At 60.0% G+C, this 685,748-nt stretch carries 633 protein-coding genes, 4 tRNA genes, 5 pseudogenes and 1 riboswitch (1 of these 643 only partly in view); of the genes and pseudogenes, 392 read left to right on the top strand and 250 right to left on the bottom strand.

The window, feature by feature from the left end:
* Nucleotides 1-347: 347 nt before the first annotated feature.
* Nucleotides 348-1,122, top strand: a pseudogene (locus V6F91_RS05170) (ABC transporter substrate-binding protein).
* Nucleotides 1,123-1,232: 110 nt separating this feature from the next.
* Here V6F91_RS05170 and V6F91_RS05165 read toward each other — a convergent pair.
* The 5 genes from V6F91_RS05165 to V6F91_RS05145 form a co-directional block, all read right to left on the bottom strand.
* Nucleotides 1,233-1,859 carry a helix-turn-helix transcriptional regulator gene (locus V6F91_RS05165; protein ID WP_332762826.1) on the bottom strand — a complete coding sequence of 209 codons (627 nt, stop codon included), beginning with the start codon at nt 1,857-1,859 and terminating at the stop codon, nt 1,233-1,235.
* A gap of 90 nt (nt 1,860-1,949) precedes the next feature.
* Nucleotides 1,950-3,077: an FAD-binding oxidoreductase gene (locus V6F91_RS05160; RefSeq protein WP_332762824.1), complete on the bottom strand. Its 1,128-nt coding sequence runs from the start codon at nt 3,075-3,077 to the stop codon at nt 1,950-1,952.
* A gap of 137 nt (nt 3,078-3,214) precedes the next feature.
* Nucleotides 3,215-4,171: an ornithine cyclodeaminase family protein gene (locus tag V6F91_RS05155; RefSeq protein ID WP_332762822.1), complete on the bottom strand. Its 957-nt coding sequence runs from the start codon at nt 4,169-4,171 to the stop codon at nt 3,215-3,217.
* Between the two features lie 117 nt (nt 4,172-4,288).
* Entirely contained in the window at nt 4,289-5,779 is a 1,491-nt protein-coding gene (gene rhlB, locus V6F91_RS05150) for an ATP-dependent RNA helicase RhlB (protein WP_332762820.1), read from the bottom strand.
* Nucleotides 5,780-5,875: 96 nt separating this feature from the next.
* Nucleotides 5,876-6,532 carry an alpha/beta hydrolase gene (locus V6F91_RS05145; RefSeq protein ID WP_332762819.1) on the bottom strand — a complete coding sequence of 219 codons (657 nt, stop codon included), beginning with the start codon at nt 6,530-6,532 and terminating at the stop codon, nt 5,876-5,878.
* Between the two features lie 468 nt (nt 6,533-7,000).
* On the opposite strand from V6F91_RS05145, the gene V6F91_RS05140 reads away from it, so the two are divergent.
* The 4 genes from V6F91_RS05140 to V6F91_RS05125 all read left to right on the top strand — a co-directional run bounded on the left by V6F91_RS05140 (nt 7,001) and on the right by V6F91_RS05125 (nt 11,163).
* The gene (locus V6F91_RS05140; protein ID WP_090281876.1) at nt 7,001-8,032 is read left to right on the top strand and encodes an amino acid ABC transporter substrate-binding protein; all 1,032 of its coding nucleotides are present in this window, start codon (nt 7,001-7,003) and stop codon (nt 8,030-8,032) included.
* 66 nt (nt 8,033-8,098) lie between these two features.
* Nucleotides 8,099-9,280 carry an amino acid ABC transporter permease gene (locus V6F91_RS05135; protein ID WP_332762816.1) on the top strand — a complete coding sequence of 394 codons (1,182 nt, stop codon included), beginning with the start codon at nt 8,099-8,101 and terminating at the stop codon, nt 9,278-9,280.
* Nucleotides 9,281-9,290: 10 nt separating this feature from the next.
* Entirely contained in the window at nt 9,291-10,385 is a 1,095-nt protein-coding gene (locus tag V6F91_RS05130; protein ID WP_332762814.1) for an amino acid ABC transporter permease, read from the top strand.
* A gap of 13 nt (nt 10,386-10,398) precedes the next feature.
* Nucleotides 10,399-11,163 carry an amino acid ABC transporter ATP-binding protein gene (locus V6F91_RS05125; RefSeq protein ID WP_016771581.1) on the top strand — a complete coding sequence of 255 codons (765 nt, stop codon included), beginning with the start codon at nt 10,399-10,401 and terminating at the stop codon, nt 11,161-11,163.
* A gap of 54 nt (nt 11,164-11,217) precedes the next feature.
* Here the strand turns inward: V6F91_RS05125 and V6F91_RS05120 are convergent, their stop codons facing one another.
* Together V6F91_RS05120 and V6F91_RS05115 are read right to left on the bottom strand one after the other, a co-directional pair.
* Nucleotides 11,218-11,706, bottom strand: a complete 489-nt coding sequence (locus V6F91_RS05120) for a type II toxin-antitoxin system MqsA family antitoxin (protein WP_332762811.1) — start codon at nt 11,704-11,706, stop codon at nt 11,218-11,220.
* Entirely contained in the window at nt 11,703-12,014 is a 312-nt protein-coding gene (locus V6F91_RS05115; RefSeq protein ID WP_332762810.1) for a type II toxin-antitoxin system MqsR family toxin, read from the bottom strand. The genes V6F91_RS05120 and V6F91_RS05115 overlap by 4 nt, the downstream gene beginning before the upstream one ends.
* A 166-nt stretch (nt 12,015-12,180) precedes the next feature.
* On the opposite strand from V6F91_RS05115, the gene V6F91_RS05110 reads away from it, so the two are divergent.
* From V6F91_RS05110 to V6F91_RS05090, 5 genes are all read left to right on the top strand, one after another.
* Complete coding sequence (locus tag V6F91_RS05110) at nt 12,181-12,840, top strand: FadR/GntR family transcriptional regulator (protein ID WP_332762809.1); 660 nt, start codon at nt 12,181-12,183, stop codon at nt 12,838-12,840.
* Nucleotides 12,830-14,134, top strand: a complete 1,305-nt coding sequence (locus V6F91_RS05105) for a CynX/NimT family MFS transporter (protein WP_332762808.1) — start codon at nt 12,830-12,832, stop codon at nt 14,132-14,134. The genes V6F91_RS05110 and V6F91_RS05105 overlap by 11 nt, the downstream gene beginning before the upstream one ends.
* A 240-nt stretch (nt 14,135-14,374) precedes the next feature.
* The gene (locus V6F91_RS05100) at nt 14,375-14,845 is read left to right on the top strand and encodes a nuclear transport factor 2 family protein (RefSeq protein WP_206415454.1); all 471 of its coding nucleotides are present in this window, start codon (nt 14,375-14,377) and stop codon (nt 14,843-14,845) included.
* 40 nt (nt 14,846-14,885) lie between these two features.
* Nucleotides 14,886-15,188, top strand: coding sequence for a GIY-YIG nuclease family protein (locus V6F91_RS05095; protein ID WP_332762807.1), 303 nt, complete (start codon nt 14,886-14,888; stop codon nt 15,186-15,188).
* An 84-nt stretch (nt 15,189-15,272) separates the two neighbouring features.
* The gene (locus V6F91_RS05090) at nt 15,273-16,208 is read left to right on the top strand and encodes a glutathione S-transferase family protein (RefSeq protein WP_332762805.1); all 936 of its coding nucleotides are present in this window, start codon (nt 15,273-15,275) and stop codon (nt 16,206-16,208) included.
* Nucleotides 16,209-16,324: 116 nt separating this feature from the next.
* On the opposite strand, the gene V6F91_RS05085 is transcribed toward V6F91_RS05090, so the two are convergent.
* Nucleotides 16,325-16,675, bottom strand: a complete 351-nt coding sequence (locus V6F91_RS05085; RefSeq protein ID WP_332762803.1) for a glutaredoxin family protein — start codon at nt 16,673-16,675, stop codon at nt 16,325-16,327.
* Entirely contained in the window at nt 16,675-17,679 is a 1,005-nt protein-coding gene (yejK, locus tag V6F91_RS05080; RefSeq protein ID WP_093104504.1) for a nucleoid-associated protein YejK, read from the bottom strand. Before yejK ends, V6F91_RS05085 begins: the two co-directional genes overlap by 1 nt.
* A 395-nt stretch (nt 17,680-18,074) precedes the next feature.
* Between yejK and V6F91_RS05075 the strand changes: the two genes are divergently transcribed.
* Nucleotides 18,075-18,356, top strand: a complete 282-nt coding sequence (locus V6F91_RS05075) for an HU family DNA-binding protein (RefSeq protein ID WP_003221909.1) — start codon at nt 18,075-18,077, stop codon at nt 18,354-18,356.
* A 216-nt stretch (nt 18,357-18,572) separates the two neighbouring features.
* On the opposite strand, the gene rlmF is transcribed toward V6F91_RS05075, so the two are convergent.
* The 5 genes from rlmF to V6F91_RS05050 form a co-directional block, all read right to left on the bottom strand.
* Nucleotides 18,573-19,592, bottom strand: coding sequence for a 23S rRNA (adenine(1618)-N(6))-methyltransferase RlmF (gene rlmF / locus V6F91_RS05070; RefSeq protein WP_332762800.1), 1,020 nt, complete (start codon nt 19,590-19,592; stop codon nt 18,573-18,575).
* Nucleotides 19,593-19,860: 268 nt separating this feature from the next.
* Nucleotides 19,861-22,707, bottom strand: coding sequence for a valine--tRNA ligase (locus tag V6F91_RS05065; RefSeq protein WP_332762799.1), 2,847 nt, complete (start codon nt 22,705-22,707; stop codon nt 19,861-19,863).
* A gap of 128 nt (nt 22,708-22,835) precedes the next feature.
* Complete coding sequence (locus tag V6F91_RS05060; RefSeq protein WP_332762798.1) at nt 22,836-23,243, bottom strand: DNA polymerase III subunit chi; 408 nt, start codon at nt 23,241-23,243, stop codon at nt 22,836-22,838.
* An 8-nt stretch (nt 23,244-23,251) separates the two neighbouring features.
* The gene (locus tag V6F91_RS05055; protein ID WP_332762797.1) at nt 23,252-23,680 is read right to left on the bottom strand and encodes a DNA polymerase III subunit chi; all 429 of its coding nucleotides are present in this window, start codon (nt 23,678-23,680) and stop codon (nt 23,252-23,254) included.
* Nucleotides 23,681-23,737: 57 nt separating this feature from the next.
* A complete protein-coding gene (locus V6F91_RS05050; RefSeq protein ID WP_332762796.1) occupies nt 23,738-25,228 on the bottom strand; it encodes a leucyl aminopeptidase in 1,491 nt (496 codons plus the stop codon).
* A 296-nt stretch (nt 25,229-25,524) separates the two neighbouring features.
* Here V6F91_RS05050 and lptF point away from each other — a divergent pair, with 296 nt between their 5' ends.
* The 8 genes from lptF to pdxJ all read left to right on the top strand — a co-directional run bounded on the left by lptF (nt 25,525) and on the right by pdxJ (nt 33,928).
* Entirely contained in the window at nt 25,525-26,646 is a 1,122-nt protein-coding gene (gene lptF / locus V6F91_RS05045; RefSeq protein WP_332762795.1) for an LPS export ABC transporter permease LptF, read from the top strand.
* Nucleotides 26,639-27,700 carry an LPS export ABC transporter permease LptG gene (lptG, locus tag V6F91_RS05040; RefSeq protein ID WP_332762794.1) on the top strand — a complete coding sequence of 354 codons (1,062 nt, stop codon included), beginning with the start codon at nt 26,639-26,641 and terminating at the stop codon, nt 27,698-27,700. The genes lptF and lptG overlap by 8 nt, the downstream gene beginning before the upstream one ends.
* 173 nt (nt 27,701-27,873) lie before the next feature.
* The gene (gene lepA, locus V6F91_RS05035; RefSeq protein ID WP_332762793.1) at nt 27,874-29,670 is read left to right on the top strand and encodes a translation elongation factor 4; all 1,797 of its coding nucleotides are present in this window, start codon (nt 27,874-27,876) and stop codon (nt 29,668-29,670) included.
* Between the two features lie 9 nt (nt 29,671-29,679).
* Nucleotides 29,680-30,534, top strand: coding sequence for a signal peptidase I (gene lepB / locus V6F91_RS05030; protein ID WP_208938628.1), 855 nt, complete (start codon nt 29,680-29,682; stop codon nt 30,532-30,534).
* A 169-nt stretch (nt 30,535-30,703) separates the two neighbouring features.
* Entirely contained in the window at nt 30,704-31,393 is a 690-nt protein-coding gene (gene rnc / locus V6F91_RS05025; protein ID WP_024011703.1) for a ribonuclease III, read from the top strand.
* On the top strand, nt 31,386-32,288 hold the full coding sequence (era, locus tag V6F91_RS05020; RefSeq protein ID WP_064586098.1) for a GTPase Era: 903 nt from the start codon (nt 31,386-31,388) through the stop codon (nt 32,286-32,288). Before rnc ends, era begins: the two co-directional genes overlap by 8 nt.
* A gap of 167 nt (nt 32,289-32,455) precedes the next feature.
* Nucleotides 32,456-33,145 carry a DNA repair protein RecO gene (gene recO / locus V6F91_RS05015; protein WP_332762790.1) on the top strand — a complete coding sequence of 230 codons (690 nt, stop codon included), beginning with the start codon at nt 32,456-32,458 and terminating at the stop codon, nt 33,143-33,145.
* A 39-nt stretch (nt 33,146-33,184) separates the two neighbouring features.
* The gene (pdxJ, locus tag V6F91_RS05010) at nt 33,185-33,928 is read left to right on the top strand and encodes a pyridoxine 5'-phosphate synthase (RefSeq protein WP_332762789.1); all 744 of its coding nucleotides are present in this window, start codon (nt 33,185-33,187) and stop codon (nt 33,926-33,928) included.
* Between the two features lie 125 nt (nt 33,929-34,053).
* Here the strand turns inward: pdxJ and mltF are convergent, their stop codons facing one another.
* On the bottom strand, nt 34,054-35,514 hold the full coding sequence (gene mltF, locus V6F91_RS05005; protein WP_332762788.1) for a membrane-bound lytic murein transglycosylase MltF: 1,461 nt from the start codon (nt 35,512-35,514) through the stop codon (nt 34,054-34,056).
* Nucleotides 35,515-35,799: 285 nt separating this feature from the next.
* Between mltF and purL the strand changes: the two genes are divergently transcribed.
* Both purL and V6F91_RS04995 read left to right on the top strand, forming a co-directional pair.
* Entirely contained in the window at nt 35,800-39,696 is a 3,897-nt protein-coding gene (purL, locus tag V6F91_RS05000; protein WP_332762786.1) for a phosphoribosylformylglycinamidine synthase, read from the top strand.
* 19 nt (nt 39,697-39,715) lie between these two features.
* On the top strand, nt 39,716-40,027 hold the full coding sequence (locus tag V6F91_RS04995; RefSeq protein ID WP_095050948.1) for a YqfO family protein: 312 nt from the start codon (nt 39,716-39,718) through the stop codon (nt 40,025-40,027).
* A gap of 646 nt (nt 40,028-40,673) precedes the next feature.
* On the opposite strand, the gene V6F91_RS04990 is transcribed toward V6F91_RS04995, so the two are convergent.
* The 8 genes from V6F91_RS04990 to V6F91_RS04955 form a co-directional block, all read right to left on the bottom strand.
* Entirely contained in the window at nt 40,674-46,409 is a 5,736-nt protein-coding gene (locus V6F91_RS04990; RefSeq protein WP_332762785.1) for a membrane-targeted effector domain-containing toxin, read from the bottom strand.
* 146 nt (nt 46,410-46,555) lie between these two features.
* Nucleotides 46,556-48,271, bottom strand: coding sequence for an N-acetylglucosamine-specific PTS transporter subunit IIBC (gene nagE / locus V6F91_RS04985; RefSeq protein WP_332762784.1), 1,716 nt, complete (start codon nt 48,269-48,271; stop codon nt 46,556-46,558).
* A 34-nt stretch (nt 48,272-48,305) separates the two neighbouring features.
* Nucleotides 48,306-50,819, bottom strand: coding sequence for a phosphoenolpyruvate--protein phosphotransferase (gene ptsP, locus V6F91_RS04980; RefSeq protein WP_332762783.1), 2,514 nt, complete (start codon nt 50,817-50,819; stop codon nt 48,306-48,308).
* Nucleotides 50,820-50,854: 35 nt separating this feature from the next.
* Nucleotides 50,855-51,877 (bottom strand): SIS domain-containing protein, encoded by a 1,023-nt coding sequence (locus tag V6F91_RS04975; RefSeq protein WP_332762781.1) that lies wholly within the window; start codon nt 51,875-51,877, stop codon nt 50,855-50,857.
* Entirely contained in the window at nt 51,858-52,964 is a 1,107-nt protein-coding gene (nagA, locus tag V6F91_RS04970; protein WP_332762779.1) for an N-acetylglucosamine-6-phosphate deacetylase, read from the bottom strand. Before nagA ends, V6F91_RS04975 begins: the two co-directional genes overlap by 20 nt.
* Nucleotides 52,965-52,991: 27 nt before the next feature.
* Nucleotides 52,992-53,723 carry a GntR family transcriptional regulator gene (locus V6F91_RS04965; RefSeq protein WP_423815311.1) on the bottom strand — a complete coding sequence of 244 codons (732 nt, stop codon included), beginning with the start codon at nt 53,721-53,723 and terminating at the stop codon, nt 52,992-52,994.
* A gap of 285 nt (nt 53,724-54,008) precedes the next feature.
* Nucleotides 54,009-54,524: a L,D-transpeptidase family protein gene (locus V6F91_RS04960; protein ID WP_090281908.1), complete on the bottom strand. Its 516-nt coding sequence runs from the start codon at nt 54,522-54,524 to the stop codon at nt 54,009-54,011.
* Nucleotides 54,525-54,601: 77 nt separating this feature from the next.
* Nucleotides 54,602-55,153 (bottom strand): NUDIX hydrolase, encoded by a 552-nt coding sequence (locus tag V6F91_RS04955; protein ID WP_332762776.1) that lies wholly within the window; start codon nt 55,151-55,153, stop codon nt 54,602-54,604.
* 147 nt (nt 55,154-55,300) lie between these two features.
* On the opposite strand from V6F91_RS04955, the gene V6F91_RS04950 reads away from it, so the two are divergent.
* From V6F91_RS04950 to purT, 5 genes are all read left to right on the top strand, one after another.
* Nucleotides 55,301-55,900: a CoA pyrophosphatase gene (locus V6F91_RS04950; protein ID WP_332762774.1), complete on the top strand. Its 600-nt coding sequence runs from the start codon at nt 55,301-55,303 to the stop codon at nt 55,898-55,900.
* A gap of 46 nt (nt 55,901-55,946) precedes the next feature.
* Entirely contained in the window at nt 55,947-56,471 is a 525-nt protein-coding gene (locus tag V6F91_RS04945) for a gamma carbonic anhydrase family protein (RefSeq protein ID WP_332762772.1), read from the top strand.
* Nucleotides 56,468-56,677: a DUF1289 domain-containing protein gene (locus tag V6F91_RS04940; protein WP_332762771.1), complete on the top strand. Its 210-nt coding sequence runs from the start codon at nt 56,468-56,470 to the stop codon at nt 56,675-56,677. The genes V6F91_RS04945 and V6F91_RS04940 overlap by 4 nt, the downstream gene beginning before the upstream one ends.
* Before the next feature lie 247 nt (nt 56,678-56,924).
* Entirely contained in the window at nt 56,925-57,392 is a 468-nt protein-coding gene (locus tag V6F91_RS04935) for a VUT family protein (protein ID WP_090281913.1), read from the top strand.
* 100 nt (nt 57,393-57,492) lie between these two features.
* Nucleotides 57,493-58,674 carry a formate-dependent phosphoribosylglycinamide formyltransferase gene (gene purT, locus V6F91_RS04930; protein ID WP_332762768.1) on the top strand — a complete coding sequence of 394 codons (1,182 nt, stop codon included), beginning with the start codon at nt 57,493-57,495 and terminating at the stop codon, nt 58,672-58,674.
* A 93-nt stretch (nt 58,675-58,767) separates the two neighbouring features.
* Here the strand turns inward: purT and V6F91_RS04925 are convergent, their stop codons facing one another.
* From V6F91_RS04925 to V6F91_RS04915, 3 genes are all read right to left on the bottom strand, one after another.
* On the bottom strand, nt 58,768-60,084 hold the full coding sequence (locus V6F91_RS04925; RefSeq protein ID WP_332762766.1) for an MFS transporter: 1,317 nt from the start codon (nt 60,082-60,084) through the stop codon (nt 58,768-58,770).
* 222 nt (nt 60,085-60,306) lie between these two features.
* Nucleotides 60,307-61,548: a transporter associated domain-containing protein gene (locus V6F91_RS04920; RefSeq protein WP_332762765.1), complete on the bottom strand. Its 1,242-nt coding sequence runs from the start codon at nt 61,546-61,548 to the stop codon at nt 60,307-60,309.
* An 11-nt stretch (nt 61,549-61,559) separates the two neighbouring features.
* On the bottom strand, nt 61,560-62,372 hold the full coding sequence (locus V6F91_RS04915) for a cytochrome C assembly family protein (RefSeq protein ID WP_090281917.1): 813 nt from the start codon (nt 62,370-62,372) through the stop codon (nt 61,560-61,562).
* A gap of 210 nt (nt 62,373-62,582) precedes the next feature.
* On the opposite strand from V6F91_RS04915, the gene ffh reads away from it, so the two are divergent.
* From ffh to rplS, 5 genes are all read left to right on the top strand, one after another.
* Nucleotides 62,583-63,959 carry a signal recognition particle protein gene (gene ffh / locus V6F91_RS04910; RefSeq protein ID WP_090281918.1) on the top strand — a complete coding sequence of 459 codons (1,377 nt, stop codon included), beginning with the start codon at nt 62,583-62,585 and terminating at the stop codon, nt 63,957-63,959.
* A 260-nt stretch (nt 63,960-64,219) separates the two neighbouring features.
* Nucleotides 64,220-64,471, top strand: a complete 252-nt coding sequence (gene rpsP, locus V6F91_RS04905; RefSeq protein ID WP_003198088.1) for a 30S ribosomal protein S16 — start codon at nt 64,220-64,222, stop codon at nt 64,469-64,471.
* A 5-nt stretch (nt 64,472-64,476) separates the two neighbouring features.
* Nucleotides 64,477-65,013: a ribosome maturation factor RimM gene (gene rimM / locus V6F91_RS04900; RefSeq protein WP_090281919.1), complete on the top strand. Its 537-nt coding sequence runs from the start codon at nt 64,477-64,479 to the stop codon at nt 65,011-65,013.
* Nucleotides 65,014-65,056: 43 nt separating this feature from the next.
* On the top strand, nt 65,057-65,767 hold the full coding sequence (trmD, locus tag V6F91_RS04895) for a tRNA (guanosine(37)-N1)-methyltransferase TrmD (RefSeq protein ID WP_332762878.1): 711 nt from the start codon (nt 65,057-65,059) through the stop codon (nt 65,765-65,767).
* Nucleotides 65,768-65,812: 45 nt separating this feature from the next.
* Nucleotides 65,813-66,163 (top strand): 50S ribosomal protein L19, encoded by a 351-nt coding sequence (gene rplS, locus V6F91_RS04890; protein WP_003175895.1) that lies wholly within the window; start codon nt 65,813-65,815, stop codon nt 66,161-66,163.
* A gap of 215 nt (nt 66,164-66,378) precedes the next feature.
* Here rplS and V6F91_RS04885 read toward each other — a convergent pair whose 3' ends face one another.
* Nucleotides 66,379-68,187 carry a sodium:proton antiporter gene (locus V6F91_RS04885; protein WP_332762759.1) on the bottom strand — a complete coding sequence of 603 codons (1,809 nt, stop codon included), beginning with the start codon at nt 68,185-68,187 and terminating at the stop codon, nt 66,379-66,381.
* A gap of 108 nt (nt 68,188-68,295) precedes the next feature.
* On the opposite strand from V6F91_RS04885, the gene xerD reads away from it, so the two are divergent.
* The 7 genes from xerD to V6F91_RS04850 all read left to right on the top strand — a co-directional run bounded on the left by xerD (nt 68,296) and on the right by V6F91_RS04850 (nt 75,595).
* The gene (gene xerD / locus V6F91_RS04880; protein ID WP_258450404.1) at nt 68,296-69,192 is read left to right on the top strand and encodes a site-specific tyrosine recombinase XerD; all 897 of its coding nucleotides are present in this window, start codon (nt 68,296-68,298) and stop codon (nt 69,190-69,192) included.
* Nucleotides 69,193-69,446: 254 nt separating this feature from the next.
* On the top strand, nt 69,447-70,178 hold the full coding sequence (gene dsbC, locus V6F91_RS04875; RefSeq protein WP_203420873.1) for a bifunctional protein-disulfide isomerase/oxidoreductase DsbC: 732 nt from the start codon (nt 69,447-69,449) through the stop codon (nt 70,176-70,178).
* A gap of 131 nt (nt 70,179-70,309) precedes the next feature.
* Nucleotides 70,310-71,614 (top strand): homoserine dehydrogenase, encoded by a 1,305-nt coding sequence (locus tag V6F91_RS04870; protein ID WP_208938605.1) that lies wholly within the window; start codon nt 70,310-70,312, stop codon nt 71,612-71,614.
* Between the two features lie 105 nt (nt 71,615-71,719).
* Entirely contained in the window at nt 71,720-73,129 is a 1,410-nt protein-coding gene (thrC, locus tag V6F91_RS04865; protein ID WP_332762755.1) for a threonine synthase, read from the top strand.
* Between the two features lie 120 nt (nt 73,130-73,249).
* Nucleotides 73,250-74,623, top strand: coding sequence for a transporter substrate-binding domain-containing protein (locus V6F91_RS04860; RefSeq protein ID WP_332762753.1), 1,374 nt, complete (start codon nt 73,250-73,252; stop codon nt 74,621-74,623).
* Nucleotides 74,624-74,739: 116 nt separating this feature from the next.
* Nucleotides 74,740-75,147: a response regulator gene (locus V6F91_RS04855; RefSeq protein WP_332762752.1), complete on the top strand. Its 408-nt coding sequence runs from the start codon at nt 74,740-74,742 to the stop codon at nt 75,145-75,147.
* 166 nt (nt 75,148-75,313) lie between these two features.
* Nucleotides 75,314-75,595 carry a DUF3509 domain-containing protein gene (locus V6F91_RS04850; RefSeq protein ID WP_332762751.1) on the top strand — a complete coding sequence of 94 codons (282 nt, stop codon included), beginning with the start codon at nt 75,314-75,316 and terminating at the stop codon, nt 75,593-75,595.
* 178 nt (nt 75,596-75,773) lie between these two features.
* Here the strand turns inward: V6F91_RS04850 and V6F91_RS04845 are convergent, their stop codons facing one another.
* Both V6F91_RS04845 and V6F91_RS04840 read right to left on the bottom strand, forming a co-directional pair.
* Nucleotides 75,774-76,754 (bottom strand): TIGR02285 family protein, encoded by a 981-nt coding sequence (locus tag V6F91_RS04845; protein ID WP_332762750.1) that lies wholly within the window; start codon nt 76,752-76,754, stop codon nt 75,774-75,776.
* Nucleotides 76,681-77,880, bottom strand: a complete 1,200-nt coding sequence (locus tag V6F91_RS04840) for a CaiB/BaiF CoA-transferase family protein (protein WP_332762749.1) — start codon at nt 77,878-77,880, stop codon at nt 76,681-76,683. Before V6F91_RS04840 ends, V6F91_RS04845 begins: the two co-directional genes overlap by 74 nt.
* Before the next feature lie 146 nt (nt 77,881-78,026).
* On the opposite strand from V6F91_RS04840, the gene V6F91_RS04835 reads away from it, so the two are divergent.
* From V6F91_RS04835 to V6F91_RS04825, 3 genes are all read left to right on the top strand, one after another.
* Entirely contained in the window at nt 78,027-78,569 is a 543-nt protein-coding gene (locus tag V6F91_RS04835; RefSeq protein WP_093104404.1) for a YaeQ family protein, read from the top strand.
* A 54-nt stretch (nt 78,570-78,623) separates the two neighbouring features.
* A complete protein-coding gene (gene recJ / locus V6F91_RS04830; protein WP_332762747.1) occupies nt 78,624-80,333 on the top strand; it encodes a single-stranded-DNA-specific exonuclease RecJ in 1,710 nt (569 codons plus the stop codon).
* A gap of 265 nt (nt 80,334-80,598) precedes the next feature.
* Nucleotides 80,599-81,705, top strand: coding sequence for an NADH:flavin oxidoreductase/NADH oxidase (locus V6F91_RS04825; RefSeq protein ID WP_332762746.1), 1,107 nt, complete (start codon nt 80,599-80,601; stop codon nt 81,703-81,705).
* Between the two features lie 177 nt (nt 81,706-81,882).
* On the opposite strand, the gene V6F91_RS04820 is transcribed toward V6F91_RS04825, so the two are convergent.
* On the bottom strand, nt 81,883-83,511 hold the full coding sequence (locus V6F91_RS04820; protein WP_332762744.1) for a glucan biosynthesis protein D: 1,629 nt from the start codon (nt 83,509-83,511) through the stop codon (nt 81,883-81,885).
* A gap of 405 nt (nt 83,512-83,916) precedes the next feature.
* Between V6F91_RS04820 and V6F91_RS04815 the strand changes: the two genes are divergently transcribed.
* From V6F91_RS04815 to V6F91_RS04805, 3 genes are all read left to right on the top strand, one after another.
* Nucleotides 83,917-84,102 carry a hypothetical protein gene (locus V6F91_RS04815; RefSeq protein WP_206415439.1) on the top strand — a complete coding sequence of 62 codons (186 nt, stop codon included), beginning with the start codon at nt 83,917-83,919 and terminating at the stop codon, nt 84,100-84,102.
* A gap of 215 nt (nt 84,103-84,317) precedes the next feature.
* Nucleotides 84,318-84,563: an AbrB/MazE/SpoVT family DNA-binding domain-containing protein gene (locus V6F91_RS04810; protein ID WP_093106915.1), complete on the top strand. Its 246-nt coding sequence runs from the start codon at nt 84,318-84,320 to the stop codon at nt 84,561-84,563.
* Complete coding sequence (locus tag V6F91_RS04805; protein WP_332762742.1) at nt 84,563-84,964, top strand: type II toxin-antitoxin system VapC family toxin; 402 nt, start codon at nt 84,563-84,565, stop codon at nt 84,962-84,964. The genes V6F91_RS04810 and V6F91_RS04805 overlap by 1 nt, the downstream gene beginning before the upstream one ends.
* A gap of 94 nt (nt 84,965-85,058) precedes the next feature.
* On the opposite strand, the gene V6F91_RS04800 is transcribed toward V6F91_RS04805, so the two are convergent.
* The 5 genes from V6F91_RS04800 to ydcS all read right to left on the bottom strand — a co-directional run bounded on the left by V6F91_RS04800 (nt 85,059) and on the right by ydcS (nt 90,817).
* Nucleotides 85,059-86,483: a gamma-aminobutyraldehyde dehydrogenase gene (locus tag V6F91_RS04800; RefSeq protein ID WP_332762740.1), complete on the bottom strand. Its 1,425-nt coding sequence runs from the start codon at nt 86,481-86,483 to the stop codon at nt 85,059-85,061.
* A 157-nt stretch (nt 86,484-86,640) separates the two neighbouring features.
* A complete protein-coding gene (locus V6F91_RS04795) occupies nt 86,641-87,465 on the bottom strand; it encodes an ABC transporter permease (RefSeq protein ID WP_208938594.1) in 825 nt (274 codons plus the stop codon).
* On the bottom strand, nt 87,455-88,375 hold the full coding sequence (locus V6F91_RS04790; RefSeq protein WP_423815314.1) for an ABC transporter permease: 921 nt from the start codon (nt 88,373-88,375) through the stop codon (nt 87,455-87,457). Before V6F91_RS04790 ends, V6F91_RS04795 begins: the two co-directional genes overlap by 11 nt.
* Before the next feature lie 16 nt (nt 88,376-88,391).
* Nucleotides 88,392-89,429 carry an ABC transporter ATP-binding protein gene (locus V6F91_RS04785; protein ID WP_332762737.1) on the bottom strand — a complete coding sequence of 346 codons (1,038 nt, stop codon included), beginning with the start codon at nt 89,427-89,429 and terminating at the stop codon, nt 88,392-88,394.
* 236 nt (nt 89,430-89,665) lie between these two features.
* A complete protein-coding gene (gene ydcS, locus V6F91_RS04780; protein ID WP_332762735.1) occupies nt 89,666-90,817 on the bottom strand; it encodes a putative ABC transporter substrate-binding protein YdcS in 1,152 nt (383 codons plus the stop codon).
* 298 nt (nt 90,818-91,115) lie between these two features.
* Between ydcS and V6F91_RS04775 the strand changes: the two genes are divergently transcribed.
* Nucleotides 91,116-91,847, top strand: a complete 732-nt coding sequence (locus tag V6F91_RS04775; protein ID WP_332762734.1) for a tellurite resistance TerB family protein — start codon at nt 91,116-91,118, stop codon at nt 91,845-91,847.
* Nucleotides 91,848-92,460: 613 nt separating this feature from the next.
* On the opposite strand, the pseudogene V6F91_RS04770 reads toward V6F91_RS04775, so the two are convergent.
* From V6F91_RS04770 to tssI (V6F91_RS04750), 5 genes and pseudogenes are all read right to left on the bottom strand, one after another.
* Nucleotides 92,461-93,570, bottom strand: a pseudogene (locus V6F91_RS04770) (type IV secretion protein Rhs); the annotation flags it as partial.
* Between the two features lie 232 nt (nt 93,571-93,802).
* Nucleotides 93,803-94,192, bottom strand: a complete 390-nt coding sequence (locus tag V6F91_RS04765; protein WP_332762733.1) for a hypothetical protein — start codon at nt 94,190-94,192, stop codon at nt 93,803-93,805.
* 5 nt (nt 94,193-94,197) lie between these two features.
* On the bottom strand, nt 94,198-98,979 hold the full coding sequence (locus V6F91_RS04760) for an RHS repeat-associated core domain-containing protein (protein WP_332762732.1): 4,782 nt from the start codon (nt 98,977-98,979) through the stop codon (nt 94,198-94,200).
* Nucleotides 98,976-99,719: a DUF4123 domain-containing protein gene (locus V6F91_RS04755; RefSeq protein WP_332762730.1), complete on the bottom strand. Its 744-nt coding sequence runs from the start codon at nt 99,717-99,719 to the stop codon at nt 98,976-98,978. The genes V6F91_RS04760 and V6F91_RS04755 overlap by 4 nt, the downstream gene beginning before the upstream one ends.
* Nucleotides 99,709-100,884, bottom strand: a pseudogene (gene tssI / locus V6F91_RS04750) (type VI secretion system tip protein TssI/VgrG); the annotation flags it as partial. The pseudogene tssI (V6F91_RS04750) and the gene V6F91_RS04755, both read right to left, overlap by 11 nt.
* A 109-nt stretch (nt 100,885-100,993) precedes the next feature.
* Between tssI (V6F91_RS04750) and V6F91_RS04745 the strand changes: the two are divergent.
* Nucleotides 100,994-101,989: a formylglycine-generating enzyme family protein gene (locus V6F91_RS04745; RefSeq protein ID WP_332762728.1), complete on the top strand. Its 996-nt coding sequence runs from the start codon at nt 100,994-100,996 to the stop codon at nt 101,987-101,989.
* 34 nt (nt 101,990-102,023) lie between these two features.
* Here the strand turns inward: V6F91_RS04745 and V6F91_RS04740 are convergent, their stop codons facing one another.
* The 4 genes from V6F91_RS04740 to V6F91_RS04725 all read right to left on the bottom strand — a co-directional run bounded on the left by V6F91_RS04740 (nt 102,024) and on the right by V6F91_RS04725 (nt 108,103).
* Nucleotides 102,024-104,528 (bottom strand): LysM domain-containing protein, encoded by a 2,505-nt coding sequence (locus tag V6F91_RS04740; protein WP_332762727.1) that lies wholly within the window; start codon nt 104,526-104,528, stop codon nt 102,024-102,026.
* Between the two features lie 19 nt (nt 104,529-104,547).
* Entirely contained in the window at nt 104,548-105,381 is an 834-nt protein-coding gene (locus tag V6F91_RS04735; RefSeq protein WP_332762726.1) for a DUF4123 domain-containing protein, read from the bottom strand.
* On the bottom strand, nt 105,378-107,453 hold the full coding sequence (tssI, locus tag V6F91_RS04730; protein WP_332762724.1) for a type VI secretion system tip protein TssI/VgrG: 2,076 nt from the start codon (nt 107,451-107,453) through the stop codon (nt 105,378-105,380). Before tssI (V6F91_RS04730) ends, V6F91_RS04735 begins: the two co-directional genes overlap by 4 nt.
* A gap of 134 nt (nt 107,454-107,587) precedes the next feature.
* Nucleotides 107,588-108,103 (bottom strand): Hcp family type VI secretion system effector, encoded by a 516-nt coding sequence (locus tag V6F91_RS04725; protein WP_007949952.1) that lies wholly within the window; start codon nt 108,101-108,103, stop codon nt 107,588-107,590.
* A gap of 1,011 nt (nt 108,104-109,114) precedes the next feature.
* On the opposite strand from V6F91_RS04725, the gene V6F91_RS04720 reads away from it, so the two are divergent.
* From V6F91_RS04720 to V6F91_RS04655, 14 genes are all read left to right on the top strand, one after another.
* Nucleotides 109,115-110,737, top strand: a complete 1,623-nt coding sequence (locus tag V6F91_RS04720; RefSeq protein ID WP_332762718.1) for a methyl-accepting chemotaxis protein — start codon at nt 109,115-109,117, stop codon at nt 110,735-110,737.
* Nucleotides 110,737-111,273 (top strand): chemotaxis protein CheW, encoded by a 537-nt coding sequence (locus tag V6F91_RS04715; RefSeq protein WP_332762717.1) that lies wholly within the window; start codon nt 110,737-110,739, stop codon nt 111,271-111,273. Before V6F91_RS04720 ends, V6F91_RS04715 begins: the two co-directional genes overlap by 1 nt.
* The gene (locus tag V6F91_RS04710; RefSeq protein WP_332762716.1) at nt 111,270-112,544 is read left to right on the top strand and encodes a CheR family methyltransferase; all 1,275 of its coding nucleotides are present in this window, start codon (nt 111,270-111,272) and stop codon (nt 112,542-112,544) included. Before V6F91_RS04715 ends, V6F91_RS04710 begins: the two co-directional genes overlap by 4 nt.
* Nucleotides 112,541-113,224 carry a chemotaxis protein CheW gene (locus V6F91_RS04705; protein ID WP_332762714.1) on the top strand — a complete coding sequence of 228 codons (684 nt, stop codon included), beginning with the start codon at nt 112,541-112,543 and terminating at the stop codon, nt 113,222-113,224. Before V6F91_RS04710 ends, V6F91_RS04705 begins: the two co-directional genes overlap by 4 nt.
* Nucleotides 113,221-115,506 carry a hybrid sensor histidine kinase/response regulator gene (locus V6F91_RS04700; protein ID WP_332762712.1) on the top strand — a complete coding sequence of 762 codons (2,286 nt, stop codon included), beginning with the start codon at nt 113,221-113,223 and terminating at the stop codon, nt 115,504-115,506. The genes V6F91_RS04705 and V6F91_RS04700 overlap by 4 nt, the downstream gene beginning before the upstream one ends.
* A complete protein-coding gene (locus V6F91_RS04695) occupies nt 115,503-116,513 on the top strand; it encodes a chemotaxis response regulator protein-glutamate methylesterase (protein WP_332762711.1) in 1,011 nt (336 codons plus the stop codon). The genes V6F91_RS04700 and V6F91_RS04695 overlap by 4 nt, the downstream gene beginning before the upstream one ends.
* A 48-nt stretch (nt 116,514-116,561) precedes the next feature.
* Nucleotides 116,562-117,563 carry a PleD family two-component system response regulator gene (locus tag V6F91_RS04690; RefSeq protein ID WP_332762710.1) on the top strand — a complete coding sequence of 334 codons (1,002 nt, stop codon included), beginning with the start codon at nt 116,562-116,564 and terminating at the stop codon, nt 117,561-117,563.
* Nucleotides 117,564-117,898: 335 nt separating this feature from the next.
* Nucleotides 117,899-118,994 (top strand): peptide chain release factor 2 gene (gene prfB, locus V6F91_RS04685; RefSeq protein WP_157720676.1). Its coding sequence is split into 2 segments (ribosomal slippage): nt 117,899-117,970 and nt 117,972-118,994, totalling 1,095 coding nucleotides; the frame shifts between segments, so codons are not numbered across the junction.
* A 114-nt stretch (nt 118,995-119,108) separates the two neighbouring features.
* Nucleotides 119,109-120,611, top strand: a complete 1,503-nt coding sequence (gene lysS / locus V6F91_RS04680) for a lysine--tRNA ligase (protein WP_090281964.1) — start codon at nt 119,109-119,111, stop codon at nt 120,609-120,611.
* A gap of 105 nt (nt 120,612-120,716) precedes the next feature.
* Nucleotides 120,717-121,430, top strand: a complete 714-nt coding sequence (locus V6F91_RS04675; RefSeq protein WP_093104335.1) for a TetR/AcrR family transcriptional regulator — start codon at nt 120,717-120,719, stop codon at nt 121,428-121,430.
* A gap of 158 nt (nt 121,431-121,588) precedes the next feature.
* On the top strand, nt 121,589-122,143 hold the full coding sequence (locus V6F91_RS04670; protein WP_208938573.1) for a hypothetical protein: 555 nt from the start codon (nt 121,589-121,591) through the stop codon (nt 122,141-122,143).
* 60 nt (nt 122,144-122,203) lie between these two features.
* Nucleotides 122,204-123,454 (top strand): flavohemoglobin expression-modulating QEGLA motif protein, encoded by a 1,251-nt coding sequence (locus V6F91_RS04665; protein ID WP_203422042.1) that lies wholly within the window; start codon nt 122,204-122,206, stop codon nt 123,452-123,454.
* Between the two features lie 153 nt (nt 123,455-123,607).
* Nucleotides 123,608-124,513, top strand: a complete 906-nt coding sequence (locus V6F91_RS04660; RefSeq protein ID WP_332762704.1) for an alpha/beta hydrolase — start codon at nt 123,608-123,610, stop codon at nt 124,511-124,513.
* On the top strand, nt 124,510-124,839 hold the full coding sequence (locus V6F91_RS04655) for a hypothetical protein (protein WP_203420904.1): 330 nt from the start codon (nt 124,510-124,512) through the stop codon (nt 124,837-124,839). The genes V6F91_RS04660 and V6F91_RS04655 overlap by 4 nt, the downstream gene beginning before the upstream one ends.
* A gap of 263 nt (nt 124,840-125,102) precedes the next feature.
* On the opposite strand, the gene V6F91_RS04650 is transcribed toward V6F91_RS04655, so the two are convergent.
* The 3 genes from V6F91_RS04650 to V6F91_RS04640 all read right to left on the bottom strand — a co-directional run bounded on the left by V6F91_RS04650 (nt 125,103) and on the right by V6F91_RS04640 (nt 127,064).
* A complete protein-coding gene (locus V6F91_RS04650) occupies nt 125,103-125,891 on the bottom strand; it encodes an OmpA family protein (protein ID WP_024011746.1) in 789 nt (262 codons plus the stop codon).
* Between the two features lie 56 nt (nt 125,892-125,947).
* Nucleotides 125,948-126,352, bottom strand: coding sequence for a DUF4398 domain-containing protein (locus tag V6F91_RS04645; RefSeq protein ID WP_090281970.1), 405 nt, complete (start codon nt 126,350-126,352; stop codon nt 125,948-125,950).
* Nucleotides 126,353-126,719: 367 nt separating this feature from the next.
* Nucleotides 126,720-127,064 carry a pilin assembly protein gene (locus V6F91_RS04640; protein ID WP_332762700.1) on the bottom strand — a complete coding sequence of 115 codons (345 nt, stop codon included), beginning with the start codon at nt 127,062-127,064 and terminating at the stop codon, nt 126,720-126,722.
* Between the two features lie 214 nt (nt 127,065-127,278).
* On the opposite strand from V6F91_RS04640, the gene ppc reads away from it, so the two are divergent.
* The 7 genes from ppc (at nt 127,279) to V6F91_RS04605 (ending at nt 134,619) form a co-directional block, all read left to right on the top strand.
* Nucleotides 127,279-129,909 (top strand): phosphoenolpyruvate carboxylase, encoded by a 2,631-nt coding sequence (gene ppc / locus V6F91_RS04635; RefSeq protein ID WP_332762698.1) that lies wholly within the window; start codon nt 127,279-127,281, stop codon nt 129,907-129,909.
* Between the two features lie 302 nt (nt 129,910-130,211).
* Entirely contained in the window at nt 130,212-130,862 is a 651-nt protein-coding gene (gene adk / locus V6F91_RS04630) for an adenylate kinase (protein WP_039762420.1), read from the top strand.
* Nucleotides 130,863-130,956: 94 nt separating this feature from the next.
* A complete protein-coding gene (gene tsaB / locus V6F91_RS04625) occupies nt 130,957-131,631 on the top strand; it encodes a tRNA (adenosine(37)-N6)-threonylcarbamoyltransferase complex dimerization subunit type 1 TsaB (protein WP_332762694.1) in 675 nt (224 codons plus the stop codon).
* A 252-nt stretch (nt 131,632-131,883) separates the two neighbouring features.
* Entirely contained in the window at nt 131,884-132,195 is a 312-nt protein-coding gene (locus V6F91_RS04620) for a hypothetical protein (protein ID WP_090281974.1), read from the top strand.
* Nucleotides 132,195-133,055: a DUF72 domain-containing protein gene (locus V6F91_RS04615; RefSeq protein ID WP_332762691.1), complete on the top strand. Its 861-nt coding sequence runs from the start codon at nt 132,195-132,197 to the stop codon at nt 133,053-133,055. The genes V6F91_RS04620 and V6F91_RS04615 overlap by 1 nt, the downstream gene beginning before the upstream one ends.
* A 32-nt stretch (nt 133,056-133,087) precedes the next feature.
* Entirely contained in the window at nt 133,088-133,924 is an 837-nt protein-coding gene (locus tag V6F91_RS04610) for an isocitrate lyase/phosphoenolpyruvate mutase family protein (RefSeq protein WP_332762689.1), read from the top strand.
* Between the two features lie 2 nt (nt 133,925-133,926).
* Nucleotides 133,927-134,619, top strand: coding sequence for an extensin family protein (locus V6F91_RS04605; protein ID WP_332762687.1), 693 nt, complete (start codon nt 133,927-133,929; stop codon nt 134,617-134,619).
* Nucleotides 134,620-134,622: 3 nt separating this feature from the next.
* Here the strand turns inward: V6F91_RS04605 and V6F91_RS04600 are convergent, their stop codons facing one another.
* Nucleotides 134,623-135,243 (bottom strand): energy transducer TonB, encoded by a 621-nt coding sequence (locus V6F91_RS04600; protein WP_332762685.1) that lies wholly within the window; start codon nt 135,241-135,243, stop codon nt 134,623-134,625.
* A gap of 92 nt (nt 135,244-135,335) precedes the next feature.
* Here V6F91_RS04600 and V6F91_RS04595 point away from each other — a divergent pair, with 92 nt between their 5' ends.
* A complete protein-coding gene (locus V6F91_RS04595) occupies nt 135,336-136,118 on the top strand; it encodes a class I SAM-dependent methyltransferase (RefSeq protein WP_423815310.1) in 783 nt (260 codons plus the stop codon).
* A gap of 104 nt (nt 136,119-136,222) precedes the next feature.
* Here V6F91_RS04595 and V6F91_RS04590 read toward each other — a convergent pair whose 3' ends face one another.
* Nucleotides 136,223-136,858, bottom strand: coding sequence for a TetR/AcrR family transcriptional regulator (locus tag V6F91_RS04590; RefSeq protein WP_332762683.1), 636 nt, complete (start codon nt 136,856-136,858; stop codon nt 136,223-136,225).
* Nucleotides 136,859-136,951: 93 nt separating this feature from the next.
* On the opposite strand from V6F91_RS04590, the gene V6F91_RS04585 reads away from it, so the two are divergent.
* The 3 genes from V6F91_RS04585 to V6F91_RS04575 all read left to right on the top strand — a co-directional run bounded on the left by V6F91_RS04585 (nt 136,952) and on the right by V6F91_RS04575 (nt 143,228).
* Nucleotides 136,952-138,052, top strand: a complete 1,101-nt coding sequence (locus tag V6F91_RS04585) for an efflux RND transporter periplasmic adaptor subunit (RefSeq protein WP_332762680.1) — start codon at nt 136,952-136,954, stop codon at nt 138,050-138,052.
* 6 nt (nt 138,053-138,058) lie between these two features.
* A complete protein-coding gene (locus tag V6F91_RS04580) occupies nt 138,059-141,127 on the top strand; it encodes an efflux RND transporter permease subunit (protein WP_332762678.1) in 3,069 nt (1,022 codons plus the stop codon).
* A gap of 709 nt (nt 141,128-141,836) precedes the next feature.
* Nucleotides 141,837-143,228 (top strand): Fic family protein, encoded by a 1,392-nt coding sequence (locus tag V6F91_RS04575; protein ID WP_332762677.1) that lies wholly within the window; start codon nt 141,837-141,839, stop codon nt 143,226-143,228.
* Here the strand turns inward: V6F91_RS04575 and V6F91_RS04570 are convergent.
* From V6F91_RS04570 to plsB, 3 genes are all read right to left on the bottom strand, one after another.
* Nucleotides 143,225-143,914, bottom strand: a complete 690-nt coding sequence (locus tag V6F91_RS04570; RefSeq protein WP_093104297.1) for a DUF4197 domain-containing protein — start codon at nt 143,912-143,914, stop codon at nt 143,225-143,227. The two genes, V6F91_RS04575 and V6F91_RS04570, sit on opposite strands and share 4 nt — an antisense overlap.
* Nucleotides 143,915-143,941: 27 nt before the next feature.
* Nucleotides 143,942-144,340 carry a YbaY family lipoprotein gene (locus V6F91_RS04565; protein WP_332762674.1) on the bottom strand — a complete coding sequence of 133 codons (399 nt, stop codon included), beginning with the start codon at nt 144,338-144,340 and terminating at the stop codon, nt 143,942-143,944.
* A gap of 120 nt (nt 144,341-144,460) precedes the next feature.
* Nucleotides 144,461-146,962: a glycerol-3-phosphate 1-O-acyltransferase PlsB gene (gene plsB, locus V6F91_RS04560; RefSeq protein WP_332762672.1), complete on the bottom strand. Its 2,502-nt coding sequence runs from the start codon at nt 146,960-146,962 to the stop codon at nt 144,461-144,463.
* Between the two features lie 238 nt (nt 146,963-147,200).
* Between plsB and V6F91_RS04555 the strand changes: the two genes are divergently transcribed.
* Entirely contained in the window at nt 147,201-147,410 is a 210-nt protein-coding gene (locus V6F91_RS04555; protein WP_090281986.1) for a cold shock domain-containing protein, read from the top strand.
* A 232-nt stretch (nt 147,411-147,642) separates the two neighbouring features.
* On the opposite strand, the gene V6F91_RS04550 is transcribed toward V6F91_RS04555, so the two are convergent.
* The 4 genes from V6F91_RS04550 to V6F91_RS04535 all read right to left on the bottom strand — a co-directional run bounded on the left by V6F91_RS04550 (nt 147,643) and on the right by V6F91_RS04535 (nt 152,886).
* Nucleotides 147,643-148,020, bottom strand: coding sequence for a hypothetical protein (locus tag V6F91_RS04550; protein ID WP_332762665.1), 378 nt, complete (start codon nt 148,018-148,020; stop codon nt 147,643-147,645).
* Nucleotides 148,021-148,095: 75 nt separating this feature from the next.
* Entirely contained in the window at nt 148,096-148,905 is an 810-nt protein-coding gene (locus tag V6F91_RS04545) for a putative RNA methyltransferase (protein WP_332762664.1), read from the bottom strand.
* On the bottom strand, nt 148,905-150,056 hold the full coding sequence (gene dapE, locus V6F91_RS04540) for a succinyl-diaminopimelate desuccinylase (protein WP_332762662.1): 1,152 nt from the start codon (nt 150,054-150,056) through the stop codon (nt 148,905-148,907). The genes V6F91_RS04545 and dapE overlap by 1 nt, the downstream gene beginning before the upstream one ends.
* Before the next feature lie 238 nt (nt 150,057-150,294).
* Nucleotides 150,295-152,886 (bottom strand): glycosyltransferase, encoded by a 2,592-nt coding sequence (locus V6F91_RS04535; RefSeq protein WP_332762660.1) that lies wholly within the window; start codon nt 152,884-152,886, stop codon nt 150,295-150,297.
* A 213-nt stretch (nt 152,887-153,099) separates the two neighbouring features.
* Here V6F91_RS04535 and tcdA point away from each other — a divergent pair, with 213 nt between their 5' ends.
* The gene (gene tcdA, locus V6F91_RS04530; RefSeq protein WP_332762658.1) at nt 153,100-153,915 is read left to right on the top strand and encodes a tRNA cyclic N6-threonylcarbamoyladenosine(37) synthase TcdA; all 816 of its coding nucleotides are present in this window, start codon (nt 153,100-153,102) and stop codon (nt 153,913-153,915) included.
* Between the two features lie 40 nt (nt 153,916-153,955).
* Here tcdA and V6F91_RS04525 read toward each other — a convergent pair whose 3' ends face one another.
* The 4 genes from V6F91_RS04525 to V6F91_RS04505 form a co-directional block, all read right to left on the bottom strand.
* Nucleotides 153,956-154,360, bottom strand: coding sequence for a SufE family protein (locus V6F91_RS04525; RefSeq protein WP_332762656.1), 405 nt, complete (start codon nt 154,358-154,360; stop codon nt 153,956-153,958).
* Nucleotides 154,357-155,562, bottom strand: a complete 1,206-nt coding sequence (locus V6F91_RS04520; protein ID WP_332762654.1) for a cysteine desulfurase — start codon at nt 155,560-155,562, stop codon at nt 154,357-154,359. The genes V6F91_RS04525 and V6F91_RS04520 overlap by 4 nt, the downstream gene beginning before the upstream one ends.
* 139 nt (nt 155,563-155,701) lie before the next feature.
* Nucleotides 155,702-156,736, bottom strand: coding sequence for a 2,3,4,5-tetrahydropyridine-2,6-dicarboxylate N-succinyltransferase (gene dapD / locus V6F91_RS04510; protein ID WP_332762653.1), 1,035 nt, complete (start codon nt 156,734-156,736; stop codon nt 155,702-155,704).
* A gap of 31 nt (nt 156,737-156,767) precedes the next feature.
* Complete coding sequence (locus tag V6F91_RS04505) at nt 156,768-157,130, bottom strand: ArsC family reductase (RefSeq protein WP_093104271.1); 363 nt, start codon at nt 157,128-157,130, stop codon at nt 156,768-156,770.
* Nucleotides 157,131-157,419: 289 nt separating this feature from the next.
* On the opposite strand from V6F91_RS04505, the gene V6F91_RS04500 reads away from it, so the two are divergent.
* Complete coding sequence (locus V6F91_RS04500; RefSeq protein ID WP_332762650.1) at nt 157,420-159,051, top strand: Na+/H+ antiporter; 1,632 nt, start codon at nt 157,420-157,422, stop codon at nt 159,049-159,051.
* 46 nt (nt 159,052-159,097) lie between these two features.
* Here V6F91_RS04500 and dapC read toward each other — a convergent pair whose 3' ends face one another.
* The 3 genes from dapC to map form a co-directional block, all read right to left on the bottom strand.
* A complete protein-coding gene (gene dapC / locus V6F91_RS04495) occupies nt 159,098-160,297 on the bottom strand; it encodes a succinyldiaminopimelate transaminase (protein WP_332762648.1) in 1,200 nt (399 codons plus the stop codon).
* Between the two features lie 207 nt (nt 160,298-160,504).
* Nucleotides 160,505-163,207, bottom strand: coding sequence for a [protein-PII] uridylyltransferase (locus V6F91_RS04490; protein ID WP_332762646.1), 2,703 nt, complete (start codon nt 163,205-163,207; stop codon nt 160,505-160,507).
* Between the two features lie 42 nt (nt 163,208-163,249).
* Nucleotides 163,250-164,032 (bottom strand): type I methionyl aminopeptidase, encoded by a 783-nt coding sequence (map, locus tag V6F91_RS04485; protein WP_208938542.1) that lies wholly within the window; start codon nt 164,030-164,032, stop codon nt 163,250-163,252.
* A gap of 371 nt (nt 164,033-164,403) precedes the next feature.
* Between map and rpsB the strand changes: the two genes are divergently transcribed.
* The 23 genes from rpsB to ispD all read left to right on the top strand — a co-directional run bounded on the left by rpsB (nt 164,404) and on the right by ispD (nt 190,540).
* Nucleotides 164,404-165,141 (top strand): 30S ribosomal protein S2, encoded by a 738-nt coding sequence (gene rpsB, locus V6F91_RS04480; RefSeq protein WP_008052780.1) that lies wholly within the window; start codon nt 164,404-164,406, stop codon nt 165,139-165,141.
* A 190-nt stretch (nt 165,142-165,331) separates the two neighbouring features.
* Nucleotides 165,332-166,195 (top strand): translation elongation factor Ts, encoded by an 864-nt coding sequence (gene tsf, locus V6F91_RS04475; RefSeq protein WP_016771476.1) that lies wholly within the window; start codon nt 165,332-165,334, stop codon nt 166,193-166,195.
* Between the two features lie 209 nt (nt 166,196-166,404).
* Nucleotides 166,405-167,148 (top strand): UMP kinase, encoded by a 744-nt coding sequence (gene pyrH, locus V6F91_RS04470; RefSeq protein WP_003222124.1) that lies wholly within the window; start codon nt 166,405-166,407, stop codon nt 167,146-167,148.
* Nucleotides 167,145-167,702 carry a ribosome recycling factor gene (frr, locus tag V6F91_RS04465; protein WP_007954771.1) on the top strand — a complete coding sequence of 186 codons (558 nt, stop codon included), beginning with the start codon at nt 167,145-167,147 and terminating at the stop codon, nt 167,700-167,702. The genes pyrH and frr overlap by 4 nt, the downstream gene beginning before the upstream one ends.
* A 14-nt stretch (nt 167,703-167,716) precedes the next feature.
* Nucleotides 167,717-168,472 carry a polyprenyl diphosphate synthase gene (gene uppS, locus V6F91_RS04460; RefSeq protein WP_007908854.1) on the top strand — a complete coding sequence of 252 codons (756 nt, stop codon included), beginning with the start codon at nt 167,717-167,719 and terminating at the stop codon, nt 168,470-168,472.
* Complete coding sequence (locus tag V6F91_RS04455) at nt 168,472-169,278, top strand: phosphatidate cytidylyltransferase (protein WP_332762643.1); 807 nt, start codon at nt 168,472-168,474, stop codon at nt 169,276-169,278. Before uppS ends, V6F91_RS04455 begins: the two co-directional genes overlap by 1 nt.
* On the top strand, nt 169,275-170,465 hold the full coding sequence (gene ispC, locus V6F91_RS04450) for a 1-deoxy-D-xylulose-5-phosphate reductoisomerase (protein ID WP_332762641.1): 1,191 nt from the start codon (nt 169,275-169,277) through the stop codon (nt 170,463-170,465). Before V6F91_RS04455 ends, ispC begins: the two co-directional genes overlap by 4 nt.
* 54 nt (nt 170,466-170,519) lie before the next feature.
* The gene (gene rseP / locus V6F91_RS04445) at nt 170,520-171,872 is read left to right on the top strand and encodes a sigma E protease regulator RseP (protein ID WP_332762640.1); all 1,353 of its coding nucleotides are present in this window, start codon (nt 170,520-170,522) and stop codon (nt 171,870-171,872) included.
* Nucleotides 171,873-171,946: 74 nt separating this feature from the next.
* The gene (gene bamA / locus V6F91_RS04440) at nt 171,947-174,322 is read left to right on the top strand and encodes an outer membrane protein assembly factor BamA (RefSeq protein ID WP_332762638.1); all 2,376 of its coding nucleotides are present in this window, start codon (nt 171,947-171,949) and stop codon (nt 174,320-174,322) included.
* Nucleotides 174,323-174,367: 45 nt separating this feature from the next.
* Nucleotides 174,368-174,871: an OmpH family outer membrane protein gene (locus V6F91_RS04435; protein WP_003222140.1), complete on the top strand. Its 504-nt coding sequence runs from the start codon at nt 174,368-174,370 to the stop codon at nt 174,869-174,871.
* A 3-nt stretch (nt 174,872-174,874) separates the two neighbouring features.
* Nucleotides 174,875-175,930, top strand: a complete 1,056-nt coding sequence (lpxD, locus tag V6F91_RS04430) for a UDP-3-O-(3-hydroxymyristoyl)glucosamine N-acyltransferase (protein WP_332762636.1) — start codon at nt 174,875-174,877, stop codon at nt 175,928-175,930.
* 106 nt (nt 175,931-176,036) lie between these two features.
* The gene (fabZ, locus tag V6F91_RS04425) at nt 176,037-176,477 is read left to right on the top strand and encodes a 3-hydroxyacyl-ACP dehydratase FabZ (protein WP_016771469.1); all 441 of its coding nucleotides are present in this window, start codon (nt 176,037-176,039) and stop codon (nt 176,475-176,477) included.
* On the top strand, nt 176,474-177,250 hold the full coding sequence (gene lpxA / locus V6F91_RS04420) for an acyl-ACP--UDP-N-acetylglucosamine O-acyltransferase (RefSeq protein WP_332762634.1): 777 nt from the start codon (nt 176,474-176,476) through the stop codon (nt 177,248-177,250). The genes fabZ and lpxA overlap by 4 nt, the downstream gene beginning before the upstream one ends.
* A gap of 2 nt (nt 177,251-177,252) precedes the next feature.
* Nucleotides 177,253-178,383, top strand: coding sequence for a lipid-A-disaccharide synthase (gene lpxB, locus V6F91_RS04415; RefSeq protein ID WP_423815309.1), 1,131 nt, complete (start codon nt 177,253-177,255; stop codon nt 178,381-178,383).
* A gap of 11 nt (nt 178,384-178,394) precedes the next feature.
* A complete protein-coding gene (gene rnhB, locus V6F91_RS04410; RefSeq protein ID WP_332762872.1) occupies nt 178,395-179,021 on the top strand; it encodes a ribonuclease HII in 627 nt (208 codons plus the stop codon).
* A gap of 76 nt (nt 179,022-179,097) precedes the next feature.
* Complete coding sequence (dnaE, locus tag V6F91_RS04405) at nt 179,098-182,619, top strand: DNA polymerase III subunit alpha (protein WP_332762633.1); 3,522 nt, start codon at nt 179,098-179,100, stop codon at nt 182,617-182,619.
* 139 nt (nt 182,620-182,758) lie between these two features.
* Nucleotides 182,759-183,706, top strand: coding sequence for an acetyl-CoA carboxylase carboxyltransferase subunit alpha (locus V6F91_RS04400; protein WP_038357918.1), 948 nt, complete (start codon nt 182,759-182,761; stop codon nt 183,704-183,706).
* A 148-nt stretch (nt 183,707-183,854) separates the two neighbouring features.
* On the top strand, nt 183,855-185,183 hold the full coding sequence (tilS, locus tag V6F91_RS04395; RefSeq protein ID WP_332762629.1) for a tRNA lysidine(34) synthetase TilS: 1,329 nt from the start codon (nt 183,855-183,857) through the stop codon (nt 185,181-185,183).
* A gap of 274 nt (nt 185,184-185,457) precedes the next feature.
* Entirely contained in the window at nt 185,458-187,089 is a 1,632-nt protein-coding gene (locus V6F91_RS04390) for a CTP synthase (RefSeq protein WP_208938532.1), read from the top strand.
* A gap of 5 nt (nt 187,090-187,094) precedes the next feature.
* Entirely contained in the window at nt 187,095-187,940 is an 846-nt protein-coding gene (gene kdsA, locus V6F91_RS04385; protein ID WP_007954807.1) for a 3-deoxy-8-phosphooctulonate synthase, read from the top strand.
* Between the two features lie 156 nt (nt 187,941-188,096).
* Nucleotides 188,097-189,386 (top strand): phosphopyruvate hydratase, encoded by a 1,290-nt coding sequence (eno, locus tag V6F91_RS04380; RefSeq protein ID WP_093436567.1) that lies wholly within the window; start codon nt 188,097-188,099, stop codon nt 189,384-189,386.
* Between the two features lie 171 nt (nt 189,387-189,557).
* Nucleotides 189,558-189,836, top strand: coding sequence for a cell division protein FtsB (ftsB, locus tag V6F91_RS04375; RefSeq protein WP_007964293.1), 279 nt, complete (start codon nt 189,558-189,560; stop codon nt 189,834-189,836).
* Nucleotides 189,833-190,540, top strand: a complete 708-nt coding sequence (gene ispD / locus V6F91_RS04370) for a 2-C-methyl-D-erythritol 4-phosphate cytidylyltransferase (protein ID WP_332762621.1) — start codon at nt 189,833-189,835, stop codon at nt 190,538-190,540. Before ftsB ends, ispD begins: the two co-directional genes overlap by 4 nt.
* A gap of 114 nt (nt 190,541-190,654) precedes the next feature.
* On the opposite strand, the gene V6F91_RS04365 is transcribed toward ispD, so the two are convergent.
* Nucleotides 190,655-191,551 carry a LysR substrate-binding domain-containing protein gene (locus V6F91_RS04365; protein WP_332762619.1) on the bottom strand — a complete coding sequence of 299 codons (897 nt, stop codon included), beginning with the start codon at nt 191,549-191,551 and terminating at the stop codon, nt 190,655-190,657.
* 116 nt (nt 191,552-191,667) lie between these two features.
* Here V6F91_RS04365 and V6F91_RS04360 point away from each other — a divergent pair, with 116 nt between their 5' ends.
* From V6F91_RS04360 to rpoS, 8 genes are all read left to right on the top strand, one after another.
* Nucleotides 191,668-192,780: an S-(hydroxymethyl)glutathione dehydrogenase/class III alcohol dehydrogenase gene (locus tag V6F91_RS04360; protein ID WP_203420942.1), complete on the top strand. Its 1,113-nt coding sequence runs from the start codon at nt 191,668-191,670 to the stop codon at nt 192,778-192,780.
* 95 nt (nt 192,781-192,875) lie between these two features.
* A complete protein-coding gene (gene fghA / locus V6F91_RS04355; RefSeq protein ID WP_332762617.1) occupies nt 192,876-193,721 on the top strand; it encodes an S-formylglutathione hydrolase in 846 nt (281 codons plus the stop codon).
* 54 nt (nt 193,722-193,775) lie between these two features.
* Nucleotides 193,776-194,249 (top strand): 2-C-methyl-D-erythritol 2,4-cyclodiphosphate synthase, encoded by a 474-nt coding sequence (gene ispF, locus V6F91_RS04350; RefSeq protein WP_332762615.1) that lies wholly within the window; start codon nt 193,776-193,778, stop codon nt 194,247-194,249.
* Entirely contained in the window at nt 194,246-195,304 is a 1,059-nt protein-coding gene (gene truD, locus V6F91_RS04345; RefSeq protein ID WP_332762613.1) for a tRNA pseudouridine(13) synthase TruD, read from the top strand. Before ispF ends, truD begins: the two co-directional genes overlap by 4 nt.
* Nucleotides 195,292-196,041, top strand: a complete 750-nt coding sequence (gene surE / locus V6F91_RS04340) for a 5'/3'-nucleotidase SurE (protein ID WP_090282021.1) — start codon at nt 195,292-195,294, stop codon at nt 196,039-196,041. Before truD ends, surE begins: the two co-directional genes overlap by 13 nt.
* Nucleotides 196,042-196,082: 41 nt before the next feature.
* Nucleotides 196,083-196,718, top strand: a complete 636-nt coding sequence (locus V6F91_RS04335; protein ID WP_172828219.1) for a protein-L-isoaspartate(D-aspartate) O-methyltransferase — start codon at nt 196,083-196,085, stop codon at nt 196,716-196,718.
* A 211-nt stretch (nt 196,719-196,929) separates the two neighbouring features.
* Complete coding sequence (locus V6F91_RS04330) at nt 196,930-197,799, top strand: peptidoglycan DD-metalloendopeptidase family protein (RefSeq protein ID WP_332762612.1); 870 nt, start codon at nt 196,930-196,932, stop codon at nt 197,797-197,799.
* Nucleotides 197,800-197,905: 106 nt separating this feature from the next.
* Nucleotides 197,906-198,913: an RNA polymerase sigma factor RpoS gene (gene rpoS / locus V6F91_RS04325; RefSeq protein WP_090282024.1), complete on the top strand. Its 1,008-nt coding sequence runs from the start codon at nt 197,906-197,908 to the stop codon at nt 198,911-198,913.
* A gap of 511 nt (nt 198,914-199,424) precedes the next feature.
* Here the strand turns inward: rpoS and fdxA are convergent.
* Nucleotides 199,425-199,748, bottom strand: coding sequence for a ferredoxin FdxA (gene fdxA, locus V6F91_RS04320; protein WP_332762608.1), 324 nt, complete (start codon nt 199,746-199,748; stop codon nt 199,425-199,427).
* Between the two features lie 163 nt (nt 199,749-199,911).
* Nucleotides 199,912-202,482: a DNA mismatch repair protein MutS gene (gene mutS / locus V6F91_RS04315; protein ID WP_332762870.1), complete on the bottom strand. Its 2,571-nt coding sequence runs from the start codon at nt 202,480-202,482 to the stop codon at nt 199,912-199,914.
* Nucleotides 202,483-202,729: 247 nt separating this feature from the next.
* Between mutS and V6F91_RS04310 the strand changes: the two genes are divergently transcribed.
* Genes V6F91_RS04310 through V6F91_RS04300 form a run of 3 tightly spaced genes read left to right on the top strand, consistent with a single transcriptional unit; the run spans nt 202,730 to nt 204,475 of the window.
* A complete protein-coding gene (locus tag V6F91_RS04310) occupies nt 202,730-203,689 on the top strand; it encodes a hypothetical protein (RefSeq protein ID WP_332762606.1) in 960 nt (319 codons plus the stop codon).
* Complete coding sequence (locus V6F91_RS04305; RefSeq protein WP_332762604.1) at nt 203,686-204,015, top strand: STAS-like domain-containing protein; 330 nt, start codon at nt 203,686-203,688, stop codon at nt 204,013-204,015. The genes V6F91_RS04310 and V6F91_RS04305 overlap by 4 nt, the downstream gene beginning before the upstream one ends.
* A 1-nt stretch (nt 204,016) precedes the next feature.
* On the top strand, nt 204,017-204,475 hold the full coding sequence (locus V6F91_RS04300) for a hypothetical protein (protein WP_332762602.1): 459 nt from the start codon (nt 204,017-204,019) through the stop codon (nt 204,473-204,475).
* On the opposite strand, the gene V6F91_RS04295 is transcribed toward V6F91_RS04300, so the two are convergent.
* From V6F91_RS04295 to V6F91_RS04255, 9 genes are all read right to left on the bottom strand, one after another.
* Nucleotides 204,461-205,708, bottom strand: a complete 1,248-nt coding sequence (locus tag V6F91_RS04295; protein ID WP_332762600.1) for a site-specific integrase — start codon at nt 205,706-205,708, stop codon at nt 204,461-204,463. The two genes, V6F91_RS04300 and V6F91_RS04295, sit on opposite strands and share 15 nt — an antisense overlap.
* A gap of 160 nt (nt 205,709-205,868) precedes the next feature.
* On the bottom strand, nt 205,869-206,156 hold the full coding sequence (locus tag V6F91_RS04290; protein WP_332762598.1) for a hypothetical protein: 288 nt from the start codon (nt 206,154-206,156) through the stop codon (nt 205,869-205,871).
* Entirely contained in the window at nt 206,153-206,410 is a 258-nt protein-coding gene (locus V6F91_RS04285; protein ID WP_332762596.1) for a hypothetical protein, read from the bottom strand. Before V6F91_RS04285 ends, V6F91_RS04290 begins: the two co-directional genes overlap by 4 nt.
* Nucleotides 206,407-206,949, bottom strand: a complete 543-nt coding sequence (locus V6F91_RS04280) for a phosphohydrolase (RefSeq protein WP_332762594.1) — start codon at nt 206,947-206,949, stop codon at nt 206,407-206,409. The genes V6F91_RS04285 and V6F91_RS04280 overlap by 4 nt, the downstream gene beginning before the upstream one ends.
* A complete protein-coding gene (locus tag V6F91_RS04275; protein WP_332762592.1) occupies nt 206,946-207,485 on the bottom strand; it encodes a hypothetical protein in 540 nt (179 codons plus the stop codon). The genes V6F91_RS04280 and V6F91_RS04275 overlap by 4 nt, the downstream gene beginning before the upstream one ends.
* A gap of 71 nt (nt 207,486-207,556) precedes the next feature.
* Complete coding sequence (locus V6F91_RS04270; protein WP_332762590.1) at nt 207,557-207,877, bottom strand: pyocin activator PrtN family protein; 321 nt, start codon at nt 207,875-207,877, stop codon at nt 207,557-207,559.
* Nucleotides 207,878-208,035: 158 nt separating this feature from the next.
* Complete coding sequence (locus V6F91_RS04265) at nt 208,036-208,317, bottom strand: phage antirepressor KilAC domain-containing protein (protein ID WP_332762588.1); 282 nt, start codon at nt 208,315-208,317, stop codon at nt 208,036-208,038.
* A 10-nt stretch (nt 208,318-208,327) separates the two neighbouring features.
* On the bottom strand, nt 208,328-208,918 hold the full coding sequence (locus V6F91_RS04260; RefSeq protein WP_332762586.1) for a hypothetical protein: 591 nt from the start codon (nt 208,916-208,918) through the stop codon (nt 208,328-208,330).
* A gap of 249 nt (nt 208,919-209,167) precedes the next feature.
* The gene (locus tag V6F91_RS04255) at nt 209,168-209,956 is read right to left on the bottom strand and encodes an XRE family transcriptional regulator (RefSeq protein ID WP_332762584.1); all 789 of its coding nucleotides are present in this window, start codon (nt 209,954-209,956) and stop codon (nt 209,168-209,170) included.
* Nucleotides 209,957-210,070: 114 nt separating this feature from the next.
* On the opposite strand from V6F91_RS04255, the gene V6F91_RS04250 reads away from it, so the two are divergent.
* From V6F91_RS04250 to V6F91_RS04095, 32 genes are all read left to right on the top strand, one after another.
* Nucleotides 210,071-210,337 carry a transcriptional regulator gene (locus V6F91_RS04250; protein ID WP_332762582.1) on the top strand — a complete coding sequence of 89 codons (267 nt, stop codon included), beginning with the start codon at nt 210,071-210,073 and terminating at the stop codon, nt 210,335-210,337.
* 332 nt (nt 210,338-210,669) lie between these two features.
* Complete coding sequence (locus V6F91_RS04245) at nt 210,670-211,188, top strand: phage regulatory CII family protein (protein ID WP_332762581.1); 519 nt, start codon at nt 210,670-210,672, stop codon at nt 211,186-211,188.
* On the top strand, nt 211,181-211,411 hold the full coding sequence (locus tag V6F91_RS04240) for a TraR/DksA family transcriptional regulator (RefSeq protein WP_100847393.1): 231 nt from the start codon (nt 211,181-211,183) through the stop codon (nt 211,409-211,411). The genes V6F91_RS04245 and V6F91_RS04240 overlap by 8 nt, the downstream gene beginning before the upstream one ends.
* Nucleotides 211,401-213,620 (top strand): VapE domain-containing protein, encoded by a 2,220-nt coding sequence (locus tag V6F91_RS04235; RefSeq protein WP_332762577.1) that lies wholly within the window; start codon nt 211,401-211,403, stop codon nt 213,618-213,620. The genes V6F91_RS04240 and V6F91_RS04235 overlap by 11 nt, the downstream gene beginning before the upstream one ends.
* On the top strand, nt 213,613-213,972 hold the full coding sequence (locus V6F91_RS04230; protein WP_332762575.1) for a hypothetical protein: 360 nt from the start codon (nt 213,613-213,615) through the stop codon (nt 213,970-213,972). Before V6F91_RS04235 ends, V6F91_RS04230 begins: the two co-directional genes overlap by 8 nt.
* A 525-nt stretch (nt 213,973-214,497) precedes the next feature.
* A complete protein-coding gene (locus V6F91_RS04225; RefSeq protein ID WP_038362364.1) occupies nt 214,498-214,842 on the top strand; it encodes a phage holin family protein in 345 nt (114 codons plus the stop codon).
* A 146-nt stretch (nt 214,843-214,988) separates the two neighbouring features.
* Nucleotides 214,989-215,591, top strand: coding sequence for a terminase small subunit (locus tag V6F91_RS04220; RefSeq protein WP_332762573.1), 603 nt, complete (start codon nt 214,989-214,991; stop codon nt 215,589-215,591).
* A 4-nt stretch (nt 215,592-215,595) separates the two neighbouring features.
* Nucleotides 215,596-217,620 (top strand): phage terminase large subunit family protein, encoded by a 2,025-nt coding sequence (locus V6F91_RS04215; RefSeq protein WP_332762572.1) that lies wholly within the window; start codon nt 215,596-215,598, stop codon nt 217,618-217,620.
* Between the two features lies 1 nt (nt 217,621).
* Nucleotides 217,622-217,828: a phage head-tail joining protein gene (locus V6F91_RS04210; protein WP_008087653.1), complete on the top strand. Its 207-nt coding sequence runs from the start codon at nt 217,622-217,624 to the stop codon at nt 217,826-217,828.
* Nucleotides 217,828-219,309 carry a phage portal protein gene (locus tag V6F91_RS04205; protein WP_264364679.1) on the top strand — a complete coding sequence of 494 codons (1,482 nt, stop codon included), beginning with the start codon at nt 217,828-217,830 and terminating at the stop codon, nt 219,307-219,309. The genes V6F91_RS04210 and V6F91_RS04205 overlap by 1 nt, the downstream gene beginning before the upstream one ends.
* Complete coding sequence (locus V6F91_RS04200) at nt 219,306-220,460, top strand: head maturation protease, ClpP-related (RefSeq protein ID WP_332762570.1); 1,155 nt, start codon at nt 219,306-219,308, stop codon at nt 220,458-220,460. The genes V6F91_RS04205 and V6F91_RS04200 overlap by 4 nt, the downstream gene beginning before the upstream one ends.
* Nucleotides 220,457-220,801, top strand: coding sequence for a head decoration protein (locus tag V6F91_RS04195; protein ID WP_102902291.1), 345 nt, complete (start codon nt 220,457-220,459; stop codon nt 220,799-220,801). The genes V6F91_RS04200 and V6F91_RS04195 overlap by 4 nt, the downstream gene beginning before the upstream one ends.
* Before the next feature lie 63 nt (nt 220,802-220,864).
* Nucleotides 220,865-221,860, top strand: a complete 996-nt coding sequence (locus V6F91_RS04190) for a major capsid protein (protein WP_264364681.1) — start codon at nt 220,865-220,867, stop codon at nt 221,858-221,860.
* Nucleotides 221,861-221,862: 2 nt separating this feature from the next.
* Nucleotides 221,863-222,183 (top strand): head-tail joining protein, encoded by a 321-nt coding sequence (locus V6F91_RS04185; protein ID WP_332762562.1) that lies wholly within the window; start codon nt 221,863-221,865, stop codon nt 222,181-222,183.
* Complete coding sequence (locus tag V6F91_RS04180; RefSeq protein ID WP_332762560.1) at nt 222,180-222,845, top strand: hypothetical protein; 666 nt, start codon at nt 222,180-222,182, stop codon at nt 222,843-222,845. The genes V6F91_RS04185 and V6F91_RS04180 overlap by 4 nt, the downstream gene beginning before the upstream one ends.
* Nucleotides 222,838-223,350, top strand: a complete 513-nt coding sequence (locus V6F91_RS04175) for a hypothetical protein (RefSeq protein ID WP_332762558.1) — start codon at nt 222,838-222,840, stop codon at nt 223,348-223,350. The genes V6F91_RS04180 and V6F91_RS04175 overlap by 8 nt, the downstream gene beginning before the upstream one ends.
* Nucleotides 223,347-223,913 (top strand): phage baseplate assembly protein V, encoded by a 567-nt coding sequence (locus V6F91_RS04170; protein ID WP_127926433.1) that lies wholly within the window; start codon nt 223,347-223,349, stop codon nt 223,911-223,913. Before V6F91_RS04175 ends, V6F91_RS04170 begins: the two co-directional genes overlap by 4 nt.
* Before the next feature lie 52 nt (nt 223,914-223,965).
* Nucleotides 223,966-224,214 (top strand): hypothetical protein, encoded by a 249-nt coding sequence (locus tag V6F91_RS04165; RefSeq protein ID WP_332762554.1) that lies wholly within the window; start codon nt 223,966-223,968, stop codon nt 224,212-224,214.
* A gap of 5 nt (nt 224,215-224,219) precedes the next feature.
* Nucleotides 224,220-224,546: a GPW/gp25 family protein gene (locus V6F91_RS04160; RefSeq protein ID WP_083352359.1), complete on the top strand. Its 327-nt coding sequence runs from the start codon at nt 224,220-224,222 to the stop codon at nt 224,544-224,546.
* Nucleotides 224,543-225,424, top strand: a complete 882-nt coding sequence (locus V6F91_RS04155; protein WP_332762550.1) for a baseplate assembly protein — start codon at nt 224,543-224,545, stop codon at nt 225,422-225,424. Before V6F91_RS04160 ends, V6F91_RS04155 begins: the two co-directional genes overlap by 4 nt.
* A gap of 1 nt (nt 225,425) precedes the next feature.
* Nucleotides 225,426-226,034 carry a phage tail protein I gene (locus V6F91_RS04150; RefSeq protein ID WP_332762548.1) on the top strand — a complete coding sequence of 203 codons (609 nt, stop codon included), beginning with the start codon at nt 225,426-225,428 and terminating at the stop codon, nt 226,032-226,034.
* Complete coding sequence (locus V6F91_RS04145) at nt 226,027-227,889, top strand: phage tail protein (RefSeq protein WP_332762547.1); 1,863 nt, start codon at nt 226,027-226,029, stop codon at nt 227,887-227,889. The genes V6F91_RS04150 and V6F91_RS04145 overlap by 8 nt, the downstream gene beginning before the upstream one ends.
* Complete coding sequence (locus V6F91_RS04140) at nt 227,886-228,470, top strand: DUF4376 domain-containing protein (RefSeq protein ID WP_332762546.1); 585 nt, start codon at nt 227,886-227,888, stop codon at nt 228,468-228,470. The genes V6F91_RS04145 and V6F91_RS04140 overlap by 4 nt, the downstream gene beginning before the upstream one ends.
* 103 nt (nt 228,471-228,573) lie before the next feature.
* The gene (locus V6F91_RS04135) at nt 228,574-229,740 is read left to right on the top strand and encodes a phage tail sheath family protein (protein ID WP_332762544.1); all 1,167 of its coding nucleotides are present in this window, start codon (nt 228,574-228,576) and stop codon (nt 229,738-229,740) included.
* A gap of 13 nt (nt 229,741-229,753) precedes the next feature.
* Nucleotides 229,754-230,257 carry a phage major tail tube protein gene (locus tag V6F91_RS04130; RefSeq protein ID WP_064364595.1) on the top strand — a complete coding sequence of 168 codons (504 nt, stop codon included), beginning with the start codon at nt 229,754-229,756 and terminating at the stop codon, nt 230,255-230,257.
* Between the two features lie 13 nt (nt 230,258-230,270).
* On the top strand, nt 230,271-230,870 hold the full coding sequence (locus V6F91_RS04125) for a phage tail assembly protein (protein WP_332762539.1): 600 nt from the start codon (nt 230,271-230,273) through the stop codon (nt 230,868-230,870).
* A gap of 150 nt (nt 230,871-231,020) precedes the next feature.
* The gene (locus V6F91_RS04120) at nt 231,021-233,639 is read left to right on the top strand and encodes a phage tail tape measure protein (protein WP_332762538.1); all 2,619 of its coding nucleotides are present in this window, start codon (nt 231,021-231,023) and stop codon (nt 233,637-233,639) included.
* 9 nt (nt 233,640-233,648) lie between these two features.
* Nucleotides 233,649-234,494 carry a phage tail protein gene (locus V6F91_RS04115; protein ID WP_123377011.1) on the top strand — a complete coding sequence of 282 codons (846 nt, stop codon included), beginning with the start codon at nt 233,649-233,651 and terminating at the stop codon, nt 234,492-234,494.
* Nucleotides 234,469-234,675, top strand: coding sequence for a tail protein X (locus V6F91_RS04110; protein WP_332762533.1), 207 nt, complete (start codon nt 234,469-234,471; stop codon nt 234,673-234,675). Before V6F91_RS04115 ends, V6F91_RS04110 begins: the two co-directional genes overlap by 26 nt.
* Nucleotides 234,676-234,773: 98 nt before the next feature.
* Entirely contained in the window at nt 234,774-235,823 is a 1,050-nt protein-coding gene (locus tag V6F91_RS04105) for a phage late control D family protein (RefSeq protein WP_332762531.1), read from the top strand.
* Nucleotides 235,824-235,872: 49 nt separating this feature from the next.
* Nucleotides 235,873-236,436 carry a glycoside hydrolase family 19 protein gene (locus V6F91_RS04100; protein ID WP_332762529.1) on the top strand — a complete coding sequence of 188 codons (564 nt, stop codon included), beginning with the start codon at nt 235,873-235,875 and terminating at the stop codon, nt 236,434-236,436.
* On the top strand, nt 236,418-236,960 hold the full coding sequence (locus V6F91_RS04095; RefSeq protein ID WP_332762528.1) for a lysis protein: 543 nt from the start codon (nt 236,418-236,420) through the stop codon (nt 236,958-236,960). Before V6F91_RS04100 ends, V6F91_RS04095 begins: the two co-directional genes overlap by 19 nt.
* A gap of 4 nt (nt 236,961-236,964) precedes the next feature.
* On the opposite strand, the gene V6F91_RS04090 is transcribed toward V6F91_RS04095, so the two are convergent.
* Nucleotides 236,965-237,219, bottom strand: coding sequence for a hypothetical protein (locus tag V6F91_RS04090; protein WP_332762526.1), 255 nt, complete (start codon nt 237,217-237,219; stop codon nt 236,965-236,967).
* A gap of 341 nt (nt 237,220-237,560) precedes the next feature.
* Between V6F91_RS04090 and V6F91_RS04085 the strand changes: the two genes are divergently transcribed.
* On the top strand, nt 237,561-238,355 hold the full coding sequence (locus V6F91_RS04085; protein WP_332762525.1) for a DNA adenine methylase: 795 nt from the start codon (nt 237,561-237,563) through the stop codon (nt 238,353-238,355).
* A gap of 548 nt (nt 238,356-238,903) precedes the next feature.
* Here the strand turns inward: V6F91_RS04085 and V6F91_RS04080 are convergent.
* Nucleotides 238,904-239,599 (bottom strand): SOS response-associated peptidase family protein, encoded by a 696-nt coding sequence (locus tag V6F91_RS04080; protein WP_332762523.1) that lies wholly within the window; start codon nt 239,597-239,599, stop codon nt 238,904-238,906.
* Nucleotides 239,600-239,692: 93 nt separating this feature from the next.
* Between V6F91_RS04080 and V6F91_RS04075 the strand changes: the two genes are divergently transcribed.
* Nucleotides 239,693-240,118 (top strand): S24 family peptidase, encoded by a 426-nt coding sequence (locus V6F91_RS04075; protein WP_332762521.1) that lies wholly within the window; start codon nt 239,693-239,695, stop codon nt 240,116-240,118.
* Complete coding sequence (gene umuC / locus V6F91_RS04070) at nt 240,111-241,388, top strand: translesion error-prone DNA polymerase V subunit UmuC (RefSeq protein ID WP_332762520.1); 1,278 nt, start codon at nt 240,111-240,113, stop codon at nt 241,386-241,388. Before V6F91_RS04075 ends, umuC begins: the two co-directional genes overlap by 8 nt.
* Nucleotides 241,389-241,487: 99 nt before the next feature.
* Here umuC and V6F91_RS04065 read toward each other — a convergent pair whose 3' ends face one another.
* The 3 genes from V6F91_RS04065 to V6F91_RS04055 form a co-directional block, all read right to left on the bottom strand.
* A complete protein-coding gene (locus V6F91_RS04065) occupies nt 241,488-243,353 on the bottom strand; it encodes a DUF7380 domain-containing protein (protein WP_332762519.1) in 1,866 nt (621 codons plus the stop codon).
* A gap of 194 nt (nt 243,354-243,547) precedes the next feature.
* On the bottom strand, nt 243,548-244,417 hold the full coding sequence (locus V6F91_RS04060; RefSeq protein ID WP_332762517.1) for a nucleotide-binding protein: 870 nt from the start codon (nt 244,415-244,417) through the stop codon (nt 243,548-243,550).
* A 478-nt stretch (nt 244,418-244,895) separates the two neighbouring features.
* Nucleotides 244,896-246,056, bottom strand: a complete 1,161-nt coding sequence (locus V6F91_RS04055) for an acyltransferase (protein WP_332762515.1) — start codon at nt 246,054-246,056, stop codon at nt 244,896-244,898.
* Between the two features lie 285 nt (nt 246,057-246,341).
* Here V6F91_RS04055 and V6F91_RS04050 point away from each other — a divergent pair, with 285 nt between their 5' ends.
* The 27 genes and pseudogenes from V6F91_RS04050 to recX all read left to right on the top strand — a co-directional run bounded on the left by V6F91_RS04050 (nt 246,342) and on the right by recX (nt 267,265).
* Nucleotides 246,342-247,076, top strand: coding sequence for a LexA family transcriptional regulator (locus tag V6F91_RS04050; protein WP_332762868.1), 735 nt, complete (start codon nt 246,342-246,344; stop codon nt 247,074-247,076).
* A gap of 548 nt (nt 247,077-247,624) precedes the next feature.
* Nucleotides 247,625-248,047, top strand: a complete 423-nt coding sequence (locus V6F91_RS04045; RefSeq protein WP_332762513.1) for a tail fiber assembly protein — start codon at nt 247,625-247,627, stop codon at nt 248,045-248,047.
* Between the two features lie 158 nt (nt 248,048-248,205).
* Entirely contained in the window at nt 248,206-248,544 is a 339-nt protein-coding gene (locus V6F91_RS04040; protein WP_186550225.1) for a phage holin family protein, read from the top strand.
* 76 nt (nt 248,545-248,620) lie between these two features.
* Nucleotides 248,621-249,205 carry a phage tail terminator protein gene (locus V6F91_RS04035; RefSeq protein ID WP_332762510.1) on the top strand — a complete coding sequence of 195 codons (585 nt, stop codon included), beginning with the start codon at nt 248,621-248,623 and terminating at the stop codon, nt 249,203-249,205.
* The gene (locus V6F91_RS04030) at nt 249,202-249,381 is read left to right on the top strand and encodes a DUF2635 domain-containing protein (protein WP_208938508.1); all 180 of its coding nucleotides are present in this window, start codon (nt 249,202-249,204) and stop codon (nt 249,379-249,381) included. Before V6F91_RS04035 ends, V6F91_RS04030 begins: the two co-directional genes overlap by 4 nt.
* A complete protein-coding gene (locus V6F91_RS04025) occupies nt 249,381-250,877 on the top strand; it encodes a phage tail sheath subtilisin-like domain-containing protein (protein WP_332762507.1) in 1,497 nt (498 codons plus the stop codon). Before V6F91_RS04030 ends, V6F91_RS04025 begins: the two co-directional genes overlap by 1 nt.
* A gap of 67 nt (nt 250,878-250,944) precedes the next feature.
* Complete coding sequence (locus V6F91_RS04020; RefSeq protein WP_007908779.1) at nt 250,945-251,292, top strand: phage tail tube protein; 348 nt, start codon at nt 250,945-250,947, stop codon at nt 251,290-251,292.
* Nucleotides 251,289-251,585 (top strand): phage tail assembly protein, encoded by a 297-nt coding sequence (locus V6F91_RS04015; protein ID WP_007908778.1) that lies wholly within the window; start codon nt 251,289-251,291, stop codon nt 251,583-251,585. The genes V6F91_RS04020 and V6F91_RS04015 overlap by 4 nt, the downstream gene beginning before the upstream one ends.
* 130 nt (nt 251,586-251,715) lie before the next feature.
* A pseudogene (locus tag V6F91_RS04010) lies at nt 251,716-253,492 on the top strand (phage tail protein).
* Nucleotides 253,479-254,714 (top strand): DNA circularization N-terminal domain-containing protein, encoded by a 1,236-nt coding sequence (locus tag V6F91_RS04005; RefSeq protein WP_332762502.1) that lies wholly within the window; start codon nt 253,479-253,481, stop codon nt 254,712-254,714. The pseudogene V6F91_RS04010 and the gene V6F91_RS04005 overlap by 14 nt, the downstream one beginning before the upstream one ends.
* Nucleotides 254,715-254,717: 3 nt before the next feature.
* The gene (locus V6F91_RS04000; RefSeq protein ID WP_332762500.1) at nt 254,718-255,761 is read left to right on the top strand and encodes a phage baseplate assembly protein; all 1,044 of its coding nucleotides are present in this window, start codon (nt 254,718-254,720) and stop codon (nt 255,759-255,761) included.
* A 160-nt stretch (nt 255,762-255,921) separates the two neighbouring features.
* Nucleotides 255,922-256,431, top strand: coding sequence for a phage baseplate assembly protein V (locus V6F91_RS03995; protein WP_332762498.1), 510 nt, complete (start codon nt 255,922-255,924; stop codon nt 256,429-256,431).
* Nucleotides 256,431-256,829 carry a phage GP46 family protein gene (locus V6F91_RS03990; RefSeq protein WP_332762496.1) on the top strand — a complete coding sequence of 133 codons (399 nt, stop codon included), beginning with the start codon at nt 256,431-256,433 and terminating at the stop codon, nt 256,827-256,829. The genes V6F91_RS03995 and V6F91_RS03990 overlap by 1 nt, the downstream gene beginning before the upstream one ends.
* A complete protein-coding gene (locus tag V6F91_RS03985; protein ID WP_332762495.1) occupies nt 256,819-257,862 on the top strand; it encodes a baseplate J/gp47 family protein in 1,044 nt (347 codons plus the stop codon). Before V6F91_RS03990 ends, V6F91_RS03985 begins: the two co-directional genes overlap by 11 nt.
* On the top strand, nt 257,850-258,449 hold the full coding sequence (locus tag V6F91_RS03980) for a YmfQ family protein (RefSeq protein WP_332762493.1): 600 nt from the start codon (nt 257,850-257,852) through the stop codon (nt 258,447-258,449). Before V6F91_RS03985 ends, V6F91_RS03980 begins: the two co-directional genes overlap by 13 nt.
* A gap of 13 nt (nt 258,450-258,462) precedes the next feature.
* Nucleotides 258,463-259,620: a phage tail protein gene (locus V6F91_RS03975; RefSeq protein WP_332762492.1), complete on the top strand. Its 1,158-nt coding sequence runs from the start codon at nt 258,463-258,465 to the stop codon at nt 259,618-259,620.
* Nucleotides 259,617-260,132, top strand: coding sequence for a phage tail protein (locus V6F91_RS03970; RefSeq protein WP_332762491.1), 516 nt, complete (start codon nt 259,617-259,619; stop codon nt 260,130-260,132). Before V6F91_RS03975 ends, V6F91_RS03970 begins: the two co-directional genes overlap by 4 nt.
* 127 nt (nt 260,133-260,259) lie before the next feature.
* A complete protein-coding gene (locus tag V6F91_RS03965) occupies nt 260,260-261,357 on the top strand; it encodes a phage tail protein (RefSeq protein ID WP_332762489.1) in 1,098 nt (365 codons plus the stop codon).
* Between the two features lie 7 nt (nt 261,358-261,364).
* The gene (locus tag V6F91_RS03960; protein WP_332762488.1) at nt 261,365-261,931 is read left to right on the top strand and encodes a tail fiber assembly protein; all 567 of its coding nucleotides are present in this window, start codon (nt 261,365-261,367) and stop codon (nt 261,929-261,931) included.
* Between the two features lie 22 nt (nt 261,932-261,953).
* The gene (locus V6F91_RS03955; protein ID WP_332762486.1) at nt 261,954-262,847 is read left to right on the top strand and encodes a gp53-like domain-containing protein; all 894 of its coding nucleotides are present in this window, start codon (nt 261,954-261,956) and stop codon (nt 262,845-262,847) included.
* Nucleotides 262,848-263,294, top strand: a complete 447-nt coding sequence (locus tag V6F91_RS03950; RefSeq protein ID WP_332762484.1) for a phage tail assembly chaperone — start codon at nt 262,848-262,850, stop codon at nt 263,292-263,294.
* Between the two features lie 17 nt (nt 263,295-263,311).
* Nucleotides 263,312-263,518 (top strand): annotated as a pseudogene (locus V6F91_RS03945) (carbohydrate-binding protein CenC); the annotation flags it as partial.
* Nucleotides 263,519-264,011: 493 nt separating this feature from the next.
* Nucleotides 264,012-264,578 (top strand): glycoside hydrolase family 19 protein, encoded by a 567-nt coding sequence (locus V6F91_RS03940; protein ID WP_332762482.1) that lies wholly within the window; start codon nt 264,012-264,014, stop codon nt 264,576-264,578.
* On the top strand, nt 264,557-265,075 hold the full coding sequence (locus V6F91_RS03935) for a lysis system i-spanin subunit Rz (RefSeq protein WP_332762480.1): 519 nt from the start codon (nt 264,557-264,559) through the stop codon (nt 265,073-265,075). Before V6F91_RS03940 ends, V6F91_RS03935 begins: the two co-directional genes overlap by 22 nt.
* A 68-nt stretch (nt 265,076-265,143) precedes the next feature.
* Complete coding sequence (locus V6F91_RS03930) at nt 265,144-265,644, top strand: CinA family protein (RefSeq protein WP_332762478.1); 501 nt, start codon at nt 265,144-265,146, stop codon at nt 265,642-265,644.
* Between the two features lie 83 nt (nt 265,645-265,727).
* Nucleotides 265,728-266,786 (top strand): recombinase RecA, encoded by a 1,059-nt coding sequence (gene recA / locus V6F91_RS03925; protein WP_090282065.1) that lies wholly within the window; start codon nt 265,728-265,730, stop codon nt 266,784-266,786.
* 8 nt (nt 266,787-266,794) lie between these two features.
* Nucleotides 266,795-267,265 (top strand): recombination regulator RecX, encoded by a 471-nt coding sequence (gene recX / locus V6F91_RS03920; RefSeq protein WP_332762476.1) that lies wholly within the window; start codon nt 266,795-266,797, stop codon nt 267,263-267,265.
* 55 nt (nt 267,266-267,320) lie between these two features.
* Here recX and V6F91_RS03915 read toward each other — a convergent pair whose 3' ends face one another.
* Nucleotides 267,321-268,439 (bottom strand): TIGR00730 family Rossman fold protein, encoded by a 1,119-nt coding sequence (locus V6F91_RS03915; RefSeq protein ID WP_332762474.1) that lies wholly within the window; start codon nt 268,437-268,439, stop codon nt 267,321-267,323.
* Between the two features lie 321 nt (nt 268,440-268,760).
* Here V6F91_RS03915 and V6F91_RS03910 point away from each other — a divergent pair, with 321 nt between their 5' ends.
* Entirely contained in the window at nt 268,761-268,955 is a 195-nt protein-coding gene (locus V6F91_RS03910; RefSeq protein ID WP_332762472.1) for a hypothetical protein, read from the top strand.
* Here the strand turns inward: V6F91_RS03910 and V6F91_RS03905 are convergent, their stop codons facing one another.
* The gene (locus tag V6F91_RS03905; protein ID WP_007908738.1) at nt 268,956-269,381 is read right to left on the bottom strand and encodes a PA3611 family quorum-sensing-regulated virulence factor; all 426 of its coding nucleotides are present in this window, start codon (nt 269,379-269,381) and stop codon (nt 268,956-268,958) included.
* A 189-nt stretch (nt 269,382-269,570) separates the two neighbouring features.
* Between V6F91_RS03905 and V6F91_RS03900 the strand changes: the two genes are divergently transcribed.
* From V6F91_RS03900 to V6F91_RS03890, 3 genes are all read left to right on the top strand, one after another.
* Nucleotides 269,571-270,317 carry a tRNA-uridine aminocarboxypropyltransferase gene (locus tag V6F91_RS03900; RefSeq protein ID WP_332762469.1) on the top strand — a complete coding sequence of 249 codons (747 nt, stop codon included), beginning with the start codon at nt 269,571-269,573 and terminating at the stop codon, nt 270,315-270,317.
* A gap of 221 nt (nt 270,318-270,538) precedes the next feature.
* Nucleotides 270,539-271,189: a response regulator transcription factor ErdR gene (gene erdR / locus V6F91_RS03895; protein ID WP_332762467.1), complete on the top strand. Its 651-nt coding sequence runs from the start codon at nt 270,539-270,541 to the stop codon at nt 271,187-271,189.
* A gap of 74 nt (nt 271,190-271,263) precedes the next feature.
* Nucleotides 271,264-271,626, top strand: a complete 363-nt coding sequence (locus tag V6F91_RS03890) for a diacylglycerol kinase (RefSeq protein ID WP_042607041.1) — start codon at nt 271,264-271,266, stop codon at nt 271,624-271,626.
* Here V6F91_RS03890 and V6F91_RS03885 read toward each other — a convergent pair.
* Nucleotides 271,623-272,549: a LysR family transcriptional regulator gene (locus tag V6F91_RS03885; RefSeq protein WP_332762464.1), complete on the bottom strand. Its 927-nt coding sequence runs from the start codon at nt 272,547-272,549 to the stop codon at nt 271,623-271,625. The genes V6F91_RS03890 and V6F91_RS03885 overlap by 4 nt on opposite strands.
* A gap of 133 nt (nt 272,550-272,682) precedes the next feature.
* Here V6F91_RS03885 and fpr point away from each other — a divergent pair, with 133 nt between their 5' ends.
* On the top strand, nt 272,683-273,462 hold the full coding sequence (gene fpr / locus V6F91_RS03880; RefSeq protein ID WP_007908723.1) for a ferredoxin-NADP reductase: 780 nt from the start codon (nt 272,683-272,685) through the stop codon (nt 273,460-273,462).
* Between the two features lie 167 nt (nt 273,463-273,629).
* Here the strand turns inward: fpr and tsaA are convergent, their stop codons facing one another.
* The 6 genes from tsaA to rimO form a co-directional block, all read right to left on the bottom strand.
* The gene (gene tsaA / locus V6F91_RS03875) at nt 273,630-274,328 is read right to left on the bottom strand and encodes a tRNA (N6-threonylcarbamoyladenosine(37)-N6)-methyltransferase TrmO (RefSeq protein WP_332762463.1); all 699 of its coding nucleotides are present in this window, start codon (nt 274,326-274,328) and stop codon (nt 273,630-273,632) included.
* A gap of 183 nt (nt 274,329-274,511) precedes the next feature.
* Complete coding sequence (locus tag V6F91_RS03870) at nt 274,512-275,282, bottom strand: SDR family oxidoreductase (RefSeq protein ID WP_332762461.1); 771 nt, start codon at nt 275,280-275,282, stop codon at nt 274,512-274,514.
* A 182-nt stretch (nt 275,283-275,464) separates the two neighbouring features.
* On the bottom strand, nt 275,465-275,932 hold the full coding sequence (locus tag V6F91_RS03865) for a DUF1456 family protein (RefSeq protein WP_332762460.1): 468 nt from the start codon (nt 275,930-275,932) through the stop codon (nt 275,465-275,467).
* A gap of 70 nt (nt 275,933-276,002) precedes the next feature.
* Entirely contained in the window at nt 276,003-276,713 is a 711-nt protein-coding gene (locus V6F91_RS03860) for an rRNA pseudouridine synthase (RefSeq protein WP_332762459.1), read from the bottom strand.
* A 189-nt stretch (nt 276,714-276,902) separates the two neighbouring features.
* On the bottom strand, nt 276,903-277,376 hold the full coding sequence (locus V6F91_RS03855; protein WP_332762457.1) for a GNAT family N-acetyltransferase: 474 nt from the start codon (nt 277,374-277,376) through the stop codon (nt 276,903-276,905).
* A 320-nt stretch (nt 277,377-277,696) separates the two neighbouring features.
* Nucleotides 277,697-279,034, bottom strand: coding sequence for a 30S ribosomal protein S12 methylthiotransferase RimO (gene rimO / locus V6F91_RS03850; protein ID WP_024011887.1), 1,338 nt, complete (start codon nt 279,032-279,034; stop codon nt 277,697-277,699).
* A gap of 349 nt (nt 279,035-279,383) precedes the next feature.
* Here rimO and V6F91_RS03845 point away from each other — a divergent pair, with 349 nt between their 5' ends.
* Nucleotides 279,384-281,225, top strand: coding sequence for a potassium transporter Kup (locus V6F91_RS03845; protein WP_423815313.1), 1,842 nt, complete (start codon nt 279,384-279,386; stop codon nt 281,223-281,225).
* A 195-nt stretch (nt 281,226-281,420) separates the two neighbouring features.
* On the opposite strand, the gene V6F91_RS03840 is transcribed toward V6F91_RS03845, so the two are convergent.
* On the bottom strand, nt 281,421-281,747 hold the full coding sequence (locus V6F91_RS03840; RefSeq protein WP_332762453.1) for a DUF3077 domain-containing protein: 327 nt from the start codon (nt 281,745-281,747) through the stop codon (nt 281,421-281,423).
* 474 nt (nt 281,748-282,221) lie between these two features.
* Here V6F91_RS03840 and V6F91_RS03835 point away from each other — a divergent pair, with 474 nt between their 5' ends.
* Genes V6F91_RS03835 through V6F91_RS03825 form a run of 3 tightly spaced genes read left to right on the top strand, consistent with a single transcriptional unit; the run spans nt 282,222 to nt 284,369 of the window.
* Nucleotides 282,222-282,989, top strand: a complete 768-nt coding sequence (locus V6F91_RS03835) for a MarR family transcriptional regulator (protein WP_122603260.1) — start codon at nt 282,222-282,224, stop codon at nt 282,987-282,989.
* A gap of 1 nt (nt 282,990) precedes the next feature.
* Nucleotides 282,991-283,689 (top strand): hypothetical protein, encoded by a 699-nt coding sequence (locus V6F91_RS03830; protein ID WP_123442998.1) that lies wholly within the window; start codon nt 282,991-282,993, stop codon nt 283,687-283,689.
* The gene (locus V6F91_RS03825) at nt 283,686-284,369 is read left to right on the top strand and encodes a serine/threonine protein phosphatase (RefSeq protein ID WP_332762447.1); all 684 of its coding nucleotides are present in this window, start codon (nt 283,686-283,688) and stop codon (nt 284,367-284,369) included. Before V6F91_RS03830 ends, V6F91_RS03825 begins: the two co-directional genes overlap by 4 nt.
* Nucleotides 284,370-284,555: 186 nt before the next feature.
* On the opposite strand, the gene V6F91_RS03820 is transcribed toward V6F91_RS03825, so the two are convergent.
* The 4 genes from V6F91_RS03820 to V6F91_RS03805 form a co-directional block, all read right to left on the bottom strand.
* Nucleotides 284,556-285,851: a virulence factor family protein gene (locus V6F91_RS03820; RefSeq protein WP_332762446.1), complete on the bottom strand. Its 1,296-nt coding sequence runs from the start codon at nt 285,849-285,851 to the stop codon at nt 284,556-284,558.
* On the bottom strand, nt 285,851-288,490 hold the full coding sequence (gene mprF / locus V6F91_RS03815; protein WP_332762445.1) for a bifunctional lysylphosphatidylglycerol flippase/synthetase MprF: 2,640 nt from the start codon (nt 288,488-288,490) through the stop codon (nt 285,851-285,853). The genes V6F91_RS03820 and mprF overlap by 1 nt, the downstream gene beginning before the upstream one ends.
* 278 nt (nt 288,491-288,768) lie before the next feature.
* A tRNA-Met gene (locus V6F91_RS03810) sits at nt 288,769-288,845 on the bottom strand.
* Between the two features lie 218 nt (nt 288,846-289,063).
* A tRNA-Met gene (locus V6F91_RS03805) sits at nt 289,064-289,140 on the bottom strand.
* Between the two features lie 280 nt (nt 289,141-289,420).
* On the opposite strand from V6F91_RS03805, the gene dinB reads away from it, so the two are divergent.
* The gene (gene dinB, locus V6F91_RS03800; protein WP_332762444.1) at nt 289,421-290,482 is read left to right on the top strand and encodes a DNA polymerase IV; all 1,062 of its coding nucleotides are present in this window, start codon (nt 289,421-289,423) and stop codon (nt 290,480-290,482) included.
* Nucleotides 290,483-290,577: 95 nt separating this feature from the next.
* Here dinB and V6F91_RS03795 read toward each other — a convergent pair whose 3' ends face one another.
* The 4 genes from V6F91_RS03795 to V6F91_RS03780 form a co-directional block, all read right to left on the bottom strand.
* Entirely contained in the window at nt 290,578-291,531 is a 954-nt protein-coding gene (locus V6F91_RS03795) for a hypothetical protein (protein ID WP_203420996.1), read from the bottom strand.
* A gap of 17 nt (nt 291,532-291,548) precedes the next feature.
* Nucleotides 291,549-293,264, bottom strand: coding sequence for a proline--tRNA ligase (locus V6F91_RS03790; protein WP_332762443.1), 1,716 nt, complete (start codon nt 293,262-293,264; stop codon nt 291,549-291,551).
* Between the two features lie 129 nt (nt 293,265-293,393).
* The gene (locus V6F91_RS03785) at nt 293,394-294,953 is read right to left on the bottom strand and encodes an AmpG family muropeptide MFS transporter (RefSeq protein WP_332762441.1); all 1,560 of its coding nucleotides are present in this window, start codon (nt 294,951-294,953) and stop codon (nt 293,394-293,396) included.
* A gap of 43 nt (nt 294,954-294,996) precedes the next feature.
* Nucleotides 294,997-295,350: an MGMT family protein gene (locus tag V6F91_RS03780; RefSeq protein ID WP_332762439.1), complete on the bottom strand. Its 354-nt coding sequence runs from the start codon at nt 295,348-295,350 to the stop codon at nt 294,997-294,999.
* A 165-nt stretch (nt 295,351-295,515) separates the two neighbouring features.
* Between V6F91_RS03780 and V6F91_RS03775 the strand changes: the two genes are divergently transcribed.
* The gene (locus V6F91_RS03775; RefSeq protein WP_332762437.1) at nt 295,516-296,523 is read left to right on the top strand and encodes a DUF481 domain-containing protein; all 1,008 of its coding nucleotides are present in this window, start codon (nt 295,516-295,518) and stop codon (nt 296,521-296,523) included.
* A 50-nt stretch (nt 296,524-296,573) separates the two neighbouring features.
* On the opposite strand, the gene V6F91_RS03770 is transcribed toward V6F91_RS03775, so the two are convergent.
* Both V6F91_RS03770 and V6F91_RS03765 read right to left on the bottom strand, forming a co-directional pair.
* A complete protein-coding gene (locus V6F91_RS03770) occupies nt 296,574-298,028 on the bottom strand; it encodes a toxin-antitoxin system YwqK family antitoxin (protein WP_332762435.1) in 1,455 nt (484 codons plus the stop codon).
* Between the two features lie 130 nt (nt 298,029-298,158).
* Entirely contained in the window at nt 298,159-298,368 is a 210-nt protein-coding gene (locus V6F91_RS03765; protein WP_002554837.1) for a cold-shock protein, read from the bottom strand.
* 355 nt (nt 298,369-298,723) lie between these two features.
* Between V6F91_RS03765 and dcd the strand changes: the two genes are divergently transcribed.
* Both dcd and V6F91_RS03755 read left to right on the top strand, forming a co-directional pair.
* Nucleotides 298,724-299,290: a dCTP deaminase gene (gene dcd / locus V6F91_RS03760; protein WP_007940589.1), complete on the top strand. Its 567-nt coding sequence runs from the start codon at nt 298,724-298,726 to the stop codon at nt 299,288-299,290.
* 106 nt (nt 299,291-299,396) lie between these two features.
* Nucleotides 299,397-299,606 (top strand): hypothetical protein, encoded by a 210-nt coding sequence (locus V6F91_RS03755; protein ID WP_332762432.1) that lies wholly within the window; start codon nt 299,397-299,399, stop codon nt 299,604-299,606.
* 28 nt (nt 299,607-299,634) lie between these two features.
* Here V6F91_RS03755 and pdeM read toward each other — a convergent pair whose 3' ends face one another.
* From pdeM to V6F91_RS03705, 10 genes are all read right to left on the bottom strand, one after another.
* Nucleotides 299,635-300,291: a ligase-associated DNA damage response endonuclease PdeM gene (gene pdeM / locus V6F91_RS03750; RefSeq protein WP_332762430.1), complete on the bottom strand. Its 657-nt coding sequence runs from the start codon at nt 300,289-300,291 to the stop codon at nt 299,635-299,637.
* Complete coding sequence (locus tag V6F91_RS03745; RefSeq protein ID WP_332762428.1) at nt 300,288-302,777, bottom strand: ligase-associated DNA damage response DEXH box helicase; 2,490 nt, start codon at nt 302,775-302,777, stop codon at nt 300,288-300,290. Before V6F91_RS03745 ends, pdeM begins: the two co-directional genes overlap by 4 nt.
* 194 nt (nt 302,778-302,971) lie before the next feature.
* Nucleotides 302,972-303,736 carry an ABC transporter ATP-binding protein gene (locus tag V6F91_RS03740; protein WP_332762426.1) on the bottom strand — a complete coding sequence of 255 codons (765 nt, stop codon included), beginning with the start codon at nt 303,734-303,736 and terminating at the stop codon, nt 302,972-302,974.
* 13 nt (nt 303,737-303,749) lie between these two features.
* On the bottom strand, nt 303,750-304,868 hold the full coding sequence (locus V6F91_RS03735; RefSeq protein WP_332762425.1) for a succinylglutamate desuccinylase/aspartoacylase family protein: 1,119 nt from the start codon (nt 304,866-304,868) through the stop codon (nt 303,750-303,752).
* 29 nt (nt 304,869-304,897) lie between these two features.
* Nucleotides 304,898-305,608, bottom strand: coding sequence for an ABC transporter permease (locus tag V6F91_RS03730; RefSeq protein ID WP_332762424.1), 711 nt, complete (start codon nt 305,606-305,608; stop codon nt 304,898-304,900).
* On the bottom strand, nt 305,605-306,333 hold the full coding sequence (locus tag V6F91_RS03725; RefSeq protein ID WP_332762423.1) for an ABC transporter permease: 729 nt from the start codon (nt 306,331-306,333) through the stop codon (nt 305,605-305,607). The genes V6F91_RS03730 and V6F91_RS03725 overlap by 4 nt, the downstream gene beginning before the upstream one ends.
* Before the next feature lie 56 nt (nt 306,334-306,389).
* On the bottom strand, nt 306,390-307,172 hold the full coding sequence (locus V6F91_RS03720; RefSeq protein WP_208938463.1) for a transporter substrate-binding domain-containing protein: 783 nt from the start codon (nt 307,170-307,172) through the stop codon (nt 306,390-306,392).
* Between the two features lie 286 nt (nt 307,173-307,458).
* Nucleotides 307,459-309,147, bottom strand: a complete 1,689-nt coding sequence (locus V6F91_RS03715; RefSeq protein WP_332762421.1) for an ATP-dependent DNA ligase — start codon at nt 309,145-309,147, stop codon at nt 307,459-307,461.
* Nucleotides 309,144-310,178, bottom strand: coding sequence for a ligase-associated DNA damage response exonuclease (locus tag V6F91_RS03710; RefSeq protein ID WP_332762419.1), 1,035 nt, complete (start codon nt 310,176-310,178; stop codon nt 309,144-309,146). Before V6F91_RS03710 ends, V6F91_RS03715 begins: the two co-directional genes overlap by 4 nt.
* Before the next feature lie 270 nt (nt 310,179-310,448).
* The gene (locus V6F91_RS03705) at nt 310,449-312,899 is read right to left on the bottom strand and encodes a penicillin acylase family protein (protein ID WP_332762417.1); all 2,451 of its coding nucleotides are present in this window, start codon (nt 312,897-312,899) and stop codon (nt 310,449-310,451) included.
* 197 nt (nt 312,900-313,096) lie between these two features.
* On the opposite strand from V6F91_RS03705, the gene V6F91_RS03700 reads away from it, so the two are divergent.
* Nucleotides 313,097-313,654, top strand: coding sequence for a cysteine hydrolase family protein (locus V6F91_RS03700; protein ID WP_332762866.1), 558 nt, complete (start codon nt 313,097-313,099; stop codon nt 313,652-313,654).
* An 825-nt stretch (nt 313,655-314,479) separates the two neighbouring features.
* Here V6F91_RS03700 and V6F91_RS03695 read toward each other — a convergent pair.
* Genes V6F91_RS03695 through V6F91_RS03680 form a run of 4 tightly spaced genes read right to left on the bottom strand, consistent with a single transcriptional unit; the run spans nt 314,480 to nt 316,196 of the window.
* Entirely contained in the window at nt 314,480-314,683 is a 204-nt protein-coding gene (locus V6F91_RS03695; protein WP_034154967.1) for an SEC-C metal-binding domain-containing protein, read from the bottom strand.
* The gene (locus V6F91_RS03690; protein ID WP_332762415.1) at nt 314,680-315,174 is read right to left on the bottom strand and encodes an LEA type 2 family protein; all 495 of its coding nucleotides are present in this window, start codon (nt 315,172-315,174) and stop codon (nt 314,680-314,682) included. The genes V6F91_RS03695 and V6F91_RS03690 overlap by 4 nt, the downstream gene beginning before the upstream one ends.
* Before the next feature lie 43 nt (nt 315,175-315,217).
* Nucleotides 315,218-315,694 carry a YchJ family protein gene (locus tag V6F91_RS03685; RefSeq protein ID WP_332762414.1) on the bottom strand — a complete coding sequence of 159 codons (477 nt, stop codon included), beginning with the start codon at nt 315,692-315,694 and terminating at the stop codon, nt 315,218-315,220.
* Nucleotides 315,695-315,698: 4 nt separating this feature from the next.
* The gene (locus tag V6F91_RS03680; protein WP_332762413.1) at nt 315,699-316,196 is read right to left on the bottom strand and encodes a DUF6231 family protein; all 498 of its coding nucleotides are present in this window, start codon (nt 316,194-316,196) and stop codon (nt 315,699-315,701) included.
* A gap of 199 nt (nt 316,197-316,395) precedes the next feature.
* Between V6F91_RS03680 and V6F91_RS03675 the strand changes: the two genes are divergently transcribed.
* The 4 genes from V6F91_RS03675 to V6F91_RS03660 all read left to right on the top strand — a co-directional run bounded on the left by V6F91_RS03675 (nt 316,396) and on the right by V6F91_RS03660 (nt 319,097).
* Nucleotides 316,396-317,091, top strand: coding sequence for an OmpA family protein (locus V6F91_RS03675; RefSeq protein WP_090282103.1), 696 nt, complete (start codon nt 316,396-316,398; stop codon nt 317,089-317,091).
* A 90-nt stretch (nt 317,092-317,181) separates the two neighbouring features.
* Complete coding sequence (locus V6F91_RS03670; protein ID WP_332762411.1) at nt 317,182-317,904, top strand: OmpA family protein; 723 nt, start codon at nt 317,182-317,184, stop codon at nt 317,902-317,904.
* Between the two features lie 160 nt (nt 317,905-318,064).
* Nucleotides 318,065-318,346: a DUF1145 domain-containing protein gene (locus V6F91_RS03665; RefSeq protein ID WP_332762410.1), complete on the top strand. Its 282-nt coding sequence runs from the start codon at nt 318,065-318,067 to the stop codon at nt 318,344-318,346.
* Nucleotides 318,339-319,097, top strand: coding sequence for a collagen-like protein (locus V6F91_RS03660; protein WP_332762408.1), 759 nt, complete (start codon nt 318,339-318,341; stop codon nt 319,095-319,097). The genes V6F91_RS03665 and V6F91_RS03660 overlap by 8 nt, the downstream gene beginning before the upstream one ends.
* Nucleotides 319,098-319,306: 209 nt before the next feature.
* Here the strand turns inward: V6F91_RS03660 and V6F91_RS03655 are convergent, their stop codons facing one another.
* Nucleotides 319,307-319,771 carry a CopD family protein gene (locus V6F91_RS03655; RefSeq protein WP_332762406.1) on the bottom strand — a complete coding sequence of 155 codons (465 nt, stop codon included), beginning with the start codon at nt 319,769-319,771 and terminating at the stop codon, nt 319,307-319,309.
* Nucleotides 319,772-319,870: 99 nt separating this feature from the next.
* On the opposite strand from V6F91_RS03655, the gene dinG reads away from it, so the two are divergent.
* The 6 genes from dinG (at nt 319,871) to V6F91_RS03625 (ending at nt 328,485) form a co-directional block, all read left to right on the top strand.
* Entirely contained in the window at nt 319,871-322,015 is a 2,145-nt protein-coding gene (gene dinG, locus V6F91_RS03650; protein WP_090282108.1) for an ATP-dependent DNA helicase DinG, read from the top strand.
* Between the two features lie 95 nt (nt 322,016-322,110).
* Complete coding sequence (locus V6F91_RS03645) at nt 322,111-324,582, top strand: beta-galactosidase (protein ID WP_332762403.1); 2,472 nt, start codon at nt 322,111-322,113, stop codon at nt 324,580-324,582.
* A 221-nt stretch (nt 324,583-324,803) separates the two neighbouring features.
* Nucleotides 324,804-325,949, top strand: coding sequence for a serine hydrolase domain-containing protein (locus tag V6F91_RS03640; protein ID WP_332762400.1), 1,146 nt, complete (start codon nt 324,804-324,806; stop codon nt 325,947-325,949).
* Between the two features lie 113 nt (nt 325,950-326,062).
* On the top strand, nt 326,063-327,169 hold the full coding sequence (locus tag V6F91_RS03635; RefSeq protein ID WP_332762398.1) for an OmpA family protein: 1,107 nt from the start codon (nt 326,063-326,065) through the stop codon (nt 327,167-327,169).
* A gap of 24 nt (nt 327,170-327,193) precedes the next feature.
* Nucleotides 327,194-327,841, top strand: a complete 648-nt coding sequence (pdxH, locus tag V6F91_RS03630; protein WP_332762396.1) for a pyridoxamine 5'-phosphate oxidase — start codon at nt 327,194-327,196, stop codon at nt 327,839-327,841.
* Nucleotides 327,842-328,020: 179 nt separating this feature from the next.
* On the top strand, nt 328,021-328,485 hold the full coding sequence (locus V6F91_RS03625; RefSeq protein ID WP_016771369.1) for a glycine zipper 2TM domain-containing protein: 465 nt from the start codon (nt 328,021-328,023) through the stop codon (nt 328,483-328,485).
* Between the two features lie 59 nt (nt 328,486-328,544).
* On the opposite strand, the gene V6F91_RS27345 is transcribed toward V6F91_RS03625, so the two are convergent.
* The 4 genes from V6F91_RS27345 to nhaA form a co-directional block, all read right to left on the bottom strand.
* Nucleotides 328,545-328,802, bottom strand: a complete 258-nt coding sequence (locus V6F91_RS27345) for a DUF7683 domain-containing protein (protein WP_423815308.1) — start codon at nt 328,800-328,802, stop codon at nt 328,545-328,547.
* Entirely contained in the window at nt 328,799-329,029 is a 231-nt protein-coding gene (locus V6F91_RS03620) for a DUF7683 domain-containing protein (RefSeq protein WP_332762395.1), read from the bottom strand. The genes V6F91_RS27345 and V6F91_RS03620 overlap by 4 nt, the downstream gene beginning before the upstream one ends.
* Nucleotides 329,026-330,213, bottom strand: a complete 1,188-nt coding sequence (locus V6F91_RS03615; protein ID WP_332762393.1) for a colicin E3/pyocin S6 family cytotoxin — start codon at nt 330,211-330,213, stop codon at nt 329,026-329,028. The genes V6F91_RS03620 and V6F91_RS03615 overlap by 4 nt, the downstream gene beginning before the upstream one ends.
* A 165-nt stretch (nt 330,214-330,378) precedes the next feature.
* Nucleotides 330,379-331,569, bottom strand: coding sequence for a Na+/H+ antiporter NhaA (gene nhaA / locus V6F91_RS03610; RefSeq protein WP_332762391.1), 1,191 nt, complete (start codon nt 331,567-331,569; stop codon nt 330,379-330,381).
* A 251-nt stretch (nt 331,570-331,820) separates the two neighbouring features.
* Between nhaA and V6F91_RS03605 the strand changes: the two genes are divergently transcribed.
* Complete coding sequence (locus V6F91_RS03605) at nt 331,821-332,915, top strand: PLP-dependent cysteine synthase family protein (RefSeq protein WP_423815307.1); 1,095 nt, start codon at nt 331,821-331,823, stop codon at nt 332,913-332,915.
* A gap of 124 nt (nt 332,916-333,039) precedes the next feature.
* Here V6F91_RS03605 and V6F91_RS03600 read toward each other — a convergent pair whose 3' ends face one another.
* The 3 genes from V6F91_RS03600 to V6F91_RS03590 all read right to left on the bottom strand — a co-directional run bounded on the left by V6F91_RS03600 (nt 333,040) and on the right by V6F91_RS03590 (nt 336,062).
* Nucleotides 333,040-334,653, bottom strand: coding sequence for an NAD(P)/FAD-dependent oxidoreductase (locus V6F91_RS03600; protein ID WP_332762390.1), 1,614 nt, complete (start codon nt 334,651-334,653; stop codon nt 333,040-333,042).
* A gap of 96 nt (nt 334,654-334,749) precedes the next feature.
* The gene (locus V6F91_RS03595) at nt 334,750-335,403 is read right to left on the bottom strand and encodes a hypothetical protein (RefSeq protein ID WP_332762389.1); all 654 of its coding nucleotides are present in this window, start codon (nt 335,401-335,403) and stop codon (nt 334,750-334,752) included.
* A gap of 59 nt (nt 335,404-335,462) precedes the next feature.
* The gene (locus V6F91_RS03590; RefSeq protein ID WP_332762388.1) at nt 335,463-336,062 is read right to left on the bottom strand and encodes a short chain dehydrogenase; all 600 of its coding nucleotides are present in this window, start codon (nt 336,060-336,062) and stop codon (nt 335,463-335,465) included.
* 104 nt (nt 336,063-336,166) lie between these two features.
* On the opposite strand from V6F91_RS03590, the gene V6F91_RS03585 reads away from it, so the two are divergent.
* Entirely contained in the window at nt 336,167-337,081 is a 915-nt protein-coding gene (locus V6F91_RS03585) for a LysR family transcriptional regulator (protein ID WP_332762387.1), read from the top strand.
* Between the two features lie 49 nt (nt 337,082-337,130).
* Here V6F91_RS03585 and V6F91_RS03580 read toward each other — a convergent pair whose 3' ends face one another.
* From V6F91_RS03580 to V6F91_RS03540, 9 genes are all read right to left on the bottom strand, one after another.
* Nucleotides 337,131-337,607, bottom strand: coding sequence for a DoxX family protein (locus V6F91_RS03580; protein ID WP_332762386.1), 477 nt, complete (start codon nt 337,605-337,607; stop codon nt 337,131-337,133).
* A complete protein-coding gene (locus V6F91_RS03575) occupies nt 337,604-338,362 on the bottom strand; it encodes a DNA-binding domain-containing protein (RefSeq protein ID WP_332762385.1) in 759 nt (252 codons plus the stop codon). Before V6F91_RS03575 ends, V6F91_RS03580 begins: the two co-directional genes overlap by 4 nt.
* Nucleotides 338,359-339,246, bottom strand: coding sequence for a DUF692 domain-containing protein (locus V6F91_RS03570; RefSeq protein WP_332762384.1), 888 nt, complete (start codon nt 339,244-339,246; stop codon nt 338,359-338,361). Before V6F91_RS03570 ends, V6F91_RS03575 begins: the two co-directional genes overlap by 4 nt.
* 25 nt (nt 339,247-339,271) lie before the next feature.
* Nucleotides 339,272-339,577 (bottom strand): DUF2282 domain-containing protein, encoded by a 306-nt coding sequence (locus tag V6F91_RS03565; protein ID WP_332762383.1) that lies wholly within the window; start codon nt 339,575-339,577, stop codon nt 339,272-339,274.
* Between the two features lie 303 nt (nt 339,578-339,880).
* On the bottom strand, nt 339,881-340,582 hold the full coding sequence (locus V6F91_RS03560) for an ABC transporter ATP-binding protein (RefSeq protein ID WP_003222380.1): 702 nt from the start codon (nt 340,580-340,582) through the stop codon (nt 339,881-339,883).
* The gene (gene livG / locus V6F91_RS03555; protein ID WP_016771357.1) at nt 340,583-341,350 is read right to left on the bottom strand and encodes a high-affinity branched-chain amino acid ABC transporter ATP-binding protein LivG; all 768 of its coding nucleotides are present in this window, start codon (nt 341,348-341,350) and stop codon (nt 340,583-340,585) included.
* Nucleotides 341,347-342,603, bottom strand: coding sequence for a high-affinity branched-chain amino acid ABC transporter permease LivM (locus tag V6F91_RS03550; protein ID WP_332762382.1), 1,257 nt, complete (start codon nt 342,601-342,603; stop codon nt 341,347-341,349). The genes livG and V6F91_RS03550 overlap by 4 nt, the downstream gene beginning before the upstream one ends.
* Entirely contained in the window at nt 342,600-343,523 is a 924-nt protein-coding gene (gene livH / locus V6F91_RS03545) for a high-affinity branched-chain amino acid ABC transporter permease LivH (RefSeq protein ID WP_090282129.1), read from the bottom strand. Before livH ends, V6F91_RS03550 begins: the two co-directional genes overlap by 4 nt.
* A 230-nt stretch (nt 343,524-343,753) precedes the next feature.
* Nucleotides 343,754-344,881 (bottom strand): branched-chain amino acid ABC transporter substrate-binding protein, encoded by a 1,128-nt coding sequence (locus tag V6F91_RS03540; protein WP_332762381.1) that lies wholly within the window; start codon nt 344,879-344,881, stop codon nt 343,754-343,756.
* A 352-nt stretch (nt 344,882-345,233) separates the two neighbouring features.
* Here V6F91_RS03540 and V6F91_RS03535 point away from each other — a divergent pair, with 352 nt between their 5' ends.
* On the top strand, nt 345,234-345,554 hold the full coding sequence (locus V6F91_RS03535; RefSeq protein ID WP_332762380.1) for a DUF2288 domain-containing protein: 321 nt from the start codon (nt 345,234-345,236) through the stop codon (nt 345,552-345,554).
* 278 nt (nt 345,555-345,832) lie between these two features.
* Here the strand turns inward: V6F91_RS03535 and V6F91_RS03530 are convergent, their stop codons facing one another.
* Nucleotides 345,833-348,025 carry a hypothetical protein gene (locus V6F91_RS03530; protein WP_332762379.1) on the bottom strand — a complete coding sequence of 731 codons (2,193 nt, stop codon included), beginning with the start codon at nt 348,023-348,025 and terminating at the stop codon, nt 345,833-345,835.
* 196 nt (nt 348,026-348,221) lie between these two features.
* Between V6F91_RS03530 and V6F91_RS03525 the strand changes: the two genes are divergently transcribed.
* Nucleotides 348,222-349,118: an NAD(P)-dependent oxidoreductase gene (locus V6F91_RS03525; RefSeq protein WP_332762378.1), complete on the top strand. Its 897-nt coding sequence runs from the start codon at nt 348,222-348,224 to the stop codon at nt 349,116-349,118.
* Here the strand turns inward: V6F91_RS03525 and V6F91_RS03520 are convergent.
* Together V6F91_RS03520 and V6F91_RS03515 are read right to left on the bottom strand one after the other, a co-directional pair.
* Nucleotides 349,009-351,291, bottom strand: a complete 2,283-nt coding sequence (locus V6F91_RS03520; RefSeq protein WP_332762377.1) for a putative bifunctional diguanylate cyclase/phosphodiesterase — start codon at nt 351,289-351,291, stop codon at nt 349,009-349,011. The two genes, V6F91_RS03525 and V6F91_RS03520, sit on opposite strands and share 110 nt — an antisense overlap.
* 149 nt (nt 351,292-351,440) lie before the next feature.
* Nucleotides 351,441-351,809, bottom strand: coding sequence for a YkgJ family cysteine cluster protein (locus V6F91_RS03515; RefSeq protein WP_332762376.1), 369 nt, complete (start codon nt 351,807-351,809; stop codon nt 351,441-351,443).
* A 301-nt stretch (nt 351,810-352,110) separates the two neighbouring features.
* Here V6F91_RS03515 and V6F91_RS03510 point away from each other — a divergent pair, with 301 nt between their 5' ends.
* Entirely contained in the window at nt 352,111-353,460 is a 1,350-nt protein-coding gene (locus tag V6F91_RS03510) for a spinster family MFS transporter (protein WP_208938429.1), read from the top strand.
* Between the two features lie 163 nt (nt 353,461-353,623).
* On the opposite strand, the gene rapA is transcribed toward V6F91_RS03510, so the two are convergent.
* Nucleotides 353,624-356,470 carry an RNA polymerase-associated protein RapA gene (rapA, locus tag V6F91_RS03505; protein WP_332762375.1) on the bottom strand — a complete coding sequence of 949 codons (2,847 nt, stop codon included), beginning with the start codon at nt 356,468-356,470 and terminating at the stop codon, nt 353,624-353,626.
* Nucleotides 356,471-356,709: 239 nt separating this feature from the next.
* On the opposite strand from rapA, the gene V6F91_RS03500 reads away from it, so the two are divergent.
* The 3 genes from V6F91_RS03500 (at nt 356,710) to ccoM (ending at nt 357,577) form a co-directional block, all read left to right on the top strand.
* Nucleotides 356,710-357,051, top strand: a complete 342-nt coding sequence (locus V6F91_RS03500) for an aspartate-semialdehyde dehydrogenase (protein ID WP_332762374.1) — start codon at nt 356,710-356,712, stop codon at nt 357,049-357,051.
* 106 nt (nt 357,052-357,157) lie between these two features.
* Nucleotides 357,158-357,319, top strand: a complete 162-nt coding sequence (locus V6F91_RS03495) for a hypothetical protein (protein WP_332762373.1) — start codon at nt 357,158-357,160, stop codon at nt 357,317-357,319.
* 144 nt (nt 357,320-357,463) lie between these two features.
* A complete protein-coding gene (gene ccoM, locus V6F91_RS03490; RefSeq protein WP_016771346.1) occupies nt 357,464-357,577 on the top strand; it encodes a cytochrome c oxidase subunit CcoM in 114 nt (37 codons plus the stop codon).
* Nucleotides 357,578-358,587: 1,010 nt separating this feature from the next.
* Here ccoM and V6F91_RS03485 read toward each other — a convergent pair.
* Together V6F91_RS03485 and V6F91_RS03480 are read right to left on the bottom strand one after the other, a co-directional pair.
* Nucleotides 358,588-360,063 carry an inorganic phosphate transporter gene (locus V6F91_RS03485; protein WP_093103960.1) on the bottom strand — a complete coding sequence of 492 codons (1,476 nt, stop codon included), beginning with the start codon at nt 360,061-360,063 and terminating at the stop codon, nt 358,588-358,590.
* 372 nt (nt 360,064-360,435) lie between these two features.
* Entirely contained in the window at nt 360,436-360,636 is a 201-nt protein-coding gene (locus tag V6F91_RS03480) for a hypothetical protein (protein WP_008080067.1), read from the bottom strand.
* 628 nt (nt 360,637-361,264) lie between these two features.
* Between V6F91_RS03480 and pcaR the strand changes: the two genes are divergently transcribed.
* From pcaR to pcaC, 11 genes are all read left to right on the top strand, one after another.
* Nucleotides 361,265-362,107 carry a pca regulon transcriptional regulator PcaR gene (pcaR, locus tag V6F91_RS03475; protein ID WP_090282140.1) on the top strand — a complete coding sequence of 281 codons (843 nt, stop codon included), beginning with the start codon at nt 361,265-361,267 and terminating at the stop codon, nt 362,105-362,107.
* A gap of 294 nt (nt 362,108-362,401) precedes the next feature.
* Nucleotides 362,402-363,748 (top strand): MFS transporter, encoded by a 1,347-nt coding sequence (locus tag V6F91_RS03470; RefSeq protein ID WP_332762372.1) that lies wholly within the window; start codon nt 362,402-362,404, stop codon nt 363,746-363,748.
* Nucleotides 363,749-363,917: 169 nt separating this feature from the next.
* Nucleotides 363,918-364,775 (top strand): CoA transferase subunit A, encoded by an 858-nt coding sequence (locus tag V6F91_RS03465; RefSeq protein WP_332762371.1) that lies wholly within the window; start codon nt 363,918-363,920, stop codon nt 364,773-364,775.
* Entirely contained in the window at nt 364,775-365,554 is a 780-nt protein-coding gene (locus V6F91_RS03460) for a CoA-transferase subunit beta (protein ID WP_332762370.1), read from the top strand. The genes V6F91_RS03465 and V6F91_RS03460 overlap by 1 nt, the downstream gene beginning before the upstream one ends.
* The gene (gene pcaF / locus V6F91_RS03455; RefSeq protein WP_332762369.1) at nt 365,551-366,756 is read left to right on the top strand and encodes a 3-oxoadipyl-CoA thiolase; all 1,206 of its coding nucleotides are present in this window, start codon (nt 365,551-365,553) and stop codon (nt 366,754-366,756) included. The genes V6F91_RS03460 and pcaF overlap by 4 nt, the downstream gene beginning before the upstream one ends.
* Before the next feature lie 36 nt (nt 366,757-366,792).
* Complete coding sequence (gene pcaH / locus V6F91_RS03450) at nt 366,793-367,497, top strand: protocatechuate 3,4-dioxygenase subunit beta (protein WP_101158415.1); 705 nt, start codon at nt 366,793-366,795, stop codon at nt 367,495-367,497.
* 1 nt (nt 367,498) lies between these two features.
* The gene (pcaG, locus tag V6F91_RS03445; protein WP_332762366.1) at nt 367,499-368,065 is read left to right on the top strand and encodes a protocatechuate 3,4-dioxygenase subunit alpha; all 567 of its coding nucleotides are present in this window, start codon (nt 367,499-367,501) and stop codon (nt 368,063-368,065) included.
* A 311-nt stretch (nt 368,066-368,376) separates the two neighbouring features.
* Nucleotides 368,377-369,672: an MFS family transporter gene (locus V6F91_RS03440; RefSeq protein ID WP_206416057.1), complete on the top strand. Its 1,296-nt coding sequence runs from the start codon at nt 368,377-368,379 to the stop codon at nt 369,670-369,672.
* Between the two features lie 45 nt (nt 369,673-369,717).
* The gene (locus tag V6F91_RS03435) at nt 369,718-371,082 is read left to right on the top strand and encodes a 3-carboxy-cis,cis-muconate cycloisomerase (RefSeq protein ID WP_332762362.1); all 1,365 of its coding nucleotides are present in this window, start codon (nt 369,718-369,720) and stop codon (nt 371,080-371,082) included.
* Nucleotides 371,083-371,093: 11 nt separating this feature from the next.
* Nucleotides 371,094-371,885 carry a 3-oxoadipate enol-lactonase gene (gene pcaD, locus V6F91_RS03430; RefSeq protein ID WP_332762360.1) on the top strand — a complete coding sequence of 264 codons (792 nt, stop codon included), beginning with the start codon at nt 371,094-371,096 and terminating at the stop codon, nt 371,883-371,885.
* An 11-nt stretch (nt 371,886-371,896) separates the two neighbouring features.
* Complete coding sequence (gene pcaC / locus V6F91_RS03425; RefSeq protein ID WP_093103932.1) at nt 371,897-372,289, top strand: 4-carboxymuconolactone decarboxylase; 393 nt, start codon at nt 371,897-371,899, stop codon at nt 372,287-372,289.
* A 250-nt stretch (nt 372,290-372,539) separates the two neighbouring features.
* Here the strand turns inward: pcaC and V6F91_RS03420 are convergent, their stop codons facing one another.
* From V6F91_RS03420 to emhA, 4 genes are all read right to left on the bottom strand, one after another.
* Nucleotides 372,540-373,799 (bottom strand): OprD family porin, encoded by a 1,260-nt coding sequence (locus V6F91_RS03420; protein ID WP_332762357.1) that lies wholly within the window; start codon nt 373,797-373,799, stop codon nt 372,540-372,542.
* 407 nt (nt 373,800-374,206) lie between these two features.
* Nucleotides 374,207-375,667, bottom strand: coding sequence for an efflux RND transporter outer membrane subunit EmhC (gene emhC / locus V6F91_RS03415; protein ID WP_203421047.1), 1,461 nt, complete (start codon nt 375,665-375,667; stop codon nt 374,207-374,209).
* A complete protein-coding gene (gene emhB, locus V6F91_RS03410; RefSeq protein WP_332762353.1) occupies nt 375,664-378,813 on the bottom strand; it encodes an efflux RND transporter permease subunit EmhB in 3,150 nt (1,049 codons plus the stop codon). The genes emhC and emhB overlap by 4 nt, the downstream gene beginning before the upstream one ends.
* A 3-nt stretch (nt 378,814-378,816) precedes the next feature.
* A complete protein-coding gene (emhA, locus tag V6F91_RS03405; RefSeq protein ID WP_258450213.1) occupies nt 378,817-379,974 on the bottom strand; it encodes an efflux RND transporter periplasmic adaptor subunit EmhA in 1,158 nt (385 codons plus the stop codon).
* A gap of 266 nt (nt 379,975-380,240) precedes the next feature.
* Between emhA and emhR the strand changes: the two genes are divergently transcribed.
* A complete protein-coding gene (gene emhR / locus V6F91_RS03400; protein WP_090282156.1) occupies nt 380,241-380,873 on the top strand; it encodes an efflux system transcriptional repressor EmhR in 633 nt (210 codons plus the stop codon).
* 378 nt (nt 380,874-381,251) lie between these two features.
* Here the strand turns inward: emhR and V6F91_RS03395 are convergent, their stop codons facing one another.
* The 3 genes from V6F91_RS03395 to V6F91_RS03385 are packed head-to-tail and all read right to left on the bottom strand — an operon-like array spanning nt 381,252 to nt 383,832.
* The gene (locus tag V6F91_RS03395) at nt 381,252-382,301 is read right to left on the bottom strand and encodes an alkene reductase (protein WP_258450212.1); all 1,050 of its coding nucleotides are present in this window, start codon (nt 382,299-382,301) and stop codon (nt 381,252-381,254) included.
* A gap of 28 nt (nt 382,302-382,329) precedes the next feature.
* Nucleotides 382,330-383,496, bottom strand: coding sequence for an MFS transporter (locus V6F91_RS03390; RefSeq protein ID WP_332762349.1), 1,167 nt, complete (start codon nt 383,494-383,496; stop codon nt 382,330-382,332).
* A 33-nt stretch (nt 383,497-383,529) separates the two neighbouring features.
* The gene (locus tag V6F91_RS03385; RefSeq protein WP_007917068.1) at nt 383,530-383,832 is read right to left on the bottom strand and encodes an ArsR/SmtB family transcription factor; all 303 of its coding nucleotides are present in this window, start codon (nt 383,830-383,832) and stop codon (nt 383,530-383,532) included.
* A gap of 167 nt (nt 383,833-383,999) precedes the next feature.
* On the opposite strand from V6F91_RS03385, the gene V6F91_RS03380 reads away from it, so the two are divergent.
* On the top strand, nt 384,000-384,584 hold the full coding sequence (locus tag V6F91_RS03380) for an ACP phosphodiesterase (RefSeq protein ID WP_332762347.1): 585 nt from the start codon (nt 384,000-384,002) through the stop codon (nt 384,582-384,584).
* 105 nt (nt 384,585-384,689) lie between these two features.
* Here the strand turns inward: V6F91_RS03380 and V6F91_RS03375 are convergent, their stop codons facing one another.
* On the bottom strand, nt 384,690-385,484 hold the full coding sequence (locus tag V6F91_RS03375; RefSeq protein ID WP_332762345.1) for a lysophospholipid acyltransferase family protein: 795 nt from the start codon (nt 385,482-385,484) through the stop codon (nt 384,690-384,692).
* A complete protein-coding gene (gene olsB / locus V6F91_RS03370; RefSeq protein WP_332762344.1) occupies nt 385,484-386,239 on the bottom strand; it encodes an L-ornithine N(alpha)-acyltransferase in 756 nt (251 codons plus the stop codon). Before olsB ends, V6F91_RS03375 begins: the two co-directional genes overlap by 1 nt.
* Before the next feature lie 153 nt (nt 386,240-386,392).
* On the opposite strand from olsB, the gene V6F91_RS03365 reads away from it, so the two are divergent.
* The 5 genes from V6F91_RS03365 (at nt 386,393) to V6F91_RS03345 (ending at nt 390,719) form a co-directional block, all read left to right on the top strand.
* Nucleotides 386,393-387,265 (top strand): acyl-CoA dehydrogenase family protein, encoded by an 873-nt coding sequence (locus V6F91_RS03365; RefSeq protein ID WP_332762342.1) that lies wholly within the window; start codon nt 386,393-386,395, stop codon nt 387,263-387,265.
* A 167-nt stretch (nt 387,266-387,432) separates the two neighbouring features.
* A complete protein-coding gene (locus V6F91_RS03360) occupies nt 387,433-388,506 on the top strand; it encodes a serine hydrolase (RefSeq protein WP_332762341.1) in 1,074 nt (357 codons plus the stop codon).
* Nucleotides 388,503-388,799: an amidase gene (locus V6F91_RS03355; RefSeq protein ID WP_332762339.1), complete on the top strand. Its 297-nt coding sequence runs from the start codon at nt 388,503-388,505 to the stop codon at nt 388,797-388,799. The genes V6F91_RS03360 and V6F91_RS03355 overlap by 4 nt, the downstream gene beginning before the upstream one ends.
* A gap of 170 nt (nt 388,800-388,969) precedes the next feature.
* On the top strand, nt 388,970-389,560 hold the full coding sequence (locus V6F91_RS03350; protein WP_332762337.1) for a YceI family protein: 591 nt from the start codon (nt 388,970-388,972) through the stop codon (nt 389,558-389,560).
* Nucleotide 389,561: 1 nt separating this feature from the next.
* The gene (locus tag V6F91_RS03345; RefSeq protein ID WP_332762335.1) at nt 389,562-390,719 is read left to right on the top strand and encodes a phosphatidylserine/phosphatidylglycerophosphate/cardiolipin synthase family protein; all 1,158 of its coding nucleotides are present in this window, start codon (nt 389,562-389,564) and stop codon (nt 390,717-390,719) included.
* A 131-nt stretch (nt 390,720-390,850) separates the two neighbouring features.
* On the opposite strand, the gene bglX is transcribed toward V6F91_RS03345, so the two are convergent.
* The gene (gene bglX, locus V6F91_RS03340) at nt 390,851-393,142 is read right to left on the bottom strand and encodes a beta-glucosidase BglX (protein ID WP_332762333.1); all 2,292 of its coding nucleotides are present in this window, start codon (nt 393,140-393,142) and stop codon (nt 390,851-390,853) included.
* Nucleotides 393,143-393,394: 252 nt separating this feature from the next.
* Between bglX and V6F91_RS03335 the strand changes: the two genes are divergently transcribed.
* The 4 genes from V6F91_RS03335 to V6F91_RS03320 all read left to right on the top strand — a co-directional run bounded on the left by V6F91_RS03335 (nt 393,395) and on the right by V6F91_RS03320 (nt 396,825).
* Entirely contained in the window at nt 393,395-394,003 is a 609-nt protein-coding gene (locus V6F91_RS03335; RefSeq protein WP_332762332.1) for a LemA family protein, read from the top strand.
* Between the two features lie 25 nt (nt 394,004-394,028).
* The gene (locus tag V6F91_RS03330; protein ID WP_332762331.1) at nt 394,029-394,784 is read left to right on the top strand and encodes a TPM domain-containing protein; all 756 of its coding nucleotides are present in this window, start codon (nt 394,029-394,031) and stop codon (nt 394,782-394,784) included.
* A 33-nt stretch (nt 394,785-394,817) separates the two neighbouring features.
* Nucleotides 394,818-395,435 (top strand): TPM domain-containing protein, encoded by a 618-nt coding sequence (locus V6F91_RS03325; RefSeq protein WP_332762329.1) that lies wholly within the window; start codon nt 394,818-394,820, stop codon nt 395,433-395,435.
* 163 nt (nt 395,436-395,598) lie between these two features.
* Nucleotides 395,599-396,825 carry an SAM-dependent methyltransferase gene (locus tag V6F91_RS03320; RefSeq protein ID WP_332762327.1) on the top strand — a complete coding sequence of 409 codons (1,227 nt, stop codon included), beginning with the start codon at nt 395,599-395,601 and terminating at the stop codon, nt 396,823-396,825.
* A gap of 65 nt (nt 396,826-396,890) precedes the next feature.
* Here the strand turns inward: V6F91_RS03320 and V6F91_RS03315 are convergent, their stop codons facing one another.
* The gene (locus tag V6F91_RS03315; RefSeq protein ID WP_332762325.1) at nt 396,891-397,796 is read right to left on the bottom strand and encodes a DMT family transporter; all 906 of its coding nucleotides are present in this window, start codon (nt 397,794-397,796) and stop codon (nt 396,891-396,893) included.
* Nucleotides 397,797-398,055: 259 nt separating this feature from the next.
* Between V6F91_RS03315 and V6F91_RS03310 the strand changes: the two genes are divergently transcribed.
* A complete protein-coding gene (locus V6F91_RS03310) occupies nt 398,056-398,637 on the top strand; it encodes a DJ-1/PfpI family protein (RefSeq protein ID WP_332762324.1) in 582 nt (193 codons plus the stop codon).
* A 162-nt stretch (nt 398,638-398,799) separates the two neighbouring features.
* Nucleotides 398,800-399,144, top strand: coding sequence for a YegP family protein (locus tag V6F91_RS03305; protein WP_093103876.1), 345 nt, complete (start codon nt 398,800-398,802; stop codon nt 399,142-399,144).
* Nucleotides 399,145-399,309: 165 nt separating this feature from the next.
* On the opposite strand, the gene V6F91_RS03300 is transcribed toward V6F91_RS03305, so the two are convergent.
* Nucleotides 399,310-400,329 carry a DUF4917 family protein gene (locus tag V6F91_RS03300; protein WP_332762321.1) on the bottom strand — a complete coding sequence of 340 codons (1,020 nt, stop codon included), beginning with the start codon at nt 400,327-400,329 and terminating at the stop codon, nt 399,310-399,312.
* Nucleotides 400,330-400,482: 153 nt separating this feature from the next.
* Between V6F91_RS03300 and yiaY the strand changes: the two genes are divergently transcribed.
* From yiaY to V6F91_RS03275, 5 genes are all read left to right on the top strand, one after another.
* Nucleotides 400,483-401,631 (top strand): L-threonine dehydrogenase, encoded by a 1,149-nt coding sequence (gene yiaY / locus V6F91_RS03295; protein ID WP_332762319.1) that lies wholly within the window; start codon nt 400,483-400,485, stop codon nt 401,629-401,631.
* Between the two features lie 117 nt (nt 401,632-401,748).
* On the top strand, nt 401,749-402,474 hold the full coding sequence (locus V6F91_RS03290) for a hypothetical protein (RefSeq protein WP_332762317.1): 726 nt from the start codon (nt 401,749-401,751) through the stop codon (nt 402,472-402,474).
* Between the two features lie 38 nt (nt 402,475-402,512).
* Nucleotides 402,513-403,226, top strand: a complete 714-nt coding sequence (locus V6F91_RS03285; protein ID WP_332762315.1) for a hypothetical protein — start codon at nt 402,513-402,515, stop codon at nt 403,224-403,226.
* Between the two features lie 84 nt (nt 403,227-403,310).
* On the top strand, nt 403,311-403,949 hold the full coding sequence (locus tag V6F91_RS03280) for a LysE family translocator (protein ID WP_332762314.1): 639 nt from the start codon (nt 403,311-403,313) through the stop codon (nt 403,947-403,949).
* A 163-nt stretch (nt 403,950-404,112) separates the two neighbouring features.
* Nucleotides 404,113-404,616, top strand: coding sequence for a DUF4142 domain-containing protein (locus V6F91_RS03275; RefSeq protein WP_332762313.1), 504 nt, complete (start codon nt 404,113-404,115; stop codon nt 404,614-404,616).
* Nucleotides 404,617-404,955: 339 nt separating this feature from the next.
* On the opposite strand, the gene V6F91_RS03270 is transcribed toward V6F91_RS03275, so the two are convergent.
* Complete coding sequence (locus V6F91_RS03270; RefSeq protein WP_332762312.1) at nt 404,956-405,366, bottom strand: low affinity iron permease family protein; 411 nt, start codon at nt 405,364-405,366, stop codon at nt 404,956-404,958.
* Between the two features lie 162 nt (nt 405,367-405,528).
* Here V6F91_RS03270 and tam point away from each other — a divergent pair, with 162 nt between their 5' ends.
* Entirely contained in the window at nt 405,529-406,299 is a 771-nt protein-coding gene (gene tam, locus V6F91_RS03265; RefSeq protein ID WP_332762310.1) for a trans-aconitate 2-methyltransferase, read from the top strand.
* 179 nt (nt 406,300-406,478) lie between these two features.
* On the opposite strand, the gene V6F91_RS03260 is transcribed toward tam, so the two are convergent.
* From V6F91_RS03260 to V6F91_RS03195, 14 genes are all read right to left on the bottom strand, one after another.
* A complete protein-coding gene (locus V6F91_RS03260) occupies nt 406,479-406,835 on the bottom strand; it encodes a transcriptional regulator (protein WP_332762309.1) in 357 nt (118 codons plus the stop codon).
* Entirely contained in the window at nt 406,835-407,137 is a 303-nt protein-coding gene (locus V6F91_RS03255; protein WP_332762307.1) for a type II toxin-antitoxin system HigB family toxin, read from the bottom strand. The genes V6F91_RS03260 and V6F91_RS03255 overlap by 1 nt, the downstream gene beginning before the upstream one ends.
* Before the next feature lie 321 nt (nt 407,138-407,458).
* A tRNA-Gly gene (locus V6F91_RS03250) sits at nt 407,459-407,532 on the bottom strand.
* Nucleotides 407,533-407,681: 149 nt separating this feature from the next.
* Nucleotides 407,682-408,566, bottom strand: coding sequence for an alpha/beta hydrolase (locus V6F91_RS03245; RefSeq protein WP_332762305.1), 885 nt, complete (start codon nt 408,564-408,566; stop codon nt 407,682-407,684).
* 315 nt (nt 408,567-408,881) lie between these two features.
* Nucleotides 408,882-409,574 carry a pseudouridine synthase gene (locus V6F91_RS03240; protein ID WP_332762304.1) on the bottom strand — a complete coding sequence of 231 codons (693 nt, stop codon included), beginning with the start codon at nt 409,572-409,574 and terminating at the stop codon, nt 408,882-408,884.
* Nucleotides 409,575-409,607: 33 nt separating this feature from the next.
* Entirely contained in the window at nt 409,608-409,838 is a 231-nt protein-coding gene (locus tag V6F91_RS03235) for a cysteine-rich CWC family protein (protein WP_423815306.1), read from the bottom strand.
* Complete coding sequence (locus V6F91_RS03230; RefSeq protein ID WP_332762302.1) at nt 409,831-411,318, bottom strand: sensor domain-containing diguanylate cyclase; 1,488 nt, start codon at nt 411,316-411,318, stop codon at nt 409,831-409,833. Before V6F91_RS03230 ends, V6F91_RS03235 begins: the two co-directional genes overlap by 8 nt.
* A 280-nt stretch (nt 411,319-411,598) precedes the next feature.
* Nucleotides 411,599-413,371, bottom strand: coding sequence for an allophanate hydrolase (gene atzF, locus V6F91_RS03225; protein ID WP_332762301.1), 1,773 nt, complete (start codon nt 413,369-413,371; stop codon nt 411,599-411,601).
* A 14-nt stretch (nt 413,372-413,385) separates the two neighbouring features.
* Nucleotides 413,386-417,033, bottom strand: a complete 3,648-nt coding sequence (gene uca / locus V6F91_RS03220) for an urea carboxylase (RefSeq protein WP_332762299.1) — start codon at nt 417,031-417,033, stop codon at nt 413,386-413,388.
* Between the two features lie 191 nt (nt 417,034-417,224).
* On the bottom strand, nt 417,225-417,866 hold the full coding sequence (locus V6F91_RS03215) for an urea amidolyase associated protein UAAP2 (protein WP_332762297.1): 642 nt from the start codon (nt 417,864-417,866) through the stop codon (nt 417,225-417,227).
* Between the two features lie 11 nt (nt 417,867-417,877).
* Complete coding sequence (locus tag V6F91_RS03210) at nt 417,878-418,603, bottom strand: urea amidolyase associated protein UAAP1 (RefSeq protein ID WP_332762295.1); 726 nt, start codon at nt 418,601-418,603, stop codon at nt 417,878-417,880.
* A 25-nt stretch (nt 418,604-418,628) separates the two neighbouring features.
* Complete coding sequence (locus tag V6F91_RS03205) at nt 418,629-419,417, bottom strand: ABC transporter ATP-binding protein (protein WP_332762293.1); 789 nt, start codon at nt 419,415-419,417, stop codon at nt 418,629-418,631.
* On the bottom strand, nt 419,414-420,229 hold the full coding sequence (locus tag V6F91_RS03200) for an ABC transporter permease (RefSeq protein WP_332762292.1): 816 nt from the start codon (nt 420,227-420,229) through the stop codon (nt 419,414-419,416). Before V6F91_RS03200 ends, V6F91_RS03205 begins: the two co-directional genes overlap by 4 nt.
* Nucleotides 420,230-420,247: 18 nt before the next feature.
* Nucleotides 420,248-421,315 carry a putative urea ABC transporter substrate-binding protein gene (locus V6F91_RS03195; RefSeq protein WP_332762291.1) on the bottom strand — a complete coding sequence of 356 codons (1,068 nt, stop codon included), beginning with the start codon at nt 421,313-421,315 and terminating at the stop codon, nt 420,248-420,250.
* Between the two features lie 62 nt (nt 421,316-421,377).
* A riboswitch (guanidine-I (ykkC/yxkD leader) is annotated at nt 421,378-421,478 on the bottom strand.
* 397 nt (nt 421,479-421,875) lie between these two features.
* On the opposite strand from V6F91_RS03195, the gene V6F91_RS03190 reads away from it, so the two are divergent.
* The 4 genes from V6F91_RS03190 (at nt 421,876) to V6F91_RS03175 (ending at nt 430,116) form a co-directional block, all read left to right on the top strand.
* Nucleotides 421,876-422,274 (top strand): hypothetical protein, encoded by a 399-nt coding sequence (locus tag V6F91_RS03190; protein WP_332762290.1) that lies wholly within the window; start codon nt 421,876-421,878, stop codon nt 422,272-422,274.
* Between the two features lie 195 nt (nt 422,275-422,469).
* Nucleotides 422,470-423,714, top strand: coding sequence for a glycosyltransferase family 4 protein (locus V6F91_RS03185; RefSeq protein WP_332762289.1), 1,245 nt, complete (start codon nt 422,470-422,472; stop codon nt 423,712-423,714).
* Nucleotide 423,715: 1 nt separating this feature from the next.
* Nucleotides 423,716-424,570: a hypothetical protein gene (locus V6F91_RS03180; protein ID WP_332762287.1), complete on the top strand. Its 855-nt coding sequence runs from the start codon at nt 423,716-423,718 to the stop codon at nt 424,568-424,570.
* 2 nt (nt 424,571-424,572) lie between these two features.
* Nucleotides 424,573-430,116: a calcium-binding protein gene (locus tag V6F91_RS03175; protein ID WP_332762285.1), complete on the top strand. Its 5,544-nt coding sequence runs from the start codon at nt 424,573-424,575 to the stop codon at nt 430,114-430,116.
* 67 nt (nt 430,117-430,183) lie between these two features.
* Here V6F91_RS03175 and V6F91_RS03170 read toward each other — a convergent pair whose 3' ends face one another.
* Nucleotides 430,184-431,296: an enoyl-CoA hydratase/isomerase family protein gene (locus V6F91_RS03170; protein WP_332762284.1), complete on the bottom strand. Its 1,113-nt coding sequence runs from the start codon at nt 431,294-431,296 to the stop codon at nt 430,184-430,186.
* Nucleotides 431,297-431,428: 132 nt separating this feature from the next.
* On the opposite strand from V6F91_RS03170, the gene ung reads away from it, so the two are divergent.
* Nucleotides 431,429-432,121, top strand: a complete 693-nt coding sequence (gene ung / locus V6F91_RS03165; RefSeq protein WP_332762282.1) for a uracil-DNA glycosylase — start codon at nt 431,429-431,431, stop codon at nt 432,119-432,121.
* 90 nt (nt 432,122-432,211) lie between these two features.
* On the opposite strand, the gene V6F91_RS03160 is transcribed toward ung, so the two are convergent.
* The 4 genes from V6F91_RS03160 to V6F91_RS03145 are packed head-to-tail and all read right to left on the bottom strand — an operon-like array spanning nt 432,212 to nt 436,246.
* The gene (locus V6F91_RS03160; protein WP_332762280.1) at nt 432,212-433,246 is read right to left on the bottom strand and encodes an AbrB family transcriptional regulator; all 1,035 of its coding nucleotides are present in this window, start codon (nt 433,244-433,246) and stop codon (nt 432,212-432,214) included.
* Nucleotides 433,239-434,753, bottom strand: a complete 1,515-nt coding sequence (locus tag V6F91_RS03155; protein ID WP_332762279.1) for a tripartite tricarboxylate transporter permease — start codon at nt 434,751-434,753, stop codon at nt 433,239-433,241. The genes V6F91_RS03160 and V6F91_RS03155 overlap by 8 nt, the downstream gene beginning before the upstream one ends.
* A gap of 1 nt (nt 434,754) precedes the next feature.
* Nucleotides 434,755-435,213 carry a tripartite tricarboxylate transporter TctB family protein gene (locus V6F91_RS03150; RefSeq protein WP_332762277.1) on the bottom strand — a complete coding sequence of 153 codons (459 nt, stop codon included), beginning with the start codon at nt 435,211-435,213 and terminating at the stop codon, nt 434,755-434,757.
* A gap of 55 nt (nt 435,214-435,268) precedes the next feature.
* A complete protein-coding gene (locus V6F91_RS03145; protein WP_332762275.1) occupies nt 435,269-436,246 on the bottom strand; it encodes a tripartite tricarboxylate transporter substrate binding protein in 978 nt (325 codons plus the stop codon).
* A gap of 435 nt (nt 436,247-436,681) precedes the next feature.
* Here V6F91_RS03145 and V6F91_RS03140 point away from each other — a divergent pair, with 435 nt between their 5' ends.
* On the top strand, nt 436,682-437,353 hold the full coding sequence (locus V6F91_RS03140) for a response regulator (protein ID WP_090282195.1): 672 nt from the start codon (nt 436,682-436,684) through the stop codon (nt 437,351-437,353).
* The gene (locus tag V6F91_RS03135) at nt 437,346-438,731 is read left to right on the top strand and encodes a sensor histidine kinase (protein WP_332762271.1); all 1,386 of its coding nucleotides are present in this window, start codon (nt 437,346-437,348) and stop codon (nt 438,729-438,731) included. The genes V6F91_RS03140 and V6F91_RS03135 overlap by 8 nt, the downstream gene beginning before the upstream one ends.
* 104 nt (nt 438,732-438,835) lie before the next feature.
* Here the strand turns inward: V6F91_RS03135 and V6F91_RS03130 are convergent, their stop codons facing one another.
* Both V6F91_RS03130 and V6F91_RS03125 read right to left on the bottom strand, forming a co-directional pair.
* On the bottom strand, nt 438,836-439,657 hold the full coding sequence (locus tag V6F91_RS03130) for an HDOD domain-containing protein (protein WP_332762269.1): 822 nt from the start codon (nt 439,655-439,657) through the stop codon (nt 438,836-438,838).
* A gap of 34 nt (nt 439,658-439,691) precedes the next feature.
* Nucleotides 439,692-440,636 carry a folate-binding protein YgfZ gene (locus V6F91_RS03125; protein ID WP_332762267.1) on the bottom strand — a complete coding sequence of 315 codons (945 nt, stop codon included), beginning with the start codon at nt 440,634-440,636 and terminating at the stop codon, nt 439,692-439,694.
* Nucleotides 440,637-440,786: 150 nt separating this feature from the next.
* Between V6F91_RS03125 and V6F91_RS03120 the strand changes: the two genes are divergently transcribed.
* Together V6F91_RS03120 and V6F91_RS03115 are read left to right on the top strand one after the other, a co-directional pair.
* On the top strand, nt 440,787-441,041 hold the full coding sequence (locus tag V6F91_RS03120) for a succinate dehydrogenase assembly factor 2 (protein WP_332762265.1): 255 nt from the start codon (nt 440,787-440,789) through the stop codon (nt 441,039-441,041).
* Complete coding sequence (locus V6F91_RS03115) at nt 441,025-441,477, top strand: protein YgfX (protein ID WP_332762263.1); 453 nt, start codon at nt 441,025-441,027, stop codon at nt 441,475-441,477. The genes V6F91_RS03120 and V6F91_RS03115 overlap by 17 nt, the downstream gene beginning before the upstream one ends.
* Here the strand turns inward: V6F91_RS03115 and nadB are convergent.
* Nucleotides 441,446-443,062, bottom strand: a complete 1,617-nt coding sequence (gene nadB, locus V6F91_RS03110; protein ID WP_332762261.1) for an L-aspartate oxidase — start codon at nt 443,060-443,062, stop codon at nt 441,446-441,448. The two genes, V6F91_RS03115 and nadB, sit on opposite strands and share 32 nt — an antisense overlap.
* Before the next feature lie 558 nt (nt 443,063-443,620).
* On the opposite strand from nadB, the gene rpoE reads away from it, so the two are divergent.
* The 4 genes from rpoE (at nt 443,621) to V6F91_RS03090 (ending at nt 447,432) form a co-directional block, all read left to right on the top strand.
* Complete coding sequence (gene rpoE / locus V6F91_RS03105) at nt 443,621-444,202, top strand: RNA polymerase sigma factor RpoE (RefSeq protein ID WP_003172477.1); 582 nt, start codon at nt 443,621-443,623, stop codon at nt 444,200-444,202.
* A gap of 30 nt (nt 444,203-444,232) precedes the next feature.
* Complete coding sequence (locus V6F91_RS03100) at nt 444,233-444,820, top strand: sigma-E factor negative regulatory protein (protein WP_090282201.1); 588 nt, start codon at nt 444,233-444,235, stop codon at nt 444,818-444,820.
* A gap of 8 nt (nt 444,821-444,828) precedes the next feature.
* Nucleotides 444,829-445,794, top strand: a complete 966-nt coding sequence (locus V6F91_RS03095; RefSeq protein WP_332762257.1) for a MucB/RseB C-terminal domain-containing protein — start codon at nt 444,829-444,831, stop codon at nt 445,792-445,794.
* 207 nt (nt 445,795-446,001) lie between these two features.
* Complete coding sequence (locus tag V6F91_RS03090; protein WP_332762255.1) at nt 446,002-447,432, top strand: DegQ family serine endoprotease; 1,431 nt, start codon at nt 446,002-446,004, stop codon at nt 447,430-447,432.
* A gap of 81 nt (nt 447,433-447,513) precedes the next feature.
* On the opposite strand, the gene V6F91_RS03085 is transcribed toward V6F91_RS03090, so the two are convergent.
* Entirely contained in the window at nt 447,514-448,947 is a 1,434-nt protein-coding gene (locus tag V6F91_RS03085) for a M48 family metalloprotease (protein WP_093103796.1), read from the bottom strand.
* A gap of 97 nt (nt 448,948-449,044) precedes the next feature.
* Between V6F91_RS03085 and V6F91_RS03080 the strand changes: the two genes are divergently transcribed.
* Together V6F91_RS03080 and V6F91_RS03075 are read left to right on the top strand one after the other, a co-directional pair.
* Nucleotides 449,045-449,284, top strand: a complete 240-nt coding sequence (locus V6F91_RS03080) for a sulfurtransferase TusA family protein (protein ID WP_203421100.1) — start codon at nt 449,045-449,047, stop codon at nt 449,282-449,284.
* A gap of 31 nt (nt 449,285-449,315) precedes the next feature.
* Nucleotides 449,316-450,386 carry an AI-2E family transporter gene (locus V6F91_RS03075; protein ID WP_090282206.1) on the top strand — a complete coding sequence of 357 codons (1,071 nt, stop codon included), beginning with the start codon at nt 449,316-449,318 and terminating at the stop codon, nt 450,384-450,386.
* Between the two features lie 140 nt (nt 450,387-450,526).
* On the opposite strand, the gene V6F91_RS03070 is transcribed toward V6F91_RS03075, so the two are convergent.
* Together V6F91_RS03070 and V6F91_RS03065 are read right to left on the bottom strand one after the other, a co-directional pair.
* A complete protein-coding gene (locus V6F91_RS03070; RefSeq protein WP_332762251.1) occupies nt 450,527-451,000 on the bottom strand; it encodes a peroxiredoxin in 474 nt (157 codons plus the stop codon).
* Between the two features lie 10 nt (nt 451,001-451,010).
* The gene (locus V6F91_RS03065; RefSeq protein ID WP_090282208.1) at nt 451,011-451,571 is read right to left on the bottom strand and encodes a glycine cleavage system protein R; all 561 of its coding nucleotides are present in this window, start codon (nt 451,569-451,571) and stop codon (nt 451,011-451,013) included.
* A 328-nt stretch (nt 451,572-451,899) separates the two neighbouring features.
* Here V6F91_RS03065 and dapA point away from each other — a divergent pair, with 328 nt between their 5' ends.
* The 5 genes from dapA to V6F91_RS03040 all read left to right on the top strand — a co-directional run bounded on the left by dapA (nt 451,900) and on the right by V6F91_RS03040 (nt 455,594).
* The gene (gene dapA, locus V6F91_RS03060) at nt 451,900-452,778 is read left to right on the top strand and encodes a 4-hydroxy-tetrahydrodipicolinate synthase (protein ID WP_332762249.1); all 879 of its coding nucleotides are present in this window, start codon (nt 451,900-451,902) and stop codon (nt 452,776-452,778) included.
* A 17-nt stretch (nt 452,779-452,795) separates the two neighbouring features.
* Nucleotides 452,796-453,911, top strand: coding sequence for an outer membrane protein assembly factor BamC (gene bamC / locus V6F91_RS03055; protein ID WP_090282211.1), 1,116 nt, complete (start codon nt 452,796-452,798; stop codon nt 453,909-453,911).
* Between the two features lie 6 nt (nt 453,912-453,917).
* A complete protein-coding gene (locus V6F91_RS03050) occupies nt 453,918-454,679 on the top strand; it encodes an MBL fold metallo-hydrolase (RefSeq protein WP_332762247.1) in 762 nt (253 codons plus the stop codon).
* A 28-nt stretch (nt 454,680-454,707) separates the two neighbouring features.
* Nucleotides 454,708-455,421 carry a phosphoribosylaminoimidazolesuccinocarboxamide synthase gene (gene purC / locus V6F91_RS03045; protein WP_332762245.1) on the top strand — a complete coding sequence of 238 codons (714 nt, stop codon included), beginning with the start codon at nt 454,708-454,710 and terminating at the stop codon, nt 455,419-455,421.
* Nucleotides 455,422-455,504: 83 nt separating this feature from the next.
* Nucleotides 455,505-455,594, top strand: a tRNA-Ser gene (locus tag V6F91_RS03040).
* Between the two features lie 229 nt (nt 455,595-455,823).
* Here the strand turns inward: V6F91_RS03040 and V6F91_RS03035 are convergent.
* Nucleotides 455,824-456,015 carry a YegP family protein gene (locus V6F91_RS03035; RefSeq protein WP_332762243.1) on the bottom strand — a complete coding sequence of 64 codons (192 nt, stop codon included), beginning with the start codon at nt 456,013-456,015 and terminating at the stop codon, nt 455,824-455,826.
* 279 nt (nt 456,016-456,294) lie between these two features.
* Between V6F91_RS03035 and V6F91_RS03030 the strand changes: the two genes are divergently transcribed.
* The 6 genes from V6F91_RS03030 (at nt 456,295) to V6F91_RS03005 (ending at nt 461,983) form a co-directional block, all read left to right on the top strand.
* The gene (locus V6F91_RS03030) at nt 456,295-457,260 is read left to right on the top strand and encodes a glycosyltransferase family 2 protein (RefSeq protein ID WP_332762241.1); all 966 of its coding nucleotides are present in this window, start codon (nt 456,295-456,297) and stop codon (nt 457,258-457,260) included.
* A 2-nt stretch (nt 457,261-457,262) separates the two neighbouring features.
* Nucleotides 457,263-457,973 (top strand): class I SAM-dependent methyltransferase, encoded by a 711-nt coding sequence (locus V6F91_RS03025; RefSeq protein WP_332762239.1) that lies wholly within the window; start codon nt 457,263-457,265, stop codon nt 457,971-457,973.
* Entirely contained in the window at nt 457,970-458,365 is a 396-nt protein-coding gene (locus V6F91_RS03020) for a GtrA family protein (protein ID WP_332762237.1), read from the top strand. The genes V6F91_RS03025 and V6F91_RS03020 overlap by 4 nt, the downstream gene beginning before the upstream one ends.
* The gene (locus V6F91_RS03015; RefSeq protein WP_332762235.1) at nt 458,353-460,449 is read left to right on the top strand and encodes a DUF6311 domain-containing protein; all 2,097 of its coding nucleotides are present in this window, start codon (nt 458,353-458,355) and stop codon (nt 460,447-460,449) included. Before V6F91_RS03020 ends, V6F91_RS03015 begins: the two co-directional genes overlap by 13 nt.
* Before the next feature lie 86 nt (nt 460,450-460,535).
* Nucleotides 460,536-461,459: a LysR substrate-binding domain-containing protein gene (locus tag V6F91_RS03010; protein WP_332762233.1), complete on the top strand. Its 924-nt coding sequence runs from the start codon at nt 460,536-460,538 to the stop codon at nt 461,457-461,459.
* Between the two features lie 161 nt (nt 461,460-461,620).
* Nucleotides 461,621-461,983 carry a 5-carboxymethyl-2-hydroxymuconate Delta-isomerase gene (locus V6F91_RS03005; protein WP_332762231.1) on the top strand — a complete coding sequence of 121 codons (363 nt, stop codon included), beginning with the start codon at nt 461,621-461,623 and terminating at the stop codon, nt 461,981-461,983.
* Between the two features lie 3 nt (nt 461,984-461,986).
* Here V6F91_RS03005 and V6F91_RS03000 read toward each other — a convergent pair whose 3' ends face one another.
* Entirely contained in the window at nt 461,987-462,922 is a 936-nt protein-coding gene (locus V6F91_RS03000; RefSeq protein WP_332762229.1) for a LysR family transcriptional regulator, read from the bottom strand.
* Nucleotides 462,923-463,098: 176 nt separating this feature from the next.
* Entirely contained in the window at nt 463,099-464,304 is a 1,206-nt protein-coding gene (locus tag V6F91_RS02995) for a cyanate transporter (protein ID WP_332762227.1), read from the bottom strand.
* A 413-nt stretch (nt 464,305-464,717) separates the two neighbouring features.
* Here V6F91_RS02995 and V6F91_RS02990 point away from each other — a divergent pair, with 413 nt between their 5' ends.
* From V6F91_RS02990 to V6F91_RS02970, 5 genes are all read left to right on the top strand, one after another.
* Nucleotides 464,718-466,367, top strand: a complete 1,650-nt coding sequence (locus V6F91_RS02990; RefSeq protein ID WP_332762224.1) for a phosphoethanolamine--lipid A transferase — start codon at nt 464,718-464,720, stop codon at nt 466,365-466,367.
* A 163-nt stretch (nt 466,368-466,530) separates the two neighbouring features.
* A complete protein-coding gene (gene rnd / locus V6F91_RS02985; RefSeq protein ID WP_332762222.1) occupies nt 466,531-467,664 on the top strand; it encodes a ribonuclease D in 1,134 nt (377 codons plus the stop codon).
* Entirely contained in the window at nt 467,661-467,954 is a 294-nt protein-coding gene (locus V6F91_RS02980; protein ID WP_208938342.1) for a YcgL domain-containing protein, read from the top strand. Before rnd ends, V6F91_RS02980 begins: the two co-directional genes overlap by 4 nt.
* Nucleotides 467,955-468,058: 104 nt before the next feature.
* On the top strand, nt 468,059-468,991 hold the full coding sequence (locus V6F91_RS02975) for a D-2-hydroxyacid dehydrogenase (RefSeq protein WP_332762219.1): 933 nt from the start codon (nt 468,059-468,061) through the stop codon (nt 468,989-468,991).
* Between the two features lie 238 nt (nt 468,992-469,229).
* Nucleotides 469,230-469,679, top strand: a complete 450-nt coding sequence (locus V6F91_RS02970; protein WP_332762217.1) for a YcgN family cysteine cluster protein — start codon at nt 469,230-469,232, stop codon at nt 469,677-469,679.
* A gap of 169 nt (nt 469,680-469,848) precedes the next feature.
* Here the strand turns inward: V6F91_RS02970 and V6F91_RS02965 are convergent, their stop codons facing one another.
* From V6F91_RS02965 to V6F91_RS02950, 4 genes are all read right to left on the bottom strand, one after another.
* Nucleotides 469,849-470,217 (bottom strand): DUF2892 domain-containing protein, encoded by a 369-nt coding sequence (locus V6F91_RS02965; RefSeq protein WP_332762215.1) that lies wholly within the window; start codon nt 470,215-470,217, stop codon nt 469,849-469,851.
* Nucleotides 470,218-470,298: 81 nt separating this feature from the next.
* Nucleotides 470,299-470,769, bottom strand: a complete 471-nt coding sequence (locus tag V6F91_RS02960) for an RNA methyltransferase (protein ID WP_007911337.1) — start codon at nt 470,767-470,769, stop codon at nt 470,299-470,301.
* Nucleotides 470,770-470,951: 182 nt separating this feature from the next.
* Complete coding sequence (locus V6F91_RS02955; protein ID WP_007944009.1) at nt 470,952-471,323, bottom strand: YajD family HNH nuclease; 372 nt, start codon at nt 471,321-471,323, stop codon at nt 470,952-470,954.
* A gap of 49 nt (nt 471,324-471,372) precedes the next feature.
* A complete protein-coding gene (locus V6F91_RS02950) occupies nt 471,373-472,059 on the bottom strand; it encodes a hypothetical protein (RefSeq protein WP_332762212.1) in 687 nt (228 codons plus the stop codon).
* Nucleotides 472,060-472,137: 78 nt separating this feature from the next.
* Between V6F91_RS02950 and V6F91_RS02945 the strand changes: the two genes are divergently transcribed.
* The gene (locus tag V6F91_RS02945; RefSeq protein WP_332762210.1) at nt 472,138-472,422 is read left to right on the top strand and encodes a hypothetical protein; all 285 of its coding nucleotides are present in this window, start codon (nt 472,138-472,140) and stop codon (nt 472,420-472,422) included.
* On the opposite strand, the gene V6F91_RS02940 is transcribed toward V6F91_RS02945, so the two are convergent.
* Complete coding sequence (locus tag V6F91_RS02940; protein ID WP_090282232.1) at nt 472,419-472,892, bottom strand: cyclic nucleotide-binding domain-containing protein; 474 nt, start codon at nt 472,890-472,892, stop codon at nt 472,419-472,421. The genes V6F91_RS02945 and V6F91_RS02940 overlap by 4 nt on opposite strands.
* Before the next feature lie 203 nt (nt 472,893-473,095).
* On the bottom strand, nt 473,096-475,150 hold the full coding sequence (locus tag V6F91_RS02935) for a S9 family peptidase (protein ID WP_332762207.1): 2,055 nt from the start codon (nt 475,148-475,150) through the stop codon (nt 473,096-473,098).
* Between the two features lie 224 nt (nt 475,151-475,374).
* On the opposite strand from V6F91_RS02935, the gene V6F91_RS02930 reads away from it, so the two are divergent.
* The 3 genes from V6F91_RS02930 to V6F91_RS02920 are packed head-to-tail and all read left to right on the top strand — an operon-like array spanning nt 475,375 to nt 477,219.
* On the top strand, nt 475,375-475,872 hold the full coding sequence (locus V6F91_RS02930; RefSeq protein WP_332762205.1) for an MFS transporter: 498 nt from the start codon (nt 475,375-475,377) through the stop codon (nt 475,870-475,872).
* A 15-nt stretch (nt 475,873-475,887) separates the two neighbouring features.
* Nucleotides 475,888-476,664 (top strand): class II glutamine amidotransferase, encoded by a 777-nt coding sequence (locus tag V6F91_RS02925; protein WP_186532168.1) that lies wholly within the window; start codon nt 475,888-475,890, stop codon nt 476,662-476,664.
* A 12-nt stretch (nt 476,665-476,676) separates the two neighbouring features.
* Nucleotides 476,677-477,219 carry a DUF2937 family protein gene (locus tag V6F91_RS02920; RefSeq protein WP_090282236.1) on the top strand — a complete coding sequence of 181 codons (543 nt, stop codon included), beginning with the start codon at nt 476,677-476,679 and terminating at the stop codon, nt 477,217-477,219.
* 41 nt (nt 477,220-477,260) lie between these two features.
* Here the strand turns inward: V6F91_RS02920 and V6F91_RS02915 are convergent, their stop codons facing one another.
* On the bottom strand, nt 477,261-478,175 hold the full coding sequence (locus tag V6F91_RS02915) for a LysR family transcriptional regulator (protein ID WP_332762195.1): 915 nt from the start codon (nt 478,173-478,175) through the stop codon (nt 477,261-477,263).
* A 158-nt stretch (nt 478,176-478,333) separates the two neighbouring features.
* Between V6F91_RS02915 and V6F91_RS02910 the strand changes: the two genes are divergently transcribed.
* From V6F91_RS02910 to V6F91_RS02895, 4 genes are all read left to right on the top strand, one after another.
* A complete protein-coding gene (locus tag V6F91_RS02910; RefSeq protein WP_332762193.1) occupies nt 478,334-479,620 on the top strand; it encodes an MFS transporter in 1,287 nt (428 codons plus the stop codon).
* Between the two features lie 62 nt (nt 479,621-479,682).
* A complete protein-coding gene (locus V6F91_RS02905; protein ID WP_332762191.1) occupies nt 479,683-480,435 on the top strand; it encodes a 5-oxoprolinase subunit PxpA in 753 nt (250 codons plus the stop codon).
* Nucleotides 480,432-481,136, top strand: a complete 705-nt coding sequence (locus tag V6F91_RS02900; RefSeq protein ID WP_332762189.1) for an allophanate hydrolase subunit 1 — start codon at nt 480,432-480,434, stop codon at nt 481,134-481,136. Before V6F91_RS02905 ends, V6F91_RS02900 begins: the two co-directional genes overlap by 4 nt.
* A complete protein-coding gene (locus V6F91_RS02895; protein ID WP_332762187.1) occupies nt 481,133-482,056 on the top strand; it encodes a biotin-dependent carboxyltransferase family protein in 924 nt (307 codons plus the stop codon). The genes V6F91_RS02900 and V6F91_RS02895 overlap by 4 nt, the downstream gene beginning before the upstream one ends.
* A gap of 94 nt (nt 482,057-482,150) precedes the next feature.
* On the opposite strand, the gene V6F91_RS02890 is transcribed toward V6F91_RS02895, so the two are convergent.
* The 3 genes from V6F91_RS02890 to V6F91_RS02880 form a co-directional block, all read right to left on the bottom strand.
* On the bottom strand, nt 482,151-483,329 hold the full coding sequence (locus V6F91_RS02890; protein WP_007956512.1) for a vWA domain-containing protein: 1,179 nt from the start codon (nt 483,327-483,329) through the stop codon (nt 482,151-482,153).
* Nucleotides 483,330-483,341: 12 nt separating this feature from the next.
* On the bottom strand, nt 483,342-484,187 hold the full coding sequence (locus tag V6F91_RS02885; RefSeq protein WP_007911294.1) for an AAA family ATPase: 846 nt from the start codon (nt 484,185-484,187) through the stop codon (nt 483,342-483,344).
* Nucleotides 484,188-484,362: 175 nt separating this feature from the next.
* Complete coding sequence (locus V6F91_RS02880; RefSeq protein ID WP_332762183.1) at nt 484,363-485,439, bottom strand: DUF748 domain-containing protein; 1,077 nt, start codon at nt 485,437-485,439, stop codon at nt 484,363-484,365.
* Between the two features lie 141 nt (nt 485,440-485,580).
* Between V6F91_RS02880 and cysK the strand changes: the two genes are divergently transcribed.
* Nucleotides 485,581-486,555, top strand: coding sequence for a cysteine synthase A (cysK, locus tag V6F91_RS02875; protein WP_332762181.1), 975 nt, complete (start codon nt 485,581-485,583; stop codon nt 486,553-486,555).
* A 181-nt stretch (nt 486,556-486,736) separates the two neighbouring features.
* On the top strand, nt 486,737-487,675 hold the full coding sequence (locus V6F91_RS02870; protein ID WP_332762178.1) for an aspartyl/asparaginyl beta-hydroxylase domain-containing protein: 939 nt from the start codon (nt 486,737-486,739) through the stop codon (nt 487,673-487,675).
* Between the two features lie 49 nt (nt 487,676-487,724).
* On the opposite strand, the gene V6F91_RS02865 is transcribed toward V6F91_RS02870, so the two are convergent.
* Both V6F91_RS02865 and V6F91_RS02860 read right to left on the bottom strand, forming a co-directional pair.
* Nucleotides 487,725-487,886 carry a hypothetical protein gene (locus tag V6F91_RS02865; protein WP_332762177.1) on the bottom strand — a complete coding sequence of 54 codons (162 nt, stop codon included), beginning with the start codon at nt 487,884-487,886 and terminating at the stop codon, nt 487,725-487,727.
* Between the two features lie 35 nt (nt 487,887-487,921).
* Complete coding sequence (locus V6F91_RS02860; protein ID WP_332762175.1) at nt 487,922-488,344, bottom strand: hypothetical protein; 423 nt, start codon at nt 488,342-488,344, stop codon at nt 487,922-487,924.
* A gap of 287 nt (nt 488,345-488,631) precedes the next feature.
* Here V6F91_RS02860 and V6F91_RS02855 point away from each other — a divergent pair, with 287 nt between their 5' ends.
* Together V6F91_RS02855 and V6F91_RS02850 are read left to right on the top strand one after the other, a co-directional pair.
* Nucleotides 488,632-488,796 carry a hypothetical protein gene (locus tag V6F91_RS02855; RefSeq protein ID WP_332762173.1) on the top strand — a complete coding sequence of 55 codons (165 nt, stop codon included), beginning with the start codon at nt 488,632-488,634 and terminating at the stop codon, nt 488,794-488,796.
* A 95-nt stretch (nt 488,797-488,891) separates the two neighbouring features.
* On the top strand, nt 488,892-489,755 hold the full coding sequence (locus V6F91_RS02850) for a DMT family transporter (RefSeq protein WP_332762171.1): 864 nt from the start codon (nt 488,892-488,894) through the stop codon (nt 489,753-489,755).
* Nucleotides 489,756-489,877: 122 nt separating this feature from the next.
* Here V6F91_RS02850 and V6F91_RS02845 read toward each other — a convergent pair whose 3' ends face one another.
* Nucleotides 489,878-490,786, bottom strand: coding sequence for a DMT family transporter (locus V6F91_RS02845; protein ID WP_332762169.1), 909 nt, complete (start codon nt 490,784-490,786; stop codon nt 489,878-489,880).
* Nucleotides 490,787-490,992: 206 nt separating this feature from the next.
* Between V6F91_RS02845 and aceK the strand changes: the two genes are divergently transcribed.
* The 5 genes from aceK to V6F91_RS02820 all read left to right on the top strand — a co-directional run bounded on the left by aceK (nt 490,993) and on the right by V6F91_RS02820 (nt 499,221).
* Nucleotides 490,993-492,714 (top strand): bifunctional isocitrate dehydrogenase kinase/phosphatase, encoded by a 1,722-nt coding sequence (aceK, locus tag V6F91_RS02840; protein WP_332762166.1) that lies wholly within the window; start codon nt 490,993-490,995, stop codon nt 492,712-492,714.
* Between the two features lie 166 nt (nt 492,715-492,880).
* On the top strand, nt 492,881-496,792 hold the full coding sequence (hrpA, locus tag V6F91_RS02835; RefSeq protein WP_332762164.1) for an ATP-dependent RNA helicase HrpA: 3,912 nt from the start codon (nt 492,881-492,883) through the stop codon (nt 496,790-496,792).
* A 327-nt stretch (nt 496,793-497,119) separates the two neighbouring features.
* Nucleotides 497,120-498,241 (top strand): beta-ketoacyl-ACP synthase III, encoded by a 1,122-nt coding sequence (locus V6F91_RS02830; protein ID WP_208938319.1) that lies wholly within the window; start codon nt 497,120-497,122, stop codon nt 498,239-498,241.
* 138 nt (nt 498,242-498,379) lie between these two features.
* Entirely contained in the window at nt 498,380-498,991 is a 612-nt protein-coding gene (locus V6F91_RS02825) for an RNA polymerase sigma factor (RefSeq protein ID WP_332762161.1), read from the top strand.
* Complete coding sequence (locus tag V6F91_RS02820; protein WP_332762159.1) at nt 498,985-499,221, top strand: anti-sigma factor family protein; 237 nt, start codon at nt 498,985-498,987, stop codon at nt 499,219-499,221. Before V6F91_RS02825 ends, V6F91_RS02820 begins: the two co-directional genes overlap by 7 nt.
* A 144-nt stretch (nt 499,222-499,365) precedes the next feature.
* On the opposite strand, the gene V6F91_RS02815 is transcribed toward V6F91_RS02820, so the two are convergent.
* A complete protein-coding gene (locus tag V6F91_RS02815; protein WP_332762157.1) occupies nt 499,366-500,688 on the bottom strand; it encodes a putative porin in 1,323 nt (440 codons plus the stop codon).
* Between the two features lie 280 nt (nt 500,689-500,968).
* Between V6F91_RS02815 and V6F91_RS02810 the strand changes: the two genes are divergently transcribed.
* Nucleotides 500,969-502,093, top strand: a complete 1,125-nt coding sequence (locus V6F91_RS02810; protein ID WP_332762155.1) for a GNAT family N-acetyltransferase — start codon at nt 500,969-500,971, stop codon at nt 502,091-502,093.
* A gap of 125 nt (nt 502,094-502,218) precedes the next feature.
* Here the strand turns inward: V6F91_RS02810 and V6F91_RS02805 are convergent, their stop codons facing one another.
* The 4 genes from V6F91_RS02805 to V6F91_RS02790 all read right to left on the bottom strand — a co-directional run bounded on the left by V6F91_RS02805 (nt 502,219) and on the right by V6F91_RS02790 (nt 506,448).
* Complete coding sequence (locus tag V6F91_RS02805) at nt 502,219-504,051, bottom strand: ABC transporter ATP-binding protein (protein WP_332762154.1); 1,833 nt, start codon at nt 504,049-504,051, stop codon at nt 502,219-502,221.
* An 88-nt stretch (nt 504,052-504,139) separates the two neighbouring features.
* A complete protein-coding gene (locus V6F91_RS02800; RefSeq protein ID WP_332762153.1) occupies nt 504,140-504,703 on the bottom strand; it encodes a peptidylprolyl isomerase in 564 nt (187 codons plus the stop codon).
* Nucleotides 504,704-504,706: 3 nt separating this feature from the next.
* Nucleotides 504,707-505,510, bottom strand: a complete 804-nt coding sequence (locus V6F91_RS02795; RefSeq protein ID WP_332762151.1) for an alpha/beta hydrolase — start codon at nt 505,508-505,510, stop codon at nt 504,707-504,709.
* Between the two features lie 14 nt (nt 505,511-505,524).
* Entirely contained in the window at nt 505,525-506,448 is a 924-nt protein-coding gene (locus V6F91_RS02790) for a LysR family transcriptional regulator (RefSeq protein WP_090282261.1), read from the bottom strand.
* A gap of 49 nt (nt 506,449-506,497) precedes the next feature.
* Here V6F91_RS02790 and V6F91_RS02785 point away from each other — a divergent pair, with 49 nt between their 5' ends.
* The 3 genes from V6F91_RS02785 to V6F91_RS02775 all read left to right on the top strand — a co-directional run bounded on the left by V6F91_RS02785 (nt 506,498) and on the right by V6F91_RS02775 (nt 508,760).
* On the top strand, nt 506,498-506,812 hold the full coding sequence (locus V6F91_RS02785; protein ID WP_236430809.1) for a 3-phosphoglycerate kinase: 315 nt from the start codon (nt 506,498-506,500) through the stop codon (nt 506,810-506,812).
* A gap of 233 nt (nt 506,813-507,045) precedes the next feature.
* On the top strand, nt 507,046-507,645 hold the full coding sequence (locus V6F91_RS02780) for an FMN-dependent NADH-azoreductase (RefSeq protein WP_332762147.1): 600 nt from the start codon (nt 507,046-507,048) through the stop codon (nt 507,643-507,645).
* Nucleotides 507,646-507,893: 248 nt separating this feature from the next.
* Entirely contained in the window at nt 507,894-508,760 is an 867-nt protein-coding gene (locus tag V6F91_RS02775; protein ID WP_332762146.1) for a carboxylate/amino acid/amine transporter, read from the top strand.
* A gap of 105 nt (nt 508,761-508,865) precedes the next feature.
* Here V6F91_RS02775 and V6F91_RS02770 read toward each other — a convergent pair whose 3' ends face one another.
* Entirely contained in the window at nt 508,866-510,164 is a 1,299-nt protein-coding gene (locus tag V6F91_RS02770; protein WP_332762145.1) for a mechanosensitive ion channel family protein, read from the bottom strand.
* Nucleotides 510,165-510,355: 191 nt separating this feature from the next.
* Between V6F91_RS02770 and V6F91_RS02765 the strand changes: the two genes are divergently transcribed.
* Complete coding sequence (locus V6F91_RS02765) at nt 510,356-511,696, top strand: DEAD/DEAH box helicase (protein WP_041070247.1); 1,341 nt, start codon at nt 510,356-510,358, stop codon at nt 511,694-511,696.
* A 52-nt stretch (nt 511,697-511,748) separates the two neighbouring features.
* On the opposite strand, the gene V6F91_RS02760 is transcribed toward V6F91_RS02765, so the two are convergent.
* Nucleotides 511,749-512,024 (bottom strand): hypothetical protein, encoded by a 276-nt coding sequence (locus V6F91_RS02760; protein ID WP_090282268.1) that lies wholly within the window; start codon nt 512,022-512,024, stop codon nt 511,749-511,751.
* 80 nt (nt 512,025-512,104) lie between these two features.
* The gene (locus V6F91_RS02755) at nt 512,105-512,839 is read right to left on the bottom strand and encodes a thioredoxin family protein (RefSeq protein WP_332762142.1); all 735 of its coding nucleotides are present in this window, start codon (nt 512,837-512,839) and stop codon (nt 512,105-512,107) included.
* A gap of 174 nt (nt 512,840-513,013) precedes the next feature.
* Between V6F91_RS02755 and V6F91_RS02750 the strand changes: the two genes are divergently transcribed.
* Nucleotides 513,014-513,406, top strand: a complete 393-nt coding sequence (locus V6F91_RS02750; RefSeq protein WP_090282272.1) for a transcriptional regulator — start codon at nt 513,014-513,016, stop codon at nt 513,404-513,406.
* A 123-nt stretch (nt 513,407-513,529) separates the two neighbouring features.
* On the opposite strand, the gene V6F91_RS02745 is transcribed toward V6F91_RS02750, so the two are convergent.
* The 3 genes from V6F91_RS02745 to V6F91_RS02735 form a co-directional block, all read right to left on the bottom strand.
* Nucleotides 513,530-514,399 carry a DUF6279 family lipoprotein gene (locus V6F91_RS02745; RefSeq protein WP_332762141.1) on the bottom strand — a complete coding sequence of 290 codons (870 nt, stop codon included), beginning with the start codon at nt 514,397-514,399 and terminating at the stop codon, nt 513,530-513,532.
* Between the two features lie 77 nt (nt 514,400-514,476).
* Nucleotides 514,477-515,193, bottom strand: a complete 717-nt coding sequence (locus tag V6F91_RS02740) for a TorF family putative porin (RefSeq protein WP_332762139.1) — start codon at nt 515,191-515,193, stop codon at nt 514,477-514,479.
* A gap of 203 nt (nt 515,194-515,396) precedes the next feature.
* Nucleotides 515,397-515,585 (bottom strand): hypothetical protein, encoded by a 189-nt coding sequence (locus tag V6F91_RS02735; RefSeq protein ID WP_016985943.1) that lies wholly within the window; start codon nt 515,583-515,585, stop codon nt 515,397-515,399.
* A 340-nt stretch (nt 515,586-515,925) separates the two neighbouring features.
* Between V6F91_RS02735 and V6F91_RS02730 the strand changes: the two genes are divergently transcribed.
* From V6F91_RS02730 to V6F91_RS02720, 3 genes are all read left to right on the top strand, one after another.
* Nucleotides 515,926-516,762, top strand: coding sequence for a CvfB family protein (locus tag V6F91_RS02730; protein WP_090282275.1), 837 nt, complete (start codon nt 515,926-515,928; stop codon nt 516,760-516,762).
* A gap of 45 nt (nt 516,763-516,807) precedes the next feature.
* Entirely contained in the window at nt 516,808-517,212 is a 405-nt protein-coding gene (locus tag V6F91_RS02725) for a DUF2177 family protein (protein WP_332762136.1), read from the top strand.
* Nucleotides 517,213-517,454: 242 nt separating this feature from the next.
* Nucleotides 517,455-518,387, top strand: a complete 933-nt coding sequence (locus tag V6F91_RS02720; protein ID WP_332762134.1) for a DMT family transporter — start codon at nt 517,455-517,457, stop codon at nt 518,385-518,387.
* Here V6F91_RS02720 and V6F91_RS02715 read toward each other — a convergent pair.
* Nucleotides 518,332-519,513: an MFS transporter gene (locus V6F91_RS02715; protein WP_332762132.1), complete on the bottom strand. Its 1,182-nt coding sequence runs from the start codon at nt 519,511-519,513 to the stop codon at nt 518,332-518,334. The two genes, V6F91_RS02720 and V6F91_RS02715, sit on opposite strands and share 56 nt — an antisense overlap.
* A 104-nt stretch (nt 519,514-519,617) precedes the next feature.
* On the opposite strand from V6F91_RS02715, the gene ptrR reads away from it, so the two are divergent.
* Nucleotides 519,618-520,511 carry a putrescine utilization regulator PtrR gene (gene ptrR / locus V6F91_RS02710; RefSeq protein ID WP_332762130.1) on the top strand — a complete coding sequence of 298 codons (894 nt, stop codon included), beginning with the start codon at nt 519,618-519,620 and terminating at the stop codon, nt 520,509-520,511.
* 142 nt (nt 520,512-520,653) lie between these two features.
* Nucleotides 520,654-520,782, top strand: a complete 129-nt coding sequence (locus V6F91_RS02705; protein WP_003198971.1) for a PA1414 family protein — start codon at nt 520,654-520,656, stop codon at nt 520,780-520,782.
* Between the two features lie 169 nt (nt 520,783-520,951).
* On the opposite strand, the gene V6F91_RS02700 is transcribed toward V6F91_RS02705, so the two are convergent.
* From V6F91_RS02700 to speB, 4 genes are all read right to left on the bottom strand, one after another.
* Nucleotides 520,952-522,331 carry a sodium:solute symporter gene (locus V6F91_RS02700; protein WP_332762122.1) on the bottom strand — a complete coding sequence of 460 codons (1,380 nt, stop codon included), beginning with the start codon at nt 522,329-522,331 and terminating at the stop codon, nt 520,952-520,954.
* 156 nt (nt 522,332-522,487) lie between these two features.
* Nucleotides 522,488-523,999: a cytosine permease gene (locus V6F91_RS02695; RefSeq protein ID WP_332762120.1), complete on the bottom strand. Its 1,512-nt coding sequence runs from the start codon at nt 523,997-523,999 to the stop codon at nt 522,488-522,490.
* Between the two features lie 51 nt (nt 524,000-524,050).
* Nucleotides 524,051-524,473: a YybH family protein gene (locus V6F91_RS02690; protein ID WP_332762119.1), complete on the bottom strand. Its 423-nt coding sequence runs from the start codon at nt 524,471-524,473 to the stop codon at nt 524,051-524,053.
* Nucleotides 524,474-524,483: 10 nt separating this feature from the next.
* Nucleotides 524,484-525,434: an agmatinase gene (gene speB / locus V6F91_RS02685; protein ID WP_003222717.1), complete on the bottom strand. Its 951-nt coding sequence runs from the start codon at nt 525,432-525,434 to the stop codon at nt 524,484-524,486.
* Between the two features lie 395 nt (nt 525,435-525,829).
* Here speB and V6F91_RS02680 point away from each other — a divergent pair, with 395 nt between their 5' ends.
* Together V6F91_RS02680 and V6F91_RS02675 are read left to right on the top strand one after the other, a co-directional pair.
* The gene (locus V6F91_RS02680; RefSeq protein WP_090282283.1) at nt 525,830-526,723 is read left to right on the top strand and encodes a LysR family transcriptional regulator; all 894 of its coding nucleotides are present in this window, start codon (nt 525,830-525,832) and stop codon (nt 526,721-526,723) included.
* Between the two features lie 6 nt (nt 526,724-526,729).
* Entirely contained in the window at nt 526,730-527,326 is a 597-nt protein-coding gene (locus tag V6F91_RS02675) for a tRNA-uridine aminocarboxypropyltransferase (protein WP_332762117.1), read from the top strand.
* A 119-nt stretch (nt 527,327-527,445) separates the two neighbouring features.
* On the opposite strand, the gene V6F91_RS02670 is transcribed toward V6F91_RS02675, so the two are convergent.
* From V6F91_RS02670 to V6F91_RS02660, 3 genes are all read right to left on the bottom strand, one after another.
* Nucleotides 527,446-528,807: an HlyD family type I secretion periplasmic adaptor subunit gene (locus tag V6F91_RS02670; protein ID WP_332762115.1), complete on the bottom strand. Its 1,362-nt coding sequence runs from the start codon at nt 528,805-528,807 to the stop codon at nt 527,446-527,448.
* A 9-nt stretch (nt 528,808-528,816) separates the two neighbouring features.
* On the bottom strand, nt 528,817-530,976 hold the full coding sequence (locus tag V6F91_RS02665; protein WP_332762113.1) for a type I secretion system permease/ATPase: 2,160 nt from the start codon (nt 530,974-530,976) through the stop codon (nt 528,817-528,819).
* 183 nt (nt 530,977-531,159) lie between these two features.
* Nucleotides 531,160-532,518 (bottom strand): TolC family outer membrane protein, encoded by a 1,359-nt coding sequence (locus V6F91_RS02660; RefSeq protein WP_332762112.1) that lies wholly within the window; start codon nt 532,516-532,518, stop codon nt 531,160-531,162.
* Between the two features lie 532 nt (nt 532,519-533,050).
* Here V6F91_RS02660 and V6F91_RS02655 point away from each other — a divergent pair.
* Nucleotides 533,051-540,931: a retention module-containing protein gene (locus V6F91_RS02655; RefSeq protein ID WP_332762111.1), complete on the top strand. Its 7,881-nt coding sequence runs from the start codon at nt 533,051-533,053 to the stop codon at nt 540,929-540,931.
* 257 nt (nt 540,932-541,188) lie between these two features.
* Here the strand turns inward: V6F91_RS02655 and V6F91_RS02650 are convergent, their stop codons facing one another.
* The 4 genes from V6F91_RS02650 to V6F91_RS02635 form a co-directional block, all read right to left on the bottom strand.
* Entirely contained in the window at nt 541,189-541,548 is a 360-nt protein-coding gene (locus tag V6F91_RS02650; RefSeq protein WP_332762109.1) for a DUF6124 family protein, read from the bottom strand.
* Nucleotides 541,549-542,014: 466 nt separating this feature from the next.
* Nucleotides 542,015-545,029, bottom strand: coding sequence for an Ig-like domain-containing protein (locus tag V6F91_RS02645; protein ID WP_332762108.1), 3,015 nt, complete (start codon nt 545,027-545,029; stop codon nt 542,015-542,017).
* A gap of 139 nt (nt 545,030-545,168) precedes the next feature.
* A complete protein-coding gene (locus tag V6F91_RS02640; protein ID WP_332762107.1) occupies nt 545,169-545,564 on the bottom strand; it encodes a YbaN family protein in 396 nt (131 codons plus the stop codon).
* 10 nt (nt 545,565-545,574) lie between these two features.
* Nucleotides 545,575-546,162, bottom strand: a complete 588-nt coding sequence (locus tag V6F91_RS02635) for a YecA family protein (RefSeq protein ID WP_332762106.1) — start codon at nt 546,160-546,162, stop codon at nt 545,575-545,577.
* A gap of 412 nt (nt 546,163-546,574) precedes the next feature.
* Here V6F91_RS02635 and recQ point away from each other — a divergent pair, with 412 nt between their 5' ends.
* The 3 genes from recQ to V6F91_RS02620 all read left to right on the top strand — a co-directional run bounded on the left by recQ (nt 546,575) and on the right by V6F91_RS02620 (nt 551,325).
* Nucleotides 546,575-548,704: a DNA helicase RecQ gene (gene recQ / locus V6F91_RS02630; RefSeq protein WP_332762105.1), complete on the top strand. Its 2,130-nt coding sequence runs from the start codon at nt 546,575-546,577 to the stop codon at nt 548,702-548,704.
* Nucleotides 548,705-549,017: 313 nt separating this feature from the next.
* Nucleotides 549,018-549,452, top strand: a complete 435-nt coding sequence (locus tag V6F91_RS02625) for a MarR family transcriptional regulator (RefSeq protein ID WP_090282294.1) — start codon at nt 549,018-549,020, stop codon at nt 549,450-549,452.
* A gap of 127 nt (nt 549,453-549,579) precedes the next feature.
* Complete coding sequence (locus V6F91_RS02620) at nt 549,580-551,325, top strand: FimV/HubP family polar landmark protein (protein WP_332762103.1); 1,746 nt, start codon at nt 549,580-549,582, stop codon at nt 551,323-551,325.
* Nucleotides 551,326-551,446: 121 nt separating this feature from the next.
* Here V6F91_RS02620 and V6F91_RS02615 read toward each other — a convergent pair whose 3' ends face one another.
* On the bottom strand, nt 551,447-553,636 hold the full coding sequence (locus V6F91_RS02615) for a patatin-like phospholipase family protein (protein WP_332762102.1): 2,190 nt from the start codon (nt 553,634-553,636) through the stop codon (nt 551,447-551,449).
* A gap of 71 nt (nt 553,637-553,707) precedes the next feature.
* Here V6F91_RS02615 and V6F91_RS02610 point away from each other — a divergent pair, with 71 nt between their 5' ends.
* Nucleotides 553,708-553,995, top strand: coding sequence for a SelT/SelW/SelH family protein (locus V6F91_RS02610; RefSeq protein ID WP_332762100.1), 288 nt, complete (start codon nt 553,708-553,710; stop codon nt 553,993-553,995).
* Here V6F91_RS02610 and V6F91_RS02605 read toward each other — a convergent pair.
* Nucleotides 553,989-554,882, bottom strand: a complete 894-nt coding sequence (locus V6F91_RS02605) for a DMT family transporter (protein WP_332762099.1) — start codon at nt 554,880-554,882, stop codon at nt 553,989-553,991. The two genes, V6F91_RS02610 and V6F91_RS02605, sit on opposite strands and share 7 nt — an antisense overlap.
* 124 nt (nt 554,883-555,006) lie before the next feature.
* The gene (locus tag V6F91_RS02600) at nt 555,007-555,771 is read right to left on the bottom strand and encodes an AraC family transcriptional regulator (protein ID WP_332762098.1); all 765 of its coding nucleotides are present in this window, start codon (nt 555,769-555,771) and stop codon (nt 555,007-555,009) included.
* A 135-nt stretch (nt 555,772-555,906) separates the two neighbouring features.
* Between V6F91_RS02600 and V6F91_RS02595 the strand changes: the two genes are divergently transcribed.
* On the top strand, nt 555,907-556,722 hold the full coding sequence (locus V6F91_RS02595; RefSeq protein WP_332762097.1) for a UDP-2,3-diacylglucosamine diphosphatase: 816 nt from the start codon (nt 555,907-555,909) through the stop codon (nt 556,720-556,722).
* Between the two features lie 121 nt (nt 556,723-556,843).
* Here V6F91_RS02595 and V6F91_RS02590 read toward each other — a convergent pair whose 3' ends face one another.
* Both V6F91_RS02590 and V6F91_RS02585 read right to left on the bottom strand, forming a co-directional pair.
* The gene (locus V6F91_RS02590) at nt 556,844-557,434 is read right to left on the bottom strand and encodes an HD domain-containing protein (RefSeq protein WP_332762096.1); all 591 of its coding nucleotides are present in this window, start codon (nt 557,432-557,434) and stop codon (nt 556,844-556,846) included.
* A gap of 13 nt (nt 557,435-557,447) precedes the next feature.
* Nucleotides 557,448-557,759 carry a DUF962 domain-containing protein gene (locus V6F91_RS02585; protein WP_332762095.1) on the bottom strand — a complete coding sequence of 104 codons (312 nt, stop codon included), beginning with the start codon at nt 557,757-557,759 and terminating at the stop codon, nt 557,448-557,450.
* 164 nt (nt 557,760-557,923) lie between these two features.
* On the opposite strand from V6F91_RS02585, the gene V6F91_RS02580 reads away from it, so the two are divergent.
* On the top strand, nt 557,924-558,985 hold the full coding sequence (locus tag V6F91_RS02580; RefSeq protein WP_332762094.1) for an AraC family transcriptional regulator: 1,062 nt from the start codon (nt 557,924-557,926) through the stop codon (nt 558,983-558,985).
* Here the strand turns inward: V6F91_RS02580 and V6F91_RS02575 are convergent.
* On the bottom strand, nt 558,942-560,396 hold the full coding sequence (locus V6F91_RS02575) for a TrkH family potassium uptake protein (protein WP_332762092.1): 1,455 nt from the start codon (nt 560,394-560,396) through the stop codon (nt 558,942-558,944). The genes V6F91_RS02580 and V6F91_RS02575 overlap by 44 nt on opposite strands.
* 121 nt (nt 560,397-560,517) lie before the next feature.
* Between V6F91_RS02575 and V6F91_RS02570 the strand changes: the two genes are divergently transcribed.
* Nucleotides 560,518-561,084, top strand: coding sequence for a nitroreductase family protein (locus V6F91_RS02570; protein WP_332762091.1), 567 nt, complete (start codon nt 560,518-560,520; stop codon nt 561,082-561,084).
* A 277-nt stretch (nt 561,085-561,361) separates the two neighbouring features.
* Here V6F91_RS02570 and V6F91_RS02565 read toward each other — a convergent pair whose 3' ends face one another.
* The 6 genes from V6F91_RS02565 to V6F91_RS02540 all read right to left on the bottom strand — a co-directional run bounded on the left by V6F91_RS02565 (nt 561,362) and on the right by V6F91_RS02540 (nt 566,103).
* The gene (locus V6F91_RS02565; RefSeq protein ID WP_332762090.1) at nt 561,362-562,702 is read right to left on the bottom strand and encodes a HAMP domain-containing sensor histidine kinase; all 1,341 of its coding nucleotides are present in this window, start codon (nt 562,700-562,702) and stop codon (nt 561,362-561,364) included.
* Nucleotides 562,703-562,834: 132 nt separating this feature from the next.
* Entirely contained in the window at nt 562,835-563,287 is a 453-nt protein-coding gene (locus V6F91_RS02560; protein ID WP_332762089.1) for a Spy/CpxP family protein refolding chaperone, read from the bottom strand.
* A 713-nt stretch (nt 563,288-564,000) separates the two neighbouring features.
* On the bottom strand, nt 564,001-564,678 hold the full coding sequence (locus V6F91_RS02555) for a response regulator transcription factor (protein ID WP_332762087.1): 678 nt from the start codon (nt 564,676-564,678) through the stop codon (nt 564,001-564,003).
* A gap of 7 nt (nt 564,679-564,685) precedes the next feature.
* On the bottom strand, nt 564,686-565,096 hold the full coding sequence (locus tag V6F91_RS02550) for a translation initiation factor 2 (protein ID WP_332762085.1): 411 nt from the start codon (nt 565,094-565,096) through the stop codon (nt 564,686-564,688).
* 109 nt (nt 565,097-565,205) lie between these two features.
* A complete protein-coding gene (locus V6F91_RS02545; RefSeq protein ID WP_007919677.1) occupies nt 565,206-565,505 on the bottom strand; it encodes a YciI family protein in 300 nt (99 codons plus the stop codon).
* Between the two features lies 1 nt (nt 565,506).
* The gene (locus V6F91_RS02540) at nt 565,507-566,103 is read right to left on the bottom strand and encodes a septation protein A (protein ID WP_093103567.1); all 597 of its coding nucleotides are present in this window, start codon (nt 566,101-566,103) and stop codon (nt 565,507-565,509) included.
* 87 nt (nt 566,104-566,190) lie between these two features.
* Between V6F91_RS02540 and V6F91_RS02535 the strand changes: the two genes are divergently transcribed.
* From V6F91_RS02535 to rluB, 6 genes are all read left to right on the top strand, one after another.
* On the top strand, nt 566,191-567,054 hold the full coding sequence (locus V6F91_RS02535) for a PHP domain-containing protein (RefSeq protein ID WP_332762082.1): 864 nt from the start codon (nt 566,191-566,193) through the stop codon (nt 567,052-567,054).
* Nucleotides 567,055-567,067: 13 nt separating this feature from the next.
* Nucleotides 567,068-567,697 (top strand): L-threonylcarbamoyladenylate synthase, encoded by a 630-nt coding sequence (locus tag V6F91_RS02530; protein WP_016771124.1) that lies wholly within the window; start codon nt 567,068-567,070, stop codon nt 567,695-567,697.
* Nucleotides 567,698-567,820: 123 nt separating this feature from the next.
* Nucleotides 567,821-568,519 (top strand): segregation and condensation protein A, encoded by a 699-nt coding sequence (locus tag V6F91_RS02525; protein WP_172828192.1) that lies wholly within the window; start codon nt 567,821-567,823, stop codon nt 568,517-568,519.
* An 11-nt stretch (nt 568,520-568,530) separates the two neighbouring features.
* Nucleotides 568,531-569,496, top strand: a complete 966-nt coding sequence (gene scpB / locus V6F91_RS02520) for an SMC-Scp complex subunit ScpB (protein ID WP_332762081.1) — start codon at nt 568,531-568,533, stop codon at nt 569,494-569,496.
* Nucleotides 569,497-569,640: 144 nt separating this feature from the next.
* Nucleotides 569,641-569,832, top strand: a complete 192-nt coding sequence (locus V6F91_RS02515; RefSeq protein WP_332762079.1) for a DUF1289 domain-containing protein — start codon at nt 569,641-569,643, stop codon at nt 569,830-569,832.
* Between the two features lie 143 nt (nt 569,833-569,975).
* Nucleotides 569,976-571,196, top strand: a complete 1,221-nt coding sequence (gene rluB, locus V6F91_RS02510; RefSeq protein WP_332762077.1) for a 23S rRNA pseudouridine(2605) synthase RluB — start codon at nt 569,976-569,978, stop codon at nt 571,194-571,196.
* A gap of 123 nt (nt 571,197-571,319) precedes the next feature.
* Here rluB and V6F91_RS02505 read toward each other — a convergent pair whose 3' ends face one another.
* Nucleotides 571,320-572,285 (bottom strand): leucyl aminopeptidase, encoded by a 966-nt coding sequence (locus V6F91_RS02505; protein WP_332762075.1) that lies wholly within the window; start codon nt 572,283-572,285, stop codon nt 571,320-571,322.
* 72 nt (nt 572,286-572,357) lie between these two features.
* The gene (locus V6F91_RS02500; RefSeq protein WP_003222780.1) at nt 572,358-572,495 is read right to left on the bottom strand and encodes a hypothetical protein; all 138 of its coding nucleotides are present in this window, start codon (nt 572,493-572,495) and stop codon (nt 572,358-572,360) included.
* An 893-nt stretch (nt 572,496-573,388) separates the two neighbouring features.
* Between V6F91_RS02500 and V6F91_RS02495 the strand changes: the two genes are divergently transcribed.
* Both V6F91_RS02495 and arfB read left to right on the top strand, forming a co-directional pair.
* Nucleotides 573,389-574,801, top strand: coding sequence for an amino acid permease (locus V6F91_RS02495; RefSeq protein ID WP_090282316.1), 1,413 nt, complete (start codon nt 573,389-573,391; stop codon nt 574,799-574,801).
* Nucleotides 574,802-575,048: 247 nt separating this feature from the next.
* The gene (arfB, locus tag V6F91_RS02490) at nt 575,049-575,462 is read left to right on the top strand and encodes an alternative ribosome rescue aminoacyl-tRNA hydrolase ArfB (RefSeq protein WP_093103556.1); all 414 of its coding nucleotides are present in this window, start codon (nt 575,049-575,051) and stop codon (nt 575,460-575,462) included.
* Here arfB and V6F91_RS02485 read toward each other — a convergent pair.
* From V6F91_RS02485 to phhA, 6 genes are all read right to left on the bottom strand, one after another.
* Entirely contained in the window at nt 575,459-576,658 is a 1,200-nt protein-coding gene (locus V6F91_RS02485; RefSeq protein WP_332762071.1) for an MFS transporter, read from the bottom strand. The two genes, arfB and V6F91_RS02485, sit on opposite strands and share 4 nt — an antisense overlap.
* Before the next feature lie 102 nt (nt 576,659-576,760).
* On the bottom strand, nt 576,761-576,943 hold the full coding sequence (locus V6F91_RS02480) for a hypothetical protein (RefSeq protein ID WP_332762856.1): 183 nt from the start codon (nt 576,941-576,943) through the stop codon (nt 576,761-576,763).
* Between the two features lie 70 nt (nt 576,944-577,013).
* Entirely contained in the window at nt 577,014-577,145 is a 132-nt protein-coding gene (locus tag V6F91_RS02475; RefSeq protein ID WP_258450101.1) for a hypothetical protein, read from the bottom strand.
* A 271-nt stretch (nt 577,146-577,416) separates the two neighbouring features.
* On the bottom strand, nt 577,417-578,610 hold the full coding sequence (locus V6F91_RS02470; protein ID WP_332762069.1) for an amino acid aminotransferase: 1,194 nt from the start codon (nt 578,608-578,610) through the stop codon (nt 577,417-577,419).
* On the bottom strand, nt 578,610-578,966 hold the full coding sequence (locus tag V6F91_RS02465; RefSeq protein ID WP_016771115.1) for a 4a-hydroxytetrahydrobiopterin dehydratase: 357 nt from the start codon (nt 578,964-578,966) through the stop codon (nt 578,610-578,612). The genes V6F91_RS02470 and V6F91_RS02465 overlap by 1 nt, the downstream gene beginning before the upstream one ends.
* A 117-nt stretch (nt 578,967-579,083) precedes the next feature.
* Nucleotides 579,084-579,875: a phenylalanine 4-monooxygenase gene (phhA, locus tag V6F91_RS02460; RefSeq protein ID WP_332762068.1), complete on the bottom strand. Its 792-nt coding sequence runs from the start codon at nt 579,873-579,875 to the stop codon at nt 579,084-579,086.
* A 392-nt stretch (nt 579,876-580,267) separates the two neighbouring features.
* Between phhA and V6F91_RS02455 the strand changes: the two genes are divergently transcribed.
* The 52 genes from V6F91_RS02455 to flhB all read left to right on the top strand — a co-directional run bounded on the left by V6F91_RS02455 (nt 580,268) and on the right by flhB (nt 637,826).
* On the top strand, nt 580,268-581,827 hold the full coding sequence (locus tag V6F91_RS02455) for a sigma-54-dependent transcriptional regulator (RefSeq protein ID WP_332762066.1): 1,560 nt from the start codon (nt 580,268-580,270) through the stop codon (nt 581,825-581,827).
* 238 nt (nt 581,828-582,065) lie between these two features.
* Nucleotides 582,066-582,806, top strand: coding sequence for a flagellar basal body rod protein FlgF (locus V6F91_RS02450; RefSeq protein WP_203421190.1), 741 nt, complete (start codon nt 582,066-582,068; stop codon nt 582,804-582,806).
* A gap of 45 nt (nt 582,807-582,851) precedes the next feature.
* On the top strand, nt 582,852-583,637 hold the full coding sequence (gene flgG, locus V6F91_RS02445; protein WP_090282324.1) for a flagellar basal-body rod protein FlgG: 786 nt from the start codon (nt 582,852-582,854) through the stop codon (nt 583,635-583,637).
* 51 nt (nt 583,638-583,688) lie between these two features.
* Complete coding sequence (flgH, locus tag V6F91_RS02440) at nt 583,689-584,384, top strand: flagellar basal body L-ring protein FlgH (protein WP_016771110.1); 696 nt, start codon at nt 583,689-583,691, stop codon at nt 584,382-584,384.
* 27 nt (nt 584,385-584,411) lie between these two features.
* Nucleotides 584,412-585,500: a flagellar basal body P-ring protein FlgI gene (locus V6F91_RS02435; protein WP_332762854.1), complete on the top strand. Its 1,089-nt coding sequence runs from the start codon at nt 584,412-584,414 to the stop codon at nt 585,498-585,500.
* An 11-nt stretch (nt 585,501-585,511) separates the two neighbouring features.
* Nucleotides 585,512-586,831: a flagellar assembly peptidoglycan hydrolase FlgJ gene (flgJ, locus tag V6F91_RS02430; RefSeq protein WP_332762063.1), complete on the top strand. Its 1,320-nt coding sequence runs from the start codon at nt 585,512-585,514 to the stop codon at nt 586,829-586,831.
* Between the two features lie 25 nt (nt 586,832-586,856).
* Nucleotides 586,857-588,902 carry a flagellar hook-associated protein FlgK gene (gene flgK, locus V6F91_RS02425; protein WP_332762061.1) on the top strand — a complete coding sequence of 682 codons (2,046 nt, stop codon included), beginning with the start codon at nt 586,857-586,859 and terminating at the stop codon, nt 588,900-588,902.
* A 13-nt stretch (nt 588,903-588,915) separates the two neighbouring features.
* Nucleotides 588,916-590,484: a flagellar hook-associated protein 3 gene (locus V6F91_RS02420; protein WP_332762059.1), complete on the top strand. Its 1,569-nt coding sequence runs from the start codon at nt 588,916-588,918 to the stop codon at nt 590,482-590,484.
* 109 nt (nt 590,485-590,593) lie between these two features.
* Nucleotides 590,594-594,181: a glycosyltransferase gene (locus tag V6F91_RS02415; protein ID WP_332762058.1), complete on the top strand. Its 3,588-nt coding sequence runs from the start codon at nt 590,594-590,596 to the stop codon at nt 594,179-594,181.
* Nucleotides 594,182-594,335: 154 nt separating this feature from the next.
* Nucleotides 594,336-596,270 carry a calcium-binding protein gene (locus V6F91_RS02410; protein WP_332762056.1) on the top strand — a complete coding sequence of 645 codons (1,935 nt, stop codon included), beginning with the start codon at nt 594,336-594,338 and terminating at the stop codon, nt 596,268-596,270.
* An 806-nt stretch (nt 596,271-597,076) separates the two neighbouring features.
* Entirely contained in the window at nt 597,077-597,850 is a 774-nt protein-coding gene (gene rfbF / locus V6F91_RS02405) for a glucose-1-phosphate cytidylyltransferase (RefSeq protein ID WP_039761130.1), read from the top strand.
* Nucleotides 597,832-598,914 carry a CDP-glucose 4,6-dehydratase gene (rfbG, locus tag V6F91_RS02400; protein ID WP_332762052.1) on the top strand — a complete coding sequence of 361 codons (1,083 nt, stop codon included), beginning with the start codon at nt 597,832-597,834 and terminating at the stop codon, nt 598,912-598,914. Before rfbF ends, rfbG begins: the two co-directional genes overlap by 19 nt.
* Nucleotides 598,911-599,471, top strand: coding sequence for a dTDP-4-dehydrorhamnose 3,5-epimerase (gene rfbC, locus V6F91_RS02395; RefSeq protein ID WP_332762050.1), 561 nt, complete (start codon nt 598,911-598,913; stop codon nt 599,469-599,471). Before rfbG ends, rfbC begins: the two co-directional genes overlap by 4 nt.
* Nucleotides 599,468-600,340: an NAD(P)-dependent oxidoreductase gene (locus V6F91_RS02390; RefSeq protein WP_332762048.1), complete on the top strand. Its 873-nt coding sequence runs from the start codon at nt 599,468-599,470 to the stop codon at nt 600,338-600,340. The genes rfbC and V6F91_RS02390 overlap by 4 nt, the downstream gene beginning before the upstream one ends.
* Nucleotides 600,330-601,400, top strand: coding sequence for a class I SAM-dependent methyltransferase (locus tag V6F91_RS02385; RefSeq protein WP_332762046.1), 1,071 nt, complete (start codon nt 600,330-600,332; stop codon nt 601,398-601,400). The genes V6F91_RS02390 and V6F91_RS02385 overlap by 11 nt, the downstream gene beginning before the upstream one ends.
* Nucleotides 601,401-601,417: 17 nt before the next feature.
* Nucleotides 601,418-602,155 carry a cephalosporin hydroxylase family protein gene (locus V6F91_RS02380; protein ID WP_332762044.1) on the top strand — a complete coding sequence of 246 codons (738 nt, stop codon included), beginning with the start codon at nt 601,418-601,420 and terminating at the stop codon, nt 602,153-602,155.
* A 54-nt stretch (nt 602,156-602,209) separates the two neighbouring features.
* Nucleotides 602,210-605,122: a TIGR00180 family glycosyltransferase gene (locus V6F91_RS02375; protein ID WP_332762043.1), complete on the top strand. Its 2,913-nt coding sequence runs from the start codon at nt 602,210-602,212 to the stop codon at nt 605,120-605,122.
* Between the two features lie 23 nt (nt 605,123-605,145).
* Nucleotides 605,146-606,147, top strand: a complete 1,002-nt coding sequence (pseB, locus tag V6F91_RS02370; protein WP_090282339.1) for a UDP-N-acetylglucosamine 4,6-dehydratase (inverting) — start codon at nt 605,146-605,148, stop codon at nt 606,145-606,147.
* On the top strand, nt 606,144-607,304 hold the full coding sequence (gene pseC / locus V6F91_RS02365; RefSeq protein WP_332762041.1) for a UDP-4-amino-4,6-dideoxy-N-acetyl-beta-L-altrosamine transaminase: 1,161 nt from the start codon (nt 606,144-606,146) through the stop codon (nt 607,302-607,304). The genes pseB and pseC overlap by 4 nt, the downstream gene beginning before the upstream one ends.
* Nucleotides 607,305-607,332: 28 nt before the next feature.
* Nucleotides 607,333-607,953: a pseudaminic acid biosynthesis-associated methylase gene (locus tag V6F91_RS02360; protein WP_332762039.1), complete on the top strand. Its 621-nt coding sequence runs from the start codon at nt 607,333-607,335 to the stop codon at nt 607,951-607,953.
* A complete protein-coding gene (gene pseF / locus V6F91_RS02355) occupies nt 607,950-608,645 on the top strand; it encodes a pseudaminic acid cytidylyltransferase (protein ID WP_332762037.1) in 696 nt (231 codons plus the stop codon). Before V6F91_RS02360 ends, pseF begins: the two co-directional genes overlap by 4 nt.
* Nucleotides 608,642-610,147, top strand: a complete 1,506-nt coding sequence (pseG, locus tag V6F91_RS02350) for a UDP-2,4-diacetamido-2,4,6-trideoxy-beta-L-altropyranose hydrolase (RefSeq protein WP_332762036.1) — start codon at nt 608,642-608,644, stop codon at nt 610,145-610,147. Before pseF ends, pseG begins: the two co-directional genes overlap by 4 nt.
* Nucleotides 610,140-611,192: a pseudaminic acid synthase gene (gene pseI, locus V6F91_RS02345; protein WP_332762035.1), complete on the top strand. Its 1,053-nt coding sequence runs from the start codon at nt 610,140-610,142 to the stop codon at nt 611,190-611,192. The genes pseG and pseI overlap by 8 nt, the downstream gene beginning before the upstream one ends.
* Before the next feature lie 227 nt (nt 611,193-611,419).
* Complete coding sequence (locus V6F91_RS02340; RefSeq protein ID WP_206414928.1) at nt 611,420-612,346, top strand: ketoacyl-ACP synthase III; 927 nt, start codon at nt 611,420-611,422, stop codon at nt 612,344-612,346.
* A gap of 86 nt (nt 612,347-612,432) precedes the next feature.
* Nucleotides 612,433-613,722, top strand: a complete 1,290-nt coding sequence (locus V6F91_RS02335) for a motility associated factor glycosyltransferase family protein (RefSeq protein WP_332762033.1) — start codon at nt 612,433-612,435, stop codon at nt 613,720-613,722.
* A complete protein-coding gene (locus tag V6F91_RS02330) occupies nt 613,719-613,985 on the top strand; it encodes a hypothetical protein (RefSeq protein ID WP_332762031.1) in 267 nt (88 codons plus the stop codon). Before V6F91_RS02335 ends, V6F91_RS02330 begins: the two co-directional genes overlap by 4 nt.
* Nucleotides 613,986-614,227: 242 nt before the next feature.
* Nucleotides 614,228-615,079: a flagellin domain-containing protein gene (locus tag V6F91_RS02325; RefSeq protein WP_073472782.1), complete on the top strand. Its 852-nt coding sequence runs from the start codon at nt 614,228-614,230 to the stop codon at nt 615,077-615,079.
* 72 nt (nt 615,080-615,151) lie between these two features.
* Entirely contained in the window at nt 615,152-615,508 is a 357-nt protein-coding gene (locus V6F91_RS02320) for a flagellar protein FlaG (protein ID WP_208938244.1), read from the top strand.
* A gap of 82 nt (nt 615,509-615,590) precedes the next feature.
* The gene (fliD, locus tag V6F91_RS02315; protein WP_332762028.1) at nt 615,591-617,039 is read left to right on the top strand and encodes a flagellar filament capping protein FliD; all 1,449 of its coding nucleotides are present in this window, start codon (nt 615,591-615,593) and stop codon (nt 617,037-617,039) included.
* 130 nt (nt 617,040-617,169) lie between these two features.
* The gene (gene fliS, locus V6F91_RS02310) at nt 617,170-617,568 is read left to right on the top strand and encodes a flagellar export chaperone FliS (RefSeq protein ID WP_090282350.1); all 399 of its coding nucleotides are present in this window, start codon (nt 617,170-617,172) and stop codon (nt 617,566-617,568) included.
* A gap of 11 nt (nt 617,569-617,579) precedes the next feature.
* Nucleotides 617,580-617,876: a flagellar protein FliT gene (locus V6F91_RS02305; RefSeq protein WP_332762027.1), complete on the top strand. Its 297-nt coding sequence runs from the start codon at nt 617,580-617,582 to the stop codon at nt 617,874-617,876.
* 172 nt (nt 617,877-618,048) lie between these two features.
* Nucleotides 618,049-619,524, top strand: a complete 1,476-nt coding sequence (locus tag V6F91_RS02300) for a sigma-54 dependent transcriptional regulator (RefSeq protein ID WP_203421214.1) — start codon at nt 618,049-618,051, stop codon at nt 619,522-619,524.
* A gap of 110 nt (nt 619,525-619,634) precedes the next feature.
* Nucleotides 619,635-620,846, top strand: a complete 1,212-nt coding sequence (locus V6F91_RS02295) for a sensor histidine kinase (protein WP_332762025.1) — start codon at nt 619,635-619,637, stop codon at nt 620,844-620,846.
* Nucleotides 620,847-620,851: 5 nt separating this feature from the next.
* Nucleotides 620,852-622,234 carry a sigma-54 dependent transcriptional regulator gene (locus tag V6F91_RS02290; protein ID WP_332762853.1) on the top strand — a complete coding sequence of 461 codons (1,383 nt, stop codon included), beginning with the start codon at nt 620,852-620,854 and terminating at the stop codon, nt 622,232-622,234.
* A 128-nt stretch (nt 622,235-622,362) separates the two neighbouring features.
* Nucleotides 622,363-622,692 (top strand): flagellar hook-basal body complex protein FliE, encoded by a 330-nt coding sequence (gene fliE / locus V6F91_RS02285; protein WP_090282354.1) that lies wholly within the window; start codon nt 622,363-622,365, stop codon nt 622,690-622,692.
* A gap of 15 nt (nt 622,693-622,707) precedes the next feature.
* Nucleotides 622,708-624,495, top strand: a complete 1,788-nt coding sequence (gene fliF / locus V6F91_RS02280) for a flagellar basal-body MS-ring/collar protein FliF (RefSeq protein WP_090282355.1) — start codon at nt 622,708-622,710, stop codon at nt 624,493-624,495.
* Nucleotides 624,488-625,507 carry a flagellar motor switch protein FliG gene (fliG, locus tag V6F91_RS02275; RefSeq protein ID WP_016984305.1) on the top strand — a complete coding sequence of 340 codons (1,020 nt, stop codon included), beginning with the start codon at nt 624,488-624,490 and terminating at the stop codon, nt 625,505-625,507. The genes fliF and fliG overlap by 8 nt, the downstream gene beginning before the upstream one ends.
* 4 nt (nt 625,508-625,511) lie before the next feature.
* On the top strand, nt 625,512-626,318 hold the full coding sequence (fliH, locus tag V6F91_RS02270; RefSeq protein WP_332762023.1) for a flagellar assembly protein FliH: 807 nt from the start codon (nt 625,512-625,514) through the stop codon (nt 626,316-626,318).
* Entirely contained in the window at nt 626,308-627,666 is a 1,359-nt protein-coding gene (fliI, locus tag V6F91_RS02265; RefSeq protein ID WP_093103468.1) for a flagellar protein export ATPase FliI, read from the top strand. Before fliH ends, fliI begins: the two co-directional genes overlap by 11 nt.
* A 6-nt stretch (nt 627,667-627,672) precedes the next feature.
* Complete coding sequence (fliJ, locus tag V6F91_RS02260) at nt 627,673-628,122, top strand: flagellar export protein FliJ (protein ID WP_332762022.1); 450 nt, start codon at nt 627,673-627,675, stop codon at nt 628,120-628,122.
* 125 nt (nt 628,123-628,247) lie between these two features.
* Nucleotides 628,248-628,553, top strand: a complete 306-nt coding sequence (locus tag V6F91_RS02255; RefSeq protein WP_332762021.1) for an STAS domain-containing protein — start codon at nt 628,248-628,250, stop codon at nt 628,551-628,553.
* Between the two features lie 5 nt (nt 628,554-628,558).
* A complete protein-coding gene (locus V6F91_RS02250) occupies nt 628,559-630,262 on the top strand; it encodes a fused response regulator/phosphatase (protein ID WP_332762019.1) in 1,704 nt (567 codons plus the stop codon).
* A 30-nt stretch (nt 630,263-630,292) separates the two neighbouring features.
* Nucleotides 630,293-630,640, top strand: coding sequence for an Hpt domain-containing protein (locus V6F91_RS02245; RefSeq protein ID WP_332762017.1), 348 nt, complete (start codon nt 630,293-630,295; stop codon nt 630,638-630,640).
* Between the two features lie 105 nt (nt 630,641-630,745).
* Nucleotides 630,746-632,116 (top strand): flagellar hook-length control protein FliK, encoded by a 1,371-nt coding sequence (locus V6F91_RS02240; RefSeq protein ID WP_332762016.1) that lies wholly within the window; start codon nt 630,746-630,748, stop codon nt 632,114-632,116.
* Between the two features lie 305 nt (nt 632,117-632,421).
* Complete coding sequence (fliL, locus tag V6F91_RS02235; protein WP_090282363.1) at nt 632,422-632,925, top strand: flagellar basal body-associated protein FliL; 504 nt, start codon at nt 632,422-632,424, stop codon at nt 632,923-632,925.
* Between the two features lie 9 nt (nt 632,926-632,934).
* Nucleotides 632,935-633,903: a flagellar motor switch protein FliM gene (gene fliM / locus V6F91_RS02230; RefSeq protein ID WP_003222890.1), complete on the top strand. Its 969-nt coding sequence runs from the start codon at nt 632,935-632,937 to the stop codon at nt 633,901-633,903.
* A 55-nt stretch (nt 633,904-633,958) separates the two neighbouring features.
* Nucleotides 633,959-634,417 carry a flagellar motor switch protein FliN gene (gene fliN / locus V6F91_RS02225; RefSeq protein ID WP_090282364.1) on the top strand — a complete coding sequence of 153 codons (459 nt, stop codon included), beginning with the start codon at nt 633,959-633,961 and terminating at the stop codon, nt 634,415-634,417.
* Entirely contained in the window at nt 634,418-634,870 is a 453-nt protein-coding gene (gene fliO / locus V6F91_RS02220) for a flagellar biosynthetic protein FliO (protein ID WP_332762013.1), read from the top strand.
* Nucleotides 634,870-635,628 (top strand): flagellar type III secretion system pore protein FliP, encoded by a 759-nt coding sequence (fliP, locus tag V6F91_RS02215; protein ID WP_090282366.1) that lies wholly within the window; start codon nt 634,870-634,872, stop codon nt 635,626-635,628. The genes fliO and fliP overlap by 1 nt, the downstream gene beginning before the upstream one ends.
* A complete protein-coding gene (gene fliQ, locus V6F91_RS02210) occupies nt 635,625-635,894 on the top strand; it encodes a flagellar biosynthesis protein FliQ (protein WP_016771067.1) in 270 nt (89 codons plus the stop codon). The genes fliP and fliQ overlap by 4 nt, the downstream gene beginning before the upstream one ends.
* A gap of 3 nt (nt 635,895-635,897) precedes the next feature.
* Nucleotides 635,898-636,683, top strand: coding sequence for a flagellar biosynthetic protein FliR (fliR, locus tag V6F91_RS02205; RefSeq protein ID WP_332762009.1), 786 nt, complete (start codon nt 635,898-635,900; stop codon nt 636,681-636,683).
* Between the two features lie 3 nt (nt 636,684-636,686).
* A complete protein-coding gene (gene flhB, locus V6F91_RS02200) occupies nt 636,687-637,826 on the top strand; it encodes a flagellar biosynthesis protein FlhB (RefSeq protein ID WP_332762007.1) in 1,140 nt (379 codons plus the stop codon).
* Nucleotides 637,827-638,350: 524 nt separating this feature from the next.
* Here the strand turns inward: flhB and V6F91_RS02195 are convergent.
* Nucleotides 638,351-638,710, bottom strand: coding sequence for a DUF6124 family protein (locus V6F91_RS02195; protein WP_332762006.1), 360 nt, complete (start codon nt 638,708-638,710; stop codon nt 638,351-638,353).
* A gap of 624 nt (nt 638,711-639,334) precedes the next feature.
* Between V6F91_RS02195 and flhA the strand changes: the two genes are divergently transcribed.
* The 14 genes from flhA (at nt 639,335) to V6F91_RS02125 (ending at nt 653,751) form a co-directional block, all read left to right on the top strand.
* The gene (flhA, locus tag V6F91_RS02190) at nt 639,335-641,464 is read left to right on the top strand and encodes a flagellar biosynthesis protein FlhA (protein WP_332762005.1); all 2,130 of its coding nucleotides are present in this window, start codon (nt 639,335-639,337) and stop codon (nt 641,462-641,464) included.
* Between the two features lie 11 nt (nt 641,465-641,475).
* Nucleotides 641,476-642,816 (top strand): flagellar biosynthesis protein FlhF, encoded by a 1,341-nt coding sequence (flhF, locus tag V6F91_RS02185; RefSeq protein ID WP_332762004.1) that lies wholly within the window; start codon nt 641,476-641,478, stop codon nt 642,814-642,816.
* 116 nt (nt 642,817-642,932) lie between these two features.
* Nucleotides 642,933-643,763, top strand: a complete 831-nt coding sequence (fleN, locus tag V6F91_RS02180; protein WP_016771060.1) for a flagellar synthesis regulator FleN — start codon at nt 642,933-642,935, stop codon at nt 643,761-643,763.
* Nucleotides 643,760-644,500 (top strand): RNA polymerase sigma factor FliA, encoded by a 741-nt coding sequence (gene fliA / locus V6F91_RS02175; protein ID WP_016771059.1) that lies wholly within the window; start codon nt 643,760-643,762, stop codon nt 644,498-644,500. The genes fleN and fliA overlap by 4 nt, the downstream gene beginning before the upstream one ends.
* Nucleotides 644,501-644,667: 167 nt before the next feature.
* Nucleotides 644,668-645,039, top strand: coding sequence for a chemotaxis response regulator CheY (locus V6F91_RS02170; protein WP_008072643.1), 372 nt, complete (start codon nt 644,668-644,670; stop codon nt 645,037-645,039).
* Between the two features lie 18 nt (nt 645,040-645,057).
* Complete coding sequence (locus tag V6F91_RS02165) at nt 645,058-645,846, top strand: protein phosphatase CheZ (RefSeq protein ID WP_042607546.1); 789 nt, start codon at nt 645,058-645,060, stop codon at nt 645,844-645,846.
* 53 nt (nt 645,847-645,899) lie between these two features.
* On the top strand, nt 645,900-648,170 hold the full coding sequence (locus V6F91_RS02160; RefSeq protein WP_332762002.1) for a chemotaxis protein CheA: 2,271 nt from the start codon (nt 645,900-645,902) through the stop codon (nt 648,168-648,170).
* A 49-nt stretch (nt 648,171-648,219) separates the two neighbouring features.
* Nucleotides 648,220-649,356, top strand: a complete 1,137-nt coding sequence (locus V6F91_RS02155) for a chemotaxis response regulator protein-glutamate methylesterase (RefSeq protein ID WP_332762000.1) — start codon at nt 648,220-648,222, stop codon at nt 649,354-649,356.
* Nucleotides 649,356-650,096, top strand: a complete 741-nt coding sequence (locus V6F91_RS02150) for a flagellar motor protein (protein WP_090282377.1) — start codon at nt 649,356-649,358, stop codon at nt 650,094-650,096. Before V6F91_RS02155 ends, V6F91_RS02150 begins: the two co-directional genes overlap by 1 nt.
* Nucleotides 650,097-650,111: 15 nt before the next feature.
* Nucleotides 650,112-651,002: a flagellar motor protein MotD gene (gene motD, locus V6F91_RS02145; RefSeq protein WP_042607549.1), complete on the top strand. Its 891-nt coding sequence runs from the start codon at nt 650,112-650,114 to the stop codon at nt 651,000-651,002.
* Between the two features lie 43 nt (nt 651,003-651,045).
* Entirely contained in the window at nt 651,046-651,834 is a 789-nt protein-coding gene (locus tag V6F91_RS02140) for a ParA family protein (protein WP_208938224.1), read from the top strand.
* A 2-nt stretch (nt 651,835-651,836) separates the two neighbouring features.
* Nucleotides 651,837-652,778: a CheW domain-containing protein gene (locus tag V6F91_RS02135; RefSeq protein ID WP_332761994.1), complete on the top strand. Its 942-nt coding sequence runs from the start codon at nt 651,837-651,839 to the stop codon at nt 652,776-652,778.
* 90 nt (nt 652,779-652,868) lie between these two features.
* Nucleotides 652,869-653,354, top strand: a complete 486-nt coding sequence (locus V6F91_RS02130) for a chemotaxis protein CheW (RefSeq protein WP_090282380.1) — start codon at nt 652,869-652,871, stop codon at nt 653,352-653,354.
* A gap of 1 nt (nt 653,355) precedes the next feature.
* Entirely contained in the window at nt 653,356-653,751 is a 396-nt protein-coding gene (locus V6F91_RS02125; RefSeq protein ID WP_332761992.1) for a DUF2802 domain-containing protein, read from the top strand.
* A 128-nt stretch (nt 653,752-653,879) separates the two neighbouring features.
* Here the strand turns inward: V6F91_RS02125 and V6F91_RS02120 are convergent, their stop codons facing one another.
* Nucleotides 653,880-654,209: an EscU/YscU/HrcU family type III secretion system export apparatus switch protein gene (locus V6F91_RS02120; RefSeq protein ID WP_186620262.1), complete on the bottom strand. Its 330-nt coding sequence runs from the start codon at nt 654,207-654,209 to the stop codon at nt 653,880-653,882.
* Nucleotides 654,206-655,780: a flagellar hook-length control protein FliK gene (locus V6F91_RS02115; protein ID WP_332761988.1), complete on the bottom strand. Its 1,575-nt coding sequence runs from the start codon at nt 655,778-655,780 to the stop codon at nt 654,206-654,208. The genes V6F91_RS02120 and V6F91_RS02115 overlap by 4 nt, the downstream gene beginning before the upstream one ends.
* 197 nt (nt 655,781-655,977) lie before the next feature.
* On the opposite strand from V6F91_RS02115, the gene ccmA reads away from it, so the two are divergent.
* From ccmA to V6F91_RS02055, 12 genes are all read left to right on the top strand, one after another.
* Nucleotides 655,978-656,613, top strand: coding sequence for a cytochrome c biogenesis heme-transporting ATPase CcmA (ccmA, locus tag V6F91_RS02110; protein ID WP_332761987.1), 636 nt, complete (start codon nt 655,978-655,980; stop codon nt 656,611-656,613).
* A complete protein-coding gene (gene ccmB, locus V6F91_RS02105; protein ID WP_093103412.1) occupies nt 656,610-657,278 on the top strand; it encodes a heme exporter protein CcmB in 669 nt (222 codons plus the stop codon). Before ccmA ends, ccmB begins: the two co-directional genes overlap by 4 nt.
* A 91-nt stretch (nt 657,279-657,369) precedes the next feature.
* Nucleotides 657,370-658,125: a heme ABC transporter permease gene (locus tag V6F91_RS02100; protein WP_332761985.1), complete on the top strand. Its 756-nt coding sequence runs from the start codon at nt 657,370-657,372 to the stop codon at nt 658,123-658,125.
* Entirely contained in the window at nt 658,122-658,298 is a 177-nt protein-coding gene (gene ccmD, locus V6F91_RS02095) for a heme exporter protein CcmD (RefSeq protein WP_007939192.1), read from the top strand. The genes V6F91_RS02100 and ccmD overlap by 4 nt, the downstream gene beginning before the upstream one ends.
* A complete protein-coding gene (ccmE, locus tag V6F91_RS02090) occupies nt 658,295-658,750 on the top strand; it encodes a cytochrome c maturation protein CcmE (protein ID WP_332761979.1) in 456 nt (151 codons plus the stop codon). Before ccmD ends, ccmE begins: the two co-directional genes overlap by 4 nt.
* Nucleotide 658,751: 1 nt before the next feature.
* Nucleotides 658,752-660,740, top strand: a complete 1,989-nt coding sequence (locus V6F91_RS02085) for a heme lyase CcmF/NrfE family subunit (protein ID WP_332761977.1) — start codon at nt 658,752-658,754, stop codon at nt 660,738-660,740.
* Nucleotides 660,737-661,273 (top strand): DsbE family thiol:disulfide interchange protein, encoded by a 537-nt coding sequence (locus V6F91_RS02080; protein WP_332761976.1) that lies wholly within the window; start codon nt 660,737-660,739, stop codon nt 661,271-661,273. The genes V6F91_RS02085 and V6F91_RS02080 overlap by 4 nt, the downstream gene beginning before the upstream one ends.
* Nucleotides 661,270-661,740: a cytochrome c-type biogenesis protein gene (locus V6F91_RS02075; RefSeq protein WP_332761974.1), complete on the top strand. Its 471-nt coding sequence runs from the start codon at nt 661,270-661,272 to the stop codon at nt 661,738-661,740. The genes V6F91_RS02080 and V6F91_RS02075 overlap by 4 nt, the downstream gene beginning before the upstream one ends.
* Nucleotides 661,737-662,939, top strand: coding sequence for a c-type cytochrome biogenesis protein CcmI (gene ccmI / locus V6F91_RS02070; RefSeq protein WP_332761972.1), 1,203 nt, complete (start codon nt 661,737-661,739; stop codon nt 662,937-662,939). The genes V6F91_RS02075 and ccmI overlap by 4 nt, the downstream gene beginning before the upstream one ends.
* A gap of 24 nt (nt 662,940-662,963) precedes the next feature.
* Nucleotides 662,964-663,368, top strand: a complete 405-nt coding sequence (locus V6F91_RS02065) for a hypothetical protein (protein WP_206414939.1) — start codon at nt 662,964-662,966, stop codon at nt 663,366-663,368.
* 147 nt (nt 663,369-663,515) lie between these two features.
* A complete protein-coding gene (locus V6F91_RS02060) occupies nt 663,516-663,728 on the top strand; it encodes a type II toxin-antitoxin system HicA family toxin (RefSeq protein WP_332761969.1) in 213 nt (70 codons plus the stop codon).
* Nucleotides 663,728-664,132, top strand: coding sequence for a type II toxin-antitoxin system HicB family antitoxin (locus V6F91_RS02055; protein WP_208938207.1), 405 nt, complete (start codon nt 663,728-663,730; stop codon nt 664,130-664,132). The genes V6F91_RS02060 and V6F91_RS02055 overlap by 1 nt, the downstream gene beginning before the upstream one ends.
* A 69-nt stretch (nt 664,133-664,201) precedes the next feature.
* On the opposite strand, the gene V6F91_RS02050 is transcribed toward V6F91_RS02055, so the two are convergent.
* From V6F91_RS02050 to gcl, 9 genes are all read right to left on the bottom strand, one after another.
* Nucleotides 664,202-665,386, bottom strand: a complete 1,185-nt coding sequence (locus V6F91_RS02050; RefSeq protein WP_332761966.1) for an MFS transporter — start codon at nt 665,384-665,386, stop codon at nt 664,202-664,204.
* Between the two features lie 437 nt (nt 665,387-665,823).
* Entirely contained in the window at nt 665,824-666,822 is a 999-nt protein-coding gene (locus tag V6F91_RS02045; RefSeq protein ID WP_203421245.1) for a sulfate ABC transporter substrate-binding protein, read from the bottom strand.
* A 104-nt stretch (nt 666,823-666,926) separates the two neighbouring features.
* The gene (locus V6F91_RS02040) at nt 666,927-667,751 is read right to left on the bottom strand and encodes an ion transporter (RefSeq protein ID WP_332761962.1); all 825 of its coding nucleotides are present in this window, start codon (nt 667,749-667,751) and stop codon (nt 666,927-666,929) included.
* Between the two features lie 21 nt (nt 667,752-667,772).
* Complete coding sequence (locus V6F91_RS02035; RefSeq protein ID WP_332761960.1) at nt 667,773-668,687, bottom strand: urea transporter; 915 nt, start codon at nt 668,685-668,687, stop codon at nt 667,773-667,775.
* A 145-nt stretch (nt 668,688-668,832) separates the two neighbouring features.
* A complete protein-coding gene (pyk, locus tag V6F91_RS02030; protein ID WP_208938204.1) occupies nt 668,833-670,248 on the bottom strand; it encodes a pyruvate kinase in 1,416 nt (471 codons plus the stop codon).
* Nucleotides 670,245-671,519 (bottom strand): glycerate kinase, encoded by a 1,275-nt coding sequence (locus V6F91_RS02025; RefSeq protein ID WP_332761959.1) that lies wholly within the window; start codon nt 671,517-671,519, stop codon nt 670,245-670,247. The genes pyk and V6F91_RS02025 overlap by 4 nt, the downstream gene beginning before the upstream one ends.
* Before the next feature lie 160 nt (nt 671,520-671,679).
* Complete coding sequence (locus V6F91_RS02015) at nt 671,680-672,573, bottom strand: 2-hydroxy-3-oxopropionate reductase (RefSeq protein WP_123533761.1); 894 nt, start codon at nt 672,571-672,573, stop codon at nt 671,680-671,682.
* A gap of 98 nt (nt 672,574-672,671) precedes the next feature.
* The gene (hyi, locus tag V6F91_RS02010) at nt 672,672-673,454 is read right to left on the bottom strand and encodes a hydroxypyruvate isomerase (protein WP_332761957.1); all 783 of its coding nucleotides are present in this window, start codon (nt 673,452-673,454) and stop codon (nt 672,672-672,674) included.
* Between the two features lie 142 nt (nt 673,455-673,596).
* On the bottom strand, nt 673,597-675,372 hold the full coding sequence (gene gcl, locus V6F91_RS02005; RefSeq protein ID WP_096796234.1) for a glyoxylate carboligase: 1,776 nt from the start codon (nt 675,370-675,372) through the stop codon (nt 673,597-673,599).
* A 269-nt stretch (nt 675,373-675,641) separates the two neighbouring features.
* Between gcl and V6F91_RS02000 the strand changes: the two genes are divergently transcribed.
* Nucleotides 675,642-676,082 (top strand): heme-binding protein, encoded by a 441-nt coding sequence (locus V6F91_RS02000; protein ID WP_332761953.1) that lies wholly within the window; start codon nt 675,642-675,644, stop codon nt 676,080-676,082.
* Between the two features lie 211 nt (nt 676,083-676,293).
* Nucleotides 676,294-676,752 (top strand): REP-associated tyrosine transposase, encoded by a 459-nt coding sequence (locus V6F91_RS01995; protein WP_332762851.1) that lies wholly within the window; start codon nt 676,294-676,296, stop codon nt 676,750-676,752.
* A gap of 103 nt (nt 676,753-676,855) precedes the next feature.
* Here V6F91_RS01995 and V6F91_RS01990 read toward each other — a convergent pair whose 3' ends face one another.
* Nucleotides 676,856-677,461, bottom strand: a complete 606-nt coding sequence (locus V6F91_RS01990) for a TetR/AcrR family transcriptional regulator (RefSeq protein ID WP_090282405.1) — start codon at nt 677,459-677,461, stop codon at nt 676,856-676,858.
* 135 nt (nt 677,462-677,596) lie between these two features.
* On the opposite strand from V6F91_RS01990, the gene V6F91_RS01985 reads away from it, so the two are divergent.
* Nucleotides 677,597-678,511 carry a DUF808 domain-containing protein gene (locus V6F91_RS01985; RefSeq protein ID WP_332761952.1) on the top strand — a complete coding sequence of 305 codons (915 nt, stop codon included), beginning with the start codon at nt 677,597-677,599 and terminating at the stop codon, nt 678,509-678,511.
* 128 nt (nt 678,512-678,639) lie between these two features.
* Here V6F91_RS01985 and V6F91_RS01980 read toward each other — a convergent pair whose 3' ends face one another.
* Together V6F91_RS01980 and V6F91_RS01975 are read right to left on the bottom strand one after the other, a co-directional pair.
* Complete coding sequence (locus V6F91_RS01980; protein WP_208938197.1) at nt 678,640-679,428, bottom strand: MlaA family lipoprotein; 789 nt, start codon at nt 679,426-679,428, stop codon at nt 678,640-678,642.
* The gene (locus tag V6F91_RS01975; RefSeq protein WP_206414945.1) at nt 679,421-680,719 is read right to left on the bottom strand and encodes a serine/threonine protein kinase; all 1,299 of its coding nucleotides are present in this window, start codon (nt 680,717-680,719) and stop codon (nt 679,421-679,423) included. The genes V6F91_RS01980 and V6F91_RS01975 overlap by 8 nt, the downstream gene beginning before the upstream one ends.
* Before the next feature lie 224 nt (nt 680,720-680,943).
* Here V6F91_RS01975 and V6F91_RS01970 point away from each other — a divergent pair, with 224 nt between their 5' ends.
* Entirely contained in the window at nt 680,944-681,303 is a 360-nt protein-coding gene (locus tag V6F91_RS01970; protein WP_332761945.1) for a hypothetical protein, read from the top strand.
* Nucleotides 681,304-681,415: 112 nt separating this feature from the next.
* Entirely contained in the window at nt 681,416-684,109 is a 2,694-nt protein-coding gene (locus V6F91_RS01965) for an RHS repeat-associated core domain-containing protein (protein WP_332761943.1), read from the top strand.
* A gap of 88 nt (nt 684,110-684,197) precedes the next feature.
* Here the strand turns inward: V6F91_RS01965 and V6F91_RS01960 are convergent, their stop codons facing one another.
* Nucleotides 684,198-685,748, bottom strand: partial view of a glycosyl hydrolase family 17 protein gene (locus tag V6F91_RS01960; RefSeq protein WP_332761942.1) — the 3' portion only. Its footprint extends 45 nt past the window's final position; only the last 1,551 of its 1,596 coding nucleotides appear in the window; its start codon lies off the right edge, out of view; the stop codon is at nt 684,198-684,200.

Below are 685,748 nucleotides of genomic sequence, written 5' to 3'. Positions count from 1 at the left end.
ACTACCCAAGCACTGGTCGCACTAGCCCGCAAGCTTGCACGGGTGGTATTTGCTCTGTTGAAAAACCAGAGCGAATACTCACCCAAAGGCGTTTAGGGGCTAGGCATGAACCATAGAATCTCCCACATGGGACCTGTGTCATGCACAAATCCAATGTGGGAGCGAGCTTGCTCGCGAAGGGGCCATCTGCAACACCAAAAACTTCGCAGACACTCTCGCCTCCCTAATTGACGGATTGTACCTATAAGTCCAGTATGGATTTCCAAGTACAAAAAAGCTTCTGTCTTGCCGCTGATAGCTTGCCGCTTGAAGCTGCTTTCTTGCCAACCACCCGCGAGAGAACGAACATGAAGAAACTCCCCCTCATCACCGGTCTGGCCTTTGGTCTGTTGGCCTGTGCCAGCACCTTCGCCGCCGAGAAAACCCTGCGCATCGGCATCGAAGCCGCTTACCCACCGTTTGCCTCGAAAACCGACAAGGGTGAAATCGTCGGTTTCGACTACGACATTGGCAATGCGCTGTGCGCGCAGATGAAGGTCAAGTGCGTGTGGGTCGAGGGTGAGTTCGACGGGCTGATTCCTTCGCTGAAAGTGAAGAAGATCGACATGGCCCTGTCGTCGATGACTATCAATGAGGATCGCAAGAAGTCGGTGGATTTCACCCACAAGTATTACTTCACTTCTTCGCGTCTGGTGATGAGGGAAGGCGCCAGTTGATGATCAGTACGCCAGCCTCAAGGGCAAGAATGTCGGTGTACAGCGCGCCACCACGACTGATCGGTTCGCCACCGAGGTGTTCGAGCCCAAGGGCGTCAACGTCAAGCGTTACAGCAACAACGAAGAGATCTACATGGATCTCGCGGCAGGCCGGCTTGACGCGATTTTTGCCGATACCATTCCGCTGAATGACTTTTTGTCGATGCCGCGCGGCAAGGGCTATGCGTTTGTCGGGCCTGAGCTGAAGGATCCGAAGTATGTCGGTGAAGGCGCAGGGATTGCGGTGCGCAAGGGCGATTCGGAGCTGGTCAGCCAATTGAACGGGGCCATTGATGGCATTCGTGCGAGTGGCGAGTACCAGAAAATCTCCGAGAAGTATTTCAAAGCTGATATCTACGGCGATTGATCAACCGCTTTCGCGAGCAGGCTCGCTCCCACATTGGATCTGTGGCGTTCATAGATCCCCTGTGGGAGCGAGCCTGCTCGCGAAGAGGCCAGCGCTCTCGAAGCAAATTTTCAGCCCTTCATTTCCTTCAAATGCTTGTACACCGTCGCCCGCCCCATGTTCAGCACATTGGCCACATAATTCGAGGCACTCTTGCCCTTGAACGCGCCCTCGGCGTGCAGCGCCAGCACCAGTTCACGTTTGTGATCGCGGGTCAGCACATTCAGGCTCAACTGGCGTTCGCGCAGCCAGGCATGCAGGAAGGTGTTGATGCGTTCCTGCCAGTCATCGCGAAACAGTGCGTCCGGTTGCGGGATCAGTTTGCTCGGCGAGAGGAACAGGTCGAGCGCTGCCTTGGCATTTTCGAACAATGAAATATTCAGGTTGATGCACAGCACCGCCAGCGGCGCGCCTTCGCTGTCGCGCAGAACGCTGCTCAGGCTGCGGATCTTCTGACCGTCCCAGTTGAGCTTTTCGTAGGGGCCGATGTTGCGGTCACTAACGTCCTCGCTGAGCATGTCTTCCAGCGACGAGTCGTCGCCGATCTCGCGTTTGGACAGGTTGTTGGCGATGTAGTCGACCTTCTGCGTACGCAGGTCATGCAGCACCACTTCGGCGTGCGGGAAGAACAGCGTGGCGATGGCATCGGCAATGGCGCGGAAATTATCCAGCGCCGGGTCGAATTCGGGGGCGGTCATGACAGTGGAGCTCCAGGCAGCGTCAACGCCTCCGTGATCAGGAGGCGCAGGGAGTGTGCCGCAATCCGTGGCGCGCGTCACCGCACGGATTCAGCGCAGGCGAGCAGGGGAGAGCATGGCGCTGTTCAGCCCGAATTGCTGCAGGTGCTCGGGCAGTGGCTGGCCACGCACCAGTGCCGCACTGGCCTGGCCCATCGCCGGCGACGTCTGAATGCCGTAGCCGCCCTGCGCCGCCACCCAGAACAACCCCGGCACCTGCGGATCGAAACCGCTGAGCAAATCGCCGTCGGCGACAAAGCTGCGCAACCCGGCCCAAGTGCGGGTCGGACGGCGAATGGTCAGGGTGGTGGCTTCTTCGATCTGATAGATGCCCATGGCGATGTCCAGCTCTTCGGGCTGGACATCATGGGGTTCGACCGGATCGGCATTGGCCGGCGAGCCGAGAAACATTCCGGCATCGGGCTTCATGTAGAAGGATTCGTCGAGGCTGACCAGCATCGGCCAGTGATGAATATCGACGCCTTCGGGCCCGGCGAAGATGAACGCGGCGCGGCGTTTCGGTTGCAGGCCCAGCGCAGTTGCACCGGCCATAGTGCCGATCTCGTCGGCCCAGGCCCCGGCGGCGTTGATGATCACCGGGGCGCTGAACGTCTGGCCGTTGGTTTGAACGTGCCACAAACCCTCGGCGTCGCGGTTCAGGCCGAGCACTTCGCAATCAGTGTGTACTTCGCCGTTGTGGCGGCGGATGCCGCGCAGGTATCCCTGATGCAGGGCGTCGGTGTCGATATCGCTGGCGCTCGGATCGTAGATCGCGCCGTGGACTTTTTCCCGGCGCAGAATCGGCAGGCGTGCGCAGGCTTCGTCGGCGCTGAGCAGTTGCATCTCTGGCACCGTGGCTTTGGCGCTGAGGTATTGGTTGTTCAATTCGGCGGCGTCACCGGTGAAATCCACAGTCATTTCGCCGCGTGGCGTCAGTAGCGGGTGTTCACAGAAACCGGCCGGCGGATGGTCGAAAAACGCGCGGCTGGCCTGGGTCAGCGCGCGCACCTGCGGTGTGCCGTAAGCCGCGGTGAACAGCGCGGCGGAACGGCCGGTGGAGTGATAAGCCGGGTGGGATTCGCGTTCGAGCACAATCACTTTGGCGTGTGGCGACAGCCAGAAACCAGTGGAAGCGCCAGCAATTCCGCCGCCGATGATGATGAAATCTGCCTGACTCATGAAAAACTCCTGACGGTCAATTGAAATACGCGCAACCCCTGTGGGAGCGAGCGTGCTCGCGAAAGCGATCCTTCAGTCAATGCATTGGGCGACTGTCAGACCGTATTCGCGAGCAAGCTCGCTCCCACGGGATTGCATCAGGCTTGATTGAGGTGATGAAGGTGATAAATGGCATTGGCGAGGGCAATGTCTTCCAGGCCCAAACCGATCGAACGGAAAAACACATGACGCCGGTAATCGGGACGCTGCACCTTCTCGCTGAGCAGATCCGCCAGGTCACCCACAATTGAATCCTTGCTCCAGCCGTGCTGCTCTGCCGCAATCACCATTTCACCCGCCGAGTCCGGCGTGGTCAGACGATAGTCGCAGAAGACCTGCATGTCGTTGAGGCTGACCGGCGGCACTTCGTGGGCGCGTGGGGCGTTGGTGCTGATCGAGGTGATCAGTGCCGGTTTGCTCAGCGTAGCCGGGTCGATCACCGGCCCGGCGGACGAGGTACAAAGCATGATGACGTCAGCATCGGCGAGAGCAGTTTCGCGACTGGCGGCGATGTTCAGCTCGGGCGCGATGGCTTTCAACGCGGCTTGAGTTTCAGCGTCGGTGTGCAGCGAAGGTGAGTAAACGCTGATGCTCTGCCAGTCACGCAACGATTTCATATAGTGCAGATGCGCCTGAGCAACCTTGCCGCTGCCGATGATTGCCAGCCGTGTAGCGTTAACGGGGGCAAGGGCATCGATCGCCACAGCGGTGGTCGCTGCAGTCCGCGCGGTGGTCAATTCGCCGGCATCGCACAGCAGCAGCGGCTGGCCGGTTTTCATCGACATCAGCAGTGTCCACGCCGTCACCAGCGCGCCTTGCTTGCGGACGATGTACGGCGAAGTCTTCACGCCGTACACGCCGTCTTCCGCCAGCACGCCCAGATAATTGATGAAATCGCCGGCGCCCTTCGGGAATTCCACCAGTTGCTGCGCCGGCTGTACCGCGTTGCCAGCCGCGAGATCGCGGAACAGCTTGCGCAAAATATGCGGCACATCGATTTGCGCCAGCAGTTGGCGGGCCTGGGCCTGATCGATCACATAGGGCGTGCTGGACATGATGCGCTCCGAAATTGAACTTATCTTTCCATTATGGACTTTTAGATCTATCGAGCAATACGCGGGCGAAAAAAAAGCGCAGTCCGTTGCCGGCTGCGCTTTTTTGTCGAACGTCGCTTACTGCGGACGCTTGCGCTCAACCGGGCGCAGCAGATGCGTCGGCGGCGTTTCACAGCTGATCTTGCGTCCCAGCTTCTCTTCGATGGACGGCAACTGGTAAGAGTCGTCCTCGCCGGCAAAGCTGATCGACACACCGTCAGCGCCTGCGCGACCGGTACGGCCGATGCGGTGCACGTAGTCGTCCGGCACTTCCGGCAGGGTGAAGTTGATCACGTGGCTGATGCCGTCGATGTGGATGCCGCGACCGGCGACATCGGTGGCCACCAGCACGCGAATCTTGCCTTCGCGGAAACCTTCCAGAGTCTTGATGCGCTTGTGCTGCGGCACATCGCCAGACAGTTGCGCGGCGTTGATGCCGTCGCGCACCAGACGTTCTTCGATACGGCGCACTTCGTCCTTGCGGTTGGCAAACACGATGACCCGTTCCCAGCCGTTATCGTTGACCAGGTTGTAGAGCAGTTTGTATTTGTCGGCGGCGGCCACGGCGTAGATGTGCTGCTCGACGTTCTCGTTGGCGACGTTGGTGACTTCGATTTCGACGATGGCCGGGTCGGTGGTCCATTGCTTGGCGAGGTTCATCACGTCTTCGGTAAAGGTCGCGGAGAACAGCAGGGTCTGGCGCTCGGATTTCGGCGGCGTCTGGCGGATGATCTGCCGGACCTGCGGGATGAAACCCATGTCGAGCATGCGGTCGGCTTCGTCCAGCACCATCACTTCGACCATGTCCAGGTGCACGTCGCCACGCTGGTTGAAATCGAGCAAGCGGCCCGGGGTCGCCACGAGAATGTCGCAGTGCCGTGCTTCGAGGTGCTTGAGCTGTTTGTCGAAATCCATGCCACCGACAAAGGTCATCACGTTGAGTCCGGTGTACTTGGTCAGGTCAGCGGCGTCTTTGGCGATCTGCACCACCAGCTCACGGGTCGGCGCGATGATCAGCGCACGGGGTTCGCCCATGTAGCGTTCTTTCGGCGGTGGCGTCTGCAACAGCTGGGTGATGATCGAGATCAGAAACGCGGCAGTCTTGCCGGTGCCGGTCTGCGCGCGGCCGATGGCGTCTTTGCCGGCCAGGGTGTAACCAAGCACCTGCGCCTGGATCGGCGTGCAATACGGAAAGCCCAGATCCTGGATGGCGTGCATCAGTTCTGGCGAGAGCTTGAAATCATGGAAGCGGGTTTTGCCTTCCTGGGGCTCGACGACGAAGTCTTCGAGTTTCCACGGAATCACCGGGGCCTTGGGCTTGGGTTCGCGGCGCGGTCTGGCCGGTTTCGGCGTTTCGCTGCAGGCTGGTTCGGCGGCGAGGGGCACGGCCGATGCCGATTGCGGCTGGTGTTTTGTTTCTGGCTTCGGTGCAGCTACGGGAGCGGGGAAGTCGGCCTGCGGGGCATCGCTGCGATGACCGGCGGCGTGCGACGGCGCACTGGGAACTGGCGCGAGCTGCTCAGCCTCGCTTTTACCGAACATCTTCTTGAGTGCTTTGAGCACGGTCATCTCATCAATTGGTTAAGGAATGTACGCCGGCCAGTGTAATGCAAGAAACGGGCGCGGCGTAGGGGGAGGCGCAAAGGCTGCCAATAAAGCCGACGCTTAGCGCAGGCGTTCGCTCAACCAGACACCGATGTCGCGAATTTCTTCGGGTAACACTTCGTGCTCCATTGGGTATTCCTGCCATGTCACGGTGACACCATGCTTCAGCAAATGCTCGTAGGCGCTGCGGCCCATCGAGTTCTGCACCACGCCATCGAACTGGCCGTGCAGGCACAGCGCCGGAATCCGCTGCTGGCTGGCGGATAATTCCATTTCATCGCTGAAAGTCGGCGCATAGGTCGACAACGCCAAAACCCCACCCAATGGCCCCTGCCATTTCACAAAAGCGGTGTGCAGCACCACGGCGCCGCCCTGGGAAAAACCGGCGAGAAAAATCCGCGAGGCGTCTATTCCGCTGGCGCGCTCGGTTTCGATCAATTCAATGATGCGATCCGCCGACGCTTCCAGCTGGTCACGGTCAATCGCCCGGGCCGGGCTCATGGCTTTGATGTCGTACCAGCTGGGCATGGCATATCCGCCATTTATCGTCACCGGAAGGGTTGGCGCCTGTGGCAGCACAAAGCGTGTGCTCAGCAGACTTTCCTGCAGTGCCTCGGCCACCGGCAGAAAGTCATAGCGGTCGGCGCCGAGGCCGTGCAGCCAGATCACGCAGGCGTCTGCGGGCTTAACAGGCTGAAGAATCAAGGGCTCGGTCATGTTTGCTCCAAAAATGTGCGGGCGCTCCCATTGAGTGCGTGATTGAAGTGCGCGCCCGGTTGATCCGTTAAGAAGATGTCGCAAGGTTACAAGTTTTGCTATTGACGTGTCGCGCAATCACTTTGGCGAGCGGTGTGGTACGGCGTTTGCTATGGAGGTTTCTGTACGAAGCGTCCTACGCGTGGCGGTAACACTATCAGTCTACGTCGCGCGAAGGGACAGCAACGAATCCGGTGATGGATGTTCGCCAATGGCCGCTACGGGCTTAGCGAACGTGAAAGGGCTACAGCCCGTTCGGCCGATTGGTGAGAAGTGAGTGATCCATGATGTGGATTTTCTCCTACTAGACTCATAGCGAAGGTCTTACGTCGGTTGACCCCAAAAAAAGCCAACACGGGTCAACAACGCCTCAAAAGGGTGCGACTGGACTCAAGCTCCGACACAACAAGAGCAAAACTGGAGGTTTGAATGAAGATGTTGAAATCCACTCTGGCGGTCGTGACTGCTGCAGCAGTACTCGGCGTCAGCGGGTTCGCTCAGGCGGGTGCAACCCTGGATGCGGTACAAAAGAAAGGTTTCGTGCAGTGTGGCGTGAGCGACGGTCTGCCAGGCTTCTCGGTACCGGACGCAACCGGCAAGATCCTCGGCATCGATGCCGACGTCTGCCGCGCTGTGGCCGCCGCCGTTTTCGGCGACGCGAGCAAGGTCAAGTTCAGTCAGTTGAACGCCAAGGAGCGCTTCACCGCGCTGCAATCGGGCGAGATCGACATCCTGTCGCGCAACACCACCATGACCAGCTCTCGCGATGCGGGCATGGGCCTGAAATTCCCGGGCTTCATTACCTACTACGACGGTATCGGCTTCCTGGTTAACAACAAGCTGGGCGTGAAAAGTGCCAAAGAGCTGGACGGTGCAACCATCTGCATCCAGGCCGGTACCACCACCGAGCTGAACGTTTCCGACTACTTCCGCGGCAACGGTCTGAAATACACCCCGATCACTTTCGACACCTCCGATGAAAGCGCCAAGTCGCTGGAATCAGGTCGTTGCGATGTGCTGACCTCCGACAAGTCGCAGCTGTTTGCCCAGCGCAGCAAGCTGGCCTCGCCGAAGGACTACGTGGTTCTGCCGGAAACCATTTCCAAAGAACCACTGGGCCCGGTCGTGCGTAACGGCGACGACGAATGGCTGGCCATCGTACGTTGGGTCGGCTACGCGCTGCTCAACGCAGAAGAAGCCGGCATCACGTCGAAGAACGTCGAAGCAGAAGCCAAGTCGACCAAGAACCCGGACGTGGCCCGTATGCTCGGCGCTGACGGCGAGTACGGCAAAGACTTGAAACTGCCGAAGGACTGGGTAGTTCAGATCGTCAAACAAGTCGGCAACTACGGCGAAATCTTCGAGAAAAACCTCGGCAAGAGCACTCCGCTGGAAATCGACCGCGGCTTGAACGCCCTGTGGAACAACGGCGGCATTCAGTACGCACCACCAGTGCGCTAATGGTTCTATCGCCCGGCGGGCCAACCGCCGGGTGATGTTCTTGTTCCATTTCTTGCGGGGCACTTCATGCAAAATTCTATCGGCGCACCAAAGCAGAGGTTCAGCCTCAGCGATCCACGAGTGCGTGCGTGGCTATTCCAGATCATCACCGTTGTGGCGGTGGTCTCGCTTGGCTGGTACCTGTTCGACAACACCCAAACCAACCTTCAGCACCGGGGCATTACGTCCGGTTTCGGCTTTCTGGAGCGCAGTGCCGGGTTCGGCATCGCTCAACACCTGATCGACTACACCGAAGCGGACAGCTATGCCCGCGTCTTTGTCATCGGTCTTCTCAACACCTTGCTGGTGACCGTGATCGGTGTGGTTCTGGCGACGATTCTCGGATTCATCATCGGCGTGGCACGACTGTCGCAGAACTGGATCATTGCCAAACTGGCGACGGTGTATGTGGAAGTGTTCCGCAACATTCCGCCGCTGCTGCAGATTCTGTTCTGGTACTTTGCAGTGTTCCTGACCATGCCGGGGCCGCGCAACAGCCACAACTTCGGCGACACCTTCTTCGTCAGCAGCCGTGGCCTGAACATGCCGGCCGCACTGGCCGCCGATGGCTTCTGGGCCTTCATGATCAGCATCGTGGTGGCGATCGTCGGCATCTTGCTGATGACCCGCTGGGCCAACAAACGCTTCGAAGACACCGGCGTGCCGTTCCACAAGTTCTGGGCCGGCCTGGCGATTCTGCTGGTGATCCCGACCTTGTGCGCACTGATTTTTGGCGCTCCGCTGCATTGGGAAATGCCTGAGCTCAAGGGCTTCAACTTTGTCGGTGGCTGGGTGTTGATTCCGGAACTGCTGGCGTTGACCCTGGCCCTGACCGTGTATACCGCGGCGTTTATCGCCGAAATCGTGCGTTCCGGGATCAAGTCGGTCAGCCATGGCCAGACCGAAGCGGCGCGTTCGCTCGGCCTGCGCAACGGCCCGACCCTGCGCAAGGTGATCATCCCGCAAGCCCTTCGCGTGATCATTCCGCCGCTGACCAGCCAATACCTGAACCTGGCGAAGAACTCCTCGCTGGCGGCCGGTATCGGTTACCCGGAAATGGTTTCGCTGTTCGCCGGCACCGTACTTAACCAGACCGGTCAGGCGATCGAAGTGATTGCCATCACCATGAGCGTGTACCTGGCGATCAGTATCAGCATTTCCCTGCTGATGAACTGGTACAACAAGCGCATTGCGCTGATCGAGCGGTAAGGAAAAGCGCATGAGTACTCATACTTTCAAACCCGACATGCCTCCACCGAACGCCAGCATCGGCGTGGTGACGTGGATGCGTGCGAACATGTTCTCCAGTTGGCTCAATACCCTGCTGACCCTGTTTGCGTTCTATCTGATTTATCTGGTTGTGCCGCCGATCCTCAGCTGGGCGATTGTCGATGCCAACTGGGTCGGCACCACGCGCGCCGACTGCACCAAGGAAGGCGCCTGCTGGGTGTTCATTCAGCAGCGTTTCGGCCAGTTCATGTACGGCTATTACCCGACCGAACTGCGCTGGCGCGTGGACCTGACCGTGTGGCTGGCGGTCATCGGCGCAGCACCGCTGTTCATCTCGCGGGTGCCGCGCAAAGCGGTCTACGGGCTGTGCTTCCTGGTGCTGTACCCGATCATTGCCTTTACCTTGCTGCATGGCGGTTTTGGCATGACCACCGTGCCGACCAGCCAGTGGGGCGGCCTGATGCTGACCCTGGTGATTGCCACGGTTGGTATCGCCGGAGCTTTGCCGTTGGGCATCGTGCTGGCGCTGGGCCGGCGCTCGAACATGCCGGCAATTCGTGTCGTCTGCGTGACGTTCATCGAGTTCTGGCGCGGCGTGCCGCTGATCACCGTGCTGTTCATGTCCTCGGTGATGCTGCCGCTGTTTCTGCCCGAAGGCATGAACTTCGACAAGCTGCTGCGTGCACTGATCGGCGTGATCCTGTTCCAGTCCGCCTATGTTGCCGAAGTGGTGCGCGGTGGTCTGCAAGCAATCCCTAAAGGCCAATACGAAGCAGCGGCGGCGATGGGCCTCGGTTACTGGCGTTCGATGGGCCTGGTGATTCTGCCGCAAGCGCTGAAGCTGGTGATTCCTGGCATCGTCAACACGTTCATTGCGTTGTTCAAGGACACCAGCCTTGTGATCATCATCGGCCTCTTTGACCTGCTCAACAGCGTCAAGCAAGCCGCTGCCGATCCGAAATGGTTGGGCATGGCCACCGAAGGCTACGTATTTGCCGCCCTGGTGTTCTGGATTTTCTGTTTTGGTATGTCGCGCTATTCCATGCATCTGGAACGCAAGCTCGACACTGGCCACAAGCGTTAGGAGTTCTCTGTAAATGAGCGAAGCAATCAAAAAGCCTGTGGGCCCTGAAGGCATCATCCAGATGCAGGGCGTCAACAAGTGGTACGGCCAGTTCCACGTACTGAAAGACATCAACCTCAACGTCAAACAGGGCGAACGTATCGTTCTATGCGGGCCGTCGGGCTCGGGCAAGTCGACGACGATTCGTTGTCTCAATCGCCTCGAAGAGCACCAGCAGGGTCGCATCGTGGTCGATGGCGTGGAGTTGACCAACGACCTCAAGCAGATCGAAGCGATCCGCCGTGAAGTCGGCATGGTATTCCAGCACTTCAACCTGTTCCCGCACCTGACCATTCTGCAGAACTGCACCCTGGCGCCGATGTGGGTGCGCAAGATGCCCAAGCGCAAGGCCGAGGAAATCGCGATGCATTACCTGGAGCGCGTACGCATTCCGGAGCAGGCGCATAAATACCCGGGGCAGTTGTCCGGTGGTCAGCAACAGCGTGTGGCGATTGCCCGCGCGCTGTGCATGAAGCCGAAGATCATGCTGTTCGACGAGCCGACCTCGGCGCTCGACCCTGAGATGGTGAAGGAAGTGCTCGACACCATGATCGGCCTGGCGGAAGACGGCATGACCATGCTTTGTGTGACCCACGAAATGGGCTTTGCCCGCACCGTGGCGAACCGCGTTATTTTCATGGACAAGGGCGAGATCGTTGAGCAGGCCGCGCCGAACGACTTCTTTGATAATCCGCAGAATGACCGGACCAAGTTGTTCCTGAGTCAGATTCTGCATTGATGGTTGATGAGTGAAACCAACCCGGCCATGTGCCGGGTTTGTTTTTTGGGGGGGTCAGGAGACGGAAAGGAATTCCTGTTCTTTATGGACGATGTGCTCGAAACCTCTCAAATCTGCACCTTCGCCGAGAGTCTTTACATCGGTTAGCAAGTACGGGTAGCGATCCAATAAACGCATCAACAAAATGAGCGCCTTGGGCGGCAATACATCGCCGCGCTCATAGCGAGAGAATGCGTTATGCCCACCCCCCGACAGCAGTTGCACCGTCTCCTTCTGCGTCAGATGCAATTTGCGACGGATCCGCTTCATTTCGTTACCAATCATTTGCCTGGAGGCGATGACCAGTTCATCACCTGCGTCGCAATACCGTTGCGCACTATCGGTGTCGGGGTCCCATTCGATCTCGCCGCACTTCTGGCATTCCCAGCCAGAAAGATCATCGACACGACGCTCCATGCCTTTGACTCTCAGGGTTTCGCCGCGCCCCTGAAAATGCCTCATTCCCTCACGTGCACCGCAGCTCACACATTGCTGGGTTGTCATGGGTTCTTCTCCTTGAAGGAGATTACCGGTGGGCTGCCGCCAGGGCGGTATGTCACCTTTATGTAAATCTCCTGATCTCGTGAATTGATGTGATACACGTCTTGCCAGATTCGATGATCGTCATAGGTAGTCATCGATTTGTACAACATCCTGGTTTGTAGCTCGAAAACAGTCTCCTGCATTTCGCTGATATTGAAGCCGAGCTTCTCAGCAGCCCTTACTGACGATTTGGTGAAAGCATTTTGACCCAGTCGCCTCACTTCAGACTTGATCACCGCCAAGTCGTAATGGGGTGTGTTCTTTTCCATAAGAAGCCAAAAACCCTGTCCCTGAAATTACCCTTAAAGGGTAATTTTGACCAATCGAAAATGCCGCTCCATGTGTCTCGATTGACCCTAGGTGGTTGCCGTCCTACATGGGTCTGACTAACATGTCGGAAAATTCATCCTATGATTGGATGAAAAGGCGAGGTTCATGTCAGACATTTCTCCACTCATCAAACGGTCGCTGGTCGATCAGGCGCTGGATCAGTTACGCCAGCGCATCAACAGCGGCGCATGGCAGGTCGGCGAGCGCTTGCCGACCGAGCCTGAGCTGTGCGCCGAGCTGGGCATCAGCCGCAACACCGTGCGCGAAGCCATGCGCGTGCTGGCGTTTTCCGGGCTGATCGAAATCCGTCAGGGCGACGGCAGTTATCTGCGCGCAGTGGTCGATCCGCTCGACACGCTGAAGGCGTTGTCGCGGTGTTCGCTGGATCAGGCGCGGGAAACCCGGCACATCCTCGAAGTCGAGGCGATCGGCCTGGCGGCGCTACGTCGCACCGACGAGGATCTCGTTGCACTGCGCGAAGCGCTCGGCACCAGCGGCAGTCACTACCATGGCGATCTCGACACTTACATCGCCTGCGATCTGGTGTTCCATCGGCGTCTGGTCGACGCCGCGCACAATCCGACCCTCAGCGAGCTGTATCGCTACTTCTCCAGCATTGTCGGCGCGCAATTGCGCCAGACGCTGAACATCGTCCCGCGCCGTCAGGAAGTGTTCGACCTGCACATCGCGCTGCTCGATGCGGTCGAACTACGCGACCCGGAGCGGGCCAAAGCCTTGTCGAGGCAACTGATCAATGAACCTTGAGACCGAGAAAACCATGTCCCGCAGCGAGATAGCCACCGCGAACAACCGCACGACAGAACTGCAAGAGTTGCTGATTGATGCCGAGGCGGATGATGAGCAAGTGCAGCAAAGTCATCCGCTGGTGAAGCGTCCGTGGCTGTTGCTGCTTGGGTTGATTCTGGTAGCGCTCAACTTGCGCCCGGCACTGTCGAGCATGGCGCCGCTGCTCAGCGAGGTCTCCAGAAGCCTTGGACTGTCGGCGGCGCAGGCGGGGCTGCTGACGACGTTGCCGGTGCTGTGCCTGGGCTTGTTCGCGCCGCTGGCGCCGATTCTGGCCCGGCGTTTTGGTGCTGAGCGGGTGGTGCTGGGGATTCTGCTGACGCTGGCTGGCGGGATTATCCTGCGCAGCAATTTTGGTGAGATCGGCCTGTTCGCCGGCAGCGTCCTCGGCGGCGCCAGCATCGGCATTGTCGGTGTTCTGCTGCCCGGCATCGTCAAGCGTGACTTTGCCAAACATGCCGGAACCATGACCGGCGTCTACACCATGGCCCTGTGTCTGGGCGCGGCGATGGCGGCGGGCTCGACCGTGCCGCTGAGCGAACACTTCGGCAACAGCTGGGCCATGGGGCTGGGTTTCTGGGTAATTCCGGCGCTGCTGGCCGCGGTATTCTGGCTGCCGCAAGTCGGCTCCAGACACGGCGCGCACAATGTCGCTTATCGGGTGCGCGGGCTGTTGCGTGATCCGCTGGCCTGGCAGGTGACGTTGTACATGGGTTTGCAATCGTCGCTGGCCTACATCGTGTTCGGCTGGTTGCCGTCGATCCTTATCGGTCGCGGGCTGACGCCTACGCAGGCCGGTCTGGTGCTGTCCGGCTCGGTAATCATTCAACTGGCCAGCTCGCTGGCCGCGCCATGGCTGGCGACGCGCGGCAAGGATCAGCGTCTGGCGATTGTCGTCGTGATGGCGTTGACCCTTGGTGGTCTGTTCGGTTGTCTGTATGCGCCAATCGAAGGCCTGTGGGGCTGGGCGATCCTGCTCGGCCTGGGGCAGGGCGGCACGTTCAGCCTGGCGCTGACGCTGATTGTGCTGCGCTCGCGCGATTCCCATGTCGCGGCGAACCTGTCGAGCATGTCCCAGGGGTTCGGTTATACGCTGGCCTCGATGGGGCCGTTCGCGGTCGGCGTGGTGCATGACTGGACGGGTGGCTGGAGTGCCGTTGGCTGGATTTTCGGCATCATTGGTACCGGCGCGATCATTGCCGGCCTCGGCGCCGGGCGTGCGCTGTATGTGCAGGTGCAAAGCGAAAGAATCTGACGCGCAACCCCTTTTTTGGGGCCAGAGATATCCCCTGTGGGAGCGAGCTTGCTCGCGAAGACGGTGGTTCAGTCATAGATCATGTTGAATGTGCCGGCCTCTTCGCGAGCAAGCTCGCTCCCACAGGGTTTTGTGCAAGTTTCAAATGCTCCAGGTATTCGGTAGATAAATGCCGATAGTGTTTATGGGCATTGCGGATTATCGTGCTGGCAATCTGTACCTCTTTCTTTGGAGATTGCCTTGAGCGAAGCCCACAGCGCCCTGATCACCCGCTTCTACGAAGCCTTCCAGCGCCTCGACGCCGAAGCCATGGCCGCCTGCTACACCGATGATGTGGTTTTCAGCGACCCGGCCTTCGGCGAATTGCGCGGTCGTGATGCCGGTGACATGTGGCGCATGCTCACCACCCGCGCCAAGGATTTCTCGCTGACCTTCGACAACGTACGCGCCGACGAGCGTACGGGGGGCGCGCATTGGGTCGCTACGTATCTGTTCAGCCAGACCGGCAACATTGTGATCAACGACATTCAGGCTCGTTTCGTCTTTCGCGACGGCAAGATTTGCGAACACCACGACCACTTCGATCTGTGGCGCTGGTCGCGGCAGGCGTTGGGCTTCAAAGGCCTGCTGCTGGGCTGGACGCCGCTGGTGCGCAATGCCGTCCGCGCGCAGGCGCGCAAGGGATTGAAGGCATTTCAGGCCGGTCGCTGATAAAATCGCCGCCTGTTTTCCTACACGTCCCGATCCCGAAGTGACCAGCCTCAGCGAAAATTCTGTCGATGTTGTCGAGCCGGTGAGCAAATCCTGGTTCGTCTATCTCGTTCGCGCCGCCAACGGCTCGTTGTATTGCGGGATCAGCGACGATCCCGTGCGCCGTTTTGCCAAGCACCAAAGTGGCAAAGGCGCGCGGTTCTTCCTTTCCAGCCCGGCGATGGCGCTGGTCTATACCGAGCGGTGCCTGGACAAAAGCGATGCGTTGCGCCAGGAACGGTTGATCAAAAAGCTGCGCAAGAGCGCCAAGGAATGTCTGGTCGCGTCTTATCAATCTGACTGATAGGTTCCCATCAGGCGGATCTGTAGGCTGCTAATCAAATGCGCGCTAAGCTGCGGGCTCATTATCTGAGCGGCGGAGCCGAGCATGTCCGAGTTGATTCTCCATCATTACCCGACTTCCCCTTTTGCCGAGAAGGCCCGCTTGCTGCTGGGCTTCAAAGGTCTGTCGTGGCGGTCGGTGCATATCTCGCCGGTGATGCCGAAACCGGATCTGACCGCCCTCACTGGTGGCTATCGCAAAACGCCGGTGTTGCAGATTGGCGCGGACATTTATTGCGACACCGCACTGATCGCTCGTCGCCTGGAACAAGAGAAAGCCCTGCCCGCGTTCTTTCCTGAAGGCCAGGAGATGGTCAGCGCCAGTTTTGCCGCGTGGGCCGACTCGGTGGTGTTCCAACATGCCGTGAGCCTGGTGTTCCAGCCGGAGTCGGTGGCGGTGCGTTTCGGCAAGTTGCCGCCGGAAGCGATCAAGGCGTTTATCGCCGATCGCGCCGGGCTGTTCAGCGGTGGTAGTGCGACGCGCCTGAGCGCCGAGCAGGCCAAGCATCAATGGCCGACGATCATGGCGCGGCTGGAGCAACAGCTGCAGCGCGAGCAGGGCGACTTCCTGTTCGGTGAGCCATCGATTGCCGACTTCGCGCTGGCGCATCCGCTGTGGTTCCTCAAGGCTACACACGTGACCGCACCTCTAGTCGATGAGTATCCGGCTGTCGTCGCGTGGCTGGGGCGGGTGCTGGGCTTTGGTCATGGCGCGGCGAGCGAGATGTCCTCCGCCGAGGCGCTGGAAGTTGCGCGGAACAGCACGCCGGCGGCATTGCCGGATGAGCAGTTCGTTGATCCGAATGGCTTTACGGCCGGGCAGCAGGTGGCGATCGCGGCCATCGACTATGGCGTCGATCCGGTGGTCGGCGAGTTGCTGTTTGCCGGTCGCGAGGAATTGATCATCCGCCGCGAAGACGAGCGCGGCGGCGTGGTGCATGTGCACTTTCCGCGTTTTGGATTCCGCATCGAAGCACGCTGATCTCTCAAGTCCGATGCAAAACCCTGTAGGAGTGAGCCTGCTCGCGATAACGGTGTGTCAGTTGATGAATCCGCCGACTGACACACCGCTATCGCGAGCAGGCTCACTCCTACAGGTTATTTCAGGGCGGCGAGGATTTCGTCCGGGTCAAACCCGCGAATCAGCGTACCGTTGACATCGATCAGCGGAATCCCGCGCCCGCCCAATGCCTCGTACGCTTTGCGCGCCTCGGCATCCTTCTCGATATCGAACTCCTTGAACGAGATGCCCTTGCTGTCGAGAAAACGCTTGGTCTGCTTGCAGTAGCCGCACCAGTCGGTGGCATAGAGCACGACATTGGCCTGCACGCGTGTCTGCTCAGAAACCATTTGCGACGGGTTGAAAACTCGCTCGATCTTGCCCCAGTTCTGATAGACCACAACGACCAGCAGAACCAGGACAACCTTCTTCAGCACATTGCCGAGCATCAGTTGCGCCGCTTCAACTGATCAGTCAGCGAGGTTGGCAGGCCTTTGATGATCAGCGTGCCGTTCTCTTCGTCGTACTCGATCTTCGAGCCCAGCAGGTGTGCTTCGAAGCTGATCGACAGGCCTTCGGCACGGCCAGTGAAACGGCGGAATTGATTGAGGGTGCGCTTGTCCGCCGGGATCTCCGGCGACAGGCCGTAGTCCTTGTTGCGGATGTGATCGTAGAAAGCTTTCGGGCGTTCTTCATCGATCAACTCCGAGAGCTCTTCCAGACCCATTGGTTCGCCGAGCTTGGCCTGGCTGCTGGCGTAATCGACCAATGTCTTGGTTTTTTCGCGGGCGGAGTCTTCCGGCAGGTCTTCGCTCTCGACGAAATCACTGAAGGCCTTCAGTAGCGTACGGGTTTCGCCTGGACCGTCGACGCCTTCCTGGCAGCCAATGAAGTCGCGGAAGTATTCCGAGACCTTTTTGCCGTTCTTGCCCTTGATGAATGAAATGTACTGTTTGGACTGCTTGTTGTTCTGCCACTCGGAGACGTTGATCCGCGCCGCCAGGTGCAACTGGCCGAGGTCGAGGTGGCGCGACGGGGTCACGTCCAGCTCGTCGGTCACCGCCACGCCTTCGCTGTGGTGCAGCAGGGCGATCGCCAGGTAGTCGGTCATGCCTTGCTGATAGTGGGCGAACAGCACATGGCCGCCGACCGACAGGTTGGATTCTTCCATCAGCTTTTGCAGATGCTCGACCGCGACTTTGCTGAAGGCGGTGAAGTCCTTGCCGCCGTCCATGTATTCCTTCAGCCAGCCGCTGAACGGGAACGCGCCGGACTCCGGATGGAACAGACCCCAGGCTTTGCCCTGTTTGGCGTTATAGCTCTCGTTGAGGTCGGCGAGCATGTTTTCGATGGCTGCGGACTCGGCCAGTTCGGTGTCACGGGCGTGCAGAACTGCGGGCGTGCCGTCGGGTTTTTTGTCGATCAGGTGGACGATGCAATGACGGATCGGCATGGGCTTCTCGGCTGTTTGAAGGAAGGAGGGCAGGCTCCCCCGAAAAAGCGCCCAGTGTACCGCAACCACTGGTTTTGGCGCGGGTTGCAGGGCAAAACCGAGGGGTGCGCCCGGCCTTATGCAGTTTTTTACCGATTTAGAGCAATAAAGCTGACCAAATGGGTAGCTAGAGGCGGATATTTCCTTGTCGCTGTGCTAGTTTTGCCCGGTCTTACGCGAAGTCACTGCGTTAAGCGTGCATTCAGCATTTGTCAGGTCGAACCAAACCCTGATTTCGGCATCTATAACCCGACTCGTCGTGGTTATCGCCGAGGGTGCCAGATCCAGAAGATCGGGCTCGATGGCTGACACTGCACTCTGCAATCCATATGAATTTGATAGGGAAGGAACACTACATGGCTCTTACTAAAGACCAACTGATCGCCGACATTGCTGAAGCTATCGACGCGCCGAAAACCACCGCGCGTAACGCTCTGGACCAACTGGGCCAAATCGTTGCCGATCAGCTGGAAAATGGCGGCGAAATCACCTTGCCAGGTATCGGCAAGCTGAAAGTGACCGAGCGTCCTGCCCGCACCGGCCGTAACCCATCGACTGGCGCTGCCATCGAAATCCCTGCAAAGAAAGTGATCAAGCTGGTTGTGGCCAAAGGCCTGACCGACGCTGTGAACAAGTAAGACGCAGCGATAAAAAAAACCGTGCCCCGGAGCGATCCGGGCACGGTTTTTTTGTGTCTGTGATTTGATGACTGACTGATGAATGCCATAAACCATTGTGGGAGCGAGCTTGCTCGCGATAGCAGTGTGTCAGTCAGCTTCAATATCGACTGATACATCGCCTTCGCGAGCAAGCTCGCTCCCACAGTGGAACTTTGCCAAGTCAGTGGCTCAGTGTTAGCGAACCCAGCGCTCACGCCGCCAGATTTGCTGTTCGGACCTGGTCTGAAACGTCCAGGCCACAAAGCGGCTCTGCTTCTGCCCCTGGGACATCTCCACGACCTGGCTTTCCAGTACACCCGCTTTCTTCAGCGCGATTTCGATGGCCGGCAGGTTCGATGCCTTTGAGACCAGCGTGCTGAACCACAGCACCTTGTGCTGGAAGTTGGCGCTCTCGGCAATCAGTTGCGTCACAAAGCGCGCTTCACCGCCTTCACACCACAGTTCCGCCGACTGGCCGCCGAAGTTCAGCACCGGCAGTTTGCGTTTCGGATCAGCCTTGCCCAATGCGCGCCATTTGCGCTCGCTGCCCTTGGTCGCTTCGTCCATCGAGGCGTGGAACGGCGGGTTGCACATGGTCAGGTCGAAACGTTCGCCCGGTTCCAGCAAGCCGATGAGAATATGCTTGCGGTTTTCCTGCTGGCGCAGCTTGATGACCTTGCTCAGGTCGTTGGACTGCACGATGGCGCGGGCCGCAGCCACAGCAGTGGGGTCGATCTCCGAGCCGAGGAAGTGCCAGCGGTACTCACTGTTGCCGATCAGTGGGTACACGCAGTTGGCGCCCATGCCGATGTCCAGCACATTGACAATCGCGCCGCGCGGCACTTTGCCGTCGTTCATGCTCGCCAGCAGGTCGGCGAGAAAATGCACGTAATCGGCGCGGCCCGGCACCGGTGGGCAGAGGTAGTCAGCCGGGATGTCCCAATGCTGGATGCCGTAAAACGATTTAAGCAGTGCCCGGTTGAACACGCGCACCGCGTCCGGGCTGGCGAAGTCGATGCTTTCCTTGCCGTACGGGTTGGCGATTACAAACTTCGCCAGTTCCGGCGTGGTCTTGATCAGCGCCGGGAAGTCGTAACGTCCCTGATGGCGATTGCGCGGATGCAGGCTCGCCTTCTCACGCGGCTCGACGGCTTTGCTCGGGGTCGCAGCATCGGGCTTCTTGCGCGCAGGTTTGGGTGTGCGGGGGGCGGTCATGGGCGTGGTCGATTCGGGTATGGCTGAAAGTGGCGGGTATTGTCCCACATCCAGCCGCCGCGAACTCACTATCAGAAATACCACCGATCCTTGTGGAAGCGAGCTTGCTCGCGAAGGCGTCCTGCCGGTCAACATCTCTTTTGACTGACACGGCCTCTTCGTGAGCAAGCTCGCTCCCACAGGGATTGGCAGTGGATGAAAAAAATGTAGGCAATAAAAAAGGCGCGTCACCCATTCGGGTGGCGCGCCTTTTCAGTGCGATCTGCCGTTACAGACTGGCAATCCGCGCATGCTGCTCGGCCAGCTTGCCCAGCGCCTGTTCGGCCTCGGCCAGTTTGGCGCGTTCCTTGTCGATGACTTCGGCCGGGGCCTTGTCGACGAAACCGGCGTTGGCCAGCTTGCCGCCGACGCGCTGGACTTCGCCCTGCAGACGCAGGATTTCCTTGTCCAGCCGCGCCAGTTCCGCAGCCTTGTCGATCAGACCGGCCATCGGCACCAGCACTTCCATCTCGCCGACCAGTGCGGTGGCGGACAACGGTGCTTCTTCGCCGGCAGACAGAACGGTGATTGATTCCAGACGCGCCAGCTTCTTCAGCAGCGCTTCGTTCTCGCTCAGACGACGCTGGTCTTCAGCGCTGACGTTCTTCAGAAAAATCGGCAGCGGCTTGCCTGGGCCGATGTTCATCTCGCCACGAATGTTGCGCGTGCCGAGCATCAGTTCCTTGAGCCATTCGATGTCGTCTTCGGCGGCCGGATCGATGCGCTCTTCATTGGCCACTGGCCAAGGCTGCAGCATGATCGTCTTGCCCTGAATACCGGCCAGCGGTGCGATGCGCTGCCAGATTTCTTCAGTGATGAACGGCATGAACGGATGCGCCAGGCGCAGCGCCACTTCCAGCACGCGCACCAGCGTACGGCGAGTACCGCGCTGACGCTCGACCGGCGCGTTCTCGTCCCACAGCACTGGCTTGGACAGTTCCAGATACCAGTCGCAGTACTGGTTCCAGATGAACTCGTACAGCGCTTGCGCGGCCAGGTCGAAACGGAACTGATCGAGCTGACGGGTCACTTCGGCTTCGGTGCGTTGCAGCTGCGAAATGATCCAGCGATCGGCCAGCGACAATTCGTAGGCTTCGCCGTTCTGGCCGCAGTCTTCGCCCTTGTCCAGCACATAACGTGCGGCGTTCCAGATCTTGTTGCAGAAGTTGCGATAGCCTTCGACGCGGCCCATGTCGAACTTGATGTCGCGGCCGGTCGAGGCCAGCGAGCAGAACGTAAAGCGCAGGGCGTCGGTGCCGTAGCTGGCGATGCCATCGGCGAATTCTTCGCGAGTGGCTTTCTCGATCTTCTTCGCCAGCTTCGGCTGCATCAGGCCCGAAGTGCGTTTCTGCACCAGAGTTTCCAGGTCGATGCCGTCGATGATGTCCAGCGGGTCCAGAACGTTGCCCTTGGACTTGGACATCTTCTGGCCCTGGCCATCGCGCACCAGACCGTGTACGTAAACGGTCTTGAACGGAACCTGCGGCGTGCCGTCTTCGTTCTTCATCAGGTGCATGGTCATCATGATCATCCGGGCAACCCAGAAGAAGATGATGTCGAAACCCGTCACCAGCACGTCGGTGGAGTGGAATTTCTTCAGGAACTCGGTCTGCTCAGGCCAGCCCAGCGTGGAGAAGGTCCACAGGCCGGAACTGAACCAGGTGTCGAGGACGTCGTTGTCCTGTTGCAGCGCCACGTCGGGGCCGAGGTTGTGTTTGGCGCGCACTTCGGCTTCGTCGCGACCGACGTAGACTTTACCCGACTCGTCATACCAGGCCGGAATCCGGTGGCCCCACCACAGCTGACGGCTGATGCACCAATCCTGGATGTCGCGCATCCACGAGAAGTACATGTTTTCGTACTGCTTGGGCACGAACTGAATGCGGCCGTCTTCGACGGCAGCAATCGCCGGCTCCGCCAACGGCTTGGTCGACACGTACCACTGGTCGGTCAGCCACGGCTCGATGACGGTGCCGGAGCGATCGCCTTTCGGGGTTTTCAGGTTGTGATCGTTGATGCTCACCAGCAGGCCGGCAGCGTCGAAGGCGGCGACGATCTGCTTGCGCGCTTCGAAACGTTCCAAGCCAGCGAACTCGGCGGGAATCTTGCCGTCGATGCTCTCGTTCAGCGTGCCATCAAGGTTGAACACCTGTGCGGCCGGCAGCACGTTGGCGTTCTTGTCGAAGATGTTCAGCAACGGCAGGTTGTGGCGTTTGCCGACTTCGTAGTCGTTGAAATCGTGGGCCGGGGTGATTTTCACGCAACCGGTGCCGAATTCAGGATCGCAATAATCGTCGGCGATGATCGGAATACGGCGGCCAACCAATGGCAGCTCGACAAATTTGCCGATCAGGGCTTTGTAGCGCTCATCGTTCGGGTTGACCGCGACGGCAGAGTCGCCGAGCATGGTTTCCGGACGCGTGGTCGCGACGATCAGGAAGTCATTGCCCTCGGCGGTTTTTACGCCGTCGGCCAATGGGTATTTCAGATTCCACAGGAAACCCTTCTCTTCGTGGTTTTCCACTTCGAGATCGGAAATTGCCGTGTGCAGTTTGGTGTCCCAGTTGACCAGGCGCTTGCCGCGGTAGATCAGGCCGTCTTCGTGCAGGCGCACAAAGGCTTCCTTGACCGCTTCCGAAAGGCCGTCGTCCATGGTGAAGCGCTCGCGGCTCCAGTCAACGGACGAGCCGAGACGACGGATCTGCCGGCTGATGTTGCCGCCGGACTGCTCCTTCCACTCCCAGACTTTCTCGAGGAATTTCTCGCGACCCAGATCGTGACGATTCTGGCCCTGGGCTTCCAGTTGGCGTTCCACCAGCATCTGCGTGGCGATACCGGCGTGGTCGGTGCCCGGCTGCCAGAGGGTGTCGCGACCCTGCATGCGACGGAAACGGATCAGTGCGTCCATGATCGCGTTGTTGAAACCGTGGCCCATGTGCAGGCTGCCGGTGACGTTCGGCGGCGGGATCATGATGGTGTAGGACTCGCCCGCGCCTTGCGGGGCGAAGTAGTTCTCGGACTCCCAGGTCTTGTACCAGGAAGTTTCAATGGCGTGCGGCTGGTAGGTCTTATCCATGCGCGGCGGGACCCTATTGGCATTTATTCAGGAAAAGCCGGCAAGTATAGCGGGGGGGGCAGCCACAAGCCACAAGCTGCAAGCTTCAAGAGGAGCGCGGCGGATTTGCTTTGGCTTTGGCTTGCAGCTTAAATCTTGCCGCTTGCAGCTGCGGCGAGCAGCCGCTCCATTCGCGCATCGAGGCGGCGTTTGATTTCGGTTTCGATGTGCGGGGCGAAGTCGTCGATCACGTCTTGCATGATCAATTGCGCGGCGGCGCGCAGTTCGCTGTCCAGATGCAGCAGAGCGTCCGGGCCTTTGTCGACCGGTGCAGGCGGTTGTGCAGTGGCTGTCGGCGCTGGCGCGGCAGGCGGTTCGACGGCGGGCGGTTCGTTGCTGACCGGGTCGAACAGCATCGGAATCTGTTCCTGTTCGCCTTCATCGACCGTGTCGGTCAGCAAGGGCGGTTGCAGGTTGTCATCGCCGAGCAACTGGCGGATCGATTCGAGATCGTCCAGCAGGTGTGCGGACTTCTGTTGCGGTTTCGGAGTGTCCATTGGAGTGCTCAGAGTCGCTGTAAACGGTGGTCTTGCAGAGAATAGCCCTGTTCGCGGTAGAAGCGGAAACTCTCCCGCGCGGCCGCTCGAATCGTCGGGTCTTCGACCACCACTTCCGCCACACGGGCGAACTTGTTGGCGAAGCCCGGGACTTTCAGGTCGAGATTGATCAGCAGATCCTGATGTTGACCGCAGTCGTCACCCAGTCCCAGCACGATCAGCCCTTCTGCTTCGCTGTCGGCGGGACCGTGCGGCACAAAGCTTTCGCCCTTGAACGCCCACAGGCGCGCATCGAGATCGTCACGCTGGGCGGCATCGCTGCAATGCAGGTAGATGCGGTGGCCCATGCGCCAGGCTTTCTCGGTGAGCTTGCAGGCAAAGTCCAGTCGAGCCGAGGGATCGGCGCTGGGCAGGATATAGAAGTCGACTTTGGTCATTGCGGGTCCAGGGCAGCAAGCAGCGTCACCCTAGAGTGACGCCGCTTGTCAGCGGGTTCAGGCTTTGGCGCGATCCAGCAGGTACTGGGTCAGCAGTGGAACCGGACGGCCAGTGGCGCCTTTGTCCTTGCCGCCGCTGGTCCATGCCGTGCCGGCGATGTCCAGGTGCGCCCAGTTGAGGTCCTTGGTGAAGCGCGACAGGAAGCAGGCGGCAGTGATGGTGCCGGCCTTCGGCCCGCCAATGTTGGCGATGTCGGCGAACGGGCTGTCCAGCTGCTCTTGATACTCATCGAACAGCGGCAGTTGCCAGGCGCGGTCATCGGCAGCCTTGCCGGCGCTGAGCAACTGCTCGATCAGTTCGTCGTTGTTGCCCAGCAGGCCAGACGTGTGCGCGCCCAAGGCCACAACGCAAGCGCCGGTCAGGGTGGCGATGTCGATCACGGCTTGTGGCTTGAAACGCTCGGCGTAGGTCAGCGCGTCACACAGCACCAGACGGCCTTCGGCGTCGGTGTTGAGGATTTCTACGGTCTGGCCGCTCATGGTGGTGACGATGTCGCCCGGACGCGAAGCGTTGCCGCTCGGCATGTTTTCCGCACAGGCGAGTATGCACACCAGATTGATCGGCAGTTTCAGCTCGAGCACGGCGCGCAGGGTGCCGAACACGCTGGCGGCGCCGCCCATGTCGTATTTCATTTCGTCCATGCCGGCGCCCGGTTTCAGGCTGATGCCGCCGGTGTCGAAAGTGATGCCTTTACCGACCAGCGCGTACGGCTTCTCGGATTTCTTGGCGCCGTTGTATTGCATGACGATCAGGCGCGGCGGCTGGGCGCTGCCCTGGCCGACGGCATAGAACGAACCCATGCCGAGGGCTTTGATCTTCTTCTCGTCGAGTACTTCGACTTTCAGATCCTTGAACTCTTTGCCGAGGTTCTTGGCCTGTTCACCCATGAAGGTCGGGTGGCAGATGTTCGGCGGCAGGTTGCCCAGATCGCGGGTGAAGGCCATGCCGTTGGCGATCGCGGTGGCGTGGTTCACGGCGCGTTGCACTTCGGCCTGCGCAGCCTTTATGGTCAGCAGGGTGATTTTCTTCAGAGCGCGCGGTTCGGCTTTCTGGCTTTTGAACTGGTCAAAAATGTAGCCGCCGTCGACCAGAGTTTCCGCGAGCAGACGGGTCTTGCCGTAGCTGTCACGGTTTTTAACGATAACTTCATCCAGCGCCAGCACGGCGTCGCTGCCGCCCAGGCCTTTGAGGGTGTTGAGGATGCCGGCAACGATTTTGCGGAATGGGCGGTCGCCCAGTTCTTCGTCCTTGCCCACGCCGACCAGCAACACGCGCTCGGCTTTCAGGTTCGGCAGGCTGTGCAGCAGCAGGCTCTGACCGACCTTGCCGGCCAGATCGCCACGCTTGAGGACTGCGCTGATCGCGCCGCCGCTCAGTTCGTCGACCTGGGTGGCGGCCACGCCGAGTTTGCGGCCTTCGCCGACGGCAACCACCAGGGTGGCGGTTTTCAACGTTTCTGGGCTAACGCTTTTTACAACCAGTTCCATGTCCGGATCCCTGAATGAATGGTCAACACGCAGGCGTTCGACGTTGTCCGCAGTCGCCTGCTTATAGATAGAAGAGGCGCAGGCCAAAGCCTGCGACAAGGGCCGCAGTTTGAACCTCGCTCCCCGCGCCTGACAACCCTCAGCAAAGGATTACAGCGAAGGATGAGTGTGCGCAGTGACAGGCGCACCCAATCACAGGATAATGCCGCATCTTTTTTCGACCGCTCTGCGTTGCGGGCCGGTCGATGTGCTTGCTTGTTTGGCCGCCTTAGCCTGACAACCCTGGAGTGTCTGGTTTGATCGTCTTCCGTTATCTGTCCCGCGAAGTCTTGTTGACCCTCAGCGCCGTAAGTGCCGTGCTGCTGGTCATCATCATGAGCGGTCGCTTCATCAAATATCTGGCCCAGGCCGCTGCCGGCCAGCTCGATCCGGGCTCGCTGTTCCTGATCATGGGCTTTCGCCTGCCGGGTTTCCTGCAACTGATTCTGCCGCTGGGCCTGTTCCTGGGGATCCTGCTGGCCTACGGTCGCCTGTACCTGGAAAGCGAAATGACCGTGCTCTCGGCCACCGGCATGAGCCAGCAGAAGCTGTTTCGCATGACTCTGTTTCCGGCGACCCTGGTTGCGCTGGTGGTGGCGTGGCTCAGTCTGGGGCTGGCCCCGCAAGGTGCCAACCAGTTCCAGTTGCTGCTGAACAAGCAGGATGCGCTGACCGAGTTCGACACCCTTGAACCTGGTCGTTTCCAGGCACTGCGCGACGGTACGCGGGTGACCTACACTGAAACGCTGAGCGACGATCGGGTCAATCTGGGCAGCGTGTTCATTTCGCAGAAAAACCTCGGCGCCGATCAAAAGGATCGCGGCATTTCCGTGCTGGTCGCCGAATCGGGCCGTCAGGAAATCCGCCCTGACGGTAATCGCTATCTGATCCTCGACAACGGTTATCGCTACGACGGCAGCCCGGGTCAGGCCGATTACCGCGCCATTCACTACGAAACCTACGGCGTGCTGCTGCCCAAGCCGGACGTCAGCGAGGAAGTCACCGACCGTGACGCCATGCCGACTTCGTCGCTGCTGGGCAGCGATGACATCCGTTCCAGAACTGAACTGCAATGGCGTTTGTCGCTGCCGCTGCTGGTGTTCATCGTGACTCTGATGGCGGTGCCGCTGTCGCGCGTCAACCCGCGTCAGGGGCGTTTCCTCAAGCTGCTGCCGGCGATTCTTCTTTATATGGCTTACCTGACCATCCTGATTGCCGCCCGCGGTGCGCTGGAGAAGGGCAAGATCCCGCCGGCGCTCGGTTTGTGGTGGGTGCACGCGATCTTCCTGCTGATTGGCCTCGGCCTGCTGTACTGGGAGCCGCTGCGCCTGAAAATGGCCAGCCGTCGCTCCGCTGCGCTGGAGGTGGCCCGTGGTTAAACTCGACCGCTACATCGGCAGCAGCGTGTTCATGGCGATCATCGCTGTGCTGGCGATCATTCTCGGTCTGGCGACGCTGTTCGCCTTCATCGATGAAATGGGTGACGTCAGCGATACCTACACACTGGTCGACGTGCTGAGCTTCGTGCTGCTGACCGCGCCGCGCCGTCTCTATGAAATGCTGCCGATGGCCGCGCTGATCGGTTGCCTGATCGGCCTCGGCAGTCTGGCCAGCAGCAGTGAGCTGACGGTGATGCGCGCCGCGGGCGTGTCGATTGGCCGCATCGTCTGGGCGGTGATGAAACCGATGCTGGTGCTGATGCTGGCCGGCGTGCTGATCGGCGAATACGTCGCTCCAGCCACCGAAAGCATGGCACAAGCCAACCGTTCGCTTGCACAAGGCAGCGGCGATGCACAAAGCGCCAAGCACGGCATGTGGCACCGTCAGGGTGAGGAATTCATCCATATCAACGCCGTGCAACCGAACGGCCTGCTGTATGGCGTGACCCGCTACCACTTCGACAAAGAGCGCCACCTGCTCAGCTCCAGCTTCGCCAGGAAGGCCGAATTCGATGGCAATAAGTGGCAGCTCACCGACGTTGCTACCACGCTGTTCCATGAACGCAGTACTGAAGTCGTCAATACCCCGACCGAGGAATGGGACGTGGCGTTGAGCCCGCAGTTGCTGAGCACCGTGGTCATGGCCCCGGAATCGTTGTCGATCAGCGGTCTGTGGGGTTATATCCACTATCTGGCCGAACAAGGCTTGAGCAACGGCCGTTACTGGCTGGCATTCTGGGTCAAGGTGTTGCAGCCGCTGGTCACTGCCGCGCTGGTGCTGATGGCGATCTCTTTTATTTTCGGTCCGCTGCGATCGGTGACCCTCGGTCAACGAGTTTTCACGGGCGTACTGGTGGGCTTCACCTTCCGGATCGTCCAGGATTTGTTGGGGCCGTCGAGTCTGGTGTTCGGTTTTTCGCCGCTGTTTGCAGTGCTGGTGCCGGCCGGCGTGTGCGCATTGGCGGGTGTCTGGCTGCTCAGACGAGCGGGCTGATGAACAAGCTTTCATTCAGCGCTTGAACCCTGAAAACGCCCCGCTCGCAAGAGTGGGGCGTTTTTGCATGCAAACCGGATGACAGGCGAACGTGACGCTTGCGCGGACTATCAGGTACAATTCCCGGCTATTTTTCGGCGGGCCATGCCTGCAGCCTTTTTGAGTGTTGATCCGTGAGTGATTTGAGTCATATCCGCAATTTCTCCATCATCGCCCACATTGACCATGGCAAGTCGACGCTGGCCGATCGCTTCATCCAGATGTGCGGCGGCCTGGCCGAGCGCGAAATGGAAGCCCAGGTCCTCGATTCCATGGAGCTTGAGCGTGAACGCGGGATCACCATCAAGGCCCACAGCGTCACCCTTTATTACACCGCCAAAGACGGCATCAAGTACCAGCTGAACTTCATTGACACCCCGGGTCACGTCGACTTCACCTACGAAGTCAGCCGTTCCCTGGCCGCGTGCGAAGGTGCGTTGCTGGTGGTCGATGCCGGTCAAGGCGTTGAAGCCCAGTCCGTGGCCAACTGCTACACGGCGATCGAGCAGGGCCTGGAAGTCATGCCGGTGCTGAACAAGATCGACCTGCCACAGGCCGATCCGGATCGCGTCAAGGACGAGATCGAGAAGATCATCGGCATCGACGCCACCGACGCCGTGACCTGCAGTGCCAAGACCGGCCTGGGTGTCGACGAAGTCCTCGAGCGTCTGGTCCACACCATTCCGGCGCCGACCGGCAACATCGAAGATCCGCTGCAAGCGTTGATCATCGACTCGTGGTTCGACAACTACCTGGGCGTTGTGTCCCTGGTACGTGTACGCCATGGCCGGGTGAAGAAGGGCGACAAGATCCTCGTCAAGTCCACCGGCAAGATCCACCTGGTCGACAGCGTCGGCGTGTTCAACCCGAAACATACCGCCACCACCGATCTGAAAGCCGGCGAAGTGGGCTTCATCATTGCCAGCATCAAGGACATTCACGGTGCACCGGTCGGTGACACCCTGACCCTGTCCTCGACCCCGGACGTTGAAGTGCTGCCTGGCTTCAAGCGCATCCAGCCACAGGTTTACGCCGGTCTGTTCCCGGTCAGCTCCGACGACTTCGAGGATTTCCGCGAAGCGCTGCAAAAGCTGACCCTCAACGACTCGTCGCTGCAGTACACTCCGGAAAGCTCCGACGCCCTGGGCTTCGGCTTCCGTTGCGGCTTCCTCGGCATGCTGCACATGGAAATCATCCAGGAGCGCCTCGAGCGCGAATACGACCTGGACCTGATCACCACCGCGCCGACGGTAATCTTCGAGCTGGTGCTGAAAACCGGTGAAACGATTTACGTCGACAACCCCTCCAAGCTTCCGGATGTGTCGTCGATCGAAGACATGCGCGAGCCGATCGTGCGGGCCAACATTCTGGTGCCGCAGGAACACCTGGGTAACGTCATTACCCTGTGCATCGAGAAACGTGGCGTGCAGGTCGACATGCTGTTCCTCGGCAATCAGGTGCAAGTGACCTACGACCTGCCGATGAACGAAGTGGTCCTGGACTTCTTCGACCGTCTCAAGTCCACCAGCCGTGGCTATGCTTCGCTGGACTACCATTTCGATCGTTACCAATCGGCTAATCTGGTGAAACTGGACGTGCTGATCAACGGCGACAAGGTCGATGCTCTGGCATTGATCGTGCACCGTGACAACTCGCACTACAAAGGTCGCCAGTTGACCGAGAAGATGAAAGAGCTGATCCCGCGGCAGATGTTCGACGTAGCCATTCAGGCCGCCATTGGTGGCCAGATCGTTGCGCGGACAACCGTCAAGGCACTCAGAAAGAACGTATTGGCCAAATGCTACGGTGGTGACGTCAGCCGTAAGAAGAAACTGCTGGAGAAGCAAAAGGCCGGTAAGAAACGCATGAAGCAGGTTGGCAACGTGGAAATTCCACAGGAAGCCTTCCTTGCCGTGCTCAGGTTGGAATAGTCAGGTCCTATGTCACTAAATTTCCCGCTGTTGCTGGTCATCGCCGTGTTCGTCTGCGGCCTGTTGGCGTTGCTTGATCTGTTGATTCTGGCGCCGCGTCGCCGTTCGGCTATCGCTTCCTATCAGGGCAGCGTCAGCCAGCCAGATGTCGTGGTGGTCGAAAAGCTCAACAAGGAACCGCTGCTGGTCGAATACGGCAAGTCGTTCTTCCCGGTGTTGTTCATCGTGCTGGTGCTGCGTTCGTTCCTGGTTGAGCCGTTCCAGATTCCTTCCGGCTCGATGAAACCGACCCTGGACGTCGGCGACTTCATTCTGGTGAACAAGTTTTCCTACGGGATCCGTCTGCCGGTGATCGACAAGAAGATCATCGAAGTTGGTGACCCGCAGCGCGGCGATGTGATGGTGTTCCGTTACCCGAGCGACCCGAACGTCAACTACATCAAGCGTGTAGTCGGCCTGCCGGGCGACACGGTGCGCTACACCGCTGACAAGCGTCTTTTCGTCAATGGCGAATCGATTGCCGAGCAGATGGTCGGCTCCGAGCCGGGCACGCTGGGCAGCGCTGAACTCTACAAAGAGAAACTGGGCGCCGCCGAGCACCTTATCCGCAAGGAGATGAGCCGCTATCGCGCCACGCCGGACCGCTCGTGGACCGTGCCTGCCGGGCATTACTTCATGATGGGCGACAACCGCGACAACTCCAATGACAGCCGTTACTGGGATGATCCGAACATTCCCAAGAACCTGCTGGGCATGGTTCCCGACCAGAATATCGTCGGTAAGGCCTTTGCGGTCTGGATGAGCTGGCCGGAGCCGAAACTCAGCCACCTGCCGAATTTCTCGCGGGTTGGCCTGATCAAGTAATCACACACGGCGCTGTTGACCACAGCGCCGAATGCATTTCTGGAGCCGGCACAATCGGCTTCACAATCGCCAGGATTTAATTTTTGAACACAGCGTTAATTGTCCCAGGCCTGCGCCGCACCCCGGCGATGGCAGTGGAATCCAGCCACGAACTCAGCGTGGGTAAACCGTGAGCGTTTCTCTAAGCCGTCTCGAGCGCCAGCTCGGTTACACCTTCAAGGATCAGGAGCTGATGCTGCTGGCCCTCACGCACCGCAGTTTTGCCGGGCGCAACAACGAACGCCTGGAATTCCTCGGTGATGCGATCCTCAATTTCGTCGCCGGCGAGGCCTTGTTCGATCGCTTTCCGCTGGCCCGCGAAGGCCAGTTGTCGCGTTTGCGCGCACGCCTGGTAAAAGGTGAGACGCTGGCCGTACTGGCGCGCGGTTTTGACCTTGGCGATTACCTGCGACTGGGTTCCGGTGAGTTGAAAAGCGGCGGCTTCCGTCGCGAGTCGATTCTGGCCGATGCCCTCGAAGCGTTGATCGGCGCGATCTACCTCGATGCCGGCATGGACGTCGCTCGCGAACGTGTACTGGCCTGGCTGGCCGGCGAGTTCGAAGGCCTGACGCTGGTCGACACCAACAAGGATCCGAAAACCCGTCTGCAGGAACACTTGCAGTCGCGCGGTTGCGAACTGCCGCGCTACGAAGTGGTGGATATCCAGGGCGAGCCGCACTGCCGAACCTTCTTCGTCGAGTGCGAAGTGGTCTTATTGAATGAAAAAAGCCGAGGTCAGGGTGTGAGCCGTCGTATTGCCGAACAGGTAGCGGCCGCCGCAGCACTGATTGCCCTGGGCGTGGAGAATGGCAATGACTGATACAAACGCAACTCGCTGTGGCTACGTTGCCATCGTCGGCCGTCCCAACGTCGGCAAGTCGACGCTGCTCAACCACATCCTCGGCCAGAAGCTCGCGATCACCTCGCGCAAGCCGCAGACCACGCGCCACAACATGCTCGGGATCAAGACCGAGGGCGACGTGCAGGCGATCTACGTCGATACGCCCGGCATGCACAAGGGTGGCGAAAAGGCCCTGAACCGTTACATGAACAAAACCGCTTCGGCGGCGTTGAAAGATGTCGACGTAGTGATCTTCGTGGTCGACCGCACCAAGTGGACCGAAGAAGACCAGATGGTCCTCGAACGCGTGCAATACGTCACTGGTCCGCTGATTGTCGCGCTGAACAAGACCGATCGCATCGAAGACAAGGCCGAGTTGATGCCGCACCTGAGCTGGTTGCAGGAGCAGTTGCCGAACGCGCAGATCATCCCTATTTCCGCGCAGCACGGGCATAACCTCGAAGCGCTGGAAAAAGTCATCGCCGATCACCTGCCGGAGAACGATCACTTCTTCCCGGAAGATCAGATCACCGACCGCAGCAGCCGCTTCCTCGCCGCCGAACTGGTGCGCGAGAAAATCATGCGCCAGATGGGCGCCGAGCTGCCGTACCAGATCACCGTCGAGATCGAAGAATTCAAGCAGCAGGGCAAGACCCTGCACATCCATGCCCTGATTCTCGTCGAGCGTGACGGCCAGAAGAAAATCATCATTGGCGACAAGGGCGAGCGCATCAAGCGTATCGGCACCGAAGCGCGCAAGGACATGGAGCTGCTGTTCGACTCCAAGATCATGCTCAACCTGTGGGTCAAGGTGAAGGGCGGCTGGTCCGACGACGAGCGTGCGCTGCGTTCGCTGGGTTATGGCGATCTGTAAATACGCGGTTGCCGCAACACCGAGGAAACCTGTGGGAGCGAGCTTGCTCGCGAATGGGATGTAACTTTCAGCATTGATGTTGACTGTCACACCGAATTCGCGAGCAGGCTCGCTCCCACAGTGGTTTTGGGGTGAATATAAAACCGCGTTTTATCCGTGAGAGTTCCATGTCCTCAAACCCGCCTCCCGCCCAACCCGCCTACGTCCTGCATTCGCGCGCCTACCGCGAAACCAGCGCGCTGGTCGACTTCCTCACGCCGCAAGGTCGGCTGCGGGCGGTATTGCGCAGTGCGCGCGGCAAGGCCGGCACGCTGGCGCGGCCGTTCGTGGCGCTGGACGTCGAGTTTCGCGGCAAGGGCGAGTTGAAGAATGTCGGGCGCATGGAAAGCTCCGGTACGTCGGCGTGGCTCAATGGTGAGGCGCTGTTCAGCGGCCTCTACCTCAATGAGCTGTTGATTCGTCTGCTGCCGGCTGAAGATCCGCATCCCGCCGTGTTCGATCACTACGCCGCGACCTTGCTCGCATTGGCTGAGGGGCGGCCGCTGGAGCCGTTGCTGCGTTCTTTCGAATGGCGCCTGCTCGACGACCTCGGCTATGGCTTCTCGCTCAATACAGACGTACACGGCGAACCCATCGCCGAAGACGGCCTCTATCGTCTGCAAGTGGATGCGGGGCTTGAGCGGGTGTTCCTGTTGCAACCGGGCTTGTTCAACGGCGTTGAACTGCTGGCCATGGCCGAAGCCGACTGGTCGGCCGCCGGCGCGCTGTCCGCGGCCAAGCGCCTGATGCGGCAGGCATTGGCCGTGCATCTGGGTGGGCGACCGCTGGTAAGCCGCGAGCTGTTTCGCAAGCCCTGATATGCTGTGCGCCGAATTCTTCCCTTCAGGAGCGCACTCGTGACCAGCAGCAATCGCATTCTTCTCGGCGTGAACATCGACCACGTTGCCACCCTGCGTCAGGCTCGCGGCACCCGTTACCCGGACCCGGTCAAGGCAGCGCTGGACGCGGAAGAGGCGGGCGCCGATGGCATCACCGTGCACCTGCGCGAAGACCGCCGTCACATCCAGGAGCGCGACGTCTTGCTGCTCAAGGACGTGCTGCAGACGCGCATGAACTTCGAAATGGGCGTCACCGAAGAAATGATGGCGTTCGCCGAGCGCATTCGCCCGGCGCACATCTGTCTGGTGCCGGAGACACGCCAGGAACTGACCACAGAAGGTGGCCTGGATGTAGCGGGGCAGGAAGAGCGCATCAGGGCAGCGGTTGAGCGGTTGTCGAAGATCGGCTGCGAAGTGTCGCTATTCATCGATGCCGATGAGCGACAGATTGCCGCCTCCCAACGCGTCGGCGCCCCCGCGATCGAATTGCACACCGGGCGTTACGCCGACGCCGAAACCCCGACTGACGTTGCAGAGGAGCTCAAGCGTGTTGCCGATGGCGTAGCGTTTGGTCTGGCTCAGGGTCTGGTCGTCAATGCCGGGCACGGCCTGCACTACCACAACGTTGAAGCCGTGGCGGCGATCAAGGGCATCAACGAATTGAACATCGGCCATGCGCTGGTGGCGCATGCGTTGTTTGTTGGCTTCAAGTCTGCTGTAGCCGAGATGAAAGCGCTGATTCTGGCCGCTGCCAAGCACTAAGCAACAACTCCGATCCAAATGTGGGAGCGAGCCTGCTCGCGAAGGCGGTTTATCAGTGAAAGTTATTTTTACTGACACACCGCCTTCGCGAGCAGGCTCGCTCCCACAGTGGTTTTATGGTGTTTTTAGAGCGGGGCAGGTTCCTGCGCCGGTTTCGACTTGTCGATCGCCGGCACATGCAGATTACCCTCGGCCACTTGATCGCCTTCAAGCTGCGGCTGGGTCACCCAGGTAAGGATGTCGTAATAGCGACGGATGTTCGCCACGAAATGCACCGGCTCGCCACCGCGGGCATAGCCATACCGGGTCTTGCTGTACCACTGCTTCTGCGACAGGCGCGGCAGGATCTTCTTCACGTCCAGCCACTTGTCCGGGTTCAACCCTTCCTTGGCCGTCAGTTTGCGTGCGTCATCAAGGTGACCGCTGCCGACGTTATACGCCGCCAGTGCGAACCAGGTGCGGTCCGGCTCCTTGATCGAATCGTCGAGCTGATCCTTCATGTACGCCAGGTATTTCGCTCCGCCCATGATGCTTTGCTTGGGGTCGAGGCGGTTGGACACGCCCATCGCCTGCGCAGTGTTCTGTGTCAGCATCATCAAACCGCGCACGCCGGTTTTAGAAGTGACGGTCGGCTGCCACAGCGATTCCTGATAACCGATCGCTGCCAGCAGGCGCCAGTCGACTTTCTCTTTCTTTGCGTAATTCTTGAAGTGCTGTTCATATTTCGGCAGGCGCTGCTGCAAGTGCTGGGCGAAGGTTGTGGCGCCCATGTAGCCGAGCACGTCGACGTGGCCGTAATAACGATCCTTCAGCCGTTGCAGTGTGCCGTTCTTCTGCACCTTGTCGAGGTAGGCGTTGATCTCGTTGAGCAGGCTGTTGTCTTCGCCCGGCCCCACGGCCCAGCTCTGGCTGCGTGCATCGCCAAGGTCGAAGGCCACGCGAATGTTGGTGAAGTACACCTGGTTCATCGCCACTTCGTTGGAATCAACCAAAGTCAGGTCAATCTGGCCTTCATCGACCATGCGCAACAGGTCGACCACCTCTACCGCGTCGGATTCTTCGTACTCGATAGCGGGAAATTTCTGTTTCAGCTCGGCCAGTTGTTCAGCGTGGGTGCTGCCCTTGAGCACCATGATCTTCTTGCCGACCAGATCGCCGGGATCGGTCGGCCGCGACTGGCCGTTGCGGTAGATGATCTGCGGGGTAACTTCAAGATAGGAGTGGGAAAAGCGTACCTGCTTCTTGCGTTCATCGCTGCTGACCAGGCCGGCCGCAGCGAGCACCGGGCCATTGGGCTTGCCGATCTGGTTGAACAGGTCATCAAGGTTGTCGGCAGTCTCGATCTTCAGCTCGACGCCCAAATCATCGGCGAAACGCTTCACCAGCTCGTATTCGAAGCCGGTTTCACCGCTGCGATCCTGAAAGTAGGTGGCGGGGCTGTTACGGGTGATCACCCGCAGCACACCGTCCTCCTTTACGCGCTCAAGCGTGTTGGGTTTATCAACACAGCCACCGAGCATCAGGAAGAGTCCGGTTGCGATCAGCCATTTGGCGTACCGCGGACGCAAAGCCGTTGGAAAAAACATCTGCGCAGTATACGCAAACGGCCACGGGCGCCATATCTCGACAGTGCGCAAGGAGTCTGCTAAAGGTCACAAAATCGAGCAAAACCCCCTGAAAGCGGGCGCAACAGGCTTTTTGTTACAGTAAAAATAAGCCGCTGTTACACGGGTGATTTACCTGACCCCGGAGGCAGAAACACACAACGGTATGCCAATGCAACCGTGCGTAGCGTTTCGGGTGATGTTGAGGGCGGTTTAGGCTAGAATGCACGGCCTCAAAGCACACCCCTTCCCGAGGCTGTCCCGAAGATGTTGATCCTGCGCGGCGCTCCTGCCCTTTCTGCCTTTCGCCACAGCAAACTCCTTGAGCAACTGAGCCAGAAGGTTCCAGCTGTCAGTGGCCTGTATGCTGAATTCGCTCACTTCGCCGAAGTCACCGGCGTCCTGACCGGCGACGAACAGCAGGTGCTTGCGCGCCTTCTGAAGTACGGTCCAAGCGTTCCGGTTCAAGAGCCGACCGGCCGTCTGTTTCTGGTGCTGCCGCGTTTCGGCACCATCTCGCCGTGGTCGAGCAAGGCCAGCGATATCGCCCGCAACTGCGGCCTGAGCAAGATCCAGCGTCTGGAGCGCGGTATCGCCTTCTACGTTGCCGGTCAGTTCAGCGAAGCCGAAGCCCAGCAGATTGCCGACGTGCTGCATGACCGCATGACCCAGATCGTACTGGCCAACCTCGAACAGGCTGCCGGCCTGTTCAGCCACGCCGAGCCGAAGCCGCTGACCGCGATCGACATCCTCGGTGGCGGCCGCGCTGCGCTGGAAAAGGCCAATACGGAACTGGGCCTGGCCCTGGCCGAAGACGAGATCGACTATCTGGTCAACGCCTTCAACGGTTTGAAGCGCAACCCGCACGACATCGAACTGATGATGTTCGCTCAGGCCAACTCCGAGCACTGCCGCCACAAGATCTTCAACGCCAGTTGGGACATCGACGGCCAGAGCCAGGAAAAAAGCCTGTTCGGCATGATCAAGAACACCTATCAGATGCACAGCGAAGGCGTGCTGTCCGCTTATAAAGACAACGCCTCGGTGATCGTCGGCAACGTCGCCGGCCGCTTCTTCCCGAACCCTGAAACCCGCCAGTACGGCGCGGTGCAGGAGCCGGTGCACATTCTGATGAAGGTTGAAACCCACAACCACCCGACTGCGATCGCTCCGTTCCCGGGTGCATCGACCGGCTCCGGCGGCGAGATCCGTGACGAAGGCGCTACCGGGCGCGGTGCCAAGCCCAAGGCCGGCCTGACCGGTTTCACCGTATCGAACCTGCAGATCCCGGGCTTCGAACAGCCATGGGAAGTGCCGTACGGCAAGCCTGAGCGCATCGTTACCGCGCTGGACATCATGATCGAAGGCCCGCTCGGCGGCGCCGCGTTCAACAATGAATTCGGTCGTCCGGCCCTGACTGGCTACTTCCGTACCTTCGAACAATCAATCACCACCCCGCACGGTGACGAAGTGCGCGGTTACCACAAGCCGATCATGTTGGCTGGCGGCATGGGCAACATCCGTGAAGAACACGTCAAGAAAGGCGAGATCGTGGTCGGCTCCAAGCTGATCGTGCTCGGCGGCCCGGCGATGTTGATCGGTCTGGGCGGCGGCGCGGCATCCTCGATGGCCACCGGCACCAGCTCGGCTGATCTCGACTTCGCTTCCGTACAGCGTGAAAACCCTGAGATGGAGCGTCGCTGCCAGGAAGTCATCGATCGTTGCTGGCAACTCGGTGACAAGAACCCGATCAGCTTCATCCACGACGTCGGTGCGGGCGGTCTGTCCAACGCCTTCCCGGAACTGGTCAACGACGGCGACCGCGGTGGCCGTTTCGAACTGCGCAACATTCCCAACGACGAGCCGGGTATGGCCCCGCACGAAATCTGGTCGAACGAATCTCAGGAACGTTACGTTCTCGCGGTCGGTCCGGCTGACTTCGAGCGCTTCAAGGCGATCTGCGAACGCGAACGTTGCCCGTTTGCTGTAGTCGGTGAAGCCACTGCCGAGCCGCAACTGACCGTGACCGACAGCCACTTCGGCAACAACCCGGTGGACATGCCCCTCGAAGTGTTGCTGGGCAAGGCGCCGCGCATGCACCGTTCGGTGGTTCGCGAAGCTGAAATGGGCGACGACTTCGATCCGTCGAACCTTGATATCACCGAGTCCATCGAACGCGTTCTGCATCACCCGGCCGTGGCGAGCAAAAGCTTCCTGATCACCATCGGCGACCGCACCATCACCGGCCTCGTCGCCCGTGATCAGATGGTCGGCCCATGGCAGGTGCCGGTGGCCGACGTTGCCGTCACCGCGACCAGTTTTGACGTCTACACCGGTGAAGCCATGGCGATGGGCGAGCGTACTCCGCTGGCTCTGCTGGACGCGCCGGCATCGGGCCGCATGGCCATCGGCGAAACCATCACCAACATTGCCGCCTCGCGCATCAACAAGCTTTCCGACATCAAACTGTCGGCGAACTGGATGTCCGCCGCCGGCCACCCGGGCGAAGACGCGCGTCTTTACGACACCGTGAAAGCAGTCGGCATGGAACTGTGCCCTGAGCTGGGCATCACCATTCCGGTGGGCAAGGACTCGATGTCCATGGCTACACGCTGGAATGACAACGGCGAAGAAAAAACCGTGACCTCGCCGATGTCGCTGATCGTGACCGGTTTCGCGCCAGTGGCTGACATCCGTCAGACCCTGACCCCGGAATTGCGCATGGACAAGGGCACCACCGACCTGATCCTGATCGACCTCGGTCGCGGGCAGAACCGTATGGGGGCGTCGATCCTTGCGCAAGTCCACGGCAAACTCGGCAAGCACGCGCCGGACGTCGATGACGCCGAAGACCTGAAAGCCTTCTTCGCGGTGATCCAGGGCTTGAACGCCGACGGTCACCTGCTGGCGTACCACGACCGTTCCGACGGCGGTCTGCTGACCTCCGTGGTGGAAATGGCCTTCGCTGGCCACTGCGGTCTGAGCCTGAACCTGGACAGCGTTGCCGAATCCGCCGCGGAAATCGCCGGCATTCTGTTCAACGAAGAACTGGGTGCGGTGATCCAGGTTCGTCAGGACGCCACCCCGGACATCCTCGCGCAATTCAGCGCTGCGGGCCTGGGCGACTGCGTGTCGGTGATCGGTCAGCCGATCAACAACGGTCAGATCAACATCACCTTCAACGGTGACACCGTATTCGAAGGCCAGCGCCGTCTGCTGCAGCGTCAGTGGGCAGAGACCAGCTATCAGATCCAGCGTCTGCGCGATAACGCCGAGTGCGCCGAGCAGGAGTTCGACGTGCTGCTGGAAGAAGACAATCCGGGCCTGAGCGTCAAGCTCAGCTACGACGTCAATCAGGACATCGCCGCGCCGTACATCAAAAAAGGCATTCGCCCTCAGGTGGCGGTGCTGCGTGAGCAGGGCGTCAACGGTCAGGTGGAAATGGCCGCCGCGTTCGACCGCGCCGGTTTCAGCGCGATCGACGTGCACATGAGCGACATTCTCGCCGGCCGTGTCGACCTCAACGAGTTCAAAGGCCTGGTGGCCTGCGGTGGTTTCTCCTACGGCGACGTGCTCGGCGCTGGTGAGGGCTGGGCCAAGTCAGCGCTGTTCAACAGCCGCGCCCGCGATGCGTTTCAGGGCTTCTTCGAGCGTAACGATAGCTTTACCCTCGGCGTGTGCAACGGTTGCCAGATGATGTCCAACCTGCACGAGCTTATTCCGGGCAGCGAGTTCTGGCCGCACTTCGTGCGCAACCGCTCCGAGCAGTTCGAAGCGCGCGTGGCGATGGTGCAGATCCAGGAGTCGAATTCGATCTTCCTGCAGGGCATGGCCGGTTCGCGCATGCCGATCGCCATCGCCCACGGTGAAGGTCATGCCGAGTTTGCCAGCGAAGAAGCACTGCTCGAGGCCGATCTGTCCGGTTGCGTGGCGATGCGTTTCGTCGACAACCATGGCAAGGTCACCGAGCGTTATCCGGCCAACCCGAACGGCTCGCCGCGCGGGATTACCGGCCTCACCAGCCGTGACGGCCGCGTGACGATCATGATGCCGCACCCGGAGCGGGTATTCCGCGCGGTGCAGAACTCGTGGCGCTCGGAAGACTGGAACGAGGACGCGCCGTGGATGCGCATGTTCCGTAATGCGCGGGTCTGGGTAAACTAAAAGCGGTGGACTGAGGCCTGTGTACAAGCTCGCGTTTTTCGTTCCCGACAGTCATGTCGAGGTGGTCAAGGGCGCTGTGTTCGCTGCCGGTGGTGGGCGGATCGGTGACTATGACCACTGTGCGTGGCAGGTGCTCGGCTCTGGTCAGTTTCGGCCGTTGGATGGCAGTCAGCCGTTCATTGGCGAGGCGGGGCAGGTTGAGCGGGTCGAGGAGTGGAAGGTTGAGCTTGTTGTCGCGGATGAGTTGATTGTTGCTGTTGTGGCAGCGTTGAAATTGAGTCATCCGTATGAGACGCCGGCTTATGAGGTGTGGCGGCTGGAAGATTTCTGATCGTTTTGGCTGCTGAAACAGGAAACCCGCAGATGAGTGATCGTCTGCGGGTTTTTTGTTGCTCTCGATTTTATGAGCGAGAGCCTTACAGCCGACTGGTATCTGCTTGATGTACTCGGTTGAAACTGTGGGAGCGGTCCGGGCGCAGCGGCTACGGTTTGCTTCGCTGCACCTACTTGCGCTGTGTCTGGCTGCGCCAGACGGTCGCTGCGCTCCCACACCCGGATCAATCCCTCTACTCAGCCTTCCGATGTCGCCGGTGACGCAAGATCAACGGCACTCGAGCTAACGCTCATTGTTGAGTGGTTAGAAGCGGTTGTTCGGCTTGGGATTTGTGGTGTCGCGGCCCCTCACCCCAGCCCTCTCCCCCTGGAGAGGGAGCCGATTTGTGGAGGCTTCAGAATTTGAGTACGACACGGTAATTGACGTCGGCGTAGCTCTCGCATTCACCACGGCCAGTCCCCTCTCCCTTTGGCAGAGGGCTAGGGTGAGGGTGGCGATCTAAAGTCTGTTAAAGCAGATTATGAATCGGCAGTACCTTCGCGCGTGCCGCCCAAGCGCTGCGGACATTCACAGCTTTTGGGCATGAAAAAACCACTGGGCTTGCAAAACCCAGTGGTTTTTCGTAACCCGCAAGCGGCCTGGGTTATTTCACCTGCGTCAACTTCACATCTGTTTCAAGCATGTCGATCAGCGTCCGCAGATATTTGAAGCCCTGATCTTTCTTCTCCCAACGATCTATGAACAACAGGCCTTTGTCGTTGACCTGGATCGGCGTGACAACGATGTCGCCTGTTTTGGATTTATGCACCAGGCGGGTACCGTTCGAGCCTTCGTTTTCGATGAGGAACATACCGGAATGCGTCAATTTGCTGCGGCTGACAGAGGGCGTCGGGGCAGGCTTTTTCTTTCCGGCAACGGCCACTTCCATGACGAAGTCGTTGCGTAGGCCGATGATATTGGTTCCACTTTTTGCAGTCATATCGGTCACGACTTCGGCTGTTCCGCGATGGATAGCTCTAGCCAGCTCGGGTGCGGTGTCGCGCACGTGAAGACTGACGGCTGACAAGGTGTCCGCCAGACCCGGCACACCAAGATTGTAATTGGTGTGTGAATTGCCAATGAGCGCCACCCATTTATGCGGCCCGTTCGCCAGCTGGTCAGCCTCGATCACTTGGGTTGCGAAAAAGCTGAACATCTCGTTTCGCGAAATATCCTGCTGAGAAATACCCTTGAGGTGGTAGGAGGCCGTGCAATCGAGCGCTTTGATCCGGACATTGTATTTGGCCGCTGCCTGATAGACCTCGGTAAACGTATCGGTACCATCATAGGTGGGCATGTGCCCCTGGTCCTGACGATGCAGATAAGTTTTGAGGCTGTCCGGCATGCGTTGGGTCTGAAGAAAAATATTCAGATCGGCCTGGTGCAAATCGGTCAATACATGCTCCATGTACAGCGTGTCGTAACCGGCTTGCTTGAGCGCCTTCATGTGCTCTTTCAACAGCGCTTTGCTCGATACATCCCCGTGGGCTTCGCCGATCACCAGGTTCAGGCGTCGGTCCGACAATTGCTGTAAGAAAGCTTCGAACGTAGTGTCGGACGTAAGCAGTGGCAGGATCGGCGCTTCGGGAGGGCTGTAATCAGTAAACGTGTCTCGGGCCTTTTTCTCCAGGCGCTTGCGACTGGCAATGAAGGCGTCGTAGGCCACTTGTTCACTCGGTACCACCGGGCGGTAGGTTGAATCCATGGAGTAGGGTTTATGCAGCATTTGGGCGATGTCGTCACGCAGTGGCGGAGCAATGTCGAATTCGCTGAAATGATCAACGACGGCAGCCCTTGCGGCTGGCTTCGAGACAGGTTGAGGCGCTTTGTACGCGGTGGGTATTTGTACGAGGTAGTCGCCCCTCGCTGCCGCATCCCCGGCGATTGCGCCTGGCGCATCCACGCCGACGCGCGCGGGCCGGGACAGCTCGATGTCTTCAATCCGCACGGCGATGGCGTCATGCAAATCGGCCAGGCCGGGCGTTTTATCGAAGGTGCTCATGCGTGTCTGTTCTGTGAGCACTATCCAGCGTTCATCGGTTGCATCGGCGATATCGGCCGACAAAGTCTTGTGCGAGTAAAAATTCCTGATGCTGTTGCTTCGAGCGGTCAATGGCGAGACGTCGGCCAGCACCATGGCGTGCTCCAGTTGATAGCTGGTCGAGGCGTCCAGTGCGTGGATTTTCAAGCCCTTCTCTTGAGCTTTACGCACCAGCGCCAGATACGAGTACGACGCGTCCTTCTCGTGGCCCAGCGCACGGTCAACCGCTTTGAGATGGGTTTTGATGTGTTTCCATGTCCCACCCTTGTTCATCTTTTCCAGCTTGGGGTAAAACACATCCGCCGCCAGATACTCGACATAAAGGCGCTTGAAACCGCTTGCAACGAGTTCGTCGACATGATCGATCAACATTTGTTTGCTGGCGATAGAACCGGGCTGCGCGCCGATCACCAGGTTTTTTCCTTTGAATGCATCGCTGGCGATCAACTGTGCAATCGAAGTATCGGCGTCCACTGCCGGGACTTCGGCGCGAGCGGGCAGGGGGGCGAGTTCGGCGAAGTGACGAGTGGCATCGGTGCTGAGTTTTTCGACCTGTTTGAGGTAGGCGATGCGTGTCGAGGCGAGTTCATCGGCTGCACTGACCATTGTCGCGAGGGGGCTGGTGCCCATGTAATCCTGACCGCGCTGGATAATGTTCTCCCGGGTTTGCGGATTCATCACCGTTTCGACGCGCTGGCGGTACTTGTCCGCCACGCCATAATCCCTGTACGGGCCTGGAGTCTCTGGCACGGCATCGTACTTTGGCGCGCCACCGGCCATTCCGCTGCGCACCATCATGCCGTTTGCATCGGGCACCACCAGAATGCCGGTCGAAACGAGGTCAGGGGAGTTCGGCTGTGGTTTGTAGAGCAAATGACGTCCGAGTGCGTCGGGATTTTTCCCGGTGTAGTACAACTGGCTTCTGAAGACCACTACACGCATGTCGTCCCACTCGGGTTGGGGCGCGACCTGATTGATCAACTTCGTGACATTCTGTTGTTCATTGCCGGCACTGGCGATTGCCTGGCGCAACGGGCGGCGCACAGGTTTGAGTGAGCCCAAGGCGGGACGCAGATCGGTCAGCACCGCGCCCGCACTGTTGAACAAATAACCGAGCAAGTGCTGGAAGGCTTCGCCGTGGTCGCCCTGGCGATAAGCGTGGAGGGCGAGCATGGCGTCCTTGAACGCCAGCAGCAGACCGGTGCTCAGGCTTAGCAGCGGGAATGGCGCGGTGGCGATGGCGGTGATCCATTCGACACTGGTCCAGATCAGCCCGGCGATCATTTCGGTACGGCTGGTCGTTGTGGCGTGGACGTTGTCGATCCGGCGTTGCAGCTTCATGTTGTACAGCGCCGTGCGCAAATCGCTGACCGCGGCGGTGGCCGGTGTCGAGTCATAGCGGGCAGGGCTGGGCGTGGTTTTGTTGAGGTCTTTGGGCAGCTTTTTTTTCGCGTTTTCGAGGAATGTTCGCACGCGTGTTTGTGCACTCACGCCAACCCGGGATGTGAGGTATTCGATCATCCCGGCCTGCTGCTGGAGCAGGTAGTTGAACAGCCGCGCTTCACGAAAACTGACGCCGTCGGGCGCATCCGGGGTGTAGAGCAGCACCGGGTTATCGGCATGACTGAACAGCCACGTATCGATCACCCATTCGCCGTCGATCATCAGGCGATGGATGGGAAACTTCGTGCGAGTGGGGCCGGAGCTTTCGTCCATGCTGCTGATGCTTTGCTCCAGCCACAGCAGATCGTGGCTGACGATATGGCCTTGCAGCTGGCATTCCAGCGCGGCGCTTTTCATCTGACGTTGAGTGATTGCCAAGGTCGCGTTGCGTCTGAAATCGTAGCCCTCGCTTGTCGCGCTTTGCAGTTCATCCTTGACCTTGTTGGTGTAGCGCTGGCCGATCCATACACCCGTCACCGAACGCGCGACGTTTTGCGCAGTGAGATTGCCCAGATCGATACCCGACGGGCCTTTGAAACGTGCTGAACTGGAAAATTTTGCATCAAGGAAACCGACACCGTCTGCGTAGCCGTCGCGATACAGCTGCGTGTACGTCAACGGTTTTGGCGTCCATGAGCGCACCAGGGCGGTCGGCGAGTAGGCCCAGACAGTGTCTGGGTCGACGTCGTTGGCCGGACGCTTGAGCAGGCGGTTCAGACTGATTCTGGCTTGCTGGTGCACGTAATCATTGAAGTCCGGAAAGCGCGCGCCCGACAAGGAATGTTTGTTGAACGCGCGCAAGGCTCCTTCAGCGTCCTCGCTCAGGGTCGTCAGCTTTCTGCGGACGGTGGCGGTCGTCGAGCGATACCACAGTGGCGTGCTGAAGTCATAGTCATCGATGCGCGTTGCCAACAGATGTTCGGCCATGGCGCGGAGACTGTCGAGATGATTGCCAATGTTATCGAACCTGACCTTCTGATGTTCCAAAGCCTCAGGTTTTAAGCTCAGTCCGGCCAGCACTTTGCGTAGCGTCGTGCGAAAGCGCATCGGTGCGCGACTGATCAGGTAACCGGCCATGCTGTCGGCGAGATCGCTGTGCCTGGCCCAGCCCAGCAGATGGGTCTGGCATTCACGCTCACTGTCGAAGGCCTGGAACTGTTGCTCGCGAGGGGCTTCTGGTGTGCACAGCAAGACACGCTTGATGGCGCCGCTGGCGTCGCTCTGGCGCAGTACCCACAGATCCTGCAGTTGTGCTCCGTGCAGCGACAGGGTGGCGGCTCGCAAGTGCGGATCGCTGCCGCTGCGCAAGCGCTGAATCAGCGGCAAATCACTGTCGAGCAAGTGCCCCTGCATGACTGCCTTATGAGCGAGGGCGACGATACGGTGCTCAAGCATCCGCTCAATGGCGGGTTTGATGGCGGCTCCTGCCTGCATCTGTTTCTGCAGTCGATTGAAGTCAACCCGAGGTTCCAGGCTCATCGCCTGCTTGACCAGCCATGCCGGCGTCAGGTCGGCGTAGGTTTGCGACAGGGGGGAGCCGTCATAAGTAAGGGTGGTGTAGCTCAGGAATTCCGAACCCGGCAATTCATCGCCAGTGTGTGGGCCGCGCAAGGACCAATCGAGGAGATTGATCCGATGCACATATACGCCATAGCCAGGCACCCGTCGGTCCGTCGAGATTTGCAGCTTTTCCGGCTCCAGATCGTCGATTTCCAGGTCATCGTCAAGGTGTTCCAGCCATTGCTGACGAGCCAGCGCGGGGAGACTGACCGTTGGCCCCATCAGATCCAGCAGGTGTTGCCGGGACTGTTGGTAGTTGCGCAAGTGCTCGGCCAGTTCATTTTGCCGTGCGGTGCTGGCGCTGCGATACCAACCCGGAGCGCTGTAGCGCAGGTGGCGTTCAAACAGGGTTTGTGCGCGTAACTCAAGGCGTGGAGTGAGATCCGGCAGGGCGGCGGCGATCGCTTTTTCAAGCGCTGCGAGCAATAGAGTGACGTTTTCTTGCGGATTATCGGCGAAGCTCAGGGCGCGTTCGATATCCTGCGTGCGTTTTTCGATCAGCGCGTCGTAGGTGTGTTCGAAGAGAGGTTTGCTGTCGATGGGCGCGAGCGACAGCGGCCAGATTCCTGCGGCACCGACGTCGTGGTAGCGCGTCGGCAGCAATAGCAGGAACTCATTGCGGCTGCTGCGCTGCTTCAGCGACGCACGCAGGTGAGCGTCGAGATCGGCCAGGGAGTTGAAGAACTCTATGCCTCGTGCGGGGGTGAACAGCATGGCGTAGCCGGCGCTCTGGTCTGTCAGCAAGTCTGTGACCCGCGGGCTGTTCTTCTCCGTGACGACAAACGCGCCGGCCAGCTCGACGGTGGTGTTCTGATAACTGAACTGCAGGGCATAAGTGGCGGGGCGCAGCATCGGCCCCAAGCCGAGTTTTTCCAGCAGCTCGCCGGCTTGTGGATGTATCAGGCGGTCCGTGACGGCCTGTCGTGCCTCGTGTTCGATAGCGGTGAAGCCGGCGTCGTATTTGAGGAAGCTTTTTGCCGGTCTGCCGTCGATTCTGTCGCTCTGATCCATGTTGATCAGTTGAGTGTTGAGTCTGACCTTCAGCGTCGTGATGAGCTGTTTGCCCGCGGTGCTTTGCAGGTCGCTGGGTTCCAGCGTCTGATAGAGCGCACGGCTGCGTTGCAGGTAGCCAGTGCGGTAGGTTTTCAGCTGCTCGTTGAGGTTTTTCAGGTAGGTCTGTTCGGTGCTCGGTGGGTGTTCGGGCAGTAAGGGGTCGGGTGTCTGGAACAGGTAGTTGCCGATCTGGTTGAGATCACTTTTGATTTCTTCGGCGGTGGGGGCTGTGGGCGTGCTCATGGGCACTTTCTCCAGGCTGGGGATGAGAGCCCAGCATGGCGATGAGGGTGTTTTGCGGGGTGGTATATATGTCGCGCTTTTTGGCGAAGACCTCGTTGCGAGGGGAGCGAGCCCCTTGGCGAAGAGGCCCGCCGTGACACTGAAAATCAAGCTTGCGTGCTGATCTCCCGACGGCTCGCCAAGCGCTCGATTGCTTCACTCAGACTCGCTGCCTTGTCTGCGACCAGCAAATGCCAGACCCCGCCCTGCAGTTGGCTGACGCCCAGACAACCCAGCGCTTTGAGCTGCGTCTCGGACAACGCCTCGCCATCGGCCAGTTGCAGACGAATCCGGGTCATGGCGATGCAACTGACGTGTTGCACATTGTCGCTGCCACCCAACGCTTTCAGCCATTGCTGCGCCTCAGCACCGGCGACTGCCAATGGTTTCGGCTCATCGATAACCGCCGTCGGCGAGGTGATCGAAGCGCGACCCAACGTCGGCAGGGCCAGGCGAATTTCATCGGCAATGCTGTCGGCCAGCGGCCCGACCACCACCTGCAAACTGCCGCCCTTGCCGGGGCGAACCACCGCCATCGCGCCGAGTGCTTTCAGCTCGGTGTCCAGCGCCTTGTTGCGATCGACCATCTCCAGCCGCAACCGTGTCGTGCAAGCGCCCACCGTCAGCAGATTTTCGGCGCCCCCCAAGGCCTTGATATAAGCACTGGCGCGCTCGTTCTCGGTGAGTACGGTTTTCTCTTCGACCGCTACATCCTCGCGCCCCGGTGTTTTCAGATTGAAACGCCGGATGCAGAAATCGAAAACGCAGTAATAGATGACCGCATAAGCCAATCCGACCGGAATCACCAGCCAGCCATTGGTCGAGCGACCCCAGCCGAGAATCATGTCGATGAAGCCGCCGGAGAAGGTGAAGCCGAGGTGGATGTTCAGGCCATTGGTGATCGCCATCGACAAACCGGTGAGCAACGCGTGAAGCAGATACAACAGCGGCGCGAGGAACATGAAGGCGAATTCGATCGGCTCGGTTACCCCGGTCAAAAACGAGGTGAGGGCCATCGACAGGAAAATCCCGCCCATGACCTTGCGCCGCTCCGGCAGGGCGTTGCGGTACATCGCCAGGCACGCCGCCGGCAGGCCGAAGATCATCATCGGGAACATCCCGGTCATGAACTGGCCGCCCTTCGGGTCGCCGGCGAAGTAGCGCGACAGATCGCCCGTCACCAGTGCGCCCGTGGTCGGGTCAGTGAAATTGCCGAACACGAACCACGCCATGTTGTTGAGGATGTGGTGCAGACCGGTGACGATCAGCAGGCGGTTGAACACGCCGAACACGAACGCGCCGATACTGCCGCTTTCCATCATCAGCGCGCCGAACGCGTTGATGCCGTGCTGGATCGGCGGCCAGATGTAGCCGAACAACACGCCCAGACCGACCGCTGCGAAACCGGTGACGATTGGCACGAACCGCCGCCCGCCGAAGAACGCCAGATACTCCGGCAGCTTGATGTCCTTGAAACGGTTGTACAGCGCGCCGGCCATCAGGCCGCTGACGATCCCGGCGAGCATGCCCATGTTGATGGTCGAGTCGAGCACCTTCAGGGTCGAGATCATCACCAGATAACCGATCACTCCGGCCAGGCCCGCCGTACCGTTGTTATCCCTGGCGAAACCGACGGCGATGCCGATGGCGAAGATCATTGCCAGGTTGGCGAAGATCACCTGCCCGGCGTCATGAATGATGGCGATGTTCAACAGGTCGGTATCGCCCAGGCGCAGCAACAAGCCGGCAATCGGCAGGATCGCGATCGGCAGCATCAGCGCGCGGCCGAGGCGTTGCAGGCCTTCGATGAAGAGTTGGTACATGGTGGTTCTCCTGCTCTTTGGACAGAGCTTGTTGTTAGGGCAACGGCCAGTGCTGGTGGCAGGCGTGACGCACGGCGGCGGCGCTGGAGAGCTTGAGCAGGTCATGGCTCAAACGCTGGCATTCGCCCTCATGCAACTGGCGCACACGGTCCTTGATTTCACCGATCTGCACCGGGCTGACCGACAGTTCGGTCACGCCCAGACCGATCAGCACTGGCGTCGCCAGCGGATCGGAGGCGAGGGCGCCGCAGACGCCGACCCAGCGTTTGTGCACCGCCGCGCCGGCGCAGGTCATGGCGATCAGGCGCAGCAATGCCGGGTGCAAGGCATCGACACGCGCCGCCAGGCCGGCATGGTCGCGGTCCATGGCCAAGGTGTATTGCGACAGGTCGTTGGTGCCGATCGAGAGAAAGTCGGCGTGCTCGGCCAGTTGTTCGGCTTGCAGCGCGGCCGCGGGCACTTCGATCATCACGCCGATTTCCGGACGCTCAGTGATGTTCAGTTCCATGCACAAGCCATCGACCTGCTGGCGAATCTGCAACAACTCGTCCACTTCGGTAACCATCGGCAACAGGATCCGGCAGTGATGCAACGGCCGGACTTGCAGCAGCGCACGCAATTGATGGTCAAGGATTTCCGGGCGCGCCTGCGCCAGACGAATACCGCGCAGACCGAGCACCGGGTTGGCTTCGGCGGGCAGCGGCAGGTAGTCCAGTTGCTTGTCACCGCCGACATCAATGGTGCGGATGATCACCGACTTGTTGCCCATCGCATCGAGCACCGCTTGATAAGCGGCGCGCTGCTCCTCGACATCGGGCGCAGTCTGGCGATCGACAAACAGAAATTCGGTGCGCAGCAGACCGACACCATCGGCGCCGTTGGCAAACGCGTCTGCCGCTTCACTGCTGGAAGCGACATTGGCGACCACTTCGATGGCCACGCCATTGCGCGTTTCGGCGGGCAAATGAGCCTTGGCCTGTTGCGCGTCGCGACGCTGCTGACGCTCGATTTGCGCGTGTTGAACATCGGCCAGGCGCTCGCTGTTCGGCGCCAGTTCGAGGCGACCGCCGTCGGCATCCAGTACCACCGCCCGGTCTTGCGCCTGATCGAGCAATGCCGAACCCAGCGCCACCAGGCACGGCAAGCCTTTGCCGCGAGCGAGAATCGCCACATGCGAGGTCGCGCCGCCCTCGGCCATGCACAAGCCAGCGACACCTTGCGCGCTGAGTTGCAGCAGATCCGACGGTGTCAGTTCATGCGCCGCGACAATCGCGCCGGCGGGCACATCGTAGTGCCAGGTCTCGCCGAGCAAGGCGCGCAGCACGCGCTGTTTGAGGTCGCGTAGATCGTTGGCGCGCTCGGCCAACAATGGGCTGCCGGTGCCTTGGAGCATGTCGCATTGCGCGTCGATCGACTGACTCCAGGCGTGAGTCGCCGCGCTGCCTTGCTTGATCAATTGCTGCGCGGCTTCAAGCAGGGCCGGGTCTTCGAGCAGAGCCATGTGCGCGGCGAAGATGGCTTCTTCGTCGGCGTTGTTGTGCTTCGTCGCTCGGGCGAGGGTGGCGGCGATGTCGCTGCGCACCGCGTTCAGTGCCGCATCGAGAGCCGCTTGTTGCTGTGCCGGATCGTGGTTTCCCGCATCCGCCGGCAAGCTGATCGCGTTCAAGCGATACAACGGCCCGGCGACCAGCCCCGGTGCCGCGCAGACACCGTGCAACACACCCGCCTCCGCCGGGCGTTTCAGCGGTGCGGTACTGACGGGCGCTTTAGCGTGATGATCATCCGGCAGCGCGGTAGCCAATGCGCTGAGCAAGGCTTGCAGCGCCGCGTCGGCATCCGCGCCCTGACAACTGACTTGCACTTCATCCTGCTCGCCAATCGCCAGACCCATCAGACCGATCAGGCTGTTGCACGGTGCCGACTTACCGGCGAAGTGCAGCTGTGACTGACTGTTGAAACCCTGCGCAGTCTGGCGGATCAGCGCCGCCGGACGGGCATGCAAGCCACCGCGATGGGCCACGCGTACCTGCCCACGAACTACGGGGCCAGCGCAGGCTTCAACACCTGCCGCTGAGTCGTTGCGTGCGACGATGTGCAGCAACGGCTCGCCGACTTTCACCGCTTTGAGCGTGATCGGGCGCACCTGAAAGTCGTGGCTGTTGGTCAGGATCAACAGGCTGACCAGACTTTTGCAGCGTTGGCCGACCTGGTCCTGGTCATAGCGCAACAACGGCTGGCCGAGGCTGACCCGTTGATTTTCACTGACCAGCATCGAAAAACCGGCGCCGTTCAACTCAACGGTATCGAGGCCCAGATGCAGGAGGATTTCTGCGCCATTGTCAGCGCGTACGGTGACGGCGTGAGCGGTGCGCGCGACGTGGATGATGGCCCCGGCGCATGGTGAGTACAGCGTGTCGTTGAGCGGGTCGATCGCGATGCCGTCGCCCATCGCGCCGCTGGCGAACACCGCGTCCGGGACTTTGGCGAGCGTCAGCACCGGGCCGCTGAGCGGGGCGCTGAGGGTCAGCTCTTTATTGTTGTTGGGCATGGCTCGGTCTCATCAGGGTGTGCAATCAGGGGCACTCAGTGGGTGCGGGTCACTTTGCTCAGGTGGCGCGGCTGATCCGGGTCCATGCCCCGGGCCACGGCGAGGCCTGCGGCCATGACGTAAAAGCTCTGGATCGCCAGAATCGGGTCGAGGGCCGGGTGTTCGGCGCGGCTCAAGGTCAGATCACGTTCGGCCACGTCATCAGGCGCGGCCAGCAATACGCGGGCGCCGCGTTGGCGCATTTCTGCCGCGAGGCTCAACAACCCGGCCTGTTCCGCACCACGCGGGGCGAACACCAGCAGCGGATAGTGCTCGTCGATCAGCGCCATCGGGCCGTGACGGACTTCGGCGCTGCTGAAGGCTTCGGCCTGAATCGCCGAGGTTTCCTTGAATTTCAGCGCCGCTTCCTGGGCGATGGCGAAACCGGCGCCACGGCCAATGACCATCAGCCGCTGACAATCGCGCAGCGCGTCGATGGCGACACTCCAGTCCTGGGTCGCCGCTTCGCGCAGACCCTCTGGCAGCGTGTTGTGTGCCTGCAACAATTCGTCGTCTTCTTTCCAGTGCGCGACCAGACGGGCGCTGGCGCTGAGGGTGGCGATGAAGCTTTTGGTCGCGGCGACGCTGCTTTCCGTTCCGGCGAGCAGCGGCACGCTGAATTCACACGCCGCTTCCAGTGGCGAGTCGGTGGCGTTGACCATCGATACGCTCAGCGCGCCACGCTTTCGCAACAGGCGCAGGCTGTTGACCAGGTCCGGGCTTTGTCCCGACTGGGAAAAGGCGAACGCGACCTGACCGCTGACCTTCAACGGCGCCTGCTGCATGGTCACCACCGACATCGGCAACGACGCCACCGGCACGCCCAGTTGCTGCATGGTCAGGTAGGCGAAATAGCTCGCCGCGTGGTCGGAGCTGCCCCGGGCCACGGTCATCGCTACTTGCGGCGGCTGACGGCGCAGGCGCCCGGCGATCTCGATCAGCTGCGGGTCGAGCTGTTGCAATTGGGCGTGCACGGCCTCGAACGAGGACAGCGCCTCCTCAAGCATTTTTGAAGTCAATGTCTTCTCCTTCGACCATGACAGCGGTCAGTGTGAGTGAGCGATCGAGCCGCACGCAGTCGGCCCAGGCGCCGGGGGCGAGGCGCCCGCGTTCGTTGAGGCCGAGGTAATCGGCGGGGAATTGCGACAGGCGCTGCGAGGCTTCGCTGATCGGCAGACCGATCTTCACCAGATTGCGCAGGGCCTGATCCATGGTCAGCGTGCTCCCGGCCAGGGTGCCGTCGGGCAGGCGCACGCCGCCCAGGCATTTGGTCACGGTGTGGCTGCCGAGCTTGTATTCGCCGTCGGGCATGCCGGCGGCGGCGGTCGAATCGGTCACGCAGTACAGGCACGGGATCGAGCGCAACGCCACGCGGATCGCACCGGGATGCACATGCAGCAAATCCGGAATCAGCTCGGCGTATTGCGCGTGGGCCAGGGCCGCGCCGACGATGCCCGGTTCGCGGTGATGCAGCGGGCTCATGGCGTTGTACAGATGGGTGAAACTGGTGGCGCCGGCGTTCAACGCGGCAACCCCTTCTTCGTAGCTGCCGAGGGTGTGGCCGATCTGCATGCGGATGCCGCGGCTGCTCAGCTCGCGGATCAAGCCGTTGTGACCGGCGATTTCCGGCGCGATGGTGATCACGCGGATCGGCGCCAGGGCCAGATATTCTTCAACCTCCGCCATCAACGCGGTGTGGGCGAAGTTCGGTTGCGCGCCGAGTTTGCCGGGATTGATATACGGGCCTTCGAGGTGGACGCCGAGGACCCGCGCAGCGCCTTGCGCACGCTGTTTGCAGAATTCTCCTACCTCTTCCAGAACGCTGGAAATCTCGGCACTCGGCGCGGTCATGGTTGTGGCCAGCAGCGATGTAGTGCCGAAACGCACGTGGGTTTTGCTGATGGTCTCGAAAGCGCTGGCGCCTTCCATGATGTCTTTGCCACCGCCGCCGTGGACGTGCAGGTCGATGAAACCTGGCAGCAGGTACGGCAGGTCGTTATCGGCCGGGTCGCAGGGCTCGCCTTCGACCGCCACGACTTTGCCGTGGGCGTGGATCAGCCGGCCGCGAATCCAGCCGTCAGCGGTGAGGATGTTGTCTTCGGACATAGTGTTTTCTCGGTTCCGGCGCCGCTCTCAGCGGCGCAGCTCTGCGACAAAGTCGTAGTAGTCGTTGCGGCAATAGGTGTCGGTGACTTCGATCGGCGTGTTGTCTTCCAGATAACCGACCCGGGTCATCAGCAGCATGGCGGTGCCGGGGGCGATGCCGACCAGTGCGGCGAATTCGTCCGAGGCATTGATCGCCTGGATGTGCTGCAAGGCGCGGACGATCGGTTTGCCGATGCCGTCGAGGTATTCGTAAAGCGAATCGCCCACCGCTTGCGGCTTTGGCATGATCGAGGCGGGCAGGGTGCTCATCTCGATGGCCATCACGGTGTCGTCGGCTTTGCGCAGACGCTTCATGCGCGCCACCTTGTCGTTCGGCGACAGGCCGAGGCGGATCAGTTCTTCGTGGGTCGGCAGGGTGATTTCGCGCTCCAGCCAGTGCGAGCTGGGGACGAAACCCTTGAGGCGAAGCATTTCGCTGAAACCGGAAAGGCGCGACAGCGGTTGTTCCAGGCGCGGCGTGATGAACGTGCCAGAGCCCTGCAAGCGACGGATCAGGCCTTGCTCCAGCAGGACTTCCAACGCCTTGCGTGCGGTCACTCGGGAAATCCCCAGCAATTCGCTGAGATTGCGCTCCGAAGGCATCGCCTGTTCGGCTTTCCATTGCCCGGCATGAATTGCCGCTTCCAGATTGCGCGCCAGTTGCAGGTACAGCGGCGTCGGCTGGGCGTCATCGGGGCGTAGGGCGTGGAGATCGTTCATGTAGGGCATTTCCGGCGCTGATATAGGATTGTTGTCGCTCGGTAGTCGGGCGAAAACTAATACCACTTGCATACCATGTCAACGCAGGGAAAAGCCGGCTTCAGCGCTAGCTGGGTCCTTGGCTGGAGGGTGGGTTTCAAGTGGTATTAGTGGTGAGCGGGGAGCACAAAAAAAATCGCAGCCTGGATCAGCCCTGCCGGTGAGAGTGGTATCACCGGGCAGACGCTGAAGCAGGCTGCGATTTGTTTGATTTATTTTTCGGGCCGACCGGCGGTCGCGCTGAAATTACGGACGAATTTCGATCATCGTGCCGTCCGGCACCAGATTCCAGACTTCTCGCATGTCGACGTTACGCATGGCGATGCAGCCGTCGGTCCAGTCGAGGGTGTGGAACAACTGCTCCGGGTTGTCTTCGGAATCCGGTGTGCCGTGGATCATGATCATGCCGCCGGGCTCGACGCCTTCGCGGCGAGCGCGGGCCGAGTCGCTGATGTTCGGGTAGGAAATGTGCATCGACAGGTTGAATTTGTCGCTGGTCTTGCGCCAGTCGATCCAATAGAAGCCTTCCGGCGTGCGCTTGTCGCCTTCGATCAGTTTCGGACCTTTCTTCGCGCCCTTGCCCAACGAAATGCGATAGGTCTTCAAGGGTTTACCGTCGGTAATCAGTTGCAGTTGATGCGCCGATTTGAGCACCAGGACTTTTTCGATCAATGGGGTATTCGACGGTGTCACGGTGGTCACGAATGACGCTTGCGAGACTGTGACGAATGACAGGCAAAACAGGGCAAGCAACCAGCGCATTGAAACGATTCCCCAAAAGTGACGCAGATACAGGTTGGACAGCGGTGTGTGGTGTTATCGGCCGGTGCGCGACGAAATCAAGTGATGGCTGGTTGCGCCAGCGGTGGAATCGATTCCGAACGCACCGGGTAACATTCGGTGCGCCGATCCGCGAAGAAGCATTCCAGCGTGCGTCCCACTGTGCGGAAAGCCAGATCGTCCCAAGGGATATCGGCTTCGTCGAACAGTTGCACTTCGAGGCTTTCGGGGCCAGCGGCAAAATCCAGATCGACCAGTTCGGCGCGGAAGAATACGTGAACCTGACTGATATGCGGCACGTCGATCAGCGTATAGATGCTCAGATTGCGCACGCGGGCGCAGGCCTCTTCGGCGGTTTCACGCACGGCGGCCTGCTCGATGGTCTCGCCGTTTTCCATGAAGCCGGCGGGCAGGGTCCAGTAACCGAGGCGTGGCTCGATGGCGCGGCGACAGAGCAGCACCTGACGGCCCCAGGTCGGCACGCACCCGGCGACGATATTGGGATTCTGATAGTGAATGGTCTGACAGCTTTCGCAGACATATCGCAGCCGCGAATCGCCTTCGGGAATGCGCTGGGTGACCGGGTTACCGCAGTGGCTGCAAAATTTCATGCTGAGGTTCCTGAATGCTGCGCCTATCTTGGCGTGCGGCGGTGCCGGTCGGCAAGTTGTCGTTTCGCGACACGTCGGGTTTCGGGGGCTTGGGCGCTCGCATCGATTGGTGCATGATGCCGGGTAAGGTACCGATCGAGAACACTCATGCTGGATGAGCTACTGCACAGGGTCAGCAACCACACACCGCGCACGCTGGAGACCGACTCACGCTTTCCCGAGGCCGCCGTACTGGTGCCGATCACTCGCAGCGACGAGCCGGAACTGGTCCTGACCCTGCGTGCCAGCGGGCTCTCGACCCACGGCGGCGAAGTCGCCTTCCCGGGCGGTCGGCGCGACCCGGAAGACCCGGACCTGATCTTCACCGCACTGCGTGAAGCCGAAGAGGAAATCGGTCTGCCGCCGGGGCTGGTCGAAGTCATCGGCCCGCTCAGTCCACTGATTTCACTGCATGGCATCAAAGTCACGCCGTACGTCGGGGTGATTCCCGATTTCGTCGAATACCAGCCCAACGACGCCGAAATCGCTGCGGTGTTCAGCGTGCCGCTGGAGTTCTTTCGCAAAGACCCGCGCGAACACACCCATCGCATCGACTATCAGGGCCGCAGCTGGTACGTACCGAGCTACCGCTTCGGCGAGTACAAGATCTGGGGGCTGACGGCGATGATGATCGTCGAACTGGTCAATCTGCTCTATGACGCCAGGATCAACCTGCACGAGCCGCCGAAAAGCTTCATCAATACCTAGCCATCGTTCGAATGGCCCATCACCGCAAGCCCTGAGGACCACCACCATGAAATACCGCCTGGGCGACGCCCGTGTCGAAACCCATCCACAGAGCTGGGTCGCCCCCAATGCCGTGCTGGTCGGCAAGGTCAGACTGGAAGAGGGCGCCAACGTCTGGTTCAACGCCGTGCTGCGCGGTGACAACGAACTGATCCTTATCGGCAAGAACAGCAATGTGCAGGACGGCACGGTGATGCACACCGACATGGGCTTTCCGCTGACCATTGGCACCGGCGTAACCATCGGCCATAACGCCATGCTGCACGGCTGTACGGTCGGCGATTACAGCCTGATCGGCATCAACGCGGTGATTCTCAACGGCGCGAAGATCGGCAAGAACTGCATCATCGGCGCCAATTCGCTGATCGGCGAGGGCAAGGAGATTCCCGATGGTTCGCTGGTGATGGGCTCGCCGGGCAAGGTTGTACGCGAACTCACCGAGGCGCAAAAGAAGATGCTCGAAGCCAGCGCCGCGCACTATGTGCATAACTCCCAGCGTTATGCCCGCGATCTGGCCGAGCAAGAACAATGACGACCGCTGAACGACCTGTTGCCTCGCCCTGCGTGAATATTTGCGCGCTGGATGAGGCTGATGTCTGTACCGGGTGCCAGCGTACTGTGGAAGAGATTACTCGCTGGAGTCGCATGAACAATGACGAGCGCCGGGTGGTGCTGGGGTTGTGTCATGAGCGGGCGAAGGCGAGTGGATTAGTCTGGATGATCCCTTCGAAATCGTGACCGACCTCAAAATGCCCTCACCCTAACCCTCTCCCAGGGGGAGAGGGGACTGACCGTGTTGTTTGGACGAGTCACGCCGACCTGAAAATACCGCGTCGAACTCAGGACTTGAAAAGCCCCCTGTCTGCTCCCTTTCCCCCTCGCCCCCCTTGGGGGCGGTCCGACGTTTCGGGAGGGCTGGGGTGAGGGGGTGGCTCTTGACCTTGCGGTCCAGTAACCTGTGCGCCAAACCACCAGGTCACCCTCCATGATTTTCCTCATCGCCTACATCAGCAGCGTCGTGCTGATCAACTTCGCCTTCTCCACCGCACCGCACCTGGACATCATCTGGTCGGCCTGGGGCGGGCTGGTGTTTGTGCTGCGTGACATGGTGCAAACGCGCTTCGGTCACGGTGCAATCGTGGCGATGCTGGCGGCGCTGGTGCTGTCCTACGTCACCTCCGATCCGTCCATCGCGCTGGCCAGTGCCACGGCGTTCGCGGTCTCCGAGTGCATCGACTGGCTGGTGTTCAGCATCACCAAACGACCGTTGCGCGACCGCCTGTGGATCAGTTCGGCGCTGAGCATTCCTCTCGATACCTTTATCTTTTTCGGCATGATCGACCTGCTGACCCCGCCAGTGATCATCACCGCCCTGGCCTCGAAATTCGCCGGCGTTACCGCCGTGTGGCTGATCATGGCCTGGCGCGAGCGCAAACAGGCTGTCGCCAGCTGAAGCCAAACCCTCGGGTTCATGTAAAATGCCGCGCTTTCTCCCCATGGAAAGCGCGGCTGGCGTTGCTTTCCTCGATGATCCGCTGCTTTGAGGACCTGAGATGACCCGTATCGGAACTCCACTGTCGCCAACCGCGACCCGCGTATTGCTGTGTGGCTGTGGTGAGTTGGGCAAGGAAGTGGTGATCGAGCTGCAGCGCCTGGGCGTTGAAGTGATTGCCGTCGACCGTTACGCCAACGCGCCGGCCATGCAGGTTGCGCATCGCAGCCATGTGATCAACATGCTCGACGGCGCCGCCCTGCGCGCCGTGATCGAAGCCGAGAAGCCGCACTTCATCGTGCCGGAAATCGAAGCCATCGCCACCGCCACCCTGGTCGAGCTGGAAGCCGAAGGCTTCACCGTAATCCCGACCGCCCGTGCGGCGCAATTAACCATGAACCGCGAAGGCATTCGTCGTCTGGCCGCAGAAGAACTCGACCTGCCGACCTCGCCGTATCACTTTGCCGATACCTTCGAGGATTACAGCAAAGCCGTGGAAGACCTCGGCTTCCCGTGCGTCGTCAAACCGGTCATGAGTTCGTCGGGCAAAGGCCAGAGCCTGCTGCGCAGCGTCGATGACGTCAAGAAAGCCTGGGACTACGCGCAAGAGGGCGGTCGCGCCGGCAAAGGTCGGGTGATCATCGAAGGTTTCATCGACTTCGACTACGAAATTACCCTGCTGACCGTGCGTCACGTCGGCGGCACCACGTTCTGCGCGCCGGTCGGTCACCGTCAGGAAAAGGGCGATTATCAGGAATCCTGGCAGCCGCAGGCCATGAGCCCGGTAGCCTTGGCTGAATCCGAGCGTGTGGCCAAAGCGGTCACCGAAGCGCTGGGCGGCCGAGGCATTTTCGGCGTCGAGCTGTTCATCAAAGGTGATCAGGTGTGGTTCAGCGAAGTGTCGCCACGCCCGCATGACACCGGTCTGGTGACGCTGATTTCCCAGGATCTGTCGCAGTTCGCTTTGCACGCGCGGGCGATTCTGGGCCTGCCGGTACCGCTGATCCGTCAGTTCGGGCCATCGGCTTCGGCGGTGATTCTGGTGGAGGGTCAATCGACTCAGACTGCATTTGCCAACCTCGGCGCAGCGCTGAGCGAGCCGGACACGGCGTTGCGTCTGTTCGGCAAACCTGAAGTGAACGGCCAGCGCCGCATGGGCGTGGCGCTGGCGCGGGATGAGTCGATCGAGGCTGCGCGTGCCAAGGCGACCCGTGCTTCTCACGCTGTCGTAGTCGAGCTCTAAACGCGTCGCGGCATTCGCGAGCAGGCTCGCTCCCACAGTGGAATGCATTCCAATTGTGGGAGCGAGCCTGCTCGCGAAGCTTTTGATCTGCTGTCAGGCAACCTGATTCAGGTCGTTATTCCTTGTTTCCTTCAGGCACAGCACCGCAATCAAACTCAGCACCGCTGCCGCCGACACATACCCGCCGACATAACTCAAACCGCCCATCGCCACCAGTTTCTGCGCGAAGAACGGTGCCGCCGAGGCCCCGACAATCCCGCCCAGGTTATACGCCGCCGACGCGCCGGTATAACGCACATGGGTTGGAAACAGCTCCGGCAACAGCGCGCCCATCGGCGCGAACGTTACGCCCATCAAGAACAGTTCGATGCACAGGAACAACGCCACGCCCCAGGTCGAGCCCTGAGTCAGCAACGGCTCCATCAGAAACCCGGAAAGCACCGCCAGCACGCCGCCGATGATCAGCACCGGTTTACGCCCGTAGCGGTCGCTGGCCCAAGCCGACAACGGTGTGGCAGCGGCCATGAACAGCACGGCAAAACACAGCAGGCCGAGGAAGGTCTCGCGGCTGTAACCCAGCGTGGACACGCCGTAGCTCAGGGAGAACACCGTCGAGATATAGAACAGCGCATAGCACACCACCATCGCCGCTGCGCCAAGCAGCGTTGGCGCCCAGTACTGGCTGAACAGTTCGACCAGTGGAACCTTCACCCGCTCCTGACGAGCAATCGCGTTGGCGAACACTGGCGTTTCATGAAGTTTGAGGCGTACATACAGGCCGACCATCACCAGCGCGGCGCTGAGCAGAAACGGAATGCGCCAGCCCCAGCTGCGGAACTGCTCGTCATCGAGGGTCATGGCCAGGGTCAGGAACAGACCGTTGGCGGCGAGAAAACCGATCGAAGGCCCCAGTTGCGGGAACATGCCGAACCACGCGCGCTTGCCTTTCGGCGCGTTTTCCGTGGCCAGCAAGGCGGCCCCGCCCCATTCGCCGCCCAGCCCCAGGCCTTGGCCGAAGCGCAGCACGCACAACAGAATGGGCGCCCATGCACCGATGCTGTCATAACCCGGCAGGACGCCGATCAATGTGGTGCAGACGCCCATCAGCAGCAGCGAGGCGACCAGCGTCGATTTGCGCCCGATGCGGTCACCGAAGTGGCCGAACAGCGCCGAGCCGAGCGGGCGGGCGAGGAAGGCGATGCCGAATGTGAGAAACGCCGAGAGCATCTGTGCGGTGCCCGACGTCTGCGGGAAGAACACCGGCCCGATCACCAGCGCGGCGGCGGTGGCGTAAACGTAGAAATCGTAGAACTCGATGGCGGTGCCGATAAAGCTTGCCGTCGCCACGCGGGTGGCGGAATTGGTCGGCTGGGCAGGCGCGTTGTCGCGCAAAGCGGTCGTGGTGGTCATGCGGTGATCCCTGACAGTCATGAGCTCCGTTGGAGCGAATTATTATGGTCGAACACCCAGGGATGTGGGGTAGGGCGCGAGCGCTGTTTCGAGTAGGAACAGTCGTCGGTTTGCAGCGGAAACAGTCGGATCAGTGGCGTGCCGGGTAAGCACAGGGATCGACGGCGCTTGGGTAAGCTCGGCGATTATAGGAAGCGGGCTAACGATTGAACAAGAGGCGATCTAGCGTGCCGGTACCAAGGCTGGCACAGAGGAGGTCAGCCAGATCAGTACTTTGCTCACGCGGTTGTCTTCGGTCTCGAGGATTTCCAGCCGGTAACGGCCGATCTTCAGGCAAACCGCGCTTTCCGGAATGGTTTCCAACGCCTCGGTCACCAGCCCGTTAAGGGTTTTCGGCCCGTCGCTGGGCAGGTGCCAGCCCAGGCATTTGTTCAGTTCGCGGATCGATGCGGCACCATCGATCACCATGCGCCCGTCGGCTTGGGGGTGGATGTGCGGGTTATCGAGGCTGTGCTCGCTTTCGAATTCGCCAACGATCTCTTCGAGAATATCTTCCAGCGTGACAATACCGAGCACCTCGCCGTATTCGTCGACCACCATGCCCAGGCGCCGCTGTTGCTTGTGAAAGTTCAGCAGCTGCAGTTGTAGCGGGGTGCTTTCCGGAACGAAGTAGGGTTCGTAGCTGGCTGCCAGCAGGGCTTCTCGCGTAAGTTCGCCGTTGCTCAGCAAGTGGCCGACCTGACGGGTGTTGAGTACCGCTTCGACCTGGTTGATGTCGCTGTGAAACACCGGCAGGCGCGTGCGTTCGTTATGGCGCAGTTGCTCGATGATCGCTTCGATCGGATCGTCGAGGTTGATACCGTCGACGTCACTGCGCGGCACCAGAATATCGTTGACGGTGATGTTGTCCAGCGCGTGGATCCCGGAGACCGGGTGCGCACGAACCGGATGTTCGGCATCGTCATGACGGTCGGCGGGCGCTTCGTCTTCGCTGTGTTGCACGACTTGGGCCTTGCGCACGAACGGGCTCAGCAGCAAGCCGCTGAGACGGCTGAACACCCACGCAAACGGGTAGACAATCTTCAGTGGCACCGCGAGCAGGGTATTGCCGAGCCCCAGCACTGCATCGGGATAACGCTGGGCCACGCTGCGCGGGAAGTAATCGGCGAATACCAACAGGATGGCGCCGACGCCCAGGCATGCTGCCCAAGGTCCGTTTTCCGCGCAAAGGAAGATCGCCAGCAAGGTGGCAATCACCACGGCTAGCGCTCGGCACAGGGTGTTGCACAGGATCAGGCTGTCGAGCGGGAAGCTGAGCTTCGCCAGCGGCTTATCGTTGGCGCGCGAGGCGGTGCGCTGCGCGAGCAACTGCTGTTGCGCGATTTCGACGGCGGTAAACAGCCCTGACCAAACAATCAGCAGAGCGAATACCGCGAGCATCGGCCCTATGGGCAAACCGTCCATTTATACGCCCGTCAGATGTGCAGAATGTATTCGCGAACCAGTTTGCTGCCGAAATACGCCAACATCAGCAGGCAAAAACCGGCGAGCGTCCAGCGAATCGCCTTGTGCCCGCGCCAGCCCAGACGGTTGCGACCCCACAGCAGCACGCTGAACACGATCCATGCCAGGCACGCCAGCAGGGTCTTGTGCACCAGGTGCTGGGCGAACAGGTTCTCGACGAACAGCCAGCCGGAGATCAGCGACAACGACAGCAGGGTCCAGCCGGCCCAGAGGAAGCCGAACAGCAGACTTTCCATGGTTTGCAGTGGCGGGAAATTCTTGATCAGCCCGGACGGGTGCTTGTGTTTGAGCTGGTGGTCTTGCACCAGCAGCAGCAATGCCTGGAACACCGCGATGGTGAACATGCCGTAGGCAAGGATCGACAGCAGGATGTGGGCGAGAATGCCCGGCTCTTCATCGATGATCTGCACCGTACCGGTCGGCGCGAATTGCGCCAGCAGCACGGTGATCGCACCGAGTGGGAACAGCAGCACCAGCAGGTTCTCCACCGGAATTCTCGAACAGGCCAGCAGGGTCAGCGCGATCACCGCTGCGGCAATCAGGCTGGAGGCGCTGAAGAAATCCAGGCCCAGGCCAATCGGCGTCAACAGATGAGTCAGCAGGCTGGCGCCATGGGCGACGACGGCGAGCACGCCGAGGCTGACCAGCAGGCGCTTGTTCGCCTTGGCGCCAGTGGCCAGACGGGTGCTTTGATACAGGGTCGCAGCGGCATACAGGAGGGCGGCGGCGAGGGTGGTCAGTAAACTGGGTGACAAGGGGAGCATAAATCCTGATGGGCGGGCCCGAAAGACGCTGAGTTTGGCATAGAACCGCCGCGACACGAAAGACTCGGCAAGCTGACAGCGAGGTGTGCGCCGGACGCAGTCTTCGCTATAATCCGCGACCTGCCCACGCCGCAGGCTCGCCGAGCACATGTTGATTCCGGTCTGGGCCGCCATTATCCCGGTCTGTACAGGGCCTGAAAGGATCGCGCAATGTTTGAAAACTTAACCGACCGTCTCTCGCAGACGCTGCGCCATGTCACCGGCAAGGCGAAGCTGACCGAGGACAACATCAAAGACACCCTGCGTGAAGTGCGCATGGCGTTGCTCGAAGCCGACGTCGCGCTGCCGGTGGTCAAGGACTTCGTCAATTCGGTCAAGGAACGCGCCGTCGGCACCGAGGTGTCGCGCAGCCTGACGCCGGGTCAGGCGTTCGTGAAGATCGTCCAGGCCGAACTCGAAAGCCTGATGGGCGCCGCCAACGAAGACCTGAACCTGAGCGCCGTGCCGCCAGCGGTCATTCTGATGGCCGGTCTGCAGGGGGCCGGTAAAACCACCACCGCCGGCAAACTCGCGCGCTTCCTTAAAGAGCGCAAGAAGAAGTCGGTCATGGTCGTGTCGGCGGACGTTTACCGTCCTGCGGCGATCAAGCAGCTGGAAACCCTGGCCAACGACATCGGCGTGACGTTCTTTCCGTCCGACCTTAGCCAGAAGCCGGTCGACATCGCCAGCGCCGCTATTAAAGAAGCCAAGCTGAAATTCATCGACGTGGTCATCGTCGATACCGCCGGTCGTCTGCACATCGACGAAGAGATGATGGGCGAGATCAAGGCGCTGCACGCGGCGATCAACCCGGTCGAAACACTGTTCGTGGTCGATGCGATGACCGGCCAGGACGCGGCCAACACGGCCAAGGCCTTCGGCGATGCGCTGCCGCTGACCGGCGTGATCCTGACCAAGGTCGACGGCGACGCTCGTGGCGGTGCTGCGCTGTCGGTGCGCGCCATTACCGGCAAGCCGATCAAGTTCATCGGTATGGGCGAGAAGAGCGAAGCGCTCGATCCGTTCCATCCCGAGCGTATCGCCTCGCGCATTCTCGGCATGGGCGACGTGCTCAGCCTGATCGAACAGGCCGAAGCGACCCTCGACAAGGACAAGGCCGACAAACTGGCCAAGAAGCTGAAGAAGGGCAAGGGCTTCGACCTCGAGGACTTCCGCGATCAGTTGCAACAGATGAAGAATATGGGCGGCCTCGGCGGGCTCATGGACAAACTGCCGAGCATCGGTGGCGTCAACCTGTCGCAAATGGGCAATGCCCAGAACGCCGCTGAAAAGCAGTTCAAACAGATGGAAGCCATCATCAACTCGATGACCCCGGCCGAGCGCCGCGACCCTGAGCTGATCAGCGGTTCGCGCAAGCGCCGGATCGCCATGGGTTCCGGCACTCAGGTACAGGACATCGGCCGCTTGATCAAGCAGCACAAGCAGATGCAGAAGATGATGAAGAAATTCTCCGCCAAGGGCGGAATGGCGAAAATGATGCGCGGCATGGGCGGAATGTTGCCCGGCGGCGGCATGCCGAAAATGTAAGACAGGACACCAAGACTTCGCCGGTCGTCGCACCGGCGCAGACCCTGCAAGGACGCAGGATCAACAGCAAACCCGCACTCGGCGGGAGCTGACTGGCCGTTTTCATCGACGGCTCTCATGCAAATCTGCACGGCATGCCACAGGCGCCGGAAAAAGTCATTTGCAAAAGTCCGGATATTCCTTAGAATATGCGGCCTTTCGGGCACCCATGCCCGCTGTGCATTTAGATTTGCAGCACCGACTACAGGAACGATGTTCACATGCTAACAATCCGTCTTGCCCTTGGCGGCTCCAAAAAGCGCCCGTTTTACCACCTGACCGTAACCGACTCGCGTAACCCGCGTGACGGCTCCCACAAAGAACAGGTTGGCTTCTTCAACCCTGTTGCCCGTGGTCAGGAAGTTCGTCTGTCCGTGAACCAAGAGCGCGTAGCCTACTGGCTGAGCGTTGGTGCACAGCCTTCTGAGCGCGTTGCTCAGTTGTTGAAGGAATCTGCCAAGGCTGCGGCCTGAGCAATATGAACGCGACGCCTGCTGTTGCCGATGATTTGATCGTTATTGGCAAAATTTATTCTGTTCATGGCGTTCGCGGCGAAGTGAAGGTGTATTCCTTTACTGATCCGACTGAAAACCTGTTGCAGTACAAAACCTGGACGCTCAAGCGCGAAGGCAATGTCAAACAGGTCGAGCTGGTCAGTGGACGCGGGAGCGACAAGTTCCTGGTCGCCAAGCTCAAGGGTCTTGATGATCGTGAAGAAGCTCGTCTTCTGGCCGGTTACGAGATCTGCGTGCCGCGCAACCTGTTCGCTGAATTGACCGAAGGCGAGTACTACTGGTACCAGCTGGAAGGTTTGAAGGTCATCGACACCCTTGGGCAATTGCTCGGGAAAATCGATCATCTTCTGGAAACCGGCGCCAATGATGTAATGGTCGTCAAGCCTTGCGCTGGCAGCCTGGATGATCGCGAACGCCTGTTGCCGTATACCGGGCAATGCGTGTTGGCAGTCGACCTGGCCGCGGGCGAGATGAAGGTGGATTGGGACGCGGACTTCTGACGTGGCTAATTTGCGCGTTGAAGTGATCAGTTTGTTTCCCGAGATGTTTTCCGCCATTGGCGATTACGGCATCACCAGTCGTGCGGTCAAACAGGGGCTTTTACAGCTGACCTGTTGGAATCCGCGAGATTACACGACGGATCGGCATCGCACTGTGGACGATCGCCCGTTTGGCGGTGGTCCGGGCATGGTGATGAAGATCAAGCCCCTGGAAGATGCTCTGGTTCAGGCCAAGGCAGCAGCCGGGGAGGCGGCGAAGGTGATTTACCTGTCCCCCCAAGGCCGTCAACTGACTCAGTCGGCGGTACGCGAGCTGGCACAATCGGATGCATTGATCCTCATTGCCGGCCGCTATGAAGGCATTGACGAGCGCTTTATTGAGGCTCATGTCGATGAAGAGTGGTCGATTGGCGACTATGTACTGTCTGGCGGCGAGCTGCCGGCCATGGTCCTGATCGATGCGGTTACACGACTGCTGCCTGGAGCTTTAGGGCATGCGGATTCCGCTGAGGAAGATTCCTTTACGGATGGTCTGCTGGATTGCCCGCACTACACCCGACCGGAGGTGTATGCGGATCAGCGTGTTCCCGACGTGTTGCTGAGTGGCAATCACGCGCATATCCGGCGTTGGCGTTTACAGCAGTCCCTTGGTAGGACCTTTGAACGACGCGCCGATCTTCTGGAAAGCCGCTCGCTTTCTGGAGAAGAGAAGAAGCTGCTCGAGGAATACATCCGCGAGCGGGACGATAGTTAACAACGTATCGATGGTAGATCGAACGATTTACCTTAGGAGCACAGCATGACCAACAAAATCATCCTTGCACTCGAAGCAGAGCAGATGACCAAAGAAATCCCTACCTTTGCCCCGGGCGACACCATTGTCGTTCAGGTGAAAGTGAAGGAAGGCGATCGTTCCCGTCTGCAAGCGTTCGAAGGCGTTGTAATCGCCAAGCGTAACCGCGGCGTGAACAGTGCGTTCACCGTTCGTAAAATCTCCAACGGTGTTGGCGTAGAACGTACTTTCCAGACCTACTCCCCGCAAATCGACAGCATGGCTGTCAAGCGTCGCGGTGACGTACGTAAAGCCAAGCTGTACTACCTGCGCGACCTGTCGGGTAAAGCAGCTCGCATCAAGGAAAAACTGGCTTAAGTCCAGCTTCCGATGCAGAAAAAAGCAGCCTTCGGGCTGCTTTTTTGTTGCCTGGGATTTGTACCGCACAGGCCTTCAGTCTATCCGTGACCGAGTCGCGGCTTTCGCGAGCAGGCTCGCTCCCACAAGGGGAACGCATTCCAAATGTGGCAGGTTTGCTCACACAGAGGAACGCATACCAAATGTGGGAGCGAGCCTGCTCGCGAATCGATCTGTCAGGCGCTGGAAACTTCCGGTTGAATCAGCGCCAGCAACGTCCATCCGGCCCCCGGCTTCAACGTCGTTTCCGGTGTCACCACATGCACCCAGCCACTGTCATCGCGCATGAACAGCAAGGTGGCACGATTGCCATGCAGCGCTCGGTAATCCTCCCAGCCAAAGCCGTCCGTCAACGTTGTGCTGTACAGCTCGGCACCCTGGCCCATTTGCCCGGCCAGTTTCGAATAGGTCAGCGCCTCACTGCCCAATTGGTTGCCGCGATGTTCCAGACTCGCCCGATGCTTGTCGCTGCGCCGGCTCTCATGCCCGCTGGCCAGACCAAACAGGCGTTGATGGCCGAAGTCATGACGAAAGCGCATCGCTGCCAATGTATTGAGTTCACCCGACGGCGACAGTGCGAGCAAATGCCCCAGCCCGACCAGATCGAGATGCGCATCGGCATGCTGCGAGGCCGGGTTGCCGAAGTACGTTGGCAAACCTTCCATGCGCGCCGCACGAATGTTTTCCCAGCTCGAATCGGTCAGCAACACGCGGCTGCCCAGCTGTTGCAGTGATTTGCCCAGCGCTCGCGCCGGGCCGTTGGCACCGACGATCAGGTAACCACTCGGCGCCGGCTCCGCGACCTTGAGCAGGCGTGCAAGCGGGCGCGCCGTCGCACTTTGCAGGACCACCGTGCCGATGATCACGGCAAACGTCAGTGGCACCAGCAGCAGCGCGCCGTCGTGGCCGGCTTCATCCAGGCGAATGGCGAAAATCGCCGACACTGCGGCCGCGACAATCCCGCGTGGGGCGATCCAGCACAACAGTGCCCGTTCACGCCAGCTCAGGCTGGAGCCCGCCGTACTGAGCAGCACGTTGAGTGGGCGAGCGACTAGCTGGATCACCAGCAGCAGAATCAACACCAGCGGCCCAAGCCCGATCAGCGCATTCAGGTCAAGCCGCGCCGCCAACAGGATGAACAATCCGGAAATCAGCAACACGCTGAGGTTTTCCTTGAAATGCAGGATGTGCCGTACGTCCACGCCTTTCATGTTCGCCAGCAACATGCCCATCAGCGTGACCGCCAGCAGACCGGATTCATGCATCACGGCATTGGCAGCAATGAATATTCCCAGCACGGCTGCCAGCGAGGCGAGGTTGTGCAGATACTCCGGCAGCCATTGCCGGCGGATCACCGTGCCGAGCACCCAGCCGCCAACAATGCCGAACGCTGAACCGCAGACAATCACCCCACCGAAGGTGAACAGGCTCTGCTTGAGACCCTGGCCTTCGGCGCTGGCGATAATGAAGCTGTACACCACCACAGCGAGCAGGGCGCCGATCGGATCGATGACGATGCCTTCCCAGCGCAGGATATTGGCGATCGAGGCTTTCGGTCGCACTACCCGCAGCATCGGCACGATCACTGTCGGGCCGGTGACCAGCGTCAGGCTGCCGAACAGGATCGCGAGCATCCAGTCGAAACCGAGCAGGAAATGCGTGGCGACTGCGATGACGATCCAGGTCGAAATCGCCCCGACAGTGACCAGTCGGTGGACGACGCTGCCGATCTCTTTCCATTCCGACAGGTGCAGGGTCAGACTGCCCTCGAACAGAATCAGCGCGACCGCCAGCGACACCAGTGGCATCAGCAGCGGCCCGAACATTTCCTGCGGATCGAGCCAGCCAAGCACCGGCCCGGCCAGAATGCCGGTCAACAGCAAAAAAAGTATCGCCGGCAACTTCAGGCGCCAGGCCAACCATTGGCAGCCGAGCGCTGCCGCGCCAATCCCGCCAAATGCCAAGAGAATTTGCTGCTCGTTCATTGATGCTCCCTGTTCCTTGATCTGGCTGGCTATGAAAGACTAGCGGCCATTCCCGACGTTCACTGTCTATTTGCGCGCAGTGTGAAAAACTGCCTGCCATGAGCACCCATGCCTGCCATCGACCATCCGCTGATTGATCAATTCCTCGACGCTTTATGGCTGGAAAAAGGCCTGTCCGATAACACCCGCGGCGCCTACCGCAGCGATCTGGCGCTGTTCAATGGCTGGCTGCAGGAGAAAAACCTCGAGCTGATCAACGCCGGCCGCGAGCTGATCCTCGATCATTTGGCCTGGCGTCTGGAGCAGAATTACAAGCCGCGCTCCACGGCCAGATTTCTCTCCGGCGTGCGTGGCTTTTATCGCTATCTGCTGCGGGAAAAGCTGATCAGTGTCGATCCGACCTTACGCATCGACATGCCGCAACTGGGGCGGCCATTGCCCAAGTCGCTGTCGGAAGCCGACGTCGAGGCGCTGCTCAAGGCGCCGGACCTGAGCGAAGCCATCGGCCAGCGTGATCGCGCCATGCTCGAAGTCCTGTATGCCTGCGGTTTGCGCGTGACCGAACTGGTCAGCCTGACGCTGGAGCAGGTCAACCTGCGCCAGGGTGTGCTGCGGGTGATGGGCAAGGGCAGCAAGGAACGGCTGGTACCGATGGGCGAGGAGGCGATTGTCTGGGTTGAGCGCTATATGCGCGACGGGCGTGGCGAACTGCTCGGTGGGCGGCCCAGCGATGTGCTGTTCCCCAGCCAGCGTGGCGAACAGATGACCCGCCAGACCTTCTGGCACCGGATCAAGCATCAGGCCAAGGTTGCCGGTATCAATAAATCACTGTCGCCGCACACATTGCGTCACGCATTCGCCACGCATTTGCTCAACCATGGCGCGGATTTGCGAGTGGTGCAGATGTTGCTGGGGCACAGCGACTTGTCGACTACGCAGATTTATACCCACGTCGCCCGCGCCCGCCTGCAGGACCTGCACGCCAAACACCACCCGCGCGGCTGAAAACAGTCCCTGTGGGAGCGAGCTTGCTCGCGAAAGCGGTGTGTCAGGCAGCACATGTTTGGATGTGCTGGCCTCTTCGCGAGCAAGCTCGCTCCCACCAGGGGATATGTCGTCGTGAAAGTGCGGCGACCGGCGCATTCGGCCACCGTGACCTTATGTGTTAGGCTTTGCCGGTTTGCACGATGGGCGGTTATGACCCGGTGTTCCGGCACGGGCGTTCTGATCGTTCCATTTGTCCGCCTTCAGGAGTTCTCATGCGTCTGACCCAGATTTTCGCCGCCGCAGCCCTTGCGTTGGTCAGCACCTTTGCCGCCGCCGATGACGCGGCCGATAAAGCCATTCGTCAAAGCCTGGAAAAGCTCGAACTCGAGGTTCCGGTCGAAAGCATCAGCGCCAGCCCATTGCCGGGCATGTACGAAGTCAAGCTCAAGGGCAGCCGCGTGCTGTACGCCAGTGCCGACGGCCAGTACATCGTTCAGGGCAACCTGTACCAACTGGCGAACGGCAAACCGGTCAACCTGACCGAGAAGACCGAACGCCTAGGCATCTCCAAGCTGATCAACGCCATTCCGGTGGCTGAAACCGTGGTCTACCCGGCGGTCGGCGAAACCAAGTCGCACATCACCGTGTTCACCGACACCACCTGCCCGTACTGCCACAAACTGCACGCCGAAGTGCCGGAGCTGAACAAGCGCGGCATCGAAGTGCGTTACGTTGCGTTCCCGCGTCAGGGCCTGAATTCGCCGGGTGACGAGCAACTGCAAGCGGTGTGGTGCTCGAAAGACAAGAAAGCGGCCATGGACAAAATGGTCGACGGCAAGGAAATCAAGGCCGCCAAGTGCGATAACCCGGTTTCCAGGCAGTTCGCCCTCGGTCAGTCGATCGGCGTGAATGGCACACCGGCCATCGTTTTGGCCGACGGGCAAGTCATTCCGGGCTACCAGCCTGCGCCACAAGTCGCCAAACTGGCGCTGGGCGCGAAGTAATTCGCATCGTCACGGTCCGCCGCTGACGATCATGGTCCGGCAGCCACATCGCCGGGCCATCAATAGAGAGCCGCGAGCACGCGGTTGTTTTCCGGCCGACCCTGCGTCGGCCGTTTCATGGGGAGTTCACAGTGAATCCGGTCAAAGTAGGCATCTGTGGGTTAGGGACCGTCGGTGGCGGTACCTTCAACGTACTTCAGCGCAACGCCGAGGAAATTGCTCGTCGTGCCGGGCGTGGGATCGAAGTGGCACAAATTGCCATGCGCACGCCAAAGCCTCAGTTCCAGACGACCGGTATTGCGATTACCAACGATGTCTTCGAAGTGGCCACGAACCCTGAGATCGACATCGTCATAGAGCTGATGGGCGGCTACACCGTTGCCCGCGAGCTGGTACTCAAGGCCATCGAGAATGGCAAGCATGTGGTCACCGCGAACAAGGCGCTGATAGCCGTTCACGGTAATGAGATCTTCGCCAAGGCACGCGAGAAAGGCGTGATCGTGGCATTCGAAGCAGCGGTAGCCGGTGGCATTCCGGTGATCAAGGCGATTCGTGAAGGCCTGTCGGCCAACCGCATCAACTGGGTCGCGGGGATCATCAACGGCACCGGTAACTTCATCCTCACCGAAATGCGCGAGAAGGGCCGTACCTTCGAAGACGTGCTGGCCGAAGCGCAGGCGCTGGGTTATGCCGAAGCCGATCCGACCTTCGACGTCGAAGGCATCGATGCGGCGCACAAGCTGACCATCCTGGCCTCGATCGCGTTCGGTATTCCGCTGCAGTTCGACAAGGCGTACACCGAAGGCATCACCAGGCTGACCACCGCTGACGTGAATTACGCCGAAGCGCTGGGCTACCGCATCAAGCACCTGGGCGTGGCGCGCAGCACCGCTGCAGGTATCGAGTTGCGCGTGCACCCGACGCTGATCCCGGCCGATCGCCTGATCGCCAACGTCAACGGCGTGATGAATGCGGTGATGGTCAACGGTGACGCGGCCGGTTCGACGCTGTTCTACGGCGCCGGCGCTGGCATGGAGCCGACCGCTTCGTCGGTGATCGCGGACCTGGTCGACGTGGTCCGCGCGATGACCTCCGACCCGGAAAACCGCGTACCGCACCTGGCCTTCCAGCCGGACTCGCTGTCGGCGCATCCGATCCTGCCGATCGAAGCCTGCGAAAGCGCCTACTACCTGCGCATCCAGGCCAAGGACCATCCGGGCGTTCTCGCTCAGGTGGCGAGCATTCTGTCGGAGCGCGGCATCAATATCGAATCGATCATGCAGAAGGAAGTCGAAGAGCATGACGGCCTGGTGCCGATGATCCTGCTGACCCACCGCGTGGTCGAGCAGCGTATCAACGATGCGATCGCCGCACTTGAAGCTCTCGCAGGCGTTGACGGCCCGGTCGTACGGATCCGCGTCGAACATTTGAATTAACAGCAGCGGCAAGCGGCAAGCTGCAAGCGGCAAGACAAAGCAGATCGGCTTTTACTTGAAGCTTGTAGCTCGTAGCTTGCAGCTCAAACCGAAGGTTTGCCCCCCATGCGATATATCAGTACTCGCGGCCAGGCACCGGCCCTGAATTTCGAAGAGGTCCTGCTGGCCGGTCTGGCCACGGACGGCGGTTTGTACGTCCCGGAAAACCTGCCACGTTTCACCCAGGAAGAAATCGCTTCCTGGGCCGGCCTGCCGTATCACGAACTGGCCTTCCGGGTGATGCGTCCGTTCGTGACCGGCAGCATTCCCGACGCCGATTTCAAGAAGATTCTTGAAGAAACCTACGCGGTCTTCGCTCACAGCGCAGTGGCGCCGTTGCGTCAGCTCAACGGCAACGAATGGGTGATGGAGCTGTTCCACGGCCCGACCCTGGCGTTCAAGGACTTCGCCCTGCAACTGCTTGGTCGTCTGCTCGACTACGTGCTGGAAAAGCGCGGCGAGCGCGTGGTGATCGTCGGTGCCACCTCCGGCGATACCGGTTCGGCGGCCATCGAAGGCTGCAAGCACTGCGAAAACGTCGACATCTTCATCCTGCACCCGCACAACCGTGTGTCCGAAGTGCAGCGCCGACAGATGACCACGATCGTTGGCGAGAACATTCATAACATCGCCATCGAAGGCAACTTCGACGACTGCCAGGAAATGGTCAAGAACAGCTTCGCCGACCAGAGCTTCCTCAAAGGCACGCGTCTGGTGGCGGTGAACTCGATCAACTGGGCGCGGATCATGGCCCAGATCGTTTACTACTTCCACGCCTCGCTGCAGTTGGGCGGGCCGGCGCGTTCGGTGTCTTTCTCGGTACCGACCGGCAACTTCGGCGACATTTTCGCCGGTTACCTGGCGCGCAACATGGGCCTGCCGATCAACCAGTTGATCGTCGCCACCAACCGCAACGACATCCTGCACCGCTTCATGAGCGGCAACCAGTACGTCAAGGAAACCCTGCACGCCACGCTGTCGCCGTCCATGGACATCATGGTCTCGTCGAACTTCGAACGCTTGCTGTTCGACCTGCACGGTCGCAACGGTGCAGCGATCGCCGGGTTGATGGACTCGTTCAAACAGGGTGGTGGTTTCAGCGTCGAACAGGAACGCTGGACCGAAGCGCGCAAACTGTTCGACTCGCTGGCGGTGGACGATGCGCAAACCTGCGAGACCATCGCCGAAGTCTATGCACGGACCGGTGAGGTGCTGGATCCGCACACCGCGATCGGCGTCAAGGCCGCGCGCGAGTGCCGTCGCAGCCTGGACATCCCGATGGTGATCCTCGGCACTGCGCATCCGGTGAAATTCCCGGACGCAGTGGAGAAAGCCGGTGTAGGAAAAGCGCTCGAACTGCCTGCACATCTTTCTGATTTGTTTGAGCGAAACGAGCGCTGCACCGTTTTGCCGAACGAGCTGAAAGCCGTACAGGCCTTTGTCAGTCAGCATGGCAACCGCGGCAAGCCGCTGTAAGCCAGCCAATGCTGTCACATTTTGAAGCCCGTCTCCTGACGGGCTTTTTTGTTTTCGCTGCCACACTGCTCGGGTTTTCACCCACGCAGGACGGGTGAGTCGATCACGAAGGAAGTGGCAATGCGGTTTGATATAGGTTTGAAACCGGCACTGGTCGGGGTGTTGTTGTGCGGATTGCTGGGGCTGATGCGCTGCAGTGTGGCGGCGCAACTGGTGCTGCACGGCGATGCCGCGGCGCACAACGTACAGCCCATCGAACTGGCTGCACACGAGCGCGAGTGGATTCGCGATAACCCGACGGTGACGGTGGCGTCGTTGCAATACCCGCTGTATCTGTTTCAGGACGAACACGGCCAGTGGAGCGGTTTGAACAACGATGTGCTCAAGCGAGTGACGGCGATGACCGGGCTGCAGTTCGTGCACCAGGAATCGTTCTCCACCGATCACATGCTCGAGCGCCTGAAGAGCGGTGCGGCGGACATCAGTACGACGTTGGCGATCAGCGAGGAGCGCAAGGCATTCCTCGATTACAGCCACGCCTTTGGTGGGGCGGGGTGGGTGTTTGTCGGGCGTGCCGACGCGCCGCGGCTGGAATCTTTCGAGCAACTGGCCGGACGCAGGCTGGTGCTGCCGGCTCGGCATGCCCTGGAGGACACGATCAGACGCGACTTTCCGACCATCGTGATGCATTCGGTCAAGACCTACGCCGAGGCACGGGCGCTGGTGGAAAGCGGCGAAGCCTATGCCACCATCGAAAATGAAATCGGCGCGCAGCTTTATCCGTTGGGTCTGCTCAAGGTCGGTGGGCTGGTCGAGGGCAAGTGGGAGGCGGACAACCTCGCGGTGCGCAAAGGCATGCCGCAGCTTCTGGGGATTCTCAACAAGGCTCTGGAGGCCTTTCCGCCCGCCGAGCTACGCGCGATCCGCCTGAAATGGCTGGAAGGCATAGCGCCGGTGCCCGTGCCTACCGTCGGCGAGCAACTGTTCCAGTGGGCTTGCTGGGCCATGGGCGGGCTAGGCATGTTTGGCTTGCTGTCATTGGTCTGGAATCGGCGACTGACGGCGGTGATCAAGCTGCGTCGGGCGGCAGAAAAGGATCTGGGCGATCAACTGGCGTTCCAGCACGCATTGATCGACGCCTTGCCTGACCCGGTGTTCGTTCGCGATTTGCACGGGCGACTGATCACCTGCAACCGCAGCTATGAGGAGGCGTTATCGGTGCGTCTGGATCAGGCCATCGGGCGCATGCTGATCGAGCTCGACACGCTGCCCGAAGCCACCGCGTTGATGCTGCACGAGGAATTCATGCTGCAGTTGCGCACGCGCAAGTCGCGCTTCAGCAAACGCCGCTTGCAGTTCAATAACGGCCCGCGCGAGGTCTATCAATGGACCGTGCCGTTCTACAGCGCCGACGGTAAATTGCGCGGGTTGTTGGGCGGCTGGACGGACATCTCTCAGCGCCGGGCGGAAAGCGGGTGCCAGTGTCCGCAATGAAGATGGGAAATGTCCTATAAGACGCGGCTACTTTTCCGATGGGAGGCTTAGGACGGCTGGCCTAGAGTGACAACCACTGCGGTGAGAGTCCGCGATTGTCGCTCCAGAGGTCGCCTATGCGCTCGCTTAAAGTCCTGATACTTGAACCCAATCCGTTTCAGCTTATGGCATTGCACCAAATGCTCAATGCCGTCGGCATTTATGACGTTCTCACCGCATCGTCGCTGGCAGCGGCCTTGGCGTCGCTGGAGTACCGCGGTGCGGTCGACATCGCTATCTGTGATCCGCAACTCAAGGGCGGTGATGGCCTTGCGCTGATGCAGCATCTGGCGGCCCGCCAGCAAGCGCGTTCGGTAATACTGCTGGGTACGGTTGCAGCGAGTCTGCTGAACGATCTCGAGCCGCTGTTGGACGAGCACGGCGTGCGTTTGTTGGGGCGCCTGCAGACGCCGGTGTCGGCGGTGCTGATGCGAGGTTTGCTCGACAGCTATCTGAGTGCCGCTTCGTCGCCACTCGGTGTGTAAGGCGTAAGGAAGTTTTTCTGTCATCTTCGCCGTGCATGCTCTCTCAGGCCGGTGACGCTGCGACAGGGAGGCAATCGATACGCAGAACTTTCTTCTCGGGCCGGTGGTCATTTATGGTGTACACGCCCCAGGCGCACAGTTTTCGGACTATTGAGTGGAGATCGAGATGGAAAGTATCAGTCTATTGCTCGGTGAGGCTCTGAGCCCGTATCAGGTTTCGTTGACCCCCAGCGGCCGCCATGGCCAATGCCTGGTGACGCTGAAGAACAGTCACGGCGCCATCGTGGTGGAGCGCGAATTCAATCAGGCGCAATTGACCGACAAGCGTCTGCTCACCGATGTCGTCGATGGTCTGCACCGCGACGTGCTGATCGCCGAAGGCCGGCTCGAACCCTGCGTGATCGCGGCCTTGCGCAACGCCGCGCTGGACAAGCAGGCAGCGTTGTAAAGATGAAATATTTTTTGTGGGAACCTTCCTGCGTTCCTGTCAGTCAGACCCCATAACAGCAGGATCAAGCATTGTGCTCCGGTGCTTGTCGCTTGCTGCTACGGGTCTTTATGTAGGCCACGTTTAACCCCGAGTTGTCTCCCCACTTCTCGGGGTTTCTTTTTGCCCGCGATTTTTTTCATTGCGCGGTCTGGTGTTCGAAAAATACGCGGGCCTGTTGCAGATAGTCCGCCCGCCGCTCCGGGTCGAGCCAATCGGCGTACAGCTGATTGAGCGGTTCGTGGGGCAAGGTGCGCAGCAGACTGTTGATCTCAGCAATGGCCTGACGTCCCTCGGCGGAATTGGAGCACGCCACATGCCCCGAGAGATATTGCTGCGTACCGCGAATCGGGTAGAACGCCAGTTCATTCTCGGCGATCTGCGCCTGAGTGGCCTGATAACGGATCTCCGGCCAGTAACCCAATACCACTTGCAAGCGGCCCAGACGCTGCATCGATAGCAGATTGCTCAACGCGTCGTTGCCGTAGTGTGGCGTCAATGCGCCACGCGGCGCCTGCTGCAACAGGTTGTCGATGAATTCGCCATAGCTGCGTTCGGCGACGATGCCGACCTTGCGTTCAGGCGCCGCGAGCAAAGCCGCCAGATCAACCTCTCCTTCCACCAGATAAGGCGCAAGCACTGCGCGATCCTTTTGGCGCACCACCAGACCGTTGCTTACGGCGCGGATCGCCGGTATCGAATACACAATCCACCGCGCACGCTCCTTGCTCCACAGCAGTGCCGGATCGCAGGCAAACGAGTGTTCCTGGAGCATTTGCAAACCGCGGGCGCGATTGACACGCAGCAGTGTGTGTTCGTACTGCGGCATACCGGCGATCAGCAGCGGCAGCAAATGATCGATGACGCCCTGACCCTTTTTCGGACCCTCGAAAATGGTCATTGGCGGCAGGTCGCGCAACAACCAGATCAGCGTCGGTTTTGCCTGCGCTGCGCCTGACAAAATAAGCAGACACAGCAGGCCCAACAGCCGCCACGTCCACCCGGACTGTGCGCGGTCGGCAGGCGAGGGCAGTCGGCGCTTCAGCTTAAATGGCTCCGTCTTCGCGTAACCTGGCGATCTGCTTTTCGTCGTAGCCAAGGTCGTGGAGTACCTGCGCATTGTGCTCACCCAGTTGCGGTCCGACCCATTCGGAACTGCCGGGTGTCTCTGACAATTTCGGCACGATGCCGGGCATCTTGAAATCCTTGCCGTCGGGCAGTTTCGCATGCAGGAACATTTCTCGCGCCAGGTACTGCGGATCGCTGAACATGTCCTCGGCGCTGAAGATCCGGCTGGCCGGCACTTCGGCCTGATTAAGCAGGTCGAGCACGGTTTCCAGCGGCAGCGAATTGACCCAGCGATCAATGACTCCGTACAGCTCGTCGCGGCGGCTGTCGCGTCCGTCATTGCTGACCAGCGCCGGGTCGTTGGCCAGGTCTTCACGACCGATGATCAGCATGAAGCGTTTGAAGATCGCATCGCCGTTGGCGCCAATCTGCACATGCTTGCCGTCGGCACTGGTGTGAATGGAGGAGGGTGTAATGCCCGGCATGATATTGCCGCTGCGCTCGCGGATGAAGCCGAACACATCGAACTCCGGCACCATGCTTTCCATCATCGCGAAAATCGCCTCATACAGCGCGACATCGACGACCTGGCCAAGGCCGCCGTTGACTTCGCGGTGCCGCAGCGCCATCAGCGCGCCGATCACGCCCCACAGCGCAGCAATCGAATCGCCGATGGAAATCCCGGTGCGCACGGGCGGACGATCTTCAAAACCGGTGATGTAACGCAAACCACCCATGGACTCGCCGACCGCGCCGAAACCGGGCTGGTCTTTCATCGGCCCGGTCTGGCCGAAACCGGACAGGCGCACCATCACCAGTTTCGGGTTCAGCGCGTGCAGGGTTTCCCAGCTCAGGCCGAGCTTTTCCAGCACGCCGGGGCGGAAGTTTTCGATGAGAATGTCGGCTTCGCTGAGCAGTTGTTTCAGGATCGCCAGACCGTCCGGGTGCTTCAGGTTCAGCGTCAGCGATTTCTTGTTGCGCGCCTGGACAAACCACCACAGCGAGGTGCCTTCATAGAGCTTCCGCCATTTGCGCAGGGGATCGCCGCCGTCCGGCGATTCGATCTTGACCACTTCGGCGCCGAACTCGCCGCAAATACGCGAGGCAAAAGGCCCGGCAATCAATGTTCCCAATTCGATGACTTTCAGACCCGAGAGCGGTTTGCTGGTGAACGGCATGCGAAATCCTGTAGGCCAAGGCTGAGCGGATACAGCGTTTTAACATAGCCGGCCGTCAGACGCCGCAGCTTGATCGCCATCAACTCGATGATTGCCCACGGCATCGGTTAGACTTGCCGACTTTCCTCGTATCAAGAAGCCCGTTCATGGCCCAGCCGTCCACTACCTATAAATTCGAACTGAACCTCACCGACCTCGACCGCAGCGTCTACGAGAGCGTCAAGCAGACCATCGCCCGTCACCCTTCGGAAACCGAAGAGCGCATGACCGTGCGCCTGCTGGCCTACGCCCTCTGGTACAACGAGCAGTTGTCGTTTGGCCGTGGTCTGTCGGACGTGGATGAACCGGCCTTGTGGGAAAAGAGCCTGGACGACCGCGTTCTGCACTGGATCGAAGTCGGTCAGCCGGACGTCGATCGCCTGACCTGGTGCTCGCGTCGTACCGAGCGCACCAGCCTGCTGGCCTACGGCAGCCTGCGCGTTTGGGAGACCAAGGTGATCCCGGCGATCAAGAACCTCAAGAACGTCAACATCGCCGCAGTCCCGCAAGAAGTGCTGGAAACCCTCGCCAAGGACATGCCGCGCGTCATCAAGTGGGACGTGATGATCAGCGAAGGCACGGTCTTCGTCACCGACGACCGTGGCCAGCACGAAGTCCAGTTGCAATGGCTGCAAGGTGAGCGCGGCTGATCCCGCGCCAGCACCGCAATAACCCACGTAACCAAGAGAAGTCTCTGTCACCCCATGCGTATCGAACCTCGTCAACTGCCCGCCACGCTGCCCTTTCTGGGTGATCTGCCACCGCTGCTGACCCGCCTGTACGCGGCGCGGGGCGTGCAGTCCGAGGCCGAGCTGGACAAGAGCCTGGCGCGGTTGATCCCGTACCAGCAACTCAAGGGCATCGATGCCGCCGTCGACCTGCTGGTGACCGCGCTGGAGCAACGCCAGCGCATCCTCATCGTCGGCGACTTCGATGCGGACGGCGCCACGGCCAGCACCGTTGGCGTGCTGGGTTTGCGTCTGCTGGGTGCGGCCCATGTCGATTATCTGGTGCCGAACCGTTTCGAATATGGCTACGGCCTGACCCCGGAAATCGTCGACGTCGCGCTGACCCGCGAGCCGCAATTGCTCATCACGGTCGACAACGGCATCTCCAGCGTCGAAGGCGTCGCCGCGGCGAAACGCGCCGGCCTGAAAGTGCTGATCACCGACCACCACTTGCCCGGCGATGAGTTGCCGCAGGCCGATGCGCTGGTCAACCCGAACCAGCCGGGCTGCGAATTTCCGAGCAAGGCGCTGGCGGGTGTCGGCGTGATCTTCTACGTGCTGATGGCGTTGCGCGCCCGCCTGCGCAGCCTCGGCTGGTACGAGAGCAAGCCGCAACCGAACATCGGTGAATTGCTTGATCTGGTAGCGCTGGGCAGCGTCGCCGACGTGGTGCCGCTGGACGCCAACAACCGCATCCTGGTGCACCAGGGGCTCGAGCGGATTCGCGCCGGCCGGGCGCGGCCGGGGATCAAAGCGATTCTGGAAGTGGCCAAGCGTGACGCCGCGCGTATCACTTCCACGGATCTGGGCTTTATTGTCGGCCCGCGTCTTAACGCCGCCGGGCGTCTGGACGACATGAGCCTGGGCATCGAATGCCTGCTCACCAGCGATGCCAATCTGGCCCGGGAAATGGCCGCGAAACTGGACGGCATGAACCAGGACCGTAAATCCATCGAGCAAGGCATGCAGCGTGAAGCGCTGGCGCAGCTCAAGGACCTGCCGGTGGAGTCGATGCCGTTTGGTCTGTGCCTGTTCGACCCGGATTGGCACCAAGGCGTGATCGGCATCCTCGCCTCGCGGATGAAAGAGCGTTATTTCCGCCCGACCATCGCTTTTGCCGATGCCGGCGATGGCCTGCTCAAGGGCTCGGGACGTTCGGTGCAGGGCTTTCACATTCGCGACGCGCTGAGCGTGGTCGCCGCGCAGCATCCGAACCTGATCGCCAAGTACGGTGGCCACGCGATGGCGGCCGGTCTGACCCTGGCGCAGGAAAATTTTCCGTTATTCGCCGAGGCCTTCGACGCCGAAGTGCGCCGGCAACTTCGCGAGGAAGACCTGACCGGGCGCATGCTCACCGATGGCACCCTGGCGGTCGAGGAATTCCACCTCGAACTGGCCCGCGCGTTGCGCCATGCCGGGCCTTGGGGACAGCATTTTCCGGAACCGGTGTTTCATGGCGTGTTTCAGTTGGTCGAACAGCGCGTGGTTGGCGAGCGGCATTTGAAAGTGGTGCTGAAAAGCGAATGTGGCTCGGTGAAGCTCGATGGCATTGCGTTTGGTATTGATCGGGATGTCTGGCCGAATCCGACCATTCAGTGGGTGGAACTGGCTTATAAGCTCGACGTTAACGAGTTTCGCGGCAATGAGACGGTGCAGTTGATGATTGCTCATATTGAACCGCGTTAGGGCCTTCGCGAGCAGGCTCACTCTTACAGGTCCGGTGTTGTCCATGGGGGAGCGAGCCTGCTCGCGAAAGCTGTTTTCACACACTGAATCACTCTGAACCCTGCTTCTTCCCGCGTTGTCGACTAGGCTCTAAGCACTGCTTGATTGGCCTTGTGACGTCTTGTCGAATTTTTGCCCGCGGGGGCGGGTGCTGCACCTTTTTCTGTCACTCGTCGACTTTTCAAACAGAACCCTGGAGCCTGCCCACTGATTCGAGAGGTGCCCCATGAGTCTGCTGCTTGAACCTTTTACCCTGCGCCAACTGACCCTGCCCAACCGCATCGCCGTCTCGCCGATGTGCCAATACTCCAGCGTCGACGGCCTAGCCAATGACTGGCATCTGGTGCACCTGGGCAGTCGCGCGGTGGGCGGCGCCGGGCTGGTGTTTACCGAAGCCACGGCGGTTACGGCCGACGGGAGGATTACCGCCGAAGACCTTGGCCTGTGGAACGACGAGCAGATTGCCCCGTTGCAACGCATCACTCGCTTCATCAATGCACAGGGCGCAGTTGCCGGCATCCAGCTGGCCCACGCCGGGCGCAAGGCCAGCACCCATCGGCCGTGGATCGGCAAGCACGGCAGCGTCAAACCCGAGGAGGGTGGCTGGACGCCGGTCGGTCCGTCACCGATCGCTTTCGACCCGCAGCACACACAACCGAAACAGCTGGATGAAGGGCAGATCGCCGCCGTCATTGAAGCCTTCGTCGATGCCGCCAAACGCGCATTGACGGCGGGTTTCAGCGTGGTCGAGGTGCATGCTGCGCACGGTTATCTGCTACATCAGTTTCTCTCGCCGCTGAGTAATCAGCGTCAGGATCAGTACGGCGGCTCGTTCGAAAATCGTATCCGGCTGGTGCTGCAAGTCACCGAAGCGGTGCGGGCGGTGTGGCCGGAAGAACTGCCGGTGTTTGTTCGGGTGTCCGCCACCGACTGGGTGGAAGACGGCTGGAACCCGGATGAAACCGTGGAGCTCGCGCGGCGCCTGCACACGCTGGGGGCCGATCTGATTGATGTGTCCTCTGGCGGTACGGCGGCCAATGCGGAAATTCCGGTCGGGCCGGGTTATCAAACGCGCTTCGCCGAGCGGGTGCGCAAAGAGTCAGGCATTGCCACTGGCACCGTAGGCATGATTACCGAGCCGGCGCAGGCCGAGCACATTTTGCGCACCTGTCAGGCCGATATCATTTTCCTTGCCCGGGAGCTGCTGCGCGATCCGTACTGGCCGCTGCATGCCGATGATGATCTGGGTGGGCGCAAAGCAGTGTGGCCGGCGCAGTATCAGCGCGCGACCCATCGGGATCAGCCGATTCATGAATCTGATTTGCGGGATTGATCGAGGCTGAAAAGCAAAAGCCCCGAGCCGGTGAGGGTCGGGGCTTTTTTGTGTCCTGAACATTTATATTGCCTGAGTTGGCCTCTTCGCGAGCAGGCTCGCTCCCACAGTTGGAATCTGTACTCCTGTTGGAGCGAGCCTGCTCGCGAATGGCGCCAGAACTGGCGCCTCAAATCCTCAAGGGTATTTGCGCTTGTCCGGCGCCGGCGGGAAATACTGGTACAGCCAGGTCTCGCTCAGCGTGCGGTCATTGGTGCGGATAAACAGGCGCAGTTCCACCGGCTCGACGCTGTCATTGGTCGGGTACCAGTCGAACAGGATCCGGTAACCCTTAATGTCATCCAGCACCAGCACGCTGAAATCCTGCACCTTGCCGTTCGAGCAGGTCACCACCGGTTCGATCCCGGTGCCCAGCGGCAAGCGCTCCAGACCGCCACCGGTGAAGTCCACGGCAAAGCGTCGCGCCCACACCTTCGGATAATGCTCGCCCGGTGCCCAGCCTTCGGTGAAACCACCCATGCCGGAACGGGTCGCGTGCACCCGCGCCAACGGCGTGCCCACGGGCGGCAACGCGCTCCAGTAGAGCTTGTAGCCGTAATTCAGCGAATCGCCGGCAGCCACCGGCTTCTTCGGCGTCCAGAACGCCACGATGTTGTCCAGGGTCTCGCCGGTTGTAGGGATTTCCAGCAGATCGATGGAGCCTTCGCCCCACGCGGTTGTAGGCTCGACCCACAGGCTCGGACGCTTGCTGTACCAGTCGACCGTGTCCTGATAGTTGGCGAATTCGTGATCGGTCTGCAGCAGACCGAAGCCCTTCGGATCCTTGTCGGCAAAGGCGTTGAATTGCAGAGTAGCCGGGTTGTTCAGCGGTCGGCAGATCCACTCGCCGTTGCCACGCCACATGGCCAGGCGATCCGAGTCGTGGATTTGCGGGTGAATGGTGTCGCACATACGCCGTTCGTGGGTGCCACAGCTGAACATACTGGTCATCGGCGAAATGCCCAGCTGTTCGATGGCGGTACGCGCATTGATATGGGCGTCGATTTCCATCACCACGCGTTCGGCCTGGCAATCGATATCAAAGCGATAGGCACCGGTGGCGCTCGGCGAGTCGAGCAAGGCGTAGACCACAAAACGCGTGGCGTTCTTGTCGGGCGTCTCGAACCAGAATTTGGTGAAGTCCGGGAATTCTTCGCGCTTCTTGGCGTAGGTGTCGATCGCCAGCCCCCGCGCCGAGAGGCCATATTGGCCAGTCGCATCGACTGCACGGAAATAACTGGCGCCGAGAAACGACACCACATCATGCCGATCCAGTTCCGGTGCCTTGAACAGTTTGAACCCGGCGAAACCCAGATCGCCTTTCAACTGCTGGGTGTCGACCGAAGTGTTCTCGTAGTTGAACAGTGCCGGACGGAAATGCACCTCGCGCGCCATGCGTGTCTTTGGATCGACGCTGTACATGCGCACCGGCTGACGGAAACCCATGCCGACGTGGAAGAATTGCACGTCCAGCTGGCCTTTGTTTTCCTTCCACAACGAATGCTCGCCGTCGTAGCGGATCGCGTTGAAATTCTGCGGCGTCATCGTCGCCAGCGTCGGCGGCAATACCTGTTTCGTATCCTGATAGGCGCTGCCGGCCAGTTGCTTGGCTTGGCGCTTGAGCGCCTCGAAATCGAACGCCTGCGCCTCGCCATCGGCGGCGCCGCCATTGGCTGCCCATGCACGGGTGGCCAGCAGGCCAGTGGCCGAAAGACCGGTGTAGGCCGCAATGGCCATGGACGCTTTGAGCAAATTCCTGCGATGCATATATACAACCTGTCGTGTGCAATCCCGTGCCGTTCCTGGCACGTAGCGGATCGGAAATTACGGTTCGGTCATGCCTTCGGCCAAACGCAACGGACTATAAACAGATGCCCGCTAGCTTAATCGGTTCGATTGTCGAGCAAAAAGCCTTGTTTGCGTGGCGTCAACTGGCAATGAAACAAGACATGTCTGTAATTTTTCTGACAGGGTCATCTGATTTAAAGGGCATAACTGCTTTTTTCGATTAATTACTCTAAAAACTGCTTTTCAGCGCCGATTTAATTCCTATTCTATGGAGCAAGACCGGCTACAAGCCTTCGTGTCGACGGGGCACACGACACTGCTCAAAAGAGGCAGGGCGATGTGAGGTTCAGCAGTTTCTTGACTCATCAGAGAAGGACATCGTCCATGGCGAAAATACACGGCATCACCGAAATGTTAGGGATCTTTCCATGCTTGGGCAGCGGGCGCAGAAGACGCCGGCTCAGTTCGGAAGAATTGAAACTGGTTGAGCGTTATCGAGAGCTTTCCGAGAATGACCGGATTGCGATGAGGTATCTGGTGGATGCGATGCGGAGTGTTTCGCGGTTTTAACGTGAAAACTGAAAGGGGGCGGGCTGCAAAGCCCGCCCCCTTTTTCGAAGCGAACACATCGCGCGTTAGCCACAGTTCAATGGGGGGCATGCAGGCAGGTTTTGAAGTAGGCGTTTCCTTCGAGTTGAGGGGAGAATTCCTACAATATGTGGCGGTTGCAGATCCCGGTAACAGGTATTACGTTGTTCATACGAGTAATACTCTTGGAGCACCACATGACGACAACCATGACGAGCAAGGGCCAGGTCACTATTCCGAAACCAATACGTGACGCCCTTCAACTGACGCCGGGCTCGGCCGTTGAGTTCAGTGTCAATGAACAGGGCGAAGTGGTTTTGCACAGTGCCAGACACGCTGGAGAGCAGACAACGGCACCGGATCGATTTGATGCGGTTCGTGGCAAGGCGGACATCAAGTGGCGAACCGATGATTTGATGGCGTTACTTCGGGGTGATGATTGATGGTTCTGGTCGACACCAACGTATTGATCGACGTTCTGGAGGACGATCCTGTTTGGGCTGAATGGTCTATTCAGCAACTCCGGTCGCAGTCATTGATCCATGATCTGGTGATTAACCCAATCGTTTACGCAGAACTGTCGCAGACGTTCTCAACTTTCGAGACCCTGGATGAGGTGGTTAATCAGCTAGGGCTGGTCGTGCAGGAAATTCCGCGGCCTGCACTTTTTCTGGCCGGCAAGGCGTTTGTACGCTACCGGAAAGTGGGTGGTGGCAAGCAAAACGTGCTGGCGGATTTCTTTATCGGAGCACATGCAGCGGTGAAGAAGCTGCCGTTGTTAACCAGGGATTCCAAGCGGTATCGTAATTACTTCCCCTCGGTCCAGTTGATTACGCCCTCCTGATTATTTAATGGGGGCTGCCGCAATCGCCAGCAGGCTGGCTCCGGCATTTAGAATGCGTTTCCTCTGTGGAAGCAGCCTGCTGGCGATGCTTGTTTCAGTGCTTGAACATCACATGCCGAACCGTGGTGTAGTCCTCCAGCCCATACATCGACATGTCCTTGCCATATCCGGACATTTTCTGACCGCCGTGGGGCATTTCGCTGACGAGCATGAAGTGCGTGTTGACCCAAGTGCAGCCGTACTGCAAACGGGCTGACAGGCGATGCGCGCGTCCCACATCGGACGTCCAGATGGAGGAGGCGAGGCCGTAGTCGGAATCGTTGGCCCACTCCAGCGCTTGTGCTTCATCGGTGAATTTCGTTACCGAAACCACTGGGCCGAATACTTCACGGCGGACGATCTCGTCATCCTGCTGCGCATCGGCCAGTACCGTCGGTTCGAAGAAGAACCCATTGCCTTCAACAGCCTTGCCACCAGTGATCAACCGGATGTGCGGCTGCGCCACGGCGCGTTCGACGAAAGCGGCGACGCGGTCGCGGTGTTGTGCGGTGATCAGCGGGCCCAACTCGGTGGAGGGGGCATCCTGCACGCCGTATTTGATCGTGCTGACCGCCGCGCCGAGTTTCTCGACGAATTTGTCGTAAATACCTTGCTGCGCGTAGATCCGGCACGCGGCGGTGCAGTCCTGCCCGGCGTTGTAGAAACCGAAGGTACGAATGCCGTCTACCGCAGCGTCGATATCGGCATCGTCGAAGATGATCACCGGCGCCTTGCCGCCCAATTCCATGTGCAGGCGTTTAACGCTGTCGGCGGTGCTGGAAATGATGTTCGACCCGGTGGCAATAGAACCGGTCAGCGACACCATGCGCACTTTCGGATGGCTGACCAGCGGACTGCCAACGGTAGCACCGCGACCGAACACCAGATTGAGTACACCAGCGGGGAGGATCTCCGACGCCAGTTCGGCCAGACGCAACGCCGTCAGCGGGGTCTGTTCCGACGGCTTGAGTACTACGGTATTACCGGCGGCCAGCGCCGGGGCGATTTTCCAGGCGACCATCATCAGCGGGTAATTCCACGGCGCGATGGAGGCGATCACTCCGACCGGATCGCGACGGATCATCGAAGTGTGACCGGGCAAATATTCGCCAGCGGCCGAACCGCTCATACAGCGGCTGGCGCCAGCGAAGAAGCGGAACACATCGGCAATCGCCGGAATCTCGTCGTTGAGCGCGGCATTGTAGGGTTTGCCGCAATTGTCGGATTCGAGTTTGGCCAGTTCTTCGCCATGGGCTTCGATGGCGTCAGCGAGTTTGAGCAGCAACAGTGAGCGGTCTTTCGGCGCGGTTTGCGACCACTCGGTGAAGGCGTTGTCGGCGGCGCGCACGGCGGCATCGACCTGGGCTTCGCTGGCTTCATTGATTTCCACCAGCACTTCGCCCCGCGCCGGGTTAAGCACCGGTTGGGCAGGGCCTTCGCCGTTGACCAGTTGGCCGTTGATCAAGAGTCGGGTTTGCATAGCTGTGTCCTCTATTGTTCTGCCGAAACCGGTTTGAAAACTGTGGGAGCGAGCCTGGTCGCGAAGGCGGTGTGTCAGGTGACATCAATGCTGGATGTGACGGCCTCTTCGCGAGCAGGCTCACTCCCACAGGGGTTGTGTGTGGTCTGTCAGGTATTCATTTTCCGCCGCTACCGGCAACGCTCTCGCCGCCGCGCGTCAGGTAATACGCTCCGAGAATCGGCAGCATGGTGACCATCATCACCAGCATCGCCACGACATTGGTCACTGGCACATCCCGTGGCCGGCTCAACTGGTTGAGCAGCCACAACGGCAGCGTGCGCTCATGCCCGGCGGTGAACGTGGTGACGATGATTTCATCGAACGACAGCGCAAACGCCAACATGCCACCCGCCAGCATCGCCGAGCCAAGGTTGGGCAGGATGATGTAGCGGAAGGTCTGCCAGCCGTCGGCACCGAGATCCATCGAGGCCTCGATCAGACTGTGCGAAGTACGGCGCAGGCGAGCGATGACGTTGTTGTAGACGATCACCACGCAGAAGGTCGCGTGGCCGACGATGATGGTGAACATGCCCGGTTCGATCCCCAGCGTCTTGAACGTTGCCAGCAAGGCGATCCCGGTGATGATCCCCGGCAGCGCAATCGGCAGGATCAGCATCAGCGAAATGCCCTGTTTGCCGAAAAAATCCCGCCGGTACAACGCCGCCGACGCCAACGTGCCAAGCACCATCGCGATCAGCGTAGCGATGGCGGCGATCTGCAGCGACAGCTTGATTGCCTCCAAAACATCCGGCCGGGAAAACGCCACGCTGAACCAGCGCAGGGTGAAGCCCTTCGGCGGAAAACTGAACGCGGCTTCTTCGGTGTTGAAGGCATAGAGAAAGATGATCAGGATCGGGAAGTGCAGAAACACCAGCCCACCCCAGGCTGCGATTTTCAAACCCAAAGACGCACGCCCTTGTGCTGAAGCGTCAGAGTGCATCGAAAGCCCCCAGTCGTTTGACGATGGACAGGTAAACCGCGATCAGCACGATCGGCACCAGGGTGAACGCCGCGGCCATCGGCATGTTGCCGATTGCACCCTGCTGCGCGTATACCATGCTGCCGACGAAGTAGCCCGGCGGCCCGACCAGTTGCGGCACGATGAAATCGCCCAGCGTCAGCGAAAAAGTGAAGATCGAACCTGCGGCAATCCCCGGAATCGACAGCGGCAGGATCACTTGCATAAAGGTCTGACGCGGCTTTGCGCCAAGGTCGGCCGAGGCCTGCAGCAGCGATGGTGGCAGACGTTCCAGCGATGCCTGGATCGGCAGAATCATGAACGGCAGCCAGATGTAGACGAATACCATGAACCGCCCCAGATGAGAGGTCGACAAGGTGCTGCCACCAACTCCGGGAATCCCCAGAATGAACAGCAATACGGGCTCCAGCCCCAGGTGCTGGACGAACCACTGCGCCACGCCGCCCTTAGCCAGCAGCAACGTCCACGCATAGGCCTTGACGATATAACTGGCCCACATCGGCAGCATCACCGCGATGTAGAAAAATGCCTTGGTCTTGCCGCTGGTGTAGCGCGCCATGTAATAGGCAATCGGGAACGCGATGACGGCGCTGGCGATCGACACGACAATCGCCATGCTCAGTGTGCGCAGGATGATGTCGAAATTCGAGGGCTGAAACAGCGCAGCAAAATTGGCCAGCGTCAGGTCCGGGGTCACCGCCATGGTGAAGTCGTCGAAGGTGTAGAAACCTTGCCACAACAGCACCAGCAACGAGCCCAGATAGATCGCGCCGAACCACAGCAGCGGCGGCACCAGCAACATCGACAGATACAGATTCGGCTTGCGGTAGAGCAGGTCGGAAAACCTGCGCAACGGTGGCGACGAAGTCATCGCGAGCGAGCTCATTTCATACCCCGCTAGCCACGGTGTCGTGCAGCGCGATCATCGCTTCCCGTGCCCAGCGTGCGCTCAAACGCTGGCCGGTCTGTAGCTGTACGCCGCTGTCGAGCCATTGATTGTTGGCCTGGCTGATGCTCAGGGTCTGGCCGTTTTCCAGCTGCAATTCATAGCGCGTGGCGCTGCCCTGATACTGGATATCCTGCAGCAGGCCGCTGACTTCGATTTCGTGGCTGGCCAGTGGGCCTTCGGCGAAATGCACGTGTTCCGGGCGGATCGAAAACGGCTGTGGATGGCCGCTGATTTCCCGCGCCAGATCGCCGCGTATCACGTTCGAGGTACCGACGAATTCGGCGACAAACGTGGTGCTCGGCTTCATGTACAGATTGCGCGGGCTATCGACCTGCTCGATGCGGCCCTTGTTGAACACCGCGACGCGATCGGACATAGACAGCGCTTCGGTCTGATCGTGGGTGACGAAGATGAAAGTGATGCGGAGCTGACGTTGCAGCTTCTTCAGCTCGCTTTGCATTTGCTCGCGCAATTTCAGATCGAGCGCCCCCAACGGCTCATCGAGCAACAGCACGCGCGGGCGATTGACCAAAGCGCGGGCGAGGGCGACACGCTGACGCTGACCGCCAGACAACTGCACCGGTTTGCGTGAGCCATAACCGCCGAGCGCGACCATGTCCAAAGCTTCTTCGGCACGCTGGTGGCGCTCGGCTTTGCCCACGCCTCTGACCTTCAAACCGTAAGCGACGTTGTCGAGCACGTTCATGTGCGGGAACAATGCGTAATCCTGGAAAACCGTGTTGACGTCACGTTGATACGGCGGCAAACCGGCGGCTTCGGCGCCGTGAATGCGGATCGAGCCGGCGCTGGGTTGCTCGAAACCGGCGATCAGGCGCAGGCAGGTGGTCTTGCCCGAGCCGGAAGGACCGAGCATGGAAAAGAACTCACCGTCCTCGATATCGATGGACACCCGATCAACGGCCTTCACTTCACCGAACTGCCGGGAAACGTTGGTGAACTGGACTGCAAGCGTCATGGTGCGGTGCTCCGGAAAGGCGAGGTCTGCCGTGGCGGCCGTCCTGCAACCCTGAAATATCGCTGCGAACGCGCTCTGCTTTTAGCTCCCTCTCCCTCCGGGAGAGGGCGGGGGGTGAGTGCAGCCATTTCTGCCATTGCTCTGAAATCAAAGGCGTCAAAAGCCACCCCCTCACCCCAGCCCTCTCCCCCAAGGGGGCGAGGGGAAGAGGGAGCCGATCGCGTCGCTGTTTAAATCTAGCGTCCGCCCATAATCGCAATGTAGTCCTGCGTCCAGCGGCTATACGGCACAAACTTGCCGCCCTCAGCCTGCGGGGTTTTCCAGAAAGCGATCTTGTCGAACTGGTCGAAACCATTGGTCTTGCAGCCCTCGGCGCCGAGCAATTCGCTCTCTTTGCACGCCGCCGGCACTGCCGGCAACGAACCGAACCATGCCGCCACATCGCCCTGGACTTTCGGCTTCAGCGACCAGTCCATCCATTTGTAAGCACAGTTCGGGTGCTTGGCCTCGGTGTGCAGCATGGTGGTATCGGCCCAGCCCGTGGCGCCTTCTTTGGGGATAGTCGACGCGATCGGCTGCTTCTCGTTGATCAGGCCGTTGACCTGATACGGCCAGGCGCCGGAAGCGACCACGCCTTCGTTTTTGAAATCGCTCATCTGCACCGTGGTGTCATGCCAGTAGCGATGAATCAACGGCTGCTGCGCGCGCAACAGATCGAGCACGGCTTTGTACTGATCCTCGGTGAGTTGATACGGATCCTTGATGCCCAATTCGGGCTTGGTCGATTTCAGGTACAGCGCCGCGTCGGCGATATAGATCGGGCCGTCATACGCCTGCACGCGTCCCTTGTTGGCCTTGCCATCGGGCAGATCCTGCGCGGCGAACACCACGCTCCAACTGGTCGGCGCCGTCTTGAACACGTTGGTGTTGTACATCAACACGTTCGGTCCCCACTGATACGGAGTGCCGTAAGTCTGGTGGTTGACCACGTACCACGGCGCATCTTTCAGGCGCGGGTCGAGGGACTTCCAGTTCGGGATCAACGCCGTGTTGATCGGCTGTACACGCTTGCCAGCGATCAACCGCAGTGACGCATCGCCGGACGCAGTGACCAGATCGTAACCACCCTTGGCCATCAGGCTGACCATCTCGTCGGAAGTCGCGGCGGTCTTGACGTTGACCTTGCAGCCGGTTTCCTGCTCGAAACCGCTCACCCAGTCATACGCCTTGTCGCTCTCGCCACGCTCGATGTAACCCGGCCACGCCACAATATCCAGCTGACCTTCGCCAGCCCCGACAGCCTTCAGCGGCTCGGCAGCCTGCAGGCTGGCACTGGCCAGCACGGCCGTGGTGATTGCACTGAACAGTGCGGTCTTGTGCACGAACATGGTTGATCCCTCTTCTTCATATTATGGTCGGGGCAGTGGTGAACGCGGTGCAGCATGCCGTGGGCGGCTTGTTATTAGCGTAGTCAGAGATGGCCGTGGCGGGGCGGGCGCCTCTCGACCTCGGCGATGGAGATTTCGCGCTGGGCTGAAGTGTAGATCGGTTTTTTCAAGGTCAGCCGCAGACTTCAATTCTGAATGCGAGCAACATCTCGAAGCACACTCGCCCGGCCGCTTCGGGCACTTTCGCACTAGGCTGAGGGCCTTACAGATCCGGATAACCCCTGTTTGGAGGCGGAACATGAACACCCGTGGATTGCTCGATCAACTGCTCAAATCCGGCCAGGACCTGCTGCAGAACAAGGCTGGCGGCGCATCGAACAAGTCGGCTGCCGGCGGGCTGGGCGGCTTGCTCGGCGGCTCGTCAGGCGCCAGCGGCCTCGGCGGCCTGCTTTCCGGCGCAGGCGGTGGCGCACTGGCGGCCGGCGCCATGGGCCTGCTGCTCGGCAACAAAAAAGTGCGCAAGGTCGGCGGCAAAGTCGCGATCTACGGCGGCCTCGCCGCACTCGGTGTGCTGGCCTACAAGGCCTACGGCAACTACAACGCGCAAAAAGGCAGCGCCCCCCAAAACGAACCGCAAACCCTCGACCGCCTGCCACCGGCGCAAGTCGAACAACACAGCCAGGCCATCCTCAAAGCCCTGGTCGCCGCCGCCAAAGCCGACGGCCACATCGACGAGCGCGAGCGCGAACTGATCGAAGGCGAATTCAGCAAACTCGACAACGACCAGGAACTGCAACACTGGCTCCACGCCGAACTCAACAAACCCCTCGACCCCACCGACGTCGCCCGCGCCGCGAGCACGCCGGAAATGGCGGCGGAGATGTACATCGCCAGTGTGATGCTGGTGGATGAGGAGAGCTTTATGGAGAAAAGCTACCTGGATGAGCTGGCGCGGCAGTTGAAGCTGGAGCCGGGGTTGAAGGTGGAGTTGGAGAGGCAGGTGCGGTTGGCGGGGGGTGATAGCGTGTAATCGTAGTGGCGATCGCCGGGCATCAGCAGGCGGTTGCCCTTTTACGTTAGCTAGACTTCATGCGTTTCAGTCGTTCTCGTAACGGCGTTGAACCGATCTTTGTCCCGATGGTGGACATTGCTCTTGCGGCTGGCTCTGTACATACATTTGGTACTATCCGCGTAATAGAGCTGGCAAATAGATCACTAGCAATCGGTGATTAGCGCACTGACTTCGTCGCCAGATCGGTGTTATTCAACAGTCGACCGTTGAGGTCCGAGTCGGCGGGCCTGCCGTCGAGCAAGTTTCCTTCTGCTAGAAGTATTTGAATGGGTATGTGTCTCCCGTGATTATTATTGAATCTTTTTCTGTATATACCCTGTTGATGTTATTGATAACCAATTGTGGGTTGGTTGGGTTTTGAAAAAGATGATAGAAGAGTTAGAAGTAAAGATAATCTTCGATCAAACTTGCTGCTAGATTTGGATGGGTGTTGAGAAGTTTGTTAAAAGTCGGGTAATCAACTGTCGCAAGCTCTGGGATGTCCACATAGCCTTGCACGGTATCGTCAATCCTGCATTCCGAAATAAACGTGTCTGCAATGATTTTAAACTCTCTTGGAAAGTCGCCGAGTTTGATTTGTGTGGCCGTCGACGGTTTTCTCGATGCGGCGGCCAAAAGCGTCGTATTTGTAGCTTGCGGTGCTGCCACCCGGCAGGCTGACGCCTATCAGGCGGTGCTGGCAGTCGTAGCGGTATTCGGTGACGAGCTTTTGGCCGGTTCCGCGACGTTCGCGAATCAGGTTGCCGTACGCGTCGTAGTCGTAGTGGCGGTCGCCCTGCATGAGCAGGCGATTGCCTTTGACGTTGGCGAGGTTGGCCGCGGGCAGGTCATTTTGTCCGAGGAGGTTGCCTGCCGGGTCGTGAGCGAAGCTCTCTGGCATGGCGCCGCGTACGCTGATCAGTCGGTCGAGTGGATCGTAGTGATAGCTGCGGTTGCCTTTGCGGCTGTCGTCGATTCCGGCGAGGTTGCCGTTGGCGTCGTAGTTGTAGCGACGCTGGAACAGGTGTTTGTCCCGTTGGCTGACGCTGTGGGCCTGTAGTCGGCCCTGTTCATCGTATTGGTATTGGCTAAGCAGCAAGCCTTGTTGGCGCTGTTGCTCGCGGCCTGCATTGAATTGGTGGCTGGTCAGGCGTGAACCGTTCAGGTCGATGCTGCTCAGGCGTCCACCGGACAAATGACGGTAATCGAGCGTGCAGCCATCCGGCAGACGGCAGTGGCTGAGTTGGCCGACATTGTCGTATGCGTAACGCGTGGTGCCCCAGCCCTGATGCTCGGTGATCAAGCGATCTTGCACGTCGTATTCATAAGCGAGCGGCCAATGGCCGTCGTCGACGTTGACCAGGCGACCAAGCGCGTCGTAGCTGTAGTGAATCTCTGCGCCATCGGGCAGCGTCTTGACCAGCAAACGGCCTGCGGCATCGCGCTGGTATTCGGTACCCAGTTCGCTACCGTCGTCGCCGAACTCGGTTTTCTTCAGCAGTTGGCCGTTGAGGTCGTATTCGTACGCGGTGCGGCGGCCGTCGAAGCCGGTTTCCTGCTGAATCAGGCCGTTGGCGTAGTAATCAAGGTGATAGTGCTCGCCGCGCTCGTTTTCAATTTCAGTGAGCAACAGACGCGAGTTGTCGTAGCGGTAGCGCAGTTGGCTGCCGTCGGGATTGATTCGGCGGCTGACGAGGTGAAGAAAAAAGGGGACAGATTTATTTTCTGATTTCGATCAGAAAATAAATCTGTCCCCTTTTCTTAATTTAATTGTTTGTTTGTTTGTTTGTTTGTTTGTTTGGCGCGCTTTGGCTTTATTTTGATTTGGTTGTCGTTAATGTTTTAATGGTTTGGCGAGATTAAGATAAGTGTTGGAAGTTTCGCTTTGTCTATGGTTCTATATTTATAGAAAGTGGTGGTTTCGGATTTCGAAACTAAACTGCTCCGTCATTGTGGTACGCTTTTATATTTGTTATAAATATCGCGCTAGCACTGCAGGTGAAATTGCATAGCATGTTAATCGTTGCATTTATCTCATATTTATTGTCATTATTTTTAATTTTTAGATCTAGAGGTCCGTAGAAGCTGAAATTTATAATCTCCACCGTTGTTACATTGTTGATGATTAAGTCAAATGCGCATTCGTTATATCCGTTTTTTATCCATTTTGCTGGGTAGCTGTCGCCTGTGAGATTGCTGAACAGCTTTAAGGTTATTGCATTGTCGCTAAATATGGCGTGAGAGATGCTGAGATTTGGCGGTGTATAGCCATCTCCGAAGATGGCTAGCCATTGTTTTTTATCTGTAATGTAATCTGTCCACATTTTAGTTACTCGAAAACATAATGGTTGGAGATGCTTTTTAAGTGGAAGGTTCTGGTGCGGTCTGCATTGCCGGTTTCGGGGTCGTACTCTCTTACATTGAAATGCGGTTTATGCGAAGCATGGTCGCTTGGGAAGTCTTCATGCCCATACGAGTGCTCTTGAATTACCACGCGCTCATTATCAATATTTTTGTAGTGATATTCTCTTGTGTAAACCATGTTGCCATCTCTATCGAGAACATTTTGCTTTCCTACTCCATGTTCACCAATTTTTGTAAGTGCAACATGGTTGACTTCCATTGGCTCAGCTGACATAGGTATTCTCGCATCACGTTTTGCATCTTGAAATGCAGCTCTGCGCGAACCGTAAAATTTGTCATTTCTCGTAAATTTTGTTTGTCCTGGACACCCGCTCAACCCCAACGGATCCACCCACCCCGTAGGGTTAGGCACGTACTGGTAGCTATTCAACCCACCCGCAAGCTTGATCGGATCCGGCGTCAAGAACCGTCCAGTCCCCGGATTGTAGTAGCGGTGGCGGTTGTAATGTAGCCCTGTCTCGGCGTCGAAATACTGACCCTGGAAGCGCAGCGGGTTATCGATTTCGCTGATGTCCAGTGCCGCGAGGTTGCCGTAGGCGCGGTACTTCGCCGACCACATGATTTCGCCGCTGTAATCGGTCAGTTCCTGCGGCGTGCCGAGGTGGTCGAGTTGGTAGTAGTACGGGGCCGCTTTTAGCGGGCCTTCGCCGTCGAGCATCGCCAACGGGCGGAAGCTGCCCGGCTCGTAGATGTAGCTGCGATAGCGATTTTCTGCGCTTTCGGCGATCAATCGCTCGCCTTGCCAGAGAAATTCAGTGGTGTGGCCGTCGACGGTTTTCTCGATGCGGCGGCCAAAAGCGTCGTATTTGTAGCTTGCGGTGCTGCCACCCGGCAGGCTGACGCCTATCAGGCGGTGCTGGCAGTCGTAGCGGTATTCGGTGACGAGCTTTTGGCCGGTTCCGCGACGTTCGCGAATCAGGTTGCCGTACGCGTCGTAGTCGTAGTGGCGATCGCCTTGCATCAGCAGGCGATTGCCTTTGACGTTGGCGAGGTTGGCGACGGGCAGGTCATTTTGTCCTAGCAGGTTACCTGCGGGATCATGGGCGAAGCTCTCTGGCATGGCGCCGCGCACGCTGATCAGGCGATCCAGCGGGTCGTATTGATAGCTACGGTTGCCTTTGCGGCTGTCATCGATGCCGGCGAGGTTGCCGTTGGCGTCGTAGTTGTAGCGACGCTGGAACAGGTGCTTGTCCCGTTGGCTAACGCTGTGCGCTTGCAGGCGTCCCTGCTCATCGTATTGGTATTGGCTGAGCAACAGACCTTGCTGACGTTGTTGTTCGCGACCGGCGCTGAACTGATGGCTGGTCAGGCGAGAGCCGTTGAGGTCAATGCTGCTCAGGCGACCACCAGACAGGTGGCGGTAATCGAGCGTGCTGCCATCGGGGAAACGGCAGTGGCTTAGTTGCCCAACGCTGTCGTACTCATAACGCGTAGTACCCCAGCCCTGATGTTCGGTGATCAAACGATCCTGCACGTCGTATTCGTAGGCGAGCGGCCAATGGCCGTCCTCGACGTTTACCAGGCGACCCAAAGCGTCGTAGCTGTAATGAATCTGCTCGCCGTCGGGCAAGGTCTTGACCACTAGACGACCCGCGGCGTCGCGCTGGTATTCGGTGACCAGTTCGCTACCGTCATCGCCGAACTCGGTTTTCTTCAGCAGTTGGCCGTTCAGGTCGTACTCGTAAGCCGTAAGGCGGCCATCGAAGCCGGTTTCCTGTTGAATCAGGCCGTTCGGGTAGTAATCGAGTTGATAGCGTTCGCCGCGCTCGTTTTCAATCTCCGTGAGGTTGAGTTGCGAATTGTCGTAGCGATAGCGCAGTTGGCTGCCATCCGGATTGATCCGGCGGCTGACGAGATGCAGATTCTCGGCGTATTCGTAACGGGTGATACGGCCGAGTTCGTCGCGTTCGGCGGTGACGCGGCCATACGGATTGTAGGTAAACGCGCGTGTGGCACCGCCGGGCAGGGTGACCTGGGTCAGGCGGTCGACGGCATCCCACTGGTAATGAGTGATCGCACCGAATTCATCCTGGCGGGTTATTTGCCGGCCGAGCGCATCGTAGCGGTACTTGCGTTGACCGCCGTCCGGCAGACGCTCTTCCAACAACTGGCCGAGGTTATTCCAGCCCAATTGATGACGACTACCGTCGGGGTGGCGGATTTCCAGCAAGCGCCCTTGGCGATCATAGCGGTAGAAGGTCTCGTTGCCGTCAGGATCGGTTTGTTGGGTGATGTCGCCCTGTCGGTTGCGCTCGTATTTCCAGCGCGCCTTGCCGCGCTGGACATCAATAAGTTGGCCGTTGAAGTAGTTATAACGCGTCGGAACACCTTCCGGGGGAATCACCGCAATCAAGCGCCCGGCATCGCTGTACTGATACTCGGTGATCGCTCCCATGGGATCTTTAACGGCGATCAGTCGACCTTGATCGTCATAAGCGTTCTGCGTCTCGCCACCGTCAGGCGCGGTCTCGCTGACCAAGCGTGCATTTTCGTCATGCACATAGACCAGTTCGCTGCCGTCAGCGTTATGGACAATGACCGAGCCTTTATCGTCCCACTCGTAACGCGCTTCCATCTGCGCGTAATTGGCCCAATGGCGCACGCACCGGGACAGCTTGCCCTCACGCTCCCACTCCCAGAAAAAGCTGGCCCCTCCGGCCATTTGCCGCTCGAGAATGACATGCTGATTGTTGTAGCGGTAATGCTCGGTCTCGCCGATCGCGTTGGTGGAAGAAACCAGTTGATTGAGTGCGTTGTATCGGTAGGTGACGAGGGTCTGAATCGTCAACCATGGATCTTGGCGTTCGCCGCGTTCATTGTATTCGGGCCGTTGTTGCTGTTGATCAACAGCAATGATGTGTCTGTCTTCGTAACGCAGCAAAAGGGCACGCCCTGCGCCGTTATCTATGCGTTGGATACGACCAACGAAGTCATAACTGATGTGCAGACGATTTTCGTAAGCATCGCTGATCGCAGTCAGTCGACCGGCACGGAAATGGTAGAAGCGTGTTTTTGCCCCGGCTTGGGTCAAAATGAGCTCGCCGGGTTCATTGCCTAGATAAATCGCTGCCTGAGCCAGACTGTTGGTGATGGCCGGGCGCTGTTCCGTGGGCATCGGGAAACGGGTTTGCCGGTTCTCGTTGTCCGTCCACAGCACACCCTCATCGTCGATCTGCAAGCGATGAGACAGTGAATGACTCCAGCCATAGCCGAGGCGGCTATCAATTTCGACTGCACTGCTTCGGTATAGGCGTGTCCACTCAAAAGGCAGCAGGCCACCCAGCTCCCCATCAGTGAGCGTCAGTAGCTCTTCACCGGTCACCATCGATACTGGTTCGCCGTCTGAGCATGTGTCGTCGACGCATTGTGCAGGTTTTTTCGCTGGGTTCTTCGGCTGTTCAGGGACGTTGTCGACGGCCTCTACCTGCTCGATCCGCGAGGCTGGCTCCTCTTTTTTCCGTGCCTGAATCTGCGCATCGGATTCCACTTTTCCGCCAGTGATCGGCGGCTTGCTTTTTGGAGCAGTGGCCGTTTCGGCAGGTTTGGGAGGTGCAATCTGAACATCCGCCTTGCGTGCCGGATTGAATTTCGAATCACCATTGAGCAACAACGGTTTTGATGCTTCGGTGTGCGGCGTCGCCTTGGACTTGCTGACTTTCATCAGCATTCCGGTGAAGTCTTCAATCAGCTTTATGACTTTGCCGCTGCTTTGCACCCCTTTGACGGCTTTTGTACCCACTCGTACGGCCAAGCCAAGACCACCGGTCAATACAACGCCGATCAGAATGTTGAGCAGGAACTCTGTCGACATTTGCGCCAGCACTTCGGTACAGGTCTGCGGCGGCAGCATCTTCACCCAGGCCACGATCGCAGCGACATATATCCACATGAGCGGTTCATCGCTAGCGATCAACAGAGCAGTGTGAATCGCGTCGGCAGAGGCGTCGTAGATCTTCTTGATCTGTTCTTCCGTAAAAAAGTTTTTCAGCTTCTCGTAGTTTTCGCGAGGATGGGCAATGAGGTCGTAGAGACTTTTGATATCGCCCCATAAGCCCATGATCGCTTTCATGAAGCCTTCCCAGGCCGCTTCGAGTTCCTGCAACGCGCGACCACCGAGGGATGCATCGGTATGCGTCTGCCAGAGCGGCAGGAAGCTGGTGCTCCATTCGGTTTGTAGCCAGCCGCCCAGCTCGCCGATCACACCTTGATACGAGTTGAACAGGCTATTGATCTGCGCCGGCGTGGGATTGGGGAAGAAAGTAATTTTGTATTGCTGATTGGGCGTGAGCCCGGAGACTTCAAGAATCCCTGATGCATCAATCGTTTTGTTGATGGTCGGGCCGACGTCGTTTTTGCCGATGAAGCGGCCATTGACGACAGGCGTCAGTTGAACTGGCGTATTGCCGATCGGCACGAAGCGCGCGGACTCGAAGCTATGAACCAGGACGAGTTTGCCGTTCGCCGGGCAATTGGCATAAAGGGTATTTTCCTTTTTGCTGTCCTTGTCCGCCGTGCCGACTTCGTCGCCGACTTTGAATTGCTGCTCCGCATCCAGAATGCCGCCGTACCAGGCTTCCGCATGCTCGCGATAATCCCTCAGGCATTTCTTGAAGTCGTTGATGATGGCCTGAGCATCAGGTTGTTTTGCTGTGAGGCCGCCAACGATCCCACCCATCAAAATGCTCATACCACTACCTCTTTTTCCAGATAGGCTTTCAAGAGCCCGCTAAAGTTTTCTTCCGTGAGCGGCGTGCGCTTAACAAAGCGCGCCACTTTTTGTTTCAGGTTCGATTCGGGGAAGGAGAAATACAGATCGGCGTGTTCTTCCTGCAACCACTGGAGCATGTTGCCGATAACGGTCGATGGATTTTTTTCCATTAAGCCATCCAGCAAAGCCTTCGGCACCTCCCACCACGGCCAGTCCCGCACCTTCGGCACCACCCTAGACCCCACTTCCAGCGCCTGACCATTAATCAGATACCGCTCAAACACCGGCAGCACCTCCCCGGCCTTTTCCCCCAGGCCATGCAGAATCGGGTAGATATGCCGGCCATCCCAAAAGCGGAAAAACACCTCGGTCCCGTCCGGCATCTTCACCTGCGTCAGGCTGCGCAGATGTTCGAACACTTCGTTCGGCTCTGAACGCGACACCGCCAGCCAGCCCCAGTCCACCGCGTCGGTTTCGGCGATCCAGGGCAGGAAGGCGGAGTTGGCTTTGAGTTCGGTGACGTAGGGCATCACCGGTTGCCAGGTGGAGTAGGGCGTGCCGCCCCAGATCGGCAGGAGCTGGGCAGTGGGTTCGGTCAGGTACAGGGTTTTCAGGGCGTCGGTATCGCTCGCCGCACTGATCACCAGATACAAACGCTCGCCATTCTGCAACGGCTGTTGCACCAGCCAGTCCTTGGGGGTGATTCGATCAGATGGCACAGGCACCTGCCTTGCATTTCTCGCATTCTTCGCAGAACGGCGCGTTGCGTTTTAAGGTATTGATTTGCGCCGGAGTCAGGACCTGGCCAGCCTTGTCGGCATCCGCCTGTTTCAGCACGCCCGGCATCAACGGCGCGGCGCCCGTACCAACGCCGGGGCTGCCGCCGGAGTTCATGTTGATCACCGGGCCGCTCAGGGTCACGCCGCCGGCGTCGATCTTGATGAAGCTGCCGCCGCCGACAAGAGTCAGTTCTGCGCCGGCTTCCATCACCACTTTCATGCCGCTGCTCAGGTGAATTTCCTGGCCGGCGTCGATGAACTGGCCGGTGCCGATCTTGATGTGCTGGTTGACGCCGACGGTGAGGTGGTCGTTGGCGCGGGTTTCGACTTTGCGGTCGGCGTAGACGGTGTGGTGTTCTTCGGCTTTGAATTCGCTGTAGCTGTTTTGCTCGACGGTGTCGTGGCGTTCGTTGCCGACGCGGATTTTCTGGTCGTGCTCGATGTTTTCGTCCCAGTCGCGCTGGGCGTGCAGGTAGATCTGTTCCTGACCTTTCTTGTCTTCGATGCGCAGTTCGTTATAGCCGCCACCGCCCATCGAACTCAGGGTCTTGAAAGTACTGCGGGTCTTGTTCGCCGGCAGTGGATAGGGGACGGTGTTTTCCTTGTGGTACAGGCAGCCGCTGATCAGTGGCTGGTCGGGGTCGCCTTCAAGGAAGGTCACCAGCACTTCCATGCCGATGCGCGGGATGGCGATGCCGCCGTACTGGGCGCCGGCCCAGGCGCTGGAGACGCGCAGCCAGCAACTGGTCTTGTCGTCGGCCTGGCCTTCGCGGTCCCAGTGGAATTGCACTTTGACCCGGCCGTACTGGTCGCAATGGATCTCTTCGCCTTTCGGGCCGGTGACCACGGCGCTCTGGCTGCCGAGGATGCGCGGTTTCGGGTGGCGTAGCGGCGGGCGGTTGGGCACGTCCCATGGCGTGGCCTGGAAGCGGTTGCGGTAGCCCTGGTGGAAATCGTCTTTCAATGCCGTGGTGTCGCTGGTCACCGACTCCTCGAGCACTTGCGGCTGCTTGCCTTCATGCAGGACTTCGGTGAGCAGCCAGAGGTCATTCCACTTGGCCTTCGGGTGTTCGGTCAGGGCGAGGAAGTGGCCGCTGACTAAAAGGTCACTGGCAGCTGTCGTCGGATGTAGGTATGACGGATTCGTAATTTTGTAGTCTTGTCTCGCGATGGTATGTTTGAGGCTTTGACGAACCTTTATAAGGATATTGCCCGTGTTACGTCAGTTTGTGATTGCCCTTCCTGCTTTGATGCTCTTGGTCGGCTGTGAGGCTGAATCGGGTTCGCTGCCGGCTAGCAAAACCTTGTCGCCCGAAAAAATTGCCTCCATCGCAGCGACCGTGAATTCGAAATATCCTGATATCTCGACTGAGCTTCGTGACAAGATTCTCAATACCGTGGTTCAGTCGATTGACAACATGGTCTTTGTCGAAGGTGGCCAGTTTGATATGGGCGACTTTGGCTGGATTTGTGAATACGACGAAAAAGATGTTTGTACTTGGCCTTGCGAGCAGGATCCGGAGCAGCTTTGTAATATCAGCCGTGACGGTAATGATGACTTTGTGCATCCGGTTAAATTGAGTTCGTATTATATTTCTAAGTATCAAACGACTATTGGCGAATTTGATGTATTTTTTTCTACGCAAGGCAGGGAACTGTTCGACGCCGAATATCGCGAGAGAGCGGATTTAAAGAGCATGTACACTCCCAACCTGCCAGCACCGACGAAGCACTGGCAAGAAGCGAAGGATTTTTGTAAGTGGGTGGGCGATTTGAGTGGTTACCCAGTAGATCTTCCGACTGAAGCCCAGTGGGAGTTCTCCGCACGCAATCGCGGATTGCATATACTTTTTCCGACGAGCAACGGAAGTCTGAATTTTGGTAAAAACTTTCCCTTAGAAGGGGAAGGTGGGACATTTGCGGTAGATCGATTTCCACCAACCCCTCTGGGTATTTTTAACTTGTCCGGAAATGCGACGGACTGGGTAAATGATTGGTATGACAGAGATTATTATAAAAAATCTCCCGTTGATGATCCGCAAGGGCCAAATACCGGAACACAAAAAGTAAGACGGGGTTCCAATTATCCTGAGGCGCCTTTATCAGCTGCACCGATTGTACGGCGCTGGCCCGATAATCCAGACCAGGACGCCTACTATCCTGGAACTGGATTTCGTTGTGCAGTCCAAACGGGCGAACCGCTTAGATGATAATAAAGGACAAAGGCGCTATAGGCGTCTTTGTTCAAGCCAGACCGTCGAAATGGTTACTACGCCTAGCTGCCATAAGAGTTCGCTCTTTGCGCCAAGCTAAACCGGGCATCCATGCAATTGTTCCATAAGCTTGCGTCGCTGAATCAATATTAACCGCCAATGTTCCGATGAAACGGTTAAATTGTTGTTGCTCTGCGCCATCTAGTAAAGAGTTTAAGCGGTTCAGGCTCTCCATGGCGTTAACTTTGCTGCCATCCTTAGAGCAGTGTTCCAATACTTCAGTGAAATGCTTCCAGCTGCGCAAATGCGAAAGAAGAAGGACGATTGCTTTTTCTTGATCCTCAGCCCATGACTCTACAAAACTTTCAGTTAATAAGTGAAGCATGGGGCCAATTGTTTCGGGTGGTAGCATCTGCAAGGGTATTATTTTTTTGTTGATGTTAATCGATTGATTGGTCAGTAAATATTTGGCAAGGCGTTGGGCCTCTTGTTTTGTGGCTTCGCGCCTTTTCCACCACAACGACATCTTGATGAATCCACCTTCAAATGCCTCACTCACAGACTGTCCTGGGTTCGTTGCGATTTTAAACAGGCCTGCCGCCATGTATTGAAAAGCTTCTTTAGTTACTGCTAGCTGGTAATGAAAATCTGCCTTTGATAGAGCATTGCAGAAGACGTAGATCAGGTCACCGATCTTCTCGAGGTCGACTGCTGTACCGAAACCACCTCCTGCGCCAGGTCCGAAAACCAGACTCGCTTTGCAATTTATTGCTAAACGGTTATTGGTGATCTCAATCCCAAAATCAAAGCTAGCCCCAATACCCAACGCCGCGTTCCCTTCAGCCTTGATCTCCACCAGGCTCGACCAGTCTGTGCTGCCGCTGTCATTCGCCTGTCCTGCGACGATCTTGCCGACCCCTTGTTTGGTCGAATCAAGCCACTTCAACGTGCCGGTGACGGTGCCGCCGCCCTGCACGCCGGCGAAGGCGTTGCCTTTCAGTCCCAGGCTGCCACCGCGTTTTTTGTCGACAGCCATGTCGGGCGGGCTTAGCAGTGCTGTTGCTCCGGAGGCTTCGACTTCCTTGGGTTTGTATTGGGCCTTGACGCCGGCCTGGCCTTGGGCCGTGGCGCCAGCGAAACACGATAGCTCGACCTTGCCGTCGAGGCGGAAGATGCCGATGTCGCTGACAACTTCCTTGCCTTCGGCGTTGCGGTACGGCATGCGCACGACGTAACCGCCCTGATCGGGAAAGTAACTCTTAAGCGCAATCGAGCCTTCAGCCAGCGAGATGGCGGCGCTGGCTTTGACGCCGACTTCGACGTTGCCCTTGCCGGGTTCCCAGCTGTTGATCCCGGCGCTGGCCGTGGCGGCGAAGCGGAAGGCGTGGGCTTCGGCGGATACGGCGTATTTGGCCGAGTCGGCCTCGTTGGACGTCCAAGAGCATTCTTTGTGCAAGGCGTTGAGCAGGTTGTCGTCCTTGCTTGTCCATGAAGTGAACTTGGCCTCGAGGCTGCCCAGCGGGCTGGTCTTGCGGCCATCGCTGACGGCGGTGCGAATGTCCTTGATCAAGTCCTTGGCCAGATTTTTATCCAGCGGTTTGCCACGCATCACCGTGGTTGGCACTTTGACCCGCCAAGTGAATTCTTCTCGGGTGCGCACTGGAATGTAGTGGCGTCGGGTCGGATCGCTGAAGGAGATGTACTCGACGACGGTGATGCCGGTTTTGACCTGCTTGCCTTTTTGCGTCTCGGTGCCTTTGCCTTTGCCGTGCTTGAGATCCGGTGCCGCACCGTTGGCACTCGTGGAGCTGTCGCCAGCTTCGGCTTTGCCTTGCGCGGCGATGCGGGTGCGCAGCGATTGAATTTCTGCGTTCAGTTCAGCGACTTTTTTGGCGCGCAAGCCTTCCCAGTTGGTTTCCAGATAGCTGCCTTCAAAAGCCGGCTGGGGCGTGTAACGCTGGTACCAATCGCGGGCCTTCTGTACGGTCGCCAATTGACCTTGCAGGTCTTCTTTGCGCTCGATGACAGCTTTAGGTTTTGCCACCACTGGAGGCGAGCGCTGCAGCAGGCCGGCTTCTTCAGCCTTGGCGTTCCAGGCATCCTTGACGCAGCGTGTGCAGGTGCAACTGGCTTGCGGATCTTTGGTCTTGGCGCACAGCCTGGCTTCGGTCGCCTTGGCGAGATTCTGGTGCAGCTCGTCCATGAGTTTTTTGACGAGGTCGGATTGCTTCTGCAGCTCTTTCGACTCTTTTTCCGTCAGCACGTAAAAGTGCTCGTCGCCGGTGATGTGGATGACGTCGACCAGTTCATCCTTGCATTCGACTGCGCCTTTGACGGCTGTGGTGCTCTTGTTCTCGGCGTGTTTCGGCGGCGGCAAAACCTTGGCTGCCGGCAATTGCAGCGCCCATCCAGGCTTGATGTGGTTGGGGTCGGTGATGATCGGATTCAGCGCTCGTAGATCGGCCACGGAGCATTTGTTGGCGGCGGCAATGCTGCCAAGAGTGTCGCCGCTCTTAACGGTGTAGGTGGTGCTCATTGCTCATCGTCCTTGTGATTCACAGGCTTTCCAGTTGAGTCAGCTTGTCGCCGAGCGCTATGTCGTCACGCGCGAGCAGCTCGGTGGCGGGCGGCTGCTTCCAGAATCGGTCGCCACGCTGGATCGCTACGCGAAGCCAGCGCTCCTGATCGGCCATTTGCTCGTAGCCCGTATCTTTTGCGGCCAGTAACTGGCGATGAACGAACTCGACGCGGTCATCCGTCGGCAGAACCTCGCGGTAATCGTCCGCGAAGCGCGTGGCGATGACTCTGAGCCGGCTCTGTTCGATCAATGACTGACGTTCTTCGCCCACGTATAGCCATGCCGGTGGCTGCTTGGCCGTCGGCGGGGTATGAGGAGGTTTTGCGTAGAAGCGCCAGCCAATCTCGTTACGCCATGCCAGCGCGCTGAACGGCCCCATGAACTGCGCTCTTTCGGTCTCGTCGAGTGCAAGCAGCAATGGTTCGAGCCAGCGCGGATCGAAGAAACGCATCATCTGTTGCGGTTCTTCATCGGTGCGCACGGTCAGCAAGCTGCGCCAGTGTTCCACGCCCTGGTTCAGCAAAGCGGAGTCGCTTAACCAGGCGACGCAACCTGCATCAGACTGCTCCAGCAAAGTGCTGACGTTGGGAGCAACGGTTTGCCTCTCCGGATACAGGACGACGTATGGGCCTGCTGGTTGCAAGTCTGCGTAGGGGGTATTGGTGAACAGTGGAAGGCAGCTGGGGCGGTACTGTTCGTCACTCTGGAACAAGTGACTGAGCAGATCCGCATCAAAGCTTCTGTCCAGAATCAGACACATCGCGCCTGTCGTCGTGGACTGTTTGAACGGCGATTCGATGGACTTAATCATGCCGATGCACCGGGTTGGTGGATCGGGCAATGACCGCTCGCATCCAGATGACATGATGGAGTGGGCAGCAAGACGCCCGCCTTCGATTGAGTCTTGAACGAACCGACCGAAGGTTTCACTACCTGCCCAGCCTTATCTGCATCTGCCTGTTTCAAAAGTCCCGGCATCAACGGCGCGGCGCCCGTACCAACGCCGGGGCTGCCGCCGGAGTTCATGTTGATCACCGGGCCGCTCAGGGTCACGCCGCCGGCGTCGATCTTGATGAAGCTGCCGCCGCCGACAAGAGTCAGTTCTGCGCCGGCTTCCATCACCACTTTCATGCCGCTGCTCAGGTGAATTTCCTGGCCGGCGTCGATGAACTGGCCGGTGCCGATCTTGATGTGCTGGTTGACGCCGACGGTGAGGTGGTCGTTGGCGCGGGTTTCGACTTTGCGGTCGGCGTAGACGGTGTGGTGTTCTTCGGCTTTGAATTCGCTGTAGCTGTTTTGCTCGACGGTGTCGTGGCGTTCGTTGCCGACGCGGATTTTCTGGTCGTGCTCGATGTTTTCGTCCCAGTCGCGCTGGGCGTGCAGGTAGATCTGTTCCTGACCTTTCTTGTCTTCGATGCGCAGTTCGTTATAGCCGCCACCGCCCATCGAACTCAGGGTCTTGAAAGTACTGCGGGTCTTGTTCGCCGGCAGTGGATAGGGGACGGTGTTTTCCTTGTGGTACAGGCAGCCGCTGATCAGTGGCTGGTCGGGGTCGCCTTCAAGGAAGGTCACCAGCACTTCCATGCCGATGCGCGGGATGGCGATGCCGCCGTACTGGGCGCCGGCCCAGGCGCTGGAGACGCGCAGCCAGCAACTGGTCTTGTCGTCGGCCTGGCCTTCGCGGTCCCAGTGGAATTGCACTTTGACCCGGCCGTACTGGTCGCAATGGATCTCTTCGCCTTTCGGGCCGGTGACCACGGCGCTCTGGCTGCCGAGGATGCGCGGTTTCGGGTGGCGTAGCGGCGGGCGGTTGGGCACGTCCCATGGCGTGGCCTGGAAGCGGTTGCGGTAGCCCTGGTGGAAATCGTCTTTCAATGCCGTGGTGTCGCTGGTCACCGACTCCTCGAGCACTTGCGGCTGCTTGCCTTCATGCAGGACTTCGGTGAGCAGCCAGAGGTCGTTCCATTTGGCCTTCGGGTGTTCGGTCAGGGCGAGGAAGTGGCCGCTGACCAGCAGTGGCTGATCGCTCTTGCCTTCGGCGAGCTGAAAATCGCTGCGATGGCGTTCGAGGGCGCGTTTGGCCAGATGTTTGCCGCGCTCGCGGTCGATGAAACGACCCGGGTAGTCATAGTCTTCGAGGTCGGGCAGGGCGTCGCCACGGTTTTCGCTTTCCAGGGTCAGGCGCGGTTTTTCGAAATCATAATCGCGGCGGGTGGTGCGGCTGGTGCGGGTTTCCAGACGCAGGTCGAAGCGCTTGATCACCGGGTTGCTGGCGACCATGCCAGAGTCTTGCTGGTAGGGCACCGGTGCCAGTTTCGGGAACACCGTCTGGTCATCGCCGAACACCAGCTTGTGCGCCGTCGCCGTATGCTCGAAGTGGTAGTGAATACCTTCTTCCTCGCACAGGCGCTGGATGAAATGCAGGTCCGACTCGTCGTATTGCACGCAGTAGATGCGCTCGGGATAGATCGAGCCGGTCTTGAATTCGTAGGCGTTGCCTTGGATGCCGTGCTCTTCCAGCACTTGGCCGATGATTTTCGGCACGCTGAGGTTCTGGAAGATGCGCTGGTTGATGCGGTGCGCCAGATACGCCAGTTGTGGGCGCAGCGTCACCGAATAACGGGTCAGGCGCTTGCCGGAATCGCCTTGCGCGGCGCGGTAGATCTGGCCATGAATGCCGCTGCCGTCAGGCGACAGCTGCAGAAAGGCCGGTTTGTGCAGCAGGGTTTCGAGGTCCAGCGACGGCTGCTCACTGACCAGCTCCACCTCAAAGACAAAAGGCTGGCTGATGGCTTCCCGGCCGGTCAGGGTGAATACCTGAAAATCGGCGGAAAGCCCTTCGATGGTCAGGGCAAAGTGGGTTTCATTGGCCGGCGCGAACATCCCTTGTTCCTCGTGCTGTACAGCGGCGCCCGTCGACGACCGCAAAAAAGCGGCTCAACGTACGCGAAATTCTGGAGGGGCGTAAACAACATCGACCAGCAGAGCTGGCCGATGCGTGTAACGGTCAGCCGTAATTAAACGACTGGAGCACGCCAGTCATCGGAACCCGAAGTACCGGATACTTCGTGGGTCCAGGTGATTTTGCGGTAGGTGAACTGCACTTCTTCCAGGTGGGTGAAGTGCGCGTTGCCTGGATCCTGGCAGTTGTGCATTTTGTTGTTGATGGCGACGATGATCGCGTCTTCCAGTTTGGTGGTGTAGTAGTGCTCTTGGGTGCCTTGCGCCGAAGTGCGGTACCACTGGATAACGATTTCGCTCATGCGCTCGCCGGAAGTCAGTGCTGCTTGCAGCAGTGGCGAAGCCTTGTCGTAGACCTTGGTGATCACAACTGGCTTGTGCACGCGCTGACCGGTTGGCTGACCGGATTGCGGGTCACGCGGGATGATCACGTCGTGGGTGAAAGCCTGAACCATGACCTGGTCTTCGTGGCCTTCCTGGTAGGTGTTGCCTACGGAGTCAGCGGTGAATGCGCCTGCAGTGATCAGGCCTTGTTTTTCGCCGGTAACCGACATGTACGCTGGTGTTGCCATGGGGTGCTCTCCTTGCGGATAAATTTAAGGTGCCCGGGAGGCGAAATCGCCCGGTGGGTGCCTGACTGTTATCAAGGAGCGTGCCAGGTTTGCTGAAATGCCCGGGCGGCGGGAGCGGAGCGGTGGTTGGGGGGCGCTTGGGGCGGTTTTCAGCGTGGAAATCAGAAGAAAGTGCGCAAGAAGTTGCGCAGTACTGCGCAACTTCTTGCGCACTTGGCTGCAGGCCTTGCGCCGCGTGATCTGCAGAGGATTTACCCGGTGAAATATTACGACCAACTGCGCAACTTCTTGCGCAGTTGGGTATTTTTTGGGACCGCGGTGTCTGCTTCGCGAGCAGGCTCACTCCTACATTGGATTTATGGTTTGCCCTGGAACCTGAGTTCACCACAAAACCTGTGGGAGCGAGCTTGCTCGCGAAGGCGTCAGTTCAGGTAAAACATCGGTGACTGACCCACCGCTATCGCGAGCAAGCTCACTCCTACATTGGATTTATGGTTTGCCCTGGAACCTGAGTTCACCACAAAACCTGTGGGAGCGAGCTTGCTCGCGAAGGCGTCAGTTCAGGCAAAACATTGGTGGCTGACCCACCGCTATCGCGAGCAAGCTCGCTCCCACATTGGATTTGTGTGTGGCCCCGGCGCTGGCGTTCACCACAAAACCTGTGGGAGCGAGCTTGCTCGCGAAGGCGTCAGTTCAGGTAAAACATCGGTGACTGATGTACCGCTATCGCGAGCAAGCTGGCTCCCACATTAGATTTATGGTTTGCCCTGGAACCTGAGTTCACCACAAAACTTGTGGGAGCGAGCTTGCTCGCGAAGGCGTCAGTTCAGGCAAAACATTGGTGACTGACCCACCGCTATCGCGAGCAGGCTCACTCCTTGGGTTGGTGGTTGGCCTTGAGTTTGAGCCAGCCACAGGGGCGCGGCAGGTGAGGGTTAAAAAGCGTCTTATAAATGAAACAGCGCGCTCGGCTATACTCCCCGCATTTCGATCAGGCACCGAGGAATCACTGTGAAGAACTGGACGTTGCGCCAACGCATTTTGGCGAGCTTTGCGGTGATTATCGCCATCATGCTGATGATGGTGGTGCTCTCTTATTCTCGGCTGCTGAAGATCGAGACAAGTGAGGAGAGCGTGCGGGACGACGCTATTCCCGGTGTTTACTACAGCTCGATGATTCGCGGCGCGTGGGTCGACAGTTATTTGCAGACCCAGGAATTGCTGGGCCTGAAGGAAGGGCAGGGCATTTCCAGCGAAGACGCCGCCGACTACAAGGCCTTCGAAACTCGCCTGCAAGAGCAGATGGCCAACTATCGCAAGACCATGGCGACCGAAGAAGACCGTACAGAGTTTGCCGCTTTCGAGAAGCTTCACGACACCTACATCCAGACTCAGGATGCTGTGCTGGATCTGCACAAGCGCAATCTTGAGGCTGAAGCCGTGAAGATGTTTCACGAAAAACTGACGCCTGCCTGGTATGCCGGCCGCATGAAAGTCAACGACATCATCAGTGAAAACAAGCGGGTCGCGGATGAAGCCATGGTCAACATCGACGATGCCGTGGCCGCGGCCAAAATCAGCATGATCATTTCCTTGCTAGTGGCGGTGCTGGCTGCGGGCCTGTGTGGTCTGTTGCTGATGCGCGCGATCATGGCACCGATGAACCGCATCGTGGCGATCCTTGAAATCATGCGCACCGGTGACCTCAGTTCGCGCCTGAACCTTGATCGCAAAGACGAGTTCGGCGCGGTCGAAACCGGCTTCAACGACATGATGACCGAGCTGACCTCGCTGGTTTCCCAGGCGCAGCGTTCGTCGGTGCAGGTGACCACCTCGGTGACCGAAATCGCGGCCACCTCCAAGCAACAGCAAGCCACCGCCACCGAAACCGCCGCGACCACCACCGAGATCGGCGCGACCTCGCGCGAGATTGCCGCGACCTCGCGAGATCTGGTGCGCACCATGACCGAAGTGTCGACTGCTGCCGATCAGGCCTCGGTGCTCGCCGGCTCCGGCCAGCAAGGCCTGGCGCGCATGGAAGACACCATGCACTCGGTGATGGGCGCCGCCGATCTGGTCAATGCCAAACTGGCGATCCTCAACGAGAAGGCCGGCAACATCAATCAAGTGGTGGTGACCATCGTCAAGGTCGCCGACCAGACCAACCTGCTATCGCTCAACGCTGCCATCGAAGCGGAGAAGGCGGGTGAATACGGGCGCGGGTTTGCCGTGGTCGCCACCGAAGTAAGGCGTCTGGCCGACCAGACCGCCGTCGCCACTTACGACATCGAACAGATGGTCCGCGAGATCCAGTCGGCGGTGTCGGCCGGGGTGATGGGCATGGACAAATTCTCTGAAGAAGTGCGTCGCGGCATGTCCGAAGTGCAGCAGGTCGGCGAGCAGTTGTCACAGATCATCCATCAAGTGCAGGCGCTGGCGCCGCGGGTGTTGATGGTCAATGAAGGCATGCAGGCCCAGGCCACCGGTGCCGAGCAGATCAACCATGCGCTGGTGCAGTTGGGCGACGCCAGCAGCCAGACCGTCGAGTCGCTGCGCCAGGCCAGTTTCGCTATCGACGAACTGAGCCAGGTGGCCGTCGGGCTGCGCAGCGGCGTTTCGCGATTCAAAGTCTGATGAACGAAGTCATCGCCAAGCGCGGTGTTGCGCCAGTGACGAAACCGGCATTGTTTCTGCTGTTTCGCATCGGCAGCGAACGTTATGCGCTGCGCGCCACCGAAGTGGCGGAAGTGTTGCCGCGCGTGGCGTTGAAGCCGATTGCCCGGGCACCGCAGTGGGTCGCCGGGGTGTTTGCCTATCGCGGTGCGGTGGTGCCGGTCATCGACCTCAGCGCCTTGACCTTCGGCCAGCCTGCCGAGGCGCGCACCAGCACGCGGTTGGTGCTGGTCAACTATCGCCCGGATGACGCCGAGTCCACGCAGTGGCTCGGGCTGATTCTTGAGCAGGCGACCGATACCCTGCGCTGCCATCCTGAAGATTTTCAACCCTACGGCCTCGATAACCGCGAGGCGCCGTACCTCGGCCCGGTGCGCGAAGACGCCCACGGGCTGGTGCAGTGGGTACGGGTCAATGACTTGCTCGACAAGTCGGTGCGCGCCTTGCTGTTTCCCGATACGCCGCGTGACCCGGCGCAGCTTGAGGCGCAGGCATGAGCGCTGATCAGCGGTTTTTCGATTTTCTCAAAGAACGCATCGGCCTCGATGTAACGTCGGTCGGCCCGGCGATCATTGAGCGTGCCGTACGTCAGCGCAGCATGCTTTCGCAGGCGGCTGATAGCGATGATTACTGGCGATTGCTGCAAGGCTCGCGGGATGAGCAGCAGGCACTGATCGAAGCGGTGATCGTGCCGGAGACGTGGTTTTTCCGTTATCCGGAATCCTTCGCCACGCTGGGCAAACTGGCGCGGGCACGGCTTAAGGAACTGAACAATATGCGCGCGCTGCGCATCCTCAGCCTGCCGTGCTCCACCGGCGAGGAACCCTATTCGATCGCCATGGCCCTGCTCGATGCCGGATTGCAGCCGCATCAGTTCAAGGTCGACGGCATGGACGTCAGCCCGCTCTCGGTAGAGAAGGCGCGGCGTGCGTTGTATGGCAAGAACTCGTTTCGCGGCCAGGATCTGGATTTCCGTGAACGGCATTTCATCGCCGAGCCGGACGGTCATCGGGTCAATGAAAACGTGCGTGAGCAAGTGCGGTTGCAGGTCGGCAATGTGCTCGATCCAACGTTATTGGCCAGCGAGCCTGCGTTCGATTTCGTGTTTTGCCGCAACCTGCTGATCTACTTCGACCAGCCGACCCAGAAGCAGGTGTTCGAAGTGCTCAAGCGCCTGACGCATTTTGACGGCGTGCTGTTTATCGGCCCGGCCGAGGGCAGCCTGCTCGGGCGTCTGGGCATGCGTTCGATCGGCATTCCCCAGTCGTTCGCGTTCAGCCGTCACAGCGAGCCGCACCCCGAGCCGTTGCCGACACCGAAACCGATCGCCGTGCCGATCAGCCAAGCGCTGCGCAATCCGCCGCCAGCGCCGGTCGCGCGCAGTCGCCCGTTCGCCGCCGTGACGCTATTGCCAACCGCAGCAAAAGCCGCGAATCCGGACGCCGCCAGCTTGCTGGCGCACATCGCCGCGCTGGCCAACGAAGGCAAAAGTGCCGAAGCGCGCGCCGCTTGCGAACAATATCTGCGCAGCCACGAGCCAGTAGCGCAGGTGTTCTACTGGCTCGGCCTGCTTAGCGATGTCGCCGGCCTGACCCTCGAAGCCCAGGGCTTCTACCGCAAGGCGTTGTACCTCGAACCGCAACACCCCGAAGCGTTGATGCACCTGGCGGCGTTGCTGCAGGCCCAGGGCGACACGGCGGGTGCCCGACGATTGCAGGAGCGTGCCGCCCGCAGCGGCCGCACCGCCGACAGTGAGCGCAAACGATGATCGCGTCTGATCCTTTCAACGTCACCCATGAAGACGCCCGCGCCATCGACGATTGCTGGAATCGCATCGGCATTCACGGCGACAAGTCTTGCCCGCTGCTCGCAGAACACATTCATTGCCGTAACTGCTCGGTGTATTCCGCCGCCGCCACGCGTCTGCTCGACCGTTACGCGTTGCAGCAAGACGAGCGCGACCCGGTGGCCAGCGCCGTGGAAACGGACGTAAAGACACGCTCGCTGCTGATGTTCCGCCTCGGCGAAGAATGGCTGGGGCTGGCCACGCGCAGTCTGGTGGAAGTCGCGCCGATGCAGGCCATTCACTCGCTGCCGCACCAGCGCTCGCGGGCTCTGCTGGGTGTGGCCAACGTGCGCGGTGCGCTGGTGGCGTGCCTGTCGCTGGTCGAATTGCTTGATCTGGATGCCAATGCCGCGCCGGCCACCGGTGCGCGGATCATGCCGCGCATGCTGATCATCGCCGCCCATGGCGGGCCGGTGGTGGTGCCGGTGGATGAGGTCGACGGCATTCATGCCATTGACGAGCGCATCCTCGCTGCCGCCTCGCAATCCGCTGCGCAGGCCAGCGCCAAATACACCCGCGGTGTCCTGCAATATCGCGGTCGCAGCCTGCGCTGGCTCGACGAAGAACAGTTGCTGTCCGCCGTGACCCGGAGCCTGACATGACCCCCGAGCAAATGCGCGACGCCTCGCTGCTCGAGTTGTTCAGCCTTGAAGCTGAAGCCCAGACTCAGGTTCTCAGCGCCGGGCTGCTGGCGCTGGAGCGCAATCCGACCCAGGCCGACCACCTCGAATCGTGCATGCGCGCGGCGCATTCACTCAAAGGCGCGGCGCGGATCGTCGGCATCGACAGCGGCGTCAGCGTCGCGCATGTCATGGAAGATTGCCTGGTCAGCGCGCAGGAAGGGCGCCTGCTGCTGCGCCCCGAGCATATCGACGCGTTGTTGCAGGGCACCGATTTGCTCATGCGCATCGCCACGCCCGCGAACGCGCCGCAACCGCCCGATATCGAAGCTTATGTAGCGTTGATGGCGCGGTTGCTCGATCCGTCCGCAGCCCCTGCAGTATCAACACCGGTCGCCGCGCCGCCGATGGCCGAGCTGCAGCTTGAGCCAGCGCCAATAGCTGCGCCCTCCGTGGAAACGCCTGTCGAAGCTGCCGAGCCGGCACCGCGCAAAAGCAAACGCACCACAGAAGGTGGCGAGCGCGTCTTGCGGGTGACCGCCGAACGCCTGAACAGCCTGCTCGATCTGTCGAGCAAATCGCTGGTGGAAACCCAGCGGCTCAAGCCGCATCTGGCAACCATGCAGCGCCTCAAACGCATGCAGAACAACGGCCTGCGCGCGCTGGAAAACCTCAACGTGCACCTCAAGGAACACGCCTTGAGCCTTGAGGCGCTGGAAGCCCTCGAGGACGCACGTCGTTTGCTCGCCGAATCGCAACAACTGCTCAGCGAGAAAAACGCTGAACTGGATGAATTCGCCTGGCAAGCCAGTCAACGCGCACAAGTGCTCTACGATACCGCGCTGGCCTGTCGCATGCGCCCGTTCGCCGACGTCCTCAGCGGCCAGGTGCGCATGGTCCGCGATCTGGGGCGCAGTCTCGGCAAGCAGGTGCGCCTGGAGATCGAGGGCGAGAAAACCCAGGTTGACCGCGACGTGCTGGAAAAACTCGAAGCGCCGCTGACGCACTTGTTGCGCAATGCGGTCGATCACGGCATCGAAACGCCTGAACAACGCCTGCTCCAAGGCAAGCCGGAAGAAGGCCTGATTCGCCTGCGCGCCTCGCATCAGGCGGGTTTGCTGGTGCTGGAACTGAGTGACGACGGCAACGGTGTCGACCTGGAAAAGGTCCGCCGCAGCATTGTCGAACGGCAGTTATCCCCAGCCGAAACCGCTGCGCAGCTGAGCGAGGAAGAACTGCTGACCTTCCTGTTCCTGCCCGGCTTCAGTCTGCGCGACAAGGTCACCGAAGTGTCCGGTCGCGGCGTCGGCCTCGATGCGGTGCAGCACATGGTCCGCCAGTTGCGCGGAGCCGTGGTGCTGGAACAGACGGCGGGCGAGGGCAGCCGCTTTCATCTGGAAGTGCCGTTGACGCTGTCGGTGGTGCGCAGTCTGGTGGTGGCCGTCGGTGAAGAAGCTTATGCCTTCCCGCTGGCGCACATCGAACGCATGTGCGATCTGGCCCCCGATGACATCGTTCAGGTCGAAGGCCGCCAGCATTTCTGGCACGAAGGTCGGCATGTCGGGCTGGTCGCTGCCAGTCAGTTGCTCAATCGCCCGGCCAGCCAGAACAGCGGCGAAACCCTCAAGGTCGTGGTGATCCGCGAGCGCGATGCGATTTACGGCGTGGCGGTCGAGCGCTTTATCGGCGAGCGCACTCTGGTGGTGTTGCCGCTGGATGAGCGGCTGGGCAAGATTCAGGACATTTCCGCCGGCGCCTTGCTCGATGACGGTTCGGTGGTGCTGATCGTCGACGTCGAAGACATGCTGCGTTCGGTCGACAAACTGCTCAACACCGGGCGCCTCGAGCGTATTGCCCGTCACGGTAACCAAGCGGCGGAAGCGGCGCGCAAGCGGGTGTTGGTGGTGGACGATTCGCTGACCGTGCGCGAGTTGCAACGCAAGCTTCTGCTCAACCGTGGCTACGACGTCGCGGTGGCAGTCGACGGCATGGATGGCTGGAACGCTTTGCGTTCGGAGAACTTCGATCTACTGATCACCGACATCGACATGCCGCGCATGGACGGCATCGAACTGGTCAGCCTGCTGCGCCGCGACAACCGTTTGCAATCGCTGCCGGTGATGGTCGTCTCGTACAAGGACCGCGAAGAAGACCGGCGCCGTGGACTGGACGCCGGCGCCGACTATTATCTAGCCAAAGCCAGTTTTCATGACGACGCCCTGCTCGATGCAGTGGTCGAGCTCATCGGGGGAGCACGGGCATGAGGATCGCAATCGTCAACGACATGCCGCTGGCGGTGGAGGCGCTGCGCCGGGCGCTCGCCTTCGAGCCGGCGCATCAGGTGGTCTGGGTTGCCTGCAACGGCGCCGAGGCGGTGCAACTGTGCGCCGAAGACACCCCGGACCTGATCCTGATGGACCTGATCATGCCGATCATGGACGGCGTCGAAGCCACGCGCCGGATCATGGCTGAAACCCCTTGCGCCATCGTCATCGTCACCGTCGACCGCCAGCAGAATGTGCACCGGGTGTTCGAGGCCATGGGCCACGGCGCGCTGGATGTAGTCGATACTCCGGCCGTTGGCGGCGGCAACCCGCAGGAAGCGGCGGCGCCGTTGCTGCGCAAGATCCTCAATATCGGCTGGCTGATCGGTGACAAGGCGCCACGCGCGCGGCCGGCACCGACGGCTCAGCGCAGTTCGGCTTCACGTCAGCGGCTGGTGGCGATTGGTTCGTCTGCCGGCGGCCCGGCAGCGCTGGAGGTTCTGCTCAAAGGCTTGCCCAGGGATTTTTCCGCGGCAATCGTGCTGGTCCAGCATGTCGATCAGGTGTTCGCCGCCGGCATGGCCGAATGGCTGGCCGGCGCGAGCGGCCTGAACGTGCGTCTGGCCCGCGAAGGCGAGCCGCCACAAAGCGGCGCGGTGCTGCTGGCCGGGACCAATCACCATATTCGCTTGCTCAAGAACGGCACTCTGGCCTACACCGCCGAACCGGTCAACGAGATCTACCGGCCCTCGATCGACGTGTTTTTCGAGAGCGTCGCCAATTACTGGAATGGTGACGCCGTCGGGGTTTTATTGACGGGGATGGGGCGCGACGGCGCGCAAGGGCTTAAGCTCATGCGCCAACAGGGTTATTTGACCATCGCCCAGGATCAAAACAGCAGTGCGGTGTACGGCATGCCCAAAGCCGCCGCGGCCATCGATGCCGCTGTGGAAATCCGTCCACTGGAAAGAATAGCGCCACGATTGCTGGAGATTTTCCCCAAATGAACAGGCATATCCGCAATCCTGGCCCCCGCAGCACTCAGGTGACCGCCCATGAATGATTTACAGATCGACGACATCAAAACCGACGAAAACGCCGCCATGGTGTTGTTGGTGGACGATCAGGCGATGATCGGCGAAGCGGTGCGCCGTGGGCTGTCGAGCGAAGAAAACATCGACTTCCATTTCTGCTCCGATCCACAGCAAGCCATTGCCCAGGCCGTACGCATCAAGCCGACAGTGATTTTGCAGGATCTGGTGATGCCCGGCCTCGATGGCCTGAGTCTGGTGCGCGAATACCGCAACCATCCGGCGACCAAGGACATTCCGATCATCGTCCTGTCGACCAAGGAAGACCCGCTGATCAAAAGCGCGGCGTTCTCCGCCGGGGCCAATGATTATCTGGTGAAACTGCCCGACACCATCGAACTGGTGGCGCGCATCCGCTATCACTCGCGCTCCTACATGACCCTGTTGCAGCGCGACGCCGCCTACCGGGCGCTGCGAGTCAGCCAGCAGCAGTTGCTCGACACCAATCTGGTATTGCAACGGCTGATGAACTCCGATGGCCTGACCGGGTTGTCCAATCGCCGGCATTTCGACGAATACCTGGAACTGGAGTGGCGCCGCTCGTTGCGCGATCAGAGCCAGCTGTCGTTGTTGATGATCGATGTGGATTACTTCAAGTCGTACAACGACAGCTTCGGTCACGTCGAGGGCGACGAAGCCTTGCGCAAGGTCGCGGCGGCCATCCGCGACGCCAGCGCGCGACCATCGGATCTGCCGGCGCGTTACGGTGGCGAGGAGTTTGTACTGGTGCTGCCGAACACGTCGCCGGGCGGCGCACGGCTGGTTGCCGAGAAACTGCGCCAGACCGTGGCGGCACTGAAAATCCCGCACAACACCCCGGCCGAAGGCTCCAGTCTGACCATCAGCATTGGCCTGGCGACCATGGTGCCGCAGGCGGGGACTGATTGCCGCCTGCTGATTTCCGCGGCGGACCGCGGGTTGTATCTGGCCAAGAACAATGGGCGTAACCAGGTCGGGATCGAGTAAACGCTGTCCCTCACCCCAGCCCTCTCCCAGGGGGAGAGGGGGCAGACCGAGATGTCTTTTGGTCATACGTCGACCTAAAAGACTTCGGTGATTATGGACCTGTAAGTGTGGCGATTATGGATTCGGTAACGCCATTTCACGTCGGCGTACCTCCCCAATTTCCCCCGATCGGTCCCCTCTCCCACCGGGAGAGGGCTAGGGTGAGGGCAAGCAATCTCGATGCAGACAGAAACCTCAGATGATTCACCCCCACAGCCGCCAGACGGGCTGCCGCGCCAGCCTGATTACGTTATACTCGCCGGCTTTCAAAAGTTCGCCAACGAGTGTTGCCCGTCATGGAAATCAACCCGATCCTGAACACCATCAAGGACCTGTCCGAGCGCTCCGAAACTATTCGGGGGTATCTTTGACTACGATCAAAAGCATGAGCGTCTGACCGAGGTCAATCGCGAGCTTGAAGATCCGAGTGTCTGGAACAAACCTGAATACGCCCAGGAACTGGGTCGCGAGCGCGCTGCGCTGGCACAGATCGTCGATACCCTCGACGAGCTGAACGCCGGTCTGGCCGATTGCCGCGACCTGCTGGACATGGCTGTCGAAGAAAACGACGAAGGCGCAGTCGGTGATGTCGTCGCCGAACTGGCCCGTCTCGAGGAAAGTCTGGCCAAGCTGGAATTCCGCCGCATGTTCAGCCATGAAATGGACCCGAACAACGCCTACCTGGACATCCAGGCCGGTTCCGGCGGTACCGAAGCGCAGGACTGGGCCAACATCCTGCTGCGCATGTACCTGCGCTGGGCTGACAAACGCGGTTTCGACGCGACCATCATGGAACTGTCCGCCGGTGAAGTCGCCGGTATCAAAGGCGCGACCGTGCACATCAAGGGCGAATACGCCTTTGGCTGGCTGCGTACCGAGATCGGCGTGCACCGTCTGGTGCGCAAGAGCCCGTTCGACTCCGGCAACCGTCGCCATACATCGTTCTCGGCGGTTTTCGTTTCGCCAGAGATCGACGACAAGGTCGAAATCGAAATCAACCCGGCAGACCTGCGCATTGACACCTATCGTTCCTCCGGTGCCGGTGGTCAGCACGTAAACACCACCGACTCGGCCGTACGTATCACTCACGTACCGACCAACACCGTGGTCAGCTGCCAGAACGAACGTTCCCAGCACGCCAACAAGGACACCGCCATGAAAATGCTGCGGGCCAAGTTGTACGAGCAGGAAATGCAGAAACGCAACGCCGCTTCGCAAGCGCTGGAAGACACCAAGTCCGATATCGGCTGGGGTCACCAGATTCGCTCTTACGTGCTCGATGCGTCGCGGATCAAGGATCTGCGCACCAATATCGAACGCAGCGACTGCGACAAGGTACTCGACGGCGACATCGACGAATACCTGGAAGCCAGCCTGAAATCGGGCCTGTAACAGACGCCACACAGGATCGACCGTTTCCGCTCGATCCCTGTAGGAGCCAGCCCTGCTGGCGATCCCCGGACCGCAGGGTCCGGGGGCAACGAACCTGATGGAATATCTAAAGACATGAGCGACCAACAACTCGACCCGCAAGCCCTGCAACAGGAAGAAAACTCCCTGATCGCCTTGCGCAAGGAAAAGCTTGCTGCCGAGCGCGCCAAGGGCAATGCCTTCCCGAACGACTTCCGCCGCGACAACTACTGCGATGCCTTGCAGAAACAGTACGCGGACAAGACCAAGGAAGAGCTGGCAGAGGCTGCAATCCCGGTCAAGGTTGCCGGTCGCATCATGCTCAACCGTGGCTCGTTCATGGTGATCCAGGACATGACCGGGCGCATCCAGGTCTACGTCAACCGCAAGACCTTGTCGGAAGAGACCCTGGCCGCGGTGAAAACCTGGGACATGGGCGACATCATTGCCGCCGAAGGCACCCTGGCGCGCTCCGGCAAGGGCGACCTGTACGTTGAAATGACCAACGTGCGCCTGCTGACCAAGTCGCTGCGTCCGCTGCCGGACAAGCATCACGGCCTGACCGACACCGAACAGCGCTACCGTCAGCGTTACGTTGACCTGATCGTCAACGAAGACGTGCGCCAGACCTTCCGCGTACGTTCGCAAGTGATCGCGCACATCCGCAGCTTCCTGATGAAGCGCGACTTCCTCGAAGTCGAAACGCCGATGCTGCAGACCATTCCTGGCGGCGCTGCGGCCAAGCCGTTCGAAACCCACCACAATGCGCTGGACATGGAAATGTTCCTGCGTATCGCGCCTGAGCTTTATCTGAAGCGTCTGGTAGTCGGTGGCTTTGAGAAAGTGTTCGAGATCAACCGCAACTTCCGTAACGAGGGCGTTTCGACTCGTCACAACCCTGAATTCACCATGTTGGAGTTCTATCAGGCCTACGCCGATTACGAAGACAACATGGACCTGACCGAAGAGCTGTTCCGCGAGCTGGCGCAGCTGGTATTGGGCAGCACCGACGTGCCGTACGGCGACAAGGTGTTCCACTTCGGCGAGCCGTTCGTGCGTCTGTCGGTGTTCGACTCGATCCTCAAGTACAACCCTGAGCTGACCGCCGATGACCTGAACGACATCGACAAGGCCCGCGCCATCGCCAAGAAGGCCGGCGCCAAGGTGCTGGGCTTCGAAGGTCTGGGCAAGCTGCAGGTGATGATTTTCGAAGAGCTGGTCGAGCACAAGCTGGAACAGCCGCACTTCATCACTCAGTACCCGTTCGAAGTGTCGCCACTGGCCCGTCGCAACGACGACAACCCGAATGTTACCGACCGCTTCGAGCTGTTCATTGGCGGCCGTGAAATCGCCAACGCCTACTCCGAGTTGAACGACGCCGAAGACCAGGCCGAGCGTTTCATGGCGCAGGTGGCCGACAAGGACGCCGGCGACGACGAAGCCATGCACTACGACGCCGACTTCGTGCGTGCGCTGGAGTACGGCATGCCGCCAACCGCCGGTGAAGGTATCGGCATCGACCGTCTGGTGATGTTGCTGACCAACTCGCCGTCGATTCGCGATGTGATCCTGTTCCCGCACATGCGACCGCAAGCGTAAACGTTTCAGTTAAAAAGCCGCCTAAAACAGGCGGCTTTTTATTGCCTGTCTGGTACAAATGTATCAATTGGTTAATTTGGAATTAGTAGAGGAAGTGCTGTCGTGATGGGTGCAATAGCTCAAGAAGGTGCAGCGGGTATCGCCACTGCGGTCGCTGAAAGTGTTCAGTACCAGGGCCGCAAGGCCAGCCGACAGGGCAGTGAGCAGCGTCGCCAGGACATTCTCGACGCAGCAATGCGCATTGTCGTGCGCGACGGCGTGCGTGCCGTGCGCCACCGCGCGGTGGCGGCCGAGGCCGGTGTGCCGCTGTCGGCGACCACGTATTACTTCAAGGACATCGACGACCTGCTCACCGATACCTTCGCCCAATATGTTGAACGCAGTGCGGCGTACATGGCCAAGCTGTGGATCAACAACGAAGGCCTGTTGCGCGAAATGGTTGTCAGTGGCGACGGCAGCCCCGAGTCACGTTCGCAACTGGCCGACGACATCGCGCGGCTCATGGCCGACTACGTGCACCGGCAACTGATCAATCGTCGCGAACATCTGATGGCCGAACAGGCGTTCCGCCAGGAAGCGCTGCTCAACCCCCGGCTGGCGATTCTGGTGCGCTCGCATCAGCAGATCCTGTTGCAGGGCACCTGCCAGTTGTTTCAGGTATTGGGCTCGCGCGAACCGCAGCAGGATGCCAAAGTGTTGACGGCGATTATCGGACGGATGGAATATCAGGGCCTGCTCAACGACGCCGAGCCTTTGGCCGAAGAGGACATGCTCGGCATCCTGACGCGGTATATGCACCTGGTGCTCGCCTCGGTTTGATCCGCGACGGCTTTTGATCGTTCCTCACGCTCCGCGTGGGAATGCCGCCCGGGACGCTCTGCGTCCCTTGCCGAGATGACGCAGAGCGTCAGTGGATGCATTCCCACGCAGAGCGTGGGAACGATCAATAAAAAGCGGCTGTTCATAAGGAGTCTCGAATGAAGTCCTGGCGTGGCGTGCTGATGGCCCTGTCGTTGCTGCTGCTCAGTGGCTGTCTGGTGACGTTCAAGGAACCGCTGGCGGCCAGTGACCCGGCGCCCAAGGGCTTGCTCGGCAAGTGGTCGAGCACCAATGCCTGGGGCGAGCCAATGAATCTTGAGCTGACTCGCGTCGGCAATGACCGCTACCAGGCCGTCACGTACTTCAAGGCCAAACCGCGCGAACGCGAAGCCTATCCGTTTACCGTGTCACGGCATGGCAATCGCTGGTATCTGTCGGCGAAAGTGCCGGCGCGTTTCGGCGGCCACTTCACCATTGCCGGGTTCGAAATCACCGACAAGCGCGAATTGGTGATCTACAACCTCGATCTCGAGCAGATCAATCAAGCGATCAAACAGCACGCCCTCGACGGTCAGGCCTTCCAGACCGACGATGGCGACGGCGTGCACGTCGACAGCAACCTCGACAAGGTCTTCGCTTACCTTGATGATCCGGCCAATTCCGATGTCTTCGTTGAAGCTGCGCGCTATCAGCGCCAGGCCAGCGCCCAATAATTTCACACGTCAGGTTTTTTACAGGAGTTTCGGGTGGACGATTACCAGCAGACGATACGCATGTTGTCCGATCGCATTGTGCTGGCGCAGACGCCGATCCGCGTGCTTGACGCGGTCAAGTGGGACGAGAACGTGCGCAAGGGCTTTCTCAAGGCCAAGGGCAAGGAGATGCCCGCCATCGATCGCGACTACTACCTCAATCGGCCGCTGACGTTCGATTCGAGCAAGGTCAAACTGGAATTCCAGAACATCGAACGCGACATCACCCGTCAGCTCGGCCAGTTCAACCCGGTCGGGCAGATCATGCGACGCATGTGCAAGGAATACCGCATGGTGGTGCGCATGCTCGAAGCGCGCGGCACCGAGGATTTCGGCCTGATCTCGCAGGAGCTGTACGGCGCCGCGTCCGATGCCTTCCATGCCGGTGACCCGACCCTGGCCGACCTTGGCCTGATGATGTCCGACTACCTGAACAACATCGATGGCCGCGGCGATCTGAAAGACGAACCGAAAATCCTCACCGCCAAGGACGCCGTGCACTTGCTGCAAACCCGTTTGAATAAAGTGTTTGGCGAGGCCGAGGAAACCATTCGGGTGTTCGAGTCCGACGGCATTGTCGCCGACGCGGCGGCGGGTGCCGACTACATCAAGATCCGCACCGACGCGATGTTCAACAACCGTGACGTGCGCGCACTGGAAGTTCACGAAGGGCTGGTGCATGTCGGCACTACGCTCAATGGTTTGAACCAGCCGATCTGCACGTTTCTGTCGAAAGGTCCGCCGTCGTCGACAGTGACCCAGGAAGGTCTGGCGATCCTGATGGAAATCATCACGTTCGCTTCCTACCCGAGTCGCCTGCGCAAACTGACCAATCGCACCCGCGCGATTCACATGGTCGAGGAGGGCGCGGACTTTTTGCAGGTGTTCGAGTTCTTCCGCGAGCAAGGCTTCGAAATGGCGGAAAGCTACGGCAATGCCAGTCGGGTATTCCGCGGTTCGACGCCGACCGGTCTGCCATTCACCAAAGACTTGTCCTACCTCAAGGGCTTCATCATGGTTTACAACTACATTCAGTTGGCCGTGCGCAAAGGCAAGCTCGAGCAGATTCCGCTGTTGTTCTGCGGCAAGACCACGCTGGAAGACATGCGTACCCTGCGCCAGTTGGTGGATGAGGGGCTGGTGGTGCCGCCGAAGTATCTGCCGGATCAGTTCCGCGATCTGAACGCGTTGTCGGCGTGGATGTGCTTCTCCAACTTCCTCAACCATTTGAGCCTGGACCGGATCGAAGCGGATTACTCCAATATCCTCTGACCCCCCGGCACCGAACCCCTGTGGGAGCGAGCCTGCTCGCGAATGCGATTTCACATTCAACATTAATGTTGACTGACACACCGCTTTCGCGAGCAGGCTCGCTCCCACAGTTTTGATTTGTGTTAAGCCCCTATCTTTGCGAGGTTTCACCGGATGAGAATCCTCGGCATTCTTTGCCTGCTTCTGACCCTCGGCGGCTGCAGTTCGCTGCTGTTCTATCCCGAACCGGGCCAGATCTTCACCCCGGAAAAAGCCAAACTTGACTACCGCACGGTCACGCTGGTCACTGCCGACGGCCTGAAACTCAACGCCTGGTGGCTGCCGGCCAAACCCGGCGTGGAAGTCAAAGGCACGGTGCTGCATCTGCACGGCAACGGCGGCAACCTGCCAATGCATCTGGGTGGCAGCTGGTGGCTGCCGAAAAACGGCTATCAAGTGCTGCTGGTGGACTATCGCGGGTACGGCTTGTCCGAAGGCAAGCCGAGCTTGCCGGCGATCTATCAGGACATCGACGCCGCGTTCGCCTGGCTGGACCAGGCCCCGGAAGTCAAAGGCAAACCGCTGGTATTGCTAGGGCAGAGTCTCGGTGGGGCGATGGCGGTGCATTGGCTGGTGCAGCATCCCGAGCGGCAGAAGCAGCTCAAAGCCTTGGTGCTCGACGGCGTGCCCGCCAGTTACCGTAGCGTCGGCCAGTATGCGCTGAGCACGTCGTGGCTGACCTGGCCGTTGCAGGTGCCGCTGTCGTGGCTGGTGCCGGACGGCGACAGCGCGATCAAATCAATGGCGCAACTCAACGGCGTGCCGAAACTGATTTTCCACAGCATCGACGATCCGTTGGTGCCGATGGTCAATGGCATTCGACTGTATCAAGCGGCGCCGCCACCGCGCGTGCTGCAACTGACCCGCGGCGGCCACGTGCAGACCTTCGGCGATCCGGTGTGGCAGCAGGTGATGCTGCGTTACCTCGACGACCCCGCGCATTTCAACGGCCTGCGCCGCCTCGGCGAAATCCCCAATTACCCGCCGCCCCCGAATTCTGATAACGAGAGTCCGCAATGACTGAAGAACGCAACGCCATCCCGCTGATCATCACCGGTATCTGCAGCATCCTCGGCACCGTCGGGGCGCTGTGGTACTACGGCTACCTGCACTTCGCCAAGCCCGAGGATGCGCTGCTGCTCAACGAGTTCACCATGCTCAAGACCGTGCCCGGTGAGGACTATAAACTGTCGCTGACTCCCGCGCCGCAAGTGGCGCAGTGCATCGACGGCGTGCTGGTGTTGTTTGATACCGAGCAGAAAGGCCTGACCGGGGTGCTCGTCAATGGGCAGAAAAAGGCTGTGCGGTGCATGGGCGAAGAGACGCCGCAGAAGCTGCAGGAGTAATTCTGCAGGCCCAGCCCTCACCCTAACCCTCTCCCGGAGGGAGAGGGGACTGACCGAGGTGTTCTTTCGCTATCGACCGACCTGAAAGACCGGGTCGATTATGGATTCACCACAAATTTTCCCGCCGGCCGATATCCACAGCATCCCCCAATCGGCTCCCTCTCCCTCCGGGAGAGGGCTGGGGTGAGGGGCCGCGATTTCAGCCCGCACAAAAAAGCCCCGCCTGATCACTCAGGCGGGGCTTCTGCGTTACAGCGTAAAACTTAGTTCGAACTCACCGAAGAACGCGGTGCAACCGGCTGGTTGTCGTTGGAAATGGTCACTTCCACCCTACGGTTCATCGCACGGCCCGAGACGCTGCCGTTATCCGCGACCGGGTATTCCTTGCCATAACCCTGAGCGACGATACGCGATGGATCGACACCCATTTTGATCAGGGCCATTTGCACCGAAGTCGCGCGGCGCTCCGACAGCGACTGGTTGTAGCTGGCGGTGCCGGTGCTGTCGGTGTAACCCTCGACGATCACTTTGCGGTCCGGGTTTTCCTGAAGGAATTGCGCCAGTTTGTTGATGTTCACCAGGCCGCTGGATTTCAGGTCAGCCTTGTTGGTGGCGAACAACACGTCACCGAACGTCACCAGCGTGCCGCGATCGGTCTGCTTGGCGTTGAGGCTGTCCTGCAGCTGTTTGATCTGCTGGTCACGGGCATCCAGACGCGCCTGGGCACGTTGGGCGGCAGCGTTCTTCAGGTTGTTTTCAGCGGTGCGCAGAGCGATGGTCTGCTTGGCCACTTCCACACGCTGGTTGGTCAGGTAGGCCAGTTGGTCGACCTTGGCCGCGTCTTCTTTGTCCAGATAAGCCTTGTCGGCCTTATCCAGATAATCGCTGGCATCTTTGGTTTCCAGCGCGGCGACTTTGCTCGCCTGTGGGTTGGCCTGCAGGCCGGCGTAGTTGGTGCGCGCCTGTTCCAGGTTCGGGTTAGGCGGGGTGGAGCAGGCAGCCAGGGCAACGCTTGCGGCCAGAAGAGCGGGGATCATCAGTTGCTTACGCATAATTTGTCGTCCTTTCTAATCGATAAGAGATTCAGCTTTGCAATCGGGATGCGCGCTTACTGCACGGTGCGCTGACTTTCCTGACGCAGTTCCTGAACACCTTTCTGGGAATCCTTCACAGCCTGTTCAGCCTTGGCCGCCTGAGCCTTGCGTTCAGCGACGCGAGCGTCCCACTCAGCCTGTTCGGACAGGCGACGAGCCTCGTCATACTTCTTGTCGTGCATGGCGATTTCAGCTTGTTTCAGTTTGTCCTGAGCCTGCTTCATTTCCACCGCAGCAAACTCGGTACCGCCAGCGCTGACGGCGCTGTTGACGGCCGATTGGGTCACGGCGTACTGCTCGGTCGGTGGATTACCGGCGCAACCGGCCAGTACGAAGCTGGTGCCGATGGCCAGAGCGGCCAGTTTCAGACCGCGCAGGTGGGAAAACGTGGATTGGGTTTTCATGGTCTTCAACTCCATTAGGCATCTCCTGAAAATACAACTGAATCCATCCTGGCAGAGGAGCCGAAAGCATCGCTTGTTGACGCGAATTGAAACGCTCGTTCCAGGCGTGGTTACCTGTTCCGACCGACGGCATTTTTGAAAAGTTCAGAAAAGATGGCCTATCGCCAAAAAATAAACTGACCGTTTGGACAAGGCTCTGGGACGGGAACTTTGGCGGTTTTAAGCGGTACGCGCGGGATGTAATTGACGCGGAATTGAAGGGTTTTCACGGTCCATTGTTGGAGTGAGCCTGCTCGCGATAGCGGTGTAGCAGCCGCTGGATGTGTCGACTTATACACCGCTATCGCGAGCAGGCTCACTCCTACATTTTGATTTGTGCTGGTCAGTGCTTCTGTTTGTTTTCGGCTGAGGCCAGATCTTGCAAATGCCGCCGCGACAACGCCAGGAAACGCGGCGTCGGCCCGACGTCTTCATACAGCGGATCACCTTCCTCATCGGTCGCGACCACCGTCGAGCCCTTCACATAGGGAAGGCTCGCTTCGAACTCCTCAAGCGCGGCACCGATCAGTTCGCCGAGCAGTTCTTCGGGATGCCGTTTGGGGTACATCTCGGCAATCGCCGCCAGACGCGCGGCGGATTCCACATCCAGATGAATCGTGTAGCCAGTGTCGGTCAGGCGACCTTTGGCAGTTTCTTCCCAATGCTGGGCGAGTTCACGAATTTTCATGATGACCTCATTTCGCACCTGCTCATGGCAGGTCTGGGTGAGTGTCCGCCAGGGCCGGCGGCAAGCCGTCGTGCGGCTTACTGTTGAGACTAGCTTTGCGGCGCAAGGTTTAAAGTCCCTTCGTCGGCTGCTTGTAAGAAGCGCCGCAGAGCGGCACTCTCTCGAGCAAAGCATTCGTTTCTGCGCCGTCCCGATTACCGTTGGAGAACTGCTGATGACCGATATTGATGCACGCTTGCGCGAAGATGTTCACCTGCTCGGAGAGCTGTTGGGCAACACCATTCGAGATCAGTACGGCGAGCAGTTTCTTGCCAAGATCGAGCAGATCCGCAAGGGCGCCAAGGCTGACCGGCGCGGCTCGATGGATGCCGAACTGAGCGCCAGCCTCAATCAGTTGAGCGAAGACGAATTGCTCCCGGTGGCGCGTGCGTTCAACCAGTTTCTCAACCTGGCGAACATCGCCGAGCAATATCAATTGATCCATCGGCGTGAAGAGTCGCAGCCGGCGCCGTTCGAGTCCCGCGTACTGCCTGAACTGCTCGCGCGTTTGCGCCGCGAAGGCCACAGCGCCGAATCCCTGGCCCGGCAACTTGCGCGGCTGGACATCGAGCTGGTGCTGACCGCGCACCCGACCGAGGTGGCCCGGCGCACGCTGATCCAGAAGTACGATGCAATTGCCGCGCAACTCGCCGCGCAGGACCATCGCGACCTGACCAGTGCCGAACGCGAACAAATCCACACCACCCTCCAGCGCCTTATCGCCGAAGCCTGGCACACCGAAGAAATCCGCCGCACGCGACCGACGCCGGTTGACGAAGCCAAGTGGGGTTTCGCGGTGATCGAGCATTCGCTGTGGCAGGCCGTTCCCAACCATATGCGCAAGGCGGAAAAGGCGTTGCATGACGCCACGGGCTTGCGTCTGCCACTGGAGGCCGCGCCGATTCGCTTTGCCTCGTGGATGGGCGGCGACCGTGACGGCAACCCGAACGTGACGGCGGCGGTCACGCGCGAAGTGTTATTGCTGGCGCGCTGGATGGCTGCCGACCTGTACTTGCGCGACGTCGATCACCTCGCCGCCGAACTGTCGATGCAACAGGCCAGTGACGCGCTCAAGGCTCAGGCCGGCGACAGTGCCGAACCGTATCGTGCGGTGCTCAAGCAATTGCGCGAACGCCTGCGCGCGACGCGTAATTGGGCTCACGCCGCGCTCACCGCGCCGACGCCCGCACCTGCAGAGGTGCTGCATAACAATCGCGACCTGCTCGGGCCGCTGGAGCTGTGTTTCAACTCGCTGCATGAATGCGGGATGGGCGTGATCGCCGATGGTCCGTTGCTCGACTGCCTGCGCCGCGCCGTGACTTTTGGTCTGTTTCTGGTGCGTCTGGATGTGCGTCAGGACTCTTCTCGACACAGCTCGGCGATGACCGAAATCACCGATTACCTCGGCCTCGGCCGTTATGAGGATTGGGATGAAGAACAGCGAATCAAATTCCTCACTCAGGAACTGAGCAATCGACGCCCGTTGTTGCCGGCGCATTTCAAACCGTCGGCTGACACCGCCGAAGTGCTCAACACTTGCAAGGAAATCGCCGCCGCCCCGGCGGCTTCGCTTGGCTCGTACGTGATCTCCATGGCCGGCGCGGCTTCCGATGTGCTCGCCGTGCAGCTGCTGCTCAAGGAATCCGGCGTGCTGCGGCCGATGCGCGTGGTGCCGCTGTTCGAAACCCTCGCCGACCTCGACAACGCCGGGCCGGTGATGGAGCGGCTGTTGCTGCTGCCGGGTTATCGCGCGCGCCTGCAAGGCCCGCAGGAAGTGATGATCGGTTACTCCGACTCGGCCAAGGATGCCGGCACCACGGCCGCGGCCTGGGCGCAATACCGCGCGCAGGAGCGTCTGGTGGAAATCTGCCGTGAGCAGCAAGTCGAACTGCTGTTGTTCCATGGTCGCGGCGGCACCGTCGGCCGTGGCGGCGGCCCGGCGCACGCGGCGATTCTGTCGCAGCCACCGGGTTCGGTGGCGGGGCGGTTCCGCACCACCGAGCAGGGCGAAATGATCCGTTTCAAATTCGGCCTGCCGGACATCGCCGAGCAGAACCTCAATCTGTATCTGGCGGCGGTGCTTGAAGCGACGTTGCTGCCACCGCCGCCACCGACGCCCGAATGGCGGCACCTGATGGACGAACTGGCGGCGGACGGTGTCAGCGCTTACCGTCAGGTGGTGCGCGACAATCCGCAATTCGTCGAATATTTCCGCCAGTCCACGCCGGAGCAGGAACTGGGGCGCCTGCCGCTCGGCAGTCGTCCGGCCAAGCGCCGCGCCGGCGGTATCGAGAGCCTGCGCGCGATTCCATGGATTTTCGGCTGGACGCAAACGCGGCTGATGCTGCCGGCGTGGCTCGGCTGGGAGTCGGCGCTGAGCAAGGCGCTGGAGCGCGGCGAAGGCCAGTTGCTCGGACAGATGCGCGAGCAGTGGCCGTTCTTCCGCACGCGCATCGACATGCTGGAGATGGTCCTGGCCAAGGCAGACGCCGATATCGCGCTGTCCTACGATGAGCGTCTGGTCGAGCCGGAACTGCTGCCGCTGGGCGCGCAGTTACGCGACCTATTGTCGCAGGCGTGCGCCGTGGTGCTTGGCCTGACCGGCCAGTCGCAGCTGCTCGCGCACAGCCCTGACACTCTGGAATTCATCCGTCTGCGCAACACCTATCTCGACCCGCTGCATCTATTGCAGGCCGAACTGTTGGCGCGTTCGCGGCAGCAGGAAGTCGAGCAGGGCAGCCCGGTGGAGCAGGCGCTGCTGGTGTCTGTGGCGGGGATTGCCGCCGGTTTGCGAAATACCGGCTAACGTTTGCAACGGGGCATGCGGCATCGAGCAATCGCTGCCGGGTGCCGCTGTGCGTGAGCGGGGAAAGTGCCGCCAGGCGACAGTTCATGTTGGGGTTGCGACTTGGGTTACCGCGTCGCAAGGTCGCGGCGGGCGTCGGTTTCTCCTACTTTTGGCGTCTTGTGTGGGCGCAGCCTGCTGTGTATCTTGATCAGCCTTTGGCCGTTTGTGCGGCCACGACCCGTATTTTTCAGGATTCGTCCCAAGCGGCGAATCCTTTGTTTTGTAAAAGCTTTTTATAAAAAAATTGAGGAGCACATCTAATGCGCGTCATTCTGCTGGGAGCTCCCGGGGCCGGTAAAGGTACTCAGGCTAAGTTCATCACCGAGAAATTCGGCATTCCACAAATTTCCACCGGCGACATGCTGCGCGCAGCGGTCAAGGCCGGTACACCACTGGGCGTTCAAGCCAAGAGCATCATGGATGCCGGCGGCCTGGTGTCGGATGACCTGATCATCGCCCTGGTCAAGGACCGCATTGCCCAGCCTGACTGCGCCAACGGTTTCCTGTTCGACGGCTTCCCGCGCACCATTCCGCAGGCTGAAGCGCTGGTGACTGCCGGTGTCGAGCTGGACGCCGTGGTCGAAATCGCCGTTGAAGACGAAGAGATCGTCCAGCGCATCGCCGGCCGTCGTGTTCACGAGGCCAGCGGCCGCGTCTACCACATCGTCTACAACCCGCCGAAACTGGCCGGCAAAGACGACATCACCGGTGAAGAGCTGGTGCAGCGCAAGGACGACACCGAAGAAACCGTGCGTCATCGTCTGTCGGTCTACCATTCGCAGACCAAGCCGCTGGTGGAGTTCTACCAGAACCTCTCCGCGAAGAATGGCGGCAAGCCGAAGTACAGCCACATTCCGGGCGTTGGTTCGGTCGATGCGATCACCGCCAAGGTCCTCGCGGCGCTGAGCTGAAAAGTCTGAACCGCTGCATCATCCACGGCCCGCTTGCGGGCCGTAGTTGTTTATACTGGCGCACCTTTTTCCCACTCCTGTTCTGGAAACATCGATGAGTACCTTGCTGGCCCTGGACACCGCGACTGAAGCTTGCTCCGTTGCCTTGCTGCACGATGGCAAGGTGACGAGCCATTACGAGGTGATCCCGCGCCTGCACGCGCAAAAATTGCTGCCGATGATCCAGCAGTTGCTCGCTGATGCAGGCACTACGCTGCAAGCGGTCGACGCCATTGCGTTCGGTCGCGGGCCAGGTGCATTTACCGGTGTGCGGATTGCCATCGGCGTGGTGCAGGGGCTGGCGTTCGCGCTGGATCGTCCGGTGTTGCCGGTGTCCAATCTGGCGGTGCTGGCCCAGCGTGCGTTGCGCGAACACGGCGTGAGTCAGGTCGCGGCGGCCATCGACGCACGCATGGACGAAGTCTATTGGGGCTGCTATCGCGAGACGGCAGGTGAGATGTGTCTGGTCGGCGCCGAAGCGGTGTTGCCACCGGAAGTCGCAGCGCTGCCGGCCGACGCCACTGGCGAGTGGTTCGGTGCGGGCACCGGTTGGGGCTACAGCGAGCGCATTGCGGTCAACCTGACCGGCGCCGATGCCGGCATGCTGCCCCACGCCGAAGACCTGCTGACTCTGGCGCGGTTTGCCTGGGCGCGCGGCGAGTCGATCCCGGCGGACGACGCGCAACCGGTCTACCTGCGCGATAAAGTCGCTACCCCCAAAGCCCGCTGATTCACCAAAAACCTGTGGGAGCGAGCTTGCTCGCGAAGCGGTGTTTCAAATAAGGAAATTAGTCTGACACGGCGCATTCGTGAGCAAGCTCGCTTCTACAGGGAAATAAGTCACATCGAAATATCGCCAATCGTCAGTTTTTTCCCCTCGTTTAAAACCTTTTGCGCTTTATGTGTTCTAGTTATCACTCGGCAGTTTGCTAAGTCGGTCAGGTGCCGCTAAATTGCCATCATTGATACCGAGCATGAAATTATGCGTATAGACGGCGTTTCCTCTCAGTCCTATCCCATCAAGCGCAAGCCTCGCAAAGGCCCTGTGACGGTGGACGAATCCCTCGACGATATCGACGGCGAGCTGGAGTTTCCGACTGAAGAACAACTGGCGGCCCGTGCTGCTGCCAAAGCTACCGCGCAACGCCTGAGCAACCTGCCCGCCCGTCAGCAAGACATGATCTACCACCGCGCGATGAGCAAAAGCGTAGCGATGGCCCTGGCCAGTTACCTGAGCACTGCGGGTTTTGTCGATTGGGATGCCGACGTGCTGGGTCTCGATCTGTATATCTGATGGCGCTGCCTTACTACCTCGGCTGCCCGTCCTGGAGCGAAAACGCCTGGCGCGAGTATCTGTATCCGGTAGACGCAAAAACCTCCGACTTTCTCGGTCTGTATTCCCAAGTGTTCAACGCCGTCGAAGGCAACACGACCTTCTACGCCAGCCCGTCGGTCGCCACCGTGCAGCGTTGGGGCGAGATCATGCCCGAGCACTTTCGCTTCACCGCCAAATTCCCCGGCGACATCAGCCACAGCGGTGACTTGCGCGATCAATTGACCGCCGCCGAAACCTTCCTGCAATTACTCAAGCCGCTCGGCGAACGGGTGTCGCCGTTGTGGCTGCAGTTGTCGAAAAGTTTTACCCCGCAGCGGTTGCCGGAACTGGCGGCGTTCATCGATGCGCTGGATTGTCCGTTGGCGGTCGAAGTGCGCAACGAGCAGTTTTTCGCCAAGGGCGAGAGTGAGCGCTTGCTCAATCGCCTGCTGCTGGATCGTGGCGTCGAGCGTATCTGCCTTGATCCGCGTGCGCTGTTCAGTTGCCTGTCGACCGAGTCTTCGGTCATCCACGCGCAATCGAAAAAGCCGCGAGTGCCGACGCGTCCGGCGGCGTTTACCCAGTTCCCGCAGGTGCGCTTCATCGGCCACCCCGAGCTTGAAGCCAACGACCCGTTTCTGCTGCCGTGGGTGAGCAAGATCGCCGAGTGGATCGAGGAAGGGCGCACGCCGTATATCTTCCTGCACACCGCCGACAATCTGCTCGCGGCGAAGCTGGCGCAACGTTTTCACACGCAATTGATGCACCGTTTGCCTGGCTTGCCAGCGCTGCCTGAGCTATACAGAGAACCCGCCGCCGAGCAACTTGGCCTGCTCTGAGGCGCGTGTGTTTTCCTGCCCGGAGCCTGCCGATGGACGCTTCAGCCCGCAACGAACAAGCCCGTAAAGCGCTCGCCTTCAAAGCCCTGCATGAACAGCCAGGGATTTTTGTAATTCCCAATCCGTGGGACGCCGGCTCAGCGAAAATGCTCGCCAGCCTCGGCTATCAGGCCCTGGCGACCACCAGTGCCGGTTATGCGTTTTCGCAAGGCAAGGCCGATGGTGCGTTGAGCCTGGACGAGACCCTGGCCAATGTTCGCGCGATTGTCGCGGCAACCGATTTGCCGGTGGCAGTGGATCTCGAAAACGGTTTTGCCGATGACCCCGCCGAGTGTGCCCAGAGCCTGCTGCGCGCCGCTGAAGCCGGCGCCGTGGGCGGTTCGATCGAAGATGCCACTGGCCGCCCTGATGCGCCGATCTACTGTTTCGAACACGCCGTGGCGCGTATTGAGGCCGCAGTCGCGGCGGTGCGCACGCTAGCGTTTCCCTTCCTTCTGACCGCCCGCGCGGAAAACTACCTGCACGGCAATCCTGATATCAACGACACCCTCCGCCGCTTGCAGGCGTTCGCCGAGGCGGGCGCCGACGTGTTGTATGCGCCGGGTTTGCGCAATGCCGAAGAAGTGCTGGCGGTGGTCCGGGCGGTGGCGCCGAAACCGGTGAATGTGCTGATGTCCGGCGGTTTGCAACTGACGGTGCAGCAATTGCAGGACATGGGCGTGCGGCGGGTCAGCACCGGTTCGGCCTTGGCGCTGGCGGCGTTTGGCGAGTTTTTCCGCGCCGCTGAGGAAATCCAGCAGTCGGGCACCTTTGGCTTCACGTCGCAGTCGATGCCGTACGCCAAGGCCAATCAACTATTCAAAGGCTGAGCATGGGGCGCTGGATCTTCTGGTTGATCCTGCTGGCGCTGGGCGGCGCTGTGGTCAACGTCTGGCGCGGTTGGCTGGACGTGCCGGTGCAGTGGAATCCGTGGGCGCCGCTGGATATCAAAGCCACGCCCAATTGGCTCACCGGTTACAAACTGATGCGTCTGCGCAGCGACCCGGCACTTTGCGCCCTGGCCTTGAGCAGTTCGGATCTGCGCGTTTCACCGCAATCCGACAGCCCCGGCGCCAAGTGCCCGTTGATTGGCACATTACGCGTACAGGGTGGTGAGACCGCGCTGAGTAGCAGTTTCCTCGCCAGTTGCCCGTTGGCGGTGGCTTACGCGATGTTCGAACATCATTCCCTGCAACCGGCCGCGCAAGCCGTTTACGGTCAGAAAGTTGCGCGCCTCGATCACCTTGGCAGCTTCGCCTGTCGCAACGTCTATAACCGCGAGAGTGGGGCGCTAAGCCGTCACGCCAGCGCCGATGCGCTGGACATCGCCGGCTTTCGCCTGGCTGACGGGCGCAGCATCAGCGTGCTCAAGGACTGGCCCAAGGACAACCAGGACGCACGGTTCCTGCGTCAAGTGCGAGACGGCGCCTGCGAGGCGTTCAGTGTGGTGTTGAGTCCGGATTACAACGCCGCCCATCGCAATCACTTTCACGTTGATGTCGGGCGCTGGAGCGTGTGTCGCTGAGGTTTACGCGGCGAGGCGCAGGTTCTGCAGAACGATCGGGCGTGCCCAGCCGTTATCGAAGTCGAGGGCTTTTTGCTGCTCGACAATTTCTTCCGGCGGGAACGGCGGATAAGGTTTTTGCAGCAGATCGAGGTCGAACTCGGCAATCGGCAGGTACAGCGGCTTCTTCTGTGGTGCCGGGCCTGGTTCTGGCATTGGCTGACCGTTGTTGATCACGATCGGGCGGACCCAGCTACGGTCGAAATCCTGCTGTGCCTGCTGGGCTTTGAGTTCTTCCGGCGGGAACGGTGGGAACGGCTTGTCGAGCAATTCCATCTCGAACTCGGCGATCGGCAGGAACAATGGCTCCGGCGGACGCACTTGGGTTTCCACCACATCGCACTCGCGCTGACTGACGATGTGCGCGTGCAGTTCGCTGCCAATGGTTGGCTCTTGCGGGCTGTTCAGGTCAACCGGTGGGAATGTGCCGCAGGCTGGCACCACTTCACTCGACTGTTCAGCCAGCGCCTGGGCAAAGAAATCCTGCCACAGGTGAGTGACGCCGCTCAGTGCTTGAGTGTTATGACGGCTGAAATCGCCATGGGGCGAAATGTAGCCAATCGATGTGGGAAGAATGCCTGACATTTTTTTCGGTTGACGCTCAGCTCTGGCAAAATGCGCGTTGAATGGTTTATCGGCGGTTTTTGTCGATCCTTAACTTTTTTGAGCGTTTTTTCATGATCGAGTCACCCGCGGCCTGCCGCATCCATGTCCAGGCCCTCGCCGCGACGTTTCAAGCGCAAGCCGAGCAATGGGCCGAACGCCTCGGCCTGCCGCTGGCTGAGGCTGACGGCGAGTTCGCTTTGCAGGTCGGCGAGCAGGGTTTGCAGCTGCAACAGCTCGGCCCGGACGCACCGGGGCCGGTGCGGGTCGACTTCGTCGAGGGCGGCGCGGCGCATCGGCGTTTGTACGGGGGCGGCAGCGGGCAGATGATCGCCAAAGCGGTCGGTATCGCCCAAGGCGTGCGCCCGCGCGTGCTGGATGCCACGGCGGGGCTGGGCAAGGATGCGTTCGTGCTGGCCAGCCTCGGCTGTGAAATGAGCCTGATCGAGCGCCAGCCGCTGATTGGCGCGCTACTGGAAGACGGTCTGGCGCGGGCGGCGGAAGATTTCGATGTGGCGCCCATTGTGGCGCGGATGAAGCTGCTCAAGGGCAACTCCATCGAGGTCATGCGCCATTGGGAGGGGGAGCCGCCGCAGGTGATCTATCTCGACCCGATGTTTCCGCATCGGGAGAAAACCGCGTTGGTGAAAAAAGAAATGCGCCTGTTCCGGCCGCTGGTGGGCGACGATCCGGATGCGCCGGCGCTGTTGCAGGCGGCTTTGGCATTAGCGACGCACCGGGTGGTGGTCAAGCGCCCGCGCAAGGCGCCGTGCATTGAAGGGCCGAAGCCGAGTCATGCGCTGGATGGCAAATCCAGCCGCTATGACATTTATCCGAAGAAAGCGCTCAAGCCTTAAACCGAGTCGCCTCATTCGCGAGCAAGCTCGCTCCCACATTTGGAATGCATTCCAATGTGGGAGCGAGCTTGCTCGCGAAGGCGTCCGCTCAGACACCTTAAAAGTCAGGGCCTGTAAGCGCGCATAAACAAAGCCACAACTTCCTGAATATGGCTCTCCGCAGCCTCTTCGCTCAACGGCTCGCCACAGCCATACAACAGCCGAAAATTCCCCGCACCCTTGATCAGGCAAAAGAAATGCTCAGCGGCATTGCGCGGCAGATCGATGTTCAGCGCGCCGGTCTCGTGGATACGCGTCAACAGTCGCTCCATGCCCTGCACCATGCGCTCGGGGCCGGCCTGGAAAAAGATCAGCGACAGATTCGGGTCCTGACTGCCCAGCGCCATGATCAACCGGTGCAGATTCACCGATTCCTCACTGTTGATCAGTTGATGAAACCCCCGGGCAATGTTCAGCAACACATTTTCCACCGAAATGCCGTCCGGCAATTCGAAGAACAATGGCGGCAGTTGTTCTTCGCATTTGGCCACCACCGCGGCAGAGAACAAGGTCTCCTTGTCGTTGAAATGGCTGTAGACCGTCAGTTTTGACACACCGGCCTCGCTGGCCACCGCGTCCATGCTGGTGTTGGCGTAGCCATGAGTGAGAAAGAGGATTTTCGCCGCGTCGAGGATAGCCTGGCGTTTGGCCAGATCCTTGGGGCGGCCCGGGCCGTTTGGAGCTGAAAGATTGTTCGACATTCTTCGCTTTAATACTGGACTGGTGAGTTTGCTATTAATACCATACCGGCCAGTATAAATATTCCAAGCACCATTAGCGAAAGGTCCGTCACCATGTTCCGCCATGCGTTGTCCTTTGCACTGCCAGCGAGTCTGGCGTTTCTGTTGTCGGCGTGCGGTCAGGAAGAGGTGACGCAAGTCACCGTGCGACCGGCCATGGTGGTGCAGCCAGAGCCTTCGGCGCAGGCGATGGAAAGTTATCCCGGCGAAGTCCGCGCGCGTTACGAGCCCGATCTGGCGTTTCGTATCGGCGGCAAGGTCAGCCGACGACTGGTCGATGAAGGCCAGCGAGTGAAAGCTGACCAGCCCTTGGCCGAACTCGACCCGCAGGATGTACGCCTGCAACTGGAAGCCACGCGCGCCCAGGTCGCTGCCGCCGAAGCCAATCTCAATCTGGTGCGCGCCGAGCGTGATCGCTACAAGACCCTGATGGAGCGGCAGATGGTCAGCCGCTCGGCCTACGACAACGCCGAAAATCTATACCGCTCCGGCGAAGCCCGCCTTAAACAAATCAAAGCCGAATTCAACGTCTCGACCAATCAGGCCAGTTACGCGGTACTGCGCGCGCCGCAGGATGGTGTGGTGGCCAAGCGTTCGGTGGAAGTCGGTCAGGTGGTCGCCGCCGGGCAGACGGTGTTCACCCTCGCTACCGATGGCGAGCGGGAAGTGTTGATCAGCCTGCCTGAGCAAAGCTTCGGCCGCTTTAAGGTCGGGCAGCCGGTCACCGTCGAATTGTGGACCCAGCAGAACCAGCGCTTTACCGGGCAGATCCGCGAATTGTCGCCAGCGGCTGATCCGCGCTCGCGCACCTTCGCCGCACGGATTTCCTTTGCCAGCGGCAAAGTCCCGGCGGAACTGGGTCAGAGTGCGCGGGTTTTCGTGCAATCCGCCGACAGCGTGTCCTTGTCGGTGCCACTCTCGGCCCTCACCGCCGAAAACGGCGCGACCTACGTCTGGGTCGTCAGCGCCAACAACACCTTGAAGAAAACCCCGGTGCGCGTCGGCCCGTTCGGTGAAAAAACCGTACCGGTGCTCGAAGGCTTGAGCGCCAGCGACTGGGTGGTGGCCGCTGGGGTCCATGTGCTGCTCGAAGGTCAGCAGGTGCGGCCGGTGGATCGCTCCAACCGCGTGGTCAATCTGGCGAACAAGGAGTAAGCCCCGATGCGCTTCAACCTTTCCGAATGGGCGCTGCGTAATCGCCAGATCGTACTGTTCCTGATGCTTTTGCTCGCCGTTGTGGGCGCTTTGTCCTACACCAAACTAGGCCAGAGCGAAGACCCGCCGTTCACCTTCAAGGCCATGGTCATCCAGACCCGCTGGCCCGGCGCGACGGCGCAGGAAGTCTCGCGCCAGGTCACCGAACGCATCGAAAAGAAGCTGATGGAAACCGGCGAATACGAACGCATCATGTCGTTCTCCCGCCCCGGCGAATCGCAAGTCACCTTCATCGCCCGCGATTCGATGCACTCCAAGGAAATTCCCGATCTCTGGTATCAGTTGCGCAAGAAAGTCGGCGATATCCGCCAGACCCTGCCGCCGGGCATTCAAGGGCCGTTTTTCAACGACGAGTTCGGTACCACCTTCGGCAATATCTATGCGTTGACCGGCGACGGTTTCGATTATGCCGTGCTCAAGGATTACGCCGATCGCATCCAGATCCAGCTGCAACGGGTCAAGGATGTCGGCAAGGTCGAGCTGCTCGGGCTGCAGGACGAGAAGATCTGGGTCGAGCTGTCCAACGTCAAGCTGGCAACCCTCGGCTTGCCGCTGGCTGCGGTGCAGCAAGCGTTGGAAGAGCAGAACGCGGTCTCCACGGCGGGGTTCTTCGAAACCGGCAGCGAGCGTTTACAGCTACGGGTCTCGGGAAATTTTCAGACAGTCGATGAGATAAAGAACTTTCCGATTCGTGTCGCTGATCGTACGTTCCGCATCGCCGATATCGCTGACGTGCGTCGCGGTTTCAGCGATCCGCCGGCGCCGCGCATGCGTTTCATGGGCGACGACGCGATCGGTCTGGCTGTCGCGATGAAGGACGGCGGCGATATTCTGGTGCTCGGCAAAGCGCTGGAAACCGAGTTCTCGCGATTGCAGAAAAACCTCCCGGCCGGCATGCAGTTGCGCAAGGTATCCGACCAACCGGCAGCGGTGAAAACCGGCGTCGGCGAGTTCGTCCAGGTGTTGGTCGAAGCGCTGGCGATCGTGTTGCTGGTGAGCTTCTTTTCTCTCGGTGTGCGCACAGGCATGGTCGTCGCGTTGACCATTCCGCTGGTGTTGGCGATGACCTTCGCCTGCATGTACTACCTGGGCATCGGCCTGCACAAGATTTCCCTCGGTGCGCTGGTGCTGGCGTTGGGGTTGCTGGTCGACGATGCAATCATCGCCGTGGAAATGATGGCGATCAAAATGGAGCAGGGCTTCGATCGCATCCGCGCGGCCAGTTACGCCTGGACCAGCACCGCGTTCCCGATGCTCACCGGCACCTTGATCACCGCTGCCGGGTTTCTGCCGATTGCCACGGCGCAGTCCGGCACTGGCGAATACACCCGTTCGATCTTCCAGGTGGTGACCATTGCACTGCTCGCATCGTGGGTCGCGGCGGTGATGTTTGTGCCGTACCTGGGGGAAAGACTCCTGCCGGATCTGGCGAAAATTCACGCAGCCAAGCATGGCACGGGCGACGGTCATCCAGACCCGTACGGCACGCCGTTCTATCAACGTGTCCGGCGTTTGGTGGAGTGGTGTGTGGCACATCGCAAAACCGTGATCGTGCTGACCGTCGGGCTGTTCATTGCCTCGGTGGTGCTGTTCCGCTTCGTCCCGCAACAGTTCTTCCCGGCCTCCAATCGACTGGAGCTGATGGTTGATCTGAAACTGGCCGAGGGTGTGTCGTTGGCTAACACCACCAGTGAGGTCAAACGTCTCGAAGCGCTGCTCAGGGAACACGCCGGTATCGACAATTATGTGGCCTATGTCGGCACCGGTTCGCCGCGCTTCTATCTGCCGCTCGATCAGCAACTGCCGGCAGCGAGCTTCGCGCAGTTTGTGGTGTTGGCGAAAACCATCGAGGAGCGCGAGACACTGCGTACATGGTTGATCGACACCCTCAACGAGCAATTTCCGACGCTGCGCTCGCGGGTCACGCGTCTGGAAAACGGTCCACCGGTTGGCTATCCGGTGCAGTTCCGTGTGACCGGCGAGCACATCGAAGAAGTCCGCGCGCTGGCCCGCAAGGTGGCGGCCAAGGTTCGGGAAAATCCGCATGTGGTCAATGTGCATCTGGATTGGGAAGAGCCGAGCAAGGTCGTTTACCTGAATATCGATCAGGAGCGCGCGCGGGCGCTGGGCGTGAGCACGGCGAATCTGGCGAAATTCCTCCAGAGTTCGTTGACCGGGTCGAGCGTCAGTCAGTACCGCGAAGACAATGAATTGATCGAAATCCTCCTGCGCGGCACGGTGCATGAGCGCACCGAGTTGTCGCTGCTGCCAAGTCTGGCGGTGCCGACCGATAACGGCCGCAGTGTCGCGCTGTCGCAGATTGCCACGCTGGAATATGGCTTCGAGGAAGGGATCATCTGGCACCGCAACCGTCTGCCGAACGTGACCGTGCGGGCGGATATCTACGGCAAGGAGCAGCCTGCAACGCTGGTCAAGCAGATCATGCCGACGCTGGATTCGATCCGCGCCGAATTGCCAGATGGCTATCTGCTGGATGTCGGCGGCACGGTGGAGGATTCCCAGCGCGGGCAGGCTTCGGTGAATGCCGGGGTGCCGATGTTCATTGTGGTGGTGCTGACGCTGTTGATGGTGCAGTTGCGCAGCTTTTCGCGCACGGCAATGGTGTTTCTCACGGCGCCACTGGGGTTGATCGGGGTGACGTTGTTCCTGATGGTGTTCCGCCAGCCATTCGGCTTTGTGGCGATGCTGGGGACGATTGCGCTGTCGGGGATGATCATGCGCAACTCGGTGATTCTGGTGGATCAGATCGAACAGGATATCGCCTCGGGGCTCAAGCCATGGCAGGCGATTATCGAGGCGACGGTGCGGCGGTTCCGGCCGATTGTGTTGACGGCGCTGGCGGCGGTGCTGGCGATGATACCGTTGTCGCGCAGTGTGTTTTTCGGGCCGATGGCGGTGGCGATCATGGGCGGGTTGATTGTGGCTACGGCGTTGACGCTGCTGTTTTTGCCGGCGTTGTATGCGGCGTGGTTCAGGGTTCGTCGGGAGGTTTGAGCCTTGGCGGCCTTCGGGCCGACCAAGCTCGGGTCCCTTCGCTCCGGGATCGATCCGGGCGCAGCGGCTACGGTTTGCTGCGCTGCACCTACGTCCGCTGTGTCTGGCTGCGCCAGACGGTCGCTGCGCTCCCACGCCCGGATCAATCCCTGCGCTCAGCCTTCCGATGTCGCTGGTTAGGCAAGATCAAGGGCACTCGAGCTGGCGCTCATTGTAATGAGTGGTTAGAAGCGTGGCGGTTGGCTTTGGTTTTGTGGTGTGGCTGCCCCTCACCCCAGCCCTCTCCCCCTGGAGAGGGAGCCGATTTGCGAGCCGTTCAAAAGCTGCGTTCAACTCGGTATCGCATTTCGGTGTAAGTTTCGCATTCACCACGGTCAGTCCCCTCTCCCTCCGGGCGGTCCGACGCTTCGGGAGGGCTAGGGTGAGGGGCTTTTGATTTTCAGACTGATTTCAAGCCTCAACCTTCAATGGCGCCGGCGACCAAGATCAACAGCGAGCTCAAAAGCAGGCGAGCTGGCACTCGGCCTAGCGATGGGCGCGGTTTTTGTGGGAGCTTGCCTGCAAGCGATGGCGGCCGGGCAGCCGACAATTACCACTCTGACATGCTCCCACCGTCCTACATCTTTTTCAGAAACCTCCGATCTTGAGCCGCTGCGCGTCGAATGTTGTACTCCGGCTTCTGTTTTCCGCAATCCTTGAGTCTGCCCCGATGAAGAAGCCACCGAAATCAAGCGGCAGGACCGACCCTGTTTTCGAACTGTTGGCTCGTTCTCCCCATAAGGAACGCTTGGCAGATTATCTTGCGTTGCTAAAGCCATTGGATGATCAGGGCCGTTACCTGCCATTCGAGGCGCTGCGCTATCGCTGGGCTGCGGGGTTGGAAGCGAATCTTTGTTGGGCATTGGTAAAGAAGGCGCGGGCGGCGCAGTACATCAATCTGTTGCCGTTGGGCGAGCCGTTGCAATGGGGCAAATATGTGCAGACGCCGCTGGCGCAGAAAACCCTGTCTGTCGTTGATCGTCACACCAGTACGGCTGCGCTGGACTACATGAGCAGTCAGATCTGTGAGCGGATGCACTTTTCTTATCTGCTCAATGATCTGATCGAAGATGAAGCCATCGCCAGTAGCCAGTTGGAGGGCGCTGCAACCACCACCCGAGTTGCGAAAGACATGCTCAAACGTCAGCGCCAGCCGCGCACCCCCGACGAGCGCATGGTGCTGGGTAATGACCGGATGATGAATTTTGCCTGGGAACAACGTCACGAACCCTTGAGCGTGGCGTTGATCGCCGCGATCCATCAGGTCGGTGTCGAAGGGATCGATGACGAGCAATATTCCCCCGGAGTTTTCCGGGCCAATGATGAAGTCGTCGTGCAGGATGGCGCGGGTGACACTGTGCATCGGCCGCCGCCTGCTGAGGGTTTGGTTGCGCGGCTGGAGAAACTCTCGGATTGGGTCAACCTGTCTCACGGCTCAACGCTCGAGAAGAACTACCTGCATCCCCTGATCAAGGCAATCACGCTGCACTTTGCATTGGGCTATGAACATCCCTTCCGCGATGGAAACGGGCGGGTCGCCAGAGCTTTGTTTTACTGGTTCATGTTCAAAAACGAGTTCGCAGCTTTTCGCTATATCGCGATCAGTTTGCTATTGCGCAACGCGCCGGTGAAATATGGACGTTCGTATTTACACAGCGAGGCGGATGAGCTGGACCTGACCTATTTCATCGAATTTCAATGCTCGATCATCCAGCGTGCGGTGCTTGGATTCACCGACGTTTACCGCAGAACTGTTGCCTATACCGAAGACTTCGAGCGCTGGCTCGTCAGTTCAGGCTTTTTCGAGCAGTTGACAGAGAAACAGCGTGCGGTTTATCAAGTGGCAAAAAGCGGAGTTGCAAAAGAGTTCACTGCCAACAATGTGGCGGGAAACTTTGTCTGTTCGTATGCGGAAGCTGCGTCGGTATTAAAGGGACTGATTGAATTGCAGGTTTTCGAGCGAAGGAAGATGGGGCGGGAATGGGTATATTTTTTACGTAGCCCTATACGCAAATGTAAGCACGGAGGCGAGTTGCTTCGCCCCCATGCCGTGACCGCTTAAAGCGTCCCAAACACCTTCTTCGCCAGACTCGTCGCCGCCGCTGCAGGATTCTGGCGCAACGTTTCTTCCTGCTTGCCAATCATCTCGAACAGGCCATTGAGTGCCTGTTCGGTGACGTAGTTTTCAACATTGGCGCTCTTCGCGTCGACCACGCCGAATGCGGCGGCCTGGCCGGCGAAGGAGTTGTACTTCTGCGCGACGCCGACCTTGTCGGTGGCTTGTTTGACGATCGGCAGGAACTTGGCGCGGATCTGTTCGCGGCTGGATTTATCCAGGTATTGAGTGGCCGAGTCGTTGCCGCCGCTGAGGATGCCTTTGGCGTCGGCCACGCTCATTTTCTTCACGGCGTCGACGAGGATTGGCTGGGCCTGGGTCACGGCGGATTCCGCGGCTTTGTTCATCGCGGTTTCCAGTTCTTCGACCTGGGCGCCCATGCCAAAGGCTTTCATCTTGCTCGCGGCTTTGCCGAGTTTGCCTGGCAGTTCGATCTTCACTTCGGGGTTGTTACTGAAACCGCCGGGCGTGCCCAGCTGTTTGACGGCGATTTGTGCGCCTTGGGTCAGGGCATCCTTGAGGCCGCCGGCGGCGTCTTGTTGCGACAGGTCGCTGAGCGACAGGGCCAGGGCGTTGGCAGAGATCATCAGGCCGGTGCAAATAGCGGCGAAGCGAAGGGTAGGGCGGCGCATGGCGGCTTCCTTGTGGCGGAACATGAATTAGCGGACGGCGTCGACGCGGATTTTCAGCGGCTGCGGGTCGCTGCCGTCGAGTTGCACGGCATGGTTTTCGGTGGTGATGAACATCAGCTCACCGTTGACCTCGATGCGCGCGCTGACCGAATAGCGATGGCCGGGTTTGACCTGCGCCGGATCGTAGCTCAAGTGGAACGGCAGCGGCACCTGGCCTTTGACTGGGCCTTCCTGTTGGTCGAGGACGACGGCTGGCGCATCGGCCAGGGACACGTCTTGCAAGCTGACGCTTAAGGTTGCGCTCGGTGGCAGGGCGATGCGTTGCAGGTAGAAGACTTCGCCGTCGAGGCCGATTTTGCCGTCCGGGGTGGTGGATTGGCAGGCGCTGAGCAGCGTGGCGGCGGTAATAGTCAGCAATTTTTTCATGGGTAGATTTCCTTTCAATGTGGGAGCGAGCCTGCTCGCGAAAGCGGTGGTTCAGTCAATATTTCCAGTGACTGATCAACCGTCTTCGCGAGCAGGCTCGCTCCCACAGGGGGATTTGCATCAGGCCTCAGGTTGAGGTGGGAGCTGGTCCGCCGCATCTTCACTGCGATGCAGCGCCACCTGGCGGATCGACAAGCGAATCTCCGCCGGCAACACGCGTTTCGCCGCGCCTTCGGCCAGCTCGCCGAGCAGTTCGTGGTAGCTGAGCTTGCCGGCTTCGTCGCGGCGCAGCACGTCGAGGTCGAGCATCGTCTGGATGAAGTGACGGAACAGGCTCTTGTCGAAAAATTCTGGAGCGTTCAGACCGTGGAGGATCGACAGGCGCTGGGCCATGACCGTGCACAGGTCTTCCAGTTCTTCGGCGCTGATGCTGTTCTGGCCGCTGTTGAGCAGCAGGGACACGGTCATGTAGAAACGCTGCAAGGTCTGCGCGATGCTTTTTGACAGCAGCGTCAGCAGCACGAAATGTCGTGAACTCGGTGCCGGGCGCAGGTACAAGTCCTTCTCGAAACGCAGCAGGCCTTGCTCGACAAACGCTTCCAGCCATTGATCAACTACACCGTCGAGTTCATCCAGTGTCCAGCGAATGAACAGCTCCGATTGCAGGTACGGATACAGCGCGCGGGTGTAGCGCAGGATCTGCTCGCGGCTCATGCGCGAGGTGCTCTGGAAAAAGCTCGCCAGCAGCGACGGCAGGGCGAAGATGTGCAACACGTTGTTGCGGTAGTAGGTCATCAGAACGGCGTTCTGTTCGTCCAGATAGAGGATCTTGCCCAGCGCATCGTTCTGTTCGGCGAGCAGGTCCATGTCCTTCACATGCTCGATCAACGCGCGGCCATCGCCTTCGGGCAGGGTGGTGTGCGGCGAGTACGGGACTTTGCGCAGCAGCGCCAGATACAGATCCAGCACCCGCGCCATGGCGCGATCGTCCAGCGCCAGACGCGTGGTCGACAGCAATGCCAGTGCCACCAGATTCACCGGGTTGATCGCTGCGGCTTCATTGAGATGCCGCGCGACTTTTTCGCCGAGGCGGTTAGTGGTTTCGTTAAGCCACGCCGGTTTGAACTGCGGACCGAGTTCCTGCTGGCGCCAGTCGGGTTGCTCGGCGTCGAGGAATTCGGCGAGTTTGATCGGCTCACCGAAATTCACCGCCACCTGACCGAAGCGTTGTTTCAACGCTCCGATGACTTTGAAAATGTCGAAAATCGATTCTTTCTTTTTGCTCGCCCCGCGCAGTTCGCCCAGGTAGGTGCGACCTTCCAGCACGCGCTCGTAGCCGATGTACACCGGCACAAACACGATAGGCATGCGCGACGAACGCAAGAAGCTGCGCAGGGTAATCGCGAGCATGCCGGTTTTCGGCTGCAGCATGCGTCCGGTGCGCGAGCGGCCGCCCTCGACGAAGTATTCGACCGGGAAGCCTTTGGTAAACAGCGTGTGCAGGTATTCGTTGAACACCGAGGTGTACAGCGGGTTGCCCTTGAACGTACGGCGCATGAAAAACGCGCCGCCGCGGCGCAGCAGGCTGCCGATCACCGGCATGTTGAGGTTGATCCCGGCGGCGATGTGCGGCGGGGTCAGGCCGTTACGGAACAGCAGATATGAGAGCAGCAGATAGTCGATGTGGCTGCGGTGGCACGGCACGTAGATCACTTCGTGACCCTGAGCGACCTCTTGCACGCCTTCGATGTGGTTGACCTTGATGCCGTCGTAGATCTTGTTCCAGAACCAGCTCAGCACCACTTCGAGGAAGCGGATCGCGGTGTAGGTGTAGTCCGAGGCGATCTCGTTGCCGTAGCGCAGGGCCTGGGCCTTGGCTTTTTCCGGGGAGATGTTTTCGCGCTCGGCTTCGTCGAGGATCGCCTGCTTGACCAGCGGCTGATTGAGCAAGCCTTTGACCAGATTGCGCCGGTGAGAAATGTCCGGGCCGATCACCGCCGCTTTCAGGTTGCGGAAGTGCACACGCAAAATTCGCTGGGCCATGCGAACGGTGCGTTCGTGGCCCTTGTTGTGATCGATCAGTTCGCGCAAATGGATTGGCGCGGAGAACTGCACGCGGGTTTTGCGGCCCAGGACAATGATGCTCAGCAATCGCCGCAAACGGCCGGTGACCGCCCAGCTGTCGGCGAACAGCAACTTCCACGGGCTGTTTTCGCTGTCCGGCGATTGGCCCCAGAACACGCTGACCGGAATGATCTGCGCATCTTCGGCGGCGTTTTGCGACAGCGCGCTGACCAGCCGGGTCAAGGTCGGCGGCGCGCCGCGTTTGTCCTGGCGGCCGAGCCAGTCCGGGTCCGGGGTCAGGTAGAAAAACGCTGCCGGCTCGATCAGCGCACCCACCGACACGGCCAGCACCGGACGCGGCAGGCCGGCCTTGGTGCACTCGGTGTCGACCACCGCCAGATCGGTCAGCGATGGGTTTTGCAGGACGTAGAACACCGGACGACTGCGGTCGAGGTTGAGGGTGAACGACGACTGATTGATCGTCTCCGAGCGAACCCAGAGGTACAACAGGCGGCGCAGGGTGCCAAACACAAGACGGCGGAACGGGGAACGGGTCATACGGCTTCTGCATGAGTGAATAAAACCGAGCAGGTGCTCGGGCGGTCGATAGTGTGCCGGATTCACGGAAAATCGGCAAAAAAGCGCCGAAGTAATCTCCTGTTGAGACTTTTTCCACCTGTCATATACTCGGCGCTCTGTTGCCGGTGCCCTGTTATGGACGTCGGACGCAGGCTGACGTTCCTCTGAGGCTTTCCTGCGAAAAGCCCGTTCAATAATAAAAAAGGAGTATGAACAGATGGCAACACGCGAAACCGGCAATGTGAAGTGGTTCAACGACGCCAAGGGTTATGGCTTCATTCAGCGCGAAGACGGGGCGGATGTGTTTGTACACTACCGCGCGATTCGCGGCGAAGGGCATCGATCGCTGACTGAAGGCCAGCAGGTTGAGTACGCCGTGATCAGCGGCGAGAAGGGCTTGCAGGCTGAAGACGTCATAGGTCTTTAAAAGCAGCTTCGAGCGGTAAGCTACAAGCTGCAACTCAAAACAGTTCGGCTTGAACTTGCAGCTTGCAGCTTGCAGCTAATAACTTGCAGCCGCTGTCAGGCCGTTTGATGATCGTTCCCCACGCGGAGCGTGGGAACGATCGAAAAGCAGCTTCGAGCGGTAAGCTACAAGCTACAAGCTGCAAGTCAAAGCAGTTCGGCTTGAACTTGCAGCTCAAAGCTTGCAGCTGCTTTTAAGCCGTTTTCCAGGTAATTTCTTCTTCACCATCAGCGCTGATGCGAATCCAGCGATCGGCCGTCTCTTCACCTTCTTCTTCAACCCACGTCCCCGGCGCGCAACGCACTTCCACGTTCAGCGCAGCGAATGCGGCGCGGGCGCAGGCGATGTCGTCGTCCCATGGGGTCTGGTCGCTTTCCAGGTACAGGCTGTTCCACTTGCCCACGGCTTTCGGCAGCCAGGTCACCGGGATAGTGCCGGCCTTGCACTTGTACGTCTGACCTTTCTGCACCCAGTCGCTGCACGGGCCCAGCGCGGCGCCAAGCCAGGCGGCAATGGCCTTGTGGTCGACGTCGGCGTCTTTCAGGTAAATCTCGATATCCGGTTGGCGCATGGATGTCCTCACTGCGGGTCTGAAAAATCCATTCGCGGATTTAGCCGGCCCCGGGCACTCGCCCGGAACCAAAAGTTATTCAAGAACGAAATAATCGTAGCGCATCGACACGGTGGTCTCGAACGGCTCGGCCTGTTCGATCACCGCCGCGCGACGCTCGGCACTGGCACGCCAGCCGTGGGGTGTCATCGCCAACAGGTTGGCGCGATCCTCGGGCTTGTCCAGCGTCAGTTTGAATTCCAACGTCTCACTGTGCGCCAGCGCCATGCCTTCAGGCACCAGGGCCAGATGCTTGTCGTCGGTGTATTCGCGCACTTCGTCGTACAGGCGTTCGCGCAGTTCCATCAAATGGCCGCGGGTCGGGCCGACTTTCATCAGACCGCCGCCCACACTGAGCAGACGCTTGGCCTCATCCCAGTCCAGCGGACTGAAGACGCTGGCGAGAAACTGGCAACTGCCCGACGCCAACGGCACGCGCGCCATGCTGGCGATCAACCAGTTGATCGCCGGGTTACGCTTGCAGGCGCGTTTGACCGCCTCGCGGGAGATATCCAGCGCGTAGCCGTCGGCGTTGGGCAAGGCCTCGGCGATCTGCGCGGTGTAGTAACCCTCGCCACAACCGATATCGACCCAGCGATCCGGCGCATAACCGGCGGCCAATTCGGCCAGACGCCTGGCCACCGGTGCGTAATGCCCAGCGTTCAAAAAGTCGCGGCGCGCTTCGACCATCGCCTGATTGTCGCCCGGATCACGGCTGTTCTTGTGCTGCACCGGCAACAGGTTCAGGTAACCCTGACGCGCACGGTCGAAGCGGTGCCCGGCGGGGCAGACCACGCCGTTGTCGACCGCGGTCAGCGGTTCACTGCAGAGGGGGCAGGCGAGCATCAGGCGAGCAACTTGATCAGGGTCTGGTAGTAGATCTCGGTCAGCACATCGAGGTCCGCCGCCAGTACGCGCTCGTTGACCTGGTGAATGGTCGCGTTGACCGGGCCCAGCTCAACCACCTGCGTGCCCATGGTCGCGATGAAACGACCATCGGAAGTACCGCCGCTGGTGGACGCCTTGGTCTCGCGACCGGTGATGGTCTTGATGCTCGCCGACACCGCGTCGAGCAGTGCGCCCGGTTCGGTGAGGAACGGCAGACCGGACAGCGCCCAGTCGATGTGCCAGTCCAGATCATGCTTGTCGAGGATATCGGCCACGCGTTTCTGCAAGCCCTCAACGGTCGATTCGGTAGAGAAGCGGAAGTTGAACACCGCCACCAGATCGCCCGGAATCACGTTGGTCGCGCCAGTGCCGGAATTGACGTTGGATATCTGGAAACTGGTCGGCGGGAAGAAATCGTTGCCGTGATCCCAATGCTCGGCAGCCAGTTCGGCCAGTGCCGGGGCGGCGAGGTGGATCGGGTTTTTCGCCAGATGCGGGTAGGCCACGTGCCCCTGGATACCCTTGACCGTGAGCTTGGCGCCGAGCGAGCCGCGACGGCCATTCTTGACCACATCGCCGACCAGGGTGGTGCTCGACGGTTCGCCGACGATGCACCAGTCCAGACGTTCATTGCGTGCAGCGAGACGCTCCACCACCGCTTTGGTGCCGTGATGCGCCGGGCCTTCTTCGTCGCTGGTGATCAGGAACGCGACCTTGCCCTTGTGGTTCGGGTAGTCGGCGACGAAGCGCTCGGCGGCAACGGTCATCGACGCCAGGCTGCCTTTCATGTCCGCCGCGCCACGGCCGCAGAGCATGCCGTGTTCGTCGATCACGGCGTTGAACGGGTCGATCTGCCACGCGCTGACCGGGCCGGTCGGCACCACGTCGGTGTGGCCGGCGAAGCACAGCACCGGGCCTTCACCGTTGCCGTGGGTAGCCCAGAAGTTATCCACATCTTCGATGCGCATCGGCTCGAGAGTGAAACCGGCATCGCCCAGGCGCTGCATCATCTGCTTCTGGCAATCGGCGTCGACCGGCGTCACGGACGGACGGCGGATCAGGTCGATGGCGAGCTGGAGGGTAGGCGAAAGGTCGGCGTGGGCCGTCATGGAAAACTCCGGGATCATGAATTTGAGCTGGGGCCGATGTGGGAGCGAGCTTGCTCGCGAAAACCGTGTATCAGGCAACATAAGGGTTGAATGTTACAAAGCCTTCGCGAGCAAGCTCGCTCCCACAGGGATTGGGTTCGGTCGGTTACACCGCGTATCACGCCAAGCCCCGCAAAATGGCGGTTATCTTAAAGCAAAACGGCGACCATTGGCCGCCGTTTAGTGCATCGGTGCCGATTTAGACGACCGGCGCCGGTTCCTGCGCAACGGCAGGTTTGGGCAGCGACGACAGGAACGCCATGATCAGCGCCGCCAGATACGGCAGCGACTGCACCAGCAGCATCACCACCCAGAAGCGCATGTCATTGCTCGGCATGCCGTTGACCAGAAATATCCCCAGCGCCGCGCCCCACAGCAGCAGCATGATGAACACTTCTTCGCGCGCCTCGGAAATCGCCACCCAGAAGCCATGGTTGTCGGCGTTTTTCGGTGTGCGGAAGAACGGAATGCTGCTGGTGAAGAAGCCGTACAGCACCGCTTTGGCGATGGTGTGCGACAACGCCAGCCCGGCCAGCGCCGCGCAGAATGCATCCTTGAGATTGACGCCAACCGCGCGACGATAAAGGAAGATGATCTTGCCGACCTTGAACACGAACAGCGCCAGCGGCGGGATCGCGAAGATCAGCAGCGGCGGATCGACCCGTTGCGGCACGATGATCATCGCCGCCGACCACAGCAGTGCGCCGACGGTGAAGAAGATGTTCATGCCATCGGCGACCCACGGCAGCCAGCCGGCGAGGAAGTGGTAGCGCTGGCCGCGGGTCAGCTCGGTGTCCTTGCCGCGCAGCAGGCTGGCGGTGTGGCGCTTGATGATCTGGATCGCGCCATAGGCCCAGCGGAAACGCTGTTTCTTGAAGTCGATGAACGTATCCGGCATCAGGCCTTTGCCATAACTGTCGTGGTAATACGCCGCCGACAGGCCTTTTTCGAACACGCGCAGACCCAGTTCGGCGTCTTCACAAATGCACCAGTCGGCCCAGCCCAGTTCTTCCAGGACCGAACGGCGAGTCATGGTCATGGTGCCGTGCTGAATGATCGCGTCGCGGTCGTTGCGGGTGACCATGCCGATGTGGAAGAAGCCTTTGTACTCGGCGTAGCAGAGCTTCTTGAAAGTGCTTTCGTTCTGGTCGCGATAATCCTGCGGCGACTGCACCACAGCGATTTTCGGGTCAGCAAAGTGCGGCACCATGTGCTTGAGCCAGTTCGGGTGCACGCAGTAATCGGAGTCGATCACCGCGATCACTTCGGCGTCCTTGGCGGTGTGCGGAATCAGGTAGTTCAGCGCGCCACCCTTGAACCCGGCCAGCGGTGCAACGTGGAAAAACTTGAAGCGCGGGCCGAGGGTCGCGCAGTAATCGCGCACCGGCTCCCACACTGCCGGGTCCTTGGTGTTGTTGTCGATGATCAGCACTTCATAGTCTGGATAATCGAGCGCGGCGAGGGCGTCGAGGGTCTGTTTGACCATCTCCGGCGGCTCGTTGTAGCACGGCACATGGATCGAGACTTTCGGGCGATAGCTGGAGTCGCCAACCACCGGCAGGAATTCACGCCGACGCTTGTGAATCCATACCGCTTCGGCCAGTTCATGGGCCTCGGTCAGCAGCACGATGAACACGCCGAGCGCACCGAGCGCCAGGAGGAAACCCACTGTCAGGCTGAACCACGTGCTGTATTGCTGGCTGTAGTCGTAACCGATGTACACCAGCACCGAACCGCACAAAAACGCGATAAAGGTCAGGAACGTGCGGCCGCGCTGGCGCAGGGCCGAGCCGTCGATCATCAGCAGGGTCAGCGACAACAGCGCGAGCACCACCGAGCCGATAGCCAGTACGCGCCACTGCGGAATCGCGACGACCGGGCCTTCGAAATTGAATTTCTGCTGGCGCGCGGCGTTGAACACGCCCCAGTAGGCGCCGACCGAACCTTCGTCACTGGCCTTCCATGGCTGATCGAACGCTTCGATCACGAAGTAGTTGAAGCCTTGGCGGTTAAGCTTGTTGACCAGCGTGCGCAGGTAAATCGCCTGATCAGCCGGCGACGCATCGGCGCCACCGCGCATGCGACCGTTGCTCGGCCAGCCGACTTCGGAGAGCAGCAGCGGCTTTTTCGGGAACAGCTTTTTCAGATCGCGCGCGCGGTCGAAGACGAACTGGCCGGCCTTGTCGACCGGAATGAATTCCCAGTACGGCAGAACGTGGGCGGCGATCAGGTCAACGTGCTTGGCCAGTTGCGGGTATTTCTCCCAGATGTGCCATTGCTCGGACGTCGTCACCGGTACTTTGACCGCAGCACGCACGCGGTCCAGCAGAACGATCAGCGCTTCAGGAGTGATTTCTTCACGGAACAGCGCCTCGTTGCCGACCACCACGCGCACCACGCTGCGCGAAGTGTTGGCCAGTTCGATGGCTTTGGCGATTTCCCGCTCGTTACGCTCCTGATCGGGGCTGATCCAGATACCGAGGGTCACACGCAAGCCGAACTCTTCGGCCAGTTTAGGAATGTCGCCCAACGAGCCGTCGACCGAGTAGATGCGGATGTTGTCCGTCAGCTTGCTCATGATCTCCAGATCGCGGCGCATTTCGTCGTCAGTCGGGTATTGGTCTTTCTGTGGGAATTGTCCCTGTTGGAATGGCGAATAAGAGAAACCGGAGATCTGCTCCGGCCAGTTCGGCGCTGACACCGGACGGTTGATCAACGCCCAGAAACCGCTGAAAAGGGCAGCGATGGCCAGCACGACCACCAGGTTGAGTCCAAATTTACGCGATGACATAGCTATTTCGGGTTCCAAAGGCTGTGGAACGAAGGATCGGTCGGCAAAGCGCCAAAGGGCGCGCATCCTACACCGGCCGTTCGCCGGTCGTACATCAGACAGGGAAATGGCTCACATTGGGCAAGCCTCTTTGACTTAAGTTCTTACACTTGTCGCTTGCAGCTTAAAACTTGTCGCTGCGTAGCCCTATAATGCGCGCCGGTTTTTGGGGTAATGGTCATGAGTACAGAAGATCCGCGGTTTGCAGGCATCGCCCGTTTGTATGGCATCGAAGGCCTGGAACGCTTGCGCGCCGCCCATGTGGCAATCGTCGGTGTCGGCGGCGTCGGTTCCTGGGCGGCGGAAGCCATGGCCCGTTGCGGTGTCGGCGAGATTTCGCTGTTCGACCTCGACGACGTCTGCGTCAGTAACGCCAACCGGCAGTTGCATGCGCTGGACAGCACCGTCGGCAAGCCCAAGGTCGACGTGATGGCCGAGCGCCTGCGCGGGATCAACCCGAACTGCACGGTGCATGCGGTCGCCGATTTCGTCACCCGCGATACCATGGCCGAATACATCACGCCGGACATCGACTGCGTGATCGACTGCATTGACGCAGTCAACGCCAAAGCGGCACTGATCGCCTGGTGCAAGCGCCGCAAGATCCAGATCATCACCACCGGCGGCGCCGGCGGGCAGATCGATCCGACGCTGATTCAGGTCTGCGATCTGAACCGCACCTTCAACGATCCGCTGGCTTCGAAAGTGCGCTCGACGTTGCGCCGCGATTATGGTTTCTCGCGCACCGTGACCCGGCATTACAGCGTGCCGTGCGTGTTTTCCACGGAGCAACTGCGCTATCCGAAGCCGGACGGCAGCATCTGTTTGCAGAAGAGTTTTGTCGGCGACGGGGTGAAGCTCGACTGCGCCGGCGGGTTTGGCGCGGTGATGATGGTCACGGCAACGTTCGGCATGGTCGCGGCGACCAAGGCTGTGGACAAGATAGTGGCGGGGGTGCGGCGGCCTTCGGACCGTATCAAGCCGCAGTGATCGTTCCCGCGCTCTGCGTGGGAACGATTGGTCAAGGCGATTAGCCTGCCAGCTCGTTCATGCGCTGGAGCACGGCATTGAGGCCATTGCTGCGCGAGGGCGATAGCTGGCGCGACAGGCCGAGCTGATTGAACCAATCAGGCAAATCAATTCGCTGCAACTCAGCCGCCGACAAACCGTTAACCCGCAGCAACAACAACGCCACCAGCCCGCGAATCATCCGCGCATCGCTGCTCGCCTTGAACTGCCAGTGACCGTCGCGCAATTCCCCCACCAGCCACACCTGACTTTCACAGCCATGCACGCGGTTTGCCTCGCATTTGTCTGCGTCATCCATCGGCGACAGGCGATCACCGAACTGCATCAGCAACCGCGCCCGCTGCTCCCAGCCCGCCGCATTCTGAAACGTCTGCAGCGCTTCGGCTGCTTCCATCGGCAGGCTCATCGCAACATCTCCAGCGCCTGATCCAGCGCGTCAAAAAAGCGCTCGAGATCTTCGGAGTCGTTGTACAGCGCCAGTGACACGCGAATCGCCCCTGCCAGTTCGAAGCTTTTCATCAGCGGCATGGCGCAGTGATGTCCGGCGCGCACGGCGATGCCTTGCTCGGTGAGCAGATGCGCCAGATCGGCGTTATGCACATCCTCGACCACAAAACTGGCCAGCGCCAGTTGCGGCTTGCCGAGCAGGCGGATGCCGTTGCGCGCGGCGAGACCACGGAGCAAATAGTCATGCAGTGCCGCCTCATGGGCAGACACCGCGTTCTGATCCAGACCGGCGAGGTAATCGAGGGTCGCGCCGAGGCCGATGACGCTGGCTATCGGCGGCGTCCCCGCCTCGAAACCCAGCGGCGCCGGGCGAAAGCGCGAATCGTGATAGTTGGCCTCTAGCACCATCTCGCCGCCGAACTGCCACGGCTTGAGCTGTGCAAGCGCAGCGTTGCGTCCGAACAACACGCCGAGGCCATCGGGGCCATACAGCTTGTGGCTGGAAAATACATAGAAGTCGCAACCCAGCGCTTGCACGTCGTGCCGGCCGTGGACCACGCCTTGCGCGCCATCGACCACGGTCAGCGCATTTTGCGCCTTGGCCATGCCCAGCAAAGCGGTCAGTGGCTGCCAGGCGCCGAGCACGTTGGACAACTGACTCACCGCCAGCAGACGCGTACGCGGGCCGATCAGGTGCACCGCGGCGCCAAGGTCGATCAAGCCGTCAGCGTCCAGCGGCAGGATCACCAGTTTCAACTGACGCCGCAGGGCCAGTTGCTGCCACGGCAGCAGATTGGCGTGATGCTCCAGGGCGCTGATGACAATCTCATCGCCCGGTTGGAATAAGTGTTCCAGCCCGTGAGCCAGAAGGTTCAGCGCGCTGGTGGCGCCGTGGGTGAAAATGACTTGCCCGCTGTCACCGGCATTCAGCCACTGCGCAGCCTTGTGCCGACTGTCTTCGAACGCTTGCGTGGCATGCGCGCCGGGCAAGTGCTGCGCGCGATGCACATTGGCTGCGCCGTTGGCGTAGTAATGCGTCAGCGCATCGAGCAGGGCTTGCGGTTTTTGCGTGGTGGCGGCGTTGTCCAGATAGGTCTGGTCCTGCCGTTGCAGAGCGGCGATGGCCGGAAAATCGGCGCGCCAGGGGGAGGGAATCATCATGTTCGCGGCCCGAGAGGGTGTGCGCCTGACCCTGTGGGAGCGAGCCTGCTCGCGAAGGGGACTTGTCAGTCAACATGTTTGCCGAATGACACACCGCTTTCGCGAGCAGGCTCGCTCCCACAGGTATTTGTAGTGCTGCTTAGTTGTGAGCGTGCAGCGCTTCGTTCAGTTCGATCGCCGATTTGTGGGTTTTGCACTCCACGGCACCGGTTTCCGAATTGCGACGGAACAGCAGGTCCGACTGACCGGCCAGCTCACGCGCTTTGACAACCTTGACCAGATTGTTGTGCTCGTCGAGCAGCGCAACCTTGGTGCCGGCGGTCACGTACAGACCCGACTCAACGGTGTTGCGGTCGCCCAGCGGGAAGCCGATACCGGCGTTGGCGCCGATCAGGCAGCCTTCGCCGACCTTGATCACGATGTTGCCGCCGCCCGACAGAGTGCCCATGGTCGAGCAACCGCCGCCCAGGTCCGAGCCCTTGCCGACGAAGACGCCAGCGGAAACGCGGCCTTCGATCATGCCCGGGCCTTCGGTGCCGGCGTTGAAGTTGATGAAACCTTCGTGCATTACGGTAGTGCCTTCACCGACGTAGGCGCCCAGACGCAGACGCGCGGCGTCAGCGATACGCACGCCGGCCGGGACCACGTAGTCGGTCATTTTTGGGAACTTGTCCACCGAGAACACTTCCAGCAGTTCGCCGCGCAGACGCGCTTCCAGTTGCATCTCCGCCAGTTCGCTCAGGTCGATGGCGCCCTGGCTGGTCCACGCTACGTTCGGCAGCAGCGGGAAAATGCCGGCCAGGCTGACGCCGTGTGGCTTGACCAGACGGTGCGAGAGCAGGTGCAGCTTGAGGTAGGCCTCAGGCGTCGAGGTCAGCTGTGTGTCTTCAGCCAGCAGGGTTGCAACCAGCGGCTTGTGGCTCTCGGCCAGACGGGTCAGCAGCTTGCCTTGGACGGCGTCGATGCCTTTTACCGCTTCGGCCAGTTGCGCAGCCTGGGCGGTGGTGAAGGTGATGGCCTGGTTGCCTTCGGTGTAACCGAGAATTGGCGCGACGGCAGCGACCAGCTCGGCCGAAGGATTGAGCAATGGCTGTGCATAGAAAACTTCCAGCCAAGCGCCTTGACGGTTCTGGGTGCCGATACCGAAAGCGATGCTGAACAGAGAATTGGACATGGGAATACCTCTACAAAGAGTGACGGGCTGCTTACTTCAGAGCGGCCGCGTAGATATCTGGCTTGAAGCCAATCAGGGTTCGGTCACCGAGATCGAGCACCGGGCGCTTGATCATCGACGGTTGCGCGAGCATCAGCTCGATGGCTTTCGACTGGTCGAGATCGGCTTTGCGTTCGTCGTCGAGTTTGCGAAAGGTCGTGCCTGCGCGGTTCAGCACAGTCTGCCAGCCGTGTTCGTCACACCATTGGGTCAGGTGTTCACGGTCGATACCGGCGGTCTTGTAATCGTGAAAATCGTAGCTGACAGCGTGTTCATCGAGCCAGGTGCGCGCCTTTTTCATGGTGTCGCAGGCTTTGATGCCGAAAAGGTGCAACGTTTTGCTTGAAACGGCCAAGGAATCGCCCCCTTTGCAGGTGCTGGAAAAAAATGGTGTCGGATTATGCCATGACCAAACGGTTTCGCGGCGCCCGGCTTCACCTGGCAATGCAAAACCCTGTGGGAGAGCGCTTGCTCGCGAAGGGGCCGTGTCAGTCATCATCTCTGTTAATGAAACACCGCATTCGCGAGCAAGCTCCCACATTGGAATCGCGATGCATCCGTGCGACATAGGTGCAACGGTCAGACCCATCCTGAGCGGTTAATATGGCAATTGAACGCTGTCGATGGTCTGGAATCTACGCTCTATGCAAACTGCTTACACCGTCCTGATCCTGCTCATGCTGGTCGGCGTCTCGCGTCTGATCGGGCGGGTCATTCCACTGCCACTGCCGCTGGTGCAAATCGCTGCCGGCGCCTTGCTTGCCTGGCCGACCCTCGGCCTGCATGTGGCGCTCGATCCCGAGTTGTTCCTGTTTCTGTTCCTGCCACCGTTACTGTTTTCCGATGGCTGGCGCATGCCCAAGCGCGCGTTCTGGCAACTGCGCGGGCCGATCCTGACGCTGGCGGTGGGGCTGGTGCTGTTTACGGTCGTCGGCGCCGGGTATTTCATTCACTGGTTATTACCGACGATTGCGCTGCCGGTAGCGTTTGCGCTGGCTGCGGTGTTGTCGCCGACCGACGCCGTGGCGGTCTCGGCCATCGCGCAGAATCGTTTGCCGACCCCGCTGATGCACATATTGCAGGGCGAGGCGTTGATGAACGATGCCTCGGGCCTGGTGACGTTCAAGTTCGCCCTTGCGGCTGCCATCACCGGGGTGTTCTCGCTGACCAGCGCCGGTTTGAGTTTCGTCGTGGTAGCCCTCGGCGGTTTGGCTGTCGGCGTGGCCTTGAGCTGGCTGGTCGGGCGCTTGCGTGCATGGATGATTGCCCGAGGCTGGGACGATCCAGCCACCCATGTGGTGTTCATGTTGCTGCTGCCGTTCGCCGCCTATGTGCTGGCCGAACGTCTCGGCGTGTCGGGCATCCTTTCGGCGGTCGCGGCGGGGATGATGCAGAGCTGGCTCGATCTGCTGCCACGGCAGACCAGCACGCGGCTGCTCAATCGCAGTGTCTGGTCGCTGCTCGAATTCGCCTTCAACGGCTTGATCTTCCTGCTGCTAGGCCTGCAATTGCCGGACATCATCAAAGCCGTGGTCAGCCACGAACCGACCTTGTGGCCAACGCTTTTTTATCGTTGCCTCGACGTGGTGGCGATCTTCCTCGCGTTGGTGTTGCTGCGCTTTGTCTGGGTGCAGAGCATCTGGCGCTTGTCGGTGTTGTTGCGCCGCTTGCGCGGCAAGGGCGAGTTGACGCAAGTGCCGACCGCGCGCTCCTGCTGGTTGCTGACGGTCGGCGGCGTGCGCGGCGCGGTGACGCTGGCGGGTGTGATGTCGGTGCCGATGCTGATCGGCGCGCAGGCGTTTCCGGAGCGTGATCTGCTGATTTTCATCGCCGCCGGGGTGATCCTGCTGTCGCTGGTTTCGGCGTGCATCGCCTTGCCGTTGCTGTTGCGCGGTATCGAAAAGAGTCCCGACGACAAACGTCGTCAGGAGGTACGCGACGCCTGGCGCAAAACCGCCGAGGCGGCGATTCATGCACTCGAGACTGAGGAGGCTGTCCCTCAGGACGCCGCCCAAGCAGCACTGGCGGCCGAACTCAAGGCGCGGATCATGTCCGAATATCGCCATCAACTCGACGTGTTCAACGATTCGGCGGAAGCCCAGGCATTGGCCTTCCAGATGGATCTGCTCGAGCGGCGTTTGCGTTTGAAAGCGCTGCGGGCGCAGCGTCTGGAGTTGTACAGCCTGAGCCGTCATCACCAGATCGGTGATGACGTCCTGAGAGAAGTGCTTGGCGATCTTGACTTGAGTGAGGCCAATCTGGGGCAGGTGAAATAGCAGGTGCATTGCCCGCACCAGAAGCTCCGGTGCGGGCACTGGCCGGTTATTGCTGGCGGGTGACGAACGCGCGAATACGCTCCGCCGCTTCGACACATTCGGCCAGCGGCGCAACCAGCGCCATGCGCACCCGGCCGGCGCCCGGATTGACGCCGTCGACCTCGCGGGACAGGTACGAACCCGGCACCACGGTCACGTGCTCCTGCTCAAACAGGTCGCGGCAGAATGCTGCGTCGTCGCCTTGCACGTTCGGCCACAGGTAGAAGCTGCCATCCGGGCGCTGCACGTCCATCACCGGGCTGAGGATGGCCAGCACGGCATCGAACTTTTCGCGGTACAGCGCTCGGTTGGCACGTACGTGAGCTTCGTCGTTCCACGCGGCCACGCTGGCCAGTTGGGTTTGCACCGGCATCGCGCAGCCGTGGTAGGTGCGATACAGCAGGAAGCCTTTGAGAATATCGGCGTCGCCGGCCACAAAGCCGGAACGCAGGCCCGGCAGGTTGGAGCGCTTGGACAGGCTGTGGAACACCACGCAACGCTTGAAGTCCTGGCGGCCCAGTTCAACGCAGGCAGTGAGCAAGCCTGGCGGCGGGGTTTGTTCGTCGAAATACAGTTCGCTGTAGCACTCGTCGGCGGCGATCACGAAGTCGTACTGGTCGGCCAGCGCAATCAGCTTTTTCAGGGTTTCAACCGGGATCAAGGCGCCGGTCGGGTTGCCCGGCGAGCACAGAAAGAGGATCTGGCAGCGCTTCCAGATGTCCGCGGAAACGGCATCGAAATCCGGGTTGAAACCATTCTCGTCGAGGCACGGCAGGTAATGTGGCTTGGCCCCGGCAAGAAACGCCGCACCTTCGTAGATCTGATAGAACGGGTTCGGGCTGACCACCAGCGCATCGTCACCACGATTGACCACGGTCTGGGTGAAGGCGAACAGCGCTTCGCGGGTGCCGTTGACCGGCAGCACGTTGCGCGCCGGATCGATCCAGCCGTTCGGCACGCCGAAACGCCGCTCGCACCAACCGGCAATGGCTTCACGCAGGGCCGGGATACCGAGGGTGGTCGGGTACACCGCCATCTGGTCGAGACTGTTGGCCAGTGCTTCGGCCACAAAGCTTGGCGAGCGGTGTTTCGGCTCGCCAATCGATAGAGCGATCGGGCGCTTGTCCGGGGTCGGCGTGACAGTGCCGAGCAGGGCGCGCAGCTTTTCGAACGGGTACGGCTGGAGCTGGTTCAGAGCGTTGTTCATGGGGGCCTCGGTCAATGTGGGGTTGGCATTGCCGCGCTACCCAGCCTGGAACAAACCCTGTGGGAGCGAGCCTGCTCGGAAGAGGCCGGCCTATCCAGCATCAATGAGTGCTGAATGATCGCCTTCGCGAGCAGGCTCGCTCCCACAGGGATTTCATTGCCATGCCTGGATCGGAGCGCGCCGTTTCCCACAGGGGAAATTCCTGGTTCAGATACTGATTCGGGACAGCTTGATATCCGGTTCTTGATTGACGCTGAGCTGCTCGACGATCGCATCCTGCAGGCGGCTGCACAGCAGGGGGTCGGACAGCGGTTGATTGTGCGCGTCGGTGATGAAGAACACGTCTTCCACGCGCTCGCCCAGGGTCGCAATCTTGGCGTTCTGCAGCGACAGGTCGAATTCGAGGAATATCCCGCCAATTCTCGCCAGCAGGCCGGGGCGATCGGGCGCGGTCAGTTCAAGTACCGTCACCGGGCGCTGCGCATCGTTGTGAATCGTCACTTGCGGCGCAAAGGCGAAATGCTTGAGCTGGCGCGGCACGCGACGCTGGATGATCGTCGGGTAGTCGTCGGGGTCACGCAGGGCTTCGGTCAGGCCTTCGCGGATCTGCTTGATCCGCGTCGGGTTGTCGCCGATGGATTCGCCTTCGTTGTCGAGCACGATGTAGGTGTCGAGGGTGAACTGGCTGCTGGAGGTGATGACGCGGGCGTCGTGAATGTTCAGGTTCAACTGGTCCATGGCCGCCACGGTCACCGCGAAGAAGTCATGTTGGTCGGGCGCATAAATGAAGATCTGCGTACCACCTTCGAACTCGCGCTGGGTGGTCTCCTTGATCAGCACCAGCGGCCCGCCGTCCACCGGCTGCTGCAGGATCGCATCGCTGTGCCAGGCCACATCACCCGCCGTGTGGCGCAGGAAATAATCATCGCCCAACTGCGCCCACAACTGCTCGACATCGTCCGGGTCGGTGCCGCCGCGTACCAGAATATCCAGCGCGGCGCTTTGCGTCTGGCGGATCTGCTCTTCACGATCCACCGGATTTTCCAGACCACGGCGCAGGGCACGTTTGGTTTCGGTGTAGAGCTGGCGCAGCAGGCTGGCGCGCCATGAATTCCATAGTGTTGGATTGGTCGCGTTGATATCTGCCACGGTCAGCACATAGAGATAGTCGAGACGGGTTTCATCGCCCACCGCCAAGGCAAAATCGTGAATCACCTGCGGATCGGACAAATCCTTGCGCTGGGCGGTCGTCGACATCACCAGATGGTTCTGCACCAGCCAGACAATCAGGCGGCTGTCCCACACCGGCAACTGGTGGCGCTGGCAGAACGCCTCGGCATCGACCGCGCCGATTTCCGAGTGGTCGCCATGCCGGCCCTTGCCGATGTCGTGGTACAGGCCCGCCATGTAGATCAGCTCGGGCTTGGGCAGCTTGGCCATCAGCTTGGCGGCCAGCGGGAATTTCTCCGACACCTGGGTGTACTGCAATTTACGCAGGTGCTTGATCAGATTCAGCGTGTGCGCATCGACCGTATAGATGTGAAACAGGTCGTGCTGCATCTGCCCGACGATAAAGCCGAACTCTGGCAGATAGCGGCCAAGGATGCCGTAACGGTTCATCCGGCGCAGGTTGCGGTGGATTCCGATCTTGCACTTGAACAATTCGATGAACAGGCTGGTGTTGCGAATATCGTTGCGGAAGTTGTCGTCGATCAGGTGGCGGTTTTCGCGCAGCAGACGAATGGTGTCAGCGCGTACGCCTTTGATTTCTGGCTGCTGGGCCATCAGCACGAAGATTTCCAGCATGGCGAACGGCGTGCGGCGGAACACGTTGTCGTTGCGCGCCTCGATATAACCGTCGTGCAACTGGAAACGTGAGTTGATCGGCTGTGGCGGCGCTTCGTCTTCCGGGGCGAGGATGACCTCTTCGAAGTGCTGGATGATCAAATCGCTGAGCTGCGCGATGCTCATGACCGTGCGGAAGTACTGCTGCATGAAGTTCTCGACCGCCTGCTTGGCGTCGTCGCCTTCAAAGCCCAGCAGGCCGGCGATGGTCCGCTGGTGATCGAACAGCAAGCGGTCTTCGGAACGACCGGCGAGCATGTGCAGGGCGTAGCGCACTTTCCAGAGAAACTCCTGGGAAGAGGCGAGCAGGGCGTTTTCGCTTTCGACCAGAAATCCTTCGCCGGCCAAGGCGCGCAGGTTCAGGGTGCCGTACTGACGGCGGGCCACCCAGAGAATCGTCTGGATGTCGCGCAGGCCGCCGGGCGAGCCTTTGACGTTGGGTTCCAGGTTGTATTCGGTGTCGTTGTACTTGTGGTGACGGGCCTTTTGTTCGGCGCGCTTGGCCAGGAAAAACTCCTTGGCCGGCCACATGTGGGCGGTGCTGGTGACATCGAGCATGCGCTGGCGCAGACGCTCGGGGCCGCAGATCGTGCGGCTCTCCATCAGATTGGTGACCACGGTCAGATCGGCGCGGGCCTCTTCGGCGCATTCGTCGACCGAACGCACGCTCTGCCCGACTTCCAGGCCGATATCCCACAGCAAGGTGAGAAAACGCTCGATGGAATCACGGAAAACTTCGTGGTCGGCGCTGTCCAGCAGGATCAGCAAATCGATGTCGGAGTAGGGATGCAACTCGCCACGGCCGTAGCCGCCGACCGCGACCAGTGCGATGTCGGCGTCTTCGCTCCAGTCAAATTGCTCCCAGGCCTTTTGCAGGATGTTATCGACGAACCAGGCACGGTCCTCGATCAGGCGACGGATGTAGCGACCGTTACGAAAACGCGTGTCGAGGACCTCGCGGGCCTGGCGGATCGCCTTCTTGAACGCCGCGACAGGACTCGCTTTGAGGGCCAGTTCAGCCTGGAACTGGCCGCGGTCGAAGAGTTCGGGATCCACCTGCGGCATCGATTGGCTTTCCTTTATAAGAGGCTGGGCGCGTAGCCTGAATCAGGCCGAAACGCGCGGGATGGTGTCATCGCTGCGCAACGTGAAGATCTCGTAGCCAGTGTCAGTCACCAACAGCGTGTGTTCCCACTGTGCCGAGAGCTTGCGGTCTTTGGTGATCGCGGTCCAGCCGTCGCCCAATACTTTGGTGTCAGCCTTGCCCTGGTTGATCATCGGCTCGATGGTGAAGGTCATGCCGGCCTTCAGTTCCATGCCGGTGCCAGCGCGACCGTAGTGCAGGATCTGTGGTTCTTCGTGAAAGACTTTGCCGATACCGTGACCGCAGAATTCGCGAACCACCGAGAAGCCGTTCTTTTCGGCGTGCTTCTGGATCACTTCGCCGATGTCGCCGAGGCGGCAGCCGGGTTTGACGATCTCGATCGCTTTGTACATGCATTCCTGGGTGATCTGCGACAAACGTTCAGCCCACACCGGCACTTCACCGACGTGGAACATGCGGCTGGTGTCGCCGTGGTAACCGTCCTTGATCACGGTGACGTCGATGTTCAGCGTATCGCCGTTTTTCAGCGGCTTGTCGTTCGGGATGCCGTGACACACCACGTGATTGATCGAGGTGCAGATCGACTTCGGGTAGCCCTTGTAATTGAGCGGGGCGGGAATCGCTTGCTGCACGTTGACGATGTAGTCGTGGCAGATCTGGTTCAACTGATCGGTGGTCACGCCCGGTTTGACATGTTCGGCAATCATTTCCAGCACATCGGCGGCCAGTTTGCCGGCGACTCGCATGCCAGCGATGTCCTCGGGGGTTTTGAGGTTGACGGTCATACAGGCTCTCTCTGCGCTCGGCGGCGCTTGCGGATACAAACAGGGTGGCGGTGTTGAAGGCGCCACCTGAAAAACGCGATTCTAACAGACGTATGGCGCAATTCAGCGCCGGCGTGCATCGCTTCTCTCTATACAATGGTGCGCCTTGAGCCTATTCCAAGAGGGCGGCGCCCATGTCCCTGGTGCGAATACAGATTTCGGGTTCCGTTTCTGCGCGCCCTGTGGTATAAAATGCGCCGCTTTCCGGGGATGCCCCGAAAGGCTTAAATCCACACACGTGTCGACACGATGACCTGGGTGCCCTTGGCTTGAAGCCATTGGTTGGTCATTGGGATACGTGGAGGCCAAACCCGACTTATCAAGGAACTATCATGTCCCAAGTCAACATGCGCGATATGCTGAAGGCCGGTGTGCACTTCGGTCACCAAACCCGTTACTGGAATCCGAAAATGGGTAAGTACATTTTCGGCGCGCGTAACAAGATTCACATCATCAACCTTGAAAAAACCCTGCCAATGTTCAACGAAGCTCTGACTTTCGTAGAGCGTCTGGCCCAGGGCAAAAACAAGATTCTGTTCGTCGGCACCAAGCGTTCCGCTGGCAAGATCGTTGCTGAAGAAGCAGCACGTTGCGGTTCGCCGTACGTCGATCACCGCTGGTTGGGCGGCATGCTGACCAACTTCAAGACCATCCGTGCTTCCATCAAGCGTCTGCGTGACCTTGAAGTTCAAGCCGAAGACGGTACTTTCGCCAAGCTGACCAAGAAAGAAGCGCTGATGCGCACTCGTGATCTTGAGAAGCTGGATCGTTCGCTGGGCGGCATCAAGGACATGGGCGGTCTGCCAGACGCACTGTTCGTGATCGACGTTGACCACGAGCGCATCGCGATCACCGAAGCCAACAAGCTGGGTATCCCGGTCATCGGCGTTGTCGATACCAACAGCAGCCCGGAAGGCGTTGACTACATCATCCCGGGCAACGATGACGCCATCCGCGCCATCCAGCTGTACATGGGTTCGATGGCTGACGCAGTGATCCGCGGTCGCAACAACGTTGCTGGCGGTACTGTAGAATTCGCAGCTGAAGAAACTCAGGCTGCAGCTGAGTAATTGACGCCCTGGCGTTGACTCAGTAAGCAAAAAGGGGGCTTGGCCCCCTTTTTGCCACCTCGAAAACCATTTGTCGGCGCCCACGTCTCTGTTTGTAACGTGCGGCAGCTAACAAGGGTGGTTCGGGACGAATTGAACGCCCGTTCGATCGGGTGGAATGGTTGAAAACCTATCCAAGAGGAATTTGAAAATGGCAGCAATTACTGCAGCGTTGGTCAAAGAACTGCGCGAGCGTACCGGCGAAGGCATGATGGATTGCAAGAAAGCCCTGGAAAAGGCTGACGGCGACATCGAAAAAGCCATTGATGACATGCGTGCTTCGGGCGCGATCAAGGCTGCGAAAAAAGCCGGCAACGTTGCCGCTGAAGGCGCAATCGCCATCAAATCGAATGACAAGGCAGCCGTGCTGCTGGAAGTCAACTCGCAGACCGACTTCCTGGCCCTGCAAGACGACTTCAAAAACTTCGTTGCTGCCAGCGTAGAAAAAGCTTTCGACGAAAAACTGACCGACGCAGCTCCGCTGATCGCCGCTCAGGAATCGGCTCGTGAGGCTCTGGTTGCCAAAGTCGGCGAGAACGTCAACATCCGTCGTCTGGTTCGCGTAGAGGGTGACGTTGTCGGCACTTACCTGCACGGCAACAAGATCGGTGTTGCTGTTGTCCTGAAAGGCGGTGACGTCGAGCTGGCCAAAGACATCGCAATGCACGTTGCTGCAAGCAACCCAGAGTTCCTGCTGCCTTCGCAAGTCTCCGACGAAGCGATCGAGCGTGAGAAAGCTGTGTTCCTGCAACTGAACGAAGAAAAGATCAAAGGCAAGCCAGAAAACATTGTTGAGAACATGGTCAAGGGCCGTATCAGCAAGTTCCTGGCAGAAGCAAGCCTGGTCGAGCAGGCATTCGTGAAGAATCCTGAAGTCAAGGTTGGCGAACTGGCCAAGAAAGCCGGTGCTGAAATCGTTTCCTTCACTTACTTCAAAGTAGGCGAAGGCATCGAGAAGCCGGTCGACAACTTCGCTGAAGAAGTTGCTGCCCAGCTGGCTGCCGCCAAGCAATAAGACGGTTTTCAACTGTCGCCCGAAAGAGGCTGCCCGCTTACGCGCGCAGCCTCTTTTCAGATGGGGTTACCAATTTTTTATTTGGTTTCCATCCGGAACTGACTTACAAAGCCATGTTCCGATGGCGCTGAAGCAGCGCCAAGCTAGAGTGAACGGCAGCTGTAAACAGCTGGCACAGAATTTTAAATACGCCGCAGGAGAGATTCGCAATGGCTCAGCAGGGCAGTGGTTATCAGGCTCGCTATAAACGCATTCTACTCAAGCTTAGCGGCGAGGCCCTGATGGGCTCGGAAGAGTTCGGGATCGATCCAAAAGTGCTGGATCGAATGGCGCTGGAAGTCGGCCAGTTGGTCGGCATCGGCGTTCAGGTCGGTCTGGTGATCGGCGGTGGCAACCTGTTCCGCGGTGAAGCCTTGAGCAAAGCCGGCATGGATCGGGTCACGGGCGACCACATGGGCATGCTGGCCACTGTGATGAACGCTCTGGCCATGCGTGATGCGCTGGAACGTGCCAATATCTCGGCCATCGTGATGTCGGCCATTTCCATGGTCGGCGTGACCGATCACTACGATCGCCGCAAAGCCATGCGTCACCTGAACTCCAAGGACGTGGTGATCTTCGCTGCCGGTACCGGCAACCCGTTCTTCACTACGGATTCGGCAGCCTGCCTGCGCGCAATCGAAATCGACGCTGATGTCGTGCTCAAGGCGACCAAGGTTGATGGCGTTTACACCGCAGATCCATTCAAAGACCCGCATGCCGAGAAGTTCGATCATCTGACTTATGATGAAGTACTGGATCGCAAGCTGGGTGTCATGGACCTGACCGCTATCTGCCTGTGCCGCGATCACAAGATGCCGTTGCGCGTCTTCAACATGAACAAACCGGGCGCTCTGCTGAACATCGTTCATGGCGGCGCTGAAGGTACTCTGATCGAGGAAGGTCAACAATGATCAACGAAATCAAGAAAGACGCTCAAGCGCGTATGCAAAAATCCCTGGAGTCTCTGAACCATGCGTTCGGCCAGATTCGTACCGGCAAGGCGCACCCGAGCATTCTCGGTAGTGTCATGGTGCCGTACTACGGCACGGATACTCCGCTGAGCGGCGTGGCCAACGTGACCGTGAAAGACTCGCGCACCCTGCAAGTCGTGGCTTTCGAGCGCAACATGCTCGCAGCCGTCGACAAGGCAATCCAGAGCGCCGGCCTGAACCTCAACCCGACCAACCTGGGCGAGTTGCTGCTGATCCCGATGCCTGCTCTCACCGAGGAGACCCGCAAAGGCTTCACCAAGCAGGCGCGTAGCGCAGCGGAAGATGCGCGTGTTGCCGTGCGCAATATCCGTCGTGACGCCTTGGGTGAGCTGAAGAAGCTGGTCAAGGACAAGGAAATCAGCGAAGACGAAGAGCGTCGTGCCATCGCTGATATCGATAAGCTGACCAAAGAGTCCGAGGCCCAGATCACCAAGGCCACGGATGAGAAAGAAAAAGACCTGATGGCCGTATAAGGGTCGAGCTTTAAATGGACAAGACCAAGCAGACTGCGCCGTCCGCGGTGCCGCGCCATGTCGCGATCATCATGGATGGCAACAATCGCTGGGCGAAAAAACGCTTTATGCCGGGTGTCGCCGGGCATAAAGCGGGCGTAGATGCTGTGCGTGCCGTGATCGAAGTGTGCGCCGAGGCCAAGGTCGAGGTGCTCACCCTGTTCGCGTTTTCCAGTGAGAACTGGCAGCGCCCGGCCGACGAAGTCAGTGCCTTGATGGATCTGTTTTTCAAGGCATTGCGTCGCGAGGCCAAGCGCCTCAACGACAACAACATCAGCCTGCGCATCATCGGTGATCGCTCGCGCTTTCATCCGGAGCTTCAAGCAGCCATGCGTGAAGCTGAGGCGATGACGGCGGGCGCCAACCGTTTCATCCTGCAGATCGCCGCCAACTACGGCGGTCAATGGGATATTGCGCAAGCGGCGCAGCGTCTGGCCCGTGAAGTCCAGGCCGGGCACCTGCGCCCGGAGGACATCACTCCCGACCTGCTGCAAACCTGCCTGGCAACCGGCGATCTGCCTTTGCCGGACCTGTGTATCCGCACGGGCGGGGAGCACCGCATCAGCAATTTCCTGCTGTGGCAGCTGGCCTACGCCGAGTTGTATTTCTCCGACCTGTTCTGGCCGGACTTCAAACACGATGCCATGCGCAATGCGCTGGCTGATTTCGCATCGCGCCAGCGTCGCTTCGGTAAAACGAGCGAACAGGTCGAAGCTGGAGCCCGGGTTTAATGCTTAAACAACGAATCATCACTGCGCTGATCCTGCTGCCGATCGCCTTGTGCGGTTTTTTCCTGCTTCAAGGTGCCGGTTTTGCCCTGTTCATCGGGCTGGTCGTCAGTCTTGGTGCCTGGGAATGGGCGCGTCTGGCGGGTTTCACCGCACAATCGTTCCGCGTCGGCTTCGCCGCTGTGGTCGCCTTGATGTTGTTCGTCATGTACGTTTTGCCTGGCCTGGCCCCTTGGGTGCTGGGTGCATCGGTGATCTGGTGGGCCGTGGCCACGTGGCTGGTGCTGACTTATCCGCGTTCGAGCGCGCATTGGTCAACCGCTGCGACCAAGCTGGTAATCGGCCTGCTGGTGTTGTTGCCGGCCTGGCAAGGGTTGGTGCTGATCAAGCAGTACCCGCTGGGTAACTGGCTGATCATGGCGGTGATGGTGCTGGTCTGGGGTGCCGATATTGGTGCTTATTTCTCGGGTCGCAAATTCGGCAAGCGCAAGCTGGCGCCGCAGGTCAGCCCGGGCAAAAGCTGGGAAGGCGTGTATGGCGGTCTGGCGCTGAGCCTGGTGATTACCGCGATTGTCGGGCTGGTGCGTGACTGGACCGTGGCTGAACTGCTCAAAGGCTTGATTGGCGCGGCGGTGATCGTTTTCATCTCGGTGGTCGGCGACCTGACCGAAAGCATGTTCAAGCGTCAGTCCGGCATCAAGGACAGCAGCAACCTGCTGCCCGGTCATGGTGGTGTACTTGATCGTATCGACAGCCTCACGGCAGCGATTCCGGTATTTGCCGTGCTGCTGTGGATGGCCGCGCCGTGAGTCGCCCTCAGCAGATTACCGTTCTGGGTGCGACAGGCTCGATCGGGCTGAGCACGCTCGATGTCATTGCTCGGCATCCAGAGCGCTATCAGGTTTTCGCGCTGAGCGGTTTCAGTCGTCTAAGTGAGCTGCTGGCCTTGTGCGTGCGTCACGCGCCGCAATTTGCCGTGGTGCCGCAAGCGGCCGCCGCGCGCAGCTTGCAGGACGATTTGCGTGCGGCTGGTTTATCGACCCAAGTGCTGGTGGGGGAGGAGGGTCTGTGTCAGATCGCCTCCGCGCCGGGAGTCGATGCGGTGATGGCGGCAATCGTCGGTGCGGCGGGATTGCGCCCGACCCTGGCGGCCGTTGAGGCGGGCAAGAAAATCCTGCTGGCCAACAAGGAAGCGCTGGTGATGTCCGGTGCCTTGTTCATGCAGGCCGTGCGCAAGAGCGGTTCGGTGTTGCTGCCGATCGACAGCGAACACAACGCGATTTTCCAGTGCATGCCACAGGATTTTGCCCGTGGGTTGGGCGCGGTCGGTGTTCGGCGGATTTTGCTCACAGCCTCTGGCGGTCCGTTCCGACAGACACCGATGAGCGAACTGGCGCATGTTTCGCCTGATCAGGCCTGTGCGCATCCGAACTGGTCGATGGGGCGCAAGATCTCTGTCGATTCGGCGAGCATGATGAACAAAGGCCTTGAGCTGATCGAAGCCTGCTGGTTGTTCGACGCAAAGCCTGCGCAGGTCGAGGTGGTGATCCACCCGCAGAGCGTGATCCACTCGCTGGTCGATTACGTCGACGGCTCGGTGCTGGCGCAGCTGGGCAATCCCGACATGCGTACGCCGATCGCCAGTGCGCTGGCATGGCCGGAGCGTATCGATTCCGGGGTAGCGCCGCTGGATCTGTTCGCCATTGCGCGGCTGGACTTCGAAGCACCGGATGAAGGGCGCTTCCCTTGTTTGCGTCTGGCGCGGCAAGCTGCCGAGGCGGGCGATAGCGCTCCGGCAATGCTCAATGCGGCCAACGAAGTGGCGGTACAGGCGTTTCTCGACGGACGGGTCCGGTACCTGGAAATCGCGAGTATCATCGAGGAGGTCTTGAGCCTCGAACCGGTGGTGGCCCTGGCTGATCTCGAGGCGGTGTTTACTGCCGATGCCAAGGCGCGTGATCTGGCGCGGCAGTGGCTCAAGCGTCACGCTCGATAGAATTTGCAATACATTGGCTACACGCGGCACTGAACAGGATTGCGGAGAAAGTAGATGAGCGCGCTCTATATGATTGCCGGCACCCTGATTGCTCTGGGTGTGCTGGTCACCTTTCACGAATTCGGCCATTTCTGGGTCGCGCGGCGCTGTGGCGTCAAGGTTCTGCGCTTTTCCGTAGGCTTTGGCATGCCGCTGCTGCGCTGGCATGACAAGCAGGGCACCGAATTCGTGATCGCCGCGATTCCGCTGGGCGGCTACGTCAAAATGCTCGACGAGCGTGAAGGCGAAGTCCCGGTCGATCAGCTCGATCAGTCGTTCAACCGTAAAACCGTTCGTCAGCGTATTGCGATTGTTGCAGCCGGCCCGGTGGCCAACTTCCTTTTGGCGCTGGTGTTCTTCTGGGTGCTGGCCATGCTCGGCAGCGAGCAGGTGCGTCCGGTCATCGGTGCGATCGAGTCCGGCAGCATTGCCGCCAGGGCGGGTTTGAATGCAGGCGAGGAAATCGTCGCCATCGATGGCGAGCCGACTTCAGGCTGGGCAGCCGTCAATCTGCAACTGGTACGGCGTCTCGGCGAAAGCGGCTCTCTGCAATTGCTGGTGCGCGAACACGGTTCCACCGCTGATTCGCCGCGTGAACTGAAACTGGACAACTGGCTCAAGGGCGCCGATGAGCCGGATCCGATCCGTTCTCTGGGCATTCGCCCGTGGCGCCCGGCGTTACCGCCGGTCCTTGCTGAACTCGACCCGAAAGGCCCGGCGCAGGCTGCTGGCCTGAAAACCGGCGATCGCTTGCTGGCGCTGGATGGCCAGCCGTTGAACGACTGGCAGCAAGTGGTCGATACCGTTCGTACGCGTCCTGATACCAAAATCATGCTGCGCGTCGAGCGCGACAGTGCTCAAATCGACGTCCCGGTGACCTTGGCGGCGCGCGGTGAAAGCAAGGCGCCGAGCGGTTATCTGGGCGCGGGGGTCAAAGCGATCGACTGGCCGCCGGAGATGATTCGCGAGGTCAGTTACGGGCCGTTGGCGGCAATTGGCGAGGGCGCCCGTCGCACTTGGACCATGAGCATTCTGACCCTCGATTCACTGAAGAAAATGCTGTTCGGCGAGCTCTCGGTAAAAAACTTGAGTGGACCGATAACCATTGCTAAAGTGGCGGGCGCTTCTGCCCAGTCGGGCGTCGCTGATTTCCTGAATTTCCTTGCTTATCTGAGTATTAGCCTGGGGGTTCTGAATTTGCTGCCCATTCCTGTACTGGATGGGGGGCATTTGTTGTTTTATCTGATCGAGTGGGTGCGTGGTCGCCCCTTGTCGGATCGGGTGCAAGGTTGGGGGATACAGATCGGTATCAGTTTGGTGGTCGGGGTGATGTTGCTTGCTCTGGTCAACGATCTGGGTCGACTGTAACGCTTCGCTGAATTGCGAATCTGCCGCATTTTGCGGCAGTTTGTTTATTGCCAGTTGGAATAAGAAAGGACTTCATGAAACGTCTGCTGCTAACTGCGGTTCTCACCGTATTGATGATCGCCGAAGTTCACGCCGAGTCCTTCACTATCTCTGATATTCGCGTCAATGGCCTCCAGCGGGTCTCCGCGGGTAGTGTCTTTGGTGCCTTGCCGTTGAACGTCGGCGAGCAGGCGGATGATCGTCGCCTGGTGGAATCCACTCGTGCGTTGTTCAAAACCGGTTTCTTTCAAGATATCCAGCTGGGCCGCGAAGGCAACGTTCTGGTGATCACGGTCGTCGAACGTCCGTCGGTTGCCAGTATCGAGATCGAAGGCAACAAGGCGATCTCGACCGAAGACCTGATGAAAGGCCTCAAGCAATCCGGTCTGGCCGAAGGCGAGATCTTCCAGCGCGCCACCCTTGAAGGTGTGCGTAACGAACTGCAGCGTCAGTACGTCGCGCAGGGTCGCTACTCGGCTACCGTCGATACCGAAGTGGTCTCGCAACCGCGCAACCGTGTTGGTCTGAAAGTGAAGATCAACGAAGGTACCGTTGCCGCGATTCAGCACATCAACGTGGTCGGCAACACCGTGTTCCCCGAGGAAGACCTGACCGACCTGTTTGAACTGAAAACCACCAACTGGCTGTCGTTCTTCAAGAACGATGACAAATATGCCCGTGAAAAACTGTCCGGTGACCTGGAGCGTCTGCGTTCCTACTACCTGGACCGTGGCTATATCAACATGGATATCGCTTCGACCCAGGTGTCGATCACCCCGGACAAGAAACACGTCTATATCACCGTCAACGTTACCGAAGGCGAGAAGTACACCGTTCGTGACGTCAAGCTCAGCGGTGATCTGAAAGTCCCTGAAGACCAGATCAAATCCCTGCTGCTGGTGCAGAAGGGCCAGGTGTTCTCGCGCAAGCTGATGACCACCACCTCTGAACTGATCACCCGCCGTCTGGGTAACGAGGGTTACACCTTCGCCAACGTCAACGGCGTGCCTCAGCCGCATGATGACGACCACACCGTCGACATCCTGTTCGCGGTCGATCCGGGCAAGCGTGCCTACGTCAACCGCATCAACTTCCGTGGCAACACCAAGTCCGAAGACGAAGTGCTGCGTCGCGAAATGCGTCAGATGGAAGGTGGCTGGGCTTCGACTTACCTGATCGACCAGTCCAAGACCCGTCTTGAGCGTCTGGGCTTCTTCAAGGAAGTCAACGTCGAGACTCCGGCTGTTCCGGGGGTCGACGACCAGGTTGATGTGAACTACGCCGTTGAAGAGCAGGCGTCCGGTTCGATTACCGCCAGCGTCGGTTTCGCCCAGAGTGCCGGTCTGATCCTCGGTGGTTCGATCACCCAGAACAACTTCCTCGGTACCGGTAACCGCGTCAGCATCGGTCTGACCCGTAGCGAATATCAGAGCCGCTACAACTTCGGCTACGTTGATCCCTACTGGACCGCCGATGGCGTGAGCCTGGGTTACAACGCGTTCTATCGCACCACCGACTACGATGAGCTCGATGCCGATATCTCGAGCTACGCCGTAGACAGCCTGGGTGCCGGCGTCAACGTTGGCTATCCGATCAGCGAGACTTCGCGTCTGACCTTCGGTCTGTCCGCGCAGCAGGACAAGATCAACACCGGTCGTTACACCGTTGACGAGATTTTCGACTTCGTCGAGAAGGAAGGCGACAGCTACCTGAACTTCAAGGCATCTGCCGGTTGGTCCGAGTCGACCCTGAACAAAGGCGTACTGCCGACCCGTGGTCGTTCCCAGAGCCTGACCCTGGAAACCACCATTCCAGGCAGCGATCTGTCGTTCTTCAAGCTTGATTACCGTGGTCAGTTGTTCCAGCCGATCACTGAAAACTACACCATGCGTCTGCATACCGAACTGGGTTATGGCGACGGTTACGGTTCGACCGACGGCTTGCCGTTCTATGAAAACTACTATGCGGGTGGTTTCAACTCGGTGCGCGGCTTCAAGGACAGCACCCTTGGTCCGCGCAGTACGCCTAGCCGTGGTACCAACCCGGGCACCATCGCCGACCCGGATCAGGATCCACTGCCGTTCGGTGGTAACGTCCTGATCCAGGGTGGCGTGGAAGTCCTGTTCCCGCTGCCGTTCGTGAAAGATCAGCGCTCCCTGCGTACCTCGGTATTCTGGGATGTCGGTAACGTATTTGACTCGCAGTGCAAGGACACTACGAACGCTAACGGTTCGTCGTCCAACACCAAGTGCAACGACATCAGTCTGAGCAACATGGCCAGTTCCGTGGGTGTGGGTGTGACCTGGGTCACCGCACTGGGTCCTCTGAGCTTTGCTTTGGCCATGCCGATCAAGAAACCGGATGACGCTGAAACTCAAGTGTTCCAATTCTCCCTCGGCCAGACGTTCTAAGCGTCTGACCCAAGATAACGACAATGGATTTTGTAGGAGTGCATCGTGCGTAAGTTGACTCAATTGGTTCTCCTGGCCTCCGTACTGGTGGCAGGCCCGGCATTTGCCGACATGAAAATTGCCGTTCTGAACTATCAAATGGCCCTGCTGGAATCCGACGCGGCGAAGAAATACGCCGTGGATGCCGAGAAGAAGTTCGGTCCACAACTGACCAAGCTGAAGACTCTGGAAAGCAGCGCCAAGGGTATCCAGGATCGTCTGATGGCCGGTGGCGACAAGATGCAGCAAGGCGAGCGTGAGCGTCTGGAACTGGAATTCAAGCAAAAGGCCCGTGACTTCCAGTTCCAGTCCAAGGAGCTGAACGAAGCCAAAGCCGTTGCCGACCGCGAAATGCTCAAGCAACTGAAGCCGAAACTGGACAGCGCTGTGGAAGAAGTCATCAAGAAAGGTGGTTTTGACCTGGTGTTCGAGCGTGGCGCAGTGATCGATGTCAAACCGCAGTACGACATCACGCGCCAGGTTATCGAGCGCATGAATCAGCTGAAGTAACCCATGACCGTGACCATCAAGCTCGGCCAGTTGGCCGAGTTCCTCGGCGCCACCCTGCGTGGCGACCCCGAGAAGCAAATTACTGGGCTAGCCACTTTGCAGGAGGCTGGCCCAGCTCAGTTGAGCTTTCTGGCAAACCCTCAATATCGCAAATACCTGGCGGGCTCGCAGGCGGCAGCGTTGCTGCTCAAGGAAGCCGATGCCGAAGGTTTTGCCGGTAATGCGCTGGTGGTGCCGGATCCTTATCTGGCCTATGCGCGCCTCTCGCATTTGTTCGATCCCAAGCCGAAAGCCCCCGCGGGTATCCACCCTTCAGCGGTGATTGCTGCGGATGCGGTGGTTGATCCGACCGCCAGCATCGGGCCGTTTGTGGTGATCGAGGCTGGCGCGCGAATTGGTGCGCAAGTGACCTTGGGTGCGCATTGCGTCATCGGTGCGCGCAGCGAAATCGGCGAGGGCGGCTGGCTCGCTCCGCGCGTGACGCTGTATCACGACGTACGCATCGGCAAGCGTGTGGTCATTCAGTCCGGTGCCGTGCTCGGTGGCGAGGGCTTCGGCTTCGCCAACGAGAAGGGCGTCTGGCAGAAGATCGCGCAGATCGGTGGCGTGACCATCGGCGACGATGTCGAGATTGGCGTGAATACCGCCATCGACCGCGGCGCCCTGGCCGATACCGTGATCGGCAATGGTGTGAAGCTCGACAACCAGATCCAGATCGCGCACAACGTTCAGGTCGGTGATCACACCGCCATGGCCGCGTGCGTGGGGATCTCCGGCAGCACCAAAATCGGCAAGCACTGCATGCTCGCCGGCGGTGTCGGCCTGGTTGGCCACATTGATATTTGCGACAACGTTTTCCTGACCGGGATGACCATGGTGACCCACTCGATTACCGAGCCGGGCGCCTATTCTTCCGGCACAGCCATGCAACCGGCGGCCGAATGGCGCAAAAGCGCGGCCCGTATCCGTCAGCTCGATGACATCGCGCGACGGCTCAAACAGCTGGAAAAGCGCGTCGGGGAAGTGACCCCTGATGGCAATGCTTCTTCTGATGGCTGATACCATTTCCATATCAAGTGTGCACAGCCTCTGGACTGCGTCCTTGATTTGCTAGAGGAGTGCGCTTCAGTCGCGCTCCCAATCTTTACATAGGCTTCCCCCTGAAATGATGGACATCAACGAGATTCGCGAATACCTGCCTCACCGTTACCCGTTCCTGCTGGTGGACCGGGTGGTGGAACTGGACACTGAAGGCAAGCGAATTCGCGCCTACAAGAATGTCAGCATCAACGAACCGTTCTTCAATGGTCACTTCCCAGCGCATCCGATCATGCCGGGCGTGCTGATCATCGAAGCGATGGCGCAGGCTGCCGGGATCCTCGGGTTCAAGATGCTCGACGTCAAACCGGCCGACGGCACCCTGTATTACTTCGTCGGTTCCGACAAACTGCGCTTCCGCCAGCCAGTCAAGCCGGGCGACCAGTTGATCCTTGAAGCGACTTTCATCAGCTGCAAGCGCAAGATCTGGAAATTCGAATGCCAGGCGTCGGTTGACGGCAAACCGGTGTGCTCGGCAGAAATCATCTGCGCGGAACAAAAAGTATGAGTTTGATTGACCCTCGCGCAATCATCGATCCGTCCGCCATCCTGGCTGACGGCGTCGAGGTCGGCCCGTGGTCGATCATCGGCGCAGGTGTGGAAATCGGCGAGGGTACCGTGATCGGGCCGCATGTGGTCCTCAAGGGCCCGACCCGCATTGGCAAGCACAATCGCATCTATCAGTTTTCCTCGGTAGGCGAAGACACGCCCGATCTGAAATACAAGGGTGAAGAAACCCGCCTGGTGATCGGTGACCACAACGTCATCCGTGAAGGCGTGACCATTCACCGCGGCACCGTGCAGGATCGCTCGGAAACCACGCTGGGTGATCACAACCTGATCATGGCCTATGCGCACATCGGACACGATAGCGTCATCGGCAACCACTGCATCCTGGTCAACAACACCGCGCTGGCTGGCCATGTGCACGTGGATGACTGGGCGATCCTTTCCGGATTTACCCTGGTGCACCAGTATTGCCACATCGGCGCCCACAGCTTTTCCGGCATGGGCACCGCTATCGGCAAGGATGTTCCGGCGTTCGTCACTGTGTTCGGCAACCCGGCCGAAGCGCGCAGCATGAACTTCGAAGGCATGCGCCGTCGTGGTTTCAGCGAGGACGCGATACATACATTGCGTCGCGCCTACAAAACCGTTTATCGCCAGGGGCTGACCGTCGAGCAGGCACTGGCCGAACTCGCCGAGCCGGCTGCGCAGTACCCGGAAGTCGCGGTGTTCCGTGATTCCATTGTGTCGTCGACTCGCGGCATCACCCGCTGATCATGGCCAGTTTGCGTATTGCGCTGGTGGCCGGTGAAGCTTCCGGTGACATTCTCGGTGCGGGCCTCATGCGTGCGCTCAAGGCGCAGCACCCGGCCGTCGAGTTCATTGGCGTCGGTGGCCCGTTGATGCAAGCCGAAGGCCTGACGTCCTACTTCCCCATGGAGCGCTTATCAGTCATGGGGCTGGTGGAAGTTCTCGGCCGGCTGCGCGAATTGCTCAAGCGCCGCAAGCAGCTGATCGCCACGCTGATCGCCGAAAAGCCGGACGTGTTCATCGGCATCGACGCGCCGGACTTCAACCTCAATATCGAACTCAAGCTGCGTCAGGCCGGGATCAAGACCGTGCATTACGTCAGCCCGTCGGTGTGGGCATGGCGGCAGAAGCGCGTGCTGAAGATCCGCGAAGGCTGCGACCTGATGTTGACGCTGCTGCCATTCGAAGCAAAATTTTACGAAGAGAAGGGTGTGCCGGTGCGGTTCGTCGGCCACACCCTGGCCGACACCATCCCGCTTGAAGCCGACCGTGCCGCGGCGCGTGCCGAACTGGGTTTGCCCGACGGTCCGCTGGTCGCGTTGATGCCGGGCAGTCGGGGGGGCGAAGTGTCGCGTCTCGGCGGGCTGTTTCTCGACACGGCTGAACGCTTGCGCGCCATGCGTCCGGGTTTGCGCTTCGTTATTCCGTGCGCCAACCCTGAGCGTCGCGCGCAGCTCGAAGAATTGCTCGCTGGCCGCGATTTGCCGGTGACCTTGCTGGACGGAAAATCGCATCTGGCGCTGGCGGCGTGCAACGCAGTGCTGATCGCCTCGGGCACCGCCACCCTCGAAGCATTGTTGTACAAACGACCGATGGTGGTGGCGTACCGTTTGGCACCGCTGACGTTCTGGATTCTCAAGCGTATGGTCAAAAGCCCGTACGTGTCGTTGCCGAATCTGCTGGCTCAGCGCTTGCTGGTGCCCGAGCTGTTGCAGGATGATGCGACAGTCGAGGCGCTGGCGTTGACGCTCTCGCCGTTGATCGATGGTGGCGAAGAGCAGACTCGCGGTTTCGACGAGATCCATCGCACGTTGCGCCTGGATGCCTCCAATCAGGCGGCGGATGCCGTCCTCAACCTGATCGGTCAAACACGATGAGCAAGACAAGCATGCAGATGGGCCTGGATTTCACCCTCGTCGCCGAAGTCGAAGAACTGGTGGCCGGGGTCGATGAAGTCGGTCGCGGCCCGTTGTGCGGTGCGGTGGTGACGGCGGCGGTGATCCTCGATCCGAACCGGCCGATTCTCGGTCTTGATGACTCGAAGAAGCTCACCGAAGCCAAGCGTGAGAAGCTCTACGACGAAATCTGCGAGAAAGCCCTGAGCTGGTGCATCGCCCGCGCCGAAGTCGAAGAAATCGATGAGCTGAACATTCTCCACGCGACCATGCTGGCCATGCAGCGCGCGGTGGCCGGCCTGCACATCCAGCCGAAACTGGCGATGATCGACGGCAACCGCTGCCCGCACTTGCCAATGCGTTCCGAAGCGGTGGTGCAGGGCGACGGCAAGGTTCCGGCGATTGCTGCCGCGTCGATTCTGGCCAAGGTCAGCCGCGACCGCGAAATGGCTGCTTTCGAGTTGATCTATCCGGGTTACGGCATCGGCGGCCATAAAGGCTACCCGACGCCCGTTCATCTGGAAGCGCTGTCGCGTCTGGGGCCGACCCCGATTCACCGGCGCTCGTTCGCCCCGGTGCGCCTGGCTTACGAGGCGCGGGAAGTGCTTACGCAGGTTTAGGCGCAAGGCTGATGTTTTATTCGAGGCCCGGTACAATCCGGGCCTCGTTGTCTCTATGTAACTGGACAGGATCACTATGCCGGCTTCATTCGTTCATCTACGCCTGCACACTGAATACTCCCTGGTCGACGGGCTGGTGCGGATCAAGCCGCTGGTCAAGGCGCTCACGGCCCTGAACATGCCGGCGGTCGCGGTCACCGACCAGAACAACATGTGTTCCCTGGTCAAATTCTATAAAAACACCATGGGCGCCGGAATCAAGCCGATCTGCGGCGCCGACCTGTGGCTGTCGAACAAGGATCCGGACGGACCGCTGAGCCGGATCAGCCTGCTGGTGATGAACGCCAAGGGCTACCGCAACCTCACCGAGCTGATCTCGCGCGGCTTCATCGAAGGCCAGCGCAACGGCATGATCATTGTTGAGCGCCAGTGGGTCGCCGAAGCCAGTGAAGGCCTGATCATGTTGTCCGCGGCCAAAGAAGGCGAGATCGGCATGGCGCTGATCGGCGGCAACCCGGCCGAAGCCGAGACGCTGACGCGTGAGTGGATGGCGGTGTTCCCGGACCGTTTCTATCTGGAAATCCAGCGCACCAACCGTCCCAACGACGAAGAACAGTTGCACGGCGCCGTGGCGCTGGCCGACAAGCTCGGTGCGCCGCTGGTGGCGACCAACGATGTGCGTTTCATCAAGCAGGAAGACTTCGCCGCCCACGAAACCCGCGTGTGCATCGGTGAGGGCCGCGCCCTCGACGATCCGCGGCGCTCGAAGAATTACAGCGATCAGCAATACCTCAAAAGCGCCGAGGAAATGCTCGAGCTGTTCAGCGATATTCCCGACGCGATCGAAAACACCGTCGAGATCGCCAAGCGCTGCAACATCGAAGTCAAGCTGGGCACGCACTTCCTGCCCAACTTCCCGATCCCCGATGGCATGACCATCGATGAGTACTTCCGCAAGGTCTCCTTCGACGGTCTCGAAGAACGCCTTGCGGTGCTGCTGCCCAAAGACACCACCGAAGACTACGAAGCCAAGCGTCAGGTCTACGTCGACCGCTTGAATTTCGAGCTGGATATCATCATCCAGATGGGCTTCCCCGGGTATTTCCTGATCGTGATGGACTTTATCCAGTGGGCCAAGAACAACGGCGTACCGGTCGGTCCCGGCCGTGGATCGGGTGCCGGTTCGCTGGTGGCCTATGTACAGAAGATCACCGACCTCGACCCGCTGGAATACGACCTGCTGTTCGAACGTTTCCTTAACCCGGAACGGGTTTCGATGCCCGACTTCGACGTCGACTTCTGCATGGACGGTCGTGACCGGGTGATCGATTACGTGGCCGAAAAGTACGGCCGCAACGCCGTAAGCCAGATCATCACCTTCGGTTCCATGGCCGCCAAGGCTGTGGTGCGTGACGTGGCGCGGGTGCAGGGCAAGTCCTACGGGCTGGCGGATCGTCTGTCGAAGATGATTCCGTTCGAAGTCGGCATGACCCTGGAAAAAGCCTACGAGCAGGAAGAAATTCTGCGTGACTTCATCAAGGTCGATGAAGAGGCGGCGGAAATCTGGGAGATGGCGCGCAAGCTCGAAGGTGTGGTGCGTAACGTCGGCAAGCACGCCGGTGGTGTGGTGATCGCCCCGACCAAGCTGACCGACTTCTCGCCGATCTATTGCGACGAGGCCGGTGACGGTCTGGTGACCCAGTTCGACAAGGATGACGTAGAGGCGGCCGGTCTGGTGAAGTTCGACTTCCTCGGCCTGCGAACCCTGACGATCATCGACTGGGCGCTGAAAACCATCAACCGTGACCGCGCCAAGGTCAACGAGCCGCCGCTGGATATCGCGTTTATCCCGCTCGACGACAAGCCGACCTACAGCCTGCTGCAAAAAGCCGAAACCACCGCAGTGTTCCAGCTTGAATCGCGCGGCATGAAAGAGCTGATCAAAAAGCTCAAGCCCGACTGCCTGGAAGACTTGATCGCACTGGTGGCACTGTTCCGTCCGGGCCCGCTGCAGTCTGGCATGGTGGATGACTTCATCAACCGTAAGCACGGCCGCGCCGAGCTGGCGTATCCGCACTCGGACTACCAGTACGAAGGCCTCAAGCCGGTACTCGCGCCGACTTACGGCATCATCCTGTATCAGGAACAGGTGATGCAGATTGCACAGGTCATGGCCGGTTACACCCTCGGCGGTGCGGACATGCTGCGCCGGGCCATGGGTAAGAAAAAGCCCGAAGAAATGGCCAAGCAGCGTGGCGGTTTCATCGAGGGTTGCGCCACCAACGGCATCGATGCCGACCTTGCAGGGAACATTTTCGACCTGGTAGAAAAATTTGCCGGTTACGGCTTCAACAAATCCCACTCCGCTGCTTACGGTCTGGTGTCGTATCAGACGGCCTGGCTGAAAGCGCATTACCCGGCGCCGTTCATGGCCGCGGTACTTTCGGCGGACATGCACAACACCGACAAGGTCGTGACCTTGATCGAGGAAGTGCGCACGATGAAGCTGCGCCTCGACGCGCCGGACGTGAACACCTCGGAGTTCAAGTTCACGGTGAACGACGACGGCCGCATCGTTTATGGCCTCGGCGCGATCAAAGGCGTCGGTGAAGGCCCGGTTGAAGCGATCACCGAGGCGCGTCAGGCCGGTCCTTTCAAGGATCTGTTCGACTTCTGCGCGCGTGTCGACCTCAAACGCATCAACAAACGTACCCTCGACGGTTTGATCCGCAGCGGTGCGCTGGATCGCCTCGGCCCGTATTTCCACGACGAGCAAAAGGCTTATCAAGCCAATATCGACCGCAACCGCGCCGTGCTGCTGGCGGCGATGGAGGAGGCGATCAAGGCGGCCGAGCAGACCGCGCGCACCCACGACTCGGGGCACGCCGACCTGTTTGGCGGTTTGTTCGTTGAAGCAGATGCTGACGTTTACGCGTCCCATCGCAAGGCCAAGGATCTGACCCTCAAGGAACGTCTCAAAGGTGAAAAAGACACCCTGGGCCTGTACCTGACCGGTCACCCGATCGACGAATACGAAGGTGAGATCCGCCGTTTCGCCCGTCAGCGCATCATCGATCTGAAGCCGGCCCGCGACACCCAGACTGTGGCGGGGATGATCATTGCCCTGCGGGTAATGAAAAACAAAAAAGGCGACAAGATGGGCTTCATCACCCTCGACGACCGTTCCGGACGGATCGAGGCGTCGCTGTTCGCCGATGCGTTCCATTCCGCGCAATCGCTGTTGCAGACCGACGCGATGGTGGTGGTCGAAGGCGAAGTCAGCAACGACGATTTCTCCGGCGGCCTGCGCCTGCGGGTCAAGCGGGTGATGAGCATGGAAGATGCGCGCACCAACCTCGCCGAGAGCCTTCGCCTGAAACTGCAGACCCAGGATCTGAAAGGTGATCAGCTACGCTGGCTGGGTGATCTGCTCAAGCGTCATCGCGGCGCGTGCCCGATCACCATGGAATACACAAGTACAGATGCGAAGACCTTGCTGCAGTTCGGCGAGACCTGGCGGATCGACCCGGCGGATGCGTTGATTCAAGCCCTGCGTGACCAGTTCGGGCGAGACAACGTCTTCCTCCAATACCGTTGACCGGCGAGTGCCATCACTGCGCTCGCCCGCAACCTGGATTTTTAATCTCGACCTTAGCGCGCCTCTCCCTTAAGGTAGGGCGCGAATAGACAACCGGCCGGCCCAAGCTCATTTGGGACACGACCCAAGACGGACGCCTATGAACCCGAATTTTCTAGATTTCGAACAGCCGATCGCCGACCTGCAAGCCAAGATCGAAGAGTTGCGCTTGGTCGGTAATGACAATTCGCTGAATATCGGCGATGAGATCTCCCGCCTGCAGGACAAGAGCAAAACGCTCACCGAAGACATCTTCGGCAAATTGACCAGCTGGCAGATCGCACGCCTGGCGCGTCACCCGAAACGCCCTTACACCCTCGACTACATCGAGCACATCTTCACCGAGTTCGACGAACTGCACGGCGACCGCCACTTCTCTGACGACGCCGCGATTGTCGGCGGTATCGCCCGTCTGGAAGACCAGCCGGTGATGATCATCGGCCACCAGAAGGGCCGTGAAGTGCGCGAGAAGGTTCGCCGCAACTTCGGCATGCCGCGTCCGGAAGGTTATCGCAAGGCCTGCCGTCTGATGGAAATGGCCGAACGCTTCAAGATGCCAATCCTGACTTTCATCGACACCCCGGGCGCCTACCCGGGAATCGACGCCGAAGAGCGCAACCAGAGCGAAGCCATCGCCTGGAACCTGCGCGTAATGTCGCGCCTGAAAACCCCGATCATCGCCACCGTCATCGGTGAGGGTGGTTCCGGTGGTGCGCTGGCGATCGGTGTCTGCGATCAACTGAACATGCTGCAGTACTCGACCTACGCGGTGATCTCGCCGGAAGGTTGCGCGTCGATCCTGTGGAAAACCGCCGAAAAGGCGCCGGATGCCGCTGAAGCCATGGGCATCACCGCCGAGCGTCTGAAAGGCCTGGGCATCGTCGACAAGGTGATCGGCGAGCCGCTGGGCGGCGCGCACCGTGACCCGGCCGCTGCCGCTGCATCGATCCGAGCCGAGCTGAGCTCGCAACTGGCGATGCTGAAGAAGTTCGATAACGAAGCGCTGCTCAAGCGCCGTTATGATCGACTGATGAGCTACGGTCTCTAACCGAACGCCGATTCGGCTGACAATGCAAAACACTGTGGGAGCGAGCTTGCTCGCGAATGCGTTATAACAGACGACGAAAATGTTGAATGTTAATCCGCTTTCGCGAGCAAGCTCGCTCCCACATTTGATTTGCGGCGAGGATAAAAAAGTGGGTGAGCGCTCAACTGATTTGCCATCCCGGCTATTACTGAACCTCAAGCCCTGGCGCGACGCCGCTCACTGGCGCATCGCTTTCTCCGGTGGTCTCGACTCCACCGTCCTCCTGCATCTGCTCGCCACTCTGGTGAAAACCGAATCCCTGCCTGCGCTCAGCGCCATCCACATCCATCACGGCCTCCAGACTGCGGCCGATGCGTGGCCGCAACATTGTCAGGCCGTCTGCGGTGCGCTGGGAGTGCCGTTGATCATCGAACGGGTGAAGGTGCAGCCGGGCGCAAGCCTGGAGCGAGCGGCGCGGGACGCGCGTTACGCGGTGTTCAATGCGCTGACGCAGGCCGGTGACGTGCTGCTGACAGGGCAACATCGCGATGATCAGGCAGAAACGTTGTTGTTCCGGTTGATGCGCGGTGCCGGTGTGCGCGGTTTGTCAGGCATTCCTGCGCAACGCCGCGTGGGGCAGGGGATGCTGGTTCGTCCGTTGCTGGATGTTCCGCGGGCCGAGCTGGAGGCGTACGCCAAAGCCCATGAGCTGACCTGGATCGAAGATCCGTCGAATCAGGATCGGCATTTCTCACGCAATTATCTACGCCATCAAGTCATGCCGACGCTGACCGAACGCTGGCCACAGGCGCAGTCGAACATGGCCCGCAGCGCTGCGCACCTGCGTGAGGCGCAGGGTTTGCTCGATGAGCTGGCGCAGATGGATCTGGCGCAGGCTGGCACCGCGCATGATTTTGCATGGCTGGGACTGCCGTCGCTGGAGATGCCGCCGCTGGCCGCGCTATCTGCGGCACGTCAGCGCAATGTTCTCAGCCATTGGCTCGAACCGCTCACGCGCTTGCCGGATGCCGACCATTGGTCGGGTTGGAGCGATCTGTGCGGGGCCGCTACCGACGCCTCACCTGTCTGGCGTCTGGCCGATGGCGAGCTGCACCGCAGTGTCGGGCGGGTGTGGTGGCTGAGTGGCGAATGGTTGCGCGCGCCAGCGATCGGCGCCGACTGGCAGACCCCGTCCATGACGCTACGCTTGGCCGATAACGGCCGTGTTCTGTTCGACGGGGCGGCGCCTTCCGGGCCGTTGCGCATTGCTTATCGTCAGGGCGGGGAGGTCATGCAGATCGCCGAGCGCGGCCATCGTGATCTCAAGCGCTTGCTCAATGAGCGCGGCATGCCGGGTTTTGTCCGTGGCAGATTGCCGCTGCTGTTTCGCGGCGATGAACTGCTCGCGGTGGCGAACCTGCCGGGGCTCGACGGCCCGGCGCAAGGTGGCTGGAAATTGCAATGGCGGCCAAGCGATGAAGATCAAGGTTTGAGCTGAAAGGAGCATTCCGGTAGACTACGCTCCCTTCTTGATACAACTTCTGTGGATTCGCCTGAATTGCAGGAGTTGCCGATTACCAAGCAGTCTTTGCTGGGCGATTCCAAAAAATGTGTAGCGAGCAACGTACCGGTGTTTCACCTGCCGGTCTGTCCCAACGCGGCGGTTTTTTTGAAAGGTGCACTGTGATTAATGCAGGTGATCGGGGGCTTCGGCCTTCCTTCGCTTTCCCCGGCGGCTCGTTCCGCTTTAACGCAGACTTCTAGGGTTTTTCATGACGCGCTACATATTCGTCACGGGCGGTGTTGTTTCTTCATTGGGGAAAGGCATTGCCTCGGCTTCATTGGCGGCTATCCTGGAGGCGCGGGGGCTTAAGGTCACCATGCTGAAGCTGGATCCGTACATCAACGTCGATCCAGGCACCATGAGCCCGTTCCAGCACGGTGAAGTGTTCGTCACTCACGACGGCGCCGAGACCGACCTGGACCTGGGTCACTACGAGCGGTTCATCCGCACGACCATGACCCAGAACAACAACTTCACCACCGGTCGTGTCTACGAGCACGTGCTGCGCAAAGAGCGCCGTGGTGACTACCTGGGTGCAACCATCCAGGTGATCCCGCACATCACCGACGAAATCAAGCGCCGCATCATCAAGGGTGCCGGTGACGCCGACGTGGCGATGGTCGAGATCGGCGGCACCGTTGGTGACATCGAGTCGCAACCGTTCCTCGAAGCGATCCGCCAGTTGCGTTTCGAAGTCGGTGCCAAGCGCGCGATGCTGATGCACCTGACGCTGGTGCCGTACATCGCCACTGCCGGCGAAACCAAGACCAAGCCAACCCAGCACTCCGTCAAGGAACTGCGTTCGATCGGCCTGCAGCCAGACGTGCTGGTGTGCCGTTCCGATCACCCGATCGACATCTCGTCGCGTCGCAAGATCGCCCAGTTCACCAACGTTGAAGAACGTGCGGTGATCGCGCTGGAAGACGCCGACACCATCTACAAGATTCCGGGCATCCTGCATTCGCAGGGTCTGGACGATTTCGTCGTCGAACGTTTCGGTCTGCAATGCGGCAGCGCCGATCTGTCCGAGTGGGACGCGGTGGTCGATGCCAAGCTGAACCCGGAACACGAAGTGACCATCGCCATGGTCGGCAAGTACATGGAACTGCTCGATGCCTACAAGTCGCTGATCGAAGCGATGAGCCATGCCGGCATCAGCAACCGCACCAAGGTCAACCTGCGTTACATCGATTCCGAAGACATCGAAAACCAGGGCACTGCGCTGCTCGAAGGTGTCGACGCGATCCTCGTACCGGGCGGCTTCGGCCTGCGCGGCGTGGAAGGCAAGATCACTGCCGTTCAGTACGCTCGGGAAAACAAGGTGCCTTACCTCGGCATCTGCCTCGGCATGCAAGTGGCGGTCATCGAATTTGCCCGTAACGTGATGGGCTGGAAAGACGCCAACTCCACCGAGTTCGATCGCGCCAGCGGCCACCCGGTTGTCGGTCTGATCACCGAGTGGGAAGACGCAACCGGCGCCGTCGAAGTGCGTACCGAAGCGTCCGATCTGGGCGGCACCATGCGTCTCGGCGCTCAGGACTGCCTGCTTGAGCCAGGCTCCAAAGTCCACGACTGCTACGGCAAGGACGTGATCGTCGAGCGTCACCGTCACCGTTACGAAGTGAACAACAACCTGCTGCCACAGCTGATCGAAGCCGGCCTGAAAATTTCCGGTCGCTCCGCTGATGCGGCGCTGGTTGAAGTGGTTGAAGCGGCTGACCATCCGTGGTTCGTTGCTTGCCAGTTCCACCCTGAGTTCACCTCGACACCACGCGATGGCCACCCGCTGTTCAGCGGTTTCGTCAAGGCCGCGTTGGCTCAACACCAGAAGAAGGCGTAACCCCGATGGCACAGAAGATCATCCGCGTCGGCGACATCGAGATTGCCAACGACAAACCCATGGTGCTGTTCGGCGGCATGAACGTGCTCGAAAGCCGTGACATGGCCATGCAGGTTTGCGAAGAGTATGTGAAGGTCACCGAAAAACTCGGTATCCCTTACGTGTTCAAGGCCAGTTTCGACAAGGCCAACCGGTCTTCTGTGACCTCCTATCGCGGTCCTGGCCTGGAAGAAGGCATGCGCATCTTCCAGGACATCAAGCAAGCCTTCGGCGTGCCGATCATCACCGACGTCCACGAGCCTGACCAGGCCGCGGTCGTCGCTGAGGTCTGCGACATCATTCAGCTGCCGGCCTTCCTGTCGCGCCAGACCGATCTGGTTGTCGCGATGGCCAAGACCAACGCCGTGATCAACATCAAGAAAGCCCAGTTCCTCGCGCCTCAGGAAATGAAACACATCCTGAACAAGTGCGTGGAAGCGGGTAACGATCAACTGATTCTCTGCGAGCGTGGTTCGAGCTTCGGCTACAACAACCTCGTGGTCGACATGCTCGGCTTCGGCATCATGAAGCAGTTCGAGTACCCGGTATTCTTCGACGTGACCCATTCGCTGCAAATGCCTGGCGGTCGTTCCGACTCCGCCGGCGGTCGCCGCGCCCAGGTCACCGATCTGGCCAAGGCCGGCATGAGCCAGTCGCTGGCAGGTCTGTTCCTTGAAGCGCACCCGGATCCGGACAACGCCAAATGCGACGGCCCTTGCGCCTTGCGTCTGGACAAACTGGAGCCATTTCTGGCCCAGCTCAAAGCCTTGGACGAACTGGTGAAGAGTTTTCCGACGGTAGAAACCGCGTAAGACTCATTTCTCCGGTAAAGTACCGCACGATTTGTCGCTCATGCCCTCGGGCATGAGCGTTGTCGTCTGCAAGTCTGCCCGCTGTACTTCGCTTGCCGACGATTGAAGATTTCCTCTAGCTGCGTCGTTTTCGTCAACTTTGGAGTGTTTACAACAATGGCAAAAATCGTCGACATCAAAGGTCGTGAAGTTCTCGACTCCCGTGGCAATCCCACCGTGGAAGCGGACGTGCTTCTCGACAACGGCATCATCGGCAGCGCTTGCGCGCCGTCCGGTGCATCCACTGGCTCGCGTGAAGCACTCGAGCTGCGTGATGGCGACAAGAGCCGTTACCTGGGCAAGGGCGTGCTCAAGGCGGTAGCCAACATCAACGGTCCGATCCGCGATCTGCTGCTGGGCACCGACCCAAGCGACCAGAAAGCCCTTGACCACGCGATGATCAAGCTCGACGGTACCGAAAACAAGGCAACCCTGGGCGCCAACGCCATCCTCGCGGTATCGCTGGCTGCGGCCAAGGCGGCTGCGCAGGATCAGGATCTGCCGCTGTACGCTCACATCGCCAACCTCAACGGCACCCCGGGTGTTTACTCGATGCCAGTGCCGATGATGAACATCATCAACGGTGGCGAGCACGCCGATAACAACGTCGATATCCAGGAATTCATGGTGCAGCCGGTTGGCGCCAAGTCGTTCTCGGAAGGCCTGCGCATGGGTACCGAGATCTTCCATCACTTGAAAGCTGTGCTGAAGGCCCGTGGCCTGAGCACTGCGGTGGGCGACGAAGGCGGTTTCGCACCGAACCTGGCATCCAACGAAGACGCGCTGAAAGTGATCTCCGAAGCCGTGGCCAATGCCGGTTACAAGCTGGGCACCGACGTGACTCTGGCGCTGGACTGCGCGGCGAGCGAATTCTACGAAGACGGCAAGTACAACCTGTCCGGCGAAGGCCAGGTGTTCACCGCTGAAGGGTTTGCTGACTACCTCAAAGGCCTGACCGAGCGTTATCCGATCATCTCGATCGAAGACGGTCTGGACGAGTCCGACTGGGCTGGCTGGAAAATCCTCACCGACAAGATCGGCGAGAAGACTCAGCTGGTAGGCGACGATCTGTTTGTGACCAACACCAAGATCCTCAAGGAAGGCATCGATAAAAAGATCGCCAACTCGATCCTGATCAAGTTCAACCAGATCGGCACCCTGACCGAAACCCTGGAAGCCATCCAGATGGCCAAGGCAGCCGGTTACACCGCGGTAATCTCGCACCGTTCGGGCGAAACCGAAGATTCGACCATTGCCGACCTGGCGGTGGGCACCTCGGCTGGCCAGATCAAGACCGGTTCGCTGTGCCGTTCCGACCGCGTATCGAAGTACAACCAACTGCTGCGTATCGAAGAGCAGTTGAACGGCAAGGCCAAGTACAACGGTCGCAGCGAGTTCCGCGGCTAAGTACAAACTGATGGAAGGACACCGGATTGTGTCGAAAAAGTCGTGACAGCGATGGATTTGCCACTAATCTGATGCCTTGAAAGCACAAGCCTGGATCTTTCCAGGCTTCGTGCTATCAGATGCTTGAAGTTTTCGCGTGGCGGTCTTTTTTCACTGGATACCTGATATTCGATGCGCAGTCCTTACTGGTTGTTTCTCGTTTTGCTCTTGCTGCTGGCCGGTCTGCAGTACCGCCTGTGGGTGGGCAACGGCAGTCTGGCGCAGGTCGCCGAGCTGAAGCAGCAGATTGCTGACCAACATGCCGAGAACGAAGGTTTGCTGGAGCGCAACCGTGTGATGGACGCTGAAGTCAGCGAGTTGAAAAAAGGCATGGAGACCGTTGAAGAGCGGGCTCGTCACGAACTGGGCATGGTCAAGGACGGTGAAACCCTTTACCAACTGGCCCAATGATCGATTCCTTGCCGGCCTTCTGGGCCGTGATTCCTGCCGCGGGCGTTGGTGCCCGGATGGCCGCTGACCGTCCCAAGCAATACCTGCAATTGGGCGGGCGCACAATTCTCGAACACAGCCTCGGCTGTTTCCTCGATCACCCGAGCCTCAAGGGGCTGGTGGTCAGTCTTGCGGTTGACGATCCTTACTGGCCGAACCTGACGTGCGTCAGCGATCCGCGCATTCAGCGCGTCGACGGCGGCGCCGAGCGTTCCGCTTCGGTGCTCAACGCCTTGCTGCATTTGCATGCGCAGGGCGCCGATGATGAGGACTGGGTGCTGGTGCACGATGCGGCACGGCCCAATCTGAGCCGGGACGATCTGGACAAGTTGCTGGCTGAACTGGCGAATGACCCGGTGGGCGGTTTGCTTGCGGTGCCGGCGCGCGACACGCTCAAGCGCGTCGACAAGTCCGGGCGCGTGGTAGAAACCGTCGATCGCAGCGTGATCTGGCAGGCGTACACGCCGCAGATGTTTCGCCTCGGGGCGTTGCATCGGGCGTTGGCCGATAGCCTGGTGGCGGATGCCGTGATTACTGACGAAGCCTCGGCGATGGAGTGGGCGGGATTGAAGCCGCGTCTGATAGAGGGGCGGGCGGATAACCTCAAGGTGACCCGGCCGGAAGATCTGGAGTGGTTGCGCCAACGCTGGGCTAACCGGCGCTGATCTTCTTCGCCTGTTGAGCCGCCATCGCGAGCAGGCTCACTCCTACATTTGAAATGCGTTCCCCCTGTAGGAGTGAGCCTGCTCGCGATAGGGTATTTACAGGCAACGCATTACTCACTCTTGATACTCCGGCCGTTCAGCCAACCCAACCTTAAGAAAATCCACCAACTTGCGCACCTTCGGCGACAAATGTCGCTGCTGCGGATACAGCGCCCACACCGCCGTATTTGGCGGCTGATGCGCCTCCAGCAAGGAAATCAGCGCGCCGCTGTGCAAATGCTCCAGCACGTAATAATCCGGCAACTGACACAACCCCACGCCCTGCAACGCCGCATCCAGTACCGCCTGGCCACTGTTGCAGCGCCAGTTGCCCTGCACTCGCTGAGAAAATTCCCGGCCGTTCTGCTCAAGCTGCCAGATATCCGAACTGCCGATCAGACAATTGTGCCGGCTCAATTCCGACAAGCTGTGTGGCCGACCATACCGTTCAAGGTAGGACGGTGACGCGCACAAGTACATGCGCCGGGGCGCCAGCCGTGTGGCAACCAATCGCGAATCCTGCAGGCGGCCGAGGCGAATCGCCAGATCCAGGCCTTCATGGACCAGGTCGAGTTGACGATTGCTCAGCTCGATATCAACGCGCAACTGCGGATACAAAGCCATGAAGCGCGTCACCAGCGGCACGATAAAACGCTCGCCATACGCCACGGCGCAGGTCATGCGCAGCATGCCTTTCGGTTCGCTGGCCAGATCGCCGACCGCGCGTAAAGCCTCTTCGCGACCGTCCTGCAAACGCTGGCAATGCTGCAGAAAAGTCTGCCCGGCTTCGGTCAAGGTGACGCGGCGCGTGCTGCGATAGAGCAGGCGCGTCTGCAAGCGTTCTTCCAGACGTGCGATCTGTCGACTGATATGTGAAGACGAAACCCCGAGACGTTCGGCGGCAGCGGTGAACTGGCAGCATTCAGCAACGGCGACAAACTCGTCAATGCCTTCCCAGCGGTTTTCCAACATCGCGATTATCCCTGTATGGCAATAATGTTTTGCTTTTGCCCGGATTATTCATCAAGCGGCGCTGAACTACACTGCCTGTCTGGTTTTTTATTCAATGGATTCACTGGAGAGTCAGCATGATCAAGTCGCGCGCCGCCGTCGCCTTCGAGGCCAAGAAGCCGCTGGAAATCGTAGAAGTCGATGTCGCCATGCCGAAGGCCGGTGAAGTACTGCTCCGCGTGGTGGCTTCCGGGGTTTGCCACACCGACGCTTACACCTTGTCCGGCGCTGACCCGGAAGGGATCTTCCCGTCGATTCTCGGCCACGAAGGTGGCGCCATCGTTGAAGCCATCGGCGAAGGCGTGACCTCGGTTGCGGTTGGCGATCACGTCATTCCGCTGTACACCCCGGAATGCGGCCAATGCAAATTCTGCAAGTCGGGCAAGACCAACCTGTGTCAGGCGATTCGCGCGACTCAGGGCAAAGGCTTGATGCCGGATGGTACTTCGCGTTTTTCCTACAAGGGCGAAACGATTTTCCACTACATGGGCACGTCGACATTCTCGGAATACACCGTGCTGCCGGAAATCTCCGTAGCAAAAATTTCCAAGGACGCGCCGCTGGAAAAGGTCTGCCTGCTGGGCTGTGGCGTCACCACCGGCATTGGTGCGGTGATCAACACGGCCAAGGTCAAACCGGGTGACACCGTGGCCATTTTCGGTCTGGGCGGCATCGGTCTCTCGGCGGTCATCGGCGCGGTAAAAGCCAAAGCCGCGCGCATCATCGCCATCGACATCAACCCGGCCAAATTCGAAATCGCCAAACAGCTGGGCGCCACCGACTGCGTCAATCCGAAAGACTTCGATCGTCCGATCCAGGAAGTGATCGTCGACATGACCGATGGCGGCGTCGACTTCTCCTTCGAGTGCATCGGCAACGTACAACTGATGCGCGCAGCCCTTGAGTGCTGCCACAAAGGCTGGGGCGAGTCGGTGATCATCGGCGTCGCCGGTGCCGGCCAGGAAATCGCTACCCGTCCGTTCCAACTGGTGACCGGCCGCGTCTGGCGCGGTTCGGCATTCGGCGGCGTGCGTGGTCGTACCGAGTTGCCAAGCTACGTCGATATGGCGCAGAGCGGCGAGATCCCGCTGGATACCTTCATCACCCACACCATGGGGCTGGAAGATATCAACAAGGCTTTCGACCTGATGCACGAAGGCAAGAGCATCCGTACCGTCATCCATTTCTAACAGCAGCTTCAAGTTTCAAGCTTCAAGCTGCAAGTAAGGGCGAGCGTGCCTTTCTTGTAGCTGGAAGCTTGCCGCTTGCCGCTGGGGAGAGTCCCTTGAGTCTGGAGAATATTTCCTGTCAGAAGAGTTTCGGTGGCTGGCACAAGCGCTATCGCCATCGCTCCGAAGTGCTCGATTGCGACATGGTGTTTGCCGTGTATCTGCCGCCGCAGGCGGAGCAGGGCGATAAACTGCCGGTGCTGTACTGGCTCTCGGGCCTGACCTGTACCGATGAGAACTTCATGCAAAAGGCCGGCGCCATGCGCATGGCCGCCGAACTCGGTCTGATCATCGTCGCACCGGACACCAGTCCGCGCGGCCCGGATGTGCCGGACGATGCGGACAAGGCCTGGGACTTCGGTCTCGGCGCCGGGTTCTATCTGAATGCCACACAGCAGCCGTGGGCGCGGCACTATCGGATGCATGACTACGTTGTGCAGGAATTGCCTGCGCTGGTTGAGGCGCATTTCCCCGCTTCAGATAAACGCAGCATCAGCGGCCACTCCATGGGCGGCCACGGCGCGTTGATCTGTGCGTTACGCAATCCGGGGCGTTATCAATCGGTGTCAGCCTTTTCGCCGATCAACAACCCGATGGATTGCCCGTGGGGGCAGAAGGCTTTCTCCAATTATCTGGGAGAAGACCGTTCGAAATGGAAAGAGTGGGACGCCTGCGCACTGCTTGCCGATGCGAAGGAAAAACTGCCGCTGCTGGTCGATCAAGGCGATCGCGATGATTTCCTTGCCACGCAGCTCAAGCCCGAAGCCCTGCAACACGCAGCAAAACAAGCGGGGCATCCGCTGGAGTTGCGCCTGCAACCGGGCTACGACCACAGCTATTTCTTCATCTCAAGCTTCATTGACGACCACTTGCAGCATCACGCACGCGCTCTAGGCGCCTAATGTCCGCCAAAGCAGGTAGAATCACGCCCTGACAAAAATCGGGGCGTTTTTTTTATGCGTATTGGCCACGGCTACGATGTGCACCGTTTCGCTGAAGGCGATTTCATTACTCTGGGCGGCGTGCGCATTGCACACGGCTTCGGGCTGCTCGCTCATTCCGACGGTGACGTCCTGCTGCACGCCTTGAGCGATGCCTTGCTCGGCGCTGCGGCGCTTGGCGACATAGGCAAGCACTTCCCTGACACCGACCCGCAATTCAAGGGCGCCGACAGCCGCGCGTTGCTGCGTAATGTGGTTGCGTTGATCCACGCCAAGGGCTGGAAAGTCGGCAACGTCGATAACACCATCGTCGCCCAGGCGCCAAAAATGGCCCCGCATATCGAATCGATGCGCGCGCTGATTGCCGCGGATCTTCAAGTTGAGCTCGATCAAGTGAACGTCAAAGCTACTACCACCGAAAAGCTCGGCTTTGTCGGTCGCGAAGAAGGCATCGCCGTGCATTCCGTTGCCTTGTTGCTGCGCGCATGAATGACCTGCAATTGCTCGGCCCGCGCGCCTATGGCGAGCCCCTCGGCACGGCGGTACTGAAAGCCATCGCGGAAGATTTCCAGGTCGATGAAGTGCTCGACATTCCCTTCAGCGGCGACGGCGAGCATCTGTGGATCTGGGTCGAAAAACGCGGTCTGAATACCGAAGAAGCGGCCCGTCGAATCGCAAAGGCGGCGGGTGTGCCGTTGCGCACCGTCAGTTATGCCGGCCTCAAGGATCGTCAGGCGCTGACCCGTCAGTGGTTCAGCGTGCAATTGCCGGGCAAGGCCGATCCGGATCTGTCGGCGGCGGAAAACGATACGCTGAAGATTCTCAAGACCACCCGTCACAAGCGCAAGCTGCAACGGGGGGCGCACTCGGCCAACGGTTTTACGTTGCGGCTGACTCAGTTTGCCGGTGACAAGGCTGCGCTGGAAGACCGTCTGCAACTGATTGCCAGACAGGGCATCCCCAATTATTTCGGCGCCCAGCGTTTCGGTCATGACGGCGGCAATGTCGTCGATGCCCGTGGCTGGGCGGCGCGCAGGGCATTGCCGGAGCAGCGCAATGTGCGTTCGCGGCTGCTGTCGACAGCGCGCAGTTTTCTCTTCAATAAAGTGCTCGCAGCACGCGTGGCCGACGGCACCTGGCAGAAAGCCCAGGTCGGCGATCTGCTCGCGTTCACCGATAGCCGCAGTTTTTTCCCTGCTGGCGAAGCAGAGTGCAGTGACCCGCGCCTGGCAATTCTGGATTTGCACCCGACCGGTCCGCAGTGGGGCGAAGGTGACTCGCCGGCGTCGGGGGCTGTCCATGATCTGGAGCAGGGGATCGCTGACGCTGAAGCCGAACTGCGCGATTGGCTGGTCAATGCCGGAATGAGCCACGAACGGCGCATCCTGCGGCTGCCCATTGGCGGGTTGACGTGGCATTATCCCCAGCCTGACATTCTGCAACTGGAATTCGTCCTCCCGGCCGGATGCTTCGCCACCGTATTGGTGCGCGAGCTCGTTGATCTGGTGCCGGTGGGGCAGACGGACAGCCCATGCGTATTCTGATTTCTAACGACGATGGGGTAACTGCACCCGGTCTCGCCGCGCTTTATGCTGCGCTGGCGGATTACACCGAGTGCGTGGTTATCGCCCCTGAGCAGGACAAGAGCGGCGCCAGCAGTTCGCTGACGCTCGACCGTCCGCTGCACCCGCAATACCTGGCCAACGGCTTCATCAGCCTTAACGGTACGCCGACCGACTGCGTGCACCTGGGCCTCAACGGCTTGCTGGAGCGCGAGGCGGACATGGTGGTGTCCGGCATCAACCTCGGCGCCAACCTCGGCGATGACGTGCTGTATTCCGGAACCGTGGCCGCAGCCCTCGAAGGGCGCTTCCTTGAACGCCCATCGTTCGCCTTTTCGCTGGTATCACGCCAGGTGGATAATCTGCCGACAGCGGCCCACTTCGCGCGCAAACTGGTCGAGGCGCATGCCAGCCTCGACCTGCCGCCGCGCACGGTACTCAACGTGAACATCCCCAATCTGCCCCTTGACCATATTCGTGGCATTCAACTGACCCGGCTCGGCCACCGTGCACGCGCGGCGGCACCGATGAAAGTGGTCGATCCGCGCGGCAAGGCCGGGTACTGGATCGCGGCAGCCGGCGATGCCGAAGACGGCGGTCCGGGGACTGATTTTCATGCGGTGATGCAGGGCTACGTGTCCATCACCCCGTTGCAACTCGATCGCACCTTCAACGATGCGTTCAGAAGTCTCGACGGCTGGCTTGGAGGGCTGAGCTGATGGCCCGCGAACATGAAGACCGACTGCGCAGCGGCATCGGTATGACGTCCCAGCGCACTCGCGAGCGGCTGATCCAGCGCCTGTATGAAGAAGGCGTGTCGAACGCCAAGGTGCTCGAAGTCATTCGCCGGACACCGCGTCACTTGTTCGTCGACGAAGCGCTGGCCCATCGTGCCTACGAAGACACGGCGCTGCCGATCGGCAACAACCAGACGATTTCCCAGCCTTATATGGTGGCGCGCATGAGCGAGCTGCTGCTTGAGGCGGGCCCGCTGGATAAAGTGCTGGAGATCGGCACCGGTTCCGGTTACCAGACCGCAGTATTGTCGCAACTGGTCGAGCGCGTTTTCTCGGTCGAGCGCATCAAGGTCCTGCAGGATCGCGCCAAGGAGCGACTGGTCGAACTGAACCTGCGCAACGTGGTGTTTCGCTGGGGCGATGGCTGGGAAGGCTGGCCGGCACTGGCACCGTATAACGGCATTATTGTCACCGCCGTGGCCACCGACGTACCGCAAGCCTTGCTCGATCAACTGGCGCCGGGTGGCCGCATGGTGATCCCGGTGGGTTCGGGCGAAGTGCAGCAACTGATGCTGATCGTGCGCGAGGAAAACGGATTTTCGCGGCACGTTCTCGGTGCTGTGCGTTTCGTGCCATTGCTCAACGGGCCACTCGCCTGAGCATTTATAAAGGCGTGCTGAATTCCTTTCGTTCGCCTGTGTCTTACACCGGCAGCGAACAATTAAACGCAGCGAGTTGCCAGTGGCAAACGTGTGCGTGCGGCGATTTCGCTTCAATAAAGGTAAAGCCGATCCGGCCCGTTATACTTGCAACAACCTGGGCCGGGACGCGGCACTTGTACATTTTTCAGCCACCACAAAGGAGCGGCGGGTGAGTCTCACAGTCATAGCGCAGCGTATGGGTAACACGAGCTTTCAGCGCCTGGTGACTGGCCTTGTCTTGAGTACTTTGCTGGTCGGTTGCTCCAGCACCAAATCGAGCAATGTCCGGGTGGTCGATCGCAACAATGCCGTTGCGCAACGTCCTACCGTGACGACCGGGCAGTATGTAGTCCGTCCTGGGGACACCTTGTTTTCGATCGCCTTTCGCTACGGCTGGGACTACAAAACCCTAGCCGCCCGGAACAATATTCCTACGCCGTATACGATCCATCCGGGTCAGACGATTCGCTTCGACGGCCGTAGCGGTTCAACGCCGACCGCGGTGGTCAGCAGCAGTAGTTCGTCACCTTCCTCGTCGAGCAAAACCACAGTTATCCGACGCCAGGCAAATGGCACCACCACCACTACAACCCGCGGATCTACTGGCGTTGCACCGTCCGTCGCAAGCAAGCCAGCACCTGTGCCACTGCCTCCGGCCGGCCCGGCCCCGACCGGCTGGGGATGGCCATCTAATGGCGTTCTGATTGGAAAATTCTCTTCAAACGGTAGTTTGAATAAAGGCATTGATATCGCCGGGGATTTGGGACAGCCTGTTTTAGCTGCGTCTGATGGGACGGTGGTTTACGCCGGGAGTGGCTTAAGGGGCTACGGCGAATTAGTCATCATCAAACACAGCGAAACCTACGTCAGTGCCTACGGACATAACCGCAGGCTGTTGGTTCGGGAGGGGCAGCAGGTCAAGGTCGGACAGACAATTGCCGAAATGGGGTCAACGGGTACAGACCGGGTGAAACTGCATTTTGAGATTCGCCGCCAAGGTAAACCTGTAGATCCACTGCAGTTCCTGCCCAGACGTTGATGTGTAAGCCAGCCTGTTCCGTCGCGTAGAGGGGACAGGCTCCAGCGTTGCCAAGGATAAAGGCGTCGCTTGAGCTTGGGGTCGAACTCACCAAAGGACTATAACAATGGCTCTCAGTAAAGAAGTGCCGGAGTTTGACATCGACGATGAGGTTCTCCTTATGGAGACCGGCATCGATTCGGATTCGATGTCGAATGATGAAGGGGCTGCTCCACCTTCCGTTCGTTCCAGATCCAAACACTCCGCTACACTCAAACAACATAAGTACATCGATTACACGCGTGCACTTGATGCCACGCAGTTGTACCTCAACGAAATCGGCTTTTCCCCTCTGCTCTCCCCGGAAGAAGAAGTTCATTTTGCGCGCTTGTCGCAAAGTGGCGATCCCGCCGGGCGCAAGCGCATGATCGAAAGTAACCTGCGGCTGGTGGTCAAAATCGCCCGGCGTTACGTCAATCGGGGGCTATCGCTGCTGGATCTGATCGAAGAGGGCAACCTCGGACTGATCCGGGCGGTGGAAAAGTTCGATCCCGAGCGCGGCTTCCGCTTCTCGACCTACGCGACCTGGTGGATTCGTCAGACCATCGAACGCGCGATCATGAATCAGACCCGGACCATCCGACTGCCGATCCATGTGGTCAAGGAACTCAACGTGTACCTGCGGGCTGCACGGGAGCTGACGCAAAAACTCGACCACGAACCTTCACCCGAAGAAATCGCCAACCTGCTGGAAAAACCGGTGGGCGAAGTCAAGCGCATGCTCGGCCTGAACGAGCGGGTTTCTTCGGTCGACGTCTCGCTGGGTCCGGATTCGGATAAAACCCTGCTGGACACCCTCACCGACGATCGTCCAACCGATCCGTGCGAACTGCTGCAGGATGACGACCTGTCGCAGAGCATCGACCAGTGGCTGTCGGAACTGACCGACAAGCAGCGCGAAGTGGTGGTACGTCGCTTCGGCCTGCGCGGTCATGAAAGCAGTACGCTGGAGGACGTAGGCCTGGAAATCGGTCTGACCCGGGAGCGGGTGCGGCAGATCCAGGTGGAAGGCCTCAAACGTCTGCGTGAAATTCTTGAGAAGAATGGCCTGTCGAGCGAGTCGCTGTTTCAATAAGCGCCTGCACGACCGCCCGCAAGAAGCCCCGACTGGTTCGGGGTTTTTTGTTGGCCTGAATTTGTTGGCTATCCCTTGCATCCCTGTTCATTGCCGGACGTACGGTTGGCAATTCCATCGTTTGTAGTCTCGCGCTGTAAGCCTTGGCTTACTCTTTTGTAAGTGTTCACTATTTTTACAAGACGGCAGACGTCGATCAGCCTCGGTGGTTTTATTTAACCTGTTGATTTATAAATTTATTTTTTAATGTGAAGCGCTTATTACAGTGCTTTTGCGGTCTCCGTGCCGATTGCTCTTGCCGGGGAATTCTCTAGTATCTGAACTGTGTCGACGGACAGACACGCCCTTCAAGGAGGAGGGGAAAGGACATCGCAGGACGTGATTCATCAGGACGATGAAAAGGAATACAGGGAATAGGGAAAAAATGTGGGCGGGTCATACCGCCCCTTTTTTTGCCTGCAGAAAAGCAAAAAGGCCCGCGAGGGGCCTTTTCTTTCGAGCGCGGGGCAGATCAGCGTTCGAGGAATTCGATCTTGTTTTTCTTGCCGTCCCACTCTTCAGCGTCAGGCAACGATTCTTTCTTCTCGGTGATATTCGGCCAGATTTCAGCCAGCTCAACGTTCAGCTGAATGAAGTTTTCCATGCCGGCAGGGATTTCATCTTCCGAGAAGATGGCCACAGCAGGGCATTCTGGTTCGCACAGTGCGCAGTCGATGCACTCGTCCGGGTGAATCACCAGGAAGTTCGGGCCTTCGTAAAAGCAGTCCACCGGACACACTTCTACGCAGTCGGTGTACTTGCACTTGATGCAGTTGTCGGTGACGACGAAGGTCATTTCTAATTTTCTCCTCAGGCGGCGGCAGCGTTGCCCCTTCACGGTTGGGGTCGCCAGGTTCGGGAGCGATACCTGCTGGCCAGGCTATGAGCCAGCAGCATCCCGAACCGCGCGAGATTCTAACAGCTTGAAGCGATTTGCGTTATATCCGCTTCTTCGGTGCTTATATCCGGTTCTTCAGTGCATAGAGCATTTCGAGTGCGCGGCGCGGGGTCATGTCGTCCAGGTCAACTTTCGCCAGTTCATCCAGCACCGGGTGTGGCAGGCTGGCGAACATATCGCTTTGCTGCGGCGCCGCGGGTTTGCCTTTGGCGGCCGGTTTCGGCGCCTCATGGGGCAGCGCGGTGTCTTCCAGACGACTCAGATGCTCACGGGCACGCACGATCACTTCGCTCGGCACGCCGGCCAGTTGCGCCACGGCGAGGCCATAACTCTGGCTGGCCGGTCCCGGCAGCACGTGGTGCAGGAACACGATGCGCTCGTTGTGCTCAGTGGCATTGAGATGCACGTTGGCCACCAAGGGTTCGGCCTCTGGCAGCACGGTCAGTTCAAAATAGTGGGTCGCGAACAGCGTATATGCACGCAGGTGCGCCAGACGTTCAGCCGCAGCCCAGGCCAGCGACAGGCCATCGAAAGTGCTGGTGCCGCGACCGACCTCGTCCATCAGCACCAGGCTGCGTTCGGTGGCGTTGTGCAGAATGTTGGCGGTTTCACTCATCTCGACCATGAAAGTCGAACGGCCGCCGGCGAGGTCATCGCTGGAGCCGATCCGGGTGAAGATGCGGTCGACCAATGACAATTCGCAACTGGCCGCCGGTACGAAGCTGCCGATATGCGCGAGCAGCACGATCAGCGCGGTCTGGCGCATGTAGGTGGATTTACCGCCCATGTTCGGGCCGGTGATCACCAGCATGCGCGTGTTGTCATCCAGGCTCAGGTCGTTGGCCACGAACGGCGTCGTCAGCACTTGCTCGACCACCGGATGGCGGCCCTGAGTAATGCGCATACACGGCTCGCTGACGAAGCGCGGGCAGTTCAGGTCGAGGTTCAGTGCACGTTCGGCGAGGTTGCTCAGCACATCCAGTTCGGCCAGCGCGCCAGCGGTGTCCTGCAGCGGCGGCAACTGGCTGATCAGATCTTCGAGCAGGGCTTCGTAGAGCATTTTTTCACGGGCCAGGGCACGGCTCTTGGCGGACAGTGCCTTGTCTTCAAACTCTTTCAGCTCCGGGGTGATGAAGCGCTCGGCACCCTTCAAGGTCTGGCGGCGAATATAGTCCGCCGGCGCCGACTCGGCCTGCTTGCTCGGCAGTTCAATGAAATAGCCGTGAATGCGGTTGTAACCGACTTTCAGATTGGCCAGGCCGGTGCGGGCTTTTTCCCGGGCCTCAAGATCGATCAGGAACTGACCGGCGTTTTCGCTCAGCGATTGCAACTCGTCCAGTTCACTGTCGTAACCGGTTTTCAACACGCCGCCGTCGCGGATCACCGCGGGCGGGTTGTCGATGATGGCTTTCTCCAGCAATGCCGCCAGTTCCGGGTAGGTGCTGGTGATGGCGGCCAGATTTTGCAAATGCGGCGCCTCCAGGTCGGTCATCGCCACTTGCAATTGCGGCAGTGCACCGAGCGCGTCGCGCAGACGTGCAAGGTCCCGCGGACGCGCATTGCGCAGGCCGATCCGCGCGAGAATCCGCTCGATGTCACCGATTTCCTTGAGCTGCGGTTGCAGCTTTTCAAAGCGATAGCGATCGAGCAGGCACGTGATTGAGGTCTGACGCGCCAGCAACACCGTCAGATCGCGTAGCGGGCGGTTCAGCCAGCGGGTCAGCAAACGGCTGCCCATGGCCGTCTGGCAACGATCAACCACCGATTGCAGGGTGTTGTCGCGACCGCCCGCCAGGTTGGTGTCGAGTTCCAGGTTACGTCGGCTCGCACCGTCGAGTACCACCGTGTCATCCAGGCGTTCGTGACGCAGGCTGCGCAGGTGGGGCAGTGCAGTGCGCTGGGTCTCTTTGGCGTACGCGAGCAGGCAGCCAGCGGCGCCGATGGCCAGGGTCAGGTTCTCGCAACCAAAGCCTTTCAGGTCCTGGGTGGAAAACTGTTGGCAAAGGCTTTTCAACGCCGAGTCGCGCTCGAAATCCCACGGCGCACGACGGCGCACGCCACGGCGTTTTTCCGCCGGCAGGTCTTTCGGCCAGTCATCCGGGATCAGCAGCTCAACCGGATTCACCCGCTCCAGTTCCGCCAGCAGGTTTTCCCAGCCCTTGATCTCCAGCACGGTGAAATTGCCGCTGGTGATATCGAGCACCGCCAGACCGAACAGACGCTCGTCACCCAGCACCGCCGCGATGAGGTTGTCGCGACGCTCATCGAGCAACGCTTCGTCGCTGACCGTTCCCGGTGTGATGATCCGCACCACCTGACGCTCGACCGGGCCTTTGCTGGTGGCCGGGTCGCCGACCTGCTCGCAGATCACCACCGACTCGCCAAGCTTGACCAGTTTCGCCAGATAGCCTTCCGCGGCGTGATAAGGAATGCCGCACATCGGAATCGCCTGCCCCGCGGACTGGCCGCGCGCAGTCAGAGTGATGTCGAGCAGCTTGGCGGCCTTCTTCGCGTCCTCATAGAAGATCTCGTAGAAATCGCCCATGCGGTAGAACATCAGCTGATCCGGGTGCTGATTCTTCAGGCGCCAGTATTGCTGCATCATCGGGGTGTGGGAGGATAGATCTGAAATTGCTTTATTCATCAGTGGTTTGGCGTGATTCAGTATTGTGTATGGGGCAAATTGGGGGCTTTAGCTGTCGTTGTTTCCACTGGCCAAAGCAGCAACCAAATAGTGGGCTGGAATGCCATGGAGCTTATCACGGCAGGTGTCATCACGCGGGTGTCCGCGGCTGCTTGCCTCTATCTAAATACGACCAAAAGCTGCATGATTGAAGCTCTCGGGTACTCTAAAACGGATCTTTTGGGAACTAAATTCAGTGATCATCGTACAGGATTCCAAGCATATAAAGCGGAGGTCTGGCACGCCGACGGATCGTGTCCAGGTCAAAGCTCCTGAAGTTTTATGTTTATATCGCTTGGAATTTCACGATGAGACGCTTGCCTTCTTGGATGAAATCGACACGCTAGTATTCAATCGGCTGGTGTATGTGGAGGTCGACTTTAGCGATGTTGTACATATCACGGCGGCAGCTGCATTAGTACTCTTTGCCAAGATCACTCGCTGTCAATCCTGTCTTCCTTTCGGAGTGTTCCGTTTTCCGGACAGGATCATCTCTATAGTGCCGCCAAATTCGAAAGAGGTGAAAGCTAAATTTGTCCAAACCGGGTTGTGGTCTGCGATCAAGCCGGGGGGGCAAAAAAAACTAGAGCGTCTTTGGTCTGACTGGAGCAACCCATATAAAACGGGCAATGACCCGTCTAGTCAGTTCGAGGATGTGATTGGGCACTTGAGACAGGGGTTCGGAACTCTTCCAAAAAGAATTGTTGGGGCGATTCAGGAGTCATACTTGAATATTGCGCACCATGCTTATGAGTTATTTAAGCAAGATCCAGGATTCAATGAGTTTATGTTAGGGCGATGGTGGCAGTATGCGAGCATAAATAAAAATACCGGGAAAATGGCCATAATCATATATGATATGGGCGCGGGGATACCCGAAACAATGCGATCTATACAGCGTGGTGTTAGTGATTGTTCTAGCATTCAGCATGCGATGAAGCCTGGTGTAACAAGGTTTAATCTGCAGGGTCGTGGAAAGGGATTTAGCGATATTAAGCGTCCGATTGATAGCAACGCCTCTGCCGAGTATTTGCTCGTATATAGCGGAAAAGGTGAGGTGGTTTATAAGAGCGGACAGATCTTGAAAGAATACGCCCATACCAATAGCATAGGTGGTACTCTTCTAGAGTGGGCATTTACAGGTGAAGGACGATGACTACTGTTATAGTTGATATGAAAAGCTTTTCTAGGGCGCCATTCGGTCGATATGCCGATGATGGTACCGGAAACGGTGAGGCTTTCCGAAAGAAATTTCTCCTTGAACCATTCACTGATCCAGATGTGGATCGGGTGGTAGTCAAGTTAGACTCTGTTGCACCTGGTTATGAATATGGGTCCTCCTTTCTCGAAGAAGCCTTCGGTGGCTTGGTACGTGTTGAGAAGTTGCGCGGCGAAGACGTGTTGCGAAAGTTGGAGGTCGAAACAAAGAATGCAGACTATGTAATGGAGATCGAGTCCTATGTTTTAGAGGCGGATTTATAATATGGCTCTGTTTATCAGCATAATTTCGCCTTTGTTGGTAGTCGGTGGTTGGTTCTTTGTTTATCGGAATTCAAATCGTATTGCAACGCGGGCTGAGGCTTATGCTCTAGTGGCAAAGGCGGTAGATAAGGTTCTAGGCATAGATAAGCGGTGTGTTGATTACTGGCTTGCTGATAATGCAAGTCGTGAAAGTGATAAGGTGTGGGTTGCCGGGACACTGTCTGAGATACACGGGGTGCGAACCCTCTTGGAACTCCTAGAGCGTTATCACGGTTTCGGTGACAAAGATATGTTGCTAATGCGAATTCGAATGGCCTCGACTCTGAACGCTGAGGCCATTGAAAGTCTTTCAGAGGATGCTGTGTTTTTGCAGAGGAATAAACAAACTGAAGCTCTAAACTATTCTCTGCACAATTTGTATGGTTACTACCGAAGCGCGCACGATTCAGCTGCTAGGTGAATTGAAAATATTTCTGTAAATCCTATCTAGTTCGTTTGATGATTCGTCGTCCATCCATTTGGCATATACTTCGACTAACATGGTAAAGTCTTTGTGTCCCATCTGTTTCGCAATGAAAGCCAGGTTTCCCCGAGCAGTTAGGCACCAACAGGCGTAAGTATGTCGTGTTTGGTATGGACGGCGAGGGCGTATCTCTGACCGCCTCTGAATCGCTGCCCATTTTGTGTTCCATGACGTCGGCACATACCACTGATTGATGACTCTCTTTCTAGCCTGAGTCTTCGGTGACAGTAATGGAGTAACCGTCTCTGTCCGGCTCTCATGCCGATTCATATAGATTTTGATTTGTAGCGGTTCATGGTTGGTAACAAGACCGATGAGAGTTCTGCACGCTTCGAGAGCTGGTGGCATCAAAAGCACGGTCCGAGGCTTTCCCGTCTTGGGTACTTTGAACGTTCCATCCGCAGTGATCGCCCTGGTTATTTGAAGCTGCCCGGATTCGAGGTCAACGTCCTCTGCTGCAAGCGCGCATAGCTCCCCTGGCCTCAGTCCTGTGTAAACGGCGAGTGTGATTGCAGCCGAATCCTGAACGTGTAAACAACCCTTATTTATCAATTGGTCGAACTCTGCCTTGGTCAGGGGATCAGGTTCCCGTCCGATCATCGTGAAGCGGACGCAAGCCGCCGCCAATCCTTCACGGCAATAGTTGTTGTCTTCACACCACGCTAAGAAGCCGGAGAAAGTCGCCAGGTAATGGTTCGCCGTCGAGGGCGCCCTAGTGGCGATGAGTTTAGTCCTCAGTCGCTGGATATCTTCGGGTAATAGGATGCCCGCCAAGCGTTCCGAGCCGAGCAGATCGGCGCAAATATCCAATGCGTAGCCGTATTTCTCTTCGGTCATCGGAGTTATGTCGACAGCCTTAAGTGGCTTGTAACGCTCCATCAAAGCCCCGATCCGCTCGTCTTTAACCGCGGTGTAGTTGGCCGCGTTTTTTGAGTTTGGAAAATGGCGACCGTATTCGAAATGTCCCGTTTTGATCTCGTGAAGAATTGCCGCCCTGAGCAGGGCGGCGTGCTTGATGTTGGCCTTGGTTACAGGCAGTCCAAGGGTTTCGCGGCAGCGAATTCGCCGCCACATGAACACGACGCGAATGCTTCCGCCGTGTATCTCGATCCCTTTGTGTTTTGCCAGCTCCACTTCTAGGCCGCTTGCTGAGGTGCGCTCTCGGCCCACTTGTCGTACTCCGTCATGTTGATAGCGATTCGGCCGTCTGGTGTTTTGCGCCAAACACGACCTTGTGCCCAAGTGCCGTTCTTGACTTTGTGTCGTATCGCATCTTCGCTATAGCCGGTCAGTTCAGAGGCACGATTGATCATCACCCATCGAGGTAAGCTCACTTATCGCACTCCTGTTTTGATCTGCTGCAGCAAAGGTGGCGGCAAAGTTTATGCTCCCTGATAGCGCAAATTGCTCCTTCTAATGCCTCCTCGCGGGCAAGAGTTTTTTCGTGGAGAGCTGTGAGGAGTTCAAGTTCTTCTTTCAAGGTCAGCTCTCGTCGATGAGCTGCATCCCGTTGTTCAATCGAATTTCCGTAAGACGAGGTGACGAAGCATTCTTTGTCACGTAACGCATCGAGTAGAGCGGGCGGAGGAGCATAGAGGACAATCGATACTTCACTCATGCGGCCTCCAATGAGTAACGCTTCCACCCCACCACAGGCTGCGCGGGCGGGCGATTTTGAGCGACTAGCGTTGCATTGGGTGTCGCTGCCCCGCGCAGCTTTTCGTAGGGTATAAGTGCCTCGGCAGTGGCGCTGGAAGAAGCAATATTGCCTGCTGCTGCGCAGCAGAGACTGTTTTTTACAGGCGTGTCGATCCCACTGTCGGCGCGTAGCAAATCGGCCTGCACATCCGTGTTGTCCTCTGAGTGCGTCATGCCGCTTTCCTCCGGTGTTCGAGAGCGAGTTGATCCATCAGGCGCTGGTGGTAGGTGTAGCGTGCTTCTGCGGCAGACCATGGGCGGATGGTTTCGGGCATTGGATTTACACCGACCAAGCAATCCCAGATAGCCGGATCGGTTGGCATTAGATCGCGGCGTTCGGTAGCCAGCGCTATCAGATCGGCCTGGTGAACGCTGATAGGGAGTTCTGGGGCTATGTCGAACCGATCACAAATACGCCACCAGATACAGTCCTCGAAGTGCTGATAGGCACTGATCCATTGCTTGAGTGGCCGCGTCATGTCGCCCAGGTACGCCTCGGGTGCGTCATGAAGTAAAGCCGCGAGTTTATGTTCTTTCGGCACTAGCTCGGCAACGATGCAACTGTGTTGGGCAACGCTGTAGAACTCGCGGGTGTGGCCGTTGAAGCGGCACAAATGCGCCAGCGAGTGCGCAATATCTCGCGGATCGATCATTTCGACGTCCGGCTCAAGCAAATCAAAGTGCTTGCCGGTATGGGTGAGGATCCAGCTCATGCCGCACCTCTCGATTGCGCAGTGGTGGCAATGGCCTGGATGTCTTGTTCGAAAAATACCGCAGCTTTCTCTGCATCGTCTGTGCTGAGAGGAATACGCAGAGGCACCATCTCAACCTTTGCATGTCCTGTTATTTCGGCGGGCTTCAGTAGTTCGGCCATGGCGAGCGCCTCGTCGCGTAGGGCGCGCGTTTCGCGCTCGAGTTTCGTCCCTGTGCGGAAGGCGGCGAACGTATCGGCGGCAATGCGGAGTGTTTCGGCGATATCGAGCAGCGTCTGGCGTTCGGGATTGCCGAGCGTCAACGCTTGCTGAAGGCGTTTGCTGAAGTGCGCTAAGTGGGCATGGTCGGCCTTGATGAAGTCGAGGGATGCCCTTAACTCGCGAATGGTCTTGGCGCTTTCGGCGCGCAGGATGTCGTCGCTTTGTTTCGTGCCGACGGACATGCCATCGGTACGGCCCATGAAGTAGCCGGCCCAGACTAATAGTCCGGCCAGGGTGATTAGGGCGATTAGTGCGCAGATTTGCATTGCAGTCATTTGGTTTGCTCCTGGGTTCGCTTGGCCGGTGGTGGCAGCCAATTGGGATTGTCAATTGATCGGCGCGGGTGTTACGCGTCCGGCTTGTCATTCAATGGGCGTTGCATCTCTTCATCTGCTTTGTAGGCGCGGATATCGATCAAGGCAGCAACGTGCTTGATGTGGGCATACCTCAATGCTTTTCCGCTTTCGTCGATAGTGGTTACGGGAAGCTGAATCCGGCCGCTATTGATCGCTTCAGTGAACGTCTTTTCGTTGAGGTTTTTGAAGTAATGTAGACGCAGCTTTTCAAGTGGAATGAGCACGTCGCCGAAAAGGCGGTGAAGCATCTCTACGGTGCAGTTGTCAGGTGCTGGAAGCAGTCGAAGTGGTGCTTGGTTCGTATTGTTCATGTGGCTGTTGAGCCTCCTTGCGTTTGGATCGGGATGGGTGGTTCCAGGCGTTCAGGCAATGGCGTTTGGTCAATTCCCGCAGATGTTCGGGCACCTCAAGGAGCGCGGCATTGCGCTCCTCGCGGGTCCGCATTGCGATGATCTGTCGGGCGTATTCCCTAGGCCACGTCACGGCGATCTGCCGGAATTTCAGGTAGGTCAATGCCTAGTTTTTCAGCCAGCCATCGGATCCCGGCTTGCTTGACCCGGGTCGACTGGCTGTATTGCAAACCGTGCTTTTCGTCATACCAGGTGCCGTCCTTGACCCGCAGATACTCTTTGTCCCTTTTTGGGTAGGCCGGCAGGTTGCCCTTCAGCAGGTCTTTCTCCCGCATGAGTGCAATCAGTTTTGGACGTGTGAGACCGAGTTGCGAGGCTGCTTGGGCGAGGGTTCGTTCCATGTCGTCCACCTCATGCCGCATGTGCGGCAGGCGTTGCTGCGGCCGCGAGATGGTTGATGGACTCGATAACCATGCGGTAAATCTCGGCATCGGTGTCGCTCACGGTGAAGCATCGGGTGTTGGGGCTTTTGTTCCCGATGCTCAGAATGATGGTCGCCCCCCGGCGTGTATGTGTTCGGTGAATGGCAACGTGCAGCGGGAGATCAAATCCCATGTCGAGGCTCAGCATGCCGCCAGCGCACACCAGCTCAAGCACACGCTGCTTGTCTTGGGCTTCAAAGCGGCCGTATACGCGGCTGGCATGCGGGAGATGAACCGGGGCGCTGCTATTGCTCGGATCGAACGGTCCGTTAGCGATCTCTTCAATGAAGTCGGCCAGCTTAAGGTGAGTTTTCTTGTCGCTTGGAAGGGTCAGCGTATGGCGCTCAGTCCCCAGCTCGACACTGAATGCGGTCTCAGTTGCGCCCCGTTCTACTTTGAGGCGGAACGCAAGGCACTCGCGTGTGGGAGCGGTTCGTAAGACATGATTGAAGGTCTCGGTCAGGTTGACCTGAGCTTTGAGCAACTGAAGGGTGCGGTTGTCGATTCGATATTTGCTCATGCCGCGTGCCCTCCGCCATTAGGATCAAATGGAGAGGGTTGAGGCTTGGCAATAAGCTTTGGTTTGTTGTTGTGAATGATGATCAAGCAGCCCGTGACGGACTGCAGCTGCTCGATCATCTTTTTATTGCTGACGCACGCCGGGTGGACGTGGAGGGTTGCACTGGTTTGCATAGGTTAAGCCTCGCTCTGTGGTGTAAGAGTGAGGCAAAAATAACCTAGGTGTTAGATCCATGCAGCAACTTTGGTTTTAGGTGTTGTGATTTCTTGGCAAGGGCGGGGCGTTGACCGGCCGAACTGTCGACCACCAGAAGACGCGCCCTAACACCTTCATCTGTTGTTCCACGAATTGTTCGAACGTGTAAGTTTCGTCGGGATGTTCGGATTGGTTGTAGCTGATAAGCCTGAGGCCCCCTCCATCCAAGCGTTCCAAAAACTTTATTCTCAGTGCGCCGTCCTGCTCAATGGCATAGAGATGATCTGCGATGACTCGCGTCATTCCTCTATCTATACCGACTGTAGCGCCATGAAGGATCAGAGGCTCTTGGCTGCGGCCTGTTACAGGAGCGCACAAGGCATTTGCCGGGTCTACGCCACATTGGCGTAGGGTTGCTAAGGAGAAGCGAAGAACACGTCCATATTCAGCTTGCACTGCAGTTCTTCCCGCTCCGGCAGAAATCTCGACCTGTTTAAAAAGTGGAATTTCGACCTCGTCGTCATTCAACGGTGTATTGCTGTCCCAGGCAGAAACGGGGTCCAGAACGAGCGGACCGACAGGTTTCTCTTGGTGGCGGACGATCGGTGTAACAGTCGCCGGCATATCACCGTTTTCGAGCCATGACAGAGACAAATTTAAGCCTCTAGCAATGGCTCCAGTTTTGCGACTTTCCCTCGTCTGGCCGTCGACAATCTTGAAGATCGTCGCCTGAGAACACCCTGAAAGCTTTGCAACGTCAGTCTGGCTGAGGTTGAGCTGTTCCATGGCGTACTTGAGCCGATCTGCAAGTGTGGGGAGAAGTTCGATAGGTAAGTATTTCATGTTTCTGATTCTACAACCGTGGTTGTGACCCGTCTTAGACTATTGGGTGTTGACTGCTCTATTACAAAGGTTGTAGATTGCGGCCTGTGATCAAATACATGGAGAGCTGGATCAATGACTTCTTGCAGTACAGATGCCGACTTGTGTCGAGTGGCCTTGGAAAAGGTCATCACGATTTGCGGCAACAATCAGTCAGAGCTTGCCCGCCGCTGCAACGTTAAGCAGCCCCATGTGTGGAAATGGATAAAGGCAGGTCGTGTTCCTACTGAACGTGTTCATTCGGTTGCGCGTGCGTCAGGCGGCAAAGTTCTGCCACACGAACTACGACCCGATCTACCTGATCTTTTCCCGGCGCCATCGTTTCCAGCAGTTGCTGCTTAAACATTAGAAAAAAGGCGACCCAAGGGTCGCCCAGTTCCTCCCGACACGCACCACCACAGCGCTGTCGGGCCGCGTTAGGGGTTGGCGGGCAAACCAAATGCAAAACCGCCCACTCCTCACGCGTTTCCAAAGCTCGGAAGCTTTGGTGTTGCTGCCTTTTCCACCACAGAGCTGGCAGCTGTTGCGCCTGGGTGAACAACGGATTGTTCGCCCCGGCACGGTGCCGGTGTTGGTCATAGGGACCTCGCCGGCGTTTGGGCCTATCAAGCCACACGACAAATGTATCACTACTGCATGTCGTGCGGCACTGGCAACATTCAAGGATTAATGCCATGAGCCGAATTGCTCTGAGTTCTGTAGATCGAGCCCAGCGGGAAGTCCTGCCGCTCGATCTTGCGCTTTATCACGCTGCACGCGACTACCCGGGCGGTGCAGCTGCCATCGCTGCCACCACTGGCCGCAACGCCACGACGTTGCAGCACAAGCTTTCCCCAACCCATCCAAGCCACACCGTGAACATCCAAGAGTTTGGGGAGATCCTGGAACTGACTAAGGATCGCCGCATTCTGGATGCGGTGCATGCGCTGGTGGGCGACACGACCTGGCAGGAACTGGCTGAGGCCTATACCAACGACATGCCCGAGACATTGACGACCGGCATCGCTGAGTATTTCCGGCAGGTGGCGGATCTTGCAGACACCTGGGCCAAGAGCATCGGTGACGGCGTCGTCTCCGATCAAGAATTGGCAGCGATTCGCCTGCAGGTGTTCAGGGGGATCCAGGGACTGCTCGGATTATTCAATCGCGCCACCTACGTCAACCAGACGACGCGAGGTGCTGACCATGGCTGACATTGCAGACTTCGCTAATGATCTGGTGCTAGAGCGCGTCGACCAAGCGCTCGCAGCACGTCGCATCGCCGCCAAACCTGCTTTGGCGGCGCATTCGTTTCTGTTCTGCGAAGAGTGCGATGAGGCAATTCCGGAGGCGCGCCGTGTGGCGCAACCTGGCTGCACGCATTGTGTGGATTGCCTTTCCCTCGCGGAGTTGAAGGGAGCTCGTCATGCTCGATGAAGTGCTGGCTCAGTTTGCGGACTACGGCCTTATACCTGCGCAGCCGCTGGTTTTCGGTAAGCTCACTCGTTGCAAGACGGCGCAGGATAAGGGCACCGAAAAGAACGGCTGGTACGTCGCCCATGAACATCGCACTGAGAAAGGCGAGACGCTTATTTTCGGTTCGTTCGGCGATTGGCGTTCGGGCGAGACGCAGAAGATCAAGGTCAAGGCTGGTCGGATGTCTCCCGAAGAGCGCGAGGTCATGCGCGCTCGTCAGGAAGAAGGCAAGCGTCGTGCTGCAGAGATGGCAGCTAATGCGGCACGTCGAGCGGCAAAGCGAGCGGATAGCTTGTTCCAGCGCATGCCGGAGAAGGGTCGTAGCGAGTATCTTGACCGCAAGCAGATTGTCGGTTTCCGGGTACGCTACGCGCCGCGTTCTGGGGCCGTCCTGATTCCCATGAGCAATGCGCGGGACGATATCGTCGGGCTTCAGGTGATTTACCCGAACAAACAGGAAGATACCGGTCGGGACAAGTCTTACTGGCCCTACGGGATGTCAAAAGAGGGTGCTTTCCACCTCATCGGTCCGGATGCCGATCCGGGTGATCCAGTGCTGGTATGTGAGGGCTACGCAACAGGCGCCAGCCTGCATATGGCGACTTCGCTGACCGTGGCGGTGGCATTTGACGCGGGTAACCTACTGGCCGTGTGTAAGGCCATGCGCGAGCGGTTTGCCGGTTGCCCTCTCATCATTTGCAGGGACGATGACTGGAAGACCACTAAGCCAAACGGTGACGCCTGGAACCCCGGAGAAGAGAAGGCCAATAACGCGGCACTGATCGTCGGCGGCCAGGTGGTTTCGCCGATCTTCTCCAGTGAGCGAGAAGTGAAGTGGACCGACTTCAACGATCTGCATGTCGCCGAGGGTTTGGAAGCGGTGCGCCGTCAGGTGCTGGCCGTGGTCAAGCCGCCGGCTGCAGGTGGTTGGAAAGATCTACTAGCTCGCAGCGATAGCGGCGCTCTGATCGCACACATGCAGAACGTTGAATTGATATTGGCCAATGATCCACGTTGGGCTGGAGTCATCAGCTACAGCGCCTTCAGTTCGAAGCTCGTCAAGTTACGTGCGGCGCCTTATGGCGGCGGCACGGGTGATTGGGCGGACATCGATGACGTGCGGGTGATGAAGTGGCTCGCGCAGCAATACAACCTTCGGGTCAAGGCGTCCCATGTGATCGAGGCGGTCAGTGTGGTCGCACATGATCATGCATTTCATCCGGTGCGGCAGTACCTGCGCAAGCTCGAATGGGATCGCGTGCCTCGTCTGGAAAGCTGGCTCACCGATGTCATGGGTGTGAAGGCCACCGACTACTCGTCCAAGGTTGGCAAGCGCTGGATGTTGTCGGCCGTGGCCCGAGTGATGAAGCCTGGCTGCAAGGCTGACTCGGTGATGATCCTTGAGGGTGCGCAGGGCGCCGGTAAGTCGACGGCGATGAGCATTCTCGGCGGCGAGTGGTTCATGGATACGCCATTCGCCCTGGGCGACAAGGACGGCTTTCAGGCGATCCGGGGCAAGTGGATCGTCGAGCTGGGTGAGTTGGACAGCTTCAACAAGGCCGAGAGTACCAAGGCCAAGCAGTTTTTCTCGGCGTCCACCGACACTTACCGCGAGAGCTACGGCCGCAGAACAATGGACGTGCCACGCCAGTGTGTTTTCGTGGGTACAACAAACCAGGACGAGTATCTCAAAGATGCCACCGGCAACCGCCGTTACTGGCCGGTGGCGTGCACCAAAGTCGATCTTGAGTTATTGCGCTCCATCCGCGATCAGCTGTGGGCCGAGGCGGTGTTCTGCTACGACGCGGGCGATCTTTGGTGGGTAACGCTGGACGAGGCGGCATTGTTCGCGGAGGAGCAGGACGAGCGCTTCGTAGTGGACGAATGGGAAACGCCAATCTTGACCTGGTTGGAAGAGTCGCAGATTGGTGAGACCACAACCGGCAGTGAGGTGCTGACACAGGCACTCAAGCTCGACCCGGGACATTGGGGTAAGCCAGAGCAGATGCGCGTCGGTGCCATCCTTCATCGGCTGGGCTGGAGGCGTTACAGGCTCGGTGCTATGACCAAAAGTCGGCAGCGGTTGTGGGGCTACAAGAAGCCAGCGGACTGGGGGAAAGCGCCTGAGTTGGAAGTAGACGTTGCCGAGGAGCTTTGTTTCGATGATTAAGGAGATCGATTCGTTGCTTCAGTTATGGGCTCGGGAGTTGCATTCCGACCATTCGAAAGGCGGTCTGGCCGGTGGAAACATGGTTGCGATGATGATGGAGAGTAACGGCCAATTAATCCGCGGGCGGCGTGCATTCCGTGCGCCGTTAGAGAGCTCGTTGGATATCGAGCTTATCGTGAACAAGCACCTCGCGCCCGAGCTGGTGAAGGTCGTGCGAGAGCACTACTGCACCCTCGATGTGGATATGCGTTTGCGTTATGCGCACTGCGGCTGCGGGCGTGACACTTATTATCAGCGTCTTCATGAGGCTCATTTGGTTATCTGGGGCGTGTTGATGGGGGTGGCTGCTTGACCCCAGGCATGGCTCCGGCAGTTGCTGTCCCACCGGCCCGCCTTGTCCCACTATGTTTTGGCGTAGTGGGACAGGTGCGGGCCTTGTCTTTGCTGGGCTGTCCCACCGTCCTACCTTGTAACGTTACCCGCCCGCATATGCGTAGCAGACACAATGCACGCGCGCTTCACGCGCAAGCGTGTTTATAAATTTCTCTCTTTACACGAGAAAATAGATAAATAAGTAGGACGGTAGGGCTAAGCCCCGAATTTGGGCGCTCTCAGGCGTCCCACCTCAATTCTAAAAGGTGGGACAGATGGGACGCCGCTTCAAAAGCGATAGCCGAGTGAATACGTTGTACCCATGTAGCACCTGTGTAATACCCATATTGCACCCGTATTGTGCCATGGCATTAAAACTCTCTTGCTGCCACCGGAATCGACCTGTAGAAAGTAGTCATCTTCGATAGGTGCGACCGCAGAGAGCGGCACGCACCAACCACCAAACCCGGCCATTGCGCCGGGTTTTTGCGTTTAGGGGTTGGCGATGACAAGCGAGCAACAAGCACTGGCAGAAATGCCGATCTGGTTAGTGATCGTCCTGGCCCTGGTCGGTGGCGTATCGGGGGAAATGTGGCGGGCCGACAAGGACGGGGCGCGAGGCTGGGCATTGTTGCGCAGGCTGGCACTCCGGTCCGGTGCCTGCATTGTCTGCGGGGTGTCGGCGATGATGTTGATGATCGCTGCCGGCATGACCATCTGGACGGCGGGCGCCTTGGGTTGCCTGACAGCAATGGCCGGCGCGGACGTAGCCATCGGCTTGTACGAACGCTGGGCTGCCAAGCGGCTTGGTGTGTGCGACGTCCCGCCGAATGGCGGCGGGCCAGCCTGAAACCGCCGGGGACCCTGGGGTTATTCGGAGGGTACGGGGTCGGAAACCCGCGGGAAACTGTTAGCCGCAGGCTCCCCAGCTTACTGAAATTTCAATCATTGAAATCTTGAAAGGATTCATTGAAATACGTTGAAAAAGGAGGGCTCATGACAGAACCAACCTACCTGTCGAAGAGTGCCTTCGCGGCCCGGCTCGGCAGGTCGCCGAGTTACATCACCTGGCTGAAAGATAACAACCGTTTGGTACTTTCGCCCAACGGCAAACAGGTTGATGTACATGCCACCGAAGCGCTGATTCGCGACACCGCAGACCCGAGCAAGGTCGCCGTCGCCGAACGACATCAGCAGGACCGGATTCAGCGTGACGTTTACAGCCAACTGTCCACCCAGACCGAGCCGACTTCCACGGCTGCGCCGCCGCAGGTGCTTACCGGCGACGGCAAGCTACCGGATTTCCAAAAGGCCCGCGCTCTGCGCGAACACAACATGGCGAAGTTGGCGGAGATCGAGCTGGGCAAAGCCCAAGGCTCGCTGGTGTCCAAGGAGGCGGTCGAAACCGGTGCCTACAACGCCGGCCGCTTGCTGCGCGATCAGCTTTTCGGTCCGCTACCGCAACTGTCCCATGACCTGGCAGCCATGACCGATCCTTGGCTGATCGAAAAACATCTGACCGCCACCTTCCGTCGAACGCTGGAAGAAGCCGAGCGGCTCTCTGCAGCGGACCTTGACCACGCCATGACATCGGACTGAACCCATGCACACGGAATTTCCTGACGGTGCAGAGGTGTACCGTGAGGCCTATTTCCGTGGACTGCGCCCAGACCCCGATCTCTGGATCGACGAATGGGCCGACGAGTACATGAGAATCCCGCGTGACACCGGTGCCCCTGAGCCCGGCCAGTACCGCACCTCCCGGACACCTTATGCCCGCGAGCCAATGCGCTGCCTGTCGCCGGCTCACCCTTGCAGACGCGTGATCACCATGGTGGCCTCGCAGTTGATGAAAACCCAGATCGCCCTGAACTGGATGGGCGGCCTGATCCACATGGCGCCGTCGAATATTCTGGCGCTGCTCCCTAGCCTCGGCCTGTCCAAGCGCGTGTCGGGGCGGATCAGCAAGACCATCAAAGCCACGCCCGTTCTGCGCGAACGGGTCGCGGCCACCCGCTCGCGGGACGCACGCAACACGATGGACACCAAGGAATTCGAGGGTGGCTCGCTGTACGTCACCACCGCCGGTTCTGCGGCCAACCTTTCAGAGCTGTCGGCGCGTTATATCTACGGCGACGAAGTCGATCGCTGGGAGAACGACGTCGGCCAAGAGGGTGATCCCATCCGGCTGGCCGAGACGCGGGCGACCAACTTCGGTCGCAACGCCAAGATCTATTTCTCCAGCTCGCCGACGATCAAAGGCGCCTCGCGGATCGCCGACCTATTCGAGTCCAGCGACCAGCGCTACTACTACGTGCCATGCCCTACCTGTGGTCATATGCAGGTGCTGGAATGGGAGCGGCTGCACTACAGCAAGGACCTCAGTACTGTGCATTACGAGTGCGCAGCACCTGAATGCGACGTTCTGATTGAGGAACACCACAAGAGCGACATGCTCGCCCGAGGCGAGTGGCGCGCCCATGCAGCTGGCGACGGCAAGACCGTTGGCTTTCATCTCAACGCACTGTATTCCCCGACTGGTTGGATGGACTGGGGATCGCTTGCCGTCGAGTTCGAAGATGCCAAAAAAGCCCAGGCCCAAGGCGACACGAGTCTGATGCAGGTGTTCTACAACACCCGTCTGGCCAAGGTTTGGGACAGTGCGCTCGAACAGACCAAAGCAGAAGTGCTGATCGCTCGGGCGCGGCTGGAAAACTACACCCTCGGTTCGATGCCGGTCGGTGTGCTGATGCTGACCGGCGCCGTCGACGTCCAAGCCAACCGTCTGGAATTGATGGTGATGGGCTTCGGCGTCGGCATGGAGCGCTGGGTTGTTGATCACCAGATCATCTGGGGCGACCCGGCAGACGAACGCACCTGGGCGGTGCTGGATGAGAAACTCAAGGCCCGTTACCGGCATCCCTGCGGCGTAGGTCTGGCGATTCTCGCCGTGGGTGTCGACTCCGGTGGTCATCACACTGATGAGGTTTACCAGTTCTGCCGCGTTCGCCGCTGGCGCAACATCTTCGCCATCAAGGGCGCAAGCAAGCCTGGTAGGCCGGTGATTGCACAGCGCCCGTCCATGGTCGACGTGACATGGAAGGGCCAGACCGAACGCAACGGTGCCGAGCTGTGGTTCGTCGGCACTGACACCGCTAAAGACTGGATCTACAACCGTTATCCATTCCCGGACGGACCGGGATCGCTGCACTTTGCCAACGACCTGCCGGACGAATTCTTCGCCCAGTGCGTCGCCGAACGCAAAGTTGTGCGCTACGTGCGCGGCCACAAGCGCATCGAATGGGTGAAGGGCAAGGCAGAGCGCAACGAAGCGCTCGACTTAATGGTGTACTGCCTCGCCATGGCGCATTATCTCGGCATCAACCGCTACCAGGAACACGATTGGGACCGGGTGCGACAAGCCCTGGCCCAGTCCGGTTTGTTCGATGACGCCTTGAACATCAAGCCTGTTCAGGGTGAGCGACTTGACGTTGAGCAAACACCGGCGCCTGCTGCTGTACGCCAAGCCCAGCCCGCACCACCACCCGCTGCACCGGTTACGCAAGCGCGACCGGCAGCACCCCCTCAACGCCGCAGCTCTGCCAGCGGCTATCTGAAGAGACGCTGATATGTCCTTTACAAAAAAGCACCTCGACGCGGTTGAGGCGGCCATTGCTCGCGGTGAGAAAACTGTGCGCTACACCGACCGTACCGTGGAATACCGCACGGTCGATGAGCTGCTCAAGGCGCGGGAAGAAATACGCTCGTCGCTTGCCAGCGCTGCCGGGCCACGTTCGCGCGTGGTCCGGCTGTACCATGCAGGGAAGGGGGTCTGATGGCCCGACACTTCCCCACGCTGACCCGTAACGGATTTGTCCTGCCGTCCAACATCAAGGCCAGCTACGAGGGCGCTGGGGAAGGGCGCCGCTCCACCGGCTGGGACGCTCCCGACAACGGGATCAACAGCATCAACACCCCGGCACTGCGTAACCTGCGGTCGCGCTCCCGGGCGGCGGTTCGCAATGACCCGTATGCCTTCAATGTCATCGACAAGCGTGTCAGTAACCTGATCGGCACGGGCATCACCCCTCGGCCGACGACTGATGACGATGCCTTGCGCAAGCTACTGCAGGAGCTGTGGGGGGATTGGGTCGATGAGTCGGACGCGGATGATCGCACCGACTTCTATGGCCAGCAGGCGCTGGTAGCACGCACGGTTGAAACCTCGGGCGAGTGCTTCGTACGGTTGCGTCCGCGCGGGCTTGATGAAGGCTTGGCCGTTCCGCTGCAGCTGCAGATCCTCGCACCGGAATTTGTGCCGCACGACAAATTCGAATCCACCAAAAACGGCAACGTGATCCGCGCCGGTATCGAGTTCACCCCAGGCGGCAAGCGTGTGGCGTACTGGATGTATTTGTCGCATCCGCGTGATGCGGCCTCGCTGAACGCCGGGTACAACCAGCTTGTTCGCGTGCCGGCGACTCAGGTGCTGCACATCTTCGAACCGGTCGAGCCGGGCCAGTTGCGCGGTGTGCCGCGATTGTCGCCGGTGCTCAAGCGCCTGCGCAGTCTCGACAACTACGACGACGCAGTGTTGTTCCGCCAAGAGGTGGCCAATCTGTTCGCCGGTTTCATCAAGCGTCCGGCGCCGGACTCGGGACCACTTCCCAGAGATCCGGTGACCGGTCAGCCGCTCGACCTGGATCGCGACGGCTTCACCCCGATGGTCGCGCTCGAACCCGGCACCATGCAGGAACTGGGCGCGGGCGAAGAGGTTGAGTTCTCCAAACCACCGGACGCCGGCAACAACTACCCGGACTTCATGCGGCAGCAACTGATGGCTGCTGCAGCGGGGTCGGGTACGCCTTACGAGATCCTCACCGGCGACATGCGCGGTATCAACGACCGGGCTCTTCGGGTGGTGCTCAACGAATTTCGACGCCGTCTGGAACAACTGCAATTCAGCGTGTACGTGCATCAACTATGCCGCCCAGTACGGGCAGCGTGGATGGATATGGCGGTGCTGTCTGGCGTCCTGGTGCTGGACGATTACGCACAGAAACGCCGCCAGTACCTGCGCACTCGCTGGGTGCCTCAAGGCTGGGCCTACATCCAGCCAGTGCAGGACGTGCAGGCACGCCGGATGGAAGTACAGGCCGGCTTTTCCTCTCGCAGCGAGATGGTGCTGCGCACCGGCTACGACGCCGAAACTGTCGATCTGGAAAACGCCGCCGATTTGGCACGGGCCACAAAACTGGGCCTCAACTACAACACCCTTGATGCCGTCGAAGACACCGACGACAAGGAGCAACCATGAGCAAAAGCGCGAAACCACGTATTTACAATCGCGCCGGCAAGCGCGTCGAGGTTCAGGACAAAACCTGGTACGCCCTGCAGTCCAGCGGAGAGGCCACCGAGCGAGTGATCGAGGTTTTCGTCTATGGCGAGATCGGCGCGTGGGGCATCACTGCCAATCAGTTCGTGCAGGATCTGCGCGCCATGGATGATGGTGTGTCACCGGTGATCGCTGCGTTCAACAGTATCGGCGGCGACCTGTTTGACGGTCTCGCCATGCACAACGCGCTGTCGCGTCTGGGCGAGCGTTGCACTGGACGAATCGATGCGCTTGCTGCCAGTGCCGCGAGTGTCGCCGTATGCGGTGCACACCGCGTAGTCATCGCGGCGAACGCCATGTTGATGATTCACAACCCATATACGTATGCAGGCGGTGGCGCTGAGGACTTCCGCCGGGTCGCTGATGTATTGGATCAAACCTTGGAGGCGATCATTGCGGCCTATAAAGCCAAGGCGCCCGACATCGATGACGTCGAACTGCGGCGAATGGTTGATGCTGAAACCTGGCTGACTGCTAACGAAGCGGTGGCTCTTGGTCTTGCAGACGAAGTCGGAGACGGCATCAAGGTCAAAGCCTGTCTGGGTCAAGGCGCGGTGCTGCAACGGTTCCAGCACGCTCCGGTTGAGTTGGTGGCGCAACTCGACGAACCACCTGAACTGGATTCTGAACTGGAACTTGTGGAGCCGCCTCTGGTGCCGCCCGTTGTCGACTCTGCCAAGTTGGCATTGATGATCACCCAGCGCTGCACGGCGGCGGGCATCAGCAACCTGATCGAGCCACTGCTCAAGTCCACCCAGCTTGAAAGCGAGGAAATCGTTCTCGCCGGCCTGGCACGCGCCAAGGCGGTGAACGACCTCTGCGTGGCCGCGCGTCTGCCTGAATTCAGCGCCGAGTATGTCGCGGCAGGGCTGGACGCTGCCGCGGTGCGTGCGCGTCTCTTCGACAAGATTGTCACCAGCGGCAAGGGCTTTGAAATCGACAATAGTCTGCCTCTGGCGGACGACCCAGCGCCCAAGGTGCTGGCCAAACAACCTGACCCCAACTCGATTTGGGCTGCTCGCCAAGCGGCTCAAACTGGAACCGCGCGCGGCGCGAAAGGAGCACGAGCATGACCATCAAACAGGAACCGATGCACGCAGGTGAATTCCTGCTGTCCGAGGGCGCTGGCACGATCTCGCGCGAAGCGATCAATGTCGCTGCGGGTCCAGCATTGTGGCCGGGCCAAATTCTCGGGCTGGTGACTGCCAGCGGCGAATTCGCACCGTACAACCCAACGGCAGAGGACGGCACAGAAAACGCTGTCGCCATTCTTTACGGCCCGCTCGGCGAATCCGACGTGGTGCGTCGCGGTCGCGCTGTTGTCCGGCTGGCCGAAGTCAGCGAAGCCCACCTGACCGGCCTCGATCTGGCAGCCGAGAAAGCCTTGGCCGCACATTCGCTGATCGTCCGCTAAAGCATTTTCCTCTTTATTTTGCATCCCGCCGCGTGCGGGATTTTTCGTTTCTGGAGAGTACCCATGGCCGATATCGCCATTTTTGACGACGAAGCGTTTACCGTTACTTCGCTCACCGCTGCACTCAATGATCAACCGTACCTGCCAGGGCGCATCAGCGCTCTGGGCCTGTTCCGCGAGGAAGGCATTACTACGCTGACCGTGCAGATTGAAAAGGACGGCGACACCCTTGCACTGGTGCCCGCTGGTGAACGTGGTGGTTCTGGCTTGGTGGTTGCTGCCAGCAAGCGCAACCTGATCCCGTTCAACACTGTGCACCTGCCTGAGCGCTTCACGATCAAGGCTGACGAGATCCAAGGCATCCGTGCCTTCGGCACTCGCACTGAACTGCAGGCAGTGCAGGACGTGGTCAATGCGCGGCTGGCAAAGGCGCGGCGCCAGTTGGACGCCACACACGAATTCCAGCGTATGGGCGCACTGAATGGCCAGATCCTCGACGCCGATGGCAAAACCGTACTGCTGGATCTCTATGAACGCTTCGGTGTGCAGCGTCAGAAGTTGCCCATGGGGCTGGCTGACGCCAGTACCGAACTGCGGGTCAAGTGCGGTGAAGCGCTGGACATGCAGGAAGACGCACTCGGCAGTGTGACCAGCACCGGTTCTCGCGCCTTCTGCGGCAAGAACTTCTGGAACAAGCTGATCGTTCACAAGTCGGTCGTTAAAACTTATGAAGGCACGCTCCAAGCTGCAGCACTGCGAGGTGATGCACGGGAAAGCTTCGAGTTTGGTGGCATTACTTGGGAGCGCTACCGTGGCAAGGTCGCTGGTGTCTCTTTCGTCCACGACGATCAGGCGTTGCTGGTTCCGGAAGGCGTGCCGGATCTGTACATCTCGGTGTTCGCGCCGGCTGACTACATGGAAACGGTCAACACCCAAGGCATCCCGTACTACAGCATGATCGAGCCGCTGCCCTTCAACAAAGGCATGGCCGGTGAAGCCCAGTCCAACCCGCTGCACCTGTGCACCCGACCGCGTGCGCAGGTCCTGCTGGAACTCTGACCGTGGGCTTTCGCGATCTGATCGCCGAGGTCGACGCTGTGGTGTTCGAAACGCTGGGCGATACGGCGCGAATCGAGGGTCGTGAAGATCCAGTGTTCGGCATGTTCGCCGCGCCTTGGCTGCAACCCAAGTTCGGCAAGCTCAACACCGGGTTGCGCGAGCCTCGCTTCGAGATCCGCGTCAGCGATTCGCAAGGTCTGGAACAGGGCATGTTGGTCAGCGTTGACCTGCCTGCCTTGGATGGCGGCGGTGACTACGACCTGATCCAGCTCGAACCGAGCGGTGACGGGCTGGTCGCTCTGATTCTGAGGTTACGGCCATGAGCGTCGGCAGCTATTTCAAACCCTCGGCCGGGGGCGGGATGATCTCCATCCAGTCCTCGGCCGCACATTTTCAAGCGTTCCAGGACTTTGCCAAGGTGGTGCCTAAAGCGGCTGCTGCGGCGCATCGGCGCGCGATCAACAAAACGTTGGGAAGGTTGCGCACGCACATTGCCCGAGCCGTCAGCCGGTCAGAGCGCATTGCCGTAGCAGCGGTGCGTCAGCGGTTGCGCAGCTATCCAGTTTCCGGCGCGGCCGCGAGCGGCAAATTATGGTTTGGGTTGAACACCATCGAATCCAGCCGGATCGGCCGGGCGCGGCAGACCGGTAGCGGTGTGTCGGTGGCGGGGCGGCGTTACCAAGGTGCCTTTCTCAAGAAGGTCTACGGCAACAAGCCCGACATCTGGATCCGTACGGCCAGCAAGCATTTCAACGCGGACGACTACCCGGACAGCACGGTCTCCCCCGGTCGCGGGCCGAGTTCGGGCTGGGTCGCCGAAAACGGTAGTCGTTTCCCGCTGGCCAAGGCCAAGGTGTCGCTGGAGCAAGCCCGGCCGCATTTCGACAGCTGGGTCAAAAAGGCAGATGAGATCCTTTTGGCGATTCTCAAACAAGAACTCAACTTTGAGCTGCAGAAATACCTCAAGAGGATCGGCAATGTCTGACGAACCGTTCAGCCTGGACCAGCTTTATCGGGCGGTAGAACAGCATCTGCGTACCCACTTGCCTGGCGTGCAGGCCGTCACAGCCTGGCCAGACATTAAGGATCGCGTGTTGCTGCCAGCGGTATTTCTGGAGGTGGCCGAGATCGAGCCGGGTACCGATATCGGTACCGGCGAAACCTCGCTGGTCTGCAAGTTCGAGGCTCGGATCATTGTTGACCCGATCAAGCCGCACCATCATCAACAGGTCGTGCAATTGGCGACGCAGTTGGCGGTGCTGCTGCGTGCGCAGACGTGGGGATTGGCAGTTGAACCCGCCGAGTTTGTGCAATCGCTGCAGGACTTTACCCAGCCGCACCTGGATGGATACACCGTATGGCTGGTGGAGTGGACTCAGCAGGTGTATCTCGGCGTTGAGGAATGGCCGTGGTTGGACGAACCGCCGGGTACGTTGGTGCTGGACATTGATCCGGGTGATGGGCCATTCCAGCCCGAGGATCTGCCATGAGCTACGCAAGCGCACAGCATGACCGCATGATCGCGGGGGCGGTAAAGGCTTGCTATGTGGTCGCGGTGGATTTGTCCGCTTCGCCGCCGGTATGTCGCGTGTCGGATGGCAGTGAATGGGTCAGCGCGTGGGTGCGCTGGCACAGCATCGCGGCGGGCAAGGCCAGGCACTGGCGGGCGCCGTCTTTGGGTGAGCAGGGCAGTTTGATCAGTCCCAGCGGTGACGTGTCACAAGGCACGTTTGTCCCGGGCCTGTATGGCAATGCCGGACCGCCGCCAGATAATCGCGATCACGTCGAGGTCTGGCGCTTCGATGATGGCGGGTCGCTGGTCTACGACTGGCAGGCCAAGAGCTACAGCATCACGCTGCCGAGCGGTACGGTCACCATCAAAGTGGCCAGCACCGAAGCGGTCGTGACCGATGCCGCCGTGAGCGTGACCACCGGCAACATCAATCTGAAAGCGGCGGTGATGATCGACGGCGCGCTACACGTTACCAAGGGCATCACCAGCGCCGGTGCGATCATTGACGCCACTGGCAACAGTAATCACCACACGCATTAGTTCATTCACGACAGCCCGCCCAGTGCGGGCTTTTTCATGCCTGGAGAAATACATGGCCAAGATCGATACGACCGTCACCGAGGTGCAAGCGTCCTCCGAACCGGCATTGTCATCCTCAACTTACTCATCGCCTGAGTCCTTGAAATTCCGCGACAAGCTCTACACGTCGCGACTGTTGATCGTGCCCGGCACTGACCGTTTCTATCCGGTCGACAAGGCGACGGTAGTGGTGCCGGCTTCCGACATCGAAGCGGTCAAGTTCCTGAAAGCCAGCGAAGAATACGAGCCGTTCAAGGAGTGACATCGATGATCGGAATGGATCGCCAGACCGGCCTACCCATATCCGGCATTGAGCACCTGCGGCAATCCATTGCCGACATCTTGAGTACGCCGCTGGGCAGTCGCCGGCACCGTATGGAATACGGCAGCAAGCTACGGCGGTTTGTCGATTTACCCATCAACGAAGGCTGGAAAAGCGCCGTACAGGCTGAGGTTGCCCGCGCTCTGGGGCGATGGGAGCCGCGTTTGAAGTTGGATCAGGTGCGCGTCATTTCCGTCATTGGCGGGCAAATCAATTTGCAAATCGTCGGGAAGTACCTGGGCGACAGCGTCACGTTGGAGGTGGCTGCATGAGTACCGTAGATCTGTCGTCGCTGCCAGCGCCGACCGTGCTGGAGCCTCTGGACTTCGAAGAGGTGTATCAGGATGGGTTGAGCGTGTTTCGTGGGTACATGGGTGGCAACTGGACGGCCGCACTGGAAAGCGATCCAGTCGTCAAAGTGCTTGAGGTCGGGGCCTACAACAAGGTCGGCAACCGCGCCCGGGTCAATGACGCCGGCAAGGCGCTGTTGCTGGCGCACGCCATTCGCGGCGACCTCGATCACTTGGGGGCAAACGTCAATCTGAAGCGTCTTGTCATTCAGGCCGAGGATCTGCTGGCGGTGCCGCCGGTGCCCAAGGTCATGGAAGACGACGACCCGTTTCGCGAGCGCATCCAGTTGGCCTATGAGGGCTTGACCACGGCCGGCCCGCGTAACAGCTACATCCTGCATGCGCGTAACGCCTCTGGGCTCGTAGCAGATGCCACGGCCGAAAGCCCGAAGCCCTGTTACGTCACGGTCACAGTGCTGGGGTTGGACGGGGAAGGCGAAGCGCCGCCGGAGCTGCTGGCCACTGTAGCCGCTGCGCTGAATGACGATGACGTCCGGCCGGTGGGTGATCGAGTGACGGTGCAGAGCGCGCAGGTGATCCGTTACGAGATTGACGCCATTTTGCACATGGCCAGCGCCGGACCAGAAGCGGATGCCAGTTTGGCCGAGGCGAAAAGCCGCTTGGCAGCCTGGATCAATCCACGCAAGCGGCTGGGCGTTGAGGTCGCCCGCTCTGCTGTTGACGCTCAGTTGCACGTTGCCGGCGTTGCCCGGGTTGAGTTGGTCGGGTGGCAGGATCTGGCCCCGACCAAGGCGCAAGCGGCTTTCTGTACCAGCTACAACGTGAGGCTGGCGGGCTGATATGAAAAGTCTCCTACCGCTCAACAGCACGCAACTGGAACGGGCCATGGAGGCCGCGTTTTTCGAAAAGACGATTGTCCCTCTGCGCGATCTCTACAACGCTGATACCTGCCCGGTTCATTTGCTGCCGCATTTGGCGTGGGCGTGGTCGGTGGATCGCTGGGATTATCGCTGGACGGAAGCAACCAAGCGCGCGGCCATCAAGGCCTCGTACTACATCCACAAGCACAAAGGCACCATCGGCGCGTTGCGCCGGGTGGTCGAGCCGCTCGGCTACCTGATCGAGATTGTCGAGTGGTTCAACACGGTGCCTGAGGGCGTGCCGGGCACCTTCGCTCTGAAGGTCGGGGTTCTCGATACCGGCATCACCGAAGAAATGTATCAGGAGCTTGAGCGCCTGATTGACGACGCCAAGCCCGTCACCCGGCATCTGACCGGGCTGGCGATCAGCCTGGAAACTCAAGGCAATTTGAATATCGCCGTGTCCGTCTACGAAGGCGAAGAAATCGACATTTATCCGCCCGTCATGCGTGACATTGAGGTCACTGGCAGCTTTGGCGTGGTCGGCCGCGAACACACCATAGACACTTTGGACGTTTATTATGATTGATGCGAATTCGCAGTTTTTCGCGATCCTTACGAACGTGGGGATGGCCAAGCAGGCGAACGCCGACGCGCTCGGCATTCCCTGGCTGATCACGCAAATGGGCGTGGGTGATGCCAACCCGAGCGGGCTGGCGGATCCGCCCAATCCGGTGCCGTCGGCCAGCCAAACCAAGCTGCTCAACGAGTGGCGCCGCAAGCCGCTCAACCAACTGAAGATTGACCCGGTCAACCCGGCGGTGATTATCGCCGAGCAGATCATCTCGGCCGACGAGGGCGGTAAGTGGATCCGCGAAATCGGCCTCTACGATGCGGACGGCGATCTGGTGGCGGTGGCCAACTGCGCGCCAAGCTTCAAGCCGCTGCTGTCGCAAGGCTCGGGCCGCACGCAAATCGTGCGGATGAACTTCATTGTCACCAGTACCGGCAACATACAGCTCAAGATTGACCCGGCGATTGTGCTGGCCTCGCGGGCCTACGTCGACGCGGCCATTCTGGAAGTGCTGCCGAAGAACAAGCCTGCGGGCCAGTACACCCGCGTCAAAGTCAACGATCGCGGGGTGTTCGTGTCGGGTGATAACCCGGAAACGCTGGCTGGGATGGGCATCAAGGACACCTACACCAAAACCGAAATCGAAGCGATGATTGCGCAGGCCTCGGCGTTGCCGGTCGGTGCCATGGTCGCGTTTCCGCTGGACAAGGTAGCGCCCGGGTTTCTGGAGCTGGACGGCAGTGTTAAGAGCATCGCGGTTTATCCAGATCTGGCGGCGTTCCTAGGCACGGCGTTCAACAAGGGCGACGAGGGTGCCGGCAATTTCCGCTTGCCGGAATCGCGCGGCGAGTTCCTGCGTGGTTGGGATCATGGGCGGGGTGTGGATGCGGGCCGTGCGGTCGGTAGCTGGCAAGTAGGTACGGCGACGTATGGTGATGGCGATGGGCAAAACCTGCCTGTTCCTAACCTGAACAACGCGGCGCATGTGCGCGTTCTCGGGTTGGAGTATGACACCGCTCCGGCTGTACCCGAGCAGATCACTGTGTTGGCAACCGCAACGGCCACAACTTCGTTAATCATGGATGGCGTGCAAACGCCTGGGGCGGCCTACAACGGCGTCGACTTCATGCGTTCCCGGCCTCGAAACATCGCGGTCGTATGGTGCATTAAAGCGTGGAACGCGCCGATTAATCAGGGAAACATCGACATTGCCGCGCTCGCCGCGCGTACCGGCCGCCTGATCGGGCGACAGATCATCAAGGCGACAGCGCAGTACGTGCCGACGCCGGGTATGAAGTTCGTGCGGGTGCGTGCGATCGGTGGTGGTGGCGGTAGCAGTGGAACGCCCCCAACGGGATCGGCCAGTAACTCGGCCAGCGGTGGCGGCGCTTCGGGCAGTTGGGCTGAAGGCTGGTTTACGGCGGACGAAATCGGCGCCGGCGTGCTTGTCACCATTGGCGAAGGTGGTGCAGGTGGTGCGGCAGGCGGTGCCGGCCAGCCGGGCGGAATGACGTCTGTAGGCGCTTTGATGGGATGCCCCGGCGGTGGCGCCTCGCCGTTGCCTAACACTGTGGCAACTTCTACTTCTGCGTTGTGGGGGGCTGGAGTGCCCGGGCCTGTGGCCTATGGCGGCAATGTTATTAATAGCGCTGGCATGTGCGGCGAAGGCAGCATGTCAGTTATCAACTCTGTGCTTCCGGGTGTGGGGGGAAGCTCCCCGTTCGGTTCTGGTGGCCCTGCGTCGAACTCGGCACAGCCGGGGTCGGGCTTTGGGGCTGGTGCCAGTGGCGTGCATGCGGCGACAAATGCGGCGGCTAAGCAGGGCGCGGCGGGTTCTAAGGGCGTGGCGATCTTTGAGGAGTACGCATGAGGCTTTACGCGTGGGTTTATGAGGGGATTGTGCGCGAGCTTAAGAGCATTGCCGGCGATATCTCCAAGATGTTTCCGGCGGTGTTTGTCTGGGTGCCTGTGCCTGATGGTGTTGTGCCGGCTTTGGGCTGGCATGCGTTAGAAGGCGCTGAAGGTTGGGTCTTTTCTCCGCCATCAGCTCCCGATCGCACGGCGGCCGAACTGGCGAAGCTGATCGCCGATGAGCGTTACCGCCGCGAGGGGTTGGGCGTGGTTGTAAATGGCTTGCCGATCGACACCACGCGAGACAGCCAGTCGCTCATCGCCGGCATGGCAGTGTCTGCCCTGGTAGATGCCGATTACCGCTGCAACTTCAAGACTGGTGCCGGATTCGTTGAGCTGGGTGCGGTGCAGATTCTGGCCGTTTCATCGGCTGTTCGTGCCTATGTGCAAGCGTGCTTTGACCGCGAAAAAGCGTTACTGGAGGCGATCGGGTCGGGGGAATTCGTCGACGATATGCTGAGTGAAGGTTGGCCGGTTCCTGATCCGCCGGCAGTGCAGGAAACTGATCCAGATCCGGCACCTGAAGTAGAGCCGCAATAAACGCCCCGCACAGACGGGGCGTTTTCTTTTCCGTTACGCGTAACAAAAACACCCTAACAGCCTCGCTCATGCGGGGCTTTTTCGTTTCTGGAGACTGACCCTTATGAGTTTTTTCCACGGCGTCACGACCACGTCGGTCGACACTGGCGCGCGCACCATCTCGCTGCCGTCTTCGTCGATCATCGGTCTGTGTGCCACCTTCACCCCGGGCGTTCTCGGCGGCGGCACGGCCAAGGCCGGCGAACTGAAATTGATCACCACCGAGCGCGAAGCCATTGCCGCCTTCGGCGCCGATTCGGCAATCACCAAGGCCTGTCAGGCGATCTACGTCAAAGCCAAGGCGGTGATCGTCGCCATCGGCGTGGCCAAGCTGGAAGACCCTGCGCTGCAAACCTCGGCAATCATCGGCGGCGTGCTGGAGTCGGGGCAACGTACTGGTTTACAGGCGCTGCTCGATGGCAAAAGCCTGTTCAACGCCCAGCCGCGGCTGTTGATCGCACCGGGCCATACGGCGACTCAGGCGGTGGCCACGGCGCTCGACAGCGTGGCGCAGAAGCTGCGCGCGATCGGCATCATCGACGGCCCGGGTACGACCGACGAGGCTGCTATTGCCTACGCCGAGAACTTCGGCAGTCGCAACCTGTTTATGGTCGACCCGGGCGTCAAGTACTGGGACACCATCACCAGCAAGACCGTCGACGCGCCCGGTTCGGCTTGGGCGGCGGGCCTGTTTGCCTGGACGGATGCTGAATACGGTTTCTGGGCCTCGCCTTCGAACAAGGAGTTGACCGGCATCACCGGCACCGGTCGCGCGGTCGAGTACCTGGACGGCGACGAGACCTGCCGGGCCAACCTGCTCAACAACGCCAATATCACCACGATTATTCGCGATGACGGTTACCGCCTGTGGGGCAACCGCACGCTGTCGAGCGATCCGAAGTGGGCGTTCGTTACCCGCGTTCGCACGTTGTTCATTCTCATGGACGCGGTGCAGGCCGGGCACAAGTGGGCGGTTGACCGCTCGATCACCAAGACCTACGTGACCGATGTCACCAACGGTCTGGATGCATTCATGCGCGACCTGAAAGCCCAGGGCGCAATCATCAACTTTGAAGTGTTCCCCGACACCGAACTGAATACGGCCAGCCAGATCGCCCAGGGCAAGGTGTATTGGCGCATCCGTTTCACCGACGTGCCACCGGCAGAAAACCCGAATTTCCTTTTCGAAGTCACCGATCAGTGGATGACCGAAGTGCTTGAAGCAGCCTAAGGGGGCGTAACCAATGATTCCTCAGACTTTGTACAACACCAACCTGTTCGTCGACGGCGTGAACTTCTCCGGCGACGTGCCGAGCCTGACGCTGCCCAAGCTGACCACCAAGACCGACGAATACCGTGGCGGCGGCATGGCCGGCCCCATCGAGATGGATCAGGGGCTTGAGAAAATGGAAGCCTCGTTTGTCACCAAGGGCGTGCGCCGCGAGTCGCTCAAATACTTCGGCCTGGCTGACGGCACGGCGTTCAACGCCACGTTCCGAGGTGCCTTCAAGGGCCAAAAGGGCGCGGTGACAGCGGTCGTTGCCACCCTGCGTGGTCGCCTCAAAGAGGTCGATCTCGGTGACTGGAAAGCCGGTGATGCGGCCGAGATCAAACACGCCGTTGCGGTCACGTATTACAAGCTCGAAATCGACGGACGCCTGATGTACGAGATCGACATGGTCGCCGGCATTCAGGTGATCGACGGCAAAGACCAACTGCTCGAAGTGCGCAACGCGCTCGGCTTGTAAGGAATAGATCCAGATGACTCAAGCAATCGCTCAAAACCTGCCGGCCTGGCTGTCGCTCAGCGCGCACGGCGCGGTCGTGACGCTGACCCGCCCAACCAAAGCCAACAGCATCGACGTCGAGACGTTGAACCTGCGCAACCCGACCGTGCGTGAAGTGCGCGCGGCTGATCGTGCTGCCAACGGCGATGATGAACAGCGCGAACTGATGCTGTTCGCAGGTCTCGCCGAAGTCGGACTCAAGGATCTGGAAGGCCTCAAGCTGACGGATTATCGCCGCGTGCAAACGGCGTATTCGCACCTGGTACCGAAAACCGATTATTCGGACTCGATGCCGGCATGGCTGTCGCTGACCACCGATCAGGTGCTGGTAACGCTGTCATGCCCGAGCGAAATCAACGGCGTGACCGTCGACAAGCTGGCCTTGCGTTCACCGACCGTGGGCGACGTGCGAGCGGCCAACCGTGAAGTGGGTGGCGACGATGAGCAGCGCGAGCTGGTGTTGTTTGCTGCGTTATCCGGTGCGCCTGTCGCGGATCTGGAGGGGCTGAAGCTGGTGGATTTTAACCGCTTGCAGGCCGGCTATTTTCGCATGGACAACGACGACGGGATTTAACCCCAGCGTTATCAAGGCGGCGGCGAAACGTCTGGCGGCGGAAACCGGGTTTTCCGCCGCCGAGATCCAGTCGATGCCGTTCGCGGATATGGTGTGGTGGCTCACGGATTGAGCCGCCACCGGTAGTGCTGGGCACATGAGGGCCATGACATGGCAAACAAACTCGCCCTCGGGCTGGTGATCGGCGGTGCCGTCAGTTCCACGGTCGGCGCCGCGTTCAAGGACGTGACGGGGCGCATCAAGCGCCTCGAGGCAGAAGGCAACAAAGCGCGGGTGCTGCAGCGCACGATTGGCGACACCATCCGCCTGCGCGAAGAATGGAAAAAGGCTCACGACACCGGCGCTGCCGGCGCGTCCAAATTACTCAACCGTTTGAACTCGAACCTCGACAGCCTGAAAAAGCAGGGGGTCGAGGTCGGCCGACTGGAAAAAGCCTATCGCTCGATGGGACAGACGGCCAACAAAGCCGAGCTGAAAGCCAAGGGTCATCAGCAGATTGATTCTGGCGTAAAGGGCATGAAGGGCGCTGTCGGTGCTGCGGTTGTCGGTGTCGGTGCCATGGCGGTACCGACCAAGGTCAGCGCTGATTTTGGCGCGATTGTCCGTGACATCGCGATCAAGGCCGGCATTGCCAATAAGCCGCAAGAGCAGGAGATGTCACGCAAGATCATCGACACCTCACGCGATACGGGCATGGCGCGCAACGATGTGGCCGATGTGGTCAATCAGTTGGTCGGCGCCGGTATGGAACTGAGTAAGGCGCTGGAATACGCGCCTGTCGCGGCCAAGTTTGTCGTGGGGCAGGGATCCAGCGGTGTCGACACGGCGAAGATGATCAACGCCCTGGGGCAGAACGCCAAGATCACCGACCCCAAGCAGATGCAGCAGGCGTTGGAGGCGATCGCTTACCAAGGGCAGGCGGGCAGCTTTGAAGCGGCCGACATGGCCAAGTGGTTCCCGGAACTGCTGGCCAACATGGCCAGCAACGGCATCACCGGCTTGGATGCGGTGACCCAACTGGGTGCCATGCTGCAGGTGCAAATGAAACAGGCCGGCAGTTCGGACGAGGCGGCCAACAACCTGAAAAACTGGATGGGCAAAATCGGTTCGACCGATACGGTCAAGGCTTACGAAAAAGCTGGTATTGATTACAAGGGATCGATGCAGACCGGTTTGCAAAACGGAATGTCGACGCTTGAGACCAGTATGGCGCTGGCTCAGAAATACATTCAGGCGACCGATCCGGCGCGTGCGGCGAAAATGGCCGAGGCCACGGCAAAAATCAGCGAGCAAGCCGATCCTGAAAAGGCCAAGGCCATGATGGCCTCGCTGGAAGAATCGCTGCGCACCGGCGACCTGTTCGCAGACATGCAGGTCAAGGCCGCACTGTCGGCCTACATGCAGAACAAGGCGCTGTACAGCCAGCTCAAAAACGATTCGCGTGACGCGACCGGGATCCTCGACAAGAACCTCGCCGAGCGGCGCGAGTCTTCATCGCAGAAATGGGCGGAAATGGCCCAGTCGATGGATGACGCCATGCGCAGCATCGGCGATGCGCTGCGCCCGGTGACGGACACCGTGGCCGAGTCGTTGACCAAGGTCACTAAAGGCATTACGTCGCTGACGGATAGCGCGCCCGGGGTGGTTGCCGGTATCGCCACGGTCGGGGCGGGGCTGATCGCCTTAAAAGGTATCTTCAGCACGATCAAGATTAGCAAGGGGCTGCTAAACCTTGCGCGTGGGTCGCGCGGTGGTCGGGGTGGGAGCGAAACCCGCAATAAAAATTCCGGTGAGCTTGATCTGGTAGCGACTGGCCTGGATGTTGTTTCGCGGGTGAAGGAAGCGGCTACAGGCGGTGGCCTTGGTGCTGCAAATGATGCAGGTAACGACGGCGTCCAAAAGGTTTTCGTCGTCAATGCCGGCGCTATGGGTGGCGGTGTGGATGTGCCGGGCGAATCGCGCCGACGCGGACGTGGATCAAGCCGCAGCGCTCGTCGCCGGACGTTGCCGAGTTCGAGAGGTCCTCGCCAGTCTATGCCTCGTTCCCCTGTTTCGATCCCATCGCCATCAGTCCCGTCCGTTCCAAGTGGGGCATTGTCCAAACTCGGCGTCGTCGCAGAAACCGTCGGTAAGGCCGGCAAGGCGGCCAAGGTCATTCCTGGCGGCACGCTGCTGGAGTCCGGCGCGATGGCTTTTGAAACCTTTCAAAACGCCAAGACCAAGGACGAAAAAGCCGAAGGTTACGGTTCGGCCGCGGGCAACCTGGCCGGCACCATGGCCGGTGCAGCAGCTGGCGCCGCCATTGGTTCGGTTGTGCCGATCATCGGCACCGCTATCGGCGGCATGATCGGTGCTTACCTGGGCAGTCAGGGCGGTGCGGCGCTGGGCGGGTCGTTGGGTAAGTCGTTGTTCGGTGGCGAGGATGAAAAGCCCGAACAAGCGGCCAAGGCGCCCGTGCCAGTCATGCCGCTGATGATGACGTCAGCGGCGCAGCAAGGTCCGGTGTTGGGGGATGTCGCACGCTCGATGGCGGTGACGGCGCCGCTCAAGTCGGCGGCGCTGGCGATCCAACCCAAGGAGCCAGAAAAACCGGTGCCGGCCAAGGTGGACCAGCAGTTTCAGTACTCGCTGAACATGCCGGTCACGGTGCAGGGCGACGTCAAGGACCCGCAAGCTTTGGCGCAGGATCTGATGCCGCACATGCAGCGAATGATGGCGGATGCGGCGAAGAGTAACGCCGCCAAGCTGTACGACGAACCCCATGTCTAAGGAGGTTTCATGGCTTACATGGAGCAGATGCAATCAAGTCTGAAGTATCTGGTGGATGCGGCGGAAACCGGGCGGCGTAGCGCGGATGGCATGCTGTCCCCGGTCAATGGCGCGATCCGCGAACTGACCGGTGCCGCGTCCGAGCTGGAAAACATCCCGTTCGTCGGTCCGGCCATCGGCGCCAAACTTCAGCGGGTGATGCGCGGCGTCGACGCGGCTCAGGCCAAGGTCGGTCAGGTGGTAGCGGTGTACGGCCGCGCTACCCGCGCGGCGGCCGAAGTGCAGGAGCGGCTGGGCACATTGAAGGAACAGGCGGGCAAGGCGGCCACGGCGATCAACAACGTCGCCGGCAAGGTCAGTCCGTCGCTGGCCAACATCGTGCCCACCAGTTCCTTTGCCGTGGAGGCCACGCCGGCGCCGGAGGCGGTGAAGCCGTTCCCGCATCTGATGATCATTCAACCGCGCGATCCGAAGATTGAGCCGTATTACTTCAACCTGGACACAGCAGCGTTCGACGAGCTGAGTCGTTCGACCGAATTCCGCTGGGCTTCGCAGGAGCGGCTGACGCGCCGGCCGGCGAAGCAGGCCATCGGTATGGGCGATGAAAAGTTGACGCTCAAGGGCACGATCTATCCGGGCTTCAAAGGCGGATTGAAGCAGCTCGACACACTGCGTTCCATCGGAGCCAGGCTGCAGCCGCTGACTCTGACCACGGGCTATGGCGAGGTGATCGGTACGTGGTGCCTGAAAAACATCAACGAGGAACAGTCCGCGCTGCTGCACGGCGGGATTGCTCGCAAACAGGGATTCACTTTGGAGTTTGAGCGCTATGGCGACGACATGCAGGACGTATGATGGCGACATGCTCGATGTCATTTGCAACAACGTTTACGGTCATCTGAATGGCAGCGTTGAGGCCGTGCTCGATGCCAATCAGGGGCTGGCCGATGAGCCTCAGCCGTTCCGGTCGGGCGTGATTATCGTTCTGCCGGATCTGCCCAGCCCGACCAGTGAGGGCGTCAGCTTGTGGGATTGACACGGGGCGATGCCTTCGCCGCCGCCGCGCCGCGTTACGCGTAACGACGCCTTGTTTTTCTGGCCCGCCTTGTGCGGGTTTTTTATTGGGAAAAATTCATGACTCCGATGTTTCGCATTGTCGCCGATGGCGCCGATGTCACGGCCAAGATCAATGATCGGCTGTTGTTGCTGCGTACCTCTGACAAGCCGGGCATGGAGTCCGACGAGTTTGAGTTGCGTATCGACGACCGTGATGGGCAAGTGCAATTGCCACGGCGTGGCAGCTCAATCGAGATCTACCTGGGCTATGCCGAAACGACCTTGACGCGTATGGGCAGTTATACCGTCGACACGGTCGAGGTGTCAGGGCCGCCGGATACCATCGTGATCAAGGGCAAGGCCAGCGACATGCGCGGCAGTGGCAAAACCATCCGTAGCGGAAGCTGGGAAGACGTGCCGCTGTCGAAGATCGTGGCTGACGTCGCCGCGCGCAATGGCTGGACGCCGGTGTGTCCTGTGTCGACCAAGGTCGCCCGCGTCGACCAGCTCAACGAGTCTGATTTTAATTTCATCACCCGTCTGGCCAAGCAGTACGACTGCACGGCCAAGGTCGCCGACGGCAAGCTTTTGGTGATGCCGCGCCAAGGTGGCCAGACGGCCAGCGGCAAAGCATTTGGCGCTATCACGCTGACCCGCAGTGACCTTAGCCGCTGGCAATTCAGTCTCGGCGATCGCAATTCGCACAAGGCGGTGGCCACCAAGCATCAGGACAAAAAGAACGGCAAGCTCGCGGTGGTCACCATTGACAACGATGATGCACCGGACGGCTTGCCGGCAGTGCATACCGACCGCCATATTTACCCGAACAAAACGGCTGCAGAAGCGGCGGCCAAGGCCCGTCTGTCAGCGTTCAACCGCTCTACCGCAGATGTGCGGCTTGAGATGCCCGGTCGCACGGACATCTTCGCCGAGCGTCCCATCATCGCTCAGGGGTTTAAGGTAGGGCTTGATGGTGAATACCTGGCGGATTCGGTCGAGCAGGTGTTCACCCAGTCCGGCTGGTCGACCACGGTCGAATGCAATGCCGGCAAAGCCGGTAAATCCAAGGTCAAGAAAAAGAAAGGTCCGAAACCACCCCTCAAAGTTGTGAACATCGAGAAGCAATAGCCGCATCCCATCGCCGCCTGAGTGCGGTTTTTTTACGTCTGGAGTTTGTATGTCCATCACTGAACAACAGCTGCAAAGCATCATGCCCAACGCCCGCCGCCAAGCGGGCGTTTTTGTATCCGCCCTCAACGCAGCCATGGCCCATCGACAGATCAACACGCCGAAACGCCAAGCCGCGTTTCTGGCGCAAGTCGGTCACGAGTCGGGTCAGCTGCAGTACGTCCGGGAACTGGGCGGCGATCAGTACCTGAGCAAATACGACACCGGCACCCTGGCTGCAAAACTGGGCAACACGCCGGCAGCGGATGGTGATGGCCAGCGCTATCGCGGTCGTGGCTTGATCCAGGTCACTGGCCACGACAACTACCTGCGCTGCAGCTTGGCACTGTTCGGTGACGAGCGATTGCTGCGCACGCCTGAACTGCTGGAGCTGCCGCAGTGGGCCGCCGAGTCGGCCGCATGGTTCTGGTTCGTGAATGGGCTGAACACGCTGGCCGATCAAAATGAATTCAATACGATCACCCGCAGGATCAATGGAGGTCTCAATGGCCTGCAGGATCGGCTGGAGTTGTGGGGGCGGGCGAGGGCGGTGCTATGCGTCTCGGCGAACTGATACCGGCGCCGTATCGGCTGCTGGCGAAAGGCGTGTTGCTGGCCGTCTTGGTCGGTGGTTCTGTGGCCACTACCTGGCAAGTACAGGATTGGCGCTACGGCAAACAGCTCGCAGAGCAGGCCCAACTCCACACCGAAACCCTCAACCAACTGAATCTGGCCTCGGCCGCGCAACAGCGTGCCGAACAGGATAAACGCCTCGCGCTCGAGCAGCGCCTGGCAACCAGTGAACAAACCCATTACCGAGCCTTGAGCGATGTCCAACGTGATCAAGGTCGCCTGCGCGACCGGCTTGCCACTGCTGATCTGCGCCTGTCAGTCCTACTCGACGCCACCACCGGTGCCTGCAACGGATCGTTGTCAGCCGCCACCGCCACCGGCGGCGTGGTTCATGGCCCCACAAGAGCCGAACTTGACCCAGCGCATGCACAACGAATTATCGGCATCACCGATTCCGGTGACCAAGGACTGATCGCGCTGGCTGCTTGCCAAGCATATGCTCGATCAGTCGCAGACGATAAATGAAGACTCATGGTGGACAGTCCCTACTGAGCAGGTAAGCGCGGTGTGCTATGTCTTTTTGGTCCTGTTTATCCCAAAGTAATCCGTGAAACACCGAGTCGAATGCCCGTTTTTGCGCAACAGTTAAAGATGAGTATCCACGGTTGATGACTTGCTGGGCGATGCCTTGAGCGATGCGTTCTTCCTCTGTAGAGAAGGGATACTCCTCGAGAATCTCTTCAACCATGCTGATCAGTTCGGTCTCGTCAGACAGATCTTCCATACAAACCCCATACGATTAGATAGCTCAATCGCACAGTGGCAGCATTCGTCACTGATTTTCAAGCAATGACATGACAAGGTTCATGCTTTATTCGCTCACATTGCTATCGAAGTCGTACCACTCAATCGCTCTCGCTAGCTTGCATGAGCGGCAACACACGCATAACCCGTGTTGCTTCAACACCGAAGTAAAAAAGAGCGGCCAGTCCGGATGCGTCAACACCCAGACCGACCGCCGTCCATGCAGATGGTCCCTGCAAGTCCAGCCAAGGCTCTTGCTCCGTGCACAAAGCGCGGCGAGCCTAGCACCTGTTTATCCATACAGTAAAGGTCTTGCTTTCAATGTCTACACCCATCATCCCTTGGATGGGCGGCAAACGCCGCCTGGCCGATCGCCTCATTCCGCTTTTTCCCCCTCACGAATGCTACGTCGAAGTCTTTGCCGGCGGTGCCGCGCTTTACTTCATGAAGCCTCAACCGTCGCCCGTCGAAGTCCTCAACGACATCAACGGCGACCTGGTCACGCTTTACCGCGTCGTGCAGAACCACCTCGAAGAGTTCGTGCGCCAGTTCAAATGGGCGCTCAGTTCTCGGCAGGTGTTCGAATGGCAGAAAATGACCCGCCCCGAAACCCTCACCGACATCCAGCGCGCCGCCCGATTTTTTTACCTGCAGCACCATGCCTTCGCCGGCAAGGTCTCGGGTCAGACTTTCGGGACGGCGACAACTGCCCCGGCCATCAACCTGCTGCGGATCGAGGAAAACCTCTCGGCCGCGTGGCAGCGCCTGTCCGGCACCTACGTCGAAAACCTCTCCTGGCTTGAATGCGCAGAACGTTATGACCGTGCTCACACCTTCCACTATATGGATCCGCCTTACTGGCAGACCGCCGGGTATGGCGTCGACTTTCCATTCGAGAACTACGAACGGATGGCCGACTTCATGCGCCGCTGCAAAGGCAAAGTGATGGTCAGCATCAACGACCACCCCGATATCCGCCGTGTGTTCGAGGGCTTCCACTTCGAGACATTGGATATTCGCTACACCACTGCCAACCAGCGGCAAGGCAAGGCCGAGGTGAGCGGTGAGCTGGTGATCATGAACTGGGCGCCAGAATCGTTGGGCGGCTTGTTTTAGCTCTCACCATGGGATTTTCTTAACGAGAAGCTGAAGCAGTCGAATCAACTCAATGGCGAAAATTAGGCACAGGCGCACATAGCTAATGTATTTCATTGGCTTCTCGTAAGGTAATTAAGGTCGCGACACTGGAAAGCGTCGTTTGGTCTTGAAAATTTAATTTGCTTGTTTGGTACCTTAGTTTTAATTGCAGACTCTCGTCAAGTATTAGCTCGTTAAGCAGGCTGTGTAACGTGGTATAGGGCAATGGTCGTATGAAGGGACTTTGTCCTAGGGCAATGGGTGTATATATCCCTTGCCCTAGGGCAATGGGTGTATAGGAGGGCACATCTTAACGCTTGATCCTAGTGAGTTTGCAACTTTGGATATTTAAAGGACATCGGAAGGATATTATTGCAACGGTGTATTAACGAAATAACGCAATAACGCAATAACGAAATAACGCAATAACGCAATAACGAAATAACGAAATAACGAAATAACGAAATAAAGAAATAACGAAACAACGAAATAACCAAATAACGATGCTAGGTCGTCAGAAGCGAATTTTAGTATGGGTGCTCTTCCTCTTTAGGCTTGAGCAATTCCCTGCCTTGATTGCGCACATTGCCGACGGCTCGGTCGACCTTGAACCATTCGAAGGCCTCCGTGGGTTCGCCTTGCTGTAACGCCATTAGCTCGGCGCGATCCTTGGGCGTGTCCGGGTCTAGCCATTCCCTAGCCAATTCTGGCGAAAGCGTTACAGGGCGTCGGTCGTGAATGTCCACCATGCCACCCGCGCTGTCGGCCGTGATGATCACAAAACCGTCGTGCTCACCAGGTGGATGTTCTGCGGTGGGGTATTGGCCGATGGCGGCGCACAGAATCGGCGCTCGATCTCGCCGGCGAATGAGGTAAGGCTGCTTCTTCGGGCCACCTTCATCGACCCATTCAAACCAGTTGTTGATCGCGATGATTGCCCGGTGCGGCCAGATCGCGCGGAAGAATGGGCCGTGTGCCACTTTCTCTACCCGGGCGTTGATCGGCGCGGCGCGGTCCTTTGCCCAGTGTGGACGCCATCCCCAGCGGACCATGTCGGCATGCAGGTAATGACCCTCCTGATGGAAAATCGCCAGCTGGGTGGTAGGAGCAGCGTTGTACCGTTCGAAAGGTTGGTCGCCGGTATGATTGACCAGCGCGTTGGGCATGCTTAACGCCGCTACAAAGTCGTGGATGCCGTCGTACTGTGAGAGTCGTCCGCACATGTAGCCCGCCTATCAGATATTTCCTACAGAAATTGACCGCGAGCGCTTCTGAAAGTTAACTGTATGTTCGTACAGTGTCGGAAGTCGTGCGTCATGAGCTATTCATTTTTAGGCCCAATTGCCGAGGTCGGCCTGAAGCTGCCTCTCTGTTTGTTCCAGGTGCCCGCTGGGTTTCCTTCGCCGGCGGCGGATCACATTGAGGCACACATCTCATTAGATGAGGTGCTCAACATCCGTGCCCCGCATGTCTATCTGGTGAAAATCACCGGGGAAAGCATGCAGGGCGCAGGCATCTTTGATGGGGATCTGGCGGTAGTAGATCGTTCGCTGGAGCCGGCCCACGGTCACATCGTCGTTGCGCTGCTGAACAACGATCCGCTCTGCAAACGACTATGCATTCGGGGAAAGGACGTGATCCTTTTGTCTGAGAACCCCAAGTATCCGCCTCGCTATGTGCTGGAGGGTGATGAACTAGCCATCTGGGGCGTAATCATCGGCAGCGTGCGCAGCCATGTCTAAGGTGGCACCGGTATTTGGCCTGATCGATTGCAACAGCTTCTACGCCAGTTGCGAACGCGTGTTCCGTCCTGACCTGGCCAAGGTACCCATTGTGGTGCTGTCCAACAACGACGGCTGCGTCATCGCCCGGAGCTACGATGCCAAGCCCTATGTGAAAATGGGCGAGCCGTACTTCCAGATCAAGCACAAGCTCAAGCAGCACGGCATCGTCCCGTTCTCCTCGAACTACGCGCTGTACGGCGACATGAGCGAACGAGTCATGACCATGATCGAATCGATGGTGCCGGCCGTTGAGGTGTACAGCATCGACGAAGCCTTCGCCGACCTTGCCGGCATCAATGACTTGGACGGCCTCGGCCGCAAGATCCGCAGCCAAGTATTGCGCTGCACGGGCATACCCGTCGGCGTTGGTATCGCGCACACCAAGACCTTGGCCAAGCTGGCCAACCACACCGCCAAGCGCCTGCAGGCGCAAACCGGTGGCGTCGTGAACATCTGCGACCCCATCAAGCGCGACTGGGTGCTGCGTAACACGGACGTAGCGGAGGTTTGGGGAGTAGGACGCCGCATGAAAGCGCACCTCGACGGCATGGGGATCAAGACTGCCATGGATCTAGCCAAAGCAGATGCGTGGTCGTTGAGAAAAAACTTCAGTGTGGTGATCGAGAAAACTGCCCGGGAATTGGCCGGCACACCGTGCCTAGAGCTGGACGAGCCAGATCCGCCCAAGCAGGAGATCTGCTGCAGCCGGATGTTCGGTAAAAGACTGAAGGAGCTGCCGCCGATCAAGGAAGCGGTGGCAACCTACATGATGCGGGCATCGGAGAAACTCCGGGCACAGAAGTCGCTGTGCAAGAAGATCCGCGTCAGCATTCGCACCGGCATGTTCAACCCCGATGAGGCTAAATACGCAAACGGTGTCGTGGTTGATCTACCTTATCCTACGGATGACGTTCGGTTACTAACGACTGCAGCCGTCAATGCACTTGATCGCATATTCCGTCCTGGTTTCAGTTACAGCAAAGCAGAAGTCCTGCTGCTGAATCTCTGCCAGCAGGGTGAATACACGGACGATCTGTTCGCCATTTCTCAGCCCGCTGAGGCAACAAGGGTGATGGCGGTATTGGACGAAATCAATGGACGGTGGGGTAGGGGTACACTCCGGTCCGCCAGTGTGCCGAGCAATCCAGATTGGGGCATGCGTCGGGAAATGATGAGCCAGAGCTATACCACGCGTTTAGATCAGTTATGGACAGTTAACTGTCGGTAATAAGCGCCTGCCTACGGCCTAGGATTGCCCTGATGTATTACGTGGCTTAGGCGATTACGTGAGTTCGGAGGCCATTTCGAAATCACCGGTGTAAATCGGTCAATGAACCACCTCCTGGATTGCCGGAGCAATGTGAGTTTTCCAGATGCTAACGAGGGGGCAGCAGGTAATGTGGAACATTAGCCAGCATGCGTAGATGCATGGAGCGCTATAGCAGTTGCCAACAGTTAGCTTTCCGTGAGCCATTTCATGTCTCAACATAGGCCCGCCTTTCAAGTTGAACAGCAAATGGAGTAAGTAGGTGATGTTTTTGCCAAAAGCCTGTTCGAGTTCTTCTTTGCGGTTTGAGTACATTTGGCTGAGTGACTGATCTTCCTGAGTTAGGTCAACATTGAGTTTTGCGGTTCTGGAACCACGGTTAGTCAGTACGTACCTTAGAGAATTTTCCAGTTGAGGAATGAGCGCATGCACAGCCGAAACCATGTCCCCTTGGATCATCCGAGCAAAGCCCAGTGCAAAAATGGCCTCGTGGCCTGGCGGTACAAACGCGCTGTGGAAAACGAGCGGCTCCAGATGTCTCTCGTCGATACATTCATATTGAGCCATGGTTATGCAGGCAGGCTTAATGAACGCCTCGGTTTCAACATGATAATGAAATCCAACTTCCGTCAGACTTTCATGGTCGAACCAAGCTTCAGAAGGTTTTTCTCCGAAACCGGCTGATGGTGATTGCGCAATCATTTTGCCTTCTTGATCAGAGTAGCTTTTCCCCATGGTTGAAGATAAGACGTACTTATCCTTTTTCTGAAGGCAGTTTTTATGCAGAGCGATTTTTTCAGGAGGCCTCGAAGCGAACGCCAGTCGGTATAACATTTCGTTAACATCTAGCTCCTCAAAATCCTCAATCGTTGCCTGTCGCGCGTCGGTTAAATCAACTGGGATGCTGAATTCGCCAAGTTCTGATAACGAGTCTTCCTCGTATTGCTGTAATTCCAACTTTAATGCCTTGATTTGCTCAGTCATACCCCCTATAGCCCTGAGTTCACCAATTGCATCCCTCGTCCATGACGCTTTCGCCATAGATGAGCTTACTGCGTCTCTCATTCTTAGTGTTTGATCTACTGCGCTTATCTTGCACCGAGTTGAAGCGTCCTGTTCGCCAATTTTGGAGTATGCATATGCTGCATGGAGCCAGATTTTTTTCACCGCCTCAGCATATTGTTTGTCTTTGGTCGCAATGGCCATTGACTCAGCATCTTCGGCAATTGCCTGCCATTCAAGTAATTCGAAATTCTGACCAAGAGACGAAAGTCTGTGGAATGCGATTAGATTCAATTTTTGTTTTGATGTGTCATAAGCTTTTGAAAAGGTATCTTTGCCGTGGTTTGGAATGGATTTTCTCTTTCCGGTTGAGGCGTATAGCGCAAACGCTCGCTCAATCAAGTCAACAACTTTTGATGGTACTTCGAAATCTGACTCGTATTGATAGAGTAGACCTCCGGTAAAAAATAGATTTACGGCGTCAAGATAAGAGCTGGAAGCAAGTTCAGCCATTTTATGGAGCTTTCTGTTCGTGTACCAACAACTATCAGCAATCCGTGCTCTTAGTAATGGGTGATCGATTCGCTCCGTGACCTGAATGAGGGCAGACTGTTGCTCCCCAATGAAATCGCTCGGTATGAGTGACCTCCGACCATCCATGATCATTTGAGGCCTAAATGCGTCAGTCCGATTAGGATCGAAGTGGTAACTGCAAATCACAGATAGGACTCTGTAGCCACGTTCGGCAGCGGCGTCCCCTGTCTCGCTGGCAGCACGAGCCGCCACATGAAATACGTCCTGCAATGTATGGAAGTGGAGACTGTTAGTCATTGTAAGAATCGACGAAAGATTGATGCGCTCAAGGTCGTCGACGGTCGCTACGGGCATCACTGGTTCGTTGTCCTGCTGATCATGATCGCTCACATCCCATTCTCCACAGTTAATGTGGAATCAGCTTATCCGATTTCCCCGTGTTGGCTAGGAGCTTGGCCGCCTTGGGTAGAAATTTAAGGGAAAATGCCCGTCCGCAATACCGCGAGTGGGCATGAACATTTGATAGGCGTCCCGCGTGTTAGCGCAAATCTGAGTGATCAAAAATACAGAAGGGGAATTCCACACTAACTCATCACTTTGTTCCAGTCGATTTCATAACCGGCTACTTTAAGTTCGCGTGCGAGAGCAGTCTTCCAGTCACCCGACATCTGAGTCCAAACTACACCGGCGAAGTCTGTTGGTATATCTACATCACCGGACTTTAGGGCGCAAACTTTACTGCGACCTAGTGCCCCAATAAAGTATCCGAGCTCCAATAGTACGTTTTGTCTGACACGGGGTTCTAGCTTTCCTCCAATCTTACTTCCAACATCATCCGGCGTTAGTAACACTACCGCCATTCCAACCTCTGAATGGTGCTCAATTTTCTCGATAATGGTGCGGCCGCTGTTCGCCTGCTCGTGGAGAATGATGACTTCAATACCCAACCTTTCAATGAAACGTGCGACGGTTTCCCGAACGGCCTCATCATGTCCGTGAACAAGGAATACTCTGGGTGAGCTATCTTTAGGCTTTGTTTTTGAGGAGGCATTGAGGTGGGGGGCGCCGTCTAAATCCTCCAGGTCCGTGTTTAATGCATTGATAGCTTGTTCTAGCGATGCTTTTGCATGGCTAATCTTTTTTCCCGTAATACCCTTGTAATCAGGGTCCGGCATGCCAGAAACCCATATTGTCGGTTGATAGTGAAGACTATGCGCCTCGTTATATCGAATTGAGGCGGACGTATTCGTGCCAAAACACCGCTCTAGGGTGTCTTCAATACTACGTTCAAGAGCTTTGAGTTCAGGCGAGGTGCTCCCCTGCATGGTATTCAGCTCGAATGCATCAAGATCTGCGATTCGTTGCTTTAGCCGCTCAATTCCACGCCTAATCTGCCCTTCATTCAGAGATAGCTTCGGCTGCATTACAGTCTGTGGTGTCGCTTTCCTCGCCATACCTGTTCCTTGTTTTTTATTGATGCACTCATCATGCCTTCTCGCACGTCACGAGCGACGCTGATCCTAACTAAACTATAGCTTCCCGATCTCAGTCGAGCTATTGCCTAGACATGACACTGTTTCGTACCGGACGCTGCTGAACGCTGGAAGTAAATCAGAGGGTGACGGAGTGTCCTGATATGGAGTGTTCCTTGGATCGACAGGATATGGATGGGGCAAAAATGGGGCAAACCACACGCCTATCTATGCCATTCAATGCCAAATATGCATTTATGCAACCTGCCTTGATCGAGCGCAACCGCCCGCAAACACGGGCCCGCCGCTAAAAATCCACAAATACTACTCCACAATCGGGGTGTGGCTGGAGAGATCCATATTCAAAGGCTTGGCTCTTTCGGTATCTGGCAAGGGTCAAAAATCCGCAATTCTACCGCGTTTTTTTTGACCCTGCCGAAGCGACGGCCGACAGACTCTTTCAAGCCAGAGCGAATCGGCCCTTGAGATTGCGCGACAATTTTTCCCCGTGCTTTCTCATCGGGTTTTCGATGAAGCGGTAATTGAACTCGGAGAACAACAGCGTGATTGCCACGAACATGGTTATATAAAAAACGGTGTAACCGCCATCGAACGGTGTCGGCACCGGGTTGCCTGGGTGGGAGAAAAACCAGTGTCGAACCAGTGACAGCGCAATCACATGAGTCAGATAGATGGCATAAGAGCGCGAGCCGATGTAGTTGCAAAAAGCGGCGATGGCGCTATTGGCCGTCAGATAGTTGTTGTTATAGCTGGCAATCCAGACCAGCAAGGCCGAGCCGACCGCCGTCAGCCCCATGGCAAAAGGCAGGGGCGGGTTGGGCGCGGTGAGCCGTGCAAGAAAGGCAATCATGCCGGCAAGCAATAACAGAACGAGCCAGCCGTTCTTCAGAAAGCCGGGCTCAAGACGTTTGTAACTTTCGCTGCCGTGCCACAACGCCAACAGTACGCCCAGAGAAATGGCATCGGTGCGAAACGCCCAGAGTTCGGGAGTCGGGCGAATCAGTTGACGGGTCAAAAAGAACTGCGCCAGGAATATCACGATGAACACAGCGGGCATCCAGCGCCGCCCCGCGAGCACCGCAATGATCGGCAGCACCAGATAAAACTGGTTCTCCAGCGACAGGCTCCAGTAGATGCCGGCGTCGCCAAGGGTGCCGGTGTCACGGCTGACCGCATACACCACGTTCATATACTGCAGGGCAGCAGCCAGTGCCGAGTGGACAAATATCTCCAGCTGCAGAAAAACCCCTCTGCCGCCGTACAGCCAGGAAAGCAGCAGCGACACACCGATCCAGAACAGGGCAGACGGCATCAGACGCCATAATCGCCGTACCCAGAACGGGACACTCAGCTCCAGCACGTCACGAAGACTGCGGTTGGACGGAATTTCATTGGCAATGGACTTGGTAATGATGAACCCGGAAACGCAGAAGAAAATATCCACGCCATAACCGAAGCGGTAATCCGCCAGCACCTGCCAATAGACCGATTGCGGCGAGAGGATCAGGGCAATATGGGCGAAGATGACAAGGACAATTGCCAGCGCGCGCAGCGCTTCGATATCGCTGTTCTTGCGCTGCTTTACATGGGGTGTGGTCATGGTCGGCTCAGTATGGATCGATCGCTCGACGGTCGAGTTCTGCTGGGTGGGCCATAGGCGACGGTCGTGGGTTTTGGCTGAAGTCGTACCAGCGTCAAAGTCAGTAATGATGCTGATTGGAATAGGGGGTTTCTGAAACTTCTGTAGGATATTTCTCTAGCTGCGTAAGATTAACACGGCTGGCAGGCCCTACGCAGGCGCGCGTCCTGTTGGGATTTCATCGTTATGCATGTTTATGCAAAACAGCATTTGTATTCGCAAAAGACTTCGAGCACTATGCGCGTTATGCAAAAACGCAACGTAGCCTCCGTCTTAAGAGCACTGCTCGATCAGCACGGGATCTCCCCCACGGAGCTCCACCGTCGCACCGGCGTGCCTCAATCCACTCTCTCGCGGATTCTCAGCGGGAAGATCGTCGATCCTTCGGATAAACACATTTCGAAAATCGCCGAATACTTCGGCGTGAGCACTGACCAGCTGCGCGGGCGCGCGGCCGTCGCAGCGACGTACGGCGGCGGGCGTGATGACGTGCATGCGGAACTCAAGGACATAAGCCTGTGGGACGACGACACCCCTGTCGATGACGACGAGGTGTCGGTGCCCTTTCTTCGTGAGGTTGAATTGGCTGCTGGATCAGGAAGATTCGTCATCGAAGAGAGCGAACGCTCCAGCCTGCGCTTCGGCAAGCGCAGCCTGCGCCATAACGGTGTGCAGTTCGACCAGGCCAAATGCGTGACGGTACGCGGCAACAGCATGTTGCCGGTGCTGCGCGATGGCGCCACCGTCGGTGTGAACGCGGGCAAGTGCGGCATTGGCGACATCATCGATGGCGACCTCTATGCGATCAACCACAACGGTCAGTTGCGGGTGAAACAGCTCTACCGTCTGCCGACCGGGATCCGTCTGCGCAGCTTCAATCGCGATGAGCACCCGGACGAGGACTACAGCTTCCAGGAAATCCAGGAAGAGCAGATCGTCATCCTCGGCCACGTCTTCTGGTGGGGTATGTACGCCCGCTAAGCCCACCACCTTCAGATAAACCCGCCCCTCGGCGGGTTTTTTTTCGCCTGCTGAAAGCCGCCAACCCCTTTGGCAGCGGGGCTCCCATGCATTCGCGCATTCTTAATGCATAAATAAATGCATTTACGCATTGACTGTTTATGCATCCATGCATATTCTTGCCACCAAGCCGCTCGACAAAGCGGCTGGCAAGACAAGCTCTTTAGTTCCACAAGCACAGGCAGCGATGAACCGGCCTCAACGGTTCAGAGGGTTGGCAACTGACCCGGGTGTGCAGCGTAAAGCACCAGAAGCAGTTATCCGGCGGGCAGGGACCGCGGTCGGAAAAACAATCTGAATGGACTCGTACCGCGCCAGTAGCGCCGAAAAGTCAGCTTCCTTCTTGAACACAGGATTTGAAGGAAGGCGAAGGAGCGCATTACTGAAAAGCCTGGTGCGCAAGTGCCGGGCTTTTTGGAATGCCAACCGAGGCTCACCTGTTGCCTTCACGGTCTTTGACGGTGCAGGGCGATACACCGCTCATCAAACTTAAAGAAAAGGAAACCACCATGCGCCGATATGGACGCGTTGATCAGGATCGAATCGTCGAGTTTTTCGAAACGGACGGCGACATCAGCCAAATGTTTCACCCCAGCATCATCTGGGCGGAAGTGACTAACAACCCAGAGGTTCAACTCGGTTGGGTAGCCACTAAAACCGACGGTGTCTGGACTTTTGCCGAATACGTACCACCGCCGCCGACCGAGCAAGAGCTGATCGCTCAGGCGCAGCAGCAGAAATGGCAGTTGCTGAACAATGGCGCCTACTGGCTGCTGCTCAACTCCTTTCAATACAAGGCTGACACCGGCGTGGCCACGCCTGAAGAGCAAGCGCAGTTGCTGGCGCACAAGCAGTACTCGATTGCGGTCAGCGACATCGACAAGCAGCCGGGTTATCCGGCCAATATTGTCTGGCCAACCGCGCCTTATTGATCAGGTCAGCGCATCGTTTGCTCTCGATGCTCCACCTGTTCGGGTCTGTATTACTGAAAAGCCTGGCCTGATCGCCGGGCTTTTTGGAATGCCTACCTGGAATAGACATTGTTTGAACCCAACTCTCATCCATCACCCACTACCAACGGAGGCGTGACATGACAAACGAGCAACAAGCGTTGGCGGACATGCCGATCTGGCTGGTCATCCTCCTGGCCGTCGTTGGCGGGGTGTCCGGCGAAATGTGGCGCGCGGACAAGGAGGGCGCCCGCGGCTGGTCATTGCTGCGGCGCCTGGCCTTGCGCTCCGGCGCCTGCATGATCTGCGGCGTGTCGGCGATCATGCTGTTGTATGCCGCAGGTCTGTCCATATGGGCTGCCGGCGCATTCGGCTGCCTGACCGCGATGGCCGGCGCCGACGTGGCTATCGGTCTGTACGAGCGCTGGGCGGCCAAGCGCATCGGCGTCTGTGAAGTGCCACCGCGAGACTCACAGTAGCCCGTCACTTTTGCACTCTCGTGCCTGCACAGACCTGCGGCGTCTTCTGAAATTTCTCCTACTCCGGAACACCCTCATGAAGATCACCCCGATCCTCACGCAGTTGCGTGGGCAATGCCCAAGCCTTGCCAATCACATTTCGGTGGGCGTCGATCTGCCGTTGCTGCAAGGCAACCCCAACCTGCCGACACCCTCGGCCCACGTGCTGCCACTGGCCGATCTGGCCACCACCAGCACCGCCCAAAACCTCAACACCCAACCGATCCGCGACCGCTTCGAAATCGTCCTCGTGCTTGACGCCAGCGACGCGACAAAAGCGCTGGATCTGTTGCATGAACTGCGCGCCGAACTGTGGCGCGCACTGGTGGGTTTCAAGCCCGATTCGGACTACAGCGCCATCGTTTACGACGGCGGCGAAATGGTCTCGCTCAACAGCAGCCGCGGGTTTTATCGGCTGCGCTTTTTTGCCGATTTCCAGCTCGGCCGCAATCTGCCAAGTCAGCCTGCGGAGAGTTGGCATGAGCGCGAACTGGACGGTTTGTCGTCCTTTACCGGGGCCACCGTGCGGGTCGATGCGATCGATCCGGCCGACCCCAACCTGCAACGCCCGGGCCCCGATGGGCGCGTGGAAATGACTTTCTGTGGAGACGTAACCCCATGAGCAACCGCATCACTGTGCTGCCGGCCGCCGGCCGCGTCGTGCCTGACCCGGAGGCCGGCGATCTGCTGCCGCCAGAAGGCCGTGAAGTGCCCGACAGCGCCTGGTGGCGCCGCCGTCTGGCCGACGGCGACATCACTCTCAAAACCGCAACAGCCAAACCAAAGGGAGCCAAATAATGGCGATCGGATTCAGCAACATCCCGGCGGACATTCGTGTACCGCTGTTCTATGCCGAAATGGACAATTCGGCCGCCAACAGTGCGACGTCGGCCATGCGCCGTTTGATCGTCGCGCAGGTCAACGACAACATCGCCCCGACCGAGGTCGGCAAACTGGTGCTGGTCTCCAGCGTCGCGCTGGCAAAAAGCATCGGTGGTCAAGGCTCGATGCTCGCCTCGATGTACGAGACCTTCCGCAAGGCCGACCCGATCGGTGAGATCTGGTGCCTGCCGCTGCACAACGCTGAAGGCGCGATCGCCAAAGGCGTGCTGACCCTGACCGGCGCAGCTACTCAGGCCGGCGTGCTCAACCTGTATGTTGGCGGCGTGCGGGTGCAGGCCACGGTAGTCAACGGTGCCACCGCGGCTCAAGCGGCCACCGCCCTGGCGCAGAAAATCAACGCCACCGCCGACCTGCCAGTCAGCGCAGCCGCGGCCGAAGGCGTAATCACCCTGAGCGCCAAATGGACCGGCGACAGCGGCAACGACATCAGCCTGCAACTCAATCGCCTGGGCAAGAGCAACGGCGAAGAAACCCCGGCCGGCCTGACCACTGCGGTCACTGCCATGACCGGCGGCGCCGGTGTGCCGGATCAAGTGGCTGCGGTGGCGGCACTGGGCGACGAGCCGTTCGAATTCATCGCGCTGCCGTGGTCCGATCTGTCGACCCTCAACACCTGGCAAGCGGTCATGGATGACAGCACCGGTCGCTGGTCGTGGGCCAAGCAACTGTTCGGTCACGTCTACAGCGCCAAGCGCGGTACCGTCGGCACTCTGGTCGCCGCAGGCCAGGCGCGCAACGACCAGCACATGACCATCCAGGCGCTGGAGCCGGGCGTTCCGCAACCGTTCTGGGTACAAGCGGCGGCACTGGCTGCGCGCACCGCGGTGTTCATCTCGGCGGACGCCAGCCGTCCGACGCAAAGCGGCAGCCTGCCGGGTGTCGATCCAGCGCCGGCCAGCGAGCGCTTCACCCTGACCGAGCGGCAGTCGCTGCTCAACTACGGCATCGCCACCGCGTACTACGAAGGCGGTTACGTGCGCATCCAGCGCTCGATCACCACCTATCAGAAAAACGCTTACGGCCAGGCCGACAACTCCTACCTGGACAGTGAAACCATGCACCAGTCGGCGTTCATCGTGCGCCGTCTGCAAAGCGTGATCACCAGCAAATACGGGCGGCACAAACTCGCCTCCGACGGCACCCGTTTCGGCGCCGGTCAGCCGATCGTCACCCCGGCGACCATTCGCGGCGAACTGATCGCCCAGTACGCCAAGCTCGAGCTGGAAGGCCACGTCGAGAACGCCGAGCTGTTCGCCGAGCACCTGATCGTCGAGCGCGACGTGCAGGACCCGAGCCGCGTGAACGTGCTGTTCCCGCCGGATTACATCAACGGTCTGCGCGTGTTCGCACTGCTCAACCAGTTCCGTCTGCAATACGACGACGCGGCTTGATCGCCGTCGTTTTCGCCAAGCTTTCAGCCCACCTCGCGTGGGCTTTTTCATTCAAGGGAGTAACACCATGGGTCAACTGATTGCAGGCACCTGCTACGTCAAGGTCGACGGCGCACAACTGACGATCAACGGCGGCTGCGAAGCGCCGCTGATGGCGGTCAAACGCGAAACCGTCGTGCCCGGTTTCTACAAGGAAACCGACATCGCGCCGTCTTTCAAAGTGACTGCGCTGCACACCGCCGATTTCCCGCTGAAGAAGCTGATCGAAGGCACCGACATCACCGTCACCTGCGAATTCAGCAACGGCAAAGTCTACGTACTGGCCGGCGCCTACCTGGTCGAAGAACCGGTCTCCAAGGGCGATGACGCCACCATCGAACTGAAATTCGAAGGCATCAAGGGGACCTGGCAATGAGCGGCGCCGTGAAGCTTCAGGTTGCGATCGAAGCTCACGGCGAGCCCCTGACCGAACTCGTTCTGCGCCGCCCGACGGTGCAGGAAGTGCGAGCGATCAAGGCGCTGCCGTACAAGATCGACAAGAGCGAAGAAGTCAGCCTCGACATGGACGTGGCGGCCAAATACATCGCCGTCTGCGCCGGCATTCCGCCGTCGTCGGTCAACCAGCTGGATCTGGCTGACCTCAACGCGTTGAGCTGGGCCGTTGCGAGTTTTTTCATGAGTGCGGCGTCGGCGCCATCACCGACCTGATTGCCGTCGCCTATGACCTGGCCTGGTTCTGGAAGGTTGACCCCGAACAGATGATGGCCAGGCCACTGGATGTGCTCCGCGAATCGCTGGAGCACGCGCAACGGATCAATGCGATGCAGCAGGTGCAGTGATGGCAGACGAAGAGCAGAAAACCCCGAAACCGGTGTTGATCACCGGCATCGATGAACTCTCGCCCAAACTCGGCGCCCTGCGCGTGAAGGTCGAGAGCTTCAAAAACAATCTCGAACAGACTGGCCTTGGCAAACTGGACATCAGTGGTCTGTTCAAGGGCGGCAGTGTGATTACGCCGTTCGTGGAAGGGATCAAATCGGCGGTGGCGTTTCAGGGCAAATTGAACGACGTCAGCGACACGGCGAAAACCGTTGAGCTGCCCGCCGCGCCGAAAGCCGCTGCGCAGAACATGAACGTGTTCAGTGCCTCGATGGAAAAGGTCTCGGCCTCGGTCGACGCCGCCCTGGTGCCGGCCGTTGGGGCGCTGGTGGTCGGTCTGGAACCGGTGCTGACCCAGGTCGGCAGCCTGCTCGCCGACAATCCGCAACTGGTCGAAGGCCTGGCGGCGGGGGCTATCGCCTTTTCGGCGATGCAAACCGCAGTGGCCGGCGCCACGCAGGTGTTCGACGTGATGAGCATGGTGCTCAAGACCAACCCGATCATGCTGATTGCCATGGGCATTGCCGTGGCGGCCGGTTTGATCGTGGCCAACTGGACACCGATCAGTGCGTTCTTCACAGGGATGTGGGAGGGCGTGAAAAACGCCGGGGCGGGTGCGATGGCGACGTTGCGCTCGGTACTCGACTGGCGACCGCTGGCGGCATTGGCGGCGCTGTGGGAACCAGTCACGGGAATTTTCTCGGCTATCTGGGACAAGGTCATGGTCGTGACGGCGCCAGTGATCGACTTTTTCAAGTCGGTTTTCGCGTGGTCCCCGGCCGGCATGATCATCGAAAACTGGGGGCCGCTGACCGGCCTGTTCGCGGCGATCTGGGAATTGCTCAAGGCCTTGAGTGTGCCGGTGATGGCGTTTCTCAGAAACCTGTTCGACTTCTCGCCGATGCAGATGATTACCGAGGCGTGGGGGGGCGTTGTCGCGTTCTTCGAACCGATGTTCACGACGCTGCAGTCGGCCGTACAAAGCACCCGGGATATTTTGCGCACGCTGTTCGATTTTTTCCCGATGGAAATGCTCACCAGCGCCTGGGGTGGGATTGTCGGGTTCTTCGAACCGATCTGGATGGCGCTGCAAACGTCAGTGCAACGGGTCAGAGGCTTTTTCACCAGCCTGTTCGAGTGGTCGCCGCTGGAGCAGATTGCCCAGTATTGGCAGCCGATCGGTGAGGTCTTTTCGGCGATCTGGGGCGTTGTACTGGCGCTGTCCGCGCCGGTCGTGGACTTTCTGCACGGCCTGTTCGAATGGAAACCTCTGGATCAGATCATCGAAAGTTGGGGGCCGGTCACCGAGTGGTTCGGCGAATTGTGGCAAAAACTGCAAACCGTCATCGCGCCGATCAAGGAGCTGTTCGACGGTGGTTTTGCCGGCTTGATCGCCAAGGTCACCGGCAAGGTTGAAACGCTGACCCAGGCGCAACGCCAGACCAATGCCGAAGGCAAGGGTGAATTCGCGCCGGCACTCTTCGGTGCGAGCCCGGCGACTGCCGGCAACGGTACCTTGCAAAGTGGCTCGTTGCCGCAAAGCTCCGGTGCGCTGATTCAACAAAGCGCAATCAACAACCGCACGCAACTCGAAGGCGGCCTGACCGTGCGCTTCGAAAATGCGCCGGCGGGGTTGCGCACCGATCCACCGCAAACCAATCAACCGGGCCTGGCCGTGGCGTCGCGCATCGGTTATCGCTCGCTGTCGATGGGAGGTTCTCAATGAACTGGCGTGACCGTTTGTTGCCGGCATCCTTTCGCGGTGTCGGCTTCTGGATCGACCAGGCGAAAACCCCGGTCGGTCGCAAGGGGCAATTGCACGAATACCCGCAACGTGACCTGCCGTATTTCGAAGACCTCGGCCAGCAGGCGAAGATACATGACATCACTGCCTTCATCGTCGGCGCTGATTGCCTGGAGCAGCGCGACAAGCTGCTCAAGGCGTTAGAGGCGGGCAGCGGCGAGCTGGTGCATCCGTGGCTCGGTCGCTTGCAGGTCAAGGTTGGCGAATGCGACATGACCCACACCCGCCAGGACGGCGGGCTGGTGACGTTTGCGCTGAAGTTCTATCCCGATAAACCGTTGCCGTTTCCGACCGCGACGGTCAGTACCCAAGGGGTCATCCTACTCAAGGCCGGGACTTTCCAGGCTTCAGCCCTGGCGCGGTTCGAGCAGGCGATGACGCTGATCAAGGCGGCGCGGATCGGCATTGCCAATCTGCGCAACAGCCTCGCCGGGGTTTACGGCATCATCAAAGAGCAGCTTCAACCGCTGATTGATGATTACAAAACCATCACCGAGTTCGTCAAAGCGGTCAAAGAGTTACCCAAGGAACTGGCGGCGGAGTTCAACGGCTTGCTCGGCGATATCAACGAGCTCAAGGCGTTCGCGAAGGAGGGCTACCGTGGCGTGATTGCCGACGTGTCGCAACAACTCGAAGCGATCCGCAACGCCGATGCGCCGAAGCTCACCACCGGCAAGGACACCAATGCCGCGGCGCAAGCCATGGCTGATCTGGTGCAGGACACCCTGCTCGTGAAAGCGGCGCAGTGGATCGCTTCGATGCCGGTTGCAAGTAAACCGATGAAGTTGCCGTCGACGCCTTCTGTTGGCCAGCAGGCGACCCAACCGATCAATCGTCAGGATGTGCCGTCCACGGACGATACGCTGGCGATGCTGAAGAATCTGGTCAGCACGTTTGATCTGGTGAAGAACAAATCCAGTGCTGCGCATCACCAGGCAGCCAGTGATTTGCAGGATGCGTTGGTCACGCACCTCAAGGCCGTTGCGTCCTCGGGGATACGAGTAGTCACCAAAACCATTCAGGAAAGCGCGCCGACGCTGGTGCTTGCCTACAAGTACCTTGGCGATGCCACGCGAGCCCTTGAAATCCAGCAACGCAACCCGACCAATCATCCTGGGTTCTCGCCCAACGAAGTGAAAGTTCCCGGGGAGTGAGCCATGAGCGAGATGGACAACCATGTCACGCTGACCGTCAACAACATCGAGTACGGCGGCTGGAAAAGCGTGGAGATCAGCGCTGATCTGGAGCGGCAGTTCCGCACCTTCAAACTCGACATCACCTGGCAATGGCCAGGGCAGACCGTGGCCGTGCCGATCAAACCCGGTGACCCCTGCGAAGTGCGTATCGGCCAGGATCTGCTGCTCACCGGTTACGTGTTCAAGGCACCGATCCGCTATGACGGACGGCAGATCAGCCTGACCATCGAGGGCAGTTCGAAAACTCAGGACCTGGTCGATTGCGCCGCCCGTAACCGGCCCAGCCAATGGCAGGAGCAACCGCTGCTGAGCATCGTTCAGGCGCTGGCCATGGAATATTCGCTGATGGTCGTCAATCAGATTCCGGAGACGGCCCGGCTGACCAAACACACGATCGTCCCGGGTGAAACGGTGTTTCAGTCGATCGATCGTCTGCTCTCACTGTTGCGGGTGTTTTCCACCGATGACGAGGAGGGCCGTCTGGTACTGGCCAGTCCCGGCAGTGGCGGCCGCGCCAGTGATGTGCTCGAATTGGGCAAAAACATTCTGTCGGCCAATGCGCCTATGGATTACAGCCAGGTGTTCTCCGAATACCGGGTGATCGGCCAGCAAAAAGGCTCGGACAAACAGAGCGGGGCAGCGGTCAGCGAAGTCGAATCGACGGCCGCCGACCTGACCTTCAAGCGCCGGCGCACCACGATCATTAACGAAGGCACGCAGCTGACTTTTGAGTTGGCGCAACAGCGTGCCCAATGGGAAAGCGCCACCCGCATGGGCCGGGCGCAGACCACCACCTATCAGGTGCAGGGCTGGCGTCAGGCTAACGGTGGCCTGTGGCGGCACAACACGTTGGTGCGGGTGAAAGATCCGGTGCTGGGTTTCGATGGCGACATGCTGATTTCCAAAGTCACTTATTCGCTGTCGGCGCAAGGCTCGGTAACCACCTTGCAGGTGGCACCGCCGCATACCTTTGATGCTGATCCAACGCCCCCGAAAAACCCCTGATCCGTACACCGGTCCCTCCTGACACCACCGCCCCTTGTGGGAGCGAGCCTGCTCGCGAAAGCGTCGGCAGCCCCAACATTTCAGCGCCTGATCCACCGCCTTCGCGAGCAGGCTCGCTCCCACATCGATCGCATTCGGGCCAATTTTTGAAGGACACCCCATGAGCCTACTGACACGCCTGCTGGCGCGCGGCACTGTCGTGCTCGCCAATTCGGCCTCCAAGCTGCAATCGCTGCAAATGCGCCTCACCGCCGGCGAAGTGAACGACGACCTCGAACATTTCGAACCCTATGGTTTTACCAGCCATCCACTGGCCGGCGCCGAAGGTGTCGTCACTTTCATTGGCGGTGACCGTTCCCATGCGATCGCCCTGGTCATCGCCGATCGCCGCTATCGCCTGCAATCGCTGGCCGCCGGTGAAGTGGCGATCTACACCGATGAGGGCGACCGGATTCATTTCAAGCGCGGGCGGATCATCGACATTCAAACCGCCACGCTGAACATCCGCGCCAGCAGCGCGGTGAACTTCGATACGCCCGTCATCAATCAGACCGGCAAGATCGTTTCCAGCGGCGACCAGCTCGCTGGCGGCATCAGCCAGATCAACCATGTGCACCTCGGCGTTCAGGCCGGCAACGGTCAGACCGGCGCGCCGGCAGGAGGCAAATGATGCTCATCAGCCCGAACCTGCATGCCGCGCTGACCCGCGCGGTGCTGATCAGCCTGTTCACCTGGCGCCGCGCCGCCGATGACGATGCCCTCGATGATGAAGAACGTTTCGGCTGGTGGGGCGACAGTTTTCCCACCGTCGCCGACGATCGCATCGGTTCAAGGCTGTGGCTGCTGCGCCGGGTCAAGCTGACCCGACAGACCCAGATGGACGCCGAGTTCTACGCCCGCGAAGCGTTGCAATGGCTGATCGACGACGGCCATTGCAGCGCCATCGACATCCTCAGCGAACGCCTCGACGCCCAGCGCCTGAGCCTGCGCACGGTCCTGACCCTGGCCGATGGCGAACGTCTGGACATCAACCCCGATAACAGTTGGCAGGTGATCTATGCCGTTTGAAACCCCTTCGCTGCCGGTGCTGATCAAGCGCACCCAAAGCGACCTGGCCGGCGATTCGCTGCGCCAGTCCGATGCGCAAGTGCTGGCCCGCACCCTCAGCGGCGCCGCTTATGGTCTGTACGGCTACCTCGACTGGATTGCCGAACAGATCCTGCCGGACACCGCCGACGAGTCGACCCTGGAACGCATCGCCGCGCTGCGTTTGAACCAGCCGCGAAAACCCGCGCAAGGCGCCAGCGGCAGCGTCAGTTTCAGCGCCACGGCCGGCGCGCTGCTGGACGTCGACACGCTGCTGCAATCGAGCGATGGCCGCACCTACAAAGTCACCAGCGCACGCACTGCAATCAATGGCAGCAACACGACGACGATTGCAGCGCTGGAGGCCGGCAGCCTTGGCAATGCCGACGCCGGGCTGGCGCTGACGCCGGTGCAACCGATTGCTGGCGTGGTCGGCAACAGCTTCGTCGTCCTGGCGCCGGGTCTCAGCGGCGGCGTCGCGCGGGAAAGTCTCGAATCGCTGCGCTCGCGGGTGATCCGCTCGTACCGGATCATTCCCCACGGCGGCTCGGCCGACGATTACGAAACCTGGGCACTGGAAGTGCCCGGCGTCACCCGGGCCTGGTGCCGCGGCGGCTTTCTCGGCCCCGGCACCGTCGGCGTGTACATCATGCGTGACGACGATCCACAGCCGGTGCCCAACGCCGAGCAACTGGCGCAGGTGCAGGCGTACATCGAGCCGTTACGCCCGGTGACCGCCGAAGTGCATGTGCGTGCGCCGATCCAGGTGCCGGTAACCTATCGCCTGAAGCTCATCCCGGACACCAGTGCGGTACGCGCGGCGGTAGAAACCCAGTTGCGCGATCTGCACAACCGCGAGGCCGACCTCGGCGAGGATCTGCTGATCAGCCACATCCGCGAAGCCATCAGCAGCGCTGCCGGTGAAACCGATCATGTGCTCAGCGCCCCGGTCGCCAACGTCACCGCCAAGGACAGCGAACTGCTGACGTTTGGAGGCTGCGTATGGGGGGCATAAGAACCGCCGCGCAATATCAGGCGCAACTGCGCGCCTTGCTGCCCAGCGGCCCGGCGTGGGACCCGGAACGGGTGCCGGAACTCGAAGAAGTGCTGCAAGGCGTCGCCGTTGAACTGGCGCGCCTCGACGCGCGCGCCGCTGACCTGCTCAACGAGATGGACCCGGCCGGCGTCAGCGAACTGGTGCCGGACTGGGAACAGGTGATGAACCTGCCCGACCCGTGCCTGGGTGCCACGCCGCTGTTCGACGACCGCCGCCTCGCGGTACGCCGCCGCTTGCTCGCGGTCGGCAGCCAGGCCGTCGGTTATTACCTCGACATCGCCAAAAGCCAGGGCTACCCCAACGCCAGCATCACCGAACACGAAGCGCCGCGCATGGGCCGCGCCCGGTTTGGCTCGGCGCATTGGGGCACCTGGGAAGCGCAATTCATGTGGACGCTCAACACCGGCGGCCGCCTGCTGCTCGGCCGGCGTTACGGCGCGAGCTACTGGGGCGAGCGCTTCGGCGTCAATCCCGGCTCGGCGCTGGAATGTCTTATCCACCGCAGCGCGCCGGCGCATACCAAGGTGCACATCAATTATGACTAGGAAGGAATGAGGGATGGATTATCCGAACAGTGTGCCAAGCGCCGGTCTGGTGAATGGCAAGTTTGTCGATGAAAACCCGCTGACCGGGACGCCGGGGTCGTTGATTCCGGCGGATTGGGGTAACGGGGTCACGCTGGAAATTCTCAACGTGATCAGTGCGGCCGGGATTACCCCGGACGAAAAGAAATACGATCAGCTGTTGCAGGCGATTCAATCGGTGACGGCCAAGGGCTGGAATCAGGATCTGGCGTTGCCGTTGGTGGCTTTGCCGCTGCCGACCGTGGCCAGCGCCGATGGTCGACTGGTTGTCAGTCCGGCTGCAGCGTCCACCAGCGGTGGCAGGGTTTCGATTGCCGCAGGAACGTTTATCAGCCTGGGTCAGGAAGTCGTGAGCGGCCAGTTGGGGCGTTCGCGTACGTTCGTGACGTCTGCGTGGAGCAGCGTCGATCTGTTGCCCAACAGTCATTATTTTTTACGTGCACAAGCCGTGGGTGGTGCGCTGACCTTTTACGTGCAGCGCGGCAACATCCATGACGTTGTCCCGGAGTCGTTGAAAGGTACGGCAAACGCCGCAGCGGGTGGCGGGTTTCAGTCCACGGCACTGGACATGTGTCTGGCGTGGGTTATCACCGGGGCGCCGGGTTCTGTGCCGACGGTGCGCACGATCTACAACCGTGCACGTTTGACCTGGACGCAAACGGTTAACGGCACCGGCGCGATATTTTTGCCACTCGATCCACATGCGCGTGCGGCACGACTGGTTGCAGGCAACCCGACGCCGTCGTCGACGGCGGTCACCTCGGTCGCCTTTCCGTCAGCCGGTTGGGCAGGGGGCAACTATTGTTTTCTGTCGCCCATCCTTACCGGCAGCTCGAACAACGCGGGGGGATGGAATCCCTCTTCGGTTTACCCGTGCGTTCTGTTCACCAACAACATCGTTAACGATGTCACGGTTTCGACGTTGTCGGCCAGTTTCGACCATGCCAATTTGCGCTCCCTGTGGCAGTGCTATCAGGCAGAACACAACCTGGGCCAATCAAACGCCGACAGCGATGAGCTATTGCTGAGCATGGGCATCAAGACCCATCCGATCACCGATTACAGTGTCGGCATCGCAGTCAACTTCGCCGACGCGGTGAACGTGCAACTATCCTGGGAGCTTATTCGATGATCGTTATTCAGGAGCTTCACCAGTTCGACGGCGAGATGCGTCTGCCTCAACCTTCGGCAGCCCATGACTGGGACGGCGAGAAGTGGATAGTGAACGCGCAAAAGCAGGTCGTGCTGGATGCGCAAGAAGTCGAGCGGCTTTGCGCGAAAGTCGACACCGCCGCCGACAGCGCCCGGGCCACACTGGCCGGCGACCCGCTCAAAGCCATGGAATACGCCCAGGCCGCCGCCGATGCGCAGGCTTATCAGGATGCCGGCTACCCGAAGAAGGAAGTCCCGTTGTCGGTCGCAGCCTGGGTTGCCAAAGGGCGCACCGCGAAACAGGCAGCCGAGCAGATTCTCGCCAAGGCCGATCAACTCACCGACCACTTGCTGAGCTTGCGCACCTTGCGCCTGAAGGCCAAGGCGCAGATCCGTGCACAGGCGGGCAAGGGCAAGATCGATCTGGCGCGCAGCGCTGCCGATGATGCGTTGGTGGCGATTCGTGACCTCGTCAGAGCTATTTCCGGCTAGACCCCAAGACTCAGTTCGTCGTCACCCAAGCCCGCTTCGATGTGGGCTTTTTTTATTTTGCGCACAGACCGCCATGGCGACCGGCCCGACGCGGTTCATGTGTCATTTACCAGAGAAGCAATAACCCATGGACTATCCAAAAAGCGTCCCCAGCGTCGGCCTGGTCGATGGCCGTTTCGTTGACGAGAACCCGGTGGCGGGCACGCCCGGTTCGTTGATTCCGGCAGTGTGGGGCAACAGCGTCACTCAGGAGATTCTAAGTGTGATCGGTGCTGCCGGGCTGGCGGCTTCCGAGACGGATACCAGCCAGTTACTTGAAGCGATCCAGTTGATGGTGGGCAACGCCAGTCCGATGCGTTCGGTCATCACTCGGTTGGCGGCATCCACATCGCTGAGCCCTCAGGAGCTTGGTCTCGTACTGCTCGACGGCAGCCCGGCGTCCCTGACGCTGACGTTGCCTGCAGTCAATGCTGCGCTGGGTGTGCGTGATGTGGTCGTTCGCCGTGTCGACAACAGTGGCAACCGTTTGGTTGTCCAGACATCCGGGACCGACCGCATCCGGTTTCACACCCACCTTTCACCGGCGGGGTATCCGTTTTTGGTGCTGATGGGCAGCGGCGACTGGTGGCATCTGCGCAGTGATGGTGCAGGAAGCTGGTGGCCGGTCGGCCGCTTTGACAATGCCCCACTCGGGCGGCCGTTCCTTGAAACGACAACAACGCTAAGCCCGGGTGGTTACGGACTTCCCAACGGCGATTTGTTCAAGCGTGCCGAGTGGCCCTGGCTGTGGGATTTTGCCCAGTCGTCCGGGGCGCTGACCACTGAAGCTGCCAGGGCCGGGAGAGAAGGGGGATGGACGAGCGGTGACGGCGCCTCGAATTTTCGAATCCCCGACATTCGCGGCGAGTTTCTGCGGGTGCTCAGTGAGGGTCGAAACGTCGATACGGGACGTGTAATGGGCAGTGTGCAAATGCATGCTCTACAAAGCCATAACCATTACCTGCCGACGGGAACCGGGGGGACTTCCAAGCCGGCACCAGCGATTCCGGACACCGCCTGGGACGTTACCACCAACGTCAATTTTTTACCGACTTCAGCAACGATGGCAACCACGTACCCCAACCCTGCATTCGACTCGGATGCCTACATAGGCAGCATCGGCAATTTCGCCGGCGAAACCCGACCGCGCAACATCGCCTATCCCGCGCGAATCAAGCTGATCTGAGGTGAACATGTTCAATTATATGATCGACGACAGCGGCGTCTTGACTGGCCCTGTCGAGTTTCCGCGCGTGCCGGGGATCGGCGTGCAACGACCGAGTAATGCAGTAGCGCTGAGTATCGAACTCTCTCCCGCGCCTGAGGGATTTGCCTGGGCCTATGACAACGGCTCGTTGCAACAGAAGGTCGATTGTCGCGGCGATGTATACAGCACCGAAACCGGCATGCGGGAAACCTGGAATACCTTGGGCGAACTGCCGGCAGGCTTCACACAGTTGCCTTGGCCGGGTGGCTTTCACATCTGGGCGGATAACGCCTGGCAGATCGATGAGCAAGCGCAGTTGGCGGATAACAAGCGGGTCGCACTTAACAAACGCGACGCCTTGCTCCGGGACGCGGTGCTGAGAATTGCCCCCCTGCAATACGCCGAGGATATCGGCGATGCGTCCCCCGAAGAACAACTGCAGTTGCTCGAGTGGAAGCTCTACAGCGTTGAGCTGAACCGCATTGAAAAACAGTCCGGTTTTCCTTCGCCCATCACTTGGCCTGTAGCGCCCGGCGCAGCCACAAACACCTGAGACACCGTAAAGGAATAACACAATGGATTATCCAATCAGTGTGCCAAGCGCAGGCCTGGTCAATGGCATGTTTGTCGACGAGGACGCGATTGCAGGCACACCCGGCTCGTTGATTCCAGCGAGCTGGGGCAACGGCGTGACGCAAGAAATTCTCAGCGTTGTGCGGGCCGCTGGAATGGCGCCGAACGAGACCTCAAATACACAACTGCTCGACGCGCTGCGTAGCACGCAGCTATTCAAAACCCCGGCGCAATTCGATTTCAGCCGCTCAGTGGCTACAGCCGAGTTCGTGCAGCGTGCGCTGGGCAATTACGCAGGGTCTCGTGACATCGCGGCCACGGCGCAACTTTCCATTGCGGATGTGGGATGGGCGATTGGCCTGGGCGGAAACTCGGCTTATACCGTGTCTTTGCCAGACATCAAGTCAGTTCCCAATGGTGCAACGTTCGCGCTGCATTGCCGTAGCAACGCCCCGGTCACTATTGCTTGTACAGGCATTGCGAAAATAAGCCCGCAAGGAGCTGAACTGACCTCGATCGTCATGAACAGTGGTGAGAGCGCCACCGTCGTCAGGGAAAACGGAGTCTGGGCAGTCCACGGCACCGCGAGTCTCAAATATGCCGCGCTGTTTTCAGGGTTGACGGCTAACCCCGGGTACCAGAAGCACGCCAGTGGGAACATAGATCAATGGGGGACCGGCACCACTGATGCCAACGGTGAAATGTGGGTCAATTTCCCGGTTTCCTTCCCGAATGGGTTTTTCTCCTGTGTCGCCAACCATGCCGGCGGCGAGGCGGCCATCGTGATTGTTGTCGGAGGCAGCGCCACCAAACAAGGCGTTCGCTTGAAAGTGCGCAATGCGGTTAACCAGCCAGGGGCAGGCTGGACCGTGTTTTATTTTGCCAAGGGTTATTGAATGAAGACCATCAACGTGTTGTTCAGCGCCGGCACCCGGGGCGTGTATGTACCGGGTATCAACTCGTCGGACATTCCGGACGATGTCATTGAAATACCCCAAGCCTATTGGACCTCGCTGCTGCAGCAACTGGCGGTCACTGCGAAAGTCATTGGCGTGCATGCTGAAAGCGGTTATCCGATCCTGATCGATCCACCGCCTCCTTCGGCAGAGGCGGCGGCGGGCTTCGAGCGCACCTGGCGTAACACTCAGCTTGCCGCCACCGACGGTCTGGTCGCACGCGACCGCGATGAGCTGGAGGACGGTGGCGGCACGACATTGACCACTGAGCAATATGCCGAACTGCAAACGTATCGCCGGGCGTTGCGCGAGTGGCCGCAAGGCTCATTCTTCCCGTTCAGTGAGCATCGGCCGGTGGCACCGCGCTGGCTGGCTGCCGCGCTTTAAATCATCAGGGACGTGATATGGATTATCCGAAAAGCATTCCGGGCTCAGATCTGGAAAACGGCAGGTTTGTCGACGAAGACCCGATTGCAGGAAAGCCGGGGTCGCTGATTCCGGCGAGTTGGGGCAACAGTGTTACCCAGGAAATTCTCAATGCAATTACAGCCGCTGGCCTGACACCTGACGAAGCACAGACCGATCAATTGGCCCAAGCCATTCGACAGCTGTCCAGGCCTGACCCGCTGCAACAGTTTCCGGTACAGGTCTATCGCAGGAATCTGTTGATCAACGGTGATTTCCGGATCTGGCAGCGTGGCACGAGCAACCAGGGGCCCAACATCGGCGGCTACGTGGCGGACCGATTTCGCTGCGACTGGAACGGTAATGCGGGAGTGAGCATCACTCGTCAGAACTTTGCTCTCGGGCAAGGCGAGGTCGCCGATGAGCCGGCCCGCTTCCTGCGCTGGCAGCAAACCGCTGCGGGCGGGGGCGCGACTGTTCACAAAATCTCCCAGAATATCGAGTCGGTCAGAACACTCGCAGGTAAAACCGCGACGTTGACGTTTTGGGCTCGATCCGATGCCGCGCGAACATTGCAAGTAACCATTGCGCAACAATTCGGCGCGGGCGGAACCCTGAAAACTCTGGCAAATAAATGGCTGGCACGCAGCAACCGCCAGCCATGATTCAATCGGGGCAATCCAGGGAGGACCAAGCATTATGCAAATAACCGAAAGCAACCTTATCGACATCATGCCCAACGCCCGCTCCCAAGCGGGCGTTTTTGTTTCTGCACTCAACAATGCCATGGCGCGTCGTCTCATCGACACGCCCAGGCGCATCGCCGCGTTTCTTGCGCAAGTCGGCCACGAGTCCGGGCAACTGCGTTACGTGCGCGAACTGGGCAACAACCAGTACCTGAGCAAATACGATACCGGCACGCTGGCGCTGCGTCTGGGCAACACCCCCGAAGCCGACGGTGACGGGCAAAAGTATCTCGGTCGCGGCCTGATCCAGATCACTGGCCGCAGCAACTATCGCCAGTGCAGCCTTGGCCTGTTTGGCGATGAACGTCTGCTGTCCTTGCCCGAACTGCTTGAACAGCCGCAATGGGCGGCGGAATCTGCGGCATGGTTCTGGGAACAGAAGGGCCTGAATGAACTGGCTGATCGTGATCAGTTCAACATCATCACCCGACGCATCAACGGCGGGTTGAACGGTCTGCAGGATCGCCTGGAAATCTGGGCGCGCGCGAGGGCGGTGCTATGCCAATCCCCTGGCGAATGATTGGCATTGTATGGCTGGCCGCAGCAGCCTTTGCAGCGGCCTGGCAATTTCAGGATTGGCGTTACGGACGACAACTGGCCGAGCAATCCCGGTTAAACGCCGCAGTCCTCAATCGACAGAATCTCGCCGCCGCCACTGCGCAACAGGCCGAACAAGATAAGCGCCTGGCGCTCGAGCAGCGGCTCGCGGCCATTGAACAAACCCATTTTCGAGCGCTGAGCGATGCCCAACGTGATCAGGATCGCCTGCGCGATCGTCTTGCTACTGCTGATGTGCGCCTGTCAGTCCTTCTCGACGCCGGCGACGTTGCCCAAGGCTGCAATCTGCCAGCCACCGCCGGCGCCCGCGGCGTGGATCATGCAGCCGTACGCGCCCGACTTGACCCGGCGCATGCTCAACGAATTGTCGCCATCACCGACACCGGCGACCGTGGATTGATTGCGCTGCGCGCCTGTCAGGCCTATGTCAGAGCGCTGGCGCCTGCACATTTTGAATGATTCTGTGTATTGAAAGAGCAACCGGCTCGTGTACGGTGGTACGCATTCCACACGATCCGGAGTGCGCCGTGAAAGAGATCACCCAACTGGCCGCCGAACTCGGCCGACATCTGCAAGTGCTCAACGCCCACGTGACCACCGCCGAGTCCTGCACCGGTGGCGGTATCGCCGAAGCGATTACCCGGATTCCGGGGAGTTCGGCGTGGTTCGAGGCGGGTTATGTCACCTATTCCAACCGGCAGAAGACCCAGCAACTGAATGTGCCGGCCGAGCTGTTCGATACGGTGGGCGCGGTCAGTCGCGAGGTGGTCGAGGCGATGACGCGTGGCGCGCAGGACAAAAGCCTGGCGCGTTTTGCTGTGGCGGTCAGCGGCGTGGCCGGGCCGGATGGCGGCTCGCCGAACAAACCGGTCGGCACGGTATGGCTGGCATGGGCAGTAGGCGATGCGGTTTCCAGCGAGGTTCAGCACTTCCCCGGCAACCGCGACGAGGTCCGCCGACAAACGGTGAAGGCCGCGCTAGAGGGGCTGTTGCGACTAGCGGCACGAGAAATCGAAAATCAGGGGTAGGCGATCTTCGAACGCTGTGGAATAATACTGGCTACTTATACAGGTGTTGGCCGTCAGGCCTTATTGATTACGTGAGGACTTTAATGGACGACAACAAGAAGAAAGCCTTGGCTGCGGCCCTGGGTCAGATCGAACGTCAATTCGGCAAGGGTGCCGTAATGCGTATGGGCGATCAGGACCGTCAGGCGATCCCGGCCATCTCCACTGGCTCTCTGGGTCTGGACATTGCACTCGGCATCGGCGGCCTGCCAAAAGGTCGTATCGTTGAAATCTACGGTCCTGAATCTTCCGGTAAAACCACGCTGACGCTGTCGGTGATCGCCCAGGCGCAAAAAGCTGGCGCGACCTGCGCATTCGTCGACGCCGAACACGCCCTCGATCCCGAGTACGCCGGCAAACTGGGCGTTAATGTCGATGACCTGCTGGTTTCCCAGCCGGACACCGGCGAACAGGCACTGGAAATCACCGACATGCTGGTGCGCTCCAACGCCGTTGACGTGATCATCGTCGACTCCGTGGCTGCGCTGGTGCCGAAGGCTGAAATCGAAGGCGAAATGGGTGACATGCATGTGGGCCTGCAAGCCCGTCTGATGTCCCAGGCGCTGCGTAAAATCACCGGTAACATCAAGAACGCCAACTGCCTGGTGATCTTCATCAACCAGATCCGCATGAAGATCGGCGTGATGTTCGGTAGCCCGGAAACCACCACCGGTGGTAACGCGCTGAAGTTCTACGCCTCGGTTCGTCTCGACATCCGCCGTACTGGCGCGGTGAAGGAAGGCGACGAAGTGGTCGGCAGCGAAACCCGCGTCAAGGTTGTGAAGAACAAGGTAGCTTCGCCGTTCCGTCAGGCTGAATTCCAGATTCTTTACGGCAAGGGCATCTACCTCAACGGCGAGATGATCGACTTGGGCGTACTGCACGGCTTCGTTGAAAAATCCGGCGCCTGGTATGCCTACGAAGGCACCAAGATCGGTCAGGGCAAGGCCAACTCGGCCAAGTTCCTGGCGGACAACCCGGAAATTGCCGCGAAGCTTGAAAAACAACTGCGTGACAAGCTGCTGTCGCCAGCAGTGATTGCTGATTCCAAGGCTTCCGCTGTCAAGGAAACCGAAGACGATCTGGCTGACGCTGATATCTGATCGCAGCGATGACCACCGTCGTACTCGATACACTCGTCGCAGTGCGACGAACCGCCATGGACCTGCTCGCACGGCGCGAGCATGGTCGAGTCGAGCTGACACGCAAGTTGCGCCAGCGCGGCGCTGAGGCGGAAATGATCGAAACAGCCCTCGACCGACTGACGGAAGAGGGCCTGCTTTCCGAAGCCCGTTACCTCGAAAGCTTTGTTTCCTATCGTGCCCGTTCCGGCTATGGCCCTTTGCGGATTCGCGAGGAACTGAGCCAGCGCGGTCTACAGCGTGCCGATATCGAACTGGCCCTGCGCGAAAGCGGTATCAACTGGCAGGAGCAACTTCAGGAAACCTGGCGGCGCAAGTTCTCCGGACATCTACCGATTGATGCGAAAGAAAGGTCCAAACAAGGCCGGTTTCTGGCCTATCGGGGGTTTTCGATGGAAATGATCAACCGCTTGTTCAACGGTCGAGGGATGGACGATTAGAACGATTCATTAAAAAACGGCCCGCTATGAAAATAGCGGGCCGTTTTTTTTGCCTTCAAATTGCCTTTGAGGGCTCCCGGCTGCGCTGAGCGGTTTGTGGTTGAGAATGAGCCCAATTTTCCGGCAGGTTTATATAGTCAATCAATTCCCTCAGACGCCCATGGGTGCGAGCGTTAAACGCGAACGCCAGCCGCGCCAAATGGCTGAATTGAGCGTCATCATGTTCCTCGCCGGCATAGGCGTGTTGATGAAACCGGTCGCTCAGGCACAGATCGGCAAAGGCGTCCTGCATGTGTTCCAGTGCCTGATCGCTGAGCTTGTGATTCATGCGGATCACGAACTGGCGTTTGAGCCAGCGGCTGGAGTGGAAGTTGCTGTAGAACTGATTGATCTGCTCCACCGCCTCATCGACGCTGAACACCAACCGCATCAATTTCATGTCGGTCGGCAGGATGTAACGGTTGACCTCCAGTTGCTGGCGAATGAAATCCATCGCGCCCTGCCAGAATGTCCCGCCCGGTGTGTCGAGCAGCACCACCGGCACCAAGGGGCTTTTGCCAGTCTGAATCAGCGTCAGCACTTCCAGTGCTTCATCCAGCGTGCCGAAACCTCCCGGGCACAGAACCAGCGCGTCAGCTTCTTTGACGAAAAACAACTTGCGGGTAAAGAAGAAGTGGAAAGGCAACAGATTGCCAGTGCCGTCCACGGTCGGGTTGGCGTGCTGCTCGAAGGGCAGGGTGATGTTGAAACCGAGGCTGTGATCGCGACCGGCTCCTTCGTGGGCGGCCGCCATGATGCCGCCACCGGCACCGGTGATCACCATCATCTCCGAGCGCGCCAATGCGGCGCCCAGCTCACGGGCCATCGCGTACAAAGGATGCTCTAGCGGCGTGCGTGCCGAGCCGAACACCGTGACCTTGCGCCGCCCCTTGAATTGTTCGAGCACGCGAAAGGCCTGCTCCAGTTCGCGCAGGGCCTGCAGGGTGATCTTGGCGTTCCAGCGGTTGTGGTCTTCCTGGGCCATGCGCAGTACGGTCAGGATCATGTCGCGGTAGATCGGGATGTTCGGGCTGTTGGGGGAAACGCGGTTGAGTTGTTCTTCGACCTTGCTGATGAGATCGGGGCCGCTTTCCTGAAAATGACGACTCAGGAGGTCATTCGGTTGGTAAGGCATTCAATGTCTCCTTTGTGCACAGAGCGGGTGGCCCTGACGAGCGGCGTCAGTGCCGCGCTGCAACAACACACCTCTGGGCAGTTCCATGGCTGCCGTCAACAGGTGATCGGGAATACTCTGAATCTAGACCTTTGCGCGGCATTACGCTGCGACTCTTTTAGAAATAGCTGCGCCAGCGAAGCCACCGCTCGTCCGAACTCGCACCGGGCGGCTCACTCCCTGATTAACTGATTCACAGGCGTGATGCGACAACTTCGCGGCGATCAGGTACGCAAGTGACAGGCTGTTAAAGGATTTTCAGGTGGCAAGGAGGCGGGACCCATGGCCAGGATAGTTCTGGAGATCGATACGCAGCTGTATCGAATGTTGCAGGCAGCAGCAGAGACTAACCAGATCAGTCTCGAAGAGGAGTGTTGCCGTCGTCTGGCGGGCGGCGAGCGCCGTTCTCAGTATCTGCAGGCCTTGCTGGCCGAATTGCGCGCCGAGGATGAACAGCGGCGCGCCAATTCGCGGTGATTACTTCTTCTTCGCCGGGGCGGCTTTCGGGCAGTCGGATTCCTGATAGCTCGCCGAGCCGATCGCCTTGTTGGTTTTCACTTCAGTAAAGTCGTAACGCATGATCGCGCCCTTGGCCATCAGCTTGCGGTACGACGGGTTGTTGCACACCGAGGCTCCCAACTGGAAATACACGGCTTTAGGGTCAGCACGCATTTTGTCGGCGTGGCTCTTTTGCACGCTCAGGTGATTGATCAACTGAGTGCCTTCAACGGTGTAGCCCTGATCGAGAATGTCTTCATTGATTGCCCGAGGCGTGCCGACGCTGCTCTGGGCGGCGACATTGCGCAGCTCTCTGTTCAGATTCTGCTCACTCAGGGACGCTGCCTGAGCGGTGAAGGACGACGCCAGCAGAATGGCAGCGGTGGGAACGATAAGGCGCAGCATGAAACTCTCCTGGTTCAGTGACTGGTGGTTCGACCCGTCACGTGACTGTGCGTTCAGTGGCGGCGAATTATAGGGGAGCCGGTCGGGAGGGTACAGGCTTGTGCCGCTCGCTCTGGTAAACTGCCGGCCTTTATTGCCCTGCCGAGTGTTGTTCGTGTCGAGTTTCCCTGCCTGCCGACGTTGCCTGCGATGAACCATGCCCCCAACGCCGTAGCCCGTTTGCGCGATCAGCGTGAAGATGAAGGCATCAAGCCGATTCAGGCTCGGGGCTTCCGCTCCGAACGCTGTCGCGACTGCCGGGTGATCATCAGCCATTGCCTGTGCGCCTGGCGGCCGAGCGTCGAGACGCGTTCGGCGGTGTGCCTGATCATGACCGGCAAAGAAGTGTTCAAACCCAGCAACACCGGTTGGCTGATTGCCGATGTGGTGCGCGACAACCATGCGTTCATCTGGTCGCGCACCGAGCCCGACCCGCAGTTGCTGGCGTTGCTCAACGATCCGCAATGGCAGCCGTATCTGGTGTTCCCGGGCGAGTATGTCGAGCCGTCGCGGGTGACCAACACCGTCGCCGCCGATAGCAGCAAGCGCCCGCTGTTCATTCTGTTGGATGCGACCTGGACCGAGGCGCGGAAGATTTTTCGCAAGAGTCCGTATTTCGATCGGCTGCCGATCTTGAGCCTGTTGCCCGACAAACTGTCGCGCTACCGCTTGCGCCGCTCGACCCGCAGCGAGCATCTGTGCACGGCCGAAGTGGCGGCGCTGTGTCTGGAGCTGGCCGGTGATGCGGATGCCGCTTCGGCGCTGGACGCGTATTTCGACGTATTCAGCCAGCACTACCTCGGCGCCAAACAGCAACTGGACAGGAACGAGTCGACGCCGGCCCATGCCGAGTTGCAGCGCTATATACCAAAGCCGCAGGCGGAGTTGGCGCAATAGTGGCCCATACTGTACGAGGCAGCGGCCGCGCTGCTTGACCACCCTGTCTTCGCTGGGCATGCTTGGCGCCGTTCTGGGTGCGGCCAAGGTTTGAAACGCCGTGTTTGCTGTTGATTGGCGTTGAACGTGCCCCTGGGATATCGCTTGCGAGCGGCATCTCGAGTTGCTTTGGTCTGACCGGAATGCACCGGCCGGCCATCAAAAACAGGATCATTTGAAAAATGGCCACATACGACATCCTGATTGCCGATGATCACCCCCTGTTTCGCAGTGCCCTGCATCAAGCGGTGACGCTGGGCCTCGGCCCGGATGTGCGGCTGGTGGAAGTGGCGAGCATCGCCGAACTGGAAACCCGCCTGACCGAAAAGGCTGACTGGGATCTGGTCCTGCTGGACCTGAACATGCCCGGCGCCTACGGTTTTTCGGGTCTGGTCCTGCTACGGGGGCAATACCCGCAGATTCCAGTGGTGATGGTCTCGGCCCAGGAAGAGGCTTCGGTGATGGTCAAATCCCGCGAGTTCGGCGCCAGCGGCTTTATCCCCAAGTCCAGCGATCTGAGCGTGATTCAGCAAGCCGTGCGCCAAGTCCTCGATGGCGATGTGTTCTGGCCGCCGCAAGCGTTCGAAGCAGTGAGCGTGTCCGACGAAGCCAAAGCCGCCAGCGATGGCCTCGCTAGCCTGACGCCGCAGCAGTTCCGCGTGTTGACCATGGTCTGCGAAGGTTTGCTGAACAAGCAGATAGCTTATGAGCTGAGTGTGTCGGAAGCGACCATCAAAGCCCACGTCACGGCGATCTTTCGCAAATTGAATGTGCGCACACGCACGCAAGCGGCTTTACTGCTGCAACAACTTGAGTCAATTCCGAGCCAGTGATGGCTGGCGGTTTCACGCTTTTTTGACTTTCGTTGATCTAGCTTCCCCACTCCTTTTTGGTTGGTCTCTTCCATATGTCACCTTTCAAGGGCCAGACCGGCCTGAAACGTATCCTCAACGCCTCCGGTTATTCGCTCGATGGCCTGCGCGCGGCGTTCACCGGCGAAGCGGCGTTTCGCCAACTGGTGCTGCTCAATGTCGTGCTGATTCCGCTGACATTCTTTCTGAACGTCAGCCGGGTCGAACAAGCGGTATTGATCGCTGTGTGCTTGCTGGCGCTGATCGTCGAGTTGTTGAACTCGGCCGTGGAAGCAGCCATCGACCGCATCTCGCTGGAGCTGCATCCGCTGTCGAAAAACGCCAAGGACATGGGCAGCGCCGCGCAGTTCGTGGCCTTGAGCATGATCGCGCTGGTATGGGCGGTGATTCTGCTTTAAGCGATGGTCGGCAGGACGATCTCGTCGCTGCGCTGCACCCCGGCGGTGAACGCGCGGCACAGCTCGAGAAACTCGCGCATGGCCGAGGTCTGGTATTTCTGCTTGTGCCAGATGAAGTAAAACTGCCGGGCCAGATCCAGGTCCGGCGTCTCAACCGGCACCAGGCTGCCGCGACGGAACGCATCACGCAGCGCCAGGCGTGAAATGCAGCCGATCCCCAGCCCCGATTCCACCGCGCGTTTGATCGCTTCGGTGTGCTCCAGCTCCAGACGGATATTCAGCGCACTGCGGTGGTGGCGCATGGCTTGATCGAAGGTCAGGCGCGTGCCGGAACCCTGTTCACGCAGAATCCACGCCTCGTGGGTCAGCTCCTCCATGCTCGCGCTGCCGCGTTGAGCCAGCGGATGCTGCGGCGCGCAGAACACCACCAGCTCATCCTCGACCCAGCTCTGCACTTCGATGTCCGGGTGACTGCAATCGCCTTCGATCAGACCCAGATCAATTTCATAGTGCGCGACCTGTTGCACGATATTGGCGGTGTTCTGCACGTGCAGCTTCACTTGGCTTTCCGGGTGAAGCTGCATGAAGCTGCCGATCAGCAGGGTGGCCAGATAGTTGCCAATGGTCAGCGTCGCTCCCACTGATAAAGAGCCGAAACCGGATTTGCCGTTGAGCAGGTCCTCGATTTCCTTGGCCTGATCGAGCAGGGCCACTGCTTGCGGCAATAGCTGTTTGCCCAGGGCGTTGAGGCTCAGCCGTTTGCCGGCGCGATCGAACAGCTGGCAACTGGACTGACGCTCGAGTTCGGTGATCGACGTACTGGCCGCCGACTGCGAGAGGTTGAGCAGACCCGCAGCACGGGATACGCTTTCCTGCTGGGCGACGGCGACGAAGACTTGCAGTTGACGGAGAGTAAATCGCATATCGATATAACCGATAACCCTTATCTTAATAATCCAGTTAACAGATATTGTCGTCGCTATTAGAATGCGATGCAATTGCGCGCTATGGCCTTGGTGGGCCTGCGCAGACCCAATCTCCAGGAGTCAAACGTACATGAGCAACATGAACCACGAGCGTGTCCTCAGTGTTCATCACTGGAACGACACTCTGTTCAGCTTCAAGTGCACCCGCGATCCGGGTCTGCGCTTCGAGAACGGTCAGTTCGTGATGATCGGCCTGCAGCAGCCCAACGGCCGCCCGCTTATGCGCGCTTACTCGATCGCCAGCCCGAACTGGGAAGAGCATCTGGAATTCTTCAGCATCAAGGTGCAGGACGGTCCGCTGACCTCCCAGCTGCAGCATCTGAAGGAAGGCGACGAGATCATCATCTCGAAAAAGCCTACCGGCACCCTGGTCCTTGATGACCTGAACCCGGGCAAGCACTTGTACCTGCTCAGCACCGGCACCGGCCTGGCGCCGTTCATGAGCGTGATTCAGGACCCGGAAACCTACGAGCGCTTCGAAAAAGTGATCCTGGTGCACGGCGTGCGTTACGTCAACGAAGTCGCCTACCGCGAATTCATCACCGAGCACCTGCCGCAGAACGAGTTCTTCGGCGAAGCGCTGCGTGACAAGCTGATCTACTACCCGACCGTGACCCGCGAACCGTTCGAGAATCAGGGCCGTCTGACTGACCTGATGCGCAGCGGCAAGCTGTTCAGCGATATCGGCCTGCCACCGATCAACCCGCAGGACGACCGCGCGATGATCTGCGGTAGCCCGAGCATGCTCGACGAGACCAGCGAAGTGCTCGACAGCTTCGGCCTGAAGATCTCGGCGCGGATGCGCGAGCCGGGTGATTACCTGATCGAACGAGCGTTCGTCGAGAAGTAACAGCGATACCTGTGGGAGCGAGCCTGCTCGCGAAGCGGTCTGTCAGCAACCTATACGTTGGCTGACACGACGCCTTCGCGAGCAGGCTCGCTCCCACAGTGATTTGTAATGAATGAAAAAGCCCGCGCAGCCTGAGAGGGCAACGCGGGCTTTTTCGTTTTCGGGTTTTACGCTGAGGCCGCGATCACTTCCAGCACGCAAATCCGCTCAGGCGTCGGATAATGCCAGCGCACGTCCAGATCCCAGAATTGCGCGCCATATTCACGTTCCGGCGCCGGGGTCTGATAGGCCGGGCGCGGATCCTGCGCCAGGCATTGCTCTATCAGCTCGACCAACGGCTCGCCGAGGCGCTGCGCATGGGTATGCGCCTGTTGCAGTGCTGAATCGCTCCACTGCACATCAATCAGATGCGGCGCAGCGCTGGCGATGCTGTTGGCGGCGCCGGGGATGATATCGGCGTAGGGCACATACGGTTTGATGTCGAGCACCGGGGTGCCGTCGAGCAGATCAATGCCGGAAATGAACAGCCGATCGGCTTCGACCCGGTCGAGTTTCACCACCGATTGGCCAATGCCGTTCGGTCGATGCGTCGCGCGGGTGGCGAACACGCCCATCGACTTGTTGCCACCCAGCCGTGGCGGACGGACTTTCAGCCGCGGTTTGTCTTCCAGCGCTTGGTGAAACAGAAACAGCAGCCAGACGTGGCTGACCTGTTCCAGGCCCTGCACCGCGTCACCTTGATCGAACGGCGCCACCAGTTCCAGCACGCCACGGGCGGCGGGGGCCAGCTGTGGCTGGCGGGGGATGGCGAATTTCTCCTTGAAGCAGGAGCGCACGAAGCCGATGGGGGAGACGGTGTAAGTCATGGTTTGCATTCGAAGCGGGGCAGGGTGGGCATGATAACCCGGCTCGCTTCAAGTCTGGTGGTGTCCGGGCGGACGCCATCGCTGGCAAGCCAGCTCCCACAGGTTTTTGAGTAAACCTGGATTATTCAAACATCCGAGAACTCTGTGGGAGCTGGCTTGCCAGCGATAGTCACACCGCCAATGTTAGAGGCTGAACCCTCCGTCCAGCGGAATAATATTCCCGGTCATGTAAGCCCCGGCCGTACTCGCCAGGCTGATCGCCAGCGCCGCCATCTCTTCCTCGCGCCCCCAGCGCTTCATCGGAATCAGGGCGGTGTCCTCGGCCAGCGCCTGTTCATCGTTGCCAATATGCTGGGTCATCTTGCTCGGAAACCGCCCCGGCGCGATCACGTTGACGTTGATGTGCTGGCTTACCAGCTCCCGCGCAAGAATCCGCGACAATTGATGCAGGGCGGCTTTACTCGGCCCATAGGCATAGGCCTGCTCGCCAAACGAAGAAATCCCCGCCACCGAACCGATATTGATTATCCGTGCCGGATTCGCCGCCGAGCCGGCCTTGCGCAGCAAAGGCAGAAATTGCTGGATGCAACTGAATACCGACGTCACGTTGAGTTGCATGACCTTCTCCCAGCCCTTGACCGGGTAACTTTCCAGCGGCGCGCCCCAGGTCGTGCCGGCGTTGTTCACCAGAATATCCAGATGGGTGATCTGCTCGCCCAGGCGCGCAGCCAGTTCCTGCACACCTTCCTCGGTCGCCAGATTCGCCGCCAGGCCGTAGCAGATGCCCAAGGCGCTAAGTTCTTCAGCGGTTTGATGGCAGGCTTCAGCGTCGCGCGAGCAGACATATACACGGGCGCCAGCCTCGACAAAGGCTTTGGCGATCATTTTGCCGATACCACGGGTGCCGCCGGTCACCAGAGCGGTGCGGCCTTGCAGGGAAAAGTAAGGGTGCATGGCGAGTCCTGAAAATTAGGGTTGAGTACACCCTAGTCGCCAGGCGCGCAAAGCGGAGCCACTATTTTCGCAGGGAATGAGGGGCCATGCGGCCAGCTTCGAGTGGCAAGCTGCAAGCTACAAGTTAACGCGGTGTGGCTACTTGCAGCTTGTAGCTTGTAGCTTGCAGCTTGAGGCTGCTTTTAAGCTCTCACGCGCAGCGTGAGCCCTTTGAGGAAATTGCGCAGCAACTGGTCGCCGCAGGGGCGGTAGTTGGTGTGGCCGACCTTGCGGAACAGCGCGCTCAGCTCAGGCTTGGACACCGGAAAGTCGGCGGCCTTGAGGATTGCGTGCATGTCGTCTTCTTTCAGCTCGAAGGCCACGCGCAGTTTTTTCAGGATGATGTTGTTGGTCACTGGCACTTCGATTGGCTGCGGCGGACGGCTTTCGTCCTTGCCGCGCTTGAAGATCACCAGGCCGTCGAGGAAGTGCGCGATGACTTCGTCCGGGCAGCGCACGAAACCTTCCTCGTCTTCTTCTTTCTTGTCGAGCCAGGTGATTACATCGGCGAGAGTGACTTCCAGGCCGCCGAGTTTGATGATCTCTACGACTTTCTTGTCGCTGATGTCGAGCATGTAGCGCACGCTGCGCAGTACGTCGTTGTGAACCATGTCGGTATTCCTGATGCGTGGTGGGCAGTGCTCACGGGCGCTGCCGAAATGTGTGGCGGCGGGGGAAGCGTCAGAACTTCTCTTTGCCGGACAGGTAGCGCCATTGGCCGACCGGGACCTTGCCGATCGACACGCCGCCGATGCGGATGCGACGGATGCCGACGACCTTCAGGCCGACCGCTTCGCAGAACTGCGCGATGATCCCCGGTTGCGGGTTTTTCATGGCGAAGCGCAGGCGGTTTTCGTTCTGCCAGCTGGCCTTGACCGGCGGCAGTTCCTTGCCCTTGTGGGTGAGGCCGTGCTGCAAACGATTGAGGCCGTGGGCGACCATCTCACCTTCGACTTCGACCACGTATTCCTGCTCGATCTTCGCCGCGTCGGCGGTGAGCTTGCGCAGGATTTTCCAGTCCTGGGTGAACACCAGCAGGCCACTGGCCCTGGGCTGCAGATCGGCGCTGGCGGTCAGGCGCAGGAAGTGTCCGCGCAACGGGCGCTTGCTGTAGCGGTGTTCTTCGCTGAGGTTTTCGGCGCTGAGCGACTGCATGGCGGTTTCGACGTCCATGCCCGCCGGCGCGTTGAGCAGAATCGTCACCGGCTCCGGCGCGGTGGCCCTGGCGTCCTTGTCGAGCTCGACCTTTTGCTCGCCGACCTTGAATTGCGGCTCATCGATGACTTCGCCGTCCACGGTGACCCAGCCGCCCTCGATGAACAGCTCGGCCTCCCGGCGGGAGCAACCGACCAGTTCGATGAGGCGTTTGGAGAGGCGAATCGGGTCAGTCATGACAGGGCCGTAACAAAAAAGGGGTGAGCATTGTACCTGTGTGGCGCCGGTTAAGCCCGGTTCCATTTCGGTGTGTGTTTTTTTGTAGGAGTGAGCCTGCTCGCGATTGCTTTCTGACATTCAATATTGATGTCGGCTGGTCTGGCGCTATCGCGAGCAGGCTCACGCCTACATGGGTTTTAGGGTGTGTCAGCCGTTGCTGGAGCGCTGCTGGTTCTGTCGCAAGCGCATGTGCAGCAGCGGATACGGCTGGCCCATGCCATCGACCGCCGAACGGCCAATCACTTCGAAACCCTGTTTCTCATAGAACCGCAGGGCCTGCGGATTCTGTTCGTTGACGTCGAGTTCATCGGCGTTCAAATGCTGCATGGCGTAATTCAGCAGTTTCTTGCCCAGGCCCTGACCGCGATAATCGGGATCGATGAACAGCATCTCGATCTTGCCCGCCGCCACGCCGGCAAACCCGGTGATGCGCTGCTGGGCGTCTTTGGTGCAGATCAGCATGACCGCATCCAGATAACGGGTGAGCACCAGGTTGCGCAGCAGCTCGATGTAACTGTCTGGCAGAAAATAATGGGTCGCACGGACCGAGGCCTCCCAGACCCGGGTCAGTTCCTGATAATCGCTGAGTTTCGGCGTGTGGATGACCGAATGGTGACGCATGTGCGTGAGCCTCTTGTACGTTCAAGGGAGTCCGTCCCCCGCTAAACGATAGCCGCAAAAAAGCCCCGCATCCTGAAAAAAGAGCGGGGCTTTTTGTATTGCTGCGGTGCCCGGCTGGCTGTCAGTGTCGCCAGCAACAGCTTCCCCCTCACCCCAACCCTCTCCCCCAGAGGGGGCGAGGGGGAAGGGAGCGGATCTCCATGCTGTTCAAAACCTGAGTTCGACCGGATGGTTCAGGTCGGTGCAGCTCGCAAGAACACATAGATCAGTCCCCTCTCCCTCTGGGAGAGGGTTAGGTTGAGGGGCTTTTGACGTTCAGATCAGATCTGCTCAGCCCACAAATCGTATTCGTCAGCATCCGTCACTTTGCACCAGACCTTGTCGCCCGGCTTCAGGTTGCTGCCATTGTCGATAAACACGTTACCGTCAATTTCCGGTGCATCGAAGAAGCAACGGCCAACCGCGCCTTGCTCGTCGACTTCATCCACCAGCACTTCGATTTCCCGACCGATGCGCATTTGCAGGCGTGCGGAGCTGATCGCTTGCTGGTGCGCCATGAAACGCTCCCAACGGTCCTGCTTGACGTCGTCCGGCACGACTTCCAGGTCCAGATCGTTGGCCGGTGCGCCGTCCACCGGCGAGTACTGGAAGCAGCCGACGCGGTCGAGCTGGGCTTCGGTCAGCCAGTTCAGCAGGTACTGGAAGTCTTCTTCAGTTTCGCCCGGGAAGCCGACGATGAAGGTCGAACGGATGATCAGGTCCGGGCAGATCTCGCGCCAGTTCTTGATCCGCGCCAGGGTCTTGTCTTCGAAGGCCGGGCGTTTCATCGACTTGAGCACTTTCGGGCTGGCGTGCTGGAACGGGATGTCGAGGTACGGCAGGATCTTGCCGGCGGCCATCAACGGGATCAGCTCGTCGACGTGCGGGTACGGGTAAACGTAGTGCAGACGGACCCAGACGCCGAGGGTGCTCAGCGCTTCGCAGAGTTCGGTCATGCGGGTTTTCACCGGCGCGCCGTTCCAGAAACCGGTGCGGTATTTGACGTCGACGCCGTAGGCGCTGGTGTCCTGCGAGATCACCAGCAGCTCTTTGACGCCGGACTTGACCAGGCGCTGGGCTTCGTCGAGCACGTCACCAACCGGGCGGCTGACCAGTTTGCCGCGCATCGACGGGATGATGCAGAACGAGCAGCTGTGGTTGCAGCCTTCGGAAATCTTCAGGTACGCGTAGTGACGCGGGGTCAGCTTGATGCCTTGCGGCGGCACCAGATCGATCAGCGGGTTGTGATCCTGGCGCGGCGGCACGACTTCGTGCACGGCGTTGACCACTTGCTCGTACTGCTGCGGACCGGTCACGGCGAGCACGCTCGGGTGTACGTCGCGGATGTTGCCTTCTTCCACGCCCATGCAACCGGTGACGATCACCTTGCCGTTTTCCTTGATCGCTTCACCGATCACTTCCAGCGACTCCGCCTTGGCCGAGTCGATGAAACCGCAGGTGTTGACCACCACCACGTCGGCGTCCTGGTAAGTGGACACCACGTCATAGCCTTCCATGCGCAGCTGGGTCAGGATGCGCTCGGAGTCGACCAGTGCTTTCGGGCAACCCAGAGATACAAAGCCAACCTTTGGATTGGCCGGCGCAGGAGTGGTGGACATGTCTAACCTCGGTGTTTTGTGACGTCGCTTGCCACGCGCGGCAGCCGACGGATGGGCGCTTAGGGCACGCCTCTGATCAAAAAGTGCGCAATTCTAGCGGCGGGCAGCGCACTTGACCAGCTTTATGCAGGGAAATACGACGAGTGCTGCGCTATGCTTCGCGCCGTTGAGCTTTACCGATTTCTTGCAGTCAACAAAACGTCTGTAACAACAGGTAAAACAGCGCATGCTGCACCACAAAGCATAGTGCTTCATTCGAAGAAGCCGGTATTGAGATCAGGAGTGTTGGATGGGTCAGGCAAGTAGTCATGCGACAGGCGCCGAGGGTTCGGCTTCCAGGCCGCTGAGCATGCTGGTCGCGGCGGTCGGGGTAGTTTACGGCGACATCGGCACGAGCCCGTTGTACACCCTCAAGGAAGTGTTTTCCGGCGGTTACGGCGTGCCGGTCAATCACGACGGCGTGCTCGGCATTCTGTCGTTGATCTTCTGGTCGCTGATCTGGGTCGTGTCGATCAAATACATGATGTTCGTGCTGCGCGCCGACAACCAGGGCGAAGGCGGGATCATGGCCCTCACGGCGCTGGCACGGCGAGCGGCGGGGCATCGGCGCAAGTTGCGCTCATTGCTGGTGGTCTGCGGCCTGATCGGTGCGGCGTTGTTTTATGGCGACAGCATGATCACCCCGGCGATCTCGGTACTGTCGGCAATTGAAGGTCTGGGGCTGGCGTTCGATGGCATCGATCACTGGGTCGTGCCGCTGTCGTTGGTCGTGCTGGTTGCCTTGTTCCTGATCCAGCGCCACGGTACCGCACGCATCGGCATTCTGTTCGGGCCGATCATGGTCACCTGGTTTCTGGTGCTCGGCGCACTCGGCGTGTACGGCATCAGCCACACGCCGGAAGTGCTGCACGCGCTGAATCCGGCGTGGGCGGTGCGGTTTTTCATGGTGCACACCGGCATGGGCGTGGCGATCCTTGGCGCGGTAGTGCTGGCGCTGACCGGTGCCGAAGCGCTGTACGCCGACATGGGCCACTTCGGCCGCAAGCCGATCGCCCGCGCCTGGTTTCTGCTGGTACTGCCGGCGCTGGTGCTGAACTATTTCGGCCAGGGCGCCTTGCTGCTCGACAACCCCGACGCGGCGCGTAACCCGTTCTATCTGCTGGCACCGAGCTGGGCACTGATTCCGCTGGTCGGCCTGTCAACCCTGGCCACAGTGATAGCCTCGCAAGCGGTGATTTCCGGCGCGTTCTCCCTGACCCGCCAAGCGATTCAGCTCGGCTACATCCCACGCATGTACATCCAGCACACCTCCAGCGACGAGCAGGGCCAGATCTACATCGGCGCGGTAAACTGGGCGCTGATGGTCGGCGTGGTCCTGCTGGTGATCGGCTTCGAATCCTCCGGTGCACTGGCCTCTGCCTACGGCGTGGCAGTGACTGGCACCATGCTGATGACCACCATCCTCGTCTCCGCCGTCATGTTGCTGCTGTGGAAATGGCCACCGATCCTCGCGGTCCCGGTACTGCTGGGCTTTCTACTGGTCGATGGTCTGTACTTCGCCGCCAACGTGCCGAAGATCATTCAGGGCGGCGCCTTCCCGGTAATCGCCGGTATCGCCCTGTTCGTGCTGATGACCACCTGGAAGCGCGGCAAACAACTGCTGGTCGATCGCCTCGACGAAGGCGCGTTGCCGCTGCCAATCTTCATCAGCAGCATCCGCGTACAACCGCCGCATCGCGTACAGGGCACAGCGGTGTTCCTCACCGCCCGCTCCGACGCCGTGCCGCATGCGCTGTTGCACAACCTGCTGCATAACCAGGTGCTGCACGAACAGGTCGTGTTGCTGACCGTGGTCTACGAAGACATCCCGCGTGTGCCGCCATCGCGGCGCTTCGAGGTCGAAGCGCACGGAGAGGGTTTCTTCCGGGTGATCCTCCACTTCGGCTTCACCGACGAGCCGGACGTGCCACAGGCGTTGAAGCTGTGCCATCTGGATGATCTGGACTTCAGCCCGATGCGCACGACCTATTTCCTCAGCCGGGAAACGGTGATTGCCTCGAAACTTGAGGGGATGGCGCGTTGGCGAGAGGCGCTGTTTGCGTTCATGTTGAAGAATGCCAATGGCAATTTGCGGTTCTTCAATCTGCCGTTGAACCGAGTGATCGAGTTGGGGACGCAGGTGGAAATGTAAGCCTCGCTTCAACTGAAAAGCCCCCGTCAGCTTCAAGGCTGGCGGGGGCTTTTTTGTGCCCGCACATAAACCTCGAACCCACGCAAATCCCCTGTGGGAGCGAGCTTGCTCGCGAAGGCGTAGTGTCAGTCGACAATCTGTTAACTGACCCTCCGCATTCGCGAGCAAGCTCGCTCCCACAAGGGTTCTGTGGTGTTAGTGGCTTTCAGGCAATTCTTCTTCAGATTCGGTCTTTGTGCGAGCAGGTCGCGGCATCAGCGCTTGAATCACATCATCAATCAAGGCTTTGCCCATCACCGTCAGATGATGCGCCGCCCAGGCATGGCGGTCGGTGTCTCTGATGAAGGCAGCGTCCTCGGCGAAGGATTTGGCGAGGGACAGCAGGTCGGAGGATTGGGACAAGGCATCGATGATCGGGATGCCGGCGCGGACGTTGAAGAACGCTCGATCCGAGTTGTAGAGGAAAGGGGTGAAGCCGATGGTTTTAGCGTTTGCAAGTCCGTGCAGATCAGTTTCGGTCATCGTGTTACTCCTTGGTTCGAAGTGCCGCGACTTTCGTTACCACGCGAAAGGGAGGCAACTGTACGCAGGGTGGTAAACCGGGAACCAAGGAAACCGGCACGCCCGAAAGCGTCCCACGCACAGCCGCCATAACTTGAGGAGCGCGCTGTTGCGATGGTTTCTCCGGGTTACCACACCCGATCGCTGAATGGGTCAGCGACGTCCGGAGAGTATCCCGTCGAAAAACAGCGCAATAGAGCGGCAAAGCGCCTGAACACGAGTTTCGGAGTTTGCCTACAAGGTCTGTGGGCGTCATCTGATATTGCGAAACTGGAAGTAAACGATACTAAACGTCTGACACGAACACAGCCATGACGATATGCGGGCAAGGTATGCAGCGATTAGTGATTTACCCAAGGGCTTGACGACCCGGCCTCGGTAGTGAGACAAGTGTCCACGTTTTATGGAATGTGGACACTTGAGGTTTTGATCTAAATGAAGAGTCAAGACATTTTACTGTTGTTCAAAATGGCCAGTCTCCACGCTCAGGAAGAGAACCTCATGGGGGAGATGGAGGCCGAATCGAATTCGGACAGGGTCGAAGAGCTGCTCAGGCCTTATGTCGTCAGCCGAATGACCGCAGGGCAAAGTGTGGGGAAGCCATTGGTCACCTATTCCACTGATGGGGAAGACACTCTCTTCCAGCGCCGCGAATTCGACTCGCCTTTCGCTGATGGGCCAGGTTGGGAGGGATGGGCGGAACCGGCATCTGATCCACCGCTGACAAGTTGGAGTGATCGGTACTCCTTACGTGCGCTGTCTGCCTCTCTCGGACTGAGCAAAAGCGAAGTCTCAAATGCTCTCGCCCGGTGCCGGGAATCTGGATTGCTCATTCATGATTACGACACCGGGCTTGCCAAAGTGCACCGCCGGGAACTGCTGAAAATTACCGAGCACGCGCTGAAGTACTTCTTCCCGGTCAAGCCTGGCGCGATGGTTCGTGGCATACCCACAGGTTTTGCAGCGCCTGCGCTGTCCAAAAGCATCAAGAGTGCGGGTGGTTTGATTCCGGTCTGGCCGGATGCGCAGGGAACCGAGCGAGGCCAAGCGATCGAGCCGCTTTACAAAACAGTGCCGGAAGCGGTGAAAAAAGACCGGATTCTTTACCACTATCTGGCGCTCGCTGATGCAATCCGTCTGGGTGGTCCGCGTGAGTGTGGTGTGGCAATCAGTATTCTGAAGGCAGGGATGGGGCTGAAATAACATGTCGTCAAACGCAGATCACAACTACGAACTCATTGAGTTCGTGGCTGGAGGCTTGGGCGAGGCGTTTCTCGCCGAAGTTGCTTTTGTTGGCGGTTGCACAACCGCCATGCTGGTTACAGATACAGCCGTGCTGGACGACATTCGTTTCACTGATGACGTTGATCTAGTGATCGAGTTGGCCGGTATCAGCGCCTGGAACCAACTCACCGAACGGCTGGCGGCCAAGGGATTCAAGATCACGGGTGAGGACGAGGTGAATTGTCGTTTTCGCTTCAATGACGTTGTCGTGGATGTCATGCCTTCCGACCCTGCAGTGCTCGGCTATGCCAACCGCTGGTTCGTCGAGGGGCTGGCGAGGGCGGATAAATTCACCCTGCCCAGCGGCACTGCCATCCAGATATTCCAGCCCGCGTATTTTCTCGCGACGAAACTGGAAGCTTTCGCCGGTCGGGGAAATGGCGATCCTTATCACAAGGATGTCGAGGATATGATCATCTTGATCGATGGTCGGCCTGAGCTGTTGGAGGAGGTGGTCCAGGCTGACAAGGACCTCAAGGCATTCATTACAGAGGGAGTCCAGAAGCTGATGGCGCTCGATGGGGTTGGCTACGTGATCGAAAGTTCAGGCTCGGTGCAGGCGAATCCAGGCAGAGGGCAGATTATTCACAGGCGTATGAAAGCGCTGGCCAGCGCATGAGATACCTCTCCCGATCAATCACTGGGCAAGCCAGCAGAGCAAATAATGACTATGCCGGAGCTACCTGTGAGGGTGACCGTGGTTTTTTTGTTGTCGCGGATGGCACTTCAAGGCGCGGCAGTGGACAGCTGGCTGAATGCTTCGTAAGCGGCATGTTGGCGGCTCATTCCACACAGTTGGAGCAGGGGGGCTATCCTGCAGAACCCGGAGCTATCGAGCGTCTATTGGGTTCAATACTGTCGGATTTTCATGCGTCGTTGCCTGCTGATCAGACGGGAGCCATCTGTTACCTGATTGGCTTGGTCGCTCATGGCCGACTCACCGTTGCATACGAAGGTGACTGTTCATGCGGGATTGTGACGCTGTTGGGAGCCATCGAGTGGATTACGCCTCCTCACTACAAGGCCAATTGGCGGCGCGACCGTTCGCACTGTGAGTTGGCGCAAGATCCAGCTCGAAATTCAGTAACGCGATGCTTGAAGATCAATCGGGTTCCGAACCCTGACTTTGTTTGGTGTGAACTGGAGGCTGTTGAGCGCTTGGTATTTGTCACTGATGGCTTTTGGGCGGACTTGACGCAAGTCCAGCAAAGCAGTTTGTTGGCGGCGCCGGATAGCGACTTTAGCGTTGGCGACGATGATGTCACGTGGATAGATGTTCAGCTTGGCCGGCGGGACTGACGAGTTGTCTGAGTCCGGCACAATACCCTGTGGGAGCGCGAAGACGTAGTGTCAGTCGACGAATCTGTAAACTGACCCACCGCTTCGCGAGCAAGCTCGCTCCCACAGGGATTTTGGTGGCGGCTGGAATGTAAAAAGCCCCCGTAACTGCGAAGTTGTGGGGGCCTTTTGTGGATGCGGCTCAGATCACTCTTCAGCCACCGAATCCTTGCTCTGACGCTTCTGAATCAGTTCCACCAAGCGCTTGGCCAGCGCCGGGTAGTTCTCGTCGAAGTGATGGCCGCCAGGCAGTTTCACTGCCTCGCCGACTGCAGTTTTGTCGGTGCAGCCGCTCTCATCGGTTTCCTCCTCGCCATAGATGCACACAACCTTGGCCGCTGGCAATTTGGCCATTTCCGGGCCGGTGGCGGCTTCTTTGCCGGCGTTGCCGAGCCAGCCTTCAACTTCAATTTCAAAGCTGCCGGTGCGGGCGAAGGCGAGCAGGATGATCGCGTCGACACGCTGTTGTTCGTTCTCCGGCAGGCGGTTGTAGATCGCCGGCAGGACGTCAGCGCCGAACGAATAACCGGTGAGGATGAAGCGCTTGGTGCCCCATTTCTGCCGGTAGTGCTGCATCAGTTCGGTGAGGTCCAGCGCGCTTTGCTCCGGGCTCTTGTGCTGCCAGTAGTAACGCAGGGTGTCGATGCCGACCACCGGGTAGCCGATCTTGGCCATTTCGCCGGCCACATCGCGGTCGAGGTCGCGCCAGCCGCCGTCGCCGGAAAGGAACAGGGTCACGGTGTCGTTAGCCTGACCGGCCGGGACTTCAACCACCGGGATCGCCAGGCCGCCGTTGGCCTTGTCGCCGCCGACGAGGATTTTGCGCAGTTCGTTATTCAGCACTTGCGGCAGGTTGATGTCGTAGTCGCTGATGCTGGTTTCGGCGTTCGGTTGATCGCGCACGAAACCTGCGCTGGCGTCATCCGGGTTGTCATTCCACGCCACCAGCCAGTGGCCGTGGGCGGCGGATTTCGGCAGCAGGTGGGTGCAGCCGGGTTTTTCCAGTGCGAGGTCGACGGAGACGGCTTGAGCCTTGTCGTTTTTCTGCTCGGCCAGCCAGCGCCAGGCCAATACGGCACCCGGGCCGATGCCGCTGACCAGCGTGGCCGGGCCGTTCAGTTCACGCAGGCCCGATTGCAGGGCGCGGCTTTGCAGCAGGCAGTCCTTGGGCAGAATCACCTGAACGATCTGCGCCGACGCGCTGCGGCTCAGGGTGGTCAGTTGTTTTTCACTGAGCTTCTGCTCGTCATTGACGGCGATCAGCACCTGCGCCTTGGGCTGAGTGCCGGGGATGATGCGGGTCATCGCCGCGCCGTCGGCCGGTTTGAGTTGTTCGACGGTCGGTTCCGGTGCCGGGCGTTTGAGGTACCAGAAACCGCCACCGGCAATCACGGCCAGCACGATCAGTGCGGCCAGGATGTACTTCAGGGAGCGTTGAATCATCAGCGTTTCACCAATCCAGTCAAGCCGCCCGCGATCAGGGCAGCAGTGTCGGCCAGCGCCACCAACGGATCGAGTCCGGCGGGCACGGCCATATAACGGGGTTCCCAATCAGGCTGGAACTTGTCTTTGAAGCGGCGCAAGCCTTGGAAGTTGTACAGCTGCTCACCACGGCGGAAAACCATCGAGCCCAAGCGCTGGGTCAGCGGTGCGCCACGCCGGGGTTGCAACCCCGACAACGGCACCATGCCCAGGCTGAAGCGCGCGTATCCGTGACTCTTATAATGTTGAATCAAGCCGACCATCATGAATTCCATGGTCAGCTTCGGCGCGTCCGGGTGCGCGCGCATCAGGTCGAGACTGGCCAGATCGTGGCTGTAGGTCTCAAGCAAGTTGGCGAACGCCACTGGACGGCCTTCGAAGCGAATCACCGCAATGCGGAAATGCTTCAGGTAATCGTCGCTGAAACGGCCGAGGGAGAAGCCTTTCTCGCGCACATTCTTGCCGGTCAGCCAGGCATCGGAAATCACTTTCAGCTCGTCGATCGGCGCCTGACCCGGCTCATGGATTTCCAGCGACAGACCATCGCGGGTGCCGCGGTTCCAGGTGTAGCGCAGATCCTTCATCTCCTTGCCTTTGGCTTCAAGATCGAAGCGCTGCAGATCGACCCGGGCTTCTTCGCCAAGCTTGATCGCGGTCAAGCCGATGTCCATGTAGTACGGCAGGCTCTCCGCACGCACTTGATAGAACACCGGACGAGTGTGGTAGATGTCGCAGAGGTCGCGGAACTGCCAGATCATTTCCGCACGTTGCTGGCTCGGGCCGATCGGGTCGTACAGGGCCACCAGACTGCGGCCACGACGGGCATACATCAGGAACGCCTCGTCGTTGGGGTGAAACAGCAGCGCCTTGTCACCGGTCAGCGCGAGGCCGCCGTCGGGTTGCGACGAGGCCATGAGGATCTTCACCGCGCGATCGAGTTCGTCCGGTGTCGGCAGATGAATCACCGGGCGTGCGGTACGCAACAGCCAGGTCAGCGAGATTATTACCAGCAACACCGCCGCGCCGAGCAACGAGCGCAGGCCACGCGGTGCGTCAGCGTCGAGGGTGAACTGCCACCACAATTGATGGCTGTAGGGCACGTCCTGATAGGCGAACAGCAGCAACCAGGCCGAAGCGCCCAGCACGCAGAGACTGGCGACCAGATACAGCGGCGAGAACGGCAGCTCGGTCAGGCGGCTCGGGCGATAGAACGAGCGACGGAAGACGCCTAGCAGTGCCGCCGTCAGGGTCATCAGCGTGGCTTCTTCCCAGTCGAAGCCCTTGAGCAGCGAGAGCAGGGCGCCGACCAGCAACAGAATGGTGGTCAGCATCCACGCAGCCGACAGGCGCCGGCGCAGGCCTTGCGCGAGCAGCAGGCACAACACGCCAATCAGGCTCGCGCCGAAGTGCGAGGCGTCGACCAGACGATGCGGAATCAGAAAGCCGATGTGCTCCAGGCGCGTGTCGATCTCCGGGGTGGCGCCGGAAAACAACAGCACCACACCAGACAGGAACACCAGCACCGCCAGAACCGGCGCGGCCAGACCGGACGCCGCGCGCATGGTCTGGGATTGAAACAGACGCTGGCCTTCGTTGATCAGTAGCAGTACGCAAGCGACCAGCAGCGGCAGCACCACATAGATCAGGCGATACAGCAGCAGGGCAGCGGCCAGCGGCGCGGCGCCGAGCTTATCGGCAAACGCGGCGAGCAGAATCGCCTCGAACACGCCGACACCACCCGGCACATGACTGAGTACACCGGCGGCCAGCGCCAGCAGATACACCAGCAGAAACGGCGCGAAGGGCGGCGCCTCCGGTAGCAATAAATAGAGAACGGTCGCGGCGGCAGCGACATCGAGAGCGGTGATCACCAGTTGCAAGAGGGTCAGGCGCCGACCGGGCAGGCGCAGGGTGCGGCGCCCGGCCTTGACCAACAGATTGTCGGGGTAGGGTTGTTCCGGCAGACGACGGCGATAGATGCCGATCGCCAATACGGCACTGAGCATCAGCACGGCGGCGGCGACGCAGCCCAGCAACACCTCGGACAGTCCTAGTGCTTGCGAAGCGGCGGACAGGTTGCTCAAGGTGGCCAGCGCTGCCAGAGGCGGCAAGGCGCAGCCCAGCGAAAGACTGGCGAACAAGGTCATGTGCGCGACTTCCGACGCACCGACGCCCAACCGTGCATATAAACGATAGCGAACCGAGCCGCCCGACAGCAGCGACAGGCCAATCGCATTGCCGATCGCAAATGCGGTGAAGCCGCCGAGGGCGAGCATGCGCGGTGGCAGCGTCACGCCAGCATAGCGGCTGGCCGACCACTCATACCCGAGGAGAATGATGAAGCCGACCACGGTCGCCGCGAGCGCGCCGAGCAGGGCGGGTTTCGGCACGTCGAGAATCGAGTCATGCAACGCGTCCAGATCAAGCTCGGCGAGCAGATGACGGCAGGCAATCAGCGCAATGGCAAACAGCAGCAACGTCACGGCCAGACCGATCGGCTGGCGGTATTTGCTTAACCGATCCAGCCAGCGCAAACGCTCGGGTTTGATCGGTTGTTCTGCTGTGACGGTGTCTTGTGGATCAGACGAGTTGGCGCGCATCAATCACCTCTTGGATTGTGCGCGACAGGATGGAGGTATCCAGCCAAGTTACCAATCCCTGTAGAAAAAAATAATCACAAAATATTACGCCTCTCACCGGGTGTCGGCGAGGGCAGTCTTGGATTGCAGGCGTCTTGTCCGCGACCTGAAGCATAGTCGCAACTTGGCGGGCCCGAGATCCTGGACGATTCACTGCACGATGACAGCTCATTGTTGCGAAAGGACTTTTTCCACAGATACAAAAAAGGCCACTCTTTCGAGTAGCCTTTTTTGATGTTTGGTTGCGGGAGCCGGATTTGAACCGACGACCTTCGGGTTATGAGCCCGACGAGCTACCAGACTGCTCCATCCCGCGTCTGTGTGGCGGCATTCTACAGGCGAACGGCGAGGTGTCAACCGCTAATCCCGTAAAGGATCAAATAAGTGCGAAATCGCGTCAAACGGTCGCAGGTGATTCGTAAGTTTCGGAAATGCAACGACTTACCGTTTCGCTATGGCGGGAGCAGCGGCGCCTGTTTGCAAAACAGACACGCACAAAAAAGGCCACTCTTTCGAGTAGCCTTTTTTGATGTTTGGTTGCGGGAGCCGGATTTGAACCGACGACCTTCGGGTTATGAGCCCGACGAGCTACCAGACTGCTCCATCCCGCGTCTGTGTGGCGGCATTCTACAGAGCTTTGCTGGTGTGTCAACCGCAGATTGGAATAAATCTGTTCAGGTTCAATTGGTTAGCGTTTTTCAGTGAGCGGTTTTCGGCTCGCAGGGCAGGTGCAGCAAGGCTTGCGGCTCTATTGGAGGCCTTTGTTTGATTGAGAAAATAAATTCAGAGGTCGTTTCCTACAGCCGGTCAGGAACATTCAACACCACTGGTGCTATATACAGGTGTCAGTGAGATACTGCCCGCCTGGCTCGCCACGTTCCCTTTTCCGACATGACTCAGCGAAAAATCATCCACATTGACTGCGACTGCTTTTATGCCGCCATCGAGATGCGCGATGACCCGCGTCTGGCCGGCAAACCGTTGGCAGTGGGTGGTTCAGCCGATCGGCGCGGGGTGATTGCCACCTGCAATTATGAGGCGCGTGCCTACGGTGTGCGCTCGGCGATGGCTTCGGGGCACGCTTTGAAGCTCTGCCCGGATTTGACCATCGTCAAGCCGCGCATGGACGCGTACCGCGAGGCGTCCCGGGAAATCCACACGATTTTTGCCGATTATACCGACCTGATCGAGCCGCTATCGCTGGACGAGGCCTATCTCGATGTCTCGGACAGCGCGCATTTCGGCGGCAGCGCCACGCGCATCGCGCAGGACATTCGCCGGCGTGTCTCCAATCAATTGCATATCACCGTGTCCGCAGGCGTGGCGCCGAACAAGTTTCTGGCAAAGATCGCCAGTGATTGGAAAAAGCCCAACGGCCTTTTCGTGATCACGCCAGATCAGGTTGAAGACTTTGTCAGTGGCTTGCCGGTGAGCAAGCTGCACGGGGTCGGCAAGGTCACCGCGGACAAGCTGGGCAAGCTTGGCATCGTCGATTGCGCGCATCTGCGTGAATGGGGGCGATTGGCGCTGGTGCGTGAATTCGGCAGTTTCGGCGAGCGCCTGTGGAATCTTGCCCGTGGCATTGATGACCGGCTGGTGCACAACGACAGTCGGCGACAGTCGATCAGCGTGGAAAATACCTACGATGCTGATCTGCCAGACTTGCGCAGCTGTCTCGACAAGCTGCCCGAGTTGCTGGACACCCTGAAAACCCGCATGGCGCGGATCGACAGCAGCTATCGGCCGGGCAAGCCGTTCGTCAAAGTGAAGTTTCATGATTTCACCCAGACCACATTGGAGCAGGCCGGGGCAGGGCGCGATCTGGGCAGTTATCAGTTGATGCTGACGCAGGCGTTCAATCGTGGCGGCAAACCGGTGCGGTTGCTTGGGGTTGGGGTGAGGCTGGAGGATTTGCGTGGTGGGTTTGAGCAGATGGAGTTGTTTGAGCGGTAGGTTTGCTGCGTCTGCAAGTCAGCCTTCGCGAGCAGGCTCGCTCCCACATTTTGGAATGCATTCCTCTGTGGCAGCGAGCCTGCTCGCGAAAAGCTTTAATTCGGTCCTGGATCCGCCACCAGACGCCCGGCATCCCGAGTCAGCGACTTGAGAAACTCAGCCTGTAACTCAGGATCGTTGCGCGTCAGCTCGATCAGGCTTTGTTCCAGTTCGCTGGCCTCTTCTTCCAGACCCAGCTCCGACAGGCGTTTGACCCGGTGCACCCACTGGCTCACTTCGTCGTCTTCCAGATCGTCATAAATCAGCCCGTGCGCTTCCAGCAACTTGTCGCGCAGGTGGCTGCTGAGCATCAGCGTTGAATCGGAATGTACGTCGTCCTTGGCGTCCTCGACACTGATTTGCAAGCGGCCGATATGATTCAGATCGTTTTCGGCGAACGGACTGTCGAGCAGGTTCAGTCGCAGCACGCCGTTGCGATCGGTGGTCATGTCGAAAGTCTGCTTGCCAGCCTTGACCTGTACCGGCCGCTCGCTCCACGGCAGACTCGAATATTCCGTGCGCTTGTCGCGCTGGACTTCGTCGATGCCCGCCAGATTCTGCTGCGCGCGCCCGTTGGATTGCGCGTTCATGAATGGATTGAGCCCGGCGAAACCGTAGCTGAACCAGTCCTTGGTCACGCTGTCCGGCAGGTTGCCCAGCGCAAATACGTTGACCACGTTGGCACCGACACCGCCGACCACGGCCACCGCGCCCAGCGGGATTTCATAGACTTCGCGCCAGGGTTGGTACGGCGTGTAACGGTCGTAACGACGGGTGACCTCGAACTCGGTGACCTCGAAGGTCTTTTGCTCGTTGATCTTCACGCGTCGCTGCGGCAGTTCGAGCACCTTGGGCTCGCCGACATCGATCTGCAGGCTGTGATCGAGCAACTTTCGCTCGACCCGCTCTTCGTGCTCGCTACGCTGCGACATGTGATTGGCGCAGCCGCTGACCAGCAGGGCGCCGCACAGGGCGGCGCCACCGAGGCCTAAGGTGTTTCGCTTGAACATGACGTCTCTATCTGGTTTCAGCGGCGGATACGGGCCTGCAGGAAGGACAGTACGTCGGCGACCGGCAATGCTCGCGCTTCGCCTTCGGTACGACTCTTGTATTCCAGGTTGCCTTCGGCGAGGCCGCGGTCACTGACCACGATCCGGTGTGGAATGCCGATCAGCTCCATGTCCGCGAACTTGATGCCCGGGCTGGTTTTCTTGTCGCGATCGTCCAGCAGCACTTCGAAGCCGGCGGCCGTCAGTTCGGCGTACAGCTTGTCGGTGGCTTCGCGCACCTGCTCGGTTTCATAGCGCAGCGGCACCAGGGCGATCTGGAACGGCGCCAGAGTGTCGCTCCAGATAATGCCGTTTTCATCGTTGTTCTGCTCGATCGCTGCCGCGACCACGCGGGACACGCCAATGCCGTAGCACCCCATCTCCAGGGTGACCGGCTTGCCGTTCTCGCCCAGCACTTCGCACTTCATCGCCTTGCTGTACTTGTTGCCCAGCTGGAAAATGTGCCCGACTTCGATGCCGCGCTTGATTTCCAGTGTGCCCTTGCCGTCCGGACTTGGGTCGCCGGCCACGACGTTACGCAGGTCAGCGACGGTCGGAACTGGCAGATCACGTTCCCAGTTCACCCCGAAGTAGTGCTTGTCATCGATGTTCGCGCCGATCGCGAAGTCGCTCATCAGCTCGACCGAGCGGTCGATGATGATCGGCAGCGGCAGGTTCAGTGGGCCGAGCGAACCGGCGCCGGCGCCAATCGCGTCACGCAGGTCGGCATCGGTGGCCATGACCAGCGGGCTGGCCACGCCTGGTTGCTGGGCCGCCTTGATTTCGTTGAGTTCGTGGTCGCCACGAACGACCAGCGCAATCAGCTTGCCTTCTTCTTCGGCGCGCACGATCAGGGTTTTGATGGTCTTTTCAATCGGCAGATTGAATTTTTCCACCAGGGCCGCGATGGTCTTGGTGTCTGGCGTATCGACCAGACGCAGCTCTTCGGTCGGCGCCGGACGCGAAGTTTCCCGTGGCACAGCTTCAGCTTTTTCGATGTTTGCCGCGTAGTCGGAACCGTTGCTGAAGACGATGTCGTCTTCGCCGGATTCGGCCAGTACGTGGAATTCGTGCGAACCAGCGCCGCCGATCGAGCCGTTGTCGGCTTCAACCGGACGGAATTTCAGGCCCAGACGGGTGAACACGTTGCAGTAGGCCTGATGCATGCGGTCGTAGGTGGCCTGCAGCGATACCTGATCCGCGTGGAACGAATACGCGTCCTTCATGATGAATTCGCGGCCACGCATCAAGCCGAAGCGTGGGCGGATCTCGTCACGGAATTTGGTCTGGATCTGGTACAGGTTGATCGGCAGCTGCTTGTAGCTGCTCAACTCGTTGCGCATCAGATCGGTGATCACTTCTTCGTGGGTCGGGCCCGCGCAGAAATCGCGACCGTGGCGGTCTTTGATGCGCAGCAGCTCAGGGCCGTATTCTTCCCAGCGCCCCGACTCCTGCCACAGCTCGGCCGGTTGGGTGCTCGGCATCAACACTTCCAGAGAGCCGGCCGCGTTCATTTCTTCGCGAACGATGGCTTCAACCTTGCGCATTACCCGCAGGCCCATGGGCAGCCAGGTGTACAGGCCCGAGGCGAGTTTGCGGATCATGCCGGCGCGCAGCATCAGCTGATGGCTGATCACGACCGCATCGGAAGGCGTTTCTTTCTGTGTGGCGAGCAAAAATTGACTGGTGCGCATGGTTGGCCGTTGTCGGTTGCTTTGACTGGAAATGACGGAGCAGTGTACCGGCGAGTTTTGTCGACGTACAGGCATGCGGCCGCTGGTGAGGTCCGACGGCGGGATTCCTCCCGCCGTCGGCGAAACGTCTTACGATTCTTCGACGACCGGGGTCGGTGCGGGCTCGGGCGTTGGCGTCGGGCCTTCGCGGCTGCTCTCCTGGAACCAGTGCAGCGCGATCAGGACCAGCGTCGGTACGCCGAGCAGGGCAGTGATCAGGAAGAAACTGTGATAACCGAACTTTTCCACCAGCACCCCGGAGTAACCGCCCATCAGTCGCGGCAACAACAACATGATCGAGCTGAGCAGGGCATATTGGGTGGCCGAAAACTTCAGGTTGGTCAGGCTCGACAGGTAGGCCACGAACGCCGAGGTCGCCAGACCTGAGCTGAAATTATCCAGCGAGATGGTCACCACCAGCATCTGCAGGTTCGGACCCATGTCAGCGAGCATGACGAACAGCAGGTTGGTCCCCGCCGAGGCTACACCGCCGATAAACAGAATCGGCAGAATGCCAAAACGCACAATCAGCAGGCCGCCCATGCCGGCACCGACGAGGGTCATGATCAGGCCGAAAATCTTGCTGACACTGGCGATCTGATCCTTGGTGAAGCCCTGGTCGATGTAGAACACGTTGGCCATCACGCCCATGACCGTGTCCGACATGCGATAGGTGGCGATCAGGCCGAGCAGCAGCAGCGCTTGCCAGCGGTAACGCAAAATGAAGTCGTTGACTGGCGTCAGTACCGGCGCCAGACCGCGGCGGCCCATGGCTGAAAGGCACAGACCGGTCAGCAGCGTATAAAGAATGGCACGCAGGAAGGCGCGGTCTTCCAGCAGCAGGTCGAGCGGGCTCATGTCACCGAACAACACGCTGGCAAAATCGGTGTTGTATAGCTGAGTGAACATCGCCGGTACCGACACCAGCAGGATGATCAGCACGAACACCGACATCAGTTGATGCATGAAGGTGTAACGGCCGGCCTGCAACTGCGTGCGCAGTGGCACGGGCGGTTCACGCATGAACAACGTAGTCAGAAGGGCGGGCACCATCAATGCGCCGAACAGCACATAAGTGCCAGTCCAGGCGGCGTGCTTATAGTTGAAGCCGGTAGAGCCGAATCCTTCGGCAAAGAACAGCGCGCCCGCGGTGGCGAGCAGGGCGGCGACGCGGTAGCCGGACATGTAACTGGCGGCCAGCGCGGCTTGCCGGCTGTCATCGGCAATTTCCAGGCGATAGGCGTCTACGGCAATGTCTTGAGTGGCGGAGGCGAAGGCGACGACCACGGCAATCGCAATCAGCCAGGACAGGTGTTTTTGCGGATCGCAGAAACCCATCCCGATCAGTCCGAGAATCACCAGCGCCTGCGAAAGCACCAGCCACGAACGGCGACGGCCGAGCTTGCCAAGCAAGGGCAGGCGCCATTGGTCGAGCAGCGGCGACCAGACCCATTTGAACGCATAGGCCAGACCGATCAGGCTGGCGTAGCCAATGGTTTCACGGGCGACACCGGCTTCACGCAGCCAGACCGAAAGCGTTGAGAACACCAGCATGTACGGCAGGCCGGCGGCAAAACCGAGCAACAACAGCACGAGCGTCGAAGGACTGGCATAGGCGGCGAGCGCGGCGCGCCAGGTTTTACGGGGCATGGGCTGAAGTCTGCCTCAAGATTGCGAAAACAAAGCGCGCACTCTAACCGCTGTGCTCTACCGGACGCCAGCCATGGCGCCGAATATCCACACGATTGTTCTGGACGGTGATGCCTTCCATGCGCAATCGCGCCCTTTGTTCATCGCCGGACGGGCTGCCCACAGGAAGGCTGATGCGCCCGCCAGCGCCCAGCACCCGATGCCACGGCAGCCGGGTATCGCCGGGTAACTGACTTAATGTGCGGCCGACCCAGCGCGCGGCGCGCCCCAAACCGGCCAGTTCGGCCAACTGACCATAGCTGACCACTTTGCCCTCGGGTACCTGCGCGAGTGTGGAATAGAGCGCCGTGCGTCGGATTTGCGCTTCGCTGTCATGGGCGTCGGTGGGGGCTGTCACGGGCGTGGTTCCTGAGCAGGGTCTTGTTCATGGCGTTCAGAGTAATCCGTCGCCGCGCAGTTGAGAAATGAACTCATTGGAAATCGTCCGGTCAGTCCTTGTCAGGGTCTTATTCCTACGGATAATGCCGACCTTTTTCCGACAACTTGAGCCCTCGATTCGCCTATGTTTTCCAGATCCCTGTTGTGCCTTGCTGTTTTCAGTGCCTCAACGCCCCTGCTTGCCGACACCGTCTGGTTGAAGAACGGTGACAAGTTGAGCGGCACCATCAGCGTCTTCGATGGCGGCAAACTGTTGATCCAGACCAAGTATGCCGGTGCGGTCACGATTGACTGGAAAGAGGTCAAGACCCTGGAGAGCGAGCAGCACCTGCTGGTCAAGCAGGACGCTTATACCGGCGAAGTCTCAAAGTCGCTGACTGCGGCGGACGACGGCAAGGTTACGTTGGCCAACGGTGACGCGCCGAAAACCGTCGAGCTGGCGAGCATTCAGCAGATCCTCAAGCCAAAACCGATTATCACTGACCTGGTGTGGAAGGGTAATGTCGACCTGGCACTGGATTATCAGCGCGCCGAGAAAGACACCGATGACTACGATGTCGCGTTCAAGACTTCGGCGCGTCACGGTCGCTGGCGCCATACCGCTGAAGGTGAGTACAACCGCGAAGTGCAGGACGCCGAAACCACTACCAACAACTGGCGCGCCGAGTATTCCCTTGACCGCTTCATTACCGATCAATGGTTCTGGCAGGGTCGCCTGAACTACAAGCGTGACCACATCGAAGAGCTGGCGCGTCAGCGGGTGGTCGGTACCGGTCCCGGCTACCAGTTCTGGGACGATGAGCTGGGTGCGTTCTCGCTGGGCTCGCTGCTCAACCGCACCGATTACGAATACCGCGATGGCAGCAAGGACAACTTCTATTCCGTCGCGATGAAGTGGGACTACAACCGCTACCTGATTGGCAAGAAAGTCGAGTTCTTTACCAACGGTGAAGTCGGCAAGCCGTTGTCGGGCGTGGCCGATTATGCACTGGATGCCGAACTGGGCCTGCGCTACAAGGTCACCGACTGGGCCTCGCTCAACCTCAAGGCCGAGCGCGACATCATCAGCGGTACCAACGATGCCGATCTGAACAAGACCCGCTATACCGCAGGGTTTGGCGTGGCTTGGTAAACACCTTCGCTAGAAAGGAGAAAGCCCCGTGATTGCGGGGCTTTTCATTGTCAACTTTCTGCTTCGGTCTTGCTGGCGGGAATCGAAACACATTCTCCCTGCCTGACACCCATCTGGTATTGGCATTCGTAGCTCAGGCTGCCGTCTTTCCTGAAGAAGCGCATCGGGCCATGCTCGGCACCACCGATATAATCGGTAAATGAAGCCATCTCACCGTTTTCGTGCCATGTCGTGGATGATCCGTGAAGCTTGTCGTCTTTGTATTTTCGATGTTCTTTAAGCTGGCCTGTCGCGTACCACTGTTTAAAGTCGCCCTGTTGGCGATGCTTTTCATCCCACTGCCACTGCAAGGTTTGCATGCCTTTCTCATTCCATTGCTCATAGCTTCGTTGAATGCCGTCCCTATAAAACTGCTTCTCTTTGATAGTCCCGTCGATGAAGTGAGTAGTTAGCCAACCATCTGGCTTGCTGTCGACATTGGTGCGGGAAGTCTCAATGGCTCCGTTGTCAAAATAAGAATTATCCGGTCCCTGAGCTTTGCCGTTGATGTAAACGGTTTCGTACTTGACCTGTCCATTCGAATGGTAGCCAAGGACAGGGCCGTGGAGAACGTCATTTTGATAACTGCTGCGCCCAATCAGGGCCCCGTCCTCATCATATTCGAGATACTCGCCATCTACGTGCCTGCCCAGATGCCAGTTATAGGACTCAGCGATTTTGCCATTCTCGTGATAGATAAATTGCCAACCTTCGAGATGGTTGTTGAGGTAGTTTTCACGCTTGATGACGACGCCTTGATCGGAATACATCAGCGCCTCGCCCTGACGCAGGCCGTTAGCATCATTCTGGTAGGTCCGGCGGGGTTTTCCGTTTCGATAGTAAGCTTTGTATGTAAGAACGGGTTTCGCTGAAGCGAAGTCTTCACTGTCGACGTAATGCTCGCTGCGCAGGCTTCGCGTGTCCCGGTAAAAAATTTGTGCTTGCCACGCCTTTTTTTCTTCGTCATAGGACATTGGCACTTGGAGGTAGTACAACGCCAGGCTTTCGCCAATCGGCTTGAGGTGCTCGTCCAGATAAAGCTTGTCGTCTGCCAGAGGGTTCGTCAGGTCTGCGCACTCCTCTGGAGTGCAGGGGCGTACCTTTTCGAAGAAAGCGCGTTTTCGCTCACAAGCTGAGAGCGTCAGAATCAGGGGGATTTTTTGGTCGATCAAGTCTTGGACTTCGCCGAGCGCTCGTCGAAAGGATTCGTTCGGAATGCCCAATGATTCTGGAGTCAAATAGACCTCGTTGCTGCCGCAGGCGTGATGAGTCGAGAGCGTCAGGAGCGCTGCGCCTCTGAGTTGCATCGAAGAGTGGCCATTGACTTCTGGTCCTTTCGCCAGATATGTCGCACGAGGGTTCATGTCGAGAATCACCGTCGGATGATCAGATTTGGTCTCTGCATTCAGAGGGGGGGCGAACGCCAACAGCAACGCGTTGAATGTGTTCCAAGAGATGAATTGCATCCTGCTTCTTCCATGTGATTCCAGGGCGCGGATCATATAGAGCGGAGGCAAAAAGAGGGGCAAACAAAATATACAGACACAAAAAAGCCCCGCTTTTGAGGGCGGGGCTCTTTTCTAAAGAAGCTACAAGTTAGATAACTTGTACTTCTTCAGCTTGCATGCCTTTCTGACCGCGGGTAGCGATGAAAGAAACCTGTTGGCCTTCTTTCAGGCTTTTGAAGCCGTCGGATTGGATAGCTTTGAAGTGAACGAACAGATCGTCACCGGATTGTGGAGTGATGAAGCCGAAGCCTTTTTCATCGTTGAACCACTTAACGGTACCGGTTTGGCGATTAGACATGGTGTAACTCCTTGAACAAAGATAACTGCGACTCAGGAAGAACCCTGGCCGAGACTGAGTGCAAAGAGCAGGAAAAATTCTTGTAGATGGTTGGATCGAAATTCAACATATCGTGTAGAGATTCTCAGTGACACAAGCAACACAGTGACGCCACCTTAACCGTTTTTCCGGAACGTGCCAATGCTTGTTGCAAAGGTTTCTGTGTTTTCGGGATCGGCGGTGTGACAGTTCGTCGCCGCAGCCAGTATTTCCAGGGTGTTCGCCGAGAATTGCAGTGCGCACTTTGAACGAGGCGGCGCGCCCGGTAAGATGCCGGACAGAATTTTTCCACCTCGCTATTCAGGACAAACCCGCCATGAGCATCAAATCGGACAAGTGGATTCGCCGCATGGCGCAGGAACACGGCATGATCGAACCGTTCGTCGAGCGCCAGATGCGCGGCAGCGACGACAGCCGGGTGATTTCCTACGGCGTATCGAGCTACGGCTACGATGTGCGTTGCACCAACCACTTCAAGGTGTTCACCAACATCAACTCGGCCATTGTCGACCCGAAGAACTTCGACGCCGGCAGCTTCGTCGACATCCACAGCGATGTCTGCATCATTCCGCCGAACTCCTTCGCACTGGCCAGCACCGTCGAATACTTCCGCATTCCACGCAACGTGCTGACCATCTGCCTGGGCAAGAGCACGTACGCGCGCTGCGGCATCATCGTCAACGTCACGCCGCTGGAACCCGAGTGGGAAGGTCACGTGACGCTGGAGTTCTCCAACACCACCAACCTGCCGGCGAAAATCTACGCCAACGAAGGCGTGGCGCAGATGCTCTTCCTGGAATCCGACGAGGAATGCGAAGTGTCCTACAAGGACCGCGGCGGCAAATACCAGGGCCAGCGTGGCGTGACCCTGCCGCGCACCTGATCGTTCATCCGACGGAACGCGGGAATTCTTCGGCGGGCAGACACTCTATGAGGTGTACTGCCCGTTTTTGTTTCGAGCGAAACGGGCCTTCGCCGAGGAGTGCCCTATGAAGATCGATCCGCAAATCACTGCCGAACTGGCAAGGCTTGAGCCCAATCAGGTTGGCGTATTGGCCTGGTCCTTGTTGGCGCATCCGCCTCTGAGCGTGGCTGGCGGAGTTCCCGGTCAGCCTGATCCCGATACTCCCAATGAACAACCGACCGAACCCGGCGAGCCGACGCTGCCGGACGAACCGCCTCCGGCGCCTGTCGCCTGATCCACTCACCGGTATGGCCCGTCAGAGACTAACTGACGGGCCATATTTCGTTATCGCCGATCACGAAGACTCTGCAGGTTTCGTCGCGCTCGACCTGGAAGCCTCCGGTGAACGCCCCGAATGCCGGCATCAGGCTGATGCGCTCGCCCAGCCTGAAGCACGCCAGACGCAAGCTCTGCCGCCCCTTGCCGTGCAGTCGATAGACCGGGTGCACATGGCCGGCCAGTACGTGCCGCTCGGGATGCGGGTCGGGTTCATGTTGCAAGGCGAACGGGCCCAGCAGCAGCGGTTCTGGCACCACGCGAATATTCAGCGAGGCCGGTGGGTCGCCCGCGCGTTTGTCGTGATTGCCGCGAATCAGCGTCATCGGCAGATCTGCGTGCCGCGCCCGCCACTGTGCCAACGCGTTCAGCGTATTTGGCGCATGTGAGCCAGGCCCGTGGAGAAAATCGCCGAGGAAGATCAACTGGCGGCACGGCAGCCTCGCCAGCAATGCGTCGATCACCGCGATATTGCTCGCAGTAGTGCCATGCGGCACTGGTTGGCCAAGACTGCGATAGGCCGCCGCTTTGCCGAAATGCACGTCGGCGATCAGTAGTGCCTCCTGCGCAGGCCAGTACAGGGCTTTCTCCGGCAGCAACCACAATTCTTCGCCGGCCAGGCGAACCGGATACGCCGCGCTCATGACGACTTGCCGTTGTCAGCGGTTTTTTCCAGATCACCGACCATTCGTCTGATCCTGTCAGCCAGTTTTTCCGAACTCATGCTTTCGCGCATGCGCTCGACCAATAACGGAAAACCCAGCGGGGTCGGGCGTTTGATCAAATGCACGTCGAGTTTCATCCGGTTGATCCGTTGCAAAGTCTGCTCAAGTCGAGCGATATCCAGTTCTTCACGCAACACTTCTTCCCCGGCCTGGGCCAGCAGCAGGTTGTCGGCGTCGTATTGTTTGAACACTTGAAAGAACAAACCGCTCGACGCCTGCACCTGGCGGGTGCTTTTCGGCGCCCCCGGGTAACCGGCGAAGACCAGCCCGGCAATTCGCGCGATCTCGCGAAAGCGCCGTAGCGCCAGTTCACCCGCGTTGAGGCTGGCCAGTACATCGGCTAACAGATGATCGGCATTAAACAGTGCGCCATCCAACTGTTCCGCCCAATCGACTGGGGTGGCACTGAGCAGTTCCAGTCCGTAATCATTCACTGCAATCGAGAACGTCACCGGCTGGCGCTGGCTGACCCGCCAGGCCAACAGGCTCGCCAGCCCCAGATGCACCTGGCGCCCGGCGAACGGGTAAAGAAACAGGTGCCAGCCTTCGCGGGATTTCAGCACCTCGGCCAGCAGGTTTTCCGCGGTGGGCAGGCCGGACCAGCGCATCTGCGTGTCCAGCAATGGCCTCAGCGCGTGCATTTCCGGCCCGGCGAACTCGCCTTGAGCGGCTGCGGTGAAGCGCCTGACCACGGCTTCGGCCAGCTCGTTGGAAAGCGGCATGCGCCCGCCATTCCAGCGCGGCACCGCGGCTTTTTTCGCGGTGCTGCGTTTGACGTAGGCGGTCATGTTTTCCACGCGCACCAATTCCAGCAAGCGCCCGGCGAACAAGAAACCGTCTCCCGGTTTAAGCCGGGCGATAAACCCTTCTTCAACGCTGCCCAGTTGCTTGCCACCGCCGCCCTTGCTCCAGAACTTCAGATTGATGCTCGCATCGCTGACAATGGTGCCGATGCTCATCCGGTGGCGCCGCGCCAGACGCGCATCCGGCACACGCCAGACGCCATGTTCGTCGGGCTCGACCCGGCGATAATCCGGATAGGCTGTAAGAGACATCCCGCCATGGCGTACGAATGCCAGCGCCCAGGCCCAGTCGGCCAGCGTCAGATCGCGATAAGCCCAGGCGCCACGGACTTCTTCGTACAGCTCTTCAGGAATAAACCCACCGCCAAGGGCCATGCTGACCAGATGCTGCACCAGCACATCCAGAGGCTTGTGCGGCGACAGGCGCGGCTCGATGCGCCGCTGCTCGACCGCATCGCGGGCGGCCACTGCTTCGATCAGTTCCAGACTATGGGTCGGCACCAGCGTCACCCGCGAGGTGCGCCCCGGGGCGTGGCCGGAACGCCCGGCCCGTTGCATCAAACGCGCAACGCCTTTGGCCGAACCGATCTGCAGCACGCGCTCGACCGGCAGAAAATCCACGCCCAGATCCAGACTCGAGGTGCACACCACGGCTTTCAGATGACCGTCCTTCAGTGCCTGCTCCACCCAGTCACGGGTATCGCGCGACAGCGAGCTGTGATGCAAAGCGATCAACCCGGCCCAATCCGGCCGGGCTTCAAGCAGAGCCTGATACCAGATTTCCGATTGCGCCCGGGTATTGGTAAACACCAGGCTGCTGGCGCAGGCATCGAGTTCGGCGACCACTTGCGGCAGCATCTTCAGGCCAATGTGCCCGGCCCACGGAAAACGCTCAATAGCCGGTGGGAGCAGGGTGTCGACTTGCAGGGCTTTTTCGCTTTGTCCTTGCACACTCACGCCCCCACCCTGTGGGATCAGCACCTGTTCAGCGTGGGATTGATTACCAAGAGTGGCGGAAACACCCCAGACGATCAGTTCCGGCTGCCAATGGCGCAGGCGCGCTAGGGCCAGTTGCAATTGCACGCCGCGCTTGTTGCCGAGCAGTTCGTGCCATTCATCGACGACGATCATGCGCAAGGTCGACAGCGCGGTGCGCGCATCGGCACGGGCGAGCAGCAGGGTCAGGCTCTCTGGCGTGGTGATCAACGCGGTCGGCAGGCGCCGGCCTTGACGGGCGCGCTCGCTGCTGCTGGTGTCGCCGGTGCGCAGGCCGATGCTCCAGGGAAGGTTCAGGTCATCAACCGGTGCCTGCAAGGCGCGCGCGGTGTCAGCGGCCAGCGCGCGCATGGGGGTGATCCACAGCACGGTCAGCGGTTCGGCGGGTGGTTTGCGTTTGCGCGGTGTTTCGACGGGCACGCGTGCACGGGCGTAGCGGTTGAGCGCAGCGAACCACACGGCATAGGTTTTACCGGCACCAGTGCTGGCATGCAGCAGCCCGGACTCGCCATTTTTTACCGCAGCCCACACCTGTTTCTGAAACGCGAAGGGCTTCCAGCCGCGGGCGCTGAACCAGGTTTTTGCAAGGTCGGGGGATTTCGCCATGCCGGCTGCGTGCGCTCTGGAGGGGTTTTTTCAGAGACAGCGGAGCGGGGGGACAAGTTTGATTTTTCAGGCTGACACGGACCGCTTTTATGTAGGAGTGAGCCTGCTCGCGATAGCGGTGTAACAGTCACATCAGTGTTGGATGTAAAAACGCTATCGCGAGCAGGCTCACTCCTACAGGGTTGTGTACGGCGTTATTTCAGGTTGCCGCTGAGGAATTGCTTCAGGCGTTCGCTTTTCGGATTGCCCAATACATCCTCCGGCGCACCTTCTTCTTCAACCAGGCCCTGATGCAGGAACAGCACCTGATTCGACACCTTGCGCGCGAAGCTCATTTCGTGGGTGACCATGATCATGGTACGGCCTTCTTCGGCCAGGCCCTGAATCACCTTGAGCACTTCGCCGACCAGTTCCGGGTCCAGCGCCGAGGTGGGTTCGTCGAACAGCATCACTTCCGGTTCCATCGCCAGCGCCCGGGCAATCGCCACGCGCTGTTGCTGGCCGCCGGAGAGAAACGCCGGGTATTGCTCGGCAACGCGCGCCGGCAGGCCGACCTTGTCCAGATAGCGCCGCGCGCGGTCGTCGGCCTCCTGTTTGCTGCAACCCAGCACCCGGCGTGGGGCCATGGTGATGTTTTCCAGCACGGTCATGTGGCTCCACAGATTGAAATGCTGGAACACCATGGCCAACCGGGTGCGCAGGCGTTGCAGCTCGTTGGCGTCGGCGACGTGCATGCCGTGGCGGTCGGTGATCATGCGGATCGACTGGCCGTCGAGGCTCATGACGCCGTCGTTGGGTTGCTCGAGAAAGTTGATGCAGCGCAGAAACGTGCTTTTGCCCGAGCCGCTGGCGCCGATCAGGCTGATCACGTCGCCGGTTTTGGCCTTGAGCGAAACGCCTTTGAGCACCTGATGGTCGCCATAGCTTTTATGCAGGCCTTCAACGGTCAGTTTGTACATGGGACGAACATCCTCAAGGCGAAAGTAGGTAGCCGCTGCGGTAGGCTTCGGCGCCCGCAACGTGGGCGATGACCATGCCGGCAGTGGCCATGCGCCGCAGCGAGCGTGCGTACAGCAAACCCGCGGCGGTGCAATGAATGGGGGTGACGCGATCGTGGATCGGGTCGATTATTTCGGCGATCTGCTGACCGGCCTCCAGGTACTGCCCGGCGGTGGCGGTATACACCAGCAGGCCGCCCACCGGGGTGGTCACCGGTTCGACGCCGGCCAGCGGCGTGGCAGGGTACGGCAAGGACGGTTGTGGCTTGGTTTCGCCGACAATCGCATCGAACTGGATCAGATAATCGATCAGCGCCTGGCAGTCGCGGCTGGCCAGCGGATGAGTAACGTCACCCTGACCGCGCAACTCGACGGTGACCGAGAAACTGCCCAGCGGAATCTCGAAGTGTTCGCCGAAGCGCTCCTTCAGTTGCCACCAGAGCAGGGTGAAGCACTCGTCGAACGACTGACCGCCAGAGTCAGTCGCGAGCAGGCTCGCCTGCGCACCGATGTAACGTGCCAGCGGTTCGACCTGCGGCCAGGCTTCGGGCGTGGTGTAAAGGTGCACCACCGATTCGAAGTCGCAGTGCAAGTCGAGCACCATGTCAGCGTCGCAGGCCAGCCGTTGCAGGGTCAGGCGCTGGGATTGCAGTTGGGTGCTGGCGGTCTGGCGGGCGAGGGCGGCGCGCAGGCTGGCGCGGATCAATTCGAGGTTGTGTTGCGCGTCGTCGCTGAGCTGGCCTTCGATGACGTTGCCGATTTCTTCGCTGAGGTCGACGAACCAGCGGTTGAAGTTCTGCCCGCTCTCCAGTTCGTAGCGACCCAGCGGCACGTCCATCAGCACTTGCTCGAGGCCGACCGGATTGGCCACCGGGACCAGCACGATCTCGCTGCGCAGGCGGCCGGCGGCTTCCAGCTCCGCCAGACGTTGCTTGAGGTGCCAGGCCACCAGCATGCCGGGCAGTTCGTCGGCATGCAGCGAAGACTGGATATACACCTTGCCCTTGGCCTGCTCCGGGCCGAAGTGAAAGCTGTGAATCTGTCGAGCGGTCCCCGGCAGCGGGGCCAGCAAGTCATGAATCAGGTGGCGCATTGTTTATCTCTTTATTTCCTGAGCTGGGCCTAGTGAGACGGCCCGAGGAAGGCCAGCCAGCGCCGTTCGGCGAGACGGAACAGGCCGACCAGCGCAAAGGTGATGGTCAGGTAGATCAGCGCGGCGATGCCGAATGACTGAAAGGTCAGGAAGGTCGCCGAGTTGGCGTCCCGCGCGACTTTGAGGATATCGGGAATGGTCGCGGTGAACGCCACGGTGGTCGAGTGCAGCATCAGGATCACTTCGTTGCTGTAATACGGCAACGACCGGCGCAGCGCCGATGGCATGATCACATATGCATACAACTTCCAGCCGGTCAGGCCGTAAGCCTTGGCCGCTTCGACTTCGCCGTGGTTCATGCTGCGAATCGCCCCGGCAAAAATTTCCGTGGTGTAGGCGCAGGTGTTCAAGGCAAACGCGAGGATCGTGCAGTTCATCGCATCGCGGAAGAAACTGTCGAGCAGCGGTTGCTCACGCACTGCCGCCAGGCTGTAGATCCCGGTGTAGCAGATCAGCAGCTGGATATACAGCGGCGTGCCCCGGAACAGGTAGGTGTAGAACTGCACCGGCCAGCGAATGTAGAAGTGCGGCGAGACGCGGGCGATCGACAGCGGAATCGAGACGATGAAGCCGATGCAGATCGAGGCAGTCAGCAACCACATCGTCATCGCCAGCCCGGTGATGTTCTGGCCGTCGGTATAAAGGAAGGCGCGCCAGTATTCCTGAAGGAGTTCGATCATCGCACGGCCTCCCGGGCACCGGCCGCGTAGCGGCGTTCGAGCCAGCGCAGAATGAAGTTGGACGCACTGGTGATCAGCAGATAGATCAGCGCGGCGAGGACCAGGAAGTAGAACAGTTGATAGGTGCTTTTGCCGGCGTCCTGCGCGGCTTTGACCAGATCGGCCAAGCCAATGATCGACACCAGTGCGGTAGCCTTGAGCATCACCATCCAGTTATTGCCGATGCCCGGCAGGGCAAAACGCATCATTTGCGGAAACACCACGAAGCGAAAGCGCTGGCCGCGTTTCAGGCCGTACGCGGTGGCCGCTTCGACCTGACCGCGCGGCACGGCGAGGATTGCGCCACGGAAGGTTTCGGTGAAATACGCGCCATAAATGAAGCCCAGGGTCAGTACGCCGGCGCTGAACGGGTCGATCTCGATATATTCCCATTCCATGTAGTCGGTCAGCGACGTCAGCCAGGTTTGCAGGCTGTAGAAGATCAGCAGCATCAGCACCAGGTCCGGCACGCCGCGAATAAGCGTGGTGTAGAGCTGGGCGGGCAGGCGCAGCAGTTTCACTTTCGACAGTTTGGCGCTGGCGCCGATCAGGCCGAGCAACACGGCCACCAGCAGCGACATCGCCGATAATTTGATGGTCATCCAGGTGCCTGCCAGCAGCAACGGGCCGAAGCCCTGCAGACTGAAGGAGGCCAGCCCCAGATTTTGCAGAAGGGTTTCAAACATAAATCAGCAACCTGAACGGATGGAAAAGGCGCCCATCGAGGATGGGCGCCGGGGCATTATTTGCCGCTGTACAGATTCAGATCGCCAAAGTGTTTCTTTTGAATCTCGGCGTATTTGCCGTCGTCGTGTAACGCTTTGATACCTTTATCCAAAAGGGCTTTCAGCTCAGTGTTACCTTTCTTGATACCGACAGCCGTTTTCGCTGGCAGCAGTTCGCTGTCGACCGGCTGGCTGATTTCGTAATCGGCGCCTTTAGGCGACTTCAAAAAGCCCAGTTCGGCTTGCAGCATGTCCTGGATACCGGCGTCGAGACGGCCGGAAGTCAGGTCGGAATACACCTGGTCCTGGTTCTGATAGGCCTGGGTTTTCACGCCGGCCTTGTCCAGCACGGCTTTGGCGTAGGCCTCTTGAATGGTGCCTTGCTCGTAACCGACGGTTTTGCCCTTCAGCGACGCGACATCCGCAGTTACACCAGAGCCTTTTTTGAACACATAAGCCGTCGGGCCGGAAAACAGCTCGCTGGAGAAGTCGATGACTTTCTCGCGGGCCGGGGTCACGGTCATCGACGAGATCACGCCGTCGAACTTGTTGGCCTTGAGGCCCGGAATCATGCCGTCGAAATCACTTTCGACCCACTTGCACTTGACCTTCAGTTCGGCGCAGATCGCGTTACCCAGGTCGATATCGAAACCCACCAGGCTGCCATCGGCCGCTTTCGACTCGAACGGTGCGTACGAAGGGTCAACGCCAAAGCGCAGCTCTTTGTATTCCTTGGCCAGCGCGGAGCCGGCGGCCATGCACAACGCCAGTGCAGAAAGGGTCAGCAATGCTTTTTTCATTATTCAATCCCTAAGAACCAATATGAGCGCTTGTGGCGCAGAATTATTGTTACTGCAACGCTTACGACCTATAGAAAGTAGCAATTTCCGAACCAGAGTGCCGAACAGGTGTTTTAAAAGATTGAGACACGAGGGCGAGCGCATGATTGGTGCGTGCGCTTGGCTGGGTCTGGATTCTTGCACAGTTTTGGGGCTTTGCACTGCTCGACTGTTCGTATCAGATCGTTCCCACGCAGAGCGTGGGAACGATGACCGCGATGACCGCGATCACGGGGCGGGGCCAGGATCAGGCCAGCAGATCCTGCAAGGTAGCCAGGCTGTCAGCCTCTTCTACGGTTTTATCCTTGCGCCAACGCAGCATCCGCGGGAAGCGCACGGCGATTCCGCTCTTGTGACGGCGCGACAGGGCGATACCTTCGAAACCCAATTCGAACACCAGGCTGGGTTTGACGCTGCTGACCGGGCCGAATTTCTCCACCGTGGTCCTGCGCACGATGCTGTCGACCTGGCGCATTTCTTCATCGGTCAGCCCCGAATAGGCCTTGGCAAACGGCACCAGCGAGCGTTGGCTCGACTCCGGCGGGCCGTCCCACACGGCGAAGGTGTAATCGCTGTACAGGCTGGCGCGGCGACCGTGACCGCGCTGTGCGTAGATCAACACCGCATCGACACTGAACGGGTCGACTTTCCATTTCCACCACACGCCCATGTCTTTGGTCCGCCCGACGCCATACAGCGCGTCGCGCGCCTTGATCATCATGCCCTCGACCCCGAGACGTCGAGAGGCTTCGCGCTGCTGAGCAAGGTCGGCCCAGTCGCTGCCGGTCAGCACCGGCGAAGGCAACAGCACCGGACTGTTGCAGCGCGCGATCACGGCTTCCAGTTGTTCGCGGCGTTTGGCCTGGGTCTGGTTGCGCCAGTCTTCGCCCTGCCATTCCAGCAGGTCGTAGGCCAGCACCACCACCGGCACGTCTTCCAGAATTTTCCTGTCGAGGGTCTTGCGGCCGATGCGTTGTTGCAACAGGGCGAAGGGCTGGACCGCTGGCGGCGCGGTGGACTGCGGATTGAAGGCGTCTTCGGTGCTCGGATGGGTGCTTTTCCACACCACGATCTCGCCATCGATGACCGTGCCATCCGGTAATCCATGCACCAGCACGTCGAGTTCGGGAAAGCGTTCGGTGACCAGTTCCTCGCCCCGCGACCACACCCACAAACGGCCGTCACGCTTGACCACTTGTGCACGAATGCCATCCCACTTCCATTCCACCTGCCAGTTGTCGACCGGACCGAGCAATGCTTCGAACTGATCGACCGGTTGTGACAAGGCATGGGCGAGGAAGAACGGGTAGGGCTGACCGCCGCGTTGGGCATGTTCATCAGCCGATTCGGGGGCGATCAGTTTCAGGTAGCTGGCGGCACTCGGCCGGTTGGACAGGTCGGTGTAGCCGACCAGGCGCTGCGCGACGCGTTTGCTGTCGAGCCCGGCCATCGCTGCCAACGCGCGGGTGACCAGCAGTTTCGACACGCCGACGCGGAAGCTGCCGGTGATCAATTTGATGCACAGCATCAGGCTGGCCCGATCGAGTTGCGCCCACAGTGCCGGCAATTGCCGCGCCAGATAATCCGGGGTTTCGCCGCGCAGCGGCAGCAGCTTGTCTTCGATCCACTCCGCAAGGCCGGCATCGGAACTGTGCAGGTTTTCTGGCAACACCAGCGAAATGGTTTCCGCAAGATCGCCGACCGCCTGATAACTCTCCTCGAACAGCCACGGCTCCAGCCCGGAAACCTCGACCGCCAGCTCTCGCAGGATTTTCACCGGCACTAGTTGCCGTGGCCGGCCGCCGGAAAGAAAGTACACCGCCCAAGCCGCATCCTGGGGCTCGGCGTGGGCGAAGTAAGCCTGCATTGCCGCCAGTTTGGCGTTGCTTGAGGTGGTCGCGTCGAGTTCGGCGTACAGCTCGGCGAAAGCTTTCATGTCGGCACCTCGGCAAGGACGGGCTCCGTGGTGCCGCTTTCTTCTTCGTCATCGCCGTACTCGGTGCTGAAGCCTTGTGCGTCCAGGCCTTTTTCCCGCAAATGACGCACCAACACGCCGATCGAACCGTGGGTGACCATCACCCGTTCCGCGCCGGTCTGTTCAATGGCCCACAGTAGGCCCGGCCAGTCGGCGTGGTCGGAAAGCACGAAACCGCGATCGACCCCACGCCGTCGCCGAGTGCCGCGCAAGCGCATCCAGCCACTGGCGAAACCGTCGCTGAACTCGCCGAAACGGCGCATCCACGTACTGCCACCGGCCGAGGGCGGGGCGATGACCAGCGCCTGACGCATGATCGGGTCGCTTTTCTTTATATCTCCGGCGTAGAGCGTCGGAGGCAGATATACGCCGGCCTCGCGATAGACCCGGTTCAACGGCTCGACCGCACCGTGGCTGAGGATCGGCCCGAGGCTGGCGTCGATGCCGTGAAGAATTCGCTGAGCCTTGCCGAATGAATAGCAGAGCAACACGCTGGCTTTGCCAGCGGCAATATTGGCCACCCACCATTGATTGATCTCGGCGAAAACCTGCGCTTGCGGCTGCCAGCGGTAGATCGGCAGGCCGAAAGTCGATTCGGTGATGAACGTGTGACAGCGCACTGGCTCGAACGGCGCGCAGGTGCCGTCCGGCTCAACCTTGTAATCGCCCGACGCGACCCAGACTTCGCCGCCGTATTCCAGACGCACCTGCGCCGAACCGAGCACATGGCCGGCCGGATGAAAACTCAAGGTGACACCGTGGTGCGTCAGGCGCTGGCCGTAGGGCAGGGTCTGCAGATTGATGTCCTGCCCCAGGCGCGCGCGCAAAATCCCTTCGCTGGCGCTGCTCGACAGGTAATGCTGATTGCCGGTTCGTGCATGGTCGCCGTGAGCATGGGTGATGACCGAACGTTCGACCGGGCGCCACGGATCGATATAAAAATCCCCGGCGGGGCAGTAGAGACCTTCGGGTCGGGCGATAACAAGATCCATGTCGTGACCGGAATGGGGGGCTTGTTACGTATGAGGCGGGCGAGAGGCTGGAAGTTCGATCGGTTTTGGCGCGCTACCCTCACCCCAGCCCTCTCCCCGAGGGAGAGGGGGCCGAGCGAAGTGTCTGACGAGGTGCATCGATCTGAAAGACCGAGTTGAATATGGGGCTGACCTCGCCTGGAAACCGATCCAGTTCCGGATTCTGATCGTTCCCAAGCCAGTCCCCTCTACCCCGGGAGAGGGTTAGGGTGAGGGGCTTTTGATCTTCGCTTATTTTCCAGGAGTAAGTGTCAATCGGGCCTTGCCATACACCCGGTCAAAGTTCTGCGGCTGCATCGGCAAACCGATGTATTGCCCCTTCAGCCACGCATCAATGCCATTGAGGTAATTCGGGCTGAGCGGGTTGCCCGACTGCCCGGTACCGTTCTGCCCCATCAATGGTTCCGCCTGGCCGAAATCGACGATGAAACGCATCGACGGTGCCCGCGTAGTAGCGAAATCCTGCCCCCAGGCAAACGCCGCGGTGTTCAGCGTCGTGTGATCGCCACCCGCCGCCAGCGGCCCGCGTACGGTCTGGCGGTTGGCATTGCTCCACTGGTAACTGTGCAACTGGCCCCACTGCCAGGCGCGGTGATCGCCGCCCAACTGACTGTCGCCCGCACTGATCGCGGCGGCGAGACTGCGCGCAAGAATCTGCGCCTTGTCCTCTTTCTGCGGCGTGCGCACGTCATCCCAGAATGGGCTGTCCTCGCGACCGAGCAAATGGTCGGCCTGCGCTGCGTAGGACGTATCCCCGTTGGCGACAAACGCCTTCCACGCCGGGCTCGACTGCGGGCCGAGTTCGTCGAGGAAGATCTGCTTCATGCTTTCCTGCAGGAACAGTTCATACAGCGCCGCATCTGCCGAGGTCGGGCTGAGCTTGCCGTCGAACGCCATCAACCGCGTAAAGGCTTCGCGGGCCTTGCTGCGCTCGGCTTCCGGCAGGGCATCGATCGCCTGCTTCAGCGGTTGTTTCATGCCCGGTGCTTCAAAGACTTTCTTCAGTTTGGCGGCAAAGGTCGTGGTCTGGTCGTACTGCATGGCGATCACGCTGCGGCTGTCGTGTTTGCTGCCGCCGGCCAGTTCCGCCAGGCGCTCGCCGCGTTCCGGCGCCGCCCAGGATTTCGACAACTGCATGCCGTAACCGTCGGGAATCACGCGCTGGTTGGCGGTGCCGAGCCAGCCTTGTGCCGGGTCCTGATCGTAGGGGTGCAGCATCGGGTCGGCGTAACCGTCCCAATCATAACGACCCTCCCAGCCCGGCGAGGGCAGCAGGCCTTCGCCTTCACGGCGGTTGGGGAAGCGTCCGGTGACCTGCCAGCCAATGTTGCTCGCATCGGCGAACACCAGATTGGTGGTGATAGCATGGATTTCGCGGCTGGCGTCGGAAGCACGTTCAACGGTTTGCGCGCGGGTCAGGTCAAAAAACGCATCCAGCGATTTATCGTCGGTGAAGCTCGGGGTCTGCAAGGCCAGGCCGAAACCGCTGCCTTGCGCTGCCGCTTGAGCACTGTTGAGCAGCGCGCCGTGACGGGTTTCGTACACCGCTTCACGAATCGGTCGCTGGCCTTTGACGAAGTAGGTTTCGTTGCGCACGCCCAGCGGCTGCCACTTGCCATTGACCTCGTAGGTCAGGCTGCTGCCCTGGCGGCGGATTTTTTCCAGGAACAGGTCCAGATTGTCGCCGAGCACGCTGGTCATGCTCCACGCGACCTTGCCGTTGAAACCGCCCAGCACCATCGGCAAACCGGCGATTGTCACGCCGGCCGCCTGATATTTGGGCGCGCGAATCTGCACGAAGCTCCACAGCGACGGCGCCATCAGCGGCCCGTGGGCGTCGCTGGCCAGCAGACTCTTGCCGCTGCGACTGCGTTGCGGGGCGATCGCCCAGTTGTTCGCCGACGTGGCACTGAGCAGGTTCATCGCCGAGAGTTGCTGGCTGGCATTGCTCAATTCGCTCAGCCCGGGAATCTGCCCGTTGAGATTAAGGCCTTGCAGCTTGTCGGCCTCGGCCAGCGGCAGGTTTTCATCCGGCGCGGACGGCGTCAGCCAAGCGAGTTTGTCGCCGCTGACGGTTTGCGCGAGCACCAGCGACTGGATTTCTTCCGGCAGGTTGGCCGACTGGCTGAAATTCAGCAGGGCGAAGATCAGCGCCGAATCTTCCGGCTTCCAGTATTCAGGCTTGTAGCCGCTGGCGGCGAGATCGCCCGGCAGCTTGTCGGCATAGCGGAACAGGTAAGCGTTGACGCCCCGCGCATAGACTTCGAAGAAGCGTTTGAGGCGCGGCGACGAGGCCTTGTACAACTCGCCGGCGCTTTTCTTCAGATTGACCGCCCGCATGTAGCGGTCGGCATCGAGCATCGAGGCCCCGGACATTTCCGCCAGGCGGCCCTGCGCCAACAGACGCAAGGTGACCATCTGGTTGATGCGGTCGCTGGCGTGGACATAGCCGAGGCTGAACAGTGCATCGTGGAAGGTATTGCTTTCGATCAACGGCATGCCCATGGCATTGCGGCGCACCGAAACGTTCTGCGCCAGGCCCTTGAGCGGCTGCACGCCGGAGCTCGGCGGCAGGCTGTCCTGCACGTTCCAGGTCTGGCAGCCGGACAGGCCCAGGACACCGGCCACTGCTGCGGCAACGCCGAACCGGGGAAGAAAATGTGTAAGGGCTGGCGAGGCCATGGGCGAAGCTCCTGGGGATAAAGGCTGGGGGCGCAATAAAGGCGCTACGTTAGTGAGCAGGCGAGGGCCGCGCAAGCGGGGTGAGCGGTTATTTCTTCAGTGGTGCGCCGGGCGGTCGAAGCGCTTGCAGTTGCCTGACGCGAAGCAGTGATGATGAACTGAGGAAAACCGAATCAAACCTCATGAGAAAAATCGCCATGGAGCTCAAGGGCAACGCTGCACTGATCATCATTGATCAACAGAAAGGCATTCTGCATCCGCGGCTGGGGCGCCGAAATAACCCGCAGGCAGAGGAGCGGATTCTTGATCTGTTGGCGCTGTGGCGCCGGACCGCGCGCCCGGTTATTCACGTCCAGCATCTGTCGCGCTCGCCGGATTCGGTGTTCTGGCCGGAGCAGGAGGGCGTGGAGTTTCAGCCGCGATTTGTGCCGCAACCGGGCGAATGGCTGATCCAGAAACAGGTGCCGGATGCGTTTTCTGCCACCGGGCTGGAGGTGCGCTTGCGCGAGGCGGAGATTGGGCAACTGGTGATTGTCGGCGTAGCCACTAACAACTCGGTGGAATCAACCGCGCGCACCGCCGGCAATTTCGGGTTCGATGCGTGGGTGGTGGAGGACGCGTGTTTTACGTTCGACAAGGCTGATTATTTCGGCACACCGCGTACGGCTGAAGAGGTGCACGGGATGTCGCTGGGGAATTTGCAGGGGGAGTATGCGACGGTGGTCAGCAGTGCCCGGGTTTTGGCGGCTGGCTGAATATCTCTATTGTTTTTTTTGGTCGCTGTGTACATATCCGTTGCTTCGGGTGCTGCGGCTGGCGGTTTCGCCTGACGGCGACTCACTTTTTTTACAAACGCCTAAAAAAAGTAAGCAAAAAAACGCTTGCTCCTGCGTTCGGCCCTCGCAGGCTCGGGTCCCTTCGCTGCGGGATCGATCCGGGCGCAGCGGCTACGGTTTGCTTCGCTGCACCTACTTCCGCTGTGTCTGGCTGCGCCAGACGGTCGCTGCGCTCCCACGCCCGGATCAATCCCTCCACTCAGCCTTCCGACGTCGCCGGTGGATCAAAAGCAAGATCAAGAGCACTCGAGCTAACGCTCATTGTTGAGTGGTTAAGAGCGGGCGGTTGGCTGTTGATCTGCGGTGTGGCTGCCCCTCACCCCAGCCCTCTCCCCTTAGAGAGGGAGCCGATCTGCGTTGGCTCTGGAAATTGAGTACAACTCGGTATTTCAGGCCGGCGCATCTCGCCCAAACACCACGATCAGTCCCCTCTCCCTCTGGGAGAGGGCTAGGGTGAGGGGCTTTTGATTTTCAGGCTCCGAAGCCTTCAACGTTGCGGATGATCAAGATCAACAGCAGGCGAGCTGACACTCGGCCTGAGGCGGGGGCGAGGTTTTTGTGGGAGCTCGCCTGCAAGCGATGGCGGTGTAACAGGCGACAACCATGCTGGATGTGCCGGCCTCATCGCGAGCAGGCTCACTCCTACAGGGGACCGTGTTCCAGTTGAAGTAACGCAGTCAAAGGTGGGAGCGAGCCTGCTCGCGATGGCGGTCTAACAGGCGAAGAATGGCTTCGCCCGGCGCATCAGGCGCCGTGGCACTTCTTGAATTTCTTGCCGTTGCCGCATGGGCAAGGGTCGTTGCGGCCGACGTCTTTCAGGGCGTTGCGCACCGGTTCCTGGTGGGCGTGGCCGCAGTTCGGGCCGTGCACGTGGCCGTGGTCATGCTCGTGATGATGGTCATGGTCGTGGTTGCAGTCAGGGCCGTGGACATGAGGTTGCTGGGTCATCGGTGTTGCTCCGGAATTAAATCGGCGGGGATTATCACGCCATTGCGCTCCAGGTGCACGTAGTGGGCGATGAATAAACCGGTTTCCATTTCACCCTGCAAGCGATAGGGAATCTGCTGATCGGATTTTTTCAGCATTTTCACCACGTCCTTGACCTTCGGCCACAGGTTGGTGCGGATCGGCACCTTGAAATAAGCACTGTGCTTCGGCCCGACGCTGAACCAGTGCTCATGCTCACCTTCCGCCAGCAGCATGTCGGCCAGATGGATACGGTATTCCAGACCACGCACGGTCAGCTCGCTGTCGTTGGGGTTGTCGACGCGAAAATGCAGGATGAATTTCTGTTCGAGCAGTTTGGCCCGCACCACTTCGACTTTCACCAGATGCACGGCGGGGTCGACGCTGTCGTCGCTGAACCACGACGCGCAACCGCCGAGGTTCAACACCAGCATCAGAACCAGCCATCGCAGTGTGTGACGTTGACCGAGCATCGAGCAGAACTCCCTTTGATCCTCAGTCTAGTCGCCGACCGGTCTACGCGCCGAAATACCCCGAGCAGCACTTCTTGAATTTCTGCCCGCTGCCACACAGGCAATTGTCATTGCGCCCCAGTTTCATCGGTACGGTCGGGTCGATGAAATACCAGCGCCCGGCGTTCTGCACGAACGAGGAGCGCTCGCGGTGGCTGTGCTCGCCCTGGTCGTCATGCCAGCGCGCGGTGAAGGTGACGAAGGCGTGTTCCGGCTGGCCGCCGAACACTTCCGAGCTTTCCACTTCCAGACCGAGCCAGGTGCTTTGCGCGCTCCAGTCGTGGATCGCCTGCTGGTTCAGACCCGCTTGCTGAGCGGGCAGGGTGGTCGCCACCAGATAATCGATCAGCCCCAGCACATAAGCGCTGTAGCGCGAACGCATCAGCGCTTCGGCGCACGGTGCCGGTTGGCCTTCGTGATAGTAGCCGCAGCAGGCTTCCAGCAGATTGCCGCTGCCGCACGGGCAAATGGCTGTACTCATTGCATTACCACCAGTATTTCCCGAAGTTTTCCGGATTGGCCCAGAATCGCGAATTGAGCCAGTCAGGGACTTGTTTATAGTCAAGCAGATCGTAGGTGAACAGGGTCAGCACCTGATCATCGCGCTGGAAACGCTCGCTGGCCTGCAGTGCCAGTGAATAGAAGTCGGTTTCCTGCCAGCCGCTGGCGCTCAGGTCCGCCAATACTGCGATGCGGCTGGCGTTGAGGTTACGGATGCCACCCAACAGATTCAGGCCGTCACGCTTGGGCAAATGTTCCAGGCAGTCGACGACCAGCGCCAGATCAAAGCGCTGCGCCGCCAGTTCGGCGGGCAATGCACCGGGTCCGGCATGGGCGACCACGGTGTCTGGATGCGCCTCTTTGAAAGCGCTCAAGGCCGGAAATTCACTGACGCCGATCAGCAGCAAGCGCGCCGGCGCGTAGCGATCCAGCAAGGCAGCCAACGCCTGTTGCGGGGTGCGGGAAGAAATGGCGACGTTCATCAATGCTCCTCAATCAGACCGCCAAGACTAGCCTGCCTGCGCACGGTGGCAAAGCGTTGCGTCGGCGCGCTTGCCCGACAATCTGGCCAAGCCCTGTGAACACGGTCGCAAACAGCAATGGCCTATTGCTGGCGGAGATTAAAACTCCGGTCTTTACTCCCTGAATCGGTTTTAAGCCGATCCCTCAGGAGAAAACTAGATGAGCATAGTTCGGACAGCATTACCCTTGGTTCTGCTAACCAGTGTGTTGACTGGTTGTGCAGGTTTGCAAAAAACCGACTGGCCGACCTGTGCGGCGGTCGGTGGTGTGGTCGGCGCCGGTCTCGGTGCCACCGAAAGCGCTGCGTGGGCCGGTTACGGTGCGCTGCTGGTCGGTGGTACGGCAGCGGCCTATTGCTGGGTTCACGGTGATGGCGACGAAGACGGCGATGGCGTGCCGGACAGCCGCGACAAGTGCCCGGGCACGCCTAAAGGCGTTCAGGTCGATGCTGACGGTTGCCCGCCACCGGCCCCTGCGCCAGTGGTTGAAGAAGCGGTTGTGGTCAAGGAAGAAACCATCGTCATCCGTGATGTGCACTTCCAGTTCGACAAGGCCACGCTGACAGGTCCCGATAAGCAGGTACTCGACAAGGTTGCCGACCGCCTGAAACAGGAATCCTCGACCGCGCAACTGACCGTGACCGGTCACACCGACAGCGTGGGCAGCGATGCCTACAACAAGAAACTGTCGGATCGCCGTGCGCATTCGGTGGTGGAATACCTGATTCAGCAGGGCGTGCCGCGCGCCAGCTTTGTTTCGGTCTCCGGCCTTGGTGAAAGCCAGCCGGTGGCGGATAACAAGTCGGCCGATGGTCGTGCGCAGAACCGTCGCACCGAAATCAAAATCGTCCGCTAAGCCCTCTCGCATCCGCGGCTTGTGCAGTCGCGGATGCGGGTCTTTACTCCTGTGTAACCGGTATGGGCCGGTGACACAGGAGCTTTCACCATGACTGTTTTCGCAAGGTCCGTCTTGCCGGTACTGCTGCTCGGCAGCCTGCTCACCGGTTGCGCCACGCATAGCGATGGCACAGCACCCCTCAATCAACGTACATGGCCGATCTGCAGCGTTATCGGCGGGTTGGTCGGTGGCGGCCTCGGCGCTATCGAAAGCGCCGGCTGGGCCGGTGGCGGCGCGGCATTGGGCATCCTCACCGGAGGCTTGATCTGTTACGCCCAGGACGGCGATGAAGACAGTGACGGCGTATTCGACCGCCGTGATCGCTGCCCGGACACCCCGGAAAACACCCAGGTCGATCATCGCGGTTGTCCGCTGCCGGTGTACCCGGCTGCGACCAAAGCGCCGGAGCCAGCGCCGCAAACGGAAGTCATCACCCTCAGCGATGCCGGCGCCGTGCTGTTCGATTTCGACAAGTCTGACCTGACCCCGGCCGCGACGACGCAGCTCGATGCGCTGATGGACAAGCTGCGCAACGCCGACGTGGTCAGCATCAAGGTCATCGGACACACCGACAGCAAAGGTTCGGATGCCTATAACCAAGCCTTGTCGGAGCGCCGGGCCAGCAGCGTCGCGTCTTATCTGCTCAGTCAGGGCCTGGCGCCGGGCAAACTGACCAGCGAAGGGCGTGGCGAAAGCGAGCCGGTGGCGGATAACGCCACAGACGAAGGGCGCGCGCAGAACCGTCGCGTGGAATTGCACATCAATCGCTAGGGCGCCGCTGCAGGGCGCAGGCTAGAGCTGCCGGACGATCGCTATCGTTCCGGCAGCCAGTTAGCGGCATAGCGAAGTTTTTTCATTTGACCCTCTGGCTTATCCCCCGTAGAAGCCGTTACTGTGCGCGCAAAGAATAATTCGCAACACGGGGGGGCGTATGAAAGTGTTCTGGTGGCTGGGGCGGTTGTTGACCCTGCTGTTCTGCTGCGTGGTGCTGGCCAATCAACTGGTGCCGTTCGTTCATCCGCTGCACCTGCTGGTCAATCTGGCCGGCGGTCTGTTGTTGCTGATCCATGTCATTGAAGTGCTGCTGTGCAACCGCAGCCTCAAAGATCGCCCGCATCCCTGGCGTGATCGTGGCCGCATCCTGTTGTTCGGCGTCTTCCACCTGCAAACCATCCCGGCCCCGGCCGCTCCGGAGGCTTCTTCTCATGCGTAAACTCTGCCTGCTCGCTGCATTCATCAGTCCCTTGGCCTGCGCCCAGGTGGTCAGCGTCGAAGCCAACTCGCTGATGCGTCTGCCCAATACTGCCAGCACTCTGCAGCTGGAGAAGCTGGAAGTGGCGGATTACGGCACCTTGCTGATCCCATCGAACGTGACCGAATTGAACGTCGGTGAATTACGTTTGGGCCATGAAGCGCGCATCGCGATCGTCCCGGCCGAACAGGCGCTGGAAATGAAAGTGGCGCGCGCTGACCTCAGCGAAGGCAGCCAGATCACCGCGCGCGGGGCACCGGGCACCTATGAAAAGGCTGCTCGTGCCGGGCGCAATCTGAATCTGCAATTCAAGGCGTTGAACGCGCCGCAGCTGTTGGTCGACGCCCGTGGCGGCACAGGCGCGCCGGGGTTTGTCGGGCTCGACGGCGGTAATGGTGAAGATCCGGGTTGCACTTACGGCGCGGCCGGGCATGGTTCCGATGGCAGCAATGGTAGCGACGGCCAGCCAGGTGCACCGGGAGCGCTGGTGCGCCTTGAGGTACCGCGTGAATTTCCGGCCGAGCTGATCAAGGTCAACGTGGCGGGCGGTGCCGGCGGGCCGGCAGGAATTGGCGGCAAGGCGGGCAAGGGCGGCAAGTCCAAGGGCTGCCTGGTGTATCGCGCCGATGGCGGCAAGAACGGCAAGGCCGGCGCGGATGGACAGCCTGGGCCGGCGGGGGCGGCGGGTGCTGTGACTGTGCAGCGCCTTTAACGGCCAACTCTCACCCCAGCCCTCTCCCGGAGGGAGAGGGAGCCGACCGCGGTGTCTGGCGTTATACGTCGACCTGAAAGATCGGGTCGCTCATGGATTCAACGCCAATCGCTCAAGTCGGCGTACCTCTTCAATATCCCCCATTCAGTCCCCTCTCCCTCCGGGAGAGGGCTAGGGTGAGGGGCCTTTGATCTTCAAGTCACATATCGTCAGAACATAGGCCGGGCCGCCGCAACTGCCACCAGCACCACCCCGACCAGCAGATTAATCCCCACCACCCGACGAATCCGCCCCAGGACTGCCGCACCCGCCGGCCAGTCCTTCGCCTCTACCGCTTTGCGCAGCTCAGGCAGCATCAGCCCCTGAATGCGGATGAACAGCGCGGTCATCACCACATACAAACCGATCATCACCTGCACGTACTTCGGCGCGGTCTCGAACCCGACCTGCTGTAGATGCAACATGCCCACCCCGGAGATCGGCAGGAGGATCACCGCGACCCAGACCCAACGGAAAAAACCTTGAAACACTTCCACCCAGAGGGTCAGTCGGGCAGGCCCCTCCAGAGCCTTCACAGCCGCGGGGCGCAAGACCATCCAGGCGAAAAACATGCCGCCGACCCACACCAGCGCGGCGAGGACATGCAGGGGATAAACGAGGCTAAAAGGTGTCATTGGGGCACTCCGTTCTGCGCAGGATCGATTAGGCAGGTATGATAGCCGGCGAACCAAACTACTGAAAATTTATCCAGCGTTTCCAGCGCCCGACACTCAATGATCAGCACTGAACTCAAAACCACGATCCAGGGCGCCTATTCGCGTTTTCTAGAGGCCAAAAGCCTCAAGCCGCGATACGGGCAGCGCTTGATGATCGCTGAAATCGCGAAAGTCCTCGGCGATATCGACACCGACGACGAAGGCCGGCGCAGTGGCGACCCCGCAATTGTCGCGGTGGAAGCCGGCACCGGTACCGGCAAGACGGTGGCCTACAGCCTCGCCGCGATTCCGACTGCGAAGCTGGCCGGCAAGCGCTTGGTGATCGCCACCGCGACCGTGGCCCTGCAAGAGCAGATCGTCTACAAGGATTTGCCTGACCTTATGCGCAACAGCGGGCTGAACTTCAGCTTTGCGCTGGCCAAGGGCCGTGGCCGTTACATGTGCCTGTCCAAACTCGACATGCTGCTGCAGGAAGGCCACGCGCAGACCGCCACCGCGCAGCTGTTCGAAGAAGAAGGCTTCAAGATCGAGGTCGACGAGGCCAGTCAGAAGCTGTTCACCAGCATGATCGAAAAGCTCGCCGGCAATAAGTGGGATGGCGACCGCGACAGCTGGCCGAATGCGCTGGAAGACGCCGATTGGGCGCGCCTGACCACCGATCATAGCCAGTGCACCAACCGACATTGCCCGAACTTCGGCCAATGTGCGTTCTACAAGGCGCGCGAAGGCATGGGCAAGGTCGACGTGATCGTCACCAACCACGACATGGTGCTGGCCGATCTGGCGTTGGGTGGCGGCGCGGTGCTGCCGGATCCGCGCGACACCATTTACGTGTTCGACGAAGGCCACCACCTGCCAGACAAGGCGATCGGCCACTTCGCCCATTACACACGCCTGCGTTCCACCGCCGACTGGCTGGAAACCACCGCCAAGAACCTCACCAAGCTGCTGGCTCAGCACCCGTTGCCGGGCGATCTGGGCAAGTTGATCGAGCAGGTGCCGGAGCTGGCGCGGGAGATCAAGGCGCAGCAGCAGTTCATGTTCAGCGCTTGCGAGCAGGTGGCCGATTTCAAGCCCGGTGAAGACGTCGAGGGCCGCGAGCGCCCGCGCCATCGCTTTGTCGGCGGGGTGATTCCCGAGCACATGCGCGAAATGGGCATTGAGCTGAAGAAGGGCTTTTCCCGACTCAACGATCTGTTCCAGCGCTTGACCGACCTGCTCAAGGAAGGCATGGACGGCGAGGTCAACATCGGCATCGCCAGCAATCAGGCCGAAGAATGGTATCCGCTGTTCGGTAGCCTGTTGTCGCGTGCTTCCGGCAACTGGGAATTATGGACCGCATTCACCGCCGAAGACCCGGAAGACAGCCCGCCGATGGCGCGTTGGCTGACCCTGGCCGAAAGCGGTTCTCTGTTCGACATCGAGGTCAACGCCAGCCCGATCCTCGCCGCAGAAACCCTGCGCCGCAGCCTGTGGAACGTGGCTTATGGCTGCCTGGTGACTTCGGCCACACTGACCGCGCTGGGCACGTTCGACCGATTCCGCATGCGCGCCGGTCTGCCGAAAAAAGCCGTCACTGCCGTGGTGCCAAGCCCGTTTCATCACGCCGATGCCGGGGTGTTGCGCGTGCCCGACCTGAAGGCCGACCCGCGCGATGCGGCGGCGCACACGGCGGCGATCATTCGCGAATTGCCGGATCTGGTCGAAGGCTCGCGCGGCACGCTGGTGCTGTTCTCTTCGCGCAAACAGATGCAAGACGTATTCGACGGCCTCGACCGCGACTGGCGCAAGCAAGTGTTCATTCAAGGCAACCTGTCGAAACAGGAAACGTTAAACAAGCACAAGGCGCGGGTCGACGGTGGCGATTCCAGCGTGTTGTTCGGCCTCGCCAGTTTTGCCGAGGGCGTCGACTTGCCGGGGGCTTACTGCGAACACGTGGTGATCGCCAAGATCCCGTTTTCGGTGCCGGATGACCCGGTCGAGGCCGCGCTGTCGGAATGGATCGAAGCCCGAGGCGGCAATCCGTTCATGGAAATCTCGGTGCCCGATGCTTCGCTGAAACTGGTCCAGGCTTGCGGGCGGCTGCTGCGCACCGAAGAAGACCGCGGCACCATCACCTTGCTTGATCGGCGCCTGGTCACCCAGCGCTACGGCAAGGCGATCCTCAACGCACTGCCGCCGTTCCGCCGCGAAATATCCTGAGACAACGGTGGGCGGTTTCGCCCGCCGTGTTGTCTATCTCCTTGCCACCGCTTTTCCACTGGCCTTGATGGGTCGTTAGGGAGAACTCCGTTCTTATGATTCGCCGTTCGTTGCCCGCTGTATTCGCCCTGATCTTCGCTGCGCCGTTGTGCGCAGCGCCTGCCGGTCAACAGACCCTGTTCAACTTCGTGCGCCCGGCCGACGTGGTCAAAGTCGTCACTGAAAACGCCGATCTGCCACAAGCCAACGCCGAGCAGACCGCAGAAGGCGAGGTGCTGCGCCGTGTGACCTTCAATCCTGTGGCTCGCCCGACGTTGCGCCTGACGCCGCAGGCCGGCGCATGGGATTGGTCGCAGTCCGGCATGATGACCCTGCGGTTGCAGAGCGCAATGGATTGGGCCGTGACGGTTTACGTGCAGATCCAGAGCAACGATGGCAAAACCCTCGTCAGCCGCGTCGATCTGCCGGCCGGTCCGGCGCAGACCCTGTTGGTGCCTTTGGTTGCCACCACGCCGTTGAGCCAGGGCATGAAGGCCGGGCCGGCGATGCCGATGACTGTCGAGGGTCAACGCATCCTGCTGGCCAGCAGCAGTGGCGCGATTGATCGCAGCCAAGTGGTCTCGGTCAGTCTGTCGCTGGATCAGCCGAAAGTTGCCCAGAGCCTGCTGCTCGAACGTTTCGGCGTGCAGAATGACGACGGGGTCAACCAGGCCGTGTACGGCAAACTGGTCGACGCCTATGGGCAATCAACCCGTGGCAAGTGGCCGGAAAAAGTTGCCGACGATCAGCAACTGAAATCCGCCGCCGCCAAGGAGCAGCAGCAACTGAAGAGCTGGCTGGCCGAGCGTCAGAAAGTCTCGCTAGACAAGTTTGGCGGCTGGAACCAGGGCCCGGCGTTCAAGGCCAGCGGTTTTTTCCGCAGCGAAAAACGCGATGGCCGCTGGTATCTGGTGACCCCTGAAGGGCATCCGTTTTACTCCCTCGGCGTCAATACCGTCAGTCCCGATGTCAACCGCACCTACGTAAGCGGTCGCGAATACATGTTCGAAGCCTTGCCCAAGCCGAACGAACCGTTGGCCAGCCATTTTGGCGAGGGTGACAATCGCGGCGGCAATGGCGTCGATCAGGGCCGTGGTTATGCCAATGGCCGTTGGTATGACTTCTACGCCGCCAATCTGCAACGGCTGTACGGTGCGCCATGCAAGGCAGACAGCGAAGGCAAGTCCGGCGTGGCAGAGGCGGCCAAATCCGAAGCCGCCGAAACGTCCGCCGAGAAAATCGCCGCGCCTGCCACCGCGCCCGCGGAGCCGAAATCCGGCGTGGCCGAAGCCGCTCAAACAGACGCGGCGCACATCGCCCTCGCCGAAACCGCCGCACCGTGCCAAGCGACTATCGACGAACAGCAATGGGCCACTCACACGCTTGATCGCCTGCAAGCCTGGGGCTTCAACACCATCGGCAACTGGAGCGCCTCCGTGCTTGGCGATGCCGAGCGCGTGCCGTACACCTTGCCGCTGTCGATCGTCGGCGATTACACCAGCATCAGCACCGGCAGCGACTGGTGGGGCGGCATGCCCGATCCGTTTGATCCGCGATTTGCCATGGCTACCGAGCGTGCGGTGGCGATTGCCGCGCGCGATCATCGCGACGATCCGTGGCTGATCGGCTATTACGCCGACAACGAACTGGCCTGGGCCGGTCCCGGCGATGATCCGAAGGCGCGTTACGCGCTGGCCTACGGCACGCTGAAAATGACCACCGACGTGCCGGCCAAACGCGCCTTCCTCAAGCAGTTGCGCGACAAGTACCGCAATCAGGCCGGGCTGTCGAAGGCTTGGGGCATCGACTTGCCGGCGTGGGAATTGATGGAAGATCCGGGCTTCGTGCCGCCGCTGCCGAATCCGGAACACCCGGAAATCGAGGCTGACTTCAAATACTTCCAGAAGGTGTTTGCCGACACGTACTTCAAGACCATCTCCGACTCGCTGAAATGGCACGCACCCAACCAGATGCTGTTGGGTGGCCGCTTCGCTGTGAGTACGCCGGAAGCCGTGGCGTCCTGCGCGCAGTATTGCGATGTGCTGAGCTTCAATATGTACACGCTCAAACCGCAGGATGGTCATGACTTCGCCGCCCTCGCTGCGCTGGACAAGCCGGTGCTGATCACCGAGTTCAATTTCGGCTCGACCGATCGTGGACCGCTCTGGGGCGGTGTCACGCAAATCGCGCGAGAAGAAGATCGCGGCCCGGCCTATGCCAACTTCCTCAAGCAGGCACTGAACGAGCCGTCGATTGTTGGCGTGCATTGGTTCCAGTATCTCGATCAACCGGTGACCGGGCGCTTGCTCGACGGCGAGAACGGGCATTTCGGACTGGTCGGGGTAACCGATCTGCCCTATCAGGGTTTTGTCGAAACCGTGCGCAAGAGCAACCTGCAGGCGCTTGAACAACTGGGCAAAGAAGCGCAGAAACCCCCGGCTCACGAGGCTGAGGGCGGGCGCAAAGGGGAGGCGGGTAAAGCGGCCGGCGCGGGACACGCGGGTGGGCATTCGGGCAATGGTCACTGAGTTCCGAGAGACCGCTTTATCGTTCATCGCGAGCAGGCTCGCTCCCACACTGGATTGCGGTAACAGCTGATATCCCTGTGGGAGCGAGCCTGCTCGCGAAGGCGCCAGCCGCCTCGACAAAATTTCCAGAACAACCGTCTGGCCCGCGCCTGTTCCCAAAACCCTCAAGGGCTGGAACAATGCGGGCCTCTTTGTAGAGCGTTTTCGCGGGGGAGTTGCGGGTGCAGATTCAGGGTCATTACGAGCTTCAATTCGAAGCGGTGCGCGAAGCATTTGCCGCACTGTTCGACGATCCCCAGGAACGCGGCGCAGCCCTGTGCATTCAGGTCGGTGGACAAACCGTTGTCGACCTCTGGTCCGGTACCGCCGACAAGGACGGCGCCGAGGCCTGGCACAGCGACACCATCGCCAACCTGTTCTCCTGCACCAAAACGTTTACTGCCGTCACCGCGCTGCAATTGGTGGCCGAAGGCAAGTTACAACTCGATGCCCCGGTCGCCCGCTATTGGCCGGAATTCGCCGCTGCGGGTAAAGAATCCGTGACCTTGCGCCAGTTGCTTTGCCATCAGGCCGGCCTGCCAGCGTTGCGCGAACTGCTCGCTCCTGAAGCGCTTTATGAATGGCAAACCATGGTCGATGCCCTCGCGGCCGAAGCACCGTGGTGGGCGCCCGGTACCGGCCACGGTTACGCCGCGATCACTTACGGCTGGCTTGTCGGCGAATTGCTGCGCCGCGCTGACGGCCGTGGGCCGGGTGAATCCATCGTTGCTCGCGTGGCCAAACCGTTGGGTCTGGATTTTCATGTCGGTCTGGCCGATGAAGAATTTCATCGCGTGGCGCATATCGCACGCGGCAAGGGCAACCCCGGCGACGCCGCGGCCCAGCGCTTGCTGCAAGTGACCATGCGCGAACCAACGGCCATGGCCACCCGTGCCTTCACCAATCCACCGTCGGTGCTGACCAGCACCAACAAACCGGAATGGCGACGCATGCAACAACCGGCGGCCAACGGCCACGGCAATGCGCGCAGTCTGGCCGGGTTTTATGCCGGCCTGCTCGACGGCAGCCTGCTCGAAAGTGACATGCTCCAAGAGCTGACCCGCGAGCACAGCCTCGGCGACGACAAGACGTTGCTGACCCGCACCCGTTTCGGTCTCGGCTGCATGCTCGACCAACCGGACGTGCCGAACGCGACCTACGGCCTCGGCCCGCGTGCGTTCGGCCATCCGGGAGCTGGCGGCTCCATCGGTTTCGCTGATCCTGAGCATGATGTCGCCTTCGGTTTTGTGACAAATACCCTCGGGCCGTATGTATTGATGGACCCGCGCGCGCAAAAGCTTGCGCGGGTGCTTGCCACTTGTCTGTAAAGCGTTGATAGAGGCTCCAGGGGCGGAACCTCAAAGGGATTTTCGATTCAAAACGGCTGTTTATCCGGGCGAAAGTGCTCTGATTTTTCATTACTTCATTTTGTGGATTTTCAATGTCATCTAAAAAGACTCTCGCCCTGGCCCTGTGTGTAGCGATCACCGGATGCGCACAGACTCCGAAAAACGATGCGGACGGCGGCAGTTGGTGGCCGTTCGGCTCCTCCGACACAGTGGCAGCCAAGGAGCCAGCACCGGCCCCGGCCCCGTTGAAACCTGCGGCGACTGCACCGGTCGCCAAGGCCGAGAGCAGCAATCCATGGTACTGGCCGTTCGGTTCCAGCGATGAAGCGACCAAAGCGGACCTGAAGGCTGAAGTTGCTCCGCAAGTGCAAAAACCGGTCGCCGTCGCCAAGGCTGACGCCGAGTCCAGTGGCAAATGGTGGTGGCCGTTCGGCGGCAAGGACCAGCCGACCGCCAAAGCCGTGCCGATGCCCGACCCCAAGGTGACTCAGGCTTGGCTCGATGACTACGAACCGCGCCTGCGTGAAGCGGTCAAGGACAGTAATCTGCAACTCGAACGCCGCGACAACGTGCTGGTCGTCACCGCGCCAGTCGAAGGCTCGTTCAACCCGGACCGCCCGGCGATGCTGCTGCCGGTCACACTCGGCCCGTTCACCCGCGTGGCGAAAATCCTCGAAGCCGATCCGAAAACTGCCGTGCTGGTACTGGGCCACAGCGACACCAGCGGTGCCGCGCCCGCCAACATCAAGCTGAGCCAGGAACGTGCGCAATCGGTGGCAGCGATCTTCCGGCTCAGCGGTTTGCAGCGCGATCGCCTGATGCTGCGTGGCATGGGTTCGGAAGCGCCGCGTGCGGCCAACGACAGCGTTGAAGGCCGTGCCTTGAACCGTCGCGTCGAATTGCTGGTGACCCCACAAAACACCATGGTTGCGCTGTTGAGCAAATACAACATGCCAGCGCCGAAGCCGGTAACCATGGTCGCGGCGCAAGACGTCAAGCCAGCGGCCAAACCAGCGACTCCGGCACCTGCTGCGAAGAAAGCCGCTGTTCCGGCGACAAAAAAGGCACCGGTGAAGAAAGCTGCGGCCAAGGCCCCTGCGAAAAAGGCCCCGGCCAAACCGGCTGCAAAGAAAACCGCGCCAGCCAAAGCCGCCACGACCGACAAGAAAGTCGCTGCGACAGACGCCACCAAAAAGTGATCCGCTAATCAAAAGGAATGCGCCATGACCCAGGCTCTGGCAGATATGCGTCGTGATTACACCCGCGATGGCTTGACCGAGGCGCAAGCCCCGGCCGAGCCGTTTGCTTTGTTTCACCAGTGGTTCGCCGATGCGGTGAATACCGAACAGGCACCGGTCGAGGCCAACGCCATGACCCTCGCCACGGTCGATGCCGACGGGCGTCCGCACTGCCGCATTCTGCTGCTCAAGGGCCTGGACGAGCACGGCTTTACCTTCTTCACCAATTACGACAGCGCCAAGGGTCAACAACTAGCGGCCAATCCATTCGCCGCCATGACGTTCTTCTGGCCGACTTTGGAGCGCCAGGTGCGCATCGAAGGGCGGGTGGTCAAGGTCACGCCGCAGGAGTCCGACGCGTATTACCAGGTGCGCCCGTTGGGTAGCCGTCTCGGGGCTTGGGCTTCACCGCAGAGCCGGGTGATCAACGGCCGCGGTGAACTGGAAGATTTGCTCCAGGCCACCGAGCAGCGTTTCTCCGACAGCCAACCCGACTGCCCGGCACACTGGGGCGGGTATCGCTTGCTGCCCGAGCGCATTGAGTTCTGGCAGGGCCGGCCGAGCCGTCTGCACGATCGCCTCAACTACCGCGCGCAGGGCGCCGCCTGGATTCTTGAACGACTCGCACCCTGAGCAGTCTACCGAGCGAGATAGCGGCCGGCGGCGCAGGATCGCTGATTTGCCGCTACTGTAAGTGGACGTTCGCTGCCGTCTGTACTTGGCCTGAATGGAAGCCAATTTATCCGGCAGGTGTCGTGACAGGCGCCAAGCCACGGAGTTTAATGAACACATGTTCTTTTGGAGTTGATGCTATGCGTAAGTCTGTTCTGCTGGTTGCTTCCTTTTCCACCATGGCAATGTTGCTGACCGGCTGCCAGTCGAGCCTGACCGGTGACTCCTACTCCCGTGACGAAGCACGTCGCGTACAGACGATTCGCATGGGCACCATCGAATCCCTGCGTCCGGTGAAAATCGAAGGCACCAAGACCCCGATCGGCGGCGCGGCTGGCGCCGTGGTCGGCGGTGTCGGCGGCAGCGCCATCGGCGGCGGCAAGGGCAGCATCGTCGCTGCGGTTATCGGTGCAGTGGCGGGCGGCCTGCTCGGCTCTGCCACCGAAGAAGGCCTGACCCGTACACAAGGCGTGGAAATCACCGTCCGTGAAGACGACGGCAGCATGCGCGCCTACGTGCAGCAGGTTCAGGAGAATGAAGTATTCCGCGTCGGCGAGCGGGTACGGATTTCCACCGTTGGCGGGACCAGCCGCGTGTCGCACTAAGCGGGATGCAGGTAAAGAAAACCCCGATCAGGTGACTGGTCGGGGTTTTTTTGGAATTTCTACTCGCTTCCATGACAGCCGAGTTGAAAATCGTAAGCCGAATCGTACAAAGCTCGACCTATCAAAGCTTCCAGTTGCTTTATTTGATCTTGGTCGAGGTCATAACAATAGATTTCGTCTTCTGGGTTGGTCCACCCCATGATTGCTCTTAGCCGCTCAATGTTGCCATGCGGAACTGGTACCTCGAAAACCAGTTGAGCGGTGTGTTTATCAAATGCCTCGACGGTATGATTCAGTTTGCAGGAGCCATAAATCATTCGACGCAAACCAGTTGAACTATGTGATTTGCGTTCAGTAGTTTCTGTCCGATCCATTTCTCAAGGGTTGTGATTTGTTCTTCAGTCAGATCATTGCCGTCAAATTCATCCTCAGGCTTCTGCCAGTTCATCAACTCCTTCAATGCTTTTTTGTGACGTGCCTCGATTTCGACCGTTCGGAGTAAGCTCTCAGTCTTTCGGTCAAAAACCTCTACTACGTGTTTCATTTTTCTACCCTCCTTGTTGAATCGGCCGGTTTTGTTTGTTCCCCCGTTTGCGGGTCGTATTCTCCAAGATGTTTTCCTTGCTTGGTGTACATCTCAACCTTGCCATGCTGAGAATCCCATTCGTAAATTTTTCCCGATGAATCTTTCCAGCGTCTGCGCTTTTTTCCTCCACCGCGAACAGAGGTTTTCAAAGGCGCTGGTTTTACATCCGGGAAGGCCGGCAGCGAAACCGGAGCGGGGTGGTAAGAGAAATCTCCAGGAACATTCAGGACGATATAAACCGGCTTGACGCCAGAGCTCGCCGGAAAAACCAGAATAAAATCCCGATACTCCGGTGGATAAACCGGATTCACCAGAATCCCGTCCGCCACTTTCGTCGGCGGATACACCCAGATATGCGGTGCCTGCGGTGCAGCTTCTAGCGCTGGGGTGCCGAGGATGTCAGAGCCATCCACAGCCGGCGTCCACAGCAGTTCGATGCCACCCCCCAGATCCGCAACGAACCGGTCACCGCGTGCAGTGAACTGCACGACATCAACCATTTCCCAATCGCGGTTCTTGCCGGTGTAGAAACCGTAACCCTTGAGCGTGCCATCGGCCCGCTGTTCGACACGCAGGCGCACGCGAGTCCGGGCTTGTTTGAGCGTGCTCAGTTGCTCATCGGTATACAGCGCGCTGTCGCCCAGGTTCGAGGGCATCAGCAGCGCAACCAACCCGAGCAAAGGTGCGACCGCAGCGCTGGATACCAACGCTGGCAGCGCTTCGAAAGCCGAGCCGGCCAGCGCCAGGCTGCCAAACCCGACGGGGAGGGTATTGGCGCTGATTTTCTTGAGGGGTACGCCGCCGCTTTCATCCGCCTCGCGAGCGCCGAGCAGGATCAGCTCGCCGTAATCCTTAAGGCTATCGGTCGGCACCATGCCGGAAGGGTTGGCGTAATCGATGATCGCGTCCGGCAACTTGCAGGACTTGGCAAACACGCAGCCAGCACGCACGGCTTCAGGTTTTGTCGCGGCCACTTCCCGGCTGCGCTCAAACGCCTCTTGCCGGGCCAGCATCGTGTCGTAGGCGTTTTGTCGCGCTTCGCGCTCGGCCAATTCAGTGGCCGTCATATAACGCCAGGTAATGTGATGCCCGTCGCCCGCCGGTGGGTTTTGCACCCGGGGAATGTCCTTGTTACGCGCCACAGATCGTCCCTTCGTTCATCATCGACAGCCCCTCGAAAGGGGCCGCACGACGTTAACGAAGCAGGAAAATTCTGGCTGTAGGACGCGTCGCTAAAGACGTGGGGATAGTTCGTCGCGTGTTAAAAGGATGATGGCGAGGGAAGATTTTCCCTCGCCATGAATCTTCTACCTTGTCGGCAATGCAGCCTGCTTGCGACTCGCCGCCGCCGTCACCGCATAACCAATCAACGCCGCCAGAATCGAACCGGTCAGAATACCCATCCGGTCCATGCCGGCGTAGTCGCTCACGCCCGGCTCGAAGGCCAGCGAGCCGACGAACAGGCTCATGGTGAAGCCGATGCCGCAGAGGATCGCCACGCCGAGGATCTGGCCCCAGTTGGCGCCTTGGGGCAGGGCGGCGATGCCGACTTTTACCGCGAGCCAGGTCAGGCCGAAGACGCCGACCGTTTTGCCCAGCAGCAGGCCGATGGCGATGCCCATCGGTACGTCGTGAGTGAAGCTTTCGACCGTGACACCGCTCAGCGACAGACCAGCGTTGGCGAAGGCGAACAGCGGCAGGATGCCGTAGGCGACCCAGGGATGCAGCGCGTGTTCGAGGGTCAGCAGCGGCGATGGCTCGGCGTTTTTCGTGCGCAACGGAATGCAGAATGCCAGCGTCACGCCGGCCAGCGTCGCGTGGACGCCGCTTTTGAGCACGCAAACCCAAAGGATCAGACCGATGATCATGTACGGCCCGAGCTTGACCACGCCGAGGCGGTTCATTGCGACCAGCGAGGCGATGCACGCCGCGGCGAGGCCGAGCGACAGGGTCGAAAGTTCGCCGGAGTAGAAGATCGCGATGATCACGATGGCGCCGAGGTCATCGATGATCGCCAGGGTCATCAGGAACAGCTTCAGCGACACCGGTACGCGTTTGCCAAGCAGGGCGAGTACGCCGAGGGCGAAAGCGATGTCGGTGGCGGTCGGGATCGCCCAGCCGCTGAGGGCGGCAGGGTTGTCACGGTTGAGAAACCAGTAGATCAGCGCCGGTATCAGCATGCCACCGACGGCCGCCGCACCGGGCAAAACGATTTGCGAGGGCTTGGACAACTGGCCGTCGAGGACTTCGCGCTTCACTTCAAGGCCGATCAGCAGGAAGAACATCGCCATCAGGCCATCGTTGATCCACAGCAGCAGCGGCTTGGCGATTTTCAACGCACCGACCTGCGCCACCACCGGCGTGTCGAGCAGGCCGGTGTACAGCCACGACAGCGGCGAGTTGTTGATAATCAGCGCGAGAATGGCTGCGGCGATCAATAACAGACCGCTGGCAGCTTCCAACTGAAAGAAACGCGTGAAAGTGCTACGCAGAGGCAAGGTCGCTCTCCATCGAATCGTCAAAAAAGGTAGGACACCCTAACCCGTACGGTTAGTTGTTAGAACAAAAGTTATATTCTTTTTTGTTATATGTCGTTACAAGGCTTTAGGCCCCAGCCACGCTGAGCCTAGCAGTTGGCGGACACATTGAGACTCAGCTGTATCTGTGCGCGCTAGCGGATTTTTCCTAAGCTGATCAGCGAGCCTCATCAAGAGGCTGATTCCTGCCCGATTCAACGAGAAACCTGACCATGAGCGACAACCGACAGTGGGCCCGCGAGGCCATCCGCATCATCGAGGCGGATTTCCAGCGTAGCGCCGATACCCACCTGATCCCCTTGCCGCTGCCGGGTTTTGCGGGCATCGAGTTGTACTTCAAGGATGAGTCCAGCCACCCGACCGGCAGCCTCAAACATCGCCTGGCCCGCTCGCTGTTTCTGTATGCGCTGTGCAACGGCTGGTTGAAACCTGGCGCGCCGGTGATCGAGGCGTCCAGCGGCTCGACGGCGATTTCCGAAGCGTACTTCGCACGGATGCTGGGTTTGCCGTTCATTGCGGTGATGCCGGCGACTACGTCGAAAGAGAAAATCGCGCAAATCGCGTTCTACGGTGGCCAGAGTCATCTGGTGCAAGACCCGACGCAGATTTACGCCGAGTCCGAGCGCCTGGCTCGCGAGCATGGCGGGCATTTCATCGATCAGTTCACTTACGCCGAACGCGCCACCGACTGGCGGGCGAACAACAACATCGCCGAATCGATCTTTCAGCAGATGCGCTATGAAAAGCACCCCGAACCGAGCTGGCTGATTTCCAGCCCCGGCACTGGCGGTACCACCGCAACGCTCGGTCGTTACGTGCGCTATCGCCAGCACTGTACCCGCGTGCTGTGCGCCGATGCCGAACGCTCGGTGTTCTTTGACTATTACCAAAGCGGCGATGCCAGTCTGCGTCTGGAGTGCGGTTCGCGCATCGAAGGCATTGGCCGGCCGCGGGTGGAAGCGTCGTTTCTGTCCAAGGTGATCGATGCGATGGTCAAAGTGCCGGATGCACTGTCGCTGGCGGCCATGCATTACCTGGCGCAGCGCCTCGGCCGGCATGTCGGCGGTTCGAGCGGGACCAACCTGATCGGTGCGCTGATGGCGGCGCAGCAGATGAAAGCGGCGGGGGAGTCGGGATCGATCGTGGCAATACTGTGCGATGGCGGCGAGCGCTATGCCGACACCTATTACGATCAGGGTTGGCTGCAGGCGCAGGGGTACGAGCTGGGTGGGTTGATCGAAGCGGTGACGGCGAGTGCCGAGCGCGGAGAGGCGCTGCCGACATCAGTCCTGCGCGCGAATATCTAAAGCCGAATGCAGAAACCAATGTGGGAGCGAGCTTGCTCGCGAAGGCGGAATCACATTCAACAACCTCGTTGAGTGACAGACCGCTTTCGCGAGCAGGGTTCTGCGTTGTTGCGAACTTGGCGGATCAGGCTTCGAGGCCGAGGATATCCCGCGCCACTGCCTCGGCAATCCGAATCCCGTCGACGCCCGCCGAAAGAATCCCGCCGGCATAACCCGCGCCTTCGCCGGCCGGGAACAGGCCCTTGACGTTCATGCTCTGCAGCGACTCGTTGCGGGTGATGCGCAGCGGCGACGAGGTGCGCGTTTCGATCCCGGTCAGCACGGCGTCATGCAGCGAATAACCGCGAATCTGCTTCTCGAATGCCGGCAACGCTTCACGGATTGCTTCAATGGCGAAGTCCGGCAGAGCCAGGGCCAGATCGCCCAACGCCACACCCGGTTTGTACGATGGCTCGACTTCGCCCAGTTCGGTCGAAGGTTTGCCATTGATGAAGTCGCCGACCAGTTGCGCTGGGGCCTTGTAGTCGCTGCCGCCAAGGATGAACGCGTGGGATTCCAGGCGCTCCTGCAACTCGATGCCGGCCAGCGGGCCGCCCGGATAATCGACTTCCGGGGTGATGCCGACGACGATGCCCGAGTTGGCATTGCGCTCGTTACGCGAGTACTGGCTCATGCCATTGGTGACCACGCGGTTCGGCTCCGAGGTCGCCGCGACTACGGTGCCGCCCGGGCACATGCAGAAGCTGTAGACCGAACGGCCGTTCTTGGCGTGGTGCACCAGTTTGTAATCGGCGGCGCCGAGTTTCGGGTGCCCGGCATACTTGCCCAGGCGCGCACGGTCGATCAGCGATTGCGGGTGTTCGATACGGAAACCTACCGAAAACGGTTTGGCTTCCATGAACACGCCACGGCTGTGCAGCATGCGGAAGGTGTCGCGGGCGCTGTGGCCGAGGGCCAGAACCACATGCTTCGAATGCAAGGTTTCGCCGCTGGCCAGTTGCACGCCGACCAGTTGGCCGTCTTCGATCATGACGTCGGAAACGCGCTCCTGAAAGCGCACTTCACCACCCAGTTCGCGGATCTGCTCACGCATGTTTTCAACCATGCCGGTGAGACGGAACGTACCGATGTGCGGCTTGCTGACGTAGAGGATTTCTTCTGGTGCGCCGGCCTTGACGAATTCATGCAGGACTTTGCGCCCGAGGAATTTCGGGTCTTTGATCTGGCTGTACAGCTTGCCGTCGGAGAATGTCCCCGCACCGCCTTCGCCGAACTGCACGTTGGACTCGGGGTTGAGCACGCTTTTGCGCCACAGGCCCCAGGTGTCTTTGGTGCGCTGACGCACTTCGGTGCCGCGTTCGAGGATGATCGGCCTGAAGCCCATCTGTGCCAGCAAAAGACCTGCGAAGATCCCGCACGGGCCGAAACCGACAACGATCGGTCGCTGGCCCAGGTCGGTAGGTGCCTGGCCGACAAACTTGTAGCTGACATCCGGCGCCACGTTGACGTTGCGGTCATCAGAAAACTTGCCCAGCACCCTGGCCTCGTCGCGCAGGCTGAGGTCGATGGTGTAGATGAAACACAGCTCGGAAGATTTCTTGCGCGCGTCGTAGCTGCGTTTGAACAAGGTGAAATCGAGCAGCTCATCGCTGGCGATGCCCAGGCGTTGCACGATGGCCGCGCGCAGGTCTTCTTCGGGATGGTCGATGGGCAGCTTGAGTTCGGTGATTCGTAACATGGCGGGGATCCGGTTCGCGGGGCGCACAACTGCGCCAGGGCGTTTGAAGGCGGCGATTATAAGCCGCAACGACCGGATCCGCTGAGGATAATACGCTCAGTCGTTGCGCGATCCGCCGAAATACCCGCAACCACGCTGCACCTGGCCGTCGATGCGCAACTCGGCACTCATGTGCTGCACGCTGCCGGTGTTGCTGTCGACGCAGCGTTGCGGGGCGACCCATAATTCGATGCGCTGGTTGTTGGCTTCGGTGCTGAGGTTGAAACGACCGTCGCCCAATTGTTCCTCGACATAAGGCACGGCCAGCGGTGGCTGACCCTCACGCTCGATGACCATGCCCTTGCCGCTGACCTTGACGTTCCATTCCGGGCCGTGACCGGCAGCACGCAGAATCAGCAGTTTGAAATTCGGATCATCGCAAGCGCTGCCGGAGCGTTCGACCCGATACAGCTGGGTCAGATCGAGGCGATCGCCAACGACCTTGCCGCGCACATCGGCAAACAGCTTGCCTTTCTCGTCGGCCAGCGTTGCGGCTTCCTGCAGCACGCTGGTGCCGCCGATGTCATTGACCACCAGCTGACGCTGCTCCTGACACGGCTGAAACACCAGCTTGCCGTCAGCCGCGGTCAGTTGCCCCTGCATCCGCGTTTGCCCGACGTGCGAAGCACTTTCGCGCTGGCCATCGAGCAACTGGCAGGCGGCAAACAACGGCAGCAGGGCAACAACGATCAACGAACGGGCGACACGCATCTTTGGCTCTCCAGACAAGTGTCGCCACGTTACGCAGCCTGACCGTTCATCACAAGGGGTCAACCAACGTGAAATGTCTGCCCGGTTTGCAGGCCTTCGACACTTTTGGCGTAGGCCAATGCCACGTCCGCCGCAGGAACAGACTTGAAGCCGCGGAAGTAGGGCGCGTATTTACCCAAGGCTTCCGTCAGAACGGTCGGGCTCACCGAGTTCACGCGCAGTCCGCGAGGCAGTTCAATCGCCGCCGCGCGAACAAAACTGTCCAGTGCGCCATTGACCAGCGCCGCCGAGGCGCCGCTGCGAATCGGATCGTGACTGAGCACGCCGGTGGTGAAGGTGAACGAAGCGCCGTCATTGGCGAATTCGCGGCCGATCAGCAGCAGATTGACCTGGCCCATCAGCTTGTCCTTCAGGCCGAGGGCAAAACTGTCGTCGCTCATTTCGCTCAGCGGCGCGAAGGTCACGTTGCCGGCGGCGCAGATCAGCGCGTCGAACGTGCCGGTCTGTTCGAACAGCTTGCGAATCGACGCGCTGTCGCTGATATCGACCTGCAAGTCGCCGCTGTTACGGCCGATGCGGATGACTTCGTGACGTTGTGACAGTTCTCTGTCTACGGCCGAACCGATGGTGCCGCCAGCGCCTATCAACAGAATCTTCATCGAGCTGTACCTCAAGTGATTGCATGAGGTTTCAGTCTAGAGTGGTTTTTCTCGCGGATAAGCGCACTAATAGGCAACCTTTGGTTTTCAAGTGGAAACAATCCATGAGCGAAATGGATGATCTGGCCGCGTTCGCTGTGTTGATCGAAGCCGGCAGTTTTACCTTGGCGGCGCAACAGTTGGGCTGCAGCAAGGGCCAGTTGTCCAAGCGCATCAGTCAGCTCGAAGCGCAGTTTTCCGTGGTCCTGCTGCAACGCACCACCCGGCGATTGAGCCTGACGGCGGCGGGCGCGGCGCTGTTGCCGCAAGCGCAGGCGCTGGTGGTTCAGGTCGAACGGGCACGTCAGGCATTGGCGCGACTCAAGGACGACATGGCCGGCCCGGTGCGGATGACGGTGCCGGTGTCGCTCGGGGAAACCTTTTTCGATGGCTTGCTGCTGGAGTTCTCGCAGCAGTACCCCGAAGTGCAAATCGAGCTGGAGCTGAATAACAGCTATCGCGATCTGTCGCGTGACGGTTTCGATCTGGCGATCCGCTCCGAGGTGGCCAATGACCAACGCCTGGTGGCGCGGCCGCTGCTGGCCTGGCAGGAAATGACCTGCGCCAGCCCGGCCTATCTCGAACGTTACGGCGAGCCAAAGACCCCGCAGCAACTGGCTGAGCACCGCTGCCTGCTGAACAGCCATTACAGCGGCCGCGAAGAATGGCTCTATCACCAGCAGCACGAATTGTTGCGGGTGCGGGTCTCTGGCCCGTTCGCCAGCAACCATTACAGCCTGCTGAAAAAGGCCGCGCTCACCGGCGCCGGCATCGCCCGACTGCCTTCCTATCTGCTGCAGACGGAACTGGCCGACGGCCGCTTGCGCTGGCTTCTGCGCGATTTTCAGACCCGACGGATGCCGATGCTGCTGGTGCACCCGTATCAGGGCGGTTTGCCGAAACGCACGCAGGTGCTGGCGGATTATCTGATCGGCTGGTTCAAGCGCAGCGGCGAGGCGCTGGATCGACTCCAGCGCTGATTTCGTAACCCTGTGGGAGCGAGCAGGCTCGCTCCCACAGGCATTTCTTTCAGCGAGAAAAGCGGCGCGCGATCAGGTGATCAATCGACAATTTCCCCGGGCCAGTCGCCATCAAGTACAGCAGCACCGCCGCCCAGGTGCCGTGGGTCGGGTAGGCGTCGGGATAGACGAAAATCTGGATGGTCAGGGTCATGCACAGCAGCGCCAGCGCCGAAAACCGCGTCGCCAGGCCGATCAGGATCAGCACCGGGAAAAAGTGTTCGGCGAACGCTGCCAGATGCGCGGCGATTTCAGGCGACAGCAGCGGTACGTTGTATTCGCTCTGGAACAACGGAATCGTCGAGTCGGCCAGACGCGGCCAGCCCAGTTGAAACGTGCCGTCAATCAGGTCGATCGCCAGCCCCTCAACCTTGGTTTGCCCGGATTTCCAGAACACCGCAGCGATCGAGAAACGTGCAATGAAGGCAATCAGGCTGTGCGGGATTTTTTCCAGCAGGGTGATGGCGCGCGGGATAAGCGTATTCATGGCAATTCCTTGTAGCTCAGTTGAATGATCGCGTTATGGGCGATCAGCAAGGCGAGGGTTTGGGCGAGGTCGAAGGGTGGGCTGTTTTCGGCCGCCGCGAGCAACGGCTCGCCATTGTTCAGGTGACGGATAAACACGCTGGCGCCGGCCTCCAAGGCAAACACTTCAACGTCGAGGCCGTTGCGCAACACCAGTGCGTGTTGCCCTTGATTCAGGCCAATGCCCGCCAGGCTTTGCGCCTGCTGATGCGCGGCCCAGATCGCCACCACGGCAAACGCTGAATCGAGCAGGTGCAGCGACGGATGCAGGCCGAACGCCAGTCCGCCGAGGGTTTGCGGATGGGCGAGGGCGGCGCTGACGTGCGCCGGCCGGATCGGCTGCGCGTCGGCGGCGTGGTAGGCGAGGACGCGCAAATACTCGAGGCGCGCGACATCGGCCACATAGGGCACGCCGGCAATCGGTTCGAACTGCGCGATGAAGTCGGCGAATGTTTCGCCGTAGCGGCTCATCAACGGACTCTTTGGCGGTTGGCTGCGGATGAAAACTGCGGCCATGGCGCGGAAGAATTCGTCGCCGACCAGCTGTTGCACCACCGGATAACTGTCGGCCAGCGCATTGACCAGCGACGCCTGCACATTATTGCGATACACCGCGAACCGGCTCGCCGGGTCGGCACCGTTGGCGCTGCGCAGACCATCGGGGCAGGGCAGGCCCGTATCGATCAGCGCGGCGGCGAAAGCGCTTTGTGTGCTCATACATGGCCTCCGCTTGCGAGCAACAGCCGCTCGGCCTGTTGCGCCTCGGCCAGCAATACTTCGAACGCCGGCACCTGGTTGTCGCGCTCGATCAGCGTTGCCACCGGGCCGATGCGCTCCAGTACCTGGCGATACAACTGCCAGACCGCTAGATCGATTGGCGCGCCGTGATCGTCGATCAGCAAACGATCGCCGAGGCTGTCGCAATCTTCGGCGAACCCGGCCAGATGAATCTCGCCGACCGCCTGCAGCGGCAGTGCGTCGAGGTAGGCCAGCGGATCGCGCTGATGATTGATGCACGACACATAGACGTTGTTCACGTCGAGCAACAGGCCGCAGCCGCTGCGGCGAATCACCTCAGCGATGAAGTCTGGCTCATCGATAGTCGAGCGTTCGAACTCCAGATAAGTCGCCGGGTTTTCCAGCAGCATCGGCCGCTTGAGGGTGTTCTGTACCTGATCGATGTGCGCGCAGACGCGGACAAGCGTGGGCGTGTCGTAGGCCAGCGGGAGCAGGTCATTGAGAAACACCGGGCCGTGGCTCGACCAGGCCAGGTGTTCGGAAAAGGATTGTGGTTGATAACGCGCAATCAGCTCGGCCAGACGCTTGAGGTGTTGTTGATCCAGCGGCGATTCAGCACCGATGGACAAGCCGACGCCGTGCAGCGACAGCGGATATTGCTCGCGGATCAAACCGAGAAAATGATGAAACGGACCGCCGGCCACCATGTAGTTTTCGGCGTGGACTTCGAAGAAACCGAGGTCAGGTGAGGAACCGAGCACTTGTTGAAAGTGCCCGGTCTTGAGGCCCAGCCCGGCACGGGGCGCAAGCCCGGTGAGGGCTGCCTGAGTGCGCGCAAGGATATGGTCGTGGTCGCTGAACATGCTCGTCACTCAGGCAGGCCGCGGATCAGGACTTGGCTTTGAAAGTTTCGAGCTGACCGAAACCGGTCGGCGAGGTTTTGCTTTCGGTGGTGGTGCAGGTGCCTTTTGGAACGGATTTCCAGGCATTGGCCTGGTAGTCCATTTTTGCTGTGCCGGCGCAGGTGGTGCCTGCACCTGCGGCGCAATCATTCTTGCCTTTCATGGCCACGCCGAAACATTTTTCCATGTTGGCATCGGCGGCCTGGGCGGTGGAGACGGTGGCGATGCTCAGCGCGGAACCAAGGGCCAGAACCAGAGCGGTGGCGGACAGGGTGCGGGTGGTAGCAGTCATGATGTTTCTCCAGGTTTTATCAGGGTGTCTGCAAGTGCTTTTGCGCTTGCTTGTCCCTCTAGAGAAAGGTCGGGGGGATGCGTTACAGGCGAGACTGAATTTTTTGTGATTTTTCGAAATTCGCCCCTTTCCCTGTGGGAGCGAGCTTGCTCGCGAAGGCGTCGTGTCAGTCGACGTTGATGTTGAATGACTCACCGCTTTCGCGAGCAAGCTCGCTCCCACAGGGTTCTCGGTAAACTCGAGGTTTGTGGCAGGCAATAAAAAAAACGGCCCGAAGGCCGTTTTTTTGTTCAGCGATAACACTCAACCACCCAGATACGCCTCGCGCACTTTCGGGTCGGTCAGCAGCGCTTCACCGGTGCCTTGCATGACCACGCGGCCGTTCTCCAGAACGTAGGCGCGGTCGGCGATTTTCAGCGCCTGGTTGGCGTTCTGCTCGACCAGGAACACCGTCACACCGTCCTTGCGCAGCTGTTCGATGATGTCGAAGATCTGCTGGATGATGATCGGTGCCAGGCCCAGCGACGGCTCGTCGAGCAGCAACAGCTTGGGCTTGCTCATCAGCGCACGGCCGATGGCGAGCATTTGCTGTTCGCCGCCAGACATGGTGCCGCCGCGCTGGTTGAAGCGTTCTTTCAGGCGTGGGAAAAGTCCGAGAACCTTGTCCATCTGTTCCTGATAGTCGCCCTTGTCGGTGAAAAATCCGCCCATCGACAGGTTTTCTTCAACGGTCAGACGGGCAAACACTCGACGACCTTCCGGCACCACGGCGATGCTCTTGCGCATGATCTGCGACGAGTCCTGGCCGACCAGTTCCTCACCCATGTAGCGGATGCTGCCGCTGTGCGCCTGCGGCGAACCGCAGAGCGTCATCAGCAGCGTGGACTTGCCGGCACCGTTGGCGCCGATCAGCGTGACGATCTCGCCCTGACGGACTTCGACGTTGACGCTGTGCAGGGCCTGGATCTTGCCGTAGAAGGTGGAAACGTTTTCGAACTGCAGCATTTACGCTTCCCCCAGGTAGGCTTTGATCACTTCAGGATTGTCGCGGATCTGTTCCGGCGTGCCGTCGGCCAGCGGTGTGCCCTGGTTGATCACGACGATGTGATCGGAAATGCTCATGACCAGTTTCATGTCGTGCTCGATCAGCAGCACGGTGACGTTGTGCTCCTCGCGCAGCACGCCGATCAGCGCCTTGAGGTCTTCGGTTTCTTTCGGGTTCAGGCCGGCGGCCGGTTCGTCGAGCATGAGGATCCGCGGGCGGGTCATCATGCAGCGAGCGATTTCCAGACGCCGTTGCTGGCCGTACGCGAGAGTGCCGGCGGTGCGGTTGGCGAACTCTTTGAGGTTGACCTTTTCCAGCCAGTACTCGGCAAACTCCATGGCCTCGCGCTCGCTTTTGCGGAACGCCGGGGTCTTGAACAGACCGGACAGGAAGTTGGTGTTCAGGTGCCGGTGCTGGGCGATCAGCAGGTTCTCGACCGCGGTCATGTCCTTGAACAGACGCACGTTCTGGAACGTACGCACCACGCCCTTGAGCGCGATCTTGTGGCCGGGCAGGCCCTGGATCGGCTCCCCATCGAGCAGGATGCTGCCGCCGGTCGGCTGATAGAAACCGGTCAGGCAGTTGAACACGGTGGTCTTGCCGGCGCCGTTCGGCCCGATCAGCGCAACCACTTGTTTCTCTTTGACGGTCAGGGCCACACCGTTGACCGCGAGCAAACCGCCGAAACGCATGCTCAGGTTTTCGACTTTAAGGATCTCACGGCTCATTTGCGCAACTCCATGTGTGGGCGTTGCATCGGCAGCAGACCTTGTGGACGCCAGATCATCATCAACACCATCAGGGCACCGAACATCAACATGCGGTACTCGCTGAACTCACGCATCATTTCCGGCAACAGGATCATCACGATCGCCGCCAGGATTACGCCCAGTTGCGAGCCCATGCCGCCCAGCACGACGATGGCGAGAATGATCGCCGACTCGATGAAGGTGAAGGACTCCGGCGTGACCAGACCCTGGCGCGCGGCGAAGAAACTGCCGGCAAAACCGGCGAACGCGGCACCGAGGGTGAACGCGGAAAGCTTGATCACAGTCGGGTTCAAGCCCAGTGCACGGCAGGCGATTTCGTCTTCACGCAGCGCCTCCCAAGCGCGACCGATCGGCATGCGCAGCAAACGGTTGATCACAAACAGCGCAGCCAGTGCCAGCAACAGCGCAACGAGGTAAAGGAATATCACCTTGTTGATCGAGTTGTATGGCAGGCCGAAATACTCGTGGAACGTCTGCAGACCTTCAGCCGCTTTACGCTCGAAGGTCAGGCCGAAGAACGTCGGTTTTTCGATGTTGCTGATGCCGTTCGGGCCGCCGGTGATATCGGTCAGGTTACGCAGGAACAGACGGATGATCTCACCGAAACCCAAGGTCACGATCGCCAGATAGTCACCGCGCAGACGCAACACCGGGAAGCCCAGCAGGAAGCCGAACGTCGCCGCCATCAGGCCGGCAATCGGCAGGCAGATCCAGAAGCTCAGGCCGTAGTAGTGCGACAGCAGCGCGTAGCTGTAGGCGCCGACGGCATAGAAACCGACGTAACCCAGGTCGAGCAGACCGGCCAGACCGACGACGATGTTCAGGCCCAGGCCGAGCATCACGTAGATCAGGATCAGCGTGGCGATGTCCACCGCGCCGCGTGAACCGAAGAACGGCCACACCAGGGCGATCAGAATCAACGCAATGATGAAGTAACGCTGAGTCGTCGGCAGGGTCAGGAAGTTGCTGGCCTTGGCCGGGATCAGCGGCATACCGGGCGAGGAGCGCCAGGCTTTGCTGATCTGCTGATTGAACAGCACGCGCAGGAACATCAGCACCGAGCAGATCGCGATGGTCGCGAGCACCGCAGGGCTGGTGTTGTGCACTTCCAGATTGATGCCGACGATGGTCAGTTTCAGACCGAGTACCGGGTAGGCCACGGCCCACACCAGCAAAGCGCTGAACAGCGCCTGTTTAAGATTCCTAGTCATACTTTCTCAACCTCCGGACGGCCCAGAATGCCGGTCGGACGGAACAACAGCACCAGAACCAGCAAGCCGAACGCGACGACGTCCTTGTACTGGTCGCCGAAGATATCGGCACCGAACGCTTCCGCTACACCGAGCACCAACCCGCCGAGCATCGCCCCGGGAATGCTGCCGATGCCGCCCAGTACCGCCGCGGTGAAAGCCTTGAGGCCGACGAGGAAACCGGCGTTCGGGTTGATCACGCCGTATTGCATGCTCAGCAGAACAGCCGCAACGGCTGCCAGCGCAGCACCGATGACGAAGGTCAGGGCGATGATGTTGTTGGTGTTGATGCCGAGCAGGTTGGCCATCTTGATGTCTTCGGCGCAGGCGCGGCAGGCGCGGCCCAGACGAGAACGGGAGATGAACAGGGTCAGGCCGAGCATGGCGATCAGCGTGACGACGAACACCACGATCTGCATGTAGGAAATCAGCACTTCTTGTGCGCCACCCGGACCGAAGGCGAGGTTGCCCGGGATCAGGTTGGGGATTGCTTTGTCCTTGGAGTCTTGCGCCAGCAGAACGGTGTTCTGCAGGAAGATCGACATACCGATGGCGGAAATCAGCGGGATCAGACGGTTGCTTCCGCGCAGGGGGCGGTAGGCAATGCGTTCGATGCTGTAACCGTAGGAACTGGTGACGACGATGCTGGCGATGAACGCCGCAGTCATCAGCAGCGGGACACTGTCGAGTCCCATCATGGTCAGCCCGGCGATGGCGATGAACGCCACGTAGGAACCGATCATGTATACCTCGCCGTGGGCGAAGTTGATCATTCCAATGATGCCGTAAACCATCGTGTAGCCGATGGCGATCAAGGCATACATGCTGCCAACGTTGAGGCCGTTAACCAGCTGTTGGAAGAAGTGATAGAGGTCAGGCATTACAGCGCTCCTAAAAACCTGATACGCATTTCACTGGTGGAGTCATTTTCCCGCCCGGCCCCGTGGATCTCTATCCACTTCGAATCCGGGTTTTGCCAGCGAACCGCTGATGACGGTTTTGAGATTTTCAGGTGGGCAGACTGGCGGATCACGCCAGCGCGGCCCATTCATTCGTAAAACAAAGCCCACGGCACGCCGTGGGCTTTATTGGCAGTCAGTCAGGCAGCGCCTTACTGAGGCGAAACTTCAGTTTTAGGTTTGCCGTTGTGCCACTCGTAAACCACGAATTTGAAGTCTTTCAGGTCGCCCTTGGCGTCGAAGCTCAGGTCACCGGTCGGGGTCTTGAACGAACCGGCATGGATGGCTTCAGCCACTTTGCTGGCGTCTTCGGACTTGGCAGCGGTGATACCGGCGGCAATCACTTCAACCGCGGAGTAGGACGGGAACACGAACGGGCCGCTCGGATCTTCCTTCTTCGCTTTGAACGCATCAGCCAGGGCGATGTTGGCTGGATCCTGGTCGAAGGACTTCGGCAGGGTTACCAGCAGGCCTTCGGACGCGTCCTTGGCGATCTGGGTGATCGAGTCGTTACCCACGCCTTCCGGACCCATGAACCTGGCTTTCAGACCTTTTTCCTGGGCTTGACGCAGAATCAGGCCCAGCTCCGGGTGGTAGCCGCCGTAGTAGACGAAGTCGACACCGGCTTGCTTGAGCTTGGCGATGATTGCGGAGAAGTCCTTGTCGCCAGCGTTGACGCCTTCGAACACAGCAACCTTGGTGCCTTTTTTCTCCAGGGTCGATTTCACCGCGGTGGCGATGCCTTCACCGTACTGCTGTTTGTCGTGCAGCACGCCAACCACTTTCGGTTTCACGTAATCGGCGATGTAGTTGCCGGCGGCAGGGCCCTGGGCGCTGTCCAGACCGATGGTACGGAAGATCATTTTGTAGCCACGGGCGGTGATGTCCGGGCTGGTGGCAGCCGGGGTGATCATGATCACGCCTTCGTCTTCGTAGATGTCCGAAGCTGGCTGAGTGGAGCTGGAGCACAGGTGACCGACCACGAACTTGACGCCGTCGTTGACGACCTTGTTCGCGACCGCTACTGCTTGTTTCGGATCGCAGGCATCGTCGTATTCAACGGCTTCGAGTTTCTTGCCATCAACGCCGCCCTTGGCGTTGATCTGCTCGATGGCCATTTTTGCGCCACTGAACTGCATGTCGCCGTATTGGGCTACTGGACCGGTTTTAGGACCGGCGATACCGATTTTGATGGTGTCAGCTGCGAACGAATGGCTGGCAACCCCGGCCAGAACCATAGCGGCAAACAGTTTGGAAATCTGCTTAGTAGCCTTAGTCATAGTGCTCCACTCTTACTGTTGTATTTTTTTAGAGTTCTGGCGCCGTAGCAGCAGAACCGGGTCAGATATCTTTGCGACATCCTCCGGAAATGCCCCCGGCAACTGTACCGGTACAGTGTAGAGCGCCGCTTGTTCAACTGGGAAGCGGGCGCCAACGGGCAAAACCTGGAGGTGTCGCATTTTTGAATGAAAAAGACAGAATTGCGGCGGGGCGTTTGTAGGCATATAGCTCAAACAGCAGCATTCCCTGGCGTTCCTGCTCTTTTCGTTCGGTGCAGCCATTTGCAACCGGGTTTTTCTGGCGGACCACCAACGTTATGATTCGCGTCGATTTCTTTTCCGGACAGAGCCCATGAATCAAGAACCTAGCACCCTCTATGCCAAGCTGCTTGGGGAAACCGCATCTATTACCTGGAAAGAGTTGGAGCCGTTCTTCGCCAAGGGTGCCCTATTGTGGGTCGACCCAGCGCTGGATTTGATCGCTGCTGCCGAAGCCGTGGCAAACGACGATGGCGACAAAGTCGCTGCCTGGCTGGCCGAAGACAAGGTCGCCAAACTGTCTGAAACGCGGGCGCTGGATATTTTCGAACGTGATCCGCAATTATGGGCAGTGGTGGTTTCGCCGTGGATTCTGATCCAGGAAAGGGCGAGCGCTCCGGGCTTCGCACCTTAATGGTGCGAGCTGTCATCAGCGAAAAGTGTGTAGCGGAGTAGCGTGATGGCACGTTGCCGTGGAGAAACGCCACAGGCGCGTCTCACTTCACGGTGACGTAAACGTAACGGGAACAGTTGATCGAGCGGCCTGAGGGTCGCTTAATTGTTTCTGGATGTTGATTCAGTCAGATGTGTATCGGTCGGTAAGGCCTCTTCGCGAGCAGGCTCGCTCCCACGGGTATTGCATTCCAAATGTGGGAGCGAGCCTGCTCGCGATAGGGGCGACTCGGTAGTGGATCAGACCGAGAAAGACTTGCCGGTATGGTTATTCAGCGAAATCACCTTGGTCTTGCCAATCCGGTGACGATAGATCTCGCGCAGGTACTTGATCGACTTCTTCACACAGTCGCGCGACAGGCGAATGTCGTTGATCGAGACAAACTTGTCTTTGTCGTTGATCAGCTCGCGGTACTTCTTCTCGTACATCGGTTTGATCGCGTACCAGTTGGTGTCGAGAATCTTCGCCGGGTTTTCGAATTCGTTGAGCAAGTCATCGATGCGATCTTCGTCAAACTCTTCCTGAATGATGAAATCGAGAATCGAGTTGTCCAGCGTCTCGTCGAAACGGTACGGGGTCTTGGCGAAGCAGCGCTTGATGAACGCCACGATCAACGTCAGGAAGTCGTCCGACAGGCACGGGCTCTTGGCGATCAGGGTGGTCAGCGACAGGTTCGCCGAAGCGCCGATCACCAGTGCGTAACGCTTGAGCGTGGTGTTGGGGAACAGGCTGTTGAGGTGGGTCTTCAACCGGTTCAGATCCATATACGAAAGCTTGTAATCCTTGGGCAGCGAAACGATCGAGACCACCGACGAGCAGTTCTTGAAGAAGTGCAGGTCATGCAGCGCGGCGGCGTCGTAGCCGGAGTTCTTGTATTGCTCCAGCGACGCGCGATAACGCTTGGACTCGATCGGCAGCAGGCTGATGCCTTCGATGGCCTGGGTGACCTTGTTGAAGTGCGGCAGGTCGATCGAGCGGAAGAACAGATCGTCGATGTTCAGACGCTGCGGCTCTTTCTCGAAGACCTTGAATTTGTCGCTGCTCGGCGGCGGCGTTTCCGGCACCACCGATTCGGCATAGGCAATCGCCACTGGGCCGGCCAGGCTCATGAACAGGTCGTTGGCATCCAGGCGAATGGTTTCGCCGATGTCGATGCCGGCGCGGCGGAAGTAGTTCTGGTCGTAGTCGGTGGTCACTGCCTGCGCGGTAAGAATGTTGAAAATCTGCTGCGAGATGTACTGGTTGGCGTGCTTTTCCATCGCATTGACGTCAATGTTCTGGATGTTGCCGTCGTCGCTTTCTTCGGCGTACCGCATGATGTCGTTGGAAATCAGCATCATCGCGTTCCACGGGCGAATCCGTCCCATGACGCTGGCTTCGCTGCTGTCTTCGTTGGCGAAGTTGTAGGAAAAATCCCATTCCTCAGAGAGGTATTTGCACAGCAGACGCCCGGCGTTGATGTGCAGCGCCTCGGACATTTCGCTGCGGTGATCGGAAATGTTCGGCAGCACGCAGATGCCGCTGGTGAAGATCGGCTCGAACACGAACGAATGACCGCTTTTGCCGTCGTGTTCGTCCATCGGCTTGGTGTCGAACGTCTTGTTCATGTACGAATGCTGCTGGGCCAGACCGAACTCCGAGGCCATGCCCGAACCGGTACCGCCGCCGGCACTGAAAATCGAAAAGTACAGGCGCGACTGGTTGGCTTTGATGCCGCAGCTGTCGATCAGGTACGAGTGGATCATTTTCCAGTCGGGGCTGGAGAAACGCTGGGTGTCCTTGTTGAGGATGATCTTCGCCAGATACTGGCCGAGGATCGGCGCGTTACCGGCGCCACCGGCGTGGACTTCGGACAAGTCCATGATCTTCATCTTGCTGTAGTCGCGCAGGAAGCCGCTTTTCTCGCCCTTGCGCGAGAAACGGATGCGCCCGGCGATGTCCTTGTCGAGGTCGCCGAGCATCACCAGCGGTTCGACCAGAAACACCGGTTTGGTCGACTTGTTGGTGCCGATGCGCAGGTTGTTTTTGATCCACTGCGCCGGGCTGTAGCCCTTGTCGGCGAGGCGGCGATCGGCCAGGCGGTCTTCGTTGTTGAATTCGTTGAGGTAGAACTTGCGCGCGTTGTACACCAGCTCCGCGACGTCGAGGGCGATGTTGGAGCCGCAGCGACCGAGGCCGATCAGGCACACCGAAGGGAATTCCTGATCGTTGTGCTGTTCGTTATCGCCTTCCAGGTGCGGCGGGCGCGGAAACACCAGATCGCGCAGGCCGTCGAGGTTGTCGAGGATGCGGTCGGTATTGGTTTCGGTGAAGTACAGGTATTGCTGGGTCGACAGCGGACGCGCAGGTTGTACAGGCTTGGTCGGGCTGTTGGCGGTGGGGCTGGAGGTCAGGTCGGAAATCGCAGTGGCAGGATTGTTTTTGGATGTCATGGTGCGCCATGTACCTGGACTGGGTTGGCCCGATGACCGATGTCAGCGAACCTCACGGAATAGGATCTCGCGGCTTTTTTTGCGCGAATTGAGCCCGAGCGTCAGGGCGGTGGGCTGACTGTCGCTGGGGGGAATCCTTTCCTGATCGTTGTTGAATCGGCCATTATTCGGCGATCTTTAATGGAAAAGAGGCAAAATGATGTCAACGCGACTTTCGTTGGGGTTTGCTGGAATCGGCCTGATGGGCCTGCCGATGTGCCGGCGTCTGTTGGCGGCGGGTTACCCGCTGACCGTGTGGAACCGCAACCCGGCCAAGTGCGCGGTACTGGTCGAGGCCGGTGCCCGGCAAGTAACGAGCCCCGCCGAACTGTGCGAACACGCGGACATCGTCATGTTGTGCCTGGCTGACACGGCGGTGGTGCGCGAGGTGGTGTTTGGCGCTGGCGGTATCGTTGAGGGTGGAAAACCCGCGCAACTGCTGGTGGATTTTTCCAGCCTCGAACCGACGGCGACCCGCGAGATGGCCGCGCAACTGGCGCAGCGAACCGGCATGAGCTGGCTGGACGCGCCGGTGTCTGGCGGCGTGGTCGGCGCCGAGGCGGGCAGCCTGGCGATCATGGTTGGCGGCGCGGCGGCGGATCTCGAGCGGGTGCGTCCGGTGCTGCTGAGTCTTGGCCAGCATGTCACGCACATGGGCGGCGTCGGGGCCGGCCAGGTCACCAAGGCCTGCAATCAAATGATTGTCGCCTGCAACGCGCTGGTGATTGCCGAAGTGGTGGCGCTGGCCGAACAGGCCGGGGTCGATGCCAGCCTGCTTGCCGAAGCGCTGGCCGGCGGGTTTGCCGATTCGAAACCGCTACAGATTCTCGCCCCGCAAATGGCCGAGAGTCGTTTCGAGCCGATCAAATGGCACGTGCGCACGTTGCTCAAGGATCTCGACACGGCAGTGAAATTTTCCCGTGAACAGGGCTCGGCCACGCCGCTCAGCGGATTGGCCGCACAACTGATGCGCCTGCATGGGGCGCAGGGCTATCTGGCGCAGGACCCAGCGACACTGGTGCAAATGTACCGCGCGCCAGCAGCAACGGATTGAACGCCGGCGACGCCTTGCGCTGGTTGATTTCCTCCAGCACCGGGCGCAGCTCGTTGAGCGGCACCGGGCGGCTGAGCAGGTAACCCTGAATGAAATCGCAGCCCGAGCGCTCGAGAAACTCGTATTGCTCCAGGCTTTCCACGCCTTCGGTGACCACCTGCAGATGCAGGGTGTGCGCCATGACGATGATCGCCTGGACGATCTCCATGTCCGCCGTGGCCTGGGGGATGTCGAGGATGAACGAGCGGTCAATTTTCAAGGTGTTGAGCGGTAACCGCTTGAGGTAGGCCAGCGACGAATATCCAGTGCCGAAGTCGTCGATCGACAGCGACACGCCGAGCGCGCGGATCTGCCGCAACAGCACCAGGGTATTGGCGATGTTGCCCATCAGCGCGTTTTCGGTGACCTCCAGTTCCAGCCGTTCCGGCGCCACCCCGGCGCTGCGCAAGGCGTGTTCGATTTCGTCTGCCAGCTCTTCGCGGGCCAGATTCAACGGCGAGCAGTTCCAGGTGATTTTCAGCTCCTCGCAGCCATGGCTCGATAGCTCGCCGAGATCGCGACAGGCGCGCCGCAGCACCCAGTTGTCCAGTTCGGCGATCAGGCCGTTGTTCTCGGCGATGGCGATGAAACGATCCGGGGTCAGCAAACCGTGCAGCGGGTGCTGCCAGCGAATCAGCGCTTCGAGCTTGGTGACGCGACCGGTTTTCAGTTCGAAGATTGGCTGGTAATACAGCATCAGGGCGTTTTCTTCGCGCAGGGCATGGCGCAGTTCTTCTTCGAGTTGCAGCTCAAGGGTAGCGCGGCTTTTCAGGCTGGAATTGAAAAAGTGCAGGCCATTGCGCCCGGCATTCTTCGATTGATAGAGCGCCAGATCGGCGTGCTTGAGCAGTTCCTCACAGGTGCTGCCATCGTCGGGGAACAGGCTGATACCGATGCTGGTGGTCATCACCATGCGCCGCCCGGCCAGTTCGATCGGCTCTTTCATCTTGAGCATGATGCGCTGAGCCATGAGACGCGCCTCTTCGCGTTCATGCAGGTTGATCAGCAGGCAAAACTCGTCACCGCCGAAGCGCGCCACCACATCTTCATGGCTGCGCACCGAGCCTTTGATGTGACTGGCGATGACTTTGAGCAACGCATCGCCGGCGTCATGGCCAAGGCTGTCGTTGATCCGTTTGAAATGGTCGATGTCGAGAAACATCACCGCGAGCATGCCGCCCTCGCTGGTTTTCTGGTTGAGCTTTTCGGCGAAGATCTGGTTGAAGCCGCGGCGGTTGATCAGGTTGGTCAGCGCGTCGTAATTGGCTGCTTGCTGTAACGACATGCGCGCCTGGTCGAGTTGGCTGAGCAGGGCGTTGACCCGGCGCAGGTCGTGTTCCTTGTTCTGCAGTTTCTTGTCGGCGAGGGCGGCGCTGATCGCACTGCCCAATATCAACAGGATGATCAACGCCACGGTCAGGCCCAGTTGCAAATGCCCGGTTGCACCGCCGCTCGCTGCCAGCTCACCCTCGGCAATGACCAGATCCAGCGCGGCCATGCCGGTAAAATGCATGCTGATGATGCCTGCGCCGAGAATCAGCGCAGCGCTGTATTTGAGCAACTGATGGGCCACGCCGTTGCCTTCGCTCAGATAGCGGGCAACCCACAACGCAGCGAAACTCGCACCGATGGCGATCAGCACCGACAGCGCGAACAGTCCCGGATGGTAATAAGCGTTGGCGCTAGATTTCATCGCCGCCATGCCCACGTAATGCATGCCGGCGATACCCAGGCCAATGACCGATGCCGTTTTCAGACAGCGCAGCGCACTGGGCTGCTCCTCGCTCAAGGTTTGCATGGCCAGCCACGAGGCGAGCAGGGCGATCAGTAAGGAGAAGAGCGTGATGCCGAGGTCATACTCGATATCGATGGGCGTCTGAAAAGCCAACATGCTGATGAAATGCATGGCCCAGATGCCGCCGGCCAGACAGGTCGCGCCGATCCAGCGCCAGAGCCGCCGCGATGCAAGATCCTCGGCATGCACCACACGCTCGGCCATATCGAGCGTAGCGAAACTCGCCGCGCAGGCGACCAGATAGGCCGCCAGCACCAACAACGGATTGTGGGTGCAATCGAGAATGACCTGCCCGCGCTCCGGCAGCTCGGTAACAAAATGCAAACCAAGCCACTCCATAGCGTGCCCCGTCTCTGAAGTCGTCCTGACTGCGCATTCAACGCAGGCGAATGACTGGAGTATAGAGGCGGATTTCAGGCTGCAAGGCGTAGTGGCACATTGGTGCTAATGAATTTGACATGAACCTCATAGCGTTTCGCGCTAACGCGTCAGGCGATGCGCTCCAGAGGCAGGTCGTTCCAGCGCGGATCAAGCGGCGGCAGACCGTGCGCGGCGCGGGCCTTGTCGCAGTCGGGGTTGTGTTCACCGTTCTCCCACGACGCTTCGAATTCGCGGCAGGTGCTTGAGCGTTTCTCATAGATCGTGCAGGCCACCGCGCTGCCGACCTCGCCCGCCAACGACATGCAGCGTGCGGGTTTGCGGTCGGTACCGATCATCGCCACCCGGCTTGGGGTGATTTGCGAGACCAGTTCATCGGGCACCGTACCGCCGGAGGATGCACATTCACCCCAGAAAAAAGACACGCGAAAATGGGAACAGCAGGCACCGCAATTCAGACACGGACTGACTTCAGACATGGGCGAGGGTATCAAAGGGATTGATCGGCAGATCCGGACGGATCCGGCGGCCATTCTAGGCTTTGCCATGGACTTGGGAAGGGGGGCGCGAAAGTATTTTTTTGTGCCCGGATTTTGCCGTGAAAGCCCCGTATGGCGGGGGATTTCAGCGTAATCAAGGGCTTACGTTTCGTTACAGTGCGATGGGCCGATATCAGGCTGGCGAATGATGACAGACAGCCCTCGCGCGGCTGACTAGATTACAGGTTCCGGGCTCGAACGCGCTGGCAGTGAAGCCCCATAACAATAAAGAGACGGACCCATGCAGAACTCGACCCAAGCGGCGAATGCCTGGCGCATTCTGTTTTTGCTGTTCCTCGCCAACCTGTTCAATTTTTTCGACCGCACCATTCCAGCGATCATTATCGAACCTATCCGCATGGAATGGCACCTCAGCGACTTTCAGCTGGGCATCGTCGGCACCGCGTTCACCATCGTCTATGCAATCGCCGGCCTGCCGCTGGGGCGCATGGCCGACACAGGTTCGCGCAGCAAACTGATGGGCTGGGGCCTGGCAACATGGAGCGCGCTGACCGCGGTCAACGGCCTGGTCGGCAGTTTCTGGAGCTTCCTGATCGTGCGCATGGGCATCGGCATCGGCGAAGCCAGCTATGCACCGGCGGCCAACTCGCTGATCGGCGATCTGTTTCCGGCGCACCGTCGGGCGCGGGCCATGGGGATTTTCATGCTTGGCCTACCGCTGGGGCTGCTGCTGGCGTTCTTCACCATCGGCGCGATGGTCAAGGCGTTCGACAGCTGGCGCGCGCCGTTCTTCATTGCCGCAGTGCCAGGGCTGATCCTTGCGGTGTTCATGTTCTTCATCAAGGAACCCAAGCGTGGCGCGGCGGAAACCGTGCAGGTCTCGCAGGAGAAAGTCGACAAGCCGATCCGCCGCGTGCTGGCGGTGCCGACCTTCCTTTGGCTGGTGATGGCCGGGCTGTGCTTCAACTTCGCGACCTATGCCTGCAACTCGTTTCTGGTGCCGATGCTGCAGCGTTATTTCCTCATGCCGTTGCAGGAAGCGGCGGTGGCTACGGGGATCATTGTCGGCGTGACCGGGCTGGTCGGGCTGACGTTGGGCGGCTGGATCGCTGACAAGATTCACCAGCGCGTGGCCAGCGGGCGACTGCTGTTTGCCGGGTTCAGTCTGATCATCTCGACCCTGTGCACGGCGTGGGCGCTGCATGCCGGGCGCATCGAGATTGGCGTGTTCGTTGCGGTGTTCAGTGTTGGCTGGCTGTTCGCCTATAACTTCTACACCTGTGTGTACACGGCGATTCAGGACGTGGTTGAACCGCGTTTGCGTGCGACGGCGATGGCGTTGTTCTTTGCCGGGCTGTATCTGCTCGGCGGTGGCTTGGGGCCGGTGGTGGTCGGTGGGTTGTCGGACCATTTCGCGCACACCGCGATGCTGTCGGCGGGCGCGGAGCAGATGACCGAAGCGTTCAAGGCTGTCGGCCTGCATGACGCGATGTACTTGATTCCGGTGGCGCTGTTTCTGACCATGGTGTTTCTGTTTCTGGCCTCACGATGCTTTGTGCGGGATGCGCAGCGGATGAAGGAGGGTTTGGTAGCGGTGGTTGAGCCAGAGGTTGCAGCGGCGACTGCATAATCGCTATCGCGAGCAGGCTCACTCCTACAAGGGGAACGCATTCCTACTGTAGGAGTGAGCCTGCTCGCGATAGGGCCATCAGCATCACCGGAAAAATATCAGGCAAACAATAAGGCTCGCATCGCTGCAGGCCTTGTTGTTTTTCAGCGGTGGAGCGGGGCGGTTAGCCCGCCACCAACACCCGAATCGCTTCCAGACGCAACGCCGCTTTATCCAGCATCGCCAGACCCTGCTCGCGCTGAGTGCGCAACGCTTCCAGTTCGCTGTCACGCACGGTCGGGTTGACCGCTTGCAACGCGGTCAGGCGCGCCAGTTCTTCGTCGGTGTCGGCGGCCAGACGACGACGTGCCTCGGCCACGCGCTCGGCGTGACGCGGGGCGATCTTGTCTTCGCCGGCGTTGATCCGTGGCGTCAGCTGATCGCGCTGGGCCTGGATGAACTTGTTGGCGCTGGCGCGCGGCACGCTTTCCAGCTGATCGTTGAGGGTTTCGAAGGACACCCGTGGCGAGAGGTCGTTGCCGTTGGCATCGAGCAGGCAGCGCAGCGCGGCCGGCGGCAGATAGCGGCCCAGTTGCAGCGAACGCGGGGCGACCACTTCGCTGACATACAGCAGTTCCAGCAACACGGTGCCCGGTTTCAACGCCTTGTTCTTGATCAGCGCGACGGCGGTGTTGCCCATCGAACCGGATAGCACCAGGTCCATGCCGCCCTGCACCATCGGGTGTTCCCAGGTGATGAACTGCATGTCTTCGCGCGACAGCGCCTGGTTGCGGTCGTAGGTGATGGTCACGCCTTCGTCGTCGCCCAGCGGGAAACTGGCGTCGAGCATCTTCTCGCTCGGCTTGAGGATCAGGGCGTTTTCCGAATGGTCCTCGCTGTCGATGCCGAAGGCGTCGAACAAGGTTTCCATGTAGATCGGCAGGGCGAACTGGTCGTCTTGCTCAAGGATCGCCTCGACCAGCGCTTCACCTTCGCCAGCGCCGCCGGAGTTGAGCTCCAGCAGACGGTCGCGACCGGTGTGCAGCTCGGCTTCCAGACGCTCACGCTCGGCGCGCGCCTCGTCAATCAGTGCTTGCCACTCACCGTCATCGGCTTCTTCGAGCAGCGGCAGCAGGCGCGGGCCGAACTGATGTTGCAAGGCGTTGCCGGTCGGGCAGGTGTTGAGGAACGCGTTCAACGCTTCGTGGTACCACTGGAACAGACGCTCTTGCGGGCTGGTTTCCAGGTACGGCACGTGCAGTTCGATGATGTGCTTCTGGCCGATCCGGTCGAGACGACCGATGCGCTGCTCGAGCAGGTCCGGGTGCGCCGGCAGATCGAAAAGTACCAAGTGGTGAGCGAACTGGAAGTTGCGACCTTCACTGCCGATTTCCGAGCAGATCAGCACTTGCGCGCCGAACTCTTCGTCGGCGAAGTAGGCGGCGGCGCGGTCACGTTCAAGGATGTTCATGCCTTCGTGGAACACCGTGGCCGGGATGCCGGAACGCACGCGCAGGGCGTCTTCCAGATCCATCGCGGTTTCAGCGTGGGCGCAGATCACCAGCACTTTGGTGCGCTTGAGCATTTTCAGCTGATCGATCAGCCACTCGACGCGCGGATCGAATTTCCACCAGCGTTCTTCTTCGCTGGCCTCCGGCTGGGCCTGGAAGCTGACTTCCGGGTACAGCTCGGCGTGTTCGCCCAACGGCAGTTCGAGGTATTCGTCCGGGCATGGCAGCGGATACGGGTGCAGCTTGCGCTCCGGGAAACCCTGCACGGCAGCACGAGTGTTACGGAACAGCACGCGGCCAGTGCCGTGGCGATCGAGCAGCTCACGCACCAGACGCGCGCTGGCTTCGGTGTCGCCATCGTTGACCGCGGTCAGCAAGGCTTCGCCTTCGTTGCCGAGGAAACCGTGAATGGTCTTGTGCGCTGCGGGCGAGAGACGGCCCTTGTCGAGCAATTCCTGAACCGCTTCGGCGACCGGGCGATAGTTGTCGCTTTCGGCGCGGAACGCCGCCAGGTCATGGAAGCGGTTCGGGTCGAGCAGGCGCAGACGGGCGAAGTGGCTGTCCTGACCGAGTTGTTCCGGGGTGGCGGTGAGCAGCAGCACGCCGGGAATGACTTCGGCCAGTTGTTCGACCAGCGAGTATTCCGGGCTGGCTTTTTCTTCGTGCCAGACCAGGTGGTGCGCTTCGTCAACCACCAGCAGATCCCAACCGGCAGCGAACAGTGCGTCCTGAGCCTTTTCGTCGTCGACCAGCCACTCCAGCGCGACCAGCGCCAGTTGCGTGTCTTCGAACGGGTTGGTGGCATCGCTTTCGATAAAGCGTTCTTCGTCGAACAGCGCGACCTGCAGGTTGAAACGGCGGCGCATCTCCACGAGCCACTGGTGCTGGAGGTTTTCCGGAACGAGGATCAGCACGCGGTTGGCGCGGCCGGACAACAGTTGGCGGTGGATCACCAGACCGGCTTCGATGGTTTTACCCAGACCCACTTCGTCGGCCAGCAGTACCCGCGGCGCGATGCGGTCGGCGACTTCACGGGCGATGTGCAACTGGTGCGCGATCGGCTGCGCACGCACGCCGCCCAGGCCCCAGAGTGAGGACTGCAACTGGCGGCTGGTGTGTTCCAGGGTGTTGTAGCGCAGGGAGAACCACGGCAGCGGATCGATCTGCCCGGCGAACAGGCGGTCGCTGGCCAGACGGAACTGAATGAAGTTCGACAGCTGGGTTTCCGGCAGGGTGACGGCTTCGTTCTGCGCATTGAGACCGTGATAGACCATTAGCCCGTCGACATCGTCGACCTGCTGCACGGTCATCTTCCAGCCTTCGAAGTGGGTGATGCTGTCACCCGGCGAAAACCGCACGCGGGTCAGGGGCGCATTCCGTAGCGCGTACTGGCGGGTTTCGCCAGTGGCCGGGTAAAGCACGGTCAACAAGCGGCCGTCCTGTGCCAGAACGGTGCCTAAACCAAGCTCTGCTTCGCTGTCACTGATCCAGCGTTGCCCCGGTTGATACTGCTGCGCCATGCTGCCTGACTCCCACCTTGAAAAAGCGGGCTATCTTAACGGAATGACGGCCTCAGGGCCAAAGGAATAGGAGCAGCGGCAAGCTTTTAGCTTCGAGCTGCAAGCTGCGGCCGAGTCGTCATGCGTCGCTTTTTTCAAGCGGCAGGGCACCTGTGGGTGCCAACCGGGTCACAAGTTTGCGACGGGCGGCTCAAGGCGCCTGTACCGCAGCCGATAGCCTGCACACAGGAGACCTATATATGTTGCCACCGATGCTCCCCTTGAGCGCCGTGCCGATCACTTCCCAGCAGGATCCGATCCGCCAGCGGCCGGACATTCCTCCGGTGGTGCCGGTGCAGGAAAGCTCCAACGAAAGCACGATCGATCTGCAAAAGCGCAATCCCGAAGAGGATGGTCTGTTGCTGCGCGAGGAGCAGCGCCGCCAGCAGGAGCGCGAGCGTCGGCGTCGCGAGGCCGATGAAGACCCGGAAGAACATCTGGCCGTACCCGGTACTGAGCTCAACGCCGACAACACCGTGCCGGTGGTGCCGCTGATGGAAGATCAGCCGCGTCAGGGGTTGTGGGTCGATATCGAGATTTGATTGCGCTGCCAGTGTGGCTGGTCAGCGCCGGCGTCAGGCGGCATGATTGGCGCAGTCCTGCCAGTGATGTGGCAGTTTTGAGCCTTTTCTGCGACGTACCGATGCCATGAGCCAAGACGACAAACTGATCGACCTCAACAGCGAGCGCGCCAAGCGTGTGCATGACCTCAACGAGAAACGCTTGAACGAAGTCCGCCAGGCGTTCGAGCAGGCGATGCCTTTGGGAAAAGCCAGGAAAAAGTCGAAGAACAAGCCGAAAAAGCGTTGATATCCCCCTGCATCCTTTGATGCAGGTCATTTGATTTCCCGTCTTTCTTTCCTTCGTTGCGGACATTGATCCTGGTCAATGTGCGTGTCTGTGTGTCTGCTAATTTGTACTCATCGCAGCAAAGCAGGGGCCAGGAGGCCAGTCATGTTTTTCGATAACGTGGTGTTTGCCGGGGTCCTGACCGTTGGGCTGATGGTTCTGTTTTTTGCAGGGTTTGGGTTTTTTATCTGGAAGGATGCGCATAAGCGGCGCAAGTAAGTTCTTCTGGGTTGATGGGCACGCAAGGCATTTTGGGGCGACTTCGGTTGCCCCTTTTTTTTTGGGGCCGTGGCGGCCTGTGGGCCGACCAGGCTCTGGTTGTTTCGGGTGTATATCCGTTTTTTTGGTGTTGCTGATGGCGGTTTCGCCCTTACGGCGACTTACTTTTTTACAAGCGCCTAAAAAAGTAAGCAAAAAACGCTAGCTCCTACGTACGGCCCTCGCAGGCTCGGGTTCCTTCGCTGCGGGATCGATCCGGGCGCAGCGGCTACGGTTTGCTTCGCTGCACCTCCTTCCGCTGTGTCTGGCTGCGCCAGACGGTCGCTACGCTCCCACGCCCGGATCAATCCCTCCGCTCAGCCTTCCGATGTCGCTGGTTAGGCAAGATCAAGAGCACTCGAGCTGGCGCTCATTGTTGAGTGGTTAGAAGCGCCGCATGGCTTGAGATTTTCGGTGGATTCGCCCCTCACCCCAGCCCTCTCCCCGAGGAGAGGGGGCCGATTTGTGGGTCTTTCAAAATCTGCATTCAACTCGATATCCCAGGTCAGCGTATATCTCGCATCCCCCACGGTCAGTTCCCTCTCCCTCCGGGAGAGGGCTAGGGTGAGGGCTTTTGATTTTGATCTGGCTTTTGATTTTGACCTGGCTTTTGATCTTGCTCTGGCTTTTGATCTTTTGCCCCTTCGGCAGGCTGAGTGAAGGGATCGATCCGGGTGTGGGAGCGTAGCGACCGTACGACGAAGTCGTACACAGCGGAAGTAGGTGCAGCGAAGCAAACCGTAGCCGCTGCGCCCGGAGCGATTCCGTAACGAAGGAACCCCGAGCCCCAGCGAGGGGCCGAACGCCGGGGCAAAGCCTTTTGCTTACTTTTCGGCGTCTGGAAAAGTGAGTCGCTGTAAGAGCGAAACCATAAGAAGCCGTTACCGCAGCAACGGATATGCCCCCAATCCCAATCCCAAAAAAAAGGCGCGATCCTCACGAATCGCGCCTTTCTCAACCGCAGCTAGCTATCAACTACCCAACGCCTTGGAAGCCAACCAGAACAACCCGGCCGACAGCGCCACAGTCGCCGGCAAGGTCAACACCCAAGCCAGCAAAATGGTTTTAACCGTGCCGCCCTGCAGGCCGCTCTTGTTGGCAACCATGGTCCCGGCCACACCCGAAGACAGCACATGAGTGGTCGATACCGGCAGGCTGAAGATGTTGGCCATGCCGATCAGGCTGGCAGTGGTGATCTGCGCCGACATGCCCTGAGAATAGGTCATGCCTTGCTTGCCGATCTTCTCGCCAATGGTCAGCACCACACGCTTCCAGCCCACCATGGTGCCCAGGCCCAAGGCCAGGGCGACTGCGAGAATCACCCAGAACGGGGCGTATTCGGTAGTGGTGGTCAGGTCTTTGCGCAGCTTGTCGAGGTCAGCCTTTTCACGGGCTTCGAGGCCCGGCAGCTTGCCGACCTTCTTCGCCGTGTCGTCCAGGCACAGCAGGTAACGACGTACCTCGATGCGGCTTTCAGACGACAGCGAATGGTAGTCCGCTACACCTTTGAGGGTGTGCAGCAGGGCGGAAATGGTCGGTTCGGTCTGCTGCGGGTTGCAGCGGAATTTCTCCGGCAGGTCGCCTTCCACGCTTTTGCCCAGGGCCAGGAATTCACCCAGCGAGTCAGCGTTGCGCTGGTAGAACTGGCTCAGGTGCAGGGTCGCGTCGCGGGTGCGTTCGATCTGGTAGGTGGTACTGTTCAGGTCGAGAACGAACTGCGCAGGCACGATGCCGATCAGTACCAGCATGATCAGGCCGATGCCTTTCTGGCCATCGTTGGAACCGTGCACGAAGCTCACGGCCATGGCCGAGATCACCAGGACCAGACGGTTCCAGAACGGTGGGTGCTTTTTGTCGTCGATCTTGCGGCGCTGTTCCGGCGTCTTGTGCATCTTCGACAGCGGGCGCCACCACTTCAGGCCGATCAGCACCAGCGCGGCGATCAGGAAACCGGCCATTGGCGAGAACACCAGCGAGGCGCCAATGTCGATCGCTTTCTGCCAGTTCACGCCATCTCTCAACGGGATATCGTTGATCAGCGCGTTGGCCAGGCCGACACCGAGGATCGAGCCGATCAGGGTGTGCGAACTGGAGGCCGGGATACCGAAGTACCAGGTCCCCAGATTCCAGGCGATGGCAGCGGCAAGCAACGAGAAGACCATTGCCAGGCCATGGCCGGTGTTCACATTGATCAGCAGCTCCACCGGCAGCAGGTGGACGATGGCATACGCCACGCCAACGCCGCCCAGCAGCACGCCGAGGAAATTGAACACGCCGGAAAAGAACACTGCCAGATGCGGCGGCATGGCTTTGGTGTAGATAACAGTGGCTACCGCGTTAGCGGTGTCATGAAATCCATTGATGAACTCGAAGGCGAGGACAAACGTCAGGGCGAGCAAGAGGCTCACAAGCACCCAAGCATCCAGTCCGCTGAATAAATCGATCATGAAGGTTTTCTGACCCGGTCGTAAGGGGGCGCGATTATGCCAGAAAAGACAGGAAATCGATGCCCTGTCTGCTCACTGGTCACACTCTTCTTCAAGTTAATTTGTTGCAGCGCGTTAAAACCAAGTGGTGCGCAGGGTTTTTCAACTCATTGATTTTGTTGATAAAACCAATAATTTACTGGCATTTTGAGAGACTGGACGAACGCTCAAACGCCTGTCTGAAATATCTGTGAAACCTGCAGGACGTCTGTCATTAGCCTGTCAGACGCGAGGATAGCCGCTGCCCGCGGATAGCGGGCGCGCAAGGCATCGCCGTTTCACCGCGCTTGTAAACGGTGCGGACACAAACCTTCAAAAAAACGCCGCCTGGGTTCAAGGCTCTTCGGCTTTGAGTTCCTTTTCGATTTTCTCGATTTCCTGCTTGAACACCTGATCCTGAACGGTCGGGCGCTTGCGCCAGGCTTTGCGTTCCGGTTCGGGCTGGGCGGCGTAGGTGGTGACTTCCCCGCCGTAAACTTCCTTGTAACGTTGTTCCTGGCGCTCAAGTTCCGCGCGCAGTTCGTCTTTCGTCACAGTGATACCTGTATGAGTTGAGTTGAATATCCGGTGAAACGCACTGCAACAAATCGCTCGAGCGCCCCCGCCATTTCAATGCCTGAACAGGCATTAGTTGAGTCGGTGAGCGAACGGACTTTCGTCTGTCAGGCGGCTACGGCACCCGATAAAACTGACGCAGCATCAGTTTCCTGTTTCGGCGAACGCAGGCGTTGCATGAATAATGGCGTCTGGCGCTGGCCGGGCTGTCGGTGATGGACATCACCTCAGCGGGTGGCGATCCGGGTCAATGAAGACGGGGCGCCACTGAGGTGCATTATAGCCGTCGATTCAGGAATGACTATCTTTGCCAGGTTAAAAACGGTTCTGAATGTGTGATTGCTTTGTTGCGCGCAAGTTTATTTAGTTGCAATGCGCGTTGGGACTATTTGCCGGATGATCAGTTTTTGGCGCCATTAAATGAACAACTAAGTAGGTCATGGAGAATAAGGTGAGCGGTTGAACAGGCAGACTGACAGAGTCAATGACGGATTGCGATTATCGGTCGACGGTTCGATAATCGCCCAATGTTGCGCTCCCGCCGCTTGTGCATTCGCCTGTGAGCCGTTTGTATAACCACTGATCCGAGCCGGACCAAGGACCTTGAATGAACGATCAAATGCGCAATTCCTTCACTTCCGTGGCGCCACCGATTGTCGCGTCGCCGGCCAAGCGCATCCAGGCTCTGACCGGCGATCCGGATTTCATGACCTCACTGGCCCGCGGTCTGGCCGTGGTGCAAGCGTTTCAAGAGCGCAAGCGCCATCTGACCATCGCCCAGATCAGTCACCGTACCGAGATCCCTCGCGCGGCGGTGCGCCGTTGCCTGCACACGCTGATCAAGCTCGGCTACGCCACCACCGACGGTCGCACCTATTCGTTGCTGCCGAAAGTGTTGACCCTCGGCCACGCCTATTTGTCGTCGACGCCGCTGGCCGTTTCTGCCCAGCCGTACCTCGACCGCATGAGCGAACAACTGCACGAAGCCTGCAACATGGCCACGCTTGAGGGCGACGACATTCTTTACATCGCCCGTTCGGCAACGACCCAGCGGCTGATTTCGGTGGACCTGTCAGTGGGCGGGCGGCTGCCGGCCTACTGCACGTCGATGGGGCGCATTCTATTGGCGGCACTCGACGATACGTCGCTGGGCGAATACCTCGATCACGCCGAACTGGTGGCCAAGACCAGCCGCACGATCCATACCCCTGACGCGTTGCTCGCCTGCCTGCAAGAGGTGCGGCAGCAGGGCTGGTGCATCGTCGATCAGGAACTGGAGCAGGGCCTGCGCTCGATTGCCGTGCCGGTCTACGACGCGTCCGGCCAGGTGGTCGCCGCACTCAACGTCAGTACTCACGCCGGACGCGTCAGTCGCAGCGAGCTGGAACAGCGCTTTCTGCCGGGCCTGCTCAGCGCCAGTCGCGACCTCAGCGCGCAGTTGTTTGCCTGATGAAGCTGTTCGATAAACGCACAGTGTTGCGTTTATCGAATTGACGCTAAAACCCTCCGATCATTAATGTCGCGACAGCGTCATCCGGCGCTGACCAACAGAGTCAGCCCGGACTGCCGACTCCGATAATAATGACAAGAGGCACCTCACCATGCGCATGCTCTCCGACTGTCCGCCTTGCCGACTCTGTTGCCGGATGCAACGCGACGCCTGATTCAAACCCTCTGTTCTCATGACCGTGCCGCCCGTTGGCCGGCCATCGTTCGACTGCGTTTTTTGCGTGGAATAAAAATAATGAACCAGCCTCAGTCCGCTGTGGGTAACTGCCTCGATGTGCAGACCTTCATCAATGCCCAACCGATCTCGCGCTATCAATGGCGAGTGGTGATCCTGTGTTTCCTGATTGTCTTTCTCGACGGCCTCGACACCGCCGCCATGGGCTTCATTGCTCCGGCGCTGTCGCAGGACTGGGGCATCAACCGCGCCAGCCTCGGCCCGGTAATGAGCGCCGCGTTGATCGGCATGGTCTTCGGTGCCCTCGGTTCCGGCCCGCTGGCTGACCGCTTCGGCCGTAAAGTGGTGCTGGTCGGCGCCGTGCTGCTGTTCGGCGCTTTCAGTCTGGCCTCGGCTTACAGCACCAACGTCGAACAACTGCTGGTGCTGCGTTTCTTGACCGGTCTCGGCCTGGGCGCGGGGATGCCGAACGCCACGACGTTGCTTTCCGAATACACCCCGGAGCGCAAGAAATCCCTGCTGGTGACCAGCATGTTCTGTGGCTTCAACCTGGGCATGGCCGGTGGCGGGTTCATTTCCGCCAAGCTGATCCCGGCGTTCGGCTGGCACAGCCTGCTGTTGATCGGCGGGGTGTTGCCGCTGATTCTCGCCGTGGTCCTGCTGTTCTGGCTGCCGGAATCGGCGCGTTATCTGGTGGTGCGCAACCGTGGCACCGACAAAGTACGCAAGACCCTGGCGCCGATCGACCCGGTGACCGTGGCCCAAGCCTCGAGCTTCAGCGTGCCGGAACAGAAAACCGTCAAGGCACGCAACGTGTTTGCGGTGATTTTCTCCGGCACCTACAGCACCGGGACCTTGCTGCTGTGGCTGACCTATTTCATGGGCCTGGTCATCGTTTACCTGCTGACCAGCTGGCTGCCGACGCTGATGCGTGACAGCGGCGCGAGCATGGAGCAGGCCGCCTTCATCGGTGCGTTGTTCCAGTTCGGTGGGGTGTTGAGCGCGGTGGCGGTGGGCTGGGCGATGGACCGCTTCAACCCGCACAAGGTCATCGGCACGTTCTACTTGCTGGCCGGGGTGTTTGCCTACGCGGTAGGGCAGAGCCTGGGCAACATCACCCTGCTGGCGACTCTGGTGCTGGTGGCAGGGATGTGCGTGAACGGCGCGCAATCGGCGATGCCGTCGCTGGCGGCACGCTTCTACCCGACACAGGGGCGGGCGACCGGGGTGTCGTGGATGCTCGGGATTGGCCGCTTCGGCGCGATTCTTGGCGCGTGGATGGGCGCGACGCTGCTGGGCCTGGGCTGGAATTTCGAGCAGGTGCTGACCGCGCTGGTGATTCCGGCCGGATTGGCGACAGCGGCGGTGGTGATCAAGGGTATGGTCAGCCATGCGGATGCGACCTGAGTACCTCCACATGATCGTTAGGGAAACAACAATCTGTTCGATAAACGAACACTCAGTCGATTATCGGATTGTTTAGCCATTTCCCCAGGCTTAATCTTCAGTGACTTCGGCGCTGAACCTCGCGCCTTTTTATCACTGGCGATTCACTCTAAAAACGGGAGCCCGCTCCATGGCTGAGATCCTTTCGCTGCACGACGCGGTGAAGCAATTCGTCAACGATGGCGACACCGTCGCGCTCGAAGGCTTCACGCACCTGATCCCTACGGCAGCAGGTCATGAAATCATTCGTCAGGGCAAGAAAGATCTGACCCTGGTGCGGATGACGCCCGACCTGATTTACGACCAACTGATCGGTGCCGGTTGCGCACGCAAGCTGATCTTTTCCTGGGGCGGTAACCCGGGCGTCGGTTCGCTGCATCGTCTGCGCGATGCGGTCGAGAAGCAGTGGCCGCATGCGCTGGAAATCGAAGAACACAGCCACGCCGACCTGGCCAACGCCTACGTCGCCGGTGCTTCCGGCCTGCCGTTCGCGGTGCTGCGTGCCTACGCCGGATCTGACCTGCCGAAGGTCAACCCACTGATCAAAACCGTCACCTGCCCGTTCACCGGCGAAGTGCTGGCGGCCGTGCCGTCGGTGCGCCCGGACGTTACCGTGATCCACGCGCAGAAAGCCGACCGCAAAGGCAACGTGCTGCTGTGGGGCATTCTTGGCGTGCAGAAAGAAGCGGCACTGGCGGCCAAGCGCTGCATCGTCACCGTCGAAGAAATCGTCGACGATCTCAACGCACCGATGAACGCTTGCGTGCTGCCGACCTGGGCCTTGAGCGCGGTCTGCCACGTTCCCGGCGGCGCGCATCCGTCCTACGCTCACGGTTACACCGAACGCGACAATCGGTTCTATCAAGCGTGGGACCCGATCGCTCGTGACCGTGAGACGTTTACCGCGTGGATCAACGAATACATCCATGGCTGCGCTGATTTCAGCGAATTCCAGGCCAGATTGGCCGCTGCTTCGGAGGCCAAGTAATGACTTACACCACCAATGAAATGATGACCGTCGCCGCGGCGCGTCGCCTGAAGAATGGCTCGGTGTGCTTCGTCGGCATCGGTCTGCCATCGAAAGCCGCCAACCTCGCGCGCCTGACTTCGTCGCCGGATGTGGTGCTGATTTACGAATCCGGCCCGATCGGCGCCAAACCGAGTGTGTTGCCGCTGTCGATCGGTGACGGTGAGCTGGCCGAGACTGCGGACACCGTGGTGCCGACCGGTGAGATTTTTCGCTATTGGCTGCAGGGCGGCCGTATCGACGTCGGTTTCCTCGGTGCCGCGCAGGTCGACCGTTTCGGCAACATCAACACCACCGTGGTCGGCGATTACTTCTCGCCGAAAGTGCGCCTGCCAGGTGCCGGTGGCGCGCCGGAGATCGCCGGTTCGGCAAAAAGCGTGTTGATCATCCTCAAGCAGTCGGCGCGTTCGTTTGTCGACAAGCTCGACTTCATCACCTCGGTCGGTCACGGCGAGGGCGGCGATTCACGCAAGCGTCTGGGCCTGCCGGGCGCCGGGCCGGTGGGGATCATCACCGACCTGTGCATCATGGAGCCGGAGCAGGGCACCCATGAATTCGTGGTCACCGCACTGCATCCGGGCGTGACCCGCGAGCAAGTGGTCGCCGCCACCGGTTGGGCGATCCGCTTCGCCGATTCTGTTGAAACCACCGCTGAGCCGACTGACGTCGAGCTGACCGCACTGCGCGATCTCGAAGCGCGTACCGCCGCCGCCCACGGTCAGGCGCCGGGAGAAGCATGATGCGTGACGTGTATATCTGCGATGCGATTCGCACCCCCATCGGCCGTTTCGGCGGCGGCTTGTCCGCGGTGCGTGCCGATGATCTGGCCGCCATACCGATCAAGGCCTTGATGGAGCGCAACCCCTCGGTCGACTGGAACGCGGTCGACGAGGTGTTCCTCGGCTGCGCCAACCAGGCCGGCGAAGACAACCGCAATGTCGCACGCATGGCCCTGCTGTTGGCTGGCTTGCCGGACAGCGTGCCGGGTGTGACCCTCAATCGCCTCTGCGCTTCGGGCATGGACGCGATCGGCACGGCGTTCCGGGCAATTGCCAGCGGCGAGATGGAGCTGGCGATTGCCGGTGGCGTCGAGTCGATGTCGCGCGCGCCGTTCGTGATGGGCAAGGCTGACGCGGCGTTCTCGCGCAACATGAAACTGGAAGACACCACCATTGGCTGGCGTTTCATCAACCCGTTGATGAAGGCGCAATACGGTGTCGACGCGATGCCGCAGACCGCTGACAACGTCGCCGACGACCATAAAGTTTCGCGCGAAGATCAGGACGCGTTCGCCCTGCGCAGTCAGCAACGTACCGCCGCCGCGCAGGCCGCCGGCTATTTCGCTGAAGAGATTGTGCAAGTGCGCATCGCCCACAAGAAGGGCGAGACCGTGGTCAGCCAGGACGAACACCCGCGCGCCGACACTACGATTGAAGCGCTGGCCAAGCTGAAACCAGTCAACGGTGCGGACAAAACCGTCACCGCCGGCAATGCTTCCGGGGTCAACGATGGTGCTGCTGCACTGATTCTGGCGTCTGCCGAAGCGGTGAAAAAACACGGCCTGACCGCCCGTGCAAAAGTGCTCGGCATGGCCAGCGCCGGCGTCGCGCCGCGGGTGATGGGCATCGGCCCGGTGCCAGCGGTGCGCAAACTCACCGAGCGCCTCGGTGTGGCGGTCAGCGATTTCGACGTGATCGAACTCAACGAAGCGTTTGCCAGCCAGGGTCTGGCGGTGCTGCGCGAACTGGGGCTGGCGGATGACGCGGCGCAGGTCAACCCGAACGGCGGTGCAATTGCCCTCGGCCACCCGTTGGGCATGAGCGGTGCGCGGCTGGTATTGACGGCTCTGCATCATCTGGAAAAGACCGGAGGCAAGAAAGGTCTGGCGACCATGTGCGTCGGTGTTGGCCAAGGTCTGGCCCTGGCCATCGAACGCGTCTGACGCGTTGCGGCATCTATAAGAACTGAGGAAAGCGAAATGACTGACAAGCCTGGTTACCGTCGCCCGCAGGCAGGCACCCAGCCTGACTACCTGCACCCGACCTACCAATCCACCAACCTGCGCTCGCCGTCCAAGCCATTGGTGCACCTGCCGCACTCGCTGTCGGAAATCACCGGGCCGACCATTGGCGCCGAGCGCCTGGTGGAAAATGACCACGACCTGACCGCGCAGCACGAAGGCGAGCCGTTGGGCGAACGCATCATCATTCACGGTCGTGTGCTCGATGAAGACGGCTTGCCGGTGCCAGGGATTCTGGTGGAGATCTGGCAGGCCAACGCCGCCGGTCGCTACAACCATGCGCGCGATCTGCATGACGCGCCGCTGGACCCGAACTTCACCGGCACCGGTCGCACCGTCACCGACGCCGACGGTTGGTATCAGTTCCAGACCATCAAGCCCGGCGCCTATCCGTGGGGTAACCACCACAACGCGTGGCGCCCGGCGCACATCCACTTTTCGCTGTTCGGGCCGAGCATTCTCACCCGTCTGGTCACGCAGATGTATTTTCCCGGCGACCCGCTGCTGGCGTACGACCCGATCTACAACTGCGTGCCGGACACCTCGGCCAAGGAACGCCTGATCGCTGCTTTCGATCTGGAAAAAACCATTCCGTCCTACGCCCTCGCTTACCGCTGGGACATCGTGCTGCGCGGGCGTGAAGCCACGCCGATGGAGAAATAAGATGACGCTCAATGCGACCACGTCCCACACCGTCGGGCCGTATTACCACATCGGTCTGACCTGGCTGAACCGCGAAAACCTCACCGTCGAGCAGACCCTCGGCGAGCGCGTGGCGATCACCGGGCAAGTGGTGGATGGCAACGGCGATGTCGTCAACGACGCCATGCTCGAAGTGTGGCAGGCCAATGCCGCTGGCAAGTACGACCACCCGGAAGATCATCAGGACAAGCCGCTGGACCCAAACTTCGAAGGCTTCGGCCGGGTGCCGGTGGACGGCGAAGGGCGATTCCGCTTCACCACGATAAAACCGGGCAGCGTGCCGGGTTTGAAAGGCACGACCCAGGCGCCGCATTTGGTGGTGCTGGTGTTTGCCCGTGGCCTGGTCAAGCATTTGCTCACGCGGATCTACTTCGAAGGCGAACCGGCCAACGTCGATGACCCGCTGCTCGAATGCGTACCCGCCGAACGCCGCCAGACCTTGCTGGCCAAGCCAGATGCGTCGGGCGTTTATCAATGGAATGTGATACTGCAGGGCACCGCGGCCGAGACGGTGTTCTTCGATTACTGAACAACACCACCCATCCCTGTGGGAGCGAGCCTGCTCGCGAAAGCGGTGGGTCAGCCAGCATAAATGTCGTCTGACACTCCCTCTTCGCGAGCAGGCTCGCTCCCACAAGGGAAACGGTGTTTTCGAGTGCATGATCGTTCCCACGCTCTGCGTGGGAATGCCGCCATGGACGCTCCGCGTCCACTGTGACGCAGAGCGTCACGGGATGCGTTACCGCGCGGAGCGTGGGAACGATCAATAGACACCCGATGTGGAACGGGACTGTTGCAAAGTGTGTCTAGACTGTGACTGTCCCTTTCGAGTGAAAAACAATGACAACCACCACCTCCCATTACACGGGTGAAGAGCGCAGCAAGCGCATTTTCGCCATTGTCGGCGCTTCGTCCGGCAACCTCGTCGAATGGTTCGACTTTTACGTCTACGCCTTCTGCGCGATCTATTTTGCGCCGGCGTTCTTCCCCTCCGATAATCCGACGGTGCAACTGGTCAACACCGCTGGCGTGTTCGCCGCGGGCTTCCTGATGCGCCCGATCGGCGGCTGGATTTTCGGCCGGGTTGCCGACAAGCACGGGCGCAAGAAGTCGATGCTCATCTCGATTCTGATGATGTGCTTCGGTTCGTTGCTGATCGCGTGTCTGCCGACCTACAACTCCATCGGCGTCTGGGCGCCGATCCTGTTGCTGTTCGCACGGCTGTTGCAAGGTCTGTCGGTGGGCGGCGAGTACGGCACTACCGCGACTTACATGAGCGAAGTGGCGCTCAAGGGCCAGCGTGGATTTTTCGCCTCGTTCCAGTACGTGACATTGATCGGCGGGCAACTGCTGGCGGTGTCGTTGGTGGTGGTGTTGCAGCAGTTTCTCAACGAAGACGAACTGCGTGCCTACGGCTGGCGGATTCCGTTCGTGGTCGGTGCGGTGGCGGCGCTGATTTCGCTGTTCCTGCGGCGCTCGCTGAAAGAAACCACCAACGAAGAAACCCGCGCGCACAAAGACGCCGGCAGCATCAGCGCACTGTTCCGCGATCACAAGGCCGCGTTCATCACCGTGCTCGGTTACACCGCCGGTGGCTCGCTGATTTTCTATACCTTCACCACGTACATGCAGAAGTACCTGGTGAACACCGCCGGCATGCACGCCAAGACCGCCAGCTACATCATGACCGGCGCGCTGTTCCTGTACATGTGCATGCAGCCGCTGTTCGGCATGCTCGCCGACCGGATCGGCCGCCGTAATTCCATGCTCTGGTTTGGCGCTCTCGGTACGCTGTTCACCGTACCGATTCTGCTCAGTCTGAAAAGCGTCAGCAGCCCGTTCCTCGCGTTCGTGTTGATCACCGTGGCGCTGGCGATCGTCAGCTTCTACACCTCGATCAGCGGTCTGGTGAAAGCCGAAATGTTCCCGCCGGAAGTCCGCGCCCTCGGCGTTGGCCTGGCCTACGCGGTGGCCAACGCGATCTTCGGTGGCTCGGCGGAATTCGTCGCCTTGAGCCTGAAGAATATCGGCATGGAAAATTCGTTTTACTGGTACGTGACGGCGATGATGGCGATCGCGTTCCTGTTCAGCCTGCGCTTGCCGAAACAGGCGGCGTATTTGCACCACGATCTCTAACCCGATGCGCGCGGGCCGTCATGGCCCGCGCCGGCAAGGACTCTTATGACTCAGCGACCGGGCAATCAATTGTTCGATGCCTATTTCACTGCCCGCGATATGCGTGAGGTGTTCTGCGATCAGGGCCGCGTGCAGGCAATGCTCGATTTCGAGGCCGCGCTGGCCCGGGCCGAGGCGCGCGTCGGGCTGGTTCCGGCGTCTGCCGTGGCACCGATTGCGTCGGCATGCGACGCACCGTTGTATGACTTCGCCGCACTCGGCGAGGCGATTGCCACGGCCGGCAATTCCGCTATTCCGCTGGTCAAGGCGTTGGGCAAGCGGATCGCCGCTACAGATGCCGAAGCCGAGCGCTACGTGCATTTGGGCGCGACCAGTCAGGATGTGATGGATTCCGGACTGGTGCTGCAATTGCGCCAGGCGCTGGTGTTGATTGAACGCGAACTGGCGCAACTGGCCGATTCGCTCGCTGCTCAGGCCCAACGGTTTGCCACGACGCCTTTAGCCGGGCGCACCTGGCTGCAGCACGCGACGCCGGTGACCCTCGGCATGAAAATCGCCGGTTGGCTTGGCGCGGTGACGCGCAGTCGTCAACGTCTGCAAGAGCTGAAACCGCGCTTGCTGGTCCTGCAATTTGGCGGTGCGTCGGGGACGCTGGCGGCGTTGGGTCAACAGGCTCTGCCAATCGCCGAAGCCCTGGCCGAAGAGCTGCAACTGCGCCTGCCGGAACAACCGTGGCACACCCAGCGTGACCGCATCGTCGAGTTCGGCGCTGTGCTGGGATTGATCGCCGGCAGCCTTGGCAAGTTCGGCCGCGACATCAGCCTGTTGATGCAGACCGAAGCCGCTGAGGTCTTCGAACCTGCGGCGCCGGGCAAGGGCGGTTCGTCGACCATGCCGCACAAACGCAACCCGGTCGGCGCGGCAGTATTGATCGGTGCGGCGACGCGGGTGCCGGGGCTGGTCTCAACGCTGTTCAGCGCCATGCCCCAGGAACACGAACGCAGCCTCGGTTTGTGGCATGCCGAATGGGAAACCCTGCCAGAGATCTGCTGCCTGGTGTCCGGATCGCTGCAACAGGCGCGCTTGCTGGCTGACGGCCTGGAAGTCGATGCCGCGCGCATGGGCCGCAACCTCGAATTGACTCAGGGGCTGGTGCTGGCCGAAGCGGTGAGCATCGTGCTCGCGCAACGGGTCGGCCGCGACACGGCGCATCATCTGCTCGAACAATGCTGCAAGCGCGCGGTGGCCGAGCAACGGCATCTGCGCGCGGTACTCGGAGACGAACCGCAGGTCACTGCGCAGCTGAGCAGCGCTGAGCTCGATGATCTTCTCAACCCCGCGCATTACCTCGGTCAGGCTCACGTCTGGGTCGAGCGCGCGGTGGCCGAACACAACGCTTTGACTGTCTGAAGGAGAGGGCTGTGGCTTTCGTTCAACTCGCCGATGGCGAACTGCACTATGAGATTCAAGGGCCGGCGCAGGCGCCGGTGCTGGTCCTGTCCAACTCGCTGGGCACTGACCTGCACATGTGGGACGCGCAGATGCCGGCGTTCACTGAGCATTTTCGCGTGCTGCGTTTCGACACTCGCGGCCACGGCCAATCGCTGGTGAGCGAGGGCCCGTACAGCATCGAGCAACTCGGTCACGACGTACTCGGGTTGCTGGATGCGCTGCACATCGAGCGCGCGCATTTTTGCGGCTTGTCGATGGGCGGGCTGATCGGTCAGTGGCTGGGGATCAATGCCGGGCATCGTTTGCACAAGCTGATCGTCTGCAACACGGCGGCGAAAATCGGCGATCCGTCGGTGTGGAATCCACGCATCGAAACCGTGCTGCGCGATGGCGCGGCGGCGATGGTGGCTTTGCGTGATGCGTCGATTGCGCGCTGGTTCACGCCTGACTTTTCCACAGCGTATCCGGCCGCAGCGAATAAAATTACCGACATGCTTGCCGCGACCAATCCACAAGGTTATGCGGCCAACTGCGCTGCGGTGCGCGATGCCGATTTCCGTGAGCAACTGGCCTCGATCAACGTACCGTTGCTGGTGATTGCCGGGAGCGAAGATGCCGTGACGCCGCCGTCCGGTGGGCATTTCATTCGCGACCATGTGCGCGGCGCCGAGTACGCCGAGTTTTATGCGGCGCATTTGTCCAACGTGCAGGCTGGCGCCGATTTCAGTGATCGTGTTCTGGCGTTTCTGAACGCTCGATAAGGGGACTTTTCGTGGACGAGAAACAACGTTACGACGAAGGCATGCAAGTGCGCCGCGCGGTGTTGGGCGATGCCCATGTCGACCGCAGCCTGACCACGCTGACCGAGTTCAACGCGGAATTCCAGGAGATGATCACCCGCCACGCCTGGGGCGATATCTGGACACGCCCGGGCTTGCCGCGCCACACCCGCAGCCTGATCACCATCGCCATGCTGATCGGCATGAACCGCGAAGGCGAACTGAAACTGCATTTGCGCGCAGCGGCGAATAATGGCGTGAGCCGTGGCGAGATCAAGGAAGTGATCATGCAGAGCGCGATTTACTGCGGGATTCCGGCGGCGAATGCGACGTTTCATCTGGCGGAATCGGTTTGGGATGAACTCGGGGTTGAATCCCGGGAGTAATGAGGCCTGAGCTGACGCCATCGCTGGCAAGCCAGCTCCCACAAGGTTTAGTTTCTGCGCAAGATTTTGTATTCAACGACCCTCCCTGTGGGAGCTGGCTTGCCAGCGATAGCGGTGTATCAGTGACATGAAATTCGACTGGCCTGACGCTATCGCCAGCAGGCTGGCTCCCACAGGGTTAAATGTTGGCCGCGGGATATGGGTACAACGCAAAACCCCTGTAGGAGTGAGCCTGCTCGCGAAGCGGTGATTAGAGCAGGCTGATCGGGTAGCTGATGATCAAGCGGTTCTCATCGAACTCGTTGTTGCTGAAATCCCGGCGCATGGTCGAGTTGCGCCATCTGACGTTCAGATCCTTGAGCGTGCCGCTCTGCACGGTGTAGCCCAGTTCCGATTCGCGGCCCCATTCCTTGCCGTCGGTGATGGTCCCGGTGTGAACATTGTCGCCGCTGATGTAGCGGTTCATCAGGGTCAGGCCGGGAATGCCGGCGGCGGCGAAGTTGTAGTCGTGACGCAGCTGCCAGGAGCGTTCCTGGGCATTGTCGTAACTGGCGTTGTAGCTGTCGTTGGCCAGGGTCCCGCCACTGGTGCCGTTGACCCGCATCCACGCGCTGTCGCCGGTGAGTTTCTGCAGTCCGACGTAGAAGGTGTTGCCGCCGTATTTGGCCGAGAACATCCCGTACCAGGTCTTGTTATCGAGATCGCCGGCGCGGGCGCTGCCGTCCTCCTTGCCATAAAAGAAGCCGAGGTTGGCGCCGAGTGTCCAGTCGCCGAGCGGCTGGCTGTGCAGCAGATTGAAGTACTGCTGGCTGTAGATGTCCTTGAGTTGGGCGTTCCATAAACCGATCTGCGTGCGCTTGTCGTTGAACAGATATTCGCCGCCCTGGAAGTTGAAACGGTCAGAGGTGAACGCAGCTTTGCCGGTCATCGACATGTCGCTCATGCTGCTGTCGTCACGCGGGCTGTTGGCGCGGAACTGGCCGCCATACAGAGTCAGACCGTCGACTTCCTTCGAGGTGATCTGCCCGCCGCGAAAGGTCTGCGGCAGCGAACGACCGTCGTCCGAACGCAGGATCGGCAGCACCGGCATCCACTCGCCGACCTTCACTTCAGTCTGGGAAAACTTCGCTTTGAACGCCACGTTGGTGCGGCCGAAGTTATCGGCCGGGCGACCGTCGCGATCCAGCGGCAACAGTTGCGTGCCGCCAGTGCCTTTACCGCCATCGAGCTTGACCGAATACAGCCCAAGCACGTCCATGCCGAAACCCACGGTGCCTTGGGTGAAACCGGACTTGGCGTCGAGGATGAAACTTTGCGTCCACTCTTCAGCCTTGCCCTGGGCCTTGGTCGGGTTGGTGAAGTTGCGGTTGATATAGAAGTTGCGCAGGTTCAGGTTGACCTTGGCGCCTTCGACGAAACCGGCTTCTTCGGCTGCGGCGGGCAGGGCCGCGCCGGCCAGGGCCAAAGCGAACAAACCGGGGAGTGCGCAGGGCGCAGGGGAAGCTTTCATGGGCGTGGGTCTCTCTTGTTTTTTTGGGCGAACGGGAGCGCTGGCGCCGGTTTTTCAGGGCGCAGGCGGAAAGAAATTGGAAAGTGAAACGGTATTGATCAGCCGGGCGGGGCAGGGCGCGGGAGCATGGTGTCGAGCCTGATGTTATTGGTTTTGTGGCTGGAATGGTGCGGGGCGCGCGGGGCTGGATTCAACAAGCAAAAGCGGGTTTTGGGCGGTTATCGAACGCTACAAGTTTTGCGTTGCCTGGACGGACCCCTTCGCGAGCAAGCTCGCTCCCACAGGGAACGCATTTCAAATGTGGGAGCGAGCCTGCTCGCGAAGAGGCCGGTCCGGTCACCACATCGTTTCGGCAGGCAACAAAAAGCCCACCATTCGGTGGGCTCCTTGTGTTCACTGAATGATAATCAGAACAACTTCATCTTCGGTGCTTCTTCTTTCAGCGGTTCGTTCTGCGCAGTCTGCGCATTCCAGCCGCCGCCCAGGGCCTTGTACAGGTTGACCGCACTGGTCAGCTGCGCGAGGCGGTCGGTGATCAGTGCCTGTTGCGCGCTGAACAACTGACGCTGGGCGTCGAGGAAGGTCAGGTTGCTGTCGACGCCGATGCGGTAGCGACGCTCTGCCAGGCGGTAGTAATCCTGGTTGGCCTGAACGAAGTCACGCTGCGCTTGCAGCTGCTCGGTGTAGGTCTGGCGCGCGGCGAGGCCGTCGGCGACTTCCTGGAAGGCCGTCTGAATGGACTTCTCGTAGTTCGCCACGCCAATGTCCTTCTGGATCTTGGCGTAGTCGAGGCTGGCGCGCAGGCTGCCGGCGTTGAAGATCGGCAGGTTGATCTGCGGCTGGAACAGCCACGTCCCCGAACCGCCCTTGAACAGGCCGGACAGGTCCGGGCTCAGGCTGCCTGCGTTGGCGGTCAGGCTGATGCTCGGGAAGAACGCCGCACGCGCCGCGCCGATGTTGGCGTTGGCGGCCTTCAGGTTGTACTCGGCTTGCAGGATATCCGGACGACGTTGCAGCAGGTCCGAAGGCAGACCGGCTGGCACATCGCTGAGCAGATCGTCCGACAGCGGCTTGGCCGTCTGCAGATTGGCCGGAATACCGGTGCCAAGCAGCAGGGTCAGGCTGTTTTCATCCTGCGCGACCTGGCGGGTATAACGCGCCAGTTGGGCTCGGGCGTTTTCCACGGAAGTACGCGACTGCGCCAGATCCAGCGCCGAGGCTACACCGACTTCGTTGCTGCGGCTGGTCAGCTTGTAGCTTTCTTCGAAGGCACCAAGGGTGTCCTGGGTCAGCTTGAGCAGTTCCTTGTCCGCTTGCCAGGTCAGGTAGGCATTGGCGACGTTGGCGACCAGACTGATCTGCGTGCTGCGCCGCGCTTCTTCGGTGGCGAAGTATTGTTGCAGCGCTTGCTCGCTCAGGCTGCGCACCCGACCGAACAGGTCGAGTTCGTAGGCGCTGATGCCGACCGTGGCCGAGTAGGAGCTGGTGATGCCCGACTCGCCAGTCTGCGAGGCACGGGCCGGCAGACGCTGGCGGCTACCGGCCGCATTGGCCGACACTGCCGGGAACAGATCGGCGCGCTGGATGCGGTACTGCGCCGCGTAGGCGTCGATGTTCAGCGCCGCAACACGCAGGTCGCGGTTGTTTTCCAGGGCCACCTGGATCAGCTGTTGCAGCGCCGGGTCATGGAAAAACTGCTTCCAGCCCTGCTCGGCAGCGGTCTGCGCCGGTGCCTGGGCCGGCGAGTACGCCGGCCCCTGCGGATACTGCCCTGCGACCGGAGCCTCAGGCTGCTGATAGTCAGGTATCAGCGAGCAACCGCTCAGCACGAAGGCGGCGACTGCGATGGAGAGTAGCGACTTGCTCATTGGCCAGCCTCTTTAGGAGTTTCAGTTGTTTCATCCGCGTCAGCGTTTTTGCGCTGGCCTATGGACGAAACCGTAACGAAGAACAGTGGGACCCAGAAGATCGCCAGGATCGTGGCCGTGAGCATACCGCCAATCACGCCCGTACCGATCGCATGCTGACTACCCGAGCCTGCGCCCGTGGAGATCGCCAACGGTACAACACCGAGGACGAAAGCCAGCGACGTCATGATGATCGGTCGCAGACGCATGCGGCAGGCTTCGATCGCCGCGTCACGCAGGCTGCGCCCTTGCTCATGCAGTTCCTTGGCGAACTCGACGATCAGAATGGCGTTTTTAGCCGCCAGACCGATGGTCGTCAACAGGCCCACCTGGAAGTACACGTCGTTGGACAGGCCGCGCAGGCTGGTCGCCAGCAGCGCACCGATGATCCCCAGCGGTACCACGAGCATGACGGCGATCGGAATCGACCAGCTCTCGTACAGCGCGGCCAGACACAGGAACACCATCAGCAGCGACAGGGCATACAGCGCCGGCGCTTGCGAACCCGACAGACGTTCCTCGTAGGACAGACCAGTCCAGGAGATACCGACACCGGCCGGCAGCTTCTTGGCGATCGCTTCGACTTCGGCCATCGCTTCACCGGTGGAGTAACCCGGCGCCGGAGAACCGAGGATCTCCATTGCTTCAACACCGTTGTAGCGCGCCAGTTTCGGCGAACCGTAGATCCACTCGCCCTTGGCGAATGCGGAGAACGGCACCATGGTCCCGGCGCTGTTGCGCACGTACCATTTCTTCAGGTCTTCAGGGCTCATGCGCGCACCGGCCTGACCCTGCACGTACACCTTCTTCACCCGACCACGGTCGATGAAGTCGTTGACGTAGCTACTACCGAAGGAGATCGACAGCGTGCTGTTGATGTCGGTGAGGCTCAAGCCAAGGGCCTGGGCTTTCTCGTCGTCGATTTCCAGGTGGTATTGCGGCTCGTCGTTCAAGCCGTTCGGACGCACCTGGTAAAGCACTTTGCTCTGCGCCGCCATTCCAAGGAACTGGTTGCGCGCTTCCATCAGTTTTTCGTGACCGATACCGGCGCGGTCTTGCAGGAACACGTCGAAACCGGTGGCGTTACCCAACTCCAATACCGCAGGCGGGGCGAAAGCGAACACCATGGCATCGCGGAAAGTGAAGAAGTGTTGCTGGGCACGTTGGGCCAGGGCAAACACGCTGTTGTCCGCGTTACGCTCATCCCACGGCTTGAGCATGATGAACGCCAGACCCGAGCTCTGACCGCGACCGGCGAAGTTGAAGCCGTTTACGGTGAACACCGAGGACACTGCGCCTGCTTCTTTATCCAGCAGGTAGCTGCGCATTTCGTCGATCACCACCTGAGTACGCTCGGCACTCGAACCGGCCGGGGTCTGGACCTGGGCGAACAGGACGCCCTGGTCTTCTTCCGGCAGGAACGCGGTTGGAATGCGGGTGAACAGCCAGATCATGCCGACGACAATCAGCAGGTAGGCCAGCAGATACGGAATTTTGCGCTGCAGCATGTTGCCGACACCGCGCTCGTAGCTTCTGACACCACTGTCGAACGTGCGGTTGAACCAGCCGAAGAAGCCCTTCTTCGGCGTGCCGTGCTCACCTTTCGGAATCGCCTTGAGCATGGTCGCGCACAGGGCCGGGGTGAAGATCAACGCCACCAGCACCGACAGGGCCATGGCCGAAACGATGGTGATCGAGAACTGCTTGTAGATCACACCGGTGGAGCCGCTGAAGAACGCCATCGGCAGCAGTACCGCCGAGAGCACCAGGGCGATACCGACCAGGGCGCCCTGGATCTGGCCCATGGATTTCTTGGTCGCTTCCTTCGGTGACAAGCCTTCTTCGCTCATCACCCGCTCGACGTTTTCCACCACGACGATGGCGTCGTCCACCAGCAAGCCGATGGCCAGCACCATACCGAACATGGTCAGCGTGTTGATGCTGAAACCGAACGCCGCGAGGATGCCGAACGTACCCAGCAATACCACTGGCACAGTCATCGTGGTGATGACGGTGGCGCGGAAGTTCTGCAGGAACAGGAACATCACCAGGAACACCAGCACGATCGCTTCGACCAGGGTTTCAACCACACCCTTGATCGACTCGGTCACCACCGGAGTGGTGTCGTACGGGAACACCACTTCCATGCCTTGCGGGAAGAACGGCTTGAGGTCGTCAATCGTCTTGCGCAACGCTTTGGCGGTATCGAGGGCGTTGGCACCGTTGGCCAGTTTTACCGCCAGACCAGAAGCCGGGCTGCCGTTGAACTGCGCAGAGATGCTGGAGTTTTCACCGCCCAGACCGACGTCAGCGACGTCGCCGACACGCACTTGCGAGCCGTCCTGGTTGACCTTCAGCAGAATCGCCTTGAACTGCTCGGCAGTCTGCAGGCGGGTCTTGCCGATGATCGTTGCGTTGAGCTGCTGACCTGGCAGCGCTGGCAGACCGCCGAGCTGACCGGACGAGACCTGAACGTTCTGCGCCGAGATCGCCGTGCTGACATCGCCCGGGGTCAGGTTGTACTTGTTCAGCTTGGCCGGGTCGAGCCAGATGCGCATCGCGTACTGGGCACCAAAGACCTGGAAGTCGCCGACACCGGCGGTCCGCGAGATCGGGTCCTGCATGTTCGAGACGATGTAGTTGGACAGGTCGTCCTTGGTCATGCTGCCGTCACGCGAGACCACGCCGATCACCAGCAGGAAGTTTTTCACTGCCTTGGTCACGCGGATACCTTGTTGCTGCACTTCCTGCGGCAACAGCGGGGTGGCCAGGTTCAGCTTGTTCTGGACCTGCACCTGCGCGGTGTCGGAGTTGGTGCCTTGCTCGAAGGTCGCGGTGATGGTCATGCTGCCGTCGGAGTTACTTTCCGACGACACATAACGCAGGTTGTCGATACCGTTGAGCTGCTGCTCGATCACCTGGACCACGGTGTCCTGCACGGTTTGCGCAGACGCACCCGGGTAGGTCACCTGGATCGCAATGGCCGGTGGCGCGATGCTCGGGTATTGGTTGATCGGCAATTTCAGGATCGAAAGTGCCCCGACCAGCATGATCACCAGGGCAATTACCCAGGCGAAAATCGGACGGTCGATAAAGAATTTTGACATGGATTACTCCCCTTTGCCGCCGGCGGCTTTGTCAGCTGCCTGTGCGGGGGCCGGGTTCTTGGTGCCGACGTTGGTCGCTTCGGTCGGTTTGACCTCCACACCTGGTTTGACGTACTGCAGACCTTCGGTGATCAGACGATCGCCGGCCTTCAGGCCGTCTTCGATCAGCCACTGGCTGCCGACGGTGCGGCTGGCCTTGAGCTGACGCAGCTCGACCTTGTTGTCCGGGCCGACGACCAGTGCGGTCGGCGTGCCTTTGAGGTCGCGGGTCACGCCTTGCTGCGGCGCCAGAATGGCTGCGGAATTGACACCGGCCTGCAACTGGGCGCGTACGAACATGCCAGGCAACAGGGTGTGATCCGGGTTCGGGAACACGGCGCGCAGGGTCACCGAGCCGGTGGTCGGGTCAACGGTCACTTCGGAGAATTCCAGCTTGCCGTCCAGCTTGTATTGGGTGCCGTCTTCGAGGGTCAGCTTCACCGCAGCGGCGTTGTCGCCGGACTTCTGCAGACGACCGCTTTCCAGCTCGCGGCGCAGTTGCAGCAGTTCAACCGACGACTGGGTCACGTCGACGTAGATCGGGTCCAGTTGCTGGATGGTCGCCATCGCATCGGCCTGGCCATTGCTGACCAGCGCGCCTTCGGTGACGGCAGAGCGACCGATACGGCCGGAGATCGGCGCGTACACCTTGGTGTAACGCACGTTGATCTGCGCAGTTTGCAACGACGCTTCCGATTCCATGCGGTTGGCCACGGCGGTGTCGTATTCCTGACGGCTGACGGCCTGCTCATCGACCAGTTGCTTGTAGCGGTCGGAGATTGATTTGGTCGAACGCAGGTTGGCTTCGGCGCTTTTCAGGGTCGCTTCGTAGACCGACGGATCGATCTGATACAGCTGCTGGCCGGCTTTGACGTCGGCACCTTCCTTGAACAGGCGCTTGAGAATGATGCCGTTGACCTGTGGACGCACTTCGGCGATGCGAAACGCGCTGGTGCGGCCCGGCAGTTCGGAAGTCAGGGTAAAGGCTTGGGGTTGCAGGGTGACGACGCCGACCTGAGGGGGCGGAGCGGCCGGAGCCGCTTCTTCCTTTTTACATCCACTGAGCAGCGATGCCAGGGCGACGGCAGTGACCAGAGCGGTAACAGCTGGCTTGAATTGCATGAAGATCCTCGGGTCAGGCGCGCATAAAGCGCACAAGAAGTGTGAAAGGGTAAAAAATTCGTACCGGGTGGATAAGTAGCTTGCTAAGGAATATACTTACGTTCATGGTTGTTTGTAAATACCTTCGCCGCGTACCCACCCTGTTACAAAAGTCGTCGCAAGGTTCGAAATTGTAGGCTGGGGAGACGATTCACGAGAGATCGCCCCCTCTTTATTCAGCGGATATTCAGCCATCGCTGAAACATCCTGTTTGAGGTTTTACTGCCATGGTCCGTCGTACCAAAGAGGAAGCTCAGGAAACCCGCAGCCAGATTCTGGAAGCGGCCGAGAAAGCCTTCTATGAAAGGGGGGTTGCCCGTACGACCCTGGCGGACATCGCGACCTTGGCCGGCGTGACGCGCGGTGCCATTTACTGGCATTTCAGCAACAAGGCCGATCTGGTCCAGGCGATGCTCGACAGCTTGCACGAGCCGCTGGAAGAACTGGCCAAGGCCAGCGAGAGCGAGGACGAACCGGACCCGTTGGGCTGCATGCGGCAGTTGCTGATTCATTTGTTTCATCAAGTTGCGCTGGACCCGAAAACCCGGCGCATCAACGAAGTCCTGTTTCATAAGTGCGAATTCACCGATGAAATGTGTGATCTGCGCCAGCAGCGCCGGACGGCCAGTCTCGAATGCAACGTGCGCATCGGTCTGACCCTGCGTAATGCGGTGAATCGCGGCCAGTTGCCGGAAGACCTCGACACGGCCCGTGCGGCTGTCAGCATTCACGCCTATATCGATGGCCTGTTGTATGGCTGGCTGCTCGCGCCGGACAGCTTCGAACTGCACGCCGAAGCCGAGCGTTGGGTCGACACCGGGCTGGATATGCTGCGCCTGAGCCCCAGCCTGCGCAAATGAAACAAAATGCGTAATTGACACAGCTTATGTCAATTGGCCTTCCTTTATATAGGTGGGCGGCGCGGAGTTTATACGTAGCAGGCTGCGCATTTTGTAGGGAAATTGTGTCGCTCTTGTGAAATTGAGTTGCCCGCTGGCCCTCACCCTAGCCCTCTCCCGGAGGGAGAGGGGACTGACCGCGTTGTTAATTCGATCTACGCCGACCTGATATATCCAGCCGAACTCAACATCTGAAATTCCCACAAATCGGCTCCCTCTCCCTCGGGAGAGGGCTGGGGTGAGGGGCTACGTCCTAAACCACGCAACATATTTCCAGCCGAACACAAAAAAGCCCCCAACTCTAACAAGTCGGGGGCTTCTTCATTTCTACGCTATCGCTTACAACGTCGGATAATCGATATAACCCACCGGCCCCTTACCGTAGAAAGTCTCCGGATGCGGCTCATTCAGGGGCGCATCGGCCTTCAAGCGCGCCGGCAGGTCCGGGTTGGCAATGAACGGCACGCCGAACGCCACCGCATCGGCCTTGCCAGCCGCCAGCCACTCGTTGGCGCTGTCCTTGGTGAACTTCTCGTTGGCGATGTACGGGCCGCCAAACGCTTCTTTCAGCTGTGGACCAAGGCTGTCGGCGCCTTCTTTTTCGCGCGAGCAAATGAACGCGATACCGCGTTTGCCCAGTTCCCGCGCGACGTAGGTAAAGGTTTCCGCCAGGTTGTCGTCGCCCATGTCGTGGGAGTCGGCCCGTGGCGCCAGGTGCACACCGACACGGCCGGCGCCCCAGACTTCGATCGCGGCGTCGGTCACTTCCAGCAGCAGACGTGCACGGTTTTCCAGCGAGCCACCGTACTGGTCGGTGCGCTGGTTGGTGCTGCTTTGCAGGAACTGGTCGAGCAGGTAGCCGTTGGCGCCGTGGATTTCTACGCCATCGAAACCGGCAGCTTTGGCGTTTTCGGCACCGGTGCGGTAGGCGTCGACGATGTCGGCGATTTCAGCGGTTTCCAGCGCACGCGGGGTCGGGTAATCGGCCAATGGACGCACCAGGCTGACGTGGCCTTTAGGCTGAATCGCGCTCGGCGCTACCGGCGCTTCACCGTTGAGGTACGAGGGATGAGAGATGCGACCGACGTGCCACAGTTGCAGGAAGATCTTGCCGCCTGCGCCGTGGATGGCTTTGGTCACGTTGGCCCAACCACGCACCTGGTCGTTGGACCAGATGCCCGGGGTGTCCGGGTAGCCGACGCCCATCGGCGTCACTGAGGTGGCTTCGCTGAGGATCAGGCCGGCCGAGGCGCGCTGTACGTAATACTCGGCCATCAGCGCATTCGGCACGCGGCCTTCGTCGGCGCGGCAGCGGGTCAGCGGGGCCATGATGATGCGGTTGCTCAGCTCGATATCGCCGAGTTTGATCGGGTCAAAAATAGTCGCCATGTCTACAAGCCTCTCGATGGAAAGTTGATCAGTTGGATGCAGCGGCCAGCTCGGCATTGCCGTTCTGGCGGAAAGTAATCAGGGTCACCAGCAGCGCCAGTACGGCCAGCGCGGCGGCGGCCAGCGGCACGCGGGTCAGGCCGTAACCGTGGGCGATGACCGTGCCACCGACCCAGGCGCCGAGGGCGTTGCCGACGTTGAACGCGCCGATGTTCAGGGTCGAGACGAGGTTCGGTGCTGCCTTGCCGAAGGTCACCACATTGACCTGCAGCGCCGGCACCGCGGCGAAACACGCGGTGGCCCAGAGGAACAGGGTGATTTCGCTCGGGATCAGCGCCACGCTGGTCCAGCTCAGCACCGTGGAGATCACGGCCATGGCGATGAACACGCCGATCAGCGTGGCAGCCATGCCTTTGTCGGCGAGTTTGCCGCCGATGATGTTGCCGACGGTCAGACCGAGGCCGATCAGCATCAGCGTCCAGGTCACGCCACGCGGCGAGACGCCGGTGACTTCACCGAGCAGCGGCGCAACATAAGTGAACAGGGTAAAGACCGAGGCGGCGAACAGTGCGGTCATGCTCAGCGACAGCCAGATACCGGCGCCTTTGAGGGCCGCGAGTTCGGCGCGCATGTCGAGTTTTTCTTCGTCACGCTTGGCTGGCAGGAAGCGGATCAGACCGATGAGCGCAATTACGCCGATCACGGTCACCGCCCAGAATGTCGAGCGCCAGCCCGCTTGCTGACCCAGCGCCGTACCGAGCGGCACGCCGAGCACGTTGGCCAGGGTCAGGCCGGTGAACATCAGCGCTACAGCGGAAGCACGTTTGTTCGGCGCGACCAGATTGGCCGCCACCACCGAGCCAATGCCGAAGAACGCACCGTGGCACAGCGCGGTGACCACACGGGCGAACATCAGCACGTTGTAATCACTGGCGATGGCGCAAAGCAGATTGCCGACGATGAAGATGCCCATCAGCGCGACCAGTGCCGCCTTGCGTGGCAGTTTCGCCGTGGCCATTGCCATGAACGGCGCGCCGATAGCCACGCCAAGGGCGTAACCGGTCACCAGCCAGCCGGCGCCGGGAATCGACACACCGAGGTCGGCCGCGACATCGGGCAACAGGCCCATGATGACGAATTCGGTGGTGCCGATGGCGAAGGCGCTCAAGGCGAGGATGAGAAGCGAGAGGGGCATGCGGGGTTCCTTGCGGCTGACTGACGTCAAGGGTCAGAGCTCTTTACTGAGGGTGCTGAGGAACGCCTGGATCACGTCCTCGTTACGTTTGAAAAAGTGCCATTGCCCGGCCTTCTGGCTGCTGATCAGACCGGCGCGTTGCAGGGTCGCCAGATGCGCGGAAACGGTCGATTGCGATAGGCCGCAACGCTGATCGATCTGCCCGGCGCAGATGCCGTACTCATGGTTGTGCAACTGCTCGGGGAATTCGTTTTTAGGATCTTTCAGCCAGTTGAGGATGTCTCGCCGTACTGGGTGCGCCAGGGCTTTTATTATTTCGTCGAGGTCGAGGTTCATGGCAGGGCTCGTGTTGGCAGTGGCGATATATCGCGATGAGGCGAACTTTAAATCGTTGGATCGCGATATACCAATATGATTTCGTTCTGGTCAGCGCGTGAATCGCTATATCGGGTTATAACGATATAGGGCTGCCGGCTCGCCTGGCGCAATGCTAAGCTGCGCCCATGAACTATCTCGCACATTTGCATTTGGGCGGTCAGCGCCCCGGCCAGTTACTCGGCAGCCTCTACGGCGATTTCGTCAAAGGCCGGCTGCAGGGACAGTTTGCGCCGGAGGTCGAAGCGGCGATCCAGCTGCATCGTCGCATCGACGTTTTTACTGATCGCCATCCGCTGGTGGACATTGCCCTTGGGCGCTTTACGCAAACCCGCCGACGTTACGCGGGAATCGTCCTTGATGTGTTTTTCGATCATTGCCTGGCGCGCGACTGGTTGCTCTACGCCGAGCAACCGCTGGAGGTGTTTACGGCTGGCGTTTACCGGGTACTTTCCAGTGAGCGGCAACTGCCGGAGCGTTTAGCGAAGATTGCGCCGCACATGGTTGCCAATGACTGGCTGGGGTCGTATCAGCAGTTCGAAGTGCTGGAGCAGGTGTTGCGCGGGATTTCGCGGCGGCTGACCCGGCCCGAAGAGTTGGCCGGAGCAATGCAGGAATTGCGGCGATTGTATGAACCGCTGAGTGAAGACTTCAGTCTGTTTTACCCACAACTGCAGGACTTTGCCCAAAACTCGAAACCATCGCAGATTTGACCTGTGGGAGCGAGCCTGCTCGCGAAAGCGTCCCATCAGAAAACACATTCGGTGACTGACACAATGCCTTCGCGAGCAGGCTCGCTCCCACAGGGGATTGGATGTTCACGCGGCTATCAATTCGCCTGCGCGACGCGGTTCTGCGGGTTTAGCCACTTCACCAAACAACGCCTTCTGCACCGCCTGCTGCGCTTCGAACGCCAGTGCGGCGCGTTCGCGGCCTTCACAGGCAATCGGTTTGAGCAAATGCACTTCGACATCGCCGCAGTCATTGCTGAACAGGCGCATCAGGTGCGAGAGCAGATCGTCGTCGCCAATAAACGGCGCCAACGTATCGATTTCACTGTTGCGCAGGTAACGAATCGCCACCGGTTGCAGCATCACTTCGCAATCAATCGCCGCCGCCAACAAGCGCCCGTGAAAAGTGCGCAGCGAGCGGCCGTCGGTGGTGGTGCCTTCGGGGAACATCAGCAAGGCGTGTTCGCTTTGCAGATGGCGGGTCATCTGTTTGCGAATCAACTGGCTGTCGCCCGAGCCGCGGCGGATGAACAGGCTGCCGGCCTTGGCCGCGAGCCAGCCGGCCACCGGCCAGGTGCGCACTTCGGCCTTGGACAGAAACGATAGCGGCGTGAGCATGCCCAGCAGCGGAATATCGGTCCAGGACACATGATTGCTGACCCACAGCATCGGCTGTTTTGGCAGCTCGCCGTGCACGGTCACGCGAAAGGGCAGGGCGTTGCTCAGGCGCGCCATGAAAAAGCGCGACCAGCGCTGGCGCCGCTCCATCGAATGCGCCAGGCCAATGCGCTCGAACACCCCGAACACGCTGGCCATGCTCAAGCCCAGCGAGACCACCAGCAGCACCCGCGCGATTCGCGCGTACACCCGCAGCCGGCTCATCACACGGCCGCCTTGAAGTGTTTGGCGTAGCGCGGGCAGAGTTCGTCGCGTTTGAGCAGGATGAACACGTCGGCGACCTGGAAATCTTCGTCCCAGCACGGCTCGCCGCAAATCTTCGCGCCCAGGCGCATGTAAGCCTTGAGCAGCGGCGGCATTTCCGCGATTACATTGGAAGGAATATCCAGCGTTGGCAGCGGTTTTTTCGGCTCGGCGCGCAAGTGTTCGGTGCACAGATAACGTTCGCGCAGGCGCTGCATGATCGCGTGGGCCTGAATGCCGCCGTCCTGCATCGGAATGCTCGCGCAACCCATCAGGTAGCTGTAGCCGCCCTGATTCAGCACTTCGGCCAATTCGCCCCAGAGCACAGCGATGGTCCCGCCGTTGCGGTAGGCCGGATCGACGCAAGTGCGGCCGATTTCCAGGATCGGGCCTTGCAGGTGCGCAAGGCCATGCAGGCTGAATTCTTCTTCGCTGTAAAATTTGCCCAGGCTGCTGGCGGCGGCGTGATCGAGCAAACGGGTGGTCGCCACCAGACGCCCGGTGTTCAGGTCACGCACGCCGATGTGGCTGCAGTGAACATCATAGTCATCCATGTCCAGACCCAGCTCCGCGCCTTTCAATTTGGCGTTGAACTCGCCGCTGAAAACGGCGAAGCGCAGGGCCTGGGCTTGCTGCAAGGCTTCGGTGCCGACCAGGCGTTCTGCTTGCAGGCGGCGTTCATTGCCGGTGTCGCTGATGCGGGCGATTTGCGTCATGTGAATCTCCGTACGGGCCTTGAACCCGTCATGGGTTGCAGCCGATCGACTTTCTTTATGCAGCCGTGTTGTGCAAAGTCAGGCTAAGTAGCCCCGGTGTCATCGCCATGAACGTTCGGTGATGCTTATATGACAGCCCAGAAGGAGCCGCCTGTGCTTTGGTCAGATCTGTTGCAACGTAGTGAGCGCTTGCCCGCCGTCGCCGACCTCGCGGAGGGTTTCGCGACACTGTTGCAGACGCTGGGCACTGTCTCGCCGTTCGAACTGGCAGTCGCCGGCGGGCGGCGCATGGCCACGCCGGGGCTGGCGTTCCTCGTCGGCTATCAGGCGGCGTTGCGCATGCTCTGGCCGAGCGCGCCATTGAGCCTTGGCGCGCTGTGCGCCACCGAACAGCGCAGCCTGCGCCCGGCGGACATGCAAACGCGCCTGAACGGCATGCGCCTGAGCGGGCGCAAGGATTTCGTCACGGCCGGCGATGCGGCTGACTGGCTGTTGGTGGCCGCGCGTAGCGAACAGCCCGGCGAAACGCCGCGCCTGACGTTGGCGGTGGTCTACCCCGGCGAGCCCGGCGTGACCTTGCAAAAACTGCCGGCGCTGCCGTTGATGCCGGACATCAGCCACGGTCGCCTGCACCTCGACGGCGCGTTGTGCGAACTGCTCGCCGGCGATGGCTGGGATGCGTACGTCAAACCGTTTCGCACCCTCGAAGACGTCTACGTGTTGAGCGCGATGACCGCGTGGTTGTATGGCGTCGGCCAGGACGGCGACTGGCCGCAGACCCTGAAATTGCGTTTGCTGGCGCTGTTGGCCGGGTGTGCCGAAGTGAGCCGGCAAGCGCCGAACAATCCGGCGGGGCATGTGTTGTTGGCGGGGTTGTTTGCGCAGTTTGATGCGCTCAAGGTTGAGGTTGATTTGGCGTTGGCTGATTCGGAGTGTGCGCAGATGTGGCAGCGCGATCAGGGGGTGATGCAGTTGGCAGCGGGGGCTCGGGCCAAGCGGTTGGCCAAGGCTTTGGCGCAGGCTTGACTGGCCTCTTCGCGAGCAAGCTCGCTCCCACAGTTTGATGGCATTCCAACTGAAGGAACTCGGTCAACTGTGGGAGCGAGCTTGCTCGCGAAAGCGGCCTCAGCATCACCACACATCTGTCATCAACCCCGACTAATCTCAGCAGGTTCTCTCCACGAGACCCCACCATGTTCAAAGGCTTGCCGCTCTTCCTGCTGCTGATCAGCTTCACCGTCCACGCCGAACAATGGCCGGGCGAAGAATGGCCAACCGGCCCGGCAATTACCAACGTCGAAGCACTGGAGACGTACGCCTTCCCACCCCGCGACGACGTCACCCGCCAAGGCATCCGCACCGATGCGCTACTGATCATCCACGACGGCCAGATTATCTACGAACGCTACGCCGGCCCGACCACCGCGCAAACCGCGCACCTGACCTGGTCGATCAGCAAAAGCCTGATGGCCACCGTGCTCGGCGTGGCGTATGGCGAAAGCCGCTTCAAGCTCGAAGACCCGGCCGCGCAGTTTTACCCGCCATTGGCAAACCGCCCGGCGCTAAAAATCGCCGACCTGCTGCACTGGGCCTCGGGCATCGACTGGCAGGAAGACTACGAATACGCGCCGCTGAAATCCTCGGTGGTGGCGATGCTCTATACCCGCGGTCATCGCGACATGGCCGCGTTCGCCGCTGATCATCCGAGCTACGCTGAACCGGGTCATGCGTTTCGTTATTCCAGCGGCGACAGCAACCTGCTCGCCGCCGCGTTGAAAGGTATGCTCGGCCCGCAGCGTTATGCCGATTACCCGTGGACGGCATTGTTCGAACCGCTGGGCATTCGTCACGCGGTCTGGGAAACCGATGCCAGCGGCACGTTCGTCGCTTCGTCCTACGCCTATCTCACCGCGCGGGATCTGGCGCGGGTCGGGCTGCTGATGGCGCGCGACGGGCGCTGGCAGGACCGGCAATTGCTGCCCAAGGACTGGGTCGCGTTTAACCGCGACCCCTTCGCCGGCTACAAGGCCGGTCAGGACGAAGCCGTGCCCGGCGGCCACTGGTGGCTCAATCGTGCGATTGCCAGCGCGCCATCGCCATGGCCCGCCGCGCCACCCGACACCTTCGCCGCGCTCGGCCATTGGGGTCAGGCGCTGTACGTGATTCCCAGCCAGAAACTGGTGATTGTGCGCTACGCCGATGATCGCGATGGCAGTTATCGCCACAACGAATTGCTCGCGCGCGTGCTCAAGGCGGTGCAGCCATGAAGCGATTGCTGCTGGTGCTGTTGGTCATGCTGCTCGGCTGGATCGCTTACGAGCGCGAAAATCTATGGGCCTTCCCGGACATCATCAGCGCCTACACCGCCAAGGAATATTGCTCGTGCCGTTATGTGATGAACAACGACGCGCAATACTGCCGTGGCTATGTAAGGCAGTGGCTCCCCATCAGCCAATTCATCGATGACCCCACCAGCAAAACCATCACGGTCAGCGGCATGGGCCGCAGCAACAGCGCGCAGTGGCAGATCGAACGCCACGGCTGCCGGCTCATTCCCTGAGACACCGGATCACCCCTGTGGGAGCGAGCCTGCTCGCGAAATCGTCGCCAGCCGCAATACATGCCGTGCGACGAGCATTGCATTCGCGAGCAGGCTCGCTCCCACAGGGTTTCCAATAACATGATGGGCGGTTAAGGTTCGTGCAGGTTTATCGCCCCCACGAGTGCTCAATGTTCAACCGCTCCCTGTACACAACCCTTTCTAGCCTGCTGCTGGCCGCCGCCGCATTGCCGGCTCAAGCCAATTGGTATCTGGACGGCGAGTCGTCGCGGCTGTCGTTCGTCAGCACCAAGAACGCCAGTGTCTCCGAAGTGCAGCGCTTTCTGGTGCTGCACGGCAAGGTCGATCCCAATGGACGGGCCGAAGTCGAGGTCGAGCTGGAGTCGATCAATAGCGGCATCCCGCTGCGCGATGAGCGCATGCGCAAGGAACTGTTCCAGATCGAGCAGTTCCCGGACGCTACGATCACCACGCAGATCGACTTACGCCCGATCAACGATCTGGCCCCCGGCGCGCAGCTGGAATTGCGCCTGCCGCTGACCGTCAAGCTGCATGGCAAGCAACACGAATATCCCGCCGAGCTGCTGGCAACACGCCTCGACGACCGGCGTTTTCAAGTGGTGACCCTGGAGCCGCTGGTGATCAACGCCGCGGACTTCGACCTCGCGCCGGGGCTCGAAAGTCTGCGCAAGCTTGCCGATCTGTCGGCCATCAGTCTGTCGGTACCGGTGGGTGCGGTGCTGATCTTCACGGCGCGCTGACATGCGCGGCGCAGTGTTTCCCTGGCGCGACGGCAACCGCTTCGAGCTGCTGATCGATGGCCCGCAATTCTTTCCGCGGATGCTCGAGCACATCGCCGCCGCCAAAGAACAGATCGAACTGGAATTGTATCTGGTCGAGGCCGGCGCCTGCGCCGACACCATCGTCCAGGCACTGGTGGCGGCAGCTGAGCGCGGCGTGCGGGTGCGTTGCCTGTTCGATGATTACGGCAGCCTCGCGTTTACCTTGCACTTGCGTCAGCGCCTGACCGCTGCCGGGGTTGAATTGCGTTTCTATAACCGCTTGAGCTGGCGGCGCTGGGTTGGCAATTTCTATCGCGATCACCGCAAACTGCTGCTGGTCGATCAATCTCTGGCGGTGGTCGGCGGCACCGGTGTCACTGATGAGTTCTGGACCCCGGGCCATGACACCAGCGAGTGGCACGAAGTAATGGTGCAGATCAGCGGACCGCTGGTGATCGACTGGCAATTGCTGTTCGATCGCCAGTGGATCGCCAACCGCTACCGCCGCGCCTGGCGCCCGGCAGCGCATTTCGGCCTGCCGCGTTTGCCGCGTGTGCCGGACAAGGGCGAGGGTATGGGCCGCGTGGCTTATGCCGATGCGCGGCAGCATCGCGATATTCTGCAATCGCTTTTCCGTGCGCTGAACAGCGGGCAGGAACGCATCTGGATGGCCACACCGTATTTCCTGCCGACGTGGAAAATCCGTCGCTCGCTGCGCAAGGCTGCTGCGCGCGGTGTCGACGTGCGTTTGCTGCTGACCGGACCGCGCACCGATCACCCGTCGGTGCGCTACGCCGGGCATCGCTACTACCCGCGGCTGCTCAAGGCCGGGGTGCAGATCTTCGAATATCAGCCATGCTTTTTGCATCTGAAAATGGTGCTGGTGGATGAATGGGTGAGCATCGGCTCCTGCAACTTCGATCACTGGAACCTGCGCTTCAATCTGGAGGCGAACCTGGAGGCGCTGGATCCGTCGTTGACGGCAGCGGTAGAGGCGAGTTTTGTCAGGGATTTCGGGCTGAGTCAGTTGGTCAGCCTCGAGGAGTGGCAGCGCCGGCCGTTGTGGCGGCGGGTCAAGCAGCGAGTGTGGGGCTGGGTGGATCGGTTGGTGGTGAACATCCTCGATAGACGCGGGTAGCGGGCACACCCAAAAACACTGTGGGAGCTGGCTTGCCAGCGATGAGGCCATCACATTCAACATATCAGTTGACTGTCAGGCCGCCATCGCTGGCAAGCCAGCTCCCACAGGTTTATGTGTTACCTGAAAAATTACAGCAATTCGAAGCTCTGCTGCGTCACGTCTTGCGAATCCAGGCCGATCTGCACGTTGAACTTGCCGGGTTCCGCCGCGTACTTGAGCTGGGCGTTGTAGAACTTCAAATCATCCTCAGTGACGGTGAAGTGCACGACTTTCTGTTCGCCGGCCTTGAGCATGATCTTCTGGAAGTTCTTCAGTTCTTTCACCGGGCGGATCATCGAGCCGGTGACGTCCTGGATGTACAGCTGAACCACGGTTTCGCCGTCACGCTTGCCGGTGTTCTTGACCATCACGCTGGCGTCGAGCTTGCCGGTGGCATTCAGCGTGGTCGACGACAGGGCCATGTCGCTGAGGGCGAAGGTGGTGTAGCTCAGGCCATAACCGAACGGAAACAGCGGCCCGGTGGTGTCATCGAAATACTGCGAGGTGTAGTTGCCCGGTTTGCCCGGGGTGAACGGCCGACCAATGCTCAGGTGGTTGTAGTAGGTCGGAATCTGCCCGACGGAGCGCGGGAAGGTCACCGGCAGTTTGCCCGACGGGTTGTAGTCGCCGAACAGCACGTCGGCAATCGCATTGCCGCCTTCGGTGCCGCTGAACCAGGTTTCCAGAATCGCGTCAGCCGACTGGTTTTCTTCGAGAATAGTCAGCGGACGGCCGTTCATCAGCACCAGCACCAGCGGTTTGCCGGTGGCTTTCAGCGCGCGGATCAGCTCGCGCTGGGTTTGCGGAATGTTCAGGTCGGTGCGGCTCGAGGATTCGTGGGACATGCCACGGGATTCGCCGACTGCCGCGACGACAACGTCAGCGTCTTTGGCGGCTTTCACCGCTTCGTCGATCAGCACGCTGGCCGGGCGCGGGTCATCGACCACTTCCGGGGCATCGAAGTTGAGGAAGTTCAGATAGTCGAGGACCTTCTTGTCGCCAGTGATGTTGGCGCCACGGGCGTAGATCAGCTTGGATTTGTCGCCGATCACCGCGCTCATGCCGTCGAACAGCGTCACCGATTGCGCCGGGCGACCGGCGGCGGCCCAACTGCCCATCATGTCGATCGGCGCTTTGGCCAGCGGGCCGACCAGCGCGATTTTTGCGTCTTTCTTCAGTGGCAGGGTTTCGTTGTGGTTCTTCAGTAACACCAGACTGCGACGCGCCACTTCACGGGCCTCGGCGCGGTGCAGACGGCTCTCGGCGTAGGTGTCGGCCGGATCATCCTCGGCCTTGCCGATGCGCAGGTACGGGTCCTTGAACAGGCCCATGTCGTACTTGGCGGCGAGCACTTCACGCACGGCGTTGTCGATGTCTTTCTGTTCGATCTCGCCGGACTTGAGCAGCCCCGGCAGCTCTTTGCCGTACAGGGTGTCGTTCATGCTCATGTCGATGCCGGCCTTGATCGCCAGCTTCGCCGCTTCACGACCGTCACGGGCGACGCCGTGTTTGATCAGCTCGAAAATCGCCCCGTGGTCGCTGACCGCCAGACCCTTGAAGCCCCAGTCCTTGCGCAGCAGATCGTTCATCAGCCAGGTATTGGCCGTGGCCGGAATGCCATTGATCGAGTTCAACGCGACCATCACCCCACCGGCGCCGGCATCGATCGCAGCGCGGTATGGCGGCAGGTAGTCCTGGTACATCTTCACCGGGCTCATGTCGACGGTGTTGTAGTCGCGACCGCCCTCGACCGCGCCGTACAGGGCGAAATGCTTGACGCTGGCCATGATGCTGTCGGCGGCGCTCGGGGTCGCCCCCTGATAGGCGCGAACCATGACCCCGGCAATGCGCGAGGTCAGGTAGGTGTCTTCACCGAAACCTTCGGAACTGCGGCCCCAGCGCGGGTCGCGGGAAATGTCGACCATCGGCGCGAAGGTGATGTCGAGGCTGTCGGCCGCGGCTTCTTTCGCTGCCACGCGACCGGACTGGCCGATAGCGTCCATGTCCCAGCTCGACGCCAGGGCGAGCGGAATCGGGAAAATCGTACGGTGACCGTGGATCACGTCGTACGCGAAAAACATCGGAATCTTCAGGCGGCTGCGCATGGCGGCGTCCTGCATCGGCCGGTTTTCCGCGCGGGTGATCGAATTGAAGGTGCCGCCGATGTTGCCGGCGGCGATTTCTTTGCGGATCAGCTCGCGGGGCATTTCCGGGCCGATGCTGATCAGGCGCAACTGGCCGATCTTCTCATCGAGGGTCATCTGGCCCATCAGGTTGCTGATGAACGCGTCCTTGTTTTCCAGAGGGACCGGAGTCGTGGCGGCCAGTACCTGGTGACTGGCCAGGCTGACGAACAGGCCCAGCAAACACAGCTTCTTCATGAATGATTTTTCTCAAGGGCCCAAGCGGTGACGAAACACCGGCCAGCCAAAATGTAAGGAGCGACTATTGTTGTTCGGGTGCCGGCTCGAATGTTCAGAGCCAAAAAACCACAGCCGACAGCGGCAGCGTGAACGCGAAGGGCACTTTTTAGCCCATAAGCCCGTCGCAATCCAGTGGCGGGGCCGATTATGCCCCAACCGCCGTGCCGGAATGTTCAGCGCGCGGTTTTTAATCCAAGGAGCATCACCGCAATGACGATCAACCCGACCTACCGTTCACGTTTGCAAGTGGCCACGCTGCTGGTGCTGGCTACGTTCTTGACCGCGTGCGGCATCAATAATATCCCGACCCTCGACGAACAGGCCAAAGCCGCCTGGGGCCAGGTGCAGAACCAGTACCAGCGCCGCGCCGACCTGATCCCCAATCTGGTGGAAACCGTGAAGGGCTACGCCGCCCATGAACAGGAAACCCTGACCGCCGTGATCGAAGCGCGGGCCAAGGCCACGTCGATCCAGGTCGATGCCAGCACCCTTGACGACCCAGCGAAACTCAAGCAATTCCAACAGGCGCAGGATCAGCTGACCGGCGCACTGAGTCGCCTTATGGTGGTCTCCGAGCGCTATCCGGACCTGAAGGCCAACCAGAACTTCCTCGCCCTGCAATCGCAACTTGAGGGCACGGAAAACCGCATCGCCGTGGCGCGCCGCGATTTCATTCTGGCGGTGCAGAAATACAACACCGAGATCCGCACCTTCCCCGGGCGTCTGTGGCACAGCGTGATGTACAGCGACCTGCCGATGCGCGAAACCTTTGAAGCCACCACGCCCGGCGCGGAAAAGGCCCCGCAAGTGAAGTTCTGATCCAGTGTTGGCGATGAGGTTGTGCATGCGCGTGTTGAAAACGGGCCTGGTGCTGATGCTCTGGCTGTTTGCCGTCAGCGTCCAGGCCGAATTGACGTTCCCGGCGCTGAGCGGGCGCGTGGTCGATCAGGCGCAGATGCTCGAGCCGTCGCTGCGCGCGCAACTGAACCAGCAGTTGCAGGCTCACGAACAGGCGACCGGCGAGCAGTTGGTGGTGGTCACGCTGCCCGATCTGCAAGGCACCACCATCGAAGATTTCGGCGTTCAGTTGGGCCGGCATTGGGGCATCGGCCAGCAGGACAAGAACAACGGCGCGCTGCTGATCGTCGCCCGTGACGAGCGCAAGCTGCGCATCGAGGTCGGTTACGGGCTGGAAGACCGGCTGACCGATGCGCAGGCTTCAGTGATCATCCATCAGGTCATCACGCCTGCGTTCAAGGCTGGCAACTTCAGCAAAGGCATCAGTGACGGCGTCGCGGCGATGCTGGTGGTGCTGGGCGGCAACCCGCTGGACGAGCCGTCGACGGTGTACGAATCCAGTGGCGACCCGGCGGATGATTTCATCTCGCGGCATCCGGCGCTGTTCATGTTTTTGGTGATGTTGTTCATCCTGACGGTGTTTGTCTGCCAGATGCTCGGTATCCTGCCCGCCGGCCGTGGCGGCTCCGGAGGCGGGGGCGGCTTTGGTGGCGGTGGATTCGGCGGGGGCGGTGGCGGCGGAGGTGGCTTCAGCGGCGGCGGGGGCAGTTTCGGCGGCGGTGGTTCGTCCGGCGGCTGGTGAGCACAGAACAATAACGAGCAGGCACTTTTCGACATGGCATTACTGACTGAACATGAACAACGCAAAGTCGCAGAGGCGATCGCCCGGGTCGAACGCGACACCGACGCCGAACTGGTCACGGTGCTGGCTGCGCGCGCCGACGACTATGCGTACATCCCGCTGCTCTGGGCCAGTCTGCTGGCGCTGGTGCTGCCGGGCGTCGTGCATTACCTGACCGGCTGGCTGACCCTGCGCAGTCTGCTGATGGTGCAATGGGGTTTGTTCATTGTGCTGTGCCTGCTGTTCCGCCTGCCCAAAATCACCACCCATCTGGTCCCGCGCCGCGTGCGCCACTGGCGCGCCTCGAATCTGGCGCGGCGGCAATTTCTTGAACAGAACCTGCACCACACCGTCGGCAGTACCGGCATGTTGATTTTTGTCTGCGAGGCTGAGCGGTATGTGGAAATTCTGGTGGACGAGGGCATTTCGCGGCGTCTGGACAACAAGAACTGGGATGCGATTGTTGCGGCGTTTACCGAGCAGGTGCGGCAGGGGCGCACGCTGGAGGGGTTTGTCACTTGTATCGAGGCGTGTGGGGAATTGTTGAAAGTGCATGTGCCGGTGACCCAGGTGAGGAATGAGTTGCCGAATCGGTTGGTGGTGTTGGGCTGAAAAGCCCCTCACCCCAGCCCTCTCCCGGAGGGAGAGGGCTGGGGTGAGGGTAGCTTTTTAACTGCTGAAACCAACCGTTCAGCAAATAAGCACGTGTCCCCAGCCCCCATCCCCCCTAAAATACCCGCCATTCCCGATTTCGCCCTTCCGAGGCTGCTTTTCCATGTCCGTCACCGCCCCATCTGCGCCGTCCACAAAGTCGGCGCCCGACCACCACGCCCAGTTCCTCGAGCTGCTGCAAACCAGCCTCGAACAGAACGGCTTCATCAAACTGGTGCTGGCCAGGTACGTCGGTGACGAGGCGGATCTGCAACGGGTGATCATCAAACCGGTGACGGTCAAGGCACAGCCGAACCTGTCCTTCGTCTACCGTTACAAAACCCGCGACATCACCAAGAACCTGCCGCTGACTGAAGGCGTAGCGGCAATTGCCGGGCTGTTGCCGACCTCGTTCAAGAATGCGCATTTGCTGGCGCTGAGCGATGAAGCACAGCTGGAATACAGCAAAAAGGGCAAGTCTTCGCTGTTCAAGAGTAAACCTCAGCAATTGCGCGAGGCGCCGTCTGCCGAGCATAACCGTGAGAAAAACCGCTTTCTCGAACTGAGCCGGCCGTTCCTCCAAGACCTTGGCGTGACCAATGCCCAGCACGAGCTGATTCCGGCGATGTCGCGCAAGTGGAAGCAGATCAACAAGTTCATTGAAGTCTTCAGCCACGCGCTGACCTCGTCACCGCTGGCCCTGGACAAGCCGGTGCGGGTAGCGGATTTCGGTTCGGGCAAGGGCTATCTGACGTTCGCGATTCACGATTATCTGCGCAACACCCTGAAAGCCGAAGGCGAAGTCACCGGCGTCGAGTTGCGCGAGGAGATGGTCAATCTATGCAACACCGCGGCGGCGAAACTCGAACATCCGGGGCTGGTGTTCAAGTGCGGCGACGTGCGCAGTGTCGCGCCGAGCGAGCTTGACGTGATGATCGCCCTGCATGCCTGCGACATCGCCACCGATTACGCGATCCACACCGGCATTCGCTCGGGCGCGTCGATCATCATGTGCTCGCCGTGCTGCCACAAGCAGATCCGCCTGCAGATCCAGAGCCCGGCGCTGCTCAAACCGATGCTGCAATACGGCCTGCACCTGGGCCAGCAAGCGGAAATGGTCACCGACAGCCTGCGTGCGCTGTTCCTCGAAGCCTGTGGTTACGAAACCAAAGTGTTCGAGTTCATTTCGCTGGAACACACCAACAAGAACAAGATGATCCTGGCGGTGAAACGCGCCGAGCCAGTGGCCCCGGTGCAGCTGTTGGCGAAAATTGAAGAATTGAAAGCGTTCTACCACATCAGCGAACACTGCCTGGAAACCCTTCTGCGTGCCGACGGCTACCTGGCCTGACGCTGACCCTGTGGGAGCGAGCCTGCTCGCGAAAGCGGACTGACAGACGACGATGACGTCGCCGGTTACGGCCCCTTCGCGAGCAAGCTCGCTCCCACATTTGATTTGACTGCAGTCTTGCGCCCGAGCATGACCGTGGCAATTACGCCGCAGGCAAATACCCAGGTGATCGGCTCAACGTGTTCGCCAAAAAACAGCGCCGAAAAGGCGATGGTGAAGAAAATCTGCAGCAACTGGATCTGACTGACCCGGGCGATGCCGCCCATGGCCAGCCCGGCGTACCAGGCGAAAAATCCGAGAAACTGCGAAAACAGCGCAACATACCCAAACGCCCACCAGGCCGTGGTCGACACCGCACCCTGATGTTGCAGGGCCAGGTACAACACCGGCCCGATCAGCAGCGGCGTCGACAGCACCAGCGCCCAGCAGATCACCTGCCAGCCACCCATTTCTTTAGCCAAGCGGCCGCCCTCTGCGTAACCCAGCCCACCGACAGCAATCGCCCCGAGCATCAGCAGATCCCCGGCCTGAATGCTGCCCGCCCCGGTGTACAACGCGTAACCGAGCACCAACGCACTGCCTAACGCGGCGCAGGCCCAGAAGGCTTTTGACGGCCGCTCATGGGACAGCCATGCCGCGTACAGCGCCACGCACAGCGGTTGCAAACCATTGACCAGCGCACCGTGGGATGCCGGCAAGGTTTGCATGGCCCACGCTGACAACACCGGAAAACCCAGAATCACCCCGGCGATGACCAGGCTCAGGCCTTTGACCTGCTGCCAGCTCGGCCACTTCTCGCGACGCCACAACAGCAGCAGCGCCGCCGGAATCGCCGCGAACAGCGCCCGCCCCAGACCGTTGAGCAGCGGATGCATTTCCTGCACCACGATGCGGGTGAAGGGCAGGGTCAGGCTGAAAATCACCACACCGAGCAGGCCGAGGGCCATGCCGGTGTTTTCGCGCGAGGACATGAGGGGGACCGGAATTGAGGTGGCTGGAAAGAGCTTCATAAAGCCATAAACCATGGCCTTGTGGCTGTTACAGCTAGGCACAGACTTATCCGTACAGTTTGACGGCCTCTTCGCGAGCAGGCTCGCTCCCACAGGGGGAACGCATTCCAACTGTAGGAGTGAGCCTGCTCGCGATGAACGATGACCCGGTCGCGGCACCTGTCTGCGGAATTCGGTCTACCTTGAATACTCCCGGACCTTTCTCACAGGAGACCTCCTCATGCCTGCCAAAAAAATCCTCATGCTGGTCGGCGATTACGTCGAAGACTACGAAGTGATGGTGCCATTCCAGGCCCTGCAAATGGTCGGTCACAGCGTGCATGCCGTGTGCCCGGACAAGGCCGCCGGGCAAACCGTGCGCACCGCGATTCATGACTTCGAAGGCGATCAGACCTACAGCGAAAAACCCGGCCATCTGTTTGCCCTGAATTTCGACTTCGCCAAGGTCAGCGAGGCCGATTACGACGCGCTGCTGATTCCCGGCGGGCGCGCTCCGGAATACCTGCGGCTGAACGAGAAAGTCCTCGAACTGGTGCGCGCCTTCGACAACGCCGGCAAGCCGATCGCCGCGGTCTGCCACGGTGCGCAACTGCTGGCCGCGGCGGGCATACTCGAGGGACGCGAATGCAGCGCCTACCCTGCCTGCGCGCCGGAAGTGCGGCTGGCCGGTGGTACTTATATCGACATCGCGGTCACCGACGGCCACGTGCAGGGCAATCTGGCCACGGCACCGGCATGGCCGGCGCACCCGAACTGGCTGGCCGGGTTCCTCGGTCTGCTCGGCACGCAAATCATTTTGTAGTGAGCGGACAGGTGCTTTCGCGAGCAGGCTCGCTCCCACGGGGGAATGCGTTCCAGTGCGGGAGCCGGCCTGCTGGCGATAGGGCCGCAACAGGCGACAGATAGCCTGCGCTGGTCTTTACTTTGAAGCGCACTCTGCCTAAATCGCCAAGGAGCAACACGCATGTCCGGATGGTACGAAGTCAGCAAGAGCAGCAACGGCCAATTCAGGTTCGTGCTCAAAGCGGCGAATGCCGAAACGATTCTGACCAGCGAGCTGTACACCACGCGCGCCGGTGCCGACGGTGGCATCGCCGCGGTGCAGAGCAACAGCGCGGTGGACGAGCGCTACGAGAAAAAGTCGACCAAGGACGGCCACCCGTATTTCAATCTGAAAGCGGCCAACCATCAGGTCATCGGCAGCAGCGAGGCTTACTCCTCGGATGCCGCTTGCGATAAAGGCATCGCCAGCGTCAAAAGCAACGGCGCGACCAAGGTGATCAAGGACAAGACCTTGCCCGTCCTCTGAACACGACACGGTCCTTGTAGGAGCGAGCCTGCTCGCGATGAGGCCATCGGCTTCGATAGAGATGCCAAACAATAGACCGCTATCGCGAGCAGGCTCACTCCTACAGTTGCAATGCGATCCCCTGTGGGAGCGAGCTTGCTCGCGAAGGCGTCAGTTCGGCTTACATCAAACCTCGACCGGCACCGACAACTTCGGATTGCCCAGCGCATGGCTTTTGGCATCAAAGAACCGCAGTTCGACCCCGGTGCCATCGAACACCTTGCTGTAATGGCGCTTCTGATGCTGGATGAACGCCGCACTGCGCGGGTAAATCGAGATCGCCACACTCGCCGGTTTGGCCAGACGCAGTGCGCGGACGATGTGCGCATCCTGCTCACCCAAGGCATGGCCAAAGATGCACAGGCTGCCGCTGTGCCCCAATAACTGCTGATAACAGAACGACAAATAATCCGAGCTGCGGATGGTCTTGAGCTTGTCCGCGCTTGGCCCTTCGCTGACGAACAGCGGCACGTCATCGAGCGTCTTCAGCGTGTTGTTGATGGCGAAACTGCCGAGCAGCGTGCCCTCGGTGGACGTCAGTTTGCGTGCCGTGCCGTCCTGGTTGCGCACCAGGTGCAGGCCACCGTGCAAGTAAAGCAGGCGCGGTTTGTCAGTGGCGCTTTCGCTCAGATCGAAACTGGCGTTCGGGCCGTTGAACAGATCGTCGATCACGGCGCTGTTGTGCTGCAGCGCCCAGTAGTTGAGCAAATCGTAGTTGGTGGTGAACACCGTGCGATAGCGCGCCAGTTCTTCATTGAGCGTCGCCAGCGTCGACGGCTGTACCAGCCGCCACGGGATGTGCATGGCGTGCACGGTGTTGATCAGCGCTTCCTTGATCGCGTAGTAGCGATTGCGCGGCGCCGCCGAGCTGACGGCCAGCGCCTTGTTGACCCGGCTGGTGGTTTTCAGCGCACCGAGTACCTGCTCGAAACTGCGCGTTTGCAGCGCGTCGAACACCGCGAGTTCCGAGGCGCTCAGGGGTTTTTCTTCCACGGTGCGGGCATTTTCGAACAGCGAGTCGTAGCCGAAGTCGTCCCATACCGCGCGGCTGGCGCCGTTGCCCACCAGCAAACCGTTGAAATCGGTCGCGGCGCGCAGGGCGCTCCAGTCTTCGAGGGTGGCGTCGACATTCAGAAAATCAGTCATTGCGCAGGCGTCTCAAAACAAAGGGGCAGATGGGCGGCGACTTTATCACGAGCGGGCATTGAGCCAGATCAACATCCGTCGTGACCGATCGGTCGATCCTGTGTGCATACGCCGGAGCGCAGCGCTCGAACCGGCTCAGTCAGGAGACACACGATGAGCAGCACCTTCTTCATTCCGGCGGTCAACATCATGGGCAGCGGCTGCCTCGACGAGGCCATGGTCGCCATCCGCAACTATGCTTTTCGCAAGGCGATGATCGTCACCGACAGCGGTCTGGCCAAGGCCGGCGTCGCCACTCTGGTGGCCGAGAAACTGGCGATGCAGGATATCGACTCGGTGATTTTCGACGGCGCCAAACCCAACCCGAGTATCGCCAATGTCGAGGCCGGGCTGGCGCTTTTGCAGGCCAGCGGCTGCGATTTCATCGTCTCGCTGGGCGGCGGTTCGCCCCACGACTGCGCCAAAGGCATCGCCCTCTGCGCAACCAATGGCGGGCATATTCGTGACTACGAAGGCGTCGATCAATCGGCAAAGCCGCAATTGCCGCTGGTCGCCATCAACACCACCGCCGGCACTGCCAGCGAGATGACCCGGTTCTGCATCATCACCGACGAATCGCGCCATGTGAAAATGGCCATCGTCGACCGCAACGTCACGCCGCTGTTGTCGGTCAACGACCCGCAACTGATGGTCGCCATGCCCAAAGGCCTGACCGCGGCCACCGGCATGGACGCGCTGACCCACGCCATCGAAGCTTATGTCTCGACCGCCGCCAACCCGATCACCGATGCCTGTGCACTCAAAGCCATGAGCCTGATCAGCAACAACCTGCGCCTGGCGGTGCGTGACGGCAGCGACCTCGCCGCAAGGGAAAACATGGCCTACGCGCAGTTCCTCGCTGGCATGGCCTTCAACAATGCCTCGCTGGGTTTCGTCCATGCGATGGCGCACCAGTTGGGCGGCTTCTATGACTTGCCGCACGGCGTCTGCAATGCGGTGCTGCTGCCCCATGTGCAGGCGTTCAATGCGCAAGTGTGTGCCAATCGATTGCGAGATGTAGCTCACGCGATGGGAGCGGACATTCGCGGCTTCAGTGCGGAGGAGGGCGCACAGGCCGCGATCAGCGCGATTCGCAGCCTGGCCAGAGACGTCGAGATTCCCGGCGGCCTGCGTGAGCTGGGCGCCAGACTCAGCGACATTCCGCTGCTCGCCGCCAACGCTTTGAAAGATGCTTGCGGACTGACCAATCCACGGGCGGCGGATCAGCGGCAGATCGAGGAGATCTTTCGCAACGCATTCTGAGACCGGTACAGCGGCGACTGCCTACGTAATGGCAATTTGGCCTGCTCTTGTTGAATCGTCCGGTTCAGAAGGGGATAGTGCGCAGCTGAAAATGTCCTCAAGGAGCGGGAATTGACAATGAAGTCCATTTGGATCAGCGCAGCATCGCTCTGCGGATGGTTGATGGCTGGCCAGGCTTGGGCTGATTGCACGCCTCCTGCAGTCAGCGCGAATGCGGATTTTTCTGTATGCAAGGACTGGCCAGCTTATCCGGGGCAGTCCATCAGCGCCAAAGCCACGTTCGCGCGGGCAGCCGGCTCTGATGTTGAGACGAGCGGCTTTTATGATCTCGATCTGTCTATTGCGCAGGACGGCCAAGCCGGGCCGATCGCCACCTTGCACCAGGACAGTGCCTTCGAATCAAACGGCGTTGCGTTGTACGAGCTGACGCTGGATACCGCTCGCTATTCGGTCGCTCCCGATCTCCGCGCCTTCGGTGTTCGCACCCGGTTTACCAATAGCTCCCGACTCAATCCACTGGATGAGACTCAGCTCACCCTCTTCGTCAGAGAAGGTCAAACGCTGCGCCCTGTGCTGCAGCAGTTGCTGGTCTATCAGTATGGCGGCGAGTGGGACGGTGATTGCGAGGGCGAGCGCAGTGAAATCACCCGAACCGTGGAGATCGCCAAAACCAGCTCCCATGGTTATGCGGACCTTATCGTGAGAACGAGGGAAACAGGCACTTCGAGTGTGGGCAAGGGCGATGCTTGCAAGGATAAGATCACCGAGTCCAAACCCGTTTCGACAATCTTGCGTTACGACGGCAAGTCTTACGTTCTGCCACAAGGTTTCAAAGGTCTGTAATCGACCTGCATTCACACGACTGTCATCAAGGAAGAACCATGTTCCCACCCACCAGACTGCTTATCGCCATTGGTGTTCTCGCTTGCGCTTTCCAGACTCAGGCCGCTTGCGACATCAAGGCCTTCGACGGCAAGTCCCTGTCACGCTGCAAGGTCTGGCCTGCGGTGCAGAACCAGGCGATTGCGGTGACCTCGACGTATCTGGCCGACCCCGGTGACGATGAGGCCGGTGTGTTCGATCTGGATCTGGCAGTCGTCGACGCGAGCAGCGCCAAACCCGTCGCCACCTACCGCAAGCCGGGGGCGTACAACTCCGATGCCGTGCGCTTTGATGATCTGCGTATCGACACGGCCCGTTATCGGCTGGCGCCGGAGGTCAGGGCTTTTGGCCTGCGCTCCAGGTTTTCGCACAGCTCGCAGGCCAACCCCTACGAAAAAACCGATCTGGCCCTGTATGTGCGCGAAGGCAATGCGCTGCGCCCGGTGCTGGAGGGGTTGGTGATTGCCAAGAGCAATGGCGAGTTCGTGGATTGCGAAGGCTATGAGAAGAAGATTCGCCGCAGCGTGGAAATCGGCCCCTCCAGCCACCATGGCCTGGCCGACCTGATTGTCACCAGCCGTGGCAGCAAGACCAAAAACACGCGGTCGGGACGGGAGTGCGTGTCCAACACGACCCCACTGAAACAGACCCGCATCACCCTGACTTACGACGGCGAGCAATATGTCGTTCCCGAGGACTTCAGGGGTTATTGATTCATGATCTTCAACCGGTCGGCGATCTCACCTCGCGGCTGATATAGACTGGCCGCCACGTGTCTTGGCGCTTGCAGGTTCCCTATGACTCCATCGTTGTTTATGGCCGTGCTGGCCTCGGGTTTCATCTACGGCATCACCCCGGGACCGGGCGTGCTCGCGGTGTTCGGCATCGGTGCAGCGCATGGGCGGCGGGCCGGGGCGGGGTTTCTGTGTGGGCATTTGCTCGGTGATGTGGTCTGGTGCAGCACGGCGTTGATCGCAATTGTCGGCGCCCGGGAAATTGGCAGCACGGCGTTTGATGTGCTCGGTGTGCTCAGCGCGCTGTATCTGTTCTGGCTCGGCTGGCGTGCGGTGCGTGCCCAACGGCGCAATGGCGAAGAAGCGCAAGGCGCCGCGCGACAGCCGTTCTGGCACGGCATTGTCTTCGGTCTGACCAATCCCAAGGCCTACCCGGTGGCCGTGGCGACGTTCACTGCGCTGCTGTCGAGCCGCGCCCAGCTGCTTAACTGGTCGATGCTGCCAGCGCTGATCGCCCTGAGTTTCGTCGGCGGCGCGCTGGCGTACGCGATTCTGGTGGGCGTGGTCGGCGCCCATCGCGTACGCAGTGTTTATCAACGCCACGAATTGTTGATCACGCGCCTGTGTGGGGTGATGTTCATCGGGTTCGCCATCAACGCGCTGATGCATGCGCTGCCGGGTTTGATGCCGAACAAGGGTTGAAGCCGGTTTTGCCATTCGCGCCGTTCGTCGTGCCCGGGCCAGTTTTTCTAAACCTTTGACCGTTTAAACATTCCTAACTGAGGCGGACGATTGTCCGCCGAGTGCATTTAAGCAGCGGGCGAATCATGGCCCGCTTGAATATTCATTGAAGGAGGGCGCGACCATGAGCCGGATGGCCACCCGTTTACGTAACGCCAGTTTTGCAACGCTGCTGGGCCTGTGCGCCAGCAGTGCGTTCGCCCAGTCGCCTGCCGAATTCATCAACGATGCTTCCGCCAAAGGCATGGCCGACATCGAAGCCAGCCGTCAGGCCCACGGCAAGACCGAATCGAAAGAGGTCAAGGATTACACCATCGTCGTCATCAACGACCGCACCACGGCCAACCAGCACCTGGCGAAAATCGCCAAGAAGCTCGACTTGCCCGTTGCGCCGCGCGAAGAACTCGCCGACAAGGCCAAGGAACTGATGCCGGAAGTCAAGGATGGCGCGACCTTCGATCAGGCCTACGCGGCCAGTCAGGTCAAGGCCACCGAAGAAGCCATCACCCAGATCGAGCAACAGGCACAGACCACCGACGTGCCGGAAATCAAAGCGTTTGCCGATGAGACTTTGCCGAAACTGCAAAGCCATCTGGAGAAGGCCCGGGCTTTACAGGCCAGTCGCTAAATTCTCAAGCTGATCCAGGCATCACCGAAACCTTCGCAGAGCCTGCTTGATGCAGGCACTGCCGAAGGTTTTTTTATGCCTGCGACGCGTCCCCTGTGGGAGCGAGCCTGCTGGCGATGACGGTGTGTCAGGCGCTGATGTTTCGGCTGGACGGACGCCTTCGCGAGCACGCTCGCTCCCACAGGTTTTTGCGGTGCATGCACAATCGTGGGTAACTCACGAGCCCACTGTGGGAGCGAGCTTGCTCGCGAAAACGGTGTTTCAGGCGAGGGTGATCTGGCTGGGCTCACGCCATCGCGGGCAGGCTCGCACACAGGGTGGGTTTACACTGCGGACTGCTCAGCACTCATTCAAATCCTGCTTTGGCTTGCTCTTGTCACCGAGCCCCTCTAGCTCGAACACTTGGTTCTCGCCCAGAGCGCGGTAATGTCGGCGCAGCGCCTCCAGTTGTTTCAGGTCCAATGCCTCCAGCCCCAGCATGGCGTTCTGCGCTTCCTTGTTGACCCGCAGCAACTCATCAAGCTTGAGATGCAGAATGTCGGTGTCACGGTTCTGCGTGTTCTGGATCAGGAACACCATCAGGAACGTAATGATCGTGGTCGAGGTGTTAATGATCAGTTGCCAGGTATCGTTGTAACCAAAGATCGGTCCGCTCAAACCCCATAACCCGATCAGGATCAACGCGCCCATGAACGTCTTCGGGCTACCGGCCCACAGGGCGAGTTTTTGGGCGATTTTTGCGAATTTCATGACTGCGTTCCTTTTTCAACGAGCTTGGAATTGAGACAGTCGCTGCGCTTGGAAAATTCTAATTACAATTGAGCTCCGAATACTGGACGTTGGTAGGGAAGGCAGGTGCGTCGGATCGCGGTATGGTGACCCGCCGCTAAACTACCCCGACAGGAGAACGCAATGACCTGGTCCGCCAGACAATACGTCGCTTTCGAAGATGAACGCACCCGCCCGGCCCGTGATTTGCTGGCGGCGATTCCTGCCGTAAACGCGCAAGCGGTGGTCGATATCGGGTGCGGTCCCGGTAACTCCACGGAGTTGCTGGTGCAGCGGTTTCCTGCGGCAAGGGTCAGTGGGCTCGATAGCTCGGCGGACATGATCGATGCGGCACGCCAGCGCTTGCCGCAGTTGCAGTTCGAGGTGGCCGAGATTGATCAATGGGCGGATGCAGGTCCGTTCGATGTGATCTTCGCCAATGCGGTGCTGCAATGGGTACCGGATCACGCGACGTTGCTGCCGGCACTGGCAGGCAAGCTGTCAGCGGGCGGCAGTCTGGCGATCCAGATGCCCGACAACCTCAATGAACCCTCACACCGACTGATGCGCGAAGTCGCCGCCAATGGCCCATGGGCGAGCAAGCTCGCCGGTGCGGCAGGGCAGCGCACCGACATGGCCAGCGCCAGCGAGTACTTTTCCATGCTGCGTCCGCACTGCGCGCGGGTCGATGTGTGGCGTACGACTTATCACCATCAGTTGTCTGGTGGGGCGGCGGGGGTCGTTGAGTGGTTCAAGGGGAGCGGGTTGATTCCGTTTCTGAGCCCGTTGACCGAAGAGGAACGGACGCAGTATCTGCAGCAATATCTGGCGGCGGTTGCAGAGGCTTATCCAGCATTGGCGGATGGCTCGGTGCTGTTGCCGTTTCCGCGGTTGTTTATTGTTGCGACGCGCTGAAAAAAACCTCCGCAGGCTCGCTTTTATATCCTGCGTTCGGCGCATTGGTTCAGGTGGTCATGCTGGGCGAGCTGGCGGTGTATCAGGGCCCGGGTAACGTTGTGCCGGTGATTTAGCGGGTGCTGGGTTTCAGGTAAACCGGTCGTTGCGACCGGTTTTTTGTGCGACACCTTTGGACTTCAGGCATTCGCGAGCAGGCACTCATAAGGAATGCGTAGGCCATCGTGCAGACGCTTGATCATCGCCAGGCTCAACTTGCGCTTGCGGTTTAACACTTCCGAAACACGGCCGCTAGTACCGATAAAAGGTTCAAGATCTCGCGGCGTCAAACCTTGCTGATCCATGCGAAATTTGATTGCTTCAATGGGATCAGAAGGCGGCATCGGAAATTGCTGTTCCTCATATTTTTCAATCAGCAGCGCGAGAATTTCCAACTCATCACCCTCCGGCGAGTCGATCTCAGCACCCCACAGCTGTTCCATGCGCAGCAACGCTGCGGTCAGGTCTTCCGGGTTACGAATGGGTTTGATGTTCATTAAACGGTCTCCGCATTGATCTGGTCGTATTGAGCGTGTGTCCCAACGAAGCGGATAAAACCCAGCTGCCGTTGGTAGTCGATAGCCAGAATCGCTCGATATTTATTTCCGCCGATATTGAATACCACCCTGGCTCCCTTGAGGATACTGGCCGTTCGCAGCTCGGCTTTAACCTCTTGCGGCGTTCGATAAATCGCCTTTTCCATGTGGCGGTACCATTCAACAAGAGGTGTCTGAGCATCAGCATGAGCCGGTTTGCTTTCCCAAAATTGTCTTAGCGTAGCTCTTGCAATTATCCGCATCCAAGCCTCCTCCCGATACGGGAGATCCTAGTCGTTGCTGAGTGGAGAGGCAATCTTGGATGTGCTTTGCGAGCGGGCCTTCAACATTGAATTGCTAGACATGTACAAAGCGGGAACCAAGGTTGGCGAGGTGGTCAGAGTCGCGGGCCGAGGGATTTACTTCTTTTCGAGAAGTAACCCGCAGACGTGGGGGCAGCATCGGACCCGCAGGTTGTTGGCGGTGAAATTTGAAACCCCGCACACAAAAAAACCGGCCCTGTAGGCCGGTTCTTTCATTCCTGCGTCCCCCGTCAAAAAGCACGACGTAAGACCAAATCTGGTTGGAGCGGGTAGAGGGAATCGAACCCTCATCTAAAGCTTGGGAAGCTTTCGTTCTACCACTAAACTATACCCGCTCAGAGCGGCTGACTTTGTACCAGACTCGGCCACGGATTTGAAGTTTTTCTTTTCTTTCCAACGGCTTTTTACGCAGAAACCGGTCAATCGCGAGCAAGGGCTTTACGGTACGAAACGATCCTCCAGCCTTGCCCGCGACGACGCTGTTTCAAATAGCCAATGCATGTTGGCCCTGCACAAACGAGTAGCGCGTTCGATTGGCCTGCTGCGCCGGTTTCAGAAAGCCAAGCAAGGCGTTCTGGCTGTCGCGGCACGCGGCTTTGTGTTCCATGTCGAGAAAGTGCCCGGTGGCTTGCAGGGTGGTAAAGGTGCTCTGTGCCACATGGTTGCCGAACAGGCGTGCATCTTCGGCGGCGGTGTATTCATCCCATTCGCCGTTCAGAAACAGCACCGGGACGTTGATCTTCTTCGCCGCGTTCAAGTAGCACTGGCGGTCGCTGTGCAGCACATCGTTGATGTGGAAGTGCATCTGCCCGTATTCATGTTCGGCCAGGCTGCTGACGTGGCGGTAGTTGAAGCGTTTGAACAGTGACGGCAGGTGTTTGCCGATGGTGTTGTTGACCAGATGGCCGACGCGGTCGCGGTCCAGATTGCCGAGGTAATCGACGCCGCGTTCAAGGTAATCGAGCATGTGCGCGTTGATCACCGGCGAGAACGAGCTGATCACGGCTCTTTCGATGCGCCGTGGCTGTTGGGCGAGGGCGACCAGCGTCGCGGCACCGCCCCATGAGAACGACAGCACGTGTTCGGCGGCGAAGTGGTCGATCAGCTCCAGCAGGATCTGCCCTTCGACCTCCTTGGTCAGATGTCTCTCGTGGCGGTTGTGGGCTTTTGAGCGACCGGCGTAAGGCTGGTCGTAGCAGACCACGTTGAATTGCGGGTGCAGGTTTTTCACCGTCTGGGCAAACGACGCAGTCGTGGCCATCGAGCCGTTGACCAGGATGATGGTCTTTTCTGCGGCGTCTGCGCGATAGAACTCCGTGTAAACCCGATACTGACCCTGTATATCCAGCACAGCGATTTCTGGCCTCATGTCGTAAGACTCCTGGCAAGCAAGCGGGTATGCGCGCAATGAAGATTGCACGAGCTTTGTGACAGGTAGGCATACGCCTGGAATGTGTTGGCCCATGTCGATCCGGTAAGGCAGGTCGACGGGTGTTGTTATTGGCGGGCAGTCTGCCGGCTCAAGTGCAGCCCTGAGGGCTTGCGACCGACAAAAAGTTTCTTGGAAGTATGTGGTGACTCATCGGTCACATTTCGGCCGACGACCTGATTCAAGCAGGGGAGTCTGGATCGCGCAAGTGCCGTTGGTGAATTGTTCGACAACTTCGGCTGAGCGGTCGCAGGGTTAGAACAAATGAATCTCTTCGGTGCGCAAAGCGCGGTATTCGCCCGGTTTTAGCGCGCTGTCCAAAGCCAGTTCACCCATCGATTCGCGGTGCAGGCGCAGAACCTTGTTGTTGAAAAAACCAAACATGCGCTTCACCTGATGGTAGCGGCCCTCGACGATGCTCAGTCGCGCCGAGCGTGGGCCAAGCAGCTGCAGGTGCGCCGGTTGGGTGGTCAGGTTTTCAAAGGCGAAATAGATGCCCTCGGCAAAGGTCGGCGCGTAGCGTGCGTCAATCTCTTGCTCGGTTTCGACGTAATAGACTTTTGGTAACTTGGTCTGCGGTTGGGTCAGGCGCCGCGACCACGCGCCGTCATTGGTGATCAGCATCAGCCCGGTGGTGTTGAAGTCCAGGCGCCCGGCGATGTGCAGGTCGGCCAGTTCCGGTTCGTCGAGCAAGTCGAGTACCGTCGGGTGTTGCGGATCACGGGTAGCGCTGACGCAGCCCGGTGGCTTGTGCAGCATGAAGTAGCGCGCCGGTTTACCGCGTTGCAGGATTTCGTCGTCGACTTCGACGCGGCTGAATTCCAGCACCTCACTGTGCGGATCGCTGACGACTTTTCCGTCAACGCGCACGCGCTTTTCCACCAGCAACAGGCGAACCTGCTGACGGTTGTAGCGGGGCAGGTTACTGAGGAAACGGTCGACGCGCATGGTCAGCATTCAACGGCTAAACGGCCACGCATCTTACGGGATCAGGCGCCGGCCTGCTTGCAGTTGCGCCTCGACCTGCGCGCAACGCGGACACAGACAGGACAGGTTGCGCAGCGCTGGCGGCAGCGCCTCGAGCACCGCCGGGTCGATCGTCACGCCGTAACACCAGCATTCGCGGTCGGCCGTGCGCGGGTCAGCGAGGCTGCAGTCGTTGCGGGCGCCGCAGGCCGGGCAATGGTCGGGTTTTGCGATAGCGTCAGGCATAGGTCGAGTGAGGCATTTCCACGCAGGTGCAGTTGCGGCCGGTTTGCTTGGCCCGATACATCGCATGATCGGCCCGCGACAGCAGGCTGTGCAAGGTGTCATCGCGTTGCACGGTGGTGGCGCCGATGCTGACGGTCAGATTCAGGCTGTGGCCGTTGTAGGCATATTCGTGTTGTTCGACGTGCTGGCGGATTTTCTCGGCAATTTTCTGACCGGTGTCGCCGTCGGTGTCCTTCAACAACACGATAAATTCCTCACCGCCCCAGCGGCAGACAATATCGGCGTGGCGCAGACAGCTTTGCAGATCGCGGGCGAAGCCGAGCAACACCTGATCGCCGGCCATATGACCATGGGTGTCATTCAACGCCTTGAAATGATCGAGATCGAGCAGCAGCGCAGTCAGCGGTCTGGTCTCGCGCTGAGCTTCGTGCAACGCCTGCGCGGCGAGAATATCGAAGCCGCGGCGGTTGGGCAGGCCGGTGAGGCTGTCGAGCGTGGCCAATGCCTGGATCTTTTCCTGGTAGCGTTTGATCACCCGGTTGAGCAGCACCAGCACGATCAGGGTCACCAGCAGGCAGATCAACAGATTGAGGTACAGCGACTGGCGGATTTCACTCAACGCGCCGTCTTCACGTTTATCAACGAACAGGTACCAGTTGAGCTCTGGAATGAACCGCACGTTGAGGAAATGCCCCTGGCCGTGGGTGGAATATTCATAGCTGCCGCTGTGCGGTTTCGGCAACTGGCTGATCAGGCTCTTCATGCTGTCCAGCTCGCCGAGGCTCTGGCCGATGTGCGCACCCTGCGGCCCGCCCTCGGCGCCGGTCAGGACCAGACGCCCGAAGGTGTCGACGAAGTACACACTGCGTTGATAGCGCTGTTGATATTTGTCGATCAGCTTGATCACCGCGTCGACGGTCAGCCCGACACCCGCCGCGCCGATGAAGCGATCGTGGTAGTCATAAACCTTGTAGTTGATGAAAAACGTCAGGTTGTCCTTGTTGGCCAGGTCCGGGTCGACGTTGATCTCGTACGGGTCTTTCATGTCGCGCACGCGGAAGTACCAGGCGTCGCGCGGCTCGTCGACCTTGACCTGCTTGAGCACGCCCTTGGCGTGGTAGTAGGTATGCGTGCTGTCGGAGACGAAAAACGCCGTATAGGCGCCGTAATGGGTCATGACCTCGTCGAGGTAGCGGGTCATCTGCTCCGGGTCCTGCTCACCGTTGACCACCCAGTCGCGCATGAACGTGTCGCGGGACATCATCGAAGAGATCAGGATCGGCCGGACCAGATCCTTCTGGATTTCCGAATAGACCGTGTCGGAGGTCAGTGGCAGTTCGGTGTTGACGATGTTGTCGCGGATCGACGCCCGCGAGGCGTAGTAGCTCAGCAACGAAGTAGCGAGGAAGCCGGCGCCGAGCAGCGCGACCAATGTCAGCACCAGTGAGCGTTGCGAGTACAGCGGTGTACGAAGCGGCATGGCAGATCCGTTGGCAGTGGCCCGATGGCAAGCATTTTAGTGGCATGGCCAGGAAAAGACTGCGGGATTTGTGCCGGAAATGGCGGGGGCTCTGACTCGGCGGTGTGTCGGTTAGATCGCAGGCCCTCACTTCAGCCCTCTCCCGGAGGGAGAGGGCTGAAGTGTGGTGATTTCATTACCTGAGTTCGACGGGTTATCACTGAATGACAACTCTCTTGCAGACACCTCGGTCAGTTCCCTCTCCTGGGGGAGAGGGCTAGGGTGAGGGCGACCTTCCGGATCAGCCCCGAGAAGCCAGATACACCCGCCATCCCCCCAAATGGCTGATATCCACCGCACCTTCCAACCCATACGCCTCGCAAATGAAACCGCTCTCCCAGCGGCCATCCGCCAGTTGCACCTTGCCCAACCCGAGCGGCGCCGGTATTCCGGTGAGAAACGAACCCAACTCGCCGCTCGGCAACTCCCACACTTCCACGGCAATCGCCACACCGCCGTCCCTGACGCGCACCATGCCCGGGCGCAATGGCGGGCCGCCAGCCAGCGCGAACAGTTGATAGTCCGGCGAGCTGAACGTGGTTTCCAGCAAGCGCCCGCCACGCTGGGTCAATTGCCAATTCAATGGCAGCCCTTGCAGATGCGCGCCGCACACGACGATGCGCGCGTGATCGTTGCGCGCCACGGTGGCCGGCACCGGCAAGGCTGCATCCTGCTGACGCTGCAACGCATCCGCCACGCTCAACAGGTACTGGTCGGTAAACGCCCGGCCAAACAGCGTCACGCCCCACGGCAATCCATTGGTCATGAACCCGCTCGGTACGGCGACGGCGGCGTAATCGAGCAGGTTCATGAAGTTGGTGTAATAACCCAGTTCGGAGTTGCGCAGCACCGGTTCGGCCTCAAGTTCGGCCAGTGTCACTGGGCGCCCGATCGTCGGGGTCAGCACGCAGTCGAGGTTTTCCAGCGCTTGATCGCAGAGGGCTTTGAGCGCCTGCAGCCGATACTGCGCGCGGAACGTCTGCACGCCGGTCACCGCCGGCGCCTTGGCCAGAACGGCGCGGATCACCGGCAGGACTGCTTGCGGATTCTGCTCCATGAGTTCACCGGCAACGCTGTAACGCTCGGCAACCCACGGCCCGTCATACAGCAAACGCGCCGCTTCGAGGAAAGGCGACAGGTCGAGTTCAACCGCTTCGCCACCCAGCGCCTTGAGCCGCTCGACGGCGTCTTCGAACAACCGCGGCCCTTCGCTGCAACCGAAGAATTCGAGGTTCTGCGCGCGCGGCACGCCAAAGCGAAATGGCCGTGGCGCGCCGAACGCCGTGCCGTCATTCCAAGCCGGGTTACGGCGGCTGTACTCGTCACGCGGATCGGGTTTTGCGGTCAATGCCAACAACTGACTGGCCTCACGCGCCGTCGCGGTAAACGTGGTGACACAATCCAGCGTGCGGCACGCTGGCAGCACGCCGGCCGTCGAGATCAGGCCTTTGCTCGCCTTCAGTCCAACCAGATTGTTCAGCGCTGCCGGCACTCGGCCGGAGCCGGCGGTGTCCGTGCCCAAGGCAAAACTCGCCACGCCCAGTGCCACCGCCAGCGAAGAACCGGCGCTGGAGCCGCCCGACGGATACTCGGGCAAAACGCTGTTGGGGCAGGCGCCATACGGCGAGCGACTGCCGTTGAGGCCGGTGGCGAACTGGTCAAGATTGGTCTTGCCTAGCGGAATCGCGCCCAGCGCCAGCAGTTGCTCGACGATGGTCGCCGAGCGCTGCGGTACGTAGGCAAACTCCGGGCACGCGGCCGTGGTCGGGATGCCGGCCAGATCGATGTTGTCCTTGATCGCGAACGGCACGCCAAACAGCGGCAGGCTGTCGAGGTCGCGATCGTCGAGAGCAGAGAGATAAGGCTCCAGTTCGGCGGCGCTGAGCAGGTGGATGAACAGGTGATAATCCGGGTTCAGCGCGGCGGCTTTTTCACGCAGCTGCAGCAGCAATTGCCGCGGTGTGGTGTCGCCATTGTGGTAGGCCTGGCGCAGGGCATCGAGTTGCAGATTCATCAGTGGCTCCTTGTTCAGAATGGGCTTGAGTCGAGTTCCAGCACCACAACGCGCTGGCCGGCGCGCACCGCCGAACCGGGTTGCACGCGTATCTCGCGGACCACCCCGGGCAGCGGCGCGAGCAACGGGATTTCCATCTTCATCGACTCGAGAATCACCAGCACATCGCCCGCAGCAATACGCTGGCCGGCCTCGACCTGCACTTGCCAGAGATTGCCGGCGATGTGGCTGTCGACGCTGTGTTCGCCGGCCGCCAGCGGCGCGTCTTCAATGGTTTCGGCATGTACTTCTTCGCTGTCGAAATGCGCCTGGCCGCTGGCGATCCAGCGCTCGCGTTCGGCATTGAAAGCACCCTGTTGCTGAGCACGAAAGGCGTCAATGCTTTGCGCTTCACGACTGAGGAATGCCTGGTAATCGGCAAGATTGAGCTGACTGTGTTCGATGTTCAGTTCGAAGCGCCCAAGCGGGAAATCGCGACGAATGCGCAGCAATTCTTCAGCGCTGACCGGGTAGAAACGGATCTGATCGAAGAAGCGCAGCAGCCACGGTTTGCCGTCGAACGCGGCGACTTCGCGGTAGCGATTCCACATCTGCAGCGTGCGCCCGACGAACTGATAACCGCCGGGGCCTTCCATGCCGTACACGCACATATACGCGCCGCCGATGCCCACCGAATTCTCCGCCGTCCAGGTGCGCGCCGGGTTGTATTTGGTGGTGACCAGACGGTGGCGCGGATCGAGCGGCGTCGCCACCGGCGCACCGAGGTAGACGTCGCCCAGGCCCATCACCAGGTAGCTTGCGTCGAACACCGTGCGCTGCACCTCGTCGAGGTTCGGCAGGTCGTTGATGCGCCGGATGAACTCCAGATTGCTCGGGCACCACGGCGCGTCCTTGCGTACGGTGGTCATGTATTTTTCGATCGCCAACTGGCAGGCCGGATCGTCCCACGACAGCGGCAGATGGACGATCCGCGACGGCACTTGCAAGTCCTTGGCGGCGCACACCGCGTCCCACTCGCCGGCGATGATCGCGAGCAGATCGGCCAGCGGCAGTTGCTCGGGCTGGTAGTGCACCTGCAGCGAGCGGATGCCGGGGGTGAGGTCGATCACGCCGCGCAGGTCTTTGCTTTCCAGTGCCTGCATCAATGCGTGGGCGCGGAAGCGCAGAACCAGGTCGAGCTCCGGCGCGCCGATCTCCAGCAGCAGATGCGTATCGCCAGAAACCCGGCCAACGAGCCGCGTATCGTCCTGACCCAACTCCAGCACCACAGGCGACACAACCCCCTGTTGGAGCGAGCCTGCTCGCGATGGCGCCAGTTCAGACACCGCATCAACTTCATCGCCAGCAGGCTGGCTCCCACAAGGGCCATCCCATTTCAGGGCGAGATTGCGCGCGGTCTTGAGATCGACGGGAATGAATTGGATTTTATCGCCCGCCTTGAGCTGCCCCAACTGCCACAAATCCGCTTCGATCACCGTCACCGGGCAGACAAACCCGCCCAGGCTCGGACCATCCGGGCCAAGGATTACCGGCATGTCGCCAGTGAAATCCACCGCGCCGATCGCATACGGGTTGTCATGAATGTTCGATGGATGCAGACCCGCTTCACCACCGTCCGCGCGCACCCATTCCGGCTTCGGTCCGATCAGGCGCACGCCGGTGCGGCTGGAGTTGAAATGCACGGCCCATTCGGTGGCAAAAAACGTATCGATGTAATGTTCCGTGAAGTATTCCGGCGCGCCGTGCGGGCCGTAGATCACTCGGATCTGGCGCAAGTCCGGCAACACGCTGACGTGCTGTTCGGCCAGTTGCTGACCGCTGCTGCGATCACTCAGCGCTGGAACATGCAGCACGTCGCCGGCACGCAACGCACGACCACCATGCCCGCCGAATTGGCCGAGGGTGAAAGTGCTTTTGCTGCCCAGATAATCCGGCACCTGCAAGCCGCCGCGCAGGCACAGATAACTGCGTGCGCCCGCGGCGCTGAGGCTGCCCAAGTGCAAGGTCGCGCCGGCCGGGATCAACAGCGCGGTGTTCATCGGCACGTTTGCGCCATCGAGGGTCAGCGTCAGCGCTGCGCCGGTCACCGCCACCACGGACTCGCAATTGAAACGCAGCAACGGCCCGCTCATGGTGATTTCCAGCGCCGCTGCGCCTTCAGGATTGCCAAGCAGGCGATTGCCCAGGCGTAGCGCGCGGCTGTCCATCGGCCCCGAGGGCGGCACGCCGACGGCCCAGTAACCGAGGCGGCCGGGATAGTCCTGCACGCTGCTTTGCGTGCCGGCGCTGAGCACTTCGAAGGTGTTGGCGCGATAGATCAGATGCTCGAGACAACGGGTCCACGGTTCGCCGCTGGCGAAGGGCGCGTCGAGGAGAATTTGCCTCAGATAATCGCGATTGGTTTCCACCCCGTACAGCACGCTGTCGCCCAGCGCCTGATGCAACTCGGTGCGCGCCTGTTCGCGGGTCGGCGCCCAGGTGATGAGCTTGGCGATCATCGGATCGAAATATGGCGGGATCTCGCAACCGGCCTCGACCCAGGTGTCGATGCGCAACTGCACACCATTGGCCGGTGGAAATTGCACCGCCGTCAGCAAGCCCGGACTCGGCTGAAAATCGCGCCCCGGATCTTCCGCATAGAGCCGCGCCTGAATCGCATGGCCCTCGGGTTGCAGCCCGCGATACAGCGCGCTCAGCGGCGGCAGATCACCGGCCGCCAGCTCGACCATCCAGCGGACCAGATCGACGCCCCAGACCTGTTCGGTGACGCCATGCTCGACCTGCAAACGCGTGTTTACTTCGAGGAAATAAAAGCGCTGCGCCTCGCTGTCAAAGACGAATTCGACGGTGCCGGCGCTGCGGTAATTCACCGCTTTCGCCAGTTTGATCGCCCCCGCGCAGAGTTCTTCAGCCATGCCGTTCGGCAGATTCGGCGCCGGGGTTTCTTCGAGGACTTTCTGGTTGCGCCGCTGCACCGAACAGTCGCGCACGCCGAGGGCGATCACCTCGCCGCGACCGTCGCCGAACACCTGCACTTCCAGATGCCGGGCGCGCTGGATGTACTTTTCGATGAACACCCCGGCGTCACTGAAATTGTTCTGGCCAAGACGTTTCACCGCGTCGAAGGATTCGCGCAATTCGCTGGCGCTGCGGCACACGCGCATGCCGATGCCGCCACCGCCGGCGGTGCTTTTCAGCATCACCGGGTAGCCGACTTGTTCAGCGGCGTTCAGGGCTGCATCGAGACCATCGAGCAAGTCGCTGCCTTCAAGCATCGGCACGCCGTGCTGTCTGGCCAGAGCGCGAGCGGTGTGCTTGAGGCCGAACACGCGCAGTTGTTCAGGTGTCGGGCCGATGAAGGCGATGCCTTGCGCTTCGCAGGCTTCGGCGAACGCGGCGTTTTCCGACAGAAATCCGTAACCGGGATGAATCGCTTTGGCGCCGCTTTGCCGGGCGACGGCGAGGATCTTCTCAACCGCCAGATAGGTGTCAGCCGCGGCGCCCTCACCGAGGCTGTGGGCTTGATCGGCTTGCAGGATGTGCAGGCTGGCGGCATCGGCTTCGGAGTACACCGCCACGCCTTGCACTTGCAGTTGCGCGAGGGTGCGCAGAATGCGGCAGGCAATGGCGCCACGGTTGGCAATCAGGACTTTTTCGAACATGGCATAACCCCTGAAGGGGAAGCGGGCCGTCCCGCTGTTTTTTGACTGACATCCGGGCCGTCCCGGATGGAAAAAACATTCACCAAACCACCTCGGATCCCTTGTAGGAGTGAGGTGGATTCACTTCTTCACACACTGCCCGGACCGCGCCTGGCACAGGGCAAACAGCCAACGCCGCAACCGGCTGATTTTCAGTTCCATACCAGCAACTCCGCAGGCGTCGGGTTATAGGCGTTGCATGGGTTGTTCAGCTGCGGGCAGTTGGAAATCAGCACGATCACGTCCATCTCCGCGCGCAAATCGACGTACTTGCCCGGCGCTGAAATCCCGTCCTCGAAGGTCAGCCCGCCATTCGCCGTAACTGGCACGTTCATGAAAAAATTGATGTTCGGGCCGATGTCGCTTTTGCTCAGTCGGCCGTCGTGGGCACAGGCGCGCAGGTAGTTGTCGCGGCAGCTGTGCATGTAGCGTTTTTCCAGGGCGTAGCGCACGGTGTTGCTCTCTTGCGCGCAGGCGCCGCCGAGGGTGTCGTGGCGCCCGCAGGTGTCGGCGACGATGGTCAGCATTGGCTGGCCGAGGTTGGAATACAGCACGCTGCCGGTGCTCAGATACACGCTGTTCTGCCGGCGCAAGGTGCGCTGCACGTCGTAGCGTTCCTTGGGGTTGGCGAGGCTGTAGAACAAGGTGTCGATGGCCTGATTGCCTTCCAGATCGAGAATGCGCAGGGTCTGGCCGGCCTTGACCTCCAGCAGCCAAGGCTCGCCCGCCGGGATGGTGGCGCGGTACACCGCAGCGTCGGGTTGTTTTTGCGAAGTGGCGATAGCAACGGACATGGCAACGATCCTCAGGCGAACAAACGGTCGGTATTGATGAAGCCGCGCTGGTTTTCCGGGCGCGAGGTGCGGCAGTGCTCGGCGACGCTGGCGTCAGCGTTCATCCAGCTGAGCTTCAGCGGTTTTGGCGCGTAGTCTGGCGCTGGGTCCATCGGGTGTTGCAGGGCGGTGAGTACCACCAGGGTGTCCATCGGCGCGTACAACTCGATGTAGTCGCCAGCCTTGGAGTTGCCTTCGACGAAGTGGAATCGTCCGGCCTCATCGACGTCCACCCGGCTGAACAGATTGAGGGTCATCAGCAGATCGGACAGGCCCAGGCCCCACTTGCCGAGCTCCACCAGCAGATTGTCGGTGCCGTTGCGGAAGAAGCCGTTGCGCAGTTCCTGATAGCGGCCCTGTCCGTATTTTTCGGCGACTTCTTGCGCGCAGAGCACGCCGCCGAGGCTGTCGCTCCAACCGCAGGTGTCAGCGGTGATCGCGGCCAGTACGCGGCCCATGTCCGAATACAGGCAATGGCCGCTGGTGAGCTTGGCGGTGTGTTGGCATTTGAGGCTGTCGGGCAGGTTCAGCCGCTCGGTTTTTTCGTTCGCATTGAGCAGGGTCAGGCTGACGTTGGCGCCACCGCGCAGGTCGGTCAGGCGCAGCAGTTGGCCGCGCTTGAGCACGAAAGAACGGTGGCCGCCACCGGGCAGCATTTCCTCAGCAAAGGGCGGGAACAATTGGGTCGAATCAGTCATTGGCGTGTTCATCAATGCAGTCCTCTCAAGCGGTGCGAAGGGTGCCGGCCAAGGGCAGCGGCAGAGCGTCGACGGCGGCGCGCTGGGCGCGGCGGTCGCTGTTCAAAGGGATGTCGTAAGTGATGCGCGCGCCGTAGGCGCCGGGGGCATGCGGGTCGAGGCGCACCTTGTCGAACACCAGCAGTCGGGTGCCGAGGTTGAAGCCTTCGGACAAATCGTGAGTGACCATGAACACCGTCAAACGCGTCTCGCGCCACAGCTCCAGCAGCAGCGCATGCATGTCTTTGCGGATGCCCGGATCAAGTGCGCCGAACGGTTCGTCGAGCAACAGCACGCGCGGTTTCATGATCACTGCCTGGGCAATCGCCAACCGTTGCTGCATACCACCGGAGAGCTGCGCCGGGTACTTGTCCAGCGCATGACCGAGGCCGACCTTGCCCAGCAATGCCGCCGCCTGCTCGCGCGCCTCGCGCCTGGCGCTGCCGAACAACCGGCCGAGCAACGGCGCGTGCGGCAGTTCCAGACCGAGGGCGACGTTGTCGAGCACGCTCAGGTGCGGGAACACCGAGTAGCGCTGGAACACCACGCCACGGCTGGCGTCCGGCTCGCTGGCCAGTGGCTGGCCGTCGAGCAGAATCTCGCCGCGACTGGCGCTTTCCTGGCCGAGCAGCAGGCGCAGGAAGGTCGATTTGCCGCAACCGGACGCGCCGACCAGGGTGCAGAATTCACCCTCGTTGACGCTCAGGTTCAAACCCTCCAGCACGACCTGATCGGCGTATTGCTGCCAGACGTTTTTCACTGTGATGAAGCTCATTTGCCGGCCCCCTCATACCAAGGGAAGGCGCGTACCGTCAGGCGTTTCAAGCCCCAGTCCATCAGCCAGGCGAGGAGGGTGATCCACACCACGTACGGCAGAATCACGTCCATCGCCAGATAACGACGAACGAGGAAGATCCGGTAGCCAAGGCCGTCGGTCGAAGCGATCGCTTCGGCGGCGATCAGGAACAGCCACGCCGAGCCGAGCATCAGCCGCAGCGAAATCAGCAGGCGCGGCAGCAATTGCGGCAGCACCACGCGCAGCATCAGCGTCCAGGTCGAAGCGCCGAGGGTTTGCGCCTTGATCAGCAGTTCGACGGGAATCTCCCGGGCGCGTTGTTCCAGATCGCGGGCGAGGGCCGGGGTGATGCCGATCACGATCAACATGACTTTCGACAACTCGCCCAAACCGAAAACAATGAACAGAATCGGCAGGATCGCCAGCGGCGGCACCATCGACAACACCGTCAGCAGCGGCGACAACGGTGCCCCGAACAGCGGCAGCGCGCCCGCGGCGATGCCCAGGCACAGCCCGGCCAGTGCAGCAATGCCAAGGCCGATGGCCAGGCGCCGCAGACTCGACGCAGTGTCCTGCCACAACAGGTAGTCACCGGTGCGGCTGTCGGCAGTGAAGGCCAGGCGTTTTACCGCATCGGTCATCTGCACGGCGCTGGGTAGCAGTTTGTCGTTGGGGTTGTCCGCCAGCCGCTCGGCCGAGCCGGTGAAGTAGGCAAACAGCACCAGGGCGAAAGGCAGAAGCACCAGCAGCAGGCGACTCGGGCGATCCGGGTGGCGATTGATCAGGCGCATGGCCAAATCCTCCGTGGCTTACAGCTTGGCGTCGGCGGCCATCTGCACGTAAGTCGGATCGAAACGCAGCTTGAGATTGCCGGTGTCGCCGCTGGTCACGCCGTTGGCGAAACTCATGCCGACCGCGCTGGGATCTTTCGCACCTTCGCCGAGCAAACCGTGCTCGAAGGAAAACTCGGCGACCTTGCGCAGGGTGTCCGGCAGTTGTTTGCTGGTGGTGAAGCTCAGGGCTTCGGCTGGCGTGGCGAACAGTCTGGTGGTGTCCAGTTGCGCCTGGAATCCGGCGAGATCGGTGCCCGAGGCCTTGGCCATGTGTTCCAGTGCAGCCTTGCTCGCAGCGTTCTTCGCGTTCATCAGCGCGACCACTTCGAACCATGCGCCGGTCAGCGCTTTGCCCAGCGCCGGGTTGTCTTTGAGGGTGGCGCTATTGACCACCATCATGTCCATGATCTCGCCGGGAATCTGGCTGGAGTTGAACACCTCGGTCACGCCGGGTTTGGCCTTGATGTCCGAAAGCATCGGGTTCCAGGTGGTCACGGCCTTGACTTCATCGGTATTGAAAGCGGCAGAAATATCGGCGTCGGAGGTGTTGACCACTTTCAGGTCTTTTTCGGTCAGGTCGACTGAATCCAGAGCGCGGGCCAACAGGTAGTGCGAAACCGACAGCTCGACCAGGTTGACGTCCATGCCCTTGAGATCGGCGACTTTCTTGCCCTCGCCCTTGAGGACGATGCCGTCGTTGCCATTGGAAAAGTCGCTGACAATCAGCGCGGTGCTGTCAACGCCGCCGGCGGCCGGAATGGTCAGCGCATCCATGTTGGTCATGGTGCAGCCGTCGAACTGGCCGGCGGTGTACTGGTTGATCGACTCGACGTAATCGTTGAGCTGCACGACGTCGATCTTGATCCCGTATTTCTTCGCCCATTTGTCGACGATGCCCTGGCTGCCGGCGTATTCCCATGGCATCCAGCCGGCGTAGATCGTCCAGCACACGCTGAAGTGGTCTTTTTGGGCAGCGGGGGATTGCGTGCTGAGCAGCGCGGCGAATGCGGCGGCGAGCAGGGCGGGCAAACGTAGTCGGGTCATGGTGAGTTCTCCAGTTGATGAGGGCGGACAGGAAGGCAACGCGGCACCGCGAACGGTGGCTTGTCTCCCGGGCTTTTGTCCCGCCGTGTAACCTCAACTGGAGGTCGCCAACTCTCGGACCAGCCACTCGCACATGCGAGCCGGAACCCTAGTCAGCCATTGCAAATTGTGGTGCCGCGAACCTGTGATGACTCCTGCACAAGGTTGCTAAAGCGAGAGGCGTGCCAAGTTGGCGAGAAGCCTCTGGCTCGGGGGCTGGCTGACGATGGCAGTTGATCAGGCGCGATCGCTGCGCTTTGTGTTGGTGCGCGACTGCACCGTCGTGCAGCGTTCGAGGGTGGCGATATCAGCGCGATGGATTTATCGATGAGGGCTATCAATCAGCGCATGAATGCCGGCTGTTCGTTGATGAACAACCTTTCATCGATGACTTGTTTCAACTTGTTGCAGGAACGCACCAGATGCCGAAATCGCTGTCTGATTTTTCGTCAGTCACCGATTAAATGACTGATGCCTGCCAGCGTCGCTGGTGCGGCCCACCCGCGGTCCAGGAGGCCGCCATGTATAGACGAATTCTTCTGCTTGCTGCGTTGATGTTTTCCGTTGCCGGTTGCGTCCCGTATTCCTACGCGGACTCGTATTATTCCGAGGTGTACACCTCACCCGCACCGGCCTACTACAACACAGGTGGCACGTATTACCGGGGCGGCAGCACGTATTATGCGGCGCCGCGTTATTATCAGCCCGCACCACGTTATTACCAGCAACCGCGTTACTACCAGGCGCCGCGCTACTACCAACCGGCCCCGCGTTACTACGAAAGCCGCCGCTGGCACGGCAACGATCGCGGACGCTGGGAAGGCCACCGTCGCGGCGGTTGGGACAATGATCGAGGTCGTGGCAATTACGACCGGCACAGTGGACGTGGTGACCACAACGGCCGTGGCAATCGCTGGTAAACAACCGCAAATGAACAGCGGCGCATGAAGCGCCGCTTTTTTATGCCCGTCAGAAAAGTGCTCCAGTAGCCATCTCCGAGGAGATTCACAGACGCTTCCTACATTTTCATTTCCAGGCATTTGTTAGCGTTTGCAGATGCCGAACGAGGCGGGAAATCCTCAGCTCGATAGCGGCGAAAAACGGACGTTATCGCGATGAAGCTGCTTGTTGTTCACCAGAATTTTCCGGGCCAGTTCCGCCATGTGCTGCTGGCCGCGATTGCCCGTGGTGATGAAGTCCTGGCGATAGGCCGGGACACGGCGCCGGGTCTCGCCGGTGTGAAATTGTTCCGCTATCGAGCTGGCAAAAAAACACCGGCCAACATTCACCCTTATCTGATCCGCTACGAGCAAGCGGTGATCGATGGCCAGAAGGTCTTCAGGATTCTGACCCGCCTGAAACAGGCGGGCTATCGACCCGACATAGTCCTTGCTCATCCTGGCTGGGGGGAAACGCTCTTCGTCAAAGACGTTTTTCCAGATACGCCGCTTGTCCATTATTGCGAGTATTACTATCAGGCAAACGGCGCGGACTCCGGGTTCGATCCCGAATTTGCGCGCGCTGAATGTGAGTCTTCAAGGCTTCGAGTGCTCAACTCGATGCATCTGTTGAATCTTGAACAATGTGATCTGGCGATCGCGCCTACATACTGGCAACGCAGTCTTTTTCCTCAAGCTTATCGATCCAGAATCAGGGTCATCCACGAAGGTGTTGTTCAGAACAGCAGCGTCGCGCAAGTCGAGTCTGTTGTGCTGCCCTGTGGGGTCGAGCTGAAAGCCGGACAACCGATCGTGACCTATGTCGCGAGGAATCTGGAGCCGTATCGCGGCTTTCACAGTTTCATGCGAGCGATCCCGCTGATCCAGGCTGCGTGTCCGAGCGCCCGGATAGTCATCGTGGGAGGGGACGAAGTCAGCTACGGACGGATGCCGGCTGAATATGCCAACTGGCGTTGCAGAATGCTGGCCGAAGTGAAGTTCGATCATTCCAGAGTGCATTTCACCGGAAAACTTCCTTATCAAACGTATAGAGCGATTTTGCAGCTTTCGACGGTTCACGTTTATTTGACCTACCCGTTTGTGTTGTCGTGGTCGTTATTGGAAGCGATGGCTTCCGGTTGCGTGGTAGTCGCTTCGGATACGGCTCCGGTAATGGAAGTGATTCAGGACGGGGTTAATGGACTGCTGGTTGATTTCTTTGACTGTCAGGCGATTGCTGAAAGGGTAAGCAAGGTATTGAACTCGTGCGGTGAATATAACGCTCTGCAATTGGCTGCAAAGAAGACCGCGAGCGAATTCGATGTAGCGGCCGGCACGAAGCAATATTTTGAGTTGTTTGAAAACGCTACGTCGGGGCCTAACAGTAAACGGACTGCTGTTCGGTTTGGGGCGGGGATTTGAAATGCTCGTGATCTCGCGTAAGCAAGCGGTCAAGTGGCTTAAAAGGTTATTGAAGTTTGGCTTGTTCGTATATGTCTGTTATTGCATTGCGGAATTTCATATTCGCAAAGAACAGTCCGCTGAGGCGGCGGCAATCTATCAAGCGGACCAGAAGGCCTGTCAACAGAAGCTGGCGAGCATGAAACAGGTGCCGATATTGGGCGGCGCTTATGTGGATAAGACGCTGGTCCCGGAGTTTTACGTTGGCATGCCAGAATTGGTGAATAAGAAAGCTTGTTTGGCGATTGCTCTGAAGGGTTTTTTCTGGTGGACCGGGACGGGTATCCATCGGTACCAGAGTCAGGGCTTGGAATCGATCCCTGCAAGTTGGCATCTCTATAAGTTGAACGCCGGGCTTTATACAAGAAAAGCAACCAACGAGCCCCATGAGCGAGGTTATCGCCACGTCAACTGGCCGGATGAGTTAATTGTGAAGTTGAAGAATTATCCGGGGCTGGAGATTTGGCTAAATGCTCCTCCACCTCATTTCAAGAATGAGGGTTCTGTCAGAACATTTGTTATTACTGGCTGGCCGCGGCGTGATGGCACACCTCGGTTGATAGACTGTGACGGCTTGATTCGCCCGGCTTCCGAGGAAAAACTAACTGACGAGAAATTGGCAAAGTTAAGCAGGGCCGAATTGGAGAATCTGGATTTTGGAAAGCTGAATTTTTACTGCACTGTCAATCTGGATAACTTCGACTTTGCCGGGGGGCACGGTAACGTAGATCTCGGCCTGTCATCATTACGCGAAGCACCTGAGATGCTCAAGTTTCTCAGTGATTATCTTTCACACTCTGTTATTACAAGGAAGTAACGATGAGTTATGTTTTTAATGACATGGAAAAAACAGAAATTTTCAACACGGCCAATAGTTGTAAAGGTATGAGGCTGCGCTCAGAAAAAATAGGGTACGAGGCGCTGAAGCTGGCAGGAGCTGACTGTGCCCCGCTTTATCGTAAGCTGCTCGATATCATTGAGGGAAAGGTTTCTGAAGTTGCTGCTGCCGACGATGAGGCTGGAAAAGTTCTGAAAAGCGCCAAACTCTGGCTGGCCGTAGCTATTGATGCCAACGGTGGAAACGGTGCTTACTCCGCCCTGATTCGCGGTTACACCTCGCGGCAAGGCGAACTGAGATTGAATAAAATCTTCGATCAAGACCTCATACAATTGTCGTCCAATCAGGTCGCCGTTAATTTCATCAACACCCTGATCAATGGCTCCCTCGCTGGTCGACTCGCACCCTGGACTGTCCCGTCCATCAGCCAGATTGCAGAGATCGATGCCAGTGCAATTGGCAAGGCGCTTTTCAGTGAAGATTGCGGCGAGAACGACACTGCCGTTAGCCGCAATGCCGGTTGGTCCGGAACGGTCGGTTTCAGCTTGTTGGGTGGAAGGCCTCCCTATGAAACCTGGCGATTGATCTCCGCCGGTGATGCGCTCGGGGAAGATGACGGACCACCCCTTCAGGCGAAAGCCAACCGGCTCGACGACTATAAAAACATTCTCTTCGCCATCGACGCCTACAGTGTCGGCCTGCGAGCGGCGATCAATAATTTCGGCGTCAATCCACTGCAAAGCCTGCTTTCAGTGGTGCCGGAGCAAATCAACATCGCGCTGGCGAGTGGCAGTGTGAATCCGCTGATTCAGCAGGTAGTGAAAGGCACGCCTGTTGCCGCCGTGGTCGAGCTGATCTTGCGCTACGGCCAAAACGAATTCTTCGACATGTTCAGGCGCACCTACGATGGCGATTCTTCTGCCACACCCACCACCAACGAAACCTTCGCCAGCAACGCTTATGCATTCTTCTCGGCGTTTTCCCCAGAGCAGTCGCAAAGCATCGTCACCCGAACAATAGGCGAGTTCGGTAATGCCAATGCATGGGCAAAACTGGCAGGCGAGGCGACGACGCTCGGTCTGGCGTTGCGCAACTCTTTGCAGCAACTCAGTGAAGTCGTCATAGAACGAGCCGACGGTTATCCCGACCGCAACCTCGAACTTTACGATTCGCACACTGGCGAAGGCTTTATCACCGCCCAGTGGCTGGCAGATCGTGCGCAGATGCTGGCCCGGTTGATTGCCCGAACCCAGGGCTCGTTTGGGGAACAATCGCTGCAAAGGTTTTCCTACTCCGATCTCGCCTCAGGCAGACAAGCGCCGATGACCACCGGTGTATTGAACCCCCTGGCCATGTTCGGTGATGACGGCGGGCGCTCTTTCGCCGGTGGCGCAAATGGCGATCACCTGTATGGCGGCGAGGGCAATGATTTGATCGATGGGATGGCCGGTCACGATGTCATTGAAGGTGGTCGCGGCAGTGATTCGCTAACCGGAGGCGACGGCAATGACGCGCTGTACGGAATGGCCGGTGATGATGGTCTGGTGGGTGGCAAGGGTAACGACTCATTGTTCGGAGGCGAGGGCAATGACCGCTACGAATTTTCCAGCGGCGATGGCATCGACGAGATTGTCGATGCCAACGTAAATGGGCAGCTATGGATCAACGGTTCGCCCATTCCTTCACTCAAGCGCCGCGCGCCATTGAGCAATATCTGGTCTACCGAGGACCAGGCCATCACCCTGACGCTTATTGAACACACGCTGAATATCAAATATGGCCTGAACGATCTGGTCATCATCAAGAATTTCCAGCCGGGAATGCTTGGCATCCATCTCACTGAATACGAGGGACGGCCGGTCGCCGTTGCAGATCTGACACTCCAGGGCGACTGGAAAGCAAAAGACGCTGATCCCTCTGTCCCCGGCGATCAGCCCGCCCACGATGAATTGGGCAACGTTGTGCTGCTGCCCAAGGTAAAACAGCGCAACAAGGCCGATGTACTTTACGGTTCCGCCGCAGACGACGTCATTCTTGGCATGGGCGGTTCTGATCGATTGTTCGGCAAGGCTGGAGACGATCGCTTATTTGGCGACAGGGAGACGACACTCGAAAAAGCCATGGCCGACGGTGACGCCAAGGGCAAGGCGAATCGTGGAGACTGGCTCGACGGCGGGCAAGGTGACGATTTGCTGATCGGGACGGCGTCGCGAGACGTTCTGCTCGGCGGTAATGACCGCGATACCTTGGTCGGCGGTGCGGGCGACGACGTTTTATCCGGAGACGAAACCACCGGTGCGCTGGAGCAGGGTTGGGCCGTCAAACGCGCGGACGTCCCTATTGCTGGCGGTGTGACCAGTCACCGCACGGTCTATTCAAAGGCCTCGGTAAACAGTGCGGCGGAGGGCAGTGACGACGTGCTGTATGGGCAGGGCGGCGAGGACTTTATCAACGGCGGTTGGGGTGAGGACCTGCTTGACGGCGGAGCTGACGACGATTTTCTCAAAGGCGAGCAAGGCCACGACACCCTGGCCGGTGGCAGCGGCAACGACGTGATGCTCGGTGACAACCTTGATTGGGGCGGTGGTCTGTCCAGCAAGCATCATGGCAACGATGTGCTGGACGGCGGCAGCGGTAACGACTTGCTCGCTGGTAACGGTGGCAGCGACGCGTTGTATGGCGGCTCCGGCAATGACACTTTGCAAGGTGATGACGACGTACTGGATGGCGTCGCTGGTGATGCCGCGCACTTTTTTGGCAATGATCTGCTGGACGGAGGTGCGGGCGACGACCGGCTCTGGGGCGGCGGTGCCGATGATCTGCTCTTCGGCGGCGAAGGCAACGATGATCTGATTGCCGATAGCCCTGAACATCCGGTTCGTTACCACGGTAACGACTTTCTTGATGGCGGCGCGGGGGATGACACCCTGCGAGGCATGGGGGGCTCGGATACGCTGCTGGGTGGCGCTGGCGCTGATTTCCTGGATGGCGACGTGTCTGACTTGCAACCGGGCGGAATCAGCAATGACTTCCTTGATGGCGGCGAAGGAAATGACACGTTACAGGGCGGCTTCGGTGCCGACACACTGTACGGCGGGATGGGTGATGACATGCTGGCCGGCGATTACGAACAAACCGCTGAAGCCGATTCGGGCGCCGATTATCTGGACGGTGGCCCAGGCAACGACACCTTGCTCGGTGGCGGCGGCAACGACACGTTATTGGGCGGAGACGGAAGGGACCACCTTCGCGGCGATTCAGGCGACAACTTATTTGATGGCGGGGCAGGTGATGACCTGTTGGAAGGGCTGGAAGGGGCGGACGTTTATTATTTCGGCGCTGGCGATGGCCTGGATGTCGTTACTGATTCTGGTGGCAGAAACATCGTCAGGTTCGGCGCGGGCTTTTCAGCGCTAAACCTGAAAGCTGACATCCTTGAAATGGGGGCCGGCACGGTAATGCGGCTGACCAACGGTACCGGCGACGCGCTGCTCATCCAGCACCACGAGCATTGGAAAGATTCGACTTTCAGCTTTAGTGACGGCGTTGTACTGGGCTATGAAGAAGTGTTGCGCAAAACACTGCCACCGATGCCGGTGCCTGAGTCATCCGCATCTGAAGTTGTCACCGCCATGCAAACCAATGATGTGGTCGATGAAAGCAACGTTGAGGTTGCCATTCAGCCAGACGATGAAACCATTGCGGCGCAAGGCCCTGTTGCATCCGATGCACGCGTTGACTGGAGCGAGAAATTTCTCGCGCGAATCGAGTCGGAGCGCTCTACCCGTAGACACGCCACCGGTTTTGCCTTGAATGAAAATGGTGTTTGGGTTCGTAGCCATATCACCTCCAGCGACACCGGGTACATCACCCACACCGAGCTGATTGATGACCGCGTCGAAACGGGAACATTGTCCGAAGCGCCGTCATGGATGGGGGCGCGTGGCGGGCAAGCAGTGATCAGTGAAAGGCAGTCTGGCGTCACAACCGAGACGGAACAGGCACTGGTAACAGCCGAGGGCGCGACACCGCGCGCAAGCCAGGCGCCGGGCTATTATGGATTCGGTTCTGCCGGTGGTTTTTCATTCAAAACCGGAGATGTTCTGGTCGAAGACAGAAAAGACTCCGGTGCCCTTCAAGGATGGTACGTCTATTCAGCTGAAAGCTTCAGAGCGGGCGAAACGCAGCGCAAGGAGTTTCGCCGCAGCCTGGAAACGGCAACCATCAAACGCAAAATCGTCCATGGCAACGATGCTGGCGGGCGGATTAATGTCGAAGTCGAAAATGTGTTCCACGGTGGTGCGGGAGACGATCTGATCGTCGCTTGTGCAGGCTCCCCTCTCGATTACGGCACTGTCGGTCATAGAACACCGGGCGCGTATTTATCCGCCGGAGCCGGCAACGATACGCTGCTCGGTTCCGAAGGCGCGGACTATCTCGTCAGTGGATCAGGGGATGACTGGCTTTACGGTGAAGACGGTGCGGACACCTACATCATCCAGGCGCATGCCGGCGCGACGACCACGATTGCGGATGTGCTGAACCCGGTTTTCCAACGGCCGGAAGTCGGTGTGGCTGGGTGGAAAGACCCGTACGGATTGGTCGATCAGGATACCGTCGTTCTTCCAGCAGAAGCGAAGCGCGATGCGCTGCAATTGCGCTGGGGGGCTGCGCTGATTGAAACCACCCATGTCGAGCTGGAACCCGATCCGGCGCGCGCGGCTTACCGCCAACCACCTCGGGCGAAAATGCTTTACCCGACGCTCGATATTCAATGGGGTGGAACGCAGAAAGTCCGCATCGTCCTGCCTGAGGCGGGTGATCTGGAAGGGACCGGTATTGAACGTGTCCAGTTTGCTGACGGGACAAGCGTGGGTTTGAGGCATCTTTTGCAGTCGAGTGAGTTGGGCCCCGCACCCGACACTTTTCATACTGGCGTAATCGTCAACAATCCCACCCGTTTCACTTCCTTGCGAGACGGACGAGCACTTCCATTAGTGGGCGGTCGTGGCAATGACACGATAACCGGCGCGGGCGAAATCCGAGGCATGCAAGGGGACGACGTGCTTACGGGTAGCCCGGGTGATGATCTGCTATTGGGTGGGCCAGGCAATGACACGCTGTCCGGCGGCGCTGGCGATGACATCTACCGATACGATGGCCTCGGCCGAGATGTAATCATCAACAGCGGCGGCGGGCTGGATGGAATCGATTTTTCCGAACGCAGGCTGACTATCGACAATTTGAAATTTCACCGTGAGCACGATGATCTGGTGATTGTCGTGGACTACGGCATGGCACCCAAGATTCGCGTTGCCAGGCACTATGCCGGGGTCGAAAGCTCGATCGGATTCATAAGGGTCAGCGAAGGAACAGCGATTCAAGACTACACCGCGACGCAAATTGCCGAGCGACTACATCCTCTCCCGCCCCTGAGGGATGTCGAAGACATTTTGATAAAGGGCGACGATGAAGCCCGACAGGCGATGACGGAAATCATCGAGTTCTACGAACTGAATGTCTGAGCAGCAAGACGACCGATGAGCCAGCCCGCGATGCAATCCCCGTTGCCATCGCGGGCCACGAGCCATCTCAATACTGAGTCAGATCCGCCAAGGGATGCCGCCCCTCCCAAGCCTTGTGAAAATGCGCCTCGACCACTGCTTCCGGCACATGATGAATATCCGGCCAGTGCCAACGCGGCTTCTGATCCTTATCGATCAACCGCGCACGCACGCCCTCACTGAATTCAGGATGCCGGCAGCAGTTGAGGCTCAGGGTGTATTCCATCTGGAACACTTCGGCCAGTGACATGTGCCGCGCGCGGATGGTCTGCTGCCAGACCAGGTGCGCAGTCAGCGGCGAGCCTTCGCTCATGGTTTTTGCTGCGCGGGCGATCAGCGGATCGCTGCTGTCGCATTGCAGGCTGATGGCCGTCCAGGCACAGGCGACATCGCTGACATCAAGCAATTCGTCGATTTGCTGCCGACGCGGCAACCACTGTGCTTCGGGCATCTGCGCCAGTGCTTCCTGTTGCAGGGCCTTGAGCAGGCTGTTGAGTTGCATGCAGGTCTGTTCCTGCCAGTTGAGCTGCAACAAGCCTTTGATCAGTTGCGGTTGTTGTTCGTCGAGCAGAAAACGGTCGGCCAGGCCCAGATCGAGGGCATCACGGCCATTGATGTGCGCGCCGGTCAAACCGAGAAACAAGCCGAGCTTGCCCGGCAAGCGGGCGAGAAACCAACTGGCGCCGACATCCGGGTACAGGCCGATGCTGATTTCCGGCATCGCCAGACGGCTGCTCGGCGTGACGATCCGCGTGCTCGCACCCTGCAACAAGCCCATGCCGCCACCAAGCACGTAACCGTGGCCCCAGCAGATCAGTGGTTTTGAGTAGGTGTGCAGTTGGTAGTCGAGACGATATTCAGCACTGAAAAACTGCGCGGCCAGCGGTGGTACTTCGCCGGGGTGGGCGCGGCAGGCTTCGACCAGACTGCGCACTTCGCCGCCGGCACAGAATGCCTTGGCGCCGTTGCCACGCAACAGCACGCAGACGATTTGCGGGTCGCTGGCCCAGTCGCTGAGTTTGTCGCCGAGGGCGTTGATCATTGGCAGGGACAGTGCGTTCAGCGACTTTTCGGCATCCAGGCTGGCGATGCCGATACGCGCGCCATCGGTGCCGGTGAGTTCTTCGAAGTGCAGATTCATCGTGACCTCGATCGGGAAATTGAACGATCAGTATGATCGTTGTGGGGGAAAGTGCCGGATCTGCGTCAGATCAATTGACAAGCGTGGTCGGCTTTCCTAGGGTTCGCCCCATTGTTTTTGCCGGGTATGACCATGACTGCTGACGACCGTATCAAACTCGAACCGAGCTGGAAGGAGGCACTGCGTGCTGAGTTCGACCAGCCGTACATGGCAGAGTTGCGCCAGTTTCTGCAGCAGGAGCGCGCGGCCGGCAAGGAGATCTATCCGCCAGGGCCGATGATATTCAACGCACTGAATTCGACGCCGCTGAATAACGTCAAAGTGGTGATCCTCGGCCAGGACCCGTATCACGGCCCCGGTCAGGCCCACGGCTTGTGCTTCTCGGTGCAACCGGGCGTGCCGGCGCCACCGTCGCTGGTCAACATCTATAAAGAGTTGAAGCGCGACCTGAATATCGACATTCCCAACCACGGTTATTTACAGAGCTGGGCCGATCAGGGCGTGTTGATGCTCAACACCACCATGACCGTCGAGCGCGCCAACGCCAATGCGCACAAGGACAAGGGCTGGCAACACTTCACCGACCGCATCATTGAAGTGGTCAGCGAGCGGCAGCCGCATCTGGTGTTCATGCTTTGGGGCGCCCATGCGCAAAGCAAGCAGAAGCTGATCGACGCCACCAAGCATCTGGTGCTGACCTCGGTGCATCCGTCGCCGTTGTCGGCTTATCGCGGTTTTTTGGGCTGTGGGCACTTCAGCCGGACCAACAAGTTTCTCGAACAGAATGGCGAAACGCCGATCGACTGGCGCCTTCCACCAATCTAAAAGCTTCGCGAGCAGGCTCACTCCTACTTTGGAATGCGTTCCCCCTGTGGGAGCGAGCCTGCTCGCGAAAAGGGCGCCGCGGACTTCCGACTACTCGGGCTGACGATTCCAGTACTTGAACAACGGCTCCGCCAGAAACAGCACGAACAACAGCCGCATCACCTGCATCGCCGTCACCAATGGCACCGACAGTTGCAGGGTCTCTGCGGTCAGGCTCATCTCGGCAATTCCGCCGGGCATCATGCCCAGGGTCAGCGAACGCAGATCCAGATGAGTCAGCGCACTCAAGCCCAAGGCTGCCAACGAAGCGATCAACATGGTCAGCGCCGTGCCGATCAATGTCCGCCCCATGAATGACGGCGCACGGCGGAAGAATTCCCGGTTGAAATGACAACCCAGACCACTGCCGATCAGCCACTGGCCGATCTGACTGCCGCCATTGGGCAAACCGATGTGCAGGTCCCAACCGATGCTCACCGCCGCACTCACCAGCAACGGCCCGAACAGCCACGGATTGGGTTGACGCAGACGTTGCCAGAGCCAGGCGAGCAGGGCGCCCGCCGGAAACAGAATCGCCAGCCAGCGCCAATCGACGCTGCCCGTATGAGAAATCGGCGTGCCGTCACCGAGCAGGTATTTGAACGCCGCCGGCACACACAACACCACCACCAGCACCCGCAAACTTTGCCCCGCCGCGACGTGGCTGAGCAAAGCGCCGTTGCGCGCGCCGAGGTTGACCATCTCGCCCGAGCCGCCGGGCATGCTGGAAAAAAATGCGGTGGCGCGATCTTCGCCGGTGCGGCGCATCAACCACACGCCGACCACCGCCGACAGGCTGGTGACCAGCGCACCGAAGAAAATCAGACCGAAGTGGCTGAGCACCTGCTCCATCACCAGCGGGGTGAAGTGCAGGCCGATGCCGATGCCGACGATCCACTGGCCGCACTTGCGTCCGCCAGGGATTTCCGTGAGTTGCCAAGGGGTCAGGCAGCGCACGAGGATGATCGCCAGTAACGAGCCGACCATCCACGGCAACGGCCAGCCGATCTGGCTGGCGAGGTAACCGCCAAGCAGACCGACCAGCGGGGTTCCCCACCAGGATTTCAGGGCAGAGCGATCAAACATCGGCAATGACGCGCCGTGCCGCCGAACGTTTGCGCCAGATGCGGATCAGCGGCATCAGCAGCATGATTGCCGTCAGGATCCAGCAGCCGAAGGTGATCGGGCTCGACCAGAGGATTTCCAGCGCACCATTGGAAATCGACAGTGCGCGACGCAGGTTCTGCTCCATCAGACCGCCGAGGATGAAACCGAGCAGCAGCGGCGACAACGGGAAGTCCAGCTTGCGCAGGATGTAACCGAAGATGCCGATCCCGATCATCAGGAACAGGTCGAAGGTGGTGGCGTGCACCGCATAGACGCCGATCCCGGTGATGATCGCGATGACAGGCACCAGGGCCCAGTTCGGCACGGCGAGAATGCGGGTGAAGACACGGATCATCGGAATGTTGAGGATCACCAGCATGATGTTGGCGATGAACAACGACGCGATCAGGCCCCAGACAATGTCCGGTTGCTGTTGGAACAGCAGCGGGCCCGGGGTGATGTTGTACAGGGACAACGCGCCGATCATCACCGCAGTGGTGCCGGAACCCGGAACGCCGAGGGTCAGCATCGGCACCAGTGCACCGCATGCTGCGCCGCCGATGGCGGTTTCCGGTGCCGCGAGGCCACGGGCGTCGCCTTCACCGAATTTGCCGCTGGTGCCGGCGATGCGCTTCTCGGTCATGTAGGCCACGGCACTGGCGAGGGTCGCGCCGGCACCGGGCAAAACGCCCATGATGAAGCCGAGCACCCCGCAGCGCAGGTTGACCGTGAATACGGACGCCGCTTCCTTGAAGTTGAACATCATGCGGCCGGTAGCTTTTACTGCTTCCTGGCCGTGGTGGGTTTTTTCCAGCAGCAGGAGGATTTCGCTGATCGAGAACAGACCTAGCACCAGCACGACGAACTGAATGCCGTCGGTCAGGTGAATGTTGTCGCCGGTGAAGCGGTACACGCCGCTGTTGGCGTCGATGCCGACGGTGGACAGGAACAGGCCGATCAGCGCGGCGATGAAGGTTTTCAGCGGACGATCTCCGGCCATACCGCCAAGACAGACAATCGCGAAGACCATCAGTACAAAATATTCCGCCGGGCCGAAGGCAATCGCCCATTTCGCCAGCAGCGGCGCGAACAGCACCATGCCGCAGGTGGCGATGAACGCGCCGATGAACGAGCTCCACGCCGACAGCGACAGCGCGACACCGGCCAGGCCTTTGCGAGCCATCGGGTAGCCGTCGAGGGTGGTCATCACGGTGGAGGCTTCGCCAGGAATGTTCAGCAGAATCGAACTGATCCGGCCGCCGTATTCGCAGCCCAGGTACACCGCCGCGAGCAGAATCAGCGCCGACTCCGGCGGCAGGCCGAGGGCGAATGCGATCGGAATCAGCAACGCCACGCCATTGATCGGGCCCAGGCCCGGCAACAGGCCGACGACGGTGCCGATCAGCGTGCCGCACAGTGCGGTCACCAGGTTGTAGGGGCTCAGCGCGACGCCGAAGCCCTGACCCAAATAGCCAAGAGTATCCATTTCAGTTCTCCAGAACGCTGAGCAGGCCGAGGGGCAGCGGAACGTCCATCAAACGGTCGAACAGCAGATAAAGACCGATCGCCATCAGGCTGATGATCACCACGCTCGGCAGCCAGCGGCCCCCATAGAGACGGGCCATCGGTACGCCGGTGAGAATGCTGGCGATGATGAAACCAAGGGGCTCGAAGGTGCCGGCGAATACCAGCAACAGCACCACGCAAAGGCCGATCTTGGTCAGGCTTTCACGGTCCAGCGGCGGCTCATCCGGGTTGTGCTTGATCGGCGCCGGACGGAACACCATGTACAGCAGCGCCAGGCCCATCAGGCCGAGCATCAGCAGCGGAAAGGCGCGCGGGCCGACCGGTTCGTAGGAAAAAGCCGCTTGGTACGGCCACGCCATCAATGCCAGGCCGGCGCAAGCCAGCAGCAACACCGTGGCGAAAATACGTTGAATAAGCATGGGAGCTCCTGTGCGACGTCCCCGCGAAGGAGACGCCGCCACTAGACAGAGACGATCACTGGATCAGGCCGAACTCTTTGGCCAGCACTTTGTAGTCCGCGACCTGCTTCTTCACGTAGGTGTCCAGCTCCGGGCCGGTCATGGCGAACGGGAACAGTTCACGCTGATCGCGCAGCTTGGCGAACTCCTCGGAGGCCAGCAGTTTGTCAAACGCGTCTTTCCACCAGGCGTAGTCTTCGTCGCTGACTTTTGGCCCGAGGTAGAAACCGCGCACCACCGGCCAGACGATGTCGTAGCCTTGTTCGCGAGCGGTCGGGATGTCCTTCATTTCCGGCTCGTCCAGACGCTTTTCAGCGAATACCGCGAGCAGACGCATGTCGCCACTCTGGATGTGCGGCATGGAGTCGGAGATGTCGGTACTGCCGACCTGGATGTGGCCACCGAGCAGTGCGGTGGCGATTTCGCCGCCGCCTTCGAGGGCGACGTAACGCAGGTCACGCGGATTGATCCCGGCGGCCTTGGCGATCAATGCGGTTTGCATCCAGTCCTGGCTGCCGACCGTGCCGCCGGAACCGATGACCACCGAGCCCGGATCTTTCTTCAAGGCCTGAACGAGATCGTCAAGGGTCTTGTAAGGCGAATCGCTTTTCACGGCGATGGCACCGTAACTGGTGCCGACTGCTGCCAGCCAGCGCACGTTGGTTTCATCGAAACGGCCGAATTTGCCTTGGGCCAGATTCAACAGCGAACCGCTCGACCAGGCAACCAGCGTGCCGGCATCGGCCGGACGCTGAGCCACCACCGCGTTGTACGCCACTGCGCCGACGCCGCCGGGCATGTAGGTCACGCGCATCGGTTTGCTCAGCAGTTTCTGATTGACCAGCGCGCTCTGCGCCAGTTTGCAGGTCAGGTCGAAACCGCCGCCCGGCGAGGCCGGGGCGATGCATTCCGGGCGTTTCGGCTCGGCCATGAGCTGGCCGGCAATCAACATCGCGCCAGCGGCTAAAGCGACTTTACGCAGGGATACGTTCATTTGAGTCTCCAGAGGAGTTGTTGTTATGGGTGGACTGAATGACCAAAGGGCAACGCTAGAGCTTAGCGGCAGGCGCGGTTTTCTCGCGGCGTGAGCTTAAACAGAGAAACAACGGAGTCCTGCGGTGAAAAACCGGCAAGGGAATGCTGGCAGCAGGAGGGGTGAGCAGGCGTTAGAGCCTTGGTGCGCATGGATAGCATGCTGGGGTACTCCATTATTGTTCTTATGGGTCGAAAACGCTTCGTGGCGTTTTTCGGACGCTGTGTGGCTTCAGCGACGACAGTCGCAACTGTCCGTGAAGCCGACTGTAATCCGCTAACCTTTCGCTAACCTTTCAGCTCGCTTTCACGGTTTTCGGGCTTCACAGCGGCGGTAGCGGCTGTAAACTCCGCGGCAAAGCGTGGCGCCGGCCATCCCTGAACGAGGTAAAAATCCATGCGTGTTCTGCTCGTCGAAGACCATCTGCAACTGGCTGAAAGCGTCGCCCAGGCGCTCAAGAGCACTGGTCTGACCGTGGATGTGTTGCACGATGGCGTGGCCGCCGACCTGGCACTTGGCAGCGAGGAATATGCCGTGGCGATCCTCGATGTCGGCCTGCCGCGCATGGACGGTTTCGAGGTGTTGGCGCGGTTGCGCGCCCGTGGCAAAAACGTGCCGGTGCTGATGCTGACTGCGCGCAGCGATGTGAAGGACCGCGTGCATGGCCTCAATCTGGGGGCCGACGATTACCTCGCCAAGCCATTCGAACTGACCGAACTTGAGGCACGGGTCAAAGCCCTGTTGCGCCGCAGTGTGCTCGGTGGCGAGCGCCAACAGCGTTGCGGCGTGTTGGCCTACGATCTCGACACCCGGCGTTTCACTCTTGGCGAAGAACTGCTGACCCTGACCTCACGCGAACAAGCCGTTCTCGAAGCGCTGATTGCCCGTCCTGGCCGGGTGATGAGCAAGGAGCAGTTGGCGGCGCAGGTGTTCGGCCTCGACGAAGAAGCCAGCCCCGACGCCATCGAAATCTACGTGCATCGCCTGCGCAAGAAACTCGACGGCCAGCCAGTGGCGATCGTGACCTTCCGCGGCCTCGGCTATCTGTTGGAAAGCCGCGATGCATAAGCCCAGCAGCCTGCGCTGGCGGTTGTTGTGGAACCTCGCGGTGTTGCTGGTGGTGTTGATGCTCGCCAGCGGCCTGAGCGCCTACTGGAATGGCCGCGAAGCCGCCGACACCGCTTACGACCGAACGCTGCTGGCTTCGGCGCGGACCATTGCCGCCGGCCTGTCGCAGCGCGATGGCAGCCTGAGTGCCGATGTCCCTTACGTGGCCCTCGATACTTTCGCCTACGACAGCGCCGGGCGGATTTATTACCAGGTCAACGATATCCACCAGAAGCTGATTTCCGGCTACGAAAATCTGCCCGGCCCACCGCCCGACACGCCACGCACCGACAGCTATCCGGCATTGGCGCGTTTCTACAACGCCACTTACAACGGCCAGAACGTGCGCGTGGTCAGTCTGCTCAAGGCCGTGTCCGAGCCGAACATGAACGGCATGGCGGAAATCCGCGTCGCCGAAACCGACGAGGCCCGAGTCAGCATGGCGCGCAGTCTGGCTGCTGATACCTTGCTGCGTCTGGGCATGCTGGCGATCGGTGCGCTGCTGATGGTCTGGTTCGCGGTCAGCGCAGCTCTGCGCCCGCTGGAACGCCTGCGCACGGCAGTCGAAGAACGTCAGCCCGACGATCTGCGCCCGCTGCCGCTGGTGGAGGTTCAGGATGAACTGGGCCCCCTGGTGCGTGGCCTCAACCACTTTACCGAGCGCCTGCGCGCGCAGTTCGAGCGCCAGGCACAGTTCATCGCCGATGCCGCCCACGAACTGCGTACGCCATTGGCGGCGCTGAAGGCGCGGCTCGAACTGGGACTGCGCTCGACCGAGCCGCAGACCTGGCGCGATACGCTGGAGTCCTCCGCGCAAGGCACCGATCGCCTGACCCATCTGGCCAATCAACTGCTATCACTGGCGCGCGTCGAAAACGGCGCCCGGGCGATTGCCGAGGGCGGCGCGCAATTGCTCGATCTGAGTCAGCTGGCCCGGGAACTGGGCATGGCTATGGCGCCGTTGGCGCACAAGCGCGGCGTGGCATTGGCGCTGGAGGCGGATGAGCCGGTGTGGCTGCGCGGCGAGCCAACGTTGCTCAACGAGTTGCTGAGCAATCTGGTCGACAATGCTTTGGCGCATACCCCGCCCGGCGGCAACGTGATCCTGCGGGTCGCCGCGCCGGCGGTGCTTGAGGTAGAAGATGACGGGCCGGGCATTCCGCTGGAGGAGCGTGATCGGGTGTTCGAGCGCTTCTACCGGCGCAATCAGCAAGTGGCAGGTTCCGGGCTGGGGCTGGCGATTGTCGGCGAGATCTGCCGCGCGCATCTGGCGCAGATCAGCCTGCACGATGGTGAGCAGGCGGGGTTGAAGGTGCGGGTGAGTTTTATTGCCGGGTGATTGTGGTGGTTTTGCTGGCCCCTTCGCGAGCAAGCTCGCTCCCACTTGGAATGCATTCCCTGGGGGAGCGAGCTTGCTCGCGAAGGGCGCGCCTCGGTCTCGGATCAGTAAAACATCGTCCGGGACTCTTCCAGATCCGCGCACAACGCTTTGTTCTCAGGGTCGATTCCAAGCTTCCTGAACGCCGGAACGGTCATCGGATCGATCCGCCCGAAAGGATGCTCGGTGTCCTTGTGGCAATACAGACTCGCCACCTGCACCACATCCACATAATCGATCTGAGCTGAATCACGTTTGAAATCCTGATAAAGCCCCGGCAGCGCCACCAACCGCTCGGGAAACTCCCAGACCCGCAACAGCTTGTCGCCGAGCAATGGATGGATGCGGTCGATTACATGATTGAGGCTGACCGGGTCCGAGAGTAATTCGTAGTGATCCTCGGCGTAGGTCAGAATCGGCAGCACGCCGATCTGGTGCACCAGCCCGCCCAGCGCGGCCTGATCCGGCTTGAGCATGGTGTAACGGCGGCAAAGGGCGTAGCTGACCCCGGCAATCTCCAGACTCTTGCGCCAGACTTCGCGCATTTTCTGTTCGACCACCTCGGAGCGGGCATGAAAGATCTGCTCCATCACCAGGCCGATGGCCAGGTTGCTGCTGTAGTTGATCCCGAGGCGGGTGATAGCAGTGTGCAGGTCAGTGACTTCCTGGGCGGCGCGCAGCAGGGGGCTGTTGACCACTTTGATCAGGCGCGCCGACAGCGCCGTGTCGCGGCCGATCATTTTGCTCAGATCGCTGACGTTGATTTCCGGGTCTTCGGCGGCCTTGCGAATCTGCAGAGCCACTTCGGGTAGCGTGGGCAGAACCAGGTCATCGTTGTCGATGGCTGTAACCAAATCCGTTTGGACTTTTTCCGCCAGTTCGCTCATTTAAACTCTCTAGGTGTTGCGACAAATGCTGCAATCAGCGCTGGATTTCGCGGTCGCGATCCAGTTTGTAAGGCAGGTCGAGCACATGCAGCGTCGGGCCTTCGAGAGTGCCCAGATGCAGATCACCAGCTTCGGCAGCTTCGGCCTGCAATACCGCCAGGAGTTCAATGTTCTGGCCCGCGCCGACGGCGGCCAGCACCACCTCGCCAATCGAGCTGTTATGGCTGGGTGCGAACAACGGCGTGCCGGGCTCCGGTAGGGATGTGCCAGCGAGGCTCAGGCGATACAGGCGACGCTTGAGTTTGCCCAGGTACTGCATGCGCGCGACGATTTCCTGGCCGGTGTAGCAACCCTTCTTGAAACTCACGCCGCCGACGGCTTGCAGATTGAGCATCTGCGGAATGAACAGCTCGCGGGTGGTCGGCATGACCTGACCGATACCAGCGCGGATCTGCCCCAGCAACCACTGATTCAGCTCGGCCTCGGGCAACATTATGGCCAGTTTGGCCTTGATTGCGGCGGCCTGCTCGACCGGCACCCAAAGTTCGGTACGCTGCGGCGACACGCGGATTGCGATCAGTGCTCCGTGACGCACGACACTGTCGGTTTCTTCCGGCAACTCCAGACCGAGGTTGTCCAGCGCGGCATCACCCTGTTCAACGCCGAAACGCACCCAGGCGGCGCTTTCATCGGTCAATCTGGATTTGGAGAACACCGCGTATTTTTTCAGGTCCGCCAGTTGCGGATCCAGCAGTTCGCTGGCCATCGCCATCAGCACGCCGTCGCCTTCGAGCAGAATGCGGAAACTCGACTGCATCCGGCCTTTCTGCGTGCACCGGGCACCGAGGCTGGCGCGGTTGTCGCTCAGGTAATTGATATTGCAGGTCAACTGGCCTTGCAGGAATTTTCCGGCATCCGCGCCGCGAACCGCGAGAACGCCTTCATGAGACAGGGTGCAGAAAAAAGCAGAATCGGCCATGGGTCATCGCAGGGTAAATAGACTGAGGCACATCATAAGGGCGCGTTGGTGAAATGGGTAGTTGATAAAGGATCGGTGGTGCCCGACCAAAGCCGACTGTGCGACCCGTCCGGGGTCTGTATACTTGCCGCCAAATTCGAGGAGGGCTCCATGGTCGAACAAGTTGAACTGAATCGCCTCTTTTGGCACAGCCGTCGCGGCATGCTTGAGCTTGACGTGTTGCTGGTGCCGTTCGTGCAGGAGGTTTACGCGACGCTGAATAAGGTGGACCGCGATTTGTACGTCCGTCTGTTGACGTGTGAGGATCAGGACATGTTCGGCTGGTTCATGGAACGCAGCGAGTCGGAAGATCCAGAGCTGCAGCGCATGGTCCGGATGATCCTGGATCGTGTCCAGCCCAAGTAATACGTTCGAATGCCGCTGGCATGCCTCACGGCAATTGCTGGCGGCGTATCTGTTGGCCCAGGCGTTCGCCCTGGGTGCGTTGTTTTTATTATCCATTCCAGTTTGGGCCAGTCTGCTCGGGGCTTTCGGCTGCGTGCTGCATGGTGTTTGGGTACTGCCACGGCAGATTCTGCTCAGCCATCCAGAGGCATTTTGTGGGCTGCGCCGCGATGCCGACGGCTGGCAGGTCTTCAATCAGGCTGATGGCTGGCAAGCAGCGCAATTGTGCCGCGACAGTCTGGCGCTGCCGCTGATTGTGGTGCTGAGGTTTCGCTTGCGCGGCGAATGGCAGGTCAGGTCGATCTGCGTGCCACGGGACGCGCAGACGGCCGATGTGCATCGGCGCCTGCGCGTACGGCTCAAGTTCAGCCGGCGTAGGTGGGCGGCACCAGAATAGTGTCGAGCGCTTCGGGCAGCATCTGCGGGTAATCGAGGGTGTAATGCAGACCGCGACTTTCCTTGCGTTCCATCGCCGAGCTGATCATCAGTTCGGCGACTTGCGCCAGATTGCGTAGCTCGATCAGGTCACGGCTGACTTTGTAGTTGCTGTAGAACTCGTCAATCTCGTCAAGCAAGAGCCGCACGCGGTGCTGCGCCCGCTGCAGACGCTTGTTGGTGCGAACGATGCCGACGTAGTCCCACATGAACCGGCGTAATTCATCCCAGTTGTGCGCAATGATCACGTCTTCGTCGGAGTCGGTGACCTGGCTGGCGTCCCAGGCGGGCAGGGCGCTGGGTGCGGTAACGTCGTCCAGTTGCGCGAGAATGTCTGCCGCCGCCGAGCGCGCATAGACGAAACATTCGAGCAGCGAGTTGCTGGCCATGCGGTTGGCGCCATGCAGCCCGGTGAAGCTGGTTTCGCCGATGGCATACAGTCCCGGCACATCGGTGCGGCCGTTCTGATCGACCATCACGCCGCCGCAGGTGTAGTGCGCGGCAGGGACCACCGGGATTGGCTGTTTGGTGATGTCGATGCCGAAGCCGAGGCAGCGCTCATAAACAGTCGGGAAATGACTTTTTACGAACGCTTCGGGTTTGTGGCTGATATCGAGATAAACGCAATCGACACCCAGGCGCTTCATTTCATGGTCGATGGCACGGGCGACGATATCCCGTGGCGCCAGTTCGGCGCGCGGGTCGAAGCGCTGCATGAAACGTTCGCCATTGGGCAGCTTCAAATGCGCGCCTTCACCACGCAGGGCCTCGGTGATGAGGAAACTTTTGGCCTGCGGGTGATACAGGCAAGTCGGGTGAAATTGGTTGAACTCAAGGTTTGCCACGCGGCACCCCGAACGCCAGGCCATGGCGATGCCATCGCCGCAAGCGCCGTCGGGATTGCTGGTATAGAGATAAACCTTGGCTGCGCCACCGGTAGCCAGAATCACGAATCGTGCGCCGTAAGTGTCGACTTCGCCGGTTTTGCGATTGAGCACATAGGCGCCGAGGCAGCGCTCGCCGGGCATGCCCAATCGGCGCTCGGTGATCAGATCGACAGCGACGCGCTGTTCCTGCAAATCGATGTTCGGACGCTGTCTGGCCTGGGCCAGCAAGGTCTTGAAAATCGCCGCGCCTGTGGCGTCGGCGGCGTGGATGATGCGCCGGTGGCTGTGGCCGCCTTCACGGGTCAGATGGAATTCAAATCCGCCGTCTTCGGTTCCGGATTGATCATCGCGAGTGAACGGCACACCTTGATCGATCAGCCACTGGATGGCTTCGCGACTGTGCTCGACCGTGAAGCGCACGGCATCCTCATGGCAAAGGCCGCCACCCGCGTTGAGGGTGTCGTCAACATGGGATTCGACCGTGTCGGTGTCATCGAGCACCGCGGCGACGCCGCCCTGAGCCCAGAACGTCGAGCCGTTGGCCAGATCGCCTTTGCTCAGCACGGCAATGCGCAAATGATCGGGTAAGGTCAGTGCGAGACTCAAACCGGCAGCACCGCTGCCAATGACCAGAACATCGTGTTGGAACTGTTGGCTCATTTCAGGATTCCGCTCAAAGCGAACCGGATCGGGGTTGGCGCAAGACAGCTGGATCGGCGAGTCAAGACAGCCACACAGCCCACTAGTATATAGAGGGGTGGGACGGCACAATAGCCGGGCCGGTATGGCATTGTGAAACTACTGTGGCGACAAAAACTGCGCGCTTCGTCGGAAGTTTTTTTCACCCTTGGTGGGGGAAGGCGACTGTATCGGCGCTGAAACACGGTTTTTCTAAGCAGGTTCGACCAATGTCGATCGGCCATGGCTATAAATAATTGGAACTTTTGCCAAAGGCCCAAGATCAATAGTCAGTGCCAGAGATAAGGGACAGTGTCGGCTTCAGTGTGCAATCTGCGGTTGGATTGCGGTCCGCGAAACCGATGACAAGATTATTCGCGCAGCCGGTTCATCCCGCGCTGCGTTTTTCGTGCGTGTCAAATCAGAGCACGCAGGAAACTTGCTTGGAGGGGGAGAACTTTTGCGAAAAGCCCGAGTCTATGTTTGCAAGTCTGGTCGTTTAGTTATGCAAGCCTCCTTCGGGCTTATCGAGGAGTGTTCATGCTAACCCAGGAAGAGGATCAGCAGCTGGTCGAGCGCGTTCAACGCGGTGACAAGCGAGCTTTCGATCTGTTGGTGCTGAAGTATCAGCACAAGATTCTCGGGTTGATCGTGCGATTTGTGCACGACACCCATGAAGCCCAGGACGTGGCTCAGGAAGCCTTTATCAAGGCGTATCGAGCGCTTGGAAACTTTCGCGGCGACAGTGCGTTTTATACGTGGCTGTACCGTATTGCCATTAACACGGCAAAGAATTACCTGGTTTCACGCGGCCGCCGGCCGCCGGACAGCGATGTAAGTTCCGAGGATGCAGAGTTCTACGATGGCGATCACGGCCTCAAGGATCTCGAATCACCAGAACGAGCTTTGCTGCGGGATGAGATCGAAGGCACCGTCCATCGAACCATCCAGCAACTACCAGAAGATTTGCGTACGGCTTTAACTTTGCGCGAATTCGACGGTCTGAGTTACGAGGACATTGCGAGCGTCATGCAGTGTCCGGTGGGTACCGTGCGCTCCCGGATTTTCCGCGCTCGGGAGGCCATCGACAAAGCCCTGCAACCGTTGTTGCAGGAAAACTGAGACAGCGGCGACAGCCAAGAGAGGAACGCCATGAGTCGTGAAGCCCTGCAGGAATCGCTGTCCGCAGTGATGGATAACGAAGCGGACGAACTGGAATTGCGTCGAGTGCTCAATGCACTGGATGATGTTGAAACCCGTGAGACCTGGGCTCGTTACCAGATCGCTCGGGCAGCCATGCACAAGGATCTGCTGCTTCCGCGTCTGGATATCGCTGCGGCAGTGTCTGCTGCGCTGGAAGACGAAACGGCCCCGGCCAAAGTATCTCGCAGCCCATGGCGCAGCCTCGGTCGTCTGGCGGTTGCAGCCTCGGTGACGGTTGCTGTGCTGGCGGGTGTTCGCCTGTACAACCAGGACGAGATCGCTGGCGTTGAATTGGCTCAGCAGTCCAATCAGCCAACGCTGGCCACCCCGCAAGTCAAGGGCCCGGCTGTTCTGGCAGGCTACAGTGAGAGTTCTGAAGCCACTGGTCCTATGGCCAACGGCGTACTGCAAGGTCAGCCAGGCTGGCATGATCAGCGTCTGCCGGGCTACCTGCGTCAGCATGCACAACAGGCTGCTCTGAAAGGCACTGAAAGCGCGCTGCCTTATGCACGTGCCGCAAGCCTGGAAAACCGTTAAGGAGGATCATGCGCGCCATACCTCTACTTTCGCTTCTGCTCAGTGGCTGGTTCGTTGTTCCAGCCCACGCTGATGAGGCCCAGGATTGGTTGACCCGGCTGGGCCAGGCCGAGCAGCAGCAAAGCTTTCACGGTACTTTCGTTTACGAGCGTAACGGTAGTTTTTCTACCCACAACATCTGGCATCGCGTCCAGAACGGCCAGGTCCGCGAGCGGTTGCTTCAGCTCGACGGTTCGGCACAGGAAGTCGTGCGCATTGATGGGCATACTCAATGCGTCAGCGGCACCCTGATTGCCGGACTGGGAGACTCGCCAAATGCTGCGGCTCGTCCTCTTGATCCCAAAAAGCTGAAAAACTGGTATGACCTTGCCGTCATTGGCAAGTCGCGCGTGGCCGGTCGAGATGCAGTGATCGTGGCGTTGACGCCGCGTGATCAGCATCGCTACGGATTCGAATTGCACCTGGACAAAAAAACCGGTCTGCCGCTCAAATCGTTGCTGTTGAACGACAAGGCGCAATTGCTCGAGCGATTCCAGTTCACCAGTCTTGATACTGATGAAGTGCCGTCGGACGGTGATTTGCAGGCCAATGCCGATTGCAAGCCAGTCAAGCTCGACAGCGATAAGGCATCGGCCGTCAAAACGGCGCAAACCTGGCATTCGGACTGGCTGCCGCCGGGCTTCGAGCTGACCAGCAGTGCATCGCACAAAGACGCCGAGACCAAGACGCAGGTCAACAGCCTGCTGTACGACGATGGGCTTGCGCGTTTCTCGGTTTTTCTCGAGCCATTGAACGGCGCGACAGTGACCGATACCCGCACTCAACTCGGCCCGACCGTTGCTGTTTCCCGCCGCTTGACCACGCCTTCGGGCGAAATGATGGTGACCGTGGTCGGCGAGATCCCGATCGGCACTGCCGAACGAATTGCTCTGTCGATGCGAAATACCGATGGCGCCGCAACCAGCAAACAGTGAGCTGATTTCAGCTGTTCGCGTTTCATCAACGAGGCGTGGAAATGTTTGCTGAGCATTTTCATTTGCAAATACCCCGGAAATTTTTTATAGGTCAGAGCCTCACGGCTCTGGCCTTGTTTGTTGTTGCCGGAACAAAAATGCCGGTCTGTGGTTTCCGGTGTTCCTTGCTCCATATCGCTTAACCCTGCTCGTCGTAACGGGAGCTGTATGTCGATACTTAGCTTGAAGTCTTATCTTTCCATCTTTGCCACTGTGCTGGTGCTCGGTCAGGCAGTTCCTGCTGCGCAGGCGGCCGATCTGCCCGACTTCACCCAATTGGTCGAACAAGCTTCGCCAGCCGTGGTGAACATCAGTACCACGCAGAAACTGCCGGATCGCCGAGTGAACCAGCAGATGCCTGATCTTGAGGGCCTGCCGCCGATGCTGCGCGAGTTTTTCGAGCGTGGCATGCCACCGCAGCAACGATCCCCGCGTGATGGTCGTCAGCGTGAGGCGCAATCGTTGGGTTCCGGCTTCATCATTTCTCCGGACGGCTACATCCTGACCAACAATCATGTGATTGCCGATGCCGACGAAATCCTTGTTCGCCTGGCTGACCGCAGTGAGATGAAAGCCAAGCTGATCGGCACCGACCCACGCTCCGACGTGGCCCTGCTGAAAATCGAAGGCAAGGATCTGCCGGTCCTCAAGCTCGGCAAGTCCCAGGATCTGAAAGCTGGCCAGTGGGTGGTCGCCATTGGTTCTCCATTCGGCTTTGACCATACAGTGACCCAAGGCATCGTCAGCGCCGTTGGCCGCAGTCTGCCGAACGAAAACTACGTGCCGTTCATCCAGACCGACGTGCCGATCAACCCGGGCAACTCCGGTGGCCCGCTGTTCAACCTGAATGGTGAAGTGGTCGGCATCAACTCGCAGATCTACACCCGCTCGGGCGGTTTCATGGGCGTGTCGTTCGCCATCCCGATCGACGTGGCCATGGACGTATCCAACCAGCTCAAAAGCGGTGGCAAAGTCAGCCGTGGCTGGCTGGGCGTAGTCATCCAGGAAGTGAACAAGGATCTGGCCGAATCGTTCGGCCTGGATAAACCGGCCGGTGCGCTGGTTGCACAGATTCAGGACGACGGCCCGGCAGCCAAGGGCGGCCTGCAAGTAGGCGACGTGATTCTGAGCATGAACGGCCAGCCGATCGTCATGTCCGCTGATTTGCCGCATCTGGTCGGCGCGCTGAAGGCTGGTGCCAAAGCCAATCTGGAGGTGATCCGCGAAGGCAAGCGCAAGAACGTCGAGTTGACGGTCGGCGCGATCCCGGACGAAGACAAGGACCTGGATACGCTGGCGAAATCCGGCGTTGAAAGCAGCAGCAACCGCCTCGGTGTCGCAGTTGGCGAGCTGACCGCGGAGCAGAAGAAAGCCTACGACCTCAAAGGTGGCGTGGTGATCAAGGAAGTGCAGGATGGTCCTGCAGCCCTGATCGGCCTGCAGCCAGGCGACGTGATCACCCACCTGAACAACCAGGCCATCGGTTCGGCCAAGGAGTTCACCGACATCGCCAAAGCGCTGCCGAAGAACCGCTCGGTGTCGATGCGCGTTTTGCGTCAGGGCCGTGCAAGCTTCATTACCTTCAAACTGGCTGAGTAATCCGCCGGGAAAGTAAAAAGAAAACCGCCTCGAAAGAGGCGGTTTTTTTATGCCTGAAGCGTTTTTCTCAGCAGACGGGACTCAGCCCATCATGTCCTTGATCATGCGTTCCTGCTCCATCAGCTCACGCTGGCGGGCGTCGATGCGTGATGACAGTGGGAAGTTGCTGCCGGCCTTGCGCTTGGCAAAGTCCAGTTGCTGAATCGCCTGACGGTAGTCGCCGACCAGTGCGAAATATTCCGCCCGAGCCTGGTGCAGGCCGATGATGTTGCCCGACAAGCCGCGCGTTTCCGCCACTTGATACCAGACGTCCGGATCGTCCGGGCGCGACTTGAGCAACGCTTCCAGGGCTTTCTCGGCGTCCGGGGCGCGGTTCTGCTTGAGCAGCAGATCAACGCGTACCTGATTGAGCGGATAGTTGCCCGGATACTGCGTCAGCATGCGGTCCACCCGGGACTGTGCATCGGGCAAGCGGTTGTTGGTGATATCCAGGTCGACCTGCGCGAGGTTGTAGATGATCTCGTTCGGCGATGTTGCCAGCAGTTGTTTGAGATTCTCGCGCGCTTCGTTCAGTTGCCCACCCTTGATCTGCGCGATGGCCAGACCGTAGCGAGCCACATCGTTTTTCGGATTCTCGTCCAGCAGCGCGCGGAAACGCTTGGCGCCCAGCCCCGGTGTTTCTTCATAGATCAATTGCACCCGCGCGCGGATCAGTTGATAGCGTTTGGAGTCTTCGATACCACCCGGTTTGGCCTGTTCGGCGCGGTTGCGGGTGTCAGCGATACGCGATTCGGTCACCGGGTGCGTGAGCAGGAATTCCGGCGGCTTGGCATCGAAGCGATACTGGCGCATCAGGCGTTCGAACATGGTCGGCATCGAGCGCGGGTCGTAGCCGGCCTTTTCCAGGTTGAGGATGCCGATGCGGTCGGCTTCCTGTTCGTTCTGCCTGGAGAAGGTCCGTTGCGCCTGAATCGCCGCCGCCTGGCTACCGGCAATCGCCGCAATCCCGGCATCACCTCCCCCAGCTGCAGCGATGACGATCCCGGCCAGCAGAGCAGCCATCATCGGCACCTGCATGCGCTGCGAAGCCTCGACGCCGCGGGCGAAGTGGCGTTGCGACAAGTGGGCCAGTTCGTGTGCGAGTACCGAGGCATATTCGCCTTCGGTCTGCGCATTGAGAAACAGACCGCCGTTGACCCCGACCACGCCGCCAGGCGCCGCGAAGGCGTTGAGTTGCGGGCTGTTGATCAGGATGAATTCAAGGCGCCGGTCAGTGACCTGGCTGGTTTCCACCAGTTTGTACACGCTGGATTCAACGTAGTCTTTCAATTGCGGGTCGTTGAGTTGTGACACCTGGCTGCGCAACATTGCCAGCCAGGCGCGGCCGAGCTGGTATTCCTGTTGTGGCGAGACAATGGCAGAACTGGCGTCGCCGAGTGACGGCAGATCGTCGGCAAAGCCTGGTGAGGCGAGCAGGCAAGCGAGCGTCAGCAGGGTAGGGCGCAGAAAAGTCATGCACAAAGCCTTAGAAGACAAAGACCTTACTGTAGCCGGACACCAACGCTGCGACCAGATATTCTAGGCAGCTCAAGACCTGAACCGGAGTGACGCAATGAGTGACGCTGTAGCCCCTGACGTAGAACTGGACGCCACTGGCCTGAACTGTCCGTTGCCGTTGCTCAAGGCAAAAATGGCGCTGAACAAAATGGCCAGCGGCGAAGTACTCAAGGTGATTGCGACGGATGCGGGCTCGCAACGCGACTTTCGCACCTTTGCCAAACTCGCCGGTCATGCGCTACTGCGTGAAGAGGACGAAGCTGGCGTCTTCCGTTACTGGTTGAAAAAAGCCTGAAACTGACAGCGTAAAAACTTGGGGATTATTGATGTTCAAAGTGTTGCGCGACTGGATTCAGCGCTATTTTTCCGATGAGGAAGCGGTGGTGCTGGCAGTGCTGCTGTTTCTCGCCTTCACGGCGGTGCTCACCCTCGGCGGCATGCTTGCGCCGGTGTTGGCAGGTATGGTGCTGGCTTATCTGATGCAGGGGCTGGTGGTCACGCTTGAGCGTATGCGCGTGCCGGGCGGTGTCGCGGTGGGGTTGGTATTTGCGCTGTTCATGGGCGCGCTGATGCTGTTCATCGTCGTCGTGCTGCCGTTGCTCTGGCATCAATTGATCACCCTGTTCAATGAGCTGCCGGGAATGCTCGCCAAATGGCAATCGTTGCTGTTGTTGCTGCCGGAGCGCTATCCGCACCTGGTATCCGATGAACAGGTGCTGCAGGCAATCGAGGCGGCGCGCGGCGAGATCGGCAAGTTCGGCCAGTGGGCGCTGACTTTCTCGTTGTCGAGTCTGCCGCTGCTGGTGAACATCATGATTTACCTGGTGCTGGTGCCGATCCTGGTGTTTTTCTTCCTTAAAGACCGGGCGATGATCGGTGAGTGGGTGCGTGGGTATCTGCCCCGTGAGCGTGCGTTGATTACCCGCGTTGCGCAGGAAATGAACCGGCAGATCGCCAATTACATCCGCGGTAAAGGCATCGAAATCGTCATTTGCGGTGGCGTGACCTACATCGCTTTTATCGCGCTCGGCCTGAACTACGCGGCGCTGCTGGCGCTGCTGGTGGGCCTGTCGGTGGTGGTGCCGTATGTGGGTGCCGTGGTGGTGACCGTGCCGGTGTTATTGATCGCGCTGTTTCAGTGGGGCTGGAGCGATCAGTTCATCTATCTGATGGCGGTCTACGGAATCATCCAGACGCTGGACGGCAACGTGCTGGTGCCGCTGCTGTTTTCCGAAGCGGTCAACCTCCATCCGGTGGCGATCATTTGCGCAGTGCTGCTGTTTGGTGGGCTGTGGGGATTCTGGGGGGTGTTTTTTGCGATTCCGCTGGCGACGCTGTTCAAGGCTGTGCTCGATGCATGGCCGCGCAAGGAACCGGTGGTGGCGCCGCTGCTTTAGCGGTTGATGCAGAATTACCGGGTAGGGCTTCTGGCCCATTCGCGATCAAGCTCGCTCCCACATTGGATCTGTGGCGTTCGCCAGTCCGATGTGGGAGCGAGCTTGCTCGCGAAGGCGTCATTGAGGTAGACGCAACAACCTCAGGCTTTATTCAACGCCTGCGCAGCAGCCAAAACCGCATCAACATGCCCCGGCACCTTCACACCGCGCCATTCCTGACGCAGTACGCCATCCTTGTCGATCAGAAAGGTGCTGCGATCAACGCCCAGGTATTCCTTGCCATACAGCTTCTTCAACTTGATCACGTCGAACAACTGGCAGACGGCTTCGTCCTTGTCGCTGATCAGCTCGAACGGAAACTCCTGCTTGCACTTGAAGTTCTCGTGGGACTTCAGGCTGTCGCGGGAAATGCCGAAGATCTCTGTGTTGGCAGCCTTGAACGCCGCGTATTGATCGCGAAAACCCTGACCTTCGGTGGTGCAGCCCGGGGTGCTGTCCTTCGGGTAGAAGTAGATCACCACTTGCTTGCCCTTGAGCGCCGCCAGGCTAACGGTTTGCCCGCTGGTGGCAGGGGCTTCGAAATCGGCAACCGGTTGGTCGATGACAACGGCCATTAGAGCTTCCTTACATTGGGTTTTGTGGGCGCCAGGGCTCGATCAATGCATCCAGATTCATCGCATCGGAGAAATCGAGGAACTGATCACGCAGCCAGCTGATCTGGGTGCCGGCCGGCAGCGTCACGGTAAATGTGGCGTTGAGCATGGTGCCGCCGGTTTGTGGCGCCTGATAGGTATCGCAGGTCAGGTTTTCCAGCTCGACATTGTGGTCCATGAAAAACTGGCACAGCTCATTGATGATGTCCGGGCGATACGCCGAGCTGACGTAAGCCACATAGGGCAATGCCTGCGGGCGGTTTTCCAGCGGTGCACTGCGCACCACATTGACCGTGAAAGCGTGTTTCTTGGCGAGGCCGGGCAGGCTGCCTTCGAGGCGGGCGAGGGCGTCCCAGCTCCCGGAAATCTCGAGAACCAGCGCACTGCACTCACCGTGGCGAGTCAGGCGTGAAGTCACCACGGCGCAGCGATTCTCATGGCTGGCGCGGCACAGCACGTTGGTCAGCTCCATCGGGTTGGCGCCGAGAGCGCTGATGACAAGGAATTGTTCGCGAACTGTGGGGGTGGACATGCAGCATTCCTAAAGCGATGAGCGGTCGGTAGGTTGAGGCATTGGATGCCGGAAGGTGCCTGTTGTGGCGGTCCGTTCAGCGCGACCCGGTCAGCGCCCACGGTTCGCTCCATTGGCGTGCGAGCACGTCGAGGCGATGCAGGAACAGGGTCTGGAAGGCCGAAACGGGAGGCAGAAACCCGGCGTACAAGCTGATCAGTACCGATCAAAGTCTGAAGGGTAGCGAAAAGCGGCGCCAAGGGGAATGGCCGCAGCGCAGTACTTCGCTTGTGCAAGCATCTTGGCGCCAGTACCATTACCGCTCTCTTTTTCCGGCAGGAGCGGTTTCATGATTGCGGGCAGTATGGTGGCACTGGTCACTCCCATGGATGCACAAGGGCGTCTTGACTGGGACAGCCTCAGCAAACTCGTGGACTTCCACCTCAAGAACGGCACCCATGCCATTGTCGCGGTCGGTACTACCGGCGAGTCGGCAACCCTTGATGTAGACGAACACATCGCCGTGATCAAAGCCGTGGTCAAACAGGTCGCCGGGCGCATTCCGGTCATCGCCGGGACTGGCGCCAACTCGACCCGCGAAGCCGTCGAATTGACCCGCAATGCCAAGGCTGCCGGTGCCGACGCCTGCCTGCTGGTGGTTCCTTATTACAACAAGCCGACCCAGGAAGGTCTGTACCAGCACTTCAAGCACATCGCTGAAGCGGTCGACATTCCACAGATTCTCTACAACGTTCCCGGCCGCACCTCCTGCGACATGCAGGCCGAGACCGTGATTCGCCTGTCCACCGTGCCGAACATCATCGGCATCAAGGAAGCGACCGGCGACCTTAAGCGTGCCAAAGCGATCATCGATGGCGTGAGCAACGATTTCATCGTGTTGTCCGGCGATGATCCGACCGCGGTCGAACTGATCCTGCTGGGCGGCAAAGGCAACATCTCGGTGACCGCCAACGTCGCGCCGCGTGAAATGGCCGATCTGTGCGAGGCCGCGCTCAAGGGCGATGCCGACACCGCACGCGCAATCAACGAAAAACTGATGCCGCTGCACAAAGACCTGTTCATCGAAGCCAACCCGATTCCGGTGAAGTGGGCTCTGGTCGAAATGGGCCTGATGCACGAAGGCATCCGCCTGCCACTGACCTGGCTGAGCACACCTTGTCACGAAACGCTTCGCACGGCCCTGCGCCAGTGCAGCGTCCTGGTTTAATTGAGGAAGTACAACGCATGAAGCGAATGGCCGGACTTTCCGCACTTGCCTTGATTATCTCCAGCACCAGCGGCTGTGGATGGGTCTGGGGGCCGGAAGGTTATTTCCGCGACCGTGGTAGCGATTACCTGCAAGCGCAACAGACTGCACCGATGCAATTGCCACCGGATGTAAACACTTCCAAGCGTCTCGATCCGCTGTTGCCGATCCCACGCAACGTCGCCGATGACACGGCCAAGGGCGAATACATCGTGCCGCGCCCGCAGCCGTTGTCTGCCGTGGCCGATGCCAGCGATTACTCGCTGCAAAAGAGCGGCGACTCGCGTTGGGTCGTGGCCCAGCATCCACCGGCCGAAGTCTGGCCAGTGGCGCTGCAGTTCTTCCAGGACAACGGTTTCCGTCTGGATGAACAGCGTCCGCAGACCGGCGAGTTCACCACTACCTGGCAGCACTCTGATGAGCTGTCGGCATCAATGGCCAAGCGCTTGAGCGCGGCCGGCATCGCCAGCGACAGCGAAACCCGCGTGCGTGTACGCATCGAGCCGGGCGTGCAGCGCAACACCAGTGAGATCTACGTGGTCAGCGCCGAGCGTCCTGCCGGCAGCACCGCTGATGTAGCTTTCACCAACCGTTCGGTCAACACTGGCCTGGACGCTGCGCTGGTCGACGACATGCTCGCGAGCATGAGCCGTACGTCCGAGAAGGGCGGTTCGGTGTCGATGCTGGCTTCGCGTGATTTCGACGCGCCAAGCCGTGTCAGCCTCAGCGAAGACGGCAGCGGCAACCCGGTATTGAACGTCGGCACCGATCTGGACCGTGCCTGGTCGAGCGTTGGCCGTGCACTGGAACAGGGTGAATGGCGCGTTGAAGACATCAACCGCAGCCTGGGTCTGTACTACATCAACCTGGCCGAAAAAGCCGAGAAGAAAGACGACAAGCCAGGCTTCTTCAGCAGCCTGTTCGGCAGCGCGCCGAGCAAGGAAGAAGTTGAAGCCCGCGCCGAGCGTTATCAGGTACGCCTGAGCAAGGTCGGCGAGAACATTCAGGTGACCGTCGAGAAAAACATCAACACCGTCGCGCCAGCTGATGTGGCGCGTAAAGTGCTGAGCGTGATTCAGGACAATCTGGGCTGATCGACCATGCGTTTTGCCGTTCTCGGCAGCGGTAGCCAAGGGAACGGCACGCTGATCGCCAGTGCTGATACGTACGTGCTGGTGGATTGTGGTTTTTCCCTGCGGGAAACCGAAAAACGCCTGTTGCGCCTGGGCGTTCACCCGGCGCAGCTGAGCGCGATACTCGTGACCCACGAACATGCCGACCACGTGCATGGCGTGGGTTTGCTGTCTCGGCGCTACAATCTGCCGGTCTACCTCAGTCGCGGCACACTGCGCGGGATGCGCAAACCGCTTGAACCGACGGGTTTTCTGGCCGGTGGTGAGCAGCTGCAGATCGGAGCGCTGAACGTCGGGGTCATTGCCGTGGCCCATGATGCGCAGGAACCGACCCAGTATGTCTTCAGCGATCAGGAACAGCGCCGCTTCGGCCTGCTCACCGACCTGGGATCGTACTGCGAGCGGGTGCTGGACAGTTACCGCGATCTCGATGCATTGATGATCGAGTCCAATCATTGCCGCGACATGCTGGCGCGCGGTCATTACCCGTACTTTCTCAAGCAGCGGGTGGGCGGCGAGCTGGGACATTTGAACAACCATCAGGCGGCATTCCTGGTGGCCGAGTTGGGCTGGCAGGGCTTGCAACACCTGGTCCTGGCCCATCTGAGCAGCAAGAACAACCTGCCGCAGCTGGCCCGGCAATGTTTTGTCGACACCCTCGGGTGCGACCCGGACTGGCTGCAACTGGCCGATCAAGATTCAGGGCTCGACTGGCGCCACATCGCCTAGCCCACCTACTTAGCAAGCGGAGCCCATCATGGAAAAACGTGAAGAACTCTACCGCGGCAAAGCCAAATCGGTTTACAAGACCGACGACGCTGACCGCTTGATCCTGCTGTTTCGCAACGACACCTCGGCGTTCGACGGCAAGCGCATCGAGCAACTCGACCGCAAAGGCATGGTGAACAACAAGTTCAACGCCTTCATCATGCAGAAACTCGAAGCGGCCGGCATTCCGACCCAATTCGACAAACTGCTGGCTGACAACGAAGTCCTGGTGAAGAAACTCGACATGATCCCGGTCGAGTGCGTCGTGCGTAACTACGCCGCCGGCAGCCTGGTCAAGCGTCTGGGCGTCGAAGAGGGCATGAAGCTCAACCCTTACACCTTCGAACTGTTCCTCAAGGACGACGCCAAGGGTGACCCGTTCATCAACGAATCCCACGTTGTGGCATTCGGTTGGGGCACCGCCGAGCAACTGGCGCGCATGAAAGAACTGTCGCTGAAGGTCAACGAAGTGCTGACCAAGCTGTTCGACGACGCAGGTCTGCTGCTGGTCGACTTCAAGCTTGAATTTGGCGTGTTCAGCGACGGCTCCATCGTCCTCGGCGACGAGTTCAGCCCGGACGGCTGCCGTCTGTGGGACAAGGACACCAGGAAGAAGATGGACAAGGACCGCTTCCGCCAGGGCCTCGGTGATGTCATCGAAGCCTACGAAGAAGTCGCCAATCGTCTGGGTGTACCGCTTTAATCGACGCAAGCATCTGATAGCACGAACAAATTTTCGAAAGAGGGTTTGCTTTCGGTAAAAGTGTTGTTATGATGCGCGCCGTTGGAGAGATGCCAGAGTGGCCGAATGGGACGGATTCGAAATCCGTTGTACCTTCACCGGTACCTAGGGTTCGAATCCCTATCTCTCCGCCATTACATAGAAAAAGCCCCGTAGATGAAAATCTACGGGGCTTTTTTGTTTCCGAGCGAGAGCGGACAAAGAGCCTGGGAATCGGTCGTCCCGTAAAAATCCTGTGACCTTGTCTGCCATTACGCAACGACTCGCTCCGTTGCCCGATGCGCATAAAAGCCTTGCAGACGATTATTTGTCTGCAGGGCTTCTTCGTTTTTACGGGGACGAGCTCTCAACAGAACCGAGGTTTCAAATCTCCTTAACCGGCGTCTCCCCCTGCACCGCCTTGATCAACCCGATCACGTGAAGACAATCCGCCTTGTTCACATAAGACTCGCCGCTGGCGATGGTCTCGTGGTTTCGCGCTCTCAGTCTCCAGCGCCATTGTCCTTTGCCGGTGCTGGAGGTGCCTCTGGATTGCCTGTAAATCTCGAAATACATTCAGTTCGCTCCATGCGATTTAGATGTACGCCAGTCGGTGTGGCGCATCGTCGCAAGCCTAGCGCAGACGGTTTTTTTGGCTATCGGACATTTGTTTCCAATCGTTGGCGGATGTTTCCGCGGGGCGCGTATTAGAGCGGGGGGATAGGCGTCCGGATTGGCCGATATGCCGCTGTTTGCTTGTTGCAACGCTGCCAGCGCTACTGCTTAATACGGGACGGCTCATGGCGTCGAAACTGATAGGCGACCGACAAACACTATAAAAAAAGAGCACTCCCTTTGACTGAGCACGGAACGCAACAGGCCGGGCAGGTGACGTTATCGCTGGTGGTCCCGGTTTTCAACGAAGAGGACAGCCTCGACACCTTTCTGCGGCGGATCAATGAAGTCTTCCAGCAACAACCGTTGATTGACCTTGAACTGGTGTTCGTCAATGACGGCAGCACCGATGCCACCCTTGAGCGTTTGCTCGGGCATCAGCGGCATGACCCGCGTCTGCGCATCGTTGATTTGAGTCGTAACTTCGGTAAAGAGGCGGCGTTGTCTGCCGGTCTGCAGATCGCGGGCGGGCAGATTGTCGTGCCGATCGATGCCGATCTGCAGGATCCGCCGGAAGTCATTCTGCATATGATCGAGCGTTGGCGCGAAGGTTATGAAGTCGTGCTGGGGCATCGGGTCAGTCGCCGCAGCGACACCTGGGCCAAGCAGACCTCGGCGCATTGGTTCTATCGCCTGCACAACCGGATTGCCGAACTGCCGTTACCCGAAAATGTCGGCGATTTTCGTCTGATGGATCGCTGCGTGGTCGATGCCTTGCTGACGCTGCCCGAATCCCGGCGCTTCATGAAGGGCTTGTTCGCCTGGGTCGGTTTTCGCACCACGCATGTCGATTACGAACGCCCTGAGCGCGTGGCGGGGCAGAGCAAATTCAACGGCTGGCGGCTATGGAATTTCGCCCTTGAGGGCATCACCAGCTTCAGCACCGAACCGTTGCGCGTCTGGACGTATGTGGGCGCGCTGGTGTCGCTGGTATCGTTTGCCTTCGCCATTTTCATTGTTTTACGCACGTTGATTCATGGCGTCGACATGCCCGGTTACGCCTCGTTGATGGTGGCCGTGACCTTTCTTGGCGGCTTGCAATTGATCGGTATCGGCGTGCTCGGTGAGTACCTGGGCCGCACCTATATCGAATCCAAGCGCCGGCCGGTTTTTCTGGTGCGTCGCGTCTACGACCCCAAGGACTGAACATGGATCTCAAGGAAACCGACATCCTCGGCGACAGCATCAATGAGCATTGGTATTACAGTTCGAAGGCCGCGGCCACCCGACGCTTGCTCGGTGACGGGCCGATCCAGCGAATTCTCGATGTGGGCGCCGGCTCGGGTTTCTTCTCGCACCACCTGCTGACCCACACGCAGGCGCGCGAAGCGTGGTGCGTCGACATCAGTTACCCCGCCGACTCCAGCGGTGCTGTCGCTGGCAAACCGGTGCATTATCGCCGCGACATCGATCACGTCGACGCCGATCTGGTGCTGCTGATGGACGTGCTCGAACATGTCGATGACGACCTCGGCTTGCTCAGGATGTACGTCGACAAAGTGCCGTCGGGCAGTCGCTTTCTGATGACCGTGCCGGCATTCCAGTTCCTGTGGAGCGGTCACGACGACTTTCTCGAACACAAGCGCCGCTACACCCTGGCGCAGTTCGAAACCCTGGCGCGCGAAGCCGGGTTGACGGTGCAGCACGGTGCGTATTATTTCGGCGCGGTGTTTCCGCTTGCCGCAGCGTTGCGTTTGCTGCCGCAGGGCCCACAGGCGCAACCGCCGCGCTCGCAACTCAAGCGTCATCATCCGCTGGTCAATACCGTGCTCAAGACGCTTTGCAGCCTTGAGTTGCCACTGATGGGGATGAATCGTCTGGCGGGTCTGAGCGTATTTGTACTGGCGCAGAAACCGTGACCCCACGCGAAAGAGCCGCGTTCATTCAGCGTGGTGTGCGCTTTGCTGTGACCGGTTTGTTCGTCACGGCTTTGCATGCGTTGGTCGCGATCACGTTTATCAACTTCATCAGTCCTTTACCACCCTTGGCCAACGGCGTGGCGTTCGCCGTGGCAACGGTCGTGTCGTATGTGATCAACACCACCTGGAGCTTTTCGGCGCGGTTACATGGCCGAACGCTGCTGCGGTTTCTGCTGGTGTCGGTCGGCGGATTTTTCCTGGCCATGTTGGTCGCCTGGGCGGCACAGATGGCAGGGCTGCATTATTTGCTGGGCATCGTGGCGGTAGCGTTGACGATTCCCGCTTTCACGTTCGTGCTGCATAACTTCTGGACGTATCGATGGGGGAATTGAACAAGCATCCGGCGCTCGCGCTTTTGCCTGTATTGCTGGGCATGCTGGCATTTTTTCTGGTGATCGGCCCGAATGCGTTGGACCCGCAGAATATCGCCTGGCTCGAGGGCGGCGATCCGGCGACGCATTACCTTGGCTGGGTAAATTTCCGCCATGGACCGTGGACATTTCCGCTCGGGCTCAATCCGTCTTATGGACTGGAACTGGGCAGTGCGGTGATCTTTTCCGATTCCAATCCGCTGCTGGCAATCCTGTTCAAAACCGTCGATGGCTGGTTGCCCGAGACGTTTCAGTATTTCGGCTTATGGTTGCTGGCCTGTTTTGTCTTGCAGGCCTGGTTCGGTTGGAAATTACTTGGCCTCATCACCGATAACGCCGCGCTGCGCCTGTTGGGCTGCGGATTGCTGGTGTTCTCGCCGCCGATGTTCTTGCGCACCGGTGGGCACCTGTCCCTGGTCGCGCACTTTCTGATTCTCGCCGCCTTATATCTGGCCTTGCATCCGGCACTTGAACGGCGTCGCCTGGCCTGGGGCACCTTGCTCGGCGCGACGGCGTTGGTGCATGCCTATTTATTAGTGATGGTGGCGTTGATCTGGGTGGCTGACCTGTTCGGTAAAGTCATGGCCGGCAAGCTGAGTCGGCGTCGGGGGCTGATCGAGTTCGGTGGCTTGTTTGCGTTGGTCAGCGTGTGTTGCTGGCAGGCGGGCTATTTCAGCATCGTCGACGGGGCGGGCGGCGGCAGTTTTGGCTGGTATCGGATGAACCTGCTGGCCTTGTTCGATGCGGACGGCTGGTCGTACGTGGTGCCGGGCTTCGCCAAGGGCGGCGGCGACTACGAAGGTTTCAACTATCTGGGCCTCGGTGTACTGATGCTGTTGCCGTTGGCCGCGATTGCGCTATGGCGACGCAACATCAGGCTGAAGTCGCTAATGCTTCGCTGGCCATGGCTGCTGTTGGCAATGATCGGGCTGACTCTGTTTGCGCTGTCCAATCAGATCGGTTTCGGCGCACACACCTTCAGTTATCCGCTGCCGAAAACCATCGAGGCACTGGCGAGCATTTTCCGCGCTTCGGGCCGGATGTTCTGGCCGGTGTTTTACACCTTGGTGTTACTGGTGATCTACCTGATTGTGCGTGGATACCGGGCGCCAATCGCCATCGGCTTGCTGGCTGTGGCATTGACCGCACAAGTCACCGACACAAGTATTGCCTGGCAGGGGCTGCGCGCGACGAAAATGCTGCCGCCGTCCTCGGTGTGGACCAGCTCGATGCGCGACCCGTTCTGGGACAGCGCGGCGGCTCATTACCAGAACATCCGCGCCCTGATGCCGAAAAACCAGTCGGATCAATGGCAACCCATTGCCTGGTTTGCCGCGACACATGGCGTGAGCACCGATGCCGTGTATATGGGACGCATGAGTCCCAAGGCTCTCGACCAGGCTCAGCGTGATGCACAACGCCGGCTGAGTTCCGGAGATTATGCAGCTGATTCGCTGTACATCCTCGATGATGACGCGCTGGATCTGGCGGTGAAGAGTGTGCGCAGCGAGACCGACCTGCTGACCCGCGTCGACGACTTTGTCGTGCTGGCGCCGGGCTGGAAGCGTTGCGACCAGTGCCTGCCAATGGTCGATGAGGGGCGTTCGATGTCGGCGCTGCCCTTGAGCCAACCGGGGCTGGTGCAACTGTTCAATCGCAAGAGCCGACAGTTGCTCAACGGCTGGGCCGCGTCGGAAAGCTGGGGAACATGGAGTGAAGGGCAAGAGGCGCAAATCGCTGTGCGTGTCGCGCCGCAGAGTACTGCGATCGTCATGGACGTGCTGGCATTCGCCATGCCGCCCCGGTTGACTCAACGAGTGATCGTCAGCATCGACGGGGCTGAAGCCTTGTCAACGCGCCTGACCCAGGTGCAAGACAACGTGCTGGAGATTCCGCTCAGCGCAGCGGTCCAGGACAAATTGAAAAATGGCCAACCGTTGATCTTGCAAATTCACTTGCCGGACGCGACCAGTCCGCGAAACCTCGGCTTGAACGATGATGTGCGCGTGATGGGGCTGGGTCTGAAATCGCTGACCGTCCGTTGAATCTGCAATGACTGCGCAAACGTTGATGGACGCCGGGCTCGGCGTCTTTCTACACTGCCCGCATTCCGGGGAGCAGGGGGCAATGGATGAACCGCAATGAACTTCGCAAGGCCGATATCAACCTGATGGTGGTGTTCGAGACCTTGATGCTCGAACGCAACGTGACCCGAGCGGCGGAGAAACTGTTTCTCGGCCAGCCGACCATCAGCTCGGCACTCAACCGCCTGCGCACGATGCTCAACGACCCGCTGTTCATCCGCGTCGGTCACCGCATGGAGCCGACGGCCCGCGCCGAAGATATCTTTCGTCATCTGAAACCGGCGCTTGATTCGCTGTCGGTGGCGCTGAGCCTGACCCGCGATTTCGACCCGGCGGTGAGCACCATGACCTTTCGCATCGGCCTGTCCGATGACGTCGAGTTCGGTCTGCTGCCGCCGCTGTTGCGAGCGCTGCGCCAGGAAGCGCCGAACGTGGTGTTTGTGGTGCAACACGTCGATTACTGGCGGATTCCCGATCTGCTCGCCGCGGGCGATATTACCGTTGGCATCAGCCAGACCCGCGGCCTGCCGGCCAACGCCAAGCGCAAATTGCTGCGGCACATCCAGCCGAGCATTCTGCGCGCCGATTCCAGCGATACACCGCTGACTCTGGATGAATATTGCGCGCGCCCGCACGTACTGGTCTCGCACACGGCCAATGTCAGCGGCTACGCTGACGAGTGGCTGGCGGAGCTGGGTCGCACGCGCCAGGTCGTATTGTCGGTACCGCAATACAGCGCGTTGCCGGCACTGCTGGCCGGTACCGACCTGATCGCCAGCCTGCCGGATTACACCGCGGCGGCGATGGCTGCGTCTGGATTGCTGTTCCAGGAGCCGTTTCCGTTCAAGACACCCACGCTGGACCTGTCGATGGTCTGGCTCAGCCACGTCGACAGCGACCCGGCCGAGCGCTGGTTGCGTTCGCGGCTGGAAGCCTTCATGAGCGAACGGCCACAGCCCCCACTTGCATGATCACCACTTGACCTGTGGGAGCGAGCCTGCTCGCGAAGCGGTCTGACAGGCGCACATGCATAATCTGACAGGACGCTTTCGCGAGCAGGCTCGCTCCCACAACGATCTCGTATGACTGTGCTATATGTACCGCCCTACGCCCCACTGACCGGAGTCCCGCAATGCCACACCTGCACCTGGAATACACCGCCAACCTGCCGCTGAACGCCGATGTCGCATTGATCCGGCTCAACAACACTCTGGTGGGATCCGGTCAGTTCGCTGCCGAGTTCGATATCAAGGGCCGTGCGGTCAAGGTCGAGACATTCAAGGTCGGTACCGCGATCGCCGAGCGTGGGTTCGTTCACGTCAAACTGGCCCTGCTCAGTGGGCGTTCGCCTGAGATCAAGAAGCAGTTGTCGCAAAGTCTGCTGGCGGCTCTGCAGGACATCTGCGAATGGCCGGCCGCTGTCGAAGTGCAATTGTGTATCGAACTGCTCGACATCGATCGCGAGTCCTACAGCAAAGCTGTGGTGGGCGTGTAGGACTCAGCTCGCATCGAGTTCTTTGCACACATTGACCACCTGCTCGCGCAGCCAGACGTTGGCGCTGTCCTGATCGACGCTCTGGCACCACTGCATGTCGAGGGTGAAGCCGGGCAAGCCGTTCGGCGCCTCGCAGTGGTTGAACACCGCCTCGTTGGTCAGAAGACGCTGGATACGGCGGGGCAGGGTGAGGATGAAATCGGTACCGGTAATCATCTTCAACGCCGCGCTGTAGCTGTTCGAGCGCGCGACGATCTGGCGTTTCTGCGCCTGCCGCGCCAGCCAGCCATCGACCATGTTGGTAGATGAAGTCCAGGGTGTCGGGAAAACGTGGCGGCGCTCGGTGAAGGCTTGCAGGCTCAAGCGCGGTTCCAGCGGTGTAGCGCGTTTGTCGAACACGCAAACCAGGTCATCTTCCAGCAGCAGGCGTGATTTCAGATCGCTGTGCTGGCGATGGAAGTTGGGGCCGAAGCTGATCACCAGATCGAGGCTGCCGTCGCGCAGTTCTTCTGCCGGGACGTCGGTCTCGAACTTGTGCATGTTGACCATCACCGGCAAATCGTCGAAGTCGAAGCGCTTCAACAGCCGCGGCAGAATCAGTTGCTCGAAATATTCCGGCGCGCAGATGTTGAAGGTGACGGCTTGCTGGCTCGGGTCGAACGTCGGGGCGCCGGCGTGACACAGGTTGATGCTTTCGATGATCTTCTGCACATGGCCATACATGCTGCTGGCCTTGTAGGTCGGGCGCATGCCGGTGCGGGTGTTGATGAACAGTTCGTCTTCAAAACTGGTGCGCAGTTTTTTCAGGCAGTAACTGACGGTGGACTGGCTGACGAACAGGGTTTCCGACACATCGGTGACGCTGCTCTGCTCATACACGGCGACAAACACCATGAGGTCCTGCATGTCGAGCTTTCGAAGCAAGTTACTGTTCAGCATCCGTTCTGTCTCGCTGTGCTCCTTGCGCGGAATCCGCGCAAACGTGTGCGAACGATCCTAGCGGAACGATGGTGCCAGGAGAAAGCCCTGTAAGACATTTCACGGTCACAAGTGGGACAGAAACTTTTAGCAACACGACGTCATCGATCAAACTGGATAAAGCTGGCCAGAGGCCTTCAGTTCGTTGACGAAAAGTGTCGGCGGTAATGCCGCGGGTCGAAGCGCAACACCATCAGCAGCATCAGCGCCATGACTGCCGTCAGTGACCACCACGCCCATTCGAAGCTGCCCAGGCGGTCGCGGATCAACCCGGCCAGCATTGGCGAGAGCCCGGCGATCAGATACCCGATACCCTGCACAAACGCCGTCAGGCCACCGGCGCGCTGCGGGTCATCGAGATGATCGAGCGCGACGATCAGGCTCATCGGAAACAAGCCACCGATGCCCAGGCCCAGCAGGCACGGCCAGAGCAGGCTGAAATGCTGCGGACTGAGGATCAGGCCGCAAAACCCGGCAATGATCAGCGCCAGTAACGTCATCAGGATCGCGCGTCGATCGCGGCTGCGGTTGGCGATGGCCGGTACAACGAGGCCGGAAATCACTTCCATTGCCGTCAGAAAACCCAACAACAGCCCGGCGTTCTGTTCGCTCCAGCCTAGTTCCACGTAGTAGGGTGCGAGCCAGGCGAGCACACAGGTATAGGACGCCGTCCCTAGCCCGAAAAAAATCGCCAGCAACCAGGCGCGACCGTTACTGGCGAAAACGTCTTTCTGGGCGGCCAGCGTCAGAGTATTCGGCAAATGACGGCGTTGTGCCCACCAAGCCAGCAAGGCGAATAATGCCAGCAAGGCCCATATCGCCAGACCCGTGCGCCAGCTTGCGGTCTGCACCATAACCCAGGGCGCGAAGGTCGCCGCCAGTGCCGCGCCACCCATGATCGACGTGACATACAAGCCCATGCACAGTGCGACATTGTCGGGGAAACGCGATTTGATCAACGCCGGCATCAACGCCTGAATCAACGCCTGAATCAACGCAATGCCGAACCCCGCCAGCACGGCGCTGATAATCAATCCGGTTGCCGTATTGACAAACAGCCGCGCCAGCGTTGCCAGCGCGATGACCAGCAGCGACAACAACACCGTGCACTGTTGACCTACGCGCTGACTGATCGCCAGACCGAAAAACATCGCCAGCCCCATGGCCATCACTGGCAGCATGGTCAGCAGTGACGCGAGGCTGAAACTCAGCGGGATTTCACCGCGAATGGCCGACAGCAGGGGACCGACCGCCGCCATCGATGGCCGCAGATTGAGCGCGACGAGGATGATGGCGAGCATCAACCCCACAGCGGGGCGAGTGGGGGTGTGGACGTTTTGCATGGCGTGTCCTTGATAAGCGCAGGCTGATGATTAGGCGCGGTGCCGTGCATGCCAGGCAAACCAGAAAATCCGCAGCAGTATCTAATAACTCGATACCGCCTCAACGTTCTGTAGGAGTGAGCCTGCTCGCGATAGCGGTGTGTCATTCAGCATAAGTGTTGCCTGACACACCGCTATCGCGAGCAGGCTCACTCCTAAATGAGCTGAGCGTTTTTTCTGAATAAAACCTGAATCATTCTCAAATACATACTTGGTCCAGCGATATTATTAAAAGCCAACTAATCGTTGGCGTCTTTTTCACAAAAAATTGATGGTTGCCTGCCTAAAGTTTGTATGCACTTGGTTAATGAATTTTTCACAAATGAAAAAAGCGTTATTAACCAAGGCTCTTCTTTTCAGGAACAGCCCTTTCTATGTTCAAGTCAAAAGCCGTGCGCCCGGAATGGGTGACGTTGATTGCCAGTGCCTTTCTTCTGATCGGTTTCAACCTGGTGCTCTGGCAACACCTGTTCGCGATCACCGGCGGCGATGGCCGGGGCATCGCGATGCGTGTGGCTTTTGCCGTGATGATCCTGGCGGCATTCAATCTGGTGCTGACGGTATTTGCCTTCCGCCCGCTGCTTAAGCCCGTGCTGATCGCGCTGTTTTTAACCAGTGCCGGCGTGGCTTATTTCATGAATCAGTATGGCGTGATGATGGACGCCGGCATGTTTCGCAATTTCGCCGAAACCAATGTCACCGAAGTGCGTGATCTGCTGTCGTTGAAGTTGTTTGCTTTTATTCTATTGCTCGGTGTCTTGCCTTCATGGTTGCTGTGGAAAGTGCCGGTTAATTATCGTCGCTGGCATCGCGAAGTCTTCAGTAAAGTTGTGGTGAGTGTGGCCAGCGCTGCCGTTATTGGCGGGGTGGCATTGGCCAACTATCAAGGCTTGTCCTCGCTGTTTCGTAATCACCACGAAATTCGCTTGATGCTGGTACCGAGCAACTTTATCGGTGCTTCGGCAGGTTACTTGCGTGAACAAGTCGCTTCCGCACAGCAGCCGTTCATCAAAATCGGCGAAGACGCCCAGCGTAATCCGGACATCAAACTGCAACCGCGTAAGTCCCTGACGGTGTTGGTGGTCGGCGAAAGCGCCCGTGCGGAAAACTTCGGCATCCTTGGTTACCCCCGCGACACCACACCGCAACTGAATCACGAAGCCGGGCTGATCGCCTTCACCGATGTGCACTCCTGTGGCACGGAAACCGCCGTGTCGGTGCCGTGCATGTTCTCCAACATGGGCCGCAAGAACTACGACGCGAGCAAGGCGAAGAATGAAGAGGGCCTGCTCGATGTACTCAAGCGTGCCGGTATCGATGTGATCTGGCGCGATAACCAGTCTGGCTGTAAAGGCACTTGCGATCGCGTCACAGTGCAGGATGTCAGCAACCTGAAGGATCCGGCGCTGTGCGCCAACAGCGAATGCCGCGACGAAATTCTCCTGCAAGGCCTGCAAAGCTTTATCGATCACCTGGACAAGGACACCGTACTGGTATTGCATCAGATGGGCAGTCACGGCCCGGAATACTTCAAGCGTTATCCAAAGGAATACGAGCACTTCACCCCGGTCTGTGAAAGTAACGCGCTGAACAATTGCAGCCGCGAGAGTATCGTCAACGGTTACGACAACACGCTGGTCTACACCGACCATGTGCTGTCGAGCCTGATCGATGTATTGCGCAGCAATCAGGAAAAAGTCGATACCGCCATGTTGTATCTGTCCGATCACGGCGAGTCGCTGGGCGAGTACAACCTGTTCCTGCATGGCACGCCTTACATGCTGGCGCCGGAACAACAGAAACATGTGGCGATGCTGGCGTGGTTCTCCGACAGTTATCAGAAAGCCTACTCGGTCGATACCCACTGCCTGCAAATGAGCCGCGACAAACCGCTGAGCCAGGACAATCTGTTCCACTCGATGCTCGGCCTGCTGGAAGTCAAAAGCAGCGTATACCAGGCCGATCTGGACTTGTTTGCAGGTTGCCGCGGTGCGGTGATCGACGGCGTGCTGGCCAAGGACTGAAAGAACTCGGGCTCGTCGTTCTGACGCGACGGGCCCGTCTGTTTCCCCTGTCAGACTATTCTTTCCATATCGCAGGACATTTCGTTACAGCTGTTACCCTTCGCAGGCGCGTAAATCGCCAGTGGCGATATATACTGCGCGCCATTCTTCAAGGGAGAGCCGTGTGGCTATCGATATTCACTGGATTCGCGACAACGAAAGCCTCGCGCAGTTTTGCGCCGAGTGGCAGCAGCTGCCGTTCGTTGCCCTCGACACCGAATTCATGCGGGTCGACACCTTCTATCCGATTGCTGGCCTGCTGCAGGTTGGCGACGGCAAACGCGCCTACCTGATCGATCCGCTGACCATCAATGCCTGGCAACCGCTGGCGGCACTGCTGGAAAACCCGGCGGTACTGAAAGTGCTGCACGCCTGCAGCGAAGACCTCGAAGTGCTGTTGCGTCTGACCGGCAGCCTGCCGGCGCCGCTGTTCGACACCCAGTTGGCTGCCGCGTACCTGAACCTCGGTTTCTCGATGGGCTACTCGCGACTGGTGCAATCGGTGCTCGGCATCGAGCTGCCGAAAGGTGAAACCCGTTCCGACTGGTTGCAACGTCCGTTGTCCGAGACGCAGATCAGCTACGCCGCTGAAGACGCGGTGCATCTGGCCGAAGTGTTCGTCGAGTTGCAGCCCAGGCTGTCCGCCGACAAGTTTGCGTGGGTGCTGGAAGATGGCGCCGAACTGGTCGCCAACCTGCGTCGCGAAACCGATCCGTACGAGGTTTACCGCGAGGCCAAGCTGGCGTGGAAACTGTCCCGTGCGCAATTGGCCGTGCTGCGTGAACTGTGTGCCTGGCGTGAAGGCGAGGCACGTGCCCGCGATCTGCCGCGCAACCGCATCATCCGCGAGCATTCGCTGTGGCCGCTGGCCCGCACGCAACCGGACAATCTCGTCGCGCTGGGCAAGATCGAAGACATGCACCCGCGTACCGTGCGTCAGGACGGCCAGTTTCTGCTTGATCTGATCAAGCGCTCTGGCAGTGTGGGGCCTGATCAATGGCCGCCCGCCGTGCCGGAACCGCTGCCGATCGAAGCCGCTGCACTGATCAAGCGCCTGCGCGCACTGGGGCAGGCCGAGGCCGAGCGTCTGGACATCGCGCCGGAACTGATGCTGCGCAAGAAAACCCTCGAAGCGCTGGTCAAAAGCGGCTTCCCCGAGGGGCCTTACCAATTGCCCGAGTCGTTGCGTGGCTGGCGCCGCAAACTCATGGGCCAGAAGCTGCTCGACAGCCTGGCCACTGCCGGAGAACAGCCTTGAAACGTATCTGCTCCATCTACCAAAGCTCCAAGCGCAGCGGCATGTACCTTTATGTGCTCAAAAGCGATGCGCTGGAGCGCGTTCCCGAAGCGCTGATGCTGGCGTTCGGTAAAGCCAGACACTCCTTCGATCTGGTGCTGTCGCCTGAGCGCAAGCTGGCCAGCGAAGACATTACCGTGGTTCTGGAAAACCTCGACAAGCAGGGCTATCACCTGCAGATGCCGCCGGCCGAGGACGAGTACATCGAGCACTTGCCCGAAGAGTTGCTGCGCCGCAACGACCCGGTCTGATCGGCGAGGCTCTGTTCTGAGCCTCGACCCACCCTGGAACTGTTTTTACCGCGATGGCCGCCGGAATCCGGCGACCGTCTGCACGGCTTGCGAAAGGTTTGAAGATGCGCGTTCTGATTGCTGAACACGACCACGCGATATACGCCCGGCTGCTGCGTCAGGCAGCGCCGGAGCTGGAAGTACTGACCAGCGGCGACTCCGCCGAACTGGCGCGGCAGGCCGCCGATTGCCCGGTGTGGCTGGGCCAGCCGGACCTGCTGGCAACGCTGTTGCGCCAAGGGCATCAGCCACAATGGCTGCAATCGACCTGGGCCGGGATCACGCCGTTGCTCGCCGACGGCTTGCGCCGCGATTATCGCCTGACCCGTGCGGTGGGGATTTTCGGTCAGGTGATGGCTGAATACGTGCTGACCTACATTCTCGGCCATGAGCGCGAGGTGCTGGCGCGCTTGGTCAGCCAGGTCGAGCGCAAGTGGGACAACCGCAGTGGCCAGAGTCTGGTCGGACGCAAGGTGCTGATTGTCGGCAGTGGCGATATCGGCCAGAGCGTGGCGCAGTTTCTGTTGCCGTTCGGCATCGAGCTGTACGGCATCGCCAGCAGCGCTCGCGAGCAGGCGCCGTTTGTCGAAGTCGGTTCGATGGCCGATCTGCCGCGCCTGGTGGGGGAGGTCGATTACGTAGTCAATTTGCTGCCGAACACCGAGCACACCCACGATATCTATGACGCGGCACTGTTCAAGCAATTCAAACCGACCGGATTGTTCATCAACGCCGGGCGCGGTGTCGCGGTTGTCGATGCTGATTTGGTGGAGGCGCTGAAGGAAGGGCATCTGGCCGGGGCAGTGATCGACGTCTGTCGGCAGGAACCGTTGCCGCAGCGTCATCCGTTCTGGACCGCTTGGGGCTTGTTGTTGACCGGGCACAGTTCGGCGCCGACTTCACCGGCGTTGATGGTGCAACTGTTTGTCGACAACCTGAAGGCCTATCAGGCGGGTGAGGCGTTGCGCGGCGAAGTGGATTTCGACCGCGGTTATTGACTCGCCGCTTGCCTGAAGATGCCTAAAACCTGTGGGAGCCAGTCTGCTGGCGATTGCGCAGTGTCAGACAACAACAATGTTGACTGACAGGCTGCTATCGCCAGCAGGCTGGCTCCCACGGTGTTTTGTGGCTCAGTGGTACCAAGCTCAATTTACCGACAGTCGCCAGCGCTTGGCCGACGGCCCCGCTGGCACTAGACTGGCGGCCTTTTCACCACCTGATGTTGATGCTTGAGCCATGGCCGCGATAGTCGAACCGTTCTGGAAACGCAAAACCCTCGATCAGCTCGATCACGAGGAGTGGGAATCGCTGTGCGACGGCTGCGGTCTGTGCTGCCTGCAGAAACTCGAAGATGAAGAAGACAACAGCGTCTATTACACGCGCATCGCCTGCAAACTGCTGGATCTGAAAACCTGTCAGTGCAGCGATTATCCGAACCGCATCCAGTTCGTCCCCGACTGCATTCAGCTCACGCCGGGTCAGGCTGAGGAATTCAAATGGCTTCCGCCGACCTGTGGCTATCGCCTGGTCAGCGAGGGCAAGGACCTGCCTTTGTGGCATCACCTGGTATGTGGCGACCGCGAAGCGGTGCACCACGAGCGGATTTCCCAGTCCGGGCGCATGCTGGCCGAGGGCAGCGTGGCGGAGGATGACTGGGAAGATCACCTGATTTTTCGCGCGGGCTGACTAAAGAAAGGGCGGGCTTGATGTCGATCAGGCGCCGGTCAGTCCGCGATCGCCAGCAGGCTGGCTCCCACAAGTTTCATGTCGTACATCTGTCTCGAGTACAACCCACAGCTCCTGTGGGAGCTGGCCTGCCAGCGATGGGGCCAGCAGAACCGCTACAGGTTTTGGATCAAACCGCAGCTTTCGGCGACTTCAGCGAATCATTGCCGGTCACAGTGGCGGTTTCTGTCGCCACTTCGGCATTGGTTTTCAGCTTGTTCAGTTCTTCGCCGGCCCGCTCGATTTTCGCCCGTACGTTGTTCATGTCCTGACGGCCTTTTTCCAGCAAGCTCTTCGCTGAGCAATGCCCGGTAATCCCGCGGGCCATGGCCATGCCGCCGAGGGCCACCTGGATCAGGCCGAACACACCACCGCGACGCAGCCCTTTGCCGACCATCAGCACGCCGCCCGTCAACGAGCCAATGCGCTCCCAGCCGTGGACGTTCTGGTTGGAATGAGATTGAAACGGGGTCGATTCGACGCGTTTGAGCTCGGACATGATGATTCTCCAGGCAATCAATGATGGATAAACAAGCTGACTGCGACGGCGATCAGCTTGTTCCATCGAATGTGCGACGTTTCAGCGGAATTTTGGTCCGGAGCGGGTGTTCAGGCCCTTGGCCATGCGGTCGTAGAGCACGACGTTGACGGTGGCGGCAAGGTTCATGCAACCCGTGGTCGGGATGTACACGACGTCTTCACACCAGTCGCGGATCTCTTTGTCCAGCGAGCCGTCTTCCGGGCCAAAGATGTACAACGCGCGATCCGGGTGGGTGTACTCCGGCAGCGGGCGGGCGCCCTCGACCAGTTCTACGGCCACGGGAACGCAGTTGAGGGGGAGGATCTTTTTCAGGTCGTCGATGCCGATCAGCGGAATGTCATAGTGAACGCGTTTGGTATCGGTGACGAAGTCAGCGGCGCGTTCATAGCGCTTGCCGGTGTAGAACACCGACGCCACGCCATAGCAGCCGGCGGCGCGCATCACCGAACCGACGTTCTCGGGTGATTTGGGGTTATACAAACCAATGCAGCTGTACCGTTTGTCTGCCACGAGCGGGGTGCCTTCGGGAAAAAGAGCGCGATTATACGGGGATTGGACAGTTGTGGTCAGATCATGGATTGGCGGTGCCAAGCCGGCCGTCTTCGCGAGCAGGCCCGCTCCCACAGGTGAATGCATTTCAAGTGTGGGAGCGAGCCTGCTCGCGAAGAGGCCAGTTCAGGCACTGAAGATCTTCAGTCTTCTTTCTTCATTAGCCCGGCCAGCGCTGCAAACGGATTATGCGTGGCCTTGGCGATTTTCGGCGTGCTCAGCGAGCCTTCGCCGAAATACTGCTGATCGGTATAACGCGAGTGCTCGTTATCGTGGCAGTACAGGCACAGCAGCTCCCAGTTCGAGCCATCCTGAGGGTTGTTGTCGTGATTGTGGTCGCGGTGGTGAACGGTCAGTTCGCTCAGGCGCTTGCCGGAAAACTCACGGGCGCAGCGGCCGCAGACGTGCGGGTACATTTTCAAGGCTTTGTCGCGGTAGCCCATTTCCTTGTCGCGCTGGTTGTCGGCGAGGATGCGGTCCAGCTTCGACGTGTTGGTGGGGGTGGACGAACTCATGGGTTCACCTTTGTAGAAAGACAGATGACGGTTATGTGCAGAGTTTAGCTCAGCCCTTGAGTTTCTCGGCAATCCAGATCGTGTGGCGGGTGCCCTTGTTGCCGTGGGCGAAGACCTGGACTTCCTCGGCCTTGAAACCGGCCTTCTTCAATTTGTCGGAAAATTGCCGGTCAGCGCTGGCCGACCACACCGCGAGCACGCCCCTGGGACGTAAGGCCTTGGCGCAGGCATTCAGGCCGGCGGCCGAGTACAGCCAGCTGTTGGCCTTCTGGGTCAGGCCTTCGGGGCCGTTGTCGACGTCAAGCATGATCGCGTCGAAGCCGTTCGGTTCGCTCTGCAGCACATTCGCCACGTCTTCCTGACGGATCACCGTACGCGGATCTAGCAGCGGCCGGCCGGACTTTTCTCCCAGCGGACCACGGTTCCATTCGACCACGCCGGGCACGAGTTCGGCGACCACCACCTCGGCGCTTTTGCCCAGATGCTTGAGCGCCGAAGCCAGGGTGAAGCCCATGCCGAGGCCGCCGATCAGCACGCGCGAATCCGGTCGCCCGGCAACCTTGCGGCAGGGGATCTCGGCCAGCGCATCTTCCGAACCGTGCATCCGCGTGTTCATCAATTGCCCGCCGTCGCCGCCCTGGATCTTGATGACGAAATCTTCGCCATACTCGAACAGGCACAGGGCACCGCCGCTTTCAGGTATCGGGGTGGTGTCGAGCAGAACGAAACGTTTCATGGAAATCTCTACAGGGGGAAGGCAAGCAGGCGCGTTGAGAGTAGCCTGAGCACAGACTAGAGCCAAACGGAGCCCTTGATGAAGCGCACCATTCTAACGGTCATTGCCTTGGCCGCGCTCGTGATTACTGCGGTACAGGCGCAGCAGACGATTCCGGTCAGCCCGACGCCGCCACCCGGCTCGCCCGGCACCGCGACACCGACGCCGTATCCGCAGATCACGCCGATCACCATTCCCAAGTCCGGCGCCGGCAGTGGCAGCCCGCCGCTGGTGCCGATCGAAATGCCCAGCCCGCCGAGCAAGGATCAACCGGTGCCGGGCATCGAACCGAGCGGCACCAAGGCCAAATCCCCGGGCGGTTAAACCTGTTGCGCCGCCAGTTGGCCATCGGCCATGCGCAGACGTTTCGACAGTGAGACGGCGAGGGCGCGGATGATCTTCGCGGCGATTTTCGGCGCGTCGTTGAGCATTTTTTCCAGCGAATCCTTGCCCAGGTTCAGCAACTGGCAGTTGCTCGCGGCAATGCATGTGGCCGAGCGTCGTTCGCCGTCGAGCACGGCCATCTCGCCGAACGCCCGACCGCTGCGCAGCGTGGCCATGGTGATGACCTGGCCGTCGGCGCCGGTTTTCTGCACCGCGACCTGGCCGGTGTGAATGATGCACATGAAGCTGCCGGCATCGCCCTCGTGAAAAATCGCTTCGCCCTGGGCGACGGTGCTGATGCTGAAGTAGCCGGACGCGGCGGCAAAATCGGCCAGTTGCAATTGGTCGAACAGGCCGCAGTCCATCAGCCAGTCGCGGATTTCGTTGTTCAGTAAGGTCGGTTCTGACATGTCGTCGCGGTCTTTTTGTTTTCACATTTCTGAAGGCTTGCACCGGCCCCTGTGGGAGCGAGCCTGCTCGCGAAGGCGGTTGGTCTGTCACCACTGATGTGAATGACAGATCGCATTCGCGAGCAGGCTCGCTCCCACAAGGGATCTGGGACTTATCGGCCCGCGCGGTCTGGAATTAAGACCCAGCCGACCCACAGAGTTCCTCAGCCCAGGCCCAAAACCTTGAACACGAACGCATATTCGAGCGCTACGTCACGTAATCCCTGATAACGCCCGCTCATGCCGCCATGCCCGGCGCCCAGTTCGGTCTTGAGCAGCAGCGGATTATTGTCGGTTTTGGTTGTACGTAATTTAGCCACCCACTTGGCGGCTTCCCAATATTGCACGCGGCTGTCGTTGTAGCCGGCGATCACCAGCAGCGGCGGATAAGCCTGCGCGGTGACATTTTCGTACGGTGCGTAAGCCTTGATCCGCTCGTAGACGTCCGGGTCTTCCGGATTGCCCCATTCGTCGTATTCGGTGACGGTCAGTGGCAGTTCCGGGTCGAGCATGGTGTTGAGCACGTCGACGAACGGCACTTCGGCAATCGCCACGCCGAACAGGTCGGGGCGCTGGTTCAGCACCGCGCCGATCAGCAAGCCACCGGCGCTGCCGCCGCTGATTGCGAGTTTTTCCGCCGTAGTGATGCCATTGAGCATCAGAAACTCGGCGCAGGCAATGAAATCGCTGAAGGTGTTGTGCTTGTGTTCCTGCTTGCCGGCGCGATACCAGGCCTCGCCCAGTTCACCGCCGCCGCGCACATGGGCGATGGCGAAGGCCATGCCGCGGTCGAGCAGGCTCAGACGCGCGTGGGAGAACCAGGGATCGAGACTGGAACCGTAAGCGCCATAACCATAGAGATACAGCGGCACCGGTTTGCCGAGCATTTCGCGCTTCATCACCAGGCTGATCGGCACTTGCGTGCCGTCCGGCGCGGTCGCCCACAGACGCTGGCTGACGTAGGCATCGGCGTCGAACGGGCCAAGCACCGGCGTTTCCTTGAGCACCGTTTGTTCGCCCGTGGCGAGGATCAACTGGCGCACCTGCGCCGGGCGGTTCAACGCTTCGTAACGCAGGCGAATGCGGTCGCTGACGAATTCCAGGCTGTTTTGCACATAGAGACTGTAGGCCGCGTCCGGCAATTGCACGCGATACGGCGCCAAACCGTGCGGGTGCACTTCGATGATCGGCAAGCCGCCTTCGCGCAGGCTGAGGGTCATGGCTTGGGCGTTGAGGCTGACGCCGTCGAGCATCACTTCTTCGTTGTGCGGTATCAGGTTCTGCCAGTCCGCCTCGCTCGGCACCTCGCCAGTGTCCGGGGCTTGATACAGCGCGTAGTTGATGCCATCGCGGTTGCTGCGGATGAACCAGGTCCAGACGCCATCGAGCATGCCGTGATCGACATCGTATTCATGGTCTTCGACCCGCGGCGCCAGACAAGTGAACGGCAGATGCGGCTGGTTGGCATCCAAGGCCCAGACTTCGCTGGTGGTCTTGCTGCCCAGCGACAGCAGCAATTGCTGTTCGGAACTTGCACGGTAGCAGTGCAGAAAAAAACGCCCGTCCGGTTCATGAAACACTTCTTCGGCTGCGGTGCCGTCGAGGCGATAGCGCAACAGTTTGTGCGGGCGGTGCGTGTCGTCGAGCACGCCGAAAAACAGGGTCAGGCTGTCGTTGGCCCAGGTCATGCTGCCGTCGCAGTCGGCAAATTCCAGCTCGCTGACCCGGTCGCTGGACAGCTCTTTGACGAACAGCGTGTAAATCTCATCGCCCGAGGCATCGACGCTATAGGCCAGACGCTGATGGTCGGGGCTGATGCTGAACGCGCCCAGCGAAAAGAACCCACCGTTGGCCAGGGCGTTCGGGTCGAGCAACAGTTGTTCGCGGCTTTCATCGAGGGTCAGGCTGTCGTCGGCCGGGCGCGGGCAGCGATAGTGCCGGGCGTATTCATCGCCCGCGGTGGTACGTGTGTAATACAGGTACGGACCCCACGGCGACGGCAGCGACAGGTCGGTTTCGAGGATCCGGCCCTTGATCTCGTTGAACAGGGTTTCGCGCAGCTCGGCCTGATCGGCGGTTTGCGCTTCTTGATAAGCGTTTTCGGCCTTGAGGTAATCGAGCACCGCGTCGGTGTCGCGCTCCTGCAGCCAGGCATACGGGTCGGTGCCGGGAGCCCGGTGGGCAATCGGGGCAGTCATGACATTGGCGGATTCGGACATGGAAGGCTCTCGGACAATTCGGAATCAGGGTTTTCGCACGGCTTGAAAGCGCCGCAAAACCCTGTAGGAGTGAGCCTGCTCGCGATCGCGGTGTGTCATTCAAATCAACTCTGACTGATTCACCGCCATCGCGAGCAGGCTCACTCCTACAAGGCGTGTGTCTATTGGGACAAGCCGCATGGGCGAAAAGTCGTTACTATAAGCGCCTCTTTGCCTGCCTTGCCATGGACACCATGACCGAGAACGACTATCTGATCGCCTGGGGCCTCTACGCCTTTGCCGCCGTAGGCTGCCTGTTGGTATGGATGCGCCTGACCACCTGGATGTGGCGCTGGTTGCGCGAGCCGCTGCGTGTGCTGATGGCGGTGTTGCTGTTCAGCCCGACCATCGTCGATCCGGTGAAAGCCAAGGTCGCGCCGGCCATCGCCATTACCGCCCTGGACCTGCTGTTCAAGGTCGGCAACAACGCCTGGCGGGCGGTGTCCGACCTGTTCATGTACGGCATGATCGCGCTCGGTGTCTATCTGGTGTTCGTGCTGATTCGGCTACCAATCGAGCGTGCCTCCAAAGCACGCCGCGAGCAGGCTGAAGCGGCCAAGGCTGCGGCGCGCGCCGATGAGCGCGACGACGATCAGCCCTTCGGCGGTGCCGGTGACGACCGTTACGGCCGCCCGCCGGTGCCGAACACTCCGCAGCGCATGCGGGTCGAGCCGCGTCTGTAATCCGAGAGTCCGCACATGTGTGAATTACTGGGCATGAGTGCCAACGTGCCGACCGACATCGTGTTCAGCTTCACCGGCCTGATGCAGCGCGGCGGTCGTACCGGCCCGCACCGCGACGGCTGGGGCATCGCCTTTTATGAAGGTCGCGGCTTGCGCCTGTTCCAGGACCCGGCCGCGAGCAGCGAGTCGGAAGTCGCCAACCTGGTGCAGCGCTACCCGATCAAGAGCGAAGTGGTCATCGGCCACATCCGTCAGGCCAACGTCGGCAAGGTCTGCCTGTCCAACACCCATCCGTTCGTCCGCGAGCTGTGGGGACGTAACTGGTGCTTCGCGCACAACGGCCAGCTTGCTGAATTCACTCCGATCAAAAGTTTCTACCGTCCGGTCGGCGACACCGACAGCGAAGCGGCGTTTTGCGATCTGCTTAACCGTGTGCGCGCCGCGTTCCCGGAGCCGGTCGATATCGAGGTGCTGTTGCCGGATCTGGTCGCGGCCTGCGCCGAATATCGCAGCAAAGGCGTGTTCAACTGCCTGCTCAGCGACGGCGACTGGCTGTTCTGCTATTGCTCGACCAAACTGGCGCAGATCACCCGGCGCGCACCGTTTGGCCCGGCACGGCTGAAGGATGTCGATGTGATCGTCGATTTCCAGGCGGAAACCACGCCCAACGACGTGGTGACGGTGATCGCCACCGAGCCGTTGACCGAAAACGAAACCTGGACCCGCTACGAGCCGGGCCAATGGAGCCTGTGGCGACGCGGCGAATGCGTCAGCCAGGGCAAGACCGAATAAGGATTGCACCTCATGTTGCTCAGTTATGTACGGCTGGTGTTGTTTGCGGCAGGCCTGTTGATCGGTGTCCAGGTGCCGGGGTTCATCAACGATTACGCCCAGCGTGTCGAAGCGCATCTGATCGAAGCGCAGACCGGTCTGCGTGGTTTCCAGGGCACCGCCGATCAGTTTTTCAAAGGCGACATGCAGGCGCTGGTCGCGCATTACCGCGCCAGCGAAGACCCGATATTCCGCAGCGATGCCGACAGCCTCAATACCTTGCTCACCCGTCAGGTTGCGCTGGATAAACAATTTCAGGCGATGCAAGGGCCGTGGTACATCCGCTTTCTGCAAGTGGTCCTGGCCGCCGATCCGGACATTCGCAAGGAAACCTGGAACGGCTACAGCTACCAGATTCTGCTGACCCCGGAAGCGATGATCTGGGGCATGAGCGGCGCTTTGCTGCTGTCGTTCGGCATCGAATGCCTGTTCCGCCTGATTGATTGGGTAGTGCTCGGCGGCCGACGTTTGCGCCAGAGCCGACCGATCGAAGACCGCGACGTGCGCGGCCTTTAATGATCGCTGCCTGATCGTTCCCACGCAAAGCGCGGGAACGATCATGACGTGAGGGTGACGTAACCCGTGCCGACCTTGCGCGCATAGTCCGCCAACACCTGCCGACACAACGGCACAATCTCCTCGACCCACTCAACTCCGATCCGCCACGACACCACCACCTGCAAATCCGGCGGTCGCTGGTCGATATTCAGCAGGATCAAATCCCCCCGCGCCATTTCTTCGGCCACCAGCACCGGCGGCAGCACACCAATACCAAATCCGTCGCGTAATAACCGGGTGATCGCCGACACCGAATTCACGCAATTCAAACGTGGCGCCAGCACGCCATTGGCCTGCATCAACGCCAGCAAGTCCTGATGCGGCCGCGAGTTTTTCGAGTAGGTAATGATGCGTTCCTGCGCCAGTTCGGCGAGGCCGGCGTAGTCGCGGTGGTAGATCGACTGGCTGGCGACGATCCAGCCCAGCGGATGGCTGGCCAGTTCCAGACTGCGCACGCTTTCGTGACGGATCAGATCAGTCTGCAGAATGATGTCGAGAAAGCCTTTTTGCAGTTGATCGCAGAGGTTCAGCGCCGTATCCGCGACCAATTCGATTTCTACCCGTGGATACAGATCGGTCATCTGCGCCACCAACGGGCTGAGCCAGGTGTGGATTACCGTGTCCATCACACCGATGCGTACCCGGCCGATCTTGCTTGAACGGGTCTCGATCGACTGTTTCAGCGCCGCCATGGTGTCGAGCATCTGCTCGGCATAGTCCAGCACTTTCAAGCCTTCGGGCGTCAGGCTCACGCCGCGCGAATCACGCAAAAACAGTTTCACCCCAAGCTCGCCTTCAAGCACCGCGATGCGGCTGGAGATTGACGCTTGCGTGGTAAACAGCTTGTCGGCGGTCAGGCGAAAACTCTTCAGTCGGGCGACCCAGACAAAGGTCTCGAGAAACTTCAGGTTCATGGGCAAGGCTCGGGTGACAAATTTTTCTTATGCCTAAGGCGGGTTTTTATTCGTTGGACGCACAAGCGCCGTGCGGCGAAAAATCGGCGCATGCGGTTCCCACGATAGGCGTCGTCGGAGCTTCGAACAAGACCAATAAAAACCTGCGGAGATTTGCCATGAGTGCTCCCGACACCCTCCCTCTATCCACGCCTGCGGCACGTCCGGGGCCGTTCGACTGGTATCGCAATATCAACCAGCAGGAGCGCCGCACCTTCTGGAGCTGCAAGATCGGCTACGGCCTCGATGGCATGGACACGCAGATGCTCAGCTTCGTCGTGCCGACCCTGATCGCGATGTGGGGCATCACCACGGGCGAAGCGGGGTTGATTCACACCAGCACCTTGATCGCCTCGGCCATTGGCGGCTGGGTCGCCGGTATTCTCTCCGACCGCATCGGTCGCGTGCGCACCTTGCAACTGACGGTGCTGTGGTTCGCCTTCTTCACTTTCCTCTGTGGCTTCGCGCAAAACTACGAACAACTGTTGGTCGCCCGCACCTTGATGGGCTTCGGTTTCGGCGGCGAATGGACCGCGGGCGCGGTGTTGATCGGCGAGGTGATCCGCGCCAGGGACCGCGGCAAAGCGGTGGGCATGGTGCAGTCCGGCTGGGCGTTGGGCTGGGGCCTGACGGCGATTCTCTATGCCGTGCTGTTTTCGCTGTTGCCACCGGAAGACGCCTGGCGCGCACTGTTCATCCTCGGCATCGTGCCGGCGATTTTCGTGATTTTCGTGCGGCGTCTGGTGAAAGACCCAGAAATCTATCGCGAGGCCAAAGCGGCGCAAACGCCGGAAAATACCGCGAAGTTCTACGAGATTTTCGCCCCGGGCATGCTGTTCACCACATTCCGCGCTTCGTTGCTGACTACCGGTGCCCTCGGCGGTTATTACGCAATTACTTCATGGCTGCCGACCTTTTTGAAAAACGAGCGCGGCTTGAGTGTTCTAGGCACTGGCGGTTACCTGGCAATGGTGATTGTCGGCTCTTACGTCGGCTATGTGATCAGCGCCTATTTGACTGACCTGCTGGGGCGCAAGAAGAACTTCATCCTGTTCGCGATCGGCTCGTTCACCATCGTTCTGCTTTATACGCAGATGCCAGTGAGCAACGGGGTAATGCTTTGGCTGGGCTTCCCGCTGGGCTTTTTCGCTTCAGGGATTTTCAGCGGCATGGGCGCGTTTCTCACGGAACTGTTCCCCACACGTATTCGCGGCTCGGGGCAGGGCTTCTGCTACAACATCGGCCGCGCACTGGCGGCACTGTTTCCGCTGTTGATCGGCCTGCTCAGCCAGAAAGTGCCATTGAGCGTAGGTATCGGCGCGTTCGCGGCGGTGTCGTATGGGGTAGTGATTCTCGCGGCGCTGAGCCTGCCGGAAACCCGTGGCAAGCAACTCGACGCGAAGTAACTGATAACCTGCCAGGCAAAGTCCTACCGATAAAAAGATCAGCACCTACAGGAGTGTTCACCGTGAACCGCCTGCTTTTGAATTGCGACATTGGCGAGAGCTTCGGCAGCTGGACCATGGGTCTGGACGCCGAGGTCATGCCTTTCATCGATTGCGCCAACGTGGCCTGCGGCTTTCACGCCGGCGATCCGGGCATCATGCGCAAAACGGTCAGCCTGGCCGTAAGCCATGGCGTGCAGATCGGTGCACATCCGGCCTATCAGGATCTGGTCGGCTTCGGCCGGCGCTCCATGGCCTATTCCGCGCAAGAGCTGCAGGACATCCTGCATTACCAGATCGGCGCGCTCGACGGCATTTGCCAGGCGCAGGGCGCGCGGGTCAGTTACGTCAAACCTCATGGCGCGATGTATAACGACATGATGGCCAACCCGGCGCAGTTGCGCGCGGTGATTCAGGCGATAGCGGCCTACGATCGCAGCCTGCCGTTGATGCTGATGGCCACGCGTGACAACGCAGCGGCGCAGCAGATCGGCGATGAGTACGGCGTGACCCTGTGGTTCGAAGCTTTCGCTGACCGAGCCTACGACGGTGCCGGCCGGTTGGTCTCGCGACAACTGCCGGGCGCAGTGCATCACGCTGGCGAAACGATCGTCGCGCAAGCGCTGACCATCGCCCGTGGCGACCATCTCACTGCCAGCGACGGCAGCGCCTTGCGTCTTCACGCCAATACCCTCTGCGTACACGGTGACAACGCCAGTTCGGTGGCCGCCGTCCAGCGCATCCGTGAAGCCTTGAATCAGCTGAGTGCGCCATGAATCCCAGGGTTGAAGTAGTGGCACTGGACTGCCTGATGCTGCGTCTGTTCGATGAAATCGCCGAAACCAACATGCCGTGGATGCTCGCCGCCAGCGAGCGTTTGCGCGCAGTCTTCGCCGGGCATCTGATCGATCTGGTGCCCTCGTATACGACGCTGATGGTGCATTACGACCTGAGCACATTAAGCCCGGCGCAAGCGCGAGAGTTGATCGCCGAAGCGTTGGTCGACCTGTCGCCGAATGCGCGCGCCGCTGGCCAATCCCATGTCTTGCCGGTCTGGTATGACTTGAGCGTCGGCCCGGAATTGCGCCTGCTCGGCGAGCGCAGCGGGCTGGCGGTGCAGGAGGTGATCCGCCGCCACAGCGCACGCGAGTATCAGGTGTTCGCCCTCGGGTTTGCGCCGGGGTTTGCCTTCATGGGCCTGGTTGAAGAAGTGCTCGCCGCACCGCGTTTGAATACCCCGCGCAAGAAAGTCGCGGCCGGCAGCGTCGGTATCGCCGAGCGCCAGACCGCCGCCTATCCGGTGGTATCTCCCGGTGGCTGGAACCTGATCGGGCGTACGCCGGCAAAACTCTTCGACCGTCATCGCGATGGCTACAGCCTGATGCAACCCGGCGATACGGTACGCTTCGAAGCGGTCAGCCATGCCGAATTCATCAACCTGGGCGGGGACGACACGCCGCTGGAGGCGCAGGAATGAGTCGATTGACGATTACCGCGAGCACGCCGCTGTGTTTGTTGCAGGACGCCGGGCGCTTTGGCGTGCGGCATCTGGGCGTGACCCAGGGCGGCGCGGCGGATGGGTGTTCGATGAGCTGGGCCAACTGGTTGCTCGGCAATGCGCTGGATGCCACGGTGATTGAAATCACCCTCGGCGGCTTTGCGCTAGTGGCTGAAGAGGCGTGTTGCCTGGCATTGGCGGGCGCGGATCTTGGCGCGCAGATCGATGGCCAGCCGCTGGCGCCGTGGCGAAGTTTCAAGTTGGCCAAAGGGCAGACGTTGCAACTCACGCAACCGTTGCTCGGTGCCCGGGCATATCTGGCGGCGCCCGGCGGGTTTGCTGCTCCGAAGGTGCTGGGCAGCTCTGCGACCGTGGTGCGTGAAGAACTCGGCGGTCTCGATGGCATGGGGCGGCCGCTGGCCAAGGGGGCGACGCTCAACTATGACGGGCACCCCGGGCAAATGCGTGAAGTGCCCCGCCAGCATCAACCGGACCTTCGATCAAATGAACCGCTGGATCTGGTGCTCGGCGCACAGATCGGCCAGTTCAGCGGGCAGAGTCTGTTCGATGTGTTCAACACGGCCTGGACTCTGGACAGCCGCGCTGATCGCATGGGCATTCGTTTGCTCGGCAAGACCCTGGCGTATCAGGGCCTGCCGATGATTTCCGAGGGTATTCCGTTGGGCGCGGTGCAGGTGCCGTCGGACGGGCAGCCGATCGTTTTGCTTAACGACCGGCAGACGATCGGCGGTTATCCGCGTTTGGGAGCGTTGACGCCGCTGGCGTTGGCGCGGTTGGCGCAACGACTGCCAGGCGAGCAATTAAGGTTGCGACCCGTAGTTCAGGAAGTCGCGCATCGTGAGCATGTCGACTATTTGCATCGATTGCTGAATCGCTGAAGAGCATCGCGAGCAGGCTCACTCCTACAGGGGGAAAACATTTCAAATGTAGGAGTGAGCCTGCTCGCGATAACGTCCGCCCAGACGCAGCAGATTATTTCGACAAGAACCGCATGCCTTCCTCAAGCCCGCGCAATGTCAGCGGATACATCTGGTCCTCGATCAGATCGCGCACGATATTGGTTGAGGAGGTATAGCCCCAGGTATCTTTCGGATACGGGTTGATCCAGATGAGTTTCTTGTACTTCTCCATGAAACGCTGCATCCAGACATAGCCCGGCTCTTCGTTCCAGTGCTCGACGCTGCCACCGGCCTGAGTGATTTCATAAGGCGCCATGGCGGCGTCACCGATAAAGATCACTTTGTAGTCGGCGCCGTACTTGTGCAGCAGGTCTTGCGTCGAGGTGCGCTCGGAAGTACGGCGCATGTTGTTCTTCCACACCGATTCATAAATGAAGTTGTGGAAGTAGAAATACTCCAGATGCTTGAACTCGGTCTTGCAGGCCGAAAACAATTCTTCGCAGATTTTTACATGGGCATCCATCGAGCCGCCGATGTCGAACAACAGCAACAGCTTCACCGTATTGCGTCGCTCCGGACGCATCTGGATGTTCAGCAGGCCGGCATCCTTGGCGGTGTGGTCGATGGTGCCATCAATGTCGAGTTCTTCAGCTGCCCCCTGGCGAGCAAACTTGCGTAAGCGGCGCAGGGCGACCTTGATGTTGCGCGTGCCCAATTCCACCGAATCATCGAGGTTCTTGTATTCGCGCTGATCCCAGACTTTCACCGCTTTGCCCTGGCGTTTGCCGGCATCGCCAACCCGAATACCTTCCGGATTGAAGCCGCCGGAGCCGAACGGGCTGGTACCGCCTGTGCCGATCCATTTGTTGCCGCCGGCGTGGCGTTCCTTTTGTTCTTCGAGACGTTTTTTGAATTCTTCGATCAGTTTGTCCAGACCGCCAAGGGACTGGATCTGGGCACGCTCTTCGTCAGTCAGCGAACGCTCGAACTCCTTGCGCAGCCAGTCTTCGGGAATCAGCGCCTGCAAATGATCGTCGAGTTTTTCCAGACCATTGAAGTAGGCACCGAAGGCCCGGTCAAACTTGTCGAAATGGCGTTCGTCCTTGACCAGAATCGCCCGGGACAAGTAATAGAACTCGTCCATGTCGGCGAAGGTTACGCGCTGTTTCAGTGCGTTGATCAGATCGAGCAGTTCACGCACCGACACCGGCACTTTCGCTGCACGCATTTCATTGAACAGGTTGAGCAACATGGCAGCAGCCTCTTAGCGGGTGCCGCGCCGGCTCATGAACGCCAGACGCTCGAGCAGTTGCACGTCCTGTTCGTTCTTGACCAAAGCGCCTGCCAGCGGCGGAATGGCTTTGGTCGGATCGCGCTCGCGCAGCACCGCTTCGCCAATATTGTCGGCCATCAGCAGTTTCAGCCAGTCGACCAGTTCCGAGGTCGAGGGTTTTTTCTTCAGGCCCGGCACTTTGCGCACATCGAAGAACACGTCCAACGCTTCACTGACCAGATCTTTCTTGATGTCCGGATAGTGTACGTCGACGATCTTCTGCAGGGTGGTGCGGTCAGGGAAGGCGATGTAGTGGAAGAAGCAGCGGCGCAGGAACGCGTCCGGCAGCTCTTTCTCGTTGTTGGAAGTAATGATGATGATCGGGCGCTTTTTCGCCTTGATGGTCTCATCGATTTCGTAAACGTAGAACTCCATCTTGTCGAGTTCTTGCAGCAAGTCATTCGGGAACTCGATATCGGCCTTATCTATTTCGTCGATCAGCAGAATTACCCGCTCTTCGGACTCGAACGCTTCCCAGAGCTTGCCCTTTTTCAAGTAGTTGCGCACGTCGTGGACTTTTTCATTGCCCAGTTGCGAATCACGCAGACGGCTGACCGCATCGTATTCATACAAGCCCTGATGGGCCTTGGTGGTGGACTTGATGTGCCAGGTGATCAACTTGGCGCCAAACGACTCGGCCAGTTGCTCGGCGAGCATGGTCTTGCCGGTGCCTGGTTCGCCCTTGACCAGCAGTGGCCGCTCCAGGGTGATGGCGGCGTTGACCGCCAGCTTCAGGTCATCGGTGGCGACGTAGGCCTGGGTGCCTTCGAACTTCATCTGCTAATCCTCGAACGGTAACGCCGACCTGACGGGCAGGGCGGGGGCGAAATAATCGGATGCCCGACTATAACGCGCAGCCCGGTCGACTGTGAACGCAGACGGCGTATTCAGTCTCTGAATGGGGCGTCACATGTTGACTCAGTCTCGGCTGATGGCCAGTGCCCTAGCGATCCTAACCCTCGTCCGGCTTTGGCCGCTCATAACGGGCGTTGAATGCCTGGATGAAGCCGTTGCGCAAAATCTGCAAAAACGCTTCGAACGCGTTGATATCTTGCTGGTGGACATTGCCGCTGAGTTCGACACGGGTGGCGAACTGGTTTTTGTTCTGGTTTTTCAACACGGTTTCGGTGCCGCCGACCAGCGCTTCCCAGATCGAGCGGAAAATACCCTTGTTCTTGTTTTCCACGTCCTGCTGCCAGTTGAATACGTCCACATCGCGCAGCAGCGGCTTGATGTAACCGCTGAGCCGGGCATTGTCTGCCTTGGCTTCGATGACCACATCGCCGTGGCCGGCATTGAAGTCGAACTTGCCATAGGCCGAGGCGAAATCGTTCATGCGTTTGAGCTCGATATCGCGCGCCCGCAGGCGGAATTCGAAATCTTCGAAGTCGCTCAGCGGATCAAAAGTGGCGGTCACTTCGACGGGGGCATGACCCAACAACAGGGCTTTGCCTTCGAAAAGAGCATCGCGCTTGCCTTCCTTGTCGACGACGTTGGTCAGGTTGTAAATGCTCGCGTTGACCTTGCTCGCATTCATGTTCACCGGCGGCTTGGAATTGAAGTTGCGGAAGGTGATGCGGCCATCGTTGATCTGCACTTCGTCGAGGGTGATCGGCAGCAGTTTGCCCAGTTGCTCGCGCCAGTCGGTGCCTTGACCGGTCTGGGAGTTCTGCTTGTTGGCACCGCCATCGACAAAGTTGATTTCCGGGTTGAGAAATTGCACCTGCGCCACCACCGCATGGTCATACCACAGCGAATGCCAGCTCACCGACAGATCGATCAGCGGGGCATCGACGAACGGCACCGGTACCTTGCCGTCGACCTTGACGATTTTCAGACCATTGATTTTGTACGCACCGCGCCACAAGGCAAGGTCAACATCGGTGATCTGACCGCGGTAATCGCCCATGTCGGCGAGTTTGTCATTGAGGTAGTCGCGCACCAGGTAGGGCAGGGCAAAGTGCACGGCCAGCAGCAGCACAACCACCCCTGCGAAGGTCCATAGCGGCCAACTGTAACGACGCTTCATGACGAAGGTTCCTGAACAAGGTCCTTGAGGATTCTTTGCGGTTGACTCCTGGCGTTCGCAGACGTTCGACCCGACTGGACTGTAATGGGCAACAGGCTTACCGTGGAAGGCTGAATTCAACGCTGCACAAGGACCCAGCCAATGAGCCGTATTTTTGCTGACAACGCCCATTCCATCGGTAACACACCGCTGGTGCAGATCAATCGCATTGCGCCGCGCGGCGTGACCATTCTGGCCAAGATCGAGGGGCGCAACCCCGGTTATTCGGTGAAATGCCGGATCGGCGCCAACATGATCTGGGACGCTGAAAGCAGCGGCAAACTCAAGCCGGGCATGACCATCGTCGAGCCGACATCGGGCAATACCGGTATCGGCCTGGCATTCGTCGCCGCAGCCCGTGGTTACAAGCTGATGTTGACCATGCCCGCCTCGATGAGCATTGAGCGGCGCAAGGTGCTCAAGGCGCTCGGCGCCGAGCTGGTGCTGACCGAACCGGCCAAAGGCATGAAAGGCGCTATCGAAAAAGCGGCTGAGATCGTTGCCGGTGATGCCGACAAATACTTCATGCCGGCGCAATTCGATAATCCGGCGAACCCGGCGATCCATGAGAAGACCACCGGCCCGGAAATCTGGAACGACACCGACGGTGCGGTCGACGTACTGGTCGCGGGTGTCGGTACCGGCGGAACCATCACCGGCGTTTCGCGGTATATCAAGAACACAGCTGGCAAACCGATTCTGTCGGTGGCGGTCGAGCCGACGTCATCGCCGGTGATTACTCAGGCCTTGGCCGGTCAGGAGATCAAACCGAGCCCGCACAAGATTCAGGGGATCGGCGCCGGTTTCGTGCCGAAGAACCTTGATCTGTCGATGGTCGACCGGGTTGAACAGGTGACCGACGAAGAATCCAAGGCCATGGCGTTGCGCCTGATGCAGGAAGAGGGGATTCTGTGCGGGATTTCCTGCGGCGCGGCGATGGCGGTTGCCGTGCGTCTGGCCGAAACACCGGAAATGCAGGGCAAGACCATTGTTGTAGTGCTGCCGGACTCCGGCGAGCGGTATCTGTCGAGCATGCTGTTCAGCGACTTGTTCACCGAGCAGGAGAACCAGCAGTAAGCACATTGATGCAGGTCAGCCAGGGTTCAGGCGCCCTGTGCTAATAAATGCTTTGTTGCGAACCGCTTGACACTGAATCTTGTCAGGCGGGTTTTTCCCGGCGCCGGTAGTGTTTATCATGGCCGGCTGCCATGCCGGGTAAAAGGCATGCGCAGCGTTGTCTTTATTCAAGGAGTTGTTGATGACCGTTTCGTTTGCCGCCAAGGCGTTTGTGCTGTTGCTGTTTTTGGGCAGCACGCTCTATGTGCATTTGCGCGGCAAGGCGCGTTTGCCGGTATTGCGTCAGTTCGTCAATCACTCGGCGCTGTTCGCTCCTTATAACGCCTTGATGTACCTGTTCTCCGGCGTGCCGTCCAAACCGTATCTGGATCGCAGCAAATTCCCGGAACTGGATATATTGCGCGATAACTGGGAAACCATTCGCGACGAAGCGATGCACCTGTTCGACGAAGGCTATATTCGCGCCGCGGAGAAGAACAACGACGCCGGTTTCGGTTCGTTCTTCAAGAAGGGCTGGAAGCGTTTCTACCTCAAGTGGTACGACAAGCCGCTGCCATCGGCCGAAACCCTGTGTCCGAAAACGGTGGCGCTGGTCAGTGCGATTCCCAACGTCAAAGGCGCGATGTTTGCGCTGCTGCCGGGCGGCAGCCACCTCAACCCGCATCGCGACCCGTTCGCCGGTTCGCTGCGATACCACTTGGGCCTGTCGACGCCGAACTCCGACGATTGCCGGATCTTCGTCGACGGTCAGGTCTACGCCTGGCGTGACGGTGAAGACGTGATGTTCGACGAGACCTATGTGCACTGGGTCAAGAACGAAACCGACCAGACCCGCGTGATCCTGTTCTGCGACATCGAGCGCCCGTTGAGCAGCCGCCTGATGACCCGCATCAACCGCTTCATCAGCGGTTGGCTCGGCCGGGCCACTGCTCCGCAGAACCTTGACGACGAACGCGTCGGCGGGATCAATCAGGCTTACGCCTGGAGCAAGAATTTCAGCGACAGATTCAGCGGGGTGGTCAAACAGTGGAAGCGCCGTAATCCCAAGGCTTACCGCGTGATGCGCCCGGTGCTGGCGGTGGCTGTGCTGACGTTGTTGGGGTATTGGCTGTTCGGTTGAGGTTGAATCAGGCAATAAAAAACCGCTCACTGGGAGCGGTTTTTTTGCTTCAAGGGCGGCCGGCCAGCACGCGGGGTTCGTCCACATCAGTTCCGTTTTCAAGAACATGCAAAAAACGACGCTGATTAGCGGATAACGCAAGACTTCCAAGCGCACCTGCAGGCTTGGGCAATGCCTTCTTGGTCAGGGATTTTTTAATGACTTTGCGCATACTCCCTTCCTCGTTGATCAAAATTTGAACTGCTTTCAAGATACTTGATTCTCCACTGCAAGAACAAGGCGACCTTGCAGATCAAAGGCAAAGCCGAGTTGTTGATAAACTGGAATCGCTCCCGGCATCGGTTCCTGCACTTCGATCAGGCGACTGCCGATAATCCGGGCAAATTCATCGATAGCAATCAATGCCAGAGCTGCGATACGGTTTTTGAGTGGGTGAGCCTTAGCGGGTCTACCCTCCAGCCGCACGATGCGAATTCGTTGACGGCTATTGTTCGGGTTTGCGAAACACAGCCCGCACAGCTCTTGTTCGAACCAGATCGCAATATCGAAAGATAAAGGTTCTCGGGCTTTCCATCTGACGACCTCATCCCATGAGAAAATTGAGTCGTGCCACGCTTCATAAGCCGCCAGTGCTTGAGCATCGATAGGTTCGAAGCGCACTTTCGACATGTCCACGCTTGAGGTTGACTGCATCTGGAGAGTGGCGAAAGCAGCCTTTTTCCTGGCCTCTGACCGATAAACCTGATACCGCAAATACGTCCGTTCCCTGGGCATGTGATCTCTTGCATTCCGTGTCTCCTGACAATCCGTTGCCACCGCCAATCACCCTAATTCCCAGGCACCGCGCTGTCGCTGGCGGCCCTTTGCCCAAGTCATTGCAATCTGTGTCCCGCGCTGGTTATAGTCGGCGCTCGTGAATCAGGCGGTTCACGTTCCTCCCAAAGAGATCTGCATCAATGCCTGCATCCCTCATCAACGCGGTAGTCGATTCAGCGGTCAACGCTGGCGTCGTGCCGTGCGGGAATCAGCAGCCTGTGCAGATCAGCCATTACCCCCCACCTGTCAGTAGCACGCCGGTGCGCGCAGTCGTAGCACCGCCGGGCGTTGGCGTTTCGGGCTGATCGGCAGTTTTCGCTGACCCCTGCGCCCGCCAGAAAAACCTACTGAATTTCAGCTTCGGCTGAGTTGGCTTTGTGCCTGACTACAGGTGGTACTCATGTTTGTCCTTTCGAAAAAATCCGCGCTCGCGACGGCGTCCACGAGCCTGTTCGTTCTGTTGTGGAGCAGCGGGGCGATCTTCTCCAAGTGGGGATTGGCCCACGCGTCACCCTTCGCCTTTCTGCTGATCCGCTTTGCGATTGCCTTGTGCGGGCTGGTGCTGCTGGTGCCGCTGCTCAAACTGAAGTTGCCCAAGAGCGGCAAGCCGATGCTGTTCGCGATCGCTACCGGTGTGGTGCTGTTGGGGGCGTATCAGATCTTTTATCTGTTGGCCTTGAACAGCAAAGTCACCCCGGGGGTGATGGCGACCATCATGGGCGTGCAACCGATTCTCACCGTGGTGCTGATGGAACGGCAGCGTTCGGCCAGTCGGATGTTCGGACTGGCGCTGGGGTTGGCCGGGCTGATCATGGTGGTTTACCAAGGCATTGGCCTGGCCGGGATGTCCTGGGCGGGCATGCTGTTCGGTCTGCTGGCACTCGCAAGCATGACGCTGGGTTCGATCATGCAGAAGCGCATCACCGAAAATCCGCTCGGCACTCTACCGGTGCAGTACCTGGCCGGGCTGTTGTTGTGCGGGATATTCGTGCCGTTTCAGCCGTTGCACTTCGAACACAGCGCAGGGTTCATCGTGCCGGTGTTGTGGATGGGGCTGGTGGTGTCGGTGCTGGCGACGCTGTTGCTGTATCGCTTGATCGCTCGGGGCAATCTGGTCAACGTCACCAGCCTGTTTTATCTGGTGCCGGCGGTGACGGCAGTGATGGATTATCTGATTTTCGGCAATCGCCTGGCGGCGTTGAGCGTGCTGGGGATGTTGCTGATCATTGTTGGGTTGGGGTTTGTGTTTCGTAAATCTCAGTGACCTTCATTTGTGATGGTGGCTATTCTGCCGCCATCGCGAGCAGGCTCACTCCTACAAGGGGAACGCATTTCAACTGGTAGGAGTGAGCCTGCTCGCGATAGCGATCTTCGCGAGCAAAGCAATTAACGATCAGCCACCACTGCCGGCTTCACCACCGCAGGTTTCAACACCAGCCACAACGCCAGCGCAATCAAAACCCCGCCATACACGTGCGCCATCGACAGTGGTTCATCCAGCAACAACGCCCCCCACAACACCCCGAATGGCGGAATCATGAAGGTCACGGTCATCGACTTTACCGGGCCGATCGAGCTGAGCAGGCGGAAATAAATGATGTAGGCGAACGCCGTGCAACCCAGGCCCAGACCGAGCAGCGACAGCCAGACGTGCCAGCCACCCCAGCTCACCGGCGGTGCGGTGATGACGCTGTAGGCGAACAGCGGCAGTAGAAACAACGTCGCCCCGAGCATGCTGCCCAGCGCTGATAAACGACTGTCCAGCCCGCCAGCCTGATCCAGCCAGCGCCGCGCAAGAAATCCGGCAAAACCATAGCAGGTCGTGGCGAGCAAACAGGCGACCGCGCCCATGAGCAATTGCAGGTCGAACGCCACCGGGCCGGCGCGGGTCAGAACGCCGACACCGAACAAACCGAGGAACACACCGCCCAATTTCGCCGCGGTAAGTTTTTCACTGAAGAACAAACCGCCGATCAGCACGCCCATCAACGGCGTGGTGGCATTGAAGATCGCGGAATAACCGGCCGGCAATACTTGCGCTGCAACCGAGTAAAGCGTTGCTGGAATGCCTGAGTTGATCACCCCCAGCAGCATCACGGTTTTCAGTTTGCCTTTGAAATCCCAGCTGACGCGCAGCAGCCCGAGGATGACCAGCAAGCCGACGGCCGCAATCGACACGCGAAAAAAACCGGTGGGAATGGTGCCGATCACCGGCGCAATGATGCGCATGAACAGAAAACTCGCGCCCCAGATAGCGGCCAGCGACAACATGCGGAAAATATCGACAGGGCTCACGGCGGGCCTCCTTCCTTGATCGGGACGAGAGTGTTGCCGAGTGCTCTGACCATGGCAACCGCTAATCGGGCATTTAATTTCGTATTACGCAGCACTACCAGGCGTGTTGGGCAACCCGGTATCGGTTTTGGCTGAAATTGCACTTTTCCTGCGGGCCCTTCCGTGACTAAGCTCAAGCGAACCGAATTCGCGCCGAGGTTTCACCTATGCCGCAGCAATGGCCAGCCACCGACATCGCCCGCATGATCCTCGCTGGCTTCGACGATTACCGCGAGCATTTCCGGCGCATCACCGACGGTGCCCGCGAGCGTTTCGAGCAGGCGCGCTGGCAAGAGGCGCAGGTCGCCTCGGCTGCACGGATCACCCTCTACGAAGAAAAGGTCGGCGAAACCGTTGCGCGCCTGCGCGAACAGTTCGATGAAGAGACGCTGATGAATGTCAGCTGCTGGCCGCTGGTCAAGAGCGCCTACATCAGTGTGATCGACCTGCGCTTCGACGATGAGCTGTCCGAGACCTGGTACAACTCGATTTTCTGCGGACTGTTCAGCCATGACCTGATCAGCGATGGCTGCATGTTCATCCACACCACGCGGCCGACCTTGCGTCGTGCCCGCGCCGCACAGACCCGCACCTACAAGCCGCAGGGCCAATTGTCGGGCATGCTCGCCACTATATTTGCCGACTTTCGCTTCAGCGAGGATTACGCCGATCTGCCCGGTGACCTGAACCGGCTCGAAGCGCAACTGCGGGAAAACCTGCCGGACTGGGTGTGCAAAGACCCGGAGCTGGCGGTCGAGCTGTTTTCCTCGGTGCTGTACCGCAACAAGGGTGCTTATCTGGTCGGGCGCATCTACACCCGCGACGAGCAATGGCCGCTGGTGATTCCGCTGTTGCACCGCGAAGGACGGGGGATTCAGATCGACGCGTTGATCACCGACGAAGCCGACGTGTCGATCATCTTTTCGTTTACCCGTTCGTATTTCATGGTCGACGTGCCGGTGCCGGCGGAGTTCATCGGTTTCCTGCGGCGCATTCTGCCAGGCAAACACATTGCCGAGCTGTACACCTCGATCGGTTTCTATAAACACGGCAAGTCCGAGTTTTACCGCGCACTGATCAATCACCTGGCCAGCACCGATGATCAGTTCATCATGGCGCCGGGCGTGCGCGGCATGGTCATGAGCGTGTTTACCCTGCCGGGTTTCAACACCGTATTCAAAATCATCAAGGACCGTTTCTCACCGTCGAAAAATGTCGACCGTGCCACGGTGATCGAAAAATACCGACTGGTTAAAAGCGTCGACCGGGTAGGGCGCATGGCCGATACCCAGGAATTCGCCGACTTCCGTTTTCCGTTGAGCAAGTTCGAGCCTGCATGTCTGCAGGAATTACTCGAAGTCGCGCCCTCGACCGTGTCGGTGGAAGGCGACACCGTGCTGATCCGTCATTGCTGGACCGAACGGCGCATGACCCCGCTCAACCTGTACCTGGAAAATGCCAACGAGGCCCAGGTGCGCGAGGCGCTGGAAGATTATGGTCTGGCGATCAAGCAACTGGCGGCGGCGAACATCTTCCCCGGCGACATGCTGCTGAAAAACTTCGGCGTCACCCGACATGGGCGGGTGGTATTTTATGACTACGACGAGATCTGTTTCCTGACCGAGGCCAACTTCCGCCACATCCCCGCGCCGCGCACGCCGGAAGATGAAATGGCGTCCGAACCGTGGTACTCGATCGGGCCGCTGGACGTGTTTCCCGAGGAGTTTCCACCGTTTCTGTTTGCCGATGCGGGGCAGCGCAAGCTGTTCGATCAGTTGCATGGCGAGTTGTACGACGCCGATTACTGGAAAAGCCTGCAAGAGGCGATTCGCGCGGGAAAGGTCATCGACGTCTTCCCCTACCGCCGCAAAGGCCGGGATAGCGAATAACAAGAAGCAGCTGCAAGCTACAAGCTACAAGCTACAAGCTACAAGCTACAAGCGCCAAGCTATAAGTCACGGCGGCTTTTAACTTGCAGCTTGTAGCTTGGCGCTTGCAGCTGCTTTTCTGCCACAATCGCCCCCTGCATTAACAGACGACCGAATTGCCTACCCGATGACCGACGAATCGCCCTCCATCGACAAACTGCTGAAAAACCTCGATCACGCCATGCTCGCCGACCGTCACCGGTTGCGCCGGCAGTTGCTTGAGCTGCGCAAGAAACCCGACGAGGCGAAACTGGCCCAGTGGGTTGCGCGCATGCAGGCGTCCTGTGATCAGGTGCTGGCGCGCAAGGCCAGCCTGCCGGTGATTCGTTACGACGACAGCCTGCCGATCGCGGCCAAGCGTGACGAAATCAAGAAGGCCCTGGAACAGCATCAGGTGCTGATCATCGCCGGCGAAACCGGTTCGGGCAAAACCACCCAGTTGCCGAAGATCTGTCTGGAAATCGGCCGCGGTCAGCACGGTTTGATCGGCCACACCCAGCCGCGTCGAATCGCTGCGCGCAGTGTCGCCAGTCGTGTTGCCGAAGAACTCGGCACACCGCTCGGGTCGCTGGTCGGCTATCAGGTGCGATTCGAAGATCAGAGCGACGCCAACACCCTGATCAAGCTGATGACCGACGGCATCCTGCTCGCCGAAACCCAGAACGACCGCTATCTGGAACGCTACGATACGATCATTGTCGACGAGGCCCACGAACGCAGCCTCAACATCGATTTTCTCCTCGGTTACCTGAAAACCCTGCTGCCGCGCCGTCCGGATCTGAAAGTCATCATCACCTCGGCGACCATCGATCTGGAGCGCTTCTCCAGGCATTTCGACGATGCGCCGATTGTCGAAGTCTCCGGCCGCACGTTCCCGGTGGAAACCTGGTATCGGCCGCTGACGCTGGAGCAGGACGAGGAGGGCAATCGCGTCGAGGACGACCTGACCGTCGATCAAGCGATCCTCGCCACCCTCGACGAGATCGCCGCTTACGAGCGCAGCGAACGCCGCAGCCCCGGCGATGTGCTGGTGTTCCTGCCCGGCGAGCGCGAGATCCGCGATGCCGCCGACATGTTGCGCAAGGCACAGCTCAAACACACCGAAATCCTGCCACTGTACGCGCGCCTGTCGCCGGCCGAGCAGCAGCGGATTTTCCAGTCGCATCCCGGTCGCCGCGTGGTGCTGGCGACCAACGTCGCCGAGACTTCGCTGACCGTGCCGGGCATCCGCTATGTGATCGACAGCGGCACCGCGCGCATCAGCCGCTACAGTTACCGCGCCAAGGTTCAACGCTTGCCGATCGAGGCGATTTCCCAGGCCAGTGCCAATCAGCGCAAGGGTCGTTGCGGGCGGGTCGAGCCGGGTATCTGCGTGCGTTTGTACAGTGAGGAAGATTTCCTCGGTCGCCCGGAATTTACCGATCCGGAAATCCTGCGCACCAACCTCGCCGCCGTTATCCTGCAAATGCTGCACCTGCGCCTTGGCGAAATCACCGCGTTCCCGTTCATCGAACCGCCGGATGGCAAGGCGATCAGCGACGGTTTCAACCTGCTGCAGGAGCTTTCGGCAGTCGACCGCAACAGTCAGCTGACGCCGCTCGGTCGCCAACTGGCGCGCCTGCCGGTCGATCCGCGCATGGGCCGCATGCTGCTGGAAGCGGCGAAACTCGGCAGCCTGCAGGAAGTGCTGATCGTCGCCAGCGCCATGTCGATTCAGGATCCGCGCGAGCGTCCGCCGGAGCGCCAACAAGCGGCGGACCAAGCCCACGCGCAATGGAAAGACAGCGACTCGGACTTCGCCGGACTGGTCAATCTGTGGCGCGGTTTTGAAGAACAGCGCCAGGCGCTGACGGCCAGTCCGCTGCGCAACTGGTGCCGCAAGAACTTCCTCAATTACATGCGTTTGCGCGAATGGCGCGACTCGCATCGCCAGTTGAGCCTGATCTGCCGCGACCTGCAGCTGAGCCTGAACAAAGAGCCGGCCGACTATCCGAAACTGCACAAAGCGGTGCTGGTCGGCCTGCTCAGCCAGATCGGCCAGAAAACCGAAGACGGCGATTACCTCGGCGCGCGGCAGCGGCGCTTCTGGATTCATCCGTCGTCGGGCATCGGCAAGAAACGCCCGCAATGGCTGATGGCTGCTGAGCTGGTGGAAACCACCAAGCTCTATGCGCGCATGGTCGCCAAGATCGACGCCGACTGGATCGAACCGCTGGCCGGGCACCTGATCAAGAAAAACCACTTCGAACCGCACTGGGAGAAGAAGCGCGGCCAGGTCGTGGCCTTCGAGCAGATCACCTTGTTCGGCCTGATCGTGGTCGGTCGTCGACCGGTGCATTACGGCCCGGTCGATCCTGTGGTGTCGCGCGAGCTGTTTATCCGCGAAGGCCTGGTGCGCGGCGAGATTCAGTCCCGAGCCAAATGCCTGAGCGCCAACCAGCAACTGCTGGAACAGCTCGACGAACTGGAGGCCAAGGCTCGTCGCCGCGACATTCTTGCCGACGAAGAAACCCTGTATGCGTTCTACGACGCGCGATTGCCGGCCGAGATTCACCAGACCGCAACCTTCGATAGTTGGTACAAGGTCAACAGCCAGAAAGACCCGCAGTTACTGATCATGCGCGAAGAGGACGTGCTGGCCCGCGAGGCCAGTGAAGTCACCGCACGCGATTACCCGGACACGCTGCACATCGGCGATCTGGAACTGGCGCTGACCTATCACTTCGAACCCAATCACCCGCGCGACGGCGTGACCCTGCGCGTGCCGGCACCGCTGTTGCCGATGCTGCCGCCCGAGCGCCTGGAGTGGCTGGTGCCGGGGCTGATCGAGGCCAAATGCATTGCGCTGGTGCGCAACCTGCCGAAAACCTTGCGCAAAAATTTCGTGCCGGTGCCGGACTTCATCAAGGCTGCGTTGCAGCGCATGACCTTCGCCGAAGGTTCGTTGCCGCAGGCATTGGGTCGTGAACTGCTGCGCATGACCGGTGCGCGGGTCAGCGAGGAGGCGTGGGCGGAAGCTGCGCAGCAGGTCGAAAGCCATCTGCGGATGAACCTGGAAATCGTCGATGGCCAAGGCAAGTTCCTCGGCGAAGGCCGCGATCTGGCCGAGCTGACCGCGCGCTTTGCCGAAGCCAGCCAAGCGGCGCTGGCGGTGCCGCAAAGTGCCAAGGGTCAGCAGCCGGTGGAGGCGAAAGTCTTCGCGCCGGTGGCGGAAAAGACTCAGCAAAAGATTGCGGGCCTGTCGATGACGGTGTATCCGGCGCTGGTCGAGGAGAGCGGTACGGTCAAGGAAGGGCGTTTCTCGACGCCGGCCGAGGCCGAGTTCCAGCATCGTCGAGCCTTGCAGCGCTTGTTGATGCAGCAATTGGCCGAGCCGGCCAAATTCCTGCGCGGCAAGTTGCCGGGGCAGACCGAGCTGGGGTTGCTCTATCGTGAGCTGGGCCGCGTCGATGCGCTGGTCGAAGACATTCTGCTGGCCAGTCTCGACAGCTGCATCCTTGACGGCGAAGACCCGTTGCCCCGTGACGGCGCCGGTCTGGCGGCTCTGGCCGAGCGCAAACGCGGCAACTGGAGCGAGCACGCCGAGCGCGTGGCGCGCCTGACTTTGGAGATTCTCAAGCTCTGGCACGGCTTGCAAAAACGCTTCAAAGGCAAGATCGACCTCGCTCAGGCGGTGGCACTGAACGACATCAAGCAGCAGATCAACAATCTGGTGTATCCGGGTTTTGTCCGCGAGACGCCGATGCAGTGGCTCAAAGAATTGCCGCGGTATCTGAAAGCGGTGGAGCAGCGTTTCGAAAAACTCGGCGCTCAGGTGCAGAAAGATCGCGTCTGGAGCGGCGAACTCGCCGGCCTCTGGGCGCAATACCAGACCCGCGCGGCGAAACATGCGCAGGAAGGCAAACGCGATCCACAACTTGAGCTGTACCGCTGGTGGCTGGAGGAATACCGCGTTTCGCTATTCGCCCAGCAGTTGGGCACCAAAGTGCCGATTTCCGACAAGCGCCTGAGCAAGCAGTGGAGCCAGGTCGAGCCGTAAACTGAAGGCATACGCAATCCCCTGTAGGAGCGAGCCTGCTCGCGAAAGCGGTGTGTCAGACCCATGCCCGGTATCTGACACGCCGCCTTCGCGAGCAGGCTCGCTCCCACATTGAGATGGGTGTTGATCTTGAGAATGGCGCCAAAACGCTGGGTTTATGGCAAACTTCGCCACCATAAACGCCGGTTTCGCGACCCAGAGCCTTCGCCGTGTCGCGCCGTGGAATAAAACGATGCCAGGTTTGCGTCCATCGGACGGGAATAGACCCTTTGTGTGTTGGTACGACGGTTCCAGCACTTTCTGCCTGAACAGATTAGAGAAACGAGCATGCATAACGTCGTCATCAGCGGCACCGGCCTGTACACCCCGGCCAACAGCATCTCCAACGAAGAGCTGGTGGAATCCTTCAACACCTACGTCGCCCGGTTCAACGCCGACAATGCCGAGGCCATCGCCAGCGGCGAAGTCCAGGCCCTGACCGAATCCAGCGCCGCGTTCATCGAAAAAGCCTCGGGCATCAAGAGCCGCTTCGTCATGGACAAGGACGGCATCCTTGACCCGCAACGCATGGCCCCGCGCCTGCCGGAGCGTTCCAACGACGAATGGTCGGTGCTCTGCCAGATGGCCGTGGGCGCGGCCGAGCAAGCGTTGCAGCGCGCCGGCAAGACCGCCGCTGATATCGACGGCGTGATCGTCGCCTGCTCGAACCTGCAACGCGCCTATCCGGCGATCGCCATTGAAGTCCAGGAAGCACTTGGCATTCAGGGCTTCGGTTTCGACATGAACGTGGCCTGCTCCTCGGCGACCTTCGGCATTCAGGCGGCGGCCAACAGTGTGCAACTGGGCCAGGCGCGGGCGATTCTGATGGTCAACCCGGAGGTCTGCACTGGTCACCTCAACTTCCGCGACCGTGACAGCCACTTCATTTTCGGTGACGCCGCCACAGCCGTGATCATCGAACGTGCCGATCTGGCCACTTCCAAATACCAGTTCGACGTGGTCAGTACCAAGCTGCTGACCAAGTTCTCCAACAACATCCGCAACAACTTCGGTTTCCTCAATCGTGCGGCTGAAGAAGGCATCGGCACGCGCGACAAGCTGTTCGTGCAGGAAGGCCGCAAGGTGTTCAAGGACGTTTGCCCGATGGTTGCCGAACTGGTCGGCGAGCATCTGCAGGAAAATCAGCTCAATGTCGCCGACGTGAAGCGCTTCTGGCTGCACCAGGCCAACCTGAGCATGAACCACCTGATCGTGCGCAAACTGCTCGGCCGCGAAGCCACCGAAGAGGAAGCGCCGGTGATTCTCGACACCTACGCCAATACCAGTTCGGCCGGTTCGGTGATTGCATTCCACAAATATCAGGACGACCTCGCCGCCGGCTCGCTGGCGGTGCTCAGTTCGTTCGGTGCGGGCTATTCGATCGGCAGCGTGATTCTGCGCAAGCGTTGAAAATCGGTTTAATTTCCGCTTAATCGCGGCGACCTTTCCTACATCCGAATCGGCTCTAACGCTGTAATTTTTCCGCAGAAAGCGGCAGGTCCATCACCTGCCGCGTTCGTCTATGGAATCGGAACAAGGGGATGCTGGATGGCAGCTGACGATACCCTCCTGCTCGCGCGCCTGCTGGCCGGCGAACAGCAGGCGTTCAAGGAACTGGTAACAACGTATCAGAGCGCCATGCGCGCCGTGGCTTATGCCATCGTCGGCCAGCGCCATGTCGAAGAGGTGGTGCAGGATGCCTGGCTGTCGGTGGTGCGCCATCTCGGCAGCTTCGAGGGGCGTTCCAGCCTCAAGACCTGGCTGCTGACCATCACCGCCAATTCGGCGAAAAGCCGCTACAAGCTCAATCGCCGCGAAGTGCTGATGGATGACTTGCCATCGCCTCACGGCAGCATCGACGACGATCGTTTTTCCTCGGCTGACGGCCATTGGCTGGTAGCGCCGTTCGCCTGGCATCAGGACACGCCCGAAGCGCTGCTCACCGAAGGCGAATTGCGTGACTGTCTGGAGCACACGCTGCTGACTCTGTCGGAACTGCAGAGCAGCGTCTTGCTGTTGCGCGAGCGTCAGGGACTGGAGCTGGAAGAAATCTGTAATCTTCTGGAGATCTCGCTCTCCAACGTGCGTGTGCTGCTGCATCGTGCGCGGCTGAAAGTCTTCGCGACCGTGGAGCATTTTGAGGAGACCGGAGAATGCTGACCTGTAAGGAACAAGTGGCGCGCTCCAGCGATTATCTCGATGACCAGTTGAGTTTTCGGGAAAAACTGATGGTGCGCCATCACCTGATGTTCTGCCCCAACTGCCGACGTTTCATGCGGCAGATGCGTTTGATGCAGGCTACGCTGAAGGCGATGCCGGAGAAACCGGAACAGGGAGTGGATGCCCTGGCTGAACGTCTGGCGACGCAGAGGCGCGACGAGAGTCCCTGAAAAAATCAGCCCGGTGTAGCGCCAGCGAACGGATGATGGGGATCGCTGAAGCTGCACCGGGCTGCAGGAAAACCAGCTTCGATCGACAAGCCGCAAGGGGAGCGGTGACTTGCAGCTTGTCGCTCGAAGCTTGGCGCTTTTTTCTTAGAACTTGGCTTCGGCATCCAGTTGCAGGGTGTTGGCGTCCGCATCGCGCTGACCGCGGCTGGCGAAATCGGCCTTGGTCAGGAAGTAGGTCGCGCCGATGGCGAAGTTCTTGTCGATGTCGTAACCGACCTTGAACTTGTGACCACGCGAACCGGTAGTGCCGTTGGCGAAGTCGGAGTCGGTGAAGGCACCAACCACGGCGTTGCGCTGCACGTCGCGGTAGTTGTAGTCGAGGTTCAGGCCGAACACTTTCGATTTCGCGCCGAGCAACCAGGCGGTGTCCTGATCGGTCACGGCATCGTTGTTTTTCACGTACTGACCGTAGAACGACAGTGGCATCGGCAGACCGCCGATGTCGACCTGGCTGAACCCTTCATACAGACGGAATTCGTTGTTGGCCGAGTTGCCGTTGACGGCCAGGGCGCACGGTGTCGAAGTACCGGTGCAACGGCTGTCTTCATCGTTCTGGTAGGCGTAGACGCTGCCGCCCAGAGTCACTTTCAGGTTGTCGGTGATGTTGAAGCGGCTGCCCAACTGGCCGGCGGTCAGACGCAGGTCGTGGCGAAATTGCACGCCGTCGCCGTCGACGTTGTCCTTGAGGTTGTAGTTACCCAGGCTGCCGAACAGTTCGGCGCTGCCGCCCAATGGGTACTTGTAGGTGAGTGCGAGACCTTCCGGGTTGATGTCGCTATCCCAGATCACGTCGCCCATGCTTACCCACGGTTGCAGCATCTTGCCGCCAATAATGTGCAGGTTCTTGATCTGGTCAGGGTGGTAGTCAATGTAGCCGAGGTCGAGCCAGATCTGCTTCTTGTCGAAGTAGTTGTCCTGGTCCTGGTTGGTCGAACGCGCGTCGTCACCGCCGCCAGTGGCGATACGAATGCCGGTGTCGACCTGCGGATTGATCTCGGTGTAGGCACCCAGACGGGCACGGATGCGCTGACGATCCTTGTCGCGGCCGCCGTTGTTCGGCTCGCCGTCGATCTTGATGGTTTCCTGACGGATACGTACGTCGCCCTTGAACTGGGTTTTGGCCGCCCAGGCCAGTTTCTGGTCGAAGGCGCTTTGTTCGTTGCTCTTCTTGGCGACCGCCGCGACTTGTTCGTTGGTCTCTTGCTGCGCCTGCTGGGCGATTTGCTGAGCCTTCTGATCCTTGGCCAGTTCCGTTTGCAGTTCAATGTACTGCGCCTGGGAAATCGAACCGTTGGCCTTGAGCATGTCGAGCAGTTTGGCGTCGACTGCGGCACTGGCCGGTACACTCATGGCCAGCAACAGGCCGCCACACAGGGCTGCCGCAGTTTTCGTGGAAGCAAGACGCATAGCAATCTCCGAAGATGAAAGGGGATGGCTGAACCATCCTGGGCACAACCGACGTTGACGTCGGAAAACTGTGTCCGGGCTAGAACCCGGCGCTCTAAAAACAGGCGCCAGTATCGCGATCGTTTATGACAGAGCAGTGGCACGGTGATGGCAGGATGATGACGATCGCGATAGGCCCTGAACTATCGGGCTAGAGCATTGTCGCCGCGATGACGGGTGTGCAACGGCGCGCAATCGGCGATACTCGCCGGGCGCTGAAGTCTGTCTGGAGAGCTTGTCGATGCCGTTGCAATGCCTGCAAAACCTGTCGCAAATCGCCCCGGCGAGCTGGGACGCACTGGTGCCGGAAAACCAGCCGTTTCTGCGTCACGCCTTCCTCAGCGCGATGGAGGACAGTGGCAGCGTCGGCCCGCACAGCGGCTGGCAGCCCGAGCATTTGCTGCACGTGGAGGGTGATCGTCTGATCGCCGCATTGCCCGGTTACCGCAAGTGGCATTCCTACGGCGAATACGTGTTCGATCATGGCTGGGCGGACGCCTGTGCCCGTGCCGGCATCGACTATTACCCCAAGTATCTCAGCGCCGTGCCGTTCAGCCCGGTCGGCGGTCCGCGCCTGCTAGCGGCGAATGTCGAAGACGGTTTCGAACTGCTCCAGAGCCTGCCGGGCTATCTGGAGATCGAAGGGCTTTCCAGCGCGCACATCAATTTCACCGACCCGTTCACCGACGCGGCGATGGCCGAACAGCCTGGCTGGCTGCAGCGCATCGGCTGTCAGTATCACTGGCAGAATCGCGGCTACCGCGACTTCCAGGATTTCCTCGATGCGCTCAGTTCACGCAAGCGCAAACAGATGCGCAAGGAGCGTGAGCAAGTGGCGGAGCAGGGCTTTGAATTCGAGTGGCTGGAGGGGCGTGAGCTGCACGAGGCGCAATGGGATTTCGTCTACGCCTGCTACGCCAATACCTACGCGGTGCGGCGCCAGGCGCCGTATCTGACGCGCGAGTTTTTCAGTCTGCTGGCCGAGCGCATGCCTGAAGCGATTCGCGTGGTGCTGGCCAGACAAGGCTCACGGCCGGTGGCGATGGCCTTCAGTCTGGTCGGTGGCGACAGTTTCTACGGTCGTTACTGGGGCTGCCTGGCCGAGTTCGATCGGCTGCATTTCGAGACGTGTTTCTATCAAGGCATGGATTATGCGATTGCCCAGGGCTATCAGCGCTTCGACGCCGGGGCACAGGGCGAACACAAATTGATTCGTGGTTTTGAACCGGTGATTACCCATTCGTGGCATTACTTGCGCCATCCGGGGTTGAAGGCGGCGGTGAAGGATTTCCTCCAGCAGGAACGGGCCGGCGTCCTCGCTTATGCCGAAGAAGCCCGCAGCGCCTTGCCCTACCGCCAGACCTAGCACCACTGTGGGAGCGAGCCTGCTCGCGAAGGCGGTGTGTCAGTTAATGAATCTCATACCGACATTCCGCTTCGCGAGCAGGCTCGCTCCCACAGGGCTTCTACAGTTCCACAATGCCGGGAAACTCAATCGATCCCGACAAAACCTCCGGTCTGATGTGCCCACAGCCGTGCGTACAGACCACGATGCGCGAGCAGTTCGGCGTGGGTGCCGCTTTCGGCGATCTTGCCGTTCTCCAGCACCACCAGCCGGTCCATCCGTGCGATGGTTGAGAGGCGGTGGGCGATGGCGATCACGGTTTTGCCCTGCATCAGGGTTTCCAGGCTTTCCTGAATCGCCGCTTCGACTTCCGAGTCCAGCGCCGAGGTGGCTTCGTCCATGATCAGGATCGGCGCGTCCTTGAGCAGCACCCGCGCGATGGCGATACGTTGCCGCTGGCCGCCGGACAGTTTCACCCCGCGTTCACCGACATGCGCGTCGAACCCGGTGCGGCCCTCGGCATCGGACAGCAGCGGTATGAACTCATCGGCACGGGCCTTGTGTACCGCTTCCCACAGCTCGGCGTCGGTCGCATCGGGTTTGCCGTAAAGCAAATTGTCGCGGATCGAACGGTGCAGCAGCGAAGTGTCCTGAGTGATCATGCCGATACGCTCGCGCAGGCTTTCCTGGCCGACTTCGGCGATGTTCTGGCCATCGATCAGAATCCGCCCGCCCTCGACGTCGTACAGGCGCAGCAGCAGGTTGACCAGCGTCGATTTGCCGGCGCCGGACGGGCCGATCAAACCGATCTTTTCCCCCGGTTTGATGTTCAGGTTGAGGTCGCCGATGATCCCGCGCTTTTTGCCGTAGTGAAAATCCACGTGCTCGAAACGCACTTCGCCATGGGCCACTTGCAGCGGTTTGGCCTGCTCGTGATCGGTGACGCTGACCGGTTGCGAAATGGTGCGCAAACCGTCCTGGACCATGCCGATGTTTTCGAAGATCCCGGTGACCACCCACATGATCCAGCCGGACATGTTGACGATGCGGATCACCAGCCCGGTCGCCAGGGCAATCGCGCCGACCGTGATCAACGACTGGGTCCACAGCCACAAGGCCAGCGCCGTGGTGCCGACGATCAGCAGGCCGTTCATGGTCGTGATCGTCACGTCCATGCTGGTCACCACGCGGCCGGCCATTTGTGCTTTGACGGTCTGTTCTTCGATGGCCTCTTTGGCGTAGTGCTGTTCGAAGTTGGTGTGGGCGAACAGTTTCAGCGTGGCGATGTTGGTGTAACCGTCGACGATGCGGCCCATCAGTTTCGAGCGCGCGTCGGAGGCTTCCACCGAACGTTCCTTCACGCGGGGCACGAAGTAATACAGCGCACCGATGTAGGCGACGATCCACGTCAGCAGCGGGATCATCAGGCGCCAGTCGGCCTCGGCGAACAGCACCAGCGAACTGATCGCGTAGATCACCACGTGCCACAGCGCGTCGACCGCCTGCACCGCCGAATCGCGCAGCGAGTTGCCGGTCTGCATGATGCGTTGAGCGATGCGCCCGGCGAAGTCGTTCTGGAAGAAATTCAGGCTCTGCTTGAGCACGTAGCTGTGGTTCTGCCAGCGAATCATGCTGGTCATGCCGGGGCTCAGGGTCTGGTGCACCAGCAGGTCGTGCAGGGCGAAAAAGATCGGCCGCAACACCAGGGCCACCACCAGCATCCACGTCAGTTCGAGGGCGTGGTCGCTGAAGAAATTTGGATTAGGCGTGCCCTGTGCCAGATCGATGATGCGGCTCAGGTAACTGAACAGCGCCACTTCGATCAGTGAGGCAAACAGGCCGACGACCAGCAGGGCGGCGAAACTCGGCCAGACCTGCTTCAGATAATAGGTATAGAAAGGCCAGACGCGGTCGGGAGGGGACGCCGTCGGGGCGTCGCGGAATATGTCGATCAGTTGTTCGAAACGGCGATAGAGCATCAGATAATCGCCCGCAATACGGGCTCTCCTTTTATCAGTGTGAGCGGCGCGGGATCAGGCCGCCGCCGCTCGTAATGCCCTGCAGCAATCAGTCGAGGCGCTTGGCCGACTTGATGATCACAGGGTCGACAGGCACGTTTTGCATGCCTTGTTTGGTGGTGGTTTGCGAGTTGACGATGATGTCGACAACGTCCATGCCCTTGACCACTTTGGCGAAGACCGCGTAACCGGCGTCACGGCCCGGGTCGAGAAACGCGTTGTCAGCCACGTTGATGAAGAACTGGCTGGTGGCCGAATCCGGGTTGGAGGTGCGCGCCATCGACAGGGTACCGCGAACGTTGTGCAGGCCGTTGCTGGCTTCGTTCTTGATCGGCGCCTTGGTGTCTTTCTGCTGCATCTGCTGGGTAAAGCCACCGCCCTGGGCCATGAAGCCCGGGATCACACGGTGGAAAATCGTGTTGGTGTAAAAGCCGCTGTCGACGTACTCGAGGAAGTTCTTGGTGCTGATCGGTGCCTTGACCGGGTCCAGCTCGATTTCGATCTGGCCGTTGGTGGTATCCAGCAAAACATGTGGCGCCTTGGCTGGGGTGGCAGCCATCAGGTTGGCGGCAAACAGCACGGTACCAGCGGCGAGGGCGAGTTTTTTCAGCATGGGTCAGTGATCCTGAGATTGAGTATCGGCTGCGGCGAGAAACTCCAGCAGCGTGTGGTTGAAGCGTTCGGGTTGATCGAGCGGGGTGGCGTGGCGCGAGTCGGCGATCACCACCAGCCGCGCACTGGATAGCAGTTTTACATAGGTTTCTTTCAGCGCCACGGGCGTGTAGTCGCGGTCGGCGCTGACGATGAGGGTTGGACAGGTCACCCGGGAAAGTCGTTCCTGAACACCCCAGCCCACAATCGCATCGAAGCTGGCGAGATAAGCACGTTTGTCGTTTGTTGCCCAGCGTTCGGCCATTTTTCGTCGCAGGTCGGCCTGTTCCGGCTTGGGAAAAAGTTTGCTGCCGAGGGCTTTGCCGATGGTTTCCAGGCTGAGCAGGCGCATCAGGCTCCAGCGTTTGAACCACTGCCAGTAGTCATCGCGGCTGCGCAGTTTGACTTCAGGCGCGCTGTTGACGATGGTCAGGCTTTTCAACGCCTGGGGCTGATCGACGCCGAGCTGGAAGCCGATCATCCCGCCCATCGACAGCCCGACGTAATGCACCGGGCCGAGGTTCAGATAATCGATCAGCGCGAGCAGGTCGGCGCTGAAACCGGCGATGCTGTAACGCTCACGCGGTTTGTCCGAGCGACCGTGACCGCGAATGTCCGGGACGATCACCCGGTAATGCGCGGCCAGTGCCGGGATCTGCATCTCCCAGTCCAGCGTGCTCGAACCCAGCCCGTGGACCAGCAATAACGGGGCACCGTGGCCGTATTCTTCGTAGTGCAGGTTGCAACCATCGTGCTCGAAAAAGGCCATCGGTGAACTCCGTGTCAGGCTTGTTCGGGGGCGGCGAACGGGGCGTCCAGCGGCAAGGTATCGAAGGTGCGCAACAGTTCGATAAGGATTTGCGTGGCCGGGCCCAGGGGTTTGTCCTTGTTCGAATACAGATAGAAGCTGGAATTGCGATTGCCGCCTCTGTCCAACGGTAGCAGCTTCAGCGAGCCATCCTTGAGTTCCCGTTCGATCATGTGCCGGGGCAGCCAGGCAAAGCCCAGTCCGCTACTGACAAACGTTGCGGCAGTGGCAAGGCTGCCGACCGTCCAGCGCTGTTCGGCGCCGAGCCAGCCGACATCTCGTGGCTGCTGGCGACCGGAGTCGCGGATCACCACTTGCATCTGGGTCTCCAGATCCTGAAAGCTCAGCTCGCGATTGAGCCGGTGCAGGGGGTGATCAGGGTGGGCGACGGCGACGAACTCGACATCGCTCAACTCCGCACCCAGATAACCGGGAATGCTCAGGCCGGTGATCGCCAGGTCGGCAACGCCTTCGAGCAGGACTTCCTCAACGCCCGACAATACTTCTTCGCGCAGGCGCACCCGGCAGCCGCGGCTCTGCGGCATGAACGCGGTCAATGCACGTACGATCCGCGCGCTCGGATACGCCGCATCGACCACCAGCCGCACTTCGGCTTCCCAGCCTTGCTCCATGTGGTGGGCAAGGTCTTCGAGCTGGCTGGCCTGTTTCACCAGTTGCCGCGAACGGCGCAGCAGCACGCCGCCGGCCTCGGTGAGCACGGCCTTGCGTCCGTCGATGCGCAGCAGCGGCACGCCGAGCTGGTCCTGCATGCGCGCCACGGTGTAGCTCACCGATGATTGCGAACGGTGCAAGACCTCGGCGGCCTGGGCGAATCCGCCGTGGTCGACCACGGCCTGCAACGTTCGCCATTGATCCAGGGTCACGCGGGGCGCTTTCATCAATAGCTCCTCTTGTCCTAAGCTGGCCGTTCCCCATGGAGAGCGGCGAATGAAAAAATTCTGTTGTGTGGTGCTGGCGTTGCTGCCGTTGACGGCTTTTGCTTACCCGATCGATGTGCAGAAAGACCTCAACGGCATGAAGATCGACTACGAGACCTTCGACACCGATAACGACATCGGCTCGATCCGCGTGGCCAACTACGGTGACGTTGATGCGACCTGCAAAGCGGTATTCAGCAACGGCCCGGAAGCACCGCGTACACGCAGCATCGACGTGCCGGCCGGCAAACATAAAAACGCCACGGCCAAGTTCACCCGCGAGATCATCAAGCTGCGTATCAAGCTGACCTGCACCCCGAAATAACGGCGTGCACTTGCAGGAGTGAGCCTGCTCGCGATAGCGGCGTATCAGATACATCAATGTTGGCTGACACACCGCTTTCGCGAGCAGGCTCGCTCCCACACAGGGAATATGGGTTAGCTTATAAACGAATTTATCGATCGGTTACAGCGGATAATTGCGCTTTTTAATCGATTCGACCCTGTTTAACCTTCACTCCATCGACCTACAACATATTCGGATGGAGGCTACACACCATGTCCCGCGTTCTGATCATCGAAAGCAGCGCCCGCCAGCAAGACTCGGTTTCCCGTCAACTGACCCAGACCTTCATCGCTCAGTGGAAAGCCGCACACCCGAACGATCAGATCAGCGTGCGTGACCTCGCCGTTAACCCGGTGCCACACCTGGATGCCAACCTGCTGGGCGGCTGGATGAAGCCTGTCGAACAGCGCAATGCCATTGAGCAAGCATCGCTGGACCGCTCCAACGCCCTGACCGATGAGTTGCTGGCGGCCGATGTGCTGGTGATGGCTGCGCCGATGTACAACTTTGCCATTCCGAGCACGCTTAAAGCCTGGCTGGACCATGTCCTGCGCGCCGGAGTGACCTTCAAGTACACCGAAGCCGGTCCGCAAGGCCTGCTCAATGACAAGCGTGCCTTTGTCCTGACGGCGCGTGGCGGGGTGTATGCCGGTGGCCCGGCGGATCATCAGGAACCGTACCTGCGTCAGGTCATGGGTTTCATCGGCATCCACGACGTGACGTTCATTCACGCCGAGGGCATGAACCTCGGTGGCGACTTCCAGGAGAAGGGCCTCAATCAGGCCAACGCCAAACTGTCCCAGGTCGCTTGATATGTTAATCGCCAGATAATCGCTGGATGGTCTAGTGACCTGGCGCAACCCCTTCAAGGCTTTACGCGCAACGAACCTCCCTTTGCACTTTTGCTCCTGAGTGCTGTAGCCCGATTGAACGCTTTAGCGAGATCGGGCTTTTTTTTGCCTGGGATTCGACGGCCAACACAATTCCCCTACAGGGGATTTGTGTTGGTTGCAGAATCGAAAACCGCTATCGTCGCCGCCATTCGATTTCCGAGGCGAGCATGGGCTATCTACTTTTTGTGACACTGATCCAGGCGTTTTCCTTCAGTCTGATCGGCGAATACCTGGCCGGGCATGTCGACAGTTATTTTGCCGTGCTGGTGCGCGTGGTGCTGGCCGGGCTGGTATTCATTCCGTTGACACGCTGGCGCTCGGTCGAGCCGGCGTTCATGCGCGGCATGCTGCTGATCGGCGCGTTGCAGTTCGGTGTGACGTACGTCTGCCTGTACCTGAGCTTCCGTGTGCTGACGGTGCCGGAGGTGTTGCTGTTCACCATCCTGACGCCGCTGCATGTGACGTTGATCGAAGACGCACTGAACCGGCGTTTCAATCCGTGGGCTCTGGTGGCTGCGCTGGTCGCTGTGGGCGGGGCGGCGGTGATTCGCTTCGACAGCATCAGTCCGGACTTCTTCATGGGCTTCCTGCTGCTGCAACTGGCCAACTTCACTTACGCGGCGGGGCAGGTGCTGTACAAGCATCTGGTGGCGAAACACCCAAGCGATCTGCCACATTACCGGCGCTTCGGCTACTTCTACCTCGGCGCACTGGCCGTCGTGTTGCCAGCGTTTCTGCTGTTCGGCAAACCCAATTTCCTGCCGGAAGCGCCGCTGCAGTGGGGTGTGTTGTTGTTTCTCGGGCTGGTGTCGACGGCGTTGGGTCTGTACTGGTGGAACAAGGGCGCGTGCATGGTCAATGGCGGCACGCTGGCGGTGATGAACAATCTGCATGTGCCGGTGGGGTTGTTGTTGAACCTGCTGATCTGGAATCAGCATGAGGAACTGGGGCGGTTGTTCCTCGGTGGCAGTGTGATTCTCGCCGCTGTGTGGATCAGTCGGTTGGGCATCCGCAAATCCTCAGTCAACGCATAACACCTGTGGGAGCGAGCCTGCTCGCGAAGGCGCTGGGTCAGATAAGTATGGGCGACTGACACATTGCATTCGCGAGCAGGCTCGCTCTCACATTTGATCTTTGGGTTACAGGAGGTGTTTCTGCGGTTCAGGGATGCTCGCCGCGCCGAGAACCGCCGGCAACAACCCCGAGCGCAAATCCCCACCACTCGGCTGCTGATACAGACTCAAGCCAAACTCCGGCAGCACCGCCAGCAGGTAATCGAAAATATCCCCCTGAATCCGCTCGTAATCGGCCCAGACCGTGGTGCGGGTGAAGCAGTAGATTTCCAGCGGAATGCCCTGCGCCGTGGTCTGCATCTGCCGCACCATGCAAGTCATGTTCGGCTGAATCTCCGGATGGCTCTTCAGGTACGCCAGCGCATAAGCGCGGAAGGTGCCGATGTTGGTCATGCGTCGGCGGTTGGCCGACATTGCCGCGACGTTACCCTGCGCCTCATTCCAAGCCTTGAGTTCGGCTTTCTTGCGGCTCATGTAGTCAGTCAGCAGGTGCACTTGCGAGAGCTTTTCTTCTTCATCGTCACGAATGAAGCGCACGCCGCTGGCGTCGATGAACAGGCTGCGCTTGATCCGCCGCCCGCCGGATTGCTGCATGCCGCGCCAGTTCTTGAACGACTCGGACATCAACCGCCAGGTCGGGATCGAGACGATGGTCTTGTCGAAATTCTGCACCTTGACCGTGTGCAGGGTGATATCGACCACATCGCCGTCCGCGCCGACCTGCGGCATTTCGATCCAGTCACCGACCCGCAGCATGTCGTTGCTGGTCAGTTGCACGCTGGCGACGAATGACAACAGCGTGTCCTTGTAGACCAACAGAATCACCGCCGACATCGCACCCAGACCGGACAGCAGCAACAGCGGCGAGCGGTCGATCAGGGTGGCGACGATGATGATCGCGCCGAACACGTACAAGACCATTTTCGCCAATTGCACGTAACCCTTGATCGAGCGCGTGCGTGCGTGTTCGGTACGCGCATAGATGTCGAGCAGGGCATTGAGCAGGGCGCTGACCGCCAGCAGCAGGAACAGAATGGTGAACGCCAGCGCCACGTTGCCCAGGAAATTCATCGCGTTTTTGCTCAGCTCGGGCACCAGATGCAGGCCGAACTGAATCACCAGCGACGGGGTCATCTGCGCCAGACGCTGAAACACCTTGTTGTGACGAAAATCGTTGATCCAGTGCAGCGCCGGCTGACGCCCGAGCATGCGGCTGGCGTGCAGGATCAGATAGCGCGCCACTCGTCCGAGGACGAGGGCGATGGCCAACAGCACCATCAGCGCCAGCCCTGATTGCAACAGCGGGTGCTGTTCGAGGGTGCCCCAGAGGTCCTGAGCTTTGAGCCAGAGCTGTTTGATATCCATAAGCGAAACGGTTCTTCTATAAGACGCGAGGGGGGATTAGAGCATTTAAGACGCTGCGTATTACGATTGGAGACAAATCAGGCAACAAAAAAACCACTGATTGCGCCCGTTTGCATAAAGAAACTCGGCCTGAGCGCTCGAAACCGGTAACCTATGCAGCTGTTTTTTTGCATATCTTCGAGGTAGCACCCGTGTTTTCCCAATTCGCCCTGCACGAACGCCTGCTTAAAGCTGTGGCCGAGCTGAAATTTGTCGAGCCAACGCCTGTGCAAGCCGCGGCCATTCCGCTGGCGCTCCAAGGGCGTGATCTGCGGGTGACGGCGCAAACCGGTAGCGGCAAAACCGCCGCTTTCGTTCTGCCAATCCTCAATCGCCTGATCGGTCCGGCGAAGATTCGCGTGAGCATCAAGACGCTGATCCTGCTGCCGACCCGCGAACTGGCCCAGCAGACCTTGAAGGAAGTTGAACGCTTCTCGCAGTTCACCTTCATCAAGTCCGGCCTGATCACTGGTGGCGAAGACTTCAAGGTCCAGGCGGCGATGCTGCGCAAAGTCCCGGACATCCTCATCGGCACCCCGGGCCGGATGATCGAGCAACTCAACGCCGGCAACCTCGACCTCAAGGAAGTCGAAGTGCTGGTGCTCGACGAAGCCGACCGCATGCTCGACATGGGTTTTGCCGAAGACGTGCAGCGTCTGGTCGACGAATGCCCGAACCGTCAGCAGACCATGCTGTTCTCCGCCACCACCGGCGGTTCCGGCCTGCGCGAGATGATCGCCAAGGTGCTGAACAACCCTGAGCACTTGCAGCTCAACGCCGTCAGCCAACTGAACTCGACCACCCGTCAGCAAATCATCACCGCCGACCACAATCAGCACAAAGAGCAGATTGTGAACTGGCTGCTGGCCAACGAGACCTATCAGAAAGCGATTGTTTTCACCAATACCCGCGCCATGGCCGACCGCATCTACGGCCGCCTGGTGGCGCAGGAATACAAGGCGTTCGTGCTGCACGGCGAAAAAGACCAGAAGGATCGCAAACTGGCGATCGATCGCCTGAAGCAGGGCGGCGTGAAGATTCTGGTCGCGACCGACGTTGCGGCCCGCGGCCTGGACGTTGATGGTCTGGATCTGGTGATCAACTTCGACATGCCACGCAGCGGCGACGAATACGTGCACCGCATCGGTCGTACTGGCCGTGCCGGTAACGACGGTCTGGCAATCTCGCTGATCTGCCACGGCGACTGGAACCTGATGTCGAGCATCGAGCGCTATCTGAAACAGAGCTTCGAGCGCCGCACCATCAAGGAAGTCAAAGGCACCTACGGCGGGCCGAAGAAGGTCAAGGCCTCGGGCAAAGCAGTGGGCGTGAAGAAGAAAAAGACTGACGCCAAGGGCGACAAGAAGAAAACCGCAGCCAAGACGCCAACCAAGCGCAAGAGCGCCAACCGGCCAAAACCGGATTCACTGGTAAGCAGCGACGGCATGGCCCCGCTCAAGCGCCGCAAGCCGGCAGAGCCTGCGGCTGAGTAAGCGTTTAATACGCGCATAAAAAAACCGGACGATGTCCGGTTTTTTTATGCTTTCAGCTATCGGCTTTTTTCTCCGCCGAGCCCAGCTCCTTCAAACGCTGATCGATCAGCTGGCACTTGTCCGGCAGATCGGCACTGGCTGTGCCCAGATCCATCTTTTGCAACTCGGCGTTGATCTCCTTGGCTTTTTCTGGATTCTGCTCGGTCAGTTTCGAGACTTCCTTTGCCAGTTGTTCACGTTTGATCGTCGCTTCTTCCGGCGTGCAGGCCCAGACGGGCAGGGCGCAGGCGAGGGTAGCGGCTAGGGTGAGCTTGATCAGGGTTTTCATCGGGGCAGGCCTCAGTTCCGGTTAAGGCGGGTTACGCGGTTGAGGGCATGAGGCAGGGAAAAGTTCATCCCGAATCCGTCTCAACTGCCATGGCAGCAACCGGAGGTGGTAGCCCCTTCGTAACGATCATGATGCCGCACCCATTCCATGATCTCGTCTTCATTGCGGCCCTTGGGCGTGAGATCAAGGTAGTGGTAGGCGCCGACCAGCATGTCGAGGCCGCGGGCATAGGTTGAATAAGTGTGGAAAATCTCGCCTTGGTCGTTGCGGTAAAACACGCTCAACCCGGGCATTTCTTCCTCGGCGCTGTCGGTTTTTTCGTAGTTGTAGGTAGCCGTTCCTGCTGCGACGTCGGCCGTGTGTGCGCAGACGCCGTAGTCGTAGTTGAAATCGCAACCTTCTGACGACACCCAGTCGAATTTCCAGCCCATGCGTTTTTTGAAATCCTGAAACTCGCTGAATGGCGCGTGAGACACGGCAACCACGGCGACATCGTGATGGGTCAGATGCTGGTTGGCGCCGTCAATGTGGTCGCTGAGGAACGAGCAACCCTGACAACCTTGCTGCCAGTCCTTGGCGAACATGAAGTGGTAGACGATCAACTGGCTGTGCTTGCCGAACAAGTCGGTGAGCTTCAGTTCGCCGTTCGGGCCCTGAAAGTGGTAGTCCTTGTCGACTCTGACCCAAGGCAGCGCGCGACGCTCGGCGCTGAGGCGGTCACGCTCGCGGGTGAAGGCTTTTTCCTGAGCCAGATGTTGCTGACGCGCGGCGAGCCATTCTTTGCGCGATACCACCGGATGGTTTTCAACGTTCATGGCGATGTCTCCTGCGGGGTTGAACCGGCTGTTTCAGACTAGTCGTTCAACCGCAGGGCAAATCGACAGACCGCCGGTCGGTCGGTGCCGGAAACGAGGCTGAACGGCTATGCGCCGCTCCGGTCACAACCTATGAACGCACCATTACCGATGCGCACCGGAGGTTGAATCAGGATGACCACATACAACTGGGATTTGATTGAACGCTTGCTGCATGAAGTGCAGAACAGCGCCGGGCACAGTTTCACGCCGCGCCCGTATGCCGAGGAGCACGCGGCCAATATGGCGGCGTCGGGTGAGCCGGTGGAAAATCTGGATCATTTGAAAACGCAGGCGTGCCAATACGAGAAATTGCTGCTGGAACGCGGTTTCATCGAGCCACGGCCCGAGGACGAGGGTGGTAACGGCGAAAACTTCGTCCTGACCCCGCGCGGCGCGAGCCTGCTGAGCTTGATTGACAGCAGCATCCCCGGCAATGACCACCCGCGTCAGGTGCTGGATGAGCAGGAGGATGCGCTGGATGAGTTGACGTTTGATGAAGTGGCGTCCAAGGCGCAAATCGCCTGAGGCCGAGTGAAAACCCTTGTGGGAGCGAGCCTGCTCGCGAATGCGGTCTACCAGTCGCCACATCAGTTCCTGACCCAGCGCATTCGCGAGCAGGCTCGCTCCCACAGTGGATCATTGGTGTAGTCAAGGTTTCTGTGTGCCTTTCAGGCACTTGAGGTCATTGAAATCCTTGCGCACGCCTTCGATCTTCTTCAACAGGCGCTCGCGCTGCTGCGGCGTGCTTTGCGACATCAGGTCCACCGCCAGCGCGCGGCCCTGTGCTTCGGTGTTGGCGTAGGCCTTGCGGTAATCCGCCGTCCATAGACGCTCGCGGTTGACCAGCAGCGTCTCGATGCGTTGGGCGAACTCGGGGCTTTGGCGCTGCGCCACGGCGGCGCTGAATTGCTGCTGCCAGTGAGCGCGGTTGGCGATCCATTGGGTATTTTGATCGCCCAAGGCAGCGGACCACTGCGCTACACGTTGTTTCTGCTTGTCGCTGAGTGGGCCGAGCCAGTCACCGAGGCGTTTTTCCATGCGCTCGCCGCGTTCCTTGATCTGTTGTGCGACAGGCGGCACGACGTATTCCTTCTGGCGCTTGCGCAGGTCCTTGGCGAAGGCGTCGTTCATTTCGGCGACCTGTTTGTCATCCAGCCCCTGCAGCAGCTCAATGGCCGACGGTGTGATTTCCCGAGCGGTTTGGGCGATCGCCTGTTTGGCTTCGGCGGTGCGTTCCTGCAGGGCGGCGTCAGTGACCTGATTGCTTTCGACCATGCCTTGCAGGCGATCGAGCCAATCCAGATAACCCGGCAATTGCGTGGTGCAGTGCCAGCTCAAATGTTCCCTGAGCCGTTCGTTGAACCAGTCTTTCTGCTCGCCGTTCATGTCCAGGTAATCGCCGAGCGTCCACGGAATGATCACGTCGAGGTTGCGGTAGGCGAGGCCGACACGGCTGCAGGCGCCGAGGGCGAGGGTGAAGATCAATAACGCGGCGATGTGTTTGAACCAGCGAGACATGGGCAAATCCTTGCGAGAGCCTGGCGTCGGAAATCTGATTCTTATGTGATGCAGGATGCGCGCGGCAGTTCAGCCGATCAATAGAACGCGCGTGCGGCTTTCAGGGTGACGAGGCCGTCGCACTGGCTGTTGTGCCCGGAATAGGCCGAGCAATCGTTGCCGCTGAGGCTGGAATTGCTGTAGATCAGGTCGAGGTCGACGCCCATGAACGGCCGCGACAACTTCACCGACCAATCGGTGAAACTGCTGACGTAGCCGCCGTCCACCGCCACCGGCGTGTTCAACTGGTGCGTGGTGTATTTCATGCTGACGCCGATGCCGAACGGCTGATTGCCGCCGAGGTCGGCAAACAGCGTGTTGTTCTGTTTATCCGGGTCGTTGCTGAGGGCCACGCCGAAACGACTGCCGAGCAGGGTCAGGCCGCCAAACAGTTCCTGACTGTCGAGGGTGTCCACGCTGGGATAGCTGTAGTGGATCATGCCGACTTCGTAGCCGAGGACCTGATCGAAAGGTTGTTTGAAGCCGACGTAGGAATCGATTTCCAGATCCTTGCCCGGCGTCAGGCCCATGCTCGGTGCGTACTGGCCGACGTACAGGCCGCTGTCGTGGCTCAGATCGAGGCCGCCGTGGAACGAGCCGACCGCCGCCGGTTTGACCAGGCCTTGGGCCATGCTGCGGCTCGGCGTGGTGCCGAGCTTGAGGTCGAAGTCGCCCAGTTCACGCTGAAACACTTGCGCAGGCACGGACGCGCTGGCGCAAAGGCTGACGAGCAATAAACAGGAAGATGGGCGCATGCGTCACTCCATGAACCGCGAGGGCAGGGCTGCGCCTGCTGAAACGCTTGATCTAGACGCGTGCAAGGATACCGGCGAATGCTCGGCATTGAAGGCCGTTCGTCGATTTCAGGGATTTTTGTTTAATGCGGAGGGGAATTGCGCGGTGCCAGTCCAGGCGCTTCGAAGCTCAAAGCGCCTCTGGACGGGTGTAAAACCGGATATTACTTCTTGCCCAGGCTGATCTGCTTGGACGGGCCGAATGTCTGGCCGCTGACGCCTTTGGCAATTTGCTGAATCTCGCCGCCAGACTTGAGGAACGCGGCGATCTGATCGTTGATCGATTCGCTGGTTTCAACGGCTGGAGCTGGCTTTGCTTTGCTGGTGGATGCTTTTACACGCATGGCGGCCATTAACCTGTAGAAAGTAACTCGGCCAGGCATCGTACAGGAATAACTTGACAATTGCTTGGTAAATATCCTTCGGAATAACCAACCGCTGCGCTGCAGCATTATCGCTCCGATCTCTGAAATAAACGCCTAACTCGCTGTTTTAAATACGAAGATTTAGCTGGCGCAGGCGTTGAGTATTCACTCGGGCGTGGCCTCGTCGGTCTGACGAATGGCATGTGGGCCGTCTGCCAGCGAAGCCAATCAAGGCCTTGCGCAGATTAAACGTGGCGTGCTGATCTGTCGCCCGACGCTCAGGCCAAAAACGGGTAGAATGCCGCCCACGCAATGAGGGTTCTGGAAAATGGCTTTAGTCGGGCGTTACAACAGTTTGCAAGTGGTTAAACACACTAACTTCGGTTTATATCTGGATGGCGGTGCCGACGGCGAAATTCTTTTGCCCAACCGTTATATCCCCAAAGATATTCCCAGCGAAGATGAAGACTGGCTCAATGTTTTTGTTTATCTGGACAGCGAAGACAAACTGCTCGCGACCACAGAAAAACCGAAAGTCCAGGTCGGCGAGTTCGCCAGCCTGAAAGTTGTTGAGGTCAACAGCATCGGTGTGTTCCTCGACTGGGGCCTGCCCAAGGATCTGTTGCTGCCGTACTCCGAAGAAAAACGTCAGATGACCGCTGGCGAATACTGCGTGGTGCACGTCTACCTCGACAAGCACACCCGCCGCATCACCGCCACCGCACGTCTGGATCGCTACCTCGACAAGACCCCGGCCAACTACAGCCCGGGCCAGGAAGTCGATCTGCTGGTTGCCGAAGCCACCGACATGGGCTTCAAGGCAATCATCAACAACAAGCACTGGGGTCTGATTCACAAGAACGAGATCTTCAAGTTCATGCGCGCCGGCATGCTCGAGAAGGGCTACATCAAGGAAGTGCGTGCCGACGGCAAGATTGCCCTGAGTCTGCAACCGGTGGGTCAGGAAGCGGCCAGCAGCCTGAGTTCGAAGATTCTCGCAAAGTTGCGCGACAACAGCGGTACGCTCGCGGTCAGCGACAAGAGCGACCCGGCGCTGATCAGCAGCCTGTTCGGTGTGAGCAAAGGCAACTTCAAGAAGGCCATTGGTTCGCTGTACAAGGAAGGCAAGATTGTTATCCATGCCGATCGCATTGAACTAACCTGAGCCCTGGATGGCCCATGCTCCATGGGCACACAGGGAACCGGTTCGATGAAAAAAACGCTGATCGCTTACGTCGCCACGCTGCTGACGTTCCTTTTGCTCGACGGCGTCTGGCTCGGCCTGTTGATGGCGCCGACCTACCGCGAACTGCTCGGTCCGCTGATGCTCGATAAACCGCTGCTGGTCCCCGCAGCGGTTTTTTATTGCCTGTATGTTTTTGGCTGCGTGGTGTTTGTGGTGGTGCCGGCCCTCACTTGGCAACGCGCGGCGAAAATGGGCGCGTTGCTCGGGCTGGTGGCGTATGGCACGTACGACCTGACCAACTGGGCGACGTTGCGCGGCTGGTCGGTGCAGGTGAGTCTGATGGATTGGGCGTGGGGGACGTTCGCCACGGCGGTGGCGTGTGCGGTGGGGTTTTTGTTGGCGAACCGGGTTGTGCAGGCAGATCGTTGAATTTAGTTGTCTGGCTTGGCTTCTTCGCGAGCAGGCTCGCTCCCACATGGGAATGCGGACAAAATGTGGGAGCGAGCCTGCTCGCGAATGGCGGCGCAGCCGACAACCATTCACCACTGACGCCACAGAAACACTTAATGTCTTTTCCAGACGCCTTTTTCCGCGCGCCTGATCAATAATCCCCGATTCTGTTTCTGACCATTGGATGGCCTGCCCATGTTGTGTGTGTTCGAGGTGTTGCGGTGAGTGTCGAGCGGCGCAATGCCGACAGTTTTGCCCTGCAAGTGATGATCGGCCTGTGCCTGATCTGGGGTGTACAGCAAGTGCTGATCAAGTGGGCAGCGGCGGATATCGCTCCGGTGATGCAGGCGGCGGCGCGTTCGGGGATTTCCGCGTTGCTGGTCGGCCTGCTGATCTGCTGGAAGGGCGGTTGGGGTCAGGTCGGTAGCACCTGGCGTGGCGGCTTGCTGGCCGGTGCGCTGTTCGGCCTTGAGTTTTTGTTCATCGCCGAAGGCCTGCAACTGACCACCGCCGCGCACATGTCGGTGTTCCTCTATACCGCGCCGATTTTCACCGCGCTCGGTGTGCACTTCCTGCTGGCCAGTGAGCGCCTGCGACCGTTGCAATGGCTGGGCATTCTGCTCGCTTTTATCGGCATCGCGATCGCCTTCGCGGGCGGTGTGTCGTGGGACAACCTCGATCGGCGCATGCTGCTGGGCGATGCGTTCGGCGTGCTGGCGGGCGCCTGTTGGGGCGCGACCACGGTGGTGGTGCGCGCCTCGCGGCTGTCGGAAGCGCCGGTGACGCTGACGCTCTTTTATCAGTTGATCGTCGGTTTCCTTGGTCTGTTGCTGATTGCGCTGTTCAGCGGCCAGATCACCCACGTCAGCCTGACCACCGTGGCAATCGCCAGTGTGCTGTTCCAGGGACTGGTCGTATCGTTCTTCAGTTATCTGGTCTGGTTCTGGCTGCTGCGTCGCTATCTGGCGGCGAACCTGGCGGTGTTTTCGTTCATGACGCCGTTGTTCGGGGTCACCTTCGGCGTGCTGCTGCTTGGCGAAAAACTGACGCTAAATTTCATTATCGGCGCCGTGCTGGTGTTGCTCGGCATCACCTTCGTCAGCGCCGAGCAGTGGCTGCGTCGGCGTTTGCGCAGCGCGCTGGGCCAGCGCTAGACGCCTGCATCGCCAGGCCGCCAGCGATCAGCAAGCCGCAGCCGGCGATCACCAGTGCCGGTTGCAGACCACCGCTGAAATGGCTGCTCAGCGCCGCCAGCAAGGGGCCGCTGAGTTGACCGACGGCGAAGCAAGCAGTCAGCAAACCGGCGTTGCGCTGAGTGGCGTGAGGCGCCAATTCCCTTGAGCGCTGCATTACCAGTTGCATGCATGCCAGAAACGGCGTGCCGCACAGGATCACGCCCAGGCTGAGGCCGATGCCGCTGCCCAACTGGCAAGCGAACACACCGCCCGCTTGCAGCCACAACGTCGCGGTCAACCAATGCCGCGTGGTCTGCGGATCGTGACGACGCAGGCTGACCAGCAACACCCCCATCGCCGCCGCCAGACCGAAGCCCGGCCAGAACAGATCAGCCTGCCATTGCCCGTCAAATTGTGCGTTGGCCATCTGCGAGAGGAACGTCGCCGGGATGATGTAGCCGATCCCATACAGCGCATAAACCAGCGCCAGCCTGCCGATGCCGCGATTCGCCGGGCTCGACGCAGGCGCAGCCACTGCCACGGTGGCAACTGGCGTCGGCAGCAGGCGCCAGACGCTCAACATCATGACCAGCGCGGCGGCGGCATAAATCAGCCACAACGTCGCCGACGTCTGCTGCAATCCATGTGAGACCGAAGCCAGTAAACCGGTCAGAAAAATCCCCAGCCCCGGTCCGGCAAATACCAGCGCGCCCAGCCGTGGTCGACCCGCCGCCGCGGCCAACGGCTGACTCAACGCCGTGATCATCACCAGCACCCAGGCGCTCGCCATCCCGGTGCCGAAGCGCAACAGCAAGTGCGACCAGAAGCCGTCCGCCCAGAACGACGCCAGCGTCAGCAACACGCACAGCCACAGGCCGCCGTGCAGACGCCTGTGCACTTGCGACGGGCGATGCGCGAACATCGCATCCACCGCGCCGAGCAGATAACCCAGGTAATTGGCCGCAGCGATCAGGCCGGCACCCGTCAGGTCGATCTGGCCTTCGCTGAGCAGGTGTGGCATTTGCGGGGTCAGGGCGAAACGGCCGATGCCCATGGCGATCATCAGGGCAACGAAGCAGGCAGATAAGCGAATCAGAGGCGACATGGTCGGGCTTCCGTCGAGAGAGCAATGACCGTCAGGCTAGGACTGATTGACTTTCTTTAAAATTGAATAATAGTGAGTAACTTGTTCTGTTCTGGAGAAGGGTAGTGGAGTTCAGTCAACTGCGGATCTTTCAGGCCGTTGCCGAGGAGGGTTCGATCACCCGCGCCGCCGAGCGCTTGCATCGGGTGCCGTCGAACCTGTCGACGCGGCTCAAACAGCTCGAAGAGCAATTGGGCGTCGAACTGTTCGTGCGTGAGCGTCAGCGTTTGCAGTTGTCGCCCGCAGGAAAAGTCCTGCTGGACTACACCGCCAAGCTGTTCGCACTGCGCGATCAGGCCAGCGCGGCGGTAATGGGCGGGCAGCCGGCCGGGGATTTTGTGCTCGGCACGATGTACAGCACGGCGGCAATTCATCTGCCGGAATTGCTGGCGCGTTATCACCAGCAATACCCGGCGGTGAACCTGCAAGTGCAGGCGGCGCCGAGCGGCGAGCTGCTGGAAGGTTTGCTCACCGGGCGCCTCGATGCCGCACTGGTCGACGGCCCGCTGGAGCTGGCCGGGCTCGACGGCGTGCCGCTTTGCGACGAGCGTCTGGTGCTGATTACCGAACCCGGACACCCACCGGTGCGCACCGCCCTGGATGTGGCAGGGCGTGCGGTGTTCACCTTTCGTCAGGGCTGTTCGTACCGCATGCGCCTGGAAGCCTGGTTCGCCCATTACCACGCGGCGATGGGGCGTGCCATGGAGATCGAGTCGTATCAAGGCATGCTCGCCTGTGTGATTGCCGGCAGCGGCGTCGCGCTGATGGCCGAGTCGATGCTTGCCAGTCTGCCGGGGCGCGAGCGTGTTGCCGTGCATCCGCTGGCCGAGCCGTTCGTGGGTGCGACAACGTGGCTCATGTGGCGTAAAGGCATGCTTGGGGCCAATCTGAATGCCTGGATCGAAGTGCAGCAGGCTGTCTATCCCGCGCCTGTGGCGCAGACTCGCGAAACAGCCTGAACCAATGGCGGCGGACTCTGATCAATTCAGTAACAGATCATTGCGGATTTGGCTGAGCATTGCGTAGGACTTCGGACTATTATCAGTGCGAAGCGGCCTCAGAATTCCGGCCGCTCAGCACCACCCTGAAGGGGGCACAACGATGAAAGAGAAAATTCAAAACTGGCTGCACGATTTGGGTGTTGCGCTCGGCTTGATCGAACCGCCAATGCAACCTGTGCCGATTCGCACCGATGACGAGCAGCGCCGCCGCCAGCCACGTCGGCGTTAACGCCCTCAAATTTCCAGATTAAGAGAAATCGGAGTCTTCGGTCGCACCTGCCAATAATCGGCAGGCGCGGCCGGAGGCTGCGATTTTCCGCTTTTTGCAGACGTAAAAAAACGGGTGTGGCAACCGACGCCACACCCGTCGAAGAAAGCATCAAGTCGTTACATCAAGTTCAAATCGCAGGCGCCACAGCCGCCGGACGTGGCGAAAACAGGCTGACCAGCACGAAGCTCACCAGACTGACCCCGAGGCTGTAATAGATCGGCGTGTTCGCGTCCATGCCGTCTTTGACCATGAACACCAGCGCGGTGATGAAGCCCAGCGTCATGGCGCTGATTGCCCCGGCGGTGGTGGCACGCTTCCAGAAAATCGCGCCCATCAGCGGAATCAGCATGCCGCCGACCAGCAGGTTGTAAGCCAGAGTCAACGCACTGATCACGTCATTGACGACCAGAGCGATGCCCAGCACCGCCACCCCGGTCAACAAGGTGAACAGACGGCTGACGGCGACGTTCGACTGTTTGCCGCCGCGCAGTTTCGGCAGCAGGTCTTCGGTCAGCGTGGTGGACGCGGCGAGCAAACCGGCGCTGGCGGTGGACATCATCGCCGCCAGTGCAGCAGCGATCACCAGGCCTCGGATGCCGTCCGGCAGCGAGACTTTGACGATGGCGGCGAAGGCGTTGTTGACGTTGTCCAGATCCGGAATCAGCACATGCGCGGCCATGCCGATCAGCGCGCAGACCAGGCCGTAGATGATGCAGTAGATCCCGGCCGAGGTGCCGGCGTACCTGGCGACTTTCTCGCTTTTGGCAGTGAACACCCGCTGCCAGATGTCCTGACCGATAAGGATGCCGAAGAAATAGATCATGAAGTAGGTGATGATCGTGTCCCAGCCGATGCTGGTGAAGTTGAAGCTGGCCGCCGGCAATTGCGCGACCAGTTGATCCCAGCCACCGACGCGGTACAGGCAGATCGGCAGCAGCAGGAACATCAGGCCGACGGTCTGGATGCCGAACTGGACGATGTCGGTCAGGGTCAGCGACCACATGCCGCCAATCGTCGAATAGATCACCACGATACCGCCTCCCAGCAACACCGAAATCCAGAACGGCAGACCGAACAGCACTTGCAGCACGGTGCCGATCGCCAGGATCGAGGTCACGCCGATCATCAGCGCGTAAGCGAGCATGATGGTTGCGCTGGCGGTGCGGGCCATCGGGTTGTAGCGCTTCTCCAGCACCTGGGTGACGGTGAACACCTTGAGTTTCAGCAGCGGTTTGGCGAGGAACAGGTTCAGCGCGACGATCCCGCAACCCAGTGCCGCACACAGCCAGAACCCGGAGATGCCATGCACGTAACCCAGCCGCACGGTGCCGACGGTGGACGCGCCACCCAGAACGGTCGCGGCCATGGTGCCCATGTACAGCGACGGCCCCAGGTTACGCCCGGCGACCAGGTAATCCTCGTGAGTCTTGGCCTTGCGCATGCCGTAGTAGCCGAGTATCAGCATCGCGGCGGCGTAGAGGAGTACGACGAATAAATCCAAAGCCATGATGGCGAGTCTCCGATTGTCTTTTTTATGGTGAGGCTAAGGCGAATCTCTCTGTGGGAGCGAGCTTGCTCGCGAAGGCTGCGGCACATTCAATGTTCATGTGACTGACAGACCGCTTTCGCGAGCAAGCTCGCTCCCACAGGGTTTTGTGTTAGATCAGGCAGCCTGGCGCAACGGCGCTTTGGCCGGCGTCTCCATGCTTTGGCTGCGCACATCGGTCGGCCCGAACACTTCGCGCGGTTCCGGGAACAGTTTGAGCAATGTCAGGTACACCACCGACGCCAGGCCCAGGGTCACCGGCAGGCTGATGTCGATGCCGCCGGCCAGTTCGCCGAGCGGGCCGACGAACTGCCCCGGCAGGTTGACGAAGCACAGGCCGACCGCCGCGCTCGGGATCCATGCACCCAGACCGCGCCAGTTCCAGCCGTGGCTGAACCAGTAGCGCCCGCCCTGTTCGCCACGGGTGAACACTTGCAGGTCGTCCGGGCAATAAAAGCCGCGGCGCACCACCAGGCCGATGATCATGATCACCATCCAGGGCGTGGTGCAGGTGATGATCAGCACGGCGAAGGTCGACACGCTCTGCACCAGGTTGGCGGCGAAACGGCCGATAAAGATGAAGGCAATCGACAGCACGCCGATCAGCAGCGTCGCCTTGACCCGCGACAGCACACGCGGGAACACGCTGGACATGTCCAGCCCGGTGCCATACAGCGAAGTGGTGCCGGTGGACATGCCACCGATCACCGCAATCAGGCACACCGGCAGGAAGAACCAGCTCGGCGACACCGCCAGCAAGCCGCCGACATAGTTGTTCGCAGCGATGTAGTCGGGGGCCTTGATCGCCACGATGGTCGCGGTGGCGAGGCCGAACAGGAACGGAATCAACGTCGCCAGCTGCGCCGCGATCACCGCCAGCATGATCTGGCCCTTCGGCGTTGCCCGCGGGATGTAGCGCGACCAGTCGCCGAGGAACGCACCGAAGGAAATCGGATTGCTCATCGCCACCAGCGCTGCGCCAATAAACGCTGCCCAGAAACCGGCCTGACCGAGCGCGACGCTGCCGGCGTACTGGCTGTCGAAGGCTGGTGCAAAGGCAAAGATGCCGAGCAGGAACAACAGGCTCGCGGCCCACACCGCAATGCGGTTGACCCAGAGCATGAAGCGGAAGCCGTAGATGCATACGGTCAGCACCAGCAGCGCGAACAAGCCGTAGGCCAGGCCCAGGGTCAAGTCGGTTTCCGGCAGATCGAGCAGGCGTTTGGCGCCGCCGACCAGCGCGTCACCTGAACTCCACACCGACAGTGAGAAGAATGCTATCGCGGTCAGCAATGACAGGAAGGAGCCGACGATCCGCCCGTGCACGCCGAAGTGCGCACCGGAAGACACGGCGTTGTTGGTGCCGTTGAGCGGGCCGAACAGGCCCATCGGCGCGAGAATCAGCGCGCCGACCACCACACCCAGGACAATCGCCCAGACGCCGGCCTGAAACGACAGACCAAACAGCACCGGAAAACTGCCCAGCACCGCAGTGGCAAAAGTGTTGGCGCCGCCGAAGATCAAGCGAAACAGGTCGCTGGGCCGGGCGTCGCGCTCATGATCCGGGATCTGTTCGACCCCGTTGGTTTCGATGCTGCTAAGGCTTTTTTCGTTGTTGTTGTTATTCATGATCTGCTCCGATCATCAGGCGCGCTCATCGTGCGTGAGCGTCACCATTGGCTAAGGGGATGGCAGCCCTTCCGGCATTGCGGACAAATGTTCGTGACAGGCCAGCCATAGGCCTTGTTGTTCTAGGCTCGACGCGTGTTTTTTGAACACAATCGTCTCGCGCTCCTGGCTGAAGTGTTGCTCCCCTTGCATGCGCAGCTCGGTGGCCACGTCATGAATGAAAATCGCCACGTCACCCTGCAGGCTGACAAAGGCGTTGCTCGAGGTGCACGACAGCACCTCGAAGCCATCCTCGCTGCGCCAGCGGTCCCACAACGCCTGATACGCGTCGCGCGACAGCAGTGGCTGTTCGAGGGTGTAAAACACGAAACTCGCATCGGCGCTGAACGCGCCGAAGTAGGCTTCGCGGTCGTTACGGGCGAACGCGGCGACCAATTCGGCGGCCGCGTGTAGAACCTGATCACGTGCGTTCATGACCCGACCCTCAGCGATGGACCACGCCAGGCAGTACGCAGAGCATTTCGTACAGCAGGTTGGCGGCCAGCAGCGAGGTGTTGCCGGTGGTGTCATAAGCGGGCGAGACTTCTACCAGATCGCAACCGATCAGGTCGAGACCCTGGCAACCGCGGACGATTTCAATCGCCTGAATGGTGGTCAGACCGCCGATTTCCGGGGTGCCGGTGCCGGGCGCCCAGGCCGGGTCGATGCCGTCGATATCGAAGCTCAAATACACCGGACCGCCGCCGACTTTCTCGCGCACTTCCGCCATCAGCGGTGCCAGCGACTTGTGCCAGCACTCTTCAGCCTGGACCACGCGGAAACCCTGATCGCGGCTCCAGTTGAAGTCATCAGCGGTGTAACCCTGTGCACGCAAACCGATCTGCACCACGCGGTCGCAGTCCAGCAGGCCTTCTTCGACGGCGCGGCGGAAGGTGGTGCCGTGGGCGATTTTCTCGCCGAACATGTGATCGTTCACATCGGCGTGGGCATCGATATGCACCAGGCCGACCTTGCCGTGCTTTTTATGAATCGCACGCAGGATCGGCAGGGTGATGGTGTGGTCGCCGCCCAGGGTCATTGGGATGACGTTATGCTCGAGGATGTTGTCGTAGGCTTCTTCGATGATGCGCACGGCGTCGAGCAGGTTGAAGGTGTTGATCGCCACGTCACCGATATCGGCAACCGACAGCGAGTCGAACGGCGCGGCGCCGGTGGCCATGTTGTACGGGCGGATCATCACCGATTCGGTGCGGATGTCGCGCGGCCCGAAGCGAGTGCCGGGGCGCAGCGAAGTGCCGATGTCCAGGGGCACGCCAACGAAGGCAGCGTCCAGACCGGCAGCGGTCGGTACATGGGGGAGTCGGAGCATGGTGGCGATGCCGCCGAAGCGCGGCATTTCGTTGCCGCCCAGTGGTTGGTGAAGAATCTTGTCCACGGGTAGGGCCTCATCGTCTTTGTTTTATTTATGTCGGCGCGCCGATGAATACGGGTTCGGACGCCGCTGTGGAGGCGATGATGCGAAATGTAGTGGTGGGGAAGAATCGCTACGGGCAAAAACTTAGTTCAGATTTTTCTAAACTAATGGAGGCGGTGGGATTAGACTTTGGCGGGTTCAGGATTGTGATCGGCTGGGGGATTGCCGGCCCTCACCCCAGCCCTCTCCCACAGGAGAGGGAGCCGACCGCGGTGCGCTCAAGATGTGCATCGACCTGAAATACCGAGCCGAACTCAGGATCTGAAAGCCATGGAGATCAGCTCCCTCTCCCTCCGGGAGAGGGCTGGGGTGAGGGGAATTCAACAGGCGACACATTTCTTACGCCCGGAGTACCAATGGCTAACGCTTTACCTGACCTGAAACTGTTGCGCATCTTCGTCAGCGTCGTGCGTCATCAGGGTTTCGCCAATGCGCAGCAGGAACTCAACCTGTCGACCTCGGCGATCAGCACCTACATGAGCCAGCTCGAAGCGGCGCTCGGCCTGGTGCTGTGTCATCGCGGGCGGGGCGGGTTCAGCCTGACCAGCAAGGGCGAGCTGTTCCATCAGGAAACCCTGCGCCTGCTCGGTGAACTCGAGGGCTTCGAGCAATACGCCGCCGCGCTCAAAGGCGAACTGCGCGGCACCCTCAATCTCGGGGTGATCGACTCCACCGTCAGCGACAAGGCCTTGCCCTTCGCTGAAGCCATCGGCGCCTACAGCCAGGAGCACCCGGCGGTGCATTTGCATTTGTCAGTGATGAGTCCGTATGAACTGCAGCTCGGCGTGCAGGACAACCGTCTCGATCTGGCCATCGGCGCGTTTTCCACGCGCATGAGCGGGCTGGTCTACATGCCGCTGTACCGCGAGCAGCACTGGCTGTATTGCAGCAGTCGCCATCCGCTGTTCAACGAGCGGCGCATTCCCGAGCAGGTCATCACCCAGCAGCGCATGGTCGGGCGTGGTTACTGGAGCCAGGCCGAACTGGCGCGGCACGGTTTCAAACACAGCGCCGCGACCGTGGAAAGTATGGAAGCGCAGCTGATTCTGGTGCTCTCCGGTGCTTACATCGGTTACTTGCCGGAACATTACGCCCAAGCCTGGGCCGACAAGGGCGACTTGCGCGTTTTGCTGCCGGCCACCTTCGGTTATCAGGCGCCGTTTTCGATGATCATGCGCCGTGGCCGCAGTCGCGAGCCGCTGATCCAGACCTTTCGCGATTTGCTCAAAGCCCAGTTGAATCAGGCGTAACCCGTCATGTCCCGAGCACAATGCCCACGCTGCCTGCGCCCTCAAACCCACTGCCTGTGTCCGCTGATCCCCAGCCTCGACAGTCGCACCCGAGTGTTGCTGTTGCAGCATCCGAGCGAGGTCAACCATGCGCTGAATACCGCGCGGCTGGCGGCGCTCGGTCTGAGCAATGCCGAGTTGATCGTCGGCGAATTGTTCGAGGATTTGCCGACACTGTTGAACCGGCCGGGCTATCAGGCGCGGCTGTTGTTTCCGGCTGATGATGCGCAGCCGCTGCAGGCTTACGCGCCGACTGACGAACCGTTGTTGCTCGTCGTGCCAGATGGTACCTGGCGCAAGGCGCGCAAGATGTTGCACCTCAATCCGTTGCTGGCAGCATTGCCACGGGTGACTTTGGCTGAGGGCGGGGTGTCGCGTTATCGCTTGCGCAAGGCACCGGGGCCGGGAGCGTTGTCGACTATCGAGGCAATTGTGCAGGCGCTTCAAACGCTTGAAGCGCCGGCGACATTCGAGCCGTTGCTCAAGCCATTCGAAGCATTGATCGAAGGGCAGATTGCGGCGATGGGGGAGGAGACCTTCCAGCGTAATCATGGCGACAGATGATCATTGTCAGTGCCGTCCTCTTCGCGAGCAGGCTCGCTCCCACCTTGGAACGCATTCCACCTGTGGGAGCGAACCTGCTCGCGAAGGCGGCGGAACAATCACCGCAGATTCAAATATGACTAGCGCTCGCGCATCGCCTCGGTCCGGGCTTTCAGCACTGGCTTGAGCAGGTAATCCAGCACGCTTTTTTCGCCGGTAATGATGTCCACCGTCGCCACCATTCCCGGAATGATCAGCAGCGGTTTCGCATCACCGCCGAGATGGTTTTTGTCAGTGCGCACCTGGATCAGGTAAAAGCTGTTGCCCTTGTCGTCGGTAATGGTATCGGCGCCGATCAACTCGAGTTTGGCGCTCAGCCCGCCGTAAATCGTGTAGTCGTAGGCACTGAACTTGACCATGGCTTTCTGGCCCGGATGCAGGAACGCGACATCCTGCGGGCGCACTTTGGCCTCGATCAGCAGGTTGTCTTCCAGCGGCACGATTTCGACCATGTCGCTGCCCGGCTGGACCACGCCGCCGATGGTGTTGACCTTCATCTGCTTGATCACCCCGCGCACCGGCGAAGTTACTGTGGTGCGGGTGACGCGGTCGTCGATGGCGATGCTGGTGGCGGTGATTTTCGACAGGTCGGTGCGTTTTTCGTTGAGCTCTTTGGCGGCCTCGGAGCGGAAGGTCTGCTCCGATTCGTCGATCTTGCTGCGGATCTCGGCGATCGCCGATTCGGCGCGGGGGATCGCCAGCGTGGTGGCGTTCAGCGAACCACGGATTTCCACCGCGCTGCGCCTTAGCCGGAGGATTTCCACCGGTGACACGGCCCCGGTTTTCACCAGCGGTTCGGACATGTTCATCTCTTGCTGCAGCAATGCCAGGCTGGAGCTGAACTGACCCTGCTTGGAACGAAACTCTGCCAGCTCCTGGGTTTTCTGCCGTAGCTGTTCGCTCAAGGTGCGCTGCTCGCTGGCGAGGCGGCGCTGGCGCTGTTCGTACAACGAGCGCTCGTCTTCAGCGACTTGCGGCGCCTTCGCAATCACCTCGGCGGAGAGCTTGAACGGCCGGCCCTCGGCCTCGGCGGACAGGCGTTCGACTTGCGCGGTCAGCGCATAGCGGTCGGCCTCGCTTTCGCCCTTGTTCGAACGAAAACGCGTGTCATCCAGCCGCAGCAGGGTATCGCCCTTGCCGACCATCTGACCTTCGCGAACGAAGATCTCGGTGACGATGCCGCCTTCGAGGTTCTGGATCACCTGGACCTTGCTCGACGGAATCGCCTTGCCTTCGCCCATGGTGACCTCTTCGAGCACGGCAAACTTCGCCCAGACCACCGCGCTGATCAGCAGCGCCGCCGCCAGCCACACGGTAATCCGCGATGTGCGCGGCGAATCCTGCAACGAGGCGCCGGCGGTTTCCGGCATGAATTCGGCCTCGGCGCTCTTGCCGAAACTGTCGAAGTAGCCGCGATCCTTGCTATCGGTGGAAGCAGACATGGGCAACTCCTAGACCGCCGCCGAGCCGACACGGCCCTTGCGCAGTGCATCGATGACCGCTTCTTTCGGCCCGTCAGCGACGACCCGGCCGTTGTCCAGCACCAGCAAGCGATCAACCAGGCTTAACATCGAGGTACGGTGGGTGACCAGCAACAGAGTTTTGCCCTGTACCCATTGGTGCAGTTTCAGCCGCAGCTGGTCTTCACTGCTGTTGTCCATGGCGCTGGTGGGTTCGTCGAGCAGCATGATCGGCGGGTCGAGCAACAACGAGCGCGCCAGCAGCACCGCCTGGCGCTGGCCGCCGGAGAGCAATTGCCCGCGTTCGCCGACCGGCCGGTCGAAGCCTTGCGGGTGCTGGCGGGCCAGTTCGGTGACGCCGGTCAGCTCAGCGACTTCAAGCATGCGCGCGTCGCTGATGTAGCGTGCGCCGAGGGTGAGGTTGTCGCGCAAGCTGCCGGCCAGCAGCGGCAGGTCGTGGGCGACGTAGCCGATCTGTTGGCGCAGGTCGGCCACATCGAGCTGGCGCAGGTCGAGGCCGTCAAGCAGCAGTTGGCCTTCTTCGGGTTCGTAGAAGCCCATGACCAGCCGCGCCAGGGTGCTTTTGCCCGAACCGCTGCGGCCGATGATGCCGACCCGTTCGCCGGGCTTGAGGCTGAAACTGACGTTGCTCAGCGCCGGCGCGTTCTGGCCGTTGTAGTGGAAAGTCACGCCGCTGACGTCCAGCGCGCCTTGCAGTTGCGTGCGCTCCAGCGGCCGCTGCTTGCCGTCGCGTTCCTGCGGCAGGGCCATCAGCGCATCGGTGCTTTTCATGGTCAGTTGCGCTTGCTGATAGCGGGTGATCAGCCCGGCGATCTGCCCCAGCGGCGCGAGTACCCGGCTGCCGAGCATGTAGGTTGCGACCAGCGCACCGACGCTGAGGTTGCCGGCAATGATGCTGTAGACCCCGGCAACAATTGTCGCCATCCCGGAAAACTGCTGAATGAACAAGGTGCCGTTGGTCGCCAGCGCCGAGAGGTTGCGCGCGTGGCTGTCGAGGCGGGTGAGGGCACCGTGGGTGCTTTCCCATTTGTGCTGGCGCTCGCTTTCGGCGCTGCAGGCCTTGAGGGTTTCCAGACCGCCGAGGGTTTCGATCAGCAGGGCCTGGCGTTCGGCGCCGAGGCTCAGGCTCTTTTGCACGGTGTCGCGCAGTTTGACCTGAATAATCATGGCGAAGATGATCGTGATCGGGAACGCCAGCAGCGGGATCACCACCAGCCAGCCGCCGAGCAGGCCGATCACCGCCAGCATCAACACCACGAACGGCAGGTCGATCAGACTGGTCAACGTCACGGCGGTGAGAAATTCGCGCAGCCCCTGAAAATCATGAATGCTCTGCGCGAACCCGCCGATGGTCGCCGGCCGCGCTTTCATCGACATGCCAGTAATGCGTTCGAACAAGGTTGCGGAGAGAATCACGTCGGTTTTCTTCCCGGCGGTGTCGAGCAAATGCGCGCGCACCACGCGCAACACCAGCTCGAACCCGGTGCCGATCAGCAGGCCGATCGACAGCACCCATAAGGTCGAGGTGGCCTGGTTCGGCACCACGCGGTCGTAGGTCTGCATGACGAACAGTGGCACCATCAGGCCCAGCAGGTTGATCAGGAAACTGGCGAGAATCGCGTCGCTGTACAGCCATTTCGACAGCTTCAAGGTGTCGCGAAACCACGCCTGCACCCGTGGCACCAGCGGCGCCCGCAAGTCTTCGAGTTCGTGGCGCGGCCGGGCGAACAAGGCCTGGCCGCTGTAATGTTCGGCGAGCTCTTCGCGGCTGACCCATTGCTCGCCGCCGTCGGCTTCACTGGGCAGGAGCAAGGCTTTGCCGTCGTCGCCGAAGCGCCGTAGCACCGCCGTGCGGCCGTCGTTGAGCAGCAGCAGGATCGGCAGGTTGAGCGGCGAGATGTCTTTCAGGTCACGGCGCAGCAGCCGCGCCTGCAACCCGGCGCGGGCAGCAGCGCGGGGCAGCAGATCCAGGCTCAGGCGTTGTTTGTTCAGCGGCAGCCCGGCGCTCAGGCTGGCGCGGCTGACTGTTGCACCGTGCAGTTTGCAGAGGATCAGCAGACCGTCGAGTAACGGATCATCGAAGCTCAAACGCGGATCGATGCCGGCGGCGCCGGTTTCCATGCGGGTCATATTGATTGCCTCTGTTGAACGGTGATGCGAGGTGAACGACGTCTTCAGATCGTCGGATCGTTCCCACGCTCCTGCGTGGGAATGCAGCCCCGTGACGCTCCGCGTCACTGGACGCGGAGCGTCCCTAGAGGCATTCCCACGCAGGAGCGTGGGAACGATCAGTGTCCACGGCGCCTGTGGGGGTTACTTCAACTCAGGCAAGCGCGCCTGGTTTTTCACCTCGGTCGCGGCAATCGCGTCGGCCGGCAGCACCACTCGTTGCTTGCTCAGCAACTGGCCCATGTTCGCCAACACGCGGTACATCGAGTATTCCTCGGTGTAACGAATTTCGGTGTAGCGACGGTTGGCGTTGTACAGCTCGTTTTCGCTGTCGAGCAGGTCGAGCAGGGTGCGTTGGCCGAGGCCGAACTGGTCCTGGTAGGCGGCACGTACGCGTTTGGTGGTTTCGGCGTATTCGCGCGCGGTCGGGGTTTGTTTTTTGGCGTTTTGCATGGCGTTCCAGGCCAGACGAATATTTTCGTTGAGCTGACGCAGGGCGTTGTTGCGGATGTCCATGGCCTGGTTGATGTCATGCGCATTTGCCGCCAGGCGTGCCTTGTCGCTGCCGCCACGGAACAGGTTGTAGTTCATCACCACGCCGACGCGCCATTCGTTGTCGTGACCTTCGTCGCCCTGCACGTTGTTATTCGCGCCCACCGCGGCTTCGGCGTCGAAGCGTGGGTAGAACGGCGACTTCGCTACTTCGTATTGGCTTTCGGCAGACTGCACATCAGCCTGGGCCGATTTCAGATACGGGTTGTTGTCGACCATGCTTTGCTGGGCTTCGCGCAATTCGGTCGGCAGTTCGCCGCGGGTCGAGGCCGGCGTTTCCAGCTCATCGGGCATGCGCCCGACCACGCTGTAGAAGTTCGATTCGGCGTCAGCCAGATCGACTTCGGCGGTATCCAGGTTGTTCTGCGCTAGCGCTTTACGCGCTACCGATTGATCGGAGTCCGCCGTGCTGCCGACGCCACGCTCGGTGCGCAGGCCGATCTGGTCATTGACGCGCAAGTGCGCCTGCAGATTGTTTTTTGCCAACGTCACCAGTTCGCGACGCTTGAGCACCTCGAGATAGACCTCAATGGTGCGCAGGGCCAGATCCTGCGCGGTGCCTTGCGCGTAATAGGCGCGCGAGTTCGACACGCCTTTGGTGCGCTCGACCTCGTTGGCGGTGTTGAAGCCGTCAAAGATCATTTGCCGCAGGCGCAGTTCGGACTGGGTGTAATTGAGGATTTCGGTGTTGTGGTTGCCGAAGGCCCGGGTGTTGGTGTTGTCGCTGTAGCCGCGACCGTAGGCGGCATTCAGATCGACGGACGGATAGAAACCGCCCTTGGCGACTTTGACTTGTTCATCCGCCGACAGACGCGCATCCACGCGCGAAGCCAGTTCCGGGTGAGTGGCAATCGTGCTTTGAATGGCTTCAGTCAGATTCATGGCGTGGGCTTGAGAAGTGCAAGCCATGGCCAGCAGAACCGCGCTGCAGAGGGGGGTTAGAACGCGCATGGGTGCATCTCCCTGAGTCTCGATGTTGTGTTACCGTCGCCAAATATTTGACGAAAATTAACGGTGTTAGCGTTTCACTCTTGTAACATCAGAGCTAAGAACATCCTGAAGCGTAGCTAAGAAAAAATTTTCATAAGGCTTATGCCAAAAAAAACTTATGCGGTTTGTAAAAAGCAGCACATTGTTCAGCTCGAAAGCCTTTGTTTTATGCGCTTTAGGGAGCGCAGAAAGGCTTGAGGAAAGTTCCATTCACTTTGCTTTCGACGGCGAAGTACTGCTGAAGGGGAGGGACGCGTAACGGTCAGTGAGCGACAGATTTTTGTCACTCGAGTGATTCACCGCCGTTACGTAGCGCTAGTGGGTGTGTCACCTTGAACAGGGGGCTGAAGTGCTTGAATGCGCTGAAGTTTTTCCGGCAAGGAACCCGCGAAACGAACTGTCGAGGGTGCGAGCGTCGCCCCCGTCAACCCGATTGAGCCATGGGCTGCTTCGCGAACCAGTGCCGACGGTGGTCGGCAGCGGAGGATTTCACATGGCAACGCTCATCGGTACGGTCACAAAAGTTATTGGTCAGGTGTTCGCCCAAGCGGGCGACGGCATCAAACGGCCGCTGTTCGAAGGCGATCGTTTGTATGCTGGCGATCAATTGATCACCGGCGCGGAAGGCGCGGTGGCGGTGAAACTGCAAAACGGCGAGGAATTGACCCTCGGCCGCGGCAGCAGCATCACCATGACCGGGCAACTGCTGGCCGATCAGGCGGTGCCGGTGAACGTCGACGAAGCGCAGACCCCGAGCCAGGCGCAGCTGACCGACGTCGAGCAAATCCAGAAAGCCATCGCCGCCGGTGACGACCCCAGCCAAAGCGCTGAGGCCACCGCTGCCGGGCCGAACGCCCCCAGCGGCAATACCGGTGAACTGGGCGGCGGCCACAGTTTTGTGCTGCTGAGCGAAGTCGGCGGCCGGGTCGACCCGATCATCGGTTTCCCCACCGCCGGTTTCAACGGCATCCCTGAATTTCCCGAGTATCGCCGCGACGCGGACAACGACAACGACAATGGCGATGACGCGCCCGCGCCGATCATTGCGCCACCGTCCCCGGTGAACAACCCGGTGACGCTGACCGGCCTGGCCGTGCAGGGCGGCGAACTGTCGGTCAACGAAGCCAATCTGCCCAATGGCTCGGCGAGCAACAACGGCGCGCTGACCCAGAGCGGCACATTCAGCATTTCCGCCCCCGATGGTCTGACCAGCCTGAGCATTGGCGGCATCAACATCATCGTTGGCGGGGTAGCGGTCGGCTTCCCGCAGTCGATCACTTCGCAACTGGGCAACACCCTGACCATCACCGGTTACAACCCGGCGACCGGCGTGGTCAGCTACAGCTACACCCTCACCGGCAACGAAACCCATTCGGCCGGTGACGGCGCGAATTCGATCAGCGAACAGTTCACCGTGATCGCCGGCGACAGCAATGGCGACACGGCCACTGGCACCCTCGACGTCAACATCACCGACGACGTGCCTAGGGCGTTCGACGATAACAACGGCACCGCGTCGGAAACCCAACTGACCCTGACCGGCAACGTGCTGACCAACGACGTACAAGGCGCCGACCGCGTACCGACCGGCCCAGTCACGCCCGGCACTTTCACCGGTACTTACGGCACCTTGGTGCTCAATGCCGACGGCACTTATACCTACACCCTCAACCCCAACGATACGGACTTCAAAAACCTGCACGGCGGCGGAAACGGCACCGAAACCTTTGCCTACACCCTCACCGATGCCGACGGCGATACCAGCACCGCCAACCTGGTTTTGCAGATCCACAACAACGACGACCCGGTGATCATCAACGGCCTCGATGTGAACGGCGGCGAGCTGACCGTCAACGAAAGCAACCTCAGCGACGGCAGCGCCCCGAATGCCAACGCGCTGACCCAAAGCGGCACCTTCACCATCACCGCGCTCGACGGCGTCACTACGCTCACCGTCGGTGGTATCGCCGTGGTCACCAATGGCGTGGCCGCAGGCTTTCCGCAGTCGATCACCACGCCGCTGGGCAGCACGCTGACCATTACCGGTTTCAACGCCACGACCGGCGTGGTCAGTTACAGCTACACCCTGGTCGACAACGAAGCACACCCGAACGCCAACGGCACCAACAATCTGCCTGAGCAGTTCGCCGTCACCGTGGTCGATGACAACGGCACCACCGCCACCGGCACCCTCGACGTCAACATCACCGACGACGTGCCCAAGGCGTTCGACGACAACAACGGCACGGCCTCGGAAACCCAGTTGACGCTGACCGGCAACGTGCTGACCAACGACGTACAAGGCGCCGACCGCGTACCGACCGGCCCGGTTACGCCCGGCACCTTCACCGGTACTTACGGCACCTTGGTGCTCAATGCCGACGGCACTTATACCTACACCCTCAACCCCAACGATACGGACTTCAAAAACCTGCACGGTGGCGGCAATGGCACAGAAACCTTTGCCTACACCCTCACCGATGCCGACGGCGATACCAGCACCGCCAACCTGGTTTTGCAGATCCACAACAACGACGATCCGGTGATCATCAGCGGCCTCGACGTCAACGGTGGCGAGCTGACCGTCAACGAAAGCAACCTCAGCGACGGCAGCGCCCCGAATGCCAACCCGCTGACCCAAAGCGGCACCTTCACCATCACCGCACTCGACGGCGTCACCACCCTGACCGTCGGCGGCATCGCCGTGGTCACCAATGGCGTGGCCGCAGGCTTTCCGCAGTCGATCACCACGCCGCTGGGCAGCACGCTGACCATTACCGGTTTCAACGCCACGACCGGCGTGGTCAGTTACAGCTACACCCTGGTCGACAACGAAGCACACCCGAACGCCAACGGCACCAACAATCTGCCAGAGCAGTTCGCCGTCACCGTGGTCGATGACAACGGCACCACCGCCACCGGCACCCTCGACGTCAACATCACCGACGACGTGCCCAAGGCGTTCGACGACAACAACGGCACGGCCTCGGAAACCCAGTTGACGCTGACCGGCAACGTGCTGACCAACGACGTACAAGGCGCCGACCGCGTACCGACCGGCCCAGTCACGCCCGGCACTTTCACCGGTACTTACGGCACCTTGGTGCTCAATGCCGACGGCACTTATACCTACACCCTCAACCCCAACGATACGGACTTCAAAAACCTGCACGGTGGCGGCAATGGCACCGAAACCTTTGCCTACACCCTCACCGATGCCGACGGCGATACCAGCACCGCCAACCTGGTTTTGCAGATCCACAACAACGACGATCCGGTGATCATCAGCGGCCTCGACGTCAACGGTGGCGAACTCACCGTCTACGAGAAAAACCTCAGCGACGGCACCAGCCCCGACACACCGGCCCTGACCCAGAGCGGCACTTTCACCGTCACCGCGCTGGATGGCCTGCAAACCCTGACCGTGGGCGGCATCAACGTGGTGACCGGTGGCGTCGCCGCAGGCTTTCCACAATCGATCGTCACGCCGCTCGGCAGCACGTTAACCATCACCGGTTACAACCCGGCCACCGGCGTGGTCAGCTATAGCTACACCCTGGTCGATAACGAAGCGCACCCGAACGCCAACGGCGCGAACAGCATCACCGAGAACTTTAATGTTGTGGCCACGGACACCGACGGCAGCACGGCCAGCGGCCAGATCAACGTCAACATCGTCGACGACTTGCCGAGCGCGTATGCCGACGCTGCGTCAGTGAAGGAGGGCGGCACGGTCAGCGGCAATGTGCTGGATAACGACGTCGGCGGCGCGGATGGCCCGGCTGTCACGGGTGCGGTCGTCGGCGTGCGCGCCGGTGCCGACACGTCCACTTCGGCCATTGGCGGCCTCAATTCGCAAATCAACGGCACCTACGGTTACCTGACCCTGGACGCCAACGGCAACGCGGTTTATCACAGCAACCCCAATACCGTGAATGGCCCGGGCGCGGTGGATGTATTCACTTACACCGTGCGTGATGCCGACGGCGATGAAAGCACCACCACCATCACCATCGATGTCTATAACAGCTGCCTGAAAGCGGTCAGCGACAGCGATGTCACTGTCTATGAAAAAGCCCTCGATCTGAACAAGGATGGCCAGGATCTGGCGGCGGGCAGTGTGGTCGGCAGCGAGCCGGGCAACAGCGGCGAAACCGCGTCCGGCACGCTGGTCGGCTCGGTCACCGGCGCGGTCGGCGCGATCAGCTATGCGCTGGTCGGCAGCGCCAGCGGCAACTACGGGCAGATTCAGCTCAACCCCAACGGCACCTACACCTACACGCTGACTTCGCCGGCGACCACCACGCCGCAGGCCGACGACGGTGCCAACACCCTGACGGAAACCTTCACTTATCAGGCCACTGATTCACTGGGCAACATCGTCACCAGTACGATTGTAATCAGCGTAGTCGACGACGTGCCCAAAGCACTGAATGACAGCAACGCCAACTCCGCTTCGGAAAACCAGCTGAGCCTCACCGGCAATGTGCTGACCAACGACGTGCAAGGCGCCGACGTGGTGGCAACCGGACCGAATGCCGGACCGATCACCCCTGGCACCTTCACCGGTACTTACGGCACGCTGGTGCTCAATGCCAACGGTACCTACACCTACACGCTCAACACCAACGATGCGGACTTCAAAAACCTCGGCGGCGGTGGCAACGGCAGTGAGACTTTCACCTATACCCTGACCGATGCCGACGGCGACACCAGCACCGCGAATCTGGTGCTGAACATCCATAACAATGACGATCCCGTGCAGCTCAACGGGCTTGACGTCTATGGCGGCGAACTCACCGTCTACGAGAAAAACCTCAGCGACGGCAGCAGCCCAAACACACCGGCCCTGACCCAGAACGGGACCTTTACGGTTACCGCCCTTGATGGTCTGCAAACCCTGACCGTCGGTGGCATCGCCGTGGTGACCAACGGTGTCGCCGCCGGCTTCCCGCAATCGGTGGTTTCGCCACTGGGCAGCACCTTCACCGTCACCGGTTACAACCCGGCCACCGGTGTTGTGAGTTACAGCTACACCCTGGTCGATAACGAAACGCATCCGAACGCCAACGGCGCCAACAGCCTCACCGAGAACTTCGCCGTTGTCGCGACTGACACCGACGGCAGCAGCGCGAGCGGCCAGATCAACGTCAACATCGTCGACGATCTGCCGGCGGCCAACCCGGATGCGGCTTCGGTCGCGGAAGGCGACACCGTCAGCGGCAACGTCTTCAGTAACGATGTGGGCGGCGCTGACGGCCCGGCGATCACCGGCGCAGTGATTGGCGTGCGGGCCGGCGCCGATACTTCCTCTTCTGCCATCGGCGGTTTGAATTCGCAGATCAACGGCACCTACGGCTACCTGACGCTCGACGCCAACGGCAACGCCATCTATCACAGCAATCCCAACGTGGTGAACGGCCCGGGCGCAGTGGACGTATTCACCTACACTGTGCGCGATGCCGACGGCGACGAAAGCACCACCACCATCACCATCGACGTGCACGACAGCTGCCTGATCGCCGTCAGCGATTCCGACGTGACGGTCTATGAAAAAGCCCTCGATCTGACCAAGGATGGCCAGGACCTCGCACCCGCTACGGTCACCGGTAGCGATCCCGCCAACAGCGGCGAAACCGCGACGGGCACGCTGGTGGGGGCAGTTTCCGGCGGAACAGGCGCGATCACGTATACCCTGGTCGGCAGTGCCACCGGCAGCTACGGGCAGCTGCAGCTCAACGCCGACGGCACCTACACCTACACGCTGACCTCGGCGCCGAAAACCTCGCCGAACGCCAACGACGGGCCGACCACCCTGAGCGAAAGCTTCACCTACAAAGCTACCGATGCGCTGGGCAACAGCACTACCAGCACATTGGTGGTGAACATCGTCGACGACGTGCCGAAAGCCGTGGCCTCGGATCGCTCGGTGGCGGCAGTGGAAATCGACTCCAACATCCTCATCGTCCTCGATATTTCCGGGAGCATGGCCGACGCCTCCGGCGTCCCCGGTCTGTCGCGCCTGGACCTGGCCAAGCAGGCTATCAGCGCCTTGCTCGAAAAATACGACGACCTCGGCGATGTGAAAGTGCAGCTCGTCACCTTCAGCAGCGGCGCCACTGATCGCACCTCGGTGTGGGTCGATGTCGCCACAGCAAAAACCCTGCTCGCCGGGCTCAACGCGGGCGGCGGCACCAACTACGATGCAGCGGTGGCGGTGATGCAGAGCGCCTTCAACACCTCGGGCAAACTCACCGGTGCGCAGAACGTCGGTTACTTCTTCTCCGATGGCAAACCCAACGAGGGCGACATCGGTACAGCCGACGAAACGGCGCTGAAAAACTTCCTCGACGCCAACAACATCAAGAACTATGCGATCGGCCTGGGCAGCGGCGTGAGCAACGCCAACCTCGATCCATTGGCTTATGACGGTATCAGCCACACCAACACCAATGCGGTGGTGGTTACCGACCTCAATCAGCTCAACTCGGTATTGTCCGGCACGGTGCAGGGCGCACCTGTCACCGGCTCGCTGCTCGGCGAGGGCGGTTCGTTCGGCGCCGATGGCGGCTTTATCAAGTCCATCGTTATCGATGGCACCACCTACACCTACGATCCGAAAGCCCTCAGCGGACAAGGCTCGTTGACCGCGAGCGGCGGCGCCAATCACGGCACCTTCAACACCACCAACAACACCTTGAGCATCGCCACCAACAACAGCGGCACGTTGCTGATCAACCTCGACACCGGCGAGTACACCTACACCTCGCAGAAAACCACCGCCGTGGTCATTACCGAGAACATCGGCTTCACCGTCAGCGACAACGACGGCGACCTCGCCAGTTCGACGCTGACCGTCAAAGTGATTCCCAACGCGCCACCGGTGGCGATGGACGATCACGTCATCACCAATGTGCTGTCGGGCAACATCGTGGTGCCGGGCGAACTGTTGCTGGCCAATGACACCGACCCCAACGGCGACACCCTCAACGCCACCCCGACCAGTTTCAACACCGGCTGGATTTCAAAAGCGGCGGACTTCACCGGCACGGGCGCGATCACCTTCAACAACCAGATCAACAACACCGCCAACCAGAACCTCGCCAACGTGCGCAACGCCTTCAATGCCAACGCCGCGACCATGACCGCCATGCTGGTGGTCACGGGGTATCTCGGCACGGTGAGCAACAGCAACGCCAACGACGAGGACCGCATCACCGTCAACCTGCGCCAGGGCGAAACCCTCAACCTGGATCACAACCTCGACCCCGGCCGGATCAGCATGGAGTACTCGCTCAATGGCGGCGCGTGGATAGCCTTGGCGGACGGGCAAACCCTCACCGCGTCGGCCGATGGCGTCTACCAGATTCACATCACCAACATCGCCAACGCCACGGGTAACGGCAACCCGAACGGGGCGGAAAACTATCAGCTGACCATGACGTTGAACTACGCCGGGGCCCACGACGTTACCGCGGATTATCATGGCACCTACGCCGCCAACGACAACCACGGCGGCAGCGACACGGCCAACGTCAGCATCAGTTATCAGGACGGCCACATTCTCACCGGCACCGCCGGCGATGATGTACTGGTGGCCGGCAACGGCGACAACATCATCAATGCCGGTGACGGCAACGATGTGCTCACCGCAGGCTCAGGCAACAACGAACTGCACGGCGGCGCCGGTAACGACTTGCTCTACAGCGGCGCGGGCAATGACCTGCTCGACGGCGGCCCCGGCAGCGACACCGCCAGCTACGCCCACGCCACCGCCGGCGTCACCGTCAACCTCGGCCTGCTCGGCGCGCAGAACACCCTGGGCGCCGGCAGCGACACCCTGACCGGCATCGAAAACCTGCTTGGCTCGAACTTCAACGACAACCTCACCGGCGACAACAACAGCAACGTGATCAACGGCGGCCTCGGCAACGACACCCTCAACGGTGGCGGTGGCGACGACCTGCTGATCGGCGGCCTGGGCAACAACACCCTGACTGGCGGGGCAGGGGCCGATACCTTCCAGTGGCTCAAGGGCAACAGCGGCCACGACCTGATCACCGACTTCACCCCCGGCACCGACAAGCTCGACCTGTCGCAACTGCTGCAAGGCGAAAACGGCAGCACCGCCTCGCTGGACGACTACCTGCACTTCACCGTCAGCGGCAGCGGCGCGTCGGTGATGACCAGCATCGACGTCAGCGCCATGGCCGGCGCCACGCCGAACCAGACGATTGATCTGGCCGGCGTCAACCTTGCCAGTCACTACGGCGTGACACCGGGCGCGGGCGGCATGGTGGCTGGCGGGCATGACACGGCGACGATCATCAGCGGGATGTTGAATGATCATTCGTTGAAAGTGGATACGGTGTAAGCGCAGTCTGAAACGAAAAAAACCGCCGTCCCGGTTATCGTGACGGCGGTTTTTTCCTGCCTGAGGGTGCTGCATTGCTGACACGTCAGTCTTCGCGAGCAGGCCAGAACTGGCACCGATTCAACAGCTGCCGATTGATCGTTCCCACGCTCTGCATGGGAATGCAGCCCGGGACGCTCCGCGTCCCTTCCGAAGCCGAACGCGAAGCGTCCGTTGAGGCATTCCTTTGCTGCGCGTGGCAACGATCATCGCTGGCGCTACTGCGGCAACTCCAGATTATCCAGCACCCGATTCATCGCCAGCTCGCCGAGCATGATCAGTTGCGCGATCCCCAGCAGCGTTCTGCGTTGCGACGCCGGTATGAGGTTGGCGAAATCATTGGCGATGGTTCTGGCCGAGGCGAGAGTTTCGCAGGCGTTGGCCAGCAGTTCCTCGTTTTTGAAATCGGCGGTCACGGCGTACATCGTGTGTTTTTTACGCGGCGGTGGCGGGGAGCCGGGCGGGCAGAGGTAGTGATCAAGGGCGCGGTCGGCGGCGTCGTGGAGTTTGGTGGAGTCGAGAGATTCGTAGGGGGAGGTGGGGTCGGTTTCAGGTGGGTTTGGCGTTGGTTTGGTCATGGTGAAGCTCCTTGAGATGTGGAGCCGTCAACCTTCGCTGCTAAACGAAGAGGGTGGCGGCTGTACGCGGGTTAGCAGACCAGGCTCAAGGATCCCGGCGCACCGAAGTGCCCCACGCAAAGCCGCCATAACGTAATGGCGGGACCGCGTGCCTTGAAATTGCCGAGCTGCTAAACCCGATCACTGAAGATTCAGCGACCGCACCACAATAGAACCCGACCCCAAAGCGCACAAGCCGGCGGATTCTGGCTTGGCTGTAGGCAATGGCGCAAGGGTTTGTAGCCTGGAAGGCGTGTCTGGAGGTGTCTTTTAAACGCCTTCGTTTAATTCGAAAAGTGGCGCCGAATCTGATGGCCTCTTCGCGAGCAGGCTCGCTCCCACATGGAAGCGCGGTCAACCAATGTGGGAGCGAGCCTGCCCGCGAAGAGGCCAGGAGCTGGCCGCGTTAGCCAGCGCTAGCGAAATCTCAATTGACCGGTCTGAGGCACCAAGACCAATTACCGATGTTCAAGTCGTTGCGGCAGAGATATCCGCCGCCTCGCCAGACGTAGTAAGCCCCTTGGGTATACCCACACGCAGCGTTGTCGCACATCCACATTATCCAGCCAGAAGATAGCGGCCAGTAATAGTCATTGCCATAGACCGGGTACATGGCATTAAAGAAACGGGTCAACGGAACCGAACCATAAACGCTGTTCATCCAGTTTACTGCCTGGTAATGGTTCATAGCATATCCAGACACGTACAGCTGATACACATTCCGGACATCAACGTTGTAGGAAAATGAGCTGAACCTGTCTTGCACGGTGATGAAGGTATTGCCGTTACGCAAACCGGTGACTTTTCCGTCGCCGTTAACGGAGGCCACGTTCGGGTTACTGCTTCTGTAAGTGATCGGAGGGACGCCGGTAGACGGGACAGCAGCACGGATTTGCGTGTTGCCTGCAAAGTCCGCACTGTGGGCCCATGCATAGACTCTCGCTCCATGCAGGGCCATGGCGCTGTTGTTGACTTGCAGCGCTTTGCGCAACGTGAACGAGCGTGAAGGCGAGAGCAGTCCGCCGCCATAGAGTGCTCGAATCTGCACGACTGTCAGTGCATCGACAACGAGCCCCTTCAATAGCGTTGAAAATTTCCCGTCCTTGTCTGTGGTCAACGTCTCCACCGACTTGCCATCCACCAGCACTTCAACCTGCTGCTCTATGCTCGCAGTGCCCTCGACCGTGACATTCGGATCAACCGTCTGGTCGCTATGCGGGATTTCCCGGTTCTGCGAGTCCTTGATGAGGGTAATGACCGGCTGCAGCTCAACCAGAGATTCGATCTGATATATCTGGTGGGGAAATTCCACCGGTTTGCCACGCAACCCCAGACGCACAGAAAATATCAATGTTGCCGTAGTGCCGTTTTTGAGATTTCTCAATACTTCCAGCGTCCGCGTCGACAGCTCCCGTATCAACCCGGCGCTGGTCACGCTCGCCTCCGCGTTGACGATGACGTGACGAACAGGGTTGTCGTTGGCGTCGACGCCGATCAGCACCAGCGTCATGCTCTGTGTGGGCCGTTGTCCATGCCAATGGTTGACCACCAGTTTGTCTGTGCTGGTCAGTTTTTTTACGTCCAGTATTCCTTTGTCAAAGCCAATGATCCGTGGCCTCGGAAACCTGGGGTCCTGATCTGCGATCAACTTGAAGGAAATCGGCGTTTCCGCAGATGAACCGATTTTCTTGCCGTCCAGATTCAGGTTGAATTTGAATCCCACGGTTTCGCCGTGAAGCGCGGTTATCAGCTGTCTGTTCAGCAGAAAGGTGGCTTGTTTGGCCGAATCCAGCTCTACCAGCGGGAAACGATCAAAGCCGATGGGCAGGGGGGTGCACACCAGACGGACTTTTTCCGTCTTGGCATCGAGATATTCCACCCGCATGCTCGGCAGTGCCGCCAGAGGATCGACAGGATTAGTGAAAGGCGATACGAGCATGGGAGGCGTGAGAACAAGCTCCTTGGGATCGCCGATCTTCAACTGCGCGACATCAGAAACGACTTCCTTTTCGCCGGGATTGGTAATGGTGGCCTGCACCGCCAGATTCGCGCTGGCGTAGGGCTTGATGGATTCGCTCCCGACCTCGAAAACGATGGGTATTGTTGGATCGGTTACAATTTGCCCCCAGGTAATCCGAACCAATTTGCCGTTGATGTCTGTGGTCTGCCAGTGCAGCTTGACTTCTGCGCCTTGTTTCAAGGGCCAGAAACTCGCGACTTTTACAAAGGCTTTGGCAGTATCGACCGCCAGTTCACCTTCCACCAGTGGGGTGACCTCCGGTGCTCCCAATGACAGGGATTTGCCTGCAACGGTTACGTCAGCAGGCTTGGAGAGTTGGGGTTTACCTGCTCTGGTGAGAATATAGGTTGCTCGTAGACTTCCACCTATTACATTTTGGATGCGGAAATTTTCCACCGGAAAGTTCAGTGTCTTGCTGGCAGTGGTAAGCGTTTGGAAATAAGTATGAGTGACTCGCACACTGTCTTTGGTGAACCCTTCAAGCGTCAGGGCAATCAGGTCGTTCACCGCAAAAGAGCCTGTGAGCAAAATGTTCGCCGGGCCGCCGACAAGCTGGTCATGGTGCAGTACATTATCGCCATCGGACTGCTCGAAAATCGGAGCAGCCAGCAGAATAACGCCCGGTTTGAACGGCAGCATGAGCGCATCCGACCAGCCACTGGCGTTCTCAACAACGTCATAAACGCACCAGCGCACCACCAGACTGTTGGTTTTTGGCAAGGTGGCGAGTAGCTCAGGCGTCAGCTCGAAAACGATGTCGGCCGAATCGTCGGTCACAACGATCTCCAGCCGCAGCGAACCAAACGCAAGCACAACCCGGTCGCCAATCTGCTGATTGAAGTAATGCTCAACCGTGCAATACATGCCCTCATCGATGACGGTCTGATCGACGATGCTTTCAGTTGCGATCGGCAGCTTGAGGCCCTGATTGAAAGGCTTGCCACCGTCAATATCCGCCTCGCCCGGTGCGGGGTGTTTGAACCAGAGCTGTGCGTGTGGCGATGGAAGCGATGTGTTTCCGCTCTTTCGCGTGACTTCGGTCCAGAAGTCCAGCCTTTGGTCAGTCAGAGGCGCAAATTTTTCCTCGAGAGTCTCCGCTGGAATATAAAACGTTACAGGCTTGGGCGTCTCTCCGTCGGCCTCGAAATCGTCCTCTGTCAGTTTGAAAGACACCACAGGCAGAGGCGCAGGAACGTCGGGCGTGTCGAGGAATACTTCGATGAGGTCACCGATGGCTTGGTTGAGATACTCCGGGAGATAGCACCACAATCCCTCAGTATCGCTATAGACCATGGCGATGTTGATGCCCAAGCTGCCGTCTTCCTGTTCCTTGTATCCGAGTGGGTTCGGCGGATAGACGGCCAGCACTCCGATGCCGGAATGGGGAGCGGGGGGAAATATTACGTACTGGGCGTCGCTCATGAATGCTTACCTTCCGCAGTGGGCGCTGTCAGCGCCGATACAGAAGAATTAACCATGCTGCGGTGAAGTGCGCACCTGTCAACTCTGACAGGTGCGGGCCGGTTTCAGATGGGCGGTAGAGAGGCAGGTCTGGGATCATTCACGTTTTGCGCAACGTCTTCTGCCGCAGAATATAAACCGTCACCAGCACCGCACTGGTCAACATGAACCCGCGTGCCCACACCAGCGGCACCAGATAACACGAAAACAGAATGCTCACCCACATCAGCCCGATCGCGTAGACCTTGGCCTTGAGCGGAATGCCGTTGCCGTCGAGATAATCGCGGATCCATGGCCCGAGCCGTGGGTGATCGACCAGCCATTGATAGAAACGCGGAGAGCTGCGCGCAAAGCAGGCCGCGGCGAGCAGGAGGAAAGGGGTGGTGGGCAGGACCGGCAGGAAAATGCCGATCACCCCCAATGCCACGCTGAGCCAGCCGACGGCCAGCAGGATGTAGCGCAACATCGGGGAGCGGTTGCCTATGGGATTTTCCATAGGCCGGGTCTTAGTGGTGACGTGGCTTGAGGATCGCCGGTTTTTCGTCGGGCGCGTGGCACAGCAGGTACAGCGCGGTCAGGGCTTCCGGGATCTGTACGATCATGTCGTCCATCAGATTGGCGTCCTTGGCGATGTCTTCGAATTCCGGCTGTTCGTCGAACAGACCCGAACCGACCATGATCGGCAGGAGCATTTCGCTGACTTCTTCTTCGGCGGTTTCGAACCAGGCGGCTTCACGCAGGAAGACGCCTTCCATGAAACCGATGCACCAGCCGCGCAGTTCGGAATCGTCCGGGTCGTCGCCCAGGTCCAGTTCGCAAGGCAATTCGAATTCTTCATCCGAGGCCAGTTGGCGAGCGATGTGTGCCTTGAGGCCGATCAGCGTGGCTTCGATTTCGGCTCGCTGGGCTTCGTCGCTGTAATGCGGCTCTTCGGCGAACAGAGCATCGATCCACTCACGCTCCGGGACGTCTTCGGAGCAGATCGACAGCGCGGTCAGGTAACCGTGGGCGGCGACGTAATCCAGCGCCTCGTCGTGCAGCTCGTCGGCGTCGAGAAAGACTTGCAGGCGGGTCAGTTGCTCAGCGAAGGACATTACGGGGCTACCTTGGGGAATAAACAATGCGGGAATTCTAGGCCTTCTTGCGCGCTCAAGCCAGCCGCCTGGCAGATTTGCCCGCACGGACGCACGCAAATGCCGGGCAGGGCGCAGAACCTGTGGGAGCGGGCTTGCCCGCGATGGCGGTGTATCGGTCGATGAAGAAGTTGTCAGTGCCGGCCTCTTCGCGGGCAAGCCCGCTCCCACAGGGTTCGGTGTGAGGTCAATAGCAGAGTGAGTCTTCTCAGCGGCACCCTCTGCGGCGAAGGCCTCGGGTATACTGCCGCGTTTTGCGCTCCCTGCCCGCATCTTGCTGGCCATGCAACGGCTTCTTACGTTTTGTTTAAGCAGTCGCGGCGGTTCTGAACCAGCCTGAGCAGGGATGTACCGGTAGATTTTTGGAGTTTTTATGCTCGAACAGGCTCAACGCGTCCTCAAGGACATCTTCGGCTACGACAGTTTCCGTGGCCGTCAGGGTGCAATCATTGAGCGTGTGGCCAGCGGCGGTGATGCGCTGGTGCTGATGCCTACCGGTGGCGGCAAGTCCCTGTGCTTCCAGGTCCCAGCGCTGTTGCGCGAGGGTCTGGCGGTGGTGGTGTCGCCGCTGATCGCGCTGATGGACGATCAGGTCGCCACCCTCGAAGAACTCGGTGTGGCGGCCGCTGCGCTGAACTCGACCCTGAGCGCCGAGCAGCAACGCGATCTTGCGGCGCGGATCAAACGCGGCGAAGTGAAGATGCTCTATCTGGCGCCCGAGCGACTGGTCCAGCCGCGCATGCTGGCGTTCCTGCAAAGCCTGGAAATTGCCCTGTTCGCCATCGACGAAGCGCATTGCGTGTCGCAGTGGGGCCACGATTTCCGCCGCGAATACCTGCAACTCGGCCAATTGGCAGAACTGTTTCCCAACGTTCCGCGCATCGCCCTCACGGCCACCGCCGACAAGCGCACCCGCGAAGAGATTGTCGATCGCCTGCACCTGCAGAACGCCGAGCGGTTCCTGTCGAGCTTCGACCGCCCGAACATCTTCTACCGCATCGTGCCCAAGGAGCAGCCGCGCAAGCAGTTGCTGGCGTTCCTTGCCGAGCGGCGCAGCGATGCCGGTATCGTCTATTGCCTGTCGCGCAAGAAAGTCGAGGAAGTTGCTGCATTCCTCAGCGAGCAAGGCTTCCCGGCGCTGCCGTATCACGCCGGTCTGCCCAATGATCTGCGTGCCTATCACCAGAAGCGCTTCCTCAACGAGGAGGGCCTGATCATGGTTGCCACGGTGGCGTTCGGCATGGGCATCGACAAGCCCAACGTGCGCTTCGTCGCGCACCTCGATTTGCCAAAATCCCTCGAGGCGTATTACCAGGAAACCGGTCGCGGTGGCCGTGACGGTCTGCCGGCGGATGCGTGGATGGCCTACGGTCTGCAAGACGTGGTGATGCTCAAGCAACTGTTGCAGAACTCCGAAGGTGACGAACGCCACAAGCGTCTGGAGCAACACAAGCTCGACGCCATGCTCTCGCTGTGCGAGGAAACCCGCTGCCGGCGGCAGACCCTGCTGGCCTATTTCGACGAAGACATGCCCGAGCCCTGCGGGCATTGCGACAACTGCGTCGATGGCGTGCAGACCTGGGACGCCACCGAGCCGGCACGTCAGGCGTTGTCGGCGATTTTTCGCACCGGCCAGCGTTATGGCGTCGGGCATCTGGTCGATGTGCTGTTGGGCAAGGACAACGAGAAAGTCCGCAGTTTCGGGCATCAGCATCTGTCGGTGTACGGCGTCGGCAAGGCCCTGAGCGAGAGCGAATGGCGCTCGCTGTACCGCCAGTTGGTGGCGCGCGGCCTGGCGGATGTCGATCACGAAGGTTATGGCGGTCTGCGCTTGAACGACAGTTGCCGGCCGTTGCTAAAGGGTGAAGTGACGCTGGAGCTGCGTCGCGATCTCAAACCGCAAGTCACCGCCAAAACCGCCAGCAAGAGCCCGGCCAGTCAACTGGTGCGTGGCGAAGAGCGCGAACAGTGGGAAGCCCTGCGCGCGCTGCGACGCAAACTGGCCGAGGAACATGGCGTGCCGCCGTACGTCATCTTCCCCGATTCGACCCTGCTGGAAATGCTCCGCAGCCAGCCGACCTCGCTGGCGGAAATGGCCCGGGTCAGCGGCGTCGGCGCGCGCAAGCTGGAACGCTACGGCGATGCCTTCCTCGAAGTACTCGGCGGCGAGGCCGAGGCGCCGAAACCGGTCGCCGACGTGCGCCATGAACTGATCACGCTGGCCCGCGCTGGCATGACGCCGTTGCAGATCGCGGGGCAGCTGCAGTGCTCGGAAAAGAACGTCTATACGATGCTGGCCGAAGCGATCGGCAAGCAGCAGCTGTCACTGGAACAGGCGCTGGATTTGCCGGAAGAATTGATGGGCGAAGTGCAGGACGCGTTTCTTGACGGGGAGGGCGAGTTGCCGTCGGTTGCCGAGGTAGCTGAGCTGTTTGCCGGACGGGTGCCGGAGGGCGTGCTTTATTGTGTGCGGGCGGCGTTGCAGTCTGAATTCGAGATGTAATCAGGCCCCTCACCCCTCATCCCAGCCCTCTCCCAGAGGGAGACGGGGCCGACCGCGGTGTCTGGCGTCATACATCGACCTGAACGACCGAGTCGATTATGGATTCAGCGAAGCTTTGTCAGATGGGAGAATTTACCGAGCATCCCCCAATCAGTCCCCTCTCCCGCAGGGAGAGGGCCAGGGTGAGGGTGCTTTTGATCTATGAGCAGTTGTAACGATTCAGTACAGACCGCCACTTGCCTATAACTGCCGCTCATGCTTAGCTGACTAATAATTAGATTTTCCGTATTTTCAGTCTATCCGTGAGTGTTTTATGCCGTTAACCGATCAACACCGCTTTGGCATGCAACTGGCCCATATGTCTCGTGGCTGGCGTGCCGAACTTGACCGTCGACTGGCCGGGCTGGGGCTGTCCCAGGCGCGTTGGCTGGTGCTGCTGCACCTGGCACGGTTCGAAGAAGCGCCGACCCAGCGTGAGCTGGCGCAGAGCGTCGGAGTGGAAGGGCCGACTTTGGCGCGCTTGCTCGATAGTCTGGAAACCCAGGGGCTGGTGCAGCGTCAATCGGTGATGGAAGACCGCCGGGCGAAAAAAATCGTCCTCTGCGCACCGGCCCTGCCGTTGATCGAGCAAATCGAAACCATTGCCACGCAACTGCGACGCGAGTTGTTCGATGGGGTCGACGAGGCGGATCTGAAGGTGTGCATGCGCGTCCACGCGCACATTCTGGGCAACCTGGAAAAGTCTTGAGGCACATCCACGTGCCGATTCTTGGAGAGATTGCGCTGAGCCGACTATAAGAACTACTGGGCAATATCGTGTTCGTACCGGATGTGCGAACGCATAGAAGTCGGTTTTGCTTATTTAAGGGATGCTCATGCTCGCAAGTCGGCACGTGGTACTGCGCAGTGGCGCCAAATGGTTGCTGGTCGCTGGCGTATTCAGTTATTCGGCCTGGTCGATGGCCTTGGGGCTGGGTGACATCACCGTTCACTCAGCTCTCAATCAGCCACTCAAGGCCGACATTGCCCTGGTGGATGTCGGCGGGCTGACGCAAAACGATCTGGCGGTGAGCCTGGCCACTGCGGACGAGTTCGCTCAGGCCGGGGTCGAGCGGGTGTTCTTTCTCAATGACCTCAAGTTCATTCCGATCCTGCGTGGCCAGCGCCAGATGATCCGGGTGACCTCGAGCAAACCGGTCAACGAACCCTTTCTGAATTTCCTCGTGCAGCTCAATCAGCCCAATGGGCGTTTGCTGCGTGAATACACCGTGCTGATCGACCCACCGGGTTCGCCGGGTATCGTGCCGGCGACCGATGAGCCGGACCCCCGCGCACAATCCTCGGCATTTCCAACCGTTGAGCCCGTTACGGCGGCGCCACAGGCCGCTCAACGCAAGCGCGAGACAGCGCCTGCGGCAACGCCCGCAGCGGTCGATGACAGCAAAGAGCAATTGGCCGCCAGCGACCTGCTGAACCAGCAACTGCAGAAAACCGTCGACGAATTGAACGTGAAACTGCAAGCGCAGCAGGTGCAGATTGCTGACGGCAAGAAGCAGATCACTGACCTTCAGACCCGCTTGGCCGAGCTGCAGAAAGCCCCGCCACCCGCTGTTGCCACACCCGCACCAGCGCCAGTGGTCACGCCGCTCGAGCCCGCCGAAGACGGGTTGAACTGGCCCTTGCTTGGCGCACTGGTGCTCTTGCTCGGCGCTTTGGCGGCATTGTTCGTGCGCAAGCATCGTCAACAGCGGCAACGAGACGGCGAACCGCTCCCGCAGGCAATGCCGCTCGCCGAGCCGCCAGCCGACGCGATGGAAACTGCCGAGCCTGTCGCAACTCAAGTCAGCGCCGATCACCGCGAAGAGCCGACGGCCGGGGATGTGTTGGAAGCGGTGGGGATCTACCTCGCCTATGGCCGGCTCAACGAAGCGGCGGGACTCTTGCGTGATGCCTTGCACAGGGAGCCTGAACGCCTTGACCTCGGCCTGCAATTGCTCGAAGTGCTCGGGCGTCAGGGCGATAGCGCCGCGTATGAGCAGCAGGAAAATCATCTGCGCGAACTCGGCGTGGACGAGCAGCCGTTGCGGGAAACGCGCGCCCGTCATCCGAAACTGGCCGGCACCGCGCCGCTGGCACCTGTGTTGCCGATTGTCGCGGCCGCGCCTGTGGTAGCTGAACAATCGCCGCCCGAGGATGATTTCGAACTGAAGCTGGGCGAATTGTCGATGGAGTCCAGTTGGGACCTTGAAGACACCCGTCAAGCCCCTTCAGCCGAAAACTCCGACCTCGGCGCAGGGCTGGAAGTACTGCCTCAGGATTTCGAGCTGCCCGAACCGACGACCGGCGAAGAAGCGGAGCTTGAGTGGATTCCCGAGCCGGAGGCGCAGCCGCTGGATGACGACTTTCTCAATGAGTTCGCTGATCCGGAGTCTTCGATAGTGCTCGAGCCGCTGGATCTACAGGCGCCTGAACCTGGCGGCTCGCAGAAGCTTGAACAGGCGCAAACCTGCATCGACGACGGCGACATCGACAGTGCAATCGCACTGCTCAATGAATTGCTCAAAGAGGGCGATGAACGATTGAAGCAAACGGCGCGCACGTTGTTGGCGGGGATTCGTTGATTTCGGCAGTTTTGAAGCGCATCCGATAACGCTTTCGCGAGCAGGCTCGCTCCCACAGGGAAACGCATTTCAATGTGGGAGCGAGCCTGCTCGCGAAGACTGACTGCCGGGCAACACCGGCCTAGAACGTCTGCCCCAGATTCAGATACACCGCCTGCTCATCCGCATCATTCAGGCCATAGCTGAAATTCAACGGCCCCAGTGGCGTATCAAAACCGATGAACACGCTGGCCGCATTGATGTAGCCGCTGTCGAATTCATTGTCGTTGTTCCACGCCCGGCCGCGTTCCAGCGAGGCGCCGGCATACAACGGAAAGTCCAGCGGCAGATACGAGCGGGGCGTCAGGCGGCGGTAGTACACGGCGCGCATCAGGCTGATGTTCTGCCCGGAAAGCGCATCTTCACGGAAACCCGACAGCTGCCGCGCACCGCCAAGCAGAAAGCTCGACGTCACCACATTGGCATCATCCAGCGTGCGCCCGTAGCGCCCGCCGAGGATCAGCGTGTCCGGCCCATGGCTCATGGCCTTGTCGATTTTGAAATCCCACTGCCGATAACGCGTATCCGAACCGAGCCCCGGCTCGTATTGCGTCAGCGTCAGGCTGATGTCCTTGCCCTCATGCGGGAAGTAAACGTTATCGAGCGAATCGTAGGAATACTTCAGGGTATAAAAACCTTCGTTGAAGTTCTCGCTCGGCAGATCCTGATCACCAATGCGCACATCAGCTTTGCCCCAGGCTTCGCCGACGCCGAAGCGCACTTCACCGTTGTTGCCGATCTGGCGCCCCAGGTTGAGGCCGAAACCGTAGCGCTCGACACGATATTGCGCGATCGGGTCGTTATCCAGCACCGAATCGACGTTCTGCGCTTCGAACGATGCGTACGGCGCGACGAAATAACGTGAACCAACGTCCAGCGGTTGATAGAACTCGCTGTACAACTCCTGCTTGTCGCCGATCTGTGCACGGGTCAGCCATTCCGCGCCGAGGCGGTTGATGCCGTTGACGCGGTAGCTGGCGCCGAGGTTGAAGGCGCTGTCGCCGCGCATGTCGTCCGACAGGTTGAGGCCGACCCGCAAGTAATCGGTGCCGCTGCGTTTGCCGCGGGCACTGATGACCAGGGTGTGATCGTCGCCCTTGTGCACCACGCGGTATTGCACCTGTTCGAAATAATCGAGGCCGTACAGCGTGCCCATGTCCGAGTGCAGGCGGCCCAGGTCCAGCGGCTCACCAATGTGCTGGCGGATGTAATAGCGGATCACGTCGTCATCGACTTTCGAATCGTTCTCGACGCGGATCGCGGTGATGATCGGCGTGCGCTGGCCGGGTGAGCGTGCAGCGTTGAGTTCGGCATCCTGGGATTGCGTGGGTTTGAGTACGGCGAGGCGCTTATCAAGGATGCGCGTCGCGCGATAACCGGCGTCGATCATCTCCTGCGTCTTGCCGAAATCGGTCACGCCGTACGCGGCCAGTGCCGGCTGGATCAGCACGTCGGTGGCTTTTAGCGCAGCCAGTTGTTCTTCGGAGTTGCTGCGGGTCATCAGGGTGATCGACTGATTCAGCACGTCGACCACCGTGGCCAGTTGCTTGCGATTGCGCAGCGGCGTACCGATGTCGACCACGATGGCTACGTCAACGCCCATTTGCCGCGCGACATCAAGGGGAATATTGTCGGTCATGCCGCCGTCCACCAGCAGCCGGCCGTCGAGTTCGACCGGGGCGAATACCGCCGGGATCGACATGCTGGCGCGGATCACCTGGGGCAAGTGACCTTTGCGGAATACCACTTTTTCACCGTTGGCGATGTCGGTGGCGACGGCGCGGAAGGGGATTGGCAGCTTGTCGAAGTCGCGGGTATCGCTGGTATGTGCCAGCAGGCTTTCCAGCAGCAGCGCCAGGTTCTGGCCCTGGATCACCCCCAGCGGCAGGCCGAGGCTGCCGTCGTCGCGGAAGCTGAGTTTCTGTTTGACCAGAAAGTCACGGTCGTCCTGTTTGCGCCGGAACGGTACGTCTTCACGCGGTGGCGCGTCGGACAGCGCCGCTTGCCAATCGATGCTCAAGGCGAGTTTTTCCAGCTCATCAACCTTGTAGCCCGAGGCGTATAACCCGCCCACGACGGCGCCCATGCTGGTGCCAGCGATCGCGTCGATCTTGATGCCTTGTTCTTCCAGCGCCTTGAGCACGCCGATGTGCGCCAGCCCGCGCGCTGCGCCGCCGGACAGCACCAGACCGATTTTCGGTCGCGGCGCTTCGCTGGCATAAACGAACAGTGGCAGGAAACCAAGCAGCAGGCAGAACAGCAGACGGCGCATTGTGAGTCTCGGGGCAAACGATAAAGCCGGCTATTATAGCGGCGCCCTCTGTCTCAGGAGTTTCAGCGAACATGACTGTCGCAAAAGCAGAAGTTGTCATCACTTATTGCACCCAGTGCCAATGGCTGCTGCGCGCCGCGTGGCTGGCGCAGGAGCTGCTCAGCACCTTCGGCGACGACCTCGGCAAAGTGTCACTGGTGCCCGGTACCGGCGGGATATTCCACATCAGTTGCGATGGGGTGCAGATCTGGGAGCGCAAGGCTGACGGCGGTTTTCCGGAGGCCAAGGTGCTGAAACAAAGGGTTCGTGACCGGATCGATCCCGACCGCGACCTCGGTCACAACGACCGCACTCAGTGAGAGGCGGCCTCGGCGGCGACGGCTTTCTTCTCGGCATGCCCGGACATCCGCGCTGAGACGACGATGGCGACAATGATCAGCGCGCCGCCAAGCAGCATTCTTGGCGTCGGGTTCTCATCGAACAACAGCCAGGCGATGGTGATGCCGTAGACCGGCTCCATGGCGAACACCACCGCCGCCGTGCGCGCCTTTATCACCGCCAGACTGGCGACGAACAGACTGTGCGCAACCCCGGTGCAGAACACCCCGAGCAGGGCGATCCACAACCAGTCCAGCGCGCGCACTTCACTCAGTTGCGGCGCCGCGAACGGCAGCAGACACAGCGCCACCACCACGTTTTGGCACAACGCCGCCTGTACCGCCGGAATCCGTCCGGAGCTGGCGCGGTTGGTCAGCGACAGCAGCGAAAACAGCAGCCCGGACAATACTGCCCAGAGCAAACCGATGGTTGCGCCGCTGCCGAGATCGAACGCTGGAGTCACCAGAATCAAGCCAACGCTGACCAGAATCACCAGAACGATTTCATTGGCGCGGATGCGTTCGCGGAAAATCAGCCCTTCGAGAATCACCGTGAAGGCCGGGAAACTGGCGAAGCCCAACGTCGCGATGGCCACGCCGGCGACCTTCACCGAGAGGAAAAAACTCACCCAGTGCCCGGCCAGCAATACGCCGCTGAGCGCGAGGCGACGCCAGTCCACGGCTTGAAGTTTCTGCCAGCCGCTCTGGCTGGCGAAACGGGCGAAGAATGCCAGGGCGAGCACGGCGAACGCAGCGCGACCGAAGACGATTACGGCGGGGGAGGCGACAGCGAGTTTGCCGAACACACCGGTCAGGCCAAACATCAAAGCGCCAATGTGCAGAGCGCCGAGGGCGGTACGCGGAGTCATTGCAATCCTTTTATCTCAAATACATGGGACTTTGATCGTTCCCACGCTCCGCGTGGAAACGGTCAATCATCCTGTGGCAGTTACTGCATTGAACCGCGGATCGCCGGGCAAATCTGTCGGCAGGCTAGCGACTTTTGTCGCAGGAATCGCGGCGCAACTGACGCGGAGACGCGCCGAACTCACGCAGCACCGCAGCAGAAAATGCACTCTGCGAGGCATAGCCGACCCGGCTGGCGATTTCGCCGATCGGCAGCGGTGTGTCGCGCAACCATTGCACCGCCAGATGAAGGCGCCGACTGCGAATGTAGTCCATCGGCGTCTGCCCGCATTCGGCCATAAAGCGTGCGTGCAATCGTGCACTGGACAACCCGGCGACCCGCGCCAGATCGGCGACTTGCAGCGGATAAGCGGCGTATTGCTCGATGTGCGCATCCAGCGCGGCATAGGGCAGACGGCGAGCCGCGCGTTCGGCAGGCCGCGCGTGATTCAGGCTGGCCAGCAGCAACACCGCGCCTTGCTGCGCAATCAACGGATCGGCGACCGGGCTGTTTGCCAGCCAACTGACCAACTGGCTTTGCCCCGCATCCAGCGACAACTGGCCCGGCTGATCGAGCAAGCGGCGACTGGCGTCGGCATGCTCACCGAGCGAATTCGTCAGCCATCCTCCGTCGGGAACGTCCAGCACCAGACACCGGCTGCCGCCGGGGCTGCCACAGGCGTGATGGGCGCCGGAAGGGATCACCACAAAACTCTGCTGACGCACCTGGCTGCCGCAGCCCTCGACCTCGAAATCCAGCGCACCGGACAGCCCGAATACCAATTGCGCGTGGTCGTGGCTGTGCACGATCAGGTCATGAGTGTACTGACGCAAGGTGAGGATCGGTCGCATGGCAGGCAGTCTCCGCAGTGGCCGCCAGTCTACACCGGCACCGCGAGCATGCGTTGTCACACGACTGACTTGCGCTTGTCATGGCCGATTCACCGGGCCGGTGCACGATGGCGAAAACATCGCAGAGGGTTGCCCATGACCAGCGCCGAGCTCGCCAGACCCAGCCGCAAGCAACGGGTACGAACCCTGTGGATTTCCGACGTGCATCTGGGCACGCGCGATTGCCAGGCGGAACACTTGTCGAAGTTTCTCAAGGGTTACCACGCCGACAGGATCTACCTGGTCGGCGACATCATCGACGGTTGGAAACTGCGCGGCGGCATGTACTGGCCGCAGGCGCACACCAACGTGATCCGTCGCTTGCTGACCATGAGCAAGCGCGGTACTGAAGTGATCTACGTCACGGGCAACCACGATGAATTCCTGCGCCGCTATTCGAAACTGATTCTGGGCAATATCCAGTTGGTCGACGAGGCGGTGCACGTCACCGCCGACGGTCGCCATCTGCTGGTGATTCATGGCGATCAATTCGACGTGATCACCCGTTATCACCGCTGGCTAGCCTTCCTCGGCGACTCGGCCTACGAATTCACCCTGACCCTCAATCGCTGGCTCAACCACTGGCGGGCGCGTTATGGCTACGGTTACTGGTCGCTGTCGGCGTACCTGAAACACAAGGTCAAGACTGCGGTGAGTTTCATCAGCGACTTCGAAGAAGCCATCGCCCATGAATGCGTGAAGCGCGAGTTGCATGGCGTGGTCTGCGGGCACATTCATCACGCCGAGATTCGTAAAGTGGGCGAGGTGGATTACCTCAATTGCGGCGACTGGGTGGAATCGTGCACGGCGTTGATCGAGCACTGGGACGGCACGATCGAGCTATATCGGCTGGCGGATGCGCAGGCGCGCGAGGCGCAGCTCAAGGCGGCCAAAGTCACCGAACTCGCCTGAGCCACGATGAACCCTGTGGGAGCGAGCCTGCTCGCGAAAGCGGTGTATCAGATAAAACAGTTTCGTCTGACACTGCTTCTTCGCGAGCAGGCTCGCTCCCACATTTTGATCTGCGGCATACTCAGGCTGGGCTGTGTTGCTCCATCGCCGCCTTGTAGATCGAGTTCTTCGGCTGCGCAAACAGCCTTTCCATCATCGGCTCGAAAAAGCTCAACGGCAGCGTGTCATACGCTGGATCAAATGCCGCCGCATCGTATTTGGCGCAGAACTCGGCGGTCGCCTGGAACTGCGGGTGCTCCTTGAACTGCTCACGCAGGTGCCGATCCATGCCCAGGTGGTGAAAGAAGTAATAGCCCTGAAACACCCCGTGCTTCTCGACCATCCACAGATTTTCGGCACTGACGAACGGCTTGAGAATCGCCGCGGCAATGTCCGGATGGTTGTACGAGCCGAGGGTGTCGCCGATGTCGTGCAGCAGCGCGCAAATCACATACTCCTCATCGCGACCGTCACGAAACGCACGGGTCGCGGTTTGCAGCGAGTGGGTCAAACGATCCACCGGAAAACCGCCGAAGTCGCCTTCAAGCAATTTCAGATGCGTGACGATCCGCGCCGGCAGCTGTCTGGCGTAGGCACTGAAGTCAGCGGCGATGATCGCCCAGTCTTCCTCGGTACCGTCCTTCATATGGGTAAAGCGGGCAGTGGCATTCACGGGCAGAGCTCCTTCAGAACGCTACGCGACCCAGAATCATGTCGCGGTACATGACGAAGTCACCGAACAGGCTGTACAGCGGATGCTGGAAAGTCGCCGGTCGGTTCTTTTCAAAGAAGAAATGCCCGACCCAGGCGAAGCTGTAGCCGGCCAGCGGCAGGGCCAGCAACAGCAGCCAAGCACCCTTGGCGATGGTCAGAGCGAGGATGAAAATGACCAGGCTGGTGCCGATGAAGTGCAGGCGCCGGCAGGTGCTGTTGCTGTGCTCGCTGAGGTAGTACGGGTAGAACTCGGCGAAGCTGTTGAATTGCTTTACGTTTTCCACGACTGCGATCTCTGTGGTTATTGTTCTGGCGACGAGTTGTGCGGCGGGTAGCCTATTTGAGTCTAGAGTGATCATGGGGGTGGGCCAGTGACAATCGGCGCCACTTTAGTATCCTTCGCAAATCGGGCCGTAACATGTGGCCCATCATGTATAAGAAAAACGCCATGAGCGAACGAACGACTTCTGCAAGCTGGGCGATGGGGATTGTCAAAGCGCTGGAGATGGACGGCCTGGATTGCCGGGTTCTGTTCAAGCAACTGGGGCTCGATTACGCAGCGCTGAATGATCCGGATGCGCGTTTCACGCAAGACTCCATGACCCGGCTCTGGCAACGCGCGGTCGATTTGTCCGGTAACCCGGCGATCGGCCTGAACATGGGCAAGGTGGTGCGACCGGCCTCGTTTCATGTCGCCGGTTATGCGCTGATGTCGAGCAATACCCTGGCCGAAGGCTTTCAACGGCTGGTGCGTTATCAGCGCATCATCGCCGAAAGTGCTGACCTGAGTTTTCGTTTGCTCGATGAAGGTTACGGGCTGATTCTGACCGTGCACGGCGATCATCTGCCGCCGACCCGGCAAAGCGCCGAAGCCTCGCTGGCCTGCGCACTGGCGCTGTGCGGCTGGCTGACCGGGCGCCCGCTGCACCCGGTCAAAGTGTTGGTGCAGGGCGACCAGCCCGCCGATCTCGAACCTTATAAACAAGCCTTCCACGCGCCGCTGGTGTTCAACGCGCCGTACGACGCGCTGATTTTCAAACGCGCCGATATGGAAGCGCCGCTGCCCACCGCCAACGAAGCGATGGCGCTGTTGCATGATCGTTTTGCCGGGGAATATCTGGCGCGGTTTTCCGAGAGCCGCGTGACGCACAAGGCGCGTCAGGTGCTGTGCCGCTTGCTGCCGCAGGGTGAGCCCAAACGCGACACCGTGGCGCAGACCCTGCATTTGTCGCAGCGTACCTTGCAGCGCCGTTTGCAGGAGGAGGGCACCAGTTTTCAGCAATTGCTCGACGACACCCGGCGCGAACTTGCCGAACAATATCTGGCGCAACCGAGCATGACCTTGCTGGAAATCGCTTATCTGTTGGGGTTCGCCGACCCAAGTAACTTCTTCCGCGCCTTCCGTCGCTGGTTCGACACCACGCCCGGTGATTATCGGGCGCGGATGCTGCAGGCGCCGAACGCGGTCAGTGACGCCAAAACGCCGGAATACACAGCACAAACACCGTAATGATCTCCAGTCGGCCGAGCAGCATGCCGAACGACAGAATCCACTTGGCGGCATCCGGCAGGGTGGCGAAGTTACCGGCCGGGCCGATGGTTTCGCCCAGGCCGGGGCCGACCCCGGACACGGTGCTCGCCGCGCCGGTCAGCGCGGTCATCCAGTCGACGCCGAGCAACGACAGCAGCAGGGCGATCACACAAATGGTGATGGCGAAGAAGAACGAAAAAGTCAGAATCGAGCGCACGATCTCTTCGTCAAGGCGATGACCGTTGTACTTCTGCTTGATCACCGCCCGCGGGTGAATCAACTGATTGAGGTTGGACTTGAGCAGGATATAGGCGACCTGAAAGCGGAAAATCTTGATCCCGCCCGCGGTCGAACCGGAACAGCCGCCGACAAAGCCCAGGTAGAAAAACAGCATCAGCGAAAAATTGCCCCACAGGCTGTAGTCACCGAGGGCAAACCCGGTGGTGGTAACCACCGACGTCACGTTCAGCGCCACGTGCCGCAGGGCTTCGAGCCAGTGCAGTTTGGTGGTCCACCAGTACCAGGTGCCGAGCACCAGCCAGGTCACCAGCAACATCGCCAGCAGCCCCTGCACCTGTTGATCGCGGATCAGCGCTTTGCGATTGCCGCGCAACGTAGCCACGTACAGGGTGAACGGCAGGCTACCGAGGATCATCACGACGACCGCCACCCAATGCACCGCCGGCTGCGTCCATTTCGCCAGCGACTGGTCGGACGTGGAAAAGCCGCCGGTGGAAATCGCCGACATCGCGTGGTTGACCGCATCGAACGGGCTCATCCCCGCCCACCAGAACGCCAGACTGCCGAGGATGGTGATGCCAACATAAGCCGCCACGATCAGCCGCGCCACCATGTGCGAGCGCGGCATGACCTTTTCCGAGCGGTCCGAAGATTCGGTCTGGAACAGGCGCATGCCGCCGATGCGCAGCAGCGGCAGAATCGCCACCGCCATGCCGATAAAGCCGATGCCGCCGATCCAGTGCAGCATCGAGCGCCACATCAGGATGCCCGGCGACATGGTGTCCAGGCCGTTAAGCACGGTAGAGCCGGTAGCGGTAATGCCCGACATGCTTTCGAAAAACGAGTCGGTGTAGCTGATGTGCTGGGTCAGCAGAAACGGCAGCGCGGCAAAAATGCACACCACCAGCCAACTGCTGACAGTCAGCAAATACATGTCTCGCGGGCGCAGGTGAACGTGTTCCGGACGGCCGGGAATCACCAGCGCGAGGCCGGCGACGAAGGTGATCATGCTCGCCCAGAGGAAGGACGGCAGGTCGCTGGTGCGCTCGAAAATCAGCAGGGTGGCCATCGGCACGACCATGGCCACAGCCAGGGTAATCAGGAAAATGCCGATGATGAAACCAATGGTCCGTAAGGTCGGCAACGCCATGAAATCCGCTCGGGCTGATGGAAGAAGGGCGCCATTCTACCTGCGGGGCAGGGCATGTAAACCGGCAGGCGCTGCACAGTTAAAGCTAGAATAGCCGCACATTTTTCAAAGGAGGTGGCCGATGCAGGCTCTCGACGCGTTGCTCAACCGTGTTTCCGTTCCCCGACTGGTCGAACCGGCCCCCACTGCCGAGCAGCGCGAAGCCCTGTTTGGCGCCGCCTTGCGCGCGCCGGATCACGGCCATCTGCAGCCGTATCGTTTCCTGACCGTTGAAGGCGCCGCGCGTGAGCAAATGGGCGAGTTGCTGGCCGAGGCTGCGCAAATGCAGGCAGGCGAAGTCACCGAAGCGATGATCGACAAGGCCCGCAACGGCCCGCTGCGTGCCCCGCTGGTGGTGGTGGTGATTGCGAAATTGCAGGAGCACGTCAAATACCCGAAGGCCGAGCAGTTGCTCGCGGCCGGGTGCGCGGCGCACGGGATTTTACTGGCGGCGTATGCGCAGGGGATTGGTGCGGTTTGGCGTACTGGGGATCTGGCGTATTCCAGTCATGTGGCAAAAGGCTTGGGGTTGGCAGAAGGCGAAGAAGTCATCGCATTCTTGTACCTTGGCACCCCGCAGAAAGAACCGCGTGTGGCTGAAAAGGTTGATCTGAGCGAATTCGTCAGCGCTTGGCCTGGTAAAGACTGAAGATCAAGAGCACCCTCACCCTAGCCCTCTCCCGGAGGGAGAGGGGACTGATTGGGGGATGCTATAGAGGTTCGCCGACCTGAGTAATTTTCGCTGAATCCAGAATCGACTCAGACGCAGGACGTGTTGTTTCTGCGAGTCCCGAGTCGGCGCAGACGCATGACGTGTTGTTCCTGCGAATCCAGAATCGACTCGGTCTTTGAGGTCGATGCATTACGCCCGGACACCTCGGTCGGCCCCCTCTCCCTCCGGGAGAGGGCTGGGGTGAGGGCGGCTCTTATGGCTGCACCACCGCACCAGGAACAAGCGGCAATTCCAGACTCGCCACAAACCCACCCTGCGGATGATTGGCCAGCGTCAGCGTGCCGCCATGCCGCTCCGCCGCCCGCTTGGCAATCGCCAGACCCAGCCCATGCCCCGCCGCCGTCTGCCCCGGCGCCCGGTAAAACGGCTCGCCCAATTGATTCAGATGCTCAGCCTGCACGCCCGGCCCGTGGTCGCGCACGCTGATGACAATCCGCTCGCCCTGACGCGAGGCCTGCAATTGAATTGGCTGCTCCGGCGGATTGAAGCGCTGCGCGTTGCGCAGCAGATTATCCACCGCACGCTCGATCATCGTCGGCCAGCCTTTCAGATGAAGTGGCTGTTCAGCTTCGAGACGTACTGTCTGTTCCGGCGAGCCCAGTTGCGCATCTTTCTGCAAGGCGCCGAGCAGCGCATTCAGGTCCACCTCTTCGGCACTGGCGTTGTCGGCATCGACCCGCGCCAATACCAGAATCTCACTGATCAACGCTTCCAGCCGATCACATTCGCGGGTCAGCCGTGGCCAGAGTTTTTCCCGTTCTTGCGGGTTCGCCCGTTCCGCCAGTGCCAAGGCAATGCGCAGGCGTGCCAGCGGCGAACGCAATTCATGGGAGACATCGCGCAGCAACTGCCGTTGACTGGCGATCAGGCTTTGCAGGCGCGCGCCCATGCGGTTGAAGTCGGTGGCGAGGACGCCGAATTCATCGCGTCGGTTGGCCAGTTTGGCCAGGCTGTTCTGCTGATAGGTAGCTTGCCCCAGATCATGCACCGCACCGCGTAGACGGCTGAGCGGACGGGTGATCGAGAAAGTCACCAGCAGACTGAACAGGGTCAGTACCACCAGCGCGATGCCCAGCGCACTCAGCGGCCAGAGGAGGCTTTCGCGGTGCCAGGCATCGAGTTCCGGGTGGGGTATGCGGTAGATGAACAGGTAGGTGTCACCGGTTTTTTCACTGGTGATTTCATCGGTCAGGCGCCGCCACGGCAAGCGGCGGTCATCGTTGTTCTGACGCGCTTCGAAGGCGGCGGCACGGCGCGGGAAGGTGCCGCGAACTACCGGGTCGCCGGTTTCATTGAGCACTTGAACGTCGATGTGATACTGGCGCTTGCGCTGTTCGAGGATGTCCTGCGCGGCCTCTTCGCCCTGGGCTTCGTAGGTTTGCGTCCATTCGCTGGCCAGCGTATTGAGGCCGGGATGGCGGCTGAGAATCCACGCGTCCTGGTTGAGCATGTGCCCGAGCAGAATCGACAGCCCCGCGACCAGAGCAATGGCCAGCCAGAAGCTTGCGAGAATACGCCAGAACAGTGAACGCACAGAAACTCCTCAAAACAAACAAAACCCAATGTAGGAGTGAGCCTGCTCGCGATAGCGAGCAGCCTCACTCCTACATGTGGATCGCTGAAAACAGGCCCGACGGGGTCAGCCGTCGGGCCCAGGGTCAAACCATTATTGCGCCTTTTGCGCCTGCTGCGCTTTCCAGGCTTTGAACTCGGCCCACTCGGCACGGCGTTCAGCGCGCTTTTTCTGGATCTCGTCGAACTGCTTCTGCTGCTCCGGCTTCAGCAGGGCGCGAACATCGGACTCGGCTTTCTTGTGGTTGGCCGCGATCTCGTCCTTCATGGCTTTCTGGTCGGCAGGCGACAGTTTTGCCAGGTACTTGTCCACCACTTGCTTACGCTCGTGCATCTGCTCGCCCATGATCTTGCGGATCTGCTCGCGCTGTTCGCGGGACAGATCGAGCTGGCTGTACGGGCCCTTGCTGTGCATGCCACCGTGCATCTGACCGCCGTGGCGCGGACCGTCAAGCGGGCCACCCATCGGGCCCCCATCCTGCGGCATGGCCATGGCCACGGTTGGCAGAGCGGCAGCGAACATCAGAGCGATAAGAGTCTTGCGCATGGTGTATCTCCTTGTCTCGTTCCCGGTACGTTCCGGATGAGTGCAGATTACGCAGATCAAGGTCAGCGGCGGTCAGGGCAGCGTAAAGCTTGGGTAAAGACGCTTTGTCATCGAGCTGACATACCCCGGGCGCTTGAAGATTAAAAGCAACGTCAAAAGCCCCTCACCCTAGCCCTCTCCCGGAGGGAGAGGGGACTGACCGGGGGGGATGCGAGAGCAACGCCGACCTGAAATACCGAGTCGAACACAAATTCTGAAAAGCCCAAAGATCGGCTCCCTCTCCTCGGGGAGAGGGCTGGGGTGAGGGGCGAATCCACCGAATATCTCAAGCCATGCGGCGCTTCTAACCACTCAACAATGAGCGTTAGCTCGAGTGCCCTTGATCTTGATCTTGCCTGACCAGCGACATCGGAAGGCTGAGTGGAGGGAACGATCCGGGCGTGGGAGCGCAGCGACCGTACGACGAAGTCGTACACAGCGCAAGGAGGTGCAGCGCAGCAAACCGTAGCCGCTGCGCCCGGATCGATCCCGGAGCGAAGGAACCCGAGCCTGCGAGGGCCGAACGCAGTAGCAAAGCCTTTTGGTTCCTTTTTGGCGTCTGAAAAAGGGACTCGCCGTAAGGGCGAAACCATAAGGAGCCGTTACCGCAGCAACGGATATGCCCCCAAAACCCACCCCATCGCCAGCAATCTGCACAGGCGAACCGCACAAACTCAAAGGCTGTAGAAATAACCCCGACTACGCAACGCAACGATCCGCGGCCGGCCGTCCGGGTGAGGGCCGATCTTCTTGCGCAAGTTGCTGACATGCATGTCAAGGCTACGGTCATACAGAGTCAGCTTGCGGCCAAGGGCGATCTGCGCCAGTTCCTGCTTGTCCAGCGGCTCGCCAGGCTGCTTGAGCAAAGCTTCGAGCAAACGGCTTTCAGAGACGGTGAGCGTCTGCTCTTTTTCATCGATGCTGACCACACCGCGCACCGGGCTGAAACTCAAATCACCCAGCTCAAGCTGCGTCGACACCGCCGCCGGGTGGCTGCGGCGCAACACGGCGCGCAGGCGTGCAGTCAGTTCGCGCGGATCGCAAGGTTTGGCCAGATAATCGTCGGCGCCCAGCTCCAGACCGAGAATGCGGTCCAGCGGCTCGCCGCGGGCCGAGAGCATCAGCACCGGCAGATCGGCGTGATCGTTGCGCAACTGCTTGAGCAGTTCCAGACCGCTGCCGTCGGGCAGCATCACGTCCAGCACCACCGCCGCCGGAGCGGTTTCGGCCAGGGCCTTGCGGGCACTCTGGCCATCGTGGCAGGCGCGCACCTGGAAGCCTTCCTGGCTCAACCAGCTACTCAGGAGTTCGCACAACTCCTGGTCATCATCAATCAATAACAGCTCGCTCATGACTCACTCAATTTAGCCATTGCCGACGTTTTCGGCTTGCTCCACTGGCAAAGATACCGCAGAGCAGCGCCAATAGCGCTACCCCGGCGCCCGTGACGAACCACTGTTGCTGATCGGTCAGCAGACGCGGCAGCGGACTGGCCTGCGCTTCCTTGAGTTGCAGCTTCAGACGCTGGTTCTCCTGGCGCAACCGGGCAAGCTGGGCGCTTTCACGGGTGTTGTCGGCATTTTGCAGTTGTTTGCTCAGTTCTTCTCGTTGTTGCTCGCTGGCCTTGAGGCGCTGCTGCAACTCGGTGATCTGGCTGCCGGCACTCAGCGAAAATGGCGTGGAACTGCCGCCATCAGTGACTTCCTCACCATGGGCGGGCGCCATGATCGACAACGTGACCCACATCAGACACAACGGACCCTTGCGCATCGCGACACCTGTTTGCAATGGATATTGGGCAGGTTGTCGGCAGGCAAACGAGAATAATGAGCGATTGAGAACGCGATGAACCGACAAGGTTCATCGCGCGGGGACAGGCTTAAGGCAGGACTTGCTTGAACGGCTTGACCACGACATTGGCGTAGACGCCGGCGGCGATGTACGGATCGGCGTCCGCCCAGGCCTGCGCGGCGCTCAGCGAGTCGAATTCGGCGACGATCAGGCTGCCGGTGAAACCCGCTGCGCCGGGATCATTGCTGTCGACCGCCGGGTGCGGGCCGGCGAGCACGATGCGGCCTTCGCCCTTGAGCGCTTGCAGGCGTTCCAGATGCGCCGGGCGCGCGGCGAGGCGGGCTTCGAGCGAGTTGGCGACGTCGGTGGCAATGATGGCGTAGAGCATGTCAGTCCTCGGTTTTTGGTGTTGTGGTATCGGCGTCATGCAGGTGACGCGACAGGTAAACGCCCTGTGCGACCAGGAACAGCACGGTCATGCCCAGGCTGCCGAACACCTTGAAATCGACCCAGATGCTCTGGAAGGTGAAGGCGACGAACAGGTTGGCGGCTCCGCAGAACAGGAAAAACCCGATCCAGGCGATGTTCAGGCGCGTCCAGACCGGGTCCGGCAGGGTCAGCGCGTGGCCCATGATGCGTTTGATCAGCAAGCGGTCACCGATGAAGTGGCTGCCGATGAAGGCCGCGGCGAACAGCCAGTTGACCACCGGCGCCTTCCATTTAAGGAAGGTCTCGCTGTGGAAGGCCAGCGTCAGGCTGCCGAACACCAGGCAGGCGATCAGGGTCAGCCATTGGCTCTTTTCCAGCTTGCGCTGCTTGATGAACAGCGCGCCGTAGACCACCAGTGAGCTGATGATCAGCATCGCCGTGGCGCTGTAGATACCGCCTACGGTCACTTGCTGGCCGGCGATATCGACGACCCGTGGATCAAGTTTGTAAACGATGAAAAACAGCAGAAGCGGGATGAAATCGATGAATTGTTTCACAGTGAGAGCCAGAAGCTGGATGTGGCGGCATAATAACAAACATATGGGCGCGCGATAGCGCCAGCTGATTTGAGGTTACAACTCCCCGTGAATGTTGATTTGCACTGCCACAGCACGGCCTCCGACGGCGCCCTGGCGCCTGCGGTTCTGGTTGCGCGTGCGTTCGAAAACGGCGTGCAGGTCCTGGCGTTGACCGATCACGACACGCTGGAAGGCCTCGCCGAAGCGCGTACGGCCGCCACTGAACTGGGCATGCAACTGATCAACGGCGTCGAGTTGTCCTGCACCTGGGGCGGGGCGACCATTCATGTGCTGGGCTACGGTTTCGACGTCAACGCCGCGCCGTTGGTCGAAGCGATCGCCAAATTGCACGATGGTCGCTGGCTGCGGTCGGAAGAAATAAGCCGCAAACTCGCCCTCAAAGGCATGCCCGGTGCCCTCGACGGCGCCCGGCAAATCCAGCAGGAACTGGGCGACAGCGGCAACGCGCCGGCCCGTCCGCATTTCGCCGACTGGATGGTGCGTGAAGGTTTCGTAAAGGATCGCGCCGAGGCATTTCGCAAATGGCTCGGCGCCGGCAAGCTGGGGGACGTCAAATTGCACTGGCCGACACTGGAAGATACCGTTGGCACGCTGCGCGCCGCCGGTGCCTGGGTCAGCCTGGCGCACCCTTGGCACTATGATTTCACCCGCAGCAAGCGCCGCAAGCTGATTGCCGACTATATTCAAGCGGGCGGGCATGCCATTGAAGTGGTCAATGGTTATCAGCCTGCGGAGCAAGTGGGCAGCCTGGCGATCCTTGCTCGTGAGTTCGGTCTGCTGGTCAGCGCCGGCAGTGACTTCCATGGCCCTGGCGGCTGGTCCGAGATCGGCCAGTACCGGCCGGTTCCCGAGGACCTTCCACCCCTGTGGTGTCGGTTCAAACATGACCCAGTTATTGCCGCCGTCTGAACAGGTAGAGAATGTGAGTCAATTTTTCCAGATACATCCGGAAAACCCGCAAGCGCGCCTGATCAAACAGGCGGTCGAGATCATCCGCAAGGGCGGGGTGGTGATCTATCCCACGGATTCTTCCTACGCGATCGGTTGCCAGATCGGCGACAAGACCGCCATCGAGCGCGTGCGCCGTTTGCGTCAGCTCGACGAGAAACACAATTTTGCGCTGATCTGCAGCGACCTGTCGCAATTGGGCAACTACGCCAAGATCGACACCGGCACGTTCCGTATCCTCAAGGCGCATCTGCCAGGCCCGTACACCTTTATTCTCAACGCCACCCGCGAAGTGCCGCGTCTGTTGCTGCACCCGAAGAAGCGCACTATCGGCCTGCGTGTGCCGAGCCATCCGATCGCGCTGGCGCTGCTGGCCGAACTGGGCGAGCCGCTGATGAGCGTGACGCTGATCATGCCCGGCGACGAAGACCCACTCAGCGATCCGTACGAAATGCGCCAGTTGCTCGAGCACCAGGTCGATCTGATCATCGATGGCGGTTTTGGCGGCATCAAGGCGTCCACGGTGATTGACCTCACCGGCGACGATCCGGAAGTGGTCCGCGTCGGTTGCGGCGATCCGACGCCGTTCATGGTCGAGGCCTGAATGTCCGCAGTGGAAACCGTCGTCGATCCCCAGGCCGGCGCCCAGCAGGAACTGCCGTTTGCCATGGTCTATGGCCAGGCGGTCATGGAAATGCCGCTGGATTTGTACATTCCGCCGGATGCGCTGGAAGTCTTCCTTGAAGCTTTCGAGGGCCCGCTCGACCTGCTGCTGTACCTGATCCGCAAACAGAACATCAACATCCTCGACATTCCGGTGGCGGAAATCACCCGCCAGTACATGGGGTATGTCGAGCTGATGCAGTCGGTGCGACTGGAACTGGCCGCCGAGTATCTGGTGATGGCGGCGATGCTCGCCGAGATCAAATCGCGCATGCTTCTGCCGCGTGCCGAAACCGTCGAAGACGAAGAGGATGACCCGCGCGCCGAACTGATCCGCCGCTTGCAGGAATACGAACGCTTCAAGGCGGCTGCCGAAGGTATCGACGGCCTGAGCCGGGTCGGTCGCGATGTGATCGTGCCCAAGCTGGATGCGCCGGAAGCGCGAGCGCGCAAGCTGTTGCCCGACGTGGCGCTGGAAGAGATTCTGATGTGCATGGCCGAAGTGTTGCGCCGTGGCGACATGTTCGAGAGTCACCAGGTCAGTCGCGAAGCGCTGTCCACCCGCGAGCGCATGAGCGATGTGCTGGAACGGCTCAAGGGCGGCGGCTTCGTGCCGTTTGTCGAGCTGTTTACCGCCGAAGAAGGTCGCCTCGGTGTGGTGGTGACCTTTATGGCGATCCTTGAACTGGTCAAGGAATCCTTGGTCGAGCTGGTGCAGAATGAGCCGTTCGCCGCGATCCACGTGCGAGCCCGAGCCGAATAACGAGTCCTTGTATGAACCTGACTGAACCCCGCGAGCTGGCGCCCCTGCTTGAAGCCTTTCTGTTGGCCTCGGGAAAGCCGCAATCGCTTGAGCGCCTGTATGAACTGTTCGAAGAAGGCGAGCGGCCGGAGCCGGCAGTCTTCAAGAAAGCCCTGACTTTGCTGGGCAAGTCCTGCGAGGGCCGTGCCTTCGAGCTCAAGGAAGTCTCGTCGGGCTACCGTTTGCAGATTCGCGAGAAGTTTTCGCCGTGGGTTGGCCGACTCTGGGAAGAGCGCCCGCAACGTTATTCGCGCGCCTTGCTCGAGACCATCGCGCTGATCGCCTATCGCCAGCCGATTACCCGTGGCGAGATCGAAGACGTGCGTGGCGTGGCGGTCAACAGCAACATCACCAAAACCCTGCTCGAGCGTGAGTGGATCCGCGTCGTCGGTTACCGCGACGTGCCGGGCAAGCCGGCGATGTTCGCCACTACCAAAGCGTTTCTCGATCACTTCAACCTGAAGAACCTCGAAGACCTGCCGCCGCTGGCCGAACTGCGCGAGATGGAAGCCGAACCGGTCCTCGATTTCGACGATGCGCCGGTGCCGCAGGGCTTGCAGGAACTGGCCGATGCCAGCGCCGAGCCAGAGGAAGAGAAGGAAGAAACCAGTTTCCACTCCCTGCTGCTGGAGCTGGACAGCATGGAAGAGGGGATCAAGACCGACTTTGACGATTTGCTGCGGGATGCAGCGGATAGCGAAGCGCCGCCGCCCGAGCTTGAAAGCGAGCTCGCCGAGCCGCTTATTGAAGTTGAAGTTGAAACCGCGCCGGACGCTGAACCGGAAGAAGATATTCTCGGCGTGGCCGAGGCCCGCGAGAAGCTCCTGGCCGCGGTTGCCGCCTTTGAGCAGCCAGAACCCGAACTCAGCGAAGAAGAAGCCGAAGCCCGCGCGCTGGCCGAAGCGATCGAGGCCGAACGGCGCGAGTTCAAGGACTGAGCGAAATTTCCGTGAATAATGATGGCCCTGTGGGAGCGAGCTTGCTCGCGAAAGCGGAGTGTCATTCAAAGATGATGTATCTGAGGTGCCGCCTTCGCGAGCAAGCTCGCTCCCACAGGGTTTAGCGTAAGCCAGGAATATCAAATGAGTTCCACCAAAGACCCCTGCATCAGCCTCTGCAAATTCCGCGACGACATTTGCCTCGGCTGCGGTCGCAGCAAGCGCGAAATCAAGGCCTGGAAGAAACTCGACAAGGACGACAAGCGCACCGTGCTCGCCGAAGCCGCGTTACGCCTGATCAAACTGCGCGGTGCCGGTCGGCGGAAAAACAAATAACTGGCGATCGATCAGCTAGTCTCTGATGCGCAATGCCGTACATCCGCGTATGATTCGCGACCCTTCGCCGATCCCTTCGGCCGAAGACCAGATTCCAATGCTTCAGGCGCCGCCTGAACCAGACCACACCGGGAGGTGCCCAGATGAGTGACATCAATCAGAAAGACGACCAGGAAATCGGCCCTGCAGGCGAAAAGCTGCAGAAAGTCCTTGCGCGTATCGGCGTCGGCTCGCGCCGTGACGTCGAATCCTGGATCAGCCAGGGCCGCATCAAGGTCAATGGCAAAGACGCCACCCTCGGCCTGCGCGTCGACATGCACGACGCCATCACCATCGATGGCAAGGTGATCAAGCGCGAAGAAGCCGCCGAGTCGGTCCGCCGCGTGATCATGTACAACAAGCCTGATGGCGAAATCTGCACCCGTGACGACCCGGAAGGCCGTCCGACCGTGTTTGACAAGCTGCCACGTCCGAAAGAAGGCCGCTGGATCAACATCGGCCGTCTCGACATCAACACCACCGGTCTGCTGATGTTCACCACCGACGGTGAGCTGGCCAACCGCCTGATGCACCCGTCCTACGAGATGGACCGTGAATACGCCGTGCGTGTACGCGGTGAAGTCGACGACGAGATGATCGAGCGTCTGAAAGCCGGCGTGGTGCTGGAAGACGGCCCGGCGCGTTTCACCGACATTCAACAGGCACCGGGCGGCGAAGGTTTCAACCACTGGTACCACTGCGTGGTCATGGAAGGACGCAACCGTGAAGTGCGCCGTCTGTGGGAATCGCAGGGTCTGGTGGTCAGCCGTCTGAAGCGCGTGCGTTTCGGTCCGGTGTTCCTCAACTCCGACCTGCCGATGGGCCGCTGGCGCGAAATGAGCCAGTACGAAGTCGACGTGCTCAGCGCCGAAGTTGGCCTGACGCCGGTGGCGATGCCGCAGTTGAACGCCAAGAGCAAGGACAAACTGGAACGCATGCAGCGCAAATCGTCGCGCCCGATGGCCAAGACCGAGCGCGTGCGCACCCTGCGTCCAGCCGCTGGCGCGCCAACCGGGCCACGCCCGAGCCGTGAGCCGCAGATCGAAGGCGAGCGTCCAGGTCGCAAGCCGGTCGCTCGTGACGGCGAGCGCGCTCCGCGTCCGGCCAACGGTCGTACCGAGCGTGGCGAAGGTCGTGCACCGGCCGGTCGCGGTACGCCAGTGGCGGATCGTCCGGCGGACACCACCAACAAGCGCCCGGCCAAACCGGCGCCGAAGCGTCCGGGGATCAAACTGGTCGACGGCGACAAGCCCTCGGGCAAGCGCCGCGGCGCACCGGCCGGCTCGGGGCAGCGTCCGGGTTTCGGACGTCGCAAGCCGGAATAAAGACAGCTGCAAGTTTTAAGCTGCAAGCTGCAAGTAGAAACGCCAACCTTTGAGGTTGGCGTTTTTTTGCTCTTGATTTTTGCTTTGTGCTTGCGGCTTGAAACTTGCCGCTTGCAGCGGCTCTTAAAACACAAACCGCCCATCAAACACCGGCTTGTCATCCAGCGCCAATACCCCACCCGAAAAGATCAGGTCCAGGTGATGACTGCCCTTGGCGCCACCACCCAAGCCAAGATGCAACCCACAATGCCGCTCCTCGAACCCGGCATTGCGCGCGTACAAATCCTTCACGCCTTCATTGGTGCCAATCCCCAGTTCCTCGATCCGCCGGTTCGACGGGTTGGCTTCCAGGTATTTGTTGAAATCATGCTCCAGCCCCGGCACGTCGGTGGCGATGCGGCTGATGGTCGAGTTCTCGATCCACAATTCCAGCGGCGATTCCAGCACGCCGTACTTGCGCGCAAACGGAATGGTGCTGAGGAAGGTGCCCTTGAATTTCACATGACCGTTGATGGCTTCGCTGTGCGTGGCGATTTCGCCTGGGGCCAGGTCGAAGTTGCCGACACCGTTGATGTCGGTCCATTTCTTGATGCTGCTCAGCGGCGTCTCGAACCATGAGCCGTCATCGTCCTTGAAGCTCAACGTGGTCGCCTGCGACATGCGCTGGATCAAATGGCTGTTGAGGCCGGCGATGCGCTGCGGGGTGACGCTGAAGGTGTCGTAGAAATAATCGCCGTAATCCTTGAACAGCAGCGACTTCTTCCAGTTTTCCGCCATCACCGCTTGCAGCGCGCGGACGAACTCCGGGCCGTCGGGGCGCGGGTTGGGCAAAGTCGAAGAGTCGTAGAAGAAAATGTACAGATCGCTGTCGGCAATCGCCTCGGCCAGCGCTGCGGTGCTTTCCAGGTCCAGGCGGCGGGCGCTGAAACGGAAGCGCGAGTGCTCGCTGGCCTGTTCGGCGATGGCGCCGGTCAGGGCTTCGTAATCGGCGGTGTGGCCGAGCAATACCTTCGCCGAATCGAGGCCGGCAAGGGCAGGGTGGTGTTCGAGGTAGTAAAGGAAATGCGAGATGGCGCGGGGCTTATCCATGAGTCCTCCCTGACTGACCGGGAAATGAAGCGGCAGGCACGACCGGCCGGACCGTGCCTGCCCGGGGATGTCTTACAGAGGCCACATCGCCGTGCCGAACGGCACGACCGCGTCGGCTTGCATCATTTCCACGGCGGCCTCATGGGTCGGTGCTTCAAACCATTCGTCCAGTTGCAGTTCGGTATCCAAGTCTTTTTCCAGTGCTTGCATGGTCGATCTCCTGATGACTTTCACGGTTTATGACTGGCCGGTCGAGGTGGCCGGCGAGTCGTGAAAAACCTAGTTCAGCGGCTTTTGTAATGCAAAAAATTATCCATTTAATTTTTAAATAGACTTTTTGTTCTGTTTTTTGCCGTGGTTTTTTTTATTTGAAAACAGAAAACTAGCCGGCGCATTTCATTAGCAAGCTTGCTACCGTCAATTTGCAGACGCCCTACGGATTGTTCTGAATTGGAAACTTTACGTTACGCAGTGTCAGGGAATGTTTACGAAAATCGGCGCCAAACCGCCTGAAAGACCAACAGCCGAAGCGCTGTAAGGAAAACCTGCCGAACGTCGTCCTGTCGGGGGCTGCGCAGGGCTCTGGCGCGCTTGTTTCAGCGACGTTTGCAAGGTGATATGCGGCCCATGCCTGTCGTGCAGGTGCATAACAAGAAGGAGGCGCAATGAACGCCGTGACTGATCTCCATCTCTCTTTGTGGAACGGTTTTTTCCTCGTCCACGCCGATGGTCTGCAAAGGCCTGACTCAATTTTTGCAGTCGCCCGAACCTCTCGAGGCGGACACACGCAATCCCGGCAACCGACACGCTGATCCAGCGGAGTCTGGCAGCAGGGGGTTAGCGGTGTACAATGCGCCGCGTTTTAACTGTGACCCTCTGCGTAATCGCGCAAATCTCAAGGCTACCCGCCTTGTTCACTCCGTCGCGCCACAAGCGTGCCGGGTTCGATTTCGTCACAGATAAAAACAAGCAGGTGACGCATGACCGTTGTAAACAAGCTGAACTCCTGGTGCCTGCGCTGGGGTTTGATCGGGGCTGCCTGAAATCGCAACCTTGCAGCAACGTCTATTGCACACCATCAAACCTTGCGTGAGACCTTTTTCATGAGTGGACAACCCTCGCAGTCAGGCGAGCTGAAACGCGGCCTGAAAAATCGCCACATTCAACTGATCGCCCTCGGTGGCGCGATCGGTACCGGATTGTTCCTCGGCTCGGCCGGGGTGCTGAAATCCGCCGGCCCGTCGATGATCCTCGGCTACGCCATCTGCGGCTTCATCGCCTTCATGATCATGCGCCAGCTGGGCGAGATGATCGTCGAAGAGCCGGTGGCCGGTTCCTTCAGCCATTTCGCCCACAAATACTGGGGCGGCTTCGCCGGTTTCCTGTCGGGCTGGAACTGCTGGATTCTGTACATTCTGGTGGGCATGTCCGAACTGACCGCGGTCGGCAAGTACATCCACTACTGGGCGCCGGACATCCCGACCTGGGTCTCGGCGGCGGCGTTCTTCGTGCTGATCAACGCGATCAACCTGGCCAACGTCAAAGTCTTCGGTGAGGCCGAGTTCTGGTTCGCGATCATCAAGGTCGTGGCGATTGTCGGCATGATTGCCCTGGGCAGCTACCTGCTGGTCAGCGGCAACGGCGGCCCGCAGGCTTCGGTCACTAACCTGTGGTCTCACGGCGGGTTTTTCCCCAATGGCGTCAGCGGTCTGGTGATGGCCATGGCGATCATCATGTTTTCTTTCGGCGGTCTGGAAATGCTCGGTTTCACCGCAGCCGAAGCCGACAAGCCGAAAACCGTGATCCCGAAAGCGATCAACCAGGTGATCTACCGCATCCTGATTTTCTACATCGGCGCGCTGGTGATCCTGCTGTCGCTGACGCCATGGGACAGCCTGCTGGAAACCCTCAACGCTTCGGGTGATTCGTACAGCGGTAGCCCGTTCGTGCAGGTATTCTCGATGCTCGGCAGCAACACCGCCGCGCACATCCTCAACTTCGTCGTGCTGACTGCCGCGTTGTCGGTCTATAACAGCGGCACCTACTGCAACAGCCGCATGCTGCTGGGCATGGCCGAGCAGGGCGATGCGCCGAAAGGCCTGGCAAAGATCGACAAGCGCGGCGTGCCGGTGCGTTCGATCCTCGCGTCGGCGGCGGTGACGCTGGTCGCGGTGCTGCTCAACTACCTGATCCCGCAACATGCGCTGGAACTGTTGATGTCGCTGGTGGTTGCGACGCTGGTGATCAACTGGGCGATGATCAGCTTCTCGCACTTCAAGTTCCGCCAGCACATGAACCAGACCCGGCAGACGCCGCTGTTCAAGGCGCTCTGGTACCCGTACGGCAACTTCGTCTGCCTGGCGTTCGTGGTGTTCATCCTCGGCGTGATGCTGCTGATCCCGGGCATCCAGATCTCGGTGTACGCGATTCCGGTGTGGGTGGTGTTCATGTGGGTCTGCTACTTGATCAAGAACAAGCGCAGCGCGCAGCAGGCGGTCCCGGTGATCGCCAAGTAAGCGCTTAAGCAGAAACGACAAACCCGGCCAGAGTGCCGGGTTTGTTGTTTCTGAAATGGAGATAATGGGCCTGCACCGAACCCTGTGGGAGCTAGCCTGCTAGCGATGGCGTCAGTTAAGTTATTTCGTTGGTGGCTGACACTCCGCTGTCGCTAGCAGGCTAGCTCCCACAGTTTTGATCTCATCTCCAACAGGCTGAAGGTTCGATTCAGGTTATCCTGCACCCTCTGAATACGGACGCTTTTCCATGCTGGTGATTTCCAACAACGTGCATCTGCCCGATGCCGAGATCGAGTTGACGGCCATCCGCGCGCAAGGCGCCGGCGGGCAGAACGTCAACAAGGTGTCGAGCGCCATGCACCTGCGCTTCGACATTCCCAACTCATCGCTGCCTGAGTTCTACAAGGAGCGGCTGCTGGCGCTGCGCGACAGTCGCATCACCAGCGACGGTGTGTTGATCATCAAAGCTCAGCAATATCGCACCCAGGAAGCCAACCGCGCCGACGCGCTGGAACGGCTGGTCGAGCTGATCCTCAGCGCGACCAAAGTGGAAAAGAAACGCCGTCCGACCAAGCCGACCCTCGGCTCGAAGAAGCGCCGGCTCGAATCCAAGTCCAAGCGTGGCGACATCAAGGCTGGGCGCGGCAAGATCGATTTCTAGTCCTCGCGGTACTTTGCGGTGTGCTTGTACAGATAGACACTCAAGCCAAGCCCGCTCAGAGCGGCGAGCGCAGCAAACAGAAAGATCGAAGCAAAACCGAAGCCCGCGGCAATCGCTCCGGCCAAGGGCCCGGTGATCCCCAGCGACAAATCGATGAACAGCGAGTAAGCGCCGACCGCCGCGCCGCGGCTCGACGCCGGCACCAGATTCACCGCCTCGACGCCCAGCGCAGGGAACACCAGCGAAAAGCCAAACCCGCTCAACGCCGCGCCGGCCAGCGCCCAGTGTGCATCCGGTGCGATCCACAGCAGCAGCAAGCCGAGGGTTTCCACCGACAGGCAGGCGATCGCCACGCGGAAGCCGCCGAGGCGGTTGATCAGGTTGCCGAACAGCAGCCGCGCGCCAATGAAGCTGGCGCCGAACAGGCTCAGGCACAGCACCGCGTTGTCCCAATGCTGGGTCGCGTAATACAGGGTAATGAACGTGGCGATGGTGCCGAAACCGATCGAGCCCAGCGCCAGGCCGCAGCCATGGGGAAAGACTTTGCCCAGCACATGGATGAACGGCAGGCGCTCACCGGCAACAATCGGCGCGGCGGTTTTTGGCCACGCCAGCGCCAGGCCGAGCAGGGCCAGCAGGATGATGCTGACGCCCATGCTCCACAGGCCCAACTGGCCCACCAGCCAGACGCCGAACGGCGCACCGGTCGCCAGCGCGCCGTAACTGGCGATTCCGTTCCAGGAGATCACCTTGGCCGTGTTTGCCGCACCGACGCGGCCGATGCCCCAGCCAATCGAGCCGGAACCGACCAGGCTCTCTGCACTGCCCAATACCAGGCGGCCGATCAACAGACTCATCAGGCTGAACAGCGGCAGGCTTTGCGTCCACGCCGAGAGCAGCATGAACACACCGCTCAAACCACACCCGGCGAGGCCGATCATTACCGCGCGTTTGCTGCCCTGGTTGTCGATGATCTTGCCGGCGTACGGGCGGCTGAGCAGGGTGGCGAGGTATTGCACGCTGATCACCAGCCCGGCGATCACCGCGCCAAAACCGAGGTCGCTGTGCACATAACCCGGCAACACCGCCAGCGGAATGCCGATGTTCAGGTAACCGATAAAGGTGAAGAGGACGATGGAAACGACTTGCAGCGTAACCGCCAATGGGCGCTGGGGCTCGGGTATAGAGGACGACATGGGTAACGATCCACGGGAGCAGCAGATTAGATAGGCTGCTCATGATACCGGCGTGAACCGATTAGAGTCGCGAAAAGTAAAACTATTTGCCGGGCGGCGCGTTCAGGGCTTGGCTGGAGCAACCAGTTGTGTGGTGACCAACGCGGCGAGGGCGTTTTCTTCGCTGCCGAAACGTGCGAGCAGGGCGGCCTGTTTCTCGGGAGAGAGGCGGTTCCAGATGTCGATCATTTTCTCGGTCGCACCGATCAGGACGGCGGCTTGGCTTTCGGAGAATTCGTCGGTCATGGCGGGCTCGGGTTTCAGGCAGTGTGGAAAGCGCATGTTAGCGCTTTCCACACGGTCTGTACGGCGGGTCTTACGCTTCGCTGTCGGCTTTGCGGCTGTCAGCGGCTTCTTGCGGCTCGGGCTTTTCGGCGCCGGCGTGTTGCGGGGTCGTCTGCTCAGGTACGTGCAGGCTTGGGAAGGGGAGATTAGGAATCTCGTGCATGGTTGCGCTCCTCGCTAAGTCTGTTGATAGATCAGGTGCTCCGCGCTTTTACAAAGCCTGCGCAGGATACAGCAGGAAAAATGACAATCAGACTTTTAATTCAAATTAATGCGACAGATGGCCGCAGGGGTAGGCGTAAACGAGAGAACACCACAACCCAGTGTGGGAGCGAGCTTGCTCGCGAAAGCAGTGTGCCAGTCAGCGCAAATGTTGTCTGACAAACCGCTTTTCGCGAGCAAGCTCGCTCCCACAGGGTTTTGTATCGCTGTATCTATTTGCAGGCGTCAGCGATGGCTTCGGCGAGCAAGGCCAGGCGGGTGGCATCGATGCCGGCGACGTTGGCCCGGCCGGAGCTGACCATGTACACGCTGTGCCGTTCGCGCAGATGCTTGACCTGCTCCGGCGACAATCCGGTGTAGGAGAACATCCCGCGCTGCACGCCAATATGCCCGAAACGCTCGCGCAAACCGTGCGGTTCCAGCGCCTCGACCAGACCGCTGCGCAGTTGCGCGATACGCAGGCGCATGGCTTCCACCTCATCGGCCCAACGGGCTTTCAACTCTGGATCGGCCAGGATCGTCGCGACCACCGCAGCGCCATGATCCGGCGGCGTCGACCACAGGTTGCGGGCGATGTTGGCCAGTTGACTGCGGATGTCGATCAGCTTGTCAGCGCTTTTCGCGCAAACGATCAGCGCCCCGGTGCGGTCGCGGTACAAACCGAAGTTCTTCGAGCAGGAACTGGTGATCAGCAACTCGGACACTTGCGCCGCGAACAACCGCGTCGACCAGGCGTCCTGCTCCAGACCATCGCCAAAGCCCTGATAAGCGAAGTCGATCAGCGGCAGCAGGTCGCGGCTGCGCACCACTTCGAGCACGCGCTGCCAGTCGTCATGGCTGAGGTCGAAACCGGTCGGGTTGTGGCAGCAGGCATGCAGCAGCACCACATCACCCTTTGGCGCTTCCTTGAGCACGGCGAGCATCGCGTCGACGTCGAGGCGGTTGTCGCTGCCCACGTACGGGTAGTGGCTGACCTTGACCCCGGCCGCGGCGAAAATGGTTTCGTGAATCGGCCAGGTCGGGTTGCTCAGCCACACGCCTTTGCCCGGCAGGCACTGGGCGATGAAGTCGGCCGCCAGGCGCAAGGCGCCGGTGCCGCCCGGCGTCTGGGTGGCGCCGGCTCGTTGTTCGGCAATCAACTTCGAATCGCCACCCAGCACCAGCTCATTGATGACTTTGCCGAACAGCGGATTGCCGTGGCCACCGATGTAGGTCTTGGTGTCCTGATTTTCCACCAGTCGCGCTTCGGCGATCTTGACCGCCTCGGGGATCGGCGTCAGGCCCTGAGCGTCCTTGTAGACGCCAACACCGAGGTCGAACTTGCGCGGATTACTGTCCTGCGCGTAAGCCTCCATCAAGCCGAGGATCGGGTCGCCGGGCACCCGGCCGATGGCGTCGAAGTGCATTACTTGCGTCCTTCTGCGGTCTTGGCCACTTCGTCAGTGCGCGCGGCCATTATGAAGTCGTTGCGGTGCAGGCCTTTGATCGAGTGGCTCCACCAGGTCACGGTGACTTTGCCCCACTCGGTCAGCAGGCCCGGGTGGTGACCTTCGGCTTCGGAGATTTCGCCGACTGCGTTGGTGAATGCCAGCGCGTGCTTGAAGTTTTTGAACAGGAAGACTTTCTCCAGTTGCATGATGCCGTCGCGTACTTCGATGTTCCAGTCAGGGATCTGCTTGATCAGGATCGGCAGCTCTTCGTCGCTGACTTGTGGCGCATCGGCGCGGCAGGCTTCGCAGTGGGCTTGGTTCAAAGTAGACATGGTCAATTCCTGAAATCGAGTGTGTTTTTTTATTCAAGGGTGTGCGCCCGTCGGTACCGTCACGCTAAACCAAAGTGGCGGCGACGCACAGGCGCAATTGTCAGCAAAAGTCGCGGTTCAGGCGGCTTTGGGTTTCGGCGGAAATTTTGGCGCGTGCAACCCCAGCTGCATGCCCTGGCGCACCATGGCCATGATGTCTTCATGCGCGACGTCGAACAGGCGCTTGAGGTTGGGCAAGACAAAATACAGCGGCTGCAGGATGTCGATACGGTAGGGCGTGCGCATCGCTTCGAGTGGATCGAAAGCTTGATGCTCAGGCACGTCTGACAGGCAATAAACGGTTTCTTTTGGCGACGACAGAATGCCGCCACCGTAAATGCGTTTACCTTGCGGAGTATCGACCAGGCCGAATTCGATGGTCATCCAGTACAGGCGCGCCAGATACACACGTTCTTCCTTGCTCGCTTGCAGGCCGAGTTTGCCGTAGATGTGAGTGAATTCAGCGAAGTACGGATTGGTCAGCAGCGGGCAGTGCCCAAAGATCTCGTGGAAAATGTCCGGCTCTTGCAGGTAATCCAGTTCTTCGCGGGTACGAATAAACGTCGCGACGGGAAACTGCTTGCTGGCGAGCAATTCGAAAAACGTCTGAAAGGGAATCAGCGCCGGCACGCGCGCAACCTGCCAGCCGGTGGTCTCACCGAGCACCTTGTTGATCTCGCCGAGCTGCGGGATGCGGTCGTGGGGCAGACCGAGTTTTTCGATCCCGTCCAGGTACTCCTGGCACGCGCGACCTTCAATCACCTTCAACTGGCGAGTGATCAGCGTGTTCCACACCGCATGTTCTTCGGCGGGATAATCGATAAAACCTTGCGCATCGGGCTCGCGAGCCACGTATTGCGTCTGCTTCATGCTGCTCTCCTGCTAGGGGAATTCGTTTTTGTTATGTCCAGCGATGGCTAAAGGAATACCCCAGAGTGGGTGAGGACGCAGCCTGTTGAACCGTGGGCGCGTAGGAGAATTCGGTGTATTTCGTAAAGTTATCGTTACGTTTTGTCGGATGATGCGCATTTGCGGTGGTTGGCGGGTTTGAAAAGGGGCGGAGCTGTCACATAATCTTGACAACAATCTGCGTGCATTGACAAAAAACAGTTTGGCGCGCAACGCGATTCCCCTGTGGGAGCGAGCTTGCTCGCGAAAGCGGTGGACCTGACACATCAATGTAGGATGTGCCGCCGTCTTCGCGAGCAAGCTCGCTCCCACAGGGGATGTGTCAATTTTCCAGTCTTGTCGGGCCTCTTTTTATGCGCATCAAAGTCCACTGCCAGAACCGCATCGGCATCCTGCGCGACATTCTCAACCTGCTCGTGGCTTACGGCATCAACGTCGCGCGTGGTGAGGTCGGTGGTGAGCACGGCAATGCGATCTATCTGCATTGCCCGAACCTGATCAACATCCAGTTCCAGGCGCTGCGGCCGAAGTTCGAAGCGATTGGCGGGGTGTTCGGTGTCAAGCGGGTCGGGCTGATGCCCAGCGAGCGCCGGCATATGGAGTTGAACGCGTTGCTCGGGGCGCTGGAGTTTCCGGTGCTGTCGATCGACATGGGCGGTTCGATCGTCGCGGCCAACCGCGCGGCGGCGCAGTTGCTCGGTGTGCGCGTCGACGAGGTGCCGGGCATTCCACTGTCGCGTTACGCCGAGGATTTCGATCTGCCGGAACTGGTGCGCGCCAATAAATCGCGGATCAACGGCATGCGCGTCAAGGTCAAGGGCGACGTCTTTCTCGCCGACATCGCGCCGCTGCAATCGGAACACGACGACAGCGAAGCCATGGCCGGAGCGGTGCTGACGCTGCATCGCGCTGATCGCGTCGGTGAGCGCATTTATAACGTGCGCAAGCAAGAGTTGCGCGGCTTCGACAGTATCTTTCAGAGTTCGAAAGTCATGGCGGCCGTGGTCCGTGAAGCGCGGCGCATGGCACCTCTCGATGCACCGCTATTAATAGAAGGCGAAACCGGCACCGGCAAGGAATTGCTCGCACGCGCCTGCCACCTCGCCAGCCCACGAGGACAGTCGCCGTTGATGGCGCTCAACTGCGCCGGCCTGCCGGAGTCGATGGCCGAGACCGAGCTGTTCGGCTACGGCCCCGGCGCGTTCGAAGGCGCGCGCGCCGAAGGCAAACTCGGCCTGCTTGAGCTGACCGCCGGCGGCACGCTGTTTCTCGACGGCGTCGGCGAAATGAGCCCGCGCTTGCAGGTCAAGCTGCTGCGCTTTCTGCAGGATGGCTGCTTCCGTCGCGTCGGCAGTGATGAAGAGGTCTATCTGGATGTGCGGGTGATCTGTGCGACGCAGGTGGACTTGTCCGAGCTGTGCGCGCGCGGCGAATTTCGTCAGGACCTCTATCACCGCTTGAACGTGCTGTCGCTGCATATCCCGCCGCTGCGTGAATGCCTCGATGGCTTGACTCCGCTGGTTGAACATTTCCTCGATCAGGCCAGCCGCCAGATAGGTTGCGCGCTGCCGAAACTGGCACCGGCAGCAATGGACCGGCTCAGCCATTACCATTGGCCGGGCAACGTGCGGCAACTGGAGAACGTGCTGTTCCAAGCGGTGTCGCTATGCGATGGCGGCACGGTGAAGGCCGAGCACATTCGCCTGCCGGATTACGGCGTGCGTCAGCCGCTTGGTGATTTCTCGCTGGAGGGCGATCTGGACGAGATTGTCGGGCGCTTCGAGAAGGCCGTACTTGAGCGTTTGTATTCCGAACACCCCAGCAGTCGGCAACTGGGCAAGCGTCTGGGGGTTTCGCACACCACGATCGCCAACAAGTTGCGCGAGTATGAGGTGGGCAAAACCGAGTCATAGCTGCAAGTGGTGTTGACTGGCCTATTCGCGAGCAGGCACCGCAGCGTCAGGCTTTGCCACCCACCGGCAGGACACCGCCGGTTTTTCGTCTTCGATACATTTCAAGTTTCCCCCGCAAAACCCTCAAGCCCTTTGTTTACCGGGCCTCGCACCGCCAATAAAAAGTTGGTCTGCTAATTGCTTATGGCTCAGCAGTACAGCGGTGGGCGGCAAACGTCCGGCATGCAGAGGAAAGAGTGTGGACAAGTACCTTTATGTGGCAATGACCGGCGCCAGCCAGAACGCACTGGCGCAGCGGGCGCATGCCAACAACCTGGCGAACATCTCCACCAACGGTTTTCAGCGCGACCTGGAACAGGCGCGTTCGATGCCGGTGTTCGGTGACAGCTTTCCGGCGCGTGCGTTTGCCATGAGCGAACGGCCCGCCACCGACTTCACCCCGGGTTCGCTGGTGCAGACCGGCCGTGACCTCGACGTTGCCGTGAGCGGCAATGGCTGGATCGCCGTGCAGAACCCCAACGGCGGCGAAAGCTACGTGCGCACTGGCAGTCTCAACGTCGATGCCCTTGGCGTGCTGCGTGCCGGCAACGGTATGCCGGTGATGGGCAATGGCGGTCCGATCGCCGTGCCGCCCGAGCAGCAGATCGAAGTCGGCGAAGACGGCACCATCAGCATTCGGGCGATGGGCGAGGGCCCACGGGTCATGGCCGAAGTCGACCGGATCAAGCTGGTCAACCCCGACATCAAGAACATGAACAAAGGCCTCGACGGCTCGATTTACACCAAGGACGGCCAACCGGCGCCGGCCGATGCCAACGTAAAACTGGTCTCGGGTTTCCTTGAGTCGAGCAACGTCAACGCTGTGGAAGAGATGACCTCGGTGCTGGCCCTGGCCAAGCAGTTCGAGTTGCACGTCAAGATGATGAACACCGCCAAAGACGACGACCAGGCTATGGCTCGGGTCTTGCAGATCAGCTAATTATCAGAACGTCGCGCCGTAAAACAGGCGCACGAGGAGAATCGAATGCTTCCGGCTCTATGGGTTGCCAAAACCGGTCTGTCCGCCCAGGACACCAACCTGACCACCATTTCCAACAACTTGGCGAACGTTTCGACCACGGGTTTCAAACGTGATCGCGCCGAGTTCCAGGACCTGCTCTATCAGATCAAGCGTCAGCCTGGCGCCCAGTCGACCCAGGACAGCGAACTGCCGTCGGGTCTGCAAGTGGGTACCGGTGTGCGCATTGTCGGCACCCAGAAAAACTTCACCGCCGGCAGCCTGCAAACCACCGAGCAGCCGCTGGACATGGCGATCGACGGTCGCGGTTTCTTCCAGATCCTGCAACCGGACGGCACCACTTCGTACACCCGTGACGGTACCTTCCACCTCGATTCCAATGGCCAGATCGTCAACGCCAGCGGTTTCGCGCTGGAGCCGGCGATCGTCATTCCGAACGACGCGCAAACCTTCACCGTTGGCCGTGACGGCACCGTCTCGGTGACCATTGCCGGCAACCCGGCTGCCCAAGTGATCGGCAACCTGCAAACCGCCGACTTCATCAACCCGGCCGGTCTGCAAGCGGTAGGCAACAACCTGTTCCTGGAAACCGCCGCTTCCGGCGCACCGCAAGTCGGTACGCCGGGCCTGAACGGTTTCGGTACCACGCTGCAGAACACCCTGGAAACGTCCAACGTCAGCACCGTTGAGGAGATGGTCAACATGATCACCACTCAGCGCGCCTACGAGATGAACTCCAAGGTGATCTCCACCGCCGACCAGATGCTCTCGTTCGTAACGCAGAATCTGTAATCAAGTCTATGGGGCGGCCTGAGGTCGCCAGCAACACCGTGAGGTAGGGTCATGAAGCGCTTTGTATCTGTTCTGGCATTGAGTGGGGTCGTCTCGCTCGCGGGCTGCGTCGCACCGACGCCCAAGCCCAATGACCCGTATTACGCCCCGGTCTTGCCGCGCACGCCGTTGCCGGCTGCGGCCAACAATGGCTCGATCTATCAGGCCGGCTTCGAGCAGAACCTGTACAGCGACCGCAAGGCGTTCCGGGTCGGTGACATCATCACCATCACCCTGAACGAGCGCACCCAGGCGAGCAAGAATGCCAACTCGCAGATGGACAAGAACAGCGACAACAGCATCGGTCTGACCTCGTTGTTCGGCTCCAGCCTGACCACCAACAACCCGATCGGTGGCGGCGACCTGAGCCTGAATGCCGGCTACAGCGCTGACCGTTCGACCAAGGGTGACGCCAAGTCCGGACAGAGCAACAGCCTGACCGGCTCGATCACCGTGACCGTGGCCGACGTGTTGCCCAACGGCATCATCGCCGTGCGTGGCGAGAAGTGGCTGACCCTTAACACCGGTGACGAACTGGTGCGCATTGCCGGCATGGTCCGCGCCGATGACATCGCGACCGACAACACCGTGTCGTCGACCCGCGTCGCCGATGCACGCATCACCTACTCGGGTACTGGCGCGTTTGCCGATACGAGTCAGCCAGGCTGGTTCGACCGTTTCTTCCTCAGCCCGCTGTTCCCTTTCTAGGTGGCTACGTTGAATCTGAAAAGCCTTATGGTCGCTGCGCTGTTCATGTCAGCGGCCTTCAACGCGCACGCCGAGCGGCTGAAAGACATCGCCAGCATCTCCGGCGTGCGTTCCAACCAGTTGATCGGTTACGGCCTGGTGGTCGGGCTTAACGGCACCGGTGACCAGACGACGCAAACCCCGTTCACCCTGCAGACGTTCAACAACATGCTCTCGCAGTTCGGAATCAAGGTGCCGCCGGGCTCGGGCAACGTGCAGTTGAAGAACGTCGCGGCGGTATCGGTGAGTGCCGATCTGCCGGCGTTTGCCAAGCCGGGTCAGCAGGTCGACATTACTGTTTCCTCGATCGGTAACTCCAAGAGCCTGCGTGGCGGCACCTTGCTGCTGACGCCGCTCAAGGGTATCGACGGCAACGTCTATGCGATCGCCCAGGGCAACCTGGTGGTCGGTGGTTTCGATGCCGAAGGTCGCGACGGTTCGAAGATCACCGTCAACGTTCCGTCGGCCGGTCGCATCCCCGGCGGTGCGTCCGTGGAGCGTTCGGTGCCGAGCGGTTTCAACCAGGGCAACAGCCTGACGTTGAACCTCAACCGCTCCGACTTCACCACCGCCAAGCGTATCGTCGACAAGATCAACGACATGCTCGGCCCTGGCGTTGCGCAGGCCATTGACGGCGGCTCGATCCGCGTCACCGCGCCGCTCGATCCGAGCCAGCGCGTCGACTACCTGTCGATCCTGGAAAACCTTGAAGTCGATCCGGGTCAGGCGGTGGCGAAAGTCATCATCAACTCGCGCACCGGCACCATCGTCATCGGTCAGAACGTGAAAGTCTCGCCGGCCGCCGTGACCCACGGCAGCCTCACCGTGACCATCACCGAAGACCCGATCGTCAGCCAGCCGGGCCCGTTGTCCAACGGCCAGACCGCTGTGGTCCCGCGTTCGCGCGTGAATGCCGAGCAGGAAGCCAAGCCGATGTTCAAGTTCGGCCCGGGCACCACCCTCGACGAGATCGTGCGTGCGGTGAACCAGGTCGGCGCGGCGCCGGGTGACTTGATGGCCATTCTCGAAGCCCTGAAGCAGGCCGGCGCGTTGCAAGCCGACCTGATCGTGATCTGAGGACGGCGAGCATGGATATGCGCAAAAGCGGTTTGGTCAGCAGCAGCGATTCGGGTTCGTACTCCGACCTCAATCGTCTGAACCAGCTCAAGGTCGGTGACAAGAACAGCGACGAAAACATGCGCAAGGTTGCGCAGGAATTCGAGTCGCTGTTCCTTGGCGAAATGCTCAAGTCGATGCGTTCGGCCACCGATGCGCTCGGCCAGGACAACCCGCTGAATACGCCGGCTGCCAAGCAGTATCAGGAAATGTACGATCAGCAACTGGCGGTTTCCATGTCCCGCGAGGGCGGTGGTATTGGCCTGGCTGACGTGCTGATCCGGCAGATGTCGAAGAACAAACCGATGGCCCCGGGCGAGGCTGCCGCCGCATCCGCCGCCAAGCAGCAGGAAGCGCTGGCCAAGGCGGCCGCCGTGCCGACGCCAATTGCCGCCGGTACCGTTGCCACCCATGGCCCGTTATCGCGGCTCAATGGTGAGCGGCCGTTGTGGGCGTCGCGTTCGGTGAATGCGCCGAACCCCGATATTTCCCACCGCAACGACATGCAATTGATCAATCAGCGTCGTCTGGCGTTGCCGCCGAAACTGGCTGATCGTTTGCTCGCCGGGTTGGTGCCGTCTGCGCCTGCAACTGCAGCTACCGCTACCGCAGCAGTTGCGAGCAACGCCTTGCCACAACGTGTCGCGACCCCGGCAATCGGTGGTTCCGGCCCGCTGTACAACGGCGACTGGCTGGCTCGCGCCGAAGAGCAGAAGGCTGCCGCTGGCGGGCAGATGCAGGTCTACGGTCGCGCCATGGCGCAGATTCCGCTGGCGCCGCCGAAAAAGGCCTTCAGCTCGGCGGACGAATTCGTCAACACCATGCTGCCGATGGCCAAGGAAGCCGCCGACCGCATTGGCGTCGATCCGCGTTATCTGGTGGCGCAAGCGGCACTGGAAACCGGTTGGGGCAAATCGGTCATGCGCGCCCAGGACGGCAGCAGCAGCCACAACCTGTTCGGCATCAAGGCCAGCAGCAACTGGAAGGGCGATTCGGCCCGGGCGATCACCAGCGAATTCCGCAATGGTGCGATGGTTAAGGAGACGGCCGAGTTCCGTTCCTACGCCTCGTACAAGGACAGCTTCCACGATCTGGTGACGTTGCTGCAGAGCAACAATCGCTATCAAGAAGTGCTGAAGTCGGCCGATAACCCAGAACAGTTTGTACGCGAGTTGCAGAAGGCCGGTTACGCCACCGACCCGAACTACGCCAACAAGATTTCGCAAATTGCCAAGCAGATGAACAGTTTCGAAAACTACGCTGCGGCGGGTGTCTCCACCACGCCTTTATAAGGCACCAGGTAATAAGGTCTGAACCATGAGTTTGCTCAATATCGGGATGTCGGGACTGTCGGCCAGCCAGTCCTCTCTGGCTACGACAGGCAACAACATTGCCAACGTCGACACCGCCGGTTATTCGCGTCAGCAAACCGTACAGGGCACTAAGTCGTCGCAGCAGTACGGCACCGTGTTCATCGGTACCGGCACAACCCTGGCCGACGTGCGCCGGGTGTACAACTCGTACCTGGAAAGCCAGTTGCATACCGCGACTTCGCTGGACAGCGAAGCGGCCTCGTTCCTGGCCCAGGCCACGCCGCTGGACGCGATGCTCTCGGACACCAACACCGGCCTGACCGGCGTGCTGCAGAAGTTCTTCACTTCGCTGCAGGGCGTGTCGACCTCGGCAACCGATGACACCTCGCGCCAATCGGTGCTGACCGGTGCGCAGGCGCTGAGCAGTCGATTCAATACCATCGCCAAGCAACTCAACGACCAGAACACCACGATCAACGGCAGCCTGGGCGACATGACCGCCCAGGTGAACAAGCTGGCGACCTCGATTGCCAACCTGAACCAGAAAATCGGCGAGATCTCCACCAGCGGCGGTGCGCCGAACGACCTGCTCGACAGCCGTAACGAAGCGGTCCGCCAACTTTCCGTGCTGACCGGTGCCCAAGTGGTTGAGCGCGGCACCAGTTTCGATATCTACGTCGGCAGCGGCCAGCCCTTGGTGATCGGTAACACCACCAACACCCTGAGCATGGTCGCCAGCAAAGACGATCCGTCGCGCATGGCCATTCAGATGGACCGCGGCTCGAGCACCATCGACATCACCTCGGTGATCAGCGGTGGCGAAATCGGTGGTCTGCTGACCTATCGCAAGGAAGTCCTCGACCCGTCGCTCAACGAGCTGGGTCGTGTGGCCCTGGTGGTCGCCGATCAGATCAACCGCCAGCAAGCCCAGGGCATCGACAAGAACGGTGACTTCGGCGCGGCGATTTTCAACAACATCAACAGTGCCGCGCTGATCAGCCAGCGCAGCATTGCCAAAGATGGCAACAGCGCCGGTTCAGGCAACCTCGATGTGACCATCAAGGACACCGGCAAGCTGACCACCAGCGATTACCAGGTCACGTTCACCAGCGCCACTGACTACACCGTCAAGCGTTCCGACGGCACCGACATGGGCGCGTTCAGCACCACGACCAACCCGCCGCCAGTGATCGACGGTTTCACCCTCGCGCTCAACGGCGGTGCGTTGAGCGCCGGTGACTCGTTCAAGGTCACGCCGACCCGCAACGCAGCCGCGAGCATTCAGACGGTGCTCACCGATCCGAAGAAAATCGCTGCGGCAGGTCCACTGACCGGTGTCGCCAGCGCCAACGGTCTGGGCACTTACACCCAGCCGACGCTCAGCGACAAGATCGACATCTACAACCCGACCGCCCAAGCCGACATGCAGGCAGCGTTGAAGAATTCGACGCCGGTCAAACTGGTATTCGGCGCGGCCAGCGGCGGCAGCCAGTCGTACAACCTGGTGGACGCCAAAGGCGCGACCATCGGCACCGGCACCATTGTTCCGGGCCAGTCGAACACCCTGAACCTGAAAGTCGGCATCGTCGATGCCAGCGGCAACCCGGTGATGGATACGACCGTCACGCCGAACGTACAGAAAACCTTCACCGTGCAGACCACCGTGGGCGGCACGCCGAAATCCGGCGAGACCTTCACCATGAACCTGACCGGTGCGGCGTCTTCGGACAACCGTAACGCGCAGGCGCTGGTCGGCCTGCAAACCGCGCAGAGCGTCGACACCGGTTCGGCGAGCAAGGGCATCAGCCTGACTGACGCCTACAACAAATTGGTGACCAACGTCGGTACCAAGACCGCCCAGGGCAAGTCCGACAGCGCTGCGACCAGCGCGATTCTGGACAACGCCAAGGGCGCGCGCGATTCGTTGTCCGGGGTCAACCTGGATGAAGAAACCGGCAACCTGGTCAAATACCAGCAGTACTACACAGCGTCTTCGCAGATCATCAAAGCTGCGCAGGAAACTTTCGCCACGCTGATCAACAGCCTTTAAGGAGTCGTAATTCATGCGCATTTCCACCGCTCAGTATTACGGAACGCAAGCTTCGGACTATCAGCGTAACTTCAACAAGGCCGTTGCCACTGCCAGCGAGGCGAGCAGCCTGCAGCGCATCAACACCGCGGCGGATGATCCGATCGGTGCCGGGCGCTTGCTGCAACTGGGCCAGCAGGCCGCGATGCTCGATCAGTACAAGACCAACGTCGACACCACCAAAAGTGCCTTGAACGTGCAGGAGTCGACGCTGGAATCGATCACCACGGCGCTGGCGCGTGCCAAAGAGCTTGCGCTGGCTGCGAACAACGGCACGATCACCGACAAGGACCGCCAGGCTTACGCCTCGGAAATGGGCGAGATCCAGCAACAAGTGCTGGGTCTGATGAACGCCAAGGACGCCAACGGCAACTACCTGTTCTCCGGCTCGAAAACCGACACCGCGCCATACTCGAAAAATGCCGACGGCACCTTCAGTTACAACGGCGACCAGACCACCATCAATCTGGGCATTGGCGACGGCATGACTGTCGGCACCAATACCACCGGTTGGGACGCCTTTCAGCAGACCATCAACACCGGTCGCACCAACACCAAAATGACCGCACCCGCTGTGGATGACGGCCGTGTCGTGCTGTCCAACGGCACCGTTGGCACCGCGGCCAGCTACGATGCCAAATTCAGCGCCGGGCAGCCGTATACCATCGATTTTGTCAGCAGCACCCAGCTGAAAATCACCGATGCCCTGGGTAATGACGTCACCGCCGAAGCCAGCCAGAACGGCCTGATCAGCAACAGCAGCGGCGCCAACCAGACTGTCAGTTTCCGTGGTGTCGACCTCAAATTGAACGTCAACCTCAAGGCCGGCGACACCAACCCGGACGCAGTCATTGCCGGGCACAGTTTCCAGCTGTCGACCACGCCTGATTCGTTCACCACCACGCGCAGCCCGGGCAATACCTCGACGTCGGTAATCACCGGTTCGACCATCACCGACCAGGCCGCGTATACCGCTGCATTCCCGCAGGGCGGCGCAGTCCTCAAGTTCACCAGCGCGACCGATTTCGATCTGTACGCAGCGCCGGTGACGGCTGACAGCAAGCCGGTTTCGTCGGGCACCGTCGTCGGTGGCAACGCGACCGCTGCCGGTGTGACCTTCGCACTCGGCGGTGCACCAGCGACGGGCGATCAGTTCTCGATTCAGCCGAACAATCATCAGACGCAGAACGTGCTCGATACCCTGGGCCAGATGATCACGGCGCTGAACACCCCGGTCGATGGCGATCCGGTTGCCAAGCAGAAACTGCAGGGCGCGATGGAGGCCGGCCTCGGCAACATCGACGCCGCCGCCAATCAGATCGGCACCGCCGTCACCACCATCGGTGCGCGCGGTCAGGCACTGGACATGCAAGCCATCACCAACGACAGCCTGAGCACAGCGAACACCACGACCCAAGGCTCGATCCGTGATTCCGATCCGGCCGAAGTCATGACCCGCCTGACCTTGCAGCAAACCATGCTGCAAGCCTCGCAACTGGCGTTCAGCAAGATCAGCCAGTTGGGTCTGTTCAACAAGATCTGACGGTGGGCGGGCGTGCGAGCGCCCGCTGACCTTGTCCCTCTGTTAATGATTTTTTGCGGTATCAAGGGCTCGCTGTTCCGAGCGGGCTCGCACCGCCTGTGAGCCCGCCGTGAATTCACTCCCCCTCGTCAGCATTGCCATTCCTGCGTTCAATCCGCGCTTTTTCGAGCGGACGTTGAACAGTGCCGTCAGCCAGACGTACAGCAATCTGGACATCGTCGTGTGCGATGACAGTCGCGGTGACGAGATCAAGGACATCGTCAGCCTGGTCATCGAGCAAACCGGGATCCAGGTACGCTACGTTCGCAACCCGCAGACCCTGGGCCTGGTGGGAAATCTGAAGGTCTGCCTCGAACAGGCGCGCGGCGAGTTCATCAAATTCCTGTGTGACGATGACCTGCTCTATTCGGCCTGCATCGAACAGCAGGCCCTTGAGTTACAGCGCGAAGAAGTCAGTCTGGTGATCGCTCAGCGGCTGCTGTGGGACGCCAACGACATCATTCTGCCGGCCCGTTTGGAAAACAGCTCGCTATCACCCGTGAGCGCCTTGCTCAAAGGCGACGATGTGCTGAGCATTTTCGAGAAGTTCCCGGTCAATGTCCTCGGCGGCTTCAGCAGTGCGTTGTTCCGGCGTGCCGATGTCGCCGAACTGTTGCCGGCGCTCACTGAAGAGGGTGCATGCTTCGTTGCGACCCTGGATTTCGCCTTGTATGTCTGTCTGCTGCGACGCGGCAACATGGTGACGTCCAACAATGTTCTGAGCGCCGAGCGACTTTACCCTGAGCGTTTGAGCGCGCAGCAACCGATGAAGGATGCTGCCGAGGTTGAGCGCGAGTGGCTTTCGCAAATGCTCAAAGTGCGCAGCGGCGAGGCGGCGCCCGCCAAGGGCTGGGTTCGCTACGTGCGACTGACCAGAGCCGACGAGTCGCCTCGCGTTTGGGAAGAGCTGCCGCTGAGCCGCACGCTGGGTACCAAGCAAAGCCGCCAGGAACTGGGCGTGGGTGTCGACAGCTTCAGTTTTGGCGAGCTCTATGCACAGTGGCTGGCGTGTCGGGTGCTGACCGAGACGCAGCGAAAATGGTTGCCGGAGACCCTTGCGGGCTGGCCGCAGCAGCCGAGAATCGTGCCGATCATCATTGATGCGCAAGGTAGCCGCGACGGGCTTGAGCGCACTCTGCAAGCGCTCGCTGCCCAGGACTATCCGCCGGAGCTGGTGCTGGTGCTGTCCGTAGCCTGTACCGAAGCGCAGCTGCAGGATCGAGTGTTCCACATGCCGTTGCAGGATGATGGTCTGGAGCAGATCAATACGCTGTTGCCGCAACTCGAAGGCGCCGACTGGTTCTATCTGCTGCAACCGGGAGATCGCCCGGTGGCGCCGGCATTGCTGGTAATGGCCGATCGCATCGCGCATTCGCGGTCGCTGACGTGTCTGTACAGTGATGAAGGCAGCCTGCGCGACGGCGAATCGGCGGAACCGGCATTCAAACCGGACTTCAACCTTGACCTCATGCGCAGTTATCCCTACGTCGGCCGAGCGCTGGCATTCCAGCGCGAACGCTTCCTCGCGCTCGGTGGGTTTGCGCCAACATTCGCCGAACTGGCGCCACACGACATGCTCTGGCGGATGGCCGAAAGCGATGGCCTGCACGTCATTGGCCACGTCGCGGAAGTGCTGCTGGAGTCCAAGTTCGACCTGTCGCAATGGCTCACTGAGCCTGGCGTGGTGGAGCAAAGTCCGCGAATTCTCGAGGCGCATCTGCAGCGCCTCGGCATTGCTCATGAAATCCGCCAGAACGGGCCGCTCAATCGTGTCGACTACCGTCACGCGCAGCGCCCTCTGGTGTCGGTGATCATCCTCGCTCAGGACCAGACTGCCGCCTTGCAGCGCTGTGTCGAAACGCTGCTGGAGAAAACCGCCTACACCGAGTATGAATTGCTCTTGGTCGACAACGGCAGCGAAAGCGCCGAAGCGCTGGCGTGGCTGGACGGCATGGCGCAGCTGGGCAGCGACCGGATTCGCGTGCTGCGGTGTGCACAAAAGGACAATGCCGCTGCCGTGCACAACTTCGCCGCACGCCAGGCGCGCGGTGAGTATGTGCTGCTGCTCAATGCCTTTGCGGTGATCACTCAGGCCGACTGGCTCGACGAACTGCTCAATCATGCACAGCGCCCTGAAGTCGGGGTGGTGGGCGCCAAGCTGTTCAACCCGGACGGTGGCGTGCTGCACGCCGGTCTGATCCTGGGTCTGAACGGGCCGGCGGGACTGCCGTTCTATGGCCAGCCGATGCAGTCGGATGGGTATATGCATCGACTGCAGGCTGTGCATGACCTGAGCGCGGTCGGTGGCGACTGCCTGATGATTCGCAAATCGGTATTCGAAGCGGCCGGCGGCCTGGACGAGCAGGATTTCAAACAAACGCTCAATGTCGTGGATCTGTGTCTGCGCATTGGCCGCGACGGTTATCTGGTGGTGATGAACCCGCACGCCGTGCTGGCGGTGGGCGCTCGGCCAGGTACGGCGGCGACGCCGGCAGAGGAAGCGCAGCACGCCGAGGAAAAGGACACGTTTTATCAGCGCTGGCTGCCACTGGTTGCGCGCGATCCGGCCTATAACGTCAACCTGACGTTGCAGGGCGTTGGCGCCACCAACTTCAGTCTTGAACCGGGCCTGCGTACCGGCTGGAGTGCCTTCTCCAAGGCACAACTGCCGAACGTGCTCGCGGTTCCGATCAACGCTTCTGCCATCGGTCACTACCGCATGAGTCAGCCATTGATCGAGCTGGAAGCAGCCAACCGCGTGGAAGGGCGAATCTGCTACGGCTTGCCGTCGATCATCGATATCGAGCGTCAGTCACCCGATGTGATCGTCCTGCAGGGGCGCTACTCGGAGCACGCCATCGATGAAATCCCGCCGCTGAAGAAATTCTTCAATGCCCGACGGATTTTCGAGCTCGACGACTATGTGATCGATGTCCCCCATCGCAATGCACATATTCGCAATATGCCGGGCAAGTCAGACATGGAGCGTATGGTGCGCCGAGCGATCGGCCTGTGCGATCGCGTGGTGGTCTCGACCGCGCCGCTGGCCAACGCGCTGTCGGACATGCATCACGACATTCGCGTGGTGCCGAACATGTTGGCCAAGGATTTGTGGGGACACCTGCGCAGCCAGCGCCGTACCTCGAAAAAACCCCGTGTCGGTTGGGGCGGCGGCACCAGTCACCACGGCGATCTGGCGGTGATTGCCGAGGTGGTACGCGAACTGGCCAACGAAGTCGACTGGGTGTTCTTCGGCATGTGCCCGGATGACTTGCTGCCGTACATGCACGAATTTCACGGTGTGATTCCACTGGATGTGTATCCGGCAAAACTGGCCAGCCTGAACCTTGATCTGGCTCTGGCGCCGTTGGAGTTTCACATCTTCAACGACTGCAAGAGCAACCTGCGCCTGTTGGAATACGGCGCCTGCGGCTATCCGGTGGTCTGCACCGACACCGAGGCCTATCGCGGTTACTTGCCGTGCACACGGGTCAAGACCAACACGACCGATGAGTGGCTGCAAGCGATCCGCATGCATCTGGCTGACCCGGATGCCAGCTACCGCATGGGCGATGAGTTGCGTGAGGTGGTGCTGCGCGACTACGTCTTGCGGGGGGATAACTTGCGGCATTGGGAGTATGGCTGGCTGGCGGATTGATCTGTCGCAAGGCTTCATTGAAAGGCGATCTCTCGGGTCGCCTTTTTTACAGGTTCAACGATTTGTTCGAGTCGATCAGGCGAGCGAATGCGCGCTGGACAGGCAATGCCCGCACTGACGGATCCGGTTTCAACAACAACGCAAGGAAGATGTGATGACAGTCGTGAATGGAACGAGTGAAGCGGACGTCCTGTTGGGCACCGACGGCAATGACCAACTCTATGGACTGGAGTCGGATGATGTCCTGCTGGCAAGTACGGGATCGGATGAGCTTGATGGCGGTGGCGGCTTCGACACAGCGAATTACTACGCAATAACCTCAGGAATCAACGTCGAACTGGCCGAGGGTGCGACTACCGTCACCGGCCCCGACGGCAAGCTCGATACGCTGGTGTCCGTTGAGAAGATCGTCGGCACCTTTTCCAACGATACGTTCAGCAGTTCGGTAGCCGGCGTGACACTGGAAGGCAGCAGCGGTGACGATGTCTACATCGTCAGCGCCGAAGACGTGACCATCGTCGAGGAAGACTGGGGTGGCTACGACGAACTGCGCACCAGCCTCAACAGCATCAAAATGGCTGGTTTCGTCGAGAAGCTGACCTTCACCGGTACCGGTGATTTCAAGGCTTACGGCAGTGACACCGACAACGAGATCATCGCGGGTGCCGGTAACGACTGGCTGTGGGGTGGTGATGGTGCCGATCATTTTGTCGGGGGGGACGGTTACGACACCGTCAGCTACAGCGACAGCCTTGAAGGGGTGCGAGTCGAAGACTTCGCCAACTACGACGGCCTGACCATTGCCTATGGCGATATGTTCACCGGCATCGAAGCGCTTCAGGGCTCGGGCTTCGATGATGTGATTTATCGTCACAAGGACTCGATGAGCATCGATGGTGCGCAGGGCTACGACACTGTGAATTACCGCTACGCCTTCGACGTGGCCAATGTCGTGATCGGCTATGGCAGCAACCTCGCTGGTGACACGCTGCTCAACGTGGAAGAGGTTATCGGTACCTCAGGCGCAGATCGTTTTGTCGTCAACGCCCGTGGTGTGAAGGTGGCTGGCGGTATCGGTGATGACGTTTATACGATCAATAGCACCGGTGTGACTGTCGAAGAAGACGACAGCTTCATGGGCGGTACCGATCATGTGTACACCAGCCTCTGCGAGTTGAAGCTGAGTGCGTTCGTTGAGCGGTTGACCTATACCGGCAGCAGCGATTTCACCGGTTACGGCAATGACGAGAACAATACGATAGTTTCCGGGGCCGGGAACGATGTGCTGCTGGGCGGGGCGGGGGCCGATAACTTTGAAGGTGGCGCGGGCATCGACATCGTCAGCTATGACGACAGCGCTGAAGGCTTGAGCGCCTCGCTGAATTGGGGGGCGCAGAGCGGTATCGCCTTCCATGACGTCTACATCGACATCGAAGGCCTGCGCGGCAGCCAGTTCAATGATGTCCTGGAGGGTGAGTGGGGCGACAACGTCCTTGAAGGCGGTGGTGGTGACGACCAGATTCAGGGTGGCGATGGCAACGACCATATCTACGGTGGTCTGGCATCCGGTCTCGATGCAGCCGGGCAGTCCGACACCTTGCTCGGTGGCTTGGGCGATGACGTCATCATCGCTGCGCGCGACGGTCTGTTTACCTGGGTCAGTGGCGATGAAGGCAATGACAACATTACCCTTGGACGAGGCGTGGCCTATGGTGGGCAGGGGAATGACGTGTTGATCTTCAACGGCACCGGCCCGTCGAGCGTGGGCAGCAGCGGGTTTGGCGAGCAGGGCGATGATACCTATGTGCTGAACACGTCTGCGTTGGTGACGATCAAGGATGAAGGGCTGGATGCCAATGACACGCTGATTCTGAACACGATCGCTGACGCCAGTCAGTTGAGCGTGACCCGTGTAGGCGATGACATTTATCTGCACAGTGCCAATGACGGTAGCAGTGGCGTACCGGACAATGGTGTGCGGCTGGTGGACTGGTATGCGGGGTTTGCGACCATCGAGCATGTTCAGACGGCCGATGGTCAGGTCTTTGAGCTGCCTGCGGGTGGTGATGGGTTTGCCATGTTCGAGTAGTTGTCGGGGGCTTTGAGAAGGAGGGACGAATCTTTGGGTTCGTCCCTTTTTTTGTTTTGGCCTTGGCGGCCTTTGGGCCGACCAGGCTCTTGGTGTTTTGGGTGAATATCCGTATTTTTTTGGTGTGGCCGCTGGCGGTTTCGCCCTTACGGCGAGTCACCTTTTTCAAACGCCAAAAAGGTAACCCAAAACGCTTGCTCCTGCGTTCGGCCCTCGCAGGCTCGGGTTCCTTCGCTGCGGGACCGATCCGGGCGCAGCGGGTACGGTTTGCTGCGCTGCACCTACGTCCGCTGTGTCTGGCTGCGCCAGACGGTCGCTGCGCTCCCACGCCCGGATCAATCCCTCCGCTCAGCCTTCCGATGTCGCTGGTTAGGCAAGATCAAGGGCACTCGAGCTGGCGCTCATTGTTGAGTGGTTAGAAGCGGGTGGTTGGCTTTCGGATTGTGGTGTGGCTGCCCCTCACCCCAGCCCTCTCCCCCTGGAGAGGGAGCCGATCTGTGTTGGCTTCGAAATTTGCGTACAACTCGGAATTGCATGTTGGCGTACGTCTGCCAATCACTGCGGTCAGTCCCCTCTCCCTCCGGGAGAGGGCTAGGGTGAGGGGCTTTTGATTTTTTGCTCGGCTGGTGTTCCTCGTTGTCAATGATTTTGGAGCTGGCGCGTTTCCTGCAAGTCCCCCTCAAATCGCCATAAAACGAGCGCTCGCGGTCATTGCACTGGCGCCCGGAACGGCAAAAGGTGTCGCCGCGAGGCCGCAACGCTCAACAAAGCCATGCGCAGCCCGGTGCAGAACAAGAGGGGAGACGATGAAGGCAGTAATTTTGGCGGGTGGCCTCGGTACGCGCATCAGCGAAGAGTCGCACCTCAAGCCCAAGCCGATGATCGAGATCGGCGGCAAGCCAATTCTCTGGCACATCATGAAGCAGTATTCCGCCCATGGGATCCACGACTTCGTCATTTGCCTGGGCTACAAGGGTTACGCGATCAAAGACTTCTTCGCCAATTACTTCCTGCACACCTCCGACGTGACCTTCAACATGCGTGAGAACCGCATGGAGGTGCACCAGAACTACAGCGAGCCGTGGAGCGTCACGCTGGTCGATACCGGCGAAGAAACCATGACCGGTGGTCGCCTCTTGCGCACTGCGCCTTATCTTAAAGACGAGAAAGCCTTTTGCTTCACCTACGGTGACGGCGTCTCGGATATCGATATCGGTGCTCTGATCCGTTTTCATGAAGCGCACGGCAAGCTCGCGACTGTCACGGCTGTGCAGCCTCCTGGCCGTTACGGTGCGTTGCAACGCACAGGCCACCAGGTCATGGGGTTCACCGAGAAGCCGCGAGGTGATGGCGGCTGGATCAATGGCGGTTTCTTCGTGCTGTCGCCGCAGGTGCTGCCATATATCGCCGGCGATGCGACCAGTTGGGAAGCCGAGCCGCTGATGCAACTGGCCGAGCTGGAACAGCTGCATGCTTATGAACATTCGGGCTTCTGGCAGCCCATGGACACCCTGCGCGACAAGAATCATCTCGAAGCGCTGTGGCAGAGCGGGGAGGCCCCATGGAAGCAATGGGCCTGAGTGCGGATTTCTGGCGCGGCAGACGCGTTCTCGTCACCGGACACACCGGTTTCAAAGGCAGCTGGCTGACCCTGTGGCTGCAAAGCCTCGGCGCGCAAGTCAGCGGGTTTTCGCTGGACCCGTCGACCGAGCCGAGCCTGTTCCAACTGGCGCGGGTCAGCGAGGGCATCAACGACCAGCGCGGTGACTTGCGTGACCTCGGCGCCTTGCTGGAAATCATCGTCGACACCGAGCCGGAAATCGTCCTGCATCTGGCCGCGCAGCCGTTGGTGCGCGAGGGCTATCGCGATCCGCTCGGCACGTATTCCAGCAACGTCATGGGCACGCTGAACCTGCTCGAAGCGATTCGTCAGGTTGGCGGCGTGCGCGCCTGCGTGCTGGTGACCACCGACAAGGTCTACGCCAACAAAGAATGGCTGTGGCCGTACCGTGAAGACGAAGCCCTCGGTGGCCACGATCCTTACAGCAGCAGCAAGGCCTGCTGCGAATTGCTTGCGCAGTCCTATGCCGCGTCGTTCTTCCCGGCGGACAAACACGCCGAACACGGTCTGGCCCTGGCCACCGCGCGTGCAGGCAATGTGCTGGGCGGCGGTGATTTTGCCCCGGAGCGCCTGATCCCCGACGTGCTCAAAGCCTGGAGCGCAGACGAACCCGTGACCCTGCGTTACCCGCAAGCCGTGCGCCCGTGGCAGCACGCGCTTGAACCGCTGGCGGGTTACCTGCAATTGGCTGCTGGCCTTTATGAGCAAGGTCCTGAGTACGCCGGTGCGTGGAACTTTGGTCCCGGTGAAGCGGACATGTGCAGCGTCGGCGAAGTCGTCGAATTGCTCGCCAGCCGCTGGCCGAAAGCCCGTGGTTTGCGCATCGAACCCAGTGAACTGCACGAGGCCGGTCTGCTGCGTCTGGACAGCAGCCGCGCGCGGCAGGTGCTCGGCTGGAAGCCGCGCTGGACGCTGGAACAGTGCCTGACGCATACCCTCGACTGGCACTTGGCCTGGCAGCACGGCCATGACATGCGCGTCGTCACCTTGAACCAATTGAATCTGTACAGAGAGCGTTCATGACCGATTACACCCTGCAGAAAACGCCACTGGAGGGCCTGTATCTCATTCAGCAGAAAGTCTTCTGCGATGAGCGCGGGCGTTTCGCCCGGTTGTTTTGTCAAAGCCGTCTGACCGCTCAGGGTCGGCCTTTCGCGATCCGCCAGATCAATCATTCGCGCACGGTCGGGCAGGGCAGCGTACGTGGTCTGCATTTTCAGAAAGCCGGTTACGCCGAATCCAAGCTGATCACGTGTGTGCGCGGCGCGGTCTGGGACGTGGCGGTCGACCTGCGGCCGCAATCGCCAACGTATCTGCAATGGCATGCGCAAGAGCTGGGCGCTGACGATGGCCGCAGTTTTTTGATTCCTGCCGGTTTTGCCCACGGCTTCCAGTCGCTGACTGACGAATCGGAAGTGCTGTACCTCACCGATGCCGACTACGCACCGGAGCATGAAGCGGGGTTGTCGGCCCTTGACCCGGCACTCGCGATCTCATGGCCACTGCCCGTCAAGAATTTGTCAGCCAAGGATGCCAGTCATCCGCTGCTCGACGGGCGTTTTCAGGGAGTCGAGCTTTGACGGCGACCACCACCACTGTGCTGGTCACTGGCGCCACCGGTTTCGTCGGTCGCCACTTGGTCAGCGCTTTGCTTTCCAGAGGCTTCAAGGTGCGTGCGGTTGCGCGCGACCTTGACTCGGCCCGCAGTTTGCCGTGGTTTGCGCAGGTGGAATTGGTCGCCGCCGATCTGCACGCGCCGGACCTCGATGTCGAGCGTTTGGTTGAAGGCGTGGATGTCGTCGCGCATCTGGCCTGGAGCGGCTTGCCAAACTATCAGGCGCTGTTTCATTTCGAACGCAACCTGCCGGCGGATTACGCGTTTCTCAAGCGTGCGGTCATGGCAGGGGTGAGCCAGGTGCTGGTTACCGGTACCTGTTTTGAATACGGCTTGCAAAGCGGCCCGCTGGCCGAGTCGATCTTGCCCCAGCCTTGCACCCCTTACGGCCTGGCCAAGCACACCTTGCGTATGTTTCTTGAAGCATTGCAGCGAGAGCACGCGTTCACCCTGCAATGGGCGCGATTGTTCTATCTCCATGGCGAAGGTCAGAACGGCAACAGCCTGTTGGCCAGTCTCGACCGCGCCATCGATGGTGGTGAGGCGCACTTCAACATGTCGCAGGGCGATCAGCTTCGCGATTATCTGGACGTTACTGAGGCAGCTGCACAACTGACTTTGCTGATCGGCCGGCCCGACGTCGGCGGTGTCACCAATTGCTGTAGCGGACGGCCGATTTCCGTGCGTGCGCTGGTTGAACAGCGTGTCCGCGAACGCCAGTCCACGATCGAGTTGAATCTGGGCCATTACGGTTACTCCGCCCATGAGCCCATGGCGTTCTGGGGCGATGCCCAGCGGATCTCGCAACTGAAGGGGCAAGAACATGCTGCATGAACTCTATCGCGCGACCGGACTGCCGGTGTTGCAGAACCGCACGTTTGCCAGCGCCGAAGAGGCGCGGGCTTCAGGGGCGGCGGACATTGTTCTGGTGCAGGACAGCCAGAGCGGGCTGATCTTTAACCAGGCCTTCGATGCCGACAAACTGAGCTATGACGTCGATTATCAGAACGAACAGGCGCACTCGACGCAATTTCAGGCGCACCTCAACGATGTCGAAGCAATCCTCGCTCGCCACTTCAAGGGCCAGACGCTGATCGAAGTAGGCTGCGGCAAAGGCTATTTCCTCGAAATGCTGCGGCACAAGGGCTACGCCATTACCGGGATCGATCCTTCTTATGAGGGCGACAATCCGGATGTGATCAAGGCGCCGTTTACCCGCGAGTTGGGGTTGGCTGCCGATGCCATCGTCCTGCGTCATGTGCTGGAACATATCCAGGACCCGGTGAGTTTCCTCCGCGTGATCGCCGAAGCCAATCAGGGCGGACAGATCTATATCGAAGTGCCGTGCTTTGACTGGATCGTCGAGCACAATGCCTGGTTCGACGTGTTCTATGAGCACGTCAATTATTTCCGCCTCGCTGATTTGCGCGCCATGTTCGGCGCCGTCCTTGAGGCCGGGCATCTGTTCGGTGGCCAATATCTCTACATCGTTGCCGATCTCTCGACGCTGCAACGGGCGCCGGTCGAGACGCCGTCCTTGCTGACGCTGTCGACCACCTTCACCGCCAGCCTTGATCGCGCCGTTCAGATCATTCAATCCGCGCCGGCGCAGGGCTCGGCCATTTGGGGCGCTTCGTCCAAGGGCGTGATTTATTCACTGGCCTTGCAGCGCGCCGGTGTGGCGGTCGATCGCGTCGTGGACATCAACCCGGCCAAGCAGGGACGTTACCTGCCCCTCAGTGGCGCGCGGGTGTCCTCGCCGCAAGAGGCCATGGATGCGCTGCCTGCAGGCGCCCACGTGTTTGTGATGAACTCCAACTACCTCGAAGAAATCAAGCGGATGACTGGCGCACGCTACGTCTATCACGCCGTCGACAGCGCTTCGTTTCAGTGACCCTTGAGATTATTAAGATGACCGAAAACAATATCCACAAAGCCTTCGAAGCCGAATGCCAGGAAGAGATCGCGCGCCAGGGTGACGACCAGAAAGTGGTAGCACTGGCCCGGGATTTCTTCAACGAATCGGCCCGCCACAAATACAGCTACCACTTCTCGTGGATGGGCCGTCCGATCATCCAGTTGCCGCAAGACATGATGGCCATGCAAGAGATCATCTGGCAGGTCAAACCGGACCTGGTCATTGAATGCGGCATCGCCCATGGCGGTTCGATCATTTACTACGCCTCGTTGCTGGAGCTGCAAGGCCACGGCGAAGTGCTGGGTATCGACCTCGATATTCGCCCGCACAACCGTGAAGCGATCGAAAGCCACCCGATGGCCAAGCGCATCCAGATGATCGAAGGTTCGAGTATCGATGAGGCGACCGCGCAGAAAGTCCGCGCGATTGCCGAGGGCAAGAAAGTAATTCTGGTCCTCGATTCCAACCATACCCACGACCACGTCCTCGAGGAGCTGCGCTTGTACGCGCCGCTGGTTTCGGTGGGCAGCTACTGCGTGGTGATGGACACCGTGGTTGAAGATATGCCAGCGGACTTTTTTCCGGATCGCCCGTGGGGTCATGGCGATAACCCGAAAACCGCCGTGTGGAAATACCTGGAAGAAAACAAGGATTTTGAAATCGATCGGCAGATGCAGAACAAACTGCTGATCACCGTGGCGCCGGACGGTTATCTGCGCCGCGTTCGTTAATTCGCAACATTACCCAGCGTTGTTTCGGCGAGCCGCCGGTTGTGGAGAGAAGTTATGCAAGGCAAGTACAGTTCTGAACTGACGCTACCGCTCGACGAGTTGTTGACGGTGGTGCTGATTACTCACAACCGGCCGGCGTTCCTGCGCCGTGCGGTGAAGTATTACAGCAGCTTGCCCTGCCGAATCATGGTGCTGGATTCCACGCCGGAACGTCCGGAAGGCGATTTTTCCGCGGTCGATTATCATCACGTGCCGCAATTCGCCTACTGGGGCATGCAGGCCAAACTGGCCTATGGCGTCGAACAACTGACCACGCCCTATATGGTGCTGGCGGCGGATGACGACTTCATCGTGTTCGATTCGCTCTGCGAGTCTGTCGGCTTTCTTCAGGCCAATCGTGACTACGGCATGTGCCATGGTTATTGCCTGATGTACCTGGCCAAGGCCGATGGGGTGAACTACTACCGCCGCGACAAGAAGGTTCAGGAAGACTATTCATCCGAGCGCGCGCAGGACCGCGTCATTGACTACATGAGTCAGTACATCCCGCCGTTTTACGCGGTGACCCGTACCGATCTGATGAAAACCTGGCACTCGGCATTGCCGCCGGGGACCAATTTTCAATGGCAGGAAATCGGTCACGTGTACTTCCTGCTGGCCAGCGCCAAGGCTCGGATCCTGCCAATTCCTTATGTGGTGCGCGAGATCAACTACGGCGTTTCCGAACACAATACCGATGTGTATCACTCGCTCACCTATCTCGATGCCAAGTCAGTCGCCGAACGAGAGGCGTTCGCCGATTTCCTCGTCTCGCTGCCTACCGGTATTCAAAACCTCGATGCAGGGCAAGCCAAGGCATTTGCTCTGGAGAGCTTTGCGGCGATGGCCGAGAGTCTGGCGGTCGGTCGGGCGTTGACTGCCGAGCTGATTTTCGAGTCGACCTGGAATCAGCAATTGCGCCGGCCTGATCGGCGTTTCGGCCCACTGCAGTACGTCGAGATGCCGTTCTACAACCAGGTGTTTTTCGATCTTCTGGAACAGTTTGAATTCATGTTGCATACCCTGCCGGCGGGTCGCCTTCAGCTGGAAGGGCTGGAAGGCGTATGGACGCGTCAGGCGCATCTGCTGCAGGCACGCAATAACGATACGCCGGAGAGCGTGATTGACCGGTTGTGGCAGGCGCATGATCTGAATGCGTTCAATCAAGTGGTTGCCAAGCGTTTGGCCGCGCAATTGCAAACGCTCGGTGACGAGGCGGCGGCGCAACTGCATGAATGGATCGCGCGGCTCGAGGCGCTGACGGTCGACGACCATCAGGTCACGTTCGACAAGATGCAATCGGGACGTTTGTTGAATTGGCTGGCTGCACGCGCACCGGCCATCGAGCAGCTCGAGTCGATCCGCCAGCACGTGGCTGCTGAAGGTGGTGGCCCGCAGTTCGGTATCTTCCTGCTTGATCTGGACAACGACATCGACAAGTTGCAGGTGTCGCTCGACAGCCTGGTCGAGGGGTACTGCAAAGCATTCAGAATTGTCGTGTTCACCACCGGTGAAGCGCCGGCAGCGACCACTGCGCAGAACACCTTGCACTTTGTCCGTGTCACACCGGGCAATCTCGTCGACAAACTCAACCAGAGCGCTCAGCAGTCGCCAAGCGACTGGCTGATGTTGGCTCAGGCCGGTGATGAGTTCACCGCCAGTGGTCTGTTGCGCGCCAGTCTTGAACTGATGGGTGCCCAAGGTGTGCGTGCTGTCGCCACCGATGAAATCCAGCGCAAGGAAAACGGGGCGCTGGTCGACGTGTTCCGCCCCGGTTTCAATCTGGATCTGCTGCAAAGCGTGCCGTCACTGATGGCGCGCCATTGGTTGATCCGGCGCCAGGTGCTGCTCGAGGTTGGCGGCTATCAGGCCGATTTCAGCAAGGCGCTGGAATTCGATCTGTTGCTGCGCATCATCGAGCAAGGTGGCCTCGACGGCCTCGCGCATCTCGACGAGCCGCTGCTGATCACCGAGCGGGCGCCTCTGGAGGAAAACGCCCATGAACGTCTGGCATTGCTGCGCCATCTCGGCAATCGCGGCTACAAGGCCAAGGTCACTTCGGAAATGCCGGGCACTTGGCAAATCGATTATCGCCACACCGAACAGCCACTGGTTTCGATCATTGTGCCGGTCATCGATGATTTGCCGGCGCTGCGCCGCTGCCTGGAAGGCGTGCTGCTGCGAACCCGTTACAGCCGCTATGAAGTATTGCTGGCGGCGAGCAGCCAGCAGTCGGCGCAGGTCAATGACTGGCTGGGCACGTTGCATCATGCCAAGGTCAAGGTGCTGCGTGCCGATCAGCCACTGAGCGAGGTCGCGCGGTACAACGCCGCCAGCGAGCAAGCCCAGGGCGATTATCTGGTATTGCTGGCGGCTGACAGTGAAGTGGTCAATCCGAACTGGATCGATTCGCTGCTCAATCACGCCCAGCGCCCGGAAGTCGGCATCGTCGGTGCCAAGCTGGTCGACCGCGACGGCAAGGTCTCGCACGCCGGTTTGATCCTGGGTCTGAACGATGGCGTGGGTTCGCCTTTCATCGGCGAGAAACACAAGGCCGAGGGTTACATGCAGCGTCTGGTCGCCGAGCAAAATTATTCGGCCGTCTCCAGGGTCTGCATGATGGTGCGCAAAGAACTGTACAGCGCCTTGGACGGGCTGGATGAGGCGACTTTTGCCGAAGGTTTCGCCGATGTCGACCTGTGCCTCAAGGCCGGTCAGGCCGGTTACCTCACCGTGTGGACGCCGCTGGTACAAGTGCTGCATAACGGCGAGCAGGCACAGCAGCCAGCGGCACTGGCGACGCTGCGTGAAAAATGGCCCGCCGCGTTCGCGCACGACCCGGCCTACAACGCCAACCTGGCCCTGACCGGCAAAGGTTTTACCCTGGGCGAAAGTGCCCCGATCAACTGGGCACAGTTGCTCGCTTAAGCTCGCCGGACAGGAATCAGAACATGTTCAACGGTAAATCGATCTTCATCTCCGGCGGCACCGGCTCGTTCGGGCGCAACTTCATCCGTCGCTTGCTGGAGCAATACCAGCCCAAGCGCGTGGTGGTGTTTTCGCGCGATGAGCTGAAACAGTACGAGATGCAGCAGACGTTCAACGCGCCGTGCATGCGCTATTTCATCGGTGACGTGCGTGACGCCGATCGCTTGCGTCAGGCCATGCGCGGTATCGACTACGTGGTGCATGCCGCCGCGCTCAAGCAGGTGCCTGCGGCCGAATACAATCCGACCGAATGCATTCGCACCAACGTCAATGGCGCGGAAAACATCATCGCCGCCGCCATCGACAACGGGGTGAAAAAAGTCGTGGCGTTGTCTACCGACAAAGCGGCCAGCCCGATCAATCTGTACGGTGCGACCAAGCTGCTCTCGGACAAACTGTTCGTCGCCGCCAACAACATTGCCGGCGAGCAGCAAACCCGTTTTGCCGTGGTGCGTTACGGCAACGTTGCCGGTTCGCGCGGCTCGGTGGTGCCATTCTTCAGCAAGCTGATCGCCGACGGTGCGCAGGAGTTGCCGATCACCGACGAGCGCATGACCCGGTTCTGGATCACCCTCGATCACGGCGTGCAATTCGTGCTCGACAGCTTCGCGCGGATGCACGGCGGCGAAGTCTTCGTGCCGAAGATCCCGTCGATCCGCATCGTCGATTTGGCGCGTGGCATGGCCGAACATCTGCCGCACAAAAACGTCGGCATCCGACCCGGCGAAAAGCTGCATGAGCTGATGGTGCCGCTGGACGATGCGCGCATGACCCTGGAGTTCGAGGATCACTACACTATTCAGCCATCGATTCGCTTCACCAGCGTCGATGTCGATTTCGCCGTCGACAAACTTGGCGAGCGGGGGCGCGCGGTGAGCGAAGATTTCGAGTACCGCTCCGACACCAACCCGCAGTTCCTTTCGGTCGGGCAGATCGCCGATCTGCACGCGAAACTCTCGGCATGATCCCCTACGGTCGGCAAAGCCTCGATCAGGCGGACATTGATGCGGTGGTCGCGGTGCTGCAATCGGACTGGTTGACCCAGGGGCCGACCATCGAACGCTTCGAGCAGGCGATGGCCGCGCGTTGCCAGGCCGATTTCGCCGTGGCGGTGTGCAACGCCACCGCGGCGCTGCATATCGCTTGTCTGGCGGCGGGGCTGGGGCCGGGCGATCGTTTCTGGACCACGCCGAACACCTTTCTCGCCTCGGCCAACTGCGGACGCTATTGCGGTGCCGAGGTGGATTTCGTCGACATCGATCCGCTGACCTGGAACCTCGACGCGGTGGTGCTGGCGGCGAAGCTGGAACAGGCCGAGCGCGACGGCACGCTGCCCAAGGTCCTGGTCGCGGTGGCGTTCTCCGGGCAGAGCTGTGACATGCGGCGCATCGCCGAACTGGCTGAGCGCTACAACTTCACCGTGATCGAGGATGCCTCGCACGCGGTTGGCGCCAGCTATGCCGGGCGCCCGGTGGGGTGCGGCGAATTTGCCGCGATGACGGTGTTCAGCTTCCATCCGGTGAAGATCATCACCAGCGCCGAGGGCGGCATGGTCCTGACCAATCGCCCGCACCTGGCCGAGCGTCTGCAACGCCTGCGCAGTCACGGCATGACCCGTGATGCGCAGCAGATGACCGAGCCCAGTCACGGGCCTTGGTACTACCAGCAGATCGAGCTGGGCTTCAACTATCGGATCACTGATCTGCAAGCGGCGCTGGGGCTGTCACAGCTGGGCAAACTGGACGAATTTGTCGCGCGTCGCCGCGAACTGGCGGCGCGTTACGATCGCTTGCTCGCCTACTTGCCGGTAACGCTGCCAAGTGCGCAGCCGGAAGCTGAGTCGGCGTGGCACCTGTATGTGGTGCGCCTGCAGACCGAGCGCATCAGTCTCAGTCATCGTCAGGTCTTCGAAGGTTTGCGCGCCGCCGGTATCGGCGTGAACCTGCACTACATCCCGGTGCACTTGCAGCCTTACTATCAGGACCTTGGTTTTGCCGCAGGTGATTGTCCCGAGGCTGAACGCTATTACGCTCAAGCCATCAGCTTGCCGCTGTACCCCTTGCTGAGCGATGAGCAGCAAGATCATGTAGTCGAGCAACTGCGCCGACTGACCGAAGGATGACCGCTGCGGCGGTGGACGAGACTGTGTCATGCGTGATTTGAGCGAGCAGGAAAGGTTCTGGCAGGGTGAGTTCGGCAACCAGTACGTGGAGCGCAATGTCGGCCAGGCGCTGGTGGCGGGCAATCTAGGGTTCTTCGCCAAAGCGCTGAGCCGCGCGGGGCGCGTCGACAGTCTGCTGGAACTGGGCACCAACGCCGGCAACAATTTGCAGGCACTGCATCAGTTATTGCCGCGCTGCGAACTGTTCGGGGTGGAGATCAACGCAACGGCGTGTGCGCAGGCGCAGGCGCTGGACATTGCGCAGATCTGGCACGGTTCGTTGTTCGATTTTCCTGCCGAGCGTCGCTACGATCTGACCCTGAGCAAAGGCGTGCTGATCCATCTGGCCCCTGGGCTGTTGCCGCGCGCCTATGCGCAGCTGTACGAGCTGAGCCAGCGCTATATCCTGATCGCCGAGTATTACAATCCGGCGCCGGTGGAAATTGCCTACCGCGGCAACAGCGGCAAGCTGTTCAAGCGCGATTTTGCCGGGGAAATGCTCGACCGCTTTGCTGACTTGCAGTTGGTCGATTATGGTTTCGTCTATCACCGTGATCCGCAGTTTCCGGCGGACGACATCACGTGGTTCCTGTTGGAAAAACGCCCTTGAGCAACGTCGCAATCATCCCTGCCCGAGGCGGCAGCAAGCGTATCCCGCGCAAGAATCTCTTGCCGTTCGACGGCGTGCCGATGATTGTCCGCTCGATCCGCACAGCGCTGGATTCAGGTGTGTTCGAGCAGGTCGTGGTCAGCACCGACGACGCCGAAATTGCCGAGGTCGCGAGGGCGCACGGTGCGCAGGTACCGTTCATGCGTCCGGCAGCACTGGCCGATGATTTCACCGGCACTGCGGCGGTCATCGCGCATGCACTGGAGCAACTGTCGCCGTTTGATTTCGCTTGCTGCATTTACGCCACTGCGCCGCTTTTGCAGGCGCGCTATCTGCGTCAGGGTTTCAAGCTGCTGGAACAGCATCCTGATCGATCATTTGCGTTCTCGGTTTGCGATTTCGCTTTTCCGGTGCAGCGTGCGCTGACAATGGACGGGGAGGGCGCCTTGACGGCGTTGTATCCCGAGTTTCGCAATACCCGCTCGCAGGACCTGCCCGAGGCGTATCAGGATGCCGGTCAGTTTTACTGGGGGCGCAGCGCGGCGTGGTTGCGCGGTGACGTGCTGTACTCGCCAGCCAGCCTGCCGGTGATTCTGCCGCGATATCTGGTCCAGGATATCGACACGCCCGAGGACTTCAAACGCGCCGAATACCTGTACGCGGCGCTCAAGGCCGGCGGAGAGCTTTCATGAGAGTGCTGATTCGCGCCGACGCCTCGCCGACCATTGGCAGCGGTCACATCGCCCGCTGTCTGACATTGGCGCGGGTACTGAAACAGCAAGGCAGTCACGTCGCGTTCGCCTGTCGGCGGTTGCCGGGGCATCGACTGGATGCCCTGAGTGCCGAAGGCTTCGAGACCTTTGCACTGCCCGAGCGCTATCGCGACGAGGACCCGCTGCAGGCCATCGAATCGATGTTGCCGTGGCAGTTCGATATCGATGCGCTGGGCCAATTGCTGGACGGGCACGCGGAGTTCGACTGGATCATCGTCGACCATTACGGCCTCGACCATCACTGGCAAACCGCGGCGCGGCGCTGGGCGCATCGCATTGCGGCGGTGGACGATCTGGCCACGCGGCGCTACAGCGTCGATCTGCTGCTCAATCAGAATCTGTCCGGACTCAGCGAAAACTACGCGCCGCTGCTACCGGCGGGATGCCGCACCTTGCTCGGCCCACGCTATGCGATGTTGCGCGAGGAATTCGACTGCGCGGCGATCGAAATCAAGCCCACGGCGCGCCGGGTATTGGTCAATTTCGGCGGCTTCGACGCGGCGATGCAGACCCACCATGCGATGCTCGCTCTGGCCGATTTCAACGAACTGCAAGTGGACTTCGTTGCCGGTGCCGACAACCCGGCGTGGGCACAAATGCAGGCACTGGCCGAGACGCGGCCGAACTGGCGCTTGCACAGTTTTGTCAGCGATTTTTATCAGCGCATGACCGAAGCCGACCTGTTTATCGGCGCTGGCGGCGGTACCAGTTGGGAACGTGCGGCGCTTGGGTTGCCGACCATGTGCATCGCGGTGTCGAACAACCAGCAGGCCAACAGTGAAGTCATGGCGGCCGCAGGCGCGCATGTGTTTCTGGGCGCTCGTGAGCAAGTCAGCGTTGTGCAATTGCGCGATGCGGTCGGCTTCGTCGCCAACAATTTCTATTTGCGGCAGAGCCTGGCTGAACGTTCGCGGCAACTGGTCGATGGCCGCGGTGCCGAGCGCGTTGCAGCAGCATTGGCCGGCGCGGTGCTGAAGTTGCGTCCGGCAACGCTCGACGACGCGCAGTTGCTGTTCGACGGGCGCAATGCCGAAGCGGTGCGGCGCGGGTCGCTGGACTCCGGCGTGATCGACTGGCCGCAGCATCTGGACTGGCTGTCGGCGAGTCTGCGCAATCCGCAGCGGCTGTTGTTGATTGCCGAGGCGGACGATGGTGCCGTCGGTGTCGTGCGTTATGACCTGCGCGGGTCTGATGCGGAAGTTTCACTGTATCTGCTCGAGGGGCGCATCGGCCTGGGCTGGGGCAGGGCGCTGCTGGCGCGTGGCGAAGCGTTCGTTACGATGCACTGGGCGCAACTGAAAGCCATCACCGCTCGGGTTTTGCCAGGCAACATCCCGTCGTTGAATCTGTTTCGAGACGCCGGCTTCAGCCAGGACGCCTGCGTGTTCACCCGTGTTCTGAAGGATCAATCGCATGACTAGCTTCAAGATTGGCAATCGCTCGATCGGTGCCGATGCGCCGCCGTTCATCATTGCCGAGATGAGCGGCAATCATAACCAGTCGTTGGAGGTCGCCCTGCAAATCGTCGAGGCCGCTGCCAAGGCTGGTGCGCATGCCTTGAAGCTGCAAACCTATACCGCCGAGACCATGACCCTGGATCTGGCCGAAGGCGAATTCTTCATCAAGGATCCGGGCAGTCTGTGGGCCGGCACCTCGCTGTACGAGCTGTACGAAAAAGCCCACACGCCGTGGGAATGGCACGCGCCGATTTTTGCTCGGGCCAAAGAATTGGGGATGCTCGCGTTCTCGACGCCATTTGATGACAGCGCGGTGGATTTTCTCGAAAGCCTCGATGTGCCGGCCTACAAGATCGCCAGTTTCGAAAACACCGACCTGCCGCTGATTCGTCGTGTGGCGGCTACCGGCAAGCCGTTGATCATTTCCACCGGCATGGCCAGCATCGCCGAACTGGATGAAAGCGTGCGGGCCGCGCGTGAGGCCGGCTGCAATAATCTGGTGCTGCTCAAATGCACCAGCACCTATCCGGCGACGCCGCTCAACAGCAACGTGCGCACGATCCCGCATCTGCGAGAACTGTTCGGTTGTGAGGTCGGGCTGTCCGATCATTCGATGGGCGTTGGCGTTTCGGTTGCGGCGGTGGCGCTCGGGGCGACGGTGGTTGAAAAACATTTCACCCTCGACCGTTCAGCCGGTGGTGTGGACGCGAGTTTTTCCCTGGAACCTGCGGAAATGGCCAGCCTGGTGGCGGAAACCGAGCGCGCCTGGCAAGCCATGGGCCAGGTGCATTACGGCGTCACCGAGGCCGAGCGCAAGTCGCTGGTGTATCGGCGCTCGCTGTATGTCACCGCCGACATGGCCGCCGGTGACACCTTCAGTCGCGACAATCTGCGCGCGATTCGCCCGGGTCTCGGTCTGCCGCCCAAGCACACCGACGCCGTCCTCGGCCGCCGCGCCCGTGCGCCGATCAAGCGCGGTACGCCGCTGGACTGGTCGCTGCTCGAATAAGCCGATCTGCACCGATTCGGCTAAATAGCGTGACCTGCGAGTCATAACGCGCATCTTCACTGTATTGTATTGATCGGGGAGATGGCGCCTGGCCCGTATTGCGGTTCCAGTGATAGCCCTTTGCGCTCCCCGTGGCTGCCCGTTGTGGCGGCCATTTGCTGTTTGTCGGCGCCCCTCGAAATCCTTGCGAGCGGTGGTCTTGGGCTGTTTTTTATTGGGAAGCCGTAATGATTGGCATAAAAAGCATTGCGAGCTACGTTCCTGTAGCCGGCGTGGACAATTACGCACAAGGTGCAAAATTCGAGAAGGATGAAGAATTCATCCTTGGCAAGATCGGCTCGGCATTCCTGCCGCGCAAAGACGCTGAGCAGGAAACCTCCGATCTGTGCGTGGAAGCGGCCAATGCGCTGTTTGCCAGTAATCCGCAACTGAAGCGCGAATCGATCGACGCGCTGATCGTCGTCACCCAGAACGGCGACGAAGAAGGCCTGCCGCACACCGCGGCGATCGTGCAGGACAAACTGGGCCTGCCGACAAACGTAGCGGCGTTCGATATTTCCCTGGGCTGCTCGGGTTATGTCTACGGCATCTACGCGATCAAGGGCTTCATGGAAGCCGCCGGCCTGAAAAACGGCCTGCTGATTACCGCTGACCCGTACTCGAAAATCGTCGACCCGGAAGACCGCAACACCACCATGCTCTTTGGCGACGCCGCCACCGCAACGTGGATGGGCGAAGATCCGACCTGGGCGCTGGGCAAGGCCAAGTTCGGCACGGACGGTTCCGGCGCACCGCATTTGAAAGTCACCGACGGCGTGTTCTTCATGAACGGGCGTCAGGTGTTCAACTTTGCCCTGCTCAAAGTCCCCGCTCACTTGCACGAACTGCTCGATGATTCCGGTCTCAAGTCCGATGACATCGATGCGTTCTGCATTCACCAGGGCAGCGCGGCGATCGTCGACGCCGTGGCGCGACGTTTCGAAGGCGAGCCTGAGAAGTTCATCAAGGACATGGTCGAGACCGGTAACACCGTCTCGTCCAGCATTCCGTTGCTGCTGGAAAAACACGCGCTTGATTCGCAATGGCAGCGGGTCGCGCTGAGCGGCTTCGGGGTCGGTCTGTCGTGGGGTTCGGCGATCATCTATCGTCCCTGATCGACACAAAAACAGCGGATACAAAAATAGCGTTCAAGGTTAACCTTGAACGCTATTTTTTTGCCTGATACGGAGCGCGAGGCGTCATGAGCGAGTTTTTTCAAGCCAATGCGCAGGTGTTGCAGCGGCGCTGGCCGGCGCTGTTCCAGCGCTTGCAGGCCGAGGACAGCGCAGGCGTTGCCGCTGAACTGGTGCACGGGCTCGGCTCGACGCTGAGCGTCAATGGCGTGCAACTGACCAGTCGCCATGACCGCCTGCATGAGGCGGGGGTACAAGCGGCGAGCCTGCCGGAAAAACCGCAACTGCATGTCTATGGCACCGGGTTGGGCGATTTGCCCGGTGTACTGCTGGAGCGTGCCGGTCTTGAGCGCTTGTACGTGCATATCCTTAATGGCGCACTGTTCGCACTGGTGCTGCAACTGCTCGATCAGCGCCAGTGGCTGGACGATCCGCGCGTTGAGTTGTTTTACGCCGATGAGCATGCTGATTTCTTCACGCCGTTTTTCGCCCTGCCAGCGGAGCTGCTGCTGGCCGATGACAGCAATGCGAAGATTCGCGATCGACTGGTCAACGAAATCCACCTGACGTTCAACAACCGCGAGTTCGATCCGCAGTCAGCGCAGATTCAGCAGCGCTTGCAGGAGTGCCTGCCGGTGTTGCTTGGTGATGCTGATGTGGCGCAACTGTTCGGTCGCTGCACCGGGCAAGAGATCTATGTGATTGCCACCGGGCCGAGCCTGGAGCAGCATTTCGAGCGGCTGGCGGCGATCCGCCAACGTGCCGAGCGGCCTCTGTTCATCTGTGTCGATACCGCTTATCGCCCGCTGCGTGAACATGGCATCGCGCCTGACCTTGTGGTGAGCATCGATCAGCGCATCGGCTTCCGCCATCTGCCCTGCGAACAGTCCGATGGCATCCCGCTGGTGTACCTGCCGATGAGCGATCCGACGGTGTTGCAGGCCTGGAAGGGCAAACGCTACGGCGGCTATTCCGCAAGCCCGATCTACGCGGACTTGCGTGAGCAATACCCGCGCGGCCAGTTGCACGTCGGCGGCAGCGTGATTCATCCGGCGGTGGATCTTGCAGTGAAGATGGGCGCTGCGACGATCACCCTGTTTGGCGCTGACTTCGCGTTCCCGATGAACAAGACCCATGCCGGTTGGGGCGATGGCGATCTGGGGCCGCCGGTGAATCAGGCGCGCCACTGGGTGCGTGACGGCCACGGGCAGCGGGTCAGTACGCAGCTCAATTTTCGCGGTTATCTGTGTGTGCTGGAGCGCTACATTGCTGCGCATCCGCAGGTCGAGTTTCTCAACAGCAGTCGATCCGGGGCGCTGATCGCCGGAACCGCTTTCAATCAGGAGTTCGTGCAATGAATGCCTTGGGGCACTGTAAAGACCAGTGCCGCCAGTGCGCGGCATTGTTTCGGCTGGGCCGTGATGTCGAGGCCGCACTGAGCATGGTCGATGTCTTCGAAAACGCCCAGCAATGCCTGGCGTCAGCCTCTGTAGAGACGCAGCAGCAATGGGCGCAGGTGTTGACGCAAATGTTTGAATGTCAGGAGCGTCAGGACTGGCTGGCCCTGGCCGATTTTATGGAGTACGAACTGGTCGAACTGCTGGAAAGTGCTGCGGCCTGAACAGGCCGATGGCGCTGGCCCGCCGCTTTGCGCGGCAGGCGGTTTTATGGCGTCAGTTTTTCGCGGTTGGATGGCGGCTAAGTCTTTGTTTTCTCGGGGGTGGCGTGGTGATGGCAAATTTTTTTCAAAAAGCCCTCAAGCAACCTGCAAACCCGACGATAACTATTACGAAGGTTCTCTAGGCCATACCCGGCGGTTGCCAGGGCCGGAAGCCGCAGTACCCAACCAACGAGGAATTCGTCATGGCTTTAACAGTAAACACCAACACCACATCGTTGAACGTTCAGAAAAACCTGAACCGCGCTTCCGACGCTCTGTCCACTTCGATGCAGCGCCTGTCTTCCGGCCTGAAAATCAACAGCGCCAAAGACGACGCCGCTGGCCTGCAGATCTCCAACCGTATGTCCTCGCAGATTCGCGGTAACACCCAGGCCATCCAGAACGCCAACGACGGTATCTCCGTTGCCCAGACCGCTGAAGGCGCTCTGCAAGCTACTACCGACATCCTGCAGCGTATGCGTGAACTGGCTGTTAAAGCCCGTAACGGTACCAACGGCACTGCTGACCAGACCGCTACCAACGCTGAATTCGCTCAGATGTCCGACGAGATCACCCGTATCTCGGCTTCGACCAACCTGAACGGCAAAAACCTGCTGGACGGTTCGGCTGGTACTGTGACTCTGCAAGTAGGCGCAAACACCGGTTCGGCTAACCACATCGACCTGGTACTGAGCTCCAAGTTCGACGCCGTCAGCCTGTCGGTTGGCAGCGGCACTGTTGTACTGACTGGCGCCAGCCCTTCTGACGCTGCCGTCGCCATCGACAGCGCGATCACTGCAATCGACGCAGCTATCGCTAACATCGGTGCAACCCGCGCCAGCCTGGGTGCTTCGCAAAACCGTCTGACCAGCACCATCCAGAACCTGCAGAACATCACTGAAAACACCACCGCTGCTCAGGGTCGTGTACAGGACACCGACTTCGCCGCTGAAACTGCTAACCTGACCAAGCAGCAGACTCTGCAGCAAGCTTCGACCTCCGTACTGGCTCAAGCCAACCAACTGCCTTCCGCTGTACTGAAGCTGCTTCAGTAATTCGGATCGAGTTTAAGCGGGGGGGTGCGCTTGTCGTGCTCTCTCGCTTTTTTACGTTAAGAGGTGATGGGCATGGACATGAGCGTAAAGCTTAACGTGTCTTATCCGGCTCCCAAGCCAGTGCCACCGGTTGCTGACAAACCGTCAGAGCTGCCTAAAGTCCAAAAGACTGAAGCACCGGTCGCTGCCAAGGATCAGGATTCGGACGGCGCCAAGTTGAAACTTGCGGTGCAAGAGATCGAAAAGTTCGTCCAGTCGATCAAGCGTAATCTGGAGTTCTCGATTGACGAGCATTCCGGCAAAGTCATCGTCAAGGTGATCGCAAGCGAGACAGGTGAAGTCGTTCGGCAGATTCCTTCCGCCGAAGCCCTCAAGCTGGCGGACAGCCTCGCCAATGCAAGTCACGTGTTGTTCGACGCCAAAGTCTGATAAATGGCATGAATAGTGTTTGTTCGTTCCCAAGACGCCTTTAACGGTCAAAAGAATGGCAACAATCTGAAGGGAGATGCACATGGCAAGTCCAATTCTACCGGGTTCCGGACTGGGTTCCGGCCTGGACATCGGCGCGATCGTGACTGCGCTGGTCAACGCCGACAAGTCTGCCAAGCAGACGCAGATCGATACCGCAACGAAAACCAATAGCCTGAAGATCTCCGGCGTCGGTTCGCTGAAAAGTGCATTGGCGGCATATCAGAAAGCAATGGGTGATCTGAACAAGGCAACGAGCCCGGCGTTCGCCGGTTTTACTGCGACTTCGGACACGCCGACTGTTGTCGGTGCCACATCGGATAAAACCGCCGTACCGGGTACCTATAGCGTTGTTGTGAAAAATCTGGCCACCGGCTCGAAAGTAGCCAGTGCCGCCTTCGCCGGCGGGGCCGCCAGTGCCATTCCGAGTGGTACTCTGAAAATCAGTCAGAATGGCATTGATTACAATGTCGCGATTCCGGCCAATGCCACCTTGCAGTCCACCCGCGATGCGATCAACACCGCGCAGGCCAGCAATGGTATTTCGGCCAACATCGTGACCGACAGCACCGGTTCGTCGCGTCTGGTGCTCAGCTCGAACAAGACAGGTGCCGGCATGGACCTGCAGGTCAGCGGGATCGCTGGTCTGGAGATTGATGGCACCCAGGAAATGGGCAGTAGCCCGGCAGCCGGTGCGTCCGGCGCTGTCGGTAAGCTGGCGATGGATGCCAGTCTGACCATCGACGGCCTCGCCGTTACCAGCAAGACCAATACCGTGACCGATGCAATCAGCGGCATGACCCTGAATCTGGTCACCGCAAGTCCTGTCGTCGGTGGCGTGGCAACGCCGTCTACCGTGTCGGTCGCCACCAATACCGCCGGGATTCAGACGTCGTTGCAGTCGTTCATCGACTCCTATAACACCTTGAAGAAAACCATCGACACCTTGTCCAAGGCAACGCCGGACGCCGATGGCAACCTGACCGTTTCGGCAGCGTTCACGGGTGACGCTCTGCCGCGTTCGTTGATGGCGGACGTGCGCGCTCAGTTGACTGATCCAGGGGCGGGCGGAGCAGGGCAATTGTCCGTACTGTCGCAGATGGGTGTGTTGACTGACAGCAAGACCGGTTTGCTGACGCTCGATACCTCCGTGTTCAACAAGCGTATGGAAACCCCGGGCATGGCTGGCCAGGTCCAGCAATTGTTCAGCGGTACCGACGCGAAAAACGGTCTGCTGGCACGCATGAGCGCGGCAGTCGATCCCTACGTCAAGACGGGCGGGCTGCTTGATCAGCGCAGTTCCAATCTGACCAATCTGACCAGCAGTCTGCAGAAGCAGCAGGTGGCGCTCGACTTGCGCGTCGCCAACCTGACCACGACGTTGACCGCCAAGTACAACGCCATGGACTTGTTGGTAGGGCAGATGAAAGCGACGGCAAGCAACATCACCTCGTTCTTCAGCTCGCTGAACGCGCAGCAGTCCGCGAAGTAACCGTTGGTAACGACAAAAACCCGGCTACGCTAGCTCAGCGTGTGCCGGGTTTTTGTCTTTTGATCTAAAGTTTTCAGGCTCGTTGGCGATACACTGGTTATACGAGTCATTGTGGCAAATGAGGTAGAACATGAACCCGATGTTAGCCCTTCGGCAGTACCAGAAAGTCGGTGCCCATGCGCAGACTTCCGAAGCGAGCCCGCACCGTCTGGTGCAAATGTTGATGGAAGGTGGCCTGGCCCGTATCGCTCAGGCCAAAGGCGCCATCGAGCGCAAGGACATACCTGGCAAGTGCACGTCGATCAGCAAGGCGATCGGCATTGTCAGCGGCCTGCGCGAAGGTCTCGACCTGGAAAACAACGCAGAAGCGCTGGCCGACCTGGATGGCCTGTACATTTACATGATGAAGCGTCTCGCCGAGGCGAACATCAGCAGCGACCCGCGCATTCTCGACGAGGTTGCCGGCTTGCTGAGCACGGTCAAGGAAGGCTGGGACGCCATCGCGCCTGTGCCTGCTCCGCAGTTCTGAAGGAGAGCGTCATGAGTCTTGTATTGCAGCGAATTGCCGATACCCGTGAAGCGCTGGTCGATGCCTTGGCCGAGCGAAACTGGGAAGCCATTGGCGAGCTGGATCTGGCTTGCCGTTCCTGCATGGAAGACGTCATGGCGGAAGCGTCGCTGGACGAAGTCGCTTTGCGCGACAATCTTGAAGAGCTGCTGTTTGTTTACAAAGAGCTTCTCGAGGTGGCCATGGGGGAGCGGCAGGCGATAGCCAACGAGATGTCGCAGATCACCCAAGCGCAAAAAGCGGCAAAGGTTTACCATCTGTTTGGTTAATTAACCGTCAGTTAATCCAGACATGTGCGCCATAAATTTGACTGTGCACGGTTTTTTGACTTAACTAGTGGCTATTATCAGATTTAGGGCGTCTACAGGCACATGGTGTCCTGCAAGCGTCTCGCTTGCCCCATTTTTCGGGCATTGAGTTGACTAGGGAAGTTGCTATTGCATGTGGCGTGAAACCAAAATTCTGCTGATCGATGACGATAGCGTCCGCCGCCGCGACCTGGCGGTGATTCTGAATTTTCTTGGCGAAGAAAATTTACCCTGCGGCAGCCATGACTGGCAGCAGGCAGTCGGCTCTTTGTCGTCTAGTCGTGAGGTCATTTGCGTACTGATCGGGACCGTCAATGCTCCTGGTGCGCTTTTGGGCTTGTTAAAGACACTCTCAACCTGGGATGAGTTCCTTCCGGTTTTGTTGATGGGCGATAATTCTTCCGTTGACTTGCCAGAAGACCAGCGCCGCCGGGTGCTTTCGACCCTCGAAATGCCGCCCAGCTACAGCAAATTGCTCGATTCGCTGCACCGTGCCCAGGTCTATCGCGAGATGTATGACCAGGCCCGAGAGCGCGGTCGGCATCGCGAGCCCAATCTGTTCCGCAGCCTCGTCGGCACCAGCCGGGCGATCCAGCACGTCCGTCAGATGATGCAGCAGGTCGCCGATACCGACGCCAGCGTGCTGATCCTGGGCGAGTCCGGTACCGGCAAGGAAGTGGTCGCGCGCAACCTGCACTACCATTCAAAGCGCCGTGACGCGCCGTTCGTGCCGGTCAACTGCGGGGCGATCCCGGCAGAGCTGCTGGAAAGCGAACTGTTCGGCCACGAGAAGGGCGCCTTCACCGGGGCGATCACCAGCCGGGCCGGGCGTTTCGAACTGGCCAATGGCGGTACGCTGTTCCTCGATGAAATCGGCGACATGCCGCTGCCGATGCAGGTCAAACTGCTGCGCGTGCTGCAGGAGCGCACCTTCGAGCGCGTCGGCAGCAACAAGACCCAGAGCGTCGACGTGCGCATCATTGCCGCGACGCACAAGAATCTCGAAACCATGATCGAGATCGGCTCGTTCCGCGAAGACCTTTACTACCGCCTGAACGTGTTCCCGATCGAGATGGCGCCGCTGCGTGAGCGTGTCGAAGACATCCCGTTGCTGATGAACGAACTGATCTCGCGCATGGAACATGAAAAGCGCGGTTCGATCCGTTTCAACTCCGCGGCGATCATGTCGCTGTGCCGTCACGGCTGGCCGGGCAACGTCCGCGAACTGGCCAACCTCGTCGAGCGCATGGCGATCATGCACCCGTACGGGGTGATCGGTGTGGTCGAGTTGCCGAAGAAATTCCGCTACGTCGACGATGAAGACGAGCAGATGGTCGACAGCCTGCGCAGCGATCTGGAAGAACGCGTGGCCATCAATGGGCACACGCCGGATTTCAGCGCCAACGCATTGCTGCCGCCCGAAGGCCTGGACCTCAAGGACTACCTCGGTGGTCTGGAGCAGGGGCTGATCCAGCAGGCGCTGGACGATGCCAACGGCATCGTGGCGCGGGCGGCGGAACGCCTGCGCATCCGTCGTACCACGCTGGTTGAAAAGATGCGCAAGTACGGCATGAGCCGGCGCGATGGAGACGAACAGGCGGATGATTGACGCCTGTTTTCCAAGCGCTTCATTTATAAGCGCTTTTTTTTAGGCACGGGTATTGCTACAGCCCTCGCAACGTTCCGTTTCACTGACGGTCAGCCAAGCGAGAGAGCACAATGCCCCAAGCCGCCCAGATCTCTTCTGCCTCCAATATCGTGGGGCAACCCTCGTCCGTAGAGCAGGCAAGCCGTCAGGGACTTGAGCAGGCGTTCGAGCTGTTCAACCAGATGTCCAGCCAGTTGACCGACTCCTACAGCATGCTCGAAGCGCGGGTGACCGAGCTTAAAGGCGAGCTGGCCGTGGTCAGCGCCCAGCGCATGCAGGAGCTGGCGGAAAAGGAACGCCTGGCCAATCGTCTGCAAAATCTTCTCGATTTGTTGCCCGGTGGCGTCATCGTCATCGACGGCCACGGCATCGTCTGCGAAGCCAATCCGGCTGCTATCGAATTGCTCGGCCTGCCGCTGGAAGGCGAGTTGTGGCGCCAGGTGATCGCCCGCTGCTTCGCGCCGCGTGAAGACGATGGTCACGAAATCTCGCTGAAAAATGGTCGACGCCTGTCGATTGCCACGCGTTCGCTGGATGCCGAGCCGGGGCAATTGGTGCTGCTCAACGATCTGACGCAAACCCGTCATTTACAGGATCAACTGGCGCGCCACGAGCGTCTGTCGTCGCTCGGGCGCATGGTCGCTTCGCTGGCCCATCAGATTCGCACTCCGTTGTCCGCCGCGCTGCTGTATGCCAGTCATTTGACTGAGCAGGAGCTGCCGGTCGCCACGCAGCAGCGTTTCGCCGGACGCCTGAAAGAGCGCCTGCATGAGCTGGAGCATCAGGTGCGTGACATGCTGGTGTTCGCGCGCGGCGAGTTACCGCTGACCGATCGCCTCACCCCCAACTCGTTGATGCAGGCGCTGCAAGCCGCGGCGCTGACCCATGTGCAGGACTTGCCGATCCGCTGGCAGTGCGACAGCCATGCCGGCGAGTTGTTGTGCAATCGCGACACGCTGGTCGGCGCGCTGCTGAACCTGATCGAAAACGCGATTCAAGCCAGCGCCGGCGCAGTCCGTCTGAAAGTCCACTGCTACACCCGCGAAAACACCCTGCGCCTGTGCGTCAGCGACAGTGGCAGCGGCATCGAGCCGGCCGTACTGGCGCGGCTTGGCGAACCGTTTTTCACCACCAAAGTCACCGGAACCGGCCTCGGCCTGACCGTGGTCAAGGCAGTGGCGCGGGCGCATCAGGGAGAATTGCGGCTGCGTTCGCGGGCCGGCCGCGGCACCTGCGCGCAGGTGATCCTGCCGTTATTTACTGCTGCACAAGGAGTTGAGTGACTGCCATGGGCATCAAGGTGTTGCTGGTCGAAGATGACCGTTCGTTGCGCGAGGCGCTGGCCGATACGCTGTTGCTGGCCGGGCACGATTACCGCGCGGTCGGGTGCGCCGAGGACGCGTTGACGGCCGTGGCGCATGAAGCCTTCAGCCTGGTGGTCAGTGACGTCAACATGCCGGGCATGGACGGTCATCAATTGCTCGCATTGTTGCGCGCACGCCAGCCGCAATTGCCGGTGTTGCTGATGACCGCCCACGGTGCGGTCGAACGTGCCGTCGACGCGATGCGTCAGGGTGCGGCGGATTATCTGGTCAAGCCGTTCGAACCCAAGGCGTTGCTCGATCTGGTAGCGCGGCATGCGCTGGGCAGCATCGCTGGCGTTGAGTCTGAAGGGCCGATAGCCGTGGAGCCAGTCAGTGCGCAGTTGCTCGATCTCGCCGCACGCGTGGCGCGCAGCGATTCCACGGTATTGATCTCCGGCGAGTCCGGCACCGGTAAAGAAGTGCTGGCGCGCTACATTCACCAGCAGTCGCACCGCGCCAATCAACCGTTCATTGCGATCAACTGCGCAGCGATCCCTGACAACATGCTCGAAGCGACGTTGTTCGGTCATGAAAAAGGTTCGTTTACCGGCGCCATTGCCGCCCAGCCCGGCAAGTTCGAGCAGGCCGACGGCGGTACCCTTCTGCTCGACGAAATCTCGGAAATGCCTCTGGGTCTGCAAGCCAAATTGCTGCGCGTATTGCAGGAACGTGAAGTCGAGCGCGTCGGCGCACGCAAGCCGATCAGCCTGGATATCCGCGTGGTCGCCACCACCAACCGTGATCTGGCGGGCGAAGTGGCGGCGGGGCGCTTCCGTGAGGATCTGTTTTACCGCCTGTCGGTTTTCCCTCTGGCCTGGCGTCCACTTCGCGAACGCACTGCCGATATCCTGCCGCTGGCGGAAAGATTGCTGGCCAAACACGTCAATAAAATGAAGCACGCGGCGGCAAAACTTTCGCCCGAGGCGCAAGCATGCCTGACGGCCTACCCGTGGCCCGGTAACGTGCGTGAGCTGGATAACGCCATTCAACGGGCGCTGATCCTGCAGCAGGGCGGGTTGATTCAGCCGCAGGATTTCTGCCTCGCGGGTGCGCTGCCGGTTGCAGCTTTGCCGGTCACTGCGCCGGCGATTCGAGCGCTTGAAGTCGAAGCGGATTCGTCCCGTGCGCTGGGCGATGACCTGCGCCGCCGGGAGTTTCAGATGATCATCGACACCCTGCGGGCCGAGCGCGGCCGACGCAAGGAAGCGGCGGAAAAACTTGGCATCAGCCCGCGTACCCTGCGCTACAAGCTGGCGCAAATGCGCGATGCCGGGATGGACGTTGAAGGCTATCTGTTCGCCACCTGAATCACCGCGCTAACAATCAAAATGCTTTTCTCAAAGGGGTGCCCATTAGCTGGCACCCTTGTTGCTAATACCTGTGTACCCGCCGAGTGAAGTGTCAAAAAATTGCGGGCCGCCCAAGAGAGTAGACCATGAGCCAAGGTATTGAATTTAATCGGTTGATGATGGACATGCAGGCCATGAAAGTGGATGCCATGTCTGCGCGCAAATCGACCGCCGCTGTTCCTGAACTGGCGGGCAGCAGCTTTTCCGACATGCTCGGTCAGGCGATCAACAAAGTCAGCGATACCCAGCAGGCGTCGACTCAACTGGCCAACGCCTTCGAGGTCGGCAAGAGCGGCGTCGATCTGACCGACGTGATGGTCGCGTCGCAGAAAGCCAGCGTGTCGTTCCAGGCTCTGACCCAGGTGCGCAACAAACTGGTTCAGGCGTATCAAGACATCATGCAGATGCCGGTATAAGGGCGAGATTGAGTCATGGCAGAAGCAGTCGCTGATAACGTTCCGGCCAAGGCCACCCCGATCGACGGCAAACCGCCGCTGTTCGGCCTGTCCTTTCTGGAAAACCTTTCCCAGATGACCGTGCTGCGTCAGGTCGGCCTGTTGGTCGGTCTGGCGGCGAGCGTGGCGATTGGCTTTGCCGTGGTGCTGTGGTCGCAGCAGCCGGATTACCGTCCTTTGTACGGCAGCCTCGCTGGCCTGGACGCCAAGCAGGTCATGGAAACACTGGCCGCCGCTGACATTCCTTACAACGTAGAACCCAATTCTGGCGCCTTGCTGGTCAAGGCCGATGACCTGTCCCGTGCGCGGATGAAACTCGCAGCCGCTGGTGTCACTCCCAGCGACGGCAACATCGGTTTTGAAATCCTCGACAAGGAACAGGGTCTGGGCACCAGCCAGTTCATGGAAGCGACCCGTTATCGTCGCGGCCTCGAAGGTGAACTGGCGCGCACCATTTCCAGCCTGAACAACGTCAAGGGTGCCCGCGTGCACCTGGCGATTCCGAAAAGTTCGGTGTTCGTGCGGGACGAGCGCAAGCCGAGCGCCTCGGTACTGGTCGAGCTGTACAGCGGTCGTTCGCTGGAGCCGGGCCAAGTGGTGGCGATCATCAATCTGGTGGCGACGTCCGTTCCCGAGTTGAGCAAATCGCAGATCACCGTCGTCGATCAGAAGGGCAACCTGCTTTCCGATCAGGCGGAAAATTCCGAAATGACCATGGCCGGCAAGCAGTTCGATTACAGCCGCCGCATGGAAAGCATGCTCACCCAGCGCGTGCACAACATTCTGCAACCGGTACTGGGCAACGATCGCTACAAGGCTGAAGTCTCCGCCGACATCGATTTCAGTGCCGTCGAATCGACCGCCGAGCAGTTCAACCCGGATCAACCGGCGTTGCGCAGCGAGCAGTCGGTCAACGAACAACGCACCGCCAGCAATGGCCCGCAAGGTGTGCCGGGTGCTTTGAGCAACCAGCCACCGTCGCCCGCCTCGGCACCGCAAACCACCGGCGGCGCTGCTGCTCCGGCGGGGATGATCCAGCCAGGTCAGCCATTGGTCGATGCCAACGGTCAGCAGATCATGGACCCGGCCACCGGCCAGCCGATGCTCGCGCCGTACCCGGCGGACAAGCGTCAACAATCCACCAAGAACTTCGAGCTCGACCGTTCGATCAGCCACACCAAGCAGCAACAGGGCCGTCTCAATCGCCTGTCGGTGTCGGTGGTGGTCGACGATCAGGTCAAGGTTAACGCGGCCAACGGCGAAACCAGCCGTGCGCCGTGGACCGCCGACGAATTGGCGCGCTTCACCCGTCTGGTGCAAGACGCCGTCGGTTTCGACGCCAGCCGTGGCGACAGCGTCAGCGTGATCAACATGCCGTTCTCCGCCGAGCGCGGCGAAGTGATTGCCGATATTCCGTTTTACTCCCAGCCATGGTTCTGGGACATCGTCAAACAAGTGCTGGGTGTGTTGTTCATCCTGGTGCTGGTGTTTGGTGTGCTGCGTCCGGTGCTCAATAACATCACCGGCGGTGGCAAAGGCAAGGAGCTGGCCGGTCTGGGCAGCGACGTGGAACTCGGTGGCATGGGCGGCCTGGACGGCGAACTGGCCAACGACCGCGTAAGCCTCGGTGGTCCGCAGAGCATTCTGTTGCCGAGCCCGAGCGAGGGTTATGACGCGCAGCTGAATGCAATCAAGAGTCTGGTAGCTGAAGACCCGGGTCGCGTGGCTCAGGTCGTGAAAGAGTGGATTAACGCAGATGAGTGATAACCGAGCCGCCACCCTCAAACTGACCAAGGTCGACAAAGCCGCGATTCTGCTGCTGTCCCTCGGTTCGACCGATGCTGCGCAAGTGTTGCGCCACATGGGCCCGAAAGAAGTGCAGCGGGTCGGCGTGGCCATGGCGCAGATGGGCAATGTCCATCGCGAACAGGTCGAGCAAGTCATGAGCGAGTTCGTCGACATCGTCGGCGATCAGACCAGCCTCGGCGTCGGCTCCGACGACTACGTGCGCAAAATGCTCACCCAGGCGCTGGGCGAAGACAAGGCCAACGGCCTCATCGACCGCATCCTGCTCGGTGGCAACACCAGTGGCCTGGACAGCCTGAAATGGATGGAGCCGCGCGCGGTCGCCGACGTCATCCGTTACGAACACCCGCAGATCCAGGCGATCGTGGTCGCGTACCTCGACCCGGATCAGGCCGGTGAAGTACTCGGCAACTTCGACCACAAGGTGCGTCTGGACATCATCCTGCGCGTCTCGTCGTTGAACACCGTACAGCCGGCGGCATTGAAAGAACTGAACCAGATTCTCGAGAAGCAGTTCTCCGGCAACTCGAATGCCTCGCGCACCACGCTGGGTGGCATCAAGCGTGCGGCCGACATCATGAACTTCCTCGACAGCTCGATCGAAGGTCAGCTCATGGACTCGATCCGCGAAGTCGACGAAGACCTGTCCGGTCAGATCGAAGACCTCATGTTCGTGTTCAACAACCTGGCGGACGTCGATGACCGCGGAATTCAGGCGCTGCTGCGCGAAGTCTCGTCCGACGTGCTGGTGCTGGCCCTCAAGGGTTCGGACGAAGGCGTCAAGGAAAAGATCTTCAAAAACATGTCCAAGCGTGCTGCCGAACTGTTGCGCGACGACCTCGAGGCCAAAGGCCCGGTGCGCGTCAGCGACGTCGAAACCGCGCAGAAGGAAATCCTCACCATTGCCCGCCGCATGGCCGAAGCCGGCGAGATCGTGCTCGGTGGCAAGGGCGGCGAGGAAATGATCTAAGCCCATGGACAAGCCTGACGAGTCTGTGACGGATCTGATCCGCGCCCGCGATGTTCGTGGTTTCGAATCCTGGGCGCTGCCCAGCTTCGACCCGCCGAAACCGGAGCCCGAGCCGGAGCCCGAGCCCGAACCGCCGGAAATGGAAGAAGTGCCGCTGGAAGAAGTCCAGCCACTGACTCTGGAAGAACTCGAAAGCATCCGCCAGGAGGCTTACAACGAGGGCTTCGCCATTGGCGAAAAGGAAGGTTTTCACAGCGCCACGCTGAAGGTGCGCCAGGAAGCCGAAGTGGCGCTGGCAGCGAAACTCACCAGCCTCGAGCAACTGATGGCGCACCTGTTCGAGCCGATCGCCGAGCAGGACACGCAGATTGAAAAATCGCTGGTCGACCTCGTGCAACACATCACCAGACAGGTGATCAAGCGCGAACTGGCGATCGATTCGAGCCAGATCGAACACGTCATGCGCGACGCCCTCAAGCTGTTGCCGCTGGGCGTCGACAACGTGCGCCTGTACGTCAATCCGCAGGATTTCGAACAGGCGAAGAGCCTGCGCGAACGTCACGAAGAAACCTGGCGCATCGTCGAAGACGAAGCGCTGATGCCGGGTGGCTGCCGGGTTGAAACCGCGCACAGCCGCATCGATGCGAGCATCGAGACCCGCGTCGCGCAGGTCATGGACAAGCTGTTCGACCAGTTGCACGAGCAGGCCTTGCACCCGGCCGAAGCCGACCTGAGTCTGGATATCCCCGACGACATCAAGCCGACGGCCGCTGCTGAAGAGCCGCTCGCGGACCACCCCGATGCGCCTTGAACGCACCAGCTTCGCCAAGCGCCTGAGCACCTACGCCGAGGCCACCGAAATGGCCGGCGCGCCGATTCTCGAAGGGCGCCTGCTGCGCATGGTCGGCCTCACGCTCGAAGCCGAAGGCTTGCGCGCAGCCATGGGTACGCGCTGCCTGGTGATCAACGACGACAGCTATCACCCCTCGCAGGTCGAAGCGGAAGTCATGGGCTTTTCCGGCAGCAAAGTCTTTCTGATGCCGGTCGGCAGCGTCGCCGGGATTGCCCCGGGCGCCCGCGTGGTGCCTCTGGCCGAGACCGGTCGCTTGCCGATGGGCATGAGCATGCTCGGTCGCGTGCTCGATGGCGCCGGTCGCGCGCTGGACGGCAAGGGCGGCATGAAAGCCGAAGACTGGGTGCCGATGGATGGCCCGACGATCAACCCGCTCAACCGTGACCCGATCAGCGTGCCGCTGGACGTCGGTATCCGTTGCATCAACGGTTTGCTAACGGTCGGTCGTGGCCAGCGTCTGGGCCTGTTTGCCGGTACCGGCGTCGGTAAATCGGTGCTGCTGGGCATGATGACGCGCTTCACCGAAGCCGACATTATTGTCGTCGGCCTGATTGGCGAGCGGGGTCGCGAAGTCAAGGAGTTCATCGAGCACAGCCTGGGGGAAGAAGGCCTCAAGCGTTCGGTGGTCGTCGCCTCGCCGGCGGACGATGCGCCACTGATGCGTCTGCGCGCGGCAATGTATTGCACGCGCATCGCCGAGTATTTCCGCGACAAGGGCAAAAACGTCCTGTTGCTGATGGACTCGCTGACCCGTTTCGCCCAGGCCCAGCGGGAAATCGCCCTGGCCATCGGCGAGCCGCCAGCGACCAAGGGTTATCCGCCGTCGGTGTTCGCCAAACTGCCGAAACTGGTCGAGCGGGCCGGTAACGCGGAGAAGGGCGGTGGCTCGATCACCGCGTTCTACACCGTGCTGTCCGAGGGCGACGACCAGCAGGACCCGATCGCCGACTCGGCGCGAGGCGTGCTCGACGGCCACATCGTGCTGTCCCGGCGTCTGGCTGAGGAAGGGCACTACCCGGCCATCGACATTGAAGCGTCGATCAGCCGGGTGATGCCGGCGGTGGTCTCGCCGGAGCATATGCAGCGCGCGCAATACTTCAAACAATTGTGGTCGCGCTATCAGCAGAGCCGCGATTTGATCAGTGTCGGCGCTTACGTGGCCGGCGGCGATCGCGAGACCGATCTGGCAATTTCTCTGCAACCGCAACTGGTTCGCTATCAGCGTCAGGGGCTGAACGACAAGATCACCATGGGCGAAAGCCAGGCCTACCTCGAGACCTTGTTCGCCCCGGCGGCGGGCGGGTAAGCGGTCATGGCCGTCAGCCGCGCCGCACGCCTGGCACCGGTGGTGGATATGGCCGAAAAGGCCGAGAAAACCGCCGTGCAACGCATGGCTTATTTCCAGGGTCAGGTGACAGTCGCCGAGAGCAAGCTCGCCGACCTCAATGCCTTTCGTCTGGATTATTCGCAGCAATGGATCGTGCGCGGCAGCACCGGCGTGTCCGGTCAGTGGTTGCTCGGGTTTCAGGGCTTTCTGGCGCAACTCGATACCGCCGTCGACCAGCAGCGCCAGAGTCTGGTCTGGCATCAGAACAACCTCGAGAAGGCGCGTAATGAGTGGCAACAGGCGTTCGCTCGCGTCGAGGGCTTGCGCAAACTGGTGCAGCGTTATCGCGACGAGGCGCAGCGTCTGGAAGACAAGCGCGAACAGAAGCTGCTCGATGAATTGTCCCAGCGCCTGCCGCGGCGTGATGCCTTCTAAGTCTCAGCCAAATCCCCTGTGGGGGCGAGCCTGACTCCAGCGCATGATCAACCGTTGCGCCTTGCCCCATCCCTATCCAGGTGCTAAACCTTGTACAGGTTCGTCAATGACAAGGAAGCCAGTCAATGTCAGTCGTTACAGAAGTTTCACCGGATGGCCACAAACTGACCATCGCGGTCAAAGGCCGATTCGATTTCGGTCGCCATCAGGAATTTCGCGAGTCGTATGAGCGGCTCGACAAGAAACCCGAATCCATTGTGGTCGATCTCAAAGAGGCCACTTACCTCGACAGCTCCGCGCTGGGCATGCTGCTTTTGCTGCGTGATCACGCCGGTGGCGACGAGTCGGATATCCGTGTCGTCAACAGCAGTACCGATGTGAAGAAAATCCTCGCGATTTCCAACTTCGACAAACTGTTCGACATCAGTTGACGGCCATGCAGGCGCAAGAGCCGCTGACCGTTCTGATCGCCGAAGACAGCGCCGCCGATCGCTTGCTGCTGTCGACCATCGTCCGCCGTCAAGGCCATCAGGTGCTGACGGCGGCGAATGGTGCCGAGGCGGTTGACACCTTCAAGCGGCAGCATCCCGACCTGGTCCTGATGGACGCGCTGATGCCAGTGATGGACGGTTTCGACGCTGCGCGTCAGATCAAGGCGCTGGCGGGCGAGACGCTGGTGCCGATCATCTTCCTCACCTCCCTGACTGAAAGCGAGGCGTTGGTCCGCTGCCTGGAGGCGGGCGGTGACGACTTTCTGGCGAAGCCGTATAACCAGGTGATCCTCGCCGCCAAAATCAAGGCGATGGATCGCTTGCGCCGTTTGCAGGCGACGGTCCTGCAGCAGCGCGATCTGATCGCCCGGCATCACGATTACCTGCTTAACGAACAGCGCGTAGCCAAAGCGGTGTTCGACAAGGTCGCGCATTCCGGTTGCCTGAGTGCGCCGAACATTCGCTATCTGCAATCGCCTTACGCGCTGTTCAACGGTGACCTGTTGCTGGCGGCGTACACACCGGCCGGTGACATGCACGTCATGCTCGGCGACTTCACCGGCCACGGCTTGCCGGCCGCCGTCGGGGCGATGCCGCTGGCCGAAGTGTTTTACGGGATGACCGCCAAAGGCTACGGCCTGGCCGAAACCTTGCGTGAGATGAACGCCAAGCTCAAGCGCATCCTGCCGGTGGACATGTTCTGCTGCGCCACTTTGCTCTGTTTGAGTTTCCAGAGCCGTTCGGTGGAGGTGTGGAATGGCGGCATGCCGGACGGTTACCTGCATCGCATGGCTACGGGCGAGCGGGTGCCGTTGCCGTCGGCGCATTTACCGCTGGGGATTCTCAGCGCCGAGGCTTTCGATGATCGCACCGACGTGCATCCGATGGCCATTGATGATCGGGTGTTTCTGTTATCGGACGGGGTCATCGATACCGGCGATGGCAATGACCAGTTGTTCGGCGTTGAGCGCTTGCAGCAGGTGTTCGCCGCCAATCGCCAGGCGGATCGCCTGTTTGAGGACATCGAGCAGGCACTGCGCGATTTCGGTGGCGAGGCGCGTGACGACGTCAGCATGGTCGAGGTCAGCCTGCTCGAGTCCGCGCCGGCGCAGACCCTGGCGCCGGTGTATTCCGACAGCGGCCAGTCGAGCCCGCTTGATTGGTCGGTGAGTTTCGAATTCCGTGGCGCCACGCTCAAGCGCTTTAACCCCTTGCCTTATCTGTTGCAGTTGTTGCTGGAGGTGCACGGACTGCGCGCGCAAAGTGGCGCACTGTACAGCGTGCTGGCGGAGTTGTATTCCAACGCGCTGGAGCACGGCGTGCTCGGCCTGGACTCCAGCCTCAAGCGCGATGCGGCCGGTTTTGCGCTTTATTATCAGCAACGCAATGACCGCCTTGAAGCGCTGCGGGACGGATTCGTCCGGGTGCATCTGCAGGTGCGGCCACGCGGCGCTGGAGGGAGTCTGCTCATTCGGGTTGAGGACAGCGGCAAGGGTTTCGATGTAGCCAGGGTCATGGAGCGGCCGCTGGAAGGGCTCCGTCTGTCGGGTCGCGGTGTCGGTCTGATCCGGCAACTGGGGCATAACGCGCTCTGGACGGACGAAGGTCGTAGTGCCAGCGTGGAGTTTTTCTGGGAGATTCAGGCATAATCCGCGCATTCTTGATCAAGGAGTGAGCAAGTGACTGACATACATGTAGATCGCGATGCGCTGAGCGTATTGCGTGAAGTGATGGAGGAGGGTTATCCAGAGCTTCTGGATACTTTTCTGACGGATTCCGAAAGTCGCCTGGCTGAGTTGCGCAATACAGCAGATGCCAAGGCATTGTCGGAAGTTGCCCATAGCTTCAAGGGCAGCGCCAGTAATATGGGCGCGGTTCGACTGGCCGCGTTGTGCCAGGATCTGGAGTCGAGCGCCAAGGACCAGACGCCGGAAGCACGGGCACAACTGGTCGCTCGAATCGCCGGTGAGTTCGCCGACGTGCGTCCTGTTTACGAAGACGAAAAACACCACGTCCATACTCACTGATCCGGCCGCCCGGCGCTTTTCCCGAGCGCCGGCGATATCTGGCCCGGCACTTGCAGATAACTCCGCAACTGTACCTAACGATCCCAGTGCAGCGGAGACCGTTTCATGCCTGCGACCCCCAACATCCTTATTCAGAACGCCGCTCAGGCCAAGGCGCAAGCCGCCTCGGTCAAAACGCCGGCGATGGCCGCAGACACTGGGGATAAAGCCTCCAGCTTCGCAAAAGTGTTCGCCGATCAGGGCTCGAACAAGCCCGTCGCCAACGCTGACAATGCACCCAAACCGGCGCGCGACAAGGTCGCCGACAGCAGCGGCAAAAAAGACCTCGGCAAGGATCAGTCTGCCGCTGCGCAGCCGGCGGTTGCCGATAGCGGCAACGACTTGCCTGCCGATAAAACCGCCGCCAGCGATGACACTGCCGCCGATAGCGACGCCAGTGCAGACACCCCGCAGACGCCGGTCGTTGAAACGGCGCCAGTTGATCCGGCGCTGGATCCGGCATTGGTTGCCGCTGTGCAACCGCTGATCGCCGCGCCTGTCGTGCAGGCGCCGGCCGTCGTCGCCACAGCCCAGCCAGAAGTCGAGACGCCTGCGCTGGCTGCTTTGCCGGGCATGGTCAAAGATCCGGCGGCGACCCCTGCCAGTGATTTCGATCCATCCGCCGACCCGCTCGATTCGCTGCCCGCGGTGCGCATGGCGATGGAGCAGGGCGGGCATATTTCCGCCGCCAGCCAGGCACAACCGAAAGCCTCGCCGGCCCAGGCTCAGGCCGACGGTGAATTGACTGCGGCACAGAACTTCGCGGCGGGCATGGCCAGCATGCTCGACGTGCAAGCCGACAAGGACAGCACCAGCCAGGGCGGCGAGAAATCGTTCAGCGGCTTGATCGATGATGGCCTCAAGGATCTGACATCGGCCAACAGCGACACTCGCGTCGATGACTTCGCCAACCGCTTGGCGGCGCTGACTCAGGCAGCCACGCCGAAGACCGCCAACGCGGTGCCGGTGAATCAGCCGATCGCCATGCACCAGAGCGGCTGGACTGAAGAAGTGGTCAACCGCGTCATGTATCTGTCGAGCGCCAACCTCAAAGCGGCGGACATTCAGCTGCAACCGGCCGAACTGGGGCGTCTGGATATTCGCGTGAACATGGTCCCGGACCAGCAGACGCAGGTGACGTTCATGAGTGCGCACCCAAGCGTTCGCGAAGCGCTGGATAGCCAGATGCACCGTCTGCGCGACATGTTCAACCAGCAGGGCATGGGCCAGGTCGACGTCAATGTTGCCGACCAGAACCGCGGATGGCAGGGCCAGCAAGGTCAGGAACAGGCGCAGCAGAACCAGAGCGGACGCACCAGCGCTGCCGGCGGTCGCCTCGATTCGGTGGACGAAGAACTGGCACCGGCCAGCGTGGCTGAAGTAGCAGCGCAGACCACCAGCGTAATCGGCAGCAGCGCGGTCGACTATTACGCCTGATCGCTTCAGATCAAAAGCCCCTCACCCTAGCCCTCTCCCAGAGGGAGAGGGGACTGATTGGGGGATATTGAAGATCTACACCGACCTGCATCGCCTTCACTGAATCCGTAATCGACTCGGTTTTTCGGGTCGACGAATAACCAAAACCCGACCCGGTCTGCTCCCTCTCCCTCCGGGAGAGGGCTGGGGTGAGGGTGGCTTTTGACTTTGGCGTTGTCTGCGCACCCTCCGACACTTCTGGCATAACACTTGCTCTTGCCTAGCCGTGCAACTGTAAAACCCCCGATTAGTGACGGATTATTGGCATGGCGAAGAGCGAAGCAGCAGCGGTAAAAGACCCGGCAACCAAAGGCAAACTCAAGCTGATCATTGTGATCGTGCTGGCCTTGCTGTTGGCCATCGGTGCGTCCGTAGGGGCGACCTGGTTCTTCATGCACAGCGCCCAGAGCAAGCCTGCCGAGGCCGCCGAAGCTGCGCCGGTCGGCAAGCAGGCGGCGATCTTCGAGCCGATGGCGCCGGCCTTCGTTGCCAACTACAACCAGAACGGCCGTCAGCGCTACATGCAGGTGAGCATCACCATGCTGGCGCGTAACCAGGCCGATCTGGACGCGCTCAAAGTGCACATGCCGGTGATCCGCAACAACCTGGTGATGCTCTTCTCCGGTCAGGATTTCGCCACCCTGGCGACCCCGGTCGGCCAGGAGATGTTGCGCCAGAAGGCCACCGCCAGCGTCCAGGAAGTGGCGCAGAAAGAGCTGGGCAAAGTGGTTATCGAACAGTTGCTTTTCACTAATTTCGTACTGCAGTAGGAACACGACATGGCCGTGCAGGATCTGCTGTCCCAGGATGAAATCGATGCGCTGTTGCATGGCGTCGACGATGGTCTGGTACAGACCGATAACGCTGCCGAACCCGGCAGTGTCAAAAGCTACGACCTGACCAGCCAGGATCGCATCGTCCGTGGACGCATGCCGACTCTGGAAATGATCAACGAGCGTTTCGCCCGCTACACCCGCATCAGCATGTTCAACATGCTGCGCCGCTCGGCGGACGTTGCCGTCGGTGGCGTGCAGGTGATGAAGTTCGGCGAATACGTGCACTCGCTGTACGTGCCGACCAGCCTCAACCTGGTCAAGATCAAGCCGCTGCGCGGCACCGCGCTGTTCATCCTCGACGCCAAACTGGTGTTCAAACTGGTGGACAACTTTTTCGGCGGCGACGGCCGTCACGCGAAGATCGAAGGGCGTGAATTCACCCCGACCGAACTGCGCGTGGTGCGCATGGTGCTGGAGCAGGCGTTCGTCGATCTGAAAGAAGCCTGGCAGGCGATCATGGAAGTCAACTTCGAGTACATCAACTCGGAAGTGAACCCGGCCATGGCCAACATCGTCGGCCCGAGCGAAGCCATTGTGGTCTCGACTTTCCACATCGAACTCGATGGCGGTGGCGGCGATCTGCACGTCACCATGCCGTATTCGATGATCGAGCCGGTGCGCGAAATGCTCGACGCCGGTTTCCAGTCCGACCTCGACGATCAGGATGAGCGCTGGGTCAATGCCCTGCGCCAGGACGTGCTCGATGTCGACGTGCCGATCGGCGCCACCGTGGCCCGCCGCCAGTTGAAACTGCGCGACATCCTGCACATGCAGCCGGGTGACGTGATCCCGGTCGAGATGCCGGAAGACATGATCATGCGCGCCAACGGCGTGCCGGCCTTCAAGGTCAAGATGGGCTCGCACAAAGGCAACCTCGCGTTGCAAGTGATCGAGCCGATCGAGCGTCGCTGAGGCGACGCTTACAACCCCCGCACTTAACCGAATTGTTGCCCGCCGAGGACACATGATGAACGACGATATGAACGCGCAGGACGATCAGGCACTGGCCGATGAATGGGCTGCGGCTCTGGAAGAAACCGGTGACGCCGGTCAGGCTGACATTGATGCACTGCTGGCCGCCGACGCCGGCTCTTCGAGCTCGAACCGCCTGCCGATGGAAGAATTCGGCAGCGTGCCGAAAAATAACGACCCGGTGACCCTCGACGGCCCCAACCTGGACGTGATTCTCGACATCCCGGTATCGATCTCGATGGAAGTCGGCAGCACCGACATCAACATCCGCAACCTGCTGCAACTCAACCAGGGTTCGGTGATCGAGCTTGATCGCCTGGCCGGCGAGCCGCTGGACGTGCTGGTCAACGGCACGCTGATTGCCCACGGCGAAGTTGTGGTGGTCAACGAGAAGTTCGGCATCCGCCTGACCGACGTGATCAGCCCAAGCGAACGCATCAAGAAGCTGCGCTGAGTGAAAAGGTTTTTCTGGACTCTGCTGGCATTGCCGTTGAGCGTGCTGGCCGCCGAGCCGGGCGCAACCGCTGCTGCGCCTGCCGCCACCGCGCCGATGGTCAACAGCGGCGTGGCCGGGCAATTGACACAATTGGTGTTCGGCCTGCTGTTGGTGCTGGGCCTGATCTTCTTCCTCGCCTGGCTGTTGCGTCGCGTGCAGCAGGCAGGTCCGGCAGGCAAGGGCCAGGTGATCGAGCTGATCGGTTCGCGCGCGCTCGGCCCGCGTGACCGCTTGATGCTGGTGCAGGTCGGCAACGAGCAGATTTTGCTCGGGCTCAGCCCCGGCAGCATCACCGCGCTGCACGTGCTCAAAGAGCCGGTCGAAGTACCTGCTGCCAGCGAAAAAGCCACACCGGAATTTGCCCAGCATCTGCTGAAGATTCTCGGCAAGGATCAGAAGGATACGAAGTAATGGCTGCGCTCCGCATCGTCTTGACGCTGGCCCTGATGCTGGCCGCGCCGTTGGCATTGGCTGCCGATCCGTTGTCGATCCCGGCGATCACCCTGGGCACCAATGCCGAGGGCGCGCAGGAATACTCGGTCAGCCTGCAGATCCTGCTGATCATGACCGCCCTGAGTTTCATTCCGGCGGCCGTGATCCTGATGACCAGTTTCACCCGGATCATCATCGTCTTTTCGATCCTGCGTCAGGCTCTCGGCCTGCAACAGACGCCGTCGAACCAGATCCTCACCGGCATGGCGCTGTTTCTCACGATGTTCATCATGGCCCCGGTGTTCGACCGGGTGAACAAGGACGCGCTGCAACCGTATCTGGCCGAAACCCTCACCGCGCAGCAAGCGGTGGAAAAGGCCCAGGTGCCGATCAAGGACTTCATGCTCGCGCAGACCCGCACCAGCGATCTGGAACTGTTCATGCGCCTGTCCAAGCGCACCGACATCGCCAGCCCGGATCAGGCACCGCTGACCATTCTGGTACCGGCGTTCGTCACCTCCGAGCTTAAAACCGCGTTCCAGATCGGCTTCATGATTTTCATCCCGTTCCTGATCATCGACCTCGTCGTGGCGAGCGTGCTGATGGCCATGGGTATGATGATGCTTTCGCCGCTGATCATTTCGCTGCCGTTCAAGATCATGCTGTTCGTGCTGGTCGATGGCTGGGCGCTGATCATCGGCACCCTCGCCAGCAGTTTCGGAGGTGTCTCGCCATGACGCCAGAAGTTGCGGTTGATATCTTTCGTGAAGCGCTGTGGCTGACCACCATGATGGTTGCCATCCTGGTGGTGCCGAGCCTGTTGGTCGGTCTGCTGGTCTCGATGTTTCAGGCCGCAACGCAGATCAACGAACAGACGCTGAGCTTTCTGCCGCGTCTGCTGGTGATGCTGGTGACACTGATCATCGGCGGCCCGTGGATCGTTCAGACGTTCATGGAATACATCATCCAGCTGTACAAAAACATTCCGATGGTCATCGGCTAAGCCATGCAATCGCTGCTTCAGCTGACCGACACCCAGATCAGTACCTGGGTGGCATCGTTCATGTTGCCGCTGTTTCGCGTCGCGTCGATGCTGATGGTCATGCCGATATTCGGCACCACCCTGATTCCGCGGCGCGTGCGCCTGTATTTCGCCGTGGCGATCACCGTGGTCATCACCCCGGCGCTGCCGCCGATGCCCGCCGTCAGCCCGCTGGATCTCAGCGGCCTGCTACTGATCGGCGAGCAGATTCTGGTCGGCGCCGTGCTCGGCTTTTCCCTGCAACTGTTCTTTCAGGCATTCGCCGTGGCCGGGCAGATTGTCGCGGTGCAGATGGGCATGGGCTTCGCCTCGATGATCGACCCTACCAACGGCGTTTCGGTGGCGGTGATCGGGCAGTTCTTCACCATGCTGGTGACGTTGCTGTTCCTGTCAATGAACGGCCATCTGGTGGTGTTCGAAGTCCTCACTGAAAGCTTCACCACGCTGCCGGTCGGCGGTGGTCTGATGGTTGCGCATTACTGGGAACTGGCCGGCAAACTCGGTTGGGTCCTCGGCGCAGCATTGCTGCTGGTGTTGCCGGCCGTCACCGCACTGTTGGTGGTCAACATCGCGTTCGGCGTGATGACCCGCGCCGCGCCGCAACTGAACATCTTCTCGATCGGTTTTCCGCTGACCCTGGTGCTCGGCCTGTTCATTGTCTGGGTCGGGCTGGCGGACATTCTCAACCAGTATCAGCCGCTGGCCAGCGAGGCCCTGCAGTTGCTACGCGAACTGGCACAGGCGCGCTGAGCCATGGCAGAGAGCGAAAGCGGTCAGGACAAAACAGAAGACCCCACGGAGAAGCGCAAAAAGGACTCCCGTGAAAAGGGTGAGATTGCCCGTTCCAAAGAGCTCAACACCCTCGCCGTGATGATGGCTGGCGCCTCTGCGCTGCTGATTTTCGGCGGCATGCTTGCGCAAGAAATGATGGACGTGATGCGCCTGAACTTCACCCTGTCCCGCGAAGTGGTCATGGATCAGGGCGCCATGGGCCGTTTTCTGTTGGAGTCAGGGTTGATCGCCTTGCTGGCGATTCAGCCGGTGATGATAACCCTGTTGCTCGCCGCCATCATCGGGCCGATCTCCCTTGGTGGCTGGCTGTTCGCGGCAAGTTCGCTGGCACCCAAATTCAGCCGGATGAACCCGGCCGCCGGCCTCAAACGGATGTTCTCGTTCAAGGCTGTGGTCGAACTGCTCAAAGCCCTGGCGAAGTTTCTGATTACCTTGGGCGTGGCGCTGTTGGTGCTGTCCGCCGACGTCGACGACTTGCTGCGCATTGCCCACGAACCACTGGACATGGCGATCATCCACAGCGTGTTGCTGGTGGGCTGGAGCACGCTGTGGCTGGCCTGCGGCCTGATCATCATCGCGGCCGTCGACGTGCCGGTGCAGATCTGGGAGAGCATGAAGAAGCTCAAGATGACCAAGCAGGAAGTGCGCGACGAACACAAGGACCAGGAAGGCCGCCCCGAGGTCAAGCAACGCATTCGCCAGACCCAGCGCGAAATGTCCCAGCGGCGCATGATGGCAGCGATTCCCGAAGCCGACGTGGTCATCACCAACCCGACCCACTACGCCGTCGCGCTCAAATACGACTCGGAGAAGGGCGGCGCACCGGTGCTGCTCGCCAAGGGCAGCGACTTCCTCGCGTTAAAAATCCGCGAAATCGCCGTCGCCAACAATGTCATGCTCCTCGAATCACCGGGGCTGGCGCGCTCGATCTACTACTCCACCGAGCTGGATCAGGAGATTCCTGGCGGGCTGTATCTGGCGGTGGCACAGGTGCTGGCGTACGTCTATCAGATCCGCCAGTACCGCGCGGGCAAGGGCAAGCGGCCGGATCCGTTGAAAGATGACCTGCCGATTCCGCCGGATTTGCGTCGCGATTCCTGACGTTGCTGCGCAGGCATTGCTCTTAGATATCCCTTTACTGTCAACTCTTACAGGTGCGCTCGCGGTGATTTTGCAGTTTGATGCAAGGTGGCACCGCGAACCTGACGTACTCATGCGGGCGAGTGCAAGGGAGCAAGACAATGAAAGGTATTTTCAGCAGTTACGATGAAAAGCCGGCACAGGCACCCTCACACCGAAGCCCTCGGGACGATGTATTTCCTTTGCCGAAGCCACAGGATTTTTTCTGACTGCAAAGGAGGTTCAGCATCCCATTGCCAGATGCCCGGCAGGCGAACATCAAAGTGGGGGGCGAGGTCGAGTTCGAACTGCCCGGAACAAGAACGGAAAGTGAAAATCTCCGGTATTGATCAACCGTTCGCCCTCGCCACCAACACGGCTGAAACGAAAAACCGCCATCTTGATACAACGGGGTGGCGGTTTTTTTGCCTGAAGTTTGTGGTGGCTTTTCTGATCATTCCCACGCAGGAGCGTGGGAACGATCAAGCGATCAGTGGAACGCGGCGCTACTGCGGCAACTCCAGATTATCCAGCACCCGACTCACCGCCAATTCCCCAAGCATGATCAGTTGCGCAATCCCCAGCAGCGTTCTGCGCTGCGATGCGGGGATGAGGTTGGCGAAGTCATGGGCGATGGTTCTGGCCGAGGCGAGAGTTTCGCAGGCGTTGGCCAGCAGTTCCTCGTTTTTGAAATCGGCGGTCACGGCGTACATCGTGCGTTTTTTACGCGGCGGTGGCGGGGAGTCGGGCGGGCAGAGGTAGTGATCGAGGGCGCGGTCGGCGGCGTCGTGGAGTTTACTGGAGTCGAGGGATTCGTAGGGGGAGGTGGGATCGGTTGCGGGTGGATTGGGGGTGGGTTTGATCATGGTGACGCTCCTTTGTGGTGGAGCCGCCAAGTCCAGTCGCTAAACAGGAAGGGTGGCGGCTGTACGCAGGTTAGCGAACCGGTCAAAGGCAACCGGTAGACCCGGAGGTCTCCCGCATACAGCCACCATGACGAAATCGCGAAAATACAGATCCGCAACGAAGCCTGGAACGCTGATGCACCTTTGACATGAGTTCGAGTCGCTAAACCCGGTCGCTGATTCGTCAGCGACCGGACCACAATAGAACCCGACCCCAAAGCGCACAAGCCGGCGGATTCTGGCTTGGCTGTAGGCAATGGCGCAAGGATTTGTAGCCTTGGAGGCGTGTCTGGAGGTGTCTTTTAAACACCTGCGTTTAAATCAAGAAATTTGTGTCGGAGATAAGGGCCCCTTCGCGAGCAAGCTCGCTCCCACAGGGAACTTCAGCGATTGCAGGTTTTGTGTCCGACACGGACCAAATGTGGGAGCGAGCTTGCTCGCGAAGGGGCCGGCCCGGTCAGCAGAAAATCTTCGGTCAAATACCTCTGTTTCAATGACTGGCAAAAGTTGGAAGGCTTCTTGCAATAGCCGCCGTGCGCCCACTCGGGGCGTCAAAAGTTTGCTTTAAAGGAACGGGGAAAACCGGTGGATCGCTCTCAGTTATTCAACACTGCTCGCACAAACGTTGCCGACCTCAGTCGAGGCAATCTGGGCGTGCCGTTGTTGCTGCTGGTCATGCTGGCGATGATGATGTTGCCGGTGCCGCCGTTCTTGCTCGACGTCTTCTTCACCTTCAACATTGCCCTTTCCATCGTCGTCCTGCTGGTGTGCGTGTATGCGCTGCGGCCGCTGGATTTTGCGGTGTTCCCGACCATTCTGCTGGTCGCGACCCTGTTGCGACTGGCGCTGAACGTGGCCTCTACGCGGGTGGTGATGCTCCACGGTCAGGACGGCCACGCCGCCGCCGGTAAGGTGATCCAGGCCTTCGGTGAGGTGGTGATCGGCGGTAACTACGTGGTCGGTATCGTGGTGTTCGCGATCCTCATGATCATCAACTTCGTCGTGGTGACCAAGGGTGCCGGGCGGATTTCCGAGGTGAGCGCGCGTTTTACCCTCGATGCGATGCCCGGCAAACAAATGGCGATCGACGCCGACCTCAACGCCGGCCTGATCGACCAGAATCAGGCCAAGTCGCGCCGTCAGGAAGTCGCCCAGGAGGCGGAGTTCTACGGTTCGATGGACGGTGCCAGCAAGTTCGTCCGTGGTGACGCCATCGCTGGCCTGCTGATTCTATTCATCAACCTCATCGGCGGCATGGCTGTCGGTATCTTCCAGCACAACATGGGTTTCGCCGACGCCGGCAAGGTGTACGCCTTGTTGACCATCGGTGACGGTTTGGTGGCGCAATTGCCATCACTGTTGTTATCGACAGCGGCGGCGATCATGGTGACCCGTGCTTCCGGTTCGGAAGACATGGGCAAGCAGATCAACCGCCAGATGTTCGCCTCGCCCAAAGCGCTGGCCGTGGCTGCAGGGTTGATGGCGGTGATGGGCCTGGTGCCGGGCATGCCGCACTTCTCCTTCCTGAGCATGGCCGCGCTGGCCGCTGGCGGCGCCTACCTGTTCTGGAAAAAGCAGAACGTCGCCAAGGTCGTGGCGCTGGAAGAGGTCAAGCGTCAGCAAGAACTGCTGCCATCGCCGGCACGCGCCATGGAAACCAAAGAGCTGGGCTGGGACGACGTCACGCCAATCGACATGATCGGCCTGGAAGTCGGCTATCGCCTGATTCCGCTGGTGGACCGCAATCAGGGTGGGCAGTTGCTGGCGCGGATCAAGGGCGTGCGCAAGAAGCTCTCGCAGGATCTGGGCTTTCTGATGCCGACCGTGCACATCCGCGACAACCTTGATCTGGCGCCGAGTGCTTATCGCTTGACGCTGATGGGCGTGATCCTCGCCGAAGCCGAGATCTACCCGGACCGCGAACTGGCGATCAATCCGGGCCAGGTCTACGGCACGCTCAACGGCATCAACGCCAAAGATCCGGCTTTTGGTCTTGAGGCGGTGTGGATCGAAATCAGCCAGCGTGCCCAGGCGCAATCGCTTGGCTACACCGTGGTCGACGCCAGCACCGTGGTTGCGACGCACTTGAACCAGATTCTGTACAAGCACTCCAGCGAGCTGATCGGCCACGAAGAAGTCCAGCAACTCATGCAATTGCTGGCCAAGAGCTCGCCGAAACTGGCGGAAGAGCTGGTGCCCGGCGTGGTTTCGCTGTCGCAATTGCTCAAAGTGCTGCAAGCGTTGCTCGCCGAACACGTGCCGGTGCGCGATATCCGCAGCATCGCCGAGGCGATCGCCAACAACGCCGCCAAGAGTCAAGATACCGCCGCGTTGGTGGCTGCGGTGCGGGTCGGCGTATCCCGTGCAATCGTCCAAAGCATTGTAGGCACTGAGTCCGAGCTGCCTGTGATCACGTTGGAACCAAGGTTGGAACAGATATTGCTCAATAGTCTGCAGAAGGCAGGACAAGGCTCGGAAGAGGGCGTTCTGCTGGAGCCAAGCATGGCTGAGAAGCTGCAACGTTCGTTGATCGAAGCGGCGCAGCGTCAGGAAATGCAAGGTCAGCCGGTGATCCTGTTGGTCGCCGGACCGATCCGCGCGATGCTCTCGCGCTTTGGCCGCCTCGCCGTTCCCGGACTGCATGTGCTGGCCTACCAGGAAATACCGGACAACAAGCAAGTGACCATCGTTGCGACAGTAGGGCCCAACGGCTGAGGTAGTGGTTTATGCAAGTTAAGCGTTTTTTCGCCGCCGATATGCGTCAGGCCATGAAGCTGGTTCGCGATGAGCTGGGCGCTGATGCCGCCATCATCGGTAACCGCCGCATTGCCGGCGGCGTCGAGTTGACGGCAGCACTCGATTACAAACTGTCGGCGCTGGCGCCACGGGTTCCGAACATGGAACTCGAGGACGAGCTGCGCAAGACCCAGTCGCGCATCGTCACCGCTCAGGCCGAATTGAGCCTGCGTGGCGAAGCCGACGGCAACACCAATCAGCAGTTGTTCGCCGGGCTGCCGTTGACGGCCGGCCTGCCGCTGACCGCCGCCGAGCCGTTGACCGAGCCGACCTACGCCGCGCCGCCACGTCCGGCCGCAGCGCCTGCACAAGCCTCGGCGGGCGTCGATCCGCGTGCGCTGGACTCGATGCGCTTTGAATTGAACAGCCTGCGTGAGCTGATGGAAGTCCAGCTCGGCACGCTGGCCTGGAATCAGTTGCAGGGCAGCCGCCCGGCGCAAGCCAATCTGTATCGCCGTCTGCAGCGCATTGGTCTGTCGGGCCCGCTGTCGCGCGACTTGCTGGCGATGATCACTGACATCGAAGAACCGCGTCAGGCCTGGCGCATGTTGCTCGCGCATCTGGCACGGATGATTGCCGTGCCGGAAGTCGAGCCGCTGGAAGAGGGTGGTGTCATTGCGATGGTCGGTCCGGCTGGCATGGGCAAGACCACCACGCTGGCAAAACTGGCGGCGCGTTATGTGCTCAAGTACGGCGCGCAGAATGTCGCGCTGGTGAGCATGGACAGCTTCCGCATCGGTGCGCAGGAACAACTCAAAACCTTGGGCCGCATTCTCAATGTGCCGGTGACCCACGTCGATCCGGGCCAGTCGCTGGTGCAGGCGCTCGATCCGCTGCTGCGCAAGCGCGTGGTGCTGATCGATACCGCCGGCCTGCAGGCCAGCGATCCGGCGTTGCGCATGCAGCTGGAAAGCCTGGCCGGGCGTGGCATTCGCTCAAAAAATTATCTGGTCCTGGCAACCACCAGCCAGAAACAGGTTCTAACCGCCGCTTATCATAGTTACAAGCGTTGCGGGCTGGCCGGCTGCATTCTGACTAAACTGGATGAAACAGCCAGTCTTGGTGAAGTGTTGAGCCTGGCGATCAGTCATGAATTGCCGGTTGCGTACCTGACCGATGGCCCACGGATTCCAGATGATCTGCATCTGCCGCGCCGTCATCAACTGGTCAGCCGCGCCGTCAGCGTGCAAATGCAGGAAGAACCCAGCGAAGAAGCCATGGCTGACATGTTCGCTGATATCTATCACAGCCCGACCAAGCAGGTTGGCTGAGGTAATCATGAACAGTTTTTGTACCTACATCGATGGTCTGCCACGCATTGTTCCGATCCGGAACGCGCAGCCAGTAATGTGGCCTCCGTCTATGCAAGACAAGGTAAAGAAATAACATGGGCAGCATGCATCCCGTACAGGTGATCGCGGTGACCGGCGGCAAAGGTGGCGTCGGCAAGACTAACGTGTCAGTGAACTTGTCGCTGGCGCTGGCAGAGCTTGGCCGTCGGGTCATGCTGCTGGACGCCGACCTCGGTCTGGCGAACGTCGACGTTCTGCTGGGGCTGACCCCCAAACGCACGCTGGCCGACGTCATCGAAGGCCGCTGTGAACTGCGCGACGTGCTGTTGCAGGGCCCGGGCGGGATTCGCATCGTGCCGGCGGCGTCCGGCACGCAGAGCATGGTGCACCTGAGCCCGGCGCAGCACGCCGGCCTGATTCAGGCGTTCAGCGACATCGGCGACAATCTCGACGTGCTGGTGATCGACACCGCTGCGGGTATTGGTGACTCGGTAGTCAGTTTCGTCCGCGCGGCGCAGGAAGTGTTGCTGGTGGTGTGTGACGAGCCGACCTCGATCACTGACGCCTACGCACTGATCAAGCTGCTCAACCGCGATTACGGCATGAACCGCTTCCGCGTCCTCGCCAACATGGCGCAGAGCCCGCAGGAAGGCCGTAACCTGTTCGCCAAGTTGACCAAGGTCACGGACCGTTTCCTTGACGTCGCCCTACAATACGTAGGCGCCGTCCCGTATGACGAAAGCGTGCGCAAGGCCGTGCAGAAACAACGCGCCGTCTACGAAGCCTTTCCACGCTCCAAGTGCGCCCTGGCCTTCAAGGCCATCGCGCAGAAGGTCGACACCTGGCCGTTGCCGGCCAACCCGCGCGGCCATCTGGAGTTTTTCGTCGAGCGTCTCGTGCAGCAAACCGCAGGGCCTGTGATATGACCGCCAGTGGCATGAATCTTTACAAGAAGTCGGCGCGTGACGCGCAGTACGAGTTGATCGAGCGTTACGCGCCACTGGTCAAGCGCATTGCCTATCACTTGCTGGCACGGTTGCCGGCCAGTGTGCAGGTCGAAGACCTGATCCAGGCCGGCATGATCGGCCTGCTCGAAGTGTCGACCAAGTACGACGCCAGCAAGGGCGCCAGTTTCGAAACGTACGCGGGCATTCGAATCCGCGGCGCGATGCTCGATGAAGTGCGCAAAGGGGACTGGGCGCCACGCTCGGTTCACCGCAATACCCGGATGGTCAGTGACGCAATTCGCTCGATTGAAGCTAAAACCGGCCGTGACGCTAAAGATCACGAGGTTGCGGCCGAACTCCAATTGAGTCTCGACGATTATTACGGGATTTTGAATGACACTTTGGGCAGCCGCCTGTTCAGTTTCGACGACCTCTTGCAGGACGGCGAACACGAAGGGCTGCACGAGGATGGCGCCAGTGCTCATATGGAGCCGTCACGCGATCTGGAAGATGAACGTTTCCAGGCGGCGCTGGCGGACGCGATTGCCAATTTGCCGGAGCGTGAGCGACTGGTGTTGGCGCTGTACTACGACGAAGAGCTGAACCTCAAGGAGATCGGTGAAGTCCTTGGCGTCAGTGAATCGCGGGTCAGCCAGTTACACAGCCAGTGCGCGGCCCGTTTGCGGGGGCGTTTGGGGGAGTGGCGAGCGCGCTGAAGGCAGTGTGGGGACACTGCGAAACGAGGCTGGTGCAGTGATGAGCGGCGCCGGTCTCGATCCGTTGTGCTCCAGACAAACTTTCAGTGCTGCGCCAATTGATTGAAGTGGCGCGTCCAGGTGCTGGGCGCGTTTAAGACTGCTTGGAGGTCGAATTGAACAAAGACATGAAAATCCTCATCGTTGATGACTTCTCAACGATGCGGCGGATCATCAAGAACCTGCTGCGCGATCTTGGGTTCACCAACACTGTCGAGGCCGACGATGGCATCACCGCCATTCCGGTACTCAACAGCGGCAGCATCGACTTTCTGGTAACGGACTGGAACATGCCGGGCATGACCGGTATCGACCTGCTGCGCCACGTGCGCGCCGATGAAAAACTCAAGCACCTGCCGGTGCTGATGGTGACCGCTGAAGCCAAGCGCGAACAGATCATCGAAGCCGCTCAGGCCGGTGTGAACGGCTACGTGGTCAAACCTTTCACGGCTCAGGCGTTGAAAGACAAAATCGAGAAGATTTTCGAACGCATCGGCTGATGAACGCGCGGGGGAGCTATGGAGCATAACGAATCTTCACAGGGCGATTTTGAATCGACCCTGAAAAAACACGCGGTCGAACTGGTCGAGAGCCTTGAAAAGGGCAGGTTCGGCGACGCGGTGCAACTGATCCATGAGCTCAATCAGACCCGTGACCGTGGCCTGTATCAGGAAGTGGGCAAGCTCACGCGTGAACTGCACAGTGCGATCGTCAATTTCCAGATCGATCCGCACATGCCGCAGGCCGAGGAAGTGTCGCAAATCACCGACGCCACCGAACGTCTGGGCTATGTGGTCAAGCTGACGGAAGCCGCGGCCAACCGCACCATGGATCTGGTGGAAAGCGCCACGCCGGTGGTCAACAGTCTGGCCGATGAAGCCCAGACGTTGAGCGCCGATTGGGGTCGCTTCATGCGTCGCGAGGTCGGGGCTGAAGAGTTCCGCGAGCTGGCGCGCCGGGTCGACGGTTTTCTGTCACGCAGCAGCACGGACAACCGTGCGGTGTCGAGCAATCTCAACGACATCCTGCTGGCCCAGGATTACCAGGACCTCACCGGTCAGGTGATCAAGCGCGTGACCCAACTGGTCACCGAAGTCGAAAGCAATCTGCTCAAACTCGTCCTCATGGCCAGTCAGGTCGACCGCTTTGCGGGCATCGAACATGACCGTGCCGCGATGCTTGCCGAAAAAGATCCACAAAAACATCTCTCGCAGGGTGAAGGTCCGCAGATTCATGCCGATAAACGAGAAGACGTTGTGTCCGGTCAGGACGATGTGGACGATTTGTTATCCAGCCTTGGATTCTAGATTTTCGGAATTCGGGTTTTTTGGGTTTTTAGACCTGTAGGAGCACCCCATTAATGAGCTTCGGCGCCGATGAAGAGATCCTTCAGGATTTCCTGGTTGAGGCCGGCGAGATTCTTGAGCAACTGTCCGAACAACTGGTCGAGCTGGAAAGCCGCCCGGATGATGCAGATCTGCTCAATGCAATTTTTCGCGGTTTCCACACTGTAAAAGGGGGCGCCGGCTTCCTTCAGCTCAATGAGCTGGTGGAGTGCTGTCACATCGCCGAAAACGTGTTCGACATCCTGCGCAAGGGTGAGCGTCGCGTTGATGCAGAACTGATGGACGTCGTGCTCGAGGCATTGGACGCGGTGAACAGCATGTTCAGCGAAGTCCGCGAGCGTGCGCCGATCACTGCGGCCACGCCGGAGCTGCTGGCGGCGCTAGCGCGTCTGGCCGAGCCGCAAACCGCTGACGAAGCCCCGGCTTCGCCAGTGGCTGAGATGATCGAGGAACTGGTCGTCGAAGGCGACGCATCCGGCGACATCACCGATAACGAATTCGAGCAGTTGCTGGACTCGCTGAACGCCGTCAAGGCCGAAGCCGAAGCCCCGGCCGCTGCTGCCCCTGCGCCAGCCGCCGATGTGCCGGCCAGTGATGAAATCACCGACGCCGAGTTCGAGTCGTTGCTCGATCAGTTGCACGGCAAAGGCCAGTTTGCGGTGGACGCGGTAGCACCGACTGCGGCGGCTCCCGCCGCACCGGCCAAGGGCGACAGCTCCGATATCACCGACGATGAATTCGAAGCTCTGCTTGATCAGCTGCACGGCAAGGGCAACTTTGCTGTCGATGCGCTGGAGTCGGCAATCGCTTCGGCCCCGGCTGCACCTGCTGCACCGGCCGCCGCCGCAGCCGGCAGCGACCTGATCAGCGATCACGAATTCGAATCGCTGCTCGACGAATTGCACGGCAAAGGCAAGTTTGACGCCAGCGCCGCGACGGCGGGCTCCGCATCAAGCGTTGCCACGCCGGCCGCCAAGGCTCCGGCTGCTGCCGCTGCTGCGCCAAAAGCTGCGCCCAAGCCTGAGCCAAAAGCTGAAACGCCGAAACCGGCCGCTGCTGCACCGGCTCCGGCCCGTGCGCCTGCCGCGCCGCCTGCGGAAAAACCGGCGAGCGAAGCCGAGACCACCGTACGGGTCGACACCGCGCGGCTCGACGAGATCATGAACATGGTCGGCGAGCTGGTGCTGGTGCGTAACCGTCTGGTGCGCCTGGGCCTCAACAGCGGCGACGAAGCCATGTCCAAGGCCGTGTCGAACCTCGACGTGGTCACTGCTGATCTGCAGACCGCCGTGATGAAGACGCGGATGCAGCCGATCAAGAAAGTCTTCGGGCGCTTCCCGCGTCTGGTTCGCGACCTCGCTCGTCAGCTCAAGAAAGAGATCAACCTGGAACTGGTGGGTGAAGAAACCGACCTCGATAAAAACCTTGTCGAGGCCCTGGCCGACCCGCTGGTCCACTTGGTACGCAACGCCGTCGACCACGGCATCGAGTCGCCGGAAGAACGCGAAGCGTCGGGCAAGGCCCGTGGCGGTCGCGTGGTGCTGGCGGCCGAGCAGGAAGGCGACCATATCCTGCTGTCGATTTCCGACGACGGCAAAGGCATGGACCCGAACGTGCTGCGTGCGATCGCGGTAAAACGCGGGGTGATGGACAAGGACGCGGCCGATCGCCTGAGCGATACCGAGTGCTACAACCTGATTTTCGCCCCGGGTTTCTCGACCAAGACCGAGATCTCCGACGTGTCCGGCCGCGGTGTCGGCATGGACGTGGTGAAGACCAAGATTTCCCAGCTCAACGGTTCGATCAACATCTACTCGACCAAGGGCCAGGGCTCGAAGATTGTCATCAAGGTGCCGCTGACCCTGGCGATCATGCCGACGCTGATGGTCATGCTCGGCAACCAGGCGTTCGCGTTCCCGTTGGTCAACGTCAATGAGATCTTCCACCTCGACCTGTCGACCACCAACGTCGTCGACGGTCAGGAAGTGGTGATCGTGCGCGACAAGGCGCTGCCATTGTTCTACCTCAAGCGCTGGCTGGTCAGCTCCGCCGCTCACGAAGAGCAGCGTGAAGGCCATGTGGTGATCCTTTCGGTGGGCACTCAGCGGATCGGCTTTGTCGTCGATCAACTGGTCGGTCAGGAAGAAGTGGTCATCAAGCCATTGGGCAAAATGCTGCAGGGCACTCCGGGCATGTCCGGCGCCACCATCACCGGTGACGGCCGCATTGCACTGATTCTCGATGTTCCAAGCATGCTCAAGCGTTACGCCGCACGGCGTATTTGAATCCGGGGCGGCGGGGCGCTGACGTCCCGCTGCACCTAATGGAGTGTTTATGGCAGTCAAAGTCCTGGTGGTGGACGATTCGGGGTTTTTCCGCCGCCGCGTCTCGGAAATTCTTTCAGCGGACCCGAGCATCCAGGTGGTCGGCACCGCAACCAACGGTAAAGAGGCGATCGATCAGGCGCTGGCGCTCAAGCCGGACGTGATCACCATGGACTACGAGATGCCGATGATGGACGGCATCACGGCGGTGCGGCACATCATGCAGCGCTGCCCGACCCCGGTGTTGATGTTCTCCTCGCTGACTCACGAAGGCGCGCGGGTGACCCTTGATGCGCTGGATGCCGGTGCGGTGGATTTCCTGCCGAAGAATTTCGAAGACATCTCGCGCAATCCCGAGAAGGTCAAGCAACTGCTGTGCGAGAAGGTTCACAGCATTTCGCGCAGCAACCGTCGCTTCAGTGCCTACAGCGCCCCGGCGCCTGCCGCTGCGCCAGCACCGACGCCTGCGCCTGCTTCGACTGCGTCGAGCTACAGCAGCCACAGCAGCCCTGTTCCGGCGCGTCCGGCTCCTGCGCCTGCTCGTGCATCCGCTGCCAGCGCTGCGTCGGCAGCACCAAAACGCAAAGCCTACAAACTGCTTGCCATCGGGACATCGACCGGCGGCCCGGTAGCCTTGCAACGCGTGCTTACGCAATTGCCGGCCAACTTTCCGGCGCCGATCGTGTTGATCCAGCACATGCCGGCGGCGTTCACCAAGGCATTTGCCGAGCGTCTCGACAAGCTCTGCCGCATTAGCGTCAAGGAAGCCGAGGATGGCGACATCCTGCGTCCGGGCCTGGCGTTACTGGCGCCGGGTGGCAAGCAAATGATGATCGACGGCCGTGGCTCGGTGAAAATCCTCCCGGGCGATGAGCGTCTGAACTACAAGCCTTGTGTCGACATTACTTTCGGCTCGGCGGCGAAATCCTACGGCGACAAAGTGTTGGCAGTGGTGCTGACCGGCATGGGCGCCGACGGCCGTGAAGGCGCGCGTCTGCTCAAGCAGGGCGGCAGCGCGGTGTGGGCGCAGGACGAGGCCAGCTGCGTGATTTACGGCATGCCAATGGCCATCGTCAAAGCTGATCTGGCCGACGCGGTGTACAGCCTCGATGACATGGGTAAACACATCGTCGAGGCGTGTCTCTGATGGATGTTCTCAGCCTTATCGGCCTGATCATGGCGTTTGTCGCCATCATCGGCGGCAACTACCTTGAAGGTGGCCACCTCGGCGCGCTCGCCAACGGTCCGGCGGCACTGATCGTGCTCGGCGGTACCGTCGGCGCGGCGCTGCTGCAATCGCCCATGAGCGCGTTCAAACGCGCCATGCAGATTCTGGCGTGGATCTTCTTCCCGCCGCGCGTCGACTTGGCCGGCGGCATCGACCGCGTGGTCAACTGGAGCCTTACCGCGCGCAAGGAGGGCTTGCTCGGGCTCGAAGGCGTCGCCGATGCCGAACCCGACGCGTACTCGCGTAAAGGCCTGCAATTGTTGGTTGACGGTGCCGAGCCGGAAGCCATTCGCAGCATTCTCGAAGTGGATTTCTACACTCAGGAATCCCGTGATATCGAAGCGGCCAAGGTCTTTGAAAGCATGGGCGGCTACGCGCCGACCATCGGCATCATCGGTGCGGTCATGGGCCTGATTCACGTCATGGGCAACCTGGCCGATCCGTCGCAGCTGGGCAACGGCATTGCCGTGGCATTCGTCGCAACGATCTATGGCGTGGCCAGTGCCAACCTGATCCTGTTGCCGGTGGCGGCCAAGCTGAAGTCAATCGCATTGCGGCAGTCGCGTTATCGCGAAATGTTGCTGGAAGGAATCCTGTCGATCGCCGAAGGTGAAAACCCGCGCTCTATCGAGTTGAAGCTTCAGGGCTTCATGGATTGATGGGGGAAATGGACTATGGCTCGTCGCAGGCACCAGGAAGAACACGTTAACCACGAGCGCTGGCTCGTGTCTTACGCCGACTTCATCACATTGCTGTTCGCGTTCTTCGTGGTGATGTACTCGATCTCGTCGATCAACGAAGGCAAGTACAAAGTCATTTCCGAAGCGCTGATCGGGGTGTTTACTGACTCCGATCGCTCGCTCAAACCGATTCCGATCGGCGACGAGCGGCCGAAAACCGTGACCCCGGCCAAGCCGCTGGTCAAGGATGCCGAGCAGGTCGACGCCGGTATCGCTGGCGCCAGCGATCCGCTGAAGAGCATCGCCGATGACATCAGCGCCGCGTTCGGTGACTTGATCAGCTCCAATCAGATGACCGTGCGCGGCAACGAACTGTGGGTTGAGATCGAACTCAACTCCAGCTTGCTGTTCGGCAGCGGTGATGCGATGCCAAGTGACATCGCGTTCAACATCATCGACAAGGTTGCGGCGATTCTGAAACCGTTCGACAACCCGATCCACGTCGAAGGTTTCACTGACGATCAACCGATCCGCACCGCGCAATACCCGACCAACTGGGAGCTGTCTTCGGCGCGTTCGGCGAGCATCGTACGCATGCTGGCGATGCAGGGCGTAAATCCCGGTCGGCTCGCTTCGGTGGGCTACGGTGAGTTTCAGCCGGTGGCCAACAATGCCACCGTCGAAGGCCGTGCGAAGAACCGTCGCGTGGTGCTGGTGGTGTCGCGCAATCTTGATGTGCGCCGCAGCCTGACCGGCACCGGGACGGCGAATGCGCAACCGGATGCGGCACTCAAGCGGGCTGGCACACAAACTGCACCGACCCCGGTCAAGACGCCGGGACGCGAGAGTGCCGTCAATTCTCCGTCGCCCGCATTAACACGCTGAAACATGTCTCGGCCGAGCCAATCGGCCGGGAGGAACGAACTGAATGAGAGTCTGGGCAGTCGCCAATCAAAAGGGTGGTGTCGGTAAAACCACATCTTCCATCGCTTTAGCCGGGTTGCTGGCCGAGGCGGGCAAGCGCGTGGTTGTGGTCGATCTCGACCCGCACGGCTCGATGACCAGCTATTTCGGCTACGATCCCGACAGTCTGGAACACAGCAACTACGACCTGTTTCTGCACAAGGGCAGCGTGCCGCAAGGCCTGCCAGGGCAGTTGCTGCTGTCGACCAGCGACGAACGCATTTCGCTGTTGCCGTCCAGCACCGCACTGGCCACCCTTGAGCGCCAGTCGCCGGGGCAAAGTGGCCTCGGCCTGGTGATCGCCAAGAGTCTGGCGCAGCTGTGGCAGGACTTCGATTACGCGATCATCGACAGCCCGCCGTTGCTCGGCGTGTTGATGGTCAACGCCCTCGCGGCGAGCCAGCAACTGGTGATCCCGGTGCAAACCGAGCACCTGGCCGTCAAAGGCCTGGAGCGCATGGTCAACACCCTGGCGATGATCAACCGCTCGCGCAAACAGGCGCTGCCGTTCAGCATCGTGCCGACCTTGTTCGACCGTCGCACGCAAGCCTCTATGCACACCTTGCGTGTGCTGCGTGACAAATTCCCCGAGGAGATCTGGCAGGGTTACATCCCGGTCGACACGCGTCTGCGCGACGCCAGCCGCGCCGGTGTCACGCCTTCGCAGTTCGACGGCAAGAGCCGTGGCGTGCTCGCCTATCGCGCGTTGCTCAAGCACCTGCTCGCGCAACAACTTGTTGCGCAGGTGGCGTGAACATGAATCGCCCGGTCAAACTCACTTCACGTCCGCAACGGGCCTTGCAGTCCTATCTGGAAGACTTGCTGCTCGACGTGCCCGAAGAGTTGGCGTCGCCCGTTGCGCAACAGGCGCAGGCTGAAACCGTCGAAAGCACGGAGGTGATGGACGAGTTCCAGGCCGCGGTGCTCGAAGAGCAGGCGCGCGATGCGCAGAAAGCCGCCCGACCTGCCGCCGCGCCGGTTGTCGCGCCAGTGGCCAAGGCACCGGTGGCCTTGCTCGAAGAGCCGCGCGCCGTGGTTTCGACCCTGATGCCGCTGCTGCAAACCCAATTACTGAAAGTACCGGAGCCGCAAATCCCTGCGCCGGCCCCGGTTGTCGAAGAACCAGAAGATCCACAGGTGCTGGTGCCGCCGCTGGTCGAAGTGCACCTGCCGCCGAACAACCCACCGCCGCCAGTGGAAGCCGACGGGCGCCCGGCGTGGGCTGCCGAAGCCTTCGAATGCCTGCTGTTCGACGTCGCCGGGCTGACCTTGGCGGTCCCGCTGGTGTGCCTCGGTTCGATCTACTCGCTGGCCGGCCAAGAGCTGACACCACTGTTCGGTCAGCCGGAATGGTTCCTCGGGATTCTGCCGAGCCAGGCCGGCAACCTGAAGGTGCTCGACACCGCGCGCTGGGTCATGCCGGATCGCTACCGCGATGATTTCCGCCAGGGCTTGCAGTACGTGATTTCGGTACAGGGTTACGAGTGGGGCCTGGCGGTGCATCAGGTCAGCCGCTCGTTGCGCCTGGACCCGAATGAAATCAAATGGAGAAGTCACCGGGGTCAGCGGCCATGGCTCGCCGGCACCGTGATCGAGCACATGTGTGCATTGCTTGATGTCTCCGCGCTGGCCGAGTTGATCGCCAGTGGCGGAGCAAAGCACATGAGCGGCAACAAGCCGCTACATAAACCGACTTAGCAGCCGACATAACTATCAGGCGATGGCATTGTTCAATGCCACCACACAGAACACACACCGCCCGGGGCGGTTTTTTCGAGGGGTCAGGGTATGAGTAGTCAGGCGTCGAATGCAAAAGGTTCTGAAGATCCGATCCTGCAATGGGTGACCTTCAAACTGGATAACGAAACCTACGGCATCAACGTGATGCGCGTGCAGGAAGTGTTGCGCTACACCGAGATCGCGCCAGTGCCGGGTGCGCCAAGCTACGTGCTGGGCATCATCAACCTGCGCGGTAACGTGGTCACCGTGATCGACACCCGTCAGCGCTTCGGCCTGAGCACCGGTGAGATCAGCGACAACACCCGTATCGTCATCATCGAAGCCGACAAGCAGGTGGTCGGGATCATGGTCGACAGCGTGGCCGAAGTGGTTTACTTGCGTCAGTCGGAAATCGAAACCGCACCGAACGTCGGTAACGAAGAATCGGCCAAGTTCATCCAGGGCGTGTGCAACAAGAACAACGAGTTGCTGATCCTGGTCGAGCTGGACAAGATGATGAGCGAAGAAGAGTGGTCGGAACTGGAGAGCATCTGATTTGATTCTCGAGGTTGCAGTCATTGTCCTGTTCCTGTTCTGGGCAGGCACGCTGGCGATGTTCGTCTCGTACATCAAGGCGCAGCGGGTGATCGCTGCGCAGCAGGCCGAGGGCGATGCGCTGCGTGATCAGCGCATCAAAGACCTGGCCAAGCGTGTCGACGACTACCAGAATGGCAACGTGCGCATGGGCGAAGCCCTGCACGAACTGCGCGCGGTGGTCAGCCCGTTGCCGGACAAAATCGTTGCCCTGGAACAGCGCGACCCGTCGAGCCTGTCGTTCGCCCAAGCGGCGAAACTGGTGGGCATGGGTGCGAGTGTTGATGAACTGACTCAGTCCTGCGGGTTGACCCAGGCTGAGGCGGAGTTGATGCGTAAGTTGCACAAGGGCAGCTAGGAGCTTCTAGCTTCAAGCGGCAAGCAAGATCAAAAGCGCTATTTGCGAGCAGGCTCGCTTCCACATTGGTTCGGCGTACACCGATCTAATGTGGGAGCGGGCCTGCTCGCGAAGGCGTCTTTGAAACCTCAATAATCATCCCCGCGTGCGGTGATGTCCTTCTCGACCATCGGCGCGTCCGGGTCGTGTCCCTCGGGAAATTTTCCTTTCAGATTCCACGCAAACGCGATGATCTCGGCGATCGTGCGGTAGAGCTCTTCGGGGATGCTGTCGCCCAGTTCCATGCGCGCCAGCAGGCGCACCAATTCGGCATTCTCGTAAATCGGTACGTCGCAATCGCGGGCGATGCGCAGAATCTCTTCGGCCAGTTCTTCGTCACCCTTGGCGGTGAGGGTCGGGGCGTGGTTGCCGTCGTATTTGAGGGCGATGGCCTGGCGTGGGGCAGTGGAATCGTTCATGCGGTTTCGTCGACCCAGCGGTGTTCGAGGCGGGTTTGGTTACCTTGCGGCGGGGTGCCGTGGTGGCAGTCGATGTCGCCGACATTCAGCCCGCGATCGAGCAGGCGCTGGCGCAAGGCGAACAGGTTGTTTTCGATCAGGTCGGCCGTGTACGGCCGCTCGGCCCAGAGTTGCCCGGACAGGCTGCCGGCCACCAGTTGCGCCTGAATCTGCAAGGGCCCGAGCGGTTCCATGTCGAAGGCCAGATCGACGCGCCACAGTTGCTGTCTGGGTTCGCGCTCGTCGCGGCGCTCGTTTGCTTGCGGCTCGCGTTCCGGCGCTTCTTCGCGCTGGAACTTGACCTGCAACGGCACGATGTCCTGCAGGTTGCGCATGGGGATTTCCAGTTGCCAGGTGCTGAGCAAGCGCCCGTCGTCGGTGACGCCGGTCTGTTCCAGGCTCGACAGCTGATGGCTTTGCAGGCGCGATACCGCGGCGGCAGCGAGGCGCAGCAACTGCTCCAGATCGCCTTCGCCGTCCTGGCTTTGCAGCAAACGCTCGGGCAATGGAAAACTGCTCGGCACGGGTTTGGCGCTGACCTGGCCGAGCATGCCCAGGGCGTTGCGCACGAAACTCGGTAGCGCTTGCGCCAGGGTGTTGGCGGCAATGATCGCGTTGAAACTGGTACTGCTCGGCAGGCCCGGCGTCAGTTGCGCGATCAGCTTGAGCAGATCGGCTTTCATGTCCGGCGCGAGGGTCGGGGTTTGCCCGGTCAGCATTTTGGTTTCGAGGAATACGCCGCTGTTGGCCAGGGCCAGTGCGACACCTTTGGCGGTACTCATTTGCTGTACGTCCGGCAGGCTGGCGAGCAGCTTGTCGACCAAGGCACGTAAATCCGCTGACGTCTGATCGGTGGCCGGCGGCAGGTTTTGCAGCGCATTCAACAGGCCACTCAACGAGGCCTGGCGACTTTGCTGGCCGAGCAGTTGCTGGCTGACGGCCAGTTGTTCCTGACGGCTGCTCAGCGGCAAGAATTTCAGGGTTTGCGTGTCTTCGACGATGGCTGAAAGCAGCGTGCCGATGCGCAGCGGTTGCGGGCTGTCGATGGTCAACGTGCTGCCGCTCAATGCGGTGTTGAGCAGGCTGACCATCGAGCGAAACACCGTCGCTTGTCCCGGCGTCTGCGGCAGAACCTGTGAGGTCAGCACCTTGCCCTGCAGCAGCGTGCCGACCGGCAGTTGCGCGGTATCCAGGCGGGTGAGGGCGGCAACATTGCTGGCAATCGCCTGCTGCACGGTGATCGCCAGATTACCCGCCGAGGGCTGGGTGATCGCCAGGTTGGTGCCTTGGGGCAGCGGCAGACTGCTGGTCGCTTGCACGGTGGTCTGACGGCCGCCATCGACGGTCACCTTGAGCAGCAATTCAAAGGTTTGATCGGCCTGCTTGAGCGACAACACCTCGGCCTTGGCGCTTTGTCCACTGCCGATCAAGCCTTCAACCGGAGTCAGCAGCTTGAGCAGTTCGCCGACCTGCGGGCGCACCGTCGCCGCAGAGGCGGGCGGCAGCGGGAGGATGTTGATTTCGCCTGTCATACGCGGACACAACCTGAGGAAATAGCGCTCTTGAGAGTAAGGCACGGCATGTATAATGCCGCGCGTCGTGCGCTTCGTTGAAAAAACATAGCAATTGTTTGATCCAGCTCGCCAGTTCGAGCCTTCAATGCATCTATGCTGCCTCTCTTTAACGGCCGCGCCAGAGCCGACTTGAACCGTATAAGGCCCGTGATCCCTTGACCAGTCCTGTCCTGCAAACCATTGCCCTGGCGTGTGAACGTGATCTGCGGCTGCTCTTCGAGAACTTCGAATTGCGCCTGGGCGGTGGCGATATGGTGCAGATCAGCGGTCCCAACGGCAGCGGTAAAACCAGTCTTTTACGTCTGCTGGCCGGTCTGATGCAACCGACTGACGGCCAGGTCCTGCTCAACGGTCAGCCATTGACCGAGCAACGCCATGAACTCGCCCGCAACCTGTTGTGGATCGGCCACGCTGCCGGGATCAAGGATTTGCTGACCCCGGAAGAAAATCTGTCCTGGCTCTGCGCCCTGCATCAGCCCGCCGACCGCGAGGCGATCTGGCAAGCACTGGCAGCGGTAGGATTACGCGGTTTCGAAGATGTTCCCTGCCACAACCTGTCGGCCGGCCAGCAGCGTCGTGTGGCATTGGCGCGGTTGTATCTGGACAGCCCGTTGCTGTGGATTCTCGATGAGCCGTTCACCGCGCTCGACAAACAAGGCGTTGCGCAACTTGAAGAACACCTGGCCGGGCACTGCGAGCGCGGAGGTCTGGTGGTACTGACCACGCACCACTCGCTGAGCCGGATGCCGGCCGGTTATCGCGATATCGATCTGGGGAAGTGGGCCGTATGAGTGTGTTCGGTCTGCTGCTAGCGCGTGAGTCCCGACTGCTGTTTCGCCGTCCGGCGGAGCTGGCCAATCCGCTGATTTTCTTCGCCATCGTCATTGCGTTGTTCCCGCTGGCCGTCGGCCCGGAAACTCAGGTCTTGCAAAACCTGTCCCCGGGGTTAGTCTGGGTGGCGGCGTTGTTGTCGGTCCTGCTGTCGCTGGACGGCCTGTTCCGCAGTGACTTCGAAGACGGCTCGCTGGAACAGTGGGTCCTTTCGTCGCACCCGCTGCCACTTCTGGTCCTGGCCAAGGTGCTGGCACACTGGCTTTTCTCCGGTCTGGCACTGGTGCTGCTCTCGCCGTTGCTGGCGCTGATGCTCGGTTTGCCGACCGCTTGCCTGCCGGTGTTGCTGTTGTCGTTGCTGCTGGGCACACCGGTACTGAGCTTGCTCGGCGCGGTGGGCGCGGCGTTGACGGTGGGGTTGAAACGCGGCGGCCTGTTGCTGGCGCTGCTGATTCTGCCGTTGTACATCCCGGTGTTGATCCTCGGCAGTGGCGCCTTGCAGGCCGCCTTGCAAGGTATGCCGGCGACCGGGTATCTGCTGTGGCTGGGTAGCCTGACCGCCCTGGCAATCACCCTGACACCGTTTGCAATAGCGGCTGGCCTGAAGATCAGCGTCGGCGAATAATAATGAGGTCTGGTTAAAATTTAACCACTTTGTCAAAAAGAATGACCCGCGCCAGCTCACATCGAGGAGCGGCACCCGTGATGGAAACAACATGAACTGGACCTGGTTTCACAAGCTCGGCTCGCCCAAATGGTTTTACGGCATCAGCAGCAAGTTGCTGCCGTGGCTGAGCATCGCCGCGTTGCTGCTGATCGCTGTCGGCGTCGTCTGGGGCCTGGCCTTCGCGCCGCCGGACTATCAGCAAGGCAACAGCTTTCGCATCATCTATATCCACGTGCCTGCAGCGATGCTGGCGCAGTCGATCTACGTGATGCTGGCGGTGTGTGGCGTGGTCGGGCTGGTGTGGAAAATGAAACTGGCCGACGTCGCCCTGCAATGCGCCGCACCGATCGGCGCATGGATGACCGCCGTGGCGCTGGTTACCGGGGCGATCTGGGGCAAACCGACCTGGGGTTCGTGGTGGGTCTGGGACGCGCGACTGACTTCGATGCTGATTCTGCTGTTCCTGTATTTCGGCGTGATTGCGCTGGGCAATGCGATCAGCAACCGTGACAGCGCCGCCAAGGCCTGCGCGGTGCTGGCGATCGTCGGCGTGATCAACATTCCTATCATCAAATACTCGGTGGAGTGGTGGAACACCCTGCACCAGGGCGCGACCTTCACCCTCACCGAAAAACCGGCGATGCCCGCAGAAATGTGGCTGCCGCTGCTGCTGACGGTGCTGGGTTTCTACTGCTTCTTCGGCGCCGTGCTGTTGCTGCGCATGCGCCTTGAAGTGCTCAAGCGCGAAGCCCGCGCCAGTTGGGTCAAAGCTGAAGTGCAGCACAGTCTGGAGGCCGCTCGATGAGTTTCGCGTCATTCGGCGACTTCCTCGCCATGGGCCATCACGGCCTGTATGTCTGGTCGGCCTACGGCATCTGTCTGGCGGTGCTGGCCCTCAACGTGGCGGCGCCGATCCTGGCCCGCAAGCGCTATCTGCAACAAGAGGCGCGTCGTCTGCGCCGGGAGAACGGCCAGTGAATCCGCTGCGCAAGAAACGTCTGATCATCATTCTGGCCATTTTGGTCGGGGTCGGCGCTGCCGTCGGCCTGGCCCTCAGTGCGCTGCAGCAGAACATCAATCTGTTCTACACCCCGACCCAGATCGCCAATGGCGAAGCGCCGCAAGACACGCGCATCCGCGCCGGCGGCATGGTTGAAAAGGGCTCGCTGCAACGCTCAAAGGATTCGCTGGACGTCAGATTCGTCGTCACCGATTTCAACAAGTCCGTGACCATTGCCTACCGCGGCATCCTCCCGGACCTGTTCCGCGAAGGGCAGGGCATCGTTGCCCTTGGCAAGCTCAACGCCGACGGGGTGGTGGTGGCCGATGAAGTGCTGGCCAAGCACGACGAGAAGTACATGCCGCCAGAAGTGACCAAAGCGCTGAAAGACAGCGGTCAATCCGCGCCAACCCCTGCGAAGGAGGGCTGACATGACCTCGGCGATATTCATTCCTGAGCTGGGTCATCTGGCGATGATTCTGGCGCTGTGTTTTGCTCTGGTGCAAGCCGTGGTGCCGTTGCTCGGTGCCTGGCGCGGCGACCGTTTGTGGATGGGCCTGGCGCAACCGGCAGCGTGGGGCCAGTTTGCCTTTCTGCTGTTGGCCTTCGGCATCCTCACCTACGCGTTCATGACCGATGATTTCTCGGTGGCCTATGTGGCGATGAACTCCAACAGCGCGCTGCCGTGGTACTACAAATTCAGCGCGGTGTGGGGCGCCCACGAAGGTTCGCTGCTGTTGTGGGCGTTGATTCTCGGCGGCTGGACCTTCGCCGTGTCGGTGTTCTCGCGGCAGTTGCCGCAAGTCATGCTTGCCCGGGTACTGGCGGTGATGGGCATGATCAGCACCGGTTTCTTGCTGTTCCTGATTTTGACGTCGAACCCGTTCGCGCGGATCCTGCCGCAGATTCCGGCTGACGGTCGCGACCTCAATCCGCTGCTGCAGGACATCGGCCTGATCGTGCATCCGCCGATGCTCTATATGGGCTATGTCGGGTTTTCGGTGGCCTTCGCCTTCGCCATCGCGGCATTGCTCGGCGGTCGTCTCGATGCCGCCTGGGCACGCTGGTCGCGGCCATGGACCATCGTCGCCTGGGCGTTCCTCGGGATCGGCATCACCCTCGGTTCGTGGTGGGCGTATTACGAACTCGGCTGGGGCGGCTGGTGGTTCTGGGACCCGGTGGAAAACGCCTCGTTCATGCCATGGCTGGTCGGCACCGCGTTGATTCACTCGCTGGCGGTGACGGAAAAACGCGGCGTGTTCAAGAGCTGGACGGTGTTGCTGGCAATTGCCGCGTTCTCGCTCAGTCTGCTGGGCACGTTCCTTGTGCGCTCCGGCGTACTGACGTCGGTCCACGCGTTCGCTTCCGATCCTGAGCGCGGCGTGTTCATTCTGATCTTCCTGCTGTTCGTCGTCGGTGGTTCGCTGACCCTGTTCGCTCTGCGCGCGCCGGTGGTCAAGAGTCAGGTCGGTTTCAACCTGTGGTCGCGGGAAACCCTGCTGCTGGGCAACAATCTGGTGCTGGTCGTCGCTGCCTCGATGATCCTGCTCGGCACGCTGTACCCGCTGATTCTCGATGCCCTCAGCGGCGCGAAGATGTCGGTCGGCCCGCCGTACTTCAATGCGCTGTTCATTCCGCTGATGGCGTTGCTGATGCTGGTCATGGCGGTCGGCGTGATCGTGCGCTGGAAGGATACCCCGGTGAAATGGCTGGCGAGCATGCTCACTCCGGTGTTGCTCGGCAGCGTCGCGCTGGCGGTGATTGCCGGCGTCGCTTACGGCGATTTCAACTGGGCGGTGATTGCGACGTTCCTGCTGGCGGCGTGGGTGCTGCTCGCCGGTGTTCGCGACCTGTTCGACAAGACTCGCCACAAGGGCCTGATCAAAGGCCTGCCGACGCTGACCCGCAGCTATTGGGGCATGCAGATCGCTCACCTCGGTATTGCCGTGTGCGCGCTCGGCGTGGTGTTGTCGAGCCAGAACAGTGCCGAACGCGACCTGCGTCTGGCGCCGGGCGAGTCAATGGACCTGGCCGGTTATCACTTCGTTTTCGACGGTGCCAAGCACTTCGAGGGGCCGAACTTCACTTCCGACAAAGGCACCGTTCGGGTGATTCGCGACGGCAAGGAAATCAGCGTGCTGCACCCGGAAAAACGTTTGTACACCGTGCAGAACTCGGTGATGACCGAAGCCGGGATCGACGCCGGTTTCACCCGCGATATTTATGTCGCCCTTGGCGAGCCGCTGGATAACGGCGCCTGGGCGGTCCGCGTGCACGTCAAACCGTTCGTGCGCTGGATCTGGTTCGGCGGCCTGCTCACCGGCTTCGGTGGACTGTTGGCGGCGCTGGATCGGCGTTATCGGGTCAAGGTGAAAAGCAAAGTGCGCGAAGCGCTTGGCATGACGGGAGCGGCGGCATGAGACGTTGGTTGATGTTGGTGCCGCTGGCGATTTTCCTGTTGGTGGCGGTGTTTCTGTATCGCGGGCTGTACCTCGACCCGGCGGAGCTGCCGTCGGCGATGATCAACAAGCCATTCCCGGAGTTTTCCCTGCCGAGCGTGCAGGGCGACAAGACCTTGAGCAAGGCTGACATTCTCGGCAAACCGGCGCTGGTCAATGTCTGGGGTACCTGGTGCATCTCCTGCCGGGTCGAACATCCGGTGCTGAACAAGCTGGCCGAGCGCGGCGTGTTGATCTACGGCATCAACTACAAGGACACCAACGCCGACGCGTTGAAATGGCTGGCCGAGTTTCACAATCCGTATGCGCTGGATATTCGTGACGACGAGGGTTCGCTGGGCTTGAATCTTGGTGTCTACGGCGCGCCGGAAACCTTCTTTATCGACGCCAAAGGCATCATCCGCGACAAGTTCGTTGGGGTGATCGACGAGCAGGTCTGGCGCGAAAAACTCGCGGCCAAATATCAGGCGCTGGTCGATGAGGCCAAGCCATGAAGCGTTTTCTCGCCGCAGTGGTGCTGGGCTTGAGTCTGGCCGGCGTCGCCCACGCGGCCATCGACACCTACGAATTTGCCAAAGAAGGCGATCGCGAGCGTTTCCGCGAGCTGACCAAGGAATTGCGCTGCCCCAAATGCCAGAACCAGGACATCGCCGACTCCAACGCACCGATTGCCGCTGACCTGCGCAAAGAGATTTTCCGCATGCTCAGCGAGGGCAAGGACAACCAGCAGATCATCGACTTCATGGTCGACCGCTACGGTGATTTCGTCCGCTACAAACCAGCGCTCAACGCCAAGACCGCACTGCTCTGGTTCGGCCCGGCCGGCCTGCTGCTGGGCGGTTTCGTGGTGATCGCGGTGATCGTCCGCCGGCGTCGCGGGCAACGCGCCGCAACGCCGTCATCGCTGTCCATCGAAGAACGTCAGCGCCTCGACCAACTGTTGGATAAAACCCAAGAATGATTGATTTCTGGCTTGCCGCAGGGCTGTTGCTTCTGGTCGCCCTGAGTTTTCTGTTGATCCCGGTGTTGCGTGGTCGTCGCGCCCAACGCGAGGAGGATCGCACCGCCCTCAACGTTGCCCTGTATCAGGAGCGTGTCGCCGAGTTGCAAGCGCAGCAGGCTGAAGGCGTACTCGACGCTGCGCAAATGGACAGCGGGCGCGCCGAGGCGGCGCGGGAGTTGCTGGCGGATACCGAAGGCGTTGCCGCGCCGCGTGTGTCGAAGCTGGGCAAGCCGTTGCCGTTGCTCGCGGCCGTGCTGGTGCCGCTGTTGGGCTTGGGCCTGTACTTGCATTTCGGCGCTGCCGACAAGGTCGAGCTGACCCGCGAATTCGCTCAGGCGCCGCAGTCGATGGAAGAGATGACTCAGCGTCTGGAACGTGCGGTTGCCGCGCAACCGGATTCCGCCGAAGGGCTGTATTTCCTCGGTCGTACGTACATGGCGCAGGAGCGCCCGGCGGACGCGGCGAAGATGTTCGAACGTGCCGCCGGCCTTGCCGGTCGCCAACCCGAGCTGCTCGGTCAGTGGGCGCAGGCGCAGTATTTTGCTGACGGTAAAAAATGGTCGGCAAAGATCCAGGCGCTGACTGACGAAGCGCTCAAGGCTGATCCGAAAGAAGTCACCAGCCTCGGTCTGCTCGGCATCGCTGCGTTTGAAGGCGAGCGGTATCAGGAAGCCATCGACTACTGGAACCGCCTGCTCGCGCAACTGCCTCCGGAGGACAACTCTCGCGCCGCGCTGCAAGGCGGAATCCAGCGCGCCGCCGAACGCCTGCAAGCCGCTGGCGGCACAGTCGCGCAGACCCCTGCAGCGGCGAAAGGCGCGCTGCTGAAAGTCAGCGTCGATCTGGCCAGCGAACTCAAAAGCAAAGTGCAGCCGGGCGACAGCGTATTCATCTTTGCTCGCGCCACCTCCGGTCCACCGGCACCGCTGGCGGCCAAGCGCCTGACCGTGGCTGATCTGCCGGTGACCGTCGAACTGGGCGATGCCGACGCGATGATGCCGCAGTTGAAACTGTCCAACTTTCCCGAAGTCCAACTGGTTGCGCGCATATCCCGGGCCGGCCAACCCACTGCCGGTGAATGGATCGGTCGCAGCGGCCCACTGGCCAGCAGCACCAGCGCGCCACAAAAACTGACCATCGACAGCCCGGACCAATAACCGGAACCACAGGAAAGCACCGCCATGCACACCATCGCCCGTATCACAGTCCTCACACTGGCCCTGGGCTTGAGTGCATGTGCGGTCCAACGACCGGAACCGACCACCAACCTGCCGCCGATCCCGCCGTCGCAACCGAGCCCGACCCCGTCGACCTCACCGACTCCGGGCAAGAGCATCCCGGCCAAACCGTCGAAACCGGTACCCCGCACCTCAGCCAGCTTCGCCCCGCCACCGGGCGGCAACAGCCACTGGGACCAGAAACTCGGCGTTTACGTGCTCGACGACCAGTCCAACACATTCTACCGTCAGCGCACTTACTACCGCTGGAACAACGGCTGGAGCCGCGCCGTCAGCCCCAACGGCCCATGGGAAGACACCGACATCCACGGCGTGCCACCGGGCTTGGGCAAGCAGTTCGGGCAGTGAAGAAAAACGGCGATCTTTGGATCGCCGTTTTTTTTGCGCGTTTAATCACACCTTGTAAAACAACCAACCGTCACTCCACGCCATCCTGTGCTTGAGTAAAGATAACTCTAGGGTTACTTTTGAAAGGCCAAGGCAAGGAGGCGCCGGGTGCAGAGCAGGTTATTGATCGAGGAGCTTGAAGACGCAGGCTGGACGCTGGATCGGGTGACTGGCAGTCATCACATTTTCAAGCACGGTTACAACCCGAACACGATTCCCGTTCCCCATCCGAAAAAGGATTTACCGTTGGGGACGGTCAAGAGCATCAGGCGGCGTGCCGGGTTGTACAACCCGCGAGCCCGTTATATAGGAGATCCGTAATGCAATATCCAATCTGCATTGAGTGGGGTGATGAAAATACTGCCATCGGTATTCAGATCCCCGATATCCCGGGTGCCGTGACGGCGGGGGACACGTTCGAGGATGCCTACAACGCTGCCGTTGAAGTTGCCCACATCATGCTGCAGGAGATTGCGGCGGCAGGGGAGCCGATTCCGCTGCCGACGTCGGCGTCGGCTCATCGCAGCAATGCGGATTTTGCCGAAATGGGGTGGGGCATGCTGGAGCTGGATATCTCGCCGTATCTGGGCAAGACCGAGAAGGTCAACGTCACGCTGCCCGGTTATGTGATACAGCGCATCGACCGTTATGTGCGTGAACATAACGTCAAAAGCCGCTCCTCGTTTCTGGCGGATGCGGCGATGGAGAAACTGGTGCGGTATTGAGCTGTATCGCTCCCACAGGCACAGCGCATGACCTGTGGGAGCGAGCTTGCTCGCGAAGCTTTTGCCGCCTCACGCCGCTGCCAATGAACCCTTTTGCGATGCGCTCAAGAAGCGCAACAGCGCCAACAGTGGAAACACGCTGCCGACAATCACGATCCACACCCAGCCGCCGTGTTCGTACACCGCGCTGGCCACTGACGAGCCGAACGCGCCGCCGATGAAGATGCTGGTCATGTACAGCGCGTTCAGGCGGCCACGGCTTTTGGCGTCCAGCGAGTAAACCGCGCGTTGGCCGAGGACCATGTTCATCTGCACGCAGAAATCCAGCACTACGCCAGTGACCGCCAGGCCGATAACGCTGTAGGCCGGGTGAATGAAGGCGGGGAGAAAGCTCAGGCTGGCGAAGAGCATGGCCAGCAGCGAGGCGATGCGGGTATGACCGGCGTCGGCGAGGCGTCCACTGATCGGCGCCGCGATGGCACCGATGGCGCCGACCAGGGCGAAAATCGCGATTTCGCTTTGCGACAGGCCGTGATTGCGCGCCAGCTCCAGCGGCACGGCGGTCCAGAACAGGCTGAACGTGGCGAACATGCAACCCTGATAAAACGCACGCTGACGCAGCACCGGTTGCTGGCGCAGCAACGTCCACAGCGAGCCGATCAGTTGCCCGTAGGTGGCGCTGTGATCCGGTTGGCGCTTGGGCACGGTCAGCGCCAGCACCACGCTGATCGCGGCCATCAACCCGGCGGCAATCATGAACATCGCGCGCCAGCCGAGGTGATCGGCGACCACGCTCGACACCGGTCGAGCCAACAGAATGCCCAGCAACAAACCGCCCATGATCCCGCCGACCACCCGGCCTCGGGATTCTTCCGGCGCCAGATGCGCCGCCAGCGGAATCAGGACTTGCACCGACACCGAGCTGAAACCCACCAGCAACGAAATCAGCAAAAACACATTCGGCTGATCGGTAAACGCCGCCGCCAGCAGGCTGGCAATTGCCACTAGGGTGGTGACGATCATCAACCGGCGGTTTTCCAGCAGATCGGCCAGCGGCACCAGGAAGAACAGGCCCAGTGCATAACCGATCTGCGTCAACGAGACGATGAAGCTGGCCATGGTGTCGGACAGGCCGATGTCCGGTGCGATCAGGCCGATGATCGGTTGTGCGTAGTAGATGTTGGCAACGATGGCGCCGCAGCAGAAGGCGAACAGCAGCACCATGCCTCGGGTCATTGCATGAGTGGTGGGCATAGGAATACTCGGGTCGGGCACGGGAAAGCGGTGAAGGCTAATGGACAACGCGGGTTGGCAGAAGACAGTTTCGGATGATAACTCTTATTACGTTGTGTAATGACTGGTCGGTTGATCATGGATAGTCGCGAGAGCGGTGCTCATAAGTTTTCTGGTCCAGCCATAAAGCCCCTCACCCTAGCCCTCTCCCAAATGGAGAGGGAACAATTGGGGGATGCTTGGGAGATTCGCCGACCTGAACGTGCTTCTGTGAATCCGGAATTGGTTCGAACCAAAAAATGGCTCCAATCCTTAATCGACTCGGTCCCTCAGGTCGATGTCTGACGCAAGACCCCTCGGTCGGCTCCCTCTCCCTTTGGGAGAGGGCTGGGGTGAGGGTATTCGGGCTCAACAAAAAGGCGACCTCTGTGGGTCGCCTCATGTTTTCAGATCAAGCCTTATTGGCCGGTGTAAATCTGATCAAACACCCCACCATCATTGAAGTGCGTCTTCTGCACCGTGCGCCAGTCACCAAAGGTCTTCTCCACCGAAAGGAAATCCACTTTCGGGAAGCGATCGGTGTACTTCGCCAGCACCGCCGGATCACGTGGGCGCAGGTAGTTGGCCGCAGCAATTTCCTGGCCTTCAGGCGACCACAGGTACTTCAGATATTCGTCAGCCGCCGCACGCGAACCTTTCTTGTCGACGACTTTATCTACCACCGACACCGGCGGTTCGGCTTCAGCGGACACGCTCGGGTAGACCACTTCGAACTGATCGCGACCAAATTCGCGGGCGATCATTTCCGCCTCGTTTTCGAAGGTCACCAGCACGTCGCCGATCTGGTTGGTCATGAACGTGGTGGTCGCCGCGCGGCCGCCGGTATCGAGCACCGGCGCTTGCTTGAACAGCTTGCCGACGAAGTCCTTGGCCTTGTTTTCGTCACCGCCGTTCTTCAGCACATAGCCCCAGGCCGACAGGTAGGTGTAGCGGCCGTTGCCCGAGGTTTTCGGGTTCGGCACGATCACCTGCACGCCGTCCTTGAGCAGGTCCGGCCAGTCTTTCAGGGCTTTCGGGTTGCCCTTGCGGACGATGAACACCGTGGCCGAAGTGAACGGCGCGCTGTTGTTCGGCAGACGTGTAACCCAGTTCTCCGGCACCAGTTTGCCGTTGTCGGCGAGGGCGTTGATGTCGGTGGCCATGTTCATGGTGATGACATCCGCCGGCAGGCCGTCGATCACCGAGCGCGCTTGCTTGCTCGAACCGCCGAAAGACATCTGCACGGTGATGTTCTCGTTGTGCTCGGCCTGCCAGTGTTTCTGGAACGCAGTGTTGTAGTCCTTGTAGAAATCGCGCATCACGTCGTAGGAAACGTTGAGCAGCGTCGGCGCTGCCTGAGCGATGTTGGCCAAGGCCAGGCCGGCGGCGAGAAGTGAGGCGCCAAAGAGTTTTTTCACTGCGCATTCCTTGTTCTGTGGGGGTGTTGAGTCAAAGGTGAGGCGATTTGCCAGCGACTATAACGGGCCTCGCATAGTCGCTTAAAGATTAAAAAGCTCTGTGCTTATTCCACTTTCTTAAACAGCTGACTGCCGCAGCGCGAACAGAACGCTGCGCTCTGTTCATGGTTCTTTTTCTGGCAGCCCGGGCAGTCATGTTGCAGCTGTTCGCCGCGCATGGCGTTGGCCAGCTCTGCGGTAAAGATCCCCGTGGGCACGGCGATGATCGAGTAACCGGTGATCATCACCAGCGAGGAAATCACCTGGCCCAGCGGCGTCTTCGGCACGATGTCGCCGAAGCCCACAGTGGTCAAGGTCACGATTGCCCAATAAATGCCCTTGGGAATACTGGTGAAGCCATGCTCCGGGCCTTCGATCACGTACATCAGCGTGCCGAACACCGTGACCAAGGTGCAGACGCTGACCAGAAACACGACGATTTTTTGCTTGCTGCCGCGCAGCGCCGACATCAGGTAATTGGCTTGCTTGAGGTACGGGCTGAGTTTGAGCACGCGGAAAATCCGCAGCATCCGAATGATACGGATGATCAGCAGGTACTGCGCATCGCTGTAATACAGGGCAAGAATACCCGGCACGATCGCCAGCAGATCCACCAGCCCGTAAAAACTGAAGGCATAGCGCAGCGGCTTCGGCGAGCAGTACAGACGCAGGATGTATTCGCCGAGAAAGATCGCGGTGAAGCCCCACTCGATGTAGGCCAGCAGGTCCGCGTAGTTACGGTGAACGCTGTCGATGCTGTCGAGCATCACGATCACCAGACTGGCGAGGATGATCAACAGCAGGATGCCGTCGAAGCGACGCCCGGCCGGGGTGTCGCTCTGGAAAATCATGACGTAAAGCCGTTCGCGCCAATTGTTGCTGCTGTCCATGGATAACGCCTGAATCGAAGATCAGCGCAGCCTAGGGTGATTCTCCTCGTGAGCGCAAGGCTCATGCGCCAGCGACGCTTTGCCAAGCATCTGAATGCCGACGCGGATCAGCCAGCAGGCGAGGATGAACGGTGCGGTGAGCGTCGCCAATCCAAGGGCAGCAAACAGCGGTGTCACCAGCAGCGCCAGGACAATGGCGAGCAGCGGCAGCCACGGATTTTGTCGCTGAGCGCTGAAGGCGAGGGCGGCGAGTACGGCGTTGTAGCCACCGAGCCCGAGCAGCGCGGCGGACGTTTCGTGGTGCAGCAGACTCGAGCCCAGGCCGATCACCGACGCCAGCAGCGCCCAGCAGAACGCGCGGCGATCGGCGAGCAGCAAACCGCTGGCGATCAACGCTCCGGCCAATGGATGGTCGAGGAACATCACCTGGCCGAATCCGCGCAGTTCAGCGGCCAGCAGATTTGTCGTGTTCAGGTCGACCGATGCCACCGGCGCGGACGGTTCGGCGAACAGCAGCAGCACCCAGCTGAGCGCCACGAACGGCGAGGTATACGCCGGTATGGCGCGGCTGCGGTACACGTGTTTGAGCCATTGCTGCGTGAGCATCGCGCTCAAGCCGCCCGCTGCAAGAATCAACGGCGGCAGCAGTGGCGACCAAGGAAAATACAGGCTCAGCAGCAGGCCGAGCAGCACGCCGTTGTAGCTGAACAGCCCGGCCTGGCGATCGGCCTTGGCGTAGTTGCGCCGCTGCGCGGTGAGCAGACCGGCAACGCCACCGAGCAGCGCCCCGGCGAACAGCACCGGCGCCGTCAGCAGGATCGCCAACAGACACAGCAGGCCGCACAGCGGATGGCGCTGGAAGAAAATCTGACTGAAACCGTTGAGCAAAGCCTCGGCCCAGTCGGGGCAGTGGGTGTTGAAGTGATTGGCAGGCATGGCAGTTCTGAAAGTCAGTGAAACCGAGGCGCCTGCTTCGCGAGCAAGCTCGCTCCCACACTGGATCTGCGTCCAGTCTCGGTTCTGTGATCGACACAAAACCAATGTGGGAGCGAGCTTGCTCGCGAAGAGGCCGGTACAGGCGTTAGATCAACGTCTCGATACGCAACGAGTTGGTCGAACCCGGCTGGCCAAACGGCACGCCAGCGGTGATCAGCAGCGTGTCGCCACGCTCGGCCATGCCTTGCGCCTGAGCAATCTCCAGCGCCGTCGAGCAGACCTCGTCGACCTGACGCAGGCGATCGTTGACCACAGAATGAATCCCCCACGCCACGCTCAAGCGCCGTGCCGTTTGAAGATTCGGCGTCAGGTTGAGAATCGGCGCTTTCGGCCGTTCCCGTGATGCGCGCAGCGTCGAGGCGCCCGACTCGCTGTAGTTGACCAGCACCGCTACCGGCAGCACGTTGCTGATCCGGCGGATCGCGCAACTGATCGCATCGGAAACCGTCGCCTCGGCTTTCGGCCGGCTGACGTCGAGCTGGGTCTGATAATCCGGGCCGTTCTCAACCTGACGAATGATCTTGCTCATCATCTGCACGGCTTCCAGCGGGTATTCGCCGGATGCGGTTTCAGCCGAGAGCATCACCGCATCGGCGCCTTCGGCCACGGCGTTGGCCACGTCGGTGACTTCGGCGCGGGTCGGCGCAGGGGAGAAGCGCATCGACTCAAGCATCTGCGTGGCCACCACGACCGGTTTGCCGAGTTCGCGGCAGGTGGTGATGATGTTTTTCTGAATTTGCGGCACGCTCTCGGCCGGCACTTCGACGCCGAGGTCACCGCGAGCGACCATGATCGCGTCACTCAACGCAGCGATCTCACGCAGTTGCTCAACCGCCGACGGCTTTTCGATTTTCGCCATCAGAAAGGCCTTGTCGCCGATCAATGCGCGAGCTTCGACGATGTCCTGCGGGCGCTGCACGAACGACAGCGCGACCCAGTCCACGCCCAGCTCCAGTCCGAAACTCAGGTCGCGGCGATCCTTGGCGGTCAGCGGGCTGAGGTCGAGCACCGCTTGCGGCACGTTGACGCCTTTGCGGTCGGACAGTTCGCCGCCGTTGAGCACGGTGGTGTCGATCGCATCGGCGTACTTGGTCACCACGCGCAGACGCAGCTTGCCGTCGTCGAGCAGCAAATCCATACCGGCTTCCAGTGCGGCGATGATCTCGGGATGCGGCAGATTCACCCGACGCTCGTCGCCCGGTGTCGCATCCAGATCGAGACGGAACGCCTGGCCGCGATGCAACTGCACCTTGCCGTCGGCGAACTTGCCGACCCGCAGTTTCGGCCCCTGCAAGTCCATCAGAATGCCCAGCGGGTAATTGAGCTGGCGCTCGACTTCGCGGATCCACTGATAGCGCTTGGCGTGGTCGGCGTGATCGCCGTGGCTGAAATTCAACCGGAAGATATTGACCCCGGCCTCGACCAGTTCACGGATGTCGTCGATGCCGTCAACGGCAGGCCCGAGGGTGGCGAGGATTTTGACCTTTTTATCAGGCGTCATGATTTGCAGTTCTCAAGGATCAGGATGGCGCGGAAGTCGTTGACGTTGGTGCGGGTCGGCTCGGTGACGATCAACGCGTCGAGCGCCTCGAAGTAGCCGTAGCCGTTGTTGTTATCCAGCTCGTCGCTGGCGCTCAGGCCCAGGGCGGCGGCGCGGGTGTAGCTGTCGGGGGTCATGATCGCGCCGGCGTTGTCTTCCGAACCATCGATCCCGTCGGTGTCACCGGCCAGCGCGTAGACACCGGGTTGGCCCTTGAGGTTGTCGGTGAGGCTCAAGAGGAATTCGGCGTTGCGTCCACCGCGGCCATTGCCACGCACGGTCACGGTGGTTTCGCCGCCGGAGAGAATCACGCACGGCGCCGCCAGTGGCTGGCCGTGATTGATGATCTGCCGGGCGATGCCGGCGTGGACTTTCGCCACTTCGCGGGATTCGCCTTCCAGATCACCCAGAATCAGCGTGCTGAAACCGGCCTGACGGCATTTCACCGCCGCCGCATCCAGTGATTGTTGCGGGCGGGCGATCAACTGGAAGTGACTGCGCGCCAGACTCGGGTCGCCGGGTTTGACGGTTTCCGATTCCGGGCTTTGCAGCCAGTTGCGCACCGAGGCCGGAATGTCGATGCCGTAGCGCTTGATGATCGCCAGGGCTTCGGCGCTGGTGCTCGGGTCGGCCACGGTCGGGCCGGAGGCAATCACCGTGGCGAGGTCGCCGGGTACATCGGAAATCGCGTAGGTATAAACAGTGGCAGGCCAGCAGGCTTTGCCGAGACGGCCGCCCTTGATCGCCGAGAGGTGCTTGCGCACGCAGTTCATCTCGCCGATGGTCGCACCGGATTTGAGCAGGGCTTTGTTGATCGACTGTTTGTCGGCGAGGGTGATGCCTTCGGCCGGCAAGGCGAGCAGGGCAGAGCCGCCGCCGGAGAGCAGGAAGATCACCCGGTCGTCTTCGGTCAGGTTGCTGACCAGCTCCAGCACGCGTTTGGCCACCGCCAGACCGGCCGCATCCGGCACCGGATGCGCGGCTTCGACCACTTCGATTTTCTCGCAGGGGGCGCCGTGACCGTAGCGGGTCACCACCAGACCGGACACTTCTCCCTGCCAGCAGCGCTCGACCACTTGCGCCATCGCCGCCGCGGCTTTGCCGGCACCAATGACAATCACCCGACCACTGCGGTCGGCAGGCAAATGGGCTTCGAGGACCTGGTTCGGATGGGCCGCGTCGATGGCTGTGGCAAACAGCTCGCGCAGCAATTGTTGCGGATCGACCGACATGGCGGGCTCCCGGAATTCTTGTTATTCGAAAGGGCGGTAGAGATCCCTGTGGGAGCGAGCTTGCTCGCGAAAGCGATGGATCAGTCAATATCCATGTCGACTGATACTCCCTCTTCGCGAGCAAGCTCGCTCCCACAGGTTTAAGCGGTGGGGCAGTGGCTTATTTGTTGTCGCGAATCGAGAAATTGGCCATGTGTTCCAGGCCTTTGATCAGCGCCGAGTGGTCCCAGTTGCTGCCACCGATGGCCGCACAGGTGCTGAACACTTGCTGGGCGTTGGCGGTGTTCGGCAGGTTGATGTTCAGTTCTTTGGCGCCTTGCAGGGCCAGGTTCAAGTCCTTCTGGTGCAGGCTGATGCGGAAGCCCGGATCGAAGGTGCCCTTGATCATGCGCTCGCCGTGCACTTCCAGAATCTTCGAGGAGGCGAAACCGCCCATCAGCGCTTCACGCACTTTGGCCGGATCGGCACCGTTTTTCGAGGCAAACAGCAGCGCCTCGGCAACGGCCTGGATGTTCAGGGCGACGATGATCTGGTTGGCGACTTTGGCGGTCTGACCGTCACCGTTGCCACCGACTAAAGTGATGTTCTTGCCCATGGCCTGGAACAGCGGCAGGGCGCGTTCGAAGGCATCGGCGTCGCCACCGACCATGATGCTCAGGGTCGCGGCTTTGGCACCGACTTCACCGCCGGACACGGGTGCGTCGAGGTACTGCGCGCCTTTTTCGTTGATCTTCGCCGCGAACGCTTTGGTTGCGGTTGGGGAAATCGAGCTCATGTCGATCACGACTTTGCCTTTGCCGATACCGGCTGCAACGCCATCGGCACGGAACAGCACGTCATCGACCTGCGGGGTATCCGGAACCATGACGATGATGAATTCAGCTTCCTGCGCCACTTCGCGCGGGTTGGCCAGAGCGACGGCGCCTGCGGCAACGAGGTCGGCCGGTGCGGCGTCGTGGTGCGCCGACAGGAACAGGCTGTGACCGGCTTTCTGCAGGTTCGCCGCCATTGGGTGGCCCATGATGCCGGTGCCGATGAATCCGATTTTAGCCATGAGAAAATCCTCTTGTTTTTGTCTTGCTCAAGCAAATAGGGGTGCTGCCTTCATGTGGGAGCGAGCCTGCTCGCTCCCACAGGGGATTTGCTGTGTTGTTAGATTGCGTTGTGGGTCTTGAGCCAGCCCAGGCCAGCCTCGGTGGTGGTCAGCGGCTTGTACTCGCAACCGACCCAGCCCTGATAACCGATGCGGTCGAGGTGTTCGAACAGGAAGCGGTAGTTGATTTCGCCGGTCCCCGGTTCGTTGCGCCCGGGGTTGTCCGCGAGCTGCACATGGTTGATCCCGCCCAGGTGCGATTGCAGGGTGCGGGCCAGATCGCCTTCCATGATTTGCATGTGATAGATGTCGTATTGCAGGAACAGATTGGCGCTGCCGACCTGCTCGCGAATCGACAGGGCCTGCGCGGTGTTGTTCAGATAGAAACCCGGTATGTCGCGGGTGTTGATCGCTTCCATCACCAGTTTGATGCCCACCGCTTGCAGCTTGTCGGCGGCATATTTGAGGTTGGCGACGAAGGTCTTTTCCACAGTGGCATCGTCGACGCCCTGCGGACGGATACCGGCCAGGCAGTTGATTTGGGTGTTGCCCAGCACTTGCGCGTAGGCAATCGCCAGATCGACCCCGGCGCGGAACTCTTCGACCCGGTCCGGCAGGCAGGCAATGCCGCGCTCGCCCTTGGCCCAGTCACCGGCCGGCAGGTTGAACAGCACTTGGGTCAAACCGTTGGCTTCAAGTTTTGCCTTGATTTCAGCCGAGCTGAAGTCGTACGGGAACAGGTATTCCACGCCACTGAAACCGGCCTTGGCGGCGGCGTCGAAACGGGCAAGGAAATCCTGTTCGGTGAACAGCATGGACAGGTTGGCTGCGAAACGCGGCATGGTGGTCTCCTAAAAACGGATGAGGCACGGTAAGTCAGACTAAACGCGATCAGTCCCCTCTCCTGGGGGGGAGGGTTAGGATGAGGGCGCAATCCCGAGTCCACCCCAGCCCTCTCCCCAAGGGAGAGGGAGCTAAAAGCAATCAATCCAGCAACGAAATCGCCGTCGGCGCATCATTGCCGACCAGTGCCAGGTCTTCAAACTCGTTGACCGCGTTGATCTCGGTGCCCATGGAGATGTTGGTCACACGCTCCAGAATGATCTCGACGATCACCGGCACCTTGAACTCTTCGATCATCTGTTCGGCCTTGCGCAGGGCCGGGGCGATCTCTGACGGTTCGAATACCCGCAGTGCTTTACAGCCGAGGCCTTCGGCGACTGCGATGTGGTCAACCCCGTAACCGTTGAGTTCCGGCGCGTTGAGGTTATCGAAGGACAGCTGCACGCAGTAGTCCATTTCGAACCCGCGCTGCGCCTGACGGATCAGGCCCAGGTACGAGTTGTTCACCACGACGTGGATGTACGGCAGTTTGAACTGAGCGCCGACCGCCAGTTCTTCGATCATGAACTGGAAATCATAGTCCCCCGACAGGGCCACGACTTTACGGCTCGGATCGGCCTTCACCACGCCCAGCGCCGCCGGAATGGTCCAGCCCAATGGACCGGCCTGACCGCAGTTGATCCAGTGACGCGGTTTGTAGACGTGCAGGAACTGCGCGCCGGCAATCTGCGACAGACCAATGGTGCTGACGTAGCAGGTGTCCTTGCCGAACACCTGGTTCATTTCTTCGTAAACGCGCTGCGGCTTGACCGGCACGTTGTCGAAGTGGGTCTTGCGATGCAGGCTGGCCTTGCGCTGCTGGCAATCCTGCAACCACGCGCTGCGGTTTTTCAGCTTGCCGGCAGCTTGCCATTCACGGGCCACTTCGATGAACACGGTCAGCGCAGCGGCGGCGTCGGAAACGATGCCCAGATCCGGCGTGAACACACGGCCGATCTGCGTGCCTTCGATGTCGACGTGAATGAACTTGCGGCCTTCGGTGTAGACATCCACCGAACCGGTGTGACGGTTGGCCCAACGGTTACCGATACCCAGCACCACGTCGGATTTGAGCAGGGTCGCGTTGCCGTAGCGGTGCGACGTCTGCAGACCCACCATGCCGACCATCAGCGGGTGATCGTCGGGGATGGTGCCCCAGCCCATCAGGGTCGGGATCACCGGAATACCGGTCAGCTCGGCGAACTCAACCAGCAGGTCACTGGCGTCGGCGTTGATGATGCCGCCACCGGCGACCAGCAATGGACGCTCGGCCTGATCCAGCAAAGCCAGCGCCTTCTCGACCTGCACGCGGGTCGCGGTCGGTTTGGCCAATGGCAGTGGCTGATAAGCGTCGATGTCGAATTCGATCTCGGCCATCTGCACGTCGAACGGCAGGTCGATCAGCACCGGGCCTGGGCGGCCGGAGCGCATTTCATAGAAAGCTTTCTGGAAGGCGTAAGGCACTTGGCCCGGTTCCAGAACGGTGGTCGCCCACTTGGTCACAGGTTTGACGATGCTGGTGATATCGACGGCCTGGAAATCTTCCTTGTGCATACGGGCGCGGGGTGCCTGGCCGGTGATGCAGAGGATTGGAATCGAGTCGGCCGAGGCGCTGTAGAGCCCGGTGACCATGTCGGTACCGGCCGGGCCGGATGTACCGATGCACACGCCGATATTGCCGGCCTTGGTGCGGGTGTAGCCCTCGGCCATGTGCGAGGCGCCTTCAACGTGGCGAGCAAGGACGTGATCGATGCCACCGACCTTCTGCAAGGCGGAGTACAGCGGGTTGATCGCTGCGCCCGGGATGCCAAAAGCGGTATCAACCCCTTCACGGCGCATCACCAGAACGGCGGCTTCGATTGCTCTCATTTTGCTCATGGTTTTGTGCCTCTTTACGTTTTGTAATTGTATACAAGTGGCTTTTGCGCAGAGTGTATTCACGGCGGACGGCGCAGGTCAATCCATTTTCTCAAGCGCGTGTTTCATTCGTCGGAAGCCCGCCTGAGTGTGGCTTTTCGTCGCATGTGGCGCTTTTCGATAATTATTGTATACAAAAAAATAACTCATTGTGTTCTATTTGTAGGATCGGACTGCGGCAGTAACGCGCAGCCCCACGACTTTCCCTATAACAAAATGAGGACGGCACCATGAGCGCTTTAACCTTGAAAGTCGCAGTCAACCTGGTCAGCGAAGCCATCACCGCCGGGCGCGGCATCAACGCCGCACCGCTGACCATCGCGGTACTCGACACCGGCGGTCACCTGATCGCCCTGCAACGCGAAGACGGCGCCAGCCTGCTGCGCCCCAACATCGCCATCGGCAAAGCCTGGGGTGCCATCGCCTTGGGCAAAGGCTCGCGCCTGCTTGCACAGGACGCGCAACAACGCCCGGCGTTTATTGCCGCACTCAACAGCATGGGCCAGGGCAGCGTCGTCCCGGCACCGGGCGGGGTGCTGATTCGTGATCAGGCGGGGGTGGTGCTGGGGGCGATCGGGATCAGTGGGGATTTGTCGGATATTGATGAGCAGGTGGCGATTAAAGCGGTGGAGGCGCTGGATTTGAGGGCGGATGGGGGGGCGGTTTCCTGAATTTGCGTTGATTGAGCTATCGCCATCGCGAGCAGGCTCACTCCTACATTGGATTCGGGTCGGACACAAAATGTCTGAACACCACAATCCTCCTGTAGGAGTGAGCCTGCTCGCGATAGCTTTCGCCCAGACACATCCTGCCAACAGTCTGTCTGATCCATTCGCATACCCCGTACTAGCCTTTTATGAATTGATCATGGGAGGCGAAGGAATGCCAGATCTACCTGCTGCACATAAATTGCGAGTCGGACGATATGCCGAAGTTAGCCGAATCTATCTGCTGACCAGTAATACCCATCAACGAAGGCCGATCTTTACAAATTTTGCCTTGGGTAAACTGGTCGCTGACCAATTCCAGAATGCGCAAGAATCCGGATTGGTAAATTCACTGGCCTGGGTCGTCATGCCTGATCATTTCCATTGGCTAATTGAATTACGGCGAGGCTCATTGAGTGAGCTCATGCAGAAAACCAAATCGATGAGTACCAGATCAGTCAGGCAAGCTACCGCAAATAATAGTGTGCTTTGGCAGCGAGGTTTTCATGATCGGGCGCTGCGAAAGGAAGACGACTTAGTGAAAATGGCGCGTTATGTCGTAGCCAATCCATTGCGGGCAGGGCTGGTTGAGAAACTTAGCGAATATCCGCTTTGGGGGGCGACCTGGGTTTGAGCTGAGACCGCGTCGCCTCAATCGCGAGCAGGCTCACTCCCACATTTTGGAATGCGTTCCCCTGTAGGAGTGAGCCTGCTCGCGATAGCGTCGCCGCGGTCTATCAGTCCGGCTCACACCCCTTCAACACCAACCGGATAATCGTCTGCGCCGCCGCTTCATAATCCGCCTCATCCAGCTTGTCCTTCCCGGTTACCGCAGAAATCTGCCAGTCGAAGTCGGCGTAGGTCTGGGTGGCGGCCCAGATGCTGAACATCAGGTGGTTGGGGTCGATCGGGGCGATCTGGCCGCGGTCGATCCAGCTCTGGATGCAGGCGATGTTGTGCTTGGCCTGGGCGTTCAGTTGTTCGACCAGATCGGCGTTCAGGTGCGGGGCGCCGTGCATGATTTCGCTGGCGAACACCTTGGAAGCGAAGGGCAGGTCGCGGGAGATGCGGATTTTCGAGCGGATGTAGCCGCTGAGCACTTCGCTCGGCACGCCGTCCGGGTTGAACGGTGTCGAGGCCTGCAGAATCGGCTCGATGATGCTTTCCAGCACCTCGCGATAGAGGTTTTCCTTGGATTTGAAATAGTAATAGACGTTGGGCTTGGGCAATCCCGCCTTGGCGGCGATGTCGCTGGTTTTGGTCGCCGCGAAGCCCTTGTCGGCAAACTCCTCGCTGGCGGCACGCAGGATCAGTTCTTTGTTGCGCTCGCGGATTGTGCTCATAAACCCGGTGGTTCCTTGCCTGTTCTGGCGGTTGCGCATGGTAGCACCGGCCTCGCGCGGCGCTCAACAATGCACCACGCGGCCTGCGGTCGCGTTATGCTTCGCAACATTCATACACAGAAGGAAACAGGACTCATGGCAGGAAGCAGTTTGCTGGTGCTGATCGACGACATCGCCACCGTTCTGGATGACGTGGCGTTGATGACCAAAATGGCCGCCAAGAAGACTGCCGGAGTGCTCGGTGACGATCTGGCGCTCAATGCCCAGCAGGTTTCCGGCGTGCGCGCCGAGCGCGAGATTCCCGTGGTCTGGGCCGTGGCCAAGGGCTCGTTCGTCAACAAACTGATCCTGGTGCCGTCGGCGCTGGCGATCAGTGCGTTCGTGCCGTGGCTGGTGACGCCGCTGCTGATGGTCGGCGGTGCCTACCTGTGCTTCGAGGGCTTCGAAAAGCTCGCGCACACGTTTCTGCACAGCAAAGCTGAAGATGAAGCAGGGCACGCGCAGCTGACTGAGGCCGTCGCCGATCCGGCGACCGATCTCGTCGCTTATGAAAAGGACAAGATCAAAGGTGCGATTCGCACTGACTTCATCCTGTCGGCAGAAATCATTGCGATCACCTTGGGCACCGTGGCTGATGCTTCGTTGACGCAGCAAGTGATCGTGATGTCTGGTATCGCCATCGTCATGACGGTTGGCGTTTACGGCTTGGTGGCGGGCATCGTCAAGCTCGACGATCTCGGCTTGTGGCTGACGCAGAAGCCAGGACAGTTCGCAAAGAAAACCGGCAGCGTCATCCTCAGCGCCGCGCCGTACATGATGAAAACCCTGTCGGTGGTCGGTACAGCGGCGATGTTCCTGGTCGGCGGCGGCATCCTCACTCACGGTGTGCCGGTAGTGCATCACTGGATTGAAGGTGTTGGCGCAGCGGCCGGCAGTGCCGGGTTTGCGGTGCCGATGTTGCTAAACGGTGTAGCGGGGATCATTGCCGGTGCGGTGGTGTTGGCGGTGGTTTCTGTCGGCAGCAAAATCTGGAAAGCCGTGAAGGGCTAATTAGCGACACAAAACAAATGTGGGAGCGAGCTTGCTCGCGAAAGCGGAGTATCAGTCGACTTAAATGTTGACTGGACTATCGCATTCGCGAGCAAGCTCGCTCCCACAGTGTTTTGTGGCAGCCGTTTTTATTCGGCGATCTGCAACTTGCGCGCCTCGGTATACACGTAACGCACCTTCTCGTACTCGAACGGCGAGTTCATCTGGCCGTAGCGGAAGCTGGTCTGGTAGCGCTTGTCGACTGCGCGCAAAGCCCAGACTTCCGGGTGGTTGGAGCTGACTTCCGAGACGTTGAGGAAGTTGATCGCCGACTCGGCGGTGTAGTCCACGGCAAGGCCCGCCGTGTCGCGGATGTTCGACGGGCCGAGGATCGGCAGTACGAAGTAGGCACCGCCCGGTACACCGTAGAAGCCCAGCGTCTGACCGAAGTCTTCGCTCTGGCGCGGCAGGCCCATGGCGGTGGCCGGGTCCCACAGACCGGCGATGCCGATGGTGGTGTTGAGCAGCAGGCGCGCGGTGGTTTCCATCGAGCGCTGGCCCTTGAACTGCAACAGGCTGTTGACCAGGTTCGGCACGTCACCGAGGTTGTTGAAGAAGTTGCTCACCCCGGTGCGCACGAAGCTTGGAGTGATATAGCGGTAGCCATCGACCACCGGCAAAAACACCCATTGATCGAAACGGTAGTTGAAGTGGTAAACCCGGCGGTTCCACGACTCCAGCGGGTCATAGACGTTCAGCGCGTTGAGCGTCGAGCGCTCGAATTCGCGCTGGTCCAGGCCCGCGTTGAATTTCAGTTTGGTCAGCGGTTCCTTGAAACCGTCGCTGTCGACCACGACCGGGGCGTTGGCTTTGCTGTTGTCGGCCTGGGCCACGCCTGCACAGAGGAGCGCTGTAATCAGCAGGAGATATTTAGCCACGGAAGAACTCCAGCATGGCGTCGCTGTTGACGCGGTAGTTAAGGTTGCCGCAGTGGCCGCCGAGTGGGTAAACGGTCAGGCGATCACCGAAGGTCTTGCGCAGGAAGCCAAGATCGCCGGGACCGAGGATCACGTCGTCGGCGTTGTGCATCACGGCAATTTTCGGGCTGGCTTGCAGGTAATCCTTGAGCGCGTACAGGCTGACCTGATCGATCAGTTGCAGCAGGCTGCCGCCGTCGGTGCGCGCGCGCCACATCGGAATCACCTGCTCGGTGATGTAGCAGTCGAAATCGCACTGCAGTGCACGCTTGAGGAACGGCGTGAGGCTGGTGCCTTCGGTGATCGGGAATTTCGGCGGCGTGATCAGGCCGCGACGGTTGATCAGGTCGGAAGTGAACGCGATATCGGCCGCCGAGAAGCGGAACGACGTGCCGATCAGCATCGCCATCTGCTCATTGGTCAGGTGCTGCTTGGACTGTTGGAAGTCATAGAGCAGCGCGTCATTGAGGTCGATGTAACCTTTTTGCTGGAAGTAGCGGGTCAGCTTGGTCAGCACCAGTTCGTAAAAGGTGGTGCTGCTGTTGATGCCTTTGACTTCGGTCTGCACCAGCTTGTCGAGGTTGGTTACCGAGGTATACAGGTTGACCGGCGGGTTGAGCAGCAGCACTTTCTTGAAGTTGAAGCTGCGGCGCGTCTCATCCAGATGCGCGACGAATGCGGCATCGAGGGCACCGAGGCTGTAACCGGTGAGGTAGTACTCGGTCACTGGCAGCTTCGGGTTCTGCGCCCGCACGGCCTGCATCACCCGGTACATGTCTTCGGCGTCTTCCTTGGTTACGCCCGGTGTGGCGAAACGCGAGGCGGCGCTGATGAAGTCGAAGCTGGTCGGCGACGACAACTGCACGACGTGGTAACCAGCCTTGTAATAGAGCTTTTTCAGGTATTCGTTGAGCGTGCTGTCAAAACGCGCACCGGTGCCGGCGATCAGGAAGATCAACGGGGCCGGTTTGTCTTGCGTGGCAATGCGATAGGTGAGCTTTTTCACCGCCCAGAAATTGTCCGGCAGGATGAACTCGCGTTCCGGGCGCAGGGTGACGCTGCGATCCGACTGATTGATGTCGTCATCGAGCGGCAGTTCAGGGCGTAGATCCGGCGGCGTTGTGGCGATGGTCGCCTCGAACGGATTGGTCAGGGGGTAGCCATAACTGGCGGCGTCGATATCCACCGCCAGTGCGGACGCACTCAAAATAAGGCCGCTGAACAGCGCGGCGAAGCGCAAGGAACGGAGCATGACTAGATCCCTTAGAGGAAGGTGCCGAATGAAGTTCGCAGGCTATGACCACCGCGCTTGCGCCAAAGTGCCATGCTGCGGCACCAAACAGGCGGAATTCGGAGTAATAGTAGCTGGACGATACACTTTGCACGGCCCGAATGAACAGTTAAGTGTTGTTAGCGCTTGCGTATGCAGGGCGGCAGATTAAGCTGGCCGCCGATTTCCACAGATTGGAGTGCTCCATGTCCCGCCGCTTGCCCGTGATTGTGCTGCTCGTGCTGTTGCCGTTGTGGCTGGCTGCCAGTTATGCGGCGCGTTATGGCTTTATGGAGGACGGCCAGTGGGTCGGCATCTGCGTTGACGAGGCCAGCCGTTGGGAATGCGTGGTGCGTTCGAACCTTGGGCTGATGATCCACTTCAAGGTATTGGGCTGGGCGGCGCTCGCTGCGGCGCTGATCGGCTTCGTTGTGCCGGGACGGGCAGGGTGGTGGCTGGCGGTGCTGGCGCTGGTGATCGGCTTGCCGGCGCTGGCGTTGTACAACACCACGTTGGCGGTGTTTGCGGTGGTGATTGCCGGGTTGCGCCTGGTGCGCAAGATCTGAGTCGAAATTTTTTTGTGCATGACCTGTAATTTCTGACAGTTGACTGTCCGATTACACGCGAATGTAATTGGTGTGCCGCTCTAGGACGTTAATCTAGTCAGGAGAAACTGCCATGCACTCGCTTACACCTACTTTGACCGTGACGGATCCTCGAGGGCTGGCAGTAAATACGGTGACCTATTACCGGGACGTTTCCAGTATCCCTCCGGAAACTCGCGTTACACATAGGGTTTACGACAGTGCAGGTCGTGCAACCAGGCACTATGACCCTCGATTGTTCAAACTTCTTGCCACAGAGCCTGATATCGCACCAAGCCTCAGAACGGTGTTCAACCTGTCGGGGGAGGAGTTGCTCAACGATAGCGTTGACGCCGGTTTCAGGTTGCAACTACCAGGGCTCGCGGGCCAGTCGTGCGATAGTTGGGATGGCACGCTAACGCGAGTGCACGTTGAGTACGATGAACTGGTTCGCCCCATCATGGAGTCTGTTTGCGCAGTTGGTGAGGTCGAGAGGGTCCGCTCATACTTTGCCTACGGTGACGGTTCAACAGCATTTAACAAACGAAATCAATGCGGACAATTGATCCGGCAGGACGACTGCGCAGGAACGATTTTTTTTCGCTCATTTTCTCTGAATGGCGAGTTGCTCGAGAGTAACCGGAATTTTCTCCAGGATATCAAATTACCGGATTGGCCTTTGCTATGGGCAGATCGCGATCTTCTTAATGAAACGGGAAGTGGTTTTACCACGACCTTCGCTTACGGCGCGGCGTCTCAGGTTCTTTATGAGAGGGACTCACAAGATAATTTTCGAGCCTTTGAATATGGAGTGAGCGGGCAAGTCTGTGGAATTAACGTGAGCGTAGGTGCGAATGGCGCTGCCAATGATCTGGTCAGAGAAATTCAATACGGTGCCTTCGACAAAGTCGAGCAGCAAACCTTCGCAAACGGCATGGTCTGCTCTGCCCTTTATTCACCCGCCGATGGGCGATTACAAGAGCTCAAGTCACAGATTCCCGGGCGCCCGGCTTTGCAGCATCTGATCTATCGCTATGACCCCGTCGGTAATATCGTTTCCATCGAAGATCGCGCGTTGAGCGTTCGCTACTTCCGTAATCAGAAAATTGAACCGGTCAGAAGATTTGTTTATGACACGAGCTATCAGCTTATCGAAGCCACTGGATGGCAAGTGATTGGTGGTAACGCAGGCCCGAACTTGCCTGAGTTTCAGTCGCCTGCTGATCCATCACTTCTGGAAAATTACGCTGAGACCTTCAGTTACGATTCAGCTGGGAACCTCGTTCTGCAAACTCTGCGCTCTGCGTCTGGGGGACGTACTCAGCGTATGGCTGTATCGAAGTACAGTAACCGTGCTCTTGTTCAGAAAGTTACTGGAGATCTGCCGACAGAAGCAGAGATCGTTGCGGCATATGATTTCAATGGCAATAAGCGCCTCCTGCTCGCTGAGCAGGATTTGAGTTGGGACGAGCGCAATCGTCTGCTTAAAGTCGGCCAGGCGGGCTCGACCTTGTCAAGTAATGCGCAGCTATACGTTTATGATCATGCGGGACAGCGGTTGCGGAAAACTCAAATGTCTACAGATGCTCGCCTGGTACGTCAGGAAGTCCGTTATCTTGGGGATTTGGAATTGCGCAGTAACGGTTCCAGTTCGTTACACGTTATCAATTTAGATGCGCGCCTGTGCAATGTTCGTGTGTTGCATCGAGTTGGCGAGAGCGACATAAGTTTCCGCTATGTAGTGACCGATCAACTGGGCTCATGCTGCATGGAAGTTGATGAAACGGGCTTACTTATAAGCGAGGAGGTTTTTTACGCGTATGGCAACACGGCGTGGTGGGGAGGCAGTGACAGGGTCAAGGCAAGTAACAAAACCAGACGCTTCTCGGGCAGGGAGCGAGACTCTACCGGATTGGATTATTACGGCGCGAGGTATTACGCATGCTGGTGGCATCGGTGGCTGAGCCCTGATCCAGCAGGGGTTATCGATGGTTTGAATCTTTATCGTATGGTTGGTAACAACCCTCTCACATTTATCGATGATGAAGGCTACACCGGAAAGAATATCAATGCTGGCCAAGAGGGTGACTACGCGGATCTGGTCTCTAGTTTTTCACCAGGAGACATTCTGTTCGGATTGCGTGAGCCCAGGGATCAGGCGCTGAATGCACTTTACAAGGTCGGGTTCAAGGAGTTTTCAAGGGTGCCGATGTGGAAGGAAAATGTTCCAAGGCTGTTCTGGGAGAAGAAGCGCAATGTCCTGAAGCAGAATGACCTGACGGATGCCGCGTTCGGGCCGACCGTAACGGCCGGGGTCTACAATTCGAACGATCAGATTAAATCAGAATTAGTGGACGCTGATCGCGGTATTGGCTACAAAGAATTTGCAATGACTAACAGATATTTTCAAAAGGATGAGAAAGGTACAGGCAATTTTTTTGAGATTAATGTTCCCATGTGGCGGCGCTCGAGCAAGGCAGGGTTGGAGTATCAGATTTTCGAGCGTGCTAAAAAGGTGTTCTTTGCTATCGATAATCTGATGGAAACTCTGGACGATATTGTTTTGAAGACGCCCGGCTCGGGAACCAGTGTCACAGCCTCTGAGATCAGATACGTTTTCAGGCGCAAAGACACGCCTGAAGTTAAAAGCAATGTGAAATTCTTTTTGGCAGACAGGGAAGTTACACAAGACGAATTCTTCAATATGCCGGCCTGGAAAAACTATCAGCCGAAGAAAACCTACAAACACGTTTCTACGCCGGGCCGTTCGCAGATGACACAGCACTGATTTTTGCGCGGGTATACGGGGTATATCTGACGTGACACACAAATCCTGCTCTCCATTGCGGAATCAGGATCTGTGTGCGCTCGGTCGATCAGCCTTTGCGAACTCGCAGACAGCGCCACAACGCCGCCACCATCAATACACTGACCCACGCCCAACCCCACGCCTGCTGATTCAGCAACCCTTCCTGATACAATTGCGGCGCAATCCCCACACTGACCATGAAGGTCAGCAAGGCAATCTCCCGTCGCGGCACGCTCACCGGGCGGCACACATAAACCAGCGCCGGCAGCACGAACGCCATGCTGGCAAAGCTGCGATAACGCGGATCGAAGACCATCTCCAGCATCATCACCGCCGCGGCAAAACCGGCCGCCGCGGCCAGCCAGCCGGCGTGCCGCTCAAACCAGTCGAAAACACGCCCGCGCCAGCCAGCGCGCGCACTCAAGGTCAACGCTGCGTGCGCCAACACCAACAGATTCAACGCGGTCAGCAAACCGACCCACAACCACTCGCTGGCAAATCGGGTGGTCAATCGCGCCAGATCGCCCCAGGCGCCAATCGAGCAAGCAGCGAGGGCGCCTAGCAACGGTAACAGCAGCGCCGAACGCGTGGTCCGAACGCGACCGCCAAGCATCAGCGTGCCAAGGAAAATCACCCCACCGAGCGCCAGCCACTCCTTCCAGTACGGCACGTTGCTCACCGGCCCGGCGAGTACGCCCTTGTCCTGGCGATCGGCATCGAACAAGCCCCAATAGCCACCGACCGCGCCTTCGCTGCCGCGTTTCCACGGTTGATCAAACGCTTCGATCAGGTTGTAGCGCCAGCCTTCTTTCTCGGCCATCGCCACGAACCCGCGAATGAATTTCGCTTCGTTGACCCGGCTCGGCACGGCGGTCTCACGCTGGCGGCCTTCGCTTGGCCAGCCGGTTTCGCCAATCATCACGTCCTTGGGCGCGAACTTGTTGCCGAATACCTGACGCACATCCGCGACATGCTGCAGGGCAACGTCGATGTTCGACGGATCATCCTCCCAGTACGGCAGTAAATGAATGGTCAGGAAGTCCACCGCCGGCGCGACTTCCGGGTGCTTGAGCCAGAACTCCCAGACATCGGCATAAGTGACCGGCTGCCTGACCTGGCTTTTGACCTTGTTGATCAACCGGGCCAGTTGGGCACCCGTGACTTCTTTGCGCAGCAACGCCTCGTTACCGACGATCACCGCTGTAACCACGTCGGGGTTGGCGTTGGCCGACTTGATCAGCAGGTCGATTTCCTGCTCGGTATCTACTGGATTGCTGTTGACCCAGGCGCCGATCATCAGTTTCAGCCCGTGCTTGCGCGCCAGCTCCGGCAGTGCTTCGAGGCCGGTCATCGAGTAGGTCCGAATGCACTCGAAACGCGTCGCCAGCAGCGCGAGGTCGGCGTCCATGCGTTTAGGGCGCAACTTGAACGGCACGTCGAAGGGCGACTGGTCTTTATCGAACGGCGTGTAGGAAGCGCATTGCAGCTTGTGCGTCGGGGTGGCCGCGTCCGGCAGGATCACCGGCTGGCCGAGCGCGTACCAGAAACCGCCAAGGGCAAACACGCCAAGCAGGCAGGCAAACAGATAGGGCAGAAAAGGAAAACGGGACGTCGCGGT

It is taken from the genome of Pseudomonas koreensis, assembly GCF_036668835.1.
GTDB lineage: Bacteria > Pseudomonadota > Gammaproteobacteria > Pseudomonadales > Pseudomonadaceae > Aquipseudomonas > Aquipseudomonas koreensis_I.
The sequence above is the reverse complement of the archived record's forward strand: the minus strand, read 5'-3'. Positions and strand labels throughout refer to the sequence as shown.

Coding starts and splice junctions, on each gene's coding strand:
- V6F91_RS05165 (WP_332762826.1), bottom strand. CDS start 1,859: ATGACCGCCCCCGAATTCGACCCGGCGCTGGATAATTTCCGCGCCATT.
- V6F91_RS05160 (WP_332762824.1), bottom strand. CDS start 3,077: ATGAGTCAGGCAGATTTCATCATCATCGGCGGCGGAATTGCTGGCGCT.
- V6F91_RS05155 (WP_332762822.1), bottom strand. CDS start 4,171: ATGTCCAGCACGCCCTATGTGATCGATCAGGCCCAGGCCCGCCAACTG.
- rhlB (WP_332762820.1), bottom strand. CDS start 5,779: ATGACCGTGCTCAAAGCACTCAAGAAGATGTTCGGTAAAAGCGAGGCT.
- V6F91_RS05145 (WP_332762819.1), bottom strand. CDS start 6,532: ATGACCGAGCCCTTGATTCTTCAGCCTGTTAAGCCCGCAGACGCCTGC.
- V6F91_RS05140 (WP_090281876.1), top strand. CDS start 7,001: ATGAAGATGTTGAAATCCACTCTGGCGGTCGTGACTGCTGCAGCAGTA.
- V6F91_RS05135 (WP_332762816.1), top strand. CDS start 8,099: ATGCAAAATTCTATCGGCGCACCAAAGCAGAGGTTCAGCCTCAGCGAT.
- V6F91_RS05130 (WP_332762814.1), top strand. CDS start 9,291: ATGAGTACTCATACTTTCAAACCCGACATGCCTCCACCGAACGCCAGC.
- V6F91_RS05125 (WP_016771581.1), top strand. CDS start 10,399: ATGAGCGAAGCAATCAAAAAGCCTGTGGGCCCTGAAGGCATCATCCAG.
- V6F91_RS05120 (WP_332762811.1), bottom strand. CDS start 11,706: ATGACAACCCAGCAATGTGTGAGCTGCGGTGCACGTGAGGGAATGAGG.
- V6F91_RS05115 (WP_332762810.1), bottom strand. CDS start 12,014: ATGGAAAAGAACACACCCCATTACGACTTGGCGGTGATCAAGTCTGAA.
- V6F91_RS05110 (WP_332762809.1), top strand. CDS start 12,181: ATGTCAGACATTTCTCCACTCATCAAACGGTCGCTGGTCGATCAGGCG.
- V6F91_RS05105 (WP_332762808.1), top strand. CDS start 12,830: ATGAACCTTGAGACCGAGAAAACCATGTCCCGCAGCGAGATAGCCACC.
- V6F91_RS05090 (WP_332762805.1), top strand. CDS start 15,273: ATGTCCGAGTTGATTCTCCATCATTACCCGACTTCCCCTTTTGCCGAG.
- V6F91_RS05085 (WP_332762803.1), bottom strand. CDS start 16,675: ATGCTCGGCAATGTGCTGAAGAAGGTTGTCCTGGTTCTGCTGGTCGTT.
- yejK (WP_093104504.1), bottom strand. CDS start 17,679: ATGCCGATCCGTCATTGCATCGTCCACCTGATCGACAAAAAACCCGAC.
- V6F91_RS05075 (WP_003221909.1), top strand. CDS start 18,075: ATGGCTCTTACTAAAGACCAACTGATCGCCGACATTGCTGAAGCTATC.
- rlmF (WP_332762800.1), bottom strand. CDS start 19,592: ATGACCGCCCCCCGCACACCCAAACCTGCGCGCAAGAAGCCCGATGCT.
- V6F91_RS05065 (WP_332762799.1), bottom strand. CDS start 22,707: ATGGATAAGACCTACCAGCCGCACGCCATTGAAACTTCCTGGTACAAG.
- V6F91_RS05060 (WP_332762798.1), bottom strand. CDS start 23,243: ATGGACACTCCGAAACCGCAACAGAAGTCCGCACACCTGCTGGACGAT.
- V6F91_RS05055 (WP_332762797.1), bottom strand. CDS start 23,680: ATGACCAAAGTCGACTTCTATATCCTGCCCAGCGCCGATCCCTCGGCT.
- V6F91_RS05050 (WP_332762796.1), bottom strand. CDS start 25,228: ATGGAACTGGTTGTAAAAAGCGTTAGCCCAGAAACGTTGAAAACCGCC.
- lepB (WP_208938628.1), top strand. CDS start 29,680: ATGTCACTAAATTTCCCGCTGTTGCTGGTCATCGCCGTGTTCGTCTGC.
- era (WP_064586098.1), top strand. CDS start 31,386: ATGACTGATACAAACGCAACTCGCTGTGGCTACGTTGCCATCGTCGGC.
- recO (WP_332762790.1), top strand. CDS start 32,456: ATGTCCTCAAACCCGCCTCCCGCCCAACCCGCCTACGTCCTGCATTCG.
- mltF (WP_332762788.1), bottom strand. CDS start 35,514: ATGTTTTTTCCAACGGCTTTGCGTCCGCGGTACGCCAAATGGCTGATC.
- purL (WP_332762786.1), top strand. CDS start 35,800: ATGTTGATCCTGCGCGGCGCTCCTGCCCTTTCTGCCTTTCGCCACAGC.
- V6F91_RS04990 (WP_332762785.1), bottom strand. CDS start 46,409: ATGAGCACGCCCACAGCCCCCACCGCCGAAGAAATCAAAAGTGATCTC.
- nagE (WP_332762784.1), bottom strand. CDS start 48,271: ATGTACCAACTCTTCATCGAAGGCCTGCAACGCCTCGGCCGCGCGCTG.
- ptsP (WP_332762783.1), bottom strand. CDS start 50,819: ATGCCCAACAACAATAAAGAGCTGACCCTCAGCGCCCCGCTCAGCGGC.
- nagA (WP_332762779.1), bottom strand. CDS start 52,964: ATGTCCGAAGACAACATCCTCACCGCTGACGGCTGGATTCGCGGCCGG.
- V6F91_RS04965 (WP_423815311.1), bottom strand. CDS start 53,723: ATGAACGATCTCCACGCCCTACGCCCCGATGACGCCCAGCCGACGCCG.
- V6F91_RS04960 (WP_090281908.1), bottom strand. CDS start 54,524: ATGCGCTGGTTGCTTGCCCTGTTTTGCCTGTCATTCGTCACAGTCTCG.
- V6F91_RS04955 (WP_332762776.1), bottom strand. CDS start 55,153: ATGAAATTTTGCAGCCACTGCGGTAACCCGGTCACCCAGCGCATTCCC.
- V6F91_RS04950 (WP_332762774.1), top strand. CDS start 55,301: ATGCTGGATGAGCTACTGCACAGGGTCAGCAACCACACACCGCGCACG.
- V6F91_RS04945 (WP_332762772.1), top strand. CDS start 55,947: ATGAAATACCGCCTGGGCGACGCCCGTGTCGAAACCCATCCACAGAGC.
- V6F91_RS04940 (WP_332762771.1), top strand. CDS start 56,468: ATGACGACCGCTGAACGACCTGTTGCCTCGCCCTGCGTGAATATTTGC.
- V6F91_RS04935 (WP_090281913.1), top strand. CDS start 56,925: ATGATTTTCCTCATCGCCTACATCAGCAGCGTCGTGCTGATCAACTTC.
- purT (WP_332762768.1), top strand. CDS start 57,493: ATGACCCGTATCGGAACTCCACTGTCGCCAACCGCGACCCGCGTATTG.
- V6F91_RS04925 (WP_332762766.1), bottom strand. CDS start 60,084: ATGACCACCACGACCGCTTTGCGCGACAACGCGCCTGCCCAGCCGACC.
- V6F91_RS04920 (WP_332762765.1), bottom strand. CDS start 61,548: ATGGACGGTTTGCCCATAGGGCCGATGCTCGCGGTATTCGCTCTGCTG.
- V6F91_RS04915 (WP_090281917.1), bottom strand. CDS start 62,372: ATGCTCCCCTTGTCACCCAGTTTACTGACCACCCTCGCCGCCGCCCTC.
- ffh (WP_090281918.1), top strand. CDS start 62,583: ATGTTTGAAAACTTAACCGACCGTCTCTCGCAGACGCTGCGCCATGTC.
- rpsP (WP_003198088.1), top strand. CDS start 64,220: ATGCTAACAATCCGTCTTGCCCTTGGCGGCTCCAAAAAGCGCCCGTTT.
- rimM (WP_090281919.1), top strand. CDS start 64,477: ATGAACGCGACGCCTGCTGTTGCCGATGATTTGATCGTTATTGGCAAA.
- trmD (WP_332762878.1), top strand. CDS start 65,057: ATGTTTTCCGCCATTGGCGATTACGGCATCACCAGTCGTGCGGTCAAA.
- rplS (WP_003175895.1), top strand. CDS start 65,813: ATGACCAACAAAATCATCCTTGCACTCGAAGCAGAGCAGATGACCAAA.
- V6F91_RS04885 (WP_332762759.1), bottom strand. CDS start 68,187: ATGAACGAGCAGCAAATTCTCTTGGCATTTGGCGGGATTGGCGCGGCA.
- xerD (WP_258450404.1), top strand. CDS start 68,296: ATGCCTGCCATCGACCATCCGCTGATTGATCAATTCCTCGACGCTTTA.
- dsbC (WP_203420873.1), top strand. CDS start 69,447: ATGCGTCTGACCCAGATTTTCGCCGCCGCAGCCCTTGCGTTGGTCAGC.
- thrC (WP_332762755.1), top strand. CDS start 71,720: ATGCGATATATCAGTACTCGCGGCCAGGCACCGGCCCTGAATTTCGAA.
- V6F91_RS04860 (WP_332762753.1), top strand. CDS start 73,250: ATGCGGTTTGATATAGGTTTGAAACCGGCACTGGTCGGGGTGTTGTTG.
- V6F91_RS04855 (WP_332762752.1), top strand. CDS start 74,740: ATGCGCTCGCTTAAAGTCCTGATACTTGAACCCAATCCGTTTCAGCTT.
- V6F91_RS04850 (WP_332762751.1), top strand. CDS start 75,314: ATGGAAAGTATCAGTCTATTGCTCGGTGAGGCTCTGAGCCCGTATCAG.
- V6F91_RS04845 (WP_332762750.1), bottom strand. CDS start 76,754: ATGCGCAGGTACTCCACGACCTTGGCTACGACGAAAAGCAGATCGCCA.
- V6F91_RS04840 (WP_332762749.1), bottom strand. CDS start 77,880: ATGCCGTTCACCAGCAAACCGCTCTCGGGTCTGAAAGTCATCGAATTG.
- V6F91_RS04835 (WP_093104404.1), top strand. CDS start 78,027: ATGGCCCAGCCGTCCACTACCTATAAATTCGAACTGAACCTCACCGAC.
- recJ (WP_332762747.1), top strand. CDS start 78,624: ATGCGTATCGAACCTCGTCAACTGCCCGCCACGCTGCCCTTTCTGGGT.
- V6F91_RS04825 (WP_332762746.1), top strand. CDS start 80,599: ATGAGTCTGCTGCTTGAACCTTTTACCCTGCGCCAACTGACCCTGCCC.
- V6F91_RS04820 (WP_332762744.1), bottom strand. CDS start 83,511: ATGCATCGCAGGAATTTGCTCAAAGCGTCCATGGCCATTGCGGCCTAC.
- V6F91_RS04815 (WP_206415439.1), top strand. CDS start 83,917: ATGGCGAAAATACACGGCATCACCGAAATGTTAGGGATCTTTCCATGC.
- V6F91_RS04810 (WP_093106915.1), top strand. CDS start 84,318: ATGACGACAACCATGACGAGCAAGGGCCAGGTCACTATTCCGAAACCA.
- V6F91_RS04805 (WP_332762742.1), top strand. CDS start 84,563: ATGGTTCTGGTCGACACCAACGTATTGATCGACGTTCTGGAGGACGAT.
- V6F91_RS04800 (WP_332762740.1), bottom strand. CDS start 86,483: ATGCAAACCCGACTCTTGATCAACGGCCAACTGGTCAACGGCGAAGGC.
- V6F91_RS04795 (WP_208938594.1), bottom strand. CDS start 87,465: ATGCACTCTGACGCTTCAGCACAAGGGCGTGCGTCTTTGGGTTTGAAA.
- V6F91_RS04790 (WP_423815314.1), bottom strand. CDS start 88,375: ATGACTTCGTCGCCACCGTTGCGCAGGTTTTCCGACCTGCTCTACCGC.
- V6F91_RS04785 (WP_332762737.1), bottom strand. CDS start 89,429: ATGACGCTTGCAGTCCAGTTCACCAACGTTTCCCGGCAGTTCGGTGAA.
- ydcS (WP_332762735.1), bottom strand. CDS start 90,817: ATGTTCGTGCACAAGACCGCACTGTTCAGTGCAATCACCACGGCCGTG.
- V6F91_RS04775 (WP_332762734.1), top strand. CDS start 91,116: ATGAACACCCGTGGATTGCTCGATCAACTGCTCAAATCCGGCCAGGAC.
- V6F91_RS04765 (WP_332762733.1), bottom strand. CDS start 94,192: ATGTGGACAGATTACATTACAGATAAAAAACAATGGCTAGCCATCTTC.
- V6F91_RS04760 (WP_332762732.1), bottom strand. CDS start 98,979: ATGAGCATTTTGATGGGTGGGATCGTTGGCGGCCTCACAGCAAAACAA.
- V6F91_RS04740 (WP_332762727.1), bottom strand. CDS start 104,528: ATGAGCACCACCTACACCGTTAAGAGCGGCGACACTCTTGGCAGCATT.
- V6F91_RS04735 (WP_332762726.1), bottom strand. CDS start 105,381: ATGATTAAGTCCATCGAATCGCCGTTCAAACAGTCCACGACGACAGGC.
- tssI (WP_332762724.1), bottom strand. CDS start 107,453: ATGTTCGCGCCGGCCAATGAAACCCACTTTGCCCTGACCATCGAAGGG.
- V6F91_RS04725 (WP_007949952.1), bottom strand. CDS start 108,103: ATGGCAACACCAGCGTACATGTCGGTTACCGGCGAAAAACAAGGCCTG.
- V6F91_RS04715 (WP_332762717.1), top strand. CDS start 110,737: ATGAACGAAGTCATCGCCAAGCGCGGTGTTGCGCCAGTGACGAAACCG.
- V6F91_RS04710 (WP_332762716.1), top strand. CDS start 111,270: ATGAGCGCTGATCAGCGGTTTTTCGATTTTCTCAAAGAACGCATCGGC.
- V6F91_RS04705 (WP_332762714.1), top strand. CDS start 112,541: ATGATCGCGTCTGATCCTTTCAACGTCACCCATGAAGACGCCCGCGCC.
- V6F91_RS04700 (WP_332762712.1), top strand. CDS start 113,221: ATGACCCCCGAGCAAATGCGCGACGCCTCGCTGCTCGAGTTGTTCAGC.
- V6F91_RS04695 (WP_332762711.1), top strand. CDS start 115,503: ATGAGGATCGCAATCGTCAACGACATGCCGCTGGCGGTGGAGGCGCTG.
- V6F91_RS04690 (WP_332762710.1), top strand. CDS start 116,562: ATGAATGATTTACAGATCGACGACATCAAAACCGACGAAAACGCCGCC.
- lysS (WP_090281964.1), top strand. CDS start 119,109: ATGAGCGACCAACAACTCGACCCGCAAGCCCTGCAACAGGAAGAAAAC.
- V6F91_RS04675 (WP_093104335.1), top strand. CDS start 120,717: ATGGGTGCAATAGCTCAAGAAGGTGCAGCGGGTATCGCCACTGCGGTC.
- V6F91_RS04670 (WP_208938573.1), top strand. CDS start 121,589: ATGAAGTCCTGGCGTGGCGTGCTGATGGCCCTGTCGTTGCTGCTGCTC.
- V6F91_RS04665 (WP_203422042.1), top strand. CDS start 122,204: ATGTTGTCCGATCGCATTGTGCTGGCGCAGACGCCGATCCGCGTGCTT.
- V6F91_RS04660 (WP_332762704.1), top strand. CDS start 123,608: ATGAGAATCCTCGGCATTCTTTGCCTGCTTCTGACCCTCGGCGGCTGC.
- V6F91_RS04655 (WP_203420904.1), top strand. CDS start 124,510: ATGACTGAAGAACGCAACGCCATCCCGCTGATCATCACCGGTATCTGC.
- V6F91_RS04650 (WP_024011746.1), bottom strand. CDS start 125,891: ATGCGTAAGCAACTGATGATCCCCGCTCTTCTGGCCGCAAGCGTTGCC.
- V6F91_RS04645 (WP_090281970.1), bottom strand. CDS start 126,352: ATGGAGTTGAAGACCATGAAAACCCAATCCACGTTTTCCCACCTGCGC.
- V6F91_RS04640 (WP_332762700.1), bottom strand. CDS start 127,064: ATGAAAATTCGTGAACTCGCCCAGCATTGGGAAGAAACTGCCAAAGGT.
- ppc (WP_332762698.1), top strand. CDS start 127,279: ATGACCGATATTGATGCACGCTTGCGCGAAGATGTTCACCTGCTCGGA.
- adk (WP_039762420.1), top strand. CDS start 130,212: ATGCGCGTCATTCTGCTGGGAGCTCCCGGGGCCGGTAAAGGTACTCAG.
- tsaB (WP_332762694.1), top strand. CDS start 130,957: ATGAGTACCTTGCTGGCCCTGGACACCGCGACTGAAGCTTGCTCCGTT.
- V6F91_RS04620 (WP_090281974.1), top strand. CDS start 131,884: ATGCGTATAGACGGCGTTTCCTCTCAGTCCTATCCCATCAAGCGCAAG.
- V6F91_RS04615 (WP_332762691.1), top strand. CDS start 132,195: ATGGCGCTGCCTTACTACCTCGGCTGCCCGTCCTGGAGCGAAAACGCC.
- V6F91_RS04610 (WP_332762689.1), top strand. CDS start 133,088: ATGGACGCTTCAGCCCGCAACGAACAAGCCCGTAAAGCGCTCGCCTTC.
- V6F91_RS04605 (WP_332762687.1), top strand. CDS start 133,927: ATGGGGCGCTGGATCTTCTGGTTGATCCTGCTGGCGCTGGGCGGCGCT.
- V6F91_RS04600 (WP_332762685.1), bottom strand. CDS start 135,243: ATGTCAGGCATTCTTCCCACATCGATTGGCTACATTTCGCCCCATGGC.
- V6F91_RS04595 (WP_423815310.1), top strand. CDS start 135,336: ATGATCGAGTCACCCGCGGCCTGCCGCATCCATGTCCAGGCCCTCGCC.
- V6F91_RS04590 (WP_332762683.1), bottom strand. CDS start 136,858: ATGTCGAACAATCTTTCAGCTCCAAACGGCCCGGGCCGCCCCAAGGAT.
- V6F91_RS04585 (WP_332762680.1), top strand. CDS start 136,952: ATGTTCCGCCATGCGTTGTCCTTTGCACTGCCAGCGAGTCTGGCGTTT.
- V6F91_RS04580 (WP_332762678.1), top strand. CDS start 138,059: ATGCGCTTCAACCTTTCCGAATGGGCGCTGCGTAATCGCCAGATCGTA.
- V6F91_RS04575 (WP_332762677.1), top strand. CDS start 141,837: ATGAAGAAGCCACCGAAATCAAGCGGCAGGACCGACCCTGTTTTCGAA.
- V6F91_RS04570 (WP_093104297.1), bottom strand. CDS start 143,914: ATGCGCCGCCCTACCCTTCGCTTCGCCGCTATTTGCACCGGCCTGATG.
- V6F91_RS04565 (WP_332762674.1), bottom strand. CDS start 144,340: ATGAAAAAATTGCTGACTATTACCGCCGCCACGCTGCTCAGCGCCTGC.
- plsB (WP_332762672.1), bottom strand. CDS start 146,962: ATGACCCGTTCCCCGTTCCGCCGTCTTGTGTTTGGCACCCTGCGCCGC.
- V6F91_RS04555 (WP_090281986.1), top strand. CDS start 147,201: ATGGCAACACGCGAAACCGGCAATGTGAAGTGGTTCAACGACGCCAAG.
- V6F91_RS04550 (WP_332762665.1), bottom strand. CDS start 148,020: ATGCGCCAACCGGATATCGAGATTTACCTGAAAGACGCCGACGTCGAC.
- V6F91_RS04545 (WP_332762664.1), bottom strand. CDS start 148,905: ATGCTCGCCTGCCCCCTCTGCAGTGAACCGCTGACCGCGGTCGACAAC.
- dapE (WP_332762662.1), bottom strand. CDS start 150,056: ATGACGGCCCACGCCGACCTTTCGCCTACCCTCCAGCTCGCCATCGAC.
- V6F91_RS04535 (WP_332762660.1), bottom strand. CDS start 152,886: ATGTCATCGCGTAAATTTGGACTCAACCTGGTGGTCGTGCTGGCCATC.
- tcdA (WP_332762658.1), top strand. CDS start 153,100: ATGGTCATGAGTACAGAAGATCCGCGGTTTGCAGGCATCGCCCGTTTG.
- V6F91_RS04525 (WP_332762656.1), bottom strand. CDS start 154,360: ATGAGCCTGCCGATGGAAGCAGCCGAAGCGCTGCAGACGTTTCAGAAT.
- V6F91_RS04520 (WP_332762654.1), bottom strand. CDS start 155,562: ATGATGATTCCCTCCCCCTGGCGCGCCGATTTTCCGGCCATCGCCGCT.
- dapD (WP_332762653.1), bottom strand. CDS start 156,736: ATGTCCAATTCTCTGTTCAGCATCGCTTTCGGTATCGGCACCCAGAAC.
- V6F91_RS04500 (WP_332762650.1), top strand. CDS start 157,420: ATGCAAACTGCTTACACCGTCCTGATCCTGCTCATGCTGGTCGGCGTC.
- dapC (WP_332762648.1), bottom strand. CDS start 160,297: ATGAACAACGCTCTGAACCAGCTCCAGCCGTACCCGTTCGAAAAGCTG.
- V6F91_RS04490 (WP_332762646.1), bottom strand. CDS start 163,207: ATGCCGCAGGTGGATCCCGAACTCTTCGACCGCGGCCAGTTCCAGGCT.
- map (WP_208938542.1), bottom strand. CDS start 164,032: ATGACCGTCAACCTCAAAACCCCCGAGGACATCGCTGGCATGCGAGTC.
- rpsB (WP_008052780.1), top strand. CDS start 164,404: ATGTCCCAAGTCAACATGCGCGATATGCTGAAGGCCGGTGTGCACTTC.
- tsf (WP_016771476.1), top strand. CDS start 165,332: ATGGCAGCAATTACTGCAGCGTTGGTCAAAGAACTGCGCGAGCGTACC.
- pyrH (WP_003222124.1), top strand. CDS start 166,405: ATGGCTCAGCAGGGCAGTGGTTATCAGGCTCGCTATAAACGCATTCTA.
- frr (WP_007954771.1), top strand. CDS start 167,145: ATGATCAACGAAATCAAGAAAGACGCTCAAGCGCGTATGCAAAAATCC.
- uppS (WP_007908854.1), top strand. CDS start 167,717: ATGGACAAGACCAAGCAGACTGCGCCGTCCGCGGTGCCGCGCCATGTC.
- V6F91_RS04455 (WP_332762643.1), top strand. CDS start 168,472: ATGCTTAAACAACGAATCATCACTGCGCTGATCCTGCTGCCGATCGCC.
- rseP (WP_332762640.1), top strand. CDS start 170,520: ATGAGCGCGCTCTATATGATTGCCGGCACCCTGATTGCTCTGGGTGTG.
- bamA (WP_332762638.1), top strand. CDS start 171,947: ATGAAACGTCTGCTGCTAACTGCGGTTCTCACCGTATTGATGATCGCC.
- lpxD (WP_332762636.1), top strand. CDS start 174,875: ATGACCGTGACCATCAAGCTCGGCCAGTTGGCCGAGTTCCTCGGCGCC.
- fabZ (WP_016771469.1), top strand. CDS start 176,037: ATGATGGACATCAACGAGATTCGCGAATACCTGCCTCACCGTTACCCG.
- lpxA (WP_332762634.1), top strand. CDS start 176,474: ATGAGTTTGATTGACCCTCGCGCAATCATCGATCCGTCCGCCATCCTG.
- lpxB (WP_423815309.1), top strand. CDS start 177,253: ATGGCCAGTTTGCGTATTGCGCTGGTGGCCGGTGAAGCTTCCGGTGAC.
- rnhB (WP_332762872.1), top strand. CDS start 178,395: ATGCAGATGGGCCTGGATTTCACCCTCGTCGCCGAAGTCGAAGAACTG.
- dnaE (WP_332762633.1), top strand. CDS start 179,098: ATGCCGGCTTCATTCGTTCATCTACGCCTGCACACTGAATACTCCCTG.
- V6F91_RS04400 (WP_038357918.1), top strand. CDS start 182,759: ATGAACCCGAATTTTCTAGATTTCGAACAGCCGATCGCCGACCTGCAA.
- V6F91_RS04390 (WP_208938532.1), top strand. CDS start 185,458: ATGACGCGCTACATATTCGTCACGGGCGGTGTTGTTTCTTCATTGGGG.
- kdsA (WP_007954807.1), top strand. CDS start 187,095: ATGGCACAGAAGATCATCCGCGTCGGCGACATCGAGATTGCCAACGAC.
- eno (WP_093436567.1), top strand. CDS start 188,097: ATGGCAAAAATCGTCGACATCAAAGGTCGTGAAGTTCTCGACTCCCGT.
- ftsB (WP_007964293.1), top strand. CDS start 189,558: ATGCGCAGTCCTTACTGGTTGTTTCTCGTTTTGCTCTTGCTGCTGGCC.
- ispD (WP_332762621.1), top strand. CDS start 189,833: ATGATCGATTCCTTGCCGGCCTTCTGGGCCGTGATTCCTGCCGCGGGC.
- V6F91_RS04365 (WP_332762619.1), bottom strand. CDS start 191,551: ATGTTGGAAAACCGCTGGGAAGGCATTGACGAGTTTGTCGCCGTTGCT.
- V6F91_RS04360 (WP_203420942.1), top strand. CDS start 191,668: ATGATCAAGTCGCGCGCCGCCGTCGCCTTCGAGGCCAAGAAGCCGCTG.
- ispF (WP_332762615.1), top strand. CDS start 193,776: ATGCGTATTGGCCACGGCTACGATGTGCACCGTTTCGCTGAAGGCGAT.
- truD (WP_332762613.1), top strand. CDS start 194,246: ATGAATGACCTGCAATTGCTCGGCCCGCGCGCCTATGGCGAGCCCCTC.
- surE (WP_090282021.1), top strand. CDS start 195,292: ATGCGTATTCTGATTTCTAACGACGATGGGGTAACTGCACCCGGTCTC.
- V6F91_RS04335 (WP_172828219.1), top strand. CDS start 196,083: ATGACGTCCCAGCGCACTCGCGAGCGGCTGATCCAGCGCCTGTATGAA.
- rpoS (WP_090282024.1), top strand. CDS start 197,906: ATGGCTCTCAGTAAAGAAGTGCCGGAGTTTGACATCGACGATGAGGTT.
- fdxA (WP_332762608.1), bottom strand. CDS start 199,748: ATGACCTTCGTCGTCACCGACAACTGCATCAAGTGCAAGTACACCGAC.
- V6F91_RS04305 (WP_332762604.1), top strand. CDS start 203,686: ATGACTACTGTTATAGTTGATATGAAAAGCTTTTCTAGGGCGCCATTC.
- V6F91_RS04300 (WP_332762602.1), top strand. CDS start 204,017: ATGGCTCTGTTTATCAGCATAATTTCGCCTTTGTTGGTAGTCGGTGGT.
- V6F91_RS04290 (WP_332762598.1), bottom strand. CDS start 206,156: ATGAGTGAAGTATCGATTGTCCTCTATGCTCCTCCGCCCGCTCTACTC.
- V6F91_RS04285 (WP_332762596.1), bottom strand. CDS start 206,410: ATGACGCACTCAGAGGACAACACGGATGTGCAGGCCGATTTGCTACGC.
- V6F91_RS04280 (WP_332762594.1), bottom strand. CDS start 206,949: ATGAGCTGGATCCTCACCCATACCGGCAAGCACTTTGATTTGCTTGAG.
- V6F91_RS04275 (WP_332762592.1), bottom strand. CDS start 207,485: ATGACTGCAATGCAAATCTGCGCACTAATCGCCCTAATCACCCTGGCC.
- V6F91_RS04270 (WP_332762590.1), bottom strand. CDS start 207,877: ATGAACAATACGAACCAAGCACCACTTCGACTGCTTCCAGCACCTGAC.
- V6F91_RS04265 (WP_332762588.1), bottom strand. CDS start 208,317: ATGGAACGAACCCTCGCCCAAGCAGCCTCGCAACTCGGTCTCACACGT.
- V6F91_RS04260 (WP_332762586.1), bottom strand. CDS start 208,918: ATGAGCAAATATCGAATCGACAACCGCACCCTTCAGTTGCTCAAAGCT.
- V6F91_RS04255 (WP_332762584.1), bottom strand. CDS start 209,956: ATGAAATACTTACCTATCGAACTTCTCCCCACACTTGCAGATCGGCTC.
- V6F91_RS04250 (WP_332762582.1), top strand. CDS start 210,071: ATGACTTCTTGCAGTACAGATGCCGACTTGTGTCGAGTGGCCTTGGAA.
- V6F91_RS04245 (WP_332762581.1), top strand. CDS start 210,670: ATGAGCCGAATTGCTCTGAGTTCTGTAGATCGAGCCCAGCGGGAAGTC.
- V6F91_RS04240 (WP_100847393.1), top strand. CDS start 211,181: ATGGCTGACATTGCAGACTTCGCTAATGATCTGGTGCTAGAGCGCGTC.
- V6F91_RS04235 (WP_332762577.1), top strand. CDS start 211,401: ATGCTCGATGAAGTGCTGGCTCAGTTTGCGGACTACGGCCTTATACCT.
- V6F91_RS04230 (WP_332762575.1), top strand. CDS start 213,613: ATGATTAAGGAGATCGATTCGTTGCTTCAGTTATGGGCTCGGGAGTTG.
- V6F91_RS04225 (WP_038362364.1), top strand. CDS start 214,498: ATGACAAGCGAGCAACAAGCACTGGCAGAAATGCCGATCTGGTTAGTG.
- V6F91_RS04220 (WP_332762573.1), top strand. CDS start 214,989: ATGACAGAACCAACCTACCTGTCGAAGAGTGCCTTCGCGGCCCGGCTC.
- V6F91_RS04215 (WP_332762572.1), top strand. CDS start 215,596: ATGCACACGGAATTTCCTGACGGTGCAGAGGTGTACCGTGAGGCCTAT.
- V6F91_RS04210 (WP_008087653.1), top strand. CDS start 217,622: ATGTCCTTTACAAAAAAGCACCTCGACGCGGTTGAGGCGGCCATTGCT.
- V6F91_RS04205 (WP_264364679.1), top strand. CDS start 217,828: ATGGCCCGACACTTCCCCACGCTGACCCGTAACGGATTTGTCCTGCCG.
- V6F91_RS04200 (WP_332762570.1), top strand. CDS start 219,306: ATGAGCAAAAGCGCGAAACCACGTATTTACAATCGCGCCGGCAAGCGC.
- V6F91_RS04195 (WP_102902291.1), top strand. CDS start 220,457: ATGACCATCAAACAGGAACCGATGCACGCAGGTGAATTCCTGCTGTCC.
- V6F91_RS04190 (WP_264364681.1), top strand. CDS start 220,865: ATGGCCGATATCGCCATTTTTGACGACGAAGCGTTTACCGTTACTTCG.
- V6F91_RS04180 (WP_332762560.1), top strand. CDS start 222,180: ATGAGCGTCGGCAGCTATTTCAAACCCTCGGCCGGGGGCGGGATGATC.
- V6F91_RS04175 (WP_332762558.1), top strand. CDS start 222,838: ATGTCTGACGAACCGTTCAGCCTGGACCAGCTTTATCGGGCGGTAGAA.
- V6F91_RS04170 (WP_127926433.1), top strand. CDS start 223,347: ATGAGCTACGCAAGCGCACAGCATGACCGCATGATCGCGGGGGCGGTA.
- V6F91_RS04165 (WP_332762554.1), top strand. CDS start 223,966: ATGGCCAAGATCGATACGACCGTCACCGAGGTGCAAGCGTCCTCCGAA.
- V6F91_RS04160 (WP_083352359.1), top strand. CDS start 224,220: ATGATCGGAATGGATCGCCAGACCGGCCTACCCATATCCGGCATTGAG.
- V6F91_RS04155 (WP_332762550.1), top strand. CDS start 224,543: ATGAGTACCGTAGATCTGTCGTCGCTGCCAGCGCCGACCGTGCTGGAG.
- V6F91_RS04150 (WP_332762548.1), top strand. CDS start 225,426: ATGAAAAGTCTCCTACCGCTCAACAGCACGCAACTGGAACGGGCCATG.
- V6F91_RS04145 (WP_332762547.1), top strand. CDS start 226,027: ATGATTGATGCGAATTCGCAGTTTTTCGCGATCCTTACGAACGTGGGG.
- V6F91_RS04140 (WP_332762546.1), top strand. CDS start 227,886: ATGAGGCTTTACGCGTGGGTTTATGAGGGGATTGTGCGCGAGCTTAAG.
- V6F91_RS04135 (WP_332762544.1), top strand. CDS start 228,574: ATGAGTTTTTTCCACGGCGTCACGACCACGTCGGTCGACACTGGCGCG.
- V6F91_RS04130 (WP_064364595.1), top strand. CDS start 229,754: ATGATTCCTCAGACTTTGTACAACACCAACCTGTTCGTCGACGGCGTG.
- V6F91_RS04125 (WP_332762539.1), top strand. CDS start 230,271: ATGACTCAAGCAATCGCTCAAAACCTGCCGGCCTGGCTGTCGCTCAGC.
- V6F91_RS04120 (WP_332762538.1), top strand. CDS start 231,021: ATGGCAAACAAACTCGCCCTCGGGCTGGTGATCGGCGGTGCCGTCAGT.
- V6F91_RS04115 (WP_123377011.1), top strand. CDS start 233,649: ATGGCTTACATGGAGCAGATGCAATCAAGTCTGAAGTATCTGGTGGAT.
- V6F91_RS04110 (WP_332762533.1), top strand. CDS start 234,469: ATGGCGACGACATGCAGGACGTATGATGGCGACATGCTCGATGTCATT.
- V6F91_RS04105 (WP_332762531.1), top strand. CDS start 234,774: ATGACTCCGATGTTTCGCATTGTCGCCGATGGCGCCGATGTCACGGCC.
- V6F91_RS04100 (WP_332762529.1), top strand. CDS start 235,873: ATGTCCATCACTGAACAACAGCTGCAAAGCATCATGCCCAACGCCCGC.
- V6F91_RS04095 (WP_332762528.1), top strand. CDS start 236,418: ATGCGTCTCGGCGAACTGATACCGGCGCCGTATCGGCTGCTGGCGAAA.
- V6F91_RS04090 (WP_332762526.1), bottom strand. CDS start 237,219: ATGGAAGATCTGTCTGACGAGACCGAACTGATCAGCATGGTTGAAGAG.
- V6F91_RS04085 (WP_332762525.1), top strand. CDS start 237,561: ATGTCTACACCCATCATCCCTTGGATGGGCGGCAAACGCCGCCTGGCC.
- V6F91_RS04080 (WP_332762523.1), bottom strand. CDS start 239,599: ATGTGCGGACGACTCTCACAGTACGACGGCATCCACGACTTTGTAGCG.
- V6F91_RS04075 (WP_332762521.1), top strand. CDS start 239,693: ATGAGCTATTCATTTTTAGGCCCAATTGCCGAGGTCGGCCTGAAGCTG.
- umuC (WP_332762520.1), top strand. CDS start 240,111: ATGTCTAAGGTGGCACCGGTATTTGGCCTGATCGATTGCAACAGCTTC.
- V6F91_RS04060 (WP_332762517.1), bottom strand. CDS start 244,417: ATGGCGAGGAAAGCGACACCACAGACTGTAATGCAGCCGAAGCTATCT.
- V6F91_RS04055 (WP_332762515.1), bottom strand. CDS start 246,056: ATGACCACACCCCATGTAAAGCAGCGCAAGAACAGCGATATCGAAGCG.
- V6F91_RS04050 (WP_332762868.1), top strand. CDS start 246,342: ATGCAAAAACGCAACGTAGCCTCCGTCTTAAGAGCACTGCTCGATCAG.
- V6F91_RS04045 (WP_332762513.1), top strand. CDS start 247,625: ATGCGCCGATATGGACGCGTTGATCAGGATCGAATCGTCGAGTTTTTC.
- V6F91_RS04040 (WP_186550225.1), top strand. CDS start 248,206: ATGACAAACGAGCAACAAGCGTTGGCGGACATGCCGATCTGGCTGGTC.
- V6F91_RS04035 (WP_332762510.1), top strand. CDS start 248,621: ATGAAGATCACCCCGATCCTCACGCAGTTGCGTGGGCAATGCCCAAGC.
- V6F91_RS04030 (WP_208938508.1), top strand. CDS start 249,202: ATGAGCAACCGCATCACTGTGCTGCCGGCCGCCGGCCGCGTCGTGCCT.
- V6F91_RS04025 (WP_332762507.1), top strand. CDS start 249,381: ATGGCGATCGGATTCAGCAACATCCCGGCGGACATTCGTGTACCGCTG.
- V6F91_RS04020 (WP_007908779.1), top strand. CDS start 250,945: ATGGGTCAACTGATTGCAGGCACCTGCTACGTCAAGGTCGACGGCGCA.
- V6F91_RS04015 (WP_007908778.1), top strand. CDS start 251,289: ATGAGCGGCGCCGTGAAGCTTCAGGTTGCGATCGAAGCTCACGGCGAG.
- V6F91_RS04005 (WP_332762502.1), top strand. CDS start 253,479: ATGAACTGGCGTGACCGTTTGTTGCCGGCATCCTTTCGCGGTGTCGGC.
- V6F91_RS04000 (WP_332762500.1), top strand. CDS start 254,718: ATGAGCGAGATGGACAACCATGTCACGCTGACCGTCAACAACATCGAG.
- V6F91_RS03995 (WP_332762498.1), top strand. CDS start 255,922: ATGAGCCTACTGACACGCCTGCTGGCGCGCGGCACTGTCGTGCTCGCC.
- V6F91_RS03990 (WP_332762496.1), top strand. CDS start 256,431: ATGCTCATCAGCCCGAACCTGCATGCCGCGCTGACCCGCGCGGTGCTG.
- V6F91_RS03985 (WP_332762495.1), top strand. CDS start 256,819: ATGCCGTTTGAAACCCCTTCGCTGCCGGTGCTGATCAAGCGCACCCAA.
- V6F91_RS03980 (WP_332762493.1), top strand. CDS start 257,850: ATGGGGGGCATAAGAACCGCCGCGCAATATCAGGCGCAACTGCGCGCC.
- V6F91_RS03975 (WP_332762492.1), top strand. CDS start 258,463: ATGGATTATCCGAACAGTGTGCCAAGCGCCGGTCTGGTGAATGGCAAG.
- V6F91_RS03970 (WP_332762491.1), top strand. CDS start 259,617: ATGATCGTTATTCAGGAGCTTCACCAGTTCGACGGCGAGATGCGTCTG.
- V6F91_RS03965 (WP_332762489.1), top strand. CDS start 260,260: ATGGACTATCCAAAAAGCGTCCCCAGCGTCGGCCTGGTCGATGGCCGT.
- V6F91_RS03960 (WP_332762488.1), top strand. CDS start 261,365: ATGTTCAATTATATGATCGACGACAGCGGCGTCTTGACTGGCCCTGTC.
- V6F91_RS03955 (WP_332762486.1), top strand. CDS start 261,954: ATGGATTATCCAATCAGTGTGCCAAGCGCAGGCCTGGTCAATGGCATG.
- V6F91_RS03950 (WP_332762484.1), top strand. CDS start 262,848: ATGAAGACCATCAACGTGTTGTTCAGCGCCGGCACCCGGGGCGTGTAT.
- V6F91_RS03940 (WP_332762482.1), top strand. CDS start 264,012: ATGCAAATAACCGAAAGCAACCTTATCGACATCATGCCCAACGCCCGC.
- V6F91_RS03935 (WP_332762480.1), top strand. CDS start 264,557: ATGCCAATCCCCTGGCGAATGATTGGCATTGTATGGCTGGCCGCAGCA.
- recA (WP_090282065.1), top strand. CDS start 265,728: ATGGACGACAACAAGAAGAAAGCCTTGGCTGCGGCCCTGGGTCAGATC.
- recX (WP_332762476.1), top strand. CDS start 266,795: ATGACCACCGTCGTACTCGATACACTCGTCGCAGTGCGACGAACCGCC.
- V6F91_RS03915 (WP_332762474.1), bottom strand. CDS start 268,439: ATGCCTTACCAACCGAATGACCTCCTGAGTCGTCATTTTCAGGAAAGC.
- V6F91_RS03910 (WP_332762472.1), top strand. CDS start 268,761: ATGGCCAGGATAGTTCTGGAGATCGATACGCAGCTGTATCGAATGTTG.
- V6F91_RS03905 (WP_007908738.1), bottom strand. CDS start 269,381: ATGCTGCGCCTTATCGTTCCCACCGCTGCCATTCTGCTGGCGTCGTCC.
- V6F91_RS03900 (WP_332762469.1), top strand. CDS start 269,571: ATGAACCATGCCCCCAACGCCGTAGCCCGTTTGCGCGATCAGCGTGAA.
- erdR (WP_332762467.1), top strand. CDS start 270,539: ATGGCCACATACGACATCCTGATTGCCGATGATCACCCCCTGTTTCGC.
- V6F91_RS03890 (WP_042607041.1), top strand. CDS start 271,264: ATGTCACCTTTCAAGGGCCAGACCGGCCTGAAACGTATCCTCAACGCC.
- V6F91_RS03885 (WP_332762464.1), bottom strand. CDS start 272,549: ATGCGATTTACTCTCCGTCAACTGCAAGTCTTCGTCGCCGTCGCCCAG.
- fpr (WP_007908723.1), top strand. CDS start 272,683: ATGAGCAACATGAACCACGAGCGTGTCCTCAGTGTTCATCACTGGAAC.
- tsaA (WP_332762463.1), bottom strand. CDS start 274,328: ATGACTTACACCGTCTCCCCCATCGGCTTCGTGCGCTCCTGCTTCAAG.
- V6F91_RS03870 (WP_332762461.1), bottom strand. CDS start 275,282: ATGCACCCTTACTTTTCCCTGCAAGGCCGCACCGCTCTGGTGACCGGC.
- V6F91_RS03865 (WP_332762460.1), bottom strand. CDS start 275,932: ATGGTTCACAACGACGTACTGCGCAGCGTGCGCTACATGCTCGACATC.
- V6F91_RS03860 (WP_332762459.1), bottom strand. CDS start 276,713: ATGACTGACCCGATTCGCCTCTCCAAACGCCTCATCGAACTGGTCGGT.
- V6F91_RS03855 (WP_332762457.1), bottom strand. CDS start 277,376: ATGCGTCACCATTCGGTCATCCACACGCCGAAACTCAGCGATTATCAG.
- rimO (WP_024011887.1), bottom strand. CDS start 279,034: ATGTCCACCACTCCTGCGCCGGCCAATCCAAAGGTTGGCTTTGTATCT.
- V6F91_RS03845 (WP_423815313.1), top strand. CDS start 279,384: ATGCTGGTCGCGGCGGTCGGGGTAGTTTACGGCGACATCGGCACGAGC.
- V6F91_RS03840 (WP_332762453.1), bottom strand. CDS start 281,747: ATGACCGAAACTGATCTGCACGGACTTGCAAACGCTAAAACCATCGGC.
- V6F91_RS03835 (WP_122603260.1), top strand. CDS start 282,222: ATGAAGAGTCAAGACATTTTACTGTTGTTCAAAATGGCCAGTCTCCAC.
- V6F91_RS03830 (WP_123442998.1), top strand. CDS start 282,991: ATGTCGTCAAACGCAGATCACAACTACGAACTCATTGAGTTCGTGGCT.
- V6F91_RS03825 (WP_332762447.1), top strand. CDS start 283,686: ATGAGATACCTCTCCCGATCAATCACTGGGCAAGCCAGCAGAGCAAAT.
- V6F91_RS03820 (WP_332762446.1), bottom strand. CDS start 285,851: ATGATTCAACGCTCCCTGAAGTACATCCTGGCCGCACTGATCGTGCTG.
- mprF (WP_332762445.1), bottom strand. CDS start 288,490: ATGCGCGCCAACTCGTCTGATCCACAAGACACCGTCACAGCAGAACAA.
- dinB (WP_332762444.1), top strand. CDS start 289,421: ATGACTCAGCGAAAAATCATCCACATTGACTGCGACTGCTTTTATGCC.
- V6F91_RS03795 (WP_203420996.1), bottom strand. CDS start 291,531: ATGTTCAAGCGAAACACCTTAGGCCTCGGTGGCGCCGCCCTGTGCGGC.
- V6F91_RS03790 (WP_332762443.1), bottom strand. CDS start 293,264: ATGCGCACCAGTCAATTTTTGCTCGCCACACAGAAAGAAACGCCTTCC.
- V6F91_RS03785 (WP_332762441.1), bottom strand. CDS start 294,953: ATGCCCCGTAAAACCTGGCGCGCCGCGCTCGCCGCCTATGCCAGTCCT.
- V6F91_RS03775 (WP_332762437.1), top strand. CDS start 295,516: ATGTTTTCCAGATCCCTGTTGTGCCTTGCTGTTTTCAGTGCCTCAACG.
- V6F91_RS03770 (WP_332762435.1), bottom strand. CDS start 298,028: ATGCAATTCATCTCTTGGAACACATTCAACGCGTTGCTGTTGGCGTTC.
- V6F91_RS03765 (WP_002554837.1), bottom strand. CDS start 298,368: ATGTCTAATCGCCAAACCGGTACCGTTAAGTGGTTCAACGATGAAAAA.
- dcd (WP_007940589.1), top strand. CDS start 298,724: ATGAGCATCAAATCGGACAAGTGGATTCGCCGCATGGCGCAGGAACAC.
- V6F91_RS03755 (WP_332762432.1), top strand. CDS start 299,397: ATGAAGATCGATCCGCAAATCACTGCCGAACTGGCAAGGCTTGAGCCC.
- pdeM (WP_332762430.1), bottom strand. CDS start 300,291: ATGAGCGCGGCGTATCCGGTTCGCCTGGCCGGCGAAGAATTGTGGTTG.
- V6F91_RS03745 (WP_332762428.1), bottom strand. CDS start 302,777: ATGGCGAAATCCCCCGACCTTGCAAAAACCTGGTTCAGCGCCCGCGGC.
- V6F91_RS03740 (WP_332762426.1), bottom strand. CDS start 303,736: ATGTACAAACTGACCGTTGAAGGCCTGCATAAAAGCTATGGCGACCAT.
- V6F91_RS03735 (WP_332762425.1), bottom strand. CDS start 304,868: ATGCGCCACCTGATTCATGACTTGCTGGCCCCGCTGCCGGGGACCGCT.
- V6F91_RS03730 (WP_332762424.1), bottom strand. CDS start 305,608: ATGATCGAACTCCTTCAGGAATACTGGCGCGCCTTCCTTTATACCGAC.
- V6F91_RS03725 (WP_332762423.1), bottom strand. CDS start 306,333: ATGTTTGAAACCCTTCTGCAAAATCTGGGGCTGGCCTCCTTCAGTCTG.
- V6F91_RS03720 (WP_208938463.1), bottom strand. CDS start 307,172: ATGAAAAAAGCATTGCTGACCCTTTCTGCACTGGCGTTGTGCATGGCC.
- V6F91_RS03715 (WP_332762421.1), bottom strand. CDS start 309,147: ATGAAAGCTTTCGCCGAGCTGTACGCCGAACTCGACGCGACCACCTCA.
- V6F91_RS03710 (WP_332762419.1), bottom strand. CDS start 310,178: ATGGATCTTGTTATCGCCCGACCCGAAGGTCTCTACTGCCCCGCCGGG.
- V6F91_RS03705 (WP_332762417.1), bottom strand. CDS start 312,899: ATGGCCTCGCCAGCCCTTACACATTTTCTTCCCCGGTTCGGCGTTGCC.
- V6F91_RS03700 (WP_332762866.1), top strand. CDS start 313,097: ATGGAGCTCAAGGGCAACGCTGCACTGATCATCATTGATCAACAGAAA.
- V6F91_RS03695 (WP_034154967.1), bottom strand. CDS start 314,683: ATGACCCAGCAACCTCATGTCCACGGCCCTGACTGCAACCACGACCAT.
- V6F91_RS03690 (WP_332762415.1), bottom strand. CDS start 315,174: ATGCTCGGTCAACGTCACACACTGCGATGGCTGGTTCTGATGCTGGTG.
- V6F91_RS03685 (WP_332762414.1), bottom strand. CDS start 315,694: ATGAGTACAGCCATTTGCCCGTGCGGCAGCGGCAATCTGCTGGAAGCC.
- V6F91_RS03680 (WP_332762413.1), bottom strand. CDS start 316,196: ATGAACGTCGCCATTTCTTCCCGCACCCCGCAACAGGCGTTGGCTGCC.
- V6F91_RS03675 (WP_090282103.1), top strand. CDS start 316,396: ATGAGCATAGTTCGGACAGCATTACCCTTGGTTCTGCTAACCAGTGTG.
- V6F91_RS03670 (WP_332762411.1), top strand. CDS start 317,182: ATGACTGTTTTCGCAAGGTCCGTCTTGCCGGTACTGCTGCTCGGCAGC.
- V6F91_RS03665 (WP_332762410.1), top strand. CDS start 318,065: ATGAAAGTGTTCTGGTGGCTGGGGCGGTTGTTGACCCTGCTGTTCTGC.
- V6F91_RS03660 (WP_332762408.1), top strand. CDS start 318,339: ATGCGTAAACTCTGCCTGCTCGCTGCATTCATCAGTCCCTTGGCCTGC.
- V6F91_RS03655 (WP_332762406.1), bottom strand. CDS start 319,771: ATGACACCTTTTAGCCTCGTTTATCCCCTGCATGTCCTCGCCGCGCTG.
- dinG (WP_090282108.1), top strand. CDS start 319,871: ATGATCAGCACTGAACTCAAAACCACGATCCAGGGCGCCTATTCGCGT.
- V6F91_RS03645 (WP_332762403.1), top strand. CDS start 322,111: ATGATTCGCCGTTCGTTGCCCGCTGTATTCGCCCTGATCTTCGCTGCG.
- V6F91_RS03635 (WP_332762398.1), top strand. CDS start 326,063: ATGTCATCTAAAAAGACTCTCGCCCTGGCCCTGTGTGTAGCGATCACC.
- pdxH (WP_332762396.1), top strand. CDS start 327,194: ATGACCCAGGCTCTGGCAGATATGCGTCGTGATTACACCCGCGATGGC.
- V6F91_RS03625 (WP_016771369.1), top strand. CDS start 328,021: ATGCGTAAGTCTGTTCTGCTGGTTGCTTCCTTTTCCACCATGGCAATG.
- V6F91_RS27345 (WP_423815308.1), bottom strand. CDS start 328,802: ATGATTTATGGCTCCTGCAAACTGAATCATACCGTCGAGGCATTTGAT.
- V6F91_RS03620 (WP_332762395.1), bottom strand. CDS start 329,029: ATGAAACACGTAGTAGAGGTTTTTGACCGAAAGACTGAGAGCTTACTC.
- V6F91_RS03605 (WP_423815307.1), top strand. CDS start 331,821: ATGAGCGACAACCGACAGTGGGCCCGCGAGGCCATCCGCATCATCGAG.
- V6F91_RS03600 (WP_332762390.1), bottom strand. CDS start 334,653: ATGTTACGAATCACCGAACTCAAGCTGCCCATCGACCATCCCGAAGAA.
- V6F91_RS03595 (WP_332762389.1), bottom strand. CDS start 335,403: ATGCGTGTCGCCCGTTCGTTGATCGTTGTTGCCCTGCTGCCGTTGTTT.
- V6F91_RS03590 (WP_332762388.1), bottom strand. CDS start 336,062: ATGAAGATTCTGTTGATAGGCGCTGGCGGCACCATCGGTTCGGCCGTA.
- V6F91_RS03585 (WP_332762387.1), top strand. CDS start 336,167: ATGAGCGAAATGGATGATCTGGCCGCGTTCGCTGTGTTGATCGAAGCC.
- V6F91_RS03580 (WP_332762386.1), bottom strand. CDS start 337,607: ATGAATACGCTTATCCCGCGCGCCATCACCCTGCTGGAAAAAATCCCG.
- V6F91_RS03575 (WP_332762385.1), bottom strand. CDS start 338,362: ATGAGCACACAAAGCGCTTTCGCCGCCGCGCTGATCGATACGGGCCTG.
- V6F91_RS03570 (WP_332762384.1), bottom strand. CDS start 339,246: ATGTTCAGCGACCACGACCATATCCTTGCGCGCACTCAGGCAGCCCTC.
- V6F91_RS03565 (WP_332762383.1), bottom strand. CDS start 339,577: ATGACTGCTACCACCCGCACCCTGTCCGCCACCGCTCTGGTTCTGGCC.
- V6F91_RS03560 (WP_003222380.1), bottom strand. CDS start 340,582: ATGCTGCAGTTCGAAAACGTTTCCACCTTCTACGGCAAGATCCAGGCC.
- livG (WP_016771357.1), bottom strand. CDS start 341,350: ATGAGCCGTGAGATCCTTAAAGTCGAAAACCTGAGCATGCGTTTCGGC.
- V6F91_RS03550 (WP_332762382.1), bottom strand. CDS start 342,603: ATGACTAGGAATCTTAAACAGGCGCTGTTCAGCGCTTTGCTGGTGTGG.
- livH (WP_090282129.1), bottom strand. CDS start 343,523: ATGCCTGACCTCTATCACTTCTTCCAACAGCTGGTTAACGGCCTCAAC.
- V6F91_RS03540 (WP_332762381.1), bottom strand. CDS start 344,881: ATGACTAAGGCTACTAAGCAGATTTCCAAACTGTTTGCCGCTATGGTT.
- V6F91_RS03535 (WP_332762380.1), top strand. CDS start 345,234: ATGAATCAAGAACCTAGCACCCTCTATGCCAAGCTGCTTGGGGAAACC.
- V6F91_RS03530 (WP_332762379.1), bottom strand. CDS start 348,025: ATGACATCCAAAAACAATCCTGCCACTGCGATTTCCGACCTGACCTCC.
- V6F91_RS03525 (WP_332762378.1), top strand. CDS start 348,222: ATGATGTCAACGCGACTTTCGTTGGGGTTTGCTGGAATCGGCCTGATG.
- V6F91_RS03520 (WP_332762377.1), bottom strand. CDS start 351,291: ATGGAGTGGCTTGGTTTGCATTTTGTTACCGAGCTGCCGGAGCGCGGG.
- V6F91_RS03515 (WP_332762376.1), bottom strand. CDS start 351,809: ATGTCTGAAGTCAGTCCGTGTCTGAATTGCGGTGCCTGCTGTTCCCAT.
- V6F91_RS03510 (WP_208938429.1), top strand. CDS start 352,111: ATGCAGAACTCGACCCAAGCGGCGAATGCCTGGCGCATTCTGTTTTTG.
- rapA (WP_332762375.1), bottom strand. CDS start 356,470: ATGGCGCAGCAGTATCAACCGGGGCAACGCTGGATCAGTGACAGCGAA.
- V6F91_RS03500 (WP_332762374.1), top strand. CDS start 356,710: ATGTTGCCACCGATGCTCCCCTTGAGCGCCGTGCCGATCACTTCCCAG.
- V6F91_RS03495 (WP_332762373.1), top strand. CDS start 357,158: ATGAGCCAAGACGACAAACTGATCGACCTCAACAGCGAGCGCGCCAAG.
- ccoM (WP_016771346.1), top strand. CDS start 357,464: ATGTTTTTCGATAACGTGGTGTTTGCCGGGGTCCTGACCGTTGGGCTG.
- V6F91_RS03485 (WP_093103960.1), bottom strand. CDS start 360,063: ATGATCGATTTATTCAGCGGACTGGATGCTTGGGTGCTTGTGAGCCTC.
- pcaR (WP_090282140.1), top strand. CDS start 361,265: ATGAACGATCAAATGCGCAATTCCTTCACTTCCGTGGCGCCACCGATT.
- V6F91_RS03470 (WP_332762372.1), top strand. CDS start 362,402: ATGAACCAGCCTCAGTCCGCTGTGGGTAACTGCCTCGATGTGCAGACC.
- V6F91_RS03465 (WP_332762371.1), top strand. CDS start 363,918: ATGGCTGAGATCCTTTCGCTGCACGACGCGGTGAAGCAATTCGTCAAC.
- V6F91_RS03460 (WP_332762370.1), top strand. CDS start 364,775: ATGACTTACACCACCAATGAAATGATGACCGTCGCCGCGGCGCGTCGC.
- pcaF (WP_332762369.1), top strand. CDS start 365,551: ATGATGCGTGACGTGTATATCTGCGATGCGATTCGCACCCCCATCGGC.
- pcaH (WP_101158415.1), top strand. CDS start 366,793: ATGACTGACAAGCCTGGTTACCGTCGCCCGCAGGCAGGCACCCAGCCT.
- pcaG (WP_332762366.1), top strand. CDS start 367,499: ATGACGCTCAATGCGACCACGTCCCACACCGTCGGGCCGTATTACCAC.
- V6F91_RS03440 (WP_206416057.1), top strand. CDS start 368,377: ATGACAACCACCACCTCCCATTACACGGGTGAAGAGCGCAGCAAGCGC.
- V6F91_RS03435 (WP_332762362.1), top strand. CDS start 369,718: ATGACTCAGCGACCGGGCAATCAATTGTTCGATGCCTATTTCACTGCC.
- V6F91_RS03420 (WP_332762357.1), bottom strand. CDS start 373,799: ATGAAAGCTTCCCCTGCGCCCTGCGCACTCCCCGGTTTGTTCGCTTTG.
- emhC (WP_203421047.1), bottom strand. CDS start 375,667: ATGAGCAAGTCGCTACTCTCCATCGCAGTCGCCGCCTTCGTGCTGAGC.
- emhB (WP_332762353.1), bottom strand. CDS start 378,813: ATGTCAAAATTCTTTATCGACCGTCCGATTTTCGCCTGGGTAATTGCC.
- emhA (WP_258450213.1), bottom strand. CDS start 379,974: ATGCAATTCAAGCCAGCTGTTACCGCTCTGGTCACTGCCGTCGCCCTG.
- emhR (WP_090282156.1), top strand. CDS start 380,241: ATGGTCCGTCGTACCAAAGAGGAAGCTCAGGAAACCCGCAGCCAGATT.
- V6F91_RS03395 (WP_258450212.1), bottom strand. CDS start 382,301: ATGGCGACTATTTTTGACCCGATCAAACTCGGCGATATCGAGCTGAGC.
- V6F91_RS03390 (WP_332762349.1), bottom strand. CDS start 383,496: ATGCCCCTCTCGCTTCTCATCCTCGCCTTGAGCGCCTTCGCCATCGGC.
- V6F91_RS03385 (WP_007917068.1), bottom strand. CDS start 383,832: ATGAACCTCGACCTCGACGAAATAATAAAAGCCCTGGCGCACCCAGTA.
- V6F91_RS03380 (WP_332762347.1), top strand. CDS start 384,000: ATGAACTATCTCGCACATTTGCATTTGGGCGGTCAGCGCCCCGGCCAG.
- V6F91_RS03375 (WP_332762345.1), bottom strand. CDS start 385,484: ATGAGCCGGCTGCGGGTGTACGCGCGAATCGCGCGGGTGCTGCTGGTG.
- olsB (WP_332762344.1), bottom strand. CDS start 386,239: ATGACGCAAATCGCCCGCATCAGCGACACCGGCAATGAACGCCGCCTG.
- V6F91_RS03360 (WP_332762341.1), top strand. CDS start 387,433: ATGTTCAAAGGCTTGCCGCTCTTCCTGCTGCTGATCAGCTTCACCGTC.
- V6F91_RS03355 (WP_332762339.1), top strand. CDS start 388,503: ATGAAGCGATTGCTGCTGGTGCTGTTGGTCATGCTGCTCGGCTGGATC.
- V6F91_RS03350 (WP_332762337.1), top strand. CDS start 388,970: ATGTTCAACCGCTCCCTGTACACAACCCTTTCTAGCCTGCTGCTGGCC.
- V6F91_RS03345 (WP_332762335.1), top strand. CDS start 389,562: ATGCGCGGCGCAGTGTTTCCCTGGCGCGACGGCAACCGCTTCGAGCTG.
- bglX (WP_332762333.1), bottom strand. CDS start 393,142: ATGAAGAAGCTGTGTTTGCTGGGCCTGTTCGTCAGCCTGGCCAGTCAC.
- V6F91_RS03335 (WP_332762332.1), top strand. CDS start 393,395: ATGACGATCAACCCGACCTACCGTTCACGTTTGCAAGTGGCCACGCTG.
- V6F91_RS03330 (WP_332762331.1), top strand. CDS start 394,029: ATGCGCGTGTTGAAAACGGGCCTGGTGCTGATGCTCTGGCTGTTTGCC.
- V6F91_RS03325 (WP_332762329.1), top strand. CDS start 394,818: ATGGCATTACTGACTGAACATGAACAACGCAAAGTCGCAGAGGCGATC.
- V6F91_RS03320 (WP_332762327.1), top strand. CDS start 395,599: ATGTCCGTCACCGCCCCATCTGCGCCGTCCACAAAGTCGGCGCCCGAC.
- V6F91_RS03315 (WP_332762325.1), bottom strand. CDS start 397,796: ATGTCCTCGCGCGAAAACACCGGCATGGCCCTCGGCCTGCTCGGTGTG.
- V6F91_RS03310 (WP_332762324.1), top strand. CDS start 398,056: ATGCCTGCCAAAAAAATCCTCATGCTGGTCGGCGATTACGTCGAAGAC.
- V6F91_RS03305 (WP_093103876.1), top strand. CDS start 398,800: ATGTCCGGATGGTACGAAGTCAGCAAGAGCAGCAACGGCCAATTCAGG.
- V6F91_RS03300 (WP_332762321.1), bottom strand. CDS start 400,329: ATGACTGATTTTCTGAATGTCGACGCCACCCTCGAAGACTGGAGCGCC.
- yiaY (WP_332762319.1), top strand. CDS start 400,483: ATGAGCAGCACCTTCTTCATTCCGGCGGTCAACATCATGGGCAGCGGC.
- V6F91_RS03290 (WP_332762317.1), top strand. CDS start 401,749: ATGAAGTCCATTTGGATCAGCGCAGCATCGCTCTGCGGATGGTTGATG.
- V6F91_RS03285 (WP_332762315.1), top strand. CDS start 402,513: ATGTTCCCACCCACCAGACTGCTTATCGCCATTGGTGTTCTCGCTTGC.
- V6F91_RS03280 (WP_332762314.1), top strand. CDS start 403,311: ATGACTCCATCGTTGTTTATGGCCGTGCTGGCCTCGGGTTTCATCTAC.
- V6F91_RS03275 (WP_332762313.1), top strand. CDS start 404,113: ATGAGCCGGATGGCCACCCGTTTACGTAACGCCAGTTTTGCAACGCTG.
- V6F91_RS03270 (WP_332762312.1), bottom strand. CDS start 405,366: ATGAAATTCGCAAAAATCGCCCAAAAACTCGCCCTGTGGGCCGGTAGC.
- tam (WP_332762310.1), top strand. CDS start 405,529: ATGACCTGGTCCGCCAGACAATACGTCGCTTTCGAAGATGAACGCACC.
- V6F91_RS03260 (WP_332762309.1), bottom strand. CDS start 406,835: ATGAACATCAAACCCATTCGTAACCCGGAAGACCTGACCGCAGCGTTG.
- V6F91_RS03255 (WP_332762307.1), bottom strand. CDS start 407,137: ATGCGGATAATTGCAAGAGCTACGCTAAGACAATTTTGGGAAAGCAAA.
- V6F91_RS03245 (WP_332762305.1), bottom strand. CDS start 408,566: ATGAGGCCAGAAATCGCTGTGCTGGATATACAGGGTCAGTATCGGGTT.
- V6F91_RS03240 (WP_332762304.1), bottom strand. CDS start 409,574: ATGCGCGTCGACCGTTTCCTCAGTAACCTGCCCCGCTACAACCGTCAG.
- V6F91_RS03235 (WP_423815306.1), bottom strand. CDS start 409,838: ATGCCTGACGCTATCGCAAAACCCGACCATTGCCCGGCCTGCGGCGCC.
- V6F91_RS03230 (WP_332762302.1), bottom strand. CDS start 411,318: ATGCCGCTTCGTACACCGCTGTACTCGCAACGCTCACTGGTGCTGACA.
- atzF (WP_332762301.1), bottom strand. CDS start 413,371: ATGAATCTGCAACTCGATGCCCTGCGCCAGGCCTACCACAATGGCGAC.
- uca (WP_332762299.1), bottom strand. CDS start 417,033: ATGTTCGAAAAAGTCCTGATTGCCAACCGTGGCGCCATTGCCTGCCGC.
- V6F91_RS03215 (WP_332762297.1), bottom strand. CDS start 417,866: ATGTCCGTTGCTATCGCCACTTCGCAAAAACAACCCGACGCTGCGGTG.
- V6F91_RS03210 (WP_332762295.1), bottom strand. CDS start 418,603: ATGACTGATTCGACCCAATTGTTCCCGCCCTTTGCTGAGGAAATGCTG.
- V6F91_RS03205 (WP_332762293.1), bottom strand. CDS start 419,417: ATGAGCTTCATCACAGTGAAAAACGTCTGGCAGCAATACGCCGATCAG.
- V6F91_RS03200 (WP_332762292.1), bottom strand. CDS start 420,229: ATGCGCCTGATCAATCGCCACCCGGATCGCCCGAGTCGCCTGCTGCTG.
- V6F91_RS03195 (WP_332762291.1), bottom strand. CDS start 421,315: ATGACCCGACTACGTTTGCCCGCCCTGCTCGCCGCCGCATTCGCCGCG.
- V6F91_RS03190 (WP_332762290.1), top strand. CDS start 421,876: ATGTATAGACGAATTCTTCTGCTTGCTGCGTTGATGTTTTCCGTTGCC.
- V6F91_RS03185 (WP_332762289.1), top strand. CDS start 422,470: ATGAAGCTGCTTGTTGTTCACCAGAATTTTCCGGGCCAGTTCCGCCAT.
- V6F91_RS03180 (WP_332762287.1), top strand. CDS start 423,716: ATGCTCGTGATCTCGCGTAAGCAAGCGGTCAAGTGGCTTAAAAGGTTA.
- V6F91_RS03175 (WP_332762285.1), top strand. CDS start 424,573: ATGAGTTATGTTTTTAATGACATGGAAAAAACAGAAATTTTCAACACG.
- V6F91_RS03170 (WP_332762284.1), bottom strand. CDS start 431,296: ATGAATCTGCACTTCGAAGAACTCACCGGCACCGATGGCGCGCGTATC.
- ung (WP_332762282.1), top strand. CDS start 431,429: ATGACTGCTGACGACCGTATCAAACTCGAACCGAGCTGGAAGGAGGCA.
- V6F91_RS03160 (WP_332762280.1), bottom strand. CDS start 433,246: ATGTTTGATCGCTCTGCCCTGAAATCCTGGTGGGGAACCCCGCTGGTC.
- V6F91_RS03155 (WP_332762279.1), bottom strand. CDS start 434,753: ATGGATACTCTTGGCTATTTGGGTCAGGGCTTCGGCGTCGCGCTGAGC.
- V6F91_RS03150 (WP_332762277.1), bottom strand. CDS start 435,213: ATGCTTATTCAACGTATTTTCGCCACGGTGTTGCTGCTGGCTTGCGCC.
- V6F91_RS03145 (WP_332762275.1), bottom strand. CDS start 436,246: ATGAACGTATCCCTGCGTAAAGTCGCTTTAGCCGCTGGCGCGATGTTG.
- V6F91_RS03140 (WP_090282195.1), top strand. CDS start 436,682: ATGCGTGTTCTGCTCGTCGAAGACCATCTGCAACTGGCTGAAAGCGTC.
- V6F91_RS03135 (WP_332762271.1), top strand. CDS start 437,346: ATGCATAAGCCCAGCAGCCTGCGCTGGCGGTTGTTGTGGAACCTCGCG.
- V6F91_RS03130 (WP_332762269.1), bottom strand. CDS start 439,657: ATGAGCGAACTGGCGGAAAAAGTCCAAACGGATTTGGTTACAGCCATC.
- V6F91_RS03125 (WP_332762267.1), bottom strand. CDS start 440,636: ATGGCCGATTCTGCTTTTTTCTGCACCCTGTCTCATGAAGGCGTTCTC.
- V6F91_RS03120 (WP_332762265.1), top strand. CDS start 440,787: ATGGTCGAACAAGTTGAACTGAATCGCCTCTTTTGGCACAGCCGTCGC.
- nadB (WP_332762261.1), bottom strand. CDS start 443,062: ATGAGCCAACAGTTCCAACACGATGTTCTGGTCATTGGCAGCGGTGCT.
- rpoE (WP_003172477.1), top strand. CDS start 443,621: ATGCTAACCCAGGAAGAGGATCAGCAGCTGGTCGAGCGCGTTCAACGC.
- V6F91_RS03100 (WP_090282201.1), top strand. CDS start 444,233: ATGAGTCGTGAAGCCCTGCAGGAATCGCTGTCCGCAGTGATGGATAAC.
- V6F91_RS03095 (WP_332762257.1), top strand. CDS start 444,829: ATGCGCGCCATACCTCTACTTTCGCTTCTGCTCAGTGGCTGGTTCGTT.
- V6F91_RS03090 (WP_332762255.1), top strand. CDS start 446,002: ATGTCGATACTTAGCTTGAAGTCTTATCTTTCCATCTTTGCCACTGTG.
- V6F91_RS03085 (WP_093103796.1), bottom strand. CDS start 448,947: ATGACTTTTCTGCGCCCTACCCTGCTGACGCTCGCTTGCCTGCTCGCC.
- V6F91_RS03080 (WP_203421100.1), top strand. CDS start 449,045: ATGAGTGACGCTGTAGCCCCTGACGTAGAACTGGACGCCACTGGCCTG.
- V6F91_RS03075 (WP_090282206.1), top strand. CDS start 449,316: ATGTTCAAAGTGTTGCGCGACTGGATTCAGCGCTATTTTTCCGATGAG.
- V6F91_RS03070 (WP_332762251.1), bottom strand. CDS start 451,000: ATGGCCGTTGTCATCGACCAACCGGTTGCCGATTTCGAAGCCCCTGCC.
- V6F91_RS03065 (WP_090282208.1), bottom strand. CDS start 451,571: ATGTCCACCCCCACAGTTCGCGAACAATTCCTTGTCATCAGCGCTCTC.
- dapA (WP_332762249.1), top strand. CDS start 451,900: ATGATTGCGGGCAGTATGGTGGCACTGGTCACTCCCATGGATGCACAA.
- bamC (WP_090282211.1), top strand. CDS start 452,796: ATGAAGCGAATGGCCGGACTTTCCGCACTTGCCTTGATTATCTCCAGC.
- V6F91_RS03050 (WP_332762247.1), top strand. CDS start 453,918: ATGCGTTTTGCCGTTCTCGGCAGCGGTAGCCAAGGGAACGGCACGCTG.
- purC (WP_332762245.1), top strand. CDS start 454,708: ATGGAAAAACGTGAAGAACTCTACCGCGGCAAAGCCAAATCGGTTTAC.
- V6F91_RS03035 (WP_332762243.1), bottom strand. CDS start 456,015: ATGTATTTCGAGATTTACAGGCAATCCAGAGGCACCTCCAGCACCGGC.
- V6F91_RS03025 (WP_332762239.1), top strand. CDS start 457,263: ATGGATCTCAAGGAAACCGACATCCTCGGCGACAGCATCAATGAGCAT.
- V6F91_RS03015 (WP_332762235.1), top strand. CDS start 458,353: ATGGGGGAATTGAACAAGCATCCGGCGCTCGCGCTTTTGCCTGTATTG.
- V6F91_RS03010 (WP_332762233.1), top strand. CDS start 460,536: ATGAACCGCAATGAACTTCGCAAGGCCGATATCAACCTGATGGTGGTG.
- V6F91_RS03005 (WP_332762231.1), top strand. CDS start 461,621: ATGCCACACCTGCACCTGGAATACACCGCCAACCTGCCGCTGAACGCC.
- V6F91_RS03000 (WP_332762229.1), bottom strand. CDS start 462,922: ATGCTGAACAGTAACTTGCTTCGAAAGCTCGACATGCAGGACCTCATG.
- V6F91_RS02995 (WP_332762227.1), bottom strand. CDS start 464,304: ATGCAAAACGTCCACACCCCCACTCGCCCCGCTGTGGGGTTGATGCTC.
- V6F91_RS02990 (WP_332762224.1), top strand. CDS start 464,718: ATGTTCAAGTCAAAAGCCGTGCGCCCGGAATGGGTGACGTTGATTGCC.
- V6F91_RS02975 (WP_332762219.1), top strand. CDS start 468,059: ATGCGCGTTCTGATTGCTGAACACGACCACGCGATATACGCCCGGCTG.
- V6F91_RS02970 (WP_332762217.1), top strand. CDS start 469,230: ATGGCCGCGATAGTCGAACCGTTCTGGAAACGCAAAACCCTCGATCAG.
- V6F91_RS02965 (WP_332762215.1), bottom strand. CDS start 470,217: ATGTCCGAGCTCAAACGCGTCGAATCGACCCCGTTTCAATCTCATTCC.
- V6F91_RS02955 (WP_007944009.1), bottom strand. CDS start 471,323: ATGAGTTCGTCCACCCCCACCAACACGTCGAAGCTGGACCGCATCCTC.
- V6F91_RS02950 (WP_332762212.1), bottom strand. CDS start 472,059: ATGAAACGTTTCGTTCTGCTCGACACCACCCCGATACCTGAAAGCGGC.
- V6F91_RS02945 (WP_332762210.1), top strand. CDS start 472,138: ATGAAGCGCACCATTCTAACGGTCATTGCCTTGGCCGCGCTCGTGATT.
- V6F91_RS02940 (WP_090282232.1), bottom strand. CDS start 472,892: ATGTCAGAACCGACCTTACTGAACAACGAAATCCGCGACTGGCTGATG.
- V6F91_RS02935 (WP_332762207.1), bottom strand. CDS start 475,150: ATGTCCGAATCCGCCAATGTCATGACTGCCCCGATTGCCCACCGGGCT.
- V6F91_RS02930 (WP_332762205.1), top strand. CDS start 475,375: ATGGACACCATGACCGAGAACGACTATCTGATCGCCTGGGGCCTCTAC.
- V6F91_RS02925 (WP_186532168.1), top strand. CDS start 475,888: ATGTGTGAATTACTGGGCATGAGTGCCAACGTGCCGACCGACATCGTG.
- V6F91_RS02920 (WP_090282236.1), top strand. CDS start 476,677: ATGTTGCTCAGTTATGTACGGCTGGTGTTGTTTGCGGCAGGCCTGTTG.
- V6F91_RS02915 (WP_332762195.1), bottom strand. CDS start 478,175: ATGAACCTGAAGTTTCTCGAGACCTTTGTCTGGGTCGCCCGACTGAAG.
- V6F91_RS02910 (WP_332762193.1), top strand. CDS start 478,334: ATGAGTGCTCCCGACACCCTCCCTCTATCCACGCCTGCGGCACGTCCG.
- V6F91_RS02900 (WP_332762189.1), top strand. CDS start 480,432: ATGAATCCCAGGGTTGAAGTAGTGGCACTGGACTGCCTGATGCTGCGT.
- V6F91_RS02895 (WP_332762187.1), top strand. CDS start 481,133: ATGAGTCGATTGACGATTACCGCGAGCACGCCGCTGTGTTTGTTGCAG.
- V6F91_RS02890 (WP_007956512.1), bottom strand. CDS start 483,329: ATGTTGCTCAACCTGTTCAATGAAATGCGTGCAGCGAAAGTGCCGGTG.
- V6F91_RS02885 (WP_007911294.1), bottom strand. CDS start 484,187: ATGAAGTTCGAAGGCACCCAGGCCTACGTCGCCACCGATGACCTGAAG.
- V6F91_RS02880 (WP_332762183.1), bottom strand. CDS start 485,439: ATGAAGCGTCGTTACAGTTGGCCGCTATGGACCTTCGCAGGGGTGGTT.
- cysK (WP_332762181.1), top strand. CDS start 485,581: ATGAGCCGTATTTTTGCTGACAACGCCCATTCCATCGGTAACACACCG.
- V6F91_RS02870 (WP_332762178.1), top strand. CDS start 486,737: ATGACCGTTTCGTTTGCCGCCAAGGCGTTTGTGCTGTTGCTGTTTTTG.
- V6F91_RS02865 (WP_332762177.1), bottom strand. CDS start 487,886: ATGCGCAAAGTCATTAAAAAATCCCTGACCAAGAAGGCATTGCCCAAG.
- V6F91_RS02860 (WP_332762175.1), bottom strand. CDS start 488,344: ATGTCGAAAGTGCGCTTCGAACCTATCGATGCTCAAGCACTGGCGGCT.
- V6F91_RS02855 (WP_332762173.1), top strand. CDS start 488,632: ATGCCTGCATCCCTCATCAACGCGGTAGTCGATTCAGCGGTCAACGCT.
- V6F91_RS02850 (WP_332762171.1), top strand. CDS start 488,892: ATGTTTGTCCTTTCGAAAAAATCCGCGCTCGCGACGGCGTCCACGAGC.
- aceK (WP_332762166.1), top strand. CDS start 490,993: ATGCCGCAGCAATGGCCAGCCACCGACATCGCCCGCATGATCCTCGCT.
- hrpA (WP_332762164.1), top strand. CDS start 492,881: ATGACCGACGAATCGCCCTCCATCGACAAACTGCTGAAAAACCTCGAT.
- V6F91_RS02830 (WP_208938319.1), top strand. CDS start 497,120: ATGCATAACGTCGTCATCAGCGGCACCGGCCTGTACACCCCGGCCAAC.
- V6F91_RS02825 (WP_332762161.1), top strand. CDS start 498,380: ATGGCAGCTGACGATACCCTCCTGCTCGCGCGCCTGCTGGCCGGCGAA.
- V6F91_RS02820 (WP_332762159.1), top strand. CDS start 498,985: ATGCTGACCTGTAAGGAACAAGTGGCGCGCTCCAGCGATTATCTCGAT.
- V6F91_RS02815 (WP_332762157.1), bottom strand. CDS start 500,688: ATGCGTCTTGCTTCCACGAAAACTGCGGCAGCCCTGTGTGGCGGCCTG.
- V6F91_RS02810 (WP_332762155.1), top strand. CDS start 500,969: ATGCCGTTGCAATGCCTGCAAAACCTGTCGCAAATCGCCCCGGCGAGC.
- V6F91_RS02805 (WP_332762154.1), bottom strand. CDS start 504,051: ATGCTCTATCGCCGTTTCGAACAACTGATCGACATATTCCGCGACGCC.
- V6F91_RS02800 (WP_332762153.1), bottom strand. CDS start 504,703: ATGCTGAAAAAACTCGCCCTCGCCGCTGGTACCGTGCTGTTTGCCGCC.
- V6F91_RS02795 (WP_332762151.1), bottom strand. CDS start 505,510: ATGGCCTTTTTCGAGCACGATGGTTGCAACCTGCACTACGAAGAATAC.
- V6F91_RS02790 (WP_090282261.1), bottom strand. CDS start 506,448: ATGAAAGCGCCCCGCGTGACCCTGGATCAATGGCGAACGTTGCAGGCC.
- V6F91_RS02785 (WP_236430809.1), top strand. CDS start 506,498: ATGAAAAAATTCTGTTGTGTGGTGCTGGCGTTGCTGCCGTTGACGGCT.
- V6F91_RS02780 (WP_332762147.1), top strand. CDS start 507,046: ATGTCCCGCGTTCTGATCATCGAAAGCAGCGCCCGCCAGCAAGACTCG.
- V6F91_RS02775 (WP_332762146.1), top strand. CDS start 507,894: ATGGGCTATCTACTTTTTGTGACACTGATCCAGGCGTTTTCCTTCAGT.
- V6F91_RS02770 (WP_332762145.1), bottom strand. CDS start 510,164: ATGGATATCAAACAGCTCTGGCTCAAAGCTCAGGACCTCTGGGGCACC.
- V6F91_RS02760 (WP_090282268.1), bottom strand. CDS start 512,024: ATGAAAACCCTGATCAAGCTCACCCTAGCCGCTACCCTCGCCTGCGCC.
- V6F91_RS02755 (WP_332762142.1), bottom strand. CDS start 512,839: ATGAACGTTGAAAACCATCCGGTGGTATCGCGCAAAGAATGGCTCGCC.
- V6F91_RS02750 (WP_090282272.1), top strand. CDS start 513,014: ATGACCACATACAACTGGGATTTGATTGAACGCTTGCTGCATGAAGTG.
- V6F91_RS02745 (WP_332762141.1), bottom strand. CDS start 514,399: ATGTCTCGCTGGTTCAAACACATCGCCGCGTTATTGATCTTCACCCTC.
- V6F91_RS02740 (WP_332762139.1), bottom strand. CDS start 515,193: ATGCGCCCATCTTCCTGTTTATTGCTCGTCAGCCTTTGCGCCAGCGCG.
- V6F91_RS02735 (WP_016985943.1), bottom strand. CDS start 515,585: ATGGCCGCCATGCGTGTAAAAGCATCCACCAGCAAAGCAAAGCCAGCT.
- V6F91_RS02730 (WP_090282275.1), top strand. CDS start 515,926: ATGGCTTTAGTCGGGCGTTACAACAGTTTGCAAGTGGTTAAACACACT.
- V6F91_RS02725 (WP_332762136.1), top strand. CDS start 516,808: ATGAAAAAAACGCTGATCGCTTACGTCGCCACGCTGCTGACGTTCCTT.
- V6F91_RS02715 (WP_332762132.1), bottom strand. CDS start 519,513: ATGTCGCCTCTGATTCGCTTATCTGCCTGCTTCGTTGCCCTGATGATC.
- V6F91_RS02705 (WP_003198971.1), top strand. CDS start 520,654: ATGAAAGAGAAAATTCAAAACTGGCTGCACGATTTGGGTGTTGCGCTC.
- V6F91_RS02700 (WP_332762122.1), bottom strand. CDS start 522,331: ATGGCTTTGGATTTATTCGTCGTACTCCTCTACGCCGCCGCGATGCTG.
- V6F91_RS02695 (WP_332762120.1), bottom strand. CDS start 523,999: ATGAATAACAACAACAACGAAAAAAGCCTTAGCAGCATCGAAACCAAC.
- V6F91_RS02690 (WP_332762119.1), bottom strand. CDS start 524,473: ATGAACGCACGTGATCAGGTTCTACACGCGGCCGCCGAATTGGTCGCC.
- V6F91_RS02680 (WP_090282283.1), top strand. CDS start 525,830: ATGGCTAACGCTTTACCTGACCTGAAACTGTTGCGCATCTTCGTCAGC.
- V6F91_RS02675 (WP_332762117.1), top strand. CDS start 526,730: ATGTCCCGAGCACAATGCCCACGCTGCCTGCGCCCTCAAACCCACTGC.
- V6F91_RS02670 (WP_332762115.1), bottom strand. CDS start 528,807: ATGTCTGCTTCCACCGATAGCAAGGATCGCGGCTACTTCGACAGTTTC.
- V6F91_RS02665 (WP_332762113.1), bottom strand. CDS start 530,976: ATGACCCGCATGGAAACCGGCGCCGCCGGCATCGATCCGCGTTTGAGC.
- V6F91_RS02660 (WP_332762112.1), bottom strand. CDS start 532,518: ATGCGCGTTCTAACCCCCCTCTGCAGCGCGGTTCTGCTGGCCATGGCT.
- V6F91_RS02655 (WP_332762111.1), top strand. CDS start 533,051: ATGGCAACGCTCATCGGTACGGTCACAAAAGTTATTGGTCAGGTGTTC.
- V6F91_RS02650 (WP_332762109.1), bottom strand. CDS start 541,548: ATGACCAAACCAACGCCAAACCCACCTGAAACCGACCCCACCTCCCCC.
- V6F91_RS02645 (WP_332762108.1), bottom strand. CDS start 545,029: ATGAGCGACGCCCAGTACGTAATATTTCCCCCCGCTCCCCATTCCGGC.
- V6F91_RS02640 (WP_332762107.1), bottom strand. CDS start 545,564: ATGGAAAATCCCATAGGCAACCGCTCCCCGATGTTGCGCTACATCCTG.
- V6F91_RS02635 (WP_332762106.1), bottom strand. CDS start 546,162: ATGTCCTTCGCTGAGCAACTGACCCGCCTGCAAGTCTTTCTCGACGCC.
- recQ (WP_332762105.1), top strand. CDS start 546,575: ATGCTCGAACAGGCTCAACGCGTCCTCAAGGACATCTTCGGCTACGAC.
- V6F91_RS02625 (WP_090282294.1), top strand. CDS start 549,018: ATGCCGTTAACCGATCAACACCGCTTTGGCATGCAACTGGCCCATATG.
- V6F91_RS02620 (WP_332762103.1), top strand. CDS start 549,580: ATGCTCGCAAGTCGGCACGTGGTACTGCGCAGTGGCGCCAAATGGTTG.
- V6F91_RS02615 (WP_332762102.1), bottom strand. CDS start 553,636: ATGCGCCGTCTGCTGTTCTGCCTGCTGCTTGGTTTCCTGCCACTGTTC.
- V6F91_RS02610 (WP_332762100.1), top strand. CDS start 553,708: ATGACTGTCGCAAAAGCAGAAGTTGTCATCACTTATTGCACCCAGTGC.
- V6F91_RS02605 (WP_332762099.1), bottom strand. CDS start 554,882: ATGACTCCGCGTACCGCCCTCGGCGCTCTGCACATTGGCGCTTTGATG.
- V6F91_RS02600 (WP_332762098.1), bottom strand. CDS start 555,771: ATGCGACCGATCCTCACCTTGCGTCAGTACACTCATGACCTGATCGTG.
- V6F91_RS02595 (WP_332762097.1), top strand. CDS start 555,907: ATGACCAGCGCCGAGCTCGCCAGACCCAGCCGCAAGCAACGGGTACGA.
- V6F91_RS02580 (WP_332762094.1), top strand. CDS start 557,924: ATGAGCGAACGAACGACTTCTGCAAGCTGGGCGATGGGGATTGTCAAA.
- V6F91_RS02575 (WP_332762092.1), bottom strand. CDS start 560,396: ATGGCGTTGCCGACCTTACGGACCATTGGTTTCATCATCGGCATTTTC.
- V6F91_RS02570 (WP_332762091.1), top strand. CDS start 560,518: ATGCAGGCTCTCGACGCGTTGCTCAACCGTGTTTCCGTTCCCCGACTG.
- V6F91_RS02560 (WP_332762089.1), bottom strand. CDS start 563,287: ATGCGCAAGACTCTTATCGCTCTGATGTTCGCTGCCGCTCTGCCAACC.
- V6F91_RS02555 (WP_332762087.1), bottom strand. CDS start 564,678: ATGAGCGAGCTGTTATTGATTGATGATGACCAGGAGTTGTGCGAACTC.
- V6F91_RS02550 (WP_332762085.1), bottom strand. CDS start 565,096: ATGCGCAAGGGTCCGTTGTGTCTGATGTGGGTCACGTTGTCGATCATG.
- V6F91_RS02545 (WP_007919677.1), bottom strand. CDS start 565,505: ATGCTCTACGCCATCATTGCCACCGACGTCGCCAACTCGCTCGAAGCC.
- scpB (WP_332762081.1), top strand. CDS start 568,531: ATGAACCTGACTGAACCCCGCGAGCTGGCGCCCCTGCTTGAAGCCTTT.
- V6F91_RS02515 (WP_332762079.1), top strand. CDS start 569,641: ATGAGTTCCACCAAAGACCCCTGCATCAGCCTCTGCAAATTCCGCGAC.
- rluB (WP_332762077.1), top strand. CDS start 569,976: ATGAGTGACATCAATCAGAAAGACGACCAGGAAATCGGCCCTGCAGGC.
- V6F91_RS02505 (WP_332762075.1), bottom strand. CDS start 572,285: ATGGATAAGCCCCGCGCCATCTCGCATTTCCTTTACTACCTCGAACAC.
- V6F91_RS02500 (WP_003222780.1), bottom strand. CDS start 572,495: ATGCAAGCACTGGAAAAAGACTTGGATACCGAACTGCAACTGGACGAA.
- V6F91_RS02495 (WP_090282316.1), top strand. CDS start 573,389: ATGAGTGGACAACCCTCGCAGTCAGGCGAGCTGAAACGCGGCCTGAAA.
- arfB (WP_093103556.1), top strand. CDS start 575,049: ATGCTGGTGATTTCCAACAACGTGCATCTGCCCGATGCCGAGATCGAG.
- V6F91_RS02485 (WP_332762071.1), bottom strand. CDS start 576,658: ATGTCGTCCTCTATACCCGAGCCCCAGCGCCCATTGGCGGTTACGCTG.
- V6F91_RS02480 (WP_332762856.1), bottom strand. CDS start 576,943: ATGACCGACGAATTCTCCGAAAGCCAAGCCGCCGTCCTGATCGGTGCG.
- V6F91_RS02475 (WP_258450101.1), bottom strand. CDS start 577,145: ATGCACGAGATTCCTAATCTCCCCTTCCCAAGCCTGCACGTACCTGAG.
- V6F91_RS02470 (WP_332762069.1), bottom strand. CDS start 578,610: ATGCACTTCGACGCCATCGGCCGGGTGCCCGGCGACCCGATCCTCGGC.
- V6F91_RS02465 (WP_016771115.1), bottom strand. CDS start 578,966: ATGTCTACTTTGAACCAAGCCCACTGCGAAGCCTGCCGCGCCGATGCG.
- phhA (WP_332762068.1), bottom strand. CDS start 579,875: ATGAAGCAGACGCAATACGTGGCTCGCGAGCCCGATGCGCAAGGTTTT.
- V6F91_RS02455 (WP_332762066.1), top strand. CDS start 580,268: ATGCGCATCAAAGTCCACTGCCAGAACCGCATCGGCATCCTGCGCGAC.
- flgG (WP_090282324.1), top strand. CDS start 582,852: ATGCTTCCGGCTCTATGGGTTGCCAAAACCGGTCTGTCCGCCCAGGAC.
- flgH (WP_016771110.1), top strand. CDS start 583,689: ATGAAGCGCTTTGTATCTGTTCTGGCATTGAGTGGGGTCGTCTCGCTC.
- V6F91_RS02435 (WP_332762854.1), top strand. CDS start 584,412: ATGGTCGCTGCGCTGTTCATGTCAGCGGCCTTCAACGCGCACGCCGAG.
- flgJ (WP_332762063.1), top strand. CDS start 585,512: ATGGATATGCGCAAAAGCGGTTTGGTCAGCAGCAGCGATTCGGGTTCG.
- flgK (WP_332762061.1), top strand. CDS start 586,857: ATGAGTTTGCTCAATATCGGGATGTCGGGACTGTCGGCCAGCCAGTCC.
- V6F91_RS02420 (WP_332762059.1), top strand. CDS start 588,916: ATGCGCATTTCCACCGCTCAGTATTACGGAACGCAAGCTTCGGACTAT.
- V6F91_RS02410 (WP_332762056.1), top strand. CDS start 594,336: ATGACAGTCGTGAATGGAACGAGTGAAGCGGACGTCCTGTTGGGCACC.
- rfbF (WP_039761130.1), top strand. CDS start 597,077: ATGAAGGCAGTAATTTTGGCGGGTGGCCTCGGTACGCGCATCAGCGAA.
- rfbG (WP_332762052.1), top strand. CDS start 597,832: ATGGAAGCAATGGGCCTGAGTGCGGATTTCTGGCGCGGCAGACGCGTT.
- rfbC (WP_332762050.1), top strand. CDS start 598,911: ATGACCGATTACACCCTGCAGAAAACGCCACTGGAGGGCCTGTATCTC.
- V6F91_RS02385 (WP_332762046.1), top strand. CDS start 600,330: ATGCTGCATGAACTCTATCGCGCGACCGGACTGCCGGTGTTGCAGAAC.
- V6F91_RS02380 (WP_332762044.1), top strand. CDS start 601,418: ATGACCGAAAACAATATCCACAAAGCCTTCGAAGCCGAATGCCAGGAA.
- V6F91_RS02375 (WP_332762043.1), top strand. CDS start 602,210: ATGCAAGGCAAGTACAGTTCTGAACTGACGCTACCGCTCGACGAGTTG.
- pseB (WP_090282339.1), top strand. CDS start 605,146: ATGTTCAACGGTAAATCGATCTTCATCTCCGGCGGCACCGGCTCGTTC.
- pseC (WP_332762041.1), top strand. CDS start 606,144: ATGATCCCCTACGGTCGGCAAAGCCTCGATCAGGCGGACATTGATGCG.
- V6F91_RS02360 (WP_332762039.1), top strand. CDS start 607,333: ATGCGTGATTTGAGCGAGCAGGAAAGGTTCTGGCAGGGTGAGTTCGGC.
- pseG (WP_332762036.1), top strand. CDS start 608,642: ATGAGAGTGCTGATTCGCGCCGACGCCTCGCCGACCATTGGCAGCGGT.
- pseI (WP_332762035.1), top strand. CDS start 610,140: ATGACTAGCTTCAAGATTGGCAATCGCTCGATCGGTGCCGATGCGCCG.
- V6F91_RS02340 (WP_206414928.1), top strand. CDS start 611,420: ATGATTGGCATAAAAAGCATTGCGAGCTACGTTCCTGTAGCCGGCGTG.
- V6F91_RS02335 (WP_332762033.1), top strand. CDS start 612,433: ATGAGCGAGTTTTTTCAAGCCAATGCGCAGGTGTTGCAGCGGCGCTGG.
- V6F91_RS02330 (WP_332762031.1), top strand. CDS start 613,719: ATGAATGCCTTGGGGCACTGTAAAGACCAGTGCCGCCAGTGCGCGGCA.
- V6F91_RS02325 (WP_073472782.1), top strand. CDS start 614,228: ATGGCTTTAACAGTAAACACCAACACCACATCGTTGAACGTTCAGAAA.
- V6F91_RS02320 (WP_208938244.1), top strand. CDS start 615,152: ATGGACATGAGCGTAAAGCTTAACGTGTCTTATCCGGCTCCCAAGCCA.
- fliD (WP_332762028.1), top strand. CDS start 615,591: ATGGCAAGTCCAATTCTACCGGGTTCCGGACTGGGTTCCGGCCTGGAC.
- fliS (WP_090282350.1), top strand. CDS start 617,170: ATGAACCCGATGTTAGCCCTTCGGCAGTACCAGAAAGTCGGTGCCCAT.
- V6F91_RS02305 (WP_332762027.1), top strand. CDS start 617,580: ATGAGTCTTGTATTGCAGCGAATTGCCGATACCCGTGAAGCGCTGGTC.
- V6F91_RS02300 (WP_203421214.1), top strand. CDS start 618,049: ATGTGGCGTGAAACCAAAATTCTGCTGATCGATGACGATAGCGTCCGC.
- V6F91_RS02295 (WP_332762025.1), top strand. CDS start 619,635: ATGCCCCAAGCCGCCCAGATCTCTTCTGCCTCCAATATCGTGGGGCAA.
- V6F91_RS02290 (WP_332762853.1), top strand. CDS start 620,852: ATGGGCATCAAGGTGTTGCTGGTCGAAGATGACCGTTCGTTGCGCGAG.
- fliE (WP_090282354.1), top strand. CDS start 622,363: ATGAGCCAAGGTATTGAATTTAATCGGTTGATGATGGACATGCAGGCC.
- fliF (WP_090282355.1), top strand. CDS start 622,708: ATGGCAGAAGCAGTCGCTGATAACGTTCCGGCCAAGGCCACCCCGATC.
- fliG (WP_016984305.1), top strand. CDS start 624,488: ATGAGTGATAACCGAGCCGCCACCCTCAAACTGACCAAGGTCGACAAA.
- fliH (WP_332762023.1), top strand. CDS start 625,512: ATGGACAAGCCTGACGAGTCTGTGACGGATCTGATCCGCGCCCGCGAT.
- fliI (WP_093103468.1), top strand. CDS start 626,308: ATGCGCCTTGAACGCACCAGCTTCGCCAAGCGCCTGAGCACCTACGCC.
- fliJ (WP_332762022.1), top strand. CDS start 627,673: ATGGCCGTCAGCCGCGCCGCACGCCTGGCACCGGTGGTGGATATGGCC.
- V6F91_RS02255 (WP_332762021.1), top strand. CDS start 628,248: ATGTCAGTCGTTACAGAAGTTTCACCGGATGGCCACAAACTGACCATC.
- V6F91_RS02250 (WP_332762019.1), top strand. CDS start 628,559: ATGCAGGCGCAAGAGCCGCTGACCGTTCTGATCGCCGAAGACAGCGCC.
- V6F91_RS02240 (WP_332762016.1), top strand. CDS start 630,746: ATGCCTGCGACCCCCAACATCCTTATTCAGAACGCCGCTCAGGCCAAG.
- fliL (WP_090282363.1), top strand. CDS start 632,422: ATGGCGAAGAGCGAAGCAGCAGCGGTAAAAGACCCGGCAACCAAAGGC.
- fliM (WP_003222890.1), top strand. CDS start 632,935: ATGGCCGTGCAGGATCTGCTGTCCCAGGATGAAATCGATGCGCTGTTG.
- fliN (WP_090282364.1), top strand. CDS start 633,959: ATGAACGACGATATGAACGCGCAGGACGATCAGGCACTGGCCGATGAA.
- fliP (WP_090282366.1), top strand. CDS start 634,870: ATGGCTGCGCTCCGCATCGTCTTGACGCTGGCCCTGATGCTGGCCGCG.
- fliQ (WP_016771067.1), top strand. CDS start 635,625: ATGACGCCAGAAGTTGCGGTTGATATCTTTCGTGAAGCGCTGTGGCTG.
- fliR (WP_332762009.1), top strand. CDS start 635,898: ATGCAATCGCTGCTTCAGCTGACCGACACCCAGATCAGTACCTGGGTG.
- flhB (WP_332762007.1), top strand. CDS start 636,687: ATGGCAGAGAGCGAAAGCGGTCAGGACAAAACAGAAGACCCCACGGAG.
- V6F91_RS02195 (WP_332762006.1), bottom strand. CDS start 638,710: ATGATCAAACCCACCCCCAATCCACCCGCAACCGATCCCACCTCCCCC.
- flhF (WP_332762004.1), top strand. CDS start 641,476: ATGCAAGTTAAGCGTTTTTTCGCCGCCGATATGCGTCAGGCCATGAAG.
- fleN (WP_016771060.1), top strand. CDS start 642,933: ATGGGCAGCATGCATCCCGTACAGGTGATCGCGGTGACCGGCGGCAAA.
- fliA (WP_016771059.1), top strand. CDS start 643,760: ATGACCGCCAGTGGCATGAATCTTTACAAGAAGTCGGCGCGTGACGCG.
- V6F91_RS02170 (WP_008072643.1), top strand. CDS start 644,668: ATGAAAATCCTCATCGTTGATGACTTCTCAACGATGCGGCGGATCATC.
- V6F91_RS02165 (WP_042607546.1), top strand. CDS start 645,058: ATGGAGCATAACGAATCTTCACAGGGCGATTTTGAATCGACCCTGAAA.
- V6F91_RS02160 (WP_332762002.1), top strand. CDS start 645,900: ATGAGCTTCGGCGCCGATGAAGAGATCCTTCAGGATTTCCTGGTTGAG.
- V6F91_RS02155 (WP_332762000.1), top strand. CDS start 648,220: ATGGCAGTCAAAGTCCTGGTGGTGGACGATTCGGGGTTTTTCCGCCGC.
- V6F91_RS02150 (WP_090282377.1), top strand. CDS start 649,356: ATGGATGTTCTCAGCCTTATCGGCCTGATCATGGCGTTTGTCGCCATC.
- motD (WP_042607549.1), top strand. CDS start 650,112: ATGGCTCGTCGCAGGCACCAGGAAGAACACGTTAACCACGAGCGCTGG.
- V6F91_RS02140 (WP_208938224.1), top strand. CDS start 651,046: ATGAGAGTCTGGGCAGTCGCCAATCAAAAGGGTGGTGTCGGTAAAACC.
- V6F91_RS02135 (WP_332761994.1), top strand. CDS start 651,837: ATGAATCGCCCGGTCAAACTCACTTCACGTCCGCAACGGGCCTTGCAG.
- V6F91_RS02130 (WP_090282380.1), top strand. CDS start 652,869: ATGAGTAGTCAGGCGTCGAATGCAAAAGGTTCTGAAGATCCGATCCTG.
- V6F91_RS02120 (WP_186620262.1), bottom strand. CDS start 654,209: ATGAACGATTCCACTGCCCCACGCCAGGCCATCGCCCTCAAATACGAC.
- V6F91_RS02115 (WP_332761988.1), bottom strand. CDS start 655,780: ATGACAGGCGAAATCAACATCCTCCCGCTGCCGCCCGCCTCTGCGGCG.
- ccmB (WP_093103412.1), top strand. CDS start 656,610: ATGAGTGTGTTCGGTCTGCTGCTAGCGCGTGAGTCCCGACTGCTGTTT.
- V6F91_RS02100 (WP_332761985.1), top strand. CDS start 657,370: ATGAACTGGACCTGGTTTCACAAGCTCGGCTCGCCCAAATGGTTTTAC.
- ccmD (WP_007939192.1), top strand. CDS start 658,122: ATGAGTTTCGCGTCATTCGGCGACTTCCTCGCCATGGGCCATCACGGC.
- V6F91_RS02085 (WP_332761977.1), top strand. CDS start 658,752: ATGACCTCGGCGATATTCATTCCTGAGCTGGGTCATCTGGCGATGATT.
- V6F91_RS02080 (WP_332761976.1), top strand. CDS start 660,737: ATGAGACGTTGGTTGATGTTGGTGCCGCTGGCGATTTTCCTGTTGGTG.
- V6F91_RS02075 (WP_332761974.1), top strand. CDS start 661,270: ATGAAGCGTTTTCTCGCCGCAGTGGTGCTGGGCTTGAGTCTGGCCGGC.
- ccmI (WP_332761972.1), top strand. CDS start 661,737: ATGATTGATTTCTGGCTTGCCGCAGGGCTGTTGCTTCTGGTCGCCCTG.
- V6F91_RS02065 (WP_206414939.1), top strand. CDS start 662,964: ATGCACACCATCGCCCGTATCACAGTCCTCACACTGGCCCTGGGCTTG.
- V6F91_RS02055 (WP_208938207.1), top strand. CDS start 663,728: ATGCAATATCCAATCTGCATTGAGTGGGGTGATGAAAATACTGCCATC.
- V6F91_RS02050 (WP_332761966.1), bottom strand. CDS start 665,386: ATGCCCACCACTCATGCAATGACCCGAGGCATGGTGCTGCTGTTCGCC.
- V6F91_RS02040 (WP_332761962.1), bottom strand. CDS start 667,751: ATGGACAGCAGCAACAATTGGCGCGAACGGCTTTACGTCATGATTTTC.
- V6F91_RS02035 (WP_332761960.1), bottom strand. CDS start 668,687: ATGCCTGCCAATCACTTCAACACCCACTGCCCCGACTGGGCCGAGGCT.
- pyk (WP_208938204.1), bottom strand. CDS start 670,248: ATGACGCCTGATAAAAAGGTCAAAATCCTCGCCACCCTCGGGCCTGCC.
- V6F91_RS02025 (WP_332761959.1), bottom strand. CDS start 671,519: ATGTCGGTCGATCCGCAACAATTGCTGCGCGAGCTGTTTGCCACAGCC.
- V6F91_RS02015 (WP_123533761.1), bottom strand. CDS start 672,573: ATGGCTAAAATCGGATTCATCGGCACCGGCATCATGGGCCACCCAATG.
- hyi (WP_332761957.1), bottom strand. CDS start 673,454: ATGCCGCGTTTCGCAGCCAACCTGTCCATGCTGTTCACCGAACAGGAT.
- gcl (WP_096796234.1), bottom strand. CDS start 675,372: ATGAGCAAAATGAGAGCAATCGAAGCCGCCGTTCTGGTGATGCGCCGT.
- V6F91_RS02000 (WP_332761953.1), top strand. CDS start 675,642: ATGAGCGCTTTAACCTTGAAAGTCGCAGTCAACCTGGTCAGCGAAGCC.
- V6F91_RS01995 (WP_332762851.1), top strand. CDS start 676,294: ATGCCAGATCTACCTGCTGCACATAAATTGCGAGTCGGACGATATGCC.
- V6F91_RS01990 (WP_090282405.1), bottom strand. CDS start 677,461: ATGAGCACAATCCGCGAGCGCAACAAAGAACTGATCCTGCGTGCCGCC.
- V6F91_RS01985 (WP_332761952.1), top strand. CDS start 677,597: ATGGCAGGAAGCAGTTTGCTGGTGCTGATCGACGACATCGCCACCGTT.
- V6F91_RS01975 (WP_206414945.1), bottom strand. CDS start 680,719: ATGCTCCGTTCCTTGCGCTTCGCCGCGCTGTTCAGCGGCCTTATTTTG.
- V6F91_RS01970 (WP_332761945.1), top strand. CDS start 680,944: ATGTCCCGCCGCTTGCCCGTGATTGTGCTGCTCGTGCTGTTGCCGTTG.
- V6F91_RS01965 (WP_332761943.1), top strand. CDS start 681,416: ATGCACTCGCTTACACCTACTTTGACCGTGACGGATCCTCGAGGGCTG.